The following is an 894194-nucleotide window of genomic DNA, read 5'->3' as shown; positions in this document are numbered from 1 at the left end:
GACGTGGTCCGGGTGCCTGGCGGGATGCGCTACGGCGAGCTCGCCGCCTGGTTGCAGGAGCACGGCCGGGCGCTGCCCAACCTGGCCTCGCTCCCCCACATCTCGGTCGCCGGCGCGGTCGCGACCGGCACCCATGGCTCCGGTGTCGGCAACGGCTCGCTGGCCACCTCCGTGACCGCCCTGGAGATCGTCGACGGCCGCGGCGGCCTGGTGCGACTGGAGGCCGGATCGCCCGATTTCGCGGGGGCCCTGGTCGGCATCGGCGCCTTGGGGATCGTGACCCATCTCGAGCTGCTGACCTCGCCGACGTACCAGGTCGCACAGACGGTCCACGAAGGGCTCACCTACACTGACCTGCGAGAACACCTCACCGAGATCCTCGGTGCGGCCTACTCGGTGTCGATCTTCACGCGCTGGTCCGACGAGCCCGACGGGTCGGTAGCGCGGGTCTGGGTGAAGTCGCGCTCGGGGACGCCGGAGCTCCCTGGCACGGTGCTGGCCACCGAGCCGCGTCACGTCGTCCCCGGCCTCGACCCGGCACCGTGCACCGAGCAGCTCGGCGTACTCGGACCGTGGCACGAGCGGCTACCCCACTTCCGGCTCGACTTCCAGCCGAGCGTCGGCGCGGAGCTGCAGAGCGAGTACCTGGTGCCGCTCGATCGCGCGCAGGAGGCGGTCGAGGCGGTCCGCTCACTCGCCGACCGCGTCCGGCCGCTCCTGCAGGTGAGCGAGATCCGCGCCGTCGCCGCCGACGAGCTGTGGCTCTCCCCCGCCTACGGCACCGACACGTTGGCGCTGCACTTCACCTGGAAGGCCGACCCCGTCGGCGTACGCGATCTCCTGCCCGACCTGGAGCAGCGGCTTCCGGCGGGCACCCGGCCGCACTGGGGCAAGCTGTTCGCCACCAAGGACCCCGGTGCCGCGTTCCCTCGCTGGGACGACTTCAGGGACCTGGTACGCCGCTTCGACCCGGACCGCCGGTTCTGGAACGGGTGGCTGGAGCGGGTGCTCGGCTGACGCGGCTGGGGTAGTCCGGTAGCGAACTGCCTATTACCGGCGAGTAGATGGGCAGTTCGCTACCGGACTACCCCGACGCTCAGTCCTCGACGAATTGGCGGTGGTTGCGGATCACCTCGGCGATGATCACGTTGAGGATCTTCTCGGCGAACTCGGGGTCGAGGCCGGCGTCGTCGGAGAGCCGGCGGAGCCGCTCGATCTGGACCGCCTCGCGGCTCGGATCGGCTGGCGGGAAGCCCGCGCGCGCCTTCAGCCGGCCGACCTGCTCGGTGCACTTGAAGCGCTCGGCGAGAAGGTGGACAAGGGCGGCGTCGAGGTTGTCGATGCTGCCGCGCAGGCGCAGGAGCTCGTCGTGGGCGTCTTCGGTCACAGCGCTATCAAACCCGATGCCGGCCCCGGAGCACCGACGAGTCTTACTCGCCGGACTCCTTCGAGGACTGCTCGGCAAGCGCCTTGTCGATGTCGAGCTCGACGACGGCGTCGATGACCTGCTTGAGCGCGGGCGCGGGGAGCGCACCGGGCTGCGAGAAGACGAGGTTGCCCTTCTTGAAGGCCATCAGCGTCGGGATCGAGGTGATGTTGGCGGCACCGGCGAGCGCCTGCTCGGCCTCGGTGTCGACCTTCCCGAAGACGATCTCGGGGTGCTCCTGGGAGGCGGCGTCGTAGATCGGGCCGAACTGGCGGCACGGGCCGCACCAGGACGCCCAGAAGTCGACGAGGACGATCTCGTTGTCGGTGACGGTGCTCTCGAAGTTCTCTGCGCCGAGCTCGACGGTGGGCATGGGGCTCTCGCTTCCGGTCTGGGGTGGGTGCGCGCCGGATCGGCGGGCACGTACGTCTCAACGCACGTGCGTCACTGAGGATTCCCCGTGCGGATTCCTCGTGGGATCAGGGAAGACGCTTGCTCTTCGGCCCGATCTGCCGCTCGATGCGGCTGCGTGGCTGCCCGGTCAGCTTGGCGACGATCGGAACCCGGAACACGTATCCACCGACAGCCGCTGCGATGACCAGCAAGATAATCCAGAACATGTGATCCAGCGTACGCCGGACCACCCAGGCCCCACCTCAGGATTCTCCCTGAGATGGGGCCCGGACGAGTCCTGGGTCGGTGTCAGGCGGCGCGCCGGCCGCGGCGGCCGGACTCGCGCTTGCGCAGAGCGTCGGTCAGCAGCGAGACCAGAGCCTCGAGCTGTACGTCGGCGGAGTCGGTGACCTCTTCGTCGGAGCCGTCCAGGGCACGAGCCGCGAGGCCGGCCTTGGAGTCGATCAGCTCGGCGATCCGGGTGTCGATGGTCTGCGAGGCGATGATGCGCCAGGCGGTGACCGGCTCGGTCTGGCCGATGCGGTGGACACGGTCGATCGCCTGGGTCTGCTCGGCGTCGGTCCAGGAGAGCTCGGCCAGGATCAGGTTGGAGGCGGCCTGCAGGTTGACGCCGACACCGGCGGCGGTGAGCGAGCAGACGATGATCTTGACCTCGGGGTCGTTCATGAACTCGTCGATGGCCTTCTCGCGTGCCTTCGAGGTCTGGTCGCCGCGGATCGTGGAGTAGCGGATGCCGCGCTCCTCGAAGAGCTTCTGCGCGGTGTCCATCACCTCGATGTGCTTGGCGAAGAAGACGACCTTGCCGACGTTGCGCGCCAGCTGAGCGGCGTAGTCGGCGGCCAGCGAGGCCTTCGCGCGACCGATGCGGCGCATCATCCCGAAGACGTTCTCGCCGGTGGAGGCGTCCTGGTCCTCGCGCTCCCAGGTGGCGACGCGGCGGATCAGCTCGAGGTCGAGCTCGCCGGGGGCCGGCTTGGCGCCGGTCACCCGGGTCTCGATCGCGGTGTCGTAGCGCTGCATCATCCGCTTGGCCAGCTCGGCCTCTGCGGCCCGGATCGAGCGGCCCTCGGCGTCGTCGAGCTCGACCGGCAGGTCGGCCACGCGGCGCGCCGGGATGTCGCTGGCGACGTCGATCTTGCGGCGGCGCACGATGCCCTGGTTGACGACGACGCGGCGGGCCGCGCCGTAGAAGCTGTTGTCCTGCGGGGTCAGGCCGGTGTCCTCGAGCCCCTCGAGCAGGCCGTTGAGCGGTTTGACGTCGTCGATCCAGCCGAGGAACTGCCAGATCGCCCGGAAGTCCTCGATGTCGTTGATCAGCGGGGTGCCGGTCAGCGCCATCAGCAGCGGATTGGCCGTACGCTGCCGGATCTTCTCCGAGAGGGCCAGCACGTGCTGGGAGCGCTGGGAGGACTTGTTCTTGATGAAGTGGGCCTCGTCGACGACCATGCCCTTGAAGCCGAACTCGCCGAGCCAGCCGACGTGGCGGTCGAGGATCTCGTAGTTGACCACGATGATGTCGGCGAAGCCATCGATGTCCTCGCCGTTGCCGTGGACCACGGTCGCCTTCTTGGACGGCGTCCAGAGGTCGACCTCGCGGGCCCAGTTGGCCTTGACGACGTTGGGCACGACCACGAGCAGCGGGTAGGCGTCGGCCGCCTCGGCGGCGAGCAGCGCCTGCGCGGTCTTGCCGAGGCCCGGCTCGTCGGCCAGCAGGTAGGAGCGGTGGCCCTCGGCCGCGGAGGCGACCAGCTGCGCCTGGTGGTGCATGAGCTCGCGGGTGCCCGGCGCGTCGATGTGACCGGGGCCGTAGGCGGGCGGCTCGGGCAGCGGCATGCAGGAGGGGCCGGAGTCGGCGTACTCGAAGCTGCGGAACAGCGGCCCGAGGAGCTCCCAGCCGGACAGACGGCGGGCGTGCACCGGCGGGCGGGCGTTGGTGAAGTCGGGCACCAGGAACGGGTTGGAGAGCTGGCGCTGGATGACGCTGGTCGGGACCACGCGCTTGTCGGGGACCACGACGGCAGGCGTCTCGTCCTCGTCCTCCTCCTCGTCCTCCGGCACGTCGACGCCGCCACGGGCCATCAGCTCGTGCTTGAGGTCGACGGCGGCCTCGGAGATCTCGGCGTCCTCGGCGAGGAGCTCGAACAGGCGCGAGTCCATGGTCGCGGTCTTGGCGAGGATCGTGGCGATCCCGTCCAGACGCTTGAGCTGCTCGGCGCGGCGACCCTCGTTGAGGGTCTCGTCCTCGAGCACGCGGTGGCGCTCGTCTCGGGCGAGGAGCGCGACGACCTGGAACTTGGTCCGTACGTCGGGCATGGCCGAGCGGCGCTGAACGGCCGACTCCACCTCGCGGACGACCTGCGCGAGCACCGGAATGATGCCCTCGTTGTCCTTGTGGACGCCCTTGCGGCGACCGTTCTGCCCGGACTTGCCGGCGTTGCCGTTGCTACGTGAACGGCCGGACCGGTTGTTGCGCCGGGTAGCGGCTCCCTGAGCCAACTGAATCCTCCTTGGGGCCACGCACGGGTGAGTGGCATGTCCAAATGCCGACCCTCATCGGCCGGTCGCCCTCCCAGGGCTCACGCAGATCGATGGCAGACGACTGACGACCGCGGCCAAACAGCGGATACGCGCGATCGGCGCCTCATCGACCGGGCCAGTGACTCGTTCGGTCCCCACGACGAACGTCCACGAGCCGGGCGCTTGGAGCGAGTGTAACCCCACCCACACCGGTTAGCGGAAGTCTCGTTCGGCGTTTTCTGTCAATTGATCAAACGCGAGGCTCAGGCAGGCCTCGGATGAGCCCGGTAGAACTCGCGTGCGCGCCTTCCCAGACGGTTGGTGGCGACGTCCGAGAGCACCACACCGAGCGGGATGTTGAGCACCGGGATGCCGCGCAGGACGACACGCCGGGCGACCCGGACACCGACGAGGTGCGCCATCGAACTGGTGGCCTCGACGGTCTTGTTCACCGCCCAGCGAGAGACGGCCCGCACGCCGAAGCGGCTGCCCGCGGCGCCCGCCACGCTGCCGCCGCCGTCGAAGAGCAGGTTCACGCCAGCCAGTTTGAGGAACTCGTTGACCCGCACCGGATCCTCCAGGTCGTGTCCGTACGCGGCGGCGATGTGCATCACCAGGCGCTGCTCGATCCACGCCAGCGCGATCAGGTCGCCGAGGATCGCCGTCCCGGCCGCGGCCACGACCGCAGCCGGACCGCCGATCACGGCCGGTACCTCGGCGACAGCGATCATCGCACCGCCGCCGGCACCCTGCAGACGAGCGAACCAGCGGTGCTTCCTGATCAGCTCGTCGACGTACGCCTCGGTGTCGAAGCCGGGCTCAGACCGGTCCGCGGCGACCTTCCTGGCGATCTCCGGACCCTGGGTCGCGACCAGGTGGCCGACCAGCACCTGGGGTGCCGCAGACCCTGCCGTGATCAGCTCCTTGACCGGGAACTTCGGCTTCTTGATCATCTACCCTCCGCGTCACTCGGCGACCGTGCCACCGTCTGAATGGCCCGAACCTATCCGAGGTCGACGCGGCGACAGCGCTGCGACTCAGTCGATCAGGTACTGATCCGCCCAGGCCGAGATGATCCGGGCGGCGCGCTGGGCCTGGCCCCGCTTCGTGAGGAGGTGGTCGGAGCCCTCCAGCGACACGAAGGACCGCGGATGGCGGGCGGTGTTGAAGATGTCGGAGGCGTTCTCGATGCCGACCGTGGTGTCGGTCGGGCTGTGCATGACCAGGAGCGGCTTCTTGAGCTGCATGATCTTGTGGCGCAGGTCGGCGCGGCGTACGTCATGGACGAAGGCCTTGCGCAGGGTCAGCGACTTGCCACCCGCCATCCACGGCGCCTCGCCGTCCTCCAGCACACGCGAGAGCACGGCGTCGTAGTTGTGCTCGACGTGCGCCGGCTGGAACGGAGCCGCGACGGTGGCGACGGCATCGACGCCGACCCCGTCAGCCGCCGCAGCGAGGACCGCCGCACCGCCGAAGGAGTGGCCGACGAGCAGCTCGGCCGGGGTGCCACGCTCAGCCATGAAACGGGTGGCCTCGACGGTGTCGGCGACCTTGTGGGTGAAGGAGCCGTCGCCCCAGTCGCCCTCGGAGTCGCCGAGCCCGAGGTTGTCGAAGCGCAGCATCCCGATGCCCTCGGCGGCGAGCTGCTTGCAGATCCGTGCGGCTGCCGGAGAGTCCTTCCCGAGGGTGAAACCGTGACTGAACACACCCCAGCCACGCACCTCACCCTCGGGCAGGTCGATGAGACCGGCCAGCATGGGTCCGGACGTACTCTTGAAGGTCACCTTCTCAGCCACGCCCAGGATTCTCTCAGAATCCGGCGCGACTGCTCGGGTCTGCTCAGCGCTCGACGTAGAACAGACGCTTGTTGAGGAACTCGTCGATCCCGAGCGGGCCGAGCTCGCGGCCGAAGCCGGAGCGCTTGGTGCCGCCGAAGGGGACGTCGGCGCCCTCGCCGGCCGGCGTGTTGACGTTGGCCATGCCGACCTCGAGCTGCTGGGCGACGGCGATCGCGCGTGCCTCGTCGGTCGAGAAGACGGCGCCACCGAGGCCGTACTCGACCGCGTTGGCCAGCTCGACGGCCTCCTCGTCGGTGCTCACCTTGTAGACGACGGCGACCGGGCCGAAGAGCTCCTCGGTGTAGGCGCGCATCTCCGGCGTGACACCGGTGAGGACGGCGGGGGCGAAGAAGGCGTCGGGGCCGTCGGAGATCTCGCCGCCGGCGTGGAGCGTGGCGCCCTTGTCGACGGCATCCTGGATCTGGTCACGCAGTGCCTCGGCGGCCTTGCGGGCCACCAGCGGGGAGTAGACGGTGTCGTCGCCGTCCTCGCCCTCGAGCGGCTTCATCGCGGCGGCACGCTTGGTGAGGGCCGCGACGAAGTCGTCGTAGACACCCTCGTTCACGATCATCCGCTTGTTGCCGTTGCAGACCTGGCCGACGTTCTCCATCCGGGTCGCCCAGGCGGTCTCGGCAGCCTCGTCGATGTCGTCGGAGTCGAGGATGATGTACGGGTCGGAGCCGCCGAGCTCGAGGACGACCTTCTTCAGGTGGCGGCCGGCGGCCTCGGCGACCGCCGTGCCGGCGCGCTCGGAGCCGGTGAGGGAGACCGCGCGAACCCGCGGGTCGGCGATCATCGTGGCGATCTGCTCGTGGGTGGCGTAGAGGTTCTGGTAGACGCCCTCGGGGAGGCCGGCGTCCGCGAAGATCTTCGCGATCGCGGCCGAGGAGCGCGGGCAGTTCTCGGCGTGCTTGAGGATGACGGTGTTGCCGGCGACCAGGTTGGGCGCGGCGAAGCGGGCGACCTGGTAGTAGGGGTAGTTCCACGGCATGACGCCGAGCACCGGGCCGAGCGGGAGACGCTGGATGACCGCCTTGCCCTCGTGGCCGGGCAGGTCGGTCTCCGCGAGCAGCTCGGGGCCGTGGTCGGCGTAGTAGGCGGTAATCTCGCCGGAGAACTCGGCCTCACCGGCGCCGGAGGAGGCCTTCTTGCCCATCTCGGTGCGGATGATCTTCCCGAGCTCCGCGGCCCGCTCGGTGAAGAGGTCCGCGGCGCGCTTCACGATCGCGGAACGCTCCTCGATCGGGGTCGAGCGCCAGGCTTCGTACGCCTTCTTGGACCGCTCCAGCGCCTCCTCCACCTCGGCATCGGTGGCGAACGGGAAGGTCTCGATCACCTCGCCGGTTGCGGGGTCGGTCACCTGGTACGGAGGCGTGGTGCTCATCGTCATCCTCTTCGATCGGGGCTGCTTTGGTGCGATGGTACGTGGTTTTGGAGCGCTTTTGATGACGGAACCGTTACTCTTTACCGGTTTTGGCAACTGAATCCGAAGTTAGGACACGTTCTAGAATGTCCGCATGGATCTTGCATTCTTCCGGCGCACCGATGACGGTTTCGAGCCTACGCCGATGGCTCGCAGCATGTGGGCCGAGGACCACATGCACGGAGTGGCCGCCAGCGGCCTGATCGCTCGCGGTCTCGAGGACCAGATCGAGGAGCTCGGACGTGCCTCGGAACTGGTCCCCTCGCGCTATCACGTGGACCTGTTCCGGCCGCCGCGGATGGTGCCGACGCGGATCCGTACGAGGGTCGTACGCAACGGCCCACGCATCGCGCTGCTCGACGCCGAGATGGTCCAGTCAGCGGCCGATGGCTCGGAGCAGGTCGTGGCGCGGGCGACGTGCACCTACCTGCTCGCGGGCGAGAACCCGGCCGGCGACGTCTGGTCGTCGACCGACCGCGCCATTCCCCCGCCGCTCGAGGTCGCGCCGCCGACCTCCGAACCCCACGTACCGTTCTTCGTCTCCGAGAACCCCTGGTCCGACGACTTCGGCAAGCACCAGAACGCCGGGCGCCACGTCACCTGGCAGGTTGCCGTACCGACCGTCGCCGGCGAGCCGATGACCCCGTTCCAGACCGTGGCCTCCATCGCCGACGCCACCTCGATGGTCACCAACTGGGGCAGCAACGGCGTGGAGTGGATCAACACCGACATCTCGCTCGCCCTCGCCCGGCGCCCGGCCGGGATGGAGGTCGGCCTCGCCACCATCGACCACGTCGCCCACGAGGGCATCTCCGTCGGCACCGCCGAGGTCTTCGACCGCGAGGGCACCATCGGCACCGCCACCGTCACCGCCCTGGCCAACGCCAAGCGCACCGTCGATTTCACCGCTCCTGGCGAGGGTGGTCCCGCCACCCCGGTCTAGCCGAAACCGCAGTTGTGGCGGCCGAATCCGCACTTGTGGGCGACGAAACTCTCGTTTCGTCGCCCACTTCTGCAGTCTCGGCCGCCAGAACTCACGTCTCGGCGGGCGCTTGTGCCTTCTCGGCTAGGGCGAGGTTCTGGTCGACGAGGGCGGCCATGAGGGCTCGCTGACGGGTCGGGGTGAGGCCGAAGCCGGAGGGGGTGAGGTCGGGGGTGGCCAGGGACTCGTCGATGCCGTGGAGGCGGGCGGTCGCGTGGTTGACGTCCGCGATGGCCTGGCGGAGGTCGGTGGTCGCGGGGTCGTGGGTGTCGGGGTCGCCGACGAGGTTGAGTACGCCGGTGATGCCGATCCGGCGCTCCTCGCCGACCCGGTCGAGGGCCGCCAGGAGCGTGACGCCGGCCGGGCGGAGCGGCTCGAGGTCAGCGGGGAACGGGTAGGTGGCACGCAGGCGCGAGGGGTTGTAGCGGTAGGCGGTGTTGAGCATGGTGCCGCCGGCGCGTACGGCCCAGACCCGGTGGAGGTCGGAGGCGAGGAAGGCGTACGCAGCCGGGTCCTGGGTGGGATAGACGACCAGCCCGTTGGAGAAGACGTGGTCGGCACCGACCAGCACGGGCCACAGATGCTTGCTGTGCTTGCTGAACGCGATGACGTGCGAGAGCCCGGCGGCGTCGCGGTAGAGCTCGTCGACCGGACTGAGGAAGCCCCACCAGCGCTCCTTGAGCTGGGGGTACTTCACGAACTGGCGGCGACGCTCGGCACGCACCTTCGACCGCACCAGCCGCGCGAGCGCGCGGTCCTCGGCGAGCTCCTCGAGGCCCAGCTTGCCGACGTCGAGCACGAAGCGGGAGGCGGTCGAGCCGCAGGGGGTCACCAGGTCCTCGCCGCTCAGGTAGGGGCGCACGGTGTGCCCGAGCGGACCGCGTCCAAGAGCCTCCGCCTCGGCCGGCGTCAAGACGAGCGTGCGGCCGAGCACGATCGTGCCCTGATAGCCGTGAGGCAGCGGCACGTCGAGATCCAGCCGCGCCGGCTCCGGGAGGGAGAAGCCGTCCTCGAGCGTACCGGTGATCGCCGGCACCGAGCGCCCGTCGAGCCACGCGCTGTCGAGCGGCCGGGTGGTGAGCCAAATCTTCGCGAACCGTACGCCCGCCGTCGGCCACGGGGCCGAACGCTCCGCCCGGGCGACCTGCCAGCCGCGGTCCAGCAGCGCACCGAGGCCGAAGCGCGCGGTGTCACCCTCGCTGATCGAGTCGGTCGTGATCAGCCCGATCTCGCCGCGGCTGAGAGCAGCTGCCCGGAGCAGGAAGTAGATGACGTAGTCGGCCCGCCTCGTCGTGCCCCCGGCGAGCGTGTGCGCGAGGTAGTCGCGCAGCTCCTGGCCGATCGCGTCCCGCACCCGCTTCACCCCGAGGTAAGGCGGGTTGCCGACCACCGCGTCGAAGCCGCCGCGCGCCATCACCTCGGGTGCGACCAGCGCCCAGTGGATCGGCCGGACGGCGGGAACCGGCAGGCGCCGGCACCGACTCAGCGCCGCGTAGGCCTCCTCGAGCCGCCTCCCCGGCCGACCGCCCAGCGGCAGCGCGACCGCGACCATGGCATCGGCGTACGCCTCGGAGTCATCGACGCCGGCCGGCAGCTCGTCCGCGTCGACGAGTCCGACCAGCGAGTTGCCGCACAGGATCCGGTCGTCGAGGAAGGTCAGCGGGAGCGAGGGATCCTCGCAGAGCAGCCAGAGGGAGAGCTTGGCGATGTCGACCGCGACCGGGTCGATGTCGGCACCGTAGAGGCAGCGCGTGACGATCTCGGCCACGGGCCGCTCGCACGCGGACGCCAGATGACGGGCGGAGGCGAGGAGGAAGACGCCGGTCCCGGCGGCGATGTCGACCACGGCCGCGTCGGCGGAGGCGACCGGAGCCAGCGCGTGGGCGACGACCTCGTCGGCGAGCTCGGGAGGGGTGTAGTGGGCGCCGTTGTCGCGTCGCGAGGAGACCTCGAGCAGCGCCTCGTAGACGTAACCGATCTCCTCCAGAACGAGATCATCGACCGCGGCCCCATCCAGGAACAGATAGTTCGACAGCAGATGATCCGGCTGCGGACCGTCCGCGCACGACAGCAAACCGGCGGCGTCCAGGGCAGCATCGGTGAGCACCATCCCCCGTGCCCGCGCGAACCCCGCCACGACACTGCGCATCACCGCTGCCACCGCCGAGGGGCCGCCGCCCAGCTCGGCAACCGCCGACCGCGCTCGAGTGCGCAGTGCCCGGGGCGTGATCACAGGATGAACCATAGAACGCCCGCAGGTTCGCGGAGACGAACCGATGGTGAAGAGTGACGCGACGGGGTGCCCCCGTTCACCACAACGTCACACCGTGCGTACAGAATCCGGCGCATGTCAATCGACTCGGAGCGGCTCGGGCCCCTCCTTCACATCCGGCCCGGCACGGCTCCCCGCGTGGCGATCATCTCCGCGAGCTACGGCGCCGGCCACAACTCGGCCTCCCGGGAGATCTCACGAGCACTCGGGGAGGCCGGATGCGACGTCGAGATCTTCGACTTCGTCGACCTGATGCCCTGGCGGCTCGGGCACGGGCTGAAGGTCGGCTACAAGATGCAGCTCCAGGTCAGCCCCGACTCGTGGGGCACCACGATGAGTCTGGTCATGCCGGGACGCCCGCTCCACAGGCCGTTCAACCAGTTCCTTCGCCTCTCCACGCGCAACCTCACCGAGGCCATGCGCGGCGCCGATCTGGTCATCTCGACCCATCCGTTCTGCTCCCAGGTCATCGGCCACCTGCGCACCAGCGGACAGCTCACCGTGCCGGCGGTCACCTATCTCACCGACGCCGCCGTCCCGGCGCTGTGGATCAACCCCGGCATGGACCTCAACCTCGCCATCCACGAGGTCGCCGCACGCGAGGCGCGCATGCTCGGCGGCAACGCGGCGGTGGTCCAGCCGCTGGTCCCGCCGGGGGCGGCGTACGTCCCGGGTCAGGTCTTCCCCGATCCGCTCGCCGACCTCGACCTGGAGGGTCCTCGGGCGCTGGTCACCGGCGGCTCGCTGGGCGCGGGTGCGCTCGAGCAGACCGCCCGCGACATCCTCGAGCACAGCGACATGACCCCGGTGGTCCTCTGCGCGACCGACCCTTGTCTCAAGCGCCGTCTGGAGCGGATCCCCGGTGTCGTGGCGCTCGGCTGGCGCACCGACGTACGCGCCCTGATGGCGACCAGCGACTGCGTCGTCCAGAACGCCGGCGGCTTCACCTCGCTCGAGGCCCTGGCCTCGGGCACGCCGGTGATCACCTACCGCTCGATCTCCGGCCACGGCGCGGCCAACTCGGCCAACCTGGACCGTGCTGGGCTGATCCCGTGGGCTCGCGACGAGGTCGAGCTCGCCAAGCACCTGGAAGTCGCCGCCGAGTCGCCACGGTTCAACCGGCTCGCGCTCGGCGTCCCCGACATCGTCCAGATCCTCACCGACAGCTACGACGAGACCGCCGTGGCCTAGCCGGCCGGCGGCAGCCCGAAGAGCCGCGCGGCGTTCTCGTAGAGCACCCCGCGTGTCCACTCGTCACCGAGCCCGAGCCCCAGGACCCCGTCGACCGCCTCGAGATAGGGATAGGGGATGTTCGGGAAGTCGCTCCCGAACAGCACCCGCTCGCCCAGCGCCTTCAGGCGCGGCAGCTCCTCGGCCGGGAAGGGCGTCGACGCCTCGGTGAAGGCGGTGAAGGCCATGGTGGTGTCCAGGTGCACCCCGTCGTACTTCTCCACCAGGTCGAGGAAGCGCGAGTAGTCCGGCAGCCCCATGTGAGCGACGATCAGCACCAGATCCGGATGGCGTCCGAGCAGCGCCTCCATGCCGCTGGGGCCGGTGAACCGACCTGGAGCGGGGCCGTGACCCGAGTGGATCACCAGCGGCGTACCCGACTGCGAGAGCACCTCCCAGACCGGGTCGAGCAGCGGAGAGTTGGGGTCGTAGTCGCCGACCTGGACGTGCGCCTTGAAGATCCGCGCACCCGCCTCGACGGCCTCGCGCACGTAGTCACCCGCACCCGGCTCCGGGTAGAACGTCGCCGACTGCAGGCAGTCGGGCTTGTCCGCCGCGAACTCCGCACCCCACTGGTTCAGCCATGCCGCCATCCCCGGCTTGTGCGGATAGGTGAGCGCCGAGAAGTGACGTACGCCGAGATCCCGCAGCACCCGGAGCCGCTCCTCCTCGGAGTGCCGATAGGCGATCGGCCACGGCTGACCGGTCAACGGCCCGACCGCATCGAAGTAGGCCCACACCTTGTCGAGCATCCGCGCGGGCAGGAAGTGGGTGTGTACGTCGAAGATGCCGTCCAGGCCCAGCGCATCGAGCCGCGCGCGGAGCCGCGCGGGCTCGTCGGGGGCGATGGTGACCGTAGGAGCGTTCACGAGGGCCGAACCTACCCGGCGGTGGCGGACCCAGCGGCCACGGGCGCAGCGAAGGTCTCCGCGATCGCCCGAGCCCTCTCGGGCACCTCGTCGGCGGTCAGCCCCCAGGTCCCCTCCGCGAAGCGCCGGGCGAGCTTCGCGAGCGAGTCGGCACCCTCGTTGAGCGCCTCGCCGACGTGGCCGCGCACCCACTCGAAGGAGAGCCGGTCGGACTCGCGGCACAGGTCGTCGTGCATCCGGGTCAGGCCGGCGAGCTCGGCGCGGTGCTCGCTCTCATAGCCCTTCGGCATCGACAGCTCACCGCGGAGCCAGTCCTCGATCATCGCGAGCGCGACCCGGGAGTCGGTCCGGATGGTCAGCGTGCGGCGGGGCAGCGCCCGCACCGCCTCCGCGATCGCCTGCAGCTCGGCCAGGACCACCAACGACTGCGGGTCGCGGATCCGGGCGTTGGGCACCTGCCGGCCGAAGCCGTGCTGGCCGTCGCCGGCGAGCCATCCCCAGCCGATGAACCCGCGATGAGCCGAGCCGTCGGTCGCCACCACCAGCGGCGGCATCGGGCCGGCCCGATGGATCGCCAGCGCTTCCACCGCCTCCGCCCGGATGTCCGCGTCCTCGTCGGCGAACGGCACCACGGTGACCCCGGGATAGGCGTCGGCGATCTCGTCGGTCAGTATCCAGAACCGCGCGTTGGACGGCAGCGCCACCACGACCTGGACCGGCGCGAGCGACTCCAGCGAGTCGTACGCCGCCCCGACCGCCGCGATGATCGCGTCCTCGGTGCCGCGGGCACCCAGCGATCCCGCCGCCTGCAGCCCCGGACCAGCCAGGACCCAGTCCCATCTCTCGGCATCGCTGCGCTCTTTGACGACGATGAAGCAACGCACTGCTGACCTCCTGACCCGCCCGAACAAGTCGTCCTCGACGTTACCGGGCGGCCCCTGAGAACGTGACTCCGCCGTCAGGATCCGGACACCGCTGACCGGATCGGTCAGACGAGCCCGAGCTCCCGAGCGCGTACGCCGGCCTGGAACCGGGACGCGGCGCCGAGCGCCTCCATCAGCTCGGCGACCCGGCGCCGGTAGGTGCGTACGCCCAGCCCGAGGGTGCGCGCCGCGGCCTCGTCCTTCACGCCCCGGCCGAGCAGGTCGAGCACCTGCGGCGCGATGTCGCGCAGCTCGGCGATCCGGGCGTCGTAGGCGTCCACCGTCGTGGCCGAGCGCCAGGCCGCGTCGAAGAGCGAGGTGACGCCCTGGACCACCTCGGGCTGGGTGACGATGCTGAAGCTGCGCTCGCCCAGGCGCGGGTCACCGGCGAGGATCGCGACCCGGCGGTCGATCAGGATCGTCTCGTTGATCTCGTCGGGGGTGATCCGGATCTGGGCGCCGCGGACGTCGCGGATCTCGCGCAGATGGGCGGCGGAGACCGGGTCGAGCAGCACGTTGGGCCGGTAGACCTTCCGCAGCCGCACCTCGGCCCCGTCGCGACCGCACAGCGCCGCTCTGATGCCGGACTCGGTGCGCGCGGCCGACCAGGTGCGCAGGTCGATCGCCGCACAGGCGATGTCGGTGGCAGCCGCGAACAGGTGCGAGGTGCGCCGCACGAGCTCCTCCTCGCCGCGTACGACGGCGACGGTCCCGCCCGTCCGGATCGTCCCCACCGTGTTCGTCACGGCATCGATTCTCCCCCGCCCGCCAAGACGAGAGCCGCGATCGGCAACAACCTGCCAACGGCGTGAGTACGCGGCACCGGATCGCGACGCTGGAGGGCATGACCACGAACCACATCACCGCCGGTGCCGCCGGCACCTGGCAGCTCGGCGACAAGCGGATCAACCGGATCGGCTTCGGCGCGATGCGCCTGATCGGCAACCTCTCCACCCCGATCGCCCCCGACCGCGAGAACGCGATCGCCGTCCTCCGCCGCGCCGTCGAGCTCGGCGTGAACCACATCGACACCGCGGCGATCTACTTCACCCCGACGCGCTCGGCCAACGAGCTGATCGCGACCGCCCTCCAGCCGTACGTCGACGACCTGCTGATCGCGACCAAGGTCGGCCCCACCCCGCGCGGCCGCGACGGCGCCTGGGAGTCCGACCCCCAACCCGAGCACCTGCGCCACCAGGTCGAGGAGAACATCCGCCAGCTCGGCCTCGACCACCTCGACCTGGTCAACCTGCGCTGGGGAGTCGGGCGCGAGCGCGGCACCGGATCGATCGCCGACCACTTCGGCGCCCTGCTCGACCTGCGCGAGGCGGGCCTGGTCGAGCACGTCGGCCTCTCCAACATCGGCCCCGAGCAGCTCACCGAGGCGCTCGCGATCGGGCCGGTGGCCTGCGTACAGAACCAGTACGGTCTCACCACCCGCCGCGAGGACGACGCCCTGCTGCGGCTGTGCGGCGAGCACGGGGTCGCGTTCGTGCCCTTCAACTCGATCGGCGCCGCCGTCTCCGGCGCGGTCCCCGGAACCGCCCCCGACGAGACCGGTCGCGAGGTCGTCGAGGCCATCGCCGCGGCGCACTCCGCCACCCCCTCCCAGGTACGCCTCGCCTGGACGCTCCACCAGGGTCCGCACGTGCTCGCCATCCCCGGCACCGCCGGCCTCGCCCACCTCGAGGAGAACATCGCCGCCGGCGCCCTGCGGCTCACCGACGAGGAGGTGAGCCGCCTGGACGCCGTCGCCGCGTAGGCCGCCCGGCTCAGTCCTGGGTGTAGAGGCCGTCGATGACGTCGGCGTACTTCTTGCTCACCACCCGCCGCTTGAGCTTCAGGGTCGGGGTGAGCTCCTCGGACTCGGCGGTCCACTCCTCGCCGAGCAGCTCGAAGGCCTTGACCTGCTCGGGGCGGGAGAGGCGGGCGTTGGCGGCGTCGACGGCCTGGGCGACGGCGCCCCGGATGACCGGGTGCTGGGCCAGCTCGGCGAGCGAGCCGGCCTCGACGCCGAGCTTCTGAGCGACCACGGGAGCGATCTCGCCGTCGAGGGTGAGGACGGCGACGACGTAGGAACGGCCGTCACCCACCACCATCGCGTGGCCGACGAGCGGGCTCTCCTTGAGGAGGTTCTCGATGTTGGAGGGGGCGATGTTCTTGCCCGCGGAGTTGATGATCATCTCCTTCTTGCGGTCGACCACGGTGAGGAAGCCGTCCTCGTCGAGCGAGCCGATGTCGCCGGTGTGCAGCCAGCCCTCAGAGTCGAAGAGCGCGGCGGTGGCGTCGGGTCGGCCCACGTAGCCCGGGGTCATGATCGGGCCCCGGAACAGGATCTCGCCGTCCTCGGCGATGCGCAGCTCGATGCCGGGCTGGGCGCGGCCGACGGTGCCGAGCCGGAAGGCCTCCGGCCCGTTGCCGGTGGCCGCCCCGGTGGTCTCGGTCATGCCGTAGACGTCGTAGATCTTCAGCCCCAGGCCGGCGAAGAACTTCGCCACCTCGATCGGCATCGGCGCGGCCGCGCTGGCCGCCCACTCGACCCTGTCGAGACCGAGGAGCGCGCGCATGGTCGACAGGACCGCGGCGTCGACCTGTTCGAACTGCGCCTGCAGCTCGGGCGAGGTGGTCTGCCCGAACTGCTGCGACTCGACGTAGGCCAGCCCGACCGCCATCGCCTTCTCGACACCGGCCTTCTTGGCCTCGTCGGTCTCGGCGGCGAGCAGCGCGGTGACGCCGGTGCGGATCTTCTCCCAGACCCGTGGCACCCCGAAGAAGCTGGTCGGGTGCACCTCCTGGAGGGTGCCGAGCAGCAGTGCGGGGTCCTGGACCAGGTAGACGTGGCCGCCGTTGAACTGCGGGATGTAGAGGCTGAGCACCCGCTCGGCGATGTGCGCGAACGGCAGGTAGGAGACGAGCACCCCCGGCTCCTCGACGCCGGAGACCGTCAGCGAGCTGGTCGTCTCGAAGACGATGTTGCGGTGGGTGAGCACCACACCCTTCGGCTGCCCGGTCGTGCCCGAGGTGTAGAGCATCGTGACCGTGTCGTCAGGGCTCACCGCGGCACTGCGCGCGTCCAGCTCCTCGCCGACCTCGGCCAGCGCCGCCGCGCCCGAGGCCACGAAGTCGTCCCAGGCGACCGCCCGCGGGTCGTCCTCCGCGGCGGTGTCGATGGTGACGACGCGTACGATCTCCTCGCGCTTGAGCCCGAGCGCCCAGCGGGCGACGTGGTCGTCGGTCTCGAGCACCACGATCCGCGGGTCGGCGTGCTCGGCGACGTAGCCGACCTGGTCGGGAGCGAGGGTGTTGTAGATGCTGATCGGGACCCCACCGGCGAGCACCGTGGCCATGTCGGCGACGACGTGCTCGATGCGGTTCGCGGCCATGATCGCGACCGACTCCCCCGGCTGGAGACCGGCGGCGATGTAGGCGGCGGCCAGCTCGCGGGCACGCTGGTGCAGCTCGCCCCAGGTCAGCGTGCGCCAGCCCGTGCCGTCAGGGGTGTGCCGGTCGGAGAAGGCCGGCTCGGAGCCGCGGTCGGCGACCACCTTGGCGAGTACGTCGACCATGGTCCGGTCGCCGATCTGGGACTCGAGGGCGGCACGGTCGGCGAGGACGTCGGGCATCGGAGCGCTCCTTCTGTTGTTTGTGACTCGGGTCACAATCGGGGTGCCTCGACCGTAGGGACGAGTCGGCGCGGACACAAGAGCCCGTCTGCGCTATTTGGGAATCCATCCCAACGGCCCGCTTTTCCATTCAGTGGAAGAACCCCCTGGCGGCAGCCGCCCGGACGGGAGTTGACTCACCCCATGGCAGAAGAACGTACGCAGGTTGTGATCGTCGGCGCCGGCCCCGCAGGGATGCTGCTGAGCCACCTCCTCGCCGCCGACGGGGTCGACTCGGTCGTGGTCGAGACCCGGTCGGAGGAGTACGTCGCGGCCCGCATCCGCGCCGGGATCCTGGAGCAGTCGAGCGTCGATCTGCTCACCGAGGTCGGTCTCGGCGACCGGCTCGCCCGCGACGCCGACAAGCACCGCGGGATCTACCTGCAGTGGCCCGAGGAGCGCCACCACCTCGACTTCGTCGACCTGGTCGGCCGGGCGGTCTACGTCTACGGCCAGACCGAGGTGCAGAAGGACCTGATCGACGCCCGGCGCGCCGCCGGGCAGGTGGTTCACTACGAGGTCAGCGACACCGCGCTGCACGACATCGAGTCCGACCGACCCTCGGTCACCTTCACCGACGCCGCCGGGCTCCCCCGGCGGATCCGGGCCGATGTCATCGTCGGCTGCGACGGCTCCTTCGGCCCCAGCCGCGCCGCGATCCCGGCCCGGGAGAGCTGGGACCGCACCTACCCCTACAGCTGGTTCGGCATCCTCGCCGACGTCGCGCCCTCGACCGACGAGCTGATCTACGCCTGGCACCCCGACGGCTTCGCGCTGCACTCGATGCGCTCGGAGAGCGTCTCGCGGTTCTACCTCCAGGTGCCCAACGGCACCGACCCGGCGACCTGGTCCGACGACCAGATCTGGGACGCGCTCTCCGCCCGGCTCGGCCACGGCCAGAACGGCTGGAGCCTGCAACCGGGCCGGATCACCGACCGCAGCGTCCTCCCGATGCGCTCGCACGTCTCCACCCCGATGCGGCACGGCCGGCTCTTCCTGGCCGGCGACGCCGCCCACATCGTCCCGCCGACCGGCGCCAAGGGACTCAACCTCGCGGTCGCGGACGTCGCGCTGCTGGCCCCCGCGCTCACCGCGCTGCTCAAGGGCGACTCACGACTGGCCGACGACTACTCCGAGACGGCGCTGCGTCGCGTCTGGCGCTGCACCCACTTCTCCTGGTGGATGACCACGATGCTGCACACCGCCGAGGACCCGTTCGACACCCAGCTCCAGCTCTCCCAGCTGCGCTGGGTGACGTCCAGCGAGCATGCCGCCGCCGGGCTCGCGGAGAACTACGCCGGGCTGCCGATCGGCTTCTGAACAGTCGGAGACTCTTGCTCGATCAGCCACAGTCGTGTTTAGGTAAGCCTTACCTAAACACGGAGGTGTCATGGATTCGACCGCCAGCATTGCCCGCAGCATCCTGTCATGCCCTCGTGGCGGCAGCGTGGTGATCGACGGCATCCCCTACTCGATGGAGGAGCTGGAGATGCAGGGCTTCGCCGACGACGGCGGTCGCCCGACCTTCCTGTGCCCGCCCGAGCAGCGGATGGCGTACGCCGGACGCCGCGGCAGCCATGTCGTACTGGTCCTCCAGGGCACGCTGGGCGACGGCGAGGCGGTCCGGCTGACCGGAGCGCTGAGGTGGCTGCGTACGGATGCCTGCACATGCTGCGAGACGGAGTGGGAGGAGGTGGTCATGGACGTCTCCAACGTGATGCTGGTGCGCCGCACCGGCGAGGCGGTCCCGATCCCCCTCGACGCCTTCACCGACCGCAACCTCGACCTCAACGACGGCGTGCTCCACCGCAACCAGGACCACCTCAACAACCACCACGGCAACGAGCTCCGCGAGGCCGTCGCAACCCGCTCCTACATCCCGGTCGACACCATCCTGGCCGCCCAGATCACCGGCCTCAGCGCCGAAGGCTTCGAGTTCCAGTGGGTCGACGAGGGCGGGGCGCACAGCGCACGCACCACGTTCGACCGCCCGGCCCGCACCCCGGAGGACCTCGTCGCCGGCGTGCGGAAGGCCCTCGCCGCCGAGATCTGCTGAGCGGAACACGCGCTCCGAACCTGTTTCCTGGTACACAAATCCCATGTACCTTGGTGACGTATCAACGTCGTGCAAGGAGGCTCGGATGGTTGTGCAGACACTGCGTTCGATCGGTGGCTACGTGGGTGCGGTCGCCGGCACCCCGGTCCGGATGATCACGCCGACCAGGCCCCTGCCGCGGCGGGAGTACGGCGAGACGCTGCGTACGTTGTCCGAGGCGTCGGTCGAGATGTACTTCAATGCCTTCAAGGACGTCGACTGGGACGCGCCCGAGATGGCCCTGCCCGAGGACGACGAGCGCTGGATCCTGCCGACGCTCGACCTGCTCGGCGCCCATCCGTGGTACCAGTCGCTGCCCAAGGCACGCCAGATCGAGGTCGGCCGGCACCGGCTCACCGCGATGGTGAAGACCGGCTCCCAGTTCGAGCAGCTGCTCCTCCTCGGCGGCACCCAGTTCCTGATGGGCGTCGACAACGGCGACCCCGAGTTCCGCTACTTCATGCACGAGCTCACCGAGGAGACCCATCACATCCAGATGTTCCAGGAGTTCACCAACCGCGCCTGTCCCGACGTGGTGGGCGCACCGGGCTGGCTGATGCGTGCCATCCCGCTCGTGGGACATCTCGGCGGGCTCTATCCCGCCCTCTTCTTCGCCATCATCCTCGCCGGCGAGGAGCCGATCGACCACGTGCAGAAGGAGGCCATGCGCGCCGGCGGAACCCATCCGCTCCTGGACCAGATCATGGCCATCCACATCGCCGAGGAGGCCCGCCACATCGGCTTCGCGCACGCCTGGCTCGAGGAGCACGCCCCCTCGCTCAACCCGGTCTCGCGCCTGGCTCTCGGCATCCTCACCCCGCTCGCGATGCGACTGGGCTCCGACGCGATCATCATCCCGTCGCGCGCCGATCGGGAGCTCATGGGGCTGCCCGACTCGGTCGTCCGCGAGGTCTGGGGCACCGGCGCCGAGGCCGCCGCGTTCCGCCGTCATCTCTTCGCCGACGTCCGGATGCTCTTCGACAACCTCGGGCTGCGTACGCCGCTCACGCGGTGGTCCTGGAAGGTGCTCGGTGTGGACGGCCGGCCGGCGCGATTCCGGGCCGAGCCACCCACCGCCGCCGCTTGACGAGCAGAGTTGAATGGCATCACCGACTCAACCGAGGAGCACGATGCCGAACAACGACAATGGCCGCGCGAACATCGGCGTGGTGGGCCTGGCCGTGATGGGATCCAACCTGGCCCGCAACCTCGCATCCCGCGAGGGCAACACCGTGGCGGTCTACAACCGCACCTACGCCCGCACAGAGGAGCTCATCACCGAGCACCCGGAGGCCGGCTTCCTCGCCTCCGAGACGATCGACGACTTCGTGGCGACGCTGACCAAGCCGCGTACGGCGATCATCATGGTCCAGGCCGGCAAGGGCACCGACGCGGTGATCGAGCAGCTGGCCGAGCGGTTCGAGCCCGGCGACATCATCGTCGACGGCGGCAACGCCAACTTCAACGACACCATCCGCCGCGAGCGCGAGCTGCGTGAGCGTGGCCTGAACTTCGTCGGCACCGGCATCTCCGGCGGCGAGGAGGGTGCGCTCAACGGCCCCTCGATCATGCCCGGCGGCTCGGCCGAGGCCTGGACGACGCTCGGCCCGATCCTGAAGAGCATCGCCGCGGTGGCCGAGGGCGAGCCGTGCGTGACCCACGTCGGCACCGACGGTGCCGGCCACTTCGTGAAGATGGTCCACAACGGCATCGAGTACGCCGACATGCAGCTGATCGCGGAGGCCTACGACCTCCTCCGGCGGGTGGCCGGGCTCTCGGTGGAGCAGCTCGTCGACGTCTTCCGGGACTGGAACACCGGTGACCTGGAGTCCTACCTGATCGAGATCTCCGCGGAGGTGCTCGCCCAGAAGGACGCCGAGACCGGCCAGCCGCTCGTGGACGTCATCCTCGACGAGGCCGGCTCGAAGGGCACCGGCGTCTGGACGGTGCAGAACGCCCTCGGCCTCGGCATCCCGGTCTCCGGCATCGGCGAGGCCGTCTTCGCCCGGGCGGTCTCCTCCAAGCCGGCTCAGCGCGGCGCGATGCGGGCCGCGGTGACCAACCGCCCGAAGGCACCGGCGGTCCCCGACACGTTCGTCGACGACGTACGCGCGGCCCTCTACGCCTCGAAGGTGGTCGCCTACGCGCAGGGGTTCGACCTGATCGTGGCCGGAGCCAAGGAGTACGGCTGGGACATCGATCTGGGTGCGCTCGCCAAGATCTGGCGCGCCGGCTGCATCATCCGGGCCCGCTTCCTCAACCGCATCGTCGACGCCTACGCCACCAAGCCCGACCTGGAGACGCTCCTGGTCGACCCCTACTTCGCCGACGCGGTCGCGTCCGGCGAGGAGGCGTGGCGGCGCGTCGTCGGGATCGCGGCGGCCTCCGGCGTACCCGCACCGGGGTTCTCCTCGGCGCTCGCCTACTTCGACTCGCTCGCCGCCGACCGGCTCCCGGCCGCGCTCATCCAGGGCCAGCGGGACTTCTTCGGCGCCCACACCTACAAGCGCGTCGACAAGGACGGCACGTTCCACACGCTGTGGTCCGACGACCGCTCGGAGATCCCGACGACGCCCTCGACGCACTAGGGAAGCTGCCCGGGCGGAGATACCGAACTTGGGGCTGTCAGCGGCGGCGACGGCAGACCTAGCCTGAAGCATGGGGTTCGACGTTGCCGCTGAGAGGTATGCCCGCTTCATGGGGCGCTACGCCGAACCCCTTGCACCCCACTTCGCCAACTTCGCCCGGGTCAGCATGGGCCAGCGGGTGCTCGACGTCGGCTGCGGACCGGGCACGCTCACCCGTCATCTGGTGACCCTCACCGAGGCCCACCTGGTGGCCGCGATCGACCCCTCGCCACCCTTCATGGAGGCGGTCGCACGACAGCTGGCCAGGGTCGATGTGCACACCGGCGTGGCCGAGGCGCTCCCCTTCGCCGACAACTGGTTCGACGTCTCGCTGGCCCAGCTCGTCGTGCACTTCATGACCGATCCGGAGGCCGGGATCAGGGAGATGGTCCGGGTGACCCGACCCGGCGGCACCGTCGCGGCGTGCGTCTGGGACGGCGACACCGGTGCCGTAGCGCCGTTCTGGGACTGCGTGCACGAGATCGACCCGGAGGCCGAGGACGAGGCCCTGCTCGCCGGCGCCCGGCTGGGTGACCTGGAGAAGCTGTTCAAGAAGGTCGGCCTCCGCAAGGTCGAGCCGAGCGGCCTGGTCGTCCGCGTCACGCATCCCACGTTCGAGGACTGGTGGGACCCGTACACCTTCGGCGTCGGGCCGGCGGGCGACTACGTGAGCGCCCTCGACGACGCCGGTCGCACGGCGCTCGAGGAGGTCGCCCGGCGCCGGCTCGGCAACGGCCCGTTCACCGTGACCGCGACGGCCTGGGCGGCCCGCGGCACCGTCGCCTAGCCGCCCGAGGTCTCCGCCTGCGACCCGGCGCGGCAATTTGCATCGTTCCCCTATCCTCAATAAGGTTGTAAAAGTCAACCAATCAGAGGGGCGATGATGACGCAGGCGACCTACCGCGAGCTGATGCATCGACTCATCGAGGTCGGGGCCGTCAGGAAGGGCCTGGCCCGCAATCTCCCGCCCGACCTGCCGGCCGGTTCTGCGGGCGTGCTGGGACTGCTGAGCGAGCACGGCGAGATGACCATCAGCGAGCTCACCGACCTGCTCGCCGTCGACATCTCGGTGACCAGCCGCCACGTCTCGTACGTCGCCGACCAGGGCTGGCTCGAGCGCACCCCCAACCCGGCCGACGGGCGCTCGCGCCTGCTGCGTCTCACCGACTCCGGGAGCGATCTGCTCGCCGGGTTCTCCGACCACATCACCGAGCTGCTCGCCGAGCGGCTCAGCGACTGGAGCGAGGAGGAGGTGCATGAGCTGATCCGGCTCATGGCCAAGCTGCACGACAGCCTCGTCTGCCCCGCACCCGCCCTCCCCCACGTACGCAACTAGGGCTCTGCCCCACCACCGATCTGCTCGAAACAGAAGGGAAGTCCATGGCAACGACGACAGCCGAACGGACTCACGCCGGTCCACCGGGAGGCCCGTCCGGGGGCGCACCCACCTCGCACGGTGAGATGTCTCACCGCGAGATCATGGAGGCGCTCTCGGGTCTGCTGCTCGGCATGTTCGTGGCGATGATCTCCTCCACGATCGTCTCCAACGCCCTGCCCGAGATCATCGCCGACATCGGCGGCGGGCAGTCGGCCTACACCTGGGTGGTCACCGCATCCTTGCTGACCATGACGGCCACCACCCCGCTGTGGGGCAAGATGTCCGACCTGTTCAGCAAGAAGCTGCTCATGCAGATCGCGCTGGTCCTGTTCGTGGCGGCCTCGGCCGTCGCCGGCCTCGCCCAGAACCCGGGTGAGCTCATCGCCGCCCGAGCGGTCCAGGGCATCGGCATGGGCGGTCTGACCGCCCTCGCCCAGGTCATCATGGCCGCGATGATCTCCCCGCGCGAGCGTGGCCGCTACTCGGGCTACCTCGGCGCCGTCTTCGCGGTCGCCACCGTCGGCGGCCCGCTGATCGGCGGGGTCATCACCGACGCCGACTCGCTCGGCTGGCGCTGGTGCTTCTACGTCGGCATCCCGTTCGCGGTCATCGCCTTCATCGTGCTGCAGAAGACGCTGCACCTGCCCGTCATCAAGCGCGACGGCGTCAAGGTCGACTGGGCCGGCGCCTTCTTCATGGCCGCCGGCGTCTGCCTGTTGCTCGTCTGGGTGACCTTCGCCGGTGACAAGTACGACTGGGCCTCCTGGGAGACCGCGGCCATGGTCGGCGGCTCCGTGCTGCTCCTGCTGATCTTCGTCCTCGTCGAGTCTCGGGCCAAGGAGCCGATCATCCCGCTGCGGCTCTTCGCCAACCGCACGATCACGCTCTCCTCGCTGGCCTCGCTCTTCGTCGGTGTGGCGATGTTCGCCGGCACGATCTTCTTCAGCCAGTACTTCCAGCTGGCCCGCGGCGAGTCGCCGACGATGGCCGGCGTGATGACGATCCCGATGATCGCGGGACTGTTCCTCTCCTCGACCGTCTCCGGCCAGGTCATCACCCGCACCGGGAGGTGGAAGGCCTGGCTCGTCGTCGGGGCCGTCCTCATCGTCGGCGGGCTCGGCCTGCTCGGCACGATCCGCTACGACACCGAGTACTGGCACGTCGCCGTCTTCATGGCGGTCCTCGGCCTCGGCGTCGGCATGACGATGCAGAACCTGGTCCTCTCCACCCAGAACCAGGTCGCACCCGCCGACCTCGGAGCGGCCAGCTCCATGGTGACGTTCTTCCGCAGCCTCGGCGGCGCGATGGGCGTCTCCGCGCTCGGCGCGCTGATGGCCCACCGGGTCGCCGACTACGTCCAGGACGGCCTGGCCGACCTCGGTCCGCGCTACGCCGCGCTGGCCCAGGGCACCTCGGGCGAGATCCCGGACATGGACAAGGTCCCCGAGCCGCTGCGCTCGGTGCTGGAGAGTGCGTACGGGCACGGCATCGCCGACATCTTCCTGGTCGCCGCGGGGGCAGCCGTCGTCGCGCTGCTGTTCGTGGTGTTCATCAAGGAGGTTCCGCTGAAGACCAAGGGCGGGATCGCCCAAGCCGCCGCGGAGGCTGCCGAGGTCGACCGGCCCGCAGCGGTCGCCGAGGCCGTCGCCGGGGTGACCGAGCAGCAGGCCGCCGCTCTTGCGCCGGTCGCCAACGGGATCGCGCTGCACGGCTTCGTCCGCGGCTCCGGGAAGGTCCCGGTCCCGCACGCCGCGGTCACGCTGATCTCGCTGTCCGGGCGTCAGCTCGGCCGCTCGGTCGCCCACGCCGACGGCTCCTACGCAGTGGACGCGCCCGGGTCGGGGACGTACGTCCTGATCGCCTCCGCCGACGGCTTCCAGCCCCAGGCGTCCACGGTCGTCGTGGGCGGTGAGCCGGTGGCGTACGACCTCCTGCTCAGCGGCACCACGGGCCTGAAGGGCATCGTGCGTGGCGGCGAGGACGGGGCGCCGATCAAGGACGCGATGGTGATCGTGACCGATGTACGCGGCGACCTGCTCTCCACCGGCACCACCGTCGCGGACGGCACCTTCTTCATCGACGAGCTGGTCCCGGGACCGGCGACGGTCGCGGTCAACGCCGAGGGCTACCGGCCGCGCGCGGTGCCGATCGAGATCGGCGCCACCGGCGTGACCCGGATCGAGGTGGAGATGGTCACCGGGGCTCGCCTGACCGGTGTCGTCAAGGCGGCCTTCGGGCCGCTCGCCGACGCCCGGGTGACACTGGTCGACGCGGCCGGCAACGTGGCCGGGACCGCGACGACCGGCCCGGACGGGGCGTACGCCTTCGCCGATCTCGACAGCGGGGACTACACGGTCCTGGCCACCAGCTACCCGCCGGCGGCCGGCGCCGTGAGCCTCACCGGCCACGGTGTGGACGGCCACGAGATCGTCCTCTCCCACCCCGAGGACTGATCCGCGATGGCACTGACCGCACAGATCCGCACCCGCGACGGCTGGGCCGTGGCGCACGCGGTCGTCACCCTCACCGACACGGCCGGCGGTCAGGTGCTGCGCGCCGAGGCCGACGAGGACGGTGTCGTCGCCGACGACACCGTCCTCGCCCCCGGGCCGTACGTCGCGATCGTCACCGCGATCGGCTGGTCCCCCGCCGCGGCGACCGCGATCGTCACGGCCTCGGGGACGGCCGCGCTCGGCACCGTCACCCTGACCCGCCAGGGAGACACCTCCCTCCCCGCTCCCGGGCCGTGGACGATCGACCCCGCCCACTCCACCGTCGGCGCGGTCGCGCAGCACCTGGGCATCTCCAGCGTGCGCGGCCGGTTCACCGACTTCGCCGGGGTCGTCGAGATCGCCCCGGACCATCTGGAGAAGTCACGCGTCGAGGCGGTCATCCGTGCCGCCTCGATCGACACCGGCAACCGGATGCGCGACGACCACCTTCGCAGCGGCGACTTCCTCGACGTCGAGGCGTACCCCGAGGTCGTCTACCGCTCCACCGGCCTCACCCCGGCCGGATCGGACCGCTGGACCGTCCATGGGGAGCTCTCGATGCACGGGCAGACCCGCTCCGTCGACCTCGATGTCGCCTACCTCGGCACCAGCCCGGACGCCTGGGGCGGCACCCGGGCCGCCTTCCGCGCCACCGCTCAGCTGCGCCGTGACGACTTCGCGATGAACTACAACCAGGCCGTCGCCGCCGGCATCGCCGCCATCGGCACGACCCTCAAGGTGGAGCTGGACATCCAGGCCGTACAGGGCGACACGCTGCCGGCCTGAGCCGAGGCCCACGACAGCCGAGGCGTCGGCTACGTCGGCCGAGACGTCAGGTACGTCGGCCGAGTAGGCAGCGCCGTGACGACTCGGCCGACGTGGGCGACGCTTCGGCCGACGTACGTGACGTCTCGGCAAGGCATATCACTGCCGATCGACTGAGACTCTGCGAGTATGAGTGCATGGAGCTGCGCCACCTTCGCTACTTCGTCGCGGTCGCCGAGGAGCGTCACTTCGGCCGGGCGGCGGAGCGGCTCCACATGGCGCAGCCGCCGCTGTCGCAGCAGATCCGTCAGCTCGAGGCCGAGCTCGGGCTGACCCTGCTCACCAGGACGACGCGGCGGGTCGACCTGACCCCGGCCGGTGCTGCGTACCTGGAACGGGCGCGGGAGATCCTCGGCGCCGTGGACGCAGCCGCCCACGAGGCCGCCAGCATCGCCTCAGGGCGGCGCGGCCGACTGCTGATCGGGTGCGTCGGGTCGGCGACGTACTCGCTGCTCCCGGCGCTGGCGCGCACCCTGCGCGCCGAGCTGCCCGAGGTCGAGTTCGGGTTCCGGGGCGAGATGCTCTCGCCGGACCAGGCCGGGGCGCTCGCCGACGGCACCCTCGACCTCGGCCTGCTCCGCCCCCTGCCCACGGGCAACTCCGGGAGCCTCTCGATCACCCACCTGCGCCAGGAGAACCTGCTGGTGGCGATGCCGAGGGACCACCGGTTCGCCGGCCGTCGCCGCGTACGCATCGCCGACCTCGACGGCGAAGGCCTGGTCATCCACGCCGGCGGCGGCCGTTCGGCGATGAACGCGATGATCCAGGAGCTCTTCGACTCCGCCGGGATCCGCAGCCACATCGCCCACGAGGTCGCCGAGACCTCCACCCTGGTCACCTTCGTGGCCGCCGGTCTCGGTGTCGCCATCGTCCCCGAGCCCACTGCGGCTCTCGCCGTCCCGGGAGTCGTGTACGTCCCCCTCACCGGCACCCCCGGCGTCGAGCTCGTCGCCGCGACCCGCGCCGGCGACGAGAGTCCGCTGATCACCCGCGCACTGAACATCCTGGCCGGCCTCAGCACCGACGAGCCCCGAGTCGGCGCGTCATGACGAGCCGACTCGGCACGGATCTCGGTCAGAACGAGCCGACTCGGCACGGAGAGGGTCAGCGGCAGCGCAGTGTCTGCGAAGGCGGCACGCCGTAGGCCTGCCGGTAGGCGGCGGCGAAGCGGCCGAGGTGGGTGAAGCCCCACCGGTAGGCGACCTCGGCGACCGTGTCGCCGCGGCTGGCGAGGAGGTCGGCGTGGACTCGTTCGAGGCGGATCTCCTGCAGCTTCTGGGTCGGGGTGCGGCCGAGGTAGCGCTGGAAGCCCTGCTGGAGCCGGCGGATGCCGACGTCGGCCTCGCGGGCGAGATCGGAGACGGCCCATTCGCGCGCCGGGTCGGCCTCCATGGCCTCGACGACGCGGGAGACGATCCGGGGCCGGACGGAGCCGACGGCCGGCTCCTCGGGGAAGCAGGCGGCGACGAAGGCGGCGGTCAGCGTCCCGGCCAGCCGGCGACGCACCCTCTCGTCGCCCACCAGCGCCGGGTTGCGCATCGCCTCGGTGCCGAGCGAGCCGAGCAGGCCGATCCAGGCGCGGGCGCCATGGGCACGCAGGTCGAGCTGAGCGGGCAACCGGTCGGTGTGCAGGCCGACCAGGGCCGCGACCTCCTCGACCAGGTAGTCACGGTCGACCCGCATCCCGACGATCGAGCAGTCGGCAGACCAGCGCGTCATCTTGGTCGGCCGGTCGGGAGGGCACACCGTCGCCTGGCCGTCGAGCGAGAGCACATGGGCGCCACCGACGTTGGCCTCGAGCACACCGCTGCGCGGGACGTTGACCGCCCAGGCGCCGGGATGGTCCGACTCCACCGACACCTCCGCACCCCAGCCGATCCGGGTCAGCCGGACGGGGCCGAGGTCGACCGCACGCAGCTCAGCCGGGCACGCGGGCCGGCCGCGCATGGTCAGGGCATGCGGGAAGTACGCCCGGGCGACCTCGTCGGAGAAGCTCTCCATGTCGCCGGACGACCCGGATGATGCGGTGAGAGTGCCGGTGCTCATCTGCCACCCCCTAGTGACGTCCTTCACATTAACAGCGCATCCGGCCGTCGCCGAGAGCGTCCGGAAACCCGGTGCGCAATCCGGACAGCCCGTTCGCCCAGCGGATCGCCGCCCTCGTGATCCGGATCTAGCGTCGTCCTCCGACGTGACCGCCGCCACACATCTGCGGCCCCGACGAAGGAGGAGCTCCATGGACCCACGCACCCTGCGGTCGACCTTCGGCCGCTTCGCGACCGGCGTCACCGTGATCACCTGCCGCACCCCGGACGGCGCCCACCACGGCGCCACGGTCACGGCCTTCACCCCGATCTCGCTGGACCCGCCGCTCGTGCAGGTCGCCCTGACGCGTACGTCCAAGGCGGCCGCCTATCTCGAGGGCGAGGCCTTCGCGGTCAACGTCCTCGCCGACGACCAGAGCGATGTCGCCATGCACTTCGCCGGGCGTCCGGGCAGCGACCCGCTCCCCTGGCGCGAGGGCGCGACCGCGCCGCGGCTGGGCGGGACGGCCGCGACGCTGGTGTGCCGCCCGTGGCGTACCGACGACGGCGGGGACCACCTGCTGTTCCTCGGAGAGGTCGTCGAGGTGATCACCACCGACCGCAAGCCGCTGCTCTTCCACGACAGCGCCTTCCACCACATCGGCAACCCGTCCTCCGAGGTCGTCTGGCTCGGCTGCCAGGACGACCCGAGCACCGGCTGGTTCGACGCGACCACGTCGTTCACCGCCCTCGATGTCCCCGCGATCCCGCGATCCACCCACTACTGATCCCAACCCTGAAAGCCAGACCAAGGAGAGAACCCATGACCGACACCCTCGCCCCGGAGACCCAGCCCGACGGACCGCCGACCGTCAACCCGGCCGCCGGCTCGCCCGCCAACCAGCAGACCAACTTCGCCTCCCGGCCGATGACCGGCGACGAGTACATCGAGAGCCTGCGCGACGGCCGCGAGATCTACCTGCACGGCGAGCGGGTCGAGGACGTCACCACCCACCCGGCCTTCCGCAACCCGGTGCGGATGACCGCGCGCCTCTACGACGCGCTGCACACCGGCCCGCACGTCGACGAGCTCACCGTGCCGACCGACACCGGCAACGGCGGCATCACGATGCCGTTCTTCAAGACCCCGACGTCCTCGGCCGACCTGCTCAAGGAGCGCGACGCGATCGCACGCTGGGCCCGGATGACGTACGGCTGGATGGGCCGCTCCCCCGACTACAAGGCCAGCTTCCTCGGCACCCTGCACGCCAACAAGGAGCTGTACGCCCCATTCCAGGACAACGCCGAGCGCTGGTACCGCGAGTCCCAGGAGAAGGTCCTCTACTGGAACCACGCGATCATCAACCCGCCGGTCGACCGCCAGCTCCCGCCGGACGAGGTCGGCGACGTCTACATGAAGGTCGAGAAGGAGACCGACGCCGGCCTGATCGTCTCCGGAGCCAAGGTCGTCGCGACGGGCTCGGCGATCACCAACTACAACTTCATCGCCCACTACGGCCTGCCGATCCGCAAGAAGCAGTTCGCGCTGATCTGCACCGTCCCGATGGACGCCCCCGGCATCAAGCTGATCTGCCGATCCTCCTACACCGAGCAGGCCGCCAAGAACGGCGAGCCCTTTGACTACCCGCTGTCGAGCCGGATGGACGAGAACGACACCATCTTCATCTTCGACAAGGTGCTCGTGCCCTGGGAGAACGTCTTCATGTACGGCGACGTCGACCGGATCAACGCGTTCTTCCCGCAGTCGGGGTTCCTGCCGCGGTTCACCTTCCAGGGCTGCACCCGCCTGGCCGTCAAGCTCGACTTCATCGCCGGCCTGCTGATGAAGGCGCTCGACGCCACCGGCTCGGGCGGCTTCCGCGGCGTACAGACCCGGGTGGGTGAGGTGATCGGCTGGCGCAACCTGTTCTGGTCGCTGACCGAGTCGATGGCCCGTGACCCCGAGCCGTGGGTCGGCGACGCGGTCATCCCGAAACTGGAGTACGGCCTGACGTACCGGATGTTCATGATCCACGGCTATCCGCGGGTCAAGGAGATCATCGAGCAGGACGTCGCCTCCGGGCTGATCTACCTGCCCTCCGGCGCCGCCGACTTCAAGAGCCCCGAGGTGCGGCCGTACCTGGACAAGTACGTCCGCGGCTCCAACGGCATCACCGCCGTCGACCGGGTCAAGGTCATGAAGGCCCTGTGGGACTCGATCGGCTCCGAGTTCGGCGGCCGCCACGAGCTCTACGAGCGCAACTACTCCGGCAACCACGAGAACGTGAAGGCCGAGCTCCTCTTCGCCGCCCAGAACCGCGGCGGGGCGGACGCGATGAAGGGGCTCGCCGACGAGTTCCTGGCCGAGTACGACCTCGACGGCTGGACCGTGCCGGACCTGTTCTGACGAGGAGCCCCGCCGAGTCGGCGCGTCAGAACGCGCCGACTCGGCATCCGGGCTCAGCGCAGGATGTACCAGAGCCCGACAGCGGCCGGCAGGACACCGAGGACCAGCCAGGGCGTGAACGGGCTGCGCCGGTGGATGAGGAACCCGCCGGCCAGGCCCAGCACCCCGAAGGCCGCGGCGATGATGCACAGCCCGATCCGCGAGCTCTGGTAGACCGGGTCGATCGCGACGGCACCGATGACCAGCCCGACCGCCAGGTGGGCGACGGTGAACACGACGAGCACGGACGCCACCCACTGCTTAACGTGAGTGAGCGACTTGTCGTTGACGGGCCGGATCGGGTTGTCCGGGTCCATCAGGTGGCGTGGTCGTCGCGGTTGATCGTTCACGGTCCCATACTTACCAGGCGAACTGTTTGTGCACCAACTATTGGTACGCTAACTCACATGCCGACGCAGAAGGACCCCCTCTCGGGGATCGAGAACCCGCTCGCCCTCGATCAGCAGGTCTGCTTCGGCCTGGCCGTCGCCGCCCGCAGCGTCATCGGCCTCTACCGGCCCCTGCTCGAGCCCATGGGGCTGACCCACCCGCAGTATCTGGTCATGCTGGCCCTCTGGGAGGAGGAGCCGCTCCGCGTCTCCGAGCTGGGCCGGAAGGTCCAGCTCGACCCGGGCACGCTCTCCCCGCTGCTCAAGCGCCTCGAGGCGCAGGGCTACATCCGGCGCGAGCGCAACAAGCTCGACGAGCGCTCGCTCGCCGTCGTCCTGACCGATCGCGGGCGCGCACTGCGGGACGACGCCGAGAAGATCCCGCCCGCGATCGTCGAGCGTCTCGACATGAGCGTCGACGAGCTGATGGAGCTCCATCGCCGACTGCTGGAGGTCATCGCCGCAGCGACCCGCTGAGCCGGGCGCCTAGCGGGACGCCAGCGCGCCCGCGAGCGAGTCCAGGATGCCGGGGACGATGGAGAAGTAGGCCCACCGGCCGCGCTGCTCGCGGGTGACGAGCCCGGCCTCGACCAGCAGCTTCATGTGATGGGAGACCGTCGGCTGGGACAGCCCGACCGGCTCGGTGAGGTCGCAGACGCAGGCCTCGTTGTCCTCGGCGGCCGCGATGATCGAGAGCAGCTTGACCCGGTTGGGGTCACCGAGCGCCTTGAACATCCGCGCCAGCACCTCGGCCTGGTCGTCGTCGAGAACGCCTGCGGTCACCGGCGAGCAGCACGCGACGGCGGCGGAGGGAAGCACGGGAAGAACGGTCATGAGGACGAGTCTACCGAATGATATTGACGAACGTCGATACGTCACCTAAGGTCGCCGTCATATCGACGTTCTTGAATCTGAGGAGCATCATGACCGACCTTCCCGTTGCCGTCATCGGCGCCGGCCCACAGGGCCTCGCGGCCGCTGCCCATCTCCTCGAGCGCGGCCTCACCCCGCTCGTGCTCGAGCAAGGGAGCGAGCCTGCGGCAGCCGTCGCCGAGTGGGGCCACGTACGTCTCTTCTCGGCCTGGCCGGAGCTCGTCGACAAGGCCGCCGCCCGGCTCCTGGAGCCGACCGGCTGGACCGCACCCGCTCAGGGATACCCGACCGGTGCGCAGTGGCGCGAGCGCTACCTCGCCCCGCTGGCCGAGGCGCTCGGCGACCACGTCCGCTACGGCGCCACGGTCACCGGCGTCTCCCGCAGGGGCCGTGACCGCCTGGTCGACGCCGACCGTGCCGAGCAGCCGTTCGTCCTGCACGTGACCGGTGCGGACGGCACCGAGGAACGCATCGAGGCGCGGGCCGTCATCGACGCCTCCGGCACCTGGCGCCGGCCCAACCCGGCCGGGGCCGACGGGCTCCCGGCACTCGGGGAGCGTGCGGCGCACGCCGCCGGCGCGCTCGGCTACGCCGTACCGGACCGCGCTCACTCCGAGGCGTACGCCGGCCGGCACACGGTCGTGATCGGCGCGGGTGACTCCGCGTTCAACGCCGTCAACGAGCTCACCGCCATCGCCGAGGACCACCCGGGAACGAGGATCACCTGGGCGATCCGCCGCGCGGTCTCGACGAACACCTTCGGTGGCGGCGAGGCCGACGAGCTCCCGGAGCGGGGCGCCCTCGGCGTACGCGCGAGAAAGGCGGTCCAGGACGGCTCGGTCGAGCTGGTGACCGGGTTCCGCACGGAGCGGGTGGACGGCGGCACCGTCATCGCCGAGGACGGGCGCGCCATCGAGGCCGACCAGATCGTCGTGCTCACCGGCTACCGTCCCGACCTCGGCTTCCTCAGCGAGATGCGCCTCGACCTCGACCCGACGCTGGAGGCGCCGCGCAACATCGCGGTCCAGATCGATCCCAACCTGCACTCCTGCGGCTCGGTCAGCGCGACCGGCGCCAAGGACCTCGCCCAGCCCGAGCCCGACCTCTACCTCGTCGGGATGAAGTCGTACGGTCGCGCGCCGACCTTCCTGGCGATGACCGGCTACGAGCAGGTACGCAGCGTGGTCGCCGAGCTCGCCGGGGACCACGACGCGGCCGCCCGGGTGGAGCTCGAGCTCCCCGACACCGGGGTCTGCGGCGGCGCCGGCGTCTTCGACGACCCGGAGAGCACGAGCGGTGGCGGCTGCTGCGGCCCGACGGCTCCGAGCGAGGAGCTGTTCACCATCAGCCGCGCGCCGATCACCCTCTCGTGACGGAGCGGGCGGGGGTCACGCCGAGCTCACCGAGGAGACCGAGCACCCGCTGCTCGATCTCGTCGCGGATGCCGCGTACGTGCTCGATGCCCCCGCCCTTCGGGTCGGTGACCTTCCAGTCCTCGTAGCGCTTGCCCGGGTAGTACGGGCAGGCGTCACCGCAGCCCATGGTGATGACGGCGTCGGCGCTGCGTACGACCTCGTCGGTCCAGGGCTTGGGGAACTCCCCCGAGATGTCGATCCCGAGCTCGGCCATGACCTCGACGGCGACCGGGTTGATCGCCGCGGCCGGAGCCGAGCCCCCAGACCAGCCGATCGCCTGGTCGCCTGCGTAGTGGGTGAAGAAGCCGAGCGCCATCTGCGAGCGGCCGGCGTTCTCGACACAGAGAAAGAGGACGGCGGGCTTGGCCTCGGCCGCTGATCCGTCGGTGTTCATCGAGTGGTTCTCCTTGCGGTGGGGGTGTGGGGTCAGGAGTCGAAATCAGGAGTCGAAACGGGAAGCGAGCGTCCGGATCCGGTGCTCGAGCTCGACGTACGCAGCGTCGAAGGCCTCAGGGCCTCTGCCCACCGGGTCGGGGATCGACCAGTGCAGCTCACCGCGGACCTTCGGGGTCTCGTGGGCGCGGTCGCAGACGGTGACCACCAGATCGTCCGGGTCCAGCACGTCGTCGAGATGACGGGGATCGATGACGGGGAGCTCCAGATCATGGCGGGTCGCGACGTCGACCGCACCCGGGTTGATCTGCTCGGCGGGATGGGTGCCGGCCGAGGCGGCCGGGATCGTGCTGACCTGACGCCACAACGCCGCAGCCAGATGCGATCTGGCCGAGTTGCCGGTGCACACGAACAGGACACGCCTGGGCACCGCCACGGGGGACGCGGTGCCCAAGCTCTCGAGCGCGTCCTGCTCGAGGTGCAGGTACGTACGTCTCCCGTCGCCCTCGGAATGATGACGGGACACCACGCCTGCGCTCACCAAGGTCTGCACGTGGTGAGCAAACAAGTTCGACGAGACATTCAGCATCCCGGCGAGCTCTGTGGGGGAGGCATCACTCATCTGGAGGCTGTCGACGATCCGAAGCCGCACCGGATCACCGAGCGCTGCGTGCATCTTCGCCCGGCGTTCCAGCTCCGGCCGTCTCTCAACCTCCATTGACTCAATATTGACTGAGTAATCCTCGAACGTCAAGAATGCGACCGTGATCTCTTCCCTCCCGCGCCGCGTGCTGGCCGAATTCCTGGGCACCGCCCTGCTCGTCGCCGTGGTCGTCGGCTCGGGCATCGCCGCCGAGCAGCTCTCCCCCGACGACGTCGGCCTGCAGCTCCTGGAGAACTCGATGGCGACCGTCTTCGGACTGGCCGCGCTGATTCTGATGTTCGGCCCGGTCTCGGGCGCGCACTTCAACCCGGTGGTCTCGCTCGCCGACTGGTTCCTCGGGCGCAAGGCCGGCAAGGGGCTCTCGCTCGCCGAGGTCGGCGCCTACGTGGTGGCGCAGGTCGCGGGCGCGATCGGTGGCGCGTTGCTGGCCAACGTGATGTTCGACGTCGACCAGGCGATCTCGACCAAGGAACGGGCCACCGGCGGCCACTTCGTCGCCGAGATCGTCGCCACCGCCGGCCTGGTGGCCCTCATCTTCGCTCTCGTACGCAGCGACCGCGGCGCCCTGGCGGCACCCGCGGTCGGCGGCTACATCGGCGCGGCCTACTGGTTCACCAGCTCCACTTCGTTCGCCAACCCGGCGGTCACGATCGGCCGGGTCTTCTCCGACACCTTCGCGGGCATCGCGCCCGGCTCGGTGGCTCCGTTCATCCTCGCGCAGCTCGTGGGCCTGGTCGTCGGCGTACTCCTGATCCTGGCTCTCTACCCTGGTGCCGGCGACAAGGCCGACGACGTCGTCGTCCCGCATCCCTGAGCTACGACCTACCCTGCCCAACCGGAACGGATACGCCATGACGCTCGAGAAGGCTCGCACGAACGACGTGATCCCGCTACGGGAGGCGACCCGCGCGTGGTTCGCGATCTCCTTGCAGACCTTCGGCGGGCCTGCCGGCCAGATCGCGGTCATGCAGCACAAGCTGGTCGACGAGAAGCGCTGGATCGGGCAGCAACGGTTCCTCCACGCCCTCAACTACTGCATGCTGCTGCCCGGCCCCGAGGCCCAGCAGCTGGCCATCTACGTCGGCTGGCTGCTCAACGGCACGCTCGGCGGGTTCATCGCCGGCGTCCTGTTCGTGCTGCCCGGGGTCGTCGCGCTCCTCGCCCTCTCGGCGCTGTACGTCGGCGCCGGATCCACGGCACTGGTGACGGGGCTCTTCGCCGGACTTGCGCCCGCGGTGATCGCGATCGTGGTCCAGGCGGTTCAACGCGTGGGCAAACGGGCCCTGCACCATCCGATCCTGGTGGCGATGGCGGTCGCCTCGTTCGTCGCGCTGACCGTCTTCAAGGTCCCGTTCCCGGTCGTGATCCTCGTCGCGGCGCTGCTCGGTTGGCTGGCCGGCACGCGGGTCCCCGCCTTCACCCGGAGCAAGGGTCACGGCAGCACGGACGACGGTCCCGAGCCACTGATCAGAGACGACGCCCTGCACCACGACGCCCCCTCGAAGGTCCGCGGACTGAAGATCCTCGTCCTCGGCCTCGTGCTGTGGTTCGCCCCGGTGGCGGTGGCGGCGGTCGTGTTCAGCCGCGGCAGCGTGTTCGTGGACCAGGGCCTGTTCTTCTCCGGTGCCGCCGTCGTCACCTTCGGAGGTGCGTACGCGGTTCTCGCCTACGTCGCCCACCAGGCCGTCAACGTCTTCGGCTGGTTGAAGGCCGGCGAGATGGTCCGCGGCCTCGCGCTCGCCGAGACGACACCGGGACCGTTGATCATGGTCGTGCAGTTCGTCGCCTTCGTGGGCGCCTACCGCAACCCGGGCTCCCTCGACCCCTGGGTGGCCGCCGTCATCGCCTCGCTGCTGGTGACCTGGGTGACCTTCGTCCCCTGCTTCCTGTTCATCTTCCTGGGCGCCCCCTACGTCGAACGACTGCGGAACAACCACCACCTCACCGCGGCGCTCACCGGCATCACCGCGGCGGTGGTCGGCGTGATCGCCAACCTCGCGCTGTTCTTTGCGCTGCACACGCTGTTCGACCGCTCCCGCACGCTGGCGTGGGGGCCGATCGACCTGGACCTGCCGGTCCTGTCCTCGTGGGATCCGGTCGCGTTCGCGATCACCGCGGTGGCGATCGCGCTCGTCTTCTGGCGCGGGTGGAGCACGATGCGCACCCTCGGCGTCTGCGCGCTGCTCGGGCTCGCCTCGGCCCTCATACCTCTCTGACCGCGGTGAGCAGGTGCGGCCAGGCGGTCGAGGTCGGGTCGCCCCAGGCGGCGTGGTCGGCGCCGTCGACCACGTCCAGACGTACGCCGGGGTGTGCTGCCGCGTAGCGCTCGGAGATCGCGAGCGGGATCACGGTGTCGGCGGCGCCGTGCAGGATCCGCACGGGAACCTGAGGGGCGAGGCCAATCGGGTCGGCGGCGGCGTACGCCTCGGGCGTCTCGGACGGGGTGCCGCCCAGGAACTCCTCGATGGCGCCATCGCCGAGTCCGTCCTGGCTCATCGCGGCCAGCGCGGCGGCGGGAGCCAGGGCCACGACACCGGTGACGAGGGTGCCTGCCTGGGCGGCCGCCCGCAGGGCGAGCTGGCCGCCAGAGGAGTGACCGACCAGGGTGATCCGGCGAGGTGCGTCGTTGTGGATGGTCCACTCCCGGCCGCTGAGCTGGATCGACTCGATCGCGGTCTCGACGTCCTCGAAGGCCTGCCGCCACTGGCCGGGTCCGTGCCGGTACTCGACCGTCGCGGTCAGATGACCAGCATCGGCCAGCGCCCGGCCGGCGGACCAGGTGCGCATCCGGTCGGAGTCGCGCCACATTCCGCCGTGGAGCAGCAGCACGAGCGAGTCGGTCGCCTCGGCCGGCTCGAAGACGTCGGCGACCTGACGGGCGGTGGCGCCGTAGCGCATCGTCGCGTCGGGGTAGGTGGTGTCGGTGGTGGTCATGACTTCTCCCTGCTGTTGTTTCGGCTGTCGTGGTCGAGCAGCACGCTGACCGCGACACCGACCACCAGCCCCCAGAAGGCGGAGCCGATGTTGAAGACGGTGATGTCGGCGACGGTCACCAGGAAGGTGACCAGCGCGCCGGTGACGTACGGCCCGCTGAAGGCGGTCTGGAAGGCCCCCTGGAGCGGCTTGAGCATGGCCAGGCCGCCGAGCACGGCGACGTACGCCTCGGGCATGGTGGTGATGACCCGCACCATGCCGGGGGCGAGCAGGCCGAACCCGATCGCGAGTACGCCGCACCAGATCGCCGCGGCATAGTGCCGTCGCCGCTCGCCCGAGGCCGTGACCAGCGCGTTGGTCGGCCCGGCCAGGCAGGTGGAAACCCCGCCGAACGGGGCCGCGACCAGCGAGGTCACCCCGCACCAGCCGGTCACCTGGTTCATCCGCGGGTCATGGCCGGCGGCTCGCAGGACCGCCATGCCCTGGCCGTTCTGGACGACGAGGACGGTGATCAGCAGGGGGATGGTGAGCTCGATGAAGGCGGACCCGGTGAAGACCGGCGTGGTCCAGACAGGGTCGGCCAGCCATCGCCCGGAGACCGAGACGGCCGGTCGGTCGGCGAGGCTCACCGCGACCGCGCCGACGGCGAGCGCGACCAGCACCGCCGGGAGCCAACGGGCGAGCCGTGGGACCGCGCTGACGGCGACGAAGGCGACCACCATCGGCCCGGCGATCGCCAGGTCGCGGTCGACGGCGAGGACCAGATCGGTGCCGAAGCGGAGGAAGACACCGGCCACCATCGCCATCACTATCGGCATCGGCAGCAGGTGCATGACCCGGTCGACCTGCCGGGTCAGGCCCAGCGCGACCAGGAGCACCGCCGCCATGATGAAGCCGCCGACCGTCTCCGGCCAGGTGGTGCCGGCGGCCATCGCCTGGCCGACGACCACGGTGCCGGGGATCGTCCAGAAGTAGACCAGCGGCTGCCGACTCCAGCGGGAGGCGATGATCGTCAGCACCCCGTTGAGGCAGAAGACCGCGCTCACCCAGGAGGCGACCACCGCGGCGGAGAGTCCGGCGCCCTGGCCGACGGCCAGGATGACCGCGACCGGGCCGGTGCAGGAGAAGAGGAAGCCGATGAAGCCGTTGACCAGCTCGTGACGGCCCAGGTCGCGCCGCAGACCGGCCCGGGGCTCGCGGACGTCGAGCTCGGTGCTCATGGCTCCTCCGTCGGCTCGGCCGCCATCGCCGCGAGCTCGGTCCGGCTGCGGACGCCGAGCTTCGCGTAGATGCGGGTCAGGTGGTACTGCACGGTCTTGGGCGAGACGAAGAGCTGCGCGGCCACCTCGCGGTTGGAGAGCCCCGAGGCGACCATCTGCGCGACGGTCTCCTCCTGCGGGGTCAGGTCCACCGGGCCACGCTGACCGCGCGGCGCCCGCACTCCTCCGGCGCGCAGCTCGCGCTGGGCGGCGTCGACGTACGTCACCGCGCCGATCCCGTCCCACAGATCGCGCGCGGAGGAGAGCAGCGCCTCGGCGTCGCGACGGCGGCCGGCACGGCGCAGCGCCTGGCCGTAGGCGAAGGTGACCCGGGCGCGCTCGTAGCGCAGCGGCAGCCCGTCGAGCAGACCGAGCGCGCGGTCGAACGTGTCCCGGACCCCGGCGAGGTCGCCACGCGCGCCGTGCCAGCGGCCCCGGGCGGTGGCCAGCCTGGCCTGGGCGGAGCGGTGCTGCTCCTCCTGGGCGCGGGCCTCGTGCGGGCGGAGGAACTCATCCGCCTCGTCCAAGCGGCCCTCCGCGATCAGCGCGGCGGCGTACGTCTCGGCCCAGGGCCAGATGGCCGGCTCGGTCAGCGCGCTTCCGGTCGGGGCATGGGTGAGCGGCTCGAGGATGCGGAGGACCGCGCGGAAGTCGCTGCGGGCCTCGGCGATGTGGGCGCGGGCGAGCAGCGCGGGGACGCGCATGATCTCGTAGCCCTGCGCCCCGATCTCGGCGGCGCGGGCGGTGCGGGCCGCCTCCTCCCAGCTGCCGCGCAGCAGATGGGTCTCGGTGGCCGTCCACTCCAGCAGCGGGGTGACCAGAGCGATGCCCGACTCGGCGGCCAGGGCCCGCCCGGCCGCGACCGTCTGCAGGGCCGCCTCGCCCTCACCGGTCAGGAACTGCACCCGTGCCAGCCAGGCGAGGGCCCACATCGAGATCCGGGTCGAGCCGCCGAGGACCCGCGGATCGGTGACGCCCTCGAGGCGACTGCGGGCCTCGTCGGGCTCGTCGGAGAGTACGTCGAGCCAGCCACGACCCATGGTGACCCGCTGGGTCTGGGCGCTGTGCCCGACACGGCGCGCGGCCAGGGCGTACGCCTCGTGCGCGTCTTCGAACCGGCCGGCCATCGCCAGGCCGAGCCCGCGGATCGCCGCCGCCTCGACCCCCGCCGCCGAGTCCCGGCCCGCCAGCGAGATCGCCCGGTCGGCCCAGGTGACCAGCTCGTCGCCGCGACACAGCGCCAGCGAGTGCAGCACGTGCCGGGTGGCGATCAGCGCGGCCGTCTCCGGCTCCCGGTCGGCGTTGACGATGTCCCAGGCGCGCTTGAGCCGCACCTCGGCCTCGGTGGCGCGGCCGCGCAGGATCGCGAGGTAGGCGAGCACCGCATCGCGCAGCGGCGTCTCGCGCAGACTCTCCACGATCGGGACCAGCGCCGCGGCGCCCATGCCGTCACCCGCCGCGACCAGCGCGTCGACGGAGTGGATCAGCCGGTCGTCGCGCCGCACCGGGTCCTCGGTGAGCCGGCTGGAGTCACGGTAGAGGGCCGCGGCCTCGGCCCAGGCGCCCTCGTCCCCGCGCCGCTGGGCGAGCCGGGCGACCTCGTCGGCGAGCTCGGCATCGGGCAGCGGAGTGGCAGCGACGAGGTGACGGGCCCGGCGGACCTCGTCGTCGACGATCGCGGCGGCGCGCTGGTGCGCGTCGGCGGCACGGCGAGCGCCCATCGTCGCCAGCACGGCGACGCCGACCAATGGCGTACGCCAGCGGGGGCGGTGGTCGCGGGTCGTCTCCACCAGCCCTGCCGAGGCCAGGGCGTCGACCGCGGAGAGCGGGTCCTCGAGGCCGGCGAGGGCCGCTGCCTGGCCCAGCGACGCGTCCTCTCCCAGGATCGCGAAGGCCTCGGCGAGCGCACGTCCGTCGGCGCCGCACCCGGCGAGGGCGAGCTGGACCTCGTCGCGGACGTGGACCGGGGCGGGCAGCTGGGTGTCGGGCCGTGCCCAGCGGGTCGGTGGGAGCTCGTCGAGCAGCGCGACCGCGTCGCGCGGGCTGCCCGCCGTGTGGCGGGTGAGGACCTCGGCCATCGACGGGTGCAGGACCCGTCCGCGCAGCGAGGCGAGCTCGCCGACCGCGGCCGCGTCCAGCCCCTCGATGCGTACGGTCTCGGCGGCGATCTCGCCGAGGAACGCGGTGCTGCGGGTGGCTGAGAGGCCCACGAGCACCGGTGCCTCGCGGTGCCGGCGCAGCGCGGAGGCGATCGCCTGCAGCGAGAGCGTGTCGGCGAGGTCCGCGTCGTCGACCAGGATCAGTCCGGGCTGGTCGGCACACCCGGCCAGGGCCTGCGTGACCAGGGCATCCGCCGCGGCGACCGGCTCGGCCGGTGGCTCCTCCCCGAGCAGCTGGCGCAGCACCGCCCCGGGCGAGTCCTGCTCCCACGCGCCGGCGCGGGCCCTCAGCGCCGGCGTCGCGACCCGGTCCGCCAGGCCGCGGAGCAGCGCGGTCTTCCCCAGCCCCGGGTCGCCGAGGACGAGTACGGCGGCGGAGCCGGATGTGCGGGTGCGGGCCAGCCGCGAGGTGAGCTCGACGAGCTCGTCCTCGCGACCGACACACCCAGCTCGTTCTATGAGCACGGTCACACCCTAGGCCCCCTTCAGGCCGGCACGCCGTCGTCGAGCGTGACGCTCACGACGGTCTCTTCCGGGGACCGCGGCACCGCCACGGTCACGAGGGCACCGAGCACCGCGACTCCGGCGAAGATCTGGAAGGCGGTGGTGCCGCCCACTCCGGCGGCGACCAGTGCGCCGCCGATGATCGGTCCGACGATGCCGCCCAGCCGGCCGAACCCGGCACACCAGGCGACGCCCGCGCCGCGGGCCCGGGTCGGGTAGTAGTTGGCGACGAGGCCGTAGATCAGCACCTGCGTACCGATCGTGCCGACCCCGGCGATCGCGACGGCCGGGAACAGGATGGTGAGCGGCAGCCCGAGGGGCAGCAGCAACAGCATCAGGCCGGCGAGCACGAAGGTCGTCGAGACCACCTTCTTGGCCCCGGTGCGGTCGGCGACGTACGAGGCGAGAAGGCCACCGAGGATGGCACCGCCGTTGAGCACCAGCAGGAAGGTGAGCGCGTACGCCTTGCCGTAGCCGTTGTCCTCCATGATCTTCGGCAGCCAGGTGTTCAGGCCGTAGGTCAGCAGCAGACCGGAGAAGCTCATCAGGCCGAGCACGGCGGTCGGGAACGCGAGCGGGCGGCGCGCCAGCGCGCTGAAGCCGACCGCCTCCTGGGCGGTGCTGGTCGCCGCGACCCGGCCGCGGGAATCGAGCCACAGCTGCGACTCGGGCAGCTTGGCGATGGCGAAGGGCAGCAGGAGCACCAGCGGGGCGGCGCCGATCGCCATCAGGATCCGCCAGTTGGAGCCGCTCGGATCGATGATGAGCGCCATCACGGAGGCGGCCACGCCGCCGGCGGGGATGCCGCTGTAGACGATCGCGTTGAGGCGGTTCTTCCGCTCCGGCGGGGCGAACTCGGCGACCAGGGCGCCGACGGTTGCCAGGATCGCGCCCAGGCCGAGGCCGGTGAGGAAGCGCAGGATGCCGAAGACGGCGATCGTCTGGGCGAACGCGGTCGCGGCCATCCCGAGCGAGAACCAGGTGATGCTGGCGAGCACGACCTTCCGGCGGCCGATCCGGTCGCTGACCGCGCCGGCGCTCAGTGCGCCGACGAGCACCCCGACCAGCGCGTAGCTGCCGAGCGTGCCCGCCTGGCCCGCGGAGAGCTGCCCGATCTGGGAAGGATCTGACATCAGGGTCGGCAGCACCGTGCCGTAGACGACGAGGTCGTAGCCGTCGAACATCAGGGCCAGCGCGGAGAGCGCGACGACCCAGGCGAGCTGGCGCGCGGTCTTGGCCCGAGTGATTTCATCGGTGTTTTCGGACATGGGTGTCTCCATGGGTGACGCGAGCGTGCTCGCGAAGGGAGGGACGGCCCCGAGAGAGGACCTGGTGGCTCAGCCGAGGTCACCGCCGGCGACGGGAAGGACCGTGCCGGTGATGTAGGAGGCTTCCTCGGAGGCGAGGAAGCAGATCGCGGCGGCCTGCTCGTCGAGCGTGCCGTAGCGGTGCATCAGTGAGGTCTCGAGGGTCTGGTCGATATGGGCCTGGAACCAGGCCTTCTCGTCGTCGGTCTGCGGCGTGGGTGTTCCCCGGGAGATCCGGCGCGGCGGCGCTTCGGTGCCGCCCGGAGCGGTCGCGACGACGCGGATGCCATCGCCGGCGTACTCCAGGGCGAGCGACGCCGTGATCGCGTTGATCCCACCCTTCGCCGCGGAGTACGGGATCCGGTGGATGCCGCGGGTCGCGGCCGAGGAGACGTTGACGATGACGCCGTGCCCGCGCTCGACCATGCCCGGCAGGGCGGCCCGGCAGGCGTACAGCGTGGTCATCAGCGACCGGGTGATCTCGGCGTCGATCTGTGCAGGCGTGAACTCGGTGAACGGCTTGAAGTTGATCGCGCCGCCGACGTTGTTGATCAGCACGTCGATACGGCCGTACGTCTCCACAGCCCGCTCCACCAGCGCGGCCGCGCCGTCGTAGTGCTCGAGGTCGCACTCGACCGCGGTCGCTTGTGTGCCTTGGCCGGTGAGGTCGGTGGCGACCTCGGCCACCAGCGGCGAGCGGTCGGCGAGGACGACCTTGCCGCCCTCGGCGGCCACCCGGCGGGCGACCTGGGCGCCGATGCCCTGGGCGGCCCCGGTGACCACCACGACCTGGCCGGCGAACCGGCCCGGCGTGATGAACCGCGGCCTGCTCGCGGCGGCCGACTCGGCCATCGCGCGCCGCATCGTCTCCTGGGACCGCTCGCTGTGGGCCTTGATCAGGTCGCGGGCAGCCGCCCGGTCGCCGCGCTCGAACGCCTCGACGATGTCGAGGTGGTCCTGGGTGCACTGCGGGTGGCACCAGGTGGCGTTGCGCAGCACGTCCTCCATCCGGCCCTTGACCCCGAGCGCCTGGTAGGCGGCCAGCAGGTGGCTGTTGCCGGTGAGGGTGAACAGGTAGTCGTGGAAGGCCGCGTTCGACTCGGTGTAGCCGTGGGCGTCGAGGAACCGGTCGCCCTCGACGTACGGGAGGGTGGACTCGGCGAGCAGCCGGTAGCCGGCGAGCTGCTGGGAGTCGAGCCGCCCGATGGTCAGATCGAGCGCCCCCACCTCCAGCGCCGCCCGGGCCTCGAAGATCGCATCGGACGCGGAGATGTCCGGGTGCTCCTCCCCGATCGTGTAGCCGTCCGCGGTGGTCGAGACGTCGCCCGCGTCGGCCGAGGCGTCAGGTACGTCGGCCGAGAGGTCATCACCGGCCGGGAACACCTCCTGGCCACCAATACGGCGGGCATCCGCGGTCACCGTCAGGCCGTCGTCCTCGACGACCGCGCCGACTGCTCCGTCGAGCGCGGCCGGCGCGACCAGCTGACCCGCGATACGGCGTACGACATCTCCGTCGTCACGCGTCGTGGCGGCCGATCCGGCGGGTCCGAGGTCAAGCGCTGGAAGCATCTGCTGCCCCGCGATCGCCCGTGCCTCCGGGTGGGTCTCCAGCTCGACGCGGACGGGTGGCGCTTCGGCCGACGGGGGTGACACTTCGGCCGACGGGACTGACGCCTCGGCATCGGCCGGCACCGCGAGGGCGAACTTCTCGTAGTAGAACCCGGTGGGTTGGATGCCGGCACCGGCGACATGAGTACGCACCGCCTCGACCATCGGCGGCGGACCGCACAGGTAGATCGCGACGTCGCCGTCGTGCAGGTCCTCGTCGCCGATCAGGCTCATCACGTAGCCCTTGTTGGCGGCGGTCGAGGCGGGGTCGGAGACGCAGTGGTCCCAGGTGAAGCCGGGCAGCCGCGAGACCAGCTCCTCGACCTCGTCGAGCTTGACCAGGTCGTCGTCGGTGCTGACGCCGTAGACCAGGCGGCCGCCGCGGTCGCAGCCGTCGACGTCCAGCTGACGCAGCATGGAGAGCACGGGGGCGAGCCCGGTGCCACCGGCCAGCATCAGCACCGGCCGGCGCGCCTCGCGCAGGAAGAAGGAGCCGTTCGGCCCGGTGAAGGTGACCTCGTCACCGACGGCGGCACGCTCGGTCAGCCAGGTCGACATCGCGCCGCCCGGGGTGAGCTTGACCAGGAAGACGAGCCGCTCCTCGTGCGGGGCGTTCGCGAAGGAGTACGACCGGGTCACCTCGGTGCCAGGCACCGCGATGTTGACGTACTGACCCGGCAGGAAGGCCAGCTCGCCGCGGTTGGGGATGTCGATGGCGAGCTCGACCGTGGTCGGGCTCAGCCGGTCCAGGCCGACCACGGTGCCGGTGTAGCTCGCGGCGCCGGTCTTGGCGACCTCGGAGGTGGTGGCGATCTGCAGCGCGAGGTCCGAGCGCGGCTTCATCGAGCACGGCAGGGCGTACCCCTCGGCGGCCTCCGCCTCGGAGAGCGCGTCCTCGATGTAGGTGCCGCCGTCGTACTCCCCCGACTCGCACAGCGCCTTGCACGTCCCGCAGGCGCCGTCGCGGCAGTCCAGCGGGATGTTGATCCGCTGGCGGTAGGACGCGTCGGCGACGGTCTGGTCCTCGCGGACGGTGATGAACCGGGTCACCCCGTCCTCGAAGGAGAGCGCCACCTGGTGGGTCGCGACCCCGGCGCTCGGCTCGGTCTCTGTTGCAGTCATCGCGCGCCTCAGACGTGGTAGATGTCGACGACGTGGTGGATGTAGTCGTTCTTCAGCACCACGGTCTTGCGGCGGATCAGCGGCTGCTCGCCGGAGAAGTCGATGGTGTAGAACGACGTGCCGTAGTAGGGGTCGACGGTCTTGTAGCGGAAGTACATGGTGTGCCAGTTGAAGCGCACGTCGACCAGGTCGCCGCGGCGCTCGATCACCTCGACGTTGCTGATGTTGTGCGACGTACGCGGCTCGGGCAGCGAGGTGGCCGAGGACCGCTCCGTACGGATCCGGAAGACCCGGTCCTCCAGACCACCCTTGTTGGGGTAGTAGATGAGCGACATCTCGGTCTGCGGGTCCTCGGTCAGGAGGTCCGCGTCGTCCCAGCAAGGCATCCAGTAGACGACGTCGTCGGCGTAGCACTCGAGCCACTTCTCGAACTCGCGGTCGTCGAGGAAGCGCGCCTCGCGGTAGAGGAACTGCTCGATGCTGTTCTGCGTGATCAGCTTCGCCCCAGCAGGAGCGGCGTTCTGGGTGAGCGTCATGGTCAGTTGCCCTTCTCGTTCGCGATGGCCGTACGCATCTGCTCGGTCCACTGCGCGTGCATGACCGGGTAGAGACCCTCGTCCTCGTTCTTCGCGCCGGCCGAGATCACACCCGGCATGTCCAGCGCCTCGGCGACCTCGTCGGGGCCGGTGAGCCAGTGCTCGGCGCCACGGCTCATGTCGTTCCACGGAGCGGCGGAGGCCTGGTAGGTGAGGAAGCAGGAGCGGAACTCCTCCAGGTCGTCGGGCGTGGCCATGCCGGAGGCGTTGAAGAAGTCCTCGTACTGCCGGATCCGCCAGGCGCGTGACTCCGGCCTCTCGCCCTTCGGCGCGATGCAGTAGATGGTGACCTCGGTCTGGTCGACCGAGATCGGGCGGAAGTGCCGGATCTGGGTCGAGAACTGGTCCATCAGATACACGTTCGGGTAGAGCAGCAGGTTGCGGGAGCCCTTGACCATGAACTCGCCCTTGGCCTCGCCGAACTTCTCCTTGAGCGTGTCCATCTGGTCCCACAGCGGCCGGTCGGCGGGGTTGGCTGCCCAGGTCCACAGGCAGAGGTGGCCGTTCGGGTAGGACCAGTAGCCGCCACCCGCCTTGCCCCAGCTGCCGGCGTCGACGGTCTTGGTGGTGTTCTTCGACTCGCCGGTGTTGCGACGCGAGGTGGTCGCCGCGTAGTTCCAGTGGGTGGCGGTGACGTGGTAGCCGTCGGCGCCGTTCTCCGCCTGGACCTTCCAGTTGCCGTCGTAGGTGTAGGTGGAAGAACCGCGCAGGACCTCGAGCCCGTCGGGCGACTGGTCGACCAGCATGTCGATCACCTTGACGGTGTCCCCGAGGTGCTCCTCGAGCGGCAGTACGTCCTCGTTGAGCGAGCCGAACAGGAAGCCGCGGTAGCTGTCGAAGCGGGCCACGTGGGTCAGGTTGTGCGAGCCTTGCGTGTTGAAGCTCTCCGGGTAGCCCGCGTCGTCGGGGTCCTTGACCTTGAGCAGGGTGCCGTCGTTGCGGAACGTCCAGCCGTGGAACGGGCAGGTCAGGGTCATCCGGTTGTCGGTCTTGCGCCGGCACAGCATCGCGCCACGGTGCGCGCAGGCGTTGATCATGCAGTGCAGCTCGCCGTCCTTGTCGCGGGTGATCATCACCGGCTGCCGCCCGATGTAGGTGGTGAAGTAGTCGCCGGGGTTGGGCACCTGGCTCTCGTGGGCGAGGTAGATCCAGTTGCCCTCGAAGATGTTCTTCATCTCCAGCTCGAAGACCTCCTCGTCGGTGAAGATTCGGCGGTTGGCGCGGTAGATCCCGGCCTCGCGGTCCTCGACCACGGCGTCCGACAGGACGTTCTCGATGTGGCCCAGGCTCTCGGTGAGCGGTGCGGTCATGGTGATGCCTCCAACGGGTGACGGTCCCCACACCTTCGCAAGACGTGGCGACCGTCACACCAGGCGAATGCCCAGTCCCGACCTAGGCACCTATTGATCATTCGAATCGATCAATAGGCGTCAGTTTCGTCCTTGTTGTTTATCTATCGCGGTCCTAGTGTGGCGGTCATCACCACCTCGTGAGGAGCGCTTCATGGAGCTACGCCACCTGCGGTATTTCGCCGCGGTCGCCGAGACCTGCCACTTCGGGCAGGCCGCGGCGCAGCTGCACATCGCCCAGCCGGCGCTCTCCCAGGCGATCCGCCAGCTCGAGTCCGAGCTCGACGTCACCCTGTTCACCCGGACGACCCGGCAGGTCTCCCTCACTCCGGCCGGCGAGTTCCTGCGCACCGAGGCCGCGCGGGTCCTGGCCGCCGTCGACGACAGCGTCCGAGGCGTACGCCGCATCGGGGCCGGCCGCCACGGCCTGGTCCGCCTGGGACTGACCGGCACCGCCTCGTTCTCGCACCTGCCGGGCATCGCCCGGGTGGTCAAGCGCGAGCTGCCCGAGGTGGCGCTCGAGATCCACGCCGACCTGCTCACGCCGGCCCAGTGCGAGCGGCTGCAGAGCGGGGCCCTCGACCTCGGCGTACTGCGGCCGCCCGCCACCGGCGAGGGCCTCACCCTGCGCACCCTCGAGGTCGAGCCGCTCGCGCTCGCCATCCCTGTCGACCACCGGCTCGCCGTCGAGCCCGTCGTGGCCCTGGCCGACCTGCGCACCGAGCCGTTCGTGGCCTACAGCGCCCGCGACTCGGCGGTCAACGAGGCGGTCCTGCGCAGCTGCCGCGAGGCCGGCTTCGTGCCGCGCCGCGAGCACGAGGCGCCCAGCACCGCGGTCCTGCTGGCGCTGGTCGCCGCGGGCCTCGGCGTCGCGGTCCTCCCGGCCTCGGTCCGGGCCCTTCCGCTGGAGGGTGTGGTCTTCCGCGACCTGCTCGACGCGGGCAGCGTCGAGCTCTCCCTCGCCTACCGCACCGACGACGACAACCCCGTCGTCGACGCCGTCATCGAGATCCTCGAGGCAGCCGACCTGTTCACCGCACCCCTTCTGGAAGCTCCCCGATCATGAAGATCACCAAGGTCGAGGCGATCCCGTTCGCCATCCCCTACCGCAAGCCGCTGCGCTTCGCCTCCGGCGAGGTCCACACCGCCCAGCACGTGCTCGTCCGGGTGCACACCGACGACGGGGTCGTGGGTGTCGCCGAGGCGCCGCCGCGGCCGTTCACCTACGGCGAGACCCAGGCCGGGATCATCGCCGTCATCGACCAGCTCTTCGCCCCGCAGCTCGCCGGGCTCACCCTGCTGGAGCGCGAGACCGCCCGTGTCCTGATGGAGCGCACCGTCGGCAACCCGACCGCGAAGGCCGCCGTCGACATGGCCATGTGGGACGCCCTCGGCAAGACCCTGGACCTGCGGGTCGTCGACCTGCTCGGTGCCTTCACCGACCGGATGCGGGTCTCGCACATGCTCGGTTTCGACGGGCCCGAGGCGATGGTCGCCGAGGCGGAGCGGATGCGGGAGACGTACGGGATCTCGACGTTCAAGGTGAAGGTCGGCCGCTCCCCCGTCGAGCTCGACACCGCCGTGGTGCGTGCGCTGCGCGAGCGGTTCGGCACCGAGATCGAGCTGTACGTCGACGGCAACCGCGGCTGGACCGCGGCCGAGTCCGCCCGCGCGATGAAGCAGATGGCCGACCTGGACCTGCTCTTCGCCGAGGAGCTCAATCCGGCCGACGACGTGCTCGGGCGACGCTGGCTGGTCAGCCAGATCGACGTTCCGTTCATCGCCGACGAGTCCGTACCGACCGCGGCCGACGTCACCCGCGAGGTGCTCGGCGGCTCCGCCACCGCGATCAGCATCAAGACCGCGCGCACCGGCTTCACCGGGTCGCAGCAGGTGCTCCATCTCGCCGAGGGCCTCGGGCTGGAGGTCGTGATGGGCAACCAGATCGACGGCCAGATCGGCAGCGCCTGCTCGATCGCCTTCGGCGCGGCCCACCGGCTCACCTCCCGCCGCGCCGGTGAGCTCTCCAACTTCCTCGACATGGCCGATGACCTGCTCACCGAGCCGCTCGAGATCCGCGACGGCGAGCTCGTCGTACGTCCTGGTGCCGGCCTCGGGGTCGAGATCGATCCGGAGAAGCTGGATCGCTACCGCACCGACAACTGAACACCTGACCCCACCGCAACACGAGAGGACACACCCATGACCACCGACCAGACCCTCGAGTCCGCCGAGGCCGCGACCGCGGCCGCCTCGGGCGCCTCCGCCACCGAGCGCTTCGCCGCCGACAAGTCGCCCTTCGACGCCGTCAAGGACACCCCGCCGGAGCGCGTCGACCGGCTGGCCAAGCGCGTGCTCAACGCCGTCTACGACACGATCCGCGAGGAGAAGGTCAGCTACGACGAGTACAACGCGCTCAAGGCGTGGCTGATCCAGGTCGGCAAGGACGGCGAGTGGCCGCTCTTCCTCGACGTCTGGGTCGAGCACGAGGTCGAGAAGGTCGCCACCGAGCACCGCGAGGGCAACAAGGGCACCATCGAGGGCCCCTACTACGTCCCGGCGGCCCCGGAGCAGGGCGCGAACGGCACCATCCCGATGCGCGACGGCGAGGCCGGCACCCCGCTGACCTGGACCGGCACCATCACCTCCACCGACGGCACCCCGCTCGACGGCGCCAAGGTCGAGCTGTGGCACGCCGACGCCGACGGCTTCTACTCGCAGTTCGCGCCCGGCATCCCGGAGTGGAACCTGCGTGGCAGCTTCACCGTCGGGTCCGACGGCGCCTTCGAGATCCACACGATCCAGCCGGCGCCCTACCAGATCCCGACCGACGGCTCCTGCGGCAAGCTCATCGCCGCCGCCGGCTGGCACGCCTGGCGCCCCGCGCACCTGCACGTCAAGGTGTCGGCGCCGGGTCACGAGCTGCTCACCGCACAGCTCTACTTCCCCGGTGACGAGCACAACGACGACGACATCGCCTCGGCGGTCAAGCCCGAGCTCGTGCTCGCGCCCGTCGCCAACGGGGACGGCTCGGTGAGCGTCGACTACGGCTTCGTGCTCGACCCGGTTCGCGGCTGATGCTCTACCACGTACGCATGGACGTCCGGATCCCGCACGACCTGGATCCGGACGTCCGCGACGACACGATCGCCCGCGAGAAGGCCTACGCCCAGGAGCTCCAGCGCGCCGGGAAGTGGCCGCACCTGTGGCGGATCGCCGGGGAGTACGCCAACTTCTCGGTCTTCGACGTCGAGTCCCACGACGAGCTCCACCAGATCCTCTCCGGCCTCCCGCTGTTCCCCTACATGGACGTCCAGGTCACCCCGCTGGCCAAGCACCCCTCCGAGGTCGACTAGACCTGGACTAGAGCTGTCCGAGCACCCGGTCGGCTTCGCGCCGCAACGGCGCGAAGCCGTGCTCGGCGGCCAGCTGCCGGCCGCGGCGGGCGTGGACCCGGGCGGCCGCGGTGTCTCCCTCCGCGTGGAGCGCCTGGGCCAGTCCGATCCGGGCACGGGTCTCGGTGAACGAGGCGACGTGGGTGTGGCTGAGCCGCACCGCGTACTCGTAGGTCTCGGCGGCGTCGCGGTGGTTCCCGGTCGCCTCGAGGGCAGCGGCATAGCTGCACGCCGTCGAGGCGACGAAACGTACGTCCCCGTGGGCCCGCGCGGTCAGGTGGGCCCGCTCGGCGAGCTCGAGCGCCGAGGCGTGGTCGCCACGGACCAGGGCGAGCAGGCTGAGCTCCTCGAGCGCGTTGGCCTCGGCGAACGGGCTCCGGTTGCGGGTGGCCTGCGCCAGCGCCGACTCGAGCCGTTCGCCGGCTGAGTCGAGCAGACCGAGAGCGCGCTCGGCCGCGGCCAGGGTGGAGAGCTCGAGCGGCGTGGCGCTGCCCTGTACTTCGCTCAGCTCGACCGCCTGGAGATGGTGGCGGCGGCCCTCTTCGAAGCGGCCCTGCTCGGTGCAGGCGATGCCGAGGGCCTGATGGGCCCAGGACCGCAGCCCCTCGGTGCCCTCGACGTCGCCGAGGATCTTCAGCGCGTGCGTGTAGGCGACCTCCGCCTCACGGCCGGAGTCGGCGACCCGGTGGCGGTGGCCGTCGACGATCGACGCGAACGCCAGCCCCTGCGGCCACCCGCTCGTGTCGAGCAGGCTCCAGGCGCGGTCCGACTCCGCCCAGGCCTCCTCCATCCGCCCCAGGACCCCGAGCACATCGGCTCGCAGCGTACGCAGGAAGGCCTCGGCCCGCGCCTCCTCCTCCAGCATGGCGGCCTCGGCCCCGACCGTCACGAGCTCGAGGTAGGTGGTCACGTCGAGGCGGGTGCGGTAGTGGATCCGGGCCTGGTCGACGAGCTTCCAGGCGTAGTGACGCCGGAGCGGGTCGGTGGCCGCCTGCTTCGAGAAGGCGATCAGCAGCTGGGCCTCGCGGTCGAGCCAGGTGCGGGCGTCGTCGCCGGAGTCGAAGCGGCTCTGCGGCGACGGCTCGATCTCCAGCGCGCGCAGGCGGCCGGGGTAGGCGGTGTCGGCGGCGCTGACCGTGGTGTCCAGCAGCCAGTCGGCGAGCCGGCCCTGCGCCTGCGGCTGCTCGGGGTCGGCGGCGGCCAGGTCGCCGGCGTGGAGCCGGAGCAGATCGTGGTAGTGGTAGCGCCCGACGCCGTCGTCGGAGACGGCGGTCTGCAGCATGTTGGCATCGACCAGGTCCTCGAGCAGGCGCTCCGTGGTGCTCGGGTCGCGGTCGAGGACGGCGCAGGCCGGAGCGGGGTCGAAGTCGTAGGCCGAGATCAGCGAGCACAGCCGGAACGCGCGCTGTGCTTCGGCGGGCATCGCGGCGTAGGAGATCTCGAGGCTGGCCGCCACGCTCACCTCGCCGACGGCCAGCTCGGCGAGCCGGTGGGAGCTCTCGCTCAGCCGGGAGGCGTACGTCTCGATCGACCATTCCGGGCGGCTCAGCAGTCTGGCCGCGGCGATCCTGAGCGCCAGCGGAAGACGGCCGCACGCCAGCGCCAGGGACTCGCTCGCGCGCGGCGCCGCGGCGACGCGCTCGTGCCCGACGATCGCGCCGATGAGGTGGACGGAGGCGTCGGTGCTGAGCTCGCCGAGGTGGATCTGGCGGCCCAGGTCGATCGTGCCCGCCAGGGCTGGCAGCCGGTGGCGGCTGGTGAGGATCGTCCGGGTGGCGCCGAGCCCGGGCATCAGCGGGATCACCTGTCCGGGGCTGTCGACACTGTCCAGCACGATCAGCATCCGGCGGTCGGAGAGCTCGCTGCGGAGCAGGGCCGCGGCGTCGGCGGCGTCGGTCGGGATCTGCTGGCCGGAGAGTCCGAGCGAGCGCAGGAAGCGCCGCAGCACGGTTCCGGGGTCGACCGCATCGCCCGAGACGCCGTGGAGGTCGGCGTAGAGCTGGCCGTCGGGGAAGTCGCCGCTCAGCCGGGCCGCGGCGGTCAGTGCCAGCGCGCTCTTCCCGGAGCCCGCCGGCCCGGTGACCAGCACCGCGCCACCACCGCCCTCGCCGAGCCCCGCCGCCAGCATCTCGAGCTCGGCGTCACGCCCGATCAGCGCCGGCGCCGCCGGCACCTCCCGAGGTACGTCCCGCCTTCGCGCACCCTCGACCAACGTCGGTCGCCGGGTGTGCCAGCGCCCTTCCAGCGTTCCTTGGCGGACGTCCTCGAGGACCGGGCTCGGGTCCAGCCCGAGCTCCTCGGCCAGGACGGACCGGACCGTGTCGTAGGCGGCGAGCGCCTCGGCCTGCCGTCCGGCCGCGGCCAGCACCTTCACGTACGCCGCCCACAACGGCTCGTCCAGCGGCCGCAGCCGAGCGAGCTCGCCCACGACCGGGAGCGCCTCGATGGCCCGGCCCTCGGCAACGCCGAGGGTCGCCCATCTGAGCACGACCGCGACGTACTCGTCCTCGATGGTGCTCGACAGCCAGGGCGCCTGGTCGAACCCGTCGGGACGCCCACGCCACAGGCCGACGGCCTCGGTCAGCGGGCCCATCTCGTCGGTCCTGGTCAGCTCGCGGAAGCGGACCAGGTCGAGCTCGTCGGCCGAGGCGTCGAGGCGGAGGGCGCTGCCGTCCTGGGTGACCACGACCGGGGCGACGAGGGCACGCAGGCGCCGGACCAGCTGGGCCAGCCGCCTGCCCGACTCGGCCGAGGTGAGCTCCGGCCACAGCAGGTCGAGCAGCTCGTCGCGCCCGACCTTCTCCCCCGGCTCCAGGGCCAGCCGCCGGAGCAGCAGGCCGACCTGATCGGCCATCTCGACCGGCACTCCGTCGCGGACCACGACGGTCGGGCCGAGGACGGCGATGCTCACCGCCGCCCCGTCGGCCTCGCGGGCGGGCGTGATGGCCTCGGCGAACCGGGCCGTCTCCTCCTCGCTCAGGTCCAGCGCCTCGGCGAGGGCGCGCAGCGAGGCCGCCCTCGGCCGCCTCGTCCTGCCCTGCTCGAGGTCGCGGATCGAGGCGACGCTGACCCCCGCGGCACGCGCCAGCGCGCCCTGGGTCAGCGAACGCGACTCACGGAGCCGGCGGAGCCTGGGACCGAACATGCCCTCATGGCGCACCCCGGCCTCCGTCAAGAGCCCGAGCCTGGCGAATCACCACGAAATCCTATCGGGTCAGGCGTGGTCCGACGTGCAGGATCGTCGTACCTGCGAGGATCGCGGCGAGGTGATGAGATGTCGATGATCGACTATGCCGCTCCCGCGGGTCCGACGCGTGGCCATCTTTCGGTTCCCGAGGGTGCTGGGCCCTGGCCCGGCGTTGTCGTCGTGCAGGACCTCTTCGGCGTGGCCTCGGACGTCAGGCGGATCAGTGACCGGTTCGCCGCCAACGGCTACCTGGCGCTGACGCCGTCGCTCTACGAGCGAGGCCCGAAGGTCGGGTGCGTCGTCAGCACGATGAAGTCGCTGGTGACAGGCAAGGGCACCGCGGTCGACGATCTGATCGCCGCCCGCGACCATCTCGCCGACGACCCACGCTGCACTGGCAAGGTCGGCGTCGTCGGCTTCTGCATGGGCGGCGGCTTCACCCTGCTGCTGGCCCCGCGCGGCATCTTCGACGCGGCCGCACCCAACTACGGAGTGCTGCCGAGGAGCCTGTCCACGCTGACCTCCTCGTGCCCGATGGTGGCGAGCTACGGCGCCAAGGACCGCATGCTGCCCGGCGCGGCGGACAAGGTCGAGGCGGCGCTCGCCGCGGGCGACGTGCCGCGCGATGTCAAGGAGTACCCGGATGTCGGGCACAGCTTCATGAACGACTGGGGCTTTCCCCGCCCCGTTCCCGTCCTGGAACGGGTGGTCGGCTACAACTACTCCGAGCCCGAGGCGGAGGACGCCTGGCGGCGCATCCTCGCCTTCTTCGGCGAGCATCTCGCCCCGAAATAGCGCGGAAACCTCGGCGTTCTACTGTGGTGGCGCCCGAGTTCAACGGACAGCAAGGCCTCCTGGCCGGGAAAGCGGACACCTCCGGGCACGACCATCCGTCTGCTCCGAGCAAGGAGAACATCCGTGAGCACCTTCCACGTTCCCGTCGTCGACATCGCTGCGTACGTCCAGGGCGGAACGCCCCAGGAGAAGGCGGCCGTCGCGGCCGCCATCGACACCGCCTGCCGTGAGGTCGGCTTCATCCAGATCCTCGGCCACGGCGTCGCCCCGTCCACGGCCGCCGGCCTCGCCGCGGCCATGGACGACTTCTTCGCCCTGCCGCCGGACGAGAAGATCCGGTGGCGCCGGCCGGCCGCCGAGAACCGTGGCTACACCCCGCCCAAGTCGGAGACGCTCGCGCTCAGCGCAGGCGTCCAGTCCGAGACGCGGATGAAGGACTTCTTCGAGGCCTTCAATGTCGGCTCGTCGGTCTCCGACCACCCCGACGCCGATCTCGTCGCGGCGCACTACGCGGAGAACACCTGGCCGGCGGTGCCGGACTTCCGGGCGCGCATCGACGCCTGGCGCGCCGAGGCCGCCCGGGTCGCGCGCACCATGGTCACCATCTTCGAGGACGCGCTCGACCTGGAGCGCGGCGCCATCGCGAGCCTCGCGGCCCACCCGATCGAGGTCCTGCGGATGAACAACTACGCCCTCCCGGAAGGCACCCGGGTCGAGGTCGACGAGGACATGATCGGGATGGGCGAGCACACCGACTACGGCATCGTCACGATCCTGTGGGCCGACCGGGTCAAGGGTCTCCAGGTCCTGCACGGCGGCGAGTGGCACGACGTCAGCCCGGCCGAGGGGGCGCTGCTGATCAACCTCGGCGACCTCACGACCCGGCTGACCAACGAGCAGTGGCTCTCGACCCTGCATCGGGTCAAGCCGCCGATCGTCGACGGCACCATCCAGCGACGCCGGTCGGCTGCGTACTTCTTCGACGGCGACGCCCAGGCGGTCATCGGCCCGCTGCCGGGGTTCGTCGACGACGAGCACCCCCGCCTCTACCGTGACGTCACCGTCGACGAGCACATCGCCGCCAAGCTCGCGGGCTCCCGTGCCGGCGTCCTCAACGCCGCCGCCGGCCGGGAGGCAGCCCGCGTGCTCACCGCGGGTCGCTGACCAGCGGTTCCTCGGAGTGCCGGCGGGCGATCGAAGCAGGCCACCAGATCTTGTCGCCGACCAGGGCGAAGACCGCCGGCACCACCACGGTGCGGACGAGGAAGGTGTCCAGCAGGATGCCCAGGCCCACGATCAGGCCCACCTGGGTCAGCGTGATCAGGGGTAGTACCCCCAGGACCGCGAACACCGAGGCGAGCACGATGCCGGCGCTGGTGATGACGCCACCGGTCAGTCCGACCGCCATGACCATCGCATCGACGGTGTCGTGCTCGGCGGTCTCCTCCCTCGCCCGCAGGACGAGGAACACCGTGTAGTCGACGCCGAGCGCCACCAGGAACAGGAAGGCGTAGATCGGTGTGCTGACGTCGAGCGCAGGGAACCCGAAGACATGTGTGCTCATCCAGGCGCCCAGGCCGAGGGCGGCGAAGGTGGCGATCACGCTGATGGTGACGAGCACCAGCGGCGTCACGATCGACCGCAGCACCGCGAAGAGCACCAGCAGCACCACCAGCAGGATCAACGGCACGACGACCTTGAGATCACGCTCGGCGCCGTTGCGGCTGTCCAGGTCCTTGGCCACGCTGCCACCGACCAGGGCGCCGGTCCCGGCCAGCTCGCTGCGCATCGTCTCGATCGTCTCGATGCTCTCCGGGGTGGCTGGTGCGTCCTCCAGCGTCGCGGTGATCTTCACCAGGTCGCCGCTCTCGCCCGACGGGCGGGCGCTGTCGACCCCGTCCATCTGGTTGACCTGCGCGAGAACCGCGTCGGCCTGGTCGGCACCGACCACGATCGTCACCGGATCGGAGGCACCGGGCGGGAAGTGCTTCGAGAGAGTGTCCAGACCGTCGACCGACTCGGCGTCCACACGGAACTGGTCGGTCTGCGAGAGCCCGACCTTGACGCCCAAGAGCCCGGAGGCGAGTACGCCGAGGATCACCGCGGCCACGGCCAGCACCGCTGCCGGGCGGCTCACCACGGTGCGGGCGATCCGGAACCAGACCCCGTCGCGAGACTTCTCGTCCTCGCCGTTGCGCGGCACGAACGGCCAGAACAGGCCACGACCGAACAGCGACAGCGCTGCGGGAAGGGCGATGAGCGCGAAGAGCAGGGCCACCAGCAGGCCGATCGCAGCCGAGACCCCCAGGGCCCGGGTGTTGGGAGCGACGCTGAATACCAGGGCCAACAGCGCGAGCACGACGGTGAGGTTGCTGGCCACGATCGCCTCGGCGGAACCGCGCACCGCGGCGGCGAGGGCATCGCGGTGGTGTGCGTGCCGCCGGAGCTCCTCGCGGTAGCGCGAGACCAGCAGGAGCGCGTAGTTCGTACCGGCACCGAAGACCAGCACGCTGGTGATCCCCGACGTGGAGCCGTCGAGCCCGTTGCCGGTCCAGTCCGCGACGATCTGGGTCACCACCGAGGCAGTGCGATCGGCGACCGCGATCACGATCAGCGGCACGAGCCACAGCACCGGCGAGCGGTACGTGAGGATCAGCAGGATGGCGACGACCGCGGCGGTGACCAGGAGCAGCCGCACGTCGGCACCTTCGAACGCCGAGGAGATGTCGGCGGCGAAGGCGGCACCTCCGGTGAGCTCGACCGTGAGGCCGTCGGGCCGGTCCTCGTCGACCGTCTCCCGCAGATCGCCGACGAGCTCGGTGAGGTCGAGTCCGGTCACGTCGGCATCGACGTCGATGGCGACGATCAGGGCATCGCCGTCGGGCGCCGGGATCGGCGGCGAGACCTCGTTCCCGGTGATCTCGGCCCAACGCTGCGACACCTCGGCGACCCACGCCCGGTCCTCCGCGGTCAGCCCACCCGCACGCTCGACCACCGCAACCGCGGGCAGCACGTCACCGCCCGGGAAACTCTGCTGGAGCTCGGCGACCCGGGCCGACTCGGCGTCGGCCGGCAGCGGGTCAGGCGCCGAGCTGGCGGACTCCAGGGAAGATCCGACGACCATCGCCGCACCGGCCAGGAGGACCGTGATCACCAGGACCAGCCATGCCGTGGCCTTTCTCGTGGTGAGTCGTGCGAGAGCTGCTAGCGCGGAGCGCATGGTCGGGCCTTTCCAGTAGGGGTGGTGAACGCGTCGGATGACATCGGGGCTAAGGCCTCTCCAGGCCGGCGGCAGCCGCCGCCCAGCTCCACAGCGCCTCGGTCTCTCCGCGACCCGGGCGGGTCGCTGACCGATAGCTCGTGGGCCGCTGGCGACGGTCGTGCCAGAAGGTGCCGGACGGCGGGGCGGGCTCGGTGGCTGCGAGCCACACCGCCGTGTCCGCGCCCTCCTCGGCCGGACGCAGCAGCGGGCGGGTCAACGTACGGAAACCGGGGAGGGATCGGGCGAGGCCCGGGGTGTCCGCCCAGCCGGGGTGCATGACGTAGGTGGAGATCCGGTCCGGTGACCACCGCCGGTCGAGGATCGGTGCCAGCTCGACCTGCATCCGCTTGGACCTGGCGTAGGCCACGGCGCCCTGGTAGGTGCCTTGCTCGAACTCCGGGTCGTCCACGGGAAGAGGCTGGGTGTACATCCCGCCCGAGGCGACGAAGACCTGCCTAGCGCCGCGCGCGGAGCGGCGCAGGGCCGGCAGCAGCCGCTCGGTCAGCCGGATCGGCCCGAGCACATGGGTGGCGACGGAAAGCTCGTGGCCCTCGACCGACTCGGTCCGCTCGGGCGGCATGACCCCCGCGTTGTGCACGAGTACGTCGAGCGCGGTGCGGCCGCCGTCGCGCGCGCAGAAGTCTGCGGCGAACGCGTCGATCATCGCCGGATCGGAGACGTCGCAGCGCTCCGTCCGCAGGTCGGCGGCCCGCCCCTCGTCGCGGAGGATCCGCTCGATCCTCTCGACCGCGGGCGCGGCGCGTTCGGGCGAACGTACGAGGAGGTGTACGCGGGCACCGAGCCGGGCCAGGCCCAGCACCGTGGCCTCGCCGAGACCGCTGCCGCCGCCGGTGACCATGGCGGTACGCCCGGCCAGCACGTCCGGACGCGGGTCGCCCTCGGCCCAGCGACGGCGACGGATCGCGTAGCCGAGGCGGGAGTAGCCCAGCACGACCGTGCGGTCGAGCAGGCGGTCGAGACCCTGGTCGGATGCTGCGGCGTGCTTCATGTGCGTACGCTCCCGAGGACATGTCGCAGCGCCTGCTCGGCCTCGTCGAACCGGAAGCGGTGGTCGAGCGCGAGGAGTCGTTGCGGGACCACCCGCTGGTTGGCGAAGGCCACCTCCTGCGCTCCCTCTCCGCCCAGGAGCAGACGGGGACCGAACGACGGTGTCGGCAGGATCGCCGGGCGGTGCAAGGCTCGGCCCAGGGCGGCGGCGTAGGCACGCTGCCGCAGCGGCGCGGGCGCGACGGCGTTCACCGGTCCGGCGAGGCCGGGGTCCACCAGAGCCCGGTGGTAGATGTCGACGAGATCGTCGATCGCGATCCACGACTGCCACTGCTCCCCCGACCCCATCGGGCCGCCGAGACCGGTGGCGAACAGCGGCCGCTGCAGGCGCAGGGCTCCCCCGCGCGGGCTCTGCACGATCCCGGTGCGCACCAGGACGACCCGCATCCCCTCGTCGACCGAGGCCAGCGCCGCCTCCTCCCAGTCGCGGACGACGTGAGCGAGGAAGTCGTCCCCGGTCGTGGAGTCCTCGGTGAGGACCTCCTCGCCGCGGTCGGCTCCGTAGATCCCGATCGCGGACGCGCAGGCGAAGACCCCCACTCCTGCCGTCGCACTGGCCCGGGCGAGCAGGCGGGTGGGCCCGATACGCGAGCCGCGGATCTTCTCCTTGTGCCTGTCCGTGAAGCGGCCGGCGATGCTGTGCCCGGCCAGATGGACGACGGCGTCCACTCCGGCCAGCGAGGCCGGGTCGGGGTCGTCGGGGTCCCAGGCACGCTCGTCCGGAGCCGTCGGCCGGTGGCGCACCAGGCGGACCACGGTGTGTCCGCCGGTCGTCAGGAACGCCGAGACCGCGCTCCCCACCAGACCGGAGGCGCCGGTGACCGCCACGGTGAGCCGAGGGGTGCCCGCCGCTGAGCGGTGAGCAGCCAGGTCGTCGGCGAGCTGACGCCGCCGGTAGGCGAACATCGGCTCGAGCAGCCGCTTCGGCAGTGTCGTCGTGACCCGGTCGATCACGGTCGTGCCCTCGCCGACGCTCTCGAAGTCGTGGCGATGGTGCCACGACACCGGCACCACGAACGGACGCGAGACCAGGCGGTCGGCGAAGCGGTGGCCGGCCACGTACTCCTCGGGCAGGTGCTGGGCCACCCATCGCCGGCCGGCCGGGAAGTCGAGCACCGCCGTGCCTCCGGCGAGGTCCTGGGCCTCCTCGCCGATCCGGACGGGCTGCCACGGCGGCACCAGCCGCTCGAACGCGCCAGGTCGGCCGTGCCAGTCGAAGACGACGTCGGCCGCGTCCGGCACCGTGTGCCGGAACTCGTGGGTCGTCGTACGCAACAAAGTCATGAGGTGGAGTCCTTCAGCTCTGTCAGCCGGGCCAGCGCCTCGCGACGCTCCTCGGCATGGTCGACGACGCGTTCAGGGTAGCCGTTGGTAAAGCCCTCCGGGTGGCGCCACGGCTCGTGGGCGGCTGCCCCCGGAAGATGGCGAAGCTCAGGTACCCAGCGCCGGACGTAGTCACCCTGCGGATCGAACCGGAGCCCCTGGGTGATCGGGTTGAAGACTCGGAAGTACGGCGCGGCGTCGGTTCCGGTCCCGGCCACCCACTGCCAGCCGTGGCTGTTGGAGGCCAGGTCGCCGTCGAGGAGATGGTCGAGGAAGTGCCGGGCACCGGCCGGCCACCAGATGTGCAGATCCTTGATCAGGAAGCTCGCGACGACCATCCGCACGCGGTTGTGCATCCAGCCCTCGGCAAGGAGCTGACGCATGCCGGCATCGACGAACGGGAAGCCGGTCCTGCCCGACTTCCAGGCCTCCAGCAGCTCGGGGTCGTCGTCGTACTGCATGCCTCGCAACCCGTCCCGCAGGTCACGCCAGGCCGACCCGGGGTCGTGCCAGAGCACGTCGGCGTAGAACTCGCGCCAGGCCAGCTCCGCGACGAACCGTTCGACGTCCTCTCCGGAGGCACCGTTGCCGTGCTGATCCAGATCGGCGAGGAGCGTACGCGGATGGATCTCGCCGAACTTCAGGGCCGTCGAGATGCGGCTGGTCCGGTCGAGGTCGGGCCGGTCCCGGGCCGAGGCGTAGCCGGCCAGGTCCTCGGCGCAGAAGTCCTCCCAGCGGTGCAGCGCCACACGCTCGCCGGCCTCCTGGTCCAGATGCTCGGGATGGTCCGGCAGCGGGTCCGACTCGAGCTTCGTCATCCACTCGACCTGAGCATCACCGGCGGGCGCTCTCCACCCGTGCTCGCGCCAGGCCCGCAGGAAGGGCGTGAAGACGCGGTAGGGAGAACCGCTTGCGTTCCGGATCCTGCCCGGGGTCACGGCGTACGGGCTACCGGTGCCGACCAGTCCGATGCCGGCATCCGCCAGCCGCTGCTCCGCGGCCTCGTCGCGTCGCCGGCCGTACGGGGTCGTCTCGGTCGAGATGTGCACCTGGCTCGCGCCGGCCTCGGCGGCGACCTGGGCCACCACCTCGGCCGGGTCGCCCTGACGGATCACCAGTGCCCCGTCCGTCTCCTCGCGCAGCGCGGTGAGCGAGGCCAGCAGCCGCTCCCACCTCCGCCCGGAGCCGGCCAGGCGCGGGTCGAGCACGAACAGCGGCACCACGGGCCCGTCGGCGGCCGCGGCCTGCAGAGCGGGATGGTCTCCCAGCCGCAGGTCCCGCCGGAACCACATCACGGATGTGGTCATGAGTGGTCCCGTTCCCCGGCCTCCAGCCGGATCTGGGCGACGTCGATGACTCCGGCCCGGAAACCCGCCTCGCAGTAGGCCAGGTAGAACTCCCAGGTGCGACGGAACTCCTCGTCGAACTCCTCGGACCGGATCGTGGGCCACGAGGCCAGGAAGGCGGAGCGCCAGCGGCGGAGCGTCTCGGCATAGTCGGCGCCGAACCTGTCGGCGCGGGTCACGCTCAGGCCGACCCGGTCGGCCTGAGCGGAGATCGCCGTGGCGGACGGGATCAGGCCTCCCGGGAAGATGTGCTTCTGGATCCATCCGTAGGAGTTCCGGGTCGCCAGATAGCGCTGGTGCGGCATCAGGATCGCCTGCAGGGCGACGGCACCGCCAGGACGGACCAGACGGGACAGGGCGGCGAAGTAGTCGGGCCAGTAGCGCTCGCCGACCGCCTCGATCATCTCGATGCTGACCACGGCGTCGAAGGTGCCGGTGACGTGTCGGTAGTCCTGCACCACCACCTCGACCCGGTCGGTGTATCCCGCCGCCTCGATCCGCTCCCGGGCCAGGTCCGCCTGCTCGACGGAGAGCGTGATGGTGGTGACCCGGGCGCCGCGACGTGCCGCCTCGATCGCGAGGGTCCCCCACCCCGTACCGATCTCCAGCACGTCGTCACCGGCGCCGACGCCGGCCAGGTCGAGGGCCGCGTCGACCTTGCGCAGCTGTGCCTCTTCCAGATCCTGATCGGCGACCGGACGGCTGCGGTCGAACAGCGCCGAGCTGTAGCTGAGGCTGGGGTCGAGGAACGCGGCGAACATGTCGTTCCCCAGGTCGTAGTGGGCCGAGATGTTCTCCCGGGTGTGCTCCACGGCCCCGCGCTGGTCGGCAGGGATCGGCAGGTCGACGAGGCGGCGCAGCCGCAGCATCCAGCCCGGGAGAAGCCCGGAGAGGCGTTCGGCGTACGGTGTCAGCGCGTCCGCGAGGTCGGTGCCCTCGGCCGCATGCCAGTCCCCGGCCGTGTAGGCCTCACCGAGGCCGATCTTCGGGTTCTCCGCGAGTCGTCGGTAGAACGACTCCGGGCGCTGCAGGACGATGCCCGGCCGCCCGGCCGTACGCGACCCGCCTCGCTGGTTGAGCAGGCTGCCGTCCGGGAGCACGACGTCGACCGGAATCTGCCGGGTCACCAGACGCAGAATCTGCTTGGCGACACGGCCTCGTAGGCTCGCGGCGGCCGCGGGCTCCCTCCGCACCGGCAGCTCGAGCGAGACCGGCTCTGCACTCATGATGTGACCTCCTTGGGAGTGGCTGGACGAGGGATGATGGGCAACCTGCGCAGCCACAGCCGGATCCCGTGGAACCGGATGAGCGCGCTGACCCGGTGAGGCATCAGCAGGTGGGTGAGGCTGACTCGCAGCAGCGCCCGACGTGTCGCGGGCTCCACGGTCCCGCGGGTGGTCGCGGTCAGCACGCGGGCGCTGTCGCGGTCTAGGGCGACGGTCACGGAGACGTGTCGCGGGTCGACCTGGAGCCGGATGTCATAGGTCCCGTTCATGTCGTTGAACGGAGAGACGTAGAAGGCCTTGTCGGTGCGGGCGTGCCCGTTTCGATCGACGTCGAGCAGGTAGGCGTGACGGCCGCCGTAGGTGTTGTGCACCTCGAAGACGACCGCGCGCAGCACACCGTCGTCCGACTGCACCCAGAAGACGGTGAGGGGGTCGAAGACATGGCCCAGGACCCGGGCGTTCGCCAGCATCAACACCCGGTCGGTCGGCGCGAGGTCGACGCCGTGGCCGGCGAGGAACACACCGAGGTCGCCACGGACACCGCCTCCCGACGAGCCCCCGTCGAGATGGTCCTCTGCCCGGAACCCGGCCAGGGGACGCAGCCAGAGCGGCAGTCGAGGCAGGTCGTCGATGTCGATGAGCCACTGGTAGCTGCGGTGACGGAACGCGTGCCGCAACGGCACCGCTCTGGTGTGGCTGACATGACCGACGACCAGCGCGGGAACCTCGGGAAAGGCCGGCGACGGGATCACCACGTCACCCCGAACGACTCTGCCGCTTCCACGCCCGAGCGACAGCCGTCCTCGTGGAAGCCCCAGCCGAGGTGGGCGCCGGCGAAGGCCAGGCGAGGTCCTCCGGACGTACGCAGCCGCGCCGCTGCCGCGACCGCCTCGGTGGTGAAGACCGGGTGCTCGTAGCTCATCCGTGCGGTGACCTTGGCCGGGTCGACGTGCTCGGTGGCGTTGAGCGTCACCACATGCTCGTCGTGGTCCTCGAGACCTTGGAGGCGGTTCATCCAGTAGCTGACGACTACCTTGTCGGCGCCACCGTCGCAGGAGGCGAGGCGATAGTTCCAGGACGCCCGGGCCCGGGGCGAGGCCGGCAGCAGGGTGGCGTCGCGGTGCAGCCAGGTCTCGTTCCGCGAGTATCCGATCGCGGCCAGGTCCGCCTTCTCCTCCGGGGTCGCATCGGCCAGGAGCCGCAGGGCCTGGTCGGCGTGGGTCGCCAGGACCACGCGATCGAAGTGCCGGGACCCGGCCTCGGTGCGTACCTCGACCCCGTCGGCGTGCCGCTCCACGGCGGTCACCGCTTCGCCGACACGGATCTCGCCCACCCGCTCGGCGATCTTGTCCACATAGGCACGGGAGCCGCCCACGACCGTGCGCCACGTGGGCGACCCGGTGACCTGGAGCATCCCGTGGTGGTCGAGGAAGGCGAACAGGTGCCGCGCCGGGTAGGCGGCGGCGTCCTCGTCACCGCACGACCAGACGCACGAGACCAGTGGCACGGCGAAGTGCTGGACGAAGTAGTCGCTGAAACCGCCCTCGGCGAGGAACTCTCCCCACGTCAGGTCGCTGTCGGTCCGGAGCAGACGGCGGGCGCGACGGTGGAACCGCGGCACCTGCGCGAGCATGCGGAGGAAACGCGGATCACCGAGGCGACGCGGGTCGGCGAGGATGCCGCCCAGCCCCTTGCCGCCGGCGTACGACAGCCCGCAATCGTCGCAGTCGATGCTCATGCTCATCTCGGTCGGCCGGGTCTCGACACCGAGCTCTCCGAAGAGGCGGAGCAGGTTCGGATAGGTGCGCTCGTTCATCACGATGAAGCCGCTGTCGATCCGGAGGACGGATCCCGACGCGGTCGGGACGTCGTGGGTGTGCGCATGGCCACCGAGCCTCTGCTCGGCCTCGAAGAGCGTGACGTCATGGCTGCGGCCGAGGAGGTACGCCGCGGTCAGCCCGGAGACTCCGCCACCGATCACGGCAACCGTTGGCCGTGGTGTGTGGGCCGCTCGGCTCATGAGAACTCCCTCGTCCGGCAACGGCATGGCCGCTGGCTAGTTTCGAAGATCGAACGTACAATGTTTGTACAAGGTATGTCAAAGGTTTGAAAGGGCACGACATGAGGATCGATCGCACCGTGGAGACCTCCGCACCGACCGCACAGGTGTTCGACTTCCTGGCCGACTTCACCAACACCGAGGAGTGGGATCCGGGCACCGTGCGCACCGACCGGATCTCCGGCGACGGCGGGGTCGGGACGGCGTACGCGAACACCTCCCGCTTCCTCGGGCGCAACACCGATCTCACCTACGTGGTGGAGGTCTACGAGCCCGGGAAGCGCGTGACGCTACGAGGCGAGAACAAGACGGTCGTGGCTCATGACACGATGACCTTCGTCCCGACAGCCACGGGCGGAACCTCTGTGCGTTACGTGGCCGAGTTCGAGCTGAAAGGCATGGCCAAGATGGTGGCCCCACTGCTGACCCCCGCGTTCACCCGCCTGGGTGACTCCGCCTCCGAGCAGATGCGCGCGACCCTGGACCGACTGGGCCGGTAGCCGCGCAGATGTACACCATCAAGCACGCGGCACAGCGGGTCGGCATCACCACCGCGACGCTTCGTGCCTGGGAGCGCCGGTACGGCGTGATCGCTCCCCACCGGTCCGAGAGCGGCTACCGCCTCTACGGCGACCACGACGTCGCCGTGCTGCGCTCGATGAAGCAGCTCGTGGACCAGGGATGGTCGGCCGCCCTGGCCGCGGCCGAGGCGATCCGGCTCGATCGCGCGCAGCCCGCTCACGAGATCGCGGCGGCGCCGGGCGACGGAGCCAGCTCCTCCTCCGACCTCGCGGAGCGACTCACGACCGCCGCGTCGGCACTCGACACCACCGACCTGGCTGCGACCCTGGACCAGGTGTTCGCCCTCGGCGGCTTCGAGACGGTGATGACCGACCACGTCTTCCCGGCTTTGGAGGAGCTCGGAGACGCCTGGGCCGACGGCCGGGTCAGCGTCGCCGGCGAGCACCTGGCCTCGAACGCGGTGATGCGCCGCCTCGCTCTCGCGTACGAGGCGGCGGCCGCCCACGGCCACGGGCCCCGCATCGCCCTCGGGACGGCACCCAACACCCGCCACGAGATCGGTCTCTTCGCCTTCGCCGTGGCCGCCCGACGGCACGGCATGGACACCGACTACCTGGGCGCCGACCTGCCGATCGACGACTGGCTCGGCGTGGTCGACGACCCCGACCTCGCCGCCGCGGTGCTGGTGATCCCCACCACCGCCGACATCATCGCCACCGCCGCGGTGATCACCGCTCTGCACGACCACCGCCCCGATCTCCTCGTGGCCGTCGGCGGAGCCCAGCAGAGCCACGCTCCCGAACCCGCCGTACGCCTGGGTCACGACATCGTCGCCGGCGCGAAGACCCTTGCGGCCCTGATCTCGCAGACGCAACGCTGACTGGTCATCACACCTGGTCGGGCAGGGTGGCGCGGAGCACGCGCAGCGTGTTGCCGCCCATGATTGCTGCCACCTCGGTCTCGTCATAGCCCCGGTCGACGAGCTCCTGGGTGATGGCGGCGAGGTCACCGACGTCCCAGCCGACGGTGGTGGAGCCGTCGTAGTCACTGCCGAGGGCTGCCGTCTCGACGCCCCCTACCTCGACGACATGGTCGATGGCGTCGACGACCGCCTCGACGGTCAGGTCGCACACTGCGGCGTCCCAGTAGCCGACGCCGACGACGCCGCCGGTCGCAGCGACCCCGCGTACCTCCTCGTCGGTCAGGTTGCGGTTGACGTCGCAGGTCGCCTGCACGCCGCCGTGGCTGAGCACCACCGGCTTGGTCGCCATCGCGAGCATCTCGGCGACCGCTGCGTGGCTGGCGTGGGCGATGTCGACGACGATGCCGCGGCGCTCCATCTCGGCGAACACGCGGCGCCCGAGGTCGGTGAGACCGCCCTTCTCGACCCCGTGCATGGAGCCCGCGACCTCGTTGTCGAAGAAGTGCGTGAACCCCGCCATCCGCATGCCGGCGTCGTAGAGCGTGTCCAGGTTGTCGAAGTCTCCCTCGAGGTTCTGCAGGCCCTCGACCGAGAAGAGCGCGCCGGTGACCTGCTTCCCGGCCTCACGGTCGGCGATCAGGGCGTCGAGATCCGCACGGGAGCGGATGAGTCGCAGCTTGCCGTCGGAGTCCGCGGCCGCCTTGTCGAGCTTCTGGGCGTGGTAGAGCGAGCGGTCGAGCAGCGATGTCCAGGTTCGGGGCGGCTGGAGCTGGGCGAAGGTCAGCAGCGTGATGTTGTCGCTGTCCCCGGTGTTGCTGTCGTAGTTCTGCCCCTTCGGCGACTTCGAGACCGACGAGAACACCTGCAGCGCGACGTTGCCGTCCTCCATCCGGTGCAGGTCCAGGTGACCCCGGTCCGAGTGCTCCAGGACGTCGCGGTCCCACATCAGGGTGTCGCTGTGCATGTCGATGACCTGCAGGGAGTCGTGCAGCTGTCGTGTCTCGGGCGTCACCTCCGGCAGGCTGGCCGGGCGGATCTTGTTCTGGGAGTTCTCCACGATCCCGGGGGCCAGCGCGAAGAAGCCGCCACCTCCGACGACAAGAAGGGTGAGTACGGCCAGCAGCACGCGCTTCGTCCAGCGTCGGGTCATGTTTCTCGGGATCCTCTCGGGCAGGCTCGGAACGGCCGAGCTCACGGCGGGACGAGTATCGCGGCGCGTACGCCGGCGACAGGTGAATTGGACCGAATCGCTCGCCTGCCGGGGCGATCGGACAGGATGTGACCATGGCGACACTGGATGAGGACGACATTTCGCTCATCCACGCACTCCAGATCAGGCCGCGCGCGTCCTGGACCGACCTCGCCGCCGCGCTCGGCACCTCACCGACGACCCTGAGCCGCCGCTGGGAGAGGCTGCGCGCCGACGGCAGCGCCTGGGTCATGGGCCATCCGCGGCCCCGGGGAATCGACGGGACGAACCTCGCCATCGCCGAGATCTCCTGCGTCGGCGGTCGGTCCGGTGCCCTCGCCCAGGAGCTGGCCGCGTGGCCGACGATCATCACCATCGAGGAGGCGGCCCGCGACTACGGGCTGATCGTGACGGCCGTCGGCCTCGACTCCGGCGACATGCCCAAGCTGCTGCTCGACGACCTGTCCGCCCTGCCGGGGGTCCTGGGCGTACGCGCCCACCATGTCGCCCGGCTGCATGTCGACGCGAGCAACTGGCGCATCGGCGGGCTCGATCACGACCGCGCCCGGGCGGTGGCCCGGATCCCGGACCAGCGCGACACCGGTGGCGCCGCGTCTGCTCCGATCAACCCCTGGACCGAGCCGTACGCTGCCCTCACCCAGGCGCTGATCCGGAACGGTCGCAGCACCGCGGCCGACATCGCCCGCCAGACCGGCCGACCGCTGTCGACGACCCGCCGCCAGCTCGGCCAGCTGCTCGCCTCCGACGCGCTCACCTTCCGCTGCGAGGTCGCCCAGGGCCTGACCTCTCTGCCCATCGTCGTCCAGACCTGGTGCCGGGTACCGGTCGGCGACGTCGCCGAATGCGTCATGCGCCTCCGGGCCACGCCCGGCGTACGCCAGGTCGTCGGCCTGCCCGGGCCGACGAACCTGCTGATCAGCACCTGGACGCGCTCCGTCGAGAGCGCGATGCTTCTCCACGAGCATCTCCAGCGCGACCTCGCACCGCTCGAGGTGGTCGAGTCCGCGATCGTCCTTCGCCAGATCAAGCGCCTCGGCTGGAGGCTCGACGATGTCGGCCGCTCCACCGGCACGCTCGTGCCCTACCCAGCGAGCACCGACCGCACGTCACACGGCGAGGAGCCGTCTCGTCTCCAGGGGTGAACCCACAGATCAGGAGAGAGACATGCACATCGCCCTTTGGATCACCGCTGGACTGCTGGCCCTCGTCGCCCTGGCGGGCGGCTTCACCAAGACCTTCGTGCCGCTGGAGACGCTGTCCCAGCACGACGGCGCCGCCTGGACCCGCGGCGCCAGCCCCACTTTCGTCCGGACCCTCGGCGTCCTCGAGATCCTGGCCGCGATCGGGCTCGTCCTTCCCGCTGTGCTCGGCATCGCGCCCGTCATGGTGCCCGTCACCGCCGCCTGCTGGGTCGCTCTGATGATCGGCGCGATGATCACCCACGGCCGTCTCGGCCAGCCCAAGCTGGTCGCGGTCAACGTCGTCTACCTCGCCCTGGCCCTCTTCATCGTCGTCGGCCGCTTCGGCACCACGCCCTTCACCGCCTGACCAGCTCGTCGAGTCGGCGCATCTGTCTCGTCGACGAGACCGTCTCTGTCGCTGGTCGAGCCGCGAGCGCCAGCGAGCGTGTCGAGACCAACACGGTGGCTTTGCTGGTTGGGGGTGCGGAGAGCTCTCCCTGCCGGGACGTTTCGCTCGGAGGGTGGTCGAGGCCGCCGACCCTTGCTTTGAGGGTCTTCTCGACGAACCCCGGAGTCAAGGACGGCCTTCGGCCGCCGGCTTCGCCGGCCGCTTCGCGGTCCTTGACACCGGCGCCCGTCGAGAAAGAACTTGGCTGGCTATCGGGGCGGCGGCCCGGGTGTGGCGCAGCGGAATCTTGCGCGTTTGGGTTGGCGTTGACGGGGCGTGAGGGTGGCCCTTCGGGCCACTTACCATCCACAGAAACGATGCCGTTCGCTCACCGCGAAAACAGTGCTTGACCTGGGAAAATAGATAGTCGGATGAGCATCTGAGGCGTAGAATCAGACACATCACAGCACACCTCCGAGGAGAGGACAGCAATGAGTCTCGGCCGCGACATCGACCCCTGGGGCACCAACCCTGGTGATGCGATCGACGCCGCCCTGGCCGCCATCGAAACCGCCCTCCAAGATCTCCTCGCGACCGATCCTGCCTATTGGCGCACGGATCAGAAGAAGGACCTGCTCGAGCGGCTGGAGAAGCTCCAGGCCCAGCAAGCCGCTTTGAAGCTGCGGGTGCTCGCCACGGCTGGCGACATCGCCGAGGAGACCGGTGCCAAGGAAGCCTCCGGATGGATGCGGACCGAGCTGCTCGTCGACAAAGCCGTGGCTCGCTCCCAGATCAAGCTCGCGGCCGCGGTGACCAAGTACGACCTCGTGGCCGCCGGCCTCGCTGAGGGTGTGGTGTCCCAGGACAAGGCCCGGGTGATCACCCAGGCGCTCGACAAGATCGAGGCCGACCCGGTCGCCAGCGGCGAGGACCTGGTGTTGGCTGAGAAACTCCTCGTTGACTACGCCGGTCGGTTGACCGCCAACGAACTCCGCATCGTCGGACGACGGATCCTGCGTGAGATCGACCCAGCCCGGTTCGAGGACGCCGAAGCCAAAGCATTGCTGGCTGAGGAGGAGCGTGCTCAGCAGAAGACCGCGCTGCGGGTATGGGACAACCACGACGGCACCGTCGGGTTCGACGGCGTGTTGCCGACCTCGATCGGGATGCGGTTCAAGCGGCTGGTCGAGGCCTGGGCCCAACCCCGCAAACAACAACTCGTCGCCAAGGGCGCTCCGCTGCCGCCGTGGGAACGACTCATGGGCCAAGGCTTCGCCAGGCTCCTCGAGACCGTCGACCCGGCCGCGTTGCCGCGTCACGGTGGCGACGCCACCGTGGTCAACGTGGTCATCTCCCTCGAGGAGCTCCGCAAGGACCTCGGCATCGCGACCCTGGGCTATGACGAGACCAACGGCACCACCATCAGCGCAGCGGAGGCCAGGCGGATGGCGTGCAACGCCACCATCATCCCCTGGGTCCTCGGTGGTGACAGTGAGGTCCTCGACGCCGGCCGGGGCAGTCGGTTCTTCCAGCCCATCCAGCGCAAGGCGCTCCGGTTGCAGCACAAGTGCTGCCAGGCCGAGGGGTGTGACATGCCACCGGAATGGTGCGACGCCCACCACCTCGAACCCTGGGCGGCCGGCGGGAAGACCGATCTGAAAGATGGGGCGTTGTTGTGTCCGCATCATCATCGCCTGGCGCACAACGCGGCCTACGTTCATGAGCGACTACCCGACGGCACCATCAGGTTCACCCGCCGCCCCTAACCGACTGGGCGAGGAACCACTTCACCGGGCCTGCCCGTCGGGCCCGACGACTCCAACCGTCGACCGGTCTCGGCTCTCGCTGAAGGGTGCGTGTCCTGGTGCCCAACCAGCGTTCCGGCCACCTTCTCGACTCCACGCGCGCCGTCTCCCCACTCACGGGGACGCTTCCCCACTCCAGTGAAGGTTCCCCACGCTCCGGAGAGTGGGGAACCTCCATGCCCGTGGGGAACTCTCCCGATCCGTGGGAAACTCGCGACCCGGCCGGAACCAGACCCGGCACCGAACCCGACCCGGTCAAGGACAACGGCTCGCTTGTGAACCATTCACAAGTTCGCGCCCACTGCCGTAGGCACCCCCGAGGCACGATCCGCCGGCGCGCATGGCCAGCCCACGACCCCAAGCCCGCACCCAAACTGAATCCGCTGCGCCAAACTCTCGCCGCCGACCCGATACAGGCCAAGTCTTTCTCGATCGCGCACCGGGTCAAGGATCGCCGCAGGCGACCGGCGAAGCCGGCGGGCGAAGCCCGTCCTTGACGCGGTGTGTGATCGAGAAACAATCGAACCAAGGGTCGGCGGCGAACCCCAGGAACGAAACCACGGCCACCTCCTGCGCGGCGAACCGAGACCAAACCAAGACCGACAAACCCGATCACGGTGCGAGACACGCAAACCCGGTGTGACCGTCGTCATACCGAAGGCGCATCACGTCAGTCCGAAACGGGCTTGGACGCGTGTTCGGAGCCGTTCCTAGGCTGCCAATCCAGCGGCCTCCCTCCAGGGAGGACAATCGCGAGAGGCAATGGCATGGGCATGGAGTTCGATCGTCGTTCACTCTTCAAGGTCGGCGCGACGGTGGCCGGTGGCGGGGCGCTGGCAGCGAGCGGAGCGGCGACCCATCAGGCGGCGTACGCCTCGGTCCCGGAGCGGCGGCTCGAGCGCAACGGGGTCGCGGTCGGGTTCGTCATCGGCGACGCGAAGGTCGTCGAGCAGGGCACCCAGGCGGTCGTCGAGGTGCCGGTGCTGGCAGAGGGCGGCCCCCGGCTGGCGGTGACCCAGCGCGTACGTCCCAGTGCAGCCGAACAGATCGCGGCCGGTCTCGCGCCGGGAGCGCTCGTCGACTTCGTGGTCAAGCGCGGCGAGGTCGTGGTCGACGACGACCAGACCCAGCCCTTCCACACGGTGCTGACGAAGTCGGCCAGGCCCGTCTTCTCGACGCAGAAGTACGGCCCGGAGCTGGCGCCTCGCGACGGCAGCCCGGGGGCGATGGTGGCCGCCGGGTGGGTCTACGCCAAGAGCGGCCGCACGATCACGATCGGTGACGGACGGAAGGTGACCGAGGACATCGGCGGCCGCCCGCTCCCCAGGCCGAGCAAACGCTACGAGGAGACCTACCGGGTCGCGGCCGATGTCGAGGTCTACCGCGTCGACACAGCCAACTGGGCCGCCTCGCGCTCCTCGACGTTCGCCGCGGTGCCGGTGACGAGGGACTACGCCTACAGCACGACCGAACGCCAGGCGGCGTTCGTCGTCTTCGACCGCGACTTCCGCGACGCCGACGACGCCCGGGTGCGCCAGATCTTCTACTTCACACCGCAGGACGTCTCCGACGGCAAGCCGGTGTGGGACGTACCCACACAGAGTGACCTGCTCACCGACAAGGGCGTCGACCCGGTCTCGGGGCAGCGCTACGTCGACATCGTCGCGACGGGCGTCACCGCGGCGCCCTACACCCGCAGCACCGAACCCTTCGAGATCGTGCCCGACACCTTCTACTTCGTCGGCGACAACGAGGTCTCCTGCTACCTGTTCAACACCGACATGGGCACCCGGAGCGCGCGCGACAACCGGCTCGTCCTGCTCGACACCGGCTGGCCCAACAGCGGCTACCATTACTGGAAGAACATCGAGGCCATGGGCTTCGACCCGCGCGACATCGACGACATCATCATGGCCCACGGCCACGGGGACCACTACGGCTCCACGGTCGAGCTGGTGACGATGATCGAGAACGCCGGCGGCAGCGTCCGGCTCCACTCCCCGCGCGAGGACATCGTCGGACTCGGCCAGGACGCCGTCGGCAACACCTGGAACCTCCCACCGGCGCTGCCCGCGAGCGAGACCCTGATCCGGGAGCGCAGCGACTTCCTCGTCTACGACGAGTGGATGGACTTCGGCAACGTACGCCTGATGCCGCTGTGGTCGCCCGGGCACACTCCCGGGTCGGCCTCGTTCGTGTTCGAGGTCGAGAACCCTCGCGACGGCAAGCGCCTGACGTTCGGCTACATGGGCGGCTACGGCTGGAGCGCCAGGACCGTGACCCCGACGAACGGCTGGCAGCGGCTCGGATTCCCCTACAACCTCGCCTGGCTCCAGCAGCGGGTCGCGCCCGACTACGTCACCGGCCAGCACGCCAACCAGTTCCCGCTCGTCGAGATCTACCAGGCCCTCAATGCCTACAACAACGACCCGGCCAACAGCGACCGCCAGCTCACGATGCTCGACGCGATGGTCCCCGGTGAGTGGGTGAACTACCTCGAGAAGAGGTACGCCACCGCCACCAACGCCATCGCCGACACCCAGCCCGGCTACCAGAGCATCGAGACCTACGGTCCGTTCAAGCCCGGCCGCGAGAACGGCGCCCAGGACGTACGCGTCCGGCTGGTCGACGGCGGCCAGGTGCAGCACGGCTACGACCGCGCACTCAACCGCAACCCGCTGATCCCGCTCCTGGCCGACGGCATCAACATCAAGATCGACAGCTTCGTGCACGACCCCGACGGCTGGTACGTCCAGTTCGAGCTCGACGTCCTCGACTCCTACGGCGGCTTCCTCCCCGGCGTCGGCCCCGTCGAGTCGATCCGGCCCGAGGTGACCGAGATCCTGCGTACGCAGCGCCTCGGCAGCCGCGCTGAGGCCGAGGCCGTGCGTGCCACGGTCAGCGCCGGCGGCACCTACCGGGTCGACCTGACCCCGGCCAGCGCCATCGTCGTCCCCACCGACGGCACCCCCGTCTTCGAGGCCGACTGACGACCCTGTCAGTGATCGCCTGACTCCAGGCGCTCGGTCTCGATCCGGAGCGCCTCGATGACACCGGTGACCCAGCGTCCGATGGCGGCCAGCTCCTGCTGGTCAAAGCCTTGGTTCATCTCCTCGATCCGTCGCGCGAGGCCGGCCGCCGTCGGGCGTGAGGTCTGCTGGAAATGCGGTGTGGTGTGGATCCGGAACGACCGGCGATCACGCGAGCTGCGTTCACGGCGTACGTAGTCGGCGGCGACCAGCTTGTCGACGATCTTGGTGACAGCCGCATTGCTCAGGCCGGTCGCGGCCGAGAGCTCGCCGGGGGTGATGCCGTCGGGATGGCGGGCCACGAGGTCGAGCATCTTGTGCTCGCTGTTGCTGACGCCCAGCCGGCGGGCGATGGCCTCATGGAACATCACCACGCGGAGGCTCAGCTCGGCGCCGAGCCGGTCGCCCTCCTCGGACATGCGGCCACCTCCCATCCTCGCTAATTTGTTTCACCTTAGTGAAATAACAGGCTAGTCTCCGCCCATGAGGATCGAGCTCTCGCCACCCCGGACGACCACTGATTCCCCCACCTTCGCCGGTGCCCTGCTCCGCTGCTACGTCGCGACTCTGCTCGTCGGAGCCCCGCTCGCCGCACTGCTGCTGACCCCTGGGCTCATGCGGAGCCGGGTCGCCCTGGTTCCGGGGATCACCTCGTTCGGCATCACCGCCTTTCTGGTGCTGTCCTTCCTGCTGATCGCGGTGGCACCGCGCATCTCGGCCCGGGTCGCGCCCGGCGGCGCATGGCGCCCGGGACTCGTCCGCAAGGTCGGGCCCGCGCTCCGTCGCGAGCTGCCTCGCCAGTGGTGTAGTCGCGCCGGCGAGGCCCTGCTGATCTTCATCGCGTCCCAGCTGACCGGCGGCTTCATCGCCTGGATGATGCCCTACATCTGGGCCGACCCGGCCTCCCCCGACGACCAGGTCACCTGGGTGCTCCACTACCCCAACTACGCGACCCAGGCCGTCTCGATGTACCTCGTCATCTGCCTGGCGGCGGCCTGGTTCGGCACCCGGCTGCGCCAGTTGGCCCTCGGTATCGACTTCGTCGACCACGGCCAGCCGGTGTCGTAGCCGGATCAGCGTCCGAGCACGGCGCGGAGGCGGCCCACCTGGGCGGTGCGCTCGGCGAGGCGCTGCTCGTCGAGACTCCGGCTCGACGCAGCCGCCAAGAGCTCGTGCGTACGCCGCACCGCGGTCGCATCATGGGCGACGAGCGACCCGACCAGGTCGGTGAGGGCCGAGTCCAGCTCAGCGGCCGGCAAGACGCTCTGCGCGAGCCCGATCAACTCGGCCTCGGCAGCGCCCACCCTGCGCGCGGTGGCACAGATCTCGAGCGCTCGCGCATAGCCCACGGCCTCGACCAAGGGCTTGGTGCCGGCGAGGTCGGGAACCAGCCCCAGCGCAGGCTCCTTCATACAGACCCAGGCGTCGTCGGCCATGATCCGCAGGTCGCACGCCAGCGCCATCTGGAAACCGGCACCGATCGCGTACCCCTCGACGACCGCGATCGAGATGAACCTCGGGTCCGCCAGCGCCGCGAACGGCCGCTGATACTCCCCGATCAGGTCGATCACCTCCTGGTCGCTCCTTGCCAGCGTCGCGACGAGGCTCCCAGCCACCTCGGTCTGCCCCGGATCGACCAGCGACAGGTCCAGCCCCGCGGAGAACGTGCCGCCGGACCCGCGCACCACCACGACCCGCACCTCAGCCGGAAGCGACTCGAGAAACCCCGCGATCGCCGCCCACATCGCCGGATGCTGTGCGTTGCGTACGCCCGGACGGTCCAGCAGCACGGTCGCCACCACACCGTCGATACTCAGATCCGCACCTGGTTCGTTCATGTTCATGGCTTCGCCGTTCCCTTCGGGCAGGAGTACGTCGCGCGACGCGCCACCAACTTAGACGACCCCTACCTACGGGAGCAGCGCCTATGCCTCCGGCGGGAGCGTCGCCGCAGCCTCGTCAAAGAGCCCTTGCAGCGACGCCTCCCACGCCGGTAGGTCGCTCGCGAGCGTCAACCAGGTGAGCTCACGGTTGATCTCGTCGTACTGATGGATGATGAAGTTGCGGTTCGCAACGGCGAGTGCCCACTCGACGCCGTCGGGCGCCAAGACACCCAGCCGGGAGAGCCGGTTCGCCGCCTCGCCGAGCTTCATCATGAGCGAGTCTCCAGCTTCCTGAAGAAGCACGTCGGTGAGGTAAGCATCCTTGCCTCGACGCACGATCTCGTCAGTTCGCACGAACCAAGCCTGAATGTGCAGCAGTTCTTTGGCTCCCTTGAGATCCATCAGAGCAACACCGCATCACGTCGTACGTCATCGTCAAGCCGCGGCTTGAGGCCGCCATAGTCAACCAGGTCGATCTCTCGTCCGAGGATCTGCTCGAGCACCCTCTTGAACCGGATGAACCCGAATGACGACGTCCCTTCCGGCGCTTCGACGACGAGGTCGATATCGGAGTCGAATCGTGCCTCACCACGAGCCACCGACCCGAACACCGCGAGCCGGCGGTAGCCCGCATCCTCGGCAGCACTCCGGAGGATCGGCCCGGCAGCCTCGACCAGAGCTTCGGGGTGCATCCGCGCCAGGTCCTGCGCAACCTTCAGCTGTTGACTGACCGCCGGCTGGCTCACCCCGAGCTCGGCGGCGATCTCCCGCTGACTCATTCCCGACGCCACCATCGCCCGCAGCGCAAGGACACGCCTGAGCCGCGCGACCTCTTCGTCATGTCGCGCTTGGCGGTACGCAGCCAGCACAGTCATAAGGGAACCTTATCACCGCTCGTGCCGATAGGCCGATCACCCCAGACGGCCGCAGGCCCGGCGCGATGCGCCGGGCCTGCGGTGGCGGTGCGCCCGGCACGCAGCCGGGTCAGCGGATCCCTAGGAGCGGGCCGCCTCGATCTGGGCGGTCACGTCGTAGGGGAACTCCGAGGTGATGCCGATCTTGTCGTACTCCATCTTCGAGGCGTCGAACCCGTCGTTCCAGTTGCCGTTGGTGACCTCGTTGCACTGGTAGGACTGGTAGGACTGGTCGGTGGTCTCACCGACCTCGATGTTGGCGAAGGAGAACCCGCAGCCGCCGGCGTCCATGTGGATGCCGCGCGTGCCGGAGTCGGGCATCTCCCCGACCGGGTCGGTCAGCACGTCACCGATCACCATCTGCTCCACCTTGTTCTTGATGGGGTGCGGATCCTGGTTGGCCACGCCGTACGTGTAGAACGCGCCCATGTCACCCGAGTCCAGGCCGGCGTTCTGGATCTCGATGTAGCGGAAGGTGTTGTTGTCGGTGTACTGCTCGCCGTCGACGACCTCCGGACGCGACTCCAGGCTGATGCCGTACCGCGCGGAGTGGTTGACGAAGACGTTCTCCACCAGGTTGTCGCCGGTGTCCATCAGCTCGATCCCGGAAGCGTCGCCGGGCACCAGCTCGCCGATGTGGTCGATGAACACGTTGGAGATCGTGTGCCCGTGGCTCAGATCGCCCTCGCCGGGCCAGCCACCCTCGATCTTGATCGCGTCCGCGCCGATGTTCTCGAACAGGCTGTTGGTGACCTTCAGCCCCTCGTTGGCGAACAGGGCGTAGACACCCATGAACCCGGTGTCGGAGACATGCAGGTTGGTCAGCGTGATGTCCTTGGTGTTCTCCAGCGTGATCGCCCCGAAGCGGTTGCGCGGCATCTCGATCTGCCGGTCGTACTCGGGGTACTTGTGGGGCTCTCCCGAGTCGCCCGCCGAGATCCATCCCGCGCGGTACCAGTCGACGAAGTCGCTGTGCTGCAGCCCGATCCCGTCGAAGGTGATGTCGCGTGCCCGCCGCTCCGGCGTCGCACCCTTCACATCGATCAGCTTCTTCACCGTCGGCGCCATGATCCGCACCTTGCTGATGTCGCCCTTCGGCTTGTAGTAGATCTCGTTGTTGGCGTAGTCGAAGTAGTACTCACCCGCCTGGTCGAGGAACGGGAGAGCGTTCTGGATGAAGTAGCGCGAGCCGCCACCGCTGTTGACCAGCGCGTAGCGGGTCCAGTACTTCAGCGTGGTGAAGCCCTTGCGGTAGTCGGCCCCACCGAGCGGCACGGTGTCGGTGAACCAGCTCCAGGAGCCACCGGACCACACGGTCACCTGGGCGTTGGCCAAGGGGTTGCTGGTCGGGGTGTCGTCCCACGCCGGGTCCCAGTCACCTTCCTCCCAGTACAGCCACTGCCGCACGGCCTCCTTCTCGGGCTCGCCGAGCTTGGAGAAGAGGTACGGCCCGTGCGAGTCCTCCGACCCGCGGTTGGGATAGCGGGCGACCTCGGCCCGCGCGCCGTCCTCGAACAGCGTGTAGAACCGCTGCCCCGGCTCGACCTTGGTCTTGTAGATCCCGTCGCGGAACGGCTCCCACCCGGTCAGCTCCTTCGCACCGGTCAGGACCGCCTTACCCGGTCCGTCCACCGACCGGTAGACCACGTCGTGGCCGTTGCTTCCGCTGTCACGATCGTCGAGCTCGAGCGTGGAGTCCACCTGGTACTCACCGGCCCGGACGTTGACCGTGACGTCGCAACCCATCTGGGCATTGAGCTTCTTGTCGCGGATCTCGTCGCGGGCACGCTCCAAGGTCGCGAACGGGGCACTCTCCGACCCGGCGGCCTCGTCACTGCCGTCGGGCGCGACCCAGAGGGCCTTGCACTTTCCTCCCGCCGCGCCGGCGGTCTGTGTGGTGACCGCGAACCCGGTGACCGCTACGACGGCCGCCGCGGCCAGCGCGCCCAGGCGGCGCGTCATTGGTTGCTGCATGGTCCGTTCCCTTCTCTATGGGGGCGGAGCGCCCGGCGAGAGGCAGAAGGACCACCCAGGGGTGGCCGTGCGGCCTCCGAGACGAGCTCCGTGTGACATGCGCCACGCACCTAGCGTGATGTCATACATATGACGTGTCAAGACCTGCCTGGATGATGAGATGCCCGGATGCGTCCACGCCGCACGGCCGGATCAGCGTCGCGGCGACGTACGATGTCCTACACTTCCGGTTATGCCGCAACCGCTCTCCCGGACCACCACGGTCCTCTCCCAGCCGCGCGACCGGCAGCCGATGCTCGGCGTGGTCGTCGTCGACGAGCTCGTCGACGCGATCGTCTCCGGGCGCCTGGCTCCGGGTGACGCGCTGCCGCCCGAAGGACCGCTCAGCGAGCAGTTCGGCGTGAGCCGCACCGTCGTACGCGAGTCCGTGAAGCGCATCGAGGAGAAGGGTCTCGTCACGATCGCGCGCGGACGCGGCACCGAGGTGCGCCCGATGACGGCGTGGAACACGATGGACCGAGTGGTCCTCTCCGCCTTGATCAAGCACGACGAGACGCTGGGCATCCTCGACGAGCTCAGCGTCGTCCGTGCCCAACTGGAGTCGGTGATGGCGGCAGAGGCCGCCCAGCGTCGGTCGGACGAGCAGGTCACCGAGCTCGACCGGGCGATGCAGCGGATGCGGGAGAGCACGGCCGACGAGGATGTCTTCCGCGCCGCCGACGTCGCCTTCCACGAGACCGTCATGGAGCTCTCCCGCAACCGGCTCGCCGGCAACATCGCTCGTACGCTCATGGACCACGCACTGGAGAGCTCTCGGTACCACGGAGTCGACACACCCGACGCGTTCGCCCTGACCCTGCGTGAGCACGAGGCCGTGCTCGCCGCCATCTCCGAGGGCGACCCGGTGCGGGCGCAGGACGCGATGAACAACCACATCCTCGAGGCGTGGCGCCGCCGCAGGCTGCCGCTGCCCGACGCCAACCGCAAGGACTGAGCCCGGGTGTGGGCGGCCACCTGGCCGCCCACACCTCACCCCTTGACCGCTCCGGCGGCCAGGCCGCTCATCACCCAGCGCTGGGTGAGCACGAAGATCACCAGGATGGGTAGCACGGCGAGCAGGAGCGTGGGGAACACCTGCGTGTAGTCGGCGGAGTACTCCCCCACCGAGGCGTAGACACCGGTGGTGACCGTGTAAAGCCCCGAGCCGGGACCCAGGATGAGCTGCGGGCTGGCGAAGTCGTTCCACACGCTCAACGTGTTCAGGATGAACACGGTCGCCACGATCGGCTTCATGAGCGGCAGGATGATCGTCCACAGCGTCCGGTACGGACCGGCACCGTCGATCGCCGCCGCCTCGTCGAGCGAGGCGGGCAGCATCCGGATGAACCCGGTGAAGACGAAGATCGTGAACGGCACCGTCGCCGAGGCCATGAAGAGCACCAGCCCCGGGAACGTCGACATCAGCCCGATCGCGCGGAGCACGAAGATCACCGGCACCAGGATCACCTGGGTCGGGATGAACATGCCCGAGATGAAGAACAGCAGCGCCGCACCGAACACCGGCCGCGGCGAGCGCGCGATGACGTACGCCGCGGGCGCGCACACGCCGATGGAGACGATGTTGACGCAGATGACCAGCCCGATCGTCACGGCGTAGCCGAACGCGATGTCGAAGTCCGGGTTGTTCCAGGCCGCAACGAGATGCTCGAGCGTGAACTGACCCGGCGAGAGCGAGAACGGCCTGCTGATGATGTCGCGCTGGTCCTTGAACGCGTTGACGACCAGGAGGTACATCGGGACCAGCATCACCACGCAGAGTGCTGTGACCATGGCGTACCAGAACGGCGTACGCCGCTCGCCGGTCGAGCTCCGCCGACCCGTCAGTGCTTGCAGCGCGCTCATGCCTGCGCCCCCTGGTCGTGGCGGCGGCGCAGCGCGAGCACGCCGAAGGCGAGGATCGCGGCCACGAGGATGAGGACCACGGCCTCGGCCGAGGCCAGTCCCACCTGCCGCTTGGGGAACTCCACGGCGAGGATCTGGTAGGCGAAGGTCTTCGTGGATCCTGCCGGTCCGCCGCCGGTCAGGGAGACGACGACGTCGTAGGTCTTGAGCAGCGAGATCATCGAGGTGATCAGGGCCACCGTCACCGAGGGCGCGAGCGCCGGCCAGGTGACGTGGCGGAAGGTCTGCCAGCGGTTGGCACCGTCCATGCGCGCGGCCTCCAAGAGCTCGGCGGGCACTGCCTGGAGCCCCGCGAGATAGATGAGCAGCTGGACGCCGAACTGCGCCCAGGCGATGACGAGGATCAGGGTGGCGAGCGCCCAGGTCTCGTCACTGAGGAACGGGAGCGGGCTGCTGCCCAGGTTCTCCAGCACCGAGTTGACCGCCCCCTGCGGGCCCAGGATCGCCGACCAGAGGAAGCCGACGACGATCAGGCTGAGCACGTGCGGGTAGAACATGACCACCCGGGCGAACGCGGTGAAGCGGGTGGTGCGCCACAACAGCAGGGCCAGGCCCAGGGCCGCGGCGTTGACCACCATCGAGCCCGCGACCGCGACGATCGCGGTCACCGTCATGGAGCCCCGGACGTCGGCGGACTCGAAGATCCTGACGTAGTTGTCGAAGCCGACGATCTCCGGGGTCTGCGTCGGGAAGCCGTTGTAGTCGGTGAAGCTGTAGTAGACGGCGTACCCGACGGGCACGACGAGGAGCCCGACGAAGACCACCAACGCGGGTAGCACCATCGAGGCCTCCACCCACCGCGAGGTGCGCGGACGGGAACCGGATGACCGGCCGATCGCCCGGCGAGGCCGGGCCCCTCCCTCCCGCGGCAGGTCCACTGCCGCGGGAGGGCTGTCGGTGTTGCTGACGCTCATGAGAGCCATCATCGTTCTCCTCGTCGTGGCCCCGAGGGGTCAGCCATTCTGCTCGGCCCAGTCATCGAGCGCCTTCGCGGCGTCCTCGGGGCTGGTTCCGGTGTAGAGGCTCTGCACGATCTCGGTGAACTTGTCGTTGAGGCCCACGACGGGCAGGCGGATGTCGCCCGCGCCCTCGCCCACCGCCACCAGCTCGGGTGCCTCGTCGATGATCGCCTGGATCTCCGTCGCGACCGGCGACTGCTCGACGGAGGCGCCGGCACGGAACACGCCGTCGGCGGTCAGCTGGCTCTCGATCGCGGCCTGGTCGGTCACCAGATACTCGACGAGCTGGAGGGCTTCGTCGGAGCGCTCGCTGCCGGCGTAGACCATGTAGGGGCTCGCCATGGTGGCGCCCTGCGGGCCGGGGTAGGCCATGCCCTCGTCCACCGGCGGGGAGAAGACGCCCACCTCGAACGGAAGCTCGCCCGCGTTGTCCAGGCTGGCGACGAGCCAGCTCCCGAGCGGGTACATCCCGACCTTGCCGTCCATGAAGTTGGCGTCGGCCGTGGTCGGGTCGAGGCCGACATCGGTCTTCTTGATGTAGCCGTCACCCAGCCAGGTGGCGTAGTGCTCGAACATCGGCTCGAAGGCGTCACCGAGGGTCAGCTTCCCGTCGGCGACGGTCGACTGCCACTCGGGCTGCTCGGTGTTGAGGGTGGGGTGCCACAGCTGCTGGAGCTGGAGGCCGGTCTGCCACTGGCCCGCGGTCTGCAGCGGGGTGTAGCCGGCGTCGGCGAGCTTGCCGAGCGCAGCGTCGAACTCGTCCCAGGTCTGCGGCGTGGCATTGATGCCGGCCTTCTCGAAGGCCGTCTTGTTGTAGTAGACGAGCGACTGCGCCTGGGAGCCGACACCGGCGACCAGCCGCTTGCCGTCGATGGCGTACGTGTCGACCATCGGAGTGTCCTCGACCCAGCTCTCGTCGGAGAGGTCGAGCACCTCGGGAGCGATCTGGTCGTCCGGGAAGATCGACTGCACCACGTCGGGGGCAGTGCCCGCGGCGAGCTGAGAGCTGAAGGTCTCGCTCACGTTGGTGCCGGTCGGCCCCTCGATCTTGACGTCGATGCCGGTCTCGTCCTCGAAGGGCTTCACCAGGTCGTTCCAGAAGTCCTTGGTGAGGTTGTCGGTCAGGTTGACCAGCACCCGCACCTCCTTGCTGTCGTCGCTGGCGGCGCCGTTGCCTCCACAGGCCGCGGTCGCGATCAGGGGGAAGAGAACCGCCGCGACAGCACCCACCCTCCACATGCGTCGTGTCTCCACAGGAGTCTCCGTTTCGTCGTCCGTCGATCTCTCCGACGGAGGTTGTTCGTGGGGATCCTGGCGATGCGAGCTGCCGACCACCAGGATTAGGAAAGCGCTATCCCGGGCACTAACGTGACGAAGATAACACATATGATGTTTAAATAGGCAAGCCCGTTCTAGACATTTTTGAAACGGTCCAACCAGCCTCGACCACACCGAGAGGAGCCGCCTCGTGCGTGCCGCCTTCGCCATGACTCCCGACCTTCAGCATCGGTTCTTCGATGCCACCCTGCTGGCCGAGCTGGGCGAGCTCGTGGACATCGATGCCGACGCCGTGCTCACGTCCTACGACGACCCGGGTGCCGCCGAGGTGGAGGTGCTCATCACAGCCTGGGGCACGCCGACCATCGACGCGTCGGCGCTCGCCCGAATGCCACGGCTGCGCGCCGTCGTCCATGCCGCGGGCTCGGTGAAGTACTTCCTCACCCCGGCGGCCTGGGAGCGCGACCTGCGGGTCACCTGCGGCGTGGAGCCCAACGCCCGCCCGGTGGCCGAGTACGCCCTGGCCGCGGTGCTGTGGGCGACGAAGTCCGTCCTGCCGCTGGCCGAGCGGTTCCGCGCCGAGCGGGTGGCTCCCGACCTCACCGTCGACGACACCATCGACGGTGCGTACGGCACGACCATCGGCGTGCTGGGCGCCTCAGCCACGGGACGGGCACTGCTCGAGCTGCTCGCCCCGTTCGACCTCACCGTCCTGGTCAGCGACCCGACGATCGACGCGGCCAGCGCCGCCGAGATGAGTGCGGAACTCGTCGGCCTCGACGATCTCTTCGCACGCTCTCGTGTCGTATCGCTGCACGCGCCGCTGCTGCCGCAGACCCGGCACCTGGTCGACGCCCGCCTGCTCGGGTTGATGGGCGACGGCACGACCCTGATCAACACCGCCCGGGGTGGCGTCGTCGACCACGACGCGCTCCGCGCCGAGCTCGTATCGGGACGGCTGCGGGCCGTCCTGGACGTCACCGAGCCGGAGCCGCTCCCCGCCGATGATCCGATGTGGGGCCTGCCCAACGTCGCCCTGACCCCGCACGTCGCCGGCTCGCAGGGCAGCGAGCTGCGCCGCCTCGGCCGTGCCGCCGTGGACGAGGTGCGTGCCCTGATCGACGGCCGGCCGCCGCTGCGCCCGGTCGACCCCGCCACCCTGGCAACCAGCGCCTGAACACCATCGGAGACCCCCATGACGAAACCTGCGCCCGACCTCGCCCACCTCACCCGCTGGTTCCTGACCTGGGTCACCGACGAAGGGGCGATCAACGGCTTCCACAACCACAGCGTGTGGGGCACGAACCCCGCGACCTTCCTCGACTGGACCAGCGGCCACGCCGCCTTCTCCGCGCCGGCTCTCGGTGCCGTCGCACAGCTCCTCGCCGCACGGCCCGATGACCGGGCCGCCGAGGTGTGGCGGCGGATGATGCGTTTCCAGAGCAGCGCGCTGCAGGACGACGACCAGTACAAGCACGTCGGCTTCCAGGTCGGGGAGTCGGCCACGACCGGCCTGATCCACAACGCCACCGGCAGCATCGGTCTGCTCCTCGGGCTCAAGCACGCCCGGCACCTGCTCGACGACGCCGAGGTCGACCGCATCGTCGACGTGGTGCGCCGCAACCTGGTCGCCCTCCACTCCTTCGGCGGCGGCCGCCCGGCCGAGGACGGCACCTGCAACCAGGAGTACGCCCGGGTGTGGGTCAAGCTGCTGCTCTCCGAGGTGACCGGCGACGACAGCGGCCTGGCGGAGATCGGCGAGGACCTCGACGTCCTCATCGCCCGCCACCACGAGCCCGGAGTCCCGGACGCCGACTCCTCAGGCACCTGGCGCCAGGCCGAGGATCGGGTCGCCGGCGGGATCCTGGAGCCGGCGGAGTACTACGGCCTGATGATCATGCCGCTGCTGCTCGGCCACCTGCGCCTGGGCGAGCAGCGCTACCTCGACGAGGCGGTCCGGCTGTGCCGCCATGTCGCCCGCTCCGCATGGACCGACGCGGACGGCCAGACCCGCTTCCACCGTTACTGGTACGTCGCACCCAGCACGACGCTGAAGAGCGACACCCCCATGCTGATCGCGGGCATGGGACTGTCGCTGCACGGCATCCGCGAGGTGTGCCGGGTGCGCCCCGACGCCGAGCTCGAGGAGTTCATGGCGCGTTGCCGGGCGACGTACGCGCACTATCAGGCGCCGGCCGGCTACTTCGCCTCGGCGACCCACTGGGGCACCGAGGCCGACGTCGCCCCGAGCACCGCGTGGCACGCCCACGACCTGGTCTTCCTCGCCGACGACGTCGAGGACCCGGGCCCGGACTTCTGGACGACGGTGCTCACGCCCGACGAGCGCCAGTCGGTCCTGATGACCAACCGGGCCGTATGGTCCGAGCACGGCGTGCACTGGTGCATCCGCAGCCCGCTGACCGCAGGCGACCTCCACCTCTACGGCCGCAAGGACCGGGCGGTATTCGGGCGCGACTTCTTCGCGTGGACCGACAAGGAGCCGCTCGACGACGAGCTGCGCTACCCCGAGGCGCCACTCTTCCTCGAGACCAACGACGGCATGCGACGCGTGGACACCTCCGATCGACCCACCGACGTCTCCACGCTCGGCACGACCTATCAGGGAGAGCTCTGACCATGACCCTGCTGCGCCCCGGACTGTGCTCGGTCACCGCCCGTCATCTCCCGACGGACGGAGTGCTCGAGGTCGCCGCGGAGGCCGGCCTGGCCTGCATCGAGTGGGGCGCCGACGTGCACGCCCCGCCTGGCGACCTGCGCGGCCTGGCCGACGCGACCGCCGCCGCCGGGCTGGCCGTCGCTTCCTACGGCACCTACTGGCGGGCACCGGCGGACGACGACGGGGGCGCGCTGATCGGCGCAGCGCAGGCGCTGGGGTGCACACGCCTACGCATCTGGGCGGGCACCACCGGCTCGGCCGAGGCCTCCCCCGGCGAGCGCGCCGCGGTCGTACGCCGCGTACGGCGGCTGGCCGACGAGGCCGCCGGTCACGGCCTCGAGCTCGCCTTCGAGCACCACGACCTGACCCTGGCGGACACCGTCGAGTCCACCCTCGACCTCCTCGCCGAAGTGGACCGGCCCAACGTCGGCACCTACTGGCAGCCTCGGGTGGGCGAGCCGGCAGAAGTGGCACTGGCCGGGCTCGCCCGGCTGCTCCCGCACGTACGCGCGGTGCACGCGTTCTCCTGGTGGCCACGTCACGAGCGGCTGCCGTTGGCGGCCCGACCCGACCTGTGGCCGGCGGCCCTGGAGATGCTCGCCGCCACCGGGCGGCCGACCGACGTACTGCTGGAGTTCCTGCCCGACGACGACATGTCGCTGCTGCCGAGCGAGGCAGGTCGTCTGCGCGAATGGATCGCGCAGACGACCTGACCGCTCAGCCGGCGGCCGGGCCTCCGGGGAGCCCGATGCCGTCCCTGGTGACCAGCCGGTTCCAATTCGCCACCCACGTCCGGCCGTAGGCCTGCGCGACCTCGCCGGTGTAGCTGAACTTCAGCGTGTTGAGGTCGAGCCCGGCGGCCTCGAGCGATGCGGGCTTGCTCAGGTTGGTGTTGATCGCGTCGCTCCAGGTGGCGAGGCGATAGGTCGCGGCCGGGTTCGCGAACGAGTTCTCCCCGGCGCGATACTCACCGCCACCGATGATGACCGAGCGGTCGATCGCGTTGCGGGCGGGCACGTAGAGGGAGTTCGGGTTCTCCCACACGGTCGCACGGTCGCAGCCGTTGGTGCCGGCCGGCGCGTAGTCGGCCTTCTTGCAGTCCTCGCCGGTCGCGGTGACGCGCGGGACGTACCAGTCCCCGATCTCCGGGAACACGATCGGCTTCCCGTCGGAGTAGCGGGCCTTGCCGTCGGTGTAGTGACGGTGCCAGCCGGCGACGTCCTCCTCGGTCGCCGAGTACTTCTCGCCAGGACGTACGTCGAGGAACGAGTTGTAGCGGCTCTGCACCACCCAGCCGTTGGGCACCGGCAGGCCGGTCTCGCCGTTGCGGTGGTAGAGCTGGTCATGGCCGGTCTGGTCGACGTCGATGAACACGTTGTCCGTCGCCTTGTTGCTGTGGCCCGACTGGAAGAAGACACCCGAGTGCGCGTTCTTCACGACGTTGTGGTGGAACCGCATCCCCGAGACGCCGTCGTCCATGTAGAACGCGTCGTTGGAGCCGCCGATGGTGTCGAAGAAGTTGTACGCGACCTCGTTGCCCAGATAGGTGTAGTCACGCCCGGTGTAGACGACGCCCTGGTCTCCGGCGTTCTTCACCAGGTCGTAGAAGTGGTTGTGGTTGACGCGCATGTCGTTGCCCATGATCTGCACCGCCATGTGGGGCGCGTCGTGGACGTAGTTGTTCTCGAAGCTGTTGCCGACGCCGTACAGGTAGCCCGCCGGCGTGTAGGTCGCCAGCCGTGAGAAGCGAGCGATCTCGTTGTTGCGGGCCACGTTGTCGCCGCGCTCGAGTGTGCTGCGGTCACCACCGCCGAGCAGGACTCCGCCGCCGCCGAGGTCGTGGAGGTAGGAGTTCTGGACGACGTTGTCGTGGCCGCCGCGTACGGTCTCGTAGTCGGGCAGCGCGGTGATCGACTCGGTGGTCTCGCCGATGCGGATCGCGTCCATGCTGACGTTGGAGATGTCGACGCCGTCGATCAGCGTCTTCTCGGCATCGAGCAGCTGGACCGCGCTGATCAGCGAGTCCGACATCGACAGACCCTTCAGGGTCACGCCGGTGGTGCCCTCGAGCCGGAAGATGTTGTCGTCGAAGGCGCGCAGCGTCGCGCTCTTGCCCGCCATCGTCCCGCCCGCCGGCTTGTAGTAGACGACGTCGTTGCCCGCGTGGCGGTCGATGTAGTACTCACCCTCGACGTCCATCTCGGAGAGGATGTTGATCGCCTTGACCTTGGTGTAGTCGTTGCGGGGCCAGTACATCGAGGGATACTTGGCGTACATCGTGGTGCCGCTCCAGGAGACCAGCCGCACCATGTCGTTGGCGTAGTTGTTGCCGAGGTAGCCCGAGAGCCAGGCCTCGGTCTCGTACGTCGTGTTGTCGACGTCGGTGAGCTCCTGCGGGTCGGCCTGCACCGGGATGTGGGAGTAGGCGCCGAAGCCGCGGGTGCCGTGGTCGATGATCTCCGGCACCCCCTGCGGAGCCCAGCCCTGGTAGCGGTTGCCCTCGAGCAGCCGGCCACCGACCTCGTAGAGGGGAGGCGTCATCTTGCGCATCTCGTCCTGGGACCAGGTGTCGCGGTCCTCGGGGTCGGCGAGCTGCTGCTTCTTGTCCTCGAACTGCGCGCGCGGCGTCGTCCCGCTGATCGCCCAGTCCGGCTCCATCCCGAACCGGTCGCGCAGCGTCCACTGGATGAGGTCGTTGGTCGCCGGGACCTTCCACTTGCCGCCGTCGCCGTAGAGGTGGCAGCTGGAGTCCGCCCCGGTGCAGCCCTCCTGGTTGGGGAACTGCGCGAGCGTCTGCGTCCCGCCGTCGACGACGAGCTCGGGAGCGAAGGGCTGCGGCAGCCAGTTGAACCCGTTCTTGTAGAGCGTGCCGGGGTCGATGCCCTCGGCGCCCAGGTCGTACACCCACACGCCCTCGCGCAGCGCCGGCGAGTCGAGTCGGGCGTTCGAGGAGAACTGCGGCTGGGCGAGCTCCTCCTCGGACAGGTCCGCGAGCGGCCGCCAGCCCTGGGCTTCCAGGGCGTGCGCGCCGGTGAGGCGGACCTTCTCCCCCGCCGCGGCGCGGTAGGTGACCCAGGAGTGCTCGGGACCGGTCAGGTCGATCGCGTCGTCGAGGACGTACTCGCCTCCGTGGACGATCACCGTGCCCCGGTTCTCCGCGGAGGTACGTCCGGCCAGCGCGTCGCGGGCCGCTTCCACCGTGCGCAGCGGCCGGCTCTTCGTGCCCGGGTCGGCGTCGTCGCCGTCCGGGGCGACGTGGACCGTGAGGGTCGTCTCGGCCGCGGTGGCGGGCTGCGTACCGGTGACGAGGACCGTCGAACCGAGTGCCGCCAGGACCACGGCCGCCGCGGCGCGGGCGCGGCGTGTCGTGCGAGTCTGCATGTCCGTCTCCTTGAGATATGACGTATGACATGTGTCTAACATCACAGACGAGGTGCGGGCAAGCGTTTTCCAATGTTTCCGGGGCGCGCGCCCACGATCAGGAGACGAGGCCGTAGACCCGAGCCGCCGTGCCACCCCGGACGTCGGCTCGGCCGGTGTCGTCGAGCCCGGCGAGCACCGTGTCGGCGAGGTCGATCACCTCGCCGTAGGAGGAGCGCAGCAGGCAGACCGGCCAGTCCGAGCCGATCATGGTGCGCTCGGCGCCGAAGACATCGATGACGTACGCAGCCCAGGGAAGCACCGCGTCGATCGGCTGGTCCGGGGCGAGCTCGGTGACGAGCCCGGACAGCTTGCACGCCACGGTGTCGTGGCGGGCGAGCGCGGCGACGTGTCCCGCCCACTCGTCGAAGGCGGCGGAGTCGATCACGGGCTTGCCGACGTGATCGAGCACCCAGCGCCCGCCGGGCACCTGCTCGACAGCGCCGACGGCTGCCGGCAGCTGGTGCTGGCGCACCAGCAGGTCGTAGACGAGGCCGGCCTCGGCGACGGCGGTGAGCCCCCGCAGCACGTCGTCACGGAGGAGCCACTCGGGATCGGGCTCGGACTGCACCAGGTGCCGGATGCCGACCAGGAGGTCTCCCCCGGGGCGCTCGCGCAGCTCGGCGAGCCGGTCGGCGACGTCCGGGGCGGTGAGGTCGACCCAGCCGACGACCCCGAGGATCTCGGGCGTGGCCGCCGCCAGCGCGAGCAGCTCGGGGGTCTCCTCGGCGACCGCGACGGTCTGGACGACGACGGTTCCGGCGATCTCGTGGTCGTCCAGGTGGGGCCGGAGGTCGTCGAAGGAGAAGGAGCGCCGGATGGCCGGGAGATCGCGCGTCCACTCCTGGTCGCGGACCTCGAGGTCCCACACGTGGTGGTGGGCGTCGATGCGGCGAGCCCCGCCCATCACCTCAGTCAAGGTGGAAGACCTCGGTCATCGGCGACCACTGCTCGTCGTCCGCGGCGGAGGGCAGCCGCTCCTGGCACGGGGCGGTGACCTCCCACCATCGCTGGGTCACGTCGTGGGCGGCGATCGCGGCCATGTCGGCGTCGTAGTCGGTCCCGACGTACTCGAAGTAGCTGAACAGCCAGCCCTCGCGCAGGAAGATGGAGTAGTTGCGGATGTTGCTGGCGGTCAGGCGCTCGAGCACCTCGGGCCACACCGCGGCGTGCAGCTCGACGTACTCCGCCTCCTTCTCGGGGCGCAACCGGACCACGGAGCCGTGTCGGGTCATGGTGGGGGTCCTCTCGGTGTGGTGGGCGAACGGTCAGAGGTCGTCGACGAGGACGACGTGCAGGGTGCGCGGGCCGTGGACGCCCTCGACGCGGTCGAGCTCGATGTCGCTGGTCGCCGACGGCCCGCTGATCCAGGTCTGCGGCCTCGCCGGGTCGAGCCGGGCGACGGCCTGCGGGACACCGGCCACGACGTGGGCGGCCCCGAGCACGCACACGTGCAGGTCCGGGACGAGGGTCAGCGCGCGACGTCCCTGGCCGGGGCCGTGGTCGAGCACCACCGTGCCGGTGGCTGCGATGCCGAGCGCGGCTGCTGACACGACCGCATCGATCGCGTCGAGCTCGGCGGCCGACTGCCCGGTGTCGTCCACGGATCCGGGGACCGGCCACGGCAGGCCCGGGGGTACGACGACGCTCCGGCCGGCGACCGCCCGCGCCAGCACCTCGGCGACCTCTGCCGCACGGCACCGAGTGACGGTGGCGCGGTAGTCCTCGACGCGCTCCACGAAGCGATCGAGCACCGTGGACCGGTCGAGGTCGTCACCCCCACCCCGGTAGCCGCGCGGCACCTCAGCGGTCGGGCGAGGCACCTCGCCGAGCGCTTGCCGGACACGGCCGAGGATCTCCTCACGGGTGCTCATCGACACCTCCTTCGGTGCGGCGCCACCAGGCGCGGAAGGACTCGGCGGGTGGGTCCGGCAGGTCGCGGGCCTGCGTCCAGGGGCGCGCCCCGGCGCGGCGGGCGAGCCGGACGCCGGTGCCGACGAGGCGCTCGGCGAGGCCGAGCCGGCGGCTGGACGCGAGCGTCGCCCCGGCGGCCTTCATCGCCACCGCCTCGGGCTTGGGTACGCCACCTCGGTGGGCGTCGACGACCTGCGAGCGCAGCTCCACGAGCACCGAAGGGATGTCGATACGCACGGGACAGGCCTCGAAGCAGGCGCCGCACAGCGTCGAGGCGTACGGCAGGGAGTCGGTCTGGTCGTCGTGCCCGACTCCCTTCAGCAAGGGGTTGAGGATGGCGCCGATGGGGCCTGGGTAGACCGAGCCGTAGGCATGGCCGCCGGTGCGCTCGTAGACCGGGCACACGTTGAGGCAGGCCGAGCAGCGGATGCAGCGCAGCGCCTGACGACCGACCTCGTCGGCGAGCGCGCGAGTGCGGCCGTTGTCGAGCAGCACCACGTGCACCTCCTGCGGGCCGTCGCCCGGAGTGACTCCGGACCACACCGAGGTGTAGGGGTTCATCCGCTCCCCCGTCGCCGAGCGCGGCAGGAGCTGGAGGAAGACGTCGAGGTCGTCCCAGGTCGGCACGGTCTTCTCGATGCCGACCACCGAGACCAGCACCTCGGGCAGGGTCAGGCACATCCGGCCGTTGCCCTCCGACTCCACCACGACGAGGGACCCGGTCTCGGCGACCGCGAAGTTGGCACCTGAGACACCCACCTTGGCGCGCAGGAACTTCTCGCGCAGATGCAGGCGAGCGGCCTCCGCGAGCCGCGCGGGCTCGTCGGTGAGGTCCTCGGGAGCGGGACGGCCGACCTCGCCCATCGCGGAGGCGAAGATCTCCCGGATCTCGGCGCGGTTGCGGTGGATCGCCGGCACCAGGATATGGCTCGGCAGATCGTCGCCCAGCTGCACGATGAGCTCGGCCAGGTCGGTCTCCCAGGCGTCGATGCCGCGGGCGGCCAGCGCCTCGTTGAGACCGATCTCCTGGGTCGCCATCGACTTCACCTTCACCACCTCGGTGGCGTCGTGCGCGGCGGCGATGTCACCGACGATGCGGCAGGCCTCTGCGGCGTCGCTCGCCCAGTGGACGGTCGCGCCGGCCTTCGTGAGCGACTCCTCGAGACGTACCAGATGCTCGTCGAGGTGCAGCAGCACGTTCTCCTTGATCGCCGCACCGGCCAGGCGCAGCTCCTCCCACTCCTCGACCTCGCCGACGACGGCGGCGCGCTTGGCGCGGATGGTGCCGGTCGCGTGCGCGAGGTTGCGGCGCAGCTGGGAGTCGCCGACCGCCTCACGCGCGGCCTTCGGGAACACCGGCATCCCGACGAACGTGCCGGTCATGAGGCGACCACCGCGGCAGGCTCGGTCTGGGCGAGGACGTCGGCCAGGTGCATGACGCGTACGCCTGCGCGCTGCCGGGAGAGCAGGCCTCCGACATGGGTCAGGCAGGACCGGTCACCGGCCACCAGCACCTCGGCCCCGGTCTCGCGTACGTGCCGGGCCTTGTCGGAGCCCATGGCGACCGACGTGTCGGAGTTCTTCATCGCGAAGGTGCCGCCGAACCCGCAGCACTCGGTCGCGCCGGGCAGGTCCACCAGGTCGATCCCTCGGACGTGCCGGAGCAGCCGCAGTGGCCGGTCGCCGACCGCGAGCATCCGCAGCGAGTGACAGGTCGGGTGGTACGTCACCCGGTGCGGGAAGTAGGCACCCACGTCCTCGACTCCCAGTACGTCCACCAGGAACTCGCTGAGCTCGTAGACACGCTGGGACGTTTCCCGGGCCGCCTCCCGCAGGCCATCGTCGCCGCTGCGGCGGGCCACCAGGTCGTGCTGGTGCCGTGCCGACCCGGCGCACGAGCCCGACGGCGTGACGACGGCGTCGTACCCCTCGAAGGCCCGGACGAAGGAGCGCAGCACCGGCACCGCCTCGTCGAGGTAGCCGGTGTTGACCATCGGCTGGCCACAGCAGGTCTGGTCCTGGGGGAAGTCCACCTCGACGCCGAGGCGGCGGAGGAGCCGGACCACGTTGCGCCCGGTGTCGGGGAACAGGGCGTCGTTGATGCAGGTGACCATCAGGGCTACGCGCACGACGGCACCAGCCCCTCCTCGGCCAGGTCGGACCAGAGCGCCTCAGGCACCGTGGCCGCCAGACGCTCGAGGTTCTGCCGAACCTGCTCGGGCCGCCCCGCGCCTGCCACCACCGACACGACCCGCGGGTCCTGCAGCGGGTAGTGCAGCGCGGCGGTGGCGATCTCGACCCCGTGCGCCTCGCACACCTCGCCGATACGCAGCGCGCGCTCGAGGATGTCCTCGGGCACCTCGCCGTAGTTGTACATGGCGCCCCGGCGCGGGGTGGTGGCGAGCAGGCCGCTGGCGAAGACGGCCGCCGCGACGATCTTGGTGCCGTGCCGGTCGCAGGCCTCAAGCACGCCGTCGGCGACGGACTGGTCGAGGAGCGTGTAGCGGTTGGCGACCATGATCACGTCGGCGAGTCCGGTCTCGACGGTCGCGGTGAGCGCCTGAACCGACAGGGATCCGGTCCCGATCGCGTCGACCATCCCCTCCTCGCGGAGCTTCGCCAGGCCGGCGAGCGCGGTCTCGACGGCCGCCGGGTCCTCGGAGAACTCAGGATCGTGCACGTAGAGGATGTCGACCCGGTCGAGGCCGAGCCGGGCCAGCGACTCCTCCAGGCTGCGGCGTACGCCGTCGGCGGAGTAGTCCAGCACCCGGTGCGAGCTCGCCGGGACCGCGAAGCCCATGTCGTCCTGGGACTCCCCGTCCCAGGTGGGGTTGGGCCGCACGAGCCTGCCCACCTTGGTCGAGACGACGAACTCCGACCGCGGACGTGTCGCCAGGAACCGCCCGATCCTCTCCTCGGACAGTCCCAGCCCGTAGTGGGGCGCGGTGTCGAAGTGACGTACGCCTGCTTGCCAGGCCGCCTCGAGCGTGGCGTGACAGTCCTCGTCGGTGCGCGGCCGGAACAGGTTGCCCATCGGTGCACAGCCGAGTCCGAACAGCGGGATCTCCATCCGCCCTCCTCAACCTCTGACTCCACGGTCGTCCGACCGCCACATCGAGGCTAGACATCTGATGTTTGGGCTGTCAATATGCATGGAGTGCCCAATTCGGCGCTCTTAGACCACCATAGATCCGATTAATCAACGTTGGAGGCCACACCATGAAGTTCGCCCGCCTGGGACCCGCAGGTGAGGAGCTGCCCGTCCTCGTGCTCGAGGGCGAGGTGCGCAGCCTGGCCGGTCTCACCGACGACATCGACGGAGCCTTCTGGGCCTCCGACGGGCCGGCACGAGCCGCCGCCGCCCTTGCCGCGGGCGACCTCCCCCTCGTCGAAGGAGCCGACACGCTCCGCGTCGGCGCCCCGATCACCCAGCCCGGCGCCATCGTCTGCATCGGCATGAACTACGCCGCACACGCCGCCGAGTCCGGCGCGGAGCCGCCCGCCGTCCCGGTCATCTTCTTCAAGGCTCCCAACACGATCGCCGGCCCGAACGACACCGTCACCATCCCGCGCAACAGCACCAAGACCGACTGGGAGGTGGAGCTCGGCGTGGTGATCGGAAAGCGCGCGTCCTACCTCGACTCCCCCGACCAGAGCCTGGAGCACGTCGCGGGCTTCCTGGTCGCCAACGACCTCTCCGAGCGCGAGTTCCAGCTCGAGATCTCGGGCGGCCAGTGGAGCAAGGGCAAGATCGCCCCCGGCTTCAGCCCGATCGGCCCCTGGGTCGTGACTCCCGACGAGGTCGAGCACCAGAAGCTCGGCATGCGCTCCTTCGTCAACGGCGAGCCGCGCCAGGACTCCGTGACCGCCGACCAGATCTTCGACGTCGCGACGGTGATCCACCACCTCAGCCAGTTCATGGTCCTCGACCCGGGCGACCTGATCATGACCGGCACCCCGGAGGGCGTCGCGCTCTCCGGCCGCTTCCCCTACATCCAGCCCGGGGACCTCGTCGAGATCGAGATCGACGGACTCGGCCGCCAGCGCCAGGAGTACGTCGCCTACGGGAGCCAGGCATGAGCGGCCAGGGGACGCGCGAGCTCGACGGGCTCGTCGCGCTCGTCACCGGTGGTGCCTCCGGCATCGGCGCTGCCATCGTCGAGGTCCTGCTGGATCGGGGAGCCCAGGTCGCGGCCCTCGACCTCGACCCCGAGGGCATCCACCCCAAGGCCCTCGGCATCCGCGCCGACGTCACCGACGACGCGAGCATCAGGGCCGCGGTGGAGCAGACGGTCGCCGACCTCGGCCGGCTCGACATCGTGGTCAACAACGCCGGCATCGGCGCCCAGGGCACCGTCGAGGACAACCCCGACGAGCAGTGGCACGCGGTCTTCGACGTCAACGTCCTCGGTGCCGTACGAGTCTCGCGCGCCGCGCTCCCGCACCTTCGGCGCTCCCCCGCTGCGGCGATCGTGAACGTGGCCTCGGTGGCCGCGACCACGGGCATCCAGCAACGAGCCGTCTACTCCGCGAGCAAGGGTGCGGTCCAGTCCCTGACGCAGGCCATGGCCGCCGACCACCTCCGGGAGGGTATCCGGGTGAACTGCGTGAACCCCGGCACCGCCGCCACCCCCTGGGTTCAGCGCCTGCTCGACTCGGCCGACGACCCCGAGGCCGAGCGTGCCGCCCTGGACGCGCGGCAGCCGCACGGCCGGCTGGTCAGCGCGGACGAGGTCGCCCTCGCGGTCGCGTACCTGGCCAGCCCCTCGTCGGGCTCGACCGCCGGAGTGGCCCTCGCTGTCGACGGCGGCATGGCAACGTTACGGTTGCGACCGACCGAGTGAGAGGACCAGGATCCCGATGGCGCTGACCGACGAGGCGATCGAGAAGATCAAGGAGATGATCCTCGACGGCAGCCTGAAGCCCGGCGACCGTCTCCCCCGCGAGGCCGACCTGTCGGTCCAGCTCGGCATCTCCCGCAGCTCCCTGCGCGAGGCGGTGCGCGCGCTCTCGATGATGCGCATCCTCGACGTACGTCAGGGCGACGGCACCTACGTCACCAGCCTGACGCCGGAGATCCTGCTGGAGACGATGGGCTTCGTCATCGACTTCCACCAGGACTCCAGCGTCCTCGACCTCTTCGAGGTGCGCCGGGCGCTGGAGCCGCTGGCCGCCGAGAAGGCGGCCATGCAGATGTCATTGGAGGAGTCCGCCGACCTGCTCGCGCTGGTGGACTCGGTCAGCCCCGAGACGTCGTTGGAGGAGGTCGTGGCCAACGACCTGGAGTTCCACCACCGGATCGCCCAGGCCTCCGGCAACACCGTGCTGTGCTCGTTCATCGACGGGGTCGCCAACCGCACCCAGCGAGCACGGATCTGGCGTGGCGTGACGCAGCAGGACTCCTTCGACCAGACGCAGCGTGAGCACCGCGGCATCGCCCTGGCCATCGCGGACCGACAGCCGAGTATCGCCGCCGCGCTGTCGCTGGCCCACGTCGCAGGCATCGAGAACTGGATCCGCCGCAGCCTCGCCGAGGACGGGGAGAAGGAGGAGTGAGCGTGCCGAACCAGGGGCGGCTGCACGTCAGCTTCCGGCCCAGCGACCGCGCCCGGCAGGCGCTGGAGGCGCTGCCGGGACCGGTGACCTGCGCCGCGGATCCTGCCGGGCAGAGCCGCGCGGAGCTGCTCACGGACGTACGCGGCGCCGCCGCGCTGGTCTGCCTGCTGACCGACCGCGTCGATGCCGAGCTGCTCGACGCGGCCGGTCCGTCGCTGCGCGTGGTCGCCAACATGGCGGTCGGCCACGACAACATCGACCTCGCCGCCTGCGCCGCTCGCGGCATCACCGTGACCAACACTCCCGGGGTGCTCGACGAGGCAACCGCCGACCTCGCCTTCGCGCTGCTGCTCGCCGCGTCCCGTCGCGTGGTGGAGGCCGACGCGTTCGTACGCAGCGGCGAGCCCTGGTCCTGGCGGCCGGACCTCTTCGTGGGCCTCGACGTCAGCAGCGGAGCGACCCTGGGCATCGTCGGCCTGGGCCGGATCGGGCTGGCGATGGCTCGGCGCGCCCGCGCGTTCGACATGCGCATCATCGCGACCCCGTCCCGCTCCGCCGGCGACGAGGCCGCACGCCTCGGCATCGAGACCCTGCCGCTCTCCGACCTCCTGGTCGCCTCGGACGTCGTGTCGCTGCACTGCCCGCTGACCCCGGACACCCGGCATCTCATCGGCGCCGAGGAGCTCCGCCTGATGGGACCGGAGTCGGTCCTCGTCAACACCGCCCGGGGCCCCATCGTCGACGAGGCCGCGCTGGCGGCCGCGCTCGCCGACGGCACGATCGGCGCGGCCGGGCTCGACGTCTTCGAGAACGAGCCGGCCGTCCACCCGGACCTGTTGGCGCTGCCGAACGTCGTCCTGCTGCCGCACATCGGCAGCGCCGGGCGCGCCACGCGTGACCGGATGGCGATGCTCGCGATCGACAACGCCCGAGCCGTGCTCGCCGGCGAGCCCGCACCGACCCCGGTCCACCCGTAGGCAGACTCGGGCCGGCCGCGGGCTCACCCGCGGCCGGCCCGAGTCTGGTCCTAGCGCGGAACCACGGTGTAGGTGCTGCCCCGCCGGGTGTCGAGCTCGACGACGTTCTCCTCCGGTCGGGAGACGTCCGTCCCGGTCACCTGGACCGGCTGCTGCGTACGCAGGCGGAGCCGGTTGCCGAGCAGCGACCGGATCCGCGCCACCTCGACCTTGCCGTCTGCCCACCTCAGGTCGACCTCGAAGCCACCGCGGGCACGCAGGCCGCGGACCTTCCCCTCCGGCCATGCCGCCGGCAGCGCCGGGAGGAGGAAGAGCTCGCCGGAGTGGCTCTGCATGATCATCTCCGTGATCCCGGAGACGCCGCCGAAGTTCCCGTCGATCTGGAAGGGCGGGTGCAGGTCGAAGAGGTTCGGTGCGGTCCGGGAGGGGTGCAGCATGTGCTGGACGTGCAGGTAGGCGTTCTCGGGCTCCAGCAGGCGGGCGCGGATGTTCATCTTCCAGGCCAGCGACCAGCCCGTGGTGATCGCCGGGCCGCGCAGCTCGAGCGCCTTGCGGGCGGCGTCTGCCAGCTCCGGCGTACGCAGCGGGCTGATCTGGTCCGAGGGGAAGACGCCCCACAGGTGGGAGACGTGACGGCTCCGCTCGAGGGCGGCGTCCTCCCAGTCGATCAGCCACTCCTGCAGCTGGCCCAGGTAGCCGATCTGGTTGGGCGGCAGCTGGTCCCGCATCGCCACGGCCTTCTCGACGAGCGGGTCGTGCTTGCCGAGCGCGGCGGCGGCCTTCTCGAACGCGGTGAACAGGTCGCGCAGGATCTGACAGTCCATCGTCGGGCCGGCGCAGATGCTGACCCCCTCGTCGTCCTGCTCGTGGTGCTTGATCTCCGGCGAGTGCGACGGGCAGGTGACCATGTAGCCGGACTGCTCGTCGCGCACCATCGTCTCGAGGAAGAACTCGACCGCTCCCCGCAGGGTCGGGAAGTGCTCGGCGAGGTTCTCCTTGTCGCCGGTGTACTCGTAGCGCTCCCAGAACAGCAGCGACAGCCAGGCGCCTCCCATCGGCCAGACTCCGTAGTAGGCGAAGTCGACCGGTGCGGTTCCCCGCCAGCCGTCGGTGTTGTGGTGGGCGACCCAGCCCTTGTCCGACCCCCACATCTTCTTGGCGGTGTTCCGCCCGACCTCCGCGAGCTCCTCGGTCATCGCGAACATCGGGTCCCAGCACTCGGCGAGGTTGGCCGGGCCGGCGGGCCAGTAGTTCATCTGCGCGTTGATGTTGAGGGTGTACTTCGACTGCCACTCGGGCTGCATCTTGTAGTTCCACAGGCCCTGCAGGTTGGCCGGCTGCCCGGGGGTCCGGGACGACGAGATCAGCAGGTAGCGCCCGAACTGGAACCACAGCGCCGCCAGCTGCGGATCGCCGCCGGCACGGAACGCGGCCACCCGCTCGTCGGTCGGCTTCTCGATCGCGGCGGAGGTGCCGAGGTCGATGTCGACCCGGCCGAAGAGGGACTGGTAGTCCCGCACGTGCGCCGAGCGCAGCTGCCCGTACCCGCGCCCGGTCGCTGCCTCCAGCGGCTTCGTCGCTCGGCCGATGTGGTCGGCGTTCACGTCGGCGTAGTTGCGGTAGCTGGTCGCGATCGAGACCAGCAGGGTCACCGACGTGGCGTTGCGAACCCGGAGGTGGTCCCCCTGGCACTGGACCGTCCCGCCCTCGGTCTCGGCACGGACGAGGCTGACGAAACGTACGGCGCCCTCCATCCCCTCCGTGGGGCCACTGATGCCCTCCAGCGCGAGCGTCCGCGCGTCGTGGGGACGTACGTCGCTCTGCTGCGGGGACTCGAAGGTGGCGTTGAACGAGACCTTCTCGGCCTGGTCCGCGGTGAGGTGGACGACCATCACCTGGTCCGCGTGGCTGACGAACGACTCCCGGCGGTAGCGCACGCCGCCGACCTCGAACTCGGAGATCGCGATCGCCGACCGCAGGTCGAGCGAGCGCCGGTACGTCACGGGCTCACCGTCGATGCCGAGGAACTCGAGCAGCAGGTCACCCACCGGCTGGTAGAAGGCCTGCTCGCTCGGCCGCCCCATGAACTCCTCGTCGGCCAGGCGCTGGGCGCCGACCCAGTTCTCCTCGAAGATCATCCGGCGGATCTCGGGGAGCACCTCCGCCCCGCGGGGCGGGTCGTAGCTGTGCGGATGACCGGCCCACACCGAGTCCTCGTTCAGCATCAGCTTCTCGCTGGCCACACCGCCGAAGACCATCGCGCCCATCCGGCCGTTGCCGATCGCCAGCGCCTGGAGCCACTCCGCGGCCGGCTGGCGGTACCAGAGCTCCAGCGGGTTGGTCTCCGGCTCATCGGCGGCGGCTGCGGCCGCCTCGGTGACGACCGGCTGCACCAAGGCACCGCCCGCCAGCGCGGAGGCGGCCTGCAGCACCCGTCGTCTCGTGAAGTCCACCATCAGCTTCCTCCTGACTCACGCCCCAGGTGGGGCAAACATCGGTTGTTTCAATGTAATAGACATCACACGTCATGTCGATGCTTGCCAGAATTTGGCTTGGAGATGGCCGATGTAGGCCGAGGCGCGACGGAAGGGATGAGCAAATCATCTGATCTCTGTGCATCAGTGCGCTTCTCGAGCGGACGCCTCCGCGGCGGCCAGCCGCTGCTCGTCGAGCCCGTAGAAACGGCGCGCGCTGCCGGCGTAGATCTCCTCGCGCTCGCCGCTCGACAGGCCGGCCAACGCCTCCCGGAGCCCGGCGAAGACCCGCCCGTAGCCACCGGCCGTGGTGGAGATCGGCCAGTCTCCGCCGTACATCAGCCGGCTCGGGCCGAACACCTCGACCGCCCGGTCGACGAACGGCTGGATGCCGGCCACGGTCCAGCTGTCGGGGGCCGCCCCGGGGTACAGCCCGGAGACCTTGCCGAACACCTTCGGGTTCTCGGCCGCCCGCTCGATGAGGCTCCACCACGGCTCTCGCTCGGCATCGCCGATCGGTGGTTTGGAGAGGTGGTCGATCACGATCCGCAGGTCCGGGTGGCGTTCGGAGAGCGTCGCGACGTGTTCCAGGTGGCGCGGCAGCACCGAGACGTGGTCGTAGGTGAGCCCGAGCCGTTCCAGCAGCCCGAGCCCCTCGGCGACGTCCGGACGGAGGATCCAGTCCGGGTCGGGGATGTTGTGGATCAGGTTGCGTACGCCGACCACCCGGTCGTCTCCGCGCAGCGACTCCAGCCGCTCGGCGGCCAGGTCCGGCTGGTCCAGCGGCACGTAGACGACGATCCCGACCACCTCGGGATGTCGGTCGGCGACCTCGATCATCAGATCGGTGTCGCCGTCGTGGTCGTCGGACTGGACCAGCACGGTCGCGTCCACTCCCTGCGCCCGCAGCTGCGGCCGGACCTCGTCGAAGGTGAACGTGCGGTTGTACTCGGGTACGTCGGGACCGAGCCACGGGTAGGGCGAGCGGGTGAGGTCCCAGACGTGCTGGTGGCTGTCGATGATCATCTGCGGCGTCACCGGTTCGCCCAGTAGCTGCCGTCCGGATAGGCGTACGTCGCCACCGACGCGGGGTGCATCTCCGCGCTGTAGCCGGGTCGGGACGGCAGCCCGTAGGCGCCGTTCTCGACGATGCACGGGTCCGTGAAGTGCTCGTGGAGATGGTCCACGAACTCGGTGACCCGGTCCTCGAGCGTGCCCGAGACGGCGACGTAGTCGAAGACGGACAGGTGCTGGACGAGCTCGCACAGGCCGACGCCGCCGGCGTGAGGACAGACCGGGACGTCGAACTTCCTCGCCATCAGATAGACGGAGAGGATCTCGTTGACGCTGGCGAGCCGCGCGGAGTCGAGCTGGCAGAAGTCGATGGCCTCCGCCTGGAACATCTGCTTGAAGAGCACCCGGTTCATGCCGTGCTCGCCGGTGGCCACCCCGATCGGAGCCACCGCCTTGCGGACCGCGGCGTGGCCGAGGATGTCGTCAGGACTGGTCGGCTCCTCGATCCACCACGGCTCGAAGCGCGCCAGCGCGTTGACCCACTCGATGGCCTGCGGCACGTCCCAGACCTGGTTGGCGTCGATCATCAGCTTCGCGTCCCAGCCGATCACCTCCCGGGCGATCTCGCAGCGCCGGATGTCGTCCTCCAGGTTCGCGCCGACCTTCAGCTTGATGTGCGTGTAGCCGGAGTCGACCGCTTCGGCGGCCAGCCGGCGCAGCTTGTCGTCCGAGTAGCCCAGCCAGCCGGCAGACGTGGTGTAGCAGGGATAGCCGGTCTCCTCCAGGTGCCGGATCCGCTCCTCACGGTGGGGAACGCCGGCGCGGAGGATGTCCAGGGCCTCGTCCCGGGTGAGGGCGTCGCTGAGGTACGTCAGATCTGCGACGTCGACGAGCTCCTCGGGGGTCATGTCGGCCAGCAGCCGCCACAGCGGCTTGCCGGCTTCCCGGGCGGCCAGATCCCAGACCGCGTTCATCACGGCGGCGAGGGCCAGGTGCTCGACCCCCTTGTCCGGGCCCAGCCAGCGGAGCTGGGAGTCCGAGGCGAGATCCCGGTAGACCCCGCCCAGGTCACCCACCACGTCGCTCACCTCGCGCCCGACCAGCGGCTCACCGCGGCGCTGCGCCGCCAGGGTGCAGATGTCGTTGCCGCGTCCGATGGTGAAGGTGAACCCGAACCCGGAGAGCTCCGGGTCGTCGGTGCTCACCACGACGTACGTGGCCGAGTAGTCACCGTCCTTGTTCATGGCGTCGGATCCGTCCATCGACACAGAGGTCGGGAAGCGGACATCGGTGACATCGACGGCGGTGATACGGGTCACGAGGGATCCTCCTGTGGGGATGGGTGGCGCTTGTTCACGAGGTAGAGGTGGGTCAGGACCAGCACCGTCTCGCCACGCTGGTTGGTCACCGTGACGAGCTCGTGGACGTATCCGAGCTCGGCCGGCTTCTTCCGGTGCTCCGACATCTCGGTGATCTCGGCGGTGACGGTGATGGTGTCGCCGATGAACACCGGGCCGATGAACCGGATCCGGTCGTAGCCGTAGGACATGGACTGTGGGTTGATGTCGGTGGCGGTCATCCCGACCGCCACCGCGAGGATCAGCGTCCCGTGGGCGATCCGGTGTCCGGCCGGCTGGGTGGCCATCCACTCCGCATCCATGTGGTGCGGGAAGAAGTCGCCCGTCTGACCGGCGTGCAGGACGATGTCGGCCTCGGTGATGGTGCGCCCCAGGGTGGTCCGGGACTCCCCGACCGCGTAGTCCTCGAACCAGCGTTCCTCGACTCTCACCGGGACGCTCCTTCCTCGACGCCGTAGGCGTCCGATCCCACGCCGAGCAGGCGCTCGGCGAGCTCGCCGGCCCGGCGGACCAGCTCGGCGTCGGTCATCCGGCCGGCCAGCGCCTCCGTCACCCACGGGGAGACGGTGTCCTGGAACTCCAGATAGCCGGCGGTACGCGGCCGCACCCACGCGCCCTCGAGGGTCGCCCGGGTGCCCCGGAAGAAGTCCCAGGAGTCTTCGTTGAGCCGGTCGTCGTCCCACGAGGACGCGTAGCCGGGCTGGCCGCCCGCGTCGTAGTAGATGCCCGACTGGACCTCAGGCGAGGCCACCCACAGTGCGTACGCCCGGGCTGCGTCCAGGTCTCGCGACCGGGCCGAGACGGCCACGCCGGCACCGCCGAGCTGCGAACCGGCCACCCCTCGGGGGCCGGAGGGCATGTCGACGTACCTGAGGCGATGTGGCCGGAACCCCGTCCGGGAGTAGTTGCTGTAGCCGTAGAGCAACGGCGCGTAGGCCCACGGCTCGGTGGCGTCGGTGGACAGTGCCTCGGCGACCTCGATCGGGTTCGCGTCCAGGCACCACGACGGCACCTGCTCGCAGAGCCGATGCATGAGGTCGAGCAGGCTCAGCGCGTGCTCCTCGGGCAGGAAGGTCCCGGGCTCGGCGTTGACCGGCGTCCCGCGGTTGGCTGCCAGGGTGCACAGTGTCGAGTAGGCGTCGATCGGCTTGCAGGGCCAGAGCACCCTGCCCTCGGCGGCCAGGTCGAGCACCTCCTCCCACGTACGCGGCGCAGCCGGCAGGCGGTCCGGGCGGTACGCAGCGACCTGGGCCGCGGCGTCGGTGGCCAGGCCGTACTGGCGCCCATCGTGGCGGTACGACGCGTGGCTGCTGCCCACGGCATCGGCGGCCAGGGCGGCCAGCTCGTCGTCGTGTCCGGCGCCGTCCAGGGGCGCCAGCACCCCTTCCGCGACGGCCAGCGGCACGTGCGGGTGGTCGATGACCAGGAGGTCGAAGCGCTCGGCCAGCTCCGCCAGCGGCGCGTCGGCGAACGCCTGCAGGGAGCGGTACTCCCAGCGCACCTCGACACCGGTCCGGCGCGCGTACTCCTGGGAAGCGGCGACCTGGCAGTCGTAGCCACGCGGGTGCTCCCAGGTCATGCCGTGCAGGACGGTCATCGGTCTCCCTCGAGGTCGTGCTCGCCCAGGCGTGGAGCCGGGCGCGGATTGGTCAACCGCTCGCCGTCGATGCGGATCGGGCTGCGAGTGGTCGTCAGGGTGAGGCCGTCACGACGGATCTGCTGGGTCATCGCGATGGCCTCGAAGCCCTTGTGCTCCACGAGCTCGGAGAGCGTGAGCACAGGGGCACACCACACGTCCTCGGCGTCCAGCACGGCCAGCCAGGCGTCCCGCGTGTCGCTCCGGAGACGGTCGCCGATCGCCTCCTCGATCTCCGACTGCCGGTCCCACCAGGTCTGCGAGTCGGTCATCGCCTCCAGCTCGGGGAGCCCGAGCAGCCGCCCGATGGTGGGCACGGGGTTCATCGCGATCGCGAGGTAGCCGTCGCTCGTCGGGTAGATGCCATAGGGAGCCGAGAGGAAGGCGTGGGCCGACCGGGGTCCCTTGCGGCGTACCTCGACCGACGGATCGTTGAGCCGGGTGGTCAGCAGCTCGAACTCCAGGTCCAGCAGGGACTCCATCAGGCTCGTCTCCGTCAGCCCGCCCTTCCCGGTCCGGAACCGCCGGACCAGCAGGGCGGTGATGCCCTGGGCCAGGTGACAGCTGGCGAGGTGGTCGGCAACCGCCAGACCGACGGGGACCGGTGGGTCATCGGCCGACCCGTTGAGCCAGGGCAGCCCGGCGATGGCCTGGGCGAGCAGGTCCTGGCCCGGGCGGTCCTGGAACGGGCCGACGCCGCCGTACCCGGTGACGCTGCCGTAGACGATGCTCGGGTTGAGCGCCCGGACGGATTCGTAGTCGAGGCCGATCCGCTCCATCACCCCGGGGCGGAAGTTCTGGACGATCACGTCGGCCCCCGCGACCAGTGCGCGTACGCGCTCGAGGTCGGCGGGATCCTTCAGATCGGCCGCCACGCTCTCCTTGTTCCGGTTCATGGCGTGGAAGGAGAGGCTGTCGCCGTTCACCGTGCGCCCGGCGAAGGCCAGGCTGCGGCCCGCGTCTCCCCCGGCGGGCCGCTCGATCTTGATGACCCGGGCACCGAGGTCGGCGAGCCTCAACGCCGCCACGGGACCGGCCAGGAACTGGCTGAAGTCCAGGACCGTGACGCCCTCCAGGGGCAGGTCGGAGGGTCGAGCGTCGCTCATCGACGTTCCTTTCGGCTGGTTACCGGTCATATGGCGGCCGCTCTCCCCCGCGGGCCGCGTCCGTGTACGCCGCCTCGACGACCGCCATGGTGCGGAAGACGTCCTCGACCCCGGTGGGCAGGGACGGGATCGATCCCTCGAGAAAACGCTGGACCACGGCCATCGAGCCGATGAACGCGTCGGGGAACCAGGACCCCTCGAACGGCACCGGGCGCCAGCCGGCGTCGAGTCGCTCGTCGGTGACCAGCTCGAGCGAGTCCTCTCCGCCGCGCGGGTAGTCAAGCAGCAGGCCGAGCTGTGCCCGGATGGCGCCGCGGGTGCCCTCCCACTTGACGAAGGACTCTTCGTGCCGGGGTCCGTAGTGGTGGTCGTGGTTGGTGGAGACGACGACCCTGATGGGTCGGTCGCCGTAGCTCAGCGCGATGTCGGAGCGGCTGTTGGCGTGGGCCTTCTCGGGATGACGCACGGTGACGGCGTGGACCCCGGTCGGGTCCCCCAGGAAGGAACGCACCAGATCCAGGTAGTGGACGCTGTGCATGTTGATCTCGAGCCGGTCCAGATCGAGCACGTACGGGAACATCTCCCACGGGGTCCGCACCGAGACCCGGACCTCCAGGTCGTAGAGCTCCCCGATCGTGCCGGCAGCGATGAGCTCGCGGGCAGCGACGACGTACGGCGCGAACCGGAGCTGCGTGTTGACCGCAGCCACCAGCCCCTTGCGCCGGCACACCTCACGGGTGCGGATCCCCTCGGCCAGGTGGTTCCCCAAGGGCTTCTGCAGCAGGACCGCAGCGCCGTCGGGCAGCTGCTCGAGGACCTCGACGTGCGCCTCGGGCGGAAGGGCGACGTCGTAGACCGCGTCGGCCGGAGCCGACCGGACCGCGTCCGCGACGTCCGCGCATACGGTGCGGATGCCGTATTGCTCGGCGAGGTCGCGCGCTCGCTCGGGGACGAGGTCGGTGATGCTGGCGACCTCGAACCCCGCCTTTGCGTACGCCGGCAGGTGAGCGTCACGGACGATCCCGCCGGCGCCGACGAGCACGATCGGCCGCGGGCTCTTCGGCATCTCGGCCGAGTAGCCGGGGTGCGGGTCGAGCTCCGGTGGCGGATGCGGGGCCATCAGCCCTTCACCGCCCCCATCGTCTCGCCCCGCATCAGGAACTTCTGCGCGCCGAGGAAGACGATCAGCAGCGGCAGCATCGAGATGAAGGTCGCCAGCGCCAGCTGCGGCATGTAGAGCTTCACGTCCAGCCCGGCGGCGACGGTCGGATTGAACAGCGGGCTCGCGCCGATCAGCTGCTGCAGCCCGACGGGGAGGGTCTGGTTGTTCTGGTTGGAGGAGAGCAGCGCCAGCGGCAGGAAGAAGTTGATCCAGTTGGCGACGAAGGCGAAGAAGCCGACCAGGACGGCGGCCTGGCGCGAGATCGGGAGCCCCACCCGCCAGAAGATCGACACCTCGCCGAGACCGTCGATCCGGGCTGCCTCGACGAGCTCTTGGGGCATGGTGGTCATGAAGTGGATGTAGGCCAGGTAGACCCCGAACGGGAAGAAGCCCATGATCAGCCCCACCGGCCACAGCTGGCCCACCGCGCCGATGGCGTTCACCTCGAGGAAGATGGGGATGACCAGCACGGTGTTCGGCATCACCATCGTGACCAGCGTGATCAGCAGGATGGGACGGCGGGCGCGGAACCGGAGCCGGGCCATCGCGTAGCCGGCCGGCAGCGCGGCGAAGACCGCCAGCAGCGCACCCCCGCCGGCGACGGCGAGCGTGTTCAGCAGCCACCGGGTGTACAGCCCGCCACCGGGTCCGAACCCGTTGACCTGCGACCAGCTGTACTGCGCGTTGTCCCACGACATGTCGCCGAACCCGAAGGGCCCGCCGGCGCCGGAGGCGACACCCTCGTTGGACCGGAACGCCATCGCGATGAAGCCGGTGATCGGCAGGACGAACAGGCACGCCACGAACAGCATCGTGACGACCCGCGCGGTCTTGCCGACGCTCCAGTCGAACATGGCCCGCCGAGGCCGGGCCTTCGGACGTACGTCTGCGGTGATCTGACTCATCGCTGCTCCTCCTCACCGAACAGGCCGGTCCGGAAGACGACCAGCAGGCCGATCCCCAGCGTGATCACGAGCAGGATCAGCGACATCGCGGCGGCCGCGGGGAAGTTGTAGTTGCTGAAGGCGAACGCGTAGCCCAGCTGGGTGGGCGTCCACTGGTCCTCGAGGGCGTTGCTGGCCACCTGGTCGAGCAGCTGCGGCTCGAGAAACAGCTGGAACCCGTAGGCGAGGTTCATCAGCACCGCGTACCCGATCCACGGCCGGATGATCGGCAGCTTCACGTGCCAGGCCAGCTGCCATTCGTTGGCACCGTCCAGCCGCGCCGCCTCGAGCGTCTCCTCCGAGATCCCGTTGAGGCCGCCGTTGACCACGATGACCCACTGACCGACGCCCTGGAAGAACATCATCGCGGCCAGGATGAACGGCAGGTTCCCGGGTCCGGCGACCGCCTGCTTGATGGTGTCGATGCCCAGCGCCTGCCAGAACCCCTCGATCGGGGACTGGCTCGGGTTGAGCAGATAGACCCAGAGCACGAGGTTGGCGACGCCTGCCAGGGCCCCGGGGATGTAGTAGACGAACCGCATCGACGACCCGAACCATCCGGGGCTGGCGTGGACCAGCAGAGCCAGACCGACGATGCCGATCGTCATGATCGGAAGCCAGACCACCAGGGTCGCGAAGATGTTGACGAACGTGTCGACGAACCGGTAGTCGGTGACGACGGTCCTGAAGCTGTCCACGCCCCCGAAACCGCCGGTGGGGTCCAGCGGCGTCGGTGCCTTCTCCAGAGATGTCTTGATCGCGTACGCGACCGGGATGATGCCCGCGATCATCAGCAGGACGAGGTAGGGCGCCATCAGCATCCAGGCGCCACGCGTCTCGCTGGGCCGCGCGACTCGTCGCCGGGGACGGCGCCTCGGGCCCGCCTGGGGCGGCGAGGTGGCGACGTCCTCCATCAAGGCGGTCGACATGTTGCTCCTCCGATGTGTCCGGGCCACCGTGAGGCCCCGATGTGACTGGGATGGCACCCTTCGGCCCGGGCGTTCCGGGCCGAAGGAGCTCGTGAGCGGCCGGGCTACTCGACCGTGTAGCCCATCGCCTTCGCCTGGCTGACCAGCTCGTCCCCGAAGGACTTCCAGGCCTGGTCGACGTCGCCTCCTGAGGCGAGGGTGGCGGCCACCGTCTCGGTCCACACCGCTCCGGTGTTGTAGAGCATGTAGGCGTGGCCGTCGACGACGTAGTCGTTGGCCTCCTTCATCGCCTCGAAGGTGGTCTCGTTGTCCGCGAAGTAGTTGGCCTTGGCCTGCTTCTCCGCCCACGCGTCCTGCACGGGACCGTACGCCGGCAGACCGGTGGAGAGCTCGACCTGCCACCTCGGGTCGGTGGCGACGAACTCGGCGAAGGTCAGCGTGTTCTCGAGCTGCTTGCCCGTGATGTGGTTCGAGACGCCCCAGAGGCCTCCGCCCTCGTTGCCGGTGGAGGGCTCGCTCTCACCGTCCCACGCGAGGGGCTCCACGGCGGTCATCTGACCGGCCGGGATCTTCCAGGTCTGGTTGAAGAGGTAGTCGCCCCACCACGCAGCACCGGGGCTCATGACCAGGTCCTTGCCGACCTTGGCCGCGTCGGGGTCGAAGATGCCGACGGTCGAGAGTGCCTTGCCCTCCAGCATCGTGCCGATCAGGTCCACCGCTCGCGTGCACTTGGCGTCGGAGGTGTCGATGTGGACGACGGTCTCGGACTGTCGGTCGTTGGTGGGACAGCCCGAGCCCCACAGATAGCGGTCAGGGGCGTACGCGTCGCCGGTGAAGCCGCTGATCTTGCCCGGGTGCTCCTTGGCGATCTGGACGGCCAGGTCGCCGTACTCCTCCCAGGTCGTCGGCGCCTCGTAGCCGTTGGCGTCGAAGAAGGCCTTGTTGTACCAGAACACGTCAGGGGCCGCGTCGTTGCGCAGGCACCTGACCTGACCGTCGATCTCGCACGCGGCGTTGATCGAACCCTCGTAGCCGTCGAGCACGTCGGGCAGGTGGTCGGTCAGGTCGAGCGTGTAGTCGATCTGCGCGCCGGAGGCCCAGGCGATGTCGTCGTTGGAGGGGAAGAAGATGGCGTCCGGCCAGCCCTGTCCGGCCTCGTTGAACTGGGCGAACTGCTGCTGAAGAGACTTGCCACCGACGGTCCCGTCGATCTGGTTGATCTTGATGTCGATGTCCGGGTACGCCTTCTTGAAGGCGTTCGCGGCGGGCACTCGCGGCGGGTCGACCCAGACGGTGATCGCGCCACCGGAGTCCGTCTTCTCGCCCGCGGCGTCATCTCCTCCGCCGGAGCCGCAGGCACCCAGGACCGAGGCGGCCAGCAGGGTCGCGGCGGCCACCAGGGGCGCCCGGCGACGTGAACCGAGTGGGTTTCGCTTCATGGACATGGCTCCTTCGACGATGTGTCCCGAGCGGATGCAATGTGACGCAGGCCACTGCTCAAACGTTAGAGCAGATCACCGGGAGTGGTCAATCGTTTGAGTAGATCTTCCTCAGGGCAGCCGGGCGAGAGGCCCGGACGGGCCGATTCGGGGCGCGCGAGACCCACCGCGCAACTGCGGCGTGCTCGTCCGTCAGTTCTCAGACGGCCTGGCTCGGTGGCGCCGTGGACTCCCGCACGATGAGCTCCGGGGCGGGGTCGGTGATCATCTCGTCGGCCATCTCACCGGTCTCGATGCGGCGGACGACGCTGCGTACGGCGGCACGGCCCATGTCGTAGAACTGCATCTTGACCGCGGTCAGCGGCGGCCAGGTGTTCTCAGCGGTCCAGGAGTCGTGCACGGTGGCCACGGAGAGGTCCTCGGGGACACGGATCCCGTCGGCTCGGGCGGCCGCGAGCAGACCGATGGCGGCGTTGACGTTGGCGACCACGATCCCCGTGGGCCTCGGCTCCCGCTCCATCAGTCGCCGCAGGGCGGTGCGGCCGTTGTCGGCGGTGTAGCCGACCCGCGTCTCGTAGTCCTGGCGTACCGGCAGCCCAGCCTCGACGAGGGCCTCCTTGTAGCCCACCCGCCGCCGCTTCGCGGTGAACGAGCGGGGAAGGCCGTTGGCGAAGGCGATCCTCTCGTGACCGAGGTCGATCAGGTGCTGGGTGGCGATCCGGGCACCGGTGCGGTCGTCGAGAGCGACCGAACCGACGTGTCCCGGGTAGGTGGAGTTGATCAGCACGATCGGGGCGCCCGAGGCCAGCAGGTCCCCCATCCCGGCCGGCGCGACGCCGTCGCCCACCTGGATGACCATGCCGTCCACACGTCCCTCGCCGATGAGCCGGGCGATCATCTCGCCTTCGGGACGTACGTCGTCGGCGCGGCCGAGCAGCAGGGTGTAGCCCCGCGCGGCCGACTCGTCCTCGGCGCCGTGCATGAGCTCGGTGAACAGGGCGTTGGTCAGGTCGGGGACGACCAGTCCTACGACCTGGGTCCGCGCCGACTTCAGGGCGCGCCCGGCGAAGTTGGGTCGGTAGTGCAGGTCCTTGGCCGCTTGCACGATCCGCTCGCGGGTGGCCTCACTCACCCGGGCCGAGGGCGCGTCGCTGAGCACCCTCGAGACGGCCGAGATCGAGACACCGGCGCGGGCTGCGACATCGCCAAGGGTGGCCATGGGCCGCAGCCTAGCTCTGCCCGGCTGCGACGGTTGGGCACCCGGCGGCTCCGGCGTGGCCGGAGCCGGTTGACTGACATCGGTCATGCCGGACGACCCTCGAGCGGGTCGGCGCCGTCACGCAGGATCCCGTGTTCTCCGAGCCGCGGCGCACCCCGCCGATGCCTGAGGATCTCGCCGTCGATGCGGATGGGGCTCCGCGTGGTCGTCAGCGTCACCGATGCGCCGCCCGGCTCCGGAGCCGACCGCTCGACCTGCTGGGTCATCTCGAGCGCGGCGAACTCCGGCGAAGCGAGCAGCTCCTCGAGGGTGAGCACCGGCGCGAACCACTCGCTGCTCCCATGCTGAGCAGGCAGCGCGTCCAGCCAGGCGGCTGTGGTGTCACGGCCGAGGGCGGCGGCAATCAGGTCGCTCACCCGGTCGGGGTCCTTCTCCCACAACCCGGTAGCCGCGAGCTGGGCAAGCTCGGCGTCGCCCAGCGTGGTCGCGAGCTCGTCGAGGGGCGCGCCTGTCAGCGCGACGTAGCCGTCCTTGGTGGCGAAGATCCCGCTGGGGGTCCAGGCGGACATCGGACGAGGCGAGCGCGCCAGGTCCTCGCCCTCGGGTCGCGTCAGGAGCGTCGCCTGCAGGTCGAGCATGCCCTCGAGCAGGCTGGTCTCCACGAGCCCGCCCCGGCCGGTCCTGGCCCGGCGTACGAGCAGGGCAGTCACGCCTTCGGCGAGGTGGCAGCTCATCAGGTGGTCCGCGAGGGAGAGCCCGACAGTCATGGGCCGGTCCGCACCGGCGAGCCACGTCGCCCCCGACACCGCCTGGGCCAGGAGGTCCTGGCCGGGTCGGCTCACCCAGGGTCCGGCGTCGCCGTAGCCCGAGGCGCTCGCATAGACGAGCCCCGGGTTGAGCTCGCGCACGCTCGCGTAGTCGAGGCCGATGCGCTCCATGACCCCGGGCCGGAAGTTCTCGATGATGACGTCGGCGCGAGCGACGAGGTCCTTCACCCGAGCCAGGTCCGCCGGGTCCTTGAGGTCGGCGACGACCGCCTCCTTGTTGCGGTTCATCGCATGGAACGAGAGCGTGTCCCCCGCCGCCGAGCGACCTGCGAACGCGAGCGTACGGCCGATCTCGCCGGTGTGCGGCCGCTCGATCTTGATCACCCGCGCCCCCAGGTCGGCCAGCCGAAGCGCTGCGACCGGACCCGCCAGGAACTGGCTGAAGTCCAGGACAACGGTCCCGGCGAGAGGCAGATCCTCCGGTTGCATCGCCACTCCCCCTCGCGCGATCAATCGTTTGCGCAATGGTACGGCCCGGGTGATGCCGAGAGCAAGCAGCGCCGAGACGTCAGCTACGTCGGACGAGACGTCAGTTAGGGCGGGCGAGACGTCAGTTAGGGCGGGCGAGTTGGCACGGCGCTGCCGCCTCGATCGACGCGGGCGACGTCTCGGCCGACGCGGCCGACGCCTCGGCCGACGCGGCCGACGCCTCGGCTGGGGTCAGAGGTGCAGGGCGCCGTCGATGCGACGTGGCGTGCCGGTGTGTCCGTCGCGCAACTCCTCGGGCAACAGCTCCTGCGGCGCGTCCTGCCACACCATCGGGCGCAGGAAGCGGCGCACGGCGGAGACACCGACCGAGGTGTGCAGGGTGTTGGTGGACGGCCACGGTCCACCGTGGTGCTGCGCCCAGGAGACACGTACGCCGGTGGGGAAGCCGTTGAAGACCAGGCGGCCGGCGATCGGGGCGACCGCCTCGACGAGTCGCCGGGTCAGCGCGGACTCGTCGGGCTCGGAGTGGAGGGAGACAGTGAGCGATCCGGGCACCTGACTCAGGGCGGCGAGCAGGTCGGCCTCGTCGGCGTACCTCACCACGACGGCGGCGGGGCCGAAGCACTCCTCGAGTACCTCCGCGAGTCCCGCCGAGCCGGTGACCAGGAGTCCAGCGGCAGCCCATGCGGGCGCGCTCTGCTCCTGCGCCGTCACGGCTGCGGTGACGCCGGGAGCCGACGCGAGTCGGCCGAGGATCTCGCGGTAGGAGCTCGCTATGCCGACGTTGAGCAGCGGCTGCGCACCCGACTCGGCCAGGATCGCGGCCAGTGCCTCGACCACCGCGTCGCCGGCTTCTCCGACCGGCACGAACACCAGTCCCGGCTTGGTGCACAGCTGCCCGGCCGACCCGGTGATCGAGGCCGCGAGGCCCTCGGCGATGGCCGTCCCGCGGGCCGCCGCGGCACCGGGAGTGACGACGAGCGGGTTGAGACTCCCGAGCTCGCCGTAGAACGGGATCGGCTCGGGGCGTGCGTTGACCAGGTCGAGCAGTGCGCGGCCGCCTGCGGGCGAGCCGGTGAAGCCGACCGCCTTGATGAGTGGATGGACGACCAGGTCGGCCCCGGCCTGGCGACCCTGGACCAGCCCGACCGTGCCAGGCGGCAGCCCGAGGTCCTCGACCGCGGCCCGGAGCGCGTCGAAGGCGAGCTGGGAGGTCAGCGGGTGCGACTCGTGCGCCTTGACCACGACCGGGCACCCGGCCGCGAGCGCGGACGCGGTGTCGCCGCCCGGCACCGAGAAGGCGAGCGGGAAGTTGCTGGCGCCGAAGACGGCGACCGGGCCGAGCGGCACGAGCATGCGGCGTACGTCGGGGGCAGGCCCGAGCGGTGTCTGGCCGGCGTGGTCGATCGCGGCCTCGAGGAAGCTGCCCTCCCGGACGGCCTCGGCGAAGAGGCGCAGCTGGAAGCTGGTGCGGCCGACCTCACCCTCCAAGCGAGGCCGGGTCAGCCCAGTCTCCGACATCGCGGTCTCGACGAGCTGGGCGCGGTTCTCCTCGAGCCGGTCGGCCATCGCCTCGAGCAGGCCGGCGCGCCCCTCGCGACCCAGGGCCGCCAGCGCGGGCACAGCGAGATGTGCCTCCGCGACGATCCGGTCGACCTCCTCGGTGGTGGTGGCCTGCAGCCCGGTCGGGATCTCCTCACCGCTGGCGGGGTTGCGAGAGAACAGGACGGTCACAACAGGTTCCTTCCGGCGAGGTTGCGCATCAGGTCGGCGACGCCGAAGTCCCACGGCGCGCACTCCTCGCTCGCCCGGACGCGGTTGACGAGAGTGCCGAGCTCGGGCGCGGAGATCCGGACGACGTCGCCCGAGTGGTGGGTGAACCCCATGCCGGGCTCGTCTCGGTCGTCGGAAGGCGCGAACATGGTGCCGAGCAGCAGCACGGCCCCGTCGGGGTACTGGTGGTGCGGGCCGACCAGCTGGCGCACTAGATCCGCGGGGTCGCGGCTGATCGCACGCATCGACGAGGTGCCCACCATCTCGAAGTCGTCCTCGCCACGCACCTCGAGCGAGACGGTCATCGCGCGCACGTCGTCGAGCATGAAGCCGTCGTCGAAGAGTCGTACGAACGGGCCGATGGCACAGGCGGCGTTGTTGTCCTTCGCCTTGGGCAGCAGGAGCGCCGAGCGGCCCTCGACGTCGCGCAGGTTGACGTCGTTGCCGAGGGTGGCGCCGACGATCCGGCCGTCGGAGGCGACGACCAGCGCCACCTCGGGCTCGGGATTGTTCCAGCGCGACGCGGCCAGCACCCCGACCTCGGCGCCGGTGCCGACCGCGGACAGCGGCTGGGCCTTGGTGAAGATCTCGGCGTCGGGTCCGATGCCGACCTCGAGGTACTGGCTCCACATGCCACGCTCGCGCAGCACCTCCTTGAGCCGCTGCGCCTCCGCCGAGCCGGGAACCAGCTCGTCGAGCCCGCCGCCGATCGCCGCGGTGATCTCGGCGCGCACCGTGGCCGCGGCGTCGGCCTCACCCCGAGCGCGCTCCTCGATGAGCCGCTCCAGCATCGAGACCACGAAGGTCACCCCGGCGGCCTTGATCGCCTGCAGGTCGACCGGCGCGAGCAGCCAGGGGCGGGCGGCGTCGCGGCCCTCCGGCGGCGTGTTGGCGAGCAGGTCGGCCACCGTGGCCAGCGGCTCGCCGGGCACATCGGCCAGCGCGGCGGCGGGGTCGCTCTGCTCGCAGAGGTCGCGCACCGTCGCGTACGTCCCGCTCACGTCGTACGCCCTGCCATCCCGCACCACGACGACGCTCGGGCCTCCTGCCTGCGGGTCCCAGACGCGCCCCACGAGCGTCGGGACGGCGCCGTCGGTGGGCAGGGTGGCGGCCAGGTCGGGCCCCCAGTCGGTGGTGACTGTCATCGGTGGTCCTCCGGTCAGGCTCGTACGAATCGGGGTGCGCGCTTCTCGGCGAACGCCGCACGGCCCTCGGCGGCGTCGGCGGTCGCGAAACACACGGTCTGGATGTCGCGCTCGTAGGTGACCGCCTGCTCCAGAGGCATGTTGGCGGCAGCAGCGAGGTTGGCCTTCGCGGTCTCGACCGCGATCGGAGCACGGCTCGCGATGGTCTCGGCGAGCTCGAGGGCGCGCGGCAGGAGCGCGTCGGGCTCGAGCACCTCACTGACCAGGCCCCAGGCGAGCGCCTGCAGAGCGTCGATCGGATCGCCGGTCATCAGCATCACCGCCGCGTTGCTCGGGCCGATCGAGCGGCCCAGCAGCGCCGACATGCCGCCACCGCCGATCCAGCCGAGCTTCACCTCGGCGGCCGCGAGCTTCGCGGTGGTCGACGCCAGCCGGATGTCGCAGATCAGCGCGGTCTCCAGCCCGCCGCCGAGGGCGTACCCGTTGACGGCGGCGATGATCGGCTTGCGCAGCACCTTGAGCGAGTCGCAGTAGTCCTCCCGGTTGCGGAAGGCCCACGGGCTGGCGTACTTGTCGAGCTCGGCGATGTCCGAGCCCGCGCAGAAGGCGCGGTCGCCGGCGCCGGTGAGCACCACGACCCGAATCTCGTCGGCGTCGTTGCACCACCGCGCCAGCGCGACGAGCGCATCCGACATCTCCTGGGTGACGGCGTTGAGCTTGGCGGGCCGGTTGAGGGTGATCACCCCGACGTGGCCGCGCTGCTCGAACAGCACCTCCGGGCAGGTCGACTCAGGTGCGGTCATCGGGCAGCTCCTTCCTGGTTCGCGCGGCCGAGGGCGGCCAGGTGGTGGTCGTCGATCCGAGACAGGGCAGCGGCGATGCTGATCGAGCCGGACAGGGCCTCGCGCACGACCTCGGCCGCCTCGGTCTGAAACGTCACGTAGCCCGGATGACGGGGCCGGACCCAGGCCCGCTCGAGGGTCTCCAGGGTGCCGCGATAGAAGTCGCCCACCGGCTCGTTCACCGCCGGCGAGGTCCACGCGGCGCGTGCCGACGGCTGGCCGGAGTGTGCCGGGATGAAGTCCTCCTGCACCGGCCCCGACATGAGGTGGCGTACGTGGTCGAGCAGCTCAGGCGTGACCGCGCACCGTGCGGTGATGGCCAGGCCGGTCCCGCCGAGGGTGGAACCGGGCCTCGTACCAGGCGCCAGCGTGGGCGCGTCGGTGAAGCGCGCCGGACGGTCGAGCGTGGTGTCGGCGTAGGTGACGTAGCCGTAGACGAGCGGCACGTGGGCGATCGTGTCGCCCTCGGTCATCTCGGCGAGCAGTCCGATCGGGTCGAGGTCCAGGGTATGGCGCGGCGCCCGGGAGGCGAGGTCGGCCATCAGCTCGAGGGCCTGGCGTCCGACCTCGTCGGAGACGAAGCCTTGCGCGCCCCCTGGCTCCTCCCCCAGCGCGACGCAGACCGAGGAGAAGGTCAGGAGCGCGTGCGGGCCCGCGACGGAGAGCGCGACCGGCGCCCGCCGGGACAGCGCGGCGACCTCCGCCCACAGCCCCGGGACGACATCCACGAGGTCCGCGCGCGTCGCGGCGACCTGCGTCGCGGCGTCGAGAGGCACCGCCCACAGCCGCCCGTCCATGACGTACGACGCCAGGCTGGGGCCCACGGCCGCGTCCGCCCACGCCGCCACCTGATCGTGACCGACGAGGTCGTCGAACGGCCGCAGGCAGTCCTGTGCGAGGGCGTCGCCGAGGTGGGGATGGTCGAGGACGACGAGGTCGTAGTCGGCGGCGATCTCCTCGATCGGGGTGGACTCGAAACCGCTGAGCGGGTGGACGTCCCAGGTCAGGCCCAGGCCGCTCGCCTCGGCCGCCGCGACCAGGGCATCCCGGCCGCGCGGGTGGTCCCAGGTCAGGCCACGGAAGGTCGGCAGGGTCATCAGACCGGCTGCTCTGGACGGGTCTCGGCGACCACGCCGTCGGCGGTCAGCGCCGCGATCTCCTCGCCGCTGAAGCCGGCCTCTGCGAGCAGCTCGCCGGTGTGCTCCCCGACCAGGGGAGCGCCCCGCTCGATCGAGGCCGGGGTACGGGAGAAGGCGTACGGGAATCCGGGGGTCGTGACCCGGCCCTCGGTGGGGTGGTCGTACTCGACGAAGGTCCCGTTGTGCTTGATCTGCGGGTCCTCGACCAGGGCCGCGTAGTCCTGGACCGGGCCGCACCAGATGCCGGCGGCGCCAAGAGCGTCGAGCCACTCGGCCGTCGTACGCAGCACCAGCCTGTCCGCCGTGCGGCGATGGACCTCGTCCCGGTGGCTCCAGCCGTGCACCTCCGAGCTCATCTCGGCGAACGCGGGCTCGTCGATGACCTTGCCCAGCGTCGGCAGGTCGGGCATGGCGAGGGCGAGGAAGCCGTCCGCCGTCTTGAACGTGCCGTACGGCGCCCGGATGTAGACGTGCGCGTGCGGCTCCGCGCTGCGCTGCTGGGGCACCTTGCCGGCCACGAACACCGACAGCTCCTGCATCTGCAAGGTGGTGATCGCGTCCAGCATGTTCACCTTCACCAGCTGCCCCTCGCCCGTACGCTCGCGGTGGAGCAGCGCCGCCAGGACCGCCTCGAACGCCGTGGAGGCGGTGACGGCGTCGACGAGGTACTGCCCCGCCGGCTGCGGCGGCTCGCCGTGGCGACCGGTCGAGAGCATCGCGCCGCTGCGGGCCTGCAGCAGCAGGTCCTGTCCGGGCTGGTCGACATCGGGGCCGTCCTCGCCGTAGCCGGACATCGAGACGTAGACCAGACGCGGGTTGATCGCCGAGAGCGTCGCGTAGTCGACGCCGAGCCGCTCAGCGACTCCCGGTCGATAGTTCTGCAGGAAAACATCTGCCGTCTCAACCATCCGCAGCAGAACGTCCTTGCCGGCATCGGCCTTGAGGTCGACGGCCAGCGAGCGCTTGTTGCGGTTGAGGGAGAGGAAGGAGACGTTGATCTGGTTGCCCTGCGCGCCGCCGGCCGCAGCGTGGCGCTGCCACTCGCCGGTGACCGGCTCGACCTTGACGACGTCGGCGCCCAGGTCACCCAGCCGCTGAGCGGCGAACGGACCGGCCATGGCGATCGAGCAGTCGAGGACGCGGTAGCCCTCGAGGATGCGGGGTGTGGTGGTCATCGGTCTTCCTTGCGTCGATGGGCTGGCTGGTCAGTCGGGCTGGCTGGTCAGTCGGGCTGGTCGCCGAGTGCGCGGATCGCGGCGCGAGATGCCCGGACGGCCTCTGCACCGTCGAGCACGCGGATCGTGGTGGAGTAGCTGCGCGTCTCACCGTGCTCGAGCCAGGTCATCGAGCCGTCCTCACGGGCGGCGGCATCGCCGGCGACGGCGTGCGTCGACGGCTCCAGGCCGATGGCGTACTGGCCGCTGCGGAGGTTCTGCCACTCGAAGAAGTGCGGCATCGTGGCGGAGTCCCAGGAGACCTCGACGCCGAGGGTCTCGTCGCCGCGGACCAGCGCGACCCGGTGGCGCCCGTCGCCCTCGGCGACGAGCGTGTGCTCGTGGACCTGCTCGACGAACCGCGGCTGCGGCCCGGGGAGGGTGCGGTAGGAGACGCCCTGCTCGGCGACCGAGTCGGAGCGCCACGGCGTCTCGCTGATCGCCGCGACGAACTCCGTGCCCGCGTCGACCAGCGGCCAGCCGAAGTTGAGGTGGTAGAGGAACATGTGCGGCGTCGGGTCGAAGCCGAGGTTGTCGACGACGTCGTGGAGACGGATCTCGAGCCCGTCGAAGTCGGCCTCGATCGTGCGGGTCAAGCGCAGGTGCTCGCCGAACGAAGTCGCCTGGACGACCTCGCCGCGCACCCGCAGCACCCAACGCTCGCCGTCCCACACCTCGCCGGCTTCGAGCAGGCGGCCGGGGATCGCGGTGAGCCGGCCGTGCAGGCCGTGGTTGACCGTCTGCTTGGGCGGATAGTTGTACGGAGTCGCATCCACGTCACCACCGAAGAGCGTGTGGTCGAGGCCGCCGGAGACCAGCAGGCCGTCGAGGGCGCGCAGCCAGGACAGACCGCCCTCGTCGTGGTGCTCGTGCAGCCCCGGATGGCGGAAGCCGTTGCCGCTGCGCCACCCGAAGGGCACGCCCCGCAGCCGGGCCGCGCCGAGGTCGAGCGCCCGGTCGACCAGCACCTCGACCTCGAGCCCGGCTGAGGTGCGCAGCTGCACCGCACGTACGCCGCGCTCGGAGCCGTTGTCGAGGACGACCTGGCGTACTCCTGCGACGGACTCGGTGTCGCCGGTGCGCTCGCGCAGCTCCCGCGGCGTGAGTCGGTGTCCGAAGATGTCCAGGTTGTTGTCGAGATCGCTCATTGCATGTTCCATCCGCCGTCGACGTTCAGGGTCTGTCCGGTCATGAAGGACGCGTCGGGCCCGACCAGGAAGGCGACCACCGCCGCCAGCTCATCGGGTCGGCCGCGCCGCTTGAGGGACTGGTGGTCCAGCACGTAGGCCGTGTAGGCCTCTGGGTCCTCGTGGATCTCCTCGGCCTTGGTCGGGAAAGCGCCCGGGGCGACCGCGTTGACCCGGATGCCCTGCGGGCCGAGCTCGCGCGCGAGCGCCCGGGTCAGCGCCACCGCCGCTCCCTTGGTCGAGACGTAGCTGGCGAGCTTGTCCCAGCCGCCGGAGAAGGTGATCGAGCCGATGTTGACGATCGAGCCGGTCCCCCGCGGCGCCATCAGCCGGGCGGCTGCCTGGGCGGCGACGAAGTACGCCCGCTGGTTGACCGCCACCACGTCGTCGTACTCGCTGACCGGGATGTCCAGGAACGGCGTGGCCGGGTAGATCGCGGCATTGTTGAGCAGCACCTCGAGCGGCCCCAGCTCTCGCTCGGCCTCCTCCAGGGCGGCGACCAGGGCAGCGGCGTCGCGGACGTCCACGGGCAGGGTGGCCTGCCGGCCCCCGGTCGCCTCGACCTCGGCCGCCGTGGAGGTCAGAGCGTCACCCGCCAGATCGAGCAGGGCGAGCGAGAAGCCCTCCTGCCCGAGGCGTACGGCGCTGGCGCGGCCGAGCGAGCCACCCGCTCCGGTCACCACGGCACAACCGCGGGTCGGGGTCTGGGACGTCATCTGGCTGGTCCTTTCGTGGGGGCAGGTCAGCGCGGAGCGGGGCCCTGCGGGCGCGGGTGAAGGGAGGGCTTGCGCACGAGCCTGCGACCGGCCCGCTCCGGACGTACGTGGGGGCCGCCGTGGCGTCCCCAGTCGGCGGCCTGGTTCATGTGCTCGATCGCCGCCTCGTCGACGACCAGGCCGAGACCGGGGAGGTCGCCGAGAACCAGGTGCCCGTCCTCGATCTCCTGGTCGGACTCGATGCCGAAGGGCAGATGCAGGTCCTGCACCTCCAGGGAGAGGTGGTTGGGGACGACCGTGGCTGCGTGGGCGATCGGATTGGCGTTGTAGCCGACCGGACTCACCGGCAGGTCGAAGGCGAGCGCGAGGGCGGCCACGCGCAGGAAGTGGCTGATCCCCCACACGCTTCCGGTCTGCACCACGTCGACCGCATTGGCCTGCAGCAGCGGCCGGAACTGCTCGAGCCCGGTGAGGTTCTCCCCGGTCGCGACGGCCGCACGCACCGACTGGGAGACGCGAGTCAGGCCGTCGACGTCCCACCGGCGCACCGGCTCCTCGACCCAGGCGAGGTCGACCGACTCCTCGAGACGGCCGATGTGGCGTACCGCCTCCTTGCGCGACCAGGACTCGTTGGCGTCGAGCATCAGCGCGGGCGCGGCGCCCGTCCGGTCGTGGAAGACGTCGCTCACCAGGTGGAGGCGCCGCAGGTCGGCTTCGACGTCGAGCCCGCCCTTGATCTTGACGGCCGTGAAGCCACGGTCGGCGAACCTGGTCTGGAGCGCGGCCAGCTCCTCGTCGGTCAGCGGCCCGTCCAGCCCGGAGGCGTACGCCGGCACGACCCGGTCGCGCCCGCCGAGCAGGCGCCACAGCGGCTGACCGGCCGCCTTGGCCTTGAGATCCCACAGCGCCATGTCGAGTGCGCCGATCGCCCCGAACACCGCACCGCCGTGCCCGGACTTGAAGACCCACGACAGCATCCGGTCGTAGAGCGCCTGCACGGCAACCGGGTCCTCGCCCTCGAGAGCAGGGAAGACCACGTCGAGGCCCTGGTGGTGGCCGAGCCCGATGCCCTCGAGTCCCGAGTCGGTGGTGAGCACGACGATCGGAACGGCCGTCTTGCCCGATCCGACAGCGCCGTTGACGTCGCCGATAGGGCGGCCCCAGTCGTGCACGGTCGTCAGCGTGCGATAGCCCGTGATGCGCATGGTTCGGCGGCCCCTTAACTCTTTCATGGAGTCCGTGAATCATCAGACATCATTTGTATGTTGTCAACTGTTTGATGGGTTGCGCGGGGTCGCGCGCTCGTCGGGGCACGGCTGGTCAACCGCCCGTGCCCCGAGGAGGAAGGCGGCCAGGTAGGACCCCGCTGGATCGACCTACGAGGTCAGCTGGGGGTGCCGACGAACACGCGGCCCATGGCGAAGATGCCGTGCTGAGGGATCCAGAAGTCGCCGAGGCGCGCCTGCTGCGGAAGCGGCGCCGGCTGACCCGCATCCACGCCGTTGATCGTCGCCGCCGCGTCGACGACTCGCCAGATGCGAAGCGGGTTGGCGTCGAACGGGAGACCGTTCGCCGTGAGCCCGGTCATCGAGACCTTGCCGACCCCGAGAGTTGCCGACGCCATGGCGCCCATCGCCCTGAGCATCGCGGTCGAGCGCCAGGCCGCCATCGGCATCCCGCCACCCATCGCGTTCATCACTCGCGTCATCGGCGACGCCGCCAGCGTGAGATGCCAGTCCACCCGTCCCTCGGCCGTCACGCGCAGCTGCGTCGGCCCATCCCAGGTCACGTCGATCGGGACGACCACCGACTCCTGGACACCATGGCCGAACCACCGCGAGCACGCGAACTGCGGCTGCGCCGACTCGTAGAAGTGCCAGGAGCCGTCCGGCTCACGGTGCCAGATGGAGGTGAACCGCTCCCCCACGGACGATGCCGTCCACCGCCGCAGCCCCAGCACATGTCCCGTCTCGAAGGTCTGCCCCATCACGCCGTACCCGGCGACGCGCTCCTCCGACCCCGGCGGCAGCCGCGGGTGCCGCTCGGACTCCTCGGCGTACTCGCGCGGTGGCCTCATCTTCACAGGCTAGACCCCTTCAGGCCGCGCCGTCCCTTCCGAAGACCGCGAGTCTGCGGTAGCCCGCATCCTCGGGAACACAACGCCCCGCAGCGCAAGCACGCGTCGAAGCCGCGCGACCTCCCTCCTCGTGGCCCGCTTGGCGATACACAGCCAACGCTGTCACGGGGAAGCCTGATCAGCGCCTCAGATGGCGATCTCCGGTCGCACCCGCTTGGGCGTCCAGACCCGTTGCCGGCGGGCGCCGTAGCTGGTCAGCAGCAGTGCTCCGACGAGGAAGGCGGCCAGGACGAGGGCGTCGGCGACGACCCGCCCCGAGAGCCCGCCGTACATCAGCTGGCGCAGCCCGTCGACGGCGTAGCTCATCGGCAGTACGTGGTGGAGCGGGTGCAGCGGCCCGGGAATGGTCTGCCAGGGGAACGTGCCCCCGGCGGTGACGAGCTGGACGACCATCAGGACCAGGCCGAGGAACTGGCCCGGCGCACCGAGGAGCGCGTTGAGCATGTGCACGATGGCGACGAAGGTCGCCGAGGTGAGCAGCAGGAATCCGAACGTACCCAGCCAGTTCACCGGGGTGATGTCGACGGCGAGACCGACGACCACGAGCACGACGGCCATCTGCGCGGCACCGATGAGCGCCGGGGTGAGCCAGCCGCCGAGTGCGATTCGTAGCGGGGTCTGGTTGGCGGCCAGCGCGCGGGTCGAGATCGGCCGGACGAGCAGGAAGAGGACGTACCCGCCGATCCATGCCCCCAGAGCGAGGAAGAACGGTGCCAGCCCGGCGCCGTACGAGGACGCCTTCGCCTCGGAGACCGAGTCGATGGCGACCGGGTCGGCGATGGTCGAGGCGATCCGGTCGCGCAGCTCCTCGTTGGTGGCGGGCGCCTGCGCGGCGCCGTCCTGCAGCCCCTTCTTCAGGTCACCGGCGCCGGTGGCGAGCTGAGCGGCACCGTCACGCAGCTTGGTCGCTCCGGTGCTGAGCTCGCCGGCGCCGTCGGCAGCCTGGGAGATCCCGGCGACCAGATCGGGCATCGCGGAAGCCAGCTGCTCGTTGCCGTCCGCCACCTGGTCGGCACCGGCGGCGAGCTGGTCGAGCTGGCCGGAGACGTCGCCGACGCGCTGGTCGACGCGGTCGAGCGGCGCGGAGCCGCGGTCGTAGACGGCCAGCACCTCGGCTCGCTGCTGCTCATCGAGCCCCTGCGCCTGGAGCCGGGCGTCGAGGTCGTCCCGGTTCGACTCGTAGGCGGCGACGGCGTCGTCGACGGCGGTCGCCGCTCGCTGCCCCGTGGCGGCGATCTCGCCGTTGGCGTCGGCGACCTTGCGGGCACCGGTGGCGAGCTCGCGCGTCTTGCTGGGCAGGTCGGCGACCTTGCCCTCGATGGTGTTCAGTCCGTTCTCGAGGTCGCCGGCTCCGGTGGCCAGCTTCCCGGCTCCGTCGCGGAGCGTGCCCGCGCCCTTCTCCAGCTTCGCGGCGCCGTCGGCGGCCTTCACCAGACCCGAGCGGAGGTCGGAGATGCCGAGCAGGAAGTTGGCCGCGGCCTGCTCGGAGACCTCGCTGGCGATGGCGTCGCGGACCTTGTCGGTGACGTTGGTCGCGATCGTGGTGGACAGGTAGGAGTTGGCGTCGTTGGTGATGACCTGGATCTGCGCCTGCTTCGGGTCGAGCCGCTCCGCGCCGGTCAGCGTGCGGGAGAACCCCTCCGGGATCCGCAGGGCGAAGTAGTAGTCGCCCTCCCGGATGTCCTTCTCCGCCGTTTCCGCGGAGACCTCCGACCAGTCGAAGTCGCCCGACTTCAGGAGCTTGTCGGCGACATCGCGCCCCGCGTCGATCTTCGTGCCGTCGGTCGTGGTGGCCCCGGTGTCCTCCACGATGAGCGCCGCCGGGAGCTCGTCGAAGTGAGCGTAGGGATCGTGGTTGGCGTACAGGTAGAGCCCGGCGTAGAGCGTGGGGACGAGGACGAGCGCCACGATGACGAGCTTCGCCAGCCGCCCGGCCGTGATCCGGCGCAGCTCGGTCAGGGCGATACGCAGCGAGTTCATGCTTCCTCCGTCGGACCGATGGTGAACGTACGCACGCCGGCGGGGATGGTGACCGCACGACTCGCAGTGACCAGGACACCGGGCCGGCTCTCGGAGCCGGCGAGGTCGTCGGCGATGTCGAGCCATTGCGCGGCCGGCAGGCCGAGGCGCTCAGGGTAGGTGAGGACGAGGAAGCGGGTCCCGGGCCGCAGCAGCGCCATCCGCGCGAGGATCTCCAGGCGCGGCACCGGCGGGACCGCCTCCGTGGTGATGCCGGACGCGAGGGCGTACTCACCCAGCCAGCCGTCGATGGCTGCCGCACTCGGCTTCTGCTTCGCCATGGCGAGCTCCTCGCCGAGGATCGTACGGAACGGCACCATCTCGTCGGGCTCGGAGACCCCCGGCACGTCGACCAGCGCCACCGCGGCCTGCAGGACCCGCGGCGACGCGTCACCGTCCAGCTCCACCCTGCCCGCGTCCAGCCGGAGCCGCCCGGCAAGTGCCAGGGCCAGCGACGTGTGCCCGCCTCCCGGAGGGCCGACGGCCACCGCGACCTCTCCCCCGCGCAGCGTCAACGACGTGGTCGGGAGCAGATCCCGAGCCCCCTGCCGAACACGTACGCCGAGGGCTCGCAGCCTCGTCTTCTCCTCGTCGACCGCGTCCTCGCTCATGGCCAAACCCTGTCACCAAATGTCGGCAAAGACCGTCAGGCACAACGATCCCGCCGCAGCCGCACCGAGAACGTCGTACCGTGATTTCAGCCGTACGACCGACGTGAACGGAGGCTCCCGCGATGCCCGATACCGACGTGGTCGTGGTGGGAGCCGGCCTGGCCGGGCTGAGCGCGGCCGACAAGCTCACCGCTGCCGGGAAGTCCGTCGTGGTGCTGGAGGCACGGGACCGGGTCGGCGGTCGCACCGAGGGCGGAGTCCTCGAAGGGCACCCGATCGAGCTCGGCGGCACCTGGATCGGGGAGGGTCACACCGAGATGTACCGGCTCGTCGACGAGCTGGGCCTGGAGACCTTCCCGACCTGGAACGACGCCGGAGAGCTGCTCGTCGACCTCGGCGGCAAGCAGTCCCGGCTCGGTCCGCAGAAGGGCGCGACCCCGAAGCTCAACCCGATCGTCCTGGCCGATCTCGCCCAGGGCCTGGCCCGTTACGAGAGGCTCGCGCGCAGCGTCGACGTCGAGCGTCCGTGGGCGCACCCGAAGGCCGCGCTGCTGGACGGGCAGACCTTCGAGTCGTGGATCCGTCGCAACCTGAGGACGCCCATCGGTCGTTCCTACTTCCGTGTGCTGACCGAGGCTCTCTACTCGGCCGACGCCGCCGACCTCTCCCTGCTGCACACGCTCTTCTACACGATCAGCAACGGCGATCTCGAGACTCTCGCCTCCACCGACAGCGGCGCCCAGAAGGACCGCGTCGTCGGTGGATCGGCGCTGGTCTCGCAGCGCCTCGCCGAAGGCCAGGACGTACGGTTCAGGTCGCCCGTGGCCCGGATCGTCCAGACCGGCGAGCGTGCCAGCGCCATCACCCGCGATGGCGAGAGCCACACGGCGCGACACCTTCTCGTCACCCTGCCTCCGACCCTCGCCGGGCGGCTCGACTACGACCCGATCCTTCCCGCCGGCCGTGACCAGCTCACGCAGCGGGTGCCAGCCGGGACGGTCGTGAAGTGTTTCGCGGCGTACCCGAAGCCGTTCTGGCGCGAGCAGGGGCTCAACGGCCAGGCGATGTCCGACGTCGGCCCCGTCAAGATCACCTTCGACGTCTCCCCTCCCAGCGCGGAGGTCGGCATCCTGATCGGCTTCGTCGAGGCCGGGGAGGCCCGCAGCTGGCAGCGTCTTCCCGACGCGGAGCGTCGCCGCGGCGTCATCGACTGCTTCGTGCGCTACTTCGGGAGCGAGGCAGCCACACCGATGTCGTACGTCGAGAAGGACTGGAGCGCCGAGGAGTTCACCCGCGGCTGCTACGGCGCCGGCTTCGGTCCCGGCGTCTGGACGAACTACGGACCGATCCTGCGAGAACCCGTCGGAAGGATCCACTGGGCTGGCGCCGAGTACGCCACCGAATGGAGCGGCTACATGGAGGGAGCCGTCCGCTCGGGTCTACGGACCGCCGAGGAGATCCTCGCCGCACCGGCCTGACACAAGCTCTGTCAGGACTCGAGGAGCTGCTTGAGCTCGGCCAGGTCCTTGGTCGTCGCCCGCCGCATCGCCCGCTCCATCACCGGCGCGGCGACCCGAGAGAAACCGGACGGGTTGCCGCGGTTGCGCAGCGTCATCCGGGTGCCGCCCTCCCCCGCCGGCTCCCAGGTGTAGGTCGTCTCCATCGGGAACGGTCCGTCGGCCGTACGCATCACGAGCCGCTCCCCCGGCACCCACTCGACCACCTCGTAGGTGTAGGCCAGCCGGCGCCCCAGGAACTGCGCCACGAAGTCCATCCTCGACCCGACCCGCACCGGCGGCTCGGTGCGCCACTCGACCGAGCGGATGTTGGCGTACCAGGTCGGGGCGTTGCTCGGGTCTCCGGCGTACGCGGACACCTCGGCCGGCGATCGCCGGATCGTCGTCTCCACCAGCACGTCCACGCTCATGGCCCCATCGTCCTCCGAAATCGGGCCGTTGTCGTCCACCACGGTCGGCGCCTGGGCGTTGAGCATTGTTCGTCCCGAAGACGCCTCGGCCAGGGTCCCGATCTCTAGCGTATGTCGCGCGCAGATCCCCCCGGATCTGCCGAGACGACAGAGGAGACCCACCATGGATCGTCGCAACTTCCTACGTGCCGCCGTTGTCGGCGCTGGAACCGTCGCTTTCGGGTTCAGCGTCACTCGTCCCGCCATCGCCTACCCTGCCAAGACAGGACCGAGCCCCTATGGCGCTCTCCTGGCCGCCGACGACAACGGCATCATGCTGCCGGCAGGGTTCACCAGCCGGGTGGTCGCCCGCTCGACCAGGACCGTCGCGAACACCGGCTACACCTGGCACAGCGCCCCGGACGGCGGCGTCTGCTTCGCCGACGGAACCGGCTGGATCTACGTCTCCAACTCGGAGATGAGCAGCGGCGCGGGCGGCGTGAGCGCCCTCAAGTTCGACAGCAACGCCAACATCACCAGCGCCTACCGCATCCTCGGCAACACCACCCGGAACTGCGCGGGCGGACCGACGCCGTGGAACACCTGGATCTCGTGCGAGGAGCACGACACGGGCTACAGCTGGGAGACCGACCCGTGGGGCGTCAAGCCCGCCGTCCGTCGTGCCGCGATGGGCCGGTTCACCCACGAGGCCGCGGCCTGCGACCCCGTCCGCAAGGTCGTCTACCAGACCGAGGACAAAAGCGACGGCGGCTTCTACCGCTTCGTCCCGACCACCTGGGGAGACCTGTCCACCGGGAAACTGCAGGTGCTCACCACGAACCTCACCTGGGCCGATGTCCCCGACCCGGACGGCTCACCGACGCCCACGCGCGACCAGGTGTCGAACATGAAGCTGTTCAACGGCGGTGAAGGCGCCTACTACCGCAACGACATCTGCTACTTCACCACCAAGGGCGACAACAAGGTCTGGGCCTACAACGCGGCCGCCAACAGCCTCGACGTCGTCTACGACGACAACCTGACCAGCAACCCGCCGCTCACCGGCGTCGACAACATCACCGGCGCCGGGGCAGGAGACCTGTACGTCGCCGAGGACGGCGGCAACATGGAGATCTGCATCATCACCCCCGACGACGTCGTGGCGCCGTTCCTCCGGGTCACCGGGCAGAGCTCGTCAGAGCTGTGCGGCGTGGCGTTCAACCCTGCCGGCAACCGCATGTACTTCTCCTCGCAGCGAGGCACGACAGGCTCGTCCAGCGGCGGCATCACCTACGAGATCAGCGGCCCCTTCCGCTCGTAGCCGGCAGAACCACATGTGACCTCTGAAAAGATCCCCGGACGCGGCAACCCTTTGCAGGGTCTGTGACCACTAGGGGGCGGATCCAGGCCACGCCGTTGCCTGGATCCGCCTTCCTTCGGTGAAAGACATGCAAGGAGTACATCCCCCATGGACAACCCCACCAACCGCGCGCGCCGCGGGCGATGGATCGCCACCGGTCTGTTGGTCGGCGTACCCGCCATCGTCGTGCCGTCAGTCCTGTTCGCGCAGGAGGCCGACCAGCCGACTTCCGCGCGCAGCGGCAGGGTGCTCGACGTCAACAGCTCCTCCACGCCCGACGGCGCCCGTATCCAGCAGTCGACCGACCCGCACACCGCGAATCAGCAGCAGAATGTGGTGAAGTCGGCCCAGCCCCAGGCGGCCGCGTCCGGACCGTACAGGTGGAAGAACGCGCAGGTGGTTGGCGGCGGTTACGTCACCGGCCTGGTGTTCAACCAGCGCGAGAAGGGCCTGCTGTACGCGCGCACCGACATGGGTGGCGCCTACCGCTGGAACGCGGCGGCCGAGCGGTGGATCCCGCTCACCGACTGGGTCAGCGAGAAGGACTGGAACCTGCTGGGCATCGACTCGATCGCCACCGACCCCGTCGCCCCCGAGCGGCTCTACCTCATGGCGGGCACCTACACCAACGACTGGGCGGGCAACGGCGCGATCCTGCGCTCCACGGACCGGGGCCGCACCTTCAAGCGCACCGATCTGCCGTTCAAGGTGGGCGCAAACGAGCACGGCCGCGGGACGGGCGAACGGCTCGTGGTCGACCCGGCCGACCACGGCACCCTGCTGCTGGGCAGCCGCAAGAACGGCCTGTGGCGCAGCACCGACTACGGCGTGACATGGCGTCAGGTCTCCTCGTTCCCCGTCAAGAACGGCGCGAGCAGCGGCGCGGGCATCTCCTTCGTGACGTACGGCAACGCCGGCAGCAAGACGATCTACGTCGGTGTCGGAGACTTGTCGACCTCCCTGTACCGCTCCACCGACAACGGCCGCACCTGGCAGGCCGTCGCCGGGCAGCCCACCGGCCAGATGCCGCACCACGGTGTGGTCTCCGGTGACGGCTCGCTGTACCTGTCCTACAGCAACAGCACCGGCCCCATGGACGCGACGACGGGCTCGGTGTGGAAGTACACGCCGAAGGGCGGGGCGTGGAAGAACATCTCGCCGTCACAGGGAAACTACGGTTTCTCAGGTCTGGCCGTCGACCCGCGCAAGCCCGCCACGGTGATGGTCACCACCCTCGACCGCTGGTGGCCCGAGGACGAGATCTACCGCAGCACCGACGGCGGCGCGCACTGGAAGGCGCTGGCCGACAGGTCGAAGCGCAACGCCTCCAGTGCGCCGTACGTCGGCACCCACACCGGGCACTGGATGACCGCCCTGGCCATCGACCCCTTCAACTCCGGGCACGTGCTGTACGGCACCGGCAACGGCATCTGGCGCAGCAAGGACGCGAACGCCTCCGACAGCGGTGGCACGAGCCACTGGACCGCGGGGGCCCGAGGGCTGGAGGAGACCTCGCTGCTGGACGCGATCGCCCCTCCCGGCGGCGCCACCGTCATCACCTCCATGGGCGACCAGGGCGGCTTCCGCCACGACTCCCTGACCAAGGTGCCCTCGGGTCGGCTGTCGAACCCGATGATGACCAACAGCACCGACATCGACTTCGCCCAGTCCAAGCCCTCGACGATGGTCCGGGTCGGCCATGGCGGCGATCAGGACGGCGCCTATTCCACCGACGGCGGCAGCACCTGGAACGGCTTCAAGGCGGAACCGGTTGCCGACGCCAACGATGGCCGTGTCGCGCTCGCGGCGGACGGCTCCACCATCGTCTGGACCGAGGCCGGCCAGGCCCCGTACCGCTCGACCGACAAGGGGTCCAGCTGGTCGAGGGTCAGCGGCCTGGGCACCGACGCCGTGGTCGTCGCCGACCGCTCCTCGGCCAAGACCTTCTACTCACTGTCCGGCGGCACGCTCTACGCCAGCACCGACGGCGGCGCGACCTTCACCGCCCGCGCCACCAACCTGCCCTCCGGCCGGCTCACGGCCGTGCCCGGCGTCGCCGGAGACCTGTGGATCGCCGGCAGTGACAAGGGTCTGCTGCACTCCACCGACGGCGGCCGGAACTTCAGCACGCTCAAGTCGGTGCAGTCCGCCTCCGCCCTCGGCTTCGGCAAGGCCAAGCCGGGCACCGGCTACCAGGCCCTGTACCTGATCGGCACCGTCAAGGACGTCACCGGAGTCTTCCGCTCCACCGACGAGGGCGCCACCTGGCTCCGCGTCAACGACAAGGCCCACCAGTGGGGCGCCATCGGCAGCGTCGGCGTCATCACCGGCGATCCCGACACCTATGGCCGCGTCTACATCGGCACCAACGGACGCGGTCTGCTGTACGGCGCCCCGTCCTGACCCCAGACCCCATCGAGTCCCGGGTCGGCCTGGCAACAGGCCGACCCGGGACTGGGCAATGGGCAGCAACCTTTTCGGCTCCGGCGGCAACTGCGCTGTGGAACATCGACTCGATCTACCGAACGGATGGACATGAGGACAACGAATCACGGCCCGGCGCAGCCGCTTCGCAAGCGCCGGCTGGCCATCGGCAATCCGCTGACGCTGCTGGCCGTCAGTGTTGTGGTCTGTCTGACCGCCGTGCTCCTCGTCGGGGGCAGCACGGACGCCTGGCGTGCCACCGACGAGTCCGCCACGGCTTCACAGGCCAGCGGCCCCGCCGATTCCGACTCTCCGACCGCGGCGCCCGACGCCACGATCGCATCGAGTCAGCCGCCGGTCACGAGCCCGTCCCCATCGCCCCGCCATACCCGAAAGCCGTCGCCCGCCAGCAAGCCGCGCACACCTTCGAGCACCCTACGCACAAGCTCCGCGGAGTCCACCGGGTCGTTGGCCGGGCGGATCAAGCCCGGCATCCGTTACCGGGGCGTCGCGACCGCCTACGAGGCGGGGGACGGGAACGGGGCCTGCCTCTACGGCCCGTCCGACGACCTCATGGTCGCAGCGATGAACCACACCGACTACGAGTCGGCCAAGGCATGCGGGGCGTACGTGCGGGTCCGCGCCGCCAACGGGGCTGCCATCACGGTGCGGATCGTCAACGAGTGCCCGTTGCCCTGCGAACCCGGGCAGCTCGACCTCAGCCAACAGGCGTTCGCCAGACTCGCCGACCTCTCCGTCGGCCGGCTCCCGATCACCTGGAAGCTGCTGAGCCCCGCCGAGTCCGGCACCATCTCGATCCGGTACAAGGGTGGGTCCAGTCAGTGGTGGTGCGGTATCCAGGCGATCGGCCACCGCAACCCGTTGGCCACGCTCGAGGTGCGGACCGCCAACGGATGGCGCAAGCTGCAACGTACCGACTACAACTACTTCCTCGCCGAGGACGGCAACGGATGCGGCAGAGCGATCAGGATCACCGACATCTACGGTGAGCGGCTGACCATCGGCGGGATCGCCCTCGAACCGGACGTCGCGCAGCCGACCCGGGTCCAGTTCGCCCGGCACTGACCGTGCCGTCCGTCCATCGTCAGGACCCCGTCCACGGACGATCTCCGTCCGGCTGCGGGGTGAGGGGCGCTGCTACGCTCAGGCCGCTTGTTAACGCGCACATCGCAGGGAGAGGGCAAGCGCGGGAGATGCTCGCCGACGACGCGTCCGCAGAGTTCCACGACTTCTTCGAACGCCACTACGCCGAACTGGCCCGTCTCGCCCACCTCCTGACCGGCGAGAAGGAAGCGGCGGACGATCTCGCCGCCGATGCGCTGGTCGCCCTGTGGCAGCGCTGGGACCGGCTGCGGGCTGCGCAACACCCGGTCGCCTACGCCCGCGGCGTGGTGGCCAATCTCGCGCGGGAACAGATCCGGAGACGGGTACGCGAGCGACGGCGAGTAGCGCTGTTCTGGTCTCTCGGCACGGAACAGGTGGACGGGCCGGACGTTGCGGCTGTGCTGGACGTCCGAGCCGCGCTCACCCGGCTGCCGTTCCGCAAACGGGCGTGCGTGGTCATGCGCCACGCCCTCGATCTGTCGGAGAAAGACACCGCCGCTGCGCTGGGCATCTCGGTCGGTACGGTGAAGAGCCAGACCTCGAAGGGGATGGCCGAGCTGGAACGGATACTCGCCCCGAAGACGGTCGGCGAACTGGCTGCAGGAGGGAGGAACCGATGAACGACGAGATCAGCCGACGGCTGCGAGAGGCCGCCGCGGCTCACGAGCCCAACCGCGCCAGGATCCTGGCGCGCGTCGAACGCGGCGCGGCCGACCCCGGTGTCCGGCACCGCACAGCATCGATCGCCAGGTCATGGCCCCGGGCGGCCATCGTCGGAATCGTCGCTGCTGCCACCCTGGCGACCGGTGGTCTCGCTGTCGCTGCCGCCATCGGCGGAGCTCCGTTGCTGCCGGCCACAGCACCCGTTCCCACGGTCCCGTCCCCGACGGTCACGCCCCCGACCGTCACGCCCAGTCCGACGCCGTCATCCGGCACCACCACTACCGGTCCGGCCCCCGCACCATCCCCTGCCCCCACCTGGGGCAGCGCGCACCCGACTCCGCCCGACGACAGCCGGGTCGAGGACGGACCGTTGTGGTCGGAAGGCTCGCTGGACCCCCACAGCACGATCTACTGGGCTCAGAGCAACCTGACCCTCAAGACCACCAAGCCGCTCACCTCAGTCACCGTGGAGCTGCGCATCGCCCAGACCGGCGACGTGCGTAACACCGGCCACTGGCAGACCCTGCCGAGCGACGACTTCACCGTCACCGTTCAGGAGTCCGACGGCGCGCTGCTCTACCGCTGGACCCTCAAGCCGGGCCGCACCGTGCCGACCGGACAGCACGACTTCGCGAGTCAGTACAACCACGCCACCGGCGTCCGCGATCTCGAGCACGACAGCTACCGCGTCGATGCCCAGAGCCCAGGCGGTTCCATCGCAGTCTGGGGAGGGTTTGCGCCGCCCCGGTGAGGACGGTCCCGCTGAAATACAACAAGACCCGGACCATCTGGTCCGGGTCTTGTCTCGGAGTAGCGGGGACAGGATTTGAACCTGTGACCTCTGGGTTATGAGCCCAGCGAGCTACCGAGCTGCTCCACCCCGCGTCGCAAGAACAACACTACCCGCGAACTGACCCGAACCCCAATCCGGGAAGCCTGGGTCTCGGCGAGCCCGGCGCCAGCGCCACGGATGAGCGGACGCCGATCGAGCCCTGAAATCACGAAGGCCCGGACCTTTTCGGTCCGGGCCTTCGTCTTGGAGTAGCGGGGACAGGATTTGAACCTGTGACCTCTGGGTTATGAGCCCAGCGAGCTACCGAGCTGCTCCACCCCGCGTCGCAAGAAGAACATTACACGCGAGGGGAAACGAACCCCTAATCGGAGGTGTCCCTCAGCCCCCGGAGATGAGCTCGGCGGCCTGGTCGACCTTGTCCTGGGCCTCGGCGATGAGACGCTCACGCTCGGCGTAGTCGCCGGCCTTGCCGGCCTCGTCGGCCTGGGCGAACAGGGCACGCGCGTCCTCGAGGAGCTGGCCGACCTCGCCCGGTGAGTCACCGGATGGAGGCGGAGTGGTCTCGGCCGGTTCCTCGTCGGGATCGGTGGCCGTCGGAGGCGTCGGCTCGGCACCGGTGAGCGCGACCTCGAGGGCCTCGCTCAGCGTCGAGCCGTAGCCGACCCGTCCGTCGTAGGAGACCAGCACGAAGGCCAGCTGGGCATAGCCCGAGGTCGAGGCGGTCGCCCGGCGGGCGTAGATCGGCTCGACGTACAGGATGCCGTTCTTCGCCGTCGGATAGGTGATGACCTGGCCCCACACCGGCGCCGAGCCGGAGCGGTTGAACGAGGCGACCTCATCGGCGATCGCCTTGTCCGTACGGAACTCGTTGGAGACCATGCCCGGACCCTGGGTGTCGTCGGGGAAGCCGGTGGTGATCCGGATCTTCCCGTAGTCCTCCGAGGTGGCATCCGAGTCCACCGACATCATCGCCGCCAGGTTGGGCCGGTTGTAGGGCACGAAGGCGGACGTCAGCGACCAGCGTGCGGTGCCCTCCTTGTCGGAGAGGAACATCCGGTAGGGCGTCTGCTGGTGGTTGTCGTCGTTCGGGTCCTCAGGCACTGCCCAGCGCTCGTTGCCGGAGAAGAAGACGTCCGGGTCGGAGACGTGGTAGCGGGCCAGCTGGTAGCGCTGCACCTTGTAGAGGTCCTCGGGATAGCGAAGGTGCTCCATCAGCTCCTTCGGAACCGACGACTTCGGCATCACGGTGCCCGGGAAGGCCGCCTCCCACGTCTGCAGGATCGGGTCCGACTCGTCCCACTCGTAGAGGGTGACCGTGCCGTCGTACGCATCCACGGTCGCCTTCACCGCGTTGCGCATGTAGTTGATCTCGTCGGTCGGCAGCGTCTGCACGCCGGTCGAGGTCTGGGTGGCGTCGTCGGTCATCGAGGCGAACGAGTCACGCGCGGCCTGCGGGTAGCGGTCGGTGGTCGTGTAGCCGTCGACCACCCACTGGATCCGTCCGCCGACGACGACCGGGTAGACGTCGTCGTCGAGGGTCAGCCACGGCGCCACCTTCTGCACCCGCTCCTTCGGAGAGCGGTCGTAGAGGATCTCGGAGTTCTCGTTCACGCGCGAGGAGAGCAGGAAGTTCGTGGAGCCGAACTGGATGGCGTACATCAGCTGCCGGAAGTTGGAGCCGATCGGGACGCCGCCGGCACCCTCGTACGTCGTCCTGGTCTCGCCGTCCTCGGAGTTGTAGTCGAGCTCGACGGGGTTGCCCTTGCCGGCCTTGCCGACGATCGAGTACTCCGGCGAGTCCTCGCCGAAGTAGACCTTGTCCTGGAACTTGCCCTGGCCCGAGGTCAGGTCGTGCTGGCCGGTGCGGTCACCCTCGGCCCACTGCATCTGGTTCGACTCGTTCTTGTCGTCGGCGCCGCGCATGTTGGCGTAGGAGGCGATCACTCCGTTGGAGTGGGTGTAGACCGTGTGCAGGTTGGTCCAGGTGCGGTCGGAGTCGGAGATGCCGGCCTGGTTGAGCTCGCGTACGCCGAGCACGACCGCCCGCTCCTTGCCGCCGACCTCGTAGGTGGAGATGTCCAGCGGCTCGTGCACCGAGTAGTAGGAGCGACCCTGCTGGACCTGCTCGAACTCGCGGTGGACCACTGCGGGGTCGACGATCGGCAGCGAGGACGCGGTCTCGTCGAGCTGCTCGGGCGAGGCCCCGTCGGCCTCCGCCTGCGAGGTGTACTCGGTCACCTCGAGGTCGTCCTTGGCGATGCCGTAGGCGTCCTGGGTGGCCTTGATGTTGGCCGCCAGGTAGGGCTTCTCCTTGTCCTGCTCGCTCGGCCGGACCTGGAAGCCCTGCACGACCGCGGGCCAGATCATCCCGATCAGCAGCACCGAGATCGCGAACAGCGAGATCGCGATCGAGGGCAGCTGCCAGCTGCGCCGCCACATGTTGAGGATGAACAGCACGCCACAGATCACCGCGATCCCGAGCAGGATCTGGTTGGCCGGGAGCACCGCGTGCTCGTCGGTGTAGGTCATCCCGTCCAGGCGGGGCCCGGAGCCGTTGACCAGGTCGTAGCGGTCGACCCAGTAGTCGAGCCCCTTGACCAGCAGGATGAGCCCGACCATGGCGCTGAGCTGGATCTGCGCGGAGCGGGTGAACCGGTCGCGCTGCGCGGTGAGCCGGATGCCGCCGTAGACGTAGTGCACGATCATCGCGCCGATTGTGCCGAGGATCAGCCCGGTCAGCGCGAAGTTGACCAGGTAGTGCCACCACGGCAGGTCGAAGACGTAGAAGCCGATGTCCTTGCCGAAGAACTCATCGGTCTTGTCGAAGTCGCGCCCGTGGCGCCACATCAGATACGTACGCCACTGGCCGGCGCCCGAGAACCCGGCGAAGATCCCGGAGACGCCCGCGATGCCGATCAGCAGCCAGGTGCGGATCGGGGCGATCGCGTCGCGGTAGCGGTCCAGGCCACCGATGTCGTCGGCCGGGTGGAAGTAGGGACGCGTGCGGTAGGCGAGCGCCGCAGGCAGCCCGATCATGATCGCCATCAGCACGAAGAAGATGACGAACAGTGCCGTACGCGTCCAGAAGACCGTGCCGAAGACGCTGCTGAAGTCGATCGCGTCGTACCACAGCGCGTCGGTATAGATCGCCGCGAAGGCGCTGATGCCGAAGAAGAGCACGATGACCGAGACGGCCGCGATCGCCAGCCATCGGTTGCGGCCGGTGCTCTGTGTGCGCGCCGGTGCCTGTGCCGGGTCGTCGTCGTCAAAGAGGCTCATGCTTCACCCTCGCTGTCGCCATTCTCCTCAAGCGGAGCCTCCTCAAGAGTGACACGCAGCAGTTCGAGGAGCTCGGGGACCAGGTCGACGCCGCCGATGACCGACTGGTCGTCGTCGTGCGCCTTCAACCGCAGAGCACAGTACGTGGCACCAGCACGTGTCGCGCCGGCCACGATGCGTACCTCTTGCCGGTCGGGGTGCGCCTTGGCGAACTCCGCGGCCGCCTCGGCGTCATCGGGGATCTTGCCGTCGGCGTCGGGCGGCAGCACGAGGCGCTCGACGACCGCCGCGCAGCCGGTGACCCCGGCGGGCCAGGCGGTCGTCTGGAGGACCTCCTCCAGCTGGGTCGTCACGGGCACCTGGTCCTGCTCGATCGGGGTCAGCGACCCGTCCTGATCGGGAGCGTCCAGGCCCATCATCGTGGCGAGCGCGGGCTCGGCCTCGACCAGCGCGGCGGTGTCGACCAGCGCGAAGAGCCTCGCCGGTCCGTCCCAGCCCTCGCCGGCGACGTGGGCCTCGATCTCGAGGACGGCAGCGGCCAGGGCGGGGTCGGTCTCCAGGTCGAGACCGCGGCTGAGCTCAGGCGTGGGCTCAGGGGTGTCGTTCACTTCGTGCTCCCACAGGTCGGCAGCTTGGCATTCGGGTCCTCGGTCCAGGTTTCGATCGCCTTGATGGCGTCGTCGAGAGTCTCCACACGGGTCAGGCGCATGTCACCGTTCTCGGCGCCCTCGACGTCTTGGCAGTTGCCGGCGGGCACCAGGAAGAGCTCGGCTCCGTCCGAGGCCGCGCCCGGGATCTTCTGCTGGATCCCGCCGATCGGGCCGACGTTGCCGTCACCGTCAATGGTGCCGGTGCCGGCGATCTTCTTCTCGCCGGTCAGCGCCCCCTCGGTGAGGGTGTCGTAGACCGAGAGCGCCATCATCAGTCCGGCGCTCGGTCCGCCGATGGCCGGGTCGAGAGTGATCTTGACGTCGTAGGGGAACTCGTAGGTCGCTCCCAGCGAGACGCCGATGAAGGCCTTGCCGTCCTTCTCACCGGTCTTGATGGTCTCGGTGAGCGTCTTGCCCTTGCGCTCGACGGTCAGTTCGACCGTGTCACCGGGCTCGACCTTCTGCACCTCGGCGACGACTTCCTCGGGGGTGTCGACCGCCTTGTCGCCGACCTTGGTGACCACGTCGTCGGCCTTCAGCTTGCCGGCGGCCGGCGCGTCCTTGGTCACCTCGGCGACCGAGACCTCGTCGACGTCCTCACCGAGCTTGGTGAACGCCGCGGCGATCGCCGCGTCCTGGGCGCTGGCCATCTGCACCTGCCCGGCTTCGCGGTCGTCCTCGACGGTGCCCTGGTCGGGGTAGGCGACCTCGCGCGGGTAGACCGCCTCGGTGTCGCTCATCCAGGCGCCGAGCAGGGTCCAGAGCCCGAGCCGTGCCTCGCGGGTGGTCTCGGAGACCGTGGTCATCCGCAGCTGTCCCTTGTCGCGGTAGCTCTTGTGGCCCTCGACCTGGACGATGTCCTTGCCGTCGAACTCGCCCAGGACGTTCACCGTCGGCCCGGGGCTGTAGATCGTGTAAGGCAGCGGAACGACCCAGGCGATCACGATCAGGGCAACCACGAGCGGCAGGGCGACGAGGCCGGCCAGGGTGCGCTGTGTCATAGCGTCACCTTCTCATTCGAAACCAACTGCACCCTAAGAGGCGTCGCGGTTGACGCGGACCGCGACTCCGGTCGACCTGTCGGGCGGCGGCTGGGGCGCTGCGTACCTTCTCGAGCGCTCGCGCGTCTTCTCCTTCTCGAGCGCGATCCCGAGGCGGCGTACGACCTCTTCGCGGTCCTGCTCGCGCCCCTCACGTCCGAGGAACGCGACCCAGGCCATCGCCAGCACGGTGATGACCGCAGACGGTACGAGCCAGAGCAGGATGTCCACGTGCGCAGCCTATTTGGTGGACACAACGGCGCGCATCAGGGCGCGCCGACCCACTCGTCGGTGCCGTCGGTGAAGACCTGGTGCTTCCAGATCGGCACCTCGGCCTTGAGGGTGTCGATGAGGTCGCGGGAGGCGGCGAAGGCCTCGCCCCGGTGGCCGGAGGCGGTGGCCACGATGACGGCGATGTCGCCGATGTCGAGGTGGCCGGTGCGGTGGACGGCGGCCACACCCGCGACGCCATGGTCGGCGGCCACCTTCTCGGCGACGTCCGCGAGGCGGGCGAGGGCACTCGGATGGGCCTGGTAGTCGAGGCCGGTCACACCCTTGCCGCCGTCGTGGTCACGTACGCGGCCGACGAAGAGCGTCACCCCGCCGGAAGCGTCGTCATCGAGGGCGGCCAGCACCTCGGCGACATCGAGAGGGGTCTCCCGAATGTCGAGAAGCTTGACGGCGCCATTCTTCGGTTCAGCCATGGAACCAGCCTAGTCCTTGCTGACAGCGGGCTTCCGTAACCGCGTAGGCTGGACACATGAGTCAGACCCCAGGTGGCCCCGACGAGCCGGAGGAGCCGGAGAACCCCTTCAAGGGCACGCCCTTTGAAGCGTTCTTCGGTGGTTTCCCCATCGGCGGCGTCGGCGGAGGCCCCGGCGGCATGCCTGACCTGAGCCAGATCTTCGGTCAGATCCAGTCGCTGCTACAGCCCTATGACGGCCCTCTGAACTGGGACGTCGCGATGGACCTCGCCCGCAAGGTCGCCGCGTCCACGCCCGACCCCACGCCTTCGCAGAAGCAGAAGGACGCGGTCGCCGATGCGATCCAGCTGGCCGACCACTGGCTGGAGGAGACGACGTCGTTCCCCTCCGGCGTGAAGTCCGCAACGGCCTGGTCGAAGGCCGAGTGGTTGGTCAACACCCTGGACGCGTGGAAGCCGCTGATCGAGCCGGTCGCGGCCTCGACCGCGGCCGCCATGAGCGGCCAGCTCCCCGAGGACATGAAGGCCCAGATGGGCCCGATGATCGGGTTCGTCGGCAAGGCGATGGGCGCGTTGTACGCGAACCAGGCCGGCACCGGCCTCGGTCACCTCGCCGGCGAGGTCATCTCCGTCTCCGACATCGGCATCCCGCTGACCGAGCCCGGTCAGGCCGCGCTGCTTCCGGTCAACGTCGAGCCCTTCGCCGAGGGCCTGGGCGTCAGCACCGACGACGTGCTGCTCTTCCTGGCCCTGCGCGAGGCCGCCCACCAGCGGCTCTTCGCCGGCGTGCCGTGGCTGCGTGACCACGTGGTCTCGGCCGTGACCGACTACGCGCGCGGCGTCGAGCTCAACATGGAGGCCATGCAGCAGCGCATCGAGGAGCAGATGCGCGGCCTGGACCTCTCCGCCATGCAGGACCCGTCCCAGCTGCAGAACATGTTCGAGGAAGGCATGTTCGAGGTGCCGGACTCGCCCGCGCAGAAGGCGGCGCTGGAACGGCTCGAGATCGTGCTGGCGCTCGTGGAGGGCTGGGTCGACGAGGTCGTCGCCCTGGCCACCGCCGAGAGGATGCCGGTCGCGGCGCAGCTGCAGGAGGCCGTACGCCGCCGCCGGGCTGCCGGCGGTCCGGCCGAGCAGACCTTCGCGACCCTGGTCGGCCTCGAGCTCCGGCCGCGACGGCTGCGGGACGCGGCCGCGCTGTGGGGCTCGCTGCGCACCCGGCAGGGCATCGAGGCCCGCGACGGCGTCTGGATGTCCCCGGCGCTGCTGCCCACCTCGGCCGACCTCGACGACCCGCTCGGCTTCCGTGAGGGCGCCGAGGCTCCCGACGTCGACTCGATCGACTTCGACGCGGAGCTCAAGAAGCTGCTCGGCGGAGACGCTGACGAGTGAGCTTGCACGCTGATGCGCTCGCGACGCTGCGGGCGTGGGAGGCGCCGTCGACTCCGCAGGAGACCTTGCGGCAGCGCTACGTCTCCCATCTCGAGGCCGAGCCCACCGGGGTCTTCAAGTCCTGTGTCCCCGACCACCTGACAGCCTCGTGCGTGGTGCTCTCCGACGACGGTTCCGCGGTGCTGCTGACCCACCACCGCAAGGCACGGCGCTGGTTCCAGTTCGGTGGTCATCTCGAGCAGGGTGACCCGACCCTGTGGGCGGCCGCCGCCCGCGAGCTGCGTGAGGAGTCCGGGGTGCCGGACCTGGCGCCGCTGCCCGGGCTGGTGCAGCTCTCCGAGCACCCGGTTCCCTTCTGTGCTCCGTCCGGCGACGTCCACCACCTCGACGTACGTTTCATGGCCGTGGCTCCCTCCGGCGCGGTTCCGGCGGTGAGTGAGGAGTCGCTGGACGTACGTTGGTGGCCGGTCGACGCGATCCCCGAGCCCGAGGACGACCTGCTCGAGCTCATCAAGCTCGCCCAGGCTCGCCTCTAGCGCCGGCCTCCCGGGGTCGTGCCGAGTGCCGTGTGGGCGGTCGGACGGCGGCTGACGGCGAGCGCGGCAGGCGGTTCACCGGCGTACCTGACGACGTCGCGGGTCAGATGGCTCTGGTCGGCATAGCCGTGACGGGCGGCGACCTCGGCGACGGGCAGCGCGCCGAGGCGATGTATCGAGCTTGTCGAGATGTCGGCGGCGGCGCGCTCGAAACGTACGACACCGGCGGCCGCCTTCGGGGTGAGCCCGACGGCGCGCTGGAAGCAGATGGTGACGTACCGGTGGCTCCATCCGGTCTCGGCCACGAGGTCCCGGATACGCACCTGACCTCCGGACTCGGTGATCCGGTCCCACAGCCACGACACCAGCGGGTCGGCCGAATCGCCGGCCTGATCGGCCCGCGCGAGCAGCGCAGACTGGACCAGGTCGAGCCTCGGCCGCCAGGTACCGGCCGCTTCGAGCCGCTCCGAGAAGGGCGCCCCGAGCTGCGGAATCAGGTCCTCGGCCGCCATCACCCTGCCGGCCACCTCACTGCCCGGGACACCGAGCAGCCGAGAGACACCGAGCGGCGTCAGATACACCTGCACGCACGCATGGCTACGCCCGGACCGGGTCGAGACCGGCCCGGGCATGAAGCCGGAGACGAACGACCCGTACGTCCCGGCACCCTCCCCCGCGGCGACCTCGACGATCTCGAACGGGTCGCCGAAGGAGAGGACCAGCGGCAGCAGGGTCCCTGCGGGCTGGCGCCGCTCGAGCGGCACCGCCGACTGCTCGCGGAAGCCGACGATGCCCGCCACCAGACCCTGCAGTCCGGAGTGGGTGGGCAGTCGTACGATCTCGCGGGTCACGCCCGTCATGTATCGATGATCGCCGGTCGATTTCGTTCAAGCCAGCCGATTCGTGCAGGGCGCAGGCTGTCGTCATGCGAAAACTGGCGATCGTGGAGTTCTTGAGCGTGGACGGCGTGATGCAGGGGCTCGGCTCCCCCGACGAGGACCGGGATGGTGGCTTCGAGCACGGCGGCTGGGGCGCGCCGTACGGCGCCGCGCTCGGGGAGGTCCTCTCCCCCGACATCGGCGCGCAGACCTCGGCGTACGTCATGGGTCGGCGGACCTACCAGAAGATGGCGGAGTTCTGGCCGACCCAGCCCGACACCGACCCGATGGCGGCGAGCCTCAACTCTGCCCCGAAGCACGTCGCGACCCGCACCCTCGACGACCTGGCCTGGAGCGGTGCGAGCGTGCTCGAGGGAGATGTCGTCGAGGCGGTCGCCGGGCTCAAGGCCGAGGGTCAGGGGACCATCGTCGCGCTCGGGAGCGGTGACCTCGTCCGCCAGCTGATGAGCGCCGGGCTGGTCGACGAGCTGCGGTTGTTCGTACATCCGTTGTTGCTGCTCGGCACCGGCAAGCGACTCTTCGGCGACCTGCCGTCGCCGTGCTCGCTGCGGCTCGAGGACATCGCCTCGACGAGTCTCGGCACGGTCGCGCTCACCTACGCCGTGGGTCAGTCGATCTCTTCGACATCGTCGTCCTCCTCGCCCGGAGGGGCGGGGAGCTTGGCGGCTGCGGACCAGCCCGCCAGGTAGCCCTTGGCACGCTCGGCCTGCGGATAGCGGTCGACCCACGCCCAGAACGCCTCGTTGTGCTTGGCCTCGAAGAGGTGGGCGAGCTCGTGGACGAGGACGTAGTCGACGACCCAGCTCGGCATACCGCGGAGCCGGTCGCTGAGCCGGATCGAGCGGTCGCCGGGGGTGCACGAACCCCAGCGGCTGTTCTGGTTGTCGACCCAGCGCACGGAGTCGGGCTTGGCCAGGCCGCCGAAGTACTGGTCGCTCAGCGCAGCCGATCGTCGCATCAGATCATCGTCGCTGGGCTTGCGACGACGTTCGGCCTTCTCCAGGCGGGCGACCATCTGCTCGACCCATTCGGCCTCCTCCCGCTGGGACATCGCGGCCGGGATCATCACGATGATGCGGTCGCCGTCACGGTAGGCGGAGACCGTACGCCGACGCCGCTTGCTGCGTCGCACCTCGATCTCCGGGCCGTCCATAGGTCAAGAAACTACCTGTTCGCCCAGGCCAGCAGGCGATCCCGAGGCCAGGTGTTGATGATCCGTTCCTCTTCGATACCCGCCATTTCGGCTCGTTCGCACCCCAGGACGAGGAAGTCGAGCTGCCCCGGAGCGTGTGCGTCGGAGTCGATCGAGAAGAGGCAACCGGCGTCGCGGGCGAGCTCGAGGAGCTTGGTCGGCGGGTCTCTCCGCTCGGGCCGGGAGTTGATCTCGACCGCGACCTCGTGCTCGGCGCACGCCTCGAAGACCTTGCGGGCGTCGAACTGGCTGCCGGGCCGGGTGCCGCGGTTTCCGGTGACCAGCCGCCCGGTGCAGTGACCGAGCACGTTCATCCGGGTCGTGGAGACGGCCGTGACCATCCGCTTTGTCATCTGCTCCTTCTCCATCTTGAGCTTGGAGTGGACGCTGGCGACCCGCAGCTGGAGCTTCGCGAGCATCTCGTCGCTCTGGTCGAGGCTGCCGTCGTCGAGGATGTCGACCTCGATCCCCTTGAGCAGGGTGAACCCGTGCCCGGCGAGGTGGTCGTTGACCGCGTCGACCACACCGAGCTGGCGCTCCAGGCGGGCGCCGCTGAGACCGTTGGCGATCGTCAGCCGCGGGCTGTGGTCGGTGAGCACGAGGTACTCATGGCCCAGCTCGATCGCGGTGAAGGCCATCTCCTCGATCGGCGACCCGCCGTCGGACCAGTCGGAGTGGCTGTGCAGGTCGCCGCGGAGCCTGCTCCGCAGCCTCTCCCCCGCTCCGGCAGCGGTCAGCGGACCGCCATGGACGCGCTCGGTGTCCTGCAGCCGCTGCGGAACCTCGCCGCGCGCGGCCTCGGCGATGACCTTGGCCGTGCTCGCCCCGACCCCGCTCAGCTCGGTCAGGGTGCCCTCGGCCGCCCGGCGGCGTACGTCCTCCTCGGAGAGGGGCAGGATCGCTGCCGCCGCGGCGCGGAACGCCTTCACCTTGTAGGTGTCCTCGCGCCCGCGCTCGAGCAGGAATGCGATCCGCCGCAGGGCTGCGACGGGGGACAACGGCTCGCCTACCAAATCTTCCTCCAACTATTTTTGCCTCCACAACCGGTGGAGAATGCTTTTCCCTGGTCAAGGTCCTGATTCAACCGAATATTCTCCTTTCGGTCACTTGGTTACTCACAGGAAAGCGCGTGTCTTCCACCGGCTGTCCCCAAGCAAAGCGGGGTTGTCCACATCTTGTCCACAAGCAACACGGAGTGGGACGTTGACGCGCTCCCACATCCTCTTTAAGTTCGATGTCAGTGGGACCCCCGGCGCCGCCGGACGGCCTTCGCAAGGGGAAGGCGAAGGACGATCCAGGCACCGGGGGTCCCTCCAGTTTTCTCCTCATCCCGAGACCTTCGCGAGCGCCTTCGGCAGACCTTCGATGCGTCGTCGAAACCCCCGAATCCCCCGGTATGACGCCAACACGCCGACACTCGCTTGATAGCCCGTGTTGCCGCAGGAAGCGCCGCGTGTCGTAGGGTCGAGTTGGCTCGTCATGACGAGCTTCCGACGGGCTTCCCTGACAACCCCGTCGCGACGACCAGTTACATATAGGCAAGGAGGCCGTCATGGCGGAGACCTGGAGCGGCGAGTTCTACTGCGTGAAGTGCAAGGAGAAGCGCGAGGCGACCGGTGAGATCCGGGTGAACGACAAGGGCACCAAGATGGCCAAGGCCGTCTGCCCCGTCTGCAGCACCAATCTCAACCGCATTCTCGGTAAGGCCTGACCACTCAGTTCATCCTGAGCCCACGCGGCGGCGTCCCCGGCATGTCCGGCGGCGCCGCTGCCACGTTTTGTCGAAGCGTCAGCCCCGTCGGCCGAAGCGTCAGCCACGTGCCAACTCGGCCGACGCGGGTGACGCCTCGGCAGGTTATCCACAGGCCCTGTGGATTGCTGCTGCAGGAAATCCAGCGCGGTGTGAGACTCCCCGGCATGAGCACGCGCTACCGGATTCGGCCGGGGTATGTGGCCGTACGACGTGATGAGAACCGACTCCAGATCGGCATCGACCCGCCACGGCGGGCGATCGTGCAGGACGGCGTGGAGGTACGCCGCCTGCTGACCGACCTCGCCGCGGGCCGGGCGGTCGAGCCAGACCACCTGCCCGGGCGGCACGCGATGCAGCAGCTGGGCAACGCGGGCCTCCTGATGGACGCGGACGGCGGCGACCCGCCACCACGGGTGGGCTTCGACGGTCCGCCTGCCCTGCTCTCGGCGGCACGGGCGCTGATCGGACAGGCGCCGGCAACTCCGAGCATCCCGGACATCGTCGTGCTTCTCTCCGAGGGACCGCTCGACCGCGAACGAGCAGACGAGCTGGTGCGCGAGGGCCGGGCACACCTCGTCGTCGAGAGCGGACCCGACACCTGGACGGTGGGCCCGCTGGTCGTACCCGGGGTCACCGCCTGCCTTCGCTGCGTCGACGCGACGCTCGCCGAGGAGGACGAGCGGAGGGCCGTGGTCGTGAGCCAGCTCGTCGGCAACGAGGTGCCGAGCGACCCGCTGCTGCAGTCCCTCGCGCTCTCCTGGGCCGTACGCGACGCCCGCACCTACCTCGCCGGACGCACCCCCGCTTCGTGGTCGGCGTCGGTGGTCCTCACCCGCGACGACGCGCCCACCGTGCGGCCCTGGCTGCGGCATCCCTACTGCGGCTGCGCCTGGGACCTGATCGCCTCGGCCGGACCGGGCACGGGCGAACCGGCTTGACCTGCACCGACGCCTCCGGCACTCTTGCGGACATGGTCACGAAGAGCGCGCTGCGACGACGAGGCATGGGTCTCTGACCCCGCCTTTGCGTCAGCCTGCCCTCTTCACCTCCTAGGACCACTCTCGTGCACGAGCACACTCTTGCCCTGTCCGCACACCTTCAGGACGCCGTCGTCACCTGCTTCGGCGACGCCTATGCCGGTATCGATCCCGAGCTGCGGCCGGCCACCCGCCCCGAGTTCGGCCACCTCCAGTCCAACCTGCCGCTGCGGCTGGCCGGTCCGCTCGGCCTCGCGCCGCGGGAGATCGGCACCCGCCTCATCGACGCCGTCGACATGGGCCGGCTCGGCACCCTCGAACTGGCCGGCGCCGGGTTCCTCAACCTCACCTGGTCCCCCGACCTCCTCAGCGCGGTCGTCGGCGACCTGCTGACCGACCCACACCTGGGCGTACCCACCCCGGAGAGCCCGCAGCGGGTCGTCGTCGACTACTCCTCCCCCAACGTCGCCAAGCCGATGCACGTCGGCCACCTGCGCTCCACGGTCATCGGCGACTCCCTGGCCAGGGTGCTGGCCTACGCCGGCCACGAGGTCGTACGGCAGAACCATCTCGGCGACTGGGGCACGCAGTTCGGCATGCTGGTCGAGGAGCTGCTCGGCGAGGGGCTCACCGATCCGGCGGCCGTCGCCGACCTGGACATGACCGAGCTGCTCGCGCTCTACCAGCGGGCCAAGGCGCGCTTCGACGACGATCCGGGTTTCGCCGTGGCCGCCCGGCAGCGGGTGGTCGCGCTCCAGTCCGGCGAGCCGACCACCCTGGCGCTGTGGCAGGCACTCGTCGACGCCTCGATGGCCGAGTTCGAGGTCGCCTACAGCCGGCTCGGCGTACTCCTGACCGCTGACGACTTCGACGGCGAGAGCCGCTACAACCCGCAGCTTCCGGGCGTCGTCGACGACCTGCGGGCATCGGGCCTGCTGACCGAGTCGGCCGGTGCCCAGGTCGTCTACCCGGACGGCTTCACCGGCCGCGCCGGCGCGCCGCTGCCGCTGATCGTGCGGAAGGCCGACGGTGGGTTCGGGTACGCCGCCACCGACCTCGCCACGATCCGGCACCGGGTCGACGACCTGGCCGTGGATCGGATCGTCTACATCGTCGACCACCGGCAGAGCCAGCACTTCGAGATGGTCTTCGCCGTCGCCCGCGCCGCCGGCTGGCTGCCCGACTCGGTGGAGGTCCAGCACATCGGCTTCGGCACCGTGCTCGGCCCCGACGGCCGGCCGTTCAAGACCCGCTCGGGAGAGACGGTCTCCCTGACCGCGCTCCTGGACGCCGCCGAGGAGGCCGCCGCGGCCAGCTACGCCGGCCCCGAAGTCGTACGCGCCGTGGCCAACGCCGCGGTGAAGTACGCCGACCTCTCCAACAACCTCGCCCGCGACTACGTGTTCGACCTCGCCCGGATGTCGGCCACCACCGGCGAGACCGGCCCGTATCTGCAGTACGCCCATGCCCGGGTGTGCAGCATCCTCGCGCAGGCTCCGCAGCAGACGTACCGCGTCAACGACCTCTCCCACCCGGCCGAGCAGCGGCTGGCGCTGGAGCTGACCGGCTTCGCCGCGGTGGTCGCCAAGGTCGCCGGCACCTTGGAGCCGCATCACCTGACCGCGTACCTCTATGGCCTGGCGACCGCGCTGACGGCGTTCTACGAGAACTGTCCGGTGCTCAAGGCCGAAGGTGAGGTCAGGCAGACCCGGCTCGCACTGTGCGAGGCGACCCGGCGAGTGCTGTCAGAGGGACTCAGGCTCCTCGGGATCGAGGCGCCTCGAAGGATGTGAGCTCACGCCCACCAGTCGGAGTCGAGCTTGGCTTCCATGGAGCGCACGTGACGTCGCGAGCAGGCCTCGCAGAACGACTTCGAACGCCCACGCTCGACCGCGGTGGTCCACGCGAGGAGGCGGTTGGGGTCGGCCTCGTAGCATCCGCAGAAATCGCAGGTCTTCATGTCTCAACGATAGGTCGAAATCCTGCGGTTCAGAGGGTGCAACACCGAAATTCTGCATCACCTGAATGTCAGCGCCGTGTTACCTCCGGGAAGGCAGGACACAGGCGGTGTCGAGGCCCAGAACGTGGTTGAGACGGCCGAACGCCAGCCACGATCCGAGGCACATGCTCAGCTCGACGATCTCGGCATCGGTGTAGTGGGCCGACATCCGGTCCCAGAAGTCCTGGTCGATGCCGTGGTGGTCGATCGCGTAGCGCTCGGCGAACTCGGCGGCGAGCCGGGTGCGGTCGTCGAAGGCGTCCGTCGTACGCCACTGCTCGACCGCCTCGGCGAAGGACTCCTCGACCTTCTCCCCGTCTCGTTCGGTGCGCCAGTCGAGGCAGAAGACGCAGCCGTTGATCTGCGCGATCCGCAACCGGGCGGCCTCGAACTCGCGGAGCCCGAGCGTGGTGTGCTCGTAGACGGCGAGCGAGAGGCCGGCGGCCGCGGGGCCGATGCCGGGGACCATCTCGCCCCAGACGTACTCGATCGGATCCCGTCCGTCGGGGACGTCGACGATCATGCGGTCACACCTTCCTGGGCGGCCTTGGCCGCGCCGAGCCTGCGGGTCGCCGGTTGCAGCGGTACGTCGAGCGCGTCGTAGAGGCCGGGGGCCGAGTCGACGAGCCATTCGATCGCGCCGACGAGCCGTCCGACCGCGGTGGCGTTGCCGCCCGCTGCCCGGTTGCCGGCCTTGTCGGTCGCCTCGACCGTGACCTCGATCCTCGGGTCGCCCTCGATGATCACCCGGTGGGCGCCGTCGCCGTCCGGTGGCGTCGGCCAGTGCGGGGCACAGGAGGGGTGGATGCGGGTGACGTGCTCGACGACGATGAGCGGCTCCCCGGCGACGATCCCCTGGACCTCGAAGCGCACCGCACCCTGGGTGCCCTTCTCGAAGTCGCCCATCGACTCCGTGGTCACGGTCTCGTCCAGCGGCAGCCGTTCGACGGTCTCCCGGATCTCGTCGAGCTCGACCTCGAGCCCGCGTGCGATCAACCGGACCTGGCCTCCCCACACCATCGTCGGCACGGTCTCCATGAGCATCGGGGCGTCGTAGTCCATCGGCTGCCCCATCCCGACGAGATAGCGGACGGAGTCGGGCTGGTCATAGGTGGAGTAGTCGAAGATCTCCTGGCACCGGACGACGTCCACGGTGCTGCCCAGGCCGCTGACCAGCAGCGGCAGCACGTCGTTGCCCCACCCCGGGTCGACACCGGAGACGAAGAGGGACCCGCCGGCCTCGGCGATCGCGGCCAGCACCGGCTCGCGCATCTCCGGTGGCGCGTTGCGCTGGTCGTAGAGCGCGTAGAGGGCCGGCGTGACCACCACGGCCCCGGTCCCGAGAGCTCGCACGATGTCGGCGAGAGCCTCGTCCGGACGGATGTCGCCCGATGCGGCGTACACCACGGCCTGCGGACGCGTCGCGAGCACCGCGTCGATGTCGTCGGTGGCGGCGACGCCGAGATCACGGCCGAGCTCCGCGAGGTCGCCCGCGTCCCGGCCGACCTTCTCGGGGTCGTGGACGAGCACGCTCGTCAGCTCGAGTCGTGGATGTGCGTCGACCGCGCGGATGGCGAGTCGACCGATGTTTCCCGTGCCCCAAACGCATGCGCTGACCATGCGATCTCCCTTGCCGGTTGCCCTGTTGGTTTGCTCTGCCGGATTGCGTGAATGTTGCGAACCTGTGACACCCCCACCGGCATACTAGAACATGTTCTAGCAATCAGTGATGAAAAGGGAGGTCATCTTGAGCAACACACCACGAGAGGACAGGTCGCGGGGCCTGTCACGCCGAGGGTTCGTGCTCGGCGCGGGCTCACTGGCTGGTGTCGGGATGCTGGGAGGAGCATTCGGAGCCAGCCCGACATGGGCATCAGCTGCGGCGTCGTCGATCGGCAACGGCGCGCAGGTCCCGGTGCTGGTCATCGGCACCGGCTACGGCGGCTCGGTCGCGGCCCTGCGGCTGGCCCAGGCCGGCATCAACGTCCACATGGTCGAGATGGGGCAGGACTGGTCCACCGTCGCGCCCGGCCCGGACGGCAAGATCCACCCGAAGGTGAGCGCTCCGGACTATCGGTCATTCTGGATGCGTACGCGGACCAAACAGCCGCTCAGCAACTTCCTCGGCTTCCCCATCGACAAGGACGTCCCGAAGTACGCCGGCATCCTGGACGCCGAGGACTTCGCCGGCATCTCCGTCTACCAGGGACGCGGCGTCGGCGGCGGCTCGCTCGTCAACGGCGGCATGGCCGTCACGCCGAAGCGGGAGAACTTCGGAGCCGTCCTCCCCTCGGTGGATGCCGCGGAGATGTACTCCACCTACTACCCGCGGGCCAATGCCGCCCTCGGCGTCGGATCCGTCGACCCCGACTGGTTCGAACGGACCTCCTACTACCAGTACTCACGGGTGGGCCGAAAGCACGCTCAGCGCTCAGGCTTCGCGTGGACGTTCGTCCCGGACGTGTACGACTGGAACTACATGGTCGCCGAGGACAACGGCAGCGTCCCGAAGTCGGCGTTGGCCCAGGAGGTCATCTACGGAAACAACCACGGCAAGAGGACGCTGCCGAAGACGTACCTCGCTCAGGCGGCCGCCACCGGGAAGGTCACCATCTCCTCTCTGCACCGGGCCACCTCGGTCCGGCCCGCGGCAGCCGGTGGGTACGACGTCGTCCTGGAACAGATCAACACCGCCGGCGACGTGGTGGCAACGAAGACGGTCAACGCGGGCAAGGTGTTCTTCGCGGCCGGCAGCGTCGGCACGAGCAAGCTGCTGGTGAAGATGAAGGCGACCGGCGCGCTGCCCGCACTGAACAGCGACATCGGCCAGGGATGGGGTGACAACGGCAACGTGATGGTCGGGCGCGCCAACCACATGTGGGACCCGACCGGTGACGTGCAGTCGACGATCCCGTGCTCCGGCATCGACAACTGGGACGCCGGCGGCGCCTTCGCCGAGGTCGCGCCCCTGCCTACCGGAATCGAGACGTTCGCGTCCTTCTATCTCGCGATCACCAAGACCCAGCGCCGTGCGGCGTTCAGCTACAACTCGGCCACCGGCAAGGTCGACCTGTCGTGGCAGACCGCGTGGAAGCAGGACTCCATCACGATGGCGAAGACCATCTTCGACAAGATCAACCGCACGGAAGGGACGATCTACCGGACCGACCTCTTCGGCACGAACAAGATCTGGGGCGACCACCTGACCTACCACCCCCTCGGCGGCGCCGTCCTGAACAAGGCGACCGACAACTATGGCCGGCTGCACGGCTACAACGGTCTCTACGTCATCGACGGTTCGCTCATCCCGGGCAACACGAGCGTCAACCCGTTCGTCACGATCACCGCCCTCGCCGAGCGGAACATCGAGAGGATCATCGCCACCGACCTCTGACCGGATCGGGGCACAACATAGGACCGGCCAGTCCGAGGGTTTCTCGGACTGGCCGGTCATCTTCCACACCCGCGATCAGAGGGGTGAGGCATGGGGTCCCATCGGGGACTTACAGCGCGCGGGCAAGAGCCAGCTTCGCCTGGACGGCGGCTCGCTCGGCCTTGCGGCCCAGGCGAGCGGCCTTGACGAGGGCATGGCCTCGCCGCAGTTCACGCGCCTCTCCCAGGCGCGCGGACATTTGCGCGCGCGCCAGGTCTTCGTAAAGCAAGTTCATCTGAGTGCTCCGTACTCGGTTGGTGTTCATGTCTGTTCGTTCTCCTGCTGGTCAGCGGGCTCCGGCGCCCATGGTCATCACGATCGTGTTCATGGCTGTTGCCTTTCGTCGTTGAAACGGCGTTGGGGTTGTTGGTGTTGATCAGGCGGCGTCCTTACGGGGCCGGCCACGGGGCCGCTTGCGGGGGATCACCTTCCCCTGCAGGAGCAGCTGGCCGCCCCAGACGCCCCAGGGCTCACGCCGGTCGAGGGCGCTGGCGAGGCAGAGCGGCTGCACGGGGCAGGTCGCGCAGAGTGCCTTGGCGAACTCGACGTCGGCAGGAGACTCGGCGAACCACAGCTCCGGGTTGTTGACCCGGCAGGGCAGCTGGTCCTCGTCGTAGCGGTTGGCGCGGTCATGGAGAACGCCGAGAGTGACCTCGGGCTCGAGAATGCTGGTCATATGTACACCTCCTTTGTGACTGATCGCGGGTTTTGAGAAACAGAAAGGCCGCGGATCCCGGGTTTCGGGTTCCGCGGCCTGGAGGCTGCTGTGACTACGTGGCTCTACGTAGTCGGACAGCTCCAGGCTCGAATCCCGTGGGACTTGACCTTGATGGCATCCGCCTGCGGGGACACGAGTCCCTCGACGCGCGTGCCGTAACCGGCGCCCATAAAGGCACCGGCAGCCGGGGTGGCCCAGGTCGGGCTGGACAGCTCGGGGTGGCCGCACGCGGACATGGCGATGCCATTGATCGGCGTCTTGATCTGGTTGATCTTCACTGGGGCCACCTCCTTCGGGGCTGTCGGGCGCGCTTCAACGGCGCGCGGTTTTACTTGATGAAGGAACAGTAACCGGCCGGGCATGTCGGCCGCAAACGATTAAACCGGTTGATTTCGAGGAATTTCTTTGAAGGGTTTTCAGGCGTCCGCGGCGATCACATCAAGGACTTCCGAGCCGTACGTCTCCACCTTGCTGCGCCCGATGCCGGCGATGCGCTGCAGATCCTGGAGGGTTCCCGGCTTCTGCTCGGCGATCTGCTCCAGGGTCGCGTCGGTGAAGACCACGAACGCAGGCTTACGGATCGCCTCGGCGGTCTCCTTGCGCCACTGCTTCAGTCGGCCGTAGAGCTCCTCGTCGTAAGGCGCGTCGCAGCCCTCGTGACGACCCATCCGCTTCTCGGCCGCCGAGCCGAGCGGCCCGCCGCAGGCGTTGCACATCCGCGCCTTACCGGAGCCGGGGCGCCGCGTCGGCACCGCGGACCGAGTCGGCCGCAGCGGGTCGAGGAACCGCGACGGCCTGCGCCGCGCGGCCTGGCCCGGCTGGCGCGCCAGCGCCCAGGACAAGGTCAGGTCCACCCGCGCCCGGGTGAGGCCGACGTAGAGGAGTCGCCGCTCCTCCTCGATCTCGGCCGGGGTCGGCTCCTCGCCGCGGAGGATGAACGGCATCGTGCCGTCCTGGAGGCCGACCAGGAACACCGAGTCCCACTCCAGACCCTTGGCGGCGTGGAAGGTCGCCAGGGTCACTCCCGACGGGACCGGTGCGTGCTGTTCGGCCGCGCGGCGGTCGAGCTCGGCGACGAGTCCGGCCAGGTCGCCGCCGGCCGCGGAGAAGGTGCGCGCCTGGTCGATCAGCGCCTGCCACGACTCCCAGCGGTCGCGGGTCTGCCCCCGCCCCTCGGGCGGCTCGGAGGTCCAGCCCATCCCCGCGAGGATCCCGTGGACCGACTCCAGCAGCTCGTCACCGATCACGGCACCCTGGCCGCCTCGGGCCGCACCGCGGATCCGGGTCACCGCCTCGCGGACCTCGGGCCGGTCGAAGAATCGGGCGGCCCCGCGCAGGACGTACGGGATCCGGCGCGCGGTGAGCGCGTCCTCGTACGCCTCCGACTGGGCGTTGATCCGGAACAGGATCGCCATCTCGTTGTAGGGCTTGCCGGACTGGTGCAGACGCAGGATCTCGGCGGCGACGCCCTCGGCCTCGGCGACCTCGTCGGGCTGCTCGACGTGTTCGACGGCCGGCCCCGAGTCGCGCTGCGCCTGCAGCTGGACACCGGCGCTCGGCGTACCTTCCAGGATCTTGTTGGCGGCCTTCACGACCTGCGGCGAGGAGCGGTAGTTGCGGACCAGCTCGACCGAGGTGGCGCCGGGGTGCTTCTTCGGGAAGTCCCGCAGGTAGGCGGCATCGGCTCCGGCGAAGGTGTAGATCGTCTGCGCCGGGTCGCCGACGACGCAGAGCTCGCTGCGCCCGCCCAGCCACAGGTCCAGCAGCGCCGACTGCAGCGGCGAGACGTCCTGGAACTCATCGACGGTGAACCACTTGTACTGCCGTCTGACCTGCGCCGCGACGCGCTCGTCGTGCTCCAGGAGCCCGGCGGTCAGGAGCAGCACGTCCTCCATGTCCATGCGTGCCTGGGTGCGCTTGACGTCCTCGTAGGCCGCATAGATGTGTCCCACCATCGACGGGGTCAGGCCGCCGACCTCCCGGCCCCGAGCCTCGGCCGACTTCGGGTAGTCGTCGGGGTGCACGTTGGAGACCTTCGACCACTCGATCTCCGAGGCCAGGTCGCGCGCCTGGGCCTGGTCGACGTTGATCCGCTGGCGCTGGGCGGCCGCGCGGATGAGCGGGATCTTCGACTCGGTCAGGTTGGGCAGCTCGGTGCCGTAGACCTTCGGCCAGAAGAACCGCAGCTGGCGCAGCGCCGCGGAGTGGAAGGTCCGTGCCTGGACCGCGCCGGCACCCATCGCCCTCAGCCGCTGCCGCATCTCCCCCGCCGCCCGGGTGGTGAAGGTGACCGCGAGGACCTCCTGCGGCGCGTAGACGCCGGTGGCGACGCCGTAGGCGATCCGGTGGGTGATCGCCCGGGTCTTGCCGGTCCCCGCACCCGCCAGCACCCGGACCGGACCCCGCAGTGCCTCCGCCACCCGGCGTTGCTCAGGGTCGAGGGCGGCGAGGAGGGACTCGGGGGTCATGGGCGGGAAGAACTCCTCGGGGTGGGAACGTTATGCCTTGCCGGCCAAGACTATTGGCTCGCACCGACAGTTCTGATGAGGAGAGCCCCCGATGAGCAGCTTCACGATGTACACCACACCCTGGTGTGGATACTGCCAGCGACTCAAGGGTCAGCTCGGCCGTGAAGACATCACGTTCGACGAGGTCGACATCGAGCAGGTCCCGGAGGCCGCGCAGATCGTCGAGCAGGTCAACGGTGGCAACCAGACCGTCCCGACCCTCGTCTACGCCGACGGCACCGCGATGACCAACCCGTCGATCGCTCAGGTCAAGGCGAAGCTCGCCGAGCTGGTCTGACACCGGTCACCACGAGCCGGGTAGCTCCCCGCCGTACCACTCCTCGACCAGCGAGCGGCTGATCGAGATGCCGCTGGGCAGCTTGATCTCACCGCTCTCGGCGACCGCGGCGAGCTCCGCGCGGGTGAACCAGCGCGCCTCGCGGATCTCGTCCTCGTCGACGGTGATCTCGTCCGACGCCGCACGCGCGAAGAAGCCGAGCATCAGGCTGGCCGGCAGCGGCCAGGGCTGGTTGCCGAAGTAGTCGACCTGCCCGACTCGTACGCCGACCTCCTCGGCGACCTCGCGACGGACCGCGTCCTCGAGCGACTCCCCCGGTTCGACGAAGCCGGCGAGGGTGGAGAAGTTGGGCGCGGGCCAGCGGGTGTGGTTGCCGAGCAGACAACGCTCCTCGTCGCTCCCGGGCTCCCCCGACGTCACCAGCATGATCACCGCCGGATCGGTACGCGGGAAGCTCACGTGTCCATTCGCGCAGGCCAGCTCGTGGCCGGCTGCGCGCGGGTCGAGGCTGCCGCCGCACCGGGAGCAGAACCGGGTCGCCCGGTGCCACTCGGCCAGGCCGATCGCGTGCATCAGGAAGCTCGCCTCGGTCGTGTCGGCGAGCAGCGCGGGGAAGAGCCCGCGCAGGTCACGCCATGTCTCATCGGCCTCCTCGCGCCCGGTGAGCACCGCGAACCGGGCACCTTCGGCGGTGTCGCCGAGGAGCAGCCGGATCCCCTCCGGAGATTCCTCCGGAGTACGCCACCTCACGCCGGTCCTGCCTGACGGCTCGACCCTGTTGCCGGCGACCACGAGGACCCTCGTGGTCTCGTCCGACCAAGCCTTGTCGACCCAGCCGTCGTCGGCGCGCAGATGGCCGGAGCGGTCGTGGGGATCCTGAATGATTCGCAGATGGATGGGCAGCTTCGGGGAGTCCACCCGTCAGAGCCTAGGAGGTGGGTATAAGTTCCGCGGCGTGGATCGGTTCTGGCGTATCGCCGCTGTCGTCTCCGTCGTGGTCGCTCTGGCGATCAACGTCTACATCGCCTGGGGCTCCAACCTCTCGTTCATGTACGACGAGATCGGGACCGTCATCCATGGACGGACCGTCCTCGGGCTCGACTCGCCGCAGCTGAACACCCCCGGCTACTACCCCGGGTGGGGCGTGCTGTTGGCGCCGTTGTGGCTGGTCACGTCGAACGTCTTCACGTTCTACAAGCTGGCGATCGTCGTCGGTCTGGTGATCAGCATGCTCACGATCTGGCCGCTGGCTCGGGTCGCGGTGCGACTCAGCGGGGTCACGCCGGCGCAGGGTGTGGTCGCCGGCGCCATCGTGATCGCCCTGCCGCCCCGCGCGATCCAGGCCGACTACATCCTCTCCGAGCGGCTGGTCACGCTGCTCGTCGTCCTGGCCACCCTGGTCGCGTTCCGGATCTGGGAGAAGCCGACCTACCGCGGCGTACTCCTGCTCAGCCTGCTCACCGCGCTCGCTCTCTTCTCCCACGCCCGGATGCAGGTCTTCGTGGCCGCGGTCTGCCTGTGGCTGATCTTCTTCCTCGTGCGCAGATGGCAGGTCGCCCTCGTCGGGCTGATCGCCACCGGCGTGCTCGCATTGGTCGCCAACAAGGCCGCGCTCTGGTTCCACGCGCAGCTGGTGCCGTGGAAGTTCATCCAGGCGCAGGGATTCTTCGAGAAGGTCACCCAGGCCAACCCGCGCTACTGGGTCGACACCTTCGCCGGCGAGGCCTGGACGCAGATGATCGGCAGCTTCGGCGTCGTGGTCGTCGGGCTCGTCGTGGTGACCGCCCTGTTCTGGAAGGAGCTCCGCTCGCGCCAGGTGGGGCCGGCCGGGTTCGTGCTGATCGCGGCCGGGTCGATGTACGTCCTCAGCTGCTTGAACTGGGGAACCGAGTACTCGCTGTTCACCATGGAGTGGCGCCGCTTCGACTACTGGATCTACGGCCGCTACATCGACCCCGTCTTCGCCGTCCTGGTGCTGGCCGGGGTGTGCGCGGCGATCCAGGCCGTACGCTCCCGCGCGGTCCTCGTCTGGACGTGGGTGATCGTCGCCGGGATCTCGCTGGTGACCATCCTCGTCGTCGCCCCCGACGCCCCCACCTGGGCCTACACCACCCCGGCGCACATCCCCGGCGCGATCCCGTGGTGGTGGGCGCTTCCGGACGGAGAGTTCCCGCAGCCGGGACCGATCCCGTCGTTCACCAACGACAACCGCTTCTGGCTGATCGCGACCCTGTGCGCCCTGGTGCCGCTGGCGATCTGGACCCTCCTCGCGGCCCTCTCCCGGTTCAGCCCTCGGCTGAGCTCACCGAGGGCTGACCGAGCGCGCGCGGTCGTCGTCACCGCGCTCGTCCTGGTCGTGGGCACCGCCGGATCTGCCGTCGCCGACGTCGCCTCCGACGATTTCCACGACCGCTTCGACCACGCCACCCCGGTCGTCGACGACCTGCGCTCGATCCTCGCCGAGCACCCCGACGCCGTCGTCGCCTACGACGACAACTGCCCCCGCCGCCCCTCGGCGATGAACTCCGAGCGCAACTGGCTGATGTGGTGGATGCTGCCCACGATCGTCGAGCGCGAGTGGGAGTGGGGCGACGACATCGTCTTCTCGTGCCCCTCCGGCGAGCCGGCGTTCGTCACCGGCGCGGTGATGCTCCGCGAGCGGCCGTTCCCGTATGCGACCGTCTGGATCCTGCCTGGCGATCTGCTCGACTCGTTGCGTGAGTCTGGGGAGTTGCCGGAGGTTGCTCGGACGGTCAAGTAGCTCGATCTGGCATTGGTTGGCGACCGATCTTTCGGGTTGGACTGGGCCGCCGACCCGTTCTTCGAGAGTGTTCTCGACCTGCCCCGGAGTCAAGGACGGCCTGCGGCCGCCGGCTTCGCCGGCCGCTTCGCGGTCCTTGACACCGGACCATGTCGAGAAAAGACTTGGCTGGCTATCGGGGCGGCGGCCCAGGTGTGGCCGCGGCACACTCACCCACGGCGGGTGACCGCTCCACACCTAGACCAGACAAGGGGTCTCCGCGTGAAAGAAAAGTTCCTTCCACCCGCCAACCCCACCCCGGACCAGGCGGTCTCTGAGGCGAACGAAAATTCGTTCGCCTCACCGGAAGGAAAATTCCTTCCGCCCGTCGGCCCACCCCAGTCCCCGAGCCCCTACCCAACCCACATCGCTGCGCCACACCCCTGCCGCCGACCCGATAGCCAGCCAAAATTCTCAGCGACGTCCGGTGTCAAGGATCGCCGAAGGCGACCGGCGAAGCCGGCGGCCGAAGGCCGTCCTTTACTCCGGACGGCGCTGAGAACACCATCCCCGAAAGGGTCGGCGGCAAACAGTCCCCCGGAAAACGGGTCAGCGACCCCCGCCCACTATCCGCTCCAACTCCTCCCGCCCAGGAAGAGCAGAAGGCTCGACCAGCCGACCAGAGCGCACGTAATAGAACGCAGCCCGAACCCGCGACAACGGCACCCCCATCAGCTCAGCCCACCCAAGCCGATAGAGAGCCAGCTGGAGAGGATCCGCGTTCTGGCTCTGGTTGGTCTTCCAGTCCACGATCAGGAATCCCCTGTCGGGCTCCTGGTAGACCGCGTCGATCCGGCCACGTACGACCTGACCTGCCAGGACGATCGCGAAGGCCGCCTCGACCCGGTACGGCGGGCGGTCGGCGAACGGGCCCTGCTCGAAGGCGGCGATGACCTCCTCGAGACCGGACTCGTCCTCGATACCGTGGTCGGCGCGACCGGGTAGGTCGTCGGGGTCGAAGAGGTCCTGCTGGCCGAAGCGGGCTTCGACCCAGGCGTGGAACCGGGTGCCGAAGCGGGCCTGGGAGGACGGCTTGCGTGGCATCGGGCGGACCAGGTCGGCGGCGAAGCCGAGCGGGTCGTCGCGCAGCTTCGACATGGCGGTGGCCGACAGCGACGAGGGCAGCGGTACGACCACCTCGGGAGCGCGCTCGCGCTCCGCCTCGGTGAGCAGCCGCTCGATCTCCTCGTCCCACTGGTTCACCGTCTCGAGCAGGGTGAGGTCATCGAGATCATCGGGCCCCGGTCCCACCTCCCGAACCAGCCTCGCCGCCTCCAGACGGCGCTCCACCTCGGGGGTGTGGTGGTTGATCGGCCAGGGCAGGTCGACCTCCTGCGTGGCGTACGGATTCTCTTCCTCGCCCTTCACGACAACGTCTGCCCACCGGTCGGGCTTGGCTCCCCACTGGAGCAGCGCCTCGCGGGTCTTCTCCACGTAGACCGACGGCCCACGCCCCTCCTTGAGGGAGGGTGACCAGCGCCAGCACGAGACGAACTGGATGTGGCGGGCGCGGGTCCAGGCCACGTACGCCAGCCGGAGCTCCTCGACGCGCTCGTGCTCCTTGCGCTCGGCGAGGAGCTCGTCGATCGAGTCGGCGTCGTGACCCTGCAGCTGCGGCAGGTCGTCGCGGTCGCCGCGGAGCGCGGCAGGCATGACCGAGGGGACGGTCAGCCACGACGAGCGCGTCTGGCCGGTGGGGAACTTCTTGTGGGTGACTCCGACCAGGAAGACGACGTCCCACTCCAGCCCCTTGGCTCGGTGGACGGTGAGCAGCTTCACCGAGTCGGCCTCCGAGGGCGTGGCGACGTCGAGACCCTGGCCGTATTCGTCCTCCGCCTCCAGATAGGCCAGCAGCGCGGCGAGGGTGACCTGGCCGTCGAGACCCTCGAAGTCGGCGACCGCCTGGACGAAGAGGTCGAGGTTGTCGCGCCTGGCCGAGGCCGCCGGAGAGACCGAGGCGGCCAGCTCGACGTCGATGCCGGTGACGTCGATGATCCGCCGGACCAGGTCGAGGAGCGGCTCGTTCACGGCGCGGCGCAGCCCACGGAGCTCCTCGGCGAGGAGCTTGAACCGCTCCCTGGCCTGCGGCGAGTAGTCGTAGTCGGAGGGGTCGCCCGGATCCTCCAAGGCATCGTTGAGCGAGGGGATCTCGGTGGGGTCGGTGCCCTCGACCGCCGCCTCCAGCTGCCGCTCGATGTCGGCGAACTCCTCCGCGCCGCCGACGACGCCGGCCAGGTCGCGGGAGCGCCGGCCCAGGATGGCCAGGTCGCGCGGCCCGATCGCCCACCGCGGACCGGCGAGCAGCGTGAGCAGCGCGGCATTGGCGGTGACGTCGTGGAGCAGCTCCATGGTGGCCACGACCTCGGCCACCTCGGGCAGCCGGAGCAGCCCCTTCAGGCCGACGATCTCGACCGGGATCTCGCGAGCGGTGAGCGCGTCGAAGACCGCTGCCGCCTGCGAGTTGTCCCTGGTCAGGACGCCGATCTCCTTCCACTCCCCGACCGCCTCGTGAGCCTCGATCACCTTGTCGGCGAGCCAGAGCAGCTCATCGTCGTACGTCTCGTGGACGTGCACCTGGACCTCACCGTCGCGCGCGCCCTCGGCGGCGACCAGGCGCTCCTTCTCGCGGCCCTCGTAGAGCTGGGCGGCCAGATGGTTGGCGGTGTCGAGGATGCGCGCGTCGGAGCGGCGGTTGACGGTCAGGGAGTAGGCCGGCCGACGCCCGTCCTTCGTCGGGAAGTCGCGGCCGAACTCGAGGATGTTGCTCACCGAGGCGCCGCGCCAGCCGTAGATCGCCTGGTTGGGGTCGCCGACGGCGGTGACGGGATGTCCGTCGCCGAAGAGGCGGGCGAGCATCTGGGCCTGGGCCACCGAGGTGTCCTGGTATTCGTCGAGCAGCACGACCTTGAACTTCCCGCGCTCGATCTCACCGACCTCGGGTGTCTCCACGGCCAGCCGGGCGGCCAGCGCGATCTGGTCGGAGAAGTCCATCAGCCCGAGCCGGTCCTTGAGCCGCCGATAGCCGTCGACCAGGTCGAGCAGCTCGTAGCGCTTGTCGATCGCGTCGATCGCCTTCTCGACCTTGGTCAGCTTGGTCTTGACCCGTTTCCCGTCGGCCAGCTGGGCATTGAGGTCGGCCACCTCGAGCGCGAAGAGCGACCGCTCGTTGCGGTCGTAGGCCCGCAGCGTGGCGGGGTCGACGAGGTGCTCGGAGAGCTCGGAGTCGAGCGCCAGAAGCTGCTGGACGGCCAGCTTCGGATAGTCGGTCAGCTTCTCCACCGGGTGGGTGTGCCGGGCTACTGCTCGAGCCGCAAGCTGGTAGCGGGTCGCGTCGGCGATCAGTCTGGTGTCGGGCTCGTGGCCGATCCGCAGCCCGTGCTCGGAGAGCAGGCCGGAGGCGTAGGAGTGGTAGGTCGCCACGGTCGGCTCGGTGGGCTCGTCGTCCTCCTCACCGGGCCGCGGCGGACCCTCGCGTCGCTCGGGCCACAGCCCCGCCTTCTGCAGCGACTCCTTGATCCTGGTGGCCAGCTCGGCCGTCGCCTTCGTGGTGAAGGTCAGACCGAGCACCTCCCCGGGAAGTACGCGGCCGGTGGCGACCAGCCAGACGACTCGAGCGGCCATCACCGCGGTCTTGCCGGATCCGGCACCGGCGATCACCACGGCCGGCTCCAGCGGAGCCGTGATCGCGCGGAACTGCTCCTCGCTGTAGAGCCAGTCGTGGCCCATCAGCTTGGCGAGCTCTTCGGGGGTCTCGACCTTCATCGCGGAACTCATCTCAGTGGTCACGACAGCACCGATCCCGAGGTCTGCGCCGGGCAGAGCGCGACGAACTGGCACCGGTCGCACTGCTTACCGGGCCTGGCCACGAACTCCTCGGCCCGGACCGTCGCCACCGCCTTCTCCAGCTGGGTGATGATCTCGGGCGGCTCGGGTGCCTGCACCTGCACCTTCGGCAGCTCGCTGCCCGAACCCGCGGGATGGCGCAGCTGGATCAGCTCCGCTCCCCCGGAGGTCGCCCCAGGCGCGAGCTCGGACGCGGCGCCGTGCTCGACGGCCAGCTGGTAGAGGCCGAGCTGGCCGTGCTCCTTGACCTCCTGCGCGGTGGGCGGATACTTCCCGGTCTTCAGGTCGACGACGACGATCCGGCCGCTCTCGTCGAGCTCGAGGCGGTCGGCATACCCGTTCAGCCGCACCGTCTCCCCGCTGGGCAGCGATACCTTCGCGGTCAGCTGCTCCTCGAAACCGATCACGGTCCGCGCGCCGGGGCGCCGGTGCCAGGTCAGGAACCGGGCCAGCACATCCTGGACCGCCTCGCGCTCGCGGGCAGCGGACCACGGCGTACGGAACTCGAGGCGGCCCCAGACCTCGTCCACGAACGGCATCAGGTCCTCGACGGTGGCGGCGTCGAGGTCGCCGCGAGCGAGCTGCTCGGCGATCGCGTGCACGACCTTCCCGAACCCCTGGCTCGAGGAGTCGGTGACGGCACCGCCCGCTTCGCGGGCCAGGAACCACTGCGCGGGGCAGGTCAAGATCGCCTCCAGCGCCGATGCGCTCAGCGTGATCGGACGGTCCTCGGGACGCACCGCGGCCGAGGCGTACGTCGGGGCCCGCAGCCCCCACCAGGTCGACGGGTCCGCGGCGAGCGCGATCCGCTTGCCGCGCACCTCGGTCGCGGCCAGCTTCTGCAGCCTTCTCGCGGCCGCCTCGCGCAGCGCGTCGGGTTGGGCCGGATCGGCGGCGGTGCGGCGCAGCTCGGCGATCAGACCGGCCAGCGACAGCGGTCGCGTCGGCCGGCCGACGCGGTGACGGATCTGGTCCTCGCGCAGGCCGAGCTCGTTGATGAACCGCGAGGGCTGGTCACCGTCGTCGTCGGGCGACTTCACCGCGGTCACGACCAGCCGGGACCGGGCGCGGGTGGCGGCGACGTAGAAGAGCCGGCGCTCCTCGGCGAGCATCGCAGTCCGGGTCAGTGGCGGCAGCAGCCCGCCGTGACGGCCGTCCGGCAGCGCCGGGGCGATCCGGTCGGGCCCGAGGAGCGAGTCGCGCCGGCGTAGGTCGGGCCAGGCGCCCTCCTGGACGTGGGCGACGACCACGAGACCCCACTCCAGCCCCTTGGAGCGGTGGGCGGTGAGCAGCCGCACCGCCGAGCCGCGCACACCCTTGTCGGCCAGGGTGTCGGCCGGGATCTCCTGGGCACGGAGCGTGGCCAAAAAGGTCTCCACCGAGGTGAACTCCTGGCGGCCTTCGATCTTGGCGGCGGTGTCGAAGAGCGCCACGACCGCGTCCAGGTCACGGTGGGCGAGCCGCGCCGCGGCACCGCCAGACTCCACCTGCGCCCGCAACCGCTGCCCCCACTCGGCACCGTCCCACAGCGTCCACAGCACCTGCTCCGCTCCGGCCCCCTCCTTCAGCGCGGCCCGGGCCTCGGCGAGAAGGACCGCGAGCCGGCGTACGCGCCCCAGCACCCGCTCCTCACCGTCCCCGTTCTCCTCCGGGTCGAGCAGCGACGGATCGAGCACGGCACGGCGCACGAGATCGTGGGCGGCGACGTCGGGGAACCTCGCCCGCAGGGTGCGGGTGAGCGCGCGGACATCGGTGGCGTCGAGGCCGCCGAGAGGACCGGTGAGCAGCTCCTCGCAGCGGTCGGGGCGTACGTAGCGCTCGTCGAGGTCGGATTCGACGTCGGCGTCGACGACGATCCCGAGCGCGTCGAGGAGGACCGCGGCGGCGGGCTCGCGGACCAGCGGGGTCTCGTCGGCGGCGACCTCGACCGGTACGCCGGCGGCGGTCAGCGACCGGCGCAGCTGCGGGATCGAGGTGCGCCCCGAGCGCACCAGGACAGCCATGTCGGACCAGTCGATGCCGTCCTCGAGATGCGCGCGACGGAGCAGGTCGGCGATGTGCTCGGTCTCGGCACGGTCGGTGTCGAAGGTGAGCACCTCGGCCCGGCCGGGGTCCTGGGCAAGCGGGTGCGGGTTGCGGAAGGTGTCGTAGGCCGCGGCCGGGATCGAGCCGCGCACCGAGATGCCCGCCGCGATCGACCGCGAGGCCCGCAGCAGCCGCGACCCGAACCGGCGGGTCGTCCCGAGCGCCACCACCGGCGCGTGCCGGCGCTCCCGGGTCAGGAACTGCGAGGGGAAGTCGAGGATCCCGTTGACGTCCGCGCCGCGGAAACCGTAGATCGACTGGTCGGGGTCACCCACCACGATCAGGTCGCGCCCGTCGCCTGCCAGCGCCTGCAGCAGCGCGACCTGGCTCGGGTCGGTGTCCTGGTATTCGTCCACGAACACGCAGGCGAACTCGGCCCGGAGCTCGGCCGCATGCCGCTCGGCCTCGATCACCCCACGCATGATCAGGTCGGGATAGTCGATGGCCGACTGCGCACCGAGCACGTCGAGATACTGCTCCAGGAACCACCCGGCCGCGACGAACTCCTCGATGCCCTCGTCCCGGCCGAGCGCCACCAGCTGGTCGGGGTCGAGCCCGCGCTCGCGCGCCCGCGCGATCACGGTCTGCACCTCACGCGCGAACCCGCGGGTGCCGATCGCCATCCGGAACCGCTCCGGCCACCTCACCGACTCGGGATGGTCGGCCAGCAGCTCCTGCAGCACCACGTCGGCCTCCGGCGCGGAGAGCAGCGTCAGCGGGGCGGCGTAGAGCTCGGCCGGCGCGTAGCGCCGCACCAACCCGTAGGCGAAGGAGTGGAAGGTCGAGGAGACCGCCCCGGACAGCGTCCGGCCCAGCCGTGCGGTCACCCGGTCGCGCAGCTGCTCGGCGGCCTTGCGGGAGAAGGTCAGCGCCAGCAGCTGGTCAGGACGAACGCCGCGGTTCTCGATCCGGTCGACCACCGCCTCCACCAGCGTGGTCGTCTTGCCGGTCCCTGGTCCGGCCAGCACCAGCAGCGGTCCGCCGGGATGCTCCACGACCGACCGCTGGTGCTCGTCGAGCACCGGCACGCCGACAGCACTCGGCGGTGGGGCAAGGCGGTAGGCGACACTCACGGGACTACCCAATCAGACGGCGCCGACAGTTTCAGGCGGCCCTTCAGACGTCATGCCCCAGACGCATCCTCACTGCGACGACGTCGTCGAGATCGAGGCCCTCTGCCTTCCGGACGACCACCTTCAACGGCAGCAGATACGTGCCGTCCTTGGGGAAGAGCGCGGTGGTGAAGGTGGTCGCACCGATGGTGGCGGTGACGGCGACCTGGCCCCAGTACTCCAGACCCTTGGCGTCCTCCTTGAGGTCCTCGGCGTCCTCGACGGGCATCGGCACGTAGTAGAACGGCGCCGGCCCGCGCCACTCGATGACGGCTCCTTCGAAGGCGTACTCCATCCCCTACTCCGAGACGAGCTCGAAGTCGTCGAAGTCGAACCCGGGTGAGACCACGCAGGAGACGAGCGCGTCCTCGGCCGAGGGGACCGTACGCTGCCACACCCCTGCCGGCACGACAGCCTGTGGCACCTGGCCGGCGACGACGTCGACCCCGACGATCACGGTCTCCCCCTCGACCGGAGCCGAACCGGCGCCGCCGAACTGCAGGGACACGACGCCGGTGTGCGCCAGCCAGATCTCGTCCGAGGTGACGCGGTGCCACGCGGACGACTGCCCGGCCAGGAGCCGGAAGTAGATCAGGGTCGCCGTGGGACGCACCCGCCCGTCGGGCAGGGTGACGGTCTCGGCAGCAGCCCAGGTCTGCCGGAACGCCCCGCCTTCGGGGTGCGGCGCGAGGTCAAGAGCGGTGGTGATGGAGTCAGCGGTCACCCGGCTCATTGTGCCGGGTCTCGTCGGCCGGGTCGTCGGGGAACCGCGGGTCGCCGAGCAGGTACTGCCAGATCAGTCCCGGCTTCTTGTGCGGCACCGGCTTGGGACCACCGACCGAGCGGCTCTCGACCGCGTCCCAGACGGCGTCGACGGGGCGGGCCAGGCGGCGCACGACCTTGCCGGGCAGACCCGTGTGCGGCAGGTGGGGATGCGGACGCGAAGGTGCCCTTCGCTCGGCCGCGGCCATCCGCTCCGCGATCAGGAGAAGCTCGTCGTCGGAGGCTTCCTCGGCGAGGCGCGAGACCAGCTCGCCCTCCCTCTCCTCCTGGTCGATGAGCGCTTCCTCGACCTCGCCCCACAGCGTCGGCCACCCGTGGGTGGTCTCCCAGGTGGAGCCGTACTCGTGCGCCTTCACGTGGAAGAGCAGCACCTCCAGATGCCGCGCCATGGGGAGGTAGTCATGGATCAGACCTGCGCCGCCCTCGCAGTGAGCGGAGACCGCCGGCAGCAGCGCCTCGTCCACCGCGTGCAGGTGGCGGGACGTACCAGCGTTGAACTGGTCGATCGGCGGGCAGCCCCGGCGGGTCTGCTCCGGCCTGGCGATGATGCTCCGAGCGTGGGCCAGGCGCCCAGCGAGCTCGTCGTGCTTGCGTCGCAGCTCGTCCTGCAACACGGTCGTGGTGGCCATCTGCCTCACCTCGGCTGCTAGCCCACTGATTTACTCGGTCACCCTCCAGAATGCGCCCGTTCTCGCCCCCGCGCAACAGGCAACCGGGCGATCAGACGTCGGCGGGCCGCTCGTTGTAGATCCCGGCCACGTCCTGGCCGCTCAGCGCGGCGATCGCCTCCATGACCTCGTCGGTGAGCGACCGGCGGGCCTTGCCGAGAGGTACGCCGTCGAACCGGCCGGCCACCTGGATCGGCTGCCCGAACTCGACCGTGACCTTCGCCAGCCGCGGCAGGCTCGACCCCACCGGCTGGAGCTCCGCGGTCCCCCGCAGGCCGACCGGCACCACGGGCACGCCGGCGGTCAGCGCCAGGTGCGCCACCCCGGTGCGTCCGCGGTAGAGCCGGCCGTCGCGCGACCGGGTGCCCTCCGGGTAGATCCCGAACGCCTCACCCTTGTTGAGAACCTCCAGGGCCACCTCCAGCGAGCCGAGCGCGGCCTGCGGGTCGTCGCGGTCCACGGGCAGCATCCCCATGCCCTCGAACCACGCCCTCTGGGCGGCGCCCTTGAGGCCGGTGCCGGTGAAGTAGTCGGACTTGGCCAGGAAGTGCACCGGCCGGGGCGAGACCGACGGGATCACGATCGAGTCGGCGAAGCTGAGGTGGTTGCTGGCCAGGAGCACGCCACCGGTGCGCGGGACGTTCTCTGCCCCCGTCACCGTGGGGCGCCAGACGGCCCGTAGAAGGGGTGGCACTACGGCGTGGAGGACGCGATACATCACGTGCTCATCGTAGGCGGCAGCCACATCGCCGCGCGCAGGTCCACCGCCCCCGAGACGCGGCGCGGGGTGCCCTCCTCGAGATAGGCCTGGCGAGCTTCCTCGCCGTGGGAGGCGGGGAGCGAGCCATCGGCCCGCACCACCCGCCACCACGGCATCCCCGCGCCCTCGCGCGCCATCACCGAGCCGACCTGCCGAGGCCCTCCCCCGAACTCGTCGAAGAGGGCGTCGGCGATCGCGCCGTACGTCGTCACCTGTCCACGTGGGATCTGCTCGACAAGACGCAGAACGGCTTCGACGTACGCCTCCCGGTCGGTCATGTCGCCGCCTCCGTAGCGCAAGCGCAACCATACGGACGCAGCGACCTGACCCTTATGGTCGCTCGCTGGCGCTCGCTCATGACCGGCAGATTAGCGCGGTGTCACAGGATGGGGCTGAACGGCTCCGTGCCCTCGACCAGACGCAGACCGGAGATGCCCGAGTTCGCCTGGGCGTACTTCAGCTCGAGGTCCATGTCACCGATGTTGTTGGACCCGGCGAGCGGGAGCAGGCCCAGGGTCGACAGGGTCCCGACCGCCTTGCCGTCGGCGTTCAGGAAGCCGGAGCCGGAGTCACCGGGGATGCCGGGGGTGAGGTTGTAGAGCGGGTGGGACCAGCGGGTGCCGTTGACGCTGTCACCGAGCGAGAGGCCGATCTTCGGCGAGAGCAGGTCCACGTCGGCGCGCACCGAGGAGTTGCCGTAGGAGTAGACCTTGTCGCCGGCGACGGTGCCGTCGGTGTCGATGCCCGTCGGACCGCCCCAGATCGGCACGCTCGGGTTGACCTTGCCGGCGTCGGCGGCGTTCACCTTGACCAGGGCGAAGTCGTTGTAGGCGCAGGTGTTCTCGTCCTTGGTGCCCGACTGCTGCATGGTCAGCCAGGACGAGTACGCCAGCTTGCCCTTCCCCAGCACGGTGCCTTCGCTCAGCAGGGAGCCGCCCTCGTTGAAGGTCACCTCGGTGCCCAGCGGGAGCGACTTGGCGGCGCAGCCGTTGGTGTCGGTGGCCTCACCGAGACCCGCACAGTGGGCGGCGTAGCCGACGTAGACGTTCGAGGCGGAGTCGGCGAAGACGAAGTTGGCGGTGCACTGGGCACCATCGGTGTACATCATCACGCCCGGGGTGATGGTGGCCGTGTCGGCAGGGGCCCAGGCGTGGGCCGCAGACGGGATCAGGGCCGGGACGAGCGCGGCGGTCAGGGTGCCGGCGGCGACGGCTGCGGCGCGGCGTACGGAACGGCGGGTGCGGAGCATGTGGGGGCCTCGGTCTGTAGGTGATGTGACTCACAAGTAACGAGGCTCGCCTGCCGTGGGTTACGGATCGGCCACCACCACGGTGTTGCCCTGGAACGAGGTGCCGTCCCAGTCGTCGCACGTCACCACGACCAGCTTCGGCTTGCCGTCGGTGTCGAAGAGCCGCTTGCTGCGCTTGGCCACCTGCTCCTTGGAGAGGTCGCGCACCGACCGGACGGTATAGCTGAACTCGTCGTTCTTGGTCCGCACGACGATCTCGTCGCCCTCGTTGACCTCGCCCAGCCGGTCGAGGATGCCGCCGCCGTTGTGCAGGGTGTGACCGACGATCAGCACCGTCCCGTCATCCGCCCCCGGCTTCGCGCCGCCCTTCCACCAGCCCATCAGCGAGGCGTCGGCAGGCGGGGTGAGCGTGCCGTCCTCCATCGCCAGCGGCACCACGTCGGCATGCACGTTGAGCGACTCGATCGAGACGCCGCGTACCTTGCCCTTCTTCTTCGGCACCTCCGCCAGCGCCTCGGCCGGGATCGAGGAGGTCGTCCCGGGCGGGGTCGCGGTCGCGTTGCTCTTCTTCGCGTCGTCGAGCTTGGTGTAGTAGTCGTACGCGGCATAGCCGAGCACGGCGACCGCCACCACGAGGACGACGACGAAGATCTCCCCGAGGAAGGTCCTCAGGTTGGGTTGACCGTTGCTCACTCGGCCGAGCGTGCCACAGCCTCAGCTCGTTTGCGACGCACGGCCATTCCGGCCCCTGCCCCCATCAGCAGCGCACCGACACCGGCGAAGACATAGGACGGCGGTACGCCGCGGGTCGGGTCCGCGACGTTCGACTCCAGCCTCTCCGGGTCGATCGCAGAGCCTACGGCCGCGCCGGAGGCTGGCTCCGGGGCCTGGTCGCTCGCGTTGGCAGGGGCACCGAGAAACAGTCCGCCGGCCAGGGTGGCACCGGCGAGCGTCGCGCTGAGACGAGCGCGTGTGGACAACGTCGAATCCTCCGAGGTTCGGGCATTGATGCAACTCCGCCCCCCGCAGCTGCGATCGCAAAACTATCGGGTACGCCGCGTACAGATAAAGCCAGCGGCGGCCCCAGAGGGGCCACCGCTGGCCTACAGTTCAGTAACCCGGATCAGTACGACGGCTGGCTCGGGTCGATCTGGTTGACCCACGCCACCACGCCACCACCGACGTGGACCGCGTCCGCGTAGCCCGCGCCCTTGGCGATCGCGAGCACCTCGGCGCTGCGTACGCCGCTCTTGCAGTGGAACACGAGCGGCTTGGCACCGTCGCCGGTGAGCTCGGCGACCTGCGGGATCGCGTTGCCGTTGAGGAACTCGCCCTTGGGGATCAGGACGGCGCCGGGGATCTTGTTGATCTCGTACTCGTTCGGCTCGCGCACGTCGACGAGGACGAAGTCGCGGCTGCCCTCCTCGCGCTCCTTGATCATCTCGGAGAGCTGGTTGACCGAGATGGTCGAGCCGGCCGCGGCGTCGGCCGCCTCGGTGGAGATCGCGCCGCAGAAGGCGTCGTAGTCGATCAGGTCGGTGACCGTCGGGTTCTCGCCGCACAGCGCGCAGTTGGGGTCCTTGCGGACCTTCAGCTTGCGGTACTCCATCTCGAGTGCGTCATAGATCATCAGCTTGCCGACCAGCGGCTCGCCGATGCCGGTCAGCATCTTGATGGCCTCGTTGACCTGGATCGAGCCGATCGAGGCGCAGAGCACGCCCAGCACGCCGCCCTCGGCGCAGGAGGGGACCATGCCCGGGGGCGGGGGCTCCGGGTAGAGGCAGCGGTAGCACGGGGCGTCGTCGGTCAGGGTCGGCGCGAACACCGACGCCTGCCCGTCGAAGCGGTAGATCGAGCCCCAGACGTACGGGATGCCCAGGAAGTACGCCGCGTCGTTGACCATGTAGCGGGTCGCGAAGTTGTCGGTGCCGTCGACGATCAGGTCGTAGCCGGTGAAGATCTCGCGCACGTTGTCGTTGTCGAGCCGCACGTCGTGCAGCACGATGTTGACGTACGGGTTGACCTCCTTGATCGCCGCCGCGGCGGACTCGGCCTTCGGCTGGCCCACCGTCGACTGCTTGTGGATGATCTGGCGCTGCAGGTTGGACTCGTCGACCTCGTCGAACTCGACGATGCCGAGGGTGCCTACGCCGGCCGCGGCCAGGTAGAGCAGGGCGGGCGAGCCGAGACCGCCGGCGCCGATGACCAGCACCTTGGCGTTCTTCAGGCGCTTCTGCCCGTCCATGCCGACGTCGGGGATGATGAGGTGGCGGCTGTAGCGGCGCACCTCGTCGATCGTCAGCTCGTCAGCGGGCTCCACGAGCGGGGCTAGGGACACAACTGCTCCTCAGTTCGGACGTACGTATGCCTACTTGAACACCGCAGGCACTTCTCCATGTTCCCTCATCCGTGGACGAGACAACGACGCGTCCCGCGATCCGAGTACCAGCGGGTAGGCTGCTGGGGTGACCACGCACCAATCCGAGCTCGACCCCACTCGACCGCGAGGGGCGAGACTGCCCCGGACGGAACGACGAGCCCAGCTTCTCGACTCCGCTCTCGAGGTCTTCGTCGCCTACGGCTTCCATGCCGCAGCGATGGACGACATCGCCGAGAGGGCAGGGGTCTCGAAGCCCGTTCTCTATCAGCACTTCCCCGGCAAGCTCGACCTCTACCTGGCCCTGCTGGAGAAGTCCGCGAACGAGATCATCGATCGCTGCCGGGAGGCCCTGGCGTCGACCGACGAGAACAAGGAACGCGTGGCCCGAACCGTCGAGGTCTTCTACGACTACGTCGCCTCCGAGTCCGGTGCGTTCCGGCTCGTCTTCGAGTCCGACCTGACCAACGATCCCGCCGTGCGCGAGCAGGTCGACCGGGTGACCAACGAGTGCGCCGAGGTCATCGCGGAGGTCATCGCGGAGGACACCGGCTTCGCCGCCACCGCCTCTCACCTGCTCGCCGTCGGCTTGGTCGGCCAGATCCAGGTCAGCGCGCGCTACTGGCTCCACAACAACGGCGAGCTCTCCCAGGCCGACGCGGCGCGTCTCGTCGCCGGGCTCGCCTGGCGGGGCATCGGCGGCTATCCCAAGACCGACTGAATCCATTCCAAGTTCCGCTCGTAGCGCAACAGCGGGGTTCCTCACGGTCCGTGTGAGAGGATTCCGAAGCATTGATCGACCCATCGCAAGGAGGACCCGTGGAGGTCAAGATCGGCGTCCAGCAGGCCGCCCGTGAGCTCGTCGTAGAGACCGAGGAGTCCAGCGAATCGGTGGAGAAGCTCATCGCCGACGCCCTCGGCGGCGGCGCTGTGCTCGCTTTGACCGACAGCAAGGGCCGCAAGGTCATCGTCCCGACCGAGAAGCTCGCCTACATCGAGATCGGCCCGGCCAAGGTCGGCAAGGTCGGCTTCGCCGGCTGAACCCCTCGGGCTGCACAACTCAGGGATGGCCCTGATTCCGGTGGCGAACTTCCGGTTTTAGGTCATGTTGTCCGTGCATTCCAGTCCCAACAGGTGCAATATCAAAATATGGGCGCCTTCATGGCGCCACTCACAACCTGAAGGGAAAAGGCATGATCTCTACGATCCTCGTCACCCTCATCGGCGGCGTCATCATCGGTGCCCTCGGCAAGTTCTTCGCCCCGGGCGATAAGGACAACATTCCGTTCTGGCTGACGATTGTCTGCGGTATCGGCGGCATGCTGATCGGCAGCTTCATCTACTGGTTCGTCTTCGGCCAGAACAACGGGCCGTTCGACGGTCATGCGGCCACGTGGGACAACGCAACCAACGGCATCGACTGGTGGCGTCACATCTGGCAGGTCGTGATCGCCGCCGTGCTGGTGGTCGTCGCCTCCGGTGTCACCGGAAAGTCCAAGGCCTGAACCTCGTCCAGGTCACTCGAAGCGGTCCCGCCCCTCTGGGGTGGGGCCGCTTCTGCTGTTGCCGCCGGCTTCACCAGTTGGGCTGCGCCGGCGGCTCCGGCGGGACCACGTCCGGCGGCCGGATGACGTAGACGATCCGCCCGGAACGTGCCCAGGCGCGGTCGAGCTCGCCGAGGTCGTACGTCGTCAGCACCTCCGCGTCGCTGACGATCCGGTGGGAGGCGGGGTCGTGGACGACGGGGTCGCCATCCTCGTCGAAGCCGGTCAGCACGAGCAGATGACCGTTGGTGTCGTACCCGGCGCCGGTCAGCTCGCCGGCCTGGTGCGAGATGGCCAGCACGAGCGGAATCCCGGCCTCGAGGAATCGGGCGGCCTCGGCGAAGGAGCGGAGCCTGGTGACGTACGCGACCAGCCCCCGGGCGCCCGCATAGGCGGTGTTGAAGGCCCAGTTGCCGGCGCCACCGAAGGACTCGTCGTAGACCTCCCGGACGGTGAACGGCACCTGCGGGTCGGGGGTCTCATAGTCCACCCAGGCCGTCTCGGCGGGCGTCGGCCCGACACCCCAGAAGTCGGCGATCATCGCGGTCGAGGCGGCGCTGCACCAGGACTGCCCACCACCGTCCCAGTGCGGATAGCGGTCACGGTGGAGCTGCTGCGAATAGGCGGGTACGCCACCCACCACCGTCCCGCGAGGCACCGTCCCCGGCGCCGGCGCCGAGTTCCGGGCGTCGGCCGAGACCATCGCCCCGAGCAGGCTCACCCGCGGCAGGCTCCCCGCGGGGCCGTGCAGGCTCAGTCGCAACGAGAACTCCGTGAACCTGCGCCCGTCCCGCCCCAGGATGGTGTCGTCGGACGCGACCGCGACCGGGTCGTCCTGACCGGCGACGGAGGTCGAGGTGAAGTCCGGGTCCGAGGACCAGCGAGCCAGCATCAACCAGCCGCTCCGCTCCCCCGACTCGGCGATCACCTGAGCCGCGACCTCCACCCAGGTCCCGGGCGGGGTCACCACGTTCCAGGAGGCGACCAGCTCGTCGAAGCAGAACCCGGGGCTGACCTCGGGAGACGTCCACACACCGGCGTCGGGGACGATCTGTGTCCCTGACCAGCCGGTGAAGCGGATGTCAGTGCTCAAGCCCGAGCTTGCCCATTCGCTCGACGTGACGCTGGGTGAGCCGGGTGAGCATCTCGCCGATGGTGCCGAGGTCGAGACCGGAGAGGTGGCCACCGGCGATCAGCTCGCTGAGCCCCTCCCGGGTGGCCGCGACCTGCTGCGCCTGAGTGATCGCCTCGCCCATGAGGCGACGGCCCCACAGCGCCAGGCGCCCGCCGATGAGGTGATCGGCCTCGATGCCGGCCCGCACCCGATCGACGATGAAGTCGGCCCGCCCGGCGTCCTCGAGGGTGGTGACCACGAGCTTGTGGGTGTCCTCGTCGAGGAAGCCCGCGACCTCGCGGTAGAAGTCGTTGGCGAGCCCGTCACCGACGTACGCCTTGACCAGCGACTCCCACCAGTCCGCGGGCTTGGTGTGGATGTGGAACTCGTCGAACCCCTCACGCAGCGGCTCCATCGCCGCGTACGGGTCGGCGCCGAGCTCCACCAGCCGGTCGAGGACCGGCTGGATCTTGGCGTGCTGGGCGGCTGCCATCGCGAGCAGAGCCGTCTTGTCCTCCAGCGAAGGCGCCATCTTGGCGTCGTCGGTCAGCCGCTCGACAGCCGAGACCTCGCCATAGGCGACCGCTCCGAGAAGGTCGATGACGGCGGCCTTGTAAACAGGATCACCGAACGGATCCTGAGGACCCGTGAACTCTGACGATGCAACCACGGGAGAACCCTACCGATAGAATGCCTTTTGACCGACCCAGCGCCGCTGTAATGCACTTCATATCGCGGTGGTCTGGATCCCGTATGTGCGCGGCGTGGCACTCGCTTGGCAAGCTCGAGACACCCGTGAGTCGCTCGCCGCATTCGATGAGACAAGCGAGTAGCGACGAATCATGACAACGTTCAAGGAGCTCGGGGTTCATCCCGAGATCTGCGCTCCCCTCGAGCGCAAAGGCATCACCACCCCCTTCGCCATCCAGGAGATGACCCTCTCGGTCGCCCTGCAGGGCACCGACCTGATCGGCCAGGCCCGCACCGGCTCCGGCAAGACCCTGGCCTTCGGCATCCCGGTGGTGCAGCGCAGCGTGTCCCCCAAGGACCGCGACTACATCGACCTTCCGCAGGGCAAGCCGCAGGCCCTGATCGTGGCTCCGACCCGTGAGCTGGCCATGCAGGTCTCCGCCGAGATCTCGATGATCTCCGAGGACCGCGGCCTCCGCGTGCTGACCGTCTACGGCGGCGCGGGCTACGACCCCCAGATCGACGCGCTGGAGAAGGGCGTCGACATCGTGGTCGGCACCCCCGGCCGCCTGATCGACCTGGCCAACCGGAAGGTCCTCGACCTCTCCCACGTGCACGCCCTCGTCCTCGACGAGGCCGACGAGATGCTCGACCTCGGGTTCCTGCCCGACGTGGAGAAGCTCGTCACCCTCACCCCGGAGACCCGCCAGACGCTGCTCTTCTCGGCCACCATGCCGGGTGCGATCGTGGCGCTGGCGCGCTCCTACATGCGCCACCCGATGAACATCCGCGCCGAGTCCGCGAGCGAGCGCGAGACCGTGCCTGCCACCGCGCAGTTCGTCTACCAGGCCCACGACCTCGACAAGCCCGAGATGATCGGCCGCCTGCTGCAGTGCGAGGACCACGACAAGGTCGTCGTCTTCGCCCGCACGAAGCGGCAGGCACAGCGCGTGGCCGACGACCTCGCCGAGCGCGGCTTCCCGGCCTCTCCCCTGCACGGCGACATGCAGCAGGCCGCCCGCGAGCGGGTCATGCAGAAGTTCCGTGACGGCAAGGTCGAGGTCCTGGTGGCCACCGACGTCGCCGCCCGCGGCATCGACGTCACCGGCGTCTCCCACGTGGTCAACTACACGACCCCCGACGACGAGAAGACCTACGTCCACCGCATCGGCCGCACCGGCCGCGCCGGCGCCTCCGGTGTCGCGGTCACGTTCGTCGACTGGGCCGATCTCCACAAGTGGAAGATGATCAACAAGGCTCTCGACCTTCCCTTCGACGAGCCGCAGGAGACTTACTCCTCCTCGGAGCACTTCCTCCACGACATGGGCATCCCGAAGGGCACCAAGGGCCGGATCAAGGCCGCCGCGCCCGCGAAGCCCAAGGACAAGGACTCCGACAAGGACGGCGAGAAGCGGGAGCGCGCTCCTCGCAACCGCGACCGTCAGCGCACCCGTTCGCGCGGCGGCCAGGTCGTCGACAAGTCTGCCGCTCCGGCTGCCGAGTCCGCTGAGTCGACGAAGCCCGCCGACGGCGAGGCCAAGGCCGAGGGCTCCGCGCCCCGTCGCCGCCGCCGTCGCCGCTCTTCGGGCTCGGGCGGTTCCGCGCCCAAGGCCGACGCCTGAGCCTGCCTAGGGGATCACGACCACCTTGGTGCCGAGCCGCGCGAAGCGCCACATCGCCTTCGCGTCCGGCTCGGCCTGGCGGATGCACCCATGCGACAGCGGTGTGCCGAGCTGGGCGCGGGTCTGTACGCGCTTGCCCTTGTCCACCGGGATGTTGTGGAAGCCGATCGCGGCGCGGGGGCCCTTGGTGAAGCGTACGAACCACTTCATCCGGCCCGAGTCGTCGATCCCCCTCGCGTGCTCGGAGCGGGAGAAGACCTTGTAGGTGCCGGGCTCGAGGTTGTCGTAGATGCTGCCCGAGACCGGATACGTACGCCGCGTCCGGTCGGCCGCGGAGACGATCCAGACCCGCTGGCGGCTGATCGAGAAGACGGCCCGGCGACCGGTGCCGGAGTCGTCCGGGAGCACCTTCTCCGCAGCGGCAGTCCGCGCGTCGATGTGACGGTCGATCGCGGCCTCGCGCTGGCTGTCGTGCGGCCAGACCGGGGTGCGCCCGGCGTCCGCGCCCAGCTTCATCCCGCTGTCGGCCGCGCTGGGCCGGCCGTTGGCCACCGGCTCGGCGACGACCTCCATCCCGACGTACAGACCGGCCGACGTCAGCAAGGACGCGGCGAAGAGCATCTTGGTGCGCCGGAGAGGCCTGGATCTCACGTGGCGCGCAGTGCGGCTCACTTCTTCATCACGTGCCCGAGTCCCCCTACGAAATCCACGTCGAACATCATCCAAACACGTATCACCGCAAGTCAACTGTCACACGACAGACAGAAACCGTGATTCCGCGTGTGAACCGACGGCCCGGCGCCTGGATCCCCCTCGCAGCCGGTGGTGGCAGGATTGCCCCATGTCGAACCCCACCTCTCTGGTCACCGGCGCAACCGCCGGCATCGGACTCGCCTTCGCCCAGCAGCTCGCCGCCCGCGGACACGACCTCGTCCTCGTCGCCCGTGACGAGGAGCGCCTCACCGGCGTCGCCAAGAACCTGGCGGACGCCCACGGCGTCGGCGTCGAGGTGCTCCGCGCCGATCTGACCGACAGCGCCGACCTGGCCAAGGTCGAGGCCCGCCTGGCCGACGCCGACCACCCGGTCGACCTGCTGGTCAACAACGCCGGTCACGGCCTCAAGCACCGCTTCCTCGACAACACCGCCGACGAGGAGACCGCGATGGCGGAGGTGCTCGTCATCGCCCCGCTGCGCCTCTCCCACGCCGCGCTGGGCGCCCAGGTCGCCCGCGGTCACGGCGGCATCATCAACGTCGGCTCCGTCGCCTCCTACCTCCCCCGCGGCACCTACTCGGCCGCCAAGGCGTGGATCAACTCCTTCACGGAATGGGCCCACAACGAGTACGCCGGCCAGGGCGTCAAGGTGATGGCCCTGCTGCCTGGGTTCACCAAGACCGAGTTCCACGAGCGCCTCGGCTCCGGCTACGACTCGGCCCCCTCGTGGATGTGGCTCGACGTCAACGACCTGGTCCGCGAAGCGCTCGAGGACTACGACGCCGACAAGACCTTCTCGATCCCGAGCAAGCGCTACAAGGCCCTGGCCACCATGGCGCGGGTGGTCCCGTCCGGCGTACTCCAGAAGTTCCAGTCGCTGGGCCGCAAGTAGCCGACCCAGCAGGTAGTCCGAGACGTTCTGGCCCATTACCGGCGGGTATACGGGCCCGAAAGTCTCGGACTATCCAGCGCGGGCCCTCAGGTAGCGCTCACGCTGCCAGTCCGCCAGGGCTCGACGCATCTCGACGGTGTGGGTGGGGGTCCACCAATGTGGCGGGTTGATCGTCCACTGCCGGTCGGCCATCGGTGTCCGGCTTGCTCGCGCCCGAGCCTCATGCGTCCTCCTGATGAAGTCTGCGGGGTCACGACGGTCGGCGGCCACCATGGTGACGTACTCCAGACCGACCCGCCGGAAGGCTCCTTCGCGCCGCAAGTCCTTCGCCCGTTGCCTGCCCGCCAGATGCAGGGCACCGTCGTACTCCGCAACCACACCCCGCTCCAAGTCGATGACATCCGGGGTTCCGATGTGCTGGCCATCGAGGTCGAAGACCGGGCGGTTGCTGACCACCGCCGCGATCCCCATCCGCACCTTGAGGGTGAGTCGCAGATCGGTCTCCGACGGCGACCACACGTTCTCATCGGCAAGCGAGATCGCACGTCTCAGGCGATCGATGCCGGTCCAACCGCTGAGCGTCTCGGCGTAGGCCGCCATCTCCGCCAATGAGATCAGGTCGCTGGCCGCCACGAGGTCGAGCCAGCGTACGGCCGACAACGGCGTCTCTGCCCTACGGACCTCGAACGCCACCGACCGATGCGGATCCGTGAGCACCACCCCGTCCACGACCTGCCGCGTTCTCGGCAGCATGCGCTCCTTGCTCACCTCGATCCCGGCCTGCGCACGTGCCTGCGATCCCGGGGTGAGAATGGTCACCGGAAGCTCGCTCCCGTCCGCGTCGCAACCGTCGATCCAGCGCACCCGCTGCCATGCCAGCGCAGCCCAACCCGTCACCGCGCCGTCCGCAGGCACCACTGCGGAGGCCTCGAGAACCCGCTGCTGCGGTGAGTCCGGGACGTACGCAGGCACGTAGAGCCCCCGCGACGAACGCCGCCACGCCCGTCCCCTCGCCTGCTTCGGCGTCGGACCGAGCGCACCCGAGGGATCCGTCCGCACAGGACGCACCAGCCCAGGCCGCCCGGGTATGTCGGACGGCCTGAAGTGAGAGGCACGAGAAGCCACGGCCCGCATGATGTCCGCGACCACCGACAAGTTGCCGCCCACCGGGTAGTCCGAGACGTTTCGGCCCGTTACCGCCCGGTAGCCGGGCCCGAACGTCTCGGACTACCCAGCTTCAGGCGTTCGCGATGAAGGTGGTGACCGCGTCGGCGACCATCTGAACGGCGATCGCGGAGAGGAGCAGACCGGCGATCCTGGTGATGAGCAGGACGCCGGACTCCTTGAGGACCTTCAGGATCGGGATGGAGAAGACCATCGCCACCAGGAGGGCGAGGTGGACGACGACGAGTCCGAGGCCGAGCCCGAAGGCGGTCCCGACGGAGTCGACCTCCTGAGTGAAGACCATGGTGGCGACGATCGCACCGGGGCCGGCCAGGAGCGGGGTGCCGAGCGGCACCATCGCCACGTTCGCTCCGGCGGCGGCGACGGGGTCGTCGAAGTTGTCGGTGAGCAGCTCGAGGGCGACCAGCAGCAGGAGCAGGCCGCCGGCGCACTGCAACGCCTCGAGGGAGATGTGCAGGAAGTGCAGGATCGCCTGTCCGAACAGCGCGAAGATCGTGATCACCAGGAACGAGACGGCCACCGCGAGGAGCGCCGCACGGCGCTGCTTGCCCGGCGACTGCCCCGCGGTCAGCGACAGGAAGATCGGGATCGTGCCGACCGGGTCCATGATCACGAAGAGCGTCACGAACGTGGAGACGAAGATCTCGGTCAACGTACGACCTCGGGGGTGGCTCGTCCGGAGGCGGCCGCAGCTGCGGCGGCGCGCTCCAGGAGCCGCTCGTACTCAGCGGGTGCAGTGGTGTTCACTCCCAGATGGTGACCCACCTTCCCGGTGCCGTGGTAATCGCTGGATCCGGTCACCACGAGGTCGAGGTTCCGGGCGATCACCCGCAGCTTCTCGCGCACTTCGGGGCTGTGATCCTGGTGGTCGACCTCGAGCCCGGACAGGCCCGCGTCGACCAGTGCGGAGATGGCTGCCTCGTCGGGCTGCTCGCGTCCGGACCGGCCCCACGGGTGGGCGATCACGGTGACTCCGCCGGCGGCGGCGACGGTGCGGATCATCGGCTCGAGCGGGGCCGCGTAACGGCTGACGTTCGCCGGTTTGCCGGCCCCGAGGTAGCGGTTGAACGCCTCGTCGCGACTGCGCACGTAGCCCTTCGCGACGAGCGCGTCGGCCAGGTGCGGGCGCCCGGAGGCAGCGGCGTCACCGGAGACGGCGGCGACCTCCTCGAGCGACACCTCGATGCCGAGGCGCGCCAGCCGGGCCAGCATCAGCGGCAGCCGTCCGTCCCGGCCGGCCAGAATTCGGGCGAGCTCGGCGACCAGCGGCGGGTGGGTCCGGTCGGGCAGGTAGGCCAGCAGGTGCACGCTGTGGCCGAGGTGGTCGGTGCTGATCTCCATGCCGCGGACCAGCTCGATCCCGGCCTCGGTGGCCGCGGCTGCCGCCTCGTCCCAGCTGGCGGCGGTGTCGTGGTCGGTGATCGCGACCACGTCGAGCTCCGCGGCCTTCGCCGCCTGGACCAGCTCGGTGGGCGAATCGGTCCCGTCGCTCACTCGCGAGTGAGTATGGAGGTCGATGCGCACCCGCCCATCCTAGGGCGAGTTCCACCAAGATCCACCGGGGCCACCGAAGGGCAGCTCGACCATCTGTACGCCCAGGTCCCGGACCTGGCGCAGGTGCCAGCCGTCCTGGAGCATCAGCATCGCCGTGGCCGGGCGGAAGACCAGCCACAGCCAGCGGCCGGCTGCCTCACCGACGACCACGGACCGTTCCCACTCCTCGGCGCCGTTGGTCCACTGGGTGATCGGCCACAACGGCACCAGCTGCCGCTGCCCGGCGACCCGGACCCTCGTCGTGGGCGGGCCGGCACAGGCGTCGATCCCCGGGTCCGGTCCTTCCGTACGCGCGCACCGCGCCCCCAGCCCGACGCCGGCCTCCTCGGTGACGACGGTCATCTCGACCGGCCCGTCGTCGGGGGTCACTCCCGTCAGCGTGAGCAGCGTCGCCGCACCCTTGTTCTCGTCGCCGACCACGGCGAGGTCGGCGATCGACCAGCCCGACTCGACCGGCCAGGGAACGTAGGTGGGCACCTCACCGGCCAGCGAGAGGATCTGCACGAGGTCCTCGTAGGAGGCGGCATCGGAACGCCACAGCGGGGTCACCACCCCGTGCTCGGGACACGACTTGCTGCCGCCGGCACCGATGCTCGCCACCGGCGTCGCGCAGCGTGGACAGCCAACCGCAAGAGCCACCCCACAACGGTGACCCGTGGTATCCGTCTGGTCAAGACGTACGGTCAGGCATCGGCCCCGACTAGGTGTTCCAGTGCTTGACGACCGGCTGCCCGCGGTAGGCATCGAGCAGCGAGACGGTCGCGGTGTCGAGCCGGAAGAGACGGCCCTCGGTGACCGGGAGTCCCAGCCACACCGCGGCCAGAGCGCACAGCGCGTGTCCGTGGGAGAAGACCAGGGTGTCACCCTCGCGCTCGCGGGCGGCCGAGACGACCCGGCCCAGCCTCTCCTGGACGGCGGCAGCAGCCTCTCCGCCGGGTGTCTTCGCGGTCCACAGGCTCCAGCCCGGGTCGGTGCGGTGGATCTCGTCGGTGGTGATGCCCTCGTAGTCGCCGTAGTCCCACTCGACCAGGTCGTCGGTGACGACCGCGTCGGGGAAGCCCGCGAGCTCAGCCGTACGCATCGCCCGCTGTCGCGGGGAGGTCAGCACCGCGGCGTACTTCTGGTCCTGAAGGCGTGACGCGAGCACCTTGGCGGCCTCCTCCCCCTCGGGCAGGAGGGGAAGGTCGGTGTGGGAGGTGTGCCGGCCGTTGAGGGACCACTCGGTGGTGCCGTGCCTGACGAGGTAGAGGGCCATGCCCCCATCCAACCAGCCATCGGCCCGGCCGGATCCTCAGGCCCGAGTGATGAACCGATTGACCTCGCGGACGAACAAGTTGGGGGCGAGGTCGGCGGCGGTCGAGAGGGCCCTGGCCGGGAAGCCGACGGTGGTGTGCACCTTCGGCAGCCGCCCGCGCAGGCCCTTGCGGGGCTGCGCCATCTCCCAGACCTGGTCGGCGACGTCCTCGACGGTCAGCCGGATGCCCAGGGTCTCGTGGGAGGAGGCGGCGTTGCCGTCGAGCAGAGCGGTCTTCACCCACAGCGGCCAGACCGCCTGTACCCGGATGCCCTCCTTGCGCCACTCCAGCTCCAGCGCCTCGGTGAGTCCGCGCACGGCGTACTTCGACGCGCTGTAGGAGGCGATCTCCGGCTGCCCGTAGATCGCGCTCGCGCTGCAGACGTTGATCACGCCGGATCCCGGCGTGGCCCGGAGATAGGGGTACGCGGTGTGGCAGCCGTTGATCACGCCGTTGACGTTGATCTCGATGGTCTGGTGGTGCTGAGCCAGATCGACCTCGGCCAGGCGGCCGGCACGCAGGATGCCGGCGTTGTTGACCAGCAGGTCGAGGCGACCGCCGGCGGCGGTCGCGAACTCCTCCAGCGCCGCGTTCCAGGACGCCGGGTCGGTGACGTCGAGCGTGCCACCGATGGCGTTGTCGGACCCGAGGATCGCGGCGACGTCACGCGCGAGGTCGGCGTCGATGTCGTAGACGCCGACGAACCATCCCTCGCTCGCGAACTTCTCTACGATCGCCTTGCCGATCCCTTGGGCGGATCCGGAGACGAAGAGAGCTTTCCTGGTTGCCATGACGTGCTCCTTACGCAGGGATGAGCGCCCAGTAGTCGAGGTCGAGCAGCACGCCGGGGGCGTACTTTCCATCCTCGCCGCGCAGGGTCATCGACTCGTCGCGGCCCTTCGTGGCGACCAGGCGCAGCCGCAGCGCGCCGACACCTGGGGCGTCGGTCTCCACCTTGTCGAGGACCTCGGACCAGGCGTAGACGGTGTCCCCAGCGAAGGCCGGAGAGGTGTGTGCGCCGGCGTTGATCGCGGCGATCAGCTGGGCGTTGGCGAGGCCGTTGAACGACAGCGCACGGGCCAGCGAGATGATGTGGCCGCCGTAGACGAGGTTGCGGCCGTCGGGCCGGGCCTCGACGTTGAAGTGCACCTTCGCGGTGTTCTGCCACAGCCGCGTGGCCTGCTGGTGCTCGGACTCGGTGAGGGTGACCCCGTCGACGTGGTCGATCTTCTCGCCGACCTCGTAGTCGGCCAGCCGGTGCGGCTCGCCGGCGGCGGTGAAGTCGTAGGCGGAGAAGTCCAGGCCCGTGGGCACGATCAGGTTCTTCGCATCGACGACCGCGGCCAGCTCCGGGATCACGGTCTCGGGGGCCGCGGCGTCCTGGTCCCGCTTGTGCACCATCACCCAGCGCGCCCAGTCGATGGCGACCTCGCCGCGCTGGTTGGTGGCGGTCGAGCGTACGTAGACGACGCCGGACTTGCCGTTGGAGTTCTGCTTGAGGCCGATGACCTCGGACTTCGTCGAGAGCGTGTCGCCCGGCACCACCGGCTGGTGGAAGCGGCACTCGGCGTAGCCGAGGTTGGCGACCGCGTTCAGCGACACGTCCGGGACAGTCTTACCGAAGGCGATGTGAAAGCCGATCAGCTCCTCGACCGGGTGCTGCTCGAGCCCGACGGAGGCCGCGAAGGCAGCGCTCGAGGGCACCGCGAAGCGGGTCGGGTAGAGCGACCCGTACGCAGCCCGGTCGCCCTCGGTCACCGTGCGCGGCGTGGCGTGCTCGATGACCTGGCCGACCTGGAAGTCCTCGAAGAAGTTGCCGGGGTTCGTCTTGCTCATTGCGGCCTCTCGTCGGTGAATCTGGCGGTGCGGGATTACCGGACAGTAACCTAGTTCAGACGATCCCGTGGAGGCGTTCCGGGATGCGTAACAGCGGCTGGTTGCGGAGGTTGTCGATGTGGCCCGGGCCGACGGCGCGGTGCACTCCGTCCTCCTCACGGACGAGCCTGGCCGGCAGGACCGAGGCCGGGTCGAACTCCTCGACGTCAGCGCTCACCGAGGCGGTCGCGGTGGTCAGCAGGCCGGCGAGATCGTCACCGGAGCGTCCCCACGAGCTGCCCTTGCCGCGACCCACCGCCTTGGCGAGCTCGTTGCGGCGGTCGGCCTGTCGGCGCAGCAGGTCCAGGTCGGCGAACTTCATGTGGAGCATGAACAGCCCGGGATCGGGCACGTAGGGCGCCTTGATCCCGTGGGAGGCGAGCGTCCAGGCGGCCGACACCCGCTTGACCGACGGCTTGCACATCAACGGCGCGAACTGGGCGTACGCCCGCTGGCCGACGATCGGCTTGCCGCTGACCAGCGCTCCCTCGACCGCGGTGTGGTGGACGACGTTGAGGGCGAACGGGGCGATCACCCGCTCGGGGCGTCGGGCCAGGTAGTCGGAGAGGTTGGCGTACCTCGCCGGGTCCGGGACCAGGAACTCGTCCACGTCGGTGAAGATGACCACGTCGTAGACCCCCAGGAGACCCTGGGCGACCCCGCTGGCCAGGCCCATCCGGCCGGCCTCGAAGTTGCCCTTCCGGAATCCCGGCAGGCGCTGGACCGTGCACGAGAGGTCGTCGGTCGAACCGTCGGTCGAACCGTCGTCGAAGACGATCAGGTTCTCGAGACCCGCCGCTCGGCCGTAGTGGTCGACCCAGCGGGTGAGCATCTCGCCCTCGTCGCGGGCGATGGTGAGCACCGCGATCCGTGGCGGCGCGGCCGGCGTGCCGCCCGTCTCCTCGGCGAGTCTGCGACGACGGCGCAGGCTCCAGCTGCTTGACAAAGAGTTCCCCCGAATATGTGTGTGTTGAGGCCCTACGTGCGGACCAGCTCCTCTCGCCGGACGGACCACTCCACGAGGTCGGCCAGGGCGGAGACGGCGCGTGCCGGGGCCTTGCGGCCCTCCCCCGGGTCGATGGCCTCACCAGGGATGGTCGGGTCGGCGAGCTTCTTGTCGAGGTCCGTACGCAGCGCCGCGTAGGAAGCAACCGCGGCGTCTCGAACCTGCTTGTCGGTGACCTTGCGCGGGTCGATCCCGCGTACGTCCACAGGGGCGAGGTCATCGAGATCCCCGTGGATGGTGGCGTCCAGACCGCTCAGCTCGGCTGCCTGGTCGCGGGTGAACGAGGCGGTCCAGCGCGGTGCCTGGAGCCCGATACGCGGGTCGTCGACCGTCAGCTCGGGCATCAGGCGCTTGCCGAGGACGTGCTTGCGCAGCCCCATCGCCGCCGGGTAGGCCAGGCCACGCCGGTCCAGCTCGGCGTTGAGGCCGCGCAGCACCTCGACGGTCGCGGAGCCGAGGGAGGTGTTCTTCGGCGGCGGGCTCTTCATCCCCTCGGGATCGAAGCCCATCGCCACGCCGAAACGCTCCAGCAGCAGGGTCGCCGGGCTGCCCGGTGGCGGCACGGTGACAAGGTGCAGCGGCCCGGCCTGGGCCCAGCGCCGGGCGATGGCGACCATGTCCTGCTCGGACCAGAACCGCTTGCCGGGACCGGAGTGACGGCGCTCAGGAGAGCCCGGACGGCTCTTGTTGACCGAGGTGAGGAAGTCCGACCAGGTCCAGTCCACGCCGTTCTGGACGAGCTCCTGCCACATCGACGGGATCTGCCGGTTGATGTCACGCAGCGAGAGCACGATCTCGGGGGTCACGCCCCTGAAGCTCGTCGCCACCCGCTCGACCGTCTCCGGGCCGACGGGCGCCAACAGCTCGACGGAGATCAGCGCCGTGCCGTCCCATTCGTCGACCTCGGCGACCAGGCGATCCCAGGCCCCGGCGACCGAGTTGCCCTGCGGGTGCTTCCGGCGGCCCTTCACGTCGAGCACGGCCTCGATCTGGTTGCGCCAGCGCGCGCCGGGGACCAGGAACCCACGCCCCGCGAGGAGAGCCTTGTTCTTGTACAGGGCACCCTGCAGATAGGTCGTCCCCGACTTCATCGCCCCGACATGGAGCACTACGCGGCGCGCCAACTTCTCGTTACCTCTCGACCAGACCGACCCGACACCCCCGAGGGGGCATCGTAGCGTCAGGACCCGCCGCCGCCCGCCTTCCGGCGGTGCATCTTCGGCGCGCCACCGACCACCTCGGACCCGTGCGCCTTCTCCTTGGCCCCCGCGCTCTCGGCGCGTGCGTGGTCGTGGTTGTTCTTCTTCTCCAGCGCCTCGCGCATCTTGGCTTTGAGATCGTCGTTGGTCATCGCTCTCCCTAATTCGGCGTTGTGAGTCGTTGGTCGGGTAACGACCAACCTACGGCACGCGCCCCGACGAATCCCCAGTTTTTCCGGACGAGACCGGAGTTGTGGGCGACGAAGGTCTACTTTCGTCGCCCACAACTACGGATTCGGCGTCCGTTCGTGCGGACTCGATCGAGGCGAGTCAGGCGACGTGGTGATGGGCGGGGAGGTCGAGGAAGCCGGCATCGCCGCCGGCGTAGTAGGTCGCCGGGTCGGCCTCGGCCAGGGGAAGCCGACGACGAAGGCGCTCGACGAGGTCCGGATTGGCGAGGTACGCCCGGCCGAAGCTCACCAGGTCGGCACCCAGCCCCAGCCAGCGGTCCGCGGAGGCCAGGTCTGTCGGCCTGGCCCCGAACGGCGCCGCGCCGCGGGTCAGCCACGAGCTCGGGTTGACGATCATGGTCCCGTCCCACCGCTTGCGCAGGTCCAGCATGGTCGCCTCGTCGGTGGTGGCCTCGAGGTGGACGTACGCCAGCCCGAGCCGGTTGAGCTCGGTGAGCAGCGCCGCATAGACCTCGGCATGATCGGGCTCGGTGACGTCCCAGAGCCCGGCGCCGGGCGAGAGCCGGATGCCGACGCGGTCGCCGCCGACGGCATCCACCGTCGCCGCAACCGCCTCGACCGCGAACCGGATCCGGTTGGCCACCGAGCCGCCGTAGCGGTCGGTGCGCAGGTTGGCGTTGGTCGAGAGGAACTGGCTGATCAGGTAGCCGTTGGCCCCGTGCAGCTCGACCCCGTCGAACCCGGCGCCGACCGCGCGGCGGGCGGCCTCGGCGTACGACTCGGCCTGCTCGGCGACCTCAGCCGTCTCCAGGGCACGCGGCACCGGTGCGGGCAGAGGCCCGGTCGGCGTGAAGACGTCGGCCGCCAACGCGACAGCGGACGGGGCGACCGGCCGGAGGCCCGAGATCGACTCGTGCGAGACCCGGCCGCCGTGCATGAGCTGGGCGAAGATCCGGCCACCGTTGATGTGGACGGCGTCGGTGACCTGCCGCCACGAGGCGGCCTCCGCGTCCGTACGCAGCCCGGCGGTGTTGGGGTTCGAGGTGCCGACAGCGTTGGGAGCGATCCCGTCGGAGATGAGCAGGCCGGCGGTCGCCCGCTGAGCGAAGTACGTCGCCATCGACGGCGTCGCCAGGCCGTCGGCGGTGCCTCGGGCGCGGGTCATCGGCGCCATCACGATCCGGTTCGGCAGCGTCAGCGGGCCCAGGTGGTGGCGGTCGAAGAGGCTGGTCACAGGTGAGCTCCTTGGGAGTGGCAGTGGGTCGCCACGTACGCTAGAACCTGACACTGACGTCAGAGGCAAGTCTTGTGCCGGAGATCACCCAGGAGGAGTTCGATGCGGATCGGCGAGCTCGCGAGGCGAGCAGGCGTGAGCGTCCGCTCGCTGCGCTACTACGAGGAGCAAGGGCTGCTCGAGTCCGAGCGCAGCAGCAGCGGCCAGCGGCACTATCCGGAGGCGGCCGTCGACCGGGTGATCCTCCTCCAGCGGCTCTATGCGGGCGGACTCTCGAGCCGTACGATCGGCGAGGTCCTCCCCTGCGTCGACCGGCCGAGCTCCGACACCTCCGAGGCCGCCTTCGAGATGATGGTCGGCGAGCGCGACCGGCTCAGCGCCCACATCGAGGACCTGCTCCGGACCCGCGACATGCTCGATGAGCTGATCGCCACGAACCGCCGCCACAACGCGACCCTCGCGTCCGACTCAGCCCGCTGACCGACCGGCCGAGACAGCAGAAGTGGGCGACGAAACCACAGTTTCGTCGCCCACTTCTACAGATTCGGCGGAATGGGTCGCCGAAGGCTCAGGACTTGTAGTCCTTGAGCAGCGAGCGGCCGATGATCATCTTCTGGATGTCGCTGGTGCCCTCACCGATGAGCATGAACTTGACCTCGCGCATGAGCCGCTCGATCTCGTACTCCTTGGAGTAGCCGTAGCCGCCGTGGATGCGGAAGGAGTCCTCCACGACCTCGTTGGCGTACTCGGAGGCGACCATCTTGGCCATCCCGGCCTCGACGTCCATCCGCTTGCCGGTGTCCTTGAGACGCGCGGCGCGGACCATCATGTTGTGGGAGACCTCGACCTTGGTGCCCATCTCCGCCAGACGGAACAGGATGGCCTGGTGCTCGGCGATCTTCTTGCCGAAGGTCTGACGCTGCTGGGAGTAGGCGATGCCGAGCTCGAAGCCACGGATCGCCAGGCCGCAGGCGCGGGCGGCGACGTTGACCCGGCCGACCTCGACACCGTCCATCATCTGGAAGAAGCCCTTGCCCGGGGTGCCACCGAGGATCTGGTCGGCCGAGATCTTGTGACCCTCGAAGATCATCTCGGTCGTGTCGATGCCCTTGTAGCCCATCTTGTCGATCTTGCCGGGCACGGTCACGCCCTGGGCGGTCTCGCCGAAGCCCGGGGTCTTCTCGACCAGGAAGGTGGTCATGTTCTTGTAGACGCTCTCGGCGCCCTCATCGGTCTTGGTCAGCACCGCGACCAGGGTCGAGGAGCCACCGTTGGTCAGCCACATCTTCTGGCCGGTGATGCTGTAGGACCCGTCCTCGAGCTTGGTCGCCTTGGTCGACACCGCGCTCACATCCGAGCCGAGACCCGGCTCGGACATCGAGAACGCGCCCCGCACCTCGCCGGTGGCCATCCTCGGCAGGTACTTCTGCTTCTGCTCCTCGGTGCCGTGCTGCATCAGCATGTAGGCCACGATGAAGTGGGTGTTGATGACGCCGGAGACCGACATCCAACCGCGCGCGATCTCCTCGACACACAGCGCGTAGGTCAGCAGCGACTCACCCAGCCCGCCGTACTCCTCCGGAATCATCAGACCGAAGATGCCGAGCTCCTTGAGACCTTCGACGATCTCGGTCGGATACTCATCGGCGTGCTCCAGCTCCTGGGCCACCGGAATGACCTTCTCGTCCACGAACTGACGGACGGTCTTCAGGATCTCTTCCTGAATATCGGTGAGACCTTCGGTCTCGGCAAGGCGACCCATGCTTCACTCCTACTCTCGGTGGTCGAGCCTGTCGAGACCACCACGACGTGTCACTGCGGCAGGTTACCAATCAGTAACCATCAGTGACAGGGTGACTCCCACCACATCGCGATCCTACGTCTCTCAAACCCGCCGTCCGACTGCCGAGAAGAACGGCTTGAAGAGCTTGTCGTACGACGCCCTGGTGACGCTCACGTAGCCCGACCGCTTCCCCGAGCCGGCCGAGGTGGACATCTGGGTGCTGGAGCTGAAGGCGAACGCCGGGGTGGCACCGGACCTGCTGATCAGCAGCACGGTCGCCCGCAGGCCGGCGCGGTCATAGCCGCTCGGGCGCCGTACGGCCCAGCTCTCCTTGTTCACGTCCTTGCCGAGGACCCGCTGCAGCGAGCGCATCTCGGCGGTCGTGGTCCCCTCCGCGGTGACGACCTGGACCTGCGCCCCACGCGACTTGGCCCGCTTCAGCGCCCGGAGCACCTTGGCGTTGCTCAGCGCACGGGTGGCCAGGTGGATGACCTGACCCCGCTTGGTGCTGTTGACCGACTTCAGGACCGTACGCAGCACGCTCTGCTCCTCGGCGGTGCTCAGTCCCGGGTCGGTGACCACGACACCCGGCCCGAACCTGACCCGTGAGGAGCCCTCGATGGAGGTGACCGGCAGCGGCGAGAAGTCGACGCGGACCGCGTGGTGGTCGGACTCGAGCCCGAAGGCGCGCTGGTTTCCGGTGGCGAACCGCGCGATCCCGCGGGCGAGCACGTAGTCGATGGTCGAGTCCCGGCCGTGCGTCACCGGTGCCTGCTGGGTGACGTCGTAGCTCGGGGTCAGGTGCTGCGCGGCGAAGATGTCGCCCGGATAGCGAGAGCCCTCGTACTGCACGTTCAGGTCGCCGCCCACCATCACCGGGCCGCGTCTGGCCAGCGCCTTGACGAGCACGTTGAGCGCGCGGGCCGAGGGACGGACCAGGTCGCCGTAGTACTTGGACTTGGGCGCGAAGTGCACCGCGACCACCGAGACGTTCCGCCCGGTCGCCCGGTTCTCGAGGGTGACCCAGTTGGCGAACCTGATGCCCCAGTGCAGCCGCTGGTCGGCAGGCTTGCCTCGCTTGTTGCTGATCTGGTGGATGCCCTTCGAGGTCGCTGCCCATTCGTCGTTGTCCCAGGCCACCGCCGTGGCCGACCTGTAGGGGTCGCCGCCCTTGCGCCACACGCGGTAGCGCCCCGGCTCGAGGTCCGCGGTCCGGCGGCCGTTCACCTCGTTGTAGGTGATGAAGTCGGGCGCGGTGTCGACGACCTCGCGTACGTCCTTCTTGAACCTCGCCGTACCCATGCTGGCCTTGATGTTGGCCTGCACCATCCGATAGCGCGGTGGCGAGTAGGCGACGGTCGCCAGGTCCGTCACCGACGGAGCGGACGAGTCGCGCACGGCGACGAGCGCGCCGCCGAAGAGGCCTAGAACCAGCCCCGTGGTGAGCAGAGCCTTGAGCATCCGAACCCCGTAAGACGGGACAGAAGATTGCGTACGCATCCGCTCGAGCCCCTTTCACAGCAGTCGCGGCCGATCACGCTGGCCACATAGACACCTTTTGTAACACAAGCCTCACCTGGTTCACGGTTCCCATTCCGGGGCCGTTCGGATAGTTCATCGAATTCACCGGCGGTGCCACCGCGTGAGCGTCGAAGCGCCCCGCTGGGGGCTATGTCATAACGTTGGCCCGTGAGCACCTCGCCCAACCGCGTCTACGCGGCACGCCTGGTCGGCCTTCCGATCTTCGACCCGCTCGGTGAGCAGGTCGGCAAGGTGCGAGATCTCGTGGTCACGGTCAGATCGGACGCCCGACAGCCCCGCGTGCTGGGCCTGGTGGTCGAGGTCTTCGGGCGCCGGCGCATCTTCGTGCCGATGACCCGGGTGACCAGCATCGACGCCGGCCAGATCTACACCACCGGCCTGCTCAACATGCGCCGCTTCCAGCAGCGTTCGACCGAGACCCTGGTGATCGGCCAGATGTTCGACCGTCAGGTCACCATCCGCCCCACCGGCGTCGTCGGCACCGTCTACGACGTCGGCATGGAGCAGGCCCGCAACCGCGACTGGCTGCTCTCGCGGGTCGCCGTGCAGGAGCTCGCCAAGGGACTGCGCCGTCGCGGCCAGACGCACGTGGTCGAGTGGAACGACGCCGAGGGGCTGGCCAGCCGCTCCCCCACCCAGGCCGCGACCCACCTGGTCCAGGCGATCCACGACATGCGCCCGGCCGATGCCGCGACGATGATCCACGAGCTCCCGCCCGAGCGGCAGCGACAGGTCGTCGCCGCCCTCGACGACGAGCGCCTGGCCGAGGTGCTTGAGGAGCTGCCCGAGGACGACCAGGTCGCCATCGTGCGGGCCCTGGACTCCGAGCGTGCCGCCGACGTGCTCGAGGAGATGTCGCCCGATGACGCGGCCGACCTCATCGCCGAGCTGCCAGAGGAGACCGCCACCCTGCTGCTCGAGCTGATGCAGCCCGAGGACGCCAAGGACGTACTCCGGCTGATGTCCTACGAGGAGGACACCGCCGGCTCGATGATGACGCCCGAGCCGGTCATCGTCGGCCCCGACGCGACCATCGCCGACGCGCTCGCTCTCGTACGCAACCCCGACCTCACCCCGGCCCAGGCCGCCCTCGTCTACGTCTGCCGTCCACCGCTGGAGACGCCGACCGGCAAGTTCCTCGGCATCGCCCATATCCAGCGGCTGCTGCGCGAGCCACCGTCCACGCTGGTGGCGGGCGCGCTCGACGAGTCCCTGGAGCCGCTGCGCCCCGAGGACAGCACCGAGCAGGTCGCGGCCCACCTGGCGACGTACAACCTGGTCGCCGCTCCCGTCGTCGACGAGAACGGCCATCTCGCCGGCGCGGTCACCGTCGACGACCTGCTCGACCACCTGCTCCCGGAGAACTGGCGCGAGAACCTCGCCCGCCAGGAGTCGGCCACCGAGCCGCGTCCCGACACCAGGCCCGACACCCGCCCCAACAAGGTGATCACTCCGGAGATGGTGCGCCGTGGCTGACACCCGCGCCGCCCGCGGCCGCCTCGACACCCCGCGCGAGCTGCGCCGCCCGCTGGTCCGGCGACCCACCTTCCGCGCCGACGCCTTCGGCTCCTTCGCCGAGGCCTTCGCCCGCTACATGGGCACCGCCCGGTTCCTCGCCTGGATGACGATGGTCGTGTTCATCTGGGTCGCCTGGAACGCCCTGGCTCCCCGCGAGTGGCGCTTCGACGAGTTCCCGTTCATCTTCCTGACCCTGGCGCTGAGTCTGCAGGCCTCGTACGCCGCGCCGCTGATCCTGCTCGCGCAGAACCGCCAGGAGGACCGTGACCGGGCCATCGCCGAGCAGGACCGTCGTATCGCCTCGCAGTCCAAGGCCGACATGGAGTTCCTCGCCCGCGAGACCGCGTCGCTGCGGATGGCCCTCGGCGAGGTCGCCACCCGCGACTACCTCCGCTCCGAGCTCCGGCTGCTCCTCGAGGAGCTCGACGAGCGCGACCGTCACCGCGGTCCGATCGACCAGCCCTCGGGCGATGCTGGAGACTCCCCACGCACGACGTAGGCTTGCATACCGTGAGTAGCCCGCTTCTCGACCGTGTCAACGCAGCCCTGGCGACCGTTCAGGACCCGGAGATCAAACGTCCCATCACCGAGCTGGGGATGGTCGACTCCGTCTCGATCGACGACGCAGGTGTCGTCAGCGTCAAGGTGCTGCTGACCGTCGCCGGCTGCCCGCTCAAGGACACCATCAACCGCGACACCACCGCGGCGCTCGAGAAGGTCGACGGCGTCACCGGCGTCGACCTCGAGCTGGGTGTGATGACCAACGAGCAGCGCACCGAGATGCGCAACGGGCTCACCGGCGGTCAGGCGCAGCGGGAGATCCCCTTCGCCCAGCCGGGCTCGCTGACCAAGGTCTTCGCGATCGCGTCGGGCAAGGGCGGTGTCGGCAAGTCGTCGGTCACGGTCAACCTCGCCGTCGCGCTCGCCCAGCAGGGTCTCAAGGTCGGCATCGTCGACGCCGACATCTACGGCCACTCGGTGCCCGCGATGCTGGGCGTGGCCGACTCCCGGCCGACCCAGGTCGATGACCTGATCATGCCGGTCCCGACCGCCTCGGGCGTCTCGGTGATCTCGATCGGGATGCTCAAGCCCCGCCGCGACCAGGTCGTCGCCTGGCGCGGACCGATGCTCGACCGGGCCCTGGTCCAGATGCTCTCCGACGTCTACTGGGGCGACCTCGACGCGCTGCTGCTCGACCTGCCCCCGGGCACCGGCGACGTGGCGATCTCGCTGGGCCAGCACCTGCCCAACGCCGAGATCGTCGTGGTCACCACCCCGCAGGAGGCCGCCGCCGAGGTGGCCGAGCGGGCCGGCACGATGGCCGAGATGATGCACCAGCGCGTCGTCGGCGTCGTGGAGAACATGTCCTGGCTCGTCCTGCCCGACGGCTCCAAGATGGAGGTCTTCGGCTCCGGCGGTGGCCAGCGGGTCGCCGACACCCTCTCCCAGCGCTTCGGCTCGAAGGTCCCGCTGCTCGGCCAGATCCCGCTGGAGCAGACTCTGCGCGAGGCCGGCGACGCCGGGAAGCCGATCGTCGAGTCCGACCCGACCTCCGAGTCGGCCAAGGTGCTGGCCGAGGTGGCGCGTACGATCTCGGGCCGCGGCCGCGGGCTCGCGGGCATGCAACTGGGCCTCACTCCCACCTCCAAGCTCTGAGCCTGTAGGTTCACCTCCGTGTTCGGCATCGGCTTCGCGGAGCTTGCCGTCATCGTCGTGATCGCCATCCTGGTCTTCGGACCGGACAAGATCCCCGACATGGCACGGCAGATCGCCCGCCTCCTCCACCAGGTGCGCAACCTGGCCAACAACGCGCGCGACGATCTGCGCGGAGAGCTCGGGCCCGCCTACCAGGACCTCGAGCTGCGCGACCTCGACCCGCGTCGCATCGTCAGCAGACAGATCCAGGAAGCTCTCGCCGACATCGAGGAGGAAGAGGCGCGCGCCAAGGCGCCCAAGCCTCTTCTGGCCGGCGAGAAGCCGCCCTACGACGACCAGGCCACCTAGCCCCTCCCTCCAGTCTCCTTTGTCACAGGAGAACCTTCTGTTACTCGCCGGTTTAGAACCACGAATAACGGGTAAGAGAAGGTTGCCTGCGTAGAAAGGAGTTTGCGCCCATGAGCGCTCTACCATCTCGGGACCCTGATCCTGCGGAGCCGGATCCGCAACGCCCCGCCGAGGTGCCCCTGGCCGATGTCCAGGGCACGCTCGCCTTCGACCTCCAGCCACGCCTGGACCCGCCGCAGCCGGACCGGAGCGGGCAGGACGACGCACTGCTGGCCGAGCCGATCCCCATCGTCCCCGCCCGCGGCCATCTGAACGCGTGGATCCCACAGTTCGCCCAGAAGATCGCCGAGGTCGTCGGCGGGGACCGTCCGGCGAGCCAGCTGGTCCGCTGGACGACCAAGGAGGTCGTCGCCGACCTCCGCTACCGCGCTGCCCTCACCGCCCGTAGCGGGGCGTACGAGCCCGGCCTGGGCCGCCACCAGCCGGTCCGTCCCCGCGTCTATCGTTGGCACCTTCACGTGGTCACCGACACCATCGTGGAGGCCACCGCCACGATCAAGTACGGCCACGGCTACCGCGCGATGGCCCTCCGCTTCGAGCAGAGCGGCGAGAACTGGATCTGCACTGTCCTCAACTTCGGGCCGTACGAATGAACCCGTGGAGCGCTGTACGTACCTGGTACGTACAGCGCTCCACGGGTTGTGAGCTGAGGTGTCCTCAGCCGTTGACGCGGGTGGTGAGGCCGGTCGGGCCGCCGGGGCGGCCGTGGCACTGCTTGAACTTCTTGCCCGAGCCGCAGGGGCACTGCTCGTTGCGGCCGATCTTGGCGTAGGGGTCGTCGGCGTTGCTGACGGTGTTGCCCTGCGCCTCGGCCTGACCCTGCTCGTCCGGGCCGGAGAAGGCCAGGTGCTTGGGAGCGGCAGGCTTCTGCAGACCCGGCGCGACGATGTGGGGCGACCCACTCGGCGCCTGGCCCGCGGGCTGTGCCTTCAGGGCGGCGGAGATGTCCTGGAGACCACCGGCCTGACCGACGCCGACCGGCGGCTCGGCGAGCGCGCCCTCGTGCATCGGACCGGCGTGACGGGTGCCGTCGGGGTGGTAGTGGAACTCCGGCTCCGCCTGCTCGACCTGGACCTCCAGGTTGAACAGGTAGCCGACCGCGGCCTCCTTGATGCCGTCCATCATCGCGGTGAACATGTCGAAGCCCTCGCGCTGGTACTCCACCAGCGGGTCGCGCTGCGAGTAGGCCCGCAGACCGATGCCCTCACGCAGGTAGTCCATCTCGTAGAGGTGCTCGCGCCACTTGCGGTCCAGCACCGAGAGGACGACCTGGCGCTCGACCTCGCGCATGCCCTCGGAGCCGATCTCCTCCTCGCGGCGGTCGTACGCCTCCTGGGCATCCTTCTTGAGGATCTCGATCAGCTCGTTGCGGTCGAGGTCGTCCTTGCTGCCGCCGGCGTCGGCGATCAGCTTCTCGGGCTCGACCGATACCGGCCACATCTGCTTGAGGTCGGTCCACAGCTGGTCGAGGTCCCACTCCTCGGCGTAGTCCTGGGTCGCGCCGGTGACGACGCCGGTGACGACGTCGTCGATGAAGGTGCGGATCTGGTCCTCGAGGTCGGCGCCCTCGAGCACCTCGCGGCGCTCGGCGTAGATCACCTTGCGCTGGCGGTCCATGACGTCGTCGTACTTGAGGACGTTCTTGCGGGACTCGAAGTTCTGGCCCTCGACCTGGGTCTGCGCGTTGGCGATCGACTTGGTCACCGACTTGGCCTCGATCGGCACGTCGTCGGGGATCTTCAGCGTGGTCAGGATGCGGTCGACCCACTCGCCCTTGAACAGGCGCATCAGGTCGTCCTCCAGCGACAGGTAGAAGCGGGACTCGCCCGGGTCGCCCTGACGGCCGGAACGACCACGCAGCTGGTTGTCGATGCGGCGGGACTCGTGGCGCTCGGTGCCGAGGACGTAGAGACCACCCAGCTTGGTGACCTCCTCGTGCTCCGCGGCGACCTGCTCCTTGATCCGCTCGACGGTCGGCGCCCAGTTCTGCTCGTACGCCTCGGCCGTCTCGCCTGCGGGCTCCAAGCCCTGCTTGCGGAGCTCCTGGTCGGCCAGGAAGTCGACGGATCCACCGAGCATGATGTCGGTGCCTCGACCGGCCATGTTGGTGGCGACGGTGACCGCGCCCTTGTGGCCGGCGAGCGCGACGATCTTGGCCTCGTCGGCGTGGTACTTCGCGTTGAGGACGGTGTGCGGGATGCCGCGCTTCTTGAGGATGTTGCCGAGGTACTCGGACTTCTCCACCGAGACGGTGCCGACCAGCACCGGCTGGCCCTTCTTGTGGCGCTCGACGATGTCGTCGGCGACGGCCTCGTACTTCGCCTCCTCGGTGCGGTAGACGAGGTCGGGCTGGTCCTTGCGGATCATCGGCTTGTTGGTCGGGATCGGGACCACGCCGAGCTTGTAGATCTTGTCGAACTCCGACTCCTCGGTCATCGCCGTACCGGTCATGCCGGAGAGCTTCTCGTAGAGGCGGAAGTAGTTCTGCAGGGTGATGCTCGCCAGGGTCTGGTACTCCTCGCGGACCTTCACACCCTCCTTGGCCTCGATCGCCTGGTGCAGGCCGTCGTTGTAGCGGCGACCGGCGAGCATGCGGCCGGTGTGCTCGTCGACGATCAGGACCTCGTCGTTGGCGACGACGTACTCCTTGTCGCGGCGGAAGAGCTCCTTCGCCTTGATCGAGTTGTTCATGAACGAGATCAGCGGGGTGTTGACCGCCTCGTAGAGGTTCTCGATGCCGAGGTGGTCCTCGACCCGGGTGATGCCCCGCTCGAGAACGGCGATGGTGCGCTTCTTCTCGTCGACCTCGTAGTCGACGTCCTTGGTCAGCGTCTTGGCGATCGTGGCGAACTCGTCGTACCACTTCACGTCGTCCTCGGTCGGACCCGAGATGATCAGCGGCGTGCGGGCCTCGTCGATGAGGATCGAGTCGACCTCGTCGACGATCGCGAAGAAGTGGCCGCGCTGAACCAGGTCGGCCATGGACGAGGCCATGTTGTCGCGCAGGTAGTCGAAGCCGAGCTCGTTGTTGGTGCCGTAGGTGATGTCGCAGTTGTAGGCCTCGCGGCGCTGGGCCGGGGTCATCTGCGGCAGGATCACGCCGACGGTGAGGCCGAGGAAGCCGTAGATGCGGCCCATCATCTCGGCCTGGAACTTGGCCAGGTAGTCGTTGACCGTGACGACGTGGACGCCCTTGCCGGCCAGCGCGTTCAGGTAGGCCGGGAGCACCGCGGTCTGGGTCTTGCCCTCACCGGTCTTCATCTCGGCGATGTTGCCGAGGTGGAGCGCCGCGCCGCCCTGGATCTGCACGTCGTAGTGACGCTGGCCCAGGACGCGCTTGGTGACCTCGCGGACCGTGGCGAACGCCTCGGCCATGATGTCGTCGAGATCCTCGCCGTTCTCCAGGCGTTGCTTGAACTCGTCGGTCATCCCGCGCAGCTCGTCATCGCTCATCGCGACGAACTCGTCCTCGATCGCGTTGACGGCCTTCGAGATGGCCTCGAGCTCGCGAAGGATCTTGCCTTCGCCGAGGCGAAGGATCTTGTCGAGAATTGCCACGGTGGCGGGCTCCTACTAGCGGCAGACAGATAGCACGCTCACTCTACCCACCTCCCGGTCGCCCACTCACACCAACGGCGCAAGCAGGGGTGCCAGGTCGCCCTTGGGATCGACCGCGATGGCGCTCAGCCCGAGCCATCCGGCGAGCCGTTCGAGCTCGGCCGCGAGCTCGATGGCCGTCTCCACCGGCGCGTCGGCTTCCGCGAACGCGCCCTTGACCTGGAGCGTTCCGCTCTTGCGGTCGGCCTTCAGGTCGACGCGGCCGACGATCTGCTCGCCGAGGAGGAACGGCAGCACGTAGTAGCCGTGGATCCGCTTGGGCGCCGGCGTGTAGATCTCGATCCGGTAGAAGAAGTCGAAGAGCGCCTCGGTGCGCTCCCGCTCCCAGACCAGCGGGTCGAACGGGCTCAGCAGCGCACGAGCCTCGACGCGCCTCGGGAGGCGGGTCCCGGAGAAGAGGTACGCCTGCTTGCGGATGCCCTCGACCGCGACGGGCTCCACCTCGCCGGCGTCGATGAGCTGGTTGAGTGCGCGTGTCGTGTCGTCGACGCGCATCCGGAAGTAGTCGGCGATGTCCTTGGCGGTGCCGACGCCGTGGGACCGGGTGGCGCGGCGTACGAGCTCGAGGTGGGCCTCCTCCTTCGACGGCGTCGGCGCGTCGAGGTGGATCTGCGGGATGACCCGCTCGGGCAGGTCGTAGGCGACCTCGAACTGGTCGTTGCGGTGCGAGATCGCCAACTCACCGAACATGTAGAGGATGTCGAGGGTCTTGCGCGAGTCTGACCAGTTCCAGCCCCAGTGGTCCTTGGTCTGCGGGCCGGCGTCGTCGAGCGCCTTGGCCGCCTCGCGCGCGGTGAGCGGTCCCTGCTCGGCCACCAGCGCGAGCACCTTCTCCTTCATCCCGTCCGGCACGCTCCCCCACCACTTCGAGCCCTTCTGGGCGCGGTAGTGGTCCATCCGCCACTGCATGTGCGGCCACAGCTCGACCGGCATGAACGCCTGCACGTGAGCCCAGTACTCGACCATCCGGCGATCCTTGAGGCCCTTGCTGGCGCGGTGCAGGAGCCCGGTGTCGTACGCCCCCATCCGGCTGTAGAGCGGCATGTAGTGCGCGCGCTGCAGGACGTTGACCGAATCCACCTGGAGGACTCCGGTGCGCTCCAGCGTGCGCTGGAACGTACGCATGGTCGGCATCGTGTGGGGCTTGTCGGCGAACCCCTGCGCCGCCAGGGCGATCCGGCGGGCCTGGGAGCGGCTGAGTGTCTGAGAGCGGGGCACGAGACCAACTCTAGAGCCGGTTCCGGACAAGTCTCGTCCGGAACCGGCTCCCGCCCGCACCCCGATGCGGGATCCTGGCCTCATGGCGACATCCGCGGGCGGGAACACCTCGGACGGGCACGAGGTCGTGGCAGCGCTTGCCGACCGCCTCGGGACGCTGCGATGGGTGATCGGCCTGTACGTCGCAGGGTCGCTCGCCACCCGCGACTACGTTCCGGGCGTGAGCGACCTGGATCTGGTCGCGCTCACCGACGGGCCGCCGGACGCGGACCAGATCTCGTCCATCCACAGCGAGCTCGATGCCGGGGTCGCGGCGGGCGCCGATCTCGGCTGCGCCTACATCGCCACCGATCGGCTGAGCGAGCCCGAGGCGTCACACCCCACGTGGACCCACGGCCGGCTGGTGCACCGACCGCTGACCACCGTCCCCCGCGTCGAGCTGGCCGTGCACGGCCTGACGGTGTTCGGTGACGATGTGCGGACGGCGTTCCCACCGGTCAGCGAGGAGGACGTCCGCGAAGCCGCGCGCAGCGAGGTGTGCGGCTACTGGGCGCGGGCCGTCAGACACCCTGCTTGGTGGGTCCTCGAGCCCGAGATCGCCGAGCTGAGCCTGACCGCGATGGCCCGAGGTCGTCATGCGGCCGACCAGGGCCGGCTGCTCACCAAGACGGCGGCGATCGATGAGGCCGACGCGCCGGTGTGGCTCCGTGACCGGATCCGGGCGCGGCGCCGGGGCGACCCGGTGCCGCTGCCCCGCCTGCGTACGGCGTGGATCGCCTGGAACGATGCCCGCCGGACCGTTGCAGCGCTCGGCCGATGAAAGAAAAATTCCTTTCACAGCGGGCCGAAAACATCGCCGACATCCGCATCGAGCCTCACGGTGTCGAGCACGCTCAGCAGCTTGCGCTCCTCGAAGCGGAAGTGGGACTCCATGATCGCGGCGATGCCTTCGAGGTGCTTCCCGAGGTCTTCGGGGGTTGCGGCCCGATCGACGGCGGCCTGGAGACCGCCGAGGAGGTGGCCGATCATGGAGTGGTCCTGCTCGAGATAGCGGATCGTCTCGCGCAGCTCCGGGTGTGACCGGGCGATCGCCGGGAAGAGCTCCCGGTCCTCCCCCTCGTGATGGCCGGTCAGGGCCGCGCAGAACCCATGACAGAACAGCAGCAGGTCGCGAGCCGCGGGCTCTGCGGGATCTCCCGCGGCGATGGCCTCCTGCGTCACCCGCAGGGCCTTGCGCAGACGCTCGTGCACGTCGCGCATCTCGTTGCTCCAGGCGATCAGCCTGGTCTTCTCGCCCTCAGTCACGTGAGGGCGAAGGGGACGACAACATCAGTCGTGCTCCTTCGAATCCGGCGCCTCCATGCCTGACACGGTCTGCCACCGGCACGCGACGCTGGCGTCAGCCTAGTCGACGTTGAGGAGCTTCTGGCGCACGGCATACATGACCGCCTCCATGCGCGAGTGGGCCTGGAGCTTCTCCAGGATGTTGCGTACGTGGTTCTTGACCGTGTTCTCCGAGATGAACAGCCGCTTGGCGATCTCGCGGTTGTTGAGACCCTTGGCGACCAGGCCGAGGACCTCGAGCTCGCGGTCGGTGAGCTTCGGGCCGGGGACCGGGGATCGGTCCGGCCGGGACATCTGCTTGAACTCCTCCATCAGCTTGACCGCCATGGAGGGGCTGATCAGGGACTGGCCGTCGGCGACGACCCGGATCGCCTGGGCGACCTGGTCGATCGAGGAGTCCTTGAGGAGGTAGCCCATCGCGCCGGCCTTGACCGCGTCGTAGAGGTCGGCCTCCTCGTCGGAGACGGTCAGCATGATGATGTTGGCCGAAGGGACGGCCTCCTTGATGGCGACGCAGGCCTCCAGCCCGGTCTGCTTCGGCATGCGTACGTCGAGCAGCACGACGTCGGGAGCCGAAGCCGCGGCGCGCTCGGTGCCTTCGATGCCGTTGGTCGCCTCTCCGATGACCTCGATGCCGGGTTCGCTCGCGAGCAACGCGACCAGGCCCCTTCGGAAGAGCTCCTGGTCGTCGACAACCAAGACGCGGACCGGCTCACGATCGGCACCAGATGTAGATGACACGAATGCATCATGGCACGTAACTGATGATGACAAAGAGAATGGCCGGGACTCATCCATCTGAGGGATGGATAAGTCCCGGCCGACGTGCTTACGAGCGGTTGCCCGTCACAGCCGTCAGACGAGGTCTGCGCGGTTGAGCGCGATCACCCCGTAGTCGTATCCCCGCCGGCGGTAGACGACCGCCGGCCGCATCGAGTCCTTGTCGATGTAGAGGTAGAAGTCGTGTCCGACCAGCTCCATCTCGTAGAGCGCCTGGTCGAGCGTCATCGGCTCCGCGGTGTGCGTCTTCTCCCGGACCACCAAGGGCCCCTCCCCCGTCACCGTGATCGGACCGACCTGGTGCTCGCGTACCGTCTCCTCCTCGAACTGCTCGGACTCGGACGTCGTGCCCAGGCCGTCGGGCTCGATGCCCGCGAGTGCCTGTCCGACGGATACCGGCGTACGACGGCCACGGTGGACTCTGCGGCGGTCGGCGGCCCGGCGCATCTGGGATGCCATCTTGTCGACAGCCAGGTCCAGCGCCCCCATCTTGTCCTCGGCACACGCCTCGGCCCGGATGACCGGACCCTTCGAGTATGCGGTGAGCTCGACGTGTACGGCGCCCTTGTGCTGGCGCGGGTTGGGCTCGTTGTCGACCTCCACGTTGATCCTGATGATGCGGTGGTCGTGCTTCTCGAGCTTCGCGAGCTTCTCTGCTACGTGAGCGCGATAGCGGTCTGAGACCTCGGCGTTGCGAGCCGTGACGACAACTTCCATCGGTACCTCCCGGTGTTTCGGGGTTGGCGGGATCCCGGACGGTCAGCGCATGTGACCTCCGGGGTACGGAGTCCGCCCGGCCGACCTGGTCTTCGACCCCACAATCGCCTGCTGAGGCTTAGCGGCTTGGTGCCACTCCACCTTCTCCCTGCTGGTTCCCGTATCTGACGGGAGAGCAAGGGCAGGACTTATCTCTAAGCCGCACCGTGATCCCCTTGCCCCAAGATCTGGGTGCATAGGGTTACGTGGACCGTTTCGCCTGCGACTGGCATCGGCTTGCCGCTCGGATGCCCGCAATGCGGACCTCTCTGCGACGCAACCACGGACCCAGGCGGACTCCATGTAGTGACGGTAGTTCGCCGATCTGCCCCACGAAAGGCCTTCAACAGAATTACATGACGGTTTCCTACATTTGAACGCGAGACCGACGCTGGGTGGCCGCGACGGTCGCAATCGCTTTCACCCCGAGACCGACCGATTCAAGCGCTCGTTGAGCCTCCCGAGCGGTCGCGCCGGTGGTGATCACGTCGTCGCAGACGATGAGGGTCGCTCGTGGGATCTTCCGGGCAAGTGTCCGGATGCCGGACGCGGGACAGGTGATCGAGCCGTCGAGGTTGGCCTGTCGCTGCCGGGAGTCGAGACCGGCCTGGTCCGCGACGCCGGGTCTGGTGCGGAGCAGCTGATGATGACGTACGCCGAGCCCGTGGCGCCTCAGCAGCGCGGCGGCCCCGCGCGTGATCGCCGCGGTGCTGTCGAGGCCGCGCTCACGCACGGAGACCGGGCGTGACGGGACCGGGACGAGGACGGTCGGGCCGGCGCCGGTCGTCGCCATCGCCTCGAGGACGGAGAGCGCGAGCAGGCCGGCCAGCGGCCTGCGAAGGCCGAGAAGCTGGTGTTCCTTGAGACCGATGACGAGCTGCTTCAGCGTGTCGTCGTAGGGCCCTGCCGCGAAGACCGGGGCGATGCCCGGCGGCGCCGGGCTCGGCGGGCTCGACCGGGCCGTGTCCGGGAGGTCGGCCCGGCAGTCCTGGCAGAGCAGCCTGCCTGGTCGCCGGCAGCCGACGCAGCGGCCGCCGACGACCAGGTCGTGCCAGGCGTCGGCAAGGTCCATGTGGCCGAGTCGATCAGGGTGCGCTCGACGGGGCAACCAAGGGCTGCTTACCTGTGGATAAAGCTGTGGAGAGTCAGCCCTGGTAGGTGACGTCGGAGAGATCGGAGGGCAGCCCCAGGTCGAACCTGTCGAGGGGGTCCAGGAGGGTCCAGCCCGAGATCGCGTAGAGGCGGGCCGAGGCCACCGGGGAGCCGACGACGCCGGTGACCCGGTCGCTGAGCGTGTAGCGCTCGCCGCTGGGGGCGCCGTCCAGCGAGACCGACTGGAAGAGCGCGGTCGAGCTGATCTGCTGCACCGCGACGATGGTGGTCGGCGAGGTCCAGGCGATGTCGGTGACACGCATCGTCGCGGAGTCCGGGTGCGGCAGCAGGACGGCCGATGTCGAGGTGGTGATCTCGCCCTTCGAGCTGGCCTGCAGGCGGCTGACCACGATCCGGTCCGAGGACTCCCCGTCGATCACCGCCACGAACCGGGTGCCGTCGCGGGAGACCAGGAACCGGGTCACGTTCTCCCCGGTCACCCCGGGTATGGCGACGCGGACGCGGCGGTCGCCGTCGACGTACATCACCCGGGCACCGGTCGAGTCCTTGTCGACGAGCCACAGCCGGCCGGCGAGGTCCCAGGAGGGCCTCAGCAGCCGGGTGCCCTTCACCGGAGCCCGGGTGAGCTCGCCGTCGCTGGTCAGCTGGCCGACGACGACGCCGGTGCGGTCGGCGGTGATCGCGGCGGCGGTCGAGCCGTCGGCGTCGACGGCGACGTCGGTGACGCCGTGAGACTTCGCCCAGCCGCCGAGCACCGGCACCCACGGGTCGCCGTTCTCGCCGGTGCTGGTCACCAGCGCTCCACCGCGGAGTGCGTAGAGGTCGACCCTGGCGGTGTTGCCGTTGGGGTCGTAGCCGCCGCCGCTGTCGACGTTGAACGTCTCCCCATAGCCGGGCAGCACCACCGGCTCGCCGTCGATCGTGAGCCGGATGCGCTCCACGCTGGCGTCCTGCCGCAGGGTCCAGGCCAGCTGGGCGCCCATGAGCTGGAGCTCCTCGGAGCTGTGGTCCTTCAGGTCACCGGCGAGGTCGACCTCGGCCACCCCGTCGCGTACGTCCACCGAGCGGGGCTCGTCCGCCTCGGGCGGGAGCGCGCTGCGGATCACGCCCTGCGCCTCCTCCCCCGGGCCGCTCAGCAGGCTGGAGACCAGGGTGGTGGCGTAGGAGTTGCCCTTGGGGGCGAAGATCGGTTCGGGCACCAGGGTGTGGCCGGTCGGTTCGACGTAGTAGAGGTTGCTGCGGGCGAAGTGGGTCAGGAACCAGTCCTCCTCGACGACCAGCGCGTTGGGTGCCGCGCTGATCCGCCACTCGCCCTCGGCGCGGGTCAGCTCGAAGTCGAGGATCGCCTGCGAGGCGGCCAGCTTGCCGCGCCACACGCCTCGTTCGTCGAGCCAGCCGGCGTCCTCCAGCTCCACCGACACCCGCGGCGAGGAGCTGACGTGGCTGCCGAGCTCGCCGTAGACCAGGGTGCGGCCGGCCGGTGCCCAGTTCATCGCCGCGTCCTTGGTGAGGTAGCGGCGGGCGTAGGCCGTGCTCATCGGAGTGGCCTTCATCGCGTCGAGGAACCCGTCCACGATCTCGCCCGGGGACGCTCCCGCGCGCGGGGCGCCGGGGTTGTAGGGAATGACCTCCTCCTGCGCATCCGGCGCGGCCAGGTCGACGCTCTGGACGGGCCCGGAGTCCGGCACGCCTGAGCAGGCCGAGACGAGGAGCGCGAGCGCGGTCAGGAAGACGGCGAAGACGGGTCTCACGATGCCTCCAGGGTGTCGCGGGCGTCCGCCGGGACGAGCGGGAGCGGGCTGTGCCGCAGCGCCGCGCCGGCATAGCGCGGAAGCGTGAGCCGGAACTGCGCGCCCTGGTCCGGGCGGCCCCAGGCCTGCAGCCAGCCTCCGTGGAGATGGGCGTCCTCGAGAGAGATCGACAGGCCCAGGCCGGTGCCGCCGCTGGAACGGTCCCGGGCGGGGTCGGCGCGCCAGAACCGGTTGAAGACCAGGGCGGTCTCCCCCGGGGCCAGCCCGACACCGTGGTCACGGACGGTCAGCGCTGCCGCGTGCTCGTCGCTGTCGATCCGGATGGTGACCGTCTGCCCCACCAGAGCATGATCGGTGGCGTTGGCCACCAGGTTGCGTACGATCCGCTCGACCCGGCGATGGTCGACCTGGGCGATGCACGGATGGCTCGGAGCGACGACCTTCAGCTCGATGTCGCGCTTGTCGGCGAGCGGCGTGTAGGCCTCGACGACGGCGTGGGCCAGCGCGGTCAGGTCGGTGTCGTAGAGGTCGAGCACGGCCGCGCCGGCATCGAACCGACTGATCTCGAGCAGGTCGCTCAGGAGCGTCTCGAACCGGTCCAGCTCGGTCTGCAGCAGTTCGGCCGCCCGGGCCGTCGGGGCGTCGAAGGTGTCCCGGGCCTCGTAGAGGACGTCGCTGGCCATGCGTACGGTGGTGAGCGGCGTACGGAGCTCGTGGGAGACGTCGGAGCTGAACCTTCGCTGCACGCGGGAGAGGTGCTCGAGCTGGCGGATCTGGTTCTGCAGCCCGCTGGCCATCTGGTTGAACGAGAGCGCCAGGCCGGTGAGGTCGTCCTCGCCGTGGACGACCATCCGCTCTTCCAGGCGGCCGGCGGCGAGCCGCTCGGCGGTCCTGCGGGCGATCCGGATCGGCGTGACGACGTGTCGGGTCACGATCCAGCTGCCGACACCGATCAGCAGGATCAGGATCGCACCGGCGGCCAGCAGCCCGCGGGTGATGACGCCGAGCGTCTCCTGCTCCTGGTCCATCGGGAAGAGGAAGTAGATGTTGTACGTGTCGTCGTGCAGCTCCAGCTGCGACCCGATCACGATGCCGGGGGTCGAGGATCGCTCGCCGTCGTCGTAGGAGATCTGGGTGTAGGTCCAGGCCGGCTCGGCGCGGATCGTCTGGAAGCGGTCCTCGAGGGCGCGCGGGACGCTGCGTACGTCCACACCGGGTGTCCACTCGACACCGTCGTCGCTGATCCGGCCGGAGGTCGAGGTCACCGGTCCGGCCATGACGACGCCGTAGCCGCGCGAGACGCTGCGCTGGATGATCGGGTCGCCCAGGTCGTTGCGCTGCAGCGGGGTGCCGCCGTTGGCGCCCGAGGTCTCCGCGATGCTCGAGCGGGCCGCGGAGAGCTCCTCGGAAGCCTCCGCCTTCGCCGCGGCGACCCGGTCCTGGACCAGCTCGTCGCCGATCTGCTCGAGCAGGATCAACCCGACCAGGCTGACGGCGGCCGCGGTGAGGAGCACGGTGTAGACCACGACGCGGGTCTGGATCGACCGGCGCCAGGTGGTCAGGAGCTTCTTGGGCGTCCGGGCAGTGGTGCGGACGACCTGCTGGAGTGTCACACGGGCCCTGCCTTGTAGCCGACGCCGCGGACGGTGACGACGATCTCGGGGTTCTCCGGGTCGTGCTCGACCTTGGAGCGCAACCGCTGGACGTGCACGTTGACCAGCCTGGTGTCAGCAGCGTGACGGTAGCCCCACACCTGCTCCAGCAGCACCTCGCGGGAGAAGACCTGGTGAGGCTTGCGGGCCAGGCACTCCAGCAGGTCGAACTCCAGCGGCGTGAGCTGGATCTGCTCCTCGCCACGGGTCACCTGGTGGCCGGCCACGTCGATGGTGAGGTCGCCGATCTCCAGCACCTCCGGCACGGCGTCGCCGTGTCTGCGCACCCGCGCCCGGATCCTCGCGATCAGCTCCTTGGGCTTGAACGGCTTGACCACGTAGTCGTCGGCCCCCGACTCGAGCCCGACCACCACGTCCACCGTGTCGCCCTTCGCGGTGAGCATGACGATCGGCACACCCGATTCCTTGCGGATCTGCTTGCAGACCTCGATGCCGTCCATCCCGGGAAGCATCAGGTCGAGCAGCACCACGTCGGGCTTGTAGTCGTGGAACGCCGGCAGCGCCATGTCACCACGAGCGACGAGCTGTGAGTCGAACCCCTCTTGTCTCAGCACGATCGCAAGCATCTCGCTCAGCGAGGCATCATCATCGACGACGAGGACCTTTCCCTTGGCGGGCTGGTCGGGAGCACTGCGATCGGCCATGTGTCCGATTCTGTCACCCAGTGCGTGCGACGCGTCACATGAGCCACCCCACAACGCGCGAGTCGGCCCGTCCTGACCCGATTCCCTGCCGAGTCGGCTCGTCATGACGAGCCGACTCGGCGAGGTTCTCGGTCAGAACGAGCCGACTCGGCGAGGGTGGATCAGTAGCGGTAGTGGTCCGACTTGTAGGGACCCTCGACCGGGACACCGAGGTAGTCGGCCTGAGCCTTGTTGAGCTCGGTGAGCTCGACACCGAGGGCGTCGAGGTGGAGGCGGGCGACCTCCTCGTCGAGCGCCTTGGGCAGGACGTAGACGCCGATCGGGTACTCGTCGGTCTTGGTGAAGAGCTCGATCTGCGCCAGCGTCTGGTTGGTGAACGAGTTCGACATCACGAAGCTCGGGTGACCGGTGGCGTTGCCCAGGTTGAGCAGGCGACCCTCGGAGAGCACGATGATCTTCTTGCCGTCGGGGAAGATCCACTGGTGGACCTGCGGCTTGATCTCGTCCTTGACGATGCCCGGGATCTTCGCGAGGCCGGCCATGTCGATCTCGTTGTCGAAGTGGCCGATGTTGCCGACGATGGCCTGGTTCTTCATCTTCTCGAAGTGCTCGACCCGGATGATGTCGAAGTTTCCGGTCGTGGTGATGAAGATGTCGGCGGTCTCGACGACCGACTCCAGGCGGCGGACCTCGTAGCCGTCCATCGCCGCCTGCAGTGCGCAGATCGGGTCGATCTCGGTGACGATGACGCGAGCACCCTGGCCGCGCAGCGACTCCGCGGAGCCCTTGCCGACGTCGCCGTAGCCGCACACGACCGCGACCTTGCCGCCGATCATCACGTCGGTGGCGCGGTTGATGCCGTCGATGAGCGAGTGGCGGCAGCCGTACTTGTTGTCGAACTTGGACTTGGTGACCGAGTCGTTGACGTTGATCGCCGGGAAGAGGAGCGAGCCCTCCTTGAACCGGTCGTAGAGGCGCAGGACACCGGTAGTGGTCTCCTCGGTGACGCCCTTGATGCCGTTGGCGATGTTGGTCCAGCGCTGCGGGTCGTTCTTCAGGCTCCGGTCGAGGACGCGGAGGACCTCCTTGAACTCCTCGTTGTCGGTGGAGTCCTGGCCCGGCACGGCGCCGGCCTTCTCGAACTCGACACCCTTGTGGACGAGCAGCGTGATGTCGCCGCCGTCGTCGAGGAGCATGTTCGGACCGACCTTGTTGCCGTCGGCGTCGGTGAAGTCGAAGACCTTCTCGGCCTCGTCCCAGTACTCCGCCAGGGTCTCGCCCTTCCAGGCGAAGACCGGGGTGCCCTGGGGGTCCTCGGCGGTGCCGTTGCCGACGACGACGGCAGCGGCGGCGTGGTCCTGGGTGGAGAAGATGTTGCAGGTGGCCCAGCGCACGTCGGCGCCGAGCGCGGTCAGCGTCTCGATCAGTACGCCGGTCTGGATCGTCATGTGCAGCGAGCCGGCGATGCGGGCGCCCTTGAGCGGCTGGTCCTTGCCATAGCGCTCGCGCATGGCCATCAGGCCCGGCATCTCGTGCTCGGCGAGGGAGAGCTCCTTGCGGCCGAACTCGGCCAGGCTCAGGTCGGCAACCTTGTAGTCCATGGTTATTCCTTACCGAAGTTAATGCGGGCCTGCGTCGCGCATCTGCGCATCAGCGGGATCTCCCACGCAGGTTCTTCTCAGACTACAAGCGGCCCTCGGCCCCTGCGGTAATCCTGGACGGCAAACGCCAGGCCAACATCAACGGACGAGCGCCCACCGAACCCGCCTCGGATCAGTGGCTCTTCTTGAACGGCAGCAGGTGGAGTACGCCGACCACGATCGCTCCGACGATGAGTCCGACGAGCGCGGAGAAGAAGGTGTTGACCAGCCAGCCGGCGGCCGCGCCGACGGCACCGAGGGCGTGGTGGACCTCCTCCTCGAGGTGGTGCACGGTGTCGTAGGGCCATGCCCAGCCGGGGTGGCCGGCGGCGAGGCCGTTGACGTCATGGACACCGACCAGGATCAGGTGGCCACCGACCCAGAGCATCGCGACGGTGCCGACGATCGAGATCACGGTGAGCACCTTCGGCATCGCCGAGACCATGCCCAGGCCGAGCCGCTGGGCGAAGGCACCGGGGCGCTGGGAGAGCGACAGGCCGGCGTCGTCCATCTTCACGATCAGGGCGACCACGCCGTAGACCACGATCGTGATCAGGAACGCGACCGCCACCAGGGCGCCGAGGCGCATCCAGAAGCCCTGGTCGATGACCTCGTTGAGCGCGATCACCATGATCTCGGTGGAGAGGATCAGGTCGGTGCGTACGGCGCCCGAGATCATCGTCTTCTCGGCCTCGGGCCCCTCCAGGGCGACCGGCGTCTCGTGGGCCTCCTCATGCGGCCGGACCCATTCCAAGACCTTCTCGACGCCCTCGTAGGCGAGGAAGGCGCCACCGACCATCAGGATCGGGGTGATCGCCCAGGGCGCCCACTGCGCCAGGATCAGCGCCACCGGAAGGATGATCAGCAGCTTGTTGCGCAGCGAGCCGAGCGCGATCTTCTTGATGATCGGCACCTCGCGCTCGGCGGCGATGCCGTGGACGTACTGCGGCGTCACCGCGGTGTCGTCGATGACGACGCCTGCGGCCTTGGCCGAGGCCTTGCCGGCAGCAGCGCCGACGTCGTCGACGGACGCAGCCGCCAGCTTGGCGATGGCGGCTACGTCGTCGAGGAGTGCGAAGAGTCCGGCGCTCATAGCCGGAACCTTATCGGGTGGGGTCCGTTACTCGACGCCCTGCTCCCGGAACCGCTCCGAGAGCGGGTACTCCTTGAAGTAGTCGGTCTTGATCCGCAGCCAGTCCCCGTTGACGATCATCTCGTCGATCGCCTCGTCGGCCTGCTCCCTGAGCCCGTCGCCCTTGCGGAAGACGAAGGCGATGGGGGCCTTGTCGGACGGGAAGACGATCCGCTCCTCCATCGGGATCGGGGCCTTCTTGATCAGGCCCTCGGTGAACGGCGCGTCGTAGAAGAACGAGTCCGCCTTGCCCGCCGCGACCGCCTCGAGCGCAGCCGCCTCGTTCTTCCGCTTCACGATCTCGGCCTTGGGGAAGCGAGCCTTGAGGATGCTCTCCTGCGCGGTGCCGTCCACGATGGCGACCCTGGTGCCGTTGACGTCCTTGAGCTTCTTGATCGGGGAGTCCTTCGGCGTCGTGAAGGACAGGTACGTCACGAAGTAGGGGTGCGAGAAGTCGTAGGCCTTCTGGCGCTCCTCGGTGACGCTCACCTGCGAGGCGATCATGTCGATCTCGCCTTCGTCGAGCGCGGTGAACAGGTCGGCGAAGTCCATCGGGATGAACGACGGCTTGATGCCGAGCGACTCGGTGACGCCGAGGGCGACCTCGTAGTCGAAGCCCTTCGCGGTGGAACCATCGGTGTAGTAGACCGGCGGGCTGTCCAGCACACCGATCTTGAGCTGGCCGTCATCGGCGGCGCTGCTGCGCCTGGCGGAGGAGGGGCCGGTCGTCTCAACCGTGTTGGAGACCACGATCAGGATCACCAGAAGGGTGACCGCGCCCGCAAGGATGAACTTCAGGGATTTCATACGACGTCCTGGGTGGGGGGAGGGGTGCGCCGAGACACTGCCGACCCGACCGGAGTCGGGCCAGCGGGCATCGTAGGCTACTGGACTTCAGGCGCCCCAAAGTGGGGCGAGCCGGGTCAGGCTCAGGCGCCCTTGTCCTTGAAGACCTCCGAGAGCGGGTACTCCTTGAAGTACTCCTTCTTGATCTTCAACCACTGCCCATCGAGGATCATCTCCTCGAGGACCCCGTCGATCGTCGCCTTGCGCGCGTCACCCTTCTGCATGACGAACCCGATCGGAGCGTCGTCCGCCGGGTAGACGATCGCCTCCTTCAACGTGATCGGCGCCCGGCCGATGATCGGCGCGGTGTAGGGCGCGTCGTAGAAGAACGCGTCGGCCTCACCGGTCTCGATCGCCTTGACCGCGGAATCCTCGTCCTTGGCCTTGATGACGTTGACGTTCTCGTACTGCTCGTCGAGGTAGCGCTCGTGGATGGTGCCCTCGACGACAGCGATGTTCTTACCGTTGACGTCCTCGCGCTTCTTGATCGGCGAGTTCTCCGGGGTGAGGAAGGACAGGTAGGTGACGAAGTAGGGCGCGGTGAAGTCGAAGTCCTGCTTCCGCTCCGCGGTCTCGGTGACCTGGGCGCCGATCATGTCGATCTCACCGGCCTCGAGCGCGGTGAAGAGGTCGCTGAAGTCCATCACCACGAACTCCGGCTTGGCACCCAGACCCTCGGCGACGCCGAGCGCCATCTCGTAGTCGAATCCCTTGGTCACGCCGTCGACCTTGTAATAGGCGGGCTCGGTGCCATCGACACCGATCCGCAGCGTTCCTCCTGCGGAGGCACTCTTCTCGTCGGTCGCTTTCGGGGCTGGGTCGGCGAAGTAGCCGCCGATCACCAAGACCCCCAGGAGGGCCAGGGCGCCGGCGACGACAAACTTGATGTGATTCATGCGGAAGTCCTGTGTTTTCGGGATGGTGGGGCATGCCCGTCACGTCGGCGCCGAGAATCCGAGACGTGCTGGCCAAGAGTGGCCGGACGATGTTGCATCAAACACCTGTCTGCTCCCTCGCGTCCAGGTTTTCGACGATCGATGTCACGATCTGTCACGATCCGTGACCGAACCTTCACCGCACTGCGTGACACAGATCACGCGCATCGTTCACCTTCGAGAGTCCGCCTCGGGCGAACGTAACCAAACACAGGCACCCGCGCCTCAGGCACCCTTTTCCCTGAAGACCTCGGAGAGCGGGACCGCCTCGAAGTAGTCCGTCTTGATCTTCACCCACTCCCCGTTGAGGACCATGTCCTCGATGACTTCGTCGATCTGCTCCTTGCGCTGATCACCCTCCCGAACCACGAACCCGATCGGGGCGTCCTCGGCCTGGTAGACGATCGGCTCGATCAGCGGGATCGGCGCGCCCTTGATGACCGACTGCGAGTAGGGAGCGCCGTAGAAGAACGCGTCGGCCTCGCCCCGCCCCATCGACCTGACCGCGGCGTCCGCGTTCGGAGTCTTGATGACGGTGACGTCCTCGTACTGCTCGTTGAGGTAGCGCTCCTGGACGGTGCCCTCGACGACGGCGACCTTCTTGCCGTCGATGTCGTCGCGGCTCTTGATGGTCGAGCCCTTCGGGGCGAGGAAGGACACGTACGTCACGAAGTACGGAGCGCTGAAGTCGTACTTCCGCTCCGCCTCGTCGGTCTTGGTGACCTGGGCGCCGATCATGTCGATCTTGCCCGCCTCGAGGGCCGGGAAGAGCTCGTTGAAGTCCATCTCCACGAACTCCGGCTGCGCACCCATGCCCTCGGCGACGCTGCGCGCCATCTGGTAGTCGAAGCCCTTGGTGACTCCGTCGACCTTGTAGTACGACGGCTCCGCGCTGTCGACGCCGATCCGGAGGGTCCTGCCGGCCGCGGCGCTCGCCTCGTCGGTCGCGGGCGGCGCGGGGTCGGAGAGTCGTCCACTGAAGACGATCGCGCCTAGGAGGGCAAGGGCACCGACGACGACGAACTTGGTCTGGCTCATGGGAGGGGGATCCTGTTCCAGGGAGGGGGCCAGCCTTCGATGTGGCTGAATTGTTGCCAAATCGAACAGCGGTCCACTCCGCGACGTCCAGGGTCTTCAACCCATAACGAGACGTCGCCAACGCCCCTGACCGTGCCATATGAGCCAGATCACACGGTTCTGTCCGTGATTCGGAATCAACCGTCGCTAACGAGACCCAAACGAAGATACTCCGCGGAGTATGTGCCCTGGAGGAGCAGGGACGCGTAGCGGGCGACCTCCGTGGTCGCGTTCGCCTCGACGACCTCCACCCGTACGCCGCGCGTGTCCGCGGCCTCGGTGAGCAGGCGTCGCTGCTCGACCATGATCGGATCGGTCGCGCCGTCGTCGAGGATGACCAGGACGGGACGTACGGACGCCTCCTCCTCGGCGAAGGGGTCGTCGAAGACGTTGCGCGGCCGCGCCGCCTCGAGGACCGGGAGCAGGTCGTCGGCGTCACCGGCGATGGCACCGCGGCCGCTGGCCCGGCGCAGGTTCTCGGCGACGCGTCGGGCAGCGCGGGCGGCGAGGACGGAGCCACCCCACACGACCGGGAGCGAGTCTGCCAGCGAGATCGCCAGGATCTTGCCCGGGTTGACCGAGATGTCGCGGTGCGGAGAGCAGGCGGTGGCGACGTCGTCGAGCGCGTCGGCCACCTTGTCCGCGTCGGCCTCCGGGCCGAGACCGACCGAGTTGAGGTAGGTGAGCATCAGGATCGCCATCGCGAGGGTGTCGCCGCCCTCGACCGGGAGCAGCGTGCTGTCGCGCCCCTCGGCGTGCTGGGCGACCAGCGACTTCTCCGGTGCGGCCACGACCAGCTGGGCGCCACGGCGGACGGCCTCGGCGGCGGCCGAGGCCTCACCCGGGTCGGAGCCGGTCGGGGCCAGCACGACCACGAGGTCGAGGCTCCCGGCCCAGCCCGGCAGGCCCGGAGCCGGCCAGGCGACGAACGGCACCGGGCAGAACGGCTCGAGGACGGCGCGGAGCAGGCGCGAGTCGGGACCCGCCGCGACGACGGCCCGGGGTCGGCCGGTCTCTGCGGCGCGGCGTACGGCCTCCTGCAGGGGCTCTGCGGCACCCGCAGCCTCCCGGCGGACCCGGGCTCCGGACTCGGCCAGCGAACGCAGCAGCAGGTCGATACCGGCCAGCGCCCGCTCGTCGTCCAGCCTGGACTCGTCGAACCAGGTCATCGCGGCCTCACCCCTCCGTTGGCTGAGCCTTGGTGGGACGGGCCTCGTCGATGAGCAGGACGGGAATGCCGTCGCGGACCGGGTAGGCCAGCCCGCACTCCCCCTGGCAGACCAGCTCGCTGTCGGCCTCGACAGGCAGGAGGTCGCCGTGGCACTGCGGACAGACGATGATCTCGAGCAGCTTCTCGCTCAGGCCCAGGGCGCTCATGAGACGGTTTCCTTTCGAATGATCGCGAGCGCCTCGTCGCGCACGCGCTCCATGGTGGGTGTGTCCTTGCCCTCCGCGTTGAGCCGCAGCAGCGGCTCGGTGTTGGAGGCCCGTACGTTGAACGACCAGTCCGCGTGGGAGAGGGTCAGGCCGTCGAGCTTGTCGACGGTGACACCGTCGCGCCCGGCGTACGCCTTCTCGATCTCGGCCACCGTGGCGGCCTGGTCGGGGACGGTGGAGTTGATCTCGCCGCTCATCGGATAGCGAGCGTAGGCGGCCAGCAGCTCGCTCAGCGGCTTGTCGGTCTCGGCGAGGGCGGCCAGGACGTGCAGCGCGGCGAGCATGCCGGAGTCGGCGCGCCAGAAGTCACGGAAGTAGAAGTGGCCGCTGTGCTCCCCGCCGAAGGCCGCCTCGGACTCGGCCATCACGGCCTTGATGTAGGAGTGGCCGACGCGGGTGCGTACCGGGGTGCCGCCCAGCTCGCTCACGATCTCCGGAACCGCGCGGGAGGTGATCAGGTTGTGGATGATCGTCGCGCCCGGCTCCTGGGCCAGGGCACGCTCGGCGATCAGCGCGGTGATCGCGCTCGGGCTGACCACCTCGCCCTTCTCGTCGACCAGGAAGCAGCGGTCGGCGTCGCCGTCGAAGGCCAGGCCGGCGTCGGCCCCGGTCTCGCGCACCTTCGCTTGCAGGTCGACCAGCGTGGTCGAGTCGAGCGGGTTGGCCTCGTGGTTGGGGAAGGTGCCGTCGAGCTCGAAGTACATCGGGATCAGCTCGACCGCCTCGGCGCCCAGGCGGCCGAAGACGGCGGGCGCGGTGTGGCCGGCCATGCCGTTGCCGGCGTCGGCGACGATGGTGAGCCGGCGACCCTTGACCGGGGCCAGACCGAGCAGGTGCGCGGCATACGCCTCCAGCACATCGGTCTCGCTGATGCTGCCGGCGACGTCGGCGATCGGGGCATCACCTGAGATGACCAGATCGCGGATCTCGTCGAGCCCGGTCTCGGCGCCGACCGGGACCGCGTTGGCCCGGCACAGCTTGATGCCGTTGTACTGCGCCGGGTTGTGGCTGGCGGTGAACATCGCGCCCGGAAGGCCGAGGTGACCGGAGGCGAAGTAGAGCTCGTCGGTCGAGGCCAGCCCGATCATCGTCACATCGGCACCGGCCTCGGTCGCACCTTCGGCGAAGGCCCCCGAGAGCACCGGGGAGCTCGGGCGCATGTCGTGGCCGACGACGATCTCACCGCCACGCGCGCCGACCACGTGCACGAAGGCCCGCCCGGCGAGTCGGGCGAGGTTCTCGTCGATCTGGTCAGGGACGGTGCCACGGACGTCGTACGCCTTGAAGACGGCGTTGGCGATGTCGGGGTCGACTCTCTCCGGCATGTCCGGAACTCTAGTCGTCCTACTCCGACGTCAGCACGCGGAGGTGCCCGCGGCGGGTGCCGCCGGGGCGGGGCTGGCCCTTGTCGAACCCAGTGTTCGCCCCCGGCTCGTCGGCGTCGTCCTGCACGGGCGCCCCGACGGGTCCTCGTGGGGACGGGGCCGGCGGCCTCGCGGCCTCACGGACGGCGTCGGCCAGAGCCAGCAGGTCATCGCCCTTCGGCTGCGGGTCGACGGGCTCACGAGCCAGCCTGACGACCTCCCAGCCCCGAGGCGCGGACAGCCGCTCGGCATGCTCCTCGCACAGGTCATACGCATGCGGCTCGGCATAGGTCGCCAGCGGGCCGAGAACGGCCGTCTGGTCGGCGTACACATAGGTGAGCGTGCAGACGGCTTGACGCTGGCAGGCGGTACGCGAACAACGACGAGCAGTCACGGGTGAACCGTACTCCCCTGAGGCCAGCCGCGCAGTTAGGCTCGCGTACATGACCAGGCACAGGGATCGACACGGCCGTGGGAGACGCGGCCCGATGGCCGTCCCGACCGACCCGAAGGTGCCGGTCCTGCGCACCCGCCGCGAGCGCTTCGACGACATCGCGCTCGCCATCGTCACCGAGATCGACGCTCGCTGGCAGTCACGGCTGGGCCTGATCGAGTACGCCGTCGAGGAGTCTCCGGACATCCCCAAGGAGTGGACCGTCGAGGACCACATCCCGCTCGGTTCGCTCGAGCGCGGCGCGGGCGCGAAGCCCGCGCGGCTGGTGATCTACCGGCGGCCGATCGAGCACCGCTGCCATACTCGTTCCGAGGTCGAGGCGATGGTGCTCATGGTCGTGGTGGAGCAGGTCGCTGACCTGCTCGGGATCTCGGCCGAGGATGTCGATCCGCGCTACCAGCCCTGAGGCGTGGGCGAGTCGGCTTCGTCGGCGCTCATAGGTACCGAGATTTCGGGGCTGGTCTTGGGCCGCCGACCCGTTCTTTGAGGGTGTTCTCGACCTGCCCCGGAGTCAAGGACGGCCTGCGGCCGCCGGCTGCGCCGGCCGCTTCGCGGTCCTTGACACCGGACCATGTCGAGAAAGATTTTGGCTGGCTATCGGGGCGGCGGCCCGGGTGTGGCCACGGCACACGCACCTACGGCAGGTGACCGCTCCACGCCTACCTCAGACATGGCGTCTCCGCGTGAAAGAAAAATTTCTTCCACCCGCCAACCCCACCCCAGACCAGGCCCCTCCGAGGGCGAACGAAAATTCGTTCGCCTCAGCGGAAGGAAAATTCCTTCCGGCGATCGGCCCGACCCAGTCCCCAAGCCCCTACCAAGCCCAAACCGCTGCGCCAAACCCCTGCCGCCGACCCGATAGCCAGCCAAAATTCTCGACGAATCCCGGTGTCAAGGATCGCCGAAGGCGACCGGCGTCAGCCGGCGGCCGCAGGCCGTCCTTTACTCCGGACGGCGGCGAGAACACCCTCCAAGACCGGGTCGGCGGCAAACCCCAACCACAAATAAACGCCGACAAAACGAGCGCCGAAAGAGGACCGCTCAGGGCTCCAAAGGCAACGGCAACCCCGGAGCAACCCCAGCAGTCCGTACCTCCGAGCGCAACGGCCGGAACGGGACGACCGCGTCGCCATCGCCGCTCATCACCACAGCCGCGTTGATCTCGACACCCGCAGGCACGAGCTGGATCAGCGCTGCCTCCGCGGGCACCTCGACCTCGGCACCCAGCCCAGGGCCGACCTCGACGGACTTGGCCTTGAGCGCCTTGCCCTTCGCGGTCATCGGGACCACCTTGACGGTGCCGCTGGTGCCGGTCTTGGCGACCGGACCGGAGATCAGGACCCGCTTCTTGCCGACGCCGCCGCCGGCCGGGACGACCACCGCGGTCGGCTCCGAGATCGTCTCGGTGGCCGTGGTGATCGCGACGTCGCCGCCGTCGACCGAGCGCATCGCGGTGGCGACCGGGCCGGTGGCGACGATCTCGACGCCGTACGCGTCACCGGCGCTGTCCTTGCCGAGCAGCTTGGTCAGGTCGACCTGCGTCTGCCCGTTGGGCGGCACGCTGATCTCCGGAGCGCCCTCGGGGGTGAGTACGTTCTTCGGGGTGAGCAGGCGCAGCTCGGCGCTCACCTGGGCGTCGCCCGGGTTGATGACGGTGAGGGTGCGGCTCGCGGACTTGTTGGGGTAGCCGACCAGCAGGTTGGTCTCGGCCGGAGTCGACTGGCCCGGGAAGTAGTCCTCGGTGCCACGCTGCGTCTCGAGCGCGACGGCACGGTCGCGGACCATCACCCCGGCCTGGCCGCGTACGACCGTGGTCTTCAGGGAGAGCTCGCCCTTGCGCGGGATCACGTGCAGCAGGTCGAAGGTGCGGGTGGTGTTGCCGGGGATCGCGACGCCGCGGAGATCCTCGGGGACAGCCACCACGCCCTTCTCGTCATAGAGCGAGATGTCGACCGTGGCCGCACCGCTGTTCGGGTTGGTGAGCTCGAGGACCGAGTTGTGGGTGGCGCCCGCACCGACGCCCGGGAACCAGGCCTCCGCCTGCGGAGGCAGGCAGCCCGTCGCCGCGAGCGGTTTGGTCGTCGAACGTCCGGCGACCAGCCCGGGCGCGACCTCCTTGCCGGCCTTGACGACGACCGAGCCGGGCTTGACCGACGCGCTGGTGACCTTGCCGGACGCCACGGTGGTCTCCGCGCCCTTGCCCGCGCCGGGGCCGCTCAGCGTGACCTTGCCGGACCCCTCGGCAGCGTTGGTGACGGTGACCTGGTCGGCGCCGGACTTCGGCTTGCCGGGGCACACGACGGTGGCCGCCGTCGGCGCACTGCTTTCGGCGGCCAGCTTCGGCTGCTCCCACTGGTGGGGCCGGTTGAGCAGCAGCGCGACGGCCATCGCACCGACCAGACCCAGTGCCACCAGCACGGTGTTGTCGCGGCGGCCGCGCTGCCTGCGTACGCGGCGCAGCCGGGGTCGCGCAGCGGCCGCCGCCGCGGCGGCAGCGGCCATCCGTCCGCCCCTGGCACGCTCCTGCTGTGACTCCTGCTGGGCCTCCGGCTCCTCCACCCGCATCTCGTCGGCGGTCGGCCAGGCCTCGAACTCCGGCTCGAAGCCACCCCGGAACTCGCCGGTCTGATAGTCGCCCTCGTACGCCGGCGGGTAGCCCGTCTGGGCGAGCATCTGTCCCGTCTCCGGGCCCGGCACGTAGGGCTCCTGGGCGTAGAGCTGCTCCGGGGTGTAGCCCTCGGGCGGCGTCTGGGCCGTCTGCCCCGTGTACGGGTCGGCGAACGGGTCCAGCATCCACGGCTCCTGGCCGTAGACGTCGTCGGCCTGCGGCTCGTGCGAGCGGTCGTAGGGGTCTCGTGAGTGACTCATGCCGACTCCCTCCTCTGGATCAGCGTCGGCAGGCACAGGACCAGGACCACGAACAGCCCGATCCCGGCCAGGACCAACAGGATCGTACGGATGATGGACTGCGACTCGGTCACGCCCGGGTCGCTCGGCTCGGAGTCGAGCAGCCAGGCACGCGTCGAGCGCTCGACGGTGCTCGCCTGGGTCACCGACCCGGAGGCGTCGATCCCCTCGGCGACCGAGGAGTCGGCCGGGCCGGGCATCACGATGTAGGCCACGCCCTGGGCGGCCAGATCACCGATCACCGCGTCGTCGGGGTCGGCGGCCAGGCGGCGTACGACTCCGGTGAGCTCCTCGGAGCCACCGGCGACCTGCGCGATCTCGTCCTCACCGAGGGTGATCCCGTCGTTGCGCAGCACGGCGTAGCGGAGGCCGTCGTCGACCGAGCCGCGAAGCACGAGGACGCCGTCCTCCGGGCCGAGCGTGGTCGAGGTCGGGTCGAGCATGTAGGAGGGCACCCCGGTGTGGCCGAGGGCCCGGGTGTTGTCGGTGAGATCGCCGGTGCCGGCGTAGACGAACCAGCCGAGGCTGCCGACGACGCCCACCGCCGCGACCGCAGCGGCCGCGCCGACCATGACCTTCCGCAGCCCACTGAGACCGTCGAGGATGGCGCCCTGGGCGCCCAGCACCGCCGCGACCACCGCGAACCCCTGGATGGCGACCAGCGGGAAGCCCCAGCCGACCCGGGCGATGCCGGCGTCGAGCGGGATCGGGATCCAGGACAGCAGCATCGTGACGACCGCCGTCGCGACCGCGCCGATCCAGCAGACCATGACCGGGATCCGGGTGCGGCTCGGGATCAGCGCGAGCACGGCGAGCAGCGGCAGCGCCAGGCCCAGCCACCACGGTGCGCCGAGATCGGCACCGTCGAGCCCGGTCAGGCGGCCCACGAGCAGGTCGAAGCCGCCCGCGGCCGGGGCCGGCAGCCGGCCCGGGTCGAGCAGCAGAGCGGCCCAGCCGCCGGAGAAGAGCGCCGGCAGCCACCACGGAAGCAGCAGCCCGACCGGCGTCGCGATCGCCGCGGCGGGCGGACCCCACTGGTCGCGGTCGCTGAGCACGGCGGGCATCAGCCGGCGGGCGACGATGAAGATGACCGCCGCGAAGACGGCCGCCACCAGGAAGGCCATCGGCGCGAATGCGGTGATGACGGTGAGCAGCAGGCCGGTGCGCCAGCCGGCGCGCCAGCGGCGGTCGGCGACGGGGTCGCTGAACCCGAGCGCGGCGTGGGCGAGCCAGGGCAGCAGCGCGCCGACCACGACCGCACCGATCCGGCCGTCACCGAAGGCACCGCTGACATAGGGAACCAGGGCGTACGCCGTCGCGCCCCACAGCAGCAGCCAGCGCGGGGCGCCGAGGTGGCTGATCAGCCGGCCCGCGACCCGCAGCAGCCGCCACGCACCGCCAAGCGCGATCGGGAAGCTGAGCAGCATGACTGCGGTGACCGCCAGGCTCGGGTTGCCGCCGAGGAACGTCGCCAGCACCGCCAGCGGGAAGACGTGCGGCGGCGCGGGCACGCCGGTGCCCTGCGAGATCGCGTGCCACGACTCGAACTGCAGCTGCCACCAGTCGCCCACGTTCTGGGGCGTCGGCCCGAGGCCGCTGCCGGCCACACCACCGAGCGCGGCACGTGCCCCGATGACCCCGAGGATGCCGACGACGACCAGGAGCACCGCGACCGGATTGGTGAACAGACGCACCAGCCAGCCGGTCTCGGCGGGGATCTCGTCCTCCTCCAGCTGGGCCCGCTCGGCCTGACGCTTGGCGGCGAAGGAGGCCGGATCGGCCTCGGCCTGCGCCATCTGGCGCCGCTCGGCGATGTCGGAGGCCTGCAGGGTGACCGCGGTGGCGACGTCGGAGACGAAGTCGAGTCCGTGGCGGTAGGGCAGCCAGGGCGGAGGCAGCAGCGCCTTGACCACGTCCTTGTCGGCGTGCGCCTGCTTCCGGCGACGCCGCTTGGCGAGCATGATCTGGCCGGTGTGGCCGTAGATCCAGCCCAGCGCGGCCAGGTCGTCGAGCGCGGTCCCGGGGTCGCGCACCAGGATGAAGCCGAGCATCCGCCACAGGGTCTGGAAGAAGAACCTGATCATCCACAGCGCCAGCGTCCCCGGCCGGCCGTTGACCAGCAGGGTGTAGAGCGCGGCCCGTCGCTCCTGATAGTGGATCCGGCGACCGGTCAGCTGCGTCTTGCGTACGCCGCGGTGGGCCGCCTCCACGTGGAAGACGACCGCGTCCGGGACGGCGATGGTCGTGAAGCCGGCGTTGGCAGCCCGCCAGCCGAGGTCCATGTCGGTGCCGAGGACAGGGAGGTGCTTGTCGAAGCCGCCCAGGTATTCGAGGACCTCACGGCGGATCAGCATGCCGGCGGTGTTGACGGCCAGGACGCGGCGTACCTCGTCGTGCTGGCCCTGGTCGTACTCGCCCCGCTCCAGACCGGTCTCCCGGGCTCCGGTGACCGAGATCGAGACCCCGAGCTCGAGCATCCGGCGCAGCGAGGGCCACTCCCGGATCTTCGGGCCGAGGATGTCCGCCTCCGGGTACTCCGCGGCGGCGTTGAGCAGGGTCGAGAGCGCGTGCGGGTCGGGGGTGGAGTCGTCGTGGAGGAACCAGATCCACTCCGGCGGCTGCGCCGCCTGGTGGAGGATGGCGAGCGCCTCGTTGGCCGCGTCCGCGAACGTCGTCGACGCCGGGAGCTTGACCACCTGGGCGAAGGTCTCCTCCAGGATCTCGACCGACCTGTCGGTCGAGCCGGTGTCGATCGTGACGGCAAAGCTCACCGGCGCCTGCTGGTTCCTGATCCCGTCGATGACGGTCGGAAGCCAGCCGGCGCCGTTATGAGAGACGAGGACGAGGGCGACCGACGCATGCACGATCGGCAACCCTAGTGCCCAACTGGTGATAGACCGAATGGACCTGTCGAGCGATCGGCCACGCCCCCGCAGGTATTTGTCCGGAAAAGATCAGCAGGCCCGGACCGTGAGGTCCGGGCCTTGCTGGCTCGTGCTTGGGTATTGCCTCAGACTGCGCGCTTCTTCAGCTTGCGGCGCTCTCGCTCGGAGAGTCCACCCCAGATTCCGAAGCGCTCGTCGTTGCCCAGAGCAGACTCAAGGCAGTCCTGGCGCACCTCGCAGGTCTGGCAGACCTTCTTGGCCTCCCGAGTCGATCCACCCTTTTCAGGGAAGAACGCCTCCGGATCCGTCTGCGCGCACAGGGCGCGCTCCTGCCAGCCCCCTTCGTCGGTGTCCGGCTCGAGGAGAAACAGCTCTCTCATCGTCTTTCCGACCTTTCGACCCTATTCAGCTTGTTTTCGGGACCGTGACCCCATCTTGGGCCAGTCACCTCACGCCATCGGCAGGTAACCGATCCCCCCGTTTTTTGCGGGTACTGCCCCTTGTTACGGCCTAGGCCGTCACTTTGATGCAGTTCCCCGCTGAAATCTTCCCGAGATTTTCAAGCGCTGTCGCCACCGCTATCGGTCCCCGTTTCAATTTCGAATCACACTGATGAAATTACATGCCTGTCGGTGCCACAAGTCAACCCTCAAATCTGCTAGGGCCGCTCTAACACAGGCTTTCCGCACCGGCTGGAGCAGGGTTGCTGGCCCCCGTCTGAGAGGCTAGGGCCATGCGTGACATCACCGTTCTCTCCGGCGGCCATGGTGGTTCGAAGTTCATCTCCGGGCTCCTCCACGGCATCTCTGCCGGCCGTGTCCCGGGCATTGAGGAAGATGCCCGGGTCACCGTGATCGCCAATACCGCCGACGATCTGTGGATGCACGGCGTCAAGGTCTGCCCCGACCTCGACACGGTGATGTACACCCTCGGCAACGGATTCGACCATGAGCGCGGCTGGGGCCGCAAGGCCGAGACGTGGTCGATCAAGGAGGAGCTCGAGGCCTACGAGGTCCCGGGCACCTGGTTCGGACTCGGCGACCGCGATATCGCCACCCATCTCGTACGCACCCAGATGCTCGAAGCCGGGTTCCCGTTGTCGCAGGTCACCGCCGCGTTGTGCGAACGCTGGCTGAAGCCTGTATGGGGCGACCGCGTGCGGCTGCTGCCGATGACCGACGACCGTGTCGAGACCCACGTGGCGATCAAGGACGAGAATTCACCCAGTGGACTCTCAGTCGTTCACTTCCAGGAATACTGGGTACGCCTCCGGGCCGGCGTTCCCGTCGAGAAGCTGATCTTCGTGGGGCAGGACGAGTCGAAGCCGGGACCCGGGGTGATGGACGCGCTGCTGAAGTCCGACCTGGTGATCGTGCCCCCGTCCAACCCGGTCGTCTCGATCGGGACCATCCTCGGCGTACCCGGGATCCGGGAGGGCCTGGTCGCCACCTCGGCCCCCGTGGTGGGGATCTCGCCGATCATCAGCGGCCATCACGTACGCGGCATGGCGGAGCAGATGCTCGCCGCCATCGGCGTCGACGCGACCGCCGCCGGAGTCGGTCTGCATTATGGGACGCGGGGCGCGGGCGGGGTCCTCGACGGCTGGCTCGTCGACACGGCCGACGCCGCCGCGGTCCCCTCGCTCGCCGAGTCGGGGCTGAAGGCGGCCGCCGTCCCGCTGTGGATGTCCTCCGAGGACGCGACCGCCGACATCGCCGCTGCCGCGGTCGAGCTGGTCCGATGACGGCGCCCATGAGCGGGCAGGGCATCACCGTCACCGCCCCCGACGGCGTACCCGAGGTGCGTAAGGGCGACGACCTCGCCGCCCTGCTCCTGGACGCCCTGGAGTCCCCGCTGGTCGACGGCGACATCGTCGTGGTCACCTCGAAGGTCGTCTCCAAGGCCGAGGGACAGGTGCGCGAGGGCAACCGCGACGACGCGCTCCCCGGCGAGACGACGCGGGTGGTGGCCCGACGCGGGCCGACGCAGATCGTGCGCAGCCGGCTCGGGCTGACGATGGCTGCCGCCGGGATCGACGCCTCCAACGTCGAGGCCGGATACATCGTGCTGCTCCCCCTGGACCCCGACGCCTCCGCGCGGGCCCTGCGCGCCACGTTCCGCGACCGCACCGGCGCGAACGTCGGGGTGGTCATCACCGACACCGCCGGTCGCGCCTGGCGCGACGGGCAGACCGACATCGCCATCGGCGCCGCCGGCCTCGAGGTGCTGGAGAGCTTCGCCGGCCAGGTCGACGCCTATGGCAACGACCTCGTCGTCACCGCCCCCGCCGTCGTCGACGAGATCGCCTCGGCCGCCGAGATCTCCCAGGGCAAGCTCGGCGCACGGCCGTTCGCGGTCCTGCGCGGCCGGGCGGACCTCGTCCGCGAGCCCGGCGACGACGGGCCGGGGGCGAGCGCGCTCATCCGCCCCGAGGGGTCGGACTTCTTCGGCTTCGGGGCCAGGGAGGCCGTCGTACGCGCCCTGAAGGGTGCCGCCGAGGACCAGGCCCCGTTCGGTGCGCCGGCAGGCGTCGAGGAGCTCTCCGCAGCCGTCGCGGAGGTGACCGGGACCGCCCCCGTCCCGCACGGGGACGGGCTTCGGGTGGCCGGAGCCGATCCAGCGGTGATCGCCGCGCTGGCCTTCGCCCACGGCTGGCGATGCGAGCGCGAGGAGAATAATCACGGGGCAACTTCCCTTCTGCTACCACTGACCACCTAGAATCTGCGCGTCCCGACAAAAGACCCGAGGTACGCCGAACCGTGGCCAACAAGTCGCTCAACAAAGACCGCCGTGCGGTCATCAACGACATCCGCAAGAAGCAGGGCCGCGCAGAGCGCGTCCGAGGCTGGGCGATCATCGGTGTCTGCATCGCCTTCGCCGTCGTGATCATCGGCGCTGCCGCATGGACGCCGATCAGCGGCTTCATCAAGGACAGCGAGTACAAGGACGTCGCGCTGCAGGACATCGGGAAGAGCGCCAAGGCGGCCGGCTGCCAGAAGGTCACCGAGATGGCCGCCGACGGCAACCAGAACCACATCGCCACCGGCACCGAGCAGACCTACACGACTGCTCCCCCGGCCTTCGGACCGCACTGGAACGAGGCCAACGTGGCCCCGGCCGACATGTCGCGCAAGTTCTACACCGCCGGGGACCGCCCCGACCTCGAGGCGCTGGTGCACAACCTCGAGCACGGCTACACGATCGTGTGGTACGACGACACCGTGTCCGACGACGAGCTCGACGAGCTCCGCGCCATCGGCCAGAAGTTCTCCGGCACCTCCAACTTCCGCTACAAGTTCATCGCGGCTCCGTGGACCGCTGCCGACGCCAAGGAGACCGCGGTCGCCGGCGACAAGAAGACCGAGTTCCCCTCGGGCACCCACATCGCCATGACCCACTGGTACGCCGACGCCGCCAACCCGACCGAGGCGTCCACCCAGAAGGGCGTCTTCCAGTACTGCGAGGGCGTCTCCGGCGAGGCGATCAAGGACTTCATGGAGAAGTACCCCTACACCGACAGCCCCGAGGCCCAGGCCATGTGAGGCCCTGCCGAGTCGGCGCATCTGCCCCCGTGCCTCGCGAAGCGAAGCGAGCGAGAGGGGGCGGATGCGCCGACTCGGCATTTCAGGTCAGGTCGGTGCGGTCGGAGTCCTTGAGGGCGGCGACGATCTTCTTGACCTGCTGGGCGTGGGTGCGGGTGGTGACCAAGACGGCGTCGTCGGTGTCGACGACGACGATGTCCTCGAGGCCGATGAGGGCGATCATGCGGCCGGAGTGGGGCACGACCAGGCCGGTGGAGTCGAGGGCGTGGACGAGCGAGGCGTCGCCGAGGATCGTGGGGCCCTCGGGCGAGGCGGTGGCGGCGGCCTGGAGCAGCGTCGCGAGCGAGTCGAAGTCGCCGATGTCGTCCCAGCCGAGGTCGGCGGGCACCGTGGCGACCTTGCCGGCGGCGGCCGCCGGCTCCGCGACCGCGTGGTCGACCGCGATCTTCGGCAGCGTCTCCCACAGCTCCTCGAGCCGCGACGGCTCGGCGGCGATGGCCCGCAGCCGCTCGGTGAAGCCGGGGTCCGACTCCGCGAGCAGCTCGAGGAGGACGGTGGGACGGACGACGAACATCCCGGCGTTCCAGCGGTAGCGCCCGGTCGCGAGGTAGCCGGCCGCGACCTCGGCCGACGGCTTCTCGACGAACTCGTCGACCAGGAAGGCCCCCGGGTGGCCGTCCAACGGCTTGCCCTCGGCGATGTAGCCGAACGCGGTCGAGGCGAAGGTCGGCGAGATCCCGATCGTGACCAGCCAGCCGTCCGCGGCGACCGCCGCGGCGCTGCGTACGGTCTCGTGGAAGTTGTCGATGTTGCGGATCACGTGGTCGGCCGCGAAGGAGCCCATCACGGCCTCCGGGTCGCGCCGCTCCAGGAAGGCCGCTGCCAGGCCGATCGCGGCCATCGAGTCGCGCCCGCTCGGCTCGGCCAGGATGGCGTCGTGCGGCACCTCGGGCAGCTGCTCGCACACGGCCCGCTCGTGGACCGCACCGGTCACCACCATGATGCCATCGGAGACGGGCTCGAGGCGGTCGTAGGTCTCCTGCAGGAGAGTACGTCCGTGGCCGGTGAGGTCGCGCAGGAACTTCGGCTCCGAGGATCGCGAGAGCGGCCACAGCCGGGTGCCGGCACCACCAGCGGGGATCACTGCCCAGAACGTCATGCCGCCACCTCCAGAGGGCACGTCGAAGAATACGGAAGTGGCGGCATGATGGACCCGCTGGTCGCTCGCTGGCGCTCGCTCATGCCGCACACCTTAGGGTTTCGATGTGCAGACCTATCCCGAGACCCTCGCCCAAGCGCTCCGGACGGACCCGGGCGGTCCGTTCGTCACCTTCTACGACGAAGCGAGCGGCGAGCGCCAGGAACTGTCCACCACGACGTACGCCAACTGGGTGGCCAAGGCCTCCGGCCTGCTCCTCGACGAGCACGGGCTCGAGCGCGGGGACAGCATCCGGATCGACCTGCCCACCCACTGGCTGGCCACCGTCTTCCTCGGCGCCGCCTGGAACACCGGACTCGTGGTGACTGACTCCGACAGCCCCGACGCCGTCGTCTGCGGCCCCGAGACGCTGTCCGCCTGGGCGGATGACGCTGCGAAGCGGCCAACGCTGGCGTGCTCGCTGCTGCCGTTCGGCGTACGTTTCGCCGACCCGCTCCCCCAGGGCGTGCACGACGTCGGCATCGAGGTCTGGGGACAGCCGGACGCCTTCACCCCCTGGGACCCGCCGGCCGCGGACGACGCGGCCACCTCGTGGGACGGCGTCGAGACCAGCCACGCCGACCTGTTCGGCGGCGATGGGAAGGCCGTACGCCTGCTCTCCACCGTCCCCTCGGCCTCACCGGCCGGCGCCGAGCTCTTGGCCTCGCTGCTCGCCGGTGGCGGCTCGCTGGTGCTGGTCACCAACGCGACCGACGAGCGCGTGAAGGCCGTCGCCTCGAGCGAGCGCGCGACGCAATTCCCGGATCACTTTTAATGATGTCTCGATATTGGAAGCGCGACGTCACAATATGTCGCGCCAACGCGCAGCACCCACGCATAAGTGCTCGATAATCCCGCTCTCCTCAGCCGGATAACATCCGTTGGGATTTCCGTTGTCGTGCAGAAAACGAATCGGCGCCAGTCCAGGATTCGTCATCCGGGACTGACGCCGACTGGGCGCCGGCGGGCACGATGAAGCGGCGCTCCACGGCTCCATAGGGCGGGTGGACCGTCTGGGAGCCGTGGCAGATCGCGGGCGCCGCCGGAGTGCCACGCAGCGTCATGTGTGGGCTACAGGCTGTTCAGAACAGCGATCACCGCTTGGATGATCGCGTCAATGATGCCGGGATCAGACATGAGCAGCCTCCTTTCCAAGTTCCCGAGAAACCCTAGAAATGCGAGACAGTCCTCGACAGAGAAGCGCGCTGCGTTCCCCCTGTCGCAAACTCGCCGTAAAACACAATAAGCACATATCGCGGGCTCTGTCCATGAAATCCCCCGGGCTTCCGCGATAGCGCCAATTCGCAACAACTGATTTCGGCGAGAATGCCTGCCGGATTCCGGTGCTACCCGAACTGGTCGTAGCCCCGCACGACGCCCATCTGGGACTTCCGGTCCCAGCCGCCGCTCTGGTCGTGCTCGTAGGCGAACCACATCCCGTCGGACTTGCGACGCAGCAGCAGGTCGCCGCCGGTGGAGGCCCCGCGCAGGTCCTTGGTCGCGAGGATGAAGTCGAAGACGCTGGTGTCGATCCCGGGGTCGGAGTAGGTGGTCAGGCCACCGGGGCCGTTGGTGCGGAAGATCAGCAGCTTGCTCGAGGTCCTGACGACCACCTCGGGCGAGCCGTCGTCGGCGTAGAAGCGGCCGGCGCCGATGACCTGGGTCGAGCCGCTCACCGCGCTGCGCATCCGGTAGGACGCGCCCAGGGCGCTGGTGCCGCGACCGGGCCAGACCCGGATCTCGCCGGTGGAGTACTTGCCGACGAGGTCGGGCCAGCCGTCACCGGTGATGTCGCTGACCACGTCGATGACCGAGACGGGCCCGAAGCCGCGCCCGATGATGACGCCGGTGGCGAACGTCTCGGTACCGTTGCCGCGGTTGACCCGGATCGTGCCGTCGGTGTGGCGGATCAGGATGTCGCCGTCGCCGTCGCGGTCCCAGTCACCGGCGTTCATCAAGGTGGCCGAGGTGCCGCCGATCAGGTTCGTGGCCCGCGGCGTACCGAAGCGGGCGTTGCCGTCGGTGCGGATCACGACGATCCGCCGGTCGCCGGCCCGCCGGGCGACCAGGTCAGGGTAGCCACGGCCGCTGATCTGTGACTGCAGCTCGCGCGCCGCCCAGCTCGCCTGCTTCGAGCCCGCCTGCGAGCGGATCGTGCTCAGCTTGGCGTAGAGGTAGCGGCCCGGGCACGCGGTGGAGCCGGCGTCGCGATGGCCCATGATCGCGTACGGGAAGGTGCGGTCGCCGATCCGGGTGGAGCCCTTGTTGCCGCGGACACCGTGCAGCGACAGCTTCCACGCGAACAGCGTCCCGAAGGCGTTCACCAGCGCGGTCGGAGGTGCGACGTTGTCGAAGTTGCCGATCGCGGAGGCGCCGAAGGCGTAGCTGTTGTAACCCGAGGTGTGAGCACCCACGACGGGTCGGTCGACGCCGCCGTAGCGGCCCTCCCAGATCCGGCCGAACTTGTCGATCAGGAAGTTGTAGCCGATGTCGCGCCAGCCCCGGCTCTGCACGTGGTAGGCGTAGATGCTCCGGATGATCCCCGGCACCTGGTCCCTGGTGTAGGAGTTGGTGTTGACGGTGTGGTGCACGAAGCCACCGCGGACCTCGTGGTAGTCGGGCGGGCCGGCCTCGCGCACGCTCTCGTCGGCACCCCACTGTCGACGGCTGTAGATGCTGGGCTCGGCGGTGTACGCGGCCGCCGACAGCGTCGCCGTCTCCCCCTCCTCGGCACTCGTGGTGCCCTGCGCGCCTTCGGCGGGCTCCGGCGCGTCATCGCCCCCGGTCTCGATCTCGGGTGACTCGCTGCGGCTCGCCTCCGCCTCGCCGGGCGTGATCACGGCCAGCCTGAGGTCGGCGGGCACCTGGGCACCGGTCAGCCGCAGCCGGGTCTGGACCTGGTCGACCTCGCCGACCACCGCCTCCATGGTGCCCGGCCTCGACCCGTCGGCCTCCGCGGAGTCCGGGTCAGGGGCATGGTCGTCGACGTGGACGTCCAACGCCTGCCAGTCGCTCCACGTCCCGTCCTCCAGCGTGCGTACGTCGGCCCCGATCGCCTCCTCCGGGACGACCGCGCCGGGCGCCCAGGTGAGTCCGACAGTCCCGAAGCCGTCCACCGGCTGCGGCAGGCTGGTGACGGTCACCGCATCGCCCGCGGAGGTGGCCTTCTTGGCCTCAGCGGTGACCCGTCCGGCCATGCCCGGTGCGGTCAGCGAGATCTCCTCGAGGTGGGCGTCGACCGGATCGGACGGCACCTGCGCCGCTGACGGCACCGCCACCTGGCTCCCGGAGACGGGAACCTCGCCAGGACGGACCACCTTCAGGTCGACGACGGTGCTCGCCGGGACCAGCGCGGCCAGGACGAACCCGAGCACGAGCAGCTGCTGGGTCGAGGCGACATAGCGCGACCGAGCGCGCTCGACGTCGCTCGACTGCTCTTCTCCGGCCTGCGAATGCACGTATGGATCCCCCTGGTTCCGTAACACCAGGGAACATCTTTCACATCAGCCACAGAGGTTGGGAAGAGCCCGCAAAGAACTACAAACCTGTAATTCTTCGCGGGCTCTCGCCGTGCTGGACAGACTCAGACTTCGGCACCAAGGGCGCTGTCGGCAGCCTCGAGCTGCTTGAGCTTGGCCGATCCCTTGGCGTCGTCCTCACCGTAGTGGAGGTACTCGATGCCCTCGTCGACGTCGCCGTCGAAGACCAGGCGGCCCTTCTCCAGGCAGATGACGCGGTCGCACATCCGCTTGACGGAGCCGGCGGCGTGGCTGACGTAGACCACGGTGCGGCCGCTGTCGCGGATCTCCTCCATCTTCTCCATGCACTTCTTCTTGAAGGGCTTGTCACCGACGGCGAGGACCTCGTCGGCGAGGAAGATGTCGGAGTCGATGTGGACGGCGACCGAGAACCCCAGACGCGAGTACTGCCCCGAGGAGTAGTTGCCGACCGGGGAGTTGAGGTGGTCGCCGAGCTCGGCGAAGTTCACCACGTCGTCGTAGATCTCGGCGGTCTCCTCGGCGGAGAGCCCGTAGATCGCGGCGTTGAGGAAGATGTTCTCCCGGCCTGACAGCTGCGGGTGGAAGCCCGCACCGGTCGCGATCAGGCCCGCGATCTGGCCACGCGTCTTCACGACGCCCTGGTCGGGTCGCATCACGCCGCTGATCAGCTTCAGCAGGGTCGACTTGCCCGAGCCGTTGAGGCCCATCAGGCCGACCGACTCGCCCTGCTTGATCGTGAAGGTGACGTCGTCCAGCGCCTTGAAGGTGTTGGAGACGGCCCGTCCCTTCATCTTGGCGACGGTGATGTCCTTGATGCTGCGGTGGTAGCGGAGCGTGAAGTTCTTGGTGACTCCGTCCACCACGATCGAGTCGGCGGTCATGTCAGACGCTCCGGAATCTTGTTCTCATGCTTGCTGAAGATCAGCTGGGCGATCACCAGCAGGACCAGCGAGACACCGAACGCACCCAAACCCCACATCCACAGATTCTCGGGCAGGTGCTCGGCGGCGGTCGCCTCCGGGTTCGGCGTCACCCCGACCCAGAAGGCCTGCTGGAAGAGCAGCACGGCGTCCGAGATCGGGTTGAGCAGGTAGATCCAGGACTTCTCGCCGAGCGCTTCCTGGATCATCGAGAACGGATACATCATCGGTACGCCGAACCGGATGTAGTTGGTCAGGATGTTGACCGCGCTGCCGAAGTCCCGGAAGAAGACGTTGGCGAGGCTGAAGACCAGCGCCAGTGCGGTGCCCAGGGCCATCACGATGCCGAGGGCGAGCAGGAGCGAAGGAATCGTCTCCCAGTTCGGCGTCCACCCGCTGAACAGGCAGACGACGATGAGGATCAGCGTCGCCGGGACCAGGTGGTAGAGCGAGACCAGCATCGAGGCGACCGGGAACATCTCCTTCGGCATCGCCATCTTCTTCAGCAGACCCTTGTTGCCGAGCAGGGATCGCGTCCCTGCCCCGAAGGTCTCTGTGAAGAAGTGGACGATGACGAGCCCGGCGAACAGGTGGACCGGGTAGTTGTCCATCCCCTTGTCCGCGCCCATGATCTTGCCCATGAAGATCCAGTAGACGAGGAACTGCGTCAGCGGGTTGATGTAGGACCAGAAGACGCCGAGGATCGAGTTGGAGTAGCGACCGCTGATCTCCCGCTGCACGAGCAGCTTGAGGAGGTAGCGGCGCTTGAAGACCGAGAGCAGACCGAGGTTCTCCGCCGGCGGTGCCAGCGGCGCGTCGACGATCCGTACGGGGCGTTCATCAACTCCGGTTGCCATCGGACCCCTTCTCCTCAGCGACCAGCCACGGCTCGAAGGTCTTCTCCCAGGCCTCCGGCGAGGTGAACTCGCTCAGCTTGGAGCGGTATTCCTCGGCCAGCTTCGGCCACTGGCGCTTGAGCCGGCGGTGCACCTTGATGGTGTCCTTCAGCATCTGGTTGAAGAGCTTCTTGTCGCGGCGGTAGAAGGCAGCGCCCTGCTGGTCGTTCATCGACACGATGGCGCTGTCGTACTTGGTGATCCGGTACCACTGGTTGTCCATCGCGGCGAGCTCGGCCTCGGGGAACTCCGTGGAGAGCTTTCGCGGCTTCATGATCTGCCGGATCGGCGCCTTGAGCGCGGCCAGCTTGACCTCGCGGCTGGTCGGGACCTCGGTGTCCTCCTTGCCCTTGCGCGGCGGCTTGTGGCGGCGCACAGGCGGGAACTCGTCACGGTCGGCCTTGAGCTGCGCGTCCGGGTAGTCCTTGACCATCTCGCGTACGGCGGGAAGCTGGGTCGCGAGCGTCTCGTGCAGCTTCTCGGGGCCGGCGAGCACGTCGAGCAGCGCCTGGTGGCGCAGCATGACCGTCGAGTACTGCATCGAGACCAAGTGCTTGATCTGGTGGGAGAACGACTCGGTGACCATGCGGCCGCCGTCGTCGTAGATCGAGTGCAGCAGCGCGGCCACGAAGCGGTTGCGCTGGTGGAAGTAGGACTGCCAGTCGAGGGCGTCGTTCTTGTCGGTCCACGGGACGTGCCACACGGCCGCACCCGGGAACGACACGGTCGGGAAGCCGGCGGCCTTGGCGCGCAGGCCGTACTCGGAGTCGTCCCACTTGATGAAGACCGGCAGCGAGAGCCCGATCTCCTCGATCACCTTGCGCGGGATCAGGCACATGAACCAGCCGTTGAAGTCCACGTCGACGCGCTTGTGCAGCCAGCGGGTCGAGCGCAGGTTGCGGGCGCCGAAGTCCCAGTCGCCGTAGACGCCGGGAGCCGACTGCCACCAGAAGCGCCACGGCTGGACGATCTCGCCGTAGGAGTGCAGGCGCGACTTGGCGTAGAGCGAGAACATGTGGCCACCGACGATGGTCGGCCGCTTGGCGAGGTCACCGAAGGTGATCGCGCGGATGATGCCCTCGGGCTCGCAGACGACGTCGTCGTCCATCATCAGGGCGTACGTCGCGGTGCCCTTGCGCAGCGACTCGAGCTGACCGCGCGCGTAGCCGCCGGAGCCACCCAGGTTGCCCTGCTCGATGATGTGCAGCAGGTCGCCCAGGGCCTTCTCGGCCGCGGGGAACTCGACGTCGTCGGCGACCTTCTTGGTGCCCTGCTCCATCACGAAGACGGTGTCGAGGTAGGGGCGCAGCGCCTCGTCCTCACCCATCTGCGCGAGCAGCTTGGCGCAGAAGTCGGGCTTGTTCATGGTGGTGACGCAGATGTCGACGGTGCCGTGCTCGGCACGGTCGTCGGGGACCTCCGCGGTCCACTCGGCCGAGGTGATGACGGCGTCCTCGTCGGAGGCGACCACGTCGTACCAGTACCAGCCGCCGTCGACGAACGGCTTCAGCGGCAGGTCGAAGGTGAAGGTGCCCTCGGGGTTGGTGCCGGTGTCGGCGGCGTCGACGCGCTGCGAGCGGCCGTTGGCCATCGACTTGTAGACGATGACGCTCGCGCCGCGACCCTGGAGGGCGACGGTCAGCTTCACGCTGTCGACCACGGTGTGCCGGCGCCAGTAGCTGGCCGGGAACGCGTTGAAGTAGGTGCCGAGCGAGAGCCGCTCGCTCTTCAGGATCCGCAGCGCCGTACGCGACTCGATCTGGTCGGGGTGGATCTGGGTCCCGTCGTTGATCGACTGGCGGATCTGGGCGTTGTTCAGCGCCTGGGCCGTCTTGTCGGAGCCGACCTCGTACTTGTCGGCGTCGAGGATGGCAGCCTGGTTGTCGACGTAGAGCGGGAGTACGTCGGAGTCACGGTCCAGGGGCAGGATCTGCCGCTGGAGCAGTCGGGTCACGCTCATTCGTCAACGCCTCCGGAGGTGAGCGGGGTGCCGTCCTCGAAGTGGGGACGGAGCTTGTTCTCGAACATGGTGAGCGCGGACGCGATCGCCATGTGCATGTCGAGGTACTTGTAGGTGCCGAGGCGGCCACCGAAGAGCACCATCGGCTCCTTCTTGGCCAGGTCGCGGTAGACCAGGATCTTCTCGCGGTTGTCGGCGGTGTTGATCGGGTAGTACGGCTCGTCGCCCTCCTGGGCGAAGCGGCTGTACTCCTTCACCACGATCGTCTTGCCGGGCTTGTAGCGGTCGGCACGCTCGGGGTGGAGGTGCTTGAACTCCAGCTCGCGGGTGAACGGGACCTCGGGGTCGTTGGCGTTGACCACGCCGGTGCCCTGGTAGTCGTCCACGTCGAGGATCTCGGACTCGAGGTCCACGGTGCGCCAGGAGAGCTTGCCGGCGGAGAAGCCGAAGTACTCGTCGACCGGGCCGGTGTAGACGATCGGGACCTTGCCCTTGAAGTCGTCGACCACGGTGAAGAAGTCGGTGTCGAGCATGACCGTGATGTTCGGGTGGTCGGCCATCCGCTCCAGCCACGCGGTGTAGCCGTCGACCGGGAGACCCTCGTACTTGTCGTTGAAGTAACGGTTGTCGAAGGTGTAGCGGACCGGGAGGCGCGTGATGATGTCCGGCGACAGCTCCTTGGGGTCCTTCTCCCACTGCTTGGCGGTGTAGCCCTTGATGAAGGCCTCGTAGAGCGGGCGGCCGATCAGCGAGATCGCCTTCTCCTCGAGGTTCTTGGCGTCCTCGGTGTTGAACTCGGAGGCCTGCTCCGCGATCAGCGCGCGCGCCTCGTCGGGGGTGTGGGACTTCCCGAAGAACTGGTTGATCAGCGCGAGGTTCATCGGCAGGGAGTAGACCTGCCCCTTGTACTTGCCGAACACCTTGTGCTTGTAGTCGGTGAAGTCGGTGAACTTCCGCACGTAGTTCCACACCTTCTCGTTGGAGGTGTGGAAGAGGTGGGTGCCGTACTTGTGCACCTCGATGCCGGTCTCCTCGTCGAACTCGGAGTAGGCGTTCCCACCGATGTGCGGACGGCGCTCGATGATGAGCACCTTCTTGTCCAGCTCGGTGGCGGCGCGCTCGGCGATGGTGAGGCCGAAGAGGCCGGAGCCGACGACGACGAGGTCAGGAGTGGTTTCAGGGAAGGACACGATCGCTCAGTCTAGGTCTCTGTGGGTAAGGGGTCGGTCAGGAGGAGGTGGGCAGGGTTCGCATGCCCCGCGCGGCGCGCAGGGCCTTGATCACGTTGACGGCCTCGTGCTTGCCGCCTCGCAGCGGGCTGAGGAGAACCACAGCCGCCGTGATGAGCCAGGGCTTGAGACGTACGAGGACGTTCTCGCCGTAGCGGAAGTGGACGACGAAGAGGTTGCGGTACATGTAGAAGCCCTTCCAGCCGGCCAGGTCGTGCTGCTGGCTGAAGTCGAGCTGTCGCACGAGCACCGCGTCGCGTACGGCCCAGATGGTGCGGCCGGCGCGGCGGGCGCGGATCGCGAGATCCACGTCGTCGTAGAAGATGAAGTAGGTGGGATCGGGAAGCCCGATCTCCTCCAGGACGGTGCGGCGGATCATGAAGCCCTCGAAGGCAACGTTCTCCACCGCGACCCGCTCCGGAAGCGCGTCGCGGGTCGGGTAGGTGTCCATGACCGAGGCGGTCTTGGGCTTGATCGCGAGCGGGTTGCGCAGGTCGAACTTCAGCGCGGCCAGCTCGATCAGCTTGCCGTTCTTGTCCTCACGCACCGAGAAGAGGCAGTCCTCGTCCTGGGCGAGCAGCACCTCGAGGCAGTCGTGGGCCGGGACGACGTCGTCGTCGATCAGGTAGAGGCGGTCCCAGCCCTGCTCGACCGCGGCCTTGGTGCCGAGGTGGAAGCCACCGGCGCCACCGAGGTTCTCCGGGCTGTCGATGACCTGCAGATTGGGCGTGACGGCCTCGGCGAGGACCTGCGCGGTGTGGTCCGTGGAGGCGTTGTTGACGACGATCACCGCGTCGGCGGGCTGGTCGAGCTTGGTGAGCCCGTCGAGCAGCCCACGCAGCATGTCGGCGCGGTTGTAGGTGACGACGACGATCGCGACCGTCTCACGGGTGGTGCTCAACGAAGGAACCTCTCGTGTCCACTGAAGTCCCCCCGGATGGCAGCCCACCACGCCTGCGCAGAGAGCCGGATCCGCTTCGGCTGCGGCTTGGTGAGCAGGTAGAACCATAGAGTCTTCGCCACGAAAGCCAAAGCGAAGGGCCACCCTCGGTAATCGCGCAGGTTGAGCAGGTTGTTGCGCGCCATGCAGTAGTGCTTCAGGTCGCTCGGCGTGTGGTTGTACGTCGCCCTCCCCCACGCCATCGGGGTGCCGAGATCGCCGACGGACGGGTGGCGCACCTGAGCACCGACGACGGTCGCGATCCGCGCCCCGGCCTTCTCTGCGCGGAGACGGTATTCGTGGTCGTCGCCCCAGATGAAGTACTCCGCTCGGGGGTAGCCGATCCGCTCCACCAGGTCGCGGGTGACCAGGACCCCGTTGAACGGGATCACGATGTCCTTGATCAGGCCGTCGGTGGCAGCTGCCTCGACATCGGCGAGCTGGTGCACGACCTTGGAGCGGCCCGGGAGCCTGATCGGGAACACCAGGCGGCCGGGGTCACCCTCGTCGACGACGAGCGGCCCCCAGAAGTCGAGGTCGGTCTGCTTGAGCAGCAGCCCGAGGCAGTCGGTGTCGGGCAGGCCGTCGTCGTCCATCAGCCAGACCAGGTCGGCGCCGCGCTCGATCGCCAGCTCGAGGCCGTCGTGGAAGCCGCCGGCACCGCCGCTGTTGCGCTCCAGGGTGCGGGCGATCACCGGAACCTGGCGCTGGCCCGGCTCCTCGGCACCGTCGAGCTCGGCGAGCCACTGCGACGTACCGTCGGTGGAAGCGTTGTCGATGACGATCACCTCGTCGAGGCCGTCGACCACGTCGAGCCGCTCCAGCAGTCGCTGCAGCAGCTCGAGACGGTTGAAGGTCACCACGACGGCGGCGACACGATTGCTCCCTGGCACGGATCCAGACTAGCCGCGACCGCGGGGTATCCCGGGAATCAGCGAGTCGCTGTGACCTGCGCTTAACCCGTTGTTCAACACGCTGAGGCGAGGTCGTCGGTCTCGTTGGCCTGGTAACCCTTGTTGCGCGAGCCCAGGGAGCCGCCGGTGACCGGGCCGCCCTTGTCGGAGTCGCCGGTGGCCTTCGTCTTGTCCTTCGGCGCAGGTGCCTTCGTCTCGCCGTCACCGCCGGTGCTCGGCGAGGCGAAGACCTCTTCCTTCTTCGGCGTGGCCTTCTTCACCGCCTTGCGCACCTCGGCGTGGATGTCGGACATGTCCGGGTCGGCGGTGTCGACCAGCGGAGGTACCAGTGAGAGCGTCGAGATCTTCTGCGACTTCGCCTTCAGCGCGAGCGCCGAGAACCGCTCGATCTCGCTCGGTGGGACCGAGGTGGTGATGGTGGAGCCGGTCGCCTTCGCGACGTCCTGGTAGTGGCGTACGACGTCAGCGGGGCTGGTCTGCTGCAGGATCGCGTTGAGGACGCACTTCTGACGGGCCATCCGGGAGTAGTCGTCGGAGTCGTGGCGGGCCCGGGCGTACCAGAGGGTCTCCCAGCCGTCGAGCTTCTTCGTGCCGGGCTGGATGTGGGTGTAGAAGCTGTCGGAGGGGAGCCCGACCGGGATCGGCTGGCGGACGTTCAGGGTGACTCCCCCGATGGCGTCCACGATCTCCTCGAAGCCGTTGAGGTCGACGATCGCGTAGTAGCTGATCTGCAGGTCGGTGATGCCCTCGACGGCGTCCACGGTGGCGGCCATCCCGGGGTCCTTCTCGCCCTTGTAGAGCTCCTTGTGCTCACCGGCCCAGGTGCTCACGCCGTTGAGGTAGCAGCCGTCGCAGTCGAAGCCGCGCGGGAACTCCTCGTCCATCGGCGAGCCGTCGTCGAAGGTGAAGTTCTGCATGTTGCGGGGCAGGCCGATGAGCACCGTACGTCCGGTCACGGCGTCGATGGAGGCGACCGTGAGCGAGTCGGGACGCAGGCCCCAGCGGGTCTTCCCGCCGTCGGAGTCGGCTCCGGCGAGCAGCACGTTGAAGCGGCCGTTGTGGGCCTCGGCGGCCTCGGCACCGGCGAAGATCGCCTCGACCATGCCCTTGTGCACGCCGACCAGGTGGGCGCCGAAGATCAGGGTCGCGGCCACGGAGAAGGACAGCGCGCCGCCGATGGCGACCACGATCCGGCGCTGCTTGAGGTCGAGCTCGAGCGGGCGGCCGAGCCGCCACGCGTCGATGAAGAGGGCGGCCCAGGCGATCGCACCCGCGAAGAGCGCGATCCGGAAGAGTCCGAGGAGCCAGGGCCTGGTGCCGAGCGTGAAGATCAGGCCGTGCCACAGCAGGGAGATCCCGAAGACGAGGCCGGCGGTGATCGCGAGACCGATGACGGTCCAGATCGCGATCCGGCCGACGCGGCGGTTGCCGGCGACGAGCTGGGCGGACCCCGGCAGGAGCAGCGTGATGAGCAGCAGCGCCATGGCGCGACGGAACCGCACGCGGGAGGCGCGCTCGGCGGCCGTACGCTGGGGCCGGTAGTTCTGCTCAGCCATCTGGGGTCCCTCGAGTGATGAGTTTGCACCGCCAGTATCACCAGTCACACGAGTAACACGGTGGTGCGACGCGCCGACTAACTTTAGCGGCCTGGCACGGTACGTTTGAGCGCATGCCAAACCCCCGCAACCCTGGCAGCCCCAACGATCCCCGGTCGCAGCAGTACGGCTGGGCGTACGGTGGTGGCCAGCCTGCTCAGCCCTCGGGGCCCGAGCCCACCAATGTCATGCCCACCGTCCGGCGCCCTGTCGGCGGCGCGCCGCCGCCGGCGCCGCCGCGTGGCGGCTATGACCGGCCGCTGCCCCAGCCCGGGCAGATCGCGCCGACGCCTGGCTATGACCAAGGGTATGACCAGGGCTACGGCCAGCAGGGTGGCTGGAGCCAGCCGAGCGAGTACGGCGGCAACGGCGGCAACGGCTATGGGGGTCCGGGCGATGGCTACGGCGGCGGTCGCGGGGGCCGCGCACCGAAGCCGAAGAAGCGCCATCCGTTCCGCAAGTTCGTCGCCATCGTGATGATCCCGGTGCTGATCCTGGTCGGCGCGGTCGCCTGGATCGGCATCAGCGCCTGGAACAAGGTCGACAAGGTCCCCTATGAGCCGACCGCGGGCGAGCGGCCCGCGGACCAGCCAGGCACGACCTATCTCATCGTCGCCAGCGACTCCCGCGAAGGTCTCACCGCCGAGGAGAAGAAGAAGCTCTCCACCGGTGACGCCGCCGGCAGCCGCACCGACACCATCAAGCTGCTGCACACCGGCGCCGGCAAGACGATCGTGGTGACCCTCCCCCGTGACTCCATCGTGCCGATCCCGGGTCACGGCGAGACCAAGATCAACGCGGCCTTCGCCTACGGCGGCCCCGAGCTGCTGGTGCAGACGATCGAGCAGAACACCGGCGTACGCATCGACGGCTATGTGGAGATCGGCATGGGCGGTCTCGCCCGACTCGTCGACGGCGTGGGGGGCATCGAGATCTGCCCGAAGAAGGACATGAAGGACCCCAAGGCCGGCCTGGACGTCGAGAAGGGCTGCCAGGAGGCCGATGGCGTCACCGCACTCGCCTACTCGCGGTCCCGCTACGCAGCCGAGGACGGCGACCTGGGTCGTGGCGCCAACCAGACCGAGGTCATCTCCGCGATCGGCAAGAAGGCCACCAGCCCGGCCACGCTGCTGAACCCGTTCAAGCTCGCCGAGATGGGCGAGGGCGCCGCGGGACTCAAGGTCGGCGAGGGCATGAGCGTCATCGGCGGCGCGAAGTTCCTGTGGGCGTTCAAGGCGCTCGCGGGCGGCTCCGCGATGACCTGTGGCGTCCCGATCAGCGACTTCGCGGTCCACTGGCGCAAGGAGGACGCGCTGACGATGTTCGGCCACATCAAGGAGGACACCGTCGACCAGATCCCGGCGGACATCTGCACGGCGACCGGTCTGCCCGAGTAGCCCGAACCATCCGCAGCCGTCCCTACTGACTTTCGTCGGTAGGGACGGCTGCTTTTCGTCCACTGTGGCCGGCCGCGTACGTCCCTAGGTTCGAGTCATGATCACTCTGGACCACTTGACCAAGAGATACGGCGCGACCACTGCGGTCGACGATCTCACCCTGCAGATACAGCCCGGCCGGGTCACCGGCTTCCTCGGCCCCAACGGCGCCGGGAAGTCCACCACGATGCGGATGATCCTCGGCCTGGACCGGCCGACCTCGGGGACCGCGACCATCGACGGCCGTCCGTACGCCTCGCTGCGGCGTCCGCTGCGCGAGGTCGGTGCGCTGCTCGACGCCAAGGCGGTGCACCCCGGTCGCCGGGTGCGTACGCATCTGGTGGCGATGGCGCGGAGCAACTCGATCCCGGTGGCCCGGGTCGACGAGGTGCTCGAGCGGGTCGGTCTCGCCGGGGTCGCCCGGCGGCGGGCGGGCAACCTGTCGCTCGGCATGAGCCAGCGGCTCGGGATCGCGGGCGTGCTGCTCGGCGACCCGCGGGTGATGCTCTTCGACGAGCCGGTCAACGGGCTCGATCCCGACGGGGTGATGTGGATCCGGAAGCTGCTGAGGTCGCTCGCCGCGGAGGGGCGTACGGTCCTCGTCTCCAGCCACCTGATGAGCGAGATGCAGCAGACCGCCGACCACCTGGTCGTGCTCGGACGCGGTCGGCTGCTCGCCGACGCCACGATGGCCGAGTTCGTCGGGAGCCACGGGTCGCTCGAAGAGGCGTACTTCCGGCTGACCGCCGGCAGCGTCGAGTACACCGGGACGGAGGTGGCGTGATGCTGAGTCCCTTCCTGGCCGCGATCTCGTCCGAGTGGACCAAGCTCTGGTCGGTCCGCTCGACCTGGTGGTGCCTGATCGGCGCGGCCGCGCTCATGGCGCTCTACTCGGTGCCCCTGGGCTTCGACGCCGCCGAGCCCAACCTGGAGCTGTCCCACGCCGACCAGCTGCTCCACGTCGAGGAGGTCGCCACCGCGGGGATGCTGTTCACCCAGTTCGCACTGATCACGCTGGCCCTGCTGACGGTGACCTCGGAGTACGCCTCCGGCAGCATGAGGACGACGCTGCAGTGCGAGCCCCGGCGCGGCCGGGTGCTGGTGGCGAAGCTGCTGGTCGTCGAGGTCGTCGCGCTGGTCGCCGGGGCGCTCCTCGCCCTCCTGGGCGCCGGCCTCGGCTACCTGACCGCGGGTGACTACGGAGTCTTCGACGTCTCCGCGGTGGCCGAGGTCGCCGGCAGGATGAGCGTCTACATGGGCGCGGTCGTCGCGCTGGCGATCGGTCTCGCCGTGGCGCTGCGCAGCACGGCCGGGGCGCTGGTCGTCGCCTTCCTGGCGCTCTTCCTGCTGCCGATGGTGCTGATGATGAGCGGGATGGACCTGATGACCGAGGTGTCCTACTACCTGCCGGGGACCGCCGGCACGGAGTATCTCGGCGTCGGGATCGCGACCATCTTCGGGCTCGACGACGGACTCCCCTACGACGGCAACGGCGGTCTCGGACTCCTCGCCGGCTGGTCGGTGGTCACGCTCCTGGCCGGCTACGTGGTGTTCCGCAGGCGCGACGCCTGAGCCTCGACCACCGGCGACCTCAGTCCTCGCTCACGAGCCCCGCCTCGTGAGCGAGGACTGCTGCCTGTACCCGGTTGCGTACGCCGAGACGACCGAAGGCGGTGCTCAGGTAGGCCTTCACGGTCCCCTCCACGAGATGAAGACGGCGACCGATCTCGGCGTTGGAGAGCCCGGCGCCGACCAGCGCCATCACGTCGCGCTCGCGGTCGGTGAGGGCGGCGACCTTGGCCCGAGCGTCCGCGGCCCGCGACATCCGGTCACCGGCACCCGCGCCGAGCTCGGCGATGACGCGCTGGGCGACCCGTGGCGAGAGGAAGGCGGCGCCGTCGGCGACCGCGTGCACGCCCGCGAGCAGCTCGCGGGGATCGCCGGACTTCAGCAGGAACCCGCTCGCCCCGTCGCCGAGGGCGCGGGCGATGTAGGCGTCCTCGGAGAAGGTGGTCAGCATGACCCGCGCGGTCTCCGGGGCGGTCCGGGCGATCTCGGCACCCGCGGCCAGACCGTCCATCCGCGGCATCCTGACGTCGAGCAGCGCGACGTCGGGCCGGTGGCGCTGGGCCGCCTCGACCGCCTCGCGCCCGTCGGCCGCCTCGGCGACCACCTCGATCCGCTCGTCGGTCTCCAGGATCGCGCGTACGCCGGCCCGCACCATCGCCTCGTCATCGGCGAGCAGCACCCGGATCACAGGCGCACCCCGCGCCGCTGGTCCTCGCGGGCCGGGAGATCGGCGACCACCTCGAACCCGCCACCGGCGGCGGGGCCGTGGCGCAGCGTGCCTCCGGCGGCACGCGCCGCCTCCTCCAGCCCGGCCAGACCGAGGCCGGTGGTGGCTCCGGCGCGCGGTGGGAGGGTCGCGCGGCCGTTCGTCACCGAGAGGCGTACGCCGTCGACTCCAGTCTCAACCGAGACCGTCACGGAGGACCCCGGGGCGTGCCGGGCCGCGTTGGTCAACGCCTCCTGCACGATGCGATGGGCGGCGACGTCCCGCACCCCGTCGCCGTCGTCGAGCGAGCCCTCCAGACGTACGTCCATCCCCGACTCACGTGCGCGCTCGACCAGGCCACCGATCCCGGCCGCGGCCGGGGTCAGCGGCGCCTCCTCGGCGGCGGGGCGGAGAACGCCGACGATCTCGCCCAGCCGCTCGGTCGCCCCGGCGGCGGCCGTGCGGATGGCGCCGGCTGCCTCCCGGTGGGCGTCGCCGAGCCCCGGTGCCACCTCGAGCGCTCCGGCGCGGAGCGCGATCAGGCTGAGCTCGTGGCCGAGCGAGTCGTGCATCTCCTGGGCGATCCGGGCACGCTCGGCGAGCTGGGCCTGCTCGATCTCGGTCGAGTGGTTGTGGGCGACCTGGCGCAGATAGCGGCCGCTGAGCCACGGCAGCGCCATGAAGATGACCATGTTGCCGGCCATCGCCACCTGCACCCCGCCGCCGTTGACGAGGGCGTCGAGCGCGGTCAGCGTCACCACGGCCACGCCGGCCACGACCGCCGACGGCCACACCCGGTCGGCCCATCGGCCGACGAGGAAGCTCACCAGCGCCGCGAGCGCGATGTAGCTGATCAGGACCCACCCGTCGTTGGCCACCACCGTGCCGCCGACCAGCGCGCACACGAGCGCGACCGCGACCGCCGGCTGTCTCTTCCGGACCCACATCGCGAGCGTGACGCCGAGGACTCCCACCAGCGCCGACCAGCCCGACCACTGCGGGTGACCGGCGTCGCTCATGTAGAGGTGCTCAGCGGCGACCGCCACGACCAGGAGGCCCGACAGGATCGGTTCTGACAAGCGGGGCCGACGCAGCAGACTCACGCTCACCACGGTAGTTGCCGCCTCGCACCCGAGGTACTGACTTTCGTCAGTAGGCAGACCCGCCCTTCCGTAGCCGAACGGAATCAATACAGACTGTGACCCATGGCTTACGAGACCCTGACCTTCGACGTGGACGCCGACGGCATCGCGCTCCTGACCCTCAACCGCCCGGACGCCCTCAACTCGTTCACGGTGACGATGGCGCGCGAGCTCGAGGAGGTCTTCACCACCGACGCGATGGCCGACGAGGTGCGTGCGGTGGTGGTGACGGGCGCCGGGCGGGCGTTCTGCGCCGGGATGGACCTCTCCGCCTCCGGAAACGTGTTCGGCCTCGACGAGTCGCTGCACCCGACGCCCGAGAGGCTCGCCGAGCACCTCGCCGACCCGGCAAACCACCCCGAGTACGCCGACGGCGTACGCGACACCGGCGGCAAGGTCACCCTCGCGATCCACGCGCTCCCCAAGCCTGTGATCGCCGCCGTCAACGGCCCGGCGGTCGGGATCGGCGCCACGATGCTGTGCGCGATGGACGCTCGGCTGGCCTCCTCGAAGGCGAAGATCGGCTTCGTCTTCGGCAAGCTCGGCATCGTCCCCGAGGCCTGCTCGTCCTACTTCCTACCGCGCGTCGTGGGCGTTCCCCGGGCCCTCGAGTGGCTCTACACCGCGGAGATCCTCAACCCCGACCAGGCTCTCGAGGGCGGTCTGATCCGCAGCATCCACCTGCCCGACGAGCTGCTGCCCGCCGCCATCGACCTGGCCCGGAGGTTCACCCAGAACCGGTCGCCGGTCGGCACCGCGCTCGTCCGTCAGCTGATCACCCGCAACGCCTCCGCGCGCCACCCGCTCGAGGCGCACCTGTCCGACTCGCTGGCGATGTTCTACGCCTCGATCGGCGACGGCAAGGAGGGAGTCGCGGCGTTCCTGGAGAAGCGCGACCCCGAGTTCACCTCGAAGGCGTCCGAGGTCCCGGACGTGTTCCACGGAGATATTTTTACGGGCTGACCTGCACGAATAGCTGAGGATCCCCTGTTGTGGGGCAGCATCCTGGGCTACGGTCGAAAGTGGGCCCGCCCGCTGGTCCCTCACCCGGGTGTGGCCGCGGCCGGCACGCAGTGCCCAACCCGAGATGGGCGCGTGTCGGCCGCCTCTCGGCCCCAGTCGGCCCATTTTCGGCACAGCGTCAGGCGCCGATCCGACCTGCATACTGCTCGACGATCGCGTCGACGGGCTGGTCGACGTCGAGGGCCATCCCGGCCTCGTCCGGCTCGAGCGGCTCGAGCGTCTTGAACTGGCTGTCCAGGAGTGTGGCCGGCATGAAGTGGCCCGGCCGGCTCGCCTGGCGCCTCGCGATCACCTCACGGGTGCCCTCCAGGTGGAGGAAGGTCACCTCCGGACAGTGCCGGCGGAGCTGGTCGCGGTACTTCCGCTTCAGCGCCGAGCAGCCCATCACGCCACCGCGCTCGGCGTGCCGGGCCAGCCACTCCCCGACCGCCTCGAGCCAGGGATAGCGGTCATCGTCGTCGAGCGCGATCCCCGCGGTCATCTTCTCGATGTTCGCCGGCGGATGCAGGTCGTCGGCATCCTCGAACGGCACCCGCAGCCGCCCCGCGATCGCCGCCCCGATGGTCGACTTCCCCGAGCCCGAGACTCCCATCACGACAAGTACCGGTTTCGCCATCAGGCCATCGTACGGGCGTAGAGCGCCTCGAGATCGGTGAAGTGACGATGAGTCCCAGCCTCCTGGTAGGAGGCGGTGTCCGCCATCGTGTAGCCGTGCGGGGCGTCGGGGTAGATGAGGTTGGTGTAGATCACCCCGGCGTCGTCGAGGGCCCTGCTGAGGTCGTCGACGTTCTCCGGCGTCATGGAGCGGTCGTGGTCCGCGTGGCCGAAGTAGTACTCAGCCCTCGTCCCGGCGATGTAGGTGTGCGGAGAGTCCGCGTCCGCGGTGACCAGCCCGCCGCCGTGGAAGCCGCCGACCGCGACGAACTCGTCGGGGAACCGCCCCGCGGTCCGCACCGCCAGCCGCGCGCCCATGCAGTAGCCATGGGTGGCGATCGGGCCTTTGACGTACGTCTGGAGTGTCTCGACGTACGCCGGGATGTCGACCGCCAGCCGGTCCACGGTGAGGCCACGGACCCGGTTCATCGCGCCACCGGCGAAGAACGCGTCCCTGGCGGCGGGCTCGCGGAGGTCGCCGGTCGGCGCCAGCTCGGCCACGCTGCCGTCGCGGTAGAACGTGTTGGGGGCGAGCACGACGTAGCCCCAGGAGGCGACCCGCTCGACCATCTCGGCCAGCCGCGGCCGCAGGCCGATGGCATCCATGTAGACGAGTACGCCACCCTTCGGCGTGCTCTCGGGCCGGACCAGATAGGCCTCGGCGGTGCCGTCAGGTGTCTCGATCTCGATCTGCTCGACCACGCCTTCACGCTATCGGTAGCACTGTGGTGCCATGCTCGTACCCATGACCCAGCACCCAGAGCCAGTGCACCTCGAGTCCACCCGAGCGATCCCGGTCGCGTACGAGACCGCCCTCTCCCGCGTCCTCCCGGCGCCGCTGCCACAGATCTTCGGTCGCCGGTACGCCGCGATCGGCCCGATCGCCGAGGTCCGCGACCAGGCCGGCGGCTGGGATGCCGCCGGCGAGACCCGCACGATCGTCCTCGCCGACGGCGCGACGATGCGCGAGACCCTGACCAGCATCGACAGCCCGTCGTCGTTCTCCTACGAGATCACTCCGCTCTCAGGTCCGCTCAAGTTCCTGGTCGGTCACGTCGCCGGGAGTTGGTCCTTCGCCCCGGCCGGCACCGGCACCCGGGTCACCTGGTCCTGGGACGTCACGCCCGCGTCTCAGGCCGCGTCGTACGCGATGCCTGTCTTCGGGTGGATGTGGAAGGGGTACGCGCGGCAGAGCTTGGAGTCGCTCGAGGAGCTGCTGGTCGGCGAATGAGGTTTCTTTGGCACGCCGGCGGGATGGCGTGTTTTGTGGCTGGGGTTTGCCGCCGACCCGTTCTTGGAGGGTGTTCTCGTCGAATCCCGGAGTCAAGGACGGCCTGCGGCCGCCGGCTGACGCCGGTCGCCTTCGGCGATCCTTGACACCGGGATTCGTCGAGAATTTTGGCTGGCTATCGGGTCGGCGGCAGGGGTTTGGCGCAGCGGTTTGGGCTTGGTAGGGGCTTGGGGACTGGGGTGGGCCGACCGCCGGAAGGAATTTTCCTTCCGCTGAGGCGAACGAATTTTCGTTCGCCTCAGAGAGGGCCTGGTCTGGGGTGGGGTCGACGCGTGGAAGAAAATTTTCTTCCACCCGGGGACCCATGTCTGATCTCGGTGTGGAGCGGTCACCCGCCGTGGGTGCCTATGCCGTGGCCACACCCGGGCCGCCGCCCCGATAGCCAGCCAAAATCTTTCTCGACATGGTCCGGTGTCAAGGACCGCGAAGCGGCCGGCGCAGCCGGCGGCCGCAGGCCGTCCTTGACTCCGGGCCAGGTCGAGAACACCCTCAAAGAACGGGTCGGCGGCCCACATCAACTAATGAGAAAACCCTCGCGGTCAGCGAAATGGCAAAAAAGCCCTCATACCCCATGCCGCTTGATGAACGACAGGATCTGCTCCGACAGCTCAGGCCGACAAACGATGACATCAGGCAGATACACATCGTCCTGGTTGTAGCGCAGCGGCGAGCCATCGATGCGGGAGGTGAACAGCCCGGCAGCGGCGGCAACGGCCACAGGCGCGGCGGAGTCCCACTCGTACTGCCCACCCGCGTGGACGTACGCGTCGGAGATGTCGCGCACGACCGACATCATCTTCACCCCGGCCGATCCCATCGGCACCAGCTCGGCGCCGAGCTCCTCGGCCAGCGCCTCCACGAACGCCGGGGGGCGGCTGCGGGAGACGGCGATCCGGGGGCGGGCTGAGGTCGAGGGCGGTACGACCGGAGCGGCGCCGGTGTGGAAGGTGCTCTGCACGGACGCGTCGGCCAGCGCCGGCTGCGCGACGGCACCGGCGATCAGCTCTCCGTCGTTGGAGGAGGCCCACAGCGCCACGTGCACCGCCCAGTCGTCGCGCGGCGGCTCGGAGAACTCGCGGGTCCCGTCGAGCGGATCGATGATCCACACCCGGTCCTTGGTGAGTCGCTCCTTGGAGTCCTTGCCCTCCTCGGAGAGGACGGCGTCCTCCGGGCGGTACTCGGCGACGAGCTCCATCAGCAGCTCGTGGGCCGCTAGGTCACCGGCGTCCTTGAGCTCCTTGCCCTCCAGGCCGGAGGTGGCACGCACCTCGAGCAGCCGGCGGCCGGCGGTCTCGGCGAGCCAGGCGGCCAGCAGGTGGTCGGAGGCGAGGATCTCGGTCGTAGGCACACCAGGCACGCTCTGCTGAATCTTCTCTGGCTCCGCTTCGAAAGTCACCCACGGCACTCTAGCGAGGCGACCGCCGAGTCCGATAAAGGCCCAGCCCGAGTCCGATCGCGGCGACCAGCGCCACCCCGGTCAGCACCGCGCGCAGGATCAGCCCGGTCTTGGCACGCTCGTGCTCGTCGGTGACGTCGTTGGCCATCGTCTCGGCCGACTTCAGGATCACTTGGAGAAGGCTCTGGATGTATTCGACAGCGCCGTCGGACCAGGTGCGGACGATCGGCTCGCCCTTCGACGCCGCCCTCATCTCGGTGGCGACGCCCTCGATGCTGCCCTTGGCGGCGACGTCGCGGACCGTACGCTGCACCATCATCGCGCCCGAGCCCTTGTCGAAGGTGCCGTCGGAGACCCGGTCGAGGTCGGCCTGGAGCTCCGGCGAGGCGCCCGAGTAGAACGCCGAGGACGCCTTCACCCAGGCGGCCTCCGCGTCGGTGAGCTCCTTGACCGACTTCGTGCCGATCTCGTTCTCGGAGAGTGCGACGACCATGAGCTCCCGCTCGATGCTGAACGCCTCCGCCGCCTGCGTCAGCTTGCTGAGGTTGCGGACCTGGTCGCCGGCCTGGTTGTCCTCCAGCTCCGGCACCTGCCCCGCGAGCATCAGCAGGTTGCTGGCCAGTGCGGTGTAGACCTCGCGCGCTGCGTCCTGGCTGGCCCGGTCGCCTTCTTGCATCTCGACCCGGTAGAGCTCCAAGTCGTCGAGCACCTCGGTGACGTCGTGGTGGAGTCTCCGCAGCTCGGCGTCACCGTCGACGTCGATCTCGGCCGCCGCCGTCCGCCACTCCTCGACCGCGAGGTCCGTGGTGTGCAGGTAGGTGGAGCGTACGTTGACCGGTGCCTGCGCGACGGGCTGCAGCGCGTCCCGTTCGAAGATCACGTCGACGGCGAGCTCGATGGTCTCCGGAAGCGCCTCGCTGAGCGCGGCCGCCCTGCCGGTCTCCGAAGCGCTCCGGAAGGAGGCGAAGGTGGCCAGGCCGCCGACAGCGACACCGACCAGGGCGACGGCCAGCAGGATGCTCAACGTCCGGTTGGCGCCGGAGCGCTTCGCCACCCGGGATCCGCCGGTCGGGAACGACCCGCTCGCCCCGATCTTCGCGAACGCCCCCGATGAGCCGGTGGCACCGGTCGACCCGGCAGCGGGGAACGAGCCGCTCCCGCCGAAAGCCTCGTAGGCACCGGAGGTGCTGATCGGACCCGACGGGTGCACCGGACGCTGCCTGGGCACCTGGGCGTCGAAGACCGGCAGCGGGCCCGAGCCGGTGAGCACCGCGACGACGTCCTGCGCGCTCGGCCGCTGCTCGGGGTCCTTGGCCATCATCATCGCGACCAGGTCGTCGATGATCTTCGGCACCTGGACCACGCCGCTGACCGGTGGGATGGGCGCGGTGGCGTGCTGGTAGACCATCGTCGCCGGCGCACCGCCGGAGTAGGGGGTGCGGCCGGTGAGCATCTCGTAGAAGACGCAGCCCAGGGAGTAGATGTCGCTCGGCGGACCGACCTCGCCACCCGAGCCACGTTCGGGCGAGAGGTAGCCGAGGCTTCCGACCACATCGTGGGTGGAGGTCAGCCGCTGGTCGCCCAGCCGGGCGAGCTGGGCGATCCCGAAGTCGACGATCCTGATCCTGCGGTCGCTGTCGTAGACGAGGTTGGACGGCTTGATGTCGCGGTGGACGATCCCCTGGGCGTGGACCGCGGCGAGCGTACGCGCGGCCTGGACGATGACCTCACCGGCCTCCCGGGCGATCAGCGGGCCGTGCGAGCGCAGGCGTTCGCCGAGGTCGGGGCCGGCCAGGAGCTCCATCACGAGGAAGGCCATCGGGCCGTTGGCGGTGCGTTCGATCCCGGCGTCGTGGACCTGCACGGTGCCGGGGTGGCTGGCGGCCGCGGTGGAGAGCGACTCACGCCGGAACCGCTCGATCATCGTCGGATCGGCCGACGTCCGCACGACCTTGACCGCGACCCAGCGCTGCAGGGTGAGGTCCATGGCCTGCCATACCTCGCCCATACCGCCTCGCCCGATCAGGCGGTGCAGCTCATAACGGCCGGCAATCATGGGGTGGGGGGAGGTTTGCATGGGGGACGTTCCCGTCGAGGATCCAGTTGTTCGTACGTGTTGGCTTGCTCACACAACGGCCTGGGAGTTTAGGCGACACTCACTAGTAGGCGCCAGAGCCACGCACAACAGCTTTGACTGTACGAACGACGATTCCGAAGTCCCGCAGCAGCGTCCAGTTGTCCACATAGTCGAGGTCCAGGCGGACCGTGTCCTCCCAGGAGAGGTCCGAACGCCCCGAGACCTGCCACAGCCCGGTCAGACCGGGTGCAACCGCAAGTCGGCGATGAGAGTCCCGATCGTACATCGCCACCTCGCTCGGCAGGCCCGGCCGGGGCCCGACCAGGGACATCTGGCCCAGCACGATGTTGAACAGCTGCGGCAGCTCGTCGATGGAGTACTTCCGCAGCACCCGTCCCACCCGGGTCACCCGGGGGTCCGCACGGAGCTTGAAGAGGACGTGGCCGGGCCGGTGGTCGAGCGTGCGCAGCAGCGACTCGGCGTCGACGACCATGGTGCGGAACTTCCAGATCCGGAACTGCTTGCCGCCTCGGCCGACGCGCACCTGCCGGAAGAAGACCGGACCCGGGGAGTCGAGCTTGATCACGACCGCCATCACGGCGAAGACCGGGAGGAGCACGGCGACGGCGGCCGCCGCGGCCAGCCACTCCCACACGTACTTGGCCACCCGGGTCAGTCGCGCCCGCAGGGCCTCGTCGACGTAGAGAAGGGTCATCGAGCCCAGCCGCATCGAGGACGTACGCTGCGGGGTCACGTCCTGCATCCGGGTGCTGACGAGCAGCGGCAGGCCGAAGGACTCGCTCGTCCAGGCCAGCCGCTGGATCTCGCGGCCCGCCAGGTCGGGCCCGGGGACGACCAGCACGGCGTCGGGTGCGACCGAGGCGATCGCGCCGGAGAGCCCGTCGGCTCGGCAGACCGCCGCCGCCTCCATCAGGCCGCCGCTGAGCCGGTGGGTCCACTCCGGGATGACACCGTGGTCATGGGCCGCCTCGACCACGACGACGCGCAGCGGGGTGCGCGGCCGGGAGCTGAAGATGTAGCCGACGATCCGGAACGCGAGCGCGGTCACCAGCCCGAGGATGGTCTGCACGACCAGCTGCGCCTGCGGCAGCTCGACCACAGCACCCAGCAGCCAGGTCGCCATGCTCATCGCCATGAACGCCTTGAAGACTCCCGAGACCGTCGCCCGCAGGCGCTCGGCGCCGGGCAGGATCTTCGGCGCGGTGATCCTGGTGGCCAGTCCCCAGAGCAGACCCCACACCAGCGCGTGGACGATCTCCTGTCCCACGATCAGCGGCGCGAGGACCATCAGCGCGAGCCCGTCGACCATCGAGGCCTGCAACCGAAGGGAGGGTGCCTTCGCGGACACCCTCCGGCGGTTGATGTCGAGCGGGACTACTGTCTCCACCGACGCCAGCTCTATCGTCATCAATCTCCCCCATAGCTGCTGGGCGCCCGAACGCTTACTTCATGCCAGAACAATGCGGGAAGAAAGCGGTCGTTGGGGGCCGAGGGGGGTCCGGTTAGACCAAATGAGGGAACCGGAACCCACTGGTCCAGACCAGTCGTCTCACTCCAGCGACTGCGGGGAGCGCCAGCCGAGGCGATGGGCGAGCCCGACGGCGGCGATCTGGGACGTGACCTGCAGCTTGGCGAGGATGGACTTCACCTGGGTGCGCACGGTCGCCTCGGAGACGACGCCGATCACGGCGATCTCGTGGACGGTGCGGCCGAGCATCAGATGGCCGAGAACCTGCGACTCGCGCTTGGTGAGCAACTCGATGCGGCGGCTCAGCTCCGAGACCTCGTGCTGGCGCTCGAACCAGACCCGGATCAGCCGCTCGCGGTCGCTCACCGCGAGCACGCAGGCGCCCTGGTAGAGCCGCCTGACGGTGCCGAGGATCTCGCCGAGCGGGCGGGACTTGGACAGCACCGTGCGGGCGCCGTTGCGCAGCGCCTGGCCCCAGCGCGCCTCCTCGATCGCACCGGTCACCACGACCACGTCGACGCCGGCCTTGGCCAGCGGCTCGATGAGGCGTACGCCGTCGCCGTAGCGGCCCAGGTCGAGGTCGAGGAGCACGACCTTCGGCTTGTTGCGGAGCACGACGGAGACCATGGTCGCGGTGGAGACGGGCTCGCTGGGCATCGGGATGCGGCGTACGTCGTATCCCTCCATCGAGACGGCGAGCTCGAGCGACTCGGCGAAGAGGACATGGTCCTCGACGATCACGACTCGATACTGACTACGCGGCGACAACGTCATCGGAGGCGCCTTCCTTGTCTGCTTCGGCGGTGGGGCGCTGGATCACGGCGCTGGGAAGGGTGACCACGAAGGTCGTACGGGCTGCGGCGGCGAGGCGGAGCGAGCCGCCCATCCGCTCGGCGACGGTGTGGGCCTCGTTGAGCCCGATGCCCTGGCCGGCCGAGTCCGGCCCACGGACACCCCACTCGAAGATCCGTTCGCGCACCTCGGGGGCTACCCCGGGGCCGTCGTCGGAGACCTCGATCACGACCATCTGACCGGACTCGCCGGGCTCATGCCGGACGGTGACGTCGACAGCGCCGGAGCCATGCTTGGCCGCGTTGTCGAGAAGAATGTTGATGATCCGCGCGGCCGCGTCCGAGCTGCCGACGGCGAGCGCGTTGCCAGGCTCGTGGACGACCGTGGTGCCGCTGGCCTCGTGCGCCAGGGCGAGGTTGTGGATCACGGCGTCGACATCGATCACACCGACGTCGATCGGCATCGTGTCCGCGCCGCCACGCTGGGCACGGACGAGACGTTCCAGACGCCTGAGCTCGCTGCCCATCATGGTCATCATCGCGACGCGACGCTCCGGATCGAGCGTGTCGGAGTTGCACAGCAGCTCGCTGGCCGAGCGGACGCCGGCGAGGGTAGAGGTCACCTCGTGCATCCGGGCCCGGTGGAGACGCTGGGTCTCACGCGCGCTGAGCAGGTCGTGATAGATCTCGTCGGCCGCCTTCGCCTCCGCCGCGCACACGCGCCGGTAGATGCGCACACCACCGAACAGCAGCGCTGCGGCGGCGACGAGCGAGGTGATGATGACGATGGCCGTGAGCAGGACCCAGAGGAGCGCTCCGTGGGTGTGGAAGGAGACCCAAGGGCCTTGAAGGACGGCGATCAGAAGGCTCTGGACGCCGACGAAGACAGCGGTGGTGGTGGCGTACGCGGTAGTTAACCAACCCGAGTTGATCCGCTTGAAAATGGACGTAGACATACTGCTCCCCAGGTCGGGTCGGCCAGTGAGGTATGAGTCCCGAATAGGGCCGTGTCCAGGCCCTGCTCCCCCAGCCCGAGCTTGTCGGGCCGTCCCAATTTGAATGTTTGTGACCGAAACCTTTACAAGGCAACGTAATCAGCACCGTATCGCCACGGGACCGCATTCCGGGCCAATACCGAGAATTGAGGAGTCAAAGAATTTCGAGGTCGTCCACAAACTACATTGCGGGACACGTTGTCCCAGGTCATCCCCAAACTTGGGGCACTGTAGAACAGGTTCCCGATCCCCGCCTGCGGATCACCAGAATAGCCATACCCCCAGGGAGATCCAGCGGGGCCCGAGACGACCGAATGGCACGGCAGACATGGCAGGCTCGACCGAACGACTCAGGGTTGCTGTCTCCGCCGACGAGACGATGACCCTCGATGCCGTGACGGTTGCGCTCGACGAGCGAGGCATCACCGTGACCGCGACCGCCTCGACCTCAGCGGATCCGGACGAGCTGCTGGTCGGAGATCCTTCGGCCTGGCTGGTGGTCACCGACCTCGACGGCTGGACCCATCTCAGCGAGCTGTGTGACCTGATCCGCGGCGTACGACTGCCCGGGGTCGTGCTGACCCCCGCCCCGCGCGGCGGCCTCTGGGGTGCCCTGCTCGAGGCCGGTGCGGTCGCGGTGCTCTCCGCCGACACCGACTCGGACACGATCGAGGACACGCTGCGCGACGCGGCCGAGGGACGGTGCGGGCACACTCCGAGCGAGGCCGAGGGGCTCATCGCGCAGTGGCACCTGCTCCGGGACGGTCGCGAGCGCATGCACCGCCTGGTCCGTTCGCTGACCGTGCGCGAGCACGAGGTGCTGGAGCTGCTCTACGACGGGGCCACCGTCGCCGAGATCGCGGCGCGCTTCGGCGTCGCCCAGACGACGGTGCGGACCCAGGTGAAGTCGATCCTGCGGAAGTTCGAGGTCGGTTCCCAGCTGGCCGCGGTCGCTGCGTACGACCGGTATCTGCGCCCGCCCAGGAGCTGACCTAGGAGCTGACCCTAGGAGTTGAACTTCTGCTGGGTCTTCTCCAGACCCTCGTTGATCAGCGTCTCGATCGCGTCGGCGGCGGTGTCGACCACGAACGGCAGCACCTTGCGCTCGGTGGTGGAGAAGTTGGAGAGCACGAAGTCGTGCACCTCCTGGCGACCGGGCGGGCGGCCGATGCCGACGCGCACCCGGTAGAAGTCGCCGGTGCCCAGGGAGGACCGCATCGACTTGAGGCCGTTGTGGCCGTTGTCGCCACCGCCCAGCTTGACCCGCATCGTGTCGAAGGCGATGTCGAGCTCGTCATGGATGGCGATGACGTGGTCGGGCTGGACCTTGTAGAAGGTCGCGAGCGCCTTGACCGGCCCGCCGGACTCGTTCATGTAGGTCCGGGAACGGGCGAGCACGACGCGTGGGCCGGGCAGCCCCGGGCTGTGTCCATTTCTGGCACCCGGGAGCCGCCCTTCCACGACGTCAGCACGGCCGGACTTGTGGGCACGCCACTTGCCGTCCAGCCGGTTGGCCAGCTCGTCGGTGACGAGATAGCCGATGTTGTGACGGTGTCCGGCGTACGTCGGCCCGGGGTTGCCCAGGCCGACGACCAGCCAGACGCCGTCGGTCACAGCACTGGTCACTCGCCGTTGGTGTCCTCGGCCTCGGCGGACTCAGCGGTCTCGCCCTCGGCGGCCTCGTCGGCGGCGGGCTCCTCGATCGTCTTGGCCTCGGTGATGTTGACGACCAGGGTCTCCGGGTCGGTGACCAGGGTGGTGCCCTTGGGCAGCGGGACGGAACCGGCGAGGATCTGGGTGCCGGCCTCGAGGCCCTCGATGCTGACCTCGATGCTCTCCGGGACGTGGGTCGCCTCGGCCTCGACGGTCAGGGTGTTGGCGTCGGTGACGACCATGGTGCCCGAGATCGCGTCGCCCACGACGTGGACGTTGATGTCGACGGTGACCTTCTCGCCGACGCGGACGGCGACGAAGTCGACGTGCTCGATGACGCGGCGGACGTCGTCGACCTGGACCTGCTTGGTCATGGCGAGCTGGACCTTGCCGTCGATGTCGAGCTCGAGGAGAGCGTTCGCACCGTGGTTCTTCAGCGCCATCATGGTGGCGTGACCCGGCAGGGTCAGGTGCATCGGGTCGGCGCCGTGGCCGTAGACGACCGCCGGAATCTTGTTCTCACGGCGGATGCGGCGAGCGGCACCCTTGCCGAACTCGGTGCGCTTCTCGGCGACGATCTTCTCGCTGGACATGCGTTGAACTCCTCGATGAGTGGTGCTGACGTCAATGGCGCCCGGCTGGTCCAACGAAGGCCGTGCGACGAAGGCACGGCGTCTCTGCGAAGAGACGTCCACCTTGTCGATCACGGAGCGCGATGCGCTCCCTCGCCGAGGCAACTGCCACAGACTATCCCCGGATCACGCTCACAGCGAAATGCGCGCGCGTGCTGACCTGCGAGGACGTACGTTGGAGGTCGTGTCCCTCACACTCGACGAGGCCCGCACACGGGCCGGCGTGCTCAGCACCGTCTCCTACTCGCTCGATCTCGACCTCACCGGTCCCGAGACCTTCCGGAGCCACACCCGGGTCCGGTTCCGTTCCACGGTCGCCGAGACGTTCCTGGACCTGAAGGGCGCCCTCGCGGTGTCGTTGGTCGTCAACGGGGAGGCGGTCGAGGCCGCCTACGACGGCGTGCGGGTGGGCCTGTCCGGCCTCTCGACCGGGCTGTCCGAGGGGGCGGTCAACGAGGTGGAGGTGACCGCGACGCTGCCCTATACGACCGACGGCGACGGGATGCACACGTTCACCGACCCCGTCGACGGATCGCGCTACGTGTCGGCCTACCTGGGCATGGACAACGCCTCGAAGGTCTTCGCCTGCTTCGACCAGAACGATCTCAAGGCGTCGTTCGCGGTCACGGTCGCCGCAGATCTGGCCGACACCGTCCTCGCCAACGGCGCCGTCGTCTCGCACGGCGGCGGCCGCTGGGTCTTCGCCACCACTCCCCCGATCCCGCCGGCGCTGCTGGTCGTCGCCGCCGGACCGTGGCACTCGGTGCGATGGACGTACGCGCTCGATTCCGGGGAGAGCCTCGACTTCGGCTGGCATGCCCGGCGGTCGCTGGCGGCCGAGCTCGACCGGGACGCGGACGAGCTGCGGCGTACGTCCGAGGCGTGCTTCGCCCACTACGCCGACCTCATCGACGAGCCCTATCCCTTCGACTCCTACGACCAGGTCTTCGTGCCCGGGCTCAACTGGGGTGCGCAGGAGATGCCGGGGTGCGTGACCTACCGCGACGAGCTGTTGCCGCGTGGCGCGATCACCGACACCCAGCGGGCCATCCGCGCGGTGATCATCGCCCACGAGATGTCGCACATGTGGTTCGGCGACTCGATGACGATGACCTGGTGGGAGGACACCTGGCTGCAGGAGTCGTTCGCGGACTACATGGGCTACCGCGTCGCCGAGGCGGGCGCCGGCTTCTCGGACCTGCGGGTCGAGGTGGAGATCGGGAGCAAGCCGTGGGGATACCGCTCCGACGCGCGCCGCTCGACCCATCCGGTCGCTCCGCTGGCGGTGGACGTACCCGACGTGGACACCGCCGCCACGATCTTCGACGGCATCTCCTACGCCAAGGGCGGGGCCTGCCTGGTGCAGCTCGCCTTCTGGCTCGGTGACGAGGAGTTCATGGCCGGGGTCAATCGCCACCTGACCCGCTTCCGGTTCGCCAACGCGACCCTCGCCGACTTCGTCGAGTCGCTCGCGGCGAGCTCGCCGAAGGACGTACGCGGGTGGGTGGACGCCTGGCTGCGGCGCCCCGGGTTCGACACGGTGTCGGTGCGGCGCGACGGGGACGTCCCGGTCCTGGAGCGCGACGGGAGCCGGCCGCACGCGTTCACCGTCGCCGGCTACGACTCCTCGCTGCGACTCGTCGGACGTACGCGGGTCGAGCTGGGTGCCGATCCGGTGCCGCTGCCGGAGTTCGCCGGGCTCGTCGTGGTCCCCAACGCCGGCGGCGAGACCTTCGCCGCGCTCCGTCTCGACCCGGGGTCGTGGGAGGCGCTCTCCGGCGGGCTCTCCCGGCTCGAGGACCCGCTCGTACGTGCCGTGCTCTGGTCCGCCACCGCCCTCCGGGTGCGATCGCGTGACCTGTCGGCCGACGACTACCTCGACCTGGTCGAGACCCACCTGCCCGCAGAGACCCGGGCCGACATCATCGAGGGAGTGCTCGCCGAGACCCGGTCGGTGGTGATCCCGCATCGGGTGCCCGCATCGCGAGCGGCTGGAGCGGTCGCGCGGGTCGCCGCCGCGTCCGCCGCGGGCCTGGCGGCGTCCGCGGACGACGAGCAGCGGGCGCTGGCCTGGGCCGCGGCCCTGGCCGCGACCAGCGCGGACGCCGAGCTGCTGCGCGGCTGGCTGGACGCCGACAAGATCAGGGTCAGCATCCCGCTGCTGCCGACCACACGCTGGGCGGCGATCGTACGTCTCGCCTCGCTCGGTGAGGCCGACGCGCGCTTCATCGCGACCGAACGCGACCGGGACGGCACCGCTGAGGGAGACCTCGGGGCGCTTCGGGCTCTCGCCGCCCGCCCCTCGACCAGCGCGAAGGACGCCGCCTGGGAGGCGATGCTCGCCCCCGGTGTCGACAACCGTCGCTTCGGGGCGCTGGCATCGGGGATGTGGATCGCCGAGCAGGCGCATCTGCTGCGTCCCTACGTCACCGCCTATCTCGCCGAGGCGCCGGCGCTGGCCACCCGTGGCCAGGCCTTCGCCCTCGAGGTCGGGCGTGCCTTCCCGCGGATCGCTCTCGACGACAGTCAGCTCGATGCGCTGCGCGCGGCCCTGGCCGGCAACGTACCGACGATCCTGCGACGGTCCTGGGAGGACCACTTCGACGACCGCGAGTAGCGACCACTAGCCTCTATCCGCCCTCGACCCCCATCACTGAGGACGGCCATGAAGAAGACGCGCATCTGGCTCGGCGTCGGGATCGCGTTCGTCGTGCTCGTCGGCGCCGTCACCGGCACCGGCTGGTACCTCGCCCACCGGCTCGACCGTCAGGTCCGGACCGTCGATGTCTTCGCCGGGCTCGAGGAGCGTCCCGAGGCGGCCGGCGACGCTGCCGGCGCCCTGAACATCCTGCTCCTCGGCACCGACGGGCGTACCGGCGGCAAGGCCACCACCGGCAGCGGAGCCACCGCGTCGTGGACCCCTGGCGAGCAGCGAGCCGACACGATGATGCTGCTCCACCTCAGCGCGGACCGACGCTCGGCCTCGGTCGTCTCGATCCCCCGGGACTCCTGGGTGCGGATCCCCGGGCACGGCAAGGCCAAGGTCAACGCTGCTTTCTCCCAAGGTGGGCCGAGGCTCAGCGTGCAGACGGTGGAGAAGCTCACCGGCGTACGCATCGACCACGTCGCCTGGGTCGACTGGGCCGGCTTCGAGGAGATCGGCGACCTCCTCGGCGGCGTCGAGGTCTACATCCCCGAGACCGTCCACGACTCCGCACGCCACCGCACCTGGACCAAGGGCACCCACCTGCTCAGCGGTGAAGAGGCCCTCCTCTACGTACGCCAGCGCTACGGCCTCCCCGGCGGCGACCTGGACCGGGTGAAGCGCCAGCAGTACGTGCTGCGCTCCATCCTCCGCGGCCTGAGGCAGAGCGTCGACCCGAAGAACCCCAAGAAGGCCTACGACCTCCTCGACATCATCACCCGTCACCTGACCGTCGACTCCGGCTTCTCCGGCGGCGACCTTCGCGGGTTGGCACTCGATCTTGCCCGGATGCCGTCTTCGGACCTCACGTTCTTCACCGCCCCCGTCGCTGGGTTGGGCAAGGAGGGTGCCCAGAGCGTCGTCCGTCTCGACAAGCGCGAGGGGCGCCGCTTGTGGGCGGCTATGCGTGAGGACGACATGGCGAGCTGGCTCGCCGAGAATCCCGATGCTGTGACTGGCGGGACGGTCAGCTGAGGTTCTTCGGGGCGGGGGCCGCCGACCCGTTATGGATGGTGTTCTCGCCGAATCCCGGAGTCAAGGACGGCCTGCGGCCGCCGGCTTCGCCGGCCGCCTTCGGCGATCCTTGACACCGGGATCCGTCGAGAAATTTGGCTGGCTATCGGGTCGGCGGCGGGGTCTGGCGCAGCGGATTCAGTTGGGTGCGGGCTTGGGGGCTGTGGCTGGTCGTGTGCCGGCGGATCGTGCTTCGTGGGTGCCTATGGCAGTGGGCGCGATCTTGTGAATGGTTCACAAGCGGGCCCGTGTTCTTGGCTGGGTCGGGTTCGGTGCCGGCAGGGTCGCGAGTTCCCCACCGATCGGGAGAACTCCCCACGGGCGTGGAGGTTCCCCATGCTCCGGAGCGTGGGGAACGTTCGCTGCAGTGGGGAAATGTTCCCGCCGGTGGGGAGCGGCGGGCATGGAGTCGAGCAAGGGTCGCCGGAACGCTCATCTGGGCACCGGGACGGGCCGTTTCAGCGAGAGCTGAAGACGGGTCGAGGGTTGGAGTCGTCAGGCCCGAAGGGGCAGGACCCGGTGAAGTGGTTCCTCGCCCAGTCGGTTAGGGGCGACGGGTGAACCTGATGGTGCCGTCGGGCAGCCGCTGATGGGTATAGCCGGGTGCATGGGCGAGGCGATGATGATGGGGACACAACAAGGCCCCGTCTTTGAGGTCGGTCTTGCCGCCGGCGGCCCAGGGGTCGAGGTGGTGGGCGTCGCACCATTCCGGTGGCATGTCACAACCCTCGGCCTGGCAGCACTTCTGCTGCAACCGGAGCGCCTTGCGCTGGATCGGCTGGAAGAACCGACTGCCCCGGCCAGCGTCGAGGACCTCACTGTCACCACCCAACACCCACGGGATGATGGTGGCGTTGCACGCCATCCGCCTCGCCTCGGCCGCGGAGATCGTGGCCCCGTTGGTCTCGTCATAGCCCAGGGTCGCGATGCCGAGGTCTTTGCGGAGCTCCTCGAGGGAGATCACCACGTTGACCACGGTGGCGTCGCCACCGTGACGCGGCAACGCGGCCGGGTCGATCGTCTCCAGCAGCCGCGAGAAGCCTTGGCCCATCAGTCGTTCCCACGGCGGCAGCGGGGCACCCTTGGCGACCAACTGTTGTTTGCGGGGCTGGGCCCAGGCCTCGACCAGCCGCTTGAACCGCATCCCCACCGAGACCGGCAGCACCCCGTCGAAGCCGACGGTGCCGTCGTGGTTGTCCCACACCCGCAGCGCCGTCTTCTGCTGAGCACGCTCCTCTTCAGCCAACAATGCTTTGGCTTCGGCGTCCTCGAACCGGGCCGGGTCGATCTCGGCCAGGATCCGTCGTCCGACGATGCGGAGCTCGTTCGCGGTCAACCGGCCGGCGTAGCCAACGAGCAGCTTCTCGGCCAGGACCAGGTCCTCGGCACTGGCGACCGGGTCGGTCTCGATCTTGTCGAGGGCTTGGGTGATCACCCGGGCCTTGTCCTGGGACACCACACCCTCGGCGAGACCGGTGGCGACTAGGTCGTACTTCGCAACACTGGCCGCGAGCTGGATCTGCGAACGAGCCACGGTCTTGTCGACCAGGAGGTCGGTCCGCATCCACCCGGAGGCGTCCTTGGCACCGGTCTCCTCGGCGATGTCACCTGCCGTGGCGAGCACCCTCAGTTTCAATGCGGCCTGTTGGGCCTGGAGTTTCTCCAGCCGCTCGAGGAGGTCCTTCTTCTGCCCGGTGCGCCAATAGGCGGGATCGGTCGCGAGGAGGTCTTGGAGGGCGGTCTCGATGGCGGCCAAGGCAGCCTCGATCGCATCGCCGGGGTTAGCTCCCCAGTGGTCGATCGAACGCCCGAGACTCATCGCCTTTCCTCTCCTTCAGAGGTGTGCTGTGATGGGTCTGATTCTACGCTCCCCACTCCTGTCTGGCCAACTATTTTCCCTGATCAGACACCTTTTTCGCGGTGAGCGAACGACCTCGATCCTGTGGATGGTAAGTGGCCCGAAGGGCCACCCTCACGCCCATCAACATCACCGGTCCCAAACAACATTCACTCCGCGCCACACCCGGGCCGCCGCCCCGATAGCCAGCCAAGTTTTTCTCGACGGGCCCCGGTGTCAAGGACCGCGAAGCGGCCGGCGAAGCCGGCGGCCGCAGGCCGTCCTTGATTCCGGGGTTCGTCGAGAAGACCCTCGAAAACGGGTCGGCGGCCCACCCCAACCAAGAAAGAACCCCCAGCTACCGTGAGAAACATGCCGATCCCAGACTTCATCGTCGCCCTCCGCCAGAAGATAGGTACAGAGCTGCTCTGGCTCCCCGGCGTAACAGCGGTAGTGCGCAGAGACGACGAGATCCTCCTGGTCCAGCGCGCAGACAACCTGAGATGGACACCGATCACCGGGATCGTCGACCCCGGCGAACAGCCGGCAACGGCAGCAGTACGCGAGGCGAAGGAGGAGACCGGGGTCGACATCGTGGTCGACCGGCTGGCATCAGTAGGCGCGACGAGCCCGATGGTCTACCCCAACGGGGATCGTGCGGTCTACATGGACCTCACGTTCAGCTGCACGTGGCGCTCGGGCGAGGCGTACGTCGCGGATGACGAGTCCGCGGATGTCGGCTGGTTCCGCGTGGACGATCTCCCGGAGATGCCTCCGGAGCTCCGGGCGCAGATCGACGCCGCCCTCTCCGACGAGGCCGAGGCCCGGTTCGTCGCACCGTGAGCGCGGGACCCGTCGTCAGCCGGACTCCCGCAGTCGGCCGTCGAGGAGACTCATGAGCTCTGCGACACGGTTCTTGCCGGCCGGCACGACCGGATAGCGCGCGAGTACGTCGAGCAGCACCGGGCTCGCACGATCAACGGCTCGGTCCAGGGACGCGACGGCAGCCCCAGGCTCGGAGATCTCCGCGATCCGGGCGACACTGGCTGCCGCGCGCAGGATGTGCCCGACCTGAGCGGCATCGGCGAGCGGATGGAGGTAGGCGGCCGATGCGGCGTCGCCGGCGCTTCGGGCAGCCAGCCGAGCCACCTCAGAAGGAGCCTCCTTGGCCGCCCGATGGGCGTCCAGGGAGGTGACGCGCTGCAGCTTCGTACGCCTTGCACCACCGACGAACTCCCAGGCCGCATCCAGCGCCAGCCTCGGTCGAGGATCGTCGGGGCAGGCCGCCTCGAACACGGGCAGGACCTCGTCAGCGGCCTCCGCGACGTAGCGGGCGACGACCCGGAGCTCGTCGGTCGTCAGCTCGAAGTCGCCCGCCACGAAAGACCAGCGTCAGGCGTGGCCGTCGAACATCGAGGTCACCGAGCCGTCCTCGAAGACCTCGCGGATCGCGCGGGCGAGCATGGGGGCGATGGAGAGCGTGGTGAGCTTGTCGAACTGCTTCTCCTCCGGCACCGGGAGGGTGTTGGTGATGACGACCTCGGTGGCGGTGGAGTTCTTCAGCCGGTCGACGGCGGGGTCGGAGAGGATCGCGTGGGTGGCGCAGATGATCACGCCGGCGGCACCGTCGGCCATGAGCGCGTCCGCGGCCTTCACGATCGTGCCACCGGTGTCGATCATGTCGTCGGCGAGGATGCAGATGCGGTCCTTGACCTCACCCACGACGCGGTTGGCGACGGTCTCGTTGGGCCGGTTGATGTCGCGGGTCTTGTGGATGAACGCCAGCGGCGCCCCACCGAGCCGGGCCGCCCAGCGCTCGGCGACCTTGATCCGGCCGGCATCGGGAGAGACGACGGCGAGCGGCTGGTTCCCGTACTTGTCCTTGATGTAGTCGGTCAGCAGCGGCAGCGCCATCAGGTGGTCGACGGGACCGTCGAAGTAGCCCTGGAGCTGGTCAGCGTGGAGGTCGACGGAGATGATCCGGTCGGCACCCGCGGTCTTGAACATGTCGGCGACCAGACGGGCCGAGATCGGCTCGCGGCCGCGGTGCTTCTTGTCCTGGCGGGAGTATCCCCAGAACGGCATCACGACGGTGATCCGCTTGGCCGAGGCGCGCTTCAGCGCGTCGACCATGATCAGGTGCTCCATGAGCCACTGGTTGATCGGCGCCGTGTGCGACTGGATGACGAACGCGTCCGAGCCGCGCACCGACTCCTCGTAGCGTACGTAGATCTCGGAGTTGGCGAAGTCGTAGGCCGAGGTCGGCGTCAGCTTCGTTCCCAGAAGGTCGGCGACCTCCTCGGCGAGGACCGGGTGAGCCCGGCCGCTGAAGAGCATCATCTGCTTCTCGGTGGTGCGCTTGGTCATGTGCTGGCTCCTACCCCCGGGGTCACTGCACTTGGATTCTCCATCAACTTCGCTGCCGGACCCAACCCCGGGGGTCACTCCCCCGTCGCCGAGGGTTCACCGAGGATGGGTACGCCCGACTCGAGTGCCTCCTCGGCCGCGGCCGCCTGCGCCGTGCCTGCCCGCTTCGCCAGCGCCCACCCCTCGATGATCCGCTGCTGACCTGCGGAGACGGCCAGCGCACCGGGCGGAACGTCCTCCCGGATGAGGGCCTCGCCACCGGTCGCCGCGCCGTCGCCGACGACCACCGGGGCGACAAAGGTCACACCTGACCCCGACTTCACGTGTCGCCCGATCCGGGTCTTGTGCTTGTTGACGCCGTCGTAGTTGGCGAAGATCGTGCCGGCCCCGATGTTGGTGCCCTCGCCGATCGTCGCGTCGCCGACGTAGGACAGGTGCGGCACCTTGGCGCCGGGCCCGATGGTCGAGTTCTTGACCTCGACGAAGCCGCCGATCTTGCCCTCCTCGCCGAGCACCGTGCCCGGGCGCAGGTAGGAGAACGGCCCGACGTTGGCACCGGGTCCGACGACGGCGAGCTCTGCCTGCGTACGCACCACCCGGGCGCCGTGGCCGACCTCGGTGTCCTTCAGCGTGCAGTCCGGACCGACCACCGCGTCCTCGTCGATCCGGGTGGCACCGATGAGCTGGGTGCCGGGCAAGATGGTGACGTCGGGCGCGAGCTCGACGTCGGCGTCGATCCAGGTCGTGGCCGGGTCCATCACGGTGACCCCGTCCTTCATCCACCGGGTCACGATCCGATCGTTGAGGATCTTCCCGAGCGCGGCGAGCTGGGCCCGATCGTTGGCGCCCTCGGCCTCGCTGACGTCGTCGAGGACGAACGCGTCCACCCCGAGCCCGTCCGAGACCGCGAGCGCGATCGCGTCGGTGAGGTAGAACTCCTTCTTCGCGTTGTCGTTGCCGATCCGCGGAAGCACCGAGGCCAGGAAGCCTCCGTCGAAGGCGATGATCCCCGAGTTGATCTCGTTGATCGCCCGCTCCTCGTCGGTCGCGTCCTTCTCCTCGACGATCCCGGTGACCCCTGCGTCTCCACGCAGGATCCGGCCGTAGCCGAAGGGCTCCGGGACGATCCCGCTCAGGATCGTCGCGGCCCGGCCGGCGGCCTCGTGGTCGGCCACCAGCGCGCGCAGCGACTCACCGCGCAGCAGGGGCGTGTCGCCGTACGTCACCAGGACCGTTCCGCCGGAGACCGCGCCGGCCTCGACCGCCACCCGCACGGCGTGCGCCGTGCCGAGCTGCTCGGTCTGTACCGCGATCACGGCCTCGGGCAGGATCTCGGCGATGTGGGGCTCGACCAGCTCGCGCTGGTGTCCCACGACCGCGACGACACGGGACGCCCCGGCCTCCGAGACGGCGGCCAGGACATGGCCCACGAGACTCCGGCCCGCGATCTGGTGGAGCATCTTGGGAGTCTTGGACTTCATCCGGGTGCCGCCACCGGCGGCCAGCACGATCACGGTGAGCTCGCTCATGTTGCGTCAGTCTAGGCCGCCGCGCCCGAGCGTCGACCCGGGGTCAGCGGACCCGTTCCTCGGCCGCGTTGAGGATCCCGATGATCTGGTCGTAGTCGCCACGCACCTCGGCGAATCGCAGCAGCTTGACCTGCTCCACGAGCACCTCGTGTGCCTCCGGATCGGCCTCGAGCAGCGCCATCACCTCGTCGATGTACGCCTCGAGCGGCATCGCGTGCTCGGAGCTCTCGTGGCCCGGCATCAGGGCCGTACGGACCGCCGGCGGGACGAGCTCGGTGACCTGGATCCCGATCGGCTCCAGCTGCATCCGGATCGACTCGGAGAGCTGGTGGATCGCCGCCTTCGTGGCGTTGTAGGTGGGCGTGAACCGCAGCGGCGTGTGGGCCAGCCCCGAGGAGACGGTGAGGATCGTGGCGCCGGGACGCTCGCGCAGCTGCGGTACCAGCGCGTCGATGAGCCGGATCGGACCGAGCAGATTGGTCACCACGGTCTCCTCGGCATCGGCGAGGAAGCCCCGCGTGGTCCAGTCCTCGGGGCGCATGATCCCGGCCATCGCGACGAGCACGTTCAGGTCCGGGAAGCGGCTGACCACGTCGGCGGTCGCCTCCGCGATCGAGGCGGCGTCGGCGGTGTCGATGCGGACGACCTCGAAGCCGTGCACCTGGGCCAGATCGGAGAGCAGCGACGTACGCCTGCCGCCGATGATGACGGTGTTGCCGCGCTCCTTGAGGCGCAGGGCGAGAGCGAGGCCGATCCCGGAGGTCGCGCCGGGGATGAAGATGGTGTTTCCGGTGATGTTCATGCCTCCACCCTGCGGCGGCGGCTCCGTCTGCGGGAGAGACCTGGTGATCGTGGGATCGGCGGTCCCTGGCTGCGTACGATCCCACCCCGCATCATGGATGCCATGGACCGTGCCTCCCTCGCCGACTTCCTCCGACGCCGCCGTGAGGCACTCCGCCCTCAGGACGTCGGCCTGGTCTCCGGACCGCGCCGGCGCACGCCGGGCCTGCGCCGCGAGGAGGTCGCCGCGCTGACCGGGATGTCGACCGACTACTACGTACGCCTCGAGCAGCAGCGCGGCCCGCAGCCCTCCGAGCAGATGCTCTCCGCGCTCGCCCGGGCACTGCGTCTGACCGTGGACGAGCGCGACCACCTCTACCGGCTGGCCGGACACAACGCCCCGCGGCGTACGTTCGAGGACGGCCACGTCGCCCCGGCGCTGCTGCGCGTGCTGGACCGGCTCGAGGACACTCCGGCGATGATCATGTCCGCGCTCGGCGAGACGCTGGTCGCCAACCGGCTGGCGACCACGATCTTCGGGGACCGGGTGGCGCTGACCGGCTGGGACCGCTGCGAGGCCTACCGCTGGTTCACCGATCCCTCGACGCGGGGCGTCTACCCGCCGGACTACCACGAGACGCACGGCCGCGGTCTCGTGGCGAGCCTGCGGATGGCCTACGGAGCACTCGGCGAGAAGTCCCGCGCCGGCGAGCTCGTACGCCTTCTGCTCCCCAGGTCCGAGGAGTTCCGCGAGCTGTGGGAGCGGCACGAGGTCACCCACCGGTTCGAGGACCACAAGACTCTGCTGCACCCACAGGTCGGGCGCATCGACGTCGACTGCCAGGTGCTGTCCGCCCAGGATCAGGGCCAGGCGCTGCTGGTGCTGACGCCGGTGCCCGGCAGCGAGGCGGAGGAGAAGATCCGGCTGCTCGCGGTCCTCGGCCACGAGGAGTTCAGCACGCCCTAGGAAGCGGCACCCTTGCCCAGGTCGAGGACGAGGACGGCCATGTCGTCGGAGGGCGGCACGCCGGAGAAGTCGGCGACCGCCCGCAGCAGCCGATCGGCGACGGCCTGGGCGCGCAGGTCGATGCCCGTGGCGAGGACGGCCTCGACCCCGGCCTCCTCGAACATCGCGTCCCCGGCACGCCGCTCGAGGACACCGTCGGTGACGACGACGAGCCGGTCGCCGCGCTCCACCGTCACCTCCTCCTCGATGTAGTCGACCGCGTCGAGCACCCCGAGCAGCGCCTGCGACCGGCCGACCCGACGTGCGGGAACACCAGGCCGGGCACGGGTGACCAGGAACGGTGGAGGGTGGCCCGCACAGACGAGCCGCACCCGGAAGCGGGAGGCGGCGGTGACCTCGAGCGTGCCGCACACCAGCGTGATGAACCGGCCCCGCAGGCCCTCGTCGCCGATCGCGGCGTTGAGCCGCTCCAGGGTCGGCGCGATCGGGATGCCGGCCCGCATCAGCGCCCGCACCGTGTGCCGCGACATCCCGGCGACCGCGGCCGCCTCCGGCCCGACGCCGCACACGTCGCCCACCATGAAGCCCCAGCGCCCGGCGCCGAGCGCGAAGATGTCGTAGAAGTCGCCGCCGGCTTCGTTGAACTCGCCGGTCGGCTCGTAGCCGACCCCGATGTCGACCCCCGGGATCTCCGGAAGGACGGCCGGCAGCAGGCTGCGCTGCAGGGACCGGCCGATCTCCTGGAGCTCGGTGTGGGCGCGAGCGTTGTCGATGGCCAGCGCCGCCCGGCGGGCCACCGCCTCGGCCACCATCAGGCGCTCGCGCCGCAGCGGCTCACCGGCCGGCCGCCCGAGGGTGAGCCAGCCGATGATCCGGTTGCGTGCCTCCAGCGGAAGGATCGCGATCTCACCCTCGACATCGGGCTCGGCCGGGGCCTCGGGGTCTTCCGGCTCCGCGTCCTCCAACGCGTCCCGCACCGCGTCGAGCTGGTGCTCGTCGGCGTGCCAGGCGAACTGGAGCCGAGGATGGTCACGGGCGTCGTTGAGGTAGATGCCGCACCACGTCGCCAGCCGCGGCACCACGATCTGTCCGGTCATCGCGGTCGTCGCCTCCAGGTCCAGGGACGCGGCCAGCATCACGCTGGCCTCGCTCTGGAACGTCAGCCAGGCGCGGCGCTCGCTGTCGGCAGCCCGCGTGGACGCCCGGTCGACGCTCGGCGCGGCCCAGTCCGCGACCCGCTGCAGCTCGGCGCCGTCCTCGGTCGCGAAGCTGCCCGCCCCCTTCTTCGCGACCGCCAAGGTGCCGATCACCCGGCCCTCGAAGGCCACCGGTGCGGTCACCAGCGAGCCCAGCTCCAGCTCTCGGAGCAGCTCGACCGGCGTTGCCCGCAGGTCGCTGATCGCCAGCGGACGGAACGAGGCCCTGAGGCTCGGCGCGCCGCCCTCGCCACGGCGCACGCTGCGCCCCTTGATCGGCGTCGCCGCTCCGCTCGTCGCGGCCACCACGAACTGGTCCTCCATCTCGTCCTCGAGCAGGAGGTACGCCGCATCGGCGTCGAATCGCTCCCGGGTCTGCTCCACGACGAGGTCGAGGATGTCCGCGAGCGCGAGCTGGTTGAGGGCCAGCCCGCTCAGCCCCAGCGGATCCCGGCCGGGCGTGGCCACACTCTCCCGGCGGCGTACGTCCTTGCCCTCCGGGACTCCCCCGTTGGGCGCCTCGACGTCGAGGGTCGTCTCCACGAGCGCGAACGCCGCCCACACCCGCTTGTGGTCCCGGCGGTACTCCACCCCCCACGCCGTCGACAGCGCCGAGGTGATGAGCAGCCCACGCCCGTGCTCGCCGGCCCCGGGCCGGGCGTTCGCACCGACCGGGAGCACCCGGGTCGGGTGCTGATCGAAGACGTCGATGCGGAGCCGGTCCTCCTCGCGTACGACCGCTACGGTCATGGGCGTGCCGGCGTGGGTCACCGCGTTGGTCACCAGCTCGCTGGTCAGCAGGACGACGTCGTCGAGGAGTTCGTCGAGGCCCCAGTCGGCAAGCACATCGCGCGCGAAACGGCGCGCTTCGGAGACCGACGTCGGTGCCGGCTCGAAGGTTCGAGAGAGTGTCTTGGCTCCGGTGCTCATGACCACCGCCGATTCTGCACCCGTTTGGCGCTGGTATGGCACTGATCACGGCAAGGTACCGGCAGGTAGGTCAAGGAATTACCAGAATCGGTGGTGAACGATCATTTGTCGGCCACGGTGAGCCGAGGAGTGCGACACTTCAGCAGACGCGTGTCTCAGCGCGAGAGGAGGCAGGGATGTCCTCATCGGTGGACTCATCGAAGTCGACCACGCTGCCCGAGCAGGTGACGGTCGATCAGGTCACGCTGCGCCAGCTCAAGGACGCGATGGCCGCGATGCGCGACGGCGTCTTCACCGGCCGGTTGGAGCCGGTCGACGGGCCCCTCGGCGACCTGGCCTCCATCCACAACGAGATCGCCGAACGGCTGAACCACCTGACCGGCGAGATCGCGCGCGTACGCCGTGAGGCGGGCCGCGACGGCCACCACGACGAACGGCTCCGGCCGAGCATCGGCGGCGGCGCCTGGGCCGGCGCCGTCGAGGACGCCAACAAGCTGGTCGCCGACCTGGCACGCCCCACCGCCGACGTCGCCCGGGTCGTCGCGGCGGTCTCCGCAGGCGACCTCACCCAGACGATGGACGTACGCCACGGCAGCCGCGCCCTCAAGGGCGACCCGCTGCTGGTCGCCAAGAGCGTGAACGGCCTGGTCGCCCAGCTCGCCACGATCACCGAGGAGATCGCCCGGGTCACCCGCGAGGTCGGCACCGAGGGCAAGCTCGGTGGCCGTGCGCGAGTGCGGAACGCCACCGGCACCTGGCGCGACCTCATCGATGCCGTCAACACGATGTCCTCGCGGCTGACCGCCCAGGTCCGCGACATCGCCGAGGTCACCACCGCCGTCGCCAACGGCGACCTGTCGCGCACGGTCACCATCGAGGTCTCCGGCGAGATGGCGCAGCTCAAGGACACCGTCGACCGGATGGTCGGCCAGCTGTCCTCGTTCGCCGCCGAGGTCACCCGCGTCGCCCGCGAGGTCGGCACCGAGGGCCGCCTCGGCGGTCAGGCCGACGTACGCGGCGTCTCCGGCACCTGGCGCGACCTGACCGACTCGGTCAACACCATGGCGTCCAACCTGACCTCCCAGGTGCGCGGGATCTCCTCGGTCGCCAAGGCCGTCGCCCGCGGCGACCTGTCGCAGCAGATCACGGTCACCGCGCGCGGTGAGGTCGCCGAGCTCGCCGAGACGCTCAACTCGATGACCGCCACCCTGCAGACCTTCGCCGACGAGGTCACCCGTGTCGCCCGTGAGGTCGGCACCGAGGGCCGCCTCGGCGGCCAGGCCGAGGTGCCCGGCGTGGCCGGCCGGTGGAAGGACCTCACCGACTCGGTGAACTCGATGGCGAGCAACCTGACCAACCAGGTCCGCGACATCGCCCAGGTCACCACCGCGGTGGCCGGCGGCGACCTGTCCCAGAAGATCACCGTCGACGTACGCGGCGAGCTCTACGAGCTCAAGACCACCGTCAACACCATGGTCGACCAGCTCTCCGCCTTCGCCGACGAGGTCACCCGCGTCGCCCGCGAGGTCGGCACCGAGGGCATGCTGGGCGGCCAGGCCGAGGTTCCCGGCGTCGGCGGTCGCTGGAAGGACCTCACCGACTCCGTCAACTCCATGGCGACCAACCTGACCAACCAGGTCCGCAACATCGCCCAGGTCACCACCGCCGTGGCCGGCGGCGACCTGTCCCAGAAGATCACCGTCGACGTACGCGGCGAGCTCGCCGAGCTCAAGACCACCGTCAACACCATGGTCGACCAGCTCTCCGCCTTCGCCGACGAGGTCACCCGCGTCGCCCGCGAGGTCGGTGGCGAGGGTCAGCTCGGCGGCCAGGCCGCGGTGCCCGGCGTCTCCGGCACCTGGCGCGACCTGACCGACTCGGTGAACTTCATGGCCGGCACGCTGACCGCCCAGGTCCGCAACATCGCCCAGGTGACGACAGCGGTGGCCCGTGGCGACCTGAGCCGGCAGATCACCGTCGACGCCCGCGGCGAGATCCTCGAGCTCAAGTCGACCATCAACACCATGGTCGACCAGCTCTCCTCCTTCGCGGCCGAGGTCACCCGTGTGGCCCGCGAGGTCGGCACCGAAGGCAAGCTCGGCGGCCAGGCCGACGTGCACGACGTCTCCGGCACCTGGAAGGACCTCACCGACTCGGTCAACTCGATGGCCTCCAACCTGACCTCCCAGGTCCGCAACATCGCCCAGGTCACCACCGCCGTCGCCCGCGGCGACCTGACCCAGAAGATCACCGTCGACGCCCGCGGCGAGATCCTCGAGCTCAAGTCGACCATCAACACCATGGTCGACCAGCTCGGCTCGTTCGCCGACGAGGTCACCCGTGTGGCCCGCGAGGTCGGCACCGAGGGCGCGCTCGGTGGTCAGGCCCAGGTGCCGGGTGTCGCCGGCACCTGGCGCGACCTGACCGTCTCGGTGAACTCGATGGCCTCCAACCTGACCAACCAGGTCCGCAGCATCGCCCAGGTCTCCAAGGCGGTCTCGCAGGGCGACCTGTCGCAGAAGATCTCCATCGAGGCCCGCGGCGAGGTCGCCGCCCTGGCCGGCACCCTCAACGCGATGGTCGACACGCTGCGTACGTTCGCGGACGAGGTCACCCGTGTCGCCCGCGAGGTCGGCACCGAGGGATCGCTGGGCGGTCAGGCCCACGTACGCGGCGTGGCCGGCACCTGGAAGGACCTCACCGACTCGGTCAACTCGATGGCCTCCAACCTGACCTCCCAGGTCCGCAACATCGCCCAGGTCACCACCGCCGTCGCCCGCGGCGACCTGACCCAGAAGATCACCGTCGACGCCCGCGGCGAGATCCTCGAGCTCAAGTCCACTGTCAACACCATGGTCGACCAGCTCTCCTCCTTCGCCGACGAGGTCACTCGAGTCGCCCGCGAGGTCGGCACCGAGGGCAAGCTCGGCGGCCAGGCCGAGGTCGCCGACGTCTCCGGCACATGGCGCGGGCTCACCGAGAACGTCAACCAGCTCGCGAGCACGCTGACCACCCAGCTCCGCGCGATCGCCGAGGTCTCCGCGGCCGTCACCCAGGGCGACCTGAGCCGGCAGATCACCGTCGGGGCCGCCGGTGAGGTGGCCGACCTGAAGGACAACCTCAACGAGATGATCGACTCGCTGCGGGAGACCACCAGGGCCAACGAGGACCAGGACTGGCTCAAGACCAACCTGGCCCGGTTCACCGGCCACATGCAGGGTGGGCGCGACCTGCTCGAGGTCGCCCGGCTGATCGTCTCCGAGCTCACCCCGCTCGTCGGGGCGCAACAGGGCTCGATCTTCCTCACCGACCAGTCTTCCGAGCACGTCGGACCGAAGGTCCTGCGCCGGATCGCCTCCTACGGCTACCAGCCGAGCGCCGACGTCCCCGACGTCTTCGCCGTCGGCGAGGGCCTGGTCGGGCAGGCGGCCTACGACCGCCAGCCGATCATCGTCCGCGACGTGCCGGCCGACTTCCTGCGGATCTCCTCGGGCCACGGGTCGGCGGCACCGACCTCGATCGTGGTGCTCCCGGTGGCGTTCGAGGAGAAGGTGATCGGTGTCGTCGAGCTGGCCTCGTTCCGGCCCTTCAGCGCCGTCCACATGCAGTTCCTCGAGCAGCTCGCGGAGTCGATCGGGGTCTCGCTCAACGCGATCATGGCCAGCTCCCGCACCGAGGAGCTGCTGGTCGAGTCGCAGCGCCTCGCCGCCGAGCTGCAGGACAAGCAGGACGAGGGCGAGCGGCAGCAGGTGGAGCTGCAGCAGACCAACGCGGCCCTCGAGGAGAAGGCGCGCCAGCTCGCCGACCAGAACCAGGCGATCGAGATCAAGAACCTCGAGATCGAGGATGCCCGGCGCGGCCTGGAGGAGCGCGCCGAGCAGCTCGCCCTCTCGTCTCGCTACAAGTCCGAGTTCCTGGCCAACATGTCTCACGAGCTGCGTACGCCGCTGAACTCGCTGCTCATCCTGGCGCGGCTGCTCTCCGACAACGTCGACGGCAACCTCAACTCCCGCCAGGTGGAGTACTCCCGCACCATCCACGGTGCCGGCACCGATCTCCTCCAGCTGATCAACGACATCCTCGACCTGTCCAAGGTCGAGGCGGGGAAGATGGACGTCCACGTCACCGACGTCGCGGTGACCTCGGTGGTCGAGTACGTCGAGGCGACCTTCCGGCCGCTGACCGCCGAGAAGGACCTCGACTTCATCGTCAGCGTCGACCCCGACGTGCCCCGCGTGCTGCGTTCGGACCAGCATCGGCTGCAGCAGGTGCTGCGCAACCTGCTCTCCAACGCGGTGAAGTTCACCGACGGCGGCGGGGTCCGGCTGCTGATCCGCAACGCCTCCGGCGAGCGCTTCTCCACACCCGGCCTGCAGCAGGCCGACGCGGTGCTGGCGTTCTCGGTGGTCGACACCGGCATCGGCATCCCGCCGGAGAAGCTGAAGGTCATCTTCGAGGCGTTCCAGCAGGCCGACGGCACGATCAGCCGCAAGTTCGGCGGCACCGGCCTCGGCCTCTCGATCAGCCGCGAGGTCGCCCACCTGATCGGCGGCGAGATCCAGGTCAAGAGCGACCCCGGACACGGCAGCTCCTTCACTCTGTACGTCCCCAGGATCAGCTCCGGGACGATCGAGGCGCAGCCACCGGTGCCTGCTGTCGACGAGCAGAGTGTGACCGACAGGAGAGCCGACCAGGTCCTGCTGGTCCTCAGCGGCGGCGGCGACGAGTCCGGTCCCGGCACCAGCGCCGTCGTGGAGGCCCTGTTCGGCTCGGTCGACGAGGTCGAGACGGTCTTCGGCAGATCGCCCGAGGAGGCTCAGGCGGTCCTGGCCGCCCGCGACGTCGACTGTGTGGTGCTGGACCTTCCGCTGGCGGACGGTGGCTTCGACGTGCTCCGCTGGATGCGCACCCACAAGCGCACCAAGAACATCCCCGTCGTGCTGAGCCGGGTCGGCGAGGTGACCAAGGCCCAGCAGAGCCGCCTGGACAGGTACGCCCAGGCGATGACCCTCAAGACGCCGGAAACCACCGAGGAGGCGATCGACGACGTGAGCGTGCTGCTGGGCCGTCCAGGGGCGCAGCCCCCCAGGACGTACGTCCCCGAGCCGGCCGATCCGAACGGCCAGTTCGTGGGTCGCAGGATCCTGATCGTCGACGACGACGTACGCAACGTCTTCGCGCTCACCAGCGCGCTCGAGCAGCACGGCATCGACGTCATCTATGCCGAGTCCGGGGAGGCCGGGATCGAGGCGCTCCAGCGGGAGCCGGGTGTCGACCTGGTGCTGATGGACATCATGATGCCGGGCATGGACGGCCTGACCGCGATGCGCCTGATCCGCGACATCCCGCAGTTCAAGAGCCTGCCGATGATCGCGCTGACCGCGAAGGCGATGACCGGTGACCGCGAGGACAGCCTCGCCGCCGGCGCCTCGGAGTACATCACCAAACCGGTCGACGTCGCCGACCTGCTCTCGCTGTTCCGGTTGTGGCTGTCATGAGCGAACGTCAGGGGACCGCGAAGATCCTCCTCGTCGACGACCATGCCGCCAACCTGGTCGCGCTCGAGGCCATCCTCGGCTCGCTCGACCAGACCCTCGTCCGCGCGGGGTCCGGTGAGGACGCACTCCGCGCCCTGCTCCACGACGACTTCGCGCTGATCCTGCTCGACGCGCAGATGCCGGGGATGGACGGCTTCGAGACGGCCACCCGCATCAAGGCGCGCGAGCGCACCAAGGACGTCCCGATCATCTTCCTGACCGCCAACGACTTCGACACCCACCTGGCCTATCGCGGCTACGCGACCGGCGCCGCCGACTTCCTCGCCAAGCCGTTCGACCCGTGGCTGCTGCGGGCGAAGGTGCAGGTCTTCGTCGACCTGTGGCACGCCAGCCGCAAGCTCAGCGTCCAGGCCGACCTGCTGCGCCGGTCCCTGGACGAGCGAGCCGCTCAGCCCGGACGGGTCGATGTCGATGTCGTCACCGACCTGCGGTCCCGGCTCGCCGGGGTGGAGGAGGCCGTGGCCGACCTCGACGCCGGCGGGGACATCGGCCTCGGCGGCGATGCCCGCCGCCGCCTCGGAAACCGGCTCGACGATCTCAGGCAGGCGCTCGACGCGCTGGGGTGATCAGACCAGGAGGGGTCAGATCCGTGCGCGGTAGGCCGCGAGGACCTGCTCCACCTTCTCCTTGTCGGCGTCCTGCAGCGGGATGAGCAGCTCGGCGACCACGTCGGTCAGCTCGGCGACGCGCCGGTTGAGCTGACGCTGCTCCTGCACCTCGGCCTCGAGCGCCTCGATGCGGCGCACCAGCGAGGCACGCGTACGGGCGGCGTCGCGGGCACCGCGAGCGATGTTCTTGATGCCGGAATCGTCGGACATGTCAGTTTCCTTCTGCACGGTTGAGGGGCGGCCAGGAGGCGCGGAGCCGCGCGACGCCCGGCAACGGGTTGCCGAGCATGTCCTGGCCTTCGTTGATCCCGAGGTGCTCGACCACGCCGCCGGCTGCCTCGATCTCGGCCTGGACGAGGGCGGGGTCGACACGGCGTACGAGGCCTTCGGGCTGTGGCTCGGGAAGGTTCTCACCGATGACCGCGAACTCGAGGTAGAGCTTGCCGCCACTGGGCCTCAGCGCCATCTTCGCCAGGGTCCAGAGCTGGCTCCGGGCCGCGCCGTCGAGGCAGCCGATCAGGTCTCGGGCATAGAGATGGTGCGGGTCGCGGGCCAGCCGCGCACCCAGCGTCAGCGTCGAACGGAGCTCGCCGAGGATGAGCTGCTCCGAGACCAGGGGGAGCTTGTGGCGCTCGGCCCGGCGGCGTACGGCGGCCACCGCGGCGCGGGAGAAGTCCACCGAGTGCACCTGGTGTCCCTTGCGGGCGAAGAAGCGGGCGTCACGCCCGATCGCGCCGGCGCCGATGTCGACCACTTTCGCGTCCTCGGGCAGCTGCCTCTGGACCCACGCGCCGAAGGCCGACTGCTTGCTCTCGAGCTCGCTCCCGTGGGTGTTGTGGAACTCGGTCCAGTGCCCCATGTCGGTGCGGAAACCACGCAGCCAGCCGTCCAGGCGGCGTACGCCGGCGGGCGGGTCGGCGTACTTGAACGACGGGTCCGGGGTGCGCCACTTCGGACCGTAGATGAAGGCCAGCATCTCCTCGGGCTCGGCGGGAGCCGGGAAGTCGTAGCCGTGCAGGTTGATCGTCGAGACCGGCAGGATCGCCTCGCGGCGCAGCCGTCCGGAGCGGTTGCCGAGCTGGTAGAAGACCGGCTCGCCGTCCTTGTCGGGCACGTAGAACGCCACGAAGATGTCGATGTGCACCTTGCGGCCGTCCGAGACCTGGTGCAGCACCTTGATGTCGCCGCCGGACATCCGCAGGACGCTCCAGCCGCGCTCGCGCATGGTGCGCTCGATGGCGTACGACTCCGAGATGATCTCGGCGGGAACGGTGTGCTTGGAGAGGTAGCAGACGTCGGTGTCGGAGTCGTGGCCGAGCATCCGGCCCTCGCGGATCGCGCCGAGGAGCGCGCCGTAGTTGAGGTAGGCCTCGACGCCGACCACGTCGCGGAGGTCCGCGAGGACACGCTGGGTGCCGTCGAGGATCTCCGCGCGGATACTTTCGTCGGTGGCCTCGAAGGAGCGGGTCAGGTGGCCGACCTTGTCGACACTGAGCGGGTTGCCGCTGCCGTCGACGATCGAGATGGTGCCCTCACCGGAGCCGAGGACGACCTTGTCCTCGAAGAGCACCTCGCCCTCGTAGTCGGCGATGGTGATCGTCGCGGTGCCGTCCAGGAACCGGGTGAGCACGGTGGGCCACGGCACCATGGTGCCCCCATCGACCGGGTGGCCGTCGCGCTCGGGCGTGAGGGACCAGACGTACTGGCCGTCGACGGAGAGAATCAGGACCGGCGTCGAGGAGTCCCGCACGAGGACCCCTTCGTCGGAGATCTCGAACTGTCCGCCAGGAGTGGGGGCACTGCCGGTCACGAGACCTGGGCATCCTCTCGCGCGATGGCCTTCCGCAGAGCGGTGCTGCTGGTCTGGAGCGTGTAGGGGAAGTAGACGACCTCGACACCGACCGACGCCATCTTCTTCTCGAGCGCGTCGCCCTTCTCGGTGCCCTTCCAGTCATCGCCCTTGAAGAGGTGGGTGAACCCGACCTCGCGCCAGGAGTCGACCTTGTCGGTGGTGCGCTCGGCGTAGACCGCGTCCACGATCCCGATCGCCTCGACGATCTCGAGCCTCTCGACGAGCGGGACGGTCGGGATGATCCCCTTGGTCGTCTCGCAGACCTCGTCGGAGACCACACCCGCGATCAACGTGTCGCAGCGCTCTCGCGCCTGGCGCAGCATGTTGAGGTGACCGATGTGGAAGAGATCGAACACGCCAGGTACGTAACCGATGACCGGTCCCATGCCCACGCTTCCTCCAAGTGTTTGTCGATTAGTTTGGGCGACTTTACACCCTGCTCCCCCACGACCTTGATACAGGCCAGTATCCATACCACCCTGCGCGTCCCCGCAATCAGCAACGCGACACGCGGGCGTATGCAGGAAGCCCGGTGACCTTACACGAAGATGAACGGCGCGTGGCCATCAATGACGAACCCCGGGGTCAGCTGGGCGGCATGACCCCGAGGACGACGAGCAGTCCGGGAAGGCCCAGGAACAGCAGCCCGAGAAGGACCGGGCCGCCGAGCACGCCCAGGACAATGGTGACCTTCGAGACGGCGTACCGCCGCAGGTAGGACACGGCGAGCACCCCGAATCCGGCGGCCGAGACGACCGACCCGAGGAGGTACGCCACGGAACGCGGGCCGAGGTCGGCCGGGTCGCCGCTCGCACCCACGAGGATCGCGCCGGCCTCCGCCGTGCTGCCGACGGCGTCGAGCGCGAGCGTCGCGAACGCACCCCAGAGAAGCACCGACATGGCCCATGGCGTCACGAACCGCGCCGGGCGCGCGGCCACCGACAGCAGCGCCACCGCGGCGCCCAGCACCTTCAGGCCCGTGACGGTCCAGTTCATGACCGAGAGGCCAGTGGCGTACTCGGCGTAGCGGCCCTCGGCGAAGCGATCGGTGAGCTCGAAGGTCACGTTCGCCGCAGCGAACGCCAGACAGCCCAATGCCATCAGCACCGCGACAGCGATGACGGCAGGGCTTGCGGCCCGCGCCGCGGGCGCGACCGGCCCCTTCTGGCTCGCGAGAGTCGTCATGGTCCCGACGCTACGAATCCCTGAGCGGCGAGGACATCGGGGGATCCCCTACCTGTACCCGGGTTTCGAGTGCCGCCGGCGACATCGCCGCGCGCTACGGTCGGTTCATGGATGTCGTCGAGGTCGACGGGTTGCGCATCGCCTTCCGACGGGCCGGGAGCGGTCCTGCGGTCGTGTTCGTCCACGGCGGCGCCGAGGACGGCCGTGCCTGGAGCCCACAGCTCGACGCGCTCTCGGACGAGTTCACCGTCATTGCCTGGGACGAACCGGGCGCCGGTGGCTCCGGCGACGTGCCGGGAGGTTTCGCACTCAGCGACTACGCCGACTCCCTGGCCGGGCTTCTCCGCGCTCTCGACGTCGCTCCGAGCACGCTCGTCGGGCTCTCCTGGGGAGTGACCGTCGTCCTCGAGCTGTACCGACGCCATCCCGATGTCGTCCGCAGTCTTGTCCTGGCGGACGGCTATGCCGGGTGGCGTGGCTCCTTGGGGCCGACCGAGGCCGACGCCCGCCTCGCGGGCCTGCTCGACCAGCCGGCAGACAGCTTCGACCCGACCCTCCCCGGGCTCTTCGCCGGCACTCCGCCGGCGAAGTTCGTGCCCCTGCTGGAGGCGATGGCAGCCGACGTACGCCGCCACAGCATGCTGACCGCCCTGACCGCGATGGCCCACGCCGATCTGACGGATGTACTCGGGACCATCCAGGTGCCCACCCAGCTCATCTGGGGCGCTCTGGACGCCCGCTCGCCCCTGTCCGTCGCCCACGACTTCCAGCGCCTCATCCCGGGAGCGGACCTCGCCGTCATCCCCGGCTGCGGCCACGTCAGCAACCTCGAAGACCCGGAGGCGTTCAACGACATCCTCCGCTTCTTCCTCCGCCGTCACCCCGCATGAGTCGCACTCCGGAATCACATGGTCCGGAACGGGTGAGGCGCGTCGACTCGGGGGCCACGCAGGCTCGTCGCGGGACCGGACAGACCGAGGTGAGAGGTGGAACAGTGGGCGACGAGAGCATGCTGGAGATCGCGCGGCGGAACATCGCGGTGCCCGACGTGGTGCCCTCACCGCTGGGCGACATCAAGTTCTTCGACGGGGTGCCACTTCCGGGGTCTGTCGACACGATCTACGACCTGCTCGATCTCACCCGGGCGATCGAGGTCTACCTCAACACCATCCCAGGTGCCTCCCTCGTGGCGATGCGCAGCGGGTTCCGCAGCGTCGGCCTCGACGGCAACACCGTGCTCGGCTTCACCGACCCTCGCGCGAACTCGGGCTCCTTCTTCCTGACGCCGAACACCGAGACGACGTACGGCTCGATGTTCCTCGACCTGCGCGACGGCCCGCTGGTCGTCGAGAACCCGCCGAACTCCCTGTGCGTGCTCGACGACTTCTGGTTCCGCTACGTCGCTGACCTCGGCATCGCCGGGCCCGACAAGGGCGCGGGCGGCAAGTACCTCTTCCTCCCTCCGGGATACGACGGCGAGGAGCCGGACGGCTATTACGTGTTCCGCACGCCGACGTACTCGAACTGGCTGGTCGTCCGCGCCCTCGGCGGCGTTCCCGACATCAAGAAGGTTCGGGTCTATCCGCTCGCGCAGGCCGACGACCCGCCGGCGATGAGCTACCTGAACATGGCCGATCTGACCCAGAACACCATCCACGCGAACGACTTCTCGTTCTTCGAGGAGATCGACACGCTCGTGCAGGAGGAGCCGGCCGACGCGCTGGATCCGGAGCGCGCGGGTCAGTGCGCCTCGATCGGGATCGTGCACGGTCAACCGTTCGAGCCCGACGAGCGGATGCGCCGGATTCTCACCCAGGCCGCTCCTCTGGCGGCCGCGATCACCCGGGCACTGGTCTACAAGCCACGCGACCCCGACGCGTACTACTACCCCGACAGCAACTGGCTGGCCGCGTTCGTCGGCGGCAGCTACGAGTTCGAGCGCAACCACGCCCGGCTGCTGGACGCCCGCGCCCAGTTCCACTACTTCGCGACCGTGATCACGCCGGCGATGGCGCACGCCCAGGTGGGCGCGGGATCGGCGTACGCCTACACCGCGATGGACTCGACGGACGCCTGGCTCGACGGCGGCCGGACCTACCGGCTCACCCTGCCCGCGGGCATCCCGGCGAAGAACTTCTGGTCCGTCGACCTCTACGACACCCAGACCCGCTCGCTGCTGGAGACCGACACCCCGTACCCGGCCCTGATGAGCCTGTCGAACACCGTCGCGACGAACGACGACGGCAGCGTCGATCTGTGGTTCGGACCGACGGCGCCCGATGGCCGCAAGGCGAACTGGATCCAGACCGTGCCGGGCAAGTCCTGGTTCGCCATGCTGCGGCTCTACGGACCTCTGGAGGCGTGGTTCGACAAGACCTGGCGCCCCGGCGAGATCGAGCCCGCGGACGAAGTCAGCTGACGCGCCCGGACACCGGTCGGACGAGGAACATCAGGAGTGACTACCTGCTCCCCGGGTAGGAGTCGAACCTACGTCGCTAGTCCTGATTCAAAGGACTCGTGTCAGTGTTCAGGGCGTTCAGATCGCCTCGTCGACCCCCGATTTGAGCGGGCTGCGATGGGCTTTCGTCCGACCGTATCCACCTCGCGGTTAGCAACCAGTGTTAGCAACATCCCCGTCACAGCGTCGGTCCGTATCGCGGGGGCGGAGCGTTTCCCGGTCCGGCATCTGGCCCCCTTGGCGGGGGTCTGGGGGCTTGCCCCCACGCTGCCCAACACCATCAAACATAGAGGCGTCGCGGGGAGTGTCCCTTCCGGCAGCAACGCCCACCTCCCCCTCGTCATCGGCCGAGGTCCTGGAGCGGGCTGGTTCGTGTTGACGACGACGCTAGGACTTCCGCTGCTTGCGCCGTTCGATGAACTTGCGTCCGTTGTCGCGGAGACGGTCGTAGCGGGTGCCGACGTACAGGAGGGCGAACCCGAGGGCGACGACGCCGGCCAGGCCGAGGGGGTCGGAGATGAGGTCGACGAGCGGGTTGTACATGACCGAGGAGGTTAGCGGTCGATAGGGCTCGCGACGACCGGAATGGTTGATCCGGCATCGCGGGCTGCTTCGGTTGAAGAGTGAGCGCTTGGTCTACGGACTGGGCGCTCTTCTTCATTTGCGCGGCACGTAGGGGGACCGGCCGCCAGGCCGCACGCCCCCGGAGGCCGCGCACGCGGCCGGAGGCCGCCTTGAGTCAGTAGAGAAAGTTCTCACGAGCGACCGGGAAGCCAGCCGCTCGTACCGACTGGAGACGCGTGAGGTGGTCTGCCCTCTGATCCGCGACACCTAAACCACGGGCAACGGCATGGCTGGAAGGGCGAGAATGAGGCGGTGGGCATCTCCGTTGAACTCCGGGACGAGGCTGGTCGAACGGTCACTAGGCTGGCTGACCCGTCAGGTGGCACTTTCGATGCCGCAGGCGACTTCGATCGCTTCGTAGGTCAGTCGCCATACGGCCAAGTGAGTGACGGCTTACCTTTTCTGAAGTCGGTCGACCCATTCGGCACAACAGTGATGCCTTCGGGGGTCATGCCTCGCCTAATCAGTGACTGTGTGCGCGCGCTGGCCGCGGCAACTGCCGGTCCTGAGCGCAGAGGGCTCCTGCGTCTTCAGGTCTTGGCTAATGAGTGTTCTAAGCGCCCCGGCTCGGCACTCCACTGGATCGGCGACTGACGCGTGTCGGCTGGCGGAGAGCAGCCAGAAACTCGGCGGGCCGCCCAGCGTAACTATCAAGCAAGAGCGCTGTCCCTTCCCCGGGCAAAGGGCCTATGGTCGGGTATGCACGAATGAATGAAAGGGATGAAGGGTGACAGACGCAGCGCTCGTACGGATCGGCGGCGAACTCCGCCGTTATCGCGAGGACGCTGGGCTCTCGGGCTCGGCGGTTGCCCGCGAACTCGGGTGGTCCCAACCGAAGGTGTCCAGGGTCGAGACTGGTCGCTTTGGTGCCTCACTCGAAGAGATTGCGACGCTGCTCGACTACTACGGCGCTCCCGAAGAGGTCAGAGCGGAACTTCTCGCGACCGTGGCCCGACGGGAAGGACTGGCGGGGGCCTGGGTGGTTCGTGCTGGAGGGAGTCGCCGCCGTCACGGCGAGCTTCGCGCCATAGAGCAACGCGTCACCCGACTTCGCCAGCATCAAGGCCTGATGGTCCCCGGTCTTCTGCAGACCAGAAGGTATGCACGCGGCGTGGCTGACGCCCTCGGTCTCGCTGATAGTGACGCCATCGCAACGCGTCGTGTTGCTCGTCAAGATGCGTTCATGTCCGAAGGATCAGCGCGCTACGAAGTAGTTCTAGATGCCCGCGCGCTGATGCGCTGGCCTGGTGAGCCCGCCGTGATGGCGGAGCAACTGCAGCACCTGGCCGACGTCGACCCCACACGGGTCGACTTGAGGATTCTTCCGCCTGGGGGCGAAGCTGCAGCATTCGCCATTGCTGGGTTCCTGATCTACGACTTCACCGACGGCAGGCCGTCCGTGGTGATGCTCGAATCGTTGACGGCTGACACGTACCTCTCTGACGAGGTCGACGTGTCGGCGTACGCCTCAACCTTCGAGCGGTTGCAGGAAGACGCCCTCGACCTCGAGGCGTCCCGGCAGTATTTGGTGACCACGCTTCGCAACCTGCGAGGCACAGAGGGATGAGGAGTGCTCGATGAATGACAAGTGGCAGAACGCGCGTTGGCGGAAGAGCACCGGCAGCGACTCGGGCGCGTGCGTCGAGGTGGCCGAGGTCGACGGCATCGTCGGCGTACGCGACACCAAGGCGAACGGCGCTGGCCCTGTCCTGGAGTTCAATCGCAAGGAGTGGGAGGCGTTCTTGCTGGGCGTCGGAAACGGTGAGTTCACCATGGAGGCGCTGAGCAAGTGAGTGCACCAGTGGAGGTCAGAGAGCCAGGAACCAGCCCGCGCGGGCTCGGGCGTCTGCTGGCCTCCACTGGCGTTTCCATGATCGGGCAGGGGGCAGCGACGGCGGCCGTGCCACTGCTCGCCGCCTCTCTCACTCGGGACCCGCTTCTCGTGTCGCTTGTAGTGGCCGCTTCGTACGCTGCGTGGCTTGTTGTCGGTCTCCCGGCCGGCGCTCTGGTCGATCGGTGGCCACGGCGGCAGACGATGGTCATCGCGGACCTGGTGCGCGTGGTTCTCCTGGCGCTCGTCGCGGCGGGCGTCCTCGTGGAATGGCTCCCGATATGGGGCCTGATTGCCGTTGTCTTCATGATCGCGTGCGCCAGCTGCTTCTTCGATCCGGCCGCACAGGCCGCAATCCCGGTTCTCGCGACCCGTGAGCCTGCGGCACTTGCCAAGGCCAACGGGCATCTCTGGACGCTCGATATCTTCGGCCGCTCGCTGGTTGGTCCGCCACTGGGTGCGGCGCTCTTCGCATCGGCTGCGGTGCTTCCGTTCGCCCTGAACTCGGTGACGTTCCTCGTCTCCGCGCTCCTGTTGGTCGGCCTCTCAGGGCTCGGCCGCGCTGAGCATCCTGATGGAGCCCAACCGGTCCATCACGCGGTGCGAGACGGCGTTCTCTACCTCGTGCGGCACCCGGGCCTGCGCCTGCTCACATTCGGAATCGGGACTTACAACTTCGGCTACAACATCGCCTTTGCAATCCTCGTGCTCTTTGCTCAAGACACCCTTGGCCTTCGTGACCAAGGCTTCGGCATCCTGCTCGCGATGCTCGCGGTTGGCGGCGCGGTGGGAGGCTGGCTCGGACCCCGTGTGCATCGGGTCCTGTCGGCCGCCTCGACGTACTCCCTTGCCCTCGCGGTGCAAGGCATCGCCTGGCTCGTGGTCGTCACCACGCAGAACGTGTATGCGTCGGGCGCTGCGCTCGCCGTTGTCGGTCTCGCTTCAACGGTGGTCAGCGTGGTCGGTGGGACGGCTCGTCAGACCCTGACCCCCGATCATCTGCTCGGCCGGATCACGGCAGGTACACGCGTTGTGGGTGTCGGGGTTGCCGCACTTGGTGCGGTCGTTGGGGGAGCCGTGGCATCCGCTGTGAGCCTCGATGCTGCCCTACTCCTGGCCTGCGTGGTCCTCGTTGCTGGTGCCGTGGCGTTCCTGCCCGCGGCACGCGCCCGCCGCGTCTGAGCCTCCTTCGAGCAAGTTCCGGGCGTTGCCCTTGACTCTCGCTATTCACTCGTGCATAGTCATGGTTATGCAGTAGTGAATAGGTCATTACTCGGAACCAAGGAGATGCAAGTCATGGCTATCCCTCGCAGGATGAACCTCGGCAACGACCTGGTGTTCTCGGCTGGCGCGTTCATCGTGGGCGCGGTCGAGCAGGTCCAGGACTGGGAGGCGGCACCGCTCCCGGATGGGACCCGGCCGCAGAAGATCGACAAGGAGACCGGTCTGCCGACCTGGACCGTTCCGGTCCTCGACGCTGACCCGGAGGCGGGGAAGAACGACAAGACGGTCAACGTCAAGATCCTCTCCAAGCACCAGCCGGTGCCCCCGCCCAACGACACGGGTCTGCCGTTCGTCCCGGTCGTGTTCACCGAACTCGTGGGCGTCCCGTGGATCGACGACTCCGGCCCTCGGCCGAAGTTGATGTGGTCGCTCTCCGCGCTGGGCATGGAGGCCCCCGGCGCTCGTAAGCCCGCTGCCGGTACGACCTCGAAGGCGGCTGCGTGATGTGGGCCGACCTGGAGTTCCTGGGCAGCGTGATGGAGCGCCTACCGCAGATCGATGTCCGGTCCCCGGGGCTGGTCTCGCTCGAAATCCTCGAGGACGGCAGCACGTTCGGCGGTAAGCGACTGCTCGCCGATGTGCGGGTCACCATGCGCACCATCACCGAGGCTCAGACGCTGGCGGACGCGCTCGGCCTGACGGGGCACTACCAAGGCCCGGTCATCGACGGCCAGGTCATGCACGACTGGGTCGGCCTGGTCGACCACGCCACTGACCGTCCGATCGACGTCAGCGTCGTCGCATACGAGCACGCCGACGAGACCACCGAGGCGACCACCGAGGCGAGGGCCTGATGGGCACCGCGCTCGGCGTCGTGATGGTCCTCGGCCTGCTCTACGTCCTGGCCCGCGTGCTCTTCGACTGAGCACGCCGTGGCACCCCGAAGGCTCCCGCTGGCCGTCGCGTGAAGGGAAGCGCGTGGCGGCTGGCGGGACTCCACCCCGGCAACTCTGGAAGGCAGCAAGTCATGAACGAAACACTCGTCTACAGCCTCGGCGGCCTGGCCGCTCTGGCGCTCGCGGTCCTGATCGCGATCCCCGCCACACGGAAACCGACCCTCGCGGCCCTGGTCTGGGTGGGCATGCTCGCCCGCCGCACCTGGTGGTGGCTGGTCTTCCGGTTCACCTGGAAGTCCCTGGCCCGTGAGGCAGGTCTCTCCAAGCGGCGGACCAAGCGCGTGAAGCGCCTCGGTGTCGGGGAGGAATCGATCGAGAAGTGGCGCGACCCTCGCCTCAAGCGAGTCATCACCTCGCCGCACTCGGTAACGCTCAAGGTCCGCACCCGTCGCGGTCAGGCCCTGGCCGACCTGGAGGCCTTCGCGCCGAAACTGGCGGCGACCTATCAGGCCGATTCCTACCGGGTCTACCCCTCGAAGCGTCGCCCCGGCTCGACGGTGATGTTCGAGCTGGTGATGCGGGACCTGATCACCAAGCCTGCTACGGCCTCGATGCCTGAGCCTCGGATGCAAACCTCCTCGGTCCTGCTCGGCCGTCGTCAGAACGGCAAGCCGTTCCACCTCCAGATCGAGCAGCGGCACACCCTCGTCGTGGGCGCCTCCGGTGCCGGTAAGGGCTCGTTCCTGTGGGGCATCGTCGGCTCACTCTCGCCCGCTATCGCGGTCGACGCCGTACGGGCCTACGGGATCGACCTCAAAGGCGGCATGGAGTTGATGATGGGTGCTCCGCTGTTCACCAAGATTGCGGTCAAGGGTGAGCACGCGGTCGAGATGTTGCGCGAGTTCGTCTCCATCGCTGACCAGCGCACCGAAGCGCTGCAGGGCGTCTCTCGTAACCACAAGCCGGGTCCGGGTGACCCGCTCTATCTGCTCGTCATCGACGAACTCGCGTCGCTGACCGCCTACGCCGACCCGGAGATCAAGAAGGAGGCCGAGCGGCTCCTCAAGCGCCTGCTCTCGATCGGCCGCGCGGTCGGTGTCGTGGTGTGCGCGTTCGTCCAGGACCCCCGCAAAGAGGTCATCGACATGCGCGGTCTCTTCACCCAGACCATCGCGCTCCGGGTCCGCTCCGCGATGGAGACCAACATGGTCCTCGGTGACGGCATGGCCACCCAGGCAGCCGCACACCGCATCCTCAAGGCCGCCCAGGGCACCGCCTGGATCATCGACGAGGACGGCTCCACCGACCGCATCAGGGCCGACTACTGGCCCGATGAACTGATCCGGCGTCTTGCATCGCTCTACCCCGCGACCCCGGACCTGGTGACCATCCCGGACGCCGTCGACGCCTCGGGTATGCCGCTCTCCCTCACCGATGGGGGTGCGCGATGACTACCCCGGCATGGATGGAGCACGCCGCCTGCACGACTAAGGAGAAGCGCGGCCTGCCCTGGACGACCGACACCAGCGGGGCCCCCACGGTCCTGGTCGACCTGATGCGGGAGACCTGCGACGGCTGCCCCGTCCGCCTCGCCTGCCAGGCCTACGCCAACCGCAACCGCGTCACCGGTGGCTGGTGGTGCGGCGTCGACCAGGCCCCCGCGCCAGAGGACCTGCTCGACCTGCTCGACGCTCTCCCGGCTGCCTCGATCAAGGGGGCGGCATGAACGCGACGACCTGCACCGCGACCAAGGACACCAACGTCCACAACCACACCTGCGACCAGGACCCGCTCCACGAGGTCCGCCACGGGCACCACTGCCCCGGCTGCGACGTGTGGTGGCTCCAGACCGCCAACCCCACCCGCTCCACGGTCACCGCTGACGGTCAGGGGCTGTTGTGGTGACTGCCCTGTCTGGCTCGACCCTGGATGCACCGGGCATCCACAGTGACGCATCGTCCTCGACGGGTGGGACGATCTCCTACCCGTACGGGGAGGATGCGCCGCTGGATCTGTCCGGCCTCTCCGACGCCGAGTTCGCCTCGACCGCCGCACGCCTCCTGGACGGCACCTTCGACGCCTGGTCCGACACCGCCGCATCGGTCGGCTACTGCGCCCACCCCATCCGGCTCACCGGAGCCTCGGAGACCTTCGACGCCCGAACCGGGGATCTCGTCGGCACCTTTGCGTCCGCGAATGCCCCGCTCGGGGTGCTCTACCGTCCCTGCGGCAACCGCCGCGCCGATGTGTGCCCAGCCTGCTCCCGGGTCTACGCCCGCGACACCTTCGCCATGATCAACGCTGGCCTCGTCGGCGGGAAGACGATCCCGGACACGGTGGCAGACAACCCGCTGCTCTTCGTCACCTTCACCGCCCCCACCTTCGGCCACGTCCACGGACCCCGGCCCAAGAACGGCCAACGTGTTGGCGGAAGGTGTCGGCCACGCTCGGCCAGGCCCGGACAGCCGGTGACCTGCGAACACGGCCGCCCTCTGGGCTGCATGGCAATCCACGACGAGGACGACTCCGCCAATGGCGCGCCACTGTGCCACGAGTGTCACGACCTCGACTCCGCCATTGTCTGGCAGTGGCACGCCCCCGAGTTGTGGCGACGCACCACCATCGCCCTACGCCGTGCCTTGGCTGATCACCTCGGCGTCACCGAGACCCGACGCAAGCCCACCAAGAAGAACCCCACCCCGCTGCCCTGCCTGGCCGACGTCGCCGCGGTTCAGTTCGCCAAGGTCGCCGAATACCAAGCCCGTGGCCTCGTCCACTTCCACGCCCTCATCCGCCTCGACGGCCCGGACGGTCCCGGGTCACCAGCTCCGATCGACGGTCACGCCCTCGGTCGGCTCCTGGAGCACGCGGCCGGCCGAATCGAGTTCACCGCCGACCCCATCGACGCCGACGACCCCGCCCGGGTCCTGCGCTGGGGACAGCAGCTCGATATCCGCGTGGTCCGCGACGGGCACCGCACCGACGACCCCAACGGCCCTCTCACCCCCGGCCAGGTCGCCGGGTACCTCGCCAAGTACGCCACCAAGGACGCCAACTCGATCAAGGGCAACGGCGACCAGGACGGCCGCGAACACCTCGCCGCCTTCGCCTCGAGGTGCCGCGAACTCGCCGCCAGGTCCCGCCGCCACTACGGGCTGCACACCGACCGGGACGGCAAGGACAACAACCCCTACTTCTACCTGGGCAAGTGGGCTCACATGCTCGGCTTCCGGGGCCACTTCTCCACCAAGTCCCGCCGCTACTCCATCAGCCTTGGTCGCCTGCGTCGTGCCCGGGCCAAGTACCGCCAACTCATCGAGGCCTCCAAGACCGACCACGACGCCCGCGCCGCGCTGCTCGACCTCGGCGAACTCGAAGCCCGCCTCCTGGCCGAAGACGAAGACACCACCCTCGTCATCTCCCGATGGGCCTTCGAAGGCGTCGGCTGGACCCACCCCGGCGACGAAGCCCTCGCCCTCGCCGCTGCTGCCCGTGCCCGTGAGTACGACCAGTGGAAAGCCCAGACCAAGAACACCACCAACGAGAAGGGGAAGTGAGATGGATGAGAAGTTGCTCTACCGGATCAGCGAGGTTGCGTTTTACCTCAGCCTCAGCCGGTCGAAGACGTACGAACTGGTGCGGGTCGGACACTTGCCCTCGGTGAAGATCGATGGCATCCGTCGCGTCCGTGGCTCGGACGTGGTGCAGTACGTCGAGGGTCTGAGGGCCGCCTGATGGGGAAGGTGAAGGACGGCATCGTCAAGCGTGGAAACACGTGGTCCTACGTCATCCGGGTGACGGATGCCAACGGCGTCAGCAAGCCGAAGTGGAAGGGCGGCTTTGCCACTGCCGATGAGGCCAAGGACGCTCGCGATGAGGCGCGTGTTGCTGCTCGTCGTGGTGAGTTCGTACACCGGAAGTCGACGACCGTTGAGGAGTACCTGGCTCAGTGGCTCGAAGCGCACCGGATGGAGATCCGACCGAAGACGGCTGAGGACTACCGGCTGATGATCGCGCGCTACATCGTTCCCCGCCTCGGCAAGATGCGCCTCCAGTCGGTGAAGCCCGCGACCCTGAGCACCTTCTACGCCTACCTCCTGCGGGAGGGCGGAAAGGACGGTGGCCCGCTGTCTCCTCGGACGGTCAACTACGTGCATTCGGTCCTCCGGAAAGCACTCAACGATGCCGTCAACACAGATCAGATCCTGGCCAGCAACCCGGCGCTCAAGGCCAAGCGCCCTAAGTCACAAGGGGTGACCGCAGTGCATGACATCTGGGACGCCAAGCAACTAGCCCGGTTCCTCGACGCTGTAGCGGCTGATCGGCTCGGGCCGTTCTTCCGGGTCGCGGCCTACACCGGCGCTCGACGAGGCGAGCTCTTCTATCTCCAGTGGTCGAACGTCGTCCTCGACGGCTCAGACCCGCACATCTGGATCCGGGGCTCAACGGCGATCGTTCGTGGCCACCGCGTCGACGGAGGAACCAAGACCGGCCGTGCTCGCCGCGTCAGCATCGATGCTGGAACCGTGGCCGTTCTCCGATCCCACAAGGAGCGCCAGGAGAAGGAGCGCGAACTGGTCGGGGCCTCCTGGCCGGACAACGACCGGGTGTTCCGGATGGAGATGGGTACGCCGCTGCGGACTGACCTTCCCGGCGAGATTATGCGCCGCGTCATCAAGGGCCTTCACACCTCGCAGAACCCGCTTCCGTCGATCCGTCTCCACGACCTCCGCCACGTCCACGCGACGTTGCTGCTGAAAGCCGGTGTGCCGGTTCACGTCGTCGCTGCTCGTCTCGGGCACCGCGATCCCTCGATGACCCTCCGCGTCTACGCGCACGTTCTGAGCGACCAGGGCGCGAGCGCTGCTCAGACGTTTGCAGACATCTTCCTCGAGGACGACGAGGACGACAACGAGGACGGGAATCAGTGATGCGTGTTAGCAACGGCGTTAGCAAGCGGGCCGGTTCCGGCACCTCGCTCCCCCGCCAGACGGGGCGATTCACGCTCAAGAATGGCTCCCCGGGTAGGAGTCGAACCTACGTCGCTAGTCCTGATTCAAAGTCAGGCGGGCCCTGCCGGCAGACCAACCGGGGAACGTACGCCGAAACGCACGGGACAACTGTAGACGGCAGCGCCCCTGCCCCGCGCACTGACGCTGCGAGTCAGAGGAGGTCGGCGACCTTCTGAGCCGTCTCCTTGGCCGAGCCAGGGTTCTGGCCGGTGACGAGGTTGCCGTCGACGACCGCGTACGAGACGAACGGGAGCTTGGCCTTCTCATAGAGCGCGCCGCGCTTCTTGGCCTCCTCCTCGGCGTTGTACGGCACGAGCTTGTCGACGCGAGCGAGGACCTCCTCCTGCCACGCGAAGCCCGTCATCTTGCGGCCGGCGATGAGGTAGGAGCCGTCGGAGAGACGGGTGTTGAGCAGACCGCAGTAGCCGTGGCAGACGGAAGAGACGATGCCGCCGCGCTCGAAGATCTCGCGGGTGATGCGCTGGAGCCCCTCGCTGTCGGGGAAGTCGTACATGACCGCATGTCCGCCGGTGAAGTAGATGGCGTCGTAGTCGGCGGAGTCGACATCCTCAGGTGCCAGCGTGTTCTCCAGCAGCCCCATCCGCTCCGACGAAGCCCGCCAGGCCTTGGCGGTCTTGTCGTAGCTGGGGAACTTCAGCGCCCGCGGCTCGAGCGGCACCGCTCCCCCGGCGGGGCTGACGAGAGTCTGCTCGAAGCCGTGCTCCTCGAAGGCGTCCCAGGCGTGGGTGAGCTCGGAGAGCCACAGACCGGTCGGATGCGACGGGTCGTCGTAGTGACCGACGTTGGTGACGACGTTCAGGATGCGCTTGGTCATGCCCTGGTCTCCTTCGTGCGGGCCCGGCTCACCGGACGCCGGTCCTTCGTAGGGTCTTCAGTGCGAGCGTAAGGATCCGGGACCACTGATCGTGGTTGATCGCGCTCGGCGGGGTGAATCCCTGAATTCGCTCGTGAGCGACGGTCTGGGCCTCGGTGTACTTGAGCAGCCCGTCGGCGCCGTGACGACGGCCGAGTCCGGAGTCGCCCATCCCGCCCATCGGGGCGTCGATGCTGCCCCAGGCCGCGGCGAAGGCCTCGTTGACGTTGACCGTGCCGGCGTGGATACGAGCCGCGACGGCCCGCCCACGTGCGCCGTCGCGAGTCCAGACGCTGGCGTTGAGTCCGTACGCCGTGGAGTTGGCCATCCTGACCGCGTCGTCGATCTCGGTGTAGCGGTAGATCGAGACGACCGGGCCGAAGGTCTCGTGCTCGAACAGGGTCATCTCCGGGGTGACGTCGGCGAGGATCGTCGGCTCGTAGAACAGCGGCCCGAGGTCAGGGCGCGGCGTCCCGCCGGCGAGCAGCGTCGCGCCCTTCGCGACGGCGTCCTCGACGTGGGTGGAGACGGTCTCGAGCTGCGAGGTGGTCGTCAGGCTGCCGACATCGATGCTGTAGTCGTACGCCGCGCCGATCCGGAGCTCCTTCGTCCTGGCCGCGAACCGGGAGACGAACTCGTCGTAGATCTGGTCGGGGACGTACATCCGCTCGATCGAGACGCACAGCTGGCCGGCAGAGGGGAAGCTCGCGGCGATGGCACCCTTGACAGTCCGATCGATGTCGGCGTCCGGGAGGACGATCATCGGATTCTTGCCACCGAGCTCGAGGGAGGCACCGATCAGGCGCGCGCCCGCCTGCTGCGCGATGTGGCGGCCGCTGGCGGTGGAGCCGGTGAACATCACGTAGTCGCCGTTGGCCAGAAGCGGGTCACCCAGGACACTGCCGCGCCCGATGACCATCTGCCACACATCGGCCGGCAGACCGGCCTCCTTCAGCAGGTCCAGTGCCCACAGCGCGGTGACGGCGGTCTGGGTATCGGGCTTCTGGACCACGGCATTGCCGGCCAGCAGGGCGGGGATCGCATCGCCGGCCGCCATCGAGAGCGGGTAGTTCCACGGCGAGATGACCGTGACCACGCCCTTGGGGTGGTGCAGCTCGGTGGTGTGGGTGAGCAGCGGAAGCGCACCCTTGCGGCGCTTCGGGTCGAGGAGCCTCTCCACGCTGCGGGCGTAGTAGCGGGCCGTGATCGCGATGTCCATGATCTCGAGGAACGCATCGCGGCGGGTCTTGCCGTTCTCGGCCTGCATCAGGTCCAGGCCCTGCTCCTGCCTCTCCAGGACGAGGTCGTGGAAGCGGAGGAAGATCCGCTTGCGCTCGCTGATCGGGGTGGCGGCCCAGCCGACCTGCGCGGCGCGGGCCCGCTCGAAGGCCGCCTCCACATCCTGGGAGGTGGAAGACGGGAGCTCGGCGAGGGGCTCGCCCGTGTACGGAGCGGTGGTGGTGACCGTGGCGGCTCCCGGAGCCGCGGTGACCTGGCTCGCGAGCCGGTTCAGCAGCGCGGGCGTGATGGTGGCGGGAAGGCCTGCCCCGCGAACCGGGGCGGCAGCGTGATCGATGGACATGTCGGATCTCCAGGTGGTCGAAGCGCTAGGCGGTGGCCCGGACCGAGATCGGCACGGGCATGTGGAGGGCGGCCTGGGCCTCGGTGGCGACGTCGAGGCGGAGCGTACGCATCGGCTCGAGGGCGCGGATGTCGTCGGACATGCGGCCCTCGCCGAGCTGGAGCTCGACACCGCGCGGCAGGGTCGCGCTGCCGGCGGCGAGGATGTTGGTCTGGTTGAGCGTCGACTGCCAGCGGCCGCCGAGCTCGGTGTAGGACGTCAGCGACGAGACCCGCTCACCCGAGCGGAAGGTGGTCTGCGCCGGCGTGGGCGCGGAGAAGGCGACATCGACCCCGCCGGTCGCGTTGGCGACCCGGGCGGTGCTGGTCGAGGTGTCGATGTCCACGTCGAGCTCGGTTACCCATTTCGGGAAGCCGTAGCCGTCGTGACCACGCACCTGCGCGATGTCGGTGTTGACCGGCAGGGAGAAGACGTACGAGTGCAGGTGGTCGTTCTTCAGGTCGGTGACGAGGTCGAGGAATCCGAGCCGTCCGTGCCGCGCGGGCCGGACCGCGACGCCCACCGCGGCCTCGGTGTAGAAGTCGATGTCGGCGATGTCGTAGCGAAAGAAGATGACCGAGGCGAGGCCGATGCCCGGGACGAGCTCCAGCGGCTCGAGCTCCTCGGGCAGGCGGGCTCGGATCGCCGAGGAGCGGGCCAGCATGGTCAGCCGGGCCGAGGACATCCGGTAGTAGAAGTTCGGCGTGTACGTAGGTCCGATCGGTGAGTCGACCTGGGTCTTGGAGAGGCGACGGAAGAAGTCGACGCCGCTGACCCGTGGGTCGCGGGCGATCTCGTCGAGATCGGGGTTCATCCGGTAGCGGTCGTAGAGCCCACCGCGGGGCACCTCGACCGTACGCTCACCCAGCCGCGCGGTCACGGTCTGCTGTCCGGGCTGTTGTTCGGTGGCAGCCATCAGGATCTCCTCAATGTTAGCAACGCTTACATGAAGAGCCTACGCAGCAATGTAAGCACCGTCAACACTGGCCGGAGTGGCGGCCGCCACTCCCTGCTAGTCGGCGCGCGCGGCGAGGATCGCGGCGAACGCAGCCCGAACCCGATCCCCGATCTCCTCGGTCGAGTCCGCCTGAAGCTTGCCGTCCATGTAGAGGTAGGCCATCCCGTGCGCCAGCGCCCAGCCGGCCGACGCGAGCGCATCGGCATCGACATCCGGGAAGACCCGCGTCATGGCCGCGGCGAGCAGGTCGTGGATCTCGGCAGCAGCCTCGACCCGCTCCGCACTGCCCGTGTCGCACGCGTTGCCGAACATCACCCGGAACAGCGCCGGACGACGCAGGGCGAACTCGACGTACGCGACGGCGAGCTCGCCCAGATCAGCAGCAGAGGCCGGAAGCTCACGGCCTTCGGTCAGATCGACCTTCAGGTCGCGCAGCCCCTGTGCCGCCAGCGCGGACTCCAGGGCGTCGCGGTCCTTGAAGTGGCGGTAGGGCGCCGTCGGCGAGACCCCCGCCTCGCGCGCGAGCGCACGCAACGAGAACGGCTCACCCTCTTCGAGCATCCGCATCGCGGCCGTCAGGAGCGAGGCCCGGAGATCGCCGTGATGATAGCCACTCTTCTCAGAAGTTGACACTGCTTACATCCCTTTCTACGCTCATGTGAGCACCGTAAACATACCGCACTCAGGAGCAGTTCATGTCATCCGTATTCGAGCAGTTCGCCCTTCCCAACGGCTCCGTGCTCCCGAACCGGCTGGCCAAGGCCGCCATGGAGGAGAACATGGCCGCGGCCGGTCAGCTCCCGGACGCCTCTCTCGTCCGGCTCTACCGCCGCTGGAGCCAGGGCGGGGTCGGTCTGATCATCACCGGCAACGTCATGGTCCACGCGGAGGCGCTCACCGGACCCGGGGGTGTCGTTCTCGACGCCGAGTCGCCGCTGGCCCCGTTCCGGGAGTGGGCGACCGCCGCGAAGAGCGGGGGTTCGCAGGTGTGGATGCAGATCAACCACCCCGGGCGCCAGGTGGGCGCGAACATGCCCGGCGTCGCCTGGGGTCCCTCGGCCGTACGCGTCGACCTCGGCAAGAACACCAAGCGGTTCGCCCAACCCGTCGAGATGACCACGACGCAGATCGAGGAGACCGTCGCGCGGTTCGCCGAGACCGCCCGCCGAGCCGAGGAGGCCGGGTTCGACGGCGTCGAGATCCACGCCGCCCACGGCTACCTGCTCTCCCAGTTCCTCTCGCCCCTGGCCAACCAGCGCACCGACCGGTGGGGCGGCGACCTGGCCAACCGGGCCCGCCTCCTGCTCGACGTCGTCCGGGCCGTACGCGCAGTGGTCTCCCCCGGCTTCGCCGTCGCGGTCAAGCTCAACTCCGCCGACTTCCAGCGCGGTGGATTCGACGCCGAGGACGCCAAGGCGGTCATCGAGATGCTGGCACCCCTGGGCGTCGACATCGTGGAGCTCTCCGGTGGCAGCTACGAGGCCCCGGCCATGACCGGCCAGGCCAAGGACCAGCGGACCCAGGCCCGCGAGGCGTACTTCCTGACCCTCGCCGAGGACCTGGCCCGGACCAGCCCGCTGCCTCTGATGCTGACCGGTGGAATCGTCCGGCGTCCCGTCGCCGAGGAGGTCCTCGCCGGCGGCGTCGACCTGGTCGGCATGGGCAGCGCCCTGGCGGTCGACCCCGACCTGCCGAACACGTGGCGCCACGACGCCGAGGCACGCGTCGACCTGGCGCCGGTCCGGATCGAGGACAAGGCCGTCGCCTCGGCTGCGAGCATGGCCCGCGTACGCCAGCAGCTGCGCCGTCTCGGCGCCGGCCGCCGCACCCGCCCCGGCATGGATCCCAAGCTCGCCCTTGCCAAGGAGACCTTCCTCCAACGCCGCGCCCTGCGCCGCTACCGTACGTGGCTCCAGACCCGCACCGCCTGACCCGCCCTGCCTGACCCGTCGAGCAGTGTCGTTCAACGCCGGATAGAGAGCGTTTGGATGCGGTAGGTTGCCAATATGCTCATCATCGCGATCATCCTGTTCGGCATCGTGGCAGGCGGCCTGGCACAGCTCGTTCTCGGTCGGTCGATGAAGGAGATCGATTGGACCACGGCGGCGGTGACGGGCTTGCTGGGCTCCTTCGTCGGTGGCCTGGGGCTCAGCCTCGCGACCGGCAACGGCCTGGATCTCCACCCGACCGGGTTGGTCGGGTCGTTCCTTGGAGCCCTGCTTCTCACGTGGGCGTGGGGGTTCTGGCGCCGGTCGCGTCAGAGCCAGTGATCATCGGATCCTCCGAGCAGCGCGCCCACGCCACCCGCTACGGGTGATGCCGCCGAGCCATGACCGTTCGAGAGTGGAAGCTCAACCACCAAGGAGCGGATGTCATGTCAGACGAGACCAACACGCCCGATGTCGAGGTGAGCGCGGCCTCCGTGTCGGACGGCGCCTACACCCTCATCATCGCGGACTTCAGCAACACCGACATGGCGTGGGAGGCGTATGAGGCCCTCAAGTCGGCCGAGAACGGCCGCACCGTCGAGATCGAGGGCGTCATCGTGGTCAGGCGATCGGCCGAGGGCAAGCTGGAGATCCAGAAGGCAACCGACCACAGCACGAAGTCAGGACTCAAGTGGGGCGTCGTCGGCGGCGTCGCGCTCGGCGTGATCTTCCCGCCGTCGATCCTCGGCAGCGCGGCCGTGGCCGGCGGCGCTGGAGCCTTCGTCGGGAAGCTGCGGCAGCGCCACCACAACCACGAGCTCGAGCAGAAGCTCGAGAATGCGATCACACCAGGACACTCCGGCCTGCTCGCCCTGGTCTCAGACCCCGGCGAGGTCAAGATCCGCAAGGCCCTCGAGCGGGCGGAGACCATCGTCGAGTCCACCGTCGCGAAGGTCGAGGCAGAGGACATCAAGGCCGCGGCCAAGGAGATCCAGGGCGCACACGCCTGAGCGCAGGGCGGCGGAGCATCCGACCCGGCGATCAGGCGACGTCGCGGCGCAGGGACACGGCCGCAGCCAGGGCCGAGGAGGCCAGGGCATAGCCGAGAAGCACGAGCGCACCCACCAGCGGCGTCTGGACGACGGGGCCGTTCACACCGGCCTCGGCCGCGATCATCTCCAAGAGCGCGGTCGACCCGGTGAGCGCGGACGTGGCTCCACCCGGAAGGAACGGATAGACGTTGTTGGCTCCCGGGAGAATCATCATCAGGTTGTCCACGAGATAGAAGTACCCCAAGGCGATCCCGATCGCGAGCATCTGGTGGCGCGCGACAGCTCCGATGCCGACACCCAGCAGCATGTAGATGGCTGCGGCGGCGCCGTACCTCGCCGCGGTGCCGAGAATGGCACCGAGCCCGAGCCCCGGCTCGATCCCGTACGCGAAGGTCCCTGCATAGATCCCGGCGACCGCGGAGAACGCCAGGACCAGCCCGTACGCCAGGCCGAGGCCCGCGTAGGCGATCAGCTTGGCCACCAGCACCCGGCCTCGATTCGGGATCGCGAGGAAGGTGGTGGCTACGGTGCGATGCCGGTATTCGCCGGTGATCGCCACGGTGCCGATCAGCGCAGGTACGAAGAGGGCGACGCCGAGAAGGCCCAGGACACCGGAGACGCCGTCGACCGTGTCCAGCCCAGGCATCGGCGGGGTGGTGTTCTCCGGACCGGTCAGGGCGACGAGAGCGGTGAGCAGGCCACCGCACGCCATCGCGGCCGCCAGCGTCCACAGGGGCAGCCGGGTCCTGGTCAGCCGGACCACCTCACCTCGGATCGCGTCCTTCAGCTGTCGCATGCCATCTCCTCCTCGATCATGCTCAGGTAGGCCTCCTCGAGCGAGGCGTGCTCACCGGTGAAGTCGCTCAGAGCACCGGACCAGCGCGTGCGGCCGCCCTCGACGAGCACCAGATCGTCGATGACCTGTTGCAGCTCGGTGAGCACATGACTGGACACCAGCACCGTCCCGCCGGCATCGGCGAAGGCTCGCAGCAGACGGCGCAGCCACACGATGCCCGAAGGGTCCAGGCCGTTGGTCGGCTCATCGAGGATCAGCCCGGACGGTCGGCCCAACAGAGCCGTCGCCAACGCCAGCCGCTGGCGCATCCCGGTCGAGAAGCCGCGGACTCGTCGGCGCGACACCGAGCTCAGGCCGGTCTCCTCGAGCACGTGCTCGACCCGAGCGCCGGGCACACCGATCAGGGCGGCCTGAGTCTGCAGGTGCCCGCGAGCGGTCATCCCCGGATGGGCCCCGGCCAGATCGCCGACGACGCCCAGGACCCGGGACGGAGAGCTCAACGCGCCGTAGGGCACCCCATCGATAGTCGCGGTGCCCTGATCCGCACGGGCGAGTCCGGTGAGGATACGCAAGGTCGTGCTCTTGCCCGCGCCGTTCGGCCCGATGAAGCCGGTCACCCGCCCCGGCAGAGCGACCAGATCGACCCGGGTCAGCGCCGGCACCGGCCCGAAGGACTTGGCCAGACCTTCGGCCCGCAGTGTGGGGCCGGACAGCACCCCGCTCCCCTTCGCCGCGACACCCGCGGCCACAGCGGCACTCATGACCGAGCCAGAGTGTCGAGCGCCGCGGCCAGCTCAACGGCCTCCGGAGTGCTGACCAGCAGCTCGTCGAAGCCGGCACCGACCTCCCGGTCACGCAACCGGATCCGCAGCAGGGGCAGCCCACGCGTCATCGAGACCAGCCTGCGGGTGCCGTCGGGATGCCGAAAGGTGCCCAGCTTGCGGAACCCCGAGATGACCAGACCCGAGCGCCAGCCCAGGACCTCGGAACTCCATCCCGACAGCACCTCCACCGACTCGACGGCACCGACCGCGACGGAGTATCCCGCGCGGCCGGCCATCAGCCGCTCCCAGCCAGGAAAGGTCAGCGTCAGCACGCTGTCCTGGACATTGAGGATGGTCATCTCATCTCCTAGAATATACTCAGATCAGGAACATTCTAAGAATGAGAATAATGGGAGTCAGATGCCGCCGCAAGGCAATATCTCTGAGGTCGTTGCCCACCCCGTACGACTGCGGGTCCTGCAGGCGGTGGGGGGTCGCGATCTGACCACCGCCCAACTCCGGGACCTGCTGACAGATGTCCCTCAGGCCACGCTGTATCGACACATCGCCACGCTCGTCGAGGCCGGCTTCCTCGCCGTGGCGTCGGAGCGGCGGGTGCGCGGCACGGTCGAGCGCACCTACACGCTGGGCGAGCGGATGGCTCACGTCGAGAAAGCCGAGCTGGCGACGCTCTCCGACGAGCAGATCCAAGCGGGCTTCCTCGCCTTCATCGGCGAGCTGCTTCGTACGTTCGAGGGTTCACTCGCTCTCGGCGAGGTGACCCGCAGCCACCTCGGGTTCGGCACGGGCGCGCTGTACGTCGACGAGGAGGACCTCGTGCGGATCCAGCAAGGATTCAACGATCTCATCGCCCCGTACGTCGGCGAGACGACCGGGAAGCAGCGCGTGATGCTGTCCACGGTGCTCCTGCCGACCGAGTAGCGCCGTACGTCCCAACGACACGATGGGGTGCTACGCCGCGATCGCACTCGTCAACGAAGATCCTGAGCCTCAGCCGACGACCTTCAGGTCACGCTCGGTGTTGTTCAGACGTCTGCCGCCCTCCTCGGTGACCGTGACGATGTCCTCGATGCGGACCCCGAACTCTCCGGGGAGGTAGATGCCGGGCTCGACCGAGAAGCACATCCCCGGCACCAGCGGCTGCTCTTCGCCCTCGATCATGTACGGCGGTTCATGGGTCGTGGTGCCGATGCCGTGGCCGGTGCGGTGGATGAACCGCTCGCCGTACCCGGCGTCGGTGATCACCTGTCGAGCGGCCCGGTCGATCTCCTGGCAGGCGACGCCTGGGCGGACCGCTTCGAAGCCTGCCTGCTGCGCTGCGCGGACAACTTCGTGGACCTCGCGGATCAGAGCGGAAGGTTCGCCCACGCACACCGTACGGCTGGTGTCCGAGCCGTAGCCGTACATCAGCCCACCGAAGTCGAGGACGACAGCATCACCGACCTCGATGGTGCGGTCGCCGGCCTCGTGGTGAGGGTTGGCGCCGTTGGGGCCCGAGCCGACCACCGTGAAGTCGACCTGCTCGTGACCGGACTCCCGCAGCAGGCGGGCCAGGTCGGCAGCCACCTCCGTCTCCTTCCGGCCGGCGAACCGGACTCCGAGGATCTGCTCGTAGACCGCGTCCGCGGCGGCCCCGGCGGCTGCCAGCCGGGCGAGCTCGTTGGCGTCCTTCACCGCCCGCAGCATGGGGAGGGCCTGCGTCAGCGACCGGTAGGAGGATGCGGGCAACGCGCTCTGCAGCCCGAGCAGGTGCATCGCCCAGGCGGAGTCGGCGATTCCCATCGTCGCGTGCGAGGGGATCAAGGTGCTCGCTCGCGCGAACGGATCCTCACCGTCCGCCCAGTCGACGATCTGGAGGCCCGGTGCACCCACGGCACCCTCGGCATCCGGCCGCTCCAGGGTCGGTACCAGCAGGGTCGGCTGCTGACCAGGAGTGAGGATGAGCACCGTCAACCTCTCGGTGATGGCCGTGGGCTGGTAGCCGGTGAGCCAGATCAGGTCGGGGCCGGGCGTGACGAGGAGCCCGTCCAGCCCCGCATCAGTCGCGTCGGCCACGGCCCGGCTCATCCGGGCCGCGTAGTCCTTGGCCGTGATCGGCGTGGCGTCACTCATCCGGATTCCCTCCACCGTGGTCTGTCAGCTCGCCTCATCAGCCGCCCAACGCTTCGCAGCCTCGAGGTCAGCGAGCCGGAACGCGCGCGCCTGCCCCGGCCACAGGACACTGAAGACTCTGACCATCGGACCCGCCCAGCGTGCGTCGGTCACGATCGCGATCCGCTCGAACGAGGTCGGGTGACGAACACCGAGCTTCAGGTCCTCCCAGGCCGCGTCGTCGTCGTACTCGTCGAACTCAGGACCGAGGACATAGACGAGACGGACCTTGCCGTGCTTCGCGATGGCCGCGTCGACGGCGGGCAGCACGACGTCTCGATAGTCCTCTTCCTCCACGTCACCGATGGCCTCGAGGCCGAGAACCCCTGCTGGCATCCCACTCAGGAGCTTGATCATAGAAGCCGACGCTAACCACAGCGGAGCAGGCACGAATCACCCCTCGCGGATGAGGCATCCACCCATCGCGCATCCACGATCGTCGACCTGAGAGTTCGCGGCGGGACGGGCGCGTTTCTCCGCCTGCTTCATCCGCTGAGGACGATCCGCCCACGCGCGTGTCGTTCCTACCCTGAGCCATCAACTGCCGTCGCTTTGCAAGGAGTGATGAGGATGTTCGGATGGTGCATAACCCCCGCCCTGTCGCGGTGGTCGACGTGAGCGCGGGGGACGCCGCAGCGGACCTGGCGACGCGCGCCAAGATCCCGCCCACCGCCTGGATCTCGTGGGTGGCGCTGGCGATGATGACCACGAGCTCGGTCGCCAGCCTGCGGGCAGCGCCGACGATGGCGGTCTACGGCCTGGCCTGCGTCTTCTTGTACCTGCTCCCGGCCATCGTGTTCCTGCTGCCGACCTCTCTGGTCTCCGCGGAGCTCGCGTCGGGGTGGGAAGGCGGCATCTACAAGTGGGTCTCGGAGGGAATCTCCAAGCCGATGGGCTTTCTGGCGGTCTGGTGCCAGTTCGCCATGACGATCTTCTATTACCCGAGTCTGCTGGGGTTCGTGGCGAGCACCCTCGCGTACGTGTTCAATCCGGAGCTGGCCAGCAGCGGGGTGTGGACCGCGTGCGTGATCATCGTCGTGTACTGGTCCGGTGTCTGGATCTCCTCACGAGGCACCAAGGGAGTCGCGGGTCTCGCCAGCGGCGGCCTGATCATCGGAACCCTGATCCCCGGCGTCGTACTGGTCCTTCTCGGCATCGTCTTCCTCGGGCAGGGCAACGAGTCCGCGGCGCCGATGACCTCCGAGAACATCTTCCCGGTGTGGGCCGGGCTCGCGAGCCTCGTGCTCATCGTCAACAACTTCCTCTCCTACTCGGGCATGGAGATGAACGCGGTCCACGTGTCCTCCCTGAAGGACCCGGGCAAGGAGTTCCCGAAGTCGATGTTCCTGGCCATGGGCCTGGTCCTGGCGATCTTCATCCTCCCGGCGCTGGCGATCAGCTGGGTCGTACCTGCTGAGGAACTGTCCCTCACTGCCGGCGTGATGCAGGCCTTCGACGCGGTCTTCGCGAACTTCGGCTGGCAGTGGCTGACCCCGATCGTGGGCATCATGCTGGTCACCGCCTCCCTCGGCGGCATGCTGACCTGGCTGGCCGGGCCATCGAAGGGCCTGCTGCTGATCTCACGCCAGGAGGGCTACCTTCCGCCCTTCCTGCAGCAGCTCAACAAGAACGGTGTGCAGCAGAACATCCTGGTCGTCCAGGGGCTGATCACCACCGTGATCGGCCTGGCGTACGCGTTGATCCCGGACGTGTCCAGCGCCTACTGGATCTTCTCCGTCATCACGACCCAGGTCTACCTGATCATGTATCTGCTGATGTTCGTGGCCGCGATCCAGCTACGCCGTAAGCATCCCGACCATCCGCGCGGCTACCGCGCACCCATGCTCGTCGGGATGTGCGGCATCGGCTTCGCGGCCTCCCTTGCCGCTCTCCTGGTCGGCTTCATCCCGCCATCGCAGTTCGCATCCGGGAGCTCCGGTCTCTACTTCGCCATCGTCGGCGGCGGCGCACTCGGGCTCGGGCTCCTCGTGCCGTTCCTGTTCTACCGGTTCCGCAAGCCGTCCTGGAAGCAGCCTGAGCCGCAGGAGGTGACCCCGTCATGAGCACCCCGATGGAAACGCAGAGCAAGCGCGAACGCAGCTGGATCTACATCACCGCCCTGGTCGTCCTCGGCGTCCTCGTCGTCGTCGGACTGATCGCGTTCAACTCAGCCCGGGAGACCCGCAACGCCGAGGAGAAGGCCGACGAGCTGATCGCGGCCCTCGAGGACGCGGGCGCTCGCACCCCGGACAAGGACCAGATCGTGCGGGTCCTGGGTGAGGACGGTGGGGCGACCTGCGAGGACCCGAACGACGCACTGAGTCGCGCCATCCTGCTGTCGCAGCTCTCGAACGGGGCGACCGGCCCCGGGGCGCGCCCGGTGGTCGCCGACAGCCGGGTCTTCCAGGGCCAGAAGCTGATCATCGAGATCTACTGCCCCGACGAGCTGGACGACTTCAACGAGTTCGTCGACGACCTCGAGACCGATGACGTGGCGGGGTGAGTGAGACATGGATCTGAGGGGCCGCATCGCTGACCTCATGCCCCAGGCGCAGGAGGAGCTGGCCGAGCTGGTGGCCATCAAGTCGGTCGCCGACCCGCGCCAGTTCCCACCCGAGGAGTGCAGCCGTGCCGCGCAGTGGGTGCTCGACCACTTCGCAGCCCTCGGATTCGACGATGCCCGGCTGGCGGAGACCCCGGACGGCAGCAACGCCGTCCTGGGCTCTCGACAGTGCACACGACCTGATGCGCCCACGGTGCTGCTGTACGCCCATTACGACGTGCAGCCGCCGCTCGACGACGCCGCCTGGCAGACGCCGCCGTTCGAGCTGGTCGCGAAGGACGGGCGCTGGTACGGCCGCGGGACGGCGGACTGCAAGGGCAACATCCTCATGCACCTCCTGGCGCTCCGCGCCTTGGGCGAGGACGTACCGGTGAACCTCAAGCTGGTCGTGGAGGGGTCCGAGGAGCAGGGCACCGGCGGCCTGGAGGCGTTCGTGGTCGACAACCCGGATCTGCTCCGCGCCGACACGATCCTGGTCTGCGACACCGGTAATGCGGCCGTCGGCCAGCCGGCGGCAACCGTCAGCCTGCGTGGCATGGTCAACGTGGTCGTCACCGTCGAGGCCCTGACCTCGGAGGTGCACTCCGGCATGTTCGGCGGTGCGGCCCCGGACGCCCTCGCAGCCCTGATCGCGATGCTGGCCGGCCTGCGGGACTCGGCCGGCAACACCACCATCGAGGGGCTTGACAGCACCCGACGCTGGGAGGGCCAGCCGTACCCGCCCGAGCAGTTCCGCAGCGACGCCGGACTGCTGGACGGGGTCCAGCTGCTCGGGGACGGTTCGGTGTCGGACATGCTGTGGGCCCGGCCGGCGGTCACGGTGCTCGGCATCGACTGCCCACCCGTGGTCGGCTCGGCGGCGGCGATCGTGCCCAAGGCCGCGGCTCGGCTGAACCTCCGCATCCCACCTGGGCTCGCGCCGGACGTCGCGAAGGAGGCGCTCGCAGCGCACCTCCACCGGGCCGCGCCCTGGGGTGTCCACGTCACCATCGAGGTGGAAGCCACCGGCTCGCCGTTCCGGGCCACGATCGACGGACCGGCCTACCAGGCGATGGGCAAGGCGATGCTGGAGGCCTACGAGAAGCCGATGGCGTCCCTCGGGCAGGGCGGCTCGATACCGCTGTGCAACGTGTTCACCGACACCTACCCCGATGCCGAGATCATTCTGATGGGCGTGGAGGAGCCGCAGGCGTTGATCCACGCACCCAACGAGAGCGTGGACCCGCGCGAGATCTCGACCATGGCACTGACCGAGGCCCTGTTCCTGCAGCGCTACGCCGCCGCGACGAGCTGACCGGGCGGCCTCCGACGGATGGATCGACAACTTCTTCTGCCTCATCCGAAATTCGCGCGGCGCCCTTAGGCTGAGCGACGTGGACCTTCCTGTGATGCCGCCGATCCTGCCGATGCTCGCGAAGCCCGCGAAGGGCGTGCCGACGGACGGTGGCTATGCGTTCGAGCCGAAGTGGGACGGGTTCCGGTGCATCGTGTTCAAGGACGGGGACGAGGTGGAGCTGGCCTCGCGCAACACGAAGCCGCTGACCCGCTACTTCCCCGAGGTGGCCGAGGCGCTGCGGAAGGCGCTGCCGGAGAAGATCGTGCTCGACGGGGAGATCTTCGTGGCGATCGGGGACCGGCTGGAGTTCGAGGTGCTGCAGCAGCGGATCCACCCGGCGGCGTCGCGGATCAACCTGTTGGCGGAGGAAACGCCCGCTGCGTACGCGGCCTTCGATCTGCTCGCGCTGGGCGAGAGGTCGTTCCTCGACGAACCGCTGACGGAACGGCGGGCGGCACTGGAGGCTGTCTTCGCAGAGGTGAGCTCGGACAACGTCCACATGTGCACCACGACGACCGACCCCGAGGTCGCCCAGGACTGGTTCACCAGGTTCGAGGGCGCCGGGCTGGACGGAGTGATGGCCAAGCCGCTCGATGCCCCTTATGTCCCCGACAAGCGGACCATGCTGAAGATCAAGCACTCGCGTACGGCTGACGTGGTCGTCGCCGGCTACCGCGAGCACAAGACCTCCACACCGGAGAATCCGCTGCTCGGGAGCCTGCTGCTGGGTCTGTACGCCCCCGGGGAGGACGGTCAGCCGGAACTGCAGCACATCGGGGTCTCGGCGTCCTTCACCGCCGCGCGACGCGCCGAGCTGTGGCAGGAACTGCAGGAGCTGGTCGTCCCGATCGAGGACCACCCGTGGGGACGCTGGAACGAGTGGCTCACCGCCAACCCCGACCGGGTCCCCGGCACCCAGAGCCGCTGGTCGCAGGGGAAGGACCTGTCCTTCACCCCGCTGCGCCCGGAGCGGGTGCTCGAGGTGGGCTACGACCACATGGAGGGACGCCGATTCCGGCACACCGCTCAGTTCAAGCGCTGGCGCCCCGACCGCGACCCGGAGTCGTGCGGCTACGAGCAGCTCGAGGAACCCGTGGCGTACGAGCTGTCCGAAGTGCTCGGGGGTCCTGCTAAACAGCACAGTTAAATCCGGCTAGGGTCGGAGCCATGAGCTACGACGTCGTTCTCCTGGTCGAGCAGGCAATCACTCTCGACGACGCGACCCGGGTCCACTCCCTCCACGAGGGAGTCGAGGACCCGGTCTACCACGTGCTGCTGCCCTTGGAGGACGCTGCCGCCCGGATCGAGTCGGCGATGGGCACGCTCAGCGCGGCCGAATACCTCGGCTCGGCGATGATGATGAACGAGATCGACCTCGACGCAGTGCGCGAGGAGGCCAAGGAGGAGGCCGAGAAGGCGCTCGAGCAGACCCTGAAGGTCCTGAAGACCTCCGGCGCCTCCGCCCACGGCGAACTCGTCCAGGACCCGGTCAAGGCGCTGCGCGCCAAGGTCGCCGCGGTCGACGGTCGCGAGGCGATCATCATGACCCGCCCGCACGTGGTCGCCGAGTTCTTCCACGTCGACTGGACCCACCAGGCCCGCCGCCATCTCCACGTCCCCGTGCTGCACCTGATCGAACACGAGAACTTCGACGAGCAGGCCGGCGAAGGCGAAGGAATCACCGGCATGTGAGGCGTTTCGTCTCGATGACAGCCGAATCAACAGAAGTGAGCGGCGACACACCGAAGGTTACCGCTCTGTTACCGGGTCCACCTGGCAGTTGTGGACGGCATTCCCATAGGATCTTGGGGTTCGCTGTTCCGGGGGGATCCAGCGACAAGGAAGTGCCTGCTCGTGCGATCGGGGGATCCGCGCTGAGCGGGCACTTCTGCTATCCGTCGCCGATCCGGTTGCCCTCCTCGTCCCAGTGGGACGCGACCTTCTTGCTCGGCTGCACCCGCGGCGGCTCTCCCGGCATCTTCGGGTAGTCCGGCGGGAAGTTGAGCTCGCCTCCGGGCAGCTTCTCCCAGAGCTCGAGCAACGGCGTGAGGTCGTACGCCTCGTCGTCGATCTCCGCCCAGCGGTCGCCGTCGGCGAGGAAGTCGGGGACGGTGAAGAGGTTGAGCTCGCGCGGGTCCTTCAGGTCGGCCAGCTCGTCCCAGGTGAGCGGCGTGGAGACCGGGGCGCCGGGCTTGGGACGCAACGAGTAGGCACTCGCGATGGTCCGATCTCGGTTGTTCTGGTTGAAGTCGACGAAGATGCGCTCCCCGCGCTCCTCCTTCCACCACGCGGTGGTCACTCCCCCGTCGCGACGCTCCAGCTCACGGCCGAACCCGATCGCGGCGTGACGCAGGTCCTCGAAGGTCCACTCCGGCCGGATGCGTACGTAGATGTGTACGCCGCGGTTGCCGCTGGTCTTCGCGAAACCGCGCAGGCCGAGCTCCTCGAGGGTCTCCCGGGCGACGCCGGCGACCCGCACGGCGTCGGCGAAGTCGGTGCCCGGCTGGGGGTCGAGGTCGATGCGCAGCTCGTCGGGGTGATCGACGTCAGCGCGGCGAACGGGCCAGGGGTGGAACGTGAGCGCACCCATCTGGGCGCACCAGACCGGGACCGCGATCTCGGTGGGGCAGATCTCGCGCGCCTTCCGCCCGCTCGGGAAGGTGATCTCGACCTCCTCGAGATAGTCGGGGGCACCCTTGGGCGTGCGCTTCTGGTAGAAGCCGTCACCCTCCTTGTCGGTCGGGCCGGTCGCCAGCTTCATGCCCTCGCGCCAGCCGTCGGGCCAGCGCTCCAGAGCCGTCGGGCGATCCCGCAGCGCTCGCATCAGCGGGTCGCCGACGGTCGCGAAGAACTCCGCGACCATCAGCTTGGTGACCTCGGGGGTGCGGTCGGTCGCCTCGTAGATCACCCGGTCGGGGCTGGAGATCCGCACCTCGCGCTCGCCTGCCTGCACGTGTGCCGCCGGTGTCTTCGCCATGGCGCCAACCTAGCCCGCTCCACGCCCCTCCCCCAGTGAAATCGCCCGGACGACATCGGCAACTCACTGGCCAGTACGTCGTGGGACCGGCATGATCCGCTCCAACGTACGGCGACCGCCACGATCTCGGAGGACCCCCACATGTCGACTCGAACCACGGCACTGACCGCCGCCGCGGCGGCCCTGGCCGCCGCCATCACCCTCGGCCTCACCGGCGCTCCCGCGACCGCGAGCACCACCCCGGCCTGCGGGACCGTCGCCTCGCCCGACACCCGGGTGGAGCACACCCGGCTCACCGACCCGACGGTGAGCGACATCCTGGCCCGCTCCGGGTTCGACGACGTCGCCGGGGCAGTGAGGACGGTCGTCTGCGAGGCCGGCAGCAGCAGGGCCGCCACCGCTGCGGCACGGCTCGCCGGCCAGGCGCTGTGGCAGCGCGCGGTCGACCGCGTGCAGGGCCGCGGCGACGCCGGCGGCGACCTGCCTCGCAGCGACGACCGGCCGCTCTACTGGGCCCGGCTCGCGGCCGAGCTGGAGATCGCGCGAGTCGCTCCTGCGTACCGGACCTGGTCCGAGGACGCCCGGGACAAGGTGCTGGCGGCCTTCGACCGGAGCTCGCGCGGGATCGAGTCCACCGGCTTCGCCCGCGGCGAGTCCGGCCGGTCACGGCAGGTGCTGGCCTCCGGCTTCGACCCGTTCACCCTCGATCGCAACATCCGCCAGTCGAACGCGTCCGGGGCGACGGCGCTGGCGATGGACGGGCGCGTCGTCCAGACGGCGAAGGGTCCCGTCGAGATCCAGACCGTCGTGTTCCCGGTGCTGTGGGGGCCGTTCGCGCAGGGCAGCGTCGAGCGCGCCTTCCTGCCCCACCTGGTCCCCGGCAAGCGGGACGTGGACACCGCCATCACCATCAGCCAGGGCCGCGCGGGCCGTTTCGACCTGGAGGTCTGGAACGGCGCCCATCGCGGCACCTTCCCCGACAACGACCGCGTCAGCGTCAACGAGACGATCCCGATTCCCGAGGACGTCCCTCATGCCGACCCGCAGCCGCAGTGGACCCGGACCACGCTGCCGGTCGAGGCGATGAAGGCGGCCGTGCCCGGCACCTTCCCGGTGAACATCAACCGGATCATCACCGAGATCCCGGCCGGATCGACCGCGCCGGTCACCCGGGAGGACCCGACGCCGGGCTCCACGGCGGTCGCCGGTGGCGGTGGTGACTACCTGTCCAACGAGTCGGCCTACCGCACCACCGCCCTCCGCGACGCACTCCAGGCCGACACCAAGCAGGGTCACATCCACGTACCGGTCCTCAACGGGGACGCGAGCGGCGAACCGCTGGCCGACATGCGGGCGGACATCGTGGCCCAGACCCTCGATCTCGTGGCGGCTGCGGCGACGAGCTGATCCGGAGACGGCCCGAAGGAAATGGCTCGAAGGAACTAGCCGTCTCCCGCACCGTTTTCATGCCCCCGGGCGTACTGAGGGCATGAAAACAGCAAAGGTCAGGCCTATCTCGGGTGCGGCCCTTGTGATTGTCAGCATCCTCGCCCTCGGCGCATGCGGCGGGTCGGACGGATCGGGCGGGTCCTCCGCCGACTCCGGCTCGGTCGAGTCGCTGGCCGACTCATCGGCCGTGAAGGCGGCCGGCCCGGAGATGGCCGCGCAGGATGCGGACGCCGCGGCACCGAAGCAGGCCGTCACGCAACCATCGATCATCTCCACCGGCTCGGTCTCTCTCGACGCGAAGGACGTCGGCAAGACACGTACGCAGGTGCAGCAGATCTCCGACAGGTACGCCGGTCAGGTCACCGAGCAGGAGACCAGCGACAGCGACGACGACGGACCGAGCCATGCCCGGATGGTCCTCCGGATCCCGTCGAAGTCGTTCGACGACGCGATGGCCGACCTCGAGGACACCGCCACGCTGGTCGACTCCAACACCACGACCACCGACGTCACCACCGAGGTCGTAGACACCGAGGTGCGGGTGAAGAACGCCCGGACGAGCATCGAGAGGATCCGTACGCTCCTCTCCCGCGCCGAGAGGATCGGTGATGTCATCGCGATCGAGTCCGAGCTCGCCCGTCGCGAGGCCGACCTCAACTCGCTGCTCGCCCAGCAGGCGGCCCTCGAGAACCAGACGTCGCTGTCGACCATCACGGTCAACATCGACCGTGCCGGTCCCGGCGGCTCCTCCGACGACGACCCCGGCTTCCTGGCCGGGCTGAGCGCCGGGTGGGACGCGCTGGGCGACTCGGCCCGTGTCCTCGCGGTCGCGCTCGGCGCCATCATCCCGTGGACGCCGGTCCTCCTGCTCCTCATCGCGCCCGTCTGGCTCCTCTCCCGACGCCGCAAGCAGGTGGTCGCGACAGTGCCGGCCGCCGTGCCGGCCACCGGCCCGGCGGAGGAATAACCAGTCGAGATCGGGGTGCTCGGCGGCGTACGTTCTGACCATGAGCGCGCTCGAGCACCCCGGCCTCGTCTTCCGCAGCCTCGACCCCTTCGACGGGGACGAGGCCCTGTTGAGGGGGTGGTACGAGGGCACGCGGCGTGGCTTCCACCAGTCCCGAGGCAACGACGACGGCATCCAGGTCTGGCGCGACCACACCCGCTCCGACTCGGTGACGCTGCTGGGGGCGTGGACGGAGAACTCGGAGTTCTCCTCGGCCACGATCCCGGTCGCGACGTTCTCGTCCTGGACCTCGCCGGTCAACGTCGGCGGCGGCGTCAGCCTGCCGACGCTGCTGATCAGCGACGTGACCGTCTCCCCGACCCACCGGCGGCAGGGCCTGCTGCGCAAACTGATGACGGTGTCGTTGGCCGACGCGGTCGCGGCCGGCGTACCGCTGGCGGCGCTGACCGTCTCAGAAGGGTCGATCTACGGCCGCTTCGGGTTCGGCACGGCCACCCATCTGCGCGAGGTCGAGGTCGACGTCACCGCGAAGTTCCGCTACCGCCCGGAGGTGCCTGAAGACGACGGCTCGGTGACCCTGGTCGAGCCGGCCGACGCCTGGAAGACGGTCGCCGAGATCTACGGCACCTTCCAGGAGCGCACCCGCGGATCGGTCACCCGGCCGCAGTTCTACGAGCCGTGGCTCTCCAGCGCCTACGACTTCGGCGGCGACTCGAAGGGCGAGTCGAAGCAGCGCACCGTGCTGCACCTGGACGCCTCCGGCACGCCCGACGGCTACGCGATCTACAAGACCGCCGACGAGCGCAACGACTCCGGCCTGCGGATGGCGCGGGTCGTCGATCTGGTGGCCCTGACCCCGGCGGCCTACCTGCGGCTGTGGCGGTTCCTCGCCGACATCGACCTCGTCGAGCGGGTCGGCTGGCGCCGGGCGCCGCTGCAGGACCCGCTCTACTGGGCGCTCGCCGAGCCGTTCGCGGTCAAGAGCGCCGAGCTCGACGACATGCTGTGGCTGCGCGTGCTCGATGTGCCGGTGGCCCTGCAGGCACGACCCTGGTACGCCGCGGGCGAGGTCGTCCTCGGCATCGACGACCAGCTCGGACACGCTGCCGGTGCCTGGCGAGTCGCGGTCGCGGACGGCAAGGCCGAGGTCACCCGGACCGACGCCGCCCCGACGGTGGAGCTCGCCGCGGACACCCTCGGCGCCCTCTACCTCGGCGGCGTCGACGTACGCACCCTGGCGGCCGCCGGGCGTATCACGGGCTCGCCCGAGGCGATCGAGACCTGGGCGGCGATGGCCGACGGCGGCCCGCTGCCCTACTGCATCACCGGCTTCTGATCAGGGGCGTCCGGGCTCGGCGCCGATCAGGCTGATCCGGTCGCCGCGAAAGTGGTAGCGGTGCATCGCGTCCAGCCTCGGTGCGTACGCGTGCAGGCTGATCGCCGGGTGCGAGCCGACGTTGCGTACGTCATGGACGTGGCCGGCGTCGTGCGCCCGGGCGTCGCCGGGGCCGACATCGGCGATCTGCAGGCCACCGAGCCAGTTGTGCTCGACCAGGCTGCCGGCGAGCACGGTGAAGGCGGTGGTCGCGGTGCCATGGTCGTGGAAGCCGGTGCTGGCACCCGGCGACCAGGCGATCAGCCAGACCTCGACCTTGTCGTCGCGGTGGAGCAGGTGGAACTCGCGCCCGGTCTCGGGCGCCTGCACCCGCGCGACCAGGTCGTCGTCGGCGTAGGTGCGGATGGCGTCCAGCAGGGGCTGCATGGCTAGTGCGGTCAAGGTGGCCTCCTCCAGAAGCGTCGTGGTTTAAGTATAGTAGATGACTCGACTTTGGCAATGGAGTTGTGCTCCCACCCCAGACGTACCATTTCAACCATGGGTTACAACGTGGAGAAGTCCGACGAGGAGTGGCGAGCAGAGCTCTCGCCGGAGGAGTACGCGGTGCTGCGCCAGGCGGGCACCGAGCGGGCGTTCACGGGTGAATACACCGACACCGAGACCAAGGGCGTCTACTCGTGCAAGGCCTGCAAGGCCAAGCTGTTCGAGTCGGACACCAAGTTCCACTCCGGCTGCGGCTGGCCGTCGTTCTACCAGCCGATCAGCGACACGATCGAGTACATCGAGGACAAGTCGCACGGGATGGACCGGGTGGAGGTCCGCTGCGCCAACTGCGGCTCCCACCTCGGCCACGTCTTCCCCGACGGCTACGGCACCCCGACCGGCGACCGGTTCTGCATCAACTCGATCTCGATCTCGCTGGAGCCTGCCGACGAGGCCTGATCCGGCTAGCGTTGCGCCGTGACTGTGCGGATCGCGATGTGGTCAGGACCGAGAAACCTCTCCACGGCGTTGATGCGCTCGTTCGAGAACCGGCCGGACTGCTCGGTCCTCGACGAGCCGCTGTACGCCGCCTACCTCGCGGCCACGGGCCTCGATCACCCGGGCCGTGACGATGTCCTCGCCTCCCAGCCGAACGACTGGCGGGTCGTGGCCGAGGAGATCACCTCCGGGCCGGTCGGGTCGGCGGTGCAGTACCAGAAGCACATGACCCATCACCTGCTCCCGGAGATGGACCACGGCGCCTTCGCCGGACTCTCGCACGCGTTCCTGGTCCGGGACCCGGAGCGGGTGCTGACCTCGTACGCCAAGGTCCGTGAGGAGCCGACGCTCGAGGACCTCGGACTGCCGCAGCAGGTGGCGCTCTTCGAGGAGTTCGGCGGGCCGGTGGTCGATGCCGCCTCGATCCTGGCCTCGCCGCGGGCGGCTCTCGTCGGGCTGTGCGAGGCGCTGGGCATCGGCTTCGACGAGGCGATGCTGTCGTGGCCGGCCGGCCGCCGCGACTCCGACGGAGTGTGGGCCCCGCACTGGTATTCCGGGGTGTGGGCCTCGACCGGGTTCGCCGCCTCCTCCCCCGGCGCCGCCGACCCGCTGCCCGCGCGCCTGGAGCCGCTGCTGGAGCGCTGCCTGCCCTACTACGATCGCCTCGCCCCCTATGACATGGCCCCCGATATCAAGAACGGCGACTGATGCTGCAGACCTATGACCCCCGCAACGACCACCTCCAGGTCTGGATCAACGGCGAGCTCAGCCACCGCCTGGAGGCGCGGATCTCGCCGTTCGACTCGCTCGCTCAGGGCGGCGACGGCGTCTGGGAGGGGCTGCGGCTCACCCGGGGACGCATCTTCAAGCTCGACGAGCACCTGCAGCGGCTGCGCCGCTCGGCGCGGGCTCTCGCCTTCTCGGACATCCCCTCCGACGCGTACATGACCGAGGCGATCCGGGAGTGCCTGGCCGCCAACGAGATGCACGACGACGTCCACATCCGGCTGACGCTCTCCCGCGGCGTCAAGATCACCTCCGGCATGGACCCGCGGCTCAACCAGTCGGGTCCGACGCTGATCGTGCTGGCCGAGTTCAAGTCACCGGTCTACGACGACTCCGGGATCACGCTGATCACCGCGGCCCAGCGCCGCCCGCGCGCCGACATGCTCGACCCGAAGATCCATCACAACAACCTGATCCCCTCGATCCTGGCCAAGGTCGAGGCCACCAACGCGGGCGCCGACGACGCGCTGATGCTCGACGACGCCGGCTTCATCGCCGAGACCAACGCCACCCACTTCTTCCACGTACGCGACGGCGTGCTGCGCACGTCGACGACCCGTGCGTGCCCCGAGGGGATCACCCGCGCCACCGTCCTCGACCTCGCCGCCGAGCTGGGCCTGCCGGTGGACGTCGGCGACTTCTCGCTCACCGATGCCCACACGGCCGACGAGGCCTTCGTCACCGGCACGATGGGCGGGCTCACCCCGGTGGTCTCCCTCGACGGCCGGCCGATCGAGCGCGGGCCGATGACGCAGCAGCTCTCGAAGGCGTACGCGGATCTGCAGGCGACGACCGGGACGGTCGTCGCCTGACGCCTCACCCGACCCGCTCGAAGAGGGCGCTCTCGAGAACGACCGTGCCCTTGCCGTACTTCTCGTCGAGGCGCTGCTGGAGGCTGCCGTCGTCGAGCAGCACGCGCAGGTGGACGGCACCACGGGAAAGACCGCTGCCGACGTAGTGCGGCTGGTCCGCGAGCTCGTCCTGGATGTCGCCGAGCTCCTCCTGCGACACGGTCGCACGCGATACGCAGAGCATCCCGCCCCAGGTCTTGCGCAGCTCCTTCTCGGCCGCGGCGGGGTCACCGGTGACGCGTACGTTGAGGATGAGCTTGCGGGGGTCGTTCATCGGACGCTCCACCCGGGTCTGGTCGAGCCACAGGTCGCTGTAGCCCGGCAGCCGGTGGGCGGCGGACACGGTCGCCTCCTGGGTCTCGAACGTGGTCCGCTCGGGGTCGATCACCTTCCAGCCACCCTCGGGCTCGGGGCACGGGCTGCTGAAGTCGACGACCTCCTCCTCCGGCGCGACCGACGCATCGTCGGCCGGCACCGCGTCGGTCACGGCGAACGTGGTGTCATCGAGGGTGCCGGTGACCTGGAAGTCGCCCCAGCGGGTGCCTCCGGCCTCCTCGTGCTCGGGATGGTCGGCCCAGTCCCAGCCGGTCACCTCGAGCCCCTCGCACTGTGGCGGCATCGACTCCGCGACAGCCCCGAGGCACAGCTGCGGCCCACCGCCGTCGTCGAGCACCGTCACGGAGCCCGTGGAGCGGACGGTGCCGCTCCCCGCGGCAGGGTCGAGCACCTGGTCGTTCCCACAAGCGCTCGCCGCCGCGAGGAGCAGCACCCACCCATATCGCCACATGACCTGTAGACGGCCGAGGCGAGGCTTAAGTTGCACTCGACTGGCTGTCACGCCAGGCGACGAGGTCCTCCAGCGGCTTGAGGTCGTAGTCGGGACCGCCGACCCCGTAGGTGAACAGCCGGGCACCGGCGTCGTAGAGCGGCTTCGCGGCCTCGGCGCTGTCGGCCGCGGTCGAGATCTCGATCTCGTTCACGTCACGGCCGATCGCCTCGCAGTGGCCGGCGAGCACGCCACGCTTGCGCTCCAGGGTCTCCACGTCGGAGAAGGAGTGCCAGATGTCAGCATGCTTCGCGACGTACTTCAGGGTCTTCTTCTCCCCGCCTCCACCGATCATGACCGGGATCTTCCGGACGGGTGCGGGGTTGAGCTCGGACCAGCGCTTCTCGATGCGCGGGAGCGCCTCGCCAAGCGCGTCGAGGCGCGACCCGGCGGTGCCGAAGTCGTAGCCGTACTCGGTGTAGTCCCGCTCGAACCAGCCCGAGCCGATCCCGAAGACCAGCCGGCCATCGGAGATGTGGTCGACGGTTCGGGCCATGTCGGCGAGCAGCTCAGGGTTGCGGTAGGAGTTGCAGGTCACCAGGCAGCCGATCTCGGCGCGCGTGGTCTGCTCGGCCCAGGCCGCGAGCATGGTCCAGGCCTCGAAGTGCTTGCCGTCGGGCTCGCCGTAGAGCGGGTAGAAGTGGTCCCAGTTGAAGAGGATGTCGACGCCGATCTCCTCCGCGCGGCGGGCGGCCTCGCGGATCTGGGCATAGTCGGCGTGCTGGGGCTGGATCTGGACTCCGATTCGGATCGTCATGTGTCCAACCCTACGGAGCGCCTGGCTTCCGTCCCCGCGCGAATCGGCCCTATCGTTCGGCAGGCGGCGAACCGCGCCGTACGAGAGCTGAAGAGGGTGCGAGATGCGACTCGGCTGGGATCTGCACGATGACGGCAAGAACGTACGCGAAGGGGCGATCGTCAAGCCCGGGGAGCGGTTGAGCTGGCCCCGGACGATCGGCTTCGGCGGCCAGCACGTGGTCGCGATGTTCGGCGCCACGTTCCTGGTGCCGTTGCTGACCGGCTTCCCGCCGACCACGACGCTGTTCTTCTCCGGCCTCGGCACCCTGCTGTTCCTGCTGATCACGCGCAACCGGCTGCCCAGCTACCTCGGCTCCTCGTTCGCCTTCATCGCACCGATCGGGGCCGCGATGGGCGGTGGCGGGATGGGATCGGCGCTCTTCGGCATCCTGGTCACCGGTGCGCTGCTGGCGCTGGTCGGCGTGATCGTGATGGTCACCGGCACCGGGTGGATCGAGGTGCTGATGCCGCCGGTGGTGACCGGGGCGATCGTCGCGCTGATCGGTCTCAACCTGGCCTCGGCCGCGACCAACAACGTGGTCGGTGGTGACCCGGCCAACCCCGACAACGGCGCCGTGCTGGTCGCCGCGATCACCCTGGCGACCGTGCTGGTCGTGGCCGTCGCCTTCCGCGGCCTGATCGCTCGGCTCTCGATCCTGGTCGGTGTCGTCGTCGGCTACCTCGCCGCGCTGGTCATGGGCCAGATCGACACCTCGGCGTTCCAGGAGGCCGCCTGGTTCGGGCTGCCCGACTTCTCCACCCCGACCGTGTCCTGGTCAGTGGTGCCCATGTTCCTGCCGGTCGTGCTCGTCCTCGTCGCCGAGAACGTCGGCCACGTACGCAGCGTCGCCCACCTCGCGGGCGACGACACCATCAACCGCGAGACCGGCCGAGCCCTGTTCGCCGACGGCCTCGCCACCACCATCGCCGGTGGCTTCGGCGGCTCGGCGACCACGACATACGGCGAGAACATCGGCGTGATGACCGCGACCCGGGTCTTCTCGACCGCCGCCTACTGGGTCGCCGGCGTGGTGGCGATCCTGCTGTCGCTGTCTCCGAAGTTCGGGGCGCTCCTGAACACCATCCCTGCCGGCGTCCTCGGCGGCATCACCGTCGCGCTCTACGGCCTGATCGGCCTGATCGGCATCCGGATCTGGCTGGACAACCGGGTCGACTTCGCCGACCCGGTCAACCAGTTCACCGCCGCCGTCGCCCTGGTCATCGGGATCGGCAACCTCACCCTGACCTTCGGCGACCTCACCTTCACCGGCATCGCGCTGGGCACCATCGCCGCGGTCGTGATCTACCACGGGATGAGCGCGCTGGCGCGGCTGCGAGGCCGCCGCTGAGCCGGGCTGCCCAGGGCTCGCTCAGAGTTTGCTGCGATCGGTCGGCGTCGGGGAGAAGGCCGCGCTGAGCCGGAGCACCTTGGCGAACTCGGTGACCTTCTCCACGGACAGGAAGCCGTCGCCCTCACCCGAGCCGATGACGATACCGCCGTTGTCGAGCTTCTCGAGGTGCTTGTCCATGCCCCCGGGCAGGGCCTGCGCCCTGCCATCGGAGAGGTAGTTCAGATATCCGAGCTTGGGCCCCGGCTTTCCGACCGGCTGCACCTCGGCGAGAGCCTCGTTGAGCGACCGCGAGGTCACCGCGGCCCAATCCGGGTCCCAGGCAGAGGCGAGCTGACGAAGAACCGGGCCGGCGAACGGCGCGATATCGGTACCACGCCATTTCACCACGATGCTGTTGCGCACCTTGGCAGACTCGGTATATCCGCCGACCATCAAGGTGATAGCCACCACGACTCGACCACCGCGCCCCCGATAAGCCTGGCTGATCCCGAGATTCGGAGCATCCGTATTCTCACGAAATGCGTCGGATATCGCCTTCAGAGCGTTATCCGGCTCTTCAAGCGGCTTTCCCGGCATCGCGGGTGAGGACCACGAGATCTTCTCGCCGAAGGCCTCGTCCAGGCCTGCGATGAATGCGCCCAACTCCTCGGCAACCTGCTCAGGGGTCTCCTGGCGTGGGCCCCAGAATCCTCGCGCGATCAGCTCTTCATCCACGCTCATGACCGTATCACCGCTCCCTCTTCGTATCGGCCGTCACCCTCGACCGCCGCCGGCTCGCCATCGTGACGAAATGAGACTCATCCATTGCTCTTCGGCGCATTCCAGCCGTCCCAATCACTGGGCGGATTGACGAACTCCTGGTGCCTGACGGAAATAGGCAGGTCGAAGTCCTCGAAGAGGGTCCGCGCTGCTTCCATGGCCTCTTTGTTCGAGAAGACCCACTCAACCGGAGTGTCGCCCGCCGCATCAACCTGGCGCAAAGCTTGATCGAGCCATTCCTTTTCCTTGGCACCGTTGGGATATCCCCACGAGTCGATCATCTTCCCGTAACCGTGCTTGGTCTCGATCAGCTTGCCGTCGAGAATTCCGTCGAACTTGACCTCGTTGTCCATCGATCCGCGAAGACAGAATTCCAGCCCGTCGTCCTTGCCGGTGACCTGGCGCTCGAACTCGGCGCCGAGCTTCTGCTGGAGGAACTTGTGGTTCCGATTGACGGGCTTCCATTCACCGGGTCCCAGCCTGCCGTCCAGCTCACGCCGAGCGTCCGCCTGCTTCCGAATGTCGTCAGCGACGTCGTCCGCGTTCTTCTTGAGCGAATCCCCGACCTCGGTGAGGACCTCGCCCACCTTGTCGAAGGCCTCCTTGGCGACGTCGCCGATCTGCTTGGCCATAGCTGTCTCCTAAGAGGCGAAGAGGGGAAGGGCGGACACATCGGCAGCGAAGGTCGCACACAGGTCGTACTGGTCGGCGCCGCAGTCGCTGAGTGCCGTGGCGATCTGCTCCATCAGGTCGTAGCTGAGATGGGTCCCCGCCGTCGCCTCTCCGTCGGTCACGATCGGAGCCTCTGCGATCGACATGGCGAGCTCGGTGATCGTTCCGGTGAGCGGCTCGATCACCATGCTCGCGACCTGGCCGATCACCTCGTCCATCGCGATGTCGGTGGCGATGTCGAGTGCCTTCTTCCGAGCGGCGATGATCGCTGCGTTGCCGACCACGCTGAGGCCGCCCGTCACCACCGCGGTCGCGGCCGCCGCCGCGATCTGCGCCGCGGTGATCGTCAGCTCGGCGATGACCTTGACCTTCAGGCCGACGATCGCATCGGCGAGGATGTCGATCCCGTTCGCCACCTCCGGCAGCGCATCGAGCACCGCGTCCATGTTGGCCGTACGGTTCTCTGTCCATGCCCTGATCAGCGCATTCACCGACTGCGCCTTGGCGCCGTCACCGAGCTCGTTGACCCGGATCTCCAGCTCATCGAGCGTGCTGCGCAGGTCCGACTCCAGCCCGCGCAGCAGCTGCGCGGCGTCGCGGACCGCATCTTCGTCGACGTTCGGCCATTCATAGCCGAGCAGGTCGAGAACGAAGTCCAACTCCCCAGGGATGGTCATCCCCACGTCTCTGCCCTCCCAAGGTCACGTGGATGTTCAGCAGACGTGACGGGATCGGCACACGAACCCGAGCACGGCCACCGCGACGGGAAAGAGTAGTGGAGACGTACCGGGCCGGACAGTGAATTTCCGAGATGTCCGACCCGTCAGGGATGCGTCAGGGAAGGCGCTCCAGGAGGTCGCCGATCTCGACGCGGGCACCGGTGTAGAACGGCACCTCCTCGCGTACGTGACGGCGGGTCTCGGAGCCGCGGAGGTGGCGCATCAGGTCGACGATGCGGGAGAGGTCGTCGGCCTCGAAGGCCAGCATCCACTCGTAGTCACCGAGGGCGAAGGACGGGACGGTGTTGGCCCGGACGTCGGGGTAGTCGCGGGCCATCTGGCCGTGCTCGGCGAGCAGGCGGCGGCGCTCCTTGTCGTCGAGGAGATACCACTCGTAGGAGCGGATGAACGGGTAGACCGCGACGTAGTCGTGGGTGCGCTCGTCGGCGAGGAACGCGGGCAGGTGGCTCCGGTTGAACTCGGCCGGACGGTGCAGCGCCATCTGCGACCAGACCGGCACGAGCCGGCCACCGAAGGCGGTGCGGCGCAGGCGGTGGTAGGCCGACTGCAGCTTGTCGGAGGAGTCGGCGTGCAGCCAGAACATCACGTCGGCGTCGGCGCGCAGGCCGGCCACGTCGTAGGTGCCACGCACCACGATGTCCTCGCCCGCGAAGGCGGCGAAGAGCTCCTCGACCTCGACCGCCTCGGCCTTGCGGTCGGCATCGCCGAGCGTCTCCTCGAGAGAGAAGACCGACCACATCGTGTAGCGGATCGTGTCGTTGAGCTCGTTGATCTTGGCTGCGTTGGACTTGATGTCGGCCTGCGGGTCGGTCATGCCCCTATTTTGCGCTACCGCCGGTCGCCGATCCGCGTCGGGCTCCATCCTCCGGCCTCTAGGGTGTGGGCATGCTGCCGCTGCGTACCCGCATCTTCGCCTTCCTCCAGGAGCGCCTGGTCAAGACACCGCTGAACGCCGAGGAGATGATCGCCCTGCGCGCCCAGCGCGAGGGGCTCCGCACCGGGCCGGTCACCGCGTACCTCTTCGGCCGTCCCGCGGAGGTCGAGATCAAGGAGACGTACGTCGACGGGCGCCGGTTCGCGATCTACACGCCTCCGGGCGTCAGCGAGGGCGCACCGGTGGTCATCAACTACCACGGCGGCGGCTGGTGTCTCGGGACGCCGGAGCAGAGCGCGTGGGTTTCCTCGCACGTGGCCGCGGGGACCGGGTCGATCGTGATCGCGCCGTCCTACCGGCTGGCACCCGAGCATCCGTTCCCGGCTGCGGTCGAGGATGCCTGGTCCTCCTTGGAATGGGTCTCGAAGAACGCCGCCGATCTGGGTGGGGATCCGTCGCGGATCGCGGTGATGGGCGACAGCGCCGGCGGCAACCTGGCAGCGGTGGTGTCCTTGATGGCCCGTGATGCGGGTGGGCCGTCGGTGCGGGCTCAGGTGCTGATCTACCCGGCGGTGGAGATGTACGAGAAGTTCCCCTCCGAGGCGGCCAACGCCAACGGGCCGGTGCTCACCTCGACGCAGATGAGCACCTTCGGCCATCTCTACATGGGCGAGCGCTACGGGGACGAGTCCTGGCAGGCCTCTCCCCTGCGTGCTGCCTCGCACGCCGACCTGCCGCCGGCCCACATCATCACGGCGCTGCACGACCCGATCCGCGACCACGGCACGCGGTACGCGGAGGTCCTCCGTGCGGCCGGGACGTCGGTCTCGCTCGTGGACTACGACACCGCGTTCCACGGGTTCATGTCGCTCCCCGGCGTCGCGCCGGCTGCTCGGGAGGCTCTCGACGGGATCATCGAGTTCCTGCGGTGAGATCATCAGGAGCTTTCTACATTCGCTTAGGAGTTTGTTAACCCTCGGCGCCGGGCCGTGTTGTAACGTTCCACCCAGGTGTCCGTCGCCAGGTTGTCTCGGGTTGTGCGCCACCTGGATCCCCCCATTCGCCTGCGACTGAGAGCGCTTTCGCGAGTCCTCGGCGAGCCCTGCGCACACGGAAAGGCGTAGCGACATGCCAGACGTCTCCATCAAGATCGAGACTCTTGATCAGACGGTCAAGAAGCTGGATTCGATCATCGACGAGTTCGACCACGCGGTCGGCAATGCCGACGCGCTCGAAGGCGCCATCGGGAACCCGTTCCGCCGCGGCGAGCTGCGCAGCCAGGCCGACGACTTCGAACAGCGCTGGGACATGAAGCGCAACGATCTCAAGGACGAGCTGTCCGACGTGCGCGACCACATCAAGGGCGTCGTCGAGGGCTTCCAGAACTGGGACAGCGAGACGGCTCTCCTGTTCCAGCAGAAATAGATGGAGTGAGTCATGGATCAGTCACCCAAGGGGCGGGAGATCCAACCCGTCACCGGCGACTCGGCGGTGATCGTCGCTCGCGGCAACAAGATCGAAGAGCTCGGCGTGCAGATGTCCGAGGCGGCCACCGTGCTCGAGCAGATCGCCACCGGAGAGCTGGCCGACGGCCAGATGCAGGGAAAGGCCGTCGCTGAGCTTCAGGACAAGATCGGGTCCTCCTACGAGACGTTGCGGGAGGCCAGCGAGCTGTACACGCCCGTCGGGCCGTTGATCGCTGCGTACGGCAAGAGTCTCGGGGAGATCCAGGCCAAGATGGGACCGCTGGTCGAGTCCTGCACGGACAAGTGGACCACCTACGAGGGGCTTCCGGGAGACCGCGACGAGGACGACGCCGAAGGGCAGGCGAAGAAAGCCGCGTACGACGAATGGCAGGACGACGCGGAGAGCTGGGACGCCCAGTACGACACCTGGGAAGACGCCTATGACCTCGCCGTCAACGGCATCGGCAACGAGATGGCCGGCAGCATCAAGGACGGCTTCTGGGAGATCTTTGGCTTCCTCATCAACATTCTCGAGGCCATCGCCATGGTCTTCATGATCGCCGGGCTCTTCCTCGGTGGCATCGTCGCCGTCATCGGATTCGCCCTCGGCGCCTTGGTGCTGATCGGCAAGATCGTCCAGGCGTCAGCCGGCAAGTGCGAGGTGACAGACGTGCTCCTAGCGGTTCTCGCGGTGCTCCCCTTCGGAAAGCTCGGCCAGATCGGGAAGGCCTGGACAGCGATGGGGAAGGGTGCCGCCTCCGGCGGGAAGACCGCCGGCGCGGCCGGACGAGGCTACGGAAACTTCGCCCTGAAACGAGCGGCGCCCCTGAACCCACCTCCCGTGAACGTCACGTTCGGCGCCAAGTTCAAGACCGCACTCTCCATCTCCACCGGCTTCAGGGAGGTCCCCCGGACCAGGGCCGCTTGGATGGCCAACCCGTTCAAGGCGCCCAAGGACATTCCCGTGGGCATCATGAGCGGCTCCGACATCGCTACCGGGATGGCCATCTACGGGGGGATACGCACAGGGACCTGGGGCCAGAAGGTCGGGGCCGGCTTCGACGGGCTCAGCGGCCTGGGGAAGTGGGCAGGCGAGTGGTACGGCACCACCTCGACGAGCCAGGCGCTGAACGAGCGGCGCACCAATGACCAGCAGAGCGCACAGCCCTCGGAGGGATGATGCCGGAGACGTGGGAAGCTGAGATGGCCCAGCCATCGGAGCGATGGATCTGGGTCCCGAACGCGGGCGAGCTCGACACCTCGGGTGCGGAGACGTGGGTCGAGGACGTGCTCGCCTCGCTCCGCGACACCTGGGACGGCGAGTGGACCGACGAGGTCGACCCCGGCGCGCGTGCCCTGCTCGCCCACCACCTCGCCGGCGACCTCCACCCCGGGACGCTGGCCGCGATGCTCCACTGGCCGCTGCCCGCGCCCGTCGTCAGCCGGGTGAGGGTCGTACTCGGGGGTGGCGAGCCGACCTCGCCCGAGGAGTGGCGACAGCAGGGCTTCGACGTCGATGAGTACGCCGGGGCCGCTCTCGGTCCCGGACTGAGATGTCTCGCGTCCAGGACCGGAGAGATCGACGGTGAGACCGTCGAGTTCCTCACCGGCATCTTCGTCTTCTCGACACAGGAGATCAGCGTGATGGTCGTCGTCGAGGCAGGCGCACCCGAGATCTTCGGTCTCACCATCGCGGACATGCCGCTCTTCCTCGCCGAGCTCGAGGTCGTACGCCCCGATGGCACCCCGTTCTCGGCAGAGCCGGTCCCCGGCATGCTGAGCGACCCGTTCGACGTCTGGGAGGACTCGTCCTTTGTCTGAGGCAGCACCCGCCCCGCAGTCCTCGCTACGCGAACTGCTCGGCGGCACCAAGGAGCCGGAGTTCGAGCTGAGGCTCCTCCCCGGCTGGGAACGACACTCCCCGGGCGAGGCAGACCGGGCCGCGATGGACGCGGCGTTGAAGAAGCGCTTCATGAGCATCAACAGGCCCGAGCTCCACGCCTCCATGCGGGTGCAGCTCGATCAGGCGTACGCGCTCATGAAGCAGCATCAGGTCAAGGCCTACTTCGCCGCCACCGCCGAGACCGACAGCCTCGCCATCATTCCCGGCGCGATCGTCGCGACGACGTTCCACGCGCACAGCGGCGGGACCCTCGACACCCACGTCGCCGCGATCATCCGTGACCACGGCGCGAAGCCGTTGTTCGGCGACAAGCGGTTCATCAGGTACGAGCGCGAGTCGACCAAGACCGCCCAGGGCGACGAGCCGGTGGTCGCGACGACGATCGTCTACATGACACCCGTCCCCGGCTCGAAGCGGCGGCGGGGGCTCCAGCTGACCGCGACGATCGCCCGGCCGATGGACATGGCGGCGACCGATGAGAAGTTCCTGGCGTGGAAGCTCGCGCTGGACGTCTGTGTCTCGACGCTGCGGTGGGTGCCGGCCTGAGGATCAGCTGATGTCCGCGGCGGCGCGGTGGGCCGAGCCGATCGTGGCGGGGATCCCGACGCCGTCGTAGGAGGCGCCGGCGAGAGCGAGGCCCGGGACCGCTCTGAGGCCCTGCCGAATCCGGGCGACCCTGTCGAGATGCCCGACGGGATACTGCGGGAGCGCGTCGGTCCAGCGCTGGACGTGCACGTCGTTCGGCTTCGCGGTGATGCCGGCGATCCGCTCCAAGGCCGCCAGGGAGTCGGCGACGAGCCGGTCGTCGTCGTCCGAGGGTGGCTCGCCGTGGCGCCCGATGGAGGTACGCAGGTAGTTGCCGCGTTCCCCCACCCAGGCCCACTTGGCGAAGGAGAAGGTGGAGGCCTTGATCGCGCAGTCCTCGACGGGCGGGACGAGGAACCCGGACCTGCCGGCCAGCTCCGCGGGGAGGTCGGGGAAGGCGAAGGTGACCACGGCGACGCTCGCGGTCTCGATCCCGGAGAGCTCGCGCGCCACCGAGGGCGCGGTCGAGCGGAGCAGCTTCGCGGCCACCGGAGCGGGGGTCGCGACGACCACGGCATCGGCGGCCTCCACCTCGTCGCCGGTCTCGATCAGGAAGCCCTGCGGAGTCCGGGTGACGGTGTCGACCTGGGTGTCGAGTCGGATGTCGAGGCCATCGGCGAGGGTCGCGGTCAACCGGGACATGCCGCCGTCGATCCCGGCGAAGACCGGGACCGTCGAGCTCGGGAGCGCGGCCGCAGCCTCCAGCAGCGACCCCTTCTCGGCCAGCATGAACAGCTGCGGCGCAGCCGCCTTCACCGAGATCGCGCGGGCACGGCCGGCGTAGACCCCCGCGAGCAGCGGCTCCGCCAGCCGGTCGGCCGTCTCGTCCCCGAACCGGGACGCGATGAAGTCACCGACCGAGACGTCCTCGTCCGTCTTCGCAGGCGGGAGCGTGGGTTCGCGGCGTACGACCTCCAAGGTCTCCTCCGAGAGAAGCCCCGAGGACTCGAGCGCGGCCAGGTCGAGGGGCACGCCCATGATCGACCGCGGGATCGGCCGCAGCGCGCCGCGGGACCAGATCGACGACTTCGCCTCGGTCGGGTGGACCACGTCGAGGCCAACCTCACGAGCCAGGGACACGCCCTCCGGCCGGCGGTTGAGCATCGCCTCGGCGCCGACGTCGACCGTCTGCCCGGCCACGGACTCACCGCGGATCTTTCCGCCGACCCGGTCGGACGCCTCCAGCACCGTGACCCGATGGCCCTTCAGGGACAGATCGCGGGCCGCGGTCAGCCCGGCGATCCCTGCTCCGACGACGATGACACGCACAGCAGCAGTCTCCCATCCCCGTGGTCGCTCCTAGTGCCGAGGCGTCACCGCGGTCGGCCGAGATGGCACCGAAGTGCCCACTCGGCCGACGTGAGTGCCGTCCCGGCCGACGTACCTGACGCCTCGGCGAGAGGGGTCAGCTGGCCAGCTTTCCGAAGTTGGAGCGGTGGAAGACGAGGGGCTGGCCGGCGCCGTGGTCGGCGGCGTGGAGCTGGAGGAGTACGACGATGTGGTCGCCGGCCTCGACCTCGCGGTAGATCGTGCAGTCGAACTGCGCGAGGCCCTCGTCGAGGGTGAGGGCTCCGTCGAGGGACGAGCTGACCACGAGGCCGTCGAAGCGGGAGTCGACGGGGCCGGCGAGCTGGCGGCAGACCTCGCCGTGGTGCTCGGCGAGGACGGTGACGCCCAGGTGCGAGGAGCGCCGTAGGTCGGGCCACGTCTTCGAGGTCCGGGCCACGGAGAAGGAGACCAGGGGCGGGTCCAGGGACACCGAGGTGAACGACGACGCGGCCAGGCCGACGGGACGGCCGTCGACCACCGCGGCGACGGCCACCACCCCGCTGGGGAAGACCCCGAAGGCCTGCCGCAACGCGGCCGGGTCGAGATCCTGATTCGTACGCAGCGGACTCGTCATCACGCCACCACCTCTCTCGCGGGCACTGCCCGCGCCTCGTCCACCGCCGTGTCCCGCAGCCTCTCGCCACGGGTCTCCGGCAGCAGCCACATGCAGGTCAGACTGACCACGGCGACCACGACGTTGTAGCCGGCCACCCACCACAGCGAGCGGTCGTCGGAGAGCGCCACCAGGGCGGCCGCGATCAGCGGCGTCAGCCCGGAGGCCACCACTCCTGAGATCTGGTAGAGCGCGTTGAGCGCGGAGAACCGGTAGCGGGTGTCGAACAGCTCGCTCCAGAACGCCGCCAGCGGACCGTAGACGGTGCCGTAGACCAGACCCAGCCCGCCGACGAAGGCGGCGACCGACGGCACCACCGCGCCGGACTGCGCCGCGGCCGCGACCGGGAAGGCGATCACCAGCCCCAGCACGGCCCCGACCGTGTAGACCGGGCGCCGTCCGAACCGGTCGCTCAGCGCCCCGGAGACGACGGTCATGACCACCCCCAGCAGCGCGCCGGCCATGATCGCGTTGAGCACCACCGACCGGCTCAGCCCCGCGTCAGCCACCGCGTAGGAGAGCAGGAAGACCGAGTAGAGGTTGTAGGTGAACCCCTCCACGAACCGCGTCCCCATCCCGAGCAGCAGCGTGCGCGGCTGGCGCCGGAAGAGCTCCCCGACCGGCAGCTTGGAGACCTTTTTCTCGGCCTGGACCTCCTGAAACGACGGCGTCTCCATGATCGAGAGCCGGATCCAGGCACCGATGGCGAGCAGCACGATCGAGATCAGGAAGCAGACCCGCCATCCCCACGCCAGGAAGGCCGCGTCGGGCAGCTGCGACGCCACCGCGAACGCCCCGGAGGCGAGCACCAGCCCACCCGGGACGCCGATGTGCGCGAAGCTGCCGTAGAGCCCGCGGCGCCCGGCCGGTGCGTACTCGGTGGCCAGCAGCACCGCGCCGCCGTACTCACCGCCCACGCCGATCCCCTGCAGGATCCGGAGCACCACGAGTGCGATCGGAGCGAGCACCCCGATGGAGTCGTACGTCGGGAGCAGCCCGACCAGCGAGGTGCCCACTCCCATGATCACGAGCGTCCAGATCAGCATGGTCTTGCGACCGATCCGGTCGCCGAAGTGGCCGAAGATCAGGCCTCCGACGGGGCGGGCCAGGAACCCCACGGCGAAGGTGCCGAAGGAGGCGAAGGTCGCCGCGGTGCCGCTGAGCCCGTTGAAGTAGAGCTTGTCGAAGACGAGGCCGGCGGCGGTGCCGTAGAGGAAGAAGTCGTACCACTCGATGGTGGCGCCGACCGAGGCCGCCAGCGCCACCCGCTTCGGGTTGGCTGTCGCTGCAGACATGCGCGTCCTCCCTACTGGGCGGCGGCACCGAAGGGCACCGCTGCCCCTCGGCCGACGACAGGAGCGGGGTGCGACCACAGGCCGCGGCGGGCGAGCTCGGGCAGGACGCCCTCGCCGAACCAGTACGACTCCTCCAGGTGCGGGTATCCGGAGAGCACGAACTCGGAGATCCCGACGGAGTGGTAGGCCTCGATCAGGTCGGCGATCTCGGTGTAGGAGCCGACCAGCGCGGTCCCGGCACCACCACGGACCAGCCCGACGCCCGCCCACAGGTTGGGGTAGACCTCGAGCCCGTCGCGCGAGCCCTGGTTGAGCTCCAGCATCCGCCGCTGACCCTCCGAGACGCTACGGGAGAGACCCGCCTGGACTCGCGCGATGTCCTCGTCCGAGATGTTCTCCAGCAGCCGGTCGGCCTCGGCCCACGCGGCAGACGAGGTCTCGCGGGCGATCGAGTGCAGCCGGATCCCGAAGCGGAGCTCACGCCCCCGGTCGGCGGCGAGCTTCTGCACGCGTCCGATCTTCTCCGCGACCGCGGCCGGCGGCTCACCCCAGGTCAGGTAGACGTCGGCGTGCTCGGCGGCGACCTCCAGGGCCGCAGGCGAAGAGCCGCCGAAGTAGACGTCCGGGACCGGCGTCGGCCGCTGCTCGAGCCGGGCGTTCTCCACCGAGAGATGCTTCCCGGAGAAGGTCACCGTCTCCCCCGCCCACAACCGGCGGACGATGTGCAGGAACTCCCCGCACCGCTCGTACCGCTCGTCCTTGGCCAGGAAGTCGCCGTACATCCGCTGCTCGTGGTCCTCACCTCCGGTGACGACGTTGAGGAGCAGCCGCTGCCCGGACAGGTTCTGGAACGTGCCGGCCATCTGCGCGGCCAGGTAGGGCGAGACCGAGTCGGGCCGGAACGCGACCAGGAACTTCAGCCGCTCCGAGAGGGAGCTGAGCATCGCGGTCGTCACCCAGGCGTCCTCGCACCACGCGCCGGTCGGCGTCAGCGCCGCCTCGAAACCGAGCTGCTCGGCGCTGCGGGCGATCTGGCCGAGGTAGGGCACCGTCGCCGGACGGCCCGACGCCAGCGCGCTGACGCCGTGACCGCCGCCGATCACGTGACGGCCGTCGCCGCCGTTGGTCGGGAGGAACCAGTGGAACTTGAGCGTGCTCATCGCTGCTGCCTTTCGAGTGGGATGTGGTGGGGGTGTCAGATCTGTCCGTGGCGCGGCGGCCGGGTGCCGTCGACGGCCCAGCGCCCGAGGTGCTGGACCTTCCAGGCGGCCGGGTCGTGGAGCGTGTGGGTGCGTGCGTTGCGCCAGTGGCGGTCGAGGTTGGTCGACGTCAGAGCCGCCCGGGTGCCAGAGACCTCGAGCAGCCGGCTGGTGACGTCGACCGACACCTTCGCGGTCGACGCGCGGGCGGCCGCCACGGCCAGGCTCGCCTCGGCGGCCGACGCCTCGGTGAGGTCGGCGTCGGCCTCGTCCACGCGTCGCGCCGCCTCGGCGAGGAGCGCCTCGGCGCTGCGTACGGCCAGCTCCATCTCGCCGAAGGCCTGGACGACCAGCGGGTCCTGTGCGGCCGTCTCGGCGCCGGCGAGCGCGACGGCGTCGGCGTAGGGGCGGGACTTCGTGCGTACGAACTCGGAGGCCTCGTCCAGCGCGCGCCGGGCGATGCCGGCATCGATGGCCGCGTGCAGCAGCTGGGCGAAGGCGCCGTAGGTCGTCGGCACGTCGAACGTGACGGAGAACGGCGTCACCCACTCCTCGGCCACGGCGACGTCGGTGAGGCGCACCGTGCCGGACCCGGTCGTACGCTGCCCCACGGCGTCCCAGTCGTCGACGATCTCGACGCCGGGAGTCTCGGTGCGGACCCAGGCCACCTGCAGCGGCCCGTCGACGTCACGCCGCGCGAGCACGGCGAGATAGTCGGCGAAGAGCGAGCCGGTGCAGTAGAACTTCTCGCCGTTCAGCAGCCACTCCCCCTCGTCCCGGGCAGGCGTGAGGGTGGTCCTGATGTCGCGCACGTGCTTGGTCCCGAACTCCGACTGCGCGTTGGCGACCAGCGCCCCGGCCCGCACCTCGCTGTAGATCCGCTGCTGCTGCTCGCGGGTGCCGTTCAGCCGGAGCTGGTTGAGGAAGACGAAGTGGCTGTGCGGGACCTGGCCGACGTTGGGATCGCCCCACGAGACCAGCCGGAACACCTCCGCCACGGTCGTGGCGGGCAGCGCAGGCCCACCGAACTCGAGAGGGACGGTGAGCGCGCCGAGCCCGGCGGCGGCGTACGCCTTGACCTGGTCGTAGGGCAGCGCCCTGACCCGGTCGCGTCCGCCGTCGCCGAGCGCGAGCTCGTCGGCCAGCCGCCGCGCCACCAGCGGCGCGGTCTCGGCGTCGAGCCGGGCGATCTCCGTCGTGCTCAAGCCACGGACTCCAGCTGCTGCGCCTCGAGCTCGCGCACGATCGGCAGGACGCGCTGACCGAAGTACTCCACGTCCTCGAGGTAGTGCAGGAAGCCGCCGAGGACCAGGTCGGCGCCGGCCCGCTTGAGCTCGACGATCCGCTCGGCGACCTGCTCGGGCGTGCCGATCAGCCCGGTCCGGAAGCCGTCGTTGTACTGCACCAGGTCCTCGAAGGTGGAGTCCTGCCACATCCCGGTCTTGTCGCCGGTCGACTGCCCGGCCTGCTTGACCGCCGACCCGAAGCCCTCGACGGCCTCACGGTCGGCCTTGTCGATGATCTCCCGGAGGGTGTCGCGAGCCTCCTTCTCGGTGTCGCGGGCCACGATGAAGCCGTTGATCCCGAACCGGACCCGCCGTCCCAGCGGCCCGGCGACCGCGTTGACGTCGGCGATCTGCGCGGCGAGGCCCTCGGGGGTGTTGCCGTTGGCGAAGTACCAGTCCGAGACGCGGCCGGCCATCGCCTTGGCGTCGGAGGAGTTGCCGCCCTGGAAGATCTCCGGGTGCGGACGGCCCTCGCTGGCCAGCGGCTTCGGCTTCAGGTCGAAGTCGTGCAGCCGGTAGAAGTCGCCGTTGAGCTCGGCGGCCTCACTCGTCCAGATCTCGCGGAGGTAGCGGATGAACTCCTCCGAGCGGCGGTAGCGCTCGCCGTGCTCGAGCCACGGCTCGCCGAGCTGGGTGAACTCGTTCTTGAACCAGCCGCTGACCACGTTGACGGCCGCGCGGCCGCCGGAGAGGTGGTCGGCGGTGGCCAGGAACTTGGCGAGTACGCCGGGCTGCCACAGTCCCGGGTGGACGGCGGCGATCACCTTGAGCCGCTCGGTGGCCAGCAGCAGCGCGAGGGAGAACGAGGTGGACTCGTGCTGGTAGGCCGCACCGTAGGAGGCCATGTAGCGCACCTGGGACAGGGCGTACTCGAAGCCGTTGTTCTCGGCCAGCTGCGCGAGCTTCTTGTTGTAGTCGTAGCTCCAGTCGGTGCGCTGCTCGATCTTGCTCACCACGAGGCCGCCGCTGACGTTGGGCACCCAGTAGGCGAACTTCAGGGGCTCGGTTGCCGGTGAAGTCATGCTGGTCTCCTTGGATCGCTAATGTCTACTAAACTTATCCGATTAAACAGAAGACGGGACCGGATCTTCCGATGTGGACCACCGGAAGACCCGATCCCGTGATAGGCGTGGCCTATCAGGCGGCGAGAAGGCGAGAGGCCCTACTGATCACCGCAGGCGGCTCACGTGTACCAGGTCGGCGCGGGGATCTCGCCGAGCAGCGCGTAGCGGCCCACCTCGGCCCGCTTGTGCGCGACCGGGTCGTGCAGCGAGTGGGTGCGGATGTTGCGCCAGAAGATGTCCAGGCCGACCTTGTTGGAGGTCGCCCTGGCACCGGTCAGGTCGTAGACCTTGGTGCCGATCTCCAGGCCGGCGTCGATCGCGACCTGCTTGGCCGCGGCGATCACGACCGCCGCCTCGCCGCGCTCCTGCTCGGTGACCTCGTCGGCGTGCGCGTTGATGGCCTCGATCAGGCCGGCCGCCCGCTCAGCCAGTGCCTGGGCCGCCCACAGCTTCGAGGTCAGGTCGCCGTAGGTCTCCTGGATGTAGAACTCCTCGCTCCCCTTCTCCTTGACGTCTCCGGCGTAGGGCCAGGCGCGGGTCGTGTCGCGGGTGTAGGTCGCCGCGGTCGTCAGGGCGCCCTCCGCGATCCCGAGGTAGAAGTTGGTGAAGATGAGCTGGATGATCGGCACGTTGAGGGTGTTGTAGACCCGCGGGACGAACTCGTACGTCCCGTCCTCCTGCTTCGCATAGCCGGCCGCCGACTCCCAGGGGACGCGCACGCCGTTGATCTCGACAGCGCCGGACTCGGTGAGCCGCTGGCCCAGGTTGTCCCAGTCGCCGGCGAAGACGATCGCCTCCTGCTGGGTCGGGACGATCGCGAAGACATGCTTCTCGGTGCCTTCGATGACCCCCTCGAGAACGGTCAGGTCGGAGATCCGCCCGCCGGTCGAGAACGACTTGCGGCCGGTGAAGACGAGCTCGTCGCCCTCGACCCTGATCACCAGGTCGTCGTCGCGCGGGTTGACCGCGCCGCCGAAGAAGAAGTTGTTCTCGGTGTAGAGCTGCTCGACGGCGGCGATCTGCTCCGGGGTGCCGACCAGCCGCGCCGCCCAGGCCCACAGGTAGTGGTAGCCGAGCAGCTGCCCGATCGAGCCGTCGCCCGCCGCGACCGCCCGGACCACGCGCAGCGCGGTCGTCCAGTCCTGGCCGGCACCGCCGTGCTCAGCAGGGCCGAGCAGAGTGACCAGGCCGCTCTCCTTGAGCAGGTTCACCTCGTAGGTCGGGACCTGGTTGGCCCGGTCGCGGGCGACCGCGTCCACGGAGAGCCTGGTGGCCACCTCGCGGGCACGGTCGACCCAGCCCTCCGGAGTCGTGGGTGCCGCGCCGAACTCCGCGGCGTTGCGTACAGCTTCGGTTGTCATCGCGCCCTCTCAGTCTTGCGTCGTGGATGTTTCTGTCTTTAATCGACCAAGTTACTTGAGAATGGACGGTGTGAGAGAGGCTGGACGCCAGCGATCACCGATCACCCGCTCGGGATGACCGATCACCGACCGACGAGAGGACAGCGTGAGGATCGAGCAGCTGGAGTACATCGCAGCCGTGACCCAGTACGGCTCGCTGCGCCGCGCGAGCGAGCAGCTCCACATCTCCCAGCCCGCCCTGAGCGAGGCGATCACCAAGCTCGAGCGCGAGCTCGGCGTGACCCTGCTCGACCGACGCCGCGCCGGGGCCCGGATCAGCCGCGAGGGCCAGGAGCTGCTGCACTCCATGTCCGACGTCCTGGAGGCCGTCGACCGCCTCCGCCTGGCCGCCGGCGACCAGAGTGCCGGGGTCAGCTCGGTGCGGGTCGGCACGGTCCACGCCGGCACCTCGACCGTGCTGCTACCGACGTTGCGGAGATTCGCCGACGAGCACCCGCGCACGAGCGTCGAGGTGCGCACCATGGTGCAGGAGGACATCTATCTCGCCCTCGCCGAGGGCACCATCGACATCGGCCTGGTCAACCTGCTCGACGGCGACGATCTGCCGCCGACGGTCGAGGGCACCGTGCTTCTCCACGGACGGCCGATCGTGGTGCTGCCCGCCGGCCACCCCCTCGCGTCCCGCGACGAGATCACCGTCGAGGAGCTCCGCGAGGAGCCGTTCGTCGGCATGCGCTCGGGCTACCTGATGTATCGCTTCGCCCACCGCGTCTTCGGTCGCGACCTTCCTCACCACTGGCACGCCACCGACGGCGCCGAGATGGGCAAGATGATGGTCGGCGAGGGCCTCGGGCTGACCCTGCTGCCCGACTACAGCGTCGTCGGCGACCCGCGCGAGACGGGCGGGCACATCACCGTACGCCCCCTCGCCGGGGACCGCTCCCGGGTGACGATGGTCGCGGCGCGACGGCACAACGCACGTACGACCTCGGGGGCGCGCAGCCTCCTGGACCTGCTCGCCGAGACGGCTGCCCGCTCTCAGCGCTCTCGGTCTCAGCCCTCGGCCGGCTCGTAGCTCTGCACGAACTCGGTGAGCCGGGCGAGCTGGTCGGGGTCGGTGGTCGGGATGACGCCGTGGCCGAGGTTGAAGACGTGGCCCTTGGCGCGCCGCCCGGTCTCGAGGATCTTCCCGGCCTGCTCGAGCATCACCTCGGTGGGCGCGAAGACGAGGGCGGGGTCGAGGTTGCCCTGGACGCCGAAGTCGTCGCCGAGCTGGCCGATCGCCCAGTCAAGCGGCGTACGCCAGTCGACACCGACGACCTCAGCACCGGCGCTGCCCATCAGCGGAAGGAGCATGGCGGAGTTGACGCCGAAGTGGATCCGCGGGACACCGAGCTCGCCGATCCGGGTCAACACCTGGGCGGAGTACGGCAGCACGTGGCGCTCGTAGTCGGCGGGCGTGCAGGCGCCGGCCCAGGAGTCGAAGAGCTGCACCGCGGAGGCACCCGCGCGGACCTGGACCTCCAGGAACGCGCCGGAGATACCGGCGATCTTGCGCATCAGGGCGTCCCACACGTCGGGGGCACCGAACATGAGCGCCTTGGTCTTGGCGTACTCCTTCGAGGGGCCGCCCTCGACCAGGTAGGAGGCGACGGTGAACGGGGCGCCGGCGAAGCCGATCAGCGGGGTGCCGCCGTTGATGCCTCCGAGCTCGCCGACCAGGTTCTGGACGGCCTCGGTGATGTAGGTGACGTGCTCCGGGGTCAGGTCCGGGATCGCCTCCACGTCGGCCAGCGTGCGCACCGGTTTCGCGATCACCGGGCCGACTCCGGGCTTGATGTCGAGGTCGACCCCGACCGCCTTCAGCGGCAGCACGATGTCGGAGAAGAAGATGGCCGCGTCGACCCCGTAGCGGCGTACGGGCTGCAGGGTGATCTCGGTGATCAGGTCGGCGTCCTGGCAGGACTCCAGCATGCCGATGCCCTCGCGGACCTTGAGATATTCGGGCAGCGAACGGCCGGCCTGGCGCATGAACCACACCGGCGTACGGCTCGGCTTCTCTCCCCTGAGCGCCTGCAGGAACGGGGACGACGCGAGCGCGTCGGAGGGGTTCTCAGGAGGGTTCACGGCAGCCACTCGGCAATGGTCCCACCCGGCGCGGCGTGTACGCACATCGCGAATCGCGCAGAAGACATACCCTGTTCACATGGTCGTCCGTGGAGAGTCGCGTCCCGCCGCGGGACCGGAGACCGGTCCTGCCGTGTTCCGGTCCGCCGCGGAAGGGATGCGCGCCGCGACCTTCAGACCCGAGGTGCTGGCCGAGGAGATGCCGGCGCCCCAGCGGATCGCTCCGTACGCCGCGGCGCTGTCCGCCGAGGTGACCGTCGGCGACGTCGACGTGGCGACCGGACGGCTGATCCTGCTGCACGACCCCGACGGCAACGATGCCTGGGGCACGGTGCACGGACTGCCCGGCACTTTCCGGCTGGTGGCGTACGCACGGGCCGACATCGACGTCGAGCACATCAGCGACCCGCTGCTCGGTGAGGTCGGCTGGTCCTGGCTCCTCGACGCGCTCTCCGGTCACGGCGCCGAGCACGTCGCCGCCGCCGGCACCGTGACCCGCGTCGCCACCGAGGCCTACGGCGGGATGGCCGATGAGGACGGCACCGCGCAGATCGAGATCCGCGCCTCCTGGACGCCGGTGGGGACGGCCTCGGGCGACCTGGACCTGCGACCACACACCGAGGCATGGGGCGAACTGCTCTGCACGGCCGCGGGACTTCCTCCGGTGCCGGAGGGCGTCACCGTCATACCGAGCCGGCGAGGGCAGCGAGGCGTGTGATCGAACGTCAGCGAGTGACCCATCGGGCCAACACGCCGCCGCGTCCGTATCATGGCGCATGCGCGACGGAGGTGGCGGCGTGATCGAGGACAACACCGAGGCCGAGACAGGGCCGGACACACCAGAAGATGCTCCGGCGCCGCTGCTGACCCTGCGCGACGGGTTGCCTCCGGTGACCGACACCGACGAAGGCCTGGTCAAGGCCGCCGCTGCCATCGCCGCCGGCTCGGGTCCGGTCGGGATCGACGCCGAGCGCGCCTCCGGCTACCGCTACTCCAACCGTGCGTACCTGATCCAGCTGCGCCGCGAAGGCTCCGGGATCTGGCTGATCGACCCGATCGAGCTGTCCACGATGCAGCCGCTGGTCGACGCGCTCGAGGGCACCGAGTGGATCCTGCACGCCGCCACCCAGGACCTCCCCTGTCTCAGCGACCTCGGCCTGCACCCCTCCGCCCTGTTCGACACCGAGCTCGCGGGGCGGCTGCTGGGATATCCGCGCGTCGGGCTCGGCACCCTGGTCGAGACGGTGCTGGGCTTCACCATGCTCAAGGAGCACTCCGCGGCCGACTGGTCGACCCGGCCGCTGCCGGACGCCTGGCTCGAGTACGCCGCGCTCGACGTCGAAGTGCTCGTCGAGCTGCGCGACGCGCTGGCCGACGAGCTCGTCGCACAGGGCAAGGAGGCCTGGGCCCGCCAGGAGTTCGACTGGCTGCGCGGGTTCGAGGCGCCGGTGCGTACGGATGCCTGGCGACGCACCTCCGGCATGCACCGCGTCCGCGGCCGCCGCGGGCTCGCCGCGGTGCGTGAGCTGTGGACCGAGCGCGACCGGATCGCGCAGCAGCGTGACGTCACCCCGAGCCGGATCATTCCCGATGCCGCGATCGTCGCCGCCGCGCAGGATCTCCCGCAGGACAAGGCCGCTCTGCTCGGGCTGAAGGGGTTCCACGGCCGTGGCGCCGAACGCTACGCGACCTCCTGGGTGAAGGCGCTCAACCGCGCGGTCACCATGGACGAGGACGAGCTCCCGGTGCGGTCGCCGCGCTCCGAGGGTCCTCCCCCGCCGCGTGCGTGGGCCGACAAGGATCCCGCAGCCGCCCGTCGTCTCACGCTGGCGCGCGAGTCCGTCAACGCCCTCGCCGAGGCCCGCAACCTCCCCGCCGAGAACCTGCTCACTCCCGACTTCCTGCGCCGCGCCATGTGGACGCCGCCGAAGACCCGCGACCCCGGCGCTCTGCTCGACGGCATCATCGAGCTCCTCTCCGGCTTCGGCGCTCGCGGCTGGCAGATCGCCCTCACCGCCCCGCTCCTCACCGACGCCGTCCTCCACGCGGACATCGAGCCCTGACCCGTACGCCCGGCCGAGCCGTCACCCAGGACGGCCGAGCTGGCATCGCCGTGACGGCCCGGGCGACGGGGGTGACGCCTCGGCAGCTAGGAGCTGGGCGAGATCGAGGGGGACGGGGAGGCCGCCGGCGTGGGCTGGGGGAAGACGGTCTTGGAGAGCTCGTCGATCTGGACCGCGTAGTCCTCGATCTGGTCGGGCTCGGTGACCGCGAAGGAGCCTCGGACCGCGACGGCGGCGACCTTCTGGAGCTGGGCGAGCTGGGTGGCCTCGGGGAGGACCTGCATGTCGCGCACGGTGTCGGTGAAGATCCGGGCGTTCTTGGGGTTGCGCTCGGGCTGGGTGAAGACCGGCGCGTAGCCGACCTCGGAGTTGACCGGCACGAAGTGGCCGGTGCGGACCATCTTCACGACCGACTCGGTCGAGATGAGGTAGGTGAGGAAGTCGGCGGTGGCGTCGGGGTCGGCGGTCTCCGAGCCCATGCACAGTCCGGCGTAGTCGCCGGTGGTGCCGTTGCCACCCGGCATCGGCATCACGTCCCACTCCATCGCGTCGGTCGCGCGCAGGTCCGAGACCAGCGAACGGTCACCGACCAGCGCCACCAGGCGACCCTGCTTGAAGGCCTGGAACGGGGTGCGGCCGTTGAGGTCCTTCGCGGTGGCCAGCACGTTGGGCTGGGTCAGAGCCTCGACCAGCTCCTCGTACGCCCCGGCCGAGTCCTCCAGCGCGGTGGACGTCGGAGCCAGCGGCTCGTCGAAGAGGGTCGCGCCGGCGCCGGCGAGCCAGGGCATCAGCGCGGAGAGGTTCTGCTCGACGTAGGTGCCCCGGACACCCTTGTGGTGCTCGGCGGCGTACGTCATCGCCGAGCTGAACTGCTCGAGGGTCCAGCCACGCAGGGAGCCGTCGGCCCGCACGCTGGGGGTGGGCAGGCCCTCCTCCTTCATGGCGTCGAAGTCGAGCAGCCCGGTGTTGACGTAGACGACCTGCGGCGAGACGGAGTAGGGCATGCACTCGAGGCGGCGTTCGACGGAGAAGTCCTCCATCGCCTCGCGGGAGTACTTGTCGCCGAAGTCGACGTTGCGGGCCTCGAGCAGGGTGTCGACGGGCTGGATCCGCTTGTCCTCGGCGAACGCGGCGACGTCGGCACGCGGGGTGAGCACCACGTCGACCTTCTCGCCGCTGTTGACCGCCGCTGTGAGCTGGTCGGCGGTCGGCCAGGACTTCACCTCGACGGTGACGTTGGGGACCTCTTGGGTGTATTCGGCGGCCAGCTGCTTGTAGGTGTCGACCAGCGTCTTGTGGCCGGAGACCCCGAAGACGAGCTTCACCTCGGCAGGGGCCTTCGTCGTGGTGCTCGGCGAGGGCTTGGAGGCCGGGTCACCACCACCGCAAGCGGCGAGGGACGCCGAGAGAACCGTCACCAGAAGCGCCGTTGCCAGCCGCGTGCGCCGCACCATTTCCTCCATCTCAACACCAGGACCGGGTCTGTGATGCAACCACAGACCCGGTTTACCAGCGATTCACTTTACGATACGTACCTGGACACTTCCTGAGAATGCGCCCCGGGGGACCGGCTCAGGCGAGGTGATCGCGTGCGGCCTTGATCACATCATCGAAGATTTCCTTGGCCAGCACATCGCCCTCACGGCGTACGTCTGCGGGGTCCATCCGGATCAGCCGGTCCAGCCGCACCTCGGACGGCCGCCCCTGGCGGTCCCAGCCGCCGGTGCCGACATCCATCCAGTGCCGCCCGTGCCGCGCCTCCTGCGCCTCGTCGCGGTCGTGGTCCTTGCTGGTCAGCATCAGGCACAGGAGTACGCCGGCCTTCTGGCCGATCACGAGAACGGGCCGGTCCTTGCCCTGGGTCTCGTCGTCCTCGTAGGGCACCCAGCCCCACACGACCTCACCCGGGTCGGCGTTGCCGTCACCGATCTCGGGCTCGTAGGAGATGGCGCCCTCGCGCGCTGCGGGCTGGGTGTCGGTCACTACGGCTCCTTGGTCGGTGGCTGGCGTCATGGCCACCCAGCCGAGGTGCACCGAAAAAGATGATGAACACGCCGGACCGGGAGCGCCTCACGGCGCAAGGCCGCTCGAAGCGGCTGAAGTTGGGACCCGGGGCTGCCGCAGCCCGACGTGTTCGGCACCAGTGTAACGGTGCGCCCAACCTCCTCCGCATCAAAGCGAACAGGAGGCTACAACCTATCGCTACGGGCTGCTTCTCTGCAGTCAGATCAACCGCTGCTCGAGCTCGGCATGCCCCGCCGCCTCGAGCTGTTCGGAGAGCTGCAGCATGTTGCGTACGTCCTTCGCGGCCGCGTCCGGGTCCAGGGCCGCCCGCCCGGCGGCGATGACGCGGGAGAACGCGGCGGCGCGGAGGAGCACCACGGCGAAGTCGCTGCCGGCGATGCCGCGCAGCACCTCGTCGACCATCGCCTTGAGCTCCTCCGGGCCGGGAGGGTCCGCGACACCGGCCACGACCTGCGCGACCTGGGCCTTCGCCCGGCCGGCCTCGAACTCGCGCGCGGCGCCCACCGGGTCGGCGTAGACCCAGCTGCGGAGCAGGTAGAGGCGCCACAGGCACCCGGCCAGCGACTCCGCCGGCGAGCTCGACCAGACCTCGGCGATCGTCTCGATGCCCTCGGACTCGGCCAGATGGAGGATCCGCTCGGCGACCGCCGGGTCGTCGCTGTCCCGCGCGCCACGTACGAGCGCCGTCGCCGCCGCGTCGGCCGCCTCCTGCACCAGGGCAGGGTCGTCGCCCCCGAGGAGGGAGTCGAAGAAGCCGTCCCCGGGACGCATCGGCGAATGGAACTCTCTGGACATCGGATTGAGCGTAGCGGCCGCCGCACGCATGTAACAGCGCTACCCGAGCAGCTTCCGGATCCGCGCGTCGGAGACCTTCTCGGCGGTGCCGAGATGCTGGGCCCAGAGCTGGACGCGGTACTCCTCGAGCATCCACCGCACCTGCCGCAGCCGCGGACCGGGCGGCCGTCCCTCGGCCAGCGCCTCGATCTGGTGCAGGTAGGCGTCCTGGAGCGATGCGATCCGTTCGTGGGTCGTCCGGTCGGCGCGCAGGTCGGCGTCGAGCTTGCGGCGGCGTTCGACGATGGCCTTCAGATAGGTCGGATACCGCCTGATCTGCTGAGCACCCGCCTCCGCGACGAACCCACGGTGCACCAGCCGGGCGAGCTGGTCCTTCATGTCGGTCAGCGCCGGGAGCTGGAACATGTCGGCCCGCCCGGAGAGCGCCTTGTCGGTCTCGCGATACGCCTCGAGCGCCCGCATCACGTCGGCCAGGACCGCACGGACGGCCGCGACCAGGTCGGCCGGCGTGCCCGCGGCGGCCAGGACGGCGGCGTACGCCTCCTGCGTCCGCGGCAGCGGACGGGCATCGACCAGCTGGCGGACGACGGCGGCGCGGCAGTCCTCGACGAGCTCGGCGGCGCTCGGGTAGGGGGATCCGGCCAGCGCGAGCTTCTCCATGGTGGAGAGCCCGTCGACGACCTGCTTGGTGACATCGGGCAGCGCCAGGAGCAGCAGGCGTACGACGCCGAGACGATGCCTCGCCTCGGCCTCCTCAGCGGATCCGGCGACGACGAGACCGACCGTCGTGCCCTCGTCGGAGAGGCACGGGAAGACCGTGACCTCATGACCGGCACGCTTCTCGGTCACCGTGGTGGCGATGTCCCCGAAGACCCAGCTCGTCTCGCCGGTGCGGGTGTGACCGGCCGACGCCGCGACCTCGGCGATGGCCGCCTTGAACTCGCCCTCGAGCGGCGCCTTGAGCGCGTCGAGGTCCTTGCCCTTCGCGGTCTCCTTGCCGTCCTCGCCGACGACTCGGTAGGTCGGCCGCAGATGCTCGGGCACCTTGGCCCAGTCCCAGGCCTCACGAGGGATGTGTACGCCCGCGGTCGAGCGCGCCCAGCGCTCCAGCGCGGTCAGCAGCGGCTCCTCCCCCGGCGGGGTCTCCTTCAGGAAGGCGCGCGCCTTGTCGGGGGCCGGCACGAAGCTGACCCGCAGCGGCTTGGGAAGCGACCGGATCAGCGCGGTCACCAGCTCCTCGCGCAGCCCCGGCACCAGCCAGGAGAAGTCGTCGGCGCCGACACGGTTGAGCGTGGCGACGGGTACGTCGATCGTCAGTCCGTCATCGGCCGCACCCGGCTCGAAGTGGTAGCTCAGCGAGAACGTGAGCGGTCCTGCGTCCCACTCGGCCGGGAAGTCGCTCTCGGTCACCTCACCGGCGGCGTCGTTGGTGAGCATCGACAGCTCGAAGGTGAGCAGGTCGGGCGTCTCTCGCCGGGCCTGCTTCCACCACTGGTCGAAGTGGGCCCCGGAGACGATGGAGGCCGGCAGCCGGCGGTCGTAGAAGTCGAAGAGCGCGTGCTCGTCGACCACGATGTCGCGGCGCCGGGCGCGGTGCTCGAGCTCCTCGGCCTCCTCCACGAGCTTCGCGTTGTCGCGGAGGAAGCGGTGATTCGTACGCCACTCTCCGTAGACCAACGCATGCCGGATGAAGAGCTCCCGGCTCAGCTCGGGGTCGATCTTGCCGAAGGCGACCGGACGGTCGGCGACCAGCGGGACCCCGTAGAGGGTCACCTTCTCCCGGGCCATCACCGAGGCCCGCTTCTGCGACCAGTGCGGCTCGGAGTAGGTGCGTTTGACCAGGTCGCGGCCGAGGCTCTCGGCCCACTCCGGCTTGATCGAGGCGTTCTGCCGGGCCCAGAGCCGGGAGGTCTCGACGAGCTCGGCGGACATCACGAACTGCGGGTTCTTCCGGTGCAGCGCCGACCCGGGGAAGATCGCGAACTTCGCGCCGCGGGCACCCTCGTACTCCCGGGGGCCGGGCCGACGTCGGTCCCGTCCTGCCGCGGCCTCTGCCTTCTTGTCACGTTCTTCCAGCGCCCCGATGTGCGAGAGCAGCCCGGAGAGCAGCGCTTGATGGATCCCGTCGGCGTCGTAAGCGACCTTGTTCTCGCCTGCGTCTGCGCCGGCTTCGATGACGTCGCGGTGTCCCTTGCCGAGGTCGATCTTCATCTCCCGGCACACCTGGCGCAGCTGCGACTCCAGGTCCTGCCACTCCCGGACGCGTACGTAGTGCAGGAACTCCCGCTTGCACAGCCGCCGGAACGCGCTGGAGGAGAGCTCGTGCTGCTGCTGCTTGAGGTAGCGCCACAGGTTGAGCCAGGTGAGGAAGTCGGAGGTCTCGTCCTTGAATCGCGCGTGCAGCTGGTCTGCCTGCGCCTGCTCCTTGGGGTGGTCCTGCCCCGGCCGCTCACGCGGGTCCTGGAGCGAGAGCGCGGCGGCGACGACGATGACATCGCGTACGCACCCGAGCCGCTCGGCCTCGAGCACCATCCGGGCCAGCCGCGGGTCGATCGGCAGCCTGGCCAGTCGCCGGCCCAGCTTGGTCAGCCGCTGCCCCCGCATCGCGCCGAGCTCCTCGAGCAGCTGTACGCCGGCGGTGATGTTGCGCCGGTCCGGCGCCTCCACGAACGGGAACCGGGCGATGTCCCCCAGCCCGAGGGAGGCCATCTGCAGGATGACCGAGGCCAGGTTGGTGCGCAGGATCTCCGGATCGGTGAACTCGGGCCGTCCGAGATAGTCCTCCTCGGAGTAGAGCCGGATCGCGATGCCCGCCTCGACCCGGCCCGTACGTCCCGACCGCTGGTTGGCCGATGCCTGCGAGATCGGCTCGATGGGCAGCCGCTGCACCTTGGTGCGGGCGGAGTAGCGCGAGATGCGGGCGACACCGGTGTCGACGACGTACTTGATCCCGGGGACCGTCAGCGAGGTCTCGGCGACGTTGGTCGCGAGCACGATCCGGCGGCCGGTGTGGGGCGAGAAGACGCGGTGCTGGTCGGCGGCCGACAACCGGGAGAACAACGGGACGATCTCGACGAGACCCGTTCCGGAGCGACCCTTGTTCAGCCCGAGCGCGTCGCCCAGAGCATCGGCTGCGTCCCGGATCTCGCGCTCACCGGGCAGGAAGACGAGGACGTCTCCGGGCCCTTCGGCGGAGAGCTCCTTGACCGCGTCGACGATGGCCTCGGTCTGGTCGCGGACGACGACCTCGCCCTCCTCGTCCTCCTGGGAGAGCTCCATCAGCGGCCGGTAGCGGACCTCGACCGGGTAGGTGCGGCCGGAGACCTCGATGATCGGCGCGGGCTCGCCCGTCTTCACGTCGGAGAAGTGGGCCGCGAACCGCTCCGGGTCGATCGTCGCCGAGGTGATGATCAGCTTGAGATCGGGACGCCGCGGCAGCAGCCGGCGCAGGTAGCCCAGCAGGAAGTCGATGTTGAGCGACCGCTCGTGGGCCTCGTCGATGATGATCGTGTCGTAGCGGCGCAGGTCGCGGTCGCGCTGCAGCTCGGCGAGCAGGATGCCGTCGGTCATCAGCTTGATCCGCGAGGCCGCCGAGGACTTGTCCATGAACCGCACCTGATAGCCGACCAGGTCCCCGAGCTCGGTGCCCAGCTCGGACGCGATCCGCTCGGCCACCGAGCGTGCCGCGATCCGGCGCGGCTGGGTGTGCCCGATCAGGCCGGCCGACCCGCGCCCGAGCTCCAGGCAGATCTTGGGCAGCTGCGTCGTCTTCCCCGAGCCGGTCTCACCGGCGACGATCACGACCTGGTGGTCACGGATGGCCGCGGCGATGTCCTCGCGGCGCTGGGTGACCGGGAGCTCGGCAGGGTAGGTGATCGCCACGGAGACGGCGGCAGGCTGGTCGGAGGACATGAGGTCACCCATTCTCCCCCGGCGTACCCCTCGACCGCACATCGGTTTCTCGCAGAGCCCGGCCCGCCGGATGGCGGGGGCAGCCGATGTGATTCCCGCCACAGGCCGGGTACCGTGACCGGCGGCGCCGGGAGGAGGCTGGATCCACCCCCGTTCACCGAAGGAGCACCCCCATGACCGAGCAGACCGCCGACCAGATCTTCCCCGAGACCCCCGTCCGACCGCCGTTCGATCCCGAGCTCGTGCCGGTCCTCGAGGCGGTACGCCAGGCCCTCCCGACCTTCACCGCGGAGAACCTCGACGCGGTGCGGCAGCAGACCGCCGAGGGCTTCCCCGGCATGGACCCGGTCGACCTGACCGTCGGCGGCGCGGTCCAGGTCGAGGAGCGGCAGGTTCCCGGCCCCGAGGGCGCTCCGGACATCACCCTGCTGATCCTGAGGCCCACCGCCGAGGGCGCCCCGCGCCCGGCGGTCTACCACACCCACGGCGGCGGGATGGTGGTCGGCGACCGAAGCTTCGGCGTGGAGACCTTCCTGCCGCAGGTGGCCGAGGGCAACGCCGTGGTGGTCTCCGTCGAGTACCGCCTCGCACCCGAGCACCCGGACCCGGCTCCCGTGGAGGACTGCTACGCCGGCCTCGTCTGGACGGCGAAGAACGCCGCGGAGCTCGGCATCGACCCCGAGCGCATCATCATCGCGGGCGCCAGCGCCGGTGGGGGTCTCGCCGCCGGTACGGCCCTGCTCGCCAGGGACCGGGCCTTCCCGCGGCTGAGCCACCAGATCCTCATCTGCCCGATGCTCGACGACCGCTTCGAGACCCACAGCAGCCGCATGCTCGACGAGGAGGGGGTCTGGGACCGCAACTCCAACCTGTTCGGCTGGACGGCGCTGCTCGGCGAGCGCCGCGGCGGCCCGGACGTCTCGCCGTACGCCGCGCCGGCACGTGCCGAGGACCTCACCGGCCTTCCGCGGACCTACATCGACACCGGCTCGGCGGAGTCGTTCCGCGACGAGACGCTGACCTACGCGCGCCGGCTGTCCGAGGCCGGTGTCAGCGTCGACCTCCACATGTGGGGCGGCGGATTCCACGGGTTCGACCTGATGGCCGCTCACACGGCGCTCTCCCGCGCCTCGGTCGCGGCGCGTGAGGAGTTCATCCGCAGAGCGCTCGAGGCCTGATCCCCTGGCCCGCTCGCGTCCCGTGGGCGATAGTGGCGGGGGGAGGTTCCAGGTGCGAGATCTGATCGGCAAGCTCGAGGTGGTCGATGACGACACGGCCAGTGCGCTGCGCGTCATCGACCACTTCGACCGGCTCGTAGACGAGCGGACGTCGACCGCCGCGGTCGTGCGCGCCGCGGCGGCGCTGGCCGGCTCCCCCGCGGGACTCCACGACGCTGCGCGGGGCCTGGTCAAGCGGTTCGCGGCCGACGGCCGCGCGCTGGCCGGTGAGGCTGAGGGCGGCTGGCGCCACGAGCCGATCCCCGGGCAGCCCGGCTCCTGGCTCTGGCTCGAGCGCACCGGGGGCGACGGCCCGCTCGACGCGCTCATCCTCGAGCGTGCCGCCCGCGCCCTGCAGGCGCTCAGCACGGGCTCGTCCGATCCCTCGACGAGCGGGCTGGTCAGGATCGCGTGCGACCCCGACGCGACCGACACCGACCGACGCGACGCGGTCGCCCGGCTCGGCCTGAGCGGCCCCGTGACGGTCGTGCTGAGCACCTCGGCCCACCTGCGGGCGACGCTGATCAGCACCGTCGGCGCCGTGGTGGTCGCGCTGCTTCCCGGCACGCCCACCATCCCGGAGGGCGTCCGCGCGGGGGCCGCCGTCGCCCCCGACCCGCTGCAGCTGCCGGCCGCGCTGGAGCAGGCACGTACGGCCCTCCGGCTGGCCGCCGACGTCGGCGGTCTCGCGCCCGCGATGGTCCGCTACGACGACCTCGGGGCACTTGCCGCCATCGCCGAGCGGATCAGCGCCGACGAGGCCGCGGGCGTGGATGACGTACGACGTCTGGATGAGCTGCTCGCCGGGCATCCGTGGGTCGTGGACACCCTCCACGCGGTGCTCGACCAGCCGAGTCTGAGGCAGTCGGCCGCGATGCTCCATGTGCACCATTCGACGCTGCAGGAGCGGCTGACCTGGCTGAGTGGACAGCTCGGCTACGCGCCCACCAAGGGGCGTGGACGGCAGCGCGCGGCGGTCACGCTGCTGCTGTGGCGTGTGGCCCACGGCACCGAACAGCAGATCGTGGGCGATCCGCACTAGGCGGGTCTTGGTCCGGGCACCTAGATTATGTCCCCATGACCGGGGAGCCGACCGAGACCGAGGTCCAGGATGCGCTGCGTGCGCTCCGAGGAGAGGACGACACCCTTAACGAGCGGTCGGTGCAGACCGCTCTCGACCTCCATCGGCTGCGCGATGCGCTGACCCGGTTCGGCGACGACGAGCCATCCAGCGACACCAAACCGGCGCGGGACAGGTTCCGACTCTGAGTCGAAATCGGCCAATGGGTGGGACGCCGAGTTACGTAGGGGATTTCAAGAGGGTTACCGTTGCTGATCGTGACCGAATCTCTAACAGTGCGTGACAACCGCACCGGGGTGGAGTACGACATCCCGATCACCGACGGCACCATCCGCGCCGCCGACCTGGGGAAGATCAAGGCCGCTGACCCGGCCACCCAGGAAGAAGGTCCTGGCCTGGCCGTCTATGACCCCGGCTTCGTCAACACCGCTTCCTGCCGATCTTCCGTCACCTATATCGACGGTGACAAGGGCGTGCTCGAGTATCGGGGCTACCCCATCGAACAGCTCGCCGAGAAGTCGAGCTTCTTGGAGGTCTCCTATCTCCTGGTCCACGGCGCACTGCCGACCAAGGAGGAGTACGACGCGTGGGTGCACGAGATCACCTTCCACACGTTCGTGCACGAGAACATCAAGGAGTTCATGCAGGGCTTCCGCTATGACGCCCACCCGATGGGCATGCTCATGGCGTCGGTCGGTGCGATGTCGACGTTCTACCCGGACGCCGCGAACATCTCCGACCCCGACAACCGTCGCCTGCAGATCATCCGGCTGATCGCCAAGATGCCGACGCTGGGCGCGTGGGCGTTCCGGCACGCGCAGGGCAAGCCGTACGTCTACCCGGACAACGACCTGTCCTACACCGGCAACTTCCTCTCCATGCTCTTCAAGATGAGCGAGAGCAAGTACGCCTCGGACGACCGCATCGAGAAGGCGCTCGACACGCTCTTCATCCTGCACGCCGACCACGAGCAGAACGCCTCGGCCAACGCCGTCCGCAGCGTGGGCTCGACCCAGGTCGACCCCTACTCCTCGGTGGCTGCCGGCGTCGGCGCCCTCTTCGGCCCGCTCCACGGCGGCGCCAACGAGGCCGTGCTCCGGATGCTGCGCCGCATCGGCAAGGTGGAGAACATCCCCGCCTTCATCGAGGGCGTCAAGGCCGGCAACGAGCGGCTGATGGGCTTCGGCCACCGGGTCTACAAGAACTACGACCCGCGCGCGACGATCATCAAGCAGCAGGCGCTCAACGTCTTCGAGGTCACGGGCACCAACCCGCTGCTCAACATCGCGATGGAGCTGGAGAAGATCGCGCTGGAGGACGAGTACTTCGTCAAGCGCAAGCTCTACCCGAACGTCGACTTCTACTCCGGCCTGATCTACGAGGCCCTGGAGTTCCCGCCGGAGATGTTCACCGTGCTGTTCGCCATCGGGCGTACGCCGGGCTGGCTCTCCCAGTGGCTGGAGCTCGTCCAGGACAAGGAGCAGAAGATCGCCCGTCCGAAGCAGATCTACACCGGCGAGCGCGGACTCACCTTCGTCCCGCGCGACGTTCGTTGGGCGTGAGCGCTTAGCCAGGCTCGAGTCGGCGCAAACCGCCCGGAGCGAAGCGAGGACGGATTTGCGCCGACTCGAGACGAGCAGCGCGAGGAGAGACATGACTAACGTTGACGGGGTTGTCTGGGATTTCGGGAACGTCCTGATCCGCTGGGACCCGCTCCCGGCGATCGCGGCCGGAGTCGGGGACGCCGATGCCCGCAGGTTCATGGAGTCCTTCGACTTCGGGTCGTGGAACCACGTCCAGGACGCCGGCCGCACCTGGGCCCAGGCGCTCACTGTGCTCGAGGAGGCGGCGCCCGAGTGGCTCGCGGCCGGAGCGGCGTACGTCGACAACTTCCCGCTCTCCTTGCTCGGCCCGGTCCCCGGCACCCATGAGATGGTCCGCGAGCTCGCCGCGGCCGGGGTCCCCCAGCTCGGACTGACCAACTGGTCGGCCGAGCTCTATCCGCATGCCCCGGCGACGTACGACGTGATCGAGCTGCTCGGCGACGTCGTCGTCTCCGGCGAGGTGCGCCTGGCCAAGCCCGACCCGGCGATCTACCGGCTCGTCGCCGAGCGCGCCGGGAAGCCCTTGGACCGGCTGGTGTTCATCGACGACAGCGTCGCCAACGTGGCCGCCGCCGCGGCGCTGGGCATGCACGCGATCCAGTTCACCGGGGCCGAGAGGCTCCGCAAGGACCTGGTCGCGCTCGGCCTCCCGCTCTAGGGGGCCTGGTCGGGCGCGCGCTCCAGACGGCGTACGCCCGCGAAGGAGAACGACAGCAGGGCACTGCCGGAGATCACCGCGGCGACCACGAGCAGCCAGGTGTCGAAGCCCACCGCGACAGCGACCGGGCCGACGAGCGCGAGCCCCACGGGGCGGGCGACGAACGAGCCGACGATGTCGAAGGAGTAGACCCGGGAGAGCTTCTCCTCGGGGATCTCCTGCTGGATCGCGATCTGCCAGAAGATGTCGAAGACCTGCAGACCGAACCCGTGCAGGAACGCGCCCAGGAGGATCGGCCAGAGCGTGTCGGAGACCGCCATCGAGATCGGGAAGAGACCGGTCATCGCGAGGAAGAACACGCCCACCGAGAGCAGCCGGCGCGGGCGGAACCTCAGGCAGAACAGGCCGCCGACGAAGAAGCCCGCCATCAGGGCGGCGAGCGCGAAGCCCCACGACGCCCGGCCGATGCCCTCGCCGACCACGATCGGGCCGAGCACGCTGTGCGCCCCCGACCAGAACAGGTGGTAGAGCAGCGCCTGCAGGATGAGGAACCACAGCCACGAGTGCCGCATCACCTCGCGGAAGCCCTCGGCCAGGTCGCCGAGCATCGACGCCTTGTGGGGCGGGCGCTCATGGGGCACCCGCATGCCGGCGTACGCGACGGCCGCGACGGCGAAGGTGAGCGCGTCGACCGTGATCGCCCAGCCGGGACCGACGGCCGCGACGAGCACCCCGCCGAGGGCGTAGCCGATGGTCGAGGCGGTGGTCTGCAGCAGCGACCGGAGAGAGACGGCGGCGCCGAGATCCTCCGCGGGCACGACGACCTTGGTCATCGCCATCGCGGAGGGCTGGTTGAGCGCGGCGACGATGCCCGCGAGCCCGCCCATCACCGCGATCGACGGGATCGTCGCGATCCCGAGGATCACCGTCGCAGCCAGCGCACCGGTCACCACGGCGCTGATCGCCGCCGTGCCCTCCATCATGAGCTTGCGCGAGACCCGGTCGCCGAGCACTCCCCCGGCCAGCGTGGTCACCACCTGGCAGGTCGCGAAGACAGCCTCCACGATGCCGAGCTGGGTGACGGTCCCGCCGAGGTCGAGCACCGCGAACGCCAGCGCGATCGGCGTGATCGCGTTGCCCAGCGACGAAGCCGCCGTCCCGGTCACGAGCCGGCGGAAGTTGCGGTGCCTCAACGGCGACCGACGCTGGGTCGGTGTCGGGCTCGGCGGTTCGGTCGTGGCTGTCATGATCCCAAAATACTTCGCCGACGAATTATTCGTCAACGAATTATCAGCGAGCGAAGGGTAAGGTCGAGCCATGTCCGACCCGAGACCCTCCGACACGTTCGACGGCGACCTCAACGAAGACGCTGCAGACCGTCACGTCGCCCGCTGGCGTGACCACTGGATCGACATCGACTTCGACGACGAGATCGAGGCGATCACCGTACGCATCGGCCGCATCTCGAAGTTCTTCAACGACGCTCGTGCCGACGCGGCGAGCGCGGTCGGGCTCGCCGACTTCGAGTACATGACACTGCACGAGCTGATGATCCGTGACACCCCCGGACACGCCTCCCCCACGACGCTCGCGAAGGATCTGGGGATCAGCCCGGCCGGGATGACGGGCCGGCTCGACAGCATGGAGAAGGCCGGGTGGGTGCGGCGTACGGCCTCGGTGGAGGACCGTCGCAAGATCAGCGTCGAGGCGACCAAGGCCGGCATCGAGATCTGGCGACGGGCGATGGACCTGCGGGGCGAGGCCGAGACCAGACTGCTGGAGACGCTGAGCCCGGAGCGGCGTACGGAGCTGGCGGCTCTGCTCAAGCAGGTGACCCTGCGGATCGAGGCCGAGTAGGGCTGCGCGGATCTGCGTACGCCGCGGTCGCCGGTGAGCGGATCCGCTCACGCCCCACCAGGACCAGCCTGGAGGCATGACCACCACACCTGAGACCAGACCCTTCCGCTTCGGCGTCGTCGCAGCTCAGGCGCCCACGGGTGCCGCCTGGAGCGACCTCGCCCGCCGCGTCGAGAGCGCGGGCTACGACACGCTCGTCATGCCGGACAACGTGTCCTTCGGCCACGCCGTCTTCCCCGCTCTGGCGGCGGCCGCGGCGGTGACCACGAGGCTCCACGTGGGGACGTACGTCCTGGCCAACGACTTCCGCCACCCCGTCCAGGTCGCCAAGGAGTCGGCCACGCTCGCCGTGCTCTCGGGCGGCCGCTTCGAGCTGGGCCTCGGCGCCGGGCGCCCCGACTCGGCTCGGGAGAACGCGATGCTGGGGCTGGGCTTCGACCGGCCAGGCGTACGCGTCGACCGCCTCGTGGAGTCGATCGGCATCATCAAGAGGCTCCTGGCCGGTGAGACCGTCACCGTCGACGGACCCCACCACCGGGCTGTCGAGGCCTCGGTGCTCCCCTACGGGACCGCACCCCAGCAGGTGCCGATCCTCATCGCCGGCGGCGGTCCGCGGATGCTGCGGATCGCAGGCGAACATGCCGACATCGCCGCTCTCGGGGTCCCCTTCGACGCCGGGGAGTCAGCCGTGCGCGCGGCCGTCGATCACGTACGCTCCGCCGACCGCCCCGACGGCGGCACCGCCGAGCTCAACATGAACCTGATGGCCGTGGGCGACGCCGTTCCGCGCTATCTGGCAGGACGGCTCGACCCCGCCGCGCTCGCCGCGCAGGGCGCGGTCGGCGTCGTCAGCGGCTCTGCTGAGGAGATGGCCGACCAGCTCCGCGAGCGCCGGGAACGGCTGGGCGTTTCCTATGTCCTGGTCGGCGACGAGCTGATGGAGGCTTTCGCCCCGGTCGTCGGTCTTCTCGCCGGATCCTGAGGCATCTCTTCGAGACCGCATAGCCCAGTCTCAGCAGGTTCACAGCGACGCTGAGCACACTGAATGACATGACCGAACCCACTCCTCAGCAGCAGCCCGGTGGGACCCCGCCGCAGTGGGCACCCCCGGGTGCCGACGCAACCGCGACGCCTCCGCCCCCCGCCGCTCCGACCACCCCGCCTCCCGGGGTGGCTCCGACCGCAGTCCTGTCGACGGCCCCGGCGGCCCTCGCCACGACCCCCAAGCCGAAGGCGCGCCGGGCCACGCTCGCCGCCACGGCACTCGTCGGCGCCCTCGTGCTCGGCGGCGGTGCCGGCTTCGGTGGCGCGGCACTGTTCTACTCGACCCAGGAGGACGGTGCCCGGAACGGCGGCAGCTCGGCGACCGGCTCCCAGGTCGTCGACAGCGACGCACCTGAGGGCACCGCCGAGAAGGTCGCGGCCAAGGTGCTGCCCTCGGTGGTCAAGATCGAGGTCGCCGCCCAGGGCGGCAGCGGGTCGGGTTCGGGGATCATCCTCTCCTCCGACGGGCTGATCCTCACCAACAACCACGTCGTCGACCTCTCCTCCGAGAGCACCCAGGAGACCAACCCCGGCTTCCCCGGCTCGCCCGACCAGGACCAGGGGCAAGAGCAGCAGCAGGGCTCCTCGATCACCGTCGACTTCAGCGACGGCACCTCGGCCGCGGCCAAGGTGGTCGGCACCGACCCGCTCACCGACACCGCGGTGATCCAGGCCGAGAACGTCTCCGGCCTCACCCCGGCGACGATCGGCAAGTCCAGCAACCTCGTGGTCGGGCAGGACGTTGTCGCGATCGGGTCCCCGTACGGCCTGGACTCGACCGTCACCACCGGCATCGTCAGCGCCCTGGACCGCCCGGTCAACGTCGGTTCGGACTCCTCCGGCAACGCGACCGTCTACCCGGCGATCCAGACCGACGCCGCCATCAACCCTGGCAACTCCGGTGGGGCGCTGGTCGACATGAACGGCAACGTCGTCGGCATCAACGCCTCGATCAGGTCCAACTCCTCCTCCAGCGAGGAGGCCGGCTCCATCGGCCTCGGTTTCGCGATCCCGATCGACGAGGTGCTCCCGATCATCGACCAGCTCAAGGCTGGCGACGAGGCCACCCACGCCCGGATGGGGATCTCGGTGGGCGACAGCTCCGCCGCCCAGTCCGGCGAGAACACCGTCACCGGTGCCGTCGTGCAGGAGGTCACCGCGGGCAGTGCCGCCGAGAAGGCCGGGCTGAAGAAGGGTGACACGATCACCAAGGTCGACGACCACCAGATCAACGGCTCCGACTCGCTGGTCGCCACGGTCCGCTCCTATCGCCCCGGCGACGAGGTCGAGGTGACCTGGTCTCGCGACGGCAAGGAGCAGAGCGCCAAGATCACCCTGGACTCCGACGCCACCTGATCTCCCCGCAGGACGCTGGGCCCCTGCGGGACTCAGGGTCGCGGGGTGCCAACAACCGAGCGCCTCATACCCGACACCGATCGGGTATGAGGCGCTCGTCGCCGTTGCGACTCAGGAGACCTGCTTCTGGATGCTGCACAGCCACTCGACCGGCTCGAAGCCCATGGCCTCGTTGACCTGGATCATGTGGGTGTTGACCTCGGCGTTGTACGTCGCCAGGGTCGGCACCTCCGGCCGCTCGGACTGGAGCAGCCTCAGGTTGGCGACCTTGACCGCCAGGCCGAGCCGGTGGCCCCGGTGAGCCCCTTCGACCAGGGTGCCCCATTGATAGCTGTTGCCGTCCAGGCTCGAGTAGCCGATCACCGTGTACGCCACCACCCGGCCGTCGGCGTCCAGCGCGACCGAGTGGTAGAGGGTCCGCTTCTGGGCCGCGACCAGCTCCTCGGACTCGCGCACCTTCGCCACGTCGGGCTCGAGCGCCTCGATGTCCAGGTCGCCGGTCGGCGCCTCGGTCTCCAGGCTGGCGTCGAGCACCGCCCAGCTCTCCACGATGTCGTCGGGCACCGGGCCGACCCAGGAGCGCAGCGTGTAGTCACCGTGCTTCTCGGCGGCCTCCGCCGCCAGCCGGTCGAGGACGTGGTCCGGCACCGGGAGCCGCAGCAGGCGGCGTACCTCGACCAGGGCGGGCGCATAGCCCCGGGCGATCCCGAAGTCCCGCCCCGGCGATCCCTCGCCGCCGGAACCGAGCGGCCAGGGCCACCAGACCTCGCCCGTGAACGACGTACGCCCCTGGGCGCGGGCCTCCGCCTCGACGTGGTCGAGCAGAGCGGTGCCGTGTCCCTGCCTGCGGTGGTCCGGTAGCACCGCCACCACCAAGGTCGCCCGGTGGAGGTTGTCGAGCAGCGGCATGGCCATCCAGGCGGCGGCGACCGCCTCCCCGCCGACACGCCCGAGGTAGGCACGACGGTCGGTCTTCTCGGTCCTCTGCTGCAGCTCGACGCGCTGCTCCTCACGCGCCCACAGGTCCGCGTCGGGGCCGCGTACGTCGAGCCACGACGCGGTCATCACGTCGTACCACGCGTCGAAGGCGTCGTCGTCGAACGGGTCGACGCGCTCGATCACCAGCTCACTCATCGGGACCTCTCCACTCTCGTCTCGTCCCAGACCGGCTCCGGGGACTCATAGACATCACCGTTGGCGCCGTAGACCAGGAAGCGGTCGAAGCCACGGGCGAACCAGCGGTCGTGCGTGACCGCGACAACGGTGCCCTCGAACGACTCCAGCCCGGCTTCGAGGGCCTCGGCGGACTGGACGTCGAGGTTGTCGGTCGGCTCGTCGAGCAGCAGCAGGGTGGCGCCGCTGAGCTCGAGCAGAAGGATCTGGAAACGCGCCTGCTGCCCGCCCGAGAGCGAGTCGAAGGTCTGCTCCGCGGCGTGCGCGAGCTCGTAGCGGTCGAGCACCCGCGAGGCGGCCTCGCGGCCCATACCCGCACGCCCCCGCCCGTCCGGCGTGGCCTCGCCGCGGTGCAGGATGTCGAGCAACGTACGTCCCACCAGCTCCGGATGGGCATGGGTCTGCACGAACCAGCCCGGCCGCACGCGGGCGCCGAGCTTGGCCTTCCCACGGTGGCGGACGGGCTCGATGGGGGTGTCCTCGACCGGGCGGTGCTCCACGTCCGGGTCGGTGCCGCCGCGGGCGAGCAGCCGCAGAAAGTGGGACTTACCCGAGCCGTTGGAGCCGAGCACGGCAACCCGCTCGCCGTACCAGACCTCCAGGTCGAACGGGCTCATCAGCCCGGTGAGCTCGAGCGCCTCGCAGACCACCGCCCGCTTACCGGTGCGCCCGCCGCGCAGCCGCATCTGCACCGCCTGCTCCCGTGGCTGCTCGACGGGCGGCCCGGCCTCCTCGAACTTCCGGAGCCGGGTCTGGGCCGCCTTGTACTGGCTGGACATCCCGTCGTTGTACTCCGACTTGACCTTCAGCCGCAGGACCAGCGCCTTGATCTTGGCGTGCTCCTCGTCCCAGCGACGGCGCTGCTCCTCGAACCGCAGGAACCGGTCCTTGCGGGCCTCGTGGTACGAGGCGAACCCACCAGGATGCGTCCACGTGCTGTTGCCGGCGCCGGACGCGCCGAGCTCGACCGTGACCACCCTGGTCGCGGTGTTGTCCAGCAGCTCACGGTCGTGACTGACGTAGAGGATCGTCTTCGGGGACTCCCGGATGCGCTGCTCCAGCCAGATCTTGCCGGGCACGTCGAGGAAGTTGTCCGGCTCGTCGAGCAGCAGCACCTCGTCGGGACCGCGCAGCAGATACTCGAGCACCAGCCGCTTCTGCTCGCCGCCGGACAGGGTGTCCAGGGAGCGGTAGCGGGCGCGGTCGTAGGGCACCCCGAGCCCGGCCATGGTGCACACGTCCCAGACGACCTCGATGTCGTAGCCGCCGGCGTCGGCGTACTCGGCCAGCGCGGTCGCGTAGCGCATCTGCAGCCGCTCGTCCTCCGACGACATCAGCTCCAGCTCGCACGCCTCCACCGCGGCCGCCGCCTCGCGCACCCGCGCAGGCGCCACCGAGAGCAGCAGCTCACCGACGGTCGAGGAGCCCTTGCCGACCATCTGCCGCATCACCCCGAGGCCACCCGAGCGCACGACGGATCCCGTCGTCGGGGTCAGCTCACCGGTGACGATCCGCAGCAGCGTCGTCTTCCCCGCGCCGTTGGCGCCGACCAGCGCGACCTTCGCGCCCTCACCCACCCGGAAGGAGACGTCGTCGAGCAGCACTCGTCCGTCAGGCAGCTGGAAACTCACTCCAGCAACGTCCACATGTCCCACAGCCGTCCAGTCTGGCACCCGTGTCGAATGGTTATTCCGTATCGGCCCCGCAGACGTTCTTGGGTCGGGCGGTCCCATCAGTAGAACGTGACGCTCGACACATTTTGGCGATTAACGATATGACTGACGCCATGCCTCCGCTCGACAGCCAGATCGCTGACCTGCTCACCCTCTTCGCGAAGGGCCAGCCCCTGGAGTCCTTCGATCCGCCGACGGCACGAGCGCTCTACCGTGCGTTGAGCGAGGGCATCCCGCTTCCACCGGTCGGATCGGTGGAGAGCGGGGTGATCCCAGGGCCGGCGGGCGACCTGGACGTACGCATCTACCGGCCCACCACGCAGGGGCCGCTGCCCACGATCGTGATGTTCCACGGTGGCGGATGGGTCGTCGGCGATCTCGACACCCACGAGGACCAGGCCCGCAACCTCGCCACCATCTGCGACGCCGTGGTCGTCGCCGTGGACTACCGGCTCGCCCCGGAGCACCCGTTCCCCGCCGCCTACGACGACGCGGTCGCCGCCGCTCGCTGGGTCAGCGACAACGCCGCGACGCTCGGTGGTGACGGCCGGGTCGCGGTCGCCGGCGACAGCGCCGGCGGCAACCTGTCGGCCGTGGTCGCCCAGGCCTTCCGCGACGAAGGACGCGAGCTCGCGGGCCAGCTGCTGATCTACCCGGGGATCGACATGACCAGCGGCTACCCGTCGTACGCGGAGAACGGCCACGGCTACTTCCTCGAGCTTCCGACGATGAAGTGGTTCTCGGACAACTACGTGGGCGACGCCGATCGCGCCGACCCCCGGCTGAGCCCGATCAAGGGCAACCTGGAGGGCCTCGCCCCGGCGGTCGTGGTGACCGCTGAGTTCGACCCGCTGCGCGACGAGGGCATCGCGTACGCCAAGGCGCTGGAGAGCTCGGGCGTCCCGACGACGTACCGCCACTGCGACGGTCTCATCCACGGCTTCTTCGCCATGGGCCATCTTTCGCAGGCCGCACAGCTGGCGATCGAGGAGACGTGTGCGCTGTTCAGGACCGTGCTCCACGGGTGAGCCAAGACACACGGTCAAACCAGGGGTATTCCTGATGACCGTCGATTGACGATGGTCCAGACTGGCCGCATGCCGATTGCTGCCCAGGTACGTTCCTTTGGACGGGCGATGACGCGACCGCTGACGGAGCGTGTCCGCAAGTTTGCCCTGCAGTTCGCGATGCGGGGCAAGGAGTCGCCGATTCCCGACATCACCACGCTGCGCAAGATCCCCGAGCACCTGACCTTCCCGCTGCGCCGTGACGGCGTCGACCCGGTGCCGCTGCTCGCCGAGAGCCGCGAGCAGGCGCCGGTCACCAAGCTCGGCTCGGTGCTCGGCCTCGACATCGTGCTGGTCACCGGGCACGCCGAGTCCAAGCACGTCCTGGCCGACAAGAACGCCTACTCCAACGACATGCGCCACCTGCTCGGCACCCGCAAGCGCACCGACGCCGAGGGCATCGGTGGACTGGGCATGACCGACCCGCCCGACCACACCAAGCTCCGCGGGCTGCTGACCCCGGAGTTCACCATGCGCCGCCTCGGCCGCCTCAACGAGATGATCGACCGGATCGTCACCGACGCCCTCGACGGCATGGAGGCCCACGGCCCCGAGGTCGACCTGGTCCACCACTTCGGCTTCGAGATCCCGTTCCGGGTGATCTGCGAGCTGCTGGGCATGCCCGAGGACGTACGCGACGAGTTCCACAAGCTCGGCATGGCCCGTTTCGACCTCTCCGAGGGTGGCGCCGGAGCCTTCGGTGCCGCCACCGAGACCAGGACGTTCCTCATCGAGCAGGTCCGCCAGCAGCGCGCCAACCCCGGCGACGGCATGATCGGCGAGATCATCCGCAACAAGGGCGCGGAGTACGACGACGTCGAGCTCGGCGGTCTCGCCGACGGCGTCTTCCTCGGCGGCTACGAGACCTCCGCCTCGATGCTCTCCATGGGCGCCTACGTCCTGATGCAGAACCGGGAGGCGTACGAGATCCTGCGCTCCGGCGACAGGGCCGAGGTCGACAAGGTCGTCGAGGAGCTGCTCCGCTACCTCTGCCCGGTGCAGCTCGCCTTCCCGCGGTTCGCCCGCGAGGACCACGACCTCTTCGGCCTGCCGGTCAAGAAGGGCGCCGTCGTCCTGGTCAGCCTCACCGGCGCCAACCGCGACCCCGCGGTGATGCCGAAGCCGGAGCAGTTCGACCTCCGCAACGCCGAGACCATGCACTTCGCCTTCGGCCACGGCATGCACCGCTGCGTCGGCGCCGAGCTGGCCCGCATGGAGCTCCGCGCCGCCCTCACCGGCCTCGCCCGCCGCTTCCCCGACCTGGCCATGGCCACCGACGACCCCGGCGACCTCGGCTGGCGCGACCTCTCGGTCGTCTACAGCCTCGACCGCCTCCCGGTCCGACTGGCCAAGGACCCGGTCCCGGCATAGGAGTACCTGGCGGGGTCGTGTGCCATCACGTCATGGCAATACCGGCGCCGACCGCCGGGGCAGCGGCGAGGAGGGTCCAGGCGAGCGGCGGGTAGGCGCCGAATGCCAGGTAGGCGAGCACGATCACGCACAGCGTGGCCAGACCGCTTACACCGGGCAGCCCTGCCAGCCTTGTCAGCACGAGGCCGCTGCCAACCCCAACCGTCACGAACGCGAAGATGGCCCACCACAGGGACTCAATTCCGTCCCAGCCGTGGACGTCAAGCGTCCAGATCCACAACGGCAACCACCCGGCAGCCGTCGCCAAGAGCACGGCGCCGATCCAGGCGGCGTACGAACGGAGGACGGTGCCATACCAGGTGGGGTCCGGTTTGCTCACCAATCGAGCCTGGCCGAACAGTGCGGAACGCACATCCGCACGGATACTCAAGTGCGGCGACTCGAAGTCGCTTCATCTGACCTGTGTGCCTCGCCCGGCACAGCAACCCGTGCGGGCGAACGAAAATTCGTTCACCCCAGGCAACGCCCCGTCCGACCGTCGCTGAGGCACTCGGCGATGCGCGGCTTCGGTTGCCGGCGAGCTGGCAGAGGATCCGGTCCCGCCCGATCTCTCAGCCGTTCCAGCGCTGAGGCGCCGGCTCCTCACTGATCGCCACGGCGATCCAGGGCGCCAGGACGTACGCCGGGATTGCCAGCAGCGGCAGGCTCGTCATCGGGGTCGCGATGATCACGAACGCGGCCCCGGTGCAGAACCGTCCCAGCCCGGCGCGCGTGCTCAAGAACGCTCCGACCACCGGCCCGATCAACCCCACGACGACCATCACCGGCACGCTCACCAGCCGCGACATCTCGATGCCGGAGCTCGTCACGGCAACGTACACAGGCAGCACCGTCACCAGGCTCACCAGCGCGGCGACTCCCCAGGCCTTGTAGGAGCGGGCCAGGCGCTGACGGTTCGTCAGCACGGGAGTCGTCATCGCACGGTTGGTCATGGGCGGAGTCTCGCAGCGCACCAGGCGCGACCGGCCGCGAGGCGCGCGAGACGGCGGAAACCGGCATCTGGACCGTTCAGGCGCGGCGGGTCTCCAGGACGCGGAAACCCTTGGCCCTGCCGGTCCGCCCGCCTACGACGATTGCGCCTCACTATGGCGGAGGGTCCGAGTTTGTGAACGATTCACGAACTCGGACCCTCTGTCATAGTCGCCGAGCAGGCGATCCTGTGCCGATCAGTCCGGGCAGGCCCAGCAGTTGGCCCTGACAAGCTCGCCGGGTGTGCCTGGCTCCATCTCCATGAAGATCTCGGCTGCGTTGGATCCGTCGTCGCGAGCCATGTCCCCGGATAGCCGGAAACCAGCCCTGTCGTCTGGGAAGAGAAACACGTCCCAGATCACGCCACCCCGCGCGATCAAACCGGCGAGCAAGGTGACTACCGCCCAGAGCGCAACGGCACCGGTGAGCACCTGGCCCTCGACGTAGGCCCGCCCGCTCGGTACCGGATCCTGCTATCGCCTCGTCCACGCTCACGCACGGAGCCTGACGCATGAGTCCACGTTCCGCAGGTGATGTCACCGAACTGTCGGCTCCCGTGCCGTGGCAAGCCTCAGGCGCGGCGGGTCTCCAGGACGCGGAACCCCTTGGCGCTGCCGATGCGGGTGGTGGGGAAGCCCTGCTCGGTGATCCAGCGCTGCAGCGAGTCGCCGCCGAGGTTCTTGCCGACGACCATGACCGCTCGGCCGTCTGGGGCGAGACGCGGGAGCCAGGTGAGGAGCAGCTCGTGGAGGGCCGGCTTGCCGATCCGGATCGGCGGGTTGCTCCAGATCTCGTCGTACGTCACCTCGGGGTCGATCTCGGCCGGCACCGCGGCGCGATACCGGTCGCCCAGACCCAGCTTCGCCGAATTCTCGTTGGCCAGCAGGACCGCGCGCTCGTTGACGTCGACGCCGGTGACGTACGCCTCCGGCACCGCGAGTCCCAGAGCGAGCCCGATCATGCCGTAGCCGCAGCCGAGGTCGAGGACCCGCGCGCCGGGCTTCAGCGACGGCGGCTCGGTCTCCTTGAACAGCACCGAGGTGCCGATGTCGAGGCGTCCCTTGGCGAAGACGCCCGACCCGGAGACCAACGACAGGTCCATGTCCCACACGGTCGTCGAGACGGGGATCCGCTCGAAGGGCACCGTCGGGTCGGCGGAGAAGTAGTGCTCGTCGTCAGTCCCGGTCAAGCTCGCTCGCCTCTCTGCGGTTCATGGTGCGTTCGTGCTGGGCAGCCAGCAGCTCGTCGGGCGGGTAGGCGACCTCTTCGAGGGTCAGGCCGTTGGCCGGCGCGATCGGGATCGACGAGGACCGTGAACGCGAGGCAAGCGACTCCTTGGCCCAGCTGACGTCCTTGCGCCCCTCCCCGATCACCATCAGGCACCCGACCAGCGAGCGCACCATGGAGTGGCAGAAGGCGTCGGCGAGCACCGTCGCCTCGATGATCCCGTCGGGGCGCCGCTCCCAGCTGAGCTGGCGCAGATCGCGGATCGTGGTCGCGCCCTCGCGCGGCTTGCAGAAGCTGGCGAAGTCGTTGAGCCCGATGAGGTCGGCGGAGGCGACGTTCATCAGCGACAGGTCGAGCGGCCGGGTCCGGTAGAGCACATGCCCGCGCTGCAGCGGGTCGACGTACGCCGGGTCGTCCACGATCCGGTAGACGTAGCGTCGCCACAGCGCCGAGAACCGGGCGTTGAAGCCCACCGGCGCCTCGACGGCGGCACGTACGCGGAGGTCGGCCGGGAGGATCCCGTTCAGCCGGCGCACCAGCGAGTCCAGCGGCGACTGCTCCGACCGTCCCCGCGAGGACTCGAGCACGTCGGCGTCGATGTCGAAGTGGGCGACCTGTCCGCGGGCGTGCACACCCGAGTCCGTACGCCCGGCGACCGTCACCCACACCTGGGACCTCTCCCCCGTCGCCGGCACCCGCAGCGCGGTCGCCAGCGCGTTCTGGAGCTCTCCCTGGACCGTACGCAGCCCCGGCTGGGTCGCCCAGCCGTGGAACATGGTGCCGTCGTAGGCGAGGTCGATCCTGATGCGCACGGGCCCATTCTCGCAGCGACCACGTCGTTTGCCAGACTCGGCGCATGCGCTATGTGATCTTCGGAGCCGGGGCTGTCGGTGGGGTGACCGGCGGGCTGCTGCACCGTGCAGGTGTCGACGTCACTCTCGTGGCCCGCGGCGAGCACCTCCGGGTGATCCGCGAGCAGGGTCTCACGCTCGACACTCCCGACGGCGTGCTCACCCTCGACGTACCCGCCGTCGAGGACGCGAGCCAGGTCGCCTGGACCGAGGACACCGTCGTCCTCCTCAGCGTCAAGGGCCAGCAGACCGAGGCTGCGCTCGAGGACCTGGCGGCGTACGCGCCGCCCGGCACGCCGGTCGTGGCGATGCAGAACGGCGTCGCGAACGAGCCGCGGATCCTGCGCCGCTTCGCCCGGACGTACGCCATCCATGTGATCCTCCCCGCCACCTTCCTGACCCCCGGCGCGGTCGTCCAGGACTCCGGCAACACGCCCGGCATCCTCGACATCGGCCGCTACCCCACCGGCATCGACGACACCGCCACCGAGATCGCGAACGACCTGGTCAAGGCTGGGTTCCTGAGCGAGCCGCGCGCCGACATCATGGCCTGGAAGCACCGCAAGCTCCTCAACAACCTCGGCAACGGCATCAACGCCGCGATCGCCCCCGGCCCCAGCGACGAGGAGATCTACGCCCGCTGCCTGGCCGAGGCGGAAGCCGCCCTCGCTGCCGCCGGCATCGACGTCGTGACCGCCGACCAGGACCGTACGCGGCGAGCCGGCCACATCACCGGCCGCGGCCGTGCCAACAACAGCTCGACCTGGCAGAGCCTCACCCGCGGGACCGGCGTCGAGATCGACTACCTCTCCGGCGAGATCGTGCTGCTCGGTCGCCTCCACGGCGTCCCGACCCCGGTCAACGAGGCCATCCAGCGCGCGGTCCACGACATCGCCCGTACCGGCGCCGAGCCCGGCAGCCTCGACGGCGCCGCCTTCCTCGCCGGCCTCTGACAGCCGACCGCTGAAACCCGTCTCCGAAAGGGGTGGCAGGCACACAGCGGGTCCGGCAGGCTGCCTGCCATGAGCCACGCCGCGCCGCCTCCCCCGCCGCCCCCGACGCCGCTGCCCCCGACCCACGTCTCGGGCTCCGTTCCCCGTTCGATCATGGGCACCACCATCGTCGTCATCGTGGCGGTGCTGATCCTTCAGGTCACGATCGCGATGGTCGGGTTCGTCCTGACGTACCTGCTCGGCGGCACGGCGGCCAGCATGGGCATCGTCACCATCGTGACCATCGTGCTCAACGCGCTGTTGTACGCCGTGGTGGCGGGCGGCGCGGCGTACATCGCTCGCACCCCGACTGCCCGGCTCCTCGGCATCGTGCTGCCGATGCTGTCCTGGCTGCTGAGCACCCTGCTCTGGTACGGCCTCGTCCAGCTCTTCCAGTTCTACAACCCGGTCGTCGCCGCCATCCTCGGGCCGCTGATTCTGTTGCTGGTCCTGGCCGGCTGGGGATGTGCCGCCTGGACCGGCCGGCGCTGGTTGATCGGACTGCCGATCACCTATCTCCTGCTCATCGTCGTGCAGGTGCCGATATCTCTCGTGCTGATGCCGGCGATGTCCTTCGACAACTTCGCCACGGTGCAGCTGTACTCCGCGCTCTCCACCGTCGCGACGACGGTGGCCATCGTGGGCGGCGGGATCGTCTGCTGGCTGCTGGCCCGATCCGAGCAGACCGCCGGGAAATGACAGTGGCCCGTCACCCTCGCGGGTGACGGGCCACAGTTCAGAACCAGATCAGGCCTTGGCCTCGTCCTCGGTGGTCTCCGCAGCGGGAGCCTCCTCGGCGGCGGCCTCGGTGGTCTCGTCGGCAGCGGTCTCCTCGACCGGCGCCTCCTCGACCTTCTCCTCGACGGGGGCCGCAACCGGAGCCGCGGCAGCCGGAGCAGCCTTGGTCTTCGGCTCGTAGGCCTCGTTGACGAGCTCGATCACAGCCATCGGAGCGTTGTCGCCCTTGCGGGGACCGATCTTGGTGATCCGGGTGTAGCCACCCGGACGCTCCGCGAACTGCTCGGCGATCTCGGTGAAGAGGGTGTGCACGACGGACTTGTCGCGGATGGTCTTGAGGACCTCGCGACGGTTGTGCAGGTCACCCTTCTTGGCCTTGGTGATCAGCTTCTCCGCGACGGGGCGGAGGTGCCGAGCCTTGGCCTCGGTGGTGGTGATGCGGCCGTTCTCGAACAGCGCGGTGGCGAGGTTCGAGAGGATCAGCTTCTGGTGCGCGGGCGAACCGCCGAAACGGGCACCCTTCTTCGGGGTAGGCATCGTGCCTGCTCCTTCTCTCCGGCCGTATCAGGTACCGGGGTAGACGCCCCTCACGGGGCGGTTTTGGTGGAAACTCAGTACTGCTCGTCCTCGACGAACGCGTCGTCGTCATCGTCGCCGTAGGCGGCGAGGGCGGCGGACGGGTCGAAGCCCGGAGCGCTGTCCTTGAGGGACAGGCCCATCTCGTGCAGCTTCAGCTTGACCTCGTCGATCGACTTGGCGCCGAAGTTGCGGATGTCGAGCAGGTCCTGCTCCGAGCGCGAGATGAGCTCACCCACGGTGTGGATGCCCTCACGCTTGAGGCAGTTGTAGGAACGAACGGTCAGCTGCAGGTCCTCGACCGGGAGGGCGAGGTCGGCGGCGAGCTGCTCGTCGACCGGCGACGGGCCGATGTCGATGCCCTCGGCGTCGACGTTCAGCTCGCGGGCCAGACCGAAGAGCTCGACCAGGGTCTTACCGGCCGAGGCGATCGCGTCGCGGGGAGCGATGGACGGCTTGGTCTCGACGTCGATGACGAGCTTGTCGAAGTCCGTGCGCTGCTCGACACGGGTGGCCTCGACCTTGTAGCTGACCTTGAGGACCGGCGAGTAGATCGAGTCGACCGGGATGCGGCCGATCTCGTTCTCGGCGCCCTTGTTCTGGACGGCGGAGACGTAGCCACGGCCACGCTCGACGACGAGCTCGAGCTCGATCTTGCCCTTGTCGGACAGCGTCGCGATCTTCAGGTCGGGGTTGTGCACCTCGACACCGGCCGGCGGCGCGATGTCGGCGGCGGTGACGTCACCGGCACCGGACTTGCGCAGGTACATGGTGACGGGCTCGTCGTGCTCCGAGGAGACGACCAGACCCTTGAGGTTGAGGATGATCTCGGTGACATCTTCCTTGACGCCCTCGATGGTCGAGAACTCGTGGAGGACGCCGTCGATCTTGATCGAGGTGACCGAAGCACCGGGGATCGAGGAGAGCAGGGTGCGGCGAAGAGAGTTGCCCAGCGTGTAACCGAAGCCCGGCTCGAGGGGCTCGATCACGAAGCGGGAGCGGAACTCCTCGACGGACTCTTCCGACAGGGTGGGGCGCTGTGCGATAAGCACTGATTTGTCCTTTCCGGGCCGACCGCTATTTGACGGACCCGAACTTCAAGGGGTGATGACGGAAGGCTGTGGGGGCGGCAAGGCCCCGGCGTACGTCTTCTGTGAAGTTTGAACGCCGGGGACTCACCGTGGTTACTGCGTGGGGCTGATCAGAGCTTCGAGTAGTACTCGACGATCAGCTGCTCCTGGACCGGGACGTCGATCTGAGCCCGGACGGGGAGCTGGTGAACCAGGATGCGCATCCGGCTCGGGACAGCCTCGAGCCAGGCCGGGACGACGCGCTCGCCGTGGGTCTCGCGAGCCACGATGAACGGGGTCATCTCCAGCGACTTCTCGCGAACGTCGATGACGTCGTGAGCCGAGACCTGGAACGAAGGCACGTTGACCTTCTTGCCGTTGACCAGGAAGTGGCCGTGAACGACCAGCTGGCGGGCCTGGCGGCGGGTGCGGGCGAAGCCGGCACGGTAGACGACGTTGTCCAGGCGGCCCTCGAGCAGCTGGAGCAGGTTGTCACCGGTCTTGCCACCGCGACGGTGGGCCTCGGCGTAGTAGGAAGCGAACTGCTTCTCCATCACGCCGTAGGTGAAGCGAGCCTTCTGCTTCTCACGAAGCTGGAGGAGGTACTCGCTCTCCTTGATGCGGCCGCGGCCGTGCTGGCCGGGAGGGTAGGGGCGCTTCTCGAACGCCGCGTCGTTGCCGACAAGGTCGACACCGAGACGGCGCGACTTGCGGGTCATGGGTCCGGTGTAACGGGCCATTACTCTTCAGTCTCCTTCTATGTCTCGGTGGGGATCAAACGCGGCGGCGCTTGGGCGGACGGCAACCGTTGTGCGGGGCCGGCGTGACGTCCTGGATGGTGCCGACCTCGAGGCCGATCGCACCCAGGGAACGGATCGCGGTCTCGCGGCCCGAGCCCGGGCCCTTCACGAAGACGTCGATCTTCTTCATGCCGTGGTCCATCGCACGGCGACCAGCGGCCTCGGCGGCCATCTGAGCGGCGAACGGGGTGGACTTACGCGAACCCTTGAAACCGACGGTGCCGGCCGAGGCCCACGAGATCACCGCACCGGTCGGGTCGGTGATCGTGACGATCGTGTTGTTGAACGTGCTCTTGATGTGGGCCTCGCCCTGAGCGACGTTCTTCTTCTCCTTGCGACGAACCTTCGTCGCACCCTGTCGGGTCTTCGGAGGCATGCATTAACTCCTGTGTTGGCTGGTCTGTGAGATCGAGGCGAAAGCCGGATCAACGCGCAGGGCGCGTCGGATCACTTGGCCTTCTTCTTGCCGGCGACGGTGCGCTTCGGGCCCTTGCGGGTGCGCGCGTTGGTCTTGGTGCGCTGACCGCGGACCGGAAGGCCCTGACGGTGGCGGCGACCCTGGTAGCTGCCGATCTCGATCTTGCGGCGGATGTCAGCCTGGACCTCACGACGGAGGTCACCCTCGGTCTGGATGCCCTGGGCTTCGATCTCGTCACGGAGCTTGACCAGCTCGTCCTCGGCCAGAGCGTGCACCCGGGTGTTCGGGTTGACGCCGGTGGCCTCGAGGAGCTTCTGCGAGGTGGTACGGCCGATGCCGTAGATGTAGGTGAGAGCGATCTCCACGCGCTTGTCGCGCGGAAGGTCAACACCTTGGAGGCGTGCCATTGTGTTCCTTACGTTTCGACAGAGGTGTCGGTCGGGTCGCGCCCCGGGGTGGCACCCTCGGGCTCCGGCCTCTGCTCCGGAGGTGACTTCGGACTCCAGAAATCTGGTTCAACGTCCTAGCGACTCGATGCGAATATTCAGTTGTTGCTGCGAGCTGGGCTCAGCCCGGCCGCCTTCGGCGGCACGACTTCGTCGCTCGGCGCAAACAGACGAGCAAGCTCGCTGTTTGACCTCGCTCCTCAGCCTTGGCGCTGCTTGTGGCGCGGGTTCTCGCAGATCACCATGACGCGGCCGTGGCGACGGATCACCTTGCACTTGTCACAGATCTTCTTCACGCTCGGGTTGACCTTCATGTCAGCCCTTTCTTGATCGTCGGCTGGTTACTTGTACCGGTAGACGATCCGACCGCGCGTCAGGTCGTAGGGAGACAGCTCCACCACCACGCGGTCCTCAGGAAGGATCCGGATGTAGTGCTGTCGCATCTTGCCGCTGATGTGGGCGAGAACCTTGTGTCCGTTGCTCAGCTCCACACGGAACATGGCGTTGGGGAGGGCCTCCACTACGGTGCCCTCGATCTCGATCACGCCTTCTTTCTTCGGCATGCCCTCTGCAATCTGTTGGTCGGTCATCTACCGTTCAAACCACGGATCGGATGACCCGCGGGCGGTCCGGGAACCTCTCCGAAAACTCGGAGTGGACCTCGTGAAGCCATCTGCATGTCTCACCCGCGAGCGCACAGAAGCGCGCTGACCGGGCAGCCGCGAGGCACGACGAGACAGACCCACGTTGGACCGACTACCAAGCCTAGACCCCTAGAACAGCAATGCCCTAATCGTCAAGCCCGGGTGGCCGCGTCCGCCTGAGCGACCTCCGCGACGTACGCGAGCGCCGCCTCCGGGTCGCCGAGGAACGGTCCGAGGTCCTCGGGGTGCGGGAAGAGCCGGGTGAACCGGTCCGCCACCGCCTGGTGCTGCGTGGCCGCGCCGAGCACCTGCTGCACGTGGTCGGGAAGCGGGTTGAGCAGCGCGTCGGTCAGACCGGTCGAATGCTGGGCACGGGTCTCCCAGAAGGTCTCGAAGGTCGCCTGCATCCACTCGGGGTCGAACGGCCGGTCGCCGCGTTCCAGGATCGCCTGGGTGTAGATCCCGGCGCAGTGCGCGGCGTTGTTGGAGCCCTGCCCCGCGATCGGGTCGTTGACCACGACGACGTCACCCATGCCGAAGACGAAGGTGCCGTCCGCGACCTCGGCGTACGGCTTGCGGATCGTGCCGGTGAAGGCGCCCGAGAGCGAGGCGCGGGCGTCGGTGGGCTCGCAGTCGCGCATCAGCTCGCCCTCCCACGGCATGTGCTCGAGCATCACGTGCTGCAGCCGGCGCAGGTGCTCGTCGGGGCGGGGGCGGTCCCAGAAGCAGTCGAAGGGACCGTCGGGGATCGCCTCGACGAACGCGACCCGGCTCGGCCCGAACTGGGTCAGGGCGCTGATCACGAACAGCTCCCCCACCCCGGGCGCGACGTTGATGCGCATGCTCCCGGCCGGGAAGTCGTCGGGCTCGACCATGCCGTGGAGGTAGATCGCCGAGAGCGCGCGGCCGGGGGTGTCGTACTTGGACCGGACCGGGTCGCGGTCGAAGAGCTCGACGATCTCGCCCTTGCCGGCCGCGATCAGGGTCAGCTCGTACATCGACGCGAGGCCGGCCAGGTCGGAGGTCATCACCGGGTGGTAGATGATCCGGCCACCCCGGTCCTCGAACAGCTCCAGCCACGAGGACATCTTCAGGCGCTGGTCGACGGACATGGCGTACGGCTCCCAGGGCCCGTCGAACTTGAGCGCGCGGACCCCCGGCTCCGGGCTGACCGAGATGCCGACCGCTGGGATGCGGGGCGCCTCGTCCTCCCACAGGTTGAGGTCATAGACGCGCTCGTACTGCAGCGCAGGGTCGAACATGACCTGCGTCGACATCGGCCAGCCGTCGCGCAGCTCATCGGGCGTACGCGCGGACATGACCGTCACCTCGTAGCCCTCGGCCTGGAGGCTGAGAGCGAGCTGCATGCCCGCCTGTCCGGCGCCGACGATCAGGATCTTGCGCAATGAAACTCCTTCGGAGTGGGTACGCCTCCGGGCTCAGGCGCGTGTGGGGGTGGTTTTCATCGTGTGCGACAGGCAGGCGACCAACGTCTTGGCCGTCGACCTGCGGTCGCGGGCGTCCACGGTCACCAGTGGCGTCCGCTCATCGAGGCAGAGCGCGTCGCGCACCTTCTCCAGGGAGTGGGTCAGCTTCCCGTCGAACAGGTTGACCGCCACGATGAACGGGACGTCGCTGTCGTTCTCGAAGTAGTTGACCGCGGGGAAGGACGCGTCGAGCTGGCGGGTGTCGACGAGTACGACGGCACCGCTGGCACCGCGGCACAGGTCGTCCCACATCGGCCAGAACCGAGGCTGGCCGGGGGTGCCGAACAGGTAGAGCAGCAGGTCGGGGGCGAGGGTGACCCGGCCGAAGTCCATCGCGACCGTGGTGGTCGTCTTGGCGCTCGCGTCCGAGAGCGGGTCCACCGACTCACCGGCCTGCGTCATCCACGCCTCGGTGTTGACCGGCGGGATCTCTGAGACCGAGGCGACCAGGGTCGACTTCCCGACGCCGAACCCTCCCGCGATCACGAGCTTTGCAGAGGTGACGGTCAGTGCCGGGCGGTCAGCCGAGCTCGGAAAGGCCATCGATAACTCTCTTCAACAGACGGTGGTCGAACGGGGAGTCGTACGCCCCCTCATTGATCTGCAGGTGCTCGGTCGAGGCAAGGTCCTCGAGCAGCACGCGCGTCACCCCGAGCGAGATCCCGCAGTGTGCGGACAGCTCCGCGACCGACTGTGGCCCGAGGCGTACGCGGGCGTAGAGCCGGCGCGACTCGGGCGTCAGCTTGGCGGCCGCGCGCGCGTCGAAGTGCGCCGCCGAGACCAGCGTGTGCACGTACAGCTGGTGGTTGGTCTTGGTGCGGCCTCCCGTCAGTACGTAAGGACGCACCCACGGGTTGGAGCTCACGCGCGCTCTCCCGCCATCGAGCTGACCGTCATCTGGCGCAGCTCGTCGCGCATCTGGGGAGTGAGTACGTGGCCGACGGCGTCGACCATCTGGGCCATCTTGTGGGCGACGACGCCCAGGTTCGCACCGGCGCCGACGAGGACGGCGAAGCCCGCGAGGTCACCGATGCCCATGAAGAGGAAGTGACCGGTGTGGAACTTCAGCATCACCTGGTCACAGCCGGGTTCGCCCACCTCGCGCGCGATGTTGTTGCCGAGGCTGATCACTCCGGCCGTCATCGCGGCGAGCGGGTCGGCGACGTTGGCGGACATGCCACCGGCACCGATCAGCGGGAGTCCGTCGGAGGAGACGATGAGCGCATGGGTCACACCGGGGGTGGAGCTGGCGAAGTTGTCGATCAGCCAGCTGAATTCCTTGGGGTCGCGGGGGACGACCGGGCTTTCCATTACGAAAGGGTTCCTTTCACTGCTGGGTCTTAGCTACCAAGGGAGAACGCGTCGAGATCGTCAGCGAAGGAGTGCCGGGCCGCCGACTGGTCCTCGGGCGAGGACTCATCCGTCTGCGGTCCAACGGCTGCTTCGGGCACGGCCGGCTTGCTGCGCAGGCTGACCGGCTCCCGGCGCGGGAGCGCACCTGACTCTACTGGGCTGCTCTGCTCAGCGGGCACGGAGGCCTCATTCGTCTCATCCGTCCCATCTGTCTCGCCAGGGAGCGGGATCGACGTCTTCATCGTGTCGGTGGCGAGATCCGGCGACGGCTGCTCGCTGGGCGCCGGCGCGAACTGCGCCGCCGGCGGCTGCACAGGCTGGTGCACCACGGGCTGCTGCCCGGTCTGCGGCGCGACCTGTTCGGCCGGCGACGTCGGCCGTCGCAACGGCTGGAGCGAGGACGGTCGCATCTCGCGCCGAACCGGCTGGGCGGCCGGCTGCGTCGCGGACTGGGGTCCGCGCCGCCGCGGGGCGGGCGGCAGGACCGCGACGCTGCTCGCGCTCGAGGCCCTCGGCAGCTCGGCCGGCTCGAGCGGGGTGACCGGAACCTCGCACAGGAGCTGGGCCGGCACCGTCACCATCGCGATCATCCCGTTGCCGGGCGCAGGGCGGGTGGCGAGGCGTACGTCGATGTCGTACTTGCGGGCGATCCGGTGCACCACCGGGAAGCCGGTGTGGCTCCCGGACTTGCTGACCAGCTCCACGATCGGGCCCGCCAGCAGCGCGTTGAGGCGGCCCACCGACCGCTCCGGGATGCCGATGCCGGTGTCCTCGATGCGGAACAGCACGTCGCCGGCGTCGGCGAGGTGGACGTTGACCGTCACCGCCCCCGGGGAGTACTTGGTCGCGTTGTCCAGCAGCGCGGCGATCAGGCAGGAGACGTCGTCGGCGGCGTAGCCGATGACGGCGAGGTCGCTCACCCGGCCGATCGTGACCTGGTTGTAGCGCTCGATGCCCGACAGCGCCATCCGGATGATGTCCAGCAGCGAGGTGTCGATGCCGCCCATCTCGTCCTCGGCGCGGCCGGCGAGCGTACGCAGGTCGCGGCTCGCGCGCCGCATGCGGGTGACGGCGTGGTCGACCTCATAGAGCTTCTTCAACCGATCGGGGTCGTCCTCGTCGGCCTCGAGGCCGTCGAGCGAGATCCGCATCTGCTCGGCCAGGCTGATCAGGTGGAGCCCGAACTGCTCCATGATCTCGGGCCAGGCCTCGTCCTCTTCCTCCTGGAGGGGAGGTGGCGTGGAGGAGATCGGCGGCATGGCGGGGTTCGACGGCACCGGCGGAAAAGGCACGGCCTGACCCCCGGTCGGAGGGAATGAGCGAGCAAGACCCGGATCTGACTGCTCAGCGAGCGTCGCAGTCTGGGGCCCCCGGCGCTTCAACCAGCGCAGGCTCCAGCGTGTCATGAGGCGGCACTTTCAAATGTGGAGAAGGAAACAGAGCGTTGATCAGACTGGCACAACCGGTGCGCGAGCGCAGAGTTACGCACCCAGAAGCAGACAGTGTCCTAGGTCCCTCGTCCCAAGTGGCTCAGGCGCGCCGTCACCTCGCGACGAGGTGGGCCCGATCCTACGCGGCCGCCCAACTCAGCCGGCCAGCAGGCGCAGCGTCTCCTCACGCGCCGGCGCGGTGCGCGGGTCCGTGCCTTCGTACGCCGATCCGACCGGGTTCACCATGACCTCGTCCACGCCGTACTCCTCGGCCATCCCGGCCAGGCGAGCCTTCGCGTACGCGGCGGAGCCGATGATCCATCGGCCACGCATCGTGTCGACCAGCCCCTGGTGGGCTTCGGGGATCTCCGTCTTCTCGGCCTCGTCGATGCTGGGCTGCGCGGTCAGCGGCTGGCCGGTGCGCAGCTTCAGCATGGTCAGCAGCTGGGGCAGCGCCCGGCGGTCGGCCTCCTCGGCGGTCTCGGCCACGCTGGCGTTGACGGTCAGGAACGTCTTCGGCTCGCTGAGGAGCTCGGAGGGCTGGAAGGTCGAGCGGTAGAGCTCGATCATCGCCTTGGTGTCGGTGCCGTTGCCCGCGAAGTGGTGGGCGAAGACGTACGGCAGGCCCTTCTCGGCAGCCAGGCGCGCGGAGTAGTCCGAGGAGCCGAGCAGCCAGAGCTCGGCGACCGACGCGGCCGCCGGGGTCGCGTGCAGGACGTGCTGGCGGCCGCCGGCCATCAGCCCGACGCCCTCCGGCGCCATCATCGCGACGATGTTGTCGAGGTACTCCGGGAAGCGGTTGACCGCGTCGTCGCTCACCCCACCGGCGCCGTGACGCAGCGCCCAGGAGGTCACCGGGTCGGTCCCCGGCGCGCGGCCGATGCCGAGGTCGATGCGTCCCGGGAACGCTGCCTCGAGCAGCGAGAACTGCTCGGCCACCACCAGAGGTGCGTGGTTGGGCAGCATCACTCCCCCGGACCCGACCCGGATCCGCTCGGTCGCGCCGGCCACCAGTGAGATCAGCACCGGCGGGTTGGTCGACCCGACCGCCGGCATGTTGTGGTGCTCGGCGAGCCAGTAGCGCTCGAACCCGAGCTCGTCGGCCACCTTCGCCAACGACAGCGTCGCGGCCAGGGCATCTGCGGAGGACTGGTCCTTGCGGACCGGGACGAGGTCGAGAACGCTCAGCTTCACGTGAAGTCTCAACCCGCCCCGGGGCGTCCGTTATTCCGGCGGCAGCAGCGCGCGCAGGCCGTCGGCGACGGCCGAGCGCCACCAGGCGTAGTCGTGGCCACCGTTGTGCTCGGCGGACGTGACGTCGATCCCAGCCGCACGGAGACGGTCGACGAGGTCGTGGTGGAGCTCGTCGAGGACCCACTCCTGGGTGCCGTGCGCCAGGTGCACACGCGTCTTCGCCTCCGCCGTGACAGCGTCGGCGAGGTCGTCGAGCCACAGCGAGGCCGACTGGCTGGCGACCCCGTGGATGTGCTCGGGGTAGGTCAGGCCGGCACGCAGCGCGGTGACGCCGCCGAGGCTCTGACCCACGACGTACGTCTCCTCGGAGACCGCACGGCGCTCGCGCACCCACGGCAGCAGCTGGTTGACGATGTAGTCGGCACCCTCGCCGCCGGCGAGCTCCTCCCACCGCTTGTCACGGCCGCCGGAGGCGGGCAGGACGCAGCGTACGTGGCGGAGGTGGCCGTCGGCGATCAGGTTGTCGAGTGTGGTCGGCAACGAGTGGTGGTCGGTCCAGATCTCACCGTCGAGGGCCACCACGAGCGGCAGGTCGACGTTGAGACCGGCGCCGGCGGGGTCGTAGAGCCAGACGTCGCGGCCGTCGGGACCCACTTCCAGCGTCACCGTGCCGGGGACGACGTCGTCGCGGCGGAAGAGCCACGGCTGCAGCGGAGCATCGGGCAGGGAGACGACCGACTGCTTGACGCCCTGCCGGTTGTGGCACCAGTCGGGGTTGAGCGGGTCGAGGTAGCCACGGTGCAGCACGGCACGCAGCTCGACCTGCCCCTCGCTCTCCCACGGGGCCGGCTCGCCGGGGTGCTTGCACAGGAAGGAGTACGAGGCCCGCCAGTCGCCCTTCATCAGGAACGAGGCGTGCCACAGGTCGGTGCCTTCCTTCCGCTCGAGCATCGTCTCGGCGAGATGACGCTCGTCGGTCAGCCTGTTGGCGAAGAGGAGCACCTCCTCGGCCTCGTCATCGCGCCAGCAGAAGGTGACGATCACCTCATGGTCCGCGGCGCCGGCGCCCGTCTCCTCGACGAGCGGGAGCGAGGTGGCGATCTGGTCCCAGAACATGTCGATGTCCTCAGGACTGAGGCGGTCGATGATCGCGCTCCGCGTCCGTGCTGATGGATTGGGTCGCGCCGCCGTTGGTGGTCGCAACTGCGTACTCATCCGGTTCTTCCTCCCGAGTACGGGGCTCTCTCTGTCCCCGCGGGCTGACCAAGTTACTCACAGTCGGGGGCCCTACGCGAGATGCCGAGGTCCCTTTCTCTGTCAACTGATAGGTGATGTCGCATATCCGCTAGTCAAACGCGTTGGTAAGCGGGAATCGTTCAGTTTCCTATCAGTTTTCGGTCCACATGTCGGCACAGATCGCGACCGCGCCGAGGAATCCGGAGCCCTCCCACTGGGTGAGCCGGACCTCCCCGACCTGCTCCGCCGGGACGTCGCCGGCGAGGACGTCGAGGCGCTGCGCCGCCGCCATGCTGCCGTGACCGGCCTTGACCAACGCCTCCTTGCGCACCCACAACCGGGTGAACGCGTACGCAGCGTCCTCCTGTCCCGCCACCCAGGCGACCTCGCGCGGCGAGAGCGCCCTGTCGGGCCCGCGCGAGACCTTCTCCACGTCGATGCCGCAGCGTCGGGCGGCAGCAACCGCGGCGACCTGGCCGCGGGTGTGGCTGAGGCTCACCCGGACCCCTGCGGCGCCGGCCACCGACGGGGCTCCGTGCTCGGTGCTGTCGCAACGTGCACAGCGCTGCTCGATCACGATCTCCTCGCGCACGGTGCCCAGCAGCTCCGCGGCGCACTCGCGGACGAGGACGTGCGCGGCGGCGTACGCCTGCTTGTCCGCATCGGCGACCAGCCGCTCATGACGCGCCCGCTCCGCGGTCGAGAGCACCCCCAGATCGGCGTCGACCTCGGCCACTGCCGCGAAGCGCACGATCTCGGTCATACGCGGCTCAGTGACCGCCCCAGGGCACCCCGAGCTTGCCGAGCATCTCCTCGCCGCCGTCGAGCGCGGTGAGCACCCAGGCGCCGTCGGAGGTGAGCGCGAAGGTGTGCTCGAAGTGGGCCGCCCAGGAGCCGTCGTCGGTCACGACGGTCCAGTCGTCCTCCAGGGTGGTGACCTCGGGGCCGCCGAGGGTGAGCATCGGCTCGACGGCGAGCGCGATGCCGCGCTGCAGCTTCGGCCCCTTGCCGGGCTTGCCGTAGTTGAACACCGACGGCTCCATGTGCATCTCGGTGCCGATGCCGTGGCCGCTGAAGTCCTCGAGGATGCCGTAGTCGCCCTGGGAGTCGACGTAGGTCTCGATGGCGTGCGAGATGTCGGTGACCCGTCCGCCGAGGCGAGCAGCGGCGATGCCGTGCCACATGGACTCCTCGGTGACGCGCATCAGCTCGGAGACCTCCTCGGGCACCGAGCCCATGGGCACCGTGATCGCGGCGTCGCCGTGCCAGCCATCGACGATGGCGCCGCAGTCGATCGAGATGATGTCGCCGTCCTGGAGCACCCGGGAACCGGGGATGCCGTGGACCACGACCTCGTCGACCGAGGCACAGATCGAGCCCGGGAAGCCGTGGTAGCCCTTGAACGACGGGACGCCACCCCGGGACCGGATCGAGTCCTCGGCGATGGCGTCGAGCTCGAGAAGGGTGACTCCGGGCCGCGCGGCGGCCCGGAGCACCTCGAGCGTCTCGCCGACCACGAGGCCGGCCCGACGCATCTTCTCGATCTGCTCAGGGGTCTTGATCTGGACCTTGTTCAAGAAGCCCACTGCTCCCCCGTTGCGTACAAGATGTCTGTCTCAGGACTCAGGGACGATGTCGAGCTCGTCGAAGATCCGCTTGGTGACGTCGTCGACGTCACCCATGCCGTCGATCTCGTGGACCAGGCCGCGACCCTTGTAGACCTCGATCAGCGGCGCGGTCTCCTCGAGGTAGACCTCCTGGCGGCGGCGGATGACGTCCTCGGTGTCGTCGGCGCGACCCTCGAGCTCGGCACGCTGCAGCAGCCGCTGCACGATCTCGTCCTTGTCGACCGTCAGCACGACCACTGCGTCCAGCGCGTGGCCGGTGTACTTGATCATCCCGTCGAGCTCTTCGACCTGCGCGAGCGTGCGCGGGTAGCCGTCGAGCAGGAATCCCTGGGCCGCGTCGGGCTCGTCGATCCGGTTGCGGACCATCAGGTTCGTGATCGTGTCCGGGACGTACTCTCCCTTGTCCATGTAGGACGCGGCCTCGACACCGAGGGGCGTGCCCTGGGAGACGTTGGCGCGGAAGATGTCGCCGGTCGAGATCGCCGGGATCTCGAAGTGCTCGGCGATGAACTTCGCCTGGGTGCCCTTACCGGCTCCCGGCGGGCCCATGATGATCAGTCTCATCGGAGGAACCCTTCATAGTTGCGCTGCTGGAGCTGGCTCTCGATCTGCTTCACCGTGTCGAGGGCGACGCCGACCATGATGAGGATCGAGGTGCCGCCGAACGGGAAGTTCTGGTTCGCGTTGATGAGCGCCAGCGCGATCAGCGGGATGAGCGCAACCAGACCGAGGTAGAGCGAGCCCGGCAGTGTGATACGGGACAGAACGTAGGACAGGTAGTCCTCGGTCGGCTTCCCGGCCCGAATTCCAGGAATGAAGCCGCCGTACTTCTTCATGTTGTCGGCGACCTCCGGCGGGTTGAAGGTGATCGACACGTAGAAGTAGGTGAAGAAGATGATCAGCGCGAAGTACGTCGCCATGTAGACCGGGTGGTCGCCCTGGACGAAGTAGTTGTTGATCCAGTCGACCCACGCCGGCGGGTTCTGCGCGTTCTGGTTGAACTGCGCCGCCATCGCCGGCAGGTAGAGCAGCGACGAGGCGAAGATGACCGGGATGACACCGGCCTGGTTCACCTTGAGCGGGATGTACGTCGACGAGCCGCCGAACATCTTGCGACCGACCATGCGGCGCGCGTACTGGACCGGGATCCGGCGCTGGGCCTGCTCGATGAAGATGACCGCCGCCATGATCGCCAGACCGATGACGATCACGATCGCGAAGGTCCACCAGCCCTTGTCGTTCTTGACCGCCCACATGGTGGCCGGGAAGGTGGCGACGACCTGGGTGAAGATGAGGATCGACATACCGTTGCCGATGCCGCGCTCGGTGATGAGCTCACCGAGCCACATGATGACCGCGGTGCCGGCGGTCATGGTGATGACCATGACCAGGAAGGTGGCGGTGCCGTCGTCGTGCAGCAGCGGCTGGGTGCAGCCCTGGAGCAGGTCACCGGAACGGGCCAGGGCGACGATGCCGGTGGCCTGCAGGACCGCGAGACCGAGGGTCAGGTAGCGGGTGTACTGCGTGATCTTCGTCTGTCCCGCCTGGCCCTCCTTCTTGAGGCGCTCGAGGCGAGGGATCACCACGACGAGAAGCTGCAGGATGATGCTCGCGGTGATGTACGGCATGATGCCGAGCGCGAAGATCGTCAACTGCAGCAGTGCGCCACCGGAGAAGAGATTGACCAGGTTGTAGAGGCCGGCGCTGTCACCGGTCTGAGCCGCGTCAAGACACTGCTGGACGTTCGCGACGTGAACGCCAGGAGCCGGGATCTGGGACCCAGCCCTGAAGATCACGACGATGAAGAGAACGAAGAGCAGCTTCTTGCGCAGGTCCGGAGTACGGAACGCTGATGCGAACGCGCCAAGCACGAATGGTTCCTCTTTCGACAATCAGGGGTCGCAGGGCCTGCGCCGATGCGAAAACCCGTGGCAGCCTAACAGCCCCCACGGCAGTTCTTGCACGTAGGGCTGAAACAGCGGGAGCGCGGTCGGGACCCCGAAGGGGCGACCCGGCCGCGCTCCCACGTGACAGGCTCTACGTTAGTAGAACTGTCAGAGAACCGTGACAGTTCCGCCAGCGGCCTCGATCTTCTCCTTGGCAGTGCCGGAGAAGGCGTTGGCGCTGATCTCGACCTTGACGGTCAGGTCACCCTGGCCCAGGACCTTGACCGGGTGGCCCTTGCGGACGGCACCCTTCTCGATCAGGGTCTCGGGGGTGACGACGCCACCCTCGGGGAAAAGCTCGTTGAGCTTGTCGAGGTTGACGACCTGGAACTCCACCTTGAAGGGGTTCTTGAAACCCTTCAGCTTGGGGAGTCGCATGTGCATCGGGGTCTGGCCACCCTCGAAGTAAGCGGGGACCTGGTAACGGGCCTTCGTGCCCTTGGTACCACGGCCGGCCGTCTTACCCTTGGACGCCTCACCACGACCCACACGGGTCTTGGCCTTCTTGGCACCGGGAGCCGGCGCCAGGTTGTGCACCTTGAGTGCCATATCAGTCGACCTCCTCGACCGTCACCAGGTGACGGACGGTCTGGACCATGCCGCGGATCTCCGGGCGGTCCTCCTTGACGACCACGTCGCCGATCCGCTTGAGACCGAGCGTACGCAGGGTGTCTCGCTGGTTCTGCTTGAGACCAACGAGGCCCTTCTTCTGCTGGACCTTCAGCTGCGCCATCAGGCCGACACCTCCACAGCGGGAGCCGTAGCCTCGGCCTGCGCCTTGAGCAGCGCGTCCGGGGCGACGTCCTCAACGGGGAGACCACGGCGGGCGGCGACAGCCTCAGGCGTCTCGAGCATCCTGAGGGCCTCCACCGTCGCGTGGACGATGTTGATCTGGTTGGACGAACCGAGCGACTTGCTCAGCACGTCGTGGATGCCGGCGCACTCCAGGACGGCGCGCACCGGACCACCGGCGATGACACCGGTACCAGGGGCGGCCGGACGAAGAAGGACCACACCAGCGGCCTTCTCACCCTGCACCGGGTGCGGGATCGTGCCCTGGATGCGGGGAACGCGGAAGAAGTGCTTCTTCGCTTCCTCGACACCCTTGGCGATCGCCGCGGGAACTTCCTTCGCCTTACCGTAGCCGACGCCGACCAGACCTTCACCGTCACCGACGATCACAAGGGCGGTGAAGCTGAAGCGACGACCACCCTTCACGACCTTGGCAACTCGGTTGATCGCGACGACCTTCTCGATGTAGGCGGTCTTGTCGGCGCTCTGGTTGCGACGGTCGTCGCGACCTCGGCGCTCGCCACCACGCTGTCCGCGCTGGGCTCCGCTCATCAGACTTTCCTCTTCTCTCGTTCGATCGTTGCGATCAGAAGGTCAGACCGGCCTCGCGCGCGCCATCGGCGAGCGCGGCGACACGGCCGTGGTACTTGTTGCCGGCACGGTCGAAGACGACGGTCTCCACCCCAGCGGCCTTGGCACGCGACGCAACCAGCTCGCCGACCTGCTTGGCCTTGGCGGTCTTGTCACCGGAGGCCGACCGCAGGTCGCCCTCGATGGTCGAAGCCGAGGCAAGCGTCTTGCCGGCCAGGTCGTCGACGACCTGGGCGGTGATGTGCTTGGCCGACCGGGTCACGACGAGGCGCGGGCGCTCCGGCGTACCCTCGATCTTCTTGCGACCGCGGGCCTGACGACGCAGGCGCGAGCGGACACGGGAAGCGGTGTGCTTGTTGTTCGACAGCGAGATGGCCATCACTTACCAGCCTTTCCGACCTTGCGGCGGATGTTCTCGCCGGCGTAACGAACGCCCTTGCCCTTGTAGGGCTCCGGCTTGCGCAGCTTGCGAATGTTGGCCGCGACCTCACCGACGAGCTGCTTGTCGATGCCGACGACACCGAGCTTGGTCGGACCGTCGGTGGTGAAGGTGATGCCCTCGGGCGCGTCGAAGACGATCGAGTGGGAGTAACCCAGCTGGAACTCCAGCTTGGTCGGGCCCTTCGACAGCACGCGGTAACCCACGCCGACGATCTCGAGCTTCTTCTCGTAGCCCTCGGTGACACCCAGGACCATGTTGTTGATCAGCGTGCGGGACAGGCCGTGGAGGGCCTTGTTGTCCCGGCTGTCGTCGGGGCGCTTGACGTCGAGGACGCCACGGCCCTCGTCGTCCTGGCCCTTCTCGACGGTGATCGGCTCGGCCACGGTGTGCGACAGGAAGCCCTTGGGGCCCTTGACGCTCACGACCTGGCCGTCGATGGTGACGTCCACGCCGGCCGGAACCGGGACGGGGAGCTTGCCAATACGCGACATGTCTTCTCTCTCCCTTCCCTGATTACCAGACGTAGGCGAGGACTTCCCCACCTACGCCCTTCTTGTTCGCCTGGCGGTCGGTCAGCAGACCCTGGCTCGTCGAGATGATCGCGACGCCGAGGCCGCCGAGCACCTTCGGGAGACCGGTGTGCTTCGCGTAGACACGCAGACCGGGCTTGCTGATGCGGCGTACGCCGGCAATCGAGCGCTCACGGTTGCGGCCGTACTTGAGGGTGATCGACAGGGTCTTGCCGACCTGGCCCTCGGTGGGCTCCAGCACCTCGTACTTGGTGATGTAGCCCTCCTGCTGGAGGATCTCAGCGACGCCCTGCTTCAGCTTGCTGTACGGCATCGAAACCGCATCGTGGTACGCCTGGTTGGCGTTACGCAGACGAGTGAGCATGTCTGCGATCGGGTCAGTCATCGTCATTGGCCGAACGGCCCTTTCTCGTAGTGGTTTCCTCACGACACACAGTCATGAGGACCTTCAACGTCAGTGGTTGGAACGGTGATCGCTCACCAGGAGGACTTGGTGACGCCGGGCAGCTCGCCCCGGTGGGCCATCTCGCGCAGGCAGATACGGCACAGGCCGAACTTGCGGAACACAGCCTTCGGGCGGCCGCAGCGCTGGCAGCGGGTGTAACCGCGAACCGCAAACTTCGGCTTGCGGGCGGCCTTCACCTTGAGAGCGGTCTTCGCCATCTCAGTTCTCCTTGAACGGGAAGCCGAGCGCCTTGAGCAGCGCGCGACCCTGGTCGTCGTTGGTGGCAGTCGTCACGAGGGTGATGTCCATGCCCCGCGAGCGGTCGATCTTGTCCTGGTTGATCTCGTGGAACATGACCTGCTCGGTGAGACCGAAGGTGTAGTTGCCGTTGCCGTCGAACTGCTTGCCGTTGAGACCGCGGAAGTCCCTGATGCGGGGCAGCGCGAGCGAGAGCAGGCGGTCGAGGAACTCCCACATGCGGTCGCCGCGCAGCGTGACGTGCGCACCGATCGGCATGCCCTCACGCAGCTTGAACTGCGCGATGGACTTCTTCGCCTTGTTGATCAGCGGCTTCTGGCCGGTGATCGCGGTCAGGTCGTTGACAGCGCCCTCGATCAGCTTGGAGTCGCGAGCAGCCTCGCCCACACCCATGTTGACGACGATCTTGGTCAGACCGGGGATCTGCATGACATTCGGGATCTCGAACTCGGCCTGCAGGGCCGGGGCGATCTCCTCGCGGTACTTCGTCTTGAGGCGCGGGGCCACAGCGGTGTCGGTCATGATCAGATGTCCTTACCGGTCTTGCGCGAGATGCGAACGCTGCGCTCGGCGGCGTACGTCGACCCGTCGGGACGACGCTTCTGGACCGTCTCACGGCGGAAGCCGACGCGAACCGGCTCGCCACCCTCGAGCAGCTGGACGTTGGAAACGTGGATCGGGGCCTCGGTGTTCACGATGCCGCCGGTGGTGCCGGCGCGGCCGCCCTGGTCCTGGACCTTGGTGTGCTTCTTGACGAGGTTGATGCCCTCGACGATCACACGGTCCTCCTGGGTGAGGACAGCGATCACCTTGCCGGAGCCGCCCTTGTCCTTACCAGCGATCACCTTGACGGTGTCGCCCTTCTTGATGTGCGAGCGACCCATCACAGCACCTCCGGCGCGAGCGAGATGATCTTCATGAACTTCTTGTCGCGCAGCTCACGGCCGACAGGGCCGAAGATGCGGGTGCCTCGCGGCTCGCCGTCGTTCTTGAGAATGACGGCGGCGTTCTCGTCGAAGCGGATGTACGAGCCGTCAGCGCGGCGGCGCTCCTTGACGGTGCGCACGATGACGGCCTTGACGACGTCACCCTTCTTCACGTTGCCACCGGGGATAGCGTCCTTGACGGTGGCGACGATGGTGTCGCCGATGCCGGCGTAGCGACGACCGGAACCACCGAGCACACGAATGCAAAGGATCTCCTTCGCACCAGTGTTGTCGGCGACCTTGAGTCGCGACTCCTGCTGGATCATTACTTCTCCTTGTCGAGCTGGTTCTCAACCGCATCCAGGGCGGTCGAGCCTTGCCGAACGTAATGGGATTTGATGGGCACAGGCCCAGCGAACAATGGTCGCTGGACCTGCGCCCTTTGGTCAATTTGGCGACGTTTGTCGCCAGCCGGATCCGTCTCTTACGAGACGAGGATCACTTGGCGCGCTCGACGACCTCGACGAGGCGCCACCGCTTGGTGGCGGACAGCGGCCGGGTCTCCATGACCAGGACGCGGTCGCCGATGCCGGCGGTGTTCTGCTCGTCGTGAGCCTTGAGCTTGCTGCTACGGCGCATGACCTTGCCGTAGAGCGGGTGCTTCACGCGGTCCTCGACCTCGACGACGATGGTCTTGTCCATCTTGTCGCTGACGACGAGGCCCTCGCGCACCTTGCGCGTGTTGCGCTCGGTGGTGTCCGTGGTGGACTCAGCCATGATCAGGCCTCCTCGGTGGTCTCGGTGCCCGGGGCCACGCGGATGCCGAGCTCGCGCTCACGCACCACGGTGTAGATCCGGGCGATGTCCTTCTTGACGGTGCGGAGCCGACCGTGGCTCTCCAGCTGGCCGGTGGCCGCCTGGAACCGGAGGTTGAACAGCTCCTCCTTCGCCTCGCGCAGCTTCGCCTCGAGGTCGACGTCGGTGAGCTCGTCCAGCTCGAACGCCTGCAGGGAGTTAGCCATCAGAACTCACCAGCCTCTCGCGTGATGAAACGGCACTTCATGGGCAGCTTGTGGATCGCGCGGCGCATCGCCTCGCGGGCCGTGTTCTCGTCGACACCGGAGAGCTCGAACATGACGCGGCCCGGCTTGACGTTGGCGACCCACCACTCGGGCGAACCCTTACCGGAACCCATGCGGGTCTCGGCAGGCTTCTTGGTCAACGGGACGTCGGGGTAGATGTTGATCCACACCTTGCCGCCTCGCTTGATGTGACGAGTCATCGCGATACGCGCTGCCTCGATCTGGCGGTTGGTCACGTAGTGACCCTCGATCGCCTGGATGCCGTAGTCACCGAAGGCCAGCTTGGTGCCACCCTTGGCCACGCCAGTGCGCTTCGGGTGGTGCTGCTTGCGGTGCTTGACGCGACGGGGCATCAGCATGGGTCAGCCCTCCTGGGACGTGGTCTCGGCGGCGGGAGCCTCAGCGGCAGCCGGCGCCTCAGTCTTCGCCGCGCGGTCAGCGCGGTTCGGGCGGTCACCACGGGAGCCACGCGACGGACGGTCGCCGCGGCCACCGCGACGGTCGTTGCCACCGCGACCCGGGACGCCCGCACGGGCGGCCTGGGCGGCCTGACGCTCGGCGCGCGATCCGGAGACCTCGCCCTTGTAGATCCAGACCTTCACGCCGATGCGGCCGAAGGTCGTGCGGGCCTCGTAGAAGCCGTAGTCGATGTCCGCGCGAAGGGTGTGCAGCGGCACGCGACCCTCGCGGTAGAACTCGGTACGCGACATCTCCGCGCCGTTCAGACGACCCGAGCACTGGATCCGGATGCCCTTGGCACCGGAGCGCATGGTGGTCTGCATGGCCTTGCGCATCGCGCGACGGAACTGCACACGACCGCTGAGCTGCTCGGCGACACCCTGGGCGACCAGCTGAGCGTCGACCTCGGGGTTCTTGACCTCGAGGATGTTCAGCTGGACCTGCTTGCCGGTGAGCTTCTCCAGCTCGGTGCGGAGGCGGTCGGCCTCGGCGCCGCGGCGACCGATGACGATGCCGGGACGCGCGGTGTGGATGTCCACACGGACGCGGTCACGGGTGCGCTCGATCTCGACCTTGGCGATGCCGGCCCGCTCCATGCCCTTGCTGAGCAGCTTGCGGATCTTGACGTCCTCGCCGACGTACTCCTTGTACTGCTTGTCGGCGTACCAACGCGACTTGTGGTCGGTCGAGATGCCCAGGCGGAAGCCGTTCGGGTTGATCTTCTGACCCATTACTTCTTACCGCCCTTCTCGACGACGTCGGCCGGCTGCACGACCAGGGTAATGTGCGAGGTCCGCTTGTTGATGCGGGTCGCACGGCCCTGGGCGCGGGGACGCCAGCGCTTCATGGTCGGACCTTCGTCGACCATGGCGACCGAGACGACGAGGTCGTCACGGTCCAGACCCTCGGTCGTCACCGCGTTGGCGATGGCGCTCTCGAGAACCTTGTAAACAGTCTCGGAGGCTGCCTGCGGCGCGAACTGCAGCAGGGACAGAGCCTCGTCGACGGGCAGGCCGCGGACCAGGTCGACGACGCGGCGTGCCTTCAGCGGGGTGATCCGCACGAAGCGGGCACTCGCGAAGGCACCCGGCTGGTCGCCGAGCAGGGAGTCGCGGCGGGCGCTGATGCGCTGCCGTTCGGTGGTGGTCATCGACGGCGTCCCTTCCGGTCGTCCTTGATGTGACCCTTGAACGTGCGGGTCGGGGCGAACTCGCCCAGCTTGTGACCGACCATCGAGTCGGACACGAAGACCGGGACGTGCTTGCGACCGTCGTGCACCGCGATGGTGTGACCGATCATCTCGGGCACGATCATCGAGCGGCGCGACCAGGTCTTGATCACGTTGTGGGTGCCCTTCTCGTTCTCGGCGTCCACCTTCTTCTGAAGGTGGTCGTCGATGAAGGGGCCCTTCTTCAGGCTGCGAGGCATTGCTTACTTCCTACCCTTCCCGCTCTTACGGCGGCGGATGATCTGCGAGTCAGAGGCCTTGCGCTTACGCGTACGGCCCTCGGGCTTACCCCAGGGGCTGACCGGGTGACGGCCACCAGAGGTCTTACCCTCACCACCACCGTGCGGGTGGTCGACCGGGTTCATGACGACACCGCGGACGGTCGGGCGAACGCCCTTCCACCGCATACGGCCGGCCTTACCCCAGTTGATGTTGGACTGCTCGGCGTTGCCGACCTCACCGACGGTGGCGCGGCAGCGCACGTCGACGAAACGCATCTCACCCGAAGGCATACGCAGCGTGGCCTTGGAGCCCTCACGAGCGACCAGCTGGGCACTCATGCCGGCGGAGCGGGCGATCTTCGCGCCGCCACCCGGACGCAGCTCAACAGCGTGGATGGTGGTACCAACCGGGATGTTGCGCAGCGGGAGGTTGTTGCCGGGCTTGATGTCGGCGGTGGGACCGGACTCCACGACGGTGCCCTGGCTCACGCCGACGGGCGCGAGGATGTAGCGCTTCTCGCCGTCGAAGTAGTGCAGCAGGGCGATACGGGCGGTGCGGTTCGGGTCGTACTCGATGTGAGCGACCTTGGCCGGCACGCCGTCCTTGTCGTAGCGACGGAAGTCGATGATCCGGTAGGCCCGCTTGTGGCCACCACCCTTGTGGCGGGTGGTGATACGGCCCTGGTTGTTGCGGCCGCCCTTCTTGGGAAGGGGCACCGTCAGCGACTTCTCCGGCGTGGTCCGAGTGATCTCGGCGAAGTCGGCCACCGACGAGCCACGACGGCCCGGGGTGGTCGGCTTGTACTTACGAATAGCCATGTTCAGTCAGTCCTTCTCACGCGCCGAAGATGTCGATGCGGTCGCCCTCAGCCAGGGAGACGATCGCGCGCTTGGTGTCGGGGCGCTTGCCCAGGCCGTAACGCGTACGACGGGCCTTGCCCTTGCGGTTGATCGTGTTGACCGAGGTCACCTTGACGTCGAACACCTTCTCGACCGCGATCTTGATCTCGGTCTTGTTCGCGTCGGGGCGAACGATGAAGGTGTACTTGTTCTGGTCGAGGAGGCCGTAGCTCTTCTCGGAGACCACCGGCGCGATCAGGATGTCGCGGGGGTCGTAGTGCAGCGTGCTCACTTGTCGGCCTCCTTCTTCTTGCCGGCCTCAACGAAACCAGCCGCGATGGCGTCCTCGGCGGACTTGAAGTAGAACTCCGCCTTGGTGGACTCGTACCAACGGCCGCCCGGGGCGTGGAACTTCTTGTCCTTGCCCTTGACGTTGCCCTTGATGTCGAAGCCCTCGGGGGCCGAGCCGTCCTCGAGCGGCGCGACAGCGCCCTCGGGGAGGTCGATCTCCTTGGCGGGCTCGACGGCAGCCTCCTTGATCGCGTCCTTCTCGACCTCACCGATGGTGACGGTCTCCTTGGCGGCGACGACCGGCTTGCCCGAGATGAAGACCTCGAAGGCCGGCTTGGAGAAGACAACGTCGTCGGAGACGAGGACGTCGTAGGTGTTGAGCTGGTCGGCCCAGAGCAGGTGCACCTCAGGGGCGTTGCGCAGGCTCAGCGCGGCGACGGACTCGGAGCGGTCCAGGACGACGAGGTAACGCTTGACGTCCGAGATCGCCTTGAGGGCGGTCAGCGCGGTCTTGGTCGAGGGCGCCTCGAGGGTGAACTCGGCCACGTGGATCTGGCCGGCACGAGCCCGGTCGGAGAGGGCACCGCGGAGGGCGGCAGCCTTCATCTTCTTGGGGGTGCGCTGGCTGTAGTCACGCGGCTGCGGGCCGTGGACGGTGCCACCACCGGCGAACTGCGGCGCGCGGGTCGAACCCTGACGGGCGCGACCGGTGCCCTTCTGCTTGTAGGGCTTGCGTCCACCGCCGCGGACCTCGCCGCGGGTCTTGGTGGAGTGCGTGCCCTGGCGCGCAGCGGCCTGCTGCGCGACGACGACCTGGTGGATCAGCGGGATGTTGACCTCAACATCGAAGATCTCAGCCGGGAAGTCGACCTTGACAGTCTTGATAGCCATGATCAGGCCTCCAGCTTCTTAGCAGCCGAGCGGAGGACCACGAGGCCACCCTTGGGGCCAGGAATGGCGCCCTTGACCAGGATGAGGCCCTTCTCGGTGTCGACGGCGTGCACGGTCAGGTTCTGGGTGGTGACGGTGTCAGTACCCATGTGACCGGCCATGCGGACGCCCTTGAACACGCGACCCGGGGTGGCGCAAGCGCCGATCGATCCCGGCTTGCGGTGGTTGCGGTGGGCACCGTGGGAGGCACCGACACCGGAGAAGCCGTGACGCTTCATGGTGCCCGCGAAACCCTTGCCCTTCGAGGTGCCCGTCACGTCGATCTCCTCGCCGATGGCGAAGGTGTCGACGGGGAGCTCCTGGCCGGCGGAGTACGACGCGGCGTCGGCGGTGCGGATCTCGGCCAGGTGGCGGCGCGGCGTGGTGCCGGCCTTCTCGAACTGGCCGGCGCCCGGCTTGTTCACCTTGCGGCCGTCGATCTCGCCGTAGCCGATCTGCACGGCGTTGTAGCCGTCGGCCTCGGGGGTGCGGACCTGGGTCACGACGTTGGTGTTCGCCGCGATGACGGTCACGGGGACGACGACGTTGTTCTCGTCCCACAGCTGGGTCATGCCGAGCTTGGTGCCCAGGAGACCCTTCACGTTGCGTTCGATCGTCATGTCGTCAACCTCAGAGCTTGATCTCGATGTCGACACCAGCAGGCAGGTCGAGCCGCATGAGGGAGTCAACAGTCTTCGGGGTCGGGTCGATGATGTCGATGAGGCGCTTGTGGGTGCGCATCTCGAAGTGCTCGCGCGAGTCCTTGTACTTGTGGGGCGAGCGGATGACGCAGTACACGTTCTTCTCGGTCGGCAGCGGCACCGGGCCGGCGACCTTGGCACCCGTACGGGTGACCGTGTCCACGATCTTTCGCGCCGAGGTGTCGATCACCTCGTGGTCATAGGCCTTGAGCCTGATGCGGATCTTCTGTCCCGCCATCTGTCTCTCTCGTCCTTCTTGGTCAGCGTGCCGCGTGCTACAGGCTTCCTCCGGCTGAGTCGGCCCGGTTGCTCACCTCTGGCTCCGACCCCCGCGGTCGGGCGTGTCGCTTATTTTCCACAAGCGAACGCCGAGTTCTCGACGGGACTTTCACCATCAGCTTCACTGGAACCACGCCTTCGGGATGGGCACACGGCGACCACAGACCACATCCGGACAGGCTGATCAGCCTGCTCAGGTGACGCGATTCAGTAGTCAAGGTGTGCGCACCCCAGCGAACAGTTCACCGGAGCAACCAGAGAATCTTGTCACGCGTACGCAGGTGGCTCCAAATCAACGATGTCGTCTGGGTCGCTCTGAGAGGATGCCCCCAACCGAGCGAGTTCGCCGGTCGTCGCGACGAGGAGCATCAGGATGTCAGGAGTGTGGCCACCCCCACCGGGTGAGCAACCTCACCAGGGCGCGGCGAACCCGTCGACCCCACCCCCGCCGGGCCAGCCGGTGCAGTCCCAGCCGGTGCAGTCCCCACCGGTGCAACCGGCGTGGGCCCAGCCGCTGCCGCCGGCCCACAAGCCGGGAGCGATCCCGCTGCGTCCGTTGGGCCTCGGCGACATGCTCGACGGCGCCTTCCGGCTCGTACGCTTCAATCCCGGCGCCACGGTCGGCGCCTCGGTCCTCGTGGCGGCGGTCGCGATGGCCATCCCGCTGGGCGTGACCGCGGCGATGACCTTCACCGGCGACAGCCTGGAGGGGTTGGGGACCGGCCTCGAGGACCCCGACTACTCGCCCGGCGGCGCAGAGATCATCGGCATGCTGGTGGCCTTCGGCTCCTTCTTCCTCGGCTCGGTCCTGCAGGCGATCGGCGCGATCCTGGTGGCCGGGATGATCTCCCACGTCGCCCATGCCGCCGCGATCGGCCGCAAGCTCACCCTCGCGCAGGCGTGGGCGGCGACCCACGGCAACCGCTGGCGGCTGATCGGGCTGGCGCTGCTGAGCGCGGTGACCTTCACCCTGATCCTGGCGATCGCGGCGACTCCCGTGGTGGTGCTCGCGCTCGTCGTCGACAGCCCCGTCCCGGCGATCCTGGTCGGCATCCTGATGTTCCTGCTGCTGATCGTGGCCGTCCTCTTCCTGACGGTGCGGCTCTACCTGCTCGCGGTGCCGGCGCTGATGCTGGAGAGCGCCGGTGTCTTCGGCGCCATCGGACGGGCCTGGAACCTGTCGGCGAGGCAGTTCTGGCGGCTCTTCGGGATCTGGCTGCTGGCCGCCATCATCGTCGGCTTCGCCTCCCAGATCGTCGCCTTCCCGATCAGCCTGGTCGCCAGCGTCGTGGGCATCGTCCAGCCGGACCTCTACTTCCTGGCGACCATCGCCGGCAGCGCCGTCTCCACGGTGATCTCCGCTGCGATCGTGACTCCGTTCAGCGGCGCGGTGACCAACCTGCAGTATCTCGACCAGCGCATCCGCAAGGAGTCCTACGAGGTCGAGCTGATGGAGCAGGCCGGGCTGCTGAGCAGATGATCCTCCTCCAACAGACTCCTCCTCTGACGCCGACGCCCGAGGAGGGTCGCTCCTGGCTTCGGCGCGAGCTGGCCGACCCGGAGTACCACGACCTCGACCTCATCGAGCGGATCCTGCGCTGGATCGAGCGCACCCTGTCCGACGGCCTTCCGTCGGTCGGCGACGTGCCCTGGGCCCAGACCGTCGCCGCGATGGTCGTCTTTGCGGCGCTCCTGGTCGGGATCGGCCTGCTGGTCTCGCGGGCCCGGCGCAGTCCTCGGGTCGCCCGCGACCGCAACGGGGACGTCCTCACCGACGAGTCGCTCTCCGCGGCCGCGCTCCGGGCGCGGGCCGAGGCTGCGTACGCCTCAGGGGATCACGGCGCCGCGGTCATCGACGGGTTCCGGGCCCTGGCCCGGCGACAGGTCGAGCGCGGCCGGCTCGCGGAGGATCCCGGGCTGACCGCCGCCGAGGTCGCCGCGAGCCTGGAGCGGGAGATGTCGCTCGAGGGCCGCGCCGGGCAGGCCGCGGAGCTGTTCAACGAGGTGCTCTACGGCCACCACCCCGCCACGCGTGAGCAGGCCGAGGGCGTACTCGCTCTCGAGCAGGAGCTGGCGGTGGCGCGATGAGCACGCAGGCGCCGGCGAGCCCGGCGGACGCGACCGCCGGACGCTTGGGCTGGTTCCGACGGAACCGCCCGCTTCTGATCGTCGCGCTGGCCTTCGTGATCGCGGTCGTGCTGGCGTACATCGCGACGCCGAAGGGCGGGGAGGCCTTTGCGGCGTACGACCCCGAGAGCCCCGACCCCGACGGCACCCGGGCGCTGGTCGAGGTGCTCGAGGACCACGGTGTGGAGGTCGAGATCGTCCGCTCGTCAAGGCGCCTGGAGAGCACCGAGATCGGGCGGAACACCACGGTCTTCGTGACCGGCACCGACGCGCTCGGCGAGGACACCGCCTCCCGGCTGCGCGAGCGCACCGACGATGCCGCCGGGCTGATCCTGGCCGAGCCCGCTCCCTACGTGTCGGCGATGCTCGGCATTCCCTATGCGGTCGCCCAGACGCCCGAGAAGGTCGAGGCGGCCTGCGACGACCCGCGCTGGGAAGGGCTCAGCATCCAGGCCGATGCGGTCACCGCGTACGACACCGGCTCCTGCTTCACGCACGAGGGCGGCGCGGTGCTGGCGCCCGCGGAGGGGCTCACCGTCTGGGGCGCGCCGCAGGTGCTGACCAACGACCAGATCCTGCGGGCGGACAACGCGGCGGTGGCGCTGCGGCTGCTGGGCGAGAACGACCACCTGGTCTGGTACGTCCCCTCCTTCGAGGACCTCGCGCCCGACGAGGCCCACTCCCCCAGCTCGCTGCTGCCGCGCTGGATCAAGCCGGCCCTGTGGCTCCTGCTGCTCGCGGTCGTCGCCTTCGCCATCGCCCGCGGACGGCGGCTGGGTCCACTGGCGGTCGAGCCGTTGCCCGTCCACGTCCGGGCCGGGGAGACGACGCGCAGCCTGGGCCGGCTCTACCGCCGTTCCGGCGACCGCACGCACGCCGCGACGACGCTGCGTCAGGCCGCTCGCACCCGCCTCGCCCGGCGGCTGAGGCTGGGGCGCGACGTCACCCCGGAGGCCGTCGTACGCGCCGTCGCCGAGCACACCGGACGACCCGATCTCGAGGTCTCCGCGCTGCTCACCGGCGCCCCGATCGAGAACGACCAAGACCTGATCACGCTGGCCAACGCGCTGGCTGCCCTTGAGGAAGAGGTACGACACCCATGACCCAATCCGAGACCATCGCCAACGTGTCGCCCGACGGCGCACGGGAGCGGCTCACCGCGGTCCGGGCCGAGGTCGCCAAGGCGGTCGTCGGGCAGGACGCCGCGGTCTCCGGGCTGCTGGTCGCGCTGGTGTGCGGCGGCCACGTGCTCATGGAGGGCGTACCCGGCACCGCCAAGACCCTGCTGGTGCGGTCGCTGTCGGCGGCGCTCTCGGTCGAGACCCGCCGGGTGCAGTTCACCCCCGACCTCATGCCCGGCGACATCACCGGGTCGATGGTGGTCGAGTCCTCCCACGGCGAGCTCACCTTCCGGGAGGGGCCGGTCTTCACCAACCTGCTCCTGGCCGACGAGATCAACCGCACCCCGCCGAAGACCCAGTCGGCGCTGCTCGAGGCGATGGAGGAGGGCCAGGTCTCGGTCGACGGGGTCACCCGCGCGCTGCCGCGCCCGTTCCTGGTGGCCGCGACCCAGAACCCGATCGAGTACGAGGGCGTCTACCCGCTCCCCGAGGCCCAGCTGGACCGGTTCCTGCTGAAGGTCGTCCTCCCGGTGCCCTCGCGCTCCGACGAGGTGCAGATCCTCAACCGGCACGCCTCCGGCTTCGACCCGCGCGACGTCGCCGGCGCCGGCGTCACGGCCGTGGCGTCCGGCGCCGACATCGAGGCCGCGCGCCAGCATGTCGGCTCCGTCCAGGTGTCTCCCGAGGTCACCGGCTACATCGTCGACATCGCCCGGGCTACCCGCGAGTCCCCGTCGCTGTCGGCGGGGGTCTCTCCGCGAGGCGCCACCGCGCTGCTCCGCTCCGCGCGCGCCTGGGCGTGGCTCGCGGGCCGCGACTTCGTGACTCCCGACGACGTGAAGTCGCTCGCCCACGCCACGCTCGCCCACCGGCTGGCCCTGCGCCCCGAGGCCGAGCTCGAGGGCGTCCAGGTCTCCCAGGTCCTCTCCTCCGCCATCGGCGCGGTCCCCGTCCCGCGATGACCATCACCTGGCGGGTCACGCTGCTGATGCTCGCCGGCATCGTCCCGGTCGTGCTGAGGCCGACTGCCGGGACGGCGGCGATGTGGATCCTGCTCGTGGTGGTGCTGGCACTGCTCGACGTACTCCTGGCGCCGAAGCCCGCGACCCTGGAGATCAGCCGGGCTCCGCTCGGCGGGATCAGGCTGGGCGAGTCGACGACGTCGGAGCTGGTGGTCCGCTCCCCCACCCGCATCTTCCGGGCCCTGGTGCGCGATGCCTGGCAGCCCACCGCAGGCGCCCATCACAACCGGCATCGGATCCGGCTCGGTCGCGGCGACAGCACCAGGCTGCGTACGCCGGTGCAGCCGCGGCGCCGCGGAGACTTGCGGGCGTTGGGCGTGACGGTGAGGGCGTACGGGCCCTTGGGTCTGGGCGCCCGGCAGCGCACGATCCCGGTGGAGGGCTCGGTGCGGGTGCTGCCCGCCTTCGAGTCACGCAAGCACCTGCCGTCGCGGCTTCAGCGTCTGCGCGAGCTCGACGGCCGGGCGGCGGTCCGGGTGCGCGGGCAGGGGACAGAGTTCGACTCGCTGCGGGAGTACGTCCGTGGTGACGACGTACGCTCCATCGACTGGCGCACCACCGCCCGCTCCCGCACGGTCGTGGTCCGCACCTGGCAGCCGGAGCGGGATCGCCGCGTGGTGCTCGTGCTCGACACCTCCCGCACCTCGGCCGGCCGGATCGAGGGCGCCGGCGGCGGCGTGCCACGCCTCGACTCCGCGATGGATGCCGGGCTCCTGCTCGCCGCCATCGCTTCTCGGGCAGGCGACCGGATCGACTTCATCGCCGGCGACCTGCGCGTACGCTCCCGGGTCCGGCTCGCAGGCCAGCGCGACGTCACCCAGCGGCTGCAGGAGACGATGGCCGACCTCGAGCCGGTCATCGCCGAGGCCGACTGGTCCAACCTCGCCGGCGCAGTCGCCGGCCTCGGCCGCCACCGCGCGCTCGTCGTCCTGCTGACTCCCCTCGACCCGCACGCGATCGAGGAGTCGCTCCTCCCCGTCCTCCCGGTCCTGACCCAGCACCACCGCGTCGTCATCGCCTCCGTCCGCGACCCCGAGCTCGAGGCCACCGCCGCCTCCCGCGACACCCTCGAGGACGTGTACGCCGCGGCCGCCGCCGAGCAGACCCTCCGTCGCCGCGACCACACCGCCGCCATGCTCCGCACCCTCGGCGTCGACATCGTCGACGCCGACGCCGAGTCCCTCCCGCCCGCTCTCGCCGACCACTACCTGCAGCTCAAGGCCACCGGTCAGCTCTAGGACTGGGTGGCGACCCTGTCCTCGAGCAGGCGGTCGTCGATGTCGCCGGTCTCGCCGTCGGACGCGGCGGCGCGGCCGACGATGAAGACGTACGCGAAGAAGGCGAGCTCGGCGAGGATGCCGATGCCGACGCGGGCCCAGGTGGGGAGGGGTGAGGGGGTGACGAAGGCCTCGATGATGCCGGAGATCAGGAGCACGACGATGAGGCCGAGGGCGATGCCGGCGGCGGTGCGGCCCTCGCGGGCCATCGACTGCCCGCGGGTCAGCGAGCCGGGGTCGATCCAGGACCAGAAGATACGCAGCCCGACGGCGCCGGCGACGAAGACGGCGGTCAGCTCCAGCAGCCCGTGAGGAAGGATCAGGCCCCAGAAGAGTCCACCGCGGTCGTGGCGGTGCATCAGGGTGCCGAGGATCGCCAGGTTGGAGATGTTCTGGAACATGGAGTAGATCACCGGTAGTCCGAGCACGCCCAAGGCGATGCAGATGAACGAGACCCAGACGTTGTTGACCCAGACCTGGGTGGCGAACGACGAGGCCGCGTGCTCGCTGTAGTAGCCCTCGATGTCGTGCTCGACCAGCTGCTTGACCTGCTCCGGCCCGAGCAACGACTGCTCGACCTCCGGGTGGCGCAGCAGCCACCAGATCATGACCGTGGTGACCACGATGTTGGCCACCATCATCCCCAGCCACCACCAGCGCAGGCGGTAGAGCGCGGCCGGGAACCGATGCGTGAAGAACCGCAGGAACCCCGACCAGGTGCTCGTCCGGGTGCCGGTGGTGCGGTTGCGGGCAGCGGCCAGCAGCACCGAGAGATGCTGAACGGCCGTCGGGTCGGGGGCGTTGCTGCGTACGACCGAGAGCTGGGTGCTCACCCGCTGATAGAGCTCGACCAGCTCGTCTGCCTGGGCACCGTTCAGCCGGCGCTCGGCCAGCAGCTGCTCGAGCCTCGTCCGGTCGGCGGCGGTAGCGGCCAGATACGCGTCGAGATCCACGCCCGCAGCGTACGCTGACCGCCATGACCTCCGCGCCGCAATCGCCCGAGCGACGCCCCCAGGAGCAGCGCCCCCAAGAACGGGAACTGCTCACCGACGACGATCTGATCACCGGAGACGCGGTCGCCCTCGACCTGCCGGCCGCCGGGCTGGGGATGCGTCTGCTGTCGGGCCTCATCGACGTGATCGTGGTGATGGTGCTGCTGATCGTGACGCTGTTCGTCTTCATGACCGCCGCGCCCGCGACCGACGAGGCCCTGGCCTGGGCTGCCTACATCGCGGCCACTGCCTCGGTCCTCGTGGTCTTCCCGACGGCCATCGAGACGCTCACCCGTGGGCGCTCGCTCGGCAAGCTCGCGCTCGGTCTCAGGACGGTGCGCGACGACGGCGGGGCGATCAGCTTCCACCATGCGTTCGTACGTGCCCTGATCGGCGTCGTCGAGATCTACGCCACCAGCGGCGCGGCCGCGTTCCTCACCGCGATGATCCACCCGCGAGGCAAGCGGCTGGGCGACATCGCGGCCGGGACGTACGTCATCCGCGTGCGGGTGCCGCTGCGTCCCCCGGCACCGATCCAGATGCCCCCGGGGCTCGCCGCCTGGGCCTCTCGCGCGGACGTCGCCACCATCCCGGTCGGCCTGTCCCTGGCGGTGCGGCGGTTCCTCTCCGGAGAGGTCGGCACCTACACCGACCCCGTCCGCCGCCACGCTCTCGCCGAGCGCCTGGCGACCCACATGCAGACGTACGTCGCCCCTGGCCCGCCGCCGGGCACCCCGCCGGAGGCCTATCTGGCTGCTGTGCTCGCCACCCGGAGGGATCGTGATGCGGCGAGGCTGGCTCGCGACGAGGAGCTCCGGGCGCGGCTGACGGCTCGCGGCTAGCGCCCCGTCGGGGTAGTCCGGGATCCAACTGCCCATTACTCGCGGGTATATGGGCAGTTCGCTCCCGGACTACCCCTTCAACCCGACCGACCGCAGCTCCAACGCAGCGAGCTTCCCCATAACCTCCGCATCACCGTCGCGCCAGGACTGCGCGGGGTTGTCGCTGATCTTGGTCAGCTTGTGCAGCGGCTGGGTGGAGATCGCCCTGAGGGCCAGCAGATCGGTGCCGCTGCCTGCCTTCAGGAACCGCTGGGTCGAGGTCGCGTTGCGGATGAACCGCCACCGCAGCGGTACGTAGATGATCAGCCACATCAGCACCGGGACGACAACGACCCCGACGGCGAGCCAGATCGCGAGGGTGGACACGGCGTCGACTTGGGCCTCCCCCGCCGCACGGAGCTGGTCGGCGGCCTTCGCGGCACCCTCGAACGGGACCGCGATGCCGTCCTTGACCAGCGGCAGGTCGTCGACCTTTCCGGCCGCCTCGAGCATCTTCGCGGAGAGCGAGGTGCCGGCGTCGTCCATCTTCTCGCCGGGTACGGCGAGCGCCGAGACCATCTCGTGGACGAATCTGCCGAGAAGGACCCACCCGGCGATCCACACCACCGTCAGCAGGTCGGCGAGCAGCTGGGCGGCGAGGCGTGGGGGCCTGTCGGCGTACAACTTCATGCCGCTGATCTTCGCGGTTCCGCGCCTACAGATCAGTCACGACACGGGCAGTTCGGGTCAACGCCGGTAGAGGAGGTCGGTGATGACCCGGTCCTTGGCCAGTCCCTTGCGCTCGAACTTGGTCACCGGGCGCTCGTCCCAACGCTCGACGACACCACCGCTCAGCAACTGCTCGGCGTCGAGCACCTCGACCATCTGCTCGGCATACTCGACCCAGTCGGTCGCCAGCCGCCAGATGCCGCCGGGTGCCAACCGCTCCGCGATCATCCGCGCGTTGGCGGGCGTCACCAGGCGCCGCTTGTGGTGGCGGGTCTTGTGCCACGGGTCGGGGAAGAACGTCCAGATCTCGCTGACCGACCCCGGCTCGACCAGATTCTCGAGTGTCCAGAGCGCATCGACGCTGCAGAACCGAACGTTCGTCGCGCCTGCAGCACCCACCCGGGCAAGGCTCTCCGCGACACCGGGGCGCCATACCTCCAGCGCCAGGATGTTGGCCTCGGGACGGTTGGCCGCCAGCACCGCGGTCGCCTCCCCCACGCCGCCGCCGATGTCCACGATCAGCGGGGCCTTGCGACCGAACCAGCTCTCCAGGGAGAAACCGGGCTCGTCGACCGCCTCGTCGGGGATCACCCACTCGGCTGCGTACGCGTCCCAGGCCTTCTGCTGCTTGGCGTCCAGGCGGCTGCCGCGGCGGGTGTAGGTGAGGACCTCTCTTACCGTGCGGCCGTCATCGAGCAGCTTCTGGTGGGGTCTTGCGGGGCGGATCTGGGGGTTTGGGTCTGTCATCTTTCTTGCCTTGGTCTCGTGGCGCGCCGACGCGGCGCAATCCGGTCCTCGCTTCGCTCCGGTCCGTTTGCGCCGAGTCAGCGCTTACTAAGCAACAAGGAGCATCTGGTCCAACGCGAAAGGCCCCCTTCGCCTTGCGGCTCCGGGGACCTTCCACGTTGGATCAGACGATCACTTACTTGATGATCTTCGTGACCCGACCCGCGCCGACGGTGCGACCGCCCTCACGGATAGCGAACTTCAGACCCTCGTCCATCGCGATGGGCTGGATGAGCTCGACCGACATCTCGGTGTTGTCACCCGGCATGACCATCTCGGTGCCCTCGGGGAGGGTCACAACGCCGGTCACGTCCGTGGTCCGGAAGTAGAACTGCGGACGGTAGTTGTTGAAGAACGGGGTGTGACGGCCACCCTCCTCCTTCGAGAGGATGTAGACAGAGCCCTCGAAGTTGGTATGGGGGGTCGTGGTGCCCGGCTTGATGACAACCATGCCGCGCTCGACGTCCTCGCGCTTGGTGCCGCGGAGCAGCAGCCCGACGTTCTCGCCGGCCTGACCCTCGTCGAGCAGCTTGCGGAACATCTCGACGCCGGTGACGGTCGACTTCTGCGAGGTCTCGCGGATGCCGACGATCTCGACCTCCTCGCCGACCTTGACGATGCCGCGCTCGATACGACCGGTGATGACGGTGCCACGACCGGTGATCGTGAAGACGTCCTCAACGGGCATCAGGAACGGCTTGTCGGTCTCACGAGCCGGGGTCGGGATGTAGTCGTCGACGGCCTGCATGAGCTCGGCGACCGAGTTCATCCACTTCTCCTCGCCCTGCAGGGCGGGGTAGGCGGCAACGCGCACGACCGGGAGGTCGTCACCCGGGAACTCGTACTCGCTGAGGAGCTCGCGCACCTCCATCTCGACGAGCTCGATGAGCTCCTCGTCGTCGACCATGTCGCACTTGTTGAGCGCGACGACGATCGACGGCACGCCGACCTGGCGGGCCAGGAGCACGTGCTCCTTGGTCTGCGGCATCGGGCCGTCGGTGGCGGCGACCACGAGGATCGCGCCGTCCATCTGCGCGGCACCGGTGATCATGTTCTTGATGTAGTCCGCGTGACCCGGGCAGTCGACGTGAGCGTAGTGACGCGACTCGGTCTGGTACTCGATGTGCGCGATCGAGATCGTGATCCCGCGCTGGCGCTCCTCGGGGGCCTTGTCGATGTCCTCGAACGCGAACTCCGGGTTCAGGTCCGGGTACTTCGCGTGCAGCACCTTCGAGATCGCCGCGGTAAGGGTCGTCTTACCGTGGTCGATGTGACCGATGGTGCCGATGTTGACGTGCGGCTTGTTCCGCTCGAACTTCGCCTTAGCCACTGTGGGCTCCTCCTGGTGTGATTTTCTTACTGACTCGTACTGAGTGGTGTTGCTGCCGAAGTCCCTGGACGGGCGACCCGAAGGTCACTCGCCACGGGCCTTCTTGATGATCTCGTCGGCGACGTTCGTGGGAACCTCGGCGTACGAGTCGAACTCCATCGAGTACGACGCCTGACCGCTGGTCTTGGACCGGAGGTCACCGACGTACCCGAACATCTCGGACAGCGGGACGAGAGCCTGGACGACCATGTCGCCGTGGCGCTCCTCCTGCGAAGACACCTGGCCGCGACGGGAGTTGATGTCACCGATAACGGTGCCGAGGAACGCCTCAGGGGTCGTCACCTCGACGGCGAACATCGGCTCCAGCAGGACGGCCTTCGCCATGCGCGCGGCCTCCTTGAAGGCCTGGTTGCCGGCGATCTTGAAGGCGAGCTCGGAGGAGTCGACGTCGTGGTAGGCGCCGTCCTCGAGCGAGACCTTCACATCGACCATGGGGAAGCCGGCGAGAATACCGAACTCCATGGCGTCCTGAGCACCCTGGTCGACCGAAGGGATGTACTCCTTCGGCACGCGACCACCGGTGACGTTGTTGACGAACTCGTAGCCCGCACCCTGGCCGGTCTCCTCGTCGATGTTGGGCTCGACGGAGATGACGACCTTCGCGAACTGACCCGAACCACCGGTCTGCTTCTTGTGGGTGTAGCTGTGGTTCTCGACCTTCTTGCGAAGCGTCTCGCGGTAGGCGACCTGCGGCTTGCCGACGGTGGCCTCGACCTTGAACTCGCGCTTCATCCGGTCGACGAAGACCTCGAGGTGGAGCTCGCCCATACCAGCGATGATGGTCTGGCCGGTCTGCTCGTCGGTCTTGACCGTGAAGGTCGGGTCCTCTTCGGTGAGGCGCTGAATCGCCGTGCCCAGCTTCTGCTGGTCACCCTTGGTCTTCGGCTCGATGGCGACCTCGATCACGGGGGCCGGGAAGCTCATCGACTCGAGGACGACCGGGTTGGACGGGTCGCACAGGGTGTGACCGGTCTTGGTGTCCTTCAGACCCATGACGGCCACGATCTGGCCGGCGCCCACCGAGTTGATCTCCTCACGCTTGTTCGCGTGCATCTGGTAGATCTTGCCGATGCGCTCCTTGCGGCCGTTGATCGGGTTGACCACGGTCGCACCCGCCTCGACCTTGCCGGAGTAGACGCGCAGGTAGAACAGCTTGCCCAGGTGCGGGTCGGAAGCGATCTTGAAGACCAGGCCGGAGAACGGCTCGTCCTCGGAAGGCTTGCGCGAGACCTCGAGCTCCTCGTCCTTGACGTCGTGGCCGATGATCGACTCGACATCGATGGGCGAGGGCAGGTAGTCGACGATCGCGTCGAGCAGGGGCTGGACGCCCTTGTTCTTGAACGCGGTGCCGGTGAGGATCGGGTTGAGCTTGTCGGCGAGGGTCGCACGACGGATGGCGGCCTTCAGGGTGGGAACGTCGAAGACGTCGCCCTCCTCGAGGTAGACCTCCATGATGTCGTCGTCGGCCTCGGCGAGGGTCTCGACGAGCTTCTCGCGCCACTCGGCGGCCTTGTCGGCCATGTCCGCGGGGATGCCCTCGACGACGTAGTCCTCACCCTGCTGGGTCTCGCCGCGCCAGACCTTGGCGTTCATCTCGATCAGGTCGACGACGCCGATGAAGTCGGACTCGGCACCGATCGGCAGCTGCAGCACCAGCGGGGTGGCGTGCAGCTTGTCGACGATGGAGTCGACGACCATGTAGAAGTCGGCACCGGTGCGGTCGAGCTTGTTGACGAAGCACATCCGCGGGACGGCGTACTTGTTCGCCTGACGCCACACGGTCTGCGACTGCGGCTCGACACCGGCGACACCGTCGAAGACGGCGACAGCACCGTCCAGGACGCGCAGCGAGCGCTCCACCTCGACGGTGAAGTCGACGTGCCCCGGGGTGTCGATGATGTTGATCTGGTGGTCCTTCCACCAGCAGGTGGTCGCGGCGGACGTGATCGTGATGCCGCGCTCCTGCTCCTGCTCCATCCAGTCCATCGTGGCTGCGCCTTCGTGGACCTCACCGATCTTGTACGAGATACCGGTGTAGAACAGGATGCGCTCGGTGGTGGTGGTCTTACCGGCATCGATGTGCGCCATGATGCCGATGTTGCGGACCACATTGAGGTCCGTGGTGATGTCGACGGCCACTGTCTTCAGCGTTCCTTAAAGAGATTGTCTTCGGTCTGGATGGGCGGGGTGCCCACATTGTGCGGCAGGCACCCCGCCGTACGTCACCAGCGGTAGTGCGCGAAGGCCTTGTTGGACTCGGCCATCTTGTGGGTGTCCTCGCGCTTCTTCACAGCGGCGCCGAGGCCGTTGCTCGCGTCGAGGATCTCGTTCATCAGGCGCTCGGCCATCGTCTTCTCACGACGGTCCTGGGCGTAGCCGACGAGCCAGCGCAGCGCGAGCGTGGTGCCACGCGTGCCCTTGACCTCGACCGGAACCTGGTAGGTCGCGCCACCGACACGGCGGGACTTGACCTCGATGGCCGGCTTCACGTTGTCCATGGCGCGCTTGAGCGTGACCACGGGGTCGGTGCCGGTCTTCTCACGGCAGCCCTCGAGCGCGGTGTAGACGATGCGCTGCGCGACCTGCTTCTTGCCGTCCTGCAGGACCTTGCTGACGAGCTGGGTTACGAGCTGCGAGCCGTAGACGGGGTCGACGACGAGCGGACGCTTGGGAGCGGGACCCTTACGAGGCATCTCACTTCTCCTTCTTGGCGCCGTAGCGGCTCCGGGCCTGCTTGCGGTTCTTCACGCCCTGGGTGTCGAGCGAGCCGCGAATGATCTTGTAACGAACACCGGGGAGGTCCTTCACACGACCGCCGCGGACGAGCACGATGGAGTGCTCCTGAAGGTTGTGACCCACACCCGGGATGTAAGCGGTGACCTCGACGCCGGAGGAGAGACGCACACGGGCGACCTTCCGGAGGGCGGAGTTCGGCTTCTTCGGGGTGGTGGTGTAGACGCGCGTGCAGACGCCACGGCGCTGCGGCGATCCCTTGAGGGCAGGCGTCTTCGACTTCGTCGCCTTGTCCTCGCGGCCCTTGCGGACCAGCTGGTTGATTGTGGGCACCTCGGTGGTTCCCCTTCTTTTCTGCTCTCACTACGCGGCGCTCTGCCGCGAAGGATCCAATGTTGTGCGTCCAGGTGGTGCGATACCAACTGGTCCCGCCTCGCCCCCGAGGTCGGGCGTGTCGCCCTGACCTCAACGCACAAGTGGGCGGATCTTTCGAACCGAACCCCGTACTGAGGGCGCCGAACCCGGGTCCGAGACCTATCTCTCGAGCTTGTTCCGGGCACGCGCGACGGCCTGGTTGTCCCAGACACGCTTCAGAGGCTACCCGGCGGCTTGAGAGGGGGTCAAAACGGCCCGGATACCACCTCTGAGTGCGGCGAGGAGCAGCACCCCCGCAAGCGTACCCAACAGCACCAGAGCACCACTCGCGTACAGGGTCGTGCGGGCACCGAAGTGCTCGCCGACGAAGCCGATGAGCGGGGCGCCCAGCGGGGTGCCGCCCATCAGGACGGTCATGTAGATCGCCATCACCCGGCCGCGGAACTCCGGGGCCGCCTCGGTCTGCATCGTGGCGTTGCAGGCGTTGAGGGTCGTGATCGTGAAGAAGCCGAGCACGGGCGAGATCAGGGCGAAGAGGGCGTACGTCGGCATCAGCCCGGACACGATGACGGTGAGGCCGAACCCGGTCGCCGCCAGCACGATCAGCCTGAGCGGGATCCGGGTGCGGCGGGCGCCGAGCAGGGCACCAGAGAGCGAGCCGATGGCCAGGACGGTGCCGAGCAGGCCGTACTCGCTGGCCCCCTTGCCGAACTCCTCGGTCGCCATCAGCGCCGAGGTGATCGGGAAGTTCGCCCCGAAGGTGCCGACGAAGAAGATGATCACCAGGACCATCAGCATCTTGGGCTGCGTACGGATGTAGCCGATGCCCTCGCGCAGCATCCCGCTCCGCCGGGCGACGGGATCGGGCGAGTGCAGCTCGGCGGTGTTCATCCGCTGCAGCTGGCCGATCACGGCGAGGTAGGAGACGGCGTTGATGAGGATCACCCAGCCGGTCGCCTCGGGGCCGCTCCCCAGCGAGCCGATGAGGAGCCCGGCCAGCGCCGGCCCGATGAGGCGGGCGAGGTTGAACGAGGCCGAGTTGAGGCCGACGGCGTTGGTGAGGTCGTCGGGGTGGACCATCTCCGAGACGAACGACTGCCGGCCCGGGCCGTCGAAGGCGGCGCCGGTGCCGAAGAGGAACGCGATCACGTAGACCATCCACACCTCGGCGTGGCCGCTCACCGCCAGCACACCGAGGAGCAGCGACATCAGGGCCATCCACCCCTGGGCGGCCTGCAGCAGGCGGCGCTTCGGGAAGCGGTCTGCGATGACCCCGGCGTAGGGGCTGAGCAGGAGGATGGGCAGGAACTGCAGACCGGTGGTGATACCGAGTGCCGCTCCCCCGCCGCCAAGACTCAGGACCAACCAGTCCTGAGCGATGCGTTGCATCCAGGTGCCGACGTTGGAGACGACACTGCCGGCTAGGTAGAGGCGGTAGTTGTGGCTGCGCAGGGAACGGAACGTGGGACTCAACTGGTGGCTATTCTCTCCATGATCGAAGCGGCTGTGCGGAGGGCGGCGAGCTCGTCCGCATCGAGGTCGACGAGCTGCTGGGCGAGCCAGGCGTCCCGGCTGAGCCGGTCCTTGCGTACGGTCCGGCGGCCCTTGTCGGTGATCGAGACCAGCACCTGGCGGCGGTCGGTCTCGCCCTGGCGGCGGACGACGTAGCCGCCCTCCTCGAGGAAGTTGACCATCCTGGTCATGCTCGGCGGCTGGACGCGCTCGCGCCCGGCGAGGGCGCCGAGGGTCATCTCGTCGTTGGCGTACAACGCCCCGAGCACCGCCATCGACCCCAGGGAGAGGTCGTTGTCAGGGTGGCGCTCGTTGGCCAGGCGGCGGCGCATCCGCATGACGGAGGTGCGCAGCACCGAGGCGACCTCGGGGATGTCAGAGGCCGCGTCGGGCGCGGAGGCTGGCTGTGCGGTAGGCATGTCGGTAAGCATAACTGCTTACCGGCGCTAACTATTCCGGGAAGAGACGGCGCCCGGGTGAGGGCGCCGTCACAGCGTCAGGACATCGCGGCGAGCATCAGGATGTCGTCGCGGCTGTAGGTGCGGCCGGGGTGAGCCTCGGCGAGGTGCTCCTGCACCTTCTCGACCAGCTCGTCGTCGGTCTCCGTGCGGAAGTTGGTGCCACAGGGGCAGCGGAGCGAAGCCATCAGGGACCTCCAGGTCGTCAGCGTTTCCACCCAACCCTACCGGCTCGTGGTGACCTACTAGATTGGATGCCATGAGCGACCAGTACCGCGACGACGACTATTCCGGCACCTACCCGGAGCAGCAGTACGACGGGTACGACGGCGACTACTACGCCGAGACTCAGTCCGACGATGGGCATGGCTACCCCCAGGACTACGGCTACGACGAGCCGCCTGTCGAGGAGCCGGTCCAGGCCGTCTCCGAGCCGAAGATCGAGCTCGTCGACCAGGACGGCATCCGTGCCTTCGAGCTCGCCACCCTCGGCTGGCTGGTCGGGTTCGTCGCCCTGCTCCCCTTCTGGGGTCTGCTCAACGACCGCGGCTGGACCTGGTGGATCTGGACCTGCCTGGCCGCCTTCGGCATCGGTGCGATCGGCATCGAGCTGACCCGGCGCCGCAAGGCCCGCCGGCTGCGCGCCGAGGGCCTCGCCTAGAACCGCTCGGCTAGAAGGGCTCGGCGTCGTCGCTGATCGTGTCGAAGACCGGGTCCGGCAGCGGCTGCGGCTCGTGCTTCTTCGCCAGCCGCACCTCCGAGTGCGCACCGCACCCGTGGTTGAGGCTGACCACCTTGCCGTCGTCGTTGGCGTCGCCGTTGGCGCAGACACCGAAGCTCGTGGCCAGATGGCCGGTCAGCCGGACCAGGAAGCCACAGCTGTGGCACTGGTCGGGAGCTGCCTGCGCGAGCGGCGCCTCGGGACCGCCGTCACCGGCGTACCACCGCTCGGCGGCGGCGTCGAAGCCGGAGAGGGACAGGGTCCGGACACGGCCGAGGCCGAGATCCTTGGCGACCTCGCGCACCTGAGCCTTCTCGTCGGCGTCGAGCGGGTCGTCACCGAAGGCGTACGTCGGGACCAGCCGCGCGTCGTCGTCCTCGACCGGGAGCAGATCACCGGGTGAGAGGTCGCCCGGCTTGATCCGTTCGCGGTAGGGCACCCAGGCCGGCGCGACGATCGCGGCGTCACCGGGGACGAGGACGACCTCGTTGATGGTCACCGGAGCATCGACGCCGAATCCCGGGCCGTCGAGCGAGGGCACGGTGACGAGCGTGACCGACCAGTGCCACCCGACGTAGCCCTTGCGGGTGCAGGCGAACAGGTGGGTCACGACGCCCGGGCCAGCACCCTTCTCGACCACATGGCCGAGATGTTCTCCGACGTCACCGGCTGGCACGTCGGACAGGAGCGCGGCGCGGGCCTCGTCGACGGCAGCGACGGCCGTCGCATCGGCGTACGGGGTCGTGATCACGGACCACATCTTCACCCACATGCGCCTCAGGTGCCACTTCGGGGTCACCTTGCGCCACCACAACCTGAACTTCAGCACAACGCGTGATCCTCCCAGACGTACGCCTCTACTGCACAGTCACGACAGTCCTTGAAATGGCCGACACCCGCCGGAGCGTGGCTACGGCGGGTGTCGGTGACGCTTGGCTACTGAAGAGCGCGCGTGGAGACCATGGAGAGGACGTACTCGACGAGCGAGATCAGCGTCGCCTTGGTCGACTGACGGTCGCGAGCGTCACAGGTGACGATCGGGATGTCCGGGCGCAGAGCCAGGGCCTCGCGGATCTGCTCCGGCTTGTAGGCCTGGTTGGCGCCGAAGACGTTGTGGGCCACGACGAACGGCACGTTGCGGGACTCGAAGTAGTCGATCGCGCCGAAGGAGTCGGCGAGGCGACGGGTGTCGATGAGCACCACGGCACCGATGGCGCCCTGGGTCAGGTCGTCCCACATGAACCAGAAGCGGTTCTGACCGGGGGTGCCGAACAGGTAGAGGATCAGGTCGGAGTCGAGGGAGACTCGGCCGAAGTCCATCGCGACCGTGGTCGTCTTCTTGTTGGGCACTGCGGAGAGGTCGTCGACGCCGGCGGTCGCCTGCGTCATCACGGCCTCGGTCGTCAGGGGGACGATCTCCGAGACGGAGCCCACGAAGGTCGTCTTACCAACGCCGAACCCGCCGGCGATGACGATCTTCGCAGACATCGTCGCCTGCTTGGAGTCGGTGGTCACTGCATTACTCCTGTCAAAGCTTCCTCAGGCCGGACAGCACGCGCTCGAGGAGAGCGGTGTCCGGGGCGTCCGGGACCTTGCTGGCGTGCACCTGCACCACGCCGCGCTCCGCAAGGTCACCGATCAGGACTCGGGCGACACCCAGGGGCACCCGGATGAGCGCCGCGACCTCAGCGACGGAACGGCTCTCGCGGCAGAGCTCTGCGATCGTCCGCTCCTCGGGCGACCGGACGTAGCCGTCGATCACGTAGCGGTCGGTGATCACCAGTGCTTCCATCGGGAAGACGCGCTTGGGTTGCGTGCGGCCACGAGTCAGGGCATAAGGCCTGACCAGCGGCGGCGGTTCGGATGCGTGGTTGCTCACGATCTCGGTCCTAGGGTCGGGGCACTGATCAGGCGCCGGTTCTGGTATCGGGGGTGAGGGCGGTGGCAACACGCGAGATCAACAGCTGCATCTGGTAGCCAACCTGTCCCAGATCGCAGTCGGGGGCGGCGAGGGCAGCAAGGCTGGAGCCCTCACCAACCGCCATGAGGACCAGATAGCCACCGTCCATCTCGATGACCATCTGCTGGACATTACCCGCCGCGAAGCACCGAGCTGCTCCCTGGGTAAGACTGGTGAGACCGGAGGCGATCGCCGAGAGCTGGTCGGCCCGGTCCGGGGGGAAGTCGACGGAGCTGGCCATCGGCATACCATCAGCCGACACCAAGATCGCGTGAGCGATGTCAGGGGTGCGCTGGGTCAGGCTGTCGACAAGCCAGTCCAGTCCTGCGGGGGCCGTTGTCACTGCTGCTCCTCACCTTCGGGGTTGCTTTCCGCATCAGCGGGGTTGTTGCGGGCGCGGCTGACGCCCTTCTGGAAGCTGGACATGCCACGGGTGCGGCGCGCGTCCATGTTACGCGGACCTGATGACGGTGGTGTGACCGAAGGCGCCGCACCTGGGATCAGGTTCTGACCCGGAACACGAACGGGGAGGCCACCCTGGGTGACCGTCGCCGGCTCCTGCTCCTGCAGCTGCTCCAGCTCCTGCGCCCGGCGCCAACCCTCGTCGCCCGGCGAGGACCAGCTCATCGGCGTGGTCGGCTCGTCGTCCTGCGCGACCGGCTCGTCGGCCGGCTCGCCCGCAGGGGCGGCCGCCGGACGGGCAGCGTCGGGCTTGGGTCCCGGACCGGCCTTGGCGGCCGGGGCGATCGGGTCGCTGAGCGGGTCGCCCTTGGACTCCATCGCACGGCGCGCGCCGAGCGGGCGACGACGGGTGAACCACTCGGACTGCAGGTCGTCGAAGATCGAGCTGCCCTCGTCCTCGAGGATCGGAACCTCGGTGGTCGAGTCGAGCGGGTTCGGCGAGTTGGTCGGCTCCGGAGCCATCGGGCCCATCGGGCCCGGGGCGATCGCGTCACCGGCCGGACCGAACGGGTCGTCGTCGGGACCGAAGCCCGGCGGCGGCGTACGCGGCGTGGTGCGCTCGTTGGGGCGCTCGAAGGTGCGGAACGCGCCGGTGTCGGTGCCGAACGGGCTGCCGCCCTGCGAGCCCGGGTCGCGACGCGGCAACTCGCCGGTCTCGGTGCTCGGGTCGAAACGACCGTCGGGGAAGCGGGCGGCCAGGTCCTCGGCCTTGCGAACCGGCAGCATGTTGGAGAGGAAGTTCTGCTGCTGGCCGCTGGGGTTCTGCTGCGGGGCCGGCGGCTGGTTGGCGCCGAACGGATCGCCGCCGAACGGGTCTCCCCCGTACTGCGGCTGGCCACCGCTGAACTGCTGCGGCTGCGCCGGGAAGCTGCCCGTACGCGCGCCCGGACCCTCGAATCCCGGGTCGCCCGGCATCGGCGGGACACCACCGAAAGCGGGCTGCTGGCCCGTCTGCGGTCCGCTCTGACCGAAGCCGTTGTGCTGGCCCGAGTGGCCGTTGGCACCCTGCTGGAAGGCCGACGCACCGCCGTTGGAGAGGTTGGGGTGGTTGGACGCACCAGGCGTACGGCTCGGCAGGGCCGGGGGCGCCGCAGCGGAGGCGGCAGGCGCCTCGGGCGCCGGAAGCGCACCGACCGGCACGTCGTAGGGGTTGCCACCTGCGTACGGCTGGGCGTCGTAGGCGGGCATCCCGTACTGCATCTCGTAGGGAAGCTCGCCGGTGCCCGGGTAGGCGCCGGTCTGCTGGCCGTAGCCGCCCTGCTGGAAGGCGTAGGCGTCGAAGCCCTGCTGCTGGCCGGACGGGGCCTCCGCGTGAGCGCCGACGATCGTGGTGACCGGCATCTCGACGCGCGCGACCACACCGCGGGGGCGGTTCGGGACGAGCTCGATGTAGAGACCGTGACGCGCCGCCAGGCGCGCGACCACGACCAGACCCATCATCCGGGCGACGTCGGCGTCGAGGCCGGTCGCACGGCGCAGCTTCATGTTGGCCGCGTCGAGCTCCTCCGGCGTCATGCCGATACCGAGGTCCTCGATCTCGACCAGCAGCGGCGCGGCGGGGCCGGCGCGGAAGGTGCGGATCGTGACTGCGGTGTCGGGCGGGGAGAAGTTGGTGGCGTTCTCGATCAGCTCCGCGAGCAGGTGCACGAGGTCACCCGCGATCGCACCCTCGAACTCGGCGTTCTCGTCGGAGTCGATGTCGACCCGGGCGAACTGCTCGATCTCGGAGGCCGCGGCACGGAGCACGTCGAGGACCGGGACCGGGCCACGAGCCGCGTGGCCGATCTCGCCACCGGCGAGGACCAGGAGGGACTCGTCGTTGCGGCGCATTCGGGTGGCGAGGTGGTCCAGGCGGAACAGGTTCGCGAGGTCGTCAGGGTCCTGCTCGTTGGCCTCGAGCTGGTCGATGAGCTGGAGCTGACGCTCGACGAGGCTCTGCGAACGGCGGGAGAGGTTCATGAACATCTTGTCGACGTTCGTACGCAGCTCGGCCTGCTCGCCCGCCAGCCGGATCGCCTCGACGTGGACCGCGTCGAACGCGTCCGCGACGTCACCGATCTCGTCTCGACGCGCGATGTCCAGCGGCTCCACATGCGTATCCACCGGGCCGTCGGCCTGGTTCATGTAGGCGACTCGCTCGGGCAGGTCGTGGTTGGCCAGGTTGTAGGCCAGGCGACGCAGCTGGCTCAGCGGCGACAGGATGGAGCGGGCCGCGACCAGACCGACGGCGAGGGCGAAGATCAGAACACCGAGAACGAGGAGCCCGATGACGATGGCGTCGCGGGTCGCGTCGCTCTTGATCTGCTCGACGTCGTCGCTGATCTCCTGCGCGGTCTGGACGATCATCTTCTGCAGACCACGGATGAACTCCGTGCTGGCCTCGGTGTACTGGTCCGGGGTCATCTTGACCCGGTCCATGCTGCCGCTGGAGATCACCTGGTTGACGACCCGGTGAGCGGGCGCGCCGACCGAACCCTCATCGGTGGTGTCGTTGGTCAGCTCGTCGAGCTGCTGGCGGATGTCGTCGGACGTCTTGGCGTAGTAGTCCGCCGTCGACAGGCGCCACTTGGCCTCGGCACGGGCGAGCTCGGCGAACTCTTCGTCGGTGAGGACGTCGGGGTTGACCGCACCGTTGCTCTCCGCGGCCGCCTTCTTGCTCAGCGCCTTCATCATGATCACGCGCTCGCTGCCCATGGCCTCCGAGGCGGGACGCACGTTGCTGATCGCGGCGATCTTGGAGAAGACCTCGTCGTTCTCCAGGGTCGGCATCTGCGCCGAGATCCCGAAGAGGTTGTTCATCACGGTCGTGTAGGCCAACTGGGCCTCGACCGCGGTGTCCTTCTCCTGGATCTGCGCACGCAGGTCGTCGATGCCGTTGAGGGCCTGCTGGATCTCGACGATGCTGTTCTCGAGGTCCTTGTCGTCGCCGGCGTCGATCTCCTTCGCCTTGGCGCTCCAGGCCTCGATCGACTCGTCGGTCTTCTGCTGCAGCGGCCGCATGACGACCTCGGGTACGCCTGCGAGCGCACCGTCACGCTCGAACAGGATGTTGATCGCGAGTTCGTAGGTGTCAGGCAGTGCCTGGGCGACAGTCTCGGCCTGGCGTGCTTCCGCCTGGGCTGAGAGGGCGCGCGAAATGCTCAACCCGCCGAACACCATCGCCGCGATGGTCGGGATGAGCAGCACGAAGATGAGGCGCGCTCGAATTCCCTGCCAGGGCTTACGTTCCGGACGGTGGGTTGTGCTTGCGTATGGCTCGGCCATTACTCCCTCTCGTGGCCATGTCACATCATTCCCGAGAGGCATGCACCGTCTGTGGTGCATACCCCAGTCCCCCGCCGCGAAGTCTGCTGGCACCCGGGCGTACCTGTCTGCAGTCTTTGGCGACGCAAACTTACGTCATAAGTGGTCTCGATTACCAATGGTGTACGAAATCATTTGCAAATCTATGGAGGGGTAGGCGGAGTATAGGCCCCACCCGCACGAGGGACGACATGGCGAGCCATCCGTGGATGCCGTCGACGCCGGAGAGGGGAATACCTCACGCGTCCCTGGGCGCTGAGGACTAGGCTCTCCCGCGTCGGCCGTCACAGTCGCCGGGCGACGTACGTTTGAAGCGCTGATGCGCGAGGAAGGGGCAAGCTGCCGTGCCTACTGGCAAGGTCAAGTGGTTCGACGCCACCAAGGGCTTCGGGTTTCTGTCGCAGGACGACGGTCCGGACGTGTACGTCCACGCCGACGCGCTCCCCGAGGGCGCTGCCAAGACCTTGAAGGCCGGCACCCGGGTGGAGTTCGGCATCGCCCAGGGGCGCCGCGGTGAGCAGGCGCTCTCGGTGACCATTCTGGAGCGCTCCCCGTCCGTCGCCGGGCGTCAGCGTGCCGCCAAGCGCCGCAAGCCCGAGGAGATGGAGCTGATCGTCGAGAACGTGATCAAGCTCCTCGACGACATCCGCGACGGCTACGCCCAGGGCCGCCCGCCCACGCGCGAGCTGGCCAAGAAGGTCTCCCCCGCGCTACGCCAGATCGCCGACGAGTTCGAGCTCTAGATCCAGGTCAGGTCGGGGATCAGGGTCTGCACGCCGACCACCAGGCCGGCGAGGTTCACCGCCAGCAGGACAAGGATCCAGAGCACCGACGGGATGCCGGTCAGGCCGGCGAGCTGGTCGGGGTCGGAGCCGCGGCGGCCTCGCTCGCCGCGGCCGAGGAGCTCCAAGAGCGGCCTCGGTGAGGCGAGCAGGAGCAGCCAGGTGACCAGCGTGGCGACGATGGTCTGGAGGCGGCCGTCGGCGTACCAGCTGATCGCGCCCAGGGCTGCGCCGAGCACCAGCAGGACGACGAGGCCGTAGCCGTTGCGCACCCACAGCAGCAGCACGAGCATCGCGGCCACCAGGAGCCACAGCAGTCCCAGGGCGTGACCCGCGGCGAGCATGGTCGCGCTGAGCAGGCCGAGGAGCGCCGGGGCGAGATAGCCGGCCGCGAGCATCGCCACCATCCCCGGACCGGACGGCTTGCCGCGCGAGAGGGTCACGCCCGAGGTGTCGGAGTGGAGCTTGATCCCGGCCAGGCGCCTGCCCACCAGGACCGCGACCACGGCGTGCCCGGCCTCGTGGACGACGGTGACGCCGAGGCGTACGGTGCGCCAGGTTCCCCGCCACACGACCAGCACCAGGGCGACGACGCCGGCGCCGATCAGCCAGGGCGCTTCGGGGACGGTCTGGGTCGCGGTGATCGTGTCCCAGAACCCCGTCACTTGACTGCCTTCTGGTTCATCGATCCGGAGCGGAAGCCCCGTGGGTCGATCTCCGCGGCGGGGAATCCTGCGTCGGTCACTGTCTTGAGCACCTCGTCGGCATGGTGGGGGTCGAGAGGCAGGAGGGTAGCGGACAGCTCCACGGTGGCCTTCTCCCCGTGGTCACGCACGCGCAGGTCCACCCTGGCGGCGTCGTGGCCGCGGGCGGCCAGGACGCTGCGTACGCCCTGCTCTGCTCTCTCCACGCGCGCGAGGCGCCTCGGGGTGACCTCGAGGCCATAGGCGATCCGGCTGGAGAGGCAGGCCGCGGCCGGCTTGTCCCAGGTCGGCAGCTCCCAGCGGCGCGAGGCCTCGCGGATCTGTTCCTTGGTCAGCCCGGCGTCCTTGAGCGGCGTGATCGCACCACGCTCGGCGGCCGCGCGGATGCCGGGCCGGAGACCGTTGAGCCCCTCGATCGCGTCGTCGGCGTTGGTGCCGGTGGCCACGTGGGCCAGGCCCAGCTCGCGCGCCAGCGGCACTAGGGTGTCGAGCAGCTCAGCCTTGCAGAAGAAGCATCGGTCGGTGCCGTTGGCCCGGTAGCCCTCCCGCTCCATCTCGTGGGTCTGCGGGGTGATGAGGCGTACGCCGAGACTCTTCGCGAACTCGGCGGCCGGGTCCCTCTCCGCGATCGGAAGACTGTGCGAATAGCCGGTCGCGGCGGCGACGTTGTCGCTGCCCAGAGCCCTGGCGGCGGCCGCCAGGAGGAAGGCGCTGTCGGCACCGCCGGAGAAGGCGACCAGCACGCTTCCCCGAGTCTTGAGATCCGCTTCGAGAGCGTTGAGCCGTGGGTCGAGGTCGGACACGCTCAGACCCTATCCGCGGGCTCCACGCGTGTTCGCGGATCGGCGCCGGGAGACCAGGACCACCAGCACGACCACGAACACGATCACGATGACGACGAGGACGCTCACGACCGCGAACGTGAGAACGAGCGCGACGAGCGCGGCGCGGGTCGCATCGTCGCGGTCGGCCCGCGCCTCCTCGGCGATCTCCTCGGCGGAGGCGATGAGCACCTCCCGCAGGCCGCGCATGAAGTCGTTGCTGGACGTGACGTACGAATCCAGGGTCAGCGCCGTGCCGCCACCGGCGATGACCTCGTTGACGGCCTGGTGGGCCGGCACGCCGGTGGCCCCCTCCGTGGCCGTGCCGGCCGTCAGCTCGTCGAGACGTCGACGCTGGTCCGCCGACGACCCCTCGTAGAAGGCGGCGAGCGAGCGCCGCAGCTCCGCCTCCGCCTCGGTGAGCGCCGCGATCTCGTTGTCGCTCATCTGCTTCGCGACGGTCGGCGGTGAGCTGGAGAGTACGGCCATCATGATCGCGCGCTCCTGGCCCAGCGCGTCCCATGCCTCGGGCATGTGGCCGATCGCCTCGATCGACGAGGCGGCCTGGCCATCGCCCGGGTTCGGCAGCTCGTCGGCGATGCTGAACAAGTCGTTGCTCAGGGCGGTGTATCCCTCCGTCCCCTTGGCGCGATCGTCCAGCATCTGCGTACGCAGCCCATCGATGCCATCGACACCTTCGGCGACCCGGGCGAGCGTCGCGTCGAGCTCCTTGTCGCCGCCGTCGATCTCCTGCACCCGAGCGCGCCACCCCTGCGCCGACTCGTCGGTGGCCTGCTGGATCGGCCGGAGCACGACGGGAGGTACGCCGGCCGTCATCGCATCGCGTTCGAAGGACAGGTTGGCCGCGAGGTCGAACGTCTCCGGGAGAGCCTCAGCGAGCGTCACGGTCCGCGCGCTGGGTTCCGCCTGACTGGTCGCCCGCGAGACGCCCAGATAGCCGAGGACTCCTGCCACGATGGCGTCGATCACAGCCAGGGCCAGGACGGTCCAGATCGCCCACGGGCCCTTCTCGGCACGCTCATGGGTCGGGGATTCCAGTGTGTCGGTCATGACGCCCCTCGGGTCCGGATGAGTGAGGAACCCTAGGGCAGGAGCGGCGCCGCGCGCCCGTGAATTCTGGATAGCGCCCGGGCCGGACTCGTCGTCTGGATAGGGTCTCAGCATGGGGGCAGAGCGGGAGGCGTCGGTGGGGTCAGGCCGACGGCAGCGGGGAGTTCTGGGGTCGCTCGTCGAGATCCTGATCATCGCGGTGACGGCGATCCTGCTCGCCGTTGTCATCAAGACGTTCCTCGCCCAGGCGTTCTACATCCCCTCCGAGTCGATGCAGCCCGGGCTGGAGGTCAACGACCGCGTACTGGTGGAGAAGCCGTCCTACTGGATGGGTGGCACGCCCGAGCGCGGCGACGTCGTCGTCTTCACCGATCCCGGCGGCTGGCTCTCCGCCAACCAGATCGCACCTGCCCCGACCGGCTTCAGGGCCGTGCTCGCCAAGATCGGGCTCTACCCGACCGGTGACCACCTCGTGAAGCGGGTCATCGGAGTCGCGGGCGACACCGTGGAGTGCTGCGAGTCGGGTCGGATCGTCGTCAACGGCACGCCCGTGGACGCGTCGTCCTTCATCGCTCCCGCCGACACCTGCGACGGCCCGATGGCGCAGGACAACGGGTCGTACGTCAAGGGCGGCTGCCGGGGGTGGAAGGCCGTCGTCCCCGAGGGCCGGATCTTCGTGATGGGCGACAACCGTGCCAACTCCGCCGACTCGTCCTTCCATCTGTGCAGCCCCGAACGCCAGGAGTCGGGCGACGAGGCCTGCTCGAACGCGTTCGTACCCGTCTCGGACGTCGTCGGCCGCGTCGCCGTCGTCTTCTGGCCCACCGACCGCTTCGGCGTCGAGCATCGCCCGGAGACCTTCGACTCCGTCGACTGACCTCGCCGAGGCGTCACGCGCGTCGGCCGAGACGTCAACTGTGTGACGTCTCGGCCGGCGCGGGTGACCTTTCGGCGGTCAGGCTTCGCGAACCACGTCCATGGTGCGGTCGCCGAACTTGACCTTGTCGCCGTCGATGAGAGCCGCGGGGCGGCGGGCACCGAGGGCTCGTGCGGCGCCCTGGCGGATCAGGGTGGTGCCGTTGGTGGAGCCACGGTCCATGACCACGAGGGTGCCGTCGGCCGCGATCTGGAACTGGGCGTGGGTCTTGGACAGGGACATGTCGCTCGAGGAGAGGGCTACCCGGTGGGCTACCTCCTCGCCCGGACGCGGCTCGGGGCCGCGACCGACGATGGCGAGGCCCTCGACCACGAAGCTCTGGCCGGTGTCGAACGTGACCCGCCAGCGAGCCGTCGCCGCGGGCTGCGGGGCAGGCACGGGAGGCGGCGGAGGGGCGGGCTGCGCCAACGGCGGGGCCGGAGGGGCCGGAGTCGGTGGGGCGGGAGCTGGCGGCATCGGAGCCGGGGGTGCCTGACGGGAGATCATGCCCGGGACGATGGTCTGCGCCGCTTGGGCCTCGGCCGCGGCCTGAGCGGCAGGCGCCTGAGCCGCGGGGCTCTGGGTCGGCGCGGCGGGGGTCTGCGGCCGCTCGGCCCGCTCCGGGGTCGCCTCGGCCTGCTTCAGGCGCATGGTGGTCAGGTTGACGATGCGACGCGGCGCGGGCGCCTCTTCCTCGGCCTCGACGACCGCCGGAGGCCGTACGTCGACCACGACCGAGCCTGCTCGGCGGTCGTGCCACCCCTGGCGGCGGCCGCGGTCGTCCATCGCGGCGACCCAGGCGAAGGTGGCGGTGCCGATGCCGAGCGTCGGGATCGTGCAGAGACCGAGCAGGGCCTGGCGTACGAACGCCTTGCCGACGCCGATGGGGCGGCCCGCGGCTCCGGAGTCATCGCTGACCACGCGGAGCCCGAGGGCCATCTTCCCGGGCGTCTTGCCCCCGGAGCCGGTGAGTACGGTGCCGACCAGCCAGACTCCCAGGACCACGCCGGCGATCAAACCGACGCCGGCAAGCAGGTTGTCGTTGCGGAAGAAGATCAGCCAGGCGGCGAACCCGGCCGCGGCGAAGATCGCCCACGCGATCACCCGGTCGATGGCGAAGGCGTAGAACCGACGGTCCGGTTCAGCGATCGCAGCCTCGACGGTTGGAGCCGGCAGGCCGGCCACGCTCATGCCGCCGCCTCCGTACGAAGAGGCGAAGAATACGGACGCGGCGGCCTGAGGCCCATCGTCGCTCGCTGGCGCTCGCTCATGCCGCCGCCTCCACAAGGGCAGGCGACATGAGCGAGAGCCGCTTGATCATGGGTTGGTCACCCGGATCGTCAGACTGTCACCGAGGTCGATGACGGCACCCGGCATGAGCTGGACGGGTACGCCGGGACGCAGGTCCTCCGGGCCGAGACCCGGCTGGACCAGCACGGTGCCGTTGGTCGAGCCGAGGTCGGTGACCACCGCTGCGCCGTGGTCGACACCGGCACCGGGACGGATCTCGCAGTGGGTCGAGGAGATCTCCTGGTGCGGGCTGGGCACGGTCACCAGCATCGGCTGCTCGGTGGGCGTGAACCGGCTCGCCTCGGGGGCGCGGCCGACCAGGACGACCCGGTCGACCTCGACGCGGTCGCCGCTGGAGAACTCCAGGCGGGCGACCGGGTAGGCGGTCACCTTCGGGGCCTCGGGCTGGCCGGGGATGCCGGCGAGACCGGCGTTGAGGTCCTCGCCCACGCCGATGCGGGTCAGACCGTCGTGGTCGTCCTCATCGGGGTTGGGCTCCTCCCAGACCGGCTCGTCGTGGGTCTCGGGGATCGGCGCCACGGGCGGAGCCGGCGGCGCGGGCGGGGCCGGGAACGCCGGAGGGGCCGGGGGTGCCGGAGGGATCTCGGTCACCGGCGCGTCGACAGGAGCGCTGTCGAAGGACGGTGCCTCGATCGGGGCGTCGCTCGGCGCAGCGTCGATCATGCCCTCGGCCCGCGACTCCTCGTAGGGAGCAGGCGGCGCGTCCACCGGCGGCGGCGGAGGCGTCGTCAGCGGAGGCGGAGGCGGCATCGACGGCGGGCCGAAGCCGGGCGCCGGGGCGGACTCAGGCTCGTCGTAGGACTCGGGCCCGTCGTAGGCCTGCTCGTCGACGGCCGGAAGGACCTCGGTCTCGGCGTCGGGAGCGACGTTCATGTCGGACACGGGCTCCGGGGAGACCGCGGAAGGACCGAAGGAGGACGCCACGGCAGCAGCGTGCTCGTCGCTGGCGTAGTCGTCCTCGTAGCCGCCGGAAGCGGGCTCCGGGAAGTCCTGGTCGTCGGCGTCCTGGGAGGCGGCCGGCATCTCGAACGCCTCTGTCGGCTCGGTCAGGTCGTCGTGACGCGGTGCCGACGCCTCGCCGGACTCGTCGCCACGGTTGACCGAGATCGGCTCGTCCGCCTCGACATCCTCGTCGAAGTCGGAGTCCGGGCCGAGGTCTGCCTCCGCGCCGGAGTCCGACTCAGCCTCCGCCCCGAGACCGGGGAGGTCACCCGAGACAGGGATCGGCGGAACGACCGAGAGGGAGGGCGGAGCCGCGACCGGCTCGTCCTCGTCGAGACCCTGCTCCTCGGCGGAGTCCAGGTCGTCGGCGGAGTCGGCGTAGCTGTCCTCGGGAAGAGGATCGGTGAGCGGGTCACCCGGCGCCGGCTCGTCGACGCCCTCGTCGGGGCCCTCCTCGACGGCCACCGGGGCAGCGACGAAACCGGCGCGGCTCTCCGGCGAGTCGTCCTGGGCGGACTCCGGGACCGGCGGCGGAACCTCGAGACCCGAGACCCGCAGCAGGCCACCGAGCGCCGTCATCGGCTCACCGGTCGCGCCCTCCTCGCCGAGCGAGACGGACATCCTGGTGACACCCTCGAGCGTGCGCTCGACCCACGTCTTCGACGACGAGCCGTCGACCTCGACGGTGCCCTCGCCGGCCTCGAACGAGACCACGGACGGGCCGCGCACGACGGTGCGTACGCTGCCGCCGTCGGGCGTCACGTCCCCGGAGATGAGGACGAAGCCCGGCAACGAGCTCAGCCCGGTCGCGACGAGCGCGTCGAGCACCTCGTCGAACCCGGCACCGTCGTCGACGAGCGCCCACAGCGCGCCCGCACGGCTCTTCTCCGAGGGCGGGAGCAACACCGTGGCGCTCTCACCGATGATGCCGAACCATGTGCCCGGCATGTAGGACGTGCTTGCGATGGTTCCTTGCTCACTCATGGCAGCACTCCTAGCTTCTGCTCCATACTCACCCTTTGTTGCTCCGAGTCATACGGGTTCTCCTCGGTCAATCCCATCACATCGACCACGATCGCGGTGGCGTTGTCCCGGCCACCCGCCTCGACCGCGGCGGCGACGAGCTTCTCGGCCGTGTCGCGGGCGTCGGTGTCCTCCGCCGCGAGGATGTCGGCGATCTCAGCATCCGAGATCATCCCGCTCACGCCGTCGGAGCACAGCATCAGCCGGGCCCCCACGGGCAGGGTCACCTGGAAGATGTCCGGGACCGCCGGGGCCATCCCGCCCAGCGCCCTGGTCACCACGTTGCGCTCCGGGTGGTGCTCGGCCTGCTCACGCGTGATCTGCCCCGAGTCGACCAGCTCCTGGACCAGGCTGTGGTCGCGGCTGAGCTGGCTCAGCGTGCCGTCGAAGTATCGGTAGATCCGCGAGTCGCCGACGTTGAGCAGGATCCACAACGGGCTGCTTCCGCCGTCGGCGATCAGAGCCGCGGCACAGGTGGTGCCGGACTGGTAGTCCGAGGCCCCGCGCGAGCGCTGCTCGAGCGCGAAGGCCACGATCCGGTCCTGTGCGGCCTGGAGGGCCTCGACCATCGCCTGGCTGCCGGACTCGGACACGTAATGGGTGCCGCCGAGCTTGGCGAACTCCTGGATCACCATCTCGCTGGCGATGTCACCACCGTCGTGGCCGCCCATACCGTCCGCCACGACGAAGACCGGTGGCTCGGCCACATGGGAGTCCTCGTTGACCTTCCGCACCTGGCCGACATCGGTCGCGGCCCCGTGCGCGATCACTACTTTCCTGGACATCTCGCCCCCTAGGCCTGCCGGGATAGCGTGATGCCGATGGACACAGGCTTCCGCTCACTCGCAGACCAGTTGCGCTCTTGGCCCACAGAGCGCGTCTCACGCCTGCTTCTTGCTCGTCCTGATCTCGCCACGCCGTCCCCTCATGACTCCGGCCAACTCGCCGCCCGAGCAGCCACTCGCACATCCTTGCACTACGCGATGGATGACCTTAACCATCTCGAGCTGATCGTGCTTGATGCCGTTGCCCTCGCGAATCAAACCACCAAAGCCCACTTATCTTCCATGGTGAACGCTGAAGTGGACGCCGCGACACGAGCACTTTCTCATCTCGAGGACACCTGCCTGGTGTGGCACTCCCTCGACGGCCTGCGCGCAGTGACCGGTGTCGCCGCCCTGCTGCGGGGCTCGCCCGGCACCTCCGGGCTGCAGCCGTTCGCCGCTGACCAGGAAGAAGTCGTACGCAGCCTGCCGGCTGTGTCCGCCGAGGCGCGCGCGATGCTGGAGGCCGTCGACGCCGGCGGCGGGCAGGCCTCCTCCTCACGCGCGCGCCCGGGCGTATCCGTGGCGGAGGCGGCCGGACCGGCCGAGGAGCTCATCGCCCACGGGCTGCTGGTCTCCTCGGGCGACGGCATGCTGACCCTGCCCGGCGAGGTCGGGCTCGCGCTGCGGGGTGGGCGGACGACGATCGCCGCCGTGGACGTCCCACCACCCCTGCCGACCTCCCCGCGGGCATCCACGCTGGTCGACCGAGCGGCCGCGGGCGCCGCCTTCGAGCTCGTACGCAACCTCGAGCTGCTCCTCGACGGCTGGAGCGTCACGCCGCCCCGGTCGCTGCGCGGCGGAGCGGGTCTGACGGTCCGGGACCTGAAGACGACGGCCGAGCGGCTCCATGTCACCGAGCCCACAGCGGCGCTGCTGATCGAGGTCGCCTGGGCCGCGGGGCTGCTCGCGCTGGGCGCCGACGAGGAGGGCGATCCGGCCTGGATGCCGACCGAGCTCTTCGACCAGTGGCTCCAACAGCCCCTGGCGGCCCGCTGGTCGCACGTCGCCAGCGCCTGGCTGGCCTCGCCCCGCTTGCCCGGGCTCGTCGGTCAGCGCGACCCCGCCGGGAAGACCTGGAACGCGCTGGCCCCCGATCTGGCCGGAGCCTCGGCCGTGGCGACGCGGCGGCAGACCCTGGGCCTGCTCGCCGCCCTGCCGGACGGCGAGGTCCTCGCCGCCGGCACCGGCCCCGCCGCGGTCGTCACCCGCCTCGCCTGGGAGCGGCCGCGCCGGCCGCGCACCCGCACCGAGTCCCGCGAGGCCCTGGTGGACTGGACGCTCACCGAGGCGGAGACGCTCGGGCTCGCCGCGTTCGGGGGGCTGGCTGCGTACGGTCGGCAGCTGGTGGCGGGCGAGGATCCGGTCCCGACCCTGGCCGGGCTGCTGCCGGAGCCGGTCGACCACGTGCTGCTCCAGGGCGATCTGACCGCGGTCGCGCCGGGGCCGCTGGAGCCCGCGCTGGCGCGCACCCTGGCCGTGGTGGCCACCGTGGAGTCGCACGGTGGGGCGACGGTCTACCGGTTCACCAAGGAGTCGGTGCGTCGGGCCATGGACCGCGGCTGGACGGCCACCGAGATCCACGCGTTCCTCACCGCCGCCTCCCGCACCCCCGTCCCGCAGGCGCTGACCTACCTGGTGGACGACACGGCGCGTACGTTCGGGACGGTCCGGGTCGGGTTCGCCACCGCGTACCTGCGCAGCGACGACGAGGCGGCGCTGGCCGAGCTGCTGGCCCACCCGGCGGCCGAGTCCCTGGGACTGCGACGACTGGCGCCGACGGTGGTCGTCAGCACCGTCGCGCTCGACTCGCTCCTCCCCCGGCTGCGCGAGCTCGGCCTGGCCCCGGTCGTCGAGGCACCCGACGGATCCATCCACGTCGCACGCCCCGACGCCAAGCGCGCCAAGGTCCGCAACGGCGCGCGGCCGGCCGGTGCTCAGGAGGCCCATCTCGCCGCGCGTGCGACCGCGGTGGCGGCCAGGATCAAGGCGGGTGACGAGACCGCGGCCGCCCGCCCGGCTCCGGCCGAGCCGGCCTCCACCATGGCGATCCTCCACGAGGCCATCGATGCCGGGGAACAGGTCGTGATCTCCTACGTCGACGGCCGCGGCGTCGGCGGCGAGGCGCGCGTCGAGCCGCTGGGGATCGACGGCGGCTCTCTCGCGGCCCGGGTCGAGGACGACGTACGTTCCTTCGCGCTGTCCCGGATCAGGAGCGTGCGCCCGACGTCGCCGTAGGCTGGTCCGGTGAACGACGGCCCCCTGATCGTCCAGTCGGACAAGACGCTGCTGCTCGAGGTCGACCATGCCCGGGCAGGTGAGTGCCGCAAGGCGATCGCGCCGTTCGCCGAGCTGGAGCGGTCACCCGAGCACATCCACACCTACCGGCTGACTCCGTTGGGACTGTGGAACGCACGCGCGGCCGGGCACGACGCCGAGCAGGTGGTGGACACGCTGCTCGAGTTCTCCCGCTATCCCGTACCGCACTCCCTGCTGGTCGATGTCGCCGAGACGATGGCACGCTACGGCCGGCTCCGTCTGGAGAAGAACCCGGTGAACGGCCTGGTGCTGGTCTCCTCCGACCGGGCGGTGCTGGAGGAGGTCATCCGGGCGAAGAAGGTCGCCGGGATGCTGGGCTCACGGCTCGACGAGGACACCGTCGTCGTCCACCCCTCCGAGCGCGGAAACCTCAAGCAGGCGCTGCTCAAGCTCGGCTGGCCGGCCGAGGACTACGCGGGCTACGTCGACGGCGAGGCGCACTCGATCGCGCTGGACACCACCGACTGGACGCTGCGCCCCTACCAGTCGGAGGCGGCCGAGTCGTTCTGGCACGGCGGCTCCGGAGTCGTCGTGCTCCCGTGCGGCGCCGGCAAGACGCTGGTCGGCGCCGCCGCCATGGCGCACGCCCAGGCGACCACGCTGATCCTCGTCACCAACACCGTCTCCGCGCGGCAGTGGAAGGACGAGCTCGTACGCCGCACCTCGCTGACCCCGGACGAGATCGGCGAGTACTCGGGGTCGGTCAAGGAGATCCGGCCGGTCACGATCGCCACCTACCAGGTGCTGACCATGCGCCGGAAGGGCGCCTATCCCCATCTGGAGCTTCTCGACGCCCGCGACTGGGGCCTGGTCGTCTACGACGAGGTGCACCTTCTTCCCGCCCCGATCTTCCGGATGACCGCCGACCTGCAGGCCCGCCGCCGGCTCGGCCTGACCGCCACGCTGGTGCGGGAAGACGGGCGCGAGGGCGACGTGTTCTCCCTGATCGGCCCCAAGCGCTACGACGCTCCGTGGAAGGACATCGAGGCGCAGGGCTGGATCGCCCCGGCCGACTGCGTCGAGGTGCGGGTGACGCTGCCTGCCGGCGAACGACTCGTCTACGCCACCGCCGAGCCCGACGAGCGCTACCGGATCGCGTCGTGCACCCACCACAAGATCGACGTGGTCAAGGAGATCGTCGCCTCCCACGCCGGCAAGCCGACGCTCGTGATCGGGCAGTACCTCGAGCAGCTCGACGAGATCGCCGCCTCGCTCGACGCCCCGGTGATCGAGGGCAAGACGTCGGTCAAGGAGCGCCAGCGGCTCTTCGACGCCTTCCGCTCCGGCGAGATCGACCTGCTGGTCGTCTCCAAGGTCGCCAACTTCTCGATCGACCTGCCCTCGGCCGAGGTCGCGATCCAGGTCTCCGGGGCCTACGGCTCACGCCAGGAGGAGGCTCAACGGCTCGGTCGGCTGCTGCGCCCCGGCGACGGCAACAAGACCGCGCACTTCTACACGATCGTCTCCCGCGACACCGTCGACGCCGACTTCGCCCAGAACCGCCAGCGCTTCCTGGCCGAGCAGGGCTACGCCTACCGGATCGTCGACGCCGACTCCCTCGACGACCTCACGTCCTGACCGGTTGAATCGTTGGCCGTGGCCGGATGCGGCCAAGTCGCTGCACGTGGAATGTGACGCACGCCATACTCGGTGAAGCGTTTCAATTCCTCGACCCCAGGAGTCCGCGTGCGCCGACACATCGCCGGGCTGGTCACGGCCACCCTCGCCGTCGTCCTCTCCCCCGCACTGCCCCCACTCGCCGCCAGCGCCATTCCATCGACCGAGGACGGGGGCTCCGTCCCTGTCGTCGGCGAGCTGCGTACGAATGCGCTGGCCGATCCTCTCGGCATCGCGACGACCGCCCCCACGCTCGGGTGGCAGCTCGACTCCGACCGCCGCGGCGTGACCCAGAAGGCGTACCAGATCCGGGTCGCGTCCTCGGAGCGACGGCTCAGCTCGCCCGACGTGTGGGACAGCCGGAAGGTGAGGTCCGGGCAGTCCGTCGACGTCCGGTACGCCGGGCCGGCACTGAAGCCTCGCACCGACTACGTGTGGTCGGTGCGGGTCTGGGACGACGACGGCGTCGCCTCCGCGTGGAGCGAGCCGGCGACGTTCGCCACCGGCCTCGGCAAGGAGGCGTGGACCGCGGACTGGATCGGCGCGGAGACTCCCGAGCTGGGCGCGAAGTGGACCGACTACACGATCGAGTTCACCGCCTCCGACATCGGCGGAGCCCTGGGCGTCTACTTCCGTGGTGAGAACACCGAGAACGCCTACATGTGGCAGTTCAGCGAGTCCGACGACGCGCTTCGTCCGCACGTGAAGCGCAACGGCGGCTACTCCGTGCTGCCCGCTAAGCCGGTCCCGAGCGGCTTCGACTTCGCCGCCGAGCACGACTACGCGATCACCGTCGCGGGCGACATGATCACGACCACGATCGACGGCCAGCAGCTCGACCAGCGCACCGACGCCACCTTCGCGGGACCTGGTGTCATGGGCTTCCGCACCAACGGCGCCGAGCACGGGCTGGTCCACGACGTGACGGTCACCAGCGCCGGTGGCACCACCCTCGTGAACACCGACTTCCCGACCGGCGACCGCACCTTCACCGCCGGCACCGTCACCGCCGACGGGCTCCGGGTCGACAACGCCGGCGGCGAGGCGTGGCTGCGCGGCGACGACGCGGTGCCGCTGCTGCGCAAGGAGGTCGACCTGGGCGAGAAGAGCATCACCCGCGCCCGCGTCTACGCCTCGGCGCGCGGTGTCTACGAGCTGCGCCTCAACGGCGAGCGGGTCGGCGACGCCGAGCTGGCGCCCGGCTGGACGGCGTACGACAAGCGCATCGACTACCAGACCTACGACGTGACCGAGCTGGTGCGCTCCGGCTCGAACGTCTTCGGGGCCGAGGTCGCACCCGGCTGGTACTCCGGCAAGGTCGCGATGTTCGGCACCGACGTCTACGGCACCGACAACTCCGTGATCGCAGAGCTCGTCGTCGACTACTCCGACGGCACCAGCGAGGTCGTACGCACCGACGACACCTGGCGCACCACAGGCGGACCGACTCGCGAGGCCGACCTCCTCGACGGCGAGTGGTACGACGCCCGCCGCGCAGCGGAGGTCGAAGGCTGGGACCGGGCCGGATATGACGACCAGGACTGGGCCGCCGTCGCCGTCAGGGACGAGCCGACCGACGTGCTCGAGCCGCAGACGGCCGTCGACGTACGCGTCACCGAGGAGCTCGAGACCGCGAAGCGGATCGACTCCCCGACCCAGGGTGTCTACCTCTACGACCTGGGCCAGAACATGGTCGGCCACGTCCGCCTCACCCTGCAGGGCGAGAAGGGCCGGACGGTCACGATCCGCCACGGCGAGGTGCTCAACCCGGACGGCACCCTCTACACCGCCAACCTCCGCAGCGCGAAGGCCACGGACACCTACACGTTCGGGTCCGACGAGCCCGAGACGTACGAGCCGTCCTTCACCTTCCACGGCTTCCGCTACGTCGAGATCTCCGGGCTGGACGAGGCGCCCGACGCCTCCGACATCGTGGGTGTCGTGGTCGGCACCGACGGCGACCTGGCCAGCACGCTGGACACCAGCTCGGACCTGGTCGACCAGCTGCAGAGCAACATCGTGTGGGGAATGCGCGGCAACTTCCTCTCCATCCCGACCGACACCCCGGCGCGCGACGAGCGGATGGGCTGGACCGGCGACATCAACGTGTTCGCCCGGACGGCGGTCTACAACATGGACTCCGAGTCGTTCCTGACCAAGTGGCTGCAGGACCTGCGCGACACCCAGCGGCCCAACGGATCTCTCCCCGGCGTGGCCCCGGTCGTCCCGGGCCGCTTCGACGGCGGCTACGAGTCGGCCGGCTGGATGGACGCGGGCGTGCACGTGCCCTGGACGCTGTGGCAGGCCTACGGCGACACCGGTGTCATCACCGAGAACTACGACATGATGAAGCGCTACGTCGACTTCCTCGACGCCGACTCGACCGGGCACATCCGGTCCGCCGGCGGCTACCTGGACTGGCTCAACCTCGACGACCCGACACCCGCGGACGTCCTGGACACCGCCTTCGTCGCGAAGAGCACCCGGGAGTTCGCACAGATGGCGAAGGCGATCGGCAAGGACGCCGACGCCGCTGCCTACCAGGCGCGCTACGAGGCCATCCGGACTGCGTACCAGCAGGCGTTCATCGCCGCCGACGGGTCCGTCAAGGGCGACAGCCAGACGGCGTACATCCTCACCCTGACCAACGACCTCGAGCCCGCGGACCGGCGCGAGGCGGTCTACGAGCAGTTCGTGCAGACGCTCGAGCGGCGTGACTACCACCTCTCGACCGGGTTCCTCGGCGTCGACGGGCTGCTGCCCGCGCTGACCAAGGCCGGACGCACCGACATCGCCTACCGGCTGCTGCAGCACGAGGACTACCCGTCGTGGGGTTATGAGATCGGCAAGGGCGCCACCACGATCTGGGAGCGCTGGAACTCGATCAACCCGGACGGCACGTTCAACGACGTGGGCATGAACTCCTTCAACCACTACGCCTACGGCGCCGTCGGCGAGTGGATGTATCGCACCATGGCCGGTGTCTCGGCCGCCGAGCCCGGCTATCGCAAGATCACGATCGCCCCCGAGCCCGGAGACGGTATCGACGACGTCGACTACAGCCTGCAGACCCCGTACGGCACCGTACGCAGCGCCTGGGCGACCCACGACGGGCCGATGACCCTCGAGGTGACCGTTCCGGCCAACACGACCGCCGAGGTGCGGATCCCCGCCGCCAACCGGTGGGCGGTCACCGAAGGCGGCTCGCCGATCGAGGACTCGGCCGACGTCGAGTTCGTGCGTGAGGACGAGGACGTGGTCGTCCTCGAGGTCGGATCCGGCGACTACAGCTTCGCGGTCGCTCCCGCCCTCGGGGACCTCGGCGCGGCTCGGGCGGAGGCTGCCGCGACGGCCGCGAAGGTCTCCTCCCTCGACCTCGCCGGCCCCGCGGGCAGTGCCGCCAAGCGCGACCTCGCGAAGCGGACCGCGTTGCTGCGCGGCCAGATCGACGAGGCGTGGGAGCTCGCCGCTGGCGACGCCGAGGAGGAGCGGATCGCCGAGGCGGTCCACCGTTCCCTCGCAGCGGCCGCGTACCTCGACCGCGCCGTCCAGATGTACGCCGAGAACGGCACGCTCACCGAGGCGACGGCGACAGGTCTGCGTGATCGGCTCACGGCGATCGAGAAGAGTCTCTCGCGCGCCTCGGCCCGACTGGTCGGAGCCGTCGCCGTCCTGCAGGTGCCCGACGAGGAGGTCCTCCCCGGCGATGTCGTCGAGGTGTCGGTGCGGGTCGACAACTCGGGCAAGCAGCCGCTGCAGGAGGTGACCTCGTCGCTCGAGGCGCCGGACGGATGGACCGCCGAGGCGGTCGGCGCGCCCGCCGGCACCGTGCCTGCCGGCGGACAGGTCGAGCACACCTATGAGGTCACGGTGCCGGAGGATGCGGCCGTGGGTCCCGCCGAGCTCAGCGGTGACCTGTCCTACAGCCGCTCGGGTGGCACCGCCAGGCTCCCGGTAGGAGGCACCCTGATGGTCGGACCCGGCGTGCAGATCACCGCGACATCGAGCGCCCCGGCATCGGTCGACGGCGGACAGACCGCGACCATCACCGCCACACTGCACAACCGCAGCGACGTCACCCAGCGCGGCGAGCTGTCACTGACCGGCCCGGCCGGCTGGTCGGCGGAGCCGGTGGGCTACGAGATCCCGGCCGGTCAGGACGCCGATGTGGACGTCGAGGTCGTCGTGCCGCGGACGGTCGTGGCCGGCCCGGCCTCCCTGACCGTGGCGACCGGAGCGACGCCGGCGGAGCACGCGGCGGCCACCGTGACCGTCGGACTCGCGACGCCACCGTCGGAGTCCACCGATCATGTCGACCTCGGTGAGGCCACCTCGGAGACGGCGCACCGACTGACCGCCTCCGAGCGGTCGGGGACCAATCAGGAGGCCGGGCTGACCCGCCGCTACACGCACTCCTCCTACCCCGGCGGCTGGTTCGAGTTCGACGCCGCGGTGCCGACGGATGGATCGTTCGTGGTCCGCATCGTCGAGACGTTCGACGGCGCACGACGCAAGACCTACGACGTCGAGCTCGACGGTCAGGTCGCACACAGCGTCGACCTGACCCGCACCAGCGGCGGGCAGGGCACGATGACCCACCAGTTCCTGGTCGAGCCCTCGGCGACGACCGCTGACGGCTCGGTGCGGATCCGGTTCCGGGACACCGGCGCCGACTACGACCCGTCGGTCGCCGACGTGTGGGTGGTGCCGGCGGCATGAGCCTCACCCGAGCGCAACGACGCGCAGCTGGTGAGGTGGTGGACAGTTCTGCACCCATTGATCCCGGCACTCCCGGCACAACAGATAGGTGTGGGTGCAGCGGTCGTCGGGACAGAGCACGGTCACCGCGTACGCCGCCACCTCGCCACAAGGCTCCGCGTCGCTGTCCGGGCTGCCACACTTGCACTCACAGGCAGGCCGCTCGCCGAGCTCCTCCTCGAGCCGCTCGATCTCCTCATCGATGGTCGTGCTGATGGTCATGACATCTCCTCCGTCTGGATCGGATGTCGTCCTCTCCACCACCTAAACAGAGACCACCGACAGTTCTGCTTCATGGATCGTGGTCTCGAAGCCGAGATCGGGCCGTGAGCCTCCGACCGGGGTCAGCTGCACAACGACCCCGGTCGCCACGTCAAGCGCGATGTCGTACGCCTCGGGGTAGACCGTCCCCGGGGACGGCTCCCAGCCCGGGTCGCCGTCGCCGTACTCGTCGCGGTCGGAGACCCAGGACCACAGCAGCGGACAGCACCCGCACCGCGGCTCGTACTCGTCCCCGGGCACCGCCCTCGCCCACCAGGTCTGCCGGCCTGCTCGCTCCGCCGAGCGCAGGTCGCTCAGCACGACGTCGGCGGAGAGCTCCTCGGGATCCAGCATCGACACGAAGAGGTAGTTGTTCCACATCGGGTCGTCGATGTCGTGGCTGGAGGCCCGCGACCGGCTCTCCACGAGACCGTCGGCGCGCAGGACCGGCTCCGGATCGAACACCGGAGCCTCGCCCCTCTCCACGCGATCCCCGTCGGCGTCGCGCACTCGGAGCCAGCCAGGTCTCCGCAACCAGCACTCGACGTCGCCGTCGTCCCGCGTCCGCCAGGTGAAGTGCAGCACGGAGAAGCGCCACGGAGACGATCGGGCGAGCGCCCGGAAGGTGTCCTCGGTCAGCGGGATCTCAGCTTCCATCGGACCCACCCTCGTCCAGCCAACGGCCGTTCCGCATCAGGTGGCGCCCCGCGAGCTCGTTCTCCTCTCGCCACGCCTGGACCTTCGTCGGCCGGACGCGGATCAGGCTGTCCGCCCACCTGCTCGGGTCGCCGCCCTGCTTCTCGACGTAGATCTCCAGGACCCGCTTCGGCGTACGTTCCATCGGCGCCACCTCGGCGCGACCGTCGATGATCACGACGTCGCGCAGCTCGCCGAGCGCCAGACGTACGACCGGGGAGGCGGACAGGTTGCGCTGGGTGCGCGCACCGCCCATGCTCGCGATCCAGATCTCGCCCTCCCACCACACGAACGAGATCGGCACCAGCCACGGCTGGTCGTCGTGCGCGGAGGCGATCCACAGGTCGATGTCGTTCTCCAGACGGGCGCGGGTGTCGGAGAGTCTCTGGGCGAGGGAGCGAGGGTCGGCAGCCATGGCCGCACCCTAATCCGCGGTCGTCCCGGCGGAGTAGCGGTTTCCGGATGAGGCAGTGGGGGAAGAATGGGCACATGGAGACCTGGGAGTTCGAGGCCGATCTGTGGCCGTGGAAGGACGAGACCGATGCCTGGATCTTCGTGACTGCGCCACCCGAGGTCACCGAGGAGATCCGCGAGGCGTCGATCGCGACCGGCCCGCCGCGCGGCTTCGGGTCGGTCAGGGTCGAGGCGCGGATCGGCACGACCACCTGGAGGACGTCGGTCTTCCCAGGCCAGGAAGGCTATGCGCTGCCGATCAAGAAGGACGTACGCCGCCGCGAGGACCTCCAGGTCGGCGACCGTGCGCTCGTCTCGATCACCCTCGTCTGACCTTCGCGAAAATCCCGCGTGAGCCAGCCGCCGGCATGGTTGGCTCGGCCACGATGAGCGCCCGAATGCACGACGACGAGCTGATGATCGACGCGGACCTGGTGCGGTCCCTGCTGAGGCGGGACCTCGCCGCGTACGCAGAGCTTCCCCTCCGCCCGCTGGACTCGACCGGGTCGACCAACCGGCTCTTCCGACTGGGCGAGGAGCATCTCGTACGCCTCCCCCGCCAGCCCCGCGGATCCGCCGCGATCAAGCAAGAGGCACGCTGGCTGCCGGGCTTCGCGACCAACCTCGCCGTGGCCACACCCGAGGTGGTGACGGTCGGTGAGCCGGGCTTCGGCTACCCCGAGCGCTGGAGCGTGGTGCGCTGGCTCGATGGCGAGAAGCCTGCCCCCGGCGCGGGTGACGTCACCGCCGCGGATCTGGCCACGGTCGTGACCGGGCTCCGCCGGACCGAGGTGCCTCAGGAGGCGCTCGCCGACTCCGAGCTGCGCTGGTATCGCGGCGAGCCGATCGCCGGCTTCGACGCCGACGTCCGGTTCCGCCTCAAGGAGTGTCGCGAGCTCGCCGATCTCGACCTGGACCTGGACGCGGTCGAGGCCGTCTGGGACGAGGTGATGGCCCTGCCCCCGGCGGAGACCGGGACGCACTGGCTCCACGGCGACCTGCTCGCCGAGAACCTCCTCGCCCGCGACGGCCGCCTCACTGCCGTACTCGACTTCGGCGCCCTCTCCGTCGGCGACCCCACCGTCGACCTGATCTGCGCCTGGGAGCTCCTCGACACTTCCGGCCGCGACGAGTTCCGCACGCTCCTCGAACTCGACGACGCCACCTGGCTGCGCAGTCGCGGCTGGGCGCTCTTCATCGCCGTGATGACCTTTCCCTACTACTGGCAGACCATGCCCGTACGCTGCGGCGATCGGCTTGTGATGGCTAGGGCTGCTCTGGGCGGCTGAATGGTTTGCCTTCCAGCGTGGGTGGGGCCATTACCGGGTTTGGGTTGGGAGATTTAGAAGCAGGGTGTCTGGGTTGGGTGCCATTTACCTGTCTTGCGGGCTTCCAGCAGCGGTCTGGCTTGGGTTGGGGATACCTGTCCCTGATTGCGTTTGTCCGCTTTTTCCCGTGGCTTGGCTTGGTCTTGTGTGGTAGGCTCGGCGCAGGCGTAAATGTGAAGGCCGACCACCTCGAAAGAGGCGTGCCCCATCCACCCGAGACACAACAGGGGTGGGGTAATCCAGGGGAACCAGGGGCGTGCACGCTGAGCTGCGAGGGTAAGTAATAGCCCGTACTCCGGGCCTCCGAGACCAGCGAACCAACACACACCCGTGCCAGCGGGTGTGGAGAGTTCGTACGTCGGGAGGTGACCGGTTCGATGACCATGCTGCAGCAGCCCCAGCACCCTGTGCTGGGGGCGGTGGTCGCGATCACCGACGCCCTTGACGGTGTTGCGGCGGCGAACCCCTCGTTCATGGCCACCGGCCAGAAGGCCACCACGCTGCTCGAGATCGCCCGCGCCAAGGCGCAGTTGGCCGAGCTCGAACTGCGGGTGCTCGCTGTTGCTGATGACGTCGCGGCCGAGTCCGCGGCCCGGGATGTCGCGGCGTGGTTGCATCACCACACCCACCAGCGCCCCGAGACCCTCCGCGCCGACCTCCGACTGGCCGAGGCACTGGACCGCTCGTATGGGCTGGTGGCGGCCGCCATGCGGACCGGTGCCTGCAACCCGGCCCAGGCCCACGTCATCGTCAACGCTCTCGACGAACTGCCGGCCGACCTCGACCCAGAGATCCGGATCAAGGCCGAAGAAGCGCTGGTCGCCTATGCGACCCGGTTCGACCCCACCCAGCTCCGACGTCTGGGGCGCCGGATCCTCGACGTCATCGCCCCGGAGATCGCCGAAGCCGAGGAGGCGAAACGGCTGGCGGCCGAGGAGGCCCACGCCCGCAAGAAGACCCGACTCGCGATGCGGCGGCTTGGGGACGGCACCACCCGGATCACGGCGGTGGTCCCGGACGCGACCGCGGACCGACTGGCCACCACCTTGGAGGCGTTCGCCTCACCCAGGCGCGAGGACGGCGCCCGCACCGAGACCGGCGAGTACCTGCCCTACGACCGCCGCCTGGGACGCGCGTTCTGCCAACTGCTCGAGACCCTCGACCCATCGCGGCTGCCGATCCACGGCGGGGACGCGACCACGGTGATCGTGACCATCGACCTCGACCAGCTCCGCAAGGAAGCCGGCATCGCCCAGATCCTCGGTGGCAGCCCGATCACCGCCGCCGAAGCCCGCCGGCTGGCCTGCACCGCGAACATCATCCCCGCCGTCCTCGGCGGTGAGTCCGAGGTCCTCGACCTGGGCCGTAAGGAACGCTTCTTCACCGCCGCCCAACGCCGCGGGCTCCTCCTCAGATCGGCGACCTGCGAGGCCGAGGGCTGCGACATCCCCGGCACCTGGGCCGAAGCCCACCACTGGATCGAATGGGCCCAAGGCGGCGCCACCGACCTCGACAACGCCGCCCTGCTCTGCTCCCATCACCACCACCGCGCCCACGACGCCACCTACCTCCACGAGCGCTTACCCAATGGCGACATCCGATTCACGCGACGCACATAGATGGCGCTAGCCGCGGGCTTTGAGCCGAGAGCGAAGGACGAGCCGGGCCGCCGGGCCGAGATCCTCGATCACCTCGACGAGCGCGCCGAGCTGCTCGAGCGACGCGAAGGCCGAATCCGCGCCGGGCCGGTCGACACCGTCGTACATGAGCAGGCCGATGAACGCCGAGCTGATCGCGCGCGACAGCCCAGGCGCGTCCACCACACCCTCGACCGGGCTTCCCTTCAAGGCGCGAGAGACCGCGGCCTCGACCTCTTCGTTCCACCGACCCAACGCGTAGCGCGCTGTCTCGGCCAGCGTCTCGTCGCGCTGCGCACCGGCCAGGAGCTGAGCCATCAGCGTGATGTTGCCGGCGGCACGCTCCCGCTCATGGAGCCCGCGACCGAGCTCCAGCAGCTCACCCAGCGAGGTCACCTCCGCGAGCTCTGCCCGGTAGGACGCCGCCGCCTCGTCCGTCGCCGCTCGGCATGCCTGGTCGACGAGATCCATGACGGTTCCGAAGTGGTAGAAGACCAGCGCCTGGTTGACCCCTGCCCGGTCGGCGACCGACCGCGCCGAGAGACCGGCGATCCCCTCCTGCTTGAGCAGGTCGGTGACCGCCGACATCAGCTTGGCCTTGGTGGGGTTCATTCCGCAGCGGGCTCCTGGGTCACGAGCAGATTGAAGACGATGAGCACGGAGCCGAGTATGCCTCCGGCGGCGAGTCCCAGCAGCATGACCCCGGCAACGACGCCCGGCTCGGATGCGCCGGCGTCGGGCAGGCCCACAGCGCTTGCGACGCCGCAGAACACACCGAGGGCGACAACTCCGACCACCAGGGGCGCAAGCGGAATCCGTACGCCGCGCGTCACCGCTTCTCCGAACCAGGCCGCCAACGCACCGGACACGCCGGCGATGACCAACAGGACGATGTTCTCGTCCGCAGCGCCCGGCGCCTCGCCCGCGTTGAACCGCGCGAACCCCAGCGCGAAGGTCATCCCGAATCCGACGAGGCCGGGCCAGATCCGGTCCACGACCGGCGAGGACGGCAACAGCACCGCCGGCGCGACCAGTGCGGACTCGACCAGCCCTACGACGACGCCGACGATGCCCCCATACCAGGCTCCGAGGAGCGTCCCGGAGATCGGCAGCAGCGTGCTTCCCGCGGCTCCTCCGATGACGACACCGAGCACGGCACCGAAGAACCACCAGCGACAGAACGCCCAGAACACAGACCAGATTCGTTCAGCCACGTACGCCTCCTTCGACCCATTTGAGCGATTGCTCAAATTCAAGGTAGCGCAACTCTTGAGCGATCGCTCAAATTTGATCTACAGTCGCCGCATGAAGATCGTCATCCCCGGCGGGACCGGCCAGGTCGGAAGCATCCTGCGGCGTGCCTGGAGCACGCGAGGACATGAGGTCGTGGTGCTCTCGCGCCACCCGGAACAGCTGGAGGAAGGCGTACGTCATCAGGTCTGGGACGGCCGGACGATCGGTCCGTGGGCCGAGGAGATCGACGGCGCGGACGTGGTGGTGAACCTCGCGGGCCGGACGGTCAGCTGTCGCTACACCGATGCCAACCTGAAGCAGATGATGGACTCGCGCGTCGAGTCGACCCGGGTCGTCGGCGAGGCGATCGCGAGGGCGGCCAACCCACCGAGCACCTGGCTGCAGATGAGCACCGCGACGATCTACGCCCACCGCTTCGACGCGCCCAACGACGAGGCGACCGGCATCATCGGCGGCAGCGAACCCGACACCCCGGCCTACTGGGAGTTCTCCACGAGGATCGCCAAGAGCTGGGAGGCCGAGCAGGCCGCGGCGGCGACACCGCACACCCGCAAGGTGGCGCTCCGCTCGGCGATGGTGATGAGCCCCGACAAGGGCGGTGTTCTCGACGTACTCCTCACCATGGCGCGCCTCGGTCTCGGCGGGCCGGTCGCGGGGGGCGACCAGTTCGTCTCCTGGATCCATGAGACCGACTTCGTACGCGCATGCGATCTGCTCATCGGGCGCGATGACATCGCCGGACCGGTGAATCTGGCAGCACCAGGACCACTGCCCCAACGCGACCTGATGCGTACGCTGCGGGCGGAGGCCGGGATGCCGATCGGGTTGCCCGCCACCCGCTGGATGGCCGAGATCGGGGCGTGGGTACTGCGTACGGACACCGAGCTGCTCCTCAAGAGCCGTCGAGTCGCACCGGGGAGGTTGCTCGAGGCGGGCTTCGAGTTCGAGTACGCCGACTGGGCCTCCGCCGCCCATGACCTGGTCAGCCGGGCCCGGCGGCGGACCCCGCAGAGAAGGACCCGCAGAGAAGGACGCGGCAGAGAAACCAGTCGCATCGCCGAGCCGGATCGGCCACGATGAAGAGGTGACTCGCGCGACCTGGCAGCCCCGACCCGACGACGCCGAGACCCTGAGGCGGTTCTTCGGCAAGGACGGCCGGCTGCTGACGATCCCCTCGAAGCACGTCAAGAAGCTGGTGGTGCTCAACCAGCTCGCGCAGGCCTTCGAGCCGGGGAAGGTCTACCCCGAGCGGGAGGTCAACGAGATCCTGGGACGGTTCCACGAGGACGTCGCCGCGCTGCGCCGCTACCTCTTCGAGGAGGGGTTCATGATGCGCGAGGACGGCTACTACTGGCGCGACGGCGGGAGCGTGGAGGTCTGAGCGGCGAGGCCCTCGCCGATCGGGCATGATTCGCCCATGACGATGCCGGACCAGTCGGGCCAGCCAGTGCCCGGACAGCCGCCCGTGGGGTGGATCGACCTGACCATCCAGGGCAGCCACATGACCTCGAACATGATCGTGCCGACGGTGCTGCTCAACGGCCACCAGATGCCGACGCAATACGGCCGGAACGTCTTCCCGGTGCCGCCGGGGCGCTGGAACGTCGAGATGTACGCGCAGTGGACCTGGAAGTTCGGCAAGGCGTCGATGAGCTTCGACGTCGCCGAGGGCCAGACCGTTCCGGTCTTCTACGCCTCGCCGCTGACCGGCTTCAGCAAGGGTGCGATCGGGCACGAGAAGCAGCGCAAGCCCGGCGTCCTCGGATTCGTCCTCCTGATGGTCGTGCTGCTGCTCTTCATCGTCGGCATCGTGGCCCTGGGCGTGGTGTCGGGCTAGCTCCACCCGCGGGGACACCGGCTCGGACTGTCGGTGCTCACCGATAGCGTCAGCCTTGTGACCACCACCGAATCACGCGGCCGAAGCGAAGCCCGGCGCAATGGCCGGGGCTACGCGGTCCTCGACGTCGAGACGACCGGGCTCGACCCCTACCGCGACCGCGTGATCCAGGTGGCGATCCGCCAGATCGCCGCCGACGGCACCGCCGAGTCGGAGTGGGAGACGCTGGTCAATCCCGGCGTCGGCGTCGACCCGGGGCCGGTCGAGGTGCACGGCCTGACCAGCGCCGACCTCGCCGGTGCCCCGCTCTTCCGGGACGTCGCCGCCGCGATCGCCCAGCGTCTCGCCGGCCGGGTCTTCGTGGCCCACAACGCCGCGTTCGACTGGACGTTCGTGGCCGTGGAGTCGGACCGTGCCGGCGTACGCCTCGAGGTCCTGGAGTGGCTGTGCACGATGCGGTTCGCGAAGGCGCTCGCCCTGGAGGTGCCGGACAAGTCCCTGGCGACCATCGCGGCCTACTACGCGGTCGAGCAGCTGAAGGCGCACGACGCCGGTGACGACACCCGGGTGGCCGCGGAGATCCTGCTGCGCGAGCTGGCCGACGCCGACCGGGTCGGTCTCACCCTGCCGCTGGTGGAGTGCAACACCTCCCGACACCGGCTGAAACGGACCGTACGCCGTTGGTTCAGCCGCGTCCGGCGACCGCTTCACTGAGAGATCGTCCCACCATCCGGGACATTTCCCGCAGAAATGCAACCGGAGAACCCGGTTCGGACATCACCATGTCGTCGGTCCCGCGTTACTTGGAGTAACAGCACCTTGAGGGCCCTGCTCCGAAGTGAGGCGATGAAGATGGTCATCCGGGGACTGGTCGCCGGGGCGCTCGCCGCCCTGTTGGCAACGACGTTCGCGGCCTGCACCGTGGAGCCGGCCGCCGCACCTGGGTCCGAGGCGACGACCGCGTCAGCCGCGCCCTCCTCTTCAGCGAGCCCATCGCCGAGCGCCACGCCGACACCGTCGCCCAGCGCGAAGCCGAAGCCCGAGCCGAAGCCGTCCCCGACCTCGGGCCCACGGCTCTTCGGCAAGGGTGACAGCGGTGACGACGTACGTGACCTGCAGGCGCGCCTGAAGCAGATCGGCTGGTTCAACGCGGGCGTGACCGGGTTCTACGGCAACGTCACCACCGAGGCCGTCTCCGGCTTCCAGGGCAAGCGCGGCATCGCGGTCACCGGCTTCGTGGACCAGACCACGCTCGACCGGCTGCACGCGATGACCCGCGAGCCCACCGAGGCCGAGCTGATCGACGCTCCCCCGCCGGCGCCCTCCGGCAAGCTCGACCCCCGCTGCCTGACCGGCCGGGTGATGTGCATCGACAAGTCCACCTCGGTGCTGCGCTGGGTCGTCGGCGGGACCGTACAGCTGAGCGTCGAGGTGCGATTCGGCTCACAGGAGCTGCCCACCCGTGAGGGCCAGTTCTCGGTCTTCGCCAAGAGCCGCGACCACGTCTCCTCCATCTACAAGACCCCGATGCCGTTCGCGATGTTCTTCTCCGGCGGACAGGCGGTCCACTACTCCCCCGACTTCGCCGCCAACGGCTACAACGGCGCCTCCCACGGCTGCGTGAACGTGCGCGACTACGGCGCCATCACCTCGCTCTACGACCAGGTCAACATCGGCGACGGCGTGGTCATCTACTGGTCCTGAGAACCGCCGCGCGCGGCCGTCCGGCCCTCGGGCAGGATTGAGGAGGCGTACGTCCCGCGTCTTAGGCTTGAGCCATGAAGGCGCTGCTCCTGGAGAACATCCATCCTGTCGCTGTCGAGAACCTCGAGAAGGCCGGCTTCGAGGTCGAGCTGCGCAGCAAGTCTCTCTCCGAGGACGAGCTGGTGGCCGACCTCCCGGGCGTGACGCTGCTCGGCATCCGGTCCAACACCCACATCACGCCGCGTGTGCTGGACGCGGCCACCGACCTCAAGGCGATCGGCTGCTTCTGCATCGGCACCAACCAGGTCGACCTGGCCGGAGCCGCCGAGCGCGGCGTGGCCGTCTTCAACGCCCCCTACTCCAACACCCGCTCGGTCGTCGAGCTGGTCATCGGCTACATCATCTCCCTGGCGCGACGGCTGCCGGAGAAGACCGAGAAGATGCACGCCGGCGTCTGGGACAAGTCCGCGAAGGGCTCCCACGAGATCCGCGGCCGCACGTTGGGCATCGTGGGCTACGGCAACATCGGCACCCAGCTCTCCAACATCGCCGAGGCGCTGGGGATGTACGTCATCTTCTACGACATCGCCGACCGGCTGGCCCACGGCAACGCACGCCGGATGAAGTCCCTCGACGCGCTCCTGGAGGAGGCCGACGTGGTCTCCATCCACATCGACGGACGCCCGGGCAACCTGGGCATGTTCGGCGAGGAGCAGTTCGCGAAGATGAAGCCGCGTTCGCTGTTCATCAACGCCGCGCGCGGCTTCCTGGTCGACAACGACGCGCTGCGCAAGCACATCGAGTCCGGCCACATCGCCGGCGCCGCGCTCGATGTCTTCCCGATCGAGCCCAAGGCCCAGGGCGACGCCTTCGAGAGCCCGCTGCAGGGTCTCGACAACGTCATCCTGACCCCGCACGTGGGCGGCTCGACGCAGGAGGCCCAGGAGGAGATCGGCTGGTTCGTCTCCGGCAAGCTGCGCGACTTCATCCGCTCCGGGTCGACCGCGCTGAGCGTCAACCTGCCGGCCGTCCAGCCGCCGCCGCTGGCCGCCGGTGCGCGCCTGGCGCTGCTGCACGACAGCGTCCCGGGCGTGCTCGCCGAGCTCAACGCGCTGCTCGCCGCCGAGGGTGTCAACGTGACCGGTCAGTACCTCGCCACCGCCGGTGAGACCGGCTTCGTGGTCACCGACGTGACCAACGTACCTGCGACGACGCTCGAGAAGATCACAGCCAACCCGCACACCAGGTGGGTGCGCGCCTACCACGCCTGACGCTAGCGTTCTGGCTCATGGAGCTCCCGCAACATTGGCCGCTGCCAGAGGCGACCGACCTTCTCGATGACGTCCTGGCAGCGTACGACGAACCGACCCGCCGCTATCACGACCGCCGGCACCTCACCGAGGTACTGGACCGGATCGAGGAGCTGCGGGCGGAGGGAGAGCGCTTCGACCCGCTGACGGTCACCCTGGCGGCGTTCTTCCACGACTCCGTCTACGACGGGGAGCGGGACGCCGAGGAGCGTTCGGCCGCCTGGGCCGAGGACGCGCTGGGCGCCTACCTGGAGGCCGACGCCGTGGCCGAGGTCGCCCGGCTGGTGCGGCTGACCGAGACCCACGATCCCGCCCCCGACGACCACAGCGGCCGGGTGCTCTCCGATGCCGACCTGGCGATCTTGGCAGCGCCAGCGCAGCGCTATGCGGAGTACGCCGCGACCGTCCGGGAGGAGTATCAGCACCTCTCCGACGAGGAGTTTCGCGTCGGTCGTGCCCAAGTCCTCGAGCGGCTGCTGGAGAAGGAGTCGCTCTTCTCGACACCCTTCGCGAGGATCAGCTGGGAGGCCGCCGCGCGGGCCAACATCTCGGCCGAGATGGAGACCCTGGACACATACCTGTCACGCGATCGATAACAATTCGTAAAGAACCGCTCCCCGGTGACAGAATTCATCGGTGAGCTTCCAGACGTACGCCGACCTGTGGCGGATCCCCGACGTGCGCCGCATCCTCGTGCTGGGTCTGTTCCTGCGGATCCCGATGCCGGCGTCCTCGGTCATCGTGACCCTCCACGTGGTCGGCCTGCTGGATCGCTCCTACGCCGAGGCGGGCCTGGTCTCGACGGTGCTCGCGATCGCGATGGCGATCTCCGCTCCCTGGCTCGGCCGGCTCCTCGACCGACTCGGCCTGCGGCGTACGCTCCTGCTGCCGCTGGCCGTACTCCCGATCGCCTGGTCGATCGCTCCTTGGGTGGGCTACCTCCCGCTGCTCGCGCTGGTCGCCGTCGCCGGGCTCTTCACGGTCCCGTCCTTCTCGGTCGTACGCCAGGTGATGATCCGCTCGGTCGGTCCCGGGCAGCGCACCGCGGCGCTGAGCGCCGACGCGATGATGACCGAGCTGGGCTTCATGGTCGGTCCGGTGATCGGCGTGCTCGGCGCCAGCTACTTCGGCACGGCCTGGGCGATGCTGCTGATCCAGTGGCTCGGGATCGCCGCGGCCGTCGTGCTCTGGCTGTTCAACCCGACGATCACCGAGGGTGAGCCGACCCTTCCGAGCGACGCCGTCCCGAGCGACGCTGTTCCGAAGCGCCGCTTCGGGCTCCCCTCGTGGGTGAACCCGGGCGTCACGCTCCTGCTCGCCGGCACCTTCACCGCCTCGCTCATCCTCATCGCCGAGGACCTCGGCACCGTGGCCGCGATGCGCGACTTCGACCGCACCGCCCTGCTCGGGATCGTCATGGCGATCTGGGCGCTCGGATCGCTGCTCGGCGCACTCATCTACGGCGCCCTCAACAGCCACCCCTCCACCGCGGTGATGCTCGTCCTGCTGGGTGCGACGACGGTGCTGACCGCGTTCGCCTGGGACCCGATCTCCTTCGCCGTCCTGCTCCTGCTCAGCGGCCTCTTCTGCGCACCGACCCTGACCGCCGCACTCGAGGCGATCACCAGCAGCGTCCCCTCGACCGTACGCGGCGAGGTGATGGGCTGGCACGGCTCGGCCATCACCCTCGGCAGCGCCGTCGGCGCGCCCACCGCCGGGTTCGCCATCGACCTGATCGGCTGGCAGGGCGGCTTCATCCTCGGCGGCGGCCTCGGCCTGCTCATCGCGGCGGCCATCTGGCTCACCTCTCGACGGATGTCCACCCCCGCCGAGGCGTCACTCCCGCCGGGCGAGAAGTCAGCCGCGCCGGCCGAGTAGTCAGCGTGCGCCGCCTTTGCGTCGGCGTAGACCGGCGGCGATGAGCGCAGCGACCAGGACCCGGGAGGTGACCTCGACCGCACCCGCGGCGACCATGTCGGCGTAGACCTCGGCGGGTACGTCGTAGTGGTCCCGGTCGAAGCCTCGGGCGGGGATGCCCATCCGGCTGGCGAAGGCGTGCAGCTCCTCGTAGGAGGTGTCACTGGCGAGGTGAGACCACATCCGGCCGCGACTGGGTACGTTCGGCGGGTCGATGAGGATCACGGGCCATTCTTACCGTGTCCATCCTGAGGCCACAGCCTTGACCGGTCGGCAAGAATGGGTCCTGATGAACACGACAGTGCTGTTCGAGGCTCGGGCGAGGGTGCTCCATGACCTCGATGCCCGCGGACTCGCCGGTGCGGCAGCCGTCTCCGCTCTCGAGGACGCGATGACCGAGCGCGGCTGGTGGGTGGAGCAGTGGCCGGAGGGCAAGGCGTACGTCGCCGGCCTGGTCGCCCAGGACGTGCAGGACCTGCTCTTCGACGGCGAGGCCTCCGCGCGCTGGCCGGTGTGCACGACATGTCCTCCGGAGTCGCCGGTGCACTCGCTCCACATCACTCCCGACCTGGGAGGTCCGGACCCGATCTGGGTCTGCGAGGAGAGCGGCGACGTGGTCGCGCCGCTCGGCGATCTCTGACCAGCTCAGCAGGTCAGGACGGGCCGAGCTGCAGGTGCAGCGCATAGCGGTCGGCACGGTAGACCGAGCGGCACACCTCGACATAGCGGTCCCCCGCGACGGACTTCCGCTGCCTGCGGAGCACGGGGACACCGACCGAGAGACCGAGCAGGGTGGCCTCCTCGATGTTGGCCACATCGGCACGGAACGTGTCGTCGACCCACGACGGCCGCATCTGGCGACTGGCCAGCTCGGCGTAGAGACTGGTCGGCGCGGTCCGCTCGAGCATCCCCGGCACGATCGCCTCGTCGAGATAGACGTCCTCGATGCAGATCGGCACCCCGTCACCGCGGCGCAGACGCCGCCAGTGGACGACGGCGGCGCCCTCCTTGATGTTCAGCGCGCGGGCGATGGTGGGCCCGGCCTTCTCCCGGCCGAGCAGCAGCGTCTCGGAGGATGCCTGCATCCCCCGGCGAGCCATCTCCTCGCTGAACCCGAGCACCGGACTCGCCGCCCGCGGCGGACGCGCCACGAAGGTGCCCCGGCCCGGGATCCGGACCAGCAGACCGTCGGCGACGAGCGCGTCGAGCGCCTGCCGCACGGTGGCTCGGGCGACGCTGAACTTCTGGACCAGCTCGCGCTCGGAGGGCGCGGAGGCACCAGGGCTTTCGCCGATGACCAGCTCCCTGACGTACTCACGGATCTGGACGTGCTTGAGCGACCGCTCTCCCTCGACCGACCGGACCATGAGCAGAGCGTAGGTGTACACCTCGCGTACGTCCGGAGTTTCGTCAAGTTGTGACATTGCAGCGAGATGAGGCAGACCAGCTGCAACGAAATAAGAATGTCTGATTTCAGTAGAACACGTGTTCGATCACGAGGTATGGTGAAGGGGTGGACTTCCAGGGAACACTCTTCGCCCCCACAGACGACGAGACCACCGAGACGACCTACGAGCGGATCCACCTAGACCGCGGCGCATGGGTGGACATCGCCCGCGGCTGGCTGCCCGATCCCGACGAGGTCTTCGCGGCGCTGGTCAGCGACGTCCCGTGGCGCGAGGAGCGCCGGCAGATGTACGACCGCGTCGTCGACGTGCCCCGGCTCCTGCACACCTATCTGCAGGGCGACCCGCTCCCCCACCCTCGTCTCGCCGAAGCCCGCGGGCGCCTCACCGCCCACTACCTGCCCGAGCTGGGCGAGCCGTTCGTGACCGCGGGGTGCTGCTACTACCGCAACGGCCACGACTCGGTCGCCTGGCACGGCGACAAGATCGGCCGAGGCCGCACCGACGACACGATGGTCGCGATCGTCTCCGTCGGCGACCCCCGCCGCCTCGCGCTACGCCCCCACGGCGGAGGCAAGGGGATGAGCATCCAGATGGGCCACGGCGACCTCGTCGTCATGGGCGGCTCCTGCCAGCGCACCTGGGAGCACGCCATCCCCAAGGTCGCCTCGGCCGGCCCGCGGATCTCGGTCCAGTTCCGCCCGCGCAACGTCTTCTGAGTTCCGCCGGGATCAGCCGAAGGGTCGCATCGCGAGCACCCCGGTGCGCCGGTAGTTGTCGATCGCGGCATCCATCCTGCTGATGAACGAGTCGAGGACCCTGATGGCACTGACGTACCTGTGACCTCTCGCGCGGGTCAGGAAGGCCGCCTCGTACGACGCCACGGCGGTCCTCGCCTGCCCCATCAGCTGTGCCTCGATCGAGTTGAACCGGCTGCTCACGTCCGCGAGCCGCGGCGACCACGCCCGCCAGGTTCGGTGCCTGGCGAGGTAGTTCCGCTGGTATCTCAAGGAGGCGGTGTCCGACTCGATCGCCGCGATGTCGATCCGGATCGGACCTGCTTCAGCGGGGACCGGCTTGGTTGCGACGGCAACACCGATCGGCGCGAGTCCGGCAACCAGGGCAAAGGCCACGAGCATGACTCGTAGCCGGGTGGAGAGGTGGGGCACGGTGAACCTTTCTGAGGGAGTCTTGCGGCCCATCGTGGTCGGTCCCACACTCGCCTCGAACCCGTACCGTTCCCGTACCTCGAAGCCCGCCCCAGCACCCGTCTCAACCGTCCCGAGGTGGGTCCCAGATGCGTTCCGTACGCTGGTAGGAAAGGATGGGACTGACAGCCGACGCCTCTGGAGCCGCCTTGACCACCACCGCACCACCCATCGCCCCGCCGTCCGCTGAGGAGATCGCCAGGGCGAAGGAGATCGTCGGGCGGGTCAGCACCGCCTTCAGCAGCCGTGTGGTCGGCCAGGAGCGGCTCAGGACGGCGCTGCTGATCGCGCTGCTCTCTGAGGGTCACGTGCTTCTCGAGAGCGTGCCCGGGCTGGCCAAGACGCTGGCCGCGAGCACGCTGAGCCAGACCGTCAAGGCGCAGTTCTCCAGGATCCAGTGCACCCCCGACCTGCTGCCGAGCGACATCATCGGCACCCAGGTCTACGACCAGCGCAACCACGAGTTCGAGACCCAGCTCGGCCCGGTGCACGCCAACTTCGTGCTGCTGGACGAGATCAACCGAAGCTCCGCCAAGACGCAGAGCGCCATGCTCGAGGCGATGCAGGAGCGCCAGACGAGCATCGCGGGCCACATCCACCCGCTGCCGCGCCCGTTCATGGTGCTCGCCACGCAGAACCCGATCGAGGAGGAAGGCACCTACGTCCTCCCGCACGCGCAGATGGACCGGTTCCTGCTCAAGGAGATCGTCAACTACCCCAGCGACGCCGAGGAGCTCGTCGTCCTCGAGCGCATCGAGGCCGGCACGCTCGGTCCCGACCACGAGGTGACCCGCCCGGTCGCCGATCCCGACGACGTGATCTGGCTCCAAGACCTGACCAAGCGCGTCTACGTCGACCCGGCGATCAAGCGCTACATCGTCGCCCTCGTACAGGCGACCCGCAACGCCCGCCAGCTCCTCGGGCCGGAGACGGGTTCCTACGTCGAGATCGGCGCGTCCCCGCGTGCCTCGATCGCGTTCCTGCAGGCCTCGCGCGCGGCAGCGTTGCTGCTCGGCCGCTCCTACGTCACTCCCGAGGACGTGCGCGAGCTGCGCCACAGCATCCTGCGCCACCGGCTCCACCTCAGCTTCGAGGCGCTGGCCGAGAAGGTCCAGCCCGAGATGCTGGTCGACGCGCTGGTCCGCGCTGTCCCGAGCCCCTGAGTGGCGCCAGGAAATCAGGCACAGAATGGCGACGTACCTTCCCCGGATCCGCACGCGGTTGATGATCCATGCCCACCGCAAGGTCCTGGGCCTGCTCGACGGGGAGTACGCCAGCGTCCAGACCGGGCGCAGCATGGACTTCCACGACCTGAGGGAGTACGTGCCCGGCGACGACGTCAAGGACATCGACTGGAAGGCCACGGCCCGGTCCCGGAGCCTGCTGGTCAAGCGGTTCACCGCCGAGCGCCAGCATCTGGTGCTGCTGGCGATCTCCACCGGCCGGAGCATGGCGGCTCAGGCGACCGGCACCACGACCAAGCGTGAGCTGGCGATCTTCACCGCCGGCCTGGTCGGCTGGCTGGGCGTACGCCACGGCGACAAGGTCGCGGTCGCCTACGGCGACTCGGAGACCCAGAAGCTCACCAAGTCCGCGGACACCGAGGTCGCGCTCGAGCGGGCGCTCGGGCAGGCCCACGAGGCGATCACCCCCGACTCCGCCGAGGCCGACATCGTCGCCGTCCTGCGCCACATCGCCACCAACGTGCGCCGCCGCGCGATCCTGCTCGTCGTCACCGACGAGCACTCGGTCAGCGACGAGATGGCCGCGGTCCTGCGCCGCCTCACCGTCCAGCACGAGGTCCTGGTCGCCGGCATCGACGACCTCGACCCCACCACCGCCGTGCCCGGCGATGCCCCGACCGTCGACGTCGACACCGTCTCCGCCCTGCCGGGGTGGCTCACCGGCGACGCGGTCCTCCAGGCGCAGTACGCCGAGCTGGCCGCTGCCGAGGAGCACGGCCTGCGCGGCACCCTGGACCGTCTGGGCATCGCCTACCAGCGGGTCCAGGACGACGCCACCGCCATCGGCGCGGTCTTCCACCTCCTGGAGAGGCACCGCCATGCGCGCCGGTAGCGTCCCCGAGGAGTTCCAGCAGCCGCTGGACCACTCGGGCTGGTGGCTGGTGCTCGCGCTCGCGGTGCTCGCCGCGGTGGCGCTCTACTACCTCGCGGTCATCCTGCTGACCCGCAAGCGCCGCCCGGTCGTCGAGGTGGAGACGCCCTGGGTGCCCGCGCCTCGTGACTTCCGTGCCGAGCACCTCGCCGAGATCGACCGGATCGAGCGGGCGGTGCATCGTGGCGACGTCCCCGCGCGGGTCGGCCACCAGCACCTGAGCCGCACCGTGCGCGACTACGTCGCCGAGGTCAGCCAGATCCCGGCCGACAAGATGGTCCTCGCCGACCTGAAGGCGACCGTACGCAGCGACCCTCGCACCCGCCCGCTGGCGATGGCCGTCGAGGTGATGTACCCGCCCGCCTTCGCCTCCGAGGAGGAGGGCAAGGCTGCCGAGCGCTTCCCCGAGGCGCTGAGCCGGGCCCGTCAGGTGGTGACGACATGGACCTGAGATGGCCTGTCCTCGGCGCGATCATGCTGGTCCTCACCATCATCGCGATCGCCGCGATCGTCGTCTTCGCCGCCCGGGTGCATCGCCGCCCGGCCGACGCGGTGCTCGTCGCCCACACCGAGCGGCTCAAGCGTCTCCCCCGGTTCCGTGAGCTCGCGACCCAGCAGCGGTGGCTGTCCTGGTGGCAGACCGCGGGGATCGCGCTCGCGGTGATCGGGTGCATCTGGCTGATCGCCCGGCCGCAGACGACCGACATCACCCAGAACCGCTACTCCACCCGCGACATCGTGCTCTGCCTGGACGCCTCGACCTCGATGTTCGACGAGGACACCCAGGTCACCCAGGCCTACTCCCAGCTCGTCGCCGGCCTCAACGGCGAGCGGGTCAGCCTCGTGCTGTGGAGCGACGCCGCGGTGACCGTCTTCCCGCTCACCGACGACTACGGCTGGGTGCAGGACGAGCTGGCGCGGGCCGGCCGGGCCTTCGCCCTCGGCGACCAGGAGTACGTCGCCGGAACCTATCTCGGCAAGGAGCGGGCGAGCCTGATCAGCGACGGGATCGTCTCCTGTGTCAAACGCTTCGACCTGTCCAACTCCGAACGTGGCCGGGCGGTCATCGTCGCCTCCGACAACGACCCGCAGGGCGGCCCACCGGTCTACACGCTGCCCGAGGCCACCGAGTTCGCCAAGGAGCGCGACGTCCAGCTCTACGGCATCGGCTCCGCCGACCTCAGCTTCCAGGAGGACAAGCGCGCCACCTTCGACAAGGCGATGACCGACACCGGCGGCACCTTCTCGCTGCTCGGTGACGACGGTTCGATCGACTCGATCCTGGCCGGCATCGACCGGCTCTCCGCCGACGAGGTCGTCGAGCCGCCGAAGTACCAGATCCGCGACGCTCCCGGTTGGCCGATCGCGACGATCGTCCTCGGGGTCCTCATGCTGGTCGCCGGGTGGATCTACGCCCTGGTCCGCTCCGGACGGCTGTCCCCGGGCCCGGCACCCCGGCAGGCGGGAGGCTCGTTGCCCCCACAGACCCGGCCACCGAGCGAGGTGGCCCGATGAGCACCGCAGGATGGCAGATACTGACGCTCGTACGCCGCGCGCTGATCGTCCTGCTCACCGTCGTCGTCCTGGTGCGCCCGAGCTGGGGCGCGGCGCCGGCCGAGATGCGTACGGCGGATCTCGATGTCCTCGTCGTGGTCGACCGGACACGGTCGATGGTCGCCGAGGACGCACCCGGCGGCGAGGCCCGGATGACGCAGCTCAAGAAGGACCTAAAGGCGCTCTCCGCGGCCCTGCCCTCCGTGCGGTTCGGCGCGATCACCTTCGGCGGCGAGGTCGTCCGCACCGAGATGCCGTTCACCTACGACACGACAGCCTTCAACGCCTGGGTCGACGGTCTCTACGCCGAGCGGGCCTTCGACGGGTCCGGCTCGATGGTCGACGCTCCGCGCGACGAGATGATCGAGGCCTTGGAGCGTGACCAGGAGCGATACCCCGAGCGACGCCGGATCGTGGTGTTCGCCTCCGACGGCGAGAACACCCGCGAGGGCGTCGACCAGCAGTCGTTCGCCGAGGTCGACGACCTCTCGGCAGGCGGCGTGGTTCTCGGCTACGGCACCGAGGAGGGCGGCCGGATGCCCTGGGACGACGAACGTCCCCAGGACGGCTACCTCAAGGACGGCGACGGCCAGGACGCCCGGTCCCGGATCGACCTCGCCAACCTGCGCGAGATCGCAGGTCAGATGGGTCTTCAGACCCTTCACCGCACGACGAAAGAGACCAAGGAGGTCACCACGGAGGCCTCGACCTGGGACTCCGAGATGCTCACCGAGGAGACCTCCGCCGGCGGCGAGACGTCCCGGGCCTGGCTCTTCGGCTTCCCGCTCCTGGCACTCTTGCTGTGGGAGCTGTGGGGCCATCGCCGCCGTGCGCACGAGGCCGAGGAGGTGCTGTCGTGACCCTGACCGAGACGCCTGTCGACTCGACCGAGCCGCAACCGCTACGTACTCCTCGCGAGCAGGTGCGGCGCGCGCTGCTCCTCGCCGGGATCGTGCCGGTGGTCATCGGCCTCGCTTTCCTGGGGAAGGTGATCCTGATGGGTCACCACGACCGCGGTGGCCGGGACGCCTGGGACGTACGCGACGCCGCGACCGCGATGGAGCACTACTCGGCCAACCGCGACCTCAACTTCCTGCAGCCGTGGATCGCCCACTTCGACGCCGGCAACGCCGCCTTCCTGCTCGGCGAGAACGCCCGTGCGGTCGCCTACTACGGCGAGGCGCTGGAGCGCGTGCCCGAGGACCACGAGTGCACCGTACGCATCAACATGTCACTGACCCAGGAGGCGATCGGCGACCGCGCCCGGGACGCTGGCAACCAGCCCGGTGCGAAGGCGGCCTACGAGGACGCTCTGGCCACGCTGAAGGAGGGCGACTGCCCCACCGACGCCGGCCAGGGCCCCGAGCAGTCCCAGCAGGGCGAGTCCGTCGAGGAGCGCCTGAAGGAGAAGCTGACCCCGAAGGTACGGATCAAGCCCAACGAGCAGGAAGACCCGCCCGAGGAGCCGCAGAACCAGGACGAGAAGGAGGACAAGCTCGACCGGCGCAACGGTGACGGCGAGGCCTACCGTCGCGACGACGCCGACCTGGACGACTACGGCGGGTTCAGCGACGAACCCCAGTGGTGACGCTCAGCGCATGAGCGTCTGAGACGGGAGCTCCTGGAACTGTGCCCGGTACGCCTGGGAGAACCGTCCGAGGTGGAAGAAGCCCCATTGGGCGGCGACGGCGGTGACCGAGGTGGCGGTCGCGTCGGCGGCGAGCAGGTCGGAGTGGGCACGGTCCAGCCGGGTACGCCGCCAGTACTCCAGCGGGGTGGTGTCGAGGTCGCGCTGGAACGCCTCCTGCAGGGTGCGGGTGGAGACGCCGACCTTCTGGGCCAGCTCCGCGACCTTCCAGGGGCGCTCGGGGTGGGCCTCGAGGAGGTCCACGGCCATGCGTACGGCCCGGGAGATGGTGGAGGATCCGGTCTCGGAGACGATCTCCAGGGACGTGTTGGCCTGGATCGTCAGCAGTCCCCCGATGAGCGCCTGCTCGTAGGGCGCGGCCACCAGCGGAGAGCTCATCAGCGTGCCCCCGGCCTCGACGTTGTCGTAGGCCAGCCGCACCATCTTCAGCCAGTCGCGCACCTCGGGCCGGCCGAGGTCGAGCGTGGGGTCGAAGACCACCGGCCCGGAGCCGCCGATGCCTGCGGCCGCCTCCTCGACGGCGCTGCGGCGGATGTAGACCTGCAGCTTCTCGCAGCCGTCGGACCAGAGCATGTCGACCGGTTCGGTCGGGGAGCCGATCGAGGCGCGGGTGCGGTCGGCGAGGACGACGTGCTCCCCCACCTTGACCTTGGCGGTGCCGGCCAGCGGGAGCTGGATCAGGTAGAAGTCGTCGAAGGTGCCGGGAGTGATCCGCACCTCGTCGCCGTAGCGCATGTAGTTGAGCATCACGTCCTCGCCCAGCGGCGCGGCGTTGTGCACCATGTCGAGGTGGGAGCCAGCCTTGGTCAGCGCCAGGTAGTGAGCACAGAATCGTTCGGCTACGGCTTCTCTGGCCTGGTCCACGTCAGTGGTGGCGACAACCGTGTGGCGGCCCAGCAGGGGACGGGGCAATGGAGGCTCCTGGCGCGTGGCTCGATTGACCGAAGAGCGTAGCGGAGCCGGCGCCGCGTCAACGCGAACACGGCGCAATCACTGTCTAAGGTCCCAGCCGAGGTCCTGCCTCGGTCCCGAACGAGATGCCGGTCCCACCCTGGAGTAACCGGCATCTCGCCGTACTAGCTCCTCGCTGCCAGCTTCTCCACGAGTCTGGGAGTGATGGAGGCGTACGCCTTCGGGTCGATCGGCAGCAGCCACTGCACTGCTTTGACCCGCTTGCTGACGTCGATGCCGACGTCACCGAGAACCTCGTCGATGTTGTGCATCGAGAACGGGATGATGTTGGTGCCGCGGGCGTGGTGGCCGTCGGTGCGCTCCCGCATCCAGGCCAGCCGCGCGGTGACATGGGCCTCCATCTCCTCCGCAGGCGGAACCTCGTGACCGCCACCGAGGTGCGAGCCGATCCAGACGGCGCTCATCTCGGCCGAGAGCGGCGAGAAGAACGAGGAGTTGTAGCCGGCGAAGGTCAGGTCCTTGACGCTCAGCGGCAGGATCTGGCGGTAGAGCTGGTAGTCGCCGTTGTCGTCGGTGAGCTGGTCCTGGATCTCCTCGGAGAAGAACGGGAGCTCCTGCTTGAACCCGGTCGCGGTCACCACGACGTCGGCGGGCACCGCGCGACCGTTGGCGAGCTCGGCGTACGGCTTGCCGTCCTTGGTCACGAAGGCGGCGATCTCGGTGTCGCGCTCGACGGCGATGTCCCCGGCCTCGACGCCCTCGAAGAAGCCCTCGGTGGCCAGCGAGACCGTCGAGCGGGCGATGTCGGTGAACTGGCCCTTGGGCAGCAGCCCGAGCTTCTTCAGCTTGAGCTGGCTGGTGGTGACCGACTCGACGCTGCCGACCATCGAGCCGGCCATCTTCGAGCCTCCCGCGTGCAGGGCCTTCTCGGCCCCGCGGATGCTCTGGTAGGGGAACAGCCCCTCCCCCAGGCGGGTGAGCAGCAGCATCTTGTAGTTGAGGACGCCCTTGATCTTGCGGGGCATCTTCCACAGCAGCTGGCGCGCGACCACGGTGGTCGAGGCCGCCTCCTTGGCGATCTCGACGGCCACATCGCAGGCCGACTTCCCGTAGCCGACGACCAGGACGTGCTTGCCGTTGACGGTCTCCAGGTCGTGCAGCTCGCTCGCCGCGAGGATCTTGCCTCCGGCGGCCTCCAGCTCGTCGACCCCGTCGTACGCGGGGGCGAACGGCTCCGAGAAGACGCCGCTGGCCACGACCAGATGGTCGTAATGCTCGGTCGTCTCGCCGTCGTCACCCGCCAAGGTGATGTCCCAGCCGCCCCCTCCAGCCGGCTGGGCACTCCGCACCTCGGTGGAGAGCTTGATCATCGGGGCGAGCTCGAACTTCTCGACGTACATCTCGAGGTAGCTCTGCACCTGCTCGCCGCTGAGCCACTCGGGGAACACCTTCGGCATCCTCAGGTCCGAGAGCGTGTAGGAGTCCTTGTCGTTCTGCGTCGTCAGGCCCGGGTAACGACGGGTCCGGCTCCAGACGCCGCCGACATCCGGGGCCTTCTCGTAGACGGTGACGTCATGACCGAGCTCGGTGAGCACCTTCGCCGAGGCAACGCCCGCGAACCCGGCACCGATGACCGCGATCTTCACTTTTCTGTTTCCTCTCGCAGCAGGGTCTGCGTACGCAAAACGCTAGAGAGGTCGCGTGGCGCTCCGCTATCCACGTTGCGCGAGAGGTATCCGGTTTGCGCGACGGGATTTGTCGCGCACCGGCCTCAGCCCCGCAGGAGCCTGTAGACGATCACCACCGCCGCGATCACGGCCACCCCGACGGCGATCTTCCTGCCGTAGTTCTTGATCAGCACCGGTACGACCGTCGCACCCAGATCGAGTGCCTCGGGCTGCTTGGTCGCCGCGTGCCTCGGTGCCTGCGGTGCGGGCGACTCAGCTGTCGGCGCAGGCTTCGCGGGCTCAGCGATCCCTTCGCCCGACGGCTCCTCCACAGCAGGCGGCTCTGGCGCAGCCGGGGCCGACTTCTGCTCCAGGCACGCGACGAACTGGCCGAGAAGCTTGTCGGAGACGTCCTGCATGACCCCGCGTCCGAACTGGGCGGGCTTTCCGGTGACGGCGAGGTCGGTGACGATCTCGACCTTCGTACCGGTCCCCTCGGGGGCCATGGTCAAGGTCGCGTTGGCGCCGGCGGTGCCGTTGCCGCGCTTGTCCCGTCCCTTGGCCTCGACGACCAGGCGACGCGCGGCCTCGTCCTTCTCGACGAAGGTGCCGGAGCCGGCGTAGACCATGGCGATCGGACCGAGCTTGACCTTCACCGTGCCGGTGAAGGTGTCGCCCTCGGCCGAGGTGACCTGGGCTCCCGGGAAGCACTCTGCCATCGAGCCGATGTCCAGGAAGCTGTTCCAGGTCTCCTCGACCGAGGTCGGAACCGTGAACTCGTGCATCAGGTCCACGCCTCAGCCCCCGAGGGCCTTCGTGATGGCACGCCGGGTCAGCACCGTGACCAGATGACGCCGATAGTCGGCGTCGCCGTTGAGGTCGGAGGGCGGCTCGGCGCCGTCCGCGGCCAGGGCCGCGGCGTTGCGTACGACCTCCTCGGTGGCCTGCTGGCCGACCAGCGCCTGCTCGACGCCGGCGGCACGCAACGGAGTGGAGCCCATGTTGGTGAGACCGATCGCCGCGCCCTCGATCACCCCGCCGGAGACCTTGAGGGTCGCGCCGACCGCGCAGATCGGCCACTGGTGGGCGACCCGGACGAACTTCTCGTAGTGGGCCGTCCACCCGGTGTGCTTCGGGATGCGTACGCCGATGAGCAGCTCGTCCTCGGAGACGGCCGTCTCGAAGAGCCCCTGGAAGAACTCGGCACCTGGGACGGCCCGCTCCCCGGCCGGCCCGGCGATGACGAACTCGGCGTCCAGGGCCAGGGCCGGGGCTCCGAGGTCGCCCGCCGGGTCGGCGTGGGCGAGCGCGCCACCGAACGTGCCGCGGTGGCGTACCTGCTCGTCGGCGACCGTCGCCGTGGCACGAGCGACCAGGGCCGCGTGCTCGGCGACCAGAGGATCGGCCGCGACGTCACAGTGGCGCGTCATGGCGCCGACGAAGATCGACTCACCCTCGTCGCGTACGCCGCGGAGAGAGTCGATGCGACCGAGGTCGATGACCCACTCCGGAGCGTTGAGGCGCATCCTCAGCACCGGCAGCAGGCTCTGTCCGCCGGCGATGATCTTGGCCTCGTCGCCGTACTGGGCGAGGGCGGCCAGCGCCTCCTCGACCGTGGTCGGGGCGACGTAGTCGAACGATGCGGGAATCACTGGACGTCTCCTTCCGTGCGGTCGACGTTCCCGGACATGCCCGTCGACGGATCGAAGTGTGGTGCGGCCGCGCCGGTGGTCTCGCCGCCGGCCGAGCCCTCGTTGATCGCCCGCCACACCCGTTCCGGCGTGCAGGGCATGGTCACGTCGTGCACGCCCAGCGGGCGCAGCGCGTCGACGACCGCGTTGACCACCGCGGGCGTGGAGGCGATCGTGCCGGCCTCGCCGACGCCCTTGGTGCCGAGCGTGTTGGTGGTCGCGGGCGAGGTGGTGTGGTCGATGTCGAAGCTGATCGTGTCGGCGGCCGTCGGCAGCAGGTAGTCCACGAACGAGCCCGACACCAGGGTCCCGGCGTCGTCGTAGACCGCGTCCTCCCACAGCGCCTGAGCGATGCCCTGGACCAGGCCACCGTGCACCTGACCTGCGACGATGAGCGGGTTGATGATGTTGCCGATGTCGTCGCAGCAGACGTACTTCCGCATCTTCACCTGGCCGGTCTCGGTGTCGACCTCCATCGCGCACAGGTGGGTCCCATGCGGGAAGTTGAAGTTCTCCGGGTCGAAGGTGGCCTCGGAGTCGAGGTTCGCCTCGACGCCGTCGGGCAGGTTGTGCGCGGCGAAGACCGCCGTGGACAGCTCGCCGATGGACATGCCCTGGTCGGTGCCGCGCACCGTCCACCTGCCGCCGGTGAACTCCATGTCGTCGACACTCGCCTCGAGCAGGTGGGCCGCGATCGGCTTGGCCTTCTCGAGCACCTTGTCGGCAGCCCGCACGAGCGCCTCGCCACCCACGACCAGCGACCTGGACCCGTAGGTGTCGTAGCCCTTGGCGGCGATCTGGGTGTCGCCGTGGAGCACCTCGACGTCCTCGAAGGCGACGCCGAGACGGTCCGCCACGATCTGGCTGAACGCGGTCTCGTGCCCCTGGCCGTGGGCGCTGGCCCCGGTGATGACCTCGACCTTGCCGGTCGGCGTCAGTCGCACCTGGGCGTGCTCCCAGCCGCCGGCGCCGTAGTCGAGGCTGCCGAGGACCCGGGACGGAGCCAGGCCGCACATCTCGGTGAAGGTGGAGATGCCGATGCCGAGCTGGACGGGGTCGTTGTTGGCGCGGCGCTCCGCCTGCTCGGCCCGCAGCGCGTCGTAGCCGAACATCTCCTTCGCCTTCGCGGTCGCCGCCTCGTAGTTCCCGGAGTCGTAGGTCAGACCGGCGATGGTCGTGAACGGGAACTCCTCGTGCTTGATCCAGTTCTTCTCCCGGATCTCGAGCGGATCGACCCCGACCTCGGCGGCCAGCTCGTCCATCAGCCGCTCGATGGCGTACGTCGCCTCCGGCCGCCCCGCGCCGCGGTAGGCGTCGGTCCAGGTGGTGTTGGTGAACACCGTCTGGCAGTTGAACTGGTAGGCCGGGAACTTGTAGATCGCGTTGAACATGAAGGCGCCGAGGACCGGGACACCGCCGCCGACGATGGCGACGTACGCCCCCAGGTTGGCGTCGAGCTCGACCTTGAGGCCGGTGACCTGGCCGTCCTTCGTGGCCGAGAGGGTCAGCTTCTGGATCTGGTCCCGCCCGTGGTGAGCGGAGAGCAGCGACTCGGAGCGGGTCTCGGTGTACTTCACCGGCTTGCCGAGCCGGCGAGCCATCGCGAAGACGATCATCTCCTCCGGCGTCTGCTGGAGCTTGCCGCCGAAGCCGCCGCCGACGTCGGGCGCGATCACCCGGATCTTCGACTCGGGCACGCCCGTGGTCGCGGCGAACGCGAACCGCAGGATGTGCGGGATCTGGGTGGCGCTCCACACCGTGATCTGCTCACCGGTCGGGTCGCACACCACGCTGCGGGGCTCCATGAACGCCGGGATCAGCCGCTGCTGGCGGTAGGTGCGCTCGATGACGATCCCGTCGCTCTTCGCGGAGGCGATCGCCTCGTCGACGCTGCCGCCGGTGCCGGCCTGGGCGCTGTCGAAGACCCACAGGGCGGACTTGTTGGTGCCGAGGTCGGGGTGCGCAAGCACCTCGTCCTTGACCGCCTCCTCGAGGGAGACGACCGCGGGGAGCTCCTCGTAGTCGACCTCGACCATCTCGGCGGCGTCCCGGGCGGCGGCTGCGGACCGGGCGGCCACGACCGCGACGATCTCACCCGCGAAGGTGACCCGGTCGGTGGCGACCGGCGGGTGGGCCGGCGTCTTCTGGTCGGGCGTGATCGGCCAGGCGTTGATGCAGACGCCGAGGCTCTCGTCGAAGTCTTTGGCGGCCAGCACGGTCACCACGCCCTCGGACTCCTCCGCGGCGCTGGTGTCGATGCCGGTGATCCGGGCGTGCGCGAACGGGCTGCGCACCATCGCGAGGTGCAGCATCCCGGGCAGGTTGATGTTGTCGGTCCAGCGCGTCCGTCCCGTGATCAGGCGCGCGTCCTCCTTGCGGCGGCGGTCGCGGCCGATCTCGTTGGTCTGCTCCGGACGAGCTTCTACGGCGGTCACAGCGCGTCCACCTCCTCGGTCGCGCCCTTGGGGCCGGCAGCCGTGGCCAGGTGGCCGCTGGCGTACTGCACCGCGCGGACGATGTTGTGGTAGCCCGTGCAGCGACACAGGTTGCCCTCGATGCCCTCACGGATCTCTTCCTCGCTGGGCTGAGGGTTGCGCTTGAGCAGGTCGACGGACTGCATGATCATGCCCGGCGTGCAGAATCCGCACTGCAGGCCGTGGCACTCACGGAACGCCTCCTGGACCGGGTGGAGGTCGCTCTCGACCGTGTCGGCGAGGCCCTCGATCGTGGTCACCTCGCACCCGTCGGCCTGGACCGCGAGCACGTTGCACGACTTCACCGAGTCGCCGTCGAGATGGACCGTGCAGGCGCCGCAGTTGCTGGTGTCGCAACCGATCACCGTGCCGGTCTTGCCGAGTCCTTCGCGAAGGTACTGCACGAGCAGCGTTCGCGGTTCGACGTCGTCGGTGACCTTCATACCGTCGACGCGCATGCTGATCCGGGCCATGTTGTCTCCCTGCCAGACGTCACTGTTCTAGTGGAAAGCTGTGTGGGCCAGATCACACTAGGACGCGCAGGGTTGGGCGTCGGTTGGCTGCTCGGGTGGCGTACCCGTTCTTGGTCAGCGGCTGGCAGCCAAGCGTGCCCTGAGCAGGGGCAACGCGGGGTGCGCACTGCCGCCCAGGTGGCGCAGACAGACGTCGACGACCTCGGTGTCGTACGGAGCCAGCTCGCTGTAGCTCAGCACCGCGTCGGGCTGCGGGTCGGCGATCAGCGCCTCGCGCAGCGCGACCGCGACGTACTCGGCCATCTCGGCGAGTGCCGGGCTGTTGGTGCCGGGCAGAAGATCACCGCCGTACGCCTCCACAGCAGCGGCCACCCGGCCGTGCCGGACCAGGGCGAGCACCTGCTCGACGTCGGTCGCGACCGGCATCAGCAGGCGGTAGGGCCGCGATGCGACCTGGCCGCCGAGGGCGTGGCGCAGGTGGGAGACCTCCGCCTTGAGCGTCGAGAAAGTGACCGCCTGGTCGCCGTAGACCATCGCGTGCAGCCGCTCCAGCGAGAGACCCTCGGGGTGGAGCGCGAGCAGGGCGAGGATCTCGGTCTGGCGGCGGTTGAGCAGCAGCCGCTGCCCGTCGAGCCAGGTCTCGGCGGTGCCGAGCAGCGTCAGCACCAGCCCCGGCTGCTCGATCGCCTCGTCGCTGTCACGCTGGGTCGGCATCTTCGGCAGTGCGCTCTCGATGAGCCGCGCCATCACCCGGGCGGTGGCCAGCCCGATCGGATGGGTGCGGTCCCAGGTGGTGGAGAGGTCGAGGACACCGAGGTGCTTGCCGGTGACGGGGTCGTGGAGCGGCGCGGCCCAGCAGACCCAGTTGTGCACGACCTCGGCGTAGTGCTCGGGGCCGAAGACCATCGACGGCGAGTTGGTGCGGTTGGCGAGGTCGAGCGCGTTGGTGCCGGCGCTCTCGTCGTCCCAGCGGCCGCCCGGCACGAAGTTGACCGACTCCGCCTTCCGCCGCATCACCCGGCCGCCGTACGTCCACAGCACCCGGGTGTCGGGGTCGGTCACCGCGATGACCAGGTCGCCGTCGTCGGCGGTGCACCGCAGCTCCTCCTCGACCCGCTCGACCGCCACCTGGAGCGGGGAGCCGCGCCACATCTCGCGGGTCTCGTCCTCATCGGCCAGCGGCGCCTCGCGTACGTCCGTCCTGACGGTCGTCGCCGAGCGCGTCCAGCTGCTCAGGATCTCGGGCCGGACGAAGTCCTCGGCGGCATCGCCGCTCTCCACGAAGGCGGTCCACGCCCGCGCCGCGCTGATACGGCGCTCCTGCAGATCGCTACGAACCATCACTCCCCCTTTGGAGCTCGGCCCATTGAGGCTCGGTTCTGCCAAGGTAGCACCCTGTGACGTGCCTCACGATCCCCTCGGTGGTACCCGCTCCGTACGCACTCCGATCACAGGCGCCGCAGCGTTCGGGCGGCGGTGTCACAGTGGGTGCATGACCACGCGCACAGCCACGACCTGGGCCGACTTCGAGACCGCGGCCAGACTGCAGGTCGACTTCAACACCGAGTACGCCTACCCCGCCCCGCCCGTCGACGAGCTCGCCCGGCACTTCAGCCGGCTCGTCGAGAGTGGGGACACGACCGTGATGCTGATGGGCGACCCCGCGGTCGGCCACGGCATCACCCGCTTCCGCCTGCAGACCACCGCCGACGAACTCGAGGCCTACCTCGCCGAGCTCTACATCGTGCCCGACCGCCGCGGGCACGGCCTCGGCACCATCCTGCTGCAGGCGATCATCGACGAGGCGAAGGCCCGCGGCGCGACGTACATGGACCTGGGGACGAGCGAGGACGACATCTCGGCCCGTGCGCTGTACGAGAAGTTCGGCTTCGACAACCACGAGGGGCGCGGCTCCGGTCCGCGGGCGCTCTACTACGAGAAGGAGCTGTAGAGCCGCCCCGGACACCCACTCAGCGGTACTCCACGTCCTGGTGGATGCGGCCCTCGGTGGTGGCCAGGCGCTCGCCCGACCCGCCCCAGCGGCCGGCGATGATCTCGGCGGCGATGGAGATGGCGGTCTCCTCCGGCGTACGGGCGCCGAGGTCGAGGCCGATGGGGCTGCTCAGCCGGGCGATCTCCTCGTCGGTGAGACCGGCGTCGACCAGGCGGGCAAGACGGTCGTCATGGGTGCGGCGCGAGCCCATCGCGCCGACGTAGGCGATGTCGGGGAGGCGGAGGGCGACCTCGAGGAGAGGTACGTCGAACTTCGGGTCGTGGGTGAGGACGGCGATCACGGTGCGCTGGTCGATGCGGCCCGCCTCGACCTCCTGGGTCAGGAAGCGGTGGGGCCAGTCGACGACGACCTCGTCGGCCGAGGGGAAGCGCGAGTTGGTCGCGAAGACCGGGCGGGCGTCGCAGACGGTGACGTGATAGCCGAGGAAGGCACCGACGCGAGCGACAGCGGCGGCGAAGTCGATCGCCCCGAAGACGAGCATCCGGGGCTTGGGCGCGAAGGACCAGACGAAGACCCGCATGCCTTCGCCGCGCCGCTCGCCGTCGATCCCGTAGGACAGTGTCTGGTTGGTGCCGTGAGCGAGCAGACCGAGCGCGTCGTCGTGGACGGCGTCGTCCATCCGGGCGCTGCCCAGCGACCCCTTGACCCCTTCGGGGCGGATGAGGACGCGGCGGCCGAGGATCTCGGGGTCGGGGTGCTCGATGACGGTCGCCAGGGCGACGGGACTGCCGCTGCGTACGTCCTCGGCGAGCTCGCCGAGCTCCGGGAAGGTCTCCTGGGACACCTTCTCGACGAAGACGTCGAGGATGCCGCCGCAGGTCAGCCCTACTGCGAAGGCGTCGTCGTCGGAGACGCCGTAACGGTTGAGCTCCGGGACGCCAGTCTCGGCGACCTCGCGGGCGACCTCGTAGACGGCGCCTTCGACACAGCCGCCGGAGACCGAGCCGACCGCACTCTCGTCGGGACCGACGAGCATCGAGGCGCCCGGCGGCCGCGGGGCTGACTGGAACGTCGCCACCACGGTGGCCACCGCCACGGTCTCGCCGGATTCCCACCACTTCATCAGATCGTCGAGTACGTCACGCACGCGCGATCACCTCCACCAGATCCTCGTACGTCGCCAGGGAATGTCCGGCGACGAAGTCGTCCACGTGCGGCAGCACCGCGACGATGCCTCGCTGCAGTGGTTCATATCCAACCTTGCCACGGTGTGGGTTGGCCCACACCACGCGGTGGGCGAGGCGATGCAGCCTCGCCGCCTGCTCCTCCAGGAGCGCGGTGTCGCCGCGCTCCCAGCCGTCGCTCGCGATGACCATTACCGCGCCTCTGGCCAGACCCTGATGTCGCCGCCGGAACGCCTGCAGGTTGTCACCGAGCCGGGTCCCACCCGACCAGTCGGGCACCGTCTCGCCGGCCGCGACGAGCGCACGGTCGGGGTCGCGGTGGCGCAGCGCGCGGGTGACGTTGGTGAGCCTGGTGCCCATCGTGAACACCGCGCCGCTCCCGGTCGTCGAGAGCACCCGGTGGGCGACCCGCAGCAGCACGTCGGCGTAGGAGCTCATCGACCCGGACACGTCGACCAGCCACACGACCCGCCGCGGCCGCTCGCCACGCCTGCGGTAGTGGATCCCGGCGGGCTCGCCGAGGTGCCGCAGGCTGGCCCGCAGGGTGCGGTGGGCGTCGACGCGCCCTCGCCGCCAGGGGTCCTGCCTTGGCGTCCTCCGTCGTGGCGCCCGGGGCCGCAGCCGGGCGATGAGCGCTGCCACTCGCTCCTGCTCGGCCGGGTTCAGGTCGGCGACGTCGCGATGGCGCAGGGTCTCGATCTCGCTGGCGCGTGCCCTGATGAGGTCGTCGGTCTCCTCGCCCTCTCCCTCGCCCTCCTGCGGCTCCGTCTCGGGCGGCGCGGAGGTGATCGAGACCGCACGCGGTGGCCCCTGTGGTCCCGGCAGCGTCGCGGTCGACCCGAACCAGGCCTCGAAGACCTGGTCGTAGCGGCGCAGGTCGTCCGGGCCGGCGCACAGCGTCGCCCGTCCGGCGGTGTAGGTGGCGGTCGGGTCGCCGGCGTCGAGGATCGCGGTCGCCTGCAGGAAGCCGTGGGCGCGGTCCTGGGTCACCTGCACCCCGGCCGCTCTGAGCGCTCGGGTGAAGCCGAGCAGGATCTCGGGAGCCTCGTGTGCTGTCATGCCAGCAGCCGGTCCAGTGCCGCCCGGACGCGGTCGGCGTCCTCGCGGTGCTTGACGAGCGCGCCGAGCGTGGCGGCGGCGCTCTCCAGGTCCATCTCAGCGACTCCGAGGTGGTGCAGGGCGCGCGCCCAGTCGAGGGTCTCGGCGACGCCTGGGGGCTTGAGCAGGGCGTTCGCGCCCTCGGCGCCGCGCAGCTGCTGGACGACGGTGACCACCTGACGGGCGAGCTCGTCGGCGACCTCGGGGGCTCGGCTGCGTACGATCTCGACCTCGCGGGCCAGGCCCGGGTGGTCGATCCAGTGGTAGAGGCAGCGGCGCTTGAGGGCGTCGTGGAGCTCGCGGGTGCGGTTGGAGGTGAGCACGACGACGGGTGGGACCGTCGCCGCTACTGTCCCGAACTCCGGGATCGTCACCTGGTAGGTGGACAGCACCTCGAGCAGGAACGCCTCGAACTCGTCGTCGGCCCGGTCGACCTCGTCGACGAGCAGCACCGACGGAGCCTGGCGCAGCGCCGCCAGCACCGGGCGGGCGAGCAGGAACCGCTCGTCGTAGAGGGACTTCTCGGCCTCCTCCACCTCCCCCGCGCCTCCGGCGGCCTCCAGGGCACGCAGGTGCAGGATCTGGCGGGCGAAGTCCCAGTCGTAGAGCGCCTGGGTGGCGTCGATCCCCTCGTAACACTGCAGCCTCACCAGCGGCAGGTCGAGCGCCTCGGCGACGGCTTCCGCGAGTGCGGTCTTCCCGGTCCCGGGCTCACCCTCGAGCAGCAGCGGCCGCTGCATCCGCAGCGCGAGGAACGTCACCGTCGCCAGCTCCGGGTCGGCCAGGTATCCGGTCGCCGCCAGGCGGTCAGCGATCTCCTGGGGCGTCAGGTCCATGACCTGAGCCTAGAACGCGAAGCGTTGGCTCAGGGTTGGACAACCTCCTATGAGGGGACGAACGAATTTTCGTTCAGCGCCGATCGACGTCGTTCCCGCCCGCCAGGTCGCCGCACTCCACCAGGCGTACGTCGTGGGTCTTCAGGTAGCCCCGGGCGCCCTGGTCGCCGACGGCTGCCTCGATGACCCCCGCCCAGTGGTCGCGCCCGATCAGCACCGGGTGACCCGGAACCCCGGCGTACGCCGCCCTCGCCAGACCCGCGGTCGAGCCCGTTGTCGAGGCTGAAGAGAGCACCCGAGAGACCACATCCGGGCCCACGTCCGGCAGGTCCACGAGATGAACCACGGCCACCTCGGCATCCGGCCCGAGCGCCCCCAGGCCGACCCGCAGCGACGCTCCCATCCCCTCGTCCCAGTCCTCGGCGACGACGACCCGCTGATCGGCCGGGAGCAACGCCCGCGCCTCGTCGGCGGCGGCGCCGAGCACGACGAGTACGTCGTCACAGCCGCCTTCACGCAGCACCTCGATCGACCGCACCAGCCAGTCGTCGACCAGCGCCTTGGGCATGCCCATCCGCCGACCCGCGCCGGCGGCCAGGAGCAGGCCGGCGACCATCGTCACTTGAACGCGGCGGTGTAGAGCTTCTGCAGCTTCGCGCTCTTGACGTCGCTGTAGCCACACCCGATGACCTTGGCATCACCCTTGGCCGCGACGAGGTAGTTCTTGCCCTTCTCGAACTCGGGCATCGGGATCGTGCTCGGCGCAGGCAGCGTGATCCGGACGGTGTCGGTGCCACCGACGCCGTCCGCGTACATCCACGTCTTCACCCGCAGCACGGCCTCGCTCTCGGTCACGCTCTCCGCGGTGCCCTCGAAGGCGAGGGCAGCGTTCTGGGAGAGCCACTTCGAGGTCGGCGGGATGCATCGGGCGGCGTCCGCGACGACGGTCAGCTCGGTCGCCCCGGCGCCACCGGCTGGGGCGGATGACGAGGGGACCGGCGCGGTCTCGGTGACCGTCGCGGTCGGCGACGGAGGTGCGGCATCGGGGTCCTCAGCAGTGTCGTCGGAGTTGAGCAAGCCGAAGGAGGCGACGATCGCGACGAGCACGACCGCGGCGGCGATCACGGCTGCGACCCAACGCCACGGTGACCGTGGCGGCTGCATCCCGGTCTTCGGCTCGACGTCGATGCTCATGCCAACATCATGCCTCATCACTGGGCGGCGTCTGTGGACCCGTCGGACACACTCGGGTCGACACACGCAGGCGGGGCCCTGGCTTCGAAGAGCCCTGACCCCGCCCGCCGCTGCAGAACTTCACCCGGATATTCCCTTGGGCTTCAAAGCCCCCCAGATCCAGACGCTTCCCCGCAGTCGGCCACTGTGTGGAGCACCAATGTTGCGTTACCGAGCTGTTGTCGAGACAGTGTCGAAAGTCCCCAAAAGGATGGGACCGCTGGGCCCCTCCTGATCGCCTGGTCAGGTCATGCCAGATGACGATCGAGGAACCCGATGACCCGCCGGATCGAGAGGTCCCACTGCGGCCCGAAGGCGTGCTGCTCGCCGGGGTAGACCCACAGCCGCTGGCGCACACCTGCGGTCTCCATCAGGTCCCGGGTGGTGTAGGCCCACCGGATCGGGCAGGACTCGTCATTGGTCCCGTGATGCATCTGGACCGGGACCTCGATGCGGTCGAAGTACGTCCGCGCCGACAGCCCCTCCCAGAACTCCGGCTCCGTCTCGGGATCGCCGTACTGCCGATAGAGCCGGGCCACCTCGTCGGGACGCGACGGCACCGCCCACCGGTTGATGTTGTCGACGATGTCGGAGGAGACCGACGCGTACGTCACCCCCGCCCGCACCAGCCCCGGCTGGGCGACCAGCGCGTTCATCACCACTCCCCCGCCCATGGAGCGGCCGAGCAGCGCGGTGCGGTCGGGATCGACGTACGGAAGTCGCTTCATTGCCTGGACGGCGTTGATGGTGTCCCGGGTGTAGCCGAGCCGGCTCTCGTCCTCCTCGGTTCCTTCCGGGATGGGGGACGATCCGGCGTGGCCGCGGTAGTCGGTGTGCAGGACGACGTAGCCCTCCCGCGCCAGCCGGTCCTGCTCCCGCATCAGCCCTTGACCGGTGACGTAGATGTCGGTGTCGATGTGGCCGTGCGCGAAGACGACTCCGGGGAACGGCCCGGCGCCCCGCGGCCGGAAGAGCACCCCGGTGATCGTCAGCGGACCGCTCGGGTAGCTGATCTCGAAGCGCCGGTAGGCATCCGTGCTCCCCGACTCCCGCAGCACCTTCACCTCCCCGCCCGGGAAGTCCTCTCGCATCAGCTGCGGGAGCGAGACCTTGTCGGTCACCGGCGGCAGCTTCTCCGACGGGCTCGGTGACGGCGTCGCAGGCGCCGACGAGGCCGTCGGGCTCGCTGCCCGAGACGACGGCGCGGCGGTCGGCTCACCACCACACCCGGCGAGAAGCACGGCCGAGATCGCCAGCGCCGCCATCGCCTTCGGGCTCATGCCGTCGAGCGTAGCCCCGCGCCCGTGAGCGGAGCGCCCAGATCGAAGATCGCAGTCGTCACGTGGCTGCGATCTTCGACCTCGCGCGTCACCCTCGAGCGAGCTGCAGCGCCAGCTCTTGCAACACGCCACCCGCGGTCGTCTCGTCCCGCACCGTCACCTCGACTGTCATACCGCGGGATCATGTCAGCGACCACCGACAAGCTGACCCGGTACGAGGTAGTCCCAGACGTTCGGGCCCGTCTACTCGACGGTAATGGGCTCGAACGTCTGGGACTACCTCGACTTCCGAAACGCAAAGAGGGCCCCTCCCGAAGGAGGGGCCCTCTTGTGGCGCTAACGGGACGGACTCAGAAGCCCATGCCGCCCATGTCACCCATGCCACCGGTCGGGTCGCCACCAGCGGCGGCCTTCTCCGGCTTGTCGGCCACGACGGCCTCGGTGGTGAGGAACAGCGCGGCGATCGACGCGGCGTTCTGCAGCGCCGAGCGGGTCACCTTGGCCGGGTCGATGATGCCCGCGGCCAGCAGGTCGACGTACTCACCCGTGGCGGCGTTGAGGCCGTGGCCCTGCGGGAGGCCGGCGACCTTCTCCGCCACGACGCCGCCCTCGAGGCCGGCGTTGATGGCGATCTGCTTCAGCGGCGCCGAGATGGCGGCCTTGACGATCGAGGCACCGGTGGCCTCGTCGCCGTCGAGCTCGAGCTTCTCGAAGGCAGCGGCGGCGGCCTGGATCAGCGCGACACCACCACCGGCGAGGATGCCCTCCTCGACAGCAGCCTTGGCGTTGCGGACGGCGTCCTCGATGCGGTGCTTGCGCTCCTTGAGCTCGACCTCGGTGGCCGCGCCGACCTTGATGACGGCCACGCCGCCGGCCAGCTTGGCGAGGCGCTCCTGGAGCTTCTCGCGGTCGTAGTCGGAGTCCGACTTCTCGATCTCGGCGCGGATCTGGTTGACCCGGCCCTCGATCTGACCCTGGTCGCCCGAACCCTCGACGATGGTGGTCTCGTCCTTGGTGATGACGACCTTGCGGGCCTGGCCGAGCAGCTCGATGCCGGCGGTCTCCAGGGAGAGGCCGACCTCCTCGGAGATGACCTGACCACCGGTGAGGATCGCGATGTCCTGCAGCATGGCCTTGCGGCGGTCACCGAAGCCCGGAGCCTTGACGGCGACGGACTTGAAGGTGCCCTTGATCTTGTTGACGACCAGCGTCGAGAGAGCCTCGCCGTCGACGTCCTCAGCCAGGATGACCAGCGGCTTGCCGGTCTGCATGACCTTCTCCAGGACCGGGATCAGGTCCTTGACGCTGGAGATCTTCGAGTTGACGATCAGGATGTACGGGTCGTCGAGGACGGTCTCCATACGCTCCGGGTCGGTCACGAAGTAGGCCGAGATGTAGCCCTTGTCGAAGCGCATACCCTCGGTCAGCTCGAGGTCGAGCCCGAAGGTGTTCGACTCCTCGACGGTGATGACGCCTTCCTTGCCGACCTTGTCCATCGCCTCGGCGATGATCTCGCCGACGGTGGTGTCAGCAGCGGAGATCGAGGCGGTAGCAGCGATCTGCTCCTTGGTCTCGATGTCCTTGGCCTGCGCGAGCAGCTGCTCGGAGACGGCGTCGACGGCCGCCTCGATGCCGCGCTTCAGGCCGGCCGGGTTGGCACCCGCGGCGACGTTGCGCAGGCCCTCGCGGACCAGCGCCTGGGCGAGAACGGTCGCGGTCGTCGTGCCGTCACCGGCGACGTCGTCGGTCTTCTTCGCGACCTCCTTGACCAGCTCGGCACCGATCTTCTCGTAGGGGTCCTCGAGCTCGATCTCCTTGGCGATGGAAACACCATCGTTGGTGATCGTGGGGGCACCCCACTTCTTCTCGAGCACGACATTGCGGCCCTTGGGACCGAGGGTGACCTTGACGGCGTCGGCGAGGGTGTTGAGACCCTTCTCCAGACCCCGGCGGGCCTCCTCGTTGAAAGCGATGAGCTTCGGCATTGCTCCTGCGATCCTTCACTTGGGAAGTTCGTTGGATCCGGTCCGATGGGTTGCCCGCGACGGACGACGCCACTCCCGGCAGAACCCTTCCCTGCCGCTCGCGACGCCTCAACGTCACCGGTCCGGTTGTTGTCACTCTCATGGTAAGAGTGCCAGCCTCATGTTTAGCACTCGACCCCTGCGAGTGCAAGCGCCGACGGGTGCCGGTCATGCCGCTCGCAACGCCTCTGTCGGCGAGAGCCGCGCGGCTCTCGCGGCCGGGTAGACGCCCGCCAGAATGCCGATGAGGAGCGCCGCAGCCAGGCCGTAGCCGACCGACTCCGGTGGCATCGCGAAGGTGATCGTCTTCCACCGGGCGTACCCGAAGGTGACCACGGCGCCGGCCAGCACCCCCAGTACCCCGCCGGCCAGGGAGAGCAGCACCGCCTCGACCAGGAACTGCGTACGGATGTGGCGTCCGGTGGCACCCAGTGCCCGGCGCAGGCCTATCTCGCGGCGCCGTTCGAGCACCGACATCACCATCACGTTGGCCGTGCCGACCGCGCCGACCAGCAGGGCGACCGCGCCCAGGCCCAGGAAGAGCGAGGTGAAGGCGTCCTCGGCTGCCGCCTTGGCGGCGATCACGTCGGAGGGCCGCGAGACGTCGACGTTCTCGGGCGCCTCGGGATTGACCTGAGCCGCGAGTACGCCGCTGACCGCGTCCACCGCGTCGGGAGCCGTACGCACGTAGAGCAGCGAGGGGTCCAGCTCGTCGTCGAGATAGACCTCCGCGGCGTCGTAGCCGACGAGGGCCGCCCGGTCCAGGTCCGGGGAGAGCGGCAGCGGCTCCATGATGCCGACGACCTGCCAGGCCCGTCCGTCCATCCAGACCGAGACCCCGCTCCCGACCGAGGTGATCCCGAGCCGTTCCGCGGCGACCGATCCCAGCACGACGACCGGGAAGTCGTCGACCGCTGCGTCGAGGAACCGGCCCTCGGCCATCTCTCCCGCGAGGGTGGCGAGGGTGTCGGGGGTGGCGGCCTTCGCCGAGAGTCCGTTCGTGCGGTAGGGGTCGGCCAGCGAGCTGCGCAGCGGAACGGTCGACAGGTCGGTGACCTGGGCGACGTCCTCGACGGGCTCGATGTTGCGCGCCTGGGTGGCTGCGCTCTGGGGCATCGCGGTGTCACCGCCCATCCCGAACCCCTCCCCGGCCTTGGCTTCCAGCAGGTTGGTCCCCAGCGAGTCCAGCTGCTCGAGCAGGTCGGCCTGGGACGAGCGGGAGATGCCGAGCACGGCCACGACGGTCGCCACTCCGATCGCGATGCCGAAGGCGGACAGCAGGCTGCGCAGCTTGCGCGCCCGCAGCGCCCTTCCTCCGGCGCGGGCCTGGTCGGCGATCGAGACCCGGGACGGCTCGACCCGCGTACGCCGGCGGCTCATGCGGCCACCACCTGGGAGTCGTGCGTGATCAGGCCGTCACGGATCTCGACCTGGCGGGCCATCCGGGCGGCGACCTCGTGCTCATGGGTGATCACGACGATCGTGGTGCCGTCGCGGTGAAGCTCGTCGAAGAGGTTGAGCACCTCCTCGCCGGAGTGGCTGTCCAGGTTGCCGGTGGGCTCGTCGGCGAAGACGATGGCCGGCCGGTTGAGCAGCGCCCGCGCGACCGCGACCCGCTGGCGCTCGCCGCCGGAGAGGATCCGCGGGTCGTGGTCGAGCCGATGGCCGAGGCCCACCCGCTCCAGCACCTCGCGGGCCCGGCGGGTGCGCTCGGGGCGGCGTACGCCGCTGTAGAGGAGGCCCTGGGCGACGTTCTCGGTCGCGGAGAGCCCGTCGATGAGGTGGAAGCTCTGGAAGACGAAACCGACACGGTGCGAACGCAGCCCGGCCAGCTCGGCCTCGGAGAGCTCGGTGGTGTCGTACCCGTCGATCACCACCGCCCCGCTGGTGGGACGTTCCAGGGTGCCGACGATGTGCAGCAGGGTCGACTTCCCAGAGCCGGAGGGGCCGACGATGGCGACCTGCTCCCCGGCGCTGACCTGCAGGTTCACGCCATGGAGGACCTCCAGGTCCCCGTAGCTCTTGCGGACGTCGCGCATCTCCAGGACGCTCGTGCGCTCACTCATCGGGCACCGCCACGGTGTCGCCCTCGGCCAGCCCTGCGGTGATCTCGACGTAGCCGTCGGCGTAGAGCCCGACCTCGACGCCGGTGAGCGTCTCGGTGTCTCCGGTGACCTTCTGGACACCGAACCCGCCCTCGGCCAGAGCGACCAGGGCCGTGACCGGCACCGCCAGGGCGTCCTTCTTCGTCTCGCTGGTCAGGTCGACCGACACGGTGGCCAGGCTCATCCCCTCGGCGAGCTTCGGATCATCGAGGGTGAGGGTGATCGGGATGACCGAGGTCGTCTCGCCCTCGTTGCCCGTCGACTGCTCCAAGGCGCCGACCGAGGTGATCTTCGCCTTCGCCTCCTTGCCGCTGGGCAGGGTCACGGTCGCCGCGGCACCGACCTTGGCGAGCGCCTCGGAGTCGGGGTCGAGACCGACCGCGACGACCTGGTCGGTGCTGGCGGCCTGGTAGAGCCCCGCGCCACCGCCCGGTCCGACCTGCTGGCCGAGCGTCGCCTTGTGTGCCCCGATCCGGATCTTTCCCGGGGTGATCACGAAGTCGGCCGGGTCGGCCGTACCGGTCTCCTCCAGGCCGTGGTCGGACTGGAAGTCGTAGAGGGCCGACTGGGTCGACTCCGTGAAGTCCTTGTCGACGGTGCCCGGGTCGTAGCCCATCTCCTTCAGGTTGCGTTCCAGGAGGCGTACGTCCTTGGCGTCCTCGGAGCCCAGGTCGAGCGGCCGCCACATCGGGGTGGCCCCGGTGAGCAGGATGACCGGCACGTCGTCGACGCGGTACGCCACATCGCCCTGTTCCAGGACGCTGCCCTCCTCCGGCAGCTCGGTGAGCGTGCCCTGGGCGGAGCTGACGACGTCGAAGGAGTCGTCGTACTCCAGCGTGCCGCTGACCTGCTCGGTGTCGGCGAGGGTACGCCGCTCCACGGTCGCCGTGCTCGAGGCCGGCGCCTCCTCCGCGGCCCCCTCGGCAGGGGCGAGCAGGCGGGTGTAGCCCGCGAAGCCGGCCACCCCGAGCCCGGCGACCACCAGCAGCGCGGTGGCGCCGACCAGCACCGTCCGGCCCCGGCCGCGGCGACGCGGCGGACGCGACCCGGCAGGCCTCGGTTCCGGCGCCGTCCCCGGGGCGTTGGTCTCGGTGTCGACGTCCTTCTGGGTGGCGCTCACTGGGAACCGCCCTTCCGCATCTCGTCCATGCCGGACTCCTCGGCACACTTCTTCTCCGCGGCCTGCACCTTCGGGTCCTCGGGGTCGATGCCCTCGGGCATCCGCATCATCACGCCACCGCCGCTGAAGTCCGGGTCGGGCACGTTCACGCCGTTCTCCCGCATGCACGCGGCGAACTCGAGCACGCGGTCCTGCATCTCCTGGACCTCCTCGGGATCACGCGGACCTCCGATGCCGCCCTCGGGACGCTTGTCCTCGCACGCCTTCATCGCCTTGTCGCGGACCTCGGGGTCGGGCATCGCACCCTTGCCGCCCTGCCCCTGGATCCGCACGCCGCCGTCCTCGGTGAACTCCGGGTCGGGCATGTCCACGCCGTTCTCCCGCATGCAGGCCGCGAAGTCGAGCCACTGCTGCTCGACGTCCTCGGCGTTCGCCGAGGGGCTCGCCGAGCTGCCGGCGTCCTTGTCGCTGAGGGTGGCCACGCCACCGTCGTCGGCGCCGCCGCCGCACGCAGCCAGCGTGATCGCCGACAACGCGGCACCGATCGCCACGGTCATCCGTCGCATCTCGTCCTCCTGGTCGTCTCATCCGTCCTTCGGATGACGCCGACGCTAGGAGTCCGCTTTGTGAGTCTTCGCTGGGCAACCTGAGAGGTCCGTGAAGAGACTCAGAGAGCTCAGCGACGGCTGGAGAACCGGATGCCGACCTCGCTCCCGCCGCCCTCGCGAGCGCGGAAGAACGGCGTGCCGCCGTGGCGCGCGGCGACCTCCGCGACGATCGCCAGCCCCAGGCCCGAACCGGGCAGCTCGCGGTCGGTCTCGGCGCGCCAGAAGCGCTCGAAGGCGTGCGTCGCCTCGGCGTCCGAGAGGCCCGGGCCGCGGTCGGCGGCGTACACCTCCTCGTCGCGAACCACGACGGAGACCGGCCCGTCGGAGAACTTCAGCGCGTTGTCGAGCAGGTTGACCACCGCTCGCTCGAGGGCCGCCGGGTCGCCGGTGATCCGGTGCGGCTCGAGATCGAGATCGAAACGGCGCGCCGGGTCGCGGCGCTGGACGCGCTCGACGGCTCGCAGCACGACCTCGTCGACCTGGACCGGGCCCGTCGCCGCATCGTCGCCGTTGTCGCCGTTGCCCCGGGCCATGTGGCTCAGTTCGGTGACCAGGTCGGCGAGCTCCTCGACCTGGCCCAGCACGGCCTGCGCCACCCGGCGCCTCTGTTCGGGCGGCAGCGGGCGGCCGCTGTCGTCGAGCCGCATCAGCCACTCGACGTTGGTGCGCAGGCTCGTCACCGGGGTCCGCAGCTCGTGTCCGGCATCGACGACCAGCTGCTGCTGGCGCCGCCGGGATCCGGCCAGCCGGGTCATCATGGCGCGGAAGGCGTTGCTCAGCCTGGCCACCTCGTCGCGGGAGCCCTCGGCGCTGTCGACGTCGAGCGGTACGTCGAGGTCATCGGTGGCGGCGACGTACTCGGCGGCCGTGGTCAGCCGCTCGATCGGGCCCACCAGATAGCGGGCCAGCAGCATGCCGGCGAACGCCGCGAACAGCACCCCGAGCAGGCTGGCCAGGCCGAGCAGCCCGGCGAGGCTCCGCAGGGTCGCGTCGACCTCCTCCAGCGACCGCACCGACTGGGCGGCAAGCCCCGGCTCCACCGCCTTGGTCAGCACCCTGACCCGGGTGCCCTGGTCGGTGGTCGTGTCGCGGACGACCTCGCCGCGACCGGACGCGGCGACCACCAGCTCCTCGGCGTTGGGCTCGACCAGCCGTTCCTTCTTCCCCAGCAGGCAGATCGATCCGTCACCCCTGAGCAGCTGCACCTGCGGCACTGGTGCGTCCTCGGCCTCCAGCTCCGGGGGCAGCGCCGGCGGGTCCTCGCACATCCGCTCGGTCAGGCCCTCGCTGAGCGCCGTGATCCGGGTTCCGTTCGCGTCGATCGAGCCCCGGATGAGCAGCCGGTCGCCGAGCGAGCTGTCGATCTGGCGTAGCAGGGTGGCCCGGGTGGCAGTCCACGCGAACACGCTCGCCAGCACGATCGCCAGAGCCACCACCACCGCCGACAGCAGCGCGATCCGGGCCCGGATCGGCCACTGCCTCACGACGGCTCCTTCAGGACGTAGCCGACACCACGGACGTTGTGGATCAGGCGGGGCCCGCCGCCGGCCTCGGTCTTGCGGCGCAGGCAGCCGACGAAGACGTCGAGAGTGTTGGAGCCGGAGTCGAAGTCCAGCCCCCAGACCTCGCGAAGGATGGTGTCGCGGGAGAGCACGCGGCGCGGGTTCTGGAGGAAGAGCTCGAGCAGGTCGTACTCGGTGCGGGTCAGGTCCACGCGGCGCTCGTCCACGGTGACCTCGCGCAGGGCGGGTTCGGCGACGATGCCGGCGAAGCGGAGCAGCCTGTCCCCGGCCCCGCCCCTACGGCGCAGCAGCGCACGCATCCTGGCCAGCAGCTCCTCGAGGGCGAACGGCTTGACCAGATAGTCGTCGGCGCCGGCATCGAGTCCGGTCACCCGCTCCTCGGTGCCGTCGCGGGCGGTGAGCAGGAGGATCGGTACGTCGAGGTGCCGTGAGCGCACCCGCCGACACACCTCCAGGCCGTCGATGTGGGGCAGCCCGATGTCGAGGATCACCAGGTCGGGTACGTCCTCGGAGAGCCGCCCGAGCGCTTCGCCCCCGTCCGCGGCGGTGGTCACGGCGTACCCCTCGAAGGCGAGGCCGCCCTTCAGGCTCGTACGCACGTCCGGCTCGTCGTCGACGAGCAGCACCCGGACAGGTTCGGCTGAGGTCGTGGTCACGCGATTCAGGATCCCTCGGGATCCTGAGAGGACATGAAAGCCCCAGCTCGGCAGAGCCTGGTCGACGCCGGGTCAGAGAGGCTTCGCGAGCTCGGCGAACTCGAGGTCGTCACGCAGCGGGCGACCGAAGCGCTCGTCGCCGTAGGGGAACGGCTCGAAGCGTCCCGTACGCCCGAACCCGCGCCGCTCGTAGAACGCGATCAGGTCCTCGCGCTGGCGGATCACGGTCATCCGGATCTCCTCCGCGCCCCACTCGCGCGCGATCCGCTCGGCCTCGGCCATGACGGCCTTGCCGACGCCGCCTCCCTGCAGCTGCGGCGAGACGGAGAACATGCCGAAATAGACGTACGCCTCTCGCTTCTGCAGCTGGCAGCAGGCGACCATCTCGCCGGCGCGTTCGGCGACGAGGAGGCGAGACCCCGCAGCGGTGATCACCTCACGTACGCCGTCGGGGTCGGTGCGCTGGCCGGCGAGCAGATCCGCCTCGGTGGTCCAGCCGGCACGGGAGGCGTCGCCGCGGTAGGCCGACTCGATCAGCCCGACCAGGGCTTCGACGTCTACGAGGTTGGCGTCACGGAAGGTCAGCTCGGGCACGAGCCCCAAAATACGACAGAGCGACAATCAGGCGGGCAGGTCGGGCAGCGCCGACCGGCGCAGCCAGGCATCGAAGAGCGCGGTGAGGTCGCGGCCACAGACCTCGGCCGCGAGGGCCTCGAAGTCGGCGGTGGTGACCGATCCCCCGCTGTGCCGGGCCACCCAGGTGCGCAGGATCGTGAAGAAGGCCTCGTCGCCGACGGTGCGCCGCAGCGCGTGCAGGGTGAGCGCGCCGCGCTTGTAGACGCGGTCGTCGAACATGTCCGCGGGACCGGGGTCGGCGAGGACCAGGTCCTGCGCCAGCGCGGACAGCCGGCGGTGGTGGTGGCGCGCGTGCTCGCCGCACGAACGGCCGCCGGAGGCGTCGGACCACAGCCACTCGCTGTAGCAGGCGAAACCCTCGTGCAGCCAGATGTCGCGCCACTCGCGCAGCGTCACCGCGTTGCCGAACCACTGGTGGGCGAGCTCGTGGGCCACGAGGCGTACCTCCGACCACTCGCCGGTGAGGTGGTTGCGCCCGAAGGTCGACAGCGACTGCGACTCGAGCGGGATCTCGAGCTCGTCGTCGGTGACCACGACGGAGTAGGAGGCGAACGGATAGGGCCCGAAGACCGAGGTGAAGTAGGCCATCATCTCCCGCTGGCGCCCGAAGGAGGCCTCGAACCCGGCGGCGGCGTCGACCGGGTACGCTGCCCGGATCGGCACCCGGCCGCCCGGCCCTTCGGCCGGCGCGATGTCGACGACCCGGTAGCGCCCGATCTGCACCGTGGCCAGATAGGTCGCCATCGGCTCGGCCTGCCAGTAGCGCCAGGTCTCCCCGCTGCCGCGGCGTACGCGGGAGGTCAGCTCGCCGTTGGAGACGACCGCATAGCCCGGCGCGGTGGTCACGCTGATCGCGTAGCGGGCCTTGTCGGAGGGGCGGTCGTTGCAGGGGAACCAGGTCGGCGCACCATGCGGCTGACCCGCGACGATGACACCGTCGTCGAGCTCCTCCCAGCCGGCGTCGCCGTGGTGCGAGAGCACCACCGGACGAGGCTTGCCGGAGTATCTGACCGTGACCACGAACTCCTCGCCGGCCGCGATCCGTGAGCGGAGGTTCAGTACCAGGCGGTGGGCGTGGTGGGACCACTTGGCCGGCGGGCGGCCGTCGATCGCGACCTTCTGCACCCGCAGATGAGAGAGGTCGAGGACGACGCGGCTGAGGTCGTCGACGGCGACGGCACGGATCGTCGCCGTGCCCGCGAGCCGGTTGCCGACCAGATCGTAGGTGAGCTCGAGGTCGTAGTGGGTCGCGCTCCACGACAGGTCCCCGTGACCTGAGAGGTAGGGGTCTGCTGTGGGGAGCTTCGGCACGGCGGTCATGTTAGAGGCATCCGTTCAGCCGGCCTGGTCCCAGGGACCGATCGGGTTGCCGATCCACAGGGTCTTGTCCGGGAGGCTCTCTCCGCGCATGACCAGCGAGACCGGGCCGACGACCGCATGCCGGCCGATGGCGGCGGCGGGCAGGATCACCGAGTTGGGCCCGAGGGTGGCGCCGCGCCGGAGGACGACCTCGTCGAGGGCCAGGACGCGGTCGTGGAACAGGTGGGTCTGCACCACCGTGCCGGCGTTGACCGTGGCGCCGTCGCCGACCTCGACGAGGTCGGTCTCGGGGAGCCAATGGGTCTCAATCCACACGCCGCGGCCGATCTTCGCGCCGAGTGCGCGGAACCAGAGGTTGAGCACCGGCGTCCCGGACACGGCGCCGGTGAACCAGGGCGCGGCGAGCACCTCGACGAAGGTGTCGGCCAGCTCGTTGGCCCACACGAACCAGCTCCACAGCGGGTGCGACCCCGCCCGGATCCGGCCCACGAGCAGCCACTTCGCCGCCACCGTGATGCCGGCGGCGACCGCTCCGGCGGCGGCGAGCACCGGCCCGGTGACCAGGATCGCGACGAGGAGATCCGTGGCCTCCCAGATCCTGACGAGCACATAGGCCACCCCGGCGTAGAGCAGCACCGCGAGCGTCTGCGGCACCAGCCGGGCCAGCTCGACGAGTGCCCGTGCGACCTTGAGACGTCCCGGTGGGTCATAGGTACGTCCCGAGTCGGCCTCGCCGACCGCCCGGCGCAGCGGCGCCGGCGGCGAGCCGAGCCAGCTCTCGCCCTTCTGCGCGCGCTTGCGGCGCGGGGCCGCGCTGAGCACGGCGACCAGGGACGCCTTCGGCACCTTGCGGCCGGGCGCCGCCATGCCGGAGTTGCCGACGAAGGCCCGCTTGCCGATCTTCACCCGCTCCACCCGCAACCAGCCGCCGCCGAGCTCGTAGCCGCCGATCAGGGTGTCGTCGGCCAGGAAGCTCTGGTCGTTGACCTGCGTCAGCCCGGGTATCATCAGCACCGTCGAGGCCTCGACGTGCTTGCCGATCTTCGCGCCCAGCGCCCGCAGCCACAGTGGCGTCAGCGTCGAGGAGTAGAGCGGGAACAGCCAGGTGCGGGCCTCGTCGAGCACCTGCATCGTCGACCAGACCGCGACACCGGCCAGGCTGCGTACGGGATGTACGCCGGGGGCGATCGCCAGACCGGCGAGCCGCACCACCGCCCAGATCAGCATCGCCAGGGTGGCGAGTCCGGCAGCCACCGCCACCGGACTCCAGGCCAGCAGCGCCCCGATGTCGGTGTAGGAGGTGGGCACGCCGGCGAGAGCGACGCCGACGAGCACCCCGACGCCGATGGCGACCGCGGGAAGCAGAGCGAGGACGCCGGCCGCGATCCCGTAGAGGAGCATCCAGACCTGGGCGCGAGCCTGGGGCGGCTGCCACGGCCCGCGGGCCTCACGCGCGGCACGAGCCGCCGGCGAACCCGACCAGAACTCGCCCGCCGGCACCACGCCGAAGACCGCCGACCCCGGTCCGACCTCGGCGTCGTCGCCGACCCGGGCGCCGGGCAGCAGCGTCGACCGCGCCCCGACCCGAGCCCGTTCGCCCACCTCGACCTCACCGAGATGGAGGACGTCGCCCTCGATCCAGTGACCGGAGAGGTCGACCTCCTGCTCGATCGAGCAGCCCTTGCCGAGGGTGAGCATGCCGGTGACCGGCGGGAGGCTGTGCAGGTCGACGTTCTTGCCCATCCGCACGCCGAGCAGCCGGGCGTACCAGAGCATCCAGGGTGCCCCGGCGAGACCGTGGGCGCCCAGCTCGTCGACGGCGTGCGTCGCCAACCAGAGCCGGAGATGGACCTTGCCGCCGCGGGGGTGCTCCCCCGGACGTACGCCGCGCAGGATGAGCCGCGCGGCGCCCGCGGCGAGCAGCATCCGGCCCGGCGGGGTCAGGAAGGCGAGCACGGCCGGCACGAGGATCCACCAGCTGAGCGAGGGCAGCCAGGGTGCCCACGGCTGGGCGAGCGTCGTCCCGAGCGCGATCCAGGTCAGCCAGCGCGGCGCCGCGAGGCAGCGCAGCAGGATCGTGGCGACCACCTGAGCGACCTGGGTCTTGAGGCGTACGGCCGGCACCTCGTGCTCGGAGAGCGCGGCAGAGCTGCCCATCTCGTCGATGTAGGTGGCGAGCGCCCCGAGCTTTGGCTGGTCGTAGATGTCGCCGAGCGCGACCTCGGGGAAGCGTTCGCGGATCAGGCTGACCATCTGGGCCGCGGTCAGGCTGCCGCCGCCGAGGTCGAAGAAGTCCGCCGCCGGCCCGGACACCTCGGCGCCCAGGACGTCGTTCCACAGCCCGGCCAGCCAGGCCTCGGTGTCGCTGAGCCCCTCGCCCGAACCCGCTGCCGAGGCGAGCGGCCAGGGCAGTGCGTCGCGGTCGACCTTCCCGCTCGTACGCGTCGGGAGGCTGTCGACCACGGCCAGCCGCGGCACCAGGGCCGCGGGCATGTCGGCCCTGAGCCGGGCGACGGAAGTCGACTGGTCGAAGGTGTCGTCGACGGTGACGTAGCCGACCAGCAGGCTGTTGCCCGCGGCGCTCCTCCGCACGGCTGCCGCGGCCCCGACGACCCCGTCCAGCTGCAGCAGGGCACTGTCGATCTCGCCGAGCTCGATGCGCCGGCCGCCGAGCTTGATCTGGTCGTCGGCGCGCCCGCCGAAGAGCAGACCGGCGGGATCGTTGACGACCAGGTCACCGGACCGGTACGCGCGCTCCCAGCCGAGGGTGGGCATCGGGGCGTACTTCTCGGCGTCCTTGGCCGCGTCGAGGTAGCGCGCCAGGCCGACGCCGCCGATGATCAGCTCGCCGGTCTCGCCCTCGGGGACCGGGAGGCCCGTGGCAGGGTCGACGACGGCGAGGTCCCAGCCGTCGAGCGGGAGGCCGATGCGTACCGGTCCCTCCGCGGTCAGCCGGGCACCGCAGGCCACGACCGTCGCCTCGGTCGGGCCGTAGGTGTTCCACACCTCCCGCTCGGGCGTGACCAGGCGGGCAGCGAGCTCGGGCGGGATCGCCTCGCCGCCGGTGATCAGCAGCCGGACCCGGTCGAGCGAGGACGGCGGCCACAGCGCGACCAGCGTGGGCACCGTCGAGACGATGGTGATCTGGTTGGCGACCAGCCACGGACCGACGTCGACACCGGAGCGCACCAGCGCCCGTGGCGCGGGGACCAGACAGGCGCCGTAGCGCCACGCCAGCCAGATCTCCTCGCAGCTCGCGTCGAAGGCCACCGAGAGGCCCGCCATCACCCGGTCGCCGACCCCGATCGGGGCGTCCTGGAGGAAGAGGCGTGACTCGGCGTCGACGAACGCCGCGGCGTTGCGATGGGTCACCGCGACGCCCTTCGGGGTGCCGGTCGACCCGGAGGTGAAGATCACCCAGGCGTCGTCGTCGGTCGACGGCTCCTCCGGCTCACGCGCCTCTCTGCTTTCACCGACCTCGCCAAGCCCGACCATCGGAATCAGTGTGACCCGCAGGTCGTTGGTCACGACCGCGGCGGCCTGCGCCTCGCCGAAGACCAGCCGGGCCCGCTCCTCGGGGTCGTCGGCGTCGACCGGCACATAGGCGGCACCCGCGCAGAGGATCCCGAGGATCGCGACGTACAGGTCGGTGGTGCCGCTCGCGATCCGCAGCCCGACCTTGTCCCCCGGCCCGATCCCGGCGGCGTTGAGCTCGGCGGCCAGCCCGTCGGCGGCCTCCTCGAGCTCGGCGTACGTTAGCAGCCCGTTGCCCGCGTCGACGGCCGGCTCGTCGGGCACCTGGGCCGCGGTGGCCCGGAAGATGTCGACGAGGGTCCGGGGCTCGGGTGCGAGGTCGCCTCGCAGCAGGGGGTCGGTCACACGCGGAGCCTTCCGGGGTCAGTTGAACGGATGGCGTCCATCATCGTTCTTTCTCGGTGTCGATTCGGGCTTGTCCCACCCGTGATCCCGATGACGTGATCACCGCCGCGTACGTCCTGGAAGGTTTTGAACCTCATTCCCTAGACGAGAACACGTTCTAGTTGTCACACTCGGTGATGTGACCCCGATCACTCTCCCCGACATCCTCGAGGCGATGGCGGACGCCATTCCCGACCGCACCGCCGTGTTCACGATGGAACACGCCTACAGCTTCGCCGAGATCGACGAGCGCGCGACCAGGCTGGCCAACCACCTCCTCGGGCAGGGCATCGAACCCGGCGACCACGTCGCCGTCCACTCCCGCAACCGGATCGAGTGGGTCGACGCCTTCTACGGGTGCATGAAGGCGCGGGCGGTGCCGATCAACATCAACCACAAGTACCTCCACGACGAGCTCGACCACCTCTACCGCAACTCCGACGCGGTCGCGGCGATCATCGGACCGGAGCACGTCGAGGCGGTCGCCGCGCTCGGCCTGGGCATCCCGACGCTGGTCCTGGGCGAGGAGTACGACGCCGCGGTCGCCGCCGCCTCCAAGGAGCGCCCCGATATCGAGCGCAGCGCCGACGACCGCTACGTCATCTACACGGGCGGCACCACCGGGATGCCGAAGGGCGTCGTGTGGCGCCAGGAGGACATCATCCGCGCCGCGATGAACGCGAGCCGGTTCGGAGCGCCCTTCGACACCGTCGAGCAGCTCGCCCAGGAGGCCGCGGCGCAGGAGTCGCCGATGGTGCTGCTGGCCTGCGGCCCGATGATGCACGGCGGCAGCCAGTGGATCATGGGCAACGGCCATGTCGCCGGCTGCACGGTCTCGCTCTACACCGAGCCGACCTGGTCGCCCGAGACGATCCTCGACCTGGTCCAGGCCGCCGGGGTCAACTCGCTCACCTTCCTGGGCGACGCCATGGGCCGCCCGGTCGCCGAGGCGATCCTGCGCGAGCCGGAGCGCTGGGACCTGAGCAGCCTGTTCGCAGTCTCCAACGGCGCCGCCCCGCTCTCCGCGGGGGTCCGCGCCCAGCTCCGGGAGGCACTGCCGGGCCGCTACATCCTCGACTCCTACGGCGCCTCGGAGTCCGGGGCGGCCGGCATGCAGGTCGACGACGGCAACGAGGGCGTCCAGGCCGCGCCGAAGTTCCAGGTCGGGATGGACGTACAGGTCTTCGACACCGACATGGTGCCGTGCGCGCCGGGTGAGACCGGGATGCTCGCGCGCACCGGGTCGATCCCGCTGGGCTACTACAACGACCCGGTGAAGACCGCGGCGACGTTCAAGGAGGTCGACGGGCAGCGCTGGTCGATCCCGGGCGACTTCGCGCGGCGCGAGGAGGACGGCTCGATCACCGTCCTCGGCCGCGGGTCGGGCTGCATCAACACCGGCGGCGAGAAGGTCTTCCCCGAGGAGGTCGAGTCGGTCCTGCTGCGTCATGCCGACGTCTTCGACACCGCGGTCGTCGGCACCCCGCACGAGCGCTGGGGCCAGCAGGTCACCGCTCTCGTGCAGCTCCGCGACGGCGCCGCGACCTCGACCGATGCCCTTCGCGAGCACTGTCGCAGCCTCATCTCCGCCTACAAGGTGCCCAAGGACATCCTGCTCGTGGAGCGAGTCCCCCGCACGCCCGTGAGCAAGGTGGACTATCGTGCCAGCGCTACGGTCGCTGCGGAGCTGCTCGAGGCGCGTACGTGACGGCCGGCTGATCGGACGTACGGTTCGGTGCCGTACGGCCCTACCCCTGGCTCTATCAATTGGAAGGCACGTACGTCGCTGTGTCCGCCGTGATCCCCCTCACACTGCCCGACATCCTGGAAGCGATGGCCGACGCGATCCCCGATCGCACGGCCGTCGTCACCTCCGACCGCACCTACTCGTACGCCGAGATCGACGAGCGTGCCACGCGCCTGGCCAACCACCTGTTGAGCGTCGGCCTCGAGCCGGGTGCCCAGGTCGCCGTCCACGCGACCAACCGGATCGAGTGGGTCGACGCCCTCTACGGGTGCCTCAAGGCCCGCACCATCCCGGTCAACATCAACCACGCCTACCGGCGCGACGAGCTCGCCAGGACGTACGCCGCCACCGACTGCGTCGCAGCCATCGTCTCCCCCGAGTTCACCGACGATCTCGACGAGCTCGACCTGAGGCTCGACCACCGCGTCGTCCTGGGTCCCGACTACGACGCCAAGGTCGCCGCGGCGTCCAAGGAGCGGCCGACGGTCGGACGTACGCCCGGCGACTGGCACATCATCTTCACCACCGGCACCACGGGCACCCCGAAGGGTGCGGTCTGGCGCCAGGAGGACCTGATCTGGGCCGCACTGAACACCGTCCGCCGCAACGCACCGATCCCGTCGGTCGAGGGGCTCGCCGCCGAGGCGGCCGCTCGTGACTCGGGTGTCGTCCTGCTCGCCGGCGGACCGCTGCTGCACGGGCAGAGCCAGCTGCTGCTCCTGCGGGCACTGGTCGCGGGTGGCACCGCGGTGCTCGACACCTCGCCCACCTTCTCCGCCGAGGCCTTCCTCGACCTCGCCGAGCAGGCCGGCGCGACCGCGATCACGCTGCTGGGCGACGCCCAGGCGCGGCCGGTGGCCAACGCCCGGCTGACCGGCAAGAAGCGCTGGCCGCTGCGCTCGCTCGCCGGGGTCTCCAACACTGCGGCGCCGCTCTCCGACGGCGTCCTCGGCACCCTGCGCAACGCCTTCGCCCGCCGGGTCATCGTCGACTCCTACGGCACCCTCGAGACCGGCGTCACCGGCTCCCGCGCCGACGACGGATCCCCGCTCGTGCCCGGCGAGGCGCGGTTCATGGTGGGCCCGGAGGTGGAGGTGTTCAACCCCGACCTCACCCCGGCGGCTCCCGGCGTCGAGGGCCTGCTGGCCCGCTCCGGCCCCTCGGCTCTCGGCTACTACAAGGACAACGCCCGCTCCGCCACCGCGATCAAGCTGATCGACAACCGCCGCTGGACCTTCCCCGGCGACCTCGCCCGCCGCGAGCAGGACGGCTCGATCACCCTGCTCGGCAGAGCTGCCACGCTCGTACGCACCGGTGACCTCGAGATCCACCCCGAGACCATCGAGGGCGTGCTCCTCGCCCACGAGGACGTCGTCGACGCCGCCGTCTTCGGCATGCCCCACCCGCGCTGGGGCCAGCAGGTCGCGGCGCTGGTGCAGCTGACCCCGTCGACCGAGACGACCGCTGCCGACCTGCGCAAGCACGCCCGCGACCGGCTCGGGGAGTCGCACGAGCCCAAGCTCGTCCTGCTGGTCGAGTCGGTGCCGCGTACGCCTGCGGGGACCGTCGACTACCGCGCCGCCACCGGCCTCACCGCCGACATGCTCAGCACCGGCGGCAAGAGCCCGGAGGACGTGGCAGCCGAAAAGTAGCCGAGTCGGCGCAACTGCCCCGCCGCCGGACACCGAGTCGGCGCGAATGTCCCAAGCAGCTGGGACATTGGCGCCGACTCGGGATCGTTTAGCGGGACAGACGCGCCGAGTCGGCGCGTTACGACGAGCCGACTCGACCGGTGTTCGTGTCGGGATCCGGCGGCTCGGTCGCCTCGGGCGGGAGCTCGGGCAGGTGGTGTCCGAACGGGACCTGCTGGATCTGCCCGAGGGCAGCGAGGACGGAGGGCAGCATCGCCTTGGCGGTGCGCTTGTAGCCCATCGCGCTGGGGTGGAAGTGGTCGATCGCGAACATCTCGTCGGGGTTCGTGATGAAGAACGGCCCGACCACGTCGGAGAGTGAGACCACGTGGGCACCCTTGGCCAGCGCGGTCTCCCGCTGGCCGTCGGCCAGCTGCTTGGCGATCCTGCGCCCGAGCGAGCGCAACGGCTGGGGCAGCGGCCTGACCGCGCCCACGTCCGGGCAGGTTCCGACCACGACCTCGGCGCCACGCTCGCGCAGGGCGTCGATGACCTCCCCCAGCACCCGGGTGGAGTCCTTCTGCGGCACCCGGTGGGTGACGTCGTTGCCACCGACGATGACCACCGCCACGTCGGGCCGGTAGCCCTCCGGCAGCGACTCGAGCTGCGCGGGGACCATCGACGTCTCGGCGCCGACCACGGCCGCGGTACGCAGCCGCACCGGCCTCAGCAGAGCCTTGGCCGTGCCTTTGGCCAGCCGGGCTCCAAGGGTGCCGCCCCTGGTCTCCGCGCCCAGCCCGGCGGCGATCGAGTCGCCGAGGATGAGGAGCTCGACCGGCGTACCTCCGTAGGTCTTCTTGTAGACCTTGTCGGCGTCGATCGCCTCCTCGCCGAGCGGCTTGCCGATCACGTCGCGCGCGTGCGCCGCCTGTCTCTTCAGCAACGTCACGAACCCGGCACCGGCCGCCGCACCCACCACACCGACTGCGCCGGCGACTCCAGCGGTGGCGGCGACCATGCCGAGCCACCTGGCCTCTTCACTCGTCTTCGCGCTGCTCACATTCCTTATCTGTAGCGCACGAGTGTGAACGCAAGGTTCCTTGACGAAGGTCCTACGCCTGGGAGAGCCCGGCTTCCTCGAAGGCGTCGTAGTTGGGGGCGATGGTGGCGCGGGGGCCGACGATGCCGCTGACCGCGTCGAGGGTCTTGAGACCGTGGCCGGTGTTGATGATCACCGTCTCCAGGCTCGGGTCGAGCAGACCGTTGTCGACGAGCTTCTTGGTGACCGCGAGCGTGGTGCCACCGGCGGTCTCGGTGAAGATGCCCTCGGTGCGGGCCAGGAGCACGATCGCGGCGCGGATCTCGTCGTCGGTGACCTCCTCGACAGCACCGCCGGAGGAGCGGGTGGCGTCGAGGACGTAGATGCCGTCGGCCGGGTTGCCGATGGCGAGCGACTTGGCGATCGTGTCGGGCTTGACCGGGCGGATGGCGTCGACGCCGGCCTTGAACGCGGTCGCGACCGGGTTGCAGCCGGTGGCCTGGGCGCCGAAGATCCGGTAGGGCTTCTCCTCGACCAGACCGAGCTTGATCAGCTCCTTGAAGGCCTTGTCGACCTTGGTCAGCTGGGATCCGGAGGCCACCGGGATGACGATCTGGTCGGGCAGGCGCCAGCCGAGCTGCTCGGCGATCTCGAAGCCGAGCGTCTTGGAGCCCTCGGCGTAGAAGGGACGTACGTTGACGTTCACGAACGCCCAGCCGTCCTCCTCCGCGGCGATCTCCTGCGCGAGCTTGTTGACGTCGTCGTAGTTGCCGTCGACGGCGATCAGGTTGTCGGTGAAGACGGCGGAGTTGACCTGCTTGGGCTGCTCGAGGTTGCTGGGGATGAAGACGGCGGTGGGGATCCCGGCGCGGGCGCCGGCGGCAGCGACGGCGTTCGCCAGGTTGCCGGTCGAGGGGCAGGCGAAGACCTTGGCGTCGAGCTCGCGGGCGGCGCTCAGAGCACAGGCGACCACGCGGTCCTTGAAGGAGTTGGTCGGGTTGGTCGAGTCGTCCTTCACCCAGATCTTCTCGATGCCGAGCTCACGCGCGAGGTTCTTCGCGTCCAGCAGCCGGGTGAAGCCGGGCTCGGTGTTGGGGCTCTGCTCGATGTCGTCGGGCACCGGCAGCAGGGCCTTGTAGCGCCAGATGTTGCGGGGTCCGGCCTCGATCTCCTCGCGGGTCACGGCCGGGAAGTCATAGGCCACCTCCAGTGGCCCGAAACACTCCGGACAGGCGTAATGCGGTCCGAGCTCGATCTGGTGCCCACACTCCCGGCACGACAGCGCCGAGGCGTTGCCGAAAGCGCCCTCGCGCAGGCCCTTCGTCTCCGTGGTCGCAGCGCTCATGAGAAACCTCCTCCTCATCTTCCCCGATCACGTCTCTCGCGCCGGGCCGGAATTAGCACCTGCTCCACGCCCTACCCGATGGCCGGGAGGAGGCTCGTGGTCGGTTGCCGGGACTTCACTGGGCCGTTCCCTCAGTCCCTCTCGATGAGCGATACCGATCGTACGGCAGGCAACTTGCCTGAAACACACCCGGGTTCCACTCCGCGGACCAAGTGTCCACCATCTGGACGCCGACGGGGTCTTCGGTCAGCGGGCTCGGAGGCGGCGCAGCATCCGGGCGTCGTCGAAACCGACCGCTCGAGCGGCCGACTCCATCGTGGTGCCCGCGGCCAGCAGATGGTCGGCCCGTTCACGACGGAGAGCCTGCTGATAGCGGAGCGGAGTCAGACCGGTCGCCGCGACGAAGGCGCGGGTCAGGGTGCGTTCGCTCACCCCCGCACCGTCCGCCAGAGCGGAGAGCGGGAGCGGCTCGGCGAACCGGGCGTCGATGACGTCCTGCACGTGGTGGACGGTGTCGTCGAGATGGTTCCGGTGGCGCAGCAGGACGCTCTCCTGCGGCTGGTCCCCGTTGCGTCGCGCGTAGACGACCATGTCGCGGGCCACGCGAGCCGCCAGCGCCGGTCCGTGGCGCACCGCGAGCAGGTGCAGGCTCAGATCGATGCCGCTGGCGATGCCTGCTGACGTCACGATCCGGTCATCACTGGTGAAGAGCACGTCGCGCACCACCCGGGCCTTCGGATAGCGCCGTGACAGCGCGTCCTGGAGATCGTGATGAGTGGTGCAGCGACGTCCGTCGAGGAGGCCCGCCTGCCCGAGGGCGTCGGCGCCGGCACAGACGCTGGCCACCTCGCCCCCGGCCGCATGATGGGCGCGCAGCCGCTCGGCGGCCTCACGGCTGAGCCGGGGGCCGGCGACGAGGTCGTACGCCGCCCGCCAGCCCGGCACGACGAGCAGGTCACCGGGGTCGAGATCGGGCCATTCCGCGGTGGCCGTCAGCGGCAGACCCTGTGCGGAGAGAACCTCCCCCGGCTCGGCACCCGCGACGTACGCGAGGTCGTAGGGGTGTCCGAGGTTGCCCGCGGTGTGGAACGCCTGTGCCGGCCCGGCGAGATCGAGCAGATGTACGCCGGGCAGCAGCACGAACACGACCGCGGTCATGCCGCAGATGCTGCCACAGCCTCCAGATCATCGATGGTCGCGATCGTCGCGAACCGGCCGCTGAGCACGAGCTTCGTACGCTCGACGACCTCCTCGGCCGAGAGCCCGCCCAGCGGCTCGGTGGTGACGGCATCGGCGACATAGGTGACCCGATAGCCGAGGTCGGAGCCGACCCGCGCCGTGGTCTCGACGCACTGTTCGGCGCGGATCCCGCACACCACGAGCTCGGTGATCCCGCGCTCGGTCAGGACCTGCTGCAGGTTGGTCGTGGTGAAGGCGTTGTGGGCGGTCTTGCGCAGCTCGACATCGCCCGGCTCGGGGCCGCTGAGCCCGTCGAGGTAGCGAACGAGGCCCGACTCCGGGTCGAAGACGCCGCCGCTGCCGGGCTCGGTGTGGAGCACCCAGACCACCAGGTCGCCCGCGGCCCGCGCGAGGCCCACCAGCCGGTCGGCTCGGTCGGCGATGTCGGGGTGAAGAGTCTGCTGCCATACCTCCCGCTGCCGGAAGGACTCCTGGATGTCGATGACGAGAAGCGCTCGGTTGCTCATGTCCCCAGTGTGCGAGCTGCCCGCTCGACGCACGAGGCATCAAGCGGGCAGCATCCGGAACGATCCGGTCAGGCAGCGGCAACCGTGCTCTGGGTGGTGGCCTCTCCCTCGGCAGGCGCGAGGGCGCCGCGTACGACATCCCTGACATCGCTCACCAGGTTGATCTTCAGGGCCTGCTTCACCTCGTCGGGGACCTCGTCCAGGTCGGGCTCGTTGCGTTGGGGCACGAAGACCTCGGTCAGGCCGGCTCGCTGGGCGGCGAGCAGCTTCTGCTTGAGGCCGCCGATGGGCAGCACCCGCCCGGAGAGCGAGACCTCACCGGTCATGCCGACCTCGCTGCGCACCGGGCGACCGGTGGCGAGAGAGGTGAGCGCGGTGACCATCGTGATGCCGGCGCTCGGGCCGTCCTTGGGGACCGCACCCGCGGGCACGTGGACGTGGAGCGAGCGGTCGAGCACAGCCGGGTCGACGCCCAGCTCATCGGCGTGCGAGCGGACGAAGGAGAGCGCGATCTGCGCGGACTCCTTCATCACCTCGCCGAGCTGACCGGTGATGTTGAGGCCGGTCTGCCCCTCGGCCGAGGACGCCTCGATGAAGAGCACGTCCCCACCGAGCCCGGTCACCGCCAGTCCGGTGGCGACCCCCGGGACGGAGGTACGCTCCGCCGACTCCGGCGTGAACCGCGGCCGTCCGACCAGGTCCTTGAGGTTGTCCAGGCCGATCTCGACGTGCTCCGCACCGGTGGCCAGCCGCGTCGCCACCTTGCGCAGCGCCTTGGCGATGAGCCGCTCGAGCTGGCGTACGCCCGCCTCGCGGGTGTAGTTCGCGGCCAGCTCACGCAGGGCGTCGTCGGTGACCGTGGCCTCCTCCGAGGTCACCGCGGCGCGCTCGAGCTGCCGGGGCAGCAGGAAGTCACGGGCGATGGCGACCTTGTCGTCCTCGGTGTAGCCGTCGATCGTGACCAGCTCCATCCGGTCCAGCAGCGCCGACGGGATCTGGTCGACCACGTTGGCGGTGGCGATGAACAGGACGTCGGAGAGGTCCAGGTCCAGCTCGAGGTAGTGGTCGCGGAAGGTGTGGTTCTGCGCCGGGTCGAGCACCTCCAGCAGCGCAGCGGCAGGGTCACCCCGATAGTCCGAGCCGACCTTGTCGACCTCGTCCAGGAGCACGACCGGGTTCATCGAGCCGGCCTCCTTGATGGCCCGCACGATCCGGCCGGGCAGAGCCCCGACATAGGTACGCCGGTGACCACGGATCTCGGCCTCGTCGCGGACACCGCCCAGCGCGACCCGGACGAACTTCCGTCCGAGCGAACGCGCGACCGACTCACCCAGCGACGTCTTGCCGACCCCTGGCGGGCCGGCGAGCAGCACCACGGCACCGGAGCCACGGCCACCGATGACCTGCAGGCCCCGCTCGGCACGTCGGGTCCGCACCGCCAGGTACTCCACGATCCGGTCCTTGACCTCCTCGAGGCCGTGGTGGTCGGCGTCGAGCACCTCACGAGCCGCGACCACGTCGGTCGAGTCCTCGGTCCGGACCGACCACGGCAGCTCCAGCACCGTGTCCAGCCAGGTGCGGATCCAGGCGGTCTCGGGGTTCTGCTCGGAACCACGCTCGAGCTTGTCGACCTCGCGCAGCGCGGCCTCGCGTACGGCCTCGGGGAGGTCGGCGGCCTCGACGCGGGCCCGGTAGTCGTCGGACCCCTCGGGCTCGCCCTCGCCGAGCTCCTTGCGGATCGCCGCGAGCTGCTGGCGCAGCAGGAACTCCCGCTGCGTCTTCTCCATGCCCTCGCGTACGTCCTCGGCGATCTTGTCGCTGACCTCGGACTCCGCGATGTAGTCCTTCGCCCAGGCGATCACCTTCTCGAGCCGCTCCTCGACCGACGGCGTCTCGAGCAGCTCACGCTTCGCCTCGTCGTCGAGGTAGGGCGCGTAGCCGGCGGTGTCGGCGATCTCGGACGGCTCGGTGAGCCGGTTGACCTGGTCGATGACCGGCCACGCCTCGCGACGCTGGAGCACCGCGACGACCAGCCGCTTGTACTCCTCGGCCAGCTCCTTCGCGTGCTCCGTGGTCGTCTCGGTCGCGCTCTCGACCTCGACCCACAGCGCAGCACCGGGTCCGGTCACGCCGGAGCCGATCTTCGCGCGGCCGACGGCCCTCAGCACCGCTGCGGGCTCACCGCCCCGGAACCGGCCGACGCGCTCGATCGTGGCGACAGCGCCGTACGTCGCATACCGGTCCCCCAGCCGCGGCGCGACCAGCAGCCGGCTCTCCGAGCCGGCCCGGGCGGCGTCGATCGCAGCCTGCGCGGCCTCGTCGAGCTCGATGGGCACGACCATCCCCGGCAGGACCACGGCATCCGAGACGAACAGCACAGGAAGCTTGTCCATTTGCGGACCCTCCTAGAAGAGTTGAGTGATACTGGCTCAACTTCTGGGAGCAACCGGATGTTCCCTCCGGTTATCGTGTTCGCTGTCAGCGGACGGCGTCGTCGGTCAGCTCACGCAGCAGCCCCAGTACGCCTTCCGGCCCCTGCACCTCGAGATCGGCGAGATCCGCGAGCGGACCCCGGTCGGGCCCGGCGTGGGAGTAGACGAGCAGCGTCGCCGATCCGGTGGTCTTTCCCCAGGCCCTGACCGCCTCGAACGCCTCGATGTCACCCAGATCGTCGCCGCCGAACAGGATCGCACCGGGCGAGACCTCCGAGATCAGCGTGTCGATCGCGTGACCCTTGTGCGTGCCAGGGGCACGCACCTCGATGACCTGCTTGCCGGGCTCGATCACGAGCCCGTGCTCGCCGGCCAGCTCGGTCAGCGGCGGAAGCAGGCGCGCGGCGAGGCCGTCAGGGTCGGGGAACCGGCGAGTGTGCACCCCGACGGCGAGACCCTTCTCCTCGATGTAGGCCTCCTGCGCCCCGTGAGCGGCGAGCACCTCCGGCAGCGCCGCCTCGAAGGCGGCCAGCCCCTCGGGCGGCGGCGGGCCGACGACGACCCGGTCGGCACCGCTCCAGCGCTCGTTGCCGTACTGCCCGAAGACGTACAGCTCCTTGCCCTCCTCCGCGAGCGCGTCGGCGATCGCGGCCAGCCCACCGAGCTCGACGACCTGTCCGGCCGGTCGGCCGGTGACGATGGCCAGTGCCTTCACCCGGGACGCGAGCGCGATCAGGACCGCGGCCGCGTCCGGATGGATCCGAGCCGCAGCCGGATCCTCGACGATCGGGGAGAGCGTGCCGTCGAAGTCGAGACCGACGAGGGTCTCGGCGGCAGCAGCCGCGATCGCGGCGTACTTCTGCTCTCCTGCGGTGCCATCAGGCTGGAGTTCGGCCATGCCTCAACTGTGACACGGCAACCACCTCGGAGCCGACCGCGAGGTCGCCGCCGTGCGGTAGATCACACACCCTCGACAACGGCCGGAAAGGCTCAGAGAGCCCCGGTCAGAACCACCGTCAACCGGTCGCCCTTCATCGAGCCCTCGACCGACACATGGGTGCGTTTGATGCCGAGGTCATCCGCGAGCTGTTGACCCTCGCGCTTCATCTCGCTCGGGTAGTAGACGGTGTTCTCCGGGATGGAGCCCATCCAGTTGTCCTCGCCGACGACGTTCCACCCGACCGTGGTCGCCTTGGCCGCGACCTCACCGGCCAGGCCGGCGATGTTGGTGTTGTTGTAGACCTCGACGCTGACCTTGGCACGGTCGACGGGCGAGGGCTCGGCCTTCGCCGGCTTCTTCTCCTCCGCCTTGGCCGCCTTCGGCGAGGCGGACGCCGAAGCCGAGGGGCTGCCGCCGGCCTGGGCGATCTCCTTGCCCTCGTCTCCGTCACCACCGGTGATCCAGAAGATGATCACCGCAGCGACCACGGCCACCACGCTCAGCGCGATGACGGGTGTGGGGAGCGCAACGCCACGCTCACCCTTCGAAGGACGTACGCAGCCGGTCATTCAGACCTCGAAACCGAGCCGTCTCGCCGAGCGCTGACGCTGCCGGGCCGCGCGGAGCCGCCGCAGGCGGCGTACCAGCAGAGGGTCGGCCTCGAGGGCCTCCGGCTTGTCGATGAGAGCGTTGAGCACCTGGTAGTAACGGGTGGCGGACATGTTGAACGCCTCGCGCACAGCGGCTTCCTTGGCTCCGGCGTACTTCCACCACTGACGCTCGAAGTCGAGGATCTGCTTGTCTCGCTCGCTGAGGCTCGAGGGGTCCTCGCCTGGGCCTGTGACCTGCACGTTGACAGCGCTCATTCCTCGTCCCCCGGTGTCGTCTGCATCTGCCCACACCCTAACGCGCCGAACTACACCGCTGTGGTTCACCCTCCCGGCGTGTTACTCGACAGGTATTCACTTCAGGGGGCCGGAAGTCATGGGTGGAACGACTCGGCGCCGAACCTGGCGCCGGTCCATTACAGTCGGAGATGTGCAGGCTGACCTGGTAATCGTGGCCAATCGGCTCCCCGTGGATCGTGTGGAGATGCCGGACGGAACGAAGGCGTGGCGGCGCTCCCCAGGAGGCTTGGTCAGCGCCCTCGAGCCGGTCCTGCGGGCCAACGACGGTGTCTGGATCGGCTGGCCAGGCGGCACCGACGAGGACCTCGAGCCGTTCGAGGACGACGGGCTCCACCTGCTGCCGATGACGATGACCGCTCAGGACATCGAGGAGCACTACGAGGGCTTCTCCAACGGCACCCTGTGGCCGCTCTACCACGACGTCGTGGCCAAGCCGGAGTTCCACCGCGAGTGGTGGGACGGCTACCAGCGCGTCAACCAGAGGTTCGCCGAGAAGTGCGCGGAGGTCGCCGCAAAGGGCGCGACCGTCTGGGTGCAGGACTACCAGCTCCAGCTGGTCCCGCAGATGCTGCGCGAGCTCCGCCCCGACCTACGCATCGGCTTCTACCTGCACATCCCGTTCCCACCGGCCGAGCTCTTCCAGCAGGTCCCCTGGCGCCGCCAGCTCCTCGAGGGCCTCCTCGGCGCCGACCTGGTCGGCTTCCAGCTGCCACAGGCGGCCCAGAACTTCGTCCGCCTGGTGCGCCAGCGCGTCGGCCACAAGACCCATCGTGACCTGGTCTATCTCCCTGACGGCCGCACCGTGCACGCCGCCGCCTTCCCGATCTCGATCGACTTCGTGGGCTTCGACGAGATGGCCCACGACGAGGCCATCAACCAGCGTGCCAAGGAGATCCGCCAGCAGCTCGGCGACCCCAAGAAGATCCTGCTCGGCGTCGACCGGCTCGACTACACCAAGGGCATCTACGCCAGGCTGCGCGCCTACGGCGAGATGCTCCGCGACACCGAGCTCGACGTCGAGGACGCGATCTTCGTCCAGGTCGCGGTGCCGTCGCGGGAGCGCGTCGAGCAGTACCGCAAGCTACGCGACGACATCGACCGCCTCGTCGGCCGGCTCAACGGCGATCTCGGCCGCATCGGCCGTCCCGCGATCTCCTACCTCCACACCTCGCTCCCCCGTGCGGAGATGGCCGCGCTCTACCGCGCCGCCGACATCATGGTCGTCACTCCCTACCGCGACGGCATGAACCTGGTCGCGAAGGAGTACGTCGCCTGCCGCTACGACAACGACGGCGCCCTCGTGCTCTCCGAGTTCGCCGGCGCGGCCGAGGAGCTGCGCCAGGCCTGGCTCGTGAACCCCTACGACATCAACGGGATGAAGGCCGCGCTGCTCGAGGCGTACAAGGCCGAGCCGAAGGAGCTCACCCGCCGGATGCGGGCGATGCGCAAGCAGGTCGCCTCCAAGGACGTACGTTACTGGGCCGACTCCTTCCTCGAGGAGCTCGCCGGGGTGCAGGGCAGCCACACCAAGAACGTCCTTCCGCCCAACGCCCACTAGGACCGGCCAGGTGGCTAGAGTCGTCGCGTGACCACCAACTCTGACCCGATCAGGTGGGGAATTCTCGGCACCGGCCGGATCGCCCACTCCCTCGCCACCGATCTGATGCTCGTCCCCGACGGCCGGCTCGCGGCCGTCGGCTCCCGGAGCACGGAGTCCGCGGAGACGTTCGCGAAGGAGTACGCCGCCAACGGCCCGGTCCGCGCGCACGGCTCCTATGAGGAGCTCGCCGCCGACGAGGACGTCGACGTCGTCTATGTCGCCTCCCCCCACTCCCACCACCTCGAGCACGCCACCCTCATGCTCGAGGCCGGCAAGCACGTGCTGTGCGAGAAGGCGCTGACGCTCAACGCCGCCGACTCGCAGAAGATGGTCGACCTGGCCATCTCCAAGAAGCTCTTCCTCATGGAAGCCATGTGGATGGCGACCAACCCGATCATCCGGCGCCTCGTCACCGACGTGAAGTCGGGCCGCTTCGGGGTCCCCCGACACGTACACGCCGAGCTCGGCTTCGTCGCCGACCCCGAGCAGCACCAGCGCCTCCTCGACCCCGCGCTCGGAGCCAGCGCGCTGCTCGACATGGGCATCTACCCGCTCACCTTCGCCCACCTGCTCTTCGGCGAGGCCCGCGCGCTGACCGCTCAGGCCAACATCGGCACCGGGGCCGACGGCGGCACCTTCGACCTCGACCTGGTGATGACCGGGAAGTACGCCGGCAACGAGCTCTCGACCATGGTCTCCTCGGTCACCTCCTACTCCTCGCGCTCGGCGGCCATCGCCACCGACCAGGGCCGCATCGAGCTGACCGACTTCCACCACCCGTCCTCGGCGGTCTTCAAGCCCGCCAACGGCGACGAGCCCGTCGAGATCGTCGGCGACGAGCCCGTCATCGGCGCGGCGTACGGCAACGAGATCGCCGAGGTGCAGCGCTGCCTGCGCGAGGGTCTTCTGGAGTCCCCGCTGGTGCCCCACAGCCAGACGCTCAGCCTGATGCGCCAGATGGACATGATCCGCGAGTCCATCGGCGCCCGCTACGCGAGCGAGTCCTGACGAGACGTCACCCCCGCAGGCCGAGACGTCAGCTGCGTCGGTCGAGTTGGCACCCAGGTGCCGACTCGACCGACGCGAGTGACGTCTCGGCCGACGTACCTGACGGCTCGGCTCTCAGGCGGTGTTCGGCTTCTCGTTGAACGTACGGTGCGGCTGCACGACGGCGAGGAGCTCTCGGGCGATCTCCGGGCCGAGGGCGCCCCAGTGGTCCTTGTAGCCGTAGACACCGGCGAGGGTGCGTGACTCGTAGTCGCCGTTCATGACCTCGATGTCGTGGGGCGTGATCAGACCGGGATGGGCGACGCCGACGGCGGCGGAGACCTTCGTCAGCTCCCTGCGCAGGGTCCTGAGGTAGCTGGCGCAGCGGTCGCCCTTGTCCAGCGGGTCGAGGCCGCCGGAGAGCCACTTGCTCTGCGTCGCCACGCCGGTGGGGCAGGTGTCGTCGTGGCACTTCTGAGCCTGGATGCAGCCGATCGACATCATCGCCTCGCGGCCGACGTTGACCATGTCGGCGCCGAGCGCGAAGGCGACGGCGGCGTTCTCCGGCAGGCCGACCTTGGCCGAGCCGATGAAGGTGACCGAGTCGGTCAGGCCGAGCTCGGCGAACGTGCCGTAGACCCGCGAGAAGCCGATCCGGTACGGCATCGCGACCGCGTCGGAGAAGATCAACGGCGCGGCGCCGGTGCCACCCTCGCCGCCGTCGACGGTGACGAAGTCGACGCCCCGCTCCCCCGACCGCATTCTGGCGGCGAGCTCCCGCCAGAACTCCATCTCACCGACCGCCGACTTGATGCCGACCGGCAGCCCGGTCTCGGCGGCGATCATCTCGACGAAGTCGAGCATCGAGTCGACGTCGTGGAAGGCGGAGTGGCGAGACGGAGACACGCAGTCCTTGCCGACCTCGATGCCGCGGATCGCGGCGATCTCCGGGGTCACCTTGGCCGCCGGCAGCAGGCCACCGAGGCCGGGCTTGGCGCCCTGGGAGAGCTTGATCTCGATCGCCTTGACCGGCGCGGTGGCGACCCGCTCCTTGAGCCGATCGATCGAGAAGGTGCCGTCCGCGTTCCGGCACCCGAAGTACGCGGTGCCGATCTGCATCACCAGATCCGCACCACCTTCGAGGTGGTAGGACGAGATGCCGCCCTCGCCGGTGTTGTGCATCGCGCCGGCCTTGAACGCACCCCGGTTGAGCGCCGTGATCGCCGGCCCGGACAGCGACCCGAACGACATCGCCGAGATGTTGACGACCGACTCCGGCCGGAACGCCTTGGCGCGCCCGCGCGGACCTCCGAGCACCTTCGCCGACGGGAGCCTGGCGGCCCGGTCGTGGTCGTCGGGCAGGGAGTCGGCGAACGTACGGTGCTTGATGTGGATGTGGCCCTGGGTGTGCTCGATGTCGTTGTCGGTGCCGAAGCCGAAGTAGTTGTTCTGCTCCTTGGCCGAGGCGTAGACCCAGCGCCGCTGGTCGCGGCTGAAGGGCCGCTCCTCGTCGTTGCCGGTCACGATGTACTGCCGCAGCTCCGGCCCGATCTTCTCCATCAGGTAACGCGCGTGCCCGATCACCGGGAAGTTCCGCAGGATCGCGTGCTTGCGCTGGGTGAGGTCGCGCGCGGCGACCACGCCGGCGGCAACTGCCACTCCCCCGAGGAGGGTCGTCATCTTCATGTACGTCTTCCTACCGGGCGGTCTCCTCGATGTAAAAGTCCGCGACCGTGTCGCCGGCCGTCGCTCAGGCGAACTCGGGAACGACCTTCGACTCGAAGAGCTCGATCGAAGAGCGGTCGTAGGCGGCGTCGCCGAAGTAGGTGATGGCGTACGTCATCCCCAGCTCCTCCATCGACTTCAGCTTCTCCACGATCTGCTCGGGCGTGCCGGCCAGCCCCTGGACGCCACTGCGGCGGGCATGCTCCGCGCCGGCGGCCTCTCCGAGCGACTTGGCGAGGTGGTCGGCGTACCAGTCGATCTTGTCCTGGACGTCCTTCTCGGTCTCACCGACGAAGACGTTGTAGTTGGACGAGCGGGTGATCTCCGAGAAGTCGCGGCCGAGGTTCTCGCAGTGCGCCGCGAGGATGTCGGACTTGGACTTGAACGTCTCCGGGTCGCCGGCGAAGTTGGTGTAGTCGGCGTACTGGGCCGCGATCTTCAGAGTCACCTTCTCGCCGCCGCCGGCGATCCACAGCGGGATGCCGGATCGGCCCTGCTGCAGCGGCAGCGGCTGACAGATGGCGCCGTCGACCTGGTAGTACTTCCCGTCCAGCGACGAGACACCCTTGGTCCAGGCCTGCTGGAAGATCTGGACGCCCTCGCGGAGCATCCCGAGACGGTCGCGCGCCTCGGGGAAGCCGTAGCCGTAGGCCCGCCACTCGTGCTCGTACCAGCCCGCGCCGATGCCCATCTCGACCCGGCCGCCACTGATGTGGTCGGTGGTCGCGGCGACCTTCGCCAGGTAGGCCGGGTTGCGGTAGGACATGCACGAGCACATCTGCCCGAGGCGCACCCGTGACGTCACCGCGCCCAGCCCCGCCATCAGCGACCAGGCCTCATGGGTCGCCTGGTCGGACGGCTCCGGGGTGGTGTGGAAGTGGTCGTAGACCCAGACCGACTCCCACGCCTCGCCCGAGTCGGCGTGCAGCGCGAGTTCCTTCATCGTCGTCCACTGGTCCGCCGGGTCGATGCCGACGAGGTCAAAGCGCCATCCCTGCGGGATGAAGAGTCCGAACTTCATGCATCCAACCTATCCAGCGCCGGTGTGGGTGGCGAACGATATGTTGAGCGACTATGAGCGCACTCGCCGGACTCGTGGACAAGGGCCTGATGGCTGCCGACTGGGCCGAGGCGCTGGCGCCGGCCGAGCCGCAGATCGAGCAGATGGGCCGCTTCCTGCGCGACGAGCTGGCGGCCAGGCGTCCCTACCTTCCCGACGGCGACCGGATCTTCAACGCCTTCCGGCGCCCGCTGCGGGACGTACGCGTCCTGATCGTCGGCCAGGACCCCTACCCGACCATCGGGCACCCGATCGGGCTCAGCTTCGCGGTCGAGAAGGACGTACGTCCGCTGCCGGCGTCGCTGCGGAACATCTATGCCGAGCTGGCCACTGACTTGGACCTGAAGATGCCCGAGCACGGTGACCTGTCGACCTGGGCCGACCGCGGGGTGATGCTGCTCAACACCTCGCTGACGGTGCGGCCGGGTGCTCCCGCCTCCCACTCGAAGAAGGGCTGGGAGGAGGTCACCGGCCGGGCGATCGACGTCCTCGGCCGACGCGGCGGACCGCTGGTCGCGATCCTGTGGGGCCGGCACGCGCAGAATCTCGAGCCACGGCTCAACGGGGTGCCCGCGATCAAGTCCGTCCACCCCTCGCCGCTCTCCGCGCGCCGGGGGTTCTTCGGGTCCCGGCCGTTCTCCCGCGCCAACGCCCTCCTCATCGAGCAGGGCGGTTCCCCGGTCGACTGGTCCCTTCCCGATTAGGCTCTGCCTGATGAGGGTCGCCCCATCGGCCCATCGGCGCGGTGAACGGGGGTCACGTGGGCGAGAACACGACCGGACCGACGCTGTCGGTGTCACGGCGGCTCAAGATCGGCGGGACCATCGTCGTCGTCCTGATAGCGGTCTGGGCCGCTGTGCTCGGCGGACGGACCCTCCTGGAACGGGCCGGTCCTCCGGAGTACCCCGCGACCGACGTACGCGACTGGGCGACCTTCGCCGACCACCTCGTCCTCGGCACCGCCGGCCCTGACGACGCGGACCGGCTCGAGGTCACGACCATCCTGTGGAGCCGGCAGGGAGCCCACCCGATCGGCCGCGGGATCAACCTCGACGCCGACATGACCGAGGGCGAGGCGTACGCCGTGCCGGTGGCCTGGCTCGAGGGCGGCGGTGGACGCTGGGTGGCGCTGGCGGCCGAGGCGGTCCTGCCCCTCGACGGCGGGCGGATCACCGGGGGTGGCCAGACCTGGGCGGCCGACCACGCCGGGGAGTCGCCCCGGGGCCTCGCCACCGAGCTCTACGAGACCGGTCCGCACCCGGCCGCCGTCCCCTACCTCTATGAGAGTCTCGAGCAAAGACTCGCCGCTGTGGAGCGGTAGGTAAGATTTCAAGCGTGAGCCAGGACTCCCCCACGCGGCCCCAGCGCGCCAACTGGCTTCGGGCCGGCATTTGGTCGCTCGGTTTCGTCGCCCTGCTCTGGGTGCTCGAGGCCACCGACTACATCAGCGGACACCAGCTCGACACGCTGGGCATCCAGCCGCGCACCGATGCCGGCCTGCTCGGCATCGTGTTCGCCCCGGTGCTCCACTTCGGCTGGGCCCACCTCTACGGCAACACCCTGTTCGCACTCGTCCTCGGCTTCCTGGTGCTCGCCTCGGGCGTCGGCCGCGGGATCGTGGCGACACTCATCATCTGGGTGGTCGGAGGCGTCGGCGTCTGGCTGATGTCGCCCCCGGGCAGCATCACCGCCGGCACCTCGATGCTGATCTTCGGCTGGCTCGTCTACCTGATCCTGCGCGGCCTGTTCAGTCACCGCGTCGGCCAGATCGTCATCGGCGTACTCATCTTCCTGGCCTGGGGCAGCCTGCTCCTGGGCGTCCTCCCGGGGCAGACCGGTGTCTCCTGGCAGGGTCACCTCTTCGGCGCGATCGGTGGCGCGCTGGCGGCCTGGCTGCTCAACGACCCGCCCCAGAAGCAGGCCCAGAAGAAGCCCGCCTGAACCGGCTGATGGAGACTGGCGCCATGCAGATCCTCTCCATCCAGTCGCACGTGGCCTTCGGCTACGTCGGCAACTCGGCGGCAGTCTTCCCGATCCAGCGCCTCGGTCACGAGGTCTGGCCCGTGCTCACGGTCAACTTCTCCAACCACACCGGCTACGGCGAGTGGCGTGGACCGGTCGTGGCCGCCGACCAGGTCGCCGAGGTCATCGAGGGGATCTCCGAGCGTGACGGTCTGTCGACCGTCTCCGCCGTGCTGTCCGGCTACCAGGGCGACCCGGCTGTCGGCGCGATCATCCTGGATTCCGTACGCCGCGTGAAGGCGCTCAACCCGCGCGCCCTCTACTGCTGCGACCCGGTGATGGGCGACGTCGGGCGCGGGATGTTCGTCCGTGAGGGCATCCCGGAGTTCATGCGCGACGAGGTCGTGCCCGCCGCCGACGTGATCACGCCCAACCACTTCGAGCTCAACTTCCTCGCCGGCCTCGAGTCGACCGACACGCTGCAGGAGGTGCTCGCCGCCGTCGACATCGTCCGCGAGTCCGGCCCGTCCAACGTGCTGGTGACCTCGGTGATCACCAAGGACCCGACCCATCTCGACCTGGTCGCCGTCTCCGACGAAGGCGCCTGGTCGGTCACCACTCCCCTGCTCCCGATCTCCCCCAACGGCGGCGGTGACGTCACCGCGGCGGTCTACCTCTCCCACCTGCTCTCGACCGGCTCGACGCCGGCAGCCCTCGGCCGCACCGCGAACACCCTCTTCGCCATCCTCGACCGGACGTTGAAGTCGGGCCGTCGCGAGCTCGAGCTCGTCGCCTCCCAGGACGACATCGCCAACCCGCCGACGACGTACGAGGTCACGCAGCTCCGCTGATCAGTAGGACTTGCCGTCGGCGTACCGCTGTCGCCGCCAGGCCCTGCCACTTCCCCGGTTCTTGGCCTTGTACGTCGGCAGCTGGCTGTCGCAGTTCGGGCAGAGGAGCCGAAGGTTCTCACGTCGGTTGTTCGACGCGTCCCCGTCTATGTGGTCCAGCACGAAGGCGAGTTCCAAGCCATTCCACTCGGCGGGGATGGCACAGATCGCGCACAGGCCCTCCTGCTGCTCGAGGACATAGTCACGGATGTAGTGGCGACGCTTGCTCAGGGCCTTGCCGATCCCGGTCGCCAGCCACTCCTCGACCATGCGCTTCTGCTTGACCTGCATCTGGCAGGCGTTGCTGCAGTAGATCTTCTGGTGGCGCTGGGTAAGTTCTCGCCCGCACCCCAAGCATCGGCTCATGGCAATGACTGTATGGCCGACCACCGACATTTCGTGGAGCCGGTGACAGGAGTCGAACCCGCGACATTTCGCTTACAAGGCGAACGCTCTACCAACTGAGCTACACCGGCATGCCGTACGTCTCCGCAACGGCGGGACAATCGTAGCCAGTCATTGGCCCGAGTGCGCATCCGGCGTGCCGTCCTGACCGTGACGCGCGCCGAGGAAACCCGTTGAAAACACGTGCAGGGAGACCTACGAGTCCGGGCGCGAGCGGGGTCTAGGGGCTCGCGTCGCTCGTCCCCGGCGGGGCGTCCAGCGGGACGTACTCGTGGGCGGTCAGGGCGCCGTTGGTCTCCAGCTCGACGGACTGGAGACCGACGGGGAGCCCGTCGGCGTAGGTGATCAGGGTGACCTCGGCGGTGCGGCGGATCTTCCCCATCGCGAAGGCGTACGCCGCGCCGCCCGTGGTGCCGTTGGTGTAGGTCCAGCCGATCTCGCCGTTCTCACCGGTCACCTCGCTCGGCCCCAGGTGGACGTGGCGGTGGCCGCCGACGACGAGGGTCGCGCAGCCGCGTCGCAGCGTCTCGCGTCCAAGGGAGGGGTCGTGGACGAGGAGGGTCGCGACGGGCTTGCCCTCCTCCATCGAGGCACAGGCGATGTCGGCCAGCTTCTCGCCGGCCTCCTCGAGGGTGACGCCCTTCTCGTCGATCCAGTTGCCGAGGCCGCTGGTGCGCGGGTCGGGGACGCCCAGGAGCGTCGAGCCGCCGGGGCCGTCGACGACCTCGCCGTCGAGCATGGTCCAGCCCCGGTCGGCGAGGTAGTCACCGACCGTCGGGCCGTAGTCGTGGTTGCCGGTGACCGCCCACTTGTCCAGGCCGTCGCTGGCGTCGGTGAGCGAGTCGAGGGAGAAGGTCTCCCAGTCGGATCCGGTCGAGGTGTCGTCGCCGGCGTCCAGGATGCCGGTCGCGCCGCCCTCATCGGCGATCGCGCGGACCACGGAGTCCATGCCGACGTTGTCGTGGCGGTCGGAGACGAGGACCGACACGGTCTCGTCCTCGCCCGGCTCGCGCAGCGCCAGGTCCGGGACCTTCTCCACGACCTTCTCGTAGAAGGTCCGGCTGGAGTTGTAGGTGTCGACGGCGCTGGCCACGAGCCGGCGGGTCTGGTTGGCGTAGGCGTCGCCGCGGACCTCCACCTCGGCCAGTTCCTCGGGCACGGGGATCGCCGCGCCGAGGAAGTCGGCCAGCGGAGTCCATTCGCCGGCGACCGGTCCGGCCTCCTTGTCCGCGGCAGGCGCTCCGGCCTCGCCCCAGGGCTGCCAGACCGCGGCCGCGATCACCGCCACCGCGACCACGCCGATGCCCGCGGTGGTGAGACCGCGCCGGGTGCGGGCCGACTCCTTGATGTGTCTGCGCAGGTCGGCCCGGCGTTGGGAGCCGGGCAGCCACCACAGCACGACTCCCCCGGCGACGATCGCCAAGGAGACCGCGGCGCCGCGGACCACGGCCGCGACGAGCATCGACTCGACCTGCTCCACCACGACCGCGCGCTGGCCGGCGGGGGCCGACCCGAGGACCGCGTAGCGCTCGAAGAGCTCGTCCATCGACCGCAGCTCGGTCTTCCCGAGGGTCACGTCGACGCCGACCGGGCCGCCGACGTCCAGACGTACGTCAGGCAGCACCGGTCCGGTGTGGATGACCGCCTTCCCCGACAACGTCGGGCGCAGGACCGAGTCGTGGCCGGCCAGGACCACCTGGCGTTCGCTGGACAGGAAGAGCCACGCGCTCAGCGCCACGGCCAGCACGAGCCACAGCACTCCGAGCCCCGCCCAGACGGCGAGGCCCCGAAACAGAGTGCGGCGAGAGATCAGCGGCGCGCCTCCGCGACCGCGTAGAGCACGACCGACGCAGCGACGCCGGCATTGAGGGACTCTACGGAGTTGGCCATCGGGATCGACACTATCTGATCGCAGGTCTCCTGGACCAAGCGGGACAGCCCACCACCCTCGGCACCGACGACGATCACCAGCGGACCATCGGCGAGGCCCTCGGGGGCACCCAGCTCGGGCAGCGTGATGTCACCCTCCATGTCGAGCCCGACGACCATGCAGCCGGCCTCCTGGTAGGCCTTCAGCTGCCGGGTCAGGTTGACCGTCTGCGCGACCGGGATCCGCGCCGCGGCGCCGGCGCTCGTCTTCCACGCGGCGGCGGTCATCCCGGCCGCACGCCGCTCCGGGATCACCACGCCATGGGCACCGAAGGCCGCGGCCGAGCGCACGATGGCGCCCAGGTTGCGCGGGTCGGTGACCTGGTCGAGAGCGACGATCAGCGCCTTCTCCCTGACCTCGGCCGCGCGGTCGAGCAGGTCGTCGGCGTGGGCGTACTCGTAGGCCGGGATCCGCGCCGCGAGCCCCTGGTGGCCGTTGAAGCCGGTGAGCCGGTCGAGCTCGACCTTGGTCACCTCGAGCAGCGAGATGCCCTTCTCGGAGGCGAGCATGAACGCCTCGCGCAGCCGGCCGTCGCGCTCGGCACCCTCGGCGACGTAGAGCCCGTTGACCGGTACGTCCTCACGCAGTGCCTCGACCACGGAGTTGCGTCCGATGATCCACTCGGCGTCGCCGGCGGCCCGCTTGCGCGGACCCTTGTTGCGCTGCTCCGCGGCCTGAGCCGCCTTGTGGGCCTTGTGATAGGGCCGGTCCTTCGCCTTCGGCGTCGGGCCCTTGCCCTCCAGGCCCTTGCGCCGGTTGCCGCCGGTGCCGACCTGGGCACCCTTCTTACGCCCCTTCGCGATCGCTCCGCGACGCTGGGAGTTGCCTGCCATCAGTTAACGCTCCATTTCGGACCCTCAGGGGTGTCCTCGATCTCGATCCCGGCGTCCTTGAGCCGGTCTCGCATGGCATCGGCGCGGGCCCAGTCCTTGGCGGCGCGCGCCTCGGCGCGCTCGGCCAGGACCCCGCGAACAAGTACGTCGAGCGCGCCGGTCAGCTTCTCGTCATCACCGCTCGCCGGACCCCACGCCGGGTCGGCGGGGTCCAGACCGAGCACGTCCAGCATCGCGCGGACGCTCGCAGCGACCCCGCGCAGCGCCGGACTGTCGCCGTCGGCGAGCAGCTTGTTGCCCTCGCGGACGACCTCGTGCAGGGCGCCCACGGCGGCCGGGGTGCCGAGGTCGTCGTCCATCGCGTTGACGAAGTCGGCGCACGGGACGCCGTCTCCCGGGATCTCACCGATCGCAGCCGCCGCGCGCTCCAGGAAGCCTTCGATCCGCTGGAATCCGGCTGCGGCCTCCTCGAGCGCCTCGAAGGAGAACTCGACGTGGGACCGGTAGTGGGCCGCGACCAGGTAGTAGCGCAGCTCGATGCCGCGTACCTTCTTCAGGACCTCGGGGATGACCAGCGAGTTGCCCAGCGACTTCGACATCTTCTCGCCGGAGGTCGTGATCCAGGCGTTGTGCAGCCAGTAGCTCGCGAAGGGCCGGCCGGCAGCGCGCGACTGGGCCTGCTCGTTCTCGTGGTGCGGGAAGCGCAGGTCGATGCCACCACCGTGGAAGTCGAAGGCGGGACCGAGGTACTTCCCGGCCATCGCCGAGCACTCGATGTGCCACCCGGGCCGTCCCAGACCCCAGGGCGAGGGCCAGGAGGCGGTCTCCGGCTCGGAGACCTTCCGGCCCTTCCACAGCGCGAAGTCACGTGGGTCGCGCTTGCCGCGCGGGTCGGCGTCGGCGGCGGCCTCCATGTCGTCGACCTTCTGCCCCGACAGCTCGCCGTAGGAGGGCCAGGAGCGCACGTCGAAGTAGACGTCCGCAGAGCCGTCCTCGGCAGCGTAGGCATGGCCCTTCGCGATCAGCTCCTCGATCAGCGCGATGATCTCGGGGATGTGACCGGTGGCCAGCGGCTCGTAGGTCGGCCGGGCGACGTTGAGCGAGGCGTACGCGGCGTCGAGCTCGCGGTGCATGGTGTAGCCGAGGTTGTACCAGGGACGTCCCTGCTCGGCCGACTTCGCCAGGATCTTGTCGTCGATGTCGGTCACGTTGCGGATGAAGGTGGTCTCGTAACCCGACGCCCGCAGCCACCGCTGCAGCACGTCGAAGTTCACCCCGCTCCGCACGTGCCCGACGTGCGGCTCGCTCTGCACGGTCAGGCCACAGACATAGAGCGACGCCTTGCCGGGCTGCAAGGGGGTGAAGTCACGTACTTCACGGGTCGCCGAGTCGTAGAGCCTGAGTGCCATGCCCCAAGTCTAGGGACGTACGCGGGTTCCCTACCTATCGCGACGCACGATGAGCGCGGTAGCGATCGCGGCGACACCCTCGCCGCGGCCCGTGAGCCCGAGGCCGTCGGTGGTCGTGGCGGTCACGGCGACCGGCGCGCCCGCCGCCGCGGAGAGCGCCTCGTTGGCCTCGGCCCGCCGGGGACCGATCTTGGGCCGGTTGCCGATCACCTGCACGGCGACATTCCCGATCTCGAAGCCGGCCTCACGGACGCGGCGCGCGGCCTCGGCCAGCAGGACGACTCCGGCCGCCCCCGCCCACTCGGGCTCGGAGGTGCCGAAGTTGGACCCCAGGTCGCCGAGCCCCGCGGCGGAGAAGAGCGCATCGCAGCAGGCATGGGCGGCGACGTCCCCGTCGGAGTGCCCGGCGAGACCCTGCGGCTCGTCGGGGAAGGCGAGACCGGCCACATGCATCGGGACACCGTCGGCAAGGCTGTGTACGTCGGTCCCGATGCCGATCAGAGGAAGCTGCACGCTCCGCAGTCTCCCAGATAGGGCTCAGGCAGCCTTTCGGTGGCCGACGTGGATGAGCCCGTCGACGACCCGGACCTCGTAGGCGGGGATGGTCACGTGCGGGTCGTCCAGGCACTGTCCCGTACGCAGGTCGAACCCGTGCCGGTGAGCGGGCGAGGCCACGAACGGCACCCCGTCGCGCACCCCGACGATGCCCTTGGCGATCACCGACGCCTTGGCGAACGGGTCGTGGTTCCCCAGGGCGTAGACGACGTCGTCGGGCATCCGGAAGATGGCGATGGCCTGCCCGTGGACCAGTGCCGTGGCGCCGCGCTTCACCTCGAGCGCGTCGACCGGGCAGACGGACTGCCAGTCACCCTGGTCGTCCCGCTGGGCATGAGCACTCATGCCGGCGCCTCCGTGGAACAGGGCCAAGAATACGGATCCGCCGGCCTGAGGCCGATGGTCGCTCGCTGGCGCTCGCTCATGACGTCGCCGGCCCGAGCCGCTTCGTCCACATTCGTCGGGTCCTCCCTTCGGTGGATTTGAACCGTAGGACGCGTGAGGGACACCTCCTGTTTCGCTCTGTTACGCGTACGTAAACACCAGCGCCCAGCCCATCGGCCGTCTTCGCCGCCGAACGGATAGCCTCCAGGGGTGCCTGCCGCTCTCGTCCTCCTGGCCGCCGGATCCGGCACCCGCGTCGGAGCCGCCACCAACAAGGTGCTGCTCCCGCTCGACGGGTCCGACGATCCGGCCTCCTCAGCCCTCGGCCTCTCGCTCCGGACCGCCCTGGCCGTGCCCGACGTGCGCCGTCTCGTCCTGGTCGTACGCAGCGGCGACGAGGAGGCGGTCGCGGCCGTCGCCCAGCCCCTGCTCGGGGACCGTGAGGTCGTGATGGTCGCCGGCGGCGAGACCCGGCACGCCTCCGAACAGGCCGCACTGGCCGTGCTCCGGGCCGACATCGAGGCCGCCGGCGAGGACGGGATCGACGTGGTCGCGATCCACGACACCGCCCGGCCGCTGGTGTCACCCGAGCTCTTCTCCGTGGTCATCGGCGTCGCCCGCAAGCACGGTGGTGCCATCCCCGCCGCCCCGCTCAGCCACCTCTCGACGCGTGACCTGCAGCCGGTGGCAGGTCCTCTCGTCGGCGTACAGACACCGCAGGCATTCCGCGCGGCCGACCTGCTGGCCGCCTATGCCCAGGCCGCGGCCGACGGCTTCGACGGCACCGACACCGGCGCCACCCTGGAGCGCTACGCCTCCGGCGTACGCATCGTCGCCGTGCCCAGCTCGTCGCTGAACCTCAAGGTCACCTTCGCCGATGACCTGGGCGCGGTCGGGAAGCTGCTCAGCTGACGGCGCTGACCGACAGCGCCTCGAGCAGGCGTACGTCGTCCTCGGAGGCGACGCGGCGGCCGACCGGCGGCGCCTCGACCGAGACGACCGGGAACCGGCGGGCCAGCGAGCCCGCGATCTCGGCGAAGTCGCCGGAAGGCCAGTCGTCCAGGGCCGCGACGACGGCCGGGGGCAGCACGATCGGCGAGGCGACCGAGACCAGCGAGGTGCGGTCGATGGTCGCGCCGAGCACCGGCACCCCGTCCTCGATGGCCAGGTTCTTGACCGTGTCCGTGACCGGGCGTACGCCGACGACGACCGCCTCGCGCGCGAGCGCGGTCGAGACACAGTGAGCAATGAAGGCCGGCGGGGTCATCGGGCACAGCGAGTCGTGCAGGACCAGCGGCTCCTCGGCCTCGACCATCCCGTCCCACGAGGTGGTGAAGTCGACGGGCGTCACGCCGGACTCGCCCAGGGACCAGGTCGCTGCGGCGACCAGCGCCTCACCGTGGATCAACGCGAACGGCAGCGAGCCTCGACCGTCATCGGCGACGAACCCGAGGGCCGGCGGAACCTCGGCAGTCTCGTCGATCTCGTCGTAGTCGGCGTAGGGGTCCTCCATGAGAGTCACCGTATCCACAATCAAAACGCGAAACAGGCCCCGGGTTTCCCCGGAGCCTGTAACGCAGACCGAAACCAGCGTCAGCTGGCCAGCACCTCATCGAGGAGGACTTCAGCCTTGTCTTCGTTGGTGTGCTCGCACAGCGCGAGCTCCGAGACGAGGATCTGGCGTGCCTTGGCGAGCATGCGCTTCTCCCCGGCGGAGAGGCCACGGTCACGCTCACGACGCCACAGGTCACGCACGACCTCGGCGACCTTCATGACATCGCCGCTGTGCAGCTTCTCCAGGTTTGCCTTGTAACGACGCGACCAGTTGGTCGGCTCTTCGACGTGCTCCGCACGAAGCACCTCGAAGACTCGATCAAGCCCGTCCTTGTCTACGACGTCTCGAACTCCGACGAGCTCGAGGTTGTTGGCCGGAACACGCACCACGAGGTCCTGCTGAGCGATGATGCGGAGGACCAGATACTGCCGCTCCTCGCCCTTGATGGTGCGCATCTCGATGTCTTCGATGACGGCCGCGCCATGGTTCGGGTATACGACGGTCTCGCCGACGGTGAAAGTCATATTTTTAGGTACCCCTTCCTAGGGCTATAAGTCTACCACGGATCTTAGAATTCGGATTCCGTGTTTGCGCAGGTCAGGGGCTCAATCTGGGGTTGACAGATTGATAACTTGTGTGGTTCCGCGCGCGCAGGCCCGTCGAACGTGGCAGCATGGCTGATTTCGAAACGACTCCGAAATCTCGCCGTAGCCAGCCTGTTGTCCTGCGCGGCTCGGCCGAGTGCCCGATACTGCCGCCATGGCGAATGCATCGCAGAGCGCCCCCAAGACCATCTTCACCGTGTCGTCGTCGCACGCCCAGGATCAGGACCCGGAAGAGACGCAAGCCAGTGCGTCGGCCGTTCCTGATGCCCCGGCGGGCCGAGCAAGCGTCATGGACAAGGTGGGCAACTGGGCCCCGTTCCTCCTCATCCGCTCCACCCACCCCCGCCAGGCGGTGCTGACCGCCATCGGCCTGTCGGTGGCGGCCGTCCTCGCCGGGCTGACGACGCGCGAGGTCACGCTGATCGCGGTCACCGTGCTCGTCGGCCAGGCCGTTCTCGGCTGGCACAACGATCTCGTCGACCAGGCCGTCGACCGTCGTCACGAGCGCGAGGGCAAGCCGATCTCGGACGGCCGTCTCGAATCGGGCAGCGTCTGGTTCGCGCTGTGCTGCGGCGTACTGCTCGTCATTCCGCTCTCGGTCACCTCGGGCACCGTCGCGGGGCTGTTCTACCTCGGCTCGCTGGTCCTCGGGATGCTCGCCAACGTACTGCTCCGCAAGGGCCTCTTCTCCTGGGTCCTGTGGGCGGCGGCCTTCGCCTGCTACCCCGGATACCTCTCGTACGCCGGCTGGGCCGGTGAGTCCGCGGGCGGACCGCCGCACTGGGTGATGGTCGCGCTCGCCGCGGCGCTCGGTGTCGGCGTGCACTTCCTGACCGCGCTGTGGGGCCTGGTCGCCGACAACGAGGACAAGTGGACGTACCTGCCGCTCAAGGCCGGGCTGAAGCTCGGGGCCGGCAAGCTCCTCCTCGTCACGCTCGTCTACATCGCCGTGGTGATCGCCGGGATGCTGTACGCCGCGAGCGCCGTCGGACTGCGTGCCTGACCCTTTTCCGAGATCGCGGGATCGGGCGGATAGAGTGTCGCGCGTGACGACCAAGGTTATGCAGAAGCGGCTCGCAGTGACGGGCGCACTCGTGGCTCTCGCGCTTCCGGCGCTGACCGCCTGCAGCAGCTTCGACTACGCGACGGACCGGCCCAACGAGATCACCCACGGCGGGTCGACGCTCGACGGTGCCATCCGGATCAACGCCGCTCGCATCGTGACCGCGCAGGAAGGCTCCGGCGTCCTGGTCGGCACCTTCTCGCTCGACCCGGCGATCAACCCGGCGGTCGCCGGCAAGGCGCTGCCGACGGTCACCTCGATCGCCACGGCGGCCGACGCCGAGGAGACGGTCACGCCCGAGTCGTTCACGCCGATCGAGCTGCCGAAGTCCGGCATCATCAACCTGGCCGACCCGACCGTCGGTGGCATCGCGGTCACCGGCGACTTCAAGCCGGGCGACAGCATCCCGATGACCTTCACCTTCTCCGAGGGTGAGGAGAAGACCATCTCCGTCCCGGTGGTCACCCAGTGTGGTCCGTACGCCGAGGTCGTCGCAGCCGTCGACGAGACCACGAAGCCCGCGAAGAAGGGCAAGAACGCCGAGGCCGAGGCGTCCGAGGACGCTGCCGCCGAGGGCGCTGCCGAGGGCACCGAGGAGGCGTCGACCCTGCCGGCCGACGAGCCCGCCGAGAGCGAGCACGCGACCGAGACCGAGACCGAGGGCGAGCACGCCACCGAGGGCGAGGCGCACGACGAGTCCGCGGGCACCATCTCCGAGGACCCCTACTCCTGCGAGTTCCCCCCGGCCGCTCTGCCCGGTGCCGAGGAAGCTCACTGATGACCTACAAGCTCGTCCTTCTGCGTCACGGCGAGAGCGAGTGGAACGCGCTCAACCTGTCCACCGGCTGGGTCGACGTCGACCTCACCGACAAGGGCCGGGCCGAGGCCGTCAACGGCGGCAAGCTGCTGGCCGAGGCCGGGATCCTTCCCGACCTGGTCCACACGAGCCTGCTGCGACGTGCGATCAACACCGCCAACATCGCGCTCGACACCGCCGACCGCCACTGGATCCCGGTGCGCCGCGACTGGCGTCTCAACGAGCGCCACTACGGAGCGCTCCAGGGCAAGAACAAGTCCGAGACGCTGAAGAAGTTCGGCGAGGAGCAGTTCCAGCTGTGGCGTCGTTCCTACGACGTACCGCCGCCGCCGATCGAGGCCGACTCCGAGTACTCCCAGGCCGGTGACCCGCGCTACGCCGACATCGACGTGCCCGCCACCGAGTGCCTCAAGGACGTCGTCGCCCGGATGATCCCCTACTGGGAGTCGGCGATCGTGCCCGACCTCCAGGCCGGCAAGACCGTCCTGGTCACCGCCCACGGCAACAGCCTGCGCGCGCTGGTCAAGCACCTCGACAACATCTCCGACACCGAGATCGCCAAGCTCAACATCCCCACGGCCCAGCCGCTGGTCTACGAGCTCGACGAGTCGCTGAAGCCGGTCGTCACCGGCGGCACCTACCTCGACCCCGAGGCCGCGGCCGCCGCCGCTGAGGCCGTCGCCAACCAAGGCAAGCAGTAACAACCACAATCCCGCCGGGTCGGCTCGTCTTGACGAGCCGACCCGGCGGGATTTTCGGTCAGTACGAGCCGACTCGGCCGGTCAGGAGTCGGCGGGGGTCTCGCCGGTCACGACGAAGACGACCCGGTTGGCCACCGTGACGGCGTGGTCGGCGATGCGCTCGTAGTAGCGGCCCAGCAGAGCCACGTCGACGGCCGGCTCGACGCCGTGGGTCCAGTCCTGGCCCAGCAGCTCGGCGAAGGACTTGCGTCGCAGCTGGTCCATCTCGTCGTCGTCGGCGACCAGGTCCTGAGCTGCGGAGACATCGCGGGTGCGGAGGATCTCGCAGGTGCGCTCGACCATCTGCTGGGCGATCTCGGCCATCTTGCCGATGGTCGGCTGGGCCAGCTCGGGGACGGCCTTGTTCGGCGTACGCAGCCTGGCGATCTTGGCGACGTGGACGGAGAGGTCGCCCATCCGCTCGAGGTCGGAGATCATCCGCAGCGCGGCGACTACCACCCGCAGGTCGCCGGCGACCGGCGACTGGAGGCCGAGCAGCTCGAGGGCGTTCTCCTCGATGCGCTCGCGGGCGTCGTCGATCTCGACATCCTTGTCGATCACCTGCTCGGCGAGGTCGTTGCGGGCCTCGAGGAGAGCGGTGGTGGCGTCGCGTACGGCCACCGACACCAGCTCACAGACACTGGTGAGATCGGTGAAGATGGCATCGAGGTCCTCATGGAAAGCAGCGCGCATGGGCCGATCCTAGACACACGACATGTACTGATCTTCATCCCGAGTGAACCGACGGTGAACGTTCGGCGCGGAGACGTCCAGAGGCGAAGTTTGGGTGTTTGATGGGCTTACCCTGATCGTGTGGACTCGACGACGCAGGCCTTTCTTGCTGCGCTCCTCGGCGCTGTCGTCGCCGGAGCGGCGGTGCTTGCGTGGGCGATGAGCGAACGTTCCCGCCGCCGGATCCCCGAGGTCGAGCCCCCGAAGGTTCCCTCCGAGGTGGCCGCTGTCCTCTCGGTCCTGCGCAGCAGCGCGGTCGTCGTCGACGAGCACGACACGGTGCTCAAGGCCAGCGCTCCGGCGTACGCCCTGGGTCTGGTGCGCGGCACCTCGCTGGTCTCGCCCGAGCTGTCCGAGCTTGTCCACGGTGTGCGCCGTGACGGCCAGATCCGGGAGACCGAGCTGGTGATCTCGCGCGCGAACGGGGCCTCGCGGCACGTCACCGCCCGGGTCGCTCCGCTCGGCACGCGTCTGGCGCTCGCCCTGGTCGAGGACCGCACCCGCGAGCGCCGCGTCGAGGCCGTACGCCGCGACTTCGTCGCCAACGTCAGCCACGAGCTCAAGACGCCGGTCGGCGCGATCCGAGTGCTCGCCGACGCGGTCACCGAGGCCTCCGACGACCCCGAGGCCGTACGCCGCTTCGCCCACCGGATGATCACCGAGTCCGAGCGCCTGACCGAGCTCGTCCAGCAGATCATCGAGCTCTCCCGGCTCCAGGGCGACGAGCCCCTGGAGGCGCCGATCGCGGTCGACGTCGACAAGGTCATCGCGGCCGCCGTCGACGCCTCGACGGTCGACGCCGACGCCAAGGGCATCAACGTGGTCAGCGCCGGCACCGCCGGGTTGCACGTCTTCGGCAACGACGAGCAGGTCTCGACCGCGGTCACCAACCTGGTCTCCAACGCGGTCGCCTACTCCGACCCCGGCTCCACCGTGACCGTCTCGACCCGCGCGACCGACGGCTCCGTCGAGATCTCCGTGGTCGACCAGGGCATCGGGATCCCGTCCACGGAGATCGATCGGATCTTCGAGCGCTTCTACCGCGTCGACCCGGCTCGCCACCGCTCCACCGGTGGCACCGGGCTCGGCCTGTCGATCGTCAAGCACGTCGCCGCTACGCATGGTGGCGAGGTCAAGGTCTGGTCGCAGGAGGGTCAGGGTTCCACCTTCACCCTCACCCTGCCCCAGCACCTACCAACTGCCGGGAAGTCCGGCACAAGCAAGGAGGAACGCCCGTGACCCGGGTACTCGTCGTCGAAGATGAAGCCAGCTACAGCGAGGCACTGTCGTACATGCTCCGCAAGGAGGGCTTCGAGGTCGCCGTCGCCGAGGACGGCACCGACGCTCTGAAGGAGTTCGACCGCAACGGGGCAGACATCGTGCTGCTCGACCTGATGCTTCCCGGCCTCTCCGGCACCGAGGTGTGCCGGCAGATCCGGGCCACCTCGTCGGTCCCGGTCATCATGGTGACCGCCAAGGACGACGAGGTCGACAAGGTCGTCGGCCTCGAGCTCGGCGCCGACGACTACGTGACCAAGCCCTACTCCCCGCGCGAGCTCGTCGCCCGGATCCGCGCCGTCCTCCGCCGAGGCACCGAGCCCGACGCGGCCCCCGCCACCCTCGAGGCCGGGCCCGTCCGGATGGACGTGGAGCGCCACGTCGTGACCGTGGACGGGTCCGAGCAGCGGCTGCCCCTCAAGGAGTTCGAGCTGCTGGAGATGTTCCTGCGCAACCCCGGCCGCGTCCTCACCCGCGGCCAGCTCATCGACCGCGTCTGGGGCTCCGACTACGTCGGCGACACCAAGACCCTCGACGTACACGTCAAGCGCCTGCGCGCCAAGCTCGAGCCGGACCCGTCCGAGCCGAAGTTCCTGGTCACGGTCCGCGGTCTGGGCTACAAGCTCGACCTCTGAGGCTGTTCCTTCGTCGAGGTATGCAGCCGAAGGCTCACTCCCCCAGTGGAACTCCGCTGGGGATGTGGTCCTCGGCCTGCATACCTTGCTGGAGGCTCGCGCCGCGCGGCATCACCAGAGACATCAGCGCGGCGGCGGCGCACAGGGCGCCGGCTGCGTACCAGACCAGGTCGTAGGACCCGGTGACATCGCGTACGACGCCACCGATCCAGGCGACCAGGCCGGCTCCGACCTGGTGGGAGGCGAGGACCCAGCCGAAGACGATCGGAGCGTCCTCGGGCCAGATCTCGCGGCACAACGCGAGCGTGGGCGGCACGGTGGCGACCCAGTCGAGACCGTAGAAGACGATGAAGAACACCATCGGCGGGTGCACGTCGGACGAGAGCAGCATCGGCAGGAAGATCAGCGAGATCCCGCGCAGCGAGTAGTAGACGCCGAGGAGCACCACGGGGTTGAAGCGGTCGGTGAGCCAGCCGGAGAAGATCGTCCCGACGACGTCGAAGATCCCGATCACGGCGAGCAGCGAGGCGGCCGCGACGGTGGCCATCCCGTGGTCGTGCGCAGCGGGTACGAAGTGGGTCCTGATCAGCCCGTTCGTGGTGATACCGCAGATCGCGAAGGCACCGGCGAGAAGCCAGAAGGCCTTGGTACGCATCGCCATCCCGAGCACGCGCACGGTCCGTAGCGCGGCGCCGGTCGCGGGCGCGGGCCGCGGCACGATCTTCGAGGCGCCGTAGGGTGCCAGGCCGATATCCGCCGGGTAGTCGCGGAGCAGCAGCAACACGAACGGGATCACCGCGGCGGCGACCAGGGCGATGGTCACCGAGGCGGCCCGCCAGCCGAGCTCCCCGATCAGCACGGCCAGCACCGGCAGGAAGATCAGCTGTCCCGAGGCGCCACCGGCGGTCAGCAGACCGCTGACCAGGCCCTGCCGCTTGTCGAACCAGCGGGTGGTGATCGTCGCGCCGAAGGCGAGCGCCATGCAGCCGCTGCCGCCGCCGACGAGGACGCCCCAGCCGAGGACGAACTGCCACGACTGGCTCATCCAGACGGTGCCGAGCGAGCCGAGGGTGATCATGGTGAGCGCTACGGCGACCACCGGACGGATCCCGAAGCGGTCCATCAGCGCCGCAGCGAACGGGGCGGTCAGGCCGTAGAGCGCGAGCTGCAGGGTGATCCCGGCGCCGATCGTGCCGCGCGACCAGCCGAACTCCTCGTGCAGCGGACCGACCAGGAGACCCGGTGCCGCGGTGAAGGCGGCGGCGCCGACGATGGTCACGAAGGCGACGGCGGCCACCCACCAGGCCGGGTGGATGCGGGGGCGGCGCGCGGCTGCGCGGCCGGCAGGCGGCGGGGTCGTCGTCTGGGTCATGACGGTGATCCTTCCGGATTCGCACCACTCCAGACAGTGGCCTGATTGTCATCTATCGGTAAGATCCAGCCATGAGCGACGTACGGGTGGCTTCCCCGCACCGGGTCGCGGTGCTGATCCAGGACGGGTTCATCCCGTTCGAGATCGGCATCCCGCACCGGATCTTCGGCAGGGCCCGCGACAGCGAGGACCGGCTGCTCTACGAGGTCGTCACCTGCACCACCGGCGAAGCCGGACCGGTGCAGTCGGACTCGGACGTGGTCGTCCTCGCACCGCACGGACCCGAGGCGCTCGCGGACGCGGACACCGTGGTGATCCCGAAGTTCGGCCTCGACTACCCGACGGTCTCGGATGGCGTCCTGTCGGCGCCGCTGAAGGAGGCGCTCGACCTCATCCGGCCCGGCACCCGGATCATGTCGATCTGCACCGGCGCCTTCGCGCTCGCCGCGGCGGGCCTCCTCGACGGCCGCCCGGCGACCACCCACTGGTCGCACACCGACGACTTCCGAGCCCTGTTTCCGCAGGTCAAGCTGGACCCTGACGTACTCTTCGTCGACGACGGCGACATCCTCACCTCCGCCGGCGTGGCCTCGGGCCTGGACCTCTGCCTCCATGTCGTACGCAGCGACCACGGCGCCGCGGTCGCCAACCGCGTCGCCCGCGCGACGGTCGTACCTCCCCACCGCGACGGCGGGCAGGCGCAGTTCATCCGGCATCACGCACCCGCCCCCGGCGAAACCGGCATCTCGGCGGCGACCGCCTGGGCCCTCGCCCACCTCGACCAGCCGCTGAGCCTGGAAGCGATGGCGTCCCGGGTCTCGATGTCCGTACGCACCTTCACCCGGCGGTTCCGCGACGAGACCGGCGACTCCCCCGGCCGCTGGCTGCAGCGCCAGCGCATCGAGCTCGCCCGCAACCTGCTGGAGACCACCGACCTCTCGATGGAGCAGGTCGCCGCCCGCTGCGGCCTCAACACCGCCCAGTCCCTCCGTCTCCACTTCCACGCCGCCTTCGGCGTCACCCCCACCGCGTACCGCCGCACCTTCCGCGGCTGACCCCACCGAGGCGTCACCCCGGTCGGCCGAGGCGTCACTCCGGTCGGCCGAGGCGTCACTCCGGTCGGCCGAGTGGGCACCACCGTGACCTCTCGGCCGACGCCAGTGACGTCTCGGCCGACGCGGCTGACGTCTCGGCGCGGGCGAGATGGCGGGATGTCGAACATGGATGGCTGATATCCGCTCGCGCCCTGGGGCGCGGATCTTTACCCTTTTATCGTGACGACGACGATCAGCCCCGCGCCCGCTGCGACCACGCCGATCTGGAAGCCACTGATCGCTTGCGGGATCACGCTGGTCCTGTGGGCATCGGCGTTCGTCGGGATCCGTCACCTGGGCGACACCGTTCCTCCGGGGAGCCTGTCGCTGGGCCGGCTCGTGGTGATGGTGGCGGCGCTCGGCGCCTACCTCGCCCTGAAGGGCGGGTTCCGGCTGCCGACCCGGAAGGAGTGGCCGCTGATCGCGCTGGGCGGTGCATCGTGGCTCGGGATCTACAACCTGGCGCTCAACGAGTCCGAGCGCCGGATCGACGCGGCGACGGCGGCGCTGATCGTGCAGGTCGGGCCGATCGTGGTGGCGCTGCTGGCCGGCCTCGTGCTCAAGGAGACGATCCACCGATGGATCCTGATCGGCACCGGTGTCGGCTTCGCAGGGGTCGTCGTCATCGGCCGCGCCTCGGCCAACGGTGACACCGGCGATTGGATCGGCGTCGCCCTCTCGGTCGTCGCGGCGCTCACCTTCGCGGTCGGCGTTCTCACCCAGAAGAAGCTGCTGCCGACGATGAGCGCGCTGCTGCTGACGTTCTGGTACGCGATCGCCGGCCTCGTCATCTGCCTGCCCTGGTCGTTCGAGCTGGCCACCACGATCCCCGACATCAGCGTCGGCAACATCGGCTGGATCGTCTACCTCGGCCTCTTCCCGAGCGCGCTGGCCTTCGTGACCTGGGCCTATGCCCTGTCACACTCCGATGCTGGCAAGTTCGCGCAGTCGACGTTCCTGGTGCCGTTCATCACCGCGTTGATGGCGTGGCTGGTGCTCGACGAGGTGCCGCCGGCCCTCGCCTTCATCGGTGGCGCGATGTGCATCGCGGGTGTGCTGATCACCCGCCGCCAGCCGCGTTAGTCCTCGCCGGCCTGCGCGCTCCGCGCGCTTGCTCCCTCGCTCGGCGCGAGCGGACGAGCAAGCTCGCCGCTCGTCCTCACTCGGTCGCCTCGAGCCAGCCCCGGAAGGCTTCGAGGTTGGCGGTCGACTCACCGCGCAGCTTGCGCCACTCCCACTCCTTGCGGATCGAGGAGGCGAAGCCGAGCTCGAGGATGGTGTTGAAGGACTCGTCCGCGTACGTCAGGACCGAGCCGAGCAGCCGGTCGAGCTCGCTTGGTTCGACCATCGCCAGCGGCAGCCGGCCGTCGAGGTAGATGTCGCCGAGCCGGTCGAGACCGAACGAGACCCCGTAGAGCCGCAGGTTGCGCTCGAGCAGCCAGCGGTAGACGGTCTCGTGGTTCTCGTCGGGACGGCGGCAGACGAAGGCATGGACGCCGAGGGCGTGCTGCCCCAGGTCGAGCCGGACCGGCGTCTGCAGCTTGCGCTCGCCCGGGAGCGAGAACGAGAAGACCACCTCGCCACCCGGCTGGGACGTCTCGTCCCAGGTCAGGTCGTTGGACTTCAGCCAGCCGCGTACGACCTCTTCCTGGTCGGTCCGCGCATCAGTCATGCCGTCAGCTCCTCACGCATCAGCATCTTGGCCTCTTCATAGACCTCGAGCGTATTGCGTGCGGTGAGATCCCAGGAGAAGTCCTGGGCGTGTTCGCGGGCTCCGTCGGCCAGGGCGGACCAGCGTGAGTGGGAGGCGATGGCGTTGGTGAGTGCGTCGGCCCACTGCGCCGGGTCGTGGCCGTCGACCAGGAGCCCGCTGCGGCCGTGGTGCACGGCGGTGGTCAGCCCGCCGACCGCGGCCGCGACGACGGGCGTGCCGCAGGCCTGGGCCTCGACGGCGACCAGGCCGAACGACTCGTTGTAGGAGGGGACGGCGACGACGGAGGCGGCCGAGTACCAGAGCGCGAGCTGGTCCTGGCGCACCGGCGGGACGAACCGGACCACGTCGGATATCCCCAGCTCAGCGGCCAGATCGGCCAGTCCGGTCGGGTGCTCCAGCCCGGAGCCGGAGGGTCCACCGACGATCGGGACGACGAGGTTGGGGCGCAGCGACGGGTCACGCGCCAGCATGACGGCGGCCGCACGCAACAACACATCCGGAGCCTTGAGCGGCTGGATGCGACCGGCGAAGAGCAGCACGTGAGCACGGGCAGGGAGCCCGAGCGCGGCACGCGCCGCGGCCCGCCCGCGCGGACGGAAGACCCGCAGGTCGACCCCGGGATGCACGACGGCGACACGGCCCGGCTCCGCGTCGTACATGTTGATCAGCTGCTTGGCCTCGAGGTCGGTGTTGGCGATGAGCATGTCGGCGGCATCGACGACCTGCTCCTCCCCGATCACGCGAGCCTCGGGCTCGGGACAGTCACCCTCGGCGAGCGCCTCGTTCTTGACCTTGGCCATCGTGTGCATCGAGTGGACCAGCGGTACGCCCCAGCGGTCGCGGGAGAGCGCGCCGACCTGGCCCGAGAGCCAGTAGTGGGAGTGCACGGCGTCGAAGTAGCCCGGCGGGTTGGACGCCTCCGCGCGGAGCACCTCGCGCGCGAACGTGCACAGCTGCCCCGGAAGGTCACCCTTGGCCAGCCCCTCGAACGGGCCGGCGTGGACGTGGTGGACGGCGACCCCGTCGTACGCCTCCACGACCTGCGGCAGGCGCGAGGAGGTCGCGCGCGTGAAGATGTCGACCGCGATGCCCTGGGTGGCCAGCCGCCGGGAGAGCTCGAGCACGTAGACGTTCATGCCGCCGGCGTCGCCGGTGCCGGGCTGGTCGAGCGGAGAGGTGTGCAGACTGACCATCGCTACGCGGTGGATCATTCCTGCCCCTTTGTGTATACGCCTGTGGTCCCGTCTCTCAACACGCGGATCTCGCTCATCATTCCCGGCCGCGTGAACCCGCGTGAATCGTCTTCGATCGTGGGACCCGGTGGGCAAAGTCGAGCGAGCGACGAGAGAATGGCGCCATGTCGTCCAAGAATGCTGTCGTCACCGGCGCCTCGAGCGGGATCGGCGCGGCCACTGCCCGCCAGCTCGCCAAGGAGGGCTACCACGTCTTCCTCGCCGCTCGCCGGGCCGACCGGATCGCAGCGCTGGCCGAGGAGATCGGCGGCACCGCGATCGCGACCGACGTCACCTCCGACGACTCCGTCGCCGCCCTCGCCGAGGCGGTCGGCGACCGTCTCGACCTGCTGGTCAACAACGCCGGCGGCGCCTTCGGTGTGGACAAGGTGGCCGAGGCCGACCTGACCAAGTGGCAGGCGATGTTCGAGGTCAACGTGATCGGCCTGACCCGCGTGACCAAGGCGCTGCTCCCCGCTCTGGTCGCCTCGGGAGCGGGCGCGATCATCAACGTCGGCTCGATCGCCGGCCGGCGCGCCTACGAGGGCGGTGCGGGCTACAACGCAGCCAAGTTCGGCACCCGCGCGGTCACCGAGGCGCTGCGCCTGGAGATCGTCGACAAGCCGGTGCGGATCATGGAGATCGCCCCGGGCATGGTCCAGACCGAGGAGTTCTCGCTCGTACGTCTCGGGGGCGACCAGGCGGCTGCCGACGCGGTCTATCAGGGCGTCGCCGACCCGCTGGTGGCCGAGGACATCGCCGACGCCATCGTGTGGATGGCGACCCGTCCGGCTCACGTCAACATCGACGAGCTGGTCATCAAGCCGCGCGCCCAGGCGGCCCCGCACAAGGTGCACCGCGAGGGCTGACAGCCCCTGATCCGGCCTCTGACCTGGTCTAGTCCAGGTCAGAGCGACGCCGAGGATTCAGTACGCGACAGCCGACGGTGTCACACTCGATGACGTGCAGACGATCGGACTCATCGGCGGCATGAGCTGGGAAAGCACCGCCGCTTACTACGAGGGACTCAACAAGGGTGTCCAGGAGCGGCTCGGCGGTCTCCACTCCGCCAAGATCGTGCTGGCCTCCGTCGACCTGGCCGAGCTGACGGCACTGCAGGAGAAGGAGTCCTGGGACCAGGTCGCCGAGATCCTGACCGCCGCGGCCCGCAGCGTGGTGGCCGGCGGCGCCGACTTCATCCTGCTGTGCACCACCACCTTCCACAAGGTCTACGACGAGGTGGCGGCCGCCGTCGACGTACCCGTGCTGCACCTGGCCGACGAGCTCGCCGCGAAGGCCAAGGAGCTCGGCATCACCAAGGCTGGGTTCCTCGCCTCCCGCTACACCGTGGAGAACGACTTCTTCGCCCAGCGGATCTCGGACCACGGCGTCGACGTGAACCTGCCCGACACCCTCCACGTGGAGATGCTCGACTCGATCATCTACGAGGAGCTCATCCACCGGAACGTCGTGTCCGGCTCGCGCAAGCGGGTCCTCGAGGTCGTCCACGAGCTGTGGGACGCGGGCGCCGACGGCGTCATCCTCGGCGCCTCCGAGCTCAGCCTGCTGGTGCGACCCAGCGACGTCGACGTACCCATCCTCGACGCCATCACCGTGCACGTCGAGGCCGCGCTCGACCGCGCCCTGCCCTGAGGCTGATCAGCTCTCGAGCAGCTCGTTGGCGACGGCGCGCAGCTCGGGGCTCATGTCGCCCTCGTGCACGACCACCTTCCGGCCGTCGACCTCGAACTCGTAGATGTAGCGGTCGGCACCCTTCGGCTTCGAAGGGGTGACGTCGCGCTGCGCGATCAGGTTGCGCAGGGCGGCCACATGGGCGGCCGAGGGCGCGAGCTCCGCGACCCCCTCCTTGGTACGTCCCAGGAAACCGCCGCTGCGGCGTACCTTCACCATGGTCGGGCCCTCACCATCGGACGCGGGAGCCCTGGATGCTGGGGTGACCCCGACCTCGGACCACGCGGTGGTGACCGCCTCGGCCTGGTCGCCGGCCTCGGCGATGGTGGCCGCGGCGAACCCGGCGAAGTCGGTGTCGGTGGTGACGGCGCCGTTGGTCAGCGCGGCGTACCAGATCTTGCCGGCACCGTCCCACGAGTTGCCGCCGATCGCCTTCGCGGCGAGGGCGAAGGCGCGGTTGGGGATGCCGGAGTTGATGTGGACGCCGCCGTTGTCGTCGGTGCCGTCGTAGAGGTCGTCCATGTGGGCCGGCTGCGGGTCCTTGCCCAAGGTGGGGTCGTCGTAGGCGGTCCCGGGCTCGAGCATGTGCCGTAGCCCGACGCCCTGGACCGACTCGGTGAAGAGTCCCTCGCCGATGATCCAGTCGGCCTCGTCGGCGCTCTGACCGAGGAGGCGCTGCTTGAGGCACGAGCCGAACACGTCCGACATCGACTCGTTGAGCGCGCCGGGCTGGCCCTGGTAGACGAGCCCGGCGGAGTGCTCGGTGACCGCATGGGAGAGCTCGTGACCGATCACGTCGACGGCCTTGGTGAACCGCTGGAAGATCTCGCCGTCGCCGTCGCCGAAGACCAGCTGGGTGCCGTCCCAGAAGGCGTTGGCGTAGTCGCGGTCGTAGTGGACCGTCATCACGACCTCGATGCCGCGGCCGTCGTAGGAGTCGCGGCCGTAGACCTCCTCGAAGAGCGCCAGCGAGCCGGTGATCCCGGTCGCGGCCTCGTCGACGCTCGGGTCGCCCGTCTCCGGCTCACCCGCGGCGCGGGCCTTCTCCCCGGGGAGGTCGGTGCCGTTGTTGGCGGTGTAGACCGTCCAGTCCCCAGCCTCGGCGGTGGTCTCGCCGGCTTCGGGCGCGGCGCCCTGGGCGAGAACCCTGGTCAGGTGCTCGGCCCGAGCGGCTCGAAACGCGTTGTCCTGGTCGAGGCGGCCGGCGTCGAGCCGCTGCATGAGATACGGGGGCACGATCTGGCAGACGTGTTTCCGAGAAGTCATGGGCCTCAGCCAACCGTCATCTCCGGATGCGGGTCAAGGAGGTCACGGCGGATAAGATCAGACGTCCCGTCCCGCGCCAGAAATCGAGCCGCTTCGCACATGTCCGAGATCCTCAAGGCCAATCTACGCAACGTCGCCATCGTTGCGCACGTCGACCACGGCAAGACCACGCTGGTCGACGCCATGCTGCGTCAGGCAGGCACGTTCACCGAGCACGAGGCCGAATCGGTCGCCGACCGGGTCATGGACTCCGGCGAGCTCGAGCGCGAGAAGGGCATCACCATCCTCGCGAAGAACACCGCCATCCACTACACCGGGCCGAGCGCGCCCGAGGGGATGGCGATCAACATCATCGACACCCCCGGCCACGCCGACTTCGGTGGTGAGGTCGAGCGCGGCCTGTCGATGGTCGACGGGATCGTGCTGCTGGTGGACGCCTCCGAGGGCCCGCTCCCGCAGACCCGGTTCGTGCTGCGCAAGGCGCTCAACGCCGACATGCCGGTCGTGCTGGTGGTCAACAAGGTCGACCGCCCCGACGCCCGCATCGAGGAGGTCGTCGACGAGACGTACGAGCTCTTCATGGACCTGCTCGACGACTCTCACAGCCAGGACGCGCTCGACTTCCCGGTGATCTACGCCTCGGGCAAGGCCGGCGTCGCGTCGCTCGAGCAGCCCGGCAACGGCGAGCTGCCCGACTCCAAGGACCTGGAGCCGCTGTTCCAGACGATCATGGACACGATCCCGGCTCCGACGTACGTCGAGGGCGCGCCCCTCCAGGCCCACGTCACCAACCTCGACGCGAGCCCGTTCCTCGGCCGCCTCGCGCTGGTCCGCATCCACCAGGGCACCCTGAAGAAGGGCCAGAACGTCGCCTGGATGCGCCGTGACGGCGAGGTCAAGAACGTACGCATCACCGAGCTGCTCATCACCGAGGGCCTCGAGCGCAAGCCGGGCGAGATCGCCGGCCCCGGCGACATCGTTGCCATCGCCGGCATCCCGGACATCACCATCGGCGAGACCCTCGCCGACCCGGAGAACCCGGTCGCGCTGCCGCTCATCCACGTCGATGAGCCGGCCATCTCGATGACCATCGGCACCAACACCTCGCCGCTGGTCGGCAAGGTCAAGGGCTCGAAGGTCACCGCGCGCCTGGTCAAGGACCGCCTCGACTCCGAGCTCATCGGCAACGTGTCCCTGAAGATCCTCAACACCGAGCGGCCCGACGCCTGGGAGGTCCAGGGCCGTGGCGAGCTGGCGCTCGCGATCCTGGTCGAGCAGATGCGCCGCGAGGGCTACGAGCTGACCGTCGGCAAGCCGCAGGTGGTCACCAAGGAGATCGACGGCAAGATCCACGAGCCGTTCGAGCGCCTGACCATCGACGCGCCGGAGGAGTACCTCGGCGCCATCACCGAGCTGCTCGCGAACCGCAAGGGCCGCATGGAGGGCATGACCAACCACGGCACCGGCTGGGTGCGCATGGAGTTCATCGTCCCGGCGCGTGGCCTGATCGGCTTCCGCACCGAGTTCCTCACCGAGACCCGCGGCACCGGAATCGCCCACCACATCTCCGAGGGCTACGACCGCTGGGCCGGCGAGATCCGCTCGCGCAACAACGGCTCGCTCGTCGCCGACCGGGCCGGTGCGGCCACGGCGTACGCCATGACCTCGCTGCAGGAGCGCGGCGTCATGTTCGTCGAGCCGGCGACCGAGGTCTACGAAGGCATGATCGTCGGCGAGAACTCCCGCGCCGACGACATGGACGTCAACATCACCAAGGAGAAGCAGCAGACCAACGTCCGCTCCGCCACCTCCGACAACTTCGAGAAGCTCATCCCGCCGAAGAAGCTCTCGCTCGAGCAGTGCCTGGAGTTCTGCCGCGAGGACGAGTGCGTCGAGGTCACCCCCGACATGGTCCGCATCCGCAAGGTCGTCCTCGACCAGAACGACCGCGCCAAGATCGCCTCCCGCGCCCGCAAGGCCAACAAGTCCTGATCGACTCATCGGACGGCCGCCGACCCTCGTGGGTCGGCGGCCGTTCTCGTCGGCGGCTGCCTGCGACACTTCGACCATGACGCTCACGACCACCGCCTCGCTGATCAGCTCGGCCTACGAGGAGAGCCGCGGTGTCGCCGCCTTCAACGCGATCAACCTGGAGACCGTCGAGGCGATCGCCACCGGAGCCGAGACCGCGAACCGGCCGGTCATCGTGCAGATCAGCGAGAACGCGGTGCGCTACCACCGCGGCCTGGCTCCCCTGGCCCAGGCCGCGATCGCGGTCGCGTCCGGCTCGACGATGCCGATCGCGCTCCACCTGGACCACGCGACCGACGAGCACCTGGTCGGGATCGCGGTCGACCTCGGCTTCTCGTCGGTGATGTACGACGCCTCCCAGCTCCCCTACGAGGACAACCTCACCCGCACCGCCGCCGTCGCCCGCCGCTGCCACGACCGCGGCGCCCACGTCGAGGCCGAGCTCGGCGAGGTCGGCGGAAAGAACGGCGTCCACGCCCCCGGCGTACGCACCGACCCGGCCGAGGCGGCCGCGTTCGTCGCCGGCACCGGCGTCGACGCCCTCGCCGTCGCGGTCGGCTCGAGCCACAAGATGACCACCCGCGACGCGGCCCTGGACGAGGCACTGATCGCAGCGATCCGCCGCGCCGTCGACGTACCGCTGGTCCTGCACGGCTCCTCCGGCGTGAGCGACGACGGACTCCGAGCCGCCATCGCCGCCGGGATGACGAAGATCAACGTCGCCACCCAGCTCAACAAGGCCTTCACCGGCGCCGTCCGCGACGCCCTCGAAGCGGACCCGGCCCTGGTCGACCAGCGCCGCTACCTCGGTGCCGGCCGCGACGCGATGGCCGCCGAGGCCGCGCGGCTGCTCACCGTCATCTCGGGCTGAGAGACGCCCTCGTTTCCCCAGTTTGGTGGAAGCGCTCCCACAGTCACGAAATCGTTACCACCCGGCTACTTGACAGAGCCTTGTGAGCGCGATCACACTCTCCCTAGTCCCGAGAGTGGAAGCGCTCTCACTCCCCACACAGACGTGCAGGAGCACCCCGTGTCCAAGATCTCCAAGTCCTGGCGCCGCGGTCTAGCCGCTGGCGCGGTCGCCACTCTCGTCGCTGGCCTCGTCGGGGCCTGCGGCGGCAGCGACGACACCGGCGAGCAGGCCAAGCTCGGCAAGGACGACACCCTGACCATCACGACCTTCAGCGAGTTCGGCTACGGCGACCTCATCGAGCAGTGGAACGCCGACCCTGATCGCCCCTTCAAGGTCAAGCAGACCGTCGTTGCCGAGTGGGACACCTGGAAGCAGAGCCTCACCACCGGCCTGCAGTCGGGCGAGGGTCTCACCGACATCGTCGGCATCGAGGGCGACATGATGCCCGCGCTCGTCGCCGAGGGCGCCTCCGACCAGTTCGTCGACCTCACCGACAAGGAGCTCGACAGCCGCTGGATGGAGTCGAAGTACCTCGAGGGCCAGACCGCCGACGGCAAGCAGATCGGCTATCCGACCGACGCCGGCCCCGAGGCGTTCTGCTACCGCGCCGACCTCTTCGAGAAGGCCGGCCTGCCGAGCGACCGCGAGTCCGTGAAGGAGCTCTTCAAGGACTGGGACACCTACTTCGCCACCGGCGACAAGTTCAAGGCGAAGATGCCCAAGACCGCGTGGTACGACTCCAGCGGCGCGATCGCCCAGGCGATGCTCAACCAGGTGGAATACCCCTTCCAGACCAAGGACCAGAAGGTCGACGCCGACAACCCGGAGCTCCGGGCGGTCTACGACACGGTCGCCGAGCACGCCGCCACCCAGTCGACCAAGGTCGAGCAGTGGGGCGAGGACTGGATGGCCAACTTCACCAACGACGGCTTCGCGACCATCCCCTGCCCCGGCTGGATGTTCGCCAACATCAAGGACTCCGCGCCTGACGTGAAGGGCTGGGACATCGTCGACGCCTTCCCGGGCGGCGGCGGCAACTGGGGCGGCTCCTACCTCGCCGTCCCGGCTCAGTCCGAGCACCAGGAGGAGGCCAAGGAGTTCGCCAACTACCTGACCAACGCCGAGTCCCAGGTCGCTGCCTCGAAGGTGGCCGGCAACTTCCCGGCCAACCTGGAGGCCCAGTCCACGCTGGCCGAGGAGAACGCCACCGACCCCTACTTCAACAACGCCCCGACCTCGCAGATCCTGGCCAGCCGCGCCGAGGCCGTGCCGGCGGGCGTCCCGTTCAAGGGTGACAAGTACTCCGACATCCTGGGTCTCTTCCAGCAGGCGATCCGACGTGTGGACGAGGGCACCGACCCCGAGAAGTCGTGGGCGACCTTCCTCGAGGGCGTCGAAGGAATGTCCTGATCCATGCCGACCACCACCTCTGCCCCGGTCGAGAACGCCACCCCGGCGCCCTCGACCGGGGCAGCACCCCGCCGCCAGGCGTGGCGTAACCGGCTCTCCCGGTGGGACTTCAAGCTCTCGCCCTACCTCTACGTCGCGCCGTTCTTCCTGGTGTTCATCGTCATCGGGCTCTACCCGATGCTCTACACCGGCTACCTGTCCTTCTTCTCCTGGCCTGCGTACGGGTCCGAGGTCGGCCCGTGGGTCGGCTGGGACAACTACGCCCACGTGCTCGGCGACTCGGTCTTCCGCAAGGCCTTCTGGAACACCATCGGGATCTTCCTGCTCTCCTCGGTGCCGCAGATCATCGTGGCGACGATCCTCGCCGCGCTGCTCGACACCCAGCTCCGTGGCCGCACCCTGTGGCGGATGAGCATCCTGCTGCCCTTCGTGGTCGCCCCCGCGGCGTCCGCGATGATCTTCGGCGCGATCTTCGCCGACGGCACCGGCCTGATCAACCAGACGCTCGCCGAGTTCGGCCTTCCGAAGGTGCCCTGGCACGCCGACCGGTTCGCCAGCTGGACCGCGATCGCCACCATGGTCAACTGGCGCTGGACGGGCTACAACGCGCTGATCATCCTCGCCGCCATGCAGGCGATCCCGCGAGACCTCTACGAGGCGGCCGACATCGACGGCGCCTCCAAGGTGAGGCAGTTCTTCCACGTCACCCTGCCCTCGATCCGGCCGACGATGATCTTCGTCATCGTCACCTCGACCATCGGTGGCCTGCAGATCTTCACCGAGCCGCGGATCTTCGACACCAACCTGCGGTTCCAGGGCGGCTCCGACTTCCAGTACACGACCTTGACGATGTACGTCTTCAACACCGCCCAGACCACGACCAACCCGTATCCGCGGGCGGCCGCCGCCGCCTGGGTGCTCTTCCTCATCATCGTGGGGATCGCCTTGGTCAACTTCCTGGTCACCCGGGCCGTTCAGCGTAGGAGCCTCCGATGAGCAAGAGACCTGGATTCCTCGTGTACGGCCTGCTCACAGCGTTCCTGATCGGGTCGGCCTTCCCCCTCTACTGGTCGTTCGTCATCGGGTCCGTGACCCGCCAGCGGGCGATCCAGTCGCCTCCCCCGCTGGTCCCGGGCGGACACTTCTTCGACAACGCCGCCCGGGTCTTCGACCGGATCGACTTCTGGACGGCCCTGCTCAACTCGATCATCGTCTCCGGGGTCTCGGCGGCATCGGTGGTGCTGTTCTCGACCCTGGCCGGCTACTCCTTCGCCAAGCTCCGCTTCCGCGGAGCCAACGCGGCGATGGTCTTCGTGGTCGCGACCTTGGCGGTGCCGACCCAGCTCGCACTGGTGCCGATGCTCAAGCAGTTCTCCAGCCTCGGCCTGACCGGCACCCTCCCTGCCGTGATCCTGCCGTGGCTGGTGACCGCGTTCGGTGTCTTCTTCATGCGGCAGTACCTGGTCGACGCGATCCCCGACGAGCTCATCGACGCAGCCCGCGTCGACGGTGCGTCCATGATCCGTACGTTCTGGACAGTCGCCCTCCCCGCCGCACGACCGGCCATGGCGATCCTCGGCCTGTTCACCTTCATGCAGGTGTGGACCGACTTCATGTGGCCGCTGATCGTGCTGCAGGGCTCCGACGTACAGACCCTGCAGACCGCGCTGGACGCGCTCAAGGTCGCGCCCGGACAGGGGCATGCCGACATGGCGCTGGTCCAGGCCGGAACGATCCTCGCGACCGTGCCCCTACTTCTGTTGTTCATCGCCACCGGCCGCCACCTGGTGTCCGGCATCATGCAAGGAGCCGTCAAGGGATGAATCTCTCGACAAACCCAGCCCGCGCCGAGCGCACGTTTCCCCAGGACTTCCTCTGGGGTGCGGCGACGGCTTCCTACCAGATCGAGGGAGCCATCGACGAGGACGGACGTACGCCCAGCAACTGGGACACCTTTACCAAGGTGCCGGGGGCGATCCTCAACGGCGACACCGGCGAGGTGGCCTGCGACCACTACCACCGGGTGCCCGAGGACGTCGCGCTGATGAAGCGCCTCAACCTGGCTTCGTACCGGTTCTCGACGGCGTGGCCGCGGATCCGTCCCGACGGCGGGAAGGTCAACCAGGCAGGACTCGACTTCTACAGCCGTCTCGTCGACGAGCTGCTCGAGGCCGAGATCGCGCCGTGGATCACGCTCTACCACTGGGACCTGCCGCAGGCGCTGGAGGACCAGGGCGGCTGGACCAGCCGGGACACCGCCTACCGGTTCGTGGAGTACTCCACGACCGTGTACGACGCGCTCTCCGACCGCGTCGACAACTGGACGACGCTGAACGAGCCGTGGTGCTCGGCGTTCCTCGGCTACTCCGGTGGCCAGCACGCGCCGGGTCGCCAGGAGGGCGTGGCCGGCATCGTCGCGGCCCACCACCTCATGCTCGGGCACGGGCTCGTGATCAACGAGCTGCGCGCCCGCGGCGCGACGCCGGAGAACGGCAAGTCCCTCGGCATCACCCTCAATCCGACGGTCGTCGACCCCTACGACGCCGACCGTCCCGAGGACGTCGACATGACCCGGCGGATCGACGGTCTGCACAACCGGGTGTTCCTCGACCCGCTGTTCCGGGGCAAGTACGCCGACGACCTGGCCGCGGACACCGAGGGCCTGACCTTCCAGGGCCGGCCGTGGCAGGACTGGGTGCTCGAGGGCGACCTGGAGGTCATCTCCGCGCCGCTCGACGTCCTCGGGGTCAACTTCTACTTCGGCAACGCCATCGCGGCGGAGCCGTTCGAGATCGACCCCGACCAGGTGCTGGGCAGCCGGCTCGTGCACTCCGACCTGCCGCGAGGGAACCCCTACCCCGGCGCCGAGTTCGTCACCCCGCGTACGGGCCGCGCCACGACCGCCCGCGATTGGGAGATCGACCCGGTCTGGCTGACCCGGCTGCTGACCCGGCTCAGCGGCGAGTACGGCGCCCCGCCCATCTACATCACCGAGAACGGCGCCTACTACGATGATGTGGTGGAGGATGGCGCCGTGCACGACAGCGCCCGACTCGACTACATCGACACGCACCTGCGCGCCACCCTCGACGCGATGGAGCAGGGTGCGGACGTACGCGGCTACTTCGCCTGGTCCCTGCTCGACAACTTCGAGTGGAGCTACGGCTACGCGCACCGGTTCGGGATCGTGCACGTGGACTTCGAGACCCAGGTGCGTACGCCGAAGGACAGCGGCCTCTGGTTCGCCGATGTCGCCGCCAACAATCGGGTGCCGGCGCGCCCGTGAACATGCCCACGCTCGACGAGGTCGCTCGGCTGGCTGGTGTCAGCCGGGCGACCGCGTCGCGTGCCATCAACGGCGGCTCCCGCGTTTCCGCGAAGGCCGCTGAGGCCGTGTCCGAAGCGGTCCGCACGCTCGGCTACACCCCCAACCCGGCGGCGCGGTCGCTGGTCACGCGGCGCACCGACTCGGTCGCGCTGGTCGTGCCCGAGCCCGACGAGCGGGTCTTCTCCGACCCGTTCTTCGCGCGCACGCTGCACGTCGTCACGCGGGTCCTGTCCGAGCGCGACCTGCAGGTGGTGCTGCTGATCGCGCAGGGCGGCGAGGAGGAGCGGATGCTCCGCTACCTGCGCGGACGCCACGTCGACGGGGCCATCGTCGTCTCTCACCACCGCAGCGACGCCCTTCCGGACCATCTGGCCGCTATCGGCCTGCCGAACGTCTTCATCGGGCGCCCTTGGACCAGCGAGGACTTGGTGTCCTACGTCGACAGCGACAACGTCGGCGCCGGGCGGCAGGCGACCCGCGTCCTGGTCGATCGCGGCTGCCGAAGGATCGGCACCATTGCCGGACCAGCCGACATGCACGCCGGCTGGGACCGGCTGACCGGCTGGCGGGCCGAGCTCGCCGAGAATGGCCTGTCGGACGAGGCCATGGTCGAAGGCGACTTCACCGAGGACGGCGGCGCGGTCGCCTGCGGGCGCCTCCTCGACGCCCACCCCCACCTGGACGGCATCTTCGCTGCCTCGGACCTGATGGCTGCCGGCGCCCTGCGCTGCCTGGGCGAGCGCGGCCTGCGCGTGCCCGATGACATCGCCCTGATCGGCTTCGACGACCTGGGCACGGCAGCACGCACGCTTCCGCCGCTCACCACCATGACCAACCCGATCGTGGCGATGGCCACCGAGGCTTGCCGGCTTCTCCTCGCCCAGCTCGACGGCACCACCACCCTCCCGCGGCGGGTCGTCTTCGCGCCCGAGCTGGTGCGGCGTACGTCTGCCTGACCTGACCCACCGCTCGGTCCGCCCGCATATCGGAGTGCGGACGCGACCCGGGCATGCCCGCGGCAAGGCTGTTAGCGTCGTGTGGCGATGCCACATCGCAATTCGACTGGCAGCGTGCCCCGCCTGAAGTCGGCTTCCCGAGTCGACTTCCGCTCACCGGACCTCGAGGACGGTCAGCACCTGTGGCGGATGGCAACGAAATCTCGGGTACTCGACGTCAATGCCTCGTACGCCTACCTGCTGTGGGCGCGCGACTTCGCAGAGACGTCGCTCATCGCGACCGTCGATGACGATCCAGGAGGATTCGTCACCGGCTATCTCCGTCCGGACGATCCGGAGAGCCTGATGATCTGGCAGGTCGCCGTCGACGAGCAGCACCGCGGCCAGGGCCTGGCCCGCCGCATGCTCGACGAGCTCGTCGACCGCCTCACCGTCGACCAGGGCGTACGCCACCTGGAGACGACCATCACCGCGGACAACAGCGCCTCCATCGCCCTGTTCACATCGTTCGCGAACGCACGCGGCGCCCCGATCGAGCGCACGCCGCTCTTCGAGGCCGCGATGTTCCCCGACGGGCACGACGCGGAGCTGCTGTTCCGCATCGGCCCGTTCCCACCCGCACGACCCGATCACGGAGGTGTCATACCCATGACGACGACCACCGAGCCTGCCACTGCGATCTTCGACTCCCTGGAGTCACAGGTCCGCAGCTACTGCCGCAGCTGGCCCGCCGTGATGACCCACTCCCACGGCGCCACCGTCACCAGCGAGGACGGGACCGAGTACCTGGACTTCTTCGCCGGAGCCGGCGCGCTCAACTACGGGCACAACAACCCCGCGCTGCTCGAGCCGCTGCTCGACTATCTGCGCGAGGGCCGCATCCTGCACTCCCTGGACATGCACACCAGCGCGAAACGGGACTTCCTGCAGGCCTTCTCGGACCTGATCCTCGAGCCGCGCGGCCTCGACTACAAGGTGATGTTCCCCGGTCCGACCGGGACCAACTCCGTCGAGGCTGCGCTCAAGCTGGCGCGCAAGGTGACCGGGCGACAGCACGTGCTGTCGTTCACCAACGCCTTCCACGGGATGACGCTCGGCTCGCTCGCGGTGACCGGCAACTCGATGAAGCGCAAGGGCGCGGGGATTCCGCTGACCAACAGCTCGAAGATCCCGTACGACGACTACTTCAACGGTGCCGTCGACGACTTCATGTGGCTGGAGCGGGTGCTCCAGGACAGCGGCTCCGGCGTCGACAAGCCGGCCGCGATCATCGTGGAGTCCGTCCAGGGCGAGGGCGGCCTCAACGCCGCCCGGCTGGAGTGGCTCAAGGCGCTCTCGGACCTGTGCCGCGAGTACGACATCATCTTGATCGTCGACGACGTGCAGGCCGGCTGCGGACGTACCGGCACCTTCTTCAGCTTCGAGGAGGCCGGGTTCTCCCCCGACATCGTCTGTCTGTCGAAGTCGATCTCCGGCTTCGGCCTGCCGATGGCGCTGACCCTGATCCGGCCCGAGCTCGACCAGTTCGAGCCCGGTGAGCACAACGGCACCTTCCGCGGTCACAACCTCGCCTTCGTCACCGGCCGGGCGGCACTGGAGACGTACTGGGCCGACGACTCCTTCCAGAAGGACGTCCAGGCGAAGGCCGCCGAGCTGCGGGACGGGCTGACCAAGGTCGCCGAGCGGTACGAGGGTGCGACCGTCCGCGGCCGCGGCCTGCTGACCGGCATCGCCTTCCCGGACGTCAGCGCGGCCGGGAAGATCGCGACGGCGGCGTACGAGCGGGGCCTGCTGGTCGAGACCTCCGGCCCCGAGGACGAGGTCCTCAAGACGATGCCGCCGCTGACCATCACCTCCGAGGAGCTCGCCCGCGGCCTCGCCATCGTCGAGGAGGCCACCGCGTCCGTCCTCGGCGACGGCAACCCGGCCTAACCTCCCCCGACAGCTGAAACGAGAGAACATGCGCGTCACCTATCTGGAAGACCTCGACGAGACCGACCGAGACGTACGCGTCGAGTCCGAGCACGGCACCTGGCGCAGCCGCCGGATCGTGCTGGCCCGCGAGGGCGTCGGCTTCTCCTTCCACGAGACCAACATCCCCGCCGGGACGACGAACGAGTTCTGGTACGCCAACCACATCGAGTGCGTCTACTGCGTCGGCGGTGAGGGCGAGCTCCTCGACCGCGAGACCGAAGAGACGTACGAGATCCGCGACGGGATGTGCTACCTGCTCGACAAGCACGACAAGCACACCGTCACCGCTCATACCGATCTGCGTCTGATCTGCACCTTCAACCCGCCGGTCACCGGCCGCGAGGTGCACGACGAGGACGGCGTCTACCCGCTCCTCACCGAGCCCGACGCCAGCAACCCGACCGAGGAGGTACCTGCATGACCGCTGCGATCGAACACGTCGAGGACGTGTACCCCACCCGTCTCGAAGAGGGCTTCAGCACGCTCCCCCGCCAGGACAAGGTCGTCTGGGGCACCGCGGCCGACGGGCCGATGGACCAGCAGACGCTCGACTCCTACGACGAGCGCGGCTACCTGACCGTCCCCGAGCTGATCACGCGCGAGGAGGTCGCGGAGCTGCGCGCCGAGCTGCACCGGCTCAGCAACGACCCGGACACCCGGGCCGACGAGCGCACCATCATCGAACCCGCCTCGCAGGAGGTGCGCTCGATCTTCGAGGTGCACAGGACCAGCGACCTCATCGCCCGGCTGGCAGCCGACCCGCGCGTGGTCGGCCGGGCCCGGCAGGTCCTGGGGTCGGACGTCTACATCCACCAGAGCCGGATCAACTTCAAACCCGGCTTCGGTGGCGGTGACTTCTACTGGCACTCCGACTTCGAGACCTGGCACGCCGAGGACGGCCTGCCCCGGATGCGGACCGCCAGCATCTCGATCTCGCTGACCGACAACCACTCCTTCAACGGGCCGCTGATGATCATGCCCGGCTCGCACCGGACGTACGTCTCGTGCGGTGGCGCCACTCCCGAGGACAACTACAAGTCCTCGCTGGTGATGCAGGGTGCGGGCACCCCGGACCAGGAGACCATCACGAAGATGGCGGACACCTACGGGATCGACGTGCTCGCCGGCGCCGCCGGCAGCGCGGTCATGTTCGACTGCAACTGCATGCACGGCTCCAACGGCAACATCACGCCCTACCCGCGCTCGAACGTCTTCCTGGTGTTCAACAGCGTGGAGAACACCGCGGTCGAGCCGTTCTCGGCCCCGAGGCCGCGGCCCACGTTCATCGGGGCGCGCGACTTCACGCCGGTGGGCTGACCCCTCCGCCGCCCGGCCGCCGGCCCCATCGGGGTCGGCGGCCGTTCGCGTCTGCGCGCCCGTGCTGGTGCGGCGTACGTCTGCCTGATCTTTGCCTACCCCTAGTCTGTGCGCATGACACGCACCCGCGCCTTCTCGGGCGCCACCACCGGCGCGGCACTGCTCGTGCTGCCGCTCGGTCTGTCTCTGACGGCCTGCGGCGGCTCGGACAAGGACTACGTGCAGGAGAAGACGGTCGAGCGGATCGCGACCGAGCAGCTCACCAACGCCATCGGCGTCACGCCCGAGGATCTCGACTGCCCCGGTGATCTCGAGGGCAAGGTCGGCACGGAGATGACCTGCGTCCTCACCTCCGAGGGCGAGAAGTACGACGCGATCCTCACCGTCGACGACGTCGACGGTGGCCGGGTCCACTTCCAGATCGACGTGCCGCCCAACGCCACGGAGTGAGCCCACAGAGTCCCCGGAACCGATAACCTCTTGAGACGTGTCCCCTCATGCGAGGCCCTTCTTCGAACATGTCGCGCGCGTGTGCGATGGAACGCCCTACAAGGCGACCGAGACTGCGCGCGGTTTCGACGTGGAGCTCGACCTGGCCGACGAACGCTGGCACTCCATGCTGCTGGCCGCCAAGCTGCACTGGGTCTTCACCTACCACGTCTCGATGCCGACCCGGAGCTCGTACGCGATCATCGAGGACACCCGCAGCCTCGTCTGGTTCGGCGACGTGCCGCACACGCAGAGGACCGGCGTACGCCGCATCGAGGCCGATGACGAGCAGACCGACCAGGGCGTGTGGACCGTGCACGATCCCGAGGCCGTTCCCGACACGGACCAGTACCGTTTCGACGCCGAGGAGGGGCGCACGCTGATCACCAGCGTCGCTCGGCTCTACGCGCTGCAGCAACGCGGCGCGCGCCACGAGGGGGCGGGCTTCTCCGTCGCCGTCGGCCTGGTCGTGACGCTCTCGGTGATCGCGACCCTCATCGGCGTCGCGGTGATTCTCAACCTTCTCGGGACGTTCGGCGCGCCGTCGTAATCAATTCGTAAAGCCATCTGTGTGATGCTGGCCCGCATGGATCCGATCGGCGAGGCGAAACGGCAGTGGATCGCGCACGGCTGGGCCGATGCCGCCGACGGGATGGCGCTGGTGACCTCGCTCGTGCGCGTACACCAGCTCGTCATGGAGCGCGTCGACGCCGCGCTGCGCCCCCACGACCTCTCCTTCGCCCGCTACGAGGTGCTTCGCCTCCTCTCCTTCACCCAGGACGGCCAGCTCCCGATGGCCAAGCTCGGCTCCCGCCTCCAGGTCCACCCCGCCTCGGTGACCAGCGCCGTCGCCCGCCTGGAGAAGCAGGGCTTCGTACGCCGCAGCCGCTCCGCCGACGACGGGCGCGTGGTCCTCGCCGCCATCTCCGACGCCGGGCGCGAGGTCGTCGAGGCGGCCACGATCTCGCTCAACAGCGAGGTCTTCGAGAAGCCCGGGATCGAGGACGTGCACGGCCTGACCGCGCTGCTCACCCAGCTCCGCGCGGCCTCGGGGGATGCCGTCGGCTGAGACGCCGACGTCGCGTACTGGCAAGTACGCCAGGGACGACCTATGCTGGAATTACTTGGACGTCCAACTATTCCCTGGGAGCACCGCCCATGTCCGACCTCCACATCCCCCAGAACCACGTACGGATCGTGACCGCGAGCAGTCTGTTCGACGGTCACGACGCGGCGATCAACATCATGCGCCGGATCTTCCAGGCGCAGGGATGCGAGGTGATCCACCTCGGCCACAACCGCTCGGTGACCGAGATCGCCGACGCCGCCGTCCAGGAGGACGCGCACTGCGTGGCGGTCTCCTCCTACCAGGGCGGACACGTGGAGTTCTTCGAGTATCTGGTGTGCGCCCTCAAGGAGCGCGGCGCCGGCCACGTCAAGGTCGTGGGCGGTGGCGGCGGCGTCATCGTTCCCTACGAGATCGAGCGGCTGGCCAACTCCGGCGTCAAGATCTTCTCCCCCGAGGACGGCCAGCGGCTGGGGCTCCCGGGGATGATCAACACGGTCGTGCGCGACATCGACCGCGACCTGTGGCCCACCTTCCCCATCACCCCCAACGGCGTGATCGCGGGCTACGGGCTCTCCATCGGACGCGCGATCACCGGCGCCGAGCAGGGCCGGCTCCCCGAGGACTTCCTCACCCGGCTGCGTGAGGCCGACCAGGCCGTCGTGCTCGGTGTTACCGGCACCGGCGGCTCCGGCAAGTCCTCGCTCACCGACGAGCTGGTCCGGCGGCTGCGGGTCGACCAGGAGGACAAGATCCGCATCGGCGTACTGGCCATCGACCCGACGCGGCGACGCGGCGGCGGTGCGCTGCTGGGCGACCGCATCCGGATGAACTCGCTCGCCGCCATCACCGACGGCGGCTCGACGACGTACTACCGCTCGCTGGCCACCCGCGGCGGTCACGAGGTGCCCGAGCACTTCGGCGACGTGCTCACCGTGATGAAGGCCGCCGTCGACCTCGTCATCGTCGAGACGCCCGGCATCGGCCAGGGCGACACCGGGATCAGCGACTTCGTCGACGTCTCGCTCTACGTGATGACGCCCGAGTTCGGCGCCGCGTCGCAGCTGGAGAAGATCGACATGCTCGACTTCGCCGACGTCGTGGCGATCAACAAGTTCGAGCGGCGCGGGGCCGAGGACGCACTGCGCGACGTGTCCCGCCAGCTCGTCCGCAACCGGGAGGCGTTCACCTCCTCCCCCGACGACATGCCCGTCTTCGGCACCTCGGCCGCCGCCTTCGACGACGACGGCGTCACCGCGCTCTACCAGCACCTGCGCGGGCTCCTCGCCGAGGCGGGGCTCGCCATCAGCGAGGGCGTCCTTCCCCGGGTCTCGACCCGCCACTCGACCGGCCTCCACCCGATCATCCCCGAGAAGCGGGTCCGCTACCTCGCCGACATCGCCGGCGACGTACGCGACTACCACGCCCGCACCGTCGAGCTCATCGCCGCGGCGCGGAAGGAGCAGGCCTACGAGATCGTGGCCGCGGACCACCCCGAGCTCGAGGCTCCGGCCGGCGAGATCCCCGACGACCTGCGCAAGCAGCTCTCCTCCTGGGAGGAGACCAGGGAGACGTACGCGGCTGACGAGAGCGGTCGCACGTCGCTCGCCGGCAACTACATCCCGCGGGTGTCGACCCCGCGCTACACCGATCGCGGCGAGCTGACCCGGTTCCTGCGCAACGAGAACCTGCCCGGGTTCTTCCCGTTCACCGCGGGCGTCTTCCCCTACAAGCGAGCCAACGAGGATCCCGCGCGGATGTTCGCCGGCGAGGGCGACCCGTTCCGCACCAACCGCCGCTTCAAGCTGCTCTCCGAGGGCCAGCCCGCGACCCGGCTCTCGACCGCGTTCGACTCGGTCACCCTCTACGGCCGCGACCCCGACGTACGCCCCGACATCTACGGCAAGGTCGGCACCTCCGGTGTCTCGGTGGCGACCCTGGACGACATGAAGGCGCTCTACGACGGCTTCGACCTGCTGGCCCCGACGACCTCGGTGTCGATGACGATCAACGGTCCGGCGCCGACGATCCTGGCGTTCTTCCTCAACACCGTGATCGACCAGGCACGCGAGCGCGGTATCGACCCGGCCAAGGCGCTGCAGACGGTCCGCGGCACCGTCCAGGCCGACATCCTCAAGGAGGACCAGGGCCAGAACACCTGCCTGTTCTCCACGGAGTTCAGCTTGCGCTGCATGGCCGACATCCAGGAGTGGTTCATCGAGAACGGGGTGCGCAACTTCTACTCGGTGAGCATCTCCGGCTATCACATCGCCGAGGCCGGGGCGAACCCCATCTCCCAGCTCGCCTTCACGCTCGCCAACGGCTTCACCTATGTGGAGTCCTACCTGGCCCGCGGCATGGACATCGATGACTTCGCGCCCAACCTGTCCTTCTTCTTCTCCAACGGGATGGACCCGGAGTACTCCGTCATCGGCCGCGTCGCCCGCCGGATCTGGGCGATCGCGATGCGGGAGCGCTACGGCGCCTCGGAGCGCTCGCAGAAGCTCAAGTACCACATCCAGACCTCGGGCCGGTCCCTGCACGCGCAGGAGATGGACTTCAACGACATCCGCACCACGCTGCAGGCGCTCATCGCGATCTACGACAACGCCCAGTCGCTGCACACCAACGCCTTCGACGAGGCCGTGACCACCCCGTCCGAGGAGTCGGTGCGGCGCGCCCTGGCGATCCAGCTGATCATCAACCGCGAGTGGGGCCTGGCGTTCAACGAGAACCCGCTCCAGGGCTCCTTCATCATCGACGAGCTCACCGACCTCGTCGAGGAGGCCGTACTGAAGGAGTTCGACCGGATCTCCGAGCGCGGCGGCGTGCTCGGCGCGATGGAGACCGGCTACCAGCGCGGCAAGATCCAGGACGAGTCGATGCTCTACGAGCACCGTAAGCACGACGGCACGCTGCCGATCGTCGGCGTCAACACGTTCGTACGTGACACCAACGGCGCCCCCGCCGGCCCCGTCGAGCTCGCCCGTGCGACCGAGACCGAGAAGAAGTCCCAGCTCGACCGCGTCCACGCCTTCCAGGCCGCCCACTCCCGTGAAGCGGAAGAGGCGATCGTACGTCTCAAGCGGGCCGCCACCTCCGACGAGAACGTCTTCGCCGCGCTCATGGACGCGGCTCGCGTCTGCTCGCTCGGCCAGGTCACCGAGGCGTTCTTCGAGGTTGGCGGGCAGTATCGGCGCAACGTGTGAGGGGTGGCTGTTCACCGAGGTAACTCGGTGAACAGCCACATCCCTCGTGGAGTTCCACGAAGGAAGCGAGCGTTCAGTGAGTTACCTCGGTGAGCATTCGGGCCGACCCGACGACCTGGGCACCACGTACGACGGCCCGCACCCCGCGACCCGGGTGGTCTCTCTGGTCCCGTCGCTGACCGAGGCGCTCGTCTCGATCGCGGCGGACCGGGTCGTCGGGGCGACGGACTGGTGCACGCATCCGGCAGACCTCGACGTGCCGCGCGTGCGCGGCACCAAGAACCCGGATCTGGCCGCGATCGCGGCGCTGGCGCCGGACGTGGTGCTGGCCAACAAGGAGGAGAACCGGGAGCTGGACGTACGCCGGCTGCGGGAGCGGGGCATCCGGGTATGGGTCACGGACATCGAGACGGTCCCCCAGGCGATCGCGTCCATGGAGAACCTTCTCGACGGCCTCGGCTGGGACCGCCCGGGATGGCTCGCGGAGGCTCGCCGGCTCTGGTGCGGGCCGCTCCCCCGGGTCACTCGCCGGGTCGTGGTGCCGATCTGGCGGGACCCGTGGATGGTGGTCGGCTCACGGACGTTCACCGGAGACCTGCTGCGGCGGCTGGGCTGGGAGAACGTCTTCGGCGAGCACGCGGACCGCTATCCGCACGTCGAGCTGGCCGAGATCGACGGCGCCGGAGCCGATGCTGTGCTGCTGCCCGACGAGCCGTACGTCTTCACCGCCGAGGACGGGCCGGAGGCGTTCTCGCGGACGCCGACCGAGCTGGTCAGCGGCCGGCTGATCACCTGGTACGGACCGAGTCTGGTCGAGGCACATCGTTGGGCAGCCGGCTGATCGCCGGCACCTGAGCCAACCCGTTGATGATGACCGAGAAGACCAGCAGCGCGAGCGCCCATCCCGGCTGACCCGCGTCCAGGAGCGCCAGCGAGGCGAGCCCGAACACGATCACCTTGGCCACCGGCCGGACCACGGGACCACCGCGAGGCGCCTTCGGCGAGGCGAACGACCACCAGACGAACACGGCCGCCAGCGGCAGCAACCAGACCAGCAGCCACCGCGGCTCCTGCTGCCAGCCCCACACCCCGAAGGCGGCCATCGCCAACAGCTCGTCGACGAACACCAGAGTCAGCACGAACCAGCCGAAGACCTTCACGGCGGTCAGCGTAGGGGCACCGCCCCGCCTCAACCAGCGGTTAAAACAGCCAGGTCACGTGCGGCATAGCGGTGGTGCTCGGCCTCCTCGGCGAGGACGACCTTGATGCAGCGGCGCACGGTGTAGTCGGCCTCGGGATCGTTGCCGATCGGCTTGCGGGTGCAGAGCCGGTCGAGGTCCGCGTCGGTGACCCCCGAGACGAACTCGCGCATCGTGCCCATCCGGGCCAGGCGTGGCTCCAGGATCGCCTCCAACGACGGGTCCGCGTCGACGGTGAGTCCGTCGACTCCGTCAGGGGCACCGCCTGGACCGAACCCGAGCGGGTGGTACGGCGAGTCCTCCTCGAGAACCGGGTTGCCGAGCCACTTGTCGCTCGCGTAGAGCAGATGGCGCTGGGTCTCGATGAACGACCACTCGTCGTCGACCCGCCGACGATGCAGCTCCTCCGGCAGCGCCCGGACCCGCTCGAACGTCGCCGCCCAGGTCGCCTCGATCGCTGCCCAGGCCGCACGGATCTCATCCGCCGTCTGCGCCTCGCGGGCCGGCGCCCGGTTGGGCTCGACACGATCGAGCTCGGCCTCGACGTACGCCGTCACGTCGATGTCGTTGACCACGACCCGCCCGAAGTCGCCGCCGAGATAGACGTCGCGACCCCAGCAGTCGACGATCTTCACTCGCTCCTCGAACCAGCAGTCCCGGACCTCCAGACCACTGAGGTCGCTCTGCTTGATCAGCGCGTCCCGGAACTGGTCGGTCTCGACGTACGTCTTCTGCTCGGAAGGCATGCGTCATCGTCCGTCAACCTCGTCCGCAGGTCAACGGCTTTGCCAGGGCTCCCCTCGTAGCGGCTGCTCGTTCTGGGCGCGGCGCTCGTTGTCGCGGAGCCGAGGCTCGTAGTGGGCGAAGAAGACCTTGCCGACGAGGTCGCGGCGACTGTGGACACCGGTCTTGTCGAAGATGCTCTTCAGGTGCTGCTGGACGGTGTGGGCCGAGAGCACGAGGTCGGCGGCGATCTGCGCGGTCGACCTGCCTTGCAGGACGAGCCTGGTGACCTCCTTCTCGCGTTCGGTCAACCCATAGGCGGACATCAACAACGGGTACAGCCGGCCAGGATTGGCCGGCTCGATGATGATCGCGATGCGCGGGTCACCGGTCGAGGTCAGGCGAGCGCCGTGCAGGACGACCCAGATGCCGGTTCGTGACAGGACGCGGGACACGGCGATCTCGCCGCGGTCAGGATTCTCGGCCATGCCCAGCACCCGGCCGGCGAGGGTGAGCACCGAGGAAGGCAGGCGACCGGCGTCCCAGTCACCGTCGGGCAGCTCGGACAACCAACGCTCGACGCCCGGTGTGGCGGAGTCGACGTTCCAGCTGCGGTCGAGGATGAGCAGGCCCGGCGAGTCGGCGAATTCTGGCTCGCGAGCCTGCCCCGCCAGCAGCGCCGCACGGGCACCTTCGGCGAGCGCCGGTGCGACCGACATGACGAAGGCCTTCTCGAGCTCGGTGAACATCGCCTCCCGCGGTTCGCGGTAGAGACCCAGAGCTCCCCAGACCTCACCCGAGCGGGTGCGGAGCCTGGCGATGAGCTCCTGGTCCCCTCCCATGGCCATGTTCCGGTGCCACCGCGGGCTGGACGATGGATCGCCGCCGGTCGCCTCGTACAGGGTCGAGATACCCGAGGTCGAGCGGGCCACATCGGTGAGCTGATGGACGTCGTCGGCGTAGTACTCGGCAGCGAGCCACTCACCGGGAAACTCGGCAAGACCGAGGTGGAAGTGACTGGTCATCAACAGCGAGCTGGGATCCAAGGTGTAGAAGCACGGTGTCCAGAAGTGTGGGACGACCCGTTGGAGGACCTCGGTGGTCTCGTTCCAGAGCGACACGAGATCGCGCGGCTCGGCGCAGAGCCGGGTGATCTTCTCCGCGCCCCGCCGCATCGTGTCGGCGCTCATCCACCCACCGTAGGCTCAACCGGGCGGCCCCGGAATGCCAGATTGGTGGTATATCGCGCCGCCCCTCGTCTTCCTAGCATCGCTGCAGGACGAGTGCGAGGAGCGCGCGATGACACAGACGAGGACACGGACGTCGACGAGGGTGCGGCTGGCGCCACCGCCACCGGCCCTGATGCGGATGGTCAATCCGCTGGTCAGGCGGGTCCTGACCGATCCCCGGCTGGGCCCACGCATCGCCCTGAAGGCGCTGCTGGAGTTCACCGGCCGGCGCAGCGGCAGGACGCTGCGGGTGCCGGTGTGCCTGCACACGATCAACGGCATCCCGACGGTGTTCACCGAGCGGCCATGGCGGTTCAACTTCACCGACCCCGCACCGGTGACCGTCACTCAGCAGGGCCGCGTACGGCACGGCCGAGCCGTCCTCCTGCAGACCACACCGTTGCAGGTCGGCACCGCTCTGCGCGCAGCCCTGGACAACGGTGCGTCGCCGTTCGAGCTCGGGCTGAAGGTCAGCGGCTCCCAGGAGCCGACGATCGCGGACCTGTCCACCATCGAGCGCAGCATGATCCGCATCGACTTCGACGACGAGGCGTGACGTCGACGCGGACCTCGACGCGCCCTAGCGGAAGGCGGGCTTCTCCTTGGCCAGGAACGCGCGTACGCCCTCCTTGAAGTCGGCGCCGGTGTAGACCTCGCGCAGCAGGTCCTCGTCACCCTCCGGCGAGGCCTCCGACCGGGCGGCGTACGCGGCGAGCTGGCTCTTGGTGGCCCGGACCGTGACACCGGAGAGCGGCAGGATGCCCTCGACCAGCGCGTCGATCTCGTCGGCCAGCGAGTCGGTGACGGCGGTCAGCGCGCCGGTGGCGTAGGCGCGGTCAGCACCGACCAGGCGTGCCGCGAGCAGCATCTCGCGTACGACCGGCTCGCCGAAGACGGCGGCCGCGCGGTAGACGATGGATGCCGCAAGCGCGTTGCCGAGCGTCTTCGCGATCGGGTAGCCGAAGCGCGAGTGCGGCGTCGCGACCCGCAGGTCGCAGTGGGTCGCGACCGCGAGCCCGCCACCGACACAGACGCCGTCGACCGCGGCGATGGTGACCTGCGGGAGCGCGAACAGCTTCTCGAGCAGCGCGCGGATCCAGTCCTCATAGTCCACCGCGTCGCGGGAGAGGAAGTCGGAGATCTCGTTGCCGGCGGCGAACGCCCGTCCGCCGGTGCCGGTCAGCACCAGCACCTTCACCGACTCGTCGGTGGCCAGCTCGTCGCACAGGTCGTGCAGCGCGCCGTACATCTCCGCGGTGAAGGCGTTGTGCTTCTGCGGCCGGTTGAAGGTCACCTGTACGACGCCCGGGCGCCGCTCCACTACCAAGTCCTCGCTCACGAGAACCGAGCGTAGGGCACCCCGCGGGGTGCCCTACGCGGGTGCTCATCAGACGTGCGGCTTGACCTGGTCGGTGTAGATCTTCTCCAGCGCCGTCTTCAGGCTGTCCATCTCGGTCTGGACGTCCTTGTTCTCGGTGAGGATCGAGGCCATGTGGTTGGCCATCTCCAGGTCCCCACCGGGCAGGAAGACACGGGCGTAGTCCTGCGAGCGGGTGTTGGGGAGCTGGTCGATCGCGACCTGGGCCTGCGGGGTCTTCTTCAGGATCGCGGCGGGGTCGGCGGACTTGCGGATCGGCACGTAGCCGGTCGCTTCCGAGAACTTGATCGCCTGCTCGGGCTCGGTGAGGAACTTGATGAAGGTGCCGGCCGCGAGCTGCCGCTCGGGGCTGATGTCCTTCGGGATGCCGACGCCCGAGCCGCCGGTCGGGCAGATCCGCTCGGACTCCGCCGGCCCGGCGGGCAGCGGCGCGACGCCGACGTCGAACTTCGCCGAGGTGATCGCGTTGATCAGGTCACCGGTCGAGCCGACGGTGGCGCTGGCGACGCCCGCCGCGAAGTCCTGGATCTGGTCGACGCCGGCGACCCCGGCGACCTTGTCCTTGTAGACCCAGTCCTTGAGGAACGAGAGCGCCTCGACCGAGCTGGCCGAGTTGCAGGTGATGTCGAACGACTCCTCCTTCGACCAGCCACCACCCCAGCCCCACAGGTTGTTCTGCAGGGTCCAGCCGGCGTAGCCCGCCAGAGCGGGGAACTGGAAGGCGAACTTCGCGCCGCTGGTCGCGGCGAGCTTCATCTTCCACTCGCCGAACTCCTCCCAGGACTCCGGCCCCTCGTCGGGCAGCCCGGCCTTCTTCCAGTGGTCCTTGTTGTAGTAGAAGAGCGGCGTCGAGCGCGCCCACGGGACCGCCCAGTGGGCGTCGTCGTAGAGGTAGTCGCCCAGCAGCGAGTCGACGTAGTCGTCGGTGTCGAACTCGAGCGCCTCGAAGAGCGAGTCGAGCGGGATGATCTGGTCGTTCATCTTGTAGCGGAACCACCACACGTCCGACAGGTTGATGATGTCGGGCAGGTCGCCACCGGTCTGCGCGGTCTGGAACTTCTGCGCGATCTCCTCGTAGTCGGCCCCGGCCGTGACGAGCTTGACCGTGATGTCGGACTGGGAGGCGTTGAAGGCGTTGACGATCTCGGTGCTGACCTTGATCGAGTCACCCGGGTTGGAGGTCCAGAAGGTGACCTCCTTGGCCGGCTTCACGCCGCTGAAGTCGATCTGCTCGACCTTGCTGGCGCCGCCGCCTCCCCCGCTGGTCGAGGGGCCACCACCGCAGGCGGAGAGCGCCGCCGCGGAGATGCCCAGGGCGCTGAGGCCGAGGAACCGTCGTCGGTCCAGGATCAGACCCGAGCGATGCAGGTTGGACGAGGTGTTCATGAAGCATCCCTTTCCCTGTTGTGCCAACTGTGGGCTGAGAACGTCAGCCTTTGACGCCGCCTTGGGTGAAGCCGTTGACGATGTGCCGCTGCAGGAACGCGAAGACGACGAGGATCGGCAGCAGCACCATCACGGTGCCGGCCATCAGGACGCCGAACGAGCTGGCCGCGGACTCACTGTTCTGCAGCAGCGTCAGACCACGTGGCAGCGTCATCATCTCGGGATCGGTGATGATGATCAGCGGCCACAGGTAGTCGTTCCACTCGTAGACCACGTTGACCAGGGCCACGGTCGCGATCGACGGCAGCGACATCGGCACCACGCAGTGCCACAGCCTCCGCCAGTGGCCGGCGCCGTCGAGGTGAGCCGCCTCGATCACCTCGTAGGGCAGCTGCATGAAGGCCTGGCGCAGCAGGAACGTACCGAAGCCGGTGCCGAGACCGGGCAGGATGAGGCCCCAGTAGGTGTTCTCGCCACCGAGGCTGCTGATGAAGACGTAGTTGGGCAGCGCGGTGACCTGCGGCGGCACCATCATCGTGGCGAGCACGCCCCAGAAGATGTACTTCTTGCCGGGGAACTCGCAGAAGACCAGGCCGTACGCCGTCAGGATCGCCAGCAGCACCTTCAGCCCGGCGCCGACGACCGTGACGATGGTGGAGTTGAGGAAGAGCCGCCCGAAGGGGACCTTCTGCGCGGCCTCGGCGTAGTTCTCCGGCTTCCAGACCTCGGGGAAGACGACCAGGTCGGTGGTCGCCAGGTCGCCGGCGCCCTTGAAGGAGGCCAGGAACATGTAGCCGAGCGGCAGCACGACGACGAGCACGGCGAGCAGGAGCACCAGGTAGTCGCGTACGGTCAGCGGCGTCAGCCGCAGCTTGCGTGAGGGAGCCGTCGTCGTGCTCATCGGTAGTGGACCCGCCTCTCCACGACGATCAGCTGGATGAGCGTGATCACCACGAGGATCACGAAGAGCACCGTGGAGAGCATCGCGGAGTAGCCCGCCTGGCTCTGCTCCTTGAAGCCGGTCAGGTAGGCATCGAAGATCAGGGTGCGGGCGCCACGGCCGAGCTTGTCCATCGCGATCAGCAGGTCGAAGGCCTGCAGGCTGTTGAGGATCGTGGTGACCAGCAGGAAGAACGTGGTCGGCGACAGCAGCGGGAGGGTCACCGTGAAGAACCGCCTCACCGGGCCGGCGCCGTCGAGATCGGCCGCCTCCAGCACGTCGCCCGGCACCGCCTGCAGGCCGGCGAGGTAGATGACCGCGGCATAGCCGAGGTTCTTCCAGACGTAGACGATGATCACCATCGTCAGCGTCCACGGAGGCGAGTTGATCCACTCCGGGCTGTTCAGACCGATGTCGCGCAGGATCGCGGAGAGCGCGCCGATGTTGGGGTCGAAGATGTAGAGCCAGGCGAGCCCGACGCCGTAGCCGGACAGGATGTAGGGCGCGAAGACCGTCGCCTGCGCGAACCCTGCACCGGGAAGCTTGCGGTTGAGCGCCAGCGCGACACCGAGTCCCAGGGCGAGGGTGAGACCGACGGTCGCGACGGTGAAGATCGCCGTCGTGGTCAGCACCTTGGTGGCCTCACCGGAGGTGAAGAAGTCGCGGTAGTTGCCCAGCCCGACAGGGGTCGCGAACTTCGAGCCCAGCGTCCAGTTGAGCGTGGAGTAGTAGATGTTCTGGAAGAGCGGTCGGTAGGTGAAGACCGCGATCAGAACGACGTTGGGCGCGACGAACGCGACAAAGATCAGCCACTCCCGTATGCGTCTTCCCGAGAGTGCCTGACGTGGTCGCTTGGTCGTGACGGCCGTCATACCTGGCACGATCGGTGAGTCAATCGGCTGGGTCGGACCCCGTCAAGAGTAAAACTCTTGGTCTCAAGATTTCGTTACCGGAAACTGACCGTGAACGTCATGGATTTACCAGCTGAAGCGGAGCCCGAAGCAATCAGAGGAGCCAACGTCCGAGCAACGTGCCCTCGTGCTCGATGAGCGAACCCAACGACACCGGTACGTCCGTGGGTGGCCCGGTCACGATCCGCCGGCCGTCGCCGGCGAGGAGCTTGGGCGTGATCGTGTGGCAGAGCTCGTCGACAACGCCGGCCTCGAGCAGCGAGCCGAGAAGGGCCGGCCCGCCCTCGCACAGCACATGCTGCATGCCCTCCTCGTGCAGCCGGTCGAGGAGCGCCGGCAGGTCGACCTCGGAGGTGCCGGTGACGTAGACGTTCTCCTCGCCGATCTCCTCGCGCGCGGCATCCAGGCCGGGCGCCTCGGCCACCGTGGCGAGCCGGACCGCGCCGGGCTCGCAGCCGCGGAGACCGTCGGGGATCCGGCCGCGGCGGGAGACGACGACGATCGGCGCGCCCTTGGCCTGGTACGTCTCTGCGACGGCGGTCCCGGCGCCGACCAGAACGGCGTCGGCGAGGTCGCGCAGGACGTGGAAGACGTCGACGTCGACCGCGTTGTTGACCGTGCCGGAACGGCCGTCGGAGCCGGTCGCCGCACCGTCCAGGGAACTCACCATGTTGGCCCGCAGCCATGGCAGGCGGGGCGGCGCGTAGATGGCGCGCAGGCCTTCAGGGGTCGTCGGGTCGCCGTCACCGTGCAGGAGCCTCACCCCGCAAACCTAACCGCTCAGGGCACCCCGCTATCTTCATCGCATGAGTTGGTTGGTTACCGGAGGCGCGGGCTACATCGGATCGCACGTCGTGCAGGCACTGCTCGACGCGGGCATGGAGCCGGTCGTCATCGACGACCTGTCCTCGGGGTTCGCGAAGTTCGTGCCCGACAACGTCACGTTCGTCGAGGCGACGCTGCTGGACAAGTCCGCGATCGAGCAGGCGATCTCCAACCACGGCGTCGAGGGAGTCATCCACCTCGCCGGCTTCAAGTACGCAGGCGTGTCGGTGCAGCGGCCGCTGCACACGTACGCACAGAACGTCACCGGCACCGCCAACCTCCTCGAGGCGATGACGGCCACCGGTGTCGACAAGCTGGTCTTCTCCTCCTCCGCCGCGACCTTCGGCACTCCGGACGTCGACCTGGTCACCGAGACCACGCCGACCAACCCGGAGAGCCCCTACGGCGAGTCGAAGCTGATCGGCGAGTGGCTGATCGCCGACGTGGCGCGCGCCGAGGGGCTCGCCCACACCAGCCTGCGCTACTTCAACGTCGTCGGGTCCGGCAGCAAGGACCTCTACGACACCAGCCCCCACAACCTCTTCCCGCTCGTCTTCGACGCGCTGGCCAAGGGCAAGACGCCGCAGATCAACGGCGACGACTACCCGACCCCCGACGGCACCTGCGTACGCGACTACGTGCACGTCGCCGACCTCGCCCACTCCCACGTCGTCGCCGCCAAGCGGCTCGCCGAGGGCAAGGACCTCGAGCCGGTCTACAACCTCGGCTCGGGCGACGGCTCCTCCGTACGGCAGATCATGGATGCCATCCGCGAGGTCACCGGCATCGACTTCGAGCCGGTCATCAAGCCGCGTCGCCCCGGCGACCCCGCCCGCATCGTCGCCACCGGCGAGCTCGCCCGGCGCGACCTCGACTGGGAGATGCGCCACGACCTGCGCTCCATGGTCGCCACCGCCTGGGAGGCCCGCCAGGCCGCCGGCGCCGACTACCCGAGCTGACTTCGGAGGGGATGTTCACCGAGGTAACTCGGTCAACGCCCACTTCCCTCGTGGAACTCGATGAAATAACCGACGGCTCACCGAGTTACCTCGGTGAGCCGTCGGGCATGAAGGGCCAGGATCAGGCCTTCTTGGCAGCCGTCTTCTTGGCCGGAGCCTTCTTGGCGGGGGCCGGCTTCTCGGCCGGAGCCTCGGCCTTCGGGGCCTCCGCCTTGGGAGCCTCGGCCTTGGGAGCCTCAGCCTTCGGAGCCTCGGCCGGGGCCTCAGCGGTCTCGGACTTCTTGAACTTCGCGACGAAGGTCTCACCGCGGGTGGCGAGCTTGTCGTAGGTGCCGGTGGCGGAGCCGGTGGTCTCGTCGAGCTTGGCCTTGACGGTGGTCTTCAGCTTCTCGGGGAGAACGGTGTACTGCTCCTTGGCCAGGGCCGGGAGGGACTTCGGGTCGAAGCCGGTCACGGTGGACTTGGCAGCGGTGGCCTTCTCGGTCGCCTGGGTGCGGTAGGCGGTCGCCTTCTCGGTCGCCTTGGAGCGGGCGTCGGTCAGCTTGGTGGTCGCCTCGGAGCGGTAGCCGTCGACGCGCTTCTGCAGGTCGGTGGCGAGGTCCTTGACGGTCTCGTAGGCGAGGTCCGCGACACCGGCGACGGCGTTGAGGGGCTTGGTGGTCTCAATCTTGGGCAGGGTGGGCATCTGGGTTCTCCTCGTGATGGGGTTCAGCGGTTTCATCGGCGGCCGGCGCATCGTCGGTGACACGACTGTTGAGAGCAAGGAACGAGTGATAGACGTCGAGCAGCGAGTGCTTCTGCCGCTCGGTCAGGCTCGGGTCGGCGAGCACGGCGAGCTCCACGGACCCCCCGACGTTGGAGTCGGGGCTGAGGATCCCGGCACGGACATAGACCTGCTCCGCCGAGATACGCAGCGCCTTGGCGATCTGCTGGAGGACCTCAGCCGATGGCTTGCGCAGACCGCGCTCGATCTGGCTGAGGTAGGGGTTGGACACACCTGCTTGGTCGGCGAGCTGACGCAGAGACATCTCAGCCGAGATCCTCTGTTCCTTCAGATACTCGCCGAGCGTGCCAACCGCACTCGTGACCTTGCTCTTGACCATGACTCCAGTGTGCTAACAATTGCTAGCAAACGCAAGGCCTGAGCAACCGAAGTGACACACATCACCCACTAGTTGCCTCATCAACCGGCGAAAACGCGCGAAACCACGCCATCCTCGACTCGCTAGCAGACCGCTAGCAGATCACAGAAGAGCGCGGATCTCCCCGACGCGTCGCCCGCCACCGAAGATCGGCGCGTCGCCGGTCGCGCGCACGGCATCGGCATCGACCCCGTCGAGGTCACCGACCCCGTCGCGCAGCAGAGCGGCGGCCATCACCGCCGCCCGCGCCCGGTCGCCGCCGTCGTCGGCCTTCAGCGCCCACGCGCGGCCGTCGGGAAGCGCGACGGCGTAGACCGCCTCGGCCCCCAGCTTGCCGATCAGCCCGGGTACGGCCCGGTGCAGCGCCACCTCGTCGCGGGTCGTGCCCGACACGTACTCGGGGTGGGACCGGATCGCCTCGGCGACCCGCGCGGCCGGGCCGTCGACCGCCGAGCCGATCATCGAGAACGCCCGCGCCAGACCGGTCAGCGACGTGGACAGGGCCGGCGCCCCGCAGCCGTCGACGGTGGCGTACGCGGACTCGCCGGTGCACGCCTCGAGCACCTCCTGGATTCCCTCCTGGAGCGGGTGCTTCGGGTCCAGATAGTCCTCCAGCGGCCAGCCTGCCGCGACGCAGGTGGCCAGCATCGCGGCGTGCTTGCCGGAGCAGTTCATCGCCAGCCGGGTCTTCGGCTCACCGCGACGGAGCGCCTCCTCCCGCGCCTCGACACCGAACGGGTAGTCCTCGATGTTGCCCAGCGCGGACTCGTCCAGGCCGACGGTGGCGAGGATGCGGCGTACGCCCTCCTGATGGAACGCCTCGCCCGAGTGGGAGGCGCAGGCGAGGGCGAGCAGGTCGGGCGGCAGGTCGAGGCCGAGGATCACCATCGCGAGGGCCTGGACCGGCTTGTTCGAGGAGCGCGGCAGGATCGGGGAGTCGACGTCACCGAGCGACCAGCTCACGGTTCCGTCGGCCGCCAGGGAGACGGCGGACCCGTAGTGGTGTCCCTCGACGAAGTCGGAGCGGATGATCTCGGCGAACGGCACTGGTGCTGGCATGGGGGCGAGACTATGTGAGAGTTGCCCCGTGTTCGCCGACCTCCTCACCCAAGACGCGCTCAGCGTGCTCGTGGTCAGCTTCGGTATCGGCATCGTCGTCGGGCTGACAGGCATGGGCGGTGGCGCCCTGATGACGCCGGCGCTGATCTTCCTCGGGGTGCCGCCGACGACCGCTGTCGCCAACGACCTCGTCGCCGCCTCGGTCAACAAGTCGGTCGGGGCCGCGGTGCACTGGCGCCACGGCTCGCCCAACATCAAGCTGGCGACGTACCTCATCATCGGCTCGGTGCCGTGCGCGTTCCTGGGCACCTTCGTCCACAAGCTGGCGCCGGGCGACACCGACCACTTCCTCAAGCTCGTCCTCGGCGGGGCTCTTCTGTTCGCGGCGGCTTCCTACATGTTCCGGATGTACCTGCAGCTACGTCTGGTCACCGGCGGCAACGAGGCTCCCGAGGAAGATCCCCGCCTGAAGCCGCTGCTCACCGTCGTCATCGGCGCGCTCGGCGGTCTGCTGGTCGGCATCACCTCGGTCGGCTCCGGCTCGGTCATCATGATCGCGCTGCTGCTGGTCTACCCGACCCTCTCCGCGGTGAAGCTGGTCGGTACGGACCTGCTCCAGGCGGTACCGCTCGTCCTGGCCGCCGCGATCGGCCAGGTGCTCAACCACGGCGTCGAGTGGGCGGTGCTGATCCCGCTCATCCTCGGCGGCACCCCCGGCACGTTCCTCGGCTCCCGGATGGCACGCTGGGTCTCCCAGTCCGTCATCCGGCGCGGCATCGTCATCATGCTGACGCTCTCCGGCGCCAAGATGCTCGGCGCCGACGCCACCTTCCTGCTGCTCCTCGGCGGCGCGATGCTGCTCCTCGGCCCCCTCCTGTGGGGCTTCATCCGCCAGTCGCGCGGCCTGGAGGCCTTCGACAACAACGCCGCCGCCTGGCGGCTGCCGGAGCGTTCGGAGAAGTAGCACGCCGAGTCGGCTCGTTCTGACCAGATCCGATTCCGAGTCGGCTCGTTCTAACGAGCCGACTCGGCATGTTTCTCCGTCAGAACGAGCCGAGTCGGCAGTCAGGCCTTCAGGTAGCGGCGCAGGGCGTCGAGGTGGTCCTCGGGCTCGAACCCCGTGGCGGTGAGCTTGTCGAGGGACATCACCGAGTTGAGCGGTCGCGGCGCGACGCCCTCCTTGCCCGCGAAGTAGGCCTCGGTCGAGGTGGCGCCCACATCGGCCCGGTCACGCCCCGACAGCGAGAACACCTCGGCGGCGATGTCCCGCCACGAGCACGGCTCCCCCGCGTTGGTGCAGTTGTAGACCCCGTACGCAGCCTCGGACCGCAGCAGGTGAGCGGTGGCCGCGGCGAGGGTGTCGGTGAAGGTGAGTCGGCCGATCTGGTCGTCGACCACGGTCGGCGAGACGCCCTTCTCGGCGAGAGCCGCCATGGTGCGTACGAAGTTCTTGCCGTCGCCGACGACCCACGAGGTGCGCAGGATGTAGTGACGAGCGGTGCCGGCGACCGCGATGTCGCCGGCGGCCTTGGACTGGGCGTAGACGCCGAGGGGCGAGACCGGTTCGTCCTCGGTGTGCTCGGTGGCGGTGCCGTCGAAGACGTACTCGGTGGAGTAGTGCACCAGGGTCAGCCGGTGCTCGGTGGCGACCCGGGCGAGCAGCGCGGGAGCCGTCGCGTTGGCGGCCCAGGCGGTACGCCGGCCGTCGGCCGTCTCGGCGACGTCGACGGCCGTGTAGGCCGCGGCGTTGAGGATGAGCTGGTAGTCGGGCCACGGCCAGGCCGCGACCGCCTTCTCGTCGGAGATGTCGAGCTCGTCGAGGTCGACCGCGTCCGCATCCGGGAAGACCGACACGAGGGCCCGGCCGAGCTGGCCGTTGGCGCCGATGATCAGGGTCTTCTTCGGCTTCATCGGGGTGATCTCGGCCAAGCGCGGGTTGGCGAGATCCTTCTCGGAGATCTCGGCCGACTCCAACGGGATCGGCCACGGGATCGCGGCGGTCTCGTCGGCGAGGTTGAGCGCCGGGTAGGCGAACCCGGGACGCCAGTGGTCGTTGACCAGGTAGGAGTAGACGGTGCGGTCCTCCAGCGCCTGGTAGGAGTTGCCGACCCCACGCGGCACGAAGACGGCGGTCTCCGGGCCGATCTCGATCGAGAAGGTCGCTCCGAAGGACGGCCCCTCACGCATGTCGACCCACGCCGCGAACACCCGCCCGCACGCGACGGAGACGAACTTGTCCCACGGCTCGGTGTGGATCCCTCGGGTCGCGCCGCGAGCGGCGTTGAAGGACATGTTGTTCTGCACCGGGCCGAAGTCGGGGAGCCCCAGCTCCACCATCTTCTGGCGCTGCCAGTTCTCCTTGAACCAGCCGCGAGCATCACCGTGCACGGGCAGATGGACCACCAGGAGACCGGGGATCGGGGTCTCCTCGACACGAAGCTCAGTCACCGAGATCACTGCCCCTTCGCGGCGTACTTGGCTTCGGTCTCGTGCTTGAGCGGCGACCACCAGGCCTCGTTCTCCTGGTACCAGGCGATCGTCGCGGCCAGGCCCTTGTCGAAGTCCTGGTACTTCGGCTCCCAGCCGAGCTCGCTGCGCAGCTTGCCGGACTCGATGGCGTAGCGACGGTCGTGGCCGGCGCGGTCGGTGACCCACTCGATGTCGTCCTCGGGGCGCCCGAAGTGACGCAGGATCGCGCGGACGACGTCGACGTTGGACTTCTCCCCGTCGGCACCGATCAGGTACGTCTCCCCGATCCGGCCCTTCTCCAGGATCGTCCAGACCGCCGAGGAGTGGTCGTCGGTGTGGATCCAGTCGCGCACGTTGAGCCCGTCGCCGTAGACGCGCGGCCGGCGTCCCTCGATCACCTCGGTGATCTGACGCGGGATGAACTTCTCGACGTGCTGCCAGGGGCCGTAGTTATTGGAGCAGTTGGAGATCGTCGCGCGTACGCCGAAGGAGCGCACCCAGGCGCGGACGAGGTGGTCGGAGCCGGCTTTGGAGGCCGAGTAGGGCGAGGACGGCTGGTAGGGCGTGTCCTCGGTGAACCGCTTCGGGTCATCGAGGTCCAGGTCGCCGTAGACCTCGTCGGTGGAGACGTGGTGGAAACGTACGTCGTGACGCCGGACCGCCTCGAGGAGCACGAAGGTGCCGACGATGTTGGTCTGGACGAACGGAGCCGGGTCGGAGAGCGAGTTGTCGTTGTGCGACTCGGCCGCGTAGTGCACCACGGCATCCGACTCCGCCACCAGCGGCTCGACGACCGCGGCCTCCGCGATGTCGCCGACCACGAGCCTCACCCGATCCTCCGGGAGCCCCGCCAGCGATGCCTCCGAGGAGGCATAGGTCAGCTTGTCGAGCACCGTCACGTACGCATCGGTGTTGGCCACGAGGTGGTGCACGAAGTTGGAGCCGATGAACCCGGCCCCGCCTGTCACAAGAATCCGTCTCACCGGTTCATCGTAGGCAGAATTAACCACCCGGTGGTCGCCTCGCCCCGGTGGGTTCCCTAGAACGTGGGGTGAACATCCGTAGGATCAACTGACCATGAAGGGGATCATCCTTGCCGGAGGCACCGGCTCACGTCTGCACCCGATCACACTCGCGATCAGCAAGCAGCTGATGCCGATCTACGACAAGCCGATGATCTACTACCCGCTGACCACGCTGATGCTGGCCGGGATCCGGGACATCCTGGTGATCACGACGCCCCACGAGGCCTCCGGGTTCCACCGGCTCCTGGGTGACGGCAGCCATCTCGGCGTCAACATCAGCTACGCCGAGCAGCCCTCCCCCGACGGCCTCGCCCAGGCGTTCACGATCGGCGCCGACGTCGGCTTCCTCGACGAGTCCGAGGACGGAGTCGGCCTCGTCCTGGGTGACAACATCTTCTACGGCCCCGGCCTCGGCACCCAGCTGGCCCGCTTCAAGACGATCACCGGCGGCGCCGTCTTCGGCTATCGCGTCGCCGACCCGCGCGCCTACGGCGTCGTCGAGTTCGACGAGAACCGCAAGGCCATCTCCTTGGAGGAGAAGCCCGAGAAGCCGAAGAGCCCGTACGCCGTCCCCGGTCTCTACTTCTACGACAGCTCGGTCATCGGGCACGCCCGCAACCTGAAGCCGTCGGCGCGCGGCGAGCTCGAGATCACCGACCTCAACCGGATCTACCTCGAGGCCGGCACGCTCTCGGTCGAGGTGCTGCCGCGCGGCACCGCCTGGCTCGACACCGGCACCCTCGAGGACCTCAACGAGGCCGCCAACTTCATCCGCGCCATCGAGCACCGCCAGGGCACCAAGATCGGCGCCCCCGAAGAGGTCGCCTGGCGCCAGGGCTGGCTCTCCGACGAGGAGCTCTCCCGGCTCGCCCAGCCGCTGCTGAAGAGCGGCTACGGGAAGTACCTGCTCGGCCTGCTGGCCTAGGCGGAATCAGGCCTCCGCCGCGACCGCGGCCGTCTGCTCGGCGCGACCGAAGTCGTCCTCGAGGCGGACGATGTCGTCCTCGCCGGTGTAGCCACCGCGCTGGACCTCGATGATCGAGAGCGGCTCGTCGGTCTCGTTGCAGATCCGGTGGGCCTGGCCGACGGCGACGTCGACGGACTCACCGGGGCCGGCGATGGTGGTCACGCCGTCGATGATGCAGGTCGCCTTGCCGTAAATGACCACCCAGTGCTCGGAGCGGTGCGTGTGGGTCTGGTAGGAGAGGCGGCTGTTGGGCAGCACCTCGATCCGCTTGACCTTGTAGCCCGGACCGATGTCGATGACGTGCCACGAACCCCAGGGGCGGGTCTCGGAGTCACCAGCCATGATGTTGCCTCATTCCTAGAACTGAACAGAAGACGCGACCATAACTGTACGCATCCGCGCACGGTTCATTGCGAACCGATGTTCACCGGTCCGTTACCCGCAGGTCGCCCACGGGAGCAGAACTCTTCCGCCGGAGGGCCTCAGTCGCGCCCGTAGATGTCGCGCGTGTAGACCTTGTCGGCCACATCGGCGAGCACGTCGGTGCGCCGGTTGGCGATGATCACGTCGGCCCGCTGCTTGAACTCGTCGAGGTCCTTGATGATCTCGGAGTGGAAGAACTCCGGCTCGTCGAGCTCGGGCTCGTAGATGACCACCTCGACGCCCTTGGCCTTGATCCGCTTCATCACGCCCTGGATCGAGGACTCGCGGAAGTTGTCCGAGCCGGACTTCATGATCAGCCGGTAGACCCCGACCACCTTCGGCTCGCGCCGCAGGACGTCGGTGGCGACGAAGTCCTTGCGCGTGGTGTTGGCCTCGACGATCGCCGAGATGAGGTTCTGCGGGACGTCTTGGTAGTTGGCCTGCAGCTGCTTGGTGTCCTTGGGCAGGCAGTAGCCGCCGTAGCCGAAGCTCGGGTTGTTGTAGTGCGAGCCGATCCGGGGGTCCAGGCCGACGCCCTCGATGATCTGGGTCGTGTTGAGCCCGTGGGTGGCGGCGTAGGTGTCCAGCTCGTTGAAGTAGGCGACCCGCAGGGCCAGGTAGGTGTTGGCGAACAGCTTGATCGCCTCCGCCTCGGTGGCGCCGGTCATCAGCACCGGTACGTCGGGCTCGAGCGAGCCCTCGAGCAGCAGCTCGGCGAAGCCCTTCGCCGCCGGGGAGTCGTCGCCGACGACGATGCGGGAGGGGTGCAGGTTGTCGTGGAGCGCCTTGCCCTCGCGAAGGAACTCGGGGCTGAAGAAGAGCGTCACCTCGGGGTGCTGCTCGCGCTTGGCCGCGATGTAGCCGACCGGGATGGTCGACTTCACCACGATCGCCGCCTCCGGCGCGTAGGTCACCGCGTCGGCGATCACGCTGTCGACGGTGGAGGTGTCGAAGTAGTTCGAGGCCTCGTCGTAGTTCGTCGGGGTGGCGACGATGACATACGCGGCGTCCGCGTAGGCGTCCTCCTTGTCGAGGGTCGCGCGCAGGCCGAGCTCCTTGGTGGCCAGGAAGGTGGTGATCTCGGCGTCCTCGATCGGGGTCTTGGCCGCGTTGACCAGGTCGACCCGCTCCTGGGAGATGTCCAGGACGACGACGTCGTGCTTCTGGGCGAGCAGGACGGCGAGCGACATCCCGACGTAGCCCACGCCGACAACGGTGATCTTCATGTTCGGCACTGTAAGCAGCGGTTCGAGACCGGGCACAGCACATAAAGCAGCGATGTTCCCGTACGGGAACATCACGTATAGTGTTCATCGTGCCGTCGCCGTACCTGACCTCACCGGCCGCCTTCGGGTCAGCCGTGCGCTCCGCCCGGCGCCGCGCCGGACTCACCCAGAGCGACCTGGCACACCGGGCCGGCGTGGGCCGGCGGTTCGTGGTCGACGTCGAGTCCGGCCACCCGCGCGCCGAGCTCGGCAAGGCGCTCGCGCTGCTGGAGGTCCTCGACGTCTACCTGGCGCCCACGCAGCTCTCCCCGATCGCCCCGCCCCTGGAGGACGTCGACCTCGACGCCGTCCTGGCCCGCTGCCTGACCAACACCTGATGCGAGAGCTGTACGCCTTCGCCGGCCGCCGCCGGATGGGCACCTTCCGCCAGGTCGGCGACCGGATCGACTTCACCTACGCCGAGACCGCCGGCCCGACGCCCATCTCGCTCTCCCTCCCCCGCACCGGCCCCGCCCTGAACCCGGGAGCAGCCCGCGCCTGGCTGGACAACCTGCTCCCCGCCCGCGAGGACGTACGCCGCAGATGGGCGCGCGAGCGAGGGCTGCCCGACACCGAGCCGATGACGCTGCTCGCCTCCTACGGCGACGACCTCCCCGGCGCGGTCTCGCTCTCGGCCGACCCCGACCTGCCCTGGCGCCGGGCGCCGCACCCCGTCGAGGCGCCACTGCCCGAGATCACGACCCGGCTCGCGGCGCTGCGCAACCAGCCCACCTCGTGGCTCGACCAGCGGGCGCGGCCCCGGTTCTCCCTCGGTGGCCACCACGGGAAGTTCGCGCTGCGGCGGGCCTCGGGGAAGTGGTTCTGGCCTACGTACGAGCACCCCTCGACGCACATCCTGCGCCCGACGACACCCGAGGAGGCCTCCGCAAGGATCGCCGACCTGGGCCGGGCCCGCTCCGCCGGGATCCCCGCGACCCGCACCGAGCTGGCCACCTTCGGCGCGCAGGCGGCGCTCGTCACGGAGCGCTGGGACCGGCTCGGCGGCCGGCGCATCCACGCCGAGACGATCCGGCAAGCGCTGGGCCTCCGGCCGGGCGAGGACCTCGACCCCGGCGGCGTACGCGACCTGTTCCTGCGGTGCGATCTGGCACCGTCTCCGGCAGACGACGTCGACAAGATCGCCTTCCTGCTGGCCGGGGACCGGGTCGCCGTGGCGCCGCGGCGCTGACCACGTCACGCCGGCCATCTCACCGTGCGAGTGGCGCTTCCGGACATGGCCCGTCGCCTGCGTACACTCGGATTCCTGCCCACGCGGGGATGGGACATTTCGCCGTGCCGTGGAAGCCGCCACTAGCATGGGCGCCTCAACCTGACGGAGAGGTCCTCTGGTTCCGTAATGACTGCAACACACGCCGACTACCGGCTCAGCCAGCTCGACCAGCTGGAAGCCGAGTCGATCCACATCTTCCGCGAGGCCGCGGCCGAGTTCGAGAAGCCTGTCCTGATGTTCTCGGGGGGCAAGGACAGCATCGTGATGCTGCGACTTGCGGAGAAGGCTTTCTTCCCCGCCAAGATCCCGTTCCCCGTTCTCCAGATCGACAACGGCCTCGACTTCCCCGAGGTCGCCGAGACCCGTGACCGCTGGGTCAGCCGTCTGGGCGTACGCCTGGTGATCGCGAGCATCGATGACGCCATCGCGCGCGGCATCGTCGTCGACGACGGCAAGACCTCGCGCAACCGGCTCCAGACGCCCACCCTGCTGAACGCGATCGAGGAGAACGGCTTCACCGCCGCCTTCGGTGGCGGTCGCCGCGACGAGGAGAAGGCCCGCGCCAAGGAGCGCGTCTACTCCCACCGCGACGAGTTCGGCCAGTGGGACCCCAAGATGCAGCGCCCCGAGCTCTGGTCGCTCTACAACGGTCGCCTCCACGAGGGCGAGCACATGCGGGTCTTCCCGATCTCCAACTGGACCGAGCTGGACATCTGGGACTACATCGGCCGCGAGGGCATCGAGATCCCGAAGGTCTACTTCGCCCACCAGCGTCGCGTCTTCGAGCGCGACGGCATGCTGCTGACCGAGACCCCGCTCAACCCGCTGCGCGAGGGCGAGGTCGTCACCGAGCGTACGGTCCGCTACCGCACCTGCGGCGACATGACCCTGACCGGCTGCGTCGAGTCGACCGCATCCACGATCCCCGAGATCATCGAGGAGGTCGCCGCCGCCCGGGTCACCGAGCGAGGCGCGACCCGCGGTGACGACCGGTTCTCCGAGGCTGCCATGGAGGACCGCAAGAAGGAAGGTTACTTCTGATGGCCATGGACCTTCTGCGGTTCGCCACCGCCGGTTCGGTCGACGACGGCAAGTCCACCCTCATCGGGCGGCTGCTGTTCGATTCGAAGTCGATCTTCACCGACCAGCTCGAGTCGGTCGAGAAGACCTCGCAGGACAAGGGCCACGGCTACGTCGACCTGTCGCTGCTGACGGACGGACTGCGGTCCGAGCGCGAGCAGGGCATCACCATCGATGTCGCCTACCGCTACTTCGCGACGCCCAACCGCAAGTTCATCATCGCCGACACCCCGGGCCACGTGCAGTACACGCGCAACATGGTCACCGGTGCGTCCACCGCCGACCTCGGCCTGGTGCTCGTCGACGCTCGTCACGGCCTGACCGAGCAGTCGCGCCGTCACGCGGTGCTGCTCTCGCTGCTGCGCGTGCCCCACCTGGTCCTGTGCATCAACAAGATGGACCTCGTGGACTACTCCCAGGAGGTCTACAACAAGATCTCGGCCGAGTTCACCGCGTTCGCGACCAAGCTGAACATCCCGGACCTCGAGGTCATCCCGATCTCGGCGCTCCAGGGCGACAACGTGGTGACCCGCTCCACCAACATGGACTGGTACTCCGGCCCGACGCTGATCCACCACCTCGAGCACGTCCACGTCGCCTCCGACCGCGACCTGGTCGACGTACGCCTTCCGGTGCAGTACGTCATCCGGCCGAAGTCCGACGACCACCACGATTACCGCGGCTACGCGGGCCAGGTCGCCGGTGGCGTGCTCAAGCCGGGCGACGAGGTCATGGTGCTCCCCTCCGGGATGACCAGCAAGATCGCCGGGATCGACCTGTTCGACAAGGAGATCCCCGAGGCGTTCCCGCCGATGTCGGTGACCGTCCGCCTCGAGGACGACGTCGACGTGAGCCGCGGCGACATGATCTCGCGGGTCAAGAACGCCCCCGAGCCGAGCCAGGACATCGACGCGATGATCTGCTGGATGACCAACGCTCCGCTGCGTCCGCGGCAGAAGCTGGCCATCAAGCACACCTCCAACTCGGCGCGAGCGCTGGTCAAGGACATCCAGTACCGCCTGGACGTCAACAGCCTCCACCGCGACCTGGAGACCAAGGAGCTCGGCCTCAACGAGATCGGCCGCGTGCAGCTGCGCACCACCAAGCCGTTGCTGTGCGACCCCTACTCGAAGAACCGCACCACCGGCTCCTTCATCCTCATCGACGAGGCGACCGGCGTCACCGTCGGCGCGGGCATGATCAACGACTGATCAGTCGAGCCATTCAGGACTGGGCGGCGCATTCCGGCAACGGGATGCGCCGCCCGTTCTCCATCTCATACGACCTCAACAGGTGATCTTGTGCCTCAGCAGTTCTCTCCCACCCCGCGCGAGCTCGACGACATCGAGCTGATCGTCTCCGGCACCCTCCCGGGTCCACTGAACGTCCCCGGGTCGGCGTTGTCGCTGGCCCTCCCCGCGTCCGTTGCCGAGAGCGCGGCCGCGGACGGCGCGGTGGAGATCGTCGACCCCGAGGGACTGCCGATCGCGCAGGTCACCTGGCCCGCCGGCGAGGTCACCGGCCTCTCCACTCCCGCCTACGGCCCGTTCCGTCGGCTCTACCTCACCCCGTCACAGACCCGCGAGGCGTACGCCGGGCGGACGGTCGTGCCGGTCACCGACGCGCTCACCACCGCCGAGATCGCCGAGATCGCGGCCCTCGGGCCGGTGCTGCTGCTCGCTCTGGTCGGGCACGGCACCCCGTCGCTCTCCCCCGTCGCGCTGCTGCGGGCCTCGTTGCTGGCCGCGGACGCACTGCCCGACGCGGCCGTGGTCGCGGTGCCGTTGGCTTCACACGACGACCCCGAGGCCGACCACGCGCTCGGCGTGGCGGTCGTCGCGGCGTACGCAGGGGGTGACCCGGTCCACGCGCTGGCCGCTCCCACCTCGGAGGACTACCCCGACGAGATCGCCGCGGTCATCGACCGCGACCAGCCCGCTCCCGAGGAGCAGGGCCTGGTCGTCTTCTTCACCGGCCTGTCCGGCTCCGGCAAGTCCACGCTCGCCCGCGCCCTGATGGACCGGATCCTGGAGCAGGGTGCGCGTACGGTCACCTCGCTCGACGGCGACGTCGTGCGCCGCAACCTGTCGGCCGGGCTGACCTTCTCCAAGGAGGACCGGGAGACCAACATCCGCCGGATCGGCTGGGTCGCAGCCGAGATCTCGCGCCACGGCGGCCTCGCCGTCTGCTCCCCCATCGCGCCCTTCGACTCGACTCGCCAGGACGTACGCGGCTACGTGGACGACGCCGGCGGCGCCTTCTTCCTGGTCCACGTGGCCACGCCGCTGGAAGAGTGCGAGCGGCGCGACCGCAAGGGCCTCTACGCCAAGGCCCGGGCCGGCGAGATCCCCGAGTTCACCGGGATCTCCTCGCCCTACGAGGAGCCGGCCGACGCCGACGTACGCGTCGACACCACCGGCCGCTCCATCGACGAGGCCCTCGATGACGTGATCGAGGGCCTGCGTTCGGCGGGCTACCTGTCGCTGTGACCAGGCCGCGCGCTCAGCGGTCGCGGTAGACCAGACCGGACAGGCGCCAGGCCAGCATCCGGCGGACGCGCGGGAGCCGCGCGAGAGTCGACAGCACCAGGTTCCGTACGCTCCGCCGGACCCCCTGCGCGATGCCGAACCGGGTCAGGCGGTCGGAGAGCTCGATGACCTCCTCGGCGACGGGCCGGCGCCGAGCAGCGTAGGTGTCGAGCGCGGCTTCGTCGCCGTGGGCGATGGTCGCGACGAGGGCGTCGCCGAGCACGACGGCGTCCTGGATACCGGTGTTCATGCCCTGGCCGCCGGCGGGGCTGTGGACGTGAGCGGCGTCGCCGGCGATCAGTACGCGGCCCGCACGGTAGGCGTCGGCCACGCGGTGATGGACCCGGAAGCGCGAACCCCAGATCACCTCGGTGACCTTGACCGGGCTCTTGATGCTGCCTCGCTGGTCGAGGAGGGCCTGGACGTAGTCGACGTCGGGGTTCTCCGGTGCCTCGGGCACCGGCGCGACGAACCGGAACGAGCCGTCGGGCAGCGGCGCTGAGACCAGGGTGCCCTCGGGCGAGAAGTAGAGGATGACCTCGTCGTGGGGCAGGTCGCCCTCGACGCGTACGTCGGCGAGGCTGAAGGACTCGGCGTACTTCCCTCCCGGGAAGCCGATCCCGGCCTTGTCGCGCACGATGGAGTGCATGCCGTCGGCGCCGACGAGGTAGCGCGCCCGGATCTCGGTGCCGTCCTCGGTGGTGGCGGTGACGCCGGCGTCGTCCTGGACGAGGTCGACGAGGGTGAGCGGCCGACGTACGTGACCGCCGAGCTCGGTGAGGCGATCGAGGAGGACCCGTTCGGTGACCGCCTGGGAGACCATCAGTGCATAGGGGAAGTCGCTGGGGAGGTCGTCGAAGCGGATCGGCACCAGGACCTTGTCGCGGTCACGGATGGTGAAGCGCGGCGCCTCGATGCCTTCCTTGACCAGGCGCGCGGAGACGCCGAGATCGGCGAGGACCTCCAGAGTGCGGGCGTGGACGACCGCGGCCCGAGAGGTGTTGTCTCCGGAGGCCTGGTTGTCGATGACGGTGACGTCGATGCCGGCCGCGGCCAGCTTGGCCGCCACCGCCAGCCCGGTGGGGCCGGCGCCGACGACGAGCACATCAGTGGTGATGGTGGACATGATGCTCTCCTTGCTCTGACGGGAAGGTCAACACGTGTTGGCCAACTGATGTTGACCAAGTTAGTGCACTGCCGCCATTGACGTCAACGGCTGTTGGCCTACAATTGTTGGCATGACCGAGACCCGCCGATCCGGAGCCGAGACCCGCGAGCGCATCCTCGCCGTCGCTCGCGAGCACTTCGCGCAGCAGGGATACGACCGCACCACCATCCGCTCGATCGCCTCAGCGGCGCAGATCGACCCGTCGATGGTGATGCGCTACTTCGGCAACAAGGAGGAGCTCTTCAAGGTCGCCGCCTCGATCGACCTGGCCCTCCCCGACCTCTCCGCGACTCCGGAGGGCGAGGTCGGCCGCGTGATGACCGCCCATTTCGTACGCACCTGGGACTCCGAGGGCACCCTGATGGCCCTGCTCCGCCGAGCAGCCTCGGACCCTCAGGCCGCGGAGCAGATGCGGAGCATCTTCGCCACCCAGGTCGCCGCCGCCGTCGCTCCCCTGTGCCCCGACCCGGCCCAGGCCGCCCGCCGGGCGGCCCTCGTCGCCACCCAGCTCCTCGGCATCGCGCTGGGCCGCTACGTACTCCACCTCCCGCCCATCGTCGAGATGGACCCCGAGGAGATCGTCGCCTGGGTAGGCCCGACGATCGACCGCTACCTCACCGCCGACTCGGCTCGACCTGACCACAACCAAGGCCGAGTCGGCTCGTCATGACGAGCCGACTCGGTGGAACCTTTACAGGCAGGAGCGCCTAGCGCTTGAGGCCGAGGAGCGCCCAGGCCTCGTCGCTGCTCATCGGCTCACGCTGCGCGACCGCAGCTGCCTCGACGGCTCGCTCGACGAGCTGGCGGTTGGCGTCGACCGGAACGCCCTTGGCGAGGGTGAGCACGTCCTCCATCCCCACCCGCAGATGCCCGCCCATGGCCAGCGAGGTGAGCATGACCGGGAGGGTCGAGCGGCCGATGCCGGTGGCCGACCACGAGGTCACCTCGTCCGGCAGAGCGGCGACGCCGGCGACCAGCGCGGCCGAGGTGCCGGGCATGCCACCGGGCACGCCCATGACGAAGTCGACGTGGACCTTGCCGCCGGCGGGCAACCCGTACTTCCCCAGCAGCCGCTGCAGCGCGGCGACGTGGCCCAGGTCGAAGAGCTCGAACTCCGGCACCACGCCGCGCTCCTGGGTGAGCTGGTAGAGCTCGGTGATGAACGGCCACGGGTTGGAGAAGACGTCGTCGCCGAAGTTCGTCGTGCCCATCGTCAGCGAGCACGAGTCCGGCCCGGCGTCGAGCACCTTCAGCCGCTTGTCCAGCGGGTCGTGGACCGAGCCGCCGGTGGAGAGCTGCACGATCAGCTCGGTCTTCTCGTGGAGCGCATCGACCGTCTCGGTGAGCCGTCCCAGGTCGAGCGTCGGCGCATGGTCGTCGTCGCGGATGTGGACGTGGATCATCCGCGCCCCCGCCTCCTCGCACTCGACGGCCGTCGCCACCAGCTCCTCGAGCGTCGTCGGCAGCTGCGGGCAGTCTTCCTTCGCGGTTTCCGCCCCGGTCGGCGCCACGGTCACAAGCAGTCCTGACATGAGGACAACCTATCGTCAAATGGCGCTTTGACCGCAAGATCTCCTTCATCGAGAGTTCGGGCCGGCCAAGGGCGCGACCACTCGCGGAAGGCGGCGACGAGTGCCAGTCCGCAGGCGGCGTAGAGGACCACGCCAGTGACCAGCGTCGGAACCGGCGGATTGTCCGTCGTTCCTCCCGAGAGAAGTAGGAAAAGGATCGGGGCAACCGACCCAGACACCCCGACCATCGCCAGCAACATCTGGATCCATGCCCTGCGGGAGCGCCCGACGATGACTCCGGCGACTACGCATGGGAGGAAGAGGAATCCCAGACTGTTGAAGAGCAGCAGCCCTGGCACCGGCGCGAGCCGCCACCAGCGCGTACGGCCCGAGAGGCGAGCGCCTCGGACCGCTCCCAGACCGAGGAACCCGAGCAGGGCCAGAGCGACGATCAGGCCCGTTCCCTCGAGGGTGAACGAGGGGTCGTCGGTGAAGCAGGCCATGAAGAGGCGGGCGAGGACTGCCCAGCCGACACCGAGACCGGCATAGAGGAGTACCGAGCGGCCGAGCTCAGTGCGCCTGGACACCTGGAGTCCTCCCGCTGTGTCCGACGGCGTTGCGGATGAAGTCGCCGACTCGCCTCACCAGGACGAAGACGCTGTCGGTGTGCTGACGCGTAGGCTTCGGAAGCCACTCCACGGCCTGCCCCGCGTTCTGTTCGCAGAGAGTCGCCTGATGTGCGATCTGCTCGGCGAGCCTCGCCTGTCGGCGAGCCTGCCTAGCGATCTGGACGCGGTGCCGAGCCTGGCGGGCGACGATCTCGCGGTCACGGTGCTCCGCCGCTAGATCCTGGGCGATGCTGGGGTCGTACATGTAAGACATTGGTCCCCTCCTCAGACCGAGACGAATTCGTAGAATCGCTTCGAAGACGTCTGTGCCGGGCCCGGAGGGTGACCGGTCGAAGGAGTTTCTTTTCCTGCTCGGGGGCTGTCACCCCCGTTCCCGTCTCACTCGTCAACGAGAGTGATGGGGACGAGTGCCATGGACGTAGATGCCGTCGCCGGCGAGGACGCCGACAACGGGCTTCTCGGGGCGCTTTTCACGAGCGAGGGAGCGGCTCTGGTGCACATGGCACGGTGGTACGTCGACGACAAGACCGCGGCGGAGGACCTCGTCCAGGAGGCTTTCATCCGGCTGGCCAGGCACGTCCACCGGCTACGGGACCCGAGCAAGGCGACGGCGTACCTACGGCGGACCGTCATCAACCTGGCGCGCGACCACAACCGCCGCGGGTTCGTGTCATTTCGCCACCGACCGCCCGCCGAACCCGACGAGCCATCGACCGAGGAACTGGCGGGCGACCGGGCGGATCGGGCCGAGGTGATCGCCGCACTGCGCGAGCTGCCCATGCGACAGCGCGAGTGCCTCACCCTGCACTACTACTACGACCTCGGTATCGCCGCGACCGCTTCCACGCTCGGCTTGTCGGAGAACTCCGTGAAGACGCACTTGAGACGTGGCCGGAAGACCTTGGCCAGAGTCCTGGAGGATGCCCGATGACTCGGCTCGACGACCTTCTGCGCGACGCGATGGGCGACCCGGGACGCCCACCGGAGCCCTCGAACGATCTCTTCGCCCGGGTGGTCGGCGGCATCGCCGACGACCGGGAGCGACGGCGTCGACGTCGTCGCATCGCCACACTCGTCGCACTCGTGACCGCGGCGGTCGCCGCCGTGGCCGTCCTCAACAAGATCCGTCAACTGAACGGGGAGGCAACCATGCCCTGGTGGACTCTCGAAATCGCGACCACCGTGCTGCTCATCGGCCTCGCACTTTGGCTCGGCCCACTGATCAAACGGTTCGGCCGTGCGTACGCTGCCGACGTCTTCCACGACAATCCGCGAACCGGCAAGAGCTACATCGTGCTGACCGACATCGTCTACTACCTGATCTTCACCGCGTACATCCTCGCCACGATCCGTTTCGAGCGGTCGTCGTACTGGTCCGGCACGTCGGACGGGATCACCGCCGACCAGCTCAGCGATACGCTCTTGCGCATCGCGGGGATCCTGTTCATCATCGGCTTCCTGCACGCGGTGAACATCGTTCTCATGCCCGTGCTCGGGCGGCTGTTCTCGCTGAATCGACGGCTTCCGCCCGGGACCTCGCACCCGAGCTGAGCTCCGGGTCGGCCCGAGAGATGCCACTGGCCCGCCCTGCGCGAACAGGACGGGCCAGTGATGCTTGATCTCTCGGCGTCAGCCGATCGGGATCGTCACCTCGGCGACGTTGCCGACGGCGGCGTGGACCTTCTTGTCCACGGGCTCCGCCTTCGGCGCGAGCGTACGCAGGGTCCACTCGCCGTTGCCGGCGAAGAACCGGAAGTGGCCGGTGGCCGAGGTGGGCACCTCGGCGGTGAACTCGCCGGTGCGGTCGAGCAGCCGGACGTACGCACCGTGGACCGGCTCGCCGTCACGGGTCACCTGACCCTGGATGACGGCCTCCTTGGCGACATCGACGCCGGCGAGCGAGAGCCCGCCCTCAGTCGCGCCGCACATCAGGCGACACCCGGCTCGTCGCCGGTCACAACCGGAACGCCGACGAGGGAGCCGTACTCGGTCCACGAGCCGTCGTAGTTCTTCACGTTCTCCTGGCCGAGGAGCTCCTTGAGCACGAACCAGGTGTGCGAGGAGCGCTCGCCGATGCGGCAGTAGGCGATGGTGTCCTTGCTCCAGTCGACGCCGGCCTCGGTGTAGATCTCCTTGAGCTCCTCGTCGGAGCGGAAGGTGCCGTCGTCGTTGGCCGCCTTGGACCACGGGACGTTGGCCGCGGTCGGGATGTGACCGGCGCGCTGGGCCTGCTCCTGCGGGAGGTGGGCCGGGGCGAGGAGGCGGCCGGCGAACTCGTCAGGCGAGCGCACGTCGACCAGGTTCTTGACGCCGATGGCCTCGACGGTCTCGTCGCGGAAGGCGCGGATCGAGAGGTCCTGGTCCTTGGCGGTGTAGCTGGCCGGCTCACGGGTGACGGTCTCGTCGGTGAGCTCGCGGGAGTCGAGCTCCCACTTCTTGCGGCCACCGTCGAGGAGCTTGACGTCCTGGTGGCCGTAGAGCTTGAAGTACCAGAAGGCGTACGCGGCGAACCAGTTGTTGTTGCCGCCATAGAGCACCACGGTGTCGTCGTTGGAGACGCCACGCTCGGAGAGCAGTGCGGAGAACTGGTCCTTGTTGACGAAGTCGCGGCGCACCTGGTCCTGCAGGTCGGTCGTCCAATCGAGCTTGATCGCGCCCTTGATGTGGCCCTTGTCGTAGGCGGTGGTGTCTTCGTCGACCTCGATCAGCACCACCTTCGGGTCATCGAGGTGCTCCTCCACCCACTGGGCGGAGACGAGGGAGTTCTCGCGGGTCATTGGTTACCTTTCGTTGTGTTTCTGGCGTTCAGGGTCAGGCGAAGCGCCTGATCAGCAGGTAGAGCTCGCAGCCGAGGCAGAACCGGAAGACGGCATTGAGCACGGCCGCCACCAGCGCGAGGCCGAGGGCGACCTGTGCCACGAGCGTGGCGCCGAGGAGGTAGCCCACGAGCGCGACCACGAGGAAGGCGAGGCCTACCCCCTGGGCGAATCGGGGCGGTGCCGGGTCCTCGAGCTCGTCCGGGGCCCCGAGCCGGGGACGTACGAACTTCTTGAAGAGCCAGGCGTGAGGGGTCCGCTGAACGCCGAGACCTGCCCCGATCGCGAAGAGCACCGTCTGAACGGCGGTCACCACCAGAGCCCACGGCTGCGGAAGCAGCAGAGCCAGGAGGATGACGACAACGGTCAGCGCCGCAGTGAACTGCGGGCCGCGCGGGTCGATTCCGGTCTGTGCCGCCGTCTTGCTCGAGGTCTCGGACATAGGTGTGCTCCTGCGAGAGTGGAGGGGAGGTCGTCAGGACGAGCCTGACAGGCGAAAGCGATCCCCGGTGTCGACAGCGCGACAAATCTCAGGGAATCAGCGGCAGGAACGACACAGCGCCGAGCGCACGCGGCAGTGATCCACTGCGCGGCGCTTGGTCAGCATGGTCGAGAACATGCGATGACAGTAGCGTGATGCTCGACGGCCACGAAACGAATGTCTCGGCATATGGACGAGCGTGTCAGGATTCGAGATTCACGGCAGGAATCGCACTCAGGACCTGTTCCTTGCGCGGAGCACCGGAGGCACGTGCGATCTCGTTGCCGGAGCCGTCGATCACCAGGGTCGTCGGCGTACGCATGATGTCGAGACGGCGCACCAGGTCGAGGTGGTGCTCGGCGTCGATCTCGACGTGCACCACGCCCGGGACGATGTCGGCGACCTCGCCGAGGATCCGCCGGGTCGCCCGGCAGGGCGCGCAGAAGGCGCTGGAGAACTGCACGAGAGTCGCGCGCGCACCGAGCTCGGTCTCACCCAGTGCGTCGGTGACCGCGTCCCACGCGTGCGGCTCGGGTGCGTGATCCTCGTGAGTCACATGGAGCTCCTTCGTGCCTCGGAAGCGGCCGTCGCTGAGCATCCGGAACAGGCCGAAGGCGAGGGCGGCGGCAATCGCGACGACGGCGATCCAGGCTCCGGTGCTCATAGAACTATTGAACCGGCAATCCGCTCCACTCATTCCCTCGCCGCGCGCCGAAGCCTCTCGTTGGCCACCTCCAGGCGGCGTACGTCCTCCTCCAGGGCGAGCACGCGGGCAATGCCGGCGAGGTTGAGGCCGTCAGCGAGAAGGTCACGGATGCGAACCAGACGCTCGACGTCGGCGCGGGAGTAGAGCCGGGTGCCACCCGAGGTCCGCGCAGGGTCGACCAGCCCGCGCCGCTCGTAGACACGGAGGTTCTGGATCTGCATGTCGGCCATCTCGGCCGCCACCGAGATGGCGTAGACAGCCCTGGTTCGCTCGGTCACACATCAATTCTGACACGTGGACTTGAAATCATCTAGCGCATGGGATATATGAAAGGTATATCCGCTGATATAGATCCCGTGAGGAGGGAAACCATGCTGATCCGAAGCACCGATCCGTTCCGCGAGTTCGATCGCATCACCCAGCAGCTCCTGGGCGGCGGCACCACCAACCGACCGGCCGTGATGCCCATGGATGCCTGGCGCGAGGGCGACCGGTTCGTCATCGAGTTCGACCTTCCCGGCGTCAGCCCGGACACGATCGACCTGGATGTCGAGCGCAACGTACTCACCGTCAAGGCCGAGCGGGTCGCCAGGAACGGCGACTGGCAGATGCTCGCCAACGAGCGCGTCCGTGGCAGCTTCAGCCGTCAGCTCGTGCTCGGCGACAACCTCGACCTCGACCACATCGAGGCTGCGTACGACGCCGGCGTGCTGCGCCTGGTCGTGCCGGTCGCCGAGAAGGCCAAGCCGCGCAAGATCCAGATCGCCACCAGCCCCAGGTCGGAGCCGGCCGCGATCGAAAGCTGAGTGAGCCTGCCCGCCCCGGCAGGCCCTTACGCAGGTGAGTCGCCGGGTGCGGGCTCCCCAGCCCTCTGCGACCTAACCGCCGGCGAACGGCGGAAGGAACTCCACCGTCGACCCCGGTGGGACCTCGATCCCGCCGGGGTCGCCCGTACCCGCCGGGCGGTCACCGATCAGTGCCGAGCAGACCTTCAGGACCTCCGGAAGGCGGGTGTCGGCATGCAGCTCCGCGGCGCGGCGTACGACTTCTGCCAGCGTCAACGGGCCGTCCACCTCGAACCGGTCGGACGGAGTCCCGGCCGCTGACTTGGCCGCGGCCCAGTAGCGGACCTCTATAACATTCGTCACTTTCTCGTGGACATCCTTCCTATGTCACCGCGAGGTTTCGTTAATATGGTGCAACGATCACCTCACCGAGGCTCAATGTTGCGTTTCGGTGCTCCTCTTTCTCTGACCGAGAGGCACCCCCCATGAGCTCGCTTCTGTTGTTGACCAGTTCGCTCCAGCCTTCGGCAGACGTCCTTCCCGGGCTCTCGCTCCTTGGCCACCAGGTGAAGATCCTTCCTGCTGAAGGTAGCGCGCTTCTCGAGGCGCCGGACTCCGACCTGCTGCTCGTCGACGGCCGGCAGGACCTCGCCCAGGCCCGTGACCTGTGTCGTCTGATCCGCACCACCGGCACCGACATCCCCGTTCTGCTGATCGCGACCGAGGGTGGCCTCGCCGTCGTCGCCCACGACTGGGGCATGGACGACGTCGTGCTGCACACCTGCGGCCCGGCCGAGCTCGAGGCCCGGATCAAGCTCGCGATCGGCCGCATCTCGGCGGCCCGCGAGGCCTCCGACCCCGAGGCCCACGTCATCCGCTCCGGCGAGGTCGTCGTCGACGACGCCACCTACACCGCCAAGATCGGCGGCCGCCCGCTCGACCTGACCTTCAAGGAGTTCGAGCTCCTGAAGTTCCTCGCCCAGCACCCGGGCCGCGTCTTCTCCCGCCAGCAGCTGCTGCAGGAGGTATGGGGCTACGACTACTTCGGCGGCACCCGCACCGTCGACGTCCACGTACGTCGCCTGCGCGCCAAGCTCGGCCCGGAGAACGAGACCCTCATCGGCACCGTCCGCAACGTCGGCTACCGCTTCGTGCTGCCGTCGAAGAACAACGATGCCGCCGCCGACGGCGCCCGGCTGACCCCGTCTCCTCGCCTGGGGGCCGACGCCTAGGCTGCTCCCATGGCACTCACCGTCGATCAGGTCCTGGCCATCGCGAAGGCGACCGAGGCGTACGACGGCGTGGCGCCGCTCGACGAGGCGACCCTCCTGACGCTGCGCAACCGTCCGGAGGCCGCCACGATCTGGGGTGACGTACGCGGCTTCGGGCTGATGATCGGCACCGAGCTGTCGCTGGTGGTGCTGACCCAGCATCGCGGCGTCGGCCTGGGTCGCCAGCTGCTGCTCCGAGCGCCGTCGCTTCCCGCCGGGACGACGGCGTGGTCGCACGGCGACAACCCGGCGGCTGCCAGGCTGGCCGCCACACAGGGGTGGGACCGCACCCGTGAGCTGTGGGTGATGCGGCGCCCTGTCGCCGGTCTGCCGCCCGCTCCGGAGGCTCCTGACGAGATCGTCGTACGCGGCTTCGAGGCCGGCGACGAGTCCGAGCTGCTCCGGGTCAACGCTGCCGCCTTCGCGCACCACCCCGAGCAGGGATCGCTGGACGAGGCCGGGCTGCGGGAGCGGATGGCGGAGTCGTGGTTCGACGCGTCGGGGCTGGTCACCGCGTGGGAGGGCGAGAAGCTCCTGGCGTTCCACTGGACCAAGCGCCACAGCGATACCGAGGGCGAGGTCTACGTGGTCGGGGTCGATCCCGCCGCCCAGGGTCGCGGCCTCGGCAAGCTGGTCACCCTCCTCGGGCTGAACCATCTGGCTGCTGTCGGCGTCGAGCGGATCCATCTCTATGTCGAGGGCGACAACACCCCGGCCGTACGCCTCTACGAAGGCCTCGGTTTCACCCGTGCCGCGGCGGACACGCACGTCCAGTACACCCGCGGCTAGTCTTCGGTCGCGTGAAGCTGACCGAAGCGCAGAGTGACCGGGCCGTCGGGGCCATCGTCGGAACCGCGGTGGCGGATGCGCTCGGGGCTCACTACGAGTTCGACCGCCCTCGGCTCGGCCCGGACGAGACGGCGCAGATGCTCGGCGGTGGGCTCGGCCCGTTCGCGCCCGGGGAGTGGACCGACGACACGACGATGGCGTGGTGCATCCTCGAGGTCGCCGCGAGCGGTCTCGACCTGCGTACCGAGGAGGGGCTGACCGCCGTCGCCCGCAACTTCCGGACGTGGGCGGAGTCGGACCCGAAGGACATCGGCAACCAGACCGCCCGGGTGCTCGACACCGCCGGGCCCGCGCCGACCGCCGCGCAGCTGCGACACGTCTCGGAGAAGCTGCACGAGACGACCGGACACACGGGAGGCAACGGCTCCCTGATGCGGACTGCGCCCGTCCCGCTCCGCTATCTGGGCGACCGCCCGGCCGTCGCCGAGGCCGCCGCCGCGGTGAGCGCCCTGACCCACTGGGACGAGCACGCCCGGTCCGGTTGCGTCCTGTGGTCCCTGGCGATCGAGCACGCGGTGATGCACGGCGAGCTCGACGTACGCTCCGGCCTCACCCTCCTCTCCCCCGCCGAGGCCACCTTCTGGACCGAGAAGCTCGACGAGGCCGAGACCGCGCCGCCGGCGACCTTCAATCCCAACGGCTGGGTCGTCACCGCGCTGCAGGCCGCGTGGTCCTCGATCGCCCAGACTCCCGCTGCCGGTCCCGAGCACTACGTCGAGGCCCTCAACACCGCGATCCGGATCGGCAACGACACCGACACCGTCGCCGCCATCGCCGGTGGCCTCCTCGGCGCCCGCTGGGGCGCCACCGCCATCCCGGCCGAGTGGCGCGGGCTCAGCCACGGCTACCCCGGCATCCCCGGAGACTTCCTGGCCACGCTCGCCCTCGACGCCGTGGCCGCCGGGCTCGCTGGCTCCTGAGCGCTCAGCCCGGCCGCGCCGAGGACCAGTAACAACGCCATCACGCTGAGAGCCCCGGTGAACAGCAGCGCCGCACCCAGCCCGGGCAGGTAGTCCAGCAGCTGCTCGGAACGAGCGACCCAGACCGCGAACAGGCCCGTGCCGACGGCGGAGATGATGCCCATGACGGTCCCGATGCCTTTGAGGAACAACAGCGGTATCCCGACAAGCACGAGACACCCGAGAATCATGGACGGAAGGTAGACGTCCACGGTCATCGCGAACCCGTGGCCAGCCTCGAGATCCAGCATCGGGTCGCTCGATGGGGTCAGGAAATACAGGCCGCGTACGAGAACGATCCACGCGATCACGAGCGGTATCCCAGCCATCACTCGGAGGCCCCATCCGGGATCTCCCGAGCGACTCGGTGCCGCGCCGGGATTCGTGGCGGCGCCGGGTTCAGTCTCAGACATGGCGGGAGCATCCCAGATCGGCCTACGCCCTATCTGGGTTTCCCCGAACCCTTCACAAGTGTCGGCGAGGCGGCTGAGTCGGGCGAACGAACTTTCATTCGCCGCCAGGCTCCACCCGGCCGATCAGCGGAGCGGGCGGATGTGGAGGCCGATCTCGGGGTCGACGAGGACCTCCTGAGAGGCCGGCATCCCGTCGACGACGAGCTGCGCGTCCACAGGTACGTTGCGCTTGACCAGCCCCAACGCGATCGGGCCGAGCTCGTGGTGACGTGCCGATGAGCCGATGAAGCCGACCGTCTTCTCACCGAAGACCAGCTCGGAACCAGCGGCGGGCAGCCGGTTCTCCGAGCCGTCGAGGTGGAGCAGCACCAGGCGCCGCGGCGGGCGGCCGAGGGTGTGGACGCGGGCGACGGTCTCTTGGCCGCGGTAGCAGCCCTTGTCGAGATGGACCGCGTACTCCGGGCCGACGGTCTCCTCCGAACCCGGCACCCAGCCGACCTCGTTGGGGATCGTGCGTGTGTCGGTGTCGACGCCGAACCGCGGCTCACCGCGCTCGATCCGCAGAGCCTCGAACGCCCAGAGCCCGCAGGCGGGACCCGCGGCAGCGGCGTACGTCTCCAAGGACTCGCGCGGGACGAACGAGTAGCCCTGCGAGGGACGCCAGACCGAGGCCTGTGACGGCTCCGCGGTCACGGTCACGTCGGACCAGAACTTCATCCGCTCCAGATAGGCGACCAGAGCCTCACCGGCACCGGGCTCGGTCCACGCCAGGAAGGAGGAGCCATCGTCGACGCCGGAGAAGAAGTGCTCGACATGTCCCTGCGGCGACAGGATCAGGGCCGAGGTCCAGACCCCGGGCTCCAGCCCCTCGAAGGCCTGCGAGGTCAGCGAGTGCAGCCAGGTCAGCCGGTCGGGACCGGCGATCCGAAGGACGTCACGGTGGGAGAGGTCGACGAATCCCTCGCCGGAGGCCAACGTCCGCTGCTCCAGGTTGAACGACCCGTAGTGCGCGGCGACGGGTGCGTCAGCACCATCGCCGGCGACGGCACCGGGCAGGGACAGAAGCGGGCTGGCAGTCATCATGGCTCCTCAGAAGAACAGTCGACGCACGCCCCGAAGACAGTCAGATGAGCGACATCCACCTCGAAGGCGTACTCCTCGCGCAGCCGCTCGCTGATTCCGTCGGCCACTGAGGGGTCAACACTGGTGACCTTCTGACACTTCCTGCAAACCGCATGAAAATGCGGACGGCCGGAGACCGAATGGTAGGTCGAGGCCCGCTCGCCCAGGTGGGCGTGGCGCACCAGTCCCAGCTCCTCGAGCACCTCGAGGTTGCGATAGACGGTGGAGAGGTTGATCGCCGAGGACGACTCGCGTACGACCGCGAGCACCTCCTCGGGGGTGGCGTGGCGCAGCCGCTCGATGGCGCCGAGGACCAGCTCGCGCTGGGGCGTGAGTCGATAGCCCTTCGCCCGAAGGGCCTCGCGCCAGTCCTCAGCCGCCTCGGTCATCGCGACTACTTGTTGACGCGCTTGAGCCGCGCCCACAGGTGCGGCTGCAGCGCCTGGCCCATCGCGGCCATGTCGAAGGCGTAGAGAAGGTCGCCCTCGACGTTGCCGTAGAGGCGCTTGCCGGCGGTGTATTCCTTCGCGGTCTCCGTGCGAGCGACCGCATCGGTGGTGAGGTCGAGCTTGCCGCCCTCGGCCTTCCCGTACCAGACCTCGACGATGCCGGTGTTGTGCGTCATCACCCACTCGACCTCGCCCTCGGGGCGGAAGCGTACGAAGCCGGTCTCCAGCGCAGCGTCGCGCACCTTCTCGCCGGTCTCGGGGTCGATGATCCACGAGCGCGCGAAGTAGTGGAAGAACGGTCGCCCGTCGTGGGTGAAGATCAGCTCCTGCCCGAACTCGAACTTGTCGATCGTCGGATAGTCACCGTGTCCGTTGCCCTGCCAGGTGCCGAGCATCCACGCACAGGGACCGGCATCGGGGTGAAGGTTCTCCGGAAGTTCGAAAGCCACACGCCGAGTTTAGGCCGTACGTCGGCTACGACCCGAAACGCAAGCGCTAGTGTGCTCGGCATGCAAGAACTCGTGGTGAAGGTGACCGTGGGCGCCGAGGCGCCCGAGCGTACGAACCAGGCCTTCACGGTCGCCTCCGCGGCCGCGACCGCCGGCGCGAAGGTGTCCCTCTGGCTCACCGGTGAGGCGACCTGGTTCGCGGTCCCCGGGCGCGCTGAGGAGTTCAAGCTCGAGAACGCGGCGCCGCTGCAGGAGCTGATCGGACTGGTCCTCGAGTCCGGCCAGATCACCGTGTGCAGCCAGTGCGCGTCCCGTCGCGACCTCTCCGAGGAGGACCTGATCGACGGCGTGATCATCAAGGGCGCGTTCGTGTTCGCGGAGGAGATCCTGCGCGACGGCGTGCAGGCCCTCGTCTACTGAGACCTCCCTTACCAGAACTACACCAATGTAGTTCCAGGTAGCAGGCGTGTTAATCCTGTCGGAGACTCCACACACCGCCTACTTCGCCGTTAGCATTCACCCTCGTGAGCACGCAGACCCCCAGTGGCAAGTGGTGGAGCCGTGATTCGGCCGCCCAGCCGGGTGACGACGAGGACCTGACGGCGCGCGCTGCGGAGTTGGCCCGCGCCGCTGCCGCAGCCGAGTCACTTCGCATCGCAGCCGAACAGGCGGCCGCCGAGCAGGCGGCCGAGCGGCTGGTGGCCGAGGAGTCCGCCGCCCAGCACGCGACCGCCCGCGCGAAGGCGGACGAGACCGCCAAGCTGCACGCCGAGCTGGCCGCCGACGCCCACCAGGCGCGCGAGGTCGCGGAGAAGGCAGCCGAGGAGTACGCCCGCGCCCGGGTCGAGGCCGAGAAGCTCGCCGACACCCGTGCCAAGGAGCGCGCCGAGGCCGAGGAGGCCGCCCTCGCGAGGGGCAAGGAGCTGGAGGCGGCCGAGCGCCGCCTTCTCGATGCCGCCCGCGTCGCCGAGGAGCAGGCCACCGCCCGCACCGAGGCCGAGGAGGCCGCCCGCGCCAAGGCCGAGGAGGCCGCCGCCGCGGCCGCTTCCGCCGCGGAGGCCCACACCAAGGCGGCCGAGCACGCCGAGCTGGCCCAGGCCGCCTACGCCGCGCGCAGCGTCGCGGAGGCAGCCGCCGAGGACCGGCTCGAGGAGATGGACGAGCTTCGCGACGCGCTGGCGGCAGCCGAGAAGGCTGCCCGCAAGGCCGCGGACGAGGCCCGTGCCGCCTACGAGGCACGCAGCGAGGCGGAGGCCGCCGCCGAGGCCGCCTACACCGCCCGCGCCGCGGCCGACACCCGATCCGAGGAGCTCGCGCGGATGCGCGAGGAGGCCGACGCGGCCGCAGCCGGCCGGGCCGATGAGGCGCTGGCCGCGTTCACCGCGCGCCAGGCCGCCGAGCAGGCCGCCAACGACCGGGCGACCGAGGCCGAGAAGGCTGCCGCCGCGCGCATCACGGCCGAGGAGTCCGCGGTCGCGATGGCGACCCAGGCCGAGCTCGCCGAGCAGGCCCGCAAGGAGGCCGAGGCTGCGGCCGAGGCCGCCTACGCCGCTGCCGAGGCGGCCGCGACCGCCCGCGCCGAGGCCGAGGAAGCGGCGAAGGAGGCCTTCGAGGAGCGGAAGGCCGCCGACGCCAACGCCGAGGACCACGCGATGACTCGTGCCGCGGCCGAGGCCACGGCGGCCGACCAGTACGCCGTGGCAGCCGAGGCGCTGGCCGCGCGCACCGAGGCGGAGGAGGCCGCGCTGCGCGCCTTCAAGGCCGCCGACGCCGCCAACGACGCCCGGCTCGAGGCCGAGAAGAGCGCGAAGCAGTACGCCGAGTTCGCCGCTGCCGCCGCGCACGAGGCCAACGAGAACGAGGAGCGCTACCGGCAGCTCACCGAGCTCGCCTCCCAGGCCGAGCAGGCGGCCGAGTCCGCCAACCTCGCCCGGATGGCGGCCGACCAGCGCGCCTCCGAGCACGCCGATCTCGCGGTACAGGCCCTGGAGGGTCGCCGCGCCGCCGAGCGCGCCGCTACCGAGGCCAACGAGGGTCGTCGCGCGGCGGAGTCCGCGCTGCGTACCGCCCACGAGTCGATGACCGAGCTCATCACCGGCCAGGCTCGCGAGCGCGAAGAGGCCGAGCGCCGGATGACGGAGATGATGAACCGTCTCGCCGACGTCCAGGAGCAGGCCGCCGAGGCCGTACGCCTTCGGGCGGAGGCCGAGGAGGTCGCCGGCCAGAAGGCGATCGACCGTCAGGCTGTCGAGGCCTCGATCCTGCACAACACCCAGCTGGTCGAGCAGGCCATCGTGGACCGGCAGATCGCCGAGCGCCGCAGCGCCCAGCTCGCCAAGCAGCTCGCCGACCTGCGCGAGGCCGTCATGCTCGCGGTCAAGGGCGGCAGCACCAACAAGCGTGCGATGCAGGCCCTGGAGCTCACCCTCGCCGCGACCCCGTCGCCGCCCGAGGCGCAGTTCCCCATCCCCGACGCTCCTGACGAGCCGCTCGTGGTCGAGCCCCTCGCGCCGGTCGCGCGCACTCCGTTGGTCGAGCCTGTCGAGACCACCGCCCCCGCGCCGGTCGACTCACCGGCAGCGCCGACGGCCGGTCCTCCGACCGCACCCGTGACGCTGCCCGAGCGGCAGACCGGCAAGAAGCAGGCCAACAAGTCGCAGTCCCAGGGCTCGCCCGCGCAGCCGGCGGACCTGCCCGACACCCCGAGCGACTCCCTCCCCCAGCGCTCGAGCGGCTGGCTGGCGGCGGTCAAGCTCGCCGAGTCCGGCAAGTTCCCCGGTGCCAAGATCCCCGGCGCCGGCAGCTCCGTGCCCGAGGCCGCCGCGACTGCCGACGACGCACCTGCCGACGAGTCGGAGGGCGAGCCGGTCGGCACCAAGCGGCTCACCGTCCGCACCTTCAGGCCCGAGGACGGCTCGCTCATGACCGAGAGCACCGTCACGGTCACCGAAGAGGGCGTGCTCGACGTACGCAAGGACGAGCAGACCCACACCTACGACCTCTACGACACCCACACCGACATCACCATCAAGGGTGAGCCGGCCGCCGACGAGTGGGTCGTCGAGTTCAACACCGACGAGGCGGGTGCGGTCCAGGTCGACAAGTCGATGGTCGACCCCGAGGCGTTCCAGCGCGAGGTGCTCCGCTGGCGCCCTGACATGGCTGGCTGAGCGGGCTTGTTGGGATACCCGGTTAACCGGGTATTCCTGCACTTCTCAGGCGTTGCAACACCTGAGAAGTGCAGGAAACGCCAGAGAAGTCAGAGGTTGTCGCGCAGGACGTGCGCGATCTCGAGCACGGCGGCGCGTGCCGTACGCCCGGCGCCGACCACGTTCAGGAACCCATGGATCTGGTCGTCGAAGCGCCGGTGCACGACCTTGACCCCGGCCTCGTCGAGCTTGGCGGCGTACGCCTCGCCCTCATCGCGCAGCGGGTCGAAACCCGCTGTCGCGACGTACGCAGGGGCGATCCCGGTCGCCGGGATCTCCGCGTACAGCGGAGCGTGGCGCGGATCGCGGCGGTCGATGCCCTCGGGCAGGTAGTTGTTCGTGGCGGCCGCGATGAAGTCGGCGGTCAGGTAGAAGCCCTCGCTGAGATCCTCGCGGCTGCGGGTGTTCGCCTCCGACTGCGTCACCGGGTAGATGAGCAGCTGGAACGCGCAGTCCTCACCGACGGCGAGCGCGACCCCGGCGGCCAGGTTGCCGCCCGCGGAGTCACCGCCGACCCCGATCCGGGCCGGGTCCGCACCGAGCTCGGCCGCATGCTCGACCGCCCACCGGAACGCCGCTACCGAGTCGTCGTACGCCGCCGGGAACGGTGACTCTGGAGCCAGCCGGTAGTCGATCGAGAGCACCTTGACGCCGGACTCGCTGGCCAGCAGCCGGCAGGGAGCGTCGTGGCTGTCGAGGTCACCGAAGATGAAGCCGCCGCCGTGCAGGAAGACCAGCAGCGGCGCGTTGCCCGAGGCACCCTCCGGGACGTAGAGCCGCGCCTTCAGCCCCGCGGCCCAGAGCTCGCGTACCGACCCGATCTCCTGACGACCGCCCCCGAGCTGCGACTGCCGCAGCAGCGCCACCCTCCCCTTCGGGATCGGCAGCGTCGACGGGTCCGGCTCCCCCGACACCTTCATCAGCGCGAGCATGATCTGCGTGTCCACCGCGAGCGTCTGCCCGTCGTACGTCACCGGCTTGCCGACCAGCCGCCGCTGCACCGGAGCCGGGAGGTTCAACGCCGCCGTGAACGCGGGCCGCTTCACCGGCACCAGCAGCGGATCGATCAGGGACGACGCACGCGCGAGAATCGACATGCGCCCAAACTACCCGCTAGTAGGGACATCGTGTAACAGGTAGTTCGCCAGACGACCCGAGTCCGCCAAGCGGCGCCCTTGCATGCGGTCGCTGGATTTCTACCACCTTCTCGCCGTGATGGCCCCGATCGCGGAAGGTGTTCGCCCAACAGCGAGCAGGCGTCATGACGCCCCCAAGCCGTACACGTGCCTACCCGCTCAGATACGTCGACTGAAGCCGCCAAGTCCCGGGCGAACGAAAATTCGTTCGCCCGCTCGCGCTCGACTGCGCCCTCGGTCCCCTGTCGCATCGACCATCGCCTCGATCACGCTGCGGCTGAACTCGCTCTCCTTGTCCGGGGCAACGACCGTAATCAGGTACAGGCCGTCCGCGACCAGAGTGACATCGTACGGCTCGAATCGACCCCGACGGCGACCGTACGGGTCCTCGAGCGCAGTAACCGCAATCGAGCCAGCGTCGGAGCGGCGATACATCAAGCACAGTGGCCCCTGCGATCCGCACTCCATCCGCGCGGCCCCCCGAGCCGAGCCCTTCGATCTCGACCGTCATGTTCGGCCATCGCTCTCCCCACTCCGAGATGAAGCGCGCGATCTTCAGATCGATCGGCCCCGAGCTGATCAGGACGTGATCACATCCCGTGACCATCAGCCGACGCCCACCGCGGCAAGTAGGTCCTCCAGCAGATCGTCTGTGAGGTCTTCGATAGCTCGTCGCTCCTTCTCGCCATACGGCCCGGTCGTCCCGAGCATTGCTCGATACAGGGACGGCAAAGCCCCCACCGTCGCGCCGCGCAGGACTCCGCCATTCGCCCTCCAACGATGGGATGCGAGTTCGATCTCACCCCGGAGAGCAGCGAGCGCCGCTGAGTCGATCCCGCTCCCAATTCTGATCTCGGCCGCGAACTCGATGAGTTGCTCCACCAGAGAATCGTCACTCGACGTCATTCGACCCCACCGAACCCGGCGAACGCCGTGAACCGGTAGCGGTTCTCCTCGGCATCGAAGACGACATCGATCTCGCGGGCACGCAGCCCGAACTGATTCTCCGCCCATCGACACATCGCGACAGCCAACCCTTCTACCTGGAAGTCCGTCTCGACGAAGGTGACGTCGTCAACCGTCACGTGCACCGCGTGGCGGTGGCGACGGACGACATCAGCAGCAACCGTCGTCCAACCAGCACGCAACGCATCGACATGATCGAGCGCCAGCCCGGCCGCGGCCCCAGAGAACTCAAGGGTCGTCGCGCCGCCACCATCGGCAGAGCGATCGACCGGGTCGCCGTATCGAACCTTCGCGGTGATGGAGATCCAGATCCCCCAAGAGGACCGCAGGACCTTGAAGACGTACGTACTCCACGTCTCGTCCACCATCTGTCCACCTCCCTGGTCGAACCTGGGCGGCTCCGGCGTCGCCCGACGCCGCAACCTACTGCGCGAGAGCGAGACGTACCGTGGAATCGACGGTTTCAAACACCCGCTCGGATGAAAGACTGGCCTCATGAGTCTCGACCCGCAGGCCCCCACCCGCTCGGCCGAGGACACCGTGAGCCTGACCGCGGTTCCCGACCAGCCGTTCGACGTCGAGCCCGAATACATCCCCGATCACGAGGCGCTGGCTGAGGTCGAGAAGTACGAGGACAGATTCCTCGACCGGGAGCTGTCCTGGCTGCGGTTCAACGAGCGGGTGCTGGAGCTGGCGGAGGACGAGACGCTGCCGCTGCTGGAGCGCGTCCGTTTCCTGGCGATCTTCACCTCCAACCTGGACGAGTTCTTCATGGTCCGGGTGGCGGGCCTGAAACGGCGGATCGCGGCGGGGGTGGCGGTCAAGGCCGCTTCCGGGCTGATGCCGCGTGAGGTCCTCGAGGTGATCTGGCGTACGACCCGGGAGCTCTCCGAGCGGCATGCCGCGGTGTTCCGCGGCAAGATCAAGCCGGCGCTGCTCGAGGAGGGCATCCAGCTGCTGCACTGGGAGGACCTCACCCCCGAGGAGGTCAAGGCCTGCAAGAAGCTGTTCAAGGAGCGGGTCTACCCGGTGCTGACGCCGCTCGCGGTGGACCCGGCCCACCCCTTCCCCTACATCTCCGGACTCTCGCTCAACCTCGCCGTCCGGCTGAGGGACCCGAAGACCAAGAAGAAGCACTTCGCCCGGGTGAAGGTACCGCCGATCTTCAGCCGCTTCGTGCCGCTGGGCAACGACCGCTTCGTGCCGCTCGAGGAGGTCATGAGCGAGCGTCTGTCCAAGCTCTTCCCGGGGATGGAGATCCTCGAGGTGCACACCTTCCGGGTCACCCGAAACGAGGATCTCGAGGTCGAGGAGGACGACACCGAGAATCTCCTCACCGCGCTGGAGAAGGAGCTGCTCAGGCGGCGCTTCGGCCCTCCCGTACGCCTCGAGGTGCAGGAGTCGATGACCGACTCGACGCTCGACCTGCTGGTCTCCGAGCTCGGCATCTCCGACAAGGAGGTCTTCCGGCTGCCCGGTCCGCTCGACCTTCGTGGGCTGCACGGCATCGCCGACATCGACCGCGAGCAGCTGAAGTATCCGGCCTTCGTGCCGAGCACCCACCCGGCGCTCGCGCCGGTCGAGAGCGCCGCGCCGGTCGACGTCTTCAAGGCGGCCCGTCGTGGTGACGTACTCCTGCAGCACCCCTACGACTCGTTCGCGACCAGCGTGCAGCGCTTCATCGAGCAGGCCGCGGCCGACCCGCGGGTGCTGGCGATCAAGCAGACCCTCTACCGGACCTCCGGCGACTCCCCCATCATCGACGCCCTGATCGACGCCGCCGAGGCAGGCAAGCAGGTGCTGGTGCTGGTCGAGATCAAGGCGCGCTTCGACGAGGTGGCCAACATCCGCTGGGCGCGCAAGCTCGAGCAGGCCGGCTGCCACGTGGTCTACGGCCTCGTCGGCCTGAAGACCCACTGCAAGCTGGCGATGGTGGTGCGCGAGGAGCCCGACGGCACGATCCGTCGCTACACCCACATCGGCACCGGCAACTACAACCCGAAGACCTCCAGGCTCTACGAGGACATGGGGCTGATCACCACCAACGAGGGGATCGGCGAGGACGTCGCCCACCTGTTCAACAACCTGTCCGGCTGGAGCCGGGAGGCGACGTACGAACAGCTCCTGGTCGCCCCCGGCAACGTACGCAACGGCCTGATCGAGCAGATCCACGCCGAGATCGCCCACCATCTGGCGGGGCGGCCGGCGAGGATCCGACTCAAGGCCAACTCGGTGGTCGACGAGGCCATCATCGACGCGCTCTACCTGGCCTCGCAGGCGGGCGTGCCGGTCCAACTGCTGGTGCGCGGCATCTGCGCGCTCCGTCCGGGCGTGGAGGGGCTGAGCGAGACCATCGAGGTGCGCTCGATCCTCGGCCGCTTCCTGGAGCACTCACGGATCTTCTGGTTCGAGAACGGCACCGCCGACGACGGGGACGGACCGAGCGCCTGGATCGGCTCGGCCGACATGATGCACCGCAACCTCGACCGCCGGGTCGAGGCCCTCGTACGTCTCCCCACCCCCGATCTCGTGGCCGAGGTCGGCGCACTGTTCGACCTGGCATTCGAACCGACCACGGATGCCTGGCTCCTCGGCCCCGACGGCACCTGGACCCGCAACCACGCTGCCAACCATCTCCAAGCGATGTTGATCACTCGACAGCGCCAGCGCAGGCGTGCCGCGGCGGGCTAAGACACGCCCTGGCTTTCGTCGTGTCAAGCGGACTCGCCTAACATGAGCCCGCAGGTCTGCCTCATCCAGCCAGGAGCCCCCCGTGCGTTTCCGAATCCGCCCGGTCGACACGTCGTTCTACGACCTGTTCACCGAGTCCGCCAACCACCTCGTAGGCGGTGTCTCGCTGCTCGCCGAGATGCTCAGCGACACAGCCGATCGCGAGGACGTCGCGCGACGGATGCGCGACGCGGAGCACGCCGCTGACGAGACCACCCACGAGATCGTCAAGAAGGTCAACTCGACCTTCGTCACGCCCTTCGACCGCGAGGACATCTACGCCCTCGGCTCCGGTCTCGACGACGTGATGGACTCGATGGACGAGGTTGTCGACCAGATCTTCGTCTACGGCGTCAACATCCTGCCCCCGGAGCTCTCCGACCAGGTCACCGTGCTCCAGCGCTGCGCCGAGCTGACCGCGGCGGCCATGCCCAAGCTGCGCTCGATGAAGGAGCTCGCCGAGTACTGGATCGAGATCAACCGTCTCGAGAACCAGGGCGACAAGAACCACCGTCGCATCCTCGCCAAGCTCTTCTCCGGTGAGTACGACGCGATGGAGGTCCTCAAGCTGAAGGACATCGTCGAGTCCCTCGAGGACGCGATCGACGGCTTCGAGAAGGTCGCGAACACCGTCGAGCAGATCGCCGTCAAGGAATCCTGACACCGTGGAACTTGCCATCGTCATCGCGGTGGTCGTCGTCGCCCTGGTCTTCGACTACACCAACGGCTTCCACGACGCCGCCAACGCCATCGCGACCTCCGTCTCCACGCGCGCGCTCACGCCACGCATCGCCCTCCTGCTCGCGGCGGTGATGAACTTCGTCGGCGCGTTCCTGGGCCAGAAGGTCGCCCACACCGTCTCCGACACGATCACCCCACCATCAGGGGCACATGGTCTGACCGTGGTGATGGCCGGCCTGCTCGGCGCGATCGCCTGGAACATGATCACCTGGTACTTCGGTCTTCCCTCGTCCTCGTCACACGCCCTCATCGGCGGTCTGGCCGGCTCGGCGATCGCCGCCGGCGCGTTCGTCAACTGGATGACGGTGCTGGAGAAGGTCGTCATCCCGATGTTCGTGTCCCCGGTCGTCGCCTTCAGCCTCGGCTTCGGCGTGATGCTCGCGATCATGTGGATCTTCCGCCGCGCCAACCCGCACAAGGCACAGAAGGGCTTCCGGATCGCCCAGACGATCTCGGCCGCCGCGATGGCGCTCGGCCACGGCCTCCAGGACGCCCAGAAGACGATGGGCGTCATCTTCCTCGCCCTGGTCACCGGTGGCTTCCTCACGGCCGACGACGACCTCCCGTTCTGGGTGATCGCCGCGGCCGCGACCGCCATCTCCCTCGGCACCATGTCCGGCGGCTGGCGCATCATGCGCACCCTCGGCCGCCGGATCATCCACCTGGACCCGTCCCGCGGCTTCGCCGCCGAGTCGGTCGCCGCCTCGGTGCTCTACTCCACGGCGTACATCTGGGAGGCCCCGATCTCGACGACCCACACGATCACCTCGGCGATCATGGGTGTCGGTGCGACCAAGCGGTTCTCCGCCGTCCGCTGGGGTATCGCGAAGTCCATCGTCGCCGCCTGGATCTTCACCTTCCCCGCAGCCGGCGGCGTGGCAGCCCTGACCTACCTGCTCTGCCACTTCGTTTTCCAGCTGCCGTAAAACCCGCGCCGAGTCGGCGCATCTGACCCCGTGTCTCGCGAAGCGAAGCGAGCGAGAGGGGTCGGATGCGCCGACTCGGCAGTTCTGTGCTCAGCCCCAGGTCACCCGAAGCGCCCAGAGATGTACGCCTCGGTGTCCGGGTTGTCCGGCTTGGTGAACATCTGCTTGGTGGGGTTGAACTCCACCAGGTGGCCCGGCTGGCCGGCGGCCTTCAGGTTGAAGAAGCCGGTGTCGTCGGAGACACGGGCGGCCTGCTGCATGTTGTGCGTGACGATCACGATCGTGTAGTCGGACTTCAGCTCGTGGATGAGGTCCTCGATCGCAGCGGTCGAGATCGGGTCGAGAGCCGAGCACGGCTCGTCCATGAGCAGCACCTCCGGCTGGACCGCGATCGCACGGGCGATGCAGAGCCGCTGCTGCTGACCACCGGACAGGCCCATGCCGGGCTTGCCGAGACGGTCCTTAACCTCGTTCCACAGGTTGGCGCCGCGCAGCGCGCTCTCCACGATCGAGTCCGCCTCGGACTTCTTGATCCGCTTGGAGTTGAGCTTGTTGCCGGCGAGCACGTTGTCGTAGATCGACATCGTCGGGAACGGGTTGGGCCGCTGGAAGACCATGCCGACCTTGCGGCGCACGGCCACCGGGTCGACGTTCGGCCCGTAGATGTCCTGGCCGGCGATCTGGATCTTCCCCTCCACGTACGCGCCGGGGATGACCTCGTGCATCCGGTTGAGGGTGCGCAGGAAGGTCGACTTGCCGCAGCCGGAGGGCCCGATGAAGGCGGTCACCGACTTCGGCTTGATGGACATGGAGACGTCCTCGACGGCCTTGAAGTCGCCGTAGAAGATGCTGGCGTCCTTGACTTGAATGGACATGTGTTTCTCCTAGCGCCCGGTCTTGGGGGCGAAGATCGTGCCGACGATACGGGCGATGAGGTTGAGGACCATGACGAGGATGAAGAGCACCAGTGCTCCACCCCAGGCGTACTCGACGCCCTTCGCCGTGGCCTCGGACAGCTGGGTGTAGATGAAGACCGGCACGGTCATCATCGGGCTGTCATCGAAGGCGCTGGTGTTCATGTTCGGGTTGAAGCCCGAGGCGACCAGCAGCGGCGCGGTCTCACCGATCACTCGCGAGATCGAGAGCACGACACCGGTGACGATGCCGCCGATCGCGGTCGGGAGCACCATCTTGGTGATGGTGCGCCACTTCGGCACACCGAGGGCGTACGCAGCCTCGCGCAGGTCGTCGGGGACCAGCTTCAGCATCTCCTCGGTCGAGCGGACGACGGTCGGGATCATCAGCAGCGAGAGCGCGATACCGCCGCCGAAGCCGAAGCGCGTGCCCGGTCCGACGAGGAGGGTGAAGAGCGCGAACGCGAACAGGCCGGCGACGATCGACGGGATGCCGGTCATCACGTCGACCAGGAAGGTGATCGTCTTGGCGAGGCGGTTGCCCTTGCCGTACTCGATCAGGTAGATCGCGGTCATGATGCCGATCGGGATCGAGATCACCGCGGCGATGCCGGTGACGATCAAGGTGCCGATCAGTGCGTGGTAGAGACCGCCCTGCTCGTCGCCGGTGACCGAACGCATCGAGTAGGTGAGGAACTCCGGGCTGAGGGTCGCGGCGCCCCTGGAGACAACCGTGTAGACCAGCCAGATCAGCGGGATGACCGCGACCGCGAAGGACGTCCACACCAGACCGGTGACGAGCTTGTCGGTCGCCGAGCGCCGGTTCTCCACCAGCAGCGCCCACAGCGGGTAGCCGATGAGGAACCCGAGCACGGCGATGACGGCTGCCCCGACGATGCCCACACCGAGCACCAGGGCCAGGCCGCCGAGGGCGACCGCGGCGACGCCGACCAGCCACTGGGCACCACGCGGGAGCGTGGCGTGGGACAGCTGCGGCTCGTTCAGAGAAGGTTCGGTGTTGGTCACTTGGCCCTCCCTCGGGCGACGATCCAGCGGGCGAGCGCGTTGACCAGGAAGGTGAAGGCGAACAGCACGAGGCCGGTCGCGATCAGCACGGAGAGCCGGTCCGGCGTGCTCTCCTTGTAGCCCTGGGCGATGTGCGCCGCGATGGTCTGTGGGTTGTTGGTGCCGATGATGAACAGCGAGATGAGCACCTTCGGCGAGACGATCATCGCGATCGCCATGGTCTCGCCGAGAGCTCGGCCGAGGCCGAGCATGACCGCGGAGACCATGCCGGAGCGGGCGTAGGGGAAGACCGCGTAGCGGATCATCTCCCAGCGCGTCGCGCCGAGCGCCAGCGCCGCCTCCTCGTGCAGTCGCGGCGTCTGCGCGAAGACCTCGCGGCAGATCGAGGTGATGATCGGCAGGATCATCACGGCCAGCACGATCGCTGCGGTGAACAGCGTACGGCCGTTGCCGGAGGGCTGGCCGTCGAAGAACGGCAGCCAGGCCATGTTCTCGGAGAGCCAGGCATGGGCCGGCACCAGGTACGGACCGAGCACCACCGCACCCCACAGGCCGAAGACGACCGACGGGACCGCGGCGAGCAGATCGATGACGTACGCAACGGGGGTGGCGATCCGGCGCGGGGCGTAGTGGCTGATGAAGAGCGCGATCGCCACGCTGAAGGGGACCGCGACGATCAGGGCCAGCACGGCCGCGTACATGGTCGCGAACAGCAGCGGCACCACCAGGCCCAGGAACGAGCCCTGGCCGGCGTAGTGCTGCTCGTCCACGCTGAAGCCCGGGATGCCCTCGATGCCCAGGAAGATGAAGACGGCTGCCAGCGCCACCATGATGAGAGTGGCGGCGATGACGGCGAGGCCTCGGAAGACGACATCACCCATCGAGCCACGGCCGGACAGCTCCGACTTCGGGTCAACGCCAGGGTCGGCGCCGGGGTCAGCGGCGACAGTCACAAGGCATTCCTCGACTTTCTTGTTTCGGTTCTCAAGACAGCCGTACGGGCGGCGGCCGCAGCCACCGCCCGAACGGCGATCAGATCAGACGTACCGGCACTTACTTGATGCCGCCGACCAGGTCGAGAGCCTTGTCGGCGGTCTCACGGTCGAGCGGTGCGGAGCCGGCCTCCTCGGCGGCGACCTCCTGGCCCTCCTCGGAGAGGATGTACTCCAGGTAGCCCTTCACGTTGGCCGCGTCCTCGGCGTTCTCGTAGGTCGGGCAGGCGAGCAGGTACGAGACCAGCACGACCGGGTAGACGCCGGCCTCGGTGGTCGTGCGGGCGACCTCGACGGCCATGTCGTTGTCGCTGGTGCCGACCGGCTTGGAGGCGGCCAGGATCTTGGCAGCGGCCTCGGCGGTCGGCTCGACGAAGTCCTCGCCGACCTTGACCTTGACCGTGGTGAGGTCGTTCTCGCGCGCCGCGGACTCGTCCATGAAGCCGATGTAGCCGGCACCCTGCATGGCGGTCACGACACCGGAGGTGCCGTCGCCGCCCTCGCCACCCTTGATGGAGGCGGGCCACTCACCCGAGGGCTCCTCGGCCCAGCCACCGGCGGCCGCGAGGTACTCGGTGAAGTTCTCCTGGGTGCCGGAGTCGTCGGAGCGGTGGACCGGGGTGATCGCGGTGTCCGGGAGCTTGGCGTCCGGGTTCGTGGCGGCGATCGCCGGGTCGTTCCACTTGGTGATCTTGCCAGAGAAGATGCTGGCAATCGTCTTGGCGTCGAGGTTGAGCTCGTCGACACCCTCCAGGTTGAAGACGACGGCGATCGGCGAGACGTAGCCCGGGACCTGGATCGGGTCCGCGCCGCACTGCTCCTTGGCCTTCGTCAGCTCGCCCTCGTCGTCGTTGAGAGCGGAGTCGGTGCCGGCGAAGAGGTAACCACCGGTGATGAAGCCCTCACGACCCGAGCCGGAGCCCACGGGCTCGTAGACGACGCTGAGGTCGGGGTTGGCGTCCTGGATGCCGGCGACCCATGCCGCCTGGCCCTTTTCCTGCGAGGAGGCTCCGCCACCCTTGATGGTGCCCGAGAGGGTGCCTTCCCCGTCGCTGCCGCTGTTCTGCTCGTTGGCAGCACCGCAGGCGCTGATCGCAAGAGCAAGGGCCGCAGCCGTGATGCCCGGGACGAGTGCCCGGCGCAGCGAGGTGGTGTTCACGCAAGTCTCCTGATTGATGATGCAGTCGATTCGGAGTTGTCGCGATGACCGTAGGGAGCCGAGGTGGACGGGAAACTCGGTGAAGGTGAACACAGGCTGAACGAGGAACACAAAGTCGGTGGCAAATCAGTGTCAGTTCCGGGCACAGGAGATGAACAGGCAGGCCTCAAGCCTCTGTTAGACCTGAAATGCCTCAACAGCACGCACTTCACCCGCGCGCACGTGCAGCACCATCAGCTCGCCCTTCGCCAGCTTCGGGTCACGCATCCCCAGCCCCTCGAAGACCCACGGCAGCACCGGCCGGTGCGTGCAGATCACCGTCGGAACGGCCAGGTCACGCAGGGTGTCGGCAGCCAGGGCCGACACGCTACCTTCCTCCGCACCCTCCTCGCTCAGCAGTCTCATCTGCTCAGACGCGAGGCCGGCGAGCCCGGCGTACGGCGCGACTGACTGCGTGCAGCGAACGCTCGGCGAGGTGATCACCCGGCGGATGTCGTAGGCCATCAGCAGGCCGGCCAGAGTGACCGCCTGGGCCCGGCCGGTGTCGTCGAGCGGCCGCTCCGGGTCCTCCCGGGACCAGGCCGAACGGCCGACGGCCGAGGCGTGACGGAGGACCACCAGGGGCGTGGTGGGCTCGCGTACGTCCTCGGCCTGCTGCAGCGTCGCCCGATCGTGCGGGTAGGTGAGCCGCTGGCGCGCCTCGTCCACCGGCAGCCACTCGACGTCGTCGATCTCGTCGTTGATCAGGTAGCCCTCGACATCGTCGTCGGTGCCCACAGCGGTGCGGCCGACCCAGTAGTGGACCACCTTCTGCCCCGCATCGACGGGATAGCGCTGCTGCTGGAGCGGGCGACCGAGCGCGACCCTCAGGCCGGTCTCCTCACGCACCTCCCTGATCGCGGCCACCGGCACCGTCTCGCCGGGGTCGACCTTCCCCTTGGGAAAGGACCAGTCGTCGTACTTGGGTCTGTGAACCAGCGCCACCTCCGACAGGTCGTCGTGCTCGCGAAAAACCACTACGCCGGCGGCCGGGATCTCGGGCATGCGCACAGGGTATGTCGAGAAGGCGGCTGATTCGTCTAAGGTTCCTCGCAATGCTCCGGACCCCCCAGCTTCTCAGCCGCCCCAGGACGTGGGCAGGCCACTCATCCCGAGTCGTACGCGCCCACCCCTTGGTGACCATCGCGGTGGGCGTCGTCGTCGTTGCGCTCGTCATCTTCCTCGCCCGCGCATGGGCGACGCGCGGGGGCGACCTCGACGAGGCCCTGCGGCTGGCCCCAGCCGAGGCGACCCGGGTCTCCTTCACCGACTGGACGGGAATCCGCGAGAGCGTAGGTGCCGACCTCGACGCCGACTCCACACCGGAGGAGGTCCACGAGATGATCGACGAGGCCTATACGAAGGACCTCACCTCGACCTCGGTGCTTCCCGACGCCTCCGGCCTGCTGCAGCAGCACTTCGGCTGGTCGCCCGCGACCCTCGACTGGGAGCTCTACACCCAGTCGACCGAGGGAGCGCTCATGGTCGGGCACCTCGAGGACATGGACGCCGACCATCTCGTCGAACAGCTCACCTCGATGGGGTTCACCGCTCCCGAGGACGACCCCGCGGACGGTGGTGTCTGGGACGGCACCCTGGTCCCGTTCTCCAGCTTCACGGACTCCGGCATCGACTCGACGATCAGCCCGCAGCTCACCTACATCGCCTTCCTGCCCGAGGATGACCTCATCCTCGCCTCGGACGGCCGGCGATATCTGAGCGACCAGGTCGAGAGCCTCGGCGACGGCGACCTGCACGAGCCGATGACGGACGCCGCCGACCGGCTCGGCAACCCTCTCTCGGCGTTCGTGTACGACGGCGACTTCACCTGCACCGAGATCGGGCTGGGCGGAGCCTCGGCCGCTGACCAGGACCAGGCAGACGGCCTCGTCGACGCCGCAGGCGGCATCAACCCGATCGCGGGCTTCGCCATGGCAGCCGAGTCGAACGGGGACGTACGTGTCGCCATGTCGTTCGAGAACGACGACCAGGCGCGTACGAACGCCGACACACGGGCCAAGCTCGCCGTCGGCCCGGCACCCGGCCAGGGCGGCACGTTCGACGAGCGGTTCGAGCTCGGTAAGGTCGCGGCCGAGGACGAGGTCGTCACCATGCAGCTGCGGCCGAAGGACGGCACGGCCGTGCTCTCCGACCTGGCGAACGGGCCGCTGCTCTTCGCGACCTGCTGACGTCCTTAGGGGATGATCCCGAGGATGCGGTCGATCTCCTCTTGGGAGAGGTGATCCTCGGACTCGCTGGCGGCGACGATGAGATTGGTCGTGAGCTCGACCTCGAGGAGCAGCTCGGGATCTTCCAGCGTCACATCGAACTGATCAGCCACGCTCGCCGCCTCCTCACGTCACGCTCACAAAGCCCGTCATCACATCATCGCCCAGTCCCGGTGGATCTGCGCGCTGATCCACCAAGAACCATCAAAAGTTGTCACATCAAGCGTGACACAGAAGCCTGAGAGGCCTCCAATCAGACCACGAGGCCCCAGCCGAACGGCTGGGGCCTCGTTGCAGATGATCAAATGTCGGCAGGTGCCGAACCCGAGATCGCCTTAGCTACTCATAGAGCCTCAGAGAGGGCGAACGTTCTCCGCCTGCGGGCCCTTCGGGCCCTGGGTGACGTCGAACTCGACCTTCTGGTTCTCGTCCAGCGACTTGTAGCCGTTGGTCTGGATAGCAGAGTAGTGAACGAAGACGTCGTCGCCGCCGTCCTCCTGCGCAATGAAGCCGAAACCCTTCTCGGCGTTGAACCACTTAACGGTGCCCTGAGCCATCTGCTCGTTACTCCTTAGTCGGGGCGAGAGGCCACCAGGTTCGGTAGCCCCGCATCAGGGGCGGGTGACACGTCGCTCCGACCTGTGTTCCCGGACCGGGGTCCGGGCGGGCACAGAGCAGAAACGCCGTTGGATCACAAACTCCGCAGGCGTCAGACCTTCTGGAACTTGCACCTGTTGCGGGAGTGACACTAGCAACTCACGCGCCTGTGCGAACCCCCCTTGACCGATCGTTTTACGCGCGAAGCGGTGAAGGTTGCGCAACAGAGCCGTGAAACGACCGCTCAGCGGGACGTACGACCACGGCTTCCGAGGCAGCTTCCGGCCCACGAGAGACCGGCCGTCTCCGTCCGCCGGCTCAATACTTGGCTAGCCACATGATTGCTGTTATGGTGAATATGTGGCTGGCCACATTATTCGCCAGAGCAACGCGACCCGAAGTGGAGTGTTCATGAAAGCGATCATTTTCGATGAGTTCGGCGGTCCGGATGTGCTGCGCGAGGCGGACGTCGAAGTCCCGCAGCCCGGCCGCGGCCAGGTCCTGCTACGCGTCAAGGCCGCCGGGGTGAACGCGCTGGACGGCAAGAAGCGCGCTGGGGTGCTCGAGGCCGTGTTCCCGACGACGTTCCCCGCCATCCCCGGTGCCGAGGTCGCAGGGGTGGTCGACGCGCTCGGTGAGGGCGTGAGCGACGTACAGGTCGGCGACGAGGTGCTCGGCTGGGCGGACACCGGCTCGTACGCCGAGTACGCCCTGGCCACCGCCGTGGCCCCTAAGCCCGCAGACCTCTCCTGGGAGGAAGCGGCCGCACTGCCGGTCGCCAGCGAGACCGCCGAACGGGTCCTGGACGAGCTGGGGGTGACCGCCGGGGAGACCGTGCTGATGCACGGTGCCTCCGGAGCGGTCGGCACCGTGGCCGTCCAGCTCGCGACCCGCGGTGCCCGCGTGATCGCCACGGCCGGCGCCTCGAACCAGGACTACCTCACCTCGCTCGGCGCGACCCCGACCACCTACGGCGAGGGACTGGTCGAGCGGGTGCGGGCCCTGGCTCCCGACGGCGTGGACGCGGTCTTCGATCTGGCGGGCAAGGGCGCCCTGCCCGATTCCATCACCCTGCGTGGCGGCACCGAGCGCATCGTCACCATCGCCGACTTCAGTGCGGGCGAGCTCGGCGTCGCGTTCTCGCCCGGCGGCGGAGACCACCCCGTCGAGCGCCTGGCCGCCGCGGCTCAGGACGCCGCGGCCGGAACGCTGACCACCACCGTCACGGCGTACCCGCTCGCCAAGGCGGCCGACGCCCAGCAGGCCAGCGACGCCGGACACGTACGCGGCAAGCTCGTCCTCACCGTCGACTGACCGCCCCGTCCCCCACCCACCTGTTGCGGTGGCCACCCGGGCCACCGCGTTCACCGAAAGAGACTCTCATGCTGGAATCCCTGTGGGCCCCGATCACCCTCGGCGGCACCTCACTGCCACACCGTCTGGTCATGGCCCCCATGACCCGTGACCGCTCCACCCCGGAGGGCGTGCCGACGGACCTGAATGCAGAGTACTACGCACAGCGCGCCTCCAAGGCGCTGATCATCACCGAGGGCACCCAGCCCTCCGCCGACGGCCAGGGCTACCTGCTCACCCCTGGTATCTACAACGACGACCAGATCGCCGGGTGGCGCAAGGTCACCGATGCGGTGCACGAGGCAGGCAGCCGGGTGTTCATCCAGCTGATGCACGTCGGCCGGATCTCTCACCCCGACAACACTCCGCACCACCGCCGGCCCGTCGCGCCCTCGGCGATCCGCCCAGCCGGCGTGATGTTCACCGCCTCCGGCCCTCAGGAGATGCCGGAGCCCCGTGCGCTCTCGACGCAGGAGGTCACCGAGACCGTCGAGGACTTCCGGCGCGCGGCCGCTGCGGCGGTTGCGGCGGGCGCGGACGGCGTGGAGATCCACGGCGCCAACGGCTACCTGATCCACCAGTTCCTCTCCGACAACGCCAACCAGCGCACAGACCGCTACGGCGGCTCGATCGAGGCCCGTATCCGCTTCGCGGTGGAGGTTGTCGCCGCGGTGGCCGACGAGATCGGCCCCGAGCGCACCGGCATCCGTATCTCGCCCGGAAACCCGTACAACGACATCGTCGAGTCCGACACCCACGAGCTGTACCCGGCGCTTGTCGAGGCGCTGCGCCCGATGGAACTGGCCTACCTGCACCTGCTGCATGGCGGCGACGAGGCGCTGCTCGACAGGCTCCGCGCGGAGTGGCCCGGCACCCTGATCCTCAACCGGCCCGGCGCCGACATCCCCACTCGCGCCAAGGACGTCGACAACGGCACGGCCGACCTGGTCTCCGTCGGCGCACTGGCGCTTGCCAACCCCGACCTGGTCGAGCGGCTGCGCGTCGGGGCAGAGTTGAACACACCCGACCCGGCGACCTTCTACGGTGGCGGAGCGGTCGGCTACACCGACTACCCCACCCACACCGGCTGAAGAAGCGGAGACCATGCCCGAGATTCCCACCACTGCCGCAGGCGGGCCGATGAGCTACGCGATCTTCCAACTCGCCCGCGCCCACCGCGCGTACGCCGGCGCCCTGCTGCGCAAGATGGACCTGCACCCCGGCCAGGAACTGCTCCTGATGCAGCTGCTGGACCGCGAAGGCCAGACCCAGTCCGAGCTACTCGAGAGCGTCGGCCTCGACCACTCCACCGTCTCCAAGTCCCTGCGCCGCATGCAGGAGGCGGGCCTGCTGGTCCGCGAACCGGCCGAGCACGACCGGCGGGTGATGGTCGTCCACCTCACGGACAAGGGCCGCGCCATGCGGGAGCCCATCACCGCTCTGTGGCAGAGCCTGGAGGGAGCCTCGGCGGGCACGCTGACCGAGGAGCAGGCAGCGGCGTTCGTCGAGACCGCCGCCGCGATCACCGACTCGATCAGCAGCCGTCCGCTGCCGCAAGAAGAGTCCCGCTGACCCTCAACAAGCAGCCGAGCCCCGAGTCGCATATGCGGCTCGGGGCTCGAGCCCGGTGTAGGCCGTGTCGGTCTCGAACCGACGACCCATGGATTAAAAGTCCACTGCTCTACCAACTGAGCTAACGGCCCGCCGGGAGTCTACCGGAGCGGCGGCCGTGTCCTATTCGTGGTCGCCCAGCCGCGCCGACGACCTTCCGCGCTCGCTGATGATCCGGGCGCATCGCTCGGCGGCCGCCGCGCCTGTCAGCGCATGCTCGAGCAGGAGCTGCGTCCAGCGCTCGTAGCGGGCGACCTCGACCGGGTCGGCGATCTCGAGGTCGCCGGCGCTGGTCTCGAGGGTGACGATCCGGTCCCGCTGGTCCCAGCCGTGCTGGACCAGAACGGGGAAGCTCTCGAAGGGGACGATCCCGATGGTCGCCTGGGTGGTGGTCGCCAGGTTGGCGATGTGCTCGATCTGGGCACGCATGATGTCGGGCGAGCCCACCAGGTGATGGAGAGCGGCCTCACCGACCAGGATGGTGATCGTCCGGCCGGGCTCATAGAGGATCGCCGAGCGACGGAGCCTGACCGCGATCACGTGGGAGACCTCCCCGGCAACCTCGTCCCTGTCGCGCGAACCACCCGCCAGCGCCAAGAGGGCACGCGCGTAGTCGGGGGTCTGCAACAGCTCGGGGACACTGTGCGGCTGGTAGCTGGTCAGGACCTTGGTGGCCACCTCGGTCGCTGCGTACGCATCCTGATGCTGCTCCGCACCGCCGCCGGTCGGATGAGCGTCGCGGAACGCGGCATGCTCCTGGTCGGCGCGGGCGCGCAGCGCGAGCAGCATCTCCCGATCGGCGCCCACCGCGGCCGCCCAGGCACGGACCTCGGCCTCGGAGACCGACTGCCGGCCGGACTCGATCTTCGACACCTTGGGCTGGGACCAGCCCGAGCCCAGAGCATCCGCCAGGCCGGATCCGGTCAGGCCGGCGGCGCGACGGGCATCACGGAGCGCCTCGGTCAGCGCTTCACGGGCTCGGCGGTTGGGGCGGGGCACGGCGACAGCCTCCTTCGACGACTTCGACTGGTTCGGCGAACCACCATCGTGCCCGATGGGCATACCGTACGTCCAGATGCACATCATGATTGGCAAGATCGAAATATTATGCTCCAATGAAATCCGGGGTCGACGTCGACAGGAAGGCAGGACCTCGATGAGCATCCGACGAACCCAGCCCGGACGACCGCGCCTCGTCCCCTCGAACACGGCCGCCCCACCGCGCGAGCAGGTGCTTCACGCCGCGGCGCAGCTGTTCGTGACCAAGGGCTTCGCGGCCACCTCGACCCGGGAGATCGCTGACAAGGTCGGGATCCGGCAGGCATCGCTCTACTACCACTTCACCGGCAAGGACGAGATCCTCGCGGAACTCCTGGAGCGATCCGTCCGACCCACCGTCGATCGGGTCGACCAGATCGAGCAGCTGACGGCGTCCGCGGGCCCCGAGACCGCGCTCTACCTGCTGGCCCTCGTCGACATCCACACGCTCGCCGAGGCGCCGGACAACATCGGCACGCTGGCCACCCATCCCGACGTGACCAGCAGCGAGGCGTTCGATGCCTTTCGCAGCATTCGCGCCGAGCTCGCCGACGCCTACGGGCGGATCGCCACCCGGGCCGCGATGCCCGGCATCGCAACGGCGGCCGAGCCGGGCCACCTCGGCGAGATGCTCATGCATCTGGTCGAGGTCACCACGAGCCTCCGCAGCAGCGGCGTTCCGATCGACGACGCGACCGCCGCCGTCATCGCCTCGACGTGCCTGCGCGCCTGCGGGATCCCCGACAGTCGCATCACTCCGGCAGCCGCGTCGGCGACGGCACTCGTCGGTGGGCTGACGATGAGGGCGCCGACATGACAGCGGGCCCGACCAGCTCAGAGCTGGTCGGGCCCGCTGCGTACGAACGAACTCTCGTTCAGTGGGTCCCGGTGATGCGATCGAGCGGGCCCGGGGTGTAGGGCGAGTTGGCCTCCAGGTAGGCGGAGAAGGCGTCGATGTCGAGGCCGCCGTAGTAGGGGTCGGTGCCCTTGGTGAACGCCGCGAAGGCGTCACCGCCGCCCTGCAGGAAGTTGTTGGTCACGACCCGGTAGGACGCGGCCTTGTCGATCGGCTGGCCGTTGAGCGTGACCGAACCGTCGACCGGACCCGAGGGGCTGATCTCGTAGGAGAAGCCTTCCGAGACCTGCAGGATCTTGTGGGACGCCGCGTTGGCGCCGGTGACCTGCTGGGTGAGCAGGTCGTAGATGTCCTGGCCGGTCATGGTCAGCGAGACCAGGTAGTTGTTGAACGGCTGGACCGTGAACGCCTCGTCGTAGGTGACCTCACCGACTGCCTCGCCGTAGGGCGAGTTGGTCGCGGTCAGGTCGGCACGGATGCCGCCCGGGTTCATGAACGCAATCACCGGCGTCTGTCCGTTGACGACCGTCGACTGGTCGGCGAGCTGGGCGTCGGCGATCAGGTCGCCGAGGGCGCTCTCGCCGGAGGCGTTGGTGGTGCGGGTGACGTCACCGGAGATCGAACCGAGCACCCGGGAGGCGATCGGGGTGACCAGCTCCTTGTAGGTGTTGATCAGCGTGGTCTGCTCGGGGGCCTTGGCCACGTCACGGGTGACGAGCAGGTTCGAGCCCTTGACCGACGAGCGGACGATGTCGCGCGACTTGAGGTTGTACTTCAGGTTGGTCTCGGTGTAGAGCCGGCCGAAGGACGAGGCCGAGGTGATCAGGCGGGACTTGCCCTCGGGGTCCGGTACGTCGCAGACGTAGGGGTTGTGGGTGTGCCCGGTGACCACCATGTCGATCTCGGGGTCGAGGTTCTGCGCGATCGGCACGATCGGCGAGCCGGCGACGAGCTCGCCGCCGCCCTCGCAGGTGTAGTCGTACCTGGCGTTGACGTCGTAGACCGTGCCGGTGGCGGGGTCGGTCCACTTCTCCTTCGGCAGGTTGGCACCCTCGTGGATCAGGGTGACGATCGCCTTGACGCCCTTCTTCTTCAGCTTGGGCACGAGCGCGTTGGCGGTCTCGACCTCGTCCTTGAAGGTGAGGCCCTTGACGCCCTCGGCGGTGACGATGTCGGGGGTGCCCTCCAGGGTCATGCCGATGAAGCCGATCTTGACGCCGTCGATCTCCTTGATGGCGTAGGACGGCAGGATCGTCTTGCCGCTCGCGTCCTCGATCACGTTGGAGGCGAGGATGTCGAAGTCGGCGCCCGCGTACTCGTGGGCGGCGCAGGAGTTCTGGTTGTCCTCGCCGTCGCCGTCCTCGATGCAGCCGCCGTCGGCGATGCGCTGCAGCTCCTTGTAACCCTCGTCGAACTCGTGGTTGCCGACCGCGGTCACGTCCAGACCGAGCTTGTTGAGCGCCTCGATGGACGGCTCGTCGTGGAAGGCGGCCGAGAGGAGCGGCGAGGCGCCGATCAGGTCACCCGCGGCGACGGTCAGGGAACGGTCGTGGCCCTTGCGCGCCTCGGCCAGGTGGGAGGCGAGGTATTCCACGCCACCCACGTTGACGGTGTCATCGACCGGCTTGCCGGTGGCTGGGTCGATGTGGTGGCCGGTGATCAGTCGCCCGCTCGAACCCGACGGCGCCTCGAGATTGCCGTGGAAGTCGTTGAACGAGAGCAGCTGGACATCGACCAGGTTGCTTCCCGGCTTGGCGGAGGCGGATGTCGCGACCGGAGTGGCGACTGCGGCGGCCGCGAGAGCGACGGCGGCAACGGCCACAACGGGGCGAAGCTTTCGGGTGTTACGAGGCATTGCGGGGCTCCCCATCTCAGTGATCGACGAAGGGAACAATGCCCCTTCGGGTTCCGATTGTGAAGAGGTAACAGGATTACCGCCGCCGAATCGTCATCAACCGTTAATCACCCGAAAAATTCGGTAGCGTCCACCGCGCCACCGGCCTCCTCGAACTCGTCGCGGACCGTCTCCCGCAGGTTCGCGTCCGAGAGGTAGTCGGCAGCCACCCCGGCGAGACCGTAGGCGGCATCGACGAGCACCTCGTCGGCGTACGGCGTGACCGCGGCAGCGGCGAACTCGCGGCTGTGCAGCGACACGTCGGGCTCGGCGATCTTGACCATCGCGTGCAGGCCGGGGACCCGGAAGGAGACATTGCCGAAGTCGGTGGACCCGGCGAGCAGGTCCGGGACGACGCCCGGCGCGAGGACGGTGTGGTTGCGCTCCTGGTAGCGGCGGTTCCACGCTTGCGCCAGCCCGCTGTTGTTGCGGATCGGCAGGTAGACCGGCGACTCGTCCCAACTGAACTCGACACCGCAGCCCGTCATCAGCGCCGCGCCCATCGCCATCTCCTCCAGCCGCTGGGAGAGGATCTTGAGCGTCTCGGGGTAGGCGGAGCGTACGTAGAACTCGATCGAGGCGTGCTCCGGGATCACGTTGGGGCGCAGGCCGCCGTCGGTGATGATCGCGTGCACCCGGTCGGTCGGAGGCATCTGCTGCCGGTTGAGCGCGACGCCGGTGTAGAGCAGGTTGGCGGCGTCCAGGGCGTTGCGCCCCATGAACGGCTGGATCGAGGCGTGCGCCGGCACCCCCACGTACGTCACTTTCAGCTGCCTGCGGCCCAGGAAGACCGGCTCGGAGCTGTCGTAGGTGAACGGGTGGACCATGATCGCCGCGTCGACGCCCTCGAAGGCACCCTTCTGCGCCATCAGCTCCTTGCCGCCACCGCCCTCCTCGGCCGGGGTGCCGAGCCAGATCACCCGGCCGCCGACGCGGTCGATCACGCTCGCGATGGCCAGGAACGCGCCCACGCCGACCGTGGCGATCAGGTTGTGGCCGCAGCCGTGGCCGATGCCGGGGAGCGCGTCGTACTCGGAGAGCACGGCGATCGTCGGGCCGTCCTTGGCGCCGCCCGCCGAGGCGTAGAGGGCGGTCGGGAGACCGTAGGCGCCACGGGCCACCTCGATGCCGTGAGCCTCGACGAACTCGGCCAGCCCGGCCGAGCTCCGGTGCTCCTCGAAGCCGGTCTCCGGGTGCTCGGCGAGGTCGTGGGAGACCGCGACCAGCTCGGGGCCCAGGTCCACGAGCTTGTCGCGGATCGCGTCCAGGATCCCTCGCGGCGCACCCGCCGAGGTCGACTCAGCGGCCTTCGTGATGAGCGCCTTGGCGTCTGTTTCGTCGCGGAGCTGGTTGACCAGGAACGGGTTCGGCTGCTGCGGCTGGCTCATGTGGCCAGAGGCTATCGGTGATGTGTCATCGATCGCTGAGGGCCCAGCCGTCGGCGACGATGCGTGCCTCGTCGCCCGGTCGGGAGGAGTCGAACGACGTACGCCGCCCCTGGCTGACCACGATGCCGTCGACGTAGATCCCGCGACCCTGGGAGGACGAGTCGGTCTCGTAGGTCCACCGCACCGTGGTCGTGCCGTCCGGGAGCTCGGCGCGGCCGCACAGCCATCGCCGACCGCCGTAGCCGTTGACCGCCTCGCTGGTCTCCCAGCTCCAGTCACCACCCTCGAGCGTCCAGGGCAGCGGGCTGAAGGTGGTGCCGTCGGTGGAGTACTGCAGCCGGCCGAAGTCGAAGCGTGGCTCGGTGTCGAAGTAGTAGTCGAAGCGGAGCCTCGCGCCGTCGGTGGCCGCGAGCGGCACGTCGAGCGTCGCCTTCTTCGCGTTCGTGCGACCCGAGAACCACGACGTACGTCCTGTCGCCGGGCGGACCGCCGAGGCCATGCCGAGCGCGTCGGAGACGGCACGCCGGGAGGGGTTGTTGCTGCCCCAGTCGCGGCTGGGGTGGACGCGGTTGGTCATCAGCACGACGAGCTGGTGGCCGATCGGGTCCATCACGAAGCTGGTGCCGGTGTAGCCGGTGTGGCCGAAGGAGACCGGGGACCAGATCGGCCCGTGGTACCAGGTCGTGGCGAGCTCCCAGCCGAGGCCGCGGGAGCTGGTGAACCGGGCTCCGGTGTAGTCGCGCAGCGAGAGCCTGACCGTCTCCTCCTCGAGGATCCTGGTGCCGTTGTAGACGCCGCCGTTGAGGTACATCTGGCCGAACCTGGCCATGTCGGCCGCGGTGGAGAAGACGCCCGCATGACCGGCGACGCCACCGAGGGCCCAGGCGTTCTCGTCGTGCACCTCGCCACGGATCATCGGGCGGCCGGCCCAGGGCTGGTACTCGGTCGCGGCGACCCGGTCGAGGCGATCGGCGGGCGGGTTGTACATCGTGTCGCGCATCCCGAGCGGCTCGGTGACGTGGTCGCGGACGTAGACGTCGAGCTTCTTCCCCGAGAGCCGCTCGACCAGGAGCCCGAGGGTGATCAGGTTGATGTCGGAGTAGCGGTAGATCTGCTCGGGCGCGTGCGTCGGCGTCGTGTCCATGATCGCCGCGACCCGCTCCTCGTACGTGTCGTAGCCCGCCCACAGCGACGGCGACGGGCCGGCGAGCAGGCCGGAGACGTGGGTGAGGAGGTGGCGTACGAGGATCGCGTCCTTACCGTGCGGCGCGAACTCGGGCAGGTAGGTGACCACCGGAGCCTCGAGGTCGAGGCTGCCCTGCTCCATCAGCTGGAGGATCGCGGTCGTGGTGAAGAGCTTCGACATCGAGGCGATGTCCCACATCGTGTCGAGCCCGGCCGCGACCTGCTGGTCGGCCGGGAGCTCGACGACGGTGGTGCCGTCGAGGCCGTATCGGAGCGCCTTGCCCACGCTCTCGTGGGCGACGATGACGCCGTCCTTGACCGCGATCGCGGTGGCCCCTGCGTACAGGGGGTGGGCGGGGTTCTCCGTCGTCGGCTCGAGGAACCGGGTCAGCTCGGTGCGGATCCTGGCGATGGGCGCCGGGTCCAGGCCGACCTGGCGGGCGTGGCCGGGACGCAGGACGGTGCGTGGGGTGAAGGTCAGCTCGTCCGGCGTGATCGTCGGCGGCGGGCCGGCCAGCGAGGCGAGCGCCCTGGTTGCCTTGGTGGGATCCTCCGGGGTCGAAGCCACCGCGGCACCGCCGAGGAGAGTCATCGCGACTCCGCTCAGGGTGCCGCCGAGAAGCGTGCGCCGAGAGGTCATGAGCATGTCCGGAGACGGTGTCATACCCCGATACTGCCGCTCCGGCGCGAGCTTCGTGCGTGAAAGGAAATTTTCTTTCACGGTCTAGGTGTCAGAGCGTCGGCCAGTGCTCTGCCCACGGCTTCGTCTGCTCCAGCTGAGCAGCGACCTGCAGCAGCAGGCCGTCGTCGCCGAGCTGACCGGAGAGCTGGATGCCCAGCGGCAGTCCGGCGGCGGTCCGGTAGGTCGGCACCGAGATCGCCGGGCGTCCGGTGATGTTGGCGAGCTGGGTGTAGGGCACCCAGCCGAGGTTCTCGGCGACCAGCTGGTCGATCATCCCGGTCGCGCGCATGACCCGCCCGCCGTGCACCTTGTGCAGCACCCGCGCCGCGGTCTGGAGCGCCTTGGGCGTGGTCAGCTGCCCGACCTTCAGCGGCGGCTTCGCCAACGTCGGAGTCAGCAGCAGGTCGTACGTCTCGTGGAACGCGCTGAGGCGGCGTACGTGGTTGCGGCGGTTGATGTGCGCCAGCTCGACGGCGACCACTCCCCCGGCCCGGCCGAGCTCGGCCACGGCAAGGGTGTCGGCCTCGAAGTCGGCGTTCTTGGCTCCGACACGGAGCTTGGCCTCGGCCACCTCGGCAGCGGCAGAGGCGAACCAGATGGTGAGGAAGTCACGGCCGAGCTCGGCGGCGTCGTAGGGCGCCTCGACCTCCTCGACATCGTGGCCGAGTGCTTCGAGGGCCTTGGCCGCGTCCTCGACGGCCGCGATCGCCTCCGGGTCGGGCGTGGTGATGGAGGACGTCGAGGTGAACCCGATCCGAAGCTTGCGCGGCGCGGTCGCGATGGCCTCGGAGAAGGCCGCGCCGGGGTGCGGCGCGTGGATCATCGCCATCGGCTGGTCACCGATGAGCGCGTCGTAGAGCCCGGCCGCGTCGCGGACCGTGCGGGTCACCACGCCCTGGACGACGAAGCCGTTGGAGGCATCCAGGCTCTGCGGGCCCAGCGGCAGCAGCCCGCGGGTGGTCTTCAGACCGACCAGGCCGTTGCAGGCCGCCGGGATCCGGATGGACCCGCCGCCGTCGTTGGCGCCGGCGGCCGGGACGATCCCGGCGCCCACCGCGGCGCCGGAGCCACCCGAGGAGCCGCCGGGCGTGCGGTCGGTGTTCCACGGGTTGCGGGCGGCGCCGAACAGCTCCGGCTCGGTGATCCCCTTCGACCCGAACTCCGGGGTGTTCGTCTTGCCGAAGATCACCAGGCCGGCGTCCAGCGCGCTCTGGGTGAAGTAGGAGTGCTCCTCGGCGACGTCGTCGACGAGCGACCGCGAGCCGTAGGTCGTCGGGTGCCCCTGATACTCCTGAGCCAGGTCCTTCACCAGGAACGGCACCCCGGCGAACGGCCCGCTCGGGCCGTCGCCGGCGACCTGGGCATCAGCCTCGGGAATGTCCGCGACGATCGCGTTGATCCGCGGATTCACCGCCGCCGCCCGCTCCCGCGCCGCGGCCAGGACCTCGGCCGCGGTCACCTCCTTGGCAGCGACCAGCTGCGCCAGCCCGGTGGCGTCGTACGTCAGATACTCATCGACCCGCATGAGCGCAGGTTAGCGGCCACGGCGAGCTCCGCGCCCCCAAATGGCGTGCCGTTTCCGGAGTGCATGGCTATGTTCCGGGCATGACCATCACCAGCGGCGAAGCCGCCTCGACATCGGACGAGACCGCGATCGAGGCCCTGGTGCGTGCGTTCTTCTCCGCGTTCACCTCAGGGCCGGACGCGGCCGCACGCCTGGACGATCTGCGCCGGATCATGCTTCCCGGCGCGACCGTGGTGCGCACGTGCGGCCTGCCGATCGAGGTCTACGACGTCGAGTCCTTCATCGCCCCGCGCGTCGCGCTCCTGACCAGTGGCGAGATCAGCGAGTTCGAGGAGTGGCCGGAGCCCGGTCGCACCAACGTCTTCGGCGACATCGCCCACTGGTGGGGCGCTTACGGCAAGCGCTGGCGCACGAACGACGAGGTCCACACCGGCAGGGGCATGAAGACGATGTCGTTCGTACGCACCGACGACGGCTGGCGGATCAGCTCCGCTGCCTGGGACGACGAGCGTTGATGGCCGGTCAGTTGAAGATCTCCCGGTAGTCACCCTCGACCCGGTCGCGCTTCCACAGGTCGATGCCGGTGGCAGCGGCGTACTCGTCGATCCTGGCCAGCTCCTCGGAGGTCAGCTCGGGACCGGAGAGCGCGCCGATGCAGTCGGTGACCTGCTCCGGTCGGGAAGCGCCGATGACGACCGAGGTCATCCGCGGATCACGCAGCGCCCAGGCGAGCGCCATCTGAGCGAGCGTCTGGCCACGGTCGACGGCGAGGGCGTTGAGCGACTCGATGCCGGCGAGCGTCTCGGGCGTGAGTGCCTCCGGGGTCAGGAAGCGGGCCTTGGCAGCGCGCGAGTCCTCCGGGATGCCGCCACCGCCGAGGTACTTGTTCGTCAGCAGACCCTGCGCCAGCGGCGAGAAGGAGATCGCACCCGCCCCGACCTCGTCGAGCGTGTCCAGCAGGCCGTCGGTCTCGAGCCAGCGGTTGAGGATCGAGTAGGACGGCTGGTGGATCAGCAGCGGTGTACCGAGGTCGCGCAGGATCGCCGCCGCCTCCCGGGTCAGCGCCGAGGAGTAGGAGCTCAGCCCGACGTAGAGCGCCTTCCCGGACCGCACGATCTGGTCGAGGGCGCCCATCGTCTCCTCCAGCGGCGTGCTGGGGTCAGGACGGTGGTGGTAGTAGATGTCGACGTAGTCGAGCCCCATCCGCTTCAGCGACTGGTCGAGGCTGGAGATCAGGTACTTCCGCGAGCCGCCGATCTTGCCGTACGGCCCCGGCCACATGTCCCAGCCGGCCTTGGTCGAGATCACCAGCTCGTCGCGCAGGTGGGCGAAGTCGCCGCGGAGGTGACGCCCGAAGTTCTCCTCGGCGGACCCGTAGGGCGGGCCGTAGTTGTTGGCCAGGTCGAAGTGGGTGATGCCCGCGTCGAAGGCCGTACGCAGGATCGCCCGCTGCCGCTCGAACGCCAGGTCGTCACCGAAGTTGTGCCACAGCCCGAGGCTGACCGCCGGCAGATCCAGGCCACTGTTGCCGGTCCGCCGATAGGGCATCGCGTCGTAGCGCGACTCCGAAGGAACGTACGTCATGCGCCGGTCCCCTTTCCGGCGCGCAGCGCCACCTTGATCATCGGCCACTGCAGCGGCAGCCGCGCGACCGTACCGGCAAAGAACCCGGCCGACTTGGGCGTCCGCTTCCGGTTCGCCCGCTTCCCCGCATCGACACTCATCTGCACGTTGGCCGGGAACACGCCCACCAGCAGCGCGGCACTCGCGAGCCCCGCGATCCGGCGGGTCTTCGGGTGCAGCAGCCCCAGCCCGCAGACGATCTCCGCGACCCCGGAGACCTCCACCACCTTGCGCGCGTCCGGCAGCTGCGGCGGCACGATCGGCTCGAACACCTGCGGCCTCACCAGATGCAGGGTCCCCGACCCGAGGAACAGTGCGGCCAACCCGGCCAGCGGCAGATCGAGCCGCGAAGTAGAAGATTCAGTGCTCACGGGACGACTCTGTCACGCCCGCCCAACGTGGGAGACGGGGAGTCACCCGGTGACCTCAGGACTCCCGGGTCGCCCGACCGCCCTTCCCGCCCGCAGGTTCTCGGTGAACGTGGCGATGTCCTCTTGGAGGGCGGGGTGAGCACCGGGCAACGGGCTCTCCTTCGCCACCACCTCGGCGATCTCGGCCAGGCAGTCGTCCACGATTCGCTCGGCACGACGTACGCCCCACTTCGCGATCTCGGACTTGATGTCCGAGGCGGTGAGGCCGGCGTGGCGGTAGTTTCCGTTCACGGCCAGCGCCAACTTCCCGTCGATCCCCGAAAGGTGAGATTGCGGAACGACGTCGTACGCCGGCGCGAGCCGAGGTTCGTCATCGAGCGGGTGAAGGATGCCGAGGTTCTTGGTGTGCATGTCGAGATTGCCGATCGCGACCGCGAGAACGACAATCCGGGCCAGGCTGACCAAGTCGGCGGATCGAGTGGTCCGCTGCAGGGTGTCGGCGACCCGTCGCAGGCTCACAAGGCCGCCGTACTCCTGATACTTCTGGTCGCCCGAGGCACCGAGTGCCTGGCTGAAGTCCTCCTGATGGATCCGTGCTCCCGCGGCGCGGTCGAAGCGCTCGATGACAAGTGCCGACAGGCCGTCGAAGTCGTCGATCCACGCACTGTGCTCGGCGAGGCCCAGTGCCCGCGAGATCCGGGCGCCGTACTCCTCATCGAAGACCACGCTCGGACGTCGCTCCAGCATCGGCTTGATGATGTGAGTGGTCGGGTAGCCACCCAGCGATTGCGCCCATCCGGCACCGTCGCGCACGAGAACCACCTTCGGCTGCACACCCGCCAACGAGGACTTGCCGAGCAACGACTCGTTGGCGAGTGGTGACCCCACCGGGTCCTCGAGCAGACGCCTGATCTGCGCGTGGTCGACCGGCCGACGCGACGGCGTCTTCGGCTCGGTCGGGTCGTCGAGATCCCAGATCTGCAGCGCACCGGCGACGTCCCGTCCATAGCGGGCAAGGAATCCGAGCGTGTCCCCGCGTCGCAATCCGGCCTGCCGCAGCATGTAGTCGTACTGGTCGCCCTCCGGGAGCAGCTCGCTGAACCAGTTGCGGCGTCGGGCGGCCTGGTGTTTGCGCGAGATGCCGACCAGCGGTGCAACGACCGACAGGATCAGACTGTTGGCGCCGAAGCGATCGATCCCTTCGGCGCCCGGGACGAAGTCGTACGTCGCAGGCTGACCGGTCAAGTCGCCAACGATGGTTCCGTAGAGCTCAACGGCGAGGCGCATCTGCTTCGTCCTCCCAGGTCGCGGTGAGCTCGACCCCGGTGGCCTGCATCAGATCCAGAAGGCGGCGCATGAAGATCGTCGACTTCCCTGCCTCGATCTCACTGATGGTGCTCTGCGGGACGTCGACCTCACCGGCAAGATCGGCTTGGGTCATTCCACGCGCCAACCGAGCCTGCTGAAGGGCAAGCCCGAAGTCGGCCGGTACGCGCAGGCTCGTACTCGTCACACCGGTCTCCTATCGTGAAATCGCGATAGCACTACTGTATCGCGATTTCACGATACTGATGGCTTATCGTGAAATCGCGATACCTACGCCTCCTGATGACACGAACCTGGGGAGTGCCAGGCGCACCACACGCGCCTGGCGCTCCCCGGGTCAAGCCGCTTTCATTCGACAGTCGTCGCCGCACGCCCTCATCGCGCCCGTCCAGCCGTTGCGTCTGAGGATCCTGGCGATCCGGGTTGCCGTCTGGCACGGGGTGTCGAAGACCTGGTGGAAGCGGAGACGGGCGGTGAGCGTTCCGGCGGCGGCGAGGTCGTCGAGCGCGCGGTCGGCGTCGCGGGACTGGTCACGCCAGGAGTCGTGGCCGACGGCGCCGTCGAGCTCGACGACGAGGCGGTACGCCGCGTACTCGACGTCGCGAAACTGGTTCCCCGCCGGGCCGGATCGGGGTGCCTGGCGCGTCCCGACCGGCAGGCCATGGGCTCGCTCGACCTTGGTGAGATAGCCGTGCTCGAGCACGGAGTGGGTGCCCGACTCGAGGTCGTCGACCAAGCCGGCAAGGAGCGCGCGGCGGCGGATCGACGGGTAGCGGTCGAGGGCGGCGCGCAGGGAGGCCGCGGTGACGTACGGCCTGCTCGCCACGTCCGCGAGGCGGGCGATCGCGTCGATGTCCTTGGTGGCCTCAGACGCCATCGCCAGCGCGTTGTCCTCGACGCTGAGCCGGGGCGGCGTACCGCCGTAGGCGCGCAGCTCCAGTCCCTTCATCCGATGGATGACGATGCCGGCCTGCGGCCGGATTCGGCGGCTGTGGTCGATGGCGACGTGGATCGGGGCGCCGTCGTCGCGGCCCCTCGGTTCCTCGACGCTGGTTCGGCGTAGAGGACAGCTGCCCACGCGCGCTGGGACCACGTCATCGGACCGGCGTGATCGACGTAGATCCGCGGGTAGACGCGGCGGAGCTCCTTGCGGCGCAGCCTCCGCTCGATGTCGGTCTTCGTCACCCCGCCGGCAGTCAGCTGGGCGTGGCTCGCGACCCCGTCCTGCATGAGCAGGTGGGCGCGCAGCAGCCGAGCAGCGTCCTCGCGCCGCTCTCGCGCCCTCCGCTCATCCGGCGCTTCGATCACAGAGCGACGGTAACCCGGGGAGCGTCAGACGCACCACGTACGCCTGACGCTCCCCGGGTCCTCGGGGCACTCAGTTCACGGCTTCGCGCTCCTCGAGCTTCGTGAGGCAGATGTCGACGATCATGTCCTCCTGGCCGCCCACCAGACCCCGGCGGCCGCACTCCATGAGGATGTCGCGGGTGTCGACGCCGTAGCGGGCGCTCGCGTTCTCGGCGTGGCGGAGGAAGGAGGAGTAGACGCCGGCGTAGCCCATCGTGAGGGTCTCGCGGTCGACGCGTACGGGGCGGTCCTGGAGCGGGCGGACGATGTCGTCGGCGGCGTCTTGGAGCTTGAACAGGTCGCAGTTGTGCTTGAAGTCCGACAGGTTGGCGACCGCGATGAACGCCTCGATCGGGCAGTTGCCGGCGCCGGCGCCGTGGCCGGCGAGGGAGGCGTCGACGCGGTAGACGCCGTTCTCGACCGCGACGACCGAGTTGGCCACCGACAGCGAGAGGTTCTCGTGGGCGTGGATGCCGATCTCGGTCTCGTCGTTCAGCACGTCGCGGTAGGCGCGGGCGCGGTCGCGGACGTCGTTCATCGTCAGGCGGCCGCCGGAGTCGGTGATGTAGACGCAGTGGGCTCCGTAGGACTCCATCAGCTTCGCCTGCTGCGCGACGACGTCCACGGGCGCCATGTGGTTGAGCATCAGGAACCCGGAGACGTCCATCCCCATCTCGCGGGCGGCGGCGATGTGCTGGGCCGACACGTCGGCCTCGGTGCAGTGGGTCGCGACCCGGACCGAGCGCACGCCGAGGTCATAGGCCCGCTCGAGGTCGTGGATGGTGCCGACGCCGGGAAGCAGCAGGGTGGTCAGGCGGGCGTTCTTGATGACCGAGGCCGCTGCCTCGATCCACTCCCAGTCGCTGTTGGAGCCGGGGCCGTAGTTGACCGAGCCGCCGGTCAGGCCGTCGCCGTGCGCGACCTCGATGGCGTCGACGCCGGCCTCGTCGGCGGCGATGACGATCCGCTTGACGTCCTCGGGCGTGATCCGGTGGCGTACGGCGTGCATGCCGTCGCGCAGCGAGACCTCTTGGACATAGATCGGGATGCTCACTTGCCAGCCTCCTTGGCCGCCGCGATGCGCTCGGCCATCTGCAGCGCGGCCGACGTCATGATGTCGAGGTTTCCGGCATAGGCCGGGAGGTAGTGCGCGGCGCCCTCGACCTCGAGGAACACCGAGACCTGATGCGTGGGCCGGGTCGTCTCACCCTCGGCGAGCAGGGTCTCGACCGGCTGGTCCGACGGGATCGGGTGGACCTGGACCTTCTGCTTGAGCCGGTAGCCAGGAACGTACGCGGCGACGTCACCGACCATCTTCTCGACGGACTCGGTGATCTCCGCGGTCAGCTCTTCCAGGGAGCGGGACCCGCCCTCGACCAGCGCGAAGACGGTGTCGCGCATGATCAGCGGCGGCTCGGCCGGGTTGAGGATGATGATCGCCTTGCCGCGCTTGGCGCCGCCGACCTGGACGATCGCGCCCGAGGTGGTCTCGGTGAACTCGTCGATGTTGGCCCGGGTGCCGGGACCGGCGGAGCGGGACGAGATCGAGGCGACGATCTCGCCGTAGGCGACCGGCACCACCCGCGCGACCGCGGCCACGATCGGGATCGTCGCCTGCCCGCCGCAGGTCACCATGTTCACGTTCGGCGCGTCGATGTGCTCGTCGATGTTGACGGCCGGGATGACGTACGGCCCGATCGCCGCGGGGGTGAGGTCGATCAGCCGCTTCCCGTAGGGCTCCAGCGCCGCCGCGTTGGCGACGTGCGCCTTGGCCGAGGTCGCATCGAAGACGATCTCGATGTCGTCGAACCCCGGCAGCCCGATCAGCCCTTCGACGCCGTCCGACGTCGTCGCGAACCCGAAGCGTTCGGCGCGAGCGAGGCCGTCGGAGGACGGGTCGATCCCGACCATCGCGCCCATCTCCAGGTGCTGCGACGTACGCATCACCTTGATCATCAGATCGGTGCCGATGTTGCCCGACCCGATGATCGCCACTTTCGTCTTGGCTGTGCTTTCCGCTGGCATGAAGGTCACTTCCCTACGCTGAAGGCCACCGAGCCGAGGCCCGACACGGTGGAACGAACGGTGTTGCCCGGCGCGATCGGCCGCATCGGCCCGAGCGCGCCGGAGAGGATGAGCTGGCCCGCGCGCAGCGGCTCACCGAAGTCACGCGCGTAGCGAGCCAGCCACTGGACGGCGTTGACGGGGTCGCCCAGGCACGCCGCCCCGGTCCCGGTCGAGACCTCCTCGTCATCGATCGACATCGACATGGTGACCTCGCGAGGCTCGAACTCGTCGAGACGCCGGCGCTCGGTCCCGAGGACGTACGCACCCGCGGAGGCGTTGTCCGCGACGGTGTCGCCGAACGCGATCTTCCAGTCGGCGATCCGGCTGCCGCAGATCTCGATCGCAGCGACGGCGTAGTCGATCGCCTCCCGGACCTGGTCGTAGGAGAGGTCGCCGTCGGCCAGGTCGGCCGCGAGCACGAAGGCGATCTCGGCCTCGGCCCGCGGCTGCAGGATGGCGTCGGCGGGGAGCACGCCGCCGTCCGGGTAGGCCATGTCGTCGAAGAGCACACCGAAGTCGGGGGTGTCCACGCCGATCTGCTCCTGCACCGCCTGGGAGGTGAGCCCGATCTTGCGGCCCACGATCTTCGCCCCGCCGGCGAGCCGGGTGGCGGTGAGGCGCTCCTGGATCGCGTACGCCGTCTTCAGGTCGGTCGCGTCCAGCAGGTCCCGCATCGGCGGGACGGGGGTGCCCGTCGCCGAGGCGGTCAGCAGCCGATCTGCGGCGGCATCGACGGCAGCATCGGACGGGGAGGTCACTTCGTTCATGTGGTCACGGTCTCAGCAGATGGGCGAAAGAAGCGGGGTAGGCGTCCCGCTGACCGGTACGGTGATCTCATGCCGCACCAGCCTGCCGATCTCGACACCGTGCTCGGCAAGGCGGTGACCATCCTGCGGGCCTTCACGGTCGACGACCAGGTGCTCTCGCTGGCCGAGCTCGTCCGCCGCACGGGACTCCCCAAGGCGACCGCCCATCGCGTCGCCGGTGACCTGGTCACCAACCGCCTCCTGGACCGCACCGACCTCGGCTACCGCCTCTCCGGCGGCCTCTTCGAGCTCGGCATGCGGGCCTCGGTCGAACGCTCGCTCCTGGAGCTGGCGATGCCGTTCCTCCAGGACCTCTACGAGCGCACCCACGAGACCGTCCACCTGGGCGTACGCGAGGGCCACGACGTCGTCTACGTCGCCAAGATCGGCGGCCACCGCCAGGCGAAGTCACCCTCCCGGCCGGGCGGCCGGATGCCGGTCCACTGCACCGCGATCGGCAAGGTCCTGCTCGCCTACGCCGATCCCGAGGCACAGCAGGAGATCCTCAGCAGCCCGCTCGAGCGGCGTACGCCTCACACGATCGTGGCGCCCGGTCTGCTGGAGCGGCAGCTCGCCGCCGTGCTCGAGAACGGCGTCGCCTTCGAGCGCGAGGAGTCGGCCGCCGGGCTGCAGTGCATCGCGGCCCCGGTCCTCGCCGACGGCGGCGACAAGGCGCTCGCCGCGATCAGCGTCACCGGCCCGGTGGGACGCTTCCGCCCCGAGGCCCACGTGACCATCGTCCGGGCCGCGGCCCAGGGCCTCTCCAGCCTGGCGAGTCGCCGCCGCTCCCTGTCCAGCTGAGACAGGTCAGTCCGTGCGAGCGGGCGGCAGGTCGGCCAACCTGGCGTCGGGATGCGCCCGGACCGCGTCGAGGAGCTCCAGCCAGCCGCGGCCGACCTCGTCGAGCCTGTCCTCGGAGACGAGCCGGAAGGCAGCGGCGCGCAGCACATCGACACCCACCTCGGGCGTACGTCCGATGCTGCGCAGCGCCGCCAGCACCTCCTCGACCTGCTCGGCGGGCGCAGCCGGGTCACCGGCCAGCGCCCACTCCACCTCCCCCTCGGTCGCGACCCCGTCTTCGCTCACGCGCCCAACTCCGTAGCGCACGCGCCAGAGTACGGAGCCGGCCGCGTGATGCATTGGATGATCGCTCGCTGACGCTCGCTCACAGCTTGACCCAGTACCGCCGAGTGAGCCCGTAGCCGTACGCAGCCGCGTCGATGACGTCCTGGAGCTCGCCGCCCTGGGACTCGATGGTGCGCGCCGAGGCACCGTTGTCCTCGTCGCAGGTGATCAGGACGCGCTCGAGGCCCAGCGCCCGGGCCTCGTCGAGCACGAGGCCCAGCGCTCGCCGGGCGTGCCCCTGGCGACGGGACGAGGGCCGCACCGAGTAGCCGATGTGCCCGCCCACGTTCTCCAGGAACTCGTTGAGCTCGTGCCGCAGCTGGATGAACCCGACGACCTGGCCGTCGTCGGTGATCCAGTAGGACGAGGCATGCACCCGCCCGGCGGGCGGCGGGACCGTGAGGTTCCGGTCCCGCGCGGTTTTCGCGACCAGCCGCTCGCACGCCTCGCGGCTCACGTCGGCGGCCTCCTCGTCGGGGATGGCGGCGCCGTCGACATGAGCCCCACCGAACTCGGCGACGGACGCCGCCCAGGAGTCGTAGAGATCGAGCGAGGGAAGGGCAAGTGCTGTCATGTCGCAAGCAGACCAGCCCACAGCCCGCCGGAACAAACCCTTATCGCAGAACGACGGGGATCAGCCGTCGATCACCACGGTCCCCTTCGCACGCGAGACGCACAGGATCATGTGACCATCGCGCTCGTAGTCGGCGAGCGCATGGTCGCGGTGCTCGACCTCGCCCTCCAGCACCCGCACCCGGCAGGTGCCGCAGAACCCCTGCTGACAGGAGTACGCCTGGGTCGGACGCACCCGGCGGACGGCGGTCAGCGCCGACTCCTCGGCGCCGACCTCCACCTCGACGTCGGAGTCCTCGAGGCGAACCCGGAACGGGCGGCCGCCGAGCACCGGCGGCGGCGAGAACCGCTCGTAGTGCAGCGTGTCGATCTGCGGGTCGGGGATCTGCGCACGGATCGCGTCGATCATCGGCATGGGCCCGCAGCAGTAGAGAGCCGCACCCTCCGGAGCGAGCGAGATGATCTTGGCGGCGTCCGGCGTGCCCATCTCGTCATCGGGCCACAGCTGGATCTCGTGGTCGCCGACGATCTCCCGGATCTCGGCCAGGAACGGCATCGTCTCGCGGGAGCGGCCGGTGTAGACGAACTCGTACGGCACACCCCGGCGCACCACGTCACGCAGCATCGGCAGGATCGGCGTGATCCCGATGCCACCGGCGACGAAGAGGTATCCGGCGGGCGAGGCGACGAACGGAAAGGCGTTGCGCGGCCCCTTCAGGACGAGCCGGTCGCCGACGGCGAGGAAGTGCGCCTCGACGGAGCCGCCGCCTCCGCCCGCGGTCGGCTCGATCCGCCGCACGCTGATCCGGTAGGCGGAGAGGTCGTCGGGGTCGGAGTTGAGCGAGTACTGCCGCAGCCGGCCGCTGGGCAGCACCACGTCGACGTGCGCGCCCGGGTCCCAGGCCGGCAGATCGGTGCCGTCCTCACGCTCGAACCAGATCGCCCTGACGTCGAGGCCCTCCTCGTCGATCCGGCTGACGCGTACGTGCAGGTCGCGGTCGATCCTGCCGAGCGGCTTGCGGCGCCGCCAGGATCGGTAGGCGGCCTTGGTCCAGTAGCCCCCGACGATCGCCTCGAAGCCCCGGTAGAGCCGCGAGTCGGGGATGTCCGGGACCGTGTAGTGCGCAGGCTTGGTCACCGCGCCGTCTCCTGTGCCGTCTCCTGTGCCGTCTCCTGTGACTCCGCGATGGCGTCGGCCCGCAGCGCCGCCGGAGACTTGGCCAGGTAGCTCACCGCCTGGGAGGTCGAGCCCTCCGCGGACGGGTCGTAGTTGGGCAGGAAGAACTTCCAGGTCGCCCACCCGATGCGTACGACACCCGGCACCAGCCCGCGACGCTCGGCGTCGATCAGCTTGAGCAGCCCCGCCTTCGGCCGCTTCGCAGGATCGGGCTCGGTGGGGTCGTTCTTCATCAGGTAGCCGGCGCCTCGCCACCACAGGACGAGCAGCGCGGTGCCGCCGAGCAGGTAGGAGCGGATCCGACGGGAGTAGCGCCCATCGACGTGCTGGAAGACGTCGTAGGCCACGTTGCGGTGCTCGACCTCCTCCGCGCCGTGCCAGCGCAGCAGGTCGAGCATCGTCTCGTCGGCGCCGATCTCGTCGAGCGCGGGCGAGTTGAGCACCCAGTTGCCGAGCACGGCGGTGAGGTGCTCGAGACCCGCGATGATCGCGGCGCGCTCGATCAGCCACTCCTCCTTGGCCCGGCCGGTCAGGTCGCGGTCGCCGAGGATCTTGCGGAACAGGGCCTCGATCTCGGCCGCGAACGGACGTACGTCGAGACCGTTGTCGGTGAAGTAGTCCTGGACCTCCTGGTGGGCGGCGGCGTGCACGCCCTCCTGGCCGATGAAGCCGATCACGTCCTCGCGCAGCTGGTCGTCCTCGATCAGCGGCAGGATCTCGGAGAACACCTTGACGAACCACCGCTCGCCCTCGGGCAGCAGCAGATGCAGCACGTTGACGTAGTGGGAGGCGAAGACCTCGCCCGGGATCCACACCAGCGGCAGCCTGCTCCAGTCGAACGTCACGTTCCGCGGGTGGAGGGCCACCTTGGCCGGCTCGTGCCCGCGCTTGGTCTCCTTCGTCAGCTTGCTCATCGCACACCCTCCTTCTCGATGAAGGCCGCGATCTCGCCCGCGACCAGCTCCGGATCCGCGGCCACCACCCAGTGTCCGCCGTCGATGACCTGGGTGACCAGCGAGGATGCGTACGCCCGGGGCGCCTCGGTCTGCAGCGGCACCGTCACATAGGCGTCGTCACGAGGGGCGATCACCAGCACCGGCACCTCCGTCGACCGCGGCTTCGGACGGAGCAGCTTGCCGAGAAAGTTGGCCCGGTAGAGCTCGACACCGTTGACCTGGTCCTTCGTCGGCCGATCCTCGCCACCGACGAACTTGGCGAGCAGCCCCGAGCGCACCATCGCCTCGGGCAGCAGCGGCAGCTGGAAGGCGAAGACGTACCAGGAGTGGGCCAGCTGCCGCAGCGAGCTCCCCAGGTGGCTCCGCTCGCGCAGCCAGGTGGTCGCCATCCCGAGGTCGGGCCCCGAGATCGAGACGTACGTCGCGATCCGGCTCCTCAGCGCCGAGTCGGTCACCGACTCCCAGGTCTGGATCGAGCCCCAGTCGTGCGCCGCGACGTGCACCGGCGCGTCGGGCGAGACGGCGTCGATGACCGCCTTGAAGTCTGCGGAGAGCTGCACCAGGCGATAGCCGGCGGTCGAGTCCGGAACCCCGGACTCCCCCGTGCCGCGCACGTCATAGGCGACGACGTGGAAGCGCTCGGCGAGCACCTTGGCGACCCCGTCCCAGACGGAGTGGTTGTCGGGGTAGCCGTGGACGAGCAGCACGGTCTCGGCATCGGCCGGCCCCTGCTCGTAGACGGCGAGCGTCAGCCCGTCGGTCGTGTCGACCAGCCGTTGGGTCACCTCGGTCACGCTTCCTCCTCCGTTCGCGGGTGTCTCACCGAACAGATTAATGAGACACCGTGTCCGCAAACAATAGCAAGCGCAGATCCGGACTCACCGAAAAGACCGGCCCGCCGCAGACGTGTCTGCGGCGGGCCGGGGAGAGAGCTGCGGCTACGAGGCGCTGTGGGAGTCGGCCAGGCGCGACTCCTCGGCGGCTTGCTCCTCGAGCTCCTTGCGGCGGCGTTCGACCTGCAGAGCGACCTCGGCAGGGTCGTCGATGAGAGCGGCCATGCCGCCTGGGACACGCTCGAGCGCCTCCCGGGCGAAGATCTGCTGCATGGTGGTGGTGCGCTCGGAGCGGTCCTTGCCGATGAACGACATCATCCAGTGCAGGGTCGCGGTGAGCCGGTTGCGGAACCCGGTCATGTAGGCCAGGTGGACCACGAGCCAGCCGAACCAGGCGAGGATGCCGGTGAGCCTGAAGTTGCCCATCATCAGGACCGCGTTGAAGCGGGAGATGGTGGCCATCGAGCCCTTGTCGAAGTACTTGAAGTCGCCGGGCTCCGGCTTGTTCTTCAGGCGGGCCTTGATCGTCTTGGCCGAGTGCTTGCCACCCTGGATCGCGACCTGCGCGACACCGGGCAGGTGGTTGAGGTTGATCATGTCGCCGACCACGAAGATCTCGGGGTGGCCCGGCAGCGTCAGGTCGGGGTTGACCGCGATCCGGCCGGCCCGGTCGAGCTCGGCGCCGGTCTGCTCCGAGAGCGTCTTGCCGAGGGGGGAGGCCTGGACACCCGCGGCCCAGATCTTGGCGATCGAGCCGATCCGCTGGGTCGTGCCGTCCTTGAACTTCATCTCGATGCCGAACTCGTCGACGTGGGTGACCATCGCGCCGAGGACGACCTCGACACCGGCCTTCTCCAAGGCCTTCTCGGCCTTGGCACCGAGCTTCTCGCCGAACGGCGGCAGCACCTGCGGCGCCGCGTCGACCAGGACCACCCGGGCCTTCTCCGACTGGATGTGGGTGAAGTCCTTCTTCAGCACCCGCCGGGAGAGCTCGGCGATCTGGCCGGCCATCTCCACACCGGTCGGGCCGGCACCCACGACGACGAAGGTGAGCAGGTCACCGATCGGCTCGCCGCGCGAAGCGGTCAGCTCGGCGATCTCGAAGGCCCCGAAGATGCGGCCGCGCAGCTCGAGCGCGTCGTCGATCGACTTCATGCCGGGCGCGAACTCGGCGAAGTGGTCGTTGCCGAAGTAGGACTGGCCGGCACCGGCAGCGACGATCAGGGAGTCGTAGGGAACGTCGATCTCCTGGTTGAGAATGCTCGCCTTGACCGTCTTGGCCTCGGTGTCGATCTCATTGACCTCGCCGAGCAGCACGCTGGCATTCTTCTGCCGGTGCAGGATGTCTCGGGTCGGCGGGGCGATCTCGCCCTGCGAGAGAATTCCGGTCGCCACCTGGTAGAGCAGCGGCTGGAAGAGGTGATGGGTCGTCTTCGCGATCAAGGTCACCTCGACGTCGTCGCGGCCCTTGAACGCCTTCGCGGAGAAGAGACCCCCGAAGCCTGAACCGATGATGACGACCCGGTGCTTTGCCTGGTCCGCTGACATTGCTTATACCCTCCGCTACCTCAACACAAGAGACCGTTTGAACGTTCCACTCACTATTCTGAACCATCACACCGGTTCTGTTCATCCCGGGGCGCACGACTGCTACGTCACAGTTGCCGCCACGCCGCTGAGCATGCGTGCTCACCGCGTGTCCGTCGCTCGGCCGAAAGCATCTGACTTTAATCTGTGAGGGTCACCGGGACCTTGTGCCCTAGTGGTCCATGGCCCGGATCAGACACCTTCAAGTGCGGAAAATCCTTGCAACGAACAACACACAACGAGATCGTGTGTACGCCGACCCGCGAGATCGGAGGAGACCATGCCGTTGAGCCGGCCAGCTCTCCTGCTCCGCACCGGCTCCCGCGCCGTCCAGGACGCCCGCGTCTGGGTCCGGACGGCCTGCGAGGAGATCGACCGCACCGACCTCGTCGACTGTGCTGAGTTCGGCGTCTCCGAGCTGGTCTCCAACGCGCTCTTCCACGGCACCGCCCCGGTCACGATCCGGATGCGCGGCACCGTCGACCACCCCCGCGTCGAGATCCGGGACGGCTCGACCGAGCCGCCCCTGCTGCCGGTCCCGCTCGCGCTCGACGACGAGGACGAGGTCCTGCTGACGGTCGGTCGCGGCCTCTCGATCGTGGCCAGCGTCTCGGAGGCCTGGGGCGCCGACATCGACACGTCCGGCAAGACAGTCTGGTTCACCCCCGCGACCGAGATCGACGAGGGTGACGGTGTCGAGGGCGTGATCACCGGACCTCCCGGTGCACCCCCGAAGCCCGAGCGCCTCGGCACCGAGGCGGTCGAGGTCAGCATCCTCGGCGTACCTCTGGCCCTCTACAAAGGCTTCCAGCACCACTTCCGGGAGCTGAGACGGGAGGTACGCCTCCTCTCGCTCGCCCACGCCAACGACTACCCGCTCGCCGCCAGCCTCTCGGCCCTGTTCGGCTCGTTGGAGCGCCAGCTCCTCGACGGCCTCGGCCACGGCCAGCTCTCCGGGGTGATCGGGTCCGGCTCCGGCCGCGACCGGGAGACGGCCGACCTGCACGTACGCATGCCGCGGTCCGCGGCCGAGACGATGCGTCGCTTCCTCGACATGCTCGACCTCATCGACGAGTTCTGCCGCCAGGAGCGGCTGCTCGTCCTGGCCCGCTCGCCCGAGCAGGTCTCCTTCCAGCGCTGGTTCCTGGGCGAATACCTCACCCAGGCCGCCGGCGGCCGCCCCACCAGGTGGAGCGCGGCGCAGATGACCGGCCTCCGTTAGAAGCCGTACGCTGTCGGCGTGCTGCGTGAGCATGGCGACCTGCTCGCCCCCATCGCCGCCGGCGGAGCGCTCGGTTCACTGGCTCGCTGGGGCCTCACCACCGTCCTCCCCCACGGCGGCCACTCCTGGCCGTGGGCGACCTTCCTCACCAACGTCTCCGGCTGCCTGCTGCTGGGCGCGCTGATGGCATTCGTCCTGGGCCCGTTGGCCACTGTCCCGTTCTGGGGCCGCTACCTGCGCCCGTTCCTCGGGGTCGGTGTGCTCGGCGGCTACACCACGTTCTCGACCTACGAGCTCGAGACGTACGTCCTGAGCGGGCCCGCGCCCGCGCTAGCGATGCTCTACGTGCTCGCCTCGGTGGTCTGCGGGATCGGCGCCGCCTGGCTCGGGCTGACGCTCGGCCGGGTGGTCGTGCTCGACAGCGGCCGGAAGGTCGTGGTCGACGGCATCGACCCCGACCTCGATCCCGACCCTGCCCGAGGAGAGGACGGATGACCGCGCTCCTGGTCCTGGTCGGCGGCGCGGTCGGGGCGCCGGCGCGCTACCTCACCGACCTCTACGTCCGGCAGTGGACCGGCGGAGACTTCCCGTGGGGAACGATGGCGGTCAACGCCGCCGGCTCGCTCGTGCTCGGCCTGCTGGCCGGGGCGGCCGCGAGCGGCGTACTTCCCGGGTGGGTGCTCACCCTGGCCGGGACGGGCTTCTGCGGGGCGCTGACGACGTTCTCGACGTTCTCCTACGAGACCGTCCGCCTGGCCGAGGACGGCCGGTGGCGGTCGGCCGCACTGAACGTCCTCGGCTCCCTCGCGGTCGGGACCGTCGCGGTCACCCTCGGCTGGGTTGCGGGCTCGGCGCTCTAGGCCCAGCGGTTAGGCCCAGCCGGTCAGGCCCAGCCGAGCTGGTGCAGCTTCTCGTCGTCGATGCCGAAGTGGTGGGCGATCTCGTGGACGACGGTGATGCGGATCTCGGCGGCCAGGTCGACCTCGTCCACGCACATCTGCTGGAGGGGCTGGCGGAAGATGAAGATCCGGTCCGGCAGCGTGAGGCCGTCGAGGTCGTTGCGGTCGGTCAGCGCCACGCCGTCGTAGAGACCGAGGGTGTCTTGGGGCTCGCCCTCGGGCGGCCACTCCTCGACGAGCACGACGAGGTTGTGCACCTGAGCGGCCAGCTCGTCCGGAATGGCGTCGAGCGCCTGGTCCACGAGTTCGTCGAAGCGCTCCGGGCTTATCTCAATCCCCACAGCAGACATTCTGCCGGGTGACAGTTACCCCTACGCAACTGCTTCCGAAGTATTTTTCCGAAGGTTTGCGCGAGCCTGGCGCTCCAGGTCCCGCTGGTGGAGCTCTCCGTTGCGCGGGCGACCGCGGGTGCGCTTGCGTGCGACGACGATCCCCTCGTAGAAGACCTCGCCACCCCACACACCGTGCGGCTCCTGCCGGGCGATCGCACCCTGCAGGCAGGAGCGCTGCAGCGGACACGTACGACACAGCTCCTTGGCACGGTCCGCGTCCGCGCTGGTCGCGGCGAACCACAGATCGCCGTCCTCGATCGCACACGGCAGCTCGCTCCAGTGCACGCCGGTCGTCTCTCTTGCCGTCGCCACAGGCGAAACAGTCATCACAGCCCCATCCCCTCGCTGATCCCCCTCGTCAGGGATACCCACTGAAGAGGGTGGTCGGATGGCCTGTCAGTTTTCTGTCAATAGGCAGGTGCTTGGAGTGGTCACGCAGAGTTGAGACGTCATCTACATCAGGGGATTCCACAACATCGCGACCCTGCTGGTACAAACTGTCCACACTAGAGGGTGGAAGGGCTAGGGTTTGCGAACATGCGCTCAATGAGAAGGGCCTCGGCGTCCATCACCGTAGGCCACCGACCTGTGGAGGATTTCCACCGACGGATGGCGCATGATCCCAACAGTCGAGCCATCGCCTCGGAGACCCGCGACTGGCTCCTGGTGAAGTCCCTGCTGCAGCCCGGTGAGGTCCAGTGGGCCCGGGTCGCGGTCAAGTTTCCCCACGAGGGAAACGCCTCGGGTCACGCCTTCCTGACCGACCGCCGGGTGATGTTCGAGTTCCACGAGCGCGTCTTCTCCGTCAACCTGGCCGTCCTCACCTTCATCGGCGTCCCGCCCCCGCCCAGCCTGGGCGACTTCATCATCGAGGCGCTGGTCCCCGGATCGTCGTACTCCACGACGATGAAGATCCGGGACAAGGACGCCTTCCACGACTTCTTCCCCACCCTCGACTACGCCGCGCGAGCCGCCGGCGCCCAGGTGAACGTCGACGCCAGCTGGGGTGGCGAGTACGGCACGGGCAACCCCTACGGCCAGCCCTCCCCGAACAGCTACGGCGTAGCGCCCGCCCCGGGCTCCTACCCGAACCCGGGCTCCTACCCGAACACCGGCTCCTACTACCCCAACCAGGGTTCGTACGGAACCAACACCGGCTCCTACGGCCAGGCGCCGAACACGGGTGCCCAGCGCACCGTCGGCAACGGCCCGTACGTCGGTCAGCAGGGCGCCCAGCAGCGCGCCCGCGAGGAGGCCGCGCTGATCGAGGCCAACCTCGCCCACGCGCTGCCCGCCTTCCTGCACGAGGGTGAGTCGATCCTCGCCGGGGCCGACATGATCCAGAACATGACCGACGTCGAGATGAAGGTGATGGCCACCGAGTCACGCCTGATCGTCGTCGAGGGCAACATCCTGTGGGCCTCCCCGCTGGAGCACACCCACGTCATCTACGCAGGCGGCGAGCGCAGCCACCTGCGGCTGCTGGCCGACCGGGTCACCGAGACCATGGCGCTGACCCCGGGACCGCCGACGGCCAACCCGTCCGACCGGCGCCGCCTCGTACTTCGTACGCTGCGCGACGCCGCTGCCGGCGAGCAGCTGCACAACCACCTGACCACCAACGGTGGCCAGGTCTTCGACGCCTGGCCCGAGTAGCCGGCCGCGGCGTACGAGATCTGCTTCTACCTACGACGAGAGCCCCAGCCACGTGGCTGGGGCTCTCGTGCGTGAAGCGGGGTTCAGTCCTGCGGGTTGAAGAACAGCCCGAGCGCGACCGCCCAGACGAGGTGCCACAGGTAGACACCCAGGACGGTGCCCCACCCGAGGTTGATCGAGAAGAAGCCCGGGTCGACGCCGATGACGTCCTCCGGGTGCAGGGCCGGGATCCACCAACCGCAGGACGCGGTGGCGAGGAACATACCCATGCCGAGCGAGCGCGCGAGGTTGCTCGAGGTGGTGTGGGTCTTGCCGAGCCACGGGAAGATCACCAGAGCGTAGGCGAGCGCGAAGACCATGCCGTTGAAGTAGTGGAAGCCCATACCGGCGAACCACTGCGAGACGGCGAAGCCGGCCTCGTTGGCGGTGGCGTTCGGGGTCAGGATGACGCCGTTGAAGAACGCGAAGTCCAGCGGGCCCTCCATGATGCCGAGGCCGTAGATCCAGTAGCCGAACATCGTGGCGAGCTGGGTGGCACCGAAGCCGGCAACGAGCGCGCCGATGAGGCGGTTGTTGTTGACGAACTGCGGCCAGTGCGTTCCGGTGGTCTGCGCCATCACGGCCGGCTGCTGGATCGCCGGCTCCTGGTACTGAGGCTGGGCCTGGGACTGCTGCGGACGCTGGTCCCAACCAAGGGCGGGGGGCTGCTGCTGCGCGGGGGCGGCCGGGGTGCGGTAGGCACCGTTCGTCTGCATCCGTGACGCAAGCTCGTCCGCACTCGCCGCATGGGGCGGCCGATGCGGGTAGTACGACGACATGGTGGTGTTGCCTCCTGAATACCGAACGTCTTAGTCGTTCCCCCGTGCCCTGCCGAATTGCGACGTCGACACAAGCGGCAGAATCCTCTCACGAGAGGACAGCAGCCCGCACGTTACCGCCAAATCGGCTTATATCCCACAGGGACGAACGGCCCGAACCGGGGGTGAGATCGGGGGATCTCTGGCCCGAGACTCCTGCCGAAGCAGGACGACCACCCTCCCACGCTCGAGGCCCCCCGCGCTCGCCACACCCCGGCGTGTCACGCCCTCCGGGAACAACACCCGACCCACAAGTCACACCGGCAGAAACAAGCCTCTCCAGCCACACCAACCAGAGCGCAAAGTGGCCCCGACAGGCTCTACCCGCACCAGAGCGAACGATCCCCCGAGCAACTAAGGGGGTGCGGGGGATATCCCCCGCCGCGGCCGGAGGCCGCCATGAAATGCAAGAGACGACGTGGACTTCCCTTTGGAAGTCACACGCCGCCTTCGACTCTTGCGACCCTGACGAGACTTGAACTCGCGACCTCCGCCGTGACAGGGCGGCGCGCTAACCAACTGCGCTACAGGGCCTTGTTTGTTTCCGCTGTGTGCGGCAACGGGAAAAACATAGCCCATGGGTGCGGAGGATTCACAATCGGGGAGGGGTCCTACTCCTCGAAGGGCTCTTCGCCCTTGGGTTCCTCGTCGGTGAGGCCTTCCACGAGCCGGTTCTTGACCATGTAGGCCATGGCTCGTTCGGCCGCACGGGCCTTGCGCCGGAGGGCCTCGACACTGGGAGCCTTCTCGTCGCTGTAGGCCGCGAGCCGGGCGACCTCGCGCCCGGTCTGACGCTGGATCTCGGACATCGCGAGCCAGACGCCGAGGTCCTGCTCGAGGCCTTCCCGGGAGCGCAGGATCGCGGCGGTGAGGAGCTGGATGACGGTCACCTCGACGTCCTCGGCGGTGGACGAGCTGGAGACGAGGGTGGCGGCGATCGTGCCGGCGCCGGTGGTGGTGATCGCCCCGGCGGTGACGAGTCCGCCGACCATCCCGCCGGGACCGAAGGCGGAGAGCGCGCCGATGATCGCCGCTCCCCCGGCGAGCCCGGCGGGGGCGGCGAGGGCGAGCCCGATCGGTCCGGCGACCAGCACGGCGGCGCCGATCCCGATGCCGACCCACAGCTTCCATTGGTCGACCGGGTAGACGGCCTTCGAGGCGGACTGCATCGCGATGTGCAGGTTCTCGCCGAGTCCGCCCCCGAGTCCCATCCAGACCGTCAGGTCGTGGAATGCCTGGCGGCGTACGTCATCGGGCACATCGATCTCGTAGGGCCGCACCGGGTTGGCGGTCGCCAGCGCCACCAGGGCGAGGACGGCCTCCTCCTTGGAGAGCTGGGTCAGCGGCTTGGGCCGCGGCAGGTCTCGGTCGCTCGGGGTGTCTGGTGAGACGCGCAGGTCGAGGAGCTGCTGAGGGATGCGTACGCCGTCGTTGCGGTAGTTCTCGAGCAACCGTTCCAGGACCTCGTGCTGGACGACGCGCAGCGCGGCGCCGAAGCGCTCCTGGGTGGCGCCCTTGAGGTGGTCGCGCAGGAACTGGGCGTACGCGAGCCACAGGGCCAGACGGACCTCGAGCGAGTTCAGGGAGACGTCGGGGGTGCCCTCGACGATCGCGAGCTCCTTGGTGAGGGAGCCGAACAGGCCGCGCCCGATCGCGGTGGCGACCGGCTTGGACCGGAGGTAGGTGGTGGTGCGGTGGTCGAGGCCGAGCCCGACCTGGAGGTCGAGCGCCCACGGGAAGTGGCGCCAGATGCCGCGCAGGCCGGTCACCGCGTCGCCGTTGCTCCAGACGTTGACCCACCAGCCGACGTGGTCGACCGGCGCCTTCATCTCCAGTCGGTCGGAGTCCTCGTGGAGGTTCGGGTGGGCGGCCGGGCTGCCGATCGTCACCAGCCCGGTGACCGTCAGCTTCGGCGGGAGCCGGCGCAGCAGGTCGATCGCGATGATCGAGCCGAGACTGTGGCCGACGATGACGATCTCGCCCTCCTCCGGGAGCTCGTCCAGGACCATCCGCAGCGTACGTGCCCGGATGCCGGGCTTGGTCACGTAGTTGTGGGCCTGGCGGAGCACGCGCAGCACGATCGGCGCCAGCGAGTCGGTGACGCCGACCGGCGAGGCGGGCACGGGTTCGCCGAGGATCGACTCCAGCTCGGCGGTCGCGCGCTCGACCCGGCGGCGTACGTCCCGCTGCTCGGCGGCGCTCAGCCTCGGGGTGGTGACCGGCGGGATCTTGATGGTCTTGTCGCCGTCGTCGGTGCGCAGCACGTCGGGATACTTCGGCGCGATCACCTCGACCTCGTCGAGCCCCGGGTAGCCGGCATCCTGCAGCGCCTGGTCCAGCGCGCGGCGCCAGGCGTCGCGGGGGTCGCCGTTGCCGACGCCGTGAAGGTAGAGAAGCGAGACCACCTCTCGATTCTCCCCCATGTCGGGAGCAGCTTCGCCTATTGGGACGTCGGGGTCAGTCGGCGTCCAGGCCCTGCTCGATGGCGTAGCGGGTGAGCTCGACGCGGTTGTGCATCTGGAGCTTGCGCAGGGTGTTCTGTACGTGGTTCTGGACCGTGCGATGGGAGAGCACCAGGCGGTCGGCGATCTGGCGGTAGCTCAGGCCCTTGGCGACGAGCTTGAGGATCTCGGTCTCGCGGTCGGTGAGCATGGGCTTGTCGCCGCGCACCTCGGTGGCGGCGCTGTGCTGGAACTCGCCCAGGACCAGGCCGGCGAGGCCGGGGGTGAAGACCGGGTCGCCGGCGGCGACGCGGCGTACGGCCTCCAGGAGCTCGTCGCGGGAGGCGGACTTGACCAGATAGCCGGTCGCGCCGGCCTTGACCGCGGCGAGCACGTCGTTCTGCTCGCCCGAGGCGGAGAGGATGAGGACCTTGGCCACCGGGTGCAGCGCGATGATCTCGGTGGTGACCTGGACACCGTCGGGCTCGGGGATGTGCAGGTCGAGCACCACCACCTCCGGCCGGGTCGCGGCGAACCGGGTGATCGCCTCACGGCCGGTGCTGGCGGTGGCCACCACCTCGAAGCCCGCGCCGGTCAGGTCGCGCTCGACCGCGTCGCGCCACATCGGGTGATCATCGACGACCATCACTCTGCTCATGCGTGCACTCCTGTTCGAGGGACCGTGAGCTCCCACTCGGTCCCGGTTGCTCCGGTGATCAGTTCAGCCTTGCCGCCGAGGTCCTCGATCCGGCCACGGATCGACTCGCTGATGCCGAGCCTGCCCTGCTCCCCGGCCTCGGCGACCCGGCCGTCCGCGATGCCCGGCCCGTCGTCACGCACCGAGACCTCGACGTGGTCGGGGAAGGCCTGCAGGAGCACCCAGGCACGGGCGTCCTCACCGACGTGGCGGCGTACGTTGTCCAGGGCCGCGCGGGTCGCCGCAACGATCTCCTCGGCCGGGCGTGCGGGCATCTCGACGGCGGTCGCGGGTCCGGACACGGTCACGGTCCCCGTCTCGAGCTCGGCGAGAGCCGCGGCCAGGTCGACCATCCCGACGGCCGGGCCACGGCCGGGCTGTTCGCCGCGGATCAGCGCTCGCAGCTCGCGCTCCTGCTCCCCCGCCAGCCTCCCCAGCTCGGCGGCGTCACCACCCAGCTCGCCGCCGCGGCGCTGGACCAGTGCCAGGACCTGAAGCACCCCGTCGTGGACGGCTCGAGCCAGCCGTGCCCGCTCCTCGGCCCGTGCGGCCGCGCGCTGTGCCTCGTCCCGTTCCAGCGCCATCCGCTGCACCGACTCGCACATGTAGCCGACCACCGGGCCGCCGATGACCAGCAGAAACGCGTTTCCGTAGATCGACTGGTCGATCTCCTGCCGCAGCACCAGATCGACGGTCGCCAGCGCCACCCCGGCCAGCAGACCGCCGAGCCAGCGGTAGTGGATCGCGCACGCGAGCAGCGCGCCGCTCACCCAGAACCCCGGCACGCTCGCCTGGAACCCCGGCCCCTTCACCAGCGGGGTCACGAGCATGAGTCCGAGCGCGATCGCCAGGTCGGCACCGACGAGCACCGCCGTGCGGCGGGCGGGTGCTGCGTACGCCCAGACGGCGAAGGCGGTCCACCCCACCATGACGAGCGCGCAGACCAGCGCGGCCGCGGGCGGGTCGAAGTTGGCGGCGCGGTAGATCGTCAACCCGACCGCGTTGACGAGCACGACCACGCGCAGCACCGCGAGAGCACGGAAGAGCCGGCTCTCGACCTCGATCGCCGCCGGCGACGTCCACGCACTCACAGTCGGAAGTGTCGCATCTGCGCCGCCGCGTACGCCCCGGATATGAGTATCCGTGCGGATGCCGGGACTGCGCACGGGCACGAGACTCGAAGGCATGGAGAACCAGGCACCCTCGAGCAAGCCGACGACGCTCTTCTTCGCCCAGTCGGCGCTCGCCTTCGCGATCGCTCTGGTCACGACACTGGCCGCGATCCTCTATCTGCCCACCGATCCGTGGCCGAAGGCGTTCCTCGCTCTCGCGACGATCTTCCTGACGACCTCGGCGTTCGCGCTGGCCAAGTGCGTGCGCGACTCGCAGGAGAGCCAGTACGTCGTCTCGCGGCTCGACCAGGCGCGGGTCGACAAGATCCTGGCCGAGCACGACCCCTGGAAGGAGGTCAGCTGATGCCGAGGACGAACGGTGGTACCCCCTACCGGATTCGAACCGGCGCTACCGCCGTGAAAGGGCGGGGTCCTGGGCCGCTAGACGAAGGGGGCCTGCCGGAACATCCTAGAGGCCTGCGTCCGAGGCCGCCAAAGCGAGGCCGTACGTCCGGTTTCGGGTCCCGATTCGGAACGTCGCGGTCGCTTCCGGTAATGTTTCACCTCGCTTGGGCAGGTAGCTCAGTTGGTACGAGCGATCGCCTGAAAAGTGATAGGTCGGCGGTTCGACCCCGCCCCTGCCCACAAGCAACAACCGGCTTCGACCAGCAGTTATGGGTCGAAGCCGGTTGTCATTCTGGATCAAGTCTCAGTGCACACCCTGCGTTTCCCGCACGCGCTTCGGCGGAACTACGCAAGGATGGTGGGCTGTGAAGTACGCCGATCCTGGTCGCTGCCCCGACTGCCGGGAGGCCTTCGAGCCCGGCACCAGCCCCTGCCCGCACTGCGGGCTGCCGCTGGAGAACGCCGTCGCGCAAGAGCTCTACGGCACCCTGCTACGGGCCGACGTACTCATGACGCGGTTGCGCTCGATCCGGGAGGAGGCGAGCCGAGCCGCGCGACGGACCCCGCCGCCCGCTCCCCTGCCGGTCGCCGCGCCGCCCGCGGCTCCGCCGCAGATCCAGCCCGAGCCCGAGGCCATCCCGCTCGCGGACCCGGCCGCCACCGCGATGGCCGGACCGGCGCCGTTCCCCGGCGCTCCGGTCGCCCGGCGGGCGCCGATCACGGTGCCGCTGATCCTCGTCGGCGTCGGCGTGCTCTTCCTGCTGGTCGCAGGCGTCATCTTCCTCGCGGTCGCCTGGGCCACCATGGGCGTCGGTGGCCGCACCACGATGCTGCTCGTCTTCACCGCGCTCTTCACGATCGGTGGCGCGGTGCTGATGCATCTGGAGCTGCGTGCCGGCACCGAAGGCGTCTGGACGCTCGCGCTAGGACTGCTCGCCCTGGACATAGCCGGCATGAAGTACGCCGGCTGGCTCGACGGAGTCGACTGGGACCGTGGCTTCCTGGTCATCGTCGGCGTGGTCGTCTTCCTGGCGGGCACCGTGATGTCTCTGATCGGCGCGCGCAGCGAGAAGCTCACCGCGGTGATCGGGCCACAGGTGGCGGCCGCCGCCGGCGTGCTCACCGCCCTGATCGGTCTCGAGCTCATCTCCGACCTCATCTGGTTCCCGCTGGTCGCAGCGGTCATCGCCCTCCTCGTGGTGATCGTGGCGAGCAAGACCGACCTGCAGGCGCTGACCCTCGGCTCGATGGTCGTGATGGCGGGCTTCTGGTTGATGCTGCTCGTCCGCGGCCTGGCCGACCCAGCCCTGACCGACTCCGAGCTGCTGCGAGGCGGCACCCTGCCGCTGCTGCTCGGTGCCGCCGCAGTGCTGACCGTCGTGGCGCTGCTGTTCCCGCTGCCCAAGGACGCGAAGGTGGCGATGGTCGGGGTGTCCCTCCTGATCGCCGCCTACACCTTCACCCAGCCCGCTCTCGACGACGGCGCGGTCACCCTGACGGTCGTCGCCGTGGTGGTCACCCTGGTCGCCGCCGGCGCGCTCGTCGCGCTCCCCCGGCCCTGGCGCTGGGCCGCCACCGCGTTGACGCCGTACGCCGTGGGCCTCGGCATCACCGTCCTCATCCTGGCGGTCTCGGCCGCCGTCCGGCTCGCGGCCGTGCCGTGGACCGAGTCCGCCTTCTCCCCGGTCACGGGTCCGGAGCCGTTGCTGCCGGGCTGGCTGACGCTGCCGTCGATGCTCGCGATCCTCGCCCTCGGGACCGCCTGGTTCTACCGGTACAACCCGCCCGCGTTCCGGACCTACCGCCCCACGATCGGCTGGATCACCATCGCGGGCGGCGTCTCCGGGTTCGCGATCACGGCCGCCTGCTACGGCGCCCCGCTGCTGTTCCCGGCGCTGCTGCTGCTCGGTGTCGCCGTCGCGCTGGCCTGGTGGGCGGAGCGATGGCCACGCCTCCTCGCCTCCGGCATCTTCGGGCTGGTCGCGCTCGCCGCGGCACTGCCCAGCGACCTGCTCACCGTGGTCGTCGCGCTCGCGCTGGCGGCGGTGGCTGCGTACGCGGGTCAGGGTCTGCTCGGCGTCGACCGCGAGGTCGCCGCCAGCTACTCGGTCACGACGCTCGCCCTCGGTCTGTGGTCGCTCGCGCCGCTGATCGACGTGGAGCGGCAGTGGGCCGCGTGCGTGATCGTCACGGTCCTCGGGCTGATCACGCTCTTCCGCTTCCGCGGGTCGGGCTGGTGGGCGGCCGTGGCCTGCGCCGCGATCTCGATCGGCATCGGCGCCGTGGACGTGACCTGGGCGGCGGTCCTGCTGACCATCGCCACCATCCTCGCCGCAGCCATCGGCCTGCACCATCGCCAGCCTCCCGCGCTGGCCGTGGCGGGCACCGTCGGCCTCGGCGGCGCCACGGCCGCGGTCCTCTCCAACGACGTGCTCGCGCTGGCCGTGACCCTCATCCTCACCGCGCTGGGCATCATCGTCGACCGCGTCCAGTCCGGCACGACCAGAGAGGTCGCGACCGCCTACTGGATCCTCGCCCTGACCGCTGCCGTGTGGCAGGCGGCCCGGCTGGCCGACATCGAGCGTCCCTACACCGCCGTGGTGGTCGTCGTGGCGATGGGCGTCATCGTGCTCGTACGCCGCAGCCCCGCCATCGAGGCCGCGGCCGCCACCGGCACCGCGGTGTCGATCGGCCTGGGTGCCTTCAACGAGGCCGGGGCGTTCGACACCGACTGGCTGGCGATCCTCCTGCTGATCGCCGGTGTCATGTGCATCGCGACGATCCTGCGTCACGAGCCGCAGCAGTCCGGGCCCCGGCTCACGGTCGCCGGTCTGCTCGGCCTGGGCTCGCTCGGCGCCGCCTTCACCAACGAGCTGCTGGCACTGGTCGTGGCCGGCGTGCTCACCGCCGCGGCCGTCGCCGTCGACCGGCTCACCCAGGAGCTGCAGACCAAGGCCGTCACCGCGCCCTACTGGATCATCACGCTGACCGCGTTCTGCTGGATGTTCGCCAACCTCAACGACATCCCCAAGCCGTACGCCGCGGCCGGGATCATCGTCATCCTGGCCGTCGTCACCATCTTCCGTCTGCTGCCCTCGGCCGAGATCACGGCCGCCGGCGCCGCGGTCGTCACGATCGTCGTCGGCACGGTCAGCCTCGGCCCCACGATCGTCCTGACCCCGGACGGGCCGACCGCGGTCGGATCTCGCGGAGTCGACCTGCCCTGGTTGAGCATCCTGCTGATCCTGGCCGGAGCCGCGGTCTCCGCGCACGCCATCGCCCACCACGAGCGTCGCTGGCTGGGGTGGGTCGGCGCCGGCCTGGCCACCGTCGCGCTGTGGATCCGGCTGGCCGACACCTCGGTCACGACCTGGGAGTACTACACCCTCCCGCCCGCGATCGCGCTGGTCGTCTTCGGCGTGGTCAAGCTCCGCCTCGACAGGGAGGTCGCCTCACTGCCGGTGCTCGGGCCGGGCGTCTTCCTGGCGCTCATCCCGTCCGTCCCGGCAGCCCTCCAGGACCCGGTCTCGATGCGGACCGCCCTGCTCGGCATCGCCTGCCTGGTCTTCATCCTCGGCGGCGCCTGGCTGCGCTGGGCAGCACCGCTGGTCGGTGGCGCCCTGGTCGCCTCGGTCCTGGCTCTGGCGCAGATGCCGTCGGCGCAGGCGCTGCAGCAGTGGTGGGTGCTCGGCGCGGCCGGGCTGCTGCTGCTCTTCCTCGGCATCACCTGGGAGGCACGCCTCCACGACCTGCGCCGGGCCACGGCTTATGTCCGGGGGCTGCGCTAGTCCGTGCCCCGCGATCCGGAAGACTGGAGCCGATGTTCCCCGAATTCAAGATCGTACGTCGCCAGCGCCCCGTCACGATCGCAGTCGAGTCGAGCAGCTTCTCCCGGCCCGCGGCCAACGCCGCGATCGAGGCGGCCTGTGACGGCCCGGTCTCGCTGAGCTTCACCTCGGGTGGGGATGTGCTCACCGGGCTCTACGACGGGCGGCGGGTGCGGCTCGAGGTGACGACCGGGTCGCGGCGTACCTCTCACGCGAGCCGGCGCCACGGCAGGGTCGGCCGCGGTGTGACGCGGTTCGCGCTGACGCTGACCGGGACGATGCTGACCGCGCTGACCTGTCAGGAGACGACCGGAGCGAGGTCGAGCGGCGAGCTTGCTCGTCCGCTCGCGCCGAGCGAGGGAGTAAGCGCGCGAAGCGCGAACGGCGCGTGGGTGGCCCGAGCGCGCGTCGATCTCACCGAGGTCGGGATCGAGCCGCGAGAGGAGTCGTGGCTCGCCGGCCTCGCCGCCGGCCACGAGGGCTCCGCCGCGGACGTACGCAGTGGCGCCTTCGGACAGCTCGGCCTGCGCGACATTCGGGTGGTGACGTACGCCGACGGCTCGCCGTTCCGCGAGGACGACGGCACCGTGCTGCTCACCGCCACCAGCGCAGGGCCCGGTTTCTTCCCCACGGCGCACACATCGGTGTGGGCGCTGGACCCGGTGACGTACGACCTCGTCCATCGCGGCGCGCTCTACTTCCGCCGGGACGGACTCGTCTACGGCGACCATGCCACCCACCTCGTGCGCGACGGCGACGAGTGGCTGGTCACGACGAGCACCTGGGGAGGATTCAAGGCGCCCGACAAGACCGACCCCAGCAAGCCGTGGAGCCCGGTCGGGGTCACGATCGCCCGCTCACGCGCGGACCTGACCCGAGGCGAGCACGTCCTCGACTCGACCCCGCTCGCGCTCCCGACAGACGGGCTCAGGTCGGTCGGCGTCTGGGATCCCCACGTCCTACGCCGCGACGACGAGTGGCTGGTCGGCTACGTGAGCGCCAGGAAGTACTTCGACTTCCATACCGTGCTCGCCAGCGGACCTCGCCTGGACGCGCTCAGCCTCCGGGCAGCACGAACCGACCGGACGGCCACCGAGGGCACCACGCTTGTCCCGCTGGGCGGCACAGTCGTCGTCGGCGCAAGCGACGGACGCGACAACCCGCGTCACGTCCGTGCTCGCTACCCGATCTTCGACCTGGACCTCAACGAGGTCGCAGAGCTCCGATCGGCGTACGTCACGAACCTTCCGTGGCCCACTCTGATCCCGGTGGGGAACGAGTGGTTGCACGTCGCCTTCGACGGCACGCCTCACGGCGGCCGGCTACCCGGCTACGGCACTCACGGGGAGGTTGTGATCAGCCGATCAGTCTGAGGGGATGTCGACCACGACGTCGCCGCCGTTGGCCGACAAACCCTAGTCGCGCGAGGATCCCGCGTCGTAGTCCGACCAGTCGTCGTAGTCGTCCGGCTTCGGATCGGACTTCTGACTGGTGTCTTCATCACCGTGAAGTTCGCGCGCAAGGGCCCCGAAGTCCGTCTCATAGGTCCGGTACTTCAGGTCGCGTGCGACCTTCGTCTGCTTGGCTTTCGCTCGGCCGCGCCCCATAGGGTCCAGCCCCCTCGTCGCACTTGGCCGGGATAGTCCCGGGCTGTTCACAGGTTTCTCGTAGGGATAACGCTACCGGTTCATGCCAAGAATCCGCACGCCGGGGTGTCGAAAATCCGTTCGCTAGGAGCGAATGTTACTGAGGTCACACGAATCTGAGCCTGACGACTCGTCATTCGCCGTTCACCCGAGCGACAGATTGAGGGGTCGGACGGTTGTCCCACCGCGCATAGCCTCCCTTCCGATTCTTGGGAGACCTGACAACAACGCGTCTTGAACGGAAATGCAGTGACCGAACTGAGCGACATCCAGACCGACACCGCCTGTCCCTCGTGCAGCGACGAGGCTGCGCCCGCCGTCACCGACGGCCGGCGCTCCATGTTGTCCCTGCTTCCCATGGCCGGACACACCCGCGGCAAGCGCAGCGCGGTGACCTGCGCCCTCAAGTGCGACAGCGCTTGCGCCAAGCCCGCGCCCAACACTTCCGACAACGGCTACTTCCGTGACATCGCCGGCAAGGCGCTCAGCCGCCGCCACGCGCTGGGTCTGGCCGGTGCGGGCGCGGTCGCGCTCGCGGTCGGCAGCAGCGGTCTGGCGGCCGCCGCCAGCCCCGTCCAGGCGGGTCTCGCCGCCGGGCGCGGCCACGGTGGGCGTACGAACCTGCCGTTCAAGGCGATCACCCCCGTCGCGGCCACCGAGGACACCTTCGTGGTGCCCCAGGGCTACACCTGGGAGCCGATCATCCGCTGGGGCGACCCGATCCTGCCCGGCGGCGTTCCGTTCGATGTCACCAGCCAGACCGCCGAGAAGCAGGCGCTCGCCTGGGGCTACAACAACGACTACACCGACGTCATCGTGACCAACAGGGCCGGCACCAAGGGCCTGCTGTGCTGCAACCACGAGTACGTCAACCCCGACATCATGTTCCCGCCGGACCTCGACGCCACCGAGCAGCTCAAGATCGCGATGGCCGCCCACGGCTTCGGGATCGTCGAGCTCGAGCGCTCCGCGCCTGGCAAGAAGTGGAACTACGTGCCGTCGGCTCCGAAGAACCGTCGCATCACGGCCTCGACCCCGTTCGAGTTCACCGGTCCCGCGGCCGGCAGCGACCTGCTCAAGACCGCGGCCGACCCGACCGGCACCGTCGCTCTGGGCACGATCGGCAACTGCGCCGGCGGCACCACGCCCTGGGGCACGATCCTGTCGGGCGAGGAGAACTTCAACGGCTACTTCCGCGCGACCGGCACCTCGGCGGCGGAGAAGCGCTACGGCCTGACCGATGCTGCCTCGACGTACGGCTGGGAGGCCATCGAGCCGCGCTTCGACGCGCGCTCGGCCGACTACGCCAACGAGCCGAACCGGTTCGGCTACATCGTCGAGATCGACCCGACCGACCCGACCTCGACCCCGCGCAAGCACACCATGCTCGGCCGCCTCAAGCACGAGGGCGCGAACGTGGTCATCGCCGACAACGGTCACGTGGTGGCCTACACCGGCGACGACGAGCGGTTCGACTACCTCTACAAGTTCGTCTCCAAGGGCCGCTACGACAAGCACAACCGTCGCAAGAACCTCGAGCTCCTCACCGAGGGCAGCCTCTACGTCGCCCGCTTCCACGGCGACTCCCCCGCCACCGAGATCGACGGCACCGGCAAGCTGCCCAGCGACGGCAAGTTCGACGGCTACGGCCAGTGGATCCCGCTCGTGGTCAACGGCCGCAGCAAGGTCTCCGGGATGAGCGTCGAGGAGGTCCTCGTCCACACGCGCCTGGCCGCCGACAAGGCCGGCGCCACCAAGATGGACCGCTGCGAGGACGTCGAGCCCTCGCCGAAGTCCGGCAAGGTGTACGTCGCCTGCACCAACAACTCGCAGCGCGGCACCACCGGCAAGGCCGGTGTGGACGAGGCCAACCCGCGCAACACCAACCGCGACGGCCACGTCATCGAGATCACCGAGGACGACGGCGACCACACCTCGCGCGTCTTCCGGTGGAACCTCATGATCGTCGCCGGCGACCCGTCGACCAACGCGTCCACCTACTTCGCGGGCTACCCGAAGGACAAGGTCTCGCCGATCTCCTGCCCGGACAACCTGGCCTTCGACTCCGAGGGCAACCTGTGGATCTCCACCGACGGCCAGCCGAGCTCGATCCAGAAGAACGACGGTCTGTTCAAGGTTCCGCTGGAGGGTCGCGAGCGCGGCCACGTCCAGCAGTTCCTCGCGGTGCCTCGCGACGCCGAGACCTGCGGCCCGGTCATCCACGACCGCGACGGTTCGGTCTTCGTCGCCGTCCAGCACCCGGGCGAGGAAGGCACCTGGGACGCGCCCAACTCCCGCTTCCCCGACTACGTCGAGGGCACCGCGGGTGAGGGCGAGTTCGCCGGCCCGCGGCCGTCTGTCGTGCAGGTGCTGAAGGCCTGAGAACATCGAAAGGGCGCCGGAGCGATCGCTCCGGCGCCCTTTCGGCTGTTCGGGTCGCTCAGGCAGTCCAGCCCGCGTACGCCCCGGTGAGCTCGACCTTGCCGCCGGGCGTGGCGGTGACCTCGCCTGCGGCCCAGGCGCGGATGTCGTAGCCGGCGAGGATGCGTACGGCCTCGTCGACGTCCTCGGGGTCGATCAGCGCGACCATGCCCACGCCGCAGTTGAGGGTCATCTCCAGATCCGCCAGCTCCACGGAGCCGGTGCGGCGGACGAGGTCGAAGACGGGCGCCGGGGTCCAGGTGGTGCGGTCGATGCGCGCGGAGAGCTCCGACGGCATGACCCGCTCCAGGTTCGCGGCGAGGCCGCCCCCGGTGACGTGGGACATGGCGTGGGTACGGGTCCCGCGGGCCAGGTCCAGACAGGCCTTCGCGTAGACGCGGGTCGGGGTGAGGAGCTCCTCGCCGAGCGAACGGCCGAACTCGGCGATCTGCGCGTCGAGCGTGTAGGCGCCGGAGTTGAGCAGCACGTGGCGCACCAGGGAGTAGCCGTTGGAGTGCAGGCCGGAGGCCTCCATGGCGAGGACGACGTCGCCTTCCTTGACCAGGTTCGCACCGAGCAGGTTGTCGGCCTCGACGACGCCCGTGGCCGCGCCGGCCACGTCGTACTCATCGGCCGCGAGCAGCCCCGGGTGCTCCGCGGTCTCGCCGCCGACCAGCGCGCAGCCGGCCTCGACACAGGCCTCCGCGATGCCCTTGACGATCGCCGCGACCCGCTCCGGGACGACCTTCCCGGTGGCGATGTAGTCGGTCATGAACAGCGGCTCGGCGCCGCAGACGACGAGGTCGTCGACGACCATGCCGACCAGGTCGAACCCGATGGTGTCGTGCTTGTCCAGCGCCTGCGCGATCGCGACCTTGGTGCCGACACCGTCGGTGGAGGTGGCCAGCAGCGGGCGCTCGTACGCCTTCAGGGCACTCGCGTCGAAGAGGCCGGCGAAGCCACCGACCCCGCCGAGCACCTCGGGGCGCCGGGACTTCTCGATCCAGACCTTCATCAGATCCACGGCGCGGTCGCCGGCGTGGATGTCGACACCTGCTGCGGCGTACGCGTTGGTCGGCTCGGTCTGGCTCACTGGTGGATCTCCGATCACGGGTTGTTCAGGACCGGAAGGGCCTTGCCCTCGGTCGGGGACTGCAGCGAGACCTCGAGGAGGTGCTTGCCGAGCATGCTCTCGTCGGGCAGCTCTACGGGGTATTCGCCGGTGAAGCAGGCCGTGCAGAGCGCGGTGCGCTCCTGGCGGGTCGCCGAGATCATCCCGTCGAGGGAGATGTATCCGAGCGAGTCCGCACCGACCGAGGCGGCGATCTCGTCGACGGAGAGACCGTTGGCGATCAGCTCGGCGCGGGTGGCGAAGTCGATGCCGTAGAAGCACGGCCACTTGACGGGCGGCGACGAGATCCGCACGTGGACCTCCAGGGCGCCTGCCTCACGCAACATCCGCACCTGGGCACGCTGGGTGTTGCCGCGCACGATCGAGTCGTCGACCACGACGACCCTCTTGCCGCGCACCATGTGCTCGAGCACGTTCAGCTTGAGCCGGATGCCGAGCTGGCGCAGGGTCTGGGAAGGCTGGATGAACGTACGCCCCACGTAGCCGTTCTTCACGAAAGCCTGGCCGAAGGGCAGGCCACTCTCCAGCGCGTAGCCGGTCGCGGCGGGGATGCCGGACTCGGGCACCGGGATGACCAGGTCGGCGTCGACGGGGAACTCACGAGCCAGCTCGCGGCCCATCTCGACCCGGGACTCGTGGACGTTGCGGCCGGCGATGTTGGCGTCGGGGCGGGCCAGGTAGACGTACTCGAAGACGCAGCCCTTGCGGTCGGCCTCGGCGAACCGCACCGAGCGCAGACCGGACTCGTCGATGATGATCATCTCGCCGGGCTCGACCTCACGGACCACGCTCGCGCCGACGGTGGCCAGCGCGGCGTCCTCGGAGGCGATCACCCAGCCGCGGTCGAGGCGGCCGAGGACCAGCGGGCGGATCCCCTGCGGGTCACGCGCGGCGAACAGGGTGTCCTCGTTCATCCACACCAGCGAGAAGGCGCCGTTGATCGTCGGCAGCACCTCCAGCGCGCGCGCCTCCAGCGAGGAGTCGGGGTGGAAGGCGAGCAGCTCGGTGAGCAGGGAGGTGTCGTTGGTCGAGACCGGGGCGTGGCGGCCCTCGGAGTGCTCGGGCAGCGCCTCGACGGCCGAGCGCATCTCGGCGACGTTGATCAGGTTGCCGTTGTGGCCGAGGGCGACGGAGCCGTCCGGCGTCGGCTTGAAGATCGGCTGCGCGTTCTCCCACACCGAGGCTCCGGTGGTGGAGTAGCGGGCGTGGCCGATGGCGACGTGGCCCTTGAGCGACTCCAGGGTCGGCTCGTCGAAGACCTGGCTGACCAGGCCCATGTCCTTGTAGACCAGGATCTGGCGTCCGTTGCTGACCGCGATACCCGCCGACTCCTGGCCACGGTGCTGCAGCGCGTACAGGCCGAAGTACGTCAGTTTCGCGACGTCCTCGCCCGGCGCCCACACACCGAAGACTCCGCAGTGGTCCTGGGGACCCTGGTCGTGGGGGTCGAGGGCGGCGGTGAGCCGGCCGTCGCCACCCTTGCGTCGGGACACGTGCCTACCTGAGCTGGTGAGGTTGACCACGGCATCGAGTGTAAGGGCGCATGCTGGCGATCACCGAACCCTTGACAGTCCTGTAAGGGTGGTCACATGAACGTCTCGGAATCATGAATGTAAAGAACGATCCACGTCTGCCCTACCGCCCGGGACCGACATCCCGGATAATCGATCCGATGACTTCTCCAGCGCCCAAGCCCGCCGGCGGTCACCGTCTGACGGTGCCACCGGGATTCGCCCCACCACCGTTGGGCGGGAAACGCGCCAGAAGCGACCTCACCACGACGATGACGACCATCACGACCGATCTGGCCGAGATCGGTGGTCTGCTCACCCCCGGTGAGGATCTCTCCGACCTCCAGCTGATCGCCGACAGCCTGACCGCGCTCGCGGGCTTCGAGATGGCCACGATCAGCGTCGCGCGCGCCGACGGCAACCTCCACATGGTGGTCGTCTCGGGCCAGGACTCCGCCCGCGCCGACCTGCTCGGCACCGTGACCCCGATCGAGCGGCTCGAGGCCGAGCTCGCCCGGGCCGACGACTGGGGCATCTTCAAGTTCGTGCCGGCGGAGCGGCTGGACCCGACCGCCGATGTGTACGGCTGGATCCCGACGATGACGACGGTCGACGCCGCCGGCGCCTGGAACCCGCTCGACCTGCTGGTCGCGCCGCTGCGCGACGACGCCGGCAAGCTGCGCGGCACCCTGATCGTCGACGTACCGACCGACGGCCTCCGCCCCAACCCGGAGAAGCGCGCCGTCCTCGGCCGCCACGCGGTGCAGGCGCAGCGCGCCATCCTGCTCGCCCTGGAGCGTGAGGAGCTCTCCGAGCAGGTACGCCTCGCCGAGGCCGCCCGCGACGTGATCCGCCGCGCCGGACGCGAGCTGGACCCCGACGAGATCCTCAACTCGCTGAGCACGGGGCTGGTCGACGTGCTCGACCTGACCGACTTCTGGCTGCACATGTCCAAGCCGGGCGGTCGCGGCATCCGCACCAAGGTCTACCGGGAGGACTTCAAGCTCCCGATCGAGGACCTGACCAGCCCGTTCATGGTCGACTACGGGCAATACCTCTGGGACCAGCGCAGCATCACCGTGCAGACCCCCGACGGCGCCGAGCGGCTCCCCCACCCCGATCCGGAGACGCAGCAGCTGATCACCGAGTGGATCCGCCACTACAAGGTCGGCTCGATCGTCGGGGTCCCGATCGGCTCGGGCCAGACGTGGTACGGCGCGATGCTCCTCGGCCGCGGTCCCGACAAGCCCCACTGGAGCGAGCTCGAGCTGATCACGGCCGCCGACCTCGGCCGGGACTTCGGTCGTGTGGTCCACAACTCCAGGGCCTACCTGCGCCAGAAGGCGGCGGTCGACTCCCTACGTGAGCTCGAAGCCCACAAGAGCCGGCTGATCGCGACGGTCGCCCACGAGCTGAAGAACCCGCTCTCCGCGTTCCGGTGGAACATCGAGTCGCTGCCCTACGCGGAGTCCGAGGAGGAGTACGCCGAGGTACTGACCGCACTGACGCGCAACCGCGACCGCACCGAGAAGATCGTGGCCGACCTGGCGATGCTGTCGAAGGTCTCCGACCCCGACCACCTGCCGACCACGGTGCCGATCCAGGTCGCGCCCGTGCTCGAGGAGGTCTACAGCCAGCTCAACGCCGAGATGCCCACCAGCGACGCCCACGAGCTCGTCTTCGAGATGCCGTCCGACGACGTCTACGTGACCCTGGCTCCGGGCGATCTGGACCGGGTGGTGATCAACCTGGTCACGAACGCGATCAAGTACAGCCCCGACGGCGGTCAGGTCATCGTGAGCACGCGCACCAGCCCCGGCTGGTTCGAGCTCCGGGTGACCGACCACGGTCTCGGGATCTCGCCGGAGGACCAGGACCGGCTCTTCACCGAGTTCTTCCGCTCGACCAACCCCACAGCCCTCAAACAGCCAGGCACCGGACTCGGTCTGACGATCGTGTCTCGAATCGTCAGCCGACGCGGCGGACTGATATCCGTCGACTCGACCCCTGGCGTGGGAAGCACATTCCGTGTGACGCTGCCCATTGTTTAACCTTACGCACCGGTAACGGGTTGCATTTCCCATCTCGGCGGAGAGCTCATGACCAGTACGCCCTCAGAGGGTCCGGACGCGCCAAGCGGCGCCTCCGGGGCGTACCCGAGCCCGGATCCCGGTCTGCAGCTGATCGCCGAGGGGGTCACCGAGCTCGTCGGCTTCGGCGCCGCCGTGATCAACATCCGCCGCGGTGACGAGTTCGAGATCGTCGCGGCGTACGGCGACGAGACCGGCCACACCGTCGAGGGCGAGATGACCGTCGCCGAGATGCTCGGCACCCGGTTCCCGGTCTCGGTGGTCACCGACCTGCTGGAGATGTCCGTGGACTGGGGCGACATCAAGTTCGTCCCCCACGAGAAGAACACCATCGGCGAGGCGGAGGGCTACTGGGTCCCCGACACCGACGAGGACATCCTGAAGGACCCGCAGGACTGGCACCGGCTCGACGAGCTCCTGGCGCCCTTCTACGACGAGAACGGCGAGCTCGTCGGCGTACTCTCGATCGACCGCCCGACCAACGGCCGCAGGCCGGGCCGGCGCCAGCAGCGGATCCTCAACCGATTCGCCCGCCAGGCGCGGCGAGCGGTGCTGCTCAGCCTGCAGCGTGAATACCTCGAGGAGCGGGCCAACAACCTGCTCGAGGCCCAGAGCTTCCTCCGCGAGGCCAACTCCCAGCTCGGTCTCACCGGTGTGCTCGAGGCGACCCAGGAGGCGATGAGCCGTGGTCTCGACGCCGACGGTCTCTACGTGCAGGCCCAGGACGGCGAGGGCGGCTCCGTGGCGTACGCCTCGCCCGGCCTGGGGTGGACCGCCACCGAGAGCAACATCGCGGCCGGTCAGGCGTACCAGAGCACTCGGCTGTGGAACCGGGGTGAGCACGCCATCGTCAACCGCGAGCTGCTCCTCCACACGCTGCATCACGGTGATGCCGAGCAGCGGAAGTTCGCCAGGATCGGCATCGAGTTCCTCGATGCCGTCGGGGCCGACTCGCTCCTGGTCGTGCCGATCGGCGTGGAGACCACCGCGCTGGGTCATCTGGTGCTGGTGCGTGGCTCGGGCCGGCCGCGCTGGACCGACGCCGAGGGGCGCCTCGCGATGGAGTTCGGTCGCGACTTCGGGCGCATCGTGCTCACCTCCAACGCCTACACCCAGGAGCGTGACCTCGCCCAGCGGCTGGCCACCGCCGACAAGGTGCACAGCCGGCTCATCGAGGCCGTCGCGCAGGAGCTGCACAACCCGCTGACCGCCCTCACCACCGGCATCGACGCGATGCATCACGAGGACCGCGGATCGCCGACCTGGTTCCAGCAGGTCGGCAACCTGATCAGCCGGTCCGACCAGCTGGTCGCGATGGTCGACGACCTGCTGCTGTTCTCCCGCTTCTCCGACCCCTCCTCGCGCCCGGCGCTCGCCCACGTCGACCTGACGTCCCTCCTGCAGGAGATCTTCGAGCAGAGGACGTACGAGTCGGAGAAGCGTGGCATCGAGATGAGCATCGACGTGCCCTCGCGCAGCGTCTACGTGATGGGCGACCGCAGCGAGATCAAGGCGGCGATCCTCCGGCTCGTCGACAACGCGCTGGTCTACACCCACCGCGGCGGCCACGTTCGGCTCTACATCGTGGAGAGCGCCAGCGAGGCGGCCATCTCGGTGACCGACAACGGGGTCGGCATCCCCGCGGCGGAGCAGATCCAGGTCTTCACCGAGTTCTACCGCGGGTCGAGCCAGGCGATCGGCGGCCGGAAGGGCGTCGGCCTCGGGCTCAGCATCGTCGACCGGGTCGCACGACGCCACGACGGCCGCGTCACGCTGCGCTCGGAGCCCGGCACCGGCACCCGCGTCTCCCTCGTCCTTCCGTTGGCCAACGACGCCACCTCGCCTGGTTAACCAAACGTCACAATCTGGTCGAGACGGACGTCTACGGCTGCACAGCGCGCGCGTTTCGTGCAACACTCCGTGGTGCCCAGGTCCTCAGGACTGCCACGCAGTTGCAACACCCGCCCTGACCGACCTACCCGAGAGCAAGGATGCCCCCACCACAGTCAGTCGATGCCCTCGACGTGCCTGCGAGCACGCCGAGCAGGACGTCGCTGCCGGTGGCGGATCCCGCGCTCCAGATGATCTCCGAGGGCATCTGCGAGCTGCTCGGCTTCGGCATCTCCGCGATCAACGTCGTCCGCGGCGATGAGCTCGAGGTGGTCGCGGTCCACGGCTTCACCAGCGGCCTGAACGCACACGGGCGGCGGCAGACGGCCGACGAGATCCTCGGCACCCGGTGGGCCCTCTCCGACCTGCGTGACAACCTCTCCCGCGGCGAGAACTGGGGCTCCTGGCGGTTCATCCCCCAGGAGCGGGTGAACCTTCACGAGGGCAGCTGGGTCTCCACCACCAACATGATCGACGCTCCCGACGCGTGGCATCCCCACGACATGCTGATCGCGCCAATCCTCGGTGACGACGGCTCCATCCAGGGCTGCCTCTCGGTGGACATGCCGGTCAGCGGGCGTCGGCCCGACTTCACCCAGCGCCGGGTGCTCAACCGGTTCGCGAAGCGCGCCCAGCGGGTCGTACGGGGCTACCTCGAGCGCGAGCGGCTATACGAGCGCGCAGCGAACCTCGAGACCGCCAAGGAGTTCCTGCGCGACGCCAGCTCCAAGCTCAGCCTCGCCGACGTGCTCGACGCCAGCCACGACGCGCTGATCCGCGGTCTGGGCGCCGACGGGATCTGGATGGCGACCAAAGGCCCCCACAACGAGATGGTCGTGCACGCCACCCCGGGCCTCAACTGGGATCCCGACCCGGGCCTGGCCGCGCTCACCTCGCGGAACACCTCCCGCTACTGGGCGGACGGCACCTACTCGATCCTGTGCCGCGAGCGGATCACGGACTCCTCGGAGTGGAACGAGCAGGCCACCGTCGTCAACAAGTTCTTCGAGACCCTGGGCGCGGGGAGCGCCCTGGTCGTACCGGTCGGCGCCGACCACGAGTGGCTCGGCCACATCGTCCTGCTCCGTTCGCCCGGTCGGCCCACCTGGACCGACGCGGAGGGCCGGCTGGCGATGGAGCTGGGCCGCGACTTCGGACGCATCGTGCTCACCGCCAACGCCTACACGCAGGAGCGCGACCTCGCCCAGCAGCTCGCCCATGCCGACCGCGAACGCAACCGGCTGATCGAGGCCGTCGCTCGCGAGCTCCGGATCCCGGTGAACGCGCTCGGCACCTCGCTCAACGCCTTGGCCGGCGAGCAGGTCAACACGCTGCCGTGGATCGTCCAGGTGGAGACGCTGACCGTACGCAGCGCCCAGATCGAGGGCATCGTCAGCGACCTGCTGCTCCTGTCCCGGATCCGCGACCCAGCCAACGCCCCCGGCCAGACCACGATCGAGGTCTCCGAGATGCTCGACGACGTGCTCGACGAGCTCGATCCCGACGCAGCCCACAAGGACATCGAGTGCGTCCTGACGACCCCGACCGGGCCTGCGTACGTCGTCGGTGACCCGCGCGAGCTGCGCGCGGCCTTCCTGCACCTGGTGAAGAACGCGCTGACCTACAGCCACCGCGGCTCGCGGGTGCAGGTGATGCTCTACAGCGCCGGCAGCGAGGTCACGATCATCGTCGCCGACGCAGGCGTCGGCATCGCGTACGAGGAGCAGCCGGAGGTCTTCGACCCGTTCTACCGAGGCTCCAACTCCGCGCTGGGTGGTTCGCGCGGAGCTGGGCTCGGGCTGACGCTGGTCGAGCAGATCACCAGGCGCCACCACGGGTTGGTCGAGCTCGACTCACACCCTGGTGAGGGCACCCGGGTGGCGCTGACGCTGCCTGGAAGCTAGGAGCTGCCCAGCTTCTGGAGCAGCAGCGCCTCGGCGACGACGACCCTCCGGAACTCGGCGAGGTGGAGCCCCTCGTTGGCGCCGTGGGCGCGGGTGTCGGGGTCCTCGACGCCGGTGACCAGCACGCTGGCGTGCGGGAACGCCTCGAGGAACTCCGCGATGAACGGGATCGAGCCGCCGACGCCCATGTCGATCGGGGCGGTGCCGTCCCAGGCCTCGGTGAAGGCGGCGCGGGCGGCGTCGTAGGCCGGGCCGGTCGCGTCCAGGGCGATCGGCTCACCGGTGTCGACGACCTTGGTGGTCAGCTCGGCGCCCCACGGGACGTGCTTCTCCAGGTGCTGGGTGAGGGCGGCGACGGCGTTCTCGCCGGTGTCGCCCGGGGCGATCCGGATGGTGACCTTGGCGCGCGCGCTCGGGGACAGCGTGTTGGAGGCGCCGTCGACCTTGGGCGCGTCCAGACCGGTGATCGTGATCGCCGGCTGCGTCCACATCCGCTCGACCGCACTGCCCTTGCCGACCCACTGCAGGCCGGCGATGGCCCCGGACTCGGCACGGAGCCGCTCCTCGGGGTAGTCGACGTCGGCCGCCGGACCGGAGACGAGCCCCTCGACCGCGGGAGCGCCGTCCTCGTCCCAGAGGGTGTTGAGGAGGCGTACGAGAGCCATGATCGCGTCGGGAGCCAGACCGCCCCACATGCCGGAGTGGACCGCGTGACCCAGGGTGCGGAGCTCGACGTCGACGCGGATCAGACCGCGCAGCGAGGTGGTCAGCGCCGGGACGCCGATGTCCCAGTTGCCGGAGTCGGCGATGACGATGACGTCGGCCCTCAGCTTGTCCTGGTACTTCCCGAGCAGCTCGGGGAGCGTCGCGGAGGCGACCTCCTCCTCGCCCTCGATGAAGAGGCGCACGGTGACGGGGAGCTCACCGTTGTCGTCGAGGCTGGCAAGAGCCCGGACGGCGCCGATGTGGGCCGCGATGCCGGCCTTGTCGTCGGCCGCACCACGCCCGTAGAGCCGGTCGCCGACCTCGGTGGGCTCGAACGGCGGGGTGTCCCAGTCGGCGTGGTCGTTCTCCGGCTGGACGTCGTGGTGGGCGTAGAGCAGCACCGTCGGGGCACCCTCGGGGCCCTTCTTCTCCCCGACGATGGCCGGCGGGGCACCGTCGAAGGCGCGCACGATCTCCACGTCGAAGCCCTCGGCCGCGAAGAGGTCGCGGGTCTTCTCCGCGCTCTTCTCAACCTCGCTCAGGCGCTCGGGGTCCGCGCTGACCGACTCGATCCGCACGAGGTCCTCGAGGTCCTTGCGGATCCCGGGGAAGAGGTCGTCTACACGGGCCTTGATGTCTTCGGTGGAGTGGCTCATAGGGTGAGATTATCCGGGAGGGGAACGGTGGGATAGGCGGGGTCGTCGGGGTAGTCCGGGAGCGAACTGCCTATTACTCGCACGTATTTGGGCAGTTCGCTCCCGGACTACCCCGACGATCGACGATTACGCGGCGCGACTCCCAAGGAATCGCTCTCTTTCTGCGGCGCTCAAGGCGCGGCGCTGTTCGACGGTGTGGGTGGGGACCCACCATCGAGGCAGGTCGATCGTCCAACTGCGGTCGGCCACCGGGAGTCGGCGGGCCCTGGACCTCGCTTCCAACGTCCGGCGAAGGAACCCGCTCCGCTCGAAGCGATCTCGGGAGACCATGGTCACGTACTCGAGGCCGGATGCACGGTAGCGACCTTCTCTCTGGATGTCGCTGGCGCGCTGCTTTCCTTGTAGATGGACCTTTCCGTCGTACTCTCCGACGACGCCGGCCTCGAGATCGAGGACGTCAGGCGTACCGATGTGCCGACCGTCAAGGTCGAACACCGGACGGTTGCAGACGATGTTCTCGAGCTGGAGGTCGAGCCGCCAGCAGAGCCGCAGGTCGACTTCGGTCGGCGACCAGACGTTCTCGTCCGAGAGGACGATCGCATCCCGGGCGAGCTGGACGCCGGTCCATCCGTTCAAGGTCGAGACGTACGCCGCCGCTTCCACCCGACTGACATGGTCGCTCGCCAATGCCAGATCAAGCCATCGGACCGCCTCGCGTACGTCCGGCGCATACCGCATCTCGAAGACGATCGATCTCGCCGGGCTCGTAACGGGGATCCCGTCCACCCAGCAGCGCTCCTGGGGTGGCATCCGTTCGGCCGAGATCTCTACACCGGGCTGCGGGACGATCTTGTGACCGTACGTCGACAACGTCACCGCTCGCCCCTCGCCCATCCCGGCGAACCACTTCGCACCGGCCCACGCGTACGCTGCCCATCCGGTCACGGCTCCCGTGTTGGGCAGCAGCACCGCTGCCTCCAGCACACGTTGTTGTACGTCATCCGGATCGACGCTCGCCGGAACGTATTGCCCCCGCCAGACCCGCCGCCACCTGCGACCACGTGCCTGTCTCGTGGTCGGCCCCGTGCGCCCGGTTTGATCGAGAGCCACCGGCATCACCACCTGGGGTCGTTCGTCCGACCATGGCCGTGGCCTGAAATGCTCCGCACGCTTCATCATGGCCTCAGCATGAACGCCGTCCCCGAAATGCTCACTGACTTATCCCCGGGCCTGTGGATAACGGTGATCGTCCGGGTAGTCCGGGAGCGAACTGCCTATTACTCGCGAGTATTTGGGCAGTTCGCTACCGGACTACCCCAACGTCGCCGCCCAACGGCAGGTACGGCGACAGGTCAGTGCGTTCTCCTGAGGCCCTGACCCGGGCCTGATCGACGGCATCGGACCAGGTGATCGCGCCGGTGGCGAGGGCGATCCAGGTGACCGCGTCGGTCTCGATCACCGCCGGCGGAGTGCCGCGGGTGTGCCGGACCCCTTCGACGCACTGCACCGCGGCGTACGGAGGGACGCGCACCTCGACGCTCCTGCCCGGCGCACGCTCCTCGAGCAGGGCGAGGAAGTGCTTGGTGAGGAGGCGGAGATCTGCCTTGGCGGGCTCCTCGGCGCGTACGCGATCCAGGGCGTCGGCCACGTCGGCGGCGGCCGCGGGCTTGAGTCGAGCTGGCACGTTCTCACCCTATCTGCGGCAGTTGCCCACCGTGGCGGCGCGCGACCACTACGCTCCGGTGACGTGGGACTGGAGAGACTCGAGTCGGAGATGGTGCTGAAGACCGTCGAGACGCTGCACGGACGGATCGCGGCACGCTTCCCCGACCGGGGCCTGGTGAAGGTCGCCGAGGAGCTGGCCGGCCTGATCAGGGAGTCCTCCGGCGCCGGGGACCGGCTCCGGCAACGGCTGGTGTGGACGCGCGCGGCCTCCCGCGTGCTGATCGTGGCCGTCCTCGCGCTGACGCTGGCTGCCATCATCTGGGGCCTGGCGACGGCGTTCGGCGACGAGACACTCACCGGCGTCCAGTGGCTGCCGCTGATGGAGAGCACCGTCAACGACCTGATCTTCGCCGCGGTCGCGATCTTCTTCCTCTACACGATCCCGGAGCGGCTGCTGCGGTCACGGGCGCTGAAACTGCTGCACCGGCTGCGTTCGCTGGCCCACATCATCGACATGCACCAGCTCACCAAGGACCCCGAGCGGCTGCGTACGGGGTTCAAGGAGACCTCGGCCAGCGTCAAGTTCACCCTCGACGCCGACCAGCTGATCCACTACCTGGAGTACTGCTCCGAGCTGCTCAGCCTCGTCGGCAAGACGGCCGCACTGTGCGCCGAGGACTCCCAGGACAACGTCGTCCTGGACACGGTCAGCACCGTCGAGGGCCTCACCGTCGATCTCTCGCGCAAGATCTGGCAGAAGATCCAGGTCGTCGGCGAGCTGCGCGAGGAGCAGTCATCCCCGGCTGTTTAGGCTCCGTTGCATGAGTTCACGGACGGAATGGTCGATCCTCGCGGTCGACACCGGCTCCGGTGAGACCCTGGTCGAGTCCGCTCCGGACCTGCTGCTGCCGACCGCCAGCGTCGCCAAGATCTTCCTGCTGCACCACCTCGCCGAGCTGCTCGACGAGGACCGGTCGCTGGGAGAGCTGATGCTGCGCAAGGACAGCGTCGCGCCGGTCGCAGACAGCGGCCTGTGGCAGCACCTCGACGTTCCCGCGCTGACCATGAACGACTGCGCCCGGCTGGTCGGCGCGGTCTCGGACAACCTGGCCACCAACGTGCTCCTCGACCACGTCGGCCTGGCTCCGGTCCAGGCCGTCGCCCGGCGGCTGGCCGCGGGCGGGTCGATGCTGCACGACTCGGTCCGGGACGTACGCAGGCCCGAGGACCCGCCGATGCTCTCCGTCGGCTGCGCCGCAGACTGGGTCGCCTACTTCCGTACGCCACACCCGACCGTCATGTCCTGGCTGGCGCCGTCCGCGGACCTGTCGATGGTCTCCGCCGCCTTCGGCCTGGACCCGCTGGCCCACACCGATCCGGAGCAGAACCTGCGGGTGTGGAGCAAGACCGGCACCGACGACGGTGTCCGCGCCGAGGTCGGGCTGCTCGACGTCGGTGGCCGACAGGCGGCGTACGCGGTCATCTGCCGTTTCCGGGGTGAGGTCGTCCCGGTGCTGGCTCAGATGCGGGCGTACGGCACGCTGATCCTGGATGCGTTGCAGGGCGGCTACGCTCCAGGCCACGGTCCGGCACGGTAGGAGATCAGTTGTTCAGCATCGACCTCGGGAACGGCGCGGAGATGGTCCTGCGTGACCGATCGACCGACTTCGCCGTCCACCGGCTCATCAACGCCAACCTCGACCACCTCCGGGAGTGGGAGCCGTGGGCGCACGCGGACCAGAGCATGATCAGCGTGTCGTCCTTCGGCACCTACCTGCTGACCCAGTGGGTCAAGGGCGAGGCGATCCCGTGCGTCATCCGCCAGGACGGGGAGGTCGCCGGGGCCACGACCGCGCGGATCAACCTCTACGAGAAGTCGGCCACGATCGGCTACTGGCTGGGCGAGGCGTACGAGGGCCGCGGGCTGATCACCCGGGCCGTCTCGGCGCTGCTGGACACCCTCTTCAACGAGTACGACATCGCCCGGGCGATCATCGACACCTCGGTGATGAACAAGCGCAGCCGTGCGGTCGCCGAGCGTCTCGGCTTCACCCACGAGGGCACCATGCGCGGCGCGCAGGCCTATCCGGGCGAGCGCCGGGACCTGGTGGTCTACGGGCTCCTGCGCGAGGAGTGGCTGAACCGATCAGGACGTGACGGCGCCTGAGCGGACGAACCGCTCCCCCACCTGCTTGACCAGCTCGGCCAGCTCGACCGGCTGCTCGACGGTGAAGTCCGCGTCGACGCCGGCGAGGATCATCATCGGCCAGCTCAGATCGTCGACCTGCATCCGCAGTCGGCAGCCTCCCTCGGCGGGCTCGACCTCGCCCCAGCGCCCCACCCGCCGCGCGACCACGTCGGGCTCGACGCCCAAGAGGACGCAGACGTCGAAGGCCGCCGGGCGGGAGCGGATCCCCGCCTGCACGTACGCCGCCGCGTCCCCACCCGGGATCTCGCGAGGGCGGAACATCTGGCCGGTGGTCATCGGGTCGCTGACCCGGTCGACGCGGAAGGAGCGCCAGTCCTGGCGTACCCGGTCGTAGGCGAGGAGATACCAGCGGTTGCCGAGCGTCACCAGCCGGTGCGGTTCGACGCGGCGCCGGGTCGGCTCGGCCTCGGGCGCCTGATAGGTGAAGGTGAGCGCCTCGTCGTCGCGGCAGGCCTGCGCCAGGATGCCGAGCACGCCGGCGTCCAGCGGCACCCGGCCGCCCCAGGGGATGGAGTCGGTCTGCGAGGTGACCGCATCCATCCGCCGCCGCAGCCGCGGCGGCATCAGCGCGACGACCTTCCCCAGCGCCTGGGCGGAGACGTCCCCCATCCCCGCGACCATGCCCGCGGCCGCGGTGCGCAGCCCGACGGCGATCGCGACCGCCTCCTCGTCGTCGAGGAGCAACGGCGGCAGCGCGTTGCCGGCCCGGAGCTGGTAGCCGCCGGCCACCCCGCGGGTGGCGTCCACGTCATACCCGAGATCGCGCAGTCGCTCGATGTCGCGCCGCAGCGTACGGTCGCTGACCTCGAGGCGTACGGACAGCTCCGTGCCTGGCCAGAAACGGTGGGTCTGCAGCAGCGAGAGGAGCTGCAGCATGCGGGCGCTCGTACTCATGACACCGACCTTAGGTGCCATTGCGGTCAGTTCATGGCCTGATTCCTGGGGAAACCTGGAACCCGCGTGTCGGTCGGCTCGCCCCCTCCTCGAGCCGACCGACTCCGCGCTACCTCTCTCTTACCCATTCGCCGAGCTTCTAAACCGGAACTCGGAAGAAATTTTCGAAAGCGGACAGAAGGTGACCGGATGAGGTCAGAGGCTGAAGACATGACGAACCACAGCAACCAGCGGCCGGTGATCCGCACTCAGGCGCTGACCAGGCACTTCACCCGAAGCAAGAAGACCGTCGAGGCCGTACGCGGGCTCGATCTCGAGATCCACCAAGGTGAGCTCGTCGCCTTCCTCGGTCCCAACGGAGCCGGCAAGTCGACCACCTTGCGGATGCTGACCACTCTCATCCCGCCCACCTCCGGCACCGCCGAGGTCGCCGGCCACGACGTCGTCCGCTCGCGCGGCGCCGTCCGGCGCTCGATCGGCTACGTCGGCCAGGGCAACGCCGCCGCGTTCATCCAGCGCGGCCGCGACGAGCTGATGTCGCAGGCTCGCGCCCACGGCATCCCGCGCGCCGCCGCGAAGGCGCGCATCGAGGAGCTGCTCGTGGCCTTCGACCTCCAGGAGTACGCCGACCGCGCGGTCCAGACGCTCAGCGGCGGCCAGCGGCGGCGGCTCGACATCGCGATCGGGCTGCTCAACCACCCCGAGGTGCTGTTCCTGGACGAGCCGTCGACCGGCCTCGACCCGCAGAACCGCGCCAACCTGCAGGAGCAGATCCGCCGGCTCCACGAGGACGGCACCACGATCGTGCTCACCACCCACTACCTCGAGGAGGCCGACGCGCTCGCCGGACGGGTGATCGTCATCGACCACGGCCTCGTGATCGCCGACGACACCGCCACCCGGCTCAAGGAGAGGCTCGGCGACCTGGTGCTCCTCGGCTTCGGCACCGAGGCGGATGCCACCACCGCCGCAGCCCGCGCCGAGTCGGCGCTGTCCGGTCCGACCGTCATCGAGCGCACCGGGACGCAGGTCTCGATCCGCACTCCGCGCGGCGCCGACAGTGCGCCGGCCCTGGCGATCGACCTGGCCGCCCACGGCACCCCCGCGATCCGGATGGAGGTCCACGCCCCCACCCTCGACGACGTCTTCCTCGACCTGACCGGCCGCAGCCTGCGCGAGTCGGCCGAGTCCACCGAGTCCACCACCACCCAGACCGAAGGAGCAGCAGCATGACCACCCTCACCGTCCCGAACACACAGGTCCGGACCACCACCCGAGTGCCGAGCCGCCCGACCGGCTTCCTCACCGACACCTGGACCGTGCTGCTCCGCGAGCTCACGCCCAAGCTGCGCCAGCCCGCCTCGATGCTCTTCGCGATGATGCAGCCGCTGGTCTTCCTGGGTCTCTTCGCGCCACTCCTGCCCGCCGTCGAGAGCGGCAGCGCACTGCAGTGGTTCGTGCCGGGCATCGTCGTCATGACCGCACTGATGGGCGCCTCGATGACCGGCGCCGACCTGACCGCCGAGATCCGCTCCGGCTCCCACGAGCGGCTGCTCGTCTCGCCCCTCTCCCGGCCGTCCCTGCTGGTCGGACGGGCCCTGAAGGAGGTCGTGCCGGTCCTGTTCCAGACGGCCGTGATCCTCGCCGTAGTAACCCCCTTCAGCTTCGACCTCCACCTCGGCGGGGTCCTGGTCGGAGCCGTCATCGTCTCGCTCTTCGCGATCGGACTGGGTGCGCTCAGCTTCGCCCTGGCCACCGCCGCGAAGGAGCAGGACTGGGTCTTCTGGACGGTCCAGCAGATGCTGATCTTCCCGCTGCTGCTCCTCTCCGGCGTCCTCCTCCCCCTCGACGGCGCCCCCGGCTGGCTGCGGTTCCTCAGCGACATCAACCCGATGACGTACGTCGTGGAGGCCGAGCGGGCGCTCTTCGCCGGTCAGTTCCCGGCCGATGTCGTCATCGGCGGCTTCGTCGCGGCCGCTGCCGTCGCGGTGGGCGGGGTGCTTGTCGGCGTACGGACCATGGAGAGGTCGAGCTGACGTCGGGCCGAAACCCCTTGACCTCAAGTTCACTTTAGCTTCCAGACTGGACGCATGACACCCCGACTCCGCACGGCCCCGAGCCCGACAACGATCGTGCTCACCGTCATCGCCGGCACGGTGATGATCCCGATCGACATCACGATCGTCGCGGTCGCGATCGCCCGTCTCTCCCAAGAGACGGGCGCTTCGCTGCCGGTGATCCAATGGGTCGCCACCGGCTACACGCTCGCCCTGGCAACGGTCATCCCGGCCGCGGCCTGGGCGATCAGCCGGTTCGGCGCCCGCCAGGTGTTCCTGACCGCGATCGGCGTCTTCACGATCGGATCCGGCCTGGTCGCGGCGTCGTGGAACGTCGAGTCGCTGATCGCGTTCCGGGTGCTGCAGGGGCTCGGCGGCGGATTCGTGATGCCGGCCGCGATGACCCTGACGCTGCGCTCGGCACCGCCGGAGGAGCGCGGCCGGCTGATGGCCCTGATGGGCCTGCCGGTGCTGGTCGGTCCCGTCTTCGGACCGGTGCTCGGCGGCTGGCTGCTCGACACGATGTCGTGGCGGTGGATGTTCCTGATCAACCTGCCGCTGGGCCTGATCGGTCTTGTCCTCGGGATGCGCAACCTGCCGCGCCTGGAGCGCGGTCCGAGCGCCCGGCTGGACGTACGCGGCCTGCTCCTGCTTCCTCCCGCGATGGCTCTCCTCGTGCTGGGCACCTCGTTCGCCGAGGGCACGCTGTTCGAGGCGCAGGTGCTGGTCCCGATCGGGGCCGGGATCGTCCTGGTGGCGCTCTTCGTCCGGCACGCGCTCCGAACCGCCGCTCCTCTGCTCGACATCCGGCTCCTCGGCCGGCGCCTGACCGGCGGCAGCGCCGCGCTGCTGGTCTGCTTCGCCGGTGGCTACTTCGGCTCGATGATCCTGGTGCCGCTCTACTGGCAGGTCGTACGCGGCGAGTCCGCGACCACCGCGGGACTGCTGATGGCTCCTGCCGGCATCGCGGCCGGGATCATGATCCAGGTCTCCGGCCGGCTCATCGACCGCTTCCCGCCGCTGCCGGTGATCGGCTCGGGCATCGTGATCTCCACCCTGGGCTTCGGCGCCCTCGCGCTCCAGCTGAGCGCGGACGCGCCGATGCTGGCCCTGGCCGCGACCCACGCCATCGCGACCGCGGGCGCCGGTTTCGTGATGCTGCCGACCATGACCATCGCCACCCGCTACCTCGAGGACAGCGCCATTCCGGCCGGCTCCACGATGATCAACGTGCTGAACCAGGTCGCCACCGCCTTGTGCACCGCCGGCGTCTCGGTGCTCCTGGCCGGCGCCCTCTCATCCCGCCTCCCCGGCCTGGGCAGCGATGGCATCGGAGCGCTCAGCTCCCTCGCTCCCGCCGAGCGGGCAGCCGTCGCGCCGCTGGCCGCCGAGGCCCTGCAGGTCGCGTTCTGGCTGCCGGTCACGATGATGGCGATCTCGGGCGTGGTCGCGTTCGTCGTCTTCCGGCGTACGCCGTCGGCTCGGAGCGTCTCGACCGACAGCCCGCGGCCCGTCGCCGCGGCGGTCGCCGACTAGGTCCTACCAGGGGCGGCGGTCGCCGGGATACTGCGTCGGGCCGCCCGGGTTGGGGCGAGGGTTGGGGAGACCAGGGTTCGGGTAACCCGGGTTGGGGCGGCCCGGGCTGGCGTGACCGGGGCCGGGCCCAGCGGGGTGGACCTGGCCCCGATAGACCGGGCCGCCACCGGGGTATGGCCCGACGGGCCGGGCGTGCCGAGGGCCCTGCGGGCCAGGCCGGGGCGGTTCGCGGCGCCGGCGCCGGGCCAGGAGCAGGGCGGTGAGCAGACCCAGACCCGACAGCGCGAGCAAGCCGACGGCGATCTCGACAAAGCCGATCCCGAACAGCCCGCTCGAGCCAGGAGCAGGTCCGTCCGAGACGTCGGTGAACGTGACCGGGCCCGCCGTCTCCGAGTCGCCCACGGGCGCGGCCGAGGAAGAATCCGACTCAGACGGTGAGGCCGAGGGCGACGTCGACGGCGATGCGGAGACGGACGCGGAGGGCGTACGCGACGGGGTCGGGGAAGCCGTCGCCGACTTCTTGGGCTTCGCGGTCTGCCGAGGAGTCGGGGCCTTGGTCTCCGCTGGGGTGGTCGGCGCCGGGGCGGTGGTGGCCTTCGGTTTCTCGGTCGGCCGCACGCCCGCCGGATACTTCGCGAAGACCTGGACGCCCCAGGTGGTGCCGTCGACCTCCACGAAGGCGATCCCGATGTGGGTGTAGTCGCCCAGGATGTTGGCCCGGTGCCCGTCGGAGTTCATCCAGCCCCGGTGCATCTCCGCGCCGGTGCGGTAGCCCATGGCGACGTTCTCCCCGATCCCCTGCCACCCCTCCGGCACCTGCTCGGCGAGGTCGGGGTTGTGCGAGAGCGCCCCGTCGGCGCCGATCTTGTAGGCCCACTTCCGCGCCAGAGCGTCGAGCGCGGAGTCGCGTGTCAGCGGGTCCAGGCCCGCGTCAGAACGAGCCGAGTTCGCCAGCCGCTTGATCGTCCCACCCTCCCCCGCGGACGCCGGACCGGCGCTGACGAGCAGCGCGGCAGCAGCCAACAGCAGAGCGAGGACATAGGACACGGGGCGATGCAGGTGGGGGAACATCCCCGCCAGGGTATCTACCTTTACTTGGGAGTGCTGCGCCCCATGTGACGCTCGATGTGGGCCGCGATCCCCGCCATCAGCAGGCCCTGCCCGAAGGCCGACGGGTCATCGGAGTCGGACTCCTCGCCCGGCCCAGCAGGCCGCCAGGTGGCCATCGACTCCATCAGGTTCGGGAAACGTTCCGGATCCGCGTACGTCACGAGCATCTCCTCGAACCTCGCATAGGGGTTCTCCGGGAACCGGGCGGCCTCGATCTCGATCCTCGCCTCACCCAAGGCGTACTGCGAGATGATGCCCAGAATCGCCATCTTCTCCTCGGGGGGCAGCGTCACCTCTCGGAGGTAGTAGAACCCGAGATCGATCCAGGCGAGGCGGTTCGGCCCGGGAAGCGTGCCGACGAGAGGCAGATCGAGGAACCACGGCCGACTCACCGACAGGTCGACCTGCGCGCGCATCCAGGCTGCCAGACCATCGCGCCAGCCCAGGTCGCGCGACGGCGCCAGCAGTTCCGCACAGAGACGGTCGGCGAGCAGGATGAGCAGCTCGTCCTTGTTCTTCACGTGCCGATACAGCGCCATCGGGGAGCAGCCCAGCGCCTCGGCGACCCGCGCCATCGAGACAGCGGCGAGGCCCTGCTCATCAGCGATGACGTAGGCGGCCTCGACGATCTGGGCAACGCTCAGCGCCGGCTTGGGGCCGCGTCGGCCGGTCGGGGACTTGCCCCACAGACGAGGGATCAGGTCGGAACTCATCCCCTCCATCATGCCCTGCTCCTTCCAGAAACGGGTTGACCGCCTCTCGCTTCTGCGTACTCTATAAACTGTTAATCACATACGCTATTAGATCGGACGGCTCATGAGCACTTCGCAACGACCTCTGGCACGCCAGTGGTGGGTCTTCCCGCTGGCCGCCGCGACGGTGATCTTCCTGGTGACGGCGCTGCCGCGGTACGTCGGGCTGGATCCGTCGCAGTCGCTCGTCGAGACCGACCGCGGGCCGGTCTTCTACCCGGCGCTGGTGACACACATCTTCTTCGGCTCGGTGATGCTCTGCTGCGGCGTACTCCAGCTGTGGCCGTGGCTGCGCGCCAACCATCCGACGGTGCACCGCTGGACCGGGCGCACCTATGTCGCCACCGCGATCCCCACCGGCGTGGGAGCACTGGTCACCAGCCAGTTCCCCGCCGCCGGACCGTCCCAGCAGGTCGGCAACACCTTCTTGGCCGTGCTGTTCCTGCTGTTCACCGTGCAGGGCTACCGGGCCGCGCGACAGCGTCGCTTCAAGGACCACCGTGAGTGGATGTACCGCAGCTATGCGATGGCGTTCTCGATCATCGCCAACCGTTTCTGGGGCATGGCCCTGATGTTGATCTTCGTGCCCGACATCATGACCAACGCCGAGCTCGGCACCGAGGACGCCACGCTCGCCAGCGCGGCCGCGGCCTCAGCGTGGGTCAGCTGGGTCGTGAACCTGCTGATCGCCGAGTGGATCATCCACCGCAAGCCGCGCCGGAGACGCGCCGATCAGGCCAGCGCGTCCCGCAGGGTCGAGCGCCAGACGCCGGTGAGCTCCTCGAGCGGGATCTCGACGCTGCCGCCGTCGTAGGAGATCGAGTACGCCGCGCCACCCGTCACACCGAGCTGCGTCGCCGCGACCCCGTGGCGCTCGGCGAGCGAGGTGAGCCGCTCGACGTCGGACGCCTTCACGGTGACGACCGCGCGGGCGACCGACTCCGAGAAGAGCGCGACGAACGGGTCGCCGGCGAGAGTGACCGAGACGCCGATCCCCGACGACATCGCCGGCTCAGCCAGCGCCTGCATCAGGCCACCGTCGGAGAGGTCATGGGCGGAGGTGACGAACCGTGCCTCCAGCAGCAGCTCGGCCAGCGCCTTCTCGGCCGCCAGGTTCACCTTCGGCGGCAGCCCGCCGAGGTGGCCGTGCACGACGTGGGCCCACTCCGAGCCGGAGAGCTCCTCGTGGGTCTCGCCGAGCAGGACGACGACCTCGTCGGCCGCCTGGAAGTCCGAAGGCGTACGCGTGGTGACGTCCTCGATCACACCGAGCGTCGCGACGACCGGCGTGGGGTGGATGGCGGTCTCGCCGGTCTGGTTGTAGAGGGAGACGTTGCCGCCGGTGACCGGGATGCCGAGCTCGAGGCAGGCGTCCTTCAGGCCGCGAGTGGCCTCGGCGAACTGCCACATCACGTCGGGGTCCTCCGGGGAGCCGAAGTTGAGGCAGTCGGAGATGGCCAGCGGCTTGGCGCCGACGGAGGCCACGTTGCGGTAGGACTCGGACAGCGCGAGCTGGGCACCGGCATACGGGTCCAGCTTGGCGAAGCGGCCGTTGGCGTCGGTCGCGAGCGCGACACCGAGGTTGGTCGACTCGTCGACCCGGATCATGCCGCCGTCGGCCGGCTGGGACAGGACGGTGTTGCCGCGCACGTAGCGGTCGTACTGCTCGGTGATCCAGGACTTGTCGCACAGGTTCTCCGAGGCGACCAGCTGGAGGACGGTCGAGCGGAGCTCGTCGGCCGAGGCCGCACGCGGGAGCTTCTCGGCCACGTCGGCCTGCAGCGCGTCCTGCCACGACGGGCGGGCGTAGGGGCGCTCGTAGACCGGGCCGTCGTGGGCCACGGTGGTCGGGTCGACGTCGACGATGGTCTCGCCGTGCCAGTCGACACGCAGCCGGCCCTCGCCGGTCACGGTGCCGATCACGGCCGCCTCGACGTCCCACTTGGCGCAGATGTCCATGAAGGTCGCCTCGTCCTCGGGCGCGATGACCGCCATCATCCGCTCCTGCGACTCGCTCATCAGGATCTCCTCCGGAGCGAGCGTCGAGTCGCGCAGCGGCACCCGCTCGAGGTGCACGTGCATGCCGCCGTCACCGGCGGCGGCGAGCTCGGAGGTGGCACACGAGATGCCGGCCGCACCGAAGTCCTGGATGCCGCGGACGATGCCGGCGGAGAAGAGCTCGAGGGTGCACTCGATCAGCAGCTTCTCCATGAACGGGTCGCCGACCTGAACGCTCGGGCGCTTGGCCGGACCGTCCTCGTCGAACTCGACGCTCGCGAGGATCGAGGCGCCGCCGATGCCGTCGCCACCGGTGCGCGCGCCGTACATGATCACCAGGTTGCCGGCGCCGGACGCCTTGGCGAGGTGGAGGTCCTCGTGACGCAGTACGCCGACGCAGAGCGCGTTGACCAGCGGGTTGCCGAGGTAGGAGGCGTCGAAGACGGCCTCACCACCGATGTTGGGCAGACCGAGGCAGTTGCCGTAGTGACCGATGCCGGACACGATCCCGGGCAGCACCCGGTGGGTGTCCTCCTCGGAGAGCGGTCCGAAGCGGAGCGGGTCCATGACGGCGACCGGCCGCGCGCCCATCGCGAGGATGTCGCGGACGATGCCGCCGACACCGGTCGCGGCGCCCTGGTGGGGCTCGACGTAGGAGGGGTGGTTGTGGGACTCGACCTTGAAGGTGACCGCGTATCCCTGGCCAACGTCGAGGACGCCCGCGTTCTCACCGATGCCGGCGAGCATCTTGCCGGCCGGGGTCTCCTGCGGGATCTCGCCGAACTGCTTCAGGTGAACCTTGGAGGACTTGTAGGAGCAGTGCTCCGACCACATCACCGAGTACATCGCCAGCTCGGCGCCGGTCGGCCGGCGGCCGAGGATGCGCCTGATCTCGGCGTACTCGTCCTCCTTCAGGCCGAGCTCGGCCCAGGGCTGCTCTCGGTCGGGGTCACCGGCAGCGTGGTGCACGGTGTCCAGGAGCGGAAGATCGGACGCAACGGCAGCGGACGAAGTCTCGGTCACGGGCAGAAATCTACGTCAGAAGTGCCCAATCCCCTTAGTCGTCAGCGGGGCAGCCCGCGCCACTCCCGCAGGTCGCGGATCTGACCGAACTCGTGGAGCGCCTGCCGAGCCACCTCGCCGTCCCCGGCGTAGGCGGCGACGCTCCAGCCGTGACCCTCCACCATCTCGGCGGTGACCCAGGAGGCCTCGCCGTGCGGGGTGGGCAACCGGCGCGGACGCCAGGAGAGCGACATCGCGCCGTCGAGGCGCTGCTCGATCCTCGGCGTCGAGCCGGTGGCGGCGTACTTCCTCTGACCGGTCCGCCAATCGCCCCAATAGGCGTAGTGGAGGTAGACCTGGGAGCCGCGCCAGGACATCGAGCACTCCACGAAGAGGTCACGCGCCTCGGTCTCACCCGGGGCGCACTCGGCGCTCCGGGCAGCGTCCTCGTAGCCGGGGAAGACCCACTTCATGCCGTCCGCGCCGCGCGGGTCCGGGCACCGGGTCAGCGAACCGGAGCCGTTGCCGTCCCAGCAGACATAGGGCGTGTTGACCTGCCTGGTGGTCGAGCTGACCTGGTCGGCGACCGCGAACGGCCCGATCACCTCGCCGCCGTGCGCGACATGGATGATCCCGGCGACCGTCAGCGCGAGCATGACCGTGATCGCGAAGAGGACCGGCGTCACCCGATCACGTCGTCGCTGCCGCACAGGTCCCCACCCCCTTGGCGATCCATTCCTTTACCAAGGTAACGCTGCCAGGCGGGTTTGGTTAGGGCCCATATGTACCGGGACCAACGTCCCGTCGCGTCCGCCGACCGAGACCTCTGCCCGCAGGTTGGACCAACCTCTAGTCTTCTATTCGTAGTTATTCACTAAAGAAAGGCCATTCGGTGTCCTCCCCCAGCACGTTCAGCCGACGTAGCCTGCTCGCCACCGGGGCCGGCGCGGTCGCCGCCACCGGCCTCGCCACCCCTGCCAACGCAGCCACCGAGACTCCGTTCAAGGCCCGTAAGGTCAACCGGCCCAAGCGCAAGCCCAACCTCCTGGTCATCCTGGGCGACGACCTCGGCTGGGCCGATCTGTCCGCCTACGGCTCCCCCGACATCAAGACGCCCCACCTGGACCGGCTCGCGGCCTCGGGCGTGCGGTTCACCGATGCGTACTCCGCCTCCTCGGTCTGCTCGCCCACCCGCTTCGGCCTCTACACCGGGCGCTACCCCGGTCGCCTCGCCGGCGGCCTGCCGGAGCCGATCAGCTCGCCCAACGAGCTGCACGGCATCCCGCTCGACCATCCGACACTGGCCTCGCTGCTCAAGGACCAGGGCTACCGGACGGCGCTGTTCGGCAAGTGGCACTGCGGATATCTGCCCTGGTACAGCCCGACCAGGGTCGGCTGGGACGAGTTCTTCGGCAACTTCTCCGGCGGCCTCGACTACTTCTCGAAGGTCAACCACAACGGCGACCACGACCTCTACGAGGACGAGGTGGAGGTCGAGGACCTTCGTTACTACACCGAGATCGTCACCGAGAAGGCCGTCAGCTTCATCGAGCGCGACCACGACGCCCCCTGGCTCCTCAACCTCAACTTCACCACGCCGCACTGGCCCTGGGAGGGCCCCGAGGACAAGGTGGTGAGCGATGAGCTGACCGCCCGGATCGAGGACGGCGAGAAGGGCGTGCTCTTCCACAACGACGGCGGCTCGCTGGCGACGTACAAGACCATGGTCGAGGACCTCGACCAGTCGATCGGCCAGGTGATCCGGGCCCTCGAGCGCACCGGCCAGCTCCGCGACACCGTCGTCTTCTTCGCCAGCGACAACGGCGGCGAGCGGTTCTCCAACGTGTGGCCGTTCACCGGAGCGAAGTCGGGCCTCAACGAGGGCGGCATCCGGGTGCCCACCATCCTCAGCTGGCCCGGCACCCTGCCCGGTCGCCAGGTCAGCGACGAGCCCGCGGTCACGACCGACTGGACCGCGACCTTCCTGGAGCTCGCCGGCGCCACGCCGTCGCCGGAGTATCCGCTGGACGGCACCAGCCTGGTGCCGCTCCTCTTCGGCGGCCGGCCGCGCGAGACCCAGGACCTCTTCTGGCGCATGCGCGGACAGCGGGCGCTGCGCCGCGGCTCGCTGAAGTACCTGCAGCTCGACGGCACCGACCACCTCTACGACCTGAGTGAGGACGTACGCGAGCAGGCCGACCTGGCCCGGAAGCGGCCCGAGGATCTGGCGGAGCTCCGTGCGGCCTGGGAGAAGATCGACGAGACCCTGCTGGCGTACTAAGGACGTACGCCTGGCGAGTCCACTGGTAACTGAGTGACGGTTGTGACTACCGTGACGAAATATGGGGGACTTCACCAGGTTCAAGTACGTCAGACGGGCGCTCGGCGCGGGCTTGATCTCGGGCGTCGTCGGCGTCGCGGGGCTGGCAATGCCCAGCCCCGCGGCCGCCGCGAACCGGGTCACGCCGGGCAACTTCACCGGCTATGGCTTCGACCAGTGCCAGGCGCCTTCGCAGACGGCGATGGACCGCTGGTGGAGGCACTCGAACTTCGGCGCGGTCGGCATCTACATCGCCGGGAACTCGCGCGGCTGCCGCAACCAGACCAACCTCAGCTCGACCTGGGTGCGCACCCAGCTGGCGCGTGGTTGGCGGCTGCTCCCGATCACACTCGGCCCGCAGGCATCCTGCAACCCGCACTTCCCGCGCTACCGCGACGACCCGCGGATCAGCGCCAACTCGACCAACCAGTACGCCACCGCGAAGCGCCAGGGCATCAACCAGGCCAACGCGACCGTGGACGCCGCCAAGCGCTACGGCATCGCCGCCGGGAGCACGATGTTCTACGACCTCGAGGGCTTCGACATCGGCAACAAGCGCTGCCGTGAGTCGGCGATGTGGTTCGTCTCGGCCTGGAGCCACCGGATCAAAGCGCTCGGCTACCGACCGGGCATGTACTCGAGCGCGTCCTCCGGCATCAAGGCGATGTACGCCGTCTGGCACGCCCAGCCGCGCGGCTTCGTCTACCCCGCGGACCTGTGGATCGCCGACTGGGACGGCCGCGCCGGCACCTCGACCCGCTACATCCCGGACACCCCCTGGAACCCGCACAAGCGCGTCAAGCAGTACCGCGGCCCGCACAAGGAGACCCACGGCGGCACCACCATCGAGATCGACTCCAACTTCGTCGACCTCGGCCGGGGCTCCTACGCACGGCCGGTGACCCATTGCGGCGGCGTGCCGGTCAGCTTCACCAGCTATCCCGCCCTGAGGCCGCGCACCAGCTCCTACACTCCCTCACCGATCTACACCAAGGCGCTCGAGTGCATGCTCCGCGAGCGCGGGAACTTCGGTGGCGCCATCGACGGGACGTACGACCGAGGGCTGGTGAGCTCGATCAACGCCTGGCAGCGCTCGCACGGCCTGACGGTGAGGAAGACCTGGACGCAGGGCGCCTGGAAGACGCTGTGGGCCGCCAACAGCCGCCCGCTCCTCAAGCGCGGCTCCGCCGGCGAGAGCGTCCGCGACCTCCAGCGCGCCCTCAGCGCCACCTCAGCGCCGGAGCGTCCGAAGATCACCGGCGTCCTGGACTGGAACACCCAGGTCGCCCTCGTCGCCTACCAGAAGCGTCTTGGCCGCACCGCGAACGGCATGGCCACCGAGGTGACCTGGTACGACCTAGCCCACGGCCGCTGACTCCGAGCAGTACAGGTGCTGCTTGGCGCTCGCATGGCCGACGATCCTGGTCCCGTCCTCCTCGGTTCGCGGCGTCATCGACTCGGGGAATGGCGGGGTGACCACACCGAGGCAGAACCTGACTTCATCGACGTCCCTCGGGATCGACATCGGCCCGGTTCCGAGATCGGTCCCGAACGGATGGAACCAGGTCAACGGCAGTCACCTCCACCTCGACAACCTCGGCCGGCCCCACCTCGGTGACCCCGACGTCCGGGATCGACGCCCAGGTCTGGTCGGTGTCCGGAAAGCCGAACAGCGCCTGTGAGAGCAATGCCCCGCCGTCGGCGTCCTCCGTCACGTACGCCGCGTCCTCCCGGTAGCGGACGCCGGCGCCCGCCGCCACCCCGGGCCGGTTGATGAGCAGCAGTGGCTCGTCGCCGTCGTTGGCGAACCGGTAGGCCACCTGCACCTCGGTGTCCCGGACCGTCACCTCGGCATCGAACCTCGCCTCCGGCGCCGCCGCCGAGCCCGACGGACCGAACTCGCCGTAGGGGGACTCCTCGGCGCACCCGCTGAGAGACATCAGCATCGCCACCACGAGTACGCCGACGCGCGTCATCAGTCCAGTGATGCTGGATCGGAGCAGAAGATCTGCTGGGACTCGGCGGCCGAGTCGGAGTGGGCGAGACCGGTCACGTCGGCTGGGACGCCCTCCGGATAGAGATCGCGGAGGTCGAGGACGCCGATGCAGAAGACGACCTCCTCGACCGGGTCCGGGAGCTCCGGGACGGAGTCGTCGTCGAACGGTCGATACTCCTCGAGCGGCAACGGCACGCGTACGTTCCGCTTCATCTCCTCGCCCGCCGCGAGCTTGACCCAACCGACCGCCGCCATCTGCGCGAAGTTCTTGTCGTCGGGCAGCGCGAAGATCCGCTTGCTGACCTCGGCTCGGCTCCCGCCGCTGCCCAGGACGTAGACGGTGTCGGCCGACTCCGGCTGCAGCGCCCCGTTGGCGTACGTCGGCACCGAGTCGACCACGTAGACGTCGGTGTCCGCGTCGTTGACCACCCGATAGCTGACCTCGAGCGCGCCGTCCGTCTGGGCGACCTCGGACTCGAAGCGCACCCCCTCGATCTCACGCTCCCCCTCCGGGACCTTCGCGCAGCCGCTCATCACCAGACCTCCCGCCAGCAGCGATGCCAGGAGCATCAACCTAGTAATGGTCACGGTGCGGAGCTCCCATCTCGTCGCGGAGGCCGTTCTCGGTGTAGACGTACGGGTGGTCCGGGTCGATCTGCTCCGGCGTGCTGGGGTCGTTGTCGTGATCGACGGGAAGACCGGCAGCCTCACGCTCACGGTTGTTCGTCCCCTGGTTCTCGGGGTCGTCGCCGTGATACTCACCGGGCTCGAGGGTGTCGTGCATGTAGTCGTAGACGTGCGCCATCTCGTGGTAGAGCACCGCGACCGGCGGGCCGTCGACGGGCGTCTGGGGAGCACGGTTGCCGGTGTTCATCGTGTCGATGTCCGGCATGTACTCGATCTCGTTGCCGCCCATCGGCCCGTTGGACGCCGAGCTGTTCGGTGTGTCACCGACGTACTCGCGGATGGTCAGGTTCTCCTGCCCGATCCCGAACACGCCCGAGTCGTCGTGTCGCCGGTCCAACGCGGCGAGCATCTGCTGGCCGGTCGGCGACGCGGCCAGCATCTCGAGGTCCGCGCGGGTGCGGGCGACGAACTCCGGCGAACCCTCGATCTTGATCCACTCCGGGACCTCGGTGATCTGGACCGTCACGTGCTGCTCGACGTCCTCGTCGGTGTCGCCGGATTCGCTGTGGGCCTTGTCGTCACCCGAGCCACCGTAGGTGGTGTCGGTCCCCCGCCCGGCGTACGTCACGTCATCGCCGGCGCCACCGTGGATCCGGTCGTTGTCGTCGCCGCCGGAGGCGATGTCGTTGCCGTCACCGCCGACGAGCAGGTCGTCGCCATCTGCCCCTTCGAGATAGTCCTGGCCGCGACCACCGCTGATCCGGTCGTTCCCGGCCATGCCGTAGACGGTGTCGTCGCCGCCCGCTCCGGTGGCGAGGTCGTTGCCGCCCTGGGCGTCGATGTAGTCGCGATCGGTGCCGCCCGAGACCCGGTCGTCGCCGTCACCGGCGAAGACGTGGTCGCGGCCTTGGCCACCGAGGATGCGGTCGCTCCCGCTGCCGCTGTTGAGCCGGTCGTCACCTCTGCCACCGAGCAGCGAGAGGTTGACGTTGGTGCCCTGCGGGACGTTGATCTCGTCGTTGCCCTCGCCGGCACGGATGACGATCTCGTTGCCGGGTGGCACGTCGTACATCTGGCCGTTGACGGTGACGACCTGCCGTCCGGTCAACGGGTTGATCCCGACCGTGACCACGTCGTCGCCGCTGCCGGTGTTGATGTAGGTCTTTCCGTCGACGTTGATCATGCCGACCGAGTCCACGTCGGCGGGGAGGTGGAACGGGTCCTGTCCGGACTCGGCGATCGCCGCCATGCTCGTCGCCAGCCCCCGCCAGGCAGCGGTGGTGTCGATCAGCACCTGTCGGTCGGCGCTGAGGTCGCGATCGAGCCCGGTCCGGAGCTCGGAGGCACGTGCGATGGCGTCGGTGACCAGCTTGCTGTCCTCGGGGGTCTCGGGCTCGAACCGGATGTCGCCCGACGGGCTGCCTTGGTGCGGGATGTGCGCCACCGTCGCCCAGGACTGGTCGAGGTGGCCCTGGGCGATGCGTACGGTGCCGGCGATCCGGGCCGTCGCCGAGGACGCCTTGTCGGCGAGCTCGCGCGCCGTGTCGAGGTCGGTCAGGAGCGTCTTGCGATGCCCTTCGTAGGACTCGGCCGTCTGTCCCTCCCAGTCGGCGACGACGTCCTTGGAGCCGCTGATGAACGCTTCGGTGACGCTGTCGAGCGCCTTCGCGATCGAGGTCCAGCCACGCGAGGCGTCGTCGATCGACGCCGCGTCGTCCCACAGCTTCCAGGTGCCTTCGGACATCTCGGTGCCTCTCAGCGCGGGGTCGGGGTCGGGCCCGGTGACGGGCTCGGAGTGGGTGAAGGCGGCTGCGGACCCGGGGTCGGCTCCGGAGGCCGCGGCGTCGGACCCGGCTCCAGCGAGTTGCTCGACTGGGCGGCCCGGGCGATCTCCTCGTCGGTCGCGGAGATGTCGAACGCGCACAGCATGAGGGCGTCGGCATCCGCCTCGAAGACGGCAGCGAACGACTCGAGCGCGCTGGAGGCTGCCTCGACCAGCGGCCCGTGGGCAGCCATGGTGTCGTAGCCGCCCTGGGTGTTGCCGGCGTCGCGTGAGGCGACCACGAGTGCGCCGGCGTTGTCCGTCGTCGCACCGGTCAGGTCCATCGCCCAGTCGATGCAGCGGTCGGCGAGCCTGACGAGCTCGGCGGGACGTACGTTGATCTGAGATGACATCGGGGCCTCCTTCTCCAACGGAGTTCTTCCCCGGAACACGTGTGACTACACGGGAACGCCGCGCCTATCTCACGATCCGAGACGCAGGAGAAGGGTGCCCGTCAGGAGAACGGGTTGGGGAGGGCGCCCGGGAGGTCGGCGAGGAGCTCGCGGGCACGGCCGGCGACCTTGTGCTCGACGAGGACCTCGTACTTGGTCGGCACGATGACCTTGACGCTCGAGAAGTCGCGGGTGCCGCGGGTGGCGGCGTAGCCGATCAGCGACCAGATGAGACCGAAGACGACACCGAGCAGCACGGTCGAGAGCAGGATGAAGAGGAAGTTCTCGTTGCCGAAGAGCGACATGATCAGGCCGACGAAGACACCGAGCCAGGCGCCGGAGAGGACGCCGGCGAGGGCGACCTTGCTCCAGGTGAGGCGGCCGGTGATCCGCTCGATCTGCTTCAGCTCGGTGCCGACGATCATGCAGTTCTCGACCGGGAACTCCTTGTCGGAGAGGAAGTCGACCGTCTTCTGCGCGGCGGCGTAGTCGTCATAGGTCGCGAGCGACTGGGGAAACTCCAGCTTCAGCGGGCTCTGCGGGCCGCTGACCGGCGAGGTGAAGGACATACGCCCAGTGTGCCCCAGGCGAGGTCAGTTCTTGAGGACGCCGTTCGCGATGACATCGAGCATGGGACGTACGTCCTTGGCCTCGAGCGAGGAGTGGTCGGCCATGGTCGCGACGCCACCGAGGAGACGGCACACGTCGAGGTTGTCGACACCCTCGCGGAGCACGCCGTGCTCGGCCATCTCCTTCAGGACGCTCTCGTTGGCGTCGGCGTAGGTCTGGCACTTGGTGCGCAGCGGGGAGTCCTGGCAGCCCAGGGAGGCGGTGATCTTGGCGGCGGCGCCCTGGTGGCGGGTCAGCAGCGAGACGTACTCCTCGAACCAGGCGAGGAGCTTCTCCCGGCACCCACCCTCGGTCGCCATCGCCTTCTCGACGTGAGCGGCGACCTCCTCGATCCAGGTCGCCATGATCGCCTCGTGGAGCGCCTCGCGGGTCGGGAAGTGGCGGTAGAGGGTGCCGGGACCGACACCCGCACGCCGGGCCACCTCGTCGAGAGGTGCGTCGAGACCGCGCTCCTTGAACACCGCGTGGGCGACCTCGATCAGCCGCTCGCGGTTGCGCTGCGCGTCGGCTCTCATCCGGACCTCCTCAGTGGCTCCCGCCTCGCTGCGGGCGCCTCAGGTTAACAGCAGCCTCCGGCACAGCAACTAAATGCGTTGCTAACCGGAGACACTCTCCGGTAGTGTCTTCATCAAGCGGAGACTTCCTCCGCTTCACTGTACTCCTTCTCCGTCTCCAACAGGAGCTCTCGCATGACATCCACCGTGGCACCACCCAAGCCACCCGCGGCCACCAAGGCCGCCGGCGCCGGGATCGCCCTGGTCCTGATCGCCCAGCTGATGATCGTCCTCGACGCGGCGGTCGTGAACGTCGCGCTCCCCCGGATCGCCGACGACCTCGAATTCACTCCGGCCGCCCTCACCTGGGTGCTCAACGGATACACGCTCGCCTTCGGCGGGCTCCTCCTGCTCGGCGGTCGCCTCGGCGACGTCTTCGGCAGGCGGCGCGTGTTCGTGGCCGGCCTCTCCGTCTTCACTCTCTTCTCACTGGCCGGCGGACTCGCGCCGACCGACGACCTGCTCGTGATCGCCCGCGCCCTGCAGGGCTTCGGCGCCGCGATCGCCGCACCCCAGGTGCTCGCCCTGCTGACCACGTCCGCGAAGGACGAGGGCGGCCGGGCCCGGGCGATCGCGCTCTTCTCCGCGGTCTCCTCCAGCGGCGCCTCGATCGGGCTCATCCTCGGCGGCATCCTCACCGACATCGCGTCGTGGCGCTGGACGCTGTTCATCAACGTACCGATCGGGCTCGTCGTGCTCGCCCTCGTCGGCCGTCTCGTCGCCGAGACCGCGCCGCGACCGGGACGCTTCGACATCGTCGGCGCCGTGACCGCGACCGGCGGTGCGGCCGCGATCGTCTGGTCGCTGATCGGCGCCCCGGAGCACGGCTGGACCTCCGCGCGCACTCTCGGCGGAATCGCGGTCGGCCTGCTCCTGCTGGTCGCCCTCGTGCTCACCGAGCGCCGGGTCGCCCACCCGCTGCTGCAGCTCCACCTCTTCAACAGCCACCGCCGCGTCGCCGCGTTCATCGCCGCTGTCGGGCTGGTCGGGGCTCAGTTCGCGACGTTCTACCTGACCGTGATCTACCTGCAGGGCGTGCTCGGCATGGGGCCGCTCGCCTCCGGGCTGGCGTTCCTGCCACTGACGCTGATGATCTTCGCGGTGTCCCGGGTGGCGCCTCGGATCGCGGCCCGGATCGGGATGTCGCGGGTGCTGGTCCTGGGCGCCACCGGCCTCACCCTGTCGTTCGTGTGGCTGAGCACGCTGACGGAGACGAGCACGTACGCCGGCGCCGTGCTGGCTCCGTTCCTCCTCAACGGCGCGTTCGCCTCCCTCGTCTTCACCTCCACCACGGCTCTCGGCCTGGAAGGCGTCGACGCCGCCCACGCCGGCTCGGCCTCGGGCCTGGTGCAGACGATGCAGCAGCTCGGCGGCTCGATCGGGCTGGCCGTGATCGCCTCGGTCTACGTCGCCAACGGCACCCCCGGCGAGGTCGTACCGGGGATGCGCGAGGCCTTCTATGCCGCGGCCGCCTTGGGCGCGCTCGGCATCATCGCCTCGCTGAGCGTGGTGGTCCGCCGACCCTCCGGAACCCGTTCGTTCGCCACCGGCCGAGCGGCGGTCGAGGTCGACTGATTCATCGCGGACGGGTGGCTCGCAGTATGGGTCACCTGGGCTATGGCGCGAGGGGTTGCCCGGTGCTCCTATGAACCATGGGGGGTATCAGTTTCAGGCGCACCCAGCGAGCACTCTGCGCCGGCGTCATCGCAAGCATCCTGGTCGTCGCGGGGCTGGCTTCGGCCGGCCCCGCGACGGCTGCCAACCCGGTCACTCCGGGCAACTTCACCGGCTTCGGCTTCGACCAGTGCCAGGCTCCGTCGCAGACCGCGATGGACCAGTGGTGGAAGACCTCGAACTTCACCGGCGTGGGCATCTACATCGCAGGCAAGTCTCGTGCCTGCCGCACCCAGACGTACCTCTCGGCCACCTGGGTGCGCAACCAGCAGGCCCGCGGCTGGCGGCTCCTGCCGATCACGCTCGGCCCGCAGGCATCGTGCAACCCGCGCTATCCCCGCTACGGCGACGACCCGAGGATCAACCCCGACCCGGCCGACGGGTACGCGGCGGCGAGGCGTCAGGCGATCAACGAGGCCAATGCGGCGGTCACCGCCGCCAAGGGCTACGGGATCGCGGCCGGCAGCACGATGTTCTACGACCTCGAGGCCTTCGACATCACCAACCGGGTCTGCCGTGAGTCGGCGATGTGGTTCATCTCGGCGTGGAGCTACCGGATCAAGGTGCTCGGCTACCGCTCGGCGATGTACTCCAGCGCGGCATCGGGGATCAAGGCGATCTACGACGTCTGGCGCGCCCAGCCGAGCGGGTTCACCTTCCCCTCGGATCTGTGGATCGCCGACTGGGACGGCAAGGCGAACACCTCGACGACGTACATCCCGGACTCGGTGTGGAGCGACCACGACCGTGTCAAGCAGTACCGCGGCGGCCACGACGAGACCCACGGCGGCGTCACGATCAACATCGACTCCGACTATCTCGACGTCGGCCGCGGCTCCTACGCCCCGCCGGTGGTCCGGTGCGGTGGCGTACGCGTCGACTTCGACTACTACCCCGATCTCCGCCCGGCGACGTCGACCTACACGCCTCCCGCGGCGTACGTGAAGGCGCTCAAGTGCATGCTCAGCACCCGCGGCACCTTCGACGGCGTGATGAGCGGCTACTACGGCACCGCGCTGCGCGCCGCTGTTCACAACTGGCAGCGCAGCCACGGGCTGGCTGTTCGCGACCTGTGGACCCGAGGCGCCTGGAAGACGCTGTGGGCGGCCAACCAGCACCCGATCCTGAAGCGCGGCTCCGCCGGCGACCAGGTCCGCGACCTCCAGCGCGCGCTCAACTCCACCACCCGCACCGAGGAGCGGGTCAAGGTCACCGGGGTCCTCGACTGGACCACCCACGTCGGCCTGGTCGCCTATCAGCGGCGGCTCGGGCGCACGCCCGACGGCATGGCTACGGCCGTCACCTGGTACGACCTGTCCCGCGGCCGCTGATGCGTACCTTCATCAAGGCACAGCCTCAGGCGAAAGCCTTCTCAGCCAGCGAGGTGAAGAAGCCGAGGCCGTCGGTACCGGAGCCGGTGAGTGTCTCCACGGCGTGCTCGGGGTGGGGCATCAGGCCGACGACGTTGCCGGCCTCGTTGGTGATGCCGGCGATGTCGTTGACCGAGCCGTTGGGGTTCACGTCGAGGTAGCGCGCGACGACGCGGCCCTCGTCCTCGAGCCGCTTGATGGTGTCGGCGTCGGCGACGTACTGCCCCTCACCGTTCTTCAGCGGGACCACGATCTCCTGGTCCTGGGTGAAGGCGGAGGTCCAGGCGGTCGAGGTGTTCTCGATGCGCAGCTTCTGGTCGCGGCAGATGAACTTGAGGTGGTCGTTGCGCAGCAGGCCGCCGGGGAGCAGGTGGGACTCGACGAGCATCTGGAAGCCGTTGCAGATGCCGAGCACCGGAAGGCCCTTCTGTGCGCCCTCGATGACCTCGGTCATGATCGGCGCGAAGCGGGAGATGGCACCGCAGCGCAGGTAGTCGCCGTAGGAGAAGCCGCCCGGCAGGATCACCGCGTCGACGCCCTGCAGGTCGTGGTCGCCGTGCCACAGCGCAACGGCCTCGTTGCCGCCGACACGGACGGCGCGCTGCGCGTCGACGTCGTCGAGCGTCCCCGGGAAGGTGATGACGCCGATCTTCACTTCGCGGTCTCTTCCACGCGTACGACGTAGTTCTCGATCACCGTGTTGGCCAGGAAGGTCTCGGCCAGCTTCTCGATCTGGGCGAGCGCGTCGTCGGTGACCTCGGGGATCTCCAGCTCGAACCGCTTGCCCTGACGGACCTCGGTGACCCCGGTGAACCCGAGCCGCGGCAGGGCGCCGAGTACGGCTTTCCCCTGCGGGTCGAGAATCTCGGGCTTGGGCATGACGTCGACGACAACGCGAGGCATGGCTGCAGTCTAGGTGGGCCATACGCCGCTCGCCTAAACCGTTGGCACCCGCCCGGTCCGGTCTTTACGCTCGCTCCTCGTGCGCCAGCTGCTGATCGACATCACCCCGTTGCGTACGTCTCCCGCTTTCCGCCGTTTCTTCATCGGGCGGGCGGTGTCGGGGCTCGGTGGGCAGATCTCGGTGGTCGCGGTGATGTACCAGGTCTGGGAGGCGACCCACAGCCCGTTCTGGTCCGGCTGCGTCGCGATCGCCCAGCTCGTCCCGATGCTCACGATCGGGCTCTGGGGCGGCGCGGTGGCCGACCGCGCGGACCGGCGCTCGATCCTGCTGGCCACCAACCTCACCCAGCTCGTGCTGGCCCTGCTGCTGACGGCGCAGGCCCTCTGGCTGGGCACCTCGCCGTCCTCGCTCGGGCTCGTCCTGGTGCTGGTCGCGCTCATGGCCGCCGCGGGCTCGGTCGCCGCTCCTGCGGGCATGGGCGTGATCCCGCGACTCCTTGCCACCGACCAGGTCGCCGCCGGGCTCGCCCTCAACCGGCTGAGCTTCCAGGGCTCGATGCTCCTCGGCCCGGCGCTGGGCGGGCTGATCATCGGCTACGCCGGCCTCGAGATCGCGTACGCCGTCGACGCGGCCTCCTTCGCCGCCGGGTTCCTCGGTGTCATCGGCCTCCCCGCCCTCGCGCCCGCGACGAGGACGACCGGCGGCGGCATCCTCGAAGGCCTGCGCTTCGCCGCCACCCAGCCGGTCGTACGCGGCGTGCTCCTCGTCGACCTGGCGGCCACCGTCCTGGCCATGCCGGTCAGCCTGTTTCCGCTGGTCAACGAGGCTCGGTTCGGCGGAGACCCACGCACCCTCGGGCTGTTCCTGACCGCGATCGCCGTCGGCGGCGTGGCGGCCTCGCTCTTCTCGGGTTCGTTCACCAGACGCAGCCGGCCGGGACTGATCACGATCGGCGCCGCCGCCGTATGGGGCGCCAGCCTCGGCGCCGTCGGGCTGGTCACCTCACCGTGGCTGTGCCTGGCCCTGCTCGCGGTCGCCGGGGCGGCCGACTCGGTCAGCGTGGTCACCCGCGGCACCCTGATCCAGCTCGCCGCACCCGACGACCTGCGCGGCCGGACCGCCGCGATCGAGATGATCGTCGGCGCCGGCGGGCCGGAGGTCGGCAACCTCCGCGGCGGCGCCGTCGCCCAGCTCACCTCAGGCTCGTTCGCCCTCGTCAGCGGCGGCATCACCTGCCTGCTCGCCCTGGCCGCCGTCGGCGCCACCTCGCGCGAGATGCTCCGATTCCGCACACCGTCGCGGCATCAGTAACCCGGCGAGTCACCGCTGGGCTTCACCACCCGTGGATGCCGGCGGTCCGCAATGGCATGGCCCGCCACGTCCGGACACGCGATGATCCTGTGCTCGTGGAGACTGGAGATCCCGCGATGAGCGCACCACACATACGGCTCGGCAAACGTGCAGAGCGTCGCAGCCATCTTGTGAAGGTCACGCTCGGCGTCGCACCACTGGCTGCCGTACTGATGGCCCGGGCGCTCGGTGCCGACGGCAGAGCCATCGAGGTCCTGATCACTGTGGCCGTGTCCTGGGTTCTGATCGCGGTCGTCATCATCGCCCTGGTCATGCCGATGATGACCCGACGCCGACGCGTCCTCGCCGGGCGGGTTCTTGCCGCCCACCCCGATGCCGCCGTCATCACGGGGTTCGCGTCGGAGGGCACCAGGGATAACGCACGGGCGCTGGGTGTGAACCTGGTCGGCCTCAACAACGGTGCGGCGATCGCTCTCGGCGTCCGCCCTGGGCTCATCGAGGTCTGGGGTATGGGGGACACGGAGCCGAGATGGGTCCTCGACCGGAGAGCGCGAGCCTTCCAGGTGCGAGTCGAACGGCTCCCTCACGCCGACCGCACCCTCCTGGGCATCTGGATCGCCGACGGTCACGCTTCCGTCGAACTCATCCCAGCCGACCGAGCCGGGCGGATCGCCGCGGTCGAGGCGGCTCTCGACGCGCTCGGCGTGGATCGCAACGATCACATCGGGCCGTAACCCGAAGATCGCAGCCACAGTGACTGCGATCTTCGAGCTACATTGCTGCCAGCGTACGGAATGTCCTACTTGAGCTCGCGCTTGAGGATCTTGCCGGTGGCGGTCATCGGCAGGGCGTCGACGATCTCGACGATGCGCGGGTACTTGTAGGCCGCCATCTGCTCCTTGCTCCAGGCGACGATCTCCTCGGAGGTCGCGGAGGCGCCGGGCTTGAGCACGAGGACCGCCTTGATCTCCTCACCGTGGGAGTCGTGCGGGACGCCGATCACGGCGGCCAGCGAGACCGCCGGGTGGGTCAGTAGGACCTCTTCGATCTCACGCGGGTAGACGTTGAAGCCGCCGCGGATGATGAGCTCCTTGGCGCGGTCGACGATGTAGTACCACCCGTCCTCGTCGCGCTTGGCGAGGTCGCCCGAGCGGAACCAGCCCTCGTCGGTGAGCACCTCGGCGGTGGCCTCGGGGCGGTTGTAGTAGCCCTTGAAGATGTTGTGGCCCTTGATCGCGATCTCGCCGATCGCGTCGGGGGTCCACTCGATGTCGTCCCACGACGCCGGGTCGATCAGGCGCATCTCGACACCGGGGATCGGGACGCCGATCGAGCCCGGACGCACCGGCTGGCCGTAGAGCGAGAACGACGCCACCGGCGAGGTCTCGGAGAGGCCGTAGCCCTCGAGGATGGTGACGCCGAAGCGCTTCTCGAACTCCTTGTGGATCTCGACCGGGAGGGCCGAACCACCGGCGGCGGCGACGCGCAGGTTCTTGGCGAGCGTGTCCACGTCGGTGTCCTCGGAGAGGGCACCGAGCAGGCCCCAGTACATCGTCGGTACGCCGGCGAAGAAGGTGACGCTCTCCTTGAGCATCGTCGCCAGCGCGGCAGCGGCGTCGAAGCGGGGCAGCAGCACGACGGTGCCACCGAAGGCGATCGCGCCGTTCTGCACCACGGTCTGACCGAAGGCGTGGAAGAGGGGCAGCACGGCGAGATAGGTGTCGGGCCGCTCGGCCGAGGCACCGAAGAGGTCGGCGCCGGCGAGCGCGTTGTCGCGCATGTTGCGGTGACGCAGCTCGGCGCCCTTGGGCTGCCCGGTGGTGCCCGAGGTGTAGAGGATGACCGCGGTGTCGTCCTCGTCGGTGGCCACGGTGTCGAACGTCGGCGGCTGGGTCCCGATGCCCTGGCCGAGCGTGGTCACGCCCTCGATCGGCGACGCGGCGGTCGGGTCCACGGTGATCAGGAAGAAGTTCTCGACCCCGGCCTCCTGCGCGCCGGCGTGCGCCTCGGCGCCGATGGCGAGCTCCGGCGTGCCCTCGAAGGCGAAGAGGGCCTTCGCGTCGGAGTCCTTGAGGTGGTAGGCCACCTCGCGCCCCTTGAGCAGCACGTTGAGCGGCACGACGGTTGCGCCGGCCTTGAGGATGCCGAAGTAGACCATCGTGAAGTAGGGCAGGTTCGGGCTCATCAGAGCGACCCGGTCGCCCGCGCCGATGCCCTTGCTCGCCAGCAGGTTTGCGACCTGGTTGGCGGCACCGTTGATCTGGGCGTAGTTCAGACGGATGTCTCCCAGCACGATCGCGGTGCGCTCGGGATAGTTCGCCGCGGAGTCTTCGAGCAGCGAAGCGAGGTTGTACGTGGACACATGGCCTCCAGTGGTGTGCGTGTTACGCGTCACAACCTACCCGCAAGTAGCCCCCCAAGAAACACGGTCCGCGTTTTTTAGTGCGACACGTGTCTCAGAATCGGTGACCGGTGAGCTTCTCGTACGCCTCGACGTACTTCGCCCGCGTGCGCGCGACGATCTCCTCGGGCAGCTCCGGCGGCGGACCACCGGCGGCGCGGTCCCAGCCGGACTCGGGCGAGAGCAGCCAGCGCCGGATGACGTCCTTGTCGAAGCTGGGGATCGCGCTCCCGGGATGCCACTGACTCGCGTCCCAGTAGCGGGAGGAGTCCGGGGTGAGCACCTCGTCGGCGAGCACGATCGTGCGGATGCCCAGGTCGTCCTGGCGTACGCCGAACTCAAACTTCGTGTCGGCCAGAATGAGGCCGCAGCCGCGGGCGATCTCGTCGGCGCGCTGGTAGACCGCCAGGGTGAGCCGGCGCACCGCGGCGGCGTCGTCCTCGCCGATCAGCTTGGAGACGTACTCGTAGGTGACGTTCTCGTCGTGGTCGCCGAGCTCGGCCTTGGTGGCCGGGGTGAAGATCGGCGGGGTGAGCCGGGAGCCGTCGACCAGACCGGCCGGGAGCCGGATGCCGCAGACCTCGCCGGTCGCCTCGTACTCACGCAGGCCCGACCCGGTCAGGTAGCCGCGCGCGACGCACTCGACCGGGAGCATGTGGAGCTTCTGAGCGACCACCGCCCGACCGGCCACCGACTCGGGGACGTCGGTCGAGAGCACATGGGTCGGCACCAGGTCCTCGAACTGCTCGAACCACCACAGCGAGAGCTTGGTGAGGATCTCACCCTTGTCCGGGATGACCGTGTCGAAGACATGGTCGAAGGCCGAGATGCGGTCGCTGGCGACCATCAGGAGCTGGCCGGCGTACGGACCCTCCTCCAGCTCGTAGAGGTCGCGCACCTTGCCGGAGTGGAGGTGCTTCGTGCCCGGGATCGCCGGCGCCGGGGGGATGTTGAGTTCAGCCACGGGATCAGCCTAAGAGATAGTCCTCCCGAACCGTTTCTCGCTTAAGTAGACTGTTTCGAGCGATTTAAGCGGAAGGGCCGCCCATGGAGCGACGACCACAGCCAGACTTCTTGATCATCGGGGCACCGAAAGCAGGGACCACGGCACTGCACTCGGCGCTCGCGAGGCACCCTCAGGTGTTCGCCACGACACCGAAGGAACCGAAGTACTGGCTCTGCGACGACGCCCCGCCGCCGCACTGGCGCGGCCCCGGCGACAAGCACTCCCAGCAGGAGTGGGTCTGGCGGCGTACGGACTACGACCGGCTCTTCGCCGCCGCCCCCGAGCACGCCATCCGGGGTGAGAGCACGCCGTTCTACCTCTGGTCCACCAGCGCCCAGCGGCGGATCGCCCGGGAGCTTCCGGACGTGAAGCTGATCGCCGTCGTGCGCGACCCGATCGACCGCGCCTACTCCAACTGGATGCATCTGTGGTGCGACGGGCTGGAGCCGGTCGCCGACTTCCCCACGGCGTTCCGGCTCCAGGACCGGCGCGCCCACGACGGCTGGGCGCCGTTCTGGCGCTATCGCGAGCTCGGGCTCTACGGCCGGCAGCTCGACCACCTCTACGGGCTGGTCGGCGAGGACCGCGTGCTGGTGGTGCGCTACCGCGACATCGTCGACGAACCCGCTTCGACCGTCGACCGCGCCTGCCGTTTCCTCGGCATCGAGCAGGGCCATGTCGATCACATCCCGAAGGACAACAGCAGGACGTACGTCGAACCCGGCTGGCGCCCGAAGGTGCTCGGGCCCGTGGTCAGGGGCGGTGCCTGGCTCGCCCAGTTCGCGCCCCCGGAGGTCTGGCGCCGGAGCTACCCGCCGTTGCTGCGCCAGCTGGCGGGACCGGGCGACCACCACCGGCCCCGGCTGACCCCGGAGCAGCGCGAGCAGCTTCTGCCCGCCTTCGCCGAGGACATCGAGCTGCTCACCAAGGTGAGCGGGCAGGACTTCTCCGACTGGCTCTCCACCTCGAGCCGGGGATCGTTCCAGGAGCGCGCGAGACTCGCGGAGAACCTCAGCGAACCAGCGTGATCAGGTCGTGGGCGCCGTCCTCACGGGCAGCCTCCACGTAGTAGCGGATTCTTCCGTCGGGCAGCGGAACGGCGCTGGCGTAGCGGAAGGCGCCGTCGGAATGAGGGCTGGTGACCGGGGCCGCATCGGGGTCGGCGACCAGACGGGTGCCGTCCCAGCGGGCGACGCCGGTGGTCTCGTACCAGTTCGACTCGGCGTCGGCACGGCCGTCGTAGAGGACGACGAGCGGGTCGTGCGTGACGACCGTGGTGACCCGGGCCCCGCGGGCGTCCCACCGGCCGGGGCGTCCGGCGAGGACCTCGCCGTCGTCGTGCCACTCCAGGCCGTCGGTGCTCGTCAGATAGCGAGTGGTCATCCGGTCCTCATGGCCCGGCTCGGTGAGCGGGTGGCAGCACAGCCACATCTGCCAGGTCTGGGTCACCGGGTCGATCGCGATCACCGGGTCCTTGACCGCCACGGTGTCGCTGCCGGGGTGGACGACCTGGCGGTGGCCGTCCGGGAGCCCCTCGACCGTGTCGGCGGTGAGACTGTCGACCCACCAGTGCTTGGAGTCCCACGTGGCGCAGGAGAGGTAGAGCCGCCAGCCCTGCCCGTCCGGGAGCGGGACCAGCACCGGCCGTTCCAGCGACTCGCAGCCGAACTGGTCGCGGTGGACCTCGGTCACCGTCTCGAACCGCACCCCGTCGGTCGACCGGGCGACGCTGACCGTCACCCCGCGCCCGTCCGAGAGCGGCCGCCGGTTGCGCCAGGTCAGCCAGAAGACCCCGTCGACCAGGACCGCGCTCGCGGCGCCGGCCCAGTTGCCCGGACCCTCACCGGGCGCCGGGACCACGAGCTCGGCGCCGTCGTAGGACGGGAGGGATGACAGCGTCGCGATGCTCATGGTGCCAATGATAGTCAATCCACTCACTCGACTAATCAGCCGCGCCGGGTTGCCGCGAGGTGTAACACGTCGTTCGGAGTACTACTCGCCCTATCGGAACGACCGGATAGTGCTACGAACAGCGTGTTACACCGCCGCTCGCTGTGGCATCGTTCGAGCCATGGCCGAGACAGCTGATCAGATCTATGCCCGAGTCCAGGCCGGCGGTGACCTGCCCGCGCCGAGCGTGACCGAGTGGGACATCTTCCCGTGGGTCGTACGCGACGGCGAGATCGCCCCCAAGCCGCTCGCTCCCCCGGCCCCCGAGGAGCCGCGCAGCGGCGAGGACGGGGTGGACTGCACCCTGTGCGGCACCGACCTGCCGGGCGTGATCTGGCAGGACGAGAGCTGGCGGGTGAAGCACCTGAAGCAGTCCGGGCTGCCGCTGGTGCTGATCCTCGAGCCGCTCGAGCACTACGACCTGCCCGATCTCGACGAGCACCAGGCGGCGGAGTTCGGGGTCCTCACCGTGCGACTCGCCAGGATCGTGGAGAGCCTGCCCAACATCGCCCGCTGCCACGCGATGCGGATCGGCGACGGTGCCGAGCACCTGCACATGTGGTTCCTGGCCCGCACGAAGGACCTGCTCTCCGTACGCGGCAGCTTCTCGCCCGACTGGGACGACATCCTCCCGCCCGGCCCCGAGGAGATCTGGCGCGCGGACCTCGCCGAGGTCGCCCGCAAGCTCGCCACCCACGGCGGCGAGGCACTGGTCTGATGGACCTGACCGACGAGGCAGACGTACGCCGCCTCCTGGACGTGATCGAGCAGGAGATCGTCCCGCTGACCCGTGCCGGCGTGGCCGCGGGCAACAAGATCTTCGGCGCCGCGATCGTGCGCCGCGCTGACCTCTCGACGGTGGTCGCCGAGACCAACAACGAGACCGAGAACCCGCTGTGGCACGGGGAGATCCATGCCATCAAGCGCTTCTTCGAGCTGCCGGCGGAGGACCGGCCGGCTCCCGCCGACTGCCTGCTGCTGGCGACCCACGAGCCGTGCTCACTGTGCCTGTCGGGGGTCGCCTGGTCAGGGTTTCCCGAGTTCGCCTATCTCTTCAGCCACCAGGATTCGGCCGACTCCTTCGCGATCCCCTACGACCTGGCGATCCTGAAGGGCGTCTACGCCGTCCCGGACCCCGACCGCGAGGAGGTCGCGCCGGGGCGAGATCTCTACAACCGCACCAACGCCTACTTCGTCAGCACCGGACTCGCCCCGCTCGCCGACCCCGACCAGCTCGCCCGGATCACCCGGACCTACGACGAGCTCTCGGCGACGTACCAGGAGAGGAAGGGCGGCGGCGCGATCGCGCACCCCTGACTCAGTCGCCGCTGCGCCAGCGCAGCAGACCGGCCACGGCGGAGAGCACCGCGACGACGGCGCCATAGACGTACGTCGTGGTCGTGAGACCGATCTGCGGCGTCAGCAGCCCGGCGACGACCGCCGGGATGCCGAAGGCGAGGTAGGACACGATGAAGATCACCGCGAAGACCTCCGCCCGCTCATGTGCCGGCAGGAGCGGCATGATCGAGCGCAGGATGCCGAAGAAGGCCGTGCCGAAGCCGGTGCCCGCGACGACCACCGCGACGAGGTACGCCGTCACCGAACCGGCCAGGAGTGCGGCGAGGCTGAGCACGGTGCCGGTGGCCAGCGCGGCCGTGCCGTAGAGCGTCGTCGTCCGCGCCGAGCGGTGCCGGAAGACGTACGACGCCAGCCCTCCCGCACCGGCGAGGGCGCCGATCGCCAGCCCCTGCAGGATGTGGTTGGTCACGCCCAGCTCGGAGCGCACGATCGCGGCACCGAGGGAGAGGAACAGCCCACCGGTGGCCCAGCCGGCGAAGATCGCCGGGGCGCTGCGGGCGAGCAGGCCCCGGATCGCCGGCGGCACCGCGATCCGCGGACGCAGCGAGGCCACCAGGCCCTCGTGGCGGGGCGCGGTCTCCGGTACGAGCCAGACTCCTGCCGCGAGCAGCAGGGACAGCAGGATGAGGGCGTCGAAGACGAGGAGCCGCGCGTCGCCGGCCATCTCCATGGCCACGCCGGCGACGACGGCACCGACCGCCAGGCCCGCCATCGGCGCGACGGCGTTGACCACCGCGGCGGAGCCGGGCCGCGACGGCCGCTCGAAGTCGGCGACGGCGGCCGACAGGGTCGAGAGCAGCAGCCCGCTCGCGACTCCTTGCAGGATCCGCGCCTCGAAGAGGGCCGCGGCGGCGTCGGCGCCGCGGAAGAGCAGGAAGCTGGCCGCCAGGAGGACGAACCCGACGGTCACCACCGGCCGCCGGCCGACGTGGTCGGAGACCGAGCCGAACACGAGCAGCGTGCCGAGCAGGGCGACGGCGTAGACGGCGAAGATCGCCGTCATCACCCAGGGCTGGAGCCCGAGGCCGACCTGGAGGTCGGGATAGAACGGCGAGGGGGCGCTGGCCCCCGCCATCATCAGCACGACCGCCCCGAGAGCCACCCCGGCCCCGAGCCGCCGCCCCGAGACGGCGTCCGTCGTCACACCGCTCACTGCCTCTGCCGACATCACCACTCCATCCATCGTTCGAATTATTTCGAACCTTTCGTTCGAGAGTACGTGCCTTCCGTCGACTGTGCAACTATTATCGAACCATGAGTTCTTCCCCGGACCTTCCGCATCCTGAGCGGTCGGAGATCTCACTGACGACCGTCCTCTTCGCTCTCAGCGACCCCGAGCGCCTGGCGATCGCCCGTCAGCTGGTCGACGGACCGCTCGACATGGCGGAGTGCCACCTGAGCAACCCGGACGTGCCGAAGTCGACGAAGTCGCACCTGATGAAGGTGCTGCGTACGTCAGGTGTGGTCCGCAACGAGGCCAACGGCCGTGGCCGACGCCTCTCGCTGCGGCGCGAGGATCTCGATGCGCGGTTCCCCGGGCTCCTCGACGTGGTTCTCTCCGCCGAGGACGGCGACGCGAAGCCCTAACCTCGGCGCCAGGGCGCCGGGCGGCCGTGCAGGAACCACTCCATGTTGCGGGTGATCCACGGCAGCCCGAAGTACGTCATGAACGGCAGCGTCACGACCATCACCCCGAGCACCTTCAGCGGCAGCGCCCACTCCGCGACCAGCGGGCCGAGCAGCCAGTTGGCGAGCAGGCTGACCGGGTAGAACATCAGGAAGATCGTGATCGTCTGCTTCCACCGCGGCGGGGCCGTCGCGACCCCGGAGACCTGCTCGACGTCGTAGGTGCTCGGCGGGTCGAACCAGCCCTCGATGCCGGTGCGCCGCTCGATCCGGGTCTCCTCCACGAACGGCTCGCCCGCGCCCAGCCACCAGCCGCGCTGCCGGCTGTTGTCCCAGCTGCCCAGGGTCTCGTGGGAGTCGAAGCGGTAGAGCAGGTGCCACTGGTCGGAGTCCGGTGACGGCCGCACCCAGCCCGCTCCCAGGAAGCCGGGGAACTCGCTGGCCAGCCGGATCCCCGCCTGCATCCAGGCGACCATCTCGTCGCGGCGCTCCACGGAGACTCGACGGGCGATGGTCACGGTTACCGGCTCGGACATGCCGTCCATCGTCGCAGGCACGTACGCCGCCTCCCCAGCCCTCGCATAGGTTTGCGGCATGTCTGTGGTGAAGATCAATGCAATCCAGGTTCCGGCCGAGGCGGGGGCGGAGCTCGAGAAGCGGTTCGCGGCGCGAGCCGGGGCGGTCGAGAAGTCGCCGGGGTTCCTCGGCTTCCAGCTGCTGCGCCCCGTCGCAGGTGACGACCGCTACTTCGTCGTCACCCACTGGGACTCCGAGGAGTCCTTCGCGGCCTGGCGCGACGGGGATGCCCGCGCCGCGCACGCGACTCCGCCGGGCGAGGCGCCGCGCAAGCCCGTCGCCACCGGCGCCGATCTGCTGGAGTTCGAGGTCGTGCTGGACGTCAAGCCGGCGTGACGTCGGAGACGCCGGGAATGCTGACGCCTCCTCGGCGCACCAACGCCTGTTCACCCTGCTGGACGACCTTGTAGAAGTGCTCGCTCCGCCCGCGCAGCAACGGCGTGGGCCCGAGGAGCGAGAGGCGGCCGTGGGCGAGCCTGCTGGCGGTGCGTACGGCCTGCCATCTTCTCTCGGCGGCAGCCGACCACGGGATGCCGTAGTGCTCGCGGACCAGCGCCGGCAGGCTGCCCTGGACGACGGTCCGGAGCGTCTCGGAGGTCGGCGGCCCGCCAGGGAGGTGGTAGCCGGCGGTGCCGGCGATGTGCCGGCCGACCAGTCGCGCCTCGTCCACGAGATACGGCTCGTCCGAGGCGAGCCAGGCGTCGAAGCGGCGGCGGAAGTCGGGATAGGACGCCGGCGCGGCCGAGGCCGGCATACCGAAGAGACCGGCCCAGGTCACGAACCCGTCGAAGAGCTCCTCGCGCTCGTCCGGGCGGAGCGGGCGGACCAGGGCGTCGTACATGAACTCGACCGAGTCGAGCGCGAACGCCGCCGTCCACCACATCAGCCCGGGGTCGGCGGCCGAGTAGGGCGACCCCTCGGGATGCGCGGGACCGCCGGGGACCTCCATCGTCCCCGCGACGGGCACATGCCGCTTCGCCGTGAAGGCGAGCGCCCGGTCGGCCTCCTCCTTGGTGCCGAGGAAGACCGTCTCCATCAGCCGAGCGGTCAGCGCGAGCCGGGTGTAGGGCGTCGCCCGGTGCACCGTGTGCTGGGCGGTGCCCACGAAGAGCCGTGGGTGCAGGCCACCGATCACCAGCGCCCGCTGTCCCCAGCTCAGCCCGACGACCCGCTGACGCATGGCACGGACGACCATCGAGTCGGCGGCGAAGTACCCGGGCACGCCAACAGTCTGACACCGCGTCGCGGTCGGCCGCGACGGTTCAGGCGGGTTCGAGCGCGGGGACGACGTACTCCCTGGTCAGCGGGGCGAAGTCGGCTCCGTCGGCGATCTCGGCGAGCGTCGCCCAGCGTAGCTCCGCGATCTCGGCAGCGGCGTCCGGAGCGACCTCTCCGGTCCAGGTGAAGACCGTCGAGCGCACCAGATGACCCGGCTCGTTGGCGGCGTCCGCCTCGAACTCGCCGAGCAGGGCGAGATCCTCGACCCGAAGTCGTACGCCGAGTTCCTCCGCCACCTCGCGGACGGCCGCCTCCGCGGCCGACTCCCCCGGCTCCAGCTTTCCGCCGGGGAGCATGAACTTCGCGGTGCCATTCTTGCGGACGGTCAGCATCCGCCCGTCACCGTCGCGGAAGACGACCGCCGCGACGGTGATCACCGGACTCAGAGGATCTCCCCGGGCACGTAGGCGGCGGCCTCGGGGTGGCGGGCGGTGACCGCCTCCACGCGGCGTACGACCTCCTGGACCTGCGCGACGGCGGCACCGGTGAACTCGATCGGCTCGGCGACCAGCGACTGGATCTGGTCCTCGGTCAGACCGAGCCGCGAGTCGGCGCCGAGCTTGGCGAAGACGTCGTTCTCGGCCTGCCCCTTGCGCATCGAGAGCGCGGTGCCGACGGCGGCCTCCTTGATCGCCTCGTGCGCCTCCTCGCGGCCGACACCGTTGCGAACGGCTGCCATGAGCACCTTGGTGGTCGCCAGGAACGGCAGGTAGCGGTCGAGCTCGCGCTGGATCACGGCCGGGAACGCGCCGAACTCGTCGAGCACGGTCAGGAAGGTCTGGAAGAGACCGTCGGCGGCGAAGAACGCGTCCGGGAGCGCGACGCGGCGCACGACGGAGTCGGAGACGTCGCCCTCGTTCCACTGGTCGCCGGCCAGCTCGGAGATCATCGAGAGGTAGCCGCGGAGCACCACCGAAAGGCCGTTGACCCGCTCGGTCGAGCGCGAGTTCATCTTGTGAGGCATCGCGGAGGAGCCGACCTGGCCCTCCTTGAAACCCTCGGTGACCAGCTCGTTGCCGGCCATCAGCCGGATCGTGGTCGAGAGGTTGGAGGGGCCGGAGACGAGCTGGACCAGCGCCGAGACCGCGTCGAAGTCGAGGGAGCGCGGGTAGACCTGGCCGACGCTGGTGAAAACGTTCTCGAAGCCGAGGTGGGCCGCGACCCGCTCTTCGAGCGCGGCCAGCTTGTCGGCGTCGCCGTCGAGTAGATCGAGCATGTCCTGCGCCGTGCCCATCGGGCCCTTGATCCCGCGCAGCGGGTAGCGGGCGATGAGCTCCTCGACCCGCTGGAGCCCGACCAGCATCTCGTCGGCGACCGTCGCGAACCGCTTGCCGAGCGTCGTCGCCTGAGCAGCGACATTGTGCGAACGGCCGGCCATCACGGTGGTCTCGTGCTCGGCCGCAAGCCGCGCCAGGCGGGCCAGCGTCGCGACGGCACGGTCGCGGATCACCTTCAGGCTCGAGAGGACCTGGAGCTGCTCGACGTTCTCGGTGAGGTCTCGCGAGGTCATGCCCTTGTGGATGTGCTCGTGACCGGCCAGCGCGGCGAACTCCTCGATCCGCGCCTTCACGTCGTGGCGGGTCACCCGCTCGCGGGCAGCGATCGAGTCGAGGTCGACGTCCTCGACGACCTTCTCGTACGCCTCCACGACCCCGTCGGGGACGTCGATGCCGAGATCCTTCTGGGCCTTGAGCACCGCGATCCAGAGCTGACGCTCCAGGACGATCTTGTGCTCGGGACTCCAGATCCCGGCGAGGTCGGCCGCGGCATAGCGGTTGGCGAGAACGTTGGGCACCACAGTCACGGCGGACATTCTCCCATGCTCCGTGCCCACCCCCACTAACGTGGCGGTATGGCCCTGCGGATCCTCGCCAGCCGGCCCGATCCGGCGATCTACACCCTGCCCTGGTCATTTCCCCTGGAGGACTGGCCGGATGATGTCGTGGTGCCGCTGGCCCGCGGGCTGAGTCGCCATGTCGTACGCATCGTGCGGGTGCGCAACAACATCTACGCGGTCAAGGAGACCCAGGCCGACATCGCCCGGCGTGAGTACAACATGCTGCGCGAGCTGCAGCGCCTCGGCCTGCCGACCGTGGTCGCCAAGAGCGTCGTCACCGGACGCAAGGACCGCGACGGCAACGACCTCGGCGCCGCGCTGATGACCGAGCACCTCACCTACTCGCTCCCCTACCGCGCGCTGTTCGAGCGGGGGCTCGCAGCCGACCGGCTCCCAGCGCTCATCGACGCGCTGGTCGTCCTGCTCGTACGCCTCCACCTGGCCGGCTTCTACTGGGGCGACGTGTCCTTGTCGAACGTCCTGTTCGTACGCGACGCGGCCGGGTTCGCCGCCTATCTGGTCGATGCCGAGACCGGGGAGCTGAAGCCGGAGCTCTCCGACCGGCTGCGGGAGTACGACCTCGACGTCGCCTACCAGAACATCTACGGCGAGCTGCTCGACCTGCAGGCGAGCGAGTCCCTGCCCGAGGCCTTCCCCATCGACGCGATCGTCGAGCGGCTGCAGAGCCGCTATGACGCGCTGTGGCGCGAGCTCACCGAGGAGCAGGTCTTCTCCGCCGAGGAGATGTGGCACATCGAGCAGCGCATCGAGCGCCTCCACGACCTCGGCTTCGACGTCGAGGAGCTCGACATCACCACCAGCGAGGACGGCGACACGGTGGCGTTGCGGCCGCGGGTGGTCGAGCTGGGCCACCACCGTCGCGAGCTGCGTACGCTGACCGGCCTGGACGTCCAGGACGCCCAGGCTCGGCGGATCCTCAACGACATCTCCGCCTTCCGCGCCACCCGGGAGCTCGGCGACCGGCCGATCGAGGTCGCGGCGAGCCGCTGGCTGCGCGAGGTCTACGAGCCCATCGTCGCGATGCGCCCGCCCGGCGCCGCCGCCAAGCTGACCCCGGCGCAGATGTTCCACGAGATCCTCGAGCACCGCTGGGTGCTCTCCCAGTTCGCCGGCGAGTGGGTCAAGCTCATCAACGCCGCCGAGTCCTACTACGAGGACGTCATCGAGCACCGCCCCGACGAGGCCGTCACCCCGCCCGCCGAGGACTGACCACCGAGTCTCCCCTGAGCTCCTGGACGTCTCAGGCCCGCCGGATGGTGACCCGGCCGGCCTTCAGGTCCACCCCGTGGGGCGGGTCGTCGCCGTCGGGTGACGGGATCACGTGACCGACGTTGTCCTGCTCCTTGAGGTCGCGCGCAGCGCGGGCGTTGCCGGGATCGAAGACGTCGATGAAGTTGCCGAGGCCGTCGCCGAGACCGGCGGAGACGCCTCGCCGGGAGGACCGCAGCGCCTTGTGGCACGCGGCGATCATCAGGCCGAGCACGGCGACGACAGCGATCCCGAACACGACCCAGGTCATGCTCGGCAGACTACGCCGATGCTCAAAGCAGCGAGGCGCCCTCGACGACGCCGAGCGGCTCGGCCGCGATGTCGGAGCGCCGCTGGAGTCCGTCGAACGTGATCAGGTCGGCGGCGGCGTACGCCCGCGAGCGCGCGTCGTCGATGTCGTAGCCCTTCGCGCGGACGGCCAGCACCCGGCCTCCCGCGGTGACCAGGTGGCGGTGGTCGGGCTCCTCGGGCGTGGAGGCGTCGACGATCGCCGTGCCGGCGTGGATCACGTCCACGTCGTTGATCGAGTTGGCGTTGCCGGCGCCGGTGATGACGTCGCCCTTCGAGGACGACTCCGGGTAGCCGGCCGAGGCCAGCACGACGGTCACCGAGGCACCGTCGGAGAAGGTCGGCGCGTCGACGGTGTCCAGCGCGCCCGTGGCCGCCGCGAGGAGCAGGTCGCCGAGGGAGGACTCCAGAAGAGCGAGGACCGGCTGGATGTCGGGGTCACCGAACCGGCAGTTGAACTCGATCACCTTCGGACCCTTGGCGGTCAGCGAGAGCCCGACGTAGAGGCACCCGACGAACGGAGCGCCGCGCTTCTCCATCTCGACCAGGGTCGGCTGGACGACGGTCGTCAGCACGACGTCGGCCAGGTCCGGCTGCGCCCACGGCAGCGGCGAGTAGGCACCCATCCCGCCGGTGTTGCCGCCCTTGCCGCCGTCGAAGATCCGCTTGAAGTCCTGGGCCGGCTGCAGCGCGTAGGCCCGCGTCCCGTCGCAGATCGCGAAGAGCGAGACCTCGGGGCCGTCGAGGAACTCCTCGATGACGACCCGCTCGCAGGCGGCTGCATGGGCAAGCGCCTCCTCACGGTCACGGGTCACGACGACGCCCTTGCCCGCGGCAAGGGCGTCGTCCTTGACGACGTACGGAGCGCCGAACTCGTCCAGCGCGGCGGCGGCCTCCTCGGGCGTGGTCGCCACCCGCGAGCCCGCGGTCGGCACGCCGGCCACGGACATCACGTCCTTCGAGAACGCCTTCGACCCCTCGAGCTGTGCGGCAGCCTCCGACGGCCCGAAGACCGCGATCCCCGCCTCACGGACCGCGTCGGCGACCCCGGCCACCAGCGGCGCCTCGGGCCCGACGACGACCAGGTCCACGCCCAGCTCGCCGGCCAGGGAGGCGATCGCGGGACCGGACATGATGTCCACGTCCCGGAGCGTGGCGAACGCCGCGATCCCGGGGTTGCCGGGCGCGGCGTACACCTCGTTCCCCTCCTGGGAGAGCTTCAGCGCGAGCGCGTGCTCACGACCACCGGTGCCGACGACGAGGATCTTGCGAGAAGTCACGCGCCAACCTTAGGTCAGCGAGTTGATGATGACCGTCTCGTCGCGGGCCGGGCCGACGCCGATGACCGACATCGGGGCGCCGGAGATCTCCTCGACGTACTTCACGTACGCCTGGGCGTTGGCCGGGAGATCGGCGAACGACCGGGCACCCGAGATGTCTTCCTTCCAGCCCGGCAGCATCTCGAAGATCGGCTTGGCGTGGTGGAAGTCGGACTGGTTGACGGGCATCTCGTCGTGACGGACGCCGTCGACGTCGTACGCCACGCACACCGGGATCTCCTCGAGGCCGTCGAGCACATCGAGCTTGGTCAGGACGAAGTCGGTGACGCCGTTGACGCGGGCCGCGTAGCGGGCGATGACCGCGTCGTACCAACCGCAGCGGCGCGGGCGTCCGGTGGTCGTGCCGAACTCGTGGCCGTTGTCGCGCAGGTAGTCGCCCGACGCGTCGAAGAGCTCGGTCGGGAACGGCCCCTCACCCACGCGGGTGGTGTAGGCCTTCACGATCGCGACGACCCGGTCGATCCGGGTCGGCGGGATGCCGGAGCCGGTGCAGGCGCCGCCCGAGGTGGCATTGGAGGAGGTCACGAAGGGGTAGGTGCCGTGGTCGACGTCGAGCAGGGTCGCCTGGCCGCCCTCGAGCAGCACGGTCTCGCCCCGGTCGAGCGCCTGGTTGAGCAGCAGGCCGGTGTCACACACCATCGGCGCGATCCGGTCGGCGTAGGACAGCAGGTCCTCGACGACGGCGTCGACGGTGAAGCCACGGCGGTTGTAGACCTTGGAGAGCAGCTGGTTCTTCAGCTCCAGGGCACCCTCGACCTTGCCGCGCAGGATCGACTCGTCGAAGAGGTCCTGGACGCGGATGCCGATGCGGTTGACCTTGTCGGCGTAGGTCGGCCCGATCCCGCGGCCCGTGGTGCCGATCTTGCGCGAGCCGAGGAAGCGCTCGGTGACCTTGTCGAGCTGGCGGTTGTAGTCGGCGATGACGTGGGCGCTGGCGGACAGCTTCAGCTTGGAGATGTCGACGCCGCGCTGCTCCAGACCGCTCAGCTCCTCGAAGAGGACCGCCAGGTCGACGACCACGCCGTTGCCGATCACCGGCGTCACGCCGGCGGTCAGGATGCCGCTGGGCAGCAGGTGGAGGGCGTACTTCTCCTTGCCGATGACCACCGTGTGGCCGGCGTTGTTGCCGCCGTTGAACTTCACGACGTAGTCGACGTGCTCACCGAGCAGGTCGGTCGCCTTGCCCTTGCCTTCGTCGCCCCATTGGGCGCCGATGATCGTGATCGCGGGCATGTGTTGCTCCTTCGCTCCGGACGGAGTCCCTCCGCCCTGCGGCGGCTGCTCAACGCACCATTACCTAGTGTGTGCTGGATCCATCAAATGCAGAAAGCCCTGGCAAGACCAGGGCTCTTGCGACCACACGCTAGCAAATTCGGACTCGTACGTCACAGCCAGGCTCGCCGGGCGGCCTCCACACCCGCCTCGAACCGTGAGGTCGCACCGAGCTCCTCGAGCAGTTCGGCGACCCGTCGCCGGACCGTACGCAGCGAGACCCCCAGCCTCCGGGCGATCTGCTCGTCCTGGGCTCCGCTGGCCAGCTCGGCGAGCAGCAGGCGGCGCTCGGCGCTCGGCAGGTCCTCGAGCTCGGCCGCCGGGAGGGCGCGGCGCCACAGCTCCTCGAAGTAGCTGGTCACCACCTCGACGATGCCCCGCTGGCGTACGTTGATGATCGGCTGCTCCACCGGCCCGAGCGGGTCCGGGAACATCGCGTGCGTGCTGCCGACCACCATCAGGTGGGTGCCGACGCGTGGCAGGATCCGGATCTCCTCACCGATCTCGACCCGCATCCGCAGCACGTCGGGTGAGTGCTTCAGCGCCGCCACCGGGTAGATGCCACGGCACCGGCGACCCGACTTGATCGTGGACTCGATGACCGAGATGAACCGCATCTCCGAGGGATGCACGGTCACCGCCGGGCGCAGCCACATCATGTCGCCCGAGGTCGCCGAGACCAGCCGCTCGAAGGTCTCCGGCGTGAACTCGGTCGCGATCACCTCGCCCTCGATCGGGTGCTCCTCGCCGATCTGGGCCGGGAGCCGCGCGGCGGTGCCGGCGACGTACGGCACCGACTGAGAGATCTTCAGCAGATGGTCGTGGGCGTCCTGGGCCCGGGTCGCGGCCCGCTCCAGCATGTGGGCGACCACCGCCGTCGGGCTGAGCACGGTCAACGTCTCGCCGATGGAGACGACACCGCTGTCGACCAGCGGCGCGGCCTCCGCCAGCAGCTCCTCCTCGGAGGAGGACAGCGTCGCTGCCACGACCACCAACGGCCACCCGTTGAGCGGGAGAAGACGGCTGTAGAGCTGTGCCGCGCCCGGGTCGAACCCGAGCGCGGTCATCAACGTCTCCGACCGGCCGTTCTCCATACCTGGCACTGTAGTACCGGATACGGCGGTGGACCTTGACGAAGGAACGAGCCGCCGCCTCAGGCCTCCGGCTTGAGCAGCGGGAAGAGGATCGTTTCGCGGATCCCCGCGCCGGTGAAGAGCATGATCGCCCGGTCCAGACCGAGCCCGAGGCCACCCATCGGCGGGGCGCCGTACTCCAGCGCGCGCAGGAAGTCCTCGTCGAGCTGCATCGCCTCGGGGTCGCCGCCGGCGGCCAGGAGGGACTGGGCGGTGAGCACCTCGCGCTGCACGACCGGGTCGATCAGCTCGGTGAACCCGGTGCCGCGCTCGACGCCGCCGATGATCAGGTCCCAGGCGAGCACCTTGCCCGGCTCCTCGTCGTTGATCCGCGCCAGCGGCTGGGCGATCGCCGGGAAGTCGCACAGGAAGGTCGGCTGGAGCAGGTGGGGCTCGACCAGCTCGCCGCACAGCTCCATGACGATCTTGGCCGCGTCCCAGGCCGGGTCGAGCTCGACGTCGTGCTTGTCGGCGAGCGCCTTCAGCGTGTCGACGTCGGTGTCAGGGGTGACCTCGACACCGACGGCCTCGGAGACACCCTCGTAGACCGGCAGCCACTTCCACTCGCCGTCGAGGTCGATGACGCCGGCGTCCGTCTCCACCTGGCGCGAGCCCACCGCGTCGGCGGCGGCGAGGTACATCTGCCGCATCTCCTCCGCGATCGTGAACTGGTCGCCGTAGGCCTGGTAGGCCTCGATCATCGTGAACTCGGGGCTGTGCGTGGAGTCGACGCCCTCGTTGCGGAAGATCCGGCCGATCTCGTAGACCTTGTCGACGCCGCCGACGACCGCCTTCTTGAGGTTGAGCTCGAGCGCGATGCGCAGCGTCATCGGCTGGTCGAAGGCGTTCATGTGGGTGTTGAACGGCCGCGCGTGCGCACCACCGTGGATGAGCTGCAGGACCGGCGTCTCGACCTCGAGGAAGCCGTCGTCCTCCAGCCGGCGGCGGATCGCCTGCGTGATCTTCGCGCGCGTACGCACCATGTCGCGCGCCTCCTGGCGCACGATCAGGTCGGCGTAGCGCTGCCGGACCCGGGCCTCCTCGGAGAGGTCCTTGTGGAGCACCGGCAGCGGCCGCAGCGCCTTGGACACCATCTGCCAGCTCGAGGCCATGATGGAGAGCTCGCCGCGCCGCGACGAGATCACCCGGCCGGTGACGGCGACGTGGTCACCGAGGTCGACCAGGCTCTTCCACTCCGCGAGCGACTCCTCCCCCACCTCGGCGAGCGAGAGCATCACCTGGAGCCGGGTGCCGATGCCCTCCTGCAGCGTCGCGAACGCGAGCTTGCCGGTGTTGCGGACGAACATGACCCGACCGGCGACGGTGACCACGTCCTGGGTCTCGTCGCCGGCCTCGAGCTTGTCCTCGTAGGCCTCGCGCACCTCCGCGAGCGTGTGGGTGCGGCCGACCTCGATGGCGTACGCCTTCTTGCCCTCGGCCAGCAGGCGCTCACGCTTCTCGCGCCGGACGATCATCTGCTCGTTGAGGTCCGGTTCGGGCGCGTTGGTGGTCTGCTCAGTCACAGGGGCAAGGCTAGGCGAAATCGCTGGTCCTACGCGATTCGGTAATCAGCCGAGCAGGGTGTCGTACGCCGTCGGGCTGCTGTCGCGCAGGAACTCGCTGCAGCGCTCCCACTCGTCGGTCTCGCCGATCGCCTTGGCCTGCTCGGCGAGGAGGGCGAGGCTGGTCAGGAAGCCGCGGTTGGGCTCGTGCTCCCACGGCACCGGACCGTGGCCCTTCCAGCCGTTGCGGCGCAGCATGTCGAGCGAGCGGTGGTAGCCGACGCGGGCGTAGGCGTAGATGGTCACGTCCTCGGCGCCGGCCTCCTTGGCGGCCGTGGCGAGCGCGGCCCAGGCAGAGGGCGAGGCCGGGTGGCGGCGTACGACCTCGGCGGGGTCGGTGCCGGCGGCCAGCTCGTCGGTCGCGGGGTCGGCGGGGAGGTGGGTCGGCGGCGGTCCGGCCATCAGGTCCTGGTGGGTCATACGCACCATTGTGCCCGCAGCCACCGACCGTCTTTCCCCGGGCAGACCGATCAGGGAGATGTCGGCGCGCGGGTGTTGACTGTGGCCATGACCCAGCCCGTGACGCAGACGACCGCAGCGCAGACGACCGAGCACCCGTGGCGGGCGCTGGCCGCGCTGTGCATCGGCTTCTTCATGCTGTTGGTCGACATGACGATCGTGACCGTCGCGACGCCGGACATCATGGCCGAGCTCGACGCGAGCGCCAACGCGGTGCTGTGGGTGACCAGCGCCTATCTGCTGGCCTACGCCGTACCGGTGCTGATCATGGGCCGGCTCGGTGACCGGTTCGGGCCCAAGTGGGTCTACATCGCCGGCCTGGCCGTCTTCACCGCCTCGTCGCTGTGGTGCGGGCTCGCCGGAAGCATCGAGTCGCTGGTCGCGGCGCGGGCGGTGCAGGGTCTCGGCGCGGCGATGATGACGCCGCAGACGATGGCGACCATCACCCGGATCTTCCCGGCGGAGCGGCGGGGCTCGGCGATGGCGCTGTGGGGCGCGACCGCCGGCGTCGCGACGCTCGTCGGTCCGCTCGCGGGCGGGGCACTGGTCGCGGTCGGCGGCTGGGAGTGGATCTTCTTCGTCAACGTGCCGATCGGCGTCATCGCGATCGTCCTCAACTGGCTCATGGTCCCTTCGCTGGAGACCCACGCGCACGTCTTCGACTGGCTCGGGGTGGCGCTCAGCGGCGTCGGGATGTTCTGCGTGGTCTTCGGCCTGCAGAACGGCGAGCAGCGCGGCTGGGACGCCGTCACCTGGGCGCTCGTCGCCGGGGGCGTCGCGATCATGGCGCTCTTCGTCTGGTGGCAGGCGCGCAACCGCAAGGAGCCGTTGGTGCCGCTGTCCATCTTCACCGACCGCAACTTCTCCGTCTCCAGCCTGGCGATCTCCTGCATGGGCTTCGCGGCCGTCGCACAGGGCTTCCCGCTGATGCTCTACGCCCAGCTCGTCCGCGGCTACACCGCGCTCGAGGCGTCGCTGCTGATGGTCCCGATGGCCTTCGTCTCTCTCCTCGCCGCGCCGCTGGTCGGTCGGCTGAGCGACCGCGTGCATCCGCGGCTGCTGACCGGCGTGGCCTTCTTCCTCTGCTCCCTCTCGCTCTTCTGGCTCGCGGTGCCGATGACCGTCGACTCCCAGCTGTGGCAGCTGCTGGTGCCGATGGCCGTCTTCGGCCTCGGCTCGGCCGCCGTGTGGGCGCCCCTCGCGGCGACCGCCACCCGCAACGTGCCGATGCGGCTGGCCGGCGCGGGCGCCGGGGTCTACAACGCCACCCGGCTCGTCGGGTCGGTGATCGGCTCCGCCGCGGTCGCCGTACTCATCGACCTCCGCCTCAACGCCCACGGCCTCGGCGGATCGCTCGCGGGCGGCCACGAGACCGCGGCAGGCTCCTCGGTCCCGCCCGCAGTGGCCACGGACTTCGCCGAGGCGATGTCGGAGGTGATGCTGCTGCCGGCGGCCGCACTGGCGGTCGGCTTCGTGGCGGTGCTCTTCTTCACCACACCGCGTCACATGACGAAGCCGTCAGCCTAGAGCGACCGAGAGCGGCAGCCCGCGGCATGGGATCATGTCCCGGGCGGTGGTGAGCGGGGCACCGGTGGCCAGCTGCGGGTCGGCGGAGACGATCGCCTTGCCGTGGCCGTTGACCAGCGTGGCACCGGCCTCGCGCAGTCCCGGCAGCAGCATCGTCTCGAGCGTCTCGACCAGGGTGTCTGCCCCCGCGACGCCGACCATGCGGCCCCCGGCGTAGACCGGCATCGTGGTGGTCATGACGTACTCGTCGGTGCAGACGAAGTCGACGTACGGCCCGACGAGCGTCAGCTCGCCCGTGCGCTCCGGGGTGCGGTACCAGGGCTGGCGGGTGTAGTCGATCGCCTCTCCGGTGCCCGGCGCATCGGCGTCGCCGAGGAAGTCACGCTCCTCGCCCTGCCACCAGACGAGGTAGAGCCGGCGGTCGCTGAGCACGCCCGGGGCCGCGACGAAGCCACCACCGATGAGGTTGGGGTTGCGCAGGAACTCCAGCGAACCGGGCTCGAGTCGCTCACGCAGGGACGCGGTGGTGACCGGGCCGGCCTCGAAGAGGGCGGCCACCTCGCTGCGCACGCGCTCGAGCTCGGTCACGATCGGCCCGAAGTGCTGCTCGACCTGAGCCACACAGTCGATGGGAGTCATGGTCTTCGTCATCGTCGCACCGCCTCATGGATCTCGGCCAAGCGTTCAAGGGAGTGGGCGACGTGCTCGCGTACGCTCTCCCGTGCCCTGACAGCATCTCCTGCTGCGAGGGCTTCGACAAGCTCCTGGTGGCGGGTCGCCGTGGCCTCCCGGAAGCCCGGCTCGTTGAGCGGGATCCGGAGCAGCGCGCCGAAGTCGGCCTCCTGACGCACCACCTCGCGGGTCATCCGGGCCGACTGGGTCAACGCGGCCACCGACAGGTAGAGCTCGCTGTCGGCGCTGCGCCAGCGGGCCACGTCGCTGACGTTGAGCGGGATCAGCAGGTCACGCAGGTCCTCGACCTCGTCAGGGTCCGTACGCTCCGCCGCGATCTCCGCACAACCGGTGAGCACCACCAGGTAGACCGTGGCCCGGTCGCGCAGCTCGACCCGCGACATCGACGCGAGCCGGTCCTCGACGAGGTCGCCGCTCTCGGGTGCACGTACGAACGAGCCACCGCCCCGCCCCCGGGTCGTCACCACCAGGCCCTTGGCGCGCAGCGCGACCAGTGCCTCCCGTGCGGTGACCGTCGCGACGCCGAGCATCTGGGCCAGCTCCGGCTCGCTGGGGAGCCGCTCGCCGTGCGCGAGCACGCCGGAGCGGATCGCCTCCGCGAGCCGGTTCTCGACGCGCGCCGCCCGGCCCTCGTCGCCGATCGGGGCGAAGATGGCCGCGCGAGCTCGGGACGTCATCACACGCACACCGAAATCCTAATGTATGGATCTAGATGATTCGGCCCCCAGATCTGTTCGAATCTGTTCGAATGAGCACAGAAAGTTCATGAATTTCGTCTTAACCATCTGGATCCATGGGCGTTTCTATGCCTAACCTGAGGCCACGACTGACGCACACTTGTGTCGGTCACCCAAGATCGTCGGATGTCCAGGGCTTGTGGGGGGCGCTGGGCATCCGACTCCTTGGTTTTGGATCGTTTGCGCCCGGGCGGGCCCGGATGCTCACCGAGGTAACTCGGTGAACGGTCGCTTCCTTCGGCGAACTCCACGAAGTCAGTGCGTGTTCGCCGAGGTACCTCGGTGAGCATTCGGCGTGCTCTCGACCGCCCCGGGATGCGACAGGGCGGGGAGAGCCTCTCGGCTCTCCCCGCCCTGTTTCTCGGCGTGTGTCGGCTAGAACACCGCGGCCACGGCGCTGGTCAGCGCGTCACCGATGTTGTCCAGCAGGCCACCCTCGTCCTCCTCGGCGGGAGCTTCCTCGGTCGCCTCGTCAGCAGGCTCCTCGGTCGTCGGCCGCGCGGCCGGGGACTCCGACTCGCTCGGCGTCGCCTCCGGCTCGGCCGGCTCCTCAGCAGGAGCCTCAGCGGTGTCCTCGCCGCCCGGGAGGATGTCATCCAGACCCGGCAGCAGCGGCGAGTTCTCCTCGGTCGGCTGCTCCTCCACAGGAGCGTCCTCGGCCGGGGCTTCGGACGGAACCGGGCTCTTCGCCGGGCTGTCCGAGTCGGCCTTCGTGCCGGGAGTAGTCGAGCGGAGGCCGACGTTGCCACCCTCAGCCTCAGGCCCGCTGGCAGACGCCGGAGCGCTGGGTGCGGACCGGTTACCGTCGGTGTCCTCAGCCGTGACCGTGACGTTGGCGTCCTGGCCAAGCAGGCAGAGGATCCGCATGGACGTAGCGCCCGGGTTCGAACGTCCCCCGCAGAGGAGACCGCCATCCACGTTCACGATGTACTCGATCTGCTCTTGCGGCGTCACACCATCCAGGTCTGTCGAGGCAGACCAAGACACCGTGAACCCAGCGAGGTCGACGTCAGAGACCCTGACATTCTGCGGGACGGTCGGAGCGTTCTTCGTGGTCTCGCCAAATGCCTCAGCCGAGTGGGCCGACTCGTGGTCGAGCCCGTCGACCGCCGTCACGGTGTAGGAGTACCGCTTGCCGGCTTCCAGGCCGGGGTCTTCAAAGGTCGTGTCGTCATAGCGCGACTCGATCAGCCTGCCGTCTCGATAGATGTTGTAGGTCACATCTCCGATTCCGCCCGGGTTCGGGTTGTCCTCAGACTCCGTCCAACTCACCTCAAGCGTGCTGTCGGTGGGGTCGACCGATGTCACCGTCACATCTGCCGGTACCTCCGGTGCATCTGCGTCCATGAAGCACTCGACGCGGTTGCTCGCCTCGGATCGCTTGCCCTTGCCATCAACGGCTCGCACCCAGAAGGTGTAGGTCTCCCCAGGCGTGAGGTCATCGAAGGTCGCAGACCTCTTGCCGTTGTCGCTCATCGTCGCGTCCGGGTCGCGGTAAACGTTGTAGCCCGCTACCTTGCCGTCGGGATCTTCAGACTTGGACCAAGTGATCGTCGCTCGAGTCGAGGTCTCAACCTCACACTCGTTGACAACAGGGGCCGTCGGGGCTTGGTTCTCAGGGTCCTCGGGGCAGTCCGGGAGTGGCCAGATACCGCACACCGGCAGCTCGGGCTCCTCCGGCCCAGGCTCCTCGGGGTTCGTCGGCGGCTCCTCCTCACCCGGCGGGGTGGTCGGCGGAGTCGGCTCCTGGCACTGGGTCAGGTCCGGGCGGATCTCGCAGATGTCCACGCCGGCGCCCGGCGGACGAGTGTCCTCGCAGGCGCTCGGGTCGAGCTCACAGGTCGGGGTGCTGCCCGACGGGACGTTGCCCGCGGGGATGAAGGTCACACCGGTGTTCGCAGCCGGGACGATGTCGTCGTCGACGACCTCCGGCTCGTCGGAGTCCTTCTCCGACGGCTTGTCGTCAGGCTCAAGAGTGTCCGGATCACTGGGGAGCGAAGACTCCCCGGTGGTCGGATCCTTCTTCGGCGAGCTCTGTGTATCGCTGTTTACGGTGCACGAGAACAAGACGAGCAGCAGGATCAGAATGATCGCGCCTATGACGATTCCGCCGATTGTGCGGTTTCGCGCAGTGGTTTCCATACCGAGGATGTCCCTCCCAAGATCAACGCCGAGGGGACGGTCCGACCTTGTTACCCGAGGGTCGCCGTCCAGCTAGGGCATTGAATCGCTTTACCAATGACCGGCACAACGACATAAGCCCGAGTTTGCTATGCCGTGCACCACAACGTTTTCCGAACCGGGACCATTGGCCCATCCCCGGCGTGTGATCAGCCGATGGAGTTGCCCGCAGAACCGAGATGCTGGGCACCCTCGACGACCCGAGTGGCCATACTGGCCTCAGCGAGCTTGCCCCACGCGCGAGGATCGTACTGCTTCTTGTTTCCGACCTCGCCGTCGACCTTCAGAACGCCGTCGTAATTGGCCAGCATGTGGCCGGCGACCGCGCGGGTGTAGGCGTACTGGGTGTCGGTGTCGATGTTCATCTTGACCACGCCGTAGGAGACCGCCTCGGCGATCTCCTCCGCGCTCGAGCCGGAGCCGCCGTGGAAGACGAGGTCGAACGGCTTCGAACCGGAGGGCAGGCCGAGCTTGGCGACGACCGCGTCCTGGGCGTCGCGCAGGATCGAGGGACGGAGCTTGACGTTGCCCGGCTTGTAGACGCCGTGCACGTTGCCGAAGGTGAGCGCGGTCAGGTAGCCCTCGACGCCCAGCGCGTCGGCGGTCGCGATGGCGTCCTCGGGGGTCGAGTAGAGCTTGTCGTCGATCGCTCCGACGATGCCGTCCTCCTCGCCACCGACCACGCCGACCTCGATCTCGAGCACGATGTGGGCAGCCTTCGCCGTCGCCAGCAGCTCCTCGGCGATCTGCAGGTTCTCGGCCAGCGGCACCGCGGACCCGTCCCACATGTGGCTCTGGAACAGCGGCGCCTCACCACGCTGGACGCGCTCGGCGGAGAGCTCGAGGAGGGGACGTACGAAGCCGTCGAGCTTGTCCTTGGGGCAGTGGTCGGTGTGGAGCGCGATGTTGACGTCGTAGGACTTGGCGACCTCGGTCGCGTACGCGGCGAAGGCCACCGAGCCGGTCACCATGTTCTTGACCGTGGGGCCGGAGAGGTACTCCGCGCCACCCGTGGAGATCTGGATGATGCCGTCCGAGCCGGCCTCCGCGAACCCGGCCAGCGCCGCGTTGAGCGTCTGCGACGAGGAGACGTTGATCGCGGGGAAGGCGAAACCCTTCTCCTTCGCGGTCGCGAGCATCTCGGCGTACTTCTCGGGGGTGGCGATGGGCATCTGGAGGTTCTCCTTGAGATCCGTTGTCGACCGGTGCGCTGGTGGCCAGCGTAATGCGCCTCCGACCACCCGTTGCCAACGCTCGGAGTTGGATCGATCAAGCAGGACAACCGATCTGCCGCGCGATCCGTATCCACGGGTGAGACTGACCTTGGAGGAACCATGGACTGGCACGACGTCCTCGATCGGGCGATCCCGCAACCCCCACCCATACCCGCGGATCCGGCTGCCCTGGTGGCCGCCGGGAAGCGGGCCGTACGCCGTCGACAGGCCGTCGCCGCAGGCGGGACCGCCCTCCTCGTCGCGTCGGTGATCGGCCTGGGATCGGCGTACGCACCGTGGAGCGACCGGGCGGCGCCCACCCCACCGATCGCGACCCAGTCGGACGCCGACGAGGCACCCGGCGTCTACCCGACACAGCCGCCGTTGAGCGACGCCTCCCCCCTCAGGTACGACTTCGACACGAAAGAGGTCACGCTCCAGGACGGCTGGGAGGAGACCGGCCGGATCGAGCGGAAGGAGATCCGCCGACTCCTCGGACACGACTATGCCCAGCTGTTCCTCGCCGCGACCGACGGGAGGAAGACGATCTATGCGAACTTCATGAACCCGACCGAGATCGCCTACGCCGACGCGGCGCAGACCAACGGGAAGAGCCTCAGCGAGTGGGCCGAGGACGTGGCCGCGCACCACGTCAAACCCCGATGGTCGGTCGGAGGGTCGATCCGGGTCGGCGGCGGCTGGACGGTCACGCGCGAGATCGACAACCCGCTCGACTATGACCTGCCCTGGGACTCAGACGCAGCCGTCGCGGAGCGCGAGGGCATGGAGGTGTGGATCCTCTTCAGCGGCGACCGGCCGAAGGGCGGAGGCGGCGGTCAAGGCTACGGGGTGGCGTACGCCGCTCCGGGGCAGACCATCGACGGATACCTCGCTCACGAGAGAGAGCGGATCGACAGGGAGATGGCCGCGTCGGCGGGCGGATACAGCGCGAGCATGTCCGAGGCGGTCGAGTTCGGAACCGGATCGGAGCTGGTCCCGGCCGAGGACAGCGTGGAGATTCTCGAGCAGGTCGCTGACCCCGACCTCGGAGAGAAGTTCGCCGAAGGCGCCACCCGGTCCGCCGCGGCTCGGATCACCATCAAGGGGAAGGAACAGGTCGCCATCGCTCGCGAGAAGGACGGCCTCACGCTCGTCTACACCATCGAGGTGTCGGACGAACGCCGATCCGAGGACCGCAGCACACGTTCCCTCGCGGACGTCCTGGCCATCGTCAAGGCGAACGAGACCGACGAGGAGACGGGCGGGGGGTCGTTGTTCCCGTGAGCACACGTGATGAGGCATTCTCCGGGTTCGTCGCCGCACGACGCCCACATCTGCTGCGAACTGCCTATGCCTTGTGCGGCGACTGGCACCGGGCGGACGACCTGGTGCAGACGTCACTGCTGAAGCTGTACGCGTCGTGGCGCCGGGTCGAGCCGGGGTCGGAGGAGGCGTACGTCCGGACGATCCTCGTCCGCGCCCACATCGACCAGACCCGGCGGCCGTGGTGGAAGCGGGAACGCTCGGGCGACATCCCGGAGCGGCCGATGCCGGCCGCGCGGTTCGAGGAGCGGTCCGAGCTGTTCGCGGCGCTGCAGGCGCTGCCGGAGATGCAGCGCAAGGTGGTCGTCCTGCGCCACTGGCTGCAGCTGTCGGTCGCCGAGACCGCGCGCGAGCTGCGGATCAGCGAGGGCACCGTCAAGAGCCACTCCTCGCGCGGGCTCACCGCGCTGCGTACCTGCCTGGAGTCGGGAGACGCCTCCCGGACCTGACCCACCAGCAGGAGACAGAGCAAGAACGGTCGGGCGGGCATGCCTCTGACGCGCCTAGCGTCGGGGGCATGCCCAAGGTCACCTACTTCACCGCGACGTCCCTGGACGGCTACATCGCCGATGAGAACAGCTCGCTGGACTGGCTCTTCGAGACAGAGCACGGCGACGACGAGACGTCCTGGGAGCGGCTGATGGCGGAGTCGGCTGCGCTGGTGATGGGCGGCACGACGTACCGGTGGATGATCGACCACGATCCGGAGATGCTGGCCGGGCCGGAGAAGTGGCGGGAGTACTACGACGAGCGGCCGGTGTGGGTGTTCACGCACGCGACGGATCTGCCGAAGGTCCAGGGCACGCAGGTGCGGTTCGTCCAGGGCGACGTGAAGCCCGTCTACGACGAGATCGCGGCCACCGTCGACGGCGGGATCTGGCTCGTGGGCGGTGGCGACCTGGTCGGCCAGTTCGACGACGCCGGTCTGCTCGACGAGGTCGTCGCCGGGATCTGTCCGGTCACCCTGGGCGCCGGAGCGCCACTGCTCCCCCGCCGCATCACCAGCAAGCGGATGCGTGTCATCGACGTCCTGCAGACCGGCCAGCAGGTGCAGATCCGCTACCGGATCGAGAGGCGCTGAAAGCCCCCGCTGCCGCCCGGCCCCGAGGCCACGCACCCACGAAAGTGGAGCACATCCGGGCGACCCGGGAGTTAACTTTAGCGGGTCCTGTTCTCATGGATGACACCGGGTCGTAACGGGTTTACAACCACCCGAATTGACTATGCCCCGCTGGGCATCTCGCTGCGAGGATTCAGCGGGCGCTCTCGCGCCTGCGCAGAAGCCCATGACGGCTACTCCCACATGGTCAAGACGTGCGTCCGCGCGCTCCGGGACAAGCTGGGCAGCACCTACTCGAAGCGGAACCAGTCGGCGTACACCACAGCCTTCTTCGTGCCGAACGTCGAGCAGTTCAACGCCGGCCAGCGCTGGTTCCGCTGCGACGTCGTACTGCTCGGCAAGGGCACTCTCAAGAACCTGCCGACCAACCGGGCGAGGTTCCTCGAGGGCGTATCGCTCACCCAGCGGACCCGCGGCTGCCTGAGCGCGAAGTTCGTCGGGCCCTACTCGTGCCTGAGCTCGCACACCTACAAGTCGATCTCGGCCTTCAAGAAGGCCGGTACGACCTACCCGACCGCTGCCTCGTTCGAGCGGGCCGTCGGCGCCAACTGCCCGGCCCGGACGAGGGCCTACGAGGTGCCGGGCAAGTGGGAGTGGCAGACCGGCGACCACTGGGTCGTCTGCTACGAGCGGAACAGCAACTGATCCGCTGATCGGTCACGACGCGTCGATCCCCCGGGGTGCTCCCCGGGGGATCGACGCATCTACGGGCGGTCCGGTCAGCCGCGCCAGGCCTGCTCGGAGGAGAGATCGGCGTGCTGGACGACCCAGGAGTGCATCGCGATCGCCGCGGCCGCAGAGGCGTTGATGGACCGCGTCGAGCCGAACTGGGCGATCGAGAAGGTGCCGTCGACGCTCTCGCGGGCCTGCTCGGAGAGCCCCGGGCCCTCCTGCCCGAACAGGAAGCAGACCGACTTCGGCAGCTCCATGGTCTCCAGGTGGAGCGAGCCGGGCAGGTTGTCGATGCCGAGAAGGCGTACGTCTCGTTCATGGAGGTACGCCGCGAGCGCGGGCACGTCCGGGTGGTGATGGACGTGCTGGTAGCGGTCGGTGACCATCGCGCCGCGGCGGTTCCAGCGGCGGTTGCCGACGATGTGCACCTCGGCGGCCAAGAAGGCGTTGGCGGTGCGGACGATGGTGCCGATGTTGAAGTCGTGCTGCCAGTTCTCGATGGCGACATGGAAGCCGTGGCGGCGCCGGTCGAGGTCGGCGACGATCGCCTCGAGCGTCCAGTAGCGGTAACGGTCGACCACGTTGCGGCGGTCGCCGTTGGCCAGCAGCTCAGGATCCCAGTGCTCTCCCTCGGGCCATTCACCTGGCCACGGACCCACTCCGACCTCCGGCTGCCCGTGGGGCATCGGGTCGTATGGCGCTCTGGAATCAGCCTCGGACGGTCGTGTCTCGTTCATCGCCGAGTCAGAATATTCGACAACAAGAGTTGTTACCTATGGGTACCGTAGGGGCCGTGACAGGTGCGGGGAATTTTGCGCCGATGTTGGCCGGTTTGGAATGGATGAGTCCGGACTTTCTGCTGGCCACTTTCGGCGAGCCGCTCTTCTGGATCAGCCTGATCATCATCTTCATCGAGTGCGGTCTCTTCTTCCCGTTCCTCCCCGGTGACAGCCTCCTGATCGCGCTCGGAATCTTCATCGCGACCGGCAAGATCGACATCTTTCCCGGGCCTCCCGGCGTCGAGATCGTGCTCGCGATGCTCTTCTTCGTCGCGGCGGCATTCGCCGGCAACGTGACCGGCTATGAGATCGGCCGAAAGATCGGTCCGCGGCTCTATGAACGCGACGGCCGCTTCATCAAAAAGAGGCATTTCGACCAGACCCGTGAGTTCTTCGACAAGCACGGCAACAAGGCGTTGGTGATCGGCCGGTTCATCGCTTTCGTACGCACCTATGTCACCGTCGTCGCCGGAGTCACCCACATGGACCGGCGACGGTTCTATTTCTGGAGCCTCGTCGGCGGCGTGCTGTGGGTGCTCGCGGTGACGCTGTTCGGCTTCTTCGTCGGATCCCGCTGGCCCTGGCTGGCCGACAACATCGACTACCTGATCCTGCTGCTCTTCGCGCTCGCGTTCCTGCCCGCGATGGTGGAGTGGTGGCGCCGGCGGCGTACGGCCTCCCGGCTCGCCGGGGACCTCGACCACGACGGTCACGCGGACCGCGACATCCTCGGCTTGGCCGTGCCGCCGCGCACGCCGGCGGACGACGACGCCGACACCCGGGCGGACCACTAGCGCGTCAGGCGCCCTCGGGCGAGTCGCTCCAGAGCTTCCTCGATCACCTCGCGCTGCTTGGTGAAGGTCCACCTGACCAGCTGCTTCCCGGCGTCGGTGTCGTAGAACCCCTGCAACGGGATGGCCACGACGCCGGCCCGCTCGGGCAGCGCCCGGCAGAACTCCAGCCCGTCGTCCCAGCCGAGATCGGTGATGTCGGAGACGGCGAAGTAGGTGCCCTCCGGGATCGTCACGTCCAGGCCGATCCGCTTCAGCCCGTCGCAGAGCAGGTCGCGCCGACCCTGCAGGTCGAGGGCGAGCTCCTTGGGCCAGTGGTCGAGATGCTCGAGTGCGTACGCAGCGGCCGGCTGCAGCGGGGCACCGGAGGTGAACGTCAGCCACTGCTTGGCGCCCAGCAGCGCCTGGACCAGGTGCTCGGGGCCGGTCGCCCAGCCGACCTTCCAGCCGGTGAAGGAGTAGGACTTGCCGATGCTCGACAGGGTCAGGGTGCGCTCGCGCATCCCGGGGAGCGTCGCGATCGGGATGTGTGGCGTCCCGTCGAAGGTCAGGTGCTCGTAGACCTCGTCGGAGACCACCGTCAGGTCGTGCTCGACCGCGAAGGCGGCGACCGTCTCCAGCTCCTCACGGGTGAGCACCGTGCCGGTCGGGTTGTGCGGGGAGTTGAGCAGCAGCACCTTCGTCTTCGGTGAGACAGCGGCCTCCAGCGCCTCGCGCGGGAGCCTCCCGCCCGCCGCGGACGCGTCCAGGCTCAACGTCACCGGGCGACGTACGCCGCCTGCGAACTGCACCATGGCCGGGTAGCTGTCGTAGTAGGGCTCGACGAGGATCACCTCGTCGCCCGGGTCGACCAGGGCAAGGATCGCCGCCGCGATCCCCTCGGTGGCGCCGGTGGTCACCGCGACCTCGCGCGCCGGGTCGAAGGTCAGGCCGTAGTGGCGTTCCTGGTGGGCCGCGACCGCCTCACGCAGCGCCGGGATACCCGGGCCGGGGGCGTACTGGTTCCGTCCGCCTTCGAGGGCAGCGACGGCTTCTTTGATGATCTCGTCGGGTCCGTCCACGTCCGGGAAGCCCTGGCCGAGGTTGACCGCGCCGGTGGCGGCGGCCAGGGCGGACATCTCGGAGAAGATCGTCGGCGGGATGCCGTGGAGTCGTCGCGCGGTCATGCCGCCGCCTCCGTAGGGCAAGACGAAGAATACGGACGCTGCGGCCTGACGCCTATGGTCGTTCGCTGGCGCTCACTCATAAGACTTAGGCTAGGGGCCGTGACAACCGACGCTGCCCTTGCTGCCGACATCGACGCCACCTGCCGCCTGCACGGGGAGTTCACGCTCCGCTCGGGGCAGGTCAGCGACACCTACTTCGACAAGTACCTCTTCGAGGCGAACCCGGCTCTGCTGGACCGCGTCGCAGCACGGATGGTCGAGCTGCTTCCTGAAGGGACCGAGCTGCTCGGTGGCCTCGAGCTCGGTGGCATCCCGATCGTGACCATGGTGTCGGCCAAGACCGGCATCCCGGCGATCTTCATCCGGAAGAAGGCCAAGGAGTACGGCACCGCCAAGCTCGCCGAGGGCCCGTCCTTCGAGGGCAAGCGCGTGACCCTGATCGAGGACGTGATCACCTCCGGTGGTGCCGTTCGCGACGCCGTCAACGCGCTCCGTCCGCTTGGTGCGGTCGTGGACACTGTGGTGTGTGCGATCGACCGGTCGCCCGAGCCCGGTGAGTCGCTGCGTGATGTCTCGCTCGAGATCCGCTCCGTGCTGACCCGCGCCGACCTGGACGCGGTCAACGCGGCCTCCTAGGGGATCCACAGCTCAGGTCGCTAGGCTTCGGCCGCCCCGGCCCACCCACACACTTCGAAGAGAGCATCATGATCCTCACCGCCACCCAGCCCGAGGAGCTCACCGGCGTCGCCGGCTGGGCGGTCGACCTGATGGACAAGCTCGGCCCGGTGGGTGCGGGGCTCGGCATCGCGCTGGAGAACCTCTTCCCGCCGCTGCCCTCGGAGATCATCCTGCCGCTGGCCGGTTTCACCGCCGCGCAGGGCCGCTTCACGATCGCCGAGGCGCTGATCTGGACCACGCTCGGCTCGGTCGTCGGCGCGCTCGTGCTCTACCTGATCGGTGCCGCCATCGGCCGGGAGCGGGTCTACTGGGTCGGCGAGAAGCTGCCGCTGGTCAAGACCTCCGACCTGGAGAAGACCGAGGCGTTCTTCGAGAAGTACGGCGCCTGGACGGTCTTCTTCGGCCGCTTCATCCCGATCTTCCGGTCGCTGATCTCGGTGCCGGCCGGGGTCACCAGGATGCCGATCTGGAAGTTCCTGCTCCTCACCACCGTCGGCTCGGCGATCTGGAACACCATCTTCGTCGTCGCCGGCTACCAGCTCGGCGACAACTGGGAGAAGGTCGAGCCGATCGTCGGCCGCTTCCAGAACATCGTCATCCTGGTCGTCGCGGTCGCGGTGGTCGCCTGGATCGGCCTGCGCGTCTACAAGATCGTGCGCGGATCCGACAACGGGGCCAAGGACGACTCGCTCGTCTCCTGACCCCGCTGCCGGGATCGGCGTCAGTCGGTGAGCTCCTTCATCTGGACGTTGCGGTAGTAGACGGTCTCGCCACCGCCGTGGTTCTGCATGCCCACGAAGCCGGCCAGGTCGCGGGCGGGATCGGTGCTGGTGAAGTCGTTCACCAGCTTCCCGTTGAGGAAGATCTTGACGTTCGATCCCTCGACGCGGATGTCGTACGAGTTCCACGACCCGACCGGCTCGAGCGCGGCCGAGATGGCCTCCGGATCGGCTCCCTGGAAGGTGTAGATGGCGCCGGTGGTGCGGTCCGGGGCATCGCTGGCGTCGATCTGGACCTCGTAGCCCTGGTTGACCGCGACCCACGGGTCGTTGCCGGGGTTCGGGAAGCCGATGAAGACACCGCCGTTGTCATCGCGGACCAGCTTCCAGTCCAGCCTCAGGCTGTACTCGCTGAACTCCTTCTCGGCGTACCACAGCAGGCCCAGGCCGTTGGTCGTACGCAGGGAGCAGTCGTCCTGCCGGCCGAACGATCCCGGTCCGGCCATCCGCCACGAGGCCAGTGAGCTCAGGGTGCCGTCGAAGAGCGACGTGTAGCCCGGTGCGGGTCGCTGCGGCGTACAGATGTCCTCGCCGCCGCCGACCTTGAGGGAGTCGAAGTTGACGTTCCCCTCGTCGCCCTGGTCATAGCGCAGGGTGATCCGGTTGACCCCGGCCTTCAGCCGCATCGACCGGGCCGCGGTGCCCCAGGTCTGCCAGTCGCCGGTGGACTCCAGCGCCCATGGCTCGACCTCGGTGCCGTTGAGGTAGACCGAGACCCGCTTGGTGCCGGGCGCCGGGTCGGGGCCGTTGGCGTAGCGCAGCCGGACCGGGTACGTCCCGGCTCGAGCGACCTCGGCGTCGAAGGTCACCGAGGCGCCGACGTTGCCGAAGCCGTCGACGAACCCGGAACCGGAGTAGCCGTTGTGCTCGACCGCGACGTTGGCGCTGCCGCGCAGGGTCGCCTGCTCCGCCTCGAGGTAGTTGCGATCGGCCGGCGAGACGTACCCGGGGATCTCGTTGAGGGTGTACCAGGCCTCGGTGTTCCACAGCTCGTCGCCACCGGCGGACGTGAACGGCCGCGGCGAGCGCAGGTGCACCACGCGGCCCTCCTCCAGGCCGTCCACGGTGAGGGTCACCGAGGTGCGGTCGTCGGACACCGTGGCCCGGGAGACGAACAGCGGTCGCTCGTCGACCTTCGGACCGCCGTACGTCGGCCGCGGCGCGTAGCGCCAGTGGGTCATCCGGAACGCGGCGTTCGGGTCCGCGGCGATCTTGTCGACCGTCTCCTGGGACAGCGGCTGGGTGTACCGGATCTTGAAGCCGTTCTTGGTGGCGCGCATCTGGTGCATGTCGAACGCCTTGCCGTCGGTCGGGCTCATCCGCTGCAGTCCGTAGCGGAGCTTGCCCGGCTCGCTCCAGTTGCCGGCCTCGCCGATGCCGCCCACGTAGATCGATCCGTCGGGGCCGAGCAGGGTGCGGTTCACGCCCGCCTCGAGGCCGGCGGACCAGCGGAAGACCGCGCCCTGGTACTCGCCCTCGACCTTCTCCAGGAAGCCGCGCTGCAGGCCGCCGTAGGTGACGTCACCGAAGAGCATCTGACCGGCGTACGCACCCTTCTCCAGCATCATCGGGCTGCTCGGAGAGTTGCCGATCTCGCCCTGCGGCACCCACAGGGCCGGGCCAGTGACGGGCTTGTCGTCGAACGGGCCGGACGGGTTGGTGTAGTGGTTGAAGAACCTTCCGGGCTTGACGTGCACCAGCTTGGAGCTGGGCAGCCAGGCGCCTTGGTTGTCCATCACGAACAGGTCGCCGCCGGGCCCGCGCATCATCCCGTTGGGCGTACGCAGCCCGCCGGCGAGGTAGGTGACCTCACCGGTGTCGCGGTCGATCTTCAGCGTCGTGCCGCGGTTGCGCGCCGGCTGCGGGTCGGTGGTCGCGCCGCCGAAGTTGATGGCGACGGACAGGTTGACGTAGAAGCTCTCCTTGTCGTGGAGGAGGCCGAAGGCGAACTCGTGGAAGTTCTCACCGAAGGGCCACTCCGCGACCTTCCGGTGCTGGTCGTAGAAGCCGTCTCCGTCGGGGTCGGTCAGCTCGGTGAGCTGGTCGCGCTCGGAGACGAAGATCGACTTGCCGATGACGGCGACGCCCATCGGGTTGAACAGGTCGGTCGCGACCTTCTCCACCGTGACGTCCTCGGGCCCGGTGGCGGTGCGGGGGTTGCTGAGCAGGAAGATCTCGCCCGGCTCGGGGTCCTCGACCCAGCCTGAGGGGCTCACCGACCCGGAGGTCACCACGGCGAGCCGGCCGTCCGCGGCCCAGTCCATCGCGGCCACCATCGGCTCGAAGCCCTCCGGCCGCAGGTCGGTCAGGTCGTACGCCGGGTGGACGCTGTCCAGCTGCATGCCGTCACCGGCGGTGTCGTCCTGTCCCTCGCAGTACTTCGTGCCGGGCGCGGTCACGCGCACCACCCCGGCCTCGGTGCTCAGGACCTCGGTCGGCACCAATGCGAAGTCAGCGGCACCCGGCGGGCGCCACTGCAGGCGCAACACCTCGCCGCCGCCGTCCTCGAAGTGCTCCACGCGCAGGTCGTGGTAGCCCTCGCTCAGGGTGACGGTGCCGTCCTTGGCGGTCTCCCCGTGGAGGCCGTCGTGGTCGATGACCTCTTCGCCGTCGATGACCAGCCGGGAGCCGTCGTCGCTGATCAGCCGGAAGTCGTAGGACCCGGCGGTGGCGATGTTCAGGTTGGCCAGCGCGTGGGAGATGAACCGGTCGGCGAGGCCGAAGTCGGCGGGCGAGTCGTAGTCGATCAGCGAGGTGAGCTTGTCGACGTTGGGCGTCTGACCGGCGCGCAGCGTGCACAGCTGGTCGATGGGTCGTGCCATGTCGTAGGTGCGCAGCGTGACGCCGGGCTCCTGCGGTGGCAGGTCCGCCTGCTCAGCGGCGGTGGCCGGGCCACTGCCGAGGAGCGCGGCCACGACCGACAGGCCGGCGAGTGAGCCGAGCACGGCCCGGGACGGGGGGATATGGATCATCGGGGCCTCCACGAGGGGATGTGACGAGTGCCACACCTGAAGGTAGGGGCGCCGATGAACTTCGTCAAGAAGTTTTGGAACTTTCGCAAGTCAGTTTGCAATGTCCTGACTTGGCTGGGCTCGAGGCCGTCAGAGCTGCTGGTGCGTCGGCGGTCCTGCACCCGGCATCGACGGCGGCTGCCAGGGGTCGGCAGGCTTCTTCCGGGCGAACCAGTTGCCTGCCCTGCCGACGTACAGCATCAGCAGCGCGGCGATGATCAGCGCGGGATAGACCACCACGAAGAGCGAGAGCAGCGCGGCGACCGAGCCGACCACGGTGAGCAGGATCCGGGCCACCTTGGAGCGGAACAGCACCATGATCCCGAGCGGGATGGCGATCAGGCTGAGTACGCCGCAGACGGCGAACCAGATGATCATCGCGAGCGTCACGCCCTTGTCCGAGGACGTCGGGTCGTTGTAGTCGGCGATCCCCGCGGGCACCATGAACACCGAGATCAGCAGAGCGATCACCGACCCCACGATCGTCATGACCGACGCCGCGACCACCGTCCCCGGCCGGGTGTCGGGATCGGGCTGCGGATAGTGAGGGCGAAGGTACGCCGGGGGCTGCTGACCCATCGCGTACTGGCCGTAGGCCGGGGGCGCCTGGCCCCATCCCTGGGGCTGCTGCGGCTGCGTCGGCTGCGGGGCGGCGTACGGCTGGGGTGTGGCGTACGGCGTCGGGGGCGGCGGCTCCTGCCCCTCGAACGGCGGCTTGCCGCCGTAGGGGTTGTCGAAGGAGCCGAACTGATCTGACATGCCGCGGAGCCTATCCGGCCCGCGGTGTCACCTGTTGCGGAACCACGCGGCGACCTCGGGTCGCAGCAGGAACGAGAAGGTCGCGACCGCGGCGCCGAAGATGACCACCGCCGGCGGGAACGCGAGAGCGAAGAGGAGCAGCGAGAGCGCCGACACGCCTGCGGAGATCATCAACGCGACCCGGGCCCAGGAGTGGCGGCGGATCGCGAAGGCGGCGAACACGGCGGCGGCGACGCAGACGAGCGCGACCAGCACGGCCGTGATCCAGACCGAGGCGACGATGATGTCGGTGGTGTAGAGCCCCGCCATCTCCCGCATCCTCGGGTCGCTCTCCGCCTGCTTGCGCACCTGCTCGAGGATCAGGTCGGGGTTGGCGGTCGCGGTCACCGCGGAAGCGAGCATCATCAGCGCGGTCAACCCGGAGCCGATCCAGGTGAGCACCGCCGCCGCCGTCACGGCGCCCGGACGGCGCTTGGGCGCTGCCTTGGCGGGCTGGGCGATCGCGCCGGTCCACGGCGGCGGCTGCTGCTGTGAGAGCCGAGCCGGTCCGGAGGTCGAGCCGGTGGTCGATGCTGTCGGGGCGGACGACGCGGTCGAGGCCTCTGACGGAGCCGGCGCGACGTACGACTTCTGGTCGGGATCGCCACTGTCGAGCGCCTCCCGCTTCGTCGGTGAGACGCCGTCGAACCAGTCGCGGGTGGGCGACATCCACAGGAGTACGACAGCCACCGCGGACAGCGTGGACCAGAACCCTCCGCCGAACATGCCGGCGAAGAAGAGCGGCGCCGCGATGACCGTGAGCGCGAGCCGGGCCTGCTTGTTGCGCTGCAGCACATGCCAGCCGAGGATCACCGCCGCTGCCGCCATGGCACCGGTGACCAGTGCCATCACGTGCATCAGATCGAGGACGTTGTCGAGGCCGATCCCCGAGCCGGCCAGCGGCGGCTCGGCCAGCACCTCCTCCACCCGCTCCCGGGTGTCCAGGCTGCGCAGCCCGGAGATCTGGTCCCAGGCCGTCACCACGGTGAGCAGTGAGCCGAGCACGATGAGCCACCCGGCGAGGGTGGCCTGACCGGGGCGGGGAAGCTTCGTTTCAGACATGTCGGGAATCATTTTCTCATCCCTGCCAACCCCACCCGCCGAGAGGGCGGCCGCGTCGGCCGACGCGAGCGCCTATTCGGCGCGAAGGCGGTCGAAGGCCTTGGGAGCGGTGAGAGTCGGAAGGGCCTCGGCGATCTCCTTCGCGCACGCGGCCGGGGTCGCGGTGGTGGAGTCGACGCGGATGTCGTACGGGTGCGAGTAGACCAGGGTCTGCGACCGGGCGAGGCCGGCGGGCCGGTCGCCGCGGGCGGCCTCCCGGCGTTCGAGCTCCTCGGGCGAGCACCAGACCTCGACGAGGGTGACGTCGTAGCCGTCGAGCACCTCGAGCAGGTCCTCGAGCCGCCAGGTCTCGCTGAGCGGGTAGTCCATGATCACGTCGTTGCCGACCGACGCCAGAGCCGCGACCGTGCGGTGGTAGCCCAGCCGGGTCCGCCGCAGCATCTCGGCGATCCCGGCGTCGTCGAACTCCCGCGTATGGACCGTCGACCGCATCCCGCTGATCCCATCGACCGGCACGAAGAACCACGGGTCCTCGAGCAGCGGCAGCAGCTCCTGTCCGATGCTGCTCTTGCCCGAGCTCGACGCCCCGTTGAGCAGGATGATCCGACCGTTGCGCATGCGGTCAACCTACTGGCCATGGCTCAAGCCGCGTCGAGGTGATCCTCGGGCTTCTCACCCAGGTCACGCAGCGCCTGCACCAGGGCACGGCGGGCCTTTCGGGCAGAGCGGCCGTACGGGATGACGACGACCGATACGTCACCGTCCGTGAGCCAGAGACCGGCACTGACGTCGTCGCCACCCAGATATCGAATCCAGATTCCCTCCCGAGTGACCTCCAACCGCCTCCGGTTCAGGACGATGTCGGCAGCCTCGGCATCCTTGCCCCACACCTCCAGCCGGTCCGGCAGCACGATCACTGCCGCAGTCTGCAGCCACCCCGACCTCAGCTTCACGACCTTCCCGACACGATCGTCGACGGTCACTTCGGCAGCCTCACCGACAACGGTCGGGATGCCAGGAAACATCTCTTCGAACTGCGCCACGAACCTCCGCATCGACCGATCTGCGCGGGTCGCGATCGCCCAGATCACCAACGGCGGGCCGATCCAGACCGCGATGAGGAAGTAGCCGACGTCGTCGTACGCCCGGGCGAGTCCATCCAACACCTGGTCCAGCATTTCGCGCCTCCGACTCGTACCGGGCCTCGATCATCCCGCCGAGAATGCAGTTGTGGGCGACGAAACGGCAGTTTCGTCGCCCACAACTACGGATTCGGCCCGCCAGAACTACGGTTTCGGGCGGCGGTGGTCAGACCTTCAGGGTGAGGCCGTCGCCGTCGCGGTCGACGGTGACCTGGCCACCGTCGGACACCTCGCCGCCGATGAGCATCCTGGCGAGAGGGTCGCCGATGGCGGACTGGATGAGGCGGCGCAGCGGCCGGGCACCGTACGCCGGGTCGTAACCGGTCTCGGCGAGCCACTCCCGAGCCTGCGTAGTGACGGAGATCGAGATGCGGCGGGCGGCCAGACGCTTCTCGAGCAGACCGAGCTGGATGTCGACGATCTTGGTGAGATCGGCCAGCGAGAGGGCGTCGAACATGACGACCTCGTCGAGGCGGTTGAGGAACTCGGGCTTGAACGACGCCCGGACCACCGCCATGACCGACTCGCGCTTCTCGTGCTCGTCCATGACCGGGTCGACAAGGAAGGCCGAGCCGAGGTTGGAGGTGAGGATGAGGACCGTGTTGCGGAAGTCGACCGTGCGGCCCTGGCCGTCAGTCAGGCGCCCGTCGTCGAGCACCTGCAGCAGGATGTCGAAGACCTCGGGGTGTGCCTTCTCGACCTCGTCGAGCAGCACCACCGAGTAGGGGCGGCGGCGCACCGCCTCGGTCAGCTGACCACCCTCCTCGTAGCCGACGTAGCCCGGAGGCGCTCCGACCAGACGGGCGACCGAGTGCTTCTCGGAGTACTCGGACATGTCGATGCGTACGATCGCTCGCTCGTCGTCGAAGAGGAAGTCGGCGAGCGACTTGGCGAGCTCGGTCTTACCGGTGCCGGTCGGGCCCAGGAACAGGAACGAGCCGGTGGGGCGGTTGGGGTCGGCGATGCCCGCACGAGAGCGCCGGACGGCGTCGGCAACGGCCGTGACCGCGGACTTCTGCCCGATCAGGCGCCGTCCGATGACGGACTCCATCTCGAGCAGCTTGGCCTGCTCACCCTGGAGCATCTTGCCGGTCGGGATGCCGGTCCAGGCCTCGACCACCTCGGCGATCTGCTGGGCAGCGACCTCCTCGCCGACCAGCCGGTCGGCGACCTCGCCCCCGTCCTCGGCCTCGGCGGCCTCGGCGATCTGCCGCTCCAGCTCCGGGATGCGACCGTAGAGGATCTCCGAGGCCTCCCCCAGCGAACCCTCCCGCTGGAGCCGCTCGGCCTCGCTGCGCAGCGCGTCGAGCTGCTTGCGCAGGGCACCCTCACCCTCGAGAGAGGCCTTCTCCTGCTCCCAGCGCGCCTCCAGCCCGCGCAGCTCCTCCTCCTTGTCGGCGAGCTCCTTGCGCAGCGCCGCGTGACGCTCGAGCGAGGCGTCGTCGGACTCCTTGGAGAGCGCGAACTCCTCCATCTTCAGCCGGTCGACGGCGCGCCGGAGCTGGTCGATCTCCTCCGGAGACGACTCGATCTCCATCCGCAGCCGGGAGGCGGCCTCGTCGATCAGGTCGATCGCCTTGTCGGGCAGCTGCCGGCCGGTGATGTAGCGGTCGGACAGGGTCGCGGCGGCCACCAGGGCGGCATCGGTGATGCGGACACCGTGGTGCGCCTCGTACTTCTCCTGGATGCCGCGCAGGATCTGCACGGTGTCCTCGACCGACGGCTCGCCGACGAAGACCTGCTGGAACCGGCGCTCCAGGGCCGGGTCCTTCTCGATGCGCTCGCGGTATTCGTCGAGCGTGGTCGCACCGATCATGTGCAGCTCACCACGCGCGAGCATCGGCTTGAGCATGTTGCCGGCGTCCATCGCGGAGTCGCCGCCGGCGCCCGTGCCGACGACGGTGTGGAGCTCGTCGATGAAGGTGATGACCTGGCCCTCGGCGGCCTTGATCTCCTCCAGGACGGCCTTGAGCCGCTCCTCGAACTGGCCGCGGTACTGCGCACCGGCGACCATCGCCGCCAGGTCGAGGGACAGGAGACGGCGACCCTTCAGCGAGTCGGGTACGTCGCCCGCGATGATCCGCTGGGCGAGCCCTTCGACGACGGCCGTCTTGCCGACGCCGGGCTCGCCGATGAGGACCGGGTTGTTCTTCGTACGCCGCGAGAGCACCTGGATGACGCGGCGGATCTCGGAGTCGCGACCGATGACCGGGTCGAGCTTGCCGCGCTCGGCGGCCTCGGTGAGGTCCTGGGAGTACTTCTCGAGCGCCTCGTAGGAGTCCTCGGCGTCCTGGCTCGTCACCCGGCGGTTGCCGCGGACCGCCTTCAGCGTCTCGCGCAGCCCTTTCTCGGTGAGCCCGGCGCTCTTGAGCACCTTCTGCGCCGACGACTCGACCGTGGCCAGCGAGATCAGCAGGTGCTCGGTGGCGGCGTAGTCGTCCTTCAAGGAGGTGGCCAGGGTGATCGCGCCGGCCAGGACCCGGGTCAGCCCACCCGAGGCAGCGGGCTGCTGCACCGTGGACCCGCTGGCGCGCGGGAGACCGGCGAGATCGGCGGCCGCCGCTCGCGACAGCTCCTCGGCGTCCACACCGGACTTGGTGACCATCGACGTCGCGGTGCCCTCGTCCTGCTGGAGCAGTGCGACAAGCAGGTGGATCGGCTCGGTCGTGGTGTTGCCCGCCGTCGTGGCGGAGAGTTGCGCGGCCTCGATGGCCTCGCGAGCCTTGGTGGTGAACTTGTCTGCCGAAAACTGGCTCATCTGTCTCTGCTCTCCTCCTGGGGATGCACCTGAGTCTGCCGCGAGTGCCTGTCACCCGCATCTATCTCAACACAACCAAAGTTGAGTCTGTTCCACTCAACTTTGACTTTTATATAGTGCGGCGCCGGCACAAACGAATCGGGCACACTCCTCACATGGACTCCCCAGGCGCGGTACGCGAGCAGCTCGCCGCGCGGCAGCGCGAGGTCCTCGACGACCTGCTGGCGGGACGTACGCCGCCGGGGTTCGACCCCGCCGGGACCACCGCGACCACGCGGGTCCTCCACCACAAGCGCTCCTCGGCCGCCGAGCACGCCGCCCCCGAGCTCGACCTGCTCCCGGACTGGCGCGCCCGCTTCCATGTCTGGGCCGCGCAGCACCCGCAGCAGGGCTGCGCCCACGATGACGTACGCGACTTCCTGACCACCATCGGCGCCGACTGGCTCCGGCTGCACGAGGTCTACGAAGGCCGTCGGCAGTGGGCACTCACCCGGATCGCCGGGCGCCGGGTGCTCACCATCGGTCTCGGCTCACAGATCTGGCACCTCAGCCGCCGCACCTGGAAACGGAGCTTCACATGGAAATCCTGATCATCCTCGGGGTCCTCGGCCTGGTCATCTACCTACTGTTCGAGCCCGGTCTCAAGAGGCGTCGCAACCGCCGCCGAGGTCCCCGTAGACGGGGCGGCGGCAGCTCCGGCTCGAGTTCGTGCGGCTCCACCTACGACTCCGGCAACAACCACTTCTGCAACTCCTCCTGCGGCTCGAGCTGCGGCGGCGGAGGCGGCGGCGACTGACGCCTCCCCTGCCGAGTCGGCTCGTCCTGACCGAGATCCGCGTCGAGTCGGCTCGTCACAACGAGCCGACTCGGCATCAGAAGAGGTCGAGGGCGGTCACCTTCCACTGGCCGTCGACCTTCGCGGCCTCGACTGCGATCTGCGCTGCGGAGATGGACGACTCCTTGTCGGTGGATCGCTGGGAGGCCTGGTCCAGGAAGACCAGGAGCTCGGCGGAGTCGGCGTCGAGGGACTTGACCGCGGCGACCTGGACCTCGGCGCTGAGCACGAGCTTCTGGCCGGGGGCCTTCTCCTGGAGCTGCTTGAAGAGGAGGTCGTACTCCTTGCGGGCGTCGCCGGCGAGGAACTCATCAGCGGCGGCAGCAGTCGGACCGGGATCGGAGAAGTCGTAGGAGAAGACCTGGAGCAGGCCGGTGGTGACGGCCGACTGCACCTCGGTGGTGGCCTCGGCGTCGACGACGGCGCGGTTGCCGACGTGGTCGGTCCTGCGCTCCCGGTCGGCCTGCCAGAACGCTCCCAGTCCCAGGATCAGGGCGAGCGCGGCGAGGAACGGTGCCCAGCGACGTACGAGAGAAGTGCTCATGACATGTTCACCGCTACCTGCTCGAGGCTCTCCAGGAGCCAGTCGTCGCCGACCTTGACCAGGTCGGCTGCGAACCTGTTGCGCTTGACCGTCGGCTCGGCGTCCTCACCGGAAGCAGAGCCGTCGCGGACCGTGATCTCGACCGCCGCGATCACGGTCGCGCTGTCGTCGTCGAGCTCGGTCACGGCCGCGTCCATCACCGAGCCGGTCGAAATCTTCTCCTGCTCGGCGAGGACCTTGCGGTCCTCCTCGGAGACGCTGGTCAGCTGATCGTGCAGGGTCCCGGTAGTGACCGCGGCCCACCCCTTCAGCCCCTCGTCCACCTTCCGGTAGTCGAGCGAGTTGAGGGTCTCGATGTGGCTGGTCGCGACGATCAGCACCCGGTCGCGCCGGGCGGCCTCGTCGACCATCTCCTGGTCGTGCCCGGTCGCACGCCACCAGGTCAGCGCGCCCGCGACCAGCACGCACAACGCCACCAGCGGGAGGGCCCAGGTGAGCACCCGGTCGCGCCTCGACGGCTGTTCGGGGACCAGCTCGACCACCGAGGCCTCCGTCCGTCTCTCCGTCGTCGTGCTCATCGCTCCCCCATCAGTCCGGCGAGCGTGGTGGGGACGCTAACCGTCCCCGGCTCGACTGTCTCGGTCTTCGTGGTTTTCGGTCGGGGCACGGCCTCGCAGCCGGCCGCGGTGTTGAACGGCTTGCCCTTGCTCAGATCGGTGCCGGCGCGCAGGTCGGTGCCCTCATAACCCGAGACGCACGGCGGCGGGTTGAAGAACGACGGCATCAGGCTCAGCCGTGGCCCGTTGGACGTGTTGATCGCCCAGCCGATGCTGACCGCCTCCGGCACGGTCACGAAGGTCGACTCGAGCGCGGCGGCGTTCGTGCCGAAGAGCGTCGCGGGCGTGACCAGGTTGCTCATCAGGATCCCGAGCGGCTGCCCGACCTCTTTGACCAGCAGCGAGATCTCGGTGGCCGTGCCGGGCGCGGCCCCGATCAGGTCGCGCAGGTCCTTGTCGGAGTCGGCAAGGGTCGAGGAGAAGAGCGCGAGGTCGTTGCTCCAGGCCTTGATACTGGTCGCCGACTCCTCCTGGGTCGCGAGCACCTGGTCGGAGTTGCGGATCAGGCTCGCCGAGACGAGGAAGTTGCGGTCGGCCTCCTGCTGGAACGAGAGCGAGGTGTCGACCAGCTTCCGCAGGTCGGACCCGGCTCCCTGGGACAGCAGGTACGACTCGTCGATCGTCGTCACCAGAGCCTCCTCGGGCACCGAGGCGACGAAGTCGCGGCCGGTCTCGATGACCTGGGAGGCGTCGTACGGCAACGCCTCCTCCCCCGCAGAGAGCCGGTCGCCCTCGGAGAGCCGGGCGGAGCCCACCGCGCCACCGCGGAGATCCAGGTACTGCTCGCCGATGGCCGACCGGTTGGCGACCTTCACGGTGACGTCCTCGGGGATGGCGGGCGCGTCGCCCTCGATCTCCAGCACCGCGCGTACGCCGTCGGAGCCCGCTTCCAAGGAGGTCACCTCGCCCACGGGCACCCCGCGGTAGGTCACCTCCGAGTTGACGAAGAGGCCGCCGCCCTCGGGCAGCGAGACGTCGACGCGGTAGGGCTCGTCGAGCAGGTCCAGGCCGACATAGCGGGCCCCGACATAGCTGGTGCCCACGAGCGCGAGGGCGACGAAGAGCCCCAGCTTGACGCGTACGCCTCCGGTGAGCCGCTGCATCATTCGCTCCCTTCCACGGAGCCGGCGTCGCTCGCCGCGCCTTCCGGCGACGTCTCGGAGGTCGCCGACCCGGACCCGGACGAAGGCTCGGTCGGTGACTCCGAGGGCGACCCGGAGGGATCTGACGGGGACGAGGACGGTGAAGACGACCCGGACTGCGACGGATCCGAGGAGGACGAGGACGACCCGGGAGCGGAGGGCAGGATCGACTCCCCCGGGATCGACGGCGAGGACGAGCCCGGCACCGGCGACGTGGTCGACGGCAGCAGTCCGGGCGGTGCGTCCGACGACCCGGACTGGGAGCTGACCGAGCCGCCGGACCCGCCTCCGACCGCCGGCTGCAGCCATTCGCAGCCCCTGGACTGGCAGCCGGCAGGAGTACGGAAGTTCGTGATCATGAACAGGTTCATGTAGTCGCCGCGGAGCGCGTTGAGCACCTCGTCGGGGAACGGGTAGGTGAAGAGGATCTCGAGCGCGTACGGCAGGTCCGAGCCGGCCTTCGCGAGCTGGTCGAGGATCGGGTCGAGCAGCTTCAGGTCGGCGACGATGTCGTCCTGGGCCTCGTCCAGGGTGCTGATGGTGACCTTGGAGAGCTTGTCGAGCGCCTCCAGCATCGCGACCAGCTGCGGACGCTGGTCGACGAGCACCTGCATGCCCGGCGAGAGCCCCTCCAGCGCTTCTGCGATCTTGGTCTTGTCCTTCTCCAGCGTGACCGCGAGCTCGTTGAGCGATTCGATCGCGGAGGTGATCGAGGCTGAGCGTGAATCGAGGACCGAGACGAACCGGTCCATCTCGGTCAGGAACGCCTTGATCTCCTCGGGCCGTCCGTCGGAGATCTGCTGCATCTCGCGGGAGATCTCCTGGAACTGCGCGATGCCGCCGCTGTTGAGCACCATCGACAGGGCTCCGAGCACCTCCTCGACCTGCGCGGCCGCCTCGGTGTCACCCCTCCCGAGGACCGCACCATCGCCCAGGGGCGAGCCTGCGACCGGCGTGGCGGGGCGGATCAGCGCGACGTACTTCTCTCCGAGCAGGGAGGTCTGCTGCAGTCGAGCCGTGGTGCCGGCTGGGAGCGAGACGTCGTCCCTGACCACCAGCGACACCCGCGCGCTGCGGCCGTCCTCGGTCAGCCGGATCTTGGAGACCCGGCCCACGGCGACGTTGTCGATCTTGACGCTGGACTGAGGGACCAGATCGAGTACGTCGCTGAACTCGGCGCTCAGCGTGATCGGATCCTCCCCCACATCCGCGCCGCCGGGCAGCGGGGCCTCGTAGACGCCTCCGCTGACGGCACCGAGGCCGCAGCCGGAGAGGGTCAGGGCGGCCGTGGCCACCAGGGCCATGAGCGGTCTCGACAGAGGTCTCGACGAGCGCGACATCACTGCTCCTCTCCGACACCGGGAAGCAGGACCGGTGGCGCGTCCTCGGAGGTCTGGCCGGTGAGGCCGTCGCCGGACCAGACGCTCAGCTCGTTCAGGTTGGTGCGGCCGACGAGGCTGTTGGTCGCCGGGTCGTAGGCGTTGACGTACTTCTGCAGCACCAGCGGGATCGTGGCGACCGCCTCCTCGAGCGACTCGTTCTGGTCGACGAGGACCTGGGTCGGCCCCTGCAGGTTCTCGACGCTCGTGCGCATCTCGCCGCGGTTGTCCTTGATGAACGACTCCAGCAGCGCGAGCGCCTCGCCGAGGTTGCTGACCGCCGAGGCCAGGTCGTCGCGGTCCTCGGCGAGATACTCGGTGACCTGCGCGAACCGGCGGTTGGCCTCCTCGACCCCGTCGTCGTGCTCGAGCAGGGTCTTGTTGAAGGTGTCGAGGTTCTCCACGGTGGCGAAGAAGTCCTGGTCGATGTCGGCCAGGGTGGCCGACGCGTCGGCTCCTTCCCGGATCACCTGGTTGATGTCGGCGCCCTGCCCGTCGAGGTTGGCCGCCATCACCTCCAGGAACCGCGAGAGCGCACCGTTCTTGTTCGCGCCGTTGGGACCGAGCTGGTCGCCGGCCTCGGTCAGCGAGGCGTAGAGGTCGTCGATCTCCACCGGCACCGCGGTCTCCTCGATGACGGTGCCGTCGCGGAGCTCGGGCCCGTCGACGTACGGCTCGGTGAGCTGGACGAAGCGGTCCGAGACCAGCGTCGGAGCGACGATCACGGCCTCGGTGTCGGCCGCGGCGGTCTGGCCGGGGTCGAGCATCATCGAGACCTTCACGTGCTCGCCGGCCGGGGTCACCGCGGTCACCTCGCCGACCGGTACGCCGAGAATCTGCACGTCGGAGCCGGGATAGAGGCCGATGGAGGCCTCGAAGAGCGCGGAGAAGGTGGTGCCCTTCCGCCCCTCCCGGATCCCGTACGCAGCACCCCACCCGATCGCGCCGACGACGGCGATCACGAGGAGCCCGGCGATGAGCCGTCTCATCTCGTCCCTCCTGGCTTGCAGTCACGCTGCACGTCGTTGTCGAGCACCGGTGCGTTGTTCTCGTCGAAGAGGCCGCAGCCGTAGACGTCGATCCAGGGCCCGTTGCTCATCGAGGCGCCGATCACCCGGTAGTAGGCGCCGATCTGGGAGAGCGCCTTGTCGAGGTGGTCCTGGTTGCGCTGCAGGATCTCGGAGACCTGGTCGAGCTTCTTCAGGGCCGGCTGGAGGCGCTTCTGGTTGTCCTCGACCAGGCCGGTGACCTGCTTGGCGAGGTCGTCGGTGTAGGTGAGCATCTGGTGGATCGCCTGGCGGCGGGCGGCGAGCTCCTCGAGCAGCTTGTCGCCGTCCTCGATCAGGAGTCCGATCTCCTCGTTGCGCTCAGCGAGGGTGCCGGTGACCTCGGTCGTCGTCCTCATCAGCTCGGCCAGCTCCTGGTCCCGCGAGGAGATCGTGCGGGAGAGCCGGGTGAGACCGGAGACCATGCCGCGTACGTCCTCGGGGGTGTCCTCGAAGACCTCCGAGAGGGCGTCCATCGACTGCTCGACCTGGGCCATGTCGATCTCCCCGACGGTGGTGGAGAGGTCGGAGAAGGCGGCGTTGACGTCGTAGGGAGTCGTGGTCCGGGAGACCGGGATCGGCTCGCGGAGACGGCCCGAGCCGCCCGGGTCCAGGGCGAGGAACTTGCGTCCGAGCAGCGTCTTCACCTTGATCGACGCGGTGGTCTGCGAGCCGAGCGAGACGTCCTTGGCCCGGAACCTGATCAGCACCTTGTCGCCCTCGAGCTCGAGCTCGGAGACCTCGCCGACCTTCACCCCGGCGACCCGCGCCTCGTCACCGGGACGTATCCCGGCGGCCTCGGCGAAGTAGGCCTCGTAGGTGTCGCCGCCGCCGATGACGGGGAGGTCCTCGGCGTAGAAGGTGGCGAAGAAGACGCCGGTCATGGCCAGGATCCCGACCACGGCGATGACGATCTTGTTGCGTTCGGCGAACGACTTCGGATAGCGGGCCATCATTGGCACCTTCCTGCCGGCGAGTCCACACCGAGGTCGCCGTAGTAGCCCTCGGGTTTCGGGATCCGCCCGTCGATGGAGCAGATGTAGAAGTTGAGCCAGCCTCCGTAGGTGGCCATCCGGCCGATCTGGTCGGTCTTCTGCGGCATGGTGGTCAGGAACGTGGTCAGTGCCTCGTCGTTCTCGGCGAGGTTCTCCGAGACGTCGCCGAGCGAGTCGATCGAGTCGCGCAGCGGCTCGCGGCCCTCCTCCAGCAGCCCGGTGACGCTCTGCGAGAGCTCGCCCATCCCCTCGATGGTCGAGCCGAGCGTCTCTCGGTCGGCGGCCAGCCCGGAGACCAGCCGCTGCAGCGTCACCAGGGTGGTGTCGAGCATCCCGGTGCGCTGGCTGACCACCTCGAGGACCGAGTTGAGGTTGGTGATCAGGTCGCCGATCACCTGGTCGCGGTCGGCGAGGGTCGAGGTCAGCGAGGCGGTCGAGGAGAGCAGCGACTCCACCGTCGCTCCCTCGCCCTGGAAGACCGCGATGATCTGGGCGCTGAGGTTGTTGACGTCCTCCGGGTCGAGGAACTTGAACAGCGGCTGGAAGCCGTTGAACAGCATCGTCAGGTCCAGCGCCGGCCGGGTCTCGTCGAGCTCGAACGTGTAGCCGGCGCGCAGCGGCTCGCCGCCGGGAGCACCCGGCTCCAGTGCGATGTAACGCTGCCCGATCAGGTTGCGGAACCGCAGCTCCGCCCGGGTCCCCTCGACCATCGGCGCCGACTCGGCCGCGGTGAAGACGACCTCGGCGGTGTCGTTGTGGCGCAGCCCGATGGACTGGACGGTGCCGATCTTCACCCCCGCCATCCGCACGTCGTCGCCCTTGTTGAGGCTGGTCACGTCGGTGAAGAGCGCCGTGAACGTACGCCCCGACGAGGTCGATCCGTTGGAGATCGTCGTCGCCAGCGCCGCCATCGCCAGGACCGTCACCAGCGCGAAGACCACCGACTTGGTGAGCGTCACCGCGACCGAGCCGCCACTGTTGAGTCTCATCGGACGATCACCTCCGTGCCTCGCAGGGTCGGGCCGAGCAGCAGGCTCGACCAGGTCGGATACTCATCAGGTGCCAGGCCTTCCGCTGGTGCCATCACCTCGGCGATCAGCTGGTTCTCGCCCGGGGAGTTCTGCTCGCCGAGCCCCGTGGTCGCACCGAAGGTGCGCACCCGGTCCGTCGGTGGTGCCTCGATCCGCTCGGCGGTGTCGGCCGTCCCGGTGACGGCCGGCTGGCTGCCGGTCTGGCCGGTGACGTACGGGCATCGGGGGCCGCCGGTGCGCAGCTTCGGGACGTAGCCGGAGGGGTAGGGCTGCCGGATCTCCGAGACGCTGACCAGCGCATGGAAGCCGGGCTCGTCGGTGCCCTTGCCGAGGTTCTTGGCCATCACCGGCGCGTAGTCGCGCAGGGCGCTGAAGAGGCAGGGGAAGGAGGAGGCGTACGGGCTGACCGCGCGGAGCGCGTCGCGCGAGGTGTCGGAGAGCACCACGATCGTCTCCCGGTTGCGCTCGAGCCAGCGGTCGGTGTCGGCCGCCGTCGTGGTCACCGACCGGAACGTGTCGGCGAGCTGCTTCTGTTGATCGACCAGAGTCGACGCGGTCACCGTCATGGTGTCCAGCGCGTCCAGCAGATCCGGCGCCGCCTCCTCGTAGTGGCCCGCGACCCGGCCGAGCGCGGCGAGGTCGTCGGCCATCTGCGGGACCAGCGGGTTGAGCTTCCTCAGGTAGTCCGCCCACGCCGAGAAGACCTCGCCGATGTCGTCGCCGTTGTCACGCAGCATCGTGGCCAGCTCGCTCAGCGTCGCGTTGAGCTTGTGGGGCTGGATCGCCTTGAGCACCGGGAGCAGCTCGTCGAGGACCTGCTCCAGCTCGACCGCCTCGTCGGAGCGGTCCTGCTCGATGACATCACCGGCCGACAGCTCCGCCCCTCCCGCCGTCGGCTGGAGCGCCACATAACGCTCGCCGAAGAGCGTCTTGGGCAGCAGCCTGGCGGTGGTGTCGGTCGAGAGGTCGGAGAGGACCCCGGGCTCCAGCGCCAGGGTCAGCTCGGCGCCACCCTCGCGGGCCGAGACGGTGCGGACCGTGCCGACCGGCACCCCACGCAGCTTGACGTCGGAGCCCTCCTGGAGGGCGTTGCCGAGGGGGCCGGTGGTCAGCGTGACCTCGGAGCGGTCCACGAAGGTCTGGTCGTAGGCGAGCCAGGCGCCGAGCGCCACCGCCGCGACCACGGCCAGGTAGCACAGGCCGAGGAAGGCGTCGCGAAGCCTCGAGAGGGTCATCCTGCGATCCTCACCGTCGTGGTGGCGCCCCACATCGCCATCGAGAGGGCGAGGTCGAGCAGCGCGACGACCACGATGGTCCGCCGCACCGAGCGCCCGACCGCGATCCCGACCCCCGACGGCCCGCCGCTGGCGTAGAAGCCCAGCCGGCAGTGGATCAGAATGATCAGGATCGAGAAGATCAGCACCTTCCCGAAGCTCAGCAGGATGTCGATGGGCGGCAGGAAGAGCTGGAAGTAGTGGTCGTACGTCCCGGCCGACTGCCCATGGAAGTAGACCGTCACGATCCGCGAGCCCGCATAGGAGGTCAGCAGCCCGACGACGTAGAGCGGGATGATCGCCACGAAGCCGGCGACCACGCGGGTCGAGACCAGGTAAGGGATCGTGCCCAGCCCCATCACCTTGACCGCGTCGATCTCCTCGTTGATCCGCATCGCGCCGAGCTGGGCGGTGAACCCGGCGCCGACGGTCGCGGACATCGCCAGGGCCGCCACCAGCGGCGCGATCTCGCGGGTGTTGAAGTAGGCGGAGATGAACCCGTTGAGCGTCGAGGTGCCGATCTGGTCGAGCGCTGCGTACCCCTGCATGCCGACGACAGTGCCGACGAAGATGCTCATCCCCGTCATCACCCCGATGGTGCCGCCGATGACCGCGAGCGCGCCGGTGCCGAAGGAGACCTCGGAGAGGATCCGGAGGATCTCGCGCGGGTAGTGCCGGATCGCCGACGGGATCCCGACCAGCACCTTCCCGTAGAACCGGATGTCTCGGCCGGACTGCACCAGCCCGTCCAGCGAGCGGTCCAGGCGCGACCGCTTCTTGACCACATCGACCGTCGCCATCTCAGGCCCCCTTCCCGGGCACGAGCTCGAGGTAGAGCGTGGTGATCACGAAGTTGACGAAGAAGAGGAGCAGGAAGGTGACGACGACCGACTGGTTGACCGCCTCCCCCACCCCCTTCGGCCCGGGCTTGGTGTTGAGCCCCTGGTAGGCGGCGACGAGTCCGGCGATGAGCCCGAAGAGCACCGCCTTGAGCTCGCCCACCCACAGGTCGGAGAGCTGGGCGAGCGCGGTGAAGGAGGAGAGGTACGCCCCGGGGGTCCCGCCCTGGATGATGACGTTGAAGAAGTAGCCACCGAGCACACCGACCACCGAGACCAGGCCGTTGAGCAGCACCGCCGCGAGCACGCAGGCGAGCACGCGTGGCACCACGAGCGCCTGGATCGGGTCGACCGCGATCACCCGCATCGCGTCGATCTCGTCGCGGATCGTCCGGGATCCCAGGTCGGCGCAGATCGCCGCTCCGCCCGCCCCTGCGATGACCAGCGAGGTCACGATCGGCGCCGCCTGCTGCACGACGGCGAGCACCGAGGCGGCGCCGGTGAACGACTGCGCCCCGATCTGCACCGTCAGCGTGCCGAGCTGCAGCGCGATCACCGCTCCGAACGGGATCGCGACCAGCATCGCCGGGATCCAGGAGACCGAGGTGACGAACCAGAACTGGTCGAGCAGCTCGCGGGCCGCGAACGGCCGCCGGAAGGCCGCCCGGAAGGTGTCCAGGCCCAGCGCGAAGAGCGCCCCGACCTGGTCGAGCCCCCGGCTGACCGGATCCTTCGTCCGGACGGCGGCAGGGGCTCGGTCGACCTCGTCGTCATCGGCGGTGTAGAGCGTTGCGGCTCCGCTCGCCACCCGGTCCGCGTGCCGCGAGGCACCCTCGCGGGGTGCGCCGCTGGCCGGGGCGAGCTGGCGCGGCAGCACCTCGATGGCGCGGGCGCCGGCGCGTACGGTCGCCACGCCTCCGGACGGGTAGTAGGTCTCGCCCTCGACGTAGTCGTCGTTGACGCCGTGGTCGGTCTCCTCGCTCATCCCGATCGGCCCGATCGGGTCGCCGCTCATGAACTGGGAGACGACCGGGTGGTCGGTGAGCAGAAACTCCTCGCGCGGGCCGTACATCACCAGCCGCCGGCGGTAGAGCATGCCGAGGTTGTCCGGCAGCGTACGTGCCAGCTCGATGTTGTGGGTGACCACCAGCATCGTCGCGTCGGTGGCCGCGTTGACGTCGACCAGCAGCTGGGCGAGGTTGGCCGTACGCACCGGGTCGAGCCCCGAGTCGGGCTCGTCGCACAGGATGATCGAGGGCTCGGTGACCAGCGAGCGGGCCAGGCCGGCGCGCTTGCGCATCCCGCCGGAGATCTCGCCGGGCAGCTTGTGCTCCTGCCCCATCAGCCCGACCAGGTCGAGCTTGTCGTTGGTGATCTGCCGGATCTCCGACTCGCGCTTCCTGGTGTGCGCCCGCAGCGGGAAGGCGACGTTGTCGAAGACGCTCATCGAGCCGAAGAGCGCACCGTCCTGGAAGAGCACCCCGAACCGCTTGCGCAGCTCCTGCCGCTGGGACTCCCGTGCCTTGACCATGTCGACCCCGTCGACCAGGCAGACCCCGGCCTCCGGCCGCAGCAGCCCCATCAGCGACTTCAGGAACACCGACTTGCCGGTGCCCGAGGGCCCCAGCAGTGCGGTGATCTCGCCCTGGGGCAGCGTGAGGGTCACGTCGCTCCAGATGTTCTGGGACCCGAAGCTCTTGGTGAGCCCGGTGACCTCCACGGTTCCGCCCATCGCGGGACCTCCTGATCTGCCGTTGTGGGGTGTGCTTCGACCCGGACGGTACGTGTGGCACCGGTCACACGGGAGAGGAAATCGAGCCGCCCGACAAATGCGGGCCGTGTTTTGTCACGCGCATGACAAATCGGGCGGCCCAGTGGTCAGAGTGTCGGGAGGGCGGTCTCGCGGACGAACGAAAATTCGTTCGTCTCCACGATCTCCGCAACCAGGTCGACCGCCGCCGCGGCTGCGATGGCGATGGTCTCCTCAGGAACCTCACACATCCTCAGCGTCGCTGCAGCGACGCGGTTCGCCCGTTTGAGAGTCATCGTCAGCCCGGCGTTGCGGATGGTGGTGACGATCTCGGCCGAGTGCATCAGCATCTCGCCGAGCTCTCGGGTTTCGAAGTCAGAAGTGACGTTGGACGAGGCGACCTGGAGGCCGAGGCGGCCGTACGCGTCGACGAGTTCTTGGCGGGCATGGTCGAACTCGGTGTAGACCTCGCTACTGGTCACATCGGACTGGCGGTAGAGGATGCCGACGTTGTGAGACGCCTCGGCCAGCGTACGTACGTCGACCAGCGCGAGCAGGTAGAGAGCGGTCTCGTGGGTCTCAGGCGGGACGAGCGCCTCGATCCTGGCAACCTTGTCCACCGTGGGACGTACGGAGCGCTGCAGCAGTTCAGCGAGGATCGCGTCCTTCCCGGCGAAGTGGTAGTAGAGACTCGCCTGCCGGATCCCGACCCGCTCCGCGATCTCCCGCGTCGACGTCGCCGCGAAACCCCTGGTCACAAAGAGCTCCGCCGCCGCATCGAGCACTTGGTCGCGCGGCGATGCCGCGCTGGTGCTGGGTACGTGACGCGGACGCCCGGGGCTCGTACGGCGGGCCGTCATCGACTGGCTCCCGGAGTGCTAGCCCGCGGGGTCTGCATGTCCACGTCCCGGTCCTCCGCTCGAACACCACTGGATCGGCCGAGGCGGCAGGACGCAAGAACTGCACGTCCACCCGTTGCACACTCGGCGTTCCCACCGACCCGGCCGTGAGCCCCACTCTGTCGCCCGAGACAGGTTGGAACCACCGGGAGAACCAGTGATCATCCGGCCGAGATCTCCCTGTGCAACGGGGAGGTTGTGACACGATGCGCGTATGAGCACCGACGCCAACGCGCGTCCCCCGAAGGCAACCAGTCAACGCAGGGAACGCCGAGAGTGGTCTGCTGAGCTACGCGCACAGGGGTCGACCTGGGTCGAAGTCGCCGATGCGTTCGCCGACAGATACGGCGTGAACCGACGCGTCGCACTCCGCCTTGCTCGCGATTGGAGCCAACGCGACGCCGCCGATCAGTGGAACCAACGCTGGCCCGAGGATCCGAAGACCTTCAAGAACTTCTCCTACTGGGAGCAATGGCCTGCGCCGACCGGCTACGCACCGTCCCTGATTGTTCTCGCCAGGCTGGCCGAGATGTACCAATGCGCTGTCGCCGACCTGGTCGTAGACCTCGGCGACCACTCTCACCTGGACACAGCCCGAGCTGCCAGCGGCAACCTCTCAGGACTCTGGCTCTCTCGATACAGCTACTTCTCCGATAGCCGTGCCACGAACATGAACAGCGAACACAGGATCCGACTTCATCAGACGGGAAGCCGGCTTCACGCTGCGACCGATCCCACCAGCGATTCGCGACTCTCACTCGACCTGAGCGTCAGAGGTGCCATCGCCACCGGCACCTGGACCGAGCGAACCACGGCCACCGGGTACTACCGCGGGGCGGTCTACCACGGCACGATCCAGTTGGTCATCAGCCCACATGCGCACACGATGAGCGGCCGCTGGCTCGGCTTCGGCAAGGACTTCGTCGTCAACTCAGGAGACTGGCATCTCGAGTGGCTCGAAGACTGAGTCTCAGGCCTCTGGCTCCTCGCCCGACCCGCAGATCAGCGCCACGATCGTCGTGCCACGACGGAACTGGCCGCCGAGCACCTGATCGAAGAGCGCGTACATCATCTTGGCCTCGTACACCCAGTCCAGTCGCAAGCCGTGGCGCTGCTCGAAGTCAACGATGAAGTCATCCAGCTCGGGGGTGCGCTTCGCATAGCCACCGAAGTGGTAGTCGCACTCCAGTCGCCACGAACCGCTCCGAGCGCCGTACACCTGCTCCTGTAGCCGAACGATGTCGTCCTCGAGGAACGCGCCACCCTTCAGAACCGGAACCCCCACCGTCACCTGACCGGGCGCCGCGCCCGCGGCCACGCCAGCGAGTGTCCCGCCGGTTCCCACCGCACAGAACACGACGTCGACGGAGTCGTCGAGCTCCTCAGCGAGCTCCGCGCACCCACGTACCGCCTCGGCGTTGCTGCCACCTTCCGGGATCAGATAGAACTCACCGAACTCCCGATGCAACGCCTCGGTCACCGCATCCGACGTCTTCGCCCGGTAGGACACGCGATCGAGATACGCCAGTCGCATCCCGCGCGAGACCGCGTACCGAAGCGATGGATTCAACGGCAGATGCTCTTCACCCCGGATGACCCCGATCGACCTGAACCCGAAGTGGGCACCCACCGCGGCAGTTGCTCTGATGTGGTTCGAGTACGCCCCACCAAACGTCAGCAGGGTCTCGAACCCGAGCTCCCGGGCAGTCGCAATGTTGTACTTCAGCTTGCGCCACTTGTTCCCGGGGATCTCCGGGTGGATCAGATCCTCGCGTTTGAGCAGGACCCGCACGCCCGCCGCCGTGAGCCGGTCGTCGTCGATCTCGACAACCGGCGACGGCAACCGAAGCTCTGCGATCAGCCGATCCTCCACCCCGCCAGCATGACAGGCCTGCAGGTCGGCCATCTCCATGAACTCAGCCGCAGCGCTCGAGCTCGACCCAGTCCAGCGCGGGGTTCTCGCCTGCGCCGAGGGCGAAGAGGAGCAGGGTGACGAACTCGGGGTCCTGGAGGCGGCTGCCGAAGGCGGCTCGCAGCCGGAGCTTGTGGTTGCGGACCGTGTGCTCGTGGATGCCGAGCTCCGCGGCCAGCGCCGGAGCGTTCGCTCCGGTGAGCAACCAGAGCCGCAGCGTACGCAGCATCGCCCGCCGGTGCTCGTCCTTGAACGCCTCCAGCGGCGCGAGGGCTTCGCTCGCCTCCCAGCGCGTGAGGGCGGGGTCGGCGTTGAGCAGCAGGGCGACGTGGTGGTCGGCGCAGCACACCACCGGGTCCGCGGGGATCACCCCGGACTCGACGAGTTCCCGGGCGCGCTCGGTCCAGCGGATCGCGGCCGGCACATCGGCCAGCGGCACCGGCACGGTCACGAAGACCGGGCCGGTACGTGGCCACCCCCGCATCACCGCGCCGACGGCCTCGGCGTCCGCCGGGTCGGTGACCACCAAAGCACGCCGCCCGGCGGTGTCCCACGCGCACCCGTCGGGCAGCTCGACGGAGTGACCGCCGGAGCGCTCGACGGCGTCCAGCGGCACGATGGTGTCGACCGAGCAGACCACCACCGCCGACGGCAGCTGCCAGCCGACGCGCGCGGCGAGACCAGCGATCACCTCGGCGTCCGCCGCTCCAGCGAGACCGCGGACGAGCCGGCGCCGGATCCAGCTCGGATCCGCCTCGCGGTCACGGACCCCGGCGGCGTACCCGCGGGCGACGTCGTCGAGCAGGATGCCCATGTAGGCGAGGAGCGAGCCGCACAGCGTCCCGCGTACGTCGTCGGGAACCAACCCCTCGGCCTCGTGACGGATCGCCTCGGCCGCTCGGTGGGTGGCCACGTCGACGGCTGCCCTGAACCCGTCGAGGCTCCGCTCGGCCAGCGCCTCCCCCCTGCCCATCCCGAAGTACATCGCCGACACCGTCTCCGGGTCGGACGGGATGTTCTCGACCACGTCGGCATAGAGCTCCACGGCACTGGCGACGGCCTTGGTGATCAGGTCGCGACGCCTCTGGGTGGGATGGCGGGAGTAGGCGGCGACCTGGCGCAGGATCTCGTCGGTGATCTGCGGGACCAGCCTGCGGCCGACCCTGCGGATGACCGCGCACTCCGCGGGCGAGACCTGCGGGGCATGGATCTTCTCGGCGAGCTGCCGCGAGGCGCTTCGGCGTGGCAGTCGTGGGTGCGGGACAGGCGTTCCGGTGGTCGTCGTCTGGCTCTGCGTCGGACTCATGGATCTACGACTTCTCCCCTCGATCCCCGGCCCGCGGGAGCACTGTGCTTCGTCAAGCCGGCGCACTCAGTGACGCTCATCACAGAGGAAACCGAGCCGATCAGCCAGTGCTGGAAGACCCAATCGGCATGCAGAGGGCCCTGAATTATCACGTGCATGACAAATTCGAGCCGCGGATGTCGCGTGCGCGACATCCGCGCGGCCGATCTGTCGGTCTCGGCCGTCACCCCATGGAAATGAGCGTCGACCTGCGAGATGAAGGGAGCTCGATCTCATCCACCCGAAAGGGCACCACCCATGAAGAAGCTTCCGGTGATCGGCGCAGCAGCAGCCAGCCTCATCCTCGTCACCCCCGCCGCAGCCCAGGCCACTCCGCCGTACGACGTCGCCGTCGGCGGTAGCACGGTGCTGGGCGACCACGCCCTCAGCGCCGCGGACGTCGGCGGCATCAACTTCTTCACGCCTCTCGTCGCGGGGAATTGCTTCTCCATCAGTGGGACGGGACAGGCACACAGCGGAACCGCGATGAGCGGAAGCTACACCGGCAATACCCCCGCGGACCACCCCTTCACCATCGAGGGTGGCGCTTGGACCGGATGCACCGAGCAGCTCGGCACTCCACTGGACTTCACCCAGGTCGGAGAGTGGAGGTTCACCAGCCAAGACCCGACAGCGACTGCCGCCCGGACCGACACACTCTCCGGCACAGTCTCCAACGTCAGTCTCCACATCGTCGACAGCCCTGGCACCGGCCTGTGCGACTTCTGGTTCACCGGCAGCGCGGATGCGACCTTCGATGAGACCACGCAACGCCTCGCGATCGTCGAGGCAGGCTTCGACGGCAGTCTCTCCGTAGAGAACGTCTCTGGCGACTGCCTCGGCATGTTCGCGCTAGGTGACCCGGTTGACCTTCAGGTCTCCTTGTCCCTCAGCATCCCGGACGGCCCACTGAACATCAGCTGACTCCACACCGACGAGGTGACCGGTGGTGACGATCGGGCGTCGTCACCGGTCGCCCTCAGGTATCTCCAGTGCCGGCGGGATCAAGGGGACCGCCGCGGTCCCGGGGTTGCACGGCACCGACTCAACCGTCGCCTCGCCTGGACCAGGCGGCAGATTGCCTCCTGCAGGGTTCTTCTTCGTGCAACCGAAGGCACCTCCCTGATGGGTGCGGATGGCGTAGCCCGATCCTGAGACCGTCGCGGTGAGCAGCGCGGACAGGTCGTCACCACCAGCCGTGACACATCCGTCAAATGGCGGCACGTCGATCGTGCCGGTCAGCTCGCCACCAACGCTGAGGTTGAAGTGGCCGTTCTCCCAGAACGGCTGCGGCGGCTGAGGGACGATCACGCCGTCGACCACGCCATACCGGTATCCATTTCCGTGCAGCTGAATCTTGCCAGGCACTGTGGTGCGACAGGTGCCTGAGAGCCGCATCGCGACACCGTCGACTACGAGTGAGGTGATTCGCGTGTGAAGCTCGGCGTCGACCTCGCTGTCGGGCACCTCGGCCCCGCCGTCGACTGTGCAGGTCAAGTTCTCGATCTCGATGGGCCGTGGCAGACCACCATCACGAGCTTGCTCCAGCCGCACTCTCGCCTCTACTGGGATAGCGCCGAACGCGACGGTACGAATCGTCACCTCACGGCTGATCCCGTAGTTGTGCGGCGCCCCGGCCTCCGCGACGAGGTATACGTTCGCGCCGGCGACCGTGCAGCGGATATAGCGCGACGGGTCCGGGTTGTCCACGACCCCGCTGTAGAAGTCGAAAGCAGAGGTCATCAAGGGCGTACGGATCCACTGCTGGGCAGTCTCTGCCTTGGCCGCCGATCCCATCGCCGCTCCACCCCAAGAACGGTGCACGACCGGTGCCGGGTGAACTTCTGGCGCGGGCAATCCAGGATAGGGCCCCTCGTCGGCACGGCTGCTGCCAGTGCCAATCATGATGAAGGCGACCACAGCCAGCATCGCCGCCGCCGTGACGTGTCTCCTCGTTCGCCGCATGCAACGACCATGATCCCGCCGGGTTCGCGCCGCAACCAGGATCAGAGGGTTCGCTTCAGGCGCCCGCACATTTTGTCATCGCCATGACAACTCCGGCGTCGAGCGGCCGGTGCGATGTCGTGTACGCGACATCCTGGGGCCCGTTTTCGCCCATTCACGCCGTTGGCCGTCGACAGCCGGCCCGCCACGGGGATGAATGGCCGAAGCGGGGACACCTGGTCTCCTCTGATCCGAAGGGACATCGTTCGATGGCTAAGAAGATCCTTCTCGTGGGCGCGGCGGCAGCCGCTCTCACCCTTGCGACCCCGGCGATGGCAAGCGCCGCGCCCCCGTACACCGTCTCCGTCGGCGGGAGCTCGACCGCCGGGAGCCATCCGTTCACCGCAGCCTCGGTGGGCGGGATCAACTTCGCGACCGCACTGAACACGATGAGCTGCACGTCGGCCAGCGCATCCGGGACCGTGCAGAGCGGAACCGGGCTGACCACGGTCGCCACCATCGCGTCCACAGGGTGGAGCGGATGCACCGAGCAGTTCGGCACCCCGCTCACGGTCACTCACAGTGGTTCCTGGTCCCTCAACCCGACCGGCTCGGCCACCGCGGGCTCGACCGACGTGATCGCCGGCAAGATCACCGGTGTCAGCGCCCACGTCGCCGACTCGTCCGGCACCGGGCTGTGCGACTTCACGGTCGGCGGAAACGTGGACGGGAGCTTCAACGAGGGCACCCAGAGGCTCGTCATCGCTGAAACCGGCGCTGATAGCAGCCTCACGGTCACGAGCGTCGCCGGAGACTGCCTGGGCACCATCACCGTCGGCGAGGCCGCCAGCTTCTCCGGAACCTACGCCATTACCTCCCCTGACGGCGCGATCAACCTCAGCTGAATCAACGATCGATGACGGTGCGTCCGATGGGCGCACCGTCGTCATGTGGCACATGTTCACCATCCCGAAGGAGCCCCGTCATGTCTCTCTCGACACTCATGAAGCGCCGGCTCGGTCTGCTCGCCGTCCCGGCCGCAGCGACGCTGCTCGCCGCCGCCACGGCCGCACCCGCCCACGCCGCACCTCTCGACATCCTCTACGACGCCAACGGCACCACCGTCGTCGCCTCGACGGGGTCGCAGCTCCCGGTCGGCCCGGCCGTCCTGGACACCACGCTGGAGACCACGACCGGCGCGTTCACCGGCTCGCTCGCGCTTCCCGGCGCCCGGACCGAGTTCAAGGCGGCGGGGTTCATCCCGATGAGCGCCGACGTCAGCTTCGAGGAGGCCGCCCCCACCACCGGCACGCTCAAGCCCCATCCCGAAGGCGGCGGCAGCTATGTCGAGGCCACCTCCTACTACAACGTACGTCTCACCAACATCAAGGTCGTGGGCTTCCCGACCTTCTCCGGCCCGTTCTGCCGCACCGTCGAGCCGGTGGCCATCCCCGTGGCCACGCCCGAGGGCGAACGGTTCGGGGTCTTCACCGGCGGGCGGCTCACCGGGACGTACTCGATCGGCGACTTCCAGAACTGCGGCCTCAACACCTGGCTGGTCAATGCCCTCGTTCCCGGCGACGGGAACACCATCGAGCTCAACCTCACCAATCCGCGCCAGGGCTGAGCTCTCCCTCTCCGAGTCCGCCGGGTGGCCACACGGCCCCCGGCGGGCTCTGCCCATCCGGCCACCCAACGGCACAGACGTACCGAATTTCGGGGGCACGCCAAGCAAAGACGTGCCATGGTGGTCGATACCTTCTCGGGCATGTTGGACGAAGGAGTTTGACGTGCGACGGAGCACGAGATGACGCAGACCCACCAGTCCCCCGGACTTCCCGGTTCCGCCGTGTGGATGCTGAAGAGCCTCGAGGGCGAGGTGCGGCCGATCGCGCGCAAGATCACCGGCCACCTTCGCGAGGGGCTCCCGGCTGAGACCGAGGGCTTCGAGGAGCTCATCTTCACCGCTGTGCACGGCGCGATGTCGCACTTCATCGACCTGGGTCTCGGGCGTTCGGCGCCCTACATCGCGATCGACGACCACTTCCGCAAGGTCGGCTTCAAGGTCGCCGCGCTGGGCCAGGACCGGGCCATCGTCGACCAGGGCATCCACATGGCCACCACCGAGCTCTGGGACGAGCTGCGCCGCCGGGCGGTCGAGAACGAGCTCTCCGCCGCTGCACTGAACGCGCTCAACGAGATGATGACGTCGTACGTCGAGCACCTGACCTCGCAGGTCAGCAAGGGTTTCGAGGCCGGCACCGAGGCTCGGGACCAGGACAACGACGTCGCCCGGGCACGGCTGATCGACCGGATGCTGTCCGGGGCCTCCGCCGACGAGATCGAGGTGCAGGCGGCGCTGGGCGACTGGGCGCTGCCGGAAAAGGTGACCGTGATGGCGGTCGAGCTCCGTGATGGAGACCGGATCCCCTCCGACGCCCTCTCGGCCACCGCTCTCACCCGCCGCCGCGCGCCGACCCAGGTGGTGATGTGCCCTCCTCACGACACCGAGTCGGTGACCAAGCAGGTGCGGGCCGCAGCACCCAAGGCGCGAGTCTCGGTCTGCTGGCCGGTGCCGCCCGGGGACGTACCCGCCGCCTGGCGCTGGGCCAACCGAGCCCTGGCGCTGGTCAACGCCCGGGTGATCCCGGCCAAGCCGGTCATCGACTGCCTCGCCTACCGCACCGAGATCTGGCTCCACGCCGAGCCGGTGATGCGCCGCCAGCTCGCCCAGGAGCTGCTCGAACCCCTGCTGGCCGAGTCGGCCAACTCCCGCGAGATCCTCACCGAGACCCTGCTGGTCTGGCTCGAGACCCGGGAGAGCGCGCCGGCGATCGCGGCGGTCCTCGGCGTGCACCCGCAGACCATCCGCTACCGCTGGAAGCGGATCAACGAGCTCTTCGGGGAGTCCCTGCGCGACCCCGAGTTCGTGACCCAGCTCCTGCTGTTGCTGAAGGCGAGCGTGCCGCTGTGGGTCGCCGGCGACCAGAGCGACTTCGACCGCTACCAGCAGCAGACCGGCTGACCTGGGTCGCTCATGGTGGAAGTGATCGTTCTCGTGGCTGGTGCTGTCGCTGCGTACGTCCTGGGGGCGGTGTTCCCGCACGTCGTCGCGGGCTGGGCTGGGCGACGGCGCGGGATCGAGTCGGTGCCGCGGTCCTCGTGGGCGGTCGCTGCCCGGGTGGACACCGTGGTGCTCGACCGGTGGGGGACGGTGACCACCGGGCGCCTCGTGGTGACCACCGTCGAACCCCTCGATCCAGATCATCTGCGCAACCTGCGCTGGTTCGCGGGAGCGTTGGAGCACGAGGCCGAGGGCCCGCTCGCCCGCGCGGTCGCCCGGCTCTCGCCGCGAGGCAAGGTCACTGACTTCGAGGTCGTTCCCGGAACGGGGGTGCGGGGGTCGGTGGACCGACATCCCGTACGCGTCGGGCGGCCGTCCTGGGTCGGCATGGCCGAGCGCACCGACCGCGGCACCGTGCTCGGCGTCGAGCTCGACGGGCGACCGCTGGGCTATCTCGTGGTCGGCGACGAGCCGCGCAAGGATGCCGGGGCGTCGGTGTCACGGCTGACGTCCGCGGGGGTGACACCGGTGCTGGTCTCCGACGACGGCTCCCGCGAGACCGAGGAGCTGGCCGAGACCTGTGGGATCGAGCGATGGCACCCCGAGATCGCCCCCGAGAAGCGGGAGCGGCTCGTCGCCGAACTGCAGGAGCAGGGGCAGGTGGTGGCCTTCGTGAGCGCTCGCCCGGAGGACGCCGAGGCCCAGGCGGTGGCCGACCTGGCCGTGGGCGGGAGTTCAGGCGTGCGGCTGACCGATCTCGACGTCCGGCGCGTCGCCGAGCTGATCTCGCTCGGCCGCGGGGTCGTCCTGGGTCGTCGCTGGGCCGGGCCCGTCGCACCGGCGCCGGCGGTGGCCGGGGCGGTGCTGACGATCCTGGGCGCCGGCTCGATCCTGCTCGCCGCGGGGTGCGCGCTGCTCTGCCTGGTGACCGCGGCAGCGGCCGGGACGATCGCGGTGACGAGGTCCGGAAACTTGTCACGTGCGTGAGTAGTTTCCGGGATTCTCGGCCCGGATCGCACTCCACTCGTTGTGGCGGGGCTCACATGATGGCTGGATCGGTGGCATCGACCCACCCCGCCCGACCCGAGGATGTGACCGAGGATGACCCCACGACCCGGTCTGCTGTTGAAGGCAGCTGCGCTGCCCGTCGCCGCCGCCACCGCCGCGTGGACGATCCATGCCATCCAGGAGGGCCGGCCCGTCGACGCCGCGGCCAGCGTGCGTCAGGCGCCGGTCGAGGTGCCGGCCCAGGAGCTGCTGCCGCCGGTAAGCGTCTCCGCCGTCAAGCCCGTCCCCCAGGTCAGCCCCACCCTCGCGGCCAAGCCCGCCGGTTTCGCCGCCGAGGCGGCCGCCGGAGTCATCCCCGAGACCGCGCTCTCCGCCTACCAGCGGGCCGCGACGGTGCTCGCCGACGCCGACCCGGACTGTCGTCTCGACTGGTCGCTGATCGCCGCCATCGGACGGGTCGAGTCCGACCACGGCCGCGCCGGGGGTAACACGCTGTCCGCTTCCGGGGTCGCGACGCCGGGAATTTTCGGCGTACCTCTCACCGGCGCCGGCGCGACCGCGCGCATCCTCGACACCGACGGCGGCACCTACGACCGCGACCTCGTCTACGACCGGGCGGTCGGGCCGATGCAGTTCATCCCGTCGACCTGGTCCGACGTCGGGGTCGACGCCGACGGCGACGGACGCCGCGACCCGCAGGACGTCGACGACGCCGCGCTCGCCGCCGCGGTCTACCTCTGCTCCGGCTCCGCCGACCTGTCCACCGCAGCCGGGCAGCGCTCGGCGGTGCTGCGCTACAACCACAGCGAGGCGTACGTCTCGGCGGTCCTGCAGATCGCCGCCGGCTATCGGCTCGGGACCTTCGAGGCACCGACCGACGTCGTCCTGCCGGCCGCGCAGATCCCGGTCACCTCCGCCTCCGACCTCGAGCCGCTCTCCGGCGCCACCCCCGGCGCCCAGCCGCCCCGGCGATCGGGCGGCTCGCCCTCGGGCGGGACGGACACCGGTACGCCCGGCGGCGGCTCGACCACGCCCTCGTCGCCCTCGCCGTCGGGCTCTCCCGGCGATGACGGATCCGTCGTCCCGTCGCCCACCTCGGGCCCGGACCCGACCGGCTCCCCCACGGAGTCACCGACCGAGACGCCCACGGAGACGCCGACCGAGACGCCGACCGAGACGCCCACGGTGGATCCGACTCCGACCGAGACCCCGACCGAGACGCCGACCGAAGCTCCGACCGAGACGCCCACCGAGACTCCGGCCGCGACCGAGTCGGCCGACGAGTCGACCGGCGCGGAGGCCACAGCGAGCACGTCCTGAGAATCGGTCCCCCGACGTGTTGGCCTCGGCACCTCCGCCCGCGCACCCGTCTCGACCACCGCCCTCCCCCGCTGGTCGAGCCGCCGGAGCCCCGGCGAACGTGTCGGGGCCAACACCCCTCGGTTACGTTAAATCGCGTTACAACGCCGCCCCGTGCGGGCACACTGGGAGAGCTGCTTGACTCCCCCACCAGGAGCCGCCCCGATGCCGACCGATACCGAACGTCTCGTTGCTCATGTCGCGCGCCTCGGTGAGGAGCACCCACCGATCCCGATGGACTCGGTCGACTTCACCGTGAACGACCCGGCCGGCTTCGGCGCCCGCTTCGGCCATGTGCTCGACTACATGGCGCGGGTCGAGCTCGAGGTCGACCGCAACGTACTCGAGATCTCGACCATGCTCCCCAACCCACCCGAGGTCGACAAGCAGTTCTACGCCGAGGTGTGGCAGCCCCAGGAGATCCAGCACGGACTGATCCTCGACCGGCTCCAGCAGATCCTCGGGCGCCCGCCGGCGACCACCGATCTGGACCACGTCGGCCTGAAGCTGAAGGTGCTCGGCCTGCTGGCTCACCTGGAGCCGTTCCAGGACGTCTGCCGGATGCTCTACTACCTGACCGGCATGGCCACCGAACGCTCCGCGGTGATCGCCTACAACCTGCTCCACGACGGGGTCATCGAGACCGGCGAGCACGCCGTCGCCGATACCGTCATCGCACCGATCAAGCGCCAGGAGCCGGGCCACTACGCCTTCTACCAGCTCTCCGCCCGCGCCCACTGGGCCACGCTCGCCGCCTGGCAGAAGTGGCTGGTCAGACGCATGCGCCGGATCTCCTTCGCCCCCGTCGGGGTCAACAACGTCACCCAGCTCGCCGACTTCGGCGACGTCATGGAGACCCTCGGCGTCGACCACGAGGGCCGCGACCTCGCCGCCGACGTGGCCAGGGTCGAGCAGGAGCTCCTCTGGGCCCGCGACCGCGGCCTCCCGGTCCCCGACTACGTCACCCGCGCCTTCCGTGAGGCCGTCGAAGCAGCTCGGGTGCGCGCGGCTGCCTGAATGCTCACCGAGGTAACTCGGTCAGCGGTCACCGACTTCGTGGAACTCCACGAAGGAAGCGCGCATACACCGAGTCACCTCGGTGAACATCCACCCGTCACCCGCGCCACTTCGACACGAGCATCTCGACCGTCGCGCCCTTGATCGCCCGGCTTCCCGGAACCGTGCCGACGACCGTGCCCGCCTTCCAGCGCGACTTCACCCGCTTGCCGACGACCGGCTTGAACCCAGCCGCCTTGAGGCGGGCGGTGGCCCGGGCGATGGAGAGCCCCTCGACCTTCGGGATCTTGACGCCCTTGCCGTTGACGACGCTGGCACCAGGACGTACGAAGCCGGCCGAGCCCAGCTTGCCGTCGATCGCCCGCATCGCGTCGGCCCACATCGGCCCGGCGACGGTCGAGCCCGACGCCGAGGCGACGTACCCGCCGCGCAGGCGCTGGCCGTTGAGGGAGACCCACTTGCCCTCGTAGTTGGCTCCGGCGATCATCGACGCGGTCGCCAACTTGGGCGTGTAGCCGTTGAACCACACCGCGCGGTTGCTGTTGGTCGTCCCGGTCTTGCCGGCCGACGGCACGCTCAGCGCGAGCTTCTGCCCGAACCCACCCGGCTGCAGCACGCCACGGAGGATGTCGTTCATCGCATCGGCCGTGCCGGTACGCATCACCTGCTCGCACGAGGCCGCGTACTCCTTCATCGTCTTCCCGTCCGGGCCGACGATCTCGGTCACCGGCCGCGAGTCGCAGTGCTTGCCGCGGGCACCGAAGGTCGCGTACGCCTCGGCCATCTCCAGCGGGCTGACATCGACCGGGCCGAGGGTGAAGGACGGCACCCGCTCGTGGGCGGGGTCGGTCAGGCTGACGCCCATCTTCTTCGCGAGCGTGTAGGGGGCGCAGACGCCGGTGAACTGCTCGAGCCGGACGTAGAAGGTGTTCACCGACTCGCGGGTGCCGGTGTAGAGGTTCTTGTTGCCCGAGGTGGTCGAGTTGCCGACCGGGTAGGGGTTGGGGTTGAAGTTGCCCTCGCCGGGGCAGTTGGCGAAGGACGCCTGGTTGAAGGTCCGCTTGGGCGGCGACGGGATCTCCTGCCGCAGCGGGAAGCCCTTCTCGATCGCCGCGGCGCCGACGAAGACCTTGAAGGTCGAGCCTGCCTGGAAGCCGTTGGCGTCGCCGTACTCCTTCGGCACCAGGTAGTTCAGGTAGGACTCGCCCTTCTTCCGGTTCTCCCCCATCGGCCGCGACTGCGCGAGCGCCTTGACGTTGCCCGTGCCGGGCTCGACCATCGCCAGGGCGCCGACCGCGTTGTCGGTGGGCGAGACGCGGCCGCTCACCGACCGCTGCGCCGCCTTCTGGAAGCTCGCGTCCAGGGTCGTCCTGATGGTCAGACCGCCGGTCTGGAGCAGCCGCCAGCGCTCGGCCTCGGTCTCGCCCAGCGACTTGTCGGCGAGCAGCCACCGCAGCGCGTAGTCGCAGAAGAACTCCGCCGAGGATCCGAAGCAGCCGTTGCGGCTGTCCTGGACGTTGAGGCCGAGCTCGGTCTCCTTGAGCTTCTCGGCGTCGGCACGCGGCAGGTCGCCGACCTGGGCCAGCCGCTCGAGCACCAGGTTGCGGCGCGCCAGGGTGGCGTCCGGGTAGTCGGTCGGGTCGTAGCCGGTCGGGTTCTTCACCATCCCGGCCAGCATCGAGGCCTGCCCCCAGGTCAGATCGGCGGCGTCGACGCCGAAGTAGTGCTTCGCGGCCGCCTGGACCCCGTAGGCGGAGTCGCCGAAGTAGGCCGCGTTGAGGTAGCGCTCGAGGATCCAGTCCTTGTCGTGGTTCTCCTCGAGCCAGATCGCATAGCGGAGCTCGCGGATCTTGCGGGCCGTGGACTTCTCGGTCGCGGCGGCCCGCTCCTCGTCGGTGTCGGCTCCGTAGACGAGAGTCGTCTTGACCAGCTGCTGGGTGATCGACGAGCCACCCTGCACCGAGCCCGACTCGGAGGCCGAGTTGCGCAGCAGCGCCCGCAGCGTGCCCTTGAGGTCCATCGCGCCGTGCTCGTAGAAGCGGCTGTCCTCGATCGCGAGCAGTGCCTTCGGCATGTTCGGCGAGATCTCGTCGAGCGCCTTGTAGGACCGGTTCTGGTCGTAGAGGGTCGTGATCACCTTGCCGTGCACGTCCAGGATGCGGGTCGTCTGCGACAGCTCGCCCATGTCGATGTCGAGGGGCAGATCGTCGATCGCCTGGGCGCCGGACTTGGCCGCGACGCCGGTCAGGTGGATGAACGGAACCGCCATGCCGGAGGCGACCAGCCCCGTCACCGCGGCGACGCCGATGAATGCCGCGAACCGCATCGCGACGCGGTGAAACGGCATGGAACGAACGACTTTGCGCGCCAAGATGGGGGCTCCTACCCGGGCCTCGAGCCAGGACCGGCGAGGGTTGCTGAACGATTGGAGAACAGGTGTTCAGAATACCGGAAGGCCCCACAACGATCGCGTTCGATCCGCCACACTTCTCCCTGTGAACCCCTCGGTCTCCGGAGTCGCCGTGGCTTGGCGTCCCGCGATCGCCGAGCTCCTCCAGACGTACGCAGCCTCCGGCCGTCTCGGGTTCACCGAGGTGGTCGCGGAGAACACCGCGCCGGAGCAGGTCCCGCAGGCTGTCCGGGATCTCGGCGTCCCGGTCATCGCCCACGGGGTCACCCTCGGCCTGGCCGGCGCCGACCGCCCCGCGGAGGCCCGCCTCACCCGGCTGGCCGAGCTCGCCGAGGTCCTCGAGAGCCCGTTCGTCTCCGAGCACGTCGCGTTCGTGCGGGCGAGCGACTCACCCGACCCGCTGCACGGCGACGTCCTTGAAGCAGGCCACCTGCTGCCGCCGCCGCGCACGAAGGACTCGCTCGACGTGCTGGTCGACAACGTCCGGATCGCACAGGGCCAGCTGCCGGTGCCGCTCGCGATCGAGAACATCGCGGCCACCTTCACCTGGCCCGAGGACACCATCAGCGAGCCCGACTTCCTCACCGAGCTCGTCGAGCGCACCGGCGTACGCCTCGTCCTCGATGTCGCCAACCTCTACGCCTCCGCGGTCGCCCGCGGCTCCGACCCCGTCGCCGACCTGGCCCGCTTCCCGCTCGACGCGGTCGCCTACATGCACGTCGCCGGCGGCACCGAGCGCGAGGGCCTCTACATCGACACCCACGCCCACCCGATGCCGACGCCGGTGCTGTCGCTGCTCGCGACCGCGGTCGAGGCGTACGCCGGGCGACGGCTCCCCGGGATCATGCTCGAGCGCGACGCCGATGTGTCGCCGCAGACCGTCGACCCCGAGTTCACGAAGCTCGCCGAGGCGATCCCTACGCCTTCGGCAGGTCCGCCCCACCCGTGACCGGAGCCTGATGCTCCGGGAAGGTGGACTCGGCCGAGACCTCGTCCACCAGTGTGGTGCGGCCGAAGGCCTCACCGAACGGCGTCAGGTGCACCGACCGGCGCACGATCTTGGCGAACTTCACCGAGTGCAGCGCCTCGAGCACGTCGGGCTGAGCTTCGAGGACCTGGTATTCCAGCGGGTCGGGCAGCGGCTCCTTGGAGAACCACACCAGCCCGAGCCGGAACAGGTTGTTGAGATAGGCCGGCACCCGGTCCGGATAGCGCACGCCGCTGCGCCCCGCGATCATGTTGAGGCCGGGCGCGATCATGGTGCTGCCGACGAGGCCCGCCGGTCCACCGGTGCGAATGTCCACCGAGGGCTGCGGCCCGGCCTGGAGCAGGTAGAGCAGCATCCGCGCCTCGTCGGGCGCGAGCTCGTCGAGGATCCGGGCGTACGCCGGGTGCCCCTGCTCATCGGCCCAGACGTCGCGGGACCGGTCGAGCAGCTCGGCCCCTCGTCGGCGCAGCACCGGCAGGGAGTCCTCGGACGCCTCGGCCTCCCGTGTGCGGGCTAGCACGACATCGCGGCCGGCGGCCTCGTAGTCGGCGTCGGAGAGCTCCATCACCTGGTTCGAGTTGGGCAGGATGATCCGGGCAGCGGTGCCGGCGACGATGCCCACGGCCTCGGCCGTCTCCCGCATCAACCCCACGCGTACGTCCTGGTCGACCATCGCCCGGGCGACCCGGATGCCGGCGCGGCTGGAGGTGCGCAGGCCCCACCCGGCCGTGTGCCAGGCAGCACCCGCCGCCACCCTCGCCAGACCGGGAGCGGTGCCGGCCACGGCGGAGGCGGTCGGGACGACCTTGCCCAGGAGACTCATGTCGGAAAGATTAGAAGGTGAAGGAAGCCGCCCGCGAGTCCCATGATCGCGCCGTGGGCGTAGAGCATCCATTCGTCCTCCTTGATCGCTGACCTCATCATGTCCACGAAGTCGCCCGGTGGAAGCTCCTTGGTGCGCCGCGCGACCAGGTCACGGATCTTGTCCGCCTGGTGACGGCTGAAGCCGGGATCGCGGAACGGCACCAGCGTACGATCCGCCGCCTCGTTGGCGACCGAGGTGCTGATCCGGTCGAACCGCTCCGACCCGAGCGCTATCCGCACCGCACCTCGGTAGGGCCCGGCCGCTCTGTCCACCGCGGGCATCAGCGCGTTGATCAGCAGCTTGCGGGTGGCGTCGCCGCGGGGACCGTCGAGCAGGAAGTCGCCGATGCGCTCGAGCGTGATCACGTCGGTGGCGATGATGTCGGCGTAGACCTCCGCGGCCTGCTCCTGGCGGCGCGGGAAGAGGCCCTGCACCTTGATCCCCAGGATGCGTCGCGGCTCGGCGGGCTCGAAGATCAGCCACATGCCGAGCAGGTTGGTGACCCAGCCCACGACCACGCCGAGCACAGGAAGCAGCCACCACAGGTGGAAGGTCTGGTCGACCAGCGCCACCGGGATGCCGAGCAGGAAGCCGAAGATGAACCCGAAGGCGACCATCAGGTTGAGCTCGCGCTGCCCGAAGTCACGGAAGATCCTGACCACCAGGGCGGGGTTCTTGCGGAAGTGGTCGATGACCATCAGCTTCGGGTCGAGCAGCTGGTCGATGTGTACGCCGATGTCGTCGGTGACCTTGTGCACGATCGAGGGGAGCTGCGCCTGCACCCGGACGGCGATCGCGTCCTTGACCGGCCGCGGCAGGTCGCGCCAGAGCCGTGGGTGCTCGCGCATCATGATCTGTTCGACCAGCTCGGGCACCTCCGGGCGGAAGGTCTCCACGATGTGCGTGGCGATCTCCGAGGGGCCGAGCTGCTGGTAGAAGTCACTGGGCGTGCCGAGCTTGGCGATCGCCTTGTCGACGGCGATCGAGCCCATCTTCGCGGCCCGAGCGGGGATGATGCCCTGCCAGCCGATCCCGCCCTGGGCGAAGCCCGGGACCTCTTGCAGCTTGTGCGGCAGCACCCTGGTCAGCTCGCGCAGCCCGGGGACCTGGAAGCCCTTGAAGGCGAGCGGGGAGAAGAGCATGTAGAGGCCCGACCAGTTGATCAGCCAGCCGATCACACCGGTGAAGATCGGGATGGTGATCAGCGAGAGCCAGTGGACGTGGGCAGCCCAGTCGTCGAACCAGCTGACCAGCGAGTCCTGCCACTCCGGCGACATCCGAGCTCCTTCCGCCAGAGTTCCAGACCGTCAGTATGCGTACCCTACCCACAGGCGAACGCAAACACCCCGAAGCGTCTGCTATTCGGTTGAGGCTTCCGTCGCCGCGCCGGGCGGGATCTCATGACTCGGCAACCGGTCGAGATCCTGGACGTCGGCGAAGCAGGCCCGGGCGAAGTCCTGCCCGAACGGGGTCAGGTGGATCGAGCGCCGCTTGATCCGGGCACCACCCTTGGCGTGAAGCGCCGCGAGTACGTCAGGCTGCGCCTCGACCACCTGGTAGCGGATCAGCTCGCTGACCGGGTCCTCCGACTGCCAGACCAGGCCGAGCCGGGTCAGGTTGTTGAGGTACTGAGGTACCAGCGACGGGTAGCGCACGCTGGCCTGCGCGCCGATCATGGTCAGACCGCGGGCGATCATCCGCGCCCCGCGCAGATGGCCGATCAGGCCACCCTCGACCACGTCGACGGCCGGCTGCGGGCCGTCCTTGAGCATCAGCACGAGGATGCGGGCCTCGTCGGGGGCCAGCTCATTGAGGATCGACACGAAGGCCGGGTGGCGCTCGTTCTCGTCCCATACGTCGCGCGAGCGGCGCAGCAGCTCCTCGCCGGTCCGCCGCAGGCGGTCGGGTTCCGTGCCCGGGGCGACTCCGTTGACCCGCGCGGCGCGACCCTCCATCGCCGCCCTCGCGCTCTCGGCCGCCGGCAGCGCGAAACGCTCCAGCAGACCGGTGACCGGGTTGCCCGTGGCGACCCGCTTCGCGAGGGCGGTCACCTGGCGGGCGTTGGTCGCCACGTCCTCGGTGAGCCGGACCGCCTCGTCGGGGTCGACGACCGCCTTCGCGACCCGCCCCACCCCACGGGCGTACGTCCTCAGCCCCCAGCCCGCGGTGTGGGCGACCGTGACCGCGGAGATCCTGAGCAGACCCGGGAGGACCTCCATCGCATCGTCGACGAGACCGCCCCTCGGGGCCGGCGTGGGCATGCGGTGCATCCCCTCACGGCCCTCGACGAGCTCTTCGGGCGGCTCGATCGAGCGTGGTCGACGGGCCCCCGGCTCGGTGTTGATGTGGAGGGCGCTCACAACACGTTCCACCATTCGAAGACTGCCACGTGCAGAAACCCGCCCGCCAGCCCCATGATCGCCCCGTGGGCGTAGAGCAGCCACTCGTCCTCCTTGATCGCGGCTCTCATCATCTCAACGAAGGTCTTCGGAGGTAGAGCCCTGCACCGGTCGGCGATCAGCCGGCGGATGTTGCACGACTGCTGCTGGCTGAAGGCGGCGTCCCGCAGCGGGGTGAGCGTGTAGTCGACGGCCTGCTCGGCGACCGAGGACCGGATCGCGTCGAACCTCCTGGTCCCGACCGCCACTCGGACCGCGCCGTAGGCCGGTCCGACCGCTGCGTTGACCGCCGGCTCGAGGGCCGCGGCCAGCATCTGGCGGGTGCGGTCGCCGGACGGCCCGTTGAGCAGGTGCTCACCGATGTGCTCGAGCGTGATCACGTCCTTGGCTATGTGCTTGCCGTAGACGTCGGAGGCCTGCCACTGGCGCCGGGCGAAGAGCGCCTGGATCTTGAACGGGCCGATCCGCTTGGGCTCGGCGGGCTCGAAGATGAGCAGCATGCCGAGCAGGTTGGTCGTCCAGCCGACCAGCACACCGAGGATCGGCAGCAGCCACCAGATGTGGAAGGCCTGGTCGACGACGGCGACCGGGATGCCGAGCAGGAAGCCGAAGATCGCGCCGAAGACGACCATCATCCGCAGCTCGCGGGCACCGAAGTCCTTGAAGATCCGCACGATGATCGAGGGGTCCTTCTCGAAGTTCTCGATCACCATGATCTTCGGGTCGAAGATCTGGTCGATGTGGTTGCCGATCTCGACGGTCACGTCACCGACGACCTCGGGAAGCCGGTCCTGGACCCGCTGGATCACGACCGTACGCAGCGGCCGCGGCAGATCGCGCCAGAACCGGGGATGCTCACGCCACATGATCTCGTCGACGAGCAGCGGGATCTCGGGACGGAAGACGTCGACGATGTGGGCGGCGATCTTGTCCGGCTCGAGCTGCTCGTAGAAGTCTCGGGCGGTCGCCATCTGCGACAGCGCCCGGTCGACGGCGATCGAGCCCATCTTCGCGGCCCGCGCCGGCACGATCCCCTGCCAGCCGAGCCCGCCGCGCAGGATGCCCGGGATCTCCTGGACCTTGCGCGGCAGCGTGCCGGCGATCTGCTTGAGACCCGGCACGGTGATCCCGTGGAAATGGATCGGGGAGAAGAGCATCCACAGCCCCGACCAGTTGATGAGCCAGCCGATCACGGCGGTGAAGATCGGGACCGACCAGAACTCGAACCAGTTGAACTCGCCTAGCAGGGTCAACCCCGCCGAAATGGTGTTAGACACAAGACCTGACCTTCATTTCCTCATCCACGAGACCGCCCCAGGTTCAAGCGGTGTCGTGGTCTCCCTGGCGGGAAGGCTAGTCCACCGTTTGACAACTTGGGGCAAAATGTCCATCGGTCACTCAGTGATCGATCCAAAGATCGACCCTGGTTAGACGGGAGCGAGTCGTACGTCCCGGGTGATCATCCCGTTCCGACCGAGAGGGAGCATTCGGAACACCACCCTGCCATGGACGGCGTCGGCATCGACGAAACCGAAGCTGCGCGAGTCGGTGGAGGCGCTCCAGTTGTCGCCGAGAAGCCAGTAGGCACCCTCGGGGACCGTCAGCCACTCCAGCTCGGCACCAGCCTCGGCCGACCAGGCCGGGTTCTCGACCACATAGGTCTCGTCCTCGCCCGCCGGCCGGACCAGTACCCGCGCATCGCGGGAGATCGAGACCCGGTCGCCCGGCATTCCGATCACCCGCTTGAGGATCCGGGTGCCGCCACCGGACACAGCGCTCGGCGCGTCCGCCTCGACGACGTCGAAGCGTTCGATCTCGTCGTGGGTCCAGAACTCGAGGAGCATCCGGTCGCCGTCGCGCAGCGTCGGTTCCATGCTCGTCCCATCGACGGTGACCGAGAAGGCGAGCGCGGCGACCACCAGGACCAGCGCGACGAAGGCCGCGACCGCGGCGCCGACACCGCTCGCCGTGAGGACCTTCCTCACGGCCGTACGTCCAGCCCGGCGACAGGCACGGCCACCTCGACCAGCTCGACACCGCCGTCGCCGAACCGGCCGAACGAGCCGGCCGGGAGCAGCCGCAGCCACGCCTTGCCGGAGACGTCCGCCACCGGCAGGAACCCGAACCCGCGGGAGTCCGTCGAGCGGCCCCAGTTGTCCCCGAGAACCCACAGCGAGTCGTCCGGGACTGTCGCCCAGACCCCGGACGCGGCATCGTCGTCGTACGTCCCACCCGGATCGCAGCACATGCCGACCTCGGTCCCGATCCTGGCCGGCCAGGCAGGGTTGTCGACCCGGTAGACATCGCCGGAGCCGGCGGGGCTCACATAGACGACCGGCTTCTCGCCGCCGACGATCGCGACCCGGTCGCCGGGCATCCCGATCACCCGCTTGACCACCTGCCCGCCACCGCCGAAACGCTCCGGGCCGGGCTCGATGCCCTGGACCAGGTCGAAGCGTTCGATGTCGTCGTTGTGCAGCGGGTCGAGCAGGATCCGCTCACCGGAGACCATCGTCGGCTCCATGCTGCGTCCCTTGACCGTGAACGAGCCGAAAAGGGCGGCGACGACCACGGTCATGACCAGCAGGAACGCCACCAGCGCGACCCACCCGACGACCATTCCGGCGACGCCGCGTTCGTCAGCGAAACGAGCGTTTCGAGGTCCTCCGAACACAATCACACTCTCTTTCGGGCAGGTCGACGACAGCGAGGCCAAACCCACGCAGGGTTCGCCACACTTCGTAGACATTTAGGGACAAAATGTCCAGATTTGCTTGACCGTAGCACGTGGTGCCCGTCACAGTCTGTGATGCCGCCCCGGGTATTAGGGCCCACGGGCGGCGCACTTTTCTCGGGTTCATCAGCCCGTGAGGGACGGGTTCAACGAGGGAGCACATATGAACAAGATGGGGCATACCAGTCTCGGCCGCTTCGCGGCCGTGACGCTGCCGGCGGCGGTCGTCTCCGCCGGTATGGGGTACGCGATGCTGTCCGGCATGGTCGGAGCGGTCATCTCGTCCACCGGCGGGTTCGACATGCGCACGAGCCTCACCGCCGACGCGCTGAAGATGCGCACCGGCGCCACTGAGGTCGGCTCTGCCGGCAACAACCAGGGCACGATCTACGCCCAGACCGAGGGCTCCGTCGCCAACGGGCTCAACGTCGTGACACCCGAGGTCGAGGTGCTCCCGGGCCTGAGCCTCAACCTGGGGATCACCTCGACCGACTCGGCGATCAACCTCGGCGACGTGGCGTTGAACGCGGCCTCGCTCAACACACCGAGCGGCGCCACGATGGCCAACGTCACCCTGGGCCAGTCGCAGGCCGACGCCGGGTTCGACCCGGGCGGCCCCGGCTACGTGGCGGACGGCTTCGCACTCCAGGCCGCGCAGAGCGCCGGCCAGAGCGGCCAGCAGGTGCTCAACAACCTGTCGGCGAAGGCGTACGCGGTTCAGCTGAGCTCGCTGAGCCTCGACAACCTGTCGATCACGCTCAACCCGTAGCGCTCCACCTCATCAGCCCGCAGTAGTTGGCGGGCGTTCCGGAGCGCCCGCCAACACCTCTGCCCCAGCCCCGCCGGAGAACCCCATGCCTGACAAGACGCCCATCGACCCCGAAGAACCCACCGTGAGCACCCCAGCCGCCGTCCCCATCCCGCGCGGCTTCAAGGGCTTCCGGCGCACCCGCCCCTTCTGGGGGAGCCTGATCCTGCTGTGGTCGTCGTGGATGATCGGATCCTCGATGCTGTCCAAGCAGCTCGACTTCACGATCTTCGCAGCCTTCGGCGACAGGACCCTGCCGCCGGTGCTGATCTCGTTCGCCATGGCTGCCGCGGCGCTGATCGCGATGTTCATGCCCGCGCAGCGGACGTTCCCAGGGATCGTCTCGGTAGCGCTCGCCATCGCGGCCCTCCCGCTGGCCAACCTCGGCGGCCTGATCATCGGCACCGTCGCCGGCGTCACCGGTGGCGCCCTGATCGTCGCCTGGACCCCCTACACCGACAAGCAGCTGGCCAAGATGGCCGAGAAGGACGCCCGCAAGCGCGCTCGCAAGGCAGCGGGCAAGCCGGCCCGGAGCGGAGCGATCGCATGAGCCCTCGCGCCCGCCGCTTCGAGCGGCCCGAACCCTGGGGCGAGGAGTCCGGCCTTCTCGGCGCGTGGGGCCGGCTCACGGGCCGCATCTACCGCGCCGCGTACGCCGCCGTCGACCGTGCCACGGAGCAGTCGGCACAGATGAAGGCGGATGCGGAGTCCGTACGTCGCGGCAGCCGCAAGCGCTCGCTGCCGCTGATGATCGTCGGGAGCGCCGCGCTCGTGGCCATGTTCGGCGCGGTCTCGCAGAACGCTCTGGCGGTGAACTTCACCACCGGGAACGCCAAGTTCAAGCTCTACTCCAACTACCTCGACGCCGAGCACGCCGCGGGCTACCTCGCCCCGACCAGCCGCCAGGGGGCCACGGACTGCGATCCCGGTGTCGCCGACGTACAGGCGCAGTGCGGCGTCACCGAGCTCGGCATCCACCAGGCCAAGCTCGCCGGCCTGTGCGGGATCGCTACCGAGAACATCCCGCTCGTCGGGAGCTACTCGCTGATGATCACCGCCGGTGACGACATCCCGGACAGCTACAGCGGCAGCACGATCCCGACGGGCACCACCACCGACCCGAGCACGGGCAAGCTCACCGAGGGCAGCCTCGGCAACGCGATCTCGGCGACCAACCTCTTCATCAACGCCGACGCGCTCAGCGGCTACGGCAACAAGATCTCCGGCATGAACCTCGGCCAGTCGGCCGAGACCGTCGGCGACTCCGCTGGCCTCACCTTCGAGGGCAACCCCAACCAGCTACCCAAGGCAGGAGCCTTCGGCCTCTACGCCCGCCAGCTCAACGTGGCCGGCCTCAACGGAAACAGCTACGGGCTCAACCTCAAGGGCAACATCACCCTGCCGGAGCTGAACATCAAGGTCGTTCCCGGGGCCAGGACCCAGGCGGACTGCTCATGACCGAATCCACCACCCGGTCGTTGACGGACGACCTCGGCTTCTCCACCGACTCCCGACCGGAGAACGTACGCCGCAACCGGCTCGGCGCGTTCCTCGCAGCGGCCCGCTCGTGGTTCCGCGCGTGGCGGCGTACGCGACCCTTCTGGGGTGCACTGTGGCTCATCGTGGCCGGCGCCTGGATCATCTACTGGATGTCGTTCGACATCGGCATCGCCCTGACCGGCGGCTGGTCGTACTCCGCCGGCTACGTCATGGGCGGAGCGCTGATCATGTTCGGGCTGGTCACCTGGCTGGCACCGCACTACAAGTCGCTCTCGGGGATCGTCGCGTTCCTGATCGCGCTCGGTGCGTTCCCGACTGCCAACCTGGGCGGCTTCGTCCTCGGCTCCGTCCTCGGCATCATCGGCGGCTCGATGATCTGGTCCTGGGGCGAGAAGAAGCCGCGGCCGCCCAAGCGCGTCACCTCCGGCGGCTGACCGCCGTGTCCCACCAGCTCACCGTCGGCAAGCAACGCCTTGTCGTCGTCACCGCGATCGCGCTCCTCATCATGTCCTCGGCGCTGTGGCCCTCACCCGACGACCGGGCCGCGGCGAGCAGTCAGAACAACAGCTATCAGCCGTTCCAGTGCGACCAGCCGGGCAGCAGCAACCCGCAGCAGCGGCGGCAGGTCGTACCGCTCAAGAACAGCGGCGACAACGGCGCCTTCCAGAGCCGCCTCTTCGGGACCCGGATGTTCCCCTGCCTGTCCGGGACGCGGTGGATCCTGACCGCGGGCGAGCCGAACGGAAGCAGCACCACCAACGTGGCCGCCGACGTGCGTGGCATCTACACCAACAGCAGCGACGGCAACTGCGACAGCAACAAGGGCTTCACCTACTACTACGCCGCCACCGGCTCGATGTGCCTGTTCCAGATCGCCTTCAGCGACCTCGTCTTCCGCAACAACGTCGCCTCGTTCGGCGCTCCGGTGCTCTCCGCGAGGTCGACGACGGCACCCGCCCCCAGCGCGAAGGTGGCTCACACCCTGCGGATCGCCCCGGACGGCCCGTTCACCGTCGGCGGGCCGGGGGTGAAGACGAACCTGCTCACCACCGGCGACTCCTGGGTGGCGATCCCGTGGAGAACGGTCACCAACCTGGCCGGCATCCTGATCATCGCCGCCGGCCTGACCACGACCTCGCAGAAGAACACCATCTGCACCGCCGGCTGGAACGGTGACTCGTGCCGGATGAAGATCCGTACGCTCGCCGGCGACGGCACCGGCGGCTGGAACGACCTGGTCACCGCGATCCTCAGTGGCCTCGCGGCCGGCGGTGACTACAACATCCTGGCGGCGAACCTGGAGTTCTACTACCTGTTCACCCACGACAACAACGCGGGCAACGACCCGTACGTCTATCCCCCAGGCGGCACCACGAACCCGCTCAACTCGATCCAGCTCCCCCACACGACGATCACGGTGACCGCGGGATGAGCACGTACGGCACACGCTGGCGACGCATGGTCGCCGCGACGACGGTCGGCCTCGGCCTGCTCGCCGGGATGGTCGCGACGATGGGGTCCTCCGCGTCCGCGGTCTTCAGCCCCACGCTGACGATCAACAACGGCAGCTCGACCTTCTCCTCGACCAACATCCACGCGGCCGACGCCGCCTTCGGCACCTCGCTGGTGCAGACCCAGGCGGCCGCCAGCAGCGGTGGCGACTGGACGCCGGTCCTGCGTGCCGGCTTCGCGAGCGCGACGATGAACGGCTTCTGCCTCTCCCGGGTGGAGGAGGTCGGGATGCTCGGCAGCTACACGATCAGGCTCACCTCCGGGGACGATGACCCGGCGACCAACGAGATCAACGCCCAGATGGCCGTCTTCGACATCACCCAGCTCCGTGCCGCCGCCGGGCCGGGGATCAACCTGCAGGGGGTCGCCCAGATCGGGCTGGCCCCCACCGACCTGACCACCAACCCGGGAAGCGCGCCGTACGCCGCCAACCCGATGGGCCTGCCCCAGGCGTTCGACCCGAGCTGGTACCAGGCCAGCGGCAACGGCGGCCACAACAACGGCCAGGGCTTCACCGGCATCGACGCGACCGTCGCCGACCTCAACTCCGTCTACGGCGACGTCTGGCAGGCCCAGATCGAGGGCAAGGTGACCCTGCCGAACCTGGAGATCGAGCTGCTTCCCGGCAACCAGTCCTGCAAGGCGGCGGCGCAGGCGGGGACGTTCCCGAACTGAGGCGCACCGGCGCCGAGAACTCGCAAAAGTGGAAGGACCCGGCGGGTCCGTCTCGGGTCGGCTCCACCGGGTCCGCCGCGTGTGCCCCGACCATATGGGGGTTGGTCCGACACCCGCGGCTTACTCCTCAGTATGCGGGTGTCGAACCCACATCGGTTTTACCCGAAATCCACAACTCGCCAACAAATCTATCGAGCGATCAGTTAGTACTGTGCTAGCCCTGCTGGCGTCGCCAGACCACGATCGCCTGTCCTGGCGGGGCCTGACGAACCGCAGGAAGCCTGCTGGTCGGCCCCTTCGGCTCGGGCGCCGCCGCCCGCGCCTGGGCGAGCGCCTCGCGGGTCGCGGCCAGCTCGTGCAGCAGCTCTTCGTTGCGCCGGCGCAGGGCGTCGACGTGCTGCTCGAGCGCGAGGATGCGACGCACGCCCTCGATGCCGATGCCGGCCGCGGTCAGGTCCGCGATCGAGCGCAGCAGCTCGATGTCGTGGAAGGAGTAGCGCCGCCCGCCGCCCCCGGTGCGACCGGGGGTGATCAGGCCCATCCGCTCGTAGGTACGCAGTGTCTGCGGGTGCAGCCCGGTCAGCTCCGCGGCGACGCTGATCACGTAGACCGCGGCATCCGGCGCCGGGCTGCCGAATCCGTCACTCATCATGACTCCTCGAGAAGGGACGTACGCAGGGGCTTGCCGGCCATCGCGGCCCGATAGGCCTCGACGGCGGCCTTGGCATCGGCGTCGAGCACGGCCGGGATCTGCACCTCGACGGTCGCGAGCAGGTCACCCACGGTGCCGTCCGAGCGGCGGAACCCCTTGCCGCGGACCCGGAACGTACGTCCGTTGGGGGTCCCTGCGGGGATCCGCAGCGTCACCGGCGAGCCGGACAGCGTCGGCAGCTTGGCCTCGGCGCCGAGAGCCAGCTCGTCGAACCCGACCGGCACGTCGATGGTGAGGTTGTCGTCCTTGCGGCCGAAGACGCGGTGCGGCGTGACGTGCACGGTGACGTAGAGGTCACCGGCCGGGCCGCCGTTCTCACCGGCGGCACCCTTGCCCTTGAGCCGGATCCGCTGACGGTCCTTGACGCCCGCCGGGATGCGCGCCTGGATGGTGCGGGCGGAGGTGCCGCGACCGGAGCCGTGGCAGGTCGGGCAGGCCTCGTCGTAGATCAGCTGGCGGCCACCGCAGCGCGGGCAGGTCTCGTTCATCGAGAACGCGCCGCCGACGGAGTTGACGACGTAGCCCGCGCCCTCGCACTCGGGGCAGACCCGCGGCTTGGTGCCGGGCTTGCCACCGGTGCCGTTGCAGTCGGGACAGGCGGCGTCCGAGGTCAGCCGCAGCGAGATGGTCACGCCGTCAAGCGCGTCGGTGAACCCGATCGTGGCGCTCGTCTCGACGTCGGCACCCTTGATCGGCCGAGCCCTCGGGGTCGTACGCCGCCCACCGAAGCCTCCACCGCCGCCGGCACCGCCGAAGAGGTCGCCGAACATGTCACCGAGGCCACCACCCTGGGCGCCGCCGGCACCGAAGAGGTCGTCGAAGTTGTAGCCGCGGCCGCCACCCGTGCCACCGAAGCCGCCCGGGAACCCGCCCGAGGCGCCGAGGGTGCGGACCTCGTCGTACTTCTTGCGCTTCTCGGCGTCGCCGATGACGTCGTAGGCCTCGGCTACCTTCTTGAACTTCTCGTGCTTGGCGTCGTCGCCGGGGTTGGAGTCGGGGTGGTTGGCCCGCGCGAGCTTGCGATAGGCCTTCTTGATGTCGTCGCCCGAGGCGTCCTTCTTGACGCCCAGCTCGGCGTAGTAGTCCTTGTTGATCCAGTCCGGCCGGATCCCGTCGTTCTCAGCCACCTAGCCCCTCCTCCCTTCTTCTCGGTGACCGAGGCCGTCGATCTCTCGACAGCCTCGGCCACCCATCGTTGTCACTCCGGGTCACTCCGGGTCGACGACCAGGACCTGCGCGGCCCTGACCACCCGGTCGCCGATCATGTAGCCGGCCTTGGCGACCAGCTTGACCGAGGTCTCCTCGACCTCCGGGTCGGTGCCCATGTGGCTGAGCGCCTCGTGACGGTTGGGATCGAAGACGTCGCCCGGCTCACCGAACTTCTTCAGACCCAGGTTGGTCACGATCTTCTCGAGCTGGTCGGCGACGGCCTTGAAGCCGCCGTCGACCTCGCCGTGCTCGCGGGCACGGTCGATGGTGTCGAGCACCTCCACGATCGGAGTGAGCACCTTGTAGGTCGCGTTCTGCGAGACCAGCTCGCGGTCACGGTCGACCCGCCTCTTGTAGTTGACGTACTCGGCCTGGAGACGCTGCAGGTCCGTGGTCAGCTCGGCGACCCGCTTGTCGACCTCGTCGGCGGCATCGCCCATGAAGTCCACCTCGCTGTCGTCAACGATCACGTCGTCCTCGTCGTCTGCCTCGTCCGCCTTGTCCTCCGCCGCTTCGGCGGAGCCATCCTCGTCGGATCCAGTCTCGGCGGCGTCGTCCGACTCCGAGGCGTCGCCCTCAGGAGCGTCCACCTCGGAATCCTCGGTCGACTCCTCGCCAGCCTCTGTCTCGGGGTCGGTCTCGGGCGGGGCCTCGGTGGTCGTCTCCTCGACGGCCTCCTCCGCCCCGCCGGGGCGGCGCTTCGTCACTTCTTGTCGCCCTCTTCACCCTCGACGGGCTCGTCGACGATCTCGGCGTCGACGACGTCGTCGTCGGCCTCACCGGTCGCACCGGTGGCACCGCCGGCAGCGGACTGCTCGGCCTCGGCCGCGGCGTACATGGCCGCACCCATCTTCTGCGAGGACTCACCGAGCTTGGTGATCGCGGTCTGGATGGCGTCCTTGTCGGCCTCGGTGTCCTCGAGGACCTTCTTCAGGGCGTCCAGGTCGGCCTGCACCTCGGTCTTCACGTCGTCCGGGACCTTGTCGCCGGAGTCGGTGATGAACTTCTCGGTGGTGTAGACGAGGCTGTCACCCTGGTTGCGGATCTCGATGGACTCGCGACGCTTGGCGTCCTCCTCGGCGTACTGCTCCGCCTCCTTGACCATGCGGTCGATGTCGTCCTTCGACAGCGCGGAGCCGCCGGAGATCGTCATGGACTGCTCGCGGCCCGAGGCCTGGTCCTTGGCGGAGACGTGCACGATGCCGTTGGCGTCGATGTCGAAGGTGACCTCGATCTTCGGCACGCCACGCGGCGCCGGCGGGAGGCCGGTCAGCTCGAAGTTGCCCAGCGGCTGGTTCTCCGACCACATCGGGCGCTCGCCCTGGGCGACCTTGATCTCGACGCTCGGCTGGTTGTCGTCAGCCGTGGTGAAGATCTCGGAGCGCTTGGTCGGGATGGTGGTGTTGCGCTCGATCAGGGTGGTGAAGACACCGCCCTTGGTCTCGATGCCGAGGCTCAGCGGGGTGACGTCGAGGAGCAGTACGTCCTTGACCTCGCCCTTCAGCACGCCGGCCTGCAGCGCGGCACCGACGGCGACGACCTCGTCCGGGTTGACGCCCTTGTTGGGCTCCTTGCCACCGAGCAGGCTCTTGACCAGGTCGGTCACGGCCGGCATCCGGGTCGAACCGCCGACCAGGACGACGTGGTCGATGTCCTTGAGCGCGACGCCGGCGTCCTTGAGGACGGACTCGAACGGCTTCTTGGTGCGGTCGAGCAGGTCCGCGGTGATCTTCTGGAACTCCGCCCGGGTCAGGGTCTCCTCGAAGTGGAGGGGGCCGGACTCACCGTGGGTGATGTAGGGCAGGTGGATGCTCGTGTTCTGCGAGGAGGAGAGCTCGATCTTCGCCTTCTCGGCGGCCTCCTGGAGGCGCTGGGCGGCGATCTTGTCGGCGGCGAGGTCGACACCGTTGGCGGCCTTGAACTTCCCGACCATCCACTTGACGATCGCGTTGTCCCAGTCGTCACCACCGAGGTGGTTGTCACCGGAGGTCGCCTTGACCTCGACGACACCCTCACCGATCTCGAGCAGGGACACGTCGAACGTGCCGCCACCGAGGTCGAAGACGAGGATGGTCTGGTCGTCGCCCTTGTCGAGGCCGTAGGCCAGCGCGGCGGCGGTGGGCTCGTTGACGATGCGGGAGACGTTGAGGCCCGCGATCTCACCGGCCTCCTTGGTGGCCTGACGCTGGGCGTCGGAGAAGTAGGCCGGGACGGTGATGACCGCGTCGGTCACCGTCTCACCGAGGTAGGCCTCGGCGTCGCGCTTGAGCTTTTGCAGGACGAACGCGCTGATCTGCTGCGGCGTGAAGTCCTTGTCGTCGATGGACACCTTCCAGTCGGTGCCCATGTGACGCTTGACCGACTTGATCGTGCGGTCCACGTTGGTGACGGCCTGGCGCTTGGCGACCTCACCGACCAGCACCTCACCGGACTTGCTGAACGCGACCACGGAAGGCGTCGTACGGGCGCCTTCGGCATTCGCGATGACGGTGGCCTCGCCACCCTCCAGAACCGAGACGACCGAGTTGGTGGTCCCGAGGTCGATACCGACGGCACGTGCCATCTTTGCTACCTCCGCTTGTTGAAGCTGTGTGTATGTGGACTGTGTTCCCTGGGGAGACCCCGGAAGACTTGGGTTGTTCTGCACCCGCCCAGCGACTGCTGCCGCCGAGTGTTGCAAACAAGTTGAGTCGGATCAACTCAACTTCGTTCACTCTCCACAACGAAGACCCTACGCCCCCTATTCCAACGCCGGCCAAAACCAGGTCGAGTCGGCCCGTCAGGACGGGCCGACTCGGCGGGAGGCGGGGATCAGTAGGACGGGATCCAGTCGAAGGTGTCGGGGTTGGGGCCGGAGCGGCCGGACTCGCCCTTGTCGAGGGCCGCGAGGGCCGTCACCTGGTCGGTGCTCAGCTCGAAGTCGAAGATCGCGAGGTTCTCCTCGAGCCGCTCGCGGCGTACGGACTTGGGGAAGACGATGTCGCCACGATCGATCTGCCAGCGGAGCAGCACCTGGGCGGGCGACTTTCCGTGGGCGGAGGCGATCTCGGCGACCACCGGGTCGGTGAGCTCACCGCCACCCTGTCCGAGCGGGGACCACGACTCGACCTTCGCGCCGTGCGCCAGGGTGGCGGCGCGAGCGGCCTCGTTGGCGAAGTAGGGGTGGACCTCGATCTGGTTGACCGCGGGGGCGACGCCGGTCTCGGCGACGATCTTGTCGAGGTGGTCGGGCTGGAAGTTGGAGACGCCGACGGAGGTGGTCAGGCCCTCCTCGCGGAGGCCGACGAGGGCCTCCCACGTCTTCGCGTACGTCCCGTCGTACTGCGTCGGCAGCGGCCAGTGGATCAGGAAGAGGTCGACGCGGTCCAGGCCGAGCAGCTCCAGGGACCTCTCCAGCGATGCCTTCGCCTTGGCGGGTTCGTGCTGGGAGTTGTTGAGCTTGGTGGTGACGTAGACGTCCTCGCGGGCGAGTCCGGCGCTCTTCAGCGCGGCGCCGACTCCGGCCTCGTTCTGATACATCTGCGCGGTGTCGATGTGGCGGTAGCCGACCTCGAGAGCCTGGCTCACCACCTGCTCGGTCTCGTCCTGCGGAACCTGCCAGACGCCGAGACCGTACTGCGGGATCGAAGTGCCGTCATTGAGCTTGATCGTGGGAACCGTCATGTCTCCATACAACCAAGCGTGCGATGGCCTATTCCATCCTCGGCTCCGTCTCAGCCGATCGTCACGGTCACCACGTTGGAGTAGATGCCGGTGTCGATGTCCTTCATCCGGAACTTGTGCTTCCCGATCCGGCCGGACTGGATCGGGGTGGAGAACTGCTCGCCGGTGACCGGTACGTCCGGGATCCCGAAGTCCTCCCAGCCCTGGCCGTCGTTGCGCTCCAGGCGGAGGATGGCGCCCTCGCCGCGCGGGTAGATGCCGCTGAGGTCGATCCGCTCCATCGGCTCCGCCTGGACGGTTCCCGCCTGGAGGGTGATCTCCTTCTTCGCAGGCTTCTCCTCAACGGTCTTGGACGGCGACGGGCTCGTGGTGGCCGCCTGCTTCTCGGGAGCGCTCGTGGGCGAGGCGTTGAGCGTGATCGCCGGCCCGCTCGCGGTCTTGGTCGGCTTGGGCGACGGAGCGTAGAGCGAGGCACCCGCGTCCGGGTCGGTGGCCTGGTCGTCGGCGGCACCGTCGCCGCCGAGGCCCAGGATGTTGGCACCGACAAACATCGCGATCCCGATGATCAGTCCCACTCCGACCGCGACCGCGACGAGCGCCGTGACTCCGGCTGCGATCGGGTGCTGCCCGCCCTGCTTCACATCTGCTCCTCGACCCGCCGTGGTGATGGTGACAATTCAGCCACAGGTTCCTACCGAGCACCACACGTTCAGCTGATCAGCTGCTGACGACGAGCGATGGCGGCTGCCTCCGTGCGACTCCCGGCACCCAGCTTCCCGAGAATGTTCGAGACATGCACGGAAACCGTCTTCGTGGAGATGAACAGCTGTTTGCCGATCTCGCCGTTGCTGCGTCCCGCGGCCACCAGCGTCAGGATCTCGCTCTCCCGCGGCGTCAGCGACGTCGACGTCGCCTGCTGCTGCTTGACCGCCGTCGCGCCGAGCGATCTGAGCTCGTCGAGCAACGGCTGCAGGCCGAGCCGCTTCGCGGTCGTCCGGGCCTTGTCGGCGGTCACCCGCGAGCCGGCCACGTCGCCCATGGCCCGCTGGATCGTGGCGTACGTCGTCCGGACGGCGGCCAGACCTGGGACGTCGCCGTAGGCCTCGACCTGCTGCTCGGCGCGCTCCCACGCCGCCAGCAGCGTCTCCTGGGGCGGGGCGTCGATGCCGGCCAGCCAGTGGACGCGGAGCACCTCCGCCTCCAGCCGGGCTGTCCAGGAGCGGCCCTCCGGACCCCACTCTCCGGGCTCGTACTGCGCGACCACCTGCTCGCCGTCGCTGTGCAGCCCGTCGACGGCCTCCACCAACGCGGGCCACCGCGCCGCCGGCAGCGAGGGCAGCATCTGCGCGATCCCGGAGGCGGCCACGACCGCCAGCCGCACGCGGCCGCCGAACCACTCGGTCCAGAACTGGGAGAGGGTCTCGACCGTCTCCGCGTAGACCCTGAGCACTCCCTCGGGGTCGCCGGCACGGGCGAGCGCGGTCATCTCCACGACCGAGCCGTAGAGGGCGACCAGGCCCTCCTGGGTCCAGAACGGTCGCAGCGCGTTGGCCGCGTCACCGACCGATGCCCCCTGCGCCTGCTCCATCATCATCCGGAGCATGTCGAGGAGCGCGACCGGGATCGGCGGCGCGTCCGGCAGGTTGCCGCCGGTCAGCTCGAGCGCCTCCCGCCACTCCCCCAGGACCATCTGGATCCGGACGATGTCGGCACGGGCCGCGGCGGCGTAGGGCGACCACTGCAGCGACTCGCCGCCGGCGTCGTCGATCACCGCCCGGAACCACCTCAACGCCTCCGCGTAGTCACCGGCTTCGTCGTAGGAGCGGCCGAGCGTGAACAGCCCCCGGCTGACGGCGTACGTCGAACCGACCTGTCGCGCCTGCTCGATCGTCTCGCGCAGCACCTGCCGGAAGCCCTCGACCTTGTCGCCGCCACCGCGGCCGGTGCGGACCTTGAGCATCGACAGGCTGGTGGCCATGTCGGAGGCGAGCTTGGAGAGGCTGTGCCGCTCGGCGATCTCGATGCCCTCCAGCCCGACCGCCTCGGCCTCCTCGCTGCGGCGGAAGGTGACCAGCGTGCGGGTGCGCACGGCGAGAACCGCACACCGCGCCTTCGGCTCCGCGTTGGCCGGGAGCGCGACCATCGCGTCGTGGGAGTGGGTGAGCGGGTCGCCGTTCTCCATCGCGAGGGCCGCCTCGGCCCGGGTCGCCAGCAGCAGCGCCCGCCCCACCGACTGGCCGGCCGGGATGGCGTCGAGCCGCTCGGCCAGGATCGCGTCGGCCCGCGAGGGCAGTCCGGCGAGGATGAGCGTGTCGGCGGCGCGCTCGTAGACCCGGTCCAGGTTGACCGCGGCCGCCTGGGCGACCTTCGGGTCGGCGGCGAGGCCCAGCGCCTTCTCGTAGTGGTGAGCGGCCTCGCCCACACCACTGACGCTGCGGGCCTCCTCGGCCGCGGCGATGCGAGCCCGTAGCGCGGTCGCGAGGTCGCCGGCGTGCTTGGCGTGCAGCGCGAGCTCCGCGGCCGCACCCAGCCCGGGCGTCTCCTTCAGCACCTCGGCGAACCGGGCGTGCAGACGCACCCGCTCACCGGGCAGCAGGTCGTCGTAGACCGCCTCGGCGAGCAGCGCGTGGCGGAACGTGTAGCGCGAACCGGTCGGCTCGAGCACCTTCTGCTCGACGGCCGTGCGCAGCGCGTCATCGAGCTCGTCGGTCTTCATCTCGGTCACCGCGGCGAGCAGCTCGTGGGTGACCCGGCGCCCGGCGATGCTCGCCGTGCGGACCACGCTCCGGGCCGAGCCGTCGAGCCGGTCCAGCCGCACCAGCAGCAGGTCGGCGAGGTCGACCGGGAGATCCTCATCGCAGCCGGCCTGCACCAGCTCCTCGACGAAGAAGGCGTTGCCCTCGGCACGGCGTACGACTCGTTCGGCGTCGACCTTGCCGGGGGCCAGCTCGTGGACGAGCAGTCGCACCGAGTCGTCGGAGAGCGGCTCCAGGACGATCCGCTCGACGTCGGGCAGCCGGCCCCATTCGCCGACCTGGCGGCGCAGCGGGTGCCGGCGGTGGATGTCGTCGGCGCGGTAGGACGCGACCATCGCGACGGGGCCGACGTAGGGCCGGGTGAAGAGGTAGGTCAGCAGGTCGCGGGTGGACTGGTCGGCCCAGTGGGTGTCCTCGACCACGACCAGCAGCGGCGCCTTCTCGGCGGCCGCCTCGAAGAGGGTGTGGACGGCGTCGAAGAGCTGCCCGCGGTCGGTGCCGGTCGGGGCGGCTCCCTGGTTGGCGCCCATCACGCGGCGTACGGGCCTCAGCCTGGCCAGCGCCGGGTAGTCGGCCGCCACCCGCTCGACCACGTCGGGCAGGTCCGCGACGATCCGGTCGAGGATCTCCGAGAACGGCATGTACGCCACGGCGCTCTCGCCGAAGTCGACGCAGTGCCCCGCGTGCACCTGCCAGCCGTCGGACACGGCACGGTCGCGCAGCGCGGTGAGCAGACGCGTCTTGCCGACACCGGCGTCACCGGCGAGGAGGACGTGCTGACGCCGGCCCGACGTCGAGCCCGACTCCTCGGCGGACGAGACGCCGAGCAGCCCGGTGAGGGTGCGCAACTCAGGGTCGCGACCTACGAATGACCGAGCACTTTGCGCCATGTCCCCTATCATCGCGCCTCCGGGCCCGGGTTTCTCCCGCATTACCGACCTCCGAGGACTCAGTTGTGTATCGAGTCCATCCGGCGGGGACGGCGGCGCTTCACCTGGCGGGCGAGACGGTCGGCCGCGGTCGCGCGGCGAATGGTCTGCTGGCGGTAGGCCAGCTCGGCGTCATAGCTGATCTGGTTGGTGTAAGTCATGCATCCAGACTCGGCCCCTGAGGTAGGGCCACGCATGAGGCGCCTGCCTTAGGCGTACGTCAGGGGTGCCTCATTCGGCCGTGATCAGCATCACTCCACGAGCCCCCGGCGGCGTCCGATGGCCGCTGCCTCGGTGCGGCCGGAGGCGCCGAGCTTGGCCAGGATGTTGGAGACGTGGACCGAGACGGTCTTGGTCGAGATGAACAGCTGCTTGCCGATCTCGCCGTTGCTGCGTCCGGCCGCGACCAAGGCGAGGATCTCCCTCTCCCGGGCGGTCAGCTCGCCGGAGGGGCCTGCCGCCGACCGCTGTGGCGTGCTGCCGAGGGTGAGCAGGTGGTCGAGGAGCGGTCGAGCGCCGAGCCGCTTCGCCGCTTCCCTGGCCCGGTCAGCCAGCTCACGTGCGCCGGCGGTGTCGCCACCGGCCCGGAGGATCTCGGCGAGCCGGACCCGTGACCAGGCGAGCTCGTGGACGTGCGGAAAGGCTTCGAAGGCGGCCACGGTCGCCCGCCACGCCTCGACGAGCTCGGCCTGCTCGGGTACGGAGATGCCGGCCAGCCAATGGGCACGGAGCCCTTCGGCCCGCAGCCGCGCCGACCACGCCTGCCCCTCCAGCCCCCAGGGCTGCTCCGTCTCGACAGGCCGCGTGCCCGCCTCAACGATGCGGTCCACCTGCGCCATCACCTGCGGGCGCGCACCGACGGGGACGGCCGGGAGGGCGGAGCCGATCGCACCGACGGCGATCGCCGAGAGCCGGGCATGGGCGCCGAACCACTTTCCCCAGCCGGTGGTGAGTGCCGCGACGCCGGCGTCGTAGGCCTCGATCGCCGCGTCGATGTCTCCGCGACCCGCGGCGGCCCGGATCTCCACCGGGGCCGACTCGCTGGCGGTGGCCACCTCCTGCTTCCACGACGGCCGCAGCCGCCGCGCCTCGGCACCGACGTCGGCGCCGCGGGCCTGCTCGATCATCAGCCGCTTGGACTCCAGCCACGGCCACAGCACCGGCGGGATGCCGTACGCGTCGGTCAGCGCGAGCGCCTCGTCCCAGCGGCCGGCGGTGTGGAGGTAGTCGAGCCAGGCGATCCGGGCGTCGAAGGCGTACGGCGCCCAGGGGACGCCGCGCTCCACGCTGAGCTCGTAGGCGCTGCGGTAGCTCTCGCCGGCCTCGTCGCGACGGTCGGCCGCGTCGAGGGCGAAGGCGAGCTGGAGCCGGGCGCGGAACTCCGGGTGCAGCGCGCCGACCTTGGCAGCCCGCGCCACCGCCTCACGGAGCGGCTCGATCCACTCCTGCGGCGGACGCCCCCACGACCCGGCCAGCGTCGCCGCGACCTCTGCGGCGAGGCCGGTGCGGCCGAGCTCCTCGGCCAGCGCCAGCGCCTCTCGGCCGGCTCGCTCGGCGTCCTCGTGACGGCGGTAGATCATCAGCGACCGGGCGTACGCCGCGAGCAACCGCGCGCGCACCAGCGGCGGGGCGTCCTCGGGCAGCTCGGCCATCGCCTTCTCCGCGAGCGCCCCCACCCGGACATCGTTGACGTAGGCGAAGCTGGTCTCGATCTCGACCGTCATCAGCTGCGCGCGCCACAGACCGGGAGCGTCGGCCGGGAGTGATTCCCGCTGCTCACGAGCCAGTTTCCCGGCGCGGTCGGCGTGCCCGGCGGCCACCATCGCATCGCTGGCCTTGACCACCAGATCGACGAGACGCTGGGTGTCGTGGTCGGAGTCGGCACGACCGGCGAGCTGGGCGATCGCCTGCTGATAGTGCTGCGAGGCCTCGTCGGGACCACCGGCGGCGGCCGCCTCGTCGCCGGCGGCGATCCCGGCCGCGAGCGCGGTCTCGTGGTCGCCGGCAAGACGGGCATGACGCGCGAGACCGGCCGCGCTGCCGGTCGTGAGGTCGCGGCTCAGCGCCTCGACGTACCGCTGATGGAGCCGGACCCGCTCGCCCGGCAGCAGGTCGTCATAGACCGCCTCCCCGAGCAGCGCGTGCCGGAAGACGTAGTAGCCGTCGTCGCGCGGCACCAGGATCGCCCGCTCGATCGCCTGCCTCAGCCCGGCGTCGAGGGTGGCGCGGTCGAGGCCGGCGACGGCCTCGAGGAGCTCGTCGCTGACGTCGCGGCCGGCCGCGCTGGCGGTGTCGACCACCTCGCGCGCGGTCGCGTCGAGCTGGTCCAGCCTGATCAGGAGCAGGTCGGCGAGGTCCCAGGGCAGTTCCTCGGCGCCGGCGGCCTGCACCAGCTCCTCGACGAAGAAGGCGTTGCCGTCGGCGCGACGTACGACGCTCTCGACGTCGACCCCGTCGGTGAGGTCGCCGGCGAGCTCACCGACCAGGACGCGTACGTCATCGTCCGAGAGCCGGCCGAGGTGGAACCGTTCGACGGAGGGCAGCCGGGTCCACTCGGCGAGCTGGCGGCGCAGCGGGTGACGGCGGTGGAGGTCGTCGGCGCGGTAGGAGGCGACGAGCGTCACCGGGCCGTCGAACGGCCGGGTGAACAGGAAGGTCAGCAGGTCACGGGTGGACTGGTCGGCCCAGTGGGTGTCCTCGACCACGACCAGCAGCGGCGCCTTCTCGGCCGCGCGCTCCAGGAGCGAGTGGATCGCGGCGAAGAGGTTGCCCCGGTCGAGCGCCTCCTGGACGGCGGTGTCAGCCCCGCCGAGCGCACGGGCCACCGGCGCCATCCGCAGGAGCGCCGGATGTACGTCGGCGACCTGCGCGACCACGTCGGGCAGCGCGGAGGTGATGTTGTCGAGGATCTCGGTGAAGGGCAGGTAGGCCTCGGCACTGTCGCCGAAGTCGAGGCAGTGGCCGACCAGCACCTGCCTGCCGTCGGCGGCGGCACGGCCGCGGAGCTCGCGCAGGATGCGGGTCTTCCCGACACCGGCGTCGCCCGCGAGGAGGACATGCCTACGTCCGCCCGGCTGCACGGTGCCGTCCAGCCCCACCAGCCCTGCCAGTGTCTCCAGGTCGGCATCACGCCCGACCAGCCTCTCGGCACTCTGCGCCATGGGCGCAATCATCGCGCCTTCCGACAACACCGTGTCGGCCCAGGGGTCGACACCGCCCTGCCCCGGACATGAAGCAACGCCGAGCGGGATCCCTCCTGCTCGGCGTTGATTCAAGTCCTGCCTGCCGGCACGCGCCCCCATCTCAGCGGGTGCGGGTGCGTCGCGACTGACGAGCCTCGGTGGCCCGCTGGCGCTTGGCCAGGTCCTTCTGGATCTGCTGGCGGCGGTACTTGACCTCTGCTTCGTAACCTACGGTGGTGTACATCTCGATCTCCTGCTGAGTTGTGTTCTGCTGACATCGAGAAGACTCCTCCGCTGAGGTAGGCACCCGAATCGGTCGCGCGCCCTACTTACCGACCCGGGCGCCTTACTTTCCGACCTAGGGCACGGGCTCCACGCCTTAGACGGGACACTGTGCCTATGGAGTTCTCCGAGGTCGTACGTCGCCGCAAGATGGTCCGCAACTACACCGGCGATCCGGTCGACCCGGCGGTGATCGACAAGATCCTGCACAACGCCACCCGGGCGCCGTCGGCCGGCTTCTCCCAGGGCTGGGCCTTTCTCGTGCTCGACACCCCCGAGGACGTACGCCGCTACTGGGAGGCCACGGCCGACGTGGACAACCCCGACAGCTGGCTGGCGGGGATGATGACGGCCCCGGTGATCGTGATCCCGTGCTCCTCCAAGGCGGCCTACCTGGACCGCTACGCACAGCCCGACAAGGGCTGGACCGACCGCGACGAGGCGCACTGGCCGATGCCGTTCTGGCACATGGACACCGCGATGGCGACCATGCTGATCCTGCAGACCGTGGTCGACGAGGGCCTCGGCGCCCTCTACTTCGGCATCCCGCCCGAGTCCGACGCCGCGGTCCGCAAGGCGTTCGACATCCCCGACGCCTTCGACCCGATCGGGGCCGTCACCATCGGCCACCCCGCCTCCGGCGGCGCCAAGGGCTCCCCCACCCGCCGCAAGCGCACCCCGCTCGAGGACGTCGTCCACCGCGGCCGTTGGTGACGGCCAGGCGTCAGTCAGTCAGTCCCGCACCCGAGCCGTCCCGAGTGCGGCGGCAGAATCCGGCGTACGCAGGTGGGAGACGGCCATGGCGAGGTCGGCCAGCCGCGGGGTGACGACGTTGAGGACCTCGAAGACCGACCCGAAGGCGCCGTCGACCGTCACCGGCCGGTCCTCGAGCGCGCGGACGACACGCTCGGCGCACTCCTCGGGGCTCTCGCCGCGGCCCTCGTACTCGGCGGTCGGGGCGATCATCGGCGTACGCACGATCGCGACGCGCATGTTGGTGCAGGTCACGTTCTCGAAGTAGGCCTCACGGCTCAGGATCCGGCCGAACACGTCGAGCGCCGACTTCGCGGCGATGTACGCGGCGAACTTCGGGGCCTTGATCTGGTTGCCCCAGGTGACGATGTTGACCACGTGGCCGAACCGCTGGGCGCGCATCGCCGGCAGCAGGCCCATCGTGAGCCGGACCGCACCGAAGTAGTTCACGGCCATCATCCGCTCGAAGTCGTGGAAGCGGTCGTGAGTCAGCTCCAGCGACCGCCGGATCGACCGGCCGGCGTTGTTGACCAGGTAGTCGACCGCCCCGTGCTCAGCGAGCAGCTGGTCCACCAGCGCATCGATCGAGTCACCGTCGGCCATGTCGACGACGTACGTCGACGCCCTCCCGCCGCTCTGCTCGATGGTCCTCCGCACCCGCTCGAGCTCCTCGGCCCGGCGCGCGGCGAGGAGCACGTGCGCGCCCCGTCGAGCCGCGGCGTACGACGTCGCCTCACCGATCCCGGAGCTGGCGCCGGTGATCAGCACGGTCCTCCCGGCGAGCGGGCTGGGACCACCGGTCACGGCCCGGATCGTGCGCGCCACCCGGGCGCGCGGCGTCTGCAGGAGCGGAAGCGAGAACAGGCTGACCACTCCCGCACCCTAGCGACCTCGACGGCGGTTCGTTTCCGCGAATTCGTTGGGTGCCGGCCCGGGTGGGAGGCGTTTAGCGTGACGCGTCGAGATGTCGGTCCGAAGCCGACACCACCGCACGGTCCCAGGAGAGAACATGTCAACCACCAGCATCGTCCCGCGCACGTGGAAGCGGCGGATCGCCGGGATCGTCTCCGCGACCCTCATCGCGATCACCGGCGCGACCGTCACCAGCATGGCCGCCCCCGCACCGGCGCAGGCCGCGACCTGCACGTCGTACAACTACTCCTACGGCGGCAACGGCACGTGTGTCCGCTACATCCAGACGCTGCTCAACTGGCAGCCCGGCATCGATCTCGTGGTGGACGGAGCGTACGGCAACCTGACCCGGCAGGCCGTGATCGCGCGTCAGACCTCGTGGCGCTACTGGGACTCCTCGGTCGTGGTGGACGGCATCGTCGGCCCCAGGACCTGGGCCTACCTGTGCTCGCCGTACTACTACGGCACCGGCCCGGCGCAGTCCTACCCCTTCGCCGTCGCTCGAGCAGCCGGTTGCCGGGTCTGAGAGCGCTGACCCCGGAGCGTCACGGACGCACCGGGGCATAGCGGAGGTCGACCTCCAGATGCGGGTCGTCGCCGATCAGGTTGTGCAGCTTGATCGGCGCTCCGCCCGGGTTGTCGTAGAGGCGGATGCCGTCGCCCAGCAGGACCGGCGCGATGTGCAGGTCGATCCGGTCGATCAGGCCGCGTTCGAGGAGCTGGCGGCCGATGTCGGCGGAATGGACCTCGACGTTCTTCCCGTCGGCCGCCTCGACCGCGATCCGCAGCGCCTCGCCGACGTCGCAGCTGAGGAAGGTGACGTGCTCCTGCGGCCGGGCGTCCTCGGGATGGTGGGTGAGGATGAAGACCGGACCCTGCCAGTCTCCGTACGGCATCGCGTCGGGGTAGGCGTCGTGGCCCTTGCGCCCGCCCAGGACGGCGCCGAGCTGCGAGGAGTACGCCTCCTCGACACCGGGCTTGCCGGTGACGTCGCTCAGCCACGCCATCCCCGGTTCGGGACCGTCGACGTAGCCGTCGAGCGACATGGAGAAGTGCCACAGGACGGTGCTCATCGGGCCACCTGCGTCCGGTCGAAGGTGATGTGGGTGACGCCGCTCGGCGTGGTGGTCGAGGCCACCTCGTAGCCGTCCTCCAGCGCCTCCAGCCCGTCCCACAGCCGTACGCCACGGCCCAGGATGATCGGGACGACGGCGACGTGCAGGTGGTCGACGAGGCCGGCTGCCAGGAAGTCCCGGAGCGAGGAGGGTCCGCCGCCGATGCGTACGTCCTGACCGGCGGCCGCCTCCTGCGCCTCGGCCAGCACCTCCTCGATGGGCGCGTCGCGGAAGTGGAAGACGGTGCCGCCCTTCATCTCGATCGACTCGCGGGGCTGATGGGTCAGCACGTAGGTGGGAGTGTGGAACGGCGGCTCCTCGCCCCACCAGCCGGTCCAGTCGGCGTCGTCCTGCCATCCCGGAGGGCCGAACTTGCCGGCACCCATGATCTCGGCCCCGATGCCCTCCCAGGCGCGGGCGGCGAAGGCGTCGTCGGGATCGGCTGCCGGGTCGACCTCCATCCGCTCCCGGTGGCCGGTCGCGCTCTGGAAGGTCCTGGTCGGGAAGAACCACTCCATCAGCCGCATGCCGGCATGGCCGAACGGCGCCTCCAGGCTCTGGCCGTCGCCGGTGGCGAAGCCGTCCAGCGAGACGCCGATGGTGTGAGCGCGTACGAGTGACATGTCCGTCTCCCTCGAGTTCAGAGTGGTTGCACTTTGCAATCACTGGCGTCGAGAGTAGACTTCCCGATTGCAGATTGCAACCACTATTTCCGAGTGCAGGAGACACCGAGTGAGCGAGCCCCGATCGGGTTGCCCGATCAACGCAGCCGTGGAGGTCTTCGGGGACCCCTGGTCGGTGATCGTGTTGCGCGATGTGATGTTCGGGAACCGTCGCCACTTCCGCGAGCTGCTCGGCAGCTCCGAGGAGGGCATCGCCTCCAACATCCTCAGCAGCCGGCTGAAGAAGCTGGTCGAGGGTGGCCTGCTCACCAAGGAGGAGGCCGGCCGCGGCCAGAAGGCCGCCTACGCGCTGACCGAGGCGGGCATCCAGACGCTGCCGATCATGGTCGCTCTCGGCAACTGGGGGCTCGCCCATCGCGACGGCACCCGGCAGCTCCGGGTCCGCGCGGAGCTGCTGCGCGATGCCGGTCCCGAGATGGTGGAGTCGTTCATGGACGAGTTGCGCGAGCTCCATCTGGGGACGCCACGCCCCGACCCCGACGCCCCACGGGCGAGCGAGCAGCTCGCCGCGGCGTACGAGGCGGCCATGGCGGAGTAAGGCAGAGGCTCACTTCTCCTTGGCGTGGAGCTTCAGCTTCGAGATCTGGGTCTTCAGCTCGTCGAGGAAGAGCGTCCGGATGCTCTCGGTGTCCAGGGCGCCGTTGACCCCGCGCAGCTTGCCCTCACCGAGCTTGACGCAGACGGCCGACCAGGCGGCGCCGATCGCGCCGGTGAAACCCGCCGCGACGGTGGCGTTGATCGCCCCACCGCCGACGGTGCCGAACCCGGGGATCATCTTGAGCAGGTTGCCGGCGACGGTGCGGCCGGCCTGGGTGGCCGCCGCGGTGGCCGCGATCGAGGCCATCGCGGCCTTGTCCACCTCGATGCCGTAGATCGCCGAGATGCGCGCCATCATCCCGAGCTGGATCGGCACCAGTACGACCGCGTCGGAGAACGGGATCGGGGTGGCTCCGGCCGCCCCAGCAGCGGTCGCGGCACCCGCGATCACGGTGTTCGCCTGCTCCTGCTTGCGCTTGAGATCCACCCTCTGCGCCGCGGTGAGGGCCTCCTCGACCCCTGCAGGCGCGCATCGAAAGGTGGCATCGACGAGCTCCTGCAGCCCGTGGACCTGCTGGCCGGAGAAGTCGTCGGCCTTGGCGTTGGTCAGGTAGACCCGGGCGCCGTGCACGGGCAGTCCCCGCGCGTCGATCTGCTGGGCGAACTCGACCGCGTCCGGGTGGTAGGCACCCGTCGGCGAGGTCGGCACCTGGGTCATCACCAGCACCACCGGCAGCCCCAGGTCGGCGAGCTTCTGGATGAACGCGGCCTCGGTGTCCTCGAAGCGGCGGTCGGCGAAACGTACGGCGTACCAGGCGACGTGGATCTGCTCGGACTGCGGCTTACGGCGCCGCTCCTGGATCAGCTTGGCGAGATCCTTGATCACCCGGTCGCCCTCGACACCGATCTCCAGGCCCTGGGTGTCGAGCAGCCCGAAGAACCCGCTGGTGTGCAGGTAGAGCGTCGACTCCTTCGTCACCGGCTCGCCGATCCCGGTCTTCGCCACCTCCGCCCCGAAGACGGCGTTGACCAGCGTCGACTTGCCGACCCCGGTCTTACCGAAGACGGCGAGGTTGAACCGGCCGATCTCCTTGGCCGACTCGGAGTACCTCTTGTGGAACTCGTCCTTGAACCAGCCGTCGGATGCGAAGTTGTTCACGACGACCAGGATGCCAGCCGGCACCGAAGTTTCCGGGGAGTCGGACTGCCGAAATGTCATGGCCCGGCCCTCCGAGGAGGAATAGCGTGCCGGGCATGAGCCCTCGGTCCCGCCTCGCGTACGTTGCCGCGCTCGCCGCCGCAGTCGTCCTGGTCGCGCCCACGACTCCGGTCCACGCGGCCGAGCCTGAGACCCCCACCGACATCACCCTCACCCGGTGGAACAGCCTCGAAGACTTCGCGAAGGGCAGGTCGAGCAACCTGCGCCCGGACCGGCACGGCACCCTCCGGATCGGCCGCGGCAGCGAGACGACCACCTACACCGACCCGTTCGGCGACGGCACGGCCAGGACCTACGAGTACGGCACCTGGACCTCGCCCGTGGTCACGACCGGATACCCGATCGACGAGTCGGTCACCTCGTGGGACGTCGACACCCCGACCGGCACCTGGGCCGAGATCCGGTTCCGCGGGCGGAAGGCCGACGGCACCTGGACGAAGTGGTTCGTGATGGGCCGCTGGACAGCCGGCGACGACTTCGCGGCCGGCGACATCCACCGCACCTCCGTCGAAGGACAGAGCGACACCGACGCGGCGCTCTACACCGACACGTACGTCGCCCGGACCGGTCAGGAGCCCGAGGCGTTCCAGACCAGGGTCACCCTGCTGCGCCCCGAGGGCGCGACCGTCTCCCCCAGCCTGCGAACGGTCTCGACGCTGACCAACGAGTACCTGCCCGACTCCGCCTACCCCGGCACGAGCACGCCGACCCTCGACAGCGAGGTCGACCTCAGGGTGCCGCCGTTCAGCCAGAACATCCACCGCGGCGAATACCCGGAGTTCGGTGGCGGCGGCCAGGTCTGGTGCTCACCGACGTCGACGACGATGGTGCAGTACCACTGGGGTCACGAGGTCCCGGCGAGCGAGCTGGCGGACATCGAGGCGCCCAACGGTGACCCGCAGGTCGCCTACGCCGCGATCAACACCTGGGACTACGCCTACGAGGGCGCCGGCAACTGGCCGTTCAACACCGCCTACGCCGGCCGCTGGGGTCTGGACGGGTTCGTGACCCGGCTGCGTTCGCTGGCCGAGGCCGAGGCTCTGGTGGCGGCCGGCTTCCCGCTGGTCGTCTCCGCCAGCTGGGAGCGCGAGGAGATGCCGGAGTCGGGTTACGGCACCGACGGCCACCTGCTGGTCATCGGTGGCTTCACCGCCGAGGGCGACCCGATCGTCTACGACCCCAACCACTCCTCCAACGACGAGGTGCGCAACATCTACACCCGCGAGAACTTCGAGCGGGTCTGGCAGACCTCGACCGACGGGGTCACCTACGTCATCCACCCGCGCGACGTGCCGCTGCCCGGCGCAGGGAAGGCCACAAACTGGTGACGGAGACGCCACCACGGTGATCCGCACCGCTACGGCCGACTAGGTTGCGGCCATGACACTCGATGCCGTCGCCGCTCTTCAGGCCGCACTTCGAGCCCCGACCGTCAACGACGGCTCCGGCGCGGAGAAGAAGGCGTTCGAGCAGCTCCACGAGGCGCTGCGCGAGCACTTCCCGCTGCTGCACGCGACCCTCGACCTCACCCCGGTCGGCGAGCACGGCCTCCTCTTCCGCTGGCCCGGCGCCTCGGCCGAGAAGCCGGTCGTGCTGATGGCCCACCAGGACGTCGTCCCGATCGCAGGCGTCTGGACCCACGACCCGTTCGGCGGCGAGATCGTCGACGGGGTGATCCACGGGCGCGGCACGCTCGACGACAAGGGCCAGCTGGTGGCGATCTGCGCCGCGGTCGAGGGACTCCTCGCGGACCGGTTCGAGCCGGCGTACGACGTCTGGCTGTCGTTCGGCTCCGACGAGGAGACGACCGGCGCGGCCGCGCGGGCGGCGGTCCAGGAGCTTCGCGACCAGGGGGTCGAGCCGTGGTTCGTGCTCGACGAGGGCGGCGCGGTCGCCTTCGACGCCTTCCCGGGCGTCGCCGCGCCGATCGGGGTCGTCGGCGTCGCCGAGAAGGGCACCACCGACGTACGCCTCACGGTGACCGGCGACGGCGGCCACTCCTCCACCCCACGCCAGAACGGCCCGACCGCGCGGCTGGCCCGCGCGATCACCCGGCTCGACCGGATGTCGATGCCGGTCCGGCTGCCGGCGCCGACGGTCGAGATGTTCGAGCAGATCGCCCCGTACGCGGCCAAGCCCATGCGACCTGTCCTGGCCCACGCGGGTCGGCTGGCGCCGGCGCTGGCCCGGCTGCTGACCCGGCTGGGGCCCGAGCCCGCCGCGCTGACCCGCACCACGGTCGCGATCACGACGCTCGAGGGCAGCCCGGCGGCCAACGTCATCGCCTCGGCCGCCTCGGCCGGGGTCAACCTGCGGATCATGGTCGGCGAGACCGTCGCCGAGGTCGTCGAGCGGCTGCGTGCCGCGATCGGCGACAAGCAGGTCGAGATCGAGGTCGTGCGCGCGGGTGAGCCGTCCCCGGTCTCGCCACGTGACGAGGCCTTCGCGAAGATCACCGAGACCATCGCGGACGTCTTCCCGGAGGCGGTACCGGCTCCCTACACGGTGATGGCCGCGACCGACTCGCGCTTCTTCTACGAGATCAGCGACCGGGTCTACCGGTTCGCGCCGTTCCGGATGACCGCTGCCCGGCGCGCCACCATCCACGCCGCCGACGAGAACATCAGGGTCGATGACTACCTCGACGGGATCCGCTTCTACCGAAGGTTGATCGAGTCACTGTGACCACCGAAAGCCAGCACACCGGCGTCGAGAAGGCCGCCCGCGGAATCTGGGTGATCGTCGGCTTCCTGGTGGCCGTCGAGTTCGCCAGCGGCATCCTGCAGGGCTACTACACCCCGATCTTCTCCGATCTCGCCGACCACCTCGGCGTCTCCGACGCCGACCTCAACTGGCTCGAGGCCGGGCAGCTGATCGTCTCCGCGCTGTGCGTTCCCCCGCTCGCCCGGCTCGGCGACCTGATCGGCCACAAGAAGGTGCTGCTGCTGGCGACCGGCATCACCGCGCTCGCCACCTGGTGGACCGTGGTCGCTCCCGACTTCGGCTCGTTCCTGGTCGCCTGGTCGATCCAGGGCGCCTACGTCATCTGGCTGCCCCTCGAGGTCGCCATCGTCCACAAACGCACCGGCGGCGACACCGCCCTGACCCGCCGGGCCGCCGGTGTCCTGGTCGGCGCGCTGCAGGTCTCGGTGATCATCGGCGCGATCGCCGCCGGCGCCCTCGTCGGCATCCTCCCGATGTGGGCGATCCTCTCCTTCCCGGCCGTGGCCGTGACCGCTGTCTTCGTCGTCATCGCCGTCGGCATCGAACCCGACTCCGGCACCAGCGGCGGCGCCTTCGACTGGCTCGGGCTGACGGTGCTGACCCTCGTGCTCGGCCTGGTCATGGCCGGCCTGGTCGGCGTACGCGTCCTCGGGGCCGGATCCCTCCTCGCCTGGGGCCTCGTGATCCTGGGGCTGCTCACCCTGGTCCCGTTCTGGCGCATCGAGACGGCGCTGGACGATGCCGGCGGGCGCGAGCCGCTGATCGACGTACGTCTGCTGGTCTCGCGCGCGCAGTGGCCGATCCAGCTGACCGCGTTCCTCTTCGGGATGTCGGTGCTGGGAGCGCAGATCCCGCTGTCGACCTTCGCGCGCACGTCACCTGACGAGGCCGGCTTCGGACTGGGCGCCGATGCGTCGTTCGTGTCGCTGCTGATCGCTGAGTACGTGATCGCGATGGCGATCTCCGCCTTCACCCTGCCGCTGTGGGCCCGGTTCCTCGGGCCGGTGCGGGCCCAGGCGGTCGCCTGCTTCCTGGTGGCCACCGGCTATCTGATGTGGCTCCCGTTCCATGACTCCACCGGCCAGGGACTCCTCAACATGGCCGTCGTCGGGCTCGGCTCGGGTGCCCTGGTCGCCTCACTGCCGGCGGCCGCCGCCGCGGCCGCACCGTCCTCCCGCACCGCATTCGCGACCGGCATGACCAACGCCACCAAGACCGTCGGTGGCGCCATCGCCTCCGCGGTCTTCGCGATCGCGCTCGCCGCGGACGGATCCATCGCCGGCGAAGCCCACGCGCCGCTCTCGGGCTACCTCACGGTGTGGGCGGTGTGCGGCATCACCGCTCTCGTCGCCGGGCTGCTGCTCCTGCTGCCCCGCCGCACAACCAGCGCTGGGTAAACTTTCCGGCGCTGGAGGTGATCACATGCCCACGAGCGAGGACCGGCCCGAGGAGCGCCCGGAGACGCAGGCGCCCCCTCTCTCCGATGCGGCGAGCAAGGCGGCAGCCGCGGCCCGGATCCAGGACCAGGCCAAGTGGGTCGACCTCCAGGTGCAGCAGTCGATCCAGCGCGGCGAGTTCGACAACCTGCCCGGCGCCGGCAAGCCGATCAAGAACCTCGACCGCGACCACGATCCCGACTGGTGGGTCAAGCAGCTCGTCGAGCGCGAACAGATCGTGGTGCTCCCCCGGTCCGTCCAGCTCCGCAAGGACGACGCCGAGCTCGACGGCCTCCTCGACACCCAGACCACCGAGGACGGCGCCCGCAGGATCGTCGAGGAGTTCAACGAGCGCGTCATCGCGGCCCGCTACGGCGCGCCGGAGGGCCCGCCGCTGATCACCATGCCCCGCGATGTCGACGCCACGCTCGACGCCTGGCGCGAGCGCCGCGCCGCACGGGTGGAGGCGGCCAGGGCGGACGTACGCCGCCGGGAGGAAGCCCGGAAGCGCCGTTGGTGGCAGCGGCGGTGAATGCTCACCGAGGTAACTCGGTCAGGCGCCACTCCCATCGTGGAACTCCACCAGGCCAGTGCACGCTCGCCGAGTTACCTCGGTGAACATCCCGGCCTAACCCACCTCGCGACGTGAGAACCGCGACCGGTAGCGCCCCGGAGTCACCCCGACCTCCGAGGTGAACCCCGCCCGGAAGGTCACCGGCGAGTAGTAGCCGGACTCGTGGCTGATCCGCTCGATCGGCAGATCGGTGGTCTCGAGGAGGGTCTTGGCGACCGCGATCCGCTCTGCGGTGACCCAGCGCATCGGAGTGGTGGCGAGGTCGCGCTCGAAGCGCCGGGCGAGGGTGCGCGGGGAGACCGCGGCAGCCGCCGCCAGACGCTCGAGAGTGATGTCCTCGTGCAGGTTGGCCCGGAGCCAGCTGCGCAGCTCGTCGAGCCAGTGGGCCTGTTCGGTGAGCGGGTCGGCCGCGACGTACTGCGCCTGGTCACCGTCGCGGTGCGAGGCGATGACCAGGTTGCGGGCGATGGTGTTGGCCGCGTGCTGGCCGTGGTCGGCGCGGATCAGGTGGAGGCACAGGTCCAGCCCCGCGGCCGAGCCCGCGCTGGTCAGCACGCCGTCGTCGACATAGATCGCCCGCGGGTCGAGGTCGACCCCGGGATACGTACGCCGGAACAGCTCCGTCCATCGCCAGTGGGTCGTGGCGCGGCGACCGTCCAGCAGCCCGGCCTCGGCCAGGGCGAAGGCACCGGTGCACAGCGAGACCATCCGAGCCCCGCCCGCGGCGGCCCGGCGCAGCTCCCGGACCAGGGTCGGACTGATCGGCTCGCCCGGACGGATCGCCGGCACCAGCACCGTTTCGAACTCGGCCAGCGCGGCCATCGGCCGCTGCGGAGTCAGCCGCGGCCCACCGTGGACGCGCACCCCACGCAGGTCGCCACACAGCACCACGTCGTAGAGCGGGCTGGCGTCGTGGTCCCAGTCGTAGCCGAGCGCCTCGAGCGGCATCCCGATCTCGAACAGAGTCATCCCGTCGACGATAGGGATGGCGATGGACGGCTTCGCAGGCATGGCAAGAATCTATCATTCTTAGTCAATCCTGCCACTCCTCCTCGACGCCCTGCGAGAGCACTCTGGAGTCATGACCAACTACAAGAAGAACCCCAGCAAGGTCCGCAGCACCGTCCGCTCCGTCCTCGCCGGCTTCGACGCCGGCGCCCGGATCCGTCACGGCGCCCAGGTTCCCAAGGACCATCCCTCCCGACGCCGGTCGTGATCGTTACAAGCCGAGACGCCTACCGGCCGGTAACTCCCGGCCGTTAGGGTGACCGGCATGAGTCACAAGAGCCCCAAGGACTTCTTCGCACCGTTGGCGGTGGGCGCCCCCGCACCACTGCGGGAGATCCCGGCACGGCCCAGTCGTGCGATCCATTTCTTCGACCCGTCGAACCCGAAGATGGCGGCCAAGGTGCCCGCCATGGTCGGCACCGTCGACGTGCTCCTCGGCAACCTGGAGGACGCCGTCAAGGCCGACAACAAGGTCGCCGCGCGCGAGGGCCTGGTCGAGATCGCGAAGAACACCGACTTCGGCAAGACCCAGCTGTGGACCCGGATCAACTCGCTCGACTCCCCGTGGGTGCTCGACGACCTGGTCACCCTGGTCACCGAGATCGGCGACAAGCTCGACGTCGTGATGGTGCCGAAGGTGCAGGGTCCCGAGGACATCCACTACGTGGACCGGCTGCTCGCGCAGCTCGAGGCCAAGGGCGGCGTACAGAAGCCGATCCTCATCCACGCCATCCTCGAGACCGCGCGCGGCGTGGCCAACGTCGAGGAGATCGCGCTCGCCTCCCCGCGCATGCAGGGCATCAGCCTCGGCCCGGCCGACCTCGCGGCCGACCGCAAGATGAAGACCACCCGCGTCGGCGGCGGCCACCCGGGCTACCTGGTCCGCCAGGACCCGGTGGACGGCGACATCCACGGCAACCGCACGGTCTTCCAGCAGGATCTGTGGCACTACACGATCGCGAAGATGGTCGACGCCTGCGCCGCGGCGGGGATCTACCCCTACTACGGCCCGTTCGGCGACATCACCGACGTGGTCGCGGCCGAGGACCAGTTCCGCAACGCCTTCCTGCTCGGCTGCGTCGGCACTTGGAGCCTGCACCCCAAGCAGATCGAGATCGCCAATCGCGTCTTCTCCCCCAGCGTCGAGGACATCAAGCACGCCCGCCGCGTGGTCGCCGCCATGGGCGACGGCACCGGCGCGGTCATGCTCGACGGCAAGATGGAGGACGACGCCTCGCTCAAGCAGTGCCTGGTGCTCGTCGACCTCGCCGAGGAGCTGGCCGCCATCGACCCGAAGCTCAAGGAGCTCTACGACGCCATCGAGATCGAGGACTGAGATGACCGACACGACCTTCCGCCCCCTGCGCTCGGTTCTCTACATGCCGAGCTCCAACACGCGCGCCCTCGAGAAGGCGAAGACGATCACCGCCGACGCGCTGATCCTCGACCTCGAGGACGCCGTCGCCCCCGACGCCAAGCCGGAGGCGCGCGAGAACGCCGCCGCGGCCGTGACATCGGGCGAGTACGGCAACAAGTACCTCACCATCCGCATCAACGGCGCCGACACCGAGTGGCATGCCGACGACCTGGCCACCGCGGCCAAGGCAGGACCCGACGCGATCGTGGTCCCCAAGGTCAACAGCGCCCAGCAGGTGCACGACCTCGTCGCGGCCTTCGAGAAGGCCGGCGTCCCGGAACAGACGAAGCTCTGGGCGATGATCGAGAGCCCGTACGCCATCCTCCACGCCGAGGAGATCGCCTCCGCCTCCGAGCGGCTGACGGTGCTCGTCATGGGCACCAACGACCTGGTCAAGGAGCTGTACGTCGACCACGTCCCGGCCCGCGCCAACCTGGTCACCAGCCTCCAGCTGGCCGTGCTCGCCGCGCGCGCGAGCGGCAAGGTCATCCTCGACGGCGTCTACAACAACGTGAAGGACGCCGAGGGCTACGCGGCCGAGGTCGAGCAGGGCCGGATCTTCGGGTTCGACGGCAAGACCCTGATCCACCCGGCCCAGGTCGAGGGCGCCAACGCAGGCTTCGCGCCCAGCGAGCAGGCGGTGGCCGACGCCAAGGGTCTCATCGAGGCGTTCGAGGCCGCCGGCAGCGGCGTCGCGACCTACAACGGCAAGATGGTGGAGGCCCTCCACGTCGAGTCCGCCAAGCGAGTCCTCAGCATCGCCGAGGCCATCGCCGCGCTGTAGGCCACCGGCCAGGAATATCTCTCAATGTATAGAAAAAGTTACTGATCGCCCATCTTGGCTGATCAGTAACTTTTTTCCGAGAAGAAGGTGACAAACCGGCGCGATTCTGGTTCCGTTACGTGCTGCGCGACATAACCGACACTCGCTACGCGCTCAGGAGACAGCGTCAGATGACTGAAGCGAATCGTCGGCCCGCGACGGGGGACCACTCGAACGTCCCACCCACGCCGGCTCGACACCCCGCCACACCGATGCTCCCCACGAACGACACCGCGCCCGAACCCCTCGAGATCGCTCGCCGCGCTCTCGAGGGGGTGTCCCCGGCGGACGAGTCGTGGTTCACCAATCCCAAGACGAACCCAGCCGCGGAGCGAGTGCGACCGCATCACACGCCGTACACGCCGTACCCGCCCCAGCCCCAGCCCGGCACGGCGATCGTCCTGCGACACTCCGATGCCGGCTACTCCCAGCCGCCGCGGGCCACCTACCAGCGCCCGATGCCCGCGCACACCCGGCTGCCGCAGTACGCCTACCAGCCGAGCCCCTACACGGCACAGCAGTTCCACCCTGCCGGGCCGGTGACGTTCGCCAACCCGGCGATGCCGCCGTACGCCGCCGCGCAGGTGCCGACCCGGAACGGCGTGGTCGAGGAGCACCGGATCCCGAAGAGCCGCGCCCGCAACAAGAAGGCCGTGCTGCTGCCGCTCGCCGCGATGGCGATCGCCTCGGCCGGCATCGGCGCCTTCGCCCAGGCCAACGTCGAACAGGGCCTCGAGACCACGCAGGCCAAGGCCCACGCCGGCCAGTACGACGCCGTACCCGTGGTCGACGTCGCCGACCAGAAGATCATCGACGCCCCCGGCGTGATCGCGCCGGAGAGGACGTCGCCGTTCTCCCCCGCGGCCCCGGGCACCACCGCCGGCGGCAAGCACTCCAACGGCGACTACGACGCGCCCTCCACCGCCGAGACCTACGGCGGCGCACATTCCTCCAGCGGGACGATCTCCGCCCCGCGCGAGGGTGACACCTTGTCGGACAAGGACCCGGCCCCCGCTCCCGAACCGGCTCCCGAGCCGGCCCCGGAGCCCGCTCCGCAGCCCCAGCCCGAACCCGAGCCCGAGCCGACCCCGGCGCCGGCGCAGCCGTCGCTGGGCGAGAACGTGGTCGCCCCGGTGCTCGACACGGTGACGGGCGTCATCGACGGTCTCACCGGAATCAAGCTCGACCTGACCCGGTAGTCATCGAGTGGCCCACAACGGGGCCGTGACCTCATTCCGAGGTCACGGCCCCGTTTGCGTATGCCCGGGTGGGTTACCCATGGCCAGGAAGGGTCATCTAGAAATAGGACCTCCGTCCCGATAACTTCCGTGGTTTTCTCTCGTTTGCCCGATGTGCCACCCCTTAACTCGGGAGTGCGCCAGGTTCCCCCGGATCTGGCAGGTGGCACGGCCCCGTTGCGGGGATCTTGGGGGATCCCCACCGCAGAATCGGAGTCCAACCAACAATGCGAAGCATCCGTACGTTCGCGCTGTCCGCAGCCGCTGCCGCCGTCGTCGGCGCAGTTCTGGTTGTGCCGGCGCCTTCTCAGGCCGCACTGACGAACACCTCCTTCGGGCTGTTCGCGAGCGGCTTCGGCACCCGCGTGACCGGTGGAAGCATCCCGGCCAACTCGGGAGACCTCGGATACCAGACGATCGGGTGCACCCGTAAGGCTGGTTACGACGTCAACAACAACACCGCCGGCGCCAAGGTGCCCGGCATCGGCACGATCGGTGCGACCACCACCAAGCAGCGCACCGTCAAGTCCGGCGCGGTGGTCAAGTCCATCTCGGAGCACAAGATCGCCGACGTCGTGCTCGACAAGAGCCCGCTGGGCAAGGTCACCGTCGAGGGCCTCAGCTCGGTTTCCCAGGCCTGGTGGGACGGGAAGGCCTACAAGGCCGACTCCAAGGCCAAGATCGCTCACGTGGTCCTCGACCCGGCCGGTCCCGGCCAGAAGATCGACCTCCCGATCCCCGGCCGTGACAAGCCGCTCGTCATCCCGGGCATTGCCACCATCGGTCTGGGCAACACCGTCGAGAAGACCAACGCCGACGGCGCCCAGGCTTACGCCAACGGCATCTGGATCAAGCTCCACGGCACCGACTCCGAGGTCATCGTCGGTCGCTCCCGCGCCGAGATCAACGGCCAGGCCTTCTCCGCCGTCTTCAACGGCTTCTCCAACTCGGTCGACGCCTCCGCTCTCGGCGGCGCCGTCCAGATCGGCAAGAACCCGCTGACCAACGCTGGCTGCGCCGGCACCAAGGGCAAGCTGAAGACCAAGTCCATCGCCGGCGTTCCGCTGGGCGAGGCGGGCGACATCCTGGACGTCAAGGGCCTCACGAGCGGCCAGCGTTCGAACCAGACCAAGACCACCGCCGAGGGCTACACCTTCGGTGAGGTCGCCAGCGTCAACATCGGCGACGGCGCGATCCGCATCGAGGCCATCCGCGCCCAGGCCAACGCCAAGTACGTCAAGGGCAAGGGCTCCACGACGTCCATCTCGGGCACCAAGTTCGGCGACATCTACATCAACGACCAGAAGGTCTCCCTCGCCCAGCTGGAGTCGGCGCTCTCCCGCGTCGACATCCCCGGCCTGGCCAAGATCGAGACCAAGGTCGTCGTCGAGCGCAGCAAGAACCTGGTTGAGGTCGTCGCCCTGCGGCTGACGCTCCTCGACGCGACCGAGGGCACCAAGTCGGTCGTCAACATCGGTCACGCCAAGTTCAAGGTGAACGCGAACAAGTGAGGCCTTGATCCACTGAGGCTGTCCTAAGAAACGGCCCGCGTCCTGACCAGGTCGCGGGCCGTTTCTTCTTTATGAAGTTACTCACGGGTAGTATCAACCCACCCATACGCAGTCGAGCCGACCTGAAGCATTAGGCTCGGTTCATTCCGGCAGTCCTGCCCCCTGATGAGGAGCGCCTAGGCATGTTGCAGATCATCGCCATCGTCGTGTGTCTTGCGGCAACGGTGGCCACCGCCTACCTGGTGATCAAGGCGGTCCGGTCGATGCTCGCGGTCATCAAGATCGGTACGCCGATCAGCCGCGTCGACCAGCCACTCGCCCGCACCCTGACGATGTTGAAAGAGACGGTCCTCCACACGCGCATGCTGCAGTGGACCTGGGTCGGCGTGCTCCACTGGTTCGCCTTCGCCGCGTTCCTGCTGCTCTCGACAGCGGTCGGGGCTGCGTACTTCCAGCTCTTCGACCCCGAGTGGACGCTCCCGGTCATCGGCAAGCTGTTCGCCTACGAGTGGCTCGCCGAGCTCCTGGGCCTGCTCGGCGCGCTGGGCATCATCCCGCTGATCATCTACCGGGTGACCCACCTGCCCTCGAAGATGGGCCGCGGCACGCGGTTCTACGGCTCCACACAGTGGCAGGCCTTCTTCGTCGAGGCGATGGTGCTGGTCGAGAGCGCGGCGATCCTGTTCATCCGCGGTGCGGAATACAACCTCGCCAAGGCCCACGGCGGCGAGGTCGCCGAGCACGCCACCGCGTTCCACTTCCCGATCTCGCAGTTCTTCGGGGCGCTCTACCCGACCGGCCCCGACGCGATCCACACGCTCGAGAACATCATCTACGGGATCGCGGCCTTCAAGATCATCACGGCGCTGATCTGGCTGGCCGTCGTCTCCACCCACCTGACGATGGGTGTCGCCTGGCACCGCTTCACCGCCTGGTTCAACATCTGGTTCAAGCGCGAGCCTGCTTCGCGTACGTCTGCTGTCGACGGCGCGCGCCCGCTCGGCACCGCGCTCGGCGCGATCAAGCCGATGCTCATCGACGGCAAGCCGGTCACCCTCGAGGACGTCGAGGAGGACCGGATCCCCGAGGACGCCATCCTCGGTGTCGGCTCGATCCAGGACTTCTCCTGGAAGGGCATCCTCGACTTCACCACCTGCACCGAGTGTGGTCGCTGCCAGTCGCAGTGCCCCGCCTGGAACACCGAGAAGCCGCTCTCACCCAAGCTGCTGATGATGGGCCTGCGCGAGCATGCGTACGCCGCTGCCGCTGACGGCGATCTCAAGGAGAAGCCGCTGATCGGCAAGGCCGACGGCGCCCCGGAGGGTGCCGGCGGCAACACCGAGGTGCTCGACTGGTTCTACAACCCCGAGGACGGCGGCTTCGTCATCGACGAGGACGTCCTGTGGTCCTGCACGTCCTGCGGTGCCTGCGTCCAGCAGTGCCCCGTGGACATCGAGCACGTCGACCACATCATGGACATGCGCCGCTACCAGGTGCTCGTCGAGTCCAACTTCCCCTCTGAGCTCAACGGCCTCTTCAAGGGGCTCGAGGGCAAGGGCAACCCCTGGAACATGAACGCCAACGCGCGCATGGACTGGGCCAAGGACCTGCCCTTCGACGTCAAGGAGGTCGGCAAGGACATCGAGTCGCTGGAGGAGGTCGACTGGCTGTTCTGGGTCGGCTGTGCCGGCGCCTACGAGGACCGGGCCAAGAAGACCACCCGCGCCGTGGCCGAGCTGCTCGACATGGCCGGGGTCTCCTTCGGCGTACTCGGCAACGGCGAGACCTGCACCGGCGACTCCGCCCGCCGCGCCGGCAACGAGTTCGTCTTCCAGGGCCTGGCTCAGCAGAACGTCGAGACGTTCAAGGAGTTCAAGGTCAAGAAGGCCGTCACCACCTGTGCTCACTGCTTCAACACGTTGAAGAACGAGTACAAGGAGTTCGGCATCGAGCTCGAGGTCGTCCACCACACCCAGCTGCTCAACCGCCTCGTCCGCGAGGGCAAGCTGACCCCGGTCGCGGACGGCGCCGGCGCCCACAAGCGCTCGATCACCTACCACGACCCGTGCTACATCGGTCGCCACAACGGCGTCTACGAGCCGCCGCGCGAGCTCCTGCAGATCATGCCGGGTGCGGAGTACAAGGAGATGCCCCGCAACTCCGAGCGCTCCTTCTGCTGTGGTGCCGGTGGCGCCCGGATGTGGATGGAGGAGAAGATCGGGTCGCGGATCAACGAGAACCGCACCGACGAGGCCGTCGCCACCGGTGCCGACCAGATCGCCGTCGGCTGCCCGTTCTGCCGCGTCATGCTCTCCGACGGCCTGACCAAGGCCCAGGCCAACGGGGCCGCACGCGAAGAGGTCGAGGTGCTCGACGTCGCGCAGATGCTGCTCGCGTCCGTGAAGGGCGAGCAGGCGACCAAGCTGGCCCCGGGCGAGGGCGCGAAGGTCGGTGCCGCCGCCAAGGCTGCTCCGGCTGTCGAGGAAGCCGCTCCGGCCGCCGGTGCTGCCACCGCCGCTGCGGGTTCGTCGCTCTTCGACTCCCCCGCCGAGGCCGCGGAGACCACCGAGTCCCCGAAGGCTCCGGCCGACGCGTCCTCGCTCTTCGACACCCCTGCCCCGGCCGAGCCGGCCTCAGGAGGTACGTCGGCCGGCGGATCGCTCTTCGACACCCCCGCTCCGGCCGCCGAGCCGGAGAAGCCGGCCTCCGGTGGTTCGCTGTTCGACGGTGGCGGGTCGCTCTTCGACACGCCTGCGGAGGCACCTGCCGAGGAGGAGACCCCGGCTTCGGGTGGCTCGCTCTTCGACGTGCCGGCCGACGAGCCTGCCGACAAGCCGGCTGAGAAGCCTGCTGCGGATCTCGGGTCTGGTGGGTCGCTCTTCGACGTACCGGCTCAGGAGGCGGAGCCTGCTGCCGTGCCTGAGGCGAAGGCGGCTCCGGCCACTCCGGCGCCCGCCGAGGAGCCTGCTGTCGACCTCGGTGGAGGCGGCTCGCTCTTCGACATCCCGGCCGCACCGGCCGAGGAGGCCGCACCAGCGTCTGAGGCGAAGGCTGCTCCGGCAGCCGAGCCCGCGGCCCCGGCTGCGACGCCGGCCGCCGAAGAGCCGAGCATCGACCTCAGCGCGGGTGGTTCGCTCTTCGACATCCCGGCCAGCGAGCCCGAGCCGGCGACGGCCAAGGCCGCCGAGCCCGCCGCTCCGGCCGAGACCGCTCCGGTCGAGGCCACGACTGAGGCCCCGGCCGCAGCACCTGAGGCGCCTGCGGCACCCGCCGCGCCGGTGGCAGGTTCGGGAGTGACCTCGGAGCCGAAGACCGACGTCGACTTCGACAGCCTCGGCTCGCTCTTCGACATCGAGGCCCCGGAGGGCGCGGTCGCGGCTGCGGCTCCGGCTACCCCCGCCCCCACTGAGGCCGCACCCGTGGCCGAGGCTGCCCCGGAGACCGTGGTCGACGAGGCACCCGCCGCGCCCGCCGAAGAAGCGCCGGTCGAGGTGGAGACGCCAGCCGAGCCCGACCCGGAGCCCGAGCCCGAGAAGGCCGCACCGGAGCCGAAGCCGGCACCGGCCGTGAGCGGAGAGGCTCACGCGCCGCGTACCGACGTCGACATCCACGAGGCAGGGTCGCTCTTCGACCTCTGACCCCACGCAGTCCGCTGCACCAGCCGATGACACCTTGTGAGCGATTCACAAGGTGTCATCGTCATTTGGCCGAGACGTCGCTCGCGTCGGCCGAGATGGCACCAGCGTGCCCATTCGACCGACGCGCCCGCCCTCTCGGCCGACCGGGGTGACGCCTCGGCGAGACGGTTGACATCACGTGATGTCAGATTGGGGTTGTGATGACGTCATGATGGTGTCATAGTGGTGCGTATGGACATCACGCCGTACATCGACAGCCTGCGACGGGACCTCTTGGCCGCTGCCGAGGCATCGGGACCGGAGGCACGGGAGACCGCGGAGCGGCTCACCTACGCTCTCGACCCGGCCGCTCGGCTGGCGGTGATGGAGGCGGTGAGCCAGGCGGCCGCGGAGATCACGGCGGAGCTGCCGACGGGCAACGTGGACGTACGCCTGCGAGGGCGCGACCTGGAGTTCGGGGTCACCCTTCCCGAGCTCGCCGAGCCGGTTGCCCCCACTCCGCCGACACCGCCCGCTCCCCCGGCTCCGCCGACCCCGCCGGAGCCGGAGGGCGATGACACCCTCGCCCGGGTGACCCTCCGCATCCCCGAGTCGCTCAAGGCGAAGGCCGAGGAGGCCGCGGCGGACGCCGGCCAGTCGCTCAACACCTGGCTCGTCGGCGCGGTGCGCGCGGCGACCCGCGAGAACGCGGTCAACGTCGACGTCGACCTCTCCGCGATCCCCCACATCGTCAACGAGGCGATGAGCAGCCTCGACCCGTTCCGCGGCAGCAACCGCGGCCGGTCCGACCGCCGGATGACCGGCTGGCTCTGACCTAGGCCAGATCTAGACACCCAGCAGATGCACGACCACGGACGGCCGCCCGGCCGGTCCGGTAGATCAGCACACCCTGAGGAGCATCATCATGAGCACGTACACCTTCATGTCCACCGCGCCCGCCAAGCTCTTCGTCGAGTTCGGGAAGGGCAATCTCGAGGTCCAGGCGACCGACACCGACGAGACCGTTGTCGAGATCGACGGCGATGACGCCGAGAGTCTGGTCGTCGAGCAGAGCGGCGACACGATCAACATCGTCGACCCGCACAAGGGCCCGTTCAGCCGCTCGCGGCGGTACGACATCAGCGTGACGGTTCCCGCCCGTAGCCAGCTGCGAGCCCGCACCGGCACCGCCGACATCGCCACCCAGGGCGTCCTCCGGGCTGCCTGGCTCCAGACCGGGTCGGGCGACATTCGGATCGACCGGGTCATCGAGGAGCTCCAGGTCGAGTCCGGCTCGGGCGACATCGAGGCGGACGTCCTCGACGGGCGCGCCTCGATCAAGTCCGGATCCGGTGACATCCGGATCGGTACGGTCCACGACCTGCACACCAAGACCGGCTCCGGCACGGTGGAGATCGACGAGGTCGAGGGCGACGTGAGCCACTCGACCGGCGCGGGCGACTTCGCGATCCACTCGGTCAGCGCGGGGCGGATCTCGGTGAAGGGCGCCTCCTCCGACGTACGCATCGGGATCCCGAACGGCACCCCGGTGTGGACCGACGTCAACACGGTGACCGGCCGGTGCACCAGCACTGTCGAGAGCACTGGCGCACCGGCCGCGGGAGAGCCCTACGTCGAGCTCCGCACCACCACTGTGAGTGGTGACATCACCCTCATCGGGCTCTGAGACCGAGGAGGAAGGGCTACTCCTCCTTGTTGAGGTGAGGTGCGTCCGGCACCACCGGCCGGAGCACACCCCAGGCGACGAACGCGGCCCCGATGACGAGCAGGACGATGCCCGCCCACAGGTTGGCGTTGGGCCCACCGGTCTTGTCGACCTCGGGGTCGCCGAACAGGCCCATCAGCAGCAGGATGATGCCGTAGATCGCGAGCAGGGACCCGATCACGTTGCGGATGTCGAAGAGCGACAGCAGCGTGCCGAGGAAACCCTTGTTGGTCTTGGCTGTGTTCGATTCGCTGGACATCTCAGTCTCCTCAGAAGATCGCGTTCAGGATGGTGACCATGACCAGCGCGACACCGGCCAGGGGCACCGGACGCTGCCACCACGGACGACCTGCGTCCTCGGGGTCCACCAGGTCCTCCCTCGGTGTCTCGGAGTAGACCAGACCCTTCAGCGAGCCTTCCGGCTTCGGCTTGGTGACCAGCGAGACGATCACGCTGACGATGATGTCGACACCGAAGGCCACACCGGCAGCCACGAACGACGCACCCTGACCGGACAGCGGCAGGACGCCGACGGAGAGTCCGCCGAGCGTGCCGTCGGCGAGGATGCCAACGCCCACCGCCGCCAACGTGCCGGAGACGAGACCTGCCCAACCGGCGGTCGCGGTCATCCGCTTCCAGAACATACCCAGGATGAACGTCGCGAACAGCGGCGCGTTGAAGAACCCGAACAGGGTCTGCAGGTAGTCCATGATGTTGGAGAAGCTGGACGCCAGGACGGCGGTGAAGATCGCGATGGCGGTCGCCGCGACGGTCGCCCAGCGACCGAGCTTCACGTAGAAGTCGTCGGGGCGATCCTTGATGATGTACTCCTGGATGATGTCGAAGGACACCACCGTGTTGAACGCGGAGACGTTGGCCGCCATACCGGCCATGAACGCCGCCAGCAGACCGGTGATCGCCAGGCCGAGCAGACCGTTGGGCAGCACCTCTGCCATCAGGTAGAGCAGCGAGTCGTTGTACGTCACGCCCTCACCCGAGGCACCACCCGGGACCGACTCCCCCGCCTTCGTACTGGCGATCTCGGTGACCAGCACCGCTGCGATCATGCCGGGGAAGATGGTGATGAACGGGATGAACATCTTCGGGAACGCACCGATGATCGGCGTCTTGCGGGCCGCGCTGATCGAGTCGGCGGCCATCGCGCGCTGGACCTCGACGAAGTTCGTCGTCCAGTAGCCGAAGGACAGCACGAAGCCGAGACCGAAGACGATGCCGACCACCGAGAGGAAGTCGGAGGAGAAGCCGGTCAGCGCTGAGCCGGGCCAGGAGTTGAGCTGGTCGGCGGCGGGCGCAATGGTGTCGGGGTTGGCGGCCGCGGCCTTCTCGATCTTCGAGGTCAGGCCGTCCCAGCCGCCCACCCGGTGGAGGCCCAGGAGGGTCAGCGGCAGCAGCCCGGCGACGATCACGAAGAACTGCAGCACCTCGTTGTAGATCGCGGCCTTCAGACCACCGAGGGTGATGTAGGACAGCACGATCACCGCGGCCACGATCAGCGCCACCCACAACGGCCAGCCGAGCAGCGCGTGCACGATGGAGCCGAGCAGGTAGAGGTTGATACCGGCGATGAGCAGCTGTGCCACTGCGAACGAGAGCGCGTTGACCAGGTGGGCGCCGGTGCCGAAACGGCGCTTCATGAACTCGGGGACCGAGCGCACCTTCGAGCCGTAGTAGAAGGGCATCATCACGACGCCCAGGAACAGCATGGCCGGGATGGCACCGATCCAGAAGTAATGGACGGTGGGAAGCCCGACCTGCGCTCCCGTCGCCGACATTCCCATGATCTCGACGGCGCCGAGGTTTGCTGAGATGAAGGCGAGACCGGTGACCCACGCGGGCAGGGACCTGCCCGAGAGGAAGAAGTCGACCGAGCTCGACATGCCGCGGCTGGCCAGGAAGCCGATGCCGAGAACGAACGCGAAGTAGATCGCGATCAGGAGATAGTCGACCGCGTTGGCCTGGATCAGGGTGTCCGCGGCCAGGATGCTTGCTTGCATTCCGAGACCCTTCTATTTGATTGGGCGCACCAAACTTAACCACGCGTACGCCTCAAAAATGCGCTGGGTCACCCCTTCATCGACACGCCTTCTCGCCAGTAGCCCATGAAGGCGACCTGCTTGCGCGGCATCTCGAGCTCGTTGACCAGATGGCGGCGCAGCGCGGTGACCATCCGGGACTCCCCGGCGATCCAGGCGTAGCGCCCGTCCTCGCCGTTCTCAGCGCCGTTCGCGGACCCGTTGTCGGGGCCTGCGACCTCCTCGCCCGAGGACGAGTAGTCCGGGGTCTCCCACAGGTCGGGGTCCTCGACCTCGACCGAGGTCACGTCCTCGGGTGTCGCCTCGAAGCCGAGCAGCCCACCGACGGCGGCCAGGGCCGGCCCGCCCACTGGCGCGCCCTCGCGCGGCAGCCAGCTGACCTGCAGCCCCTCAGGCGCAGACACCTCCTGTACGTCACCAGCGACCGGCACCTCCAGGAAGGCCGATCCGGTGGCGTCGGCCGGCAGCGACTCGAGGATCGAGACGATCGCCGGCACGGCGGTCTCGTCGCCGACCAGGAGCAGCCGGGTCGCGTCCCCGGGAAGCCACTCGATCCCGCCGTAGGGCTCGCCGAGCTTGGGACCGGCGACCAGGATCTCGTCGCCCGGCTTGGCCGCGCCGGCCCAGTCGGAGCCGGGACCGTGCGCGCCAGGGTGCAGCACGAAGTCGACGTACAGGCGCTTCTCGATGCCCACCCCCTCGATCGAGCGGATCGTGTAGGTGCGCATCCGCGGGCGCTCGTCCTCGGGGAGCGCGAGCCACTCGGCGTACCAGTCCTCGGCGGTGAGCTCGGGCAGCACGCCCGGGGTGGCCGGGAAGAGGAGCTTGATGCGCTGGTCGAGGGTCGGGCCGTCGTTGCCGAAGTCGGCCAGGTCGTCGCCGGCCAGCTCGATCCGGGCGAAGGACGGGGAGAGGCGCTCGACGGAGCGCACCGAGACGCGGGCGAGGATGGGCATGTCAGGCTCCTTGTGCGTGGGGGTGAGCGGTAGGTCGGTGGTGACGTCCGATGGGGACGACCATCGGCGTGCCCGAGACGGGGTCGACGATGACCTGGGACTCCAGACCGAAGACCTGCTCGACGCGGTCGGCGGTGACCACCTCGGCGGGCGTGCCGGTGGCGGCGACCTTTCCGCCGCTCATCGCGATCAGGTGGTCGGCGTAGCGGGCGGCCAGGTTGAGGTCGTGGAGCACCATCACGACGGTGGTGCCTCGGGTCTCACGGAGGCCGTGGAGCAGGTCGAGCAGGTCGACCTGATGGGCGACGTCGAGGAACGTGGTCGGCTCGTCGAGGAGCAGCAGGTCGGTCTGCTGAGCCAGCGCCATCGCCACCCAGACCCGCTGCCGCTGGCCACCGGAGAGCTCGTCGACGACGCGGTCGGCGAGGTCGAGCGTGTCCGTCAGCTCGAGCGCCTCGGCGACCGCCGCGTCGTCCTCGGGCGACCAGCGCTGCAGCGCGTTGCGGTGGGGTTGGCGTCCGCGGCCGACCAGGTCGACGACGGTGATGCCCTCGGGAGCGACCGGCGACTGCGGCATCAGGCCGAGGGTCTTGGCCACCGCGCGGGTGGGCTGCTTGTGGACCGCCTTGCCGTCGAGGACCACCTGTCCCGAGATCGGCTTCAACAGCCGCGCCATCCCGCGCAGCAGGGTGGACTTCCCGCAGCCGTTGGCGCCGACGATCACGGTGGTGAGGCCGTCCGGGATCTCTAGCGAGACCGCGTCGACGACCGGCTCCGCGCCGTAACCGAGGCTCACGTTCTCCGCAGCGAGTCGCATCAAGCTTTCCTTCCAGCTCTGCCAGCGGCGAGCAACCACAACAGGAACGGTGCCCCGAACGCACCGGTGACGACGCCTACCGGAAAGGAGACGCCAGGTATCGCATAGTCGGCGATGTAGTCGCCCGCCACCATCACGATGGCGCCGACGAGCGCAGCACCGACCAAGGTCGTACGTCCGCCGTTGAGCGCCCGCGAGATCGGTCCGGCCACGAACGCGACGAAGGCGACCGGCCCGGCCGCGGCGACGCCGAGAGCGGTGAGCAGCACGGCGAGCAGGAGCAGCAGGTCCGTACGCCGCTGGCTGACGCCCAGGCCGGTGGCCACGTCCGGGCCGAGCTGGAGGATCTGGGCGGAGCGGGCGGTCCAGACCAGCGCCGGCACGAGTACGACGAGGAAGCCGAGCAGGATCCAGATGGTGGACCAGGTGACGCCGTTGAGTGCGCCGGTCAGCCAGCGCAGCACGAGCAGGGCGTCGAACTCGTTGGCACGGGTGAAGAGGTAGTGGACGACCGCGGTCATCGCGGCCGCCGCGGTGACTCCGACGAGGACGAGGCGGTAGCTGCCGTCGGAGCCGGCGACGAGCCGGACCGCCACCGCGATCGCGATCGCGCCAACGATCGCGGCGATGCTCAGGGCCAGCCCCTGCAGGTCGAGCACCACGATCGCGAAGACCGCCGAGGCGCTCGCGCCGAGCGAGACGCCGACGATGTCGGGGCTGGCCAACGGGTTGCGCAGGGTGCTCTGGAAGACGGCGCCGGCGCTGCCGAACGCGACCCCTACCAGCACCCCGAGGATCGCCCGCGGGAGTTTCTCCGACATCAGCAGGAAGCTGGCCTCGCGGGCGCCGGGGATCTCGCCGCCGCCGAGGATCGTGAAGAAGTCAGGCACGGTGATGAGGTAGTTGCCGAGCAGCACCCGGGCGACGAAGGCTCCGAAGAGGATCACCGCCAGGGCGGCGACCACGAAGGCATGGTGCCGTCGCGGGGCCCGCCGGGCCCTGCGTACGACGTCGACGGGGCTTGTGGGTTCGGCAGTTGTCGTCGCGCTCACAGGCCCGCCATCCGTCCACGCCGAAGGAACCAGATGAAGGCGGGTACGCCGACCACGGCCGTCATGATGCCGACCTGCACCTCGGTGGGCGGCAGCACGACCCGGCCCAGCGCGTCGGCGAAGGCCGTGAGCGCGGCGCCGGCGACGATGGAGAGCGGCAGGACCAGCGTGTAGCTGGGACCGACCAGGGCGCGTACGGCGTGCGGGACGACCAGACCGACGAACGCGACCGGGCCGACCAGGGCGGTGGCGGTGCCGCTCAGCAGCACCACCGCGATGCCGACGAACACCCGGTCCAGACCGGTACGACGACCGAGCCCCTTGGCCAGGTCGTCGCCGAGCGCGAGCGCGTCCAGGACGCGCGCGCCCAGCAGCGCCATCACGGCGCCGATGACGAGGAACGGAGCGCAGATCGCGAGGTCCCCCCAGTCGCTGCCGATGGTGCCGACCTGCCACTGCCGGAAGACCTCCAGGCCCTTGTGGTCCATCAGCAGGATGCCGCTGGTCCAGCTGGTCAGGGCAGCGGTCAGTGCCGCGCCGGCCAGCACCAGCTTGGCGGGAGTGGCGCCGTCACGGCCGATGGCGGCGACGCCGTGCACGGCGATCGCAGCCAGCGCCGCGCCGATGAAGGCGGCCCACAGCAGCGAGTCGAGGCCGGTGGCACCGACGTACACGAGGGCGACGACGACGGCGAAGGCCGCACCGGCGTTGAGGCCGAGCAGCCCTGGGTCCGCCAGCGGGTTGCGGGTGAGTCCCTGCAGGCAGGCGCCGCCGAGCGCGAGCGCGCCGCCGACGGCGAAGGCGATCGCGGTGCGGGCGATCCGGTTCTCCAGGATCGCGTGCCCGAAGCTGCCGTCGTCGAAGAGTGCGGTGGGCGGAACCCACTCGGCACCGAGCAGGAGCGAGGCGACGGCCGCGAGGAGCAGCGCCGCCAGGATCAGCCCGATCCCAGGCAGCCGCCTGCCCCGGACGACCGCGGCGGCTGATGCTGCCGGGTCGGCCGGGGCGAGAGGCGTACGTGTGGTCAACGCGGGCTTCACTCAGCCGCGGTGACGTTGACCTTCCCGCCGTCGACCGCCTCGGCGATCGAGGGAACGAGCTCGTCGATGAAGTACGGGATCGACAGCGTGCTCGCGGCGGAGAAGGTCAGGGACAGCGGCTGGTCGGTCACGTCGAGGTAGTGGCCGTTCTTGATCGCGGGGATCTGGCTGAGCAGCTTGTCCTTCTGCAGGGCCTCGAAGCTGCCCTCGGTGTAGCCGAGGTTGATCAGCACCTCCGACTCCAGCTCGGGAGCCTTCTCGGCGGAGACGTCGGTGTAGAACTGGCCCGCGGGGACGAGCTTGTCGGCGACCGGGGCGAGCTCCATGCCGAGCTGGGTCAGCATCTGCGGACGCGCGTCGCCGGCGCCGTAGAGGCCGATGGTGCCGAGCTTGGAGTTGTCCTGGACACCGGTGACCAGGTAGCTGGCGCCGACGATCTGCGGGTGGTCCTTCTGGGCCTGCGCGATCGCGTCCTCGGTCTCCTTCTTGACCTCCTCGGACAGGGTGACCCGGCCGGTGGCCTTGCCGATCATCTCGAGCGAGTCCTGCCACGAGGTCAGCCACGGGGCACCGGGGAAGGCGACGGTGGGGGCGATCTCGCTGAGCTTCTTGTAGTCGGCCTCGGTGATGCCCGAGTTGGTGGCCAGGATCAGGTCCGGGGCCGCCTTGCTGATCTCGGTGAAGGGGATGCTGGTGTCGGCGTTGTAGCGGACCGGCTGCTTGCCGCCGACCTTCTTCAGCTCGGCGTCGAACCAGTCGGTCGACTGCTGCTCGTTGCCGCCCCAGGTGATCGCCTGGGCAGCGACCGGGACGACACCCAGCGACAGCGCCACGTCGTGGTCCGACCAGCCGATGGTGGCGACGTTGGTCGGCTCCTCGGTGATCTCGGTGCTGCCGTAGGCGTGCTCGACGGTCACGGGGAACGCGCCCTTGTCTGCCTTCGAGGCAGATTCCGCGGAGCCGTCCGCGGAGTCGGTCGCGCCCGTGCTGCACGCAGCCAGGCCGGTGGCAGCGAGCACGAGGCTCGCTGCGATGAGTACGGATCGACGGATCACGGGGGAACACCTCATGGGGTTAGGCAATGCTTAGTTAGGACAGCCTAAACACATCTCGGCTCCAACGAAGGATCGGCCCCCGCCTTTTGGACAGGCTCAGCGCACAGGTCAGGGTCTGACGAACGCCGCCCGTTCGGCCTCGACCCGATCCCGGATCACGCAGTCGAGCGAGTGGTCGTTGATGATCCCCATCGACTGCATGAACGCATACATCGTCGTCGGCCCGACGAACTTCCAGCCGCGCTTCTTGAGATCCTTCGAGAGGCTGATTGAGGCGGCAGAGGTGGCCACCACCTCCGGGACCTTGAGCGGCTCGGGCTCGAACCCCCAGACGTACGCAGCCAGCGACCCACGCTCCTCGACGAGCTCGACCGCGCGGCGGGCGTTGTTGATCGCCGCCTCGATCTTGCCGCGGTGGCGGATGATCCTCGCGTCCTGCAGGAGGCGCTCGACGTCGCCCTCGTCGAACTCGGCCACCTGGTGGAAGTCGAAGCCGGCGAAGACCTCGCGGAAGGCGGGCCGCTTGTTGAGGATCGTGCGCCACGACAGCCCGCTCTGGAACCCCTCCAGGCAGATCTTCTCGAAGAGCCGTACGTCACCGCCGGCCGGGAACCCCCACTCGGTGTCGTGATAGTCGAGGAACTCCGGCGCCCCGCCGGCCCACGCGCATCGCGTCTGGCCGTCGGGGGCCAGGAATGGTGCTTCGCTCATCCACCCGACCCTAGCGGCGACCACCGACACCCACGCTCAGATCTTGGTGCGGTGGAAGCTCTGGAAGCTGCGCGAGGCGGTCGGGCCGCGCTGGCCCTGGTAGCGGCTGCCGTACTTCTCGCTGCCGTAGGGGTTCTGGGCGGGTGAGGTGAGCCTGAAGAAGCAGTACTGCCCGATCTTCATGCCCGGGTAGAGCTTGATCGGCAGGGTCGCGACGTTGGCCAGCTCGAGCGTCACATGGCCGGAGAAACCCGGGTCGACGAAGCCGGCGGTGGCATGGGTGAGCAGCCCGAGACGCCCCAGCGAGCTCTTGCCCTCCACGCGCGCGGCGATGTCGTCGGGCAGGCTGACCGTCTCGTACGTCGACCCCAGCACGAACTCCCCCGGGTGCAGGATGAACGGCTCATCACCCTCGGTCTCGATCTGCCGGGTCAGCTCGGACTGGTCCACGGCCGGGTCGATCGTGGCGTACTTGTGGTTGTCGAAGACCCGGAAGAACCGGTCCAGACGCACGTCGACGGACGACGGCTGCAGCATCGACTCGTCCCAGGGGTCGATGACGATCCTTCCGTCGTGGATCTCGGTCAGGATGTCCTTGTCGCTGAGCAGCACGAGCCAAACCTAACGCAGCCGGGCGTTCTGCACGGCCCCTGCGGCATCCCTGGAATCTCCCCTACCTCATCTGTCACAGATTCCCCGGCAGAGTCGTACGTCTTGGCGCAAACCCGGTTGAATCGGGGCCATGGCACTGGATGCGCTGATCCCCGGCGGATATCGCCGGTACGTCGCGCTGGGCGACTCCTTCACCGAGGGCGTCGGTGACGCCGACGCACGTCGTCCGAACGGCGTACGCGGCTGGGCCGATCGGGTCGCCGAGGTGATGGCCGAGCGGACTCCTGAGTTCACCTACGCCAACCTCGCCGTCCGCGGCCGCGGGATCGACCGGATCGTCAAGGAGCAGGTCGAGCCGGCGATCGCCCTCGAGCCGGACGTGGTGACGATCTACGGCGGATCGGTCGACCTGATGTGGCCGCACGTCGACATCGACGCCCTGCTCGCGACCTACGAGTCGGCGATCGGCCAGCTCGTCGACAGCGGCGCGAAGGTGCTGGTCTTCACTGCGTACGGCGCGCGGGCGACCACCGTCGGGCGGCTGCTCCGCGGGCGCTTCGCGGTCTACAACGAGGCCGTCCGCGAGATCGCTCAGCGGCGCGGGGCCACGCTGGTCGACTTCTGGCGGATGACCGAGTACGACGACGCCGGCTACTGGGACGGCCACGGCTTCCTGGGCGCCCCCGGCCACCAACTGATGGCGATCAAGGTCCTCGACACCCTCGGCGTACGCCACCACCTGCCCACCCCGAAACCGCTGGTCGTCATCGAGGAGCCGAGCATCGGCGGACCCATCCGCGAGGTCCGGCGGCTGGCCGCTCGCGCGCTCCCCTGGGCCGTACGCCGCATGCTGCGCGGCCCGGCGGGCGACGGGCTGTCGGCCCGCTATCCCCAGATGACGCGACTTTCCTGAACCGGTTTCACACCTGGCTGGGTGTGTGGGGTAACATCCTGGTCGCACCTGCGGACGTAGCTCAGTTGGTAGAGCGCAACCTTCCCAAGGTTGATGTCGCGAGTTCGAATCTCGTCGTCCGCTCCATAGATTCGGGCCGTGCCGTGTGGCACGGCCTGTTTCAGTTCACTTGCACGATCCAAGTGATGCAGCACACGATCGCGGGTGTTTGCGGCTTGCGTCCATTAAGATTGGGTTTCTGTTTTCCAATCATTGTGTGAACGACGCGTAAAGGATCACTCGACATGCCCGCGGGCTCGAGCAACCGATTCACCGACGGACGAGTCCCCGACCACGGCATCGGAGATCTCTTCACCTACGAGGCGCGCCTTCAGGCACGACTCGACGTCGAAGCGGCGCTGGCCGAGGCCGAGGCGGCCGTGAAGGTGATCCCCGCAGAGGCCGGCGAGGCGATCGCCGAGGCCGCCGATCTGGACAAGCTCGACCTGGACCGGATCGAGAAGGCCACCGCGGAGCACAGCCACCCGCTGACGCCGCTGGTCGAGGAGCTGTGCCGGGTCGTCGGCGCGAAGCACGGTGGCTGGGTCCACTGGGGCGCCACCACCCAGAACATCACCCAGACCGCCGACCTGATCCTGATGCGCCAGGCGCACGACAAGATCCTCGATCTGCTCGGCGACCTGCTGCGCTCGCTGTCGAAGGTCGCCGAGGCGGGCGCCGAGGTGCCGATGCCGGGGCGTACGCACTCCCAGCACGCGGTCCCGATCACCTTCGGCTTCAAGGTCGCCATCTGGATCGACGAGATCGCCTCCCACGTCGACCGGCTCCGCTCGGTCGAGGACCGCGTCTTCCGGCTGCTCATGGGCGGCGCGGCCGGCACCATGGCCTCCTTCGGCTCGCATGCCCGCGCCATCGAGACCGAGACGGCCTCCCGGCTCGACATGGGCTCGATGCCGGTCCCCTCGCGCGCGATCAACGACGGCATGGTCGAGTGGGTCTCGATCCTGGGGATGCTCGGTGGCACCGCCGGCAAGATCGGCAAGGACGTCTACTCGATGATGCAGCCCGAGTTCGGCGAGGCCTTCGAGCCGATCCCCGAGGGCACCATCGGCTCCTCGACGATGCCCCACAAGCGCAACCCGCAGCTGACGTTGGACGTGATCACGGCCGCCACCCAGCTGCGCGGCCTCGTCGCCCCGGCGATGGAGTCGATGCTCCACGACCACGAGGCCAACGGCGCCATGACCGGCATCCTCGAGGACGCGGTCGCGCAGGCCTCTCGCCTGGCCGGCGACGTACTCGCCCGGCTCGTCGTCATCTTCACCGGCCTGACCTTCGACGAGGACCGGATGCGCGCCAACCTGGCTCTCTCCGGCGGCCTGATCGGCTCCGAGTCGCTGATGCTCGAGCTCGGCGAGCGCATCGGTCGCCAGGTCGCGCACGACGTCGTCTTCGAGCTGGCCCAGCGTTCGGCCGTCGACGACATCGACTTCGCCTCGCTCCTCGCGGAGTCGCCCGAGGTCTCCGAGCACTTCACCCGCGCCGAGATCGCCGACCTGCTCGACCCCTGCCGCCACCTCGGCGAGTCCGCCAACATCGCCCGCTCGATGGCCGAGCACGCCCGCCGGGTCGCCGATACCATCCAGATTCCCGCCATCTGACCGGAGGCGGAGGTCGCTGGGCTGTCGTCACGGATGGGGCTGGTTGGTGAACCTTCATGAAGTCGAGTGGGAGACCGGCCGAGGCGGCCGACTCCAGCGGATCCTTGCCGTGCCCACCGGACTGACGGCGCTTGCCCTGATCCCTCTGGGTGTCCTGACTGCCCTGGAGACCAGTCCATGGGGATGGCTGTGGATGCTCCTCATCGTTCCCGGAGCGCTCCTCATGGCGGGGCTCACCATGAACATGTGGGATGCGCCCGCGCGCGCCGACGTCGCTCGGCGACTCCTTCATGACGGAACCACGCAGACCGCGACGGTGGTCGGCTACGACGACCACACCGACGAGAGCACGACCTACTCGTTGCATCTGGAGGTTCGAACGGCGGAGGACGTTCACCTCCTACGCCATTACTGCTCCAGGTCACGGTGCACATTTGCGGCCGACGGCCGCGCCGACCCGACCGTTCGGGTCGTACTGGACGACTCCACGGGTGCCTGGATGGTCCGCCACGACTGAGGGCCACCACCCGCCCCTAGACTTGCTGGGTGACTTTCGAAGGATTTCCCGTGGCAGCACTCGACTTCTACGACGACCTCGAGGTCGACAACACCAAGTCGTTCTGGGAAGCCCACAAGCACATCTACAAGGAGTCCGTCCACGCGCCGATGAAGGCGCTCACCGACGAGCTCGCCGAGGAGTTCGGCAGCGCCAAGATCTTCCGGCCCTACCGCGACGTACGTTTCTCGAAGGACAAGCTCCCCTACAAGACCCACCAGGGAGCCTTCGTCGCCGTCGCGCCGCAGACCGGCTACTACGTCGAGGTCTCTCCCCGCGGCATCCGCACCGGTGGCGGCTGCTACTGGTTCGAGCCGCCCCGGCTGGCTGCCTTCCGCGACGCCATCGTCCACGACCACTACGGCGCTGACCTGGAGAAGCGCCTCGCCGTCGCGGAGAAGAAGGGCTACGAGGTCACTGGCGACCGCCTCAAGACCGCCCCGCGCGGCTTCGACAAGGACCACCCCAAGATCGAGCTCCTCCGCCACAAGTCGATCCACCTCGGCCGCACCATCGGCTTCGAGCCGGTCATCCACACCGCAGCCCTCGTCGACGAGGTCAAGAAGGACTGGCGAGCCACCCGCCCCCTCGTCGAGTGGATCGCCGAGCACGCGGTGGCGTGAACTGCGCAGGCCGGGACCTGGAGCGGAGAACCTTTCCGCTATGGCGGGAATGTGGCAGCTGAACAGCGCTCTCGCCGTCGCCGAACCCCGCCTTGGCGGGAATGTGCACGAACCGGCGAATTGCCCGCGCGCGAATACGCCATACCCACTACGGTGTGCGCCGTGCGTACATCTATCCCCCTCGTCGGCGCCGCATCGCTCCTGATCATCCCGGCGATTCTTGTGACCGCCGGCCCCGGCACCGCAGCCTCGACCTGCGGCGGCTCCACGGTCACCATCGACATGAACCGGGGCCAGCAGCCCCAGACCTCCTCCTTCGAGGACGTCATCCTCGGCACGCCGGGCAATGACACCATCCACGCCGACTCCAACGACGTCGTCTGCGGCGGCGAGGGCGACGACGAGATCAGGGCGGCGTACTACGTCTTCGGGCAGGGCGGCAACGATGAGATCTGGTCCCGCCAGGCCGACGGCGGATCGGGCAACGACCGGATCCACGGCACGTCCGGAGGAGACGATCTCCGCGGAGGCTCCGGTTCGGACGTCATCTGGGGGCTCGGCAGCAATGACCGAATCCACGGCCAGTACGCCCCCGGCATCTCCTCGGCCAGCGGGACCGACGCCGGGGACACGCTTTACGGTGGAGACGGCAACGACCTCATCGAGGGCCAGGGAGGCAACGACCGCGTCTATGGCGAAGGCGGGTCCGACAACGTCTTCGGCTCGGCCGGTAGCGATGCCGTGTCCGGAGGTCTCGGCAATGATTACGTCCACGGCGACAGCGGGGACGACCGACTCCACGGCGGGAGCGGGAGCGACGGCATCTATAGCGGGAGCGGCGCCGACCAGGCGTACGGCGGGACCGGGCCCGACAGCATCAGCGGCCAGTCGGGCAACGACGGTCTCTACGGTGGCAGCGGGCCGGACTGGATCAAGGGTTACGGCGGCAGCGACTATGTGGTCGGCGGCATCGGACGCGACTCGATCGCGGGTGGCGAAGGGCGCGACCGCATCTTCGGCGGGGACGACCGGGATCAGCTTGTCGGCGGCGCCGACGCCGATGTCGTCAGAGGCCAGTCCGGAAAGGACCGTTGCGCGCCCGAGCCCGGGGCCGGCGCCACGTACTCCTGCGTGACCATCGGCGGTCTGCAGTCGTACCCGCCGGTGGGCACCGCCTATCCGACGATCTGATCAATTCTGCGAGTGGGCGAAAGTGGCCGGTTCTGGACTGGATCGGCTACCGCTTTCGCCCACTACTGCGCTCAGCCCGCCGCAGTGAACGATGCCATCGTGCGGTCCGGTTCCCAGAAGGCCTTCATGGACTTGATGCGGCCCTCGTCGTTGACGGTGTAGACCATGATCAGCTCGGTGGTGGTGTAGCTGCCGTCAGGGAACGACGTCTTGATCTTGCCGATGTTGGCGCAGGTGTTGCCGGCGGGGTTGGCGAAGGAGTCGTTGATCTCGAACTCGAACTTGTGGACCGAGGCGATGGCCTTCTCCCAGAAGGCCTTGAGTCCCTCGTGACCGTGGTGACCCTTGCCCTCGGGGTCGAACATCGAGGGCCCGACGGGGTCCTCGAGCACGCAGTCCTCGGCGTAGATCGTCAGCCACTCGTCGAGGTCGCCCTTGGCGACGGCAGCGTAGGAGCGTTGCCCGGCCGTACGTGCCGGATGTTCGTCGTCGGGGGCGTTCCAGGTGATGGCGTCGGAGGAGATCATGCGGCAGATCGTACGCCGAAACTGAAACGTGTTCTACCTGATCGCCGAGGCACGCCCGGATAGGGTCGCCGGGTGACCGTCTCGGAGACCGCTCGCGGGACCGCGACACCGGGGCGGGACTTCGACCGGCTCTGGCTGGCGACGGCGACGAGCCAGGCCGGGTCGACGATCGCGTACGGCGCTCTGCCGCTGGTCGCGGTGCTCATCCTCGACTCCTCGACGTTCCAGGTGTCGCTGCTGGCGGCGTTGTCCGGGTTCGCGGCCGCGGCGGCGGGGATCCGGCTGGGACCGTGGATCGAGTATCGGTACAAGCGGCCGACGATGATCGGCGCCGACCTGATCCGGTTCGCGGCGATGCTCAGCATCCCCGCGGCAGGCGTCTTCGACCTGCTCACCTACGCGCACCTGTGCGTCGTCGGCGTCCTCGCCGCGACCTGCGAGCTCGCCTTCACCGCGGCCTCCGGCGCTCACCTGAAGGCCCTGGTCGCCCCGGAGGCCAGGCTGGTCGCCACCGGCCGGCTGGAGACGACGTTCTGGACCACCTTCACCGCCGGCCCGCCTGTCGGCGGCGCGCTCGTCTCGGCGTTCGGGCCGACGCTGACCGTGCTCGTCGACGCGGTGACGTACCTGCTCTCTGCGCTCGGCATCCGCTCGATCCGTACGCCGGAACCGCAGCCTCCGACGAGGAAGCCGCAGCACTGGCTGCACGAGGTGACCGCCGGTTGGCGCTACATCCTCACCCGGCGCGACCTGCGCGCGCTCTTCCTGAACGCCGCCCTCTTCGGCTCCTGCGTGATCGCGACCAGCCCGCTGCAGACCGTGCTGACGCTGCGGGTGCTCGGTATGGAGCCGTGGATGTACGGCGTCGCCATGGGTCTCCCCTGCCTCGGCGGCATCCTCGGCGCGATGTGCGCACCTCGCCTCACGAACCGGCTCGGCGAGCGGGCAGTGCTGCTCGGGTCCGGGGTCGCGCGCACCCTGTGGACCATCCCGATCGCCTTCACCCCGAGCGGCCCGGGCGGCTTCGCGTGGTTCACCGCCGCCAACTTCGGGCTGATCCTCTGCGCCGGGGTCTTCAACCCGACCTTCGCCACCTACCGCATGCGCGAGACCGCCGACGACCACATGTCCCGGGTGCAGGCGGCGTGGTCGATCACCATGAAGGTCGCCCAGCCCGTGGGCGTCCTGGCGGCCGGCGCACTGGCCGCGGCGACGAGCCCTCGGACCGCGATCGCGGTGGCCGGAGGCGTACTTCTGCTCTCCTCCGGGCTGCTCCCGTGGCGTCGGGTTGTGACGAAGACCCCTACCTGTGAGTAGCCCCGGGCTTGCCACCCCTTCAGGGCGAGCCTATTCTTAATGTTACCCGCCAGTAGTGCGTGCCGACCGGCGCTCCCGCAACTGGTAAATCCGACAAAGGTTATGAAGGTGGATCAGTGAGCCACTACAAGAGCAATCTCCGCGACATCGAGTTCAACCTGTTCGAGGTCTTCGGCACCGACAAGGTTCTCGGCACCGGTCCCTTCGCGGACCTGGACGTCGACACCGCGAAGGAGATCCTCGCCGAGGTCGAGCGTCTCTCGCGCGAGGATCTCGCCGAGTCGTTCGTCGAGGCCGACCGCAACCCGCCGGTCTTCGACCCCAAGACGAACACCGCGCCGGTCCCGGCCGCGTTCAAGAAGTCGTACGACGCGTGGATGGAGTCGGGCTTCTGGAGCCTGCACACTCCCGAGGAGATCGGCGGCCAGGTGGCCCCCAACTCACTCGTCTGGGCCACCGCCGAGATGCTGCTCGGGGCCAACCCGGCGATCTGGATGTACGCCGCCGGCCCGTTCTTCTCGAAGGTCGTCTACGAGAACGGCAACGACCGCGACAAGCAGATCGCCAAGATCATGGTCGAGCGGCTGTGGGGCTCCACGATGGTGCTGACCGAGCCCGACGCGGGCTCCGACGTCGGCGCCGGCAAGACCTTCGCCACGCCCAACGAGGACGGCTCCTGGAACATCACCGGCGTCAAGCGCTTCATCACCAGCGCCGAGTCGGACCTGCAGGAGAACATCATGCACCTCGTCCTCGCCCGCCCGAAGGGCGTCGAGGGCATCGGTGGCCCGGGCACCAAGGGCCTCTCCCTCTTCCTCGTGCCGAAGTACCACTTCGACCACGAGACCGGTGAGCTCACCGGCGAGCGCAACGGTGCGTACGTCACCAACGTCGAGCACAAGATGGGCATCAAGGTGTCCAACACCTGCGAGCTCACCTTCGGCGACCCGCAGGTCGGCGGCGGCGAGCCCGCCAAGGGCTGGCTGCTCGGCGAGGTGCACGACGGCATCCGCCAGATGTTCGACGTCATCGAGAACGCTCGCATGATGGTCGGCACCAAGGCGATCGCGACGCTGTCGACCGGCTACCTGAACGCGCTCGAGTACGCCAAGTCCCGCGTCCAGGGCGCCGACCTCGTCGCCGCCGCGAAGACGGACCCGCGCGTCACGATCACCCACCACCCCGACGTACGCCGTTCGCTGCTGGTGCAGAAGTCGTTCGCCGAGGGCATGCGCGCGCTGGTCTACTACACGACCTCGTGGCAGGAGAAGGTCGTCCTCACCGAGGACGGCTCCGACGAGAACAAGCTGGCCGCCGCGGTCAACGACCTGCTGCTGCCGATCGTCAAGGGCTACGGCTCCGAGCGCGCCTGGGTGCTGCTCGGCACCGAGTCGCTGCAGACCTTCGGCGGGTCGGGCTTCCTCCAGGAGTACCCGATCGAGCAGTACGTCCGCGACGCCAAGATCGACTCGATCTACGAGGGCACCACCGCGATCCAGGGCCAGGACTTCTTCTTCCGCAAGATCGTGAAGAACCAGGGTGCCGCGCTCGGCCAGATCGCCGGCGAGATCCAGGCCTTCCTCGACAACGAGGGCTCCGCGGAGCTCAAGGAGTCGCGTGCCCTGCTCGCGACCGCGCTCGAGGACGTCAACGCGATCGTCGGGCACATGTTCAACGACCTGATGGCCTCCCAGGAGGAGATCACCAACATCTACAAGGTCGCCCAGAACACCTCGCGCCTGCTGCTCGCCGTCGGCGACGTCGTGGTCGCGTGGCTGCTGCTGCGCCAGGCCGAGATCGCCCTCGCCGCCCTCGCGGGTGACCCGGGCAAGGACAAGGACTTCTACACCGGCAAGGTCGCCGCCGCGAAGTTCTTCGCCTCCTACAACCTGCCCAAGCTGACCGCTGAGCGGGCGATCGCCGAGGCGATCGACAACTCGATCATGGATCTGCCCGAGTCCGCTTTCTGACTCTGATCCGTTCGTACGCTGCGGCCCGCCCGGTTCAACCGGGCGGGCCGCTTCGTCATCTGCTGCTCACATCGCGGAGGCCGTGACCGCCTCGGCGAGCCGTGCGGCGGCCGCGGAGATCCGTCGGTTGCTCGGGACAGCGAGCTGGAAGGACCACTCCAGGCCGATCGGGACGGCGACGACGGCGGGGTCGCCCTCGATCGACGCGCGGGGCACGACCGAGACGCCCAGACCGCGGCAGACGAGGTTGCGAGCGAGCCCGAAGCTGGTGACCTCGGTGCGGACCGTCCGCGAGACGCCGACGGAGGCGAACGCCGCGTCCACGACCGTACGGTTGCCCCACCCCGTCGGGAAGTCGATCCAGGTCTCCTCGGCGAGGTCGGCGGCGGACACCGCACCGGCCCGTGCCAGGCGGTGGCCGGGCGCGCAGACGAAGACCAGCTCGTCGCTGTGGATGCGGGTCAGGGTCAGCCCGGGCAGCGAGGCCGCAGCCGTGGAGACCAGGGCGAGGTCCAGGGCCCCGGAGCGTACGTCTGCCTCGTTCGTAGCGCTCCCGGAGATGGTTTGACGCATACGTACGGTGATGCCGGGGTGGCGGGCGGCGAAGCCTTGCAGGACCTCGGCGATGTCCCACCGGCCGGTGTAGGAGAGCATGCCGAAGAGAACGGTGCCGACCACCTGGCCGCCGGCGCCCGCGACCGCCTCACGAGCAGCCCCGATGCCGGCGAGCACCTCACGGGCGCGCGGGAGCAGCGCCTCACCCTCGGCGGTGAGCGCGAGACGGTGGTAGCCGCGCTCGATCAGCGGCGCTCCCAACCCGCGCTCGAGCTGCTTGACGGCGGCGGAGACCGCGGACTGCACGACACCGACCCGGTCCGCCCCGGCGGTGAAGCTGCCGGTCTCGGCCACGGCGATGAAGTACTCCAGCTGGTGGGGCTGCATGAGCATCACTATCGCAGATCGTGATGCTTTCCTTCGAGAAGATTCGTTGGAGATGATCGTGAACATCGACCAGCATGGAGTCATGACGACGACCCAGGCAGCGCTCTTGACCCATCGGAACCACCACGCTCGTGGGTTCTGGTCGGTGGCGTTCCTGTTCGCGGTGACGATGGCCTTCGCGGCCGCGCCGGCGCCGCTCTACGTCTTCTACGTCGAGGAGCAGGGCTGGAGCTCGTTCGTGATCACGGTGGTGTTCGCGACGTACGGCGCGGGGGTGGCGATCTCGCTCTTCCTCGCCGGCCACCTCTCCGACCGGTTCGGGCGGCGGCGGGTGGTGGCGCCGGCGGTGCTGCTCAACGTGCTCTCCGCCCTGATCTTCCTCTCGACCCATGAGCTGGGCTGGCTGCTGCTGGCGCGGCTGCTGTCCGGACTGGGCGTCGGGATGCTGACGGCGACCGCGACGGCTCACCTCGCCGAGCTGCACCGGTCCGCCCGGCCGGAGGCTCCGCCGACCCGGGCCGAGGTGGTCGCGACCGCGGCCAACATCGGCGGACTGGGGCTGGGCCCGCTGTTCGCCGGCGCGCTGGCCGAGTGGGCGCCACGACCGCTCTACACGCCGTACGCGGTCTTCGCGTTCCTCATGGTGCTCGGGCTGCTCGCGGTCGTGGCCGCGCCGGAGACGGTCGACACCGACCAGCCGGGGTGGACCTACCGGCCGCAGCGGGTGCGGGTGCCCGCCGACGCGCGCGGCGCCTACTTCGCCGCCGGGATGGCGAGCTTCGTGGCGTTCGCGATGTTCGGCTTCTTCACCTCGCTGGTGCCGTCGTTCCTCGCCGAGGATCTGGGCATGCGCTCCCACGCCGTCGCCGGCGCGGTCGGGTTCTCCATCTTCGGGGCCGCGGCGCTCTTCCAGGTGCTGGCCGGACGTTGGCCGCGCCGTCGGCTGTACGTCGTCGGGCTGGTCGCGCTCACCGCCGGGCTGCTCCTGGTCGTCGGCGCCCTGCTGTCCGGCACGTTCTGGATGCTTGTCGTCGGGGCGGTCGTCACCGGGGCCGGGTCGGGGATGTCGTTCAAGGCGGCGGTCGCCACCGTGATCTCGGTGGCGCCGGCGAACAGCCGAGGCGAGGCGCTCGCCGGGCTCTTCCTGATGGCCTATCTCGGGATCACGGTGCCGGTGGTGCTGCTGGGGATCCTGGTGCAGTTCGTCCCGACCGAGCCGGCGATGCTCGCCTTCGGTGCGCTCCTGCTCGTGCTGCTCGGGGTCGCGGCGCGTGGGGTGTCGGGGGCGCGGCGTACTTCTTGAACGCCGGAGGCGGTGATGCGGGGGACGGTATGGGGGCCTGAACCGGCTGGGTAGCGTGGCGCGCCTGCCCCCAACCTCTGGAGTTCTGCCATGACCATCGGCCTAGGAATCATCCTGCTGGTCCTCGGACTCGTCCTGCTCACCAGCGCCGTGGATCTGCCCGACGAGGTCGCCAACGCGATCGCCAGCGAGCCGTTGGGCTGGATCTTCGTCGTCACCGGCGGCCTCGCGATCGTGATCGGCGTGCTGCTGTCGGTGAACCGGTCTCAGCACACCACCGCCGTCGAGCACCGCCAGTACGACCCCGGCCCCTACGGCGGTGGCCCCCAGGGGCCCTACCCTCCTGGCCCTCAGGCGCCCCCGCAGGGGCACTACCCGCCGGCCGGCCAGCCCATGCCCGGCAACGCCCCTCAGGGCCAGCACTTCGGTGCCGGCTACCCCGGCCGCCGGGCCTGACCCGTTCAGCGGCGGCGCGTCGGGCGTAGCCCGGAGCGGGCGGCGCGGCGTACCGCCTCGCTCAGGTCCTCGAGGGCGATCGAGTCGAGGCGCCAGCGCTGCCAGAAGAGCTGGATGTCGATCGGCTTCGCGCCCGGGAGCGGGACCGTCACGCCTGACTCGACGTCGGCCTCGGCCTGGGCGTCGAGGAGCATCCCCCAGCCCAGGCCGCGCCGGATCGCCTCGTGGAAGTCGTGGCTGCTCGGGACCCGGTGGACGACCGGTGGCCGGGTCGCGCTATGCGCAGCCAGCACCTCGTCCTGGAGGTGGTCCTTCTCGTTGTAGACGATCATCGGGATCGCGCCCCAGTCGATGCCTCTGCCCTTGCGGTGGCGCTCGATGAGCGCCGGAGCGGCGCCCGGGGTGTAGCGGAGCCTTCCCAGCGGTTCGACGGTGCAGCCCTGGACCGGCCTCGGCTCGCTGGTGACCGCGGCCAGGACCTCGCCGCGGCGCAGCGCGTCGGCCGAGTAGCCCTGGTCCTCCACGGTGATCCGCAGCGCCGTCCGGTCCCAGGTCGCGACCTCGTCGAGCACCGGACGGAACCAGGTCGCGAGGGTGTCCGCGTTGACCACGACGGAGAGGTCGACGACGGTGGCGTCGCTGGTCTTGTCCGCGCTGAGGGTGGCGGCGGCCTCGTCGAGCAGCAGGCGGAGCTGCCGGCCGTGCCTGATCAGGGGCTCGCCGGCCTCCGTCGGGGTGCAAGGAGTCGTACGCCGCACGAGCACCTGTCCGGCCGCGCGCTCGAGCGCCCGGATCCGCTGGCTGACAGCGCTCGGGGTGATGTTGAGGCGTCTCGCCGCGGCGTCGAAGGTGCCTTCCTCGGCGATCACGACGAGGGTCTCGAGCTGGGTCGGGTCGAGGGCGGGCATACCTTAAGTGTGGCTTATCTTCGGTAAGATTCTTTCGCTGGTCTGTAGGTGCGTGGCGGCTTAGCGTCGCTGGTGTGATCAACGCCAGCCTCGCCGGGCTCCTCACCGGGCTCAGCCTCATCATCGCCATCGGGTCCCAGAACGCGTACGTCCTGCGGCAGGGCATCCTGCGCTCGCACGTGTTCGCCGTGGTGGCCGTGTGCGCGGTCTCCGACCTCCTGCTCATCTGTGCCGGGGTCGCCGGCATGGGGGCGGTCGTCGAGAGTGCCAGGTGGGCGGTGGAGGTGCTGCGCTGGTTCGGGGTGGTCTTCCTCGGCTGGTACGGCATCGGATCGTTCCGGCGGGCGCTGCGACCCTCGGGACTGGATGCTGCCGACGCGCCCCGCGAGACGCTCCCCCGCGTGATCGCCAAGGCGGCCGCCTTCACCTGGCTCAACCCGCATGTCTACATCGACACCCTGGTGCTCCACGGGTCGATCGCGGCGACGTACGGCTCGGCGCGATGGGGATTCGCGGTGGGCGGGTGCGTGGCCAGCATCATCTGGTTCGCCGGTCTCGGCTACGGCGCTCGGCTGCTCGCGCCGCTGCTCGCCAGCCGACGTGCCTGGCAGGTGCTCGACAGTCTCATCGGGTGCATGATGCTCGCGATCGCGGGCGGGCTCGCGCTGGGTGGACTGGGCTGACCGGACTGACCGGGCGGCAGACTTTCAAATCCGTCCAATGTGTTGACCAGCCGCCTAGTGTGGCCGCATGCCGTGGACGACCTCCGATATTCCTGACCTGACCGGCAAGAACGCCGTGGTGACCGGACCGACGCTGGGCGGGATCGGCTACTTCGTCGCGCGCGGCCTCGCGGCTGCGGGGGCACGGGTGATCCTGGCGGGGCGGTCCTGGGAGAAGCTCGACGCGGCCGCGGAGGCGCTGACCGAGGAGGTTCCGGGTGCCAGCCTCGACCGGGTCGCACTCGATCTCTCCTCGCTCCAGGCGGTGCGGGCCGGGGCCGAGGCGATCGCGGCGGCGACCTTCGACGGCGGCGGGCCGCTGCACCTGCTGGTCAACAACGCCGGGGTCATGGCGACGCCCCAGACGCGGACGGTGGACGACCTCGACCTGCAGATGGCGACCAACCACTTCGGGCCGTTCCTGCTGACCGGGCTGCTGCTCGAGCCGCTGGCCGAGAGCGGCGAGGGGCGGATCGTCACCATGTCGAGCGTGATGCACAAGCTGGCCCGCAAGGCGCCGCTCGGGTTCCCGACCGTGCAGGTCGGCCGCTATTCGCCGTGGGGCGTCTACGCCCAGTCGAAGCTTGCCAATCTGCTCTTCACCTTCGAGCTCCAGCGGCGCCTGGAGAAGGCGGGACTGCCGATCGCCGCGTACGCCGCCCACCCCGGGCTCGCGTCCACGCGCCTCATGGCGAACGGCACGTCCAAGAGGCTGATCGCCCCGATCGCGAGCATCAGCGAAGCCGCTGTCCACGCCATGGCTCAGACGCCGCAGGCAGGCGCCTGGCCTGCTCTGATGGCGGCGACCCAACCGGGGCTGGAGCCCGGGACGTACATCGGACCCAGCGACGCCTTCGAGGCTCGCGGCGTGCCGAAGCCGGTCACCGCGACACGCCTCGCACGCGATCCCGAGGCGGCGAGGGCGCTGTGGGAGCTCTCCGAGCAGACCACCGGCATCGCCTATCCCTGACCGGCCCAGACCAAAGTCTGACCCCGGTCGCTACCTCCGGCCGATGTCCCGAAGGCGCCGCGGATCCTAGATTCACCAGGGTGAGCAAGAAGGTCCAGATATGGTCGCGGACGATCTCCGGGCACACCCACCATCTCGAGGTGACCGGGGAGATCATCCGTACGTTCGTGTGGACCGTCGACGGTGAGGAGGCCCTCACCCGGAAGAGCGCCGACGATCGGGCCCGACTGGAGAGCAAGGCGCACGGGAGCCTGCTCGTGATCCACTCCGGGCTCGGTACGCCGCGCCGCGCGACCTACTTCGCGCCCGATGAGGACCTGGCCGGGATGACCGGCATTGGCGGCGTCGACCTCACCCCGGAGCCCGGGTCGCGGGCCGCGGCGTACGAACAGCGGGTGATCGACCACCCCAAGCGCTATGCGCTCATCGAGACCCTCGGCGGTGCCGCGGGCGTGATCGGCGGCATCGTCGCCGCGATGGTCGTCGCCTGGATCCTCGCCCGGGTCTCGCTGCCCGACATCGACCTCCCGCTCCCGAACCTGCCGGATCTCCCCGACCTGCCGCTCCCCGACCTCCCCAGCATCCCGTGGCCGGCGATCCCGTGGCCGGACCTGCCGGACGTACAGGTCCCGGAATGGGTCACGTGGGTCGCCAACCACCTCAAGTACGTCTGGCCGATCATCCTCGCCTTCGTCCTGGCGCAGGGCGAGATCAAGCGCCGCCGCAAGCACGCCGAGCAAGCCGCCCTCGCCGAAACTGCAGAAGTGGCGGCCGAAACCGCAGAAACGGGCGACGAAACTCGACTCTCGTCACCCACAACTACAGATTCGGCCGCCACAACTGAGGACTCGGCCGCTACAGGTGCGGACTCGGCTGAACCGAGTCAGCGGCGGGGCTTGTAGGTCGGCTTCTCGCGCTTGAAGGCGGCCTCGCGGGCGATCTTGGTGTTCTCGCCGAAGAGGAGGCGGAGCTGTTCGATGCGCTCGCGGGAGAAGGTGCGCTTGATGGGGGCGTACCAGGTGTCGTTGAAGAGGCGCTTGGCGGCGGCGAGCTGGTCGGGGGAACGCTCGGAGAGCTTGCGGGCGAAGGCGGTCGCGGTGGCGACCGGGTCGGCGGAGAGCTCGGTGACCAGGCCCAGCTCGTAGGCACGCTCGCCGGAGAACTGCTCGGCGGTCATGGTGAGCTTCTTGGCGGTGTCGATGCCGACGACCTCGGAGAGCGACCGGATGCCGGTCATGTCGGGGATGATGCCCCACTTGCCCTCGAGGACCGACCACTGCGAGTCGGGCTCGGCGATGCGGAAGTCGGCGCCGAGCGCGATCTGTACGCCGCCACCGAGGCAGTGACCGTGGACGGCCGCGATCACCGGAACCGGCAGCCGGCGCCAGGCCCACACCGACTCCTGGAAGAGGTTGGTCCCACGGAAGGGCCTGGGTAGGAAGGCGCCGACGATCTTCTTCGGGTCACGCAGGACCGAGGCGAAGTCGAGACCGGCGGTGAACGCGTCCCCCTCACCGGCGATGACCACGGCCCGCAGGTCGTGGTTCTTGCCGAGCACCTTGGCGGTGTCGACCAGCTCCTGGAGCAGCTCGAGGGTCAGCGCGTTGAGCTTGTCCGGGCGGTTGAGACGCACCTGGGCGATGCCGTCGTTGATTTCGGTGGTGACGAGGGGCATGGGGAGAACATTACGGGGCAGTAGGCATGATGGGGCACATGGTTGACCCACGCGCTGGAACGCTCGCTACGCCCGCCGACCTGGTCGACGTACCTCACCTGGTCGCCTCCTACTACAACCTGCAGCCCGATCCGGACGATCCGGCCCAGCAGGTCGTCTTCGGCACCTCGGGCCATCGCGGGTCCTCGCTCAAGTCAGCCTTCAACGAGACGCACATCCTGGCCACGACCCAGGCGATCGTCGACTACCGGACCTCGCAGGGCTTCGACGGGCCGCTGTTCATCGGACGCGACACCCACGGCCTCTCCGAGCCCGCGTGGGCGAGCGCGCTGGAGGTGCTGGTCGCCAATGACGTACGCGTCCTGGTGGACGACCGCGACGGCTACACCCCGACGCCGGCGGTCTCGCACGCGATCCTCCGTGCCAACGCCGGTCGCGTGTCGGGGGCCGGCTTTGCCGACGGGATCGTGGTGACCCCGTCCCACAACCCGCCCTCCGACGGCGGCTTCAAGTACAACCCGCCCCACGGCGGTCCCGCCGACTCCGACGCCACCAAGGTGATCGCCGCCCGCGCCAACGAGCTGATCCGCGCCGGGCTCTCCGGCGTCAAGCGGGTGCCGTTCGCGGCCGCGCGGCGGAAGGCCGAGGCGTACGACTTCCTGGGCTCCTACGTCGACGACCTGCCCCACGTGGTCGACCTGGCCGCCATCCGCGACGCCGGGGTGCGGATCGCCGCCGACCCCTTGGGCGGGGCATCGGTCGCCTACTGGGGCGAGATCGCCGAGCGCCACAAGATCGACCTCAACGTGGTCAACGAGCTGGTCGACCCGACCTGGCGCTTCATGCCGCTGGACTGGGACGGCAAGATCCGGATGGACTGCTCCTCCCCCAGCGCGATGGCCGAGCTGGTGCGCTTCGTGGAGAGCACCCCGGAGTTCGACATCGCCACCGGCAACGACGCCGACTCCGACCGGCACGGGATCGTCACCCGGGACGCCGGGCTGATGAACCCCAACCACTTCCTCGCGGTCGCGATCGACCACCTCTTCGGCGGCGCGCGTCCCGACTGGCCGGCGACCGCGCGCATCGGCAAGACCCTGGTCTCGTCCTCGATGATCGACCGGGTCGCTTCCTCGTTGAACAAGCCGCTGGTCGAGGTGCCGGTCGGGTTCAAGTGGTTCGTGCCGGGGCTGATCGACGGCTCGTTCGGCTTCGGCGGCGAGGAGTCGGCGGGCGCCTCGTTCCTGCGCTTCGACGGCACCGTGTGGACCACCGACAAGGACGGCATCATCCTCGCCCTGCTCGCCTCGGAGATCCTGGCGCGCACGGGGAAGTCGCCGTCCCAGCGTTACGCGGAGCTGGTCGCGGAGCACGGTGAGCCGGCGTACGCGCGGATCGACGCCCCCGCCTCGCGCGAGGAGAAGGCGAAGCTCGCCGCCCTCTCCCCCGACGCCGTGACCGCGACGACCCTGGCCGGTGAGGAGATCACCGCCAAACTCACCGAGGCGCCCGGCAACGGTGCGGCCATCGGCGGCCTGAAGGTGACCACCGAGTCGGCCTGGTTCGCGGCCCGGCCGTCGGGGACCGAGGACGTCTACAAGATCTACGCCGAATCGTTCCGAGGACCTGACCACCTGGCGGAGGTCCAGGAGGAGGCCAAGGCGGTCGTCTCCGCCGCCCTGGCCTGACCTCCGGCGCCCTGAGACTCAGCGCATCCAGAACGGGTGCTCGGCGTCCTCACGCACCGTCACGTTGACCCGGTTGAAGAGGTTGTGGGTGGCGATGCAGAGGACCAGGGCGGCAGTCTGCTTCTCGTCGTAGTGCTTGGTGACCTCGCGCCAGAGCTCGTCCGGCACGGCGTCCTCGGAGTCGGCGAGCCTGGTGACGGCGTCGGCCAGGGCGAGGGCCGCCTTCTCGGCCTCGTCGAAGAAGGGCGACTCACGGAAGGCGGCCAGGCCGACGACCTTCTCGATCGGCAGACCGACCTCGGCGAGACGTACGGCATGGCCTTGGAGGCAGGCGGCGCAGCCGTTGAGCTGGCTCACCCGGATCGCGACGAGCTCGGTCGTGGTCTCGGGAAGGCCGCCCTCGGCCACGGCGGCCAGGAGGTTGCCGATGCCCTTGAATGCCTGCGGGATGACTTCTGCGGGGTTCTTCATTCGGTTGCTCATGCCATCCCCGACCCGCCCCGGCACAACGATGTGACGGACCGATGAAAGAAGAATTTCTTTCATCGAAGCGGTCACATCTGGTCTGCTTCGCGGGTCGGGTCCATAGGGGCCTGGACTGTAACGGGCCGAGGATCGAGAGGACCGACGATGCAGCAGGAGTGGCTGGCCGAGCGCTTCGAGGACGAGCGGCGGCACCTGTTCGGGGTGGCCTACCGGATGCTCGGATCGACGTCCGAGGCAGAGGACGCCGTCCAGGACGCCTGGCTCCGGCTGAGCCGGAGCGACGCCGACGAGATCGACAACATCGGCGCCTGGCTGACGACGGTGGTGGCCCGCGTCTCGCTCAACATGCTCCGCTCGCGCAAGACCCGCGGAGAACTGCCGCTCGAGGACCGGCTGCCGGAACCCACGGTCGTGCTCGACGACGCCAGCACCCAAGACCCGGCCGAGCGCGCGATGCTCGCCGACTCGGTCAGCATCGCTCTCCTCGTCGTGCTCGACCAGCTCTCCCCGGACGAGCGGCTGGCCTTCGTGCTCCATGATCTCTTCGCCGTACCCTTCGACGAGATCGCGACGATGCTCGACCGCTCGTCCGACTCGACCCGCCAGCTCGCGAGCCGCGCGCGCCGACGGGTCAGAGGGCGTACGCCCGACCGCGATGTCGCCGCGCAGCGCGAGGTCGTCGACGCCTTCTTCGCGGCCGCCCAGGACGGCGACCTGGACCGTCTGATCGGTGCGCTCCACCCCGACGTCGTCCTGCACGCCGATCTCGGCTCCGGGATCACCACCTACCGCGGCGCGGCCAAGGTGGCGGGCAACGCCGTCATGTACGCCCACGCCGACCGCGTCACCCACTCCGCCCTCGTCAACGGCTCCGCCGGCGTCGCGATCACCTTCCACGGCAAGCTCTACAGCGTCATGGCCTTCACGGTGGTCGACGGTCGGATCACCGAGATCGAGGCGTACGCCGCCCCCGCCCAGGTCGCGAAGCTCGCCGCGGGCCTGGGGCTGGAGTCAGCGCACGGCCAGGCCTAGGCGGCCTGGCGGCGGGGTCGGCCGCGGCCACGCTTGTGGGTGACCACCTGGCCGCGTTCGACGATCTCGCCGCCCCAGACGCCCCAGGGTTCGGAGCGGGCCAGAGCACCGGAGAGGCACTCACGCATCACCGGGCAGTCGAGGCAGCGATCTTTGGCCACCTCGAGGGCGGCGGGGGACTCTGAGAACCACAACGCAGAGTCGTCTCCGTGGCACGGAAGGCCGGCGGCGTACAAAGGCGGGATGATCTCCAAGGGCACCCCTCGAGAATCTGCGCCTGAGGTAGGCCCGCACATCGGGAAACTACCTTAGATCGCCCCTGAGGATCCCTCACTGAGAATCTCCCGAGGGGGAATCGTTTCGGACTCGTGATTCGCGTTTACACCCCTCCTCGTCGCAAATCTCTCTACGATGCGAAATCGCCGCGACTCGACGCGGCGGTACCCCGAGAGGAGCAACCCGTGAAGCTCGGAAAGCAAGGAATCAGCCTTGCGCTCGTCGCGGCAGGCCTGGTGGCCACACCGATCGCCGCCTTCGCCGCGGAACCGGATCCCAGCGGCATCGACCAGCTGAAGGCCGCGGCTGATCAGACCGTCACACTCAAGAAGGAGGGCGCCACCGGCCTGATCGGCTACGCGTCCACCAAGGGCGATCTGCTGCCCGACATCGCCGCCGACACCAAGTCCGAGGCTGCCGCGAAGGCGCGCGCCTACCTCGACGAGTACGCGTCCGTCTTCGGCGCGAAGCCCGCCCAGCTCGACCAGTCGAAGGTCAGCACCACCCCGGCCGGGTGGACGGTCGAGTTCGAGCAGGTCTACAAGGACGTCCCGGTCTTCGGCGGCGTCCTGAAGGCCCACGTCGACAAGGCCGGCGACCTGACCTCGGTCAACGGTTTCGCCGCCCCCGACCTCGACCTCAGCACGACCCCGAAGTGGTCGAAGGAGAAGGCCGGCGCCAAGGCGCTCGAGCTGGTGAAGGCGAAGCCGGCCCAGGCCCACCCCGACAGCAAGATCGACACCAGCGGCGTCGAGGTCGTCAAGGCCGACCTCAACATCTACCGCATGGGCGCGGCCCAGGGCGTGAGCGGCAAGAGCCTGCTCGCCTGGGTCGTCGAGGTGTCCAACCGGTCCACCGTGCGCGAGGTCGTCGTACTCGACGCCGCCACCGGCAAGCCGGTCAACCGCTACTCGATGCTCCACGCGGCCACCGACCGTGAGCTCGTCGAGAAGCACAACACCCCCGAGACCACCGACGACGAGACCGTCTGGACCGAGAACGACGCCTTCCCGGGCACGCTCGACCAGGACCAGCAGAACGAGGTCGCCACCACCGGCGAGTCCTACTGGCTCTTCAAGAACACCTTCGGTCGCGACTCCTACGACGGCAACGGCTCGAAGATGGTCACGGTCAACAACGACCCGGCGATCTCGTGCCCGAACGCCAACTGGAACGGCGAGACCACCAACTACTGCTCCGGCGTCACCTCCGACGACGTGGTGGCCCACGAGTGGGGCCACGCCTACACCGAGCACACCTCCGGCCTGATCTACCAGTGGCAGCCGGGTGCGCTCAACGAGGCGTACTCCGACATGTGGGGCAACACGGTCGACTTCCTCAACGCGCGGGAGAACACCACCGACGACGTGGCCCGTACGGATGGCAAGTGCTCCTCCTCCACCCGTGGCGCCATCACGCTGACCATCAACTCGCCGGCCGACGTCGCCGGTGACTGCCCGGCCGCGGCCGCCAACTTCGGTCCGGTCTTCCCGACCGCCGGGGTGACCAGCGACATCGTGGTCGGCCTCGACGCCGCCAACAGCGGCGGCCCGTCGACCACCGACGGCTGCTCCCCGCTGGAGAACGCCGCTGCCGTCAACGGCAAGTTCGTGCTCGTCGACCGCGGCACCTGCCCGTTCGTCCAGAAGGTCGCGAACGCGAAGGACGCCGGCGCCCAGGGCGTCGTGATCGCGTTCCTGCAGGGTCAGCCGATCAGCAGCCTCTCCGGCACGTCCGACATCTACGGGGCGACCACCGACTACGCCACCGGCCAGAAGATCAAGAACGCCACCGGCCCGGTCAACATCACCATCAAGGACGCCTCGACCGAGTCCAAGGACGAGTCCGTACGCTGGCTGATGGGTGAGGACTCCACCGCCTTCGGCGGCGCGATCCGCGACATGTGGAACCCGAACTGCTACGGCGACCCGGGCAAGGTCTCCGACGAGGAGTACCACTGCGACGGTGCCACCGACTCCGGCGGCGTCCACGTCAACTCCGGCGTCATCAACCACCACTACGCCCTGCTCGTCGACGGCGGCGCCTACAACGACGTCAACGTGGCGGGCATCGGCCTGGACAAGGCGGCCAACCTGATCTGGCACGCCCAGACCAACTATCTGACGCCGACCTCGGGCTTCCCCGAGTACGCCCAGGCGATGGTCTCCTCGTGCGCCGACCTGATGGGTGTGACGACGCTCAAGAAGCTCACCCTGGGCACCTCGACCCCGCAGACCGGCGGCGGCGAGACCCCGGGCGGCGAGGCCGAGGCTCCGGCTCTAGACCCGATCACGGCCGACGACTGCGCGGCGGTCGGGGCGGCCAACACGGCCACCGAGCTGACCAAGGAGCCGGTCCAGTGCAACTTCGGCCCGATGCTCGACCCGAACACCCCCGCGCTGTGCGGCGAGGGCACCAACGAGGTCACTACCTACACCGAGGACTTCGAGGACGGTCTGACCGGTTGGACCCAGGACGCTGAGGCCCTGGTCCCCGGGAACGACATCCCCTGGGAGGCCGGCAGCGACGTCGAGGGTAACGAGACCGGTCTGGCGTTCGCGCCGGACCCGAACGAGGGCGCCTGCGGATCCGCGACGGGTGACATCACCAGCCGAAACGGCCTCGTCAGCCCGACCCTCACCGTGCCCAAGGGCCTCTCCCCACGGCTGAGCTTCGACCACTCGGTCCTCACCGAATGGGGCTATGACGGCGGTAACGTCAAGGCCTCGGTCAACGGCGGCGAGTTCAAGGTCGTCGACCAGGCCGCGTACGCCTTCAACGCACCGGGCGGAACGATGAGTGCCGACAGCGGATACATGGAGGGCCAGCCGGCCTGGACCGGCTCGGACGGCAACAGCTTCACCGGCAAGTGGGGCACCACGATCGTGAAGCTCGACTCGATCGCAGCCGCCGGCGACACCGTGAAGTTCCGCTTCGACTTCGGTCGCGACGGCTGTGGCGGCGCCCGGGGTTGGGCCGTCGACAACGTCAAGATGAGCTACTGCACCGAGAAGGCGGTCCCGGAGATCTCCGCCATCTCGCCGCAGCGCGGCAAGGTCGAGATCACCGTCGACGGCAAGCGCGCCTCCGGCGAGATCGTCGTCAGCGAGAACGGCATCCGCGTCGGCCGCTTCACCCTCAAGAAGGAGGAGGCGACCTTCCGGGCGATCCGAGGCACCCACACCTACAAGGTGGTCTACTCGGGTGACCGGTACAACGAGGCGATCACCGAGACGGTGACCGTCAGGGTCAAGTAGCGGTCACACCTTCACAGGGCCCCGCCGAACAAACCAGTTCGGCGGGGCCCTCTGTGTCCCTACACTCACGCCATGCGCGGAACGATTGTGACCATGGGCGGTGGCGGCTTCTCGATGCCGGAGGTGCACGGGCAGGACTTCTCGCCGCTCGACGCGGAGCTCAACCGGATGACCGGGAACCCGCGGCCCAAGGTCTGCTTCATCGGCACCGCGAGCGGAGACGCGGACAGCTACCACGACAAGTTCCTCGCCGCGTACGCCGATCGTTCCGAGGCGAAGGTGCTGTCACTGTTCAACAAGGCGCCCGAGGGGCACAAGCTTCCGATCAACGACCTCGAGCAGCTGCTCGACCAGGACATCGTCTACGTAGGCGGCGGCTCCACCGCCAACCTGCTCGCGGTGTGGCGGCTGCACGGACTGCCCGCCCTCCTGGAGAAGGCCGCCGCCGGCGGCACGATCCTGGCCGGGATCTCGGCCGGGGCGAACTGCTGGTACGAGGCGTCCTCGACGGACTCCTTCGGCCCCACCGCCCCGCTCCCCGACGGACTGGGTTTCCTGCCCGGTTCGTTCTGCCCGCACTACCTCGGCGAGGAGGACCGGCGGGAGACGTACGTCCGGTTCGTCGGCTCCGGCGCGCTGCCCTCCGGCCACGCGGCCGATGACGGCGTCGCCCTGCTGTGGCGCGACGGCGAGCTGGTCGAGGCGATCAGCGAGCGGCCCGACGCGGTCGCCTTCGCCGTCGGGCCGGACGGGGAGACCCCGCTCGAGGTCAGGGTGCTCGACTAGCGCTTGGTCCTACGGCAGGTAGAGCAGGGCGTACGTCGCGAGGTGGCAGAAGCCGAAGAGCGCGGGGGCCCACACCTCGACGTTGCTCATCGGCAGGTAGCGCGAGCTGTCGCGACCGAGGCCGACGGCCGACCACTCCGCGACGCCGGGCGCCGCGGGGAGCTGCTTCTCGAGGTGGGAGATGACGGAGTACTTCCCGCTCGCCATCTGCCGGTAGGAGCGGATGATCCAGAACCAGCCGAGGCACGAGCCGAGGGCGGCAATCAGGGCGACCGTGAAGAGCCAGGGCCGTTCGGGAGAGCTGGCCACGAGCGCCGTGCCGGCGACCAGGATCCCGACGTTGAGGACCAGCAGGAACGCGCTGGTGAGCGTACGCCGCACGCTGAGCCGCTCGGCCTCGGCGACATAGAGCTTGTACTGGTCGAAGAGGATCGCGCGGTCACCGCTGGAGAGCACGTCGGGAGGAAGCACCCACAGACCCTCGGCGAGCGCCGACGGGTTCGGCTTGTTGGCGGTCACATAGCTGCGTACCGCGGTCGGCGACTCAGCTCCGGGAATCAACTCGTTCTCCATAGTGCGTAGTTGTCTACCGGTCCCGGCGGGGTGATGTCCATACGAGATTCGTCACCGTTTGCCTCGAGTTCGGCTATCGGAGCTCGAACAGCGTGGCAGCGGCCTCGTCGACACACTCGGCGAGGCTGAGATCGGTCGTCTCTGAGACCCAGCGGCCGAACGCTGTCTGGAAGACCGCGGCGGCAGCATGGGCGGCCAGCGCGGCGACGGTCTCAGCGACGCCTCGCTCCACGAGAGCCGCCTGAGCGGCGGTAGCCATGTCGGCCATCTTGAGCAGCTCGCGCTCGCGCAGCGCGGGAGTCGCCTCGACGATCCGGGCCCGCTCCACCGCCTGCTCACGGGTGCGGAGCGCGCTGAGCTCGACCGCCGCCTGATGTACGCCGTCGAGCACCATCCGCAACGGCGTCGCGTCCGCGTCGGCGGAGGCGACCGCCTTGGCGACCAGGTCGTCGAGCGTGACTGGGCCGGCGAAGAGCACCTCCCGCTTGTCAGCGAAGTGACGGAAGAACGTGCGTTCGGTGACCCCTGCCCGGGCGGCGATGTCACCGGCGGTGGTCTTGTCGTAGCCCTTCTCGGTGAACAGCTCGATGGCAGCCTCCAGCATCCGACCTCGCGCGTCCGGCTCCCATCGCCCCATACGCCCATCCTATGCGATGACAGTTTCTGACATCGCATGCTACCGTCGATGTCAGTTACTGACATGAAAGGAAACCCGATGAACATCTTCGTCACCGGAGCCTCCGGCTGGATCGGTTCCGCGGTCACCGACGAGCTGCTCGCCAACGGCTATGCCGTCACCGGCCTGGCCCGCTCCGAGGCTGCTGCGGCTGCCCTGGAGGCCAAGGGCGCGACCGCCCACCGGGGCTCGCTCGACGACCCCGGATCGCTCGCGGTCGCCGCCAAGGCTGCGGATGCCGTCATCCACCTGGCGTTCAACCACGACTTCGACAACTACGCCGCGGCCGGACGGTCCGAGCGTGCCGCGGTGAGCGCCATGCTCGGGGCCCTCGAGGGCAGCGGAAAGGCGTTCCTGTTCGCCAGCGGCGCCGCGGGAGCCGCCCCTGGGCGCATCGCCACGGAGGAGGACGCCAGCCCCTTCCACGGACCCGAGTCGATGCGCGGCGGCAGCGAGAACCTCGCGTTGAGCCATGCCGAGAAGGGCGTACGCCCGGTGGCGCTGCGCTTCCCGATCGTCCACGGCCGCGGTGGCGACCCCGGCTTCGTCACCTACCTTGCCCAGGTCGCCAGGAAGCAGGGCGTGTCCGGCTACATCGGCGACGGCAGCAACCGCTGGTCCTCCGTCGACCGCCCGGACGCCGCCCGCATGGTGCGACTCGCACTCGAGAAGGCGCCGGCCGGTTTCCGTGCGCACCCGGTAGCCGAGACCGGCATCCCCACCCGGACGATCGCGGAGGCGCTCGGTGACCGCTTGGGCCTGCCGGTGCGGTCGATCAGCCGGGAAGACTCCGAAGCCCACTTCGGCTGGATGTCCATGATGTTCAGCACGGATGTGTCGGCTTCATCCGACATCACCCGCGCGACCCTGGGCTGGGAGCCGACGGGACCGACGCTCCTGGAGGACATCGCCGCCGGGGCGTACGACGCCTGAACGTACGACGGGGAGCTCTCGTCGGTCTACCTGCAGGTAGCCGACGAGAACTCCCCGTCCTATCGAACTAGGTCGTAGCGAACTAGATGGCCTTGCCGACAGAGGCGGCGCCGGCGGCCTCGAACTCCTTGAGGAGCCGGCGACGGGTGCGGGTGTCACCGCGGACCGCCTTGACGAGCTTGACGACCTGCGAGGGCGCGTTGCGCACGTTGGTGGACTCGAGGAAGCCGTTGGGCAGCGAGAGGCGCAGCACCTTGTGCCACGCGGAGGCGACCTGCTGCGGCATCGGCGCGGAGTGGTAGTTGAGGCCGTACTTGTCGAAGAGCGCGCGGACCTTGGGGGCGATCTCGGCGTAGCGGTTCGAGGGCAGGTCCGGGAAGATGTGGTGCTCGATCTGGTGGGACAGGTTGCCCGTCATCACGTGCAGGAACTTCGAGCCGGAGATGTTGGCCGAGCCGAGCATCTGCCGGACGTACCACTCACCGCGGGTCTCGTTCTCCGGGATGTCCTTGAGCTCGAAGGTCTCGACGCCCTCGGGGAAGTGACCGCACATGATCACCGAGTGGGTCCAGACGTTGCGGGTGAAGTTGGCGATGACGTTGGCCAGCAGCGTCGTCGGGCCCGACAGGGTCACCATCGAGACGAGCGGGTGGGCGACGTAGTCCTTGAACGCCTGGCGGCGGACCTTGGCGACCGTACGCTTCGCCGCCATCTGCCACTCGGCAGACGGGCGACGGCCCTTCTTCTTCTGCCGGATCACCCGACCGAGCTCGAGGTCGTACATCGCGATCCCGTACTCGAAGATGCACATGTTGATGAAGTTCATCGCGGGCTGGAACAGGCTCGCCGGCGTCCAGCGCTGCTCCTCGTCGACGCGCATGATGCCCCAGCCGAGGTCGTTGTCCTTGCCGACGATGTTCGTGTAGGTGTGGTGCAGCTCGTTGTGGGAGTGCTTCCACCCCTCGCTCGTCGAGGCGTTGTCCCACTCCCACACGGTGGAGTGGATCTTCGGGTCACGCATCCAGTCCCACTGGCCGTGCATGATGTTGTGGCCGATCTCCATGTTGTCCAGGATCTTGGCGATCGAGAGACCGACGGTGCCGACGACGAACGCCGGCGGGAAGATGCTCCCGAGCAGGACGGCACGGGAGCCGAGCTCCAGCGAACGCTGGACCTTGATCACCTTGCGGATGTAGGCAGCGTCCCGCTCACCGCGGGTGTCGATGACCTCTTGGCGGATGGCGTCGAGCTCGCGGCCGAGCTGCTCGATGTCGTCGCGGGTCAGGTGGGCGATCGGGCCGGTGTAGGCCGGGGCATCAGGTGCGATGGTCATGGCTGTCTCGCTCTCGTCTTGTGGGGGCTGGTCGTTTGAGCTTGGCTCAAGAGGCAGGGTGGTCGATGACGCACTCGCCGGCGGCGGCGGAGATGCAGGTCTGGATGGGTACCCCGTCGGGGCCGGTCTCACCCGGGCGGGCGACGGTGAGCTCGCCGTTGCGGAGGTCGCGGACGGCGCCCTCCTTCATCGGGAGCACACAGCCGAAGCAGATGCCCATACGGCAACCGCTCGGCATGAGGACGCCGGCCTCTTCGGCGGCGTCGAGGATCGGCTTGTCACCAGGTGCGTCGACGGTCTTGCCGGTGAAGGCGACGGTGCCGCCCTCGCTGGTCACCACGGTGGCCAGACGGAACTGCTCGGTCTGGAGCGGCAGGCCCGCCTCGTCGTACCAGGCCTGGAGGTTGTCGAGGAGACCCGCGGGACCGCAGGCGTACGCCTTGCGCTCCCTCAGGTCGGGGACGAGCTCGGTGAGGGTGTCGATGTCGATGCGGCCCTCGGTGCCGGTGTAGCGGGTGACGAGGCGGATCGCGCCGGCCTCGGCGAGGGACTCGAGGTTGCGGATGAAGATCGAGTCCGGGCGGCTCGGGGCGACATGGACGACGGTGACGTCGAGCCGCTGGTGCTCGACGACGCCCTCGTCGGTGACCGGGAAGAGGTTGCGCAGCATCCCGATGACCGGAGTCACGCCGGAGCCGGCGGTGACCATCAGGAACTTGTGGCCGCGCAGGTCGCTGGGCAGGACGAAGTCGCCGGCTGCCTGCTCGAGGTGGACGATCTTGCCGGGGCGCAGGCGGCGCACCAGGTGGCTGGAGACCTTGCCGTCGGGCACGGCCTTGACGGTGATCGAGATGAGGCCGTCCTTGCGGGGGCCGTGGGTCAGGGAGTAGGCGCGCCAGTGGCGTACGCCGTTGACGTCGACGCCCACGCGGACGTACTGACCCGGGGTGTGGCCCTTCCAGTCGGCTCCCGGCTTGATCTCGATGGTGGCCGCGTCGGCGGTCTCCGGAGTGACCTTGACGACGCGTCCTCGCAGGTCAGCGCCGGGTCGGAGGGGGTTGAACATGTCCAGGTAGTCGGCCGGCGCCAGGGGCGTGGCGATCGTCTCGGCGACCTCCCACACCTTGCGGGAGAGCCTCTCCCGCAGCGCGGGTCGCCTGACCTCGCCCGGGGCGAACAGGGCGGGGGATGTAGAGATCTCAGCCATGTATCCATAGTGCTACTTATTCGAGGTAAACTCCTGTGTTAGCGACGTGAATCTGATAGGCGGATTTATACGTGACGAACAAAAGTTCCCGAGATGTGCCGGCTCTTTCGTCCTATGACGTCCATCTGACGCCCGAGGTCGTCGCCTCGATCCGTGCCGTGCTCCCCCAGGTCGGCGACGACGTGGTCGCCGCGATCATCGCCGAGGTGCCTCCCTACCAGGATGCGCTCTCGGGACACATGGGCGAGACCATCCGGAACGCGGTCGGCGTAGCGCTGGGCGGGTTCTTGTCGCTCGCGTCCGGGGCGGGCCTGGCCTCCGACGTGTCGGCCGCGACGCCGCCTGCGGTCCAGGGTGCCTATGACCTCGGCCGCGGCGAGGCGAGGAGCGGGCGGACGATGGAGGCCCTGCTGGCGGCGTACCGCATCGGTGCCCGAGTCGCCTGGCGAGAGCTCGCGAGCAAGGCCGTCGAAGGCGGCATGGAACCGGCGATGCTGGTGGAGTTCTCCGCACTGGTCTTCGCCTGGATCGACGAGATCTCGGAGGCCTCGGCGGCCGGGCACGCCGACGAGCGAGCCACGACCGGACGCGTACGCCGACAGCTGCGCGAGCGGCTGGCCCGCAAGCTGCTGGCCGAGGCGACCCCGGAGGAGCTCGACGACGCCGCGGTGCGGGCCGAGTGGACCCCGCCGAGCACGCTGACCGCCGTGCTCGTCCCCAACTCCCAGGTCGGCACCATTCTCGCCAAGGTCAACCAGGGCACTCTGGAGCACGACGACCTGCGTGACCTCGACGACCACACCCTGTTGCTGGTCCCCGACGCGCACGGACGCCGGCGCCGGGCACTGATGAAGGCGCTGGAGGGCCGCCGGTCGATCGCCGGCCCGGCCAAGCCCTGGCGCGAGGCCCGGGTCTCGTACGAGCGTGCCCGCCGCGCCCACGACGCGGGCCTCGGCTCCGACACCGAGCAGCACCTGGTCGAGCTGGTCCTCTCCGCCGACGCGGATGCCCGCGAGGACCTGCGCGCCCAGGTCCTCGCCCCGTTGGCCGACCTACGCCCCGCCACCGCCGAGAAGCTCACCGAGACTCTCCGCTCCTGGCTCCTCCACCAGGGCCGGCGCGACGAGGTCGCCGCCGATCTCTTCATCCACCCCCAGACCGTCCGTTATCGGATGGGGCAGCTGCGCGACGTGTACGGGGACCGACTGGACGACCCGGCCATGCTCCTCGCCCTCACGGTCGCCCTGGGCTGACCACCTCGAAGCCGAGCTCTTCGGCGACCTGGGCCATCCGCTTGTCGTAGGTCACCACCTGCTCGACAGCCTCTTCTCCTTCGGCTTCATCAGCCAGCAGAAGCGCGGTGCCGAGATGGATGGCGTCGAGCGACTTGAGTGCCTCCTTGATGTCCTTCGCCGACTCGACGACTTCAGGAAGGATGCCCATGAAATGGACGTCTGAACAGACTCGGTTGACGTCAGCCGGATCAAGGTCCAACCGCACGCAGAGCCGAGCCAGCTCGATGTCGAGGAGGTCTGACGAGATCAGCCGATCGCCACGCTCCAGGACTTCGTCCAGGTGGTCCTCCAACGCCGGCCTGTCGGCATGGTTCAGCAGGATTCGACACAGCGCCGAGGTGTCGACGTAGACCAGCATCAGATGCTCTCCTCGCGCAGCTCTGCAAGGACCTCGTCCAGGTCCTCGTCCCGCGAAACGCCTTTCACGGACCTCCACCCCCCGCCGGTGCCCGTCGGCATGCGGACCTGACCGAGAGCCACCATCTGGTCGAACCTGCTCTTCGGAGCGGGCGAGATCACCGCGATCGGACGGCCGTGATCCGTGACGAGTAACGACTCGCCATTCTGGACGCGCCGCAGCACCCGGCCCGTCTGCTGGTTCAACTCCCCCACGCGAACTTCGCTCATACATTTACGACAACTCGGCTCGTAGAACTTTTCTACAGAGTCGACCGGCGTCAAGGCGCCGCTAGCTTTCTGGCTGATCGAGGTAGAGACAGAAAGGGTGGCCCTCGGGGTCGAGCATGACGCGTACGTCGGCCTGGGGTTGGAATTCTGCGAGCTGCGCACCCAGGTCAACGGCGTCCTCGACTGCCGCGGCCACGTCGGTGACTCCGATGTCCAGGTGGACCATCTGCTGCTGGGCTTCGGGCTCGCTCGGCCAGACCGGCCGCCGGTAGTGGCGGTCGAACTCGAAGGCGAGGTTGCTGTGAGTGGCGTTGCCCGACGGATCACGGATGAGGACGGTGGCGTACGTCGGTTCGGAACTGCTGACCTCCCAGCCGAACAGGTCCGCATAGAACTTGGCAAGTGCGAGCGGGTCGGTGCAGGCGAGGTTGACACCGATCCATCCTGTGGTGCGGTGTCCCGAGCCTGTCGAAGGGTCGGCGATCGTCATGCCGCTCACGCTAGACCGGATTCCGGACGCAAGGCTTCCGATTAGCGGGAACCATACGGCCGTCAGGGGCTTGGGAGCACGGCAATCTGGGTACCGGGCCAGGCATGACTGACGCCACCACCTATCGGTCCATGACAGCAACGACGCTGCAGACCGCAGCGACGGCCGTGGCCGCTACGTTCCTGCTCGTCGGAGTCCTCGGGTTCATCCCGGGTGTCACCACCGACTATGACTCGATGACCTTCGCCGGCCACGAGTCCACCGCCCTGCTCCTCGGCATCTTCCAGGTGTCGATCCTGCACAACATCGTGCACCTCCTGTTCGGGATCGCCGGGCTCGTCCTGGCCACCTCGTGGCGCGGAGCCCGCGCCTACCTGATCGCCGGCGGGGCGATCTACATGGTCCTGCTGATCTACGGCGTGGCCGTCGACCACGGCAGCAGCGCGAACTTCGTACCCGTCAACAGCGCCGACAACTGGCTTCATCTGGCGCTGGGCGTGGGGATGCTGGCGCTCGGCCTGGGACTGGGACGAACAGCAGATCGACCCGGCGCACTCTGAATGGAACGCACGAGCGTGTGGCTGGCTACGGCCGAAAGGCCGCGGTCCGCCACCCCGGAAACGGGCCGGAAGGCTGATCTCGCGGTCGATGTGGCCGTGGTGGGCGGAGGCATCGTCGGAATGACGACCGCCCTCCTCGCACAGCGGCGCGGCCTCCAGGTCGCCGTGCTGGAGGCGGCGACCGTGGGTGGAGGCACCACGGGGTACAGCACCGGAAAGGTGACCGCGCAGCACGGGCTGATCTACGCCGAGCTGGTCGAGCGGCACGGCGAGGACGACGCCCGGCTGTACGCCAGCGCGATGCGCGCCGGGGTCGAGCAGGTCGCCGACCTCGCCACGGAGCTGGAGATCAGCTGCGACCTGACCCGAGCGCCGGCGCTGGCCTATACCCGGCAGCCGGAGCAGCGGTCTCGGATCGAGGACGAGGCGAGTGCCGCTGCTTGGCTCGGGCTCCCGGCACGGGTGACCGACCGAACCGACCTGCCCTTCGATGTCGAGGCCGCGGTTGCGTTCGACGACCAGATCCACTTCCATCCCGGCAGATACCTGGCGGGCCTCGCCGACGCGTTCACCGCGGCCGGAGGGGAGCTACGCGAAGGAACGCGGGTCATCGACATCGATGAGCAGAGCGACCGAACCGTCCAGCTCACCACCCACGCCGGGACGGTGGTGGCCGACAAGGTGGTCGTCGCATCGCTGCTCCCGCCCGGCCTGCTCGGCGGCTACTTCGCGCGAACCAGGCCCTCCCGCTCCTACGGGTTGGCGGTCCGCCTGCGCGACCCGGCGCCGACCAGCATGGCGATCGGCATCGACTCGCCCAGCCGCTCGACCCGGCCGTGGCCGGACCCCGGCCCGAACGGCCTGATCGTGGTCGGCAACGGCCACGAGACCGGTGCCGAGCCCGACACCGAGGCGATGTACGCCGACCTCGAGAGCTGGGCCCGCACCACCTTCGACGTCGAGGCGATCGACTACCGCTGGTCGTCGCAGGACTACTTCACCCCGGACCGGTTGCCCTACGTCGGCTACCCACCGACGAGCGAGATGATCCTGGTGGCCACCGGCTTCCAGAAGTGGGGCCTGAACAGCGGGACCGCTGCCGCGATGATGCTCGCCGATCTTCTCGCCGGCACCGACAACCCGTGGCTACCGGTGTTCGACGCCAGCCGGATCGGCGACGTCCGGAGCGTCGGCCGACTCATCAAGGACAATCTGAAGGTCGGCGAGGAGCTCGTCGCGGGCCGTCGCCAGGACCCCGAGGCCCGTCCTGTCTCCGAGCTGCAACCGGGCGAAGGCGGCCTGGTCGACCTCGACGGCGAAACGGTCGGCGGCTACCGGGACCCGGCGGGTGCCCTGCACACAGTGAGCGCCAGGTGCAGCCATCTCGGCTGCCCCCTGCACTGGAACCAGGCCGAGACCAGCTGGGACTGCACCTGCCACGGCTCCCGGTTCTCCCCCGACGGCTCCGTCCTGGACGGCCCCGCCGTCAGACCGCTCGACCGACCCGGCACCCACGGTCCCGATCCGGCTTGACCTCAAGCCGACATGAGCACCGACGCTGGTGCCATGAAGTTCACCGACACGCAGCTCCGCTACCTCCGCACCCAGCCGCTGGGCAGGCTCGCGACCCTCGCCCCCGACGGCGGCCTGCAGAACAACCCCGTGGGGTTCAAGCTCGACGAGGAGCACCGGATCATCATCGGCGGCTACGAGATGGGCCGGTCACGGAAGTTCCGGAACGTCCAGAAGCACGCCAAGGTGGCCTTCGTGGTCGACGATCTCGGGTCCACCGACCCGTGGAAGCCACGGATGGTCGAGATCCGCGGCACCGCCGAGGCGCTCACGGACGTGGACCCGCCGATGCCGGGGACCTCACGCGAGGTCCTCCGGATCACGGCGGACTCGATCAGGGACTACGGACTCGGTGACTGACTCAGCGCTTCCGGGACAGCCGGGGCGGCACCAGCGAGAGCGGGTTGATCGCCGCCCGGATGCGCTGCCACCTCGTGCGTGAGTCGGAGATCGATGATCGAAGCGTCCCGACCTGCTCCCAGAAGGCTGCGACCTCATCGTCCTGCGGCCCGGCCTCGCCGAACATGGTGGTGTCGGTGAGCAGCGCCAGCCCCGGCGCACCGTCCATGCCCGGCGACGCGGACAGCGCCGAGGCCTGCTCGCGGCGGGTGGCGCCGACGGGCACGCCGACCCCGAAGTCACGGGCGTGGTCGAGCGTCTCGCGCCAGCCACCGGAGAGACGGGCGACCGGAGTCCCGCGCGTCCGCCGGCGATGTCGCCGCCAGATCTTGGCGCCGATGATCGCCCCGCACAGGGCCGCGATGAGCAGCAGCGGGATGCCGACGTACGTGAAGACGGCGATCAGCCAGCCCGGCAGCGTGAACCCGTCGGGCCGGGAGTTGGCCTTCTGGTTGACCGACTCGTCCAGCGGGTCGCCGGAGGTCGCGGGCGGGCGTACGGGCGCCGGCGGCGGGACGACCTTGCCGGTGACGAGCTCCTCGGGCTGAGGGGCGTTCTGCTCGGGCGGCTTCTCGGTGTTCATGAACTCGGACCAGTCCAGGGTGGCCCAGGACCCGTCCGACATCCGCAGCTCGACCCAGGCGTGCATGTCCTTGCCCTGGACGACGCCGTCGGAGCCGACGACGGCACCCAGGACCACCCGGGCCGGGACGCCGACCTGGTTGGCCAGGATCGCCATCAGCGCGGCGTACTGCTCGTCATTGCCGGCGAGTTGTCCACCCTTGGCGGTGAAGTCGGCGAGCCGACGCAGGGAGTGGCCGGCCGGGTACTGCTGGTTGGGCGGCTCCCCGTCGGTGTAGGTGCCCTCCTCCTTCAGCTTCTCCGCCACCGCCAGGGCGTTGGTGATCGGCGAGTCACCACCACCCGCGTACTCGGCGGCGAGCGCCTGGAATTGGGCAGCTTCGTCGCCGATCGGCGATCCGCCCGACCAGGTCTCGCTCTTCTCCCCTACCTTCTCGTCGGCGACCGACGCGGTGAAGGAGTAGGAGTCGCCGGGCTTCAGCGCCGACGGCAGGACACCGGTGGACGTCGCCAGGTTGTAGCGGAACGAGTCGGCGTCGGGACCGTCGAACGAGATGTGCGTCAGCGCGGTCGGCAGCGGCACCCAGACGCCGCCGAAGTCCTCCCCGATCGTGATCGTGCCGCGCACCTGCTTGCCGTCGGCGAGCGGGTTGCGCAGCGTCGAGCTGATCTTCTGGAAGGTGTCGTCGGGACCTTCGGTCTCGCCGGAGTCGTTGGCCGCGCGCCACACGGTGCCGTCGTACGAATCCATCGCGGCGACCCGGACCCGGGTGCCCTCGGGCAGGCCCGAGACGGTGAACAGGTCCTTCTCGTAGAGCCGGCGGTCGTCCTCGGGCGTCTGGTAGCCCTTGGTGTAGACCCGGAAGCCGGCCAGGGGCGACGGGTACTGCCCGACGTTGAAGGGCGGCTCGATCTCGCCGCGCAGCACCGTGCGCTCGGGCGCGAGACCCGGGAGCAGCGGCCCGGCGAGGAACGCCAGCCCGGCCGCGCCCAGGCACAGGGCGGCTCCGATCGCGGTCCGTGAGAGGCGTCGGCCGCCGGCGGCGAGGGCACGAGCCCGCATCCCGCGGATGCACAGCCAGGTGATCGCGATCGCTCCGAAGAGCGCGCCGAGCAGCGCGGTCTTGGACGGGTCCTGGACGCCGAGCAGGATCACGCCGGCCATCAGCGCGAAGGCGACAAGCACCGGCGGCAGCGCCGCCTTCATCCGCACCGCCAGCGCGAAGCCGACACAGCCGGCGACGAGACCGAGGATGTAGGGGATCGTCAGCAGCGCCCCGCCGTCGACCGGCGGCAGCGTGGTCAGCAGTCGCTTCCAGCCGTGCACGGAGTTGTCGGCGAGGGTGCCGATCGTGTCGGGCACCGGGAGGAACGAGAGGTCGCCGATGCCGTGCAGCGCGACCGCGCCACCGAGCACGAAGAAGGCGGCCAGGAGCCCGACGGCCAGCACGACCACCGGCTGTCCGCGGCCGACGAAGGCGATGAGGATCCCGAGCAGCAGCCCGGCGACGCCGGCGACCAGGTAGGTCCAGCCGGCGTAGGTGTCGTCGAAGCCGAGGAAGGCGATGGTGCCGAGAAGGAACAGGAGGAGGGCGTCGACGGCGTGGTGCTTCTTCATCCGGACAACCCCTTCGACAGCACGATCGGCAGCTGGTCCAGGTCGGGCAGGGTGAGCATGGGCAGGTCGGCGACGGCCTTGAAGCCGGCGCGCTGCGAGGAGTCGACCCGTACGGCGACGGTGGTGGCATCGACCGAGAACTGGCCGGCCGCGCGCTGCAGCGCGACGAACTCCGGGTAGCGCCCGGTCACCAGCATCACCAGTGACGCGTCCGGCGCCTGCCGGGCCGCCTCGGCGGTGATCTCGATCAGATTGGTCTGCTGCGGCTTCGCCCGGGAGCAGGCGTCCAGAGCCGTACGCCCTCCCCCGCTCGCCGCGGTGGCGCGCACCATCAGCACGTCGCCGGTCGCGAACGAGACGTCGAACTCGTCCAGGATCCCGCGCCGCAGCAGGGAGCCCGCGATCGACATCGCGGTCTCGTACTCGTCCTCGCTGTCGTAGGACATCGGCGAGGAGTCGACGATGACGACGATGTGGGAGCGGCGGGTGTCGAGGAACTGGCGCACGAGCAGTTGCCCGTGGCGTGCCGAGGAGCGCCAGTGGATGTGGCGCAGGTCGTCGCCCGGGACGTACTCACGCAGCGCATGGAAGGCGAGGTCGCTCATCGAGGTGTTCTGTGCCGTGGATCCCTCGAGGTCACGGACCAGACCGACCCCGAAGGGCTCCAGGTGGGTGGTGCGCGGGTGGACGAACACCTCGGTGCGGTCGGTCCACTCCTGCACGCGCCGGAACAGCCCGAGCGGGTCGCCGCGCACCGTCCGGACGGGACCGACGTCGATCACGCCACGGCGCTGGGTCGGCACCACGAACAGCTCGGTGTGCTCGGCACCGGGAAGCAGCATCGGCAGGTCGTACGTCACGCCACCCGCTCCGATGGGGAACTCCAGGCTCGTCGAGACGAGCGGACCGCGCGCCTCATTGCGGGCCCGCAGCTCGCCGGTCAGTGCCTGGCCGACGGCGACGCGCGGCGGCTCGACCACGGTCGCCACCGCGAGCCGGGTGCGTCCGATCATGAAGAAGGCCGCACCGATCACGAGGAACAGCGCAGCCATCGCCACCACGGCCGCCTCGATCCAGCCGAGCGCGGTCGCGGCGACCCAGGCCAGCGCGCCGAGGAGCAGCACACCCCAGCCGATCGAGGTCACCGTGCCGAACCACGGACGGACCCGGTCGGCGACGAACGAGTAGACCGAACCCGCCCCGGACGTTACCGGGGCGAGTCGTTTCCGCAGGTCAGCAACGGTGTTGCGGACACTGAGCCTGCTCATCTCAGGCGACACGCTCAGTGGGAGCCGGGACCGAGGTGAGCAGATCGCCGATGACGTCCTCGACCGTGATGCCGTTGAACATCGCCTCGGGGTCGAGGATCAGGCGGTGGCAGAGCACCGGCTCGGCGAGCGACTTGACGTCGTCGGGCAGCACCTGGGAGCGGCCCTCGGCGAGCGCCCACACCTTGGCGGTGCGCACCAGGGCGAGGCAGCCACGCATGGAGGCTCCGAGGCGTACGTGCTTGTGGCGACGCGACTCGTCGACCAGGGCGGAGACGTAGGCGACGATCGCGGGATCGATGTAGACCTGGTCGGCCATCTCGGCCATCTGGGTGACCGTCGGGGCGGTGATGATCGGGGTGACCAGGGTGGCGCGGTCACGGACCGAGGAGTTCATCAGCAGCTCGACGGTGGCGTTCTGGTCGGGGTAGCCGACCGACGTCTTCATCAGGAAGCGGTCCAGCTGCGCCTCGGGCAGCCGGTACGTCCCGGCCTGCTCGATCGGGTTCTGGGTCGCGATCACCATGAACGGGCGGCCGACCTCGCGGGTGGCGCCGTCGACGGTGACCCGGCCCTCCTCCATGACCTCCAGGAGCGCCGACTGGGTCTTCGGGGAGGCGCGGTTGATCTCGTCGGCCAGCACGATCGAGTGGAAGATCGGGCCCGGGTGGAACTCGAAGGCGCCCTTGCCCTGGTCGTAGACGGTCACACCGGTGACGTCGGACGGGAGCAGGTCCGGCGTGAACTGGATGCGGGCGTGCGAGCCCTGGACCGTGTTGGCCAGCGCGCGGGCGAGCTGGGTCTTGCCCGTGCCGGGGTAGTCCTCGAGGAGCAGGTGGCCCTCGGAGAGCAGCGCGGTCAGCACCAGGCGGATCACGTTGCGCTTGCCCAGCACCGCCTTCTCGACGTTGTCGGCAAGCTTCTCGAAGGTCTCGTGGAACCAACGAGCCTGCTCGGTCGTGACGGTCATTTCTTCTCTCCTACCACGTAACGTTCTTCGAAAGAGTGGGTCGACCCGACGTCGAGCAGGTCACCCTGAACGGAGTGTTCGCGCCGACCCAGCCCCGGCCGCTGCCCGAGCCCTTGCCATTGCTCCCGATGGTCACGTTCCACCGCGAGGTCGTGGAGTTGGTGCTGCACTCCCAGGTCTTGCCCGGGAAGGCGAGGTCGGTGATCGTCGAGCCGACGTACCAGCAGGTGCCGCCGCAGGCGACGTCCGGCTCCGGACACGATGCGCCCGTGCACTCGCCGGCCTTGTTCACCTCGAGGATCGGGTCCGGTGGCGGGTCGGTCCGCACCGTGACCGAGTCGGACTTGCTCGCTCGCGGCGAGTCGCTGATGGTCACGGTGTAGGTGTAGGACGTGTTCCATTCGGGCGCGGTGTCCGTGCCCGAGCGGCTGCCCGCGCCGGTGCCGGTGCCGAACTGCGCGACCTCGGTTCCCCCACGCTTGACGGTGACGGTCGCGGCCTTGCCGTTCGGGTCGTAGCTGACCCGCCAGTTGACCTTGTTACCGTCGACGCTCGCCGAGATCGACGGCGTGCCCAGCGGACCGTAGGTGGTCACGTTCTTCGACGACGGGGCGCCGCAGGAGTCGCCGGCGCCGGTGCCGCCGGAGGAGTCGTTGCAGGCCCGCAGCTGGACGGTCGTCGAGGTGCCGTTGGTGAAGCCGGTGATCGTCTTGGTCTGCTGACCGGCGCCCTCGGGCGGGTAGGTCCAGCTGCCGCAGGAGGAGCCGTTGCGCACGCACTCGACCCGGTTGGTCTTGCCGTGCGAGGCCCGCGGCGTGAAGACGATCTCGGCCGTGCCGTTGGCCCCGGTCGGGGTCGCGCTCGCGAACGAGACCGCGTCGGGTGTCGCGGCCGCCTCGACCTTGCCGCCGGCGGAGTAGCTGGAGATGTGCGCCTCGGGCGAACCACCGGCAGTGGTCTCGCGCGGCGAGGTCGCCTCGGCGTTGCGGGCCCTGACGGCGTACGTGTAGATCGTGCCGTCGTTGGCGACGTCGTCGCGGCAGCTGGTCTCGGTCACCCAGGAGCAGACGATCTTCTCGCCGGTGCCGCCGGTGCGGCGTACCTCGTAGGTGACCGGGGCAGGGCCGTTGGCCGCGACCGGGCTCCACGAGACCGTCACCGCCTTGCCGGAGTTGTTGGCCGTGTTGGCCCACTCGAAGGTCGGGGTCGCCGGGGTGTCCGGCTTGCCGGCACCCATCCCCTCGACGGTCGCCGTCGGACCCTTGTTGGTCTTGACGCCCTTGTCGTTGAGCGGCACCACCGTGAACTGGACCGGGTCGCCGTTGGAGCTGACCGCCGCCGCGTACGTCGTCTGACCTGCGGAGATGTCCTTGATGCCGCCGCCGGGCCAGCTGATCCGGTATTTCTGCACGTCCGAGCAGTCGCACGGCGCCGGCTTGCTCCAGCTCAGCTCGACCTGGTGGTCACGCTGGCGGGTGACGCGGAGGTTCTGCACCGGGCCGGTGTAGGCGTCGGGCTCGCCCTCTGCCGAGTTGCTCCACTCACGGCTCGGGCCGACGGAGTTCACCGCGCGCACCCGGAAGTCGTAGACGACGCCGTTCTTCAGGCCGGTGATCCGGCACGAGGTCGACGGGCAGTCCTGGACGTGGTCGCCGTTGGCCTCCACCTCGTAGCGCTGGATCGGGTCGTCGCCGTTGTCCTTCGGCGCGTTCCACGAGAGCGCGACCACGTTGGAGAGGAAGTCGGAGGTCGTACGCAGCCCCGTCGGCGCGCCGGGGACGTCGATGACGTCCACCTCGATGACGCCGGTGGCCTTGACCCGCTTGGAGTCCTTGCCGGAGTCGCTGACCTCGATCGCGTAGCGGTAGTGGCCGTGGCCCTCCTCGGGCGTGTTGAAGGTGATCTTCGAGCCGCTGGCCTTGCCCATGTCGGGCGAGTCACCGTCGACCGGGTCGAGCTTGGTGACCACGATCTCCTGCGACTCCGACGGCACCGGTGTCTGCAGATAGTCGGCCAGGTCGATGGCGACCGTCTTTCCGGCCTCGGTCTGCAGCGGCTTGATCGGAGAGAGCGACGGGGCGGGCAGCGCGATGACGGTGACCAGGAGCTGTCCGGTCGCGTCCGTGCCCTCGACGCCGATCTCCAGGGCGCCCTGGGCGCCGGCGTCGGCGTGCTCGGCGGTGAGCCGCAGGCCACCGTCCTCGGGCTTGACCTCGACCCCGTCGAGCCCGTCGCCGACCTCGGCGGTGAAGTCGAGGTCGTCGGCGTCGCCCGGGTCGGCGGTCCACACGTGGCAGATGGCGGCGATGTCGACCAGTGCGCCGTTGCCGCTCTCCGGGACCTCGACCGGGGTGCTCGGACAGTTGATCTCCGGCTCCTCCTTGCCGATCTGGACCGGCAGCGAGATCACCGAGAGGTGGGCGTCGGCGGAGGTGATCTTCTCGCGGTCGGCGACCTCGAACGTGAGGGTCGCCGGACCCTTGGTCTCACCGGCGGTGACCTTCACGGTCGTCGCGGTGGTGTCGCCGGTGTTGAGCATGCCCTCGGGGGCGGCCACGATCTTGTCGGTCGTGGTCAGCACGACCGGGTCGCCCTCGGGGTCCTCGACGTAGTCGGTGATGTCGACGTTGTTCGTCTCGCCCGGGTTGAGCTGGAGCTCGGAGCCCGGCTTCAGGTAGGGGGCGTCCTTGGGACGCGCGGGGACGTAGATCGAGCCGACCGCCTGGGCGCCGTCGGGGTCGGTGACCCGGTAGGTCCACACCCTGGTGTTGTCGCCGACCGGCAGGGTGACCTTGCCGTCATCGATCTTCGGCTTGGACTCGTCCTCCCCGACCGACGGACCCTTGACCGCGTCGACGGTGAGGTCCTCGAGCGAGTCGTCGATATCGGTCACCTTGGTCATCACGTCGACGGTGGTGGTCGACGAGTCGCCCTCGGGATGGGCGACCACGATCCCCGCCATCGGCGGGTTGTCGTAGCCCTCCTGATAGCGGATCGCGAGCTCGCCGGTGTCCTCGTGGAGACCCGTGGTGGCGCGGTAGGGGACGTGCTGGAACGGCTCCCCGGAACCACCCTGGACCGTGACGATGCCGTCGGAGCGCTGCTTGACGTTGGAGCCCTCGGTCGCGTCGGTCGAGGCCAGGTGCAGCTCGGTTCCAGGCGTACGCAGGTCGTTGGCGAGCACGTCGTAGGTCAGCTTCTTGGCGGGGTCGAGCGTGACCAGGTCGTCGACGGCGACCGGCCGCTGGGGCGCGCCGGGCGCGACGACGGCGATCCGCACGGTGCCGGTCGCGACCGCACCGAACGGGTCGCTGACCTCGTAGGTGAACTCGTCGGTGCCCGCGGCGTTGGGGAAGGCCTGGTAGGTGATCGTGTTGGCGCCGTGGGCCAGGACGCGGCCGTAGGAGGGCGCGCTGTTGATCCTGGTCACCGAGACCGAGTCGCCGTCGGGGTCGGTGCCGACCGTGGGCAGCCGCAGCGTGACCTCGTCGCCCTGGACCACCCGCGACTCCAGCGCCTTCGGCGCGGGCGCGGAGTTGTCCGCCTTCTTCTTCGGCAGCGGCTTGACGTGGATGCGGATGTTGCCCGAGGAGTGCTCGGCGGAGGGGTCGCCGGTGTTCTGCACGACGTAGCGGACATCGACGTCGACCGGCCCCTTCACGTCGTCGGGGGCGACGTAGCGGACCCGGTTGCCGTCGATGTAGGCCTCGCCGACCGTGGGCTGGCCCAGGACCTGCAGCTGGCCCTTGGTCTCGATGGTCTGGTCGACGACCAGGCCGACCGGGTCGCCCGAGGGCGTCGAGTCGTTGTCGAGGACCGGGATCGAGACGGAGTCGGCGGCCCGGACCGTGGCCTCGTCGTCGACCGCCTCGGGGGCGTTCTCGGCGCCGCGCAGCGCCGGTCGCTGGCTCACCGTCACCGATCCCTCGGCCTCGGCCGCGCCGTTGCTGATCGTGTAGCGGATCGCCTGGGTGGACGGGTCCATGTCGGGCTTGGACGCCTGGATCCGCAGCCAGCGCCCGTCGAGCACGGCGACCGTCAGGTCGCTGTCGCCGACCGGCTCGGCATGGGTCACGGCGAGGAGCCGGCCCCGGGAGTCGTAGTCGTTGGCCAGGACGTCGAGGGTGCGGGTCGAGGTGCCGAGGACGGCGGTCGTGTCCGGGGTCGCGATCGGCTCGTCCGCCGCCTGGGAGGCGGGTTTGACGTCGACGCGGATCTTCGCCGCGGCGGGTTTCGCCGCCCCGAAGCCGGCGTTGTAGCTGAGTTGGTAGGTGCCCGGCGAGCTCCCTCTGGCCCGCACCACGCCGGTCTCCCGGTCGGTGCTCACCTCGAGGCCGCCCTTGGGCGGGACGTCGCCGGCGAGGGTGAGGGTCGCGTCGAGGTTGGACGGATCGGCACCGGGGATGTCGTTGTCGAGCGGGCGGATCGTCACCCAGGAGCCCTGGGTGCCCTCGGCGACGTCGTCCTTCGGCTCCGGGGAGGCGGTGGTCGCTCCGGCGACGATGTTGATCCGCACCTTGTCCTTCGACGGCTTGCCGCCGGTGCTGACCTGGTAGCCGAGGTTCTCGCTGCCCGAGGCGTCCGCGGCGGCGGTGTAGCGCAGCAGCCCGTCGGGGGTCACGCTCGCCTTGCCCTTGGACGCGGTCGGGGACTGAGCGGTGACCGGGTCGCCGTAGCGCTCGTCGCGCCAGTCGCCGACGACCGGGATCTCCACGGTGCCGCCGGCCGCGACGGTGTAATCGGTCGGCGTGTAGTGCTCGCGCAGCGTCGGCTTGCCGGTGCCGCCCGAGCCCTCGATGCTGAGCTCGACGCTGGCGTCGTCCTGGCCGGCCTTGCCCTTCATCCCGTCGTCGACCGTGTATTTGAAGCTGGTCTTCTTCCCCTGCGCCGACTCGGGGGCGGTCACCAGGACCGACTGCCGGTCGGGGGCGATGGTGGCCTCGACGCCCTTGACGGAGGCCTCGCCGACCGAGACGACGCTCAGGATCGAGTCCTTGGCCGAGGAGTCGTTGTCGAGGACGTGCAGGACCGTGGTGCGTCCGGCCCGGGCACCGAGCTGGTCGTCCTTTGCCTTCGGCGCCTGGGCGGCCTTGGTCTGCTGCTGCTGCTTGTCCTTCTTCTGGTTCTGCTTCTGGGTCTGCGGCTGGAACGCCTCCCAGTTGGAGATCTTCTTGATGTCGGCGCCGTCGATCTCCCAGACATCACCGTTGCGCAGGTCGTTGAGCACCAGCTGGCCACGGTTGACCCGAAACTCCAGCTCCGCGGCCGGGCCGAGCGTCGGGATCTCGCCCAGGATCGGCTCGCCCTCGCCGCACTGGGTCACCACCGAGCCGGTCGAGCCGTTGGCCCAGGCACCGAAGATGCAGTCGCCGAGACGTACGGGGGCCGCCGGGTCGCCGGCGGACTCGGCGATACGGCGGATCTCACCCTTGCGCAGGTCGACGGCCTTGAGGCCCTCCCCGTCACCGACGAGGACGTCCTTGGCCTTGACGGAGGGCTGCTGGAGGACCGCGCTCTCCGCGGTGTCACCGAAGTCGACGGCGATGTCGGAGCCCTTGGAGGCGCCGAGCAGCCAGCCGGCCTGGTCGAGGGTGATGACGTCGTCGCCGACGACGGTCGCCGAGGTCGGTGTCTCCGCGTACTCCGGAGCCTTCGGGAGCTTGGTCTCCTCGGGATCGGCGAACCGCTCACCGTCCGGGGCGAAGGCGGTCAGCGTCCGCTTGGCGGCCGAGACGGCGTACGCGGTCCCGTCAGTGCCGATGGTCAGCACCGCGTCAGCGCCGACCGTCTCGGTGGGCTTGGTGGAGCCGGAGAGGTCGGAGAGGTCGCCGACGCCGGCGGTCGGGTCGACGGAGGTGAGCCAGACCTTGCCGGTCTTCTGCTCGGCGACGCCGATGGTGTTGCCACCCATCACCACGCGGCTGTCCTTCACGGTCACCGCGTCGTCGTCGATGCCCTCGGCGAGCTTGGTGTTGACCGGCGTGATGGTGCGGGCGTCGCGGTCGACGGAGGCCACCGCGATGCCGTTCTGCACCACGTCGAGGCCGGCACGCTCTGACCGGGACCCGGTCTCGTTGCCCGCCCAGACGACACCGTCGAGCTGGGCGACAGGACGGTTCTGGCGGCCCAGCGTGCCCCAGGACTGGTTGGTCACCCAGATGCCGCCGTCGTCGAGATCGGCCTTGTGCACGGGGTAGCCGGTCGACTGGATCGCGTAGACGGTCAACCCGCTCGCAACGACGGCAAGAGCTGCCCAGGACGCGATGGAGGTCCGATGACGCCGCATCCACCCGGGCGCCATCCCGAAACGTGCCACCAAGACTCTCCCCAAGTCCTTCCATGCCAAATGGCCAGCCGACGCGAAAAGCCTGGCTTACTCTAGGCGCGCCTCAGGGTAAGAAGCCACACGAACTAGCCAAACGTGGCACACGGCTCAGTGAACACGCTCACCGATACCGTACGGGATGTTCTAAAGTGTCCGCTTCCAGCACCACTATTTCGCATCCTGCCTGGGATGTCTCGATACATGGCTCCGCAAAGGAACAGCATGACCGCTTACCCAGCCCTGCGTGCCGCGGGAGCGACTGATGTCGGCCGGGTCCGCGAGGTGAACGAGGACTCGTTCGTCATGCTGCCCGCGGTGGCCGTCGTCGCCGACGGGATGGGCGGTCATGCGAGTGGCGACGTCGCCAGCGCTCTCGCGGTGGAGACCTTCCAGAGCCGCTTCGCGACCATCTGCCCGGTTCCCGAGGACATCCAGGACGCCGTCCACGCCGCCAACTCCGCGATCACCTCGGAGGCGGCTCGCAACTCCGAGAAGCAGGGCATGGGTACGACCCTGACCGGCGTGGCGCTCGTCGAGTTCGAGGGCGCTCCCCACTGGCTGGTGTTCAACGTCGGCGACTCACGCGTCTACCGGCTCTCGCCGGCCGGCGTCACGCAGGTGACGATCGACCATTCCGAGGTCGCGGCCATGGTCGAGGCGGGCATGATCACCGCTGCGGAGGCCCGTGTCCACCCGCTGCGCAACGTCATCACCCGGTCGCTCGGCACCTACCCGTCTCCCGAGGCCGACACCTGGCTGATGACCGTCGCGCCCGACGACATCTTCCTGCTCTGCTCCGACGGCCTCACCGGCGAGCTCGAGGACCACGAGATCCATGAGATCGCGTCCAAGACGCTCGGTGTCGGCGGAAGCATCGACAACCTGGCCCAGAGGCTGGTGGACGCTGCGGTTGCTTCGGGTGGGCGCGACAATGTCACTGTGGTACTCGTGACACCCCCGCCATCGCTCTTCGCCGTCCCGACGGAAGTCGACGCCTCCTCGTCCCATGAGTGATACCGCTACCTACTGTGCTGGGCACTGGCTCGCGTTGAAGGGCGACCAGTGCTGGGCGCTCGTCCAGCTCGGGCCCGGTGACCCGCGGGTCACCGGTGTCCAGGCAGCGCTGGCCGACCCCCACCCGGTCGACGCGATCGCCGGTCTGCTCTCCGCCGACGGGCCACGCGCCCCCGGCTTCGCGCTGGTCGGGCGCGAGGGCCCACGGGTGCGGTACGCCGTGCGCTCCCCCGCCAAGGTGACCGCCGTCGTCAACGAGGTGCCGGTCTTCATCGACGGCATCGACGTCGCCGGCAGGTGGGCCGACGGCCACTTCGCCGCCGTCCCTGAGCGGGCCGAGCTCGCCAACGGGGCCTGGGGTGGGATGGAGGAGGACCAGCCGCTGGTCGACACCGCCCACGCCCGCTCGCTGGACGTCGTCTTCGACCCCAACTTCTATGTCCAGGTGCAGCAGCACGTCGACTCGACCATGGCGCCGCCGCTGGACCACACCATCCGGCGCTCGGATCTGGCCGCCGCTCCGCCGCCCGCCGCGCCTCCTCCGGCGATGCCGGGCGCCCCGTCGTTCCAGAGCCCTCCCCCGTCGCCCGTGCCGCCGCCACCGGTGGCGCCGTCCCAGCCTGCGCCCGAGTCCAAGAAGGGCATCATCGACGGGCTTCCGTGGCGGAAGAAGGGTGCCAAGAAGCCCGACCCGAACGCGTGGGGTCCGCCGGACCGGCAGCCCTCACCCCCGCCCGCGACACCGCCCGCGCCGCGGCCCACCGCGCCTCCTCCGCCGATGCCCGCGCCGGCGCCGGCGCCTGCGCCGTCGCCCACCCCGCCCAACGACATGGCGACCCGCGTGCGCGACGTCGCGACGCCGACCCCGGTGCCCCCGGCGGGCGGGCCGACCGTGTGGGCGGTCTACTGCCCGCAGGGCCACGCCTCGCCGCCCTACTCCCCGACCTGCCGCATCTGCCGGATGGCGCTGCCGCCGCACCAGCAGCCGGTCTCGGTCCCGCGCCCCGCGCTGGGCCAGCTCAAGCTGGGTGACGGCCGAGTCGTCATCCTGGACCGAGGTGCCGTCTTCGGGCGGTCGCCGCGCGCCGATGCCAGTGGCAACACGGGGGCCGGTGGCGTACCTCCGCATCTGGTGAAGGTGATGCTGCCCGACATCAGCCGGCTGCACACCGAGGTGCGTCTGGAGGAGTGGCAGGTGCTCGTCCGCGACCTCGGCTCCGCCAACGGGACCTACCTGACCCTGCCCGGCGGGCGGCCGCAGCAGATGCGGCCGATGGAGGAGTACGCCTTGGAGCCCGGCGCCGTGGTGAGCCTCGCCGGCTCCATCAACCTGACGTACGAGGTCTTCGGGTGACTCAGACACCACACCCCGAGCTCGGTCCCGAGCTGCCGGGGATGACCTGCCTGGGCCGGCTCGGCTCGGGCGGCTTCGCCGACGTCTACCTCTACGAGCGCCACCACCCGAAGGTCCGGGTCGCGGTGAAGCTGATGCGGTCCTCCGACCTCGCCGAGGCGCAGCGGGCGCAGTTCGCCGCGGAGGCGGCGGTGATGGCCGAGCTGGCCGAGCACCCGTTCATCGTGCCGGTGCACAGCGCCGGCGAGACGCCGGACGGCCGCCCCTACCTGGTGATGGGCTACTACCCCAACGCCGACCTCGGTGCCCGCGTCCGCAACAACCCGATGAAGGTGCAGGACGCGCTGCGCTTCGGGATCCAGATGGCCTCGGCCGTCGAGACCGCGCACCGCGCCGGGATCATCCACCGCGACATCAAGCCGTCCAACATCCTGCTCTCCCGCTACGACGTGCCCGGCCTGGCCGACTTCGGTATCGCCGGCCGGCCGCGCGACGACGAGGGTGACATCGGGGTCTCGCTGCCGTGGTCGCCGCCCGAGGTCCTCACCTCGGCGTCCAACGGCTCGGTCGCCTCCGACGTCTACTCGCTGGCCGCGACCGTCTGGCACCTGCTCGTGGGCCGCTCGCCGTTCGCGGAGCGGGGCAACAACTCCGACCGCGCCGTCTTCTCCCGCATCCTGCACACCGCTCCGCCGGCAACCGGGCGCCCGGACGTGCCGCCCTCGCTCGACCGCGTCCTCCAGCAGGCGATGGCGAAGGACCCGGCCTACCGGCCGAGGACGGTCCTCGACCTGGCCCGGCACTTCCAGCGGATCGAGCAGGAGCTGCGTCTGGGACGCACCGAGGTGCAGGTCCTCGACCGCGATGCCGGCGGCAGCGGGTCGATCCCGGTCGTTCCCGACATCCCGGCCGCGCGGGGCGAGGGTCCGACCACGGGCTCGGGCCGTTCCCGTCTCCCCTCCCCGCCCTCCGACCCGGAGATGGAGAAGGCCACCGAGCTCAAGCCGCCGTCCCAGGTGATCGCACAGGCGCCGATCACCCAGCCGCCGGCCTCGCTCGCGTCGGCGCCGGTGGCGGATGCCGGTTCGGCCTCGGCCGACCGCACCCGGTTCAGCTACCCGCGGGCGGAGGAGGGCCCCTCGGTCCTCACCGGCGCGCGCCCGGAGAGCCGCAGCAAGACTCCGGCGATCATCGGCGTCGTCGTCCTCTTCCTCATCGCCGCCGCCATCGGCATCGTGCTCTCCCGCGGCGGCGACGACGAGAAGCCCGACGAGGTCCCGCCCCCGCCCGTCGAGACCGACCTCCCCGGTGTCACCGGCCCGGCCGCCCCAGGCAAGGTCAAGGGCACGCTCAAGGGCAACCGCGCCGTCTTCACCTGGTCCGGCGTGCCCGGAGCGACCGGCTACAAGTGGGTCGGCGACAACTCCACCAGCGGCAACGTGGACCGGCCCAAGGCGGTCGTACGCCTCGACGGTGCCACCAAGGTCTGCATCCAGGTCCGCTCCCTCGGGGAGAACGGCAACGTCTCCCAGGGCGCAGCCCAGGCCTGCGTCAGCAAGTAGCCCGGCGCAGGCGATACTGGGCGCATGCCGAACACCCCTGTGGCCACGTCAGCGAAGCTGGCGGACGGACGCGAGATCTGGTTCTTCGACGAGCAGCCGACGCTGCGGTCGGTGCACGACGAGCGGCCGCTGGAGCCGCGGGCGGGCGGGTCGCAGCTGCGCTGGGACCGGCTGACCGCGACCTGGACGGCGGTGGCGGGGCACCGGCAGACGCGTACGTTCAAGCCACCCTCGGACGAGTGCCCGCTGTGCCCGTCGGTCGATGGGCGGCTGACCGAGATCCCGGCTGAGAGCTACGACGTCGTCGCCTTCGAGAACCGGTTCCCGGCGCTCTCGACGGTCGCGGTCGGCGAGGCGACCGGAGAGCCGTTCGTCTCTCAGCCGGGGCGTGGCCGGTGCGAGGTCGTCTGCTTCACCAGCGACCACGAGCAGAGCTTCGTGGACCTTCCTCCCGAGCGGGTGCGGACGGTGCTAGCGGCGCTCGCGCACCGCACCGAGCAGCTGACGGCGATGCCGGAGGTGGCGTACGTCTTCTGCTTCGAGAACCGCGGCGAGGAGATCGGGGTGACGTTGCAGCACCCGCACGGGCAGATCTACGCCATGCCGGTGCTGCCGCCGCGGATCGAGTCCCTGGTGAACGCCGCCGACGCCCATCGCGAGGAGACCGGCGAGTGCCTGCAGTGTGCGGTGCTCGCCGACGAGATCGCCGACGGGTCGCGGATCGTGGCCGAGAACGGGACGTTCGTGGCGTACGTGCCCTATGCCGGCCGCTGGCCCTACGAGATCCGTGTCGTGCCACGGCGTCACGTGGGCTCGCTGCCCGGACTGACCGCCGACGAGATGGACGACCTCGCCGCGCTCTACCAGGAGTGCCTGCGGCGGATGGACGGGCTCGACGACGCCGGCCCGGTGCCATACATCGCCGGCTGGCAGCAGGCTCCGACCGGCCGCGAGGACACCTGGCACCTGGCGGCCGAGATCTTCACCATCCGGCGGGCTCCGGGGCGGCTGAAGTACCTGGCCGGCATCGAGTCCGGCGTCGCGCTCTGGGTCAACGACATCCCGCCGGAGACCGCCGCCGCGCGCCTCCGCGACGCTCTCTAGAGCCCCTGCCAGTCCGGCTTCCCGGCGTAGACCTCGCGGTAGTAGTCGCGGCGTACGAGCCGGGAGGCCGCGGCCTCGTCCAGGAGGACCGAGACGTGGCCGTGGAGCTGCAGGACCGACGCCGGGCAGGTCGCCGAGAGCGGGCCCTCGACCGCGGCGGCGACCGCCTCGGCCTTGCCCTCGCCGGTGGCGAGGAGGAGCAGATGACCGGCTCGGGTGATGGTGCCCAGGCCCTGGGTGAGCACGTGGTGCGGCACCGCGTCGGGTGAGCCGAAGAAGCGCGCGTTGTCCTTGCGTGTCGTCGCGGTGAGCGTCTTGATCCGGGTCAGCGAGGCCAGCGACGAGCCGGGCTCATTGAAGGCCAGGTGGCCGTCGGAGCCGATGCCGAGGATCTGCACCTCGATCCCGCCCGCGGCCACGATCGCCGCCTCGTAGCGCTCCCCGGCCGTCGGCAGCGTCTCCTCGGTCGGGTCGGGTCCGTGGACCCGCTCCGGCGGGATGCCGATCGCGTCGGTGAACTCGCGCCGGATGGTCGCCAGATAGGACTGCTCGTGCCCGTCGGGCAGGCCCACGTACTCGTCCAGGTTGAACGTCTCCACACCCTCATAGGACGGCCCGCGACCGTCCCGGGCGCGCCGGATGAGCTCCTCGTACGTCGCCAGCGGCGTCGAGCCGGTGGCCAGCCCGAGCACCGCGGGGGTGCCGGCGGCCGCCCGGCGGCGTACGACGTCTTCGATCGTGTCCGCGGCGAGGGATGCGACCTCGGCGGGGGTGTCGAGGACAACTACTTCCATGTCAGTCCTTCGTCGGGGTGATCAGGGCGGCGCCGATGGCGGCGACCGGGGCGGCCGAGACCACCCGCAGGCGCGAGGCGAGCTCGAGGGAGGCGAGGAAGGGGGACGTCTCGGTCTGCCGGACCAGCGCGAGCGCGATCGCCTCCCGCAGCGGCTCGCCGACCGTCGCGACACCCCCGCCGATGACGACGCGTTCGGGGTCGACGGCGAGAGCGAGGGAGCGTACGGCCGCGGCGACGCCGTCGGCGAAGCGGTCCCGCACGATCACGGCCGCCGGGTCGCCCGAGGAGGCTGCGGCGAAGAGCGCCGCGGCGGGGTGGCCGGTGGCCGTCGGCCAGGCCGCCGCGAGCGCGGCACCGGAGGCGACCAGCTCGAGGCAGCCGCGCTGGCCGCACCCGCACACCGGGCCCTCCGGGTCGACCGGGAGGTGCCCGACCTCCCCGGCGGCGCCGTGGAAGCCTCGGCGGAGCGCGCCGCTGAGGTAGAGGCCGGCCGCCAGGCCGGTGCCGAGCGAGAGGTAGACCAGGTCGTCGACGTCCTCGACGGCGTGCGCGCCGAGGGTCGCCGCGTTGGTGTCGTTCTCGAGGGTGACGACCGCTCCGGTGCGGGCGCCGAGCAGCTCCGCGAGCGGGAAGGCGTCGCCGTCCAGGCCCAGGTTGACCGCATGCTTCACGGTGCCGGCGCGGGTGTCGACGATGCCGGGGATGCCGACCCCGATCGAGCGGATCTCGCCGCCGTCGAGCGCGTCACGCAGGCTCGCGACCACCGCGGCCGCACTCTTGACGACGCCCTCGCCGCCGGGGGTGGTGGCGGCTCGGTCCTCGGCCAGCACCGCCCCGTCGGCACCGATCGCGATGCCGTGGATCTTGGTGCCGCCGATGTCGAGGCCTACCCGTGCGCCGTTCATCGGTTCCAGCCCGATCGTCGCAGCACCTCGGTCACAGCGGCCACGCCCGGCAGGGAGAACCCCTGTGGACACAGTCGAGGCACGCCCCTCCGGTCGTACGCCCCGGGCCACCCCCACTCCACCAGCACCGCGAGGCCCGGGAGGTCGGCGACGGTCCGGCCGACCTCGGGACGGCGGTGCGCGTCACGCACCTGCACGATGAGGGGCGCGTCGGGGAGAACCGGGAGCGGGTCGCCGGGACGGATGACGATGTCCGGCGGCAGCCCCCACGGCACGTCGCCCACGGCGATGTTGGCCTCGGTGTCGACGGTCACGACCTGGGCTCCGGCGAGGTGCGGGATCTCGCTGATGTCGTCGCTGGCCGTCGCGAGCGCCCGGCGAGCGCCCTCGACGGAGCGTTCCTCGAACCGAGGGTCGAGCTCGCCGTCCGGACGCTGCTGCGCGTCGGCGAGGTCGGCGAGCAGCCGGTCGATGCGGGCGACCGCGTCCTGGAGCCGCTCCAGCGGCAGCTCACCGGACTCGACTGCGGCCACGATCGCGGCGGTCGTCTCGTGGACCAGCGAGGTGGGCTTGTCGGGGCCGAGGAGAAGCAGGTCGGCGCCTGCCTTGAGCGAGAGCACCGCCGCGGCGGGGATCCCCCGGCTCGCCGAGGCACCGGCCATGTCGAGGGCGTCGGAGACGATCGGGCCGTCGTAGCCCAGCTCGCGCAGCAGTCCCAGCACCGGCGCGGAGAGCGTTCCGGGCAGCTCGGGGTCGAGGGCGGGCACCACGATGTGGGAGGTCATCACCGAGGCCGCGCCGGCCTCGGCGGCCGCGAGGAACGGGACCAGCTCACGTTCGCGCAGCGTCGCCAGATCGGCATCGAGGACGGGGAGGGCGACGTGGCTGTCCTGTCCGGTGTCGCCGTGGCCGGGGAAGTGCTTGACGCAGGCCGCGACCCCGGTCGACTCCAGGCCCTTCACCCATGCGGCCACGTGCTTGGCGGCGACCCCGGCGTCGTGGGAGAACGACCGGGTCGCGATCACCGGGTTGTCGGGGTTGGAGTTCACGTCGGCGACCGGTGCCAGGTTGAGGTTGATGCCGGCTCGCGCCAGCCGCAACCCGACCGCCCGGCCGGTCTCCTCGGTCAGCGCCAGGTCGTCGGCCGCGCCGAGGGCGGCGGCACCGAGCACCGAGGAACCGGTGAGCGCCTCCAGGCGGGTGACATCCCCGCCCTCCTCGTCGATGGTGATCACCGGCGCCCAGCCGCCCTCGGCGGATGCGGCCCGGATCTCGGCCGCCAGGCTGCGTACGGAATCCTCACCGGCCTCGGTGTTGGGGCCGAAGAGGCAGATCCCGCCCAGACCCTCGCGGAGCAGCTCGGCGTAGCCGGGCGGCAGGGTCGGGCCGGCGAAGGCGGAGACCTGGACGCGCAGCGCCAGGGTCTCGACGGTGGTCGGGGAAGACATCACGACACCCCCAGCTCACCGGCGAGGACCAGCACCGCGGCGCCGACGATGACGACGTCCTCGCCGAGCGTCGACGTACGGAACTCCAGCGGCTCGCCGCTGACCGGCATCGTCCGCTCGCGGATGATCCGGTCGGCGGTCTCGCGCAGCGGTCCGTCCAGGAGATCGGCCGGCCCGGAGAGGACCAGCTCGTGAAGATTCAGGGTTCCGACCACAGGGGCCAATGCCTTTCCAAGATGTTCGCCGGCTTCCACGAGCGCATCGTCGTGGGCTGTCTCGAGTCGCTCCCGCAGGCGCGGCACCGCGAGGAAGGTCTCCAGGCAGCCCTGTCGGCCGCATGCGCACCGAGGACCCTCGGGGTCGACGGTCACGTGCCCGACCTCACCGGCGGCGTCGACGAACCCGTGCAGCAGCGCCCCTTCGAGCACCAGCCCCGCACCGACACCGGTGCCGACCCGGATGAGCATCAGGCCGCCGTCGCCGGACTGGCCGAAGGTGTACTCCCCCAGCACTGCGGTGTTGGCGTCGTTGGCGACGTACGTCGGTCGGCCGGTCTCACGGCGCACCTGGTCGGCCAGCGCGACATCGGTCCAGCCCAGGTTGGGCGCGGCGACCACGGTGCCGTCGGCTGCGACGACACCGGGGCTACCGATCCCGATGCCGAGGATCGGCCGGTCGGTGCTCGCGATCAGCTCGGTGACCAGCTCCTTCACGAGGCGTACGGCCTCGCTTCCGGTGCGGCCCTCGCGGCACCTGGTGGTGCGATGGACGACATCGCCGGTCAGGTTGAGCACGGCTCCGGCGACCTGGTCGTCACCGGAGACGTCGATGGTCACGATGTGCGTGGCATCGGCGGCGAGGCCGACCAGCATCGGCGGCTTCCCGACCCGGCTCTCCACCGGCGCGCCGAGCTCCTCGACGAGCCCGTCCTCGAGCAGGCTGCCCACCAGATCGGAGACCGTCGCCCGGGTCAGACCGGAGGCTCGAGCCAGGTCGGCGCGGCTCGCCGGACCCACCGCGAAGAGGTGCTGGAGCACCAGGGATCGGTGATGCCGCCGCGCATCCTCCTGCAGCAACTTACCGATCGGCCGCAACGTACGACGTCTCGCCTTGGACATGTTTGTTAGTCCATCGTACTTATTAATGCTGCGTCAAGTCGACACGACATTTTCCTCGCCGAGAGGTCGCATTCTGACGCCGAAGGGTCAGTTTCTGCCATCGAGACGTCACCTTCCGGAACGCTCGGGGACAGAAACCGACCTTTCGGCGGGTCAGATGATGGCGGCAAGCTGGGCACGGGTCGGGACGTACGGCTCGATGCGGAGGACCATGTGGGCCTCCTCGGGGGTGCGGTTGCCCTTGCGGCCGTTGCACTTGCCGCACGCCGCCACGGTGTTCATCCACGTCCATCTGCCGCCCCGTGACTGTGGCAGCAGGTGGTCGATGGTGCGGGCGTGGCCGCCGCAGTAGGCACAACGATGTTGGTCGCGCTTGAGCACTCCCTCGCGGGAGTAGCCGGCCGGCCGGTACATCCAATGCATGGCGATATAGCGGACCAGCCGCACCGCCTTGGGCCATGGATGTGGCCCGATCATCTTGTCGCCCTGTTGCTCGTGAACCACCGCCACCTCACGGAACAGCATCCGCACGGCGTGCTTGAACGAGACCCTTCCGAGCGGCTCGAAGGAGGCGTTATACAGGGTCACGGCGCCCATGGTCGTGGTCATACTCGGTTACCTCCCAGGAGAGTCGGATAGGGATCGCGTGCTGATCGGACAGAAACAAAAGGGCCGCCCCGACGAGACAGACATGTCTCGCAGGAGCGGCCCGGAGTGATCCGGTGCGGCTATGCACCCAGGTCACTGTCGGCTCCCGCGGGCATGAGGGTCGCGCTCGTGCGCAGCGGTCAGCGACCAGGCCGCCGGGGCGGTGGTCGAGTGCTGCGTGCTCATGGTGGGCCCTTCAAAAGGTCAAGTGGTGGCACCCGGCGGCGAAACCGGGTGCTACCAGAATAGAGCGAACACCCTCCAGCTACCAACGGTTTTCCCAGGTCAGGAGCGTGTCTTTCCGGTTAACTACGCCCGACGTACGCCGTTTGGCCCCGTTAGCGCGACCCGGCCCGCCCCTCGGAGCCTCGGGATCAGCGCCTCGCCGACCCGGGCCACCTCGGTCCGGTAGGGCGTGTCCGAGAGGACGAAGTGGGTCACACCGAGCTCCTGGTAACGGCCGATCGCGGCGGCGACGTCGTCCGCGGAGCCGACCAGCCAGGTGGTTCCGGCGCCACCGCCGCCGTACTTCCCAGGGGCGGTGTAGAGGCACTCGTCGAGCACGTCGCCACGGTCGGCGAGGTCGAGGAGCCGGCTCTGCCCGACCGCCGCCCGGCCCGACCGGCGGAACTCGCGGTCCCCGACGGAGTCGGCCATCCGGCGTACCTTCTCCTCCGCGTCACGCCAGGCCTCCTCGCGGGTGTCGCGGATGAGCGTGGTGATCCTCAGCCCGAACTCCAGGGGCGCGAGGTCGCGGTCCAGCGACCGTTCGAGGCCCTGCAGGCGCTCGACCCGCTCGGCGATACCGTCCAGCGGCTCGCCCCAGAAGAGCTGTACGTCGGCCTCGGTCGCGGCCACCGCCTCGGCCTCCGGGGACGCCCCGCCGAAGTAGAGCCTGGGGTGCGGGCGGTCCTCGGTGGCGTACGGACGCGGGGTGATGGTGGAGTCGGCGACCTGGAAGTGGTCGCCGTCGAAGGTCACGTTCTCCTCGGTCCACAGCCGCCGCACCAGCCGCATGAACTCCTTGGTCCGCGCGTAGCGGGCCGCACGTGAGTCCTCGCGGTCGCCATAGGCGGCCAGGTCGTCCTGGCCGGAGACGATGTTGACGCGTACCCGGCCACGACTGAGCTGGTCGAGGGTGGCGGCCGAGGTGGCGAAGTTGGCCGGGCGCCAGTAGCCCGGGCGGATCGCGATGAGCGGCTCGAAGGTCGTCGTGCGCGCAGCCAGGGCTGTCGCGACGGTGAACGTGTCCGGCCTCCCCCAGCTGGTGCCGAGCAGGGCACCCGTCCAGCCGGCCTTCTCGACCGCCTCGGCGAGGCCGACCTGGTAGTCGAGGGTGCCGTAGCCCTCCTCCGGCGACGCGGTGTCGCCACGATGACCGGTCTCGACGAAGTTGGGCAGGTACCAGAGGAGCTCGGGGTTCGTGGGGGCGTTCATTCCAGACTCCTTCGTATTGTCTATTGAATTAATAGACTAACGCATCTGGTGTCGCTCCTCGGGACAGGCTCAGCCACTGAGCCAATTCCTGGGTATCGTCCGATCCATGGGCCTGACCTCCGCTGAGCTGATCGACCTCGTTCTCGACCCCGGCACCTGGACGTCTTGGGACATCCCGCCCGTCCACGGCGAGGTCCCCGAGGCGTACGCCGCCGACCTGGCGCGCGCCCGGGAGCGGGCGGGGACCGACGAGTCGGTGGTCACCGGCGAGGCCCGGATCGCCGGGCGGCGGGTGGCCGTGGTGCTCTCCGAGTTCCGGTTCCTGGCCGGGTCGATCGGGCGCGCGTCGGCCGAGCGGCTGATCGCGGCCGTGGAGCGGGCGACCCGCGAAGGGCTTCCGCTGCTGGCCGGCCCGGCGTCGGGCGGGACCCGGATGCAGGAGGGTACGCCGGCGTTCGTGCAGATGGTGCGTATCGCCGAGGCGGTCACCCGCCACAAGGCCGCCGGGCTCCCCTACCTCGTCTACCTGCGCCACCCCACCACCGGCGGCGTGATGGCCTCGTGGGGATCCCTGGGACACGTCACCGTCGCCGAGCCCGCGGCACTCCTCGGGTTCCTCGGCCCGAAGGTCTACGAGGTGCTCAACGGCCGCCCCTTCCCCTCCGGCGTCCAGGTCTCGGAGAACCTGTTCGCCCACGGCCTCGTCGACGGCGTCGTACCTCCCGACGAGCTCGCCGGGCTCGTCGACCGCGTCCTGACGATCCTCGACCTCCGCCCCGAGAAGCCACCCACATCGGCCGAGACGTCGCTCGCGTCGGCCGAGAGGTCAGCCGGTGACGCTTCGGCCGACGGGGCCGACTTCTCGGCGGTCGACACCTGGGACGCGATCACGCGGTCCCGCCGCGCGGACCGGCCGGGGGCTCGGGCGCTGCTCCGGATCGCCGCCTCGGACGTCGTACCCCTCAACGGCACCGGGCAGGGCGAGCGAGACCCGGGCCTGATCATCGCGCTGGCGCGCTTCGGGTCGGCGCCATGCCTGGTGCTGGCCCAGGACCGGCGCGAGCAGGCACACCAGCCGCTCGGCCCGGAGGGACTGCGCGAGGCGCAACGCGGGATGAAGCTCGCCGCCGGGCTCGGGCTCCCCGTCGTCACCGTCATCGACACCCCCGGCGCGGCGCTGTCGGCGGAGGCGGAGAACGGCGGCATCGCCGGCGAGATCGCGCGTACGTTGGGCACGCTCGTCAACGTCGAGACCCCGACGCTCAGCCTGATGCTGGGCGAGGGCAACGGCGGTGGCGCGCTCGCGTTCCTCCCTGCCGACCGGGTGGTCGCCGCCCAGCACGCCTGGCTCTCCCCGCTTCCCCCGGAGGGCGCGAGCGCGATCGTGTACGGCGACTCCGACCACGCCGCCGAGATGGCCGAGGCCCAGCGGGTCCTCGCCGTCGACCTCCAGCAGATCGGCGTGGTCGACCGGATCGTCGCGGAGTCCCCCGACGCCGCCGACGAGCCGGAGACGTTCTGCCGCCGGGTCGGAGAGGTCCTCGAGGAGGAGCTGCTCGGGCTGCTCGCCTCCGGACCGGGCGAGCCGACCGCGCGGGCTGCTCGCTACGCGGGCTGAGGCGCGGCGCCGCGCACGCGGGGTGACTCCGCGTTCCCCCTTGCGCTCCGACTGAACACGTGTTTAGCATTAAACATGCGTTCAGCCCCTGCCGACCCGACGACCCGCGAGCGGATCCGCGACGCGGCGGTGGTGCGCTTCGCGCGTGACGGTTTCGGTGCCTCGGTCCGCTCGATCGCCACCGACGCCGGAGTGAGCCCGGCCCTGGTGATCCATCACTTCGGTTCCAAGGACGAGCTCCACGCGCAGTGCGACGAGCGGGTTCTCGCCGAGATCCGGGCGGCGAAGAACGAGACGATCGACGAGCTGGCGTCGGGCCAGGGCATCCTGCACAGGTTCGCCGCCGCGGACGAGTACGCACCGATGCTCGGCTACGTCCTCCGCTCGCTGCAGGACGGCGGGCCGGTCGGCCGCACCTTCATCGAGCAGATGATCGAGGACGCGGTCGGCTACACCAAGCACGGCATCGAGGCCGGGCTGATCAAGCCCAGCCTCGACGAGACGGCCAGGGCCCGTTACCTGGTCCTCTCCGCCCTCGGCACGCTCATGCTCGAGCTCACCCTCAACCCGCCCAAGGACCCGAGGGACATCAGCGGCATGGTGCGTGGCTTCCTGTCCACGAGCTACCTGCCGATGATCGAGCTCTACACCCAGGGCGTCTTCACCACCCGCCGGATGCTCGACGAATACCTGCTCTACGTACCGGACCCGCCGCAGGACGCCGCCACGGAGCCCCCGTCTGCATGACGCCAGGCCCGTCGGCGTACGTCCTCCTACCCTCCCAACGCGGAAGCGAGTTCCCATGTCCGACAACATCCCCGCGGTCGAGATCGCGGGTCTGCACAAGTCCTTCGGTTCCTTCAAGGCCCTCGACGGCCTCGACCTGACCGTCCAGCACGGCCAGGTGGCCGGCTTCCTCGGCCCCAACGGTGCCGGCAAGTCCACCACGATCAAGGTCCTGCTCGGGCTGCTGCGCGCCGACGCCGGCACCGCCCGCCTCTTCGGCGGCGACGTCTGGCGTGACGCGGTCGAGCTGCACAAGCGGATCTCGTACGTCCCCGGCGACGTCAACCTGTGGCCGAACCTCTCCGGTGGCGAGTGCATCGACTACCTCACCCGGCTCAAGCCGGGCGGCGACAAGGCGAAGCGCAAGGCACGGAAGGCCGAGCTGCTCGAGCGGTTCGACCTCGACCCGACCAAGAAGGCGCGCACCTACTCCAAGGGCAACCGGCAGAAGGTCGCCCTGGTCGCCGCCTTCCTCGACAAGTCCGACCTCTACATCTTCGACGAGCCCACCTCCGGTCTCGACCCGTTGATGGAGGCCGTGTTCACCGAGTACGCCCGGGAGGCCAAGGCCGAGGGCTCCTCGGTGCTGCTCTCCAGCCACATCCTCAGCGAGGTCGAGAAGGTCTGTGACACCGTCACGATCATCCGCGCCGGCGTCGCCGTCGAGTCCGGCACACTCGAGGAGCTGCGCCACCTGACTCGCTCCTCCGTCGTCGCCACGGTCGGCGGTGACCCGTCCGCGCTGAGCAGCCTGCAGGCCGTCAACGACCTCGAGACCAGCCAGAACGGGGCCGGCACCCGGGTCGCGTTCGACGTCGACAACCACGCCGTCGGCGACGTTCTCAAGACCCTGACCGACCTCGACGTACACGGTCTGACCATCACGCCGCCGTCGCTCGAGGAGCTCTTCATGCGCCACTACGGTGACGTCATCGAGTCCTCCGACACCGAGAAGGACGCGTCATGAGTGCGGTCGCGACCGTCGTCCCGCGACGTACGGCCCTGTCGGACTTCACCGGCACCGGCCACCTGATCTGGTTCATGCTCCGGCGCGACCGGATCCGGATCGCGGTATGGACCGTCCTGATCGCGCTGCTCTACCTCGCCTCGCTCGCGCCTGGCGGGGAATACTCCGTGCTCGACGACGACCCGGAGGCCCGGGCCGCCAGGGCGGCGACGCTGAGCAGCCCCGCCATGATCGCCATGGCTGGGCCCGGCTACGGCCTCGACAACTACACGACTGGGGCCGCGGCTGCCAACGAGCTCATCCTGTGGGTGACGATCTCGCTCGCCGTGATGACGATCCTGCAGGTCGTACGCCACACCCGCGCCGAGGAGGAGTCGGGCCGCTCCGAGCTGATGCGGGCCGGTGTCCTCGGGCGGCACGCGCCGTCGATCGCGGTCATCGTCGAGGTCTTCCTGACCAACATGCTCGTCGCGACCGCCAGCACGCTGGCTCTCGTTGGGGTCGGGCTCGACCCGGTCGACTCGGCGGTGATGTCGTTCGGGATCGCGCTCGCGGCGCTGGTCTACGGAGCGGTCGCGCTGGTGACGTCCCAGGTCTCGGAGAGCAGCGGCGGGGCGCTGGGCATGGCCTTCGGCGTCCTCGGTGTCACCTACGTCGCCCGCGTCATCGGCGACATCCAGGAGCCGCTGGGCAGCCCGCTCTCGTGGCTCTCCCCCATCGCCTGGGTGCACCAGACCCGCGTCTTCGTGGACACCCGGATCTGGCCGCTCGGCATCGCGGTGGTCGTGGCGTTCGTGCTCCTCGTGGTCGCCGCCGTCCTCGGCTCCCACCGCGACTTCGGTGCCGGCATGGTGCAGGTACGCCGCGGCCGGGCCGACGCCTCCCCGATGCTCGCCGGCCCGGTGGCCCTGGCCTGGGTGCGCCAGCGCGCCGGCCTGCTGTGGACCACGCTCGGTCTGGCGGCCATGTGGTTCGCCACCGGCACGATCCTCAACGAAGTGCCGAACATGGTCGAGGCAATGGGCGACAACCCGCTCTACGAGGATCTCCTCAAGGGCTCCGGCGACCAGCTCGTACGGACGTTCGCCGCCTTCATCGGCGCCTACTCGGCCTTCGGGGCCGCGGCGTACGGCATCATCATGACGCTCCGGGCCAAGGCGGAGGAGGACGCGACCAGGGCGGCACTGGTGCTCGCCAAGCCCGTCGCCCGGTTGCGCTGGCTGCTCTCGGGCACGCTGGTCGCGACCCTCGGGTCGCTGGTCGTGCTGTTCAGCGGCATCTGGGCGATGGCCCTCGGTGCGTACGTCGCCGGGCTCGACTCGATCAGCTTCGCCGACTTCACCGGCCTGGCTCTCGCCTACGTGCCCGCGGTGCTCGTGCTTCTCGGGTTCACACTCGCCCTCTACGCCTGGGTCCCCCGCGCCTCGGGGGCCGCCTGGGCCCTCTTCGGCTGGATGTTCGTGGTCCTCATCCTGGGCGACATGCTCGACCTCCCCGACTGGCTCCGCGGCCTCTCGCCGTACTGGTGGGTCGAGAACACCCTTGTCGACACCATGCCCGCCAGCCACACCCTCGGCCTGCTGGGCGTCGCGGTCGCGCTGCTCCTGGCCGCACTCGTCGGCTTCCGCCGCCGCGACATCCACGGCTGACGCCTGCCGAGAAGTCACGTACGCCGGTCGAGTGGGCACCGTGGTGCCCACTCGACCGGCGTTGCTGACGTCTCGGCAGGATCAGGACCCGGTGACCTGGACTCTGCTGACAGAAGCAGGTAGTTCGTGCGGGTTGGGCTTCTCGTAGGCCATAGCGGCGAACGATTCCGGCCCCATCCAGTACGACGCGCTACCCACCCGGTCCTGGGCGTACACCTCGACGTTGTACACACCCGAGGGGGACCCCTTGGGAACCGTCAGCGCCGTCGACCAAGTCCCGCTGTTGATGGTCCCAGATGTTCGGGTCACCGCGCTGTTCAGCGCCTCGCACACGTATCGCCCGTCCGGAAACATCCGCGAGAGGCAGATGTCGATGCGGCCGACCCCGGCGATTGCATCGCTCCCGTGCACGGTCACCTTCACCGTTCTCGCCGCGCTCCGGACATCAATCGAAGTCGCACTCAGCGACTGGACCGCGACCGTCGGTGCCTCCCGGTCCGGCAAGGCGTTCGTGATCGTCAGGCTGCCGCCGTAGACAAAGCTGCCGGACGGCCCGGTCCATGCACTCACCCCGATGTTGGCACGCACGCTGCCAGCGGGCGTTCCACGCGGTACCGTGACCGTCTCCTCCCACCAACCGTCTCGTACGCCGCCGGAGACCAGAGCCAGGCTGGGCATGTAGAGGTCGATCGGACTGTCGTCCCCCTCGGCGGGTATCAGATGGCCCTGAATCCGGCCGATCTGGCCATCGTCACTGGCGTGCACCCGCACCTTCACCTTGACATCGCTGGTTCGGGTGTCGATCGTGGAGGGGCTGATCGAGATGCTGTGCACCACCGGCGCCTTGGTGTCCGGCTCACAACCCAGGATCCAGTCGTAGATGTCGTAGCGGCAGGTGTCAGCGCCGCCGTCACCCCAGATCTCATCTCGTCCGAGTCCACCGTTGAGACGATCCGCGTGGTCGCCGCCCCAGATCATCTCGGTTCCGCTTTCACCAAGCACCACGTCGGCACCGGACTCCCCGTGGATCTGGTCATTTCCGGCACCGCCCCAGACGCGGTCATCCCCCGACCCAGCATGTACGAGGTCAGACTGGTTGCCGCCGCGGATCCGGTCGATGCCCTGCTGACCGTTGAGGGTGTCGGAACCATCATCGCCGACGATCTCGTCGCTGCCGTCGCCACCGTTGAGGATGTCGTTGCCGGTGCCACCGGCGAGGACGTCGTTGCCGGTGCCTCCGAAGACACGGTAGTCACGCCCACCCGCGGCGTAGACGTGGTCAGAGCCAGCACCGGCATAGATGGCGTCCGAGTACGGGCCGCCGCGAATCACGTCGGCGCCGCTCTCTCCGTAGATCTCGTTCGTCCCGCTGCCGCCCAGCACCGTGTCAGCGCCGAACCCGCCGTAGATCCGGTCGTTGCCGGTGCCGCCATCAACGACGTCGTTCCCACCGCGCGCGAGGATGCGGTCGCTGCCACCGCGCCCGCAGATCACATCGCGGTGGGACGTCCCGGTCAGCCGGTCCGAACCGGACGTACCGACGATCGTGCAACGTACGCCGGTCGATGTTGTCGCCGCGCTTGCGGGACTCGCCACGAGCACGGTCGCCGAGGCGGCCGTCGCGACGATCCCGGCAAGCAGCGTGCGCCCCGTCAGGAGCACCATTCCTGCCTCCAGAAGATCCTCAGGCCCGCGTCAGCGCGGGCCTGAGGATCGTTCCAGATCCGATACCCCTCGAGGTAGCGAATTGCCGTTCTGTGGAGCGATTGTCGAACGGGTCAGAACAGCAGCGCCGTGCTCGGGTCTCCGACGATCCTGGCCACGTCGGCGAGGAAGCGGGAGCCGGCCTCGCCGTCGATATGGCGGTGGTCGAAGCTGAGCGCGAGGGTGCAGACGTCGCGGGGCTCGATGTGCTCGTCGTCGCCTTCGCCCACGACCCACGGTTGGCGCTTGACCGCGCCGACGGAGAGGATCGCGGACTCGCCCGGGTTGATGATCGGGGCGCCGCCGTCGATGCCGAACGGACCGATGTTGGTGATCGTGAACGTCCCGCCGGTCTGGTCGGCCGGCGGGGTCTTGCCGGTGCGAGCGGTGGCGGTGAGTTCGTTGATCGCGGTGCCGAGCTCGACCAGGGACATCCGGTCGGCGCCCTTCACGTTCGGCACCTGGAGACCCCTGGGGGTGGCCGCGGCGATGCCGAGGTTGACGTACTCCTTGAAGACGATCTCCTGGGCGGCCTCGTCCCACCACGAGTTGATGATCGGCGTACGTCGCATCGCGAGCAGCGACGCCTTGGCCACGATCAGCAGGGGGCTGACGCGGACCTCGGCGAAGTCGCGGTTGGCCTTGAGGCCGGCGACCAGCTCGGAGGTACGTGTCACGTCGATCGTCGTCCAGATCGTGACGTGCGGCAGTGTGAACGCGGAGTCCACCATCGCCTGGCCCATCTGCTTGCGCAGGCCCTTGATCGGCTCGCGGCGCTCACCACCGACCGGCGCCGCCGGCTCGGTCGACGACGCTGGGGCGGCCGTCAGATTCTCCAGGTCGGCGGTGGTGATCACGCCGTCGTCCCGCTCCGGGGTGACGGTCGCCAGGTCCACACCCAGGTCGCGCGCGAGCTTGCGGGCGGTCGGCTTGGCGAGCACACCGGTGCCCGCGGCGGCTGCCGGCGCGGAGACGGTGCGGTTGCGGCGTACGACTGCGTCTTCCTTGGAGCCGTAGCCGACCAGCGTCAGTGGCTTCTCGGCTTCGTCCGGCTCAGGAGCCGACGCCTCGGCTGACGGGGCTGACGTCTCGGCCGACGGGGCTGACGCCTCGGCCGACGGGGCTGACGCCTCGGCGGAGTCGCCGATGCGGATGATCGGGGTGCCGACCTGGACCTCGGTGCCGACCTCGACCAGAAGCTCCTGGACGACCCCGGCATAGGGCGAGGGGAGCTCGACGACGGACTTGGCGGTCTCGATGTCGCAGACGGGGTCGTTGACCTTGATGACGTCACCGACCGCGACGTGCCACTCGACGATCTCGGCCTCGGTGAGGCCCTCGCCGACATCCGGCAGCTTGAACTCGTTCACCATGCCAGGCTCCTGTCGACGGCATCGAGGACCCGGTCGAGGTCGGGGAGGAAGTACTCCTCCGCCCGCGCCGGCGGGTAGGGCGTGTCGAACCCGCCGACCCGCAGGACCGGCGCCTCCAGCGAGTGGAAGCACTGCTCCGTGATCCGGGCGGCGAGCTCGGCGCCGAGGCCGAGGTTGACGTGGGCCTCGTGGACGACGACGGCCCGACCCGTACGCCGCACCGACTCGTAGACCGGCGCCATGTCCAGCGGCGAGAGCGTGCGCAGGTCGATCACCTCGACCGACTTGCCCTCCCCCGCGGCCGCCTCGGCGGCGGTCAGCGCGGTCTTCACGGTGGGCCCGTAGGCCAGCATCGTCAGGTCGGTGCCGGTGCGCGTGACCCGTGAGGCGAACAGCGGACCAGGCGTGGCGTCGACGTCGACGTCGGCCTTGGTCGAGTGGTAGAGCCGCTTCGGCTCCAGGAAGATCACCGGGTCGGGATGGGAGATCGCCTGCTGGATCATCCAGTAGGCGTCGACCGGGTCCGAGCAGGCCACCACCTTGAGACCAGGGGTGTGCGCGAACTGCGCCTCCGGCGACTCGCTGTGATGCTCCACCGCGCCGATGCCGCCACCGAACGGGATCCGGATGACCATCGGCATCGCGACCCGGCCGCCGGAGCGGTAGTGGAACTTGGCCACCTGCGACACGATCTGGTCGTACGCCGGGTAGACGAACCCGTCGAACTGGATCTCCACCACCGGCCGGTAGCCCCGCAGCGCGAGCCCGACCGCCGTGCCGACGATCCCCGACTCCGCCAGTGGCGTGTCGATGACTCGGGCCTCGCCGAAGTCTTTCTGCAGCCCGTCGGTGATCCGGAAGACACCACCGAGCCGGCCGATGTCCTCGCCCATCAGGACGACCTTGTCGTCGTCCTCCATCGCGCGCCGGAGCCCTGCGTTGAGCGCCTTCGCCAGCGTCATCTTCGTCATCGAGAAGCCCCCTCGTGCTCGAAGGAGGAGAGGTACGCCGCGTAGCCGTCGCGCTGCTCCCGCAGCTCGTCGGGCAGCTCGGTGTAGACGTTGTCGAAGAGGCGTACGGGATCGGGCTCGGGGAGCGAGTGGATCCCGGCGCGCAGGCGCTCGCCGAACTCCTCGGCCTCGGCCTCCACCTTGGCGAAGAAGGAGGTCGAGGCGCCGCCGCCGCGGCGCAGATAGGCCTCGACCCGGGCGATCGGGTCCTTGAGCTTCCAGGCCTCGACCTCGTCGGAGACCCGGTAGCGGGTCGGGTCGTCGGTGGTCGTGTGGGCACCCATCCGGTAGGTGTAGGCCTCGATCATCGTCGGCCCGCCACCTTCGCGGGCCCGCTTGAGCGCCGACTTCATCACCTCGTACGTCGCCAGCACGTCGTTGCCGTCGACACGGATGCCCGGGAAGCCGAAGCCCTGGGCACGCTTGTAGAGCGGCACCTTGACCATCTGCTCGACAGGCTCGGAGATCGCCCACTGGTTGTTCTGGCAGAAGAAGACGACCGGGGCGTTGTAGGAGGCGGCGAAGACCATCGCCTCGTTGACGTCGCCCTGCGAGGACGCACCGTCGCCGAAGTGGGCCACCACGGCGGTGTCGCGGGTCGGGTCGCCGGTGCCGACGAGGCCGTCCATCTGGACACCCATCGCGTAGCCGGTCGCGTGCAGGGTCTGGGCGCCGATGACGATCGTGTAGAGCCCGAAGTTGTGCTCGGCGGGATCCCAGCCACCCTGGTCGGTGCCCCGGAAGAGTCCGAGCAGCTGCATCGGGTCGACGTCGCGACACCAGGCCACGCCGTGCTCGCGGTAGGTCGGGAAGACGAAGTCCTGGGGCGCGAGCGCGCGGGCTGCGCCGATCTGCGCCGCCTCCTGGCCCAGCAGCTGTGCCCACAGGCCCAGCTCGCCGTGGCGCTGCAGCGCGGTGGCCTCGACGTCGAGGCGGCGGGTCAGCACCATGTCGCGGTAGAAGCCGCGTACGGCCTCGTCCTCAGGTCGGTCGGGTGAGAACTCGAAGTCCGGGTGCGAGACCCGTTCTCCCTCGGGGTTCAGCAGCTGCACCATGTCGGTGTGGCTGGGGCTCGGATCCAGAAATTCAGTCATCACGCTTCCTTCACACGGGGTGGGGTTGCCACCGCTGGCTACGCCGATCACGGGCTTGTGATCCGTGGCACATCGGCATAGCCACACGGTACCCGGCCCCGGGGAGAGAAAGGGTCCGAGCGACGTGAACATAGACAACTAAGCAAGCGCTTAGTAAGTTCTACGGGACGCGCTGATGTCCCGGCCCAGGAGATGAGGAACCGATGACTCGATTTGCCCGAGTGGAGTCGCTCAAGAGCGACCTTGGCGTGGCTGACCTGGTGGAACTCCCGACACCACAGCTCGACGAGGGTGAGGTGCTGGCACGGATCGAACGCTTCGCCCTGACGACGAACAACATGACCTACGCCGTCTACGGCGACGCTCTGGGCTATTGGAATCTGTTCCCGGCCCAACAGTCCGGGTACGGCTGCATGCCGGCGTGGGGGCACGCGGAGATCATCGAGTCGAGGGCCTCCGACGTCCCCGTGGGGACGCGGGTCTTCGGCTACTTCCCCATCGCGACCCATCTGACGATGCGACCCACGTCGGTCACCTCGCGCAGCTTCGTCGACGGTGCCGGACACCGCACCGGGACGCCTCAGGTCTACAACCTCTACGAGTTCGAACCCCGAGAGTCCGATCCGCGCCTGGACAGCCTCACCGCCATCTTCCGCGCCCTGTTCATCACCTCCTACACCGCCGCCGACTACCTCCGTGATCGCGACTTCTTCGACGCCGAGCAGTTCGTGATCTCGAGCGCCTCGAGCAAGACGGCGTACGGCGCCGCCTACTGCCTCGCCGACTCACCGGCACAGCGGATCGCGCTCACCTCCGCCCGGAACGTCGAGTTCGTGAAGGGCCTCGGCCACTACACAGCGACACATGAGTACGCCGATCTGACAGCCATCGACAGCACCAGACGGACCGTCTATGTCGACCTGTCAGGCGACGGCGACCTGCGCCGCCGGGTGCACGAGCACTTCGGTGACCGGCTCGCGTTCGACTGCCTCATCGGGTCGACCCAAGCCGACGGCTTCCCCGAGGCCGACGACAGCCTCGTGGGACCGGCTCCGGTCTTCTTCTTCGCCGCCCTCCAGCTCGACGCCTACAAGGCCGAGGGCCAGTCGCGAGCGTTCATGCAGCGCTATCGACGCGACGAGCGAGCCTTCCTCGAGCGCGTAGGAGGAACGGAGCAGCCATCGATCGAGCTGCTCGAGCACGCCGGCCTCGAGGACGCCCCGGCGGTGATAGCCGGATTCCACGACGGCTCGACGGACCCAGCCGTCGGCCACGTCTTCCTCCCCAACGCGGACTGATTCCCTGTCGAGGGTCGGAATTTCTGTGGTCGCGACCGTCCGGCGCGGCGAGGCGAGCGGCTAGCCGATGACATTCACAACTGAGTCGTCATTTGTACTGCTCATAGACCGCGTGAAGACACTCCCTGAGCTCCTCAGGCGGTACGTCTGGCGCGGAGAATCCCCCGCGAGGGTCGAGCGTGGCAGCGTACCCACGCTCATGGAGGCGCTCGACGACCTCGCCATCAAGCCCTTGGAAGAACCTTTGAACGCGCCATTGCACCGCTTCAGAGATCAGCTCCTTGCATGCTGGGTCGAAATACGCCTCTTGACCTGAATTCAGGTCGCCGCGCAATTCGAAGGAACCGCGCTCTCTCGAGATCCTCACACCATGCCGCCCGAAGCCGAGGTTCGCTCTGACCTCATCGGGGAGAAGGTCGCGACTCTCAACTGCCACTCGAAAGCGCCTCCCGTCCGTGCGGCTCGTCCCAGCCGGAGAGGTCGGGGCCGGCGGGGACGATCTGTGTCGGGTTCAGGTCGGTGTGGACGACGTAGTAGTGCTGCTTGATCTGGTCGAAGTCGAGCGTCTCGCCGATCCCGGGGGTCTGGTAGAGGTCGCGCGCGTAGGCCCACAGCGCGGGGAACTCGACCAGCTTCTGCCGGTTGCACTTGAAGTGGCCGTGGTAGACCGCGTCGAAGCGGGCCAGCGTCGTGAACAGCCGGATGTCGGACTCGGTGAGCTGGTCGCCGACCAGGTAGCGCTGCCCGGAGAGCCGCTCCTCGAGCCAGTCGAGGGCGGCGAAGAGACGTGAGTACGCCGCGTCGTACGCCTCCTGGGAGCCGGCGAAGCCACACCGGTAGACCCCGTTGTTGACCTCGGTGAAGACCCGCTGGTTGACCTCGTCCATCTCCTCGCGCAGCGCCCACGGCCACAGGTCGGGCGCGTCGTCGGCGAAGAAGTCGGTCCACTCGTGGAAGAAGTCGTGGGTGATCCACGGGAAGTCGTTGGTGACGACCTTGCCGGAGGCCTCCTCGACGATCGCCGGCACCGTGATGCCGCGCGGGTAGTCGGGGTAGCGCTTGAAGTACGCCTCCTGCAGCCGCTCGATACCGAGCACCGGGTCGACGCCGCCGGGGTCGAGGTCGAAGGTCCACGACCGGGCGTCGTGCGTCGGGCCGGCGAGGCCGAGGGAGATGACGTCCTGCAGCCCGAGCAGGTTGCGGACGATGATCGCGCGGTTGGCCCAGGGGCACGCGGCGGCCGCGACCAGTCGGTAGCGGCCCGGCTCGACCGGCCACAACGGCACGTCGCTCGGCCCGAACTCGGGCTTCCGCGCCTCTCGCGTGATCCGGTCCGGGATGTAGTTCATGTCCCGGTTGAACTCAGTGCCCGGTTGTACGTAGGTCGCCTTCTCCCGCATGGCCTCACTCTAACGGTGTGGTTGAATCCTGAAGCGAATCAGAGGAACGTCCAGGCGAGACCCGCCGCCTCCAGGATCAACCAGAACCGCAGCGCACGAGAGATGAGCACCGTGAGCGTGAAGATCGGCAGGTTGAACCGCAACGCGCCGAAGAGCACCGACATCACCGCGAGCGGCGGAAAGCCGGAGAGGCCCGACGCGGCCAGGAGTGCGGTGGCCAGAACCGGGCGACCCGAGGTCCGGGCGTACCAGCGGTCATAGGAGCCCTGCCACTTGGGCGACTCGAGCTTCTTCCTGATCCAGGGGATCTGGGTGGACCCACGACCGGCGTAGTACCAGACGACCTTGCCGCCGGTCTGGCCGAGACCGGCGACGAACCCGAGCAACGGCGGCCCCCAACCGGAGTTCTGGGCGACGACGGACAGGTACGCCTCGGCGTTCATCACCGGGATGAGCGCAGAGCCGAGACAGAAGAGCAGGGTGCCGATCAGAAGTCTCATCTGGGCACGGGTATGCCGATCCTGAGGAGCCGTCCCAGCGAGACGCACTTCATGATCAGCAGGGCCGTGGCGATCGCCAGCCCCAGCCACATCCAGCCGGTGACCAGCAGCAGGATCGCGAAGAGCCCGGAGTTGAGCGCCTTGCCCGGATGGGACCAGTTCCACCGCCACAGCGTCCGGTCGATGACGTAGAAGTAGTTCGGGCTCTTGATCGGCCAGGCCAGGTAGGCGATCGAGAGGAAGCAGTCGATCACCATGAACTCCGCCAGGTAGACGAAGATCGCCGGCGACAGGTCGGGCTGCAGGAACGCCAGCCCGACGTAGAACGCCGCCGCGCAGAGACGGTCGGAGAAGATGTCGAGCACGCCGCCGATCCGTGTCTCCTCGTCGCGCCACCGGGCGACCGCGCCGTCGAGGCTGTCCCCGGCCCAGTAGACGACCAGCGCGATGACCAGGAGCGTCAGGCTGCCCTGAGACGCAGCGCTCGCCGACAGCACCACCGACGCGATGGTGCGTACGAACGTGATCACCGTCGCCGACGTCCACAGCCGTTCCGACTCGGGCCGGGCGCGCTCCTTGGCGTCGAGGACGACGGCGGTTTCGATCATGGTCCGGAGCATAGAGTGCCGATGGGCGCAGTCCGGTGGAATCGACCCGCGGCTCAGCGCTGTTCGCGCACCAGGGAGGCCACGAAGTCGAGCTTGTCCAGGACCGCGGGCGGGATGACGAACGGATACAGATCGTCGTGGCCCATGGACCGGTTGATGACGTTCAGCGCGGCCGAGAGGGGCACCCAGATGTCGGTGACGACCTGCCGGAACGGCATCTCGGCGGGCACCGGGTCGGCGAGCCCGTACGCCGCCGCAGACCCGAGCGTGTCGCGGATGTGCAGGTAGTGGGCCCAGGTCTCGGCGAAGTCCTCGAAGGGGTGCATGGTGGCGTAGGTCGAGATGTAGTTCTCCGTCCAGCCCGCGGGTGGCCCTTCGGAGTAGTGGCGCTGGAGCGACTCCTCGTAGGAGACCGACTCGTCGCCGAAGACCTCGGTGCAGCGCTCCATCAGCTCAGGCCCACGGACCAGCTGCCACTCGTAGTAGTGGCCGACCTCGTGCCGGAAGTGGCCGAGCAGCGTGCGGTAGGGCTCGTCGAGCGTCGCCCGGACGTGCTCACGATAGGCGTCGTCGGACTCGGCCAGGTCGATCGTGATCACGCCGCCGTCGTGACCGATGACCACGTCGGGGGTGGACGCGACGCCGTCGCTGGCCAGCAGGTCGAAGGTGAGCCCCTCGGCCGGGTCCTCGGCCTTGGTACGGATCTCCAGACCGAGGTTGTCGAGCTCGACCACGAGGTGACGTTTCGCCTGTTCGGCAAGGGAGTACTGCTGCTGGACGAACTCGGGCGCGGCGTCGTTGGGCCGGGTCCGGGTCAGCTCGCAGGCGAAGCAGATGCCGCCTTCGATACGGGCCAGCCAGGTGCATCCCGTCTCGAGCGTGTTGGCGCAGACCCACCAGATGTAGCCTTCGCTGTCGACGTACCTGCCCTCGGACGAGACCGGAACGATCGCGCGCTCCTCGCGGGAGTAGGCGAGCCGGGTGCCGCACGAGACGCACGCCGAGTTCTCGAAGTAGAGACGGTTGCCGCACTCCCGACAGGTGAACGCTTCCATGTCGCCCATCATCGGCCGTCTCAGGCCGTCCCCCAGCTCTCGACGCGCCACTCGCCGTCCTCCCGGACGAGGACCACGACCATCGACTCGTCCGGTACGGAGCCGTCCTCGGCGGTGTAGGAGACCCTGACGGTGACCTGAGCGGCGTCGCCGTACATCTCCGGCTCGCCGAAGACCATGTCCCGGCTCACCGCGCGCGGGTTGGGATCGGCGTAGGTGCGCTTCCCCTCCGCGGCGTCGATCATCGCGCTCGCGCCGCCGCCGTCGAGAAGCTCGTCGCCCTCGTCGGAGGCCAGCTCGTAGAGGGTGGTGACCGAGGTGGTCTCCATGAACTCGCGGGTGACCTCGGCCGGCGTCGAGCCGCGCGCCAGCAGCCAGAGCGTGAGCGCGGTGAGAGCCGCGGCGACCACCAGCACTCCGGATATGCGTACTCCGCGACGCCAGCGGCTGCCGCGGGTCACGATGCTCGCCCGCTGCGGAGGCTGTCCCACGAGCAACACCGTAACTTTACTCCTGCTGGTCGGGGGCCACATCGACAGAGACGGTCAAGGTCGAGGTGGTGGCTTCGGTGTAGATGACCCCCTTCACAGGAGGCACATCGGCATAGTCACGTCCCCAGGCGACGCTCACGTAGCGATCGTCGGCCCTGGTGTCGTTCGTCGGATCGAGGGCGAGCCACTGGCCCGTCCCCGCGCCGCTGCGGTCTGCCCCGTAGTGGGGCACCCACACCTCCACCCAGGCATGGGAGGCATCGGCTCCGACGAGCCGCGGCTTCCCCGGCGGAGGGGTGGTGGCGAGGTAGCCGGAAACATAGCGGGCCGCGAGCCCGTGCGCTCGAAAACAGGCCAACATCAGGTGAGCGAAATCCTGGCAGACACCACCCTCGGCCTCGAAGATCTCCGGGATCGTCGAAGTGACCGTCGTGGCGGTGTCGTCGTAGTCGAACCCGGCGTGGATCCGGTGCATCAGATCCTCCGCCGCCTCCACGATCGGTCGCTGTTCGGTCAAGGAGACGGCACCGAAGTCGTACGCCTCCTGGGTGTGCTCCACCAGCGGCGACGCCACCGCCAGGTCGGTCGCCCGCCAGGCGCCGGGAATCGTCGGGTCGACCAGCGGCCGCGCCCGCTCCCACGGCTGGTCGAAGCTCGCCTCGTCATAGACCGGCGTGCTGACCTCGACCTCGGAGACCGCCGTGATCTCGAGCAGCCGATGCGGCTCGAGGACCTGGAAGTACGTCACCGTGTTGCCGTAGAAGTCGACATCGCTCGACTGGTCCGCCGGCGTCGGCGTGATCCGGACCTCGGCCTTCTCGACATGCTGGTGAGGCAGTTCCCGCGGCGTGACGTTGGCGATCCCGAACGAGTTCGTCACGTCCTCGTCATAGGAGTAGGTCGTCGTGTGGCTGACCCGGTATCTCACCCGCCGGATGCTATCCCGAGCACCGCCACGTCGCCGGGGTCGATGAAGTCTCGTGCCTCGAATTCGCGATCCCCGTCGATCCACCGCACGCGAAGCGCCCCGCTCTGCGAGATCTCGACGATTCGACCCCGCTGGCCACGAGTCGGCGGCCCCGACGCCTTGCCGAACACCGCCAGTCTCCAGGCGTCGATACAAGGGTCCCAGCCGTTGTCCCCAAGAACCGGCCCGATCCACATGACCGAGGCACCGACGACGTACGGCGACGGCTCCGGATCGTCCACGACGTCATGAACGATCCCCTTCCAATCTGGCCTGCTGCGGACAGCACGGACCGCGTCGTCGAACTCAGCTTCGGAGACCACTCGTAGGTTCTTCAACTCATAGACCGCATCAGGGCAGTACCAGCCGTCCTTGTCGAGCCACGAGACGAACGTCCAACCGTCGGGCAAGTCCTCCACAACGACCCCCGGAAGTGCTGACGGAGCGCCTTCGACGGGAGGTCGTCTCCCCACCCAGACCACGCGCCGACCGCGCGGCCGATTGCGGGAAGCCTTCTCGTGCTCGCGATCAGACGTACTGTCCATGCCACCAACCTATGCTCAAGTGAGCGATTGCGCCGGGAGGGCGTTGAGGGGCTGAGGGGCGGGGCCGGTGGCGAAGTAGACGTCGCTGATTGCGTCGGCGAGGCGGACGAGCTGGGCCTGGACCTGGTCGAGGAAGGACTCCAGGTTGGGGCGGCCGACACCGCCGATGGCGACGAGACCGGCGACCTCGGTGCGGTCGAGCATGTCGGTGATGTCGTCGAGGAGCCGCTCGGGGCGGGAGGAGCCGGTCGAGCCGGGGAGCTTGGTGAGGTGGAGGCGCAGCTCGTGCAGGCAGAAGGCGAGCGAGCGGGGGTTGTCGCGGTCCATGATGAGCAGGTCGAGCACTCCCCCGGTGCGTACGTAGCCCCGGTAGCGGCGGCGGTGGGTGACCGCGGACTCGGCGGAGGCGAGGACGGCATTGAGCACGGCCCGGTCGACCTCGAGCCCCCTCCGCACCGTGGTCGTCGCCCGGAGCAGATGACAGACCTGCATCGAACGCTCGAGGAACCGTCCCAGCCGGATCGAGTGGTAGCCCTCGTCGCGGATCATGCTCGCCACGATCCCCTGCATCGCCAGGATGCCGTGCAGCATCTCGGCACCCGACTCGGCGATCTGCAGCGAGTGCGGGTTGACCCGGAGCTCCTCGGCGGCCCGGTCGGTCGCGGAGAAGATCCGCCACATGTCGGGGCTGAGCTGGTCGCGTACGCCACTGAAGGCCTGTCGCATCCCGGCCAGCGACTGCGCGGCCGACCCCGGACGGTCGGCGTCCAGCAGCATGGACCGGAACTCGGCGTCGATGTCGGCGTCGGCGTGGCCGTGCCCGCCCAGGCGGTCGAGCGCGCTCAGCATCACCTCGAGGCTGATGCCGCCGGACGTACGCGGCCTGGTCCTGAAGTCCTCGGCGAGCACGTGCGTGGCCAGGATGAGCCGGATGAGGTCCTCGGCACGCTCCGCGTAGCGCCCCGACCAGTACATGTCCTCGAGCGCACGCGGGACGAGCACCGTGACCGAGCGCGAATGGGTCATCGGGAGCACGTCGGCCAGACCCTGGTCGGCGTCCTGCGGCGACTCCTTGAGCACCCAGACGTCCTTGCTGCACGGCGGCAGCCCGGTCTCGTCGGCCCGGATCGAGGCCAGGCCACCGACGAGCGGCCGGTAGGCAGAGCCGTAGCGGAGCGAGAACGTACGCAGCGTCAGCGGCCGGCCGACCGCACCGTGCCCCTCGGCCCAGGTCGGAGCCTGGGAGAGCGTGATCCTCTCCTGCCCGACATGGCGGTAGGGATCGGCCGCGATCCTGGCGGCCAGCTCCTCGGGCGTTCCGTCGACGATCGTCCCTTCCAGCGTCCGCACGACCAGGTCGCCCGCGGCCAGGCGCCGCTCGACCTCCTCGCGCTGGGCGGGGTCGCCGCACCACCAGGTGCCGAGCGACGCCAGCCGCAACGGCTCCCCGAGCAGCGCCTCGCAGGCGGCGGGAAGATAGGGAACCAGCCCCGGGTTCTCGAGTACGCCGGCCCCGAACCCGTTGACCACCCGCACGTTGCCGCGGCGTACGGCCTCGATCAGGCCGGCCACGCCGAGCTGGCTGTCGCCGCGGAGCTCGAGGGGGTCGGACCAGGTCGCGTCGACGCGACGGAGGATCACATCGACCCGCTCCAGCCGGTCGCCGTGCCCGCGCATGAGGACCTCGCCGTTGCGTACGGTCAGGTCGGCGCCCTGGACCAGCGGGAAGCCGAGCGTCGAGGCGAGAAAGGCCTGGTCGTAGGCGGTCTCGGAGTGGGTGCCCGGGGACAGGACGACGACCCGCGGGTCGGCCTGGTCACCGGGCGCCGACTCCAGCAGCGCGCTGCGGAGAGCCGCGAAGTAGGGCTCCATCCGGTGCAGCCCGGCATCGCGGTGCAGCTCGGGGAGCACCCGGCTGATCACCCGGCGGTTCTCCATCGCGTAGCCGATCCCGCTCGGCGCCTGGGTGCGGTCGGCGAGCACCCGCCACTCACCGTCGGGGGTACGGCCCAGGTCGGTGGCGGCCAGAACGAGCGGCCGCGGGTCGTGGTTGCTGGCCCGGGCGGCGACGCGATGGAAGCCGTGATGGCCGAAGACCACTGCCGCCGGGACGATCCCGTCCTGGAGGAGACGCTGCGGGCCGTAGAGGTCGACGAGGATCGCATTGAGCAGTTCGGCACGCTGGGCCAGGCCGACCTCGAGGATGCGCCACTGCGCGGGGTCGATGACGAGCGGCACGGGGTCGAGCCGCCAGGGCTCGGGTCTGGCGCCGGGACGCAGGTAGGTGACCCCGTCGTCGGCGAGGAACCGCTCGACGTCGTGGCCGATCCGGCTCAGCGTCGCCGGCGTGATCGAGACGGCCGTCTCGGCCATCGGCTTCCACGCGGGGCGCAGGGTGCCGTCGGGCCCGACGACCTCGTCGTAGGGCTGGTCGGTGGCGTCGAGGAGGCCGAGGGCGTCGGCGTACTCGCGAAGGACGGTCACCGCACCACCCGTCGGAGATCCAGGGTGTGCGGGTTGTCGGGAGTGGTGCCGCGGGCCGCGCGCTCACGCATCTCCGCGACGTCCAGACGGCCGGAGGTGTGGCCGCGCGCCTCGAACCTGCTCGCGCGGCGCGCCTCGGCCTCGTTGGCGTTCACCGGCGGGTGGTCGTAGCTGCGGCCTCCCGGGTGCACGACGTGGTACGTCGCGCCACCGAGGCTGGTCTCGGAGGCGATGTCGACGACGTCGAAGTGCAGCGGCGCCTGGACGTCGATGCTGGGATGGAGGCTCGACCACGGGCTCCACGCCTTGAACCGGACGCCGGCGTAGAACGTGTCCGGCACAGAAGTGGGGGTCAACGGCACCGGAACACCCTGACACGTCACCAGGTGCCGGTCGAGGTCGATCCCTCTCGCCGAGATCTGAACCCGCTCGACCGACGAGTCGACGTAGCGTGCCGTGCCCGACTCGGTGGCCTCCTCGCCGAGGACGTTCCAGGGCTCGATCGCCTGCCGCAGCTCGAGCTCGATGCTGGTCATGGGATCGACGGCGACCCGCGCGAGCCCGATCCGTGGAAAGCGGAACTCGGCGTACGCAGCCAGCCACTGCGACTCGAAGGGGATCCCGTGGCGGCGCAGGTCGGCCACGACCTCCTCGATGTCGCGCAGGCACCCCTGCGGGAGCAGGAAGTCCTCGTGGAGGGCGCTGCCGTGGCGGACCAGGGGTGCCTCGTACGGCTCCTCCCAGAACCAGGCGACCAGGCTCCGGACCAGGAGCGACTGGAGGAGCGCCATCTGCGGGTGCGGCGGCATCTCGAAGCCACGGAGCTCGAGGAGACCGAGGCGTCCTCGGGACGAGTCCGGGGAGTAGAGCTTGTCGATGCAGAACTCGGCGCGGTGGGTGTTGCCGGTCAGGTCGGTGAGCAGGTGGCGCAGGGCACGGTCGATCATCCACGGGCGGGGTTCGGGGTGCTCCCGGGTGATCCGGGCGACCTCCTGGAGCGCGATCTCCATCTCGTAGACCGCCTCCGGGCGGCCCTCGTCGAACCTCGGCGCCTGGCTGGTCGGGCCGATGAAGCGGCCGGAGAAGAGATAGGAGAGGGAGGGATGGCGCTGCCAGTAGCGGATCAGGCTGGCCAGCAGGTCGGGCCGTCGGAGCAGGGGGCTGCGCTCGGGGCTACGTCCGCCGAGGGTGAGGTGGTTGCCGCCGCCGGTGCCGGTGTGGAGCCCGTCGAGATCGAACTTCTCGGTGGACAGCCGAGCCTGACGGGCCTGCTCGTAAAGCGTCGTGATCAGCTCCCGCTGCTCAGCCCAGGTGGCGGTCGGCTGCACGTTGACCTCGATCACGCCCGGGTCAGGGGTGACCGTCAGCCGGGCCAGCCTGGCATCGGGCGGCGGGCCGTAGCCCTCGAGCACGACCTGCGTGCCCTGGTCGGTGACAGCCCGCTCGATCACCCGGAGCAGGGCGACGTAGTCCTCCAGCCGGTCGGTCGGCGGCAGGAACACATGGACCAGCCCGTCGCGCTCCTCGATCGCGAGCGCGGTGGTCGGCGCCTCGTCGGGATCGGTGACGGCGACCTGCGGGATCTCCGGCTCGAGCGGCGCATCCGCGGTCAGGTACGACGGATCACCCTGGAACTCCGGGTCGTGCCAGGAGATCGAGTCGAGCGGCAGCCGCAGCCCGACCGCCGAGGTGCCCGGCGCGAGCACCAGCCGACCGCGCCGGAACCGCCACTGCGGGCTCGTCCACTCCCCGTCGTTGGTGTTGATCGGGATCACCCAGCCGACCGGCTCGGTGACCTCCTTGTCGAGCTCGGTGACGTTCAGGTCACCGCGGTCCGCGGCGTCGTCCGGCCTCGGGCCGTCGGGCTGACGCACCTCCTGGGCGATCTTCGCCAGCGGATCCTCGTACGCCGGAAACACCTGCTCCTCGGGGAGCCCCAGAATCCTGGCAATGCGAAGCGCAACTGCCGAAGCGTCACCCCGGTCGGGCGAAGCGTCACTCAGGTCGGCCGAGCTGTCATCGGGTGACGTCTCGCCCGACGTACCTGACGCCTCGGCCGACGCGCCTGACGCCTCGGCGGGGGGCCAGGGGTCGGCGAAGAGGGTCTGGTCGCTCCACAGCGGTTGGCCGTCCGTACGCCACTGCAGGTCGATGTTCCAGCGCGGGAGGGGCTCACCGGGGTACCACTTGCCCTGGCCGCGGTGGACGATCCCGCCCTTGCCGTAGACCTTGCGCAGGCGCTCGGCGAGGTCAGTGGCGAGCTCGCGCTTGTGCGGGCCGTCGGCGTCGGTGTTCCACTGCGCACTCTTCTGGTCGTCCAAGGACACGAAGGTCGGCTCGCCGCCCATGGTCAGCTCGGCGCCGGCTGCCTGGAGACGCTGGTCGACCGCCTCGCCCAGGGCGTCGATCCGGTCCCACTCCTGGGCGGTGTAGGGCAGCGTCACGCGCGGGTCCTCGTGGATCCGGGTGACCTCGTTGGCGAAGGAGAAAGTGACCTCGACCGGGTCGGTGGCCCCCTCGATCGGGGCCGCGGAGGACGGGTGCGGCGTCGCCGAGAGCGGGATGTGGCCCTCTCCGGCGAACAGGGCCGAGGTCGGGTCGAGGCCGATCCAGCCGGCTCCCGGGACGAACACCTCGCACCACGCGTGCAGGTCGGTGAAGTCCTCGGTCGGGCCGGAGGGGCCGTCGAGCGACTTCTGGTCGGCGGCCAGCTGCACCAGATAGCCGGAGACGAACCGCGCCGCGAGGCCGTACTGACGCAGCAGGGACACCAGCAGCCACGCCGAGTCGCGGCACGAGCCGATGCCCAGCCGCAGGGTCTCGTCGGGAGTCTGTACGCCTGGCTCCATCCGCACCGAGTAGGCGACGTCCGAGTTGACCGCCTGGTTGACGCTCGCCAGGAAGTCGACGGTACGGACGCCGTCCTCGGGCAACTCCGGCAGTTGCTGCCGCCAGGCATCGGCCGCCGTCGCCGACTCCACGTCGCGGAGGTAGGGCGCCAGATCGGCCTTCAGCTGCGGCTCGTAGTCGAAGGGGAAGGTCTCGGCGTACTCCTCCACGAAGAAGTCGAACGGGTTGATCACCACCATGTCGGCGACCAGCCCCACGGTGACCTCGAGCTTGTCCGTCTTCTCCGGGAAGACCAGCCGTGCGAGCCAGTTGCCGAACGGGTCCTGCTGCCAGTTGATGAAGTGCGCCGCCGGCGTCACCGACAGCGAGTAGGCCTCGATCGGGGTCCGGGTGTGTGGCGCCGGGCGCAGGCGTACGACGTGCGGACCGACCCCCACCGGCTGCGCGAACTCGTAGGTGGTCCGATGTTCGAGCGCAACCTTGATCGACATGGGGTCAAGACTGACCGATCGAGGTTGCACCGGGGTAACGAACCGCCGCCGCGCCCGAAATGCGGCTTAGCACGACGGCGAATCGACGGGATCCGAATTCGCCGATTGGTAAACCCATTTCACCCTGACTAAATGCCGGGTTTCACACCCGGGAAATTACCCATTCGCCAGTTCGAACAGCTCTATTACCCCGGGAGGTACATCGGAAACAGGCCGGCCCACCAGGCGCCGCAAGCGATATCGCCCCCGCTTATCCCCGCAGCTCGGGCATGAACACCGAACCGCTTCGATTGGAACAAGACTGGGATTTCAACGCCAGTTGAAGTGCGAATCGATGAGTTTACGCCACTCAAACCGGCTTTGGTATAGGAAATGATCAATTCAGGAGTGTTCTTGACATTATGACTCAAATCGCTTCAGGATTCATCGGGCAGGACCCAACAGCAAGCTAAGGAGATTTCGTGAATTCTCGGACTCGAATCGCCGCTGTCGTCGCTGGACTCGCACTGGCCACGGTCGCCGCACCAGCCATGGCCAGCCCCGTTCCACCACCGATCCCTGACCCGCCGGTCCCCGGCACTCCGGGCCCTCCGATTCCGGACGTGCCCGACGCCCCGGAGACCCCGGACGTCCCGGAGACTCCGGACGTTCCCGACACCCCGGAGACGCCCGACGTTCCCGGCACTCCGGACGTACCCGACACCCCGGAGACCCCGGACGTTCCCGACACTCCGGAGACCCCGGACGTACCCGGCACCCCGGAGACCCCGGAGACCCCCGACGTTCCCGACGTCCCGGAAGTCCCCGACACCCCGGACGTACCGGACACACCGGTCCCTGACGTACCGGAAGGTCCCGGGATCCCGGAGACTCCGGACGTTCCCGTTCCGGACAGCCCGGCCGCGGACGTTCCTGCCGCGGACGTTCCTGTCCCGGAGGTCCCGGTCCCGGACGTTCCGGTCCCTGACGTTCCGATCCCGGACGTCCCCGTTCCCGGCGTTCCCGGCGTCCCTGGAGTTCCCGGCGTTCCCGAGCTCCCCGGCGTCACCGACAGCCTGCTCGGCATCGTCAACAGCCTCCCGGTCGTCGGCCCGGTCCTGACGGACCTGCTCAGCTCGATCCTCGGGAAGCTCCCGGTGCCGTAAAGGCGCACACCACCATCACTCAATCAGCAGAGGTCCAGCAGCGTCGACGCTGTTGGACCTCTGCTATTTCGCCGAGCGGGGCCGGCTCTCAGCCCTTCGGGAACGAACCCGCGAGCTCGATGAGGCGGGTGTTGGCCTCGGCCTCGCCGATCGAGACGCGTACGCCCTCGGGCGGGTAGGGACGGACCATCAGGCCGACCTCGTCGGCGGCCGCGGCGAACTCGGCGCAGCGCTCGGGAGAGCCGAAGGCGAACCAGACGAAGTTGCCCTGCGCGTCGGGGATGTCCCAGCCGGCGGCGCGGACGCCCTCGACCACCCGGGTCCGCTCGGCGACCACGTCGTCGACGCGCGCCAGCAGCTCGGTCTGCCGCTCGAGCGAGGCGACGCCGGCGGCCTGGGCGACCACGTTGACGCCGAAGGGCAGCGCCATCGCCCGCAGGGTGGCGGCGATCGGGGCCGGCGCGAAGGCGTAGCCGACCCGGAAGCCGGCCAGCCCGTAGGCCTTGGAGAACGTACGCAGCACCACCACGTTGGTCCGCGCGCGGTAGGTGGCGATGCCGTCGACGGCGTCGTCCATGCGTACGAACTCGGCGTAGGCCTCGTCGACCACGACCAGCACGTGCTCGGGCACCTTCGCGAGGAAGGCGTCGAGCTCGGCCTGGGTGACCGAGGTGCCGGTGGGGTTGTTGGGCGTGCAGACGAAGACGACCTTCGTACGCTCCGTGATGGCCGCCGCCATCGCGTCCAGGTCGTGATGACCGTCCCCGGTGACCGGCACCTTCACCGCGGTCGCTCCGGCCGCGAGCACCGCGATCGGGTAGGCCTCGAAGCTCCGCCAGGCGAAGACGACCTCGTCCTCGGGACCGCAGTAGGCCGAGACCAGCTGGAAGATCAGCGCCACGGCGCCGGTCGAGAGAGCGAGCTCCTCGGCCGGCACCTTGTAGGCCGTCGCGAGCGCCTCGTACAGCTCCGTGTTGCCCGCGTCGGGGTAGCGGTTGACCCGTCCCGCCGCCTCGGCCGCGACCTCCACCACGCCGTCCAGCGGCGGGTAGGGGTTCTCGTTGGACGAGAGCTTGTAGGTCACCAGACCGGGCCGCTCGACCGGCGGCTTGCCCGCGACGTACGCAGGCATCGCGGCGACACTGGGACGGGGCTGTGGGGTGCTCATATCGTGAGATCCTAGGTCGGGATGACCTCGCCGCCGTAAACCACGGGAACGTCGCGGCCGACCACGATGTCGAGCGGGTTGGTGACGCAGCGCACCGACCCGCCACCGAGGTGGAGCTCGCTCATCTCGACGATCCGGATCGTGAAGCCCCAGTCCTCGAGGACGGGGCGGATGCGGTCCGGGCAGGAGGGCATCACGATGGTCCGGCCGATCACGATCGAGTTGGCGGCGAAGGTGCTGAGCGCCTCCTCCTCGGTGATGAACAGCGGCTCGGGGACCAGGTCGACGAGCGCCTGCGCCGACTCGGGAGCGAGCGCGTCCGGGCAGATGATCGCGCGGCGCTCGTCGAGCGGGCAGAAGGCCAGGTCGAGGTGGTACATCCCCGAGTGGGTCGTCCGGACGCCCAGGACGCGCACGCCCATCTCGGTCGCCAGCGTCTTCAGCGCCATCTCGTCGGTGCGCGGCCCGGTGCCGGCGACCAGGTGGCCGGCGAACGGGAAGACGTCGCCCGCCTCGAAGGTCGGTCCGACCCCGTCCTTGCCGACGTACGCCGTCCCCCAGCCGTTCGCGGCGAACCACTCGACCGCGGAGTTCGTCTCGTTACGGCGCTCAGGGAAGCGCATGTGGGAGAGGAGCACGTGCCTGCGGCCGTCCGCGAGGGTGGCCGCGAAGCCGAGGTTCATCGCGTAGACCATGTCGGGGCTGTCCTCGCGCGGCGCGATGACGTCGACGCGGCCGCCGAGCTCCTCGATGGTGGCCTTCAGGGTGTCCCACTGCGCGCGAGCACGGACGGGATCCGGCTGGATCTCGGTGTCCATGAACGGGTTGATGGCGTAGTCGATGCGGTAGTGCGTCGGCTCGGTCATCAGGTAGTGACGGCCCCAGCTCAGCGATGTGCTCACTCGTACCCCTCTCAGGTCTGATCGTCGGATTGCCTGATTGACTGATTGTCAGACAATCCTGTGCCGTTAGGTTAGAGCACGAACGGTCATCACCGGAAGCCGACGCAGATAGGACAATGGGTCCATGTTCGAGTCGCTCACCCTGGACGAACCCGCATCGACGGTCGACCGCGTCGCCGACGAGCTCCGCCGGGCGGTGTTCGAGGGCGAGCTCGAGTCGGGCACGCCGCTGCGCGAGCACGGTCTCGCCGAGTCGCTGGGCGTCGGCCGCTCCACCGTCCGTGAGGCACTGACCATCCTGGTCGCCGAGGGCCTGGCCACCCGCGCACCCAACAAGGGCGTCGCCGTCGCCACCCCCGAGGCCGCCTCGGTACGTGACGTCTGCGCCGCCCGCTGGGTGCTCGAAGGGGCCGGGGTACGCAACTGGCGGAGCGCCTCCGACGAGGCGCGCCGGGCCGTGCACGAGTCGCTCGATGCGTACATCTCGGCGGTTCACTCGGAGCGCGCGACCTACCGCGAGCTCAACGAGCGCCACCTCGCCTTCCATCTCTCGCTGGTGGCTCTCACCGGGTCACCGCGGCTGGTCGCGATGCAGGAGCATCTGGTGCTCGAGCTCAAGCTCTCGCTCGCCCAGGTCGACCGCATCCGCCGCAACGCCCACGACCAGGCCGAGGACCACGCCGCCCTCGTCCGCCTCCTCGACGCGGACCGCATCGACGACGCCGAGCAGTTCCTGGAGAAGCACCTCTCCGACGCCGCCCACGCCATCTGCAAGGCGCTCCGCCTGGAGCAGTGACCCCGGGGTAACACAGTCGCCACACCTCGCGCGCGCCCCTTACGTACGTCCAGCGGAGCCTGACACACTCACGAACATGCGCATCGTGACCTGGCTCATCACCAACGCCATCGCTCTGGCCGTGGCCACCTGGCTCGTCGGCGGGATCTACTTCGACGGCCCGACCAGCGGCATGGAGGAGGTCAAGCAGAAGCTGCTCCCGCTGCTGATCGTCGCCCTCGTGCTCGGTCTCGTGTCGTCCTTCGTCAAGCCGATCGTGACGTTCTTCACGTTCCCGTTCATCCTGCTCACCCTGGGCCTGCTCCTGCTGGTGATCAACGCGGCGATGCTCGGCCTGACCGCGTGGGTCCTGGGCCCGACCGGAGTGGGTTTCCACGTCGACGGGTTCTGGGCGGCGGTCCTCGGTGGCATCATCATCTCGATCGTCGGCTGGGGCGTCGACCGCGTCTGGCCGGAGAGCGACGAGTGAGGCCCAGATTCCACATCCGCCACGCGTTCTTGGCGGAAATGTAAAACTCGGGCCATGAAGATCGCGGTCGTCTGCCTGGGCAACATCTGCCGTTCTCCGATGGCGGAGGTGGTGCTGCGGGACCGTCTCGACGGTGCCGGGCTCGATGACGTCGAGCTCGTCTCCGCCGGCACCGGCGGCTGGCACGCTGGCGAGAAGATGGACCGCCGGGCGGCTGCGACGCTGCTCGAGGCGGGCTACGACCCCGAGCGTCACCGGGCCCGGCAGTGGCCGGTCGGGGACCCCGAGACGTACGACCTCGTGCTCGCGATGGATGCCGACAATCTGGTCGATCTGGCTGGTCAGGCACCGGAGAGCGGGCTGCGGATGTTCCGTGATTTCGATCCCGAAGGCCCCGGCGACGTGCCCGATCCCTATTACGGTGGTGCCGAGGGGTTCCGGGAGGTGCTGGCGATGGTGGAGCGTACGAGTGATGCGATCGTTGCATCCGTCGCCTCGGCGAGGCCCGGTTCGTGACCCGTCAGCCCGCGGTCGCCCGTCGCGCCGAGCAGCTGCTCGGGGCGGCGGTGGTGAGCACATCTCCGGTCGCGGGCGGTGACATCTCGACCGCCACCAAGATCCGGCTCAGTGACGGCTCGCTGGTGCTGATGAAGGCGCTCTCCCCGCCACGTGACGACTTCGTCGCCGCCGAGGCCCGCGGGCTCCGCTGGCTGGAGGAGTCGGGGGCCGTGAAGGTCCCCGAGGTCCTGGCCGCCGAGCCCGACTGCCTCGTCCTGCGCTGGATCGAGCCCGGCCGGCCCAACGCCGAGACGGCCGAGGAGCTCGGCCGCGCGCTCGCGCGCCTGCACAGCACCCCGGTGTCGGGTTTCGGGGCCGACAGGGACGGGTTCATCGGCCGGCTGCCGATGCCCAACAAGCCCGCGGACACCTGGGCCGAGTTCTATGCCGTACGCCGCCTGCTCCCCTACCTCAGGGCCGCGCGCGACCGTGGCGCCATCGACGCCACCGGCGCCGAGCGCGTCGAGCAGGTCGTCGGCAAGCTGCCTTCGCTGATCCCGGAGGAGCCGCCGGCCCTGCTCCACGGCGATCTCTGGAACGGCAACGTGCTCTGGGACCGGAGCAGCGAGGCCTGGCTCATCGACCCCGCGGCGTACGCCGGTCACCGTGAGGTCGACCTCGCCATGCTCGCGCTCTTCGGCCTGCCCCACCTGGAGCGGATGATGTCCGCCTACGAGGACGCGACCCCGCTCGCCGAGGGCTGGGAGGACCGCCAGGGCCTCCACCAGCTGTTCCCGCTGCTCGTGCACGCCGCCATGTTCGGCGGTGGGTATGGCGCCCGCGCCGCCACGGTGGCCGCTCGCTACCTCTGATTCCCTGGGAAACCAGAAAACCCCTGGTTACCCAGGGGTTTTCGGATGGCGGTGACGGTGGGATTTGAACCCACGGTAGGTCTCCCTACACAACATTTCGAGTGTTGCACCATCGGCCGCTCGGACACGTCACCGCCGAATAAGTTACAACCTCGGGTGGTCTTCGCCGAAATCGGGGCCGCCTCGCTGGGATCCGAAGAAGTCCTCCAGCAGCGCGCGCTGTTCCTCGGCCATCAGCCCGGCCACGACCTCGGGCCGGTGGTTGAGCCGACGGTCGCGTACGACGTCCCACAGCGAGCCGACCGCCCCGGCCTTGTCGTCGAAGGCGCCGAAGACGATCCGCTCGACCCTGGCCAGGACCGCGGCGCCGGCGCACATCGTGCACGGCTCCAGCGTCACCACGAGCGTGCAGCCCTCCAGGCGCCACTCTCCGCGCGCCTTGGCCGCCTCGCGCAGTGCGACCACCTCGGCATGTCCGGTGGGGTCGGCCTCGGCCTCACGTATGTTGCGGCCCCTCCCGATCACCGCGCCGGACGGGTCGACGACGACCGCGCCGATCGGTACGTCACCGGTCGCCAGCGCAGCACGACCCTCATCGAGAGCGGCCCGCATCGGGGCCTCCCAGCGGTTGGCTGGGGTCACGCCGGCATGAGGCCGACGGCGTCGTCGAAGGCCTCGCCGCAGCCGATCGCCCGGGCGATCTCGGAGAGCGTCTCGTCGGGGTAGAGGTCGTCCTCGAACATGTCGTCGAGCAGCATGCCCATCTCGACGGCGCTCATCCCGAAGTCGGCGAGGATGCCGAGGTCACCGGCGGGATCGGGCTCCTCCTCGTCCTCGACCTCTTCCGGCAGCGGAAGCCCGAGCACGTCGAGAGCCGACGCCGCCAGCTCCCACTCGTCGGCCGCGGTCACATCGGAGAGCAGCACCTTGGTCGCTGCCCCGTGGACCCGGACGATCACGAAGAAGTCCTCGTCGATCGCCGCCATCGCGATCGCGCCGCCATCGCCTGGGAAGCGGTGGAGCGCGTGCGTCAGAGTCTCGACATCGGTCAGGAGGTCGTGAGCGAGTTCGCGCACGACCCAGGCGCCGTCCTCGCGATACATCGCGACGGCGAAGTCAACACCCTCGATCTGCTCCAGCTGATCAGACACACGACCAGAGTGACACCGAAACCGCCGTGGGTCTAGGGGGAATTGATGACCTTAGGACGAAGCGATCGTAGGGTTCAGCCCATGGAGACCCTCGTTGTGGACCACCCTCTCGTCGCCCACAAGCTCACCACCCTGCGCAACAAAGAGACCGACTCGTCGACGTTCCGTCGTCTCGCCGACGAGCTCGTCACGCTGCTCGCCTACGAGGCGACCCGCGGGGTGCGGGTCGCCCCGGTCGACATCGTCACCCCGGTCGCTGCGACCCAAGGCGTACGCCTCACCGACCCGCAGCCGCTGATCGTTCCCATCCTCCGGGCCGGTCTCGGGATGCTCGACGGGATGATCCGGCTGCTGCCGACGGCGGAGGTCGGCTTCCTCGGCATGGTCCGCAACGAGGAGACGCTCGAGGCGACGACGTACGCCGAGCGCCTCCCCGCCGACCTCTCCGGTCGCCAGTGCTACGTGGTCGACCCGATGCTCGCCACCGGTGGCACCCTCGCCGCGGCGATCGACTTCCTGGTCAAGCGCGGCGCCGACGACATCACCGCCGTCGTGCTTCTCGCCGCTCCGGAGGGCGTCGCCGCCCTGGAGAAGGAGCTCGAGGGCGTCGACGCCCCCGTCCGCGTCGTCACCGCCGCGATGGACGAGAAGCTCAACGAGAAGGGCTACATCGTCCCCGGCCTCGGTGACGCCGGCGACCGGCTCTACGGCGTCGCGGGCTGAACCACCGCTGGTCGAGCCGCGAGGCCGCCTGCGGCCGAGCGTGTCGAGACCAACACGGTCCCCTCTGCGCTCGATCGGACCGTGTTGGTCTCGACACGCCTCCGCCTAGCGGCTCCGGCGGCTCGACCAGCAAAGGGTCAGGCCTTGATGGTCACCTTCTCCTCGACGTACGGCGGTTCCTCGGCGGTCTCGGCTTCGGCCGCCTCGGCGGCACGGGCCCGTCGCTTGGCGGCGACGGCCTTGAAGGGCCAGGTGAGGAGCTGGTCGAGGGTGATCCGGCCGGGGGCGACGAGACCGAGCACGAGGGCGGCGGCACCGAGCGCGGCGGGGAGCTCCCAGCCGCCCTGGTCGACGAAGACCTCGGTGGTGCGGTGGGCGTACCAGATCGCTCCGGCCATCTGACCCGCCAGCAGCACGCCCGCGATCGGGGCGAACAGGCCGACCGCGAGCAGGGCGCCGCCGACGAGCTCGACGTAGGTCGCCACCTGAGCGGCGATCGCGGGCTCCGGGACCCCCAGGCCGCCCAGGAACTGCTCGGTGCCGGCGAAGCCCTGGTCGTACTTCTGCCAGCCGTGCGCGACGAAGATCCCACCGACCACCACACGGGCGGCAAGCAGCACGACGTCGTTGAAAAGTCCGGTGTAGGCGTTGCGCCCCACTCGACGACTCATGTCCGGTTCTCCTCTGGGTCAGGTCAGAAACAGGCCGCACACGGTAGCGATGTGGGGCCCGGACCGGTACCGCCCGGGGCTTCCTCTCAGCCGAAGGGGCTCTACCCAAACGGAAAGGCTGCTACGACCTCGTAGACCGGACGCTTCCTCGGCCCCTCGCCGAGTCGTGAGTGCACCAGCGCGAACGACGAGACGGTCCAGGTCGGGCCACGGTACGCATCGAGCAGCCGCACCCAGTTGCTGAGCTCCATCGGCGTCCCGGTCCGAGCGACCGTCAGATGGGGTCGGAAGCGGCCGCCGTCGACCTCGACCCCGGCCTTGACCAGGGCGTTCTTCGCCCCGGCGGCGGTCCGGTCGAGCTCCTCGGCGGCATCGGTCTCGACGCCCGCGTAGAGGACCTTGCCCTCGGCCACGTTGGGGAAGGCGCCGCCTCCGGTGACGGTCAGCTCGAAGGGCGTACGCCGCCCCGCGGCCGTCTCCAGCCGCTCGATCGCGTCATCGAGGGACCTGTCGGGGACGTGCTCGGCGAAGGCGAGCGTCAGATGGAGCTGGTCGGGCGCCGACCAGCGGAAGGCGGCCGCGTCGCGGCGTACGGACAAGAACTCGTCGAGATCCTCGATCACCGACTCCGGCGGGATGACCGCCACGAACATTCGATTCATCGATGTCCATTGTGCCCGGCTGCAGGGGCCGGGTCACCTGAGTTGTGTGCCGAGGAGATCGCCGACGAGATAGGTGACCAGCATCGCGAGCAGGCCGCCGGCGACGTTGCGCAGGGCCGCCCGGAAAGGTGGCGCGTAGCCGAGGCGCGCGCTGGTCCAGCCGGTGACGGCTAGCGCGCCGGTGACCGTGAGGACGGTGCCCCAGATGCGGGCGCTGTCCGGGAGGAGCATGATCGACAGCAGAGGCAGCAACGCGCCGAGGGTGAACGACAGCATCGACGCCCAGGCTGCGGACCACGGCGAGGTGAGGTCGTCCACATCGATACCGAGCTCGAGGACGGCGTGGGCGCGCAATGCGTCGCGATCCGTGAGCTGCTCGGCGACCTCGGCCGCGGTCTCGGGCTCCAGCCCCCGCTCGCGCAGGAACCCCTCCAGCTCGCGCAGCTCCTCCTCGGGCATGTCCCGCAGCTCGCGACGCTCCTTGGCGATCAGCGACTTCTCGGTGTCGCGCTGGGTCGAGACGGAGACGTACTCCCCCGCCGCCATGCTGATCGCACCTGCCACCAGAGCGGCCACACCGGCGATGAGGATCGAGGCGTCGTCGGTGGTCGCCCCCGCGACACCCATCACGACACCGGCGGTGGAGACGATGCCGTCGTTGGCGCCGAGGACGCCCGCACGCAGCCAGTTGAGACGATTCTTCAGGCCCTCGGCCCGCTCCTCGGCGTCCCCGTGGCCCGCGTGGGCACCCTCACTGGGGAGCGTCACTGCTCGCCTCGCCGGGGACGGGCTCCTGTGGGTTCTCGCAGAAACGGACCGGGCCGCTCTCGCCGCCGTGGTACTCGTAGGTCTTGCCCCCGGCCTCGAGCACCACGCGTACGCCGTCGGTCAGCACCATCGTGTACATCTTCCCGGGCTCGGGGCAGCCGAGGCTGCCGTCGCGCCAGGTCACCTTGTCGTGGGAGACGACGGTGATCTCCTCGCTCTTCACCCCCTGACGATTGGCCAGGTCGGCGATCGCGGCTGCGACCTTCGGGTCCTCGGCGGGCGTCGGGCTGGACGTTGTGGGCACGTCAGACACGTTAGCGCCTGGGTCGGTCGCCTCGGAGCCACATCCGGCCATCGTCGGTGCCAGCGTCAGCGCCAGAACGGGCAGCAGGTACGCCGCGGGGCGGATCTTGCGCTTGCTCTTGTCGGTGCTGGTCTCGGTGGGGGTCATACCCATGGGTACGCCAGCGGTTCGGGGTTCGTTGCGCACGATCAGATCCCGAACCGCGTCACACGCTCTCGCGTACGCCCGGCTCCGCGCCCCGCGTCGGCCTCGCCGTCCCAGGTGTAGACCTCGGTCCCGGTGATGAAGACGCGCTCGGCGCGGTGGTCGGTGTCGAGGGGGTCTCCGGACCAGATGACCACGTCGCCGTCGAGGCCGGGGGCGATCGCGCCGACGCGGTCGTCGAGACCGAGGAAGCTCGCCGGGTTGGTGGTGATCGCGGCCAGGGCCGTGTCGCGCGGCAGGCCGTCACGTACGGCGAAGGAGGCCTGGTGGACCAGGAAGTTGATCGGGATCACCGGGTGGTCCGTGGTGATCGCGACCCGCACGCCCGCGGCGGCCATCGCGGCGATGTTGCGGTTGGCCCGGTTGCGTACCTCCACCTTCGAGCGGCTCACGAACATCGGGCCGTAGATGACCGGGATGTCCTTCTCGGCGAGCACGTCGGCGAGCAGATGGCCCTCGGTGCCGTGGTTGACGACGAGGCGGTAGCCGAACTCCTCGCTGAGCCTGATCGCGGTGGCGATGTCGTCGGCGCGGTGGGTGTGCTGGTCCCAGGCGAGCTCGCCGGCGAGGACGCGGGCGAGGGTCTCCTTGCCGAGGTCGCGATCGAAGGGCTCACCCTTCTCCTCGGCGGCTGCCCTCTTGGCGGCGTAGTTCTGGGCCTCGACGAAGGCCTTCCGGATGATGTTGGCGACACCGAGGCGGGTCGATGGAGTCTTGTTCTGATCGCCGTAGACGCGCTTCGGGTTCTCGCCGAGCGCGCTCTTGACCGAGACCGAGTCGGAGACCACCTGCTCGTCGATGGTCCGCCCGCCCCAGGTCTTGATCGCGACGGTCTGGCCGCCGATCGGGTTGCCGGACCCGGGCTTGATCACCGCGGTGGTCACCCCACCGGCGAGGGCGTCGCGGAAGCCCTCGTCCTCGATGTTGATGGCGTCGATCGCCCGCAGGCCGGCGCCGTCGGGGTCGGTCATCTCGTTGGTGTCGTCGCCGGCCCAGCCCTCGCCCTGCTCATGGGTGCCGATGTGGCCGTGGCCCTCGACGAACCCCGGCAGCAGCCACTTCCCGTCCGCGTCGATGATCTCGATGCCCTCGGGGATGGCGACGTCCGCGCCGACGGCGGTGACCACGCCGTCCTCGATCACGACGGTGCCGTTCTCGATCGGCTCCGCCGAGACCGGGACCACGTACGCATGGGTGATGGCGACAGAGGATCGCTGAGTCATGGCTGTCATCATGCCGGGCTCGGACGGACGACGTGCTGGAAGAGGGAGGCGTAGGTCTTCGCGGCGGTCACCAGCTCCGTGACCGCGACGCTCTCGTCGGGTCGGTGGGCCTGCTCGGCGACGGAGCCGGGGCCGAGCACGACGACCGGGATGCCCGCGCTCGCGACGAAGCCGCCGTCGCAGGCGGCGGTCCAGCCGGTCGGGGCAGCTGCGGGTGCTCCGGCTGCGGCCAGGGCGGCGGCGACGTTGTCGACAATCGGATCGTCGACCGGGGTCTCGAAACCGGGCATGTCCATGGTCATCCGGACGTCGACGGCAAGGCCGCGTTCGCCGAGGTCGAGAGCGGCCAGGCGGCTCTCGACGTCGTTCCGTACGTCGCTCGCGGACTCGCCCGGGAGCAGGCGGCGGTCCGCGGTGATCCGGCAGTGCGCGGCGACGGTCGAGGTCGCCTGGCCGCCCTCGATGGTGCCGACGCTCCAGGTCGCCGGGCCGCACAGCGGGTGTGGGCTCGCAGCCAGCTCGTCGTGCCAGCGCTCGATCTCGGCGATCACCTGGGCCATGCCGTGGATCGCGTTGCGACCGTCGGACGGGTTGCCGGAGTGGGCGGCTCTGCCGGTGAGGTCGATCTCGAGGAAGCGTCGCCGCGGGCCGCGATCACCGGCTGCAGGCTGGTCGGCTCGACGACCAGGCAGGCGATGTGATGATTTGTCGACAATCCGCGGACGAAGTGGCGGATGCCGAGGCCGAGCTCTTCCTCGTCGACGAGCACGGCGAGAGTGATCGGTGGCCGGTCGGCGGTGTTGTCGACTGTGGACAATGCGACGATCGCCGCTGCCAGGCCGCCCTTGGTGTCCGCGCTGCCTCGCCCGTGCAGCCGCCCGTCGCGTACGTCACCGGAGAACGGGTCGCCGCTCCAGCCGTCGCCGGGCGGCACCACGTCGGAGTGGCTCACGATCAGCAGCCCCGGCCCGGGACCGCTGCCGACCCGCGCGATCAGGTTCGCGCGCCCGGGCGCGGCCTCGTCGTGGGCCACCTCGAAGCCGCGCCGACGGCACTCCTCGGCGAGCACCGCGACCGTCGCGGCCTCCTCCCCCGGCGGGTTCTGACCGCGGGCGCGCACCAGCCGCTGGGCGAGCGCGACGACCTCGTCGGCATCGACCGAGGTCACCGGCCCTCCCGGACGAGACGATCGACCGCTCGCCGGAGCCGGGCGATGCCCTCGGCGATCCGCTCGGGTGGGGTGGAGGCGAAGCAGAGGCGCATCGCGTGCGGGAAGAGCCCGCCTGGCGAGAACGCGTTGCCCGGGATCAGCGCGACGCCCTCGGCGAGGGCGACCTCGAACAGTGCGGTGGTGTCGACCGGCGGGTCGAAGGTGACCCAGAGGAAGAAGCCGCCGTCGGGGTCGGTCCACGTCGCCCGGCCGTCGAAGTGCTCGGTCAACGCGGCACGCATCGCCTCCTTCCGCTCCTTGTAGACAATCCGCTGATCGGCCACATGGGCGTCGAACCCGCCGGAGTCGAGGAACCCGGCGAGCTGACGCTGCGCCGGCAGGTTGGTGCACGTGTCCATCGCCTGCTTGGCGTTGATCAGCAGCTGCCCCAGCGACGGGTCGGCGTCGATCCAGCCCACCCGCAGCCCCGGCGCGACGGTCTTGGAGAAGGTGCGCACCGAGAAGACCAGCGGGTCACCCTCGGCCAGCTCGTGCAGCGTCGGCAGCGGGTCGCCGGCGAACCGCAGCAGCCCGTAAGGGTCGTCGTCGATGAGGATCGAGCCCCACGCGCGGGCGAGCTCGATGAGCCGGACCCGGCGCTCCAGCGACAGGGTCGCCCCCGACGGGTTCTGGAAGGTCGGGATGGCGTAGATCGACTTCGGGCGGCGGCTGGTGCGGCGTACCTCTGCCTCCAACCGCTCGACGTCGAGGCCCTCCTCGTCGACCGGGATCTCGAGGAGGTCGGCCGAGTACGAGAGCGCGGTCGCGCTGCCGTTGGTGTAGGTCGGCGCCTCGACGACGACCAGGTCGCCGGGGTCGGTGAAGAGCTTGTGGACGAGATCGAGACCCTGCATCCCGCCGGAGGTGATGGTGAGCCGGTCGGAGGTGGTCTCGTCGCTGGTGCCGGCCAGCTGGGCCAGCAGCGCCTCACGCAGCGCCGGATCCCCCTCGGTGGCGGCGTAGTCGAAGGCATGCGGCTCCAGCGGGACCGCGGCCAGCGCGGCGGCCGGGATCGCGTCCTGGGCCGGGCTGCCCATGGCGAGGCGGACGATGTCGTGGGTCTGCCCGGCCAGCAGCGACGTACTGGAGTCGATCACCGAGCCCACGAGGTGCTCGCTGCGCGCTGCCAGGGGCAGCCGGATGTCCGTGCGGATTGTCGACATTCGACATTCCCTCCTTGGTGGACTACTCGTTGACGATCAGCTGACGCGGCATCGAGGTCAGCGGCTCGGGCAGGTGCTCGGTGACCAGGACCGACTCGGAGAGCTCATAGGCCCAACCGTCCATCCACATCCCGAGGATCACATGGAAGGCCATCCCGGGCTCGAGAACCGTCTCCTCGCCGGCCCGGAGGCTGACCGTCCGCTCGCCCCAGTCGGGCGGGAAGCCGATGCCGATCGAGTACCCGATCCGGGAGTCCTTGCTGAGCCCGTGGGCGGCGATCACCCGGGTGAAGGCGGCATGTACGTCGGCACCGGCCGCCCCCGGTTTCATCGAGCCGAGTGCGGCCTCCATGCCCTCGGCCGTCGCGGTGGCGCAGTCGAGGAGCTTGGCCGACGGCGGCCCGAGGCAGACGGTCCGGGCGAGCGGGGCGTGGTAGCGGTTGCGTACGCCGGCGAGCTCGATCGTGGTCCCCCCACCTCGCCGCAGGACCCTGTCGGTCCAGGTCAGATGGGGTGTGTCGGCGCTGACGCCGGTCGGCAGCAGCGGCACCAGCGCCGGGTAGTCACCACCGACCCCGCCGACGCTGACCGTCTGCGCCGCCTGGATGTCGGCGACGACGTCGCACTCGCGTCTCCCCGACCGCACCCCCGCGAGGGCCGCCGTCATCGCCCGCTCAGCGACCACGCCCGCGGCTCGCATCTCGTCCTGCTCGGCCGGCGACTTCACCAGGCGCACCCAGTTGACCAGCTCCTCGCTGTCGACGATCCGCGCGTGCGGCAGGGCGCGCTGCACGGCCAGGAAGCCGCGTACCGGCAGATAGTGGGCGTCGAGCTCCATGGCGACGATCGCGTCAGGACTGTCGACAAATAGATTTAGCTCCCGCGCCCGCGCGGCGATGTGGTCGTAGGGATGGACGTCGGGCCGGTGGACCAGCTCCTCCGGATAGGCGTGGATCCGCTCCTCCGGCAGCACCGCCGTGTGCCGGGCACCGTGGGCGTCCATCGCCCGCAGGAATAGATGTGGCTCACCACGAGCCGGCACCACCGCACACTGCGGCACGTAGAAGGACCAGGCGTTGTAACCGGTCAGGTAGTAGAGGTTCGCCGGGTCCGCGACCACCAGCGCCGCCCAGCCCCGCTCCGCCATCCGCTGCTGGACCCTGCCCAGCCGCTCCGCGAACTCCTCGGGGCCGAAGACGCTCACCACACCAACACCGTTCCCGCCACTCGATCATCGTGACGGAGCGCTCTGATTGTTGACAATAGACAACCCGAAGATTTCGAACGGTCGTAGCGTCGCCGAAACACCGGGAAGTACGCCGACGGGCGCCCACCCGAAGGTGGACGCCCGTCAGAGACGTAGGTGCAGAGAGAACTCAGAAGCCGAGATCGCGGCCGATGAGCTCCTTCATGATCTCGTTGGAACCGGCCCAGATCTTGGTGACTCGGGCGTCGCGCCAGGCGCGAGCGACGCGGTACTCGTTCATGAAGCCGTAGCCGCCATGGATCTGGACGCAGTGGTCGAGAACCTCGGACTGCGCCTGCGAGGACCACCACTTGGCCTTGGATGCCTCTACCGGGGTGAGCTCACCGCGGGCGTGCGCGGCGACGCACTTGTCGACGTACGCCTCGGCGACCTCGATCTGGGTGACCAGCTCGGCGAGGAGGAACTTGTTGTGCTGGAAGGCACCGATGGACTGGCCGAAGGCCTTGCGGTCCTTGGCGTACTGCACGGTCTCGAGCAGGATCTGCTTGGCCTGCGCCACGTTGGCGACGGCACACGAGACGCGCTCCTGCGGGAGCTCCTCCATCATGTGGATGAAGCCGCGGTTGAGCTCGCCGATGATCTCGGCGTCGGTGACGCGTACGTTCTCGAAGAAGAGCTCGGCGGTGTCGGACTCCTCCATGCCGACCTTGTCGAGCTTGCGGCCGCGCGAGAAGCCCTCCTTGGTCGCCTCGATCGCGAAGAGGGTGATGCCCTTGGCGCCCTTCTCCGGGTCGGTGCGGACCGCGGTGATGACCAGGTCGCAGGAGTAGCCGTTGGTGATGAAGGTCTTGGAGCCGTTGATGACCCACTCGTCGCCGTCGCGGACCGCGGTGGTCTTCAGCGCGGCCAGGTCGGAGCCGCCGGACGGCTCGGTCATGCCGATGGCGAGCAGGATCTCACCGGAGGCCACGCCCGGGAGCCAGCGCTGCTTCTGCTCCTCGGTGCCGAGGCGGACCAGGTAGGGCGCGGTGATGTCGGAGTGGATGCCGACGCAGGTCGGGTAGGCCGCGCCGATCTTGGCGAGCTCCTCGGCGAGGACCGCGTTGAAGCGGAAGTCGTCGGCGCCGGCGCCGCCGTACTCCTCCGGGATCGCGAGACCGAGGAAGCCGTTCTCGCCAGCCTCCAGCCAGAACTCGCGGGGCAGCGCCTTGTCGGCGATGTGCTTGTCGGTGTGGGGCTTGACCGAACGCTCCAGCCACTGCTGGACGGAGGCTCGGAAGTCCTCGTGGTCTTCCTCATAGTGGTCGCGCTTCAGCATGCGTCGGAGTCTACGCGCACTGGTTACTCGGTGGTAACCGCCGTTTCAAAACGGCAGATTCATCTGGTGATCCGGACGGGCGTACGCCAGGCCACCACCAGCAGCGGAACCGAGACGACCAGGCCGACGACGAAGACGACATGCAGCGCCGGCGCGAGGACATCAGCAGGCAAGGCCTCGAGCGGGGGCACCTCTCCCCCGGCGTACTCACGCCTGACCAGGCCGTTGGCGACCGCCCCGAAGAGCGCGACGCCCAGCGCCGAACCGACCGAGCGGGCGAACATGTTGGACCCGGTCGCCACTCCACGCACCTCCCAGTCGACCGCCGACCCGGCCGCGACGACGCCCGGGTTGACCGACCAGCCGAAGCCGAGGCCGAGCACGAAGCACGGCACCGCCAGGTGCCAGATCGACGAGCTCTCGCCGACCGTGACCAGCACCAGTCCGCCGACGATGACCAGCAGCGCACCGAGCCCGACGGCGGTCCGAAAACCCCGAGACAGGTAGATCCGGCCTGCCGTGGCGGCGGCGATCGGCCAGCCGATGCTCATCCCGGCGAGCGCGAACCCGGCCACCAGCGCCGAGTGACCGAGCACGCTCTGGGCATAGAGCGGGACGTACGTCGTCAGCCCGAGCATCACCACGCCGACGATCAGGCTGGCGGCGTTGGCCGGCGCGAGGACGCGATGGCTGAGGACCCACGGCGGCAGGACCGGGTCGGCGGCACGGCGCTCGACGAACCCGAAGGCCACGAGGGCCGCGACGCCGACCGCGAAGATCAGGTACGACGGCCAGGAGGCCCACGCCCAGGCGTGCCCGCCCTCGAGCAGACCGAGCAGCAGCGCGATGCCGCCGACCGTCAGCAGTCCCGCGCCGGCCCAGTCGATGGCCTGACCGTCGACGGCAGCCGGACGGTGCTCACGGAAGTGCCGCAGCAGCCACAGCGCGACCGCCCCGACCGGCAGGTTGATCAGGAAGATCAGCCGCCAGTCGAGGTAGTCGGCGAAGAGGCCGCCGAGCGTCGGCCCGACGATGGCGGCGGTGGCCCAGACCGAGGCGACGTACGACGTCGCGACCGCGCGCTCCTCCAGCGTGTAGATGTCGGAGACGATCGTCATCGCCATCGGCTGGATCGCCCCGGCGCCAATGCCCTGGATCGCCCGGAAGACGATCAGCGCGGTCAGCGACCATGCCAGACCGCAGAGCAGCGACCCGACCAGGAAGGCCACGATCCCGGCGATCATCACCGGCTTGCGCCCGAGCCGGTCGGCGACCTTGGCATAGAGCGGCGTCGTCACCGCGGTGGCCAGCACGTAGATGGAGAAGAGCCACGGGAACTGCTCGAAGCCGCCGAGGTCCTTCACCACGCTCGGTACCGCCGTCGCCAGGATCGTCATGTCGATCGCGACCAGACTGAGCGACACCATCACCGCGAGCAGGATCGGTCCGCGCTCGCTACGAAGTCCTACCGAACTGCGCGTTGGTCTGGTCGTCGAGGTGGGCACATTACTTAGCAATCCTCACGACCGCCCGTTCATTCCTTTGCCCGAACGCGAGCCGCGATGCGTACGTCCAGGTCGGCGAGCTCATCGAGGATGTCGCCCGCGCCCCACACCTGGTTGCGGGTGCGGTTGGTGAGCGGGCGGATGATTCCTGCACCACGGAGGCGGTCGATGACCCGATGTGTGGTCGCAACGGAGAGGCCCAGATTGTCCTCGACGTCCTCGGTGGTGACCACGGGCTCCTCCGCCAGCTTGTCCAACAGCGACTCGGCCGCACTGGCCCTGCTCGGCCTCACCCGCTCACGCCAGTCGCTCGGCAGCTCAGCCAGCCGGGACGCCGTCACCTTCGACTCCTCAGCGGCGACCGTCGACGCGGTCGCGATGATGCTGATGATCGGCTCGGTGTCGCCCGCGTGGAAGTCGTTCAACGCCTGGAAGTAGGCACTGCGACGAGCTGCCAGAGCGGAGGCGACCGGGATGGTCACGGAGCGAGCGATGCCGCGACGACGTACGACTGCCGCGGCAAGCGCTCGACCGATGCGGCCGTTGCCGTCGGTGAACGGATGGATGGCCTCCAACTGCGCGTGCGCGATCGCGGCCTGCGGAATCACCGCGATGTCGTCGCGGGTCGCGAAGTCGATCAGGTCCTTCATCAGGCCGGGGACACGGTCCGGTGGCGGAGGCACGTAGATCGCGCCCCGAGGCGAGTGGTCACTGCCCCCGATCCAGTTCTGCATGTCACGCCAGCGCCCGGCGTACGGCCCATCGATGGGGTCGTCACGCATCAGTCGCCGATGCGCGTCGAGGAGCGTCTCGAGATCGAGCGGGCCGGAGACGAGACGGTCCAGAGCGCCGGTGGCACGGACCATCGAGAGCGCAGACGAGTTCGACTTCGCACCATGCAGGGCACGGACATAGTCCTCGACCGAGGCGATCTCGTGCTCGATCTTCGACGACGCGATCGACTCGGCGCGCAGGAGCATCGTCGCCAGCGGGCGAAGCTGAGGGCCATGGGTGGCGTCCAGCGACGCGATCGCTCGAACTGCGTCGTCGCACTCGGCAGCCACGCCGGGCGGGACACTCAGGCTGACACCGGAGATGCGCGCGGGGATACTGACCGTCACCTCTGCCAGCCGACGGTCCTCGATAGTGCCGCCTTTGACGCTCTGGCGCCACGGCATGACGACACGCTCCGCCGCTGGAATCAACGTCGCGCCGCGCTCGATCATGAGAAGAGCGTACGCGTTATTCTCACTTTTCCCTGAAAAGTGAGAATAACGGCAGAGATGTTCTCACTTTTCCAGCTCGGCGAGGTCGAAGACCTCGCCGGCGGCGGGCTCCTCGACCTGGAACTCCTTGTCGAAGTCGGAGAAGATGAGCTCGCCGGAGCTGCCCTGGGTCCACTTCACGATCCGGTGGGGCTCGGAGGCCAGGACGTACGTCCGGCTCTCGGTCTCGCCGTGGGTGACGTCGAGACGTACGGCGGGGCCGTCGGCGGCCATCGCCGGGCCGATCGCCTGGGCCTCGGCCTCGGCCGGGACCATCTGGGCGGTGAGGCTGTCGATGCTGCAGAAGGCACGCAGGCTGGCCAGCTCTCCCTCGAGTTCGACCCACTTCTTTCCGACGCGCTTGGCGATGCGCTCGCCCTCGCCCTTGGCCGGCGCGATCGCCTTCCAGAACTCCTTGTCGCCCTGGTACCAGGCCGAGCCGTCGATGGAGCGTAGCGAGATCTGGCCGTCGCCGATGCTGACCTTGCCGACACAGGCGTCGTCGGCGGAGACATCGAGGTCGACGGTGATCTTGGTGCCCTCCGAGTCGAGGACGTCACCCTCGACGTGCACGGTCTTGATGTCGTGCATCGCGGTGCGGGCGTCCTCGGCGATCTGGTTGCCGGGCTCCTTCGCGTAGTCGCGCGCCTGGGACAGCGATCCCTCCTCGTCCCCACAGCCGGCGAGAGCGCTGGTCAGCGCGACGATGAGGGCGGTCGTGAGCACGGCATGGCGAAACACGCGGCCTATCGTGACAGAGTTTACGAACGGGTCAACGCGCAAGGGCCTGTACGTCGGCAACCCACTCGGGCACGAGCTTGCCGGCGGGCCCGTGACGGGCGTCGTCGAAGAGGTGCGAGGTCTCGGACGGGTCCAGGTTGAGCTCGAGAGTCTTGGCCCCGGAGCGGGCCGCCATGCGTACGAAACCGGCGGCCGGATAGACCGCGCCGCTGGTGCCGATCGCGACGAAGAGATCAGCCTGGGCGAGGGCGCGCTCGACCAGGTCGAGGTCGTAGGGCATCTCGCCGAACCACACCACATCGGGCCTCAGGGTGTCGTTGCCGCAGCCCGGGCAGGCGGGGGCGTCGGCGAGGTCGTCGTCCCAGGCGAACCTGCCCTGGCAGGAGTCGCAGAGGGCCGAGAGCAGCTCGCCGTGCATGTGCACCACCCTGCGGGAGCCGGCGCGTTCGTGCAGGTCATCGACGTTCTGGGTGACCACCAGCAGCTCGTCGCCGAGGACCTGCTCGAGCCTGGCCAGCGCGATATGGGCCGGGTTGGGCACCACCGCACGCAGCTCCCGGCGGCGGTCGTCGTAGAACCGATGGACCGTCGCGGGATCACGATGGAACGCCTCGGGTGTCGCCACGTTGTCGACGTGGTGACCCTGCCAGAGCCCATCGGCATCCCGGAAGGTCGCGAGACCGCTCTCGGCGGAGATCCCGGCTCCGGTGAGCACGACAACTTTCACAAGGATTCAGGCTAGCGACGTTGACGAAACATCCGCTGCCCCCTGACCGCGGTTTTGGTCACCCGATCGGTATTTGTGATCGAACCGAGGCCGTGCCGACGCCGGCCGGCGAGGGTATGGACTTTTACTGTAAAGGCCCCTTACTGTAACTCGGGTTCATACAGTTCCCCACTCGGGAGGTCCCATGCTGACCAGACGATCTGTACTCGCCGCCACCTCTGCCGCCTTCGCCGTCCCCCTTCTCGGCGGGACGAGCTGGCAGGCCGCGCAGGCCATGCGCCCGCAACGGATCGGAGCCCAGGCCACGATCCAGCTCCGCTTCGTCAACCGCACCGGCGCGTACGACAACGCCTCCATCCACTTCTACATCGTCGGCACCAACCTGGCGACGGGCGAGCAGTCCCGGGTCACGCCGGAGGGCACGCTCGTGCCCGTCTCGCTCGCCGACAACGGCCCCGACGGGTACGCCGACTACGCGATCCCGTTCTCCGGGAGCGGGGACACCCTCTCCCAGATCCCCGCCGACATGTCGGGACGGATCTACTTCTCGCTCGGCGACAAGCTGAAGTTCAAGGTCAACGAGGGCAACGCGCTCGCCTACCCGGCGGCGTGGGTCGAGTCCGACCCGAGCTACGGCGTGCTCCACGACTGCGTCGAGTTCACGTACAAGAGCGGCCGGATCTACTGCAACACGACCATGGTCGACATGTTCAGCGTCCCGCTCTCGATCGCGCTGACCGGCGAGGAGTCCCCCACCACCGGCACCCTCGTCGAGGGCGGTCGCGCGAAGATCTTCTCCGCGGTCTCAGCCTCCCCCGACTTCGCGTCCCTCGTCGTCGACGACCGCCGGATCATCGCGCCGGGGCACGGGCTGGACGCCGGGAGGTTCTCCGCGACGTACTTCGACTCCTACATCGACCAGGTGTGGTCGAAGTACGCCTCCGAGTCGCTCGTCGTGAAGGCCAACAACACCACCTTCACCGGCCGGGTCAGCGGCGACCAGTTCGTCTTCGACGGCGGAGTCAAGGCGTTCAGCCGGCCGTCGACCCGGGACGTGCTCTTCTGCGACGGCGCGCTGGCCGCTCCCAACGACGGGATCACCGGTCCGGTCGCGGCCGTGCTCGGCGCGGGCTTCAACCGGACCACCCTGCTCGCCTCCGCCGACCAGCCGACCGGCGACCCCGGCGGCTTCTACCGGGGCGATCCGGTCCATGCGTACTGCAAGGCGATGCACGACAACACGGTCGACGGGAAGGCCTACGGGTTCGCCTTCGACGACGTCGGCGGCTTCGCGTCGTATGTCGAGGACAACGCCTCCGAGATGGCGGTGACGCTGACTCCGTTCTGAGGCAGCGCCCGGGCGCAGATCCCCTCTATCGGGGAGCGCCGGCTCGACTCCCCCACCGCGCCACGAGGGCCCGTACGGTCGCACCATGTCGTACGTCGTCCTCGTGGCGTGGCTCGTCCAGGCAGCGGTCGGAGTCCTGCTGCTGACGGGCTGGTTCCGGCATGGCCGCGTCCGTTCACCGGTGGTACTCACCCACGTCGGGCTCTCCGTCCTGGGAGTCGCTTGCTGGACGACGTACGTCCTGGTCGACCAGGTCCTCTGGGCGTGGGCCGCGCTCCTGCTCATCACCATCGGCAACGGCTTCGGCGACAACATGCTGCTGTGGCGTACCCGGCGGATGGGCGGCAGCCACCTCTCCACGGTCAACGCCTACAAGGTCGCCCTCCGCTCGATGTTCAAGGGCCGGCTGCCGCTCCGGGTCAGCTTCCACGCCCTGTTCGCCGGCGTCGTCTACTTCTCCACCCTGGCCGTCTGCGTCGTCGCGACCGTCTCCTAGGCCGTTCGGGCGTGCGGAGCACCGTGCGGCCGCGATACTGGGGCCATGGGTGCGGGTGGGGCGGTTCTGATCATCGTCGTCGGGGCTGTCCTGCTGTTCATCGTGGCGATCGGGGTGATCCTGCTCGTGGCCGCCGGGGCGGTACGGCTGTCGGGCAACAACCCGAAGCCGCTGGCCTGGTCCGGCGTCGGCGTGCTCGCGGTGCCGGTGCTCTTCATCGCCACGCTCGTCGTGTGGGCCCAGGTCACCCGCGACCCCGACACCATCGAGCTCGACCTGCGCGAGCCGATCCAGCTCTCCAGCCTGCCCGAGGACAACGAGGAGTTCCCGGGGATGCGCGACTACGACAGCGACCGGATCGACCTCGTGCTCCCCGACGGCGACCGCTTCGAGGCCGAGGTCGACGGGGTGCTGGTCTGGTCCGACGACGGGTACGTCACCCGGGTCACCTTCGACCGGCGAGCCCGCGAGGAGGGCGAGGCCGAGACCGTCAGCGCCACCTGGGAGGCCGAGCTGGACGGCTCCGGCACCGTCCAGCTCGAGCCGGACTACTCCGACCACGGGCGGGTCCGGGGCGAAGTGCTCACCGAACCCACCCTGTAGGCACAGCTCAGCTGAATTGGGTCCGGAGCTTGGCCCGGGCCAGGGCCCGAGGTGCGGTCTCAGGGAGCAGGCAGAGGCAGAGCAACGAGAGTGCGCACGTGGCGGCCAGGTAGTAGCCGACGTACGTCGCCTCGCCGGTGCCCGCCATGATCCGGTTCGCGATCAGCGGCGAGATGCCGCCGCCGAGCACCGCGCCCACGTGGAAGGAGACGCCCATCCCCGACTGGCGCTGGTCGCGCGGGAAGAGCTCGGTGAAGAAGGTGTACATCGGCCCGAAGAGGATCCCGGTGGTGGTGAACCCGATGATCATCGCGGCGGCCACGCCAGCCACGCTGCCCGCCTCGGCGAGGTGGAAGATCACCAGCGCCGACGCGATCGAGCCGGCCGCACCGACCATCATCACCGGCCGGCGACCGAGCCGGTCGGCAGCCCAGGCGGAGAGTACGTTCGCGACCGCGTGCATCACCAGGGCGGCGATGCTGGCGTTGACGATGGGCTGACGCGGCAGGCCGAGACCCTCGGGGGCGGCCGCGGTGGCGTACGAGAGCATGAAGATGGCGAGAGCGAAGGTGCTCGAGTTCAGGCCGATGTTGACGCCGGCGGCGAGCACGACGCGACGCCAGTTGGTCTTGAGGACGGCCAAGACCGGGAGCTGGTTCTTCAGCGTCTCGCCCTCCTCGCGCATCATCCGCTGGAAGACCGGGCTCTCCGAGACGCCGCGGCGGATCCAGATGCCGAGGAACAGCACCACACCACCGATGAGGAATGGGATCCGCCATCCCCAGCTCTCCACGCTGGCAGCGGGGAGGAGCAGCACCGCCGCGAAGGCGAGGTTGGCCAGGATCGACCCGATCGGCGACCCGAGCGCCACGAAGACGCCGTACCTGGCCCGCTTGTCGGCGGGGGCGTGCTCGATCGCGAGCACCGCCGCGCCGCCGGTCTCCCCGCCCCGGCACAGGCCGTGCACCATGCGGAGCAGCACCAGCATGATCGGCGCGGCGACGCCGATCTGGGCATAGGTGGGCAGCATGCCCATGACCATCGTGGCGACGCCCATACCGATGAACGTCATCAGCAGCGCGGACTTGCGGCCGTACCGGTCGCCGACCCAGCCGAAGAGCACCGCACCGACCGGTGCCATCAGGAAGCCGATGGCGAAGGTGGCCAGGCCCATGAAGGTGCTGAACCAAGGGTTGTCGGTCCGGAAGAAGGTGTCGGTGAAGACGAGTGCGGTCGCCGTCCCGTAGATGGCGAAGTCGTAGAACTCCAGAGAGGTTCCGACGCCGCTGGCGAAGGCGAGGCGGGCGACGCCGCCCTTGGTGGAGGTCAGATCCGATCCGTCGGTGTCGACGCGGGATGTCGTGGTCATGACTGTCCTGTCGGTAAGGCGCGAGGGCCAGATCATCCCCCAACCGCACGGCATCGTGCGACTGCGGATGTGCTCCGACCCTCGCGAGGGGGTGGTTCCACGCTAGGAACGTTGGCGCCCGGGCTCCATTGGCATTGACCGCAGCCCGTTGAGGGTTTCCCCTACCGGCGATGGCGTCAGTACAGCTCGATGACGAGCTTCGAGCTCTTCGCCCGGGAGACGCACAGCGCCATCTGGTCGCCGGCTTCCTTGTCGGCCGTGGAGAGGCAGTTGTCCCGATGGTCGGGGACGCCGTCGAGGACGCCGGAGACGCACGAGCCGCAGATCCCCTCCTCGCAGGACTTGAACACGTCGATCCCGTTGTCGGTCAGCACCGACAGGATCGAGCGGTCGGCGGGGATCTCGAAGGACTCCCCGGTATCGAGCTCGACCGTGAACGAGTCGTCCTCGGAGGTGTCGATCTCGGCAGCCTCGAAGTGCTCGACGTGTACGTTGCGCTCGCCCACCACGGGCGTGGCCACCGCGGTCACCTGCTCCATGAATCCGGTCGGGCCGCAGGTGTAGACGTGGCTGCTCGCGGTCATCGTCTCGAGCGCGTCGCGCAACACCGTGCCCTGGTCGCCACGAGGTACGCCGAGGTGGATCTCGACGCGAGCAGCGAAGTCGCCGCCCTCGAGCAGGTCCAGAAAGGCGGCATGCTCACGAGACCGGGCGAAGTAGACCAGCCGGAACTCCTCGCCACGCTCGTGCAGCTCGTAGGCGAGGCTCAGCATCGGCGTGATCCCGACGCCTCCGGCGACCAGCAGGTGCTGGTCGGCGCCCTCGACGACGGCGACGAGGTTGCGCGGCTCCCCGATGGCGAGGACGTCGCCGACGCCCACCTGATGCAATGCCGTGCTGCCGCCGCGCGAGGCCGGCTCGAGCTTGACCGCGATGAGCTGCGACTCGCTCTCAGACGGCGGGCTGCACAGCGAGTACTGGCGCAACACGCCGGTCGGGCCGACCACGTCGATGTGGGCACCGGCCCGGTAGGGCTCGAATCTCCGGCCGTCCTCGCGGACGAGCCGCAGCGTACGGATATGCGGGGTCTCGACCCCGATATGAGTGACACGCACCTTGATGTCGGTCATCGATCTGCTCCTCTCGGTGGTGATCAGCGCACGTAGAGGCCACCGTTGGCGTCCCAGCACGCTCCGGTCACCGAGGCCGCGCCGGGCGAGGCCAGCAGCGCGACCATCTCGGCGATGAACTCGGGGCTGCCGAGCCTGCCCACGGGGATGGTCTCGGCGAACCGGTCGAGGTTGTCCTCGCCGACGATGCGGCGTACGACGGGGAGGTCGAGCGGTCCGGGCGAGACTGCGTTGACCGTCACTCCGGAGCTTGCGAGCTCACGGGCGAACACCTTCGTGGCCGCCAGCACCGCGCCCTTGGAGGACGCGTAGTGACCACCGGTGGCGGTGCCGCCGTTCTGGCCGGCGAGGGATCCGAGGTTCACGATCCGGCCGTAGCCGGCGGCGGCCATGTGCCGTCCGAAGACCTGGCAGGCGGCGAAGGTGCCGCCGATGTTGACCGCCAACACCGAGGCGAGCTCCTCGGGCGAGATCTCCAGCAGCGGGGTCGACTGGGTCCGGGCGGCGTTGTTCACCAGGACGTGTACGTCGCCCCAGCTCTCCAGCAGCGTGGTCAGCAGGCCCTCGATCGCCTCCCGGTCGGTGACGTCGAGGCCGTACGCACGGGCGGTCTCGCCCGTGCCGTCCAGGTCGCCGGCCACCGTCGCCGCGGCGGCTTCGTCGATGTCGACGACGGCCACGCGGTGACCCGTGCGGTGCAGGTGAGCGGCGATCACCGCCCCGAGGCCGTTGCCGGCACCGGTGACGACAGCGACTGGCCGACTCTCGGACCGCGACGTCACAGCAGAAACCCGGCCGCCGGGACGGCGGCCTCGCTGTCGACCAGGCGGATGACCTTGAGCACGATCAGGTCCTCGGCCGGGGCGAAGCCCAGCCGGATCCGGTATTCCACGTCGCCGGCCCACAGATCATGCCGGCCACGCTTGAACGCGACCAGCACCTGGGAGGCGCGCAGCACGACCTCGGCGTCGGAGACCTGGACGGGCACGAACCGGGAGACGGTGCGGGTGGTCGTCGCCGAGTCGACGGCGGCGAGGGCGTACCCCTCGGTCATCCGGGTGACGCGCATCGCGCGCATCCGAGCGTCGTCGTAGACCATGTTCAACGTGTTGGCGAAGTCCGTCGTGGTCGGGTCGATCGGGATGACGTAGTGCCCGTCCTCGGCATAGAGCGCATTCCACGCGTCGTACTCCTTGCGGTCGAGCAGGTCGGCCTCTCGCCAGGCGAGCTCGATGCCGCGCAGCACGCGCGGGTCCGCCAGCGACGTGGCAGCCGTGTCGGTGCGGGTGTCGGGGAGGGTCTCAGTCATCGCTCATCATCTGCTTCCACTGGGCGTACGCAGCGCGCATCCCGGTCTCGTCGGTGACATGTGAGGTCGGCCAGCCCTCGGGGCTCGGCTTCTCCCGAGCCACGCCGCGGTTGACCAGGATGGGCATCTCGGGCGCACCCTGCGCGCCCCGCTGGACCCGGTCCCATCCCTCCGCGTCGTCGGGGGTGCCGAAACCGAACGGCCCCTGGAAGTGCTCGTGGACCCGCAGCCGGGCGCGGTTCACCGGGCCGACGACCTCGTCGGGGCCGTCGGGGCCGATCGCGACGTGCTCGATGACCGTCTTGTCGACGGAGATCGGCCGCAGGACCCGGAAGAACGCCGCGGACATCGAGACGTTCGGGAAGAGGTTGAGGTTGAACCCGGTGCCGTGCATGGCCAGGACAACCTTGCGGATCGCCGAGTCGGACAGGCCGGCCTTCCGCAGGTCGGCGATCAGCCCGTCGAACCGGTCCTGGAGCTTCTCGGTGCCATCGTCGGCGTCGAGGTCGGAGTGCTCGGGCACCATCTGCATGACGCTGTGACCGTTGCCGAGGTCATGGGTGATCGCCTCGGGGTCGGTCATGAACGACATCATGTCGGCGGTCTCGGCGTCGACCGACGCCATCCAGGAGCGGTGCACGATCGGGAAGTGGTAGCCGTCGGTGGTGTTCTCCAGCTGGATCTTCCAGTTGCCGCCGAAGGTGAACTGGTGGGTGCCGAGCACCTTGACCGGGTAACCGCCACCCTGCTTCATGAACCGGTCGATCCACACCTTCACGTCGCCGAGGAACTCCTCGAGCGGCTCGATGTCCTCGTCGAGGGTGGCGAACACCATGCCGCCGTACGACTCGGTGCGCAGCCGCTTGAGCGAGAGCTCGCTCTTGTCCAGGACACCCTCGTAGCCCTCCGGGTAGGGGATGCCGCGCAGCTTGCCGTCGAGGCTGTAGGACCAGGCGTGGTAGGGACAGGTGAAGCCGTTGGCCTCGCCGGTCCGCTTCTCGCACAGGCTCGCCCCACGGTGGCGGCAGCGGTTGACGAGGGTGTGGACAGCGCCCTTGCGGTCGCGCGAGACGATGACCGGCTGCCGACCGACGTACGTCGACTTGAAGCTGCCGGGCTTGGGCAGCTCGCTCTCGTGCGCGACCCAGATCCAGGTGTGCTCGAAGATCCGGGTCATCTCCTGCTCGAAGATCTCGGGATCGGTGTACATCCGGCCCGCGACCCGGTCGCCCTGGACCAGGTCGGCAGGGGCGAGGTCGTACACGTTGGCTGCGGTGATCTCGGTGGTCATCTCAGTTCGCCTCCGCGGGCTCGTAGGAGCGCGGCGTGAGGGCTCTGCCCATCCGCGCCTCGACCTTGGCGTATCTCCAGAGCTTGAAGTCGCCCTCCCCCACCGCGATCGTGCGGAACAGGTTGCAGGCGGCCCTGACGGTCTCCTGGGTGTCGACGTCGGCCAGCAGGTAGCAGGTCCACGGCCAGGAGTCGGAGGGACCGACCAGGTGCGCGTCGTCGTCGATGTCCCCGATGAAGTCGACCCCCGGCAGCGCCTTGATGCCGTCCATCATCTCGACGAAGGCCCTCCACACGTCGTCGACGGTGACGCCGGCGCTGGGCAGGTCGAAGAAGTTCTGGTTGATACCGATGCAGAACAGGACGCGGAGTGGTGTTGGCTCACTCATCGGGTCTCCTTGGGGTCGTGGGACGGGCGGCGGGTGGGTCCGCTCACATGAATCCGGGGACGGTCGGCTCCTGGCCGAGCAGCACGGCACCGGCGGCGTCGTACATCGAGGGGCCGAGGAAGGCGTGCACCTGGGGCACCTCGGCGTCGCGGCGCAACCGCTGAAGCGGATGCTGGTTCGCGATGGTCCCGGTGCCCGAGATGGTGCAGAGGTCGGCGACGACGCGGGCCGCGGTGGACGCCAGGTGTGTCGCGGAGAGCCGGATCCGGGCATGCTGCTCGGGGCGGACCTCGTCGCCGGCGACGACGCTGCTCCAGACCTCCTCGGCGACCTCGTAGTAGAACGCGCGCGCCGAGCGCAGCGCGGCATAGCTCTCGGCGTAGGACGTGCGGTAGTAGGCACGGGCCGCCAGGGGCGGTGCGCCCGTCACGCCCGTGCGCGAACCCGCCTGCTGGGCGAAGTCGAGCGCGGCTTGCGCCACACCCAGGCCGACCGCGGCATGCACCTGCGCCTGGTAGCCGATCGTGGGATAGCGGAAGAGCGGCTCGTCGACGGTCGGCTCCCCACCCCGGACGAACGTCCACTCGCGGGCGACCTCGACCTCCTTGACGACCAGGTCGAACGAGCCCGACGCACGCATCCCGGCGACGTCCCAGTCCTGCACGATCTCGACCTGCTCGGGTCGCAGCAGAGCGCTTCGCGGCTTGCCTCCGGACGCGTCGTCGCTGGGGATGCCGACACCCAGCACGTCGGCGCCCATGCAACCGCTGGCGAACTTCCAGCGACCGTCGACGATGAAGCCGCGCTCGGTGGGGGTCACCGGCTGGACCGGGAACAGTCCGCCGGCGAAGACGACATCAGGGCCGTCTGCGTACAGCTCGGCCTGGGTCTCGAGCGGGAGCGCCGCCAGATAGGTGAGTGCGGACCCGAACGCCGCAACCCATCCGGTCGAGCCGTCGACGGCCGAGATCCGCTCGACGAGCTCGAGGAAGTCGGCGGGGGCCATCGGCTCGCCTCCGAACATCTTCGGGGCCGAGCTCCGGTAGACCCCGACCTGCTTGAGCCGGTCGACGAAGTCACGGGGTACGTAGCTCTGCTCGTGGAACTCACCCCGCCGGGCAGCCAGCTCCGACAGGACGTCGTCCAGGGTGAGCGGCGCAGCGGCTGTCTCCGGCTGGATCTCCTGGGTCTGGGCCATGTCGGCTCCTCTGAATCGGGTCGGATGTGTCGGACCGGCCGGGTGCCGACCGTCGGGTTCGACGCTATGAGCCCGCCCGCGCGGCGGGAATTGGGAATGCCCGGCCCGGATGAGGGGGCGTCACTGCCCCGCGTAGGGGATTTCTTCAGCGCCCGCGCCTCATCCGGCGACCTATCCTGACCAGATGCAGGTCGACCCACAGGCGCCCGAGCTGGTCCATACCGACTTCCTCGCGATGATGAACGCGACCTCGCTGTGCGTGCTGATCCACGATGCCGAGACGCACACCATCATCTGGGCCAACCCCGCGGCCTGCGAGCTGCTCGAGTGGAGCGTCACCGAGCTGCGGCCGCTCAAGGCCGACCAGATGAGCAGCTCGGCCCAGGAGTACGACCGGGTGATCGGCCGGGCGTGGCTGCAGGAGGCGGTGGAGAAGGGCCGCAGCAGGATCGAGTGGCACTACCGCTCCAGCACCGGCCGGGTGGTCCCGACCGAGGCGGTCGCCACCCGCGTCGAGCTCGCCCAGGGCCCAGCGGTGATGGTGCAGTTCCGCGACATCGAGCGCGAGCAGGCGGTCGAGCGCGAGCTGCGGCAGACCACGGCGTACGTCGAGACGCTGAGCCGGCACAC

General features: G+C 69.3%; 870 protein-coding genes, 10 tRNA genes and 1 riboswitch (2 of these 881 running past the window's edge). Of the genes, 338 read left to right on the top strand and 542 right to left on the bottom strand.

The genetic code is table 11. The annotated features are described in order from the left end of the window. Positions 1–1017 carry the 3' portion of an FAD-binding protein gene (locus ACW14X_RS21060; protein ID WP_457163180.1) on the top strand. It extends 234 nt beyond the left edge of the window, so the window shows 1017 of its 1251 coding nt (coding positions 235–1251); its start codon lies off the left edge, out of view; it ends in the stop codon at positions 1015–1017. A 79-nt stretch (positions 1018–1096) separates the two neighbouring features. On the opposite strand, the gene ACW14X_RS21055 is transcribed toward ACW14X_RS21060, so the two are convergent. The 7 genes from ACW14X_RS21055 to ACW14X_RS21025 all read right to left on the bottom strand — a co-directional run bounded on the left by ACW14X_RS21055 (position 1097) and on the right by ACW14X_RS21025 (position 7579). Further along, positions 1097–1387, bottom strand: a complete 291-nt coding sequence (locus tag ACW14X_RS21055) for a chorismate mutase (protein WP_201451241.1) — start codon at positions 1385–1387, stop codon at positions 1097–1099. Positions 1388–1430: 43 nt separating this feature from the next. Continuing rightward, positions 1431–1799, bottom strand: a complete 369-nt coding sequence (trxA, locus tag ACW14X_RS21050; RefSeq protein WP_160027609.1) for a thioredoxin — start codon at positions 1797–1799, stop codon at positions 1431–1433. A gap of 106 nt (positions 1800–1905) precedes the next feature. Further along, positions 1906–2046 carry a hypothetical protein gene (locus ACW14X_RS21045; RefSeq protein WP_183543801.1) on the bottom strand — a complete coding sequence of 47 codons (141 nt, stop codon included), beginning with the start codon at positions 2044–2046 and terminating at the stop codon, positions 1906–1908. Positions 2047–2128: 82 nt separating this feature from the next. Beyond that, positions 2129–4336, bottom strand: a complete 2208-nt coding sequence (locus ACW14X_RS21040; protein ID WP_457163179.1) for a DEAD/DEAH box helicase — start codon at positions 4334–4336, stop codon at positions 2129–2131. Between the two features lie 284 nt (positions 4337–4620). Next, positions 4621–5310: a hypothetical protein gene (locus ACW14X_RS21035; protein ID WP_457163178.1), complete on the bottom strand. Its 690-nt coding sequence runs from the start codon at positions 5308–5310 to the stop codon at positions 4621–4623. Positions 5311–5394: 84 nt separating this feature from the next. Beyond that, positions 5395–6153 (bottom strand): alpha/beta hydrolase family protein, encoded by a 759-nt coding sequence (locus tag ACW14X_RS21030; protein ID WP_160027604.1) that lies wholly within the window; start codon positions 6151–6153, stop codon positions 5395–5397. A 43-nt stretch (positions 6154–6196) separates the two neighbouring features. Further along, positions 6197–7579, bottom strand: coding sequence for an NAD-dependent succinate-semialdehyde dehydrogenase (locus ACW14X_RS21025; protein WP_160027602.1), 1383 nt, complete (start codon positions 7577–7579; stop codon positions 6197–6199). A 133-nt stretch (positions 7580–7712) separates the two neighbouring features. Between ACW14X_RS21025 and ACW14X_RS21020 the strand changes: the two genes are divergently transcribed. After that, the gene (locus ACW14X_RS21020; protein WP_457163177.1) at positions 7713–8561 is read left to right on the top strand and encodes an acyl-CoA thioesterase domain-containing protein; all 849 of its coding nucleotides are present in this window, start codon (positions 7713–7715) and stop codon (positions 8559–8561) included. Between the two features lie 91 nt (positions 8562–8652). On the opposite strand, the gene ACW14X_RS21015 is transcribed toward ACW14X_RS21020, so the two are convergent. Further along, complete coding sequence (locus ACW14X_RS21015) at positions 8653–10833, bottom strand: Eco57I restriction-modification methylase domain-containing protein (RefSeq protein WP_457163176.1); 2181 nt, start codon at positions 10831–10833, stop codon at positions 8653–8655. A gap of 114 nt (positions 10834–10947) precedes the next feature. On the opposite strand from ACW14X_RS21015, the gene ACW14X_RS21010 reads away from it, so the two are divergent. After that, the gene (locus ACW14X_RS21010) at positions 10948–12063 is read left to right on the top strand and encodes an MGDG synthase family glycosyltransferase (protein ID WP_457163175.1); all 1116 of its coding nucleotides are present in this window, start codon (positions 10948–10950) and stop codon (positions 12061–12063) included. Here ACW14X_RS21010 and ACW14X_RS21005 read toward each other — a convergent pair. The 3 genes from ACW14X_RS21005 to ACW14X_RS20995 all read right to left on the bottom strand — a co-directional run bounded on the left by ACW14X_RS21005 (position 12060) and on the right by ACW14X_RS20995 (position 14640). Continuing rightward, entirely contained in the window at positions 12060–12971 is a 912-nt protein-coding gene (locus ACW14X_RS21005) for an amidohydrolase family protein (protein WP_457163174.1), read from the bottom strand. The genes ACW14X_RS21010 and ACW14X_RS21005 overlap by 4 nt on opposite strands. Positions 12972–12982: 11 nt before the next feature. Then, positions 12983–13855 (bottom strand): RNase H family protein, encoded by an 873-nt coding sequence (locus ACW14X_RS21000; RefSeq protein ID WP_457163173.1) that lies wholly within the window; start codon positions 13853–13855, stop codon positions 12983–12985. A 104-nt stretch (positions 13856–13959) separates the two neighbouring features. Next, positions 13960–14640, bottom strand: coding sequence for a DNA-binding response regulator (locus ACW14X_RS20995; RefSeq protein ID WP_406035206.1), 681 nt, complete (start codon positions 14638–14640; stop codon positions 13960–13962). Positions 14641–14738: 98 nt separating this feature from the next. On the opposite strand from ACW14X_RS20995, the gene ACW14X_RS20990 reads away from it, so the two are divergent. After that, a complete protein-coding gene (locus ACW14X_RS20990; RefSeq protein ID WP_457163172.1) occupies positions 14739–15656 on the top strand; it encodes an oxidoreductase in 918 nt (305 codons plus the stop codon). A gap of 10 nt (positions 15657–15666) precedes the next feature. Here the strand turns inward: ACW14X_RS20990 and ACW14X_RS20985 are convergent, their stop codons facing one another. Beyond that, positions 15667–17517: an AMP-dependent synthetase/ligase gene (locus tag ACW14X_RS20985; RefSeq protein ID WP_457163171.1), complete on the bottom strand. Its 1851-nt coding sequence runs from the start codon at positions 17515–17517 to the stop codon at positions 15667–15669. Between the two features lie 183 nt (positions 17518–17700). On the opposite strand from ACW14X_RS20985, the gene ACW14X_RS20980 reads away from it, so the two are divergent. The 9 genes from ACW14X_RS20980 (at position 17701) to ACW14X_RS20940 (ending at position 28022) form a co-directional block, all read left to right on the top strand. Further along, positions 17701–18876 carry a 4-hydroxybenzoate 3-monooxygenase gene (locus ACW14X_RS20980; protein ID WP_457163170.1) on the top strand — a complete coding sequence of 392 codons (1176 nt, stop codon included), beginning with the start codon at positions 17701–17703 and terminating at the stop codon, positions 18874–18876. A 70-nt stretch (positions 18877–18946) separates the two neighbouring features. Next, complete coding sequence (locus ACW14X_RS20975) at positions 18947–19612, top strand: DUF2470 domain-containing protein (RefSeq protein WP_457163169.1); 666 nt, start codon at positions 18947–18949, stop codon at positions 19610–19612. Positions 19613–19697: 85 nt separating this feature from the next. After that, the gene (locus ACW14X_RS20970) at positions 19698–20738 is read left to right on the top strand and encodes an AurF N-oxygenase family protein (RefSeq protein WP_457163168.1); all 1041 of its coding nucleotides are present in this window, start codon (positions 19698–19700) and stop codon (positions 20736–20738) included. Positions 20739–20781: 43 nt separating this feature from the next. Beyond that, positions 20782–22239, top strand: a complete 1458-nt coding sequence (gene gndA, locus ACW14X_RS20965; RefSeq protein WP_457163167.1) for an NADP-dependent phosphogluconate dehydrogenase — start codon at positions 20782–20784, stop codon at positions 22237–22239. A gap of 70 nt (positions 22240–22309) precedes the next feature. Beyond that, on the top strand, positions 22310–23065 hold the full coding sequence (locus tag ACW14X_RS20960) for a class I SAM-dependent methyltransferase (protein WP_160027579.1): 756 nt from the start codon (positions 22310–22312) through the stop codon (positions 23063–23065). A 96-nt stretch (positions 23066–23161) separates the two neighbouring features. Then, positions 23162–23614 carry a MarR family winged helix-turn-helix transcriptional regulator gene (locus tag ACW14X_RS20955; protein WP_457163166.1) on the top strand — a complete coding sequence of 151 codons (453 nt, stop codon included), beginning with the start codon at positions 23162–23164 and terminating at the stop codon, positions 23612–23614. A 125-nt stretch (positions 23615–23739) separates the two neighbouring features. Beyond that, the gene (locus ACW14X_RS20950) at positions 23740–26109 is read left to right on the top strand and encodes an MFS transporter (RefSeq protein ID WP_457163165.1); all 2370 of its coding nucleotides are present in this window, start codon (positions 23740–23742) and stop codon (positions 26107–26109) included. 6 nt (positions 26110–26115) lie between these two features. Then, entirely contained in the window at positions 26116–26934 is an 819-nt protein-coding gene (locus tag ACW14X_RS20945) for a YceI family protein (protein WP_457163164.1), read from the top strand. A gap of 176 nt (positions 26935–27110) precedes the next feature. Then, positions 27111–28022, top strand: coding sequence for a LysR family transcriptional regulator (locus ACW14X_RS20940; RefSeq protein ID WP_457163163.1), 912 nt, complete (start codon positions 27111–27113; stop codon positions 28020–28022). 55 nt (positions 28023–28077) lie between these two features. Here the strand turns inward: ACW14X_RS20940 and ACW14X_RS20935 are convergent, their stop codons facing one another. Beyond that, positions 28078–29019: an AraC family transcriptional regulator gene (locus tag ACW14X_RS20935; protein ID WP_350842973.1), complete on the bottom strand. Its 942-nt coding sequence runs from the start codon at positions 29017–29019 to the stop codon at positions 28078–28080. Positions 29020–29209: 190 nt separating this feature from the next. On the opposite strand from ACW14X_RS20935, the gene ACW14X_RS20930 reads away from it, so the two are divergent. Both ACW14X_RS20930 and ACW14X_RS20925 read left to right on the top strand, forming a co-directional pair. Next, entirely contained in the window at positions 29210–29785 is a 576-nt protein-coding gene (locus ACW14X_RS20930) for a flavin reductase family protein (RefSeq protein WP_160027567.1), read from the top strand. Between the two features lie 35 nt (positions 29786–29820). Then, on the top strand, positions 29821–31404 hold the full coding sequence (locus ACW14X_RS20925) for a 4-hydroxyphenylacetate 3-hydroxylase family protein (RefSeq protein WP_160027565.1): 1584 nt from the start codon (positions 29821–29823) through the stop codon (positions 31402–31404). Positions 31405–31457: 53 nt separating this feature from the next. On the opposite strand, the gene ACW14X_RS20920 is transcribed toward ACW14X_RS20925, so the two are convergent. Next, positions 31458–31793 carry a hypothetical protein gene (locus ACW14X_RS20920; protein WP_350842976.1) on the bottom strand — a complete coding sequence of 112 codons (336 nt, stop codon included), beginning with the start codon at positions 31791–31793 and terminating at the stop codon, positions 31458–31460. A gap of 57 nt (positions 31794–31850) precedes the next feature. Between ACW14X_RS20920 and ACW14X_RS20915 the strand changes: the two genes are divergently transcribed. Continuing rightward, entirely contained in the window at positions 31851–32309 is a 459-nt protein-coding gene (locus ACW14X_RS20915; protein WP_160027561.1) for a MarR family winged helix-turn-helix transcriptional regulator, read from the top strand. A gap of 9 nt (positions 32310–32318) precedes the next feature. On the opposite strand, the gene ACW14X_RS20910 is transcribed toward ACW14X_RS20915, so the two are convergent. Beyond that, entirely contained in the window at positions 32319–32666 is a 348-nt protein-coding gene (locus ACW14X_RS20910) for an ArsR/SmtB family transcription factor (protein WP_457163162.1), read from the bottom strand. 89 nt (positions 32667–32755) lie between these two features. Here ACW14X_RS20910 and ACW14X_RS20905 point away from each other — a divergent pair, with 89 nt between their 5' ends. Continuing rightward, positions 32756–34078, top strand: a complete 1323-nt coding sequence (locus ACW14X_RS20905) for an NAD(P)-binding domain-containing protein (protein ID WP_457163161.1) — start codon at positions 32756–32758, stop codon at positions 34076–34078. On the opposite strand, the gene ACW14X_RS20900 is transcribed toward ACW14X_RS20905, so the two are convergent. Together ACW14X_RS20900 and ACW14X_RS20895 are read right to left on the bottom strand one after the other, a co-directional pair. After that, a complete protein-coding gene (locus tag ACW14X_RS20900) occupies positions 34065–34514 on the bottom strand; it encodes an arsenate reductase ArsC (protein WP_350717252.1) in 450 nt (149 codons plus the stop codon). The genes ACW14X_RS20905 and ACW14X_RS20900 overlap by 14 nt on opposite strands. 45 nt (positions 34515–34559) lie before the next feature. Next, positions 34560–35231: an arsenate reductase/protein-tyrosine-phosphatase family protein gene (locus ACW14X_RS20895; RefSeq protein WP_457163160.1), complete on the bottom strand. Its 672-nt coding sequence runs from the start codon at positions 35229–35231 to the stop codon at positions 34560–34562. Positions 35232–35277: 46 nt separating this feature from the next. Between ACW14X_RS20895 and ACW14X_RS20890 the strand changes: the two genes are divergently transcribed. Together ACW14X_RS20890 and chrA are read left to right on the top strand one after the other, a co-directional pair. Then, positions 35278–35991, top strand: coding sequence for an aquaporin (locus ACW14X_RS20890; protein WP_457163159.1), 714 nt, complete (start codon positions 35278–35280; stop codon positions 35989–35991). A 37-nt stretch (positions 35992–36028) separates the two neighbouring features. Then, positions 36029–37393, top strand: coding sequence for a chromate efflux transporter (gene chrA, locus ACW14X_RS20885; RefSeq protein ID WP_457163158.1), 1365 nt, complete (start codon positions 36029–36031; stop codon positions 37391–37393). Here the strand turns inward: chrA and ACW14X_RS20880 are convergent. From ACW14X_RS20880 to benA, 7 genes are all read right to left on the bottom strand, one after another. Further along, the gene (locus ACW14X_RS20880; RefSeq protein WP_457163157.1) at positions 37380–38111 is read right to left on the bottom strand and encodes an alpha/beta hydrolase family protein; all 732 of its coding nucleotides are present in this window, start codon (positions 38109–38111) and stop codon (positions 37380–37382) included. The genes chrA and ACW14X_RS20880 overlap by 14 nt on opposite strands. After that, positions 38108–39331: a benzoate/H(+) symporter BenE family transporter gene (locus ACW14X_RS20875; RefSeq protein ID WP_457163156.1), complete on the bottom strand. Its 1224-nt coding sequence runs from the start codon at positions 39329–39331 to the stop codon at positions 38108–38110. The genes ACW14X_RS20880 and ACW14X_RS20875 overlap by 4 nt, the downstream gene beginning before the upstream one ends. Beyond that, positions 39328–41994 (bottom strand): LuxR C-terminal-related transcriptional regulator, encoded by a 2667-nt coding sequence (locus ACW14X_RS20870; RefSeq protein WP_457163155.1) that lies wholly within the window; start codon positions 41992–41994, stop codon positions 39328–39330. Before ACW14X_RS20870 ends, ACW14X_RS20875 begins: the two co-directional genes overlap by 4 nt. A 20-nt stretch (positions 41995–42014) precedes the next feature. After that, a complete protein-coding gene (locus ACW14X_RS20865; protein WP_457163154.1) occupies positions 42015–43301 on the bottom strand; it encodes an MFS transporter in 1287 nt (428 codons plus the stop codon). A gap of 69 nt (positions 43302–43370) precedes the next feature. Further along, complete coding sequence (gene benC / locus ACW14X_RS20860; RefSeq protein WP_457163153.1) at positions 43371–46070, bottom strand: benzoate 1,2-dioxygenase electron transfer component BenC; 2700 nt, start codon at positions 46068–46070, stop codon at positions 43371–43373. An 8-nt stretch (positions 46071–46078) separates the two neighbouring features. Further along, positions 46079–46606: a benzoate 1,2-dioxygenase small subunit gene (gene benB / locus ACW14X_RS20855; RefSeq protein ID WP_457163152.1), complete on the bottom strand. Its 528-nt coding sequence runs from the start codon at positions 46604–46606 to the stop codon at positions 46079–46081. A 2-nt stretch (positions 46607–46608) separates the two neighbouring features. Further along, positions 46609–47976 carry a benzoate 1,2-dioxygenase large subunit gene (gene benA / locus ACW14X_RS20850; protein ID WP_457163151.1) on the bottom strand — a complete coding sequence of 456 codons (1368 nt, stop codon included), beginning with the start codon at positions 47974–47976 and terminating at the stop codon, positions 46609–46611. A gap of 193 nt (positions 47977–48169) precedes the next feature. Here benA and ACW14X_RS20845 point away from each other — a divergent pair, with 193 nt between their 5' ends. The 4 genes from ACW14X_RS20845 to catC are packed head-to-tail and all read left to right on the top strand — an operon-like array spanning position 48170 to position 51371. Next, entirely contained in the window at positions 48170–49081 is a 912-nt protein-coding gene (locus ACW14X_RS20845) for a LysR substrate-binding domain-containing protein (protein ID WP_457163150.1), read from the top strand. Continuing rightward, entirely contained in the window at positions 49078–50181 is a 1104-nt protein-coding gene (locus tag ACW14X_RS20840; RefSeq protein ID WP_457163149.1) for a mandelate racemase/muconate lactonizing enzyme family protein, read from the top strand. Before ACW14X_RS20845 ends, ACW14X_RS20840 begins: the two co-directional genes overlap by 4 nt. A 36-nt stretch (positions 50182–50217) precedes the next feature. Then, positions 50218–51093 (top strand): catechol 1,2-dioxygenase, encoded by an 876-nt coding sequence (gene catA / locus ACW14X_RS20835; RefSeq protein ID WP_350842997.1) that lies wholly within the window; start codon positions 50218–50220, stop codon positions 51091–51093. Then, positions 51093–51371 (top strand): muconolactone Delta-isomerase, encoded by a 279-nt coding sequence (gene catC, locus ACW14X_RS20830; protein WP_045549465.1) that lies wholly within the window; start codon positions 51093–51095, stop codon positions 51369–51371. Before catA ends, catC begins: the two co-directional genes overlap by 1 nt. Positions 51372–51378: 7 nt before the next feature. Here catC and ACW14X_RS20825 read toward each other — a convergent pair whose 3' ends face one another. After that, a complete protein-coding gene (locus ACW14X_RS20825; protein WP_457163148.1) occupies positions 51379–54585 on the bottom strand; it encodes a BTAD domain-containing putative transcriptional regulator in 3207 nt (1068 codons plus the stop codon). A gap of 99 nt (positions 54586–54684) precedes the next feature. Here ACW14X_RS20825 and ACW14X_RS20820 point away from each other — a divergent pair, with 99 nt between their 5' ends. Both ACW14X_RS20820 and ACW14X_RS20815 read left to right on the top strand, forming a co-directional pair. Next, the gene (locus ACW14X_RS20820; protein ID WP_457163147.1) at positions 54685–55392 is read left to right on the top strand and encodes a dienelactone hydrolase family protein; all 708 of its coding nucleotides are present in this window, start codon (positions 54685–54687) and stop codon (positions 55390–55392) included. Positions 55393–55515: 123 nt separating this feature from the next. After that, on the top strand, positions 55516–56556 hold the full coding sequence (locus tag ACW14X_RS20815) for an isopenicillin N synthase family dioxygenase (RefSeq protein WP_457163146.1): 1041 nt from the start codon (positions 55516–55518) through the stop codon (positions 56554–56556). On the opposite strand, the gene ACW14X_RS20810 is transcribed toward ACW14X_RS20815, so the two are convergent. The 7 genes from ACW14X_RS20810 to ACW14X_RS20780 are packed head-to-tail and all read right to left on the bottom strand — an operon-like array spanning position 56540 to position 65637. After that, positions 56540–58612, bottom strand: a complete 2073-nt coding sequence (locus ACW14X_RS20810; protein ID WP_457163145.1) for an MMPL family transporter — start codon at positions 58610–58612, stop codon at positions 56540–56542. The genes ACW14X_RS20815 and ACW14X_RS20810 overlap by 17 nt on opposite strands. Positions 58613–58661: 49 nt before the next feature. Next, positions 58662–59663, bottom strand: a complete 1002-nt coding sequence (locus ACW14X_RS20805) for an SDR family NAD(P)-dependent oxidoreductase (protein WP_457163144.1) — start codon at positions 59661–59663, stop codon at positions 58662–58664. Then, positions 59660–61006, bottom strand: a complete 1347-nt coding sequence (locus ACW14X_RS20800; RefSeq protein WP_457163143.1) for a TIGR01777 family oxidoreductase — start codon at positions 61004–61006, stop codon at positions 59660–59662. The genes ACW14X_RS20805 and ACW14X_RS20800 overlap by 4 nt, the downstream gene beginning before the upstream one ends. Beyond that, on the bottom strand, positions 61003–62352 hold the full coding sequence (locus ACW14X_RS20795) for a cryptochrome/photolyase family protein (protein WP_457163142.1): 1350 nt from the start codon (positions 62350–62352) through the stop codon (positions 61003–61005). Before ACW14X_RS20795 ends, ACW14X_RS20800 begins: the two co-directional genes overlap by 4 nt. Then, positions 62349–63617: a cyclopropane-fatty-acyl-phospholipid synthase family protein gene (locus ACW14X_RS20790; RefSeq protein ID WP_350843012.1), complete on the bottom strand. Its 1269-nt coding sequence runs from the start codon at positions 63615–63617 to the stop codon at positions 62349–62351. The genes ACW14X_RS20795 and ACW14X_RS20790 overlap by 4 nt, the downstream gene beginning before the upstream one ends. Beyond that, on the bottom strand, positions 63614–64369 hold the full coding sequence (locus ACW14X_RS20785; RefSeq protein WP_350843014.1) for a DUF1365 domain-containing protein: 756 nt from the start codon (positions 64367–64369) through the stop codon (positions 63614–63616). The genes ACW14X_RS20790 and ACW14X_RS20785 overlap by 4 nt, the downstream gene beginning before the upstream one ends. Continuing rightward, positions 64366–65637 carry an NAD(P)/FAD-dependent oxidoreductase gene (locus tag ACW14X_RS20780; RefSeq protein ID WP_457163141.1) on the bottom strand — a complete coding sequence of 424 codons (1272 nt, stop codon included), beginning with the start codon at positions 65635–65637 and terminating at the stop codon, positions 64366–64368. Before ACW14X_RS20780 ends, ACW14X_RS20785 begins: the two co-directional genes overlap by 4 nt. Positions 65638–65738: 101 nt before the next feature. On the opposite strand from ACW14X_RS20780, the gene ACW14X_RS20775 reads away from it, so the two are divergent. Together ACW14X_RS20775 and ACW14X_RS20770 are read left to right on the top strand one after the other, a co-directional pair. After that, positions 65739–66176, top strand: a complete 438-nt coding sequence (locus ACW14X_RS20775; protein ID WP_160027530.1) for an SRPBCC family protein — start codon at positions 65739–65741, stop codon at positions 66174–66176. 8 nt (positions 66177–66184) lie between these two features. Further along, complete coding sequence (locus ACW14X_RS20770; protein WP_457163140.1) at positions 66185–67078, top strand: MerR family transcriptional regulator; 894 nt, start codon at positions 66185–66187, stop codon at positions 67076–67078. Positions 67079–67085: 7 nt separating this feature from the next. Here ACW14X_RS20770 and ACW14X_RS20765 read toward each other — a convergent pair whose 3' ends face one another. Then, positions 67086–68270, bottom strand: a complete 1185-nt coding sequence (locus tag ACW14X_RS20765) for a dipeptidase (RefSeq protein ID WP_457163139.1) — start codon at positions 68268–68270, stop codon at positions 67086–67088. Positions 68271–68404: 134 nt separating this feature from the next. Here ACW14X_RS20765 and ACW14X_RS20760 point away from each other — a divergent pair, with 134 nt between their 5' ends. The 4 genes from ACW14X_RS20760 (at position 68405) to ACW14X_RS20745 (ending at position 74694) form a co-directional block, all read left to right on the top strand. Continuing rightward, positions 68405–69472: an Lrp/AsnC family transcriptional regulator gene (locus tag ACW14X_RS20760; RefSeq protein ID WP_457163138.1), complete on the top strand. Its 1068-nt coding sequence runs from the start codon at positions 68405–68407 to the stop codon at positions 69470–69472. Positions 69473–69494: 22 nt separating this feature from the next. Further along, entirely contained in the window at positions 69495–69878 is a 384-nt protein-coding gene (locus ACW14X_RS20755; RefSeq protein ID WP_457163137.1) for a DoxX family protein, read from the top strand. A gap of 512 nt (positions 69879–70390) precedes the next feature. Next, a complete protein-coding gene (locus tag ACW14X_RS20750) occupies positions 70391–71665 on the top strand; it encodes a DUF222 domain-containing protein (protein ID WP_457163136.1) in 1275 nt (424 codons plus the stop codon). An 812-nt stretch (positions 71666–72477) separates the two neighbouring features. After that, a complete protein-coding gene (locus tag ACW14X_RS20745) occupies positions 72478–74694 on the top strand; it encodes an MBL fold metallo-hydrolase (RefSeq protein ID WP_457163135.1) in 2217 nt (738 codons plus the stop codon). An 8-nt stretch (positions 74695–74702) separates the two neighbouring features. Here the strand turns inward: ACW14X_RS20745 and ACW14X_RS20740 are convergent, their stop codons facing one another. Beyond that, positions 74703–75152, bottom strand: a complete 450-nt coding sequence (locus ACW14X_RS20740) for a MarR family winged helix-turn-helix transcriptional regulator (RefSeq protein WP_350843034.1) — start codon at positions 75150–75152, stop codon at positions 74703–74705. A 64-nt stretch (positions 75153–75216) separates the two neighbouring features. Here ACW14X_RS20740 and ACW14X_RS20735 point away from each other — a divergent pair, with 64 nt between their 5' ends. Next, a complete protein-coding gene (locus tag ACW14X_RS20735) occupies positions 75217–75801 on the top strand; it encodes a hypothetical protein (protein WP_457163134.1) in 585 nt (194 codons plus the stop codon). Positions 75802–75806: 5 nt separating this feature from the next. On the opposite strand, the gene ACW14X_RS20730 is transcribed toward ACW14X_RS20735, so the two are convergent. From ACW14X_RS20730 to ACW14X_RS20715, 4 genes are all read right to left on the bottom strand, one after another. Next, positions 75807–76577, bottom strand: coding sequence for an enoyl-CoA hydratase/isomerase family protein (locus ACW14X_RS20730; protein ID WP_457163133.1), 771 nt, complete (start codon positions 76575–76577; stop codon positions 75807–75809). 81 nt (positions 76578–76658) lie between these two features. Next, positions 76659–77018, bottom strand: coding sequence for a HepT-like ribonuclease domain-containing protein (locus ACW14X_RS20725; RefSeq protein WP_457163132.1), 360 nt, complete (start codon positions 77016–77018; stop codon positions 76659–76661). After that, on the bottom strand, positions 77018–77485 hold the full coding sequence (locus ACW14X_RS20720) for a nucleotidyltransferase domain-containing protein (protein WP_457163131.1): 468 nt from the start codon (positions 77483–77485) through the stop codon (positions 77018–77020). The genes ACW14X_RS20725 and ACW14X_RS20720 overlap by 1 nt, the downstream gene beginning before the upstream one ends. A gap of 126 nt (positions 77486–77611) precedes the next feature. Further along, on the bottom strand, positions 77612–79504 hold the full coding sequence (locus tag ACW14X_RS20715; protein ID WP_457163130.1) for a right-handed parallel beta-helix repeat-containing protein: 1893 nt from the start codon (positions 79502–79504) through the stop codon (positions 77612–77614). A gap of 232 nt (positions 79505–79736) precedes the next feature. Between ACW14X_RS20715 and ACW14X_RS20710 the strand changes: the two genes are divergently transcribed. Next, positions 79737–80498, top strand: coding sequence for a FadR/GntR family transcriptional regulator (locus ACW14X_RS20710; protein WP_457163129.1), 762 nt, complete (start codon positions 79737–79739; stop codon positions 80496–80498). Positions 80499–80533: 35 nt separating this feature from the next. Here the strand turns inward: ACW14X_RS20710 and ACW14X_RS20705 are convergent, their stop codons facing one another. From ACW14X_RS20705 to ACW14X_RS20695, 3 genes are read right to left on the bottom strand one after another with little or no spacing between them, the layout of a single operon-like run. Next, on the bottom strand, positions 80534–81406 hold the full coding sequence (locus tag ACW14X_RS20705) for a carbohydrate ABC transporter permease (protein ID WP_160027514.1): 873 nt from the start codon (positions 81404–81406) through the stop codon (positions 80534–80536). Next, complete coding sequence (locus ACW14X_RS20700) at positions 81403–82389, bottom strand: carbohydrate ABC transporter permease (RefSeq protein WP_457163128.1); 987 nt, start codon at positions 82387–82389, stop codon at positions 81403–81405. The genes ACW14X_RS20705 and ACW14X_RS20700 overlap by 4 nt, the downstream gene beginning before the upstream one ends. Before the next feature lie 30 nt (positions 82390–82419). Continuing rightward, positions 82420–83679, bottom strand: a complete 1260-nt coding sequence (locus tag ACW14X_RS20695; RefSeq protein WP_457163127.1) for an ABC transporter substrate-binding protein — start codon at positions 83677–83679, stop codon at positions 82420–82422. 214 nt (positions 83680–83893) lie between these two features. Between ACW14X_RS20695 and ACW14X_RS20690 the strand changes: the two genes are divergently transcribed. From ACW14X_RS20690 to ACW14X_RS20680, 3 genes are read left to right on the top strand one after another with little or no spacing between them, the layout of a single operon-like run. Next, positions 83894–84880 carry a hydroxyacid dehydrogenase gene (locus ACW14X_RS20690; RefSeq protein ID WP_457163126.1) on the top strand — a complete coding sequence of 329 codons (987 nt, stop codon included), beginning with the start codon at positions 83894–83896 and terminating at the stop codon, positions 84878–84880. A gap of 18 nt (positions 84881–84898) precedes the next feature. Further along, positions 84899–86338 (top strand): hypothetical protein, encoded by a 1440-nt coding sequence (locus ACW14X_RS20685; RefSeq protein ID WP_457163125.1) that lies wholly within the window; start codon positions 84899–84901, stop codon positions 86336–86338. Between the two features lie 2 nt (positions 86339–86340). Beyond that, a complete protein-coding gene (locus ACW14X_RS20680) occupies positions 86341–87093 on the top strand; it encodes a sugar phosphate isomerase/epimerase family protein (protein WP_457163124.1) in 753 nt (250 codons plus the stop codon). Between the two features lie 4 nt (positions 87094–87097). On the opposite strand, the gene ACW14X_RS20675 is transcribed toward ACW14X_RS20680, so the two are convergent. The 7 genes from ACW14X_RS20675 to ACW14X_RS20645 all read right to left on the bottom strand — a co-directional run bounded on the left by ACW14X_RS20675 (position 87098) and on the right by ACW14X_RS20645 (position 94784). Further along, positions 87098–89761, bottom strand: coding sequence for a right-handed parallel beta-helix repeat-containing protein (locus ACW14X_RS20675; protein ID WP_457163123.1), 2664 nt, complete (start codon positions 89759–89761; stop codon positions 87098–87100). Positions 89762–89858: 97 nt separating this feature from the next. Beyond that, on the bottom strand, positions 89859–90710 hold the full coding sequence (locus ACW14X_RS20670; protein WP_457166078.1) for an amidohydrolase family protein: 852 nt from the start codon (positions 90708–90710) through the stop codon (positions 89859–89861). Position 90711: 1 nt separating this feature from the next. Next, on the bottom strand, positions 90712–91035 hold the full coding sequence (locus ACW14X_RS20665; RefSeq protein ID WP_160027504.1) for an L-rhamnose mutarotase: 324 nt from the start codon (positions 91033–91035) through the stop codon (positions 90712–90714). 33 nt (positions 91036–91068) lie between these two features. Further along, positions 91069–91674: a LutC/YkgG family protein gene (locus ACW14X_RS20660; protein ID WP_350843060.1), complete on the bottom strand. Its 606-nt coding sequence runs from the start codon at positions 91672–91674 to the stop codon at positions 91069–91071. Further along, complete coding sequence (locus tag ACW14X_RS20655) at positions 91661–93097, bottom strand: LutB/LldF family L-lactate oxidation iron-sulfur protein (RefSeq protein ID WP_457163122.1); 1437 nt, start codon at positions 93095–93097, stop codon at positions 91661–91663. Before ACW14X_RS20655 ends, ACW14X_RS20660 begins: the two co-directional genes overlap by 14 nt. Then, on the bottom strand, positions 93094–93828 hold the full coding sequence (locus ACW14X_RS20650) for a (Fe-S)-binding protein (RefSeq protein WP_350843072.1): 735 nt from the start codon (positions 93826–93828) through the stop codon (positions 93094–93096). The genes ACW14X_RS20655 and ACW14X_RS20650 overlap by 4 nt, the downstream gene beginning before the upstream one ends. Before the next feature lie 5 nt (positions 93829–93833). Continuing rightward, a complete protein-coding gene (locus tag ACW14X_RS20645; RefSeq protein WP_457163121.1) occupies positions 93834–94784 on the bottom strand; it encodes an aldo/keto reductase in 951 nt (316 codons plus the stop codon). A gap of 149 nt (positions 94785–94933) precedes the next feature. On the opposite strand from ACW14X_RS20645, the gene ACW14X_RS20640 reads away from it, so the two are divergent. The 4 genes from ACW14X_RS20640 to ACW14X_RS20625 are packed head-to-tail and all read left to right on the top strand — an operon-like array spanning position 94934 to position 98247. Further along, a complete protein-coding gene (locus tag ACW14X_RS20640; protein WP_457163120.1) occupies positions 94934–95794 on the top strand; it encodes a fumarylacetoacetate hydrolase family protein in 861 nt (286 codons plus the stop codon). Continuing rightward, positions 95791–96558, top strand: coding sequence for an SDR family NAD(P)-dependent oxidoreductase (locus tag ACW14X_RS20635; protein WP_457163119.1), 768 nt, complete (start codon positions 95791–95793; stop codon positions 96556–96558). Before ACW14X_RS20640 ends, ACW14X_RS20635 begins: the two co-directional genes overlap by 4 nt. Before the next feature lie 16 nt (positions 96559–96574). Next, positions 96575–97270 (top strand): FadR/GntR family transcriptional regulator, encoded by a 696-nt coding sequence (locus ACW14X_RS20630; RefSeq protein ID WP_457163118.1) that lies wholly within the window; start codon positions 96575–96577, stop codon positions 97268–97270. 2 nt (positions 97271–97272) lie between these two features. After that, positions 97273–98247 carry a 2-hydroxyacid dehydrogenase gene (locus tag ACW14X_RS20625; RefSeq protein WP_457163117.1) on the top strand — a complete coding sequence of 325 codons (975 nt, stop codon included), beginning with the start codon at positions 97273–97275 and terminating at the stop codon, positions 98245–98247. A gap of 50 nt (positions 98248–98297) precedes the next feature. Here the strand turns inward: ACW14X_RS20625 and ACW14X_RS20620 are convergent, their stop codons facing one another. The 23 genes from ACW14X_RS20620 to ACW14X_RS20510 form a co-directional block, all read right to left on the bottom strand. After that, on the bottom strand, positions 98298–100703 hold the full coding sequence (locus ACW14X_RS20620) for a glycoside hydrolase family 95 protein (RefSeq protein ID WP_457163116.1): 2406 nt from the start codon (positions 100701–100703) through the stop codon (positions 98298–98300). A 162-nt stretch (positions 100704–100865) separates the two neighbouring features. After that, the gene (locus ACW14X_RS20615; protein WP_457163115.1) at positions 100866–101759 is read right to left on the bottom strand and encodes an amidohydrolase family protein; all 894 of its coding nucleotides are present in this window, start codon (positions 101757–101759) and stop codon (positions 100866–100868) included. After that, on the bottom strand, positions 101756–103054 hold the full coding sequence (locus ACW14X_RS20610; protein WP_457163114.1) for an L-fuconate dehydratase: 1299 nt from the start codon (positions 103052–103054) through the stop codon (positions 101756–101758). The genes ACW14X_RS20615 and ACW14X_RS20610 overlap by 4 nt, the downstream gene beginning before the upstream one ends. After that, positions 103051–103524: a MaoC family dehydratase gene (locus tag ACW14X_RS20605; RefSeq protein ID WP_457163113.1), complete on the bottom strand. Its 474-nt coding sequence runs from the start codon at positions 103522–103524 to the stop codon at positions 103051–103053. Before ACW14X_RS20605 ends, ACW14X_RS20610 begins: the two co-directional genes overlap by 4 nt. Next, positions 103521–104690: an extracellular solute-binding protein gene (locus ACW14X_RS20600; RefSeq protein WP_457163112.1), complete on the bottom strand. Its 1170-nt coding sequence runs from the start codon at positions 104688–104690 to the stop codon at positions 103521–103523. The genes ACW14X_RS20605 and ACW14X_RS20600 overlap by 4 nt, the downstream gene beginning before the upstream one ends. Further along, positions 104687–105835 (bottom strand): CaiB/BaiF CoA transferase family protein, encoded by a 1149-nt coding sequence (locus ACW14X_RS20595; RefSeq protein ID WP_457163111.1) that lies wholly within the window; start codon positions 105833–105835, stop codon positions 104687–104689. The genes ACW14X_RS20600 and ACW14X_RS20595 overlap by 4 nt, the downstream gene beginning before the upstream one ends. Positions 105836–105854: 19 nt before the next feature. Beyond that, a complete protein-coding gene (locus ACW14X_RS20590; protein ID WP_160027480.1) occupies positions 105855–106955 on the bottom strand; it encodes a Gfo/Idh/MocA family protein in 1101 nt (366 codons plus the stop codon). Then, positions 106955–107902 (bottom strand): carbohydrate ABC transporter permease, encoded by a 948-nt coding sequence (locus ACW14X_RS20585; protein ID WP_201451234.1) that lies wholly within the window; start codon positions 107900–107902, stop codon positions 106955–106957. The genes ACW14X_RS20590 and ACW14X_RS20585 overlap by 1 nt, the downstream gene beginning before the upstream one ends. Then, entirely contained in the window at positions 107899–108870 is a 972-nt protein-coding gene (locus tag ACW14X_RS20580; protein WP_160027478.1) for a carbohydrate ABC transporter permease, read from the bottom strand. The genes ACW14X_RS20585 and ACW14X_RS20580 overlap by 4 nt, the downstream gene beginning before the upstream one ends. Positions 108871–108974: 104 nt before the next feature. After that, entirely contained in the window at positions 108975–110309 is a 1335-nt protein-coding gene (locus tag ACW14X_RS20575; RefSeq protein WP_457163110.1) for an ABC transporter substrate-binding protein, read from the bottom strand. Positions 110310–110508: 199 nt separating this feature from the next. Next, complete coding sequence (locus ACW14X_RS20570; RefSeq protein ID WP_160027474.1) at positions 110509–111528, bottom strand: LacI family DNA-binding transcriptional regulator; 1020 nt, start codon at positions 111526–111528, stop codon at positions 110509–110511. A gap of 83 nt (positions 111529–111611) precedes the next feature. Continuing rightward, positions 111612–112784, bottom strand: a complete 1173-nt coding sequence (locus ACW14X_RS20565) for a CoA transferase (protein WP_160027472.1) — start codon at positions 112782–112784, stop codon at positions 111612–111614. Between the two features lie 231 nt (positions 112785–113015). After that, positions 113016–114518 (bottom strand): aldehyde dehydrogenase (NADP(+)), encoded by a 1503-nt coding sequence (locus tag ACW14X_RS20560; protein ID WP_457163109.1) that lies wholly within the window; start codon positions 114516–114518, stop codon positions 113016–113018. After that, entirely contained in the window at positions 114515–115702 is a 1188-nt protein-coding gene (locus tag ACW14X_RS20555; RefSeq protein WP_457163108.1) for a fumarylacetoacetate hydrolase family protein, read from the bottom strand. The genes ACW14X_RS20560 and ACW14X_RS20555 overlap by 4 nt, the downstream gene beginning before the upstream one ends. Positions 115703–115716: 14 nt before the next feature. Beyond that, positions 115717–116505, bottom strand: a complete 789-nt coding sequence (locus ACW14X_RS20550; RefSeq protein ID WP_457163107.1) for an enoyl-CoA hydratase/isomerase family protein — start codon at positions 116503–116505, stop codon at positions 115717–115719. Beyond that, positions 116502–117641, bottom strand: a complete 1140-nt coding sequence (locus ACW14X_RS20545) for a hypothetical protein (protein ID WP_457163106.1) — start codon at positions 117639–117641, stop codon at positions 116502–116504. The genes ACW14X_RS20550 and ACW14X_RS20545 overlap by 4 nt, the downstream gene beginning before the upstream one ends. Beyond that, positions 117641–118858 carry a CaiB/BaiF CoA transferase family protein gene (locus tag ACW14X_RS20540; protein ID WP_457163105.1) on the bottom strand — a complete coding sequence of 406 codons (1218 nt, stop codon included), beginning with the start codon at positions 118856–118858 and terminating at the stop codon, positions 117641–117643. The genes ACW14X_RS20545 and ACW14X_RS20540 overlap by 1 nt, the downstream gene beginning before the upstream one ends. A gap of 47 nt (positions 118859–118905) precedes the next feature. Next, positions 118906–120045 (bottom strand): aldose 1-epimerase family protein, encoded by a 1140-nt coding sequence (locus tag ACW14X_RS20535; RefSeq protein WP_457163104.1) that lies wholly within the window; start codon positions 120043–120045, stop codon positions 118906–118908. Next, the gene (locus tag ACW14X_RS20530; RefSeq protein ID WP_457163103.1) at positions 120042–120800 is read right to left on the bottom strand and encodes an SDR family NAD(P)-dependent oxidoreductase; all 759 of its coding nucleotides are present in this window, start codon (positions 120798–120800) and stop codon (positions 120042–120044) included. Before ACW14X_RS20530 ends, ACW14X_RS20535 begins: the two co-directional genes overlap by 4 nt. Before the next feature lie 26 nt (positions 120801–120826). Further along, positions 120827–122005 (bottom strand): mandelate racemase/muconate lactonizing enzyme family protein, encoded by a 1179-nt coding sequence (locus ACW14X_RS20525; protein WP_457163102.1) that lies wholly within the window; start codon positions 122003–122005, stop codon positions 120827–120829. 179 nt (positions 122006–122184) lie between these two features. Then, positions 122185–122877, bottom strand: coding sequence for a hypothetical protein (locus tag ACW14X_RS20520; RefSeq protein ID WP_457163101.1), 693 nt, complete (start codon positions 122875–122877; stop codon positions 122185–122187). Between the two features lie 186 nt (positions 122878–123063). Further along, a complete protein-coding gene (locus ACW14X_RS20515; RefSeq protein ID WP_457163100.1) occupies positions 123064–124917 on the bottom strand; it encodes a YhgE/Pip family protein in 1854 nt (617 codons plus the stop codon). Beyond that, positions 124914–125567: a hypothetical protein gene (locus tag ACW14X_RS20510; protein WP_457163099.1), complete on the bottom strand. Its 654-nt coding sequence runs from the start codon at positions 125565–125567 to the stop codon at positions 124914–124916. Before ACW14X_RS20510 ends, ACW14X_RS20515 begins: the two co-directional genes overlap by 4 nt. Positions 125568–125689: 122 nt before the next feature. On the opposite strand from ACW14X_RS20510, the gene ACW14X_RS20505 reads away from it, so the two are divergent. Beyond that, entirely contained in the window at positions 125690–127045 is a 1356-nt protein-coding gene (locus ACW14X_RS20505) for a flavin monoamine oxidase family protein (RefSeq protein WP_160027446.1), read from the top strand. Between the two features lie 11 nt (positions 127046–127056). On the opposite strand, the gene ACW14X_RS20500 is transcribed toward ACW14X_RS20505, so the two are convergent. Then, entirely contained in the window at positions 127057–127494 is a 438-nt protein-coding gene (locus ACW14X_RS20500) for an SRPBCC family protein (RefSeq protein WP_160027444.1), read from the bottom strand. A 163-nt stretch (positions 127495–127657) separates the two neighbouring features. Here ACW14X_RS20500 and ACW14X_RS20495 point away from each other — a divergent pair, with 163 nt between their 5' ends. The 5 genes from ACW14X_RS20495 to ACW14X_RS20475 all read left to right on the top strand — a co-directional run bounded on the left by ACW14X_RS20495 (position 127658) and on the right by ACW14X_RS20475 (position 133796). Continuing rightward, entirely contained in the window at positions 127658–128794 is a 1137-nt protein-coding gene (locus ACW14X_RS20495) for an alkaline phosphatase PhoX (protein ID WP_160027442.1), read from the top strand. Between the two features lie 147 nt (positions 128795–128941). Continuing rightward, positions 128942–131236: a carbohydrate-binding protein gene (locus ACW14X_RS20490; RefSeq protein WP_457163098.1), complete on the top strand. Its 2295-nt coding sequence runs from the start codon at positions 128942–128944 to the stop codon at positions 131234–131236. A 132-nt stretch (positions 131237–131368) separates the two neighbouring features. Continuing rightward, a complete protein-coding gene (locus tag ACW14X_RS20485; protein ID WP_457163097.1) occupies positions 131369–132343 on the top strand; it encodes an expansin EXLX1 family cellulose-binding protein in 975 nt (324 codons plus the stop codon). 128 nt (positions 132344–132471) lie between these two features. After that, positions 132472–133002: a SigE family RNA polymerase sigma factor gene (locus tag ACW14X_RS20480; protein WP_350844446.1), complete on the top strand. Its 531-nt coding sequence runs from the start codon at positions 132472–132474 to the stop codon at positions 133000–133002. Next, on the top strand, positions 132999–133796 hold the full coding sequence (locus tag ACW14X_RS20475; RefSeq protein ID WP_457163096.1) for a hypothetical protein: 798 nt from the start codon (positions 132999–133001) through the stop codon (positions 133794–133796). Before ACW14X_RS20480 ends, ACW14X_RS20475 begins: the two co-directional genes overlap by 4 nt. A gap of 60 nt (positions 133797–133856) precedes the next feature. Here ACW14X_RS20475 and ACW14X_RS20470 read toward each other — a convergent pair. From ACW14X_RS20470 to ACW14X_RS20440, 7 genes are all read right to left on the bottom strand, one after another. Continuing rightward, positions 133857–133930 (bottom strand) — tRNA-Met (locus ACW14X_RS20470). 157 nt (positions 133931–134087) lie between these two features. Further along, positions 134088–134161, bottom strand: a tRNA-Met gene (locus ACW14X_RS20465). A gap of 55 nt (positions 134162–134216) precedes the next feature. Continuing rightward, positions 134217–137117, bottom strand: coding sequence for a UPF0182 family membrane protein (locus tag ACW14X_RS20460; RefSeq protein WP_350843243.1), 2901 nt, complete (start codon positions 137115–137117; stop codon positions 134217–134219). Then, positions 137114–137725, bottom strand: a complete 612-nt coding sequence (locus ACW14X_RS20455; protein WP_201451229.1) for a PPA1309 family protein — start codon at positions 137723–137725, stop codon at positions 137114–137116. The genes ACW14X_RS20460 and ACW14X_RS20455 overlap by 4 nt, the downstream gene beginning before the upstream one ends. Next, on the bottom strand, positions 137722–138768 hold the full coding sequence (locus tag ACW14X_RS20450) for a PDZ domain-containing protein (RefSeq protein ID WP_160027432.1): 1047 nt from the start codon (positions 138766–138768) through the stop codon (positions 137722–137724). Before ACW14X_RS20450 ends, ACW14X_RS20455 begins: the two co-directional genes overlap by 4 nt. 33 nt (positions 138769–138801) lie before the next feature. Next, on the bottom strand, positions 138802–139038 hold the full coding sequence (locus ACW14X_RS20445; RefSeq protein ID WP_160027430.1) for a hypothetical protein: 237 nt from the start codon (positions 139036–139038) through the stop codon (positions 138802–138804). A 35-nt stretch (positions 139039–139073) separates the two neighbouring features. Beyond that, a complete protein-coding gene (locus tag ACW14X_RS20440) occupies positions 139074–139511 on the bottom strand; it encodes a molybdenum cofactor biosynthesis protein MoaE (RefSeq protein ID WP_160027428.1) in 438 nt (145 codons plus the stop codon). A gap of 56 nt (positions 139512–139567) precedes the next feature. On the opposite strand from ACW14X_RS20440, the gene ACW14X_RS20435 reads away from it, so the two are divergent. Together ACW14X_RS20435 and ACW14X_RS20430 are read left to right on the top strand one after the other, a co-directional pair. After that, a complete protein-coding gene (locus ACW14X_RS20435; protein WP_160027426.1) occupies positions 139568–140902 on the top strand; it encodes a zinc-dependent metalloprotease in 1335 nt (444 codons plus the stop codon). Then, a complete protein-coding gene (locus ACW14X_RS20430) occupies positions 140899–141438 on the top strand; it encodes an NUDIX hydrolase (RefSeq protein ID WP_457163095.1) in 540 nt (179 codons plus the stop codon). Before ACW14X_RS20435 ends, ACW14X_RS20430 begins: the two co-directional genes overlap by 4 nt. Here the strand turns inward: ACW14X_RS20430 and ACW14X_RS20425 are convergent. Beyond that, a complete protein-coding gene (locus tag ACW14X_RS20425; protein WP_457163094.1) occupies positions 141435–142298 on the bottom strand; it encodes a helix-turn-helix domain-containing protein in 864 nt (287 codons plus the stop codon). The two genes, ACW14X_RS20430 and ACW14X_RS20425, sit on opposite strands and share 4 nt — an antisense overlap. Positions 142299–142363: 65 nt before the next feature. Between ACW14X_RS20425 and ACW14X_RS20420 the strand changes: the two genes are divergently transcribed. Beyond that, complete coding sequence (locus ACW14X_RS20420; protein ID WP_457163093.1) at positions 142364–143026, top strand: dihydrofolate reductase family protein; 663 nt, start codon at positions 142364–142366, stop codon at positions 143024–143026. Here the strand turns inward: ACW14X_RS20420 and ACW14X_RS20415 are convergent. Together ACW14X_RS20415 and ACW14X_RS20410 are read right to left on the bottom strand one after the other, a co-directional pair. Then, entirely contained in the window at positions 142945–143490 is a 546-nt protein-coding gene (locus ACW14X_RS20415; RefSeq protein WP_141795322.1) for a M48 metallopeptidase family protein, read from the bottom strand. The genes ACW14X_RS20420 and ACW14X_RS20415 overlap by 82 nt on opposite strands. Before the next feature lie 11 nt (positions 143491–143501). Beyond that, a complete protein-coding gene (locus ACW14X_RS20410) occupies positions 143502–144527 on the bottom strand; it encodes a PHP domain-containing protein (protein WP_160027418.1) in 1026 nt (341 codons plus the stop codon). Between the two features lie 554 nt (positions 144528–145081). Here ACW14X_RS20410 and ACW14X_RS20405 point away from each other — a divergent pair. The 3 genes from ACW14X_RS20405 (at position 145082) to argS (ending at position 148052) form a co-directional block, all read left to right on the top strand. Beyond that, on the top strand, positions 145082–145240 hold the full coding sequence (locus tag ACW14X_RS20405) for a DUF5679 domain-containing protein (protein WP_091051197.1): 159 nt from the start codon (positions 145082–145084) through the stop codon (positions 145238–145240). 206 nt (positions 145241–145446) lie between these two features. Next, positions 145447–146220: a hypothetical protein gene (locus tag ACW14X_RS20400; protein WP_457163092.1), complete on the top strand. Its 774-nt coding sequence runs from the start codon at positions 145447–145449 to the stop codon at positions 146218–146220. A gap of 146 nt (positions 146221–146366) precedes the next feature. Beyond that, entirely contained in the window at positions 146367–148052 is a 1686-nt protein-coding gene (gene argS / locus ACW14X_RS20395; RefSeq protein ID WP_457166077.1) for an arginine--tRNA ligase, read from the top strand. A 2-nt stretch (positions 148053–148054) separates the two neighbouring features. On the opposite strand, the gene ACW14X_RS20390 is transcribed toward argS, so the two are convergent. The 3 genes from ACW14X_RS20390 to ACW14X_RS20380 all read right to left on the bottom strand — a co-directional run bounded on the left by ACW14X_RS20390 (position 148055) and on the right by ACW14X_RS20380 (position 149878). Then, on the bottom strand, positions 148055–148219 hold the full coding sequence (locus ACW14X_RS20390; protein WP_168381087.1) for a hypothetical protein: 165 nt from the start codon (positions 148217–148219) through the stop codon (positions 148055–148057). Between the two features lie 79 nt (positions 148220–148298). Beyond that, on the bottom strand, positions 148299–148781 hold the full coding sequence (locus ACW14X_RS20385) for a carboxymuconolactone decarboxylase family protein (protein ID WP_350717394.1): 483 nt from the start codon (positions 148779–148781) through the stop codon (positions 148299–148301). After that, positions 148778–149878 carry an NAD(P)H-dependent amine dehydrogenase family protein gene (locus tag ACW14X_RS20380; RefSeq protein WP_457163091.1) on the bottom strand — a complete coding sequence of 367 codons (1101 nt, stop codon included), beginning with the start codon at positions 149876–149878 and terminating at the stop codon, positions 148778–148780. Before ACW14X_RS20380 ends, ACW14X_RS20385 begins: the two co-directional genes overlap by 4 nt. Positions 149879–150005: 127 nt before the next feature. On the opposite strand from ACW14X_RS20380, the gene ACW14X_RS20375 reads away from it, so the two are divergent. Next, positions 150006–151652: a GMC oxidoreductase gene (locus ACW14X_RS20375; protein WP_457163090.1), complete on the top strand. Its 1647-nt coding sequence runs from the start codon at positions 150006–150008 to the stop codon at positions 151650–151652. A 109-nt stretch (positions 151653–151761) separates the two neighbouring features. Here ACW14X_RS20375 and ACW14X_RS20370 read toward each other — a convergent pair whose 3' ends face one another. From ACW14X_RS20370 to ACW14X_RS20355, 4 genes are all read right to left on the bottom strand, one after another. Beyond that, entirely contained in the window at positions 151762–151926 is a 165-nt protein-coding gene (locus ACW14X_RS20370) for a hypothetical protein (RefSeq protein ID WP_229788002.1), read from the bottom strand. Positions 151927–152067: 141 nt separating this feature from the next. Next, complete coding sequence (locus ACW14X_RS20365) at positions 152068–152367, bottom strand: WhiB family transcriptional regulator (protein WP_141802912.1); 300 nt, start codon at positions 152365–152367, stop codon at positions 152068–152070. A 104-nt stretch (positions 152368–152471) separates the two neighbouring features. Beyond that, a complete protein-coding gene (locus ACW14X_RS20360) occupies positions 152472–152687 on the bottom strand; it encodes a hypothetical protein (protein ID WP_160027406.1) in 216 nt (71 codons plus the stop codon). Between the two features lie 138 nt (positions 152688–152825). Then, positions 152826–154877, bottom strand: a complete 2052-nt coding sequence (locus ACW14X_RS20355; protein WP_160027404.1) for an ATP-dependent DNA helicase UvrD2 — start codon at positions 154875–154877, stop codon at positions 152826–152828. Positions 154878–154968: 91 nt separating this feature from the next. On the opposite strand from ACW14X_RS20355, the gene ACW14X_RS20350 reads away from it, so the two are divergent. Beyond that, a complete protein-coding gene (locus ACW14X_RS20350; protein WP_091051217.1) occupies positions 154969–155214 on the top strand; it encodes a mycoredoxin in 246 nt (81 codons plus the stop codon). A gap of 6 nt (positions 155215–155220) precedes the next feature. Here ACW14X_RS20350 and nudC read toward each other — a convergent pair whose 3' ends face one another. After that, a complete protein-coding gene (nudC, locus tag ACW14X_RS20345; protein WP_350843263.1) occupies positions 155221–156132 on the bottom strand; it encodes an NAD(+) diphosphatase in 912 nt (303 codons plus the stop codon). A gap of 37 nt (positions 156133–156169) precedes the next feature. On the opposite strand from nudC, the gene ACW14X_RS20340 reads away from it, so the two are divergent. Then, on the top strand, positions 156170–157975 hold the full coding sequence (locus ACW14X_RS20340; RefSeq protein WP_457163089.1) for a hypothetical protein: 1806 nt from the start codon (positions 156170–156172) through the stop codon (positions 157973–157975). A 588-nt stretch (positions 157976–158563) separates the two neighbouring features. On the opposite strand, the gene ACW14X_RS20335 is transcribed toward ACW14X_RS20340, so the two are convergent. The 11 genes from ACW14X_RS20335 to moeZ all read right to left on the bottom strand — a co-directional run bounded on the left by ACW14X_RS20335 (position 158564) and on the right by moeZ (position 170852). Next, positions 158564–161776 (bottom strand): UvrD-helicase domain-containing protein, encoded by a 3213-nt coding sequence (locus ACW14X_RS20335; RefSeq protein WP_457166076.1) that lies wholly within the window; start codon positions 161774–161776, stop codon positions 158564–158566. 20 nt (positions 161777–161796) lie between these two features. Beyond that, the gene (locus ACW14X_RS20330) at positions 161797–165015 is read right to left on the bottom strand and encodes an ATP-dependent helicase (RefSeq protein WP_457163088.1); all 3219 of its coding nucleotides are present in this window, start codon (positions 165013–165015) and stop codon (positions 161797–161799) included. A gap of 43 nt (positions 165016–165058) precedes the next feature. Then, positions 165059–165349, bottom strand: coding sequence for a DUF1905 domain-containing protein (locus ACW14X_RS20325; protein WP_350659412.1), 291 nt, complete (start codon positions 165347–165349; stop codon positions 165059–165061). Positions 165350–165352: 3 nt separating this feature from the next. After that, positions 165353–165787, bottom strand: a complete 435-nt coding sequence (locus ACW14X_RS20320; RefSeq protein WP_457163087.1) for a cupin domain-containing protein — start codon at positions 165785–165787, stop codon at positions 165353–165355. Next, the gene (locus ACW14X_RS20315) at positions 165768–166466 is read right to left on the bottom strand and encodes a hypothetical protein (RefSeq protein WP_457163086.1); all 699 of its coding nucleotides are present in this window, start codon (positions 166464–166466) and stop codon (positions 165768–165770) included. Before ACW14X_RS20315 ends, ACW14X_RS20320 begins: the two co-directional genes overlap by 20 nt. Positions 166467–166557: 91 nt before the next feature. Beyond that, on the bottom strand, positions 166558–167163 hold the full coding sequence (locus tag ACW14X_RS20310; RefSeq protein ID WP_457163085.1) for a lysophospholipid acyltransferase family protein: 606 nt from the start codon (positions 167161–167163) through the stop codon (positions 166558–166560). A gap of 59 nt (positions 167164–167222) precedes the next feature. Then, positions 167223–167543, bottom strand: coding sequence for an MGMT family protein (locus ACW14X_RS20305; RefSeq protein ID WP_160027391.1), 321 nt, complete (start codon positions 167541–167543; stop codon positions 167223–167225). Positions 167544–167644: 101 nt separating this feature from the next. Continuing rightward, entirely contained in the window at positions 167645–168514 is an 870-nt protein-coding gene (locus ACW14X_RS20300) for a hypothetical protein (RefSeq protein ID WP_457163084.1), read from the bottom strand. Between the two features lie 60 nt (positions 168515–168574). Further along, positions 168575–169207, bottom strand: a complete 633-nt coding sequence (locus ACW14X_RS20295) for a class F sortase (protein WP_350721132.1) — start codon at positions 169205–169207, stop codon at positions 168575–168577. Continuing rightward, complete coding sequence (locus ACW14X_RS20290; protein WP_160027385.1) at positions 169204–169494, bottom strand: hypothetical protein; 291 nt, start codon at positions 169492–169494, stop codon at positions 169204–169206. The genes ACW14X_RS20295 and ACW14X_RS20290 overlap by 4 nt, the downstream gene beginning before the upstream one ends. A gap of 143 nt (positions 169495–169637) precedes the next feature. Continuing rightward, positions 169638–170852 (bottom strand): adenylyltransferase/sulfurtransferase MoeZ, encoded by a 1215-nt coding sequence (gene moeZ / locus ACW14X_RS20285; protein WP_160027383.1) that lies wholly within the window; start codon positions 170850–170852, stop codon positions 169638–169640. A gap of 127 nt (positions 170853–170979) precedes the next feature. Here moeZ and ACW14X_RS20280 point away from each other — a divergent pair, with 127 nt between their 5' ends. The 3 genes from ACW14X_RS20280 (at position 170980) to ACW14X_RS20270 (ending at position 172396) form a co-directional block, all read left to right on the top strand. Beyond that, positions 170980–171612, top strand: a complete 633-nt coding sequence (locus tag ACW14X_RS20280) for a TetR/AcrR family transcriptional regulator (RefSeq protein ID WP_400464764.1) — start codon at positions 170980–170982, stop codon at positions 171610–171612. Positions 171613–171710: 98 nt separating this feature from the next. Next, positions 171711–171932, top strand: coding sequence for a DUF3107 domain-containing protein (locus ACW14X_RS20275; RefSeq protein WP_091052608.1), 222 nt, complete (start codon positions 171711–171713; stop codon positions 171930–171932). Between the two features lie 152 nt (positions 171933–172084). Further along, positions 172085–172396: a DUF1129 domain-containing protein gene (locus ACW14X_RS20270; protein WP_160027379.1), complete on the top strand. Its 312-nt coding sequence runs from the start codon at positions 172085–172087 to the stop codon at positions 172394–172396. Positions 172397–172466: 70 nt separating this feature from the next. On the opposite strand, the gene ACW14X_RS20265 is transcribed toward ACW14X_RS20270, so the two are convergent. Both ACW14X_RS20265 and ACW14X_RS20260 read right to left on the bottom strand, forming a co-directional pair. Then, positions 172467–173528: a C39 family peptidase gene (locus ACW14X_RS20265; protein ID WP_457163083.1), complete on the bottom strand. Its 1062-nt coding sequence runs from the start codon at positions 173526–173528 to the stop codon at positions 172467–172469. Next, a complete protein-coding gene (locus ACW14X_RS20260) occupies positions 173518–174219 on the bottom strand; it encodes a ferritin-like fold-containing protein (RefSeq protein ID WP_160027375.1) in 702 nt (233 codons plus the stop codon). The genes ACW14X_RS20265 and ACW14X_RS20260 overlap by 11 nt, the downstream gene beginning before the upstream one ends. A gap of 172 nt (positions 174220–174391) precedes the next feature. Between ACW14X_RS20260 and ACW14X_RS20255 the strand changes: the two genes are divergently transcribed. Next, entirely contained in the window at positions 174392–175861 is a 1470-nt protein-coding gene (locus ACW14X_RS20255; RefSeq protein WP_160027373.1) for a DEAD/DEAH box helicase, read from the top strand. 6 nt (positions 175862–175867) lie between these two features. Here ACW14X_RS20255 and ACW14X_RS20250 read toward each other — a convergent pair whose 3' ends face one another. After that, complete coding sequence (locus tag ACW14X_RS20250) at positions 175868–176512, bottom strand: L,D-transpeptidase (protein ID WP_457163082.1); 645 nt, start codon at positions 176510–176512, stop codon at positions 175868–175870. Positions 176513–176702: 190 nt separating this feature from the next. Here ACW14X_RS20250 and ACW14X_RS20245 point away from each other — a divergent pair, with 190 nt between their 5' ends. Further along, a complete protein-coding gene (locus ACW14X_RS20245) occupies positions 176703–177467 on the top strand; it encodes an SDR family NAD(P)-dependent oxidoreductase (protein ID WP_457163081.1) in 765 nt (254 codons plus the stop codon). Positions 177468–177536: 69 nt separating this feature from the next. Here ACW14X_RS20245 and ACW14X_RS20240 read toward each other — a convergent pair whose 3' ends face one another. The 11 genes from ACW14X_RS20240 to ACW14X_RS20190 form a co-directional block, all read right to left on the bottom strand. Beyond that, entirely contained in the window at positions 177537–178526 is a 990-nt protein-coding gene (locus ACW14X_RS20240; RefSeq protein ID WP_457163080.1) for a hypothetical protein, read from the bottom strand. Between the two features lie 178 nt (positions 178527–178704). After that, the gene (locus tag ACW14X_RS20235) at positions 178705–179304 is read right to left on the bottom strand and encodes a MarC family protein (RefSeq protein WP_160027365.1); all 600 of its coding nucleotides are present in this window, start codon (positions 179302–179304) and stop codon (positions 178705–178707) included. Next, positions 179301–180176 (bottom strand): PHP domain-containing protein, encoded by an 876-nt coding sequence (locus ACW14X_RS20230; RefSeq protein WP_160027363.1) that lies wholly within the window; start codon positions 180174–180176, stop codon positions 179301–179303. Before ACW14X_RS20230 ends, ACW14X_RS20235 begins: the two co-directional genes overlap by 4 nt. 9 nt (positions 180177–180185) lie before the next feature. Next, entirely contained in the window at positions 180186–180845 is a 660-nt protein-coding gene (locus tag ACW14X_RS20225) for a DUF6758 family protein (RefSeq protein ID WP_160027361.1), read from the bottom strand. 61 nt (positions 180846–180906) lie between these two features. Further along, a complete protein-coding gene (locus ACW14X_RS20220) occupies positions 180907–181461 on the bottom strand; it encodes a histidine phosphatase family protein (RefSeq protein ID WP_201451227.1) in 555 nt (184 codons plus the stop codon). A 36-nt stretch (positions 181462–181497) separates the two neighbouring features. Continuing rightward, a complete protein-coding gene (locus tag ACW14X_RS20215) occupies positions 181498–182292 on the bottom strand; it encodes an SDR family oxidoreductase (protein ID WP_160027357.1) in 795 nt (264 codons plus the stop codon). A gap of 10 nt (positions 182293–182302) precedes the next feature. Next, a complete protein-coding gene (locus tag ACW14X_RS20210; RefSeq protein ID WP_457163079.1) occupies positions 182303–183337 on the bottom strand; it encodes a MaoC family dehydratase in 1035 nt (344 codons plus the stop codon). 55 nt (positions 183338–183392) lie between these two features. Then, positions 183393–184322: a glycosyltransferase family 2 protein gene (locus tag ACW14X_RS20205; RefSeq protein WP_457163078.1), complete on the bottom strand. Its 930-nt coding sequence runs from the start codon at positions 184320–184322 to the stop codon at positions 183393–183395. A gap of 32 nt (positions 184323–184354) precedes the next feature. Beyond that, a complete protein-coding gene (locus ACW14X_RS20200) occupies positions 184355–185506 on the bottom strand; it encodes a hypothetical protein (RefSeq protein WP_457163077.1) in 1152 nt (383 codons plus the stop codon). Between the two features lie 56 nt (positions 185507–185562). Beyond that, positions 185563–185733 carry a DUF5302 domain-containing protein gene (locus ACW14X_RS20195; protein WP_160027349.1) on the bottom strand — a complete coding sequence of 57 codons (171 nt, stop codon included), beginning with the start codon at positions 185731–185733 and terminating at the stop codon, positions 185563–185565. 178 nt (positions 185734–185911) lie between these two features. After that, complete coding sequence (locus ACW14X_RS20190; RefSeq protein WP_457163076.1) at positions 185912–187006, bottom strand: alkene reductase; 1095 nt, start codon at positions 187004–187006, stop codon at positions 185912–185914. A gap of 102 nt (positions 187007–187108) precedes the next feature. On the opposite strand from ACW14X_RS20190, the gene ACW14X_RS20185 reads away from it, so the two are divergent. Continuing rightward, positions 187109–187486, top strand: a complete 378-nt coding sequence (locus tag ACW14X_RS20185; RefSeq protein WP_160027345.1) for a MerR family transcriptional regulator — start codon at positions 187109–187111, stop codon at positions 187484–187486. A gap of 88 nt (positions 187487–187574) precedes the next feature. On the opposite strand, the gene ACW14X_RS20180 is transcribed toward ACW14X_RS20185, so the two are convergent. After that, positions 187575–188768, bottom strand: coding sequence for an acyl-CoA dehydrogenase family protein (locus ACW14X_RS20180; protein WP_457163075.1), 1194 nt, complete (start codon positions 188766–188768; stop codon positions 187575–187577). Positions 188769–188891: 123 nt separating this feature from the next. Further along, complete coding sequence (locus tag ACW14X_RS20175) at positions 188892–190250, bottom strand: endonuclease/exonuclease/phosphatase family protein (protein WP_457163074.1); 1359 nt, start codon at positions 190248–190250, stop codon at positions 188892–188894. 228 nt (positions 190251–190478) lie between these two features. Between ACW14X_RS20175 and ACW14X_RS20170 the strand changes: the two genes are divergently transcribed. From ACW14X_RS20170 to ACW14X_RS20150, 5 genes are all read left to right on the top strand, one after another. After that, positions 190479–191807: a magnesium transporter MgtE N-terminal domain-containing protein gene (locus ACW14X_RS20170; protein ID WP_160027339.1), complete on the top strand. Its 1329-nt coding sequence runs from the start codon at positions 190479–190481 to the stop codon at positions 191805–191807. Further along, positions 191800–192348, top strand: a complete 549-nt coding sequence (locus ACW14X_RS20165; protein ID WP_160027330.1) for a DUF1003 domain-containing protein — start codon at positions 191800–191802, stop codon at positions 192346–192348. Before ACW14X_RS20170 ends, ACW14X_RS20165 begins: the two co-directional genes overlap by 8 nt. 11 nt (positions 192349–192359) lie before the next feature. Continuing rightward, positions 192360–193505: an Mrp/NBP35 family ATP-binding protein gene (locus ACW14X_RS20160; RefSeq protein ID WP_457163073.1), complete on the top strand. Its 1146-nt coding sequence runs from the start codon at positions 192360–192362 to the stop codon at positions 193503–193505. Between the two features lie 18 nt (positions 193506–193523). Then, positions 193524–193853 (top strand): sec-independent translocase, encoded by a 330-nt coding sequence (locus tag ACW14X_RS20155; protein WP_008364136.1) that lies wholly within the window; start codon positions 193524–193526, stop codon positions 193851–193853. Between the two features lie 110 nt (positions 193854–193963). Further along, complete coding sequence (locus tag ACW14X_RS20150) at positions 193964–194506, top strand: Rv3235 family protein (RefSeq protein ID WP_457163072.1); 543 nt, start codon at positions 193964–193966, stop codon at positions 194504–194506. A gap of 64 nt (positions 194507–194570) precedes the next feature. Here ACW14X_RS20150 and secA read toward each other — a convergent pair whose 3' ends face one another. Further along, positions 194571–197471 (bottom strand): preprotein translocase subunit SecA, encoded by a 2901-nt coding sequence (gene secA / locus ACW14X_RS20145; RefSeq protein ID WP_457163071.1) that lies wholly within the window; start codon positions 197469–197471, stop codon positions 194571–194573. A gap of 66 nt (positions 197472–197537) precedes the next feature. Continuing rightward, on the bottom strand, positions 197538–198749 hold the full coding sequence (locus tag ACW14X_RS20140; RefSeq protein ID WP_457163070.1) for a winged helix-turn-helix domain-containing protein: 1212 nt from the start codon (positions 198747–198749) through the stop codon (positions 197538–197540). Between the two features lie 82 nt (positions 198750–198831). Here ACW14X_RS20140 and ACW14X_RS20135 point away from each other — a divergent pair, with 82 nt between their 5' ends. Next, positions 198832–199569, top strand: coding sequence for a hypothetical protein (locus ACW14X_RS20135; RefSeq protein WP_457163069.1), 738 nt, complete (start codon positions 198832–198834; stop codon positions 199567–199569). Between the two features lie 14 nt (positions 199570–199583). On the opposite strand, the gene ACW14X_RS20130 is transcribed toward ACW14X_RS20135, so the two are convergent. From ACW14X_RS20130 to ACW14X_RS20055, 16 genes are all read right to left on the bottom strand, one after another. Then, positions 199584–200054 carry a hemerythrin domain-containing protein gene (locus tag ACW14X_RS20130; protein WP_350715434.1) on the bottom strand — a complete coding sequence of 157 codons (471 nt, stop codon included), beginning with the start codon at positions 200052–200054 and terminating at the stop codon, positions 199584–199586. A gap of 99 nt (positions 200055–200153) precedes the next feature. Continuing rightward, complete coding sequence (locus ACW14X_RS20125) at positions 200154–200834, bottom strand: response regulator (RefSeq protein ID WP_045547972.1); 681 nt, start codon at positions 200832–200834, stop codon at positions 200154–200156. A gap of 114 nt (positions 200835–200948) precedes the next feature. Beyond that, complete coding sequence (gene hpf, locus ACW14X_RS20120; RefSeq protein ID WP_160027314.1) at positions 200949–201590, bottom strand: ribosome hibernation-promoting factor, HPF/YfiA family; 642 nt, start codon at positions 201588–201590, stop codon at positions 200949–200951. A gap of 406 nt (positions 201591–201996) precedes the next feature. Continuing rightward, positions 201997–202701 (bottom strand): ComF family protein, encoded by a 705-nt coding sequence (locus tag ACW14X_RS20115; RefSeq protein WP_457163068.1) that lies wholly within the window; start codon positions 202699–202701, stop codon positions 201997–201999. Between the two features lie 73 nt (positions 202702–202774). Continuing rightward, entirely contained in the window at positions 202775–204493 is a 1719-nt protein-coding gene (locus ACW14X_RS20110) for an LpqB family beta-propeller domain-containing protein (protein ID WP_457163067.1), read from the bottom strand. Next, on the bottom strand, positions 204490–206106 hold the full coding sequence (gene mtrB / locus ACW14X_RS20105) for an MtrAB system histidine kinase MtrB (protein ID WP_160027308.1): 1617 nt from the start codon (positions 206104–206106) through the stop codon (positions 204490–204492). The genes ACW14X_RS20110 and mtrB overlap by 4 nt, the downstream gene beginning before the upstream one ends. Continuing rightward, the gene (gene mtrA, locus ACW14X_RS20100) at positions 206103–206810 is read right to left on the bottom strand and encodes an MtrAB system response regulator MtrA (protein ID WP_160027305.1); all 708 of its coding nucleotides are present in this window, start codon (positions 206808–206810) and stop codon (positions 206103–206105) included. Before mtrA ends, mtrB begins: the two co-directional genes overlap by 4 nt. 161 nt (positions 206811–206971) lie before the next feature. Beyond that, positions 206972–208411: an adenosylhomocysteinase gene (gene ahcY / locus ACW14X_RS20095; RefSeq protein ID WP_201451226.1), complete on the bottom strand. Its 1440-nt coding sequence runs from the start codon at positions 208409–208411 to the stop codon at positions 206972–206974. Positions 208412–208583: 172 nt separating this feature from the next. Continuing rightward, entirely contained in the window at positions 208584–209543 is a 960-nt protein-coding gene (locus ACW14X_RS20090; RefSeq protein WP_160027303.1) for a DUF808 domain-containing protein, read from the bottom strand. A gap of 27 nt (positions 209544–209570) precedes the next feature. Beyond that, entirely contained in the window at positions 209571–210389 is an 819-nt protein-coding gene (locus ACW14X_RS20085; protein ID WP_350843305.1) for a substrate-binding periplasmic protein, read from the bottom strand. Positions 210390–210511: 122 nt separating this feature from the next. Next, complete coding sequence (locus tag ACW14X_RS20080) at positions 210512–211324, bottom strand: substrate-binding periplasmic protein (RefSeq protein WP_160027299.1); 813 nt, start codon at positions 211322–211324, stop codon at positions 210512–210514. Positions 211325–211588: 264 nt separating this feature from the next. Then, a complete protein-coding gene (locus ACW14X_RS20075; RefSeq protein ID WP_457163066.1) occupies positions 211589–212401 on the bottom strand; it encodes a substrate-binding periplasmic protein in 813 nt (270 codons plus the stop codon). 176 nt (positions 212402–212577) lie between these two features. Next, positions 212578–213609 (bottom strand): SIS domain-containing protein, encoded by a 1032-nt coding sequence (locus tag ACW14X_RS20070; protein WP_160027295.1) that lies wholly within the window; start codon positions 213607–213609, stop codon positions 212578–212580. Positions 213610–213616: 7 nt separating this feature from the next. Then, positions 213617–213817: a Trm112 family protein gene (locus ACW14X_RS20065; protein ID WP_350715417.1), complete on the bottom strand. Its 201-nt coding sequence runs from the start codon at positions 213815–213817 to the stop codon at positions 213617–213619. Then, positions 213814–215202 (bottom strand): phosphomannomutase/phosphoglucomutase, encoded by a 1389-nt coding sequence (locus ACW14X_RS20060; RefSeq protein ID WP_457163065.1) that lies wholly within the window; start codon positions 215200–215202, stop codon positions 213814–213816. Before ACW14X_RS20060 ends, ACW14X_RS20065 begins: the two co-directional genes overlap by 4 nt. Positions 215203–215221: 19 nt before the next feature. Beyond that, the gene (locus ACW14X_RS20055; RefSeq protein ID WP_350843311.1) at positions 215222–215635 is read right to left on the bottom strand and encodes a DUF3499 domain-containing protein; all 414 of its coding nucleotides are present in this window, start codon (positions 215633–215635) and stop codon (positions 215222–215224) included. A gap of 49 nt (positions 215636–215684) precedes the next feature. Here ACW14X_RS20055 and ACW14X_RS20050 point away from each other — a divergent pair, with 49 nt between their 5' ends. After that, positions 215685–216101 (top strand): metallopeptidase family protein, encoded by a 417-nt coding sequence (locus ACW14X_RS20050; protein WP_160027287.1) that lies wholly within the window; start codon positions 215685–215687, stop codon positions 216099–216101. 635 nt (positions 216102–216736) lie between these two features. Here ACW14X_RS20050 and ACW14X_RS20045 read toward each other — a convergent pair. From ACW14X_RS20045 to ACW14X_RS20035, 3 genes are all read right to left on the bottom strand, one after another. Continuing rightward, a complete protein-coding gene (locus ACW14X_RS20045) occupies positions 216737–218563 on the bottom strand; it encodes a DUF5719 family protein (RefSeq protein WP_457163064.1) in 1827 nt (608 codons plus the stop codon). Further along, positions 218560–221466: a glycosyltransferase family 2 protein gene (locus ACW14X_RS20040; RefSeq protein ID WP_350843315.1), complete on the bottom strand. Its 2907-nt coding sequence runs from the start codon at positions 221464–221466 to the stop codon at positions 218560–218562. The genes ACW14X_RS20045 and ACW14X_RS20040 overlap by 4 nt, the downstream gene beginning before the upstream one ends. A gap of 146 nt (positions 221467–221612) precedes the next feature. Continuing rightward, the gene (locus ACW14X_RS20035) at positions 221613–221867 is read right to left on the bottom strand and encodes a WhiB family transcriptional regulator (RefSeq protein ID WP_008361238.1); all 255 of its coding nucleotides are present in this window, start codon (positions 221865–221867) and stop codon (positions 221613–221615) included. Between the two features lie 353 nt (positions 221868–222220). On the opposite strand from ACW14X_RS20035, the gene cofD reads away from it, so the two are divergent. From cofD to ACW14X_RS20020, 3 genes are read left to right on the top strand one after another with little or no spacing between them, the layout of a single operon-like run. Beyond that, positions 222221–223231, top strand: a complete 1011-nt coding sequence (cofD, locus tag ACW14X_RS20030; protein WP_160027281.1) for a 2-phospho-L-lactate transferase — start codon at positions 222221–222223, stop codon at positions 223229–223231. Continuing rightward, the gene (gene cofE / locus ACW14X_RS20025; RefSeq protein WP_457163063.1) at positions 223228–224205 is read left to right on the top strand and encodes a coenzyme F420-0:L-glutamate ligase; all 978 of its coding nucleotides are present in this window, start codon (positions 223228–223230) and stop codon (positions 224203–224205) included. The genes cofD and cofE overlap by 4 nt, the downstream gene beginning before the upstream one ends. 41 nt (positions 224206–224246) lie before the next feature. Further along, positions 224247–225029 carry a DUF3105 domain-containing protein gene (locus ACW14X_RS20020; protein ID WP_160027279.1) on the top strand — a complete coding sequence of 261 codons (783 nt, stop codon included), beginning with the start codon at positions 224247–224249 and terminating at the stop codon, positions 225027–225029. An 82-nt stretch (positions 225030–225111) separates the two neighbouring features. On the opposite strand, the gene ACW14X_RS20015 is transcribed toward ACW14X_RS20020, so the two are convergent. Continuing rightward, positions 225112–226188 (bottom strand): mannose-1-phosphate guanylyltransferase, encoded by a 1077-nt coding sequence (locus ACW14X_RS20015; protein WP_160027277.1) that lies wholly within the window; start codon positions 226186–226188, stop codon positions 225112–225114. Between the two features lie 106 nt (positions 226189–226294). On the opposite strand from ACW14X_RS20015, the gene ACW14X_RS20010 reads away from it, so the two are divergent. After that, positions 226295–227002 carry a TIGR03089 family protein gene (locus ACW14X_RS20010; protein WP_457163062.1) on the top strand — a complete coding sequence of 236 codons (708 nt, stop codon included), beginning with the start codon at positions 226295–226297 and terminating at the stop codon, positions 227000–227002. A 571-nt stretch (positions 227003–227573) separates the two neighbouring features. On the opposite strand, the gene ACW14X_RS20005 is transcribed toward ACW14X_RS20010, so the two are convergent. From ACW14X_RS20005 to ACW14X_RS19970, 8 genes are all read right to left on the bottom strand, one after another. Then, positions 227574–229685, bottom strand: a complete 2112-nt coding sequence (locus ACW14X_RS20005; protein WP_457163061.1) for an N-acetylmuramoyl-L-alanine amidase — start codon at positions 229683–229685, stop codon at positions 227574–227576. A 125-nt stretch (positions 229686–229810) separates the two neighbouring features. Then, complete coding sequence (locus ACW14X_RS20000) at positions 229811–230608, bottom strand: ABC transporter ATP-binding protein (protein WP_160027271.1); 798 nt, start codon at positions 230606–230608, stop codon at positions 229811–229813. Then, entirely contained in the window at positions 230605–231504 is a 900-nt protein-coding gene (locus tag ACW14X_RS19995; RefSeq protein ID WP_160027269.1) for an ABC transporter permease, read from the bottom strand. Before ACW14X_RS19995 ends, ACW14X_RS20000 begins: the two co-directional genes overlap by 4 nt. Beyond that, positions 231488–233503 carry a glycosyltransferase gene (locus ACW14X_RS19990; protein WP_160027267.1) on the bottom strand — a complete coding sequence of 672 codons (2016 nt, stop codon included), beginning with the start codon at positions 233501–233503 and terminating at the stop codon, positions 231488–231490. Before ACW14X_RS19990 ends, ACW14X_RS19995 begins: the two co-directional genes overlap by 17 nt. Next, positions 233500–234693 carry a UDP-galactopyranose mutase gene (glf, locus tag ACW14X_RS19985; RefSeq protein WP_160027265.1) on the bottom strand — a complete coding sequence of 398 codons (1194 nt, stop codon included), beginning with the start codon at positions 234691–234693 and terminating at the stop codon, positions 233500–233502. Before glf ends, ACW14X_RS19990 begins: the two co-directional genes overlap by 4 nt. 37 nt (positions 234694–234730) lie before the next feature. After that, positions 234731–235633, bottom strand: a complete 903-nt coding sequence (locus tag ACW14X_RS19980) for a glycosyltransferase (RefSeq protein ID WP_160027263.1) — start codon at positions 235631–235633, stop codon at positions 234731–234733. Then, complete coding sequence (locus ACW14X_RS19975; protein WP_457163060.1) at positions 235630–236565, bottom strand: glycosyltransferase; 936 nt, start codon at positions 236563–236565, stop codon at positions 235630–235632. The genes ACW14X_RS19980 and ACW14X_RS19975 overlap by 4 nt, the downstream gene beginning before the upstream one ends. Positions 236566–236639: 74 nt before the next feature. Next, positions 236640–238142, bottom strand: a complete 1503-nt coding sequence (locus ACW14X_RS19970; RefSeq protein ID WP_457163059.1) for an LCP family glycopolymer transferase — start codon at positions 238140–238142, stop codon at positions 236640–236642. 113 nt (positions 238143–238255) lie between these two features. Here ACW14X_RS19970 and ACW14X_RS19965 point away from each other — a divergent pair, with 113 nt between their 5' ends. From ACW14X_RS19965 to ACW14X_RS19955, 3 genes are all read left to right on the top strand, one after another. Next, complete coding sequence (locus tag ACW14X_RS19965) at positions 238256–239578, top strand: LCP family protein (protein ID WP_457163058.1); 1323 nt, start codon at positions 238256–238258, stop codon at positions 239576–239578. Positions 239579–239675: 97 nt separating this feature from the next. Beyond that, the gene (locus ACW14X_RS19960; RefSeq protein WP_160027255.1) at positions 239676–240401 is read left to right on the top strand and encodes an ATP-binding cassette domain-containing protein; all 726 of its coding nucleotides are present in this window, start codon (positions 239676–239678) and stop codon (positions 240399–240401) included. Beyond that, complete coding sequence (locus tag ACW14X_RS19955) at positions 240401–241189, top strand: ABC transporter permease subunit (protein ID WP_457163057.1); 789 nt, start codon at positions 240401–240403, stop codon at positions 241187–241189. Before ACW14X_RS19960 ends, ACW14X_RS19955 begins: the two co-directional genes overlap by 1 nt. A gap of 19 nt (positions 241190–241208) precedes the next feature. Here ACW14X_RS19955 and ACW14X_RS19950 read toward each other — a convergent pair whose 3' ends face one another. Together ACW14X_RS19950 and ACW14X_RS19945 are read right to left on the bottom strand one after the other, a co-directional pair. After that, positions 241209–241874, bottom strand: a complete 666-nt coding sequence (locus ACW14X_RS19950) for a response regulator (RefSeq protein ID WP_160027251.1) — start codon at positions 241872–241874, stop codon at positions 241209–241211. Beyond that, positions 241871–242995, bottom strand: a complete 1125-nt coding sequence (locus ACW14X_RS19945) for a sensor histidine kinase (RefSeq protein WP_457163056.1) — start codon at positions 242993–242995, stop codon at positions 241871–241873. Before ACW14X_RS19945 ends, ACW14X_RS19950 begins: the two co-directional genes overlap by 4 nt. Before the next feature lie 102 nt (positions 242996–243097). Between ACW14X_RS19945 and ACW14X_RS19940 the strand changes: the two genes are divergently transcribed. Next, a complete protein-coding gene (locus tag ACW14X_RS19940) occupies positions 243098–243997 on the top strand; it encodes a crotonase/enoyl-CoA hydratase family protein (RefSeq protein ID WP_350715379.1) in 900 nt (299 codons plus the stop codon). Between the two features lie 178 nt (positions 243998–244175). Here ACW14X_RS19940 and ACW14X_RS19935 read toward each other — a convergent pair whose 3' ends face one another. Beyond that, the gene (locus ACW14X_RS19935; protein WP_350844503.1) at positions 244176–244673 is read right to left on the bottom strand and encodes a gluconokinase; all 498 of its coding nucleotides are present in this window, start codon (positions 244671–244673) and stop codon (positions 244176–244178) included. Then, positions 244673–245413 carry a dienelactone hydrolase family protein gene (locus ACW14X_RS19930; protein ID WP_457163055.1) on the bottom strand — a complete coding sequence of 247 codons (741 nt, stop codon included), beginning with the start codon at positions 245411–245413 and terminating at the stop codon, positions 244673–244675. Before ACW14X_RS19930 ends, ACW14X_RS19935 begins: the two co-directional genes overlap by 1 nt. Positions 245414–245456: 43 nt before the next feature. Here ACW14X_RS19930 and ACW14X_RS19925 point away from each other — a divergent pair, with 43 nt between their 5' ends. Then, positions 245457–245942, top strand: coding sequence for an SRPBCC family protein (locus tag ACW14X_RS19925; RefSeq protein ID WP_457163054.1), 486 nt, complete (start codon positions 245457–245459; stop codon positions 245940–245942). Between the two features lie 622 nt (positions 245943–246564). Here the strand turns inward: ACW14X_RS19925 and ACW14X_RS19920 are convergent. The 5 genes from ACW14X_RS19920 to ACW14X_RS19900 form a co-directional block, all read right to left on the bottom strand. Further along, a complete protein-coding gene (locus ACW14X_RS19920) occupies positions 246565–247350 on the bottom strand; it encodes a 3'(2'),5'-bisphosphate nucleotidase CysQ (RefSeq protein ID WP_457163053.1) in 786 nt (261 codons plus the stop codon). Positions 247351–247408: 58 nt separating this feature from the next. Beyond that, entirely contained in the window at positions 247409–249454 is a 2046-nt protein-coding gene (locus tag ACW14X_RS19915; RefSeq protein ID WP_457166075.1) for a protein kinase domain-containing protein, read from the bottom strand. Between the two features lie 103 nt (positions 249455–249557). Continuing rightward, positions 249558–250904, bottom strand: coding sequence for an exopolysaccharide biosynthesis polyprenyl glycosylphosphotransferase (locus ACW14X_RS19910; protein WP_160027237.1), 1347 nt, complete (start codon positions 250902–250904; stop codon positions 249558–249560). Between the two features lie 141 nt (positions 250905–251045). After that, complete coding sequence (locus ACW14X_RS19905) at positions 251046–251738, bottom strand: response regulator transcription factor (RefSeq protein ID WP_091052720.1); 693 nt, start codon at positions 251736–251738, stop codon at positions 251046–251048. After that, a complete protein-coding gene (locus ACW14X_RS19900) occupies positions 251719–252711 on the bottom strand; it encodes a sensor histidine kinase (RefSeq protein ID WP_350844514.1) in 993 nt (330 codons plus the stop codon). The genes ACW14X_RS19905 and ACW14X_RS19900 overlap by 20 nt, the downstream gene beginning before the upstream one ends. A 367-nt stretch (positions 252712–253078) precedes the next feature. On the opposite strand from ACW14X_RS19900, the gene ACW14X_RS19895 reads away from it, so the two are divergent. Next, positions 253079–253741: a helix-turn-helix transcriptional regulator gene (locus tag ACW14X_RS19895; RefSeq protein WP_457163052.1), complete on the top strand. Its 663-nt coding sequence runs from the start codon at positions 253079–253081 to the stop codon at positions 253739–253741. A gap of 14 nt (positions 253742–253755) precedes the next feature. Here ACW14X_RS19895 and pth read toward each other — a convergent pair whose 3' ends face one another. Next, positions 253756–254376 (bottom strand): aminoacyl-tRNA hydrolase, encoded by a 621-nt coding sequence (gene pth / locus ACW14X_RS19890; protein ID WP_350715362.1) that lies wholly within the window; start codon positions 254374–254376, stop codon positions 253756–253758. After that, positions 254373–254996 (bottom strand): 50S ribosomal protein L25/general stress protein Ctc, encoded by a 624-nt coding sequence (locus tag ACW14X_RS19885; RefSeq protein ID WP_160027222.1) that lies wholly within the window; start codon positions 254994–254996, stop codon positions 254373–254375. The genes pth and ACW14X_RS19885 overlap by 4 nt, the downstream gene beginning before the upstream one ends. A gap of 223 nt (positions 254997–255219) precedes the next feature. Here ACW14X_RS19885 and pepN point away from each other — a divergent pair, with 223 nt between their 5' ends. Both pepN and ACW14X_RS19875 read left to right on the top strand, forming a co-directional pair. After that, positions 255220–257652, top strand: a complete 2433-nt coding sequence (gene pepN, locus ACW14X_RS19880) for an aminopeptidase N (RefSeq protein WP_457163051.1) — start codon at positions 255220–255222, stop codon at positions 257650–257652. Positions 257653–257700: 48 nt separating this feature from the next. Beyond that, complete coding sequence (locus tag ACW14X_RS19875; RefSeq protein WP_457163050.1) at positions 257701–258714, top strand: LCP family protein; 1014 nt, start codon at positions 257701–257703, stop codon at positions 258712–258714. 583 nt (positions 258715–259297) lie between these two features. On the opposite strand, the gene ACW14X_RS19870 is transcribed toward ACW14X_RS19875, so the two are convergent. After that, positions 259298–260572 carry a DUF222 domain-containing protein gene (locus ACW14X_RS19870; protein WP_457163049.1) on the bottom strand — a complete coding sequence of 425 codons (1275 nt, stop codon included), beginning with the start codon at positions 260570–260572 and terminating at the stop codon, positions 259298–259300. Between the two features lie 390 nt (positions 260573–260962). Here ACW14X_RS19870 and ACW14X_RS19865 point away from each other — a divergent pair, with 390 nt between their 5' ends. Beyond that, a complete protein-coding gene (locus tag ACW14X_RS19865) occupies positions 260963–261433 on the top strand; it encodes an NUDIX hydrolase (RefSeq protein WP_457163048.1) in 471 nt (156 codons plus the stop codon). Between the two features lie 15 nt (positions 261434–261448). Here ACW14X_RS19865 and ACW14X_RS19860 read toward each other — a convergent pair whose 3' ends face one another. From ACW14X_RS19860 to ACW14X_RS19845, 4 genes are all read right to left on the bottom strand, one after another. Next, positions 261449–261970 (bottom strand): putative immunity protein, encoded by a 522-nt coding sequence (locus ACW14X_RS19860; RefSeq protein ID WP_457163047.1) that lies wholly within the window; start codon positions 261968–261970, stop codon positions 261449–261451. 12 nt (positions 261971–261982) lie between these two features. Beyond that, on the bottom strand, positions 261983–262957 hold the full coding sequence (locus tag ACW14X_RS19855) for a ribose-phosphate diphosphokinase (RefSeq protein ID WP_457163046.1): 975 nt from the start codon (positions 262955–262957) through the stop codon (positions 261983–261985). A gap of 74 nt (positions 262958–263031) precedes the next feature. Beyond that, complete coding sequence (glmU, locus tag ACW14X_RS19850; protein ID WP_457163045.1) at positions 263032–264486, bottom strand: bifunctional UDP-N-acetylglucosamine diphosphorylase/glucosamine-1-phosphate N-acetyltransferase GlmU; 1455 nt, start codon at positions 264484–264486, stop codon at positions 263032–263034. A gap of 43 nt (positions 264487–264529) precedes the next feature. Further along, entirely contained in the window at positions 264530–265288 is a 759-nt protein-coding gene (locus tag ACW14X_RS19845) for an SDR family oxidoreductase (protein WP_457163044.1), read from the bottom strand. Positions 265289–265390: 102 nt separating this feature from the next. On the opposite strand from ACW14X_RS19845, the gene ACW14X_RS19840 reads away from it, so the two are divergent. Then, positions 265391–266233: a helix-turn-helix transcriptional regulator gene (locus ACW14X_RS19840; RefSeq protein ID WP_457163043.1), complete on the top strand. Its 843-nt coding sequence runs from the start codon at positions 265391–265393 to the stop codon at positions 266231–266233. On the opposite strand, the gene ACW14X_RS19835 is transcribed toward ACW14X_RS19840, so the two are convergent. After that, on the bottom strand, positions 266230–268359 hold the full coding sequence (locus ACW14X_RS19835) for a SpoIIE family protein phosphatase (protein WP_457163042.1): 2130 nt from the start codon (positions 268357–268359) through the stop codon (positions 266230–266232). The two genes, ACW14X_RS19840 and ACW14X_RS19835, sit on opposite strands and share 4 nt — an antisense overlap. Before the next feature lie 176 nt (positions 268360–268535). Between ACW14X_RS19835 and ACW14X_RS19830 the strand changes: the two genes are divergently transcribed. Continuing rightward, positions 268536–273857, top strand: a complete 5322-nt coding sequence (locus tag ACW14X_RS19830; protein WP_457163041.1) for a HAMP domain-containing protein — start codon at positions 268536–268538, stop codon at positions 273855–273857. Beyond that, on the top strand, positions 273854–274483 hold the full coding sequence (locus ACW14X_RS19825; protein ID WP_457163040.1) for a response regulator: 630 nt from the start codon (positions 273854–273856) through the stop codon (positions 274481–274483). Before ACW14X_RS19830 ends, ACW14X_RS19825 begins: the two co-directional genes overlap by 4 nt. Before the next feature lie 15 nt (positions 274484–274498). Here the strand turns inward: ACW14X_RS19825 and ACW14X_RS19820 are convergent, their stop codons facing one another. From ACW14X_RS19820 to ACW14X_RS19805, 4 genes are all read right to left on the bottom strand, one after another. Further along, entirely contained in the window at positions 274499–274735 is a 237-nt protein-coding gene (locus ACW14X_RS19820; protein WP_160027198.1) for a DUF6752 domain-containing protein, read from the bottom strand. Position 274736: 1 nt separating this feature from the next. Then, entirely contained in the window at positions 274737–276335 is a 1599-nt protein-coding gene (locus ACW14X_RS19815; protein ID WP_457163039.1) for a class I SAM-dependent methyltransferase, read from the bottom strand. After that, positions 276332–276763 carry an adenylyltransferase/cytidyltransferase family protein gene (locus tag ACW14X_RS19810; RefSeq protein ID WP_141806140.1) on the bottom strand — a complete coding sequence of 144 codons (432 nt, stop codon included), beginning with the start codon at positions 276761–276763 and terminating at the stop codon, positions 276332–276334. Before ACW14X_RS19810 ends, ACW14X_RS19815 begins: the two co-directional genes overlap by 4 nt. A gap of 199 nt (positions 276764–276962) precedes the next feature. Beyond that, complete coding sequence (locus tag ACW14X_RS19805) at positions 276963–277562, bottom strand: hypothetical protein (protein ID WP_160027194.1); 600 nt, start codon at positions 277560–277562, stop codon at positions 276963–276965. A 107-nt stretch (positions 277563–277669) separates the two neighbouring features. Between ACW14X_RS19805 and ACW14X_RS19800 the strand changes: the two genes are divergently transcribed. Both ACW14X_RS19800 and ACW14X_RS19795 read left to right on the top strand, forming a co-directional pair. Beyond that, positions 277670–278452 (top strand): alpha/beta fold hydrolase, encoded by a 783-nt coding sequence (locus ACW14X_RS19800; RefSeq protein ID WP_160027192.1) that lies wholly within the window; start codon positions 277670–277672, stop codon positions 278450–278452. Positions 278453–278556: 104 nt separating this feature from the next. Next, on the top strand, positions 278557–279981 hold the full coding sequence (locus tag ACW14X_RS19795) for a DUF1254 domain-containing protein (protein WP_457163038.1): 1425 nt from the start codon (positions 278557–278559) through the stop codon (positions 279979–279981). Positions 279982–280407: 426 nt separating this feature from the next. Here ACW14X_RS19795 and ACW14X_RS19790 read toward each other — a convergent pair whose 3' ends face one another. Beyond that, entirely contained in the window at positions 280408–280563 is a 156-nt protein-coding gene (locus ACW14X_RS19790) for a hypothetical protein (RefSeq protein WP_457163037.1), read from the bottom strand. An 808-nt stretch (positions 280564–281371) separates the two neighbouring features. Here ACW14X_RS19790 and ACW14X_RS19785 point away from each other — a divergent pair. From ACW14X_RS19785 to ACW14X_RS19735, 11 genes are all read left to right on the top strand, one after another. Further along, on the top strand, positions 281372–282211 hold the full coding sequence (locus tag ACW14X_RS19785; RefSeq protein ID WP_457163036.1) for a helix-turn-helix domain-containing protein: 840 nt from the start codon (positions 281372–281374) through the stop codon (positions 282209–282211). 10 nt (positions 282212–282221) lie between these two features. Beyond that, positions 282222–282437: a DUF397 domain-containing protein gene (locus tag ACW14X_RS19780; protein ID WP_336735698.1), complete on the top strand. Its 216-nt coding sequence runs from the start codon at positions 282222–282224 to the stop codon at positions 282435–282437. Continuing rightward, positions 282434–283657 (top strand): MFS transporter, encoded by a 1224-nt coding sequence (locus ACW14X_RS19775; protein ID WP_457163035.1) that lies wholly within the window; start codon positions 282434–282436, stop codon positions 283655–283657. Before ACW14X_RS19780 ends, ACW14X_RS19775 begins: the two co-directional genes overlap by 4 nt. 114 nt (positions 283658–283771) lie before the next feature. Then, a complete protein-coding gene (locus tag ACW14X_RS19770) occupies positions 283772–284203 on the top strand; it encodes a plasmid replication, integration and excision activator (RefSeq protein ID WP_457163034.1) in 432 nt (143 codons plus the stop codon). Beyond that, complete coding sequence (locus ACW14X_RS19765) at positions 284200–284553, top strand: hypothetical protein (protein WP_457163033.1); 354 nt, start codon at positions 284200–284202, stop codon at positions 284551–284553. Before ACW14X_RS19770 ends, ACW14X_RS19765 begins: the two co-directional genes overlap by 4 nt. A gap of 173 nt (positions 284554–284726) precedes the next feature. Next, positions 284727–286046 carry an FtsK/SpoIIIE domain-containing protein gene (locus tag ACW14X_RS19760; protein WP_457163032.1) on the top strand — a complete coding sequence of 440 codons (1320 nt, stop codon included), beginning with the start codon at positions 284727–284729 and terminating at the stop codon, positions 286044–286046. Next, positions 286043–286321: a WhiB family transcriptional regulator gene (locus tag ACW14X_RS19755; protein WP_457163031.1), complete on the top strand. Its 279-nt coding sequence runs from the start codon at positions 286043–286045 to the stop codon at positions 286319–286321. Before ACW14X_RS19760 ends, ACW14X_RS19755 begins: the two co-directional genes overlap by 4 nt. After that, positions 286318–286500, top strand: a complete 183-nt coding sequence (locus tag ACW14X_RS19750; RefSeq protein ID WP_457163030.1) for a hypothetical protein — start codon at positions 286318–286320, stop codon at positions 286498–286500. Before ACW14X_RS19755 ends, ACW14X_RS19750 begins: the two co-directional genes overlap by 4 nt. Then, entirely contained in the window at positions 286497–288152 is a 1656-nt protein-coding gene (locus ACW14X_RS19745; RefSeq protein ID WP_457163029.1) for a replication initiator, read from the top strand. Before ACW14X_RS19750 ends, ACW14X_RS19745 begins: the two co-directional genes overlap by 4 nt. A gap of 1 nt (position 288153) precedes the next feature. Beyond that, complete coding sequence (locus ACW14X_RS19740) at positions 288154–288330, top strand: helix-turn-helix domain-containing protein (RefSeq protein WP_189120686.1); 177 nt, start codon at positions 288154–288156, stop codon at positions 288328–288330. Continuing rightward, positions 288330–289526, top strand: a complete 1197-nt coding sequence (locus tag ACW14X_RS19735; RefSeq protein WP_457163028.1) for a tyrosine-type recombinase/integrase — start codon at positions 288330–288332, stop codon at positions 289524–289526. Before ACW14X_RS19740 ends, ACW14X_RS19735 begins: the two co-directional genes overlap by 1 nt. Positions 289527–289608: 82 nt before the next feature. Here the strand turns inward: ACW14X_RS19735 and ACW14X_RS19730 are convergent. From ACW14X_RS19730 to ACW14X_RS19710, 5 genes are all read right to left on the bottom strand, one after another. After that, a tRNA-Gln gene (locus ACW14X_RS19730) sits at positions 289609–289690 on the bottom strand. Between the two features lie 68 nt (positions 289691–289758). Next, positions 289759–290442, bottom strand: a complete 684-nt coding sequence (locus tag ACW14X_RS19725) for a type 1 glutamine amidotransferase domain-containing protein (RefSeq protein WP_457163027.1) — start codon at positions 290440–290442, stop codon at positions 289759–289761. A 28-nt stretch (positions 290443–290470) separates the two neighbouring features. Next, positions 290471–292063: a succinic semialdehyde dehydrogenase gene (locus ACW14X_RS19720; protein ID WP_457163026.1), complete on the bottom strand. Its 1593-nt coding sequence runs from the start codon at positions 292061–292063 to the stop codon at positions 290471–290473. A 25-nt stretch (positions 292064–292088) separates the two neighbouring features. Further along, a complete protein-coding gene (locus tag ACW14X_RS19715) occupies positions 292089–293018 on the bottom strand; it encodes an acetoacetate decarboxylase family protein (RefSeq protein WP_457163025.1) in 930 nt (309 codons plus the stop codon). 96 nt (positions 293019–293114) lie between these two features. Then, positions 293115–293693 carry a TetR/AcrR family transcriptional regulator gene (locus ACW14X_RS19710; RefSeq protein ID WP_350840862.1) on the bottom strand — a complete coding sequence of 193 codons (579 nt, stop codon included), beginning with the start codon at positions 293691–293693 and terminating at the stop codon, positions 293115–293117. A gap of 62 nt (positions 293694–293755) precedes the next feature. On the opposite strand from ACW14X_RS19710, the gene ACW14X_RS19705 reads away from it, so the two are divergent. The 3 genes from ACW14X_RS19705 to ACW14X_RS19695 all read left to right on the top strand — a co-directional run bounded on the left by ACW14X_RS19705 (position 293756) and on the right by ACW14X_RS19695 (position 295998). Beyond that, positions 293756–294991 carry an NADH:flavin oxidoreductase/NADH oxidase family protein gene (locus ACW14X_RS19705; RefSeq protein WP_457163024.1) on the top strand — a complete coding sequence of 412 codons (1236 nt, stop codon included), beginning with the start codon at positions 293756–293758 and terminating at the stop codon, positions 294989–294991. Between the two features lie 75 nt (positions 294992–295066). Further along, positions 295067–295330: a GlsB/YeaQ/YmgE family stress response membrane protein gene (locus ACW14X_RS19700; RefSeq protein WP_400467502.1), complete on the top strand. Its 264-nt coding sequence runs from the start codon at positions 295067–295069 to the stop codon at positions 295328–295330. Between the two features lie 104 nt (positions 295331–295434). Continuing rightward, positions 295435–295998, top strand: a complete 564-nt coding sequence (locus ACW14X_RS19695) for a DUF1269 domain-containing protein (protein ID WP_350840858.1) — start codon at positions 295435–295437, stop codon at positions 295996–295998. A 31-nt stretch (positions 295999–296029) separates the two neighbouring features. On the opposite strand, the gene ACW14X_RS19690 is transcribed toward ACW14X_RS19695, so the two are convergent. The 3 genes from ACW14X_RS19690 to ACW14X_RS19680 are packed head-to-tail and all read right to left on the bottom strand — an operon-like array spanning position 296030 to position 297959. Then, the gene (locus ACW14X_RS19690) at positions 296030–296836 is read right to left on the bottom strand and encodes an ABC transporter permease (protein WP_457163023.1); all 807 of its coding nucleotides are present in this window, start codon (positions 296834–296836) and stop codon (positions 296030–296032) included. Next, positions 296824–297597 carry an ABC transporter ATP-binding protein gene (locus ACW14X_RS19685; RefSeq protein WP_457163022.1) on the bottom strand — a complete coding sequence of 258 codons (774 nt, stop codon included), beginning with the start codon at positions 297595–297597 and terminating at the stop codon, positions 296824–296826. Before ACW14X_RS19685 ends, ACW14X_RS19690 begins: the two co-directional genes overlap by 13 nt. Then, complete coding sequence (locus ACW14X_RS19680; RefSeq protein WP_160027174.1) at positions 297594–297959, bottom strand: hypothetical protein; 366 nt, start codon at positions 297957–297959, stop codon at positions 297594–297596. The genes ACW14X_RS19685 and ACW14X_RS19680 overlap by 4 nt, the downstream gene beginning before the upstream one ends. Between ACW14X_RS19680 and ACW14X_RS19675 the strand changes: the two genes are divergently transcribed. Continuing rightward, the gene (locus ACW14X_RS19675; protein WP_457163021.1) at positions 297952–298542 is read left to right on the top strand and encodes a helix-turn-helix domain-containing protein; all 591 of its coding nucleotides are present in this window, start codon (positions 297952–297954) and stop codon (positions 298540–298542) included. The two genes, ACW14X_RS19680 and ACW14X_RS19675, sit on opposite strands and share 8 nt — an antisense overlap. A gap of 69 nt (positions 298543–298611) precedes the next feature. Here ACW14X_RS19675 and ACW14X_RS19670 read toward each other — a convergent pair whose 3' ends face one another. Continuing rightward, positions 298612–299733, bottom strand: coding sequence for an aminopeptidase P family protein (locus tag ACW14X_RS19670; RefSeq protein ID WP_457163020.1), 1122 nt, complete (start codon positions 299731–299733; stop codon positions 298612–298614). A 24-nt stretch (positions 299734–299757) separates the two neighbouring features. Beyond that, positions 299758–300129 carry a SpoIIAA family protein gene (locus ACW14X_RS19665; RefSeq protein ID WP_350840848.1) on the bottom strand — a complete coding sequence of 124 codons (372 nt, stop codon included), beginning with the start codon at positions 300127–300129 and terminating at the stop codon, positions 299758–299760. 221 nt (positions 300130–300350) lie between these two features. Here ACW14X_RS19665 and ACW14X_RS19660 point away from each other — a divergent pair, with 221 nt between their 5' ends. From ACW14X_RS19660 to ACW14X_RS19640, 5 genes are all read left to right on the top strand, one after another. Then, complete coding sequence (locus tag ACW14X_RS19660; protein WP_350840846.1) at positions 300351–301835, top strand: APC family permease; 1485 nt, start codon at positions 300351–300353, stop codon at positions 301833–301835. Beyond that, on the top strand, positions 301832–302275 hold the full coding sequence (locus tag ACW14X_RS19655; RefSeq protein ID WP_457163019.1) for a hypothetical protein: 444 nt from the start codon (positions 301832–301834) through the stop codon (positions 302273–302275). Before ACW14X_RS19660 ends, ACW14X_RS19655 begins: the two co-directional genes overlap by 4 nt. Before the next feature lie 7 nt (positions 302276–302282). Further along, positions 302283–303629 carry a M20/M25/M40 family metallo-hydrolase gene (locus tag ACW14X_RS19650; protein ID WP_457163018.1) on the top strand — a complete coding sequence of 449 codons (1347 nt, stop codon included), beginning with the start codon at positions 302283–302285 and terminating at the stop codon, positions 303627–303629. Positions 303630–303708: 79 nt separating this feature from the next. Further along, positions 303709–304818, top strand: a complete 1110-nt coding sequence (locus ACW14X_RS19645; protein ID WP_457163017.1) for an ATP-dependent DNA ligase — start codon at positions 303709–303711, stop codon at positions 304816–304818. A 20-nt stretch (positions 304819–304838) separates the two neighbouring features. Further along, on the top strand, positions 304839–305363 hold the full coding sequence (locus ACW14X_RS19640; RefSeq protein WP_160027160.1) for a hypothetical protein: 525 nt from the start codon (positions 304839–304841) through the stop codon (positions 305361–305363). A 199-nt stretch (positions 305364–305562) separates the two neighbouring features. On the opposite strand, the gene ACW14X_RS19635 is transcribed toward ACW14X_RS19640, so the two are convergent. Beyond that, on the bottom strand, positions 305563–306648 hold the full coding sequence (locus ACW14X_RS19635; RefSeq protein WP_350840838.1) for a DNA polymerase domain-containing protein: 1086 nt from the start codon (positions 306646–306648) through the stop codon (positions 305563–305565). A 141-nt stretch (positions 306649–306789) separates the two neighbouring features. On the opposite strand from ACW14X_RS19635, the gene ACW14X_RS19630 reads away from it, so the two are divergent. The 3 genes from ACW14X_RS19630 (at position 306790) to ACW14X_RS19620 (ending at position 310400) form a co-directional block, all read left to right on the top strand. Then, positions 306790–308055: a hypothetical protein gene (locus ACW14X_RS19630; protein ID WP_457163016.1), complete on the top strand. Its 1266-nt coding sequence runs from the start codon at positions 306790–306792 to the stop codon at positions 308053–308055. Positions 308056–308179: 124 nt separating this feature from the next. After that, positions 308180–309064, top strand: a complete 885-nt coding sequence (locus ACW14X_RS19625) for a DUF4349 domain-containing protein (protein ID WP_457163015.1) — start codon at positions 308180–308182, stop codon at positions 309062–309064. A 40-nt stretch (positions 309065–309104) separates the two neighbouring features. Then, entirely contained in the window at positions 309105–310400 is a 1296-nt protein-coding gene (locus tag ACW14X_RS19620) for a GNAT family N-acetyltransferase (RefSeq protein WP_457163014.1), read from the top strand. Here the strand turns inward: ACW14X_RS19620 and ACW14X_RS19615 are convergent, their stop codons facing one another. Next, complete coding sequence (locus ACW14X_RS19615) at positions 310401–310841, bottom strand: cysteine dioxygenase (protein ID WP_160027150.1); 441 nt, start codon at positions 310839–310841, stop codon at positions 310401–310403. 96 nt (positions 310842–310937) lie between these two features. On the opposite strand from ACW14X_RS19615, the gene msrB reads away from it, so the two are divergent. Genes msrB through ACW14X_RS19600 form a run of 3 tightly spaced genes read left to right on the top strand, consistent with a single transcriptional unit; the run spans position 310938 to position 312979 of the window. Beyond that, a complete protein-coding gene (gene msrB, locus ACW14X_RS19610; protein ID WP_350715251.1) occupies positions 310938–311342 on the top strand; it encodes a peptide-methionine (R)-S-oxide reductase MsrB in 405 nt (134 codons plus the stop codon). Between the two features lie 18 nt (positions 311343–311360). Then, positions 311361–312089: a sulfotransferase-like domain-containing protein gene (locus ACW14X_RS19605; protein ID WP_160027146.1), complete on the top strand. Its 729-nt coding sequence runs from the start codon at positions 311361–311363 to the stop codon at positions 312087–312089. Then, positions 312089–312979: an aminotransferase class IV gene (locus ACW14X_RS19600; RefSeq protein ID WP_160027144.1), complete on the top strand. Its 891-nt coding sequence runs from the start codon at positions 312089–312091 to the stop codon at positions 312977–312979. The genes ACW14X_RS19605 and ACW14X_RS19600 overlap by 1 nt, the downstream gene beginning before the upstream one ends. Positions 312980–312983: 4 nt before the next feature. On the opposite strand, the gene ACW14X_RS19595 is transcribed toward ACW14X_RS19600, so the two are convergent. Both ACW14X_RS19595 and ACW14X_RS19590 read right to left on the bottom strand, forming a co-directional pair. Next, positions 312984–313805: a hypothetical protein gene (locus tag ACW14X_RS19595; protein ID WP_457163013.1), complete on the bottom strand. Its 822-nt coding sequence runs from the start codon at positions 313803–313805 to the stop codon at positions 312984–312986. A 25-nt stretch (positions 313806–313830) separates the two neighbouring features. Then, on the bottom strand, positions 313831–314601 hold the full coding sequence (locus ACW14X_RS19590; protein ID WP_160027140.1) for an LLM class F420-dependent oxidoreductase: 771 nt from the start codon (positions 314599–314601) through the stop codon (positions 313831–313833). A gap of 103 nt (positions 314602–314704) precedes the next feature. On the opposite strand from ACW14X_RS19590, the gene ACW14X_RS19585 reads away from it, so the two are divergent. Further along, on the top strand, positions 314705–315991 hold the full coding sequence (locus ACW14X_RS19585) for a uracil-xanthine permease family protein (RefSeq protein WP_457163012.1): 1287 nt from the start codon (positions 314705–314707) through the stop codon (positions 315989–315991). Positions 315992–316012: 21 nt separating this feature from the next. Here the strand turns inward: ACW14X_RS19585 and ACW14X_RS19580 are convergent, their stop codons facing one another. The 4 genes from ACW14X_RS19580 to hemQ all read right to left on the bottom strand — a co-directional run bounded on the left by ACW14X_RS19580 (position 316013) and on the right by hemQ (position 318979). After that, complete coding sequence (locus tag ACW14X_RS19580; RefSeq protein ID WP_457163011.1) at positions 316013–316708, bottom strand: Imm52 family immunity protein; 696 nt, start codon at positions 316706–316708, stop codon at positions 316013–316015. Between the two features lie 83 nt (positions 316709–316791). Beyond that, entirely contained in the window at positions 316792–317385 is a 594-nt protein-coding gene (locus ACW14X_RS19575; protein ID WP_160027134.1) for a Tox-REase-5 domain-containing protein, read from the bottom strand. Positions 317386–317394: 9 nt separating this feature from the next. Then, the gene (locus ACW14X_RS19570) at positions 317395–318102 is read right to left on the bottom strand and encodes a WXG100-like domain-containing protein (protein WP_457163010.1); all 708 of its coding nucleotides are present in this window, start codon (positions 318100–318102) and stop codon (positions 317395–317397) included. A gap of 157 nt (positions 318103–318259) precedes the next feature. Continuing rightward, positions 318260–318979 carry a hydrogen peroxide-dependent heme synthase gene (gene hemQ / locus ACW14X_RS19565; RefSeq protein ID WP_160027130.1) on the bottom strand — a complete coding sequence of 240 codons (720 nt, stop codon included), beginning with the start codon at positions 318977–318979 and terminating at the stop codon, positions 318260–318262. Positions 318980–319050: 71 nt separating this feature from the next. Here hemQ and ACW14X_RS19560 point away from each other — a divergent pair, with 71 nt between their 5' ends. The 5 genes from ACW14X_RS19560 (at position 319051) to ACW14X_RS19540 (ending at position 322954) form a co-directional block, all read left to right on the top strand. Next, positions 319051–319971 carry an alpha/beta hydrolase gene (locus tag ACW14X_RS19560; RefSeq protein WP_457163009.1) on the top strand — a complete coding sequence of 307 codons (921 nt, stop codon included), beginning with the start codon at positions 319051–319053 and terminating at the stop codon, positions 319969–319971. 196 nt (positions 319972–320167) lie between these two features. Further along, on the top strand, positions 320168–320464 hold the full coding sequence (locus tag ACW14X_RS19555; protein ID WP_160027126.1) for a flagellar protein FlgN: 297 nt from the start codon (positions 320168–320170) through the stop codon (positions 320462–320464). Positions 320465–320476: 12 nt separating this feature from the next. Further along, positions 320477–321685 (top strand): hypothetical protein, encoded by a 1209-nt coding sequence (locus tag ACW14X_RS19550; protein ID WP_457163008.1) that lies wholly within the window; start codon positions 320477–320479, stop codon positions 321683–321685. 23 nt (positions 321686–321708) lie between these two features. After that, the gene (locus tag ACW14X_RS19545; RefSeq protein WP_457163007.1) at positions 321709–322326 is read left to right on the top strand and encodes a hypothetical protein; all 618 of its coding nucleotides are present in this window, start codon (positions 321709–321711) and stop codon (positions 322324–322326) included. Next, positions 322319–322954 carry a protein TPRXL gene (locus ACW14X_RS19540; RefSeq protein ID WP_160027120.1) on the top strand — a complete coding sequence of 212 codons (636 nt, stop codon included), beginning with the start codon at positions 322319–322321 and terminating at the stop codon, positions 322952–322954. The genes ACW14X_RS19545 and ACW14X_RS19540 overlap by 8 nt, the downstream gene beginning before the upstream one ends. 3 nt (positions 322955–322957) lie before the next feature. Here ACW14X_RS19540 and hemG read toward each other — a convergent pair whose 3' ends face one another. The 7 genes from hemG to ACW14X_RS19505 form a co-directional block, all read right to left on the bottom strand. Continuing rightward, positions 322958–324262, bottom strand: a complete 1305-nt coding sequence (gene hemG / locus ACW14X_RS19535) for a protoporphyrinogen oxidase (protein WP_457163006.1) — start codon at positions 324260–324262, stop codon at positions 322958–322960. 136 nt (positions 324263–324398) lie between these two features. Then, on the bottom strand, positions 324399–324896 hold the full coding sequence (locus tag ACW14X_RS19530; RefSeq protein WP_160027116.1) for a flavin reductase family protein: 498 nt from the start codon (positions 324894–324896) through the stop codon (positions 324399–324401). Then, entirely contained in the window at positions 324896–326230 is a 1335-nt protein-coding gene (locus tag ACW14X_RS19525) for an MFS transporter (protein ID WP_160027114.1), read from the bottom strand. The genes ACW14X_RS19530 and ACW14X_RS19525 overlap by 1 nt, the downstream gene beginning before the upstream one ends. A gap of 11 nt (positions 326231–326241) precedes the next feature. Beyond that, positions 326242–327390, bottom strand: a complete 1149-nt coding sequence (locus tag ACW14X_RS19520; protein ID WP_160027112.1) for an LLM class flavin-dependent oxidoreductase — start codon at positions 327388–327390, stop codon at positions 326242–326244. A gap of 35 nt (positions 327391–327425) precedes the next feature. Beyond that, entirely contained in the window at positions 327426–328634 is a 1209-nt protein-coding gene (locus ACW14X_RS19515; protein WP_457163005.1) for an SfnB family sulfur acquisition oxidoreductase, read from the bottom strand. Beyond that, positions 328631–329737, bottom strand: coding sequence for a dimethylsulfone monooxygenase SfnG (gene sfnG, locus ACW14X_RS19510; RefSeq protein WP_457163004.1), 1107 nt, complete (start codon positions 329735–329737; stop codon positions 328631–328633). Before sfnG ends, ACW14X_RS19515 begins: the two co-directional genes overlap by 4 nt. A gap of 161 nt (positions 329738–329898) precedes the next feature. Continuing rightward, the gene (locus tag ACW14X_RS19505; RefSeq protein WP_457163003.1) at positions 329899–331140 is read right to left on the bottom strand and encodes an acyl-CoA dehydrogenase family protein; all 1242 of its coding nucleotides are present in this window, start codon (positions 331138–331140) and stop codon (positions 329899–329901) included. A gap of 145 nt (positions 331141–331285) precedes the next feature. Here ACW14X_RS19505 and ACW14X_RS19500 point away from each other — a divergent pair, with 145 nt between their 5' ends. Continuing rightward, positions 331286–332215, top strand: coding sequence for a LysR family transcriptional regulator (locus ACW14X_RS19500; RefSeq protein WP_160027104.1), 930 nt, complete (start codon positions 331286–331288; stop codon positions 332213–332215). Here the strand turns inward: ACW14X_RS19500 and hemE are convergent. After that, positions 332194–333276, bottom strand: coding sequence for a uroporphyrinogen decarboxylase (gene hemE / locus ACW14X_RS19495; protein WP_457163002.1), 1083 nt, complete (start codon positions 333274–333276; stop codon positions 332194–332196). The genes ACW14X_RS19500 and hemE overlap by 22 nt on opposite strands. A 70-nt stretch (positions 333277–333346) precedes the next feature. Between hemE and ACW14X_RS19490 the strand changes: the two genes are divergently transcribed. Together ACW14X_RS19490 and ACW14X_RS19485 are read left to right on the top strand one after the other, a co-directional pair. Further along, the gene (locus ACW14X_RS19490) at positions 333347–333985 is read left to right on the top strand and encodes a DUF3000 domain-containing protein (protein ID WP_160027100.1); all 639 of its coding nucleotides are present in this window, start codon (positions 333347–333349) and stop codon (positions 333983–333985) included. A 58-nt stretch (positions 333986–334043) separates the two neighbouring features. Then, positions 334044–335330 carry a ribonuclease D gene (locus ACW14X_RS19485; RefSeq protein ID WP_350715212.1) on the top strand — a complete coding sequence of 429 codons (1287 nt, stop codon included), beginning with the start codon at positions 334044–334046 and terminating at the stop codon, positions 335328–335330. 86 nt (positions 335331–335416) lie between these two features. Here ACW14X_RS19485 and ACW14X_RS19480 read toward each other — a convergent pair whose 3' ends face one another. From ACW14X_RS19480 to hrpA, 4 genes are all read right to left on the bottom strand, one after another. Beyond that, positions 335417–336748: an ABC transporter substrate-binding protein gene (locus tag ACW14X_RS19480; RefSeq protein ID WP_457163001.1), complete on the bottom strand. Its 1332-nt coding sequence runs from the start codon at positions 336746–336748 to the stop codon at positions 335417–335419. Positions 336749–336902: 154 nt separating this feature from the next. Then, entirely contained in the window at positions 336903–337313 is a 411-nt protein-coding gene (locus ACW14X_RS19475) for a type II toxin-antitoxin system PemK/MazF family toxin (RefSeq protein ID WP_350715211.1), read from the bottom strand. Between the two features lie 240 nt (positions 337314–337553). After that, the gene (locus ACW14X_RS19470; protein ID WP_160027094.1) at positions 337554–338150 is read right to left on the bottom strand and encodes a hypothetical protein; all 597 of its coding nucleotides are present in this window, start codon (positions 338148–338150) and stop codon (positions 337554–337556) included. A 39-nt stretch (positions 338151–338189) separates the two neighbouring features. Then, entirely contained in the window at positions 338190–342062 is a 3873-nt protein-coding gene (gene hrpA, locus ACW14X_RS19465) for an ATP-dependent RNA helicase HrpA (protein ID WP_457163000.1), read from the bottom strand. Between the two features lie 173 nt (positions 342063–342235). On the opposite strand from hrpA, the gene ACW14X_RS19460 reads away from it, so the two are divergent. The 5 genes from ACW14X_RS19460 (at position 342236) to ACW14X_RS19440 (ending at position 346622) form a co-directional block, all read left to right on the top strand. Further along, positions 342236–343240, top strand: coding sequence for an alpha/beta hydrolase (locus ACW14X_RS19460; protein WP_160027090.1), 1005 nt, complete (start codon positions 342236–342238; stop codon positions 343238–343240). Positions 343241–343292: 52 nt separating this feature from the next. Next, positions 343293–344321 (top strand): helix-turn-helix domain-containing protein, encoded by a 1029-nt coding sequence (locus ACW14X_RS19455; RefSeq protein ID WP_160027088.1) that lies wholly within the window; start codon positions 343293–343295, stop codon positions 344319–344321. 35 nt (positions 344322–344356) lie between these two features. Then, the gene (locus ACW14X_RS19450; RefSeq protein ID WP_160027086.1) at positions 344357–344548 is read left to right on the top strand and encodes a hypothetical protein; all 192 of its coding nucleotides are present in this window, start codon (positions 344357–344359) and stop codon (positions 344546–344548) included. 69 nt (positions 344549–344617) lie between these two features. Further along, a complete protein-coding gene (locus tag ACW14X_RS19445) occupies positions 344618–345922 on the top strand; it encodes a citrate synthase (protein ID WP_160027084.1) in 1305 nt (434 codons plus the stop codon). 91 nt (positions 345923–346013) lie between these two features. Beyond that, complete coding sequence (locus ACW14X_RS19440; protein WP_457162999.1) at positions 346014–346622, top strand: HAD-IA family hydrolase; 609 nt, start codon at positions 346014–346016, stop codon at positions 346620–346622. Here ACW14X_RS19440 and ACW14X_RS19435 read toward each other — a convergent pair. Beyond that, positions 346619–347869, bottom strand: coding sequence for an MFS transporter (locus ACW14X_RS19435; RefSeq protein WP_457162998.1), 1251 nt, complete (start codon positions 347867–347869; stop codon positions 346619–346621). The two genes, ACW14X_RS19440 and ACW14X_RS19435, sit on opposite strands and share 4 nt — an antisense overlap. A 70-nt stretch (positions 347870–347939) precedes the next feature. Between ACW14X_RS19435 and ACW14X_RS19430 the strand changes: the two genes are divergently transcribed. The 3 genes from ACW14X_RS19430 (at position 347940) to ACW14X_RS19420 (ending at position 350879) form a co-directional block, all read left to right on the top strand. After that, positions 347940–348479, top strand: a complete 540-nt coding sequence (locus ACW14X_RS19430; protein WP_160027069.1) for a MarR family winged helix-turn-helix transcriptional regulator — start codon at positions 347940–347942, stop codon at positions 348477–348479. A 76-nt stretch (positions 348480–348555) separates the two neighbouring features. Beyond that, entirely contained in the window at positions 348556–349461 is a 906-nt protein-coding gene (locus tag ACW14X_RS19425) for a TIGR03621 family F420-dependent LLM class oxidoreductase (RefSeq protein WP_457162997.1), read from the top strand. Between the two features lie 68 nt (positions 349462–349529). Further along, positions 349530–350879: a S1C family serine protease gene (locus tag ACW14X_RS19420; protein ID WP_457162996.1), complete on the top strand. Its 1350-nt coding sequence runs from the start codon at positions 349530–349532 to the stop codon at positions 350877–350879. Positions 350880–350990: 111 nt separating this feature from the next. On the opposite strand, the gene ACW14X_RS19415 is transcribed toward ACW14X_RS19420, so the two are convergent. Together ACW14X_RS19415 and ACW14X_RS19410 are read right to left on the bottom strand one after the other, a co-directional pair. Then, complete coding sequence (locus ACW14X_RS19415) at positions 350991–352013, bottom strand: GNAT family N-acetyltransferase (protein WP_457162995.1); 1023 nt, start codon at positions 352011–352013, stop codon at positions 350991–350993. Next, positions 352010–353707: an ABC-F family ATP-binding cassette domain-containing protein gene (locus ACW14X_RS19410; protein WP_350840784.1), complete on the bottom strand. Its 1698-nt coding sequence runs from the start codon at positions 353705–353707 to the stop codon at positions 352010–352012. Before ACW14X_RS19410 ends, ACW14X_RS19415 begins: the two co-directional genes overlap by 4 nt. A 131-nt stretch (positions 353708–353838) precedes the next feature. Between ACW14X_RS19410 and ACW14X_RS19405 the strand changes: the two genes are divergently transcribed. Both ACW14X_RS19405 and ACW14X_RS19400 read left to right on the top strand, forming a co-directional pair. Continuing rightward, entirely contained in the window at positions 353839–354753 is a 915-nt protein-coding gene (locus tag ACW14X_RS19405; protein WP_457162994.1) for an alpha/beta hydrolase, read from the top strand. Positions 354754–354822: 69 nt separating this feature from the next. Next, the gene (locus ACW14X_RS19400) at positions 354823–356163 is read left to right on the top strand and encodes a cytochrome P450 (protein ID WP_457162993.1); all 1341 of its coding nucleotides are present in this window, start codon (positions 354823–354825) and stop codon (positions 356161–356163) included. A gap of 25 nt (positions 356164–356188) precedes the next feature. On the opposite strand, the gene ACW14X_RS19395 is transcribed toward ACW14X_RS19400, so the two are convergent. The 4 genes from ACW14X_RS19395 to truA all read right to left on the bottom strand — a co-directional run bounded on the left by ACW14X_RS19395 (position 356189) and on the right by truA (position 359231). Next, the gene (locus ACW14X_RS19395; protein ID WP_457162992.1) at positions 356189–356542 is read right to left on the bottom strand and encodes a hypothetical protein; all 354 of its coding nucleotides are present in this window, start codon (positions 356540–356542) and stop codon (positions 356189–356191) included. Between the two features lie 232 nt (positions 356543–356774). Next, positions 356775–357155, bottom strand: coding sequence for a hypothetical protein (locus tag ACW14X_RS19390; RefSeq protein WP_457162991.1), 381 nt, complete (start codon positions 357153–357155; stop codon positions 356775–356777). Positions 357156–357763: 608 nt separating this feature from the next. Continuing rightward, positions 357764–358381 (bottom strand): class I SAM-dependent methyltransferase, encoded by a 618-nt coding sequence (locus tag ACW14X_RS19385; RefSeq protein ID WP_457162990.1) that lies wholly within the window; start codon positions 358379–358381, stop codon positions 357764–357766. Then, a complete protein-coding gene (truA, locus tag ACW14X_RS19380) occupies positions 358368–359231 on the bottom strand; it encodes a tRNA pseudouridine(38-40) synthase TruA (protein WP_457162989.1) in 864 nt (287 codons plus the stop codon). Before truA ends, ACW14X_RS19385 begins: the two co-directional genes overlap by 14 nt. A 44-nt stretch (positions 359232–359275) precedes the next feature. On the opposite strand from truA, the gene ACW14X_RS19375 reads away from it, so the two are divergent. Together ACW14X_RS19375 and ACW14X_RS19370 are read left to right on the top strand one after the other, a co-directional pair. Beyond that, complete coding sequence (locus tag ACW14X_RS19375) at positions 359276–360223, top strand: ketopantoate reductase family protein (protein WP_457162988.1); 948 nt, start codon at positions 359276–359278, stop codon at positions 360221–360223. 69 nt (positions 360224–360292) lie between these two features. Next, a complete protein-coding gene (locus tag ACW14X_RS19370) occupies positions 360293–360961 on the top strand; it encodes a hypothetical protein (protein ID WP_457162987.1) in 669 nt (222 codons plus the stop codon). 48 nt (positions 360962–361009) lie between these two features. Here the strand turns inward: ACW14X_RS19370 and rplQ are convergent, their stop codons facing one another. The 39 genes from rplQ to rpsJ form a co-directional block, all read right to left on the bottom strand. Further along, positions 361010–361537, bottom strand: a complete 528-nt coding sequence (rplQ, locus tag ACW14X_RS19365; protein WP_160027046.1) for a 50S ribosomal protein L17 — start codon at positions 361535–361537, stop codon at positions 361010–361012. Between the two features lie 74 nt (positions 361538–361611). Then, positions 361612–362628, bottom strand: coding sequence for a DNA-directed RNA polymerase subunit alpha (locus ACW14X_RS19360; protein ID WP_008361061.1), 1017 nt, complete (start codon positions 362626–362628; stop codon positions 361612–361614). Positions 362629–362777: 149 nt separating this feature from the next. Further along, positions 362778–363386, bottom strand: coding sequence for a 30S ribosomal protein S4 (gene rpsD / locus ACW14X_RS19355; protein ID WP_160027044.1), 609 nt, complete (start codon positions 363384–363386; stop codon positions 362778–362780). Positions 363387–363420: 34 nt separating this feature from the next. Continuing rightward, entirely contained in the window at positions 363421–363822 is a 402-nt protein-coding gene (gene rpsK / locus ACW14X_RS19350; RefSeq protein WP_091052417.1) for a 30S ribosomal protein S11, read from the bottom strand. A gap of 71 nt (positions 363823–363893) precedes the next feature. Continuing rightward, positions 363894–364271 (bottom strand): 30S ribosomal protein S13, encoded by a 378-nt coding sequence (rpsM, locus tag ACW14X_RS19345; RefSeq protein ID WP_008361056.1) that lies wholly within the window; start codon positions 364269–364271, stop codon positions 363894–363896. Between the two features lie 239 nt (positions 364272–364510). Then, a complete protein-coding gene (gene rpmJ, locus ACW14X_RS19340; protein ID WP_008361054.1) occupies positions 364511–364624 on the bottom strand; it encodes a 50S ribosomal protein L36 in 114 nt (37 codons plus the stop codon). A gap of 27 nt (positions 364625–364651) precedes the next feature. Then, positions 364652–364873: a translation initiation factor IF-1 gene (gene infA, locus ACW14X_RS19335; protein ID WP_011757309.1), complete on the bottom strand. Its 222-nt coding sequence runs from the start codon at positions 364871–364873 to the stop codon at positions 364652–364654. 233 nt (positions 364874–365106) lie between these two features. Further along, positions 365107–366360, bottom strand: a complete 1254-nt coding sequence (locus ACW14X_RS19330; protein WP_160027035.1) for a styrene monooxygenase/indole monooxygenase family protein — start codon at positions 366358–366360, stop codon at positions 365107–365109. Positions 366361–366393: 33 nt separating this feature from the next. Continuing rightward, positions 366394–366984 carry a GTP-binding protein gene (locus ACW14X_RS19325; RefSeq protein WP_160027033.1) on the bottom strand — a complete coding sequence of 197 codons (591 nt, stop codon included), beginning with the start codon at positions 366982–366984 and terminating at the stop codon, positions 366394–366396. Beyond that, the gene (locus ACW14X_RS19320; protein WP_457162986.1) at positions 366962–367306 is read right to left on the bottom strand and encodes a DUF742 domain-containing protein; all 345 of its coding nucleotides are present in this window, start codon (positions 367304–367306) and stop codon (positions 366962–366964) included. The genes ACW14X_RS19325 and ACW14X_RS19320 overlap by 23 nt, the downstream gene beginning before the upstream one ends. Next, on the bottom strand, positions 367303–367752 hold the full coding sequence (locus tag ACW14X_RS19315; protein ID WP_091052410.1) for a roadblock/LC7 domain-containing protein: 450 nt from the start codon (positions 367750–367752) through the stop codon (positions 367303–367305). Before ACW14X_RS19315 ends, ACW14X_RS19320 begins: the two co-directional genes overlap by 4 nt. A gap of 29 nt (positions 367753–367781) precedes the next feature. Beyond that, positions 367782–369086: an ATP-binding protein gene (locus tag ACW14X_RS19310; RefSeq protein ID WP_457162985.1), complete on the bottom strand. Its 1305-nt coding sequence runs from the start codon at positions 369084–369086 to the stop codon at positions 367782–367784. 294 nt (positions 369087–369380) lie between these two features. After that, on the bottom strand, positions 369381–370418 hold the full coding sequence (locus ACW14X_RS19305; RefSeq protein WP_457162984.1) for an LLM class flavin-dependent oxidoreductase: 1038 nt from the start codon (positions 370416–370418) through the stop codon (positions 369381–369383). Positions 370419–370448: 30 nt separating this feature from the next. Beyond that, complete coding sequence (locus ACW14X_RS19300) at positions 370449–371534, bottom strand: enterochelin esterase domain-containing protein (RefSeq protein WP_350840762.1); 1086 nt, start codon at positions 371532–371534, stop codon at positions 370449–370451. Positions 371535–371805: 271 nt separating this feature from the next. Then, complete coding sequence (locus ACW14X_RS19295) at positions 371806–372417, bottom strand: 4'-phosphopantetheinyl transferase family protein (protein ID WP_350840760.1); 612 nt, start codon at positions 372415–372417, stop codon at positions 371806–371808. 7 nt (positions 372418–372424) lie between these two features. Then, positions 372425–373240 carry a type I methionyl aminopeptidase gene (gene map, locus ACW14X_RS19290; protein ID WP_350840758.1) on the bottom strand — a complete coding sequence of 272 codons (816 nt, stop codon included), beginning with the start codon at positions 373238–373240 and terminating at the stop codon, positions 372425–372427. A 30-nt stretch (positions 373241–373270) separates the two neighbouring features. After that, positions 373271–373846: an adenylate kinase gene (locus ACW14X_RS19285; RefSeq protein ID WP_160027018.1), complete on the bottom strand. Its 576-nt coding sequence runs from the start codon at positions 373844–373846 to the stop codon at positions 373271–373273. Further along, a complete protein-coding gene (gene secY, locus ACW14X_RS19280) occupies positions 373843–375153 on the bottom strand; it encodes a preprotein translocase subunit SecY (protein WP_160027016.1) in 1311 nt (436 codons plus the stop codon). Before secY ends, ACW14X_RS19285 begins: the two co-directional genes overlap by 4 nt. A gap of 183 nt (positions 375154–375336) precedes the next feature. Then, positions 375337–375777 carry a 50S ribosomal protein L15 gene (rplO, locus tag ACW14X_RS19275; RefSeq protein WP_091052397.1) on the bottom strand — a complete coding sequence of 147 codons (441 nt, stop codon included), beginning with the start codon at positions 375775–375777 and terminating at the stop codon, positions 375337–375339. Position 375778: 1 nt separating this feature from the next. Continuing rightward, a complete protein-coding gene (gene rpmD / locus ACW14X_RS19270; RefSeq protein ID WP_008361029.1) occupies positions 375779–375961 on the bottom strand; it encodes a 50S ribosomal protein L30 in 183 nt (60 codons plus the stop codon). Then, positions 375961–376572, bottom strand: coding sequence for a 30S ribosomal protein S5 (rpsE, locus tag ACW14X_RS19265; protein ID WP_160027014.1), 612 nt, complete (start codon positions 376570–376572; stop codon positions 375961–375963). Before rpsE ends, rpmD begins: the two co-directional genes overlap by 1 nt. Before the next feature lie 34 nt (positions 376573–376606). Next, on the bottom strand, positions 376607–376990 hold the full coding sequence (gene rplR, locus ACW14X_RS19260) for a 50S ribosomal protein L18 (protein WP_008361025.1): 384 nt from the start codon (positions 376988–376990) through the stop codon (positions 376607–376609). Continuing rightward, entirely contained in the window at positions 376990–377544 is a 555-nt protein-coding gene (rplF, locus tag ACW14X_RS19255; protein WP_160027012.1) for a 50S ribosomal protein L6, read from the bottom strand. Before rplF ends, rplR begins: the two co-directional genes overlap by 1 nt. A 22-nt stretch (positions 377545–377566) precedes the next feature. Next, positions 377567–377974, bottom strand: a complete 408-nt coding sequence (rpsH, locus tag ACW14X_RS19250) for a 30S ribosomal protein S8 (protein ID WP_040755997.1) — start codon at positions 377972–377974, stop codon at positions 377567–377569. A gap of 86 nt (positions 377975–378060) precedes the next feature. After that, entirely contained in the window at positions 378061–378246 is a 186-nt protein-coding gene (locus tag ACW14X_RS19245) for a type Z 30S ribosomal protein S14 (RefSeq protein ID WP_017932844.1), read from the bottom strand. A gap of 1 nt (position 378247) precedes the next feature. After that, positions 378248–378808, bottom strand: a complete 561-nt coding sequence (rplE, locus tag ACW14X_RS19240) for a 50S ribosomal protein L5 (RefSeq protein ID WP_091052391.1) — start codon at positions 378806–378808, stop codon at positions 378248–378250. 2 nt (positions 378809–378810) lie between these two features. After that, the gene (rplX, locus tag ACW14X_RS19235; RefSeq protein ID WP_141806214.1) at positions 378811–379170 is read right to left on the bottom strand and encodes a 50S ribosomal protein L24; all 360 of its coding nucleotides are present in this window, start codon (positions 379168–379170) and stop codon (positions 378811–378813) included. Continuing rightward, on the bottom strand, positions 379170–379538 hold the full coding sequence (gene rplN / locus ACW14X_RS19230; RefSeq protein WP_008361015.1) for a 50S ribosomal protein L14: 369 nt from the start codon (positions 379536–379538) through the stop codon (positions 379170–379172). Before rplN ends, rplX begins: the two co-directional genes overlap by 1 nt. Positions 379539–379710: 172 nt before the next feature. Further along, a complete protein-coding gene (rpsQ, locus tag ACW14X_RS19225; RefSeq protein ID WP_091052388.1) occupies positions 379711–379989 on the bottom strand; it encodes a 30S ribosomal protein S17 in 279 nt (92 codons plus the stop codon). Between the two features lie 2 nt (positions 379990–379991). Next, complete coding sequence (rpmC, locus tag ACW14X_RS19220; RefSeq protein WP_008361011.1) at positions 379992–380234, bottom strand: 50S ribosomal protein L29; 243 nt, start codon at positions 380232–380234, stop codon at positions 379992–379994. Beyond that, a complete protein-coding gene (gene rplP / locus ACW14X_RS19215) occupies positions 380234–380653 on the bottom strand; it encodes a 50S ribosomal protein L16 (RefSeq protein ID WP_008361009.1) in 420 nt (139 codons plus the stop codon). The genes rpmC and rplP overlap by 1 nt, the downstream gene beginning before the upstream one ends. A gap of 3 nt (positions 380654–380656) precedes the next feature. Beyond that, positions 380657–381484, bottom strand: coding sequence for a 30S ribosomal protein S3 (gene rpsC / locus ACW14X_RS19210; protein ID WP_008361007.1), 828 nt, complete (start codon positions 381482–381484; stop codon positions 380657–380659). Further along, complete coding sequence (gene rplV / locus ACW14X_RS19205) at positions 381484–381903, bottom strand: 50S ribosomal protein L22 (RefSeq protein WP_160027010.1); 420 nt, start codon at positions 381901–381903, stop codon at positions 381484–381486. The genes rpsC and rplV overlap by 1 nt, the downstream gene beginning before the upstream one ends. Next, positions 381900–382181, bottom strand: coding sequence for a 30S ribosomal protein S19 (gene rpsS / locus ACW14X_RS19200; protein WP_008361004.1), 282 nt, complete (start codon positions 382179–382181; stop codon positions 381900–381902). The genes rplV and rpsS overlap by 4 nt, the downstream gene beginning before the upstream one ends. Before the next feature lie 3 nt (positions 382182–382184). Beyond that, positions 382185–383021 carry a 50S ribosomal protein L2 gene (gene rplB, locus ACW14X_RS19195; RefSeq protein WP_160027008.1) on the bottom strand — a complete coding sequence of 279 codons (837 nt, stop codon included), beginning with the start codon at positions 383019–383021 and terminating at the stop codon, positions 382185–382187. A gap of 16 nt (positions 383022–383037) precedes the next feature. Further along, the gene (gene rplW / locus ACW14X_RS19190) at positions 383038–383334 is read right to left on the bottom strand and encodes a 50S ribosomal protein L23 (RefSeq protein WP_008360999.1); all 297 of its coding nucleotides are present in this window, start codon (positions 383332–383334) and stop codon (positions 383038–383040) included. Then, entirely contained in the window at positions 383331–384224 is an 894-nt protein-coding gene (gene rplD, locus ACW14X_RS19185; protein WP_160027006.1) for a 50S ribosomal protein L4, sunset domain variant, read from the bottom strand. Before rplD ends, rplW begins: the two co-directional genes overlap by 4 nt. A 2-nt stretch (positions 384225–384226) precedes the next feature. Further along, positions 384227–384883, bottom strand: coding sequence for a 50S ribosomal protein L3 (rplC, locus tag ACW14X_RS19180; RefSeq protein WP_091052379.1), 657 nt, complete (start codon positions 384881–384883; stop codon positions 384227–384229). Positions 384884–384893: 10 nt separating this feature from the next. Beyond that, positions 384894–385202 carry a 30S ribosomal protein S10 gene (gene rpsJ, locus ACW14X_RS19175; protein ID WP_008360994.1) on the bottom strand — a complete coding sequence of 103 codons (309 nt, stop codon included), beginning with the start codon at positions 385200–385202 and terminating at the stop codon, positions 384894–384896. 414 nt (positions 385203–385616) lie between these two features. Here rpsJ and ACW14X_RS19170 point away from each other — a divergent pair, with 414 nt between their 5' ends. Genes ACW14X_RS19170 through ACW14X_RS19150 form a run of 5 tightly spaced genes read left to right on the top strand, consistent with a single transcriptional unit; the run spans position 385617 to position 390751 of the window. Then, positions 385617–386723: a hypothetical protein gene (locus ACW14X_RS19170; RefSeq protein WP_457162983.1), complete on the top strand. Its 1107-nt coding sequence runs from the start codon at positions 385617–385619 to the stop codon at positions 386721–386723. Continuing rightward, a complete protein-coding gene (locus tag ACW14X_RS19165; RefSeq protein ID WP_350840753.1) occupies positions 386720–387331 on the top strand; it encodes a DUF4129 domain-containing protein in 612 nt (203 codons plus the stop codon). The genes ACW14X_RS19170 and ACW14X_RS19165 overlap by 4 nt, the downstream gene beginning before the upstream one ends. Beyond that, positions 387328–388473, top strand: a complete 1146-nt coding sequence (locus ACW14X_RS19160) for a DUF4350 domain-containing protein (RefSeq protein ID WP_457162982.1) — start codon at positions 387328–387330, stop codon at positions 388471–388473. Before ACW14X_RS19165 ends, ACW14X_RS19160 begins: the two co-directional genes overlap by 4 nt. Next, a complete protein-coding gene (locus ACW14X_RS19155; protein WP_160026998.1) occupies positions 388470–389453 on the top strand; it encodes an AAA family ATPase in 984 nt (327 codons plus the stop codon). The genes ACW14X_RS19160 and ACW14X_RS19155 overlap by 4 nt, the downstream gene beginning before the upstream one ends. After that, entirely contained in the window at positions 389450–390751 is a 1302-nt protein-coding gene (locus ACW14X_RS19150; protein ID WP_457162981.1) for a DUF58 domain-containing protein, read from the top strand. Before ACW14X_RS19155 ends, ACW14X_RS19150 begins: the two co-directional genes overlap by 4 nt. Here the strand turns inward: ACW14X_RS19150 and ACW14X_RS19145 are convergent. Next, positions 390748–391743: a stage II sporulation protein M gene (locus tag ACW14X_RS19145; RefSeq protein WP_457162980.1), complete on the bottom strand. Its 996-nt coding sequence runs from the start codon at positions 391741–391743 to the stop codon at positions 390748–390750. The two genes, ACW14X_RS19150 and ACW14X_RS19145, sit on opposite strands and share 4 nt — an antisense overlap. Positions 391744–391766: 23 nt before the next feature. Here ACW14X_RS19145 and ACW14X_RS19140 point away from each other — a divergent pair, with 23 nt between their 5' ends. Then, positions 391767–392624, top strand: a complete 858-nt coding sequence (locus ACW14X_RS19140) for an RDD family protein (protein WP_457162979.1) — start codon at positions 391767–391769, stop codon at positions 392622–392624. Positions 392625–392693: 69 nt separating this feature from the next. Here ACW14X_RS19140 and ACW14X_RS19135 read toward each other — a convergent pair whose 3' ends face one another. From ACW14X_RS19135 to ACW14X_RS19095, 9 genes are all read right to left on the bottom strand, one after another. Further along, positions 392694–393293 carry a hypothetical protein gene (locus ACW14X_RS19135; RefSeq protein WP_457162978.1) on the bottom strand — a complete coding sequence of 200 codons (600 nt, stop codon included), beginning with the start codon at positions 393291–393293 and terminating at the stop codon, positions 392694–392696. A gap of 57 nt (positions 393294–393350) precedes the next feature. Beyond that, a complete protein-coding gene (gene trmB, locus ACW14X_RS19130; protein ID WP_457162977.1) occupies positions 393351–394079 on the bottom strand; it encodes a tRNA (guanosine(46)-N7)-methyltransferase TrmB in 729 nt (242 codons plus the stop codon). A gap of 175 nt (positions 394080–394254) precedes the next feature. Continuing rightward, on the bottom strand, positions 394255–395448 hold the full coding sequence (gene tuf, locus ACW14X_RS19125; protein ID WP_160026986.1) for an elongation factor Tu: 1194 nt from the start codon (positions 395446–395448) through the stop codon (positions 394255–394257). A gap of 84 nt (positions 395449–395532) precedes the next feature. Next, the gene (gene fusA, locus ACW14X_RS19120) at positions 395533–397647 is read right to left on the bottom strand and encodes an elongation factor G (protein ID WP_160026984.1); all 2115 of its coding nucleotides are present in this window, start codon (positions 397645–397647) and stop codon (positions 395533–395535) included. 83 nt (positions 397648–397730) lie between these two features. Then, on the bottom strand, positions 397731–398201 hold the full coding sequence (gene rpsG, locus ACW14X_RS19115) for a 30S ribosomal protein S7 (RefSeq protein ID WP_008360967.1): 471 nt from the start codon (positions 398199–398201) through the stop codon (positions 397731–397733). Between the two features lies 1 nt (position 398202). Beyond that, positions 398203–398574 (bottom strand): 30S ribosomal protein S12, encoded by a 372-nt coding sequence (gene rpsL / locus ACW14X_RS19110; protein WP_008360965.1) that lies wholly within the window; start codon positions 398572–398574, stop codon positions 398203–398205. Positions 398575–398838: 264 nt separating this feature from the next. Continuing rightward, on the bottom strand, positions 398839–400089 hold the full coding sequence (locus tag ACW14X_RS19105; RefSeq protein ID WP_160026982.1) for an MFS transporter: 1251 nt from the start codon (positions 400087–400089) through the stop codon (positions 398839–398841). Next, on the bottom strand, positions 400086–400547 hold the full coding sequence (locus ACW14X_RS19100; RefSeq protein ID WP_355224319.1) for a MarR family winged helix-turn-helix transcriptional regulator: 462 nt from the start codon (positions 400545–400547) through the stop codon (positions 400086–400088). Before ACW14X_RS19100 ends, ACW14X_RS19105 begins: the two co-directional genes overlap by 4 nt. Before the next feature lie 77 nt (positions 400548–400624). Then, the gene (locus tag ACW14X_RS19095; protein WP_091052351.1) at positions 400625–400774 is read right to left on the bottom strand and encodes a DUF1059 domain-containing protein; all 150 of its coding nucleotides are present in this window, start codon (positions 400772–400774) and stop codon (positions 400625–400627) included. Between the two features lie 71 nt (positions 400775–400845). Here ACW14X_RS19095 and ACW14X_RS19090 point away from each other — a divergent pair, with 71 nt between their 5' ends. Beyond that, positions 400846–401247 (top strand): DUF2530 domain-containing protein, encoded by a 402-nt coding sequence (locus ACW14X_RS19090; protein WP_160026978.1) that lies wholly within the window; start codon positions 400846–400848, stop codon positions 401245–401247. Positions 401248–401257: 10 nt separating this feature from the next. Here the strand turns inward: ACW14X_RS19090 and ACW14X_RS19085 are convergent, their stop codons facing one another. From ACW14X_RS19085 to ACW14X_RS19065, 5 genes are all read right to left on the bottom strand, one after another. Beyond that, complete coding sequence (locus ACW14X_RS19085; protein WP_160029449.1) at positions 401258–402079, bottom strand: DUF3027 domain-containing protein; 822 nt, start codon at positions 402077–402079, stop codon at positions 401258–401260. Positions 402080–402243: 164 nt separating this feature from the next. Continuing rightward, positions 402244–402822, bottom strand: a complete 579-nt coding sequence (locus ACW14X_RS19080) for a GTP-binding protein (protein ID WP_008360949.1) — start codon at positions 402820–402822, stop codon at positions 402244–402246. 13 nt (positions 402823–402835) lie between these two features. Next, positions 402836–403186 carry a DUF742 domain-containing protein gene (locus ACW14X_RS19075; RefSeq protein WP_008360948.1) on the bottom strand — a complete coding sequence of 117 codons (351 nt, stop codon included), beginning with the start codon at positions 403184–403186 and terminating at the stop codon, positions 402836–402838. Positions 403187–403214: 28 nt separating this feature from the next. Beyond that, positions 403215–403610, bottom strand: a complete 396-nt coding sequence (locus tag ACW14X_RS19070; RefSeq protein WP_008360946.1) for a roadblock/LC7 domain-containing protein — start codon at positions 403608–403610, stop codon at positions 403215–403217. Further along, positions 403607–406915 (bottom strand): nitrate- and nitrite sensing domain-containing protein, encoded by a 3309-nt coding sequence (locus tag ACW14X_RS19065; protein ID WP_457162976.1) that lies wholly within the window; start codon positions 406913–406915, stop codon positions 403607–403609. Before ACW14X_RS19065 ends, ACW14X_RS19070 begins: the two co-directional genes overlap by 4 nt. Positions 406916–407376: 461 nt before the next feature. Here ACW14X_RS19065 and ACW14X_RS19060 point away from each other — a divergent pair, with 461 nt between their 5' ends. Continuing rightward, a complete protein-coding gene (locus ACW14X_RS19060; protein ID WP_160026974.1) occupies positions 407377–407775 on the top strand; it encodes a cold shock domain-containing protein in 399 nt (132 codons plus the stop codon). Here ACW14X_RS19060 and ACW14X_RS19055 read toward each other — a convergent pair. From ACW14X_RS19055 to ACW14X_RS19045, 3 genes are read right to left on the bottom strand one after another with little or no spacing between them, the layout of a single operon-like run. Continuing rightward, the gene (locus tag ACW14X_RS19055; protein WP_457162975.1) at positions 407772–408479 is read right to left on the bottom strand and encodes a M50 family metallopeptidase; all 708 of its coding nucleotides are present in this window, start codon (positions 408477–408479) and stop codon (positions 407772–407774) included. The two genes, ACW14X_RS19060 and ACW14X_RS19055, sit on opposite strands and share 4 nt — an antisense overlap. Further along, entirely contained in the window at positions 408476–409321 is an 846-nt protein-coding gene (gene larE, locus ACW14X_RS19050; protein WP_457162974.1) for an ATP-dependent sacrificial sulfur transferase LarE, read from the bottom strand. Before larE ends, ACW14X_RS19055 begins: the two co-directional genes overlap by 4 nt. A gap of 9 nt (positions 409322–409330) precedes the next feature. After that, positions 409331–410410 carry a nitrate- and nitrite sensing domain-containing protein gene (locus ACW14X_RS19045; RefSeq protein WP_457162973.1) on the bottom strand — a complete coding sequence of 360 codons (1080 nt, stop codon included), beginning with the start codon at positions 410408–410410 and terminating at the stop codon, positions 409331–409333. 112 nt (positions 410411–410522) lie between these two features. On the opposite strand from ACW14X_RS19045, the gene lepB (ACW14X_RS19040) reads away from it, so the two are divergent. Beyond that, positions 410523–411287 carry a signal peptidase I gene (gene lepB, locus ACW14X_RS19040; protein WP_160026964.1) on the top strand — a complete coding sequence of 255 codons (765 nt, stop codon included), beginning with the start codon at positions 410523–410525 and terminating at the stop codon, positions 411285–411287. Positions 411288–411365: 78 nt separating this feature from the next. Here the strand turns inward: lepB (ACW14X_RS19040) and ACW14X_RS19035 are convergent, their stop codons facing one another. The 3 genes from ACW14X_RS19035 to ACW14X_RS19025 all read right to left on the bottom strand — a co-directional run bounded on the left by ACW14X_RS19035 (position 411366) and on the right by ACW14X_RS19025 (position 415387). Then, entirely contained in the window at positions 411366–412517 is a 1152-nt protein-coding gene (locus ACW14X_RS19035; RefSeq protein ID WP_457162972.1) for an RDD family protein, read from the bottom strand. Between the two features lie 126 nt (positions 412518–412643). After that, on the bottom strand, positions 412644–414563 hold the full coding sequence (locus tag ACW14X_RS19030; protein ID WP_160026960.1) for an FHA domain-containing protein: 1920 nt from the start codon (positions 414561–414563) through the stop codon (positions 412644–412646). Next, a complete protein-coding gene (locus tag ACW14X_RS19025; RefSeq protein WP_141795102.1) occupies positions 414560–415387 on the bottom strand; it encodes a PP2C family protein-serine/threonine phosphatase in 828 nt (275 codons plus the stop codon). Before ACW14X_RS19025 ends, ACW14X_RS19030 begins: the two co-directional genes overlap by 4 nt. A 282-nt stretch (positions 415388–415669) precedes the next feature. On the opposite strand from ACW14X_RS19025, the gene ACW14X_RS19020 reads away from it, so the two are divergent. The 3 genes from ACW14X_RS19020 to ACW14X_RS19010 all read left to right on the top strand — a co-directional run bounded on the left by ACW14X_RS19020 (position 415670) and on the right by ACW14X_RS19010 (position 424081). Beyond that, positions 415670–417664 carry a helicase-associated domain-containing protein gene (locus tag ACW14X_RS19020; protein WP_457162971.1) on the top strand — a complete coding sequence of 665 codons (1995 nt, stop codon included), beginning with the start codon at positions 415670–415672 and terminating at the stop codon, positions 417662–417664. A 9-nt stretch (positions 417665–417673) separates the two neighbouring features. Further along, entirely contained in the window at positions 417674–419323 is a 1650-nt protein-coding gene (locus tag ACW14X_RS19015) for a DNA repair helicase XPB (RefSeq protein WP_457162970.1), read from the top strand. A 108-nt stretch (positions 419324–419431) separates the two neighbouring features. Then, positions 419432–424081, top strand: coding sequence for a family 78 glycoside hydrolase catalytic domain (locus ACW14X_RS19010; protein ID WP_457162969.1), 4650 nt, complete (start codon positions 419432–419434; stop codon positions 424079–424081). A 3-nt stretch (positions 424082–424084) separates the two neighbouring features. Here the strand turns inward: ACW14X_RS19010 and ACW14X_RS19005 are convergent, their stop codons facing one another. The 3 genes from ACW14X_RS19005 to ACW14X_RS18995 are packed head-to-tail and all read right to left on the bottom strand — an operon-like array spanning position 424085 to position 425492. Beyond that, the gene (locus tag ACW14X_RS19005) at positions 424085–424342 is read right to left on the bottom strand and encodes a hypothetical protein (RefSeq protein WP_160026954.1); all 258 of its coding nucleotides are present in this window, start codon (positions 424340–424342) and stop codon (positions 424085–424087) included. A gap of 42 nt (positions 424343–424384) precedes the next feature. Then, a complete protein-coding gene (locus ACW14X_RS19000) occupies positions 424385–425038 on the bottom strand; it encodes a hypothetical protein (protein ID WP_457162968.1) in 654 nt (217 codons plus the stop codon). Then, positions 425028–425492 carry a pyridoxamine 5'-phosphate oxidase family protein gene (locus tag ACW14X_RS18995; RefSeq protein WP_457162967.1) on the bottom strand — a complete coding sequence of 155 codons (465 nt, stop codon included), beginning with the start codon at positions 425490–425492 and terminating at the stop codon, positions 425028–425030. The genes ACW14X_RS19000 and ACW14X_RS18995 overlap by 11 nt, the downstream gene beginning before the upstream one ends. A gap of 74 nt (positions 425493–425566) precedes the next feature. Here ACW14X_RS18995 and ACW14X_RS18990 point away from each other — a divergent pair, with 74 nt between their 5' ends. The 3 genes from ACW14X_RS18990 to ACW14X_RS18980 all read left to right on the top strand — a co-directional run bounded on the left by ACW14X_RS18990 (position 425567) and on the right by ACW14X_RS18980 (position 428477). Next, positions 425567–425863 (top strand): DUF1905 domain-containing protein, encoded by a 297-nt coding sequence (locus ACW14X_RS18990; protein WP_160026948.1) that lies wholly within the window; start codon positions 425567–425569, stop codon positions 425861–425863. Between the two features lie 53 nt (positions 425864–425916). After that, positions 425917–426819 (top strand): aminoglycoside phosphotransferase family protein, encoded by a 903-nt coding sequence (locus tag ACW14X_RS18985; protein ID WP_457162966.1) that lies wholly within the window; start codon positions 425917–425919, stop codon positions 426817–426819. A 416-nt stretch (positions 426820–427235) separates the two neighbouring features. Next, entirely contained in the window at positions 427236–428477 is a 1242-nt protein-coding gene (locus ACW14X_RS18980) for a DUF222 domain-containing protein (RefSeq protein WP_457162965.1), read from the top strand. 6 nt (positions 428478–428483) lie between these two features. On the opposite strand, the gene ACW14X_RS18975 is transcribed toward ACW14X_RS18980, so the two are convergent. Together ACW14X_RS18975 and ACW14X_RS18970 are read right to left on the bottom strand one after the other, a co-directional pair. Next, on the bottom strand, positions 428484–429107 hold the full coding sequence (locus ACW14X_RS18975) for a TetR/AcrR family transcriptional regulator (RefSeq protein ID WP_457162964.1): 624 nt from the start codon (positions 429105–429107) through the stop codon (positions 428484–428486). Then, a complete protein-coding gene (locus tag ACW14X_RS18970; protein ID WP_457162963.1) occupies positions 429104–429709 on the bottom strand; it encodes a hypothetical protein in 606 nt (201 codons plus the stop codon). Before ACW14X_RS18970 ends, ACW14X_RS18975 begins: the two co-directional genes overlap by 4 nt. A 91-nt stretch (positions 429710–429800) precedes the next feature. Between ACW14X_RS18970 and ACW14X_RS18965 the strand changes: the two genes are divergently transcribed. From ACW14X_RS18965 to ACW14X_RS18930, 8 genes are all read left to right on the top strand, one after another. Then, complete coding sequence (locus tag ACW14X_RS18965; RefSeq protein ID WP_457162962.1) at positions 429801–430829, top strand: TIGR01777 family oxidoreductase; 1029 nt, start codon at positions 429801–429803, stop codon at positions 430827–430829. Between the two features lie 4 nt (positions 430830–430833). Then, on the top strand, positions 430834–431130 hold the full coding sequence (locus tag ACW14X_RS18960; RefSeq protein WP_160026936.1) for a DUF2087 domain-containing protein: 297 nt from the start codon (positions 430834–430836) through the stop codon (positions 431128–431130). Positions 431131–431166: 36 nt separating this feature from the next. Further along, positions 431167–431586: a hypothetical protein gene (locus ACW14X_RS18955; protein ID WP_457162961.1), complete on the top strand. Its 420-nt coding sequence runs from the start codon at positions 431167–431169 to the stop codon at positions 431584–431586. Between the two features lie 57 nt (positions 431587–431643). After that, positions 431644–432300 carry an exonuclease domain-containing protein gene (locus ACW14X_RS18950; protein WP_457162960.1) on the top strand — a complete coding sequence of 219 codons (657 nt, stop codon included), beginning with the start codon at positions 431644–431646 and terminating at the stop codon, positions 432298–432300. A 138-nt stretch (positions 432301–432438) separates the two neighbouring features. Then, on the top strand, positions 432439–433290 hold the full coding sequence (locus ACW14X_RS18945; RefSeq protein WP_457162959.1) for a L,D-transpeptidase family protein: 852 nt from the start codon (positions 432439–432441) through the stop codon (positions 433288–433290). Positions 433291–433364: 74 nt separating this feature from the next. Beyond that, positions 433365–434561, top strand: coding sequence for a phosphoglycerate dehydrogenase (serA, locus tag ACW14X_RS18940; RefSeq protein ID WP_160026930.1), 1197 nt, complete (start codon positions 433365–433367; stop codon positions 434559–434561). Between the two features lie 17 nt (positions 434562–434578). Continuing rightward, entirely contained in the window at positions 434579–435196 is a 618-nt protein-coding gene (locus ACW14X_RS18935; RefSeq protein WP_457162958.1) for an HD domain-containing protein, read from the top strand. Between the two features lie 40 nt (positions 435197–435236). Beyond that, the gene (locus tag ACW14X_RS18930; RefSeq protein ID WP_457162957.1) at positions 435237–436478 is read left to right on the top strand and encodes an MFS transporter; all 1242 of its coding nucleotides are present in this window, start codon (positions 435237–435239) and stop codon (positions 436476–436478) included. On the opposite strand, the gene ACW14X_RS18925 is transcribed toward ACW14X_RS18930, so the two are convergent. Beyond that, entirely contained in the window at positions 436479–436742 is a 264-nt protein-coding gene (locus ACW14X_RS18925; protein WP_457162956.1) for a DUF4031 domain-containing protein, read from the bottom strand. Positions 436743–436806: 64 nt separating this feature from the next. Between ACW14X_RS18925 and ACW14X_RS18920 the strand changes: the two genes are divergently transcribed. Beyond that, positions 436807–437157, top strand: coding sequence for a hypothetical protein (locus ACW14X_RS18920; RefSeq protein WP_160026922.1), 351 nt, complete (start codon positions 436807–436809; stop codon positions 437155–437157). Positions 437158–437170: 13 nt separating this feature from the next. Here ACW14X_RS18920 and ACW14X_RS18915 read toward each other — a convergent pair whose 3' ends face one another. Next, positions 437171–437941: a GntR family transcriptional regulator gene (locus ACW14X_RS18915; protein ID WP_350842275.1), complete on the bottom strand. Its 771-nt coding sequence runs from the start codon at positions 437939–437941 to the stop codon at positions 437171–437173. Between the two features lie 89 nt (positions 437942–438030). Here ACW14X_RS18915 and ACW14X_RS18910 point away from each other — a divergent pair, with 89 nt between their 5' ends. Next, positions 438031–438642: an alpha-ketoglutarate-dependent dioxygenase AlkB gene (locus ACW14X_RS18910; RefSeq protein WP_457162955.1), complete on the top strand. Its 612-nt coding sequence runs from the start codon at positions 438031–438033 to the stop codon at positions 438640–438642. A gap of 12 nt (positions 438643–438654) precedes the next feature. Here ACW14X_RS18910 and ACW14X_RS18905 read toward each other — a convergent pair whose 3' ends face one another. After that, on the bottom strand, positions 438655–439092 hold the full coding sequence (locus tag ACW14X_RS18905; RefSeq protein ID WP_457162954.1) for a hypothetical protein: 438 nt from the start codon (positions 439090–439092) through the stop codon (positions 438655–438657). Positions 439093–439280: 188 nt separating this feature from the next. Here ACW14X_RS18905 and ACW14X_RS18900 point away from each other — a divergent pair, with 188 nt between their 5' ends. Genes ACW14X_RS18900 through ACW14X_RS18875 form a run of 6 tightly spaced genes read left to right on the top strand, consistent with a single transcriptional unit; the run spans position 439281 to position 444388 of the window. Then, positions 439281–440294 (top strand): AAA family ATPase, encoded by a 1014-nt coding sequence (locus ACW14X_RS18900; RefSeq protein WP_201451222.1) that lies wholly within the window; start codon positions 439281–439283, stop codon positions 440292–440294. Positions 440295–440319: 25 nt separating this feature from the next. After that, positions 440320–441207, top strand: a complete 888-nt coding sequence (locus tag ACW14X_RS18895) for a DUF58 domain-containing protein (protein ID WP_457162953.1) — start codon at positions 440320–440322, stop codon at positions 441205–441207. Beyond that, positions 441194–441697 carry a hypothetical protein gene (locus ACW14X_RS18890; RefSeq protein ID WP_457162952.1) on the top strand — a complete coding sequence of 168 codons (504 nt, stop codon included), beginning with the start codon at positions 441194–441196 and terminating at the stop codon, positions 441695–441697. Before ACW14X_RS18895 ends, ACW14X_RS18890 begins: the two co-directional genes overlap by 14 nt. Next, the gene (locus ACW14X_RS18885) at positions 441688–442761 is read left to right on the top strand and encodes a VWA domain-containing protein (protein ID WP_457162951.1); all 1074 of its coding nucleotides are present in this window, start codon (positions 441688–441690) and stop codon (positions 442759–442761) included. Before ACW14X_RS18890 ends, ACW14X_RS18885 begins: the two co-directional genes overlap by 10 nt. Next, positions 442758–443660, top strand: coding sequence for a vWA domain-containing protein (locus ACW14X_RS18880; protein WP_160026908.1), 903 nt, complete (start codon positions 442758–442760; stop codon positions 443658–443660). The genes ACW14X_RS18885 and ACW14X_RS18880 overlap by 4 nt, the downstream gene beginning before the upstream one ends. Continuing rightward, entirely contained in the window at positions 443657–444388 is a 732-nt protein-coding gene (locus ACW14X_RS18875; RefSeq protein WP_457162950.1) for a hypothetical protein, read from the top strand. The genes ACW14X_RS18880 and ACW14X_RS18875 overlap by 4 nt, the downstream gene beginning before the upstream one ends. Before the next feature lie 3 nt (positions 444389–444391). On the opposite strand, the gene ACW14X_RS18870 is transcribed toward ACW14X_RS18875, so the two are convergent. The 7 genes from ACW14X_RS18870 to ACW14X_RS18840 form a co-directional block, all read right to left on the bottom strand. After that, entirely contained in the window at positions 444392–445360 is a 969-nt protein-coding gene (locus tag ACW14X_RS18870; RefSeq protein WP_350842288.1) for an AraC family transcriptional regulator, read from the bottom strand. A gap of 164 nt (positions 445361–445524) precedes the next feature. Then, a complete protein-coding gene (locus ACW14X_RS18865) occupies positions 445525–447006 on the bottom strand; it encodes a flavin-containing monooxygenase (RefSeq protein ID WP_457162949.1) in 1482 nt (493 codons plus the stop codon). A 125-nt stretch (positions 447007–447131) separates the two neighbouring features. Beyond that, positions 447132–447812: an SRPBCC family protein gene (locus ACW14X_RS18860; protein ID WP_457162948.1), complete on the bottom strand. Its 681-nt coding sequence runs from the start codon at positions 447810–447812 to the stop codon at positions 447132–447134. Between the two features lie 12 nt (positions 447813–447824). Continuing rightward, on the bottom strand, positions 447825–448679 hold the full coding sequence (locus ACW14X_RS18855; protein ID WP_457162947.1) for an FAD binding domain-containing protein: 855 nt from the start codon (positions 448677–448679) through the stop codon (positions 447825–447827). Then, complete coding sequence (locus ACW14X_RS18850) at positions 448676–451153, bottom strand: xanthine dehydrogenase family protein molybdopterin-binding subunit (protein ID WP_457162946.1); 2478 nt, start codon at positions 451151–451153, stop codon at positions 448676–448678. Before ACW14X_RS18850 ends, ACW14X_RS18855 begins: the two co-directional genes overlap by 4 nt. Then, a complete protein-coding gene (locus tag ACW14X_RS18845; RefSeq protein ID WP_160026894.1) occupies positions 451150–451665 on the bottom strand; it encodes a (2Fe-2S)-binding protein in 516 nt (171 codons plus the stop codon). The genes ACW14X_RS18850 and ACW14X_RS18845 overlap by 4 nt, the downstream gene beginning before the upstream one ends. A 114-nt stretch (positions 451666–451779) precedes the next feature. Continuing rightward, positions 451780–453006, bottom strand: coding sequence for a helix-turn-helix domain-containing protein (locus ACW14X_RS18840; protein WP_160026892.1), 1227 nt, complete (start codon positions 453004–453006; stop codon positions 451780–451782). Positions 453007–453157: 151 nt separating this feature from the next. On the opposite strand from ACW14X_RS18840, the gene ACW14X_RS18835 reads away from it, so the two are divergent. Then, positions 453158–453616 (top strand): GNAT family N-acetyltransferase, encoded by a 459-nt coding sequence (locus tag ACW14X_RS18835; protein ID WP_160026890.1) that lies wholly within the window; start codon positions 453158–453160, stop codon positions 453614–453616. A gap of 19 nt (positions 453617–453635) precedes the next feature. Here ACW14X_RS18835 and ACW14X_RS18830 read toward each other — a convergent pair whose 3' ends face one another. The 16 genes from ACW14X_RS18830 to ACW14X_RS18755 all read right to left on the bottom strand — a co-directional run bounded on the left by ACW14X_RS18830 (position 453636) and on the right by ACW14X_RS18755 (position 473121). Continuing rightward, positions 453636–454766: an XdhC family protein gene (locus ACW14X_RS18830; protein WP_457162945.1), complete on the bottom strand. Its 1131-nt coding sequence runs from the start codon at positions 454764–454766 to the stop codon at positions 453636–453638. Further along, positions 454759–455862: a vWA domain-containing protein gene (locus ACW14X_RS18825; RefSeq protein WP_457162944.1), complete on the bottom strand. Its 1104-nt coding sequence runs from the start codon at positions 455860–455862 to the stop codon at positions 454759–454761. Before ACW14X_RS18825 ends, ACW14X_RS18830 begins: the two co-directional genes overlap by 8 nt. Beyond that, a complete protein-coding gene (locus ACW14X_RS18820) occupies positions 455859–456737 on the bottom strand; it encodes an AAA family ATPase (RefSeq protein ID WP_160026884.1) in 879 nt (292 codons plus the stop codon). The genes ACW14X_RS18825 and ACW14X_RS18820 overlap by 4 nt, the downstream gene beginning before the upstream one ends. Positions 456738–456810: 73 nt before the next feature. Next, positions 456811–457353, bottom strand: coding sequence for a nucleotidyltransferase family protein (locus ACW14X_RS18815; protein WP_457166074.1), 543 nt, complete (start codon positions 457351–457353; stop codon positions 456811–456813). A 2-nt stretch (positions 457354–457355) separates the two neighbouring features. Then, a complete protein-coding gene (locus tag ACW14X_RS18810) occupies positions 457356–457931 on the bottom strand; it encodes a hypothetical protein (protein ID WP_457162943.1) in 576 nt (191 codons plus the stop codon). Positions 457932–458218: 287 nt separating this feature from the next. Then, entirely contained in the window at positions 458219–459250 is a 1032-nt protein-coding gene (locus tag ACW14X_RS18805) for an alpha/beta fold hydrolase (protein ID WP_457162942.1), read from the bottom strand. Positions 459251–459600: 350 nt separating this feature from the next. Next, positions 459601–461235: a chaperonin GroEL gene (gene groL / locus ACW14X_RS18800; protein WP_160026878.1), complete on the bottom strand. Its 1635-nt coding sequence runs from the start codon at positions 461233–461235 to the stop codon at positions 459601–459603. A 207-nt stretch (positions 461236–461442) separates the two neighbouring features. Further along, entirely contained in the window at positions 461443–462654 is a 1212-nt protein-coding gene (locus ACW14X_RS18795) for an ABC transporter permease (protein ID WP_457162941.1), read from the bottom strand. Beyond that, positions 462651–463340 carry an ABC transporter ATP-binding protein gene (locus tag ACW14X_RS18790; protein ID WP_160026876.1) on the bottom strand — a complete coding sequence of 230 codons (690 nt, stop codon included), beginning with the start codon at positions 463338–463340 and terminating at the stop codon, positions 462651–462653. The genes ACW14X_RS18795 and ACW14X_RS18790 overlap by 4 nt, the downstream gene beginning before the upstream one ends. Beyond that, on the bottom strand, positions 463333–464499 hold the full coding sequence (locus tag ACW14X_RS18785; protein ID WP_160026875.1) for a peptidoglycan-binding protein: 1167 nt from the start codon (positions 464497–464499) through the stop codon (positions 463333–463335). Before ACW14X_RS18785 ends, ACW14X_RS18790 begins: the two co-directional genes overlap by 8 nt. Next, positions 464496–465065 (bottom strand): hypothetical protein, encoded by a 570-nt coding sequence (locus tag ACW14X_RS18780; RefSeq protein ID WP_457162940.1) that lies wholly within the window; start codon positions 465063–465065, stop codon positions 464496–464498. Before ACW14X_RS18780 ends, ACW14X_RS18785 begins: the two co-directional genes overlap by 4 nt. A gap of 110 nt (positions 465066–465175) precedes the next feature. Then, positions 465176–466591, bottom strand: coding sequence for an ATP-binding protein (locus ACW14X_RS18775; RefSeq protein ID WP_457162939.1), 1416 nt, complete (start codon positions 466589–466591; stop codon positions 465176–465178). Beyond that, a complete protein-coding gene (locus ACW14X_RS18770) occupies positions 466588–467286 on the bottom strand; it encodes a response regulator transcription factor (protein WP_160026872.1) in 699 nt (232 codons plus the stop codon). Before ACW14X_RS18770 ends, ACW14X_RS18775 begins: the two co-directional genes overlap by 4 nt. Before the next feature lie 72 nt (positions 467287–467358). Further along, positions 467359–467880, bottom strand: coding sequence for a GNAT family N-acetyltransferase (locus ACW14X_RS18765; RefSeq protein ID WP_457162938.1), 522 nt, complete (start codon positions 467878–467880; stop codon positions 467359–467361). A gap of 27 nt (positions 467881–467907) precedes the next feature. After that, positions 467908–469242, bottom strand: a complete 1335-nt coding sequence (locus ACW14X_RS18760) for a M1 family metallopeptidase (protein WP_457162937.1) — start codon at positions 469240–469242, stop codon at positions 467908–467910. 15 nt (positions 469243–469257) lie between these two features. Further along, positions 469258–473121, bottom strand: coding sequence for a Pls/PosA family non-ribosomal peptide synthetase (locus ACW14X_RS18755; protein ID WP_457162936.1), 3864 nt, complete (start codon positions 473119–473121; stop codon positions 469258–469260). 178 nt (positions 473122–473299) lie between these two features. Between ACW14X_RS18755 and ACW14X_RS18750 the strand changes: the two genes are divergently transcribed. Continuing rightward, positions 473300–474868: an AMP-binding protein gene (locus ACW14X_RS18750; protein ID WP_457162935.1), complete on the top strand. Its 1569-nt coding sequence runs from the start codon at positions 473300–473302 to the stop codon at positions 474866–474868. Positions 474869–474957: 89 nt separating this feature from the next. Next, positions 474958–476559 carry an AMP-binding protein gene (locus ACW14X_RS18745; protein WP_350842332.1) on the top strand — a complete coding sequence of 534 codons (1602 nt, stop codon included), beginning with the start codon at positions 474958–474960 and terminating at the stop codon, positions 476557–476559. Positions 476560–476677: 118 nt separating this feature from the next. Here ACW14X_RS18745 and ACW14X_RS18740 read toward each other — a convergent pair whose 3' ends face one another. From ACW14X_RS18740 to ACW14X_RS18705, 8 genes are all read right to left on the bottom strand, one after another. Continuing rightward, positions 476678–477598 (bottom strand): SGNH/GDSL hydrolase family protein, encoded by a 921-nt coding sequence (locus ACW14X_RS18740; protein ID WP_350842334.1) that lies wholly within the window; start codon positions 477596–477598, stop codon positions 476678–476680. A gap of 52 nt (positions 477599–477650) precedes the next feature. Beyond that, complete coding sequence (gene thrC, locus ACW14X_RS18735; RefSeq protein WP_160026856.1) at positions 477651–478922, bottom strand: threonine synthase; 1272 nt, start codon at positions 478920–478922, stop codon at positions 477651–477653. An 11-nt stretch (positions 478923–478933) separates the two neighbouring features. Beyond that, positions 478934–479073: riboswitch (SAM riboswitch) on the bottom strand. A 95-nt stretch (positions 479074–479168) separates the two neighbouring features. Beyond that, positions 479169–480080 (bottom strand): GlxA family transcriptional regulator, encoded by a 912-nt coding sequence (locus ACW14X_RS18730; RefSeq protein ID WP_457162934.1) that lies wholly within the window; start codon positions 480078–480080, stop codon positions 479169–479171. Further along, positions 480077–480628: an isochorismatase family protein gene (locus ACW14X_RS18725; protein ID WP_457162933.1), complete on the bottom strand. Its 552-nt coding sequence runs from the start codon at positions 480626–480628 to the stop codon at positions 480077–480079. Before ACW14X_RS18725 ends, ACW14X_RS18730 begins: the two co-directional genes overlap by 4 nt. Before the next feature lie 68 nt (positions 480629–480696). Continuing rightward, positions 480697–483021, bottom strand: a complete 2325-nt coding sequence (gene lon, locus ACW14X_RS18720; RefSeq protein WP_457162932.1) for an endopeptidase La — start codon at positions 483019–483021, stop codon at positions 480697–480699. Between the two features lie 85 nt (positions 483022–483106). Continuing rightward, positions 483107–483958, bottom strand: a complete 852-nt coding sequence (gene otsB, locus ACW14X_RS18715; RefSeq protein WP_457162931.1) for a trehalose-phosphatase — start codon at positions 483956–483958, stop codon at positions 483107–483109. Between the two features lie 92 nt (positions 483959–484050). Further along, a complete protein-coding gene (locus ACW14X_RS18710; RefSeq protein WP_160026838.1) occupies positions 484051–484569 on the bottom strand; it encodes a LytR C-terminal domain-containing protein in 519 nt (172 codons plus the stop codon). Next, positions 484570–484866, bottom strand: a complete 297-nt coding sequence (locus ACW14X_RS18705; RefSeq protein WP_008360832.1) for a DUF3263 domain-containing protein — start codon at positions 484864–484866, stop codon at positions 484570–484572. 118 nt (positions 484867–484984) lie between these two features. On the opposite strand from ACW14X_RS18705, the gene ACW14X_RS18700 reads away from it, so the two are divergent. Both ACW14X_RS18700 and ACW14X_RS18695 read left to right on the top strand, forming a co-directional pair. Beyond that, complete coding sequence (locus ACW14X_RS18700; protein WP_457162930.1) at positions 484985–486466, top strand: alpha,alpha-trehalose-phosphate synthase (UDP-forming); 1482 nt, start codon at positions 484985–484987, stop codon at positions 486464–486466. Between the two features lie 27 nt (positions 486467–486493). Then, a complete protein-coding gene (locus ACW14X_RS18695; RefSeq protein WP_350842348.1) occupies positions 486494–487516 on the top strand; it encodes a Gfo/Idh/MocA family protein in 1023 nt (340 codons plus the stop codon). 114 nt (positions 487517–487630) lie between these two features. Here the strand turns inward: ACW14X_RS18695 and ACW14X_RS18690 are convergent, their stop codons facing one another. Together ACW14X_RS18690 and ACW14X_RS18685 are read right to left on the bottom strand one after the other, a co-directional pair. Continuing rightward, positions 487631–489181 (bottom strand): FMN-binding glutamate synthase family protein, encoded by a 1551-nt coding sequence (locus ACW14X_RS18690; RefSeq protein ID WP_350842350.1) that lies wholly within the window; start codon positions 489179–489181, stop codon positions 487631–487633. 64 nt (positions 489182–489245) lie between these two features. Continuing rightward, the gene (locus tag ACW14X_RS18685; RefSeq protein ID WP_457162929.1) at positions 489246–490241 is read right to left on the bottom strand and encodes an LLM class F420-dependent oxidoreductase; all 996 of its coding nucleotides are present in this window, start codon (positions 490239–490241) and stop codon (positions 489246–489248) included. Positions 490242–490294: 53 nt separating this feature from the next. Here ACW14X_RS18685 and ACW14X_RS18680 point away from each other — a divergent pair, with 53 nt between their 5' ends. From ACW14X_RS18680 to pdxY, 4 genes are read left to right on the top strand one after another with little or no spacing between them, the layout of a single operon-like run. Further along, positions 490295–490984: a uracil-DNA glycosylase gene (locus ACW14X_RS18680; protein WP_457162928.1), complete on the top strand. Its 690-nt coding sequence runs from the start codon at positions 490295–490297 to the stop codon at positions 490982–490984. A 56-nt stretch (positions 490985–491040) separates the two neighbouring features. Continuing rightward, positions 491041–491601, top strand: a complete 561-nt coding sequence (locus ACW14X_RS18675; RefSeq protein ID WP_457162927.1) for a hypothetical protein — start codon at positions 491041–491043, stop codon at positions 491599–491601. A 14-nt stretch (positions 491602–491615) separates the two neighbouring features. Further along, a complete protein-coding gene (locus ACW14X_RS18670; protein WP_160026831.1) occupies positions 491616–492221 on the top strand; it encodes a rhomboid family intramembrane serine protease in 606 nt (201 codons plus the stop codon). Positions 492222–492244: 23 nt separating this feature from the next. Beyond that, positions 492245–493093: a pyridoxal kinase PdxY gene (gene pdxY, locus ACW14X_RS18665; protein ID WP_008360814.1), complete on the top strand. Its 849-nt coding sequence runs from the start codon at positions 492245–492247 to the stop codon at positions 493091–493093. Here pdxY and ACW14X_RS18660 read toward each other — a convergent pair whose 3' ends face one another. From ACW14X_RS18660 to nirD, 7 genes are all read right to left on the bottom strand, one after another. After that, entirely contained in the window at positions 493094–493498 is a 405-nt protein-coding gene (locus tag ACW14X_RS18660) for an HNH endonuclease (RefSeq protein ID WP_160026830.1), read from the bottom strand. It abuts the gene before it with no gap. Between the two features lie 34 nt (positions 493499–493532). Continuing rightward, a tRNA-Thr gene (locus ACW14X_RS18655) sits at positions 493533–493608 on the bottom strand. Between the two features lie 149 nt (positions 493609–493757). Further along, positions 493758–495296, bottom strand: a complete 1539-nt coding sequence (locus ACW14X_RS18650) for a metallophosphoesterase (RefSeq protein WP_457162926.1) — start codon at positions 495294–495296, stop codon at positions 493758–493760. A 50-nt stretch (positions 495297–495346) separates the two neighbouring features. After that, on the bottom strand, positions 495347–496300 hold the full coding sequence (rlmB, locus tag ACW14X_RS18645; RefSeq protein ID WP_350715564.1) for a 23S rRNA (guanosine(2251)-2'-O)-methyltransferase RlmB: 954 nt from the start codon (positions 496298–496300) through the stop codon (positions 495347–495349). Then, positions 496300–497709, bottom strand: a complete 1410-nt coding sequence (gene cysS / locus ACW14X_RS18640) for a cysteine--tRNA ligase (protein ID WP_400467114.1) — start codon at positions 497707–497709, stop codon at positions 496300–496302. Before cysS ends, rlmB begins: the two co-directional genes overlap by 1 nt. A gap of 30 nt (positions 497710–497739) precedes the next feature. Next, positions 497740–498222, bottom strand: a complete 483-nt coding sequence (gene ispF, locus ACW14X_RS18635) for a 2-C-methyl-D-erythritol 2,4-cyclodiphosphate synthase (protein WP_457162925.1) — start codon at positions 498220–498222, stop codon at positions 497740–497742. Positions 498223–498246: 24 nt separating this feature from the next. Next, positions 498247–498609: a nitrite reductase small subunit NirD gene (gene nirD / locus ACW14X_RS18630; protein WP_350715866.1), complete on the bottom strand. Its 363-nt coding sequence runs from the start codon at positions 498607–498609 to the stop codon at positions 498247–498249. Between the two features lie 249 nt (positions 498610–498858). Here nirD and ACW14X_RS18625 point away from each other — a divergent pair, with 249 nt between their 5' ends. Continuing rightward, positions 498859–499560, top strand: coding sequence for an IspD/TarI family cytidylyltransferase (locus ACW14X_RS18625; RefSeq protein WP_457162924.1), 702 nt, complete (start codon positions 498859–498861; stop codon positions 499558–499560). On the opposite strand, the gene ACW14X_RS18620 is transcribed toward ACW14X_RS18625, so the two are convergent. Both ACW14X_RS18620 and ACW14X_RS18615 read right to left on the bottom strand, forming a co-directional pair. Next, positions 499553–500161, bottom strand: coding sequence for a hypothetical protein (locus ACW14X_RS18620; RefSeq protein ID WP_350715568.1), 609 nt, complete (start codon positions 500159–500161; stop codon positions 499553–499555). The two genes, ACW14X_RS18625 and ACW14X_RS18620, sit on opposite strands and share 8 nt — an antisense overlap. Before the next feature lie 80 nt (positions 500162–500241). Beyond that, positions 500242–500727, bottom strand: a complete 486-nt coding sequence (locus tag ACW14X_RS18615) for a CarD family transcriptional regulator (RefSeq protein WP_008360791.1) — start codon at positions 500725–500727, stop codon at positions 500242–500244. A 235-nt stretch (positions 500728–500962) separates the two neighbouring features. Here ACW14X_RS18615 and ACW14X_RS18610 point away from each other — a divergent pair, with 235 nt between their 5' ends. Genes ACW14X_RS18610 through ACW14X_RS18600 form a run of 3 tightly spaced genes read left to right on the top strand, consistent with a single transcriptional unit; the run spans position 500963 to position 503389 of the window. After that, the gene (locus tag ACW14X_RS18610; protein ID WP_160026822.1) at positions 500963–501811 is read left to right on the top strand and encodes a UbiA family prenyltransferase; all 849 of its coding nucleotides are present in this window, start codon (positions 500963–500965) and stop codon (positions 501809–501811) included. Between the two features lie 43 nt (positions 501812–501854). After that, the gene (locus tag ACW14X_RS18605) at positions 501855–502649 is read left to right on the top strand and encodes a hypothetical protein (RefSeq protein ID WP_457162923.1); all 795 of its coding nucleotides are present in this window, start codon (positions 501855–501857) and stop codon (positions 502647–502649) included. Continuing rightward, on the top strand, positions 502649–503389 hold the full coding sequence (locus ACW14X_RS18600; RefSeq protein ID WP_160026820.1) for a phosphoglyceromutase: 741 nt from the start codon (positions 502649–502651) through the stop codon (positions 503387–503389). The genes ACW14X_RS18605 and ACW14X_RS18600 overlap by 1 nt, the downstream gene beginning before the upstream one ends. Before the next feature lie 81 nt (positions 503390–503470). On the opposite strand, the gene phoU is transcribed toward ACW14X_RS18600, so the two are convergent. Further along, on the bottom strand, positions 503471–504121 hold the full coding sequence (gene phoU / locus ACW14X_RS18595) for a phosphate signaling complex protein PhoU (RefSeq protein WP_350715573.1): 651 nt from the start codon (positions 504119–504121) through the stop codon (positions 503471–503473). 120 nt (positions 504122–504241) lie between these two features. Here phoU and ACW14X_RS18590 point away from each other — a divergent pair, with 120 nt between their 5' ends. Further along, positions 504242–505399, top strand: coding sequence for a sensor histidine kinase (locus tag ACW14X_RS18590; protein WP_160026818.1), 1158 nt, complete (start codon positions 504242–504244; stop codon positions 505397–505399). Then, positions 505396–506073 (top strand): response regulator transcription factor, encoded by a 678-nt coding sequence (locus ACW14X_RS18585; RefSeq protein WP_091046002.1) that lies wholly within the window; start codon positions 505396–505398, stop codon positions 506071–506073. Before ACW14X_RS18590 ends, ACW14X_RS18585 begins: the two co-directional genes overlap by 4 nt. 34 nt (positions 506074–506107) lie before the next feature. Here ACW14X_RS18585 and ACW14X_RS18580 read toward each other — a convergent pair whose 3' ends face one another. Then, positions 506108–507445, bottom strand: a complete 1338-nt coding sequence (locus tag ACW14X_RS18580; protein WP_457162922.1) for an MFS transporter — start codon at positions 507443–507445, stop codon at positions 506108–506110. A 71-nt stretch (positions 507446–507516) separates the two neighbouring features. On the opposite strand from ACW14X_RS18580, the gene ACW14X_RS18575 reads away from it, so the two are divergent. Next, positions 507517–508500: a GlxA family transcriptional regulator gene (locus tag ACW14X_RS18575; RefSeq protein ID WP_457162921.1), complete on the top strand. Its 984-nt coding sequence runs from the start codon at positions 507517–507519 to the stop codon at positions 508498–508500. 219 nt (positions 508501–508719) lie between these two features. Next, positions 508720–509622, top strand: coding sequence for a DMT family transporter (locus tag ACW14X_RS18570; RefSeq protein ID WP_457162920.1), 903 nt, complete (start codon positions 508720–508722; stop codon positions 509620–509622). Between the two features lie 76 nt (positions 509623–509698). Here the strand turns inward: ACW14X_RS18570 and ACW14X_RS18565 are convergent, their stop codons facing one another. Further along, positions 509699–510211 (bottom strand): YbjN domain-containing protein, encoded by a 513-nt coding sequence (locus ACW14X_RS18565; RefSeq protein WP_457162919.1) that lies wholly within the window; start codon positions 510209–510211, stop codon positions 509699–509701. After that, positions 510208–511464 (bottom strand): D-inositol-3-phosphate glycosyltransferase, encoded by a 1257-nt coding sequence (gene mshA, locus ACW14X_RS18560; RefSeq protein ID WP_160026813.1) that lies wholly within the window; start codon positions 511462–511464, stop codon positions 510208–510210. Before mshA ends, ACW14X_RS18565 begins: the two co-directional genes overlap by 4 nt. Positions 511465–511610: 146 nt before the next feature. Between mshA and ACW14X_RS18555 the strand changes: the two genes are divergently transcribed. Then, positions 511611–512354, top strand: coding sequence for an SDR family NAD(P)-dependent oxidoreductase (locus tag ACW14X_RS18555; RefSeq protein ID WP_160026812.1), 744 nt, complete (start codon positions 511611–511613; stop codon positions 512352–512354). A 94-nt stretch (positions 512355–512448) separates the two neighbouring features. Next, entirely contained in the window at positions 512449–513138 is a 690-nt protein-coding gene (locus ACW14X_RS18550) for an aspartate/glutamate racemase family protein (RefSeq protein ID WP_350715585.1), read from the top strand. 6 nt (positions 513139–513144) lie between these two features. Here the strand turns inward: ACW14X_RS18550 and ACW14X_RS18545 are convergent, their stop codons facing one another. Further along, positions 513145–514443 (bottom strand): M4 family metallopeptidase, encoded by a 1299-nt coding sequence (locus ACW14X_RS18545; protein WP_457162918.1) that lies wholly within the window; start codon positions 514441–514443, stop codon positions 513145–513147. A gap of 99 nt (positions 514444–514542) precedes the next feature. Between ACW14X_RS18545 and typA the strand changes: the two genes are divergently transcribed. The 15 genes from typA to ACW14X_RS18470 all read left to right on the top strand — a co-directional run bounded on the left by typA (position 514543) and on the right by ACW14X_RS18470 (position 531977). Next, positions 514543–516435, top strand: a complete 1893-nt coding sequence (gene typA, locus ACW14X_RS18540; protein WP_457162917.1) for a translational GTPase TypA — start codon at positions 514543–514545, stop codon at positions 516433–516435. 76 nt (positions 516436–516511) lie between these two features. Then, the gene (locus tag ACW14X_RS18535; RefSeq protein WP_457162916.1) at positions 516512–517345 is read left to right on the top strand and encodes a class II fructose-bisphosphate aldolase; all 834 of its coding nucleotides are present in this window, start codon (positions 516512–516514) and stop codon (positions 517343–517345) included. Between the two features lie 159 nt (positions 517346–517504). Further along, the gene (locus ACW14X_RS18530; protein ID WP_457162915.1) at positions 517505–518797 is read left to right on the top strand and encodes an ABC transporter substrate-binding protein; all 1293 of its coding nucleotides are present in this window, start codon (positions 517505–517507) and stop codon (positions 518795–518797) included. A gap of 3 nt (positions 518798–518800) precedes the next feature. Next, positions 518801–519793 carry a carbohydrate ABC transporter permease gene (locus tag ACW14X_RS18525; RefSeq protein ID WP_350844674.1) on the top strand — a complete coding sequence of 331 codons (993 nt, stop codon included), beginning with the start codon at positions 518801–518803 and terminating at the stop codon, positions 519791–519793. Beyond that, positions 519790–520620 (top strand): carbohydrate ABC transporter permease, encoded by an 831-nt coding sequence (locus ACW14X_RS18520; protein WP_350715593.1) that lies wholly within the window; start codon positions 519790–519792, stop codon positions 520618–520620. Before ACW14X_RS18525 ends, ACW14X_RS18520 begins: the two co-directional genes overlap by 4 nt. Then, a complete protein-coding gene (locus ACW14X_RS18515; protein ID WP_160026804.1) occupies positions 520617–522083 on the top strand; it encodes a family 1 glycosylhydrolase in 1467 nt (488 codons plus the stop codon). Before ACW14X_RS18520 ends, ACW14X_RS18515 begins: the two co-directional genes overlap by 4 nt. A 2-nt stretch (positions 522084–522085) precedes the next feature. Next, positions 522086–523081, top strand: coding sequence for a LacI family DNA-binding transcriptional regulator (locus ACW14X_RS18510; RefSeq protein WP_160029437.1), 996 nt, complete (start codon positions 522086–522088; stop codon positions 523079–523081). 114 nt (positions 523082–523195) lie between these two features. After that, positions 523196–525013 carry a diaminobutyrate--2-oxoglutarate transaminase gene (ectB, locus tag ACW14X_RS18505; RefSeq protein ID WP_457162914.1) on the top strand — a complete coding sequence of 606 codons (1818 nt, stop codon included), beginning with the start codon at positions 523196–523198 and terminating at the stop codon, positions 525011–525013. A gap of 28 nt (positions 525014–525041) precedes the next feature. Further along, entirely contained in the window at positions 525042–525476 is a 435-nt protein-coding gene (locus tag ACW14X_RS18500) for an ectoine synthase (protein WP_457162913.1), read from the top strand. Then, on the top strand, positions 525473–526372 hold the full coding sequence (gene thpD, locus ACW14X_RS18495; protein WP_457162912.1) for an ectoine hydroxylase: 900 nt from the start codon (positions 525473–525475) through the stop codon (positions 526370–526372). The genes ACW14X_RS18500 and thpD overlap by 4 nt, the downstream gene beginning before the upstream one ends. Positions 526373–526486: 114 nt before the next feature. Then, complete coding sequence (locus ACW14X_RS18490; protein ID WP_350715602.1) at positions 526487–526822, top strand: DUF4333 domain-containing protein; 336 nt, start codon at positions 526487–526489, stop codon at positions 526820–526822. A 79-nt stretch (positions 526823–526901) separates the two neighbouring features. Continuing rightward, entirely contained in the window at positions 526902–527411 is a 510-nt protein-coding gene (locus ACW14X_RS18485; protein WP_160026799.1) for a hypothetical protein, read from the top strand. 36 nt (positions 527412–527447) lie between these two features. Beyond that, positions 527448–527930 (top strand): MarR family winged helix-turn-helix transcriptional regulator, encoded by a 483-nt coding sequence (locus ACW14X_RS18480; protein WP_457162911.1) that lies wholly within the window; start codon positions 527448–527450, stop codon positions 527928–527930. An 89-nt stretch (positions 527931–528019) separates the two neighbouring features. Further along, positions 528020–531136, top strand: coding sequence for a fused isobutyryl-CoA mutase/GTPase IcmF (icmF, locus tag ACW14X_RS18475; RefSeq protein WP_457162910.1), 3117 nt, complete (start codon positions 528020–528022; stop codon positions 531134–531136). Positions 531137–531212: 76 nt separating this feature from the next. After that, positions 531213–531977, top strand: a complete 765-nt coding sequence (locus ACW14X_RS18470) for a helical backbone metal receptor (RefSeq protein ID WP_457162909.1) — start codon at positions 531213–531215, stop codon at positions 531975–531977. Here ACW14X_RS18470 and ACW14X_RS18465 read toward each other — a convergent pair. From ACW14X_RS18465 to ACW14X_RS18455, 3 genes are read right to left on the bottom strand one after another with little or no spacing between them, the layout of a single operon-like run. After that, positions 531925–532296 carry a YrdB family protein gene (locus tag ACW14X_RS18465; RefSeq protein WP_160026797.1) on the bottom strand — a complete coding sequence of 124 codons (372 nt, stop codon included), beginning with the start codon at positions 532294–532296 and terminating at the stop codon, positions 531925–531927. The genes ACW14X_RS18470 and ACW14X_RS18465 overlap by 53 nt on opposite strands. A 29-nt stretch (positions 532297–532325) precedes the next feature. Further along, the gene (locus tag ACW14X_RS18460) at positions 532326–533081 is read right to left on the bottom strand and encodes a DinB family protein (protein WP_160026796.1); all 756 of its coding nucleotides are present in this window, start codon (positions 533079–533081) and stop codon (positions 532326–532328) included. 30 nt (positions 533082–533111) lie between these two features. After that, positions 533112–534248 carry a helix-turn-helix domain-containing protein gene (locus ACW14X_RS18455; RefSeq protein WP_201451217.1) on the bottom strand — a complete coding sequence of 379 codons (1137 nt, stop codon included), beginning with the start codon at positions 534246–534248 and terminating at the stop codon, positions 533112–533114. 109 nt (positions 534249–534357) lie between these two features. On the opposite strand from ACW14X_RS18455, the gene ACW14X_RS18450 reads away from it, so the two are divergent. After that, positions 534358–534843 carry a hypothetical protein gene (locus tag ACW14X_RS18450; RefSeq protein WP_201451216.1) on the top strand — a complete coding sequence of 162 codons (486 nt, stop codon included), beginning with the start codon at positions 534358–534360 and terminating at the stop codon, positions 534841–534843. 24 nt (positions 534844–534867) lie between these two features. On the opposite strand, the gene ACW14X_RS18445 is transcribed toward ACW14X_RS18450, so the two are convergent. From ACW14X_RS18445 to ACW14X_RS18425, 5 genes are all read right to left on the bottom strand, one after another. Further along, a complete protein-coding gene (locus tag ACW14X_RS18445) occupies positions 534868–535626 on the bottom strand; it encodes an enoyl-CoA hydratase-related protein (protein WP_350844659.1) in 759 nt (252 codons plus the stop codon). A gap of 48 nt (positions 535627–535674) precedes the next feature. Further along, entirely contained in the window at positions 535675–537051 is a 1377-nt protein-coding gene (locus ACW14X_RS18440; RefSeq protein ID WP_350844658.1) for an ABC transporter substrate-binding protein, read from the bottom strand. Between the two features lie 43 nt (positions 537052–537094). Next, a complete protein-coding gene (locus ACW14X_RS18435; RefSeq protein ID WP_350715631.1) occupies positions 537095–537952 on the bottom strand; it encodes a carbohydrate ABC transporter permease in 858 nt (285 codons plus the stop codon). After that, positions 537949–538863: a carbohydrate ABC transporter permease gene (locus ACW14X_RS18430; protein ID WP_457162908.1), complete on the bottom strand. Its 915-nt coding sequence runs from the start codon at positions 538861–538863 to the stop codon at positions 537949–537951. Before ACW14X_RS18430 ends, ACW14X_RS18435 begins: the two co-directional genes overlap by 4 nt. A gap of 133 nt (positions 538864–538996) precedes the next feature. Next, a complete protein-coding gene (locus ACW14X_RS18425) occupies positions 538997–539665 on the bottom strand; it encodes a dihydrofolate reductase family protein (protein ID WP_457162907.1) in 669 nt (222 codons plus the stop codon). Between the two features lie 43 nt (positions 539666–539708). Here ACW14X_RS18425 and galE point away from each other — a divergent pair, with 43 nt between their 5' ends. Continuing rightward, positions 539709–540686 (top strand): UDP-glucose 4-epimerase GalE, encoded by a 978-nt coding sequence (galE, locus tag ACW14X_RS18420; RefSeq protein ID WP_160026790.1) that lies wholly within the window; start codon positions 539709–539711, stop codon positions 540684–540686. A 121-nt stretch (positions 540687–540807) separates the two neighbouring features. Here the strand turns inward: galE and ACW14X_RS18415 are convergent, their stop codons facing one another. From ACW14X_RS18415 to ACW14X_RS18405, 3 genes are all read right to left on the bottom strand, one after another. After that, positions 540808–541371 (bottom strand): hypothetical protein, encoded by a 564-nt coding sequence (locus ACW14X_RS18415; RefSeq protein WP_457162906.1) that lies wholly within the window; start codon positions 541369–541371, stop codon positions 540808–540810. Continuing rightward, positions 541349–541714 carry a helix-turn-helix domain-containing protein gene (locus ACW14X_RS18410; protein ID WP_457162905.1) on the bottom strand — a complete coding sequence of 122 codons (366 nt, stop codon included), beginning with the start codon at positions 541712–541714 and terminating at the stop codon, positions 541349–541351. Before ACW14X_RS18410 ends, ACW14X_RS18415 begins: the two co-directional genes overlap by 23 nt. A 216-nt stretch (positions 541715–541930) precedes the next feature. Beyond that, a complete protein-coding gene (locus ACW14X_RS18405) occupies positions 541931–542887 on the bottom strand; it encodes an asparaginase (protein ID WP_457162904.1) in 957 nt (318 codons plus the stop codon). A 28-nt stretch (positions 542888–542915) separates the two neighbouring features. Here ACW14X_RS18405 and ACW14X_RS18400 point away from each other — a divergent pair, with 28 nt between their 5' ends. Next, positions 542916–543851 (top strand): sulfite exporter TauE/SafE family protein, encoded by a 936-nt coding sequence (locus tag ACW14X_RS18400; RefSeq protein WP_160026787.1) that lies wholly within the window; start codon positions 542916–542918, stop codon positions 543849–543851. 101 nt (positions 543852–543952) lie between these two features. Here ACW14X_RS18400 and ACW14X_RS18395 read toward each other — a convergent pair whose 3' ends face one another. After that, positions 543953–545335, bottom strand: a complete 1383-nt coding sequence (locus ACW14X_RS18395) for a sugar nucleotide-binding protein (protein ID WP_457162903.1) — start codon at positions 545333–545335, stop codon at positions 543953–543955. A gap of 5 nt (positions 545336–545340) precedes the next feature. Then, a complete protein-coding gene (gene rfbB, locus ACW14X_RS18390) occupies positions 545341–546339 on the bottom strand; it encodes a dTDP-glucose 4,6-dehydratase (protein ID WP_400466988.1) in 999 nt (332 codons plus the stop codon). A gap of 94 nt (positions 546340–546433) precedes the next feature. On the opposite strand from rfbB, the gene rfbA reads away from it, so the two are divergent. Continuing rightward, positions 546434–547306, top strand: a complete 873-nt coding sequence (gene rfbA, locus ACW14X_RS18385; protein WP_350842106.1) for a glucose-1-phosphate thymidylyltransferase RfbA — start codon at positions 546434–546436, stop codon at positions 547304–547306. 6 nt (positions 547307–547312) lie between these two features. Here rfbA and ACW14X_RS18380 read toward each other — a convergent pair whose 3' ends face one another. Beyond that, positions 547313–547690, bottom strand: coding sequence for a phosphomannose isomerase type II C-terminal cupin domain (locus ACW14X_RS18380; protein WP_160026783.1), 378 nt, complete (start codon positions 547688–547690; stop codon positions 547313–547315). A 140-nt stretch (positions 547691–547830) separates the two neighbouring features. After that, on the bottom strand, positions 547831–548997 hold the full coding sequence (locus ACW14X_RS18375) for a nucleotide sugar dehydrogenase (protein WP_400466980.1): 1167 nt from the start codon (positions 548995–548997) through the stop codon (positions 547831–547833). Between the two features lie 89 nt (positions 548998–549086). Here ACW14X_RS18375 and ACW14X_RS18370 point away from each other — a divergent pair, with 89 nt between their 5' ends. From ACW14X_RS18370 to cysC, 5 genes are all read left to right on the top strand, one after another. Beyond that, positions 549087–549374, top strand: a complete 288-nt coding sequence (locus tag ACW14X_RS18370) for a helix-turn-helix transcriptional regulator (RefSeq protein ID WP_160026781.1) — start codon at positions 549087–549089, stop codon at positions 549372–549374. Continuing rightward, positions 549374–550225, top strand: a complete 852-nt coding sequence (locus tag ACW14X_RS18365) for a HipA N-terminal domain-containing protein (RefSeq protein WP_457162902.1) — start codon at positions 549374–549376, stop codon at positions 550223–550225. The genes ACW14X_RS18370 and ACW14X_RS18365 overlap by 1 nt, the downstream gene beginning before the upstream one ends. Before the next feature lie 168 nt (positions 550226–550393). Continuing rightward, complete coding sequence (cysD, locus tag ACW14X_RS18360) at positions 550394–551308, top strand: sulfate adenylyltransferase subunit CysD (protein ID WP_160026779.1); 915 nt, start codon at positions 550394–550396, stop codon at positions 551306–551308. Then, complete coding sequence (locus tag ACW14X_RS18355; RefSeq protein ID WP_201451214.1) at positions 551308–552558, top strand: sulfate adenylyltransferase subunit 1; 1251 nt, start codon at positions 551308–551310, stop codon at positions 552556–552558. Before cysD ends, ACW14X_RS18355 begins: the two co-directional genes overlap by 1 nt. Before the next feature lie 90 nt (positions 552559–552648). Continuing rightward, positions 552649–553836, top strand: a complete 1188-nt coding sequence (gene cysC / locus ACW14X_RS18350) for an adenylyl-sulfate kinase (RefSeq protein ID WP_457162901.1) — start codon at positions 552649–552651, stop codon at positions 553834–553836. A gap of 13 nt (positions 553837–553849) precedes the next feature. Here cysC and ACW14X_RS18345 read toward each other — a convergent pair whose 3' ends face one another. Next, a complete protein-coding gene (locus tag ACW14X_RS18345) occupies positions 553850–555001 on the bottom strand; it encodes an FAD-dependent oxidoreductase (protein WP_457162900.1) in 1152 nt (383 codons plus the stop codon). A gap of 112 nt (positions 555002–555113) precedes the next feature. Between ACW14X_RS18345 and ACW14X_RS18340 the strand changes: the two genes are divergently transcribed. Then, positions 555114–555713, top strand: a complete 600-nt coding sequence (locus tag ACW14X_RS18340) for a TetR/AcrR family transcriptional regulator (protein ID WP_457162899.1) — start codon at positions 555114–555116, stop codon at positions 555711–555713. A gap of 37 nt (positions 555714–555750) precedes the next feature. Here ACW14X_RS18340 and ACW14X_RS18335 read toward each other — a convergent pair whose 3' ends face one another. From ACW14X_RS18335 to ACW14X_RS18325, 3 genes are read right to left on the bottom strand one after another with little or no spacing between them, the layout of a single operon-like run. After that, a complete protein-coding gene (locus tag ACW14X_RS18335) occupies positions 555751–556575 on the bottom strand; it encodes a 3-keto-5-aminohexanoate cleavage protein (protein WP_457162898.1) in 825 nt (274 codons plus the stop codon). Beyond that, positions 556557–557141, bottom strand: coding sequence for a hypothetical protein (locus ACW14X_RS18330; protein WP_457162897.1), 585 nt, complete (start codon positions 557139–557141; stop codon positions 556557–556559). Before ACW14X_RS18330 ends, ACW14X_RS18335 begins: the two co-directional genes overlap by 19 nt. Then, positions 557125–557436, bottom strand: a complete 312-nt coding sequence (locus tag ACW14X_RS18325) for a hypothetical protein (RefSeq protein ID WP_350842086.1) — start codon at positions 557434–557436, stop codon at positions 557125–557127. The genes ACW14X_RS18330 and ACW14X_RS18325 overlap by 17 nt, the downstream gene beginning before the upstream one ends. Positions 557437–557595: 159 nt before the next feature. On the opposite strand from ACW14X_RS18325, the gene ACW14X_RS18320 reads away from it, so the two are divergent. Both ACW14X_RS18320 and ACW14X_RS18315 read left to right on the top strand, forming a co-directional pair. Next, positions 557596–558114: an RNA polymerase sigma factor gene (locus ACW14X_RS18320; protein ID WP_457162896.1), complete on the top strand. Its 519-nt coding sequence runs from the start codon at positions 557596–557598 to the stop codon at positions 558112–558114. After that, complete coding sequence (locus ACW14X_RS18315; protein WP_457162895.1) at positions 558111–558734, top strand: hypothetical protein; 624 nt, start codon at positions 558111–558113, stop codon at positions 558732–558734. The genes ACW14X_RS18320 and ACW14X_RS18315 overlap by 4 nt, the downstream gene beginning before the upstream one ends. 78 nt (positions 558735–558812) lie before the next feature. Here the strand turns inward: ACW14X_RS18315 and ACW14X_RS18310 are convergent, their stop codons facing one another. The 5 genes from ACW14X_RS18310 to ACW14X_RS18290 all read right to left on the bottom strand — a co-directional run bounded on the left by ACW14X_RS18310 (position 558813) and on the right by ACW14X_RS18290 (position 561464). Continuing rightward, the gene (locus ACW14X_RS18310; protein WP_160026772.1) at positions 558813–559112 is read right to left on the bottom strand and encodes a DUF1416 domain-containing protein; all 300 of its coding nucleotides are present in this window, start codon (positions 559110–559112) and stop codon (positions 558813–558815) included. After that, complete coding sequence (locus ACW14X_RS18305; protein WP_160026771.1) at positions 559112–559960, bottom strand: sulfurtransferase; 849 nt, start codon at positions 559958–559960, stop codon at positions 559112–559114. The genes ACW14X_RS18310 and ACW14X_RS18305 overlap by 1 nt, the downstream gene beginning before the upstream one ends. Before the next feature lie 34 nt (positions 559961–559994). Beyond that, on the bottom strand, positions 559995–560441 hold the full coding sequence (locus ACW14X_RS18300) for a DUF4395 domain-containing protein (RefSeq protein ID WP_160026770.1): 447 nt from the start codon (positions 560439–560441) through the stop codon (positions 559995–559997). 241 nt (positions 560442–560682) lie between these two features. Continuing rightward, positions 560683–561144 carry a thioredoxin family protein gene (locus tag ACW14X_RS18295; RefSeq protein WP_201451213.1) on the bottom strand — a complete coding sequence of 154 codons (462 nt, stop codon included), beginning with the start codon at positions 561142–561144 and terminating at the stop codon, positions 560683–560685. A 29-nt stretch (positions 561145–561173) separates the two neighbouring features. Beyond that, on the bottom strand, positions 561174–561464 hold the full coding sequence (locus ACW14X_RS18290; protein WP_160026768.1) for a MerR family transcriptional regulator: 291 nt from the start codon (positions 561462–561464) through the stop codon (positions 561174–561176). Positions 561465–561557: 93 nt separating this feature from the next. Between ACW14X_RS18290 and ACW14X_RS18285 the strand changes: the two genes are divergently transcribed. Next, positions 561558–561992 (top strand): Hsp20 family protein, encoded by a 435-nt coding sequence (locus tag ACW14X_RS18285; protein WP_160026767.1) that lies wholly within the window; start codon positions 561558–561560, stop codon positions 561990–561992. Between the two features lie 72 nt (positions 561993–562064). Here the strand turns inward: ACW14X_RS18285 and ACW14X_RS18280 are convergent, their stop codons facing one another. Beyond that, entirely contained in the window at positions 562065–562334 is a 270-nt protein-coding gene (locus ACW14X_RS18280) for a MoaD/ThiS family protein (protein WP_160026766.1), read from the bottom strand. 122 nt (positions 562335–562456) lie between these two features. On the opposite strand from ACW14X_RS18280, the gene ACW14X_RS18275 reads away from it, so the two are divergent. From ACW14X_RS18275 to ACW14X_RS18265, 3 genes are read left to right on the top strand one after another with little or no spacing between them, the layout of a single operon-like run. After that, positions 562457–563203 (top strand): response regulator transcription factor, encoded by a 747-nt coding sequence (locus ACW14X_RS18275; RefSeq protein WP_457162894.1) that lies wholly within the window; start codon positions 562457–562459, stop codon positions 563201–563203. Positions 563204–563212: 9 nt separating this feature from the next. Beyond that, a complete protein-coding gene (gene mshD, locus ACW14X_RS18270) occupies positions 563213–564031 on the top strand; it encodes a mycothiol synthase (RefSeq protein WP_457162893.1) in 819 nt (272 codons plus the stop codon). A gap of 11 nt (positions 564032–564042) precedes the next feature. After that, positions 564043–565011 (top strand): ADP-ribosylglycohydrolase family protein, encoded by a 969-nt coding sequence (locus ACW14X_RS18265; RefSeq protein WP_457162892.1) that lies wholly within the window; start codon positions 564043–564045, stop codon positions 565009–565011. Here ACW14X_RS18265 and ACW14X_RS18260 read toward each other — a convergent pair. The 4 genes from ACW14X_RS18260 to ACW14X_RS18245 all read right to left on the bottom strand — a co-directional run bounded on the left by ACW14X_RS18260 (position 564936) and on the right by ACW14X_RS18245 (position 567483). Then, on the bottom strand, positions 564936–565361 hold the full coding sequence (locus ACW14X_RS18260) for a hypothetical protein (RefSeq protein WP_457162891.1): 426 nt from the start codon (positions 565359–565361) through the stop codon (positions 564936–564938). The two genes, ACW14X_RS18265 and ACW14X_RS18260, sit on opposite strands and share 76 nt — an antisense overlap. A 225-nt stretch (positions 565362–565586) precedes the next feature. Beyond that, complete coding sequence (gene ygfZ / locus ACW14X_RS18255) at positions 565587–566546, bottom strand: CAF17-like 4Fe-4S cluster assembly/insertion protein YgfZ (RefSeq protein ID WP_457162890.1); 960 nt, start codon at positions 566544–566546, stop codon at positions 565587–565589. Further along, entirely contained in the window at positions 566543–566974 is a 432-nt protein-coding gene (locus tag ACW14X_RS18250) for a Fur family transcriptional regulator (RefSeq protein WP_160026760.1), read from the bottom strand. Before ACW14X_RS18250 ends, ygfZ begins: the two co-directional genes overlap by 4 nt. Before the next feature lie 5 nt (positions 566975–566979). Further along, a complete protein-coding gene (locus tag ACW14X_RS18245) occupies positions 566980–567483 on the bottom strand; it encodes an FABP family protein (protein WP_091045857.1) in 504 nt (167 codons plus the stop codon). A gap of 60 nt (positions 567484–567543) precedes the next feature. Between ACW14X_RS18245 and ACW14X_RS18240 the strand changes: the two genes are divergently transcribed. Both ACW14X_RS18240 and ACW14X_RS18235 read left to right on the top strand, forming a co-directional pair. Continuing rightward, positions 567544–567903, top strand: a complete 360-nt coding sequence (locus ACW14X_RS18240) for a DsrE family protein (RefSeq protein WP_350842075.1) — start codon at positions 567544–567546, stop codon at positions 567901–567903. 104 nt (positions 567904–568007) lie between these two features. Continuing rightward, positions 568008–570653: a hypothetical protein gene (locus tag ACW14X_RS18235; RefSeq protein WP_160026758.1), complete on the top strand. Its 2646-nt coding sequence runs from the start codon at positions 568008–568010 to the stop codon at positions 570651–570653. 89 nt (positions 570654–570742) lie between these two features. Here the strand turns inward: ACW14X_RS18235 and ACW14X_RS18230 are convergent, their stop codons facing one another. From ACW14X_RS18230 to ACW14X_RS18220, 3 genes are all read right to left on the bottom strand, one after another. Then, entirely contained in the window at positions 570743–571789 is a 1047-nt protein-coding gene (locus ACW14X_RS18230) for an alpha/beta hydrolase (protein WP_457162889.1), read from the bottom strand. A 645-nt stretch (positions 571790–572434) separates the two neighbouring features. After that, positions 572435–572710 (bottom strand): hypothetical protein, encoded by a 276-nt coding sequence (locus tag ACW14X_RS18225; RefSeq protein WP_457162888.1) that lies wholly within the window; start codon positions 572708–572710, stop codon positions 572435–572437. A gap of 20 nt (positions 572711–572730) precedes the next feature. Further along, entirely contained in the window at positions 572731–573162 is a 432-nt protein-coding gene (locus tag ACW14X_RS18220; RefSeq protein WP_457162887.1) for a hypothetical protein, read from the bottom strand. A gap of 127 nt (positions 573163–573289) precedes the next feature. Between ACW14X_RS18220 and ACW14X_RS18215 the strand changes: the two genes are divergently transcribed. The 3 genes from ACW14X_RS18215 to ACW14X_RS18205 all read left to right on the top strand — a co-directional run bounded on the left by ACW14X_RS18215 (position 573290) and on the right by ACW14X_RS18205 (position 577191). Next, positions 573290–575485, top strand: a complete 2196-nt coding sequence (locus tag ACW14X_RS18215; RefSeq protein WP_457162886.1) for an RNA degradosome polyphosphate kinase — start codon at positions 573290–573292, stop codon at positions 575483–575485. Positions 575486–575567: 82 nt separating this feature from the next. Continuing rightward, positions 575568–576185 (top strand): DUF47 family protein, encoded by a 618-nt coding sequence (locus tag ACW14X_RS18210; protein WP_160026753.1) that lies wholly within the window; start codon positions 575568–575570, stop codon positions 576183–576185. Positions 576186–576189: 4 nt separating this feature from the next. Continuing rightward, the gene (locus tag ACW14X_RS18205) at positions 576190–577191 is read left to right on the top strand and encodes an inorganic phosphate transporter (RefSeq protein ID WP_160026752.1); all 1002 of its coding nucleotides are present in this window, start codon (positions 576190–576192) and stop codon (positions 577189–577191) included. A 101-nt stretch (positions 577192–577292) separates the two neighbouring features. On the opposite strand, the gene pstB is transcribed toward ACW14X_RS18205, so the two are convergent. The 5 genes from pstB to ACW14X_RS18180 form a co-directional block, all read right to left on the bottom strand. After that, positions 577293–578066: a phosphate ABC transporter ATP-binding protein PstB gene (pstB, locus tag ACW14X_RS18200; RefSeq protein WP_141801331.1), complete on the bottom strand. Its 774-nt coding sequence runs from the start codon at positions 578064–578066 to the stop codon at positions 577293–577295. 9 nt (positions 578067–578075) lie between these two features. Next, on the bottom strand, positions 578076–579131 hold the full coding sequence (pstA, locus tag ACW14X_RS18195) for a phosphate ABC transporter permease PstA (RefSeq protein ID WP_457162885.1): 1056 nt from the start codon (positions 579129–579131) through the stop codon (positions 578076–578078). Beyond that, the gene (pstC, locus tag ACW14X_RS18190) at positions 579128–580084 is read right to left on the bottom strand and encodes a phosphate ABC transporter permease subunit PstC (RefSeq protein WP_201451212.1); all 957 of its coding nucleotides are present in this window, start codon (positions 580082–580084) and stop codon (positions 579128–579130) included. Before pstC ends, pstA begins: the two co-directional genes overlap by 4 nt. Positions 580085–580184: 100 nt before the next feature. Further along, positions 580185–581282 carry a phosphate ABC transporter substrate-binding protein PstS gene (locus ACW14X_RS18185; protein WP_160026750.1) on the bottom strand — a complete coding sequence of 366 codons (1098 nt, stop codon included), beginning with the start codon at positions 581280–581282 and terminating at the stop codon, positions 580185–580187. 177 nt (positions 581283–581459) lie between these two features. Then, complete coding sequence (locus ACW14X_RS18180; RefSeq protein WP_457162884.1) at positions 581460–582326, bottom strand: NUDIX hydrolase; 867 nt, start codon at positions 582324–582326, stop codon at positions 581460–581462. A 50-nt stretch (positions 582327–582376) separates the two neighbouring features. Here ACW14X_RS18180 and ACW14X_RS18175 point away from each other — a divergent pair, with 50 nt between their 5' ends. Further along, the gene (locus ACW14X_RS18175) at positions 582377–583510 is read left to right on the top strand and encodes a hypothetical protein (protein WP_457162883.1); all 1134 of its coding nucleotides are present in this window, start codon (positions 582377–582379) and stop codon (positions 583508–583510) included. 5 nt (positions 583511–583515) lie between these two features. Here the strand turns inward: ACW14X_RS18175 and ACW14X_RS18170 are convergent, their stop codons facing one another. Both ACW14X_RS18170 and ACW14X_RS18165 read right to left on the bottom strand, forming a co-directional pair. Next, positions 583516–583662, bottom strand: coding sequence for a hypothetical protein (locus ACW14X_RS18170; RefSeq protein WP_165111317.1), 147 nt, complete (start codon positions 583660–583662; stop codon positions 583516–583518). 240 nt (positions 583663–583902) lie between these two features. Next, complete coding sequence (locus ACW14X_RS18165) at positions 583903–584106, bottom strand: cold-shock protein (RefSeq protein WP_045548871.1); 204 nt, start codon at positions 584104–584106, stop codon at positions 583903–583905. Positions 584107–584557: 451 nt separating this feature from the next. Here ACW14X_RS18165 and ACW14X_RS18160 point away from each other — a divergent pair, with 451 nt between their 5' ends. The 3 genes from ACW14X_RS18160 (at position 584558) to ACW14X_RS18150 (ending at position 587071) form a co-directional block, all read left to right on the top strand. After that, entirely contained in the window at positions 584558–585460 is a 903-nt protein-coding gene (locus ACW14X_RS18160) for an NADP-dependent oxidoreductase (protein WP_457162882.1), read from the top strand. A gap of 68 nt (positions 585461–585528) precedes the next feature. Next, positions 585529–586590, top strand: coding sequence for an alkene reductase (locus tag ACW14X_RS18155; protein WP_457162881.1), 1062 nt, complete (start codon positions 585529–585531; stop codon positions 586588–586590). Between the two features lie 13 nt (positions 586591–586603). Beyond that, positions 586604–587071, top strand: a complete 468-nt coding sequence (locus ACW14X_RS18150; protein ID WP_457162880.1) for a MarR family winged helix-turn-helix transcriptional regulator — start codon at positions 586604–586606, stop codon at positions 587069–587071. 58 nt (positions 587072–587129) lie between these two features. Here the strand turns inward: ACW14X_RS18150 and ACW14X_RS18145 are convergent. After that, positions 587130–587202: transfer RNA gene (locus ACW14X_RS18145), tRNA-Lys, on the bottom strand. A 31-nt stretch (positions 587203–587233) separates the two neighbouring features. Continuing rightward, entirely contained in the window at positions 587234–588109 is an 876-nt protein-coding gene (locus tag ACW14X_RS18140; protein WP_457162879.1) for a helix-turn-helix domain-containing protein, read from the bottom strand. Positions 588110–588266: 157 nt separating this feature from the next. On the opposite strand from ACW14X_RS18140, the gene ACW14X_RS18135 reads away from it, so the two are divergent. Continuing rightward, positions 588267–588965, top strand: a complete 699-nt coding sequence (locus ACW14X_RS18135) for a TetR/AcrR family transcriptional regulator (RefSeq protein ID WP_457162878.1) — start codon at positions 588267–588269, stop codon at positions 588963–588965. 58 nt (positions 588966–589023) lie between these two features. Here the strand turns inward: ACW14X_RS18135 and ACW14X_RS18130 are convergent, their stop codons facing one another. From ACW14X_RS18130 to ACW14X_RS18115, 4 genes are all read right to left on the bottom strand, one after another. Next, positions 589024–590826, bottom strand: a complete 1803-nt coding sequence (locus ACW14X_RS18130; protein WP_457162877.1) for a bifunctional metallophosphatase/5'-nucleotidase — start codon at positions 590824–590826, stop codon at positions 589024–589026. A gap of 140 nt (positions 590827–590966) precedes the next feature. Further along, positions 590967–592286 (bottom strand): M20 family metallopeptidase, encoded by a 1320-nt coding sequence (locus ACW14X_RS18125; protein WP_350842047.1) that lies wholly within the window; start codon positions 592284–592286, stop codon positions 590967–590969. Between the two features lie 25 nt (positions 592287–592311). Continuing rightward, positions 592312–594135 (bottom strand): serine hydrolase, encoded by a 1824-nt coding sequence (locus ACW14X_RS18120; protein ID WP_457162876.1) that lies wholly within the window; start codon positions 594133–594135, stop codon positions 592312–592314. A gap of 67 nt (positions 594136–594202) precedes the next feature. Beyond that, a complete protein-coding gene (locus tag ACW14X_RS18115; protein ID WP_457162875.1) occupies positions 594203–595678 on the bottom strand; it encodes an amidase in 1476 nt (491 codons plus the stop codon). A gap of 80 nt (positions 595679–595758) precedes the next feature. Between ACW14X_RS18115 and ACW14X_RS18110 the strand changes: the two genes are divergently transcribed. Further along, positions 595759–596193: a DUF4440 domain-containing protein gene (locus ACW14X_RS18110; protein ID WP_457162874.1), complete on the top strand. Its 435-nt coding sequence runs from the start codon at positions 595759–595761 to the stop codon at positions 596191–596193. Between the two features lie 7 nt (positions 596194–596200). Here the strand turns inward: ACW14X_RS18110 and mgrA are convergent, their stop codons facing one another. The 9 genes from mgrA to ACW14X_RS18065 all read right to left on the bottom strand — a co-directional run bounded on the left by mgrA (position 596201) and on the right by ACW14X_RS18065 (position 603179). Then, positions 596201–597262 (bottom strand): L-glyceraldehyde 3-phosphate reductase, encoded by a 1062-nt coding sequence (mgrA, locus tag ACW14X_RS18105; RefSeq protein ID WP_350842041.1) that lies wholly within the window; start codon positions 597260–597262, stop codon positions 596201–596203. Next, on the bottom strand, positions 597259–597672 hold the full coding sequence (locus ACW14X_RS18100; protein WP_457162873.1) for a DoxX family protein: 414 nt from the start codon (positions 597670–597672) through the stop codon (positions 597259–597261). Before ACW14X_RS18100 ends, mgrA begins: the two co-directional genes overlap by 4 nt. Before the next feature lie 42 nt (positions 597673–597714). Continuing rightward, positions 597715–598917, bottom strand: a complete 1203-nt coding sequence (locus tag ACW14X_RS18095) for a type II toxin-antitoxin system HipA family toxin (RefSeq protein WP_457162872.1) — start codon at positions 598915–598917, stop codon at positions 597715–597717. A gap of 25 nt (positions 598918–598942) precedes the next feature. Beyond that, entirely contained in the window at positions 598943–599185 is a 243-nt protein-coding gene (locus ACW14X_RS18090; RefSeq protein WP_160026734.1) for a helix-turn-helix domain-containing protein, read from the bottom strand. Positions 599186–599335: 150 nt separating this feature from the next. Next, the gene (locus tag ACW14X_RS18085; RefSeq protein ID WP_160026733.1) at positions 599336–599947 is read right to left on the bottom strand and encodes a hypothetical protein; all 612 of its coding nucleotides are present in this window, start codon (positions 599945–599947) and stop codon (positions 599336–599338) included. Continuing rightward, complete coding sequence (locus tag ACW14X_RS18080; RefSeq protein WP_160026732.1) at positions 599944–600306, bottom strand: hypothetical protein; 363 nt, start codon at positions 600304–600306, stop codon at positions 599944–599946. Before ACW14X_RS18080 ends, ACW14X_RS18085 begins: the two co-directional genes overlap by 4 nt. Before the next feature lie 70 nt (positions 600307–600376). Further along, the gene (gene dmpG / locus ACW14X_RS18075; protein WP_457162871.1) at positions 600377–601399 is read right to left on the bottom strand and encodes a 4-hydroxy-2-oxovalerate aldolase; all 1023 of its coding nucleotides are present in this window, start codon (positions 601397–601399) and stop codon (positions 600377–600379) included. Beyond that, positions 601396–602370: an acetaldehyde dehydrogenase (acetylating) gene (locus tag ACW14X_RS18070; RefSeq protein WP_457166073.1), complete on the bottom strand. Its 975-nt coding sequence runs from the start codon at positions 602368–602370 to the stop codon at positions 601396–601398. Before ACW14X_RS18070 ends, dmpG begins: the two co-directional genes overlap by 4 nt. A gap of 5 nt (positions 602371–602375) precedes the next feature. After that, positions 602376–603179, bottom strand: coding sequence for a 2-keto-4-pentenoate hydratase (locus tag ACW14X_RS18065; protein WP_457162870.1), 804 nt, complete (start codon positions 603177–603179; stop codon positions 602376–602378). A 69-nt stretch (positions 603180–603248) separates the two neighbouring features. Between ACW14X_RS18065 and ACW14X_RS18060 the strand changes: the two genes are divergently transcribed. Then, a complete protein-coding gene (locus ACW14X_RS18060; RefSeq protein WP_160026729.1) occupies positions 603249–604019 on the top strand; it encodes an IclR family transcriptional regulator in 771 nt (256 codons plus the stop codon). 6 nt (positions 604020–604025) lie between these two features. On the opposite strand, the gene ACW14X_RS18055 is transcribed toward ACW14X_RS18060, so the two are convergent. The 6 genes from ACW14X_RS18055 to ACW14X_RS18030 form a co-directional block, all read right to left on the bottom strand. After that, positions 604026–604304: a hypothetical protein gene (locus ACW14X_RS18055; protein WP_457162869.1), complete on the bottom strand. Its 279-nt coding sequence runs from the start codon at positions 604302–604304 to the stop codon at positions 604026–604028. Between the two features lie 79 nt (positions 604305–604383). Beyond that, a complete protein-coding gene (locus ACW14X_RS18050) occupies positions 604384–604917 on the bottom strand; it encodes a GNAT family N-acetyltransferase (protein ID WP_457162868.1) in 534 nt (177 codons plus the stop codon). Positions 604918–604977: 60 nt separating this feature from the next. After that, entirely contained in the window at positions 604978–606054 is a 1077-nt protein-coding gene (locus ACW14X_RS18045) for a PDR/VanB family oxidoreductase (RefSeq protein WP_457162867.1), read from the bottom strand. Next, the gene (locus ACW14X_RS18040; RefSeq protein WP_457162866.1) at positions 606051–607007 is read right to left on the bottom strand and encodes a metal-dependent hydrolase; all 957 of its coding nucleotides are present in this window, start codon (positions 607005–607007) and stop codon (positions 606051–606053) included. The genes ACW14X_RS18045 and ACW14X_RS18040 overlap by 4 nt, the downstream gene beginning before the upstream one ends. After that, positions 607004–607843 carry an alpha/beta fold hydrolase gene (locus ACW14X_RS18035; RefSeq protein ID WP_457162865.1) on the bottom strand — a complete coding sequence of 280 codons (840 nt, stop codon included), beginning with the start codon at positions 607841–607843 and terminating at the stop codon, positions 607004–607006. Before ACW14X_RS18035 ends, ACW14X_RS18040 begins: the two co-directional genes overlap by 4 nt. A gap of 144 nt (positions 607844–607987) precedes the next feature. Further along, positions 607988–609430 carry an NAD(P)/FAD-dependent oxidoreductase gene (locus ACW14X_RS18030; RefSeq protein ID WP_160026723.1) on the bottom strand — a complete coding sequence of 481 codons (1443 nt, stop codon included), beginning with the start codon at positions 609428–609430 and terminating at the stop codon, positions 607988–607990. 319 nt (positions 609431–609749) lie between these two features. On the opposite strand from ACW14X_RS18030, the gene ACW14X_RS18025 reads away from it, so the two are divergent. From ACW14X_RS18025 to crcB, 3 genes are read left to right on the top strand one after another with little or no spacing between them, the layout of a single operon-like run. After that, entirely contained in the window at positions 609750–610691 is a 942-nt protein-coding gene (locus ACW14X_RS18025) for an ATP-binding protein (protein ID WP_400466841.1), read from the top strand. An 18-nt stretch (positions 610692–610709) separates the two neighbouring features. Further along, positions 610710–611186, top strand: a complete 477-nt coding sequence (locus tag ACW14X_RS18020) for a FluC/FEX family fluoride channel (RefSeq protein ID WP_160026721.1) — start codon at positions 610710–610712, stop codon at positions 611184–611186. Continuing rightward, a complete protein-coding gene (crcB, locus tag ACW14X_RS18015) occupies positions 611183–611551 on the top strand; it encodes a fluoride efflux transporter CrcB (protein WP_457162864.1) in 369 nt (122 codons plus the stop codon). The genes ACW14X_RS18020 and crcB overlap by 4 nt, the downstream gene beginning before the upstream one ends. Positions 611552–611574: 23 nt before the next feature. On the opposite strand, the gene ACW14X_RS18010 is transcribed toward crcB, so the two are convergent. Beyond that, positions 611575–611940 carry a metallopeptidase family protein gene (locus tag ACW14X_RS18010; RefSeq protein ID WP_457162863.1) on the bottom strand — a complete coding sequence of 122 codons (366 nt, stop codon included), beginning with the start codon at positions 611938–611940 and terminating at the stop codon, positions 611575–611577. Positions 611941–611961: 21 nt separating this feature from the next. Then, complete coding sequence (locus ACW14X_RS18005; protein WP_350842017.1) at positions 611962–612309, bottom strand: WhiB family transcriptional regulator; 348 nt, start codon at positions 612307–612309, stop codon at positions 611962–611964. A gap of 282 nt (positions 612310–612591) precedes the next feature. Between ACW14X_RS18005 and ACW14X_RS18000 the strand changes: the two genes are divergently transcribed. Further along, positions 612592–613638, top strand: a complete 1047-nt coding sequence (locus tag ACW14X_RS18000) for a hypothetical protein (protein WP_457162862.1) — start codon at positions 612592–612594, stop codon at positions 613636–613638. Between the two features lie 83 nt (positions 613639–613721). Here ACW14X_RS18000 and ACW14X_RS17995 read toward each other — a convergent pair whose 3' ends face one another. From ACW14X_RS17995 to macS, 5 genes are all read right to left on the bottom strand, one after another. Further along, positions 613722–614456, bottom strand: coding sequence for a hypothetical protein (locus ACW14X_RS17995; RefSeq protein ID WP_350661105.1), 735 nt, complete (start codon positions 614454–614456; stop codon positions 613722–613724). Between the two features lie 499 nt (positions 614457–614955). Beyond that, a tRNA-Asp gene (locus ACW14X_RS17990) sits at positions 614956–615029 on the bottom strand. 77 nt (positions 615030–615106) lie between these two features. Then, positions 615107–616900: a PGAP1-like alpha/beta domain-containing protein gene (locus ACW14X_RS17985; protein ID WP_160026715.1), complete on the bottom strand. Its 1794-nt coding sequence runs from the start codon at positions 616898–616900 to the stop codon at positions 615107–615109. Between the two features lie 52 nt (positions 616901–616952). After that, entirely contained in the window at positions 616953–617594 is a 642-nt protein-coding gene (locus ACW14X_RS17980) for a response regulator transcription factor (protein WP_357358743.1), read from the bottom strand. After that, positions 617591–618724, bottom strand: a complete 1134-nt coding sequence (gene macS, locus ACW14X_RS17975; protein ID WP_457162861.1) for a MacS family sensor histidine kinase — start codon at positions 618722–618724, stop codon at positions 617591–617593. Before macS ends, ACW14X_RS17980 begins: the two co-directional genes overlap by 4 nt. Before the next feature lie 94 nt (positions 618725–618818). Between macS and ACW14X_RS17970 the strand changes: the two genes are divergently transcribed. Then, a complete protein-coding gene (locus ACW14X_RS17970; RefSeq protein WP_160026713.1) occupies positions 618819–619109 on the top strand; it encodes a YiaA/YiaB family inner membrane protein in 291 nt (96 codons plus the stop codon). Positions 619110–619125: 16 nt separating this feature from the next. On the opposite strand, the gene ACW14X_RS17965 is transcribed toward ACW14X_RS17970, so the two are convergent. Continuing rightward, positions 619126–619201: transfer RNA gene (locus ACW14X_RS17965), tRNA-Glu, on the bottom strand. A gap of 115 nt (positions 619202–619316) precedes the next feature. Here ACW14X_RS17965 and ACW14X_RS17960 point away from each other — a divergent pair. The 3 genes from ACW14X_RS17960 (at position 619317) to ACW14X_RS17950 (ending at position 624350) form a co-directional block, all read left to right on the top strand. Next, a tRNA-Phe gene (locus ACW14X_RS17960) sits at positions 619317–619390 on the top strand. Positions 619391–619515: 125 nt separating this feature from the next. Next, complete coding sequence (locus tag ACW14X_RS17955) at positions 619516–622938, top strand: SCO7613 C-terminal domain-containing membrane protein (RefSeq protein WP_457162860.1); 3423 nt, start codon at positions 619516–619518, stop codon at positions 622936–622938. A 32-nt stretch (positions 622939–622970) separates the two neighbouring features. Further along, entirely contained in the window at positions 622971–624350 is a 1380-nt protein-coding gene (locus ACW14X_RS17950; RefSeq protein ID WP_457162859.1) for a hypothetical protein, read from the top strand. 42 nt (positions 624351–624392) lie between these two features. Here the strand turns inward: ACW14X_RS17950 and ACW14X_RS17945 are convergent, their stop codons facing one another. Then, complete coding sequence (locus tag ACW14X_RS17945; RefSeq protein WP_160026710.1) at positions 624393–624584, bottom strand: DUF3073 domain-containing protein; 192 nt, start codon at positions 624582–624584, stop codon at positions 624393–624395. 288 nt (positions 624585–624872) lie between these two features. Between ACW14X_RS17945 and ACW14X_RS17940 the strand changes: the two genes are divergently transcribed. After that, positions 624873–627005, top strand: coding sequence for a PhoX family protein (locus tag ACW14X_RS17940; protein WP_457162858.1), 2133 nt, complete (start codon positions 624873–624875; stop codon positions 627003–627005). Between the two features lie 58 nt (positions 627006–627063). Here the strand turns inward: ACW14X_RS17940 and purM are convergent, their stop codons facing one another. Together purM and purF are read right to left on the bottom strand one after the other, a co-directional pair. After that, entirely contained in the window at positions 627064–628137 is a 1074-nt protein-coding gene (purM, locus tag ACW14X_RS17935; protein WP_457162857.1) for a phosphoribosylformylglycinamidine cyclo-ligase, read from the bottom strand. Between the two features lie 14 nt (positions 628138–628151). Beyond that, complete coding sequence (gene purF, locus ACW14X_RS17930) at positions 628152–629669, bottom strand: amidophosphoribosyltransferase (protein WP_350715763.1); 1518 nt, start codon at positions 629667–629669, stop codon at positions 628152–628154. A gap of 179 nt (positions 629670–629848) precedes the next feature. Between purF and ACW14X_RS17925 the strand changes: the two genes are divergently transcribed. From ACW14X_RS17925 to ACW14X_RS17915, 3 genes are all read left to right on the top strand, one after another. Then, positions 629849–631738 carry a sensor histidine kinase gene (locus ACW14X_RS17925; protein ID WP_160026707.1) on the top strand — a complete coding sequence of 630 codons (1890 nt, stop codon included), beginning with the start codon at positions 629849–629851 and terminating at the stop codon, positions 631736–631738. Positions 631739–631786: 48 nt separating this feature from the next. Next, on the top strand, positions 631787–633628 hold the full coding sequence (locus ACW14X_RS17920) for a sensor histidine kinase (RefSeq protein ID WP_457162856.1): 1842 nt from the start codon (positions 631787–631789) through the stop codon (positions 633626–633628). Between the two features lie 173 nt (positions 633629–633801). After that, positions 633802–635571 (top strand): sensor histidine kinase, encoded by a 1770-nt coding sequence (locus ACW14X_RS17915; RefSeq protein WP_160026705.1) that lies wholly within the window; start codon positions 633802–633804, stop codon positions 635569–635571. On the opposite strand, the gene ACW14X_RS17910 is transcribed toward ACW14X_RS17915, so the two are convergent. The 3 genes from ACW14X_RS17910 to ACW14X_RS17900 all read right to left on the bottom strand — a co-directional run bounded on the left by ACW14X_RS17910 (position 635568) and on the right by ACW14X_RS17900 (position 638616). Further along, on the bottom strand, positions 635568–636932 hold the full coding sequence (locus ACW14X_RS17910; RefSeq protein WP_457162855.1) for a M20/M25/M40 family metallo-hydrolase: 1365 nt from the start codon (positions 636930–636932) through the stop codon (positions 635568–635570). The two genes, ACW14X_RS17915 and ACW14X_RS17910, sit on opposite strands and share 4 nt — an antisense overlap. Before the next feature lie 126 nt (positions 636933–637058). Then, positions 637059–637916, bottom strand: a complete 858-nt coding sequence (locus ACW14X_RS17905) for a hypothetical protein (RefSeq protein ID WP_400466774.1) — start codon at positions 637914–637916, stop codon at positions 637059–637061. A gap of 319 nt (positions 637917–638235) precedes the next feature. Continuing rightward, positions 638236–638616 carry a sterol carrier family protein gene (locus ACW14X_RS17900; RefSeq protein ID WP_457162854.1) on the bottom strand — a complete coding sequence of 127 codons (381 nt, stop codon included), beginning with the start codon at positions 638614–638616 and terminating at the stop codon, positions 638236–638238. A gap of 63 nt (positions 638617–638679) precedes the next feature. Between ACW14X_RS17900 and ACW14X_RS17895 the strand changes: the two genes are divergently transcribed. The 3 genes from ACW14X_RS17895 to ACW14X_RS17885 are packed head-to-tail and all read left to right on the top strand — an operon-like array spanning position 638680 to position 640764. Next, on the top strand, positions 638680–639408 hold the full coding sequence (locus ACW14X_RS17895) for a hypothetical protein (protein WP_457162853.1): 729 nt from the start codon (positions 638680–638682) through the stop codon (positions 639406–639408). A gap of 10 nt (positions 639409–639418) precedes the next feature. Continuing rightward, a complete protein-coding gene (locus ACW14X_RS17890; protein ID WP_457162852.1) occupies positions 639419–640195 on the top strand; it encodes a serine hydrolase in 777 nt (258 codons plus the stop codon). An 8-nt stretch (positions 640196–640203) separates the two neighbouring features. After that, positions 640204–640764 carry a GNAT family N-acetyltransferase gene (locus ACW14X_RS17885; RefSeq protein ID WP_457162851.1) on the top strand — a complete coding sequence of 187 codons (561 nt, stop codon included), beginning with the start codon at positions 640204–640206 and terminating at the stop codon, positions 640762–640764. On the opposite strand, the gene ACW14X_RS17880 is transcribed toward ACW14X_RS17885, so the two are convergent. Continuing rightward, on the bottom strand, positions 640744–641700 hold the full coding sequence (locus tag ACW14X_RS17880; protein ID WP_457162850.1) for a helix-turn-helix transcriptional regulator: 957 nt from the start codon (positions 641698–641700) through the stop codon (positions 640744–640746). The two genes, ACW14X_RS17885 and ACW14X_RS17880, sit on opposite strands and share 21 nt — an antisense overlap. Positions 641701–641910: 210 nt before the next feature. On the opposite strand from ACW14X_RS17880, the gene ACW14X_RS17875 reads away from it, so the two are divergent. Genes ACW14X_RS17875 through ACW14X_RS17865 form a run of 3 tightly spaced genes read left to right on the top strand, consistent with a single transcriptional unit; the run spans position 641911 to position 645293 of the window. Continuing rightward, positions 641911–642933 carry an ATP-binding cassette domain-containing protein gene (locus tag ACW14X_RS17875; RefSeq protein ID WP_457162849.1) on the top strand — a complete coding sequence of 341 codons (1023 nt, stop codon included), beginning with the start codon at positions 641911–641913 and terminating at the stop codon, positions 642931–642933. Next, a complete protein-coding gene (locus tag ACW14X_RS17870) occupies positions 642930–643736 on the top strand; it encodes an ABC transporter permease (protein ID WP_457162848.1) in 807 nt (268 codons plus the stop codon). Before ACW14X_RS17875 ends, ACW14X_RS17870 begins: the two co-directional genes overlap by 4 nt. Before the next feature lie 54 nt (positions 643737–643790). Further along, a complete protein-coding gene (locus ACW14X_RS17865; RefSeq protein ID WP_160026696.1) occupies positions 643791–645293 on the top strand; it encodes a DHA2 family efflux MFS transporter permease subunit in 1503 nt (500 codons plus the stop codon). Between the two features lie 3 nt (positions 645294–645296). Here ACW14X_RS17865 and ACW14X_RS17860 read toward each other — a convergent pair whose 3' ends face one another. Continuing rightward, positions 645297–646364: a CAP domain-containing protein gene (locus ACW14X_RS17860; protein ID WP_457162847.1), complete on the bottom strand. Its 1068-nt coding sequence runs from the start codon at positions 646362–646364 to the stop codon at positions 645297–645299. 20 nt (positions 646365–646384) lie between these two features. Beyond that, positions 646385–647116: a TetR/AcrR family transcriptional regulator gene (locus tag ACW14X_RS17855; RefSeq protein ID WP_457162846.1), complete on the bottom strand. Its 732-nt coding sequence runs from the start codon at positions 647114–647116 to the stop codon at positions 646385–646387. Positions 647117–647219: 103 nt separating this feature from the next. Here ACW14X_RS17855 and ACW14X_RS17850 point away from each other — a divergent pair, with 103 nt between their 5' ends. Next, positions 647220–647969, top strand: a complete 750-nt coding sequence (locus ACW14X_RS17850) for a DUF2306 domain-containing protein (RefSeq protein ID WP_457162845.1) — start codon at positions 647220–647222, stop codon at positions 647967–647969. On the opposite strand, the gene purL is transcribed toward ACW14X_RS17850, so the two are convergent. Continuing rightward, a complete protein-coding gene (gene purL / locus ACW14X_RS17845; protein ID WP_457162844.1) occupies positions 647888–650176 on the bottom strand; it encodes a phosphoribosylformylglycinamidine synthase subunit PurL in 2289 nt (762 codons plus the stop codon). The two genes, ACW14X_RS17850 and purL, sit on opposite strands and share 82 nt — an antisense overlap. A 41-nt stretch (positions 650177–650217) precedes the next feature. After that, positions 650218–650841, bottom strand: a complete 624-nt coding sequence (locus ACW14X_RS17840; protein WP_160026692.1) for a hypothetical protein — start codon at positions 650839–650841, stop codon at positions 650218–650220. 206 nt (positions 650842–651047) lie between these two features. Between ACW14X_RS17840 and ACW14X_RS17835 the strand changes: the two genes are divergently transcribed. Further along, a complete protein-coding gene (locus ACW14X_RS17835) occupies positions 651048–652436 on the top strand; it encodes a sulfatase-like hydrolase/transferase (protein ID WP_160026691.1) in 1389 nt (462 codons plus the stop codon). A 61-nt stretch (positions 652437–652497) separates the two neighbouring features. Next, positions 652498–653850: a glycoside hydrolase domain-containing protein gene (locus ACW14X_RS17830; RefSeq protein WP_350715796.1), complete on the top strand. Its 1353-nt coding sequence runs from the start codon at positions 652498–652500 to the stop codon at positions 653848–653850. A gap of 124 nt (positions 653851–653974) precedes the next feature. Here ACW14X_RS17830 and ACW14X_RS17825 read toward each other — a convergent pair whose 3' ends face one another. The 6 genes from ACW14X_RS17825 to ACW14X_RS17800 form a co-directional block, all read right to left on the bottom strand. Continuing rightward, positions 653975–654451, bottom strand: coding sequence for a hypothetical protein (locus ACW14X_RS17825; protein WP_457162843.1), 477 nt, complete (start codon positions 654449–654451; stop codon positions 653975–653977). Then, complete coding sequence (locus ACW14X_RS17820) at positions 654451–655044, bottom strand: hypothetical protein (RefSeq protein ID WP_457162842.1); 594 nt, start codon at positions 655042–655044, stop codon at positions 654451–654453. The genes ACW14X_RS17825 and ACW14X_RS17820 overlap by 1 nt, the downstream gene beginning before the upstream one ends. Position 655045: 1 nt before the next feature. Continuing rightward, positions 655046–656842: a M91 family zinc metallopeptidase gene (locus ACW14X_RS17815; RefSeq protein ID WP_457162841.1), complete on the bottom strand. Its 1797-nt coding sequence runs from the start codon at positions 656840–656842 to the stop codon at positions 655046–655048. 11 nt (positions 656843–656853) lie between these two features. After that, positions 656854–657273, bottom strand: a complete 420-nt coding sequence (locus tag ACW14X_RS17810) for a hypothetical protein (RefSeq protein WP_350841963.1) — start codon at positions 657271–657273, stop codon at positions 656854–656856. A 101-nt stretch (positions 657274–657374) separates the two neighbouring features. Further along, a complete protein-coding gene (locus ACW14X_RS17805) occupies positions 657375–657881 on the bottom strand; it encodes a general stress protein (RefSeq protein WP_350661163.1) in 507 nt (168 codons plus the stop codon). Between the two features lie 24 nt (positions 657882–657905). Next, positions 657906–658457 carry a TetR/AcrR family transcriptional regulator gene (locus ACW14X_RS17800; RefSeq protein ID WP_160026684.1) on the bottom strand — a complete coding sequence of 184 codons (552 nt, stop codon included), beginning with the start codon at positions 658455–658457 and terminating at the stop codon, positions 657906–657908. 174 nt (positions 658458–658631) lie between these two features. Between ACW14X_RS17800 and ACW14X_RS17795 the strand changes: the two genes are divergently transcribed. After that, positions 658632–660071, top strand: coding sequence for an MFS transporter (locus ACW14X_RS17795; protein WP_457162840.1), 1440 nt, complete (start codon positions 658632–658634; stop codon positions 660069–660071). Between the two features lie 77 nt (positions 660072–660148). After that, positions 660149–661501 (top strand): glycoside hydrolase domain-containing protein, encoded by a 1353-nt coding sequence (locus tag ACW14X_RS17790; protein WP_457162839.1) that lies wholly within the window; start codon positions 660149–660151, stop codon positions 661499–661501. A 25-nt stretch (positions 661502–661526) separates the two neighbouring features. On the opposite strand, the gene purQ is transcribed toward ACW14X_RS17790, so the two are convergent. Beyond that, positions 661527–662195 (bottom strand): phosphoribosylformylglycinamidine synthase subunit PurQ, encoded by a 669-nt coding sequence (purQ, locus tag ACW14X_RS17785; RefSeq protein ID WP_141801401.1) that lies wholly within the window; start codon positions 662193–662195, stop codon positions 661527–661529. Beyond that, a complete protein-coding gene (purS, locus tag ACW14X_RS17780) occupies positions 662192–662443 on the bottom strand; it encodes a phosphoribosylformylglycinamidine synthase subunit PurS (RefSeq protein WP_160026681.1) in 252 nt (83 codons plus the stop codon). The genes purQ and purS overlap by 4 nt, the downstream gene beginning before the upstream one ends. Before the next feature lie 79 nt (positions 662444–662522). On the opposite strand from purS, the gene ACW14X_RS17775 reads away from it, so the two are divergent. Continuing rightward, positions 662523–663755, top strand: coding sequence for an MFS transporter (locus tag ACW14X_RS17775; protein WP_457162838.1), 1233 nt, complete (start codon positions 662523–662525; stop codon positions 663753–663755). A 116-nt stretch (positions 663756–663871) separates the two neighbouring features. Next, positions 663872–664489 (top strand): hypothetical protein, encoded by a 618-nt coding sequence (locus ACW14X_RS17770; protein ID WP_457162837.1) that lies wholly within the window; start codon positions 663872–663874, stop codon positions 664487–664489. Between the two features lie 65 nt (positions 664490–664554). On the opposite strand, the gene ACW14X_RS17765 is transcribed toward ACW14X_RS17770, so the two are convergent. Both ACW14X_RS17765 and ACW14X_RS17760 read right to left on the bottom strand, forming a co-directional pair. Continuing rightward, positions 664555–666117, bottom strand: coding sequence for a long-chain-fatty-acid--CoA ligase (locus ACW14X_RS17765; RefSeq protein ID WP_160026678.1), 1563 nt, complete (start codon positions 666115–666117; stop codon positions 664555–664557). A 94-nt stretch (positions 666118–666211) separates the two neighbouring features. Beyond that, positions 666212–667120, bottom strand: a complete 909-nt coding sequence (locus ACW14X_RS17760; RefSeq protein WP_457162836.1) for a phosphoribosylaminoimidazolesuccinocarboxamide synthase — start codon at positions 667118–667120, stop codon at positions 666212–666214. An 83-nt stretch (positions 667121–667203) separates the two neighbouring features. On the opposite strand from ACW14X_RS17760, the gene ACW14X_RS17755 reads away from it, so the two are divergent. Beyond that, the gene (locus ACW14X_RS17755) at positions 667204–668190 is read left to right on the top strand and encodes a sulfotransferase family protein (protein ID WP_457162835.1); all 987 of its coding nucleotides are present in this window, start codon (positions 667204–667206) and stop codon (positions 668188–668190) included. On the opposite strand, the gene ACW14X_RS17750 is transcribed toward ACW14X_RS17755, so the two are convergent. Continuing rightward, the gene (locus ACW14X_RS17750) at positions 668174–669073 is read right to left on the bottom strand and encodes a hypothetical protein (RefSeq protein ID WP_457162834.1); all 900 of its coding nucleotides are present in this window, start codon (positions 669071–669073) and stop codon (positions 668174–668176) included. The two genes, ACW14X_RS17755 and ACW14X_RS17750, sit on opposite strands and share 17 nt — an antisense overlap. A 160-nt stretch (positions 669074–669233) precedes the next feature. On the opposite strand from ACW14X_RS17750, the gene ACW14X_RS17745 reads away from it, so the two are divergent. Then, entirely contained in the window at positions 669234–669830 is a 597-nt protein-coding gene (locus ACW14X_RS17745) for a hypothetical protein (protein WP_350715812.1), read from the top strand. Further along, positions 669830–670429, top strand: coding sequence for a nucleoside deaminase (locus ACW14X_RS17740; RefSeq protein WP_457162833.1), 600 nt, complete (start codon positions 669830–669832; stop codon positions 670427–670429). Before ACW14X_RS17745 ends, ACW14X_RS17740 begins: the two co-directional genes overlap by 1 nt. A 1-nt stretch (position 670430) precedes the next feature. Here the strand turns inward: ACW14X_RS17740 and ACW14X_RS17735 are convergent, their stop codons facing one another. Then, positions 670431–671639: an MFS transporter gene (locus ACW14X_RS17735; protein WP_457162832.1), complete on the bottom strand. Its 1209-nt coding sequence runs from the start codon at positions 671637–671639 to the stop codon at positions 670431–670433. Positions 671640–671725: 86 nt separating this feature from the next. On the opposite strand from ACW14X_RS17735, the gene ACW14X_RS17730 reads away from it, so the two are divergent. After that, positions 671726–672058, top strand: coding sequence for an ArsR/SmtB family transcription factor (locus ACW14X_RS17730; RefSeq protein ID WP_160026673.1), 333 nt, complete (start codon positions 671726–671728; stop codon positions 672056–672058). Here ACW14X_RS17730 and ACW14X_RS17725 read toward each other — a convergent pair. Further along, entirely contained in the window at positions 672055–672633 is a 579-nt protein-coding gene (locus ACW14X_RS17725; RefSeq protein WP_350715820.1) for an antibiotic biosynthesis monooxygenase, read from the bottom strand. The two genes, ACW14X_RS17730 and ACW14X_RS17725, sit on opposite strands and share 4 nt — an antisense overlap. Positions 672634–672691: 58 nt before the next feature. Here ACW14X_RS17725 and ACW14X_RS17720 point away from each other — a divergent pair, with 58 nt between their 5' ends. Beyond that, positions 672692–673009 carry an antibiotic biosynthesis monooxygenase family protein gene (locus ACW14X_RS17720; RefSeq protein WP_160026672.1) on the top strand — a complete coding sequence of 106 codons (318 nt, stop codon included), beginning with the start codon at positions 672692–672694 and terminating at the stop codon, positions 673007–673009. On the opposite strand, the gene ACW14X_RS17715 is transcribed toward ACW14X_RS17720, so the two are convergent. The 3 genes from ACW14X_RS17715 to purB are packed head-to-tail and all read right to left on the bottom strand — an operon-like array spanning position 672996 to position 675764. Then, positions 672996–673895 (bottom strand): oxygenase MpaB family protein, encoded by a 900-nt coding sequence (locus tag ACW14X_RS17715; RefSeq protein WP_457162831.1) that lies wholly within the window; start codon positions 673893–673895, stop codon positions 672996–672998. The genes ACW14X_RS17720 and ACW14X_RS17715 overlap by 14 nt on opposite strands. 40 nt (positions 673896–673935) lie before the next feature. Further along, a complete protein-coding gene (locus ACW14X_RS17710) occupies positions 673936–674328 on the bottom strand; it encodes an NUDIX hydrolase (protein ID WP_457162830.1) in 393 nt (130 codons plus the stop codon). Positions 674329–674333: 5 nt separating this feature from the next. Next, positions 674334–675764, bottom strand: a complete 1431-nt coding sequence (gene purB, locus ACW14X_RS17705; protein WP_457162829.1) for an adenylosuccinate lyase — start codon at positions 675762–675764, stop codon at positions 674334–674336. A 39-nt stretch (positions 675765–675803) separates the two neighbouring features. On the opposite strand from purB, the gene ACW14X_RS17700 reads away from it, so the two are divergent. Further along, positions 675804–677018, top strand: a complete 1215-nt coding sequence (locus tag ACW14X_RS17700; RefSeq protein WP_160026669.1) for a DUF4032 domain-containing protein — start codon at positions 675804–675806, stop codon at positions 677016–677018. Between the two features lie 31 nt (positions 677019–677049). Here the strand turns inward: ACW14X_RS17700 and ACW14X_RS17695 are convergent, their stop codons facing one another. From ACW14X_RS17695 to ACW14X_RS17670, 6 genes are all read right to left on the bottom strand, one after another. Next, positions 677050–677328, bottom strand: coding sequence for a resistance to Congo red protein (locus ACW14X_RS17695; protein ID WP_160026668.1), 279 nt, complete (start codon positions 677326–677328; stop codon positions 677050–677052). Positions 677329–677350: 22 nt separating this feature from the next. Next, the gene (gene purD / locus ACW14X_RS17690; RefSeq protein ID WP_457162828.1) at positions 677351–678646 is read right to left on the bottom strand and encodes a phosphoribosylamine--glycine ligase; all 1296 of its coding nucleotides are present in this window, start codon (positions 678644–678646) and stop codon (positions 677351–677353) included. A 9-nt stretch (positions 678647–678655) separates the two neighbouring features. After that, the gene (locus ACW14X_RS17685) at positions 678656–679939 is read right to left on the bottom strand and encodes an adenylosuccinate synthase (RefSeq protein ID WP_160026666.1); all 1284 of its coding nucleotides are present in this window, start codon (positions 679937–679939) and stop codon (positions 678656–678658) included. A 152-nt stretch (positions 679940–680091) separates the two neighbouring features. After that, positions 680092–681072: a helix-turn-helix transcriptional regulator gene (locus ACW14X_RS17680; RefSeq protein WP_160026665.1), complete on the bottom strand. Its 981-nt coding sequence runs from the start codon at positions 681070–681072 to the stop codon at positions 680092–680094. 59 nt (positions 681073–681131) lie between these two features. Continuing rightward, complete coding sequence (gene lysS / locus ACW14X_RS17675; protein WP_457162827.1) at positions 681132–682634, bottom strand: lysine--tRNA ligase; 1503 nt, start codon at positions 682632–682634, stop codon at positions 681132–681134. Positions 682635–682679: 45 nt separating this feature from the next. Next, positions 682680–683093 carry a DUF3151 domain-containing protein gene (locus tag ACW14X_RS17670; protein ID WP_160026663.1) on the bottom strand — a complete coding sequence of 138 codons (414 nt, stop codon included), beginning with the start codon at positions 683091–683093 and terminating at the stop codon, positions 682680–682682. 87 nt (positions 683094–683180) lie between these two features. On the opposite strand from ACW14X_RS17670, the gene ACW14X_RS17665 reads away from it, so the two are divergent. Then, on the top strand, positions 683181–684659 hold the full coding sequence (locus tag ACW14X_RS17665; protein WP_457162826.1) for a DHA2 family efflux MFS transporter permease subunit: 1479 nt from the start codon (positions 683181–683183) through the stop codon (positions 684657–684659). Here the strand turns inward: ACW14X_RS17665 and ACW14X_RS17660 are convergent. From ACW14X_RS17660 to fbaA, 4 genes are all read right to left on the bottom strand, one after another. Further along, positions 684651–685310 carry a cache domain-containing protein gene (locus ACW14X_RS17660; RefSeq protein WP_160026661.1) on the bottom strand — a complete coding sequence of 220 codons (660 nt, stop codon included), beginning with the start codon at positions 685308–685310 and terminating at the stop codon, positions 684651–684653. The genes ACW14X_RS17665 and ACW14X_RS17660 overlap by 9 nt on opposite strands. Next, complete coding sequence (locus tag ACW14X_RS17655; RefSeq protein WP_350661264.1) at positions 685307–686029, bottom strand: FadR/GntR family transcriptional regulator; 723 nt, start codon at positions 686027–686029, stop codon at positions 685307–685309. Before ACW14X_RS17655 ends, ACW14X_RS17660 begins: the two co-directional genes overlap by 4 nt. A gap of 435 nt (positions 686030–686464) precedes the next feature. Continuing rightward, entirely contained in the window at positions 686465–687748 is a 1284-nt protein-coding gene (locus ACW14X_RS17650) for a fibronectin type III domain-containing protein (protein ID WP_457162825.1), read from the bottom strand. 671 nt (positions 687749–688419) lie between these two features. Beyond that, the gene (fbaA, locus tag ACW14X_RS17645; RefSeq protein WP_457162824.1) at positions 688420–689511 is read right to left on the bottom strand and encodes a class II fructose-bisphosphate aldolase; all 1092 of its coding nucleotides are present in this window, start codon (positions 689509–689511) and stop codon (positions 688420–688422) included. A gap of 93 nt (positions 689512–689604) precedes the next feature. On the opposite strand from fbaA, the gene ACW14X_RS17640 reads away from it, so the two are divergent. From ACW14X_RS17640 to ACW14X_RS17625, 4 genes are all read left to right on the top strand, one after another. Further along, positions 689605–690768, top strand: a complete 1164-nt coding sequence (locus ACW14X_RS17640; RefSeq protein WP_457162823.1) for a hypothetical protein — start codon at positions 689605–689607, stop codon at positions 690766–690768. Continuing rightward, on the top strand, positions 690765–691256 hold the full coding sequence (locus tag ACW14X_RS17635) for a SigE family RNA polymerase sigma factor (protein WP_160026657.1): 492 nt from the start codon (positions 690765–690767) through the stop codon (positions 691254–691256). Before ACW14X_RS17640 ends, ACW14X_RS17635 begins: the two co-directional genes overlap by 4 nt. A 68-nt stretch (positions 691257–691324) precedes the next feature. Beyond that, complete coding sequence (locus tag ACW14X_RS17630) at positions 691325–691888, top strand: dihydrofolate reductase family protein (protein WP_457162822.1); 564 nt, start codon at positions 691325–691327, stop codon at positions 691886–691888. Positions 691889–691987: 99 nt separating this feature from the next. Beyond that, a complete protein-coding gene (locus tag ACW14X_RS17625) occupies positions 691988–692572 on the top strand; it encodes a septum formation family protein (protein ID WP_457162821.1) in 585 nt (194 codons plus the stop codon). Positions 692573–692646: 74 nt separating this feature from the next. On the opposite strand, the gene ACW14X_RS17620 is transcribed toward ACW14X_RS17625, so the two are convergent. After that, entirely contained in the window at positions 692647–693285 is a 639-nt protein-coding gene (locus ACW14X_RS17620; RefSeq protein ID WP_350844222.1) for a TrmH family RNA methyltransferase, read from the bottom strand. A 107-nt stretch (positions 693286–693392) separates the two neighbouring features. On the opposite strand from ACW14X_RS17620, the gene ACW14X_RS17615 reads away from it, so the two are divergent. Then, entirely contained in the window at positions 693393–694172 is a 780-nt protein-coding gene (locus ACW14X_RS17615) for a DedA family protein (protein ID WP_457162820.1), read from the top strand. Here the strand turns inward: ACW14X_RS17615 and ACW14X_RS17610 are convergent. Further along, positions 694169–695335: an aminotransferase class I/II-fold pyridoxal phosphate-dependent enzyme gene (locus tag ACW14X_RS17610; protein WP_160026654.1), complete on the bottom strand. Its 1167-nt coding sequence runs from the start codon at positions 695333–695335 to the stop codon at positions 694169–694171. The genes ACW14X_RS17615 and ACW14X_RS17610 overlap by 4 nt on opposite strands. A gap of 99 nt (positions 695336–695434) precedes the next feature. Between ACW14X_RS17610 and pyrE the strand changes: the two genes are divergently transcribed. Further along, on the top strand, positions 695435–695971 hold the full coding sequence (gene pyrE, locus ACW14X_RS17605; RefSeq protein WP_457162819.1) for an orotate phosphoribosyltransferase: 537 nt from the start codon (positions 695435–695437) through the stop codon (positions 695969–695971). 68 nt (positions 695972–696039) lie between these two features. Further along, positions 696040–696714 carry a DedA family protein gene (locus ACW14X_RS17600; RefSeq protein WP_350844210.1) on the top strand — a complete coding sequence of 225 codons (675 nt, stop codon included), beginning with the start codon at positions 696040–696042 and terminating at the stop codon, positions 696712–696714. Between the two features lie 20 nt (positions 696715–696734). On the opposite strand, the gene ACW14X_RS17595 is transcribed toward ACW14X_RS17600, so the two are convergent. The 6 genes from ACW14X_RS17595 to clpB all read right to left on the bottom strand — a co-directional run bounded on the left by ACW14X_RS17595 (position 696735) and on the right by clpB (position 705563). Continuing rightward, positions 696735–699764, bottom strand: coding sequence for a family 16 glycoside hydrolase (locus ACW14X_RS17595; RefSeq protein ID WP_457162818.1), 3030 nt, complete (start codon positions 699762–699764; stop codon positions 696735–696737). 129 nt (positions 699765–699893) lie between these two features. Continuing rightward, positions 699894–700562: a hypothetical protein gene (locus ACW14X_RS17590; RefSeq protein WP_457162817.1), complete on the bottom strand. Its 669-nt coding sequence runs from the start codon at positions 700560–700562 to the stop codon at positions 699894–699896. A gap of 27 nt (positions 700563–700589) precedes the next feature. After that, the gene (locus ACW14X_RS17585) at positions 700590–701663 is read right to left on the bottom strand and encodes a hypothetical protein (RefSeq protein WP_457162816.1); all 1074 of its coding nucleotides are present in this window, start codon (positions 701661–701663) and stop codon (positions 700590–700592) included. A 72-nt stretch (positions 701664–701735) separates the two neighbouring features. Next, complete coding sequence (locus tag ACW14X_RS17580) at positions 701736–702281, bottom strand: chloramphenicol phosphotransferase CPT family protein (RefSeq protein ID WP_457162815.1); 546 nt, start codon at positions 702279–702281, stop codon at positions 701736–701738. 23 nt (positions 702282–702304) lie between these two features. Beyond that, positions 702305–702829, bottom strand: a complete 525-nt coding sequence (locus tag ACW14X_RS17575; protein ID WP_457162814.1) for a hypothetical protein — start codon at positions 702827–702829, stop codon at positions 702305–702307. Positions 702830–702971: 142 nt separating this feature from the next. Then, complete coding sequence (clpB, locus tag ACW14X_RS17570) at positions 702972–705563, bottom strand: ATP-dependent chaperone ClpB (protein ID WP_457162813.1); 2592 nt, start codon at positions 705561–705563, stop codon at positions 702972–702974. Between the two features lie 155 nt (positions 705564–705718). Between clpB and ACW14X_RS17565 the strand changes: the two genes are divergently transcribed. Further along, a complete protein-coding gene (locus ACW14X_RS17565) occupies positions 705719–706153 on the top strand; it encodes a hypothetical protein (protein ID WP_457162812.1) in 435 nt (144 codons plus the stop codon). After that, positions 706141–706359 (top strand): hypothetical protein, encoded by a 219-nt coding sequence (locus ACW14X_RS17560; RefSeq protein WP_457162811.1) that lies wholly within the window; start codon positions 706141–706143, stop codon positions 706357–706359. Before ACW14X_RS17565 ends, ACW14X_RS17560 begins: the two co-directional genes overlap by 13 nt. Before the next feature lie 76 nt (positions 706360–706435). On the opposite strand, the gene ACW14X_RS17555 is transcribed toward ACW14X_RS17560, so the two are convergent. From ACW14X_RS17555 to ACW14X_RS17505, 11 genes are all read right to left on the bottom strand, one after another. Further along, a complete protein-coding gene (locus ACW14X_RS17555) occupies positions 706436–706942 on the bottom strand; it encodes a hypothetical protein (RefSeq protein ID WP_350844230.1) in 507 nt (168 codons plus the stop codon). Next, positions 706939–707520 carry a hypothetical protein gene (locus ACW14X_RS17550; protein WP_457162810.1) on the bottom strand — a complete coding sequence of 194 codons (582 nt, stop codon included), beginning with the start codon at positions 707518–707520 and terminating at the stop codon, positions 706939–706941. Before ACW14X_RS17550 ends, ACW14X_RS17555 begins: the two co-directional genes overlap by 4 nt. Continuing rightward, a complete protein-coding gene (locus tag ACW14X_RS17545) occupies positions 707517–708662 on the bottom strand; it encodes an MlaD family protein (RefSeq protein ID WP_457162809.1) in 1146 nt (381 codons plus the stop codon). The genes ACW14X_RS17550 and ACW14X_RS17545 overlap by 4 nt, the downstream gene beginning before the upstream one ends. Continuing rightward, on the bottom strand, positions 708662–710005 hold the full coding sequence (locus ACW14X_RS17540) for an MCE family protein (RefSeq protein ID WP_457162808.1): 1344 nt from the start codon (positions 710003–710005) through the stop codon (positions 708662–708664). Before ACW14X_RS17540 ends, ACW14X_RS17545 begins: the two co-directional genes overlap by 1 nt. Before the next feature lie 35 nt (positions 710006–710040). Beyond that, positions 710041–711069: an MCE family protein gene (locus ACW14X_RS17535; protein WP_160026639.1), complete on the bottom strand. Its 1029-nt coding sequence runs from the start codon at positions 711067–711069 to the stop codon at positions 710041–710043. Further along, entirely contained in the window at positions 711066–712079 is a 1014-nt protein-coding gene (locus ACW14X_RS17530) for an MCE family protein (protein WP_457162807.1), read from the bottom strand. The genes ACW14X_RS17535 and ACW14X_RS17530 overlap by 4 nt, the downstream gene beginning before the upstream one ends. Then, positions 712079–713110 (bottom strand): MCE family protein, encoded by a 1032-nt coding sequence (locus ACW14X_RS17525; RefSeq protein ID WP_160026637.1) that lies wholly within the window; start codon positions 713108–713110, stop codon positions 712079–712081. Before ACW14X_RS17525 ends, ACW14X_RS17530 begins: the two co-directional genes overlap by 1 nt. After that, entirely contained in the window at positions 713107–714387 is a 1281-nt protein-coding gene (locus ACW14X_RS17520) for an MCE family protein (protein WP_457162806.1), read from the bottom strand. Before ACW14X_RS17520 ends, ACW14X_RS17525 begins: the two co-directional genes overlap by 4 nt. Next, on the bottom strand, positions 714384–715226 hold the full coding sequence (locus tag ACW14X_RS17515; RefSeq protein ID WP_160026635.1) for an MlaE family ABC transporter permease: 843 nt from the start codon (positions 715224–715226) through the stop codon (positions 714384–714386). Before ACW14X_RS17515 ends, ACW14X_RS17520 begins: the two co-directional genes overlap by 4 nt. Position 715227: 1 nt before the next feature. Beyond that, on the bottom strand, positions 715228–716997 hold the full coding sequence (locus ACW14X_RS17510; protein WP_457162805.1) for an ABC transporter permease: 1770 nt from the start codon (positions 716995–716997) through the stop codon (positions 715228–715230). 146 nt (positions 716998–717143) lie between these two features. Then, entirely contained in the window at positions 717144–717875 is a 732-nt protein-coding gene (locus tag ACW14X_RS17505; protein WP_201451204.1) for a TetR/AcrR family transcriptional regulator, read from the bottom strand. Positions 717876–718128: 253 nt separating this feature from the next. Here ACW14X_RS17505 and ACW14X_RS17500 point away from each other — a divergent pair, with 253 nt between their 5' ends. Beyond that, the gene (locus ACW14X_RS17500; protein WP_160026633.1) at positions 718129–718881 is read left to right on the top strand and encodes a hypothetical protein; all 753 of its coding nucleotides are present in this window, start codon (positions 718129–718131) and stop codon (positions 718879–718881) included. Between the two features lie 3 nt (positions 718882–718884). On the opposite strand, the gene ACW14X_RS17495 is transcribed toward ACW14X_RS17500, so the two are convergent. Both ACW14X_RS17495 and ACW14X_RS17490 read right to left on the bottom strand, forming a co-directional pair. After that, a complete protein-coding gene (locus tag ACW14X_RS17495; RefSeq protein ID WP_160029393.1) occupies positions 718885–719820 on the bottom strand; it encodes a pyridoxal-phosphate dependent enzyme in 936 nt (311 codons plus the stop codon). Between the two features lie 10 nt (positions 719821–719830). Further along, entirely contained in the window at positions 719831–721132 is a 1302-nt protein-coding gene (locus ACW14X_RS17490; RefSeq protein ID WP_160026632.1) for a helix-turn-helix domain-containing protein, read from the bottom strand. Positions 721133–721444: 312 nt separating this feature from the next. Here ACW14X_RS17490 and ACW14X_RS17485 point away from each other — a divergent pair, with 312 nt between their 5' ends. Then, on the top strand, positions 721445–722095 hold the full coding sequence (locus ACW14X_RS17485) for a hypothetical protein (protein WP_457162804.1): 651 nt from the start codon (positions 721445–721447) through the stop codon (positions 722093–722095). A 42-nt stretch (positions 722096–722137) separates the two neighbouring features. Here ACW14X_RS17485 and ACW14X_RS17480 read toward each other — a convergent pair whose 3' ends face one another. Further along, positions 722138–723100, bottom strand: coding sequence for a hypothetical protein (locus tag ACW14X_RS17480; protein WP_160026630.1), 963 nt, complete (start codon positions 723098–723100; stop codon positions 722138–722140). Positions 723101–723384: 284 nt separating this feature from the next. Between ACW14X_RS17480 and ACW14X_RS17475 the strand changes: the two genes are divergently transcribed. The 6 genes from ACW14X_RS17475 to ACW14X_RS17450 all read left to right on the top strand — a co-directional run bounded on the left by ACW14X_RS17475 (position 723385) and on the right by ACW14X_RS17450 (position 729563). Continuing rightward, positions 723385–724020 carry a hypothetical protein gene (locus ACW14X_RS17475; RefSeq protein ID WP_141801450.1) on the top strand — a complete coding sequence of 212 codons (636 nt, stop codon included), beginning with the start codon at positions 723385–723387 and terminating at the stop codon, positions 724018–724020. Between the two features lie 80 nt (positions 724021–724100). Further along, positions 724101–724742, top strand: coding sequence for a hypothetical protein (locus ACW14X_RS17470; RefSeq protein WP_160026629.1), 642 nt, complete (start codon positions 724101–724103; stop codon positions 724740–724742). A 180-nt stretch (positions 724743–724922) separates the two neighbouring features. After that, positions 724923–726140 (top strand): PucR family transcriptional regulator, encoded by a 1218-nt coding sequence (locus tag ACW14X_RS17465; RefSeq protein WP_160026628.1) that lies wholly within the window; start codon positions 724923–724925, stop codon positions 726138–726140. A gap of 33 nt (positions 726141–726173) precedes the next feature. After that, on the top strand, positions 726174–727166 hold the full coding sequence (locus ACW14X_RS17460) for an HAD family hydrolase (RefSeq protein ID WP_457162803.1): 993 nt from the start codon (positions 726174–726176) through the stop codon (positions 727164–727166). A 114-nt stretch (positions 727167–727280) separates the two neighbouring features. After that, on the top strand, positions 727281–728507 hold the full coding sequence (locus ACW14X_RS17455) for a lytic transglycosylase domain-containing protein (RefSeq protein ID WP_457162802.1): 1227 nt from the start codon (positions 727281–727283) through the stop codon (positions 728505–728507). A gap of 204 nt (positions 728508–728711) precedes the next feature. Continuing rightward, entirely contained in the window at positions 728712–729563 is an 852-nt protein-coding gene (locus ACW14X_RS17450) for a GTP-binding protein LepA (RefSeq protein WP_457162801.1), read from the top strand. Between the two features lie 97 nt (positions 729564–729660). On the opposite strand, the gene ACW14X_RS17445 is transcribed toward ACW14X_RS17450, so the two are convergent. After that, complete coding sequence (locus ACW14X_RS17445) at positions 729661–731910, bottom strand: transglycosylase domain-containing protein (protein WP_457162800.1); 2250 nt, start codon at positions 731908–731910, stop codon at positions 729661–729663. Between the two features lie 148 nt (positions 731911–732058). Here ACW14X_RS17445 and ACW14X_RS17440 point away from each other — a divergent pair, with 148 nt between their 5' ends. Then, a complete protein-coding gene (locus tag ACW14X_RS17440) occupies positions 732059–732922 on the top strand; it encodes a DUF692 domain-containing protein (RefSeq protein ID WP_457162799.1) in 864 nt (287 codons plus the stop codon). On the opposite strand, the gene ACW14X_RS17435 is transcribed toward ACW14X_RS17440, so the two are convergent. From ACW14X_RS17435 to lepB (ACW14X_RS17410), 6 genes are all read right to left on the bottom strand, one after another. Beyond that, positions 732891–733784, bottom strand: coding sequence for an Abi-alpha family protein (locus ACW14X_RS17435; RefSeq protein WP_457162798.1), 894 nt, complete (start codon positions 733782–733784; stop codon positions 732891–732893). The two genes, ACW14X_RS17440 and ACW14X_RS17435, sit on opposite strands and share 32 nt — an antisense overlap. Next, entirely contained in the window at positions 733781–735103 is a 1323-nt protein-coding gene (locus tag ACW14X_RS17430; protein ID WP_457162797.1) for a hypothetical protein, read from the bottom strand. The genes ACW14X_RS17435 and ACW14X_RS17430 overlap by 4 nt, the downstream gene beginning before the upstream one ends. An 81-nt stretch (positions 735104–735184) precedes the next feature. After that, the gene (locus tag ACW14X_RS17425) at positions 735185–736186 is read right to left on the bottom strand and encodes an Abi-alpha family protein (RefSeq protein WP_457162796.1); all 1002 of its coding nucleotides are present in this window, start codon (positions 736184–736186) and stop codon (positions 735185–735187) included. Next, entirely contained in the window at positions 736183–737502 is a 1320-nt protein-coding gene (locus tag ACW14X_RS17420; RefSeq protein ID WP_457162795.1) for a hypothetical protein, read from the bottom strand. The genes ACW14X_RS17425 and ACW14X_RS17420 overlap by 4 nt, the downstream gene beginning before the upstream one ends. A 150-nt stretch (positions 737503–737652) precedes the next feature. Continuing rightward, positions 737653–738210 (bottom strand): signal peptidase I, encoded by a 558-nt coding sequence (gene lepB, locus ACW14X_RS17415; RefSeq protein ID WP_457162794.1) that lies wholly within the window; start codon positions 738208–738210, stop codon positions 737653–737655. Continuing rightward, positions 738207–738845 (bottom strand): signal peptidase I, encoded by a 639-nt coding sequence (gene lepB, locus ACW14X_RS17410; RefSeq protein ID WP_457162793.1) that lies wholly within the window; start codon positions 738843–738845, stop codon positions 738207–738209. The genes lepB (ACW14X_RS17415) and lepB (ACW14X_RS17410) overlap by 4 nt, the downstream gene beginning before the upstream one ends. Before the next feature lie 277 nt (positions 738846–739122). Here lepB (ACW14X_RS17410) and ACW14X_RS17405 point away from each other — a divergent pair, with 277 nt between their 5' ends. From ACW14X_RS17405 to ACW14X_RS17380, 6 genes are all read left to right on the top strand, one after another. Continuing rightward, positions 739123–739728, top strand: a complete 606-nt coding sequence (locus tag ACW14X_RS17405) for a DUF6230 family protein (protein ID WP_160026620.1) — start codon at positions 739123–739125, stop codon at positions 739726–739728. A gap of 85 nt (positions 739729–739813) precedes the next feature. Continuing rightward, entirely contained in the window at positions 739814–740317 is a 504-nt protein-coding gene (locus ACW14X_RS17400) for a DUF6114 domain-containing protein (protein WP_457162792.1), read from the top strand. Then, positions 740314–741225: a DUF6230 family protein gene (locus ACW14X_RS17395; protein ID WP_457162791.1), complete on the top strand. Its 912-nt coding sequence runs from the start codon at positions 740314–740316 to the stop codon at positions 741223–741225. Before ACW14X_RS17400 ends, ACW14X_RS17395 begins: the two co-directional genes overlap by 4 nt. After that, positions 741222–741701, top strand: a complete 480-nt coding sequence (locus ACW14X_RS17390) for a DUF6114 domain-containing protein (RefSeq protein ID WP_160026617.1) — start codon at positions 741222–741224, stop codon at positions 741699–741701. The genes ACW14X_RS17395 and ACW14X_RS17390 overlap by 4 nt, the downstream gene beginning before the upstream one ends. 5 nt (positions 741702–741706) lie before the next feature. Beyond that, on the top strand, positions 741707–742699 hold the full coding sequence (locus ACW14X_RS17385) for a hypothetical protein (RefSeq protein ID WP_457162790.1): 993 nt from the start codon (positions 741707–741709) through the stop codon (positions 742697–742699). Continuing rightward, a complete protein-coding gene (locus ACW14X_RS17380; RefSeq protein WP_160026615.1) occupies positions 742696–743454 on the top strand; it encodes a DUF6230 family protein in 759 nt (252 codons plus the stop codon). The genes ACW14X_RS17385 and ACW14X_RS17380 overlap by 4 nt, the downstream gene beginning before the upstream one ends. A 214-nt stretch (positions 743455–743668) precedes the next feature. Here ACW14X_RS17380 and ACW14X_RS17375 read toward each other — a convergent pair whose 3' ends face one another. The 10 genes from ACW14X_RS17375 to ACW14X_RS17330 form a co-directional block, all read right to left on the bottom strand. After that, a complete protein-coding gene (locus ACW14X_RS17375) occupies positions 743669–744103 on the bottom strand; it encodes a heat shock protein transcriptional repressor HspR (RefSeq protein ID WP_160026614.1) in 435 nt (144 codons plus the stop codon). Continuing rightward, a complete protein-coding gene (locus ACW14X_RS17370; protein ID WP_160026613.1) occupies positions 744103–745293 on the bottom strand; it encodes a DnaJ C-terminal domain-containing protein in 1191 nt (396 codons plus the stop codon). Before ACW14X_RS17370 ends, ACW14X_RS17375 begins: the two co-directional genes overlap by 1 nt. 81 nt (positions 745294–745374) lie before the next feature. Next, a complete protein-coding gene (gene grpE, locus ACW14X_RS17365) occupies positions 745375–746082 on the bottom strand; it encodes a nucleotide exchange factor GrpE (RefSeq protein ID WP_160026612.1) in 708 nt (235 codons plus the stop codon). Then, the gene (gene dnaK / locus ACW14X_RS17360; protein ID WP_160026611.1) at positions 746079–747938 is read right to left on the bottom strand and encodes a molecular chaperone DnaK; all 1860 of its coding nucleotides are present in this window, start codon (positions 747936–747938) and stop codon (positions 746079–746081) included. The genes grpE and dnaK overlap by 4 nt, the downstream gene beginning before the upstream one ends. A 248-nt stretch (positions 747939–748186) precedes the next feature. Beyond that, positions 748187–749038 carry an aldo/keto reductase gene (locus ACW14X_RS17355; protein WP_457162789.1) on the bottom strand — a complete coding sequence of 284 codons (852 nt, stop codon included), beginning with the start codon at positions 749036–749038 and terminating at the stop codon, positions 748187–748189. Between the two features lie 50 nt (positions 749039–749088). Continuing rightward, positions 749089–749679 (bottom strand): hypothetical protein, encoded by a 591-nt coding sequence (locus ACW14X_RS17350; RefSeq protein ID WP_160026609.1) that lies wholly within the window; start codon positions 749677–749679, stop codon positions 749089–749091. 68 nt (positions 749680–749747) lie between these two features. Then, positions 749748–752684, bottom strand: coding sequence for a helix-turn-helix transcriptional regulator (locus ACW14X_RS17345; protein WP_457162788.1), 2937 nt, complete (start codon positions 752682–752684; stop codon positions 749748–749750). Positions 752685–752743: 59 nt separating this feature from the next. Next, on the bottom strand, positions 752744–752884 hold the full coding sequence (locus tag ACW14X_RS17340) for a hypothetical protein (protein ID WP_160026607.1): 141 nt from the start codon (positions 752882–752884) through the stop codon (positions 752744–752746). Positions 752885–752974: 90 nt separating this feature from the next. After that, positions 752975–755884 carry a helix-turn-helix transcriptional regulator gene (locus ACW14X_RS17335; RefSeq protein ID WP_457162787.1) on the bottom strand — a complete coding sequence of 970 codons (2910 nt, stop codon included), beginning with the start codon at positions 755882–755884 and terminating at the stop codon, positions 752975–752977. A 142-nt stretch (positions 755885–756026) separates the two neighbouring features. Continuing rightward, complete coding sequence (locus tag ACW14X_RS17330) at positions 756027–756149, bottom strand: hypothetical protein (RefSeq protein ID WP_350718687.1); 123 nt, start codon at positions 756147–756149, stop codon at positions 756027–756029. 155 nt (positions 756150–756304) lie between these two features. Here ACW14X_RS17330 and ACW14X_RS17325 point away from each other — a divergent pair, with 155 nt between their 5' ends. Then, a complete protein-coding gene (locus ACW14X_RS17325; RefSeq protein WP_457162786.1) occupies positions 756305–756901 on the top strand; it encodes a nitroreductase family protein in 597 nt (198 codons plus the stop codon). A gap of 18 nt (positions 756902–756919) precedes the next feature. On the opposite strand, the gene ACW14X_RS17320 is transcribed toward ACW14X_RS17325, so the two are convergent. After that, positions 756920–757813, bottom strand: a complete 894-nt coding sequence (locus ACW14X_RS17320; protein ID WP_457162785.1) for an SDR family NAD(P)-dependent oxidoreductase — start codon at positions 757811–757813, stop codon at positions 756920–756922. Between the two features lie 136 nt (positions 757814–757949). On the opposite strand from ACW14X_RS17320, the gene ACW14X_RS17315 reads away from it, so the two are divergent. Further along, complete coding sequence (locus ACW14X_RS17315; protein WP_160026603.1) at positions 757950–758378, top strand: peptidoglycan-binding domain-containing protein; 429 nt, start codon at positions 757950–757952, stop codon at positions 758376–758378. A 19-nt stretch (positions 758379–758397) separates the two neighbouring features. Here ACW14X_RS17315 and ACW14X_RS17310 read toward each other — a convergent pair whose 3' ends face one another. Together ACW14X_RS17310 and ACW14X_RS17305 are read right to left on the bottom strand one after the other, a co-directional pair. Continuing rightward, the gene (locus tag ACW14X_RS17310; protein WP_457162784.1) at positions 758398–758925 is read right to left on the bottom strand and encodes a dihydrofolate reductase family protein; all 528 of its coding nucleotides are present in this window, start codon (positions 758923–758925) and stop codon (positions 758398–758400) included. After that, on the bottom strand, positions 758922–759590 hold the full coding sequence (locus ACW14X_RS17305; RefSeq protein ID WP_457162783.1) for a dihydrofolate reductase family protein: 669 nt from the start codon (positions 759588–759590) through the stop codon (positions 758922–758924). The genes ACW14X_RS17310 and ACW14X_RS17305 overlap by 4 nt, the downstream gene beginning before the upstream one ends. Before the next feature lie 109 nt (positions 759591–759699). On the opposite strand from ACW14X_RS17305, the gene ACW14X_RS17300 reads away from it, so the two are divergent. Further along, the gene (locus tag ACW14X_RS17300) at positions 759700–760188 is read left to right on the top strand and encodes a winged helix-turn-helix transcriptional regulator (protein ID WP_400466488.1); all 489 of its coding nucleotides are present in this window, start codon (positions 759700–759702) and stop codon (positions 760186–760188) included. A 9-nt stretch (positions 760189–760197) separates the two neighbouring features. Here ACW14X_RS17300 and ACW14X_RS17295 read toward each other — a convergent pair whose 3' ends face one another. After that, positions 760198–761346, bottom strand: a complete 1149-nt coding sequence (locus ACW14X_RS17295; RefSeq protein WP_350718674.1) for a GTPase family protein — start codon at positions 761344–761346, stop codon at positions 760198–760200. Between the two features lie 95 nt (positions 761347–761441). Between ACW14X_RS17295 and ACW14X_RS17290 the strand changes: the two genes are divergently transcribed. The 4 genes from ACW14X_RS17290 to ACW14X_RS17275 are packed head-to-tail and all read left to right on the top strand — an operon-like array spanning position 761442 to position 766098. Further along, positions 761442–762734, top strand: a complete 1293-nt coding sequence (locus ACW14X_RS17290) for a C39 family peptidase (RefSeq protein ID WP_457162782.1) — start codon at positions 761442–761444, stop codon at positions 762732–762734. A gap of 52 nt (positions 762735–762786) precedes the next feature. Next, the gene (locus tag ACW14X_RS17285) at positions 762787–764091 is read left to right on the top strand and encodes a M20/M25/M40 family metallo-hydrolase (protein ID WP_457162781.1); all 1305 of its coding nucleotides are present in this window, start codon (positions 762787–762789) and stop codon (positions 764089–764091) included. Next, positions 764088–765527 (top strand): MFS transporter, encoded by a 1440-nt coding sequence (locus tag ACW14X_RS17280; RefSeq protein WP_457162780.1) that lies wholly within the window; start codon positions 764088–764090, stop codon positions 765525–765527. The genes ACW14X_RS17285 and ACW14X_RS17280 overlap by 4 nt, the downstream gene beginning before the upstream one ends. Before the next feature lie 25 nt (positions 765528–765552). After that, positions 765553–766098, top strand: a complete 546-nt coding sequence (locus ACW14X_RS17275; protein ID WP_350718667.1) for a DnaJ family domain-containing protein — start codon at positions 765553–765555, stop codon at positions 766096–766098. A 96-nt stretch (positions 766099–766194) separates the two neighbouring features. On the opposite strand, the gene ACW14X_RS17270 is transcribed toward ACW14X_RS17275, so the two are convergent. Further along, positions 766195–767151 (bottom strand): GlxA family transcriptional regulator, encoded by a 957-nt coding sequence (locus ACW14X_RS17270; RefSeq protein ID WP_457162779.1) that lies wholly within the window; start codon positions 767149–767151, stop codon positions 766195–766197. Between the two features lie 70 nt (positions 767152–767221). Between ACW14X_RS17270 and ACW14X_RS17265 the strand changes: the two genes are divergently transcribed. From ACW14X_RS17265 to ACW14X_RS17230, 8 genes are all read left to right on the top strand, one after another. Beyond that, on the top strand, positions 767222–767356 hold the full coding sequence (locus ACW14X_RS17265) for a hypothetical protein (RefSeq protein WP_350718664.1): 135 nt from the start codon (positions 767222–767224) through the stop codon (positions 767354–767356). A 57-nt stretch (positions 767357–767413) separates the two neighbouring features. Next, complete coding sequence (locus ACW14X_RS17260; RefSeq protein ID WP_457162778.1) at positions 767414–768484, top strand: HpcH/HpaI aldolase/citrate lyase family protein; 1071 nt, start codon at positions 767414–767416, stop codon at positions 768482–768484. Position 768485: 1 nt separating this feature from the next. After that, positions 768486–769349 (top strand): HpcH/HpaI aldolase/citrate lyase family protein, encoded by an 864-nt coding sequence (locus tag ACW14X_RS17255; protein ID WP_457162777.1) that lies wholly within the window; start codon positions 768486–768488, stop codon positions 769347–769349. A 170-nt stretch (positions 769350–769519) separates the two neighbouring features. Further along, complete coding sequence (locus tag ACW14X_RS17250; protein WP_457162776.1) at positions 769520–770587, top strand: hypothetical protein; 1068 nt, start codon at positions 769520–769522, stop codon at positions 770585–770587. 266 nt (positions 770588–770853) lie between these two features. Then, positions 770854–772137 carry a choice-of-anchor P family protein gene (locus ACW14X_RS17245; protein ID WP_160026592.1) on the top strand — a complete coding sequence of 428 codons (1284 nt, stop codon included), beginning with the start codon at positions 770854–770856 and terminating at the stop codon, positions 772135–772137. Between the two features lie 182 nt (positions 772138–772319). Beyond that, positions 772320–775775 (top strand): heterodisulfide reductase-related iron-sulfur binding cluster, encoded by a 3456-nt coding sequence (locus tag ACW14X_RS17240; RefSeq protein WP_457162775.1) that lies wholly within the window; start codon positions 772320–772322, stop codon positions 775773–775775. Between the two features lie 231 nt (positions 775776–776006). Continuing rightward, complete coding sequence (locus ACW14X_RS17235) at positions 776007–776588, top strand: toxin-antitoxin system HicB family antitoxin (protein ID WP_457162774.1); 582 nt, start codon at positions 776007–776009, stop codon at positions 776586–776588. Between the two features lie 91 nt (positions 776589–776679). Further along, a complete protein-coding gene (locus ACW14X_RS17230; protein WP_350841032.1) occupies positions 776680–777441 on the top strand; it encodes a DUF4097 family beta strand repeat-containing protein in 762 nt (253 codons plus the stop codon). Between the two features lie 16 nt (positions 777442–777457). On the opposite strand, the gene ACW14X_RS17225 is transcribed toward ACW14X_RS17230, so the two are convergent. The 9 genes from ACW14X_RS17225 to dcd form a co-directional block, all read right to left on the bottom strand. Further along, positions 777458–777739: a hypothetical protein gene (locus ACW14X_RS17225; protein ID WP_350841030.1), complete on the bottom strand. Its 282-nt coding sequence runs from the start codon at positions 777737–777739 to the stop codon at positions 777458–777460. A 10-nt stretch (positions 777740–777749) separates the two neighbouring features. Further along, positions 777750–779480 carry a sodium:solute symporter family protein gene (locus ACW14X_RS17220; RefSeq protein ID WP_201451395.1) on the bottom strand — a complete coding sequence of 577 codons (1731 nt, stop codon included), beginning with the start codon at positions 779478–779480 and terminating at the stop codon, positions 777750–777752. Between the two features lie 83 nt (positions 779481–779563). Beyond that, positions 779564–780490, bottom strand: a complete 927-nt coding sequence (locus ACW14X_RS17215) for a siderophore-interacting protein (protein ID WP_350841028.1) — start codon at positions 780488–780490, stop codon at positions 779564–779566. A gap of 1 nt (position 780491) precedes the next feature. Next, positions 780492–781307 carry an ABC transporter ATP-binding protein gene (locus ACW14X_RS17210; protein WP_350841026.1) on the bottom strand — a complete coding sequence of 272 codons (816 nt, stop codon included), beginning with the start codon at positions 781305–781307 and terminating at the stop codon, positions 780492–780494. After that, entirely contained in the window at positions 781307–782359 is a 1053-nt protein-coding gene (locus ACW14X_RS17205) for a FecCD family ABC transporter permease (protein ID WP_457162773.1), read from the bottom strand. The genes ACW14X_RS17210 and ACW14X_RS17205 overlap by 1 nt, the downstream gene beginning before the upstream one ends. Further along, entirely contained in the window at positions 782356–783387 is a 1032-nt protein-coding gene (locus ACW14X_RS17200; protein ID WP_350841022.1) for a FecCD family ABC transporter permease, read from the bottom strand. Before ACW14X_RS17200 ends, ACW14X_RS17205 begins: the two co-directional genes overlap by 4 nt. A gap of 8 nt (positions 783388–783395) precedes the next feature. After that, complete coding sequence (locus tag ACW14X_RS17195; protein WP_457162772.1) at positions 783396–784454, bottom strand: iron-siderophore ABC transporter substrate-binding protein; 1059 nt, start codon at positions 784452–784454, stop codon at positions 783396–783398. Positions 784455–784562: 108 nt separating this feature from the next. Next, positions 784563–785165 (bottom strand): DNA-3-methyladenine glycosylase I, encoded by a 603-nt coding sequence (locus tag ACW14X_RS17190; RefSeq protein ID WP_160026582.1) that lies wholly within the window; start codon positions 785163–785165, stop codon positions 784563–784565. A 36-nt stretch (positions 785166–785201) separates the two neighbouring features. After that, positions 785202–785777: a dCTP deaminase gene (gene dcd, locus ACW14X_RS17185; RefSeq protein ID WP_141794788.1), complete on the bottom strand. Its 576-nt coding sequence runs from the start codon at positions 785775–785777 to the stop codon at positions 785202–785204. Between the two features lie 130 nt (positions 785778–785907). Between dcd and ACW14X_RS17180 the strand changes: the two genes are divergently transcribed. The 6 genes from ACW14X_RS17180 (at position 785908) to ACW14X_RS17155 (ending at position 790721) form a co-directional block, all read left to right on the top strand. Then, complete coding sequence (locus ACW14X_RS17180; RefSeq protein ID WP_457162771.1) at positions 785908–786690, top strand: SGNH/GDSL hydrolase family protein; 783 nt, start codon at positions 785908–785910, stop codon at positions 786688–786690. A gap of 50 nt (positions 786691–786740) precedes the next feature. Next, a tRNA-Gly gene (locus ACW14X_RS17175) sits at positions 786741–786816 on the top strand. Between the two features lie 158 nt (positions 786817–786974). Further along, positions 786975–788351: a class-II fumarase/aspartase family protein gene (locus tag ACW14X_RS17170; protein ID WP_160026580.1), complete on the top strand. Its 1377-nt coding sequence runs from the start codon at positions 786975–786977 to the stop codon at positions 788349–788351. A gap of 46 nt (positions 788352–788397) precedes the next feature. Continuing rightward, positions 788398–788868: a hypothetical protein gene (locus tag ACW14X_RS17165; protein ID WP_457162770.1), complete on the top strand. Its 471-nt coding sequence runs from the start codon at positions 788398–788400 to the stop codon at positions 788866–788868. Between the two features lie 29 nt (positions 788869–788897). Next, positions 788898–789530 carry a DUF2461 domain-containing protein gene (locus ACW14X_RS17160; RefSeq protein WP_160026578.1) on the top strand — a complete coding sequence of 211 codons (633 nt, stop codon included), beginning with the start codon at positions 788898–788900 and terminating at the stop codon, positions 789528–789530. A gap of 162 nt (positions 789531–789692) precedes the next feature. Beyond that, positions 789693–790721, top strand: coding sequence for a calcium-binding protein (locus ACW14X_RS17155; protein WP_457162769.1), 1029 nt, complete (start codon positions 789693–789695; stop codon positions 790719–790721). Positions 790722–790792: 71 nt separating this feature from the next. On the opposite strand, the gene ACW14X_RS17150 is transcribed toward ACW14X_RS17155, so the two are convergent. Then, positions 790793–791248: a nuclear transport factor 2 family protein gene (locus ACW14X_RS17150; RefSeq protein ID WP_457162768.1), complete on the bottom strand. Its 456-nt coding sequence runs from the start codon at positions 791246–791248 to the stop codon at positions 790793–790795. A gap of 72 nt (positions 791249–791320) precedes the next feature. Here ACW14X_RS17150 and ACW14X_RS17145 point away from each other — a divergent pair, with 72 nt between their 5' ends. Beyond that, on the top strand, positions 791321–792565 hold the full coding sequence (locus ACW14X_RS17145) for an MFS transporter (protein ID WP_457162767.1): 1245 nt from the start codon (positions 791321–791323) through the stop codon (positions 792563–792565). Positions 792566–792681: 116 nt separating this feature from the next. After that, positions 792682–794535, top strand: a complete 1854-nt coding sequence (locus ACW14X_RS17140) for an acyl-CoA dehydrogenase (protein WP_457162766.1) — start codon at positions 792682–792684, stop codon at positions 794533–794535. A 66-nt stretch (positions 794536–794601) separates the two neighbouring features. Here ACW14X_RS17140 and ACW14X_RS17135 read toward each other — a convergent pair whose 3' ends face one another. After that, the gene (locus ACW14X_RS17135) at positions 794602–795477 is read right to left on the bottom strand and encodes a LysR family transcriptional regulator (protein ID WP_457162765.1); all 876 of its coding nucleotides are present in this window, start codon (positions 795475–795477) and stop codon (positions 794602–794604) included. An 82-nt stretch (positions 795478–795559) separates the two neighbouring features. Here ACW14X_RS17135 and ACW14X_RS17130 point away from each other — a divergent pair, with 82 nt between their 5' ends. Both ACW14X_RS17130 and ACW14X_RS17125 read left to right on the top strand, forming a co-directional pair. Then, a complete protein-coding gene (locus ACW14X_RS17130; RefSeq protein WP_350840980.1) occupies positions 795560–796780 on the top strand; it encodes an MFS transporter in 1221 nt (406 codons plus the stop codon). A gap of 90 nt (positions 796781–796870) precedes the next feature. Further along, positions 796871–797236 carry a hypothetical protein gene (locus tag ACW14X_RS17125; RefSeq protein ID WP_160026571.1) on the top strand — a complete coding sequence of 122 codons (366 nt, stop codon included), beginning with the start codon at positions 796871–796873 and terminating at the stop codon, positions 797234–797236. A 5-nt stretch (positions 797237–797241) separates the two neighbouring features. Here the strand turns inward: ACW14X_RS17125 and ACW14X_RS17120 are convergent, their stop codons facing one another. Continuing rightward, on the bottom strand, positions 797242–798144 hold the full coding sequence (locus tag ACW14X_RS17120) for a LysR family transcriptional regulator ArgP (RefSeq protein ID WP_457162764.1): 903 nt from the start codon (positions 798142–798144) through the stop codon (positions 797242–797244). A 74-nt stretch (positions 798145–798218) separates the two neighbouring features. Here ACW14X_RS17120 and ACW14X_RS17115 point away from each other — a divergent pair, with 74 nt between their 5' ends. The 3 genes from ACW14X_RS17115 to ACW14X_RS17105 all read left to right on the top strand — a co-directional run bounded on the left by ACW14X_RS17115 (position 798219) and on the right by ACW14X_RS17105 (position 800738). Continuing rightward, positions 798219–798827 (top strand): LysE/ArgO family amino acid transporter, encoded by a 609-nt coding sequence (locus ACW14X_RS17115; protein WP_457162763.1) that lies wholly within the window; start codon positions 798219–798221, stop codon positions 798825–798827. A 67-nt stretch (positions 798828–798894) separates the two neighbouring features. After that, the gene (locus tag ACW14X_RS17110) at positions 798895–799836 is read left to right on the top strand and encodes an oxidoreductase (RefSeq protein WP_350840974.1); all 942 of its coding nucleotides are present in this window, start codon (positions 798895–798897) and stop codon (positions 799834–799836) included. Positions 799837–799916: 80 nt separating this feature from the next. Beyond that, the gene (locus ACW14X_RS17105; RefSeq protein ID WP_457162762.1) at positions 799917–800738 is read left to right on the top strand and encodes a hypothetical protein; all 822 of its coding nucleotides are present in this window, start codon (positions 799917–799919) and stop codon (positions 800736–800738) included. On the opposite strand, the gene ACW14X_RS17100 is transcribed toward ACW14X_RS17105, so the two are convergent. Continuing rightward, positions 800720–801511: a crotonase/enoyl-CoA hydratase family protein gene (locus ACW14X_RS17100; RefSeq protein WP_350840971.1), complete on the bottom strand. Its 792-nt coding sequence runs from the start codon at positions 801509–801511 to the stop codon at positions 800720–800722. The two genes, ACW14X_RS17105 and ACW14X_RS17100, sit on opposite strands and share 19 nt — an antisense overlap. A gap of 38 nt (positions 801512–801549) precedes the next feature. Between ACW14X_RS17100 and pgm the strand changes: the two genes are divergently transcribed. Beyond that, positions 801550–803199 (top strand): phosphoglucomutase (alpha-D-glucose-1,6-bisphosphate-dependent), encoded by a 1650-nt coding sequence (gene pgm / locus ACW14X_RS17095; protein WP_457162761.1) that lies wholly within the window; start codon positions 801550–801552, stop codon positions 803197–803199. Between the two features lie 18 nt (positions 803200–803217). Here the strand turns inward: pgm and ACW14X_RS17090 are convergent, their stop codons facing one another. Continuing rightward, the gene (locus tag ACW14X_RS17090) at positions 803218–803682 is read right to left on the bottom strand and encodes a carboxymuconolactone decarboxylase family protein (RefSeq protein WP_406026443.1); all 465 of its coding nucleotides are present in this window, start codon (positions 803680–803682) and stop codon (positions 803218–803220) included. A gap of 147 nt (positions 803683–803829) precedes the next feature. On the opposite strand from ACW14X_RS17090, the gene ACW14X_RS17085 reads away from it, so the two are divergent. Further along, the gene (locus ACW14X_RS17085) at positions 803830–804717 is read left to right on the top strand and encodes a sigma-70 family RNA polymerase sigma factor (RefSeq protein ID WP_457162760.1); all 888 of its coding nucleotides are present in this window, start codon (positions 803830–803832) and stop codon (positions 804715–804717) included. Here the strand turns inward: ACW14X_RS17085 and ACW14X_RS17080 are convergent. Continuing rightward, positions 804714–805013 (bottom strand): WhiB family transcriptional regulator, encoded by a 300-nt coding sequence (locus tag ACW14X_RS17080; RefSeq protein ID WP_045547698.1) that lies wholly within the window; start codon positions 805011–805013, stop codon positions 804714–804716. The genes ACW14X_RS17085 and ACW14X_RS17080 overlap by 4 nt on opposite strands. A 165-nt stretch (positions 805014–805178) precedes the next feature. On the opposite strand from ACW14X_RS17080, the gene ACW14X_RS17075 reads away from it, so the two are divergent. Continuing rightward, entirely contained in the window at positions 805179–808250 is a 3072-nt protein-coding gene (locus ACW14X_RS17075) for a M4 family metallopeptidase (protein ID WP_457162759.1), read from the top strand. 72 nt (positions 808251–808322) lie between these two features. Beyond that, entirely contained in the window at positions 808323–809036 is a 714-nt protein-coding gene (locus tag ACW14X_RS17070; RefSeq protein WP_457162758.1) for a Type 1 glutamine amidotransferase-like domain-containing protein, read from the top strand. 9 nt (positions 809037–809045) lie between these two features. Here ACW14X_RS17070 and ACW14X_RS17065 read toward each other — a convergent pair whose 3' ends face one another. Next, positions 809046–809597 (bottom strand): RipA family octameric membrane protein, encoded by a 552-nt coding sequence (locus ACW14X_RS17065; RefSeq protein ID WP_350718593.1) that lies wholly within the window; start codon positions 809595–809597, stop codon positions 809046–809048. A gap of 85 nt (positions 809598–809682) precedes the next feature. Next, positions 809683–810246 (bottom strand): helix-turn-helix domain-containing protein, encoded by a 564-nt coding sequence (locus ACW14X_RS17060; protein WP_457162757.1) that lies wholly within the window; start codon positions 810244–810246, stop codon positions 809683–809685. A gap of 78 nt (positions 810247–810324) precedes the next feature. Here ACW14X_RS17060 and ACW14X_RS17055 point away from each other — a divergent pair, with 78 nt between their 5' ends. Then, entirely contained in the window at positions 810325–811218 is an 894-nt protein-coding gene (locus ACW14X_RS17055; protein ID WP_160026559.1) for an NAD-dependent epimerase/dehydratase family protein, read from the top strand. Between the two features lie 82 nt (positions 811219–811300). Here ACW14X_RS17055 and ACW14X_RS17050 read toward each other — a convergent pair whose 3' ends face one another. Both ACW14X_RS17050 and ACW14X_RS17045 read right to left on the bottom strand, forming a co-directional pair. Beyond that, positions 811301–812551 carry a fatty acid desaturase family protein gene (locus tag ACW14X_RS17050; RefSeq protein ID WP_160026558.1) on the bottom strand — a complete coding sequence of 417 codons (1251 nt, stop codon included), beginning with the start codon at positions 812549–812551 and terminating at the stop codon, positions 811301–811303. A gap of 46 nt (positions 812552–812597) precedes the next feature. Beyond that, a complete protein-coding gene (locus ACW14X_RS17045; RefSeq protein WP_201451198.1) occupies positions 812598–813758 on the bottom strand; it encodes a ferredoxin reductase in 1161 nt (386 codons plus the stop codon). A 95-nt stretch (positions 813759–813853) separates the two neighbouring features. Here ACW14X_RS17045 and ACW14X_RS17040 point away from each other — a divergent pair, with 95 nt between their 5' ends. Beyond that, positions 813854–815011, top strand: a complete 1158-nt coding sequence (locus ACW14X_RS17040) for a PucR family transcriptional regulator (RefSeq protein WP_457162756.1) — start codon at positions 813854–813856, stop codon at positions 815009–815011. Here the strand turns inward: ACW14X_RS17040 and ACW14X_RS17035 are convergent. From ACW14X_RS17035 to ACW14X_RS17025, 3 genes are all read right to left on the bottom strand, one after another. Continuing rightward, entirely contained in the window at positions 814992–815411 is a 420-nt protein-coding gene (locus ACW14X_RS17035) for a type II toxin-antitoxin system VapC family toxin (RefSeq protein ID WP_457162755.1), read from the bottom strand. The two genes, ACW14X_RS17040 and ACW14X_RS17035, sit on opposite strands and share 20 nt — an antisense overlap. Then, entirely contained in the window at positions 815411–815680 is a 270-nt protein-coding gene (locus ACW14X_RS17030) for a type II toxin-antitoxin system Phd/YefM family antitoxin (protein ID WP_160026555.1), read from the bottom strand. The genes ACW14X_RS17035 and ACW14X_RS17030 overlap by 1 nt, the downstream gene beginning before the upstream one ends. Positions 815681–815741: 61 nt before the next feature. Continuing rightward, positions 815742–816170 (bottom strand): VOC family protein, encoded by a 429-nt coding sequence (locus tag ACW14X_RS17025; RefSeq protein WP_457162754.1) that lies wholly within the window; start codon positions 816168–816170, stop codon positions 815742–815744. Between the two features lie 131 nt (positions 816171–816301). Between ACW14X_RS17025 and ACW14X_RS17020 the strand changes: the two genes are divergently transcribed. The 3 genes from ACW14X_RS17020 to ACW14X_RS17010 all read left to right on the top strand — a co-directional run bounded on the left by ACW14X_RS17020 (position 816302) and on the right by ACW14X_RS17010 (position 818662). Continuing rightward, complete coding sequence (locus ACW14X_RS17020) at positions 816302–816730, top strand: DUF4383 domain-containing protein (protein ID WP_457162753.1); 429 nt, start codon at positions 816302–816304, stop codon at positions 816728–816730. A gap of 120 nt (positions 816731–816850) precedes the next feature. Further along, on the top strand, positions 816851–818263 hold the full coding sequence (locus tag ACW14X_RS17015) for an FAD-dependent oxidoreductase (RefSeq protein ID WP_457162752.1): 1413 nt from the start codon (positions 816851–816853) through the stop codon (positions 818261–818263). Positions 818264–818296: 33 nt separating this feature from the next. Then, positions 818297–818662, top strand: a complete 366-nt coding sequence (locus tag ACW14X_RS17010) for a PPOX class F420-dependent oxidoreductase (RefSeq protein ID WP_457162751.1) — start codon at positions 818297–818299, stop codon at positions 818660–818662. 1 nt (position 818663) lies between these two features. Here the strand turns inward: ACW14X_RS17010 and ACW14X_RS17005 are convergent, their stop codons facing one another. Genes ACW14X_RS17005 through ACW14X_RS16990 form a run of 4 tightly spaced genes read right to left on the bottom strand, consistent with a single transcriptional unit; the run spans position 818664 to position 829455 of the window. Further along, complete coding sequence (locus ACW14X_RS17005; protein WP_457162750.1) at positions 818664–820901, bottom strand: DUF3488 and transglutaminase-like domain-containing protein; 2238 nt, start codon at positions 820899–820901, stop codon at positions 818664–818666. After that, positions 820898–822169 carry a DUF58 domain-containing protein gene (locus ACW14X_RS17000; protein ID WP_350840941.1) on the bottom strand — a complete coding sequence of 424 codons (1272 nt, stop codon included), beginning with the start codon at positions 822167–822169 and terminating at the stop codon, positions 820898–820900. Before ACW14X_RS17000 ends, ACW14X_RS17005 begins: the two co-directional genes overlap by 4 nt. 1 nt (position 822170) lies before the next feature. Then, positions 822171–823139, bottom strand: a complete 969-nt coding sequence (locus ACW14X_RS16995; protein WP_160026549.1) for an AAA family ATPase — start codon at positions 823137–823139, stop codon at positions 822171–822173. A 10-nt stretch (positions 823140–823149) separates the two neighbouring features. Next, on the bottom strand, positions 823150–829455 hold the full coding sequence (locus ACW14X_RS16990) for an Ig-like domain-containing protein (protein ID WP_457162749.1): 6306 nt from the start codon (positions 829453–829455) through the stop codon (positions 823150–823152). Positions 829456–829686: 231 nt separating this feature from the next. Here ACW14X_RS16990 and ACW14X_RS16985 point away from each other — a divergent pair, with 231 nt between their 5' ends. From ACW14X_RS16985 to galT, 4 genes are read left to right on the top strand one after another with little or no spacing between them, the layout of a single operon-like run. After that, positions 829687–830478 (top strand): PP2C family protein-serine/threonine phosphatase, encoded by a 792-nt coding sequence (locus tag ACW14X_RS16985; protein WP_160026547.1) that lies wholly within the window; start codon positions 829687–829689, stop codon positions 830476–830478. Then, a complete protein-coding gene (locus ACW14X_RS16980) occupies positions 830471–831832 on the top strand; it encodes an FHA domain-containing protein (RefSeq protein ID WP_457162748.1) in 1362 nt (453 codons plus the stop codon). Before ACW14X_RS16985 ends, ACW14X_RS16980 begins: the two co-directional genes overlap by 8 nt. Then, complete coding sequence (locus ACW14X_RS16975) at positions 831829–833394, top strand: serine/threonine-protein kinase (RefSeq protein ID WP_350840937.1); 1566 nt, start codon at positions 831829–831831, stop codon at positions 833392–833394. Before ACW14X_RS16980 ends, ACW14X_RS16975 begins: the two co-directional genes overlap by 4 nt. A gap of 24 nt (positions 833395–833418) precedes the next feature. Then, positions 833419–834498 carry a galactose-1-phosphate uridylyltransferase gene (gene galT / locus ACW14X_RS16970; protein WP_457162747.1) on the top strand — a complete coding sequence of 360 codons (1080 nt, stop codon included), beginning with the start codon at positions 833419–833421 and terminating at the stop codon, positions 834496–834498. On the opposite strand, the gene nagB is transcribed toward galT, so the two are convergent. The 6 genes from nagB to ACW14X_RS16940 all read right to left on the bottom strand — a co-directional run bounded on the left by nagB (position 834495) and on the right by ACW14X_RS16940 (position 840850). After that, positions 834495–835292: a glucosamine-6-phosphate deaminase gene (nagB, locus tag ACW14X_RS16965; protein ID WP_457162746.1), complete on the bottom strand. Its 798-nt coding sequence runs from the start codon at positions 835290–835292 to the stop codon at positions 834495–834497. The two genes, galT and nagB, sit on opposite strands and share 4 nt — an antisense overlap. Position 835293: 1 nt before the next feature. Then, a complete protein-coding gene (locus ACW14X_RS16960) occupies positions 835294–836199 on the bottom strand; it encodes an ROK family protein (RefSeq protein ID WP_160026542.1) in 906 nt (301 codons plus the stop codon). Continuing rightward, entirely contained in the window at positions 836196–837647 is a 1452-nt protein-coding gene (locus ACW14X_RS16955; RefSeq protein WP_457162745.1) for a glycoside hydrolase family 3 N-terminal domain-containing protein, read from the bottom strand. Before ACW14X_RS16955 ends, ACW14X_RS16960 begins: the two co-directional genes overlap by 4 nt. Then, positions 837647–838765 (bottom strand): ROK family transcriptional regulator, encoded by a 1119-nt coding sequence (locus ACW14X_RS16950; RefSeq protein WP_160026540.1) that lies wholly within the window; start codon positions 838763–838765, stop codon positions 837647–837649. Before ACW14X_RS16950 ends, ACW14X_RS16955 begins: the two co-directional genes overlap by 1 nt. A 153-nt stretch (positions 838766–838918) precedes the next feature. Continuing rightward, complete coding sequence (locus tag ACW14X_RS16945; protein ID WP_350718554.1) at positions 838919–839374, bottom strand: HNH endonuclease; 456 nt, start codon at positions 839372–839374, stop codon at positions 838919–838921. A 348-nt stretch (positions 839375–839722) separates the two neighbouring features. After that, positions 839723–840850 carry an LLM class flavin-dependent oxidoreductase gene (locus ACW14X_RS16940; RefSeq protein ID WP_457162744.1) on the bottom strand — a complete coding sequence of 376 codons (1128 nt, stop codon included), beginning with the start codon at positions 840848–840850 and terminating at the stop codon, positions 839723–839725. A gap of 106 nt (positions 840851–840956) precedes the next feature. Here ACW14X_RS16940 and ACW14X_RS16935 point away from each other — a divergent pair, with 106 nt between their 5' ends. The 4 genes from ACW14X_RS16935 (at position 840957) to ACW14X_RS16920 (ending at position 845870) form a co-directional block, all read left to right on the top strand. Beyond that, positions 840957–842468 carry a carboxyl transferase domain-containing protein gene (locus ACW14X_RS16935; protein WP_457162743.1) on the top strand — a complete coding sequence of 504 codons (1512 nt, stop codon included), beginning with the start codon at positions 840957–840959 and terminating at the stop codon, positions 842466–842468. A 75-nt stretch (positions 842469–842543) separates the two neighbouring features. Then, the gene (locus ACW14X_RS16930; RefSeq protein WP_457162742.1) at positions 842544–843215 is read left to right on the top strand and encodes a TetR family transcriptional regulator; all 672 of its coding nucleotides are present in this window, start codon (positions 842544–842546) and stop codon (positions 843213–843215) included. 55 nt (positions 843216–843270) lie between these two features. Then, positions 843271–844221, top strand: coding sequence for an ABC transporter ATP-binding protein (locus ACW14X_RS16925; protein WP_457162741.1), 951 nt, complete (start codon positions 843271–843273; stop codon positions 844219–844221). Beyond that, positions 844218–845870, top strand: coding sequence for an ABC transporter permease (locus ACW14X_RS16920; protein ID WP_457162740.1), 1653 nt, complete (start codon positions 844218–844220; stop codon positions 845868–845870). Before ACW14X_RS16925 ends, ACW14X_RS16920 begins: the two co-directional genes overlap by 4 nt. An 81-nt stretch (positions 845871–845951) precedes the next feature. On the opposite strand, the gene ACW14X_RS16915 is transcribed toward ACW14X_RS16920, so the two are convergent. The 4 genes from ACW14X_RS16915 to pdhA form a co-directional block, all read right to left on the bottom strand. Continuing rightward, positions 845952–847535, bottom strand: coding sequence for a calcium-binding protein (locus ACW14X_RS16915; RefSeq protein WP_457162739.1), 1584 nt, complete (start codon positions 847533–847535; stop codon positions 845952–845954). 113 nt (positions 847536–847648) lie between these two features. Continuing rightward, positions 847649–848947, bottom strand: coding sequence for a dihydrolipoamide acetyltransferase family protein (locus tag ACW14X_RS16910; RefSeq protein ID WP_457162738.1), 1299 nt, complete (start codon positions 848945–848947; stop codon positions 847649–847651). Further along, positions 848941–849918, bottom strand: a complete 978-nt coding sequence (locus tag ACW14X_RS16905) for an alpha-ketoacid dehydrogenase subunit beta (RefSeq protein WP_160026532.1) — start codon at positions 849916–849918, stop codon at positions 848941–848943. Before ACW14X_RS16905 ends, ACW14X_RS16910 begins: the two co-directional genes overlap by 7 nt. After that, entirely contained in the window at positions 849915–851051 is a 1137-nt protein-coding gene (pdhA, locus tag ACW14X_RS16900; RefSeq protein WP_201451197.1) for a pyruvate dehydrogenase (acetyl-transferring) E1 component subunit alpha, read from the bottom strand. The genes ACW14X_RS16905 and pdhA overlap by 4 nt, the downstream gene beginning before the upstream one ends. A gap of 248 nt (positions 851052–851299) precedes the next feature. Here pdhA and ACW14X_RS16895 point away from each other — a divergent pair, with 248 nt between their 5' ends. Continuing rightward, on the top strand, positions 851300–852349 hold the full coding sequence (locus tag ACW14X_RS16895; protein WP_457162737.1) for a DUF2855 family protein: 1050 nt from the start codon (positions 851300–851302) through the stop codon (positions 852347–852349). 88 nt (positions 852350–852437) lie between these two features. On the opposite strand, the gene ACW14X_RS16890 is transcribed toward ACW14X_RS16895, so the two are convergent. From ACW14X_RS16890 to ACW14X_RS16845, 10 genes are read right to left on the bottom strand one after another with little or no spacing between them, the layout of a single operon-like run. Further along, positions 852438–852785 (bottom strand): hypothetical protein, encoded by a 348-nt coding sequence (locus tag ACW14X_RS16890; RefSeq protein WP_457162736.1) that lies wholly within the window; start codon positions 852783–852785, stop codon positions 852438–852440. Further along, a complete protein-coding gene (locus ACW14X_RS16885; protein WP_457162735.1) occupies positions 852775–853749 on the bottom strand; it encodes a glutathione S-transferase family protein in 975 nt (324 codons plus the stop codon). The genes ACW14X_RS16890 and ACW14X_RS16885 overlap by 11 nt, the downstream gene beginning before the upstream one ends. 38 nt (positions 853750–853787) lie before the next feature. Further along, positions 853788–854249: a hypothetical protein gene (locus tag ACW14X_RS16880; protein ID WP_457162734.1), complete on the bottom strand. Its 462-nt coding sequence runs from the start codon at positions 854247–854249 to the stop codon at positions 853788–853790. Continuing rightward, positions 854246–854857, bottom strand: coding sequence for a CDP-alcohol phosphatidyltransferase family protein (locus ACW14X_RS16875; protein WP_350718528.1), 612 nt, complete (start codon positions 854855–854857; stop codon positions 854246–854248). The genes ACW14X_RS16880 and ACW14X_RS16875 overlap by 4 nt, the downstream gene beginning before the upstream one ends. 53 nt (positions 854858–854910) lie before the next feature. Beyond that, the gene (locus ACW14X_RS16870; protein WP_160026525.1) at positions 854911–855912 is read right to left on the bottom strand and encodes a zinc-binding metallopeptidase family protein; all 1002 of its coding nucleotides are present in this window, start codon (positions 855910–855912) and stop codon (positions 854911–854913) included. Between the two features lie 20 nt (positions 855913–855932). Continuing rightward, positions 855933–856403, bottom strand: a complete 471-nt coding sequence (locus ACW14X_RS16865; RefSeq protein ID WP_350840908.1) for a nuclear transport factor 2 family protein — start codon at positions 856401–856403, stop codon at positions 855933–855935. 16 nt (positions 856404–856419) lie between these two features. Beyond that, positions 856420–857331, bottom strand: a complete 912-nt coding sequence (locus ACW14X_RS16860) for a transglutaminase family protein (RefSeq protein ID WP_457162733.1) — start codon at positions 857329–857331, stop codon at positions 856420–856422. Continuing rightward, positions 857328–857915 (bottom strand): hypothetical protein, encoded by a 588-nt coding sequence (locus tag ACW14X_RS16855; RefSeq protein WP_457162732.1) that lies wholly within the window; start codon positions 857913–857915, stop codon positions 857328–857330. Before ACW14X_RS16855 ends, ACW14X_RS16860 begins: the two co-directional genes overlap by 4 nt. Before the next feature lie 15 nt (positions 857916–857930). Then, the gene (locus ACW14X_RS16850) at positions 857931–860399 is read right to left on the bottom strand and encodes a circularly permuted type 2 ATP-grasp protein (RefSeq protein ID WP_457162731.1); all 2469 of its coding nucleotides are present in this window, start codon (positions 860397–860399) and stop codon (positions 857931–857933) included. Continuing rightward, on the bottom strand, positions 860396–863740 hold the full coding sequence (locus tag ACW14X_RS16845) for a transglutaminase family protein (protein ID WP_457162730.1): 3345 nt from the start codon (positions 863738–863740) through the stop codon (positions 860396–860398). Before ACW14X_RS16845 ends, ACW14X_RS16850 begins: the two co-directional genes overlap by 4 nt. A gap of 602 nt (positions 863741–864342) precedes the next feature. Here ACW14X_RS16845 and ACW14X_RS16840 point away from each other — a divergent pair. Then, positions 864343–864885: a hypothetical protein gene (locus ACW14X_RS16840; RefSeq protein ID WP_457162729.1), complete on the top strand. Its 543-nt coding sequence runs from the start codon at positions 864343–864345 to the stop codon at positions 864883–864885. A gap of 88 nt (positions 864886–864973) precedes the next feature. Here ACW14X_RS16840 and hisC read toward each other — a convergent pair whose 3' ends face one another. Further along, complete coding sequence (gene hisC, locus ACW14X_RS16835; protein WP_457162728.1) at positions 864974–866053, bottom strand: histidinol-phosphate transaminase; 1080 nt, start codon at positions 866051–866053, stop codon at positions 864974–864976. An 11-nt stretch (positions 866054–866064) separates the two neighbouring features. After that, positions 866065–866955: a dimethylarginine dimethylaminohydrolase family protein gene (locus ACW14X_RS16830; RefSeq protein WP_457162727.1), complete on the bottom strand. Its 891-nt coding sequence runs from the start codon at positions 866953–866955 to the stop codon at positions 866065–866067. Positions 866956–867079: 124 nt separating this feature from the next. On the opposite strand from ACW14X_RS16830, the gene ACW14X_RS16825 reads away from it, so the two are divergent. From ACW14X_RS16825 to ACW14X_RS16810, 4 genes are all read left to right on the top strand, one after another. Further along, positions 867080–867751, top strand: coding sequence for a GntR family transcriptional regulator (locus tag ACW14X_RS16825; protein ID WP_457162726.1), 672 nt, complete (start codon positions 867080–867082; stop codon positions 867749–867751). A gap of 76 nt (positions 867752–867827) precedes the next feature. After that, a complete protein-coding gene (locus ACW14X_RS16820; RefSeq protein WP_160026516.1) occupies positions 867828–868220 on the top strand; it encodes a phage holin family protein in 393 nt (130 codons plus the stop codon). A 54-nt stretch (positions 868221–868274) separates the two neighbouring features. Beyond that, on the top strand, positions 868275–868736 hold the full coding sequence (locus ACW14X_RS16815) for a low molecular weight protein-tyrosine-phosphatase (protein WP_457162725.1): 462 nt from the start codon (positions 868275–868277) through the stop codon (positions 868734–868736). Continuing rightward, positions 868733–869590: a fructosamine kinase family protein gene (locus ACW14X_RS16810; RefSeq protein ID WP_457162724.1), complete on the top strand. Its 858-nt coding sequence runs from the start codon at positions 868733–868735 to the stop codon at positions 869588–869590. Before ACW14X_RS16815 ends, ACW14X_RS16810 begins: the two co-directional genes overlap by 4 nt. A gap of 46 nt (positions 869591–869636) precedes the next feature. On the opposite strand, the gene ACW14X_RS16805 is transcribed toward ACW14X_RS16810, so the two are convergent. The 3 genes from ACW14X_RS16805 to ACW14X_RS16795 form a co-directional block, all read right to left on the bottom strand. Further along, positions 869637–869724 (bottom strand) — tRNA-Ser (locus tag ACW14X_RS16805). A 10-nt stretch (positions 869725–869734) separates the two neighbouring features. Continuing rightward, positions 869735–870202: a nucleoside deaminase gene (locus ACW14X_RS16800; RefSeq protein WP_160029375.1), complete on the bottom strand. Its 468-nt coding sequence runs from the start codon at positions 870200–870202 to the stop codon at positions 869735–869737. A 26-nt stretch (positions 870203–870228) separates the two neighbouring features. Further along, entirely contained in the window at positions 870229–870741 is a 513-nt protein-coding gene (locus tag ACW14X_RS16795; protein WP_160026513.1) for a tRNA adenosine deaminase-associated protein, read from the bottom strand. Positions 870742–870822: 81 nt separating this feature from the next. On the opposite strand from ACW14X_RS16795, the gene upp reads away from it, so the two are divergent. Further along, positions 870823–871464 carry a uracil phosphoribosyltransferase gene (gene upp / locus ACW14X_RS16790; protein WP_160026512.1) on the top strand — a complete coding sequence of 214 codons (642 nt, stop codon included), beginning with the start codon at positions 870823–870825 and terminating at the stop codon, positions 871462–871464. 137 nt (positions 871465–871601) lie between these two features. Here the strand turns inward: upp and ACW14X_RS16785 are convergent, their stop codons facing one another. The 14 genes from ACW14X_RS16785 to ACW14X_RS16720 form a co-directional block, all read right to left on the bottom strand. Beyond that, the gene (locus ACW14X_RS16785; RefSeq protein ID WP_457162723.1) at positions 871602–872135 is read right to left on the bottom strand and encodes a DoxX family protein; all 534 of its coding nucleotides are present in this window, start codon (positions 872133–872135) and stop codon (positions 871602–871604) included. Between the two features lie 101 nt (positions 872136–872236). Next, positions 872237–872797: an RNA 2',3'-cyclic phosphodiesterase gene (gene thpR, locus ACW14X_RS16780; RefSeq protein ID WP_350838636.1), complete on the bottom strand. Its 561-nt coding sequence runs from the start codon at positions 872795–872797 to the stop codon at positions 872237–872239. 33 nt (positions 872798–872830) lie between these two features. Then, positions 872831–873565, bottom strand: a complete 735-nt coding sequence (locus tag ACW14X_RS16775; RefSeq protein ID WP_201451195.1) for a VIT1/CCC1 transporter family protein — start codon at positions 873563–873565, stop codon at positions 872831–872833. Further along, entirely contained in the window at positions 873549–874022 is a 474-nt protein-coding gene (locus ACW14X_RS16770) for a hypothetical protein (RefSeq protein ID WP_457162722.1), read from the bottom strand. The genes ACW14X_RS16775 and ACW14X_RS16770 overlap by 17 nt, the downstream gene beginning before the upstream one ends. Before the next feature lie 35 nt (positions 874023–874057). Beyond that, entirely contained in the window at positions 874058–875296 is a 1239-nt protein-coding gene (locus tag ACW14X_RS16765) for an amidohydrolase (RefSeq protein WP_457162721.1), read from the bottom strand. Positions 875297–875304: 8 nt separating this feature from the next. Next, positions 875305–875865, bottom strand: coding sequence for a M20 family metallopeptidase (locus tag ACW14X_RS16760; RefSeq protein ID WP_457166072.1), 561 nt, complete (start codon positions 875863–875865; stop codon positions 875305–875307). Further along, positions 875844–876464 carry a M20/M25/M40 family metallo-hydrolase gene (locus tag ACW14X_RS16755; RefSeq protein ID WP_457162720.1) on the bottom strand — a complete coding sequence of 207 codons (621 nt, stop codon included), beginning with the start codon at positions 876462–876464 and terminating at the stop codon, positions 875844–875846. The genes ACW14X_RS16760 and ACW14X_RS16755 overlap by 22 nt, the downstream gene beginning before the upstream one ends. After that, positions 876461–877669 (bottom strand): aminotransferase-like domain-containing protein, encoded by a 1209-nt coding sequence (locus tag ACW14X_RS16750; protein WP_457162719.1) that lies wholly within the window; start codon positions 877667–877669, stop codon positions 876461–876463. Before ACW14X_RS16750 ends, ACW14X_RS16755 begins: the two co-directional genes overlap by 4 nt. Positions 877670–877691: 22 nt before the next feature. Further along, the gene (locus ACW14X_RS16745) at positions 877692–878873 is read right to left on the bottom strand and encodes a M24 family metallopeptidase (RefSeq protein WP_457162718.1); all 1182 of its coding nucleotides are present in this window, start codon (positions 878871–878873) and stop codon (positions 877692–877694) included. A 172-nt stretch (positions 878874–879045) separates the two neighbouring features. Beyond that, a complete protein-coding gene (locus ACW14X_RS16740) occupies positions 879046–880194 on the bottom strand; it encodes an acyl-CoA dehydrogenase family protein (RefSeq protein ID WP_373292297.1) in 1149 nt (382 codons plus the stop codon). A gap of 59 nt (positions 880195–880253) precedes the next feature. Beyond that, entirely contained in the window at positions 880254–881621 is a 1368-nt protein-coding gene (locus tag ACW14X_RS16735; protein ID WP_457162717.1) for an MDR family MFS transporter, read from the bottom strand. A 107-nt stretch (positions 881622–881728) separates the two neighbouring features. Then, a complete protein-coding gene (locus ACW14X_RS16730) occupies positions 881729–882925 on the bottom strand; it encodes a Fic family protein (RefSeq protein WP_457162716.1) in 1197 nt (398 codons plus the stop codon). 63 nt (positions 882926–882988) lie between these two features. After that, a complete protein-coding gene (locus ACW14X_RS16725) occupies positions 882989–883705 on the bottom strand; it encodes a hypothetical protein (RefSeq protein ID WP_457162715.1) in 717 nt (238 codons plus the stop codon). Positions 883706–883736: 31 nt separating this feature from the next. Next, positions 883737–884432, bottom strand: coding sequence for an NAD-dependent deacylase (locus tag ACW14X_RS16720; RefSeq protein ID WP_457162714.1), 696 nt, complete (start codon positions 884430–884432; stop codon positions 883737–883739). 184 nt (positions 884433–884616) lie between these two features. On the opposite strand from ACW14X_RS16720, the gene ACW14X_RS16715 reads away from it, so the two are divergent. From ACW14X_RS16715 to ACW14X_RS16705, 3 genes are all read left to right on the top strand, one after another. Then, positions 884617–885780: a beta-1,3-glucanase family protein gene (locus tag ACW14X_RS16715; protein WP_457162713.1), complete on the top strand. Its 1164-nt coding sequence runs from the start codon at positions 884617–884619 to the stop codon at positions 885778–885780. A gap of 85 nt (positions 885781–885865) precedes the next feature. Continuing rightward, positions 885866–886276 (top strand): hypothetical protein, encoded by a 411-nt coding sequence (locus tag ACW14X_RS16710; protein WP_350713568.1) that lies wholly within the window; start codon positions 885866–885868, stop codon positions 886274–886276. 45 nt (positions 886277–886321) lie between these two features. Continuing rightward, positions 886322–886879 carry a hypothetical protein gene (locus ACW14X_RS16705; protein WP_457162712.1) on the top strand — a complete coding sequence of 186 codons (558 nt, stop codon included), beginning with the start codon at positions 886322–886324 and terminating at the stop codon, positions 886877–886879. A 7-nt stretch (positions 886880–886886) separates the two neighbouring features. On the opposite strand, the gene ACW14X_RS16700 is transcribed toward ACW14X_RS16705, so the two are convergent. The 7 genes from ACW14X_RS16700 to ACW14X_RS16670 all read right to left on the bottom strand — a co-directional run bounded on the left by ACW14X_RS16700 (position 886887) and on the right by ACW14X_RS16670 (position 893564). Continuing rightward, positions 886887–888248 (bottom strand): MFS transporter, encoded by a 1362-nt coding sequence (locus ACW14X_RS16700; protein ID WP_457162711.1) that lies wholly within the window; start codon positions 888246–888248, stop codon positions 886887–886889. Between the two features lie 176 nt (positions 888249–888424). Continuing rightward, a complete protein-coding gene (locus tag ACW14X_RS16695) occupies positions 888425–889378 on the bottom strand; it encodes a PDR/VanB family oxidoreductase (RefSeq protein ID WP_457162710.1) in 954 nt (317 codons plus the stop codon). A 23-nt stretch (positions 889379–889401) separates the two neighbouring features. Next, positions 889402–890160, bottom strand: coding sequence for an SDR family NAD(P)-dependent oxidoreductase (locus tag ACW14X_RS16690; RefSeq protein WP_457162709.1), 759 nt, complete (start codon positions 890158–890160; stop codon positions 889402–889404). Beyond that, positions 890157–890687, bottom strand: a complete 531-nt coding sequence (locus ACW14X_RS16685; protein ID WP_457162708.1) for an aromatic-ring-hydroxylating dioxygenase subunit beta — start codon at positions 890685–890687, stop codon at positions 890157–890159. Before ACW14X_RS16685 ends, ACW14X_RS16690 begins: the two co-directional genes overlap by 4 nt. Further along, the gene (locus tag ACW14X_RS16680) at positions 890680–891978 is read right to left on the bottom strand and encodes an aromatic ring-hydroxylating oxygenase subunit alpha (protein WP_160026496.1); all 1299 of its coding nucleotides are present in this window, start codon (positions 891976–891978) and stop codon (positions 890680–890682) included. Before ACW14X_RS16680 ends, ACW14X_RS16685 begins: the two co-directional genes overlap by 8 nt. A 1-nt stretch (position 891979) precedes the next feature. After that, on the bottom strand, positions 891980–892366 hold the full coding sequence (locus tag ACW14X_RS16675) for a hypothetical protein (protein ID WP_350838665.1): 387 nt from the start codon (positions 892364–892366) through the stop codon (positions 891980–891982). Positions 892367–892409: 43 nt separating this feature from the next. Continuing rightward, a complete protein-coding gene (locus tag ACW14X_RS16670; protein WP_457162707.1) occupies positions 892410–893564 on the bottom strand; it encodes an acyl-CoA dehydrogenase family protein in 1155 nt (384 codons plus the stop codon). A gap of 184 nt (positions 893565–893748) precedes the next feature. Here ACW14X_RS16670 and ACW14X_RS16665 point away from each other — a divergent pair, with 184 nt between their 5' ends. Next, on the top strand, positions 893749–894194 hold the 5' portion of the coding sequence (locus tag ACW14X_RS16665) for an ATP-binding protein (RefSeq protein WP_160026493.1). The gene runs 1072 nt beyond the window's last position; the window shows 446 of its 1518 coding nt (coding positions 1–446); its start codon is at positions 893749–893751; its stop codon lies beyond the right edge, outside the window.

Source organism: Nocardioides sp. YJ-D4 (assembly GCF_054031495.1).
The sequence above is the reverse complement of the archived record's forward strand: the minus strand, read 5'-3'. Positions and strand labels throughout refer to the sequence as shown.

What these genes read in the sequence shown, in the direction of transcription:
- trxA (WP_160027609.1), bottom strand. Translation starts at nt 1,799, where the DNA reads ATGCCCACCGTCGAGCTCGGCGCAGAGAACTTCGAGAGCACCGTCACC.
- ACW14X_RS21045 (WP_183543801.1), bottom strand. Translation starts at nt 2,046, where the DNA reads ATGTTCTGGATTATCTTGCTGGTCATCGCAGCGGCTGTCGGTGGATAC.
- ACW14X_RS21035 (WP_457163178.1), bottom strand. Translation starts at nt 5,310, where the DNA reads ATGATCAAGAAGCCGAAGTTCCCGGTCAAGGAGCTGATCACGGCAGGG.
- ACW14X_RS21025 (WP_160027602.1), bottom strand. Translation starts at nt 7,579, where the DNA reads ATGAGCACCACGCCTCCGTACCAGGTGACCGACCCCGCAACCGGCGAG.
- ACW14X_RS21020 (WP_457163177.1), top strand. Translation starts at nt 7,713, where the DNA reads ATGGATCTTGCATTCTTCCGGCGCACCGATGACGGTTTCGAGCCTACG.
- ACW14X_RS21010 (WP_457163175.1), top strand. Translation starts at nt 10,948, where the DNA reads ATGTCAATCGACTCGGAGCGGCTCGGGCCCCTCCTTCACATCCGGCCC.
- ACW14X_RS20990 (WP_457163172.1), top strand. Translation starts at nt 14,739, where the DNA reads ATGACCACGAACCACATCACCGCCGGTGCCGCCGGCACCTGGCAGCTC.
- ACW14X_RS20985 (WP_457163171.1), bottom strand. Translation starts at nt 17,517, where the DNA reads ATGCCCGACGTCCTCGCCGACCGTGCCGCCCTCGAGTCCCAGATCGGC.
- ACW14X_RS20980 (WP_457163170.1), top strand. Translation starts at nt 17,701, where the DNA reads ATGGCAGAAGAACGTACGCAGGTTGTGATCGTCGGCGCCGGCCCCGCA.
- ACW14X_RS20975 (WP_457163169.1), top strand. Translation starts at nt 18,947, where the DNA reads ATGGATTCGACCGCCAGCATTGCCCGCAGCATCCTGTCATGCCCTCGT.
- ACW14X_RS20970 (WP_457163168.1), top strand. Translation starts at nt 19,698, where the DNA reads ATGGTTGTGCAGACACTGCGTTCGATCGGTGGCTACGTGGGTGCGGTC.
- gndA (WP_457163167.1), top strand. Translation starts at nt 20,782, where the DNA reads ATGCCGAACAACGACAATGGCCGCGCGAACATCGGCGTGGTGGGCCTG.
- ACW14X_RS20960 (WP_160027579.1), top strand. Translation starts at nt 22,310, where the DNA reads ATGGGGTTCGACGTTGCCGCTGAGAGGTATGCCCGCTTCATGGGGCGC.
- ACW14X_RS20955 (WP_457163166.1), top strand. Translation starts at nt 23,162, where the DNA reads ATGACGCAGGCGACCTACCGCGAGCTGATGCATCGACTCATCGAGGTC.
- ACW14X_RS20950 (WP_457163165.1), top strand. Translation starts at nt 23,740, where the DNA reads ATGTCTCACCGCGAGATCATGGAGGCGCTCTCGGGTCTGCTGCTCGGC.
- ACW14X_RS20945 (WP_457163164.1), top strand. Translation starts at nt 26,116, where the DNA reads ATGGCACTGACCGCACAGATCCGCACCCGCGACGGCTGGGCCGTGGCG.
- ACW14X_RS20940 (WP_457163163.1), top strand. Translation starts at nt 27,111, where the DNA reads ATGGAGCTGCGCCACCTTCGCTACTTCGTCGCGGTCGCCGAGGAGCGT.
- ACW14X_RS20935 (WP_350842973.1), bottom strand. Translation starts at nt 29,019, where the DNA reads ATGAGCACCGGCACTCTCACCGCATCATCCGGGTCGTCCGGCGACATG.
- ACW14X_RS20930 (WP_160027567.1), top strand. Translation starts at nt 29,210, where the DNA reads ATGGACCCACGCACCCTGCGGTCGACCTTCGGCCGCTTCGCGACCGGC.
- ACW14X_RS20925 (WP_160027565.1), top strand. Translation starts at nt 29,821, where the DNA reads ATGACCGACACCCTCGCCCCGGAGACCCAGCCCGACGGACCGCCGACC.
- ACW14X_RS20915 (WP_160027561.1), top strand. Translation starts at nt 31,851, where the DNA reads ATGCCGACGCAGAAGGACCCCCTCTCGGGGATCGAGAACCCGCTCGCC.
- ACW14X_RS20910 (WP_457163162.1), bottom strand. Translation starts at nt 32,666, where the DNA reads ATGACCGTTCTTCCCGTGCTTCCCTCCGCCGCCGTCGCGTGCTGCTCG.
- ACW14X_RS20905 (WP_457163161.1), top strand. Translation starts at nt 32,756, where the DNA reads ATGACCGACCTTCCCGTTGCCGTCATCGGCGCCGGCCCACAGGGCCTC.
- ACW14X_RS20900 (WP_350717252.1), bottom strand. Translation starts at nt 34,514, where the DNA reads ATGAACACCGACGGATCAGCGGCCGAGGCCAAGCCCGCCGTCCTCTTT.
- ACW14X_RS20895 (WP_457163160.1), bottom strand. Translation starts at nt 35,231, where the DNA reads ATGGAGGTTGAGAGACGGCCGGAGCTGGAACGCCGGGCGAAGATGCAC.
- chrA (WP_457163158.1), top strand. Translation starts at nt 36,029, where the DNA reads ATGACGCTCGAGAAGGCTCGCACGAACGACGTGATCCCGCTACGGGAG.
- ACW14X_RS20880 (WP_457163157.1), bottom strand. Translation starts at nt 38,111, where the DNA reads ATGACCACCACCGACACCACCTACCCCGACGCGACGATGCGCTACGGC.
- ACW14X_RS20875 (WP_457163156.1), bottom strand. Translation starts at nt 39,331, where the DNA reads ATGAGCACCGAGCTCGACGTCCGCGAGCCCCGGGCCGGTCTGCGGCGC.
- ACW14X_RS20865 (WP_457163154.1), bottom strand. Translation starts at nt 43,301, where the DNA reads ATGTCCGAAAACACCGATGAAATCACTCGGGCCAAGACCGCGCGCCAG.
- benC (WP_457163153.1), bottom strand. Translation starts at nt 46,070, where the DNA reads ATGACTGCAACAGAGACCGAGCCGAGCGCCGGGGTCGCGACCCACCAG.
- benB (WP_457163152.1), bottom strand. Translation starts at nt 46,606, where the DNA reads ATGACGCTCACCCAGAACGCCGCTCCTGCTGGGGCGAAGCTGATCACG.
- benA (WP_457163151.1), bottom strand. Translation starts at nt 47,976, where the DNA reads ATGACCGCACCGCTCACCGAGAGCCTGGGCCACATCGAGAACGTCCTG.
- ACW14X_RS20845 (WP_457163150.1), top strand. Translation starts at nt 48,170, where the DNA reads ATGGAGCTACGCCACCTGCGGTATTTCGCCGCGGTCGCCGAGACCTGC.
- ACW14X_RS20840 (WP_457163149.1), top strand. Translation starts at nt 49,078, where the DNA reads ATGAAGATCACCAAGGTCGAGGCGATCCCGTTCGCCATCCCCTACCGC.
- catA (WP_350842997.1), top strand. Translation starts at nt 50,218, where the DNA reads ATGACCACCGACCAGACCCTCGAGTCCGCCGAGGCCGCGACCGCGGCC.
- catC (WP_045549465.1), top strand. Translation starts at nt 51,093, where the DNA reads ATGCTCTACCACGTACGCATGGACGTCCGGATCCCGCACGACCTGGAT.
- ACW14X_RS20820 (WP_457163147.1), top strand. Translation starts at nt 54,685, where the DNA reads ATGTCGATGATCGACTATGCCGCTCCCGCGGGTCCGACGCGTGGCCAT.
- ACW14X_RS20810 (WP_457163145.1), bottom strand. Translation starts at nt 58,612, where the DNA reads ATGCGCTCCGCGCTAGCAGCTCTCGCACGACTCACCACGAGAAAGGCC.
- ACW14X_RS20805 (WP_457163144.1), bottom strand. Translation starts at nt 59,663, where the DNA reads ATGAAGCACGCCGCAGCATCCGACCAGGGTCTCGACCGCCTGCTCGAC.
- ACW14X_RS20800 (WP_457163143.1), bottom strand. Translation starts at nt 61,006, where the DNA reads ATGACTTTGTTGCGTACGACGACCCACGAGTTCCGGCACACGGTGCCG.
- ACW14X_RS20795 (WP_457163142.1), bottom strand. Translation starts at nt 62,352, where the DNA reads ATGACCACATCCGTGATGTGGTTCCGGCGGGACCTGCGGCTGGGAGAC.
- ACW14X_RS20790 (WP_350843012.1), bottom strand. Translation starts at nt 63,617, where the DNA reads ATGAGTGCAGAGCCGGTCTCGCTCGAGCTGCCGGTGCGGAGGGAGCCC.
- ACW14X_RS20780 (WP_457163141.1), bottom strand. Translation starts at nt 65,637, where the DNA reads ATGAGCCGAGCGGCCCACACACCACGGCCAACGGTTGCCGTGATCGGT.
- ACW14X_RS20775 (WP_160027530.1), top strand. Translation starts at nt 65,739, where the DNA reads ATGAGGATCGATCGCACCGTGGAGACCTCCGCACCGACCGCACAGGTG.
- ACW14X_RS20770 (WP_457163140.1), top strand. Translation starts at nt 66,185, where the DNA reads ATGTACACCATCAAGCACGCGGCACAGCGGGTCGGCATCACCACCGCG.
- ACW14X_RS20765 (WP_457163139.1), bottom strand. Translation starts at nt 68,270, where the DNA reads ATGACCCGACGCTGGACGAAGCGCGTGCTGCTGGCCGTACTCACCCTT.
- ACW14X_RS20760 (WP_457163138.1), top strand. Translation starts at nt 68,405, where the DNA reads ATGGCGACACTGGATGAGGACGACATTTCGCTCATCCACGCACTCCAG.
- ACW14X_RS20755 (WP_457163137.1), top strand. Translation starts at nt 69,495, where the DNA reads ATGCACATCGCCCTTTGGATCACCGCTGGACTGCTGGCCCTCGTCGCC.
- ACW14X_RS20750 (WP_457163136.1), top strand. Translation starts at nt 70,391, where the DNA reads ATGAGTCTCGGCCGCGACATCGACCCCTGGGGCACCAACCCTGGTGAT.
- ACW14X_RS20745 (WP_457163135.1), top strand. Translation starts at nt 72,478, where the DNA reads ATGGAGTTCGATCGTCGTTCACTCTTCAAGGTCGGCGCGACGGTGGCC.
- ACW14X_RS20740 (WP_350843034.1), bottom strand. Translation starts at nt 75,152, where the DNA reads ATGTCCGAGGAGGGCGACCGGCTCGGCGCCGAGCTGAGCCTCCGCGTG.
- ACW14X_RS20735 (WP_457163134.1), top strand. Translation starts at nt 75,217, where the DNA reads ATGAGGATCGAGCTCTCGCCACCCCGGACGACCACTGATTCCCCCACC.
- ACW14X_RS20730 (WP_457163133.1), bottom strand. Translation starts at nt 76,577, where the DNA reads ATGAACATGAACGAACCAGGTGCGGATCTGAGTATCGACGGTGTGGTG.
- ACW14X_RS20725 (WP_457163132.1), bottom strand. Translation starts at nt 77,018, where the DNA reads ATGGATCTCAAGGGAGCCAAAGAACTGCTGCACATTCAGGCTTGGTTC.
- ACW14X_RS20715 (WP_457163130.1), bottom strand. Translation starts at nt 79,504, where the DNA reads ATGCAGCAACCAATGACGCGCCGCCTGGGCGCGCTGGCCGCGGCGGCC.
- ACW14X_RS20710 (WP_457163129.1), top strand. Translation starts at nt 79,737, where the DNA reads ATGCCGCAACCGCTCTCCCGGACCACCACGGTCCTCTCCCAGCCGCGC.
- ACW14X_RS20705 (WP_160027514.1), bottom strand. Translation starts at nt 81,406, where the DNA reads ATGAGCGCGCTGCAAGCACTGACGGGTCGGCGGAGCTCGACCGGCGAG.
- ACW14X_RS20700 (WP_457163128.1), bottom strand. Translation starts at nt 82,389, where the DNA reads ATGGCTCTCATGAGCGTCAGCAACACCGACAGCCCTCCCGCGGCAGTG.
- ACW14X_RS20685 (WP_457163125.1), top strand. Translation starts at nt 84,899, where the DNA reads ATGACGAAACCTGCGCCCGACCTCGCCCACCTCACCCGCTGGTTCCTG.
- ACW14X_RS20680 (WP_457163124.1), top strand. Translation starts at nt 86,341, where the DNA reads ATGACCCTGCTGCGCCCCGGACTGTGCTCGGTCACCGCCCGTCATCTC.
- ACW14X_RS20675 (WP_457163123.1), bottom strand. Translation starts at nt 89,761, where the DNA reads ATGCAGACTCGCACGACACGCCGCGCCCGCGCCGCGGCGGCCGTGGTC.
- ACW14X_RS20665 (WP_160027504.1), bottom strand. Translation starts at nt 91,035, where the DNA reads ATGACCCGACACGGCTCCGTGGTCCGGTTGCGCCCCGAGAAGGAGGCG.
- ACW14X_RS20660 (WP_350843060.1), bottom strand. Translation starts at nt 91,674, where the DNA reads ATGAGCACCCGTGAGGAGATCCTCGGCCGTGTCCGGCAAGCGCTCGGC.
- ACW14X_RS20655 (WP_457163122.1), bottom strand. Translation starts at nt 93,097, where the DNA reads ATGACCGGCACGTTCGTCGGGATGCCGGTGTTCCCGAAGGCCGCGCGT.
- ACW14X_RS20650 (WP_350843072.1), bottom strand. Translation starts at nt 93,828, where the DNA reads ATGGTCACCTGCATCAACGACGCCCTGTTCCCCGACACCGGGCGCAAC.
- ACW14X_RS20645 (WP_457163121.1), bottom strand. Translation starts at nt 94,784, where the DNA reads ATGGAGATCCCGCTGTTCGGACTCGGCTGTGCACCGATGGGCAACCTG.
- ACW14X_RS20640 (WP_457163120.1), top strand. Translation starts at nt 94,934, where the DNA reads ATGAAGTTCGCCCGCCTGGGACCCGCAGGTGAGGAGCTGCCCGTCCTC.
- ACW14X_RS20635 (WP_457163119.1), top strand. Translation starts at nt 95,791, where the DNA reads ATGAGCGGCCAGGGGACGCGCGAGCTCGACGGGCTCGTCGCGCTCGTC.
- ACW14X_RS20630 (WP_457163118.1), top strand. Translation starts at nt 96,575, where the DNA reads ATGGCGCTGACCGACGAGGCGATCGAGAAGATCAAGGAGATGATCCTC.
- ACW14X_RS20620 (WP_457163116.1), bottom strand. Translation starts at nt 100,703, where the DNA reads ATGGTGGACTTCACGAGACGACGGGTGCTGCAGGCCGCCTCCGCGCTG.
- ACW14X_RS20600 (WP_457163112.1), bottom strand. Translation starts at nt 104,690, where the DNA reads ATGACCGTCCTGCACGGCATGACCTGGGAGCACCCGCGTGGCTACGAC.
- ACW14X_RS20595 (WP_457163111.1), bottom strand. Translation starts at nt 105,835, where the DNA reads ATGAGCGACGCTCGACCCTCCGACCTGCCCCTGGAGGGCGTCACGGTC.
- ACW14X_RS20590 (WP_160027480.1), bottom strand. Translation starts at nt 106,955, where the DNA reads ATGGCCCCGCATCCGCCACCGGAGCTCGACCCGCACCCCGGCTACTCG.
- ACW14X_RS20585 (WP_201451234.1), bottom strand. Translation starts at nt 107,902, where the DNA reads ATGAGTCAGATCACCGCAGACGTACGTCCGAAGGCCCGGCCTCGGCGG.
- ACW14X_RS20580 (WP_160027478.1), bottom strand. Translation starts at nt 108,870, where the DNA reads ATGTCGACCGCCTTGATGGAGGACGTCGCCACCTCGCCGCCCCAGGCG.
- ACW14X_RS20575 (WP_457163110.1), bottom strand. Translation starts at nt 110,309, where the DNA reads ATGAAGCGAAACCCACTCGGTTCACGTCGCCGGGCGCCCCTGGTGGCC.
- ACW14X_RS20570 (WP_160027474.1), bottom strand. Translation starts at nt 111,528, where the DNA reads ATGGCCACCCTTGGCGATGTCGCAGCCCGCGCCGGTGTCTCGATCTCG.
- ACW14X_RS20565 (WP_160027472.1), bottom strand. Translation starts at nt 112,784, where the DNA reads ATGCAACCGGAGGATCTGCCTCTCGCCGGGACCGTTGTCCTGGACTTC.
- ACW14X_RS20555 (WP_457163108.1), bottom strand. Translation starts at nt 115,702, where the DNA reads ATGACAGTCACCACCGACTGGGGGCCCGACCTGGCCGCCACCCTGCCC.
- ACW14X_RS20550 (WP_457163107.1), bottom strand. Translation starts at nt 116,505, where the DNA reads ATGACCGCACCTGAGTCGACCTGCCCGGAGGTGCTGTTCGAGCAGCGC.
- ACW14X_RS20545 (WP_457163106.1), bottom strand. Translation starts at nt 117,641, where the DNA reads ATGACCCTGCCGACCTTCCGTGGCCTGACCTGGGACCACCCGCGCGGC.
- ACW14X_RS20540 (WP_457163105.1), bottom strand. Translation starts at nt 118,858, where the DNA reads ATGACCACCACACCCCGCATCCTCGAGGGCTACCGCGTCCTCGACTGC.
- ACW14X_RS20535 (WP_457163104.1), bottom strand. Translation starts at nt 120,045, where the DNA reads ATGAGCGATCTCGACAACAACCTGGACATCTTCGGACACCGACTCACG.
- ACW14X_RS20530 (WP_457163103.1), bottom strand. Translation starts at nt 120,800, where the DNA reads ATGACGTCCCAGACCCCGACCCGCGGTTGTGCCGTGGTGACCGGAGCG.
- ACW14X_RS20525 (WP_457163102.1), bottom strand. Translation starts at nt 122,005, where the DNA reads ATGCGCATCACGGGCTATCGCACGCTGACGACCGTGCACGACTGGGGC.
- ACW14X_RS20520 (WP_457163101.1), bottom strand. Translation starts at nt 122,877, where the DNA reads ATGAGGCCACCGCGCGAGTACGCCGAGGAGTCCGAGCGGCACCCGCGG.
- ACW14X_RS20515 (WP_457163100.1), bottom strand. Translation starts at nt 124,917, where the DNA reads ATGAACTCGCTGCGTATCGCCCTGACCGAGCTGCGCCGGATCACGGCC.
- ACW14X_RS20510 (WP_457163099.1), bottom strand. Translation starts at nt 125,567, where the DNA reads ATGAGCGAGGACGCGGTCGACGAGGAGAAGACGAGGCTGCGAGCCCTC.
- ACW14X_RS20505 (WP_160027446.1), top strand. Translation starts at nt 125,690, where the DNA reads ATGCCCGATACCGACGTGGTCGTGGTGGGAGCCGGCCTGGCCGGGCTG.
- ACW14X_RS20500 (WP_160027444.1), bottom strand. Translation starts at nt 127,494, where the DNA reads ATGAGCGTGGACGTGCTGGTGGAGACGACGATCCGGCGATCGCCGGCC.
- ACW14X_RS20495 (WP_160027442.1), top strand. Translation starts at nt 127,658, where the DNA reads ATGGATCGTCGCAACTTCCTACGTGCCGCCGTTGTCGGCGCTGGAACC.
- ACW14X_RS20490 (WP_457163098.1), top strand. Translation starts at nt 128,942, where the DNA reads ATGGACAACCCCACCAACCGCGCGCGCCGCGGGCGATGGATCGCCACC.
- ACW14X_RS20485 (WP_457163097.1), top strand. Translation starts at nt 131,369, where the DNA reads ATGAGGACAACGAATCACGGCCCGGCGCAGCCGCTTCGCAAGCGCCGG.
- ACW14X_RS20480 (WP_350844446.1), top strand. Translation starts at nt 132,472, where the DNA reads ATGCTCGCCGACGACGCGTCCGCAGAGTTCCACGACTTCTTCGAACGC.
- ACW14X_RS20475 (WP_457163096.1), top strand. Translation starts at nt 132,999, where the DNA reads ATGAACGACGAGATCAGCCGACGGCTGCGAGAGGCCGCCGCGGCTCAC.
- ACW14X_RS20460 (WP_350843243.1), bottom strand. Translation starts at nt 137,117, where the DNA reads ATGAGCCTCTTTGACGACGACGACCCGGCACAGGCACCGGCGCGCACA.
- ACW14X_RS20450 (WP_160027432.1), bottom strand. Translation starts at nt 138,768, where the DNA reads ATGACACAGCGCACCCTGGCCGGCCTCGTCGCCCTGCCGCTCGTGGTT.
- ACW14X_RS20440 (WP_160027428.1), bottom strand. Translation starts at nt 139,511, where the DNA reads ATGGCTGAACCGAAGAATGGCGCCGTCAAGCTTCTCGACATTCGGGAG.
- ACW14X_RS20435 (WP_160027426.1), top strand. Translation starts at nt 139,568, where the DNA reads ATGAGTCAGACCCCAGGTGGCCCCGACGAGCCGGAGGAGCCGGAGAAC.
- ACW14X_RS20425 (WP_457163094.1), bottom strand. Translation starts at nt 142,298, where the DNA reads ATGACGGGCGTGACCCGCGAGATCGTACGACTGCCCACCCACTCCGGA.
- ACW14X_RS20420 (WP_457163093.1), top strand. Translation starts at nt 142,364, where the DNA reads ATGCGAAAACTGGCGATCGTGGAGTTCTTGAGCGTGGACGGCGTGATG.
- ACW14X_RS20415 (WP_141795322.1), bottom strand. Translation starts at nt 143,490, where the DNA reads ATGGACGGCCCGGAGATCGAGGTGCGACGCAGCAAGCGGCGTCGGCGT.
- ACW14X_RS20405 (WP_091051197.1), top strand. Translation starts at nt 145,082, where the DNA reads ATGGCGGAGACCTGGAGCGGCGAGTTCTACTGCGTGAAGTGCAAGGAG.
- ACW14X_RS20400 (WP_457163092.1), top strand. Translation starts at nt 145,447, where the DNA reads ATGAGCACGCGCTACCGGATTCGGCCGGGGTATGTGGCCGTACGACGT.
- ACW14X_RS20390 (WP_168381087.1), bottom strand. Translation starts at nt 148,219, where the DNA reads ATGAAGACCTGCGATTTCTGCGGATGCTACGAGGCCGACCCCAACCGC.
- ACW14X_RS20385 (WP_350717394.1), bottom strand. Translation starts at nt 148,781, where the DNA reads ATGATCGTCGACGTCCCCGACGGACGGGATCCGATCGAGTACGTCTGG.
- ACW14X_RS20380 (WP_457163091.1), bottom strand. Translation starts at nt 149,878, where the DNA reads ATGGTCAGCGCATGCGTTTGGGGCACGGGAAACATCGGTCGACTCGCC.
- ACW14X_RS20370 (WP_229788002.1), bottom strand. Translation starts at nt 151,926, where the DNA reads ATGAACTTGCTTTACGAAGACCTGGCGCGCGCGCAAATGTCCGCGCGC.
- ACW14X_RS20365 (WP_141802912.1), bottom strand. Translation starts at nt 152,367, where the DNA reads ATGACCAGCATTCTCGAGCCCGAGGTCACTCTCGGCGTTCTCCATGAC.
- ACW14X_RS20355 (WP_160027404.1), bottom strand. Translation starts at nt 154,877, where the DNA reads ATGACCCCCGAGTCCCTCCTCGCCGCCCTCGACCCTGAGCAACGCCGG.
- ACW14X_RS20350 (WP_091051217.1), top strand. Translation starts at nt 154,969, where the DNA reads ATGAGCAGCTTCACGATGTACACCACACCCTGGTGTGGATACTGCCAG.
- ACW14X_RS20335 (WP_457166076.1), bottom strand. Translation starts at nt 161,776, where the DNA reads ATGAAGGTCGAGACCCCCGAAGAGCTCGCCAAGCTGATGGGCCACGAC.
- ACW14X_RS20325 (WP_350659412.1), bottom strand. Translation starts at nt 165,349, where the DNA reads ATGGAGTACGCCTTCGAAGGAGCCGTCATCGAGTGGCGCGGGCCGGCG.
- ACW14X_RS20320 (WP_457163087.1), bottom strand. Translation starts at nt 165,787, where the DNA reads ATGAGCCGGGTGACCGCTGACTCCATCACCACCGCTCTTGACCTCGCG.
- ACW14X_RS20315 (WP_457163086.1), bottom strand. Translation starts at nt 166,466, where the DNA reads ATGGCCACCACGACCGTGTTGCAGGACGAGCTGCGACGCAAGCACGAC.
- ACW14X_RS20305 (WP_160027391.1), bottom strand. Translation starts at nt 167,543, where the DNA reads ATGACCGACCGGGAGGCGTACGTCGAAGCCGTTCTGCGTCTTGTCGAG.
- ACW14X_RS20300 (WP_457163084.1), bottom strand. Translation starts at nt 168,514, where the DNA reads ATGCTCCGCACCCGCCGTTCCGTACGCCGCGCCGCAGCCGTCGCCGCC.
- ACW14X_RS20270 (WP_160027379.1), top strand. Translation starts at nt 172,085, where the DNA reads ATGATCTCTACGATCCTCGTCACCCTCATCGGCGGCGTCATCATCGGT.
- ACW14X_RS20255 (WP_160027373.1), top strand. Translation starts at nt 174,392, where the DNA reads ATGACAACGTTCAAGGAGCTCGGGGTTCATCCCGAGATCTGCGCTCCC.
- ACW14X_RS20245 (WP_457163081.1), top strand. Translation starts at nt 176,703, where the DNA reads ATGTCGAACCCCACCTCTCTGGTCACCGGCGCAACCGCCGGCATCGGA.
- ACW14X_RS20220 (WP_201451227.1), bottom strand. Translation starts at nt 181,461, where the DNA reads ATGGCCCTCTACCTCGTCAGGCACGGCACCACCGAGTGGTCCCTCAAC.
- ACW14X_RS20215 (WP_160027357.1), bottom strand. Translation starts at nt 182,292, where the DNA reads ATGGCAACCAGGAAAGCTCTCTTCGTCTCCGGATCCGCCCAAGGGATC.
- ACW14X_RS20210 (WP_457163079.1), bottom strand. Translation starts at nt 183,337, where the DNA reads ATGAGCAAGACGAACCCCGGCAACTTCTTCGAGGACTTCCAGGTCGGC.
- ACW14X_RS20195 (WP_160027349.1), bottom strand. Translation starts at nt 185,733, where the DNA reads ATGACCAACGACGATCTCAAAGCCAAGATGCGCGAGGCGCTGGAGAAG.
- ACW14X_RS20185 (WP_160027345.1), top strand. Translation starts at nt 187,109, where the DNA reads ATGCGGATCGGCGAGCTCGCGAGGCGAGCAGGCGTGAGCGTCCGCTCG.
- ACW14X_RS20180 (WP_457163075.1), bottom strand. Translation starts at nt 188,768, where the DNA reads ATGGGTCGCCTTGCCGAGACCGAAGGTCTCACCGATATTCAGGAAGAG.
- ACW14X_RS20175 (WP_457163074.1), bottom strand. Translation starts at nt 190,250, where the DNA reads ATGCTCAAGGCTCTGCTCACCACGGGGCTGGTTCTAGGCCTCTTCGGC.
- ACW14X_RS20150 (WP_457163072.1), top strand. Translation starts at nt 193,964, where the DNA reads ATGAGCGCTCTACCATCTCGGGACCCTGATCCTGCGGAGCCGGATCCG.
- ACW14X_RS20135 (WP_457163069.1), top strand. Translation starts at nt 198,832, where the DNA reads ATGGCGACATCCGCGGGCGGGAACACCTCGGACGGGCACGAGGTCGTG.
- hpf (WP_160027314.1), bottom strand. Translation starts at nt 201,590, where the DNA reads ATGGAAGTTGTCGTCACGGCTCGCAACGCCGAGGTCTCAGACCGCTAT.
- ACW14X_RS20115 (WP_457163068.1), bottom strand. Translation starts at nt 202,701, where the DNA reads ATGGACCTTGCCGACGCCTGGCACGACCTGGTCGTCGGCGGCCGCTGC.
- mtrA (WP_160027305.1), bottom strand. Translation starts at nt 206,810, where the DNA reads ATGGCCGATCGCAGTGCTCCCGACCAGCCCGCCAAGGGAAAGGTCCTC.
- ahcY (WP_201451226.1), bottom strand. Translation starts at nt 208,411, where the DNA reads ATGGACTACAAGGTTGCCGACCTGAGCCTGGCCGAGTTCGGCCGCAAG.
- ACW14X_RS20090 (WP_160027303.1), bottom strand. Translation starts at nt 209,543, where the DNA reads ATGAGCGCCGGACTCTTCGCACTCCTCGACGACGTAGCCGCCATCGCC.
- ACW14X_RS20085 (WP_350843305.1), bottom strand. Translation starts at nt 210,389, where the DNA reads ATGAAATCCCTGAAGTTCATCCTTGCGGGCGCGGTCACCCTTCTGGTG.
- ACW14X_RS20080 (WP_160027299.1), bottom strand. Translation starts at nt 211,324, where the DNA reads ATGAATCACATCAAGTTTGTCGTCGCCGGCGCCCTGGCCCTCCTGGGG.
- ACW14X_RS20075 (WP_457163066.1), bottom strand. Translation starts at nt 212,401, where the DNA reads ATGAGCCAGACCAAGTTCGTCGTCGTCGGTGCCCTTGCCCTCCTAGGC.
- ACW14X_RS20070 (WP_160027295.1), bottom strand. Translation starts at nt 213,609, where the DNA reads ATGACCTGGTTCGACGAGTCCAGGCTGGACGACGAGCGGGCGCTGGCC.
- ACW14X_RS20065 (WP_350715417.1), bottom strand. Translation starts at nt 213,817, where the DNA reads ATGAGCGCCCTGGGCCTGAGCGAGAAGCTGCTCGAGATCATCGTCTGT.
- ACW14X_RS20060 (WP_457163065.1), bottom strand. Translation starts at nt 215,202, where the DNA reads ATGCCGGAGAGAGTCGACCCCGACATCGCCAACGCCGTCTTCAAGGCG.
- ACW14X_RS20050 (WP_160027287.1), top strand. Translation starts at nt 215,685, where the DNA reads ATGACCAGGCACAGGGATCGACACGGCCGTGGGAGACGCGGCCCGATG.
- ACW14X_RS20045 (WP_457163064.1), bottom strand. Translation starts at nt 218,563, where the DNA reads ATGAGTCACTCACGAGACCCCTACGACCGCTCGCACGAGCCGCAGGCC.
- ACW14X_RS20035 (WP_008361238.1), bottom strand. Translation starts at nt 221,867, where the DNA reads ATGAGAGAGCTGTTTCTCCTCGAGCCGGACACCGACGAAGGGGGCTGG.
- cofD (WP_160027281.1), top strand. Translation starts at nt 222,221, where the DNA reads ATGCGTGACATCACCGTTCTCTCCGGCGGCCATGGTGGTTCGAAGTTC.
- cofE (WP_457163063.1), top strand. Translation starts at nt 223,228, where the DNA reads ATGACGGCGCCCATGAGCGGGCAGGGCATCACCGTCACCGCCCCCGAC.
- ACW14X_RS20015 (WP_160027277.1), bottom strand. Translation starts at nt 226,188, where the DNA reads ATGACGTTCTGGGCAGTGATCCCCGCTGGTGGTGCCGGCACCCGGCTG.
- ACW14X_RS20000 (WP_160027271.1), bottom strand. Translation starts at nt 230,608, where the DNA reads ATGACCGCCGACTCGATCGTGGTGGACGGAGTCACCAAGAACTTCACG.
- ACW14X_RS19995 (WP_160027269.1), bottom strand. Translation starts at nt 231,504, where the DNA reads ATGGCAACCGGAGTTGATGAACGCCCCGTACGGATCGTCGACGCGCCG.
- ACW14X_RS19990 (WP_160027267.1), bottom strand. Translation starts at nt 233,503, where the DNA reads ATGAGCGTGACCCGACTGCTCCAGCGGCAGATCCTGCCCCTGGACCGT.
- ACW14X_RS19970 (WP_457163059.1), bottom strand. Translation starts at nt 238,142, where the DNA reads ATGGCTGAGCAGAACTACCGGCCCCAGCGTACGGCCGCCGAGCGCGCC.
- ACW14X_RS19965 (WP_457163058.1), top strand. Translation starts at nt 238,256, where the DNA reads ATGCCAAACCCCCGCAACCCTGGCAGCCCCAACGATCCCCGGTCGCAG.
- ACW14X_RS19960 (WP_160027255.1), top strand. Translation starts at nt 239,676, where the DNA reads ATGATCACTCTGGACCACTTGACCAAGAGATACGGCGCGACCACTGCG.
- ACW14X_RS19955 (WP_457163057.1), top strand. Translation starts at nt 240,401, where the DNA reads ATGCTGAGTCCCTTCCTGGCCGCGATCTCGTCCGAGTGGACCAAGCTC.
- ACW14X_RS19940 (WP_350715379.1), top strand. Translation starts at nt 243,098, where the DNA reads ATGGCTTACGAGACCCTGACCTTCGACGTGGACGCCGACGGCATCGCG.
- ACW14X_RS19935 (WP_350844503.1), bottom strand. Translation starts at nt 244,673, where the DNA reads ATGGCGAAACCGGTACTTGTCGTGATGGGAGTCTCGGGCTCGGGGAAG.
- ACW14X_RS19925 (WP_457163054.1), top strand. Translation starts at nt 245,457, where the DNA reads ATGACCCAGCACCCAGAGCCAGTGCACCTCGAGTCCACCCGAGCGATC.
- ACW14X_RS19915 (WP_457166075.1), bottom strand. Translation starts at nt 249,454, where the DNA reads ATGATTGCCGGCCGTTATGAGCTGCACCGCCTGATCGGGCGAGGCGGT.
- ACW14X_RS19910 (WP_160027237.1), bottom strand. Translation starts at nt 250,904, where the DNA reads ATGACGATAGAGCTGGCGTCGGTGGAGACAGTAGTCCCGCTCGACATC.
- ACW14X_RS19905 (WP_091052720.1), bottom strand. Translation starts at nt 251,738, where the DNA reads ATGACGTTGTCGCCGCGTAGTCAGTATCGAGTCGTGATCGTCGAGGAC.
- ACW14X_RS19900 (WP_350844514.1), bottom strand. Translation starts at nt 252,711, where the DNA reads ATGTCTACGTCCATTTTCAAGCGGATCAACTCGGGTTGGTTAACTACC.
- ACW14X_RS19895 (WP_457163052.1), top strand. Translation starts at nt 253,079, where the DNA reads ATGGCAGGCTCGACCGAACGACTCAGGGTTGCTGTCTCCGCCGACGAG.
- ACW14X_RS19885 (WP_160027222.1), bottom strand. Translation starts at nt 254,996, where the DNA reads ATGTCCAGCGAGAAGATCGTCGCCGAGAAGCGCACCGAGTTCGGCAAG.
- ACW14X_RS19875 (WP_457163050.1), top strand. Translation starts at nt 257,701, where the DNA reads ATGAAGAAGACGCGCATCTGGCTCGGCGTCGGGATCGCGTTCGTCGTG.
- ACW14X_RS19870 (WP_457163049.1), bottom strand. Translation starts at nt 260,572, where the DNA reads ATGAGTCTCGGGCGTTCGATCGACCACTGGGGAGCTAACCCCGGCGAT.
- ACW14X_RS19865 (WP_457163048.1), top strand. Translation starts at nt 260,963, where the DNA reads ATGCCGATCCCAGACTTCATCGTCGCCCTCCGCCAGAAGATAGGTACA.
- ACW14X_RS19855 (WP_457163046.1), bottom strand. Translation starts at nt 262,957, where the DNA reads ATGACCAAGCGCACCACCGAGAAGCAGATGATGCTCTTCAGCGGCCGG.
- glmU (WP_457163045.1), bottom strand. Translation starts at nt 264,486, where the DNA reads ATGAGCGAGCTCACCGTGATCGTGCTGGCCGCCGGTGGCGGCACCCGG.
- ACW14X_RS19845 (WP_457163044.1), bottom strand. Translation starts at nt 265,288, where the DNA reads ATGAACATCACCGGAAACACCATCTTCATCCCCGGCGCGACCTCCGGG.
- ACW14X_RS19840 (WP_457163043.1), top strand. Translation starts at nt 265,391, where the DNA reads ATGGACCGTGCCTCCCTCGCCGACTTCCTCCGACGCCGCCGTGAGGCA.
- ACW14X_RS19835 (WP_457163042.1), bottom strand. Translation starts at nt 268,359, where the DNA reads ATGAGCACCGGAGCCAAGACACTCTCTCGAACCTTCGAGCCGGCACCG.
- ACW14X_RS19830 (WP_457163041.1), top strand. Translation starts at nt 268,536, where the DNA reads ATGTCCTCATCGGTGGACTCATCGAAGTCGACCACGCTGCCCGAGCAG.
- ACW14X_RS19825 (WP_457163040.1), top strand. Translation starts at nt 273,854, where the DNA reads ATGAGCGAACGTCAGGGGACCGCGAAGATCCTCCTCGTCGACGACCAT.
- ACW14X_RS19820 (WP_160027198.1), bottom strand. Translation starts at nt 274,735, where the DNA reads ATGTCCGACGATTCCGGCATCAAGAACATCGCTCGCGGTGCCCGCGAC.
- ACW14X_RS19810 (WP_141806140.1), bottom strand. Translation starts at nt 276,763, where the DNA reads ATGGGACCGGTCATCGGTTACGTACCTGGCGTGTTCGATCTCTTCCAC.
- ACW14X_RS19805 (WP_160027194.1), bottom strand. Translation starts at nt 277,562, where the DNA reads ATGACGACTCTCGCGAGCCAGAAGGGGCCGGTCGCGCCCGCGGCGCGG.
- ACW14X_RS19800 (WP_160027192.1), top strand. Translation starts at nt 277,670, where the DNA reads ATGGATGTCGTCGAGGTCGACGGGTTGCGCATCGCCTTCCGACGGGCC.
- ACW14X_RS19790 (WP_457163037.1), bottom strand. Translation starts at nt 280,563, where the DNA reads ATGTACAACCCGCTCGTCGACCTCATCTCCGACCCCCTCGGCCTGGCC.
- ACW14X_RS19780 (WP_336735698.1), top strand. Translation starts at nt 282,222, where the DNA reads ATGAATGACAAGTGGCAGAACGCGCGTTGGCGGAAGAGCACCGGCAGC.
- ACW14X_RS19770 (WP_457163034.1), top strand. Translation starts at nt 283,772, where the DNA reads ATGGCTATCCCTCGCAGGATGAACCTCGGCAACGACCTGGTGTTCTCG.
- ACW14X_RS19760 (WP_457163032.1), top strand. Translation starts at nt 284,727, where the DNA reads ATGAACGAAACACTCGTCTACAGCCTCGGCGGCCTGGCCGCTCTGGCG.
- ACW14X_RS19755 (WP_457163031.1), top strand. Translation starts at nt 286,043, where the DNA reads ATGACTACCCCGGCATGGATGGAGCACGCCGCCTGCACGACTAAGGAG.
- ACW14X_RS19750 (WP_457163030.1), top strand. Translation starts at nt 286,318, where the DNA reads ATGAACGCGACGACCTGCACCGCGACCAAGGACACCAACGTCCACAAC.
- ACW14X_RS19740 (WP_189120686.1), top strand. Translation starts at nt 288,154, where the DNA reads ATGGATGAGAAGTTGCTCTACCGGATCAGCGAGGTTGCGTTTTACCTC.
- ACW14X_RS19735 (WP_457163028.1), top strand. Translation starts at nt 288,330, where the DNA reads ATGGGGAAGGTGAAGGACGGCATCGTCAAGCGTGGAAACACGTGGTCC.
- ACW14X_RS19725 (WP_457163027.1), bottom strand. Translation starts at nt 290,442, where the DNA reads ATGACCAAGCGCATCCTGAACGTCGTCACCAACGTCGGTCACTACGAC.
- ACW14X_RS19720 (WP_457163026.1), bottom strand. Translation starts at nt 292,063, where the DNA reads ATGTCCATCGATCACGCTGCCGCCCCGGTTCGCGGGGCAGGCCTTCCC.
- ACW14X_RS19715 (WP_457163025.1), bottom strand. Translation starts at nt 293,018, where the DNA reads ATGGCTGCCACCGAACAACAGCCCGGACAGCAGACCGTGACCGCGCGG.
- ACW14X_RS19705 (WP_457163024.1), top strand. Translation starts at nt 293,756, where the DNA reads ATGTCATCCGTATTCGAGCAGTTCGCCCTTCCCAACGGCTCCGTGCTC.
- ACW14X_RS19700 (WP_400467502.1), top strand. Translation starts at nt 295,067, where the DNA reads ATGCTCATCATCGCGATCATCCTGTTCGGCATCGTGGCAGGCGGCCTG.
- ACW14X_RS19695 (WP_350840858.1), top strand. Translation starts at nt 295,435, where the DNA reads ATGTCAGACGAGACCAACACGCCCGATGTCGAGGTGAGCGCGGCCTCC.
- ACW14X_RS19690 (WP_457163023.1), bottom strand. Translation starts at nt 296,836, where the DNA reads ATGCGACAGCTGAAGGACGCGATCCGAGGTGAGGTGGTCCGGCTGACC.
- ACW14X_RS19685 (WP_457163022.1), bottom strand. Translation starts at nt 297,597, where the DNA reads ATGAGTGCCGCTGTGGCCGCGGGTGTCGCGGCGAAGGGGAGCGGGGTG.
- ACW14X_RS19675 (WP_457163021.1), top strand. Translation starts at nt 297,952, where the DNA reads ATGGTCATCTCATCTCCTAGAATATACTCAGATCAGGAACATTCTAAG.
- ACW14X_RS19680 (WP_160027174.1), bottom strand. Translation starts at nt 297,959, where the DNA reads ATGACCATCCTCAATGTCCAGGACAGCGTGCTGACGCTGACCTTTCCT.
- ACW14X_RS19670 (WP_457163020.1), bottom strand. Translation starts at nt 299,733, where the DNA reads ATGAGTGACGCCACGCCGATCACGGCCAAGGACTACGCGGCCCGGATG.
- ACW14X_RS19665 (WP_350840848.1), bottom strand. Translation starts at nt 300,129, where the DNA reads ATGATCAAGCTCCTGAGTGGGATGCCAGCAGGGGTTCTCGGCCTCGAG.
- ACW14X_RS19660 (WP_350840846.1), top strand. Translation starts at nt 300,351, where the DNA reads ATGGTGCATAACCCCCGCCCTGTCGCGGTGGTCGACGTGAGCGCGGGG.
- ACW14X_RS19655 (WP_457163019.1), top strand. Translation starts at nt 301,832, where the DNA reads ATGAGCACCCCGATGGAAACGCAGAGCAAGCGCGAACGCAGCTGGATC.
- ACW14X_RS19650 (WP_457163018.1), top strand. Translation starts at nt 302,283, where the DNA reads ATGGATCTGAGGGGCCGCATCGCTGACCTCATGCCCCAGGCGCAGGAG.
- ACW14X_RS19640 (WP_160027160.1), top strand. Translation starts at nt 304,839, where the DNA reads ATGAGCTACGACGTCGTTCTCCTGGTCGAGCAGGCAATCACTCTCGAC.
- ACW14X_RS19635 (WP_350840838.1), bottom strand. Translation starts at nt 306,648, where the DNA reads ATGGCGAAGACACCGGCGGCACACGTGCAGGCAGGCGAGCGCGAGGTG.
- ACW14X_RS19630 (WP_457163016.1), top strand. Translation starts at nt 306,790, where the DNA reads ATGTCGACTCGAACCACGGCACTGACCGCCGCCGCGGCGGCCCTGGCC.
- ACW14X_RS19620 (WP_457163014.1), top strand. Translation starts at nt 309,105, where the DNA reads ATGAGCGCGCTCGAGCACCCCGGCCTCGTCTTCCGCAGCCTCGACCCC.
- msrB (WP_350715251.1), top strand. Translation starts at nt 310,938, where the DNA reads ATGGGTTACAACGTGGAGAAGTCCGACGAGGAGTGGCGAGCAGAGCTC.
- ACW14X_RS19600 (WP_160027144.1), top strand. Translation starts at nt 312,089, where the DNA reads ATGCTGCAGACCTATGACCCCCGCAACGACCACCTCCAGGTCTGGATC.
- ACW14X_RS19595 (WP_457163013.1), bottom strand. Translation starts at nt 313,805, where the DNA reads ATGTGGCGATATGGGTGGGTGCTGCTCCTCGCGGCGGCGAGCGCTTGT.
- ACW14X_RS19590 (WP_160027140.1), bottom strand. Translation starts at nt 314,601, where the DNA reads ATGACGATCCGAATCGGAGTCCAGATCCAGCCCCAGCACGCCGACTAT.
- ACW14X_RS19585 (WP_457163012.1), top strand. Translation starts at nt 314,705, where the DNA reads ATGCGACTCGGCTGGGATCTGCACGATGACGGCAAGAACGTACGCGAA.
- ACW14X_RS19575 (WP_160027134.1), bottom strand. Translation starts at nt 317,385, where the DNA reads ATGGCCAAGCAGATCGGCGACGTCGCCAAGGAGGCCTTCGACAAGGTG.
- ACW14X_RS19570 (WP_457163010.1), bottom strand. Translation starts at nt 318,102, where the DNA reads ATGACCATCCCTGGGGAGTTGGACTTCGTTCTCGACCTGCTCGGCTAT.
- hemQ (WP_160027130.1), bottom strand. Translation starts at nt 318,979, where the DNA reads ATGACCGACCCGCAGGCCGACATCAAGTCCAACGCAGCCAAGATCAAC.
- ACW14X_RS19560 (WP_457163009.1), top strand. Translation starts at nt 319,051, where the DNA reads ATGCTGCCGCTGCGTACCCGCATCTTCGCCTTCCTCCAGGAGCGCCTG.
- ACW14X_RS19555 (WP_160027126.1), top strand. Translation starts at nt 320,168, where the DNA reads ATGCCAGACGTCTCCATCAAGATCGAGACTCTTGATCAGACGGTCAAG.
- ACW14X_RS19550 (WP_457163008.1), top strand. Translation starts at nt 320,477, where the DNA reads ATGGATCAGTCACCCAAGGGGCGGGAGATCCAACCCGTCACCGGCGAC.
- ACW14X_RS19545 (WP_457163007.1), top strand. Translation starts at nt 321,709, where the DNA reads ATGGCCCAGCCATCGGAGCGATGGATCTGGGTCCCGAACGCGGGCGAG.
- ACW14X_RS19530 (WP_160027116.1), bottom strand. Translation starts at nt 324,896, where the DNA reads ATGACGAGTCCGCTGCGTACGAATCAGGATCTCGACCCGGCCGCGTTG.
- ACW14X_RS19525 (WP_160027114.1), bottom strand. Translation starts at nt 326,230, where the DNA reads ATGTCTGCAGCGACAGCCAACCCGAAGCGGGTGGCGCTGGCGGCCTCG.
- ACW14X_RS19520 (WP_160027112.1), bottom strand. Translation starts at nt 327,390, where the DNA reads ATGAGCACGCTCAAGTTCCACTGGTTCCTCCCGACCAACGGCGGCGAC.
- sfnG (WP_457163004.1), bottom strand. Translation starts at nt 329,737, where the DNA reads ATGACTTCACCGGCAACCGAGCCCCTGAAGTTCGCCTACTGGGTGCCC.
- ACW14X_RS19505 (WP_457163003.1), bottom strand. Translation starts at nt 331,140, where the DNA reads ATGACAACCGAAGCTGTACGCAACGCCGCGGAGTTCGGCGCGGCACCC.
- ACW14X_RS19490 (WP_160027100.1), top strand. Translation starts at nt 333,347, where the DNA reads ATGGTCGTCCGTGGAGAGTCGCGTCCCGCCGCGGGACCGGAGACCGGT.
- ACW14X_RS19485 (WP_350715212.1), top strand. Translation starts at nt 334,044, where the DNA reads ATGCGCGACGGAGGTGGCGGCGTGATCGAGGACAACACCGAGGCCGAG.
- ACW14X_RS19470 (WP_160027094.1), bottom strand. Translation starts at nt 338,150, where the DNA reads ATGTCCAGAGAGTTCCATTCGCCGATGCGTCCCGGGGACGGCTTCTTC.
- hrpA (WP_457163000.1), bottom strand. Translation starts at nt 342,062, where the DNA reads ATGTCCTCCGACCAGCCTGCCGCCGTCTCCGTGGCGATCACCTACCCT.
- ACW14X_RS19460 (WP_160027090.1), top strand. Translation starts at nt 342,236, where the DNA reads ATGACCGAGCAGACCGCCGACCAGATCTTCCCCGAGACCCCCGTCCGA.
- ACW14X_RS19450 (WP_160027086.1), top strand. Translation starts at nt 344,357, where the DNA reads ATGACCGGGGAGCCGACCGAGACCGAGGTCCAGGATGCGCTGCGTGCG.
- ACW14X_RS19440 (WP_457162999.1), top strand. Translation starts at nt 346,014, where the DNA reads ATGACTAACGTTGACGGGGTTGTCTGGGATTTCGGGAACGTCCTGATC.
- ACW14X_RS19435 (WP_457162998.1), bottom strand. Translation starts at nt 347,869, where the DNA reads ATGACAGCCACGACCGAACCGCCGAGCCCGACACCGACCCAGCGTCGG.
- ACW14X_RS19430 (WP_160027069.1), top strand. Translation starts at nt 347,940, where the DNA reads ATGTCCGACCCGAGACCCTCCGACACGTTCGACGGCGACCTCAACGAA.
- ACW14X_RS19425 (WP_457162997.1), top strand. Translation starts at nt 348,556, where the DNA reads ATGACCACCACACCTGAGACCAGACCCTTCCGCTTCGGCGTCGTCGCA.
- ACW14X_RS19420 (WP_457162996.1), top strand. Translation starts at nt 349,530, where the DNA reads ATGACCGAACCCACTCCTCAGCAGCAGCCCGGTGGGACCCCGCCGCAG.
- ACW14X_RS19415 (WP_457162995.1), bottom strand. Translation starts at nt 352,013, where the DNA reads ATGAGTGAGCTGGTGATCGAGCGCGTCGACCCGTTCGACGACGACGCC.
- ACW14X_RS19405 (WP_457162994.1), top strand. Translation starts at nt 353,839, where the DNA reads ATGCCTCCGCTCGACAGCCAGATCGCTGACCTGCTCACCCTCTTCGCG.
- ACW14X_RS19400 (WP_457162993.1), top strand. Translation starts at nt 354,823, where the DNA reads ATGCCGATTGCTGCCCAGGTACGTTCCTTTGGACGGGCGATGACGCGA.
- ACW14X_RS19390 (WP_457162991.1), bottom strand. Translation starts at nt 357,155, where the DNA reads ATGACCAACCGTGCGATGACGACTCCCGTGCTGACGAACCGTCAGCGC.
- ACW14X_RS19375 (WP_457162988.1), top strand. Translation starts at nt 359,276, where the DNA reads ATGCGCTATGTGATCTTCGGAGCCGGGGCTGTCGGTGGGGTGACCGGC.
- ACW14X_RS19370 (WP_457162987.1), top strand. Translation starts at nt 360,293, where the DNA reads ATGAGCCACGCCGCGCCGCCTCCCCCGCCGCCCCCGACGCCGCTGCCC.
- rplQ (WP_160027046.1), bottom strand. Translation starts at nt 361,537, where the DNA reads ATGCCTACCCCGAAGAAGGGTGCCCGTTTCGGCGGTTCGCCCGCGCAC.
- rpsD (WP_160027044.1), bottom strand. Translation starts at nt 363,386, where the DNA reads ATGGCCCGTTACACCGGACCCATGACCCGCAAGTCGCGCCGTCTCGGT.
- rpsK (WP_091052417.1), bottom strand. Translation starts at nt 363,822, where the DNA reads ATGCCTCCGAAGACCCGACAGGGTGCGACGAAGGTTCGTCGCAAGGAG.
- rpsM (WP_008361056.1), bottom strand. Translation starts at nt 364,271, where the DNA reads ATGGCACGCCTCCAAGGTGTTGACCTTCCGCGCGACAAGCGCGTGGAG.
- rpmJ (WP_008361054.1), bottom strand. Translation starts at nt 364,624, where the DNA reads ATGAAGGTCAACCCGAGCGTGAAGAAGATCTGTGACAAGTGCAAGGTG.
- infA (WP_011757309.1), bottom strand. Translation starts at nt 364,873, where the DNA reads ATGCCGAAGAAAGAAGGCGTGATCGAGATCGAGGGCACCGTAGTGGAG.
- ACW14X_RS19325 (WP_160027033.1), bottom strand. Translation starts at nt 366,984, where the DNA reads ATGGCCTTTCCGAGCTCGGCTGACCGCCCGGCACTGACCGTCACCTCT.
- ACW14X_RS19315 (WP_091052410.1), bottom strand. Translation starts at nt 367,752, where the DNA reads ATGGAAAGCCCGGTCGTCCCCCGCGACCCCAAGGAATTCAGCTGGCTG.
- ACW14X_RS19300 (WP_350840762.1), bottom strand. Translation starts at nt 371,534, where the DNA reads ATGTTCTGGGACCAGATCGCCACCTCGCTCCCGCTCGTCGAGGAGACG.
- ACW14X_RS19295 (WP_350840760.1), bottom strand. Translation starts at nt 372,417, where the DNA reads ATGACCGAGATCGTGCGCTTCGCGGCAGTGGCCGAGGTCGACGCCGAT.
- ACW14X_RS19285 (WP_160027018.1), bottom strand. Translation starts at nt 373,846, where the DNA reads ATGAGACTGATCATCATGGGCCCGCCGGGAGCCGGTAAGGGCACCCAG.
- rplO (WP_091052397.1), bottom strand. Translation starts at nt 375,777, where the DNA reads ATGGCACTCAAGGTGCACAACCTGGCGCCGGCTCCCGGTGCCAAGAAG.
- rpmD (WP_008361029.1), bottom strand. Translation starts at nt 375,961, where the DNA reads ATGGCGCAGCTGAAGGTCCAGCAGAAGAAGGGCCTCGTTGGTCTCAAG.
- rpsE (WP_160027014.1), bottom strand. Translation starts at nt 376,572, where the DNA reads ATGAGCGGAGCCCAGCGCGGACAGCGTGGTGGCGAGCGCCGAGGTCGC.
- rplR (WP_008361025.1), bottom strand. Translation starts at nt 376,990, where the DNA reads ATGGCCATCTCGCTGTCGAACAACAAGCACACCGCTTCCCGTGTCCGC.
- rplF (WP_160027012.1), bottom strand. Translation starts at nt 377,544, where the DNA reads ATGTCGCGTATTGGCAAGCTCCCCGTCCCGGTTCCGGCCGGCGTGGAC.
- rpsH (WP_040755997.1), bottom strand. Translation starts at nt 377,974, where the DNA reads ATGACGATGACTGACCCGATCGCAGACATGCTCACTCGTCTGCGTAAC.
- ACW14X_RS19245 (WP_017932844.1), bottom strand. Translation starts at nt 378,246, where the DNA reads ATGGCGAAGACCGCTCTCAAGGTGAAGGCCGCCCGCAAGCCGAAGTTT.
- rplE (WP_091052391.1), bottom strand. Translation starts at nt 378,808, where the DNA reads ATGACCGACACCGCTGTGGCCCCGCGCCTCAAGACGAAGTACCGCGAG.
- rplX (WP_141806214.1), bottom strand. Translation starts at nt 379,170, where the DNA reads ATGGGTCGCTCGCACATCAAGAAGGGCGACACCGTCAAGGTGATCGCT.
- rplN (WP_008361015.1), bottom strand. Translation starts at nt 379,538, where the DNA reads ATGATCCAGCAGGAGTCGCGACTCAAGGTCGCCGACAACACTGGTGCG.
- rpsQ (WP_091052388.1), bottom strand. Translation starts at nt 379,989, where the DNA reads ATGGCTGAGTCCACCACGGACACCACCGAGCGCAACACGCGCAAGGTG.
- rpmC (WP_008361011.1), bottom strand. Translation starts at nt 380,234, where the DNA reads ATGGCTAACTCCCTGCAGGCGTTCGAGCTGGACGAGCTCACCGACGTC.
- rplP (WP_008361009.1), bottom strand. Translation starts at nt 380,653, where the DNA reads ATGCTGATGCCCCGTCGCGTCAAGCACCGCAAGCAGCACCACCCGAAG.
- rpsC (WP_008361007.1), bottom strand. Translation starts at nt 381,484, where the DNA reads ATGGGTCAGAAGATCAACCCGAACGGCTTCCGCCTGGGCATCTCGACC.
- rplV (WP_160027010.1), bottom strand. Translation starts at nt 381,903, where the DNA reads ATGACCACCACCGAACGGCAGCGCATCAGCGCCCGCCGCGACTCCCTG.
- rpsS (WP_008361004.1), bottom strand. Translation starts at nt 382,181, where the DNA reads ATGCCTCGCAGCCTGAAGAAGGGCCCCTTCATCGACGACCACCTTCAG.
- rplB (WP_160027008.1), bottom strand. Translation starts at nt 383,021, where the DNA reads ATGGCTATTCGTAAGTACAAGCCGACCACCCCGGGCCGTCGTGGCTCG.
- rplD (WP_160027006.1), bottom strand. Translation starts at nt 384,224, where the DNA reads ATGGCTATCAAGACTGTCAAGGTCGACTTCCCGGCTGAGATCTTCGAT.
- rplC (WP_091052379.1), bottom strand. Translation starts at nt 384,883, where the DNA reads ATGACGATCGAACGCAACGTGAAGGGTCTCCTGGGCACCAAGCTCGGC.
- rpsJ (WP_008360994.1), bottom strand. Translation starts at nt 385,202, where the DNA reads ATGGCGGGACAGAAGATCCGCATCAGGCTCAAGGCCTATGACCACGAG.
- ACW14X_RS19170 (WP_457162983.1), top strand. Translation starts at nt 385,617, where the DNA reads ATGTCAGGAGTGTGGCCACCCCCACCGGGTGAGCAACCTCACCAGGGC.
- ACW14X_RS19165 (WP_350840753.1), top strand. Translation starts at nt 386,720, where the DNA reads ATGATCCTCCTCCAACAGACTCCTCCTCTGACGCCGACGCCCGAGGAG.
- ACW14X_RS19160 (WP_457162982.1), top strand. Translation starts at nt 387,328, where the DNA reads ATGAGCACGCAGGCGCCGGCGAGCCCGGCGGACGCGACCGCCGGACGC.
- ACW14X_RS19155 (WP_160026998.1), top strand. Translation starts at nt 388,470, where the DNA reads ATGACCCAATCCGAGACCATCGCCAACGTGTCGCCCGACGGCGCACGG.
- ACW14X_RS19150 (WP_457162981.1), top strand. Translation starts at nt 389,450, where the DNA reads ATGACCATCACCTGGCGGGTCACGCTGCTGATGCTCGCCGGCATCGTC.
- ACW14X_RS19140 (WP_457162979.1), top strand. Translation starts at nt 391,767, where the DNA reads ATGACCTCCGCGCCGCAATCGCCCGAGCGACGCCCCCAGGAGCAGCGC.
- ACW14X_RS19135 (WP_457162978.1), bottom strand. Translation starts at nt 393,293, where the DNA reads ATGAAGTTGTACGCCGACAGGCCCCCACGCCTCGCCGCCCAGCTGCTC.
- trmB (WP_457162977.1), bottom strand. Translation starts at nt 394,079, where the DNA reads ATGACAGACCCAAACCCCCAGATCCGCCCCGCAAGACCCCACCAGAAG.
- rpsG (WP_008360967.1), bottom strand. Translation starts at nt 398,201, where the DNA reads ATGCCTCGTAAGGGTCCCGCTCCCAAGCGTCCGCTCGTCGTCGACCCC.
- ACW14X_RS19100 (WP_355224319.1), bottom strand. Translation starts at nt 400,547, where the DNA reads ATGCCTACCGCACAGCCAGCCTCCGCGCCCGACGCGGCCTCTGACATC.
- ACW14X_RS19095 (WP_091052351.1), bottom strand. Translation starts at nt 400,774, where the DNA reads ATGGCTTCGCTCCGCTGCCCCTGTGGCACCAACTTCCGCACGGAGACC.
- ACW14X_RS19090 (WP_160026978.1), top strand. Translation starts at nt 400,846, where the DNA reads ATGAGCGACCAGTACCGCGACGACGACTATTCCGGCACCTACCCGGAG.
- ACW14X_RS19085 (WP_160029449.1), bottom strand. Translation starts at nt 402,079, where the DNA reads ATGTGGGTGAAGATGTGGTCCGTGATCACGACCCCGTACGCCGATGCG.
- ACW14X_RS19045 (WP_457162973.1), bottom strand. Translation starts at nt 410,410, where the DNA reads ATGACCGACACACTGGAATCCCCGACCCATGAGCGTGCCGAGAAGGGC.
- lepB (WP_160026964.1), top strand. Translation starts at nt 410,523, where the DNA reads ATGGGGGCAGAGCGGGAGGCGTCGGTGGGGTCAGGCCGACGGCAGCGG.
- ACW14X_RS19035 (WP_457162972.1), bottom strand. Translation starts at nt 412,517, where the DNA reads ATGAGCGTGGCCGGCCTGCCGGCTCCAACCGTCGAGGCTGCGATCGCT.
- ACW14X_RS19030 (WP_160026960.1), bottom strand. Translation starts at nt 414,563, where the DNA reads ATGAGTGAGCAAGGAACCATCGCAAGCACGTCCTACATGCCGGGCACA.
- ACW14X_RS19025 (WP_141795102.1), bottom strand. Translation starts at nt 415,387, where the DNA reads ATGTCCAGGAAAGTAGTGATCGCGCACGGGGCCGCGACCGATGTCGGC.
- ACW14X_RS19020 (WP_457162971.1), top strand. Translation starts at nt 415,670, where the DNA reads ATGGTGAACGCTGAAGTGGACGCCGCGACACGAGCACTTTCTCATCTC.
- ACW14X_RS19005 (WP_160026954.1), bottom strand. Translation starts at nt 424,342, where the DNA reads ATGACCATCAGCACGACCATCGATGAGGAGATCGAGCGGCTCGAGGAG.
- ACW14X_RS19000 (WP_457162968.1), bottom strand. Translation starts at nt 425,038, where the DNA reads ATGGAAGCTGAGATCCCGCTGACCGAGGACACCTTCCGGGCGCTCGCC.
- ACW14X_RS18995 (WP_457162967.1), bottom strand. Translation starts at nt 425,492, where the DNA reads ATGGCTGCCGACCCTCGCTCCCTCGCCCAGAGACTCTCCGACACCCGC.
- ACW14X_RS18990 (WP_160026948.1), top strand. Translation starts at nt 425,567, where the DNA reads ATGGAGACCTGGGAGTTCGAGGCCGATCTGTGGCCGTGGAAGGACGAG.
- ACW14X_RS18985 (WP_457162966.1), top strand. Translation starts at nt 425,917, where the DNA reads ATGAGCGCCCGAATGCACGACGACGAGCTGATGATCGACGCGGACCTG.
- ACW14X_RS18980 (WP_457162965.1), top strand. Translation starts at nt 427,236, where the DNA reads ATGACCATGCTGCAGCAGCCCCAGCACCCTGTGCTGGGGGCGGTGGTC.
- ACW14X_RS18975 (WP_457162964.1), bottom strand. Translation starts at nt 429,107, where the DNA reads ATGAACCCCACCAAGGCCAAGCTGATGTCGGCGGTCACCGACCTGCTC.
- ACW14X_RS18965 (WP_457162962.1), top strand. Translation starts at nt 429,801, where the DNA reads ATGAAGATCGTCATCCCCGGCGGGACCGGCCAGGTCGGAAGCATCCTG.
- ACW14X_RS18955 (WP_457162961.1), top strand. Translation starts at nt 431,167, where the DNA reads ATGACGATGCCGGACCAGTCGGGCCAGCCAGTGCCCGGACAGCCGCCC.
- ACW14X_RS18945 (WP_457162959.1), top strand. Translation starts at nt 432,439, where the DNA reads ATGGTCATCCGGGGACTGGTCGCCGGGGCGCTCGCCGCCCTGTTGGCA.
- serA (WP_160026930.1), top strand. Translation starts at nt 433,365, where the DNA reads ATGAAGGCGCTGCTCCTGGAGAACATCCATCCTGTCGCTGTCGAGAAC.
- ACW14X_RS18935 (WP_457162958.1), top strand. Translation starts at nt 434,579, where the DNA reads ATGGAGCTCCCGCAACATTGGCCGCTGCCAGAGGCGACCGACCTTCTC.
- ACW14X_RS18920 (WP_160026922.1), top strand. Translation starts at nt 436,807, where the DNA reads ATGAACACGACAGTGCTGTTCGAGGCTCGGGCGAGGGTGCTCCATGAC.
- ACW14X_RS18915 (WP_350842275.1), bottom strand. Translation starts at nt 437,941, where the DNA reads ATGTCACAACTTGACGAAACTCCGGACGTACGCGAGGTGTACACCTAC.
- ACW14X_RS18895 (WP_457162953.1), top strand. Translation starts at nt 440,320, where the DNA reads ATGGCGACGTACCTTCCCCGGATCCGCACGCGGTTGATGATCCATGCC.
- ACW14X_RS18890 (WP_457162952.1), top strand. Translation starts at nt 441,194, where the DNA reads ATGCGCGCCGGTAGCGTCCCCGAGGAGTTCCAGCAGCCGCTGGACCAC.
- ACW14X_RS18885 (WP_457162951.1), top strand. Translation starts at nt 441,688, where the DNA reads ATGGACCTGAGATGGCCTGTCCTCGGCGCGATCATGCTGGTCCTCACC.
- ACW14X_RS18880 (WP_160026908.1), top strand. Translation starts at nt 442,758, where the DNA reads ATGAGCACCGCAGGATGGCAGATACTGACGCTCGTACGCCGCGCGCTG.
- ACW14X_RS18860 (WP_457162948.1), bottom strand. Translation starts at nt 447,812, where the DNA reads ATGCACGAGTTCACGGTTCCGACCTCGGTCGAGGAGACCTGGAACAGC.
- ACW14X_RS18845 (WP_160026894.1), bottom strand. Translation starts at nt 451,665, where the DNA reads ATGGCCCGGATCAGCATGCGCGTCGACGGTATGAAGGTCACCGACGAC.
- ACW14X_RS18840 (WP_160026892.1), bottom strand. Translation starts at nt 453,006, where the DNA reads ATGGTTCGTAGCGATCTGCAGGAGCGCCGTATCAGCGCGGCGCGGGCG.
- ACW14X_RS18835 (WP_160026890.1), top strand. Translation starts at nt 453,158, where the DNA reads ATGACCACGCGCACAGCCACGACCTGGGCCGACTTCGAGACCGCGGCC.
- ACW14X_RS18825 (WP_457162944.1), bottom strand. Translation starts at nt 455,862, where the DNA reads ATGACAGCACACGAGGCTCCCGAGATCCTGCTCGGCTTCACCCGAGCG.
- ACW14X_RS18820 (WP_160026884.1), bottom strand. Translation starts at nt 456,737, where the DNA reads ATGGACCTGACGCCCCAGGAGATCGCTGACCGCCTGGCGGCGACCGGA.
- ACW14X_RS18815 (WP_457166074.1), bottom strand. Translation starts at nt 457,353, where the DNA reads ATGGTCGCCGGCCTGCTCCTGGCCGCCGGCGCGGGTCGGCGGATGGGC.
- ACW14X_RS18810 (WP_457162943.1), bottom strand. Translation starts at nt 457,931, where the DNA reads ATGAGCATCGACGTCGAGCCGAAGACCGGGATGCAGCCGCCACGGTCA.
- ACW14X_RS18805 (WP_457162942.1), bottom strand. Translation starts at nt 459,250, where the DNA reads ATGAGCCCGAAGGCGATGGCGGCGCTGGCGATCTCGGCCGTGCTTCTC.
- groL (WP_160026878.1), bottom strand. Translation starts at nt 461,235, where the DNA reads ATGCCGAAGCTCATCGCTTTCAACGAGGAGGCCCGCCGGGGTCTGGAG.
- ACW14X_RS18795 (WP_457162941.1), bottom strand. Translation starts at nt 462,654, where the DNA reads ATGAGCCGCCGGCGTACGCGGGTCGAGCCGTCCCGGGTCTCGATCGCC.
- ACW14X_RS18790 (WP_160026876.1), bottom strand. Translation starts at nt 463,340, where the DNA reads ATGAGTGAGCGCACGAGCGTCCTGGAGATGCGCGACGTCCGCAAGAGC.
- ACW14X_RS18780 (WP_457162940.1), bottom strand. Translation starts at nt 465,065, where the DNA reads ATGCGACGGATGACCGTGGCGATCGGTGCCGCGTTGTCGGCGATCACG.
- ACW14X_RS18760 (WP_457162937.1), bottom strand. Translation starts at nt 469,242, where the DNA reads ATGACCGCCGTGCCGAAGCTCCCCACAGCAGACCCCTACCTCTCAGGT.
- thrC (WP_160026856.1), bottom strand. Translation starts at nt 478,922, where the DNA reads ATGAGCGCTGCGACCACGGAGACGAAGGGCCTGCGCGAGGGCGCTTTC.
- ACW14X_RS18730 (WP_457162934.1), bottom strand. Translation starts at nt 480,080, where the DNA reads ATGACCGCGGTCGTGTTCGTGCTGCTGCCCGGCGTACATCTGCTCGAT.
- ACW14X_RS18725 (WP_457162933.1), bottom strand. Translation starts at nt 480,628, where the DNA reads ATGAGCAACCGAGCGCTTCTCGTCATCGACATCCAGGAGTCCTTCCGG.
- lon (WP_457162932.1), bottom strand. Translation starts at nt 483,021, where the DNA reads ATGGACAAGCTTCCTGTGCTGTTCGTCTCGGATGCCGTGGTCCTGCCG.
- otsB (WP_457162931.1), bottom strand. Translation starts at nt 483,958, where the DNA reads ATGGCCGAACTCCAGCCTGATGGCACCGCAGGAGAGCAGAAGTACGCC.
- ACW14X_RS18710 (WP_160026838.1), bottom strand. Translation starts at nt 484,569, where the DNA reads ATGACCGGCTGCGTACGTCCTTCGAAGGGTGAGCGTGGCGTTGCGCTC.
- ACW14X_RS18705 (WP_008360832.1), bottom strand. Translation starts at nt 484,866, where the DNA reads ATGAGCGCTGTCAACGTGCAGGTCACAGGCCCAGGCGAGGACCCCTCG.
- ACW14X_RS18700 (WP_457162930.1), top strand. Translation starts at nt 484,985, where the DNA reads ATGGGTGGAACGACTCGGCGCCGAACCTGGCGCCGGTCCATTACAGTC.
- ACW14X_RS18690 (WP_350842350.1), bottom strand. Translation starts at nt 489,181, where the DNA reads ATGAAGATGACGACCCTCCTCGGGGGAGTGGCAGTTGCCGCCGGCGTG.
- ACW14X_RS18685 (WP_457162929.1), bottom strand. Translation starts at nt 490,241, where the DNA reads ATGAAGTTCGGACTCTTCATCCCGCAGGGATGGCGCTTTGACCTCGTC.
- ACW14X_RS18680 (WP_457162928.1), top strand. Translation starts at nt 490,295, where the DNA reads ATGAGCGCACTCGCCGGACTCGTGGACAAGGGCCTGATGGCTGCCGAC.
- pdxY (WP_008360814.1), top strand. Translation starts at nt 492,245, where the DNA reads ATGCAGATCCTCTCCATCCAGTCGCACGTGGCCTTCGGCTACGTCGGC.
- ACW14X_RS18660 (WP_160026830.1), bottom strand. Translation starts at nt 493,498, where the DNA reads ATGAGCCGATGCTTGGGGTGCGGGCGAGAACTTACCCAGCGCCACCAG.
- rlmB (WP_350715564.1), bottom strand. Translation starts at nt 496,300, where the DNA reads ATGGCAGGCAACTCCCAGCGTCGCGGAGCGATCGCGAAGGGGCGTAAG.
- cysS (WP_400467114.1), bottom strand. Translation starts at nt 497,709, where the DNA reads ATGGCACTCAGGCTCTACGACTCGGCGACCCGTGAAGTACGTGACTTC.
- nirD (WP_350715866.1), bottom strand. Translation starts at nt 498,609, where the DNA reads ATGAGTGCTCATGCCCAGCGGGACGACCAGGGTGACTGGCAGTCCGTC.
- ACW14X_RS18620 (WP_350715568.1), bottom strand. Translation starts at nt 500,161, where the DNA reads ATGGAGGACCCCTACGCCGACTACGACGAGATCGACGAGACTGCCGAG.
- ACW14X_RS18615 (WP_008360791.1), bottom strand. Translation starts at nt 500,727, where the DNA reads ATGACTTTCACCGTCGGCGAGACCGTCGTATACCCGAACCATGGCGCG.
- ACW14X_RS18610 (WP_160026822.1), top strand. Translation starts at nt 500,963, where the DNA reads ATGGCGAATGCATCGCAGAGCGCCCCCAAGACCATCTTCACCGTGTCG.
- ACW14X_RS18600 (WP_160026820.1), top strand. Translation starts at nt 502,649, where the DNA reads ATGACCTACAAGCTCGTCCTTCTGCGTCACGGCGAGAGCGAGTGGAAC.
- phoU (WP_350715573.1), bottom strand. Translation starts at nt 504,121, where the DNA reads ATGCGCGCTGCTTTCCATGAGGACCTCGATGCCATCTTCACCGATCTC.
- ACW14X_RS18580 (WP_457162922.1), bottom strand. Translation starts at nt 507,445, where the DNA reads ATGACCCAGACGACGACCCCGCCGCCTGCCGGCCGCGCAGCCGCGCGC.
- ACW14X_RS18575 (WP_457162921.1), top strand. Translation starts at nt 507,517, where the DNA reads ATGAGCGACGTACGGGTGGCTTCCCCGCACCGGGTCGCGGTGCTGATC.
- ACW14X_RS18565 (WP_457162919.1), bottom strand. Translation starts at nt 510,211, where the DNA reads ATGACTGATGCGCGGACCGACCAGGAAGAGGTCGTACGCGGCTGGCTG.
- mshA (WP_160026813.1), bottom strand. Translation starts at nt 511,464, where the DNA reads ATGATCCACCGCGTAGCGATGGTCAGTCTGCACACCTCTCCGCTCGAC.
- ACW14X_RS18555 (WP_160026812.1), top strand. Translation starts at nt 511,611, where the DNA reads ATGTCGTCCAAGAATGCTGTCGTCACCGGCGCCTCGAGCGGGATCGGC.
- ACW14X_RS18545 (WP_457162918.1), bottom strand. Translation starts at nt 514,443, where the DNA reads ATGACTTCTCGGAAACACGTCTGCCAGATCGTGCCCCCGTATCTCATG.
- typA (WP_457162917.1), top strand. Translation starts at nt 514,543, where the DNA reads ATGTCCGAGATCCTCAAGGCCAATCTACGCAACGTCGCCATCGTTGCG.
- ACW14X_RS18535 (WP_457162916.1), top strand. Translation starts at nt 516,512, where the DNA reads ATGACGCTCACGACCACCGCCTCGCTGATCAGCTCGGCCTACGAGGAG.
- ACW14X_RS18525 (WP_350844674.1), top strand. Translation starts at nt 518,801, where the DNA reads ATGCCGACCACCACCTCTGCCCCGGTCGAGAACGCCACCCCGGCGCCC.
- ACW14X_RS18520 (WP_350715593.1), top strand. Translation starts at nt 519,790, where the DNA reads ATGAGCAAGAGACCTGGATTCCTCGTGTACGGCCTGCTCACAGCGTTC.
- ACW14X_RS18515 (WP_160026804.1), top strand. Translation starts at nt 520,617, where the DNA reads ATGAATCTCTCGACAAACCCAGCCCGCGCCGAGCGCACGTTTCCCCAG.
- ACW14X_RS18510 (WP_160029437.1), top strand. Translation starts at nt 522,086, where the DNA reads ATGCCCACGCTCGACGAGGTCGCTCGGCTGGCTGGTGTCAGCCGGGCG.
- ACW14X_RS18500 (WP_457162913.1), top strand. Translation starts at nt 525,042, where the DNA reads ATGCGCGTCACCTATCTGGAAGACCTCGACGAGACCGACCGAGACGTA.
- thpD (WP_457162912.1), top strand. Translation starts at nt 525,473, where the DNA reads ATGACCGCTGCGATCGAACACGTCGAGGACGTGTACCCCACCCGTCTC.
- ACW14X_RS18490 (WP_350715602.1), top strand. Translation starts at nt 526,487, where the DNA reads ATGACACGCACCCGCGCCTTCTCGGGCGCCACCACCGGCGCGGCACTG.
- ACW14X_RS18480 (WP_457162911.1), top strand. Translation starts at nt 527,448, where the DNA reads ATGGATCCGATCGGCGAGGCGAAACGGCAGTGGATCGCGCACGGCTGG.
- icmF (WP_457162910.1), top strand. Translation starts at nt 528,020, where the DNA reads ATGTCCGACCTCCACATCCCCCAGAACCACGTACGGATCGTGACCGCG.
- ACW14X_RS18460 (WP_160026796.1), bottom strand. Translation starts at nt 533,081, where the DNA reads ATGCCTTCCGAGCAGAAGACGTACGTCGAGACCGACCAGTTCCGGGAC.
- ACW14X_RS18455 (WP_201451217.1), bottom strand. Translation starts at nt 534,248, where the DNA reads ATGAGCGCCGACACGATGCGGCGGGGCGCGGAGAAGATCACCCGGCTC.
- ACW14X_RS18450 (WP_201451216.1), top strand. Translation starts at nt 534,358, where the DNA reads ATGACACAGACGAGGACACGGACGTCGACGAGGGTGCGGCTGGCGCCA.
- ACW14X_RS18440 (WP_350844658.1), bottom strand. Translation starts at nt 537,051, where the DNA reads ATGAACACCTCGTCCAACCTGCATCGCTCGGGTCTGATCCTGGACCGA.
- ACW14X_RS18435 (WP_350715631.1), bottom strand. Translation starts at nt 537,952, where the DNA reads ATGAGCACGACGACGGCTCCCTCACGCAAGCTGCGGCTGACGCCGCTG.
- ACW14X_RS18430 (WP_457162908.1), bottom strand. Translation starts at nt 538,863, where the DNA reads ATGACGGCCGTCACGACCAAGCGACCACGTCAGGCACTCTCGGGAAGA.
- galE (WP_160026790.1), top strand. Translation starts at nt 539,709, where the DNA reads ATGAGTTGGTTGGTTACCGGAGGCGCGGGCTACATCGGATCGCACGTC.
- ACW14X_RS18415 (WP_457162906.1), bottom strand. Translation starts at nt 541,371, where the DNA reads ATGCCCACCCTGCCCAAGATTGAGACCACCAAGCCCCTCAACGCCGTC.
- ACW14X_RS18410 (WP_457162905.1), bottom strand. Translation starts at nt 541,714, where the DNA reads ATGTCTCTGCGTCAGCTCGCCGACCAAGCAGGTGTGTCCAACCCCTAC.
- ACW14X_RS18405 (WP_457162904.1), bottom strand. Translation starts at nt 542,887, where the DNA reads ATGCCAGCACCAGTGCCGTTCGCCGAGATCATCCGCTCCGACTTCGTC.
- rfbA (WP_350842106.1), top strand. Translation starts at nt 546,434, where the DNA reads ATGAAGGGGATCATCCTTGCCGGAGGCACCGGCTCACGTCTGCACCCG.
- ACW14X_RS18380 (WP_160026783.1), bottom strand. Translation starts at nt 547,690, where the DNA reads ATGGCTGGTGACTCCGAGACCCGCCCCTGGGGTTCGTGGCACGTCATC.
- ACW14X_RS18375 (WP_400466980.1), bottom strand. Translation starts at nt 548,997, where the DNA reads ATGAAGATCACCGTTGTCGGCGTGGGCTACGTCGGGATGTCGCTCGCC.
- ACW14X_RS18365 (WP_457162902.1), top strand. Translation starts at nt 549,374, where the DNA reads ATGCGAGAGCTGTACGCCTTCGCCGGCCGCCGCCGGATGGGCACCTTC.
- cysD (WP_160026779.1), top strand. Translation starts at nt 550,394, where the DNA reads ATGACTGCAACACACGCCGACTACCGGCTCAGCCAGCTCGACCAGCTG.
- ACW14X_RS18355 (WP_201451214.1), top strand. Translation starts at nt 551,308, where the DNA reads ATGGCCATGGACCTTCTGCGGTTCGCCACCGCCGGTTCGGTCGACGAC.
- ACW14X_RS18345 (WP_457162900.1), bottom strand. Translation starts at nt 555,001, where the DNA reads ATGTCCACCATCACCACTGATGTGCTCGTCGTCGGCGCCGGCCCCACC.
- ACW14X_RS18340 (WP_457162899.1), top strand. Translation starts at nt 555,114, where the DNA reads ATGACCGAGACCCGCCGATCCGGAGCCGAGACCCGCGAGCGCATCCTC.
- ACW14X_RS18335 (WP_457162898.1), bottom strand. Translation starts at nt 556,575, where the DNA reads ATGTCAGGACTGCTTGTGACCGTGGCGCCGACCGGGGCGGAAACCGCG.
- ACW14X_RS18325 (WP_350842086.1), bottom strand. Translation starts at nt 557,436, where the DNA reads ATGTCTTACATGTACGACCCCAGCATCGCCCAGGATCTAGCGGCGGAG.
- ACW14X_RS18320 (WP_457162896.1), top strand. Translation starts at nt 557,596, where the DNA reads ATGGACGTAGATGCCGTCGCCGGCGAGGACGCCGACAACGGGCTTCTC.
- ACW14X_RS18315 (WP_457162895.1), top strand. Translation starts at nt 558,111, where the DNA reads ATGACTCGGCTCGACGACCTTCTGCGCGACGCGATGGGCGACCCGGGA.
- ACW14X_RS18310 (WP_160026772.1), bottom strand. Translation starts at nt 559,112, where the DNA reads ATGTGCGGCGCGACTGAGGGCGGGCTCTCGCTCGCCGGCGTCGATGTC.
- ACW14X_RS18305 (WP_160026771.1), bottom strand. Translation starts at nt 559,960, where the DNA reads ATGACCCGCGAGAACTCCCTCGTCTCCGCCCAGTGGGTGGAGGAGCAC.
- ACW14X_RS18300 (WP_160026770.1), bottom strand. Translation starts at nt 560,441, where the DNA reads ATGTCCGAGACCTCGAGCAAGACGGCGGCACAGACCGGAATCGACCCG.
- ACW14X_RS18295 (WP_201451213.1), bottom strand. Translation starts at nt 561,144, where the DNA reads ATGAGCACCGGAGCCTGGATCGCCGTCGTCGCGATTGCCGCCGCCCTC.
- ACW14X_RS18285 (WP_160026767.1), top strand. Translation starts at nt 561,558, where the DNA reads ATGCTGATCCGAAGCACCGATCCGTTCCGCGAGTTCGATCGCATCACC.
- ACW14X_RS18275 (WP_457162894.1), top strand. Translation starts at nt 562,457, where the DNA reads ATGAGCTCGCTTCTGTTGTTGACCAGTTCGCTCCAGCCTTCGGCAGAC.
- mshD (WP_457162893.1), top strand. Translation starts at nt 563,213, where the DNA reads ATGGCACTCACCGTCGATCAGGTCCTGGCCATCGCGAAGGCGACCGAG.
- ygfZ (WP_457162890.1), bottom strand. Translation starts at nt 566,546, where the DNA reads ATGATGACTGCCAGCCCGCTTCTGTCCCTGCCCGGTGCCGTCGCCGGC.
- ACW14X_RS18250 (WP_160026760.1), bottom strand. Translation starts at nt 566,974, where the DNA reads ATGACCGAGGCGGCTGAGGACTGGCGCGAGGCCCTTCGGGCGAAGGGC.
- ACW14X_RS18240 (WP_350842075.1), top strand. Translation starts at nt 567,544, where the DNA reads ATGCAAGAACTCGTGGTGAAGGTGACCGTGGGCGCCGAGGCGCCCGAG.
- ACW14X_RS18230 (WP_457162889.1), bottom strand. Translation starts at nt 571,789, where the DNA reads ATGTCGATTCTCGCGCGTGCGTCGTCCCTGATCGATCCGCTGCTGGTG.
- ACW14X_RS18220 (WP_457162887.1), bottom strand. Translation starts at nt 573,162, where the DNA reads ATGGTGGACGAGACGTGGAGTACGTACGTCTTCAAGGTCCTGCGGTCC.
- ACW14X_RS18215 (WP_457162886.1), top strand. Translation starts at nt 573,290, where the DNA reads ATGAGTCTCGACCCGCAGGCCCCCACCCGCTCGGCCGAGGACACCGTG.
- pstB (WP_141801331.1), bottom strand. Translation starts at nt 578,066, where the DNA reads ATGTCCATTCAAGTCAAGGACGCCAGCATCTTCTACGGCGACTTCAAG.
- ACW14X_RS18180 (WP_457162884.1), bottom strand. Translation starts at nt 582,326, where the DNA reads ATGCCCGAGATCCCGGCCGCCGGCGTAGTGGTTTTTCGCGAGCACGAC.
- ACW14X_RS18175 (WP_457162883.1), top strand. Translation starts at nt 582,377, where the DNA reads ATGCTCCGGACCCCCCAGCTTCTCAGCCGCCCCAGGACGTGGGCAGGC.
- ACW14X_RS18165 (WP_045548871.1), bottom strand. Translation starts at nt 584,106, where the DNA reads ATGGCTCAGGGCACCGTTAAGTGGTTCAACGCCGAGAAGGGTTTCGGC.
- ACW14X_RS18160 (WP_457162882.1), top strand. Translation starts at nt 584,558, where the DNA reads ATGAAAGCGATCATTTTCGATGAGTTCGGCGGTCCGGATGTGCTGCGC.
- ACW14X_RS18155 (WP_457162881.1), top strand. Translation starts at nt 585,529, where the DNA reads ATGCTGGAATCCCTGTGGGCCCCGATCACCCTCGGCGGCACCTCACTG.
- ACW14X_RS18150 (WP_457162880.1), top strand. Translation starts at nt 586,604, where the DNA reads ATGCCCGAGATTCCCACCACTGCCGCAGGCGGGCCGATGAGCTACGCG.
- ACW14X_RS18135 (WP_457162878.1), top strand. Translation starts at nt 588,267, where the DNA reads ATGAGCATCCGACGAACCCAGCCCGGACGACCGCGCCTCGTCCCCTCG.
- ACW14X_RS18125 (WP_350842047.1), bottom strand. Translation starts at nt 592,286, where the DNA reads ATGAGCCAGCCGCAGCAGCCGAACCCGTTCCTGGTCAACCAGCTCCGC.
- ACW14X_RS18120 (WP_457162876.1), bottom strand. Translation starts at nt 594,135, where the DNA reads ATGACACCGTCTCCGGACATGCTCATGACCTCTCGGCGCACGCTTCTC.
- ACW14X_RS18115 (WP_457162875.1), bottom strand. Translation starts at nt 595,678, where the DNA reads ATGCGGGTCGATGAGTATCTGACGTACGACGCCACCGGGCTGGCGCAG.
- ACW14X_RS18110 (WP_457162874.1), top strand. Translation starts at nt 595,759, where the DNA reads ATGACCATCACCAGCGGCGAAGCCGCCTCGACATCGGACGAGACCGCG.
- mgrA (WP_350842041.1), bottom strand. Translation starts at nt 597,262, where the DNA reads ATGACGTACGTTCCTTCGGAGTCGCGCTACGACGCGATGCCCTATCGG.
- ACW14X_RS18085 (WP_160026733.1), bottom strand. Translation starts at nt 599,947, where the DNA reads ATGAAGGGACTGGAGCTGCGCGCCTACGGCGGTACGCCGCCCCGGCTC.
- ACW14X_RS18070 (WP_457166073.1), bottom strand. Translation starts at nt 602,370, where the DNA reads ATGCCAGCGGAAAGCACAGCCAAGACGAAAGTGGCGATCATCGGGTCG.
- ACW14X_RS18065 (WP_457162870.1), bottom strand. Translation starts at nt 603,179, where the DNA reads ATGAACGAAGTGACCTCCCCGTCCGATGCTGCCGTCGATGCCGCCGCA.
- ACW14X_RS18060 (WP_160026729.1), top strand. Translation starts at nt 603,249, where the DNA reads ATGCCGCACCAGCCTGCCGATCTCGACACCGTGCTCGGCAAGGCGGTG.
- ACW14X_RS18050 (WP_457162868.1), bottom strand. Translation starts at nt 604,917, where the DNA reads ATGACAGCACTTGCCCTTCCCTCGCTCGATCTCTACGACTCCTGGGCG.
- ACW14X_RS18040 (WP_457162866.1), bottom strand. Translation starts at nt 607,007, where the DNA reads ATGAGCAAGCTGACGAAGGAGACCAAGCGCGGGCACGAGCCGGCCAAG.
- ACW14X_RS18030 (WP_160026723.1), bottom strand. Translation starts at nt 609,430, where the DNA reads ATGTCAGCGGACCAGGCAAAGCACCGGGTCGTCATCATCGGTTCAGGC.
- ACW14X_RS18025 (WP_400466841.1), top strand. Translation starts at nt 609,750, where the DNA reads ATGCCGTTGAGCCGGCCAGCTCTCCTGCTCCGCACCGGCTCCCGCGCC.
- crcB (WP_457162864.1), top strand. Translation starts at nt 611,183, where the DNA reads ATGACCGCGCTCCTGGTCCTGGTCGGCGGCGCGGTCGGGGCGCCGGCG.
- ACW14X_RS18010 (WP_457162863.1), bottom strand. Translation starts at nt 611,940, where the DNA reads ATGTCTGCTGTGGGGATTGAGATAAGCCCGGAGCGCTTCGACGAACTC.
- ACW14X_RS18005 (WP_350842017.1), bottom strand. Translation starts at nt 612,309, where the DNA reads ATGACTGTTTCGCCTGTGGCGACGGCAAGAGAGACGACCGGCGTGCAC.
- ACW14X_RS18000 (WP_457162862.1), top strand. Translation starts at nt 612,592, where the DNA reads ATGGCGCATGATCCCAACAGTCGAGCCATCGCCTCGGAGACCCGCGAC.
- ACW14X_RS17995 (WP_350661105.1), bottom strand. Translation starts at nt 614,456, where the DNA reads ATGTCGTCGTACTACCCGCATCGGCCGCCCCATGCGGCGAGTGCGGAC.
- ACW14X_RS17980 (WP_357358743.1), bottom strand. Translation starts at nt 617,594, where the DNA reads ATGAGCAGAGTGATGGTCGTCGATGATCACCCGATGTGGCGCGACGCG.
- ACW14X_RS17970 (WP_160026713.1), top strand. Translation starts at nt 618,819, where the DNA reads ATGGAGAACCAGGCACCCTCGAGCAAGCCGACGACGCTCTTCTTCGCC.
- ACW14X_RS17950 (WP_457162859.1), top strand. Translation starts at nt 622,971, where the DNA reads ATGTTCCCCGAATTCAAGATCGTACGTCGCCAGCGCCCCGTCACGATC.
- ACW14X_RS17945 (WP_160026710.1), bottom strand. Translation starts at nt 624,584, where the DNA reads ATGGGGCGCGGCCGAGCGAAAGCCAAGCAGACGAAGGTCGCACGCGAC.
- ACW14X_RS17925 (WP_160026707.1), top strand. Translation starts at nt 629,849, where the DNA reads ATGACTTCTCCAGCGCCCAAGCCCGCCGGCGGTCACCGTCTGACGGTG.
- ACW14X_RS17920 (WP_457162856.1), top strand. Translation starts at nt 631,787, where the DNA reads ATGACCAGTACGCCCTCAGAGGGTCCGGACGCGCCAAGCGGCGCCTCC.
- ACW14X_RS17910 (WP_457162855.1), bottom strand. Translation starts at nt 636,932, where the DNA reads ATGAGCCACTCCACCGAAGACATCAAGGCCCGTGTAGACGACCTCTTC.
- ACW14X_RS17890 (WP_457162852.1), top strand. Translation starts at nt 639,419, where the DNA reads ATGAGTTCACGGACGGAATGGTCGATCCTCGCGGTCGACACCGGCTCC.
- ACW14X_RS17880 (WP_457162850.1), bottom strand. Translation starts at nt 641,700, where the DNA reads ATGAGTACGAGCGCCCGCATGCTGCAGCTCCTCTCGCTGCTGCAGACC.
- ACW14X_RS17875 (WP_457162849.1), top strand. Translation starts at nt 641,911, where the DNA reads ATGACGAACCACAGCAACCAGCGGCCGGTGATCCGCACTCAGGCGCTG.
- ACW14X_RS17870 (WP_457162848.1), top strand. Translation starts at nt 642,930, where the DNA reads ATGACCACCCTCACCGTCCCGAACACACAGGTCCGGACCACCACCCGA.
- ACW14X_RS17865 (WP_160026696.1), top strand. Translation starts at nt 643,791, where the DNA reads ATGACACCCCGACTCCGCACGGCCCCGAGCCCGACAACGATCGTGCTC.
- ACW14X_RS17860 (WP_457162847.1), bottom strand. Translation starts at nt 646,364, where the DNA reads ATGTTCCCCCACCTGCATCGCCCCGTGTCCTATGTCCTCGCTCTGCTG.
- ACW14X_RS17855 (WP_457162846.1), bottom strand. Translation starts at nt 647,116, where the DNA reads ATGAGTTCCGACCTGATCCCTCGTCTGTGGGGCAAGTCCCCGACCGGC.
- ACW14X_RS17850 (WP_457162845.1), top strand. Translation starts at nt 647,220, where the DNA reads ATGAGCACTTCGCAACGACCTCTGGCACGCCAGTGGTGGGTCTTCCCG.
- ACW14X_RS17830 (WP_350715796.1), top strand. Translation starts at nt 652,498, where the DNA reads ATGGGGGACTTCACCAGGTTCAAGTACGTCAGACGGGCGCTCGGCGCG.
- ACW14X_RS17825 (WP_457162843.1), bottom strand. Translation starts at nt 654,451, where the DNA reads ATGACGCGCGTCGGCGTACTCGTGGTGGCGATGCTGATGTCTCTCAGC.
- ACW14X_RS17815 (WP_457162841.1), bottom strand. Translation starts at nt 656,842, where the DNA reads ATGTCCGAAGGCACCTGGAAGCTGTGGGACGACGCGGCGTCGATCGAC.
- ACW14X_RS17810 (WP_350841963.1), bottom strand. Translation starts at nt 657,273, where the DNA reads ATGTCATCTCAGATCAACGTACGTCCCGCCGAGCTCGTCAGGCTCGCC.
- ACW14X_RS17805 (WP_350661163.1), bottom strand. Translation starts at nt 657,881, where the DNA reads ATGTCCTTCACCTCGCCGGTCAGCGGCCCGCAGAGCCCGCTGAAGCTG.
- ACW14X_RS17800 (WP_160026684.1), bottom strand. Translation starts at nt 658,457, where the DNA reads ATGAGAGCCGACGCGCAGCGCAACCGCGAGCGGCTGATCGAGGTCGCC.
- ACW14X_RS17795 (WP_457162840.1), top strand. Translation starts at nt 658,632, where the DNA reads ATGACATCCACCGTGGCACCACCCAAGCCACCCGCGGCCACCAAGGCC.
- ACW14X_RS17790 (WP_457162839.1), top strand. Translation starts at nt 660,149, where the DNA reads ATGGGGGGTATCAGTTTCAGGCGCACCCAGCGAGCACTCTGCGCCGGC.
- purS (WP_160026681.1), bottom strand. Translation starts at nt 662,443, where the DNA reads ATGCCTCGCGTTGTCGTCGACGTCATGCCCAAGCCCGAGATTCTCGAC.
- ACW14X_RS17770 (WP_457162837.1), top strand. Translation starts at nt 663,872, where the DNA reads ATGAGCGCACCACACATACGGCTCGGCAAACGTGCAGAGCGTCGCAGC.
- ACW14X_RS17755 (WP_457162835.1), top strand. Translation starts at nt 667,204, where the DNA reads ATGGAGCGACGACCACAGCCAGACTTCTTGATCATCGGGGCACCGAAA.
- ACW14X_RS17750 (WP_457162834.1), bottom strand. Translation starts at nt 669,073, where the DNA reads ATGAGCATCGCGACGCTGTCATCCCTCCCGTCCTACGACGGCGCCGAG.
- ACW14X_RS17745 (WP_350715812.1), top strand. Translation starts at nt 669,234, where the DNA reads ATGGCCGAGACAGCTGATCAGATCTATGCCCGAGTCCAGGCCGGCGGT.
- ACW14X_RS17740 (WP_457162833.1), top strand. Translation starts at nt 669,830, where the DNA reads ATGGACCTGACCGACGAGGCAGACGTACGCCGCCTCCTGGACGTGATC.
- ACW14X_RS17735 (WP_457162832.1), bottom strand. Translation starts at nt 671,639, where the DNA reads ATGTCGGCAGAGGCAGTGAGCGGTGTGACGACGGACGCCGTCTCGGGG.
- ACW14X_RS17730 (WP_160026673.1), top strand. Translation starts at nt 671,726, where the DNA reads ATGAGTTCTTCCCCGGACCTTCCGCATCCTGAGCGGTCGGAGATCTCA.
- ACW14X_RS17725 (WP_350715820.1), bottom strand. Translation starts at nt 672,633, where the DNA reads ATGTCCGAGCCGGTAACCGTGACCATCGCCCGTCGAGTCTCCGTGGAG.
- ACW14X_RS17720 (WP_160026672.1), top strand. Translation starts at nt 672,692, where the DNA reads ATGTCTGTGGTGAAGATCAATGCAATCCAGGTTCCGGCCGAGGCGGGG.
- purB (WP_457162829.1), bottom strand. Translation starts at nt 675,764, where the DNA reads ATGTCCGCCGTGACTGTGGTGCCCAACGTTCTCGCCAACCGCTATGCC.
- ACW14X_RS17700 (WP_160026669.1), top strand. Translation starts at nt 675,804, where the DNA reads ATGGCCCTGCGGATCCTCGCCAGCCGGCCCGATCCGGCGATCTACACC.
- ACW14X_RS17695 (WP_160026668.1), bottom strand. Translation starts at nt 677,328, where the DNA reads ATGACCTGGGTCGTGTTCGGGATCGCTGTCGTCGCCGTGCTCGGCCTG.
- ACW14X_RS17685 (WP_160026666.1), bottom strand. Translation starts at nt 679,939, where the DNA reads ATGCCCGCGATCACGATCATCGGCGCCCAATGGGGCGACGAAGGCAAG.
- ACW14X_RS17680 (WP_160026665.1), bottom strand. Translation starts at nt 681,072, where the DNA reads ATGGAGAACGGCCGGTCGGAGACGTTGATGACCGCGCTCGGGTTCGAC.
- ACW14X_RS17670 (WP_160026663.1), bottom strand. Translation starts at nt 683,093, where the DNA reads ATGACCCACCAGGACCTGATGGCCGGACCGCCGCCGACCCACCTCCCC.
- ACW14X_RS17665 (WP_457162826.1), top strand. Translation starts at nt 683,181, where the DNA reads ATGACCCAGCCCGTGACGCAGACGACCGCAGCGCAGACGACCGAGCAC.
- ACW14X_RS17660 (WP_160026661.1), bottom strand. Translation starts at nt 685,310, where the DNA reads ATGACGAAGACCATGACTCCCATCGACTGTGTGGCTCAGGTCGAGCAG.
- ACW14X_RS17655 (WP_350661264.1), bottom strand. Translation starts at nt 686,029, where the DNA reads ATGACGTCCCGAGCTCGCGCGGCCATCTTCGCCCCGATCGGCGACGAG.
- ACW14X_RS17640 (WP_457162823.1), top strand. Translation starts at nt 689,605, where the DNA reads ATGGACTGGCACGACGTCCTCGATCGGGCGATCCCGCAACCCCCACCC.
- ACW14X_RS17630 (WP_457162822.1), top strand. Translation starts at nt 691,325, where the DNA reads ATGCCCAAGGTCACCTACTTCACCGCGACGTCCCTGGACGGCTACATC.
- ACW14X_RS17625 (WP_457162821.1), top strand. Translation starts at nt 691,988, where the DNA reads ATGACACCGGGTCGTAACGGGTTTACAACCACCCGAATTGACTATGCC.
- ACW14X_RS17620 (WP_350844222.1), bottom strand. Translation starts at nt 693,285, where the DNA reads ATGCCCCACGGGCAGCCGGAGGTCGGAGTGGGTCCGTGGCCAGGTGAA.
- ACW14X_RS17610 (WP_160026654.1), bottom strand. Translation starts at nt 695,335, where the DNA reads ATGACCGCGCGACGACTCCACGGCATCCCGCCGACGATCTTCTCCGAG.
- ACW14X_RS17600 (WP_350844210.1), top strand. Translation starts at nt 696,040, where the DNA reads ATGATCCTCACCGCCACCCAGCCCGAGGAGCTCACCGGCGTCGCCGGC.
- ACW14X_RS17595 (WP_457162818.1), bottom strand. Translation starts at nt 699,764, where the DNA reads ATGATCCATATCCCCCCGTCCCGGGCCGTGCTCGGCTCACTCGCCGGC.
- ACW14X_RS17590 (WP_457162817.1), bottom strand. Translation starts at nt 700,562, where the DNA reads ATGTCAGATCAGTTCGGCTCCTTCGACAACCCCTACGGCGGCAAGCCG.
- ACW14X_RS17585 (WP_457162816.1), bottom strand. Translation starts at nt 701,663, where the DNA reads ATGTCTGAAACGAAGCTTCCCCGCCCCGGTCAGGCCACCCTCGCCGGG.
- ACW14X_RS17580 (WP_457162815.1), bottom strand. Translation starts at nt 702,281, where the DNA reads ATGCGCAACGGTCGGATCATCCTGCTCAACGGGGCGTCGAGCTCGGGC.
- clpB (WP_457162813.1), bottom strand. Translation starts at nt 705,563, where the DNA reads ATGAGCCAGTTTTCGGCAGACAAGTTCACCACCAAGGCTCGCGAGGCC.
- ACW14X_RS17565 (WP_457162812.1), top strand. Translation starts at nt 705,719, where the DNA reads ATGGACTCCCCAGGCGCGGTACGCGAGCAGCTCGCCGCGCGGCAGCGC.
- ACW14X_RS17560 (WP_457162811.1), top strand. Translation starts at nt 706,141, where the DNA reads ATGGAAATCCTGATCATCCTCGGGGTCCTCGGCCTGGTCATCTACCTA.
- ACW14X_RS17555 (WP_350844230.1), bottom strand. Translation starts at nt 706,942, where the DNA reads ATGAGCACTTCTCTCGTACGTCGCTGGGCACCGTTCCTCGCCGCGCTC.
- ACW14X_RS17550 (WP_457162810.1), bottom strand. Translation starts at nt 707,520, where the DNA reads ATGAGCACGACGACGGAGAGACGGACGGAGGCCTCGGTGGTCGAGCTG.
- ACW14X_RS17545 (WP_457162809.1), bottom strand. Translation starts at nt 708,662, where the DNA reads ATGCAGCGGCTCACCGGAGGCGTACGCGTCAAGCTGGGGCTCTTCGTC.
- ACW14X_RS17540 (WP_457162808.1), bottom strand. Translation starts at nt 710,005, where the DNA reads ATGGCCCTGGTGGCCACGGCCGCCCTGACCCTCTCCGGCTGCGGCCTC.
- ACW14X_RS17535 (WP_160026639.1), bottom strand. Translation starts at nt 711,069, where the DNA reads ATGAGACGGCTCATCGCCGGGCTCCTCGTGATCGCCGTCGTCGGCGCG.
- ACW14X_RS17530 (WP_457162807.1), bottom strand. Translation starts at nt 712,079, where the DNA reads ATGGCCCGCTATCCGAAGTCGTTCGCCGAACGCAACAAGATCGTCATC.
- ACW14X_RS17525 (WP_160026637.1), bottom strand. Translation starts at nt 713,110, where the DNA reads ATGAGACTCAACAGTGGCGGCTCGGTCGCGGTGACGCTCACCAAGTCG.
- ACW14X_RS17520 (WP_457162806.1), bottom strand. Translation starts at nt 714,387, where the DNA reads ATGACCCTCTCGAGGCTTCGCGACGCCTTCCTCGGCCTGTGCTACCTG.
- ACW14X_RS17515 (WP_160026635.1), bottom strand. Translation starts at nt 715,226, where the DNA reads ATGGCGACGGTCGATGTGGTCAAGAAGCGGTCGCGCCTGGACCGCTCG.
- ACW14X_RS17510 (WP_457162805.1), bottom strand. Translation starts at nt 716,997, where the DNA reads ATGGGCGGAACCGTGGAGGTCACCGGGCTCACCAAGAGCTTCGGGTCC.
- ACW14X_RS17505 (WP_201451204.1), bottom strand. Translation starts at nt 717,875, where the DNA reads ATGACGGCCCGCCGTACGAGCCCCGGGCGTCCGCGTCACGTACCCAGC.
- ACW14X_RS17500 (WP_160026633.1), top strand. Translation starts at nt 718,129, where the DNA reads ATGAGCACCGACGCCAACGCGCGTCCCCCGAAGGCAACCAGTCAACGC.
- ACW14X_RS17495 (WP_160029393.1), bottom strand. Translation starts at nt 719,820, where the DNA reads ATGGCCGACCTGCAGGCCTGTCATGCTGGCGGGGTGGAGGATCGGCTG.
- ACW14X_RS17490 (WP_160026632.1), bottom strand. Translation starts at nt 721,132, where the DNA reads ATGAGTCCGACGCAGAGCCAGACGACGACCACCGGAACGCCTGTCCCG.
- ACW14X_RS17480 (WP_160026630.1), bottom strand. Translation starts at nt 723,100, where the DNA reads ATGCTGGCTGTGGTCGCCTTCATCATGATTGGCACTGGCAGCAGCCGT.
- ACW14X_RS17475 (WP_141801450.1), top strand. Translation starts at nt 723,385, where the DNA reads ATGGCTAAGAAGATCCTTCTCGTGGGCGCGGCGGCAGCCGCTCTCACC.
- ACW14X_RS17470 (WP_160026629.1), top strand. Translation starts at nt 724,101, where the DNA reads ATGTCTCTCTCGACACTCATGAAGCGCCGGCTCGGTCTGCTCGCCGTC.
- ACW14X_RS17465 (WP_160026628.1), top strand. Translation starts at nt 724,923, where the DNA reads ATGACGCAGACCCACCAGTCCCCCGGACTTCCCGGTTCCGCCGTGTGG.
- ACW14X_RS17455 (WP_457162802.1), top strand. Translation starts at nt 727,281, where the DNA reads ATGACCCCACGACCCGGTCTGCTGTTGAAGGCAGCTGCGCTGCCCGTC.
- ACW14X_RS17450 (WP_457162801.1), top strand. Translation starts at nt 728,712, where the DNA reads ATGCCGACCGATACCGAACGTCTCGTTGCTCATGTCGCGCGCCTCGGT.
- ACW14X_RS17445 (WP_457162800.1), bottom strand. Translation starts at nt 731,910, where the DNA reads ATGCCGTTTCACCGCGTCGCGATGCGGTTCGCGGCATTCATCGGCGTC.
- ACW14X_RS17435 (WP_457162798.1), bottom strand. Translation starts at nt 733,784, where the DNA reads ATGAGTCTCCTGGGCAAGGTCGTCCCGACCGCCTCCGCCGTGGCCGGC.
- ACW14X_RS17430 (WP_457162797.1), bottom strand. Translation starts at nt 735,103, where the DNA reads ATGTCGCCGGAGTGGCAGGACTCGCTGGTCAGCTGGTTCGACGACTGG.
- lepB (WP_457162793.1), bottom strand. Translation starts at nt 738,845, where the DNA reads ATGGTCGTCGGGTGGGTCGCGCTGGTGGCGTTCCTGCTGGTCATGACC.
- ACW14X_RS17405 (WP_160026620.1), top strand. Translation starts at nt 739,123, where the DNA reads ATGAACAAGATGGGGCATACCAGTCTCGGCCGCTTCGCGGCCGTGACG.
- ACW14X_RS17400 (WP_457162792.1), top strand. Translation starts at nt 739,814, where the DNA reads ATGCCTGACAAGACGCCCATCGACCCCGAAGAACCCACCGTGAGCACC.
- ACW14X_RS17395 (WP_457162791.1), top strand. Translation starts at nt 740,314, where the DNA reads ATGAGCCCTCGCGCCCGCCGCTTCGAGCGGCCCGAACCCTGGGGCGAG.
- ACW14X_RS17390 (WP_160026617.1), top strand. Translation starts at nt 741,222, where the DNA reads ATGACCGAATCCACCACCCGGTCGTTGACGGACGACCTCGGCTTCTCC.
- ACW14X_RS17380 (WP_160026615.1), top strand. Translation starts at nt 742,696, where the DNA reads ATGAGCACGTACGGCACACGCTGGCGACGCATGGTCGCCGCGACGACG.
- ACW14X_RS17375 (WP_160026614.1), bottom strand. Translation starts at nt 744,103, where the DNA reads ATGAGTGACGGATTCGGCAGCCCGGCGCCGGATGCCGCGGTCTACGTG.
- dnaK (WP_160026611.1), bottom strand. Translation starts at nt 747,938, where the DNA reads ATGGCACGTGCCGTCGGTATCGACCTCGGGACCACCAACTCGGTCGTC.
- ACW14X_RS17355 (WP_457162789.1), bottom strand. Translation starts at nt 749,038, where the DNA reads ATGACGGTTCCCACGATCAAGCTCAATGACGGCACTTCGATCCCGCAG.
- ACW14X_RS17345 (WP_457162788.1), bottom strand. Translation starts at nt 752,684, where the DNA reads ATGGCGCAAAGTGCTCGGTCATTCGTAGGTCGCGACCCTGAGTTGCGC.
- ACW14X_RS17340 (WP_160026607.1), bottom strand. Translation starts at nt 752,884, where the DNA reads ATGACTTACACCAACCAGATCAGCTATGACGCCGAGCTGGCCTACCGC.
- ACW14X_RS17335 (WP_457162787.1), bottom strand. Translation starts at nt 755,884, where the DNA reads ATGGCGCAGAGTGCCGAGAGGCTGGTCGGGCGTGATGCCGACCTGGAG.
- ACW14X_RS17330 (WP_350718687.1), bottom strand. Translation starts at nt 756,149, where the DNA reads ATGTACACCACCGTAGGTTACGAAGCAGAGGTCAAGTACCGCCGCCAG.
- ACW14X_RS17325 (WP_457162786.1), top strand. Translation starts at nt 756,305, where the DNA reads ATGGAGTTCTCCGAGGTCGTACGTCGCCGCAAGATGGTCCGCAACTAC.
- ACW14X_RS17315 (WP_160026603.1), top strand. Translation starts at nt 757,950, where the DNA reads ATGTCAACCACCAGCATCGTCCCGCGCACGTGGAAGCGGCGGATCGCC.
- ACW14X_RS17310 (WP_457162784.1), bottom strand. Translation starts at nt 758,925, where the DNA reads ATGAGCACCGTCCTGTGGCACTTCTCCATGTCGCTCGACGGCTACGTC.
- ACW14X_RS17305 (WP_457162783.1), bottom strand. Translation starts at nt 759,590, where the DNA reads ATGTCACTCGTACGCGCTCACACCATCGGCGTCTCGCTGGACGGCTTC.
- ACW14X_RS17290 (WP_457162782.1), top strand. Translation starts at nt 761,442, where the DNA reads ATGAGCCCTCGGTCCCGCCTCGCGTACGTTGCCGCGCTCGCCGCCGCA.
- ACW14X_RS17285 (WP_457162781.1), top strand. Translation starts at nt 762,787, where the DNA reads ATGACACTCGATGCCGTCGCCGCTCTTCAGGCCGCACTTCGAGCCCCG.
- ACW14X_RS17275 (WP_350718667.1), top strand. Translation starts at nt 765,553, where the DNA reads ATGCCCACGAGCGAGGACCGGCCCGAGGAGCGCCCGGAGACGCAGGCG.
- ACW14X_RS17270 (WP_457162779.1), bottom strand. Translation starts at nt 767,151, where the DNA reads ATGCCTGCGAAGCCGTCCATCGCCATCCCTATCGTCGACGGGATGACT.
- ACW14X_RS17265 (WP_350718664.1), top strand. Translation starts at nt 767,222, where the DNA reads ATGACCAACTACAAGAAGAACCCCAGCAAGGTCCGCAGCACCGTCCGC.
- ACW14X_RS17260 (WP_457162778.1), top strand. Translation starts at nt 767,414, where the DNA reads ATGAGTCACAAGAGCCCCAAGGACTTCTTCGCACCGTTGGCGGTGGGC.
- ACW14X_RS17255 (WP_457162777.1), top strand. Translation starts at nt 768,486, where the DNA reads ATGACCGACACGACCTTCCGCCCCCTGCGCTCGGTTCTCTACATGCCG.
- ACW14X_RS17250 (WP_457162776.1), top strand. Translation starts at nt 769,520, where the DNA reads ATGACTGAAGCGAATCGTCGGCCCGCGACGGGGGACCACTCGAACGTC.
- ACW14X_RS17245 (WP_160026592.1), top strand. Translation starts at nt 770,854, where the DNA reads ATGCGAAGCATCCGTACGTTCGCGCTGTCCGCAGCCGCTGCCGCCGTC.
- ACW14X_RS17240 (WP_457162775.1), top strand. Translation starts at nt 772,320, where the DNA reads ATGTTGCAGATCATCGCCATCGTCGTGTGTCTTGCGGCAACGGTGGCC.
- ACW14X_RS17235 (WP_457162774.1), top strand. Translation starts at nt 776,007, where the DNA reads ATGGACATCACGCCGTACATCGACAGCCTGCGACGGGACCTCTTGGCC.
- ACW14X_RS17230 (WP_350841032.1), top strand. Translation starts at nt 776,680, where the DNA reads ATGAGCACGTACACCTTCATGTCCACCGCGCCCGCCAAGCTCTTCGTC.
- ACW14X_RS17225 (WP_350841030.1), bottom strand. Translation starts at nt 777,739, where the DNA reads ATGTCCAGCGAATCGAACACAGCCAAGACCAACAAGGGTTTCCTCGGC.
- ACW14X_RS17215 (WP_350841028.1), bottom strand. Translation starts at nt 780,490, where the DNA reads ATGCCCATCCTCGCCCGCGTCTCGGTGCGCTCCGTCGAGCGCCTCTCC.
- ACW14X_RS17210 (WP_350841026.1), bottom strand. Translation starts at nt 781,307, where the DNA reads ATGCGACTCGCTGCGGAGAACGTGAGCCTCGGTTACGGCGCGGAGCCG.
- ACW14X_RS17190 (WP_160026582.1), bottom strand. Translation starts at nt 785,165, where the DNA reads ATGAGCGAAGCACCATTCCTGGCCCCCGACGGCCAGACGCGATGCGCG.
- ACW14X_RS17180 (WP_457162771.1), top strand. Translation starts at nt 785,908, where the DNA reads ATGGCACTGGATGCGCTGATCCCCGGCGGATATCGCCGGTACGTCGCG.
- ACW14X_RS17170 (WP_160026580.1), top strand. Translation starts at nt 786,975, where the DNA reads ATGCCCGCGGGCTCGAGCAACCGATTCACCGACGGACGAGTCCCCGAC.
- ACW14X_RS17150 (WP_457162768.1), bottom strand. Translation starts at nt 791,248, where the DNA reads ATGATCTCCTCCGACGCCATCACCTGGAACGCCCCCGACGACGAACAT.
- ACW14X_RS17135 (WP_457162765.1), bottom strand. Translation starts at nt 795,477, where the DNA reads ATGCAGCCCCACCAGCTGGAGTACTTCATCGCCGTGGCCGAGACCGGC.
- ACW14X_RS17130 (WP_350840980.1), top strand. Translation starts at nt 795,560, where the DNA reads ATGACGACGACCCAGGCAGCGCTCTTGACCCATCGGAACCACCACGCT.
- ACW14X_RS17125 (WP_160026571.1), top strand. Translation starts at nt 796,871, where the DNA reads ATGACCATCGGCCTAGGAATCATCCTGCTGGTCCTCGGACTCGTCCTG.
- ACW14X_RS17120 (WP_457162764.1), bottom strand. Translation starts at nt 798,144, where the DNA reads ATGCCCGCCCTCGACCCGACCCAGCTCGAGACCCTCGTCGTGATCGCC.
- ACW14X_RS17110 (WP_350840974.1), top strand. Translation starts at nt 798,895, where the DNA reads ATGCCGTGGACGACCTCCGATATTCCTGACCTGACCGGCAAGAACGCC.
- ACW14X_RS17100 (WP_350840971.1), bottom strand. Translation starts at nt 801,511, where the DNA reads ATGCCCCTCGTCACCACCGAAATCAACGACGGCATCGCCCAGGTGCGT.
- pgm (WP_457162761.1), top strand. Translation starts at nt 801,550, where the DNA reads ATGGTTGACCCACGCGCTGGAACGCTCGCTACGCCCGCCGACCTGGTC.
- ACW14X_RS17090 (WP_406026443.1), bottom strand. Translation starts at nt 803,682, where the DNA reads ATGAGCAACCGAATGAAGAACCCCGCAGAAGTCATCCCGCAGGCATTC.
- ACW14X_RS17085 (WP_457162760.1), top strand. Translation starts at nt 803,830, where the DNA reads ATGCAGCAGGAGTGGCTGGCCGAGCGCTTCGAGGACGAGCGGCGGCAC.
- ACW14X_RS17080 (WP_045547698.1), bottom strand. Translation starts at nt 805,013, where the DNA reads ATGTGCGGGCCTACCTCAGGCGCAGATTCTCGAGGGGTGCCCTTGGAG.
- ACW14X_RS17070 (WP_457162758.1), top strand. Translation starts at nt 808,323, where the DNA reads ATGCGCGGAACGATTGTGACCATGGGCGGTGGCGGCTTCTCGATGCCG.
- ACW14X_RS17060 (WP_457162757.1), bottom strand. Translation starts at nt 810,246, where the DNA reads ATGGGGCGATGGGAGCCGGACGCGCGAGGTCGGATGCTGGAGGCTGCC.
- ACW14X_RS17055 (WP_160026559.1), top strand. Translation starts at nt 810,325, where the DNA reads ATGAACATCTTCGTCACCGGAGCCTCCGGCTGGATCGGTTCCGCGGTC.
- ACW14X_RS17050 (WP_160026558.1), bottom strand. Translation starts at nt 812,551, where the DNA reads ATGACCATCGCACCTGATGCCCCGGCCTACACCGGCCCGATCGCCCAC.
- ACW14X_RS17045 (WP_201451198.1), bottom strand. Translation starts at nt 813,758, where the DNA reads ATGGCTGAGATCTCTACATCCCCCGCCCTGTTCGCCCCGGGCGAGGTC.
- ACW14X_RS17035 (WP_457162755.1), bottom strand. Translation starts at nt 815,411, where the DNA reads ATGCTGGTCTACGTCGACACCTCGGCGCTGTGTCGAATCCTGCTGAAC.
- ACW14X_RS17030 (WP_160026555.1), bottom strand. Translation starts at nt 815,680, where the DNA reads ATGAGCGAAGTTCGCGTGGGGGAGTTGAACCAGCAGACGGGCCGGGTG.
- ACW14X_RS17025 (WP_457162754.1), bottom strand. Translation starts at nt 816,170, where the DNA reads ATGACGATCGCCGACCCTTCGACAGGCTCGGGACACCGCACCACAGGA.
- ACW14X_RS17020 (WP_457162753.1), top strand. Translation starts at nt 816,302, where the DNA reads ATGACAGCAACGACGCTGCAGACCGCAGCGACGGCCGTGGCCGCTACG.
- ACW14X_RS17015 (WP_457162752.1), top strand. Translation starts at nt 816,851, where the DNA reads ATGACGACCGCCCTCCTCGCACAGCGGCGCGGCCTCCAGGTCGCCGTG.
- ACW14X_RS17010 (WP_457162751.1), top strand. Translation starts at nt 818,297, where the DNA reads ATGAAGTTCACCGACACGCAGCTCCGCTACCTCCGCACCCAGCCGCTG.
- ACW14X_RS17005 (WP_457162750.1), bottom strand. Translation starts at nt 820,901, where the DNA reads ATGAAGAAGCACCACGCCGTCGACGCCCTCCTCCTGTTCCTTCTCGGC.
- ACW14X_RS17000 (WP_350840941.1), bottom strand. Translation starts at nt 822,169, where the DNA reads ATGAGCAGGCTCAGTGTCCGCAACACCGTTGCTGACCTGCGGAAACGA.
- ACW14X_RS16995 (WP_160026549.1), bottom strand. Translation starts at nt 823,139, where the DNA reads ATGACCGTCACGACCGAGCAGGCTCGTTGGTTCCACGAGACCTTCGAG.
- ACW14X_RS16985 (WP_160026547.1), top strand. Translation starts at nt 829,687, where the DNA reads ATGACCGCTTACCCAGCCCTGCGTGCCGCGGGAGCGACTGATGTCGGC.
- ACW14X_RS16980 (WP_457162748.1), top strand. Translation starts at nt 830,471, where the DNA reads ATGAGTGATACCGCTACCTACTGTGCTGGGCACTGGCTCGCGTTGAAG.
- galT (WP_457162747.1), top strand. Translation starts at nt 833,419, where the DNA reads ATGCCGAACACCCCTGTGGCCACGTCAGCGAAGCTGGCGGACGGACGC.
- nagB (WP_457162746.1), bottom strand. Translation starts at nt 835,292, where the DNA reads ATGGAAGTAGTTGTCCTCGACACCCCCGCCGAGGTCGCATCCCTCGCC.
- ACW14X_RS16960 (WP_160026542.1), bottom strand. Translation starts at nt 836,199, where the DNA reads ATGAACGGCGCACGGGTAGGCCTCGACATCGGCGGCACCAAGATCCAC.
- ACW14X_RS16955 (WP_457162745.1), bottom strand. Translation starts at nt 837,647, where the DNA reads ATGTCTTCCCCGACCACCGTCGAGACCCTGGCGCTGCGCGTCCAGGTC.
- ACW14X_RS16950 (WP_160026540.1), bottom strand. Translation starts at nt 838,765, where the DNA reads ATGTCCAAGGCGAGACGTCGTACGTTGCGGCCGATCGGTAAGTTGCTG.
- ACW14X_RS16945 (WP_350718554.1), bottom strand. Translation starts at nt 839,374, where the DNA reads ATGACCACGACCATGGGCGCCGTGACCCTGTATAACGCCTCCTTCGAG.
- ACW14X_RS16940 (WP_457162744.1), bottom strand. Translation starts at nt 840,850, where the DNA reads ATGAACGCCCCCACGAACCCCGAGCTCCTCTGGTACCTGCCCAACTTC.
- ACW14X_RS16935 (WP_457162743.1), top strand. Translation starts at nt 840,957, where the DNA reads ATGGGCCTGACCTCCGCTGAGCTGATCGACCTCGTTCTCGACCCCGGC.
- ACW14X_RS16930 (WP_457162742.1), top strand. Translation starts at nt 842,544, where the DNA reads ATGCGTTCAGCCCCTGCCGACCCGACGACCCGCGAGCGGATCCGCGAC.
- ACW14X_RS16925 (WP_457162741.1), top strand. Translation starts at nt 843,271, where the DNA reads ATGTCCGACAACATCCCCGCGGTCGAGATCGCGGGTCTGCACAAGTCC.
- ACW14X_RS16920 (WP_457162740.1), top strand. Translation starts at nt 844,218, where the DNA reads ATGAGTGCGGTCGCGACCGTCGTCCCGCGACGTACGGCCCTGTCGGAC.
- ACW14X_RS16915 (WP_457162739.1), bottom strand. Translation starts at nt 847,535, where the DNA reads ATGGTGCTCCTGACGGGGCGCACGCTGCTTGCCGGGATCGTCGCGACG.
- ACW14X_RS16910 (WP_457162738.1), bottom strand. Translation starts at nt 848,947, where the DNA reads ATGGTGAACGAGTTCAAGCTGCCGGATGTCGGCGAGGGCCTCACCGAG.
- ACW14X_RS16905 (WP_160026532.1), bottom strand. Translation starts at nt 849,918, where the DNA reads ATGACGAAGATGACGCTGGCGAAGGCGCTCAACGCAGGGCTCCGGCGC.
- pdhA (WP_201451197.1), bottom strand. Translation starts at nt 851,051, where the DNA reads ATGACTGAATTTCTGGATCCGAGCCCCAGCCACACCGACATGGTGCAG.
- ACW14X_RS16885 (WP_457162735.1), bottom strand. Translation starts at nt 853,749, where the DNA reads ATGCGGGAGAAGGCGACCTACGTACAACCGGGCACTGAGTTCAACCGG.
- ACW14X_RS16880 (WP_457162734.1), bottom strand. Translation starts at nt 854,249, where the DNA reads ATGAGACTTCTGATCGGCACCCTGCTCTTCTGTCTCGGCTCTGCGCTC.
- ACW14X_RS16875 (WP_350718528.1), bottom strand. Translation starts at nt 854,857, where the DNA reads ATGATCGAAACCGCCGTCGTCCTCGACGCCAAGGAGCGCGCCCGGCCC.
- ACW14X_RS16870 (WP_160026525.1), bottom strand. Translation starts at nt 855,912, where the DNA reads ATGGAAGCGTTCACCTGTCGGGAGTGCGGCAACCGTCTCTACTTCGAG.
- ACW14X_RS16855 (WP_457162732.1), bottom strand. Translation starts at nt 857,915, where the DNA reads ATGGACAGTACGTCTGATCGCGAGCACGAGAAGGCTTCCCGCAATCGG.
- ACW14X_RS16845 (WP_457162730.1), bottom strand. Translation starts at nt 863,740, where the DNA reads ATGTCGATCAAGGTTGCGCTCGAACATCGGACCACCTACGAGTTCGCG.
- hisC (WP_457162728.1), bottom strand. Translation starts at nt 866,053, where the DNA reads ATGAGCACCCCACAGCCCCGTCCCAGTGTCGCCGCGATGCCTGCGTAC.
- ACW14X_RS16825 (WP_457162726.1), top strand. Translation starts at nt 867,080, where the DNA reads ATGTTCGAGTCGCTCACCCTGGACGAACCCGCATCGACGGTCGACCGC.
- ACW14X_RS16820 (WP_160026516.1), top strand. Translation starts at nt 867,828, where the DNA reads ATGCGCATCGTGACCTGGCTCATCACCAACGCCATCGCTCTGGCCGTG.
- ACW14X_RS16815 (WP_457162725.1), top strand. Translation starts at nt 868,275, where the DNA reads ATGAAGATCGCGGTCGTCTGCCTGGGCAACATCTGCCGTTCTCCGATG.
- ACW14X_RS16800 (WP_160029375.1), bottom strand. Translation starts at nt 870,202, where the DNA reads ATGCGGGCCGCTCTCGATGAGGGTCGTGCTGCGCTGGCGACCGGTGAC.
- upp (WP_160026512.1), top strand. Translation starts at nt 870,823, where the DNA reads ATGGAGACCCTCGTTGTGGACCACCCTCTCGTCGCCCACAAGCTCACC.
- ACW14X_RS16785 (WP_457162723.1), bottom strand. Translation starts at nt 872,135, where the DNA reads ATGAGTCGTCGAGTGGGGCGCAACGCCTACACCGGACTTTTCAACGAC.
- thpR (WP_350838636.1), bottom strand. Translation starts at nt 872,797, where the DNA reads ATGAATCGAATGTTCGTGGCGGTCATCCCGCCGGAGTCGGTGATCGAG.
- ACW14X_RS16770 (WP_457162722.1), bottom strand. Translation starts at nt 874,022, where the DNA reads ATGGGTATGACCCCCACCGAGACCAGCACCGACAAGAGCAAGCGCAAG.
- ACW14X_RS16765 (WP_457162721.1), bottom strand. Translation starts at nt 875,296, where the DNA reads ATGACTCAGCGATCCTCTGTCGCCATCACCCATGCGTACGTGGTCCCG.
- ACW14X_RS16750 (WP_457162719.1), bottom strand. Translation starts at nt 877,669, where the DNA reads ATGTCGACAATCCGCACGGACATCCGGCTGCCCCTGGCAGCGCGCAGC.
- ACW14X_RS16740 (WP_373292297.1), bottom strand. Translation starts at nt 880,194, where the DNA reads ATGCTGAAGCGCGACCACTATGAGGAAGACCACGAGGACTTCCGAGCC.
- ACW14X_RS16735 (WP_457162717.1), bottom strand. Translation starts at nt 881,621, where the DNA reads ATGGTGTCGCTCAGTCTGGTCGCGATCGACATGACGATCCTGGCGACG.
- ACW14X_RS16730 (WP_457162716.1), bottom strand. Translation starts at nt 882,925, where the DNA reads ATGATCGAGCGCGGCGCGACGTTGATTCCAGCGGCGGAGCGTGTCGTC.
- ACW14X_RS16715 (WP_457162713.1), top strand. Translation starts at nt 884,617, where the DNA reads ATGCTGACCAGACGATCTGTACTCGCCGCCACCTCTGCCGCCTTCGCC.
- ACW14X_RS16710 (WP_350713568.1), top strand. Translation starts at nt 885,866, where the DNA reads ATGTCGTACGTCGTCCTCGTGGCGTGGCTCGTCCAGGCAGCGGTCGGA.
- ACW14X_RS16705 (WP_457162712.1), top strand. Translation starts at nt 886,322, where the DNA reads ATGGGTGCGGGTGGGGCGGTTCTGATCATCGTCGTCGGGGCTGTCCTG.
- ACW14X_RS16700 (WP_457162711.1), bottom strand. Translation starts at nt 888,248, where the DNA reads ATGACCACGACATCCCGCGTCGACACCGACGGATCGGATCTGACCTCC.
- ACW14X_RS16695 (WP_457162710.1), bottom strand. Translation starts at nt 889,378, where the DNA reads ATGACCGACATCAAGGTGCGTGTCACTCATATCGGGGTCGAGACCCCG.
- ACW14X_RS16685 (WP_457162708.1), bottom strand. Translation starts at nt 890,687, where the DNA reads ATGACTGAGACCCTCCCCGACACCCGCACCGACACGGCTGCCACGTCG.
- ACW14X_RS16680 (WP_160026496.1), bottom strand. Translation starts at nt 891,978, where the DNA reads ATGACCACCGAGATCACCGCAGCCAACGTGTACGACCTCGCCCCTGCC.
- ACW14X_RS16675 (WP_350838665.1), bottom strand. Translation starts at nt 892,366, where the DNA reads ATGAGTGAGCCAACACCACTCCGCGTCCTGTTCTGCATCGGTATCAAC.
- ACW14X_RS16670 (WP_457162707.1), bottom strand. Translation starts at nt 893,564, where the DNA reads ATGGCCCAGACCCAGGAGATCCAGCCGGAGACAGCCGCTGCGCCGCTC.